Source organism: Bacteroides sp. BFG-606, from assembly GCF_024788145.1.
Taxonomy (GTDB): Bacteria; Bacteroidota; Bacteroidia; order Bacteroidales; family Bacteroidaceae; genus Bacteroides; species Bacteroides vicugnae.
The window spans coordinates 2,365,485-3,288,230 of the sequence record NZ_JANUIL010000001.1 but is presented as its reverse complement, the minus strand read 5'-3'; the positions used below and the strand labels follow the sequence as shown (position 1 = coordinate 3,288,230).

The window sequence follows — 922,746 nt, the reverse complement described above, 5'->3', positions numbered from 1 at the left end:
ATTGGGTGTCTCTTCGCCCGTAAAAAGAGAGAACTTATGACAGTGAGGAAATAATCGTTCTATTTCAGTCATAAGTTCTCTACCTATGCCTTTATTCTGAAAATCGGGATGCACTATCAATTTACCAATATGACATACTCTATTTTCATCCATACATCCCCTGACAGAACCTACAATCTGTCCATCATCTGATACGTATTTTAGAATAATGCCTGTCTGATACTCATCACAAATCTCATCCTGATTTTGCAACAAAGGGGGAAGATCGAATTTATTCATTCGTTCGGCCACCACCATAAAAGATTTCTTTTGCAAAGATAAAATGTTTACCAAATCATTTTCTTCAGCTTGCATGATATTAGTATGTCCCATTGGTCCACTTTCTAAATTTAATAGCAACAATCTAAATAGTCAGAATCTTTTCTCCATCTTTTATATATTGAGTAAATGGTGCACCCATATATTTAACATCAATGCCTAGATTCTTTATAATCGAAGTTACACCAAATGTTTCACAACAATCTTGACAGGCTTCAATAGTTATACCAGTTTGTATCATTTCCAAAACTTCAGTTTGTACTTGGGTATCATTAGCTACCAACTTCACGGATGCTCCCCAAAGAATAATATTCAGATGCTTCCACCAACCTCTATTAACAGAGTTTATCGCATACATAGAGAGCATATTAAAAATGGTGTCTCTGTTATCAGTGGTCCACAATATATTCAATTTATCATCCATCGCACCTAATTATTTATCAGTTATACTTTATGATTCATAATATCACAAATATACACTTTTCTAAAAACTAACAGAAACATTGCATCCACTTTTTAGGAAATAATATATTAAGCATAAAATCCCGCTATATCCTTTCTCGTTAATCATCTTCATTCCCTCTCAAACTATTAATAGAAAACTTCTTCTTTATTAAGGATAAACTTCTTTTTGTCAAATAGAAAACTTATCTTTGCATAGGAACAAACTATAAATGCAAGCTTTGATTATAAAAATGAAAGCTTTGTTTTTATAAATGCAAGCTTCAATTATAAAAACAAAAGTTGCATTTATAGTTTATAATTAATCAACAAGAACTTTACTATTAGAAGAAAGGAAGTTTGCCTCTAATACAAAAGAACTTATCTATTAACACTTTAAACAATAGATGATATGGCAAGATATATCATAGAGGAGATGCCCGATCTTCAGAAAACAGGCAAAAGAATTACTTATCCTAAATTTGCGCGGATAGATAATGCAAGCATAAAAGAGTTAGCGCAACGAGTTGGTGACGTCAGTGGATTCAGTGCAGGAGACATAGAAGGCGTACTACTTCAAACCGCGATTGAAATGGCGCATCTGATGGCAGAAGGACGTTCAGTAAAAATAGACGGAATAGGAACGTTTACTCCCTCTCTTACCTTAGGCAGAGACAAGGAGCGGGAAGATCCGGAAGAAGGTGGAACTCATCGCAACGCACAAAGTATCTTTATAGGAGGTGTAAACTTTCGGGTAGACCGAGAAATGGTGAGAAATATCAGCGAAAGATGCCAACTGGAAAGAGCACCCTGGAAAAAACAACGCTCCTCTAAAAAATTCACACCGGAACAACGACTGGCATTAGCTTTAAAGTATCTGGACGAACATCCCTTCCTGACTGTTTGGGAATACCGCAAACTAACAGGATTGTTGCAAACAGCAGCAACCAACGAACTAAGACAGTGGGGCCATCAACCGGATTCTGGAATAGAAATCACTGGAAGAGGAGCACACAGGGTATATATAAAGAAAAAAATAGCTGAACAAAGTGAATAACAGTATGAGAAATACCCCGGAAATAGATGAGAAATAACTGTTTTGAGGCCTATTTCACTAAAGAAACTATGAGAAATAGGCTTTCTCAAAACGTTTCTCATTCGGTAATCAACTGGTTATAAAATTATTATATAGTGATTATGAGAATATGAGAAATGAAAATCATTTTTCTGATTCTGGAGACCCTAAGCCTGCACGAGAGAAAAAGACAAACTTACAGGCTTTTACTATGATGTCCGGCGAAACGCATAAATACCTGTGACAATCCTCCCTCCTGCCCTTGCAGTTGTACAAAGTTAAATTCGCGCAGCATCGGCATTCCTTTTATTTCGACTACACGGAGATTACCAGCTACAAGCTCTTTATGCACCGAACGGATAGAAACAATTCCCATACAGTCTGTATGTTCCAAAAAAAGTTTGATACTCTCTGTACTACCAAGATACATCAATACATTTAAAGAAGAAAGTTTGAGATTATGTTGCAATAAGGCACGTTCAAATACATCTAATGTACCGGAACCCCTCTCCCGCAAAACCAAAGGAATATTCAGCAAATCTTCCGGAGTAATCTCATCCGAGACAGCTAACTTACTCTGTGTATGCACCACGGCAACCAGTTCATCTTGCAAAAATGGAGTATATTTCAGATTAGGTAGGCGGAAGATCCCTTCGACCAGTCCCAAATCAATCCGATGCTCTTGCAAGGCAGCTTCCACTCCACGGGAATTTCCATTAATCAAAGAAAGATTAATTTGCGGAAACTTGGCTATAAAGTTCGCCAACAAAGGAGGAAGTACATATTGTGCAATCGTAGTACTGGCTCCCAATTTCAGTTCACCGATATATTCATTATGCAACAGATGCATCTCATATTCCAACTGTTTATAATCGTCCAGGATTTTCTCGCTATGTTTCAGCAGCAATTCTCCGGCCTTAGTCAGTGAGATTTTGCTCCCTTGACGGTCGAACAAACGAGCTTGATAGTAAGTCTCCAGTTCCTGAATATGTTTGGTGATAGCAGGTTGGCTGACAAACAATTCTTGCGAAGCCTTCGTAAAGCTTAGATTCTTCGCTACGCTCTGAAATACTTTTAAACGAAAATCGGACACGGCAATTATGATTAACAGTTAAGAAATCAATGACGAATAATGAATTACAGAAAGAATAAAAACACAATAGTTATTGCAATTCTTCCGCTTTTATCCCCAACGCCTGCATGACAGGGAAAGCCAGCATATCCCATTTATAATCCACCGGAAGTTCCGGCTCATTCATACGGAATTGAATGACCTCTTTGCCTTTCACTTCATGCAAAGCATCAGTCACTTTCTTTCCATACTCCTCATTGAAAGAAATAACGATCATCCTTTTCACGTCTGCCGAATCGGAAACGATAGAGAGTAAATCCAAAAACAAATCTTCTCTTGACACCATTCCTTCCGACGGAACGCTAGCAAAAGAATATTCACCATAAGGACTCTGAAACGCAACTCCATTCAATTCTTCCTGCAAATCGGAAGGTTGGCAATATTGCAATCGACTGGATTCTTTATCATACACAAAAAGAAATTGTACCTCGTTCTTCCCTTCTGTAATCCCTGCATCCAAGGTTATATAGGTAGTCAACATCGAAAGGTCTATCTCTTGTAAAGAACGATGCAAAGTTTCTTCAAAATATCCTTTTATATCCGTTATTACAAAATTCAAAAAAGCAGCGTCAATCAACACCACTGTTTCAGCAAGTTTTATTTGGGGCTTATCACTCATATACCATCTATATTATTACAGCGGATAAAGATACTACAATACTTTTATTTATCCACTTTTCAATATTTATTTTCTTTCATCACAGGCCAAGATTACACAAACAAGCGTATCATGTAGCAAATGATATTTGATAGCAAATTCGTCAGTTACTCCCGGATAAAAAAGGTCATTTTGTCCTTTAACTCCTTAATACTCATGCTATTTTGTCATATTTTTATACTTGGCAAATCTTTTGCGCCCTCTTAGGTGTTATTAAAACGTGAAATAAGAAAGGAGAACAAAGATATGAACTTTAACAATTTTACCATCAAATCTCAAGAAGCGGTACAGGAGGCCGTGAACCTCGTACAAAGCCGGGGGCAACAAGCCATTGAACCTGTCCACATCATGCAGGGAGTAATGAAGGTAGGTGAAAATGTCACTAACTTCATCTTCCAGAAACTTGGCATGAACGGACAGCAGGTAGCTCTCGTTGTCGATAAACAAATCGACTCCCTGCCCAAAGTATCCGGCGGAGAACCGTATCTAAGTCGTGAATCCAACGAAGTATTGCAGAAAGCAACGCAGTATTCTAAAGAAATGGGCGATGAGTTTGTTTCATTAGAACATATCATACTGGCATTGCTGACTGTAAAAAGTACCGTCTCCACTATCTTGAAAGATGCCGGTATGACGGAAAAAGAATTACGCAATGCCATCAGCGAGTTGAGGAAAGGAGAAAAAGTAACGTCACAATCCAGTGAAGACACTTATCAATCATTGGAAAAGTACGCTATCAACCTGAATGAAGCTGCCCGTAGCGGAAAACTGGATCCTGTAATCGGACGTGATGAAGAAATCCGCCGGGTACTCCAGATATTGAGCCGCCGTACAAAAAACAACCCGATTCTAATCGGTGAACCGGGAACTGGTAAGACAGCGATCGTAGAAGGCTTGGCACATCGTATTCTTCGAGGAGATGTACCTGAAAACCTGAAAAACAAACAGGTCTATTCACTGGATATGGGGGCACTGGTTGCCGGTGCAAAGTATAAAGGTGAGTTTGAAGAACGGCTGAAATCAGTTGTCAATGAAGTGAAGAAATCAGAAGGTGATATTATTCTGTTCATTGATGAGATTCATACACTGGTAGGAGCCGGCAAGGGTGAGGGCGCCATGGATGCCGCAAACATTCTAAAACCTGCCTTAGCTCGTGGAGAATTACGTTCCATCGGAGCAACAACCCTCGACGAATATCAAAAATACTTCGAAAAGGACAAAGCTTTGGAGCGTCGTTTCCAAATCGTACAAGTGGATGAACCGGACAACTTGAGTACCATTTCTATCCTTCGTGGACTGAAAGAGCGTTACGAGAACCATCACCATGTACGTATCAAAGATGATGCAATCATTGCAGCCGTCGAATTGAGCAGCCGTTATATCACCGACCGTTTCCTGCCGGACAAAGCCATTGACCTGATGGATGAAGCCGCAGCTAAACTGCGTATGGAGGTAGATTCTGTTCCTGAAGAACTGGATGAAATCTCCCGCAAAATCAAGCAGTTGGAAATCGAACGGGAAGCTATCAAACGTGAAAACGATAAACCGAAACTGGAAATCATCGGTAAGGAGCTTGCCGAACTTAAAGAACAGGAAAAGTCCTTTAAAGCCAAATGGCAGAGTGAAAAAACACTGATGGATAAAATCCAGCAGAATAAGGTTGAAATAGAGAATCTTAAATTTGAAGCAGAAAAAGCAGAACGTGAAGGTGACTATGGTAAAGTAGCCGAAATCCGTTACGGTAAACTTCAGGCTTTGGACAAAGAGATAGAAGATACTCAAAAGCAGCTACGTGATATGCAAGGCGATAAGGCCATGATTAAGGAAGAGGTAGATGCGGAGGACATTGCCGATGTTGTTTCCCGTTGGACAGGTATTCCTGTCAGCAAGATGCTACAAAGTGAGAAAGACAAACTATTGCACCTGGAAGAAGAACTTCATCAACGTGTAATCGGTCAGGATGAAGCGATTGAAGCCGTGGCAGATGCCGTGCGCCGTAGTCGTGCCGGATTACAGGATCCGAAACGTCCGATTGGCTCGTTCATTTTCCTCGGAACCACCGGTGTAGGTAAGACCGAACTGGCGAAGGCATTGGCGGAATTCCTGTTCGATGACGAAACGATGATGACTCGTATCGACATGAGCGAGTATCAGGAAAAGCATAGTGTTTCCCGTTTAGTCGGAGCGCCTCCGGGATACGTAGGATATGATGAAGGCGGTCAGCTGACAGAAGCTATACGTCGGAAACCTTACTCTGTTGTCCTGTTTGACGAAATAGAAAAAGCCCATCCGGATGTTTTCAATATCCTGTTACAGGTATTGGATGACGGACGACTGACTGACAATAAAGGAAGGGTAGTCAACTTCAAGAATACCATCATCATCATGACTTCGAATATGGGTAGTTCTTATATACAAAGTCAGATGGAAAAGTTGCACGGTTCCAATAAGGAAGAAGTGATTGAAGAAACGAAGAAGGAAGTCATGAATATGTTGAAAAAGACGATTCGCCCGGAATTCCTGAACCGTATTGATGAAACGATCATGTTCTTACCATTGAACGAAAAGGAAATCAAGCAGATCGTACTCTTACAAATCAAGGGAGTACAGAAAATGCTTGCCGAAAACGGAGTGGAACTAAAACTCACGGAAGGAGCATTGAACTTCTTATCTCAAGTGGGATATGATCCTGAATTTGGAGCTCGTCCGGTAAAGAGAGCTATTCAACGTTATCTGTTGAACGATTTATCCAAAAAGTTACTTTCCCAGGAAGTCGACCGCAGCAAAGCAATTACCGTTGACGCTGGTGGAGACGGATTGGTATTCAGAAATTAAGAGTTTCCATTTAAATAGAATGCCGGTATGCTTCTTATTAAGCATACCGGCATTATTTATATCCCTGAATATGTAAACCTCCGGACTTCCGGTTGGCAGTTCGGATGACTCATTACCAAAACATAGGTACCCTGTTGAGGGATTTCCATAGTCAATGAAGGCAAAGCAAATTTATGTTTGCCTTTTTAGCTCTCCCTGTGAATCGTAAAGGAATACCATTGTACCTGCCAACAAACGCGTCAGGCATAATGTCCCTTTTTCATTGTCCAAATGGACGTTTACTTCTTTATTTGTTATTGTCTCCATACCCAATATTTACCTATCATTCTCAAGAATAGTGAACAGCGACAAAGATACATAAAAAGCATCATTATTTACAATATAAGTAGAAGATATTTATTATAGTAAAAGATAACCCAAATAATACTAATATTTTCCGAATTCACAAGCATTTATACAAAAAAAACATGATAACCACCTCAAATGATTATCATGTTTTTATTTCGTTTAAATAAACGATACAAATTATTCTGCAGTCACTTCTTCCTTAACTTCGCCTTTCGGTTTGAATTCTGTAATTCCATTAGAAATCAAGATGTTATACCAGGCTACCAATTTCTTGATATCGGCTACATATACGCGTTCACGATCAAAGTTAGGTAATACCTCAGCCAAGTATTCACGCAATTGTTCAGGTGTAGCCTTTTTCGGATCGATAGAAGCCTGCGCTGATTTTTCTTTCTCTTTTATAGATTCCAGCACATCATACAAAGGAACTTCTGCATCGTCCGTGTACATTGCTATATCGGCCAAAGAAATAATTTTTTCATTACCATAAGCGGGGAAACGTTTCTTCTCAGCATTGACTGATTCAACAATCAACATATTTTTTCCTTGCGAAATAAGTTTGTATAATCCCGGTTTACCTGAGATAGACAAGATAGTCTTCAACATAGTATATATCCTTTTATTTATTAATTATTTTTTTGCGGAGCAAAGGTAATGATTATTTTTAGATAGCAAAGAAATAAGCTCCAAAACCTGCGGAATTAACGCTGTTTCATCATCATTGACTATCACGAAATCAGCATGACTTCTCTTAACTTCATCACTCATTTGTGCTTCAATACGCTTCATTACCTGTTCTCTCGATGAACAATCCCGCTTTATGGCGCGCTCCAGTCTCACTTCCAACGGCGCATACACCATAACCAGAAAATCAACTTCATTCCTGAAACCGGCTTCCACAAGTATGGCAGACTCCATACCGACCAATTGTTCACCCCCGAACCGGGCAGTCCACCGACGAAAATCTTCCTTCACCTGTGGATGAATAATTTCATTCACTTTCTGCACACGATCCGGATGACCGAACATATAGGATGCCAGCAAAGAACGATTCAACACACCATTTTGAAACACATTCTGGCCGACCAGCGCACAAAGTTCCCGGCAAATCACCGGGTCTGTCTGCGTGATACGTTTTGCTTCTACATCTGAAATATAAACAGGAATTCCCATTATTCCAAATAGCCTGGAAACTACACTCTTTCCGCTACCGATACCACCGGTTATACCAATCTTAATCGACATTAGAAGTAATTTGTTCTATCAAGAAGTCTACTTGCTCAGGAACAATACGGATTTGATTGATTCCGCTCGGAAAGGACTTCAATTTAACCGTATATTTATCAGAACCGAGCTTCAACAACTCTTCGTAAGAAATATTGATGATAAAATCGCTTGCTTTTATGCTGCGAAACCGCTTCAACCCCACCTGAAAAGTAATCTGAACTTTGGAAGGGAAGGTACGCAATGCCTTATCGGCCGGGAAGTTAACTCCGTGCAATGGCACCTCTACTGTTTTCTCCGTATAAATATCTACCGGAAAGGTCATTTCTACCGAAGCCGGAACAAACTTCACCCCTCTTTCTGAATTCAGCGGAATTCGTCGCCGGGTTGTATCTGAAATATTCTCCAGATTTATCTTTTGAGTATATGCGGTGGTGATAGTATCCAGAATTCCTTCCGGAGCATAAACCAATACAGAGTCCGGATTGCAAATCGTATCTGATACATAATATTGAAGTCCGGCTGTCACTTTCCCCTGAAAGCGGACAGATACTAACTTTGACTTTCCTTCAGAATAAATATACTCTAATGTATCCGGCTTGATTGAAAGTATTTTAGAGGACACATTCAATTGGCTCAATATCTTTTTCTCAAAATCAGATGCGTAAATCTTCACATGATTATCTTTTCCTTTATAATCAAGAAAACCTAGATTTACCGGAAAAAAACTTTTCCCCAGCATATAATTGAGAAGCACCGTACCTTTATCTTTCACTCTGACTCGAAGTTCGGAAGGTGGTTCTGAAGTCAGCACTACATTATTGGGAACATCTTTCATTCGTACCGGAATGGAGAACTCCGCTTCATAGTCACTATTCAGAGTCTGAAGCAGCCAAAATCCACCGGCTATCAGGAAGAAAAATAAAAAAATTAAGAACTCTCTGCTCTTATCACTGAGCAGAAAATCCTTAATTTTCTTTGATAGTTTTAAATATGTATATTCTATTTTCCTACGATCAAACATAGGCACTTATTTATCAACTATTATTTAGATTGATTGCTAGCAGCTGAAGCATCAGCGAAAATAGAATTCTTGTCTATTTTAATCCTTACATTAGAAGCAATTTCAAGTACTATATAATCGTCAGTAATTTCCTTGATTGTTCCGTGGATACCACCTGCAGTAATCACATTCTGATTTACCTGAAGAGATTTACGGAAATTTGCTATTTCTTTTTGCTTCTTATTCTGAGGACGGATCATAAAGAAATACATGATAACAAACATAGCTATCAGCATGATCCACATCATACTTCCACCTCCGGCAGCACCGGCAGGAGCTTGCAATAATACAGTCAATACGTTCATAAATAATCTGTTTTAGTTTCTACTATATGGACAAAGGTATCAGTTTTTAGTCAACTTACCTTCTTTTTTTAATTGATTAACTATTCCATCCAGCGTACCGTTGATAAAGCTACCGCTTTTAGCTGTGCTATACAACTTCGCTATCTCTACATATTCATTTAACGAAACACTGACCGGAATGTTCGGGAAACTAAGAATTTCTGCTAATGCAGTCTGCATAATGATAACGTCCATAAATGCAATACGGTCCAGATCCCAGTTTTTCGTATTCTCACTAACCAAATGACGGTAATAGTCGGAATTCAAAATAGTACGACGGAACAAACGACGTGCAAACTCTTGGTCTTCGTCATCCTTAAATTCCGGAAGCAGTTCCTGGTTGGCACCCTTCTTTTCATCAAAACGTTTGATTGTTTTCAGGACGAATGTATCTACAATTTCTTTGTCATCATTCCAATACAGACTCTGATCTTCCAATACCTGATCGAGAGAATCATTATTAAAGATGTATGTTTTATAGAGTTTTCTCCACAATTCACGATCGGCCTCGTATGAGTGATCGTCAGAAGCCATATAATCTTTATAGATATCGGTTTCTACAATTTTCTCATAAAGTTCCTTGATGAAGTCCTGGTCGTTTGCCCAGGTTCTTTTTTGATTGGCTATAAACTCTACCAATTGCTTATTGACTTCCAATTGAGCAATAAATTTGTTATCCACGAATTTCTTGTTGGGGTACAACTCTTCTTTCGTAGGTGCCAATTTAGCTTTTGCCGCATCAATACGTTTTTGTGCATACTCTGTTAATGCTATCATCAGCATTAGCAAATAATTATAAAGGTCATACGCCTTTGAAAGACTAAAGAATAACTCTTTCTCCGCTGAGTCTAGATTTTTGCTGCCATTTTGATAATAGGCATATACTATTTGTATAATCTTAAGACGAATAAGAACTCTGTTGATCATAATTCAAATTAATACTGTTGTTATCGAACTGCAAAAGTAGATATTTTTAATGAGTTTCCACTAATAAATCACATTTTTTAATGCAGTATTTGATTCTCTGCGCTTTTTCTTTTGACAGTTTAAAAAAAATATCCAATTTTGAAGCCGATTATAAACGGACCGAAAGATATGGAAGATTTAAAAAAGAAAATGAGCGCAGACATGAATGATAAGGAGATTGTATTCTCCAAGTCCATTAAAGCAGGTAAACGCATCTATTACCTTGACGTAAAGAAGAATCGTAAAGATGAAATGTTCCTGGCTATTACAGAGAGTAAAAAAGTGATAACGGGAGAAGGTGACGATTCTCAGGTTAGTTTCGAAAAACACAAAATCTTCCTATATAGGGAGGACTTTCAGAAGTTTATGGCAGGACTCGAAGAAGCAGTCAATTTCATCGAGTGCAGTGATGTGAACGAATACATCGCCCGCCTGAACACCGAAGCTGATGAAGAAAGTGAACAGAAAGCAATCGAAGAAGCCCGGGAAAACAAGTTAGAGAGCGAAATTAAGATCGATATTGACTTTTAAGAAAGTAACTCTTTGATATTTCAAAAAAAAGACGTACTTTTGCACCGCTTTTTTGCAACATCGTGTGATAATCCACATCGTGTGATGGTGAATTAAGCAAACTAACTTAATTTAGAGTAACACAAATTTTTAAAGAAATGAAATCAATTGAAGTAAAAGGAACTGCAAGAACAATTGCAGAACGCTCTTCTGAACAAGCTAGAGCTTTGAAAGAAATTCGTAAAAACGGTGGTGTACCTTGTGTACTTTACGGAGGTAATGAAGTAGTTCACTTCACAGTGACTAACGAAGGACTTCGTAACTTGGTTTATACTCCGCACATCTACGTTGTAGACCTGGTTATCGATGGCAAAAAAGTAAACGCTATCCTGAAAGATATTCAGTTCCATCCGGTAAAAGATACTATCCTGCACGTTGACTTCTATCAGATTGACGAAGCTAAACCTATCGTAATGGAAGTACCTGTACAGTTGGAAGGTCTTGCAGAAGGTGTGAAAGCCGGTGGTAAACTTGCACTGCAGATGCGTAAGATCAAAGTGAAAGCTTTGTACAATGTTATTCCTGAGAAACTGATCGTTAACGTTTCTCACCTGGGATTGGGTAAGACTGTTAAAGTTGGCGAATTGAGCTTCGAAGGTCTTGAACTGATTAGTGCTAAAGAAGCCGTTGTATGTGCAGTTAAGTTGACTCGTGCAGCAAGAGGTGCAGCAGCAGCCGCTGGCAAGTAATTTGAGATTATCCCTGTAAAGAGATATACTTCAAACGCAGATTAATGCAGATTAAAGCAGATGTTCAGTCTGCATTAATTTGTATTAATCTGCGTTTCTCTTTCTATATTAATGAACTGTTTTACGGAAAAACGATGATAAAATATTTAGTTGTCGGACTGGGAAACATTGGTCCCGAGTATCATGAAACCCGACATAATATCGGATTCATGACAGTAGAAGCATTGGCCAGAGTCAACAATGCTCCTCCTTTTATGGATGGGCGCTATGGATTCACCACCAGCTTTTCTATCAAAGGACGTCAGTTGATCCTGCTCAAGCCATCGACTTTTATGAACCTGAGTGGATTGGCCGTTCGCTATTGGATGCAGAAAGAAAATATTCCACTGGAAAATGTGCTGATCGTAGTAGATGATCTGGCTCTTCCTTTCGGAACGTTACGTCTAAAAGGAAAAGGAAGTGATGCAGGCCATAACGGATTGAAGCATATTGCCGCCACTCTGGGCACTCAAAACTATGCGCGTCTGCGTTTTGGAATCGGGAGTGATTTTCCACGTGGCGGACAAATCGATTACGTACTCGGTCACTTCACTGATGAAGACTGGAAGACAATGGATGAAAGACTGGAGATGGCAGGGGAAATTATCAAAAGTTTCTGTCTTGCCGGTATCGACATCACAATGAACCAGTTCAACAAGAAATAATGAACCTGTTCCATAAAAATAAAAATAGCAATGAACGGTTAGCGATCAATGATAACGTCCACTAACCGCCTAATTACTGATCACTAAATAACTAACTAAAATGGCTGAAGCAAGAATAGATAAATGGATGTGGGCTGTCCGCATCTTCAAGACACGGACGATTGCAGCAGAAGCCTGCAAAAAAGGACGTATTACCATCAACGGTTCGCTGGTCAAAGCCGCCCGTATGATAAAACCGGGTGATGTTATTCAAGTGAAGAAACCACCTATCACATACTCATTCAAGGTATTACAACCGATTGAGAAACGTGTAGGAGCCAAACTTGTATCGGAAATGATGGAAAATGTAACGACGCCCGATCAATATGAATTACTTGAAATGAGCAAAATCAGCGGGTTCGTAGACCGGGCACGTGGAACCGGACGCCCGACCAAAAAAGATCGCCGGGAACTGGAAGAATTTACAACTCCAGAGTTTATGGATGATTTTGACTTTGATTTCGATTTCGAAGAATAGTTCACCACAGAGGACACGGAGGACACAGAGGAATATCAAAGTATACCTACTGGTATCCTGTAATTGTAATTAAGAGTATAATTCGTAAAAGACTTTTTCCCTTTATTTCCTCCGTGTCCTCAGTGTCCTCTGTGGTGAATTGTAAAATACCATTTACAGATTTGCTTTAACAGCATCAATCAGTTCCTGATATTCTGCATCAGTCAGATAAACCTTTCCCGGGTTCATTTGGAATATACCTCCATAATCAGGTCCATCCACATATTTAGGTGCCAAATGAAAATGCAAATGAGACAATTTATCCGAGTAAGCACCATAATTAATCTTTTCCGGCTGGAAAGCTTTTTGCATGGCACGAGTGACACGCGCTACATCTGCCATAAAAGCATTACGGTCTTCATCACTCAATTCATTCAAATCGTTCACATGGTCTTTATAAGAAACAAGACAACGTCCACGGTAGGTTTGTTCCTTAAACAAAAACACACGTGACACACTCAATTCCGCAATCTCAATCATCAGATTATGCAGCGTTTCATTGTTCTGGCAATACAGACATTCTTTCGGATCACTCTTCATGATATTATTATTTTAAGTTTTTATCGTTGCAAAAATAGGTATTCCATTCTTATCCGGCTTGTACTTTTTCGTTTTTTTGATCGACTAATTGGTACACATCCTCTTTTTCGCCTACCACCCAGACAACATCTCCTTCTTCGAGCGGAGCATTTACATCAGGAACCATCAGTGTACCGTCTTCACTTTCAACACCGGCTATCATACAATGATATTTGTCGCGGATACCCGATTCACGAATCGTTTTACCCAGAAAAACAGAATCACTGTCAATGATAAACTGCTTCAAAGCCATCTCGCTCTTTTCATAAACCTCCCAGTCTATCTTCGCTCCGTTTTGCATCGCCTCATTAAACACACTTAATTGTTCATCCGTACCTATCACCTGTATCTTATCCATCGGAAACAGGCGGACAGAACCACCGGGGATATTAATCCTCCTCTTTCCACGAAGAATAGAAGCAACATGAACTCCAAACTTCTTCCCCAGATTCAGCTCCATCAATGTCTTTCCCGCCCAACTGGATTCACCCGGAATTTCCATATCGGCAAGATGCAAATCATGCGACAACAAACGACCGGCATACTCCGGCTTTTTCTCTCCCAGATACTCTGCACGTACATCTCTGGAACGGAGATTCTGAAAGAAACGACGTTCAATCAATATCGATTGCTTTTTCAAACGGCGAGACCATACCATCAACAATACAACAAGTACAGCCACTCCAATAATCAATCCGATAGACGCCTTAAATAATCCGGAAATAACAAAGATGACGAAAAGTGCCGCTATCATAATACGAATCACGATTGTCGATACCAGCGGTGCACGGTTGGCACGGCTGTCATGCCATAAGGTCATAAACTCAACCGAATGATTTTTCTTCACCATAATGGCACGCAAGAAAGGAGCAATACACAGAATGATAAATACCGCTCCCAACAATGATGCCCAGAAATGAGGCAGATTCTCTTTAAAGAATGGCACGACAAAACGAAAAGAAAGTGCAATAATCGACATACTGACAATTGAATAAACAACTGTTATACGTACCATTGACAAGATGAGCTTCTTCCACAAATTCTCGTGATTCAGGGCTGTTTGCGAACCGGAAGAATAACGCATCATTATTTTTTTCCATGATTCCGGAAGATGAGCATCCACAAAAGTAGAAGCCGGCTCGGCAAAACGAATCATATAAGGAGTCAGGAAAGTAGTAATCACAGAAACCGCTACCACTATCGGATACAGAAAGTCACTCGTCACATGCAAAGAGACTCCCAAAGAAGCAATAATAAACGCAAATTCTCCGATCTGCGTTAAACTAAAGCCGCATTGCATAGCTGTCTTTAAAGGCTTTCCGGAGAGAATAACACCGAATGTTCCAAAAACAGCCTGCCCCAAGATAACAGCCAAAGTAATAACTATAATAGGTACGGCATATTCTACAATCATTGCAGGATCCACCATCATACCGACCGATACGAAAAAGATAGCTCCAAAAAGATCCTTTACCGGTTTCACCAGCCGGTCTATGGATTCCGCCTCGATTGTTTCCGCCAGAATAGATCCCATTATAAATGCACCAAATGCAGCAGAGAATCCTGTATGAGCCGCCATCACTACCATACCGAAACAAAGCGCCAACGACACAATAAGCAGAGTCTCCTCTCCCATCAATTTCCGGCAGCGTTTCAAGAATTCAGGAATCAGATAGATACCGACAACAAACCACAGAATAAGGAAAAACAATAATTTCCCGATACTCTCCAACATCTCGGTACCTTCAAAATGTTGGCTCACCGCCATGGTGGAAAGCATCACCATTAATACAATGGCCAAAATATCTTCCAAAATCAAGATACTCAACACAAGTCCGGTAAACTGCTTCTTCCTTAATCCTAAATCATCAAAAGCTTTATAAATAATAGTAGTAGACGACATCGCAATCATACCGCCCAAGAACAGACTGTCCATCCTGTGCCAGCCGAAACCCATGCCGACTCCTATTCCTAACAAAATCATACAAAAGATGATGGTACAGGCAGCAATGATGGCAGAACCACCCACCTTGACAATCTTCTTAAAACTAAATTCCAAACCAAGAGCAAACAGCAAGAAAATAACACCAATATCCGCCCAAGTCTTAATATTGGCAGTATCCATCACTGAAGGAGTATACGGCATATGCGGACTTGCCAGAAATCCGGCAACTACATATCCCAAGACCAGAGGTTGTTTCAACTTCTTAAACAACAAAGTCATAACACCGGCACAAATCAATATAAGTGCGAGGTCAGCTATAAGAGTAGGTAATTGAGACATTATTTTATCGTATTTGATGACAAAATTATATTATTTCTATGGGATAAACAACATATTTACGGATATGTTTTGTAATAACCATCATAAAATAAGTTAGCCCCGGATAGAGTCGTAACTTATCCGGGGCTATACACAATAACAAGCCTATTTTTTACTTTCTAAAAGGTGGTTTCACTACCACAGCTTTCAATTTCCGACCACGCATATCGATACAGATTTCCGTACCCACCTTACTATATTCCGGTTTCACATATCCCATACCGATACCAATCCTACGGGTAGGCGACATCGTACCGGAGGTCACTACTCCGACTTTCCCGCCTTCATCATTCACCAGTTCATAACCATGACGGGGAATTCCTCGATCAATCATTTCAAAGCCAACCAGTTTACGGGTAACACCTTCCGCTTTCTGTTTTTCCAGCATCGGACGATTGACAAAATCCTTGCCTTCCACAAACTTAGTGATCCATCCCAATCCGGCTTCTATCGGAGAAGTCGTATCATCCAGATCATTGCCATACAGACAGAAGCCCATTTCCAACCGGAGCGTATCACGGGCACCCAAACCGATAGGTTTAATGCCATACTCTTCACCAGCCTCAAAAATAGCCTTCCATATAGAATCAGCCGCAGACGGATAGAAATAAAGTTCGAAACCTCCCGCACCGGTATAACCCGTATTGGAGATAATCACATTCTCTTCACCTGCAAACGTTCCAACCTTAAATGTATAATAAGGAATAGAAGCAAGATCAATATCCGTCAACTTTTGCAGAACCGAAATAGCCTTCGGACCCTGTATAGCAAGTTGAGCTATATTGTCCGACGAATTTTCCAACTCGGCTCCCTCCGTATTATGAGAAACACACCAATTCCAGTCTTTTTCCGTATTGGAAGCATTCACCACCAACATGTATTTTTCCGGTTCATACTGATAAACCAGCAAATCATCTACAATACCTCCATTCTCATTAGGAAAACAAGTATATTGTATTTTACCCGGAGTCAGTACCGCCACATTGTTAGATGTTATTTTCTGCAGAAAGGCCAACGCTTGCGGACCTTTCACCCAAAATTCTCCCATATGCGATACATCAAATACACCGGCACCCTGACAAACAGTTATGTGTTCATCAATGATACCGGAATATTCAATAGGCATATTATAACCTGCAAACTCGTGCATTTTAGCACCAAGTGCTATATGTTTCTCTGTAAACGGAGTGGTTTTCATTATTTTAAAGTATTAAGTTTTAAGTATTAAGTATCAGGTATTAAGTATTACCGGAGCTTACCGTCTTTTTATTTGGAAGCCACCAGTTCTGCTATTTTCACAATCACTTTCATTGCTTTCTCCATATTCTGGATAGGCACAAATTCGTAACGACCGTGGAAATTCAGCCCACCGGCAAAGATATTCGGACAAGGCAATCCCTTAAAGGAAAGCTGCGCACCATCCGTACCTCCACGAATCGGTTTTACATTCGGTTTCACACCCACAGCTTCCATCGCAGCAAAAGCGGTATCGATGATATGCATTACCGGTTCTATCTTCTCACGCATATTATAATACTGGTCGCGCAATTCGAGAGTTGCAGTACCCGCTCCATGTTCAGCATTCATTTGAGCAACCAGACGTTCCATCTCTTTTTTACGGTTCTCAAATTTCGCACGGTCATGATCGCGGATGATATAAGATACAGTGCTTTGCTCCACATCTCCCTGAATACCGATTAAATGATAAAATCCTTCGTAACCGGTCGTATGCTCCGGTCTTTCCTGAGAGGGTAGCAATGTGATAAATTGATTGGCAAGATAGATTGAGTTAATCATCTTATTCTTGGCATATCCCGGATGCACATTACGTCCTTTAAAGGTAATTTTAGCAGCGGCAGCATTGAAATTTTCAAATTCTAACTCCCCTACTTCACCTCCATCCATCGTATATCCCCATTCGCAACCGAATTTCTCTACATCAAATTTATGGGCACCTTCACCAATTTCTTCGTCCGGATTGAAGCCGATACGGATTTTTCCGTGCTTGATTTCCGGATGTTCCTTCAGATACACCATTGCAGATACAATTTCCGCAATCCCGGCTTTATCGTCAGCACCAAGCAACGTCTTTCCATTGGTCACAATCAAGTCTTCCCCCTTATGATCCAGTAATTCCGGAAATTGTGACGGAGAAAGGACCACCTTCTCTTCAGCACAAAGCACAATATCCGAACCGTCATACTTTTCCACAATGCGTGGAGTGACATCCTTACCCGTCATATCAGGACTTGTATCCATATGGGCAATAAACCCGATAGTGGGTACTTCTTTATCTATATTGGCAGGAAGTGTAGCAAAAAGATATCCATGCTCATCCAAAGTAATATCTTCCAATCCCAAAGATTCCAACTCTTTTTTCAAGTATTCAGCAAAAATCATCTGCTTCGGAGTACTTGGAGTAAGCCCTGTCGATTCATCAGATTGTGTATCGAAGCTTACATACTTTAAAAATCTGTCTACTAAAGTCATATTGTTTTAATTACAAGTTACTAATTACAATTTACAAATTGATAGTTTATAGTGCCGTAAAGGTAAAAAAAGAGCCGTGAATTACAAAGCAATTCACGGCTCTTTTTTATTGTATACTTTTATCCGGATACTTAAATATCCTATCTGACTACTTTAAAAATGGCTGCTACCATCAAAGCAATGTGTACAAACCTTACATTTAGGTAATCCGATAGCCTCAATCAGCGTTTCCAGCGTATTAAACTTCAATGAACTGAGACCGAAACGCTCGGCAATAATGCTAACCATTTTTTCGTATTCCGGCGAACCGGTAGTAGCATATTTCTCCAGGTTCTTATTCTCGTCCCCTTCCAGTTCCTTGATAATGCGACGGGTAATCAACTCCAATGCATTTTTGGAAGCCGAAAAGCCAACAAACGGACAAGCGTAAATCAATGGCGGACAAGCGATACGCATGTGTACCTCCTTCGCTCCGTAATCATACAGAATCTTCACATTGTCACGCAATTGAGTTCCCCGTACGATTGAATCGTCACAAAACAACAAACGTTTATTTTGCAGCATGGCACGGTTTGGAATCAACTTCATCTTGGCTACAAGCGAACGCATCTCCTGATTGCTCGGAGTGAAGCTACGAGGCCATGTCGGTGTATATTTGGAAATAGCACGATGATAGGGAACCCCCTTTCCTTCGGCATATCCTAAAGCCATACCCACTCCCGAATCAGGAATACCGCAGGCACAATCCACTTCCGATTCATCTGTCTGTCCCATTTTCAATCCGCTGGTGAAACGCACTTCCTCTACATTCTTTCCTTCATAACAAGAAGTCGGGAACCCGTAGTACACCCACAAAAACGAACAAATCTGCATATCCTCGTTGGGCTTGCGAAGTTGGTCAACATGATCGTCATACATACGGACAATCTCACCGGGACCTAAATATTTCTCAATCTCATAATCCAGATTCGGAAAACTGGACGATTCGCTTGTTGCAGCATAAGCACCGTCTTTCCTTCCAATCACCACCGGAGTACGTCCCCACCAGTCACGTGCTGCGATGATACTTCCGTCTTCCGTCAGAAGCAACATCGAACAAGACCCCTTAATGTGCTTAAACACATTCTCGATACCTTCCACAAAAGTTCTACCTTGTATAATAAGCAATGCGATAAGTTCCGTCTGGTTGGTGTTGCTCGAACTAAGTTCGGCGAAGTGCATGTTTTGACTGAGAAGCTCTTCTTCCAATTCCTGGATATTGACTATTTTAGCGACTGTGACAATGGCGAAGCGCCCGAGGTGAGAATTGATGATGATAGGTTGTGCGTCTGTGTCGCTAATGATGCCGATTCCGGCGTTTCCTTTGAATTTGTCGAGTTCTCCTTCAAACTTGGTTCGGAAATAAGTACTTTCCAAATTGTGAATGGAGCGTATAAAACCTTTTTCCTCACTATATGTTGCGAGTCCTCCCCGCTTGGTACCCAGATGTGAGTTATAATCTGTGCCATAGAATAAATCAGTCACGCAACTAGTTTTCGAGACTGTTCCGAAAAAACCTCCCATGTTGTTCTCTTTATTGATGATGTTTTAAAAAAGATGGCGCAAAAGTACAAAAAAGAATCCATCCTATAAAAAAAGCGCTCCGCAAAGTTTTAGTTTTCTTTGCGAAGCACAACTAATATTTATTAAAAAGCGGGGAATCCGTAAACAATCTTTTTACCTGAATCTTATTTCCATTTCTTGATCGTTTTCAAGTCAGCGGGAGTTGCTTCAATCAGACTTACCGCAAATCCTCCGCTGCGTGCCAGCTTCACAGACATCTTATTCTTGTTTGTTACAAGTCCTTTTTTTATCTGGTAAGAAGTAGGATTCTTTTCAAAATCCGCCTCCTTTCCGTCAGCGTAGAGAGTAGCTACATATTGTTTTCCCGGTTCGAGAAAATCAAGTGTAAAAGCAGAAGTACGGGGATTCTCATCGGTGATACCACCTACAAACCAGTTATCAGTACCTTTTGCCTTACGTGCTACGGTAATATAATCTCCCGGTTCCGCTTCCAGATACTTGCTGTCATCCCAATCAACGGCTACATCCTTGATAAATTGAAATGCATCCATGTGACGTTCGTAACTTTCCGGAAGGTCGGCTGCCATTTGCAAAGGACTGTACATCGTTACATAAAGTGCCAATTGTTTTGCCAAAGTAGTACGTACAAAGCTATGGTCGCCCGACAGGAAAGAAAGTTTTATATCAAAGATACCCGGTGTATAATCCATCGGTCCACCAATCTGACGAGTGAAAGGAAGCAAGGTAGTATGGAACGGCTTATTCCCTGCAAAGGCTTCATATTCCGTGCCACGAGCCGATTCATTACCGATCAGATTCGGATATGTGCGACATAATCCTGTCGGGCGGGTTGCTTCGTGAGCATTTACACAGATCTTATATTCGGCCGCTTTTTCCACCGCATATAAATAATGATTGTTCATCCACTGCCCGTAATGATGTTCTCCACGGGGAATAATATTACCTACATACCCGCTCTTCACAGCATTGTATCCGTTATCTATCATAAACTGATAGGCTTTATCAAGATGACGCTCGTAGTTACGTACAGAAGCGGAAGTCTCGTGATGCATCATCAGCTTCACTCCTTTTTCCTTTGCATACGCATTGAGCATCTTCACGTCAAAATCAGGATACGGAGTTACGAAATCAAAGACATAATCCTTCGAATTTCCGAACCAGTCTTCCCAGCCTTCATTCCAGCCTTCCACTAAGATCTGGTCGAATCCATGTTCGGAAGCAAAGTCAATGTAACGCTTCACTTTGTCATTATTGGCCGCATGACGTCCGCTCGGTTTTGTTTTGGAATAATCCGTCTGTCCCAGTTTCACAGAATAAACATCATCCGTGTACGACCATGAACTTTTTCCGGTAATCATTTCCCACCACACACCGATGTATTTCACCGGCTTAATCCAAGAAACATCTTCGTAGGCACAAGGCTCATTCAAGTTCAAAGTCAATTTGGAAGCCAGAATATCACGAGCATCATCACTGACAATCACCGTGCGCCAAGGTGAACGGCAAGGTGTTTGCATATAACCTTTATCCCCTTTTGCATCAGGAGTCAACCATGATTCAAAAATCAGATTCTGATCGTCAAGGTTCAGATGCATACAAGAATAATCAACCAAAGCCGCTTCATGCAGATTGATATATAACCCATCGGCCGTCTTCATTTGCAAGGACGTTTGTACCCCCGTTGGAGAGAAAGATGTTTGAGAAGCATTGCCGGTGATTGCGCCCTGCAGCAATCCGCGAATTTCAGAAAGCTTGGATTCGGTATAATCATATTCCTGCGTATCATAATCGCCAGGAATCCAGAATGCCGTATGATCGCCGGCCATAGCAAACTGCGAATGTTCTTCTTTTATAACGAAGTAATTCAGATTCTTTTGTTGCGGGAACTCATAGCGGAAGCCCAAGCCATCATTATAAAGACGAAAACAAATAATCAGATTACGATCTTGTGCCTTTTGATTCAGGGTAACAGCCATTTCATTATAATGGTTGCGGATTGATTTCACCTCTCCCCACACCGGTTCCCATGTTTCATCAAAAGCTGAAGTTTTACTATCGGCCAGAGTGAATCCGTTCATCAGTCCGGGATCATTTTTCAATTCCAGTCCCAGTTTCGAAGGTTTAATCACCTCTTTTCCTTTATAAGAGAGTTCATACACCGGTTCTCCTTGCGTGTTGACAGAGAAATTTAGTTTTAATTGTCCGTCAGGAGAAGTGATACTTTCGGCCTTTGCTGATGTGCCGAAGAAAAAAGAGAGCAACAGGCAGACCCATATTGCAGTTCCTATTTTCATGTTCTTCATGATATAAATGAGTTAGTTAATAATCGTATGGCAAAGATAGACAGGAATGACAAGCATTACTCCGGATTATAAATAAAATATAGTATTTCCGAATATCACAAAAGAGATAAGGAGCTATTAATAAGCACAATAGCAAAGTCATTCAACAGAAAAAATATAGTATCTACATGGAATAACAAAGCATATTATCATACTGAAATAGCCTAAAAATCCATGTCTAATAAAAAATAGAGGCTAAAAAGTTCAAAGAATACAGTGATATTAATATATAATTGATAAATTTGTAAGCAAAATATCTTACTTTAAAAAACACATAATCTAATATTATTATGATACAAGATCTTAGATACACGATATTGTTTCTCTTTATATTATCTACAACTTATACCTCCGCTCAATCCCTACGAAAATTAATGGAGATGCCTCCCCGTATTATTGAATCGAAATGGGAACAGACCCCAGAGGGAGGGACAGAATTAAACTATTACAACGAAGACCTGTGCAGCTATTATCTATTTCGCGAAAACGACCGTTCATACAATCTAAATCCAGGGAAAAACACGGTATTCAGAATAGAGAAAGGTTCCAATGCCAATAATCCCTTCAAGAATTCAAGCAGATATATGTTCTTTCGCGGACAATTCCCTAAAGATTTTAAAATCAGCACTCCTTACGCACTTCCCGTAAAAGCTGGTAAAGAAACAAAATGGCAAATCGCCTTGCAAGAATCTGCAAAAACGATGATATTCCAAATTCAAGAAGGTGACACCATTTATGCCACCCGCAGAGGAGTGGCATGTACAACAGTGTTACCACAACAATTATTAATATACCACCCCGATCACACTTTTGCCGCATACCTTATGATGAGCCAGAATTTCATCCAAGGGGGTGAGGAAATCATGACTGGGCAACCAATAGGAATAGCCGGAGTACTTGGAGTATCAATCTCCTACTTTTTTCTAGATAACAATAAATTCGATTCAAATGGTCCTCTAGGTTATCCGTACTCTCATTTTACTCCTGTATTCCGTACAGATAAAGGAGATATAAAACTAGATGAAAAAGTTGCCTATAAATCGGCTATAGATGACGAGCTGATCATGCTTGAAATGACGAAACGTGAAAAAAAGAAATTTCAGAAACAGAAATACTCAAAATAAAGAAAAGAATATGCGTGTATTTCATCTAATCCTCCTTTGGGTCTGTTTTTGCGATTTACTTCATGCACAGACCGTACAAATCACTTATGAAGGCGACCCGCTTACTGACAAAGAACGCCGGAAGATTGAACAGACTCTTCAATATGAAGTTGAATTCTACTCACAATTCGGACTTCCTGATACGCTTAACCTCAAGTTAACAGTGTTCAACAAAAGAGAAGACGCTCTAACTTATCTGGATAAATTCAACATTCATCCCCCCAAAGGCACAAACGGTTTATATATACCCAGATTACAGAAAGCTATTATATTAAGCAGAGAGAAAGAATATCAACAAGGCCTTGGCATCATCTATCACGAACTGAGCCATCACCTCACCTTGAAAATTACAGCAGGGCGTCCTCCCATTTGGTTTAACGAGGGACTTGCTGAATACTTTGAGCACTGTAAAGCCAATAAAAAAGGACTCCAACATACATTTACCGAATACGAAAAAGGAAGAATCCGCACTATATATATGTTAGGGGACATTGATTTACTCACCTTCATCAACAGTCGCCAGAAAGAATTTATGCAGCAACAAAGAACCGATGAGCAATATGCCTATATCCTTTCCCATGCACTTGTTACTTTTTGGATTGAGAAAATTCCCCGGCAGATATTCCATGATTTTGTGCGCTCCCTCCAAAACAAAAACAATTCGTCCACAGTGTCCGAACAGATAGATCAGATTTATACCGGAGGCTTCAAACAATTTGAAAAAGATTTTGAAGCTTTCTGCAGATAGTTTTATCTTTTTTCTATCTTTGCATCGGCTATGGGATTAGCCTTTAACCGCCCTTTGGAGCTGATGATCCCTACAATTTGAATGTATAACTCTTAAATTGTCAGCTAATGCTCAAAACTTTATTATTTATCGGCATGGGAAGTTTCACTGGAGGCATACTACGTTACCTCATCTCACGCTATGCACAGAATTATCAGATCACTTCCTTTCCTTTAGGAACCTTTCTGGTCAACGTACTCGGTTGTTTTGCCATCGGTCTGTTTTATGGACTCTTCGAACGAGGGAATCTGATGAACTCCAATCTAAGAATGTTTCTTACTGTAGGGTTCTGCGGAGGATTCACCACCTTTTCAACGTTCATGAATGAGAACTTTCAACTAATTAAAAATGATAATTTCTTCTATCTCTCGCTTTATGTTACTCTTAGCTTGTTTTTAGGATTTGTTATGTTATACCTTGGGCATGCACTTACAAAATTATTCTGAAATGGAAATGATAAAAACATAACATACTGACATATTTATGATTAAAAGAAACCCAACCAAACCCGTCCGCGTTGTTCCTCCCATGATGGAAGAGCAGGAAGTCAGTACTACTACCCTACAGGAATGGCTCGACAGAGAAGAAACCGTCTCTCATCTTTTATTCTGCAAAGGAAAAGAAGAAGGCATCGACAAATCTTATAAAAGTTTCAAAAACTGCACCTTTCAGCATCAGACATTCAGCGAATGTAAATTCCGTTCCTCCCAGCTGACCGATGTCAGGTTTGAGAACTGCGACTTATCCAACATTTCTTTCGCTGAAAGTTCTCTTTACCGGGTAGAATTCATTTCCTGCAAACTATTGGGTACCAATTTATCGGAAACAACGATGAATCACGTCTTGCTGCATGACTGCAACGCAGGTTATATCAATCTGGCTATGAGTAAAATGAACCAGGTACGTTTTGCACACAGCCAGCTCCGCAACGGAAGTCTGAACGACTGCCGTTTTTCATCCGTCGCATTTGAGAGTTGTGATCTCGTGGAAGCCGATTTTTCACATGCTCCGCTTCGTGGAATAGATTTGCGCACTTCCCGTATCAGCGGAATCACGCTTAACATCAGTGATCTGAAAGGGGCTGTCATCACTTCCCTGCAAGCAATGGATTTGCTTCCATTGTTAGGGGTTATTATCGAAGATTAAAATCCTGCAAATTCACCCCTTCGCACTCAAACAAAAAGCATCGTCCCGTTGTTATAATATAAGGTCGGACTAACGACATATAGGGAATAGGCACAAAAAGAATACCTATTTATAGTGATTTCTCACTCCCCGTCAAGTCCGTACTTTTGCAGAAATTTTATTCAAAAACAATAGAAACGATGAAAATTGAAAAAATTGTAGCTCGAGAAATTCTCGATTCAAGAGGTAACCCCACAGTAGAAGTTGACGTAGTATTGGAATCCGGCATTATGGGACGTGCCTCTGTGCCGTCGGGTGCTTCCACAGGTGAACACGAAGCATTGGAGCTTCGCGATGGTGACAAACAGCGCTATGGTGGAAAAGGAGTACAAAAAGCGGTTGATAATGTAAATAAAATCATCGCTCCGAAGCTGATTGGTATGTCTTCACTCAATCAGAGAGGTATCGACTACGCAATGCTGGCATTGGACGGCACTAAGACTAAATCTAATTTAGGTGCTAACGCTATTCTTGGTGTATCTCTTGCCGTAGCCAAAGCTGCTGCCAACTATCTGGACCTTCCTCTATATCGCTATATCGGTGGAACAAATACGTATGTAATGCCTGTACCGATGATGAACATCATCAATGGCGGTTCACATAGTGATGCTCCGATCGCATTTCAGGAATTTATGATCCGCCCCGTAGGTGCTCCTTCTTTCAGAGAAGGTTTGCGTATGGGCGCCGAAGTATTCCATGCCTTGAAGAAGGTTTTGAAAGACCGTGGCCTTAGCACTGCCGTAGGTGACGAAGGTGGTTTCGCTCCTAACCTGGAAGGTACGGAAGATGCTTTGAACTCTATTATGGCCGCTATCAAAGCAGCAGGATACGAACCGGGCAAGGACGTAATGATCGGCATGGACTGTGCTGCTTCCGAATTCTACCACGATGGTATTTACGATTATACCAAGTTTGAAGGTGAAAAAGGTAAGAAACGCACTTCCGCAGAACAAGTTGACTACCTGGAAGAACTAATCAACAAATTCCCTATCGACTCTATCGAAGACGGTATGAACGAAAACGACTGGGAAGGCTGGAAAAAGCTGACTGAACGCATCGGCAACCGTTGCCAGCTGGTAGGTGACGACCTGTTCGTAACCAACGTAGATTTCCTTGCAATGGGTATCGAAAAAGGCTGTGCCAACTCTATCCTGATTAAAGTAAACCAAATCGGTTCGCTGACAGAAACACTGAACGCTATCGAAATGGCTCACCGTCATGGATACACTACTGTTACTTCTCACCGTTCGGGTGAAACGGAAGATGCTACTATTGCAGACATCGCAGTAGCTACCAACAGCGGACAGATCAAAACCGGTTCTTTGAGCCGTTCCGACCGTATGGCGAAATACAACCAGTTACTCCGTATCGAAGAAGAACTGGGAGATTTGGCTGTATATGGTTACAAGAGAATTAAATAATTCAATATTCTCTTACTTGAATAATCCATCCCCGGACAATTTGATTATCCGGGGATTTTTACATATTAACCATTCACTAAATCTTTTTGCATTGTAAGAAAACTAGCTTCACTAAGCATCAATAAATATCTCCAATATTTTGCGAATTGAATTAATAAGGCTACATTTGCAACGTCTAACATATTAACAGACGGTGGGGAAACCTGCCTACTATCGCAGCGAGCATTTTTATGTTCGTATGTGAACTCTTATATGGGCGGTTTCGTACCCCCATAGAGAGTGTTAATGCACCTCTAAACCTGCCGTCGGTATGTTAGACAATGGGACAGGCGAAACCGCTTCTTTATTAGCACTTCTTCCTCTCCCATCAATCTAATTATTCATCTTTTAAATTCTAATGATTATGGAAAACAGTCAATTAAAAGACTTACAGGAAGAGGTTTCAGAAGCTACGAAACAGTATATCCTGACTACATTCAATTCTGAAAATGGAATGAAAACGTATTATTTGCAGATGTCAAACATAATACGCTCTGCGCACATTAATCCTCCCATTGACGCCGAATACAACAGTTTAAAAAAGCTAAGCAAAAAGCTCAAGCAATATTGTACTTTCATCCAAACACTTGGCGAACATGAATGGGATAAGGGAATAGGCGATATCCAGAAAGCATTAGGCATTTATCTAATGCAAAACAACATCGAAAGTAAAGAACGCAAACAAACGAATCAGGAAATTGCCTCTCAACTGCAATTCATCGTTTTTCTCTCCGGGAATATAAATATCATCAAGCAACTTCATGGAATATTGCAACGCCATTTATCCAATGTGATGCTTTTACTCAGGTCCTATCCGGAGCATAATATACAAGAATGAATAACAATGATGAATCAAAAAGAAACTATAAATATTTGCTTTTCTTAAAAATGGAATATTACAACAATTAGGGAACTGCGTATTTCGATAATATGCAAAATATATAAAAAAAAGCATCCAGACTAATACCTGAATGCTTTTTTCTTGGATTTGTTATATATCCTTTTTTGAGCCTCTTGTCGGATTCGAACCAACGACCCCGAGATTACAAATCACGTGCTCTGGCCAACTGAGCTAAAGAGGCGGGTGGGTAAGCTATCTATATCGCGCCGCTACAACCAACTACCTTTGCTGCGATCAAGCCCTGGAGGATTCGAAGGGAGCTGGCCGTATAGGACTTACCCGTTTTGCGGTTGCAAAGGTAGACATTTTTATGTATTCTGCAATAGCTGCAGACAACTTTTTTACTAATAAAAGACTAACAGGCTACATTTCAGGCAATTAAAATTGCAAAAAAATATTCAGACAGCAACTTCCTCTGCTTTATTAACTTTAACAACCAGATTTCCCCTACCAACCGATATTATTTGTACCTTTGTGCGCAATTTATAAATGAAGATGACAGAGAACAGAAGCTATTTACAAAAATATGCCATGCATTTTGGCACGTATATGGGAATCTACTGGATATTGAAGTTCATATTATTTCCGTTGGGATTCCACATACCTTTCCTTTCGCTTTTATTTGTAATCCTGACATTGTCCGTACCTTTCATCGGATATCACTATGCGAAAATGTACCGGGATAAGATTTGCGGGGGAAGTATCCAATTTTCGCATGCCATGCTCTTTACCATATTTATGTATATGTTTGCTTCTCTGCTGGTAGCTGTGGCCCACTACGCCTATTTCCAATTCATCGATCATGGATTTATCATCAACTCTTACATCCAGTTGTGGGACGAACTGATGACCAACACCCCGGCTCTGATAGAAAACAAAGAAGTTATAAAAGAAACGATAGATACCGCCCGTTCACTTACTTCCATCAATATCACCATGCAACTATTGTCATGGGATGTATTTTGGGGAAGCATCCTGGCCATTCCCACCGCATTGATGGTAATGAAAAAGGCCAAACCGGAAAATGACGGAGTGTCTCAATCGTAATTTGTAATTCGTAAGTAATTAGTAATTAAAAAATGGATATATCAGTTGTAATCCCATTATTCAATGAAGAAGAGTCACTACCCGAACTCTATGCTTGGATAGAACGGGTAATGCAAGCCAACGGATTCTCATTCGAAGTGATTTTCGTAAACGATGGAAGTACCGACCATTCATGGGAAGTGATCGAAAAGCTTAAAGCTCAATCGGAACATGTAAAAGGTATCAAATTCCGCCGTAACTACGGTAAATCACCTGCACTCTACTGTGGATTCGCTGAAGCGGAAGGAAATGTAGTCATAACGATGGATGCCGACCTGCAAGATAGCCCGGATGAAATCCCCGAACTTTACCGGATGATTACAAAGGATGGCTATGACCTGGTATCCGGCTGGAAGCAAAAGAGATATGATCCTATTTCAAAGACACTGCCCACCAAGTTGTTTAATGCTACCGCCCGCAAAGTATCAGGCATCAAAAACCTGCACGACTTCAACTGTGGTCTGAAAGCATATCGAAAAGACGTTGTAAAACATATCGAAGTCTATGGCGAGATGCACCGTTACATCCCCTATCTGGCAAAGAATGCCGGATTCAAGAAAATCGGTGAAAAGGCGGTACACCATCAGGCACGCAAATATGGAACAACTAAATTCGGACTAAACCGCTTTGTAAACGGATATCTGGATTTGATTTCCTTGTGGTTCCTTTCCAAATTCGGAGTTAAACCGATGCATTTCTTCGGACTGCTGGGATCATTGATGTTCCTGATCGGTATGATTTCTGTCATCATTGTAGGCGCCAGTAAACTATACGCCATGTCCAACGGTCTCCCTTACCGACTGGTGACCGACTCTCCCTATTTCTATTTGTCACTTACGGCAATGATTATAGGTACGCAATTATTCTTAGCCGGATTCCTTGGCGAACTCATCTCGCGCAATGCACCGGAACGGAATAACTATCAGATAGAAAAGAAAATTTGATTCACATTCAATAAACTGACTATGAAGAATTTAATTCGCATCTTTCTCATATTGACTATCATTGGCGGTGCAGTCAGCTTACATAGTGCCTGCTCGGATGAGAACGATTGCTCATTGGCAGGACGTCCGATGATGTACTGCACAATATATACCATTGATCCGGATAATCCTACTGTTGCATTAAAAGACACGCTTGATTCATTAACAATCACAGCATTGGGCACTGACTCTATCATCCTGAACAATGAAAAGAATGTGCATACCCTGATGCTGCCACTACGATACACAAGTGACACTACTGTGTTCATATTCAGATACGATCCCAAACGTAGAGAAAAAGATGTTGACACATTATACATTGTACAACAGAATACCCCTTATTTCCAGTCCATGGAATGTGGTTATATGATGAAACAAAATATAATCAGCGCTAAATTTGGAAAACCGGGAAGACCGGGCAACCCTCCCCCCTCTGGCAACGGGCAGCCGGACCAGATAGATTCTCTTCATATAAAAAATAAAGAAGCCAATACAAATGAAATCGAGAACTTGCAGATATTCTATAATTATCGGCCAGAACGCACACCTGATGAAACGACTAATTAGTCTGCTTCTACTCTTTTGCATTGGGCTTCCGTTGCTGGCACAACAGCAACGTCCGGCGCAAACGCCTAAAAGAGACCAGAAGAAAAAAGAGGTTGCCGAGATAGATACCATTCCGCTTTACAATGGTACGTATGTCGGTGTGGATTTATATGGTATTGGAAGCAAGCTGCTGGGAGGTGACTTTATGAGTTCCGAAGTCAGTGTAGCCGTTAACCTCAAGAACAAATTCATCCCTACCATTGAGTTTGGTATGGGAGGAACAGATACCTGGAGCGAAACAGGCATACACTACAAAAGCAAAATGGCTCCATTCTTCCGAATCGGCGTGGATTACAACACCATGGCAAAGAAAAAAGAGAAGAACAGCTACTTGTATGCAGGACTTCGCTATGCATTCAGTTCATTTAAATATGATGTTTCCACGATGCCGGCAGACGATCCTATCTGGGGAGATGCGATAAGCAACCCGAGTTTGGAAGACGGTTATTGGGGAGGAAGTGTGCCATTCAGCCATCTGGGCATGAAAGGATCGGTGCAATGGCTGGAAATCGTTTTAGGCGTCAAAGTACGTATTTACAAAAACTTCAACATGGGGTGGTCAGTACGTATGAAATACAAAACCAAAGCATCTACCGGAGAATATGGAGACCCATGGTACGTGCCCGGTTACGGAAAATTTAAATCGAGTAACATGGGAATCACTTATTCCCTTATTTATAAATTGCCTCTTTAGAATACAATGACAGGACTAGAGATTTGGCTGCTTGCAATAGGTCTGGCGATGGATTGTTTCGCTGTCTCAATTGCAAGCGGTATTATTTTGAAACGTACCCGATGGAAACCCATGCTAGTCATGGCTTTTGCTTTCGGCCTTTTTCAGGCAATCATGCCATTTATCGGATGGATGTGTGCAAAGACATTCAGTCATCTTATAGAAAGTGTAGACCATTGGATTGCTTTCGCGATCCTTGCCTTCTTAGGCGGACGAATGATTTTAGAATCTTTCAAAGAAGAAGAATGTTGTAAACTGTTCAATCCGGCAAATCCGAAAGTGGTATTGACGATGGCAATAGCCACAAGTATTGATGCATTGGCAGTCGGTATCTCCTTTGCTTGTTTAGGAGTGCAGGACTATACAGAAATCATCTCTCCTATCCTTATCATCGGATTTGTATCTTTCGCCATGTCGCTCATCGGGCTGATCTTTGGTATCCAATGTGGCTGCGGCATCGCCCGGAAACTAAAAGCGGAGTTATGGGGAGGTATCATTCTAGTCATTATCGGACTAAAGATATTAATTGAACATTTATTTCTTCAATAAAACGAGTTTTCTCATCAAATAGAAGAGCGTATGAAAACAAAGAAAAGTTTCCTTTGGCTGGCTTTCCTGATTTTGGCAACTATCTGGATATTAGTCAGACATAATCAACAAGTTGGCTATTATAGTGTCAAAGGTTTGGTATTTGGGACAGTGTATAAAATTACTTATCAGCATGACGGTGATTTAAAACCGGAAATAGAAGCTGAACTGAAACGCTTCGACCAATCTTTATCTCCATTCAATGACAGTTCTGTTATCAGTCGCGTCAACCGCAATGAAGAGCTGGTGACTGATAGTTTTTTCCAGAAATGTTTCAACCGCTCGATGGAAATTTCCCACGAGACAAAGGGTGCTTTCGACATTACAGTGGCCCCTCTTGCCAATGCTTGGGGATTCGGTTTCAAAAAAGGTGCTTTTCCTGATTCATTAATGATAGACAGTCTGTTACAAATCACCGGATATGAAAAAGTGAAAATGGATAACGGCAAAGTCATCAAACAGGATCCTCGCACTATGTTAAGTTGTAGTGCCGTCGCCAAAGGGTATTCGGTAGACGTAATCGCACAACTGCTCGACCGTAAGGGAATAAAAAACTATATGGTAGATATAGGCGGCGAGGTGGTAGTGAAAGGGAAAAATCCTTCCAAAGGCTTATGGCGCATTGGAATCAATAAGCCCGTCGACGATTCACTGGCCGTAAACCAAGACTTACAGACAATTCTTGAGATAACAGATTTAGGCTTGGCTACTTCCGGAAACTATCGTAACTATTATTACAAGGATGGGAAGAAATACGCCCATACGATTGACCCCAGAACTGGCTATCCGGTACAACACAACATCTTGTCCTCTACGGTAATCGCCAAAGACTGTATGACTGCCGACGCCCTTGCCACCGCCTTCATGGTGATGGGACTGGAAGAAGCGGAAGCTTTCTGCAAAGCGGATACAACGATTGACGCCTACTTTATTTATAGCGGAGAAAATGGAGAGTTCAAGACTTTCTACACGGAAGGAATGAAAAAATACATAGCTACTCCATAATAATATATATTTTATACAAGCAGAGGCTCTATTGGACATTAATAGAGCCTCTGCTTGTATAAAATAGAGGTTCTACTTGAGTAAAACAGAGCCTCTATTCAATTGGCAATATCTATTTCATAAACACGAAATACACCGCAGCAATTAAACAAACAAATGCAGCCAGATGATTCCAATGTAAAGCCTCACCTTTAAAAAAGATGGTAGTGAACACTGTAAAAATAACAAGTGTTATTACCTCTTGAATGACTTTTAGTTGCATCAATGAAAACGGGCCTCCATTACCTATAAAGCCAATACGATTGGCCGGTATCTGACAGGAATATTCAAAAAAGGCGATCGCCCAGCTGAACGCAATCACACCGATCAGCGGAAGAGCCGCAAACCAACTGTACTCCTGTTTCATCTTTAAATGTCCGTACCAAGCGAATGTCATAAAGACATTAGATACGATCAGCAACAAAATGGTATAGAATCCTTTCATAACAATCTATTCAAATTAATCTATTTTATCTGGTAATAATTCCTCCTGTACATTAGTCATGCTACCCCAAAGGCTATAACGAGCTTCCGGGTTCATCGCTTCCAACTGCCGTAAAATTCCTTTCATATCACTCCGGCTGGACTGCGATTCATAAGGACAATTCTTCACTTGCTTCTGATAATGACGCAAAGCCGCCAATTCTACCAAATCGGCTTCATGAACCAAACACATCGGACGAATAATTGTCATATCAAACTTCTTCATCACCAACCGGGGCGGCATTGTACTGAAAGCTCCCTGATAAGTGATATTCATCAATAAAGTTTCCAAAATATCATCCATATGGTGACCGAGAGCGATTTTATTGCATCCGTGTTCCTTGGCAACTGTGAACAAGGCTTTCCGACGGTTCCATGAACAGAGGAAACAGGGAGATTTACGTGTGTCGGTAGCAGGATCAAAGGCAGTCTCATACTGCACAAAGGGAACTCCATACGCTTCACAGTGCGCTTTCAAATATTCAGTATCACTCTGATAAGGAATATTCTTCATCACTACATGGACGGCAACGACAGAAAAGCGAGGTTTATAGATACGTGCGCGTCTCCCCAACAGTTCCACAAGCGCCAACGAATCTTTTCCTCCCGACAGTCCGATAAGGATTTTGTCTCCTTCTTCTATCAATCCATATTGCACCACTCCTTTGCTAAACCGCCGTTCAATGCGGCGAATGGTTTTCTCTTCTTCCGTAAATTGTGTCATATCTTTGAAAATCGGCTGCAAAAGTAAGCGAAAAGAATGATTTAAAGAAGAATTAACATAATAGAATCACTGAAAAAGGGTTTATTTCTAATAAATTTGTACTTTTGAACAATTGATAAATAGACCGGTGCCCGAAAGCAGCAATGTTTTCAATCTACCCGTCACTCATAAACGCTCAAAACGATGAAAGGAAAATATATTCTATTTTTAATTTGCAGCCTCTTCCTTTGCGAAGTCTCTGCACAAACGTTGGAACAGGCACGCACCTTATTTACCAAAGGTGAGTACGAACAAGCCAAACCAGTTTTTAAGAAGTATGCTAAATCACAACCGTCGAACGGGAATTATAATTATTGGTATGGCGTATGTTGCCTGAAAACCGGAGAAGCGGAAGAGGCGGTGAAACCTCTTGAAATAGCAGTAAAGAAACGTATCACCGGTGGACAACTCTATTTGGGACAAGCATATAATGAGACGTACCGCTTTGAAGACGCTGTGAACTGCTTTGAGGAATATATCGCAGATTTAAGTAAACGTAAAAAATCGACGGAAGAAGCGGAAAAGCTTCTGGAGAAAAGTAAATCCGACCTCCGTATGTTGAAGGGAGTTGAAGATGTGTGCATCATCGACAGCTTCGTTGTGGACAAGGCGACTTTCCTGAACGCTTACAAGATTAGCGAAGAATCGGGCAAGCTGTTTACTTTCAATGAGTTCTTCAAGACAGAAGGAGATCATCCGGGAACTGTTTATGAAACAGAAATCGGAAATAAAATTTATTATAGCGAAAAGGGTGAGAAAGGTAATCTTGACATCTTCTCAAAGAATAAATTGTTGAATGAATGGAGTGACGGACGCCCGTTACCGGGTAGTATCAATGCTTCCGGCAATGCGAATTATCCGTTTGTCCTATCGGACGGAGTCACCGTTTATTACGCCAGCGATGGCGAGGGACTGGGTGGCTATGATATTTTTGTCACTCGCTACAACACGAATACCGACACTTATCTTGTTCCGGAAAATGTGGGTATGCCGTTCAACTCGCCGTACAACGATTATATGTATGTCATTGATGAATACAACAACCTCGGATGGTTTGCTTCCGACCGTTTCCAACCGGAAGGAAAGGTATGTATTTATGTATTCATTCCTAACACTTCCAAACAGACTTATAATTATGAAGCAATGGAGCAGCAACAGATCATTCGTCTGGCGCAGATTCATTCGCTGAAAGAAACCTGGAAGGATAAACAAGCGGTTACCGAAGCACTGCAACGATTGGAAGCTGCTATCAGTCATAAGCCCAAAGAACGCCGTGCCATGGATTTTGAGTTTGTCATTGACGACCATACGACTTACTATCTGATGAGCGACTTTAAATCCGCAAAAGCCAAGACACTTTTCCAACGCTATCAGCAGATGGAAAAAGACTATTATCAACAAGAAGAAAAGCTGAACAGCCTTCGACAACAATATGCCGGTGCCAACCAACAGGGAAAAGCCAAAATGGTTCCTGCCATTCTCGACCTTGAAAAGCGGATATTGCAAATGTCCGAAGAACTGGATGCTCTCGAAGTGAATGTACGTAATGCAGAAAAAACAAAATAAATAATAACTCTGAACTATGGATATACTCATTATCGCCGTTCTCATTATTGCCGCAGTCATACTGTTTTTGGTAGAACTGTTCGTCATCCCAGGCATTAGCCTGGCCGGAATTTCTGCATTGGTTTGCATCCTGTATGCCAACTACTATGCGTTCGACAAATTAGGTATGGCAGGAGGATTCGTCACTCTTGGCATATCAGCGGTTGCCTGCATCGGATCTCTGATCTGGTTTATGCGATCGAAAATGCTGGATAAACTGGCGTTGAAAAAGGATATTGATTCAAAAGTAGACCGTAGCGCAGAAGATAGCGTCAAAGCGGGTGACACAGGAATCAGTACTACACGTCTGGCACAAATCGGTTATGCCGAGATAAACGGAAAAATTGTGGAAGTAAAGTCTATGGACGGATTCCTCAATGAGAAGACTCCGATTATTGTAAACCGTATTACCGACGGTACAATCATGGTTGAGAAACGCAAAGAATAATATTCACTTAATACAAATTATCAATGGAAACATCTCTGTACTTACCTATCCTTCTGATTGTTGGAGGTATTATTTTCCTAATACTATTTTTCCATTATGTGCCGTTCTTTTTATGGTTGTCGGCCAAAGTATCTGGTGTCAACATCTCGTTGATACAACTATTCCTGATGCGTATACGTAATGTTCCGCCATATATCATTGTGCCGGGAATGATCGAGGCTCACAAAGCCGGATTAAAAAACATTACCCGTGACGAACTGGAAGCCCATTACCTGGCGGGAGGACATGTGGAAAAAGTAGTCCATGCCTTAGTATCCGCATCAAAGGCAAATATAGAATTATCGTTTCAAATGGCCACTGCCATCGACCTTGCAGGACGTGATGTATTCGAAGCAGTGCAGATGTCCGTAAATCCTAAAGTGATTGACACCCCTCCCGTTACGGCTGTTGCCAAAGATGGTATTCAGTTAATAGCTAAAGCCAGAGTAACAGTACGTGCCAGTATCAAACAGTTGGTCGGCGGTGCAGGTGAAGACACAATTCTTGCCCGCGTAGGCGAAGGTATCGTTTCGTCTATCGGTTCTTCTGAAAATCATAAATCGGTATTGGAAAATCCGGATTCTATTTCTAAACTGGTACTTCGCAAAGGTCTGGACGCAGGAACTGCTTTCGAGATCCTATCTATTGATATTGCGGACATCGACATAGGTAAGAACATCGGTGCGGCCCTGCAAATTGACCAGGCTAATGCAGACAAGAACATCGCACAGGCAAAAGCCGAAGAGCGCCGTGCTATGGCAGTAGCTTCCGAACAGGAAATGAAAGCAAAAGCACAGGAAGCCCGTGCCAAAGTGATCGAAGCAGAAGCTGAAGTTCCTAAAGCAATGGCTGAAGCTTTCCGCAGTGGAAACTTAGGCATCATGGATTATTATCGCATGAAGAATATCGAAGCTGATACTTCAATGCGTGAGAATATCGCCAAGCCTACAACAGGCAATACAGGCAACCAGCCATTGAGCAAATAATCTATTACAAACGCCGGAATCCGATTTCATTTCAGTTGCAAGACGTACTCCACTTTTCCAAAAGAAAAAGATAGAGGCTTCTTCTGAACTTAAATCCGGTTCCGGCGTTTCTATTTATAGATACAATCCTATTATAAAACTAAAACCCTTCAATAACATGAAAAAGTACTTTCCATCCTCTGAATTGATAATCAATGAAGACGGTTCAGTATTCCATCTTCACGTAAAACCCGAATGGTTGGCAGACAAAGTAATTCTGGTAGGTGACCCCGGACGTGTAGCACTCGTAGCTTCTCATTTCGAAAACAAAGAATGTGAAGTGGAAAGCCGCGAATTCAAAACCATCACGGGTACTTATAAAGGTAAACGGATTACGGTAGTCTCTACCGGAATCGGTTGCGATAACATCGACATCGTGATGAATGAATTGGATGCACTCGCCAATATCGACTTTGTCACCCGCGAAGAAAAGGATCAGTTCCGCCAACTGGAATTAGTGCGTATCGGCACATGTGGCGGTCTGCAGCCCAATACTCCTGTCGGGACTTTTGTCTGTTCACAAAAGTCCATTGGTTTCGACGGATTACTGAATTTCTATGCCGGACGTAATGCCGTATGCGATTTACCTTTCGAACGTGCCTTCCTCAATCACATGGGTTGGTCGGGAAATATGTGTGCTCCCGCTCCTTATGTCATTGATGCCAGTGAAGAATTGATTGACCGGATTGCCAAAGATGACATGGTACGTGGAGTGACAATCGCTGCCGGAGGTTTCTTCGGTCCTCAAGGACGTGAACTTCGTATCCCGTTAGCAGACCCGAAACAGAATGATAAGATTGAGACATTCGAATATAAAAGTTACAAAATCACCAACTTCGAAATGGAAAGTTCGGCTTTGGCAGGACTTAGCCGGTTGATGGGACATAAAGCAATGACCGTCTGCATGGTGATAGCCAACCGACTTATCAAAGAAGCCAACACCGGATATAAGAATACAATCGATACGCTGATTAAGACAGTACTTGACAGAATATAAATCATCTATATCCAAAAGGATTAAATTGTAATCGAAAGAACAAAACTGCCATCGAAAAATAGATAATGGCTTGAATCTTCCACTGATAACGTATAGATTCAAGCCATTTTTTATCATTTACATCTTTTCAATATAGCATCATTATATTACACAGCTATTTTTGATTTGTTATTTTATCAATAACCAATCGTAAATCTCTCCTGATGATGTTTCGGATATTCCAACTCATCGATCATGGCGGCGGCATAATCTTCCACAGAGATATGGCTGTTGCCTACGACATCTACAATCATATCATCTTTTCCCAGCCGGTAACGCCCTGTACGGACTCCCGGACGCATATCTGCCGCCGGAGAGAAAAACACCCAGTCTATTTCTTTTTCTTTCTTTAAAAAGTTCAGATAGAACTCTCCTAAAGCTTTCACTCCCGGCAATATATTTTCAGGTACTTCACCGGAATCCATCAGACGCAAGCCCGGAGCAATAAACAAAGAACCGGCACCCCCAACCATCAAAAAACGATTGACGCCAGCTTTCTTCACTCCATCAATAATGGTCAGATAGACTTTAATCGTTTCATCGTATATATCAGGATTATTCCATCCCGGATTGAATGCACTAATAACAACATCTGCACCTTTACAAACGCCAACCACTTCATCAAGCACAGAAACATCGGCTTTCACCACTTTCAGATTTTCATTCTTTATCTTTATCTTTTCCGGATGACGAACCACAGCCGTAACTTCGAAACCACGATTCAAAGCTTCATTCAGAAGCGCAGAACCCACAAAACCACTTGCCCCGATAAGGACAATCTTTTTCACTTTCTCCATATTCCAATATATTATAATGTTACTACTATATGACAAGTAACACTACAACATCCTGAATGTTAGTTCTTTTTCAAAAAATTAATTATCCGATATAAGATTCTATCGTCTCTTTTAACCTCTCTAAAGAATAAGGCTTTGAGATAACAGCGTTACATCCTGCCTGAATAGCCTGTTGCTGTTCAGTATAGAAAGCATATGCGGTCACTGCAATAATAGGTACAGTCAGGGAAATAGCACGGATCTTTTCAGTGGCTTGAATACCGTCCATGATCGGCATACGGATATCCATCAGAATCAAATCCGGCTTTTCACGGATGAAACTATTAATGGCTTCCTGTCCGTTACGCACCCATGAAATAATATATTCCTTATTCAAAAGAATATTAAGTTGAGCAAAATTCGATTCAATATCCTCTACCACTAATATATTCTTACGTTTATCCTCATCGACATTCTTCTTATGCTGAAGCCTTCTTTCGACAACCTCCTTCGGTATTTCCTGATAAGGCAAATAGAGTGCAAACATACTCCCCTGCCCTAACTCTGAAGTTACTTCGATGCGACCGCCCAACCGTTCTACAATGCTTTTACAAATTGAAAGCCCTAATCCGGTGCCCTGCACAAAGTCATTCAGCTTCTCAAAACGGGTAAAAATTTGCGGGAGTTTCTCTTTGGATATACCGCAACCCGTATCGCTGACATACAGTTTCAGCCAGGGTCCTTCATGTTTCAAGCCTAAGGTTATACTTCCCTTTTCCGTATTTTTAATCGCATTCGACAAGAAGTTGAACAATACTTGCATCACACGGTTACGATCGGTAGAAGTCCAGTATTCTCCTTCGGGGCGAATCACTTTCAATTCTACATTCGACTTCATCTTCAGTTGGTGCACTTTTTCCACTTCTTCCACTAGCCCCGCAATCTCAACCTGCTGGAAATGCATTTCCGATTTACCGGATTCAATACGGGAAAGGTCTAAAATATCATTAATCAGCTGCAGTAACAGGTTACTATTTCTCTGGATAATCTCCAGATACTCCCTTTTCTCTTCTTCACCCTCCGTCACCGCAATAATCTCCGAAAAGCCAACAATAGCATTCAACGGGGTACGAATCTCATGGCTCATATTCGCCAGGAAAACCGACTTCATCTTATCAGCATCCTCTGCACGACGTTTTGCTTCAATCAATTCCTGCGAACGCTGAATCCGATCTCCAATATCATGTATCAACGCCAACACTCTGTTCCCCTCAAAAGGGGCGATACGCGCCTGAAAATAATGTACACACCCATCCACTTCAACCGGATATTCAATTTCTTTCAACTGACTGTCTTGCAGACACTCGCGAATGTTACAGAGGAATAAGTCACTAACCTCCGGTGAATAAATAGATCGCCCGTCTGCTCCGCGTAACACTTCTACCGGATGAAGTAAAATCGTCCCCGGTGCCATCAGGACATCGGTAATAAAGAAATTATCATCAAAAATAAAAATGAATTCCGGCAGTGCCTCAATAATTTTGCGGTTATATTCTTCCAGATATTTGATATGTTGCTCTTTTTCGCACTGTGAAGTGACATTCACCGTGTACGCCAGCACTTTACCCGGATGGCTTGCACAACTCTCTTTATAGGACAAGAAATGATCTTCCAACCAAACCACTTTCCCCTGTTCACCAATACAACGGACTCTGATTTGTGAAGTCTTAGAGTCTGATGAAAGCATCTCTGCAAAAGCCTGTTTGTAAGCTTCAGCATCTTCCGGATGAACAAACCGATAGAAACTATCAATATCTTCAAAAAGAACTCCGGCATTTTTCAGTCCAAGTGTAGAGAAATAATCGTCAGAAAAAGAGCATTTACCTGTAATGATATCATACTCCCATAAAGCTATTTGATGAGCTGCAAGGACAGATAGAATTTCTTGTGAGTTCTCCCGTATGAGTTCACTCTTTTCATTGGAGGAATATAAATTGATCGCTGGTTCCATAAGCATTATTGTTTTATTTTGTTTGGTGTACCACTGCACGGCAGCAAATATAAACAAATAAAGTATAAGTTGTGCTCATTTTTCTGTTTTTTACTTAGAAACAATTATCTTTGCTCATCCAAAACGAAAAAACAATGATTCAAGATACTATCTGCGCCATCGCTACCGCTCAAGGCGGTGCTATCGGAAGCATCCGTGTTTCCGGTCCGGAAGCTATTTCCATCACCGGCAGCATCTTCAAGCCAGCCAAAGCAGGCAAATTATTGAGCGGACAAAAACCATATACTTTGACATTCGGGCGTATTTATGACGGAGACGAGATGATTGATGAAGTACTCGTCAGCCTTTTCCGTGCTCCTCATTCGTATACGGGAGAAGACAGCACGGAAATCACGTGTCATGGTTCCACTTATATTCTTCAACAGGTAATGCAGTTGCTTATTAAGAACGGTTGCCGCATGGCCCAGCCGGGAGAATATACGCAACGTGCTTTCCTCAATGGAAAGATGGATTTAAGTCAGGCAGAAGCCGTGGCGGACTTGATTGCTTCTTCATCTGCTGCCACTCACCGATTGGCAATGAGCCAGATGCGGGGTGGATTCAGTAAAGAGCTGACAGATCTACGCAACAAGTTGTTAAATTTCACCTCCATGATCGAATTGGAGTTGGATTTCAGTGAAGAGGATGTGGAATTTGCCGATCGTTCGGCATTAAGGAAACTGGCCGATGAAATTGAACAGGTCATTTCGCGGTTGGCTCATTCATTTAGTGTCGGCAACGCCATTAAGAATGGTGTTCCCGTAGCTATCATCGGTGAAACAAATGCCGGAAAATCGACTTTACTGAATGTATTATTGAATGAGGATAAAGCCATTGTCAGTGATATTCACGGGACAACACGTGATGTAATCGAAGATACTGTCAATATCGGAGGAATCACTTTCCGGTTCATTGATACCGCCGGAATCCGGGAAACCAATGACACGATTGAAAGTTTGGGTATTGAACGTACTTTTCAGAAGTTGGATCAGGCGGAGATTGTCCTTTGGATGGTAGATGCTGTGAATGCCGCCTCTCAAATTGAACAGTTATCAGAGAAGATAATTCCACGTTGCGAAGGAAAACATTTGATTGTTGTATTCAATAAGGCTGATTTGATTGAAGGCAAACAGAAAGAGGATTTATTATCTTTACTAAAAGACTTCCCCAAAGAATCTACGGAATCTATTTTCATCTCGGCCAAACAACGGGAGAATACAAGTGAGCTACAAAAAATGCTTATTGATGCAGCACACTTGCCTACAGTGACACAGAATGATATTATTGTAACAAATGTAAGACATTACGAAGCTTTAAATAAAGCTTTGGAAGCTATCCATAGAGTACAAAACGGACTTGATTCGCAGATTTCCGGGGATTTTCTTTCGCAAGATATACGTGAATGCATTTTCTTTATTTCGGACATAGCGGGTGAGGTTACGAATGACATGGTACTTCAAAATATCTTTCAACATTTTTGCATCGGTAAGTAAGAGAAGTGCATGCTATCATCGCTGCAATAAAATAGATCATTTCAAGAAGTCACTATGCCTATTATAGAAATATCATCCTTAACAGACTCCGGAGTAGAAATATTCAGTACCCTCACCGAAGCTCAATTACGCAATCGTATCGAGCCTGATAAGGGATTGTTTATTGCAGAAAGTCCCAAAGTTATCCATGTAGCTCTGAATGCTGGTTATGAGCCTTTAGCCCTCTTGTGTGAACAGAAACATATCACTGGTGATGCCGCTGGCATTATTGAACGTTGTGGTGATATACCTGTCTATACTGGTGAAAGAAAGTTACTTGCCACATTGACCGGATATACACTGACGCGCGGTGTCCTCTGTGCCATGCGTCGTCGGGCACTACCTAGTGTAGAAGAAGTATGCCGGAAAGCCCGGCGGATCGTAGTCATTGAGGGTGTGGTGGACACTACTAATATCGGAGCCATCTTCCGTTCCGCAGCCGCCTTGGGAATAGATGCTATATTATTGACGCGTAATTCCTGCGATCCGTTGAACCGACGTGCAGTCAGAGTTTCGATGGGTTCTGTCTTCCTGATACCATGGACTTGGTTGGACGGTTCTCCCAATGAGTTGCGCAAACTGGGTTTTCGTACAGTCGCTATGGCACTCACGGAGAAATCAATCTCCATCGATAATCCTATCTTAGCAACCGAACCCAAGTTAGCCATCGTAATGGGAACAGAGGGAGACGGTCTTCAAAACGAAACAATTAATGAAGCGGACTATGTAGTCCGCATTCCTATGGCAAACGGTGTCGACTCTCTCAATGTAGCCGCCGCATCCGCTATTGCTTTCTGGCAACTTCGCGTTCAAAATGACACAGATCTGCCACCATCACCGGATGATGTACATATATGATTTTACTTATATTCCTACTCACACCTACAATACGTATTTGCGCCACAGGAACAGCGAGGCAATAATTTTTCCATCAATTCACTTCGAAAGAACTCATACAGTTCTTTATGCATGATGTCATATAGTGCCCTAACCCGTTCTTCCTGCTCATCTTCTACATGAATTCCTCCCTGAAAGGGATCTGTAAAGTTGAAAGAAACGTATTTTCTCACTACACCCTGCATTTCCTTTTGCACTTCCTCCGCTTCCGGACAAAGGGTAATGACATAATCCCACGTCTGTTGAGCATACGTCGCAACATCACAGGGCTTTCTACGCGAAAAGTCATATCCATTTTGTTCCATCACTTGGCAAACAACGTCAGGGACAGAATTTCCAGCCAAAATACCGGCAGTACTAATCTTCATCCCTCTACCGAAGGAGTTCAAAATTTCCTGTGCCATACGACTGCGGCACATATCATTATTACTTACTATCAGTATATTCTTCATACACAAATTCTATTTTTACTTACTTCCTGATATAGCTACTTTAATAACCCCATCCAACTTGTTCTCGAAAATACGGTAAGCTTCCTCAATCTCATTCAACGAAAACCGGTGCGTAATAAGAGGAGTAGTATCAATTTTACCTTCCTCAATCAGCGCAAGGATTTCGGCACAGTCGCAGCCATCCACTCCCCCTGTTTTGAAAATCAAATTCTTGCCATACATATCAGGTAAAGGAAGAAGCTGTGGTTTATCATAGAGGGCTACAATCGTGACAATAGCATTAGGACGGGCGCAATCCCAAGCCAAATAAAAAGAATCGTCACTCCCTGCCACTTCCAAAACAACATCTGCACCACCATGGTCACTGTTCTTGAAAACAAAATCCTTGCAGTTTTCCGGTTCAGTCACCAACACATCAGGATAATGCTCGCGGACAAACCGAATTCTTTCTGGAGACTTTTCACAGATAATAATGCGTTTTGGCTTCTTCAGCATCACACACAACAAAGTACAAATCCCGGTAGGTCCGGCACCGATGATAAGAACAGTATCTTTCTCGGTAATTTCCGAGATGCGTGCTGCCCAAAAACCTGTTGCAAGCACATCACCGACAAACAAAGCTTGTTCATCACTCACTGTATCCGGAATACGGTTCAAACCTTGATCCGCATAAGGAACTCTAACATATTCCGCCTGACCGCCATCAATTCGACAACCTAAAGCCCAACCGCCATTAGGGTCAGTACAGTTGTTCACATATCCATGCTTACAGAAAAAGCACTCACCACAGAAAGTTTCGACATTCACAGTCACCCTGTCATCAGGCTTCACCGAAGTGACATCAGCCCCCACTTGTTCTACCACACCTACCATCTCATGCCCGACAGTTATTCCGGGCACAGCACACGGCACACTGCCATGTTTAATATGAAGATCACTGGTGCAGATGCTACCAAGTGTTACACGTACGATTGCATCCCGTGAATCCTTTATTTCCGGTCTCGCCTTCTCCTGCAATTCAAACTTTCCGTGTTCAATATATGTATATGCAAGCATAATATCCTCCTCGTTCATTAATATATACCTTGCAAAGATAATGATTTCATTGGCAAAACAAATCTCTTTTATCACGTTCAATACCCCCAAACCAAATCTCACTCTATATTTATAACAATACAAAACTGAATAAAGTCATTCACTGTTTTTTCTACTTTGGTTTTGATATTCTGGAAAATATTCTTACTTTTATATCCAAAATAATAAATAAGAACAGCAGCACGACTTATTATATTTACACACAAGCCTATGATAGATACCTCCGAAAATCTGATTATTATAAAAGGTCAAATCAAGACTCCTGAAATAGAAAGCTGCCAGAATCATAATGGCAACTATAAGATAATATTCCGGAATATTCCCAGTGCGTATACTTACAAAGAAGAAAATGTCCTTTGGCTGACTGATCCGGACAAACCGGACCCCAATAATTATCAAATAATCAGTAAAGGGAGAACTTTATCAAACATTAAAGCCTTATCTATTTTTAAAGCCGGATCACGCTGCTATTGGCACATTCGTTTTCAGAATGGCAAAGAGTATGATTACAGAGAAAAGGACTTAGAAATTATCGAATCATGCTTGGGAGAGAGTCGTTCGAAAAGCATATTCGAATATTTGAAGAAAGTTGCCGATGCGAATGAATTGAAAGCTGATGACGGAACGAAGCTATTAGCAAAACAATATGAAAAGATTCATTTCATCGCAAACAACAGAGCTATTGCTGTATATCTGAATCCTCAAAAATATAAAATGCAGACCCAGACTGCCTCAACCTTGATTTTTCCTTTCGGTTGTAATGCAAGCCAGCAAAAAGCAGTCCAGGCAGCTTTTGAGAATCAAATCAGTGTTGTGCAAGGACCTCCGGGAACCGGAAAGACACAAACGATTCTGAACATCATTGCCAATATCCTTGTGCGTGGTAAGACTGTTCAGGTAGTATCTAATAATAACTCCGCCATCGTCAATGTACTTGAGAAGTTATCCAAATACGATATGGGCTTCATTGTTGCATTGCTTGGCAGCACAGCTAACAAAGAGAAATTCATCGAGACTCAAGAAGAGGAGAAACAATATCCGGAGAACTTTGAGTCATGGCATGATGCGGATGCCGACCAACCTCAATTTCTCAATCAGATACATCATCAGACAGAAGAACTCAAAAGCATATTTTCCAAACAGGAACGCCTTGCCATGGCAAGACAGGAAATACAAGCTTTAAAAATAGAGTGGCAACATTATCTGCAAGAGTTCGGAACAAAAAAATTTACTCTCCAACAACGAAAGAGTTCCAGTTCGGCAGACCTTCTGAATTTATGGAATGAATGTCAGCAATTTGCAGAAAAAGAACAATCATCAAGTCCTCGGGGAATAGCAGCTTTTATTCAACGGTTGAAATGGTTATTCTTTAAATTCAGGAGCAAAGCGATTTGTAAAATCCCCGATAAAGGTTTCTATAAACGGGAGATGAGTTTGATTATCGCCGACTTTCAAATCTTATTCTACCAAACAAAGTACGCAGAACTGGAAGTTGAAATAGACACATTAGAAAAGGAACTTGCCAACAAAGATGCAGCAGAAATGGCTAGACAAATGGCTGATACATCAATGAAATATCTAAAGAATCAGTTATTTCATACCTATGGCAATAATCATGACAAGCCCATCTTTACGCTCCCTGATCTAAGAAATAATTGGCGAGAGGTACAAAAAGAATACCCTATTATATTAAGTACGACCTTTTCATCATTAAGCAGTCTGCAACGAGATGCCGTATATGATTATATCATTATGGACGAAGCGTCGCAGGTTTCCGTTGAGACCGGAGCTTTAGCCTTGTCATGTGCTAAAAATGCAATCATTGTCGGTGACACCATGCAACTCCCCAATGTAGTCACAGAAGAAGATAAGGAAAAGCTAAACTTTATCGCTAATGCCTGCCTGATTAAGCCGGAATATGATTGTGCCAATATGAGTTTTTTGCAATCTATCTGCAAAGTTATTCCGAATGTACCACAGACCTTGTTACGGGAACATTATCGATGCCATCCTCGAATCATCAACTTCTGTAATCAGAAATTTTATGGTGGAGATCTCGTCATCATGACACGTGATAAAGGAGAAGAGGATGTCATTTGTGCCATACGGACAGCCAAAGGTAATCACTCCCGCAGTCACATGAATCAACGGGAAATAGATGTTATCAAAGAGGAAGTACTACCGAATCTATCTTATGAAACAGATGAAATTGGCGTCATAGCTCCATACAACAAACAAGTAGATGCAGTAAAATCCGCACTTGAAGAGGATATTGATGTCGCAACAGTCCATAAATTTCAGGGAAGAGAAAAGGATGCTATCATTATGACTACTGTCGACGATGTCATCACTTCCTTTTCCGACGATCCCAACCTGCTCAATGTTGCTGTTTCGAGGGCTAAGTCACAATTTTATTTAGTAGTATCGGGAAACGAACAACCCAAAGACTGCAATATCAGCGATTTGATCGCTTATATCGAATATAACAATGGCACTGTTTCCACCAGTAAGATTCATTCCATATTCGATTACCTATATGAGCAATATACAGATGCACGAATTGCCTATTTGAAGAAGCACAAAAAAATATCCGAATACGATTCCGAGAATCTTACATTTGCCTTACTCGAAGATATCCTGAAAGAAAATATCAATATGCGTCATTTGAATATCATTTGCCATTTACCACTCTATATGTTGATTCAGGATTATTCTCTATTGAATGAAGAGGAAAGCAAATATGCTGCAAATATAAACACTCATATTGATTTTCTAATTTATAATCGTGTGAGTAAACAACCGGTATTGGCTATTGAGACAGATGGTTATACATTCCACAAATCGGGGACGAGTCAGTCAGAACGTGATATTAAAAAGGATCGTATCTTAGAGTTGTACGGAATCCCATTGGTGAGATTGTCTACTATTGGTAGTAATGAGAAAAAAATTATTGAAGATAAACTAAACGAAATATTACACTTACAAACATAATAATGGAAGTTTAAAAAGTATTCAATTGTATCTTTTATTATTCCAGTAAATAGTCCTCTTACAATAAAAATAATATATTATGAAATCTCGTATAATTCCACGCAATGACAGTCTATGTGCACTATGCCGAATAAGGGAAGCTGATAAAACAGGAAGTCATATGGTGCCCAATTTACTTACAGCAGTAACTTTCTCATTTGACGGAAAAACAAAACGTGATCGTGAAATAGTGGAACTCTATCATATAAACAATCCCGAAGACAATGCGATATATTATGGTAGCCAGGTTGCACCTGAAAAAATAGCAGAAGATTTGGGACATGAAATTACAGATGAAGAATTAGAGAAAAACACCAATCTCCTTTGTTACGACAACATCTTTTGCTATCAATGTGAAAATCGTTTCGGAGTATTAGAGACCACATATGGAGAATATTATAAAGGTTTGAAAAATGACATTAATCCACGTATAGCTTATTTATTCTGGTTATCTGTCTACTGGCGAATGGCAATTGGCTATATGGGGATATTCATGGATGGAGAAGACGAATTCGCCCTACGCGATATATTAAATAAAAATATACATTCGTATAATGAAATTATAAACTCGAAAGAAAAACTAGGCGATTATGGATATGTTATTTTTAGAGTAAAAGATGGTATTATTAAAGGAGATTCAGGTATATTGGGGACTCGAACCCCACATTGTCCCTACGTAATATTAGTTGCAGATTACGTTGTTGCATTATTCAACAATTACAAAAAACTACATAGTAAAGTGCATATTTTTAATTGGGAAATATACAAAGAAGATATAAATACGCCTGATAAACCTTTCGATTATATTGAAATATCTATTGAAGAGTTTTATGAATTCCGTGATAATATTATTGATAATGGATATAATGAAGGCTTAGGTGCAGAACGCGAAAAACTGGCCCGTAAGATTAGAGAATATGAACGATCGCAAGGAAAACCAGTAAACAAATACGAAGTAAAGAAACTTATGGACATGGCGCATTTAGTCGATAGTGAAAATGTACATCTCCGAGTACGCAAATTGTATCGTTTTGAAGCAGCCTACATGAAGATGATTGAAGCCCAAAAGAATGGGATATCATATGATTTCTTAAAAGATCGTCAGCTTATGCTCAATCAAGAAGATATCAACAATTATATTGCTGATTTGCAGAACCTACGTAAACACAATTATTCAATAGACGGTTTTCCTTTCGCTAAAGAATTTCTAAAAGACGAAACAATAACCTCTTTTGAAGAAATAATAAATAAATATCGTCCAACCTAATTTAGAAAATCATGTCCCATATACTTAAAATAAGTAACCAGAAAGAGAGGCTAAGTTTTAAATTACACAAGAGTAAAATGACAAAATCAATGTTTTACGACATTATTTGATAGAAAAGTAAGATATTAAAACTATCTTTTCTTTTTCTACATTAAAAAAGTTGTAACTTTGAACTCTTTTATCCTTAATCTATTAGATTATGGATTAAAAATACGACAACAGATGGTTACTCAAAGTGAACAAGTATTAGAAAACGGATTAATAAAGACCTTAATGGAAACGAACTATGAATATATTTCCATCAAGGAAGAAGAAAATCTGTACGCCAACTTTAAAAAGCAACTTGAGAAACACAATAAAAGAGAACTCTCCCTACACAAGAGAAAACATTTTACTGATAAGGAGTTTGACAAAATCTGTATTTATTTAGAAGGAGGAACACGTTTTGAGAAAGCTAAAAAGTTGCGTGACCTATATCCACTAGAAACAGAAGATGGAGAACGTATTTGGGTAGAATTCTTGAATAAAAATAAATGGTGCCAAAATGAATTCCAGGTATCCAATCAAATAACAGTAGAAGGGAGAAAAAAATGTCGCTATGATGTAACCATTTTAATAAATGGATTACCATTAGTTCAGATAGAATTAAAGAAACGAGGAGTTGAATTAAAAGAAGCATATAACCAAATTCAACGCTATCATAAAACCTCATTTCATGGATTATTTGATTATATACAATTATTCGTCATATCCAATGGTGTAAACACACGCTATTTTGCCAACAACCCTAATGGAGGCTACAAATTTACTTTTAATTGGACAGACCCCGAAAATATACCTTTTAACGATTTAAGTAAATTTGCTTATTTCTTTTTTGACCAATGTAATTTGGGAAAAATGATAAGCAAGTACATTGTATTGCATGAAGGCGATAAATGCTTAATGGTACTCCGTCCCTATCAATTCTACGCAGTAGAACGTATATTAGAACGAGTACAGAACTCCAATAAAAACGGTTATATATGGCATACTACTGGGGCAGGAAAGACATTAACATCATTCAAAGCCGCCCAGTTAGTTTCAGAGCTTGATGGTATAGACAAAGTTATGTTTGTTGTAGACCGTCATGATTTAGACACACAGACCCAATCAGAATACGAAGCATTTGAACCAGGTGCTGTTGATGGGACTGATAATACCTATGAACTAATCAAACGATTAAGTGGTAATTCTAAAATCATAATTACTACTATTCAAAAGTTGAATTGTGCTATTACAAAAGATTACTATAACAAGTATCTTCAAGAAGTACGCCATCAGAAAGTTGTGATGATTTTTGATGAATGTCATCGTAGTCATTTTGGTGATTGCCATAAAAATATTGTCAAATTCTTCAGTAACCTTCAAATCTTCGGATTCACAGGTACTCCTATATTTGTAGAGAATGCCAAACAAGAGCATACCACAAAAGAAGTGTTTAGTGACTGCCTTCACCGTTATCTCATCAAGGATGCTATTGCTGATGAAAATGTGCTAGGTTTTTTAGTTGAATATTATAAAGGTAAAGATGAATCTGGGATTGATTATATGAATGAAGCTCGCATGAAAGAGATAGCTAAATTCATTCTTACAAATTTCAACAAGTCAACAGTTGATGGCGAATTCAATGCACTGTTCGCAATCCAATCTGTCCCCATGCTATTACAATATTACAAAATATTTAAAGAGTTAAATCCTAAAATTAAGATTGGGGCTGTATTTACATACGCAGCAAATAGCAGTCAAGATGACGAACAAACAGGAATGAACCAAGGCTATGCTAATGATAAAGTTACGGCAGATGAGCTACAAGTCATTATGAGTGACTATAACAACACATTTGGTACATCTTTCACAACAGATAACTTTAGTGCCTATTATGATGACATAAATCTACGCATGAAGAAAAAAAAGAAGGATATGGAACCTTTGGATCTGCTTCTTGTCGTAGGTATGTTTCTTACTGGCTTTGACGCTAAAAAGCTAAATACACTTTATGTTGATAAGAACTTAGAATATCATGGATTGCTACAAGCCTTTAGCCGAACCAACCGTATATTAAATGAAAAGAAACGTTTCGGAAAAATTGTATGTTTCCGTGATTTAAAAAACAATGTAGATGCTGCCATAAAATTATTTAGTAACAATAATCCTGCAGACACAATTCTACGTGAACCTTTTCTTGTTGTAAAAGAAAAGTTTAATGAGTTATCTTTGAAATTTAAAGAGAAATATCCTTATGTACAAAGTATTGACAAATTACAAAGTGAATATGAAAAAAGAGACTTTGTATTAGCTTTCCGTGAAATTATAAAAAAGCGGGCAGAAATGCAAATCTATGAAGACTTCGAACCTGACGACAAAGAATTTATCTTATCAGAACAAGAGTTCATGGATTTTCGAAGTAAATATTTAGATATTACCACCGGAGTAATTAACCCTAATCCTGATGACAAGAAAAATACAGGAGATACAGATGTGCCTCCTTATGGCAAAGACGAAAGAACTCTAGACGATATTGATTTCTGTCTGGAACTCCTTCATAGTGACGTGATAAATGTAGCATATATCCTGACACTAATCAATGACTTAGATCCTTCGAGCAATGATTATCAAGAAAGACGTCAGCAGATTTTAGATACCATGATAAAAGATGCTGTTATGCGTAACAAAGCCAAACTTATAGATGGATTTATTCGTCAAAACGTGGATAATGACAAAGATGGATTTAGCAAATCTAAATCTGATGGTTCAATTGACTTAGAAAGTAGACTAACGAATTATGTTAGTCAACAACGTTATAAAGCTATTCAAGAGTTGGCAGAAGAAGAAGGAATTGATGAAGAAGCCCTCATTAAGTTTCTAAATGAATACGATTTTTTACAGAAAGAAAAAACCGAAATCCTTCAGGAGGCCGTCAAAAAGAAAAGAATCGGACTAAAAGAACGCCGTACACTACTCAAAAGGATAATGGACAAACTACATTCGATAATAGAATTATTCAACTGGGAATAAAATTACATTAAATATATGAGCGAAGAACTACAACAAAAATTGCGCAGTCAATTATGGACTGTCGCCAATACTTTAAGAGGAAACATGTCTGCTAGTGATTTTATGTATTTCACTTTAGGCTTTATTTTCTACAAATATCTATCCGAAAAAATAGAACTTTATGCCAATGAAATACTAGAAGAAGATCATATTACTTTCAAAGAGGTATGGAGTGGCAAGGATGAGGAATTAAAACAGGATGTAAAAGAAGAATGTATTCAAAATCTAGGTTATTTTATAGAACCGGAATATCTTTACTCCACCATCATAGAGCTAATCAGTAAGAAAGAAAATATCTTGCCGTCTTTAGAACGTTCACTCAAAAAAATAGAAGATTCTACAATAGGACAGGATAGTGAGGATGATTTTGGTGGTTTATTTTCTGATCTGGATTTAGCTTCTCCCAAACTGGGAAAGACTGCTGACGACAAGAATAAGTTAATTAGTGATGTATTGATTGCACTAAATGGTATCGACTTTGGATTACAAGAAGCCGGAGATATAGATATTCTAGGGGATGCTTACGAGTACATGATAAGTCAATTCGCTGCCGGAGCAGGAAAGAAAGCGGGAGAGTTTTATACTCCGCAAGAAGTTAGTCAGATTTTAGCTGAAATTGTAATAACAGGCAAAGTACGATTAAAAGATGTATTCGACCCGACATGCGGTAGCGGTTCCCTACTTCTTCGTACAGCTAAAAGTGGTAAAGCCGATTCTATTTTTGGACAAGAAAAGAATCCCACAACATTCAATCTTTGTAGAATGAATATGCTTCTTCATGGTGTAAAATATAAAGACTTTGATATCCAAAATGGAGATACATTAGAAGCTGATGCCTTTGGAGATAGACAATTTGATGCCGTAGTTGCCAATCCTCCTTTTTCCGCAGACTGGACTGCAGCAGATAAATTCAACAACGACGACCGTTTTAGTAAGGCTGGAGTATTAGCTCCAAGATCTAAAGCTGATTATGCTTTTATCCTTCACATGATTTACCATCTCAATGATGGGGGAACAATGGCCTGTGTAGTACCACACGGAGTACTATTTCGTGGAGCTGCAGAAGGAAAAATCCGTCAATTCTTAATTGAAAAGAAAAATTATATCGATACCATTATCGGATTACCTGCCAATATTTTCTATGGGACCAGTATTCCTACTTGTATCTTAGTAATAAAAAAATGCCGCAAAGAAGATGATAATATCCTCTTTATAGATGCAAGTAAAGAATTTGAAAAAGTAAAGACACAGAATAAGTTACGTCCTGAACATATTCAAAAAATTATCGATACATATCGTGAAAGAAAAGAAATAGAAAAATATAGCCATTGTGCCACTTTGCAGGAAGTTAAAGAGAATGATTATAATTTGAATATACCTCGCTATGTAGATACTTTTGAAGAGGAAGAAGAAATAGATATCCATGCGGTCATGACTGAAATTAAAGAATTAGAAGCAAAACGAGCAGAACTAGATAAACAGATAGATGTTTATTTGAAAGAGCTAGGCTTAATCCTATAATATTTTGTTTGTAACAAATCCTCAATGTTATTTTCTAGAAAAATAAAATGATTATGGCAAATAATAACAATAAAGATAAATGCAATGTTCCTCATTTGAGATTCCCGGAGTTTAGCGGAGAGTGGAAGAAAGTCAAAGTTTCAAAACTCTTAGATTTTTATTCTGCCAACTCTCTCTCGTGGGAACAATTAGACTATAATAACGGTAAAATAAAGAATTTGCACTATGGCTTAATTCATAAAGGCGTACCTACAATGGTAGATGTATCTTCCGTTTCTCTTCCTTATATAAAGGAAGAGACTATGCCGAAATCATATACACTATTCAAAGAGGGGGATGTGGCTTTTGCTGATGCTTCAGAAGATACAAATGATGTAGCCAAAGCCATTGAGGTTATCAATTGTGATAGTCAACAAATCGTTTCAGGATTACACACTATTCATGGACGAGATAATTCTAATCAGACGGTTATTGGCTATAAAGGTTATGCGTTTGCTTCCGATTCATTCCACAAACAGATTAGAAGAATTGCTCAAGGAACAAAGGTGTTTTCTATAAGTGTTCGTAATTTCGATGAAGTGTATATTGGAATTCCTTCAAAAAAAGAACAAACTAAAATTGCAAAACTGCTAATAGCCATAGATGAGCGCATTGCTACCCAAAACAAAATCATTGAGGACTTGAAGAAACTAAAGTCCGCAATTATAGATAGACTCTATGAAAACATAGATGGTCAGCCCTGTTTATATGGTGACTTGTTGACGGTTGTCAATGAAAAAAATAAGATGATGGAATACTCAAATATCTTGTCCGCAAGTCAAGAATTTGGTATGATTGAACGTAACGATTTGAATATTGACATCAAGTACGAAAAAAACGCAATCACTGGCTATAAAATAGTTCGAGAAGGTGATTATATAGTGCATCTTCGCTCATTTCAAGGTGGTATGGCTTTTTCTCAAATGGTTGGGGTATGTAGTCCTGCTTATATCATTTTGCGCCCTAACGATAGATTAAGCTATGGATATTTGGCACCTTATTTCACATCAACTTCGTTCATTAACTCTCTTAGATTGGTGACTTATGGCATAAGAGATGGTCGTTCTATCAATGTTGACGAATGGCTTAATATGAAAGTTTGCATTCCTTCTTTAGAAGTGCAACGGCATATTTTATCCATCATAAAGAGCATTGAATGTAAGCTACTTAATGAGATAAAAATAGCGGACAATCTATTAAAGCAACGAAGCTATCTGCTCTCGCAGATGTTTATATAAACATTTGCGAGAGTAAATACTGTTTCTGCATCGAATAGACATTGAGCAAGCTATTATGCATAGCTAATAGTTCTTGTAACTTTCTGAAAACAATGGATATTCTTTTTTGCTCTTCTAAATTTGGTAGGCGTATTTGAATATTTCCCATTGTGTTGTTCATAAGTTTGGGATTAGCTAAATTTATCGAGACATATTTCTTGGTTGCTTCAGCCAAAACCAATGAAACAAAATGAGCATCAAAACCTTTCCTAAGTTTTAACAAACCACAGACATTGGTGCAATTAAACTTTCCATTACGATAAAATACAGTTCCTGCATTTGCACCGTCTGTTGTCCAACTGACGTATTCACCCTCAAACATATAATCGTCAAGGTACCCCATGATACCCTCGTTTGATGTTTGAGAGGAATATACTGGATATGTGGGATTCACTTGCTGGCTAATTTCTACGGAACTAATAACTCTGCCGCGTCCTATAGTTGCTATATCTTTGATTTTGAATTGTTCCCAACTACAAGAGTGAAGCATTTTCAAACTAATTGCGGACAAAAGTAAGCATCCGATAAAGTACACTATAAAAAAATGGCTGTATCTCCTTTCCTGGTAAGCAGCCATCTATCGTTGTATCTCCATCATTCTTTATTCTTTTCCTTCCATTTGTGTGGCAACATTTGTAACAGTTCCTCATAATTTGCCTTCTGCATATATGGTATTCTTGCTATAACGTCATTCAGATAAGTGCGCGGATTTACTTTATGCGCTTTGCACGTAGCCAGTAACGAACAGACGACACTCATGCTGACGGCCGCCTGATGGTCTCCACAGAACAAGTAGTTCTTTCTACCCAATGTGATTGGTCGGATGGCATTTTCCGCCAGATTGTTATCAATATGGATACGTCCATCCTGCAGATACCTCATCATATTCTCCCAGCGGGTATAGGCATAGGTTATCGCCTTTCCGGTCAGGCTGTTTGGGCTGTATTTTATCCCTTCTGTTTCCATCCATAGCTTCAAGGCATCCATAATAGGTCCGGCAAGTTCCTGACGTTTTCCCATTCGTTCATTTTCTGTAAGCTGCTTCTGGTCACAGTCATGTTCTATGCGATATAGAAGCTGTATTTCTTTTAAGGCATGTTCCGCCATCTGCCTGTTTTCAGCAAGTGCCTGCTCAAAATACCTGCGTATATGAGCCATGCAGTTAACAAGGCGCACATTCGGGTTGACCTTGAAAGCCGATTCGTAACCCTCAAAGCCGTCACATTGGAAATAACCCTTGAAGTCTTTAGCCAGTTGCCCTATCACCGTACCTGACCGTGATCCTTTGTCATAATGGAAAAGCACCAGTCGTTCGACTACCGCCCTGACCATCCACAAGTATTCCTTGTTGGTCTGATGTCCTGCCTTGTCCAGTACAGGTACGGTCGTTTCATCCCCCTGTATGTAGTCGGATTTCATGATTTCCTGCCTGAGTACCTCGTAAAGTGGCTTGAGAAGTTCAACCGCAGGCTTGAACCATCCGTCTATGGTACTTTCACTAGCTTTGAAGCCCAGGTGATGCAACTGTTTCACCTGGCGGTAGAAGGGAAGATGATACTCATATTTCTGCAGGAGTATCTCCGCCAAAAGTGTAGGTCCCGCTATTCCTTTGTATATAGGCAACAGCGGCATGGCGGCTATCTCCACTCCTTTTCTGCCGACCGGTGGAAGTGAAGTGTTGTCTTTAAGGGCATATTTGGGCCGTACAATCTCCTTTATATAAAGTTGTCCGGGCTTATGTTCCACCACACGGGTCACTTCCTCACCAATCTTCCTGTACAGTTCCAGGTCAATGTCTTCCGGCTCGATGATTACCCTTTCAAGTACGGGAAGACCTTCCATTATCCTGCGGTTATTCCGTTCCCGTTTCTTGCTCTCCACCGTTTCTTTTGTGATTGTCTGCACCGCTACTTCACGCGCTTTTTCCAGTTCAGCCGCGTTATCAGGAAGAAAGTCACCGAACAGGTCAGGCTGGTTGGAATCAAGAGACGGGAGTTTCTCTGACTTGTGACCGAAAAGCTGGCGGTTCAGCCATGCGACTTGAGCCGTCAGCTCATTGAGACGGTTCTGTAAGGATTCATTCTGCCGGGTAAGCCTGATAATGGTCTCAGCCTGGGATGCGTTCACCTGCTGCAGGGACTGCAGCATTGAGTTCATCTGTGAAAGCATCTCTTCCTGAGTCATAATCCGTTTCTTTTAATTACACTATAAATGTACAAAATATATCCCGGACAGACAAGGAATACGACATCTATTTTTATACAGTATATACATTTCGTTCCGCCCTCAGACGTCTCAAACGCTGCCCGGGAGATTCACGGATTCCTTCCACCATAATGACAAGATCGCGCCATTCCATCGGATAGCTGCACGATTTCTCGTCATATTCGGGAATCTTGAAATGACCGGCTTCAAGGCGCTTGACATACATCACCAGACCGCCATCCTCGGCATGGAGAAGCTTCATCAATTTACGGCTGCTGCCAATGAAGATGAATACATCACCGTTCCTGACACTGCAGCCCATACGCTCGTGTACCACACCGCAGAGAGAACTGATACCCTTGCGCATATCAGTCCTGCCGGGGCAGAGAAAATACCGCATCGTATCATTCAGGCAGAACATGGCAACAGGCGTATTGGTTAATCAAACGGGAAGCGGCCTCTTCCATACCGGCACCCAAATGGGCACGGACGCCATTAGGAAACAACAGGGTCATTCCGGAAACAGAAGAGGAGGAAGCAATACAGGGGGACGTCAGGCTGATGGGGGCTAAGACTGATTGGGGAGCAGATGTCTCGTGATCAGGAACACTGGAAGATTTACGTTTCCAATAATTGTACGTGGAGTAACTGACATGTTCACGTTGCAGAAATTTCAGAAGACTCAGACCGCTTAAACGATGCAGTTCCTGTAAAGAGGTAAATTGTTCTTTTGTCATAATGAAAATATGTTAGAAGTTCATGCAATATTGCACAGGCAAAGGTGCTATGAAAATATGACAGAGAAAACGGGTACTTTATCGGATGCTTACGGACAAAAGAGAAACCAAATCCTTAATTAAAGGGCTTGCAGTTACACTAACGACTAAAGGAAAGCCTAATACTACAATTTCCCAATGTTTAGAGTGTCATAGCTCCACACTTCAAGAAAGTGAGGTTTTACCCAATGGATTATGCAAGGTGTTTGGTGCGAATGGATTGGTTGGTTATAAAGATGTGCCACAAATGAACGGTGATGCGATACTGGTAATCAAGGATGGTTCGGGTGTTGGTACAGTTTCCTATTCACAGGGCAAATTTTCGGTAATTGGCACACTCAACTATCTTACTGTCATAGGCAACAATGATTTGCGGTATCTGTACTTTGCGCTGTCAGTGTTCAACTTTCAACCGTACAAAACTGGTATGGCGATACCACATATCTACTTCAAAGATTATGGTAAAGCGAAAATATATTGTCCTCCACTTGCTGAACAAAAGCGTGTCGCAAACGTGCTTGACAAATTGGAGAGCAAACTTTTTGTTGAGCAAGAACTTCTTGCATCATTCAATCAGCAGAAACAGTATTTGTTGGGGCAGATGTTTATATGAACATCTGGCTCAATAGATATTGTTTATGTATCTGATATTTCTGTAATAGTTGCCTTTCAACATCCTCTTTAAGCGATAACACTGAAAGAAGAAGACTAATTTCTTTTTGCCTATCTAAATCTGGTATTGGGCATTTTATGTGATTTATATCCTTTAGATAGGCTGTTTTCATAGTACCTTCTGTTACAACTCGTTCAACTTCTTTTTGAAAATAGGAGGAACGCATAAAGTAATAAAGATACTCAACATCAATGTTAGAATTAGGGACAATTCCTAAAATTCCTTGCTTGGTACAGATTTGATATTTGTTTATAGAAATAGCTCCAATTGTTGCTCCATTAGAATATATAATGGAGTTTGCCGGGATTAGCCATGCTGAAGATTTTTTGAGTCCTAACTCTGTAATATAATCTTTGTTAGTCACTAAATATTTATTACTCAAATCGTCTATTTTTATAAAAGGTATATTGCCATTTTTATAAAATTCGATATTTGATGTGGTAGGTGTACCACCTTCACCTGCCTTACTATATAGTGTTTCAAATGCTACAAATCGCGCACACTGCGAAGTTATTATATCATCTATAAGCCCTTTAATTAAGGATTGCAGTTTCTCAATGATTTTGTTTTGGGTAGCAATGCGGTCATCAAGAAGTGATAATAGTTTAGCAATCTTCTCCTGCTCTTGTTTACGAGGAATATCAATACGAACCTTGCTTAATCCATCTTGCCCAATATTAAAATGTTGTGCTCCAGCTCCTTTTATAATAATTCGTTTCCTTGCTGTTGGAGAAGCGAGAAGATAACGGAAAAACAAGGGATTATAGTTCCCTTTGCTTTTTCCTCTAATTACAAAACCACCAAACACTGCAGGCTTGCTATCTAAATAAACATTTGCTTGACCTACATCTTCTAATGTTTCAGAGCTACGTTGAAACAAAATATCACCATAGTTCACACCATAAGTTTCTAAATCACCATCAATAACTTCTACTGAAACTCGGATATTATCATAATAGATAAATTGATTATTAAGAATATCCATCACTGAAATGAACTTTATCCCGTTGCCAAATCTTTTAGCATCAGGGTTCATTCCATTTTTGAAACTCATAAATTCTGTAAGAAGATGGCTGCGCCATTCCCCCTCAAACTCCGGGAATCTCAAATGAGGAACATTATAACAATTATATCCTCAATTCGCGTAGCTTTACCCTGTTTTGTATAACTAAAAATATAAAAGTATGATTCAAAAAAAAAACTATCAAAGAAATTTCCGTACTTTGGAAAGAGGACAAAAAGCAATATGTAAAACAATCGACATTTGCTGCGTATGTGCTAATTCTTGAAAATCACATTTATCCTACATTTGGAGAAATGTATGAGTTAGAAGAAAATAAGGTACAGGAATTCGCTCTTCAGAAGATTAATAATGGGTTAAGTAAAAAATCCATTAAGGATATTTTAATTGTATTGAAAATGATATTAAAATTCGGAGTAAAACATGGATTCTTAGATTACAAAGAATGGGAAATCAGATTTCCAACAGAAGATGAGAAACAACATTTAGAAGTTCTTAGTATCTCACATCAAAAAAGGATCATGAGTTTTATCCAAGAGCATTTCACATTCAAGAATTTAGGAATTTATATTTGCCTTAGCACCGGACTACGAATAGGAGAAGTATGTGCTTTAACGTGGGATGACATAAACATAGAATTAGGAATAATTTCTATTAAAAGAACAATTGAACGCATCTATATCATTGATGGAGAAAAAAGACATACAGAACTTATTATCAATACTCCAAAAACTAAAAATTCCATTCGTGAGATCCCAATTACAAAAGAATTAATCAGAATTTTAAAGCCATTGAAAAAGATAGTGAACGGTAACTATTACATTCTAACAAATGAAGAAAAGCCTACAGAACCTAGAACATATCGCAATTATTACAAGAAACTAATGAAAGATCTAAATATTCCAGAACTAAAATTTCATGGTCTTAGACATAGCTTTGCTACACGTTGCATAGAAAGCAACTGCGACTACAAAACTGTAAGTGTTATTTTAGGCCATTCTAATATCAGCACAACACTTGATCTTTACGTTCATCCCAATATGGAACAAAAGAAAAAATGTATAGATAGAATGATTAAAGGATTAAAATAATCCACGTAAAGGGGAAAAGTCTATTTCTTTTTCCCTTTATAACTTTTTCTTCATATATTTGTACTCAAGCTATCCAAACCGGAAAGCCTATCCTAAAACCTACTAATTTTAATAACAAATTACTATGGCAATCATCAAAATTGGAGAACTATTAAAACTTAAAGGGTTAGATACAAATAAAAGAATCAAGTTAGTACGGCATAAAGACGCACGCCAAAAACAATTCATAAATGGAGTAGAAGTAGAAGGTAACCCGTATGACTGGTATAGAAATGATAAAGATAAATTTATAGCATATCAAAGTGAGCAACATAGGGATGTATTTAAAAATGTCGATTATATTGTTTCCTTTATTGGAGAAAACGGCACTATTGCCCGTTTTATCGGTATTTACAAGATTGAAGGCCCTGACAACGAACGCAACACTAATAAATATTGCTATAAAATGACTGAAGTAGAAGGCTTTGATGAACTAAAAGAACGTATCATTATAGACTGGGGACCTTCAGCCATATCTTGGCATCAATGGCTTAATGATAAAAATGACAAAGAGATTATTGAAATTACTCCAGGATTTGACCATATTTTCCCCGGATATGAAAAAATAGCTCTAACCCTCGCACAACTAAAAAATATAATATTAGAAAAAGAATATCCTGAATGGAAAAAAATGCTTTCTGCTGTAAACTGTATTTATATAATAACGGACAGAAAAACTGGGAAAAATTATATAGGTTCAACATATGGGAAAGAAGGCATTTGGGGTAGATGGAAAGAATATGCCAAAACTGGAGGACACGGAAACAATGTAACCTTACAAAAATTATACGATCAAGACAATAACTATCCTAATAATTTCTCTTGGTCTATCCTTGAAACATTATCTATTAGCATTAGTAGTTATGAAGCCATAAATATCGAGAAATGCTATAAGCAAAAGTTAGGTACTCTAGCTTTTGGCTTAAATAATAATTAATGATACAAGAAATAGTTAGTTAATCGAAAATTACAAGGCTGTCAAAGGCGCATTAACCACCCACGATTAACATATTGTATGAATCCTCAAATGATAGTGTCAATAAGCCATACACTAAAAAATAAAGCATACTTTCATTTGAATTAAACTGTTTCTTGTTATCTTTGCCTAGACGTATTCATTTAAAGAACAATAATATGGATGTTGAAATAAAAGAGAAGGAAAACCGGAGACATGTTGGACGCAATTTACAAAGGATTCGTGTATATTTAGGCATGAAACAGGAAGCGCTAGCTGCCGATCTTGGTGTTAATCAGCAGGTCATTTCAAAGATTGAGAAACAAGAGGAAATAGAAGAAGGCTTTCTAAAAAGAATTGCTGAAGTGTTGGGGATATCCGAAGAAGTCATCAAGGACTTTGATGTTGAAAAGACGATTTTCAATATTAATCATCATAATTATAAGGATGCAAATATCTCTGAAGGTGCTACTACATACGCTATCGTTCAACAAATAAATCCACTTGAAAAGATAGTTGAGTTATATGAGCGTTTGTTGAAAAGTGAGCAAGATAAAATTGAGATCCTGAAAAAATATATGAAATAATCACTGCTAGGTCCAACAATCTAATATATAGGAAAATGGAAACAATAGAAAATATAAAATCAAATCACCTTCACCTAGGGAAAAAGATAGAACGTGTACGCAGACTTCGCGGTATGACTCAAACGGAGCTAGGCGAATTGTTAGGAATAACCAAGCAAGCTGTTTCAAAAATGGAACAAACCGAGAAAATTGACGATGAACGATTAGAAAAAATAGCCTCTGCATTAGGAGTTACCACCGACGGATTGAAAGAGTATAACGAAGAAACTGTTTTATATAACACAAATAATTTTTACGAGAATTGCGGTGTAAAAAATGCAATTGGTAATAACCAAACATTCAATAATTTTCCCATAGAACAAACGATTGAACTCTTTGAGAAACTGTTAGAGAAACAGAAAGAACAATTTGAGAGCCTAAAAAAAGAGAAATAGACGACCTTTATAAAACACTCAACTTCGTTTATAACAATTATTTCCCTAAGGAAGTTGTAGATGAATTGATTTCCTCAAAGAACAAAGAAATTGATTGGCTAAAAATAGAGATAAAAAACCTTAGACAAGAAAGAGAAACCTTGTTGCAAATAATTAGGGATATGTATTGAGTATCCCTAATTATCAAATGTTGATAAGAAATCCCCATTACATACAAATAAAACACTACCCAACGCTTCCCATTCCCAAAATAAAGTCCTACTTTTGTGGAGAATTCTGTTTGCTCTATTTACAACAGTATTTCACAAATAAAATAAACCCTACAAGATGAAAGAAGAACCCGACAGTCTGTCTGTCCCTTACAATTTTGCCCGTTGCTTCAACGATCAATGTCCACAAGCCTCAAAGTGCCTGCGCCATATAGCTACACAACTTGATACAGCAGATAACCTTTATATCTCCATCGTTAATCCGGTACGTTATCCTGCAGATGGGAATCAGTGCGAATGTTTTAAAACTACTGTAAAAGTCCATGTGGCATGGGGACTTAAACAGTTGCTTAACAGAATTCCTTATGAGGATGCAGTCAGTATCAGAATACAATTAGTGGGACACTACGGTAAAACGGGATATTATCGGTTCTATCGTGGAGAACGGGGGCTTATGCCTAAAGACCAAGCCTATATAAAACAACTATTCCGTAATAAAGGGATAAAAGAAGAACCAACTTACCAACGCTACACAGAAGAATATATTTGGTAAGTTGCTGTCATCTGTCACAGATTAGGGGTTAATAGTTTAGTAATGAACCGATAAGTCCGTGACAGCAAGAGGTGACAGCAGGGTGATGGCATTTTTGCCGTCACCTGGTTATTAGTCTTACGACATGATAAAGAGTACCGCTACGCGTATGTTTGGAAGGGATTTCTTGCTTTTTCAGTATTCTTCCGAAGGAATTAACCCTCTTGACAGACATCGGGATTGAACTGCCTTTTTGAATATCTTCCATAATCTCTACTGGAGACAGCCACTCCCCTTCTTCAGGCTGCGCGGCACGAAAATAACGAAAGAAAAGTTGCTCTTCTGGCGGAACCTGTTCAAATTCACGGTTGTTTTCCACCATGATCTTTTCTTCCTCTTGATCGAACCAGTAACGTTCGCCATGTTCCAGCTCATACATAGCTTGTGCGTAAAGCTGCTCATAGTCTATCGGACGGTTGGTGTCAATCACTCCGGTCACTTCGATACAAATAAAACGACGACTGCCGGAAGGGTCGGTCAACAAGTCTTTTTGGTTACTCGTAGCTATGAATGAGGCGTAACGACGCATTTCAAGCACGGCACTGCCATGAGGTTTCTTCACATTCAGTACAGGCTTTTGCAGAATATGTTTCAGAAAGCCTTGTTGTGTCGAACTCACCTGGTCAAATTCATCGATATTGATAAGCGCAAAACGATTGAGGTAAAGTTCGGCATCTTTCTTTCGAGAAAAATCAATACTGTCGGTATAGTAGGAACGCTCGGTAGGGGGCATTATGCTCCGGCAAAAGGTGGATTTACGTGTCCCTTGCGGTCCGACAAGTAAGGGAGAAACACTGTTTGCATACTTTTTATTACTTCCTTTCCAATGAGAAACCATATTGAGAAACCAACGGTGGAACAAATCCATCCAATACGGATTCTTACAAGGGACGGTGGCTGCCAATGCACGGATACGGTCTTTGCCGTCCCACGCAGGAAGCCGGTAGAGAAAATCTTCCAACGGGTTGAATACAGGTACGCGATTGGAGTAAATATAACGACTAATATCCCTGTCCCACAACGGGATGCCTTCCATTTGCGCATCTAAGGCAATGCTGTTCAACGCACGTTTGTCAAGAGGATTGAAGCGGAAACGAAAAGAAAGCCTTTCACGATATTCCACCTCGCCGATTTGAGTGTTATGGCGGAATTCATAGCGGCGTTTCATGAATTCTTCGGTTTGCAAGGCGAGTTGCTGCTCTTTAGTCAGGCTGATATTCTTACCGAAGCCTTTGCACTCGGTATATATATTGCCAATCATTTGCCGGATAAGCTCTTCCTGTTTATACATATAGAAGTGGAAAACAGTACGTTTCACAACTTCTTCTTGTGGAAGTCCCGAAGCAAAACAGTTTTTAGCCAGTTGGACAACTAAAGGATGCCATGTGTTTTCGCTCAATTCGAGCCCCGCTTCCCGGAGATCGGCATAAGCTTTCCGAAAAGCGGCTTCAAAAAGCATCAGGAAGGCATTTTCCGCATCATATCCCGGTACGGCACGGGTCAATGGAGATTTCTCCGCCTGAACCGCTTCACGGAAAGTGGTTTCTTCGGGCATTGATGATGGTTGAGAGAGATAAAATTGGACTGAATCCGGACGATATATGATATCCGGGTCGTGGGATAAGCGTGAATATTGTTCCAAAGTCGGCTCTTTGGGAAGTATATCGAATGGAATCTGGGGCTGATAACATTTCACAGCCAATCGATAAGCATGGGCGTGGAATAATTCCGCTTCTTCCTGTGTATTGGGAAGCGAGTTGTCCGGTCGGGTAAAGGTAGTCCATATTTTCACTGTTTTGCCACTTGAACCCATAAAAACACAACGGGTTTGTGGTTGCTCACAGGCTTTTTGTTTCACTAAAGCGATTTCCGACTTATTGGACAAGGGACCGATGGTCAGTTCTACAATACCGTTGTAGTTTTTCATCTGTTTCTGACCGTTTACTTTTCGGAATTCGGCAGCAGGAATTATTTGAGGAAGTTTATTGGCAAACATACACCGTTCATCGGGAAGGGTATATCGCAAATGCTCTCTGAATGTAGAAACAGGACGGGATTTTATTTCTGTCTTTATCTTATTTACCAGTATATCAAGATCCATTACGCTAAGCGCTATCGTATCTTCGTTCTTACGAAATTGAGTAATTTTCATTAATTTGATAATAAATTGTTTTGTCAGCGCCTTTGTGATCGTTGAGACTGCTAAATTACTCATATTATTCGGGACCGACAAGAAATACAAGATTTTAATATAGAAAATTTTTGATATATCAAATGCCTATTTAGCCAAAAGAAACGGGATCGTTATCACCCAATTACGGTTCAAGTTAGTTTTCTCTGCTTGAAACTAAAGTTTCAGCTAGGAGAAACTCTAGTTTCATCGGTAAGAAACCAATGGTTTCAAGTAATTGGAACTAGAGTTTCAAGCCTATGAAACTAAAGTTGTACTAAATCCCGCATACGTAATAGCTAAAGTTTCGCTTTCTGCATGCGGGATCGTTTTTTTGTTGTACTTTGGAGTAACAATCAATTTTCCAACAAAAAAACATTTTCATTATGGCAAGTATAATTGAGCGTGCCTGTGACTCTATTCCAGAGTTTAGGCAAAAGTACGAAAAGTTTAGTAAAGAACTTCATGTTCAACAGTATTCTTCGGGTACCATTACCGGTTACTGTCACCAGTTAGCCACGCTTTGTTTCCATTTCAAGAAAGTTCCTGAAGACTTGAGTCAGGAGGAGGTTCGTGATTACTTGAGTTGTCTTTCTTCTGGCAATTCCTGTAAAATCAGTAAGTTCAAGCACACCATTTATAGCCTTCGTTGCTACCGCAAGATGATGTCTCTTTCCGTCTGGCATTTTTCTCTTCCGCGTATCCGCAAATCCAAGAAGCTCCCTTTCGTTTTTTCGTGCGAGGAGATTCTTCTGTTTCTCTCTAGTTGTGAGGGGCTTCGTTCGCGAGCTATTTTTTCTCTTATTTACTCGTGCGGTCTTCGGGTAAGCGAACTTCGTCATATGCAAATCTCCCATATTGACAGCCGTCGCATGCAAGTGTTGATTTATCAGGGCAAAGGAAAAAAGGACCGGTATGTTCCTTTATCGGCGCAAACCCTGTTGGATTTGCGCCGATACTTTTCCAGATATCAGCCCAAGTTCTATCTCTTTAACAGCACACCGGGGCATCCAATTAGCGAGGAAGTCATCCGCACTTTGTTTCGTGAAGCCGTATTGCTTGCCGGTATCCGTAAACCCTGTACTTTGCATACCCTGCGTCACAGTTACGCCACTCATTTGTTGGAGTTTGGTGAAAACCTCCTACGCATCCGGGATCTTTTGGGGCATACGAACATTACTACAACCATGACTTATCTTCATATAAGCCGGCTTGAGCAAGGTGGAAAGTCCTTTAGTCCACTTGACAGGGTAATAGCTGGAGCGAATCAGCCCCACAAGGATGAGAACGAAGTTTGAAGTTGCGCAGATAATCTCCCGCTTTAAAGCTCTGTTTTATGAGAAATATGCCCCCTGCCCACAAGTTCGCAAAGTTTTTGGCCATCTGGAACAATGCCGTACCGCTGAACTGGGAGGTCATGTGGATGCCTGCCCTGAATGTGGCGCCATACGTGTCAGCTACAACAGCTGCCGCAACCGGCATTGTCCCAAATGTCAGGGAGTGGAACGTGAGTTGTGGATACAAGCCCGCAAGGAAGACCTGCTTCCGGTAAAATACTTTCATGTGGTTTTCACTCTGCCCGATGCATTGGATCCGGTATCATTGGGCAACATGAGAACTGTCTACAACTCTCTGTTCAGTGCCGCTTGGGATACTTTGAGCACCTTTGCCCGCAACAAAGGGGTACAGGGGGGAATGATATCCGTACTGCATACCTGGGGAAGTAATTTGCATTATCACCCCCATTTGCATTGCATTGTTCCCTGTGGGGGACTGGACAATAACGGTATGTGGAAGAAACTTTCCTCATCCGGTAAAGAGAGCCCGTTCCTGTTTCCGGTCAAAGCTATGAGCAAGGTGTTCAGAGCTAAATTTATGGCGGCACTCACCAGACAGGCGGATGTCACGCCACAGATCAGAAAGAAGCTATTCCGTACGGAATGGATCGTTTACAGTAAATCGCCTTTTTGTGGAGCGGGCAAAGTGTTGGAATACTTGGGGAGGTACTCACACCGGGTAGCTATCAGTAACAACCGGATTAAGAATGTAACGGACAGGACTGTGACCTTTGATTACAAAGATTACCGGGCGGCAGGCAAGCACAAAGAGCGTGAGCTCACAGGAGAAGAGTTTCTGCATCAATACAGTCTGCATATCCTTCCGCATGGATTTGTACGTATACGCCATTATGGGTTTCTGGCTGGCTGTAACAGGGAGAAACTAAGAAACATACAGATACAGATGGATGTCACGCCTTCTCCAATGAAGAGGGGAAAGAAGATATGGACGGAGGTGTGCAAGCAGAATTGGGAAGAATATAATCTGTGCAAGCATTGTGGAAAGGCACAGATGGTGACCGTAGAGATATTTGCCCGTACAAGAGCACCACCAAACAGGTTCGAAGCAAAACTTCAAGAATCTGTATTTTAAGCATTTAAAGGATACCTCTGAAATCTAATGGGTGGCGGGGGAAGATTACTAGTGCTTATAGTGAACGGAAACGAAAGAAAAAACGGCAAAAGAAGGAAGAACAAGACTGGAGGAAGCTAGGAAGCAAGGAAGATGAACAAAAAACACTGAAAAACAAAGAACGAACAAAAATATTAGATTATACGAAAAAGAGAAAAGAGAGATGAATACCCATAATAAGGAGAGCGTACAACAAAGGCTCCAAATGTCCTACGGACACACGGAGCCCTATATCGTTTCAAACCGCAGAACCAACAGTTTCACGCCTTGAAACTGTTAGTTTAAAGGCAGGGCACAACTCATAAGCACGGGGATAACAAATTGAACGACTTATTCATTTATGGCTGATACTATTCATTTTTAAACAAAGGCTTTATTTTGTCTTTGTTTTTTAGGTGACAGCATTATTGCTATCACACTGCTGTCACCTTGTGCTGTCACATCATTAAGTACTTATAATCTGTAAGTTAGATTATAACCTGTGACAGATGACAGATATATTTTGTTTTTCATTTCATAGAGAGCGAATGACTAAGTTCAAGTTATAAATGCGACACCTCCTTATTTCACTAGGAACAATTATTCCGCCATTATATCATAATATTAAATATTCGGTAGGAAAAATGTGATTTTATACTAAAAGTTCGGTAGAAAAAGTGTAGTCTTTGTTGGACTACCAATTAAATAATACGACAAATGGCGCAAAGTTCACAGCTTGCATCACAGCGTGCATCGGCCGAGTTACCTTAATATTTTTAGGAACATTCCCATAAAATATGCTAATTATTGCATCATCGTATCATATTCCGCGATTTTCTCTTTGCACAAGCGTTCAGTAATATTTTTCAGAATATCTACGCGGGAAATAAGGTATTCCAGTTGTTCTTGTGAGATACTGAAATCTTTGTTATAACGAGCCTCGATATACGAACGGCATAATAAATCAAAACATTCTTTCTCTTCATCCGTATTTTGAGGAAAGACTGTGGTCAATTCCTGTGAGAAACGTTTTACCATCCCACTAAGCTCTTTAATTTTATGAGTTTTTGGAAGATAATTCGTAAAAACCATCAGGATAGTATAGTATAATTTTTCACAAGTCTGATGAAGCATGAAAGCTGATAAGTTATATTGTTCTTTAGGCATGAAATATTCCTTCACAACACCCAAAAAGTCACACGCATAAGGATACAACCTATCAAATTCACTCTGCGCAATATCCCGAATCTCTCTAAAACTCAACTTTCGCGGTTTTGCCAATTCACATTTACCACTATTGTAAAGCATAATTCCTTCCTTTACTATATCTGTAAAGAAATATTGGCTGATTTCCAGATTACGGTTTACTGTATTAATATGTTCTACAACAAATTGTGGAAAAGCATGACGACGGTCTGCAAACAAGTCATGATATTTATTCGTAATACGGTTCAATTTTCTTTCCACATATTTAGTCTGCCCGGTCACAACAAGAAGAATATCATAATCGCTTTGATAGGAAGTATGAACACCAAATTCTATATTAGTGTCCCATAAAACATAGTTTCCCCTTGCATAACTTCCGAACAGGATAACCATCTGACAATTCCCGATGCTTTTACACACTAAATCCAGCAAGACTGTCAATTCTTCCTGCGTACGTTTGGGTAAACGTTTTATAGACTTTTTCATAATCAAGCTTATTTGATAACCTTACAAAGGTACGAACTTTGCTATCTCCAAACAACAGAGATACAGAAAAACTTATAATAAAGTATTTTTAGAATCTCCTTAATATTTCCATCATTGCCGGACGACGTTTATATTTTATCCGGAACTCTGCAACTAACTTTTTCACAGCTTCCTGTCCCCCATTAAGTTTCTTTGCACACAACAACGCCTGTGCTATCAATTCATAATGAGTCCGTCCCACATTCTGTTCCGCGTAATCATTCAACAAAGAGGTATATATAGCAATCAATTGCTCCGAATGAGTATCTTTCAGATGATAAGAATATTTCATCAGTGCTTCCAACTGATTATACCTGATTGATGACAACAGTTTGAACAAACGCTCATAATCTCTTTCTTTCACATAAATTTCAGCCTCATCATTTCCACCAAAAGAAAAATATTCACTAAATTGAGTTTCTTTCATCATCGTATCCAGAAAACTCTTCCATACTTCTTTCGGAACAAGAGTTTTAAGTTTACTATAATATTCTAACTGATCTCTACCCGACACAAACAATAAACGACATGTATTAATGACTTCAGCAGTTTGATGAGTCATCTCGTAAATCCTCAATTTAGTTTTCAACCATTCCTCTATGGTTCCGATATGTTCTTCTTTTTCTGCAATCTCTATTCCTTCATTCAGCAAACGGATAGCTTCATCATATTGACAACGGGCAATCAATTTATCCACCTCCATTTCTCGAATTTCAGTTAAATAAAGGTATTGACGAATCGTATCAGCTGCTTTTTGCTCTTCATGCAGTTCGGTTAACAGATTGACTTTCCGAAGAACGATTTGATATAAGTCGTAAGTATCTTTTCTTTCTTCCAAGAGTTTGTCAATCAATTCCAACGCTTTTTCTGCCGGTTGAATGGAAAGATTTATTTGCATCAGCAATTCGTCTATATCATAAAGGTCATAATCACGATAAGTAGATAGTTTAGCCAGCTGACCTAATTCCTGAAGAATCGCTGTCTTTTGCTTTTGGGTGGTCTTAGGGTGCTCAATTACTTTTATCAGCAAATCTCCTGCCTGCTCACAATAATCAGAAGGATAGAGATCATCATTATACAAAAGCTCATCCTCATAATTCTCACCGATTGAACGAAGAGTTTGAAGAGCTATATCAATAGCAGTATCTATGTTTCCCACATTCAAAAAGAAGTCTGCTTTCTCCAAAAAAGTGTCCATCCGATTGAAAACTGTTTCCCAATCACAGTCAAAATCATCATAACGATTATGATAACGAGACTTTTTGTTATAATAAGAGTCATTAAACACTTTCTGAATCTCTGCTCTGTAATCCTTTTCTTTTGATGTTGCGGACAACTCTTTAGCCATAAAACGAGTCAAAAGGGCTGTTTTAAACTCCGGATGCATAGAGGCATATTCATATATAAATTGTGAAAGTTCTTGTGGGTTAACGAATGACAGCAATTGTTGTATGTCCACAGTTTCATCTATAACGACGGCTTCCTCTACCTCTACTTTCATCTTGGAAAAGGCACTGCGATTCACCTTTTTCTCATTATCACGAATTGCCAGTAAGGTGGCTACGACATGTTTACAAATCTCCCCATCATACGGACAGTCACAGTACCAAGACTCTATTTCCTTTCCGTCCATAGATATCTCTACGCTATAATTCTCCGTACCCTCTACTGTCGCAGTCCATTCACCGGGCGAATCTTCTTCCAATTCAGAAACAGCCCCTGTTTCATAATACTCTTCTCCGCGCACTAATATTCTATATGGCACACAGCTCTCAAAATTATCTAATGCAATCATAATGAATACTTTACTCTTTTATATAATCTTTTTGTTCATACCCTCTTCTGTATTTATGTTACATATTTGTCCTAATTTTCTTCCTCTTAATTATTTCTTCCACAACACTTTTTATACTTCTTCCCACTTCCACAGGGACAAGGATCATTTCTTCCGACTGTGTGACCAGTAGGTACAGTACGAAACATATTGTCCACCATCGCCTGCATTTCAGGAGTAACTTCCATACCGGCAGCCTTCATATTCGGACCTGCGACAATACGGGGAGGATTATTTTTCAATTTTTCTTTTTCAAATAAAACGAATGCCTCCTCTGAAGAATAACCTTTCAATAACCAACGGGGAGAATGATTCAAATAATCCATAAATATTTCAATGGCCTCTTGCAGTTCTTGCATGGAAGAAAGCTGACGGTTAATCATAGAATTGATAATAGACATTGGATTCTCTACAGTTTGGGCAATATACCACAGATATGACAAACTGCTATCCGCCTTTTCTTCCGTATACCGCAGTTTCTTCATCATATATTCCTTCAATTCATCCAAACACGGATTGGGAATGATGCTCAATGGCATCGTTCCCGCTGAAAAGGCTTCCTCTTTAGAGAACTTCTTCCTGTCCGGTATATCACGGCGCAGATACAATTGTTCCTCCAAAGACTCAAAATCATCCAAAAAAGGAGACTCTATGTAAAGGTCTGTATTATAACCATCTTCCACTTCAAAAGTTAGTCGCTGTATCAATGCCGAATTAGCCAAACTGTCAGCTATTTCTTCTCTTATCGCTGAATGCTGCAAATAGCCCACCAGTATATACAATAAGTCCGAATAAGAGAGAAAACCATATAAATTTACGATTCCACAGGCATACTGTTCTATCATAAAACGAACAGATTGCTTTTTGGAAGTCAACAATTTACTAAGATAAGGAGCTACTGCCTCACGCAACTCATCACAGATCATATAACGGACTTTACTCTCATCCATGTGATTACAGTCCGTTGCTATGAAAGAAAGAGTTTCCAGAGTAGTCTCTAAAAATGAATTCTTACATTCTACATAACTACCGGATCCCGCTTTCACCAACTTATCAAGTAACACCAGTTCATAATGCGTCAACCGGGAAAGCCACATTTCAGGACAGGTTAAAACAGCTTCTGCAAAATAAGTTACATACTCATCTTTACGCAACTTGGTAGGAACAGGCAAAAGCAAGATCTTCGCCATCCGCTTTAATTCCTCTTTTGTGCTCATCTTTAAGCCATCCACCAATTTCAACGACGGCTGAAACAATTCCGACTGACATTTTAACATAACATCTATTCACTTATTGATTAATTCACAAAAGTAGGAATTTCTTATCCGACATCACTATTTTTGAATGAGAATTTGCAAAGGCAATTACTATTTATACCTTTGTGACTTCAATAGAGAATATGATTTCAATAGAGAATTAGTAACCCGTTAAAAGAGAAATTGATTATGCGTTCATTCATCCTATTTCTTTGTTTAGTCCCCACCCTCCTGTTTGCCCGACAAACTCAACTGGAGACACAGTTGAAAGAAGCCATCAAGGGAAAGAAAGCCGAAATAGGAATAGCCGTCATCATTGATGGGAAAGATACGATAACTGTCAATAATGATATTCACTATCCACTGATGAGCGTATTCAAGTTTCATCAGGCATTAGCATTGGCAGATTATATGGGAAAACAGAAGCGATCGCTGGAAACCCGGTTACCCATTAAAAAATCGGATTTAAAGCCGGATACTTACAGTCCGCTACGGGATAAATATCCGCAGGGAGGAATTGAAATGAGTATTGCCGACCTGCTAAAATATACACTTCAACAGAGCGACAACAATGCCTGCGATATTCTTTTTGATTATCAAGGAGGTCCGGATGCCGTAAACAAGTATATCCATTCACTAGGAATCCGGGAATGTGTCATTATCGGAACGGAAACTGCCATGCACGAAGACTTGAACCTATGTTATGAAAACTGGACTACTCCGTTAGCAGCAGCCGAATTAGTGGAGATATTCCGTAAGAAACCATTGTTTCCCAAAGTGTACAAAGACTTCATATTTCAAACAATGGTGGAATGTCAAACCGGACAAGACCGTCTGGTCGCTCCGTTGCTCGACAAAAAAGTAACCGTAGGCCATAAAACCGGAACGGGAGATCTTAATGCGAAAGGACAACAAATCGGCTGTAATGACATCGGTTTCGTTCTTTTGCCCGGTGGACGTAGTTACAGCATAGCTGTCTTCGTGAAGGATTCTGAAGAAAACAATCAGGTGAACAGTAAAATTATCGCAGATATTTCCCGTATCGTTTACGAATATGTAATGCAGCATTAAAATGGAGACAAAGTACGTTCGGTACGAATGAAGATTGAAACAAAGTAATAGAAATTAGAAAAATCATTTATATGAAACTACATCATATCGCTATCTGGACTTTTCGTCTGGAAGAATTAAAAGAGTTCTATGTCCGCTTCTTCGGAGGAAAAAGCAACGAAAAATATATCAATCCCAAGAAAGGATTCGAGTCCTATTTTATCTCCTTTGGAGAGGGAACAGACTTGGAACTGATGAGTCGTACAGATGTACAGAACACTCCCATTGAAGAAAACAGGGTTGGACTGACACATTTCGCTTTCACCTTCCCCAGCCGGGAAGAAGTATTACGCTTCACCGAACAAATGCGTTCGGAAGGATATACCATCGCCGGCGAACCGCGTACTTCGGGAGACGGATACTTTGAAAGTGTAGTCCTCGATCCTGATGGAAACCGGATCGAATGTGTATACCGGAAAACAGCAATCGAACCGGAAACTAAAGTTGGAGAGGAGACTGAAATTGAGCCGAAAACTGAAATTGAAAGTATTCCCCCCGTAACGCTCCATACAGAACGTTTATTTCTCCGCCCCTTCGAAGAGAGAGATGCAGAAGCGTTTTTCGCTTGTTGCCAGAACCCGAATCTGGGGAACAACGCCGGATGGCCGCCTCACCGTACATTGGATGAATCCCGCCAGATCCTTCATTCCACATTTATCAATCAGGAGGGTATATGGGCGGTGATGCTAAAAGACACGAAACAACTGATCGGTTCCGTTGGTATTATTCCCGACCCCAAACGGGAAAATCCACAAGTGAGAATGTTGGGTTACTGGCTCGGCGAGACTTATTGGGGCAAAGGATATATGACCGAAGCAGTGCAAGCCGTCCTCAACTATGGCTTTGAAGAATTGCGGCTTAGCCTCATCACAGCTACTTGTTACCCGCACAATAAACGTTCGCAGAAAGTACTGAAAAAGAACGGTTTCATCTACGAAGGTACACTTCATCAGGCAGAACTGACTTACAACGGAAACATCTACGACCACCAGTGTTACTATCTGCCCGGCATCTCCCAACCTACCCCGGAAGATTATGATGAAATCCTCGATGTATGGGAAATGTCCGTTCGCCACACACATGATTTCCTGACGGAAGAACATATCCAGTTTTATAAACCACTGGTGCGGGATCATTATTTACCTGCCGTTGAACTTTTCGTGATCCGGAATGTCAACGGAAAGATTGCCGCCTTTATGGGACTGAGCGATGAACTGATTGAAATGTTGTTCGTATACCCCGACGAACAAGGAAAAGGATATGGCAAACGATTAATAGAATACGCAAAAGATAAAAAATATATGGATAAAGTAGATGTAAACGAGCAGAATGAAAAGGCACTCCAATTCTATCTCCATTTAGGATTCCAAGTCATCGGCAGAGATGAAACGGACAGCATGGGCAAACCTTTCCCCATTCTTCATTTACAACTGCCGGAAACTGATTCCGATAATAGAGATTAATTCCCCAAAACACGAAAGTTACATGAACCTACGTGCAAGATTATCCGAACGAGTACACATTGAAGACATCAGAGAGGTACTCCACTTTATACAGGATGATGAACGGCTTAGAGAAGAAATCTACCAACTGATATTCGACGAAGATGCTATCGTCTCCTATCAGGCATTGTGGGTATGTACTCATTTCTCAAAGGCAGATGTAGAATGGTTAAGCGGGAAACAAGACGTATTGATTGACGCTGCCATGACCTGCCCACACTCTGGAAAACGGAGAATGATTCTGAACCTGATATGCCAGCAACCTGCCGCCGATCCGCCACGAGTGGATTTCCTCGATTTCTGCATGGAACGTATGATCTCCCGTGAGGAACCACCGGGCGTACAGTCGCTCTGTATGAAACTGGCTTATCAACTGACACGCTCCATACCGGAACTGCAACAGGAACTACGCACCATGTTGGAAATCATGGAACCCGACTTATTGGTCCCCGCTATCCGCGCCGTGCGAAGAAACACGCTGAAAGCCATACAAGCAAAGAAAAGCTGATTGTTTTCATCGCCTTTTTTTCATCGTTTGATCAGAGTATATCCAGATGGAAGATCTGGGATATACCCGTCACCGAAATCTGAATACCGATGCAGAAAGTGAAAAAAGCAACAAGCTTATTAATGATTTGATTTCCCACCGGTCCCAACCTCTGAATAAACCTCTGTCCCTGTGAAAGGAAAACGTAAAAGATGGCTGCCATACAAATAATAACAAGTGCAATGACCAAATAATTAATTCCGGTTTGCAGCAACTTGCCTTTAACACTTGCAGACGCCATCAAAGTAAAGATAACCGATATACTGCCCGGCCCGATACTGATAGGAAACGTGATGGGATAAAATATCTTCTGCTCGATGTTTTTCCATCTGAAACCGTCTACATTCTTGCTGGCTTCTTCTTTATCAGACGAACCCGAATCCCCCAACAGCTCCATTGCCGTCTTGCAAATCAGTATTCCACCTCCCAACTGAATAACAGGAATAGCCAGACCGAAAATCAACAGAAACAAATGCCCTATCACCAATGTCCCTACACCGATCATTATAAAATTGAGTGTCAGTTTCTGAATAGCTGCTTTCCGTTGTTGAGGATCGAGGTCTGTAAAGAATCCATTAACGACAAAACCATTCCCCAAAGGATTTATCACCGGAAACAGTGCCATAAACGATGACGAAAATATGATTAGAAGATTGCTTAATGACATAATACCTGTTTTTTGATACTTTATTAATATCTGATATGTATCTAAAACATAAATGGAACGTTATTGTTTTGAGAATATGCTTTTGCGAAAGGAATCCGCATCGGTTGAATTCCTCGTGAAAGCAGCTTATAATAAACCTTTAACTAGAAATTAAAATTATGTGTACAAGAGTCGTTTATTCGGGAAAAAATGGAATGGTGGCAACCGGCCGGTCTATGGATTGGAAAACAGAAATGCACAGTAATCTTTGGGTATTTCCCAAAGGTATGGAAAGAAATGGAGAAACGGGAGCCAACTCCCTGAAATGGACTTCCAAGTATGGCAGTGTGGTAACTTCAGCTTTCGAGATTGCCAGTACGGACGGAATGAATGAGAAAGGGCTGGTTGCCAATCTGCTGTGGCTGCCCGAAACGGAGTATCCGGTCAGAGATCAAACTAAACCGGGACTTGCCATTACCGCATGGGTACAATATATGCTGGATAACTTCGCCAACGTAGAAGAGGCCGTCGCTTTCATCGATGAGAATACTTTCCAAGTGGTATCGGACATGATGCCGGATGGTTCCCGCCTGGCAACCTTGCATTTATCAATTTCCGATGCAACAAGTGATTGTGCGATATTTGAATATACGGGCGGAAAGCTGACTGTCTACCACAGCAAGGAGTACAAAGTGATGACCAACTCCCCTACCTACAACAAACAACTGGCACTAAACGAATACTGGAAATCAATAGGAGGATTGAGCTTCCTGCCCGGAACCAACCGACCGTCCGACCGTTTTGCAAGAGCCAGTTTTTATATCAATGCCCTGCCCCCAACAGATGATGTGAGGATAGCCGTGGCAAGTGTATTCAGCGTTATCCGTAATACTTCTGTTCCTTATGGCATATCCACTCCCGAATTTCCGGAAATTTCCACCACACAATGGAGAACGGTATCGGATAGTAAGAATCTGCTCTACTTCTTCGAATCGAGTCTGACACCTAATACATTCTGGGTAAACCTGCGGGAAACAGACTTGTCGGAAGGAGCTCCGGTACTCAAATTGTCTATCGCCAACGGTGAAACTTATCATGGAAATGCAACGAAAGAGTTTCAACCGGCACAGCCGTTCAGATTTATGGGAGTAAAAGGATAAAATTATCCCCGGAAACGATCCGTCTGAAGCACACCCAAAAAGTTTTTGTATCTAACTCTTGAGACGTATTTCGATCATTTCCGGGGATAAAATCTGTTTCTTTAACAGCTTGCCATTAATTGAAATAATAAAGGAATACAGCAATTCCTTCCAGCGCCTTCTTCGGTTGGTCTTTTATTTCGATAGCAAACTTAATTTCTGCTTTTGCCACACCACGCAGATTGGTCAGTGAGTGCAAAGTAGTCACCAGACGCACGCTCTGTCCTGACAATACAGCCTGACCGAATTTCATCTTATCCATACCGTAGTTAATCATCATCTTCAGGTTATTTACCTGGATAATCTGATTCCACAGATAAGGAAGCATAGACAATGTCAGGTAGCCATGAGCAATCGTGCTATGATAAGGGCTGTCTACTTTCGCACGTTCCGTATCTACATGAATCCATTGATGATCCAGCGTTGCATCAGCAAAAAGATTAATACGTTCCTGCGAGAGTTCCACATAATCGGAAACACCTATCTGTTGGCCTACTAGTTTTTCAAATTCTTCATACGAATTGATAATTACTTTTTCCATAAGTCTTATCGTTTTTATGGGGGTTATTTACTATTAAATTGGGGACAAAAATAGGAAAAATAAACTGATATGCCACCAAATTTATAAATAAAAGCAAGGAATGAAGTATTTAGGTATGTTTTACAAACCGGAAGCCCGTTTCAGTGCTTCTGACAAAATACTGTAACCCTTGCCATTCAAATGTAAATCGTCGAGAGTCAACTCCGGATTCAGCCTGCCATCCAGCAACAAACGGTCGAAAACATCGAGATAGACAATGTCCGTCCCCTGCAATTTCTCGTATATCTTCCGGTTAAGGACACGAATGAATTGATTCACAGCCGTACTGTAATCATCGTAATCATTACGTGGGAAAATACAGAAAAGATATGTTTTCAGTGAAGGGATGGCAAGAACCGCTTTTACATAACGTTCCACATAATCGTCCATATTTTCATCATTCAACTGATAAATATCATTAGTTCCGAATTGAATGACGACTTGGCAATCGGAAGTGTCTACGGTAAAAGACTCCACATAAACCAGTCCTTCACCGGGAGCACCATAGTTCAGACATTCCCATGAAGGAAAGTAGACATCCAATGCCCAAAATGCCATGTGACTGTTGCCAAGAAAGGCAAATTTAGGTTTTTCTCCCATTCTATTCATGTTACTTCATTCGATAATTCACGGATTTACTTTACTTTTGCAAAGGTAATCACATTCATTCATATATATAAACCGATGATACATTTTTTCAAGCAACCCATTTCTCACCTTACGTTACCGGATAAATTCACTTATCCTTTCCACTATACGCCTCATCCATTGTGCGTGTTGGCAGCGGAAGAAGTGAAAGAATATATCGCGAGCCGAGAAGAATGGAAAGAAGAGTTAGCTTTCGGAAAAATGTTCGGGGTGTTGATTGTACAAAAAGAGAATAAGCAAGAGACTACAAAAAAAGAAGCGGTCAATGAAATTGGTTATCTCGCTGCTTTCTCCGGCAATCTGGCAGGGAAGAATCTGCATCCTTATTTTGTCCCTCCTGTCTACGACTTATTGCAACCGGAAGGATTCTTCAAAATGGAAGAAGAACAAATATCTTCCATCAATATCCGTATTCGTGAATTAGAAAACAGTCGTTCTTATCTCGATTCAAAAGAAAAGTGGAAGACGGAAACGGAACAGGCTAAAGCTATATTAAATCAGGCTAAAGCAGCACTCAAAGCAGCAAAGGAGGCGAGAGAGATTCGCCGCCAATCATCCTCCGCCCTTTCCGAAGAGGAACAAGCCTCCCTGATCCGGGAAAGCCAATACCAGAAAGCGGAATACAAACGACTGGAAAAAGAATGGAAGAAACGATTGGAAGAACTCGAAACGGAAACGAGACACTTCGAGACTGAAATAGAACAACTGAAAACCGAACGGAAAGAACGTTCGGCAGCCTTGCAAAGAAAGTTGTTCGAGCAGTTCCGGATGCTGAATGCCAGAGGAGAAGTGAAAGACCTATACACTATCTTCGAACAGACAGTTCAGAAAGTTCCTCCTGCCGGTGCGGGTGAATGTGCTTTGCCTAAATTGTTGCAATATGCGTATCTTCATCAATTAAAGCCATTGGCTATGGCCGAATTTTGGTGGGGAGACTCTCCTAAAAACGAAATCCGGCATCACGGATATTATTATCCTTCCTGCAAAGGAAAGTGTGAACCTATTTTGCTGCACATGTTGCAAGGACTGGAAGTAGACGAGAATCCGCTGCTAAACTCCATCCATGAGGATGAAGAACTGGAAATCGTATATGAAGATGAATGGCTAGTAGTAGTCAATAAACCGGCAGGAATGTTATCCGTTCCGGGAAAGGCGGAGGACAGAGATTCAGTCTATCATCGCCTGAAAAAGAAGTATCCCGATGCCACCGGACCTATGATTGTACATCGCCTCGATATGGCAACTTCCGGATTATTGCTCGTAGCGAAAACGAAAGAGGTACATCAACATTTACAAGCACAATTTGCTGACAGAAGTATCAAGAAACGCTATACCGCTGTATTGGATGGGGTAACAGCAAGAACAGAGAAGACAGTATCAACGGAAAAGACAACACTACCATTTGGAAGAGCAGGAAGAATCAACCTTCCTCTCTGTTTGAATCCCCTCGACCGCCCCCGGCAAATCGTCAGTAGAGAACATGGGAAAGAAGCGATTACAGAATACCGGATCATCAGTGAATCCGAAAAATATACCCGGATTACTTTCTATCCGTTGACCGGACGAACACACCAATTACGGGTACACGCCGCCCATCCGGAGGGATTGGGTTGCCCCATTCTTGGGGATGAACTTTATGGAAAGAAAGCGGACAGGTTATACCTCCACGCCGAATATATAGAATTCCGTCATCCCATCAGCGGAAAGATTCTATGCATACAGAAAGAGGCCGACTTCTAAGCTGCAACCGTGCTTGTGAACACCTGCTTTTTCAACCTGCGATAAACGTAGATAAATGCCGGCACGAGGAACAAGTCTGCCGCTATCCAAGCCATCGGATCACCGTAGCAGACAGCAACAAAGCCGAATGCAGGCACAGCGTAAATGCTGACAAGAATACGCGCAATCATCTCCGCCACTCCCGAAAACATGGCAAGATTGGTATATCCCACTCCCTGAATCGTGTAGCGCAGGATGCACAACAATCCAAGCATCGGGAAGAACATACAGGAGATATGCAGGAATAGCTCGGTATCCAACAGAATTTCCGTTTCTGACGGATCTACAAAGATCAACGCGAAATATCTGGCTCCCACCATCAGAAGAACGAACGTAAATGCCGCATAAACGATCATCATCAAAGCACTCGCCTTGATTCCCAACCAGATACGTTCCGGTTTCCCCGCCCCATAATTCTGTCCGCTATATGTAGCCATCGCAATTCCCAGACTTTCGAACGTACAGATAAAGAACATTTTGATTCGCATGGCAGATGTAAAAGCAGCCACACACGCCGTTCCCAACGCATTATTCGCACTCTGAAGCATGATACTGCCGATAGCCGTGATAGAGAACTGTAATCCCATAGGCACACCGATGTAAAGCAATGTCTTTGCCAGTTTCGCCTGAAACCGGCGTTCTTTCGGACTACCCTGCAATATTTCAAACTTCCGGTACATATAAATATAACAAAGGACAGCCGACAGCCCCTGCGAAAAGACAGTAGCAATGGCAGCTCCCGCCACTCCCCAGCCGAGTACCAGAATACAGAACAAGTCAAGAATGATATTCAGAACAGCAGCGAACAGCAAAAACCAGAAAGGCGTCTTACTGTCTCCCAACGCACGGATGATGCTTGAAAGAAGATTATAGAAGAAAGTGAAAGGAACACCGATAAACGTTACAAGCAAATAAGCATAAGCTCCTTCGAAAATATTCTCCGGTGTGCGCATGATTCGGAGTATGTCCGCACAAAAGAGACTGGTAACAAGAGCAATGACCACAGACATCCCTGCTGCCAACTTCAAACTGACGGAAACGTAACTGCGCATCGTACTGTAATCTCGTGCACCAAACTTCTGCGCAACGGGAATCCCGAAACCTCCGCAACATCCATTACAGAATCCGAGAATCAGGAAAACAACCGATGTACTGGCTCCCACAGAAGCTAACGCGTTAATTCCCAAAAACTTTCCTACAATTGCAGCATCAACAAGCGAATACGTTTGTTGTAAGAGATTGCCGAGTAAAAGCGGCAATGTGAACTTTAAAATGAGAGGTAATGCCGGCCCTGCCGTCATTTCTTTAGAAGTTGCCATACGTCTATGTTCCAAAATTGGGCGCAAAGATACGGAAAATTCAAGGAATTAGTTCTCGATTTGCGTTCCTCTTTTAGTTGACATAAATCAATAAATGAGTATGAGAGTATGAATACCCCGGTCTATCGTTTCACCAACCGTTTAGGTGAACCATGCCACGAGCATCCCAAGCAGAAGACTTCTGTCAAATCGAACCCCTCCACCGAATCTTCCGGATATTTGGGAACCACTTCACCATCTTCGAGCACATAAACCAGCAGCCTTTCACCTTGTCCATTCTTCACATACATAGCTGCAATCTTGCATTGCGGACACAATAACTTTTTCATGCCGCAAAGATACAGATTGTTTCCGTCAACAACAAGCTCTTTCTAAGAAGTTTAAGAAGCCCGCTCATGATTTACAGTTTATCTATTCTTCCAGAATCCCGGATAAAACAACAGGAGTACGCTAAACAGCTCCAGACGTCCCACCAGCATCAGAAAAGAGAGTATCCACTTTGCCGGATCAGGTAAAGAATTCCATGAAAATGCAGGTCCGCAAGTTCCCAATCCCGGACCGACATTGCCTATACTCGAAATAACCGTACTGACGGACTCGGTAAAACCAACTCCCAAAAACAAGAGAACCGTCCACCCAATCAGGATCAGGACCAAATAAAAAGCAAAGAAAATCAGTACGGTAGTTACGATAGAAGAAGACACCGTCTGCTTATTGATACGAACGGGAAGCACGGCATTCGGATGGAGCAGATGCTTGAACTCATTCCGGATGGCACGTGCCACAATCAGCAACCGCATATTCTTGATACCTCCACTGGTAGACCCCGTACATCCTCCCGAAAGCATCGCAATAAACAATAACAACCACGTGAAAGGAGGCCACATATTATAATCGTCCGTAGCAAAACCGCAGGAAGTATGCACCGTAGACACTTGGAACAATGCTTTCCGGAAAGCCTGCTCCCAGTCGTAATGATTTTGAAAGACAAGTGCCAATGTGATAAGGAAAGTCAAAATACCCACCGACGCCAGGAACCAGTGCAACTCTTCATCTTTGAACAAACGACTGACTTTTCCTTTCAAACACATCAGAAACAAAGAGAAGTTGATACTGGAAACAATCATAAAGATAGCCACCACATATTCTATATACGGAGAATTCCAGTAAGAAATACTGTTCTGCTTCGTAGAATATCCTCCCGTAGCAGTAGTGGCAAACGACTGGCAAATGGCATCAAACAAGCTCATGCCCCCAAACATCAATAAGACAGTTTCCGAAATAGTCAGTACCAGATAAATGGTCCATAACCACTTGGCCATAACATTGATTTTCGGATGGGTACGATCGTGTGTCACTCCCGTAGATTCAGCAGAGAAGAGTTGCACTCCTCCGGTGGTAAAGATAGGAAGAATGGCAATCGTAAAAAATACAATCCCCAAACCACCGATCCATTGCGTCAGGCTTCGCCAGAAAAGCATACCGTGGGAAAGGGATTCAATATCATCGAGAATGGTGGCTCCTGTGGTGGTAAACCCGGACATGGTTTCGAAAAAGGCATTGGTTATCGTATCAATGCTTCCGCTGAAATAAAAAGGAAGCATGCCGAAAGAGGTAAAAAACACCCATGAAAGAGTGACTACACAATATCCGTCTCTCCGGCTCATCTTATTCTCCGCTCCCCGTCCGTAGAGCAGTAACAATCCGCCTACCACAGCATTGATGACACAGGTATAAAGAAAGTATTTATAATCACTTTCCCCGTAACCGGCCGACACTCCGGCACAAAGTAAAAACATCCCCAATTCGATGAATAGCAACATACCCAGCACACGCCCTATCATCTTCCGGTTGATCATGCTATTATTCTTACTCCGAATATACAGACTGTTATCTGAAATGTACTCTTCCATAACTCATGAATTATCTTGTATGCTCCCCTCATAGCCAAGAGTATGCCAAAATGAAAAGGATGCTGATAATTCACTTATAATCAATGCAATATTTTTTTCATTATGAAAAAGTAATCTCTAAATACCCTACCAAAATGAAAGGGTGATTTTCAAAATAGAAAAAAGAAGAAGGTGTATTTTAACAGAATACGCCTGTATTTCTGCATAATCTTCGCTATCTTTGTCACTTCAAAGTGTAAAAAGAAAGAGATGACAGCATCACACATTGAACGTGAAAAGAAAACAGTAGAATTGATGATCCGCCTCTATTGCCGGAAAAAAGAAAAAAATACAGTTCTTTGTGCCGACTGTGAAGAGTTGCTTCGCTATGCCCATGCCCGTCTCGACCATTGTCCGTTTGGAGAGAAAAAGGGTGCGTGCAAGGAATGCACCGTACATTGCTACAAGCCTGCCATGCGCGAACGAATGCGGCAAGTGATGCGTTTCTCCGGACCGAGGATGTTGCTTTATGCACCCTGGCAGGCCATACGACATTTATTGAACCTATAACTTACTAAAAAAATCAGTAATGAAAAAAGCCATTATCATTGGCGCTACCTCCGGCATCGGACAAGAAGTTGCAAAATGTCTGTTACTGGATGGATGGCAAATCGGAGTAGCCGGCAGACGGCAATCCGCTCTCGAAAACCTGCAACGGGCAGCACCGGATCAGATTCAGATTCAAGCGTTGGACGTAACACAGGAAGATGCAGGCGAGAAATTGAATATGCTCATCGACAAGGTGGGCGGCATGGATTTGTTTCTTCTTAGTTCGGGCATCGGTTTCCAAAATACGGAGCTAAATATGGAGGTGGAACTGAACACGGCATACACCAATGTTGAGGGATTTATCCGCATGGTAGATACCGCTTTCATCTATTTCAGGAAAAACGGAGGCGGCCACCTGGCAGTCATCAGCTCCATCGCGGGAACGAAAGGGCTTGGGGTGGCTCCTGCCTACTCTGCCACCAAACGTTTCCAGAACACTTACATAGATGCTCTCGAACAACTTTCATATTTACAAAAACTAAATATCCGTTTTACCGATATCCGTCCCGGATTTGTTGCCACCGATTTGCTGAATGACGGAAAACATTATCCGATGTTGATGGACGCAGCCAAAGTGGGACGCCACATTGCCTGGTCACTGGAGCGGAAACAACGGATAGTGGTGATCGACTGGCGCTACCGGATACTGGTCTTTTTCTGGAAAATGATTCCCCGCTGGATGTGGAAACGATTGCCTGTAACATAAACTTATAATCTAACTAAAAAATGGAACAAAAATTTTGTCAAAGTTGCGGTATGCCGATAGACGACTCAACTTTTGGAAAAGAAGCAAATGGTAGCAAGAACGAAGATTATTGCCACTATTGCTATGCGGACGGACATTTCACGAAAGAGTGCACCATGGACGAGATGATCGAACATAATCTAAATTTTCTTAACGAGTTCAATAAAGATTCGAAAGTAAAATACACGGTGGAGGAAGCACGGAAAGCGATGAAAGAGTACTTTCCACAGTTGAAGAGGTGGAAATAAAATGTAATAAATATAAACTTTCAGAGATACATTTATCTCTGAAAGTTTATATAAAACCATGTACAACCATTCTCTCCCCCGCTATAAACAAATTCTTTCAAATTCTATATTTCATGTACGTATCAACGTGCGTACTATCTGCATACAAGCCTAAATTCTAAAATTATCCACAAAAAAATATCATTCATAAAAAACACTAAGCGGCAGATTCCCTTTCTTTTTTCCACAATTATACCGTAATCCAAGAGATATGTTAGTAAACAGGAAATATATCTATAAAATTGGGCACAAAAGCAATCGTTCATAACTTCAGCTTTTCCGTTCATTAATTCCTTTTTTCTTATTATTTTTATTACATTTGTATATAGAAGCATGCTACAGTGGTTAAGAAACGATGTACATACACTCTACAACCCAATTACCCATTTGATTCGACAGACAAAAATAAATAACAATAAAAATGAATGAAAAGGAGATTCTTCCCAGTGAAAACAGCCAGACAATCTTTGAACAAGGAATAACTGAATTGATGCACGAACAAATTCTGTTTGCGGAAGGTATATATGCCCATATACCGATAAGCATAGAAATGTATGATACAGACGGAATTTTACGTTTCATCAATGATCACGCATTGAAAATGTACGGAGTCAGCGACCGGAGTGCAGTCGTAGGTGTCGTCAACCTGTTTTCCAGCCCTTACATGGATGACCAGCTCAAAGCCAGAATACAAAGCGGTGAGGAAAACATGACGCTGGAATTTGAATATGATTTCAACCGCATCAATGAAGACGAGTATTTTGCTACTTACAACAAAAATAGCATGATCTTCGAAGTCCAGTTAGTTCCTTTACGGAATAAAGCGGGAGACATCATCGGACATATGCTGCTCTCCAATGACAAGACAGCGGTCAGAGAAACAGAATTCCGGACAGAAGAAAACAAGAAAAATCTGGAAATGGCAATGGAAGCCGCCAATATGTCTTCCTGGGTATACGATGTCCGCAAAAAAACATTCAACTCATTGTATGGAACATCCATTGTCAAAAAAGGAATGACTCTGGAGGAAGTATTAAATATATTGCATCCGCAAGACCGTGACCAGTTGAGAGTCGTGTTCTCACAGCTAATAAATAAGAAGATCGAAAACGGACAAATCACATTACGCGCCTACAATGAGGCCGAAAAACAATATCGCCACTATGAGAGCAGAATGCGCCTGTCCTCCGAACATATGGGAAAGTTATTGATTATCGGAACGCAATTGGACATTACCGAGAAACTGGAAATGGTAAAGAAAACGCAGGAACTGATAGCCAAACGCGAACTTGCCATGCAGGTGAGCAATATCGTTCACTGGGATTTCGATGTACGTACCTGTAAGTTCGAATCTTACCACGATCCTATCAATAATTATGCAAGCGACAAACTTCTCACCATTACAGAGTATCTGGAAGTCATACACCCCGACGACCGGTCTGTTGTCTACGACGCTATGCAATCCATGCTTTCGGGAAAAGAAGTGACCATCAATTTCACCTGTCGCATGCAAACTAAATATGATAATTCATGGCAATATTGCAATATTCTGGGCGTACCGTTCGAGAAAGACGAATACGGCAATAACATACGTTTCACGGGATTCCGGCAAAATATATCCAAACTTCACCAACTGGACGAGGAAGTAAAGGAACGAAATTACAAAATGGAACTTACTTTCAAGACTATCGGAATGTCTTACTGGGATTTCGATGTCATGACCAGACAGTTCAAAGCATTCAATGACCCGGTAAACGATTATCATCCGGAAAGAGCCATCACCCCGAACGATTACATGGAAGTGGCTCACCCGGAGGACTTGGACTGTATCGGCAAATACATCGAGCATATGCTCCAACGGACAGATAAAGAGTTCAGTTTCCAGTACCGCTCCAAAAGTAAATGGGATGTAGAGTGGCAAACTCTGATAGTAACCGGTATTCCGGTTGAAAGAGACAAGAAAGGAAACGTCACCCGCTACACCGGCATAAAGTTCAACAACACGAAGTGGGAAAAGATGGCACAGGAACTGAAAGAGCTGAAAGAGAAGGCAGAACTTTCCGACCGGCTCAAATCAGCATTCCTTGCCAACATGAGCCATGAAATACGTACACCCCTGAATGCCATTGTCGGCTTCTCCGGCTTAATGGTGCATTGCGATAATCCGGAAGAAAAAGAAGAATACATGAATATCATCGAATCCAACAATGAATTATTGTTGCGGCTCATTAATGATATTCTCGACCTTTCCAAAATTGAATCAGGCATCCTCGAACGTAAGAGAGAGAAATTCAATCTGTCCAAGACCTGCAATGAACTATACATGATGATTCAACAGAAAATCACCAATCCTGACGTAAAGGTCTTCGTAGATAATCCTTATGCGGACTGCTGGATATTTCTGGATGCCAACCGTCTTAAACAGGTATGGATGAATTTCCTCACCAATGCGGTGAAGTGCACTCAAGAGGGATTCATCAAAATGGGATATAGCATAGAAAACGAAGGAATCCGTTTCTACGTGCAGGACTCGGGTGTCGGTATTCCGATAGAAGTGCAGGACAGGGTGTTCGGACGTTTTCAGAAGCTTAACGAATTTGCGCAAGGCACAGGACTCGGCCTGGCCATTTCCAGAGCAATCATAGAAGGTGCAGGAGGAAAGATCGGGTTCACTTCCAAGCCCGGTATCGGTTCCACTTTTTGGGCATGGGTTCCTTGTACTACAGATACACAGGGGACTGACATGGCCCAGGAAAACAAAAAAATATCCGGACCGTCGGTTTCCGTTCCGCCACTTCCTTCATTGAGCGATATCAATAAGAAGGTTTTCAAAGTACTGATTGCCGAAGACAATGACAGCAACTTTTCTTTAGTGCAGCACATTCTCTTCAAGTATAATCTTACACGAGTAAAAAATGGAGTGGAAGCTCTTGAGAAGATACGTAACGAACAGTATGACATCATCCTCATGGATATGAAGATGCCGATCATGGGAGGACTCGAAGCGGTACGGAAAATCAGGGAATTCAATACCAAAATTCCGATTATCGCCTTGACAGCTTACGCATTCGATTCTGACAGAGCGAGTGCCATGGAGGCAGGTTGTAATGCATTCCTCACAAAACCATTAAACAAAAGCCAGCTATTAGAACTTTTTTCTACCAAATATTAGTAAAGCACAAACAATTCTGATAACGTCATCCGGACAACGGTTTATACCAGTTCCGGATGGCGTTCTAACCATTTCACCGCATACGAGCAGGTTGCTTTCGGTTTCATCCCGTTGGCCAATGCGTAGCCGTAAGCAGCTTTCACCAGTGCAGCAGCTATTCCGCGGCCTTCTACCGGACGGGGTACAATTGTATGGATAATATCAAGAGAATCACCTATCAGGCGATATTCTACAAAGGCGGTGCGACCGTCTACTTCTGTCTTGAACAATTTTTGTTCGGGCTGATGAATAATTTCGTAATCCATAATTTCTGTTACTTTAAAGTTGGCTTATTGTTCGTTGAGTACTCTTGCAAAATAATCTTGGGTTATTAGCAGGGATTGGGATTAGAGTTGGTCAATCCACTTCAACTGACTCGTATCATATCCACGGCGTTCGGCAACGGTGACGAGTTTCTTCTTGATTGCTTCCGGCAGTTGAGGTGTACGGCTTAGTATCCAGAGATATTTATCGGTACTACTACCTACCAAAGCATAGTTATAATTCTCTTCATCCAGCTCCAAGACGTAATAGTCAGAATAGAAGCTAAGGAAGAAAGACACTTTCAGTTTACCCGGCTGTGCGGGATCGGGTATCTTGGCGTGTCCGTTGGCAGTCTTGCAGATGTCGTAAGGAGAATTACGTTTGCATCCCCGGTTCTCTACACGAATCATGCCGTCGGGACGAAGCGTGTAAGTAGCCGTGACGTCTACAAGTCCATGTTCAAAACGGTTCTCGTAACGGGCTATTTCATACCAGAGTCCCATATACCGATGCAGGTCGAGAGAGGTAACCGTACTGTGATCCGTACCTCTGAAAAGACGTTCGACATTGGAAATGGAGAAATGAAATCCCGCTTCCGTCAGACGCGTAGGGCGGACTCTCTGACCGGCAGTCAGGAAAGAGGCAGCTTCACCATATAAGATTCGGAAAACTTTTTGAGGAACCACAATCGTTGTCCATGCCTGATAAGCCTTTCCCATCGCATGGGTAAAAGCATTTTGCGAGATCTGTTGCGGGGCAACCAAGTTGTATACACCACGTGTTTCTTCGTGAGTGATAAAGAATTCCATTGCACGACAAAGGTCGTGTATCGATATCCATGGAAAAGCTTGCGTACCGGGACCGATGGCGGTGGCTATCTTTGTGGCCTGTAAAGGACGAAGTATCTGCTGCATCGCTCCCCCATCCGGAGAAAGCACTACGCCGAAGCGTGTAATAACGAGCCTGGTAGGTTCGGGACAGTGTTTCGCTTCCTTTTCCCACGCATAGCAAAGATCGGACAGAAAGCCTTCTCCACGGGTACGGGTATATTCGTCTACCTCCGCTTCCGAAGGATAATAGCCTACGGCGGAAGCCGAAATCATCAGTTTCGGTTTCGTCTTGACTGCGTTCAAAGCGCGGATAATACGATTGGTTACGACAATACGACTATTGAAAAGCTCCTGTTTATATTCCGGTGTCCAACGCTTATTGATAGGTGCACCTGCCAGATTGATGACAACATCGCAATGGGTCAATGTCTGAATCAAATAACCGGACATACCTTCGCGAAACATCGACCTTCCCAGAGGAATGATCCGGTGTCCGCCCTTTTCTGTGAGATAATTAGAAAGATGTTTACCGATATATCCGGTAGCTCCGGTCATTGCTATATTCATCTTGATTCATTGTTTATTTAACTCTATTAGAAAAACGTATAAAATGCAAGAAAAGTTCTTTGAAAAAGGCAAAATGAGGTTATCTTTGCAAGGTAGACTTAAACATTGAAGCATCCAAAAAGGTTATAAAATGAAAAGACGAATGAAAATCAACTATATTCTTACACTTATATTAGTATTTTGCATCGGTGCTTCCATCCCTGTATTGACAGGCAGCAGCCAAGTGAACGAACAACATTCCGCTAAATCGGAAGTGCCGTATTGCGTTACTCCGCCTACCGTTCCCACACAAGTCACCTTCGACGGGGAAACGATTGATCTCCGGCGCTACGACCGCCGCGAACGGATGGACCGCGAGATGATGGCCTTCACCTATATGCATTCCACCACCATGCTATTGATAAAGCGTGCCAACCGTTACTTCCCCATCGTGGAACCGATACTGAAAGCAAACGGCATTCCCGATGACTTCAAATACCTGATGGTCATCGAAAGCAACCTGAACAACATTGCACGCTCTCCGGCAGGAGCAGCGGGTCTGTGGCAATTTATGCCTGCCACCGGACGGGAATTCGGGCTGGAAGTGAACGATAACGTAGACGAGCGTTACCATATTGAAAAAGCAACCGTTGCCGCCTGCAAATACTTCAAACAAGCGTATGCCAAATATGGCGACTGGATGGCTGTCTCCGCTGCCTATAACGCCGGACAGGGACGTATCTCCTCCCAACTCGAAAAGCAGTTGGCAAATCATGCCATGGACTTATGGCTGGTAGAGGAAACTTCCCGCTATATGTTTCGCCTGCTGGCAGCCAAAGAGATATTCAATAACCCGCAACGTTACGGATTCCTCTTGAAACGGGAACATCTCTATCCGCCTATTCCTTATAAAGAGGTAACCGTCAACACTTCTATCGACGATCTGAACGACTACGCAAAGTCACAGGGAATCACCTATGCCCAACTCCGTGATGCCAATCCCTGGCTGCGCGACACTTCATTGAAAAACAAGACCGGAAAGACATACATTCTCTATATTCCTACACAAGAGGGAATGTATTACAACCCGCAAAAAACCGTTGCCTATAATAAACAGTGGGTCATCGACTAAAAAGGCTTTTTCTTTAATTCCGGCCAAACACTATTGATATGAAACTGAAAGAAAGAATCCATCTTTTTTTGCATGACGAGAAACTGAAACGAAAGTTGTACGTCATCATCTTCGAATCGGACACCCCTGCCGGGAAATTGTTCGACGTGATTCTTATCGGCTGTATTCTGGTCAGCGTATTGCTCGTCATCATCGAAAGCCTGAAAGGACTTCCCACCTATCTGACGACTCCGTTCGTCATTATGGAGTTCCTTTTCACCGGCTTTTTTACTTTCGAATATCTGACGAGGATTTACTGTTCACCCCGTCCCCGGAAATACATATTCAGCTTTTTCGGTATCGTAGACCTATTGGCCACGTTGCCTCTTTACATCGGTCTGCTTTTTCCGGGCGCCCGCTATCTACTCATCATCCGCGCCTTCCGCCTGATACGTGTGTTCCGCGTCTTCAAGCTTTTCAACTTTCTGAATGAGGGGGAACGGCTGCTCACTGCCTTGCGTGAAAGTAGTAAGAAGATTGCAGTGTTCTTCTTGTTTGTCGTCATTCTGGTGACTTCCATCGGAACGCTAATGTATATGATTGAAGGAACGCAACCCAACTCCCAGTTCAACAATATCCCGAACAGCATCTATTGGGCTATCGTCACCATGACTACCGTAGGTTATGGAGATATTACTCCCGCCACCGGCCTCGGAAAATTCCTTTCCGCCTGTGTCATGCTGATCGGTTACACGATTATCGCCGTACCCACAGGTATCGTATCTGCCTCCATGATGAAAGAGTATAAACGCAGGAGAGACAAAGAATGTCCCAACTGCCATCGCTCCGGACACGAAGATAATGCAGAGTTTTGCAAATATTGCGGCCACAGCCTGGACCCATCCGAAACCAAAGCGGAAGAGAAATAAGTCCTCTATGATCTACGCCGGACGAAATGTTCGAATAAGACAATGAAAACGCATCCCACAGCATAGCAGGCAATATCTCCCCAATCGAACGTAGAACCCAGCACAATTCGGGCTACACGGTTCGTAACGCCCAATGTTTCCACCAGTTGGAAGTATTGCAACACTTCTACGAAACAGGCAAAAAGAAAGACATAAAACGGCATCCGCGGAATCCCCGTCGGTAGAAAGATACGTACAAAGCTATATACCAGCACTACAACCAGCATATCTCCGACATAGGGACGTATGAAACGGTCGCGCACATACAAAGCTATCAACACCTCAATACAGAAGATCACCAGAAAGCTGATTATATAAAAAAATCTTTTCTTCATTATTTGCTCGGTCGCGGGATTAAACATTTATTTGAATCTGCGAATATACGATAAAATGAATTGGATACGTTCAAATATTGCTAAATGATTGATACAAAAAGGGGAAATAATTGTATATTTATAGTCCTAAGCATTTTTCCACAAACAATAAAAAACAGAAAGGAGATTGAACACATGATGTTGAATATGGATTTTGTAATCCGTTTATTGGTTGCCGGAATACTGGGAGCCATCATCGGACTGGATCGTGAATACCGTGCCAAAGAAGCCGGATACCGCACTCATTTTCTCGTGTCGCTAGGTAGTGCTTTGATTATGATCGTTTCCCAATACGGATTTCAGGAAATTATAAAAGAAAGTAGTGTCACACTTGATCCCAGTCGGGTGGCGGCACAGGTTGTCAGCGGTATCGGGTTTATCGGTGCAGGAACCATCATCTTTCAAAAACAGATTGTACGCGGACTGACTACCGCCGCAGGGATCTGGGCAACAGCAGGTATCGGCCTGGCGGTAGGTGCAGGAATGTACACCATCAGCATTGCCGCCACGATATTGACCCTCGTCGGACTGGAACTACTTAGCTATCTATTTAAAAGCATCGGAATGAAAAGCTCAATGGTTTCTTTCTCAACTCCCAACAAAGACATACTGAAACAGATAGCGGACAGATTCAACTCTAAAGACTACCTGATAGTCTCTTACGAGATGGAAACGCAACACACGGGTGAAACAGAATATTATCAGGTTACCATGGTTATCAAGTCGAAACGAAATAATGATGAAGGGCATCTGCTTTCGCTGATACAGGAATTTCCGGATGTAACGGTGCAGCGAATTGAATAGTCAGACTTTCGCTCCTCTCCCAAAATGGAAATCTACTTCTGCTTTTCCGTCAGATACTTCCAATAACGTACAGGCATATCCTGCCTGTGCTTTCTCGGATTCATGCGTTCTTTGATACAAATGGCCTTGAAATATGTCTTCCAAAGTTGTTGGAAAAGCTTCTCATCCTTGTCCATCAGGCTTTCGTCCAGCATCCCCGTAATCAAATGGGATTCACGGCTGTCATCATCAAACGAGATAGTCGTCACCTCCTGCAAATCATAATAAAATCCGTAACGGCGTTTCATGTCGTAAATAATCCACTTCTGATCGGCAAAACGATCTTTGAAATGGTGAACGGTCAGCGGGAGCGCATTATACTGCGGTTCGAAAGCGGCAAAGAATGTACCGTCGGCAGCTTTCTGAAAACGGACAAACTGCATCAAGTGCACACGTTCGCCATCCACTTTTTTCCATATTTGCGCTAATTGCAAAACATCCGGATCACCAAAGTTGGTTTCAATAGAGCGGGGTGCATCAATTGCTTTACGGATATATCGAAAAATAAGTATTCCTATTTCCGGAAGTTCCGACAGCCAACTTTGCGTGAGGCAACCCAAAGCGGAAGAGGAAACTTTCTTCTGCAATCCCCGCCACACACGCCCGGCCTTTTCTTCATCGGTCACTACCGTATGCAGCTCATCACAAAATAAAGGCAAAGCATCTCCTTCCGACAGCAAAGCATCGGGAAAGGTCTTGCGGAAATAGGCGTCGAACACGGCCGTCAGCAGCCCATCAAAGGTTTTATCATAAATATAAACACTAAACATATTTACTATTAGACAATTCACAATTTACTATTTAAGTTACTATTAGACGATCTACGCTTGGTATCACTTTTGAAATCATTAACGTCCGATGCATACATGATATTTTACAATGCTAACTTAAATAGTAAATAGTAAATCGTCTAATAGTAAATTATTCTTATTCGCCAAAATCAAGCAACAACTGCCGCTCATCCACTTTCTTTTTCGGTTTCGGCAACAACAGACTGCGTACCCGTTGCGGAGAAAGTTCGTTCACCGTCTGCATCTGGAGAGGCAGTTCTTTGCAAGTGATGAAATATTGCGCTTTCTTCATTACTACTCCTATCTTCTTCAGTTCATAAAATCCCAGCCGCGAAAAACGACGGGAAGCAACAATCAGTTTCGCAGACTTCACCCCTACTCCCGGCACACGGAGCAACATTTCGTAGTCCGCCTTATTGATGTCGACAGGGAACTGTTCGGGATGGCGCAAAGCCCACGAGAGTTTCGGGTCTATCTCGAGATCGAGATCCGGATAGGAATCATCCACAATCTCATCTACCTTGAATTGATAAAAACGCAATAACCAGTCAGCCTGATAGAGGCGGTTTTCACGTACTAAAGGCGGCTGTTTCAATGCCGGAAGGCGCTTATCATACGTATTCACAGAGACGTAGCCCGAATAATAGACACGTTTCATGGTAGGGCGCCCGTAAAGTGCCGACGAAAGAAAAAGAATATCTTTATCTGATTCGGAGGTAGCTCCCACAATCACTTGGGTACTTTGTCCTGCAGGTGCGAAACGGGGTGCGTGGCGAAACTTCTGCCGTTCTTCTTTGCTCTCCAACACGCCTTGTTGAATGTATTTCATCGGAGCAAATACGCTTTTGTGATCCTTCTCCGGCGCCAGAAGTTTCAGGTTTTCTTCTTTGGGAATTTCGACGTTGACACTAAGGCGATCGGCATACAACCCGGCTTCATTCACCAATTCGCGACTGGCTCCGGGAATACTCTTGAGATGGATATAACCGTTAAAACGGTACACTTGCCGCAAATCTTTGGCTACACGCACAAGTCTCTCCATTGTATAGTCCGGATTACGGACCACTCCGGAGCTAAGAAACAGCCCTTCGATATAGTTACGACGGTAGAATTCCATCGTCAGCTCCACCAATTCCGAAACGGAAAAGGTAGCGCGGGGAAGATCGTTGCTACGACGGTTGACGCAATAGGCACAATCGTAAATGCAATAATTGGTAAGCATGATTTTCAATAGCGAGATACACCGCCCGTCCTCGGCAAAACTGTGGCATATCCCCCATCCTCCCACAGTGTTTCCCAGCGTTCCCGGCTTATTGGAACGCACCGTACCACTGGAAGAACAGGAAACATCGTACTTGGCAGATTCTGCAAGTATCTTCAGTTTAGCTAAGACGTTTTCGTTCATCATTCCCGATCTTGATTCTTTTCGCAAATATACGATTTAATTTGAGATAGATATTCAATATGAATCAATACTATATTAAAACCTTATCAGTCGTTTCTTCACGAGTCATGCAATGAATTGCTACATACAAAGATACCCCTTTCTACTTAAACAATTGTCACTATCTGTACTAAAACAATTAAAACTCATTCCACATTAAACCAAAAAGAGGGCATATCGCTTCACGATATGCCCTCTCTTTTTCTGATATCTTAGTAGTCTTCTAACTATTATTTCTTAGAAGCTTCCAAAGATGCTTTACGGAATTCTTTCATTGCTTTTTCGATTTCCAAAGAAGCCTTACGAGCACGAGTTCCTGCTGCTTTGTTACCGTTTTCGATCTGTGCGTTAGCATCTTTTGAGAAGTCAGCATAAAGAGCTGCTACCTTTTCTACCAATTCTTTCATAATCCTTTTATTTTTTTCGTTAATAATGTGCCGCAAAAATACACTGTTTCCCGAAATAAAAGCATAAAATCAATATTTTTTTTGAAATAATCTTCGAAAAATATCTAAAAAAAGGACTTTTTATCAATTTTACCTACCTTTGCAGCCATGAAACCGCTTACTGATACCGATTATATACATGCACTGATTGCTGAAGGAGAGCACCAGCAACAGGATTTTAAATTCGAAATTTCCGACGCACGCAAAATTGCCAAAACACTTTCGGCTTTTGCCAACACGGACGGAGGACGATTACTTATTGGCGTTAAAGACAATGGTAAAATTGCAGGAGTACGCTCCGAAGAAGAAAAATATATGATTGAAGCCGCAGCACAACTTTATTGCGTGCCGGAAGTGGAATATTCTCTGCAAACATACATTGTGGAAGGACGGCAAGTGTTAGTGGCAACCATCGAAGAGACTCCACATAAACCGGTTTATGCCAAGGACGAAACCGGAAAGCCCCTAGCCTATCTCCGCATCAAGGACGAAAATATTCTGGCAACTCCCATACATCTCCGCGTATGGCAACAGAGCGATAGTCCCCGTGGAGAACTCATCCGCTACACCGAACGTGAACAGCTCCTGCTCGACCAACTGGAACACGGAACTTTACTCTCACTCAACCGTTACTGTCGCCAAACCGGACTTTCACGACGTGCCGCTGAACATCTGCTCGCCAAATTTGTTCGTTATGACATTGTGGAACCTGTATTCGAAAATCATAAATTCTACTTCCGAATAAAAGACGAATAACCACAAACAACCCCAATACTTAATACTTTATACTTAATACTTAACTATGACTTTTATCAACGAGATTAACGACATACTTTGGACGTATATTCTAATTATTATGTTATTAGGATGTGCAGTCTGGTTCAGCATACGGACACGTTTTGTGCAATTTCGTATGATCCGGGAAATGATCGTGCTGTTAAGCGAATCCGCCGGCAAAGGAAAACAGGGAGAGAAACATGTATCTTCTTTTCAGGCATTCGCTATTTCCATCGCCAGTCGCGTGGGTACGGGGAATCTTGCAGGAGTGGCTACTGCCATTGCCATCGGAGGTCCCGGAGCTATTTTCTGGATGTGGGTCATCGCACTGTTAGGGGCTTCGAGTGCTTTCATTGAGTCTACTTTGGGACAATTATACAAAATACGCGGAAAGGATTCATTCATTGGAGGACCTGCTTATTATATGAAAAAAGGGTTGAAACAACCGTGGATGGGAATGCTTTTTGCTGTATTAATAAGCATTACTTTCGGGTTTGCTTTCAATTCTGTACAGAGTAATACGATCTGTGCCGCCGCAGAGCATGCCTTTGGGTTCAATCATATTATATTGGGAGGTGTGCTGACTTTGCTGACATTGCTTATCATCTTTGGAGGTATTCAACGCATTGCCCGCGTCAGTAGTATTATCGTGCCTGTTATGGCATTGGGATATGTAGGGCTGGCACTGGTTATTGTCGTACTCAATATCACTCATTTACCGGGTGTTATCGCACTGATTGTCAGCCATGCTTTCGGTTGGGAACAGGCATTGGCAGGAGGAGTCGGTATGGCATTAATGCAAGGTATCAAGAGAGGACTTTTCAGTAATGAGGCCGGTATGGGTTCGGCTCCGAATGCGGCTGCTACGGCTCATGTCAGCCATCCCGTAAAACAAGGGTTGATACAGACTTTGGCGGTATTTACAGATACATTATTGATATGTACTTGTACGGCTTTTATCATCCTCTTTAGTGGTGCTCCTTTGGATGGTTCGGCTAATGGAGTGCAGCTGACTCAACAGGCGTTGACAAACGAAATCGGTTCTTCCGGCAGTATCTTCGTTGCCATTGCTCTTTTCTTTTTTGCTTTCAGCAGTATTCTGGGAAATTATTATTACGGTGAGGCTAATATCCGCTTTATCACTCACCGGAAGTGGGTACTTCATGGTTACAGGATATTGGTGGGTGGTATGGTGCTCTTCGGTTCACTTGCCACATTGGATATGGTATGGAGCCTGGCAGATGTCACGATGGCGTTAATGGCTATCTGCAATCTGATCGCTATCCTTTTCCTCGGAAAATATGCTATCCGTCTGTTAAATGATTACCGGGCGCAAAAGAAAGTTGGCATCCAAAGCCCTGTTTTTAAGAAAGAGACAATGCCGGACATCGAAAAGGACTTGGAATGTTGGTGAAAACCAACTGTTTTTGTACCTTTGCACGCAAATTGACAAATGGTAGTTATGTTATATACCTCCCACACGCTCAAATAGTAAATTGTAAATAATAAAATTGTAGAGATAACAATGGGCTTATTTGGTTTATTCAAGAAAAAATCCGATGAAACGAAAGTCGGCAATGTAGAAGATTTCATATCACTGACCCGGGTATATTTCCAGTCAGTTATCGCCACAAACCTCGGTATCACTAATATCCGCTTCTTGCCGGACGTAGCTAACTTCAAACGTTTGTTTAAAGTTCCTACTCAAAACGGTAAACTGGGATTGGCCGAAAAGTCTGCTGCACGCAAAATGCTGATGCAGGATTATGGGTTGAACGAGAACTTCTTTAAGGAAATCGACTCTTCCGTGAAACGGAACTGCCGCACTCAAAATGATATTCAATCTTATTTGTTCATGTATCAGGGATTTTCCAATGATCTGATGATGTTGATGGGAAATCTGATGCAGTGGAAGTTCCGTATGCCGTCGATCTTCAAGAAGGCTTTGTATGGTATGACACAGAAAACGGTACATGATGTTTGTACCAAGACCGTGTGGAAAGCTGATGATGTGCACAAAACAGCTGCGGCTGTCCGCCAATACAAAGAGCGTTTGGGATATTCGGAACAGTGGATGACGGATTATGTGTATAATATTGTTCTCCTTGCCAAGAAGGAACCAAAAAGGAAGAATGATGACACGGAAACGAAATAACAAGTCGCTTTAAATGTTAGAAAAGCGTAAAGATTAATAGGATAGAAAAAGCGGGGGTTTTATACCTCCGCTTTTTTTTGTTATCTTTATGTACTTTTTTCTTTTGTCTTGATACAAAAGAAAAAGTACCAAAAAAAGAAAAATCAAGGCCGCGCCTGCCCGGCTACTTGACGCCATGCAGACGAGGCCGAAGGGACCGTGCGGCGTGAATAATGTATGATAATAATTTTTAAATAGAGAGATTGCTTATGAAACAAAAGAAAATGCTTACACTTACTTTTTCACAGTTGAAACAAATCTATAATCAAGAAATTCCGGAGGTGGTGGAGATGGCTGATAAGAGCTCTTCTGTGGAAGAGTTCAAGGCTGGGATGCTGCGGTTTTTGGAAGTTTGCGGGATAGAAAATGAGGCTGCGGAGGAGGCGAGGGAGCAAATTCGACTCTTACTCCATTATGATGGGCAGAATGTCCATGAACTGTCTACAGGACAGGATATGCCAGTACAGACTATCAGGCTACTTTATGAGTTTCTGACGGGGACGTTGGAAAATATGGAGATGCCGACGGATTTGTTTATTGAAATTTTCCAGATGTTTAAACGGTTAAAGGGAGAGGTTGTGCCTTTGCCATCACCGCAACGTATCAAAAGTCGGAATGACCGGTGGGAAACGGGATTGGATGAAGAGGTATGTGAGATGCGTGATGAGAATAAGGAAAGGATGTTGCACTTGCTGATTCAGAAGATTGAGAACAGGAAATCGAAGCCTTCGGTGCGTTTTCATTTTGAGGAGGGAATGAGTTATGAAGAAAAGTACAGGTTGGTAAGTGAGTGGTGGAATGATTTCCGCTTTCATTTGGCGATGGCTGTGAAAAGTCCGAGTGAGTTGAATCGGTTCTTGGGAAATTCACTTTCTTCAGAGACTATGTATTTGCTTTATCGTGCCCGGAAGAAAGGAATGCCGTTTTTTGCGACTCCTTATTATTTATCATTACTTAATGTAACGGGATATGGGTATAATGACGAGGCTATCCGGAGTTATATTCTGTATTCTCCACGTTTGGTGGAGACGTATGGAAATATTCGTGCGTGGGAAAAGGAGGATATTGTAGAGGCCGGGAAGCCTAATGCTGCGGGATGGCTTTTGCCGGACGAACATAATATTCATCGTCGGTATCCGGAGGTAGCTATCCTCATTCCTGATACTATGGGACGGGCTTGCGGAGGACTTTGTGCTTCTTGTCAACGTATGTATGATTTCCAAAGCGAGCGGTTGAATTTCGAGTTTGAGTCTTTACGTCCGAAAGAGTCATGGGATCGTAAGTTGCGCCGGTTGATGACTTATTTTGAAGAGGATACGCAGTTGCGGGATATTCTGATTACAGGGGGCGATGCGCTGATGAGTCAGAATAAAACACTTCAGAACATTCTGGATGCGGTGTACCGGATGGCGGCACGCAAACAAAGGGCGAATCTTGAACGTAAGGATGGAGAGAAATATGCGGAATTGCAACGGGTACGGTTGGGGTCACGCCTGTTGGCTTACTTGCCGATGCGTATCAATGACGGACTGATTGATATTCTGCGAGAATTCAAGGAGAAGGCATCGGCCATCGGTGTGAAACAGTTTATTATTCAGACTCATTTCCAGACACCGCTGGAGGTTACTCCTGAAGCTAAAGAAGCGATTCGGAAGATTCTTTCTGCAGGATGGATTATTACAAACCAACTGGTATATACAGTAGCTGCTTCACGTCGAGGGCATACGACCCGGCTTCGCCAGGTGCTCAATTCATTGGGGGTGGTGTGTTATTACACTTTCTCGGTAAAGGGATTCAATGAGAATTATGCGGTATTTGCACCCAACAGTCGTTCGATGCAGGAACAACAGGAGGAAAAGATTTATGGCTGGATGACACAGGAACAGGAAGAGGAATTATATAAGATATTAGAAACGAAAGTCGGAGCGGAAAAGGAGCCCAAAGAAGATGTTGCCAAGCAATTAAGACGCTTCATGAGAAAACATCATTTGCCTTTCCTTGCTACAGATCGCAGTGTACTGAATTTACCGGCTATCGGTAAGAGCATGACTTTCCAGTTGGTGGGACTAACAGAAGAAGGAAAACGAATTCTACGCTTCGAACATGACGGCACTCGTCATCATAGCCCGATTATCGATCAGATGGGGCAGATTTATATCGTAGAGAATAAATCGCTAGCTGCTTACCTGCGCCAGTTAGCCAAGATGGGAGAAGATCCGGAAGACTATGCTTCTATCTGGAATTATACGAAAGGAGAAACCGAACCTCGTTTCAGCCTTTACGAGTATCCTGATTTCCCCTTCCGTACAACAGATAGAATGAGTAATTTAAGTATTAAGGAATAAGAAATAAGTATTAAGTATTAATCGACAAATATCAAGCGTAAACCAGCTGCTTCGGTGGTAATACTTAATACCTAATACTTAATACTTATTTTTCATTCTTTTACCCGTATTACTATATTTTCAATAATTGCAGTTAAGCCTCCGGTGGTGATTCCTGAAGAGAAGATACTTCGAATTGCTTCCGGAGCTTGTTGTAATACATCCGGCATTAATTCTACACCCAAGCCTAAAGAAAGGCTGACTGCTAATACTAAAGTCTCTTTACGTCCTATTTCTTGTGAGGAGACAATACGGATTCCTGCAGCGGCTACTGTACCGAACATCAATAAAGTGGCACCGCCTAATACAGGATCGGGCATTAAAGAAAATACGGCACCGACGATGGGGAATAAACCTAAAAGAACGAGCATTGCTGCAATATAATAGCCGACATAGCGGCTGGCTACTCCGGTCAGTTGAATAATACCGTTGTTTTGTGCAAAGATGGAGTTTGGAAAAGAGTTGAATACACCGGCGAGAAAGGAGTTGAATCCATCCGCCATTACTCCACCGGAAACTCGTTTCAAATAGGAATCTCCTTCAATGGGAAGTCCGGAAATCATAGAGTTGGCAGTTACATCACCTGTTGCTTCGATGGCTGTGATTAGATAAACCAAGCCAATGGCTATGAAAGAAGATACATTGAAATCAACACCGTATTTGAAAGGTTGGGGAATATTAAAGCTCATCAGCATTTCCATATTTAACGAACTCATATCCACTTTTCCTAAGACAAATGCCAAGGCATAACCAAGACAAAGTCCGAGCACAATGGAACTCATACGCAGGTATTTATTCCGGCAACGGTTAAAAAACAAGACGCTAAGCAGCACCAGTGCTGCAATGGACAGATTTTCCCAAGTAGCAAATGTACCGTTATCCATAGCCGCATATCCGCCTCCGCAAGATACAATACCGACCTTTATCAGGCTTAATCCGATCAATAGTACAACAATACCGGATACCAACGGAGTAATGATATTGCGCAGATACTTGAATGTGCGGCTGACAATCATCTCGATAGGTGCGGCAGCCATACAGGAACCGAATATCAAGGGCAAACCACCCACCAATCCGGTGGCGATGATAGGGCCGATAAAAGAAAAACTGGTTCCCTGAATGCAGAGTAACTTTGCTCCTATCGCACCCAAACGACGGCATTGTATGAAAGTAGATACTCCCGAAGCAAAAAGAGACATGGAAACCAGAAAGCTTGTCTTTTCCACATCCAGTTTCAGGGCACTCGCGATGATTAGCGGGGGTGTAATAATTGCTACAAAAATAGCCAAGAGATGTTGTAAAGCCGCAAACAGGGCGTCTTTAAAGGGGGGACGGTCTTCTACGCCGTAGATTAAATCAGTTTTCATTTAACAGGTTGTTCTATATATTTTTAACTTCCGCAGAGGGATAGACAGAGATTCTTCCGGAATTTGGATTTTCTTAGTTCAGTGTCCATTTGAGGGCGAGTGTCGGGATAACATAAAAGCCATCACGACCGCCAAAGTTATTACTCAATTCGACTTCGGAGCCAACACTAAGATTGAATTTTTTATTTACTCCTTTGATTTTGTTCAGGTTCACCCAGAATTGTGGTTCGGAGAGGAAGATAGTCTTTCCGTAGTTGGTTTCTTCACGCCACCAGTCGGCAAAGCCGGAGAAAGTGAGCAGATTGCGGCAGAAATTCACGTACCACGTACCTGTCAGCTGGAAGTTGTTGGGTGATTGGTGTTTCTGAATATACTTATACATAGCAGTCAGCGTGAAGCCTTTGGAAAAGGAAGCATTATTAAAAGTGTAGGTAGCTCCTGCCAGATAAGCATTTTTATAAGACATGCCTTTCGATAATCCACCGTTATATTCAAGATGTGCAGAAAAAGGACCTTTCCAGAATTTCAGTTCACGCGCTATTTCCCAATAAGCGGAAGCGACACCTTCGGAAGTGTAATCCATATCGACAAAGAAATAAGTGCTTCCCCAAGTATCAGGCTGAAACTTCTCCACTGTGGAGGTGAGCAGCGGGCGACCTTGCAAATCTTTATCGTACAAAGAACGTCCGAAATCATAATGTAGCTGAATGTTTTGCGCCTGCAATCCCGGTACGGCAGAGAGCAACATACAGAGGAAAAGAGCAGAGATAATTTGTTTCATAAGTAAATGTGTTTAAATGAAGATGCAAAAATAGTTAAAGCTACACATATAAACACATTACTTCTGTCTTTTTTTATTCCAGGTTATTATTTCCCGTATCCCACCAGAGTCTTGTACCTCCATGGTCATCTCCGCCTAAAGCCTCGACAAGAGCAGAATATTGCTCCGAGTCTTCTGTCTGCAATGTACCTGGGAAATTAAGACGGCGCACCATGATCTCCGTGTCGATGCATCCGCTCCTACTATGATTGAATCGAACGGGAAATAAACGGGGATATCCCGTCCGTCTTTGTTCGGTCCAGGCTTCGCAACCTTCCGGGAACATGGCAATCCATTTCTGCGTGATAATCTTCTCCAGTTTGGTCTCCTTATCATCCTGCGGATTCCATTTGGGAGTGACTTTACAACGGGCCTCTATATTATTTTCTTCATCATAAGTGTCTATAAAGTCGGAAGCTGTCAGCTCACTTTTCAGGTAATCCTCCACCCCATAAATTCCCCATTGATGAAAAGAGGTAGTTACACCGTTCCGGTAACAAGCTTCTTCATCTTCATCCGTCCATCCGCGCAAAGCAGCTTCGGCACGCAGAAACCAGACTTCCGAAGCAGTCATCAGAGGTGTATCGGTATCCTGCTTGACAAACAGCTTTGACAATCCCGAATAATGACTATGAGCAAAGCAGGTTCCCTGGCGAATTCCACGATAGTGTCCTTTAAGAGCCTCATCCGTACAGGGTTCAAAATAAATTTCCAAACGGGGATCGTTATATCCGGTCAAAATTGATTCCATGTTAGCACTCATGTAAGTTTCATTCCACACACGGTTAAGTTCTCCCAATGGATTGGTATACCCGGATTTGGTAGAAACAAACACTCCTCCTGTTTCCGCTTCAAAGAAGCCGTAACCATTTTCCTTTATTTTCTGTATTTCAGAACGCGCCTTATCAGGAGCAACAGAAGCAAGGCGCATTGCCAGACGCAGACGCAGGGAATTGGCAAACTTTACCCAGGAAGGATATTTCCCGTCCAACAAAATATCAAAACGTGCAAATCCATTGGATTCCGGTTTCTCATCTATATAGTTGGTGAGAGCAACTACAGCAGAATCGAGTTCATTGAAAAACTCATAATAGACATCCTCTTGTTTATCCGGACGGTAATGTTTTTCGGCATTAGCAAAATTTTTATAAATGATAGGACCATAATAATCCGTCACACGGTGCATCGCTTCCACCTTTAATATTTTCGTTATCCCGAACAGAGCAGGATGTGTATTCCGGGTAGCATTCTCCGACTGATATATCTGTGGGAAAATATAAGAATACATGTGTGTCCACATGGCGCTATTCCAGCCGTCCTGCATATTATAATCGGAGTTATGCGAGCCCCCGTTCAACGGTTTGCCGTCATGCATATACCCACTGAACATATCCGCGTTCAGATTCTGTATCAGCTGGAAAGGCCAGTTCTTTCCTTTTCCGTAGTCGTAATTAAAATAAATACCTTGCTGAATAATTCCCAAACGGATTCCATAGCCATTGTCATCAATAATCAAGTCATCATCCGTGATACCGGACAAATCGGTATTGTAATCACGGAAGTTACCGGTACAAGCTACGGAAAACAGCAATAACCCCAACAAATATAGATATACAGATTTTCTCTTCATTTCTCTCTCTTACCTTTAAAATTCACATTTCAGAGTAAAGCCCAGACTACGGGTCGTAGGCATTCCGAACACTTCAATTCCTTGATTATCATTTCCGGTAGAAAGTACCAGATCCGGATCAAAAGGAGCTTCCTTATACAAGAAACATAGATTGCGGGCTACAAACGAAAGCTGAACATCTTTCAGCACCTTCGTTTTCTGTATCCACTTCTTGGAGAAATTATAGCTCAAAGATACTTCACGCAACCGCAAGTTGGTAGCATCATACATATAATACTCCGTCACCCCGGCACGCCCGCCTACTATTTTATAGAATCCTTTCACATCGTTTATACGCTGACCGTCGAGCATTACATATCCCCTGTCACGCGCATCAGCCGTTATTTCAGATACTCCATAAAGATCCATTTCCGCCTGCGTCTGCGAAAGGACTTTACCTCCGTAACGCCAATCAAGCAGAAAATAAAGGGTGAAACCTTTGTAAGAGAACGTATGATCCCATCCCATCATAAAGACAGGGTTGGCATTTCCCACTTTCACCGTATTCCCATCGCCCTCCACTAATGGAAGTCCTTTATTATCACCCTCTGTTTCGTAGACAATATTGCCTGCATCATCACGCACAAAGGCCTTACCATAAATATCACCGATAGAACCGCCTTTAATAAGTTTCATAGCATAACTGGAAGAAAAGCTCGTAGGTCCGTAGACTAATTCTTTCAGCTCATCGTGCAATTTCACTATCTTATTCTTGTTGGTAGAGAAGTTTACGGAAGTTTTCCAAGTAAAACTAGGAGTTAATATGGGAGTCCCATTCAACGTCACTTCCCATCCCCGATTCTGAATATTTCCTGCATTTACATATCGATAAGCATACTTATCCCCTGCAAGTGCAGGCAGTTTGAAAAACTGATTGTAAGTATTGGTACGATAATAAGTCAGATTAATACCCAAACGGTGTTGGAAGAATCTCCATTCTGTTCCAAATTCCATTGCATGAGTCATTTCCGGCTCCATTTCTTTGAAAGGTGCGGCATCATTCGCCTGTATCTCGCCACCGGCATTAATCTGCGAAGAGGGATTAGTGATATGCGGAGGAATATCATTTCCTACTTTACTGTAAGCGCCACGCAATTTAGCGAAAGAAACCCATTCGGGTAACTTCACCCATTTATCAAGTAGTATGGAGAGCCCTACAGAAGGATAAGCAAATCCGGTTTTTTCATGGCTGGTATAAGACAAGGTTGACGCCCAGTCATTACGGGCCGTCAAATCAAGGAACAATTTCTCCTTATAACCGATCTGTGCCGTACCGAATATAGATTGCAACTGACGATGCTCATCTATTTTCTGGTCAATACTGGCAGAACTGTTCATAACGATATTGGCAATATTAAACACATTAGCAAATTTCAAAGAAGCATTCTTCGAATCATAACGGGTAGAATTTCTGATTCGGTCATTTATACTACCACCAATCGCCGCATCCAGTGTAAAATCCCCCCAGGTTTTCTTCACCATCGCCATGACATCACCATACATCTGCGTTTCCTGATAATCCATCTCAACATATCGTCCGTTCGCTCCACACAGAGCGGTGGCGGTAGACGCATAGAATTTTTGGCGCAACTTATCCGCCCAGTAATCCATGTTGCCACGGGCTTGAATCGTCAGCCATTCATTAACTTTAAAGTTTGCTGAAAGAGAAAGGATAACGCGCGTACGTGTTTCTTTACTTTGTATACGGTTCGTTATCCAGTATGGATTCTGTTCGAAGTCTTCGGTAAACGTATGCCAATTCTGCACACCCAGTTTCCGTTCTTCGTCATAGGTTTCAAAATGATCTTTATAATAAGACAGATCCTCCCCACGAGGGAAACGATAAAGCCCTACCAATGGATTCATATAGAAACCTCCCGATACCGGCTTATTCTCGACGGTCTGTTTCATGACATTTACACTACCATCCAGTTTCAGACGTTTGTCGAACATGGTAGCCGTCTCACGCAAGTTTATATTATGCTTTTTCAGTTTATTCTTGTCGATAATCCCCTTTCCGGTAGTATTGGCATAGGAGAAATAAGTTTGCAGGTTTTCATTTCCATAACTGATAGATACGGAAGTCATCGAAGTCAATCCGGTACGGAAAAAGTCATTCAGATTATCATAAGCCATCAGATTCTCTTTCTCGCCCCAACTGTCTACCACATCACTGACACCATAACGATTCTGCATTTTAGGCATACTGAATGCTTTCTCGAAAGTGAGTCCCGTAGAAAAATTAATATTCCTTTGTCCGACAGAGTTTCCTTTTTTAGTCGTAATAAGAATCACTCCGTTAGCAGCCATGCTACCATATAAAGCCGCAGCAGGAGCACCTTTCAGAATACTGATACTTTCCACATCTTCCGGATTCAGGTTAGAGATTCCGTCTCCTCCATCACGATTTCCTGCATTTGCCGTCCCCCCAATAGCCGAATAAGCCTGTTCGGAAGAGGTGTTCGACATCGGTACTCCATCTATTACATAAAGCGGTTGATTATCCCCGGATACAGAACGGATTCCCCGGAGACTGACTTTTGCGGAACCACCCATACCGGAAGAATTCTTATTGATTTGTACACCGGCAGCTTTTCCCGCTAAGGCAGTAATCATATTTATTTCTTTCACCCGATTCAGTTCCTCTCCCTTGATTTTCTGCACAGAATAAGCTAATGAAGCTTCATCCTTTTCAAGTCCCAAGGCCGTTACAATGACATGATCAAGCATCACCGCATCTTCCTGAAGACGTATTTCAAGCACATTCCGACCTGTCACATTGACATCTACAGTCTTGTAACCCACAAAAGAAACCTGTAAGACAGCACTATCCGGCACAGATAAAAAGAACTTTCCATCAATATCGGTCACAGTACCATTGGTTCCCCCCCCTTTCGCGTATTGTAGCACCGATCAGTGGTTCACCATAGATATCAATTACACGCCCTCTCACGGTATTATGATCAGAAGGAACTTCTATCGTCCCTCTTAACGCTTGTTGCTCCGAAGCATAACAATTTCCTCCCGCCAGGAAAAATAGGCCTATTAAGAAGCAACTCACAAAAACTTCTTTTTTCAATGATATAATAAAATATTGTTTGTTCATCACGCCGCAAAAATAACTAATTATTTTAAATCTAGCATTTTTTCTCATTGATTTTGAGGGAAATAAACATTATCACTATTTTTGTACGAAATTAAAATGAAAGGAATTATGGAAATCGAAACACATCCGCTAGAACCGTTTCTCCCAGCGAAATCAAAACTTCTGATGCTAGGAAGTTTTCCGCCACAGAAAAAACGTTGGTCTATGGAGTTTTACTACCCGAACCTAAACAACGACATGTGGCGTATATATGGGATTTTATTCTTTAATGATAAGAATCACTTTCTAAATTCGACACTAAAATCGTTCTGTCGCGAGCAAATCATAGACTTTTTGAACGAAAAGGGGATTGCCCTATTTGATACCGCTTCATCCATTCGCCGGTTGCAGGATAATGCATCGGACAAGTTTCTTGAAGTAGTGGAAGCTACCGATGTTGCAGCATTACTGCGGCAACTTCCCGAATGCAAAGCAATCGTCACCACAGGCCAAAAAGCAACGGACACTCTTCGACAGCAATTCGACATAGAAGAGCCCAAAGTAGGTGATTACTCCGAATTTGTTTTCGAAGGACGTGCCATGCGGCTTTACCGGATGCCCTCATCATCAAGGGCGTATCCATTAGCATTGGACAAGAAAGCGGCCGCTTACCGGATTATGTTTCAGGATTTACAGATATTGAAGTGAAGTTCAAGTATTAAGTATAAAATATCAAATATTAAATTATAAATGAATATGGCAACATTATTTTTGCAGTACCCGGCATGCAGCACATGCCAAAAAGCCAAGAAATGGTTAACAGAAAATAACATTGAGTTTACCAACCGCTTAATCGTAGAAGAAAATCCTACGGTGGAAGAATTAAAGGCATGGATTCCGCGCAGCGGTCTGCCAGTGAAGAAATTCTTCAACACGAGCGGATTAGTATATAAAGAGCTGAAACTAAGCGAGAAGCTACCTACAATGAGTGAGGAAGAACAGATAGCACTATTGGCAACTAACGGTAAATTGGTGAAACGCCCATTGGTAGTGACAGACAGCTTCGTTCTGGTCGGTTTTAAGCCCGATGAGTGGGAAAAATTAAAATAATTCAAAACTTATTTACCCGAATGTTTGGAGATTCAGAAGTTTCTACTACCTTTGCAGCCGCAAACACGGGAGTAGCTCAGTTGGTAGAGCACCGGTCTCCAAAACCGGGTGTCGGGAGTTCGAGCCTCTCCTCCCGTGCAGAGTTAAATAGCTGTAAACGATAAGTTTACGGCTATTTTTCGTTTCAAGTCGGACGAAATTCGGACGAAAGAAATGATAGTGACGCTATCCGACAAAGATAGTGACGGTATACAACAGCGATAGCGTCACTATCCCGAACATATACCGTCACTATCATTTTCTACGATTATCCATCTGGAATTCTACGTTCATTCATATCTGCGAATCTTACGCATAGTCACATAGCGTACACTCACAATGACTCCTGCCCGATTTCCTAGTTCTTATTCGTTCTTTCCAATCCCTTGGCAGCCTCAACCAGACGAATGAATTCTCTTCTATATCCTTTATCATCATTATTCAGTCCCTGTTTGGCCAGATTAATCACTTTATCGTAACTGGCATTTCCTTTGAAATCAGAGTCCCGAAGCAGCTGTCCGAACATAGCCACTGCAGAAGCAAAGCGGAAATCGGAAGAAACATTATTATCTTTATTATCAACGAAAGAAAGTTCCATTTTCTTGCTGACATCTTTATCCGGAGCTTTATAACGCAGTTTCACAGTCAGGAGATCATTAGAGCCTGTCGGTTTCACTGCCACTTTCTCTTTCTTCTGATATTTCAGATCATCTATTTTACCCACATATTCATTCTTTGCACCGGTAGGAATCACTTCGTAAAAAGCAGTTACCGTATGTCCCGCACCCATATCTCCGGCATCTTTAGCATCATTATTAAAGTCTTCGTCTTTCAACAGACGGCTTTCGTAACCAATCAAACGATACGCCTGCACTTGGGAAGGATTAAATTCCACTTGCAGTTTGACGTCTTTCGCCACCGTATGCAATGTAGCACCGAATTCGCCTACTAAAACACGGTTGGCTTCCTGCAAGTTATCTATATAAGCATGATTACCGTTTCCCTTTTCTGCCAACACCTGAATCTTCTTATCTTTATAATTACCCATGCCATAACCTAATACGGTAAGGAACACTCCACTCTTACATTCTTTTTCAATCAATTGCTCCAATCCTTCGGCGGAAGAAACACCCACATTAAAATCACCGTCAGAGCAAAGTATGATACGGTTGTTGCCATTAGAGATAAAATTCTTCTTGGCTATTTTATACGCCAACAGGATACCCGCACCACCTGCCGTAGAACCACCTGCCGTTAATTCATCTATCGCTTCACGAATCTTCTGTTTGTCACTACCCGGAGTGGCCTCCAGTTTCACACCGGCACTGCCTGCATAAGTCACGATAGCTACTTTATCTTTATCCCGTAAGTTGTTTACTAACAATTTGAGAGATGATTTCACCAAATCCAACCGGTTGGCTCCCCACATAGAGCCAGAGACGTCAATCAGAAACACGAGGTTAGATGCAGGCAAATTATCCGTCGGAATTTCTTTAGTTTTCAAGCCGATACGTACAAGACGATGATCCGCATTCCAGGGACAAGTTCCGGCTTCCATCGTGATTTTCACAGGATCACTTCCTGTCGGTTTCGGATAATCATAGGAAAAATAGTTCACTAATTCTTCCGTACGGATAGCATCTACAGGAGGCAATTCACCTTTATTGATAAAACGACGCATATTACTATAAGAAGCAGCATCTACATCAATAGAGAAAGTAGAAAGCGGAGCATCCGACACACTCTTAAATCCATTCTCCTGAATCTGCCCGTATTCTTCCGCATTTACAGCATCATACATGATTCCCGGTGTCGGACATACCGCCATATAAGCAGCAGACACCGATTTAGTAGCCTTTAGCTCATGCCCGTATCCTACCACTACACATTCTTCCAATGCCACATCATCAGCTTTCATCTTCACATCCAGCGTAGCCGATTTCACCACCCTTCTCTCTTGCTTATACCCGATATACTGAAACAACAACGTCTCCCCCTTCTTGGCCTGAATTGTGTACTGGCCCTTCATATTCGTTATTGCCCCCTTCGAAGTACCCTTGATCTGTACCGAACAACCTACAAGCGGATTTACATCCTTTGCATCCGTCACCGTACCCGACACAGTAATAACTTGCGCATTCATCCTACCTAAAGAAATAACCGCCATTAGCAGCACGAGCATCATCGCTCTGAATTGATTTGTTTTCATAACTTCTTATTTTAAAATGTTACTATTAGTTCGCTTTTATTATAGAGATGCACATTTCACACAAATTCCATAAAAGCATCAAACTTTTTTTTATTTTTAGTCTTACAGTTGTTATTTTTAGTCTCAATCTCTATCTTTGGCAATCAATAGATGTTGTTTTTCAAAAGAAAAATATTAAAACTATCGGACGAGGAATTACTAATACATTATACGAAGTCCGGTGATACGGAATATTTCGGCGAATTATATAACCGATATATCCCGTTACTATACGGACTTTGCCTGAAATATCTGCATGATGAAGACCGGGCACAGGAGGCGGTCATGCAGTTGTTTGAAGATTTATTGCCTAAACTGGGAAATTATGAGATAAAAGTGTTCAAGCCATGGCTCTACCGGGTGGCAAAGAATCATTGCCTGCAACTTTTACGAAAGGAAAATAAAGAAATTACGTTAGATTATACCGTTAATGTTATGGAATCCGACGAATTTCTGCATCTATTAAGTGAGGAGGAAAGTTCGGAGGAACAACTAAAGGCATTACATCACTGTCTCGAAAAGTTGCCCGAAGAACAACGGACCAGCATTACGCATTTCTTTTTAGAAGAAATGTCGTATGCCGACATTGTGGAACAGACCGGATTTACTCTGAACAATGTGAAAAGCTATATCCAAAACGGAAAGCGAAACTTAAAAATTTGTATTAAGAAACAAGCCCTATGAAACTATTGGACTACATACGAGGACTCCGCAAAGGAAAAGAAGCACACCGGCTGGAAAAAGAGTCGATGCAAGACCCTTTCCTGGCTGATGCTATGGAGGGATACAACCAAGTGGAGGGAAATCACGAACAACGGATCGAGAAACTGCGGATGCAGGTTTCTGCTCATTCGGCAAAGAAAAAGAACACTTATGCTATCACCTGGAGTATCGCTGCGTGTCTGATTATCGGATTCGGTATCAGCAGTTATTTCCTGTTCCTGAAAAAGAGCATGACAGATGAAGTGTTTATCGCTGAAGAGTCTGTTCCTGCAAAGTTGCCTGAAGCTGCAACACCGGCAACTCCTACAAATCCGGCGACTCCGGCAGCTCCTGCAACCCCGCGAAAGGAAATCGCACTGGCTGCCACAAAGGTAAAAACGGATTCTACCCCTATTTCCGAAATTGCTGTGAAACAAGCGGATAAAAAGGATATGATTGCCAAAAAACAAACTGCTCCTACCGCTAAAAGTGCATCCGCAGTAATAGAACCGATGATGGAGGAAGCCTTGGAGCAGCCTGCTGAATTGCAAGAGGTAGCAGCAACAATGGATACTTCCGAGTCCGCTTCCGACAAGAAAATGAGAATGGCTAAAGTGGTGACTATTCCCAACAGTAACATTATTCAGGGAAAAGTGACCAATGAAAAAGGAGAACCGATCATCGGGGCCAGTGTGGCATATAAAGGGACAAATATCGGAACCATTACGAATATGAACGGGGAGTTTTCGCTGGTTAAAAAGGAAGGTAAAAAACAGTTGACAGCGCAGTTCATCGGATACGATCCGGTAGAAATTCCGGTAGATACGAGCCAGACAATGCTCATTGCCATGAACGAAAACAAACAAACGCTTAACGAAGTGGTGGTAGTGGGATACGGAACAAATAAAAATAAGAAGTCGACAACCGTCGTGACGGCTAAGGAGCAGGCAGACAAAGATATTACTCCGCAACCCGTGATTGGTAAACGCAAATATCAGAAGTACCTGAAGGAGAATCTGGTTCGTCCGACGGATGAAAAATGCGCACAAGTGAAAGGGAAAGTGGTATTAACTTTCCTAGTTAACAAGGAAGGGCGTCCCTTCTACATCAAAGTAAAAGAGAGCCTCTGCGAATCTTCCGACAAGGAAGCCATCCGCCTGATTCAGGAAGGTCCGGACTGGATTTATGGCAATAAATCAGTGGAAATAACCGTCAAATTCGAATAGGACAAAAATTTGTGAATGTAAAAGATTAAATCAATTCATAACTGGCCATCTGTATCGGCATATCCAGATTGTGAAGTACTTTCTCCAACAGAATACCCTCCCGATTGTCATATTCATACCCGAAAGTGGCACGGATTCCTTGCAGGATAAATTGAGTGGCACGGTCTAATGCCATCGGCAAGCTGTCTCCCTGCATCAAAGAGCCGGTTATGACACTTGTAAAAGTATCTCCCGTACCGGGATAATGTGCAGGCAGATAAGGACAGGTCACTTTCCAGTAGCGGTTTCCCTGACGGTTATAAGCGTAGACAGACGTTTTATGGGGTTCATCATGCACGGGGACACTGGTTATGATAACCACTTGCGGACCTTTATCAGACAAAAGGCGAAGATATTCTTTCAGCTCTTCATCCGTGTTGTCTGCTTTATAGGGTTCATCCAATAAATAAAATAATTCCGTCAGATTGGGAGTAATCACATCTGCTTTGGTTATCAGGTGGCGCATTTCTTTCACCATCTTCCTATCAAAGTTAGTGTACAGCCGGCCGTTATCTCCCAACACCGGATCGGCAACTATCAGGCTATCCGGCTGGCGAAAGTCCTTGATAAAATCAGAAACAATCTGAATCTGTTTCGGAGAGCCCAGATATCCGGTGTAGATAGCATCAAACTTCACCTCCAGTTTCTTCCACTGGGCAATAATCTTCGGCATTTCGTCCGTCAGGTCGAGGAAGGAGAAACCGGGATATTGCGTATGGTTGGATAATACAGCCGTAGGAAGCGGACAAACCTGAAAGCCCATGGATGAAAGAATAGGAATAACGACAGTGAGAGACACGCGTCCCATTCCCGAAAGGTCATGAACGGCGGCTATTTTCTTTACTTTATTGGCATACATATCATTTAAATTTAAACATTTGACTACTCTTCTATGAACGGACCGGAACAGAGGCTCTATTTACAATAAACAGAAGTTCTGTTTATACCGAACAGAGGCTCTACTTCCTACCAATAGAGCCTCTGTTTTAAAACACTAGATTAATATCACTAATACGTCCCGTGCCCCATGTGCTCCCATCACCAATGCCTGCTCAATGTCGGCAGTCTTTGAAGGACCGGAGATGAATGTTCCGAATTGATATTCCTGTCCATCCAGTTCGCGGTAGGCATCATACATGGTATCCACTATTTTATTCCGGTCGAGCAGGATAACCAGCTTCTCCGAGATAAAATAAATAGCTTTATATTTCACCGTCTGCGGTATCCAAATAGCTCCGTTCTCGGCAACTCCTATTTCTCCTTTCACTACGGCTACATCGGTGCCATCCAACTCTTTCGGATCATCCAGATTGTCAGGATTGAATGTCGCGCAGGAAATATCCGGTAAGACGGAAGCAATGCGCATAGCATCCGGATAAGTCCGACGTATGACCGCATTCACATCTTCTCCTTCGCCCAATACCACTGCTGTGCCACCCACCGCACGACTGATTGCACAAAATTGTTCTATCTTATCAGGATACGACAATCGTTTCATATCCGCAATATCCGGTTTATCATAACGAGTTTGCGTATTCTTGCGAATACTGGCTAATATCTCTTCTCTGCTGCTCATTTGGATTCCTCCTTTCCCTGTACTTTGTTTTTCTTCCACATTTCATTGAACGACTCTTTGGCAAATTCCGGCAGTTCACGCCCTTTTCCCCAATCGTCGAGATCGTTGTATTTCATAAAACGGGGCAGACCGTTTACTACCGGAGCCGCCCACAAAGCAGCATTGAACAATGCCGGACGTTCCATCAGGAACTTCATGCCGCCGGACATGATCTTCTTTCCTGTATTGGCTTTTCCCAGTCCGTCCAAATCCTGACGCCACTTGTAAATCTGTTCGGCCAAATCAACTTTCACCGGACAAACATCAGAGCAGGACATACACAGGGAGCAGGCAGAAAGATTATCATAATATTTCTCCGGATCGTGAGCCATGCCCAGATTGATACCGATAGGTCCGGGAATGAAATAGGTATAAGAGTATCCCCCACTCCGGCGATATACCGGGCAGGTATTCATACACGCACCACAACGGATGCAATTCAGTGTCTTGATATGATCGGGCTTGGAAAGCAATGTACTTCGGCCGTTATCTACAATGATGATATGATATTCACCGCCTTCGCGGGGACGGCGGTAATGGGAAGTGTAGGTGGTCACCGGTTGTCCGGTAGCCGAACGGGCAAGCAATCGAGTGAATACGCCCAGTGCATCCAAATCCGGAACAATCTTTTCCATACCGAAAGCGGCGATGTTCAATTTCGGATAGGAAGTACCCATATCAGCGTTTCCCTCATTCGTGCAGACTACGATGTCACCGGTTGAAGCTACGGCAAAGTTGGCCCCTGTCATAGCGGCTTCGGCATTCAGGAAGAGAGGTCGCAGGTTCTTACGTGCCGCATGAGTCAGGTAGGTAGGGTCGAAGTTTCCTTCCTCGGTTCCCATCTCCTTTTCGAAAAGTTCGCCTACCTGTTCCCGTTTGATGTGGATGGCAGGCAGTACGATGTGACTCGGTTCGAGATGCATCAGTTGCAGGATGCGTTCGCCCAAATCGGACTCTACGACATCAATGCCCCGCTCCATCAGGAAAGGATTCAGTCCGCACTCTTCGGCAAGCATGGATTTACTCTTGATGAAATGATGCACATTATGTTCATTCAATATCTCATAGACAATGGCGCAGTATTCATCGGCATCTTTTGCCCAATGCACAATGGCACCGTTGGCGGTAGCGTTCTTCTCGAACTCCAGCAGAAGTTCTTCGAGGTGGCTGTTGGAATATAGTTTCAGTTCGCAAGCCTTGTTGCGCAACTCTTCCCATTCGGGAACTTCCTTGCTCATCTTATCCCTTTTGGCACGGACCATCCAAAGGGTCTCATTATGCCATGCTGCCATCTTGCTGTCCTGCAAGAACTTCTCGGCAGCCTTTGAATGTTTTGTACTCATGATTGCGACGCTAGAATTTCTACAATATGGATAATCTGAATAGGCAGATGCTCCCGTTTGATAACACCTTGCATGTGCATCAGGCAGGAACTGTCCGCTCCGACAATATATTCGGCTCCGGTGGCCATGTGGTCTTTCACCTTATCACGCCCCATGCAGACGGAGACTGCCTGCTCTTCCACGGCAAACATTCCGCCAAAGCCGCAACACTCGTCAATATGGCTGGGTTCGAAAACTTCGATTCCTTCAACCAGATCGAGCAAATCACGCAATTTATTGTAATAAGGAATATTCAGTTCGGAGGGAGCCGAAATTAACAATTCACGCACCCCATGACAACTATTGTGAATACTAACCTTATGGGGAAAGCGTGCAGGAATCTTGGAAGGCTTCAGTACATCATGAATAAAATCACAAATGTCATAAATCTTTCCCGCGCTCTGACAAGCGTGTCCTTCTTTCTCTAAGATGCCCGGATGATTCTCTTTCACAAAGGCCACACAACTGGCGGAAGGACCGACTATGTAATCATACTTCCGGAACAAATCGTCAAAACGGAGTGCCAATTTCATCGATTCGTCTTCAAAACCGGCATTTGCCATCGGTTGTCCGCAACAGGTCTGATCCAACGGATAATCGACGTCTACTCCCAAACTTTTCAATAACTTATACGATGCCACTCCCACATTGGGATAAATAGCATTGATATAACAAGGAATAAACAAACCTACTTTCATAACTATATTATGTAATAATTTAAGCTTCCTCCGTATCACCCGTTTATTTTGTTCAACGGATGTCGATTAATTTGTGTGTTTGCAGGCTGAGTCTCCATTTGGGATGTCGCATTACACAGTCCACTGTCAAAGCAGTGTTATTACAAGAACAAGGCTGGAGGAAAAAATGTTCGGCAGGAAGTAGTTCAAAAATACTTATATCTTGTCCTTCATAGACAACTTTCACTTCGTCCATCCGGTCGATTGCCAGTTTTGCCCCTTGTTTGGGTGAGCAGGTCACCCAGTCGATAGATGCCGGTAAGGGGTGTGTACCGTTGGTTTCGATGGTCACATATTTACCGGCCTGATGCAAAAGGTCGATCAATTGGTCGTCTATCCATAAGGAAGGTTCGCCACCTGTGAGGACAACGGTAACGGCTGGATATTTTTTCACTTCGGTGATAATTTCTTCATCGGTCATCATGGTCCCTTCTTCGTGTTGTGTGTCGCAAAAGTCACATTTCAGGTTGCAGCCGGAGAAACGCACGAAGATGGCCGGAGTTCCGGTGTGGTAACCTTCGCCCTGCAAACTGTAAAAGATTTCATTAATCTTTCTCATCGTCATACTTGTTTAATTTGCTACTCTTGTCCTTCTGCGCTGGCGGAATCTTTCTCATAGATGACTATGTTTCCTTCCGATTCCTGCACCTCTACCTTATAGCATTGGGGAATCTGTTTGCACACCCACCGGGCGATATTCTCTGCTGTGGGATTGAACGGAAGTACTTCATTCAGATTTTGATGGTCGAGTTTTTCCATGACCACTTCTTTGATACGAGTGAAATCTACCACCATTCCTTCGGAGTTGAGCCGCATAGAACGGCAATAGACGGTAATAATCCAGTTGTGACCGTGTAAACTGGCGCATTTACTGCGATACGGGAGTACCAGCTTATGAGAAGCCGAGATCTCCATGCGTTTGATTACTGTAAACATGGGTGTATGTATTTTAATAGTTACACGCATCTAATGTCACCTCGATGCAACGACAAAGGTAATATAAAATAGAGTTTTCATTCAGCAAAGAGTGTTATTTTTTCCCTTTTTTTGCACTATCTTTGCCGCATGAAAACTCTGTATATTGTTTTAGGTAGTATATCTCTTGCACTCGGCATCCTCGGCATCTTTCTGCCGTTACTGCCTACTACCCCTTTTCTGTTACTCACCGCTGCCCTTTATTTCAAAGGGTCTCCCCGACTATATAACTGGCTGCTCAATCATCGGCACTTCGGTCCTTATATCCGCAATTACCGCGAAAACAAGGCGATCCCTCTTCGAGCCAAAGTAATCTCGCTCGTGCTGATGTGGGGAACTATGCTTTATTGCATTTTCTTCCTGATTCCTCTGATATGGGTAAAGATTCTCCTGGGACTGATTGCCGCAGGAGTCACTTATCATATTCTTTCTTTCAAGACATTGAAGTAATGTGATAGTCCCTGTCGGGCATCGGCAAGTTTATCTTCCCAATGTTTCACGGAGTTCTGACCAATAATGTCAGTCACATATTTCACGGAAATAAACGGAATTTCTTTCGAACGGCAAACGAATGCCTGTGCATAGGCTTCCATGTCTACGACATCTCCGCTAACATGGGTCAACTCGGTGAGGAAGCCATCTCCCGTGTTGCAGATTCCTTCTTCTGTCCAGTGCTTGCAATAACCTTTTTCTTCGAGCAAGGCCGATGAATCAATCTCACACTCCAATCCGAACTCTTTCATTTTCTGCATATCACGGTCTACGAACTTACGGCAGACAAAGATATCTCCTACCTGATGGTTGACTGTTCCGGCACTTCCGATATTGAGTACTAAGTCTGGTTGTACCTGGCGGATTGCTTCTGCCAGATGAAAAGCTGATTTTACTTTTCCAATACCTGTACGAATGTAATAAGGTTCTACATCCGGCCATTTAATCTCTACAAATTCGCCTTGGACGGCGTAGGTTACTAATATTTTCAACATGGGTTTCTTTATATCATAAAATAATTATTCAATGAGATATGCAAAATACTTATATACAATATCTTCAATCGACATTTCATTTTGTTCAAAACGTATTTTGTCCAATGAAGATATTCTTTCTTCTATTGTCTTTTGTCCTCTATATATAGTGGAAATCCGTCAATACAATGTGTCGGTTCTTTTGTATCAGGTACAGCTACACCTAATTTCCGTGCGACGGAAGAACGTACTTCCGCAGTATTTAATATGATTCCCTCTATTTCTGAAGATGACACAGAAAGATATCCGATAGCTTTGTTTGTCCGAGCTATCGGCTCCGACAAACAAGCAGCATTCCATCTGAACGACGTCCAATTTTCTATTTCATGAATAAACAGATCATTGGTTCTTTCCACAAAAATAGCTATTTAATTGGAGTTATAGACAAAGTTGCGGTTAAAATTGGAAAATAAGCCGCAGATTTTGCGGCTTATTTTCCAATTTTATGTTATGTTTTGAAGAATCTAATATCAGGTAATCCGAATACAATATGGATTAACTGATGACCTCATTTATATATTCCTCTGGAGCATTTATCTCAATATAATGTTCCGGCAACTCTAATAATGGCTCTGCAAGCCTTTCTCCATCAAGATAATAAGTGTACCCTAAATATATTTCAGGGCCAAAAATATTGCCATCAGATACTCGCTGCAGGACTTTTCCTTCCGAAGCGATCAAGTGAAAACTAGGAATATTGTCTCCTATGAAAATTCTTCTTTGTTCCATTTTATTTTAATTTACATTTTATTACCAAGTCCAAAGGGAACTCGGTTATTACGTCCTTTGATGAACTTAAATACTTTGTTAATTCAGAAATTGTATATACTGGTTACACTGTAATTGGCCTGTCTTATGGAACCTTCCAAAACTGTGTAAACCTAGAAAGTATAACATTGATGCCCAATATTAAACATCTTGAAGGTGTCGTGTTTGCAGGATGCATATCTCTCAAACATGTAACAATACCAAACACAATTGAAAAAATAAATAATTCTATTTTTGACGGCTGCACATCTTTATTAACGGTAGAACTTCCATCCACATATATGCCAGAGGAATTCCCTGCTGGATTGTTTAAGGGTTGTTCTTCACTGACATCATTAATAGAAATACCAAACACTGTAACATCAATTGGACAGGCTGCCTTTATGAATTGCCATTCATTAAAAGGTGTAAAAATGAAGGGAACTACCCCTCCGACACTTGGATATGGCGTATTTAATGATACGACATTCCCAATATATGTCCCCAGGAGGAGCAGTTGATGCATATAAGTCTGCATCTGGTTGGACTTCTTTAGCATCCAGAATTATTGAATATTGACCATTTGATGTTTTCATATTATATAATTGGTAGAAAATTAGTATCCTACAATCCTAGAAGATACAGAGGTCCACCCGGAAGCTGATTTATATGTATTAACAGCTTCTTGGGGGACGTATATCGGAAAAGTTGCACCTTCAAATACAGCATAATCAAGTGTAGGTGGAATAGTTCCCAACATCTTTACACCAGCCAATGAACGGCAATTCATGAATGCCCTCATACCAATGGATGTGATTTTTTCAAGAATTACTATCAATGATGTTAGGGACACACAATTATTGAATATATCTGAAGGAAATTTAGTAATGGTTAAGCCTGACGGGATATTAACTGTTTTTAGTGATGTACAATTATAAAACAGATTATTATTTATTACTTCTATTGAACTGGGTATCGTCATGTGTTTGAGAGATATACATCCGGCAAAGACAGCTCCTTCAAGATGCTTAATGTTGGGCATTAATGTTACATTTTCTAGGTTAGTACAATCAGCAAAAGCTCCATAAGGCAATCCAATAGAATTTGGATCATTAGGGATTGCTTTTGAACCAGTAAAGTATTTAAGTTCATCAAAGGACGTAATAACCGAGTTCCCTTTGAACTTAGTACCTAAATTGGTTACCGAAGCAGCTTGTTCGACAGTTAACTCACCATTGCTACCCCAACTAGCTACACACATATTCTTTACAGTGGAATCTTTGAAATCAATATATGCCTTTCCGGTCATATTAAATAATATATTTGGATAATAGCTTTTTAAGCTATAAAGTTTATCCGGAGAATAATTAGCAGAACAATGCAATTCTCCTGCTAGAACAGGGATGATACTGTCATCTCTATTTCCTTCTTGATTAATCCCATGATAATCATTTTCTGCAAATGCAACAAGAGTGTTTAGAATCGAACCATCTCCATAAAAATTCTCTTCAAAACCTATCGCTCTAATATATCGAAGTGCATGACCACTTTTTGAATAAATTGAATCCAATGTTGAAAGCGTATGCCTGTTTTTATCACAGTTCTCCACCCAAAAATCTATTATTTCATCTTCGTTATTTATTTTCAATACGGCCTTAGAATACCCAACCATTCTTATTTTACTGGAACCACTATTATAAGTTACGCTTTCAAGATTATCAGTAGGGTCCGGCATTGCTTCAATTATGTCATCGGAGTCAATAATCAGATTTGTAATATACGAGCAGTCTGATAAATCTAAAACAATACTACTTCCTGTAAAAGCAGATGTCGCTAATATCTTCAATGTATCAGGAAGAGTTATGGTGTCTAACCTGGAACATCCTATAAACTCGTTAGTCAAAGAAGTAATTTTAGATAATACAAGTTCATTGAAAGACTTAATTTCTTTTCCCACAAAAACATTTCCCAATTCAGTAACCTCTCCCATTTGTCTCTCGCTTGTACCTATCCCATCACCAAAATGTGCCGCACATAATGATTGTACTAAATTGTCCATAAAACGGGTATAAAAGTCTCCAGATATGTTCAAGGCTAGTTTCTTGAACGTTTCCCGCAAAGATTCAACCGTATCTTTATATGCACTCGCATTGATATTAAGTGTGCCGTCAAGCACCGGAAGGTCATCCTCACCGGACAATCCCTCACTGCTCAAACCGCTATATGTACCATCCGACAAATCCACCAGTTTTTCTAGTATCAATGAATCTTCATACGATTCCTCGAAACCGACAGCTCTAATACGTTTAAGGGCATGGGCGGTACCTTGCTCTGCCTGTGCATCCATAATGCTGACAAGTAATTCCATCGGTCGCATTTGGATACAGTCAACAATGAAGAAGTCGCTAAGAACCGGTTTGCATAATTCTATTTTAACCCCGTCGTTTGTAAGAAGGGGGTAATTGGATAATAATAGATATTGGTTATGCGCACTGAACTCAATCAATTCAAGACCACCACCATTAGGCAGCTTAATTTGAGATAAAGAGGTTCCATCAGCATATACTTCCTTCAGATGTGTACAAGCCGACAAATTTAAGTTTCCGCTAAGAGTTGCAATATTAGATAATATCAACTTTTGCAATGATACGCAGTTCGAAATGGTTAAAGACGAAATGCTGATAACAACAGGCTCTGTTTTATGCCCCAAGCGTATATCACGAAGCATACGTCCCTGGATAATCATGGAGCCGGTTACATTCTTATTGTGCCAGTCTCCTATATCTTGCAAATAAGAAGCTCCCTGTATCGCATTTTGTTGGTCACCGGAGCCGGACAGTTCTATTTCCATTTCACATACTTCACCCGCTTTCGTCCTTTCTCCACGTATAATGGATGTGCCGTTGGCAATTGCCGGGTACATATCCATTGCAGGGGTCAGCCGGTACGTTATGGTATTTCCGGCTGCACGAACTGTAATGGTGTCCGTTCCATTCGCGGAGAATAACCCGAACGAATATTTTGACATCATATATAAGATACGCTTCGTGACCCATCGCTGTTCAGCAAGATAATGATCGCCCAATGATTGTGTGATCGGGTCCGTATCATTTGAATATCGTCCTTCATTGTATGCTAGTTTACCATATTCATAACAGTACTTCGCATCAGCATTGAAGGCATTTGCAGGAAAGTATTCCTGTGCCTGGTCGAAAAAGTACTTTTGATAAAATGCGTAAATTTTTTCAAGGTCATTACCAGATTTCAATCCTCCTAAAGCTTGCATACCCGTCATAGACTTGCGCATACTGGCAATCTTCTCTTCCGGGAAAGCGAGTTCCATCAAGTTAAAGAAATTGTTCGTCTCGCCATTCCATATTGCAGCTCCGGTTTCATCCAAGTCGTGCGTTTCAACGCTATATTTTTTATCAGGAAGACCGCGATTCGTTGTATCGAAACGAGTATCCGCATCGTCTACACGCCATCGCCACTTGGAAGTTATGGTACCGAAACAGTAGGGGTACGTATTTTTTGCACGTTCGTCAGTACCGGCATTGAACTCTACATTATTCATGAAAAACAAGCAGTCGTCAATCTCCCAATACAAAGGAGCTTCCAATCGGAATTTGGATATACGAGCGTTAATAAACAGGGCGTTCAGCTCGTCATTGCTCTTTCCTGTAAGATCGGACGCGGATAAGCCGTAACCATTACCCGCCAGTTGAGTGACTAAGTTTATTTGCCCTTCTCCGATATCAGAAGGCATAAATCTACCTTCTGCCGACTCAAAGTAGTAAACGTTGTATTGATTAATGTCATCCTGTTTAGCAATCCAGAATTCATAAGGCTCATTCTTGTAATCGGCAAGTCGGGCGTTCAGTTCTTCCAGCGTTCCATTGAAGGGACGCAACCTCGGGGAACACTGATATACAATGTTGTATGCCGGAATGAATCGTGAGATGTTTTCAGTTGTTCCTGCCGCAAAATTCCATGAATTCGCACCGTTGTATTGCCAGGCTTCTTTATCTTCATTATAAACGATATAAGGCTTATCCGGATTCCAGGGAACGCGGAAAAGAGTGCATAATGGAGAGTTGTCCGAACCTTCGATACTTATCATGTCAGGGTATGTATCCGTATTATAGCCGAAAGTGTCCGCATCTCCCTTATCAGGACCGAACGTATACAAACCACGGAAGATATATACTATTTCCCCTTCATCGTTAGTTTGTTTTTCAAAGCAGACAAAAGGTGCCTCCCATACTGATACACGAACTTTCTCATCGTTCTGCATCGCTTCATTAAGAATACCGACTTCGCGTACTAAATCAGTGTAAGAGTTAACAGCACCGATTTTATGAGACTGCATAGAGGAAGCGTAATTTTTCTTGGCAGTAAATTTGCGCCCTGCCGGGAGATTCGGTGTCATTGACCATTTGGCACCGGCTTTTGAAGTTGTGCCGTCAGCATAGATTATAACGGACAGTTTCTTGTCAAGCTGATAGCGGGTATTCCATATCCAGTATTTCATGGATGATGTACCCTGACCTTTGCCGGTTACGTTACTGATTGTGACATTCCATTCCGGGTGGTCATAGAAAAGAACTTCAAGATTACCGATACGTTGTGTCTGGTCGGCCATAGATGGAATTGTATTGTCAAACACCAATACATTGAATTGATCCTTCGTGTTCTCAAAGTCTATTTCTGAACCATGTGAGTCAAGAATGTCATTATCTTCCGTTTCCTGTAACTTTGAATCAGTGGTGACCAGCCAGTTGATGAGATTTCTTAGAACACCCTGTGATGTCAGACCTGAATTATATTCACGGATACCATAAACATCCACATCGGCATAATCCGATCCTATTACAATATTGCCGGAATGGGCAAAGTAATCGTTATCCTCATAGGTAAATTCGCGATTCTTTCTGCCATTAATATACAAGATACAAAGGTTTAGTTCACTATGACCATAGGCGTTTGGTAGAACAGTCAATGTCAGCCGTGTACGTTTTCCCTCAAAAGTATGCAGACTCTGTACGCTATCCTCTTTTAAAGATTGAGTATGCATAATGATATCGTCCGCATAAATATTAAGTCCGACAAACGAATCTCCGGAAGGACTGGAGATGGTAATGACAGGTTCGGAATAATCGGTAACATTGTCAATCTTATAATCTATTTCAAATGTTTTTCCAGTACGGGCACACTCTGCAGAAAAAGGGGCATAGTTCATCTCCAGCAATGAACCAGCCATTAACCGAAGCGCTCTGTTCCCGTCTTCGTCCGACTGCCATCCGTCATTACCCCAGTTCATGTTCTCCCAAAGACCGTCGATTACAGTACCGTCGATCTCATTGACAATCTCTTGCCTGTTTCCCTGCCGGTTAGAACGAGTTTTGGGGTTCATATAAAATACGGCTCCGGCAGTTGCGGAATATCCCAGGGAGTTGTTGACCGGAAAGGTGATGGAAAATGTTAATTCCGTTCCGTTATCGTCATGAATGTGCGTAACTATTTCAAAATCGGAATTATCCATAGTCTCAATTTCCATAGGGAATGAAAACGTATGTTTGGTTGAGCAGGCAATAGAATCTTCATTGGAAGTAAATACGCTTTCATCATTTTGTGTAATGATGAAACGGGCGGAAGTGTTGACATTGTCCCCGTCATACATGGAATAGTCAAATAAGATATTCTCGGTCCAGTTAGTAGCCTTCTGGAGGACATTATTTATTGCAATAAGTTTAGCTTGTTCTCCGGCCACAGCACAGATTACGTTGAATGAGACAGTCTTTGTTTTAATTGTCCCGTCCAAGTTGGAAATATATGCGGATATATTATATACTCCCGTAGTTCCCGGATGGACAACAGAGTAATTATATGCGGTTTCAGTATATATGGACGTGCCCAGAGGAACCTGATAAGATTCATTATAGCCGTTTCCTGTAACGTTGACATATAAAGTTTTAGCAATGTTACCGCCAATGTTTAATGGTAAAGTGATATAACCGGTATAAGCGGTCCACCATTTAAAGTTATCAGCACTTATGGATAGTGAAGTAAGTTGCACTGTATATACAAAAGCCGGGGTTGATTCCTCTGTCACTTCTCCGGTAACCTTCACCATGACGTTATTTGCACCCGAAGACAAATACTCTGCAATGTCAACCTTAATCGAAACGGCAGAAGGTATATACATCTCCTTGACTACTACGTACTCGGAATTTACTGTATTTTTAACAGATATTTGTAACAGCCCTCTCTCCCCCGTATTTTCGTAAGGGTCACTAATACTATATCGTTCCTGAGATACGAATGTTAAATCTAAAATACATGGATCTCCTTTACTGGCAGACAGGTTTTTTGAGTCCAAGTTATTTACCACACGAATATTACGTTGCACCTTATCACCTCCTGACATGGAAACAATAAAGCCAACTAAATCATCAAATGTCTTAATAGTAGTACCGTCCGTCATTTCTCCAGTGGGAATAAACATCTCCGATGCGGGAATCCACCTATCATCCTGCTTAACTAAGACAGAACCATTCCGGGGATCTTCTGTAAATTCAACATCCTCCAATTCGCTCAATTTAGCTACTCCTTTGGACTCTTCCCATTCACCATCACCTTTATAATGATACTCTTTACCCTCTGATACTACATAAACTTTACAACCTACGCGAAGACGCTCTTCAGGAAGAGAATCACGTTCTTCCAACGTTGAGACTTCCTTATATCCTCCCTTACCATATTTACTATCATGGGTTGGATATTTATCTTCATCAGTGCCCGGAACAATAGGAGCATATATATTTGTTCCTTTCAATTCTTCACTCATATCTACTACATTTTTAAGTTTTTCAATTTTACTATCACAATTATAATCATCACCAACATGGCAGTACCTCCAAAATCCAGTTTGAACTGTTGCCATTTAGACAGTTGCTTCTCCACCGGATAAGGAATCTGTATCGAATCTACCTTCATTAAAGTATCTGTTCTGTTTACGTACTGATATCTATACAAATACTTGTATTTATACTCACATACAGTATCTCCTTTCACTATCACATATACACTGTCACGATGATATATGCTGTCATATCGGATACTATCACGAGCCCGGTATTCGGTTCTTATCGTCTCGACAGGAATATATTGGGTTCTACAAGAGCTCAACCATCCCCCCAACGTGATAAGAATAAACAATATGCATGGAAGTAGCTTCATCTCTTATTTTTTTTCAAGTAATCTATTATTCCATCCACATGAATTTGTGTAACCATTAGTTTACCTTCATCAGATAATAAATATTCGACATCCTCCTTATTATCTTGAAAGAAGTTCTCCGTCAGTATAGCCGGACAAACTGTATCCCGACATATAGCAAGATTTTGCATCCAGAATAATTGTCCGGGCATTGGCTGACGAACAAAAACATCTTTTTTAATAGCTGTTTCCCCTAAACATACAGCCAAGCTCTTGCTATTCACTGATGCATTATTAGATACAAATACACTCCATCCATGCGCAGACAGCCAATCTGAACCGGAACCGGCAGCATTGCAATGGATAGAAACTAATATAGCATTACCTCCGGTTTCTCTATAAATCGTATTTGCACGCCTACATCGTACAGATAAAGGTATATCTACCATTTCTTTAACGATCCTTTCGGCATCTATCCCTTTATTTCTCAATCCGATTATTACCATACCAGCAATCCTTCTTGTATATTCCCATTCTCTCAATCTTCCATCCGGTGAACGCTTACCGGGAGTATTCTCACCATGTCCGTTATCAATCAATACTTTCATTGTTGCACCTCCTTTATTCTATTTTTAAATTTAGGTGGAATTCTTTTCAGACATTCCCATAAATCGCATCTACTCAATTCTGCTTCTTTAAGTTGCAATTCTGCCACATATCTTTTATGTATATCTTCCAAATGAGCAGATTGCTCCTCTCGAAGTTCAACATAAATAGCATCAATCTTCGCATCCCGTTGAGCAATACGTTCCTCCAACCAGGCAACTTGATTACGTTCATTCTCATTCTCTGCCGCATCTGCCGCTGCATCCTCTTTCCTTGCGTCAGTCTTCCGATTAACGTAAAAGTTAACCATCCACTTGATTGCTTCCAAACCTCCTAAAGCTCCGAGTATAGTTAGCCAGTCGTTTAGTTCCATATATACTCTACTAATCTTGCCTGTTTAGTACATCGTACCGAAATCCATCATATTTACTAATAAGAAGCGTGAGAGTATCTCCTTTAACCATTGTTACATTAATCAAATTCGCATTCCAATCATATACGTTATTAATTGTTATGTCATAGGACCAAGGTCTTATATGAAGAGTGAACATTACTGAAAAATCACCAGGGAGTGATGTTAAACCAAAATAAGATGCGACGGTTGATTCGGTTGGAAGGTTTAAACTCATATTGCGATTAGATGCAAGTAAATAAACGCTGTATTTTGAAAAATCAAAATCCTTACCATCGTCAGAGCTGCCATTTATCCAATATATGGGTCTGGCTATTTTCATTCCAATGCACGAAGTAGCAACTATGGGCGCATCTGATTTGATCCCATAATTTCTTTTCGCTCCGCTCACATTTATCATCATACCATAATTAGCACCATTGTATGAATCATTTTTAGTATTATTAGTGAACCTGCACGTTGAAGTGTAAGCTCCACCCGCTGTACCAGGAATTGTATCACCTCCTAATAACGAATAACTATCACTGTTTCCTACACGAATAAGGTTATTATATATCGCAAGCTGTCCGCCGCCATATTCTGTATTCACTTCAGAACCTATGCGACCACTTGTAATTTCAAAACCACCAATAGAGCCTTTTTCCGCAATTATCGTCCCTTTAAAAGTGCCTTTATCAGCATTCACTGTCCCATTAAAAGTTCCGCTATCCGCAATTACCTCTCCCTTAAACTTATACTTCTTATTTATCGGGTCAAGTTCAAAAACGATTTCATCATCCACTAAAGCAAAAATTCCAGAATGTTTATTTCCTTCTTTATCTATAAGACAGTCTTTGCCTTGTACAATGCCAGTCAATTTTCTATCAGAAGAACGTACCCCACTAAACATTTTAGGAGTTACAATATAATCTTCCCCTAACTCTGTTGCATAGCCGTTCCATTTCTCAATCCACGAAAGAAGATTTGCATCCTTTCCAGGCTCCCCTTTAATTTTTATAGCTTCTCCCCATTCTCCATCAGTAACATTCTTCGCTACTTTCTGCGAAATCCAAATAACAGACGCAGTTGCATTGGTATGCCAACCTTCTGTTGTGCCGTCTCCAACTGGTTTTGCCGGTTCCTTTTCACTGTCATTATAGGTTATGTATACCCTCATTCCATCTTCACCGTCCGCACCAGGTTCACCATTCGTACCATCCACCCCGTCGTTGCCATCTGTAACCATTAAAGCCCATACTGCACCAGTATAGATATAAACCTGACCATTATCCGTATCCCGATATGCCCAGTTCTTTTGAGGATTGGCAGGAGGAGTTGAAGAGTCTCCTTTCCAAACAATATCAAGACCATCTTTACCCGGCTCTCCTTTTAGATTTTCTTTTGCATCATTATCCAGATTGTCCCAAGTCAGTACAACACCTTTCATTGTACAAACGTATTCCAGTTCCTCCTCATTCAATTCCCAAGCAATTGCTCCTCCAGCAATATATCCAGACTTATTTGGTTTGAACAAAGCTGATTTATCTCCCAATTCAGCAGTACCATCCGGATATAAGCAATAAGTAGTATGTCCTGATTTATCAATTCCCTTTATCATTCCATTCACACTATAAAATCCTCTCGCTCCATCACCACCTGGAATATCTCCTCCCAAACGAACTTTCAAGCAATCTGACCAATCTTTTGAATAAATTTCATCCAACACATCAATAGCCGGTTGCAATCCTTCGTTAGCATGCATATAAATAGCAGAATGGCGACCTACATATTTCTCATCGTGCGAACTATTACCGAATTGCACAATATCATCTCCCGGAGCCGGTGGATTCAGTACTATCCCCTCTTCATCCAAATCAAATTCAGATAAAGGAACCCGAATGATTCCATCTGCTACTGATTCTATCTCAACATGATAAACCTTCTGACTTCCGGTAAACTCCTGACAACGGATAAAGTCATGTTCCATAAAACTCATATCAGCATCTTCCAGTGTGATAAGATAAGCAGTTCCATCTTTCGATAATTCAACAGCCTTTACCTTCCCACAACCTTGTGTTATAGCTTGTGCGCCAATAATAGCCCTCACTTTACTGATCAGCATTTCGAATACAGTAAACTGTCCGCGAACACGAATCGAGTCTATTTCCAACATCCATTTGCCTTTGACATATTCCCATATCTTCCACCCATGCCCTGCAAATCCTGACACAAAATCTTCCACATATTCTTTCACTCCATTTGCTAGTTTCTGCCCGGTTTCTTTAGCAGAACAAAGGAAGCCATAAAACTTACCGTTACTCAATATTGCCATTATTTTATTTCTATATTTAATACACCCGTCTGGATGCTGTTTAACCTAAAAACTGTATAACTCTCCGTATATCCATAAGCATTAGTAATCTCCCGAATCTCCTCTATCCAATCAGAATTACGCAATCCTCCAATCCAAAACTGAATGCCAGCTACCATCGATGTAGGTAAAATGTAATAAGGATATTTACCACCTGTACAATCAAACACAGTAGAAGCTTGCGCACGCCCCGCCCATAGACTGGATAAAGCCAATACTTCTTCATCAGTAAGCATTTCACGAACAGAAACTCCATAATACTTTTTCAATCTAAATTCAACAGAAGTCGATTTTGTATAAGTTTGTCCATCAAATATAGCCGACAAAATATAAGTTGTATCAGTAACAATACCTTCATATTGCTTTGTACGCACATCAACCGCAATCGTTTCTCGATTAATAGATTGGGATATGATATTCCGATCATAGTTCCAAGAAAGATTTACCGTTTGCACGCTACCTTTCTCATACGTAGCTCCCCCAGTGAAAGTCATAGCAAATGGAAAGACCTCATCCATCAATTTCGAAACATTTGAAAATAATGTTGTGTCAACCGTCCACTCTGAAGCTCCTGAAAGACGAACTATCAAGTCATTTGTTTCCGATATTTCATCTGCTTCTTTACTCACATTAGTTATTTCCCCAAAAGTCATAACATCACTTTTCACAGATAACTCTTCCACCAAAGCATCATCTTCTTCCACTAAAGCCATTGGAGAAACTTCTATAATTTCCTGTTTACGAACAACAAGACCGTTGTTAGCTTCTATCAGTTCTTCAGAAATTAATCCTTTAGAAAAACTAATTAACCCGGTAGCTTCATCGTCATTAATTTTACTTAAAGCACGCTCCCTGATCTCATTAATAATTCTTTTTGAAGAAAATGTATTTCTATCTGATGGCAAAGTTTTATCGTTGACTCCAATCACGTAGACACTAGTTCCACCTCCTCCATTTACACTAATTCCACTATATGTCTGTCCTTTATAAGTCAAAGAATCCACTTTACTTTCAATTGCTCCCAAACGAGAATAGGCAGCAGTTTCGCCAACAGTATAAATAGGATGATCGTAAGGAATATCCAAAGGCCATTCAAATCCGATAACACGAGATTGACGGCCATTCTTAAAATATGCCTTATTGATAAGGTTCACTTTGTCTCCAACCTCAAATGTACGGAGATTACCGTTGTTGTAGATAAATTCCGGAACCATTTCACAATTATAAGTAGACGGATCAATCATCGATTTTTTTACATACCTTTTTGCTGTTTCAAACAACTTTTGTTCTGAAGCAGGTAACATCTGTTCAGAAATAAACGCTGTATCAAATCCATAAAGAACATAGGTATCAGCCGGGACATCTTCCCCATTTTCAATATGATCAGCTTGAGGGAAAAGTTTATCATCTGGAAGATTACGTCCATAATTGTCATTACGGATAATTTGAAAAGTGGTTCCAGTATCATCACTTTTTTTCACATCCAAGGCAAAGTCCATTCCTGACAACTTTCCTGTTTGAAAAATCAAACGAAGCTCGTCTATTACAAAATCTTCTTTGTTGAAGTTCTTTATACCAGTATCCTTAAAAGTATAAATAGGATACTTGTTGCCACTTGGTTTCGCAACTTCTGTGCCTTCTTCTATCCATTCAGGTTCAGGAACATTCACGGTATTGCCAATGTATTTAGGATATTCATCCTCAAAAGTCACAATCTCTTCAATTACTTCTTCTTTTGGCATTTCAACGTTATCCGAATCGTCATAATGTTCATCACCAATATCTATACGTTCACCTGCTGAACTGTAACGATATGCATCCACATAAGGGATATTCGCAGGAAGCATAAGACGCTTCTGAACAACGCCATTCAAAGTGAGTTCGTTATCATCTTTAGTGAAATAACTTACAGGAACTTTACCTTTGATAATGTTTCCGATAGTATATCTATCACCTAAAGAGACAGTCACTCCTTCTGGTAAGCGGATTACATTAGCAGCATCTCCGATCAACAAATCAGGATTATAAACAGCATCAAAAGATTTCCCTATGTTCGTACCCGAAAGAAACATCACCGAAGTATTAGCAGATGAACCATTTATCAGATCAATGTCGTATTGAGTGTGAGAATAAAGATATCCATAAAAAATGTCATAAGAAGGTACACTTATATAAGTCATTATTTTGAAATCTTGTGCATCTTTTTCCACTTCTAAGATACTAGGTAGACTAAATATAACAGAGTACTCCGATTGTTGATTTCTTTCTATATAAACTGTTTGATTACCGATAGAGATTTCTTTCTCAACACCATTTATGCGATATTTTAAAAAAGCCTTAAATACATAATTTCCTGGTAATAAAGGTATCTTTTCCTGAATTGGAAATCCGACTCCATCTGGAGACTTAAAATGCCAGCAATGAATCTCTTGTTTTATACCATTACTAACAACTTTATATGTTCCTCCATCAACTTTACCCGCTATTAAAGTTTCAGATAGACGTTCTGGAACATCAAAAAGATACGAACCTGAAAAGTCCTCCCTAAGATGATATTCTTCATTGTGCACTACCCTATCAGGGAAAAAAATTATATTAAGAGGTCTTTCCGTGTCGGATATATTTCTCCCGTTGACCTCTTTTACGTCAAATATCAAGTTTTTCCGATAACTGGCAGGTATATTACGTGTAGAACCAAAAGCGTAAATACGAGTCGCATAAGTTGTCTGGCTGTCACTGCGTGTCATGCTGTTGACATTCACATTCTCGGTATCCGTCAGGTTGCCAGCCTTAAAATCAACAGGAGAACTATATTCACAACGCCCGAAACAAATCTCATGATTTTCTATCCACCATTCACACTCCCATGTCTCCGCCATTTGGGTAAGTGCGTCAATCAGATTCGTATTATCATAAGATACGAGTTTGGAAGATTGCTCTACTGTATCATCTATTTTAGAAATAAACTCCTGATCCCTGAATTTATAGCCAAGAGCATTCAAGTTGTCAATAAATACTTTTAAATGAGTTTCAAGAGTAGCTGTCATGTTCCATCCAGCTTCTCTTCCTGTATTCTTTGGAGTATAGAAAAACTTTTTATTCTTCCATTTCCAATAATAAGCATCAAGACGCAGTTCGTAATCATACCCTCCTGTTTCTGCATTATAAACAGGTTTGTAAAGATCTATAAGTTCAAATATCCCCAATTCATTATCTATTCCATCTCCTAAATTGAAATAAACAGGATTATCCAAAGAGAACTTTAAAGTTATATAGTCTTCTTGCATCAACGTGAATTTACGCTTTGATCCCTTGTTTATTGGAGTAGAAAAACGAATATTTCCGGTTACATCTTTAATATCTACTATCATATTGTTCTATCATTAGGATTTGGTTCATAAAGTTTAAGAGTGAACTTGCCAATACCACGCATAAACTGACTAAACTGGCTACACGATTGATATATTGTCCTGTACACAACATTCGGTTGATACTTAGTTCTAACTTCAAGCATTCCTGTAGCCAATTCTTCACAAAAGCTATTGTACCTTTCAAAAAACTGCTGTTCATTGGAAGCTACCAAGTTTATGTTAAGAGTCAAGTTTCTTGTATCCAGTTTAGATTTCGTCACAATAACTTGTTTTCCGTGTTCTAATCTACTTTCATTCTCAATAAACACTTTATTAGAAACAGGTGTCATTAATTCTGACAATGAGGTATCATCCATACTAATTCCCCAAGTAGTGTAGGCATCTTTGCCGTTAAGGTATAATTCATCTTTCATATCTTTATATTTTTTGTGTATTTCTATCTATATTATCCAATTTCTCTCCAAACCCTAGCATCACTTTAGTATATTTTGCAATATCCTCCAAATGCCCATTAGACATGACTGCCAAATTTCTCATTTCCATTAAAAGAATATTTCCATCAGAAGCAGTCGTGCACAAAGAAGATAAACTACCCAAAACAAACAACATCGAATTTTTAATTTCTTCATTTGAAATTTGTAAAGCAGTAAAGCGTCCGTTCAATTCTTCCCCTGTATCCTGTGACATAGCAGCAAAGCCTGTTTGGCTAGAAGATTGCGAAGACGAACTTTCAGAAGCCCAATCAAATTGCTCCATTAAAGCATTGCGTTCAGCCATAGCATCTGAAACGATAGCATTCCAATCACGCTGCAAATTTTCATATTCCGTAGTAGTTATCCCCGCATCATCATCATTAGCTTTAGCAAATGCTTCATACCATGCATTAATTCTAGATTTATACTTATCGACAAGCATCGAATTCAAAATGGCTTTCTGCATATATTTCTCAAAATTATCCGCAAATTCTTCAGAAGAGGTTCCCATATCAGAAAGAGCATCAAGAAAACTACTATAAACATCATCAAAAGACGTTTGTGTCAACGATTGGTTCAACAGATCATGCATTTCTTCGGTCTTATCATTACAAGCAATTATTTGTTCCAAGTAATCACTCACATCCCCATCTAACTTAGCCCAGAATGTTGGAGCTTCCATCTGAAGCTTCTCCAATTGTTCAACAGAGAGATCAAACAATCCGGTCATACGTCCATCCCTTATCTGATTATATGCACTCGTACCAATGGCTTTCTCCGCTTCATTCCATCCCTCTCTGGACATACCATCTTTTATGCGAACCCCAATAGAATGTGAACCGGCACTTGCACCTGCATTCAGACGTTCTTTACCAAGTGTCCGCGCGGCATTTGCCTGTTTCTCTATTAATCCTAATGCACTTTGCGAGGCCTCAACAGCAGCTTTCCCCGTCAATGTTTCTAGTAATTCCTTTTGTTTACCAATAACAACATCAAGGACTTTCACATAATTCTCATAATTCTCTTTTGCTGCATTATAATCAGAGTAATCGGCACCAAACATATTTGCAATCTTCGTGGCTATCTGCAACGCAGCTCCGATTATAGCCAAAATTACAGAAGCCTTCTCTACTGTTTGTATAGATTTCGATGCAGCTTGTGAAGTGCTGCTCATAGCAGATGCCGATCCTGTTGCCAAAGTCATTATTCCGTCTATCATTTGGAGAGTAGATGATGTAATACCACCTGCAGCAGATATAATCTCTCCGGCTGTACCACCAACAGCAGCACCTATTTCATCAAATCCTTTCTCTACCTTATTTAGTGTTTGATATAGATTTTTCCATTCTTCCATACTACGTTTCCCCGGAGAGATTTCTGTCTCCCTTACTCTCTCATCAACTTTATTTTTTAATGAAGTTATCTTTGATCGTTGAACAGCTAAATTGGGATCATTAGGATTTAAAAATTCAGAGCGTTGAAGTTCTTGCTCGGCTTGAAACAATGATTTTTGCAGCTCCTTCAAACTGAGATTTGCGATATTATCAGTCCAAGCCTTAAAAGAATCTTCGCGCATTGCAAATTCACTATCAACAGCTTTTAAAGCCTCTTCTTTCTGAAAATCATGTTCTCCCAAAGTTTCTTTTGAAGCTCTGGCTTTAACCAGCGAGTCTCTTTCTTTCTTGAATTTATCTTCTATAGTCAGACGTTTCTCCGCATAACCTTGATATTTTGACAACAAATCGTTATAATACAAAGAAGTTTCATTTCCTTGTTTTTTTAGAGTTTGTTCCATCAAATCATTAAACATACCTTCTTCTTCTTGATTCAAAGATATTTTCGACGAATCAAACGATTGACCTTTATTCTTCTTTGGATTAGCCTCAAATATAGCCTTTTCCGTATCTATTTTCTTTTGAAGATAATCTGCTTTGAATTTTTTAAGTTCATCTATTTCTTTTTGATGATTAAATTTCAGTTGAGCCAGTTTCTTCTCTTCCCCTTCACCCATAGCATCTATTTCAGCTTGGGCATTTCTATTTTCAAGGTCTTTTATAGCCTGTTTCTCATCCTTTTTTTGCTTATCACGAAGTTCCTCCAAACGTTTCTGTTGTTCACGAATTCTTTTAGCATTCTCCTCATATCTATTATCTGTTACACCGCCCAAATCTTCATATTTCTTTTTTGCAGCATTCATATCATCTTTAGCACCACTCACTTCTGAAGACGTAGACTTTGAAGATTTCGATACGCTTTCATATTTTTTTTTAGCATCCAACCAAGTTTTTCTTGCCTCTTTCAAATCTTGCTGATAAGTAGTACCCTTTGCTTTTTCCTCCTCTAGTTTCTGCACTTTAGATTGAGCCTCTTTGAGCACTCTATCCGCTCCTTCAAACTCCAATTCTAATCGTAATGGAATAATATAAAATGGATTTTTTTCGAGTTTTGCACGTTCCTCAATCATTAAGGTATTCACCTTATTATATTCTTCCCTTATTTTTTCAAGATTATCTTTTGCTACGGTTATACGCTCTTCAATAGGTTTTTTATTCTCTTCTGCCTCTTTTTTTAATCTATTATGTTCTTCCAGTTGTTTCTTATAAATCTTCAATTCATTTTCATTCTGTTTAATCGCCGCAGTATTATCTATAGTCATGACCATACCTCCTGTAGTCGTTCCTATAACTTTTCCATTTTCAGCTTTCAATTGTTTTATCGAATCCGTAATAGTATTTATCTTAGACACAACATGATCATAATCCATCTTATCACGTTCTTCATTGCAAATCCTTTGTGATTCAGCTAAATCAAGATTTGCTATTTCCTCACGACTATATGCTTCAGTTAAAGCAGGAGAATATTTTTGCAATTCTTCATAAGCTTTGGTCTTAGCATTTTCAGTTTCCGTTTCGTCCTGAATAACATGAATTAAACTTTCTATCTTTTGCTTTCGTTTCTCTTGTTGCTGATTAAATTTGTCTTGTTCAGCATTAAATCTCTTCTGTGCTTTCTCAGCGGCCGTAGTACGATCCGCTAAATTCCACATAGCCAACCCAAGTCCAATAATAGCAGTTGCTGCAAGTACCCAAGGATTAAGATTCATAGATGCAGTCAGTGTAATAAAAGCTTTCCTTAACTTAACCATGACAAGCCCTAACTCCATTTGCGTAGTAGCCAAACTTTGTGTAAAAACAATATTTGCTATACATGCAGCTTTATACACTCCATATGTTTCGACTAAAGTAAGAAGAATCTTCCCTATCTGTTCGTAACTCTCTACCAAATAAGCAATTCCTCCAATAGCACCACTGACCATCCCTTCTTGTGATTCGCCGATACCATTCAACATCATATCCCAAGCATCCCGAAGATTGTTTATTTCTCCAACAATCGTTTTTGATTGCTCATCCATTGAACCGTAAAAACGTCCTCCTTCATTGGTCAGATTTTCAATAACTTTCTGCACTTCCGGAAATCCTATAGTTCCGGCAGCAACCATTTCATTCACCTTCTCCGTATTTACTCCCAAGATATCTGCAAGCCCTTGGAGAATCGGAACGCCAGATGCAGAAAACTTAGTAAGATCTTCCGCATAAAGACTTCCTTGCGTCATTACTGCTCCATAAAGAGATGTTATTTGCTCTAATGGTGCTCCTACCCCTGAGGCAATTTCCCCCAATTGAAGCAATGTATCATTTACTTCCTCTGAAGCAACTCCATATCCAATCAACTGCTTAGCTTCAGAAGCTAGCTCTGTTAAGCTAAACGGAGTTTCAGCAGCACTTCTCATCATTTGAGACATTAAATTATCAGCTTCCCCTTTATTTTGTAGCAAAGAAGAAAAAGACAGTTCAAGCTGCTGATACTCACCACGTACACGAATAACATCGCTAACAAATTCCTTCAAAGCTTCTTTTCCACCCAACATATCAAAAGTCTTTTTCAGAATATTTGTAAAGCCATTGCTTTCATTACTTGCACTTTTCAGTTCAATTGTAATTGATTTAATAGAAGAGCGTATTTGCTCAGTCTCTCTAATGAATTTCTCATTATTACCTTTAATGTTAAAATCTAAATCTGCCATATTATTATCTTTCAAGTTATTATTAGACAAAGCTATGGTAAAGTCTAAAAAACATGAAAAAGTATTCTTCCTAATCTATGACATTAATAAGTTAATCACAAAACGGCAATTTATCGAAGAAAAAAGATACACTATTCACATTTTTTTCTCCTCACAGTACCAACATATTAAATATATCATTACCTTTGTCACTGAAAAAGATTTGATTGTCAAGCCAATAAAACAAACAATTTTATTATCAAATATTGAAATTGCCTTTCAACATCTTATTGAATGTATTACTATAAAATAAATAATTCCATGAAAAAAGTATCATTATTGCTTTTAACAATATTACTAACAATTGGTTGTAACCAAAAGCCAAAAGAACAAGTAGTATCTCAAGAATCAAATCCACAGCTCACAGCAGCAGAAATAAGGAATCAAGAAATACAAGACTCTTTAAAGAAAGTAAGAAACGACTCGCTTGCCCTAATTGCATGGGGAGATGTTAAATTTGGGATGAGCATGAGAGAAGCATTAGCTACTGAAATATTCAAAGGGGGAAATAAGTATGATGACAGTATTAGTATGGAATTCGAACGCGAACGAAATTTTAAAAGAGCTTTTGGATTAAATAATCTGGCAGCTTTTTGGGGTGAATTCAAAGAAAATGAATTATATAAAATATATATTAGATCATATTATCTAACAGCAAATAGCATTAATGATCTAGTGAGTGATTGTGATATATTTATCAAAAAATTCACAGAAAAATATGGAGAACCTTCATATAAGAAGAGTAAAGTCAATATCTCCGAATTTAATTCCGGTGAAGAATTTGAATACGCCAAATTTCAAATAGGAGATAAGACGATAACAATAGTATTAGGAGAATTAAGCGATGAAGTCAAATTCTACTACCATGTATATATCAATAATGACAAGTTCCCCCAAAAGAAGCATGTTATGACAGAGAAAGAAATTAAAGAAGAACAAAAACAAAAAGAAGAAACTGAAAAAATAAGAAATAATTCATTCTAAATAAAGTATTAGAAAAACAAAAGAACAATCATGATTATACTCCATTATTATAACTATAAAATAAATAATTCCATGAAAAAAGTATCATTATTGCTTTTAACAATATTACTAACAATCGGTTGTAACCAAAAGCCAAAAGAACAAGTAGTATCTCAAGAATCAAATCCACAGCTCACAGCAGCAGAAATAAGGAATCAAGAAATACAAGACTCTTTAAAGAAAGTAAGAAACGACTCGCTTGCCCTAATTGCATGGGGAGATGTTAAATTTGGGATGAGCATGAGAGAAGCATTGGCTACCGAAATATTCAAAGGGGGAAATAAGTATGATGACAGTATTAGTATGGAATTCGAACGCGAACGAAATTTTAAAAGAGCTTTTGGATTAAATAATCTGGCAGCTTTTTGGGGTGAATTCAAAGAAAATGAATTATATAGAATATACATCGACTCATATAATCCAACAGCAAATAGCATTAATGATCTAGTGAGTGATTGTGATATATTTATCAAAAAATTCACAGAAAAATATGGAGAACCTTCATATAAGAAGAGTAAAGTCAAGATCTCCGAATTTAATTCCGGTGAAGAATTTGAATACGCCAAATTTCAAATAGGAGATAAGACGATAACAATAGTATTAGGAGAATTAAGCAGTGAAGTCAAATTCTACTACCATGTATATATAGACAATAGCAAGTTCCCCCAAAAGCAGCATGTCATGACAGACAAAGAAAAAAGAGAAGAACAAAAACAAAAAGAAGAAACTGAAAAAATAAGAAATAATTCATTCTAAATAAAGTATTATAAAAACAAAAGAACAATTATGTGTATGTCTCATCACCATAACTCTGAAAATAAATAATTCCATGAAAAAAGTATTTTTTCTTCTATTTATAGCTACTATAGTCTCTTTAGTTGGCAATGCCCAAAGCAGAACTAATAGTGATCCTACAGCGCTATCTTATAAATCTAAAGAAATAAAATCTGCCCTATATTGGCAACAAAACAGTAAAACGGGACGCTGGGAAAGTCGCAAAAACACAAAACGCATATATCTTGGCGAAGGAGTAGCTATCGAAAATTTCAACAGCATATTCATAGGAGAATATAATAATAAGCGTTATCTTTTTTTGGACTTTTATAGATATTCTTGGCGCTATCCTGCATTGAAAAAAGAATGGATGTATTCACGAACAATAATGGCAGCATTACTTTCTGATGATGATTATAGCCATTTATCATCGCTTGCTACCAATCAGACACTCTCAATTATACCACGCTTCTACCATAGTATGTATAAAGGACACGCAGAATACTCATTTCCATTCTTTTTGAGTTTAGGAGAAACGCTTCTCTCTGCCACAGAAACACTATATAAATCCAATAAAAGAGCATACGGAGAAGAATATGCTAACAAAGAATGGAAAAAAGACTATCCACCTATTAATTTTATAGTTTTGAAACGTATCACAGATTCTGACGGTCAGGACGTTGTACGATTCATTTTATATCCTAAGGCCTTACCAGAGCTAATAGACTACACATATTTCGAAGTTGATTATTCCGTTTATAAGAACCTACTCACAAAGGACAAGAAGGTAAGCTACAAGTAAAAACAAATAAGACAAACGAAATCGATAAAATAACTAAAAGTTATGGCATCAATCTATTTAGAAAGCACTGTTCATAATTTTGTGTAAATGAAAAACAGGATTCTGATATTTTGGGGACTATCCATTACATCATTAACTTTGAACATACTGCGCATATATGTCCAACGTATTGGACATATATATCCAGCACGTTGTGTATATATAGCCAATATCTTGGACATATATACACAACAAACACCTATCACTTATACAAAAGTGGAAGATTTAATATATTTTTTTTCAATAACGACTAAATTAGAAAATATATCACTACCTTTGTCTCAGGAAATAATTACATAATTATTAATACAATAAAACAAACAGATTTATACTCCAAAACTAAAAAAAATATTACTCAAACAAAACTAATTTCAAATATAAAACAATGAAAAAAGAACTCTTCCTATTGGCTCTATTGCCTATATTGATAACTAATTATTCAAAAGATGACGAATTAACTAAATAAAAAAATCACGTAAACATGTACACTAAATGGAAAAATTACGAAAAAGAAATATCAAAATAAGCTTTGTATATATCTTCGTGAATGAAAACAAGAGTATCGACAATAGCAAAAGTGCTGAATCTGTTACAGATGACGGAGTAATCACTTACACGGATGGCAATAAATCTTCAAAGCCTAAATATGGAAGAAGCTGTAAAATGGATTTGTTAGTAATGAATCTGATATAACTTCTTTATATAGAATCGTTTTAATAAAATTATTATTTACAAATAAAAACATAAAAACATGAGAAAAGTATTATTTTTATTACCTGTATTGGCATTTCTGTTCTTGTATGGATGTAGCAGCGATGATGATAACGCTAAACTATCATTGAACAAATCCACTGTCACACTGAATTATAAAACAACTGAACAGCTAAAAGCATCAGGGAAAGTTGAATGGACTTCAGAAAATGATTTTGTTGCCAGCGTAAATGAAAATGGAGTAATTGAAGGGAAGCATGTAGGAAAAACATTTATTGTAGCTTCTAACGGTACTGAAGAAGTAAAATGTGCAGTAGAAGTTGCTCCTAAATATAACACCTATAGCGAACCCATTTTAGATTTCGGAATAACAAAAGCAGAATTAAAAGGAAGAGAAAATAGAGAATTACTATCCGAAACAAGCACAACAATCAAATATCGTGGTAATAGCGGAAGCGCAGCAAGCGAAATAGCATATGCTTTCAAGGATGGCAAAATGAACGGAGCTGGAGCATTAGTGAAATCCTCATACAGTTCTGTTATTATGGATTTTTTGATAGAAAGATACCAGGCTGCATTTCAAAAGGAAGATGTTTTCTATTTTATTGATGGAAATAGCAGCAATTATAATAAATTTGTTTCATTATCAATCGGAGCGTCTGGCATTATCATAATGTATACACCGAAAAACTAAAAATGCATATAATCTACATCTCAAGTATTAATACTCAATGTGTAGACTATTAATACTTGAGATGTAGGCTATAATATCCAAGACATCATTCACTAATCATCTTCCTAATCAAATCCCTATTCTTAGGATCATCTGCATCAACCATTCTCCCATCACCACGTCCCAGTTTTTTTCGTTCTTCATCACTTAGATACACGGTGGTGATAGCATCTGCAAACAGCATATTTAGATTCACATAACTAATTCCCCAAAGCACATAATCCATTGTCCAGCCATAACGCTGGCAAGCAAAGTCAATTAATAGTCCATAGATACTTTTTCCTCCGAAAGTGATACTACTACCTTCCCCTTTAATCCGACTGATTTGAGTCTTCATTTCCCGGTCGGCATCTATCCCAAAATACTGAATAAACTCTTCAATCTTGTCATTTGAAAGAATAATAGTCAGAATCGTAGCCATGTCCTCCACCGATATATTATCCTCAAAAAACTTGGCACGATGAAGAATTTTCTCTATATCTAAAACACTTTTCTTACCATCGGACGTAGAATAAGCTATAATTTGACAAACTATATCTGATTTCTCCGTACAGACTCTCAACGTTTCAGCCAATGGATTAATTGACAAAAGCTTCATATTCACATCCATAGAAAAATACAGATTCTTCAATATTTGCATCTTTCCAAGCGTGGGCGGATAAAGGCATAATTTAGACTTGCCAACACTAAAACGAATAGGTTTCTCAATAATAGCATCGGATATACTTAATTCCATCTCTTTATTAAAACTCATAGCAATATATTTATATAAGAAGAGCGCTGTGGCCAGCACTAGCGCTCTTCGTTAACAAAAAAATAAAATTACTTTCCTTCTTCAGCAGAAGGTGTGTAAGGTTTCACCTGATCGCCTTCGTTAGGTTTCAACACGTCTACGGTATATTTCCATTTCTTACCCTCGGCAGTGTCATAAGATTCCTCGAGAGAAACTACAGAGCGCTCTATCAGAATACCTTCGCAAGTTGCATCTTCCGGAGTAAGGCGGAAAGCGTATTCGCCCTCAACTACTCCATCTGAATCTTCGATCGGTTTCTGACGGCCTTTCGCTGCACGGATTTCAAACTCGAATGCATAGGTGTTTCTTGCATACTTAACAGCTTCATTTTCGCCTCCTTCTACTTTAGCTTCTTTCTTTTCGCCTTTAGTAGGAGTAAGTTTGGTTGAACTTTCAACCGGATCGTACGCAAGTTTTGTCCATGTTGTAGGTGCAGCTCCGTTAGCTCCACATTTTCCAAACTCAATGGTGGGTTTTCCCCAAGATAATTGTGCCATAATTCAAATTGTTTAAATTTTTAATTAATAATTTATATATAAAAAAAGCTAGCTTTTGATTTTTTCTTTTTTTGCAGTTTCTGCAGAAACCTTGTTTTCTAATTCGATGGTAAAAGTACTGCCATTATTAACAACGGAGCTATTTTCAGTCCTCCTAGCCGTGACATCTCAACAAAAGTCACAAAATAAGAATGTAAGGCAACATTCCCCGATCTTCTAAGCGACTCCGTATACTAGCATAAAGAAGATCTACCTCTTCTCTAAACATTCTATAATTATCATAAGTGGGTACCAAATTTTTTAAATGATTGGACACAGCAGACTTAGACTTATAACCTAATAATTCCGTCAATATATCCCGGATGCCATTTGGTATTCTATGCCCGGTCAAGCTTATAGGGGAATAAAAGAACATGATGATAATAAGAAATTGCATTTTTCTATCAGTATTAAGTTTACCTCCATCTCCACTATCACCAGATAATTCGCAGAACCATTCGAATATCTGCGGAATATGTTCCAAGTCAGTAAGCATTGGAGTAGCCAGTTCTGCTTCTTTCCTCTCTAATTCAGATTTCTGTATATGTACAGATATCAATTCTCCTATTCTAAAAAAGTCATTAATCATCATATTAGTTTTTAGTGTTATTACTTCATTAACTTGTCATTTTGCAGGGCTTCTTTTTCTTTCTCTTCAATACGTTTGCCCCAACCCCACATCATAGCAGAATAAATCGCAGTCGTGTACAAATGCAATTCTCTTCCATTTGTTATAAAATCAACCCGAAATGCCGCGTTTCTCGCTATTGCCCATATTTTTTCATTGTTTGCCATAATTCAATCATTTCTATTTTTTAATATTAAATTTCGCTCATCACATTCTTCCATTAGATTAGCTTTTATTCCGCCAATCCACACATGTATAGATTATTCAATGAAAGTACTACGAATATTTATGATTAAGAGGAATCTATCTGATCAAGACTTGACATTAGAGAGAAAGTCACAAAATTGACAAAACAATTATAAGAATGACACTTATTATGAAGAGTATTGTTTAAAAATATAATGAAGATATAGACAATGGTACTATTCTTGATGACAGAAAATGTGAAAACGAGATAGATAGGAAGAGGACATAAATTAGCATATCCCTCTAAAAAGAGTATAATAATATAATCTGCATATTTCTTACGAATGAAGAACAATATTGTTTGTATTTCTTATATTATCTACTAATATATAAATTTCTATACTTCTTTAAATAGAATAAACATTATTATCCCTATCTTTGTACTGTCTTAATCGACAAGATGTTTTTACCAATTCATAAGGAAGATGTAATTAGTTCTACTCGATATATTAATAATTCCCCCTTATCTTTTAGCAAATTCATCCGCATGAATTAATCTGTTGCACTTGAGCAACCATTCAGCTATACTTGTGCAACCACCCAGTTACACAAGTCCATTTCTGAAGTTACTCAACTGCAATACATAATAGTCATCTAAAAGAAATTAGATTTATGAGCATACTTTATAAAACCACTCGTTTTGCGGATACTTTTACCGGCGACAAAGAAACGAATGTACGGGTACAACTATTATCATGGGACACTTTGGATACCAAAGCTTTTGTTGAATACTTAGCTGACAAAAACAATATCGCCAAAGGCGACGCATACAAAAATCTAAGTATGGTACTGGAGGGAATAGAGGCCATTCTGAAAGATGGAAATATTGTCAATCTGGATGATTTCGGCAGTTTTTCTCTGAACGGCAGTTTCTGTGAAGACAAAGAACCAGGTGAAAACCACCGTGCAGAATCCATAGAGGTGAAGAATGTTGTATTCAAAGCTGAAAAACGTTTGAAAAAAGCGATAACAGCAGCCGGATTCGAGAAATATAATCCGGGAAGACACAACAAACGAAAATACTAAAACAACATGGAATACGATAGAATCTACTCCATCCGAAAAGGTGAATACTTTGCGGATGCATTGAAACGTGCCGGCAAAGACTTCATCCCGACCAATTGTATCATTAATAAACTCCTTCCCGGATTGGGAGCTACACACTGCGAATTGACGGCACCCCGAAAGTCTATTATTATCGAGCCCAACGTGCCTGTTATTGAGTCTAAAGCAAAGGTACACAAAAACTCATTGGCTATCTATAAAGGAGTCAGCGTCCGGCAAATCACAGACTTTCTGGAGAAGAACCAAGACAAACATTACAAACTGTTGACTACTCCCGAAGGCTTCACCAAAATCAAAGAAGCCATGCTGGCTGTAAATATAGATATGTATACAGAGTGTTTCATCTTGTTTGATGAATGTGAAAAGCTAGTGCAGGACGTGCATTACCGTGATTCTATCCGCGAACCGATGAATGATTTTTTCCATTTTCAGCATAAGGCATTGATTTCGGCCACTCCCATCGTACCCGAAAAAGACAATCGCTTCGACAGTTTCATGCGGGTACTGATTCAGCCGGATTACGAATATCGTCAAAAGCTGAAACTAATCACTACCAACAATGTTCTGGAAACGTTGCAGGAGGTGATTGAAGCGAAGCGCGGCACGGTCTGCATCTTCTGCAACAGTATTGATTCGATAGATAGTTTCTACCGATTGATTCCCGAATTGAACAATGCCTGCACTTTCTGTAGTGAAGACGGACAATACAAACTATGGAAAGGCAACCGACGCAAAAAATCAATGATGATTACTGAACTGGAACGTTACAACTTCTTCACTTCACGTTTCTACTCCGCGGTGGATATCATATGTAAAAACCCGCCACATGTGATTCTCATCAGTGATTTGCATGGCGCAACCCAATCGGTTATCGATCCTACTACCGAAGCCATTCAAATCATCGGACGATTCCGAGGAGGAGTAAATACCGTGACACATATCGCTTCCATCCGCCCGGATCTGGAATGTATGTCAACCAATGAAATTGATAATTGGATACAAGGCGCTTCCCATATCTTCAACGGATGGAAAACTCAACTGGCACAAACCTCCAATATTGGTGAACGTACTCTGTTGCAGGAAGCTATCGGAGAAAATTCATATCTCCCCTATCTGGATGCGAATGGAAAACCTGATCCGTTTCTAATAGCAAATTTATATGAGAAAGAGCAAGTGAAGCGACTATACACGTCCACCGATCTGCTTTGCAGTGCCTATCAACAGACCGATTATTTTATATTCTCTCATGAAGAACGTCTCATGCCGGTTTCGGATAATGAACGTATGGCAATCCAGCATCGCCTGGCAAAAAAGAAACGGGCAGAGTTGATCGTCCGTAAGCTGGAAGAAATGGAGAAGATGAGCCGCACTACTGACAAGAAAGTACAAAAACGCTACCAACGTATGCTGGGAAATCTGCTTACTACGACCAATGACAGGTATATATACGATTGTTTCTGCCGATTTGGAGGAGATTTCATTCGTGAATCTGACTATAATGAGAATAAATTACGGACTGCATTGAATGTAAGCAGTGAGCATACGATTAAACAATCAGGGCAGATGCGTAGCTCTATCCAACGTACTTTTCCCATAGGTTCGGAGCTTTCCGTTCAGGAAGTGAAAAGTATGCTGAAACAAGTATATAAAAAGATGGGACTGAATACGGGACGGGGGATCACAACCAAAGAACTGGAACAATATGCAGAAATAGAAAAAGGATGGAAACACGACAATAGAACAATCAAAATACTGAAATTCAAATAATTGGCAATAAAATGCAGTTTTCCTTCCGGAAAAAGCAGAAACTCCGTATATGTTTCCTGTAAACTTCTCTTATTTTCGGCTATTTTCAGAGATAAGTCATTGATTATATGATCTGCCACATTTTTGTTTCTCCCCGTATAATACTTAAAAGAAAGACGAAAATGTGGCAGAGAGTTTCTTTAAACGTCTGCGGGCAAACAACGCCAGAACAAGTACGAGGCATACACCCAATCCCCATATCCACAACAAGAAATCTCCTCCTTCGGTTTTTCCATAAGAATGCAGACCGCTCAAATAGTAGTTCACCCCAAACCAAGTCATTATAACCGAAAGGACGGCAACAACGGAAAGCAGATTAAAACACCAGGTGGTCTTTCCTTTCAGGAGAGGAATAAAGCGGATATGAAGCACCAATGCATAGACAACGATTGAAATCAATGCCCAAGTTTCTTTAGGGTCCCATCCCCAATATCTACCCCAAGAGACATTGGCCCAGATAGCTCCAAGAAATGTTCCGGCGGTCATAAAGAACAGACCGAGAATCATTGCCATTTCATTCAGTAGCGTCAGTTCACGGATACGGAACAAGAGTTTCACCCGGTTGGTGGCGGAAAGCAAACTCATCAATACAAGATTAAACAACCCTGTCAGCGCACAAAGAGCAAAAAAGACGTAACCGATCATAATGATAGCGACGTGAGACATCAGCCAATAAGATTGAAGTACCGGGACTAAAGGAGTAATTTCCGGATTCAGGTGATTTAGTCCTGCTACAAAAAGCATGATTCCGCCCAATAGTCCCGCCAATGCGGGAAGAATACGGAATCGGCGGGCAAACAGGAGTCCGCTACCTACCAGCATCCAGGAAGTACATATCATCGACTCGTAAGCATTTGCCCAAGGGGCATGTCCGCAAATATACCAACGTAACAAGACACCTGCCGTATGTGTGAGAAAAGCGATTGCCAGAAGAGCAATCAGAATACTGCTAATTTTTCTTCCCCATTTAAAGTCCGCAATAATCTCTCCGCAGGCAATGAAAAGTAGGATACCACCCAAAATCAAGTAAGCCAGACGACACCAGAAAAATAAATCCAGTTGATTATAGAGAAGTTCGGCTTTCACTTTCCGGTTGTCAATAGCGGGAACTTTAGCCTTTGCTTGTTGGTAAACATTCATCATTTCAACTACTTTGTCTGCTTCCTTCCAGTTGTTGGAACGAACTCCATTTCCTAACTCATAGACATACCAGTCCATGATTTTAGTTACAAATAGAGAATCTTTCCCATGAAAAGCGCTCAAGTCATCACCCGGTGAATACCATTTTCCCTGCAAATCGTTTCCATCCGGAAAAAGCGGTAACAGTTGGTGTTGCATGATGCGATATACGATGTTTACCGATTCATCCAGTTTTAATAAATCCGAGTCCAAACGTTTTCGCTCCGCAGCCGGTTTTGCGTAAATTGTGTTCAGTTCATTCGTCAGGATATAGTTGCCGTCTGCATCAAACACATCTTGCCAGGCAATGTATTTGCCATCTCTGCCGAAGCGCTGAAGAAGTTCTTTATTATCCACTTTGATAAAAGGAAAAGCTCCCCATTCATCGGGAAAAGAAAGTAGATTCAAAAAGAATTGATCTGAATTAATGCCATTCAGTTTATCGGCTCCATACAATTTGCGTAAAATGGCAGATGTGTAACTGTTGACGGGTTCGAGACGTCCGTTAGGGTTAAGCACTACCAGATTGCCAAACTTTTCGGCATGTAAGGAAGAAACACAAGGTAATTGTGAAACGACGAGAGATTGTTGTAAAGAGACAGCCGGTTGTTGTGCACGCAATGCCTGCATATTGGAGATGCCGGATAAAGCCAGAAAGAGCAATAAGCAGAAAGGGGTATTCTTTTTCATTTCTCCCAATTCTCTGCGCAACCGCCCGAAACGGGATTTCTTACTGAACAATGTCAAGACAAAACCTACCAGTAAAAGGAAATATCCCGCATATGTAAGCTGCATACCGGGACGGTCATAGCTCACAGATAACACGGTACCTTGTTCGTCAGAATCGAATGAAGACTGAAACAGACGGTAACCATCCACATCAACCACTTTATTCATTCGTATGGTTGCCTGTAAAGGAGATTCATTTTCTCTCTTAATCACCAGGTCACTCTCATAAGACATCGGACTATGAGAACCCGGATAGCGCTGCAACCGGAAATCATTCAGAGTTACAGAGAAAGGCAAGGAAGCATTTTCCATCCCTGTTCCTTCCTCTTTCATCATGCTATTTGCCGTTTCCCCTTCACGGATATGCATGATACCCGTCACCCCTACATAGTGAGTGACAGCAGCCCCCAACCAGATAAAAAGAAAAGCTCCATGAAAAATCAGACTGCCTTTACTAATTCTCTTAAAATAGTTTCCCTGAAGAAACATAGCCAATAAATTGACTGCCTGCAACAACTGCAACAGTATAAACCAGGGAGCATAATAAAAAGATTCACGGGCAACGGCAGGACCATAAGAGTTTTCCACCAAAGTGGCTACCGCCAATATCAGGGCATAAAGTCCCGCTAATATATACATCAATACCGGTGAAGCGATCAGTCGAATCAATTTCATCTGTTTTTCTTTTATAATAAACAATGCTTTTATAAATGAGGCAGTTATAAATAAGCAATTCCTTCAATTTCTACCAGCAATTCCTCTCTGCATACATCCGCATAAAGATATACGATAGGAATATCCGGGCAGAGTTTATCCAAGTCTGCTTTCACAGCTGGCGCATCCTCTTCATTCTTGAGATATACACGAAGAAGTCCCAACTTACCGGAATGTTCCGGTAGTTTCTCCCTACCCTCTTCCAAGCCGATCAAATGCTGGATATTTTCAAGAGTGATTTCCGTTTGAGAGAGAACATCTCCGGTCGTTACACTTTCCTCGCCACGGATAGCAGCCGTGCCGGAAATATAAATCACCTCCTGCCGACGGTCGGACAGCGACTTTCCTCTTTCAAATTTAGGAGTTCCCTTCTTCCCATCCGCCCGATGGCTAATCAACACCTCATCCGAATAGACATGAGCAGCCCGTTGCCAGTCGTTATCTAAAGGAGCAATATTCACTTCTCCACTGACAGCATTGAAATCAATCAGAACGCCGCCATGCTGTGTGCCAATCCCCGTTGCTGCCGGATAACCCAATTCCCATTCCGAAGAAGCATAGAACAGAGTACGCACATCATTGAAATCCTGATAACACTGATTGCCATGTGCAATATCCGTGATATTTTCCAGATAATTCCACTGACGGACAATGTCGCCGAAATTCATCTGTTCCGCCTTTAAGATCTCTTCTGCCTTCCTGAAAGCCTGTTCCGATTGTTCGCGAACAGGCAGATTCAAATCATCCGCGTAAAGTCCCCCCACTATTATTTCCCGATAGTGAGGAGTCATGATCCGCAGGTAGCGGACAGAGAAAGAACTAATTTGTTCCTCTATGGTGACTGCCTCATCCGTAATCTCCACCAACGAATGTACCTCCAATACCAAGTCTGCTACCAAAGGCTTTTGAGCCACCAGCGAAACCACCGGACGGGGAGAAACGAAATGCCGCTCCACCCATTGTTCCAGAAAGGAACGCTGAAACTTGTATTCCTGATTATCCGTACAGCGTGTAAAGAGTACAAGACGGAGCACCCTCTCTTCGCGGACAGCGGATGAAAGTAATTCCTCCGCCATCTGTTCCCAACTGTTTCCTGTCGTTTTATACAAATTACATGTGATTCGATGATACTTCATACTGCAAATTTCAATGTTTTTTCTGATGAACTATACTTTTTAATGATAGGAAGTAACACCTGCCGGAACGTCCATGCTATAGACAGATGACATCGTCTTCAATCCCGGAGTATTCTCCAAAGAATAAAGCACTTTCTTTTGACGGTCTACCAACAACATGTGTACCTTTTCTTTTGGATTCACATGTCCCGTCCAGTTCGTTATCAGGATGCGTCCGTCGGAGAAATACTGGAAACCGCCCAGAAACTTCAACGGTTTTCCAGGGATATCCGCATTCGATAATTCCCAAACAGTCTTTCCGTCTGCCGTTACTTCGATAATTCTCGGATTCTGGTCTTTATCTGCTACGGCAATCAATGTATGCCCGTTGGGCAGACGAGTCAGAGAGTGTGGTCCGCCGGGAACATCCAGTTTCCACACCTCTTTGCCGTTCGTGTCATATTCCGTCACACATTGCGGTCCGTAATGTGCTACCAGAAAATGCCCGTTATCCAAGCGACGCGCATTACGCATAAATGCAAAACCTTTCTCTTTCACTCCCTCCGGCAGGATGCAGACTTCTTTCACAATCTTACCTTTAGGAGAGATTTCTAGCATACGTCCCGTGGTACATTCGCCCACAAACGTATTGCCATTCTTCAACCGCTGACAGGCAAAGACCGGACTTTTAGACTCGTAATGGAAGATTGTATCATTCTGACGGGTCATTTCGAGTACCCCATGCCCAATGGTGAAAAGGATATTGCCATTAGGCAATACCCATAAATCATTAGAATCGGGAGCTTTGTGCTGCCATACAATCTGATTGTTTTCCATCACAAAGACGATTCCCTGTGAATAATCTGTTCCTGCAAACGTCCGGGTCTGTGCCAACAGGGATGCAGAGAACAGAAATGTCAGAATCACAACATATATTCTTGTCATAAATATAAATTCAAAAATAGTTTTATATAAAAGATTTTTCAGGCACGGATTACACGGATTACGCGGATTTTATTTTCTGAATCCAATGATAGTACAGCTTTTAAACCGTGAAATCCGTGTAATCCGTGCCTAAAATCATCAATGAAGTTCACTACAAAGACAGTACGTATTCCTCCAACTCTTCCAGTTCTTTATCAGAAACAGGCTTATGAGGTCCGTGTACCTTTAACATATCTTTCATCGAATAGCTACGACCGTCATACAGATAAGGAGCCGTACGCCAACATTCGTTCAGAGCAGGAACGTCCATAGCCAGTCCTTTATCAGATCCGGTAGTCCAATCCACTTTATACTGCTTCAGATCCGTATAGTATTCTCCGGAGTGGCAACTCGCACAGTTTTCTTCAAATATCTTCTTCCCTCTTTTCGCTTTCGCAGAAAGTTTACCATTCTCAAGATAAGGGCTTGGCAGAGGCTTCAGAGATTTCAGATATTCGTCGATAGATTCGTAGATCTCATCATTTCCCTCCATAAACAGGATATATTTCACTCCCGAACGAACGGCTACTTCGGCATTTTTACGGATACCGGTCGCCATACAAGGCGGAGTCTGATGGGAAAGCAAGAGTGTTTTCGTATTCTTCGGATTACCCATGCCATCATTCAGCAAGTCCCAGTTAAGCCCGTCCATGCGTGCATCATTCGGATGACAGGTTGCACAACTTTGCCAGTTCTGGAAACAAATGGTTGCATCATGGAAGTACATATCTCCCTTACCAACTTTAGTGAAAGCCAATGGAGCACCCAGAATCTGCTTCTGCACATTCTTACCGTTCAAATCCATAGACACCAATTCCGACGTATAATAGTTGGCAGTATAAATTTTACCTCCCGTAGCTACGACCGAACGCGGCCCTTTTCCCTGTGTAGGAATGAAGTCACGGATGCCATACAAGAATCCCGCATCATTAGGTATATTGCCCCACGCTTTCATGGAAGGAGTAACCATTTCTCCTTGTTTCGCTTTGCCAAGACGCTCATGCAAAGCTATGCGATCGATACGCACCAATTCCTGACTACCGGCAGCAGCTACTATGATCTGCTTATCATCCGGGGTAACAATTACCGACCACGGATTGGCTGCTCCTTTCTGTGGAGTGTCCAAGATGACGGAAGTGAGCCACTTTCTAGCTTTCAAATCAATGATGGATAATGTATTTGTAGCCATCCATCCTCTATCCAGCTGATTGGTAGGCAACTGATAGCGGGAGATTAAATGAGTGACATACGCAAAAGTATGATTCTTATCCACCGCTACCGACTTCACATCCGTAGAACCGTTCGGCAACATAACACGTCCCGAAACCTTTTTCGAAAGCACATCTACCATATCGAGCTGTACTGCAATCGGATAAGCCGTAGAAGGCATTTCCGGCAGATTATTGGCTATCAGCAGACAGGAATCACCTGCAAAAGCAGCCATCGACACCGGTTCGCGGCCGACAGCTATTTTAGTTTTCACCTTACGGGTGGCCGGATCAATCTCCCAAAGTTCGTTGTTGAACCGCTGCGTCACCCAAAGAGATTTAGACAACGGATTATATAGAATGTCCGAAGGAGTAGCTCCGCTTTTTGTTTTGGATTGTACGGAGAGTTTCTTTCCATCCAGTTCGTACATGGTGCCGTAGTTTCCGTCACATACTACCCAGAGTTTACCATTCGCATCCTGCGTCATGGCATTGACAGGAGACGAGAAAGAGACTTTCTTTTCCATTTTCTGTCCGTCGGACGACATCTTGATGAGTTCACAGCCTGCCCTGTTTGTTACAAACAAGGATTTCCCATTGTCTGCCAGAAACAAACGGTCCGGTGAAACCGTCGTTTCCGCTTCTTGCCAAGCCGCACAAAGAAATATGGCAGCCATACCAACAGGTATCAATATCTTCTTTTTCATTTTTTCTCTTGTTTAGTTTGAAGGGATTGAATGTATTGACGAATATTCTCCTGATCTTCCGCACGGGCTGCTTCCCGCTTCTTATCGTAATAGTTATAGAAGTCGAGATCTTTTTGCGACCAGTTGTTCGCTTCACGGTAGTCTCCGATAAAGGGCACAAGCAAGTCAATCCAGAGAGCTACTTTTCGTATTTCCTGAGGAGTCAGTTTGGTTCCTCCATGTCCGCTTTCCAGACGTTTAATCAGATTGCTCTTGTTGGAACCTGCAAAATAAGGCGGCAGCAACGTAGGTTCGGACAAAGCGCTGATCCAGTTTACTTCCGGATGGTGTGCGTTGCCTCGCCATGCTCCTTCGTCTTTTTTCTTAGTGGCATGCGTCAGGCTCAAATAAGAATCGGTATATTTTCTTTTACTTTGTTTATCCATTACCTTCAATTCACCTTTCAGGCTCATCGGTTGCTTCACTCCATCGTGACAAGAGATACAATGTCTGTCCCAGATAGGTTGAATTTCTTTCAGGTAACTGAAATTGCGTTCGCCCATCTCATCTTCCGGAGCCAATACTTTGACACCTTTGTCCATTGCCATAGATACCGGATGCCCTGCTACGGGAACCGTGTTCTTATGTTCGTGGCATCCTACACAACTCTGCACTTCGTTCGGCTGCAAAGTAGACCAACTACGCATTGTTTGCACTACACGCCCGTTTTCGTCCAATGCCTGGAAATAAAGCGGCCGGCGTGCAGGAACTTTAAAGAATGCGGAACCGTCAGGATATACTTCCGTCACTCCCAACACTCTCTTCACATCCCAGGCGGCATTGCCCACTCCTACCGGAGAACTCATGATAGCTCCTCCACCTTTATCATTACCGTTCACTTCACCTACACCTGCTGCACGGAACTGGATTTCCACCACACGCAACTGTTTGATAGTTCCCGGTTTCACACCTTTCAATCCATTACCCTCGTAGATATTCTGCATATAATATACGCCTTCATTCTTTGTATAATCTACCGAAGATGAACGGCGGAACGGACGTTTACGGGGAGCGACCAACACAGGCTGGTTGCAGGATATGCGTGCGTCGGATACGAGTAATTCACGTTCTCCGTCCGCATTCATCCAATAAACACCAAATTCCATCGGATGTCCGACGTAATAACCCAACGGAGTATACGATATTAAAAATTCCGTCTCGCTCAATGGAAAAGGATGCTGGAACTGATCGGTAAACTTTCCATAACCGTCAATACGTTCCGGTTCCGGTTTGTGAACCGGAGCTACGAACATAACACCTTCATTCTCATCACGTCCGGCTTCAGGATCTATGATACCCAGTTTGCCATGTTGAGGAGTATGGTGACCCATAAAAACTCCCATCAACTTACGAGTACCGGGAATCTGACGAATCTGTGCTACCGTTGTCGGAAACCAGCTATTCATTCCGTAATATTCAGCCTGTCCTGTTCCATCGGGATTCATTTGGAACAAAGGCTGCGCCCATATCTGGCCGCGGTCATTGTAATCCCAGCGAGTATAGACCACCCGACCATCATCCAACAAAGTCGGTGTTACCGTATGCACCTGGTCGAAACCGACCTGACGCATATAACGCCCCTCCCTGTCGCAGAGATACATATTGCTGACTTCTGTAAACCAGCAGTCTACCGTACTTCCGCAACGGGTAGAGTTGAACAGGATATTGTCATCCGGCAAGTAAATGCCTTCAATGTCGGCATGTCCTTTTCCGAAAGTCAGCTGCTTGATTTCCCGTGTCTTTAAATCCATTTCATACAGATGGAAGTCATCTTCCTTGCGGGATTTCTTCCAGGAGAAAAGCAGATGCTGACCATCAAAATGAAGATTCGGATCACGCACTACTCCTTCTTCATCTGTCAGCATGGTTTCTACTTCCGCCCAAATTCCATTCATCTTCAATTTCGCCAACGCACCGCCCGCAATGTAGTTGCATTCAGCACGGGCATCCGACACTCCTTCGGTATAAGCAAAGAAAGAGGGACGCAACGTTCTGTACTTTGTAAAAACAATCTCCGGTTTATCTGCAGTGAAGGCTTCCAAACGCTTGATACGTCTTTGTTCACACGCTTTCAGATAAGACAGGAAAGCTGATTCGATGCTTTCCGGAGCATTAGTCACGGCAGCTTTGATGTTCAGCTTCTGTAAACGCACGGAAAGTTCCTGATTAAAACTCTTGTTAAACCAGTCTACATCACCCGTTGTTCCATCCTGTAGCCACCAATCGTAATAGACCGGATAGGCACGCGTCAATCTCCGGTGCACGGCTTTTATCTTGTTGTCTGTTTCTTCCTGATTACCTTTCTGTTTTATCGCCTGAATTTCCGCGTATTTCTTCTGAATCTCGACGATAAAACCTTTCGCATCGGTAGGCTGAAGGGAAGTGTCTTTCGTCTGCCATGCTACGATGGAGAGGAACACACAACATGCCATCCCACACTTCAACAGCTTCATTAATTTCGATCTTATCATTTTATCTTCTTATTTACCTTAAATTTACCTTCCTGAAAAGAGAACGATTACAAACCTTTCTTCAGTTCCTTATAGGATTCTATAATCTGAATACCGCTTGATGTACCGATACGGGTAGCGCCCGCCTGAATCAATGCCAACGCAGAATCCAGATCGCGAATACCACCTGCTGCTTTCACTCCGATAGTAGGTCCTACCACACGACGCATCAATGCTACATCCTGCACCGTTGCTCCTGCCGTACCGAATCCGGTAGAGGTTTTCACAAAATCCACTCCGGCTTCTTTAGCTATACGACATACGGTTTCTTTCTCTTCATCCGTCAGATAACAAGTTTCAAGAATGACTTTACAGATCACACCGGCAGGTTTGCAGATAGAAACCATGTCTTCAATCTCTTTCTTTACAATTTCAATCTGTCCTTTCTGTAAAGCACGAACATTGATGACTGTATCTATTTCAGTAGCACCTTTGGCAATGGCATCACGGGTTTCAAATGCTTTGCACTCTACAGTGTTCTGTCCCAACGGAAAACCGATAGCGGCTCCTACACGCACTCCTGATCCTTCAAGCAACTTCACACAAATTTCTACTTCCGCAGGATTGATGGCTACCATTGCAAACTGATACTGACGGGCTTCCGCACAAAGTTTCTCAATAGGTGATGCATCACCGAAAGGTTTCAGGAATGTATGGTCGATCATACCTGCCAACTGCTCTACTGATAATTCTGCAATCACTTCGTTTATATTCTTCTTTTCCATTATTTTGAGTCGTTTAATAAGTTATTATAAATATACAGTTTCTTAAAAAGTCAATACGCATTTCAATACTTCACCCCGCTTCACGGCAGCAAAGGCTTCTTCTATTTCTTCTATCGCAAAGCGATGCGTGATAAAGTCGGATGCAGAAAGTCTGCCCTCTTCAATCCATTGTGCCAATGTGGCCATTGCCGCCTTTTCTTCGGAACGGGTAGGCCATTGATGCATGTGCAGGTCGAAGTTATAAGGAGCTTTCGACAAGTCGAAGGTTGGATTCTTAGTCATAACGCCATAGACACACACATCTCCACCCATCTTCACCAATGGTAATACGGAATTTACGACTACATCCAGTCCTACCGCATCAATGACAGCATCATAAGAGCGATTAGCCGCGGCAATAAATTCCGGAGTACTGATTTCGGCGGGTGTATATCCGTTGTCTGCTCCCATCCGGCGGGCTACTTCCAGTTTAGCGGGAAGCATATCGACAATGTCAATCTGTCCCAGACCGAACAATTTACCCAACTTCACAAAGCTCAATCCTACAGGACCGGAGCCTACTACAATCACCTTTTTCCCCGGAGTCAGATTGAAATCCTTGAAAGCTCCCAACACTTCGCGCCAGGTACAAGAGATGACCGCTTCTTCCGGTTGCACATGAGAAGGAACTGTGTTCTGAATCTCAAAACTGTCCCAGCATCCCTGTTCGGGGGTAGCCAGTCCCTCTTCTTTCAGTACCTCAAAGTCGTTCACTACCACATATTCGCTGAAACCACCCCAGCCGCTATTGACACCTTGCGCGCCAAAATCGGAAATAAGACCGCCAATAGCACGGTCGCCTACCTTAAAGTTACGTACTTTTTCACCGACAGCCACTACAATTCCGGCATTTTCATGCCCCAAAGCCAATGGATAAGTATCCACTCCGGGGAATTTTCCGGCTATCAGTTTACTGTCAGTCGCATTACACAAAGCGACCATTTCCGTTTTCACCAATGCCTGATAAGCATTGATAACAGGAGTTTCCACCTGTCGTATTTCTATTTTGCCAGGAGCCGGCACTATTACTGTTTTCATTCGATTATTAGGTTTTATACAGATTATAATTCAGTTTTTGCAATTTCAGTATACATATCGCACAAGGCGTGATAAGCTTTATCAAAAACAGGCATCCAAGTCTCATACTTCTTCACGTTTTCCTGAATCGGCTGCACGGTCTGTTCAATACGGACAAAGCGGTCTATCACAGAGAAGTCTTTAAAGACTCCCGCACCGATACCTGCCAGAATAGCTGCTCCCATCGAAGTAGCCTCTTCCAGATAATTAGGTACACGGATTTCCGCCTGATAAATGTCTGCCATCATCTGACGCCATACAGGGTTTTGCGCACATCCTCCAATCACCGTCACCTGGTCGATGGGAACGTGTTTGCGGAAGATATTGACGATAAATCCCAGATTGAGAGTAATTCCCTCCATCACGGCACGTAGCATATCACCATGTGTATGTCCCAGCGTCAGACCGATAAATGCTCCTTTGGCATCTACATTCCAGCGGGGGGTACGTTCACCAAGCATATAAGGTAGGAATAGGAGTTTATTGGCTCCTATCGGAGAGGAAAGGATCTGTTCGTCAATCAGTTCGAACACGCTACGTCCGAGTTGAGCAGCCAATGCCTGCTCGTGCTGGCAGAGTTGGTTAATCATCCAGTTGTAGGAAGAGCCTGCCGCCTGCATCGTTCCCGACGGATGCAGCATGCCCGGCACTACGTGCGCCCAATTCATGGTGCGGCGTTGTTCGTCTACAATCGGCTTTTCTACTGTCAGAGCTACCCAAGAGGAAGACCCCAGATAGTTGTATGCGCTACCCGGAGCCACACAGCCGACGCCTACTCCGGCACAACTACCATCGCCTCCACCACAGATTACGGGTGTTCCGGCAAGCAGTCCTGTTTCACGGGCAGCTTCGTTGGTCACTTCACCGATCACGTCAATAGACGAACGGACTTCCGGGAATAAGGAAAGATCGAGTCCGGCAGCTTCTATGATTTCTTCACTCCATTGCCAACGGTTCAGGTCGTATGCATTGGTACCCGAAGCATCCGAGGGATCTGTGGCTAGAGTGCCGCAGAGGCGGAAGTTGATATAATCCTTGGCATTCAATATCTTGGCTGTCTGTGCAAAGATTTCCGGTTCGTGCTTCTTTACCCACATCAGTTTCTCAATAGAATAGGAAGCGCTGATCCGGTGTCCCGTGATTTCATAGAAATGAAGCGGGTCTATCTTTTCGGAAAGAATAGTCTCTTCTTCCTGCGAACGCTGGTCGCAATAAAGCATGTGAGGACGAAGCGGGTGACCGTTTTTATCCACACAAAGACAACCCATCATTTGTCCGCTAAGTGCCACACCGGCAATATCATTGGGAGATACCAGTTGGAGAAGTGCCTGCGTGGTATCTACAATCGCTTTCCACCAATGGAGCGGATTCTGTTCCGCCCGGTTGCCGGAAGCGTAATCTGTAGGGTATGCGGCTGTACGTGAAGCAATCAACAATCCCGATTCGTCGAATAAGGTTGCTTTATTACCGCTGGTACCCAAGTCATGTGCTAATATATACATATATGTTCTTTCTTCTTTTCAGTTAATTAATTCAGAGTGCCGCATTCGTGTATCCGGTAAGTCCGACGAAAATACCACCGACGATACCGCCCAGGATAATCACCAGCCAACGGGGAAATGCTTCTTTCATTAGTCCCCCACGCGTGCCTTTCGGTGCGCAAAGTACATCGGCCAGAATGAAGCCCATCGCAATCGCCCATCCCATATCTACCCAGGGAGCACTGCCGCGATTTCCCTGATGAATCAAACTGAATTGCATCGGCAGACCTTCAGCATCATTTAAGAGTCCGGTGGAAAAACCAAATCCGGGCAGTTTGTGATTGACTATCCAAAAAGTACCGATAATAAGGGCGGCCGCCATAAATCCACCTATCGGACCAAAGTCCTTTACTAATTTAGGCCAACTCATCAACACGGTAAAGGTGACGGCAAAAGCTCCGAAAATAGATGTGATGATTCCGGCATGATACATGCCGAAGAATTCATTATAAGTCTGTAACCATTCGCTCATTGTTCTTTCCTCCTTAGTTTATCTTCCGGGCACAATCGCACGAACGGATTTTCCATACTAATATTCCTGCCAAGGCACCTCCTATCAGACAACAGATTAAGGTAGGCACTGCATAAAAGAAATTGGTGATGTCGCCTTGAAAGCGGACAATTCCCCAGGCAATCCCGGCAGAACCGATACACCAGCCCTGATCCAGCCATATTTTTCCCGGAGGATTCAGAATAGCTCCATGATAATGGTTCATATACCACATAATGCCGATAATCAGTGTGGCTGCCAACCAGCCTCCCATCAGACCGTATGTCTTCCAAAGTTCCGGCCAAATGCCAAATGCAAATCCGCCACAGATAGCAGAGCCGGCAAAGGTCGATAGATATTGTTTCATATAATTGATAATGTGTTTTTTAGGTTTATAATAGTAGTTCGGGGTTGTTTATTTATTCCAAAGACAACTTAGCCAGTGTGAAAGGCTTGTCGTGTTTCGTGTTTACCTTATCCGGTCCGGTCACCAAGTCGAAGCAGGATACAATCACCTGTCCGTTCCATACGATAGGTTCGCCCGGCTGATCCAAACCTCCGTCGCTTCCGTCACAGTCAGGACTTTGAGCAATACGCTGAATTTTTCCGTCTTTATCAATACATGCAACTGCATTTGCCGAGAAATCCGCTACCCAGATTTTACCTTTATCGTCTATACACATTCCGTCCGTGGTACGTAACTGGGTGGTATCTTGCGCCCATACATCATTACTAAGTACATTCCCTTCCACATCCATCTTTATGCGATGAACAGCTCCATCACCGAAGTTCCCTACAAAGAGGTCGCCCGCTTCGTTGAAAACAATTCCATCCAGTCCATATTGCACTTCCGGGTTCTTTGTGATAACGGTGGTAATAAGGTTTTTATCTTCTAATGTATTAGTCACTGCCACATCACGGTCATTCATATCAAAGCAATATACCCCGCTGACCAACAATCCCGAAGGATCTTTTATCTGTGATAATGAACTCTGGGTGACGTACAATTTCCCGTTACGGATACGCAGTCCGTTAGGATGCTCCATACCGGATGCCACAGTGATTGTTTCCTTTAATTGGTCGTTTTCAAACTTCAGACGAAGAACACGTCCTTTATTCTGTGCTTTCTCTGTTCCGCTCCAACCCTGATTGTCGCAAATAAACAGATCACCCTCTTCATTAAAGGCAATCCCCATCGGAGAAGCCCAGCCGGTTTCTTCCAACACCGGAACATCCATCCATTTCGCAATCTCGCCATTTTTAGTGATGCGCATCAGACAAGCAGGCTGCGTGATATCTGCAAAATTCGGACAGGCCAGAATCAAATCTCCATTAGGAGCGATAGCCATTCCATCCGGAGTCGGACAACAATCCGGTAATTTTGCAAACAATTCACTCTTCTGCGGAAGAGCATTCTCACCACTTTTTTGTTTCGGAGAAGTACATTGAATACAAGTTGCTCCCATCAAAGAAGCTGCCACAAGAGATAGTAAATAATACTTTTTCATGGTTAGATAATACAAATGTTTATGTTTATAATTTGAGCCCGTCAGTTCGGTACGCAAACATACTGGTATTTATCAGCAAAGAAGGAAAATGACAAATCAATAAAGGACAAAAATTGTTCAAAATGCTGGGAAAAGAGCCGGTTTGAGCTGTAAATAGAGAGATTACCAATCAATCTCTATTTTTTCAGGCACGGATTACACGGTCTTTAGTGTTGTCATTGCCGCGAAGCAACCGCGTTAATCCGTGTAATCCGTGCCTAAATTATTATATAGACTAATTATGAACACATACTTATATATACCTTATATTATAAAAGCAGTCGGCACTTACTTCCTATGCAATACTCTACTTTCCCCTCCGTTCATGGCTAATTTAGGCTAAAAAGAACATTTTCTCATAAAAAGTTTTTGTAATATCAGAGTTAATCGTATTTTTGTGTACAATTTTGGTGTAGTGATGACAGAAGAAGAAAAAAAGTTATTGAATTCCTTTGAAACGCAACTCCGGCATTTGATTTATTTACACGATGAACTAAAGCGTGAAAATGCCGAGTTGAAGAAGCTTCTCGATAATGAAAAGCTGAAAAACGAGAAGGTACAAGCTCAATACGATGAATTGGAAGTCAGCTATACAAACCTAAAAACAGCTACGGCAATCAGCCTTAACGGCAGCGACGTAAAAGAGACGAAGCTGCGATTGTCAAAATTAGTGCGTGAAGTCGATAAATGCATCGCTTTGTTGAATGAATAAGAAGAAGATGTATGAACGATAAAATAAAGATAAACCTGCAGATAGCAGATTCAAACTATCCGCTAACCATCAACCGTGAGGAAGAAGAAATGGTACGGGAAGCCGCCAAGCAGGTAAATATCAGGCTTAATAAGTATCGGGAGGTTTATAAGAACCTGGAACCGGAGAAAATTATTGCCATGGTAGCCTATCAGTTCTCGTTAGAGAGACTGCAATTGATGCAACGTAATGATACCAGCCCCTATGTGGAGAAGGTAAAAGAACTGACAGAATTGCTGGAGGATTATTTTAAGGAGGAATGAATCCTGACCGGCTATTCACTGATAAGAGATAAAACAACCACGCACTGCACAATATCCAAGCAAAAGTATATGCTTTGATATTTGGCGGTGCGTTTTTATTTATATACTTAAATTAAATGTAGAATGATAGCAATAATAGCAACAGCAATTGCCTGCTTCATCGTAGGAGGAATCCTTTCATATATACTATTCCGGTATGTACTGAAATCCAAATACGATAATGTCCTGAAAGAAGCGGAGACGGAAGCGGAAGTAATTAAGAAAAACAAGCTGCTTGAAGTAAAGGAGAAATTCCTGAATAAAAAAGCAGATCTTGAAAAGGAGGTAGCATTGCGGAATCAGAAGATTCAGCAAGCGGAAAACAAACTGAAACAACGCGAAATGGTTCTTAGCCAGCGTCAGGAAGAAATCCAACGTAAAAAGATGGAAGCCGAAGCTGTAAAAGAGAATCTGGAAGCGCAACTTGTCATTGTCGATAAGAAAAAAGATGAACTCGACAGACTGCAACAACAGGAAATCGAGAAACTGGAAGCAATCTCCGGATTGTCTGCCGAGGAAGCTAAAGAACGTTTGGTAGAATCACTGAAAGAAGAAGCTAAAACGCAGGCACAATCATTCATCAACGACATTATGGATGATGCCAAGTTAACTGCCAGCAAAGAAGCGAAACGGATCGTTATCCAGTCTATCCAACGGGTAGCTACGGAAACTGCCATCGAAAACTCTGTTACGGTATTCCATATTGAATCAGATGAAATCAAAGGACGTATTATCGGACGTGAAGGACGTAATATCCGTGCTTTGGAAGCTGCTACCGGCGTTGAAATCGTTGTTGACGACACTCCGGAAGCAATCGTTCTTTCTGCTTTCGACCCGGTTCGCCGTGAAATTGCCCGCTTGGCACTGCATCAGCTTGTGACCGACGGACGTATCCATCCGGCCCGTATCGAGGAAGTGGTAGCTAAAGTTCGCAAACAGGTGGAAGAAGAAATTATCGAAACCGGTAAACGCACAACCATCGACTTGGGTATCCATGGTCTGCATCCTGAATTGATCCGTATCATCGGTAAGATGAAATATCGTTCTTCTTATGGTCAGAACTTGTTGCAGCATGCACGTGAAACAGCCAATCTTTGTGCAGTGATGGCATCTGAACTGGGATTGAACCCGAAGAAAGCGAAACGTGCAGGTTTGCTGCATGATATCGGTAAAGTGCCTGATGAAGAACCGGAATTGCCGCACGCATTGCTGGGTATGAAACTTGCCGAGAAATACAAAGAAAAACCGGATATCTGCAACGCTATCGGTGCTCACCACGACGAGACGGAAATGACCAGCTTACTGGCTCCTATCGTACAGGTATGTGACGCCATCTCCGGTGCACGTCCGGGTGCACGTCGCGAAATCGTAGAGGCTTACATCAAGCGTCTGAACGATCTCGAACAATTGGCAATGGCTTATCCGGGTGTAACAAAGACTTATGCTATCCAGGCAGGACGCGAACTCCGCGTGATCGTTGGTGCGGATAAGATTGACGACAAGCAGACAGAAAGCCTGTCAGGCGAAATCGCTAAGAAGATCCAGGATGAAATGACTTATCCGGGACAAGTGAAAATTACCGTCATTCGTGAAACACGTGCGGTTAGTTTCGCTAAATAAAGCAACTATTCAAAAGAAGATTCATATAAGGGCGAAGAAATTCGCCCTTTTTTAGTACACGACTATGGAAGAGTATCAAATTGAGATTTGTACCAATTCAGTGGAAAGCTGTCTGGCTGCACAGGAAGGTGGTGCCAACCGCGTGGAATTATGTGCCGGAATACCGGAAGGCGGGACAACCCCTTCCTATGGTGAAATAGCCATTGCAAGAGAAGTATTGGCTCATACCCGCCTGCATGTTATTATCCGGCCACGTGGAGGAGATTTTCTTTATTCGGAGATGGAAATCAGAACAATGCTGAAAGACATCGAAATCGCACGAAAATTGGGAGCGGACGGAGTTGTATTCGGTTGCCTGACAGCAGACGGCGAAGTAGACTTAACATCAATGCAGATTCTAATGGAAGCCTCTAAAGGGCTGTCAGTCACCTTCCACCGGGCATTCGACGTATGTCGTAATCCTCAAAAAGCATTGGAGGAGATCATCGAGCTGGGATGCAACCGTATTCTGACTTCCGGTCAGCAACCTACGGCTGAACAAGGTATCGGTCTTTTAAAAGAATTGCAAGGACTGGCTGCGGGAAGAATTACGTTACTTGCCGGCTGTGGAGTAAATGAAAATAATATTGCGCGGATTGCGGCAGGAACCGGAATCAATGAGTTTCATTTCTCGGCACGTGAAAGTATTCAAAGTGAAATGAAATTCAGAAATGAAGTTGTATCAATGGGAGGAACAGTACATATCAACGAGTACGAACGAAATGTGACTTCCGTGCGAAGAGTCAAAGAGACAGTGGAGGCTTTATATAAAGGAATGTAAATTATCGCCTCTCTACTATATACTAAGAAATGGTGAACATACAGCTTTAAACCTTTTGTTCACCATTTCTGTTTTGCATTACCACCAGCGGTATCAAGAAAAACTGCTATACCTTTATTTATAAATAAGGAATCACCGTAATATAAATACCTGTAATAATAGCCGAAGTAATTACTCCCGAGATATTAGCTCCCAAGGCATCTCCCAAGACGAATGAGTCCGGATTATCTTTGCTTACAATCTTTTGTGCAACCTTTGCGGTAGTCGGCACACAGCTAACTGCTGCAATACCGATGACCGGATTGTAATTACCCCGTTTAATAATATACATGATATATCCTCCGATTATTCCTCCGATACCGGAAAGTAATAATGCTACAATGCCTAATACTAATAGTTTCAATATCTTCGGATCGAGCAGCAGATGTGCATCACAAAGTACACCCAGCAACACGCCCAACATAAAAGTCGATCCATAAAGCAACGGACCGCTCACAAAATCATAGATGTGTTTCATACCCGACTCACGAACAGCAACCCCCAGGAACAAAGAGAAAAACAAAGGAGAAGCTACCGGGAATAAGAAACAGAGAATAGCACAAAGAACAGCAGAGAAAGCCAGTTTTACTTTAGCATCGTAATTCTTCGGAGCTTTCTTTGTCACCATCTTAATAGCACGGAAACGTTTGGGAACCAACAGCTTCACAAGGTAAGGATAGCCTCCATATGTCAATCCTAAATAAAGATAGGCAACCACCGTAATAGGCACAAACAAATGCTTTGCCAATGCCAGTGAAGTAAACAAGACCATCGGTCCGTCTGCTCCACCTACCATCGCCACTGATGCACTTTCTTTGAGAGTCAGGCCGAGAGCGGAAGCAATAGGAACCGTCAGGAAAGTACCCAGTTCTGCACACAGAGCAAGGAATATACTTGCAAATGGTTTCTGAAGCAAGAATCCGACATCCAGAAGCGCCCCGATACCCATAAAGACAAAGCAGGCTATGAGCCCATTACTAAACGTCAGGGTGTAAACAGGTTGCAGGAAATCTATCTGCATGGTATTCATTAATTGATCCGTATCTGAAAGCATCGGATCGAGAAAGAGGTTACCTAGTGTGCCGTCGGGCATCATCAGTGTTCCGCAGTTGATAGCCACCATTCCGAGTCCCATCGGAATCATCACCATAGGTTCGAGGATACCTTTCCAGCCCAAATAGATCAGTAACAGACCGAGAAGTACCAGAAAAACTCTTGCAGAAGCAAGCACCCATCCGCTTGCCATCATTGTACCAATACCTTGAAATAAGGTAGCAAAATCTATATTTTCCATAAATTAGTTTTCTTTCATTGTTTGTTGTTAGTCAGTTTCTTTGAGTTCTTCTTATTGGCATGTACCTGCTCTTCTTCCCGAAGAAAAAATTCACGGGTATCCTGCGAATAATAATAATTAACCAGATTATTTTCCGAAGCTCCCGGACTCACTCCATGATAATAGCCGGGATAACCAGTAAAGTTCCTGTCAATCCCCCTACTATAGTCTTCACGAGAATCTCCTAAAGCATCTTCATCTACAATAGGTATTTGCCGGACTAATCTTTCCACCTTCTGCCGATGCTGCCGCCAGCGTCGTAGCCGGAGTAGCTCCAAACGGTGGGAACTATAAAAATCAAATGAATCAGCCGCATAGGCAATCAACTTGATGACCGCAGCGACAAAAAAACCGATGAGGAAAGTAAGCCCCATCATCGCAAGAGTAGATAGTAATAAATGAATCATAGTAATATAAAAATTAGGTTGTACAATCATATTCAAAATAAAGAAGAGGCGCCCAATGGTGAAACCATTATAAAATTTAGACACACATGAAAGTTAATCCCACTGGGCATTCCTCATCACCATATAAAAACAATCGGCGGATATTATTTGCCTGAAATCACTTCGGTATATATCCTTGCTTTTATACGACGTAACTCCCGTTTCACAACGGAAAACACAATATTTTAATCCTTAAACACCTTATCATTAGTATTCAGGAGGTATATCATTCAACTGGGCTTTGGTAAATACGGGACCGTCTTTACAGACATACAACTTCCCGACATTACACCGTCCACATTTTCCAACACCACATTTCATCCGGTTCTCCAGGGTGGTATAAATATTCTCATCGGCAAAGCCTAACTTCTCCAATACAGGAAAAGTGAACTTTATCATCACCGGAGGTCCGCAAACTATTGCCACAGTATCTGCACTGGCGGGTGCAGTAGCCTCAAGCACCGAAGGTACAAAACCGACTTTTCCTGTCCAGTCGGGAGTCTCCCCCCCGGGATCAACCGTAGTTATCAGATTGACATCCGGACGGTTTTCCCATTCTTTCAGCTCTTCTTTATATACCAGGTCGTTAACAGACTTGGCTCCGTAAACAATCGTTATATCTTTAAAATCTTCCCGCCTGTCCAATGCATTCCAGATGACGCAACGCATCGGCGGAAGTGCTATACCACCTGCAACGAACAACAGATTCTTTCCTTTCCACTCGTCCAACGGAAATGTGTTTCCGAAAGGTCCGCGAAAACCGACGGTAGCTCCTTCTTCCAGTTTGGCAAGTCCGGTAGTCACCCGTCCTGCCTGACGGAATGTACACTCGATATATCCTTTACGAGTAGGCGACGAAGCAATACAGAAAGTTGACTCTCCTTCACCAAACGCAGAGTATTCACCGAACTGTCCGGCTTTGAAGTGAAAGGCTTCTCCTTCCTTCTCGTCTTTAAATCTTAACCGGAAAGTCTTCACTCCCGGAGCTTCATGGGTTATCTTCTCAATCACCATCAGGTGCGGAAGATATATATTCGACTGCTCATTCATGGCTTGATATCGATATTAAGTGTTCAAGTATATTCATATCTACCGGGCAGGCACGTGAACAACGTCCGCATCCGGTACAACCGGTTTCCTGTATCCGTTCAGGCATATAGGAGAACTTATGCAAAATGCGCTGACGCCAACGGGCGCTTTGTGTCGGACGCGGATTATGTCCTGACGTATGGAGGGTAAACAGCGAAAAGCCGCAAGAATCCCAACAACGGACACGATGACCGGACGAACCTTTGGCATCTTCCTGAATATCAAAACAGGCACAGGTTGGACAAACATAAGCGCATGCGCCACATCCCAAACAGCGTTCGGACTGTTGTTTCCAAACAGGACTGTCGAATGCTCCCGCCAACTTCTCCCGTACATTATCAACATTGAAACGAATGGGAACGGATGCCAGATATTGTTCCTTATCTATTTCTTCGGCAGGTGTATATTCTTTCACAAAGAATTTAACCAATGCTTTACCTTTTGCTGTCAAGACTTCCACCAATGCACTCTGATCCGGCAACTCCGTAATCTGAATATCACTGCCGGCAGTATTACCGGGCCCCCCGTGAACGGAAGTACAGAAACATGATTCATCGCATTGTGCACAACTGAAGCTGATTAATGTCATTTTCTCCCGCCGGGCATTATATAGTTTATCTTTATAATCCCAATTAAAAATACCGGAAAGGGGTGCAAACCCTGCCGCATCACAAGGACGGATTTTCCAGAGAATCATTTCGGGAATTGCATTAATATCCGCTTCCTGCAAAGTAGCTTCTTTCCCGTCTTTCTGATAAGAGAACAGCACTTCTGTTTTCGGGAACGCAAATCGTTTAGCCGACTGGGTAGTCTGCACATAGTCCGTCGCTACCTCATCGTAAGAAGTCACTCTTTTGAAGTCTACTTTATCTCCTGAACGCACAGGAGCAAAAATATGCATTTCCTTTTTCACCATCTGGTGAAACCATTCTTGCAGACTGCTTTTACTGATATGTAGATTTTCCATTACTTTCTTTTAATGTATAAAGTTCTCTTTATCTTCTGCCTTGAAGGTAGAAAGTACATTTCCCGCAGGATTGATAGCACCGGGAGCAACCCCGAACTCGTCCTGAATGTCTTCCATCATACTTTGTGTCATCAAATGAAGAGGAATCCCCACCGGACAAGCTTGCTTACAAGCGCCACAACCGATACAGCGTCCTGCCATGTGCATCACGCGGTTAATCTGCCACTCCATATTTGTCAGCGGAGCAGACCAGGGTTGTACCCACTGCGGACAATTGACCTCCACAATACACCGGCTGCAATAACACAACGGACAGGCAGCCCGGCAAGCATAACATTTGATGCATTTCGACATTTCCCCCATCCAGTATTTCCACCGCTCTTCACGACTCATCTTTTTCAGACGATCAATCAGTTGAAGATTCTCCTCACTAATAGTCAAGGGAAAATCTGCCAGATATGTTTTTATTTCATCGAATCCTTTAAACTGGATAAGTTCTCCATGTCCGTCAACGGTCAGTACCAGAAGATTATCTTCTTTCAACTGGTTTTCGAATGCCAATTGAACAATCGTCCGTAATGCCGGAACCGTAGCTGTTATAGCCACTTTGCCTGTTCCTGTTAATTCCCGTTTTGTCAGATAGACTGCGATATTATTCGTGCAACGGTCGTCCAGTATCAGTCTGTCGGCATTTTCTGCCTGCCGGCAAAAGAGAGGACGTGTTCCGTGATTTCCTTCTTCATAGCCTATCACAAGATTCACTTCTCCTTCTTGTAACAAAGCAACTGCTTTTTCTGTCAGTTTACTCATAGATAGCCTCCTTTTCCAAATAGTCCGAAGCTTTCTGATACTCCAGATAAGGTCCCAGTTCACGGATTCCGGCAACTGTTTCATTCACCAGATCAGCCCACTTGGCTCCCTCCGCCGCCGACACCCATGAATAACGGATACGACGTACATCAATACCCAAGAAGTCGAGCAATCCACGGAATACAATCCAACGACGACGTGCATGGAAGTTTCCGGATGTATAATGACAGTCATTCGGATGACAACCTGAAACGATAATTCCATCAGCACCTCCGGCAAAGGCTTTCAACAGTAACATAAAGTCAATTCTTCCTGTACAGGGGAAGCGGACAATTTCTACATTAGTCGCATATTTCAACCTGCTCGTACCTGTCAGGTCTGCCCCGGCATACGTGCACCAATTACAGACAAAAGCTACAATGCGCGGTTCAAATTCTTGATTTTTCTCGATCTTATTTTCGTTCATAGCTTACTCTCTTTTTAATGGTTCAGCAATGCCATCACTTCGGCATAGACCTGTTCATTGGAATATCCCTGTATATCAATAGATTTGGAACGGCAGAAAGCAACACAGGTACCACAACCCTGACAAAGTCCGGGATTTACTTTGGCAACTGTCTTTATTACATTTCCATTCCTGTCTTTTATTTCTTCACGTTCGATAGCCTGATAAGGACAAGCTGTCTGACACATGAAACATCCTACGCAAGTACTGAATAACGGAGGGGCAGTACGATTGACAACGGCTATCAACGGCTCGCGAACCAGATTTGCCTGTGAAAACAATCCTGCTACTTTCACAGCGGCTCCCGAAGCCATTCCCACTGTTTCGGGAATATCTTTCGGCGCCTGACAAGCTCCTGCCAGATAGATTCCGGCTGTATTCGTTTCCACCGGTTTCAGTTTGGGATGAGATTCGGCAAAGAACTGATAAGGGTCATAAGAAATGTGCATCTTCTGCGCCAGTTCTTCCGCTCCCTTGTTGGCGACTCCCGCTGTGGCAAGCACTACCATGTCAGCTTCTATCTCGACAGGTGATGCTCCCAACAGGGTGTCTACTCCTTTAACAATCAATTTACCGTTCTTCTCATATATGCGGGCGACGCGACCACGGACGTAATTCACTCCATCCTCTTCAATGGCACGGCGCACAAATTCTTCATAATTCTTTCCTCCGGCACGAATATCCATGTAGAACACGTACGATTCGCCACCATGTACCTTGTGCTGATAAAGCATCGCATGTTTGGCAGTGTACATACAGCATATCTTAGAGCAATAAGGAATTCCTTTGGCCGGATCACGGGAACCGGCACAGGCTACAAATACAATCTTTTGAGGAATCTGTCCGTCAGACGGACGGCGAATCTCTCCGAATGTAGGACCGGAAGCCGATGCCAGACGCTCAAACTGCAATCCGGTAATGACATCTTTGTATTTTCCATATCCATATTCGGGGAAGAAGTCGGTATTTAATACATTGAATCCCGTAGTCACTACAATTGCTCCGACTTCTTCAGTGATAATACGATCCTCCTGTCCGAAACGGATAGCCCCCGTAGGACATAGCTTTTCACAAACTCCGCATTTACCATTGCGATAATGGGTACAATGTTCTTTATCAATCACCGGTTTATTGGGCACTGCTTGCGGAAAAGGAACATAAATAGCTGTACGCATTCCCAAACCGGCATTAAATTCGCTCGGTATCTTCTTGTTGGGACATTTAGTCGTACAAAGTCCGCAACCGGTACATAATTTCTCATCAATGCTCTTCGCTTTCAGGCGTATACTGGCTTTAAAATTACCGATAAAGCCTTCCACATGCTCCAGTTCGGCATACGTATAAAGAGTGATATTCGGATGCTGCGCTACTTCCACCATTCGGGGAGTAAGAATACACTGCGAACAGTCTAATGTAGGAAAAGTTTCCGAAAGCTGTGACATATGTCCGCCGATAGACGGTTCTTTCTCTACCAGAATGACCTGATGTCCGCAATTGGCGATGTCCAGACTTGCCTGAATTCCGGCAATTCCTCCTCCAATCACCAGTGCTTTTTTGGTGATAGGAACCTGAATGGGGACCAAAGGATGATTCCGCTTTACTTTTTCAACCAGACTTTTGACAATATCGACAGCCTTACGGGTAGTTGCCTCCCCTTTCTCATGTACCCAAGAGCAATGCTCACGAATATTAGCTATCTCGCACAGATAAGGATTCAATCCGGCTTCCGCACATGCCCTCCGAAAGGTAGGTTCATGCATTCGCGGAGAACAGGCAGCAACGACAACGCCATCCAATCCATATTCTTTAATGGCGTTCTTAATCAATGTCTGTCCCGGATCGGAACACATATATTTATAATCGATGGCATAGGCAACGCCTTCCATTTCTTTTGCCGCCTCGGCCACTTTTTCGCAATCGACAGTTACACTGATATTTTCACCGCAATGGCAGATAAAAACTCCTATTTTAGACATACTTCCGCCTCCTTCAAATTTACAGCTACAAAATGACGTCCCAGTCCCAATTCTTTGGGAGTCAGTCCGACAGCCAGTCCGATAGCCTGTGTGATATAAAGAACCGGTATCGTAACAGGTTTTGCCAGATAGTGGTTGATAGCAGGGCGACGCATATCCAAATTAGAATGACACATCGGACAAGCCACAATCACGGCTTCCGCTCCCCGGTCGTCAGCATCTTTCAGAATATTTCCCGAGAGACGTCCTACAAGGTCTGTGCGAGAAACGGACAAGCCCGCACCGCAACACTCCGTTTTGAAAGCCCAGTCAATAGGAGTGGCACCAATCAGAGACATGATTTTGTCCATGCTTTGCGGATCTTCCAAACGGTCGAAGTTTAATATTTTATGGGGACGCACCAGCAAGCAGCCATAGTAACAAGCCACTTGATGAGCAAAAGGACGTACTATCTTCTCTTTTAATGCATCCAGCATATATTTCTCTATCATCTGGATGACATTCAATATTTTCACATGACCGAGGTAGCGCATTCCAACTGTAGTCAGTATTTCATCCTTCAATGCTTCATTGTGCATTAATTCGTATTGAGCCACACTCAACCGATTGTAACAGGAAGCGCAGGGGACAACGATTTCTTGAAATCCCTGTTGTTCTGCCAAAGCCAACACACGGGTAGGTAAGGCAAGAGACAATTGTTTGCTCATGGAGTGAGCAGCCGTTGCACCGCAACAGTTCCAGTCTTTCAACTCGATCAGTTCGAGTCCCATCGCCTGTGCCAGTGCTTTGACTGATTCATTATATTCACGAGAAGTTCCATTTAGCGAACATCCCGGATAGAAACCGATTCTCATAGTTACTTTTGAGTCTTTTCAATGGTTTGTGCAAATATCTTTTTGATCATATTCTCATCTTTTACCCGTTCCGGAAGAAGGTTGAGCTTCCCTTTGACGAACATAACAGGAGCCACATTCAAATCCTGTGTCAAACGTAAGGTACGGGCTTTAAAACCTGCCACCAATCCAACCTCGTAGAGTCTTCCTGTTCTTTTCACTGATTCGAGAAAAGCGGAATGGAAAGCTACAACAGGGCGTGACTCTTTACTAATGCATCCTTCTTGACGGGATTTCTCACGCAGATAGTCCATCACTTCAGGAATGTTTATTTCTTTGGGACACCGGGCAATACAGTTTTCGCAATTCAAGCAAATCCAAATGGCATTGGAACTTAACACGCGACGGTCATTTTGAGCATTTTTTGTCTGCAACAACCGGAGAATATAGCTGGGAGCATAATCCATCTCCTCTGATAACACACATCCGGCCGTACATTTGCCACACTGGTAGCAATAAGACACATCAATACCCGTCTTTTGTTCCAAGTCATAGGAAATACATTCTTTGTTTTCCATGTTGACATGAATAAAATAGATAATAATAAAAATAAAGGAAAGAGTGGCAGAGAAGTATCAGAATAAGACACACCTCACCCAACCAAAAGAAAAGAATATTGTCTAAATGAGAATATGCGCCAATGTGTAGACGTAATACTTACACGAATATTTAGTGTAATTGACATCAAGGTCGGTATGACCCAAACGGTTCTCCGGAAGCTGAACATTCAGAGAGCTCAATATCTGTATAATCACAGTATTTGTATTGAACTTCAAGTTCTTGAAAGGAACAATGCTTCTTGGAAAAGAGATATTATCAAAAATGCAGTCACTGACTTTACAATTGGATGTCTCATCAACAAACTGCGAATGCGTTTTTTTACTTGACTTATCGAAGCCGGCAGAAGAGACACAACAACATGACTCTACTTTATATTGCATATCATTAACCCGGATTTCAGTTTCTTTCTGAAATCCCTGCAAATCTTTATCGGAAACATTACTAAATCCCAATACCAGAAATGCGCATGCTAATATGCAAAAAATATACTTAGTCATAATTTGTTGCAAACGTAATCATTCTTTTCCGAAAAAAGCATATTAAGAGCAAGAATTAACGATTATTCATACAGCCTCTTTCCTATAATCCATGTACAACTTTCATCAATTGTTCCCCTAAACCGATTGTATATCCTTGAGAAACAAAGACTATCCTATTAAATGTGTCGGCAATAATAAAGACCGGCAGGATGGAATTATTCAAGTTCATAGCTGCCACAATTTCTTTCCGAATGCTGTCATCAGTATCAATACCGTAAGTGATGGTAGACGGAAGTCCCTTGAATTCGTCAGCATTAAATTTCTTGTATTGTTCTTCCGAAGGGAAAAGAAAGACCATCTTACGCCCCCACTGTTCAAAATCATTGCCTAGAGCGGCTATGTCTCTTAACGCATGATTGGTAGGTTCCTGCCCTGCCCCGAGAACAGCCACCACAAAATAGCCACGACCGCAGGTTTGCAAAATACTTTGCAGCCCGGTGTCACCGACCGGCCAATAGATCGCTTCTGAATTAAAATTGCCGATCACCTGTACCTGATCTTTGCTTTCACGCATCACAAGATCAACTGTCGTTGTCTTACCCGGTTCTATCGTAAAAAACGTAATGTTGGAAAGCACTGCGCCACTTGCCAGACGGGTTCCGGTCACCATCATATAATAGCCTTCATCAAACTCTCTCCCATATCTTAATAAATTATGCCATGTAGTCCCATCCCCCATATCTGTCTCTCCTTCGTCATAATTCAACAACTGGAAGGTACCGTCTTTAAACTTGGAAAGAGTGAAATGCGAATAATATTTAGGATTATCTAATGAACGGATAGGCGTATAGGTAGCTTTCAATACTCCTTTTTGGGACAATGCGGATTCTGCTGTCTCGAAATCGACATCTTCCGGAGCAAATTCTTTATTTAAGACCTGTACCTTTCCGGTCACTTCATCAATCCGGGCAGGCGCCCATCCCATGCTCCGGCAAGCTGCTACAAAGAAAATATCACGTGACTTTTCATCAGCCACCCGTGCTTTCCACACACCCATCGGAGAGATCGGAATCTGTTGGGAATTCAATTCATTATTGATTTTAATTTCTTTTCTACACCATTCTATTAATACCTTAGGATCACGCTTCATGCTATCGGGAACAGACTGGTAAACAGTTTTTTCAATCGCTTCGCGAAGTACCTTTTTATAAGGAGTCAGCATTTCATTGGCTACACGAGGAGGATTGAGGTACATTCTTTTAAAACGTTCGGTATCTATCTTTTCCCAATCCGAAAGATTCGTTTGCAAATGATCATTCAATACATCCAGAGTTACATCACGGAGGTCTTTTGCCGAAAGACTCTCTAATATCCACATGGCACGTATTTCTTCCCATGAGACAGCATCTTTCTCTTTCCTGACAGGCAAAAGGAAGTCTTTCAATGTTTGGTAGTTTCCGCGCGAAGCAACCAGAAAGTCTGCCAGTTTTTCTTTCTTTTCCGATTGTAAAGCATTTCCATACAGCTTGTCTACCCACTCTTCGGCTTGTTTTTCCGTCATCATTGTTGCCACATACGCATTACGGATGGAGTCTTCTTGCGCCATTCGCCGCTCATTCTCTGCACGCTGTTCGGGAGTGACTTCGGGGATATTCGCCCCTTCTACCGGAGGAATAAGATCCATTGGCAAGGAATAAGTTTCCCCTTCTTTCTTATCTAAAGAGAGATGCAATGCATTGTCTTTTCCAAAAGATAATTTAGCATAGCCAAATCGTCCGTCACGGGATGCCCAAACCAGCATATCTCCTTTACCGGCAGTCAGGCTGGCTTTCCCTTCTGCATCTGTATACTTCGTAGCTACTGTATAGAACTCTGCATAATTGTATATCTTAAATTCAACTTTAGCGTCTGCTACCGCTTGTCCTTCGGCATCCGTCACCGTCACGATAGCCTTAGCGGTAGGCGCATAATTATCAATCACATTGATTTCCGTATAATTCGGCGTTTCAAGCATCATTTCCTCCGGACCGTTATAACGCCCGAAGACTTTCGTATGCATCAACATTCCCCGACTGGCAGGAGCATTGAACCATCCCAGATTCAAAACCGGCTCCGGCTCACAGGCTCCGAAGAAATACCAATGTCCATCCGCCCATGCTTCCACCCAGGCATGATTATCATCCGTATGCGCCCAACGAGGCGTATACACCTGACGCGCCGGAATACCAACCGCCCGGAGAGCAGCTACCGTAAATGTAGACTCTTCACCACAACGCCCATACGCCGTCTTGACGGATGCCAATGGCGAACTGGTACGCGCATCACTCGGACGATAGACTACTTTCTCATGACACCAGTGATTCACCTCTAATATAGCCTCTTTCATCGGCAGTCCCTTCACCCTATCTTTCAGCTCGCCATAAAACACACGACGGGAATCGTCCAGATTCTCATTATTCACCCGGATCGGCAAAACAAAATGACGGAACACTTCATCGGGAATCTCCTTTCCCCAAGGCATTTCGCTACGCGTCTGCTTTGACAGCCGGACATTTTCCAGATAATAATCTCCTGAATAGTCCGTCACATCCCCTATCGGCATATAAGCATAGAGAAACATCAATGCTTCGCGCTCGTAGACTGATAAAACAGAATCGGCAAAGATCGCAAATAAATCTCCATGAGGAAGTGCCTGTTTTTTCAGTTCAAAGTCTTGAGCCACTTGATTCCGGTAGGCTTCTTCTTTGAGAAAATGAGCGTTGTTACAAGCAAACAGCACAATTGACAAAATCAGGATGCACAAAAGATGGGTGAATGTTTTCATACGAGTGTTTGGTTTATTCTAATAATAAGGTTGCTGACTGACAAAAATACAAGAATATTTTCTGAAAGCCTAGATAAGTACATAAAAATGTGATAGATAAGAATAATATTGTCATCAACGGAGAATTGCGGGCATTTTGTAACAGGTCTGTAACATGGACCGTGTTCGAACCCTTATAAAAAGAAAATTCAAATGAAAAAGAAGATTTTTATGTTTTACAGCATATAATTCAAAAACAATTCGTATCTTTGCAGTGTTATTAGAGAAAACAAGATGTAAAATCGCTCTTCAAAACGTGGAGGGCAAAAAAAGAGGAAACAAATTATGAAAAAGAATGCAAATGAAAAAATTATGATGTTACAGTACCGTATTAAACGCTATCAAGCAATGGGAAATGGTGCTATGTGTCAAACCTTGAACGGTAAACTTCAAAAACTGCTGTCACAGCAGGTTGTCATGTAAATAAACACACTAATTATAATAAATAGAGCGAGGAACTTTCGAGTATCCTCGCTTTTTTTATACATTTGCAGAAGAAAGATAATAAAACACATTATGAAAAAGCTATTTATGTCGGTTGCGCTGCTTTTACTAGCCGTAACCTCTTTTGCACAAACACCCGGTTATGAATTCACAACCGTTGTATCTCACAAAGCAACACCTGTCAAAGATCAGGGCTCCACAGGAACCTGCTGGTGCTTTGCCACCGCTTCTTTTATGGAGTCGGAACTGCTCCGTATGGGAAAAGGAGAATATGATCTCTCGGAAATGTTTATCGTCCGCCAGAAGTACATGAATCAGATCGAAGACAATTACCTGCGTCGTGGTAAAGGAAGCATTGGGGAAGGAAGTTTGGCACACACTTTCAAGAATGCTTATAAGAAAGCGGGAATCGTTCCGGAAGAAGTATACACCGGACTGCTAAACGACAGCAAAGATCATAACCACGGAGCATTGTCACGTTACCTCAAAGCATTGGTGGATGCAAATATTGCTTCTAAAAAGCGTACTCCGGAATATGATGCGCTCATCAACAATCTGTTCGACATTTATTTGGGCAAGCTTCCTGAAAAGTTTACTTATAAAGGCAAGGAATATACGCCTCAATCTTTCACTGAAAGTTTGGGATTGAATATGGATGATTATATCGAGCTGACCAGTTTCACTCATAAACCTTATTATGAAACCTTCTCACCTGAAGTGCCCGACAACTGGGAGAATCAACCGATGTATAATCTTCCGCTGGACGAACTGATCGGGGCTATTGACTATGCATTGAACAAGGGATATACCGTATGTTGGGATGGTGATGTCAGCGAACAGGGTTTCTCTTTCAAGAACGGAATCGCCATCAATCCGCAAGTAGAGGACGTGAAAGATTACTCAACTACCGATCGTGCCCGTTTTGAAGCTATGCCTAAATATCAGCGTATGGATGAAGTGTTCAAGTTCGAGCATCCTTATCCGGAAATCAATGTTACACCGGAAATCCGTCAGGACGGTTATGAGAAGTTTGTAACGACCGATGACCACCTGATGCATATCACCGGCATTGTAAAAGACCAGAATGGTACTAAATATTATATTACCAAGAATTCCTGGGGAGCAGAAAGCAACAAATCCGGAGGTTATCTGAATATGTCTGAAAGTTATGTACGTGCCAAAACTATTTGTGTCATGGTTCATAAAGATTCTCTGCCAAAGGGTTTGAAGAAGAAACTCGGAATCCAATAAGCCGCTTGGTATCACCCTAAATAGAGGGTTGATTATTCTATGGAGTCTATATATTAAGTATGTGTTCTTAATAATTTAGGCACGGATTACACGGATTAACACGGTTACTTTGTAGCAATGACAATACTTAAGACCGTGAAATCCGTGTAATCCGTGCCTAAAAAAGATAGCAATTTATGAGTGACAGGCACTTACCCACCCTTAGTTTTTATTTTTTTCTCAATGTCACGTCGCTGATTTCTACAACGCCACCTTTGTTTTGTGAAAGAATAGCCAGATAGCAATCTTTCAGAATAGCAGCGTCATCATCCGTGTCAGATACTTCCAAGTCAGCATTTGCCTTCTTGCTGCTAATAGCATTAACCACTTGTCCCATATCATAATAAACCACTACTTTAGTCCATTTATCAGCATCTTTAATCTTAAAGTTATACTGTGCACCCGAAGCATTCGGTTGAGCATCCGCATCATAATCTCTACGCATGAAGAAAGTGGTATTGTACTTACCATTATCGTTCTTTTCTTCATTGGTCTGTTTGATGTATACACCTACCGGAGTACCAGCTTCTTTAGCTTTTGCATAGAAAGTAAGAACATAGATGCCTTTTTCCAAACCATCGGTAATACGTTGTCCCAGAAAAGCCTTGTACCAAGAGATATTTTTTTCGGCACCGGAATTATCAAATTTCATCGCATTCGGATATTTGGCATCTCCCGTTTGTTCCCAAGCAATAGTAGTTACTCCGTCAGCTTCATTATTCAAAATAAACCACTCTCCTGCGGCAGCTTTGTTAGCGTTAGTCACTTTAGTCTTTACTTCGGTAGCGAATTTTTCATTCTTTATCAGGTTCTGTGCACTTACACTTACTCCTGCAATGACCAAAAGGCCGGCAAATAAAACTTTTTTCATCTTACTGTGATTTAAATGTTTATACTTTATTTTTTCTTATTTAAAAGAATCTACTTCATCTTACTTCACTTGTTGGATCACAAATTCATATTTACCAGTCGCTTTCTTTTCTTCTGTCTTTAGTGTGATGCGGTAAATCTCCTTGCCCCATACGTTAGACAGGCGCGGATCATCTAATTTGATTGTTTCCAGTTCTGCTTTAAATTGTGACGGATAATGCATTTCCACCTTTTGTCCCTTCACTTCGATTCGGATTTTCCCTTCAGACGGGAAAGTAACATTGCCCCAAGTTAAGAAATTCAGTTGATTAGGAGCAATAACCTCATCTAATGTATAAGTATCGCCAATAGTTAATTTATTATTATCAAGTGCGTAAGAGCGAATCCAACTTTTCACTTTCGCCTCTGCCGGATAAGCAGTAGCTATATCAGTAGAGAATGTCCGTTTCTTCTCATTGCAAACTGTATTTGTCGCTTTATACTGCTGACCGAATTTTTGCGGTACTCCGTTAATCATCGGCAAGTTGTGATAATTGCTCTGCATGGTCCAGATAGTATAGCGGTCTTTACCGAACGTCTGTTTGGTATAGGTACCTACACCGGCATCAATAATCACGGGGATCGTATTCACGTATAGAGAGAAGGTCCCTACATCATTGTGATTATGACTTTCGTTATTAAATCCGCCTTTAGCGGCAACGAACATACCATTCTTGTTCTTCATATAGCAGAATTCCGTTTCGGGATACCAGGTAACATCCGGCATATCATGTTTCGGAGTTGCTTTTGCGAGTTCATTACAGCAAAGCAGAGACTGGAGCGAACGGAAAGCATCGTTGCCCATGGTGGCATACGGCTTTCTCCCATTCAGCAGGTAAGCGGCAAAATGCATCATTTCATCGCTGTTTACAGCTTTACCGAAACGATAGATTAATAAGGGATCACCTCCTCCTTGTGCCGATGCGTCAGCAAAGTTCACCACCCAGCCATTACCCACGTATGAGCGGGACATATATTCTCCCATCCGGCGAATCATCGGTTCATTGAACAGAGACAGTTTACCACCTGTACCATCGGAGAGTATCTGCAAATAATCATAGAGTTTTCCGGCAGCATGTCCCCAGTAGGATGTACCTTCTTCACAAGCACCGTCAGACTTCACGAAATTGATAAATTTGTCGACTGATTGCATGGAGCGGTAAACGGCTTTTGCCAACTTGTCTTTATTGTTCTCCATCAGGAAGAAACATTGCAGGGCATTTGAGTTACACCAGGGATTCCAGTTGTTGATGATTTCCCCCGGTTTCCAGTTAAAAGCCATCCACCACATTTCATCGTCGTTCATATATGGATCGAGAATACGTTCTTTGATTGCTTTACGCATTTGTAAAGATACCACGGGATTGATTTTGTCGAATGGTTTACGGAAGAAATAGTGTACCCAAGCCATTAAAGCTCCATATCCGCCTGAACCGAGGTCAATAATCTGTTCACGGAAATCGGGCAGTGAACGTTTGCTGCTCTGGCGAGGCAAGTGTGCAGATAAAACCCATGAATTCATTTCACAGCTCATATATGCTCCGTTCAGTAGCTGGTCGATGAAGCGTCCTTTTCCTTCAGCCAGTTCGGCGAGCATCAGGGTGTTGAGTGCCTGACGGTTGGCGTCATAAGGAACTTCCATCACTTTCCGGTTACCGCTACGTTCGTACTCCAAATAAGCAGTGGCAGGTATCAGCTGCCATTTATAGTCGAGGAGTTTTTCACCGGCTTCGATGAGGCGTTGTTTGTTAGGACCCATCAACGAGTCCCAAGCGGCGCGATCTGTATAAGCAGGGTAAGGCACCCAAGCCTGTTTCATTACCAACACGTTTTTCAACGTAGTTTCGTCTGCCGCTTTCTGCAGCATATTGCGTTCGGTATATGCGTTTGCCTTGAAAGAAAGACTTCCCAAAGCTGCTACCAGAAAAACACAAAGCAAATGTTTCATTCGAGTCATGGTATTTTCATTCATTTAAGTATTGCAAAGATAGTGTATCTGATAAAAAATGAGGTGAGCAAATCATACGAACCTAATGACAAAAAAGTACATACTTCAAAATTTGTACTCATAATTGCTTCATTTTAAGCTTTTAGGTTATAGAATAATCGATTTCACTCATATTTAAACAGAGATTTCTTCTCAAAATACAGAGATTCCGTTCCAAGAAAACAGAGGTGCAATTTTAGCTAAACAGAGGCTCTGTCTTCCTTAAACAGAGCCTCTGTTTAATCCAAATAAAGGCTCTATTTTGACATCCTGTTCTCTTCCCGTTTTTCATACCTTAATCCCAATCGCTAAATTCAAAACTCAACTGTTCCCAAACACCGTGTTGCTCATCGGCTTCTTCTTTCGGATTGGAGACAGAAAGCCCGATGAGACGGATTGGATGTTGTTCATATTCCACACTTTTAAGCAGTTCCTTGGCAAGCGGGAGTACCCGGTCTAAGGTAGTCAGTTCCTGCGATTGAGTAAGGCTTCGGGTGATCTGGCTAAAATCATGAAACTTAATTTTCAAGGTAAGCGTGTTTCCTTTGAAGTCTTTTCGCTGGAGACGTTCAATCAGTTCTACTGCAACGTGATATAATTCGATTATGACCGATGAACGGGCCGAAATGTCCCGTTCCAATGTACGTTCACAGCCGATAGATTTACGAATACGAATTGCTTCGACAGGGCGTTCGTCAATGCCTCGCGAACATTCATAATACAGCGTACCTGCTTTTCCAAAATGACCAGTCAGCATTTCAAGAGAACATTTCCGTAGTTGAAGTCCGTTGTGGATACCCAGCAAATGCATCTTCCTGGCAGTCACAGGTCCCACTCCCCAGAAAGATTCAATAGGAAGACAGGCGATAAAATCAAGAGCTTGTTCCGGGTGAATAGTACATAAGCCGTCCGGTTTGCGATAGTCCGAAGCTATTTTAGCTAAAAATTTATTATAAGATACTCCGGCAGAGGCAACAAGGTTGAGTTGCTCGCGAATCTTCAACTTTATTTCCTTGGCTATATCCACAGCCAGGGAAATATCTTTCTTGTTTTCAGTAACATCCAGAAAAGCCTCATCCAAAGACAGAGGTTCGATGAGGTCTGTATATTCGTGGAAAATCTCATGTATCTGACGGGAAACGGATTTATAAACATCCATCCTGCCGGGTACAAAGATGAGTTGGGGACAAAGGCGTTTCGCCTTTTGGGAGGACATGGCCGAACGGACACCATAACGCCGGGCTTCATAGCTGGCAGCAGCCACAACTCCCCTCTCTTCAGCATGACCTACTGCCAAAGGTTTGCCACGAAGTTCAGGATTATCACGCTGTTCTACAGAGGCATAGAAGGCATCCATGTCGATATGTATAATCTTTCTCTGCGTCATTCTTTAGGATTAGCAGAGCAAACTTATTACAAATTCCCGAATAATTCCCGCTTATCGGCTCAAGAAATAATACGCTTATGTTTTTTATAGATATAAATCAAAAAACATTTAATATCCTGTTTAATCTACTTCTTATAATGTTATATTTGCATATCGTCTATGAAAAGCATAGACATACCTGATAAGTTTATGCCACCATAGAATCATTTAAGATTATGAAAAACATACTTTTTGGCTTATTAATATCTTGCAGTGTTCCCATATTCGCTCAAAATGGAATCACCTTTAAAGTTGAAAAGCTTTCAAAGCCTGAAGAATTACTCCATTTGAATTCCCAAGACGACATTTATAAAAGTCTTATATTATCGTACATGAACATAGAGCCTTATGAAATAAAAAAGAAGCATATCGAAATTCCTTATCATATCATTGCAAAGAGCCAATCTCCTGACAGTCTGGTATCTTTTGGTCCTAATTCTTTTTTCAACGGTATGTATCAGGCTTATGCAGATCACAGGCCATTTGTTCTGTCCCCAGACATGATTTGGCTACTAATCAGCCAGGGATTTGCCCGGCATATAAATGCCAATCAGGAATCGATGAGAAATAATCTCGTTGACTTCTCCGGCAAACTGTCCTTAATTGTAAGAGCGGACAAGAAACTGAAAGACCCTACTTTTTCATGGGAAGAGATCTTTCCCCAATTCACAAAACAAATATCAGAACACGTCGGTAACCATCTGACTGAGTTGCTTACCTGTAATTTTTCAACAACCACCTCCTTAGAGAAAGTTGCTTCTGAAATAACAATCATGGAAGCTGTGAAGCCATACTTTGAGTTTATAATCATACGCATTGTCTGTGGAATACCTGAAATAACCCTCGAAGGAACTCCGGAGGACTGGGAGAAAGTTCTACAGAAAGCCAGAAGCCTGAAAGAATATAAACTTGAATGGTGGATTTCCGAACTGGAGCCTCTTCTGGAAGAATTTGTCAAAGCCTCCAAAGGCCAGGTGGACAAAAGCTTCTGGCGCAATATGTTCAAATATCATTCACAGAAGCAATACGGCGCTCCGAATATTATTGATGGATGGATTGTTAAATTTTTCCCGTATGACAAGAAAGGAAGAAGAAATAATCTGAAACAGCTTGAAGGCAGAAATTGTCTCCCTGATGAAATAGTGAAGGTAGATGTAAAGTATCAGGAAGTATATCCCGATGCCGTCAAAGAGACCCCATTGGAATTTTGGGCAGGTTTCATCGGACTGGAGCAAAATAGTAAGAATTTTGCTCTGCGACCACAAATAGGCTGGATGGTCAGAAAGAAAGACGTTAACAATGACGGATTAAAAAACAAGTTGAGTGCTGACGCCCAAAATGATGGCTGGGGCAGTGGTATTAACATTAGGGTAAAGAAGTTTCCTACTGTCTTGTTAGAACTGAAGGAGATAAAAAGGTTGGATATCCAGTTTATCGATAAGATCGATATACCGGATGAAATATCAAAGATAAAAATTGAATCGTTGACCCTATATGGAAAGATAACCAAAGAGGGAATAGAGCGCATTAAAAAGCTATTACCCGATACGGATATAAAAATAAATGGCTCGCGAGGTGGAATAAATTCATTGATAGCCCCATAAAAAAAGAACACTCAATGTTACTATTGCAACGTTGAGTGTTCTCTTTATAGATACTAATGATTAGTATAAAGTGGAGCTGGAGGTATTGTTGCTTTGATCATAACTGCTTTGATCCGATTACATATATTACTGTATATCAACGCTGTATGTAATTAACCATATCTTTTTATAGCACATAAAATCTTGTATGCTCAAAAAAGGGGGGAATAAGAATTACCCTGTATTCCCCACGATTTTTATTTCTATCTTCGCTGAAAATAAACCTCAAAACAGTAAGACGTATGATAGAAATTAATCACAGTTGTAGAGCATTCCTTAATAATAAGGGGCAAGTAGTTATTCGTGTTAGATGGAATAATCGGAAGGACGAAGTTGGTTTTTCTGTTGGTTGTAATGCCGATCCAGACAAATGGGATAAAGAGAACCAAAGAGCTAGGTATAATACTACTCATAAAGTTGGTGGAAAGACGGTGGTAGCTAGAGATATTAACAATCGTATTTCTCAATTTCTAGAGTGCATCGAAGAGTCTTTCACAGAATACAGCTTAAATTCTCAGTTGCCAACCAAAAGTGAATTGAAGGAACTGGTTAATGAGAAGCTGGGACGAATAAAAGAAGAGGTAGTACCAGATAATCCAATAGAGCGAGAAAAGTCTTTTCGTGAAATTTTCAATGAATTTTTAGAAGTTTGCTCTACAGAGAGGAGCTGGAGTGAATCTGTACATCATAAATATGTTCAAGCATGGAATCATTTAAACAGCTGTGATCCCAACATATCTCTAGCGACACTTGATAAGAATAAGATGACAGAACTTAAAAAATGGTATGTGAAAAATGGATATCGTAACCGCACCACTGTAAAACAATTCAGAATATTAAAGTCTTTTCTTAGATGGATTGATGCTAATGGTTATCCAGTAGAGCAAGGAGTACTCAGCTATAAGGTAAACTTAACTGTGACTAAAAAGGAAGTGACTTTTTTGAAATATAAAGAATTACTCCATTTTGCATCTTTCCAATTTCCTAAAAGCAAAGAGTATTTAGATAGAGCTAGAGATATGTTTTGTTTTATGGCGTTTACATCTTTACGTTATTCTGATTTAAGCGCATTAAAGAGAGCGCATATTTCAAATGGGAATATTGAGATGTATACTCAAAAAACGAATGATAGAATTACTGTTCCTATAATAGAAAATGCTCAAAAGATTATAGATAAATATTCATGGTATCACTCCAAGAACGGTACAATATTCCCTGTTCCATCAAATCAGAAACTTAATGATTATATTAAGGAAGCTGCTGAGTTGGCTGGTTTAGATAGAGAGATAGTTGAAACCTACTTTATAGGTACGCAACGACATGAGGAAATCCATAAGTTTTATGAAACGATAAGCTGTCACGATGGACGTAGAACTTTCGTTTGTTGTTCCTTAGCTTTAGGTATATCTCCGACTGTTGTGATGAGTTGTACCGGACACGCAGATTATGAAAGTATGAAGCCGTATATAGAAGTAGCAGACGAAACACAGAAGATGCAAATGGAAAAATGGAATACTCACCAATATAAGTCTGATATCATAGAAAGTCTAGATAAAATGAATCCGACACAATTGAAAGAACTTTGTGAACATATTAGGAGTATAGCTTAACAAAATTTCATATATTTGAGGCAGCATTCGGGAAAAACGGGTGCTGCTTTTTATTATAATTACTTAAATTAATACTAATACTATTATGGAAAATGAGAATAAACTTAAAAAAGGCACTTTTGAAAAGATAGACGAAGACAATTATAAGATTAATGGTAATGAAGTCCTTTATGTAGATGAAAATTTCAAGAAACTTATTCCATTGATACGTGATGTTGTTGAACAGGGAAAGGATGTAGTCCTTGAAAATTATAACTCAGGTAAATCCAGTTATTCTATTACTGGTGAGGATGGACCAATAGCTGAGATAGTAACAAAAATAACTAATTCTCTAGATTTATTGCCTATACATCGAAAAACTCAAAAGAATGGTACTTGTTACTATGAAATTGAAAATACAGAGTTGGCTTTTGAAGAAGAACTCGTTCCACTTGTAGAAGATATAATCAATAAAAGAGATGTATCAATTAGTAAATATAAGTTTCAGAAGGAATCATATTTCATAAATAATGAAGCAGTGCCTGTAAATGATGTAATATTTGAAATCCGAAGTATGTTCGCATGTTGGTTGGAAGCTTGGAAAGTTGATGAATGCCATTATAATATAAAGGGGGAAGAGTTTCATATAAAGGATGATGACGTACAAATAATAAATAAACTCATAAATGGCATAGATGAATCCAATGTGCCAAAATATGAACAGAAAAAATGTGTATATGATATTAGTGGTAATGAGTGTCTTATTACCAATCTAAGTTCATATATAGTTTTTCTTTTGTGTGATAAGCCTAATTTTGATGATAAAGTTGCGGCTGAAATAAAAGAGATTTATTTAAAAGATAAAATAGATCGAAATAAGAAGGAATTTGCTAAGAAAACACATTGTTTTATAGGCACTCTTCCTAAACCAATTTTCATACTAATAAGGAAAGCAGAAAAAGAATATAATGAAGATAGTATATTACAACTAAAGAAAGAACTAAAATCTAATACTGATTCACGTTTTCAGCATATCACTCCAGAAAATTTTGTTAATGCTCTAAAGCAAATAATGCCCTTTTCTGATAGCTTTTTAGAACTAATCTTTGAAGAAACAAGTGAAGGAGAAATGCAACTTTTACGACAAAAACTTGAATCGGAAATTACAGAAGAAATTTATTACTTTATTGGTGAAAAGATCAAGAATCAGCGTTTGAAAGTTAAGAATGATATAAATTGGAATGATATATGTGATGTAATCAATAATAATCAATATAAACCTATATCTGAGTTTGGCTTATATTTCATACAAGATGTTGTTACTATGTATCATGAGGAATATGAAGAATGGAAAAGTAAGGCGGAAATAGAAGGTACTATAAATTTAGACTTTTTATCTGAATTGTATTTCAAAGAAGGTTATAGGAATGAAGCCTTTTTATTTTATTATAATTTTTTTGAAGGTAAATGTTTTAGCCAGTTATTTCATGCTATGAATTATGGTTTTATAAAGCCAGAAGTAATGAAAAAATATGTTATTGATAGGTTACAAGAATTGGAGTTGGCAGAATATGTCCAAAAAGGATATGATGAATACCGAAAAGTAACTGGTGGCGGCAAGGATTTTTGTTTTTGTGATATTACTGAACTCTCATTAAGGAGTCGCTTACCTATGCCAGATGGATTTGATAATAAGAAATTGGTAAAACTTCACCAAGCTTTTTATAGTTATGTTGATGCCGGACAGCCTTTGTGCTTTTTTTTAGGGAGCAGTACATCTAATGCTGATACAAAAACTGTATTATGGAATGGTGACCGTCATACCCTTCAAGTTTTTATAAGGGAATTATATGGTAAAGATGCTAAAGGAAAACTTAAAACTGTTCCTGATGGCATATGGAAAATAACCAGTAATATTTTTATGCCGAAAGGAAAAAAGTTAAGTGAGAATACATTAAAAACAGGGAAAATAGGAACAAAACAATTACCGGAAGAGATTAGATTAAAGATAGCGGAGAATATCCAAAATATAAGAATCTTAAAATGGAAAGATACTAATTGACTTCATAATATAATACTCTATATAACATATATATAACGTTCATATAATTTGCATTATATATCTCATAATCATGGAATTACACCTACTGTAATTCCATTTTTTTGTGCATATATTTGTGCCAGAAATCAAAACGATCGTAGCAAGGATTTCAATAGAGTACTAATATAAAAAAAGATATAATGAAAACTTTAGCATTAAGAGATAAGCCTCTTTTCCAAGCTACCTTAGGTGATCTGATAGAGGCATTAAATGAAGGGTTTGCTAATGAAGGTAAAGATGGAAGAGCTAACACAAATCCGTCAATTGAGAAACGGTATGTATATGGTCTAATTGGCATAAGTAAGCTCTTTGGCTGTAGTCAAGCAACAGCTCAAAGAATCAAATCAAGTGGTGTCATTAACGAAGCTATTTCTCAAAACGGGAAGATCATTGTAGTCGATGCTGATCTAGCTCTAGATTTACTAAAAGTGTCTAATAAAAAATGGGGGCGTAAGTACTCCAAGTAATTAACCGGAATAGACAGTTTCGCTGGAAAATATGCCGGCTGTTTTCAATGGTGAAGCTGTCTATTCATAAATCAAGAAAAGCATGAAGGAAAAGAACTGAGAATTACTTGTCTTAAATGAACAGGTAGGACAGATTGGAGAGACTGGTGTAGCTCCAATGGTAACAGTTTCATTAGTGAATGTCCAGCAAGACTCTTTGATGAACAAATCAGAGACAGTCAATGAGGTTCAGCTATGGCTAAATATGATCAAATATGAGAATAAAATGTAGTGATATAAGATCGATTATAATCAAGTAATCGTGTGTGTAACTAATTGAAGTCAAGAAAATTAAGATGCGTAAAACGTTTGATTTATTCACTTATATTTGCTCACGAAATTAAAAAAAAATAACCACTAAAATCTTAGAAAATGGCAGAAGAAAGAAAAACAGTAGATGCTATGTTAAATGAGCAGAAAGAACAGAAATTCGCAAAAAAGAATGATGCAGCTCCTCAAAAAGGTAAGAACGCCTCAGTGGAGTCTCCGAAAGCTGATAAGGAGACTGAACAAGAACCGTTAAAACTCACTCGTAGGCAAATTTTTACTCTCACAACTCTTCTTACATATAAATATCGGTTTGCTCGCATTTTAGTAAACAGGGACATTGATAAGGAGGAGGTAAAAAAGAAGATTGAATCAATCAGAGCCGCAAAGGGGGTTATAACCCCTTTCTTGGTACTTTCGGCTAAGGAATGTATCGAAGCGGATCTTGATGTAGTAGACTATGCTGGCAATGTAATAACCAAGGATACCCCTGATCTTGAACACATTCTAGTGATATTGGATGGTCAGCACCGTTGGGAAGCCATTAATGAACTTAAAAAGGCTGGTGAGGACTATGAAGCTTACTTTATTCTACCACTTACAGATCAATATGATCTTATGACGATATTAAAGGAGGCGAATACTTCTGTGAATCCTTGGGATGGAATTGATTGGCTAACGATGGCTATCCAGACAGCAAAAGTTCGTGGTCTTGATACTTCCAAGTTGGAATGGCTGAAATCTTTAGCAAGTACAGAAAACATTTCTGATTCTGCGGCTTCCTTATTCGTTTCTGGGGGTAAAAAGATTTACTCAAAAGCCATGATTAAGTCTGCCATTGATTCAAAAGACCCTGATAAATTGGAAACACTAGTTGATGAGGATGGACTTGACCGTAATAAAAATCTTTATGATACTGCTATTGCTAAATTGAACATAAAGACAGTTGGCTTGAAAATAACTCCTAAAATGCTATTTAGTTTTGTAGAGCAACTCATTAACAAAAACAAGCCGATTAACGATGCGTATGCTCATGTCATCGAGTTTCTTAATTCTCTTTCAAAAGAGCAGATAGAATCTCTTGATAATGCAAAGAAGACTACTAGCAGGAGCAAAGATCAGGTTATTACAGGTCTTTTCAAGAATTATTGGAAAGCATTTACCGAGCGAGAAGCCTTAAGCTAAAGTTGGAAAATAGAGGGAGGGGTGAGAGACCTCTCTCTTTCAAAATGAGAAGTATAAATTATCCTCAAATAATGATTAAAAAGGTTAAACCCAATTACCTCTCCATAGTGATAAGTTTACCAAAGTGATACGAGAATATAATTAAACAAGGATATGATGACACTACAAGAATTTAAGCAGAAGGGATACATCCTCTGTTTGCCGCAAAAGATACGCTTAGACACAGGACTCATAGGAAAATTGACATGCAATCTACATTGTAATGCCAACGCACCGATGCTACATGTAATTCCTGCTAAGATATTCTTATCAAGGGGATGGTTGGCTGTAGATGATAACGGAGACTTGATCTCTCTTCTTGATACTGATATAGACCGGAAATTAGCACTGATAAAAGATATTAGCTTGTATTTCGCATTGCAGCAGACAAAGCTACCTGATAGCAATATAGTGGTAGATATACTCACAGAAATGCCAAGAAGTAGAAAATGGACTTTTTAAAGAGATAGCATTATGCCAAAAGTAAGAGACTACAAGGACATAGAAGTTGTGTTCGATCCGTCTGATACAAATTTAACTATTAAACATCAAACCGGAGATGCCATAATTCCATGTAAGGGAGGGGCTTTTATTGTTCCTCTCCCATGTGGAGGTGGAAAGAGTACTGCTACTTGTGATCTGGTTGCCAAGAGATGCGATAAGGGAATAGTGATCTTTGTTGCTACACGTGCCGATGCAAATGATATGAAGAAAAGACTGGAAAGTCTGTCTCTCCTTGCATTGAAAGACGAAATAGTGATTTTACATCAAGAAGATTATTACTACAGTAATTACATAGCACATCCTGAACAGGTAACAAAGAAAAAGGTTCTGATTGTTCCCAGTGTTCACCTCTATTGGGATTATCTGCCAGCCCTATTTGCTTATGATAATGAGAAAATAGTTGATATAGCTAAATATACTGGAAACTTAGGAGCATTACTAAAGTCTACCGAAGTACGCAAGTTTTGTATAATAGACGAACAGCCATCCTTTATACAACCGTTTAATACATTTGAACGGCTTAAGATTCTTGCTTATATGGGTAATTTGGGGACATCATCAAAAGGTAGTATCCCCGTTGGAGCAAGTTTATATTACCATTGTTTAGGAATACAGGAAATGAAGGCTGTGAATAGTACATTCTTAAGAAAAACCAGCGATCATTTATATAGTACTAAGTCAGCCTTAAATACATATCGAGAGGAAGAGGTATTAGTGTATATCAACCAAAATTATTCAGTTATATGGAATGCAAAAGGGAAGTATTATCCAATATATCACTTTATAAAGGATTGGGTGGTAAAGGGGATGCAGATGAATGTTATCATACTAGATGCTACTGCGGATGTGTTAAGCGATTATAAGAAAACACCTTTTAGGTTGATCCAAAATTCGGGGAAGATGTACTCGTCACCTATTACTTTTCAAGAGTTTCCGATGTCCCTTGAAAGATGGTTGTTCGAGAAAGATGTAGACGATAATACAATTCGTGACAGAATACAGGATATAGTTGATGAGTTGGCAGATCAGATACAACAGGCTTCTCCGTTACTTATTGTTACATGGAAATATATGGTAGCCAGAGACAGTGATCCAGATAAAGAAGATAAACACCTGAATCTAATGAAAGTGCTTGAAGAAGAACTGAATAAAAAAGGATTGGCAGGAAAATACAGTATTATCTATCGGGGTTCTGGTCAAGACAAGGCTACCAATGCTTTTAGTAATTATACGGGCATCTCTTTTGTCGGAGAATGGCGAACAGGTAAATCTGGATTATCCTTGATTAATAAAAACTACGGTATTCATTCGACTGAACGAAGAATAAGAACAGCCGGAATGATTCAAGCTATATGTAGGTTACGGATAAGACAACATAATGGTGATCCGATTCATGTATTCTATTCAGATGATATAGATCCACAGCTAATGAAAGATGTCTTTGATTATTTTAGGGAGAATAGTGATACGGGGGTAAACATAAGTGGAATGCCTGTTCTTATGCCAGCAACAAAAAGAACACCTGTATTTCTTAAGAAGGTAGTAGCCTTGTGTGGATATGATCCTAAACTATTGGATGCCATAAAGTATTGTAGGACATATACACTTACAATTAGGTTGAAGGATATCCTTGTACTTATCCCCATGAAAGAAAAGAAAGCTCGCTCGTATGATCCGTTAAGAGATACGTTAAAGAAGGAGTATAATATTATCCTCAAAGTGGTACGATAGTAAAAATTCGTTAGGTGGGATATTCTCCTACGATCTACATTACTATTATATAAGAGATTAATAACTTAAATCCCACCTTTTATAATAAATAGAATATGACAGATAAGATAACTTTAATAGAAGGATTATTTAGGAATCAGTATGTCTGTATATCAGAACTACTTGATCTAAAGAATAAAATAGAAACTCCTTATGGATATATAAAGGATATTACTTTAGATATTCAGAGAAATATGGGTAATAAGAAAAAACAAGATTGGTTAAAGAAGAAATTACCTGTAGTTTTGGTTAATGGCATTTTTGGAAAAAGATTAGATACGGCATTACTAGATTATTCTTGCTATATCTGTATAGACTTAGATTATGATCTCCCTAATGAATTAACGGAAAGGGATTCTGATTGGGTGAAACACACGAGTGACCCTTATGTTAAGATGGCTTTCCATTCACCAAGAGGAGGAATAAAACTAATTATCCAACATGATTCCCTTGATCCGGCTTTTCATAAAGAACTGTATAGCTCAATCAGTGGGTACTTGGGGAATACGCATATAGATTCTAAATGCGACAATCTATCAAGGGCACATTTCATAAGTTATGATCCAAAGGTATATTATAATGCAGATTCAGAGATATACCACTTTGTACCTTCTTCATCAACAGCAAAGATTACTCCTTATGTGGCATCAAAGACTATAAAAAGTACAGGTGTAACATTCTGGAAAAATCTCATGTTACAGCCACCTAAATTTAAGAATCCTGATCAGGCTATAAAGAAAGTACAAGAGCTATCGGATAGGTATTTTCCTGTTAGTCGGGGATTTCGGAATTCTAATCTGTTTCGGTTTGCTTGTAAATTACATGACTATGGTGTTCCAAAAGATGATGCTCTTATGTATTTGATGTTGCGTTATGTTGAACCTGATTTTGACGGAACAGAGATTGAAGGGATAGTCAATAGCGCATATAAATAAAATGGTTGAAGAGATAGTTAGGAACGACTATCTCTTTTTGTTAATTTTCTTATTTTCCATTTAATATAATGATTTTATAACTACTTTTACAGAAAAGGACAATATATAAAATTACGGAATATGATATATCGGAAACGGAAAGGTAATCAAAAATGTGACCTTGAACGTACATTAAATAAATTATATAGATGTCGAGATATGGAAATCACCAATCTTTGGCAGCGTTCAATCTTCTTGGCAGTATTTTTAACATTAACGCTTTCAGGGTATGGTATTCTTATCTCAAATCTTTTTAGCAATAATGTATTTATAGAACTAAATTACAAGATTCTTCATGGTGCTGCCTTTGCTATTGGATTATTAGGTTTTACACTGTCTGTTATTTGGGTGTTAATGGCCAAAGGGTCTAAAGCATGGTATGAAGTATATGCAAAAGCTATCTCAGATTTTGAAGAAGAGTTTAAACATGAATTAGGAATACCACAAATATATTTGATGGGAAAAGTAGACTTTTTAGATAAAGATATGGAGAAAAAAGATGATGATGGCTTCTACTATAATAAGAAATTAAGTAATATTGATAGTGGTGCTTATTCAGTGTCTAAATTGAATATATTAATAGGATGGGTTTTCCTTATCACGTGGAGTGTGGTGATAATATTACATTTATCAGCTTTTATAGCTTTATTATTAGAGTCTTGGAATTGCTTCTATTCATCTATTGGTCAAAATAACTGCGTGTTATATATTGTTTCCGCCTCTTTGGCTGGTCTTTTTTTTACCCTAATATCACTATTTATAACAGTAAGATTAAAAACTTTATCGGCTAGTAATTATCTCATGGATTTTGGCTATAGAAAGGAGAATAGAGAAGACTATGAACAACTTACTAAAATAATAAAATGAAAAACACATTAAAAGGAATTCTGGAGGCTTTTCAAGGAGCAAATGGAGATGAAGAGTTATTGCTAAAGGAAATGAATAAACTTGCTCGCCATTTCTTCTTTGGTGGATATTTCCAAGTAAACGATAGAAAGATTTATCTTCGTGATATAGAATTCTATTACCATGAAGAAGGCGCAGGAACAAAGATCAAGGATTATATCATGTATCATATTTCTGATAAAATAAAAGATCCTGCTATGAAGAATAAGTATTATCCCCTTGGTTCATTTAACGCACATGTATCGGGAGTTGATTTTACTTTTGAAAATAAGGATAGCCAATATAGAGCTTCCGTTCTCATCAGAGGCATTAAGATAGTAGACAATGATAGTGAACCTATAATTGAAACAAGACCAACTTATGTCTATGAATATCTTCTCATGGGTAATTCTCTTTTTGAGGATGGTATACAAATAAAATGGATTGACGAAGAATTACCAACCGAACCAATAGAACAGGGTTATCGAAAAAATGTATGTCAATATGATCCTTTTGGTAATAAGGTAGAGTATCAAGGCGATTCAAGTAATAAACCTGTCACAATTGGAAAAAAGAAGTACTACCAATGTACACGTGAGTGGAGGTTTTGGATTAAGTAGACTTGGGGATAATATATAATAAATCGTAATCTTAGAAACACAGTCTTGGAATTAGGAAAAAATATTTCCTATATTAGGAAGGGTAGGAATACCTATCTATTAATATACAAATTGCTTGATTAGAATTTAGCTCTATTCCAGTATTATTTTTACCACAAATGCTTTTGTTCTAATCTTTTTTTAATAAATTTGTAATTATAAAGAATCTGTAGATAACCTGAGTAGGGTAACAAGTTGATCCCCCACTCTTTTTAATCATATTACTATGATTACATATAACAATAGCATAAATTCAATAATTGAACAACTGAATAATAATTATTCATGTTCATGCTTGGCAGAGCACCCACCAATATTTGAAAGTAAAATAACGATATGGTGCAATATACTTATTCCTAGTATTTCTGTTTTAGTATTAATAATTGGATGGTTTATAAATACAAGGTTAAGGCAAAAAGAAGCTATCTTAAAGAAGCAACTAAAGTATAGAATGAGTACAATAAATTCATGTATTGATTTTTTGTTTTTAGTTGCAGATAATTCAATACCAGCTAATGTGAAAGATTATTCCGCAAAGATGACGACTGCAAAAAGGAATTTATTCTATTATGGAACTACTCAAGAAAATGAGCTGTTTGATTCATTGTTACTACAGCTGGATAATGGTGTTGAACGTGACTTGGTTCTCGGTACAGTAAGTAAATTACAAGATATTTTAAAAAATAGCGTAAGGAAGTCTTTGAAGTTATCTTAAATATAAAAATATGAATGACACTGAACGACAATTAAGATTAGGGCTGGAAATAGAATCTAATGATGACGTAATCAAACTATATGGTGCTAGGAATTTTAAAATAAATCAATTAATAGGTTCGAGTGATGCTTCTAATATAGATTTCGAGTTGCTTAAAGATTTTAGTATAGATAAAGCAGACTGTACTGAATACCTTAATGAAGAGAATAAATTTATGATATTGTGTGCTCCAAAGGGAACAGGGAAAACTACATTAAATCTTTTGTGGAGTAATAAACTAGGTAAACGACCCAATCATTTAAGTATTGTAAAATACGATTCTAATATTTCACCAGAAGCTGATGATTCTGTTTCTCCAACATCTTGGATTAGGATGTGGAAATTGAATATACTAGATGCCATTTATCAAAAGCTTGATATTGTTTATAAAATCAACAAAAGTGAATGGGAAGGAATTTACAAGCTTGCTAGGAATAATAACCAAAGTTACAATATAATAGACTGTATTGTAAATACTTTGAAGAAAAGAAAGATGAAAAAGGTAGAGGAGCTTGTACAGAAAAGGAATTTAAAAATTTGGCTATTCATCGATGAAGTAGACCAATTTTTCACCAAAAGTCCTCAAAACATAAATAAGGTATCAACGTTGTTATTAGCATGCAAAGATTTGTCGAATCTATTTTCAAATGTTTATATTAGGACAACGTTAAAACCAAATGTTTGGGCTATTTTAGCTTCTCAGGTTACATCATTGGCTACTATGCGAGATTTTATTGTCGATTACAGGTGGTCTTCTGATGAAATCAAGACTATGATTGCCAAAAGAATAAGTAGTTATTATCATAAATATTGTGATAATAATATTGTAACAAAAGATGATGATTGGTATATTGGACTCTTGTTTGATTTGACAACTGATTTTGATTTGTCTGATAAGAATGTGGAAAAACGCAAACAAAATAATATAACCAAATTTGAACCACACAAAACACTATCGTTATTAGGTATTAAGCGACCTAGATGGGTATTATCTCTTATACGCCAAGCAATAATAGAGGCTAATAAAGCAGATTCAGGCAATAAAATAACAATTACGCATATAAAAAAATGTTTGGCTAATTATGGAAGAGAGAGATTATTAGATATATCTGCAGAATATAAAGTGCAATGTGACAACCTCCGCTTTATCTTTTACGCATTTAATCGAAAAAATTCTTCTTATAAATACACGAAATTATTAACAGTTATAAATGAAGAAATTGTTAATCAACAAACTGTTAAAATAGATGGAGTGAGTGATTCGTGTAATGCTATTCAAATCGCCAAGTATTTATATGAGATAGGATTTATTGAACCTAAAAATCGAATATCTAAAAATAAGGTAGAATTTTGGAACTTTGTGGAAAATCCATTGCTTTTAAATGATGAAGGTGAAGATGTAGAAAGTGTTGCAGAACAGTTTATTTGGGAAATTCAACCTGCATTTCGAAATGTATTAAATTTAGACAAAGTAATCACTCGACATTAGAATCCCTTTTCTATTTACACAAAATCGTGGACAGTGCCCCAAAAAGGGAAGATAGATTCTTTTCTATCTTCCTTTTCTTTAATATGCCAAAGCCACAATTATCTTATCCAGCATCGTATTTACTTCCGCAAATTTCAACCGACTTCCTCTAAGTTTAATCGCTGACTTCTTATAGCACTCAATAAATTCCTCCTTTGGCATAAAGAATGGATAACCATACGGAACCCCTCCCCAATAGACGGGAACTTTAAAACCATCGAATCCATGACCAGTTATGATGTTAGCATCGATAAATAATCCCCTACCACTTAGCAGAGGGATTTTATGCACGTATCTGTTAAAGTCCAGTTACTTATAGAATTACCTACTGCAACTATCTCCTTCCAACCATAGTAGTTTCATTTATCAATTGGAGATACTGTATACTTTATTCCTTTGTTACTGTAATCTATTTGAATATTATCACATAGTTTTTTCAAATCATAGAAAAATGTTTTTTGCTTTTCTGACAGCATCTCTTCCGAAATAATAGTCTTTATAATAGAGACATTTCCATGTTTTTCACCAAAACAGTAGCCTCCTGCCGTTACTGATACAAAATCAATTACTTCATCACTATAATGGCCCTCAAAACATTGGTAGGTTGCTTCCAGATTCTCATCAATCTCAACACTGGTAAGTCCCCAACAGTTTTTGAAGTATTCTTTGATAATTTCAAGCATTGGCAAATTATTATCTTTAAGAGTCCGCTCTTGGTACCTCCTGAAGAAATGGGGGGCATATATTGTTATTTTATGTGTCATAGGTTGATAAACAGCTGCATATTTTCCTTCCTTACGTTCATATATACAGTACATACCTATGTTGGGATTATCATGCTGTCCTCTTTTATCAGCTGTAAAAGTTATGACAAAAAGATTTTTTCTCTTGATGCTCTTACAGTCATACGAAGCTTTTACTGGAAACTTGTAAGAGCCCAGAACTTTAGATCTGAAATTCTTACGAAATCGTTCTATTGGTTTCTCTAAGTCTGCTAAATCTTTCAATAGTTCTTCACGGATTTCTTGCTCCGTCATTGATGGTACAATCATAATACATACAATTAATATTAACAATAATCGTCAATTCCGTCCGGTCCGTCCCACTCCAATCCTTTGGCTATTGTGAGAGCCTTTTGTGCTCCACGTTCTTCAAAATATGTCCGTCCTTCATGGATATATTTACCATCTTCAAAGGTTATAGAGACAGAAGTATATTTCTTCAGGTCTTCATTTTGACCATGGCATATTATCATTATTAGATTCTCATTACATAGAGCAAAGTCATCTATTATTTGAGTAGTATATTGATTTCTTGTTATAACTTTTCCAATACAAAGGTTATCTATATATGAAGTAAGTGGAGTTTCACAGATTTGGATAGGGCAAAGTGGGAATTCAGTGGGTGTTTTCCATTCACGTTGCAGTGCTGTATCAGGCGAAAGAGCAGGGAACAGAACTTGCCTATATGTATCTTGAATTATCGGAGAATCAGGTTGGGCAAATATCCATTCTCCCATATTACCTGCACTGGAATACAGCTTGCTCGGTTCTTCAGCCCATTTCATAACCCGTTCATAAGCTGCTTTGGCCTCTTCCTGTGTAACCGTTCTCATCCACATTACATCTTGGTTTGTACCAGTGAGATCTCTTAAACAACTTGGATTATCGATGAATTTCTGAATATCACCGCCACATAGGTATTCTTTTTTTTTCGTGTAGCAGGGTTGTTCAATGCATTCTCCAACCTTGTGAGCCATCTCAAATTTTCTGGTCGGTTATTACATCTGTTAGTGTCAATGTGGTCTACTATGTCTCTTTTTGAATCATGGCTACCATGGAACGCTGTTGCAACAATTATGTGGACTCGATGCCCTCCTATAGTCATATATCCTGTTTTTTCATTCTTAGTACCAAAGAGCCATTGTTCATCCAGTTTCCTTGACTTGTGTCCATCTTTGGCGTGACGAAAGACTGCTCCATTATCACGAACAGAATAGTGTTCATCTTTATATGTACAATCTTTGACCTCTGTGTATATATCAATATCTACTTTCATAACGGTTCTCACTTTATTTTCTAAATGAATTATAGACTTCAAGAGCGAATTTTAAAGTATCATACCATTCATCTTCTGACTTATAGTCTAACTTTATGTTTATGATACGGGAGTCATGCAGATGATTTGTCGAGATCTCAATTACAATGCCTTCCTTGTTTTGAAAACTTTCAATAGAGATAAGTCTTGGATGATAGAAATCTTTTGCACGTTCTTGAAAGGTCTCTCCAATTGTAAAAGAGATAGCATAATCGGGAAGCATAAAGTCTGGGACGGGACATCCTTCGTATTTTCCATTCTCACTGACACTAAATACGATGATGGAGGAGGCATTCAATTTTCGTAATACTCTTGGGGCTACCTCCATAAACTGAGAGACGGCTTTTCTGTTTTGAATATCTTCTTCTGACTCATCCGTCTCATTGGCAAGCTCTAAGTCTTCAGCTAATTCTTTGAAAAAATTACGTCCTAATACTTTGGATATTAATGCAAGTTGTTGAATATCCATATTATAACGAGTGAACAAATTATACACGTTATTCCTTTTACAGCAAATTCTATCTGCAAATTCAACAATTGAAAGTTGTTGCTTGCGAACCTCCTTTTCGATAAGTTTTCCAATAGTTCTTTTTTCTGTCATATTCACGTTCCTTATTATGTTGCAAAGTTATATCTACATGGATAAAGTTCATAAAAACGATGTATCCTGTTATTGTACATTTTTCCATAACACTATATACCAGTATAGATAATATTTACAGTCTATACAAAGTTAGTAAATATATTGAAGTTAAGAAAAAGTTGTAATACTCATTTCTACTAGTTTATTGTTTAAATTTCTATTTTGAAATATTTCATTTGCAATAAAGAGAATTTAAGATTGATTTAATTTATTTCTAGTCATAAACTGTTATGAAAGCTGCCACTATGACTTTTAAGAGTTTGCTATTTGCCACGGTATATTTGTTAATGATTTTACGTTTCTTAGTACCTCTATAAAAACAAAAAACAAAGATAGAGAAGACAGCATCTCTAACTATCTTCTCTCTTGCTTTAAAATGTCACTCTCATAACTACTTTCTCCGGTTGCGCTGTGATTTTAACTTTCTCTATCTGATCTGCTCCAAGTAGTACAGCCGAATTTTTATAACACCTCGTAAATTCTCTCTTCGGCATGGAAAACGTGTACCCGAAGGGAACGCCTCCCCAGTAATCCGGTACCCTAAAACTATTAAAACTGTGGCCTGTGATTATGTTTGCATCAATATTATAGATCTGCTTCGGATCATAATTCAGCCAGTCTATTTCCCCCTCTCTGTACTTACGGAGGAATGTCAATTCCAATGTTTTCCCAGATACTTCTCTCATTTGGAATCTGACTCCACCAGCATTAAAGACCTTATCCAGATCCGCCTGAACTTCATTTTCTACTTCATTGACTCCCTAGTGTACCCCAATCATACACCTTATCCATTACAAATACTTTCTTTTTCATGTTATTCTAGTTTTCTTTCTATTATTATTGATATTTCTCCTTGTCCGTCAGTTTTGAAACTTAGTTTCTCGTAATTAACAAGTTGGCATAACCGATCCTCATATGTATCTATCAGCCATTCTAGGCTAACCAATGAATGCCCATCTTCATCTTCATATAATTCCCCGTCTTCATCCGCTATATCTGTCATATCAGAGGTAGTCAAACTGAATATATGAGCAGCCAGTTCTATAGAGATGTAATTAGTATCATCAGTCGCATATAACTTAGGGGGATATTTTATCTGGATGAATACTGCATTCTCAAAACAACTGATTCTGTGTCTTACCGGAATATCAGAGAGCCCGTCCATTAGAAGCTCGACTATGGGGTAATCTACTTCCCGTATATCTCCTGTATAATAACGCTTCATCATTTCCACTCTAAAATTGGCTATCAAAGACAAGTCCTGTATTGGCATCTTTGCTAGTCGGGGGTATAAGATACCGTTCTCATCAATATAGCTTTCGGGATCAGTACATTTCAATTCTTTATCTCTTGCTGTTGAAAATCTTTTTACTTTCATGTTACTTAGTTTTTTGTGATTTAATAATTAAGGTAATGTTATAATTCTCTTTCAAGTATTCTTGGAGCTTTCCGTATCTATCTAGCCTAGATCTGTTTCTTGGGCATAGAACAAAAATCTCTTTAAGGCTTATTTCTAATATGAATCCTTGTTCATTCTTATCCGTTGCCAATAGAGAAGTCAGTTGAGGAAAATATTCTCCTAAAGCTTTTATATCATCGGAGAACTTATTCGTTGTCTCTTTCGAATCAGGCGATAATTCTACTGGAGCTTTTGGTATACCGCTACAATCTTTATTAAGCGAATACCATAATTGAGATGTGTCTGTCATAAATTTAAGTATTTAATTCATAGTTAGGGATTTCAAGGCTTCGTAGTAGAGTTTTCGGCATTTTTTGAATAGGGAGAAAATAAAAAAACGAGATACCAACTTAATGATATCTCGTTTTACTCCATTTTCAAGAACGACTACTATTTCATGTTCTTAGCTGTATTTTTAATCGAAAGCTACTTCATGTAAACGATTTGGCATATATCATTTAATATCCTTGGTAAACTGTAACCTCTCCCAATATTGTATTTCCTGATTTAAATATTAGATAAGCAGAATGATTAGGTGCAACGAAGTTGTTGCCTCTTATATTAAAAGTTATTTTTCCTGTTCCTGCATCTCCAAATGCTGGAGAAATATTTACCCAAAGCTTACTACATTCAACCGTCCAACTTACTTTTGAATTATATTCAAATTCTAATGTTACATCCTTATAAGAATGAATTTCAATGTAAGTTGGAATATTTGAAATGAATAGATCTTGATATTCAACATACTTTTGCTCTTTATCTAAAGTTTTAAAGCTTAACACTTCTCCATAGCTTGTGCCTTTTGAATTAGTGGCATATGCTTTATAATAATAAGTTGTACCTTCTGCCAGTTCCGTTAGGTTCAATTTTAATTCATCCATACTGTTTTCTAATTTCTTTTTGTCCGTGGTGTTTTCACTTGTTCCATAATAGAAACCACATTCTGTTATATTAGAACTGCCTCTATCTAATACAGTACCATTTAGAGTTGCGGACTTTGTCGTTATGCCTGTAGCCGATTTAGTTTCTACTGTTGGTGCATTTTCACTTAAGGTCTTAAAACTCATTACTTCTCCATAGCTTGTGCCTTTTGAATTAGTGGCATATGCTTTATAATAATAAGTTGTACCTTCCTTAAGATTAGTCAACACCAATTTCAAAGCTGATAAACTATTATCACCTAAAGTTTTTTTAATCCCAGTATTTTCGCTTGTTCCATAATAGAAACCACATTCTGTTATTTTATCGCCTCCATTATCTGTTATAGTACCATTTAAAGTTGCAAAGTCTTTGCTAATGTTAGTTGCAGATTCTGTTTTAACTGTTGGTTCTTTTAAATACGGCATTGTAATAGTCCTCTGCTCACTATATGCAGTACCTTTGTCATTGACAGCATAGGCACGTACATAATATGTTTTACCTGCATCCAATTCACCAATATTACTCGTAAACTCTCTTATCTCTTTTGAATTTCCGAAATTATTCTTATTATCATTTTCAATGGTTGGAGTATCATGTTCAGACCAACAATGTCCATATGACGAAATTTCATGTCCTCCGGTTGATAGAATTGTCCCTTTAATGGAGAAAGAAGTTTCTGTAATATCACTAAATGAGCTACCAATTCCAACTTTAGCCACAGTTCTTTCTATCTGCTTAACAATAACCGGAATCTCTTTTCTTCCATCTTTGGTATTTATAGTCAATTTTTCATTGTAATCATTTGTAGCTAACCCGTCTCTATTTACAAGAACCTTTATCTTATCGGTGTTTGCATCAACAGTTCCTTCATTAGAACTCAATATAATCCAATTAACAGACGGTTGAATAGAATAGGCTATACTTCCTATTTCGGTTTCATTAGAAATAAAAAGTTCTTTACTCGTTTCTATTTCCCCAAAATCAAGAGTCGAAGGTGTAACCTTTAAAACAGCTCCTTTAATAGACATATTTACTTTTATTGTGGCAGTTCCCCCATTTGATGTAATGTTAATACTTCCATTATAATCTCCTTTAGATAATCCTGTTCTATCTACGGAAATTAATACAGAAGCTATATCTTTTGTCGTAGATCCAGTAGTCGGATTGACTTTAATCCATTTTGTACCTGTTGATATTTCCCATTTTAAAGTACTTTTTCCTCCATTACTTATTTCAATAGGAAGTTCTGTCTCAATATCACTAAAATCAAGATTTGTTTTATTGACTAATAATGTAGGCATTTCTTTCGTTAGTTGCATATCAGCATTGCTTCTTTCACCAGCAACAATCGTAACTTCCTTCTTAGCCGATTCATAATCATTTTTAGATACATTTATAGAAAATACTCCAGCAGATAAGTTATCAAAAGAAAAAGAACCGTCATCTCCAGTAGTAATAGATTTACCTGTTGGAGATATTACAACTAAACAACCTTTTAAAAGATTTCCGTTTTCAGAATCTTTAATTGTACCATACAAGCTGCCAGTAGTTGCTTCTTCATTAGCTACACAAGAAACAAGGCACAATATTAAAGGTAACAAATATACAAAGCAGTTTCTTATCATGTCATTTTAAAATTTGAACGCAAATGAAATTCCATAATTAGTTTTTTCATCAATGAATGGAGAGAATGCAATAGAACGCTGATTGTTGTATCGTTTAGCACCTTTGGAGGCTAGTACATCTACAATATTATAAATGTAAATAGCTGATGCGGCAACGATAAAACCGTTTCTCATATTTCCCCATGTGTTACTTTTATTCTGATACGATTGTCTCAACTTGCTATCTTGTTCCTTCTTAGTCTTATTTCGATAGCTCTTATGCAAGTTCTGTGATATAACAATTCCACTGATTGATGCAATTTCTGTTCCTAAAATTGCTATTCCTTTCGCTTTCTGTCGCTTGTGCATTTGTCCCCATCCCGGTACAATAACAGAACGAAGTAATGCGGATGCTCCATACTTAGTTGTATATGTGACTGTTTCAAACCTTACAAATTTTGGATCATTAGCTACCTCATATAATATATAACAGACATAGTTACCATTTAATAATTCCCAATATTCGTCCGCTACCTGAAAAGATATTTTTTGCTGATCGTATTCTATATTATATGAATAGTCTCTTAAAGTCGTTTCATTATATTCTTTGTTAGAATCGCTTGAAAGAATCTGTTCAAGCTCATTGCCTGATACGGTGAATCCTTTTGCTTTCATCAAATCCCCCAATAGAGCCAATGTTGCATTTTGCCTTGCTTCCGATAATGTTTTTCCTTCACCGTACATTTGTTTGAACCAGTAGCTGTGATTAGTTTGTATAGGTAGATCACCTCTCATCCATGGAGGACGTTGGTTTTCTGATTTTTGCTGAGCTTGAATTTGAATATAGAAACATAATCCTAATATTAAAATAAGATATTTCATACTTTTACTGATTTAGATTTTCTACTCCTTCATTTACAAATTTAGAAATCTCATTGGCATACTTTTGAGCTAACTGACTCTCTTCTAAAGCACGTTGCATCGCTTTTTTTTCTCGCTAGTAAAGCCTTATCCTCGTTTACTAAGAATACTATTTGGTATTCATTTATATCACCTTTTTTTCTTTTGATGCTATAACTTTCTTTGAGTACTCCATTCTTTATTTCACTTCCGATTACTCGCTCATAAGCTGCGTAAAACTTATCAAACTCTGCTGTATCATCTTTATCTGACGAATTTAGATTTACATCAGAAACTGTCCTACCTTTTACGTATGATGCAGCGAGGCTGGCATAAGTTGTAATAGCATTATTATAAGCGACTTGACGACATACATTCACAGAACGACAATTGGATGTTGTACCTACAATCTCTTGATTATTTTCGTCTTTCAGTTTTTCATAATGTTCCAGTAGAACAACCTCTATGGTCTTAGAGCTAGAATCTAGCTTCCATCCTTCTTTTTTGTACTCCTTGATTTTAGCTTTATACATTTTAGAACGCTGTTTTTCCAACTGCTTGTTTTGGCAAAAAGCCATACTAGACACTCCCATCAATATGGCAAGAAATAAAAATATTTTTTTCATACTTGAATTTATTATTTGATATATTTATAAAACTTTAGACATAACTTTATGGTCGTACTTTCAAGAATTTAAAATTTTAGTTTTTTGAACATTAAACTCTTCTTCGGTAAGTATTCCAGCATCATACAGTTTCTTTAATTCAAAAAGTTGGTCTGTTTTTGATTTTTGCGGTTCTTTAGGTACTTGATTTGTATAGTTGGGGGCGTAATTAGTTGAGGGCATAGAAGAGGTTCTATGATAACCCTTATTGTATTTCATGTCAAACTCTTCTTGACTTTTACATGCAAGGGAAATACCTTCTATAGTTTCTATAATCCAAAGAATTATAGGAATAGCGAGAGTCCAGCAAAAAAGAACCCAAGGGATTAAATAGCATAATCCTTTTTTAGTATCACCAAGGTAGAAGTGGTGGATTCCTAAACCACCGAGAATAATTGCGAACAACACTGCTGTAGACTTACTTTTCATAGCTATATTCTCCTATACGCCTATAAGTCCCGAATTCAGCCGTTAATTTTGATTAAACGTTAGTATACAAGAAAGGCATGGACTTGTCTGCATTCATTCAAGATCGGGCATCGCCAAACGCCTAGTGAAAAATGAACAAAGAAACAAATACCCATGCCATGATGTTATGTAATCAAGTACAGCATGTGCTATACAAGTACATATACAAAACAGAATGAGCGTTACATTTGTCCCTTATCCCTTCACTTTGAAATTGGCGATTTCGATCTTAGGATAAAAGCAAAAATACGCTTTCTATAAAATCCAACCATTTCTCCGGTTGAACTTTTGCAAAAATACGTTTTTTTGTTCAATGTAACGCTCTTATATGAGTATTTATTTCTTCAAAAGTAAGGCTTTTATTCCTTTCTAGCCGGAGAAAAATAAAAAAAGAGAGCCGAAGCTCCCTTAATTTCTATTTATCGCTCAAAAATTGATTTTTAATTCTCTGAACTGTTGAAATTCCAATACTTTGAAGTTTAGCAACGTTCCTAACTGAATATCCTTTCTTTAATAAAGCAATGGTATCTTTATACTCTTCTTTTTTCTTTTCCTCCGTTTTAGTCGAACCAGTTTTTCTACCTAGCTTACCTCCATTTGAGATATAATTTGCTCTGCCGGAATTTAAGCGATATTGGATATTACTCCGTTCTATGTTTGCCATTTCGGCTAGTACTGTCACCATAATAGAAGCTATTGGATTAACTTCTCCATTTGGCTGCAAAGTATATAATCCTAAGTTTTGTATGTAAACCGATACTTTGGATTCATGTAGCATTTCTAAACTCCGTAATACTTGTAAAGTCGATCTACCAAGTCTACTTAATTCTGATAAAAGTAGAAAATTCACAGATTCACGTTTACAGTATTCTAAACATTCTCCTAGAATCTGCCTTTCCTCAATTTTCTTTGCACCTGAGATATGTTCTTCGTATATATTCACTATTTCTATATCCTGTGACTTAGCATATCTTTTTAAATCCTCAATTTGTCTAAAAGTAGATTGCCTATCATTACTAGATGATACACGTGCATAAATTACAGCTTTTGTTTCCATATAATTCTTTGATTAAATTGATAACACGAAAAGATGTATTCAAAACCGTCCATCAGATTTATTTGAACACATCCTTGATTTGAATACAAAACCACTTCAATTCATGAGAGTGGTGCATATAAAAAAGGAATCCTCTAAGATTTAAAGTTTTGATATACTTTATTTCCTGACAAGATTCCTGTTGCTTTAAAATAGGAATTTTCAGATAATCACTAATACCTTATTATATTAGTAATATCAGGATTCCTTTTCTTTGATATTTATCTTTTTCTGATAAAATACTCTACAGCCGAATGAACTAGAATATAATAATCCCGATTCACCTTACATTGATCCTCCCACGGATTATAGAATTCCAAACATAGCTCCTTATATAATAAAGGTAGTTGTTTCTTGATCCGTCTTACTAGCCAACCATAATTGAGAGGTCGGCTGTTTTTCATTTTCTGTTTCCATTTCTCTATTGTGATTTGAGAACAAGTACATTCAAGATACATATTTTTATATATAAGGTAAGCATTCCGTTGCTATCACTTTCACTAGTTTCTTGGCAACTTCATGAGATGCTTTGTTCCGGGCGTCATAGTGTCGTTCTTCATCTGCCTGAACATAGATAATTTCCCTGATCAATCTAAATAATGATTGTTGTAGAGTAGGGTGATAATACTTGATACCTTCGGCAAAACTTTTATAATCAAAGCACATGTCGTTTAGTGCTTTCTCTAATTCCATCGCTGCTTTAAATTCTCTACTGTTTTCTAATTCAAATCTTTCCATATTTTCCTGTTATTAAGTTGTTTAAAAAATAAAAGAGGATACCACCTTTTCTCAGTGATACCCTCTTCGGATAATACAAATCATATTCTTACACGGTTATTCGATAAACCATGCGTATGCTTCGTCTCTATGATTCAATGCTTCTGTTAGTCCCAATGATACCTCAGTGGCATTAACGCTGCGTCCTAAGAATGAATCGAGATAACTATTTTTGTTTGCGCCTGTGATCAAGTTATAGAACTTCCACATACTTAATTCTCCATTATTTCCGGCAAAATTATCATCATGGATATATTGCTTAGCCACGTTATTAATTTGGCTGTCGGTAATAAGAAGTTTGGGTAGTTCCTTTTGTTGATGTTGGGGCAAATAGTTATACAATCTCATTCTTCCTAAGATTTGGCAAAATTGGTTTTCACTTAGCATAGTATCACCAAGCGATTGCATTAGGTGAATATGTTTTGCTACATTATATTGGCTAAACAAGTCTAAGGTGAATTGATATAAATCCCTTGAACTTGTAGCTCTGATCTCTTCCTTGTACCCGTCCGTTGAAAGACATTGGTTAGTACAGGCAAGATTAAGGAATCCGACAGCTAAACTAAATTTCTGTGCTGTCATTTTCCCACTTAAGTTATCTCTCCCATAGCTTTTACAGCCTGTGATTGATAGGTTCAGTTGATTTCCATTTACGTTCTGGGTAATACTCGGAACTTCTATATTGAAAATCATTCTTTCGTAATACATTGTTTTGTCAGATTCCAGTAGTTGATCTGTTCTTTTATTGATCGCTTCTGGAGTCCGTCCTTTGACTGTATGACTGACTCTTATGTCTGGGGTATAAATAGTTTCCCCATGATAAAAATCTTTAGTAGCCTCATAAACTGATTCTATGAAGCTTTGATGTGATATACATACCTCATTGTCTTTTGAGAACACGGGTATAATACATTCATTCTTGAGATGATCTAATGTCACCTCGGTTGTGTTTGACTCTATGAATGGCGAACGTTTCTGTGGTTGCTCTCTAATGAGAACTGCATCTTCTACGTCCTGTTTCCACTCGTTTGATCTTCCCATCATCATATTCTGAGATGGTGCTATTAATAAATTTGTTTCCATATTTACTTGTTTTTAAATTGTTTCTTACTCTATTTTTGAGACCTTCTTCTTCAAAAGGTTTCTAAATTTTTTTCCATTTTTAAGCGTACATAGTACAACTTCAAAAATTATGATTAGACCAGTTTCGATTTTTTCGAATTTAGTCATATCATTCTTCTGTTTTAAATCCTACGGGATTTGGTTTCTGTTGAGTTCTCCTTTTAATAAAGGATTCTATGAACTCAAACGCTTCTAGTAAATGGGCAAATAGCCCGATAAACTTTACTACTTCAATAATCATTTTTACTTTTTTCATTGTTATTTCTCCTATTCTTTAATTGTTAATAATTCATTGTTTTATTTCATAAATAAGGCTTTCAAATGAATAGAAGTGGGCAGTGAACGGTGAGAAGAAAAAAATAAAGAGAGCCTTTAGCTCCCTATGTCGAAAGAATATAGATACGAGAAAATCCCCACTTCCAGTGATCATAACTTGTATAATCAAAACTGAAAATAGGGATTTAGTCTCTCGGTGCAGTAATGTTTTGTTTTTAGCATTACTCAACCGCTTATATGTTTTTTATTTCTTATCTATTTGTTCTTTCTCATATATTAGGGCTTGGGGTGATTTAAATCGTAGATAAAGTAGAAATGATACTAGCTAGGTTACTCTTTTAAGGATATTCCAAGTATTCGTAAATAAAATAGAAGCATTATTTTCTTTAATTCTAGTTACTCATTTTGATTATTAGTCATACTTATGCCACTATTACATGTTTACGGATTATATTTCTAAATAACAATTAGTTCTGAATATATAATTAGAAAGAGTAATGGTTTAGCAACGTGCTATTTTATTTACTTTTAAATTCTTAGAGTTGCACCATTTCAACAACCTGTTACAAAGATAATGCTTAATCTGATAAGAACAAAAATATTCGTCAAACTAAACATTTACTATTTAGAATATCTTTATCACCAGGATTCTTCTAAGAGAGTTACCATGTTGATATTTTAAATTTAATGTTTCTTATTTCAAGCATATCCCATGAATTATCCAACTAATTTGCCACGTGCTTTTGCGGTAGTTTGCGCATGGAGAATATAAAAAAATAGTCTTTTCTAATGATTTTACAAAATATTAAAAGAAAATTGTGCAATACAAGAGAGGATAAGAAGATTTAAGGATTATGAAACTATAAGTACGACATTCTTCTCCTTAAACTATTCATCTGTCAGAATAATGATCTCATCTGATAATCTCGCTGGTCTAAGAGTAAGTATTTTCCCTGTCTCATAAGTTTGTGTAGATTCTAATATAGCCTCAATCCATAGACCTTTAAGTAAAACAACATAACCCTGATTATTGCTGCCAATAACAATCGATTCATATTCGTTTGTATATTTACACTCTCTACTTCTTTGTAGATTATTATTCAACACCTCCTTTAGACTTAATGTTACTCTATTTTTATCTAAGTCTATTTCCTTTATAGCTAACGGAATTTTATCAATATTATCAAAAATCCCAATACAAGATTTTATAAAACATAGATTACTAATATCTCCCTTAAACAAGAGGGCTTCAAACTTTTTATGTCCAATACTAATAATAAAGGATGCTCCCCAATTATAGGTATTGAGTACTTTTATTGGTTTTAATATTTGTCCAACGTCGAACTTATTTGAAAACAATGCTAATGGATGAGGAATTAATGGCCGAAATGTACCGATTAAGGAATCACCTCGATTGGATAATTCTTTAATTACAACCTTGTTATTTTTCCCAATCTTGCAATTATATTTATCTCCATTCCAAGACTGTTCATTTTTAGGAATGAAAACTTGATACTTGCTTTCAATACTTCCCAAAATACCATATATGGTTTCCTCAATTGCAAAGAACTCAACAACCTTATTTCTATTGGCATCAAGATATTCAAAATAAGGATTATTCTGTCTATCTTTTAATGTCAAATAAATGAGACGCTTTTCCTTGTCTATGTCTTTTACAACGCAATCTACATTATCATTTAACTTTATAGAGTTTTTAATACCTTCAATTTCTGAACTGAACCAAGACAATTCTTTGTAAGCAAGTATTCCTTCTACCCCCTCTTGGAGTTCTCCAATAAATGCATAATTTACTTTCCTACATACTAAGAAGTTTACTTGACTAAATTTTCTAATCATCAATGAATCCCAAGGATCTTTTAACTGCTTTAATCTAAGATATATCGTATTATTTTCGAAATCGTTGTTTTTAACAATAAATTCATGTTCTGTACCTAATTCATATTGCTTATGGAGTAATGAGAATCGGCTATATGTTAAATCTTTCCTAAATGAAATGCCTTCTATTTTTTCATGTCCCACATCAAATTTTACAAAATCATCATCGCAGTATTTTACTTTGGCAGATATAGTTCTTCCTATTTCAAAATTAGCATTAATTAAGTTATTAGGATCACTGCAAGTATCTATTAGAGTGAATTCGACAATTCCAGTGCTACCTATTTCTATGGGAATTAGCTCGATAAGCATTTTTTCCTTGAAATATTTTCTTATATCTGATATTTTTGAAGCACTCAAATTTCTTATCTGGACAAAACCTTCTACTCCATTAACATCAACTTTAAGACCATCTTCCCTTAACTTTGTCACAACTCCCTGCATTTTCTCTTTGCTGTCCAAAGCTAGAGAAATTTCTCTGTATGTAGAAGTCAAGGAGCTTTCAGTATCTATTCTAAGACAATAACAAATAACCTCACGATTATAAGAATCACTGAAACTTCTAGGATTATTTATCAGAATAAAATTTCCAGTAAGTAGAAGTTCTTTAGCTACGCTTTCTAATATCTCAACTTTGTCTTCTCTTGCCAATAAATAAAATGTTTTTATACCTCTTGCTAATCCTAATTTTATACGTCTTAAATATGGGTGTAATCCATGTTGATAATAAGTATCTTTCTTTGCAACAAGTAATACTCCTACTTTTAGAATATTTTCCACAAATTGTAATGGGGTAAGATCATCAGCATCTCTAGTTGTAATTTCATGCAGAAATGATAGAAATTTGTCTGATTCATTTTTGTAATCATCCGAAGGGTTTCTACCTATTAATTTATTTCCAAAAAAATCTAATTCTCGAATTAATATTCTAGTAAATAATCCTGCATCATCAATAACTTCAATCTGGGAACATTTGTCTTGTATTGAATTAAGATCCAGTGCATATTCTTTTATGAATTCGCTAATAACATTTCGTTTATTATTATGAATTCCTAACAATATTTTTTTTGTAATAGAAAAATCCATTGCCTTTACGAAATTTTTACTCATGTAAGGCTTTGAGTGTATAAGAAAAGCTTCTTTTACGTATACAGTTGCTGCATTAATTATGTTTCGGGTTTGATCGTCCGAAAAACGTAGTTTAACAATAGCTTTACCTTCCTTAAGTTTTGCTTGTAGATTATCTTCTTTTACCCATTTAATAGATAATTCTGGAATCTCCAAGTCGGGTAATTCTTTTCCTAACTTTTTTAAAGAATGAGTGCAAGCTCCTTCTAGGCGGTTTTTTATAGAACTTTTTCTAACGCCAACGTATATTCTACCTATATGATATTGAAAAACTCCTACCCATATTTTAATTCTATCAGGGAAAAAGAATGCTATAACTATAGCAATAACTGCTATTATTGGCAGTCCTAAAGATGTTAGAATAGTTCTAATATCATTGTATATTTCAGCCTCTCCCATTTTCTAAATAGTATTTCTGAATACAATCAATATCATCGCAATAAAACCTCAACTTTATGGTGTCATTTTGTATATCAGGCAGAACTATACCGATATTTTCAATTGCAATTACTTTTTTACAGTTTTCACACAAGATCCGCCCATTGACTAGATCCTCATATTTATCTGTTTGCTTTAACAATGCTTCTAAATCCTGATCTAATATAGCATTTATCGTTTGAATTCTTTTCTGTTTCATTGCATTTACTTCTTTGATAGAATACAAATTAACTAAAATAAGATGATAAAGCAAAATTATTACACAAAATATTTGGCATTGTTTTAAATACTGTAGATAATGCTTTTTTCTTGATATATACCTTTCTTTGAAAAATAAGCCTTTTTGATGGTTCTTTTCATTCACGGAGCAAGAACCGATCTTCTTCTCAAATGTACTCCTTTTGGTATTGCTGCATTCCATTCCTATATGCTTGAATTCATACTTTAGAGCTATCATAGTCAAGAACCAGAGAAATTGCATACTGTATTCTATCCGTTTTTTACTAAAACTCAATCGGATGAATATGAAGTAACTAGAGAAAACGTTTTTATCCTTTCAGTTTTAAATAAATAGACAATTTATGATATTCGAAACGAATTATCAGGTAGTGGTCTATATCACTTCTTAGTTCTTCATATTCAATCATCGTCTAATTCCTTTCTTCTTTTTCCTTTTGCGTTTCTGTGCCTGTAATTCCTTTGCCGATGTTGCATTGTAATTATTGCCATCTCCCAATGAGAAGATAGATAATAGAGAATCACCACTACTGTTATTTTGCTGATTGTAAGAATGTCTATTATCTACCTTGTTATCAAGATTGCAAGAAATCTTGTTTACCTTCTCACCAGATTGTTGACCCTCACTTTTTTTTTCCCCAAAAAATTTTTGCTTTTGGCACCAACAGTTCTAAAAAAAAAAAGTTTTTCCCCCCTGGTGGTGGGGGGGGAAGGGTGCTTTTTTGGGGGGGGCCGCCCCCAAAATTTTTAAAAAACCCCCCCCCCCCCTGGGGGGAAAATTTTCCCCCCCCCCCCCCCCCCTTTTTTTCCCCCCCCCTCTTTTTCCTTTTTAGGGGGGGGGGGGGGCCCCCCCCTTTTTTGGGGGGGTCCCCCCCCCCCCCCCCCCCCCAAACCCCCCCCCCCCCCCCCCCCCCCCCGGGGGGGGGGGGAAAAAAAACCCCCCCCCCCCCCCCTTTCCCCCCCCCCCAGGGGTTTTTTTTTTGGGGTTGGGGGTCCCCCCCCCCCCCCCCCCCCCCCCCCCCCCCCCCCCCCCCCCCCCCCCCCCCCCCCTCTTTTTCCCCCCCCCCCCCCCCCCCCCCCCCCCCCCCCCCGGGGGGGGGGGTCCCCCCCCCCCCCCCCCCCTTTTTTTTTTTTTTTTTTTTTTTTTGGGGGGGGGGGGGGGGGGGGGGGGGGGGGGGGGCCCCCCCCCCCCCCCCCCCCCCCCCCCCCCCCAAAAAAAAAGGGGGGGGGGGGTGTTTCACCATTTTTTTTTTTTAAAAAACACCCCCCCCCCCCCCCCCCCGGGGGGGGGGGGGGGGGGGGGGGGGGGAAAAAAAAAAAAAACACCCCCCCCCCCCCCCCCCCCCCCTTTTTTTTTTTTTTGGGGTTGTTTCTAAATCATATGACACAAATTTAAATGCTCATAAATCATATGCATAAGGAATGGCACTTCCTCATTTCAATACACAACCATCATTAAGCAACTACATCGATAGTCCTTGTTTTAGTCCCTGCTTTTTCAACCTAGGGACTATTTATTAAATAGGCTCATTGCCTTTTTTTTAGCTTTGTCGGCTATTTCAATATAAGGTTTCATTGCGTTATAATCGGAGTGTCCCGTCCACTTCATTACAATGTTAGGGGATATTCCGAGCATCAAAGCATTGCATATAAAAGTCCTTCTACCTGCATGTGTTGTAATAAGCTGATATTTAGGTATTGTTTCATCTATTCTCTCACTTCCCTTATAATAGGTAATAGTTACAGGAGAATCCAAGCCGCAAAGACTACAAAGTTCTTTCAAGTAATCGTTCATCTTTTGATTTGATATTGCAGGAAAAACTTTCTCATTACATTTCTCATATTTATTAAGAATCTCCTTTGAATAATCATTGAGTTCTATTTTTAATGGATCGTTTGTCTTAATGGAAGTGATTTCGATGTATTCATCATAAATATTTGTCCATTTCAAATTCTCCATATCTGAATATCGTAAGGAAGTAAAGCAACAGAATAGAAATTTATCCTTTACTCTTTGAAGATAACTTTTGCTTTCAGGAATAGGAGTATTATAAATTTGCATAAGTTCTTCCCAATCTAGGAATATCACTTTCTTAGGAATTGTTTTTAGCTTTGGTTTGAAGGTTATATAGGATAATTCCTGATTGTAGTTATTACGTGTGGCCCATCGAAGAAACCATTTCATTATATTTATATCCTTTTTAATGGTGCTATTCTTCATTGTAGTATTCCCTTCCCCATTGGATAACGAAAGAAGGTAATCAACAAACATTCCAAGTCCTTTTTCTGTAAGGTCTGCAAATTCCAGGTTGGGTGCAAAATTTTGAAGATGCTTTTTTATTGTTCTATGCTTTTTATAAGTCGCTTCCGTCCAACTCTTGTCCTTTCCTTCAGTGATAATAAACTCATTATAGCAATCAAAAAAGTTCTTTTCTTTTTCTACTACTCTTCCCAGCCTAGTATTCATTTCCTTACGAAACTCTTCAGGAGATGGAATAGCATTCTGTTGCTCAAAAAAATAGAATACTTCCTCTGAAATATCCTCAAAACGTTGTATTTCCCTATTTATAACAGAAGAATGTACTTTCTTCTTCCCGTGTGTGGTGTTATTTTTGCATCTCTGAGAATCTGTATTCCACCTGTCAATATCAACACGGTAGCCAATATTAAAGGCTACAATGTTTGTTCCCCATCTTATTCTATAACGGAGTTTGGCATCCGGCTTGTCTTTCTCTTTGTCTAGGAGAAATATACAGTTTCTTTTAATATTCATAATTGGGCTAGTATTTCGTCAATAAATAGTGAATTGTAATGCGGGCACTCTAATACTCCCTTTTGCTTTGCTTCCCGGTAAACTGAAGAGAATAGCTTTGCTTTTTCTTTTTCGGTGGTTGGTGTTTCTGCTATGGGTGTAACAAGGAACCTGCATCCCCAACCTTTGCAGGCAGTAGTGAGAGAACAATGAAGGTCGTTTGTTCTCTCATAGGAGCAAGTATGTATTTTAGAAATCATCGGAAAAAGATTTTTTTTGTGATAATGCAGATTTGATTAAATCGTATTCTGTTGATACAACTTGTCCTATTTTGTCTTTTTTGAACTCTTTGTCTACCGCTCCAGTTGTTGTTTCTAAACGTATTTTCTTTACCCCTTTGCATATTTGATCTATTTGTACGGTAGTAAGAGGAAATGCAGGGAAAATTGTATAATCTGAATATACATATCCGTTAATATTGTGTACATCTCTAACAGTTCCGGCATACTCTATTATTGACGAAAGCTCAATAATGGAATCATCCATGAGCTTAATCAGTAATTTTCCTCCTTTGGGAACTGTTATGGGGGAAAGTGATGTCGTTTTTAAAGATATATTATAATGTTCTCCTCCATCTTGTCTTTGGTTTAGACAAAGTGCAACAGAAAATACAACTTTGTCTTTCATGCTCCTTACATTCTCATGTGAACAAATAATAGTCCTTTCTCCATTTACAGTTTTGTCTGATTCTATCTTTTGTGCAAATGTATTTAAGACGCTTGATAATGCAAATAATAATATAACCATCTTTTTCATAATATCATTTTTTTGTTGATTAATATATTTGATTGTTGTTTATTATGGTTGATTCCTGATAAATTGTTACTTTTTTGTTGTTTTTATAAACTTATTCTGTATTTTCGTTGTTAAGTAATTTTACAAATAAAACATAACCTTAACTTAATACATTACCGCCTATTGTCTATCACCTTTCAAGAAAGATATTAGTTCATTTTTAGACTTAATAGTGTCGTCCTTGGATTGTATCGTAGCGTCTTTTTCTGCGATAATTCTCTCTAGGTCTTGAATACGCTGTTTTAGCCTATCGAGCTCTTCCGAGTTTGATTTATCGCTTGGATCAAGACGGTGTATTTCGACTTCTCCGGTCGGCTTAATAATTTTTTGGGTACCGGATTCGGGCATTGTTACAGAAACTGTGTTGCCTACATTGGTATTATATGAAGATTTGATATCTCCATTTCCTTGTACACCATAATTGTCTCTTCCGGCAGTGTTTTTGTTTTCATTTATCATATTTCCAATTCCTGTTTTAAGCCATGCTATATCTAAGTCAGGGAAATTAATAGATATTTTGTCTAATGTAGACTGTCTGGTGTTATCCCCCATTTTTGATACAGAAGCATTACTTAGCCCTACAATACGCTCAAATTTTTGCGTAGAGATTCCCTTGTAGTCAATAAAAAGCAATAATCTTTCTTTTAATCCCATATAAGTTAATTAGAGTTAATATCTAAATAAATATTAGACAATCTATTTGATTATTAGATTTAATATCTATCTTTGCAACATCAAACAACATCCAACACCGCAAAGGTGCAAAGTTTGAACGAGAAAAGCAAATTTTTTACATAACTAAAAATAGGTAAGACGATGAACGCATTTACATTTTTGACAGAAAACGGAAAATTCAATAACAGTGATATCATGAAACATGCTCACATTTTGAAAGCGTATCGTCGTATCTCTTTGAGCGAGGCTTTAAAAAAAACTTGGTTTCTTGCAAAAAGACAGCAGAAAGAATATAGAGAGATTGAAGAGGAAAAGAAGTCTTTCAAACCTATGTTTAATGCTAACAATGGAAATGTATTGAAAGCGTTCTTTGGCAATAAATATACTAACTACGATAGTTCTTGGAGGTAATTATGAGTACAGAACAGATAAAAGAGGGATTAACTTTCAATCGAAAGTATATAAGGAAATTGGCAGTAGTAGATGAAGTGACTGCTCAACAATTGACTGCCATCAATAAGTCTAAAAAGGATGTGATAATTTACGTTTTAAGTTTGATAAGTAAACAAGTAGCTCTGTTAGGTTAGAATCTACGGAAGAAGCGAGCGAAACGCTTTCGGAGCACAACGGTAAACCGATGAATCCTAATTCGGGATGGGAGGCTTAACCCTCAAAAATGAAGCCGTGTTCAGGGCACGTTAAAGTAGCCTGCGCAGATAAGCAGTATAGCCGATGCGAAGTATAGCGTAATAGCCAACCAGCGATGATATGAGCGGAAGGAAGCAACGTGAGTAAGTAGTATAGCAAAAAAATCGGTCTAATTAATTATTTAGACTGATTAAATATAGCCCTACTGACAGCTTAAAACTGGCATCCGGTAGTGAGAATCGGGTAGGGCACACTTTATTTTTTATAGTTTTTTATGGTGTACGTGGTGTACAGTCTGCGAAGATAGTGCACCTTTTTGGTATTAGTAGTAAATGACAAGTCCTGCATCTTTTGGTGCAGGCAAACGGGCGGTTGTGTTTCGTGGCTGAAACTGCGGTGAGGTGCACCAATAATACGTGAGGCTGGTTCGACTCCAGCACCGTCCACTAATAATAATCAAATAATTAATCTTATGGCAAAAGAAGGAATTTGGATGCAGTTTTTAAAAGGACTAGCTATTAATGAAGTTGTAGAGTTACCTAATAGCTCGTATGACAGTTTAATGAACGTGACTAGATACAGAGCTAGAAGAAGATATGGTATCGTGGTTGAAAGAATAGGAGACATTGACTATTTAAAAGGCACTTTTAAAATTAAAAGAATTGCATAATGGAACCTTTATCGCAATGTGAGTACCAAGTAGCTCATGAAGTAGCCAAAGGGCAAACCCCTGACGAAATAGCCGATTTGCTTAAAAAGTCAGTTTGGACGATAAAAGCGCAAATACGGGACATTCATAAGAAACTAGGAATTAATAACAATGTCGAGCTCACTTTATATATGCTGTGTGATAGAACAAAAAGAAATTTCGATTTGAAGGAAATACGAAAGCATGGAATTGAAATTTTCTTCTCTGTGTGGTTCTTCATGTTGGCTATAACTCCTAATTTCCAAATGGACATGAGAAGATTAAGAATGCAACGTAAGTTGAGAGTGTCTGCCCGTACAATGGGCGCAAGAAGAAATAATAATAATTTGATGATAACTAGCATAAATTATGCTGCATAATAAACATTACTATGAAAAGGTTGATAATAAACATTATACTGATTAATATCTTGGCTTTACCTTGTATCCTTACTTTTAATGACATTAATCAAGATACAGGGGAATGGAATTATACTATTAACCTGGCCGGTATTATATATTCAGTTTGGTTTTATAATTGCATTTTAAAACCGATATTTAAACCATATCTCAGAAAGGAGGAATAGCAATGATTGGAGCAGAAAGAATCCCAGATGACACTCCCCTATATAAATTAACTGTTGGGGAATTTAAAAACCTTTGTAGTAGTTTGCTCCCTAAATCCAAGGAAGCAGAAGATGATGAAATTGTATATGGGCTTGAAGGTATAGCTAAAATTTTTGGAGTTTCTAAAAATCAAGCATACAGAATGAAAAAATCAGGTAAATTAGACGGAGCCATAAAACAAGAAGGCCAAGTTATTCTTACCTATAAGAAAAAAGCTTTAGAATTATTCGGAAATCGCAAATAACCATTCATTTATTAATTAACCAAATCCGCAGTTAAGGAGCTGTGTAGGGTGAGAGACCCTGTTTTGAGTTATAAATGTTCTATATCCTAGTGTCCGTTGGTTCGGTATCTAGGAACTAAATTTTGTCGTTTAAAATGAGATTTTCGGAAGCGTCGGTTCGTGAGGATAGGCGCTTTATTTATTTCGATTAACCACTTTAATAATATATAATCATGAAAAAGAAAGTAATTGTAAGAGGAAATCGTTCCGGTGTATTTTTCGGAGAGTTAGTAGAAAGAAACGGTAGTGAAGTGAAGCTCACAAATTGTCGTAGATTGTGGTATTGGGATGGTGCAGCTAGTATATCTCAATTAGCAGTTAACGGTACTACTAATCCATCTGAATGTAAATTCACAGTTATGGTTCCGGAAATAGAAATTCTGGATGCTATTGAGATTATTCCGTGTTCAAACGAATCTGTAAAATCTATTGAAAGTGTACCGGTATGGGCAAGGTGATGGAAGATAGAATAAAACAGTTTCTAAGTATTAGCTCTGGCGATGGCTATGGCTCTGGCGATGGCTATGGCTATGGCTCTGGCTATGGCTCTGGCTATGGCTCTGGCTATGGCTCTGGCTCTGGCTCTGGCTCTGGCGATGGCGATGGCTATGGCGATGGCTATGGCTATGGCTATGGCTCTGGCTATGGCTATGGCTCTGGCTCTGGCTCTGGCTCTGGCGATGGCGATGGCTCTGGCTCTGGCGATGGCGATGGCTATGGCTATGGCGTAAAATCCATAAATGGGCATTCTATTTATGTAGTAGATAATATACCTACTATTATCGCCAATGTAAAGGGTAATATCGCAAAAGGTTTTATCCTTCAGTCTGACTTATCTCTTACTCCTTGTTTTATAGTAAAAGAGAATAATCAATTTTCTCATGGTAATACTCTGCATGAGGCATTTGAATCTTTGCAAGAAAAGCTTTATGATGATAGTACAGAAGAGGAAAGGATAGATAAGTTTAAAGAACATTTTTCTGACTTTTCTAAAAAGTATTCTGCTAAGGAATTGTTTATATGGCATCATGTACTTACTGGGAGTTGCAAGGCTGGAAGAGAAGCTTTTTGTAAGGACAAAGGTATAGATGTATACAATGATAGGTTTACCGTCTATGAGTTTATAGAACTGACTAAAAGTTCGTATGGCGGTAATATTATCCGCAGACTATCTTAATTTAGTCCCGGTTTGCCTTGATCGGCACTCCGGGAGCAATTTAAACCACTTTAAATAATATAAGATATGAATTTAGAAAACTATGAAGTGCTTCCCGTTGAAACGCAAGACGTACAAATCGTACAAGTTGATGCCGTAGAAAGAGCAAATGTTGATTCACAAGTAGCAACAGCCAAACGTTATCCACGAGATATAAGACGCAGTATAGACAACTCGGTTGTAATGGCTACTATGAATCAAGAAACAGCCCAATCATGTAGCTACGCCCTTCCCCGTGGCGGGAAACCGATCACCGGTCCGTCCGTTCATCTAGCTAAAATAATTGTCTCTAATTGGGGTAATATGCGTACAGAAGCAAAAGTTGTGCAAATAACAGACAAGCAAGTCATCAGCCGTGGGACATGCTGGGATCTGGAAACTAATGTTGCTTCTGCATTTGAAGTTAGACGTAGTATCATTGGTAAAAACGGACAGCGATTCTCTGACGACATGATTACAGTTACAGGTAACGCTGCAAACTCAATCGCTTATCGTAATGCCGTATTTGCTGTTATTCCTAAAGCTATAACAGATAGAGTGTATTGCGCAGCACAAAAATTTATAACTGGCGACTTGTCTGACTCCGACAAACTTTTGAAAGTAAGAACAGGGGTACTGAACAATTTCAAAAATAACTATGGCATAACCGAAGAAGAAGTTGTAAAGATGTGCGGAAAGCAAACGGTAAACCAAATCGGTGCTGACGAAATTTCAATGCTAATGGGAACGATCCAGGCATTGAAAGACGGAGATACTACGGTAGATGAATTAATGAAGCCGATACGTGAAAGCAAAGAAGCCATAAATAATAAGATAGCTGATATTGCGGCTGAAGCTGCCGGAGTAGATAAAACTAAAAAAGAATAATTTAAAATATCACCATAATGGAAGCTCAACATTCTTTAGAATGGTACCGCAAGCGATTGGGAAAGGTCACCGGCTCCCGTGTCGGTGACTTGATGAAATCCGGAAGGAAGAAAGAAGATTTGTTCGGAGATACCGCAAAATCTTATATCTACCAACTGGCAGCCGAGAGAAGCATGAATCCATATATTGTTAATGATGATAATCTGTTTGAAAAATACCTATTTCAGGTAGGAGTTTCATCAAAGGCTATCGAGTGGGGTAATGAACAGGAAGCTGACGCTCGCAAATTGTATAACAGAATGAAGGGGAATAATATGATTGAAACAGGTCTTTGCCTGCATCCCAATATTCCTTTCTTTGGTTCTTCTCCTGATGGCTTCTGTTGTAACGATGACGGAGAGAAAGGAACGCTTGAGATCAAATGCCCTAGCCAAAATACTTTCATGAAATATAAAGAAGAAGTGAAAGATAATGTCGGATTGCTTCTTGCTAAACCTGAATATTTCTACCAGTGCCAATCTCACATGATGGTGACCGGTGCCGAATGGTGTGACTTTGTAGTTTATTGTCCTTTTCAAAGAAGCCCTATTCATATAGTTAGAATCTTCCCGGATTACATTAATTTCAAGCTCATAGAGAAGCGGATTCTGATGGCTAATGAAATGATTGAAAAAATGATAGCGTAGCGTATGGAAAAAGAAATTAGTGAAATAAACGACTATCTGAACATTACCTGTTCAAATAATCCGGTAGAGATACAGGAAAGGATATCAGTTATAATGGTGTATCTGAATCGATCCGGTGAGATGCTTGCGGATGCGAAGAAACTGCTCCGGAAGAAGAAATCTACAGAGATAAGCAATACCATCATCGCAATAGCTAAAGAGCAATGCTTGTCGGCAAAGGTGCAAAATGCTTTGCTTGACAGCATAGCGGAAGATGAATCATATTTGGTGGATCGGCTTGACCGGCTTAATGCTGCTTGCACACATCAATTAGACGCCTTACGCACTTTGTTGAGCTACGAGAAGGAGGCTATGAGATTAAATAAAACGGGATATTGAACGCAATAAAGAATTTATATAACTATGAATATAACAAGAACTATCTCTGCAAAAGTTGCAGAGAAAATGGTAGCACCTATTGGCGCAAAGATTCTTTCGCTTACGGAGGAAAGAACAGATTTGGCAAACAAAGCCATTTCAGACACTTTACCGAAAGATTTGAAAGAATGCTTTGATAAGTACAAAAGTACGTTTCAGAAAGCATCTTGTGCAACTTTATATAATGGAAAATATGAAGTAAAAGTAGACGGACTTTCTTATTTCCCAGCTTCAACTACTTGGTATCCTCATGTAGAAGTTGGTAGCCAAATCATTGAACGTATCGACAAATTGAGATTAAAAATAGATAAGTTGACTGAAGAAAAAGAAAAAACGTATGATTCGATCGTTTCAACACTTCTTTCTTTACGAACTTTCAAAAGAGCAAAAGAACAATTTTCTGATGCTTATGAGTATTTGAAAGAATACGAAGAACCAGGCAAAACAGCGATATCTTTACCTATTGAAGATATTCTCTCAACAATCAAAAAATACAAATAATTCCATATATCAGCTATTTGGAAGTTTTGAAATAAAACAATGCGAAAAACTAAAGTAATCCATGTCTACCTGATCTTCGAAAAGCGGAACTATTACTTCAGTTCGGTAACGGGTATCTTCCGGCATTTATCTGAAGACCAGATCGGCATTAAACAAAGCACATTATCTCACAATACGGAGAACACTATCGTAACCGGTAGAGCTATAATCCGGAAGAGTGAGCTGTTGAGATAGCTTTGTTAACCTTTTTACCCCAGCCTGCTTGTCTGTGAAGATTGGCGGGCAAACACGGAGAAGTGGCGGAATTGGAAGACGCACGGAACGTATGCCGGGACTCTCGCTTATTGGCAGTAAAGCCCATCCTCGTTCGAATCGGGGCTTCTCCACATGAAAATAACAATAACCAAACAAGAATACCAGACGATAGTCCGGTGCTTGAAAACGTCAGAAATCCTCATTAGAGGGTACAATTTGAGAGATGAAGATATGATTCGTAAAACTAGAAAGAAAATTCAAAGAAATTATGAGAACCGTAGAAATAACGACAGAGGTTGAAATAGACCTCGACGATTACATTGATGAAGTTCTTGAAGAGTGTGACGATAATGAGCTAATTAAAGAAGTTGAGCATAGAGGACATAGAGTTTATAGAAAAGAACAGCGTATAATTCCTCTTCCAAATAATTATATAGAGTTTAAATCTCCGGAAGATTTAAGAAGATTCCTGTGTGATATAGCAGGTGTAGGATATTATACGAGTAACGAAACGCTTCTCAATGAGATAAAATCAAAATTGTCATGACATTCGAAGAAATGAAAGCGAAGTACTGCGGTAAGAATATCCGCAAGAAGCCAAAACATGAAGAGGATGATTTGCAAAGAGCTTGTGTTTGCTGGTTCGATTTGCAATATCCTCAATATAGGCTAAGGTTGCATCATTCTCCTAATGGCGGTAAACGGAATGCTATCGAAGCTGCAAAGTTTAAACAGATGGGAGTACGTGCCGGTTTCCCTGACCTACTTATGTTGATCCCTAACAAGTATTATCCTTTTATGGGAATTGAATTAAAGACTAGGACAGGAAGACAAAGCGATCACCAAAAAGCCTATCAAAAGGAATTTGATAGTATAGGAGCGAAGTATGTTGTCTGCCGGTCTTTGGAGGAGTTTATAGAGATTGTGAATGGTTACTTAGCAGAAAAATAAGATTTTCATTTGGTATTTTGAAATTTGAGTGTATCTTTGCGGTGAACACGCCAAGTTCATGTATTAGACATAATTTGTAGTAGCTATTTTTGTGGCTATGCGTTGCGTTTATATTGCAAAGATATAGGGGCTATCACTCACATGGGTTACTACAATTATGTAATAACTTGGACTTGGCGGTTCGTGAGGCGATAGCCTTTCTTATTTTTAATAACTCAAATTTCATAACATGCCAAGTCCAATGAAATTAGAGAAGAAGCGAAGTGCAGTAACTTCTACATCTACGCCTAGCAGTGCGAAAACTGTATCTTATGAAAAGTTCCTAATCGAAAAGAATTGCAAGAATGAAGCTTATGCCTTCATACTTTCGCAAGGACTATTCCAGCAATTCCAAGATTACCATTTTAGCCACCATTCGGACGATCCGCACAAGGATTGTCTAAAGTTCTTGTTATCGAATATTTAAATTCTAATTAAATGGCGGAATGAGACAATTCCGCCTATATCCCTATTGTCTAAAATTTAAATCAATATATTATGAATGAAATTAAAATCTTTCAGAATGAGCAATTCGGAGAGGTAAGAATTGCAATGAATGAGAATGAAGAACCTTTGTTTTGCTTGTCTGATGTGGCAAAAGCACTTGGATATAGCAGACCTGCCGATGCTGTAAATCAACACTGTAAAGGGGTCGTTATTTTGCCGACCCCCACAAATGGCGGTGTGCAAGACATAAAGTACGGCAAAGAGAGTGAAGTTTATCGTTTGACTATGAAATCTAAATTACCGGATGCCGAAAAGTTTCAAGATTGGGTTTGCGATGAAGTTTTGCCCTCAATCCGCAAGCATGGCGGTTATATTACAGCCCATCAGAATGATACTCCTGAAGAAATTATGGCACGTGCGCTGATTGTAGCACAAGAGACACTGAAACGAAAAGAGCAGCGCCTTATAGAAGCGGAAAGTAAAATTCAACAAGATGCTCCTAAAGTTCTTTTTGCCGATGCGGTCTCGACTTCCCAACGTTCTTGTTTGATAGCTGAATTAGCGAAGATACTACAACAGAACGGTGTGAATATCGGTCAAAATCGTTTGTTCTCATGGATGCGTGATAATGGCTATCTCTGCCAGAAAGGTGACTACTACAATCAACCGACACAGAAATCCATGAAATTAGGGCTTTTTGAATTGAAGAAAACATCAATTACTAAGCCGGATGGTTCGGTGTTGGTTACCACCACAACGAAGGTTACGGGAAAAGGACAAATCTATTTTGTGAATAGGTTTTTAGGAAAAGATGTCGCATAAACCAACGGGGCTACTTATCGGTAGCCCTAAATAACTTTTAATTATGGATAAACATTTATATAACAAGCATGGCACGGAATAGAATGATTAAGCCAAAGTTTTGGGATGATACCAAAATAGGCCGCCTTACAAGGGATGCAAGACTTCTCTATATAGGCCTATGGAATTTCTCTGATGATATAGGAATCGTGATAGGTGATTCTGTTTGGCTAAAGTCTAAAATATTTCCGTATGACCAAATCCAAATTCAACAGTTTGAAAAATGGATGAACGAGCTTGTGATAAACGGATTTATATGTCTGCTTTCCTATAAGGGGGAAAGATTCATATATCTGCCAAATTTCACTCGGCATCAAGTAATCAACAAACCAAATTATGAGGATTTGAACATACCTAAATGCTTAATAGACAGAGTTAAAGAGAATATTCACTTATTAATCACGGAACAATCACGTAATACTACCGTATCATTCACGGAACAATACGTTACTAAAATAGAAGTAGAAAGAGAAGAAGAATATCCCCCTTATAATTCCCCCCAAGGGGAAGTCCCACCACAGGGAAGCAATGAGAGTGATAAGATAAATTACAATGCTCTTATGGATACGTTTAACAAAATGTTTAGTGGGAAGCTCCCAGAGGTTACTACAATGACTGATAAGCGCAAGAAGGCTATAAGGGCAAGGGCAACCGAGCATGGGAAAGAGGCTATCATGACTGTTTTCAATAATGTTTCTCAATCGGCATTTCTTTTGGGGCATAACAACCAAAACTGGAGATGTGACTTTGATTGGATATTCAGACCGACAAATTTCATTAAAATTTTAGAAGGTAACTACAATGGAACAAGGATTAGTAAAAATCAACAAGATAGCGAGCAGCGAAAACGTGATTCAGTTCTTGCAGTCGCTACAACCGTCCGAGAAGCTGCCGCAAAAAAGAGAAAGGAGCTTGAAGCAGAGGGCATTATTGGACAAATACCCTGATCCGGCACAGTTCATTCTTGATTATAACCCGGATTTGCAGTTTAAAATTGTCAGATGTAATGCTACACACGCAGATTTAGCTTTAAATCTTGAAATACCAAGTTTGGGGCTTTTGGCTTCTACTTATGGGGATGAAACACCTTTAGAGTGGCTTAAAATTCAATTTGGAACGTTGAATGATTTTGCAGAGGTATCTACAAAGATAGCCAAGGCTCAACTTGAGGAATTGGCTGCAATATTTCTTTCGGAGTATTATTATATCAATGCCGCTGAAATATGTTTTTTCATAGCCCGTTTTAAATCTGGCAAATATGGGAGGTTTTACGGGGCTATTGATCCTATGAAGATAACAAGTGCTATGCTTGAATATATATCGGAAAGGAGAAAAGGAATTGATCGGCATGAACGTGAACAATATCGTTTGCAGCGTCAAAAAGAAGTTGAAGAACGTGAAAACAATAGTATATCTTATGTCGAATACCTTGAACAAGAGAAAAAACTTGTGGAAAGCGGAGATAAGGATGCTATTGAAAGAGCTTCTATCCGTGTTGGAAATCCTTATATTGCTAAAATATAATCAAACAATGAGAATACTCCTAAACCTCCTCCTTCTCCTAGGAGTGAACATCTTATTTTACCTGTTAGTCTACCGGTTGGCGGACTACTTGATAAATACAATTAATTAACCCTTGCAAGTTCTTGAAGGATTATCAAGGATTTGCGTAAAACAAATCAGAAAGGAACATTATGGAAAATGAAGAATATCTCTGTATTAATTGTGCTAAAAAGATAGAATGTTATGGACCTGACATCAAATTAGAAGAACCTGATTTATGTATTCCTATAAGCTGTATAGATTATCAAGATATAGAAGAAAAATTTAATTCATAACAATATAGAAATGAGCCAATACAGCGAATATCATTACTCCTTTACCTCTACAGTCACCCATCTGGGAGACAAGCGGGGATATGGGGTTTAGAAAGTAAAATTTAACCAAAGAAGAAATGAGCGAAACAGAATGGAAGATAATTCCCGGTTACCCCAGATATGAGATGAATATCTCCACTCTTCAAGTAAGAGTAATAAAGAGTGGCAGGGTATTGAGTACTCGTGGAGGAGCTGTGACAATTAGCCGCAATGCTAGGTATATTTGTTTAAGTCTTCCAAAACTTCTTTTTTTCGTAGATAGGAATATCGAGCCCTCCACTGATGCGGTAAAGGATGTCATAATAACGAACGAGAATGGCCGCATTGTTGTTTACGAAAAAAGTGAATATATGTCCCAAAAGATTCAAGAAGTATGTGCCATTAAAAGAACTGTTCCTGCCATTGAGGTATATACTAGAGCTAAGAAATATCTTGGTAAGGTTATAGATGCAATAGAGACAAATGATTACACCCTAATTATTAATGAAATGTATAGTCATTTGCCTTTGCTTAAAAAAAGACTGGTAAAGAATGGGGTTGTATCTTATTCGGAAGTAGATGAACTATGTCATGCAGCCGTAGAACGTGTAATCGGTTATATAAAGCAAGGTACTATTGTATTTGAACCTTACAATTATTTGTATAGCACTGCTAAAGGAATGGCTTTTGACGCTCGTAAGGCAAAAAGAAAAACAATCGAAATTATAAGAAAATTAGGATATGAAGAAAGAAGAGTTATTTAGTCTTTTCAATATAGAAGATTTAAAGGATCTTCCTAGTGCTGTAATGAGTTTACTGGATGGGAATATAGATGCTAGAGACGAAGTTTATAAGGAACTTATTCGCAAGAATAACGGAGACATGTCTTATGATTGGTTTCAAGAGATATATGAAACTGAATTATCAGAACGAAAACAGAAAAAGCAGGATTTCACTCCGCATGTTCTTGGAGTTCTTTGTTCGGAGTTGACAATTCAATCCGGTTCAATTCATGAACCTACGGCAGGGAATGGCTCTATGATAATTGCTGACTGGTGGGAACGTTGTCGTAAAAAGATGCCATGGGAACATTTTCCCTCACAGAATATGGTAACATGCTGGGAGTTGTCTGCACGTTCGATACCTATCCTACTTCTTAACCTGTCAATTCGTGGTATGATGGGATATGTATATCATGGTGATGTTTTGACTAAGGAAGTAAAACAAAAGTATATTCTTCTCAATCGGAAAGATGACCCTCTTGCTTTTTCGGAGATAATTAAAGCTAATATTAATGATGAAATAATACAAAAAAATGAAATTGACTGATGTTTATGCCGAATGGTTGCCTATAAAGAAACGGCAGGTTAAAGAATCAACACTATCTTGTTATCAACTAATATTTATCAATGTAATAAAGCCTAAATTCGGAAACGAAGATGTAGAAACACTGAATAAGAAGGTGGTAATGTCATTCATCTACGAACTCCTTGATTCAGGGAGTAAATCAAAGAAATACTGTTCAGATATACTCATAGTTTTAAAAATGCTTATCCGTTTTGCTTCAGATGAATTGGATATTATCGTTCCGGACACTTCTTGGAAAATAGTCTGGCCTACTAAAAACAAAATCGCTGCGCCTAAATTGGAAAGATATACACCGGATGAATATAAGAAAATTGTAGATTATGTAATAGACAATCCTTCTCCTCGCAATCTCGGAGTACTTCTTACCATTTGTACCGGCATGCGGATTGGCGAGGTTTGTGCGCTTCAATGGAAAGATATTGATTTGGATAATAAGACGATCCATGTAAATAAAACAATGGAACGTATATATATTCCTGATAATATCGGCACTGCAAGAAAAAAAACTAAGGTTGAGATTGGATCTCCGAAAACAACATCTTCAGATAGATATATCCCGATCCTAAAAGATATTCTTCCTGTAGTCAAAAAGTTTGCCGCTGTCTGCAATCCTGATTACTATATATGTACTTGTGATGAAAAGTTCATCGAGCCTAGAAGCTTGCGTGTATATTACCAAACCTTTATTTTGGATAAAGTAAAATTGGATCATTGTATTAAGTTTCATGGTCTTCGGCACACATTCGCCAGCACTCTTATCGAAAATAAGATTGACATAAAGACTGTCTCTACAATTTTGGGACATTCGGATATAAGCACTACTCTTAATGTATACGTCCATCCGTCTGATGAAGCCAAGAGGGATGCTGTGAACGTAGGGTTAAAAAGAATTTTCAGATAATCTTATCCATTATCGTATGGGATTATCAGTAGAAATAAAATATTAGAGGAACTTAAAAACAAATAACTAAATGGATATAATACCTATTATAACAAAAGATAATCTTTCTAAGGAACAGATAGAATATCTGCAAAAGCAGCAAACAGAATATAAATTGGTTAATAAGATTAAGAAGAATCCGGGACATATTTTATTTTCTTTTAATCGAAAAACAGGGGAAATCAAAAAGGCTTCTATTATACATAAAGTTTCGATTGGGCTGAATGGACTTCCTATAACAAAGTCAGAAACGGTTATAGAACCTGATTGTTATTACGATCAAGCCTTGAATGAAAAGAATTTTAGAAAAAGATTGAAGAGAATTGGATTGTTAAGTATTTAACTGAGTTAAAAACAAATAACTATGGGGTTTATAACACCGTGTTTTATACGCAAAAATACACCGGAAATCCGGAAGAAGTTGGAAGAGTTGGGATATATCAAAAACTCTCCTAAATGGACGGATGATTGCAATATAATATGGGCTTATCAATATTCAGAAGAAAAGGGATTTGATACTCCACACTATGTAATTGCAAATACTTTTGATATTCCTTTTGATAAACATAGCCGTTTATGTGGAAAATTTCTCGATTGCGGAACCAACGAAGATCTTTTCCTTGCCATAGCCGCATTGAGGGATGATACAAATGAGAATCAATGGTTTACAAATGGGAAAGAATGGGCTTACCATCCTAGAACTAATTGTTGTGCTCCGTGTGTAACAATATATAAGACATTAATTTTTGACTATATACCCGAAGATACCAATATGGGAAATTATCACAAGGCTACCGTAGAAGAACTAATCGAACACTTTAGAGGAAAGGAGAAATAATATGGAAGATAAATTTATAACGATAGATACTTTGAATATGTTATTGGACAAAGGCTTTGAATATCTTGTTTATCCAACACAATCATTAGCCCAAAAATGGCTTCGTGAAACCAAGAACCTGCATGTTGAAATATCCTATATGTATGGGAATTTTTGGATATATGACATACTAAGGATTCCAAACCATGACATGGTAGGATTGTCGGATAGACCCCTTACCCATTACAGCACCTACGAAGAAGCATTGGAAGCTGGAATACAGGAAGCATTAAAACTAGTGGAGGAATAGCCATGCCAACAAGTGAAGTATTAGACTTAATCATCATAATAGCATTATTCATCCTCAATGCCACAACTGTTGCCATCATTGTAATTTTGATAAGCAAATGGCACAAACGCATGGAGGATAAGCTGAATGACATCAAAAGTTATATTCATCATGTAACGGACCGTAATGACATCGTATACATCAATCAGCTTGAAAGTCTTAAAAAAGAGCTAATAAAGGCTGAACGTTACGAAGATGCAGAAAAGATAAGAAAGTGTATTGAGGACGAATACAGTAATCTTAAAGAAAAAATTGAAAATAGAGAATGATTATTATGAACCAAGAAAACCTACTGGCGGAATGTATGAAGGAAGCTGGTGGGTTACTGAAACAGTTACTTCAATAGTTTTGTATGCTACTATAAGCCCTATTAGGGCTTTATTCGGTATTTTTAGTTTGTGAAAGTATATACTATGGCAAAGTTTAATGAACAAATAATAGGAGAATGTGAGTTGTGGGTTAGCGAAAACGGACTCATGGAGTACGGAGGGGCAAAGCTGAAAGATTTTTGTTCTCACTTCAATATAGACCCTCAAACCTACTATAATTGGCTTGAAAATTCGGTTTTTTCGAATGCTATAAAAAAAGGGAAAGAACGTTTTAAGAATGGACTAGAACGTAATGTAGTTTCTTCCCTTGCAAGGTCTGCCATCGGGTATGAATACGAACAAGTTTCTTCCGAATACTACATGGAAGGCAAGAAAAAGAAGTTGAAAAAGGAAGTTAGAAAAAATGTCCGTGTTGAGCCTAATGTGGGAGCCGGAATATTCCTTCTCACAAACCTTGCTCCTGACAGGTGGAAGAACAAACAGAACACCGAACATTCCGGAGAAGTTTCTACCGGATTGACCGTTGTAGTCAAGAATCAGGAAGAAGCGGATTTGATAAACAAGTTAAAGAAGTTTTGATGGATGTGACTTATGTATATCTTGAAAATCTTAAAGCATGGCTTTCCGGTTATAGACTTATTGCAAACAAAGGGGGGACTCGTTCGGGAAAGACGTATTCACTGGTATCGCTCTTTACCACCATAGCAACTGGTAATTCTAAAAAGCGTGTAATAGACATTGTTTCTGAAAGCCTTCCACATTTGAAGCGTGGTGCGATATATGATATTGATGATATTCTTTCAAATGAGGGATTAGTAGAAGGGTTGGATTATAGCAAGAATGAAACGGATCATATCTATACATTCAATACTGGAACAAAGATTCGATTCTTTTCTGCTGATGATTGGGGTAAAGTGAAAGGTTCAAGGCGTGATATTCTGTTTATTAACGAATGTAACCGGATTGGATATGAAATATATCGTCAGTTATCCGTTCGTACAACAGAATGTATTTTTATTGATTGGAATCCAGATGCGGAGTTCTGGTATGAGATGAAGGGGTTGCAAACGAGAGAGGGCACGATAGAAATTCATTCTACGTATAAAAATAACCCTTTTCTTTCAGAACAACAAATTGCTGAAATAGAATCAAATAAAGATGATGATAATTGGTGGAAGGTATATGGCTTGGGGTTGACAGGGCGTGCCGTTGGTATCATCTATTCTAGGTGGAAGCAAGTTGAAGAAGTACCGACCGGAGCGAGATTGATTGGTAGAGGATTGGATTTTGGCTTTACTAATGATCCTACATCCATTGTTGACGTGTATCTGAATGATGGTAAGTTATGGCTTGATGAACAGTGTTATGAAAGGGGGCTTACCAATGATAAGATAGCCAATAGGCTCCGGGATAAAACTTGTGACGTAGTTGCAGATTCTGCAGAACAGAAGTCTATACAAGAAATATTTAATTATGGGATTACACGTATTGAGCCTTCTTTAAAAGGTCCAGACTCAATTAGAACTGGTATTCAGATCTTACAGAGGTATGAAATGTGTGTAACAACAAGGAGTTTAAACCTTATTCGAGAGTTGAGAAATTACAAATGGAAAGAAAACAAAATGACTGGAGAAATTACGAATGAACCGATAGACAAGTTTAATCATGCGCTCGATGCGGTCCGTTATGTTGCATTAAATAAGTTAGCGGAAAAACCTATAATACGTAGACCAAAAGCAAAATTAGGACAGATATGACAATAAAAGAATTTTTGATAAAGAGTGATGTTTGCCGAGATCAGGAAGGATTGAGAAAGCAGATTGAGAAACTTCCGAAGCCGGAATTTATCGGGAATAAACGCACTCCTTCCGATTTGAATGATATAACCATGGGACAGCTGATAATGCTTCAGTCTATGGCAGATTCTAAAGATGTTGCGTTGATTCCTTGTAAGACGCTTCTTTGTATGGAAGAAAAGGAAATATTATCTGCAAAAGCGGAAACCATATTGGGATTCTCCATGTGGGTGATAACGGAGGTAGATCGGATAAATAAACTCTTTTCTTCCACAAGCGTAAAACCTACAAAGGAAGAAAAGCAGGCCGGAGTTGAGAAACTTTCATTTGGAATGTTTGGAATGATAGACCATTACGCATTAAGAATGGGGATTGCCAATCATGAAGATGTTGAAAAGGTGCCGTGGATTCGTATCTACAAATGTCTGGATATTGATTCTGAAAAAGCAAAGTTTCAGAGAAGATTACAGGAAGTGTATGCAAGAAATAACAAACTGTCAAAGTGATACATTTTTAAAAAGAAAATGAGAATTGTTCACTGAGCAGATATAACAAAATGATATTATTATGACAACAGTAGAGCAAAAGATAAAAAGCGTAGTTGATAAGATGGAGGGGTTGACCTATGTTTTTGATAATTGGCAAACCGCCAATTTGAGATTAGATAAGCTTCCTTTTCCGGCAGTGGTAAATGTACTTCCTGTTTCTGGACGCTTTAACATGGGGAAAAATCAGTTAAAGGATTATCCTAATATGTTGATTGCCTTTTTAGATAAAACTGATTTTGATTTTGACGGTGAAGATAATGACCTCATTGTAGAGAAATGTAAGAATCTTGCAAGAGAATTTATTCTTCGTGCAAATGAAAGCCGTCTATTCGAGTATATAGAAGGAGACATTTATTACTCTGTCGTGTATGATAAGCTAGATGTTAATGTTACTGGAGTTGTGATAGAATTGACTCCCAAAGAAATTAACGGGATTGGGTTATGTTATGGGAAAGACATAAAAGAAATCATATATGGAAGGAAAGGATGAAGTATTAGGGGTTTTAAAGTTTGAATTAACTGATCTCTGCCAAAGGATAATCGATAATCATATAAGAGCGAGGCAAAAAGCTAGCGGAAAAACTATTGCCAGCTTACGGGTTGAAATAACAGAAAACAGTGGTATTCTTTGGGGAAGAAAAGCATTCGGCACACTAGAAACAGGAAGAAGGTCAGGTAGAGTCCCCAAAAGATTTTATGAAACAATTTATGATTGGATAGTAGCTAAAGGATTAATATTTAAAAATCCCAAATCAGTAGCTTATCTTACAGCGAGAAAGATCGCAAGAGAGGGGACGCAGCTTTATAGAGACGGAGGTAGAGATGATATTTACTCAAAAGAAATAGAACGCACAATTCAGGCTGTCATGGAGAAAGTTTTCGGCATATTCGAAAGAGATATTGAACATATAAATTTAAATAGCAATGAGAACAGAGGAGTTTAATGGACATACGATAACATATCCGGATGAAACTTGTTTTGCTTTTAATCCGCAGATTATAACGATAGATAATTTAACGGGTTCTGTTATATTTTATGTTGGAGACTATTCAGATATGAGGGAACCTATATCTGGTAAGGTATCTATCGACATTTCAGAATATCTAAGAACACTACTTAGATTCGATTATGCAACTATACCTAATTCAAAAAACATTCATGTTCAAATTGATGTTGATGGTCCGACATTTGAATTTTATATAAATGTGATTTGGGGGGCTATGAATATAGGGGAAGTGTTTAATCCTTCAAGGACAGTTACTATGTTCAGAAACTTACCTTCTACTATTTCCATTTATAGCAATGGGGAAATAAATGTAAGATATGATGCGGAAGAATACACCCCTGTTGAAGTTGAAAAATCCGGGTTATTACACAAAGATTTCTCCGAATTATTCGAGGATGCAAAAGAGTTCGGCATGATTAAGATGCTTAATACCCCAGAGGCTCCCAGCACATTTCAATATACTTTCGATCGGACGTTTAAACCTCTTCCTGATGATGCTGTGCTTATCAAGGTTCTATTCAATGATTGCACTAAGGGAATATATTTGCGTTGGCTGGATCGTCACGGATTCCTCCAGTATTGGCTTTTTCAGGAGGGGGATTTGACCGGACAGTCTTCCAATGAAGGAGAGCAATTAAACGTTGATTACAGCGATATAAAATACGTTTACAATGGAATGAGCCGTTATCAAGGCAAAACATATCAAACGACACGAAAGGCTTGTGCTACACTTGTAGAACGAGAAACATTCAATATGTTATCTTCTATCCATTCTTCTCCTATTGTCGATATGTATATTGATGAAAACTGGATACCGGTTAATATTGTAGCTGGCTCATTCACAGATAATGGAGCAGACCTTCAAGACTTTGAAATTCAAATAACTATGCCGGAAACTATTACACAGATGCTATGACAAGAGACGAATTATATATTAATGGTGATAAGGTAGATGTCGGAGATACTGATATTAGCCTGAACTATAAAAGCAATCTGCTCACTGATATTAGTAAGATTGTGAGCAATAACAGTTATACGATAAAACTTCCTAAAACGGCAAAGAATCTGGCTTTGATTGAGTGTTCACATCTTCCCAGTTCAACTACTAAATTCCCATATCTTAAACATGTAGGGAATGTTTTACGAAATGGAATAATAATTGTGAAAGATGCGAATGTTGTTTTGTTATCTGTGTCTGAATATATCGAAACCGCTTTGTCTTGGGGAAATGTAACTAATTTTGCGGAAATAGTAAGTAGTGATAAGAAATTGACAGATTTGGAATATGGTACAGAAGAGGGAACAGATTGGGTAGTATGGAACAATAAAGGGAGTAATTCTGCGCAATTTCCCTTGATTAATTACGGATTTAATTCCGGTGATTCAAATGTGTGGTATCATCCGGTAATTACTGTCAAATGGATCCTAGAAAAGATTCAAGAAGAAAGCGGAGTAACGTTTAATTTCCCTTCTGATAAAAAGACTTTTATAGATAAAATGATTGTTCCTCTTCTAACGAGGAATGATTCACAAAAGATAAACGATGCTTTCCCATCTTCTTTGCAAATGGTTGGATATGTGATAGTAGAAAGTACTTTTTCTTATCTAAAGTTAAACTATATAGGAGATAGTACCCAACAGTATGCAAGTGTTGGTGGTCCTTATGGAGATAGATTGTATCCCAAATATCCTATCACATTGAAAGTTAAAGGAACTATTGAAATGTTAGTTCAATACAATTCTGGGATGGACTTAAATAACCAGTATTTGAATTTGAGAGTGTCACAGTCTGATTCTTCTGGTAATATAACTAGCGTATCTACTATAGAAAGAAAAAACTATGCTGCATATATTGAGGCTCCTAATGTTAGATTGCTTTTCAGTTTTGATGATCTAGTATCTATTGAATCTGACGAATTTATGCACTTTACTATAAAAGCCATTGCTACAGGAGCAAGTAGTAGCATATTGTCTTTAACGGTGTACGATCGTAATGAAATATCTTTTGGTGAAAAATTTCCCCTAGTTCCCAATCTTCCGGACATCAAGCAAATAGACTTTATTAAAGCTGTTGCTTCAATGGTCGGTCTGTTTGCCTTACCGGATGGAGAAAACGGGATCAAGTTTATTCCCTTTGATAATCTGTCTGCAAACAAATCTAAAGCTGTAGACTGGACGAATCGTGTGATAATGGCTTATAATAGCGTAACACCTAGAAACTTACAGTACACCCTTGATAACATAGCTCAAAACAATTGGTTCCGGTATAAAGAAGATGATAATGTCATGGGAAACTATGACGGAAATATCCAGGTTGATGATGCTACGATTGAGTACGAACGTGATGCCATCACTTTGCCTTTCTCCGCCTGCAGTACAAAAGGAGGAGTTGCTTATATTCCTCTGTATTCTTATAACGAGGAAGGAGAGCTGGAATACAATAAAACAAATCCCCGGATATTATTGCTTGATGGCACGAAGGGAATATTCAAGGGGCTAGAATGGACTACCTTAATTGCAAATAACTATCAGACGTACAAAGGACTAATCAATAATGCAAAGGTAGTGACCGAGTATATCCGTCTTAACAGTATCGAGTTGCGAGACTTAGAGATGGATATACCGGTTTATTTGGCTCAATATGGTTGTTATCTGGCTATCATAGAGATAACGACCAAAGAGAATGATATATGCGAGTGTAAACTTTTAAAATTGTAATAACTATGGCAGAAAATGCGGTAGAAAAAGTATTAGAGATAAAAGTTCGATATGACGATGCGATCCGAAAGATTGCAGAATATCGGAAACAACTTGATGTCTTAAAGCAGGTTGAGAAAACATTAAAGGAAGACGTAGAAAAAGGGAGAATCAGTCGTGATGCTTACAATATCAAACTAACCGAAACCAAGATTGCATCACAAGAATACACCGAGGCTATCCGTGTCCTCAATAAAGAGATACAGAATAACCGAAAGATTGAGCAGGAACAAGAAGGAAGCCTGAAACAACTTCGTGCTCAACTATCTAACCTCACAGCCGAGTACGATAGTCTTTCAGAAGCGGAAAGGAATGCCGCCAAAGGTCAAGAATTAAAGAATAGTATAAATAATATTACAGATTCTTTAAAAGGAGCTGAAGAAGAAACACAAAGATTTTATAGAAGTGTTGGAAGCTATGAGGATGCGATCAAAAATGCAGTATCTTCCAATGTACCATTTATTGGACAACTAATGCAAATGCAAGAAGGAGCCGGAGGGTTGAAAGGTGCATTTAATGCTGGAACAGTAGCTGTTAAAGCCTTTTCTAAGCAGTTGCTTGTTCTGTTGGCTAATCCTATTGTAGCAATCTTATCTGCTATAGCTTTGGCTGTTATGGCGGTCGCAAAGGCAATTAATTCAAGCGAGGAAGCATCTAATAGATGGAATATTATCATCGCTCCGTTAAAGAGGGCTTTGGATGGGCTTTTGAGTGTTATTCAGTTTGTTGCAGGAGCAATCTTGTCTGTTGTAGAAGCAGGTATAAAACTAGACAATTGGATTAGTTCACAACTTGAAAAATTACCTTTTGTTGGAAAATTATATAAGCAATTGAATGATTCTAATAAGGAAGCAATAGATCTTGCAAAAGAAAAGATTGCAATAGATCAGCAAGCTAGAAAAGATGAGATTAAAAATGCAAAAGACGCATTGGAAGTTTCTAAGCTTCGCACTATGGCAAAAGATAAAGAGAATTATTCAGATAAAGAACGTTTGGAATTTGTCAGGAAAGCTAATAAATTAGAACAAGAACAAGCAGATAGAAATGTCGCATTAGCTGAACGTAAATTAAGAGCTTTGCAGATTGAATCCCAGTGGGCGCAGAATAATAAAAAAGTAAATGATGAGTTGGCGAAGTTGGAAGCTGAAGTATATAAGGCAAGAAAGGAACAATTTGATAAAACAAGGGAATTACTTGAGCAAGAAAATACGATTAAAGCTGAAATTGCTGCTAAAGACAAAGCCGCTGCCGAAGAAGCCAAAAAACAAGCAGAAGAATACACTCGTATTGTAAAGGAGAGAAAAGACAAAGAAACTGAAGCTATCCGGCAGGCAGAAGATGCTATGTTGGCTTTGGTCAAAGATGGAGCAGATAAGCAACGCCAGCAAATAAATCTCTCATATTCCCGTGAAATTGAAGATTTAAAGAAGAAACTTAAAGAGGAGCAGAATCTTACAGCTAAAGCTAGAGACGCAATACTTGCAACAATTAAGGCTAAAGAGAAAGAACGTGAAATAGAATTGCAGAAGTTATCAGATGAACAGATAACAAAGGAGATTGAGAACCGCCAAAAACTTATCTCTTTACAATTAGAATCTGTAAAAGCCGGAAGCGAGCAGGAATATCAATTAAAAATGAATCAACTCCTGGCACAGCAAGAGTTGGAGCTTTCTAATACCGAACTTACCGAGCAGATGAAGATTGCCATACGTGCAAAGTATGACAAGCAGTTGGAAGAGTTGGTTAATACCCGAAACGCCAATATTGCTAAACAGGAACAGGATGCAATAAAGCTTCGCTTTGAAGCGGAGATAGCTGCACTGCATGGAAATGAAGAAGAAATTCTCCGTGTTAAAGTTGAGCAAAGGAAAGCCGAATTAGATGCCATTCAACAAATGGAAGGTGAAAGTATAGAGGCATTTAATCTGCGTAAATTAGAGGCTGAAAATGCATACATTGATGCAAAGCAAGAATTAACAGATAAAGAGATTGCTATAGAACAGGCTAAATATGATGCAGTCGCTCAAATTACCGGAGGACTTATATCTCTGACTGAACAATTAGGAGAAAGTAATGAAGGGCTGGCTAAATTCTCTAAGATATTGGCTTTGGGTGAAATAGCAGTAAACACAGGAAAGGCTATTGCTGCAGGTGTTGCACAGGCGCAATCAGTGCCTTTCCCCGGTAATATTGCAGCTATTGCAACAACTGTCGCTACTATCCTTGCCAATATTGCAACCGCTATTAAAACTGTGAAATCCGCCAAGTTTGCAACCGGAGGTTTAGTTACCGGACCGGGAACTGGAACGAGTGATAGCATACCGGCACAACTAAGTAACGGAGAATCGGTAATGACAGCGAGAGCTACAGAATTATTTGCTCCGATTCTTTCCTCATTTAACCAAATGGGTGGAGGAGTGCCAATAAACATCACTGCATCAAGTAACCAGACCATGGGAGAGGATATGCTTGCTAGGGCAGTTGCAAAAGGAGTCCAGATGATGCCTAATCCGGTGGTTTCTGTTACCGAGATAAACACAGTTGGAAAACGGGTTGAAGTACTTGAAAATTTAGGGAGCTTATGACAGCATACGAACTATTATCAATGAATGCATTGGCTTTAAAAGTGATGTGTGATAAATCCTTGAATGTTTCCGATATTAAATATCTGGATCTATACAAGGAGTACACTCTGATGATTAAAGAAGGGCATAAAAAGACTTACATAATGCAATATCTTTCCGATCAATATAATATTTCGGAAAGGATGGTTTATAACGTTATTGAGAAACTTTCCTCTAACGTTGATTTATAGTTTAAGGGTGGGCGTTTGCTCACCTTATTTTTTTACTGAAACGATTACTTCAGTGCAATTTTAGCCCTACATTCTTATAGCCGTATCTGGTTTAGTAACTTTGTTACAAACAATTACAGATATATGGCTAAATTATACATCAACAAAGACATTGCTGCTGATGCTGATAAAGTAAAATATTGGCTAACAGGTAACGATTCAATTTCTTTTCCTGATATACAGGGCTTTATAGACTGGATTCCCAACGACGATAATAGAATAGATATTGAGCTTCATTCTTGCGGTGGAGACTGTACAGAAGCTTATGCTATTTATGACGCTTTACGTGCTTCTGGAAAGGAAATATCATGTAAGGTTGTAGGAAATGCTGCATCTATGGCTACAGTAATTTTACTTGCTGCACCACTTGAACGGAGAAGCGCATATCAACATGCCGAGTTGTTGATTCATTCTCCTTATTATCCGTCCGGTGCAAGAGTTGGGGATATAACCTTGGCTAAATTGGAGGAATTGAAGAGCGATCTGGAAGCAGAAAAAGAAAAGATGCTTAATCTCTATGTAGATCGCACAGGACAATCAAGAGAAGTATTAGAGGCGCAGATGGCAACAGATAGCTGGTTCGATGCAGAGAAAGCTATTGAGTTGGGATTTGTATCTTCTATTGTTCCGGCTGCTTCTGCATCTGCATCCAAACCAGAGCTTAATAGTAATCTTAATATTGAAAGTATGGCAAAAGAAGAAAAGAAAGTGACAGTTGCACAGGCATTTCACATGCTTGGTGTTGCTTTGGGAGTAGTAAAGGAAACTCCTGAAGCTGTCGGAATGGTAATTACTACATCAACCGGTGATGAGTTGACTGTAGAACGTGAAGAGGGAGAAATTCAAGTTGGTGATCCTGCTTCTCCTGACGGTGAATTTGTATTAGAAGACGGGCGCACGGTTATCGTGGTTGATGGAGTTATTACGGAGATTAAGGATCCTTCTTCCAACGAAGAAGATACACAAGCCTTGAAGGACCGTATCGCAGAACTAGAAGCAGAGAACGCTTCTCTGAAATCAAGCGCAAAGAGTGAAACAGATGCTCGTATCATTGCAGCTGTAGAAAAAGCAGGCGGAGAAGCTTGGTTAAAAAAGGCTACTGGCTCTTATGTTCCTGCAGGCCGGTCATATACTCCACAGGCAAAGAAAGGTGAAGAAACAAAACCGGTGAGCTTGGTTGAGCGGAAGTTGGAAGAAGCGATAGAGAAAAACAAAAAAAGATACTCAAAAAAGGTGTAAGGTATGAATATTTTAGATTCAGTAAAAAACTTGACGAAGGATAACGGAGCGGTAAAGAGCTTGCGTGATCTATTAGTGTTGACAAACTTTGTTGATGAATCCTTGGAGCAGTTCTTTACGTTTGTTCAAAATGTACAGAACGGGCAAAAACTTGGATGGACTGGAGAAATGGAAGATGTAGGCTGGGCTGGTGCTCCCTGTAATCCTACTTATAAAGATGTTACTGTACAGGCAGCGGAAAAGACATGGGATATTGGACAATGGTCAGTTCCTTTGAAATGGTGTTATGAAGATTTTATGAACACTATTGCTGAATATGCGCTAAAGACCGGTACAGATATTGGTGATTTGACAAGCACGGAAATAATGGACGTTATCATTTATCCGGCTCTTGATCTTGCAATTAAGCGCATGTTTTGGCGTTTTATTTGGTTTGGCGATAAAGAAGCTCAAAACGTGTCAACAGGACAAATTACAGATGGCATAGATGTTGAACTATTCAAACCGTGCAATGGTTTCTGGAAACAATTATTTGCCATCGGTGCGGCCAATACTGGTCAAAGAGTGAATATTGAAGCCAACAGTGAAGCTTCTACTGCTGCGCAGTTGAGCGGGATTAAAACGGCCAATGTTGCAATCGGAATCTTTGACTCATTGCTTGAAAACGCTGATCCTCGTATTGCTGCTATGGATGGTGCCGCCATTTATTGTACTAAGTCTTTGGGGGATGCTCTTACCAAAGACTTGAAACGTGAATACAAAGAGATTCTGACTTGGGAACAAATCTTTAAAGGTTTGGACGTTACAGAGTATAATGGAGTTATGGTATATAGAGTTTCCATTTGGGACCGCTTTATTCAAAAGTACCAAAACAATGGGACTAAATTAAATCTTCCCCATCGTGCTGTATACGGTTCTCCGAAACAACTGTTTGTTGGTTCTCCTGCAAATCAAATTATTTCTGATTTGGAAGTTTGGTTCAATCAGGACGAAAGAGTAACCAAGGCTTATTCAGCTGGACGTCTTGGCTGTCTTATTGGAGAAGACAATTTGTTCCAACTTGCTTATTAAGAAAGGAGATATTTATGGCAGGAGTTTGTGACAATTTAATCAAAAAGGACATCGCACCGTCGTGCGATGATCCTATTGTTCCGGGAATAGAACAGGAAGGCGTTATTGCTAATCGGGCTGATGTTGACTTTTCCGCAACAACTTTCAATTCAACTCGAAAGAATGTAATTGAAACGTTGGCGATGAAATCCGGAAAAAAAGCATATAAAGTTGTTGTTTATGGCGGTACTCCTTTTACAGGAACAAATGTAGCATTGGCAACAGGGACATATCGTAATACATTTACGAACACCGTTAATATGGTCGTTTTGGCTAATGATCCTGACGTATGTGGGGATATTATTGACGGATTAGCAAATGGGGAGTTTGTCGTTGTTTTGGAAAATAAATCTAAAGGCATTCAAAAGGAAACTAATCCGGGAGATTCTGCATTCCAAGTATATGGCTATTATCAAGGCCTAAAAGCTGCAGAAATTAGCAGTGATAAATACTCGGAAGATACAGATGGTGGTTGGTCTGTCAGCCTTACCGAGACAAAAGTTCCTAAATCAGCTTTGTTCCTGTATAAAACAAGTTACGAAACAACTAAAGCGGCTGTAGATGCCCTTACATCTGTTGTAGGAGGGTAAATCATGGAATTATTAAAAGTGGTTGGTAAGTTGGAAGAGTTGAGAGAACGTGATGTTCTCTCTTCTTCCGACAAACTTGACATTGAATTGATGTACAGAGACGTTTTCGGAAGGAATTTCGTTAAAACATCTTGTAATGACTGTTACCATGATGCTGTGATTGAAATGTATATACATCTAAAAAAAACAGGTAAAATGAAAGAAAAATCAAATTACATATTGAAAAATGGTGTTGTCCTACAGAAAGAGTTTGGAAGTGGGGAAATGTATACCAATGAGAACATTACCGATGAAGTTGCAGAAAACTATTTGTCGGATAATCCAAAAGGTATCATGTTTTTTGCTGGCTATCCTGCAGACTGGGAGAATAAAGTAAGAAAACGGGTACTGAAACGAGAATCTATTAGCGATGAACTTATAGCAATTATTGTTGAAGCATTTGATAGTGGAGTTTCAGAAGAATCATTGATGGCCGAACTTGCAAATTATGAGCTTGGTGGACGAAAAATCACCGAAAAACAATTGAACAATCATCTTTCAAAGGCGAAAGACATAATTGCAAAAAGAAAAGACGCTGAAAAGCTGGATAAACAGCAGGAAAAGAAAGAGGAGAATATTGAAAAGTCAGAGAAAACAGAAGAAAAATAATCCATTATGAGGGTAAAGGACCTTAAAAAGAAAAGCAGTAACCGAGTAGATGTATCTTACTTGCGTCAGTTTGGAATACAAGGGTTTGGAGATGACAACCTTTACCCTCAAACTCTCCGCAATATCATTGCTGCAAGCTCTACCGGAAGCGAATGTGCAGAGCGATATGCCAATTTTATCGAAGGTAACGGATTTAAAGACATTCGTTTTTCTGAATATGTCGTAAATAGAAAAGGAGATACCGTAGATGATATTCACGCTCTTGTATGCCCTGACGTAGGAGATTTTGACGGAATGTCATTACATGTTAATTATAACATATTTGGAGAAATATGTGAATTGAATTATGTCCCTTTTGAAAATTGCAGGCTTTTGGAAGAAGATTCTAACGGGTATGTTGCAAAGATAGCAGTTCATCCGGATTGGAGCGGCAAAAAGACACGTGCCGGTAAACCTCTTCAAGTAAAAAAAGAAAATATTGATTTTATAGATGTGTTCAATCCTCGAAAAGAGGTGGTTTTAGCTCAAATAGAAGCTGCTGGCGGTATTGAGTATTATAAAGGACAGATTCTATGGTTGTCCGGAGGCGGAAAAAATGTTTATCCTCGTTCACGTGCCGATAGAGTTGTAACAGAAATGAGTACCGATGAAGGATTGGCTAACGTAAAATTCAGGAATGTTCGTTGCAATTTCTTTGCGTCTGGTATGATTATCACAAAAAAAGGGACTTCTGCTATCAAATTGGATGATAATGGTAATCCTATAGAAGATGAAAATGAAGATACAGGATTTTCCGACACAATCATTCAGTTACAGGGAGATACTAATGCCGGAAAGCTGCTCGAAGTGACCTTAAATAGCGATGAAGAAAAACCGGAGTTTGTCGATCTGTCATCGAAGAATTACGATAAAGAGTTTTCCGTTACGGATGCAAGTGTAGTAGAAAGAATATATTCAGCGTATGGTCAGGAACCTTGGTACTGCATCCGTATCGGTAAAGTAGGTTTTTCTGGTGATATTTTGGAAGATGCTTTTGAATATTATAACTCCATCGTATCAAAACAACAACGCATGATTGAGCGTGCTTTTCAAAAGATTTTTGACGGTTGGTATGAAGTGGCTAATCCTTCAAATGATTACAGTGTTGAACCTCTTAAATATGTGAGAAATGCAACAGTATCTAATAACAACGGAGGAGGTATCTAAACTTTCCCGTGATATGTCTATTCACTTAGATGATTCTAAAATAGAGACATACATTCGTGAATCTGAAAATATTGACATCAAGAGTGCATTAGGAGATGCATTGTTTCTTGAATTAAAGGAACATCCTGAAAAATACGATATCCTTCTTAATGGCGGGGAATATGATAGCGAGTGCGGTATCAAGCGGTCTTTTATAGGCCTTAAAACTGCGTTAGCTTATTATACCTATGCTCGTATTGTAAAAAATGGAGATGGAAATGTCAGTCGTTTTGGATTCGTAAATAAAGAATCCGAATATTCATCCCGTCCAGACATAAAAGAGAAAGTGATGGCTTACAATGACACATTCAGTATTGCAGACAGATATTTAAAAGAGTGTGTACAGTATTTGAATGATTGTAAAAATGATTTTCCTTTGTATAAGGGTGGAGGGAAATTAAAGGCAAATAGAACGGTGTTTCGCATAATTGGAGAATGATATGGAAGCAGAAGGATTATTAGATAGGGCAAAGCAAATCAGAGACGAAATTAAAGATGGAGCTAATACAGCCGAACGTGTTGGTGGTCTGATGGTTGATATGATAGTTTATTTCCAAAAAGACAAGGGAGAATATGTCGTTATTTCTCCAAGCAATATTCAATCAACATATGAACCTTCATCACATATTATTAATATTAAATCTAATACAAGATGGTTTTTTAATATTATAGAAGGGGAGGAATTTGTAAGCTCGGATGATAATACGCAGGGAGTAGGCAATGAATCTATTACATTTAATGTAGCAGAAAATACAACAAAAGAACAAAGAATAGCTAAAGTCCGATTTTTTACAGAAACAGAAGTGGAGGCTAATTTGGTGATAAATCAAGAAGGGATAGCAACTCCTTCCGTCTCCATCGACCAAGACACCTTATCTGTCATCCGTCAAGGTGGAAACTACACTATCCACGTATCCGCCAATACAGACTGGCAAAATGATTATCATCCAAGCTGGGTTACTTTGTCTCAGGAAAGCGGAGGAGCCGGAAAATTTGATATAACGGTAACAGTCTCCCCGAATACCGCAAGTACATCCAGAGAGGATGATATAGGTTTCGTAACAGTGGTAGAAGGCGGAGAAGGAGCTAACTGTGTTGTCACCCAGACAGCCGAAGGTAATTATCTCTATGCGGATACAAATGTAGTGGCGTTAGCCCAAGAAGGTACGTCTGTATCTATTGGTTTTAATTCAAATTTAGACGTAACCGACTTGGAGTGGGGTTCCGTAGAGGGAAGTGAATGGGCTTCCATTTCTGTAGATGATAACGACTGGGTATTGAACATATCAGCACAATCCAATGCAGGAGGCAGCACCAGAACAGGTAAGGTGTTCGTTCAGACTTCCGATGGTGGGATTCGTGTGGAAATAACCATCAACCAGGCAGGAGTTGCCGTTGGCACATACGTAAAAACGGAGCCTTACTATTACAACGATCACGGAGGAACTGATGTGGTGTACTATCAAATAGATACGGATTGCTCCGACCTTGTGGTAGTATACGCAGATTTGCCGGATTGGTTAAATGAGATTACGTATGATAATACGACTAAGGAGCTTCAAGTGCATTATATCGGAGGTATCTCTGGTGATCCTAAATTCTTGGAATGTACTTTGACTAGTGAATCCGATTCTTCAATAAGTGCGTCATTCTATATCGGATGTAACAACGAAACGGGAGATCAATTTGCTTATCTTATTCCTTCCCTAGATGTTCATTTTGATGTTTTGGCATGGGGAGGCAGTTATCAGGTACAAGAATGGTATTTGTTTACCAATGGAATAGATTCGTATACATTAACAGCTCCAGAATGGGCTATTTTTAAGGGATTTTGAATCACCGAACCCGGCAGAGGGAGGACGTAAGGTACTTTTGATGCTGAAGGCAAATTCAGGCGAAACAGGCCGTACCGGGGATTTGATTATACAGTTTGAAGGATTGACTGTCGGAACATTGTTTTTATCACAAGTTTCTGCCGGTGATAATTACATTCAGGCTAGTACATGGCTAGCTTTCACATATGACAGCTATGACCAGGTAGAAGGAGTATTGCTGACTTCTCCTCTTACCGATCTGGAGGCAACAGTTGATGATGATTGGCTCAATATCACAGATTTTGGTAACGTAGGTGACGTTAATTGGAGTCTGGATTATGGAATACAGCCGAACACCACCGGCAAGATGCGTGAAACCTATATACGGATAAAGAGCCCATCAGCCGGCATAGAATTGCCGATTTATATAAGACAAGATGCATAAGTATAACTTAAAAACGAATAATATGAAAAAGGTATTTTACGAGAGCTGGATTGCGAAACATCTGCTGTTTCCCGGCTATTCTACAATTACGCTGTTCGCATGGGTGTTCACAAAATGGACTGAAGCATTGGCCCGCCAGTCTACTATTAACCACGAATGCGTCCACGCCCGGCAATGGACAGAACTAACGATCGCTTCCGGCCTTATTATTTGGGCGGGAATGTTGATATTTGGATTCTCCGCATGGTGGCTGCTCCTTTCTTCTGTTGTCTTTTACCTATGGTACGTTGTAGAGTGGTGTATTCGTGTGATAGTCGGATGCTTCTCTTCCCATGATGCCTATCGTATGGTATCATTCGAAAGAGAAGCCCGGTTGGCAGAAACGGATAGCAACTATCTGGAGAACAGTAGATATTTCGCATGGATAAAATTCTTGTAGTATGAAAAAGAATACAAAAGAAGATATACAGGTATGGACCGCAGTGGGAATGTTGTTTGCAGGTGTCGGATTATCCGTTGCAGGCTTTGTTGTAGAACCGTTAGGGCAGATTCATGACAGTGTATTGTGGTTTTTTGCTCAATGTCTGATATATGCTGGTAGTATATTTGGGATTGGGATTTATGTTAATGGAAAGTTTAATAGTTTGGTTGATAGACTTAACAACAATAATAAAGAAGTAAAGGGTGATGAATTACATAAATAAAATCAGCTCATTAACCAGCAAGCTTCTATCCAAGATCGGCATAGACGGTATGGCTCACATTATAGTGTGCCAGAACTTGGTAATGTGGTTATCGAAATATATGCCGCTATGGCCGGCAATCATTATAACCGTTGTAATCTTCATCTTGAAGGAGGTATACGACAAGTATTGCAAGAAAACAGAGTTTTCAATTAAGGACATTATCTGTGATTGTGTGGGGCTGGCGTTGGGAGTATTAACATTGATATTATAAAGGGAAAGAATATGAAGAGAGAAGATATAGACTCAATCATCATTCATTGCTCGGCCACACGTGCCGGACAGGACTTGCGAGCAAAGGATATTGACCGGATGCACCGGGCACGTGGCTTTAATCAAATTGGTTATAACTACGTGATCGGCTTGGACGGCATGATTGAAGAAGGTAGACCGCTCACCGTTGATGGAGCACATTGTAACACGAAAGGCTTTTCCGGTAAATCGTATAACAAGCATTCGATCGGTATTTGTTATGTTGGTGGATTGGACGCAAACGGTAAACCGGCAGATACCCGCACTCCGGCTCAAAGGGCTAGTTTACGCCAACTGATTGAGAAGCTTTGCAAGGAGTATCCCATCATCGAACTGCTCGGACATCGTGATACTTCGCCCGATCTGGACGGTAGCGGAGAAATAGAACCGGCAGAATACATCAAGGCATGTCCCTGCTTTGATGTACGGGCAGAGTATCCCAATTTCTTACGCAATACAGTAATAACAGCAAAAAAATAGGAGGAACAATCATGAAATCAACAAATATCACATTCAGCCAGATCGCAGAAAAACGTTACCTAAGCGATCCCATACAAGTAAATTCAGAAACTATTGGGCTTCAGCTAGAGCTTGTAAAATCAGGGAAACTGGCTGTATATATAAGCTATGATGGAGAAAAATACTCCGTTGTAGAGACTAGAAACTTCACTACGATGAATTTCGCCCGTCCCGTTGTAGGTCTTATACCCGGACAATACATCAAGATTGAATGTGAAACGGAGCCGGTAAAGGCTCAATACTTTGAATCTGAAGAATAATGGGAGCAATAGGATTAAATCCGATTAGGCTTGACCGGATAGGGCTTGACCCTATTCGTATCAATGCTATCAGGCTGGGAGTTCCGGGAGCAGCTTCCGGTTCCGACCGTCCGTACATCGACCCGGAAGTACTTGCCTCCTTGAAAGCTGTCTGCATCTGCTACGGTAAGAGCAACGACGATCCGGACCGGGCTGTTGTTAAGAACTTGGTAGACCCCGACAACCCGTTCATCATTAGCAACGCAGCGTACAAGCTGAACAGTGGGTATGGGAAGTACGAGGAAGATTTTACTTCATGGGATAGAATAGATGCTAGTACTGCCGAAATTTCCAACGATGGTAGTAAGATAAAATGTATAAATACTATACTTAATGTTCAGTATCTTTTTAATTCTATTAATAAAGATATTCCATCTTTTAAAGTTAAGATTTCAAATTTTACAGAAGGTAATATTGTTTATTACTATCGTAAAGAGGATGGAACAGAAGCATTTTTGAGAATTGAACCTTCACCTTTAGATAAAGTATTAGAATTACCTAAGTCATATAATACTGTTGAAGGTGGAACAGGTAGTAGGGGAGGATTTTATTCTTCTAATATAAATATTGGAGTAACCATCGAGCAAATCCCTTCTTATCAAGGCGCATTCGTCACGGACGGAGTTAACGACCTGATTACTTCCACCAAGACGGTTCAGGAGATGGGAATTACTGACGAGATAACTGTCGTTAGCATGGTTCATCAGGTTAAAGATACAACTAATAATGTGTCTTTTACTAATTACATAAGAGGAAGTATCAATGGTTATTTCCGTAATATTGTAAACAACTATGGCAAGACTGGAATATATGGATATACTTCTTCTGATTTAAGAAGTTTGTCAGTTATAAATAATATATTGGGTGATAAGAATGATTATACATCTAATGGTGACAACAGAGACACTATAATTAATGGTAATTTTAGCGTTCAAGGATATTCATATAATAACAGTAACAATACGGGTGATTTTTCCTCTGTCGCTTGGTACTGGACAGTAATAGCCAACAAGGTACTGACAACCGACCAAATCAATCAGGTTATAGCTTACTATAACTTGGATAGATGCGTTGAGCCTACCGTGTGGTATGATGTGCAGAAACAGGGCTTATCTAACGATACTCCGGATTCAGATTGGTATCTGAAAGACTTCTCTAAAAATGGCTTCGATATGTCGCTATTTAACTTTGCTAAAGACGGAGATAGTGGTATAGGTAAGTATAATTATCCTAACTGGAAGATTAATGTTACACAAGGGAATAAATACGCTCGTATTGTTTGTTATAATTCTATCAATGGTACTTATTCGGCTGACTTTAAAGGAATAACAGATTTATATAAGAGTTATGGCTTGTCAGTAGAGATTAGAGTAAGTAGAGCAAACACTATTGATTTTCATTCAATAAAGGAAGATGGTATATATACTATAACTCCACCCGATGATACCACAAGTATAGATATACGTTTTGGTGGAGAGAATGTCTATAATGCTTCTTGTGATATAACCGTCACCCAAATCCCCTCCCACGCAGGTGCTCTATGCTTTGACGGAGTAGAGGACTACGGTAAGGTAACAGGATTGCCGATTTACAAGGATTATACAGTGGTTGCTGATAGAGAGATAGTAGATGGATTAGCAGCTAGCGCAGATGGAGGTGTAGCATTAAAAGGAAGTAAATATCTTACAGGAGCTTTTGCTTTTGATTATAAAGATAGTTGTTGGAGTTTTGGCGGTCACAAAATGATACCTTTAAACACCAAAAGATTTATCAGTTATCAATCCAAATATGTCAGTAACGGAATTAGCGTAGATGTAGGAACAGCAACTGATAATGATGAACTATGGATTGGTAGATTAGGTAATGAAGAAAGATATAGCAAGTTGGCTATTCGTTTTTTAATGTCCTTCCCCTATAGTCTGTCCGAGTTCCTCATCGAGCGTCAACTAAAGAAGCACAAGCTGGGTACGCTGTATCCGGATATGGTGGAGTTCAGACCAGTTATTACTACTAATACTGAATACAATGATGTTGTATACTATGCTGTAAACGGTGCTACTTGGACTAGAATTTACGAAGGGGAATATATCCCTATTGGACAAATGATTTCTATTACAATTAATTTGAAATCAGTGGATGAAATTAGTAAGGTCGTATCTTCTAGTTTAGATAATATAAGCATAAGAAAATCAAGTGGGACAAGTAACGCATTTGATATTGTGGCTAATATTACTTCTAAATCCCCTCAAAAGATAGATATTACGATTGACGAGTATATAAGGTATGAGGATATTGTACAACCTTATCCAGTGTTCTTTGAGTTCTATAACGAGAACAACGAACTATTTACTTGGGGAGATAAAGTAAAAGTAGGCAGTACTATTACAAGAACTAAAGGAGTAGCTTATAGTAATCTTCTTGAAGGTTTATATACTATTACTAATCCAAGATTAAATGGCGTTCAATTGGCAGGAGCTGAGCATACTGTTGAGAAACAAATGGTATTTACTTGCGATGCTACTTATATAAAAGGTAGTAATGCACCCAAATGCATCCTATCTCCTAGCAGGCTAAGAATACCAAACTCTAGCTACAAGATACTAGGCTACATTCCTGATATATCAGGTCACGGTAATCATGGTAAGATTAACAACTCTGCTTATGCAGAGGGAAGTGGTGTAAATGCCGATGGTTCGTATCAGTTAGATGGTGTTGACGACTTCATTACTATTCCTACTTTATCTAATAGTGGGAAACAAATATTAATGAAGATTAATTGGAATACCGAAGGTTATAATAAATTCATAGCTGATTTCAGAGGCGTAGATGGAGATAGATATTATATTGTTAATGAGTTAGGACCAACAGTTAGTAACTTAGCTTATCAGAATGTAAATAAAACCTATATAGATGGTATATTTAACAATAACATAAAAGGTTTAGACCTTAAAGGAATTACTCATAATATAACTAGTCAATTGGCTTCTGTAAATTCTTCGCCTTATATAGGAGCTAGAACTGGTAATGGAGATAATCTAACTATGGCTCTTTATGACTTCATGCTGTTTGATGAAATCTCGACTGACGAAGAGATACTAACATTGAATGAGTACGTAGGAATAGAAGGCAATACAGATGATTTATTTACCGAAAACAATTAAAACAAATCTTATGAAATACATTACATTTCCCACAGCGAATTTGAACGAGATACCGCAGGAGGTACTCGACGAACTACACCTTGTTCCGAGAAAGAGTGTTGACGGTACGCAGGTAATTATGAAACTTAACCATTATGAGATGCTGTTTCCCCAACCTGTAACACTGGAATTACTGGACGAAGAAGAGACTCCGCAAGAACCGAACTATCCTTATCCGGTCTACGAAGGCGAAGAACTGAATACTTTATTGTCCGGTCCGGATTGGTCTTCAAGTGATAGTGCTTTATGAGAAATCTGCTCTACACCATTTTGCTGACGATCGCAATATGCCTCACATCCTGCCGGAGCATCAAGTATGTTCCGGTAGAGACTGTGAAAACGGAGTATAAGACACGTGATAGCATCCGTTTTGACAGCATATATGAGCATGATAGTATATTCCTATTCGTAAAGGGAGATACCGTCTACAAAGAGAAGTATCGGTATAAATACCGGTATCTGACAATTAACAAGACAGATACGGTTATGAAGACTGATTCCGTGCAGATTCCTTATCCGGTAGAGAAACAACTAACCCGGTGGCAACAGATGAAAATAGAGCTGGGCGGCTGGGCTGTTGGTGTAATTATAATACTATCTGTTGTGTTAATAATTAAAATGTTTGTAAAGAAAGGAGGCTGAAAATGATACATTAATTGATACTAGGCACTAAGTTTATCCGGTAAAGTAGAAGGCCGGTTATCATAACAAATGTATCTCTTTTGGGGGTAGAGTAAAAAGAACCCCCCGACACATTAAAGTTGACGCCAATCGAACTTTTAAACATACCAAAGCATGCATCGCTGTGTCAGGGGTTAATATCCTTAACATTACGATACATGCTTTTGTTCTTTTGATATATTTAAAATCGATTGGCAAGGGCAAAAATACAACAAAAAAATTAATTACTATGTGTAAGTCAGAAATTTTTGCCGAAATACTAAACCTTGTAGGAAAAGAAACTGAAGTTTCCACAGAATTAATCCTTTCATCAAGCAAAGTGACGGAGGTTGTCGATGCCCGTTCTATCGTAGTGTTCTTCCTTACTGAATACGGTCTATATCCTGAACAGATAGCCGCTCTACTTCATAAGACATCTGCCAGTATACGCTATCTTATATCCACTTTTGAAAGCCGTAAAAATACAAACAAAATGATTGCAATATATCTGCAAAATATTCGCAAATCACTTGCAAATGAGTGCTGATTTACGCAGTCTCTATTATATACTTTTGTGATGCGGTTGATATTGACCGTAATAAAAAGTATAAATCTTTATGGAAAGAACGTACGTTTTTAATCAGGACGGTGGAGCGGCTTCAGGAAACGGTCTGCTTGCTTCTATTCTTCCGTCTTTGCAAAACAGAGGAGTTGACACCGGTTACCTGATGGGTCTGCTTGGAGGCGGTAATGGCAACGGTGGCTTCTTTGGTAACAATGGTGGTTTTCAAGACATCATTGCGCTTATTGTGATTGCAGCTATTTTCGGAAATGGCAATTTCGGCTTTGGCGGCAATAATAATCAGGGAGCGAACGAAGGAAGAGAGATGATTATGCAGACACTTAACCGAAACGGTGTAGACATTGCATCACTGGCACAAGCCGTTAACACTTCTTCCGATCAAATCCTTGCCGGTATTAACTCCGTATCACAGGCAATCTGTGGCCTTGGTAACCAAATGGGGCAGAACACCAACAGCATCCTTACTGCAATCATGCAGGGCAACAACGCTCTGACATCTCAAATCTGTAACTGTTGCTGCGACATGAAGCAGCTTGTAACCACACAAGGATATGAGAGCCAGCTTGCAATGTGCAACCAGACTAATACATTAGTCAACACAGCCAACCAGAATACGCTTTCTTTGCGTGACAGCGCAACAGCTAACACACAGGCTATCATTGCCAAGTTGGATGCTATGCAGAATCAGGCATTGCAGGACAAGATTGCATCTCTTACTGCGGAAAAGGCAACTCTTACTGCTGAAATTTCCCAACGCAATCAGAATGCTACTATTTTGAATGCAGTAGGTCAACAGATTGCTCCTCTTGCAGCCGGATTGCAAGCATTGCAAAGCGATGTTGATGGAATCAAATGCAAGTTACCCAACACGGTTCCGGTTCAATACCCTAACATTGTTGGTGTAAACATGGATACTTACCGTGCGGCTGCTTTCGGTGCTTATGCCGGTGACGCAGCATACGGACGTAGCGGATGCGGTTGTAATAACTACTGGGGTTGATCCGGTAAGAAAGGAGGTAACTATGTGGCCTAACTTTTTTACAGGATTCCCCTTTCTGTTTCCGAGCATTGGGCGGGTTAACTTAAACACCTTGCCTACAATATCGGTAACGGTCGGCACGGAGAATGTGACATTGGAACTCCCTAATCATGCGTTCCGCAATCGGGACTATGTAGGAGGTTTCTATGTTAATCTTCGCCAGCCTATCCCTTCCGGAACGGCAACAACTCTTCCGGTATTGATTGGAACCAATGGGGATACAAGACCGTTGATGGCTTACAACAACGAGCCTGTAACAGTCGCCAACCTAGCCGGAACAGGTATCTACGAAATCCATTATAACAAGTATACAAACGAATTGTATCTGGTAAATGGAGGATATAGACCGACTACTCCGGCGGCTTCAACTTCGGAAGCGGTAGCAGCAAAAAGCAAGTAAAAACACGGGCTATCGTGTAATGCGGTAGCCCTATTAAATCAATCACTATGTTTCAATCGTTAAGAGCAAATAATCAGTTGTATATTCTTCATAAGGATGCGAATCCTTATATTGAAATAGGGTCAGTAGTCAGTGTTTCGGCTCCGAAACCCAAGTACCCTATGCCTACTCCTATTGGTCAAATTCCCCAGACGGAAATGGTTGTGGATATTGTAATCAACATAAGTGGCCAAAACACAACTTTTCAGAATCTTCCGGCAGGAGGAGACATTGCGGATTTTGGACAGAACGGTAATATTGTATTATCCTGTTCCCGTGATGCAATGAACTCGGAAGTTACATCTATGAAACAGAAAAGCATTGATATTCTGAACAGCATAGATTTTCATCAAAGCGTGATTGCCGGCTGCGACAAGATGCTAACCGTTCTTAACCCGGAATTTGCTGAAAAGCAAAGACAGGAGCAGGAAATAGCATCATTAAAAGGTCAAATGTCCGAAATGAGCAAGAATATGGCGGACCTTATGGAAATGAATAAACGACTGATGGAACAGCTTGGAACAAAGGAGACATCTAAAAACAGTAAATAATATGGGAATGTGGACAATTAGAGAAGAGCATGACGGATATGATCGTGACTTCGGAATGAGAGGAAAAAGCGAAATCGAAGAAGCTTATCGTGAAGGTTGTCGCCATGGCTATGAGAAGGCCATGAGTGAAATGCGTGGCGGTGGAATGGGATTCCGTGAGAATGGACGCTACGACAGTGATGGCATGAACGAGCGTCGTATGCCGGGTTATTTCCCCGAATCCCCTATGTACGGAGATACTGGAGAGCGCAGACGCAGACGCTCAAACGGTGAGTTCTATTAATCGTATGAGGGGAGAAATCCCCTCTTATTCTAATAAAGCAATTATTATGGGACAAAGACTAGATATGTATGACAAGATGCCGCCGGCAATGAAAAATTATCTGTCATTATACGGCTGGCACTTCTCTAAGAAGATGTGCGAATGGGCTGTTTCTAAAATGGAAGTTGAGAACAAGGCTACCAAGCAGAAGGAAAAGCTCGTTCCGATCAAAAAAGAAGAGGTGGAGGAGCTTCTGAAAAAATACGGAATTAAACTGGAGAAAGATGCCGGGTACGATTGCGTATATGTAGCCAATATGGCGAAAGCTGATTATTATAAGAGTTCCATTACAGATGAATCCCGCTTGGCATTATTCTTGAAGGATTACATAGATGATCCTGACGGGTATGACGGACTCCCTTTTACCCGTTTCTATGCGGATTGTATCGGAAGCGGCACACCTATAATATGGGATGATATGCTCTGATTATGATAGTTCAGGATTTCTACATACCGAAATATGATTGGAGAGTCAGAGTGTATTATGCCGTAACCACTTACTGGACCAGTGAGATTCTGTGCGAACTTCATCGTATCGGTTGTAGGGGGGAAGATTTCAAACAGGCATACAGAAACCTCTCTTCCGGGGCTCTCAATACCGGTCTTACTTATTCGGATTTTGAGGACCGTGAGACTGTTATGATAATTGCTCTCACTTCTTCCCCGGGAGAGTTCCAAAACTCATGGGACCACGAAAAAGGGCACTTGTGCCGGCATATCTCACAGGCATTCAATATTGACCCATACGGGGAGGAAGCCCAATATCTTTCCGGCGAGGTAGGTCAGAAGATGTTCCCGATAGCGAAGAACTTCTTATGTGAGCATTGCAGGAAAAGTTTATGTAGAAGATATTAAGAACCATTTTGTCAGAAATATATGTAACAGGTGAAAATGAGAGAAAAAGACTACATAGATGATTTGATTTCACAGGCAGATGACCGATATCACTCGGATTTCTGCCGGCTTCTGCTGGTTATGCTATGGAACGCCTAGAAAGGTGGTTGTACTGGCTGATCCCTCTTGCAATTATTGCAAGGGTTATATCTTTGTGTGCACGATTGATATTGTAATGTTTACGTTGTACTAAATTGAAAGGTGATATTGCAGCTTAATGAGTGCAAAACATATAAAATAATCTATTTTTTATTGCAATTTATTTTCTATCTTTTGCAAATACAAATTAAATTCATACATTTGCAGCACATGATTATGCCTTTGGCTTGCGTTTGTCCCCCCTCTTGATAATGGGCATGCCTAACCAAAGGCCATTTTTTATTTGTAGAAAAATATAAAGGGTAGCCGTAAAGCTACCCCTTCTTGTTGATTGGCGTCAACTAATGTGCCGGAATCGAAGCCCCTGATTCATCTATTTTGCTTTCTCTATTTTGTTTTTTATAGTAATGGAGACATTACGCAGGGCTTTCGCCCTGCCGGTTAATTATAAGTCAAACATTATATTGTATTCAGCTTTCAGTTTATCAAAGGCGTTATCGGTAGCAACAATTGTCTTTTCATCAATTCTTTTGATACCTCTACCTTTTACTGTTACAGGTTTGTTCAACCAAAGTGTGTATTTATCATCAATTGCAACTACTAGCATATCGGCTTGCTTTTTCTGAACGTCTAAAGAAGTTTCTTTATATTCACCTCTTACTTGTGCTTCCTTTGTCATTTCGATTGTTGCTTTCATAATCTTTATTTTTTAGTTGTTATTACTTTATTTCCTTTTTGATGTTACAAAGATATAGTATTTACTTTAATAAACCATGAAATTAATAAAGAAAATACTTATATTTAACATCTATTATTAAAGTAAATACTATAATAGATAAACTATTCACTTATATTTGCGCTACGAATATTAAAGAATATACTTGTGAGAATAAAAGAAGTAATAAAAGAAAAAGGTTATACTCAAAAAGAGCTTGCCGAAAAGTTGGGTATGAGCACTGTAGGGCTTGCTCAAATTGTAGCTGGAAAACCTTCATACACTACGTTAGAGAAGATTGCTGACGCTTTAGATGTAGAAATATGGGAGTTGTTAGTGTCAAAAGATGAAATTGTAGGTAGGAAAGACGGTGCATCTTTGACTTGTCCCCATTGCGGAAAGAGCATTAATATTAAAGTAGAATAGTCATGAACCAGCTAGAGTTAATCCAGAGCAAGATATACGAGATAAGAGGGCAAAAGGTGATGCTTGATCGTGATTTAGCGGAAATGTACGGAGTTGAAACACGGGCTTTAAATCAGGCTGTAAAGCGTAATATAGACCGGTTCCCTGTAGATTTTATGTTTCAGTTAACGGATGAAGAAACGGAGATTTGGAAATCACAAATTGTGATAACCAATTCTATAAAGATGGGAGTCAGGCGTAATCCTTATGCATTCACAGAGTTAGGCGTTGCAATGCTTAGTAGCGTGCTCAACTCAAAGACGGCAATACAAATAAATATGGGTATAATGCGTGCTTTCGTTGCCATGCGCCAATTAATAACGTCTTCTTCCAGTAATCCGGTGCACGAACTACAGAAAGAAGTTAAAGAGTTGAAGGAATACATAGAGGAAGTATTTGCCGACTATAACGACATCAACGACGATACCCGGATGCAATTAGAACTAATCAACCAGACGTTGGCCGAGCTTCAGGCGCAAAAGAGGATGGAGAATAAGCCACGTAATCCGATTGGATTTATCAGGCCGGAGAAGAAATAAGAAAAGGCGGGTGGGAAAGGCCCCCTTTTTTTTTTTTTTCCCCCCTTTTCCCCCCCCCCCTCCCTCCCCCCCCCCCCCCCCCCCCCTTTGGGGGGGGGGGGGGGGGGCCCCCCCCCCCCCCCCGGGGGGGAAAAAAACGCTTTCTACATGCTTATCTTTGCCTAAATTTTCGTGCAGGAACAGAACCAAAGCCATCAATTCCTGCCTTATCCTCTAAAGTTTCATCAAAAGTGCGAGGCCACTTCCAACTATCCCCGATGTAACTGCACCACTGAACCGGAATGCTTCGGAGCAACAGCTTCCGAGTGATGTCTCGTCCTGGCACCTAGTGCCTGGATTAAGCTAATCTACTGTGATTCGATTAAGCAGCAAGAGCGTAATTAGTTTCGCCAGATAAAATTTTGATAACTGATATTTAAGTGGAAATTACCGACCCACTGCATGCTTACCTACCATTTCTGCCCGCTGTCAAATCCAGTCAACCCCAAATTCTTATTCGTACAGAATAGCGATTATTTAGAACGCTTTCCAAGGGTGCAAAGATAGGAAATGTTTTCTAAATTATCCGAGAAGACGTTAGCAAATATTATATCAAAGCATTATCTTTACGGAGCTATTTTATACTTAAAATGAAAAAGCATCATGACGAACCAACCAATAACATGCTACTTATGAAGAAGAGATTTTTATCTAAAGCATTTATATTCAAGTCATTCGCTGCTATTTGTCTATTCGGAATCAGTATCAGTAGCTGCACATCTAAAAAAAAAAACTTTGGGAAAAAACCCGATATTGGGAAAAAAAAAAAAAGGGGGGGGGGGGGGGAAAAAATCCCGCGGAAACAAAGGGAAAATAAATCTTCCTCTTTTTTTAAAAAAAAAAAGAAAGGCCGCGCCGGGGGGGGGGGGGAAAAAAAAAAAAAAACTCCTTTCCCCCCCCCCCCCCCCCCAAAAAAAAAATAAGGAAGGGGAAAGTAAATAAAGGGGGGGGGGGCCCCCCCCCCCCGGGGGGGGGGAGAAAAAAAAAAAAAAAACAAAACAAAAAAAACACAACACCCCCCCCGCGCCGCACAAAAAAAAAAAAAAATAAAAATTTTGTAAGAATGTGGTGACTGCCAATTACAGTGGAGGCAGTATTTCTGTTTTTCCTATTGCTAAGGATGGTTCTCTCCTTCCTGCTTCCGATATCCTGAAGTTTGAAGGTTCGGGAGTAGACAAGGAACGGCAGGAAAAATCTCATTTGCACTGTATACGGATTACTCCGGATGGAAAATACCTGTTTGCTGATAATTTAGGAACAGACCAAATACATAAATATGTCATCAACCCGGATGCAGATATTACCAACCAAGAGAGCTTCCTTAAAGAAGGACAACCAGCGGCCTACAAAGTAAAAGCCGGTTCAGGCCCCCGCCATCTGACATTTGCCCCGAACGGTAACTATGCTTATCTGATAAATGAGTTATCGGGCACAGTCATTGCTTTTGAATATAAAGACGGAAACCTGAAAGAGATTCAAACGATAGCTGCTGATACTGTGGGAGCCAAAGGAAGTGCAGACATTCATATCAGCCCGGATGGAAAATTCTTATATGCCAGTAATCGCTTGAAAGCAGATGGCATCGCTATCTTCCGGATTCATCCGGATAACGGAATGTTGACGAAAACAAGCTATCAACTTACAGGGATTCATCCGCGTAATTTCATCATCACACCTAATGGTAAATATCTGTTAGTCGCTTGCAGGGATAGCAATGTGATACAAGTTTATGAAAGAGATGTAGATACGGGATTGCTAACGGACGTGCACCGGGATATTAAAATAGACAAACCTGTTTGCATACGGTTTGTGCCATAATAGTTTACTTCTTATTCTGCGCAACCCGACTATCAGGAGTGTGAGTCTTCACAACGATTTTACCCCCATTCTTGGTACACTTGATACATTCTTTCCGCAATGTTCTCTCTTTCAGGTTGAAAATCAGATTCGGATTGAAGTGCTCTCCGTTGATACGGGTTTCGAAATGCACATGTTCGGTAGTGGCACGGCCAGTACGCCCGGTTAGTGCGATAGGCTGTCCGGCTTTTACGATATCACCGCTTTTAACCAGATTCTTGAAATTGTGGCTATAAAGAGTTTCCAATCCGTTAGCGTGACGGATAACGACTAGATTCCCGTAGGCATAATATGGTTTCGACATACGTACCACTCCATCAAAAGCAGCACGAATCGTATCTTTTGCACAAGTTTTAATGTCTGTTCCCGAATGTCCTCCACGAGTTCCATAGGCGGAGATTACTTTTCCTCCGGGTAATGGAAAAGCATATTCATGGTCTTTCAAGGAGTCCAAATGCAGATAGATGTGATTTCCTTTAGCAAATAGTCCGGGAGTAGCTACCCGGACATCGCTCACTTCCCGGGCAGAGAATGAAGGTTTATTCTGTCCGTTGACAGCCAGTGGCAATAATAAAACAGTCAGTAAAATAAGTATGTTTTTCATGTGTTTTTTTCTTTTTCAAGCCGGAAAAAGGAGCCTCATTATTCAAAGAACATGATTTCGCCTCCATCCGATTCTGCATAGTTTCTTAATAAAGTCTGAATCATTTCAGCAGCTTCTTTCAAGCCTTCTTTCCCGTTATAACCGTTGACTATCGCTAAAATATGAGTAGTTCCGAGATCCATTTTCGTACGTTCGTGATCGCTTGTCGGGGTTCCGATTCCTCCGAATGAATCGCGATATACGGGTAATCCTTCAATATTCAACACACCGCGCCCGATGCCTTCAAATGGTTCTCCAGCTTTACCGATACCGAGTTCAAGGTGTGTACCTTGTATTTTATCCGCATCAAAGCCACCGATAGAATGTCCCGTACGAAGAGACACGAGGTTAATCAGGTCTACCAACGTATCAATCTGATATAAAGGGATTCCGCGCATCAGGCGGCGACGCAAAGCTTCGGCTGACGGACGATAACGTCCGGGGTCTTTGCCACAACGTTTATAAGCCTCACGGGTAGCAAAGATAACAGGTTGATGTTTGATGTCTTCCATCTGTGTTGTGGAAGTCAGTTGTTCGGTGAAAGCATTGATTTCGTGCCAAAGACCTTCGCTGTAAGCAGTATTCTTCACTGCAGCATACACGGCGGCTCCGGCGAAAACCGGGCATGCGTCTTTTATTTCTTTAGATACTTTTATTTCAAACATAACTTATCATAAACTAATCATCAGTGCTATACGGTTATAGGTACTGATTATTACTTTCTAATCATTATTCCCGACAAGATACGGCCGGAGTCTATACCCAGTCTACGTGCAGAGAAGAATTCATCATGATGAATATAGGTACAGATGCCAGCTACTTCTATCTGTTCTGCAGGCACTCCGGCATTCAGTAATTCAATCCGGTTTGCTTCCCACAGGTCGATATGATACTTTCCGGTTTTCCTCTTTTTAATAGAAATAAGGGACATATCGAAACCACTTTCTTTAAAAGCTTCGTAGACCTCATCGCCTACTTCAAATGATTCGAGCGAAATACTCGGTCCGATGCAAGCTACCACATCTTCGCCTTGCGTTCCGAACATCTCATTCATGTGTTCGAGTACATTGCTGACAATATGCTCCACCGTTCCTTTCCATCCGGCATGAATGGCAGCTACCACTTGCAACTTCTTGTCATACAACAATATGGGTACGCAATCCGCAGTCGTGACGCAAACGCAATACCCCGGTATATTGGTAATTAAAGCATCGGCACCTCTCAAAACATCCTGCCTCATTCCTTCCGGAGCATCAAAGTACCATTTATCAATCACTATGCTCACGGCACCGTGTCGCTGCTCTGCAAAGAATAATTCTTGTATTTCCCACTTCATCAATTGAAGCAACCGATGCCGGTTACGGACAAGATTCATACACGTGTCATTCGTATAAGGCGAGCAGTTGAAAGAGGCATAAGTCCCGGTACTAACACCTCCGTGACGTGTAGTTACGAAATGAGCTACTTCGGGATATGACATGAGTGACTTATATCCCTTCAACTCTTTATTTTTTGTAAGTGAAATCATTTTTCTTCCCAATCTTCTTCCTCGTATTCATAGTCGATATCATCATCATCAACATTGTCATCATATTCATAAACGATGTCTTCATCTTCGCCCATGTCTTTGAGCTCCTGTTGCAGACGGGTCACGTCCTTCGGACGGTGAACGATGTTCTCTATCTTATTACTTTCCTTATTCAGTTCTTCCCAAAGAATGTCTTTCAACACCGAGATACCCAAACCGGAAACAGAAGATATGAATACGTGGGGAATGCCTTCCGGCAATGTAGGTTCTATTTCGTCCATCAATTCCTGATCGAGCATATCGCTCTTGGTGACAGCCAACACACGTTGCTTGTCCAACATTTCAGGATTGAAAGTACGCAGTTCGTTCAGCAAGACTTCGTATTCCTTACGAATGTCGTCACTGTCTGCCGGAACCATAAACAGCAGCAATGAATTGCGCTCGATATGACGCAGGAAACGCAGTCCCAAGCCTTTACCCTGACTGGCTCCCTCGATAATACCCGGTATGTCCGCCATTACGAAAGACTTTCCACCATGATAGGAAACGATACCCAGATTGGGTTCGAGCGTAGTAAACGGGTAATCAGCAATTTTCGGTTTGGCAGCCGAAATAGAAGAAAGCAAAGTTGACTTACCCGCATTCGGGAAACCTACCAGACCAACATCGGCAAGCAGTTTCAGCTCCATGATAACGGTCATTTCCTGCATCGGTTCTCCCGGCTGCGCAAAACGCGGAGCCTGACGGGTTGCCGTCTTGAAATGCCAGTTACCCTGACCACCGCGACCGCCTTTGAGCAAGATCACTTCCTGTCCGTCTTCTGTTACGTCACAAAGATATTCCCCGGTTTCGGCATTATAAACGACCGTTCCGCAGGGCACTTCTATTACTTTATCCGCACCGTCTTTTCCGAAACTACGTCCTTTGCTCCCCGATTCACCATGACCGGCCATTGCATGACGGTCATACTTCAAGTGCAGCAATGTCCAGTAATTACGGTTACCGCGCAAGATGATATGACCTCCTCTTCCACCATCGCCCCCATCGGGACCTCCGTTAGGACAATATTTCTCGCGCCTCATGTGCGTAGAGCCTCTTCCGCCCTTACCCGAGCGACAGTATATCTTTACGTAATCAACAAAATTCGATTCAGCCATATTCTTTTTAAGTAGTTAAAGTAGTCAGTAGTTAGAGTAGTTAAGTAGAATACTCCGGCCACTGACTGACTTATTCATTTATAATAGTGTATTGATAATTAGTAAGATTACTAAATTACAATTTATCTACTGCTTCGCAGATTTCAGCAAAGATACCTTCCATAGTACCCAAGCCGTTGATGTGTTGGTATTTCTTTTCGTTCTTGTACCAGTCGATCAGTGGGGCAGTCTGTGAATGATATACGTGCAGACGTTTTTTGATGGTCTCTTCATTATCATCAGCACGACCGGAATCCTTACCACGTTTAATCAGACGTACCATCAGTTCTTCCTCCGGAACATCCAGGTCAACCATTACAGAAACATCCTGTCCTCTTTCTGCCAACATTTTCTTTAATGCTTCAGCTTGTGCAATTGTTCTTGGGAAACCGTCGAAAATTACACCTTTGCTATCTTTGAAGCTGTCGAATACGCTTGCCAGAATATCAATCATTAATTCATCAGGAATCAATTGACCTTGGTCGATGTAACCTTTAGCGGTTTTACCCAGTTCTGTGCCATTCTTGATTTCAGCACGCAATACATCTCCTGTTGAGATGTGATTGATTCCATACTTTTCTACAATACGTTCGCTCTGTGTTCCTTTTCCTGAACCCGGAGCACCGAAAATTACGATGTTCAACATTTTGTTATTTACAATTTAACGATTTACTATTTACCATTAAAACTGGTACCTATTTAATATTAGCTGTTTAATCTACTACTGTATAAATATCGGGATAGTTACGTCCGAAACCATCATAATCCAATCCGTAACCAACGATAAAGTCGTTCGGGATTTCCATTGCTACATATTCGATGTTCAGATTGACCTTGAGCTTTTCAGGCTTCACAAGCAGAGAAGCAATATGGATTGCTTCAGGGTTGCGTGTACCCAGTGTATCCAACAGGCGTTGCATGGTCAGCCCGGTATCCACAATATCTTCCACAATAACTACTGTGCGTCCGGCAATGTCTTCATTCAGTCCGATCACTTCCTTAATCACTCCCGAGGAAGTCACTCCCTGATAAGAAGCCAGTTTCACAAACGAAATCTCGCAAGGGATGGTGATGTGCTTCAACAAGTCGGCGGTAAACATAAATGAACCGTTCAACACACTAAGGAAGAGCGGATTCTTACCTGCCAAGTCGCGGTTGATTTCGTTCGCTACGCGAATCACTTCTTTCTGAATATCCTGTTCCTTAATAGAAACAGTGAACTGTTTGTCTTTTATCTGAATGGTATCCATAACCGGTAATTTTAAAAATAACCTTGCAAAAATACGATTTTTTATTCTACCCCGTGCATCATCTTCTGTAATTTCTTCGAGAGAAGGAACAGAATCAATGAAGCAACACCGGACATGACAACGAATACCATAAAGAAATCGTACATGGTAGCAATCTGATAACCAAAGATTGATTTCACTTTTCCGGCTTCCGGATAAAGTCCGCTCAACATGCCTGCAAATTTATTGGCTGTGGCAGTAGACAGATACCAGATTCCCATCATCAAAGAGGCGAAACGTAGCGGACTCAACTTATTTACCATTGAAAGTCCGATAGGTGACAAGGCTATTTCACCCATTGTATGAATAAAGTAAAGTCCTGTCAGCCAAATCATACTTACCTTCACTCCGGGGATGGCATCTTTCACTCCGAAACAGATGAAAAGATAACCTAAAGAAAGAAGTAGCAAGCCAATCGCTTGTTTGGTAGGAGAAGCAGGTTCCATCTTTCGTTTGTTAAGGAAGCTCCACACACCCGGCATTATATATGCCAGAACAACAACAAACAGAGGATTGAAGGATTGAAACCACGAAGCCGGCATTTCCCAACCTAAAATATCGCGGTTGGTCTGTTCGGAGGCAAAAAGGGTTAAAGAGGCTCCTGCCTGTTCGTAAGCCGCCCAGAAGAAAATGACAAAGAAAGCTACTATATAGATAACAAAAATACGGCTACGTTCGATCTTGGTTAATGATCCGTCCAGCAGGATGAGGACAGGGAAAACAATGCAGGCGGTAAAAATACCGATGCTCACCCAATCACCCTCAAAAGCATAATTAAAGAAGGCTATTAAAGCAACTGTAAGAATAGTGATTACAAGGGTATTACGTATCTTGGTACGCTTATCCATCTTCGGGTGTGAGATATGCTCGGCTATCTCCTCTTTCTTTTCACGTTTGGCATCGGGAATAATACCGATTGGTTCTCCGGAGGGAGAGAAAAGATATTTATTCTTTTGAGTTTCAAAAAGTACAACGGTGAACAGTGTCATGATTCCGGCTGCAAGAAATCCCCATTTAAAGTCGTGCGGATCACCGGTATCACCCAGATAACCACAAATCAAAGGGGCGGCAAAAGAACCGACATTCACTCCCATATAGAAGATGGTATATGCAGCATCCAGCCGTCTGTCTCCCGGTTCGTAGAGTTGACCCACGAGAGAAGAAACGGTAGGTTTGAAACAACCATTTCCCAAGATCAGGAATCCGAGTCCGCCATACATCATCCAGTGAGCAAGTTCCGTATTATCCAAAGTAGAGGCACTCATGAACATCAGGAATTGTCCGACTGCCATCATCACTGCTCCCCAAAACACAGAGCGACGGATTCCCCAATATTTATCAGCAATGTATCCGCCAATCAAAGGAGTTAAATAGACTAATCCGGTATAGCTACCGTAAATGGATGCTGCCGCTTCTTTGTCAAACAATAATGCCTGCGTCAGGAAGAGAATAAAGATCGCGCGCATACCGTAGTAACTGAAACGCTCTGCCGTGCTTGTCGCGAAAATCAGATAAAGGCCTTTCGGATGCCCTTTCAATGCACTCATAAATTTATGTGTTTAGTAGTTTATGGGGTGCAAAGGTACGAAAAATAGATTAAATGCTTTAAAAAAAGAAAGTTCTTATCAAACAGGAATACAGGGGGAATAATAAAAATGAGCATAAAAAATCCTACCGGTCCACTTCATTATTTTTTTAGCTGTATAAATAACAAAATGGAGATCCATCTTACATGCAGGTCACTTACCACTTTAGCCAAAAGTAAATTCGACATTTTCGACACTGGCAAAAAGCATTCCTTCCCTCTTCCTCAAAAAGACTTTGCTTTCTCTAGCCAGCCAACCAATAGCAAGAGCTACGTCTTCGAACGTCAAACCTAATTCACGGCACAAATCGAATATGGAAAGTTCACCTTTTTCATTTAAGATGCGCCATACTTTCCCGGCATTCAAGCCAATCTTTGTCTTTTCCATCATGCAAACTTTAAAAGATTAAACAATCTATTATTTATAATCTTATTCATTGTGAGCATAGGAAAATGATGCAATACACATCACCTACCCCAAAGGTAGTATTTTTATTGGGAACCGCAAATAATCAAACACTTAAATTGTTCAAAAGCAGATTTTTCCCCAAACCAAACAGACTATATCCGATACATTTACAGATCATTCCCAATCTATTCATAACAAAGTTACTCTCTATCAATGATAAACTTACTAATGACTCATTGAAAAGTTCCTTTTCACTAACTAAAATCTATAAATGCAACTTGCATTTATAAAAACAAAGCTTGCGTTTATATAAATGAAAGCTTCATTTATATAATCAAAAGTTGCAATTATAGTTTTCTTCCTATACTCAAAAACTTTGCAACCTATAGAAAAGAACTTTGCTATGGGTCACGGACAACTTACTTCCCTATTCCCTGCAGCTCATCTCCTTATAATTAATAAGTTTTCTTCCCACAACAAACGGGAAAAGTCAGAAGAATCATGTACATTTGTAATCCGAAAACTAAAAGAACATCGCAATGAAAATATTTCCAAGCAGCAGTATCAAGAAATTGGACGCTTATACCATTGAGAACGAACCTATTGCATCAATCGACCTGATGGAACGTGCAGCAACCGCATTAACTAAAGCCATCACAGACAGATGGAATACGGAAACACCGGTCACCATCTTTGCCGGACCGGGAAATAATGGCGGAGACGCCCTTGCCGTAGCCCGCATGATGGCTGAAAAAGGGTATAAGCTCGAAGTATATCTCTTCAACCCAAAGGGAGAACTTTCACCTGACTGCCAGACCAACAAAGAACTGGTAGAAATGATGGAAGAAGTGGCATTCCATGAAATTAGTACCCAATTCGTCCCTCCTGTCCTGACACCCGATCATCTGGTTATTGATGGATTGTTCGGTTCCGGCCTGAACAAACCATTGAGCGGAGGATTCGCTGCCGTAGTGAAATACATTAATTCTTCCCCTGCCATGGTAGTAGCCATCGACATTCCTTCGGGATTAATGGGAGAAGAAAACACATTCAACGTAAAAACCAATATTATCCGTGCCGACGTTACTTTCAGTCTGCAACTGCCGAAGCTCGCCTTTTTGTTCGCAGAAAACACTGAATTTGTAGGAGAATGGGAATTACTGGATATCCAATTGAGCGAGGACGGCATTGAAGAAACGGAAACAAACTACGAGATGTTGGAAATAGAGGAGATCCGTTCACTCATCAAACCACGCAAACAGTTTGCCCACAAGGGAAACTTTGGTCATGCACTATTGATAGCCGGTTCAAAAGGAATGGCAGGAGCTTCTGCTCTCGCCGCCCGTGCCTGCCTCCGTTCGGGAGTAGGGCTGCTGACCGTTCATGCACCAATGTGTAACAACGACATCTTGCAGACTTCCATACCTGAAGCAATCGTAGAAACCGACGCCAACGAGACCTGTTTTGCCGTACCCACCGACACAGATGATTATCAAGCAGTCGGCATCGGTCCGGGACTGGGACGAAATGAAGAAACGGAAGCTGCCCTACTGGAGCAACTGGAACACTGCCAAGCCCCTGTTGTAGTAGACGCCGATGCACTTAATATCCTTGCTAACCACCGCCATGCACTTACACATCTGCCGAAAGGCTCCATCCTCACCCCGCATCCGAAGGAGCTGGAACGTCTGACCGGCAAATGTCAGGATTCCTACGAACGTCTGATGAAGGCTTGCGAGTTGGCTCATGCCGCTCATGTCCACATTGTTTTAAAAGGAGCCTATTCCGCCATCATCACCCCCGAAGGCAAATGTTTCTTCAATCCGACCGGGAATCCAGGAATGGCAACCGGAGGTAGTGGTGACGTATTGACCGGAGTAATCCTGGCACTGCTCGCCCAAGGTTATCCAACCGAAGAAGCCGCTAAAATCGGCACTTACATTCACGGATTGGCGGGCGATGTCGCTCAAAAGAAGCAGGGAATGATCGGAATGATCGCAAGCGATATTATCACCTGTCTGCCGACAGCATGGCGACTTGTAAGCGAATAAAAGTTAAGAACTTACAGTTTTTTCAATAACTTCATTAACTTTGTTTTCAAAACCAGTTAAAAAGAACCGAATATGAAAAAGTTGATTATAGCAGCGGGACTACTGATGGTAACATCCGCCTATGCACAAACCGAAGTACTGACGGGAGTTACCCGGGGAAAAGATTACGGAGTAGTCTACAGCCTTCCCAAAACCCAAATAGAGCTTGAAATAAAAGCCAACAAAGTCAACTATACTCCAGGAGAATTCAGCAAATACGCTGATCGTTACTTGCGATTGGCCAACGTCTCCACCGAACCCGAAGAGTATTGGGAACTGGCTAGTGTGAAAGTGAAATCCGTAGGAGTACCCAACAGCGAAACTACTTACTTCGTAAAATTGAAGGATAAAACAGTAGCACCGCTTATGGAACTGACAGAGGACGGCATCGTGAAAACCATCAATGTGCCTTACAGCAAAAGCAGTTCAGACAAGAAAACAGCTCCTGCTCCCACTGTCCTCTCAAAAATAGCGAATCCCCGCGAATTCCTGACCGAAGAAATCCTGATGGCCAGCTCTACCGCGAAGATGGCTGAACTGGTAGCTAAAGAGATCTATAACATCCGCGAAAGCAAGAATGCCTTATTGCGCGGACAAGCTGACAATATGCCTTCAGACGGAGCACAGCTTAAAATTATGCTCGATAATCTGAATGCACAGGAAGAAGCCATGACTCAAATGTTCTCCGGCACTCGTGATAAGGAAGAGAAGACATTCACCGTCCGTCTTACTCCGGACAAGGAATTCAACAACGAAGTTGCTTTCCGCTTCTCCAAGAAGCTAGGCGTAGTTGCTAATAATGACCTGGCAGGAACTCCGTTTTATATCAGCTTGAAAGACCTGAAATCTGTCAAGATCCCACAGGAAGACGGTAAAAAGAAGAAAGATTTGGATGGAATCGCCTACAACGTGCCCGGACAAGCAATGATTACATTGACCGACGGTAAAAAGAAACTTTACGAAGGTGAACTTCCTATAACTCAATTCGGTGTGATAGAATATCTGGCTCCTGTCTTATTCAATAAGAATTCTACAATCAAAGTTTATTTTGATCCGAATACGGGAGGATTGTTAAAAGTGGATAGAGAAGAAGGTAAATAATAAAATTCTAAAAGACAAAGAATATGGGTGGTGAAGGACATATGCTCGACATGATACGCCGGCTTAGCGAAGGACGGGAGGCTTCCCGTCTACGCCGTGAACGTGCCAACAACAAACTGAAGCACTTAAACCGCACCAACGAGCCTTATCCACTGCCCAACACCACTCCCGAGGAAATGGGACGTATCATCCACGACTCGAAAAAAAAGAAAGAAAAGGACAGTAATTATTTCGTTTGGGGGACGCTTATTATCATGGGAGCCCTCATAGCAACTGCTGTCATATTCTGGGCAATCTTCCTTAATTAGATAATTTATGATGATAGATGATAGGTGATAGTTGATAAATGATAGATGGGAGATGTTTCCTAAATGATAAGGGATATTTAGTAAATAAGAAATATAAGTAACTAAAGATATTCTCAAAATATTAAAAAGGCAACTAATTCGTAATGAATCAGTTGCCTTTTTTCATGTCTTTAAACGAGATATTTAATAAACCTCCTTAGGAGGGCTGTACTACGCATATAACCAGCTATTATGCCACATAGTAACTATCATTTATCATCTATCAACTATCATTTATCAACTATCTATCACCTATCATCTAATTAAGAAAAGTTTTATAAATCCATCTTTCTGCATTTGAGAAAGATAAGCCGATACACGAGACTCGTATCCCGCTTCATTTTGAAAATGCTCTGCGAGTTCTTCTATGATCTCACGAACAGTACGTTTTCCATCTATCAGTTCCCATACAGCCGTACCGTGTTCTTCCAATCGTACATGAAGTTCTTTCGACATTCCTGCCGGTACAAGGAAGCGTTGCATCCACGGATATTTAAAACGGGGAAAGGAGAGCACAATCGTCTCCCCTTCCCTTTCTGCTGTAATATGTTCACTGCGACAGGGAATAACCTCTAACAGGTTGGTTTTCTCTTTGGCAGCCATAGTTCTTATTTCTTATTTCAAAGCATTAATACTGATTCTCTTTTATTTCCGAACCTTATACTTTCGGATTTATAGCGTTACTTTGAATCACAACAGTTACTTCAAATTGTAGCAACTGTTACTTCTGGATATTTGCCTCTTCCAAACCGTATCCTTTCTTCTTGTTCTCTGCTTTCAACATCAAAGCAACAACCAGAGCAAGTACACCAAAGAGAGCAAAAATAGTCATCGGCAATGTGTAATCATAAGTCTGTGCACCGTCTACCACCGGACCTTTACAATAAGTATTCAATACCCATCCGATTAACAAAGGAACACCCATCAATCCCCAGTTCTGTACCCAGAAAATCAAAGCGTAAGCAGTACCCAACTGTTTTTCCGGAATAATCTTCGGAACAGAAGGCCACATAGCCGAAGGCACCAGTGAGAAAGCAAATCCCAATATAATCATTATAATAGTAGCAAACCACCATATATTCAATATAGGCAGGGCAAACATGGTATGTACAAAAATCAGCATCAATGATCCGATCACCATCAATGTGGCTCCCTTACCGATACGGTCATATAACGAACCGAACAACGGAGTCAGGATAATAGCACCAATCGGCAATAATCCGGGAATCGTTCCCGCCAGTTTCGGATCCACATTATATTTCTGCACCATCAAGTCGGCAGCATATTTGATAAAGGGGAACACGGCCGAGTAGAATAATACACACAGTAATGCAATCAACCAGAATCCTTTATTTGTGATGATATACACAATGTCTTTCATGCGGAACGGCTCTTCCGGTTCCAAGCCTTCTGCATCCAAAGAAGCATCCAATTTCTTATCGTAGAAAGTATAAAGGAAGAAAGCGATGGTACCTACACACAACATAATCAGACAAAACAGAATAGGAGCAGGAATATTGGTATGGAATGCACCACTCTCGTCCGTATATCCGAAGAAGTCTGCCAAAGGAACTGTCAACACCATCGCCAGAGTTGTTCCGATACGTGCCGTAGCCATTTCAAGTCCCATAGCCAATGCCATTTCCTTGCCCTTGAACCATTTCACTATAATCTTGGAAACAGTGATACCGGCAATCTCCACACCTACACCAAAAATAGCATATCCCAATGCAGCCAAAGTCACCTGTGTTTTGAATCCGAAGAGCATGGCACCTTCCGGAAAAGTAGTAGAAATCGCATAGTATTTCAATCCACAACCAAACACCATCAATAAACAAGCTCCCATTCCGGTGAAACGAACTCCCATCTTATCCAAAATGATACCACCGAAGATCAGCATCAACAAGAATACGTTAAACCAACCGTAAGCGCTTGTGAAGAATCCATAATCAAGACTATCCCATAGTAGTTCTTTCTCAAGCATGGGTTTTAGAGGAGACATTACGTCGGTGAGGAAATAGCCGCATAGCATAGTAAATGCGACCAATGCTAGAACACTCCATCGGAGTACGGCGGAGTCATTCAATTTCTGTTTCAAATGTTCTGTCATTGTTATATTCAAAAAGTAGTTAATAATCTTATACAGCCCACAAAGGTAGTTAAATCTCGTTTGTTTCTATCACAAAGAGATTGTTTTTACAAGAAAAAGTTAAGTGCGGATTACACTGACCACTCGGAACATTGAAAATCCGTGTAATCTGCGTAATCCGCACTTAAATATCAAAGAAATGCAGCATCCGTCTGCACCTTCCCTTAAATGGTTTTATCCCAAAGCCTTACCTGACGGCGGAGCAAATTACTCTGCTTTAGGAGCAGGAGTTTCAGCCGGTGCCGGAGTTTCCGTTGCAGGTGCATTGGTAGCAGGAGCATCAGTTTGCGGTGCAGCCGTACCTGCGGGTAAGTTATACGGGTTAGTCTGTTGTTCTTTCTGTGCCTGTTCCAACACTGCGTCTTTAGCAACTGCAGAACGAGGAACTACATAAGCAGTAGCAATGCTCATTACAACCATAAAGATGGCCAGGCCCCATGTTGCTTTTTCCAGAAAGTCTGTAGTCTTGCGCACGCCCATGATGGCGTTAGATGAAGAGAAACCAGAAGCAAGTCCGCCTCCTTTTGAGTTCTGAATCAGCACGATGAAACACATCAACAAGGCTGCAATAACCATTAAGATAACGAATAATAAGTACATTTTTAGTTATTTTGAATTAGCGTTAATAATCAATTTCTCCAAAAATCTGATTTGGTCTGCAAAGTAAGCATTTTTTTTTGGATATTTCAAGCTTAATTTTTTAATTATTTCAAGAGCTTTTGAATATCGTTGCTGTTTAACATAGATTTTTGCTAAAGTTTCCGTGAAACAGCTGTCGTCTTCCTCTTCTTCCTCCATCGTTTCTTCTTCGCATACCTCGTCCGAAGCAGCTGCGGAAAATACCGCTTCTTCTCTTAACGGCTTCATGTAGAGGGGGGAATCACTCTCACTCTTTTCTATAAAATCGTCAATCAGTTCGTATCCTTTGAGTTTGGGCGTTTCTTCCGATGGCTGTTCCGTAGCCGGAGTCTCCTCCAAAAGATAGGAAGTATAATCCATCGAATAGTCGAAGCCGGTCTGGGCCGCTACTTCTTCGGGGACTGTGGACAAGAAAGCGTCAATCAATGCCAATGTGCGGTCTACAGACGGCTCGTCTTTCAGTACCTCCGTGAGAGGTACTCCTTTTTTCCGCGCCTGCACATCATAGCGGTCACCTTCAATCAACTGGAACAACTGTCGTCTGTCTGCGATGTAAAGAACCGCTTTTCGCAGTTCCCCACCAAAACTAATATCATGGAGAACATACAGGTTTTTCAAATACAGCAGACGGAGCGACTGAAAATACGGATATCTCGCAAGAAGATTGCGCAGTTCGTATAAAGTATCCCTATTCAGCATCTCGGGATGCTGTATCCATTGTTGAAAGTTAACAGAAGTCATTTATATTACCAGTTTGCTACAGTTGCATTAAAAATTTGGTCGGTGATCTCTTTAGACATTTCAGCAATCAATCCGTCCTGTACGGCAGTCAGCAACTGGGTAGAGTCGTAGGTACGGAAAGCAGAAAACTGTTGTTCAAAGTCTTCGGCATGATTGGTATTGTTGACAAAGCGTACATTGACGGTGATAGTCAATTTTGTTTCCGAAGAGTAACCGTCGGCAGATACTGCCTGGTTATACTGATTGTATCCTGTGATTTCTCCGTCAATCTGCAAGTCGGCATTCTGATTCGGCTTGAGCAGTTGCAGACGGGTTTGCCGGATGAAGATATCTTTCAGGTCTTCATTGAACTTGGTCGCCAACGGAGCATACACATACTCCGACTTGATCGGGAAATCTGCTATCGAAATAGTCTTTACCTTATCATAATTGATAGACGATCCGTTAAACTTATAGGAGACAGTGCACGCAATGACTACCACCGGTAAAACGAACAGTACCAAAGGGCGTATTATTTTCTTAATCCAATTCATATTCTTTTATTTTTCTATAAAGTGTACGCTCGGAAATATTCAAGTCCTTAGCCGCACTTTTCCGCTTTCCATGATGCCTTTCAAGTGCTTTGCGTATCATTTCTTTTTCCACTTCGTCCAGTGACAAAGGAGGTTCTTCTACATATTCTTCCGTGTCTTGTATGTCATCATCATCCTTGCAAACCGCAGGCTGCATGGTATGAATGATAGCAGGTACCGAAGGCTGGTGTGTCGTCACCACCGGGGTAGTAACCACCGTTCCCACTTGTCCTACCTGCCCCACCTGTCCGGCACGTTCAGCCATCAGGTTGTGTACCATCTTCTTCAACTCCGCTACCTCCTGGCGCATATCGAACAGAACGGAATAAAGAATCTCCCGTTCACTTTCAAAGCCTTTACTTTCGCGTGTTCCCATCAGTGCGGGAAGACGTTGTATATTTTGTGCGGGAAGATAATTCTGCAAGATGGCGGCAGTGATCTCCCTGTTTGTTTCAATGATGGATATTTGCTCGGTGATGTTCTTCAGCTGGCGCACGTTACCGGGCCACGGATAAGCCAGCAATTCTTTCTTGGCATCCTCCGTCAGCTGAATAGCGGGCATCCGGTATTTCTCTGCAAAGTCTGCGGAAAACTTACGGAACAACAGGAGCACATCGTCCCCACGTTCACGCAAAGGGGGAATCTGGATAGGTACCGTATTCAACCGGTAATATAAATCTTCACGGAAACGTCCTTCGGCAATCGCTTGTGTAAGATTGACATTGGTAGCTGCAACAATACGTACATCCGTCTTTTGTACTTTGGACGAACCTACTTTTATAAACTCGCCACTCTCCAACACACGAAGCAAACGTGCCTGGGTAGGCATCGGCAACTCCCCTACTTCGTCAAGGAAAATAGTACCACCGTCGGCTTCGCCAAAGTACCCTTTCCGTTCGCCAATCGCACCGGTAAACGCACCCTTCTCATGCCCGAACAGTTCGGAATCAATCGTACCTTCCGGAATAGCACCACAGTTGACAGCAATATACTGCCCGTGCTTCCTCCGGCTATATTGATGAATAATCTGCGGAAAACTTTCTTTTCCGACTCCACTTTCTCCGGTAATCAGCACAGACAAATCGGTAGGAGCTACCTGAATGGCAACATCTATGGCGCGCAACAATGCTTCGGTATTACCTATAATACCGAAACGTTGTTTCACTTGTTGTATCTCTGCTTTTGTCATCTATTTTAAGTATTAAGCCAATATAAAGTATTAAGTATAAAGTATTAAGTATTAACCTTGCAAATGATCGACTGTGATAATACTTAATACTTTATACTTAATACTTATTCTTCGTCTACTGTATCCAGTTTCAGTTTATCACTATCATCACGTTTCTCGTAATACTGTTTACGCAACGGATTGGCACGAGCCACCTTTTCCCGCTGACGATTACGGAACACGTCGATGGCAACATAAATTGCCTGACGGAAAGAATCTTCACAAGCCACTCCCTTGCCTGCAATATCATAAGCAGTACCATGAGCCGGAGAAGTACGTACCACCGGCAGACCTGCCGTATAGTTCACTCCATCTTCCATAGCCAATGCTTTGAACGGAGCCAGCCCCTGATCGTGATACATTGCCAGGATACCGTCAAAATGAGTATAATTGCCTGAACCCATAAAGCCATCGGCCGCATAAGGACCGTAACTAAGGATTCCTTTCTCTTCCATTTCTTTCATGGCAGGAATAATCACTTCCTGTTCTTCCATTCCCAACAAACCATCATCTCCGGCGTGAGGGTTGAGAGAGAGTACCGCGATACGCGGAGCACCAATGCCGAAATCCTGTTTCAAGCAACGATGGAATATCATCAGCTTCTCCTGAATCAGTTCCTTGGTAATCGTAGTGGCAATCTCTCTGACAGGGATATGCGTCGTAACCAAAGCTACCCGGAAGTCATTCTTCATCAAAATCATCAATGATTTATTACCGTTACCCAGACGTTCTTCGATATATTCCGTATGTCCGGGGAATGAAAATTCTTCCGACTGAATCGTATGTTTGTTGATCGGAGCTGTCACGATGACGTCGATCAAACCTTCGCGATATTCTTCAATGGCACGTTCCAAGGCTCCCAACGCAGCTTTACCCGCTTCGGGATCGGGTTTGGAAAATTCCACTTTCACCTCATCATCCGTGCAGTTCACCACACTCAAGCGGTTGTATCCCGCTTCGGTAGCAGAGTTGACAATACTGAAATTCGTCTGTATGTCCAACGCTTTACGATGATAAGCCGCTACTTTTGGTGAACCGTAAATGATCGGAGTACATAGTTCCAACATTGTAGGGTCGGAAAATGTCTTCAGAATCACCTCATAGCCCACCCCGTTAATATCTCCCTGGGTGATACCTATTCTTATCTTGTTATCTTCCATGTTTTTATTTTTTAGTTTGTTCCGCTGCCTCCTTGGATACACCTCCCAATGGAATTTGATTCTGCTGAACTTCATTCGGAAGTTTCAGTGTATAAAGAGATGCTTCCATCTGGCGTACCAGGTTGCGTTTCATTTTATCAGGTGAATAAACAAATATTTCTGCTGTAATAATTCGTTGGTTTTTCTCGTCCAGGCGAGTGTGGGAAACGTATGGGCCACCCATAAAATCACCCTTCATACGCCACAAGCCGCGTGCTTCCATCGTGTAGCTGTTCTGTACATTGATGGGACGAACGTCAGTCAGCAAACTGTCAGTCGACATATAAACGCCTTCTTTGAATCCGGGGATATTGGCTTGCATCACAGAGTCACGCTTATGCACAAAATATTCTTTCGTAAATGTATCCTTGTCAGTATAAGGATAAGAGTACATCACAAAATTACGGTCGGCAGTACCTGTGTTGGTAGAAGCCCAGAAAAAGTTCTCACCGGTTTTAGAATTGGTCAGTTCGGAAGGCAACCAGATATTGCAGCCGAACAGGCTATCCACTTTGTTGGAGATAAAGTTACTGTGTTTTTCTTCCAATAACGTAATCTGACGGTTCATTTCCGCACGGGTAAAGAAGTCGACAATCGTCTTTTTATTCTCTTCTACAAACTTTTCAAACTCTTCTTCGTTCGGAGCCTGGATAGTCAATATCATTTGCGGATTGGCATATACGTCTTTCGCATATTTGAAAGATGCTTTCGTATATATATCCTGTATATCTACAATAATAATGTTACGTATCAGCTTCAATGTAGAATCATAGTCTTTCGGTGAAGTATACATAATCCGGAAAGAAGGTTCCGACTGCGGCAAACCGGGCATATCGGAATCGAGCGCATCATGTAAAGCCCTTCCGGCAGCACGATCCCAAACACCGTGATCTACTACAACCAGAAGCTCATAGGCACGACCACTAGAGGTGTGATTTCCTTTCAGACCACAAGAAGCAACGACAAAGGCTACCAAAGCGATGCTTAAATAAAAAAAGTACTTTTTCATGATGTTCGGTTTTATATATTAACTCTCATTATTTTCTTCCTGTTTCGCTGTCGACAACATACCACAAGCTGCAAAAATATCTTCTCCTCTTGAAGAACGGATGGTGGTGAAAAGCCCGTGTGACGTCAGATAATCACGAAAACGGGTCATCGTTTCCATGTCCGCTCCTTCGAGGTCTACTCCCGGTATGGCATGAAAACGAATCAGATTCACCCTGCAATCCAGTCCGCGAAGAAGCTTCAGTAGCTCTTTGGCATAGACCTGCAAATCATTAAGCCCTTTAAAAACAATATATTCAAATGAAAGTCGACGTTGTTTGCTAAAATCATAGTTTTTTAACAGTTCCACCATCTCGGTGATCGAATATGCCCTTTCTGCCGGCATCAATTCGGAGCGTTGAGCTGTCAATGGAGAGTGAAGACTGATGGCGAGATGGCAATCGTTTTCTTCGATAAAACGCTGCAATCCTTTCCGTAGTCCGACTGTAGAAAGTGTGATACGCTTCGGGCTCCAAGCATAGCCATAGGTAGCGGTCAGTAGTTCCAATGCTTTCAGCACCTCATCCAAATTATCAAGCGGTTCGCCCATTCCCATCATCACGACATTGGTCAGTTTGTCGCGTTCCGGCAACGAATGAATCTGGTTGATGATCTGACTGGCGGTCAGGTTGGCGGTATAGCCTTGTTTACCCGTCATGCAGAACTTACAGTTCATCTTGCAACCTACTTGTGAAGACACACACAACGTTGCCCGGTCGTCATCCGGAATATAAACCGACTCAACAAAATGATTCTCACCAACTTTATAAAGATACTTCACCGTACCATCTACAGAGCGCATTTCATCTACCGGAGCAACTGCTCCCACCTCATAGTTCTGCTTGAGCAACTCCCGGTGTTTCAACGACAAATTAGTCATTTCATCAATCGAGGCTACCTTCTTTTCGTAAAGCCATGATGCAATCTGTTTGGCAGCAAAGCCGGGCATACCCAGTCTTTTTGTCAATGATTGAAGCTCTACAAGAGTCATTCCTAAAAGGGGATATTTAGACATTCTTCTTTCTGTTGATGGTTTATATTTGCAAATGTAAGGAAATAAAGTCGATTTCTATATAGCGAGAATGCAAAAGTTAACAAAAAAGGGAAGTAGTCCCAAGTTATGAACGAACCACATCTATATATTGAAGCAGCTTTTTCGCCATTTCCGAGTCACTACCATTCCTTTTCACTTCATGATCGTACGCCTCACGAAAACAGGACAACGCATCTTCCCGTTCATTACAAAAACTGTGTAAAACCCCTAGATTTTGACAAGCCAGAATCGTATGATCATCCTCCCATCCCAAGTACTTCTTCCGTAGTTCAAACTCTTTTAAGAAAGCATCTTTCGCCATTGGATAATTTTCCATCTTTGCATAAGCTTGCGCTTCGTAGTAACAGACCTCACTAGAAACATCAGGATCAATATCCTCGTGAATATCTAAAGTCGTTGCAATACGAATTACGTTCCCATACTCCTTATTCTCGTAATATTGTCGCATAATATCACATCTCAATGCCTCGTAACGGACAGTTAATTCAGCCAGACGCGGCTTTTCACTGAAAAACTTTTCATGCAGAAGAGACTCACGAAAAAATAAAGTAGAACTTTGTTCATCTCCACGCTCCTTCATCACCCGTTTAAACTCTTTGCACAAATGATACAACTCTTTGTGACAAGCCACGATCTGTTTCCTATTATCTATCTGTATAGCAATACCCAACGCCTCATTCACCAAACTCCACGCTTCATCATATCGCTTAATATAATAAAGACATTTTCCCTGCATACGCAAACATTTAGCCACTCCACTCGACAGTCTGCCATTCAAAGATTCGTGCATTTCAGCCACTTTCCGGAATTTCTTGGCAGCACTCTCTTCCTCATCCCTATAATAATCACAATAAGCCAAAAATTCGGAAAGTTCAATAACTTCTGCCTGACTCTTCTCGTCAGTAGAAGCCGCATGATAATTAAGCGCCCTATTCAAATAAATCGCAGCTTCATTGTATTGCTCATTGTAGTAATATGCCAGAGCCAGATTCCGACAGGTATTGGCAATCTCCAATTCCGGAGTTGGTACAATACTTTCCTGCATCACCAATGCTTTCAAGAAACAGTCGCATGCCGTTTCGTATTCTTCATTGCGGGCGTACCGGCATCCTTCATTCATCTTTAATACCGACTTGGCAATTAACGGTATCGCTTCTCCTTCCATACTTTTCTCGCTCACCTCCATTGCCGCCTTCGTCAGATGGAAAGAGCTGCTTAAGAAAGTAGCCATGTCATTAGCAATGACAGGAATCAAAAAAGAGTCAATCTGACCAAAGTCCAATTCAGCATAGGCTGCAGGCGTAAGCGAAGGGTTATCGTTCATTATCGCCTTCCAACAATCTTCTAATAGAGAATAATTAGTGCGATACAGGATTTCGAAGGTTTCCGCATCACAAATCCAATCTCTTAAAAAGTCCCAATGTTGCATCTTATAACTTTGATAAGTAATTTCCACTTGATAGCGATAAGAATCATGGTAACAAAACTGCTTCATGCGATAGTTATAATCAGCAAAAGTCAAAGGATGCGAAAGAGTATCGCTATCATCCAGAAGAGCAACAATTATTTCCTTGCGACACTCGTCTATAGACACGTCATCTTGAACAAAACACCGTTCAATCGCCTCTATCATTTGTGTATCACAAATGCAATATCGCCCCCCTTTGTTGGTGAGCCAACTACTCATTTCCACTCTCAACTGCGACCAAAGCAGCTGATTAATACCTGTCATACTCTTTACCTCATCTTCGGTAAATCCTTCTAAAGTAAGTGAAAGCATTAAAAGCGCTCTTCCAATCCTATCGAAACCATAATCAGACGACAAACGCCGGAGCACACTGTCGTAGAATTGGGCAATCTCGTTTATCTGACAATATCCACTCATATATTCACTAAGAGTATCATATTGACCAAACGAAACTAATTCATTGAGCAATACATTTAAGCAGCGCGGTTGTTTAGCCAGCCCCCATGAGCTAAGAATATCTTCTTGCTGTGCAGACAGAGCTTTAGAATAAGTAGACAAATATTGTTTTGAAAACGACTTTGCATCAGCCTGCGAAAAGCCATTCAACCGGTAATGAACGTACCCGTTCCGGACAAAAGGCAGATATGCAGTAGATGATGCAGCAAAACTTAACACAACCTTCACATTAGACGGTATAGATCCGAATAAAGAAAACAGAGACACTTCCGTTGAATTTAGATAACTGATATCATCAATCAATAAAATGATAGCATATTTTGATCTCCCCAGCGCAGCCCATAACTGACTGAACTTTTGAATAGAATTCAAATCTTCCTCAATTTCTTTAATGTTTCGAAGTGTGTTTTCTGAAAAACCGTCCAATACATTATTCCCAAACACCATTGATTCTCTCACAATATCCAGAATCGATCTGGCTGTACCTTGAGTTGAATCTGATTCCTTTGAAACTTCAGCGGTAAACAAATCTTCTTCACCTAAAGTCTGACATTTAAGTGCATTCTGACATTTGGCAGCTAATGCCCTCACCAAAGTCTCCGGATAAGAAGACAGCGTAGTATTGTCCAGTCGATGATATATGGGAATCATCTGCGTATCATTGTTCACCCAATCACTCCAATGAGCCAGCAGAGCACTCTTACCAAGACCACGATCACCCGTTACAACCAGACACCGTTGCTCATCCGCAGCTAAGAAATCGGAAAAAGCCTGATCCGCTTCAGGTATTGGATGATAATTAAATAAGAGTTCATTACGGGTTAACTGTTCTTGCAATGCCTGGTTATCTTCCACAGTCAATACACTAGGAAACTCTTGTTCGAGCAGTTCTGTGAAAGCAGATTCTACAAATTGACATAGCTGCTCGGGCGAATCATACTCTTGCACAGGATAGCGATCCTGCTGCAAAAGACACTCTTTAAGATGCTGCAGCTTATGAAGCTCCTCTTTAGGACAAGAGGGATCAGTAGCAGACTGTTTGATATAAAAATAGGCATGCAACGGATCGGGATTGCGCAGTACTCCAAACTGCATTTCCATCTCTGTCACACTCAAGTGGTTATTCAAATCATCTTCCACCCAACTATATTCCAGGCTATCACTGAAAGTCTGCGATAAATCTTCATAACTGGGACACCATCCATAGCGTTCACCTACCATGCCAATGAAGAAAGGCCGGGAATGCACTATTTCTTTCAAACAGATTTCGACCACCTTGCCACTTTTTGCATCTTCTTCCGTGATGCCCCAACGCAGGTCGACCAATGAAATGGTAACACCACGACTGGCAGCCTTCACTTGCAAGCCCTTAAAAAGTTTGACTAATGCAGAGCGTTCCATCTCCATGTCTCTGAACGTTGACGAAAGGAATACACGAATGATACGTGAATTTTCAGTGGGAACTGAATACTGGGCTAGTTGTTTGGTCATAATATAGATTCATATTAGTTAATGAAGTATTTCACAAAGCCAATTAAAGATTGGCAAGGTATGGAAAATTTATCAGATAACAAAGATCGTAAACGAAAATGAGAATAAAAAAGGCACGGATTACACGGATTTCGCGGTTCTCTCATAAGTTAAAACCGTGTAAATCCGTGTAATCCGTGCCTGAATATCTATTCCTATTACTTCTTTAGAAGAACAGGAAGCGTGTATCTTTTACGTTTGCTTTCAGATACAAGTCGTTCATCAGACGGCTGGCAAAACGTGCGTGCATGTTAGTCAGCGTAGCTTCTTCAGCTTTTGCGTCGAATGTTTCGTTCAACTTGTCTTTACCGCATACTTGCAATACAAATACTCCGGCGTTACCTTTAATAGGAGCACTCAACTGATTTTCCGAAGCAACAGAAGCATAAGCACCTACCAGCGGCTCGCTGCTGCGCAATGCTGATACATAAGCAGGGGCTGCAAAAGTAACCATCTTCAAAGAGTCGCTGACTGCATTAGCCATATCTTTGTACTGGTTGAATGAAGTTGCATTGGCAGCTTTCATGTCAGCCATGATCTTTTCAGCTTTCTTGTCTTTCACGATTTCAGCTCTCAACTGATCCTGTACAGCTTTCAACGGACGGTATCCTTCCGGTTTAATGCTTACCAGACCTACCACCATCAGGTGATCGCTTTCGCCACATTCGTACAAGCCGGAAACATCACCCGGTTTCGCTTTATCAAATGTCCATCTCAAAGCCTCTTTTGTACCTCTCACGCCACCGATGTTATGTTCAGAGCTGCTCAAATCCATTCTGTCGAGCAATCTGTAACCAGCTTCTTCAGCGTTAGCCACCATCTTTTCTACACTAGGGTTAGCAGCGATAAACTGGCTGAAATCATTATAAGCACGGTTGTAAGTTTCTTTGCTGAACTCTACTTCACGCTTGATAACAGCTACTTTATATTTATCTTTCACAGATTTCTTGTTAGTCACCTGAAGGATTACATTTGCTTGTCCCATCGGCAAGTTCACCAGTTCGTTCACACCTGCATTGTTGATAGCAGAGATGAATTTCAGGTTGTCACCATCTAGCTGTGCACCTTCATACTGTGCAGAAGTGATCCAGTTAGCATCACCAGTCTGGCCATATTTCTTTGCAACATCTGCAAAGTTAGCACCGCCTTTAATAGCGTTATAGATACTGTCAGCCAATGTCTTTGTCTTCACTGCATCTTCTGCGTATACCTGAATCTGACGGAATTCCACAGAGTCGGCAGCAGCAGCCTTAGCAACTACTTTAAAAGAGTTGATTGTATTGTCGGCTCCGTTATAGTAAGGACCATAAATAGCACCAACAGAAGCAGAGTCCAAACGTGCAACTACATCTGACGGGAAAGCTGTCTTGTTATAGAACAAGTCTACATAAGGAGCTTCCGAGCCAACCGAACGGATAAAAGAAGTATAATCATCCGTAGTGGTAGCCAACTGTGCAGTAGCTTCGTCTACTTCTTTCTGGATAGCTGCTCTGTCTTCAGCACTTGCAGTTACCTGTACATCAATATATTTGACGTCACGAGTTTCCTGATATTGCTTGAATTGTTCTTTCTTCTTGTTATACAAATCTTTCAGTTCCGATTCTTTCACTACAATTGTAGAATCTACCACAGAAGAGTAAGGAATACCAGCCATCAACACATTGTACTGGTTTACTCTTGCGTCGAAAGCATCCTGTGCTTCCACCGGATTAGAAAGAAGAGCTTTAGAAACCAATGCCTGGTATTTTTCAGCCAGACGGCTCTGAATCAACGTTTTCTGGATGAACGACCAGTATTTATACATATTGTTGTATTGTTCAGCATACTGTGCCGGCATCTGTGACTCGCTCATCTTGGCATATTCCACGAGGAACTTGTTCAACATATCCTTGTCGAAGTTGCCTGTTTGCGGATTCTGGAAAGGAGTTTGTCTCAACAAAGGATGAACGCCAGCTTTCAGGATGTCCTGAATTTCAGCAGCAGAAACAGTCAGTCCCAGTGCTTTTGCTTCTTTTTCAACCAGTTTATTGTTTACGTAGGAACGCCATACTTCATCGCGCACCTGATTGGTTTGTTCGTCATTCAAGGCGGTCACCCCACGCATGAGTTTCACCACTTCGGTATATTCTTCTACCAAATTCTGATACTCTTGAGCGGAAAGAGCGTCTCCGTTCACCTCACCTACGTCATGTGCCTGATGCGGCTGCATCACCTTCCATGCGTCACCCGCAATGAAAGCAAACAGCGCCAAGCCGATAACAATCACCAATAGAGGTCCTTTCGACCTAATGTTTTGTAACGTTGCCATTTTGATTAATACGATTTATGTTTATTATTATTTCTTTCTTTTGTCGTTTTAGCGCACGAAGATACAAAAAATGCTAATATGCATCTATTTATTGGCTAAAAATTTCTTGATTATCGTCATTATTCCAAGACTTTTAATCGCACGAGTTCTATTTTTGTCGCTGTGACCTTAATTATCTTGAATTGATAACGTCCTACCCGCACCACTTCATGCAGCTTCGGGAAGCTCTGATATTGGTTCAGAATCAGCCCTCCTACCGTCAGATAATCGTCCGATTCGGGCAAATCAAGTCCGAACGTCTCATTGACTTTTTCTATCTCCAAGCGGGCGGACAACACATACTCGCGTTCGTCGATCTGCTTGCTGATGTAGGAAGTATTATCGTGCTCATCCTCTATATCTCCAAAGATTTCTTCCACGAGGTCTTCCAGAGATACGATGCCGGATGTTCCGCCAAATTCATCCACCACTACGGCAATCGTTTTCTTTTGCTGCATGAAGAGTTTCATCAATTTATGGGCGGACATGGTTTCGGGTACAATCGGCACTTGCTTCACATTCTCATGCCAGTTTTTCGGAGCACGAAACATTTCTGACGAATGGATATAACCCACTACATTATCGATATTTCCATCATACACAATGATCTTGGAGATTCCGGATTCGATGAAGCGGCTTTTCAACTCGTCCAGTGAAGTTGTCAGATCAACGGCCACCACTTCAGTACGGGGAACGATACAGTCACGGATTTTTATGTTCGAGAAATCCAAAGCGTTCTGGAAGATTTTCACTTCCGTATCCAGTTCTTCCTCATTCTCGGCATTATCAATACTGCTTTGCACGAAGTAATCCAAGTCTACTTTCCCAAACGCTCTATCGGACGCATCCTTGTTGACCTTCATTCCAAAGACACGAAGAAATAAGCAGGACAAACCGGAAGCCAGTTTGGAAATAGGATATAGAATGACATAACAAACAATAAGTGGAATGGCAAAAATATTCAATACCAGATTGGGATTGATTTTGAAGATTGTTTTCGGCAGAAACTCTCCGGTCACCAGAATGATAAGGGTAGAAATTATAGTCTGCGCCAGCACCATCAGAAAATGATTGTCAATGAATCCTGCCAGCAAATTATCACCGATAATCTGTGCCATCAGGATACCATAGATGACCAGGGCGATGTTATTCCCCACCAACATGGTAGAGATAAATTCATTCGGGTTCTTGAAGAAGATGGAGAGGATGCGGGACGTAATTCCCCCCCTTACGTTCCATCTCAAAACGCAGTTTGTCTACCGACACAAAGGCGATCTCCATTCCTGAAAAGAAGGCGGAGAAGACCATGGTGATAATTAGAGAGATATAAATATTCATAAGTTCTGATTTACGATTAGACGATTTACGATGTACGATTGATAGTACTTCGCCTATTTCGCTGAATCTTTTTTCACTGAATCCGGCAGTGCTTTCGTTTCCGGTTGGGGCGGACCACCCGCTTCCTCATCCACATAGAAAATGCCTTCGATATTATGGATGGTATATATGGTCATTTGCTGGTTCGAGTCGAATCCATGCCCTGTAATAATTCTGTCCGGTTGTTGAATACGTATAAACTTGTCAGAATACACCTTCTGGGTAGCTTCGTTCCAGTACAGCAGTTCCGTATTAAAACGCTCTCCTTTCCGGTTCTGTATATCTACGTTCCCTATCAGCTTCCAAAGCCTTTCTTTGTCATAATAGTAGGCAGTATCCGCTTTGATACTGGCTTCTATATGAAAGATAGAGTCGAACTGTTCCAGATATACGCCTTTCTCAAAGGCCCAATAGGATGGTTTCTTACGGTCGTACACCGACCATTCTTCCGTATTCACTCTGTAGCGTGTCACTCCGGAATCGGAGATAAGGGTGGTGACTCCCAATGTTGTCATCATCGGAAGGGAATCACGTTCAGTGATGGCCTCACCCATAGCTTTCTTCTTTCCACCACAGGAAGATAATAAAAGAAGCATAACAATCACCCCGAAGGTGATTGTTATGCTCATGCTTTTATGCAATAAACGGTTTCTTCGTTTTCGCAACATACATTTATCTAATCGTTGTAGTCTCTCCTATCCAACCGCCGATAGTGATGCGGTCGCCTTGCTTGTAACCTAACATAAATAGGTCTTTAGCTTGCGGAGTATGACCTGAATATCTACCGATCAATTTGTTAGCTTCTTCAGCTACGCTCGGATCCACTTGTTTTGCACGTTGCAATTTATCGATCACTGCAAAGTAAGTACACTTGTTCAGAGCAGATTCGTCGCTCCAGTTAGGACTCATTGCATAAAGGTTAGCAATCAGGATATAAGGAGCACCATAATTCTCGTTGAAACCAATTGCTTTCTGGCAATAAGCTCTTGCTTGAGACAGTTTCTTGGCAGAAGCCAGTACTGCTGCAGCAGCGTATGCTTTTTCAGCCTTCTTCATATTGTCTGTTTCCAGATTCACTGCTTCATCGAAGAATTTCACCGCACCGTCAATATCACCTTTCTTAAATGCCTGATAAGCACATCCGGTAGCTGCTTCTGCAGTAGGTTCTATCTTATAAGAATAGAAAGAAGCCTGTTGATAAGCGTCACTTTCAGTACATTTCATCATTTTCATGATATCGATTACTTTCTTCAAGTAAGCCAAGTCTGTTTGGTTAGCTTCTACTTTCGGTCCATAGATGCTTTGCAATGATTCACAATCAGCTGTTCCACTGTTTACAAACAAAGCAACCAAGTTGTCTTTGATACCCAGCAAAGATTTCTTTTTAGCTTCACTAGCCTCGGCTGCAATAGCAGCATCTACATATTCAGAAGCAGCCAGATAATCCTGAATGAACTGTTCTTTATGATTCGGATCCGTTTTCAGTTTATCCAAAGACATTTGCAGGAAATAGAAGATAGTTGCACCTGCCGATTCACCTTTCACAGCGTTTACAGACTGGCTCAACCATTGATAGGCCTGATTCACATCAATCTTCGGAGCAAAAGCAATATAATCTACCGCTTTGATACCCAGAGCTTCATCAACAGAAGACACTTTTGTACCTTTAGACAAGAATTCATCCGTATATTTGATACGCAGGTCATGCGTATTCATCAGTTCATTAAAATATTTCTGATAATCCGCACTATTCCGGTCTTTAATTTGTCCCATCAAGCCTTTCAGAATTTTATATCCGTCAGTAAAGGTATAGAAACGAAGCGTCGGGCAGTTTTCCAACACAGCTTTCCAAGGAGTATACGCATCTTTAAAATTACCAGCACGCACAGCTTCATGCGAAATACTACTGTTTGAGTTACAGTTAGACGCATCCTGTGCTACCACAGTGGTTGCTCCTGCCGAAAGGAACAACATAGCCACAAGCGTTTTAATTTTCATTGTATCTAAATTTTAGTTGTTATTATATAGTCGTCTATTCTCTCTCACATCGATTCATCCCATTATTCCACTCTGCGTTTGAAGAACCAACGTTCGTTGAACGTCAATCCGATACTCACGCGGAAGATATTTTCATTTACAAAAGCCGCTTCCTGTCCACTGATGCGAACAAACTGCCCGCTAATGCTAAGAATGGAACGGGAACGGGGTACAGGCAGACCGAAACCAGCAGTTACGCCATATTCACGGGTAGCCTCTTTGCCGCCGACCTTATAATACGGAGTCGTATAATAAGCTCCCAAACGGTATTTTATATGGGATAAATAGGAACGTCCAATCAAATTAGGAATGTATTCCGCACCCACTGATATTTTATGACGGTCGCAATACGTGTATGTTTCTTTAAAGTCTTCACGTACAGCTTCATCTGGTGTATTTACGTCAAATTTCGTTTTTGACCATTGTTGCAAACTATAATCCAGACCAACTGTCAGGCGTTTGTCATAGTTATATGTAAATCCGACACCAAATGTATTAGGAACTTCAAACGTAGCATCCAAGTTATTGCTATTAGTTGTACTAACCTGTGTCGTTATCGTATAATCGTTATTCAATTTATGCTTCGGAGAAAAAACAGCCCCGATTGTCATCGAATGTTTTTTACTCAAATCCAATGTGTATTGTGCACCGAAATCCAGTTTATAGTCTGAAATAGATACCCCCATCTGCTGTATATAAGAGTAAGACTCCGATGTCGCGGGATAAATAACAGTCCGCGTACGGGTTATATCTCCCCAAAAATAAGAAGCATTCACACCCAGCGAAAGATTCTTAAGTACTTTCACACCAATACCACCATAAAGTTGATGCAATCCCCCATCTCCTGTAAAACTCCGGGTTTGGCTGACTCCATTATCAACTTTACTGTCCGACACAGAATACCCCACATTGGAGAACGGCAGCAATCCGACACTCATCGCTATCCTCGGATGCAAACGAAATTGCATAGCCAGATAGTCAAAACTGGAGTTTTTAGCGTTCAGTTTCACACCGCTACCGCTAATATTCATATTTTGCAGACTGACACCTCCTTCAAAGAGGAATGTCAATGAGTCAATGGCTGTATACGAAGCAGGATTCAGCGGATTGATCTGTGCTCCATCCCGAAGTCCAAAAGCAATTCCCCCCATCGCCTTGCTGTTACCGAAACTCTGATCGGACAAGTCGCCATAGCCATATCGTGTATAAGGAGAGTTTGTATTATTTTGAGCGATTGCCATTCCGGTAACCATCGTGAGCAAAAGCGCACAAAGTGTGTGTTTAAATCCTACCATTATTATAGTTTAAAATTCTATTTAATCCTTTCAACACTAAAAATCTATCTGCAAAGATGATACTTTTTACGCTGCTATCAAAAGAAAAATCATCTCCGCCCGTTAAAAAAACCAAAAGTTCAGGATATTTATGCTTCATAGACTCAATATAACCTGAAATTTCGTATTCCATCCCTTTCATCACTCCGGCACGTATAGCCGTTTCGGTGTCCCGTCCCATCGGGAGTTTGCGCCCGTTGGTGTCTACCAGAGGCAAACGTCCTGTAAACTGATGAAGTGCTTTGAAACGCATTTGCATACCGGGAGAAATATTACCGCCATGATACTGACCTTTTGAGTCAATAAACTCATAAGTAATGCAAGTTCCCGCATCAATCACCAATATATCCCGATGAGGAAACTGCTCATTAGCACCCACTACGGCAGCCATACGGTCATATCCCAATGTTTCGGGAGTTTCGTACAGGTTGACAACCGGAAGCGGAGTCTGATGATTGAGCCAGAGCAAAGGAAACGGCAAAGCTGCCAAATCAGCTAATACCTTTTCGCTTAAATCAATGACAGTAGCCACAATCCCCTGTTCAACCGGATATTGGGAACAAAAAGCCTTCAAGCAACCCAACGACTGATTGGATTCAGCTACTACATCCACGATTTCTCCGCCGTCGAAGAAAGCAATCTTTGCCTTTGTATTTCCTATGTCGATTATTAAATTCAAATCTTTTGATTCTTTAGTGGGCGCAAAGGTAAAGTAAAAAAAGAAAAGTTGAAGCATAGAAGAGGAATTATCTTCTTTTTTCATTTTAGAAATCCCCAAAAACAAAAAAATCGAACTATCTATTTTTAAATAGATCAATTATCTTTTATTGTTTATTATGTATTCCACTTTGCGTTCGGCAGTCTTTTTTTATTACATCATAAACAGCTAATAAGCAATAGATTACAAGAGAAAAACTGTGTTCCAAAAAGTGTTCCACTATTTTGTAATCAATTTTCCGTTCAAGCAGAAACATTATTTCACCCCAACAGAGGCTCCATTTAAAGAAAACAGAGCCTTTGTTTAAGCCATATAGAGCTTCTGCTTGTATGAAACGGAGCCTCTATTCTGATAAAATAGAGGCTCCGTTTTCCCGAATCCAACTATTCTTCATATATTTGCCACCGAAATAAAACGAACCAGCTAATGAAACGGTTTTTCTCATGCATCATCCTCTCCTTCTTCCTGTTGCTTTTGCCCGCCGGACAAGCATCTGCCAACAACAACGACTCCATCCGTTTGAGCCTGTTGACTTGTGCCCCCGGAGAGGAAATATATTCCCTGTTCGGACACACTGCCATCCGTTACGAAAATCCTTCACAAGGGATTGACGTTGTATTCAACTACGGATTGTTCAGTTTCAACACTCCCAACTTCATCTTCCGCTTCTCGCTCGGAGAAACAGACTACCAACTGGGAGCAACGGATTATGAACGTTTTGCAGCTGAATACGCATTTTTCGGACGCAGCGTATGGCAGCAAATGCTGAATCTGACCGATGAAGAAAAAACAGAACTAATCCGGTTATTACAAGAAAATTACCGTCCGGAAAACCGGGTGTACCGTTATAATTTCTTTTACGATAATTGTGCTACCCGCCCCCGGGACAAGATAGAAGAAAGCATTGCAGGAAAAGTGATTTATCCCGCAGAACCGCAGGATGGCTCCCACACTTTCCGCGACATCGTACATCAGTATTGCAAAGGACATCCGTGGGCACGTTTCGGCATCGATCTCTGTATCGGAAGTGAAGCCGATCAGCCCATCACACAACGTCAGATGATGTTTGCCCCTTTCTACCTGATGGATGCTTTCGACGGTGCACAAATTAAAGGCAATTCTATCCAGCGTCCACTCATAACGGCCAACGAACTGGTAGTCGATGCCACTCCCGAACCGGATGAAAGCAGCCGGATGCCTACTCCGCTTCAATGCTCCTTACTCTTATTTATACTGACAGCCGCCGCCACAATCTATGGAATCCGCCGGAGAACCGGATTATGGGGAATCGACCTCTTTCTTTTTGGTATGGCAGGCATTGTGGGATGCGTCCTCGCCTTCCTCGCACTCTTCTCCCAACACCCGGCAGTCAGCTCCAATTTCCTATTATTGGTATTCCATCCGGGGCAACTTTTTTTCTTGCCATACATTATATATTGTGTCCGAAAAGGAAAGAAATGTTGGTATTTAACCCTGAATCTGATGGTTTTAACACTTTTTATAGTGCTTTTTCCTGTAATTCCGCAAAGATTTGACTTTGCTGTTGTACCTTTGGCACTCGTTTTGCTGATACGTTCAGCGAGCAATCTGATTGTGACATCTAAAAAGAAATAATGAAAGGACTACTAACTTCCCTCATCACCGTACTGACTTTCACCGGGCTACAAGCCCAGTCACTGCCTGCCGCCCCTAAATTAGTAGTAGGGCTGACGATTGACCAATTACGTACGGACTATTTGGAGGCTTTTTCGTCACTCTACGGTGAGAAAGGCTTCAAACGTCTTTGGAAAGAGGGAAGAGTGTTCCATAACGCCGAATATACCTTCTGCGGTATAGACCGTGCTTCTGCCATAGCGGCTATTTATAGCGGTACGACGCCTTCCATGAACGGAATTATTTCTCAACGCTGGATGGATGCCTCTACCCTTCGCCCCGTCAACAGCACAGACGACACGGCATTTATGGGGTATTACACCGACCAGACTGTCGCCCCCACCAAACTACTGACTTCAACCATTGCCGACGAGCTTAAAATAGCGACACAAGGCAAAGGACTCGTATATGCCATTGCACCAGATTGCGATGCCGCACTTTTCGCAGCCGGACATGCCGGAAACGCTGCTTTCTGGATCAATCCCAACACCGGAAAATGGAGCGGAACCACCTATTATGGAGAGTTTCCGTGGTGGGCAAGCCAATATAACGACCGTCAAGCGATTGATTTCCGTATTGCCGGTATGACATGGGAACCTATATTTCCCCGGGGCATGTACACTTTCCTGCCAGATTGGCGGGATATGCTCTTCAAATATAAATTTGATGATGATCGCAATAACAAGTACCGCCGCTTCATCACCAGCCCTTTTGTAAACGATGAAGTGAATGCGCTTGCCGAAGAAGCATTAAACAAAAGTTCGATCGGCATGGATGACATTACTGACTTATTGGCACTCACTTACTATGCCGGAAACTATGCGCATAAATCCGTACAGGAATGTGCCATGGAAATACAAGACACCTATGTGCGTCTTGACCGCAGCATTGCCGACCTGCTCGAAGTTCTTGATAAGAAAGTAGGACTGCAAAACGTGCTTATTTTCGTCACTTCCACCGGATATATAGACAGCGAATCGCCCGATTCGGGATTGTACAAGATTCCTGGCGGAGAGTTTTATCTCAACCGTTGTGCGGCTCTATTGAATATGTACCTGATGGCTACGTATGGCGAAGGAAAGTATGTGGAAGCTCACCATAACCAGCAGATTTATCTGAATCATAAGTTATTGGAAAAAAAAGAACTGAATCTGGCAGAGATCCAACAAAAGTCAGCAGAATTCCTGATGCAGTTCAGCGGAGTGAACGAAGCCTATTCGGCTAACCGGCTATTACTGGGTTCATGGACTCCGGAAATCTACAAAATACGTAACGGCTACCACCGCAAACGTTCGGGTGACCTCGTAATCGACGTCCTCCCCGGATGGACGATCGTCAACGAGAACGGCGGCGACAACAAAGTGGTACGTCATTCTTATATTCCCTCACCGCTGATTTTCATGGGACATTCCGTGAAACCGGCCATTATCCAGACACCTGTAACCATTGACCATATTGCGCCTACACTGGCACATTTTATGCGCATCCGGGCTCCCAACGCCTGTACTTCTGCTCCTATTACCGACCTTCGGTAAAAATTTACTCACAAAAACAGGGAGCAAAACATAAATAAATCAGCATTTTAATGTAACTTTGCGGAGGTTTCTTGATATAAAGATTCCCCAACGCGGATTAACGCAGATTTATGCGGATTAAAAAAAATCCAATTTAATCTTTCCTTTAACCTGCGTAAATCTGCGTTAATCCGCGTTGAAATTGAAATAAATAATAAACTAAATAATATAACATGGGATTTAATGAATTTTTAAGCTCGATTTTCGGAAACAAATCCACACGAGACATGAAAGAAATCAAACCCTGGGTGGAAAAGATCAAAGCTGCTTACCCGGAGATTGAAAAACTAGACAACGACGCCCTCCGTGCCAAAACGGAAGAACTCAAAAAATATATCCATGAATCGGCTACCGCTGAACGTGCGAAAGTGGAAGAGTTGAAGGCAAGCATTGAAACTCTCGAACTGGAAGACCGCGAAGAAGTCTTCGCACAAATCGATAAGACAGAAAAAGAAATTCTGGAAAAATATGAAAAAGCACTGGACGAAGTACTACCTGTTGCTTTTTCTATCGTAAAGGCTACTGCCAAACGTTTTACTGAAAATGAAGAAATCGTTGTAACTGCTACGGACTTCGACCGTCAACTGGCTGCCACGAAAGATTTCGTACGTATCGAAGGTGACAAGGCCATCTATCAGAATCACTGGGTAGCCGGTGGTAATGATACTGTATGGAATATGGTTCACTATGACGTACAGCTCTTCGGTGGTGTCGTTTTGCACAAAGGTAAGATTGCGGAAATGGCAACTGGTGAAGGTAAAACACTGGTAGCCACGCTCCCGGTATTCCTCAACGCATTGACCGGAAACGGTGTACACGTAGTTACCGTGAATGATTACCTCGCCAAACGTGACTCCGAATGGATGGGTCCTCTTTATATGTTCCACGGTTTGAGCGTAGATTGTATCGACCGCCATCAGCCGAACTCCGACGCACGTCGTCAGGCATATCTGGCTGATATCACTTTCGGTACAAACAACGAATTCGGTTTCGACTACCTGCGTGACAACATGGCTATCAGCCCGAAAGACCTTGTACAACGTCAGCACAACTATGCCATCGTCGATGAGGTTGACTCGGTATTGATTGACGACGCACGTACTCCGTTGATTATCTCCGGTCCTGTACCTAAAGGCGATGACCAGTTGTTCGAGCAACTCCGTCCACTAGTGGAACGTCTGGTAGAAGCACAAAAAGTACTGGCTACCAAATATCTTTCCGAAGCAAAAAAACTGATCGCATCCAACGATAAGAAAGAGGTGGAAGAAGGATTCCTCGCTCTATACCGCAGTCACAAAGCATTGCCGAAAAACAAACCGTTGATTAAGTTCCTTAGTGAACAGGGAATCAAGGCAGGCATGCTCAAGACGGAAGAGATATACATGGAACAGAACAACAAGCGTATGCATGAAGTGACTGATCCACTGTACTTCGTGATCGACGAAAAGTTGAATAGCGTAGACCTGACAGATAAGGGGGTAGACCTGATTACCGGTAACTCTGAAGATCCGACTTTATTCGTTCTTCCGGATATCGCCGGACAGCTTTCGGAACTGGAAAACATGAATCTGACCAACGAGCAACTGCTTGAAAAGAAGGATGAGTTGTTGACTAACTATGCCATCAAATCGGAACGTGTACACACCATCAATCAGCTGTTGAAGGCTTACACGATGTTCGAAAAAGACGATGAATACGTAGTAATCGACGGTCAGGTGAAGATTGTAGACGAGCAGACCGGTCGTATTATGGAAGGTCGTCGTTACTCTGACGGATTGCACCAGGCTATCGAAGCCAAGGAACGTGTGAAAGTGGAAGCTGCTACACAGACCTTCGCTACCATTACTTTGCAGAACTACTTCCGTATGTATCACAAACTATCCGGTATGACCGGTACTGCTGAAACGGAAGCAGGCGAACTTTGGGACATCTATAAATTGGACGTAGTCGTTATCCCGACCAACCGTCCGATCTCCCGTAAGGATATGAACGACCGCGTTTACAAGACGAAGCGCGAAAAGTATAAAGCTGTTATTGAGGAAATCGAAAAATTGGTTCAAGCAGGACGTCCGGTACTGGTGGGTACTACTTCGGTAGAAATCTCCGAAATGTTGAGCAAAATGCTTACCATGCGTAAGATTGAGCACAAGGTATTGAATGCTAAGCTGCACCAGAAAGAAGCAGACATCGTTGCTACTGCCGGTTTGAGCGGCACGGTAACCATTGCTACCAATATGGCAGGTCGTGGTACCGACATCAAACTAAGTCCGGAAGTAAAAGCAGCGGGCGGTTTGGCAATCATCGGTACGGAACGTCACGAATCCCGTCGTGTAGACCGCCAGTTGCGTGGTCGTGCAGGACGTCAGGGCGACCCGGGTTCTTCTGTATTCTTCGTGTCATTGGAAGACGACCTGATGCGTCTGTTCTCTTCCGACCGCATTGCCAGTGTAATGGACAAGCTCGGTTTCCAAGAAGGCGAAATGATCGAACACAAGATGATTTCCAACTCCATCGAACGCGCACAGAAGAAAGTGGAAGAAAACAACTTCGGTATTCGTAAACGTCTGTTGGAATATGACGACGTAATGAACAAGCAACGTACGGTGGTTTATACGAAACGTCGTCACGCTTTGATGGGTGAACGTATCGGTATGGATATCGTGAACATGATTTGGGACCGTTGCGCCAACGCTATCGAGAACAACGATTATGAAGGTTGCCAGATGGAATTGCTCCAGACATTGGCCATGGAAACTCCGTTCACTGAAGAAGAATTCCGTAACGAGAAGAAAGATAAGTTGGCCGAAAAGACTTTCAATATTGCTATGGAGAATTTCAAACGCAAAACTGAACGTCTGGCACAGATCGCTAATCCGGTTATCAAACAGGTATATGAAAATCAGGGACACATGTACGAAAACATCCTGATTCCTATCACAGACGGTAAACGGATGTACAATATCTCTTGTAACCTGAAAGCGGCTTACGAATCGGAATCTAAAGAAGTGGTGAAATCGTTCGAGAAATCAATCTTGCTCCACGTAATCGACGAAGCATGGAAAGAAAACTTGCGCGAACTGGACGAACTGAAACATTCCGTACAGAATGCAAGCTACGAACAGAAAGACCCGCTATTGATCTATAAACTGGAATCCGTGACTTTATTTGACGCTATGGTGAACAAGATCAACAACCAGACTATATCTATCTTGATGCGCGGACAAATTCCTGTACAGGAAGCTCCGGATGAATCAGCTGCACGCCGTGTAGAAGTGCGTCAGGCTGCTCCTGAACAACGCCAGGATATGAGCAAGTATCGCGAAAACAAAGAAGATTTGAGTGATCCGAACCAGCAGGCTGCTGCAAGTCAGGATACTCGTGAACAGCAGAAACGTGAACCGATTCGTGCAGAGAAGACAGTAGGTCGTAACGATCCTTGTCCATGTGGAAGCGGCAAAAAGTATAAAAACTGCCACGGAAAGAACCTTTGATTAATTAATAATTAAAAATTATAAATTAAAGGTTGGAAATTGTAGGGTAATGTGCTTTATGGCATAGTCTCTCTATATTCAACTTATAAAAGAAAGTCTCAAACGGTTAAAAACTGTTTGAGACTTTCTTTTATTCTTCCAAAGTTGTACTTTTGTTCAAATTACTAAATAGAACAAAACTATGGCAAAATCTTATTCACTGGCTTTCATCGTTTTATTCCTGCTGACTCTGGGTAGCTGTCAGAGTCTGGAACAGATCCCCATTGATTATCTGCAACCTGCCGACTTGAGCTTTCCTCCGCAACTCCGGAAAGTAGCTATTGTGAATAACACCAGCGACGCCCCGGATAATAAACTGATAACAGAGACTGAAAAAATGAAAGAAGGTACACCATTGATAAGTCGTGCAACGGCTTATGCCAATGGAGATCCTAAGACGGCCACTGAATCACTGGCAGAAGAAATTGCACAGCAGAACTACTTCGATGAGGTGGTTATCTGTGATTCTGCCTTACGTGCCAATGATAAACTGGCCCGCGAAAGTACATTGAGCCAGGAGGAAGTGCGTCAACTGGCTTCTAACCTGGGAGTGGACTTTATTATTGCACTGGAAAACCTGCAACTCAAAGCAACAAAGACGGTCCGTTATCTGGATGAGTTCAACTGCTTTCAAGGAGCGGTAGACGTGAAAGTTTATCCCACGGTGAAAGTTTATCTTCCCGAACGTAGCAGGCCGATGACTACGCTCCATCCTACTGATAGCATTTTTTGGGAGGAGTTTGGAGTTACAGCCATAGAAGCTGCCACTCGCATGATTCCCGACAAGCAGATGCTGGAAGAAGCGGCAACATTCGCAGGAACGGTTCCGGTGAAATATATTGTCCCTATTTGGAAAAAAGGAACACGGTATCTTTACACTGGCGGTTCGGTTCCCATGCGTGACGCTGCCATTTATGTACGCGAAAATTCATGGGACGACGCATACGAACTTTGGCGTCAGGCTTTCGAAGGAACCAAGAACCAAAAGAAAAAAATGCGGGCAGCTCTCAACATCGCTGTTTACTACGAAATGAAAGATAGTTTGGCTAAAGCGGAAGAATGGGCAGAAAAGGCCCAACAACTAGCCAAGAAAATAGATAAAAAGAACATCACAGATAGTCCTCAAGCTACCATTGATGACGTGCCGAATTATTATCTTACTACCTTGTATTTAGCTGAATTAAAGGAGAGAAATGCTCAATTACCCAAGTTAAAATTGCAAATGAGCCGATTTAATGATGATTTTTAAGGAAATTGTGTATCAAATCTTATTTTTTTTATACCTTTGAACTTATAAAAAGAAGGAACCCATGAAATTGAGCCAACAATCATTATCTATTATCGAATCGGCTATCCAAAAGGTAGTCGCTAAATATGCATGTAACTGTGAACAAACAGTCGTAACCGATATCCATCTCCAACCGGATCAGGCATCGGGACAACTTAATATTTACAACGATGATGATGAAGAACTGGCAAACATCATGATCGAAGAATGGGCTACTTATGAAGGGGATGATTTCCTTGAAAACGTGGAACCTTCTCTTCGCAACATTCTTTGCAGAATGAAGGATGCCGGAGATTTCGACAAAGTGACTATTCTGAAACCTTATTCTTTCGTCTTGGTAGATGAAGAGAAAGAAACCGTAGCAGAATTGTTGTTGATTGATGACGACACCATACTGGTAAATGATGAATTGCTGAAAGGGTTGGATAAGGAGTTGGATGACTTCTTAAAGGATTTGTTGGAAAAATAAAGAAGAATTGTTGGAGAAATAAAATACCGTTCTTTTTTTAATAGAGATCTTCAAGATCCATATAAAAAGATAATCGGAAGCAATCAGGATATGTCCTTTATTGCTTCCGATAATTTTATATATCTACCTTTCAGCAATGAAACTTGAGATTCCTTATAAAAAGTTCTAATGCAAATGTTATAGCCGGACATATTTCATACCCGGCTATAACATTTGCATTTCTATTCAATTATTTAGTTCTTCAATGTCCGTGCCTTACTCTTCTCTGCCCAGGCTTTCTCCATCCCATAGAAGTTTATTTCCTGTCCTGCAGGCTTCCCGTCCAGCTCCGCCTGTTTCTGCTCAAAGAAGGCTTTCCAACGCTGATAATACAAGTCTTTCAAGAGTCCGCTCCATTCCCGATGCGAATAATCATGTAGTCCGCCTTGATTGGCAGCAATGCTATCTCCCCAGACTGTGATTAATGCGGAAGCATTCCATTCGTACAATCGCTTTTCTTCTTCTGTAGTTCCCAAAGAACGAGCTGCATTCAACCAAGAGGAAACGGAAAATTCTTTCCGGGTAGATAACAAATGATCCTGTGCCAATATCAAGTCCAGGAATTGCTGTGTTTGTCTGCGGAAATTCTCTTTGTCCTTTCGGTCATAGCTATGTGATATTTCTTCAAGTAACACATTTCCTTTATCGGCATTACTCTGACGTACGATGTCTACCAAGTCATATTCAAAATTATTGTTTCCTTTATACTGGTCGGCAACGGAAGTAAATAGCAGGGCTGCCTTTGCTGTAGAATCCGGAGCATAAAATAGTTTGGAATATCCCCAAGTGGAAGTTCTATCCAGATGGAAACCCGGACGGGCACATAACAAAGACTCAATGGTTCCTTCACCCTGATAATCTTTCGGAGCATTGTAAACGGTGTGTTCCAATGCACGCCAAGCCTCCATTATTTCCGGTGAAACTTCTCTGCCATAACGAGCTTTCAAGTAAGTCTGCAACCATTCATCGGAAGAAAAGCGTTCTTCACGCCAAGGAAGTTCGTAAAGTAGTTCGAACATCACCGGATTATTCTCTATGCCCTCCGGGGTTGCTCCTACTCCATGCAACGTTTTCCCGTTAGTGTGTGCACAAGCATCATAATAACCGTTCACCAACTGATTCATCCGGCCGTGCAAGCCGACATTACCTCCAAAATTCAGCAACATACAATAGAGCCAGTCGTGTTTGCCAAAGCCTTTTTCCCGATACCACATGGAGTCCGAATCTCCCCATTGGGGACGTTTCTCGCTATATAAATCTAAAACGAGCAAATCTCCCTGATTAAGAGAAGCAATCATTTCTTCCCGAGGATTTGCCTGCCAGGCTTGAATGATCCAAACAGCCTTCGGATTGGCTTTCTTCATGGCTGCCATAATGGAAGCACCCGTTTTCGCCAAGTCGACTCCTTCCGTGTTGCCTCCCTCATGGAATGGGTCCATACTGTAATAGTTGGCTTTTCCATAAAGTCTCTCCAATTCCTCATAATACATAGCGGCAAAAGAATCGAAATGTTCATCTTCCGTAGAAAGGAAAGCCGGACGGGGGAAACCGCACCATTTACCGGGATCAGCGATCTGATAACCCAGCTTTTCACCAATGTTACGGGGAACCATTCCAGCATATCCGGGGAATACGGGTTCAAGACCCAACTCCCGCATACGGGCTACGATCTTCTTCTGAAGTGCTTCTTGTTGCTGATACCAGCTATCGGGGTTCGGTCCGCCCCAACCCTCGAGATTATTCATTTGCCACCAAGCCATAAAGGCCGGGCCGGAAATAAATTCATTGACTTCTTCTGTTGTGTATCCCAAACGTTTCAGCAAATTGTACCAGACCACCTCCATTCCGGTGATGCTCAAAGGCATATTGATGCCATGCATTGCCATCCAGTCTATTTCTTTTTCCCAACGCTCCCAATCCCAGAAAGCCATGGAATAAGAATAGGTACAATAGTTCAGATAATATCTGTCCTGCATGGATGTTTCCTTACGTATCTTTTCCTGTGGAAGCGGTAGTATTTCCGGTAACTTCTGCGAAAGATTATTCCAGGAAAGATGAATACCGGCTACATATTTCAGATACCAGTTCAACCCCGTAGCCAGAGACAAATCAGAGTTTCCGGTTATCAGCACTTTACCCTCTTCAGAAGATATTTCAAAATAATCTCTTAACGGATTGTTTTCATCAGCAATCATCCGAAAAAGAATACGATCTTTCGAAGTACCCTCCGTCACACGATCTGCCAATGCATTGACAGGCGACTGTTCGGTTTGACAGCTACATATCCATGTAGCCCCCAATAATAGAATGAATAAAAGACGTGTATACATAGCTTTATTTACAATTTATCAAATATAATAATTAAGAGTCGTATTTTATCTATTTACTACGTTTTATTCAATGAAATAAGAAGAATTGTGGACGGCCATATACATTTATATCTTTCACCTTTCCTGACAAGAATGAACCTTTACGAACTTTCACGCGAAAAGCCGAAACCTTATAAATTTCTTTCAGATCTATAATAACCCGGTGAGGATGATTAGGTTCCATAGCCGCATCCGTATGCCAAAAAGAAGAGATATCTCCATCAAACAGGTTTTCCGCTATTCCCAAGTTCTTATCAGCTTGTTCGCTGCTTACATAAACGACTTCCCATTTAGTTTTGTCAATCGGCTGTCCCTTATCATCTATCAGTTCCACTTCCGAAATGCAGGCCTGATTATCCTCTGTGTAGGAAGACAGAGTCTCTATACAGAAGTGACGGAGAGTAGTGGCAACCGGTAAATCGAATGACTGCCACTCATTAGTCTCCTGCAAAGTAGTTTTTAATGCAAGATCACCGTCTTCCAGAATCGGAGTGCCTGCCACTGCACGACGCTGGCCCTTCTGATAATTCTTATCAATACCCAAACTATCCAAAATGGGTTGATTCAATCCTTGCAAAACACGCTTACCCGTATCTTCCATTTCAAACACTACAATTTCGTTTTCTCCCTCTTTCAGCCATGGAGCGGGCAGATAGAGTGTTTGTTGAGGGCCGATATTCCAGAAACGTCCCAGAGATTTGCCATTTACCCAGACAGCACCTTTGCCCCATTGACTCATATCCACAAAGCAGTCACCTTTCTTCTCTACTGTAAACGTTCCTTTATGGAAAGCAGGAACGCCTTTGATGGTTTCTCCAAACTCCATTTCCGAAACTTTTTCTTTATACAGAAGCAATGGAGTAATAGACCATCCGGTCAACTTTTCATTTCCCCACAAAACTTGGCTGGTGATACCTTTCCGGTTAAACAGTATATCGGGGCCGTAGTTGACGCGTCCGGTATTTTCTACCAGAATCTCCAGTGTGGCAGGTGTCTTCGGCACATTCAAGGTCACACTGTTCTGATTGTAACGACGATCCAGACTGGCTACCTGCTTACCATCAATGAGGATCACAGCATAGTCACGCAAATCCTGTATGACAAGTTTCTGTTTTCCCGCTTTGGGGAGTGTTGCCTGATAATGAATATATCCGAAATCAACTCCTAAATCCTCCATCGACAGCACATTTTCCGACTGGGTAGTCTGATGAAATGCAGTCCTTAATGGAGCACTTTCCTTTAATTCGACTGTTGCAAAAGTGGTAATCGGATTATCTGCCGGAACTTCCGGCAGTACTGTTCCCGCAGGCAGGTATTTCTGAATCACTTCCCTGAATGCATGATATTTGGGATAACAATTTCCCCATTCACCCAAGGGAGCGTCATAATCATAGCTTGTGGGCTGGGGCTGATAACCGCCTCCGGTATTGGCTCCATTGGTATACTCAAAGTTTGTACCACCGTGGAACATATACATGCTGACAGAAACACCGTGGCTCAACATCCAGTCCAGCTGTTCGGCAGGACGTTCATAAGCAACAGAAGAATGTCGTTTGCCCCACTCGTCAAACCAGGCCGGATAAAACTCCGCTACAAAATAGGGACCGCCCTTTTGGTACTTATCTACCACTTTGAATATATCTTCACCAAACACTCCGTTCAATGTAGGCAATGCACCCTCAACATGTCCGGCTTCCACCTGTCCACCACCGTCGCAGGTAAATAGCGGAACATTGAATCCTGCTTCTTTAATCATATCGCGGATAGCGGCAAGATACTCTTTATCCGCTGCATACGATCCATATTCATTCTCCACCTGCACCATAATAATATTACCTCCATTATTGATGGTCAAAGGAGACAGTTGTTTGCCAAGTTCTTTGATATATCGTTCACAATAGGACAGGAAACGCGGATCTTTACTACGATAAGTCAGCTCCTTTTCTTTCAGCAGCCACGACGGGTAACCTCCGAAATCCCATTCTGCACATACATACGGACCGGGACGAAGAATCACATACAGTCCCTCTTCCTGTGCCGTACGGATAAATTCCGCAATATCAGCCTGTCCGCTAAAGTCAAATTCTCCCGGCTGACGTTCATGGAAGTTCCAAAAGACGTAGGCAGACACCGTATTCAGTCCCATCGCACGCGCTCTCTTCAGGCGGTCACGCCAATACTCGTGCGGAATGCGGGGATAGTGCATTTCTCCACAAATCAACTGGACATCCTTTCCCTCGATAGTAAAAGTACCATTTCCTATTCTAACCTGTTCCTTGGGGGAGGAACAGGATGAAATTAGAAATGATACTATGATGTTAAGTATAACAAGTACGGTTTTATGATTTTTGTTCATCTTCATTCAAATAAGATGTGAATTCCGAATACTCCGACCGCAACATGAAATCCATTCCATACGGTCGGAAGTATTCATCAATTTATTTTTAGAATGTAACTGTTCCGAACAGGTTTACAGCGTATTTTTTTGCATCATCATACCAATGAGTCACATTTTCTGTTTGAGCAAACTTAATGGCATATACCGAATTGTATTTCCAATCGGCTACTTTTTCCGGCATCCAGATTCCTACTTTATAAGTCCCGCTCACACCGGCTGCCACACTTCCTTTGATAGTGTATTTCGCAGCCTGATTCGGTTCCTGATCAGTAGACGGAATCCAAGTCTTAGGATCCACATCCAGTTTAAATTCTTTCACTACCTGACCGCTTTCGGAAACCAGTACGAGATATACCTCTTTCGGATTAATCACCGTAGCAAAACCGGTATTCGTAATCGTCAGATCATATTCCAGATTTCCACCTTTTGCTTCTACTTTCGATTCACTTTGGAGATTCAGACGATAGCCCAAATGGTCGCGGACAAAATCATAGAATGAACGAACAACATCATTGCCCTCCTCATCTTTGAAGTAACTCTCATCGAACAGAATATGATTATCATTTAATAAAGCGGGATTTACTTTTACCCGTTTCCAACTCATGATATTCAAATCAAAGTTTTGTGTCACATCAAATGCCGAGTAACGGTGTTCGCGCAAAATACGCAATGATTTTATCGGACTAATCAACGCTGCCAATCCCCATTCTGTATCCTCATTATAAGGGATCTCACCGCTCATATAGAAATTGTTCGCTTTCACCTCTTCCGTTATCTGCTTGTAGTCATCCGTATTAGGAACAAAGTCATTGCCCGGTGCAAGCGGATGTTCGCCGGCTGTAAAATAATCATTCGCATATCCGATGCGTCCACGAGATCCTTCCTGTTCCAGTGTCAACGCTTTCTTATGATTCGGATAACGCATTTCTACACAATAAGGTGAAGGTAAGGCTCTCAATAAAGCACTGACGATTGCATTCTTCGCACTCTGGTCATTCATCAACGGAGAAGTATGCCACTCTCCCCAAGCACCGATAAACCCCACCTGCATGGTAGCAATTTGTCCAATGTATTCATTCAACAGAGGAGTCAGTTGTTCGATGTGCCGGAGAATCCATTGTTTGGATTCGCCACCGGAAGTATTCAGTCCGGCGTGATTGTATGCAAAACGAAGAATGGCTTTATATCCCTGCGCTTTCATCAATTCGAATATCTTGCGGATATTTGACAGAGCTTCAGCATCCAGATCCTTACTCACCCAGTTAGTTAAGTAGATATATTGCTGCACAAGAGTCAGGTTATCGTCCTTTGCATCAAATTGCTCTACTTTCTTCGTATACAAATCATTGCCATAAACCTCATAATCATTATATGGACTTTTCATTTGGTCGGCAAGCAAATTACATTCCAAGTGGAATCCCCTATCGGGATTCCTAAGCGACTCGATCGGTACAATATTTCCTGTTACCTCCGGAGTTTCCGGTTCACTCGTTCCGTCTTCTTCTCCATATTGTCCCGCATATACATCTATTGTATCAGAACAAAAGCTACACATAATACCTAATAATAAGGTAGATAATATGGTCATAGTTTTCTTTATATTGATTAACATGATTGATATACTTTTAATTTTCACCCGATTAATTTTCATTGTAGATAAAACGTGCAGGAGCACCGGTTGTCCAAGGACTCCACAATGTTGCTCCTCCATCATGAAGAATACATTGATGAGACATATCATCAGTGACCAACAGATAAGAATACGGTCCGGTATGATTAGTGATTGCATCACCGCTCCATTGACCGGAAGCACACAAATTGAATTTCCAGTCGTTCAAATGCGCCTGCCCTTTTACTGATTCATAATATTCAGGATCTTTCAATACATTCCATTGACCTTCGGCAGTTCCGGCTTCCGCAAACAAATTCTTATATTCCTGTATGGTCGGCAAACGCCATCCCTTAGGTGCTATCTTATCACGAATATCGTAATGATAATGCACTCCATAGGCTTTCACTCTACCTTCTCCGAGCGACGCAGGTGTATTTTTGAAATTATTCGCTTCAATATCTGTACCATCAGCATATTTAGTCGCACGCAGATTATCCGCCAACCAAACCAATGACGTTTTATCACTATAAAATATACGAACAACACGGTAAGTAATCTTTTCATCTCCACGAACATCGACGAAACGCATCATTTCTGTCATATTCAATACTCCGGAAGAACGCGATACCCATTGCCCATCATCAGTCTTCACATTCCAATACACAGAATTGGAAGTCCAACGTTTGATGGAAAGTTTATCGAGCAGTGCCTGAAGTTCTTCATGAGTCAATGATGCTTTACCATTCACAACTCCCACACTCTGTTCGGCAACCGTCTGTATCATTTCGGGATCCAGTGAGAAACAAAGCGAGTACGAGGTGGATTCAGACCATTCCTGGGTATTCCATTCAAATTGCACAGCAGTCTCCGGGGCATTTTCAGCCAAGGAAATCTTAGTCAAATCTTCCGGCTGCACTAATTTGCTAGTCATACGTTTCACCCGAATGGTGCGTGCTTCCGAAGCTGCTGCGGTTATATTACCTGTTTCTTTGACCGTCCAATACAGTATTGCTTCCTGTCCCGCTTTAATTCCCAATTGAGAAAAACTCTGATCGGCAGTCAATGCAGATATCGCAACAGAAGTCGATTTTCCTGCATCAATTATCACCGGTTCTTTGAATTTCCTGTCAGCACAAATAAGCAGCTTTGCTCCATTTTCCAGAGGCTTCTCCCAAGAGAAACTATATTTCTCAATCGATAAATCATTCAAATCAATGATCGCTCCATCTTGAGGCGTGCTCAAGTAAATATCCGACATCGGAATGATCACATTGTACTTGTCTTCCTTACATCCGGCAAGCAACAATATTCCTAATAGACTATATAATAAATGTTTCATAATGCTATCTATTTTTTAGTAACCGGGATTTTGAATTATAATGCCTTGTCCTTCAGTTATCAGATGAGTAGGCAACGGGAATTTCTCATATTTATATTGTCCATCCACTTTCGTTTCTATTTTACCTGTCGGTTGTCCGGCAAATCTTGCTTTGGCAAGTGCTGCTTCAATAAATTTTCCATGGCGGATCAAATCCTGACGGCGCACTCCTTCAAAATAGAATTCATGTCCACGTTCTTCCAATAGTTTATCCAGAAAATCTTCTACTGATGAGAAATCACTCAATTGATAAGCTTTCAATCCACCATGAGTAACCCGCACCTGATTCAACAGGCCAATCGCCTCTTGAGTGATACTGTTTCCATTGCGAACGATAGCTTCCGAAAGTAAAGTCAATACATCCGCATAACGATAGATGGGCATATCTATTTCGCACTTCTCTCCTATTACACCCTCAATTTTATATTTCACCGGAATTGCACCGTAGAAAAGTATACCTGTCGTACCACCGTCACGGTCAAGCGCCCGGCTATGGTGTACGCCCTCCGTACCTGTATATTCACCAATAATTCTTTCGCGTCTCTTGTCTTTTGGATCATACGATTCGTATGCAGGCCAGGAAATTTTATACCCTCCCCAGGCAGTTACCGACATTCCGGCTGGAAGAGGATAGTCTGAAGTCAGTACGTGAGCGAACCATTTCTGTTCCATCACACCGGCCTCGGCCACACATGAGAATATGACTTCCGAATTCTTTTCACCAGATAAAGAGAACAGAGAGTTATAATCGTCTACCAATTTATAACCATATTCCGGTTTTGTCAATTCACGTCCTATTTTCTCCGCCTCATCCCATTGCTTAGTCATCATGTAGAATTTCAGCAATAATGTATTGGCCAATCCTTTGGTGAAACGTCCGTAATTTGTATCTTCATACTTATAAGGCAACACATTAGCTGCATCTTTCAAGTTGGAAACAATGTATTCACGCATGGCTTCTTCCGACAAACGTGGAATAACAATCTCCGCTTCCGGTTTTTGCAAAGTCTCCAGATCAGCGATAGGTATCGGACCGTACATATCATACATCAGGAAAGCCAGGAAACCACGTCCGCATTTCAATTCCGCCATATAGCGAGCTTTCAAGGTTTCATCCATATTCACGTCCTTGATGCGATCCATTGTCAAAGTCATGGAAGCCAAATACTGGGAATAGTCATACACACGACGATAGTCACCGTCGATATGCCAGTCATTAGCTTCATACGAATTGTATACGGTAGTCCATCCCCAAGTGTTTTCCACATAATCGGTTACCATTTCCGAAGTCGTCACATAGCCTGCCGCTACTTCAAAGATCCCCCACGGAGAGAACACATAATAAGCACTCGAATTGACCAAAGCATTTACGTCTTCAGCATTTTGGGGAAACATTCCCGGATTAATTTTATTATATACTTCCTGCTCCAGCGTACAAGACGAAATGAGGAACAAGAGAGTTGCTATTGCAGTATAAATTGTCTTTTTCATATTCATCACTTATTAGAAAGATATTGATACACCAAAATTATACGAGGTTACATTCGGATATGCATAGGTCCCGTTGTCCGTTTCCGGGTCCAGACCTGTCCAGTTAGTAATCACAAACGGATTGTTCACGTCTACATATACACGGAGATTCTTGGCAATCTTCTGGCTGACAGGCACTTTATATCCCAATGTAATACTTCCACAACGAACATAATAGATAGATTTCACATAATAGTCACCCCATCCGCTTCCACCTCTGACGAATGTCGGATCAGTGGCTGTCAGGTTATTGCTATTGAAAGCTTTCAGGGCATAAGTAGAAACATTGATACCATTGTCCATACGTGTCCAGCCCTCATAATAACTGGCTCCTCTCTTTCTGCCGGCTTCTCCATAGAAATAGATATTCAAGTCAAAGTTCTTATATCTGAACGAGTTGTTCAGACCGTAGATTATTTTGGGGTCACCATTACCCATATATACTTTATCCTCATCTCCCAATACTCCGTTTCCATCGCGGTCTTTCAGTTTCATCATACCCGGAACCAAGTCTTTTTGAGCGTCCGGAACTTTTTCTCCCGGTTGCAGGATACCAAGCGCTTCATATTCCCACCATGCACGAATCGGATCATTTTCTTTTTCATAAGGTTTGGGTTTCCAGTTCGGGTCACGTGTCAGCCAACGGTCATTGTAATGTGACAAGGTTAATGTCGTATCCCATTCAAAATCTTTAGTAACGATATTCACCGTATTCACTGTGATTTCCACACCCTGACTTTGTGTTGATCCTATATTACCCGCTATTTTATTTATCTCATTATAAAAAGGCAATGGTTTATTTGTCACCAACAAGTCTGTAATCTTACGTTTGAAGTATTCGGCTGTCAACTTAAACCGGTTGTTGAGTATGCCTAGATCCACACCTACATTAAATTCCGTGGTCGTTTCCCAAGTCAGGCTCCTGTTACCCAAATCCGAAGCATATACTCCTGTTGATTCTGCACCTCCGATAATAGCACTTCTTCCCACTTCATAATAGTCGTAAATGCGATAACCGACATTAGAGTTACCTGTCTGTCCGTAAGAAGTTCTTAACTTCAACATAGACAACCAGTTTGAAGCTCCCTTCATGAACTTTTCTTCACTGATCATCCAACCGGCTGATATGGACGGGAAATACCCCCAACGATTTTCCGGGGCAAAATTGGAAGCAGCATCAGCACGAACTGTAGCTTCCAGTAAATATCTGCCTTTATACGAGTAATTGGCACGGGCAAACAGAGAAGCAATACTGTTAATAGAAGCCCATGAACCTACAGAAGGTTTCTTGTAATTACCTGAACCCAAACTATTATATCCGAAACCATCTACAAGAAAGTCTTCATTTCCGGCACTCAATCCATCATTCTTAAATTTCTGGAATGAATAACCACCAATAGCTTTCACGTTATGATCACCAAAACTCTTGGAATATTGTGCTGTCAGCTCCATCAGATAGGTAGTACTTGTTTCCTGCGAAATATCCGCTCTTCCGTTTTTGGTCTTTCCCTGCAAAGTTGTTTTAGGCAAATAGCTGGAACGTTTCTGGAAACTACGGTCGACGCCTAACTGCAACTTCACTTCCAATTCTTTCAAAGGTTTCACAGATACGAATGCAGAGCCTATGATCCGGTCTTTTACAGTGTTATCCTTTATATCCAACAGAGACACCGGATTTGCAACAAAAGGACGTTTCGGATCAATATAATAATTTCCTTCAGAATCATAGATAGGAATAGTAGGATTGGACTGGATAGCACCGGTCAATACACCGGAATATTCATTGGCATTGTCTCCCAGCGGAACATTATCATACTTATTCTGTGAGTAAGTAGCAGTCAGTCCGAAAGAAACATATTCACTCAATTCCTGATCCAGATTCAAACGGGCAGAAAAACGGCTGACACCATTATTCTTGACAATACCCTCCTGATTCATATAGTTGACAGAAGCCAGATAACGGGTTTTCTCCGTACCACCATTCACAGAAAGATTGTGCTGTTGCGTATATCCATTGCGCATCACCGCATCCAACCAATCGGTACCGCTAGCTGTCAATATTTCATCATTATTGAAAGTGGGTTTATATTGAGTAGGCGGAGTGTCCTGCTTTTCAACATATCCTTCATAGATACCCATTCCGTTCAACTTTAACCACTCTTCATACATCTGTTTATTATACATATCCATATACATACGGGTATCAAGCATCTTATAGTTGGAACGGGCTACCTGCACCGATCCCATACCGGAATAAGTCACTCTGGGCTTCTGACTCTTACCGCGTTTGGTGGTAATCAAAACAACTCCATGTCCGGCACGCGCACCATAAATAGCCGTAGAAGCAGCATCTTTCAACACAGAAATGGATTCAATGTCATCCGGATTCAATGATTCCAGTACATTATCGATATTACCCGATTCGTAGAAACCATTACCCGAACTTAAATTGGAAGTAGAAGATACCGGGAAGCCGTCGATTACAAATAAAGGTTCATTACCAGCACCTGTAGACGCCTCTCCACGAATACGGAATTTCGCTTCACCGCCCGGCTGCGCAGAAACCTGGTTCACACGGAATCCTGCTGCTTTACCTGCCAACGCACGAGATACATTCGGTACGGTATTCATCTCCACATCTCCCATGTTTACCATAGAAACGGCACCGGTCAATGTCTTCTTGCTCTGTGTACCGTAACCCACCACTACCACTTCGTCAAGTTGTTTGGAATCTTCCTGCAAAGTGATTCTCATGTTTTTTCCGGGTTGTACGGCAACCGTCTGCGACTGATAGCCGATATAGGAGATATCGAGCTGTGCCTTCGATGAAGAAACGGAGAGTTTGAAATTCCCGTCAATATCTGTTATCGTACCGTTACCCTGTACTCCTTTTTCTAACACACTGGCCCCGATAATCGGTTCCCCCTGTGCATCTGATATAGTACCGGATATGGTTATTTTCTTTTCTTGTTCCGGAGACTGTGCCTCGATGGATAATATTATCTTCTTGTCCAGTACCGAATATTTTACATTAGTGCCGGAAAAGATTTCTTTCAACACACTAAAAATGTTGCTTTTATCAGCGGAAACTGATACGCGACGATTCAAATCGACATGCTTATTATTGAAGAAAAAATCGAAATCAGACTGCGCTTCAATCTCTTTCAAAATGTCCTCCACTCGCTGATTACGTACATCAATACTGATTAAAGCCTTTTGAGCGTAACTATCGGCTGCATAGCTCAATCCGATAGAACATACAAAGAACAAAACCAATAGTCTCATAGATAATGGGATTTTTTTTGAGGTTAGCCAAAGTGACTTTACCACCCACAAAAATTGGATGCTAAAATAATTTTGCATAAATTTGTAATGACTTAAAGTTAATAAAAAGTTTATCTAAGCTTGTCGCCAAACAAGCATCAAAAAGATTTACCGATTTCCATACGGGGAGATACGCCAATATCCTCCCGTATGTTTTTGTTTAAGGGGATCTGTCTTTCATTGCATTTTTGTTTTTAAGGTTAATCAATCAATATATTTCAATTTTACTCTTTTCATCTTTTATATCCGGCGAATCAAGATAACGCCAACGGATTTGAGAAGAAAGCTGGAAATATTCCAGAATACGCTCCAAGCGTTGATTAGTAAACGTACCTGTAAATGAGTCTCCTTTCAAACGGTCGTTTTTAATAATGAATTCCACGTTATACCGCTTCTCCAACATTCGCAATCCCTCTTTGAGAGGAGTATTTTTGAATATAATCTTTCCCTCTTTCCATGCTATTTCCGACTCGCCGGAGGTGGCATAAAGCTGTACTTTACTGTCTCTTGTATCATAGACCAATTTCTGTCCGGGATCCATCAGTACTTTTTTCGAACCATTGTCAGATGAATAAATAAAACCTATCTTTCCTTCAACCAATGTTGCTGCAATCCGGTCTTCTTTTTCATAAGCCTCTACATTAAAATGAGTTCCCAATACCTCGATCTGTGACTGGTGGGAAGTAGAGACTATAAATTTCTTTTCCGGATTCTTGGCTACTTCAAAATAAGCTTCTCCCTGCAATGTTACATTTCTCGTGTCGCCGTCAAAGCGTGAGGGATAACTCAAAGTAGATTCGGAATTCAGGAAAACCAGTGTACCGTCGGGCAATGTCAAAGAAGTCATCATTCCTGGATTCGTCTTCACTTCCATGATTTGTGCCAGTTCCTGTTCGCTTCCTCCCCAGTGTTGTACCATCAGAGTAACGAGAAGTGGAATGAACAGCACTGCTGCCGCACGTTGCGCCCATTCCCACCATGTCGTTTTCCTTTGTCTGTTACCTGTCATTCTACTTTTCACCTTTGTCAATGCTTTCTCTGTGTCGACTTTCGTCATGATGTGAACGGTATCTGTGGCAAGATAGAGAGCATGTATTTGTTTGGCCATCCGTCGGTTTTCTTCCGATTCATCCATCCACGTCTCAACTTGCAGACGCTCTTCTTCCGTTGCCAGTCCCTCACAATAACGGGGAAGCAATTCTTCTATTGTATTTTTATCAGTCTTATCCATATTCGTATTTTATTGCCTTTTACTATAAGACAAGGGAGACTTTAGAGATTCCTAAACCAAATCTCATTTTTTTTCAGAAAATCTTTGTTTTCTTATAAAAAAGCTATATTTGCAGTGAAATATCGAACTAATGCATGAAAGAAATTCACCTGTCAGACAACAATTTCCTATTATCTGCCATACAACAGGGAGACCAAAAGGCATTTGATGCACTGTTTCGGAGATATTATCCGGCACTGTGCGCCTACGGCCATCGCTTCGTCGATCTGGAAGATGCGGAAGAAATTGTGCAGGATTCTCTTTTATGGATTTGGGAAAATAGAGAAAATCTGATTATCGAAACTTCGCTTAGTTCATACCTCTTTAAAATGATATACCGCAAAGCTCTGAACAAGCTTGCACATATTGATGCCACCCAACGTGCCGACACTCGATTTTATGAAGAGATGCAGGAAATGCTACAAGATACGGATCTTTATCAAGTCGAAGAGTTGACACAACGTATCAAAAATGCCATTGCCACATTGCCGGAAAGTTACCGGGAAGCTTTTGTGATGCATCGGTTCCGGGATATGAGTTATAAAGAAATAGCTGAGATTTTGGGAGTATCTCCCAAAACTGTAGATTACCGCATTCAACAGGCACTAAAGCAACTACGTGTAGATTTAAAGGATTATCTGCCGTTATTGCTACCGATTCTATTTCCTTAAAAATAAGCCAGTGTAGGGGGCATGTAACTTTATGAATTAGGGAGTTTTTACATTGATTGACTGAAACTCTTTATACATGGGTGATTGCGAATGAATGAGTAGTAAATTTATGGACACATATTTTATTCATGAAGTTTACATCCGACTACATTTACTTTGCTTTTTAGGGGTGAATTTGGGCAAAACAGCTTCATAAACTTAACATTTTGACTGAAAAGTAGTAAATGTGCAAAGAAGATTGGTCTTTTTTTATATCTGTTACCTATATATTACTACATATTTTCTCTACAGATCGTTGTCTATATTTTTTCATCTTCATCTTGAATATCATAGAAAAAATCATCATCTATAGAAAATAAACGATCATGCAAATCATTAAATGAACTAATTTTATCATAGATTTCTGATATTATGTTTTTGTAAGGGTGTAAAATCTTTAGTAATTCAATTTCGACTTTACAATCTTTCTTGAAAGCCGCAATTAATTCTTTATAGCTAATCTTATTATCAACAAAGTCATCATATGCCTTTATAAATTTAGATTGTAAAGAGTAATTTTGCAGCCAAACATTAATCATTTCTACATTTGTTTCAAATCCGGAATATTCGTCACGAATATATTCACATTTTGAGTGTTTTACAAGTCTATCAAGAAGAGTCATAATACCTTTACTGCTTATGATATTTCTCATGTCTTGTTCATCTTCTGTAATGCCAGAAAAACTATCTTTTTCTTCTGGTGTCAGTTCTCTTGATAAAGATATTGTTTCGGACTTTATATGGCTTTTACTAATGCCGTTAATTAACCAATCCAGATTTGCACCTTCACATTTTGAAAATATAATATCATAATCAATGCTGTTGCGCGCATACCAATTTGATATTGTATTAGGTTTAACACCCAGAAAACGCGCTAATTCTGCATTGTTTTTTAACTTATAAGCCTCCTTTATTCTATCTAATACGATGCCTTTCTGTTTTTTTTCGCTCATAATGTGAATAATTTCTTTATTCTGCTTGTTTTATTCACGTAACGTGAATATATTTGCAGCGATAATACAAATGATTCACAAATATATGATATTAATATGATGTTATCAAGTAATGAAAGAAAGAAAATAAAAAAAGAGATTCCTTGGGGGATGCAATCTGAGATAGCAAAAGAATTAGGTATATCTAGGCAGGTTGTGTCAAATGTATTGTCGGGGGTAGCTACAAGTAAGAGAGTTGATGAAGCCATTATTAGGCACTACTTAGCTTATAAAAAAAAAGTTCGTCGTATAAGCAAAATGATAAATGATGGAGAATGAAAAACAAGTGTTCATTCCTCAATCATTCTTGTTAGAGAAAGGAGTGAAATATAAAACTATCGAAATGTGGATATTTAGAAAGACGATTGTTCCTTTCAAATATAATGATGAGATGTTTTATAATTATGATTCTATCCCTGCCCCCACTCGTGCGAAGCTTCCCAGCAAAGAAGCTATCATCCGAGCACGGGAACGGGAAAAGGACGAAGGCACTATCAATGAGTTCTACGAACGTTTACTAGTGGCTAAAGATAATTATTTTCCCACCTATCGTGAAGTCTATCTTCAACGTGGTTTATCTCCCGACAAGGTTTTGGAAAACTCTCAAAAGCACGCGGTTTTGGAGGAAATTCTCACGATTCGTGACGAACACCGGGAAGAACATGAACGTTTCCCGCTCCGCTATGTGTGGCAGGCGTTCTGCAAAATATATCCGAACTGGTATGTTTATCATGCTTTTAGTCTTGCGCTAAACACGTGTGTTAATGAAGGGATAGAACGTTTATTAATAAAAAAGTATGTTCCAGCCGAAAAGAAATTCGATGCTCGGTATGATAAAATGATACTTGACTGTATGTCGTCCATGAAGAAATACACGCAACCGAAAATTCATAAGAAAATTTGTAAGGCGTGTGATTTGAAAGGGTGGGAAAAACCTTCATTAAGTTGGACTAAGCAAACTTGCGTACGTTTAGAGGCGGCTACCTTCATGGCTCGCAATGGTGCCACCGATTTCTACTACAACCGTAAACCGTATATGGGACTGATACCCGCCCAAAATGCTAATTCACAATGGCAGATAGATGGTTGGCGGCTACCTTTCTATATGAAAGACTTTGAAACTCTGACTTTATTTTGGGTGATTGACGCATGTACTGGCAGGATAGTAGGTTCTTATGTTGACAGTTCGGAGAATACGGAAACCATTCTCAAAGGGCTTGAAAATGCAGTAGAAACCACTGGAGTGTTACCTTTTGAAATTGTATCTGACAATCATTCATTTAACCAGACAAAAGAGGCGGAACACCTAAAAAACGCTCTTACTACTATAGGCGTACACTGGACTGTGTCCATGAATCCCAGACGCAAATCTAAGGTTGAAAGAAGTTTCCGGACATTCGGGGATGATTTTTGCAAGGAGGAATACGGCTACATTGGTCAGGGTATCAAGTCTAAAATGAAAAACGGACGGTCTGCCCAAGAAATGATAGACAAAGCTGTAAAGAAACCACTCATTAGAGAACAAATAGCACTAATTGCCGGGCGTTGTATCGAAGAATACAACAACACTAAAGGCAAAGACGGGAAATCACCTAATGAACGCTATGAAGAGGCTGTAAACGATTCCAACCGTATAAAAAAATCCTTCAAGGTTACGGAGCTGGATAGAATCGCCTTGTTTGTCAGGCGTTCGGAAGCGACAGTAAGAAGAGGGCAAATAGTTATTGAGCGTGGCGGAATGAAATATGAATTTGAACTGAATGCCAAGCAGTTTAACAAGTTCAATAACAGGAAATTCGGTGTACGATATGCCACGTTTGATGAAATCTATCTTTTTGATTTAGAAAAGGATACCTACATAGATACGGTTCAGAGAAAGAAGTATGCCCACTCTGCTTTAGCCGACCAGACAGAAGAAGATAAGACACTGCAATTCAAGCATAAAGGACGCCTGAACGGAATAGATAACGAGGTGAAGAAAGCCCAGGTAGATATTTATAATAAAGCCGTTTCCATTGATCCGGAAGCCGCCTACATAATGAATCCTCTTTTAACTCCAAAAGCTGATTTTAACGAGTATTTGCGTAATGGAAATCTAGCCGACTTTGCCGAACGCCACGGAATACGCCCGCAGGATATGCCTGAAATTCCGGTGTATTGTGAGAAGAACTCCATAGAACCGGAAGACAAGAAGAAAAATAAAAAGGCCGAAAGCCCCTTCCTCACGGATGAAACTATCGACCTGTCCCGATTTGATTATTAACCCAGTCCGATATATTGAGACTATAAAAGACTGAAAACCAATATCAAGATGAATAAAAACGATACAAAATTACCGGAAAAAGCCGAAATAAAAAAGGCTGTTAACGATTATTGCAAGGAAAAGGGTATAAGTAAAGCTTCCCTTGCTGTAAAATGTGGTATCAGTGACGCTACATTGTGCGAACTGGAGAAGGAGAACTGGAAAAAGCTGTCAAATGAAATGTTGCTGACTATCTGGAACTTTGTAAACCGGGATAAGTTTGGTGACTTATTCCAGAGTATGGACTTTATTAGTACCGTCAAAGCTTGCGATAACGCCCGTAAATACTCCTTTATGATTGGAATTACCGCAGATACGGGAATGGGTAAAACAACGGCACTACGAACGTATGCACGCCAAAAGAACGTGTTTTATGTTTCTTATGACAAGACCATGAACGCCAGTCAGTTCTTTTCCGCTTTATTGCGTGAGTTGTCCATACCGTTCTACAGTTCTTTAAATGACATGATGACCTTTGCCGTAGATAAGTTAAACAGGCTGGAATCTCCCTTGGTTATCATAGATGAAGCGGGAAAACTCACTCACTCGATGATATTGTATTTGCAGGTTCTACGGGATAAGACATACGGGAATTGCGGTATTATCCTTGCGGGGATGCCTTATTTTAAAACTAATCTGCAAAAGAATGCAGCACGTGAAAAGGAAGGTTATGCGGAGTTTTTAAGGAGAATCAATGTCTGGCATGACTTCATAGGTTTGCAGCCAAAGGAGATAGAGGAAATATGCTTTACGCACGGAATAACCAACAAAGAGAAGGTACGGGAACTGAAACGGCAAAGACGGTTCGGGGACTTGATGAATGAGATTTATTTATATCAGATAATGGAGGGAAAACTATGACATTACCGGAACGACTGATGAAGCTCACAGAGGAAAAAACAAAGCTTGAATGTGAGAATCAGAAGCTTAGAGATAATTGTATTGCATGGCAAAGCGCCTGTAAATTAAGAGATAAATGTATTAATGATCTTCTTGAATCCAAAGAAAAGTATTTCAATGAAAAGCATCAGTACTTTATGGAAAATATAGAATTAAAGGCATACAACCAAAGCGCAAAAATAGTTCTAAAACGATGTGGGTCATTCTTATCAAAGCATAGAAAAGCCTTTGGAATTGCCGATTTTTTCATCAAAGACCTAGGTTTAGACCTAATAGTCGAAGAGCGAGAAGAACGCCTGCAGCAGGTAAAAAAAGAACCAGAAAAGGATGATATTATAGACCTATTCAAACAGTCATCGAAATAGATTTGAGAACGATTTAAATGATATACGAATGGAAGCAAAAGCAATCAGTCCCGCCCAATTAAAGAAGGTACAAACCATGTTTACCAAACTGGGGTTTAAACCGGAGGACAAACAAGGAATAATAAATACCCTGACTAAAGGCAGGGCTACCAGTACTAAGGATATAACCATTGAAGAAGCGAAAATTCTGATAAACTATCTCATGGGAAAGACAGACCAGAAGAAAGAAGCTTACCAGGCTGAATGCAGGGATATAGTTAAACAAATATATCATCTTTCGTATGAGGTCGGGATGAGTTACGGTGATACACCGGAGGATAAACTGATGAACTGTGCCAAGATAAACAAGTTCTGCCGGGAGCGTGGCACGGTGAAGAAGAATATAACGGAAATGAATCTGACGGAACTTAAAAAGACGAAAAAACAGTTTGAAGCCATGCTTCAAAGCAATTTGGATAATGCTGTTAAACAGCTAGTTAATAAATCAATTAATCAAAAAGTGAAGAATGAAAGAACATCAACTAACAGGTAAATCCGGTGTATTTTGGAACTATGCACAGGAAAAAGGACGAAAGGTTTCCTTACTCCTTTATGGGGAAATTGGCAAAGCGGAACAGATTGATCCGGCAAACATCGTATCTCAACTCATGGACTTATCCGATAAGTTTGATGAAATAGACATTCATATAAACTCGAATGGTGGTGATGTTTTTTCCGGTATCGCCATTTATAACGCTTTACGTCTTTCTGAGACAAGCATAAAAATCTATATAGATGGAATTGCCGCAAGCATAGCAGGTGTTATAGCCCTATGTGGCAAGCCTTTATATATGAGCCAGTATTCAAAACTTATGATACATAGTGTCAGCGGTGGTATTTATGGAAATAAAATCGACCTTCAGGATGCAATTAGTACTATTGAAAGTCTGGAAGATATTATTATTGAAATGATATCAGGACGTTGCAAGAAAAACAAAGCGGAACTTAAAAACCTTTATTTTGATGGTAAAGATCATTGGATATCAGCTAGTGAAGCGCTGGATATGGGATTAATCGACGGCATTTTAGATTTGGATGATATTATCCCAGCCAAAGAAAATAACAATGATAATATTTATAATTATTTCAATAATAAGCTATTAGACTACAAAAAGGAGGAACAAGACATGGAACTTTTGAATCAAATCAAAAAGATTCCTTCATTTGCTGAAATGCAAACAGAGGAACAGATTTTAAACCACATTAGAGAACTAGAAGACAGGCATCCCCAGTACCAGAACGCCCAAACACTTGTAACTAGCGCGGTCAGGGAAGGTATCATTTTACGTGATGAAGCAAATGAGTTGCTGAACTTATCTAATGGAGATGTAGGCCGCTTGCGAGTGCACATAGAAAAGAAAAAGCAGAAAAATCAAGCTACATTCGATATCGAATATGCCAATTTGACAAAGTTCAAAAGCGAATACGAAGTACTTAGAAACTTACCGGATTCATTTATTAATAATGAGTTGAAACAGCTTGCTTCCAAAGACTTTAGCACGTTTAAGAAGATGGTTGGTTCAACACGGAAAAAACTGGTGTCAGAGTTTATATATGAGTCTCCTTCCAATAATAATAGGGCAGGATGGACACTTGACGATTATCGTAAAAAAGCCCCTAAAGAGCTTAGAAACAATCCCCAGTTATATAAAGATTTACTGGAGAGAGAACAACAAAAATAAGTATTAATCATTTAATTTCAAGAAGATTATGGAAGTAAATCCGACATTAGCAAAAGAAGTATGGATAGCTCAACTCACCCGAAATTTTTATCCAGACAGCTCTTTTCTTAATTATGTAAAAGACTTTTCCGGATTAGTGGATAACAATGCTATTAACATGGCAGATGTAGGTTTAGACCCGGAAGTGTTGATAAACAACACTACCTATCCTATCAAAGTTGTCCAAAGAGTTGATAAGCCGATACGGATAGAGCTTGATTTGTTCGAGACGGAAAATACTTTGGTCAGAAGACCGGAAGTCTTAGAATACAGCTATGACCAACTAGAATCGGTATTAATGGGACATCGTAATAGGTTACGTGCACGCACTGCGGAAAAAGCCGCTCACGCTATTTCCCCATTAGAAGATACTGAATTTACCCCTGTTATCTCTACAGATGGAGATACCACAGGAAAGCGAAGAAGAATGACAGTCGAAAATATCCTGTTGTTAAAGGAGCGCTTTGATGATGCGAATATCCCATTAGAAGACCGCTTTTTAGTCTTAAATCCTAAACATCTGTCTGACTTAATACTATTTGATGTAAAGGCTTTCAAGGATATTACAGATATTATAGACGGCAAGCCTAAGCGCTTTGCAGGTTTTAATATCCTGCAGACATCCATTACTCCTAAATATAACTCTAACACCTTGGAGAAGGTGGCATTTGGTGTGAAAGAGGCAGTCACCGACACTTTCTGTTCATTTGCATTCCAGAAAGAAGAAGTAATGAAGGCAGATGGTGAGGTATTTATGTACGCAAAGGAGAATGATCCGGAAGAACGTGGGACAATTGTAGGTTTTGACAAACGTTTTATAGCACTCCCGATTAGAAACAAGGCATTAGGAGCAATTGTTAGCACGAAAGTTTCTTAATTTTTCCAATTGGATTATTGTTGTGAGGCGGCTTTTCTGTGAAGAAAGGTCGCCTCTTATAGTTCATTAGCAGAGATTATTCTGTATTTTTGTGGTATGCCTAGAGGAAGAGATAAACAATTAATAGCATTGCGTGATGAAGCGATATTACGTCGCTATCATCATCTGACAGAGATAGAACGTTTGCGCTTTGATGATGCGTTAAGCCTTCTGTCACAAAAGGAGTTTTTTATATCAGAAGCCCGTATAATGGCTATTATACGAGATAACTGCCATAAGTTGAAAGATATAAAAGTACAGCCAGTACCAAAGGTGAGAAAACCCAAACTATCAGCAAAGGACTTATCTATATTGTCTAAAAAATAGAATAAAAATAGCGGCAATTTTAATCTAAGTTATTAATAAAGCTAATGTTTTTGTTTTTATTTTTGGCGTTTGTCCTTTACACCAGCCATCTATTTTCTTATCTATTACTATCTATTTACTAAAGTACTGATAGATAACTTCTGTTGCATTAGAGGTAAACTTACATTCCCCTGCTGACAAACTTCTTTTTGACCGAGAGAAAACTATAATTGCAAGCTTCATTTATATAACTGCAAGTTCCGGTTATATAAATGCAACTTGCAATTATATAATCAGAACTTGCGTTTATAGTTTCTTCTTAGTCAAAGACAACTTATCCAATAAGGGAAAGGAAGTTTGCAATAAGAGCATAGCAACTTATCTACTGATAGATTGGAGAGAAGTAAAGCACTAATTCTGCCGATAAGGTAAGGTAAACCAGAAAGTAGATCCTTTGTTTTCTTCCGACTCCACTCCTATTTTCCCTCCCAGGCGGTCTACAATCGTATGGCAGATAGAAAGTCCCAGTCCGGTACCTTGCACAAAGGAATTGTACTTCACAAACCGTTCGAATACATGGAGACACTGTTCAGGAGACATTCCACAGCCGGTGTCCGACACATAAAAATAAATCGTTTCAGGATCGAGCAAACGATACCCCATACGGATAGTACCCACCTCTGTAAACTTAATGGCATTAACAGTGAAATTGGCAAGTAACTGAATCAAACGGTTCTTATCCGTATACAATGTACATTGGGGCAGTCTTTCCGCAAATGTGAAAGTCACATTATTGTATCGCAGACGTAGCTGCATACTCTGCTCGATTTCTTCAAGCGCCTGGTTCACATCAATCAAGGCAGGGTAGAAATCGAATGTACCGGCTTCAATCTTCGACAAATCCAGAATATCATTAATCAACTGAAGCAATAAATCTGTATTTGTTTCAATAAGATCTGCATATTCGGACATTTCTTCACGGTTTTCGACATGAGGAAGCATATTCGAGAACCCTACAATAGCATTCAAGGGGGTACGTATCTCATGACTCATATTAGCCAGGAATGCGGATTTCAATTGATTAGCCTGCTCCGCTTTTTCCATCGCTTCATGCAGACGACTATATGCTTTCCGAAGAATGCTGATATAATATACAATAGCAACAATCAATATCAATAAAAAGAAAGAGCAGGAAAGGATTTGAACATAATACTGCTGGAAAAAAGTCCTGGGTTCATTGACATATACCGCATCGTCCGGATAACGGGAAGAAGGTATATTGTAGGATTTCAATACTTGATAGCAGAGATTGGCACTTCCTTGTCCTCCCACCTCACCGGGAATATTACGTGCCTGCTCTCCATCCAAAATACGACCGAGTATTTCCAACAAAGATTTACAGAACGATTCTGTCGAAACGTAATATCCTCCTACAAAAGTATTGTTCGACAAGTCTTCGGGAGAAAGTAAAAACAATGGAGACGGAGTAAAATTGACAATCACCTCCTGAATATGATCGAAAAGATAGGTATTGTCATTTTTGTTATGTGATTCAAACCAAGAATAATAAATGATCCCCGTATTCGGTTTATAACCATGTAAAGTATCCAGCAACATTTCCGTAGACAATTGAGTGGTGGAAAGTAAATCCAGACGCAAGTCCGGAAAGTTCTCCTTTACAGCTTCCTGTACATCTCTGCGAGTTTCTTCACTGATATACCGATCGTCCGAAATGAATGCCAGACGTTCCATATCAGGTATCAGTTTGTAAATTAAGTCGATTGTCTCCTTTACATAATAATGTTGCTTCAAGATGGTTATATTATATCCGCGCCTCCATTCATCACCGGAAAGGGTATTGGCTTCCGTCAACGGAACGTGAGATAACAAGACCTCAAGGGAAGCCGGTAAATGGTCGCGGGCATTTGTCACGATTACCGGAACTTCTTTCCATACGTCATCAAACAATTCACGGCAGACTATCCATCCCGGATCTCCAATCAACACAACCGCAGTGGGAGGAGTCGGATATTTCTGGCGCAAATGGGTAACCAGAGCATTCACTTCCATCTCATTTTCCAAAGCAGGTACAGAAAGCGACTCCGCTTTGACAGAGATTCCCTGTTTCTGAAGAGCATCATGAAGACACCAATAAAAGTTTTTAGCCCAAGGCAGATTGAAATTAATCGAGTTTAAAACCAGTACTTCTTTATTTGTTTTTTCGGTTCGGGCTGACGCAGGGGATAAGAATCCTTCAATGAAAAGGAATAATCCAAGGAAAAATGGGATGATCCGCAGCGGTTGTTTCATTTGTGATATTCTATAAATAGCGAAAGCAAAGATAGTATTAATTTTTTTAGCGCAAAAAAAAGGCATCCCAAAACGAGTTGAGATGCCCTTTATTATATAAAATTAAGTATCAGAGGACTATGATTTCTTCAAAGCCGCAATACTTTCTTTCAAAGATTTGATGATACTTTCCGCATCGGCCTGCTTCTTACGTTCCAGTTCAAGAACGGCCGCCGGAGCATTATTGACGAATTTCTCGTTGCTAAGTTTCTTCATCACTCCCTGCAAGAATCCTTCTTTATGCTTCAATTCGGCTTCCATACGGGCGATTTCGGCTTCCACGTCAATCTTATTGCCCAATGGCACGGCAAATTCGGTCGTTCCTATCATGAAAGAAGCAGCACCTTCTGATTTGCTTTCTACCACTGTTACGGAAGACAGGTTACACATCTTGATAATCACCGGATTCAATTTCTCCACCGGATGAGTACCTACAACCTGCAATTCGAGTTCTTCTTTCAGAGCAATGTTCTTCTGCAAACGGATGCTACGGACATTACTGATGATTTCCTTAGCTACTTCAAACTCTGCCAGGAACTGTTCATTTGCTCCGACCGGTTCAAACAGTTGAGTAACCATCAGGCTTTCACCCGGTTCACGCTCACGCAATTGTTGCCACAGTTCTTCTGTGATAAATGGCATAAAAGGATGCAGCAATTCAAGCAGACGCTCGAAAGAGCTAAGAACCATATCATAAACAAAGCCATTGACAGGCTGTCCATAAGCAGGTTTCACGATTTCCAACAGCCAGGAAGAGAATTCATCCCAGAATAGTTTGTAAACCAGCATCAACGCTTCGCTCAAACGATATTTAGAGAAGAGATCGGCCACTTCAACAGCTGCCGCATCCAGTCTTTGGTCAAACCACTGAACTGCCAGATGTGCATCGGTAGGAATCTCAATAGTGCCTTTGGCATTTGTCCAGCCCTTAATCAGACGGAAAGCATTCCATATCTTGTTGCAGAAGTTACGTCCCTGTTCGCAAAGTGCGTCATCGAAAAGAATATCGTTTCCGGCAGGAGCAGAAAGCATCATGCCCATACGTACTCCATCGGCTCCGTATTTCTCGATCAACTCCAACGGGTCGGGAGAATTACCGAGTGACTTGGACATCTTACGTCCCAGTTTATCACGAACGATACCTGTGAAGTAAACGTTCTTAAACGGCATCTTTCCTTCGTACTCGTAGCCTGCCATAATCATACGGGCTACCCAGAAGAAGATAATATCCGGTCCTGTCACAAGGTCGCTGGTCGGATAGTAATAGTTGATTTCTTCGTTACCCGGATTGTTGATTCCGTCAAACAAAGAGATCGGCCACAACCAGGAAGAGAACCAGGTATCCAGACAATCTTCGTCCTGACGGAGATCTTCCATTGTCAGGGCAGCATTACCAGTCTTTTCTTTTGCTTTTGCCAATGCTTCTTCTGCTGTAGCAGCTACCACATAACCTCCCTCCGGAAGGAAGTAAGCAGGAATGCGATGTCCCCACCACAACTGACGGCTGATACACCAGTCTTTGATGTTCTCCATCCAGTGACGGTAGGTATTCTTGTATTTTGCAGGATAGAACTTCAGTTCATCGTTCATTACCGGAGGCAATGCCATGTCAGCAAAATGCTGCATCTTGAGGAACCATTGCATAGACAGTTTCGGTTCGATCACTACATTGGTACGTTCCGAGTAACCTACCTTATTTGTATAGGCTTCTGTCTTGTCCAGCAGTCCGGCAGCTTCGAGGTCTTTCTCTATTTGTTTACGGACGTCGAAACGATCCATACCGATATACATACCGGCAGCTTCGCTCAATGTACCGTTATCGTTGAAGATATCAATGCTAGGCAGGTTGTACTTTTCACCCAGCATATAGTCGTTTACATCATGAGCCGGAGTCACTTTCAGGCAACCTGTACCAAATTCGATGTCTACATAATCATCTTCAATCACAGGGATGGTGCGATTTACCAGCGGAACGATCACTTTCTTGCCTTTCAGCCATTCGTTTTTCGGGTCGTTCGGATTGATACACATCGCTGTGTCACCCATGATTGTTTCGGGGCGGGTAGTTGCCACTACGGCATAGCGTCCTTCCGGATCACCTTCCACTTTATAACGGAGGTAATATAGTTTTCCGTGCTCTTCTTTGTAGATCACTTCCTCGTCAGAAAGAGCGGTCAATGCCTTCGGGTCCCAGTTCACCATACGGACACCGCGGTAGATCAATCCTTTATCGAACAGGTCTACGAAAACTTTCAGTACACTTTCACTGCGTTTCTCGTCCATAGTGAAAGCAGTACGATCCCAGTCGCAGGATGCACCGAGTTTGCGGAGCTGTTTCAGGATGATACCTCCGTGTTCGTCTGTCCAATCCCAGGCATGTTTCAGGAATTCGTCACGAGTCAGGTCAGTTTTCTTGATACCTTGAGCGGCGAGTTTGTTTACTACTTTAGCTTCAGTAGCAATAGAAGCATGGTCAGTTCCCGGTACCCAGCAGGCATTCTTGCCTTCCATACGGGCACGACGAACTAAAATATCCTGAATGGTATTATTAAGCATGTGTCCCATGTGCAACACACCGGTGACGTTCGGGGGCGGAATGACGATGGTGTAAGGTTCACGGCCATCGGGTTTCGAACTGAATAAATGATGGTCCAGCCAATACTGGTACCATTTTCCCTCCACGTCAGCGGGATTGTACTTACTTGCTAATTCCATATTGTTTTATGTATATATGATAATGTATATTCTAAAAATAACGGGTGCAAAATTAATAATTTAAATTCAAATCTTACCACCCTCGGGGTGTTTCTTCCTACTTGTAGCCATCTTTTATCCGGTTTATGTTGAATGACTTTTCCTATTACACAAGTAATAAAGCCATTGTTAACAGATTTTTTGCAAATATAGAGGTATTTTTTCGCGCGACGTCTATTTAATGCATATTTTTGTTGACTGATATTAGACAAATGATGAAAAAGAAGCCAAATGTAAGATATTTAGCCCTAGGAGCAATCTTAATCCTGGTGTGGCTAACGCAATGGATTCCTGCTCTGGCAACAATCTATTCGCAAACAATCTATCCTTTTATCTCTTACGTTTTGTCGTTTTTTTCCAATTTATTTCCTTTTGCGATAGGAGACTTATTCATCTTCCTTAGCATCACGGGGGGTGATTATTTATCCTATTTACGCCCGTCTCCGCAAGAAGTTGCCTTGGAAAAAAATTTTATTGCGCGACGGCGAATATCTGTTGTGGATTTATGTATGGTTCTATCTGGCATGGGGACTGAATTATTCTCAAAAGAACTTTTACCAACGAACTGAAATCCCGTATACAGCCTACACTCCCGAAATTTTTCAGGAGTTCGTTGACGACTATATCACCCAATTAAATCGTTCGTATACCCCTATAAATAGTATCAACCAGGATTTGATACGGGAAGAAACCGTACGAATCTATAATCAGTTAAGTGATAGCTTGGGCGTGCACCGACCTCCACATGATCATCCGAGAGTAAAGACCATGTTGTTTACTCCATTCATTTCCATGGTAGGAGTAACCGGTAGCATGGGGCCTTTCTTCTGCGAATTCACCCTTAACGGAGATTTGCTTCCCGCCAACTATCCCGCCACTTATGCTCATGAACTAGCCCACCTGTTAGGTATCACCAGCGAAGCGGAAGCCAATTTCTATGCCTATCAGGTTTGCACCCGTTCACAGGCAATGGGTATCCGTTTCTCCGGATATTTCTCTGTACTGGGGCATGTATTGGGAAATGCAAAAAGATTACTTTCAGAAGAAGAATATGCAAAACTCTTTCAACGCATCCGACCGGAAATTATTGAATTAGCCAAGAATAATCAAGCCTATTGGGCTGCCAAGTATAGCCCGGTAGTGGGAGCCGTACAGGATTGGATATACGATCTTTACCTGAAAGGAAACAAGATAGAAAGTGGCCGCCAAAACTACTCGGAAGTAGTAGGGTTGTTGATTTCTTACCAGGAATGGAAAAAAATGAATTAAATAGATAGATTTATGTCACATACCAGACAAGAACAGATGGAAGCCTTCGGACGCTTCCTGGACATTCTCGACGAACTGCGTGTTAAATGTCCCTGGGACCGTAAACAGACAAATGAAAGTCTGCGTCCCAACACCATAGAAGAGACTTACGAACTTTGCGATGCCCTGATGAGGGATGACAAGAAAGAGATCTGCAAAGAATTGGGAGACGTATTATTGCACGTTGCTTTCTATGCCAAGATAGGTTCGGAAACAGGAGATTTTGACATCAAAGATGTTTGCGACAAGTTGTGCGATAAGCTGATTTTCCGCCATCCGCATGTGTTCGGAGAGGTGAAAGCAGAGACAGCCGGACAAGTTTCCGAGAACTGGGAACAGTTGAAACTCAAAGAGAAAGATGGCAACAAGAGTGTATTAAGCGGTGTGCCCGCTGCCCTACCCTCACTAATCAAGGCTTACCGTATTCAGGACAAAGCCCGCAATGTAGGCTTCGACTGGGAAGAACGGGAACAGGTTTGGGATAAAGTAAAAGAAGAAATCGGTGAGTTTCAGGAGGAAGTAGCCAACATGGATAAAGAGAAAGCGGAAGCTGAATTCGGCGACGTGATGTTCAGCCTCATCAATGCGGCACGCCTTTATAAAATCAATCCCGATAATGCACTGGAACTTACCAACCAGAAGTTTATCCGCCGCTTCAATTATCTGGAAGAGCACACCATCAAGGAGGGAAAAAGTCTGAAAGATATGTCTCTCGAAGAGATGGAGGCCATTTGGAATGAAGCAAAGAAAAAAGGACTGTAACTTCCTTACCGGCATAAAAAAACTGAGGCTCTATTCCCACCGGACAGAGCCTCCATTTTACTCAAACAGAGCGTCTGTTCATACGAATCAGACGCTCTGTTTTTCTTTATTTCTTCTTTGAATCGTCTCCCTTGTCTTTGCTACGATTCATACCTTTTATCATTTCACGGTGAAAACGCATCTCTGCACGTTGCACGAGAAAAATCTTCTTGTTTGAAAGAATCTTTTTAAACTTACCCAAATAAGTTTTATCAAGCTGGTCGGCAGCAATACGGTTGTTGGCCACTTTCTCGTTGATTTCTGCATATTGAGCTTCCGTTGTTTTATCATCCTTGCCTTTGCGCATCAAATCCCATGACTCATCATTCAGTTTCTTCTTTTTATCCTGGAGTTCAAAATAAACGGGAAAGAACTTGGCTGCTTCTTCTTTATTCAATCCAGCCTGTTCGATAATGAAAGCTTTTTGTTTTTCCCTGAACTCCTCCCGGGATAAATGCTGATCACATCCATCAGCAGCCCAAAGAACAGGCATAAAGCCACACAACAAAACGATCCATGCGATTAGTTTTTTCATTTTCTGTATTCAATCAGTTTTTATAAATCATTCTACACTTGCGTCACTCAAATAAACATATAACGAATAATCATCCAGCATGGCACGATCCACTGCTACATCAATCATTTCGTCAGATACAACTACTTCAGTATCTACTTCTGTCACCGCTACATCATCTGCCGTAGCAGGCTTATGGTCTGTTGACGCCACCCGGATAATCAAGGCCGCCCCTACAAACATAGCTGCCATATAGAGCAATGGTTTCAGTCTTGTCCATGTGCTGACAGGTTCTTCCTTAAAAGCGACTTTCTCTTTTTCAGGAAGTTTATTCATTATCTCCGAAGTCAGGTTCTCAAAGTAACCATCGGGCACTTTGAAGGAATTTTCCTTTCCAAGCTTCTTCAATAAAATATCTTCTTCTTTCATACGTTTTTCTCCTCTCTTTTCATTAGACAGTGTCTCATTTAAAAGGTTTAATCTATTTCTTCTAAAAACTTCTCTATTTTCTTCACCGCATGATGATAAGATGCTTTCAGTGCACCGACCGACGTGCCGAAGATCTCCGACATCTCTTCGTACTTCATTTCCTGATAATATTTCAGGTTGAACACCATACGCTGCTTTTCGGGCAAAGTCTGCAAGGCTTTTTGTAAGCACATCTGTATCTTGTCGCCTGAAAAATAAGCGTCACTCTCCAGCCTTTGCACAACTACTGCTTCGGGATCGTCAATATCTACGGTAGTCATGGCACGCTGCTTATTCAGAAAGGTAAGACACTCGTTCAGCGCGATACGATAGAGCCAGGTTGACAGCTTCGCCTCGGCACGGAAATAATCAATACTCGTCCATGCCTTGATGAAAGTGTTTTGCAGGAGATCGTTCGCATCCTCATGCGACAGTACCATCCGGCGGATTTGCCAATACAATTGCTCGCTATACTGCCCCACAATCATTTCAAATCCTTTCCGCTGTGTACTCTCCTCCTGAAGGAGTTTCAGAACTTCTCGTTCGTTATAAGGGGTCATAATCTCTCGTATCTGTATGTTTATTTATGGTTTCAAATTCAGGTTATTCATCGCCTCTAGTAAGGACGGATCATATTTATAAATGTCCTCACAATACCTCAATTTATTATCGGCAGACAGGTAAACCGTCTGATAATCTATAAATAAAGGTATATATTGTTCCAAACTATAATGTTTCAATTCACGATAAGCCACACTGATGGGCAGCTTCTTTCCCTCTTCGCTCACCGGCTTGATATCCATTGCAATACGAATACGGTCTTCCAACAATTCATCCGGCTCTTTCAACAGGAAAAACGCAAAGTCGAGGGCTTTTTGAAGACGGACACAACCGTGACTCACCGCACGATTATTCCGTGTAAAAGCCCACCGGGAGGGAGTGTCATGCAGATATACGGAATGAGGATTGGGAAAACGGAAGATGATACGTCCCAACGAATTCCCCGTTTTATTGTCCTGTTTCACCGTATAAGGTACGCCACTTCCTGCATACTTCGCCCATTTAATACTACGGGGATCTACCTGCGTACCATTCTTATCGTACACTTTCATGCGGTTACGGGTAAAATATGTCGTATCTCTACGGTAAGTAGGGATAATCTCTTTCCGGATAATGCTTTGAGGCACATTCCAGTACGGATTCAATTCCATATAATAAATCCTGCTTGACAATAGGGGAGTTTTATTCTTCACAGTCCCCACACAAATACGCATCTCCAGAATAGAGTCCGTTTCTTCGTTGACGGCCTGCAACATAAATGCCGCCACATTGGCTATCACATATTTCTGTCCTTTATCCAATGCATATTGCCAACGTGCCCGCTCCATGTTTACCAATAGCCGATCCCGATAATAATCCGTAGTATCTGTCATTCCCCAGCCATTCACACGAACCAACTCTTCCTGCATCTTATGATAAAGCGGAGAAGAGGGTTGCGCCCGACGAAAAGCGGCGTTAGGGTTTGCACGCAAAGAATCAAGGGCAGCCATTGCAAACTCCGTATCACAATGTTTCAGAGGAATGTGGTCTATCGAGTCGTTCCATCTGCGTTCCGAAGGCAGGAATCCAAATTTCAATTGACACACATACGAAAGATAGGCGGCTGTCAACTGATATTCCACGTCTGCCAGCAGACGGTTCATCGTCTTCCCCGCACGCAGATTCAAGGTACGTATCTGTTGCAATTCTCCACGAATACTATCGACAGGATAATAATTCGGATTAATTCCATGCTGTGAAATATTTCCTAACCAGAATAACATCGAGTCCGCCACCTGTACGGCAGGTTTATCGGATATGAGAGAATCATTCAGCCAAAAGAATTCATCCTTTTCCTGATAATGTGCCAGCAAAACCGAATCCCAGGGAGTTACCGGATTTTCGTTCAGGCAAATACGAATCATCTGATGAATGCTGTCCGCATTTATTTGATAAGCAGGATGGAACAGTTCCCGGAGGGAAGACAAAGAGTCGGGTATTGGAGATTGAGGCTTCTCTTTTTTACAGGCTGCCAAACAACCAAAGAACAGGATGATTACTCCCCAAAGCAATCGACTACTTTTCATAGACAAGTCCCTCCATCAACGTCAATACACAAATTTTCTTTCGCTAAAATGGTTTGTGGGAAAATGGCGGACGCTTCATTAAGTAAGACAGATTCATCTTCATAACGGGCGGAAAAATGTCCGATCACCAGTTGTCTCACATTAGCATCCACAGCAAGCTGTGCAGCTTGTGCAGCAGTGGTATGATAAGTTTCCCTAGCGCGTGCCTGCTCGGTCTGTGCAAAGGTAGCCTCATGGAAAAGCAAATCTACATTTTTAATCTGTTCAGCAAGGGACGGACGATAGATTGTATCGGAACAATAAGCATATTTACGCGCCGGAGCCGAAGGGCGGGTTAAACGTAAATTAGGTATTACTTCTCCCTCGGGAGTTACAAAGTCGGCTCCGTTCTTGATGCGGTTCAGCTCATAAACCGGGACTTTATAAAAGTCTACCATGTCTCTGATGATATGATTAGGACGCTGTTTTTCTTCAAAAAGGAAACCACAACAGGGAATACGGTGTTTCAAGGGAATCGTCGTTACAGTCACCGAACGATCATCGTAAATGAGCACCGGTTCCTTCGTTTCAAATTCATGAAAGAATACCTTGTAAGTCAGTGTCTTGCAAAAGAAAGCAAGCATCGGGGCAAACAACTCTTCCAATCCCCGTGGAGAATGGATGTGCAAATCGGCAGTTCTCCCCAATAATCCGAATGTAGAGATCAATCCCAGCAATCCGAAGCAGTGGTCACCATGTAAATGAGAGATAAAGATATGATTCAACCGGGAAAATTTCAGCCGGGAACGGCGTAACTGCATCTGTGCCCCTTCACCACAATCAATCATAAAAAGCTTTTCACGCAAATTCACGACTTGAGAGGTCGCAAAATGTCGCGTGGTAGGCAAAGCGGAGCCGCATCCCAATATATGTAACTCGAATTTTTCCATGGTATGCAAAGATAGGACATTTCACATTTAATCTTGCAAAGGAAGAAACTTTTTTTCTATTCACCACAGAGGACACAGAGGACGCAGAGGGTAAAGAGGATATGGAGAGGATGCGGAGGAGAAGAGGGTAGTTTATATAAATAAATATATTACCATCGTTAGTTTGTTAAATCAATCCTTCCTGTCCTCTATATCCTCTATATCCTCCCTACCCTCTGCGTCCTCTGTGTCCTCTGTGGTGAACAAAAAAAGCGCCCCAAACGGGAGCGCCTTTCACTGGAAAATATTCTATTCAGATTATTTCTTTCCTTCCAACTGTTCTTTCAATGCAGCAAGAGCGTCGATATCGCCCAGCGTAGTTGAAGCAGCTTGGTTTTGGATCATCGGAGAATCTTCTCTCTTGTTGCTGGAAGATGACTTCTTAGCACCAGAAGCAGCTTTCTTTTCTGCTCTTTCTTCAGCCTTAGCTACATCTTCGAAGATACGGCTGTGAGACAGAATGATTCTCTTAGCGTCTTTGTTGAACTCGATCACTTTGAATTCAAGTTTCTCATCCAACTGTGCTTGTGAACCGTCTTCTTTTACAAGGTGTTTCGGAGTTGCGAAACCTTCTACACCGTAAGGAAGAGCTACAACAGCACCCTTATCCAACATTTCGATGATTGTACCTTCGTGTACAGAACCTACAGTGAACACAGTTTCGAATACATCCCAAGGATTTTCTTCGAGTTGTTTGTGGCCAAGGCTCAAACGACGGTTTTCTTTGTCGATTTCCAATACCTGAACTTCGATGTCAGCACCAATCTGAGTAAATTCTGATGGGTGTTTTACTTTCTTAGTCCAAGAAAGGTCAGAGATGTGGATCAAGCCGTCAACACCTTCTTCGATTTCTACGAATACACCGAAGTTAGTGAAGTTACGAACTTTTGCAGTATGCTTAGAACCTACAGGATACTTTTCTTCGATTGTTTCCCATGGATCTTGTTTCAGTTGTTTGATACCCAAAGACATCTTACGTTCTTCGCGGTCAAGTGTCAATACAACAGCTTCTACTTCGTCGCCTACCTTCATGAAATCCTGTGCAGAACGCAGGTGTTGGCTCCAAGACATTTCTGAAACGTGGATCAAACCTTCTACGCCCGGAGCAATTTCGATGAATGCACCGTAGTCAGCCATAACAACCACTTTACCTTTCACCTTGTCACCTACCTTCAAGTCAGTGTCAAGAGCATCCCATGGGTGCGGAGTCAGTTGTTTCAAGCCAAGAGCGATACGTTTCTTTTCGTCATCGAAGTCAAGGATAACAACGTTGAGCTTCTGATCCAGTTCAACCACTTCTTTCGGATCGCTAACACGTCCCCAAGAAAGGTCAGTGATGTGGATCAAACCGTCTACGCCACCAAGGTCGATGAATACACCGTAAGATGTGATATTTTTAACAGTTCCTTCAAGAACCTGTCCTTTTTCAAGTTTACCGATAATTTCTTTCTTCTGTTGTTCCAGTTCAGCTTCGATAAGAGCCTTGTGAGATACAACAACGTTTTTGAATTCCTGGTTGATTTTAACCACTTTGAATTCCATTGTTTTGCCAACGAATACATCATAGTCGCGGATCGGTTTAACGTCGATCTGAGAACCCGGCAAGAATGCTTCGATTCCGAATACGTCTACGATCATACCACCCTTCGTGCGGCACTTGATGTAACCCTTGATAATTTCTTCATTTTCCAGAGCAGCGTTAACGCGATCCCAAGAACGAGTAGCGCGGGCTTTTCTGTGTGACAGAACGAGCTGTCCTTTTTTGTCTTCCTGATTTTCGATGTACACTTCTACTGTGTCACCGATCTTCAGATCCGGATTGTAACGGAATTCATTCAATGGGATGATACCGTCTGATTTGTAACCGATGTTCACAACTACTTCACGCTTGTTCATTGCGATTACGGTTCCGTCAACAACCTCACGGTCGTTCACCTTGTTAAGCGTACCGTCGTAAGCTTTTTCAAGTTCTTCGTGGCTTGCATTGGTTACTGATTCGCCATTTTCATAAGCATCCCAGTTGAAATCTTCAATAGGAGCTACGTTCTTTAAGTTTTCCATTAATAAATAAATTGTTTAATACTTTAATTAAATAAGACATTATATTATCTATAAATCGGGCGCAAAGGTAGAAATATTTTCTTGATTGACAAAAGAATGGCAGAAGAAAAGAGAATTATATCCGTATTTTTTGTAATATTGCAATCTTTAATTTATACAGTTTTTGCCATGGACGAGAGATTGGACAAAGTCAAGGTGCAATGCGACTATTTACCGCTTATTAATTTTGCGATACAACAAAACGGTGCATCGGTCATTCATCAGCTTTCTATTGAGAATACGACACCTGCCCCACTGAAGGACATTCAGGTACAAATCACAACAGAGCCGACTTTCGGAAACGCCGTTCCGATAGCTGTGGAACAGATTCCGGCAAACAGTTCGATCTGTCTGTCATCATTCAACCTCACTTTGTCTGCCAACTATTTCACACAGCTGACCGAACGTTTATCCGGCAATCTGAAAATTGAAATTACTTCCGAAGCAGTTTCCGTATTCAGCCAAACCTACCCTATCGACATTCTGGCATACGACCAATGGGGAGGAATCAATGTATTGCCCGAAATGCTGGCCGCTTTCATCACCCCCAATCATACAGCCATTCTGCCGATCATCAAGAGAGCCGCTTCCATCCTGGGGCAATGGACTGATAATCCGTCCCTCGACGAATATCAAAGCCGTACTCCGGACCGGGTAAGGAAACAGATGGCCGCCATCTACACGGCTATCACGGAACAACAGATTATATACAGCACCATCCCCGCCAGCTTCGAGGAATATGGCCAGCGTGTCCGGCTAGCCAACTCCGTGATGGCACAGAAACTGGGAACCTGTCTGGATATGGCCTTACTCTATGCTTCCTGCCTGGAGGCAATCGGACTGAATGCACTCATTATCATCACTCAAGGGCATGCTTTTGCGGGAGCCTGGCTAGTGCCGGAAACTTTCCCTGACCCTACCATTGACGATGTCTCTCTGTTGACCAAACGGACTGCCGAGGGGATCTACGACATAACGTTAGTCGAAACGACCTGCATGAACATGGGACATTCGTCCGATTTCGACGATGCAGTGAAGCAAGCGAACGGAAAGCTGACGGATGGAAATAATTTCATTCTTGCCATAGATGTGAAAAGAGCGAGACATTCGGGCATCCGCCCCATCCCCCAACGCATTCTGCACGGGCAGGTATGGGAAGTGGAAGAAAAGGAGACCGACATTCCAAAAAGTGCCGTTCATGCCACTCCGCAAAGTATCAATCCGTATGATTTGTCAGGCAATGAAACCCAGACCGTAATTACCAAACAACTGTTATGGGAAAGACGGTTGCTGGATTTAAGTCTGCGCAACAATCTGCTGAATATCCGGATCACCAAAAACACGCTCCAACTCATTCCGGCTAATCTATCCTGCCTGGAAGATGCATTGGCCGACGGAGAAGAATTTCGCATCCTTCACCGTCCTGCCGATTGGGAGAGTCCGGCAATGGACTTCGGGATTTATTCCTCCATACCGGAATCTGATCCTGTAGTTGGTTTCGTCAACTCTGAACTTTCACAGAAAAGACTACGTTTCTATCTATCCGAAAACGATTTAGGCAAAGCACTGACCCATCTATACCGGTCTTCGCGTACCTCTATTGAAGAGAATGGAGCCAACACGCTCTATCTGGCTCTCGGACTTTTAAAATGGTACGAGACCCCCTCCAGCGAACGCCCCCGCTACGCTCCCATCCTGCTGTTGCCGGTTGAAATCATCCGTAAATCGGCAGCCAAAGGTTATGTTATCCGTTCTCGGGAGGAAGAAACGATGATGAACATCACCTTATTGGAAATGCTCCGCCAAAATTTCGGAATCGCCCTATCAGGGTTAGACCCGCTGCCTACCGACGGAAGTGGTGTAAATGTCAAACTGATTTATTCCATCATTCGCAACAGCATCAAGAACCAGCGCAAATGGGACGTGGAAGAGCAAGCGATTCTGGGTATTTTCTCTTTCAACAAATTCATCATGTGGAACGACATCCACAACAACGCCAACAAACTGGTTCAGAACAAGATTGTGTCCAGCCTCATCAACGGAAAGATAGAATGGGAAGCCGCCACAGAGGAAATAGATGCAACGGATATGGATAAGCAACTGTCGCCCACAGACATTGTATTACCCATCATCGCCGATTCCTCACAACTGGAAGCCATCTACGAAGCCGTACATGACAAGACTTTCATCCTGCACGGCCCTCCGGGAACAGGAAAATCGCAAACGATTACCAATATCATTGCCAATGCGCTTTACAAAGGAAAACGCGTCTTATTTGTTGCGGAAAAGATGGCTGCCCTCTCCGTTGTACAAAACAGACTGGCGGCTATCGGCCTGGCTCCGTTCTGCTTGGAGATTCATTCCAACAAGACAAAGAAATCCGCCGTTATCTCGCAACTGAAAGAAACTACGGAAATTATCAGGCAGACACCTCCCGAAGAATTCAGAAAGGAAGCGGAACGCCTGCTGAATTTACGGGCGGAATTGAATCAATATATCGAAGCCCTACATAAAGAATACCCGTTCGGAGTTTCATTATACGACGCCATTATTCATTATCAATCCGTGGATGTCGAATCTTGTTTTGATATTCCACAAGTTTATCTGGATACATTAGATAAAGAAACATTTGCCCAATGGGAAGATGCCATCGAGCTGTTAGTCCGGACGGCCAATGCGTGCGGACATCCTTATCAGCATCCATTAACGGGCATCTCGATTACCGAATATTCATCAGCCGTTAAAGAGGAGTCCTCCCAACTGCTCACCGGATTTATCGACCTGTTGACCACCATCCGGCAGAAGCTGGATGTATTCTCCGTACTTCTAAAAGATACGGATATACGCCCTACACGCAAGGATTTCCGGACGATTGTCCACATCATCCGAAAAATACTCGACATTCCGGAACTGACTCCCGGATTGCTGACTCTGCCATTGCTCAACGAAACACTGAATGAATACCGGGAAGTGGTGGTTCACGGACGGAAACGGGATGAACAAAGGAAAGAGATAGAAACCGGATTCACCCAAGAAATCCTGTCCATCAACGCAAAGCAGATGTTAGCCGAATGGAACCGGGTATCCGCCCAGTGGTTCCTTCCCAGATATTTCGGGTTGCGGAAAATCAAAAAAGCAATCAACATATATGCTTTAAAAACGATTGAAACAGAAGACATCAAAGCTCTGCTTCACCGCATTATCAGGTATCAGGAAGAAACCGAAGCCGTTCAGAAATACACCGGACAACTTCCCTCCCTATTCGGACGACCCGGCAAGAACGAGGATTGGAACACCATTGAACAGATAATCGACGACATGACTTCCCTTCATTCGCATTTGTTGAACTATGCTAAAGACATTGCCAAAGTTTCGCAAATCAAGCAGAATTTGTCCGCACAACTCACAGAAGGAATTCAAACATTCAGAGACATTCATGCCCATTCCTTCAATGAACTGTATCAACTCGCAGATACACTCACAACCACCGAAAAGAAACTGTCCGACATGCTGGGTATCTCGACTGAAGAACTTTATACCGATTCAGCCGACTGGATAACGATTGCCTTGTCTAAAGCCCTGACCTGGAAAGAGAACCTCGACAAGCTCAAGGACTGGTATCAGTGGCTACAAGCCTACCAAACCCTGCATAGCCTGGGAATTGGATTTATTGCGACGGAATATAAAGAAAAGAATATTCCTACCGGGCAACTTACAGACAGCTTCCGCAAGAGTTTCTATCAGGCGGCTATCCGGTATATCATCGACAAAGAACCGACTCTGGAATTATTCAACGGTAAGATATTCAATGACATCATTGCTAAATACAAACAAATATCCGCCAAATTCGAAGAAACGACCCAAAGAGAATTGTATGCCCGGTTGGCCTCCAATATTCCGTCTTTCACTCAAGAAGCCATCCAAAGTTCAGAAGTGGGTATCCTTCAAAAGAATATCCGCAACAATGCCCGCGGCATATCCATTCGTAAGCTGTTCGACCAGATTCCCACTTTGTTGTCACGCATGTGCCCGTGTATGCTGATGAGTCCTCTTTCCGTCGCTCAATTCATCGACACGGACGCTGATAAATTTGATTTGATAGTCTTTGATGAAGCTTCACAGATGCCTACTTATGAAGCGGTGGGCGCCATTGCCCGGGGTAAAAACGTCATTATTGTAGGCGACCCGAAACAAATGCCTCCTACGAGTTTCTTCTCGGTCAACACCATTGATGAAGACAACATTGAAATGGAAGATTTGGAGAGTATCCTTGACGACTGTCTCGCCCTCTCTATTCCTTCCAAATATTTATTATGGCACTACCGGAGCAAGCACGAGAGCCTCATCGCTTTCAGCAACTCCGAATATTACGATAACAAACTGATGACTTTCCCCTCGCCGGACAACATCGAATCGAAAGTCAGGATAGTCAACATCAACGGTTACTATGATAAAGGCAAGTCGCGCCAGAACCGGGCGGAAGCTCAAGCAGTGGTGGACGAAATAGCCAGAAGATTGAGAAGCGAGGAATTAAGAAAGAAAAGTATCGGTGTAGTCACTTTCAGCATTGTCCAACAAGCCTTGATAGAAGACTTATTATCCGACCTCTTTATCTTTTACCCCGAACTGGAAACTCTGGCGTTGGAATGCGACGAACCGTTATTTATCAAGAACCTGGAGAATGTGCAGGGAGACGAACGCGATGTCATTCTCTTCTCTGTGGGCTATGGTCCGGATGCAGAAGGGCGCGTCAGCATGAATTTCGGGCCTCTGAACCGGGCAGGCGGTGAAAGAAGATTGAATGTAGCCGTTTCCCGTGCCCGGTATGAGATGATTATCTATTCCACCCTAAGGTCGGATATGATCGACCTGAACCGTACTTCTTCCATCGGAGTAGCCGGACTAAAACGTTTCCTCGAATATGCGGAGAAGGGAACCCGAAACACCATCAACAGCGTGACAAGACAACAGTCGGAAGCAACAGTCTCCATCGAAACGATCATTGCCGACAGACTGCGCTCACTGGGTTACACCGTGCATACAGACATCGGTTGCTCCGGATACAAGATAGATATAGGTATCGTCGACACCGAAAACACCTCTAACTATCAGTTAGGTATTATCTGTGACGGCAAAAACTACAAACGCACCAAGACCGCACGTGACCGGGAAATTGTGCAGAATAATGTATTGAAAGCACTCGGATGGGACATCTACCGGATATGGACAATGGACTGGTGGGAAAAGCCGGACGAAGTAATGGCAACTATCCAAGAGGCTATCGCCCGGAAAAAGAGTTCAAAAGTCGGCTCAATGACAGCAGCCGGAACCGGCTCTGCTCCGACAGAAGTGGCAGAACCTGCACCGGCTGCACAAATAACCAACAATGAACATTCATTCGTGCTCAAGGCATCGCCTGCTACTCCTGAAAAGCAAACAGCTTCCGTTCTTTCTACTCAAAACCGGATAGAGCAAAAGTACAAGTTTGCAAAGATTACCCCATACAGTTATTCACCGGAAGACTTTTTCTTTACGGACAGTTACTCTATCCTCCTCTCCCAAATACGGAAGATTATGGAAAGCGAGGCGCCAATCAGTAAATCCCTGCTCTGTAAGAAAATCCTGTCCGAATGGGGAATCAGCCGCTTGGGAACACGGGTAGAAGCACAGATAGAAACAGCACTCGACACATTGAATATCTATCGCACAGAATACGAAGGACTTGTTTTCTGCTGGAACGACAAAGAACAATGCGCTTCCTATTCAGTCTATCGCCCGGTTTCCGACCGGGAAGCGACAGACATACCACCTGAAGAGATAGCCAATGCCATCCGGCAACTATTGACCGACTCCATCAGCCTGCCTGCGGCAGATTTGATAAAAGCATGCGCGCAACTGTTCGGCTTTGCCCGTATGGGATCGAACATAGACGCTGCCATGCAAAGAGGTATTCGCGAAGCTGTGAAAAGGAATTACGCCAAGATAGAAAATGAACGGGTAACGATTGCCAATTAGATTAATACCCTTTCTCCAAACATCTCAAACGGTTAATAGAATCGGATACATACGCATTGTCCGGTTCTATTGACCGCCAATAACAAAGTTCTCCAATCAGCCGTTTCAGATAGACAGGATCACTCGAGCCAATCCGGCGCTGATGTTCCGCCAAACCTTTCGTCAGGATAAAATAGACATTCTTCCGGATCTCTCTCTTTCTGGCTTTAGGGATTGTCAGTTTCGCACCGGAAGAGACAGATACTCCTGTAATAATCTTCCTGCCATACTCATTGATAAAACGGGTCTTCTTATGATTCGGTTCGAATTTCTCATCGCGGATAATTTGTTTGATTCGGGGAATGATTTGTTCTTTGGGAAACACATCTCCCGAAAAAGTCAGGTCATCGGCATAACGGGTGTAAGCCAATCCGTATTCCGCTGCCAGTGCCGCTAATTTCCTATCCATCTCATACCCGACGATATTGCTCAACGACGGACTTGTAGGCGCTCCCTGCGGCAAGTGTCTGTGTAAACAACACAATGTTCCCAATACTTTAGACACATTTTCCGGATAACCGATCTTCTCAAATGTCTTTTTTACCCTCCGGCTCCGTATCGAAAAGAAAAAATCATGAATATCCATTTTCAACACATACCGTTTTCCCAAATGAGGACTGGCATTATCAACCACAGAATGACCGTTCCGGAAGCCTACTGCTGCCGGATGAATCAGTGTCACAGATGATAATATTCGAGAATTAATAGTGGTTTGAATAGATTGCAATTCTTTGTCAGGAGCAGAAATCATCCGATAACCTCCCTTTCTTTTTCTCATCCAGAACTCCCGGTAATGTTCGGAAACATCCCGTAATATTTCCTTCAACCGCACCGTTTCCACCCCCAACAGGTTGGCGCACCAGACAACAGCCGATTCATCAAACTTTTGAACATACTGCGCTCTCGGAACAGTTCCCCCCAAAGCATGCCTAAGCCAGGCTCCGTGTTCCCATTTTACCTTAGTAGTCTTTTCTTCCTTACCACTGCTTGTTGCTTTCCATCTTTTATACCCCTCCTGTTTCCTGCTTGAGGAAATCATCTTATAAACCAGGAAAGCGGTAATAACAATGATCGTTATTAAAATTCCGTCCATTTTGTATATGCATATAAAAAAGAGAAGAGAGGATGAGTTATTTACTAAAATAAATTTAGGTATTTATACCTTAGAATTTATTTTCTAGGAAAATACCTGTGCTTACAAGGCGACTACACCTCTTTGATGCTAAATTCGGTCCTCATCCTCTCTTATACAAAAATAAGTAAAATCTTTCGATAAAACAACCGGAACAAAGAAAACTATCGGTTGAACAACTCAAACGTGAACTTACAGCCTATCCCCCCGAATTTCCAGTTTTCGCTGCTCACAAAAACTCCTACGTCAAAAATATGCGTACCGATGCCATATCCTACTTCCAGATAAGGTTGAAGGTGCGGCATAGAGAGGGCACTGATATAAATACGTTCATTCTGCACATAACGGGTGTACTTCATCAGATGCCTAAGAATGAGAAACGGAGCTTCGTAGGTGAAATGCCCCCGTACATAACGGCGGGAGGAGTTATACCAACGTGAGTCAAGCACCTGAAATACTCCGCCGATTTCATCATTCCAGCCTACGGGAAGATTATGGCGGGAAAAATTGGCAAAGTCCACAAAATACAACTCATCCTGATTGGTGAATGCTCCGAATCCGAAACGATAATAAATGTTACGCATCAATCCCATCCGGATTTGATGTTGAAGGTCAAACTCTATTCTTTCATATTCGCCCGTACTCTTGAACACTCCTTTAATACCCCGTTCATAATCAACCGAGAAAGTCGGATATAAAGAATGAAGGTTAATCTTTCGTTTTCCGTTCATATAATAATAGAGTCCCGGAGTCCACTCTATCCGGATGCGGGGAGCGAAACTGATATAAGTGTTCTTGAATTTATCCATAAATTCCGGGGGCGGCATCGGATAGTCACCGGTGATTACAAAACGTGAAGGCTCTACCGCTGTTCTTTTATGGGCGGAGAACCCCAGACCGATATCCAGTCCGTTGACTACTTCAACGGTATGTCGGAATTTGAAATACAAGTCCTTGAAATAATCGAGATGAATTAAATCGAAATTAAAGATACTGTCTGGCATAGCTTTCAGTTCGTCCAACACTTTACTACTATAAATACGGTTACCGTTACCCACATTCAACCGGAAGAATCCCCGTTTCTGCGGCCAGTATTCAAAGTCGGCATTCAGTGACCAGTAGAATTCCTTACGCGTAAAGTTATATCCGAGCTTAGGCACAATGCGAAGTAATTTATCCCCTCTGAAAAGACGGTTATAACGGAAGTCCTGTCGATAGGACAAACCGTTGCTTCCACTATAACTGAATAAGAGCGGATTGATAAACGGAGAGAACCGTACGCTTCCGATATTGGACAAATTGAATTTATAATCTTCTACCATCAAATCACCCATCGTTCCCCAAAAGGCCTGACTCTTGGATTGCTTTTGTACCGTAGTTGTGTCACGTCTAAGGGTATAGTCATGGTATAGTTTTTTCTCACTTTCATCCAAAGGGATCGGCCGCATGATAGCAAAAGTAGAAGCATCCGTCTTATATGCATTCGTATCACACTGTAAAGAGAAAGATTCCGAAAGATTATATTTTCTTTTCTCTTTCTTGCGTACTTTTTTTTCTTTCAGTTCGATGGATTTATAGTCTAAAGAAGCGGTATAATTACCATCCACCTTATTTCCGAGAAATTTAAAAAGAGCTTCTACGTCATAGCGCACCGGCAGGAATTCATTTTTCTTACCTACATCCCCCATCTTAATCCAACAGGTAAATGTTATCAGTTCCGATCTTCCCGAAAAACGAATTTCACGAACACTCCAAACGTTACTACTGACCACCATATATCCACCCACCAACTGGTCACTCTTGGTACGGGGAATAAAACGTATCCGATAATCCAGATTGTTAGGATCTCCCATCACGCTGTCTATCCGGTATTTATAATATTTCTGTCCGTTTTTAGCCAGTGGTGATAATAAGCGTTCATCATTCAACAGAGACGAAGAGTAGATATTTACATTAAAGTATTCAAGCAAACCCGGCAATCCCCTGTTTCCTCTCACAGTTCCCTGCGAGGCCTTTACTTTCTGATCGTAAATATTGGGAGCCGTATAATGAAGGTCACTGTATGTTTCAAGCAGATATTCGCGAACACCCTTTTGCAAACGAAACATAGAAGGCACATAACGGAGAATAAAATTCTTCTTCTGAATGTCCATCTTACCTTTTATATATAAGTTCGCACGATAATCGCTTACGATTGTTTCATACAAAGGTGCAAAAGTCATCACACGTTCTATGATGGAGTCAGCAGAGATTTCCTGGTGGGTATAAGGATTCATTATATAATTATTGGCTGCCCCCTTTGGAATAAAAGAGAACAGACACAATATGCATCCTATCAATATTTTATCTCTCAATCGTCGTATCTCCTTCATTAACGTAGGCAAATATAAAAAAGAATATCGAAAAGCAAGGAAAGTTAGACACTAAAAAGAGTTATCAGAAGAAAACCTTCATACAGGATGAATACATAACGGTAGATTATTAATTATAAAACATCAGACATTTGTTAGGAATATAAAAATAGAAATCTTATATTTGTGTAATCAAAATAAACATCTTTATATAACCGACGACCATGATTCGACTGATATTACTAACCGACTTCACAGAAACCTTTTCATATAATTTGCTAAAGGGTATACTCGCCTATTCAAAGAGTCATGATCCATGGGTAGTTTGCCGGATGCCACCTTCCTATAAGAACAGCTATGGCATAAAAGGAGTGTTAAAATGGGCAAAGGCTTGGCAAGCAGATGCTATTATCGGAAGATTTGACAATAATGATAATGTAGATATATTTCGCGAGAATGGTATAATTGCTTTAGCACAAGACTACAAATCAAGGTTCAACAATATTCCTAATATCACCGGCAATTACCGCGCAACAGGAAAAATGGCGGCAGAATTCTTTCTGAGTAAAGGATTTCAGAATTTCGCGTTCTATGGTTATCGAGATGCCGTATGGTCACAAGAACGCTGTGAAGGTTTCTACGAATGTATATCTGCTCATGGTTTCGGCAGTAACTTTCATGTATATCAGGATCAATCATTGGATGACTTATGGTTTTATGAATCTCCCCCCTTGCTTACATGGCTGAAATCGTTGCCAAAACCAACAGCACTCATGGCGTGTGATGATAATCAGGGAAACCGCATCACAGAAGTCTGTCGTGTGAACAATATCAGAGTGCCGGACAAAATAGCGATATTAGGGGTTGACAATGACGACATCATATGTAATCTCTCCGAACCTCCTTTGTCCAGCATCAACCATAACATCGTAAGAGGTGGATTCGAGGCTGCCGCAATGATAGATCGCTTATTAAATGATGAAGAAAGAGACTGTCGGGACGTAGTGTTACAACCGGTAAATGTTGTAAACAGGCAATCAACAGATTTCTATGCGACGACTGATGTACACATTCACACAGCCTTGACCTATATTCATCAGAATCTGGCTTCTGAAATTACTGTATCGGATATTGTCAGACAAGTACCATTATCACGCCGTTTGTTGGAAATCCGCTTTAAACAAGTTACAAAACAATCCATCCATAAATACATCTTCAATCTTAGAATGGAGCGTTTTGCGCAGATGTTACTGGCCAGCGATGCCCCTATCGCAGACGTGGCGGAACAAGTCGGAATCAGTAATTTTAAGAACTTGTCCCGCCAATTCAAAGCTTTAAAAAACGTCTCTCCCAATGAATACAGAAAAGAACACCGGATGATGAACTGTATTATCGGTGAATCAATCGGGTAAGAACAGCATACTGTCCGGCAGGGTAGTTTCCGGAACATTCCGGCCCGCATATCCTACTTCCAGTTCCTGCCCCATATAGTCTTCAAAGTACAGCAAGTGTAACTCATGAAAGCCTTTTTCAAGAGCTACCTTTCCTTCAACACGGCGAGCACTATGTCCGCCGTCATTATCAACAATCAATTTACCATCTATGTAAAGTTGGGAACCATCGTCGGAATAAGTATAGAAACGATAGACACCTCTTTCGGAGATTCTTACCAATGTACGAAAATCATAAGCAAAGTGATCGGTAACGGCAGCCTCTTTGATTGAGAAGTTACTCATTACCCCTGACTTTACTTTACTGCAAGTATCTATATCAGCAACACGCTTGCACTTTCCTTCGTAGTAAGTATATGCCACTCCGGGATTCCCGGAAGATGTTTTCACTCCCGGCAGATAAGTCATAGTCTGTTCTTCTTCAGAATTCATGCCCGACGGGTAATAATAGGAAGCTTCGCGTCCGGCAGGTGTAGTTATCCATGTATCAAATTTAAACTGATCTTCATACAGTTTAATGATACGGCCCCCTCTGGTCAATGAGCCGTAAGCATCCGTACCGGTCACCCGTCCGTACCCCAGTAGGATTCCCTTATCCATTCCAAGAAAGTCATTGTCATGATCATGTCCCACAAATACTCCCATCACATCTTTCATATCAAGAAAGGAAGAAAACATACCCGAATTAATGTTCGCTGCGGCCACTCCACCTTCCTTATCGTTTCCATAAGTTTTTCCGTCACTTCTGATTTCGTTATACTCAATGAGCGGAATATGAAAAAAGCCTGTGCTGGTACAGGCTTTCCACCGTTAGCGACAGTGAAGCCTGCACTCTGCCTGCGATACCATTCAATCTGGTTGAAATGAATCCAATCATACGCACCATAAAGTTTATCCGGCTGATAATCATTGGAGTCCAAACAGTAAAGTAATGCTTCTACCGTTCCTTTCCTTTGCGAACCATAAACAGGAATGACACAATTGCCACATCCCATAATATCCGCCGGTCCTTTTGCTCCTACATAATAAGGGGACTTCAGAAGAAAATCATAAATATCGTCCCGTGTCATATACTCCGCATCATGGTTGCCCATAGTCACAACGAAGGGGGTTTTGGTTTCATTGAAGATATTGACTACATCCACCCAGCCTTTAAGGGCTGGATCGTCAGTCACCACATCACCGGTCAATATGGCAAGATCGGGGTGTTCGGATGCCAGAACAGCACGGATAGTGGCAGCAGTTTCAGCACATTTCGGTGATTCCGGTGTCCAGTGTAAGTCCGTAAACTGTGCTATCACAAATTTCCCGTCTTTAAAAGCAAACCGGCCCGGAGCTTGAGCCGACAGCAGAACAGGAAGAAGCGTACACATCCACAAAAACAGAAAAGAAGTTTTCTTTTTCATAACACACATTTTTTTTAAGATCAATATAATTCTATCTCATCAATAGCCAGTCTGCTTGGCTGTCCTTCGTGATAGTAACCTTTCGGGCACGGGCCGCCGTAGACAAATTCAAGGCAGACATATCGTGCCATTATCTCCGGAAACGAGAGCGATGCCGGAAAACAAGTGCCTTCGGTAGGCGTGAAATCATAGGTGAACTTTCCACTGTGCGCAGAAGTAAACACCTTGTTGTCCGCAGAAGTGGAAATATGCAGTTCGCTTACCGGCCAAAGCATATCATAGGGACGCCACAAAGAAGCGAAAGCTACTTTGCTTACAGGCATAGTCCTACCAAGATCGACTGTCACCCGAACAGTATCTCCCCTGAAGATGACCCAACGACGCAAATCACGTGCATAACCGCGAATCCCGTCCGTCAGGCCGATGCCCTCATTTACTTTCTCTGCTGACGGAAGTGGCTTGCATTGATAGGGACGTCCGGTAGCTTTGTTTACAACAAAAGATTGATGAACAGGCTTTCCCAATGGTTTTCCATCTCTATATACTACCGCATAAACAGTAGCATCTGCGGACAAACCGACGGACTTCGTGTAAAAACCGGAAGAGGAGGGAGACAGTACAGAATCATTCACTGCATAATATATCTCCGCATTGGGACAAAATGTCTTCATAGTCACTTCATAAGTTTGGAGAGACTCGTTCCATGCTCCTGTGAAGTTCACTTCATAAAAGTTCCGGCAAGCATTAACTCCGCAAAAATCCAGTCGCCTGAACTCTTTGTCCAACCTGCGGAGGAATGAATCGAAATTCTTATTTCCCGGTTGTGTCCATTGCACTTCAGACATCGCCAACAGGCGGGGGAAAGCCATGTATTCAAAATATTCAGGGGTCTGGATATACTCTCCCCAGATATTAGCTTGTGTACCTATGATGTAAGACTGCTCTTCGGAAGTCAGTACGGCAGGAGTCGGATCATAAGCATACACGCTGTCCAATGGAAGGAAACCGCCGATAGCCAACGGTGCAAATTCCGGACTTTCCTGATAATGGTCAAAATAACATCTATCTCCGGGAGTCATAATAACCTTGTGTTTCTGACGGGCAGCTTCAATACCTCCCTCTTCTCCACGCCACGACATTACCGTAGCATTAGGGGCAAGCCCCCCTTCCAAAATCTCATCCCAGCCGATGATATCACGCCCTTTACTATTCACGAATCGCTCCATCCGATGAATAAACCAACTCTGCAAAGCCTCTTCATCTTCCAGTCCTTCACGCTTCATCAATGCCTGGCAATGGCTGCATTTCTTCCACGCTTTCTTCGGACACTCATCGCCACCGATATGAATGTAATGACTGGGAAACAGTTGCATAACCTCTGTCAGTACATCTTCCAGAAAGGTGAATGTATTTTCTTTCGGGCAATAGACTTCATCAAAGACATCAAAATAATCGCGTACAACGTACGTTTTCCCCAATCCGCAAGAGAATTCCGGATAAGCCGCCAATGCAGCGGAAGCGTGTCCCGGCATTTCAATTTCAGGAATAACGGTAATAAAACGGTCGGAGGCATATTTCACGATTTCTTTTATATCTTCTTGCGTATAGAACCCTCTTTGTTCTTTTCCGTCGAAACGCCGCGGATAATAGTAGTCGCAATGCCCTACCTGGGTCTGGTTGCGATGAGAGCCGACTTCAATAAGTCTGGGGTATTTCTTAATCTCTATCCTCCACCCCTGGTCATCCGTCAGATGAAAATGAAACTTATTGAGTTTATACATGGCCATCAAGTCGAGAAACTTCAACACCTCTTCTTTAGGCTGAAAATTACGGCCTACGTCCATCATGGCCCCGCGATGGGGAAACCGGGGAACATCTGTCATGTTGACTGCTGGTATTTCTATCTTTCCATCATACTTCCTGCCGGCATTATAAATCTCCGCCGGCATAAGTTGCAACAGAGACTGGATAGCATAAAACAATCCTGCTGCAGTTTCATTGGAACTTATTTTTATGCCACCGGAGGAAACATCCAATGTGTAAGCCTCATCCGGCAATAAACTGTCTATCAGAAAACAAATATCCCCCGGCTCTGTTTGAGACACACGCTTCAGAGTGACAGAAGTGTTCTTCAATGCATCAGCTAAGTAGCGGAAAACTTTCTGTGAGGCTTCATCCTCCGAGATGGCCACACTCGTTTCGCCTTGCAGAATATAGGTTCCCCGTCCCATAACTATTTCATTGGGAAGGGGAATAATGCCATTAGCCTGTTTGGAAGTATGACGGCCCTCCCCACAAGAAATCAGTGTTAACAAAACGGCAATTATCCAATATACTTTCTTCATAATCTTTGTGTTAAAATATCAGGGAATTCACGAATGGTTCTGAGCACAAGCTCTCCAAACAAAGTATTCACCCATGCAAACCAAGAACGGGTGAAATCCGAAGCATTCTCCGAATGAAAAGATTCATGCATAAAACCAGTTCCTCCGTCCGTGTCACGAAGCTGCCTCAAGCAAGCCGCGATTTCTTCGCGATCGTCCGTAGTGAAAGCTTTTATTATGATGCTCATGGGCCAAATATAGTTCAGTCCTACATGAGGTCCTCCCACTCCTTCACCTGCCTTGCCTTTGAAAAAGTAGGGATTGTTATCACTCCAGATCATTTTGCGGGTATTCTGATAGATAGCATCCTTGATAGAGCAGTAACCGAGATAAGGAGCAGCCAGAAGACTGGGAACGTTGGCATCGTCCATGCAAAGCGCATTGCCGAATCCATCAACTTCAAAGGCATAAATTCGTCCGCAGACGGGATGGTTGAAAGTTCCGTATTTACGAATGGCGGCATCCACTTCGTCGGCCAACGCCGCGCATTCTTCGGCAAAGGTTTCATTCTTGCATACCTTGTGCTCTATCTCCGCCAACTGCCTCAACGATACAACTGCAAACATATTGGACGGTATCAGAAAACCGTATTGGGTAGCATCGTCCGAAGGTCGGAAAGAAGAAACGATGAGCCCGACGGGCTTGACAGGTGCTCCCCAGCCATTATTTATCTGCGAATCAGTGGGGCGGTCACAATCGCGGGTAAAGCTATAGGGTCCCAAGCCCTGCTTGCGTTGTTGTTCCTTGAAGGTTTGCACTACCAGCTTCATGGCTTCATGCCAGTTCGTATCAAACACTGAAACATCGGCCGTCAATTGCCAATAGTGATATGCCAAACGGATGGGATAGCATAGAGAGTCTATTTCCCACTTGCGCTCATGCAGTTCTTTCACCATGTGCTGTGTGTGATCCGTTTCCCAATAACTACCCAACGGACCGTCATTGAAAGCATTGGCGTAGGGATCTGTCAGTATACATTTCACCTGTCGGTTGACCAATCCTGCCACCATCCACTGAAGGTCGCTATCGCCTTTCATCAACGGCAGGTAAGGCCATACCTGTGCAGAAGAGTCACGTAGCCACATAGCGTCAATATCACCTGTGATAACAAAAGTATCGGGACGTCCATCTTTCAATCCGTGCCTGACGGTGGTGTCGAGTGTATTAGGAAAACAGTTCTCGAACATCCAGCGCAGCTTTTCATCCTTTATCTTTTGCTTTGTTTCTTCAATGGTTGCTTCTACAGCCTTGGAAACAAAATGCCTCTTCTCCTTAGGCGGACGCAAGGAAACATATTTCAAACTAGGGATTGAAGACGCGGAAAACATGGAAGAGGGCTGCACGGTCATGGCTGCTAAAGCAAGCCCTCCGGTCTTCAAGAATTGGCGTCGTGACATTTTCTTTTTCATGGTCAATGTTGGTTGTTAGTAAGTATGCTTACCGGGGGTAACTTGAATCCTCTTCTCTTTTCCACCATAGAGCACAAGCAACTCGAATTCTATATTTGAATCTACTGTGATGTGAGGTTCATCGCTTGCTGAACGGCGTGCTTCCGCCTTCATGCCAATCACTCCATCAGGACCGAAAGGATATCGTTCGATTCCGTTAGTCTCGGTCAGATTCATATCCCAGACAATCTGCTTTGTGGCATAGTCTCCCTGAATACCAATGATAAACTCTATCAATTCGGCAATGGGCGGCAGACCGGTCCATCCTACAAATTCTTTTCTTGCCATAAATCCCGGTTCGGCACTTTCCGGAGCATAATATTCCCAAAAGGTTCCTGTCTTCTTAAATACTTCCAACACCTGGGAATAGTGGTTGAGGGAAATTTCTCTCGCTAGTTTGCGATAGCCCTTCTTTACAAGCCCCTGCATCACCATGTAGTTAGTACCCGGCCATATTCCACCTTGCCAATAGCGGCCGTTATCCTTGTACTTGGGGTTATCGGCGGATAAAGAAGGAATCCGGTATTTACGTTTGAAGGTGGCGGGGTTATCCAGTTCTTTCACTAAACGATCCAGTCGGGTGGTATCGAGCACATCGGTGAACAATGCCCAGTAAGCCCCTATCCCCTTCGTTTTGCAAAGTGTGCCGTCGGCATACTGGTCATAAAGGAAACCGGACTCTTCATCCCAAAGATTGTCATGGATGTATTCTTTCAGCATCTGAGCTTCGCTTTCAAAATCTTCTATTTCTTGCCAGCGTTCAAGGTAGAACCCCATTTCGAGAAGGAGATTGGCTGTGAACAGTTGTTGCAGGTTGGTATCCAGCCAAATCATGTGCCCATGACTGTAGATAGGGTTATAACCTGCCGGTACACGAGGCATATTGTCCATACCAGTCCCCCATCCGCTCGACCAATAGGTTCCATTGCGCCAGGTACGGTTCAGTTTCAGCCATTTGTAATAGCCGCAAAGCACCGGAAATATTTTGTGCAGGCGTTCCATATCACCGAACTGGTGATAATAGACCATTTCGCACCAGGGAATCAGATTGGGGCCGGTGCTGGTGGGGTCATAGCGTTCGAAGCAGTCGGCACCGTCCGCCTTTATTTCGCGACAGATAAAACCGTCGGGATGTTGTTTGGCATAGAAATTGTTCAATGTTTGCTGGAAAGGAAAGAAGCGGGTTCCGTAACGGGCAAACATCAGAATGAAAGAGGTATCCCACATAAAGATATTTCCGTTATAGGCGGTATCCAGATAACTGGAAACAAATCCGGAACCCGGTTGGGGAGCACGGATATTGCCGATAGCTATTTCCCATGCTCTCCAATACATCTCCAGTTCCTTCTCGTGCCCGCTCCAAATGGGACACGGCAGAATTTTCCGGGCTTCTTTAAAGCTCTTCGGTTCTATTGTCTCGGGTTTTGCCACACGGTACTCATTCTCGGTGACTAACGGTTCTTTGACATAGGTATTTTTATAAGGCAGATGATATTTGTCATCATTACCACAGCTTTGAGCATTCAGCACAGTCATTGCCGGGCAAGAAAGCAAGCATGCAAATATAATGTGTTTCAGCATGGGAAATAGTTGTTTATGAATTTATAGACCGAGTAATTTCTTTATTTTGTCGCAAACAGCAGTATTCTCATAAATACCGGTGAATTCTTCGGCTCCGGGCCCAAAAGCATAGACCGGAACCATCACGCCACTATGACCACCTGTAGAGAACTTACATACAATCTTACCTTCCTGCAAGTCACCGTCCACCAACGTAAGTCCACCGGTTTCATGGTCGGCAGTAACTACCACCAACGTCTCTCCATCTTCGGCAGCCCATTTGTAAATAGCACCGATCGTACGGTCGAAATCATGCGTTTCCTGCATCAACAAGTCAAGGTCGTTAAAGTGACCGTAATCGTCCAACTGTGAGCCTTCTATCATCATGAAGAAACCATTCTTGTTCTGGTTCAGCAACTCGATGCCTTTCAGCGAAGCGCGTGCAAGGAGATCACCGCGTTCTGCCGGAAGCGGGGTGTCTACCGGATAAGGAACAGCAAATACTTTTCCGCTCTTTATACCTGCCAATTCCTCCCAACTGCGAGGAGTCTGATAACCATTGGCACGCAGTTCCTCGAACAGATTGCGACCGTCTTCACGATTTTCGAAAAGCTTGGCACCACCGCCAAAAGCGTAATCCACGCCGCAATTCACATAATCCGTCACAATCTCCGCTTCGGCATCCCTATCTTTATTGTGACAGCAGAAGTCGGCAGGAGTAGCGTCCCAAAGACGGCAGGTCACTGCTATACCGGTTGATTTGCCTTTTGCGGCAGCATAATCCACCAACGACTTCAAGGGACGTCCTTCCGTATCTACGCCTACGGCATGATAATTCGTCTTGTGTCCGGTAGCCAACGCAGTACCACCTGCACCGGAGTCAGTAATCAGTTTATTGGAGCAGTAAGTCTTAGAAAGACCTACTGTCTGGCAATTATCCAGATACAACTTTCCACGGTTGGCAGTCCATGCAGAATAAACATGCATAAGACTCATGCCGTCACCAATCATCAGAATAACATTTTTAATCTTCTTCCCTTTGGGCGGAGCTATCTTGGTTACTTCATAAGGATGTTCCAACACATACGTTTGTTCCTTGTCACGACGATCTTGCGCAAATGCGCAGGCAGGCAATAATGCAACTACCAATACTGCCAATATGCAGTTTTTCCACATCTTCTTCATTGTTATTATTTTTATCAATAATTTCTTTTGTACAATTTAAAACTCTCATTCAACTGTCACTAAAACCGGTGCATGGTCTGACAGAAAAGCCTCATTTTCCGTTTCGGCGAGTACACCATATCTAAGCACATCGAATCCATTGCGAACGAACACATAGTCAATCAACGGGCGATGCTGATAAGGAATCTTGCCGAAGTCGTGAAAACTCCATGCCGGACCGTAAACAACAGGCGACGCAAGACGAGCATCCGTCAGATGTTCCGGATTAGCAGGATCAGTCACGTGCTTGATGACATCCGATTCCGGTTCCGAATTGAAATCCCCTGTAACAATCACCGGCAGTCCGCCACTCAATTGGTTCACTCTGTCCAGCATAAGGCTGATTCCTTCGCGCCGTGCCACCACGCCTACATGGTCCAGATGAGTGTTCAAGGCAAAGAATTCCTTGCCGGAAGTCTTGTCCTTCAGTTTCGCCCACGAAGCGATACGTTCGCAAGCACCATCCCATCCTTTAGAACCGGGCACTTCGGGCGTTTCGCTCAACCAAAAATATCCCGAATCAAGTAAATCAAAACGATTCTTCTTATACCAAAGAGCACTGTACTCTCCTTTCTCCTTTCCATCCTCACGGCCTACACCTACGACTCCGTACTCCGGCAAGCGCTGCTTGAGGTCTTCCAATTGATTATGAAGCACTTCTTGCGTGCCCAATACATCGACATCGTAGAATCGGACAGCATTAGCCGCACGGTCCTTCCTGAATTTCCAATTGTCCAGACTGTCTTCCGGGTTGTCATAACGAATGTTGAATGACATTACATTGATTGGTGCAGGCTTGGTAGGCTGCTGTTTCACTTGGCTGCATGATGCACCAAGTATTAGCAAAGATAAAAAAGCTATTTTTTTCATGGTAGTATTGTTTATTATTTCACATATAAAGTTGAAGCAGGAACAGGTTCAAACTCTTCTGCAGAAGGAAGTTTCCACGCCCAACTGAGATGTTCGCCTTCATAATCTTCAAAATAGTAGAGTTTGTAAGGATGAAAACCTTTTCTTAAAGCAATACGTCCGGTAGCAGGAATGGCGGCATGAGAACCGTCGTTATTCACCACCTGTTCATTGCCTATATACAAAACACTGCCGTCGTCTGAGCGTGTCTGAAAAGTATAGACTCCATCTTCGGGGACGTTGATAAGCCCGGTAAATATATAACCAAAGTGATCTTCCTGTTTGGCATCCTTGATGGAAGGTTCCGACATGATGCCCGTTTCAAGCAAAGGTGTCTTTTCAATATCCGCCACTTTCTGATATGTACCCTCGAAATACTTATAAGAAGTACCGTTTAAAGTGGGATTCACCGGAAGCGCAGCTTTCAATTCGGCTTTGGTAGCCTGAATAGACAAGACTTTGCTCGGGCGAAAACCTTCCTTAAATCCCTTTGCCTTTATCTGAGTGGTCTTATCCAACTCGAACGGTTTCTCATAAAGCGGAGATGACTCTGTCGGCTCACTTCCATCTAACGTGTATCGGATACCGGCTCCTGCGGTTGCCGTAGCAAGGGTGATTTCTATTTTATCCATAAAGAGATTCAAATCTCTATCCACATAAGGAATGGACACCACATTTTCGCGGGTATAGGAATAAGGAGCGGCCTCTGCTGAAATTCCCCGGGTCTTATCCGGTGTATCGGTTAAAGTAAAACGAAGTTCACCACCTTCCATCAGTTGTGCATAAGTGATGAAATTGGTATCTATCCGCTTGCCGTTCAGCTCTACTTTACTGATATAAATATTCTTCTTCGGGTTGTTGGCAAGAATAATCAGCGTCTTTCCGTTTGCCAAATTGACAACCGCTTTCTCGAACAGAGGACTGGTCAGCGCAAATTCATTACTTCCGGGACATACAGAATAGATACCCAGACTGGATAGTATGTACCAGGCAGACATCTGCCCGCAGTCTTCATTACCTATGATTCCCCCGGGCACAGGCTTATACATTTCATGAAGCAACCGGCGTGTCATCTCTTGTGTCTTCCAAGGCTGTCCTACATAATCATACAAATAAGCGATGTGATGACTCGGCTCATTCCCATGAACATATTGCCCTATCAGGCCGGTAATGTCCACAAGGTCGCCTTTCACACCCGATTCTACAGTGAAAATAGAATCAAGCGCAGTGATAAACTCTTCCTCTCCTCCGAACAGTTGTGCCATTCCGTTCACATCGTGAGGGGCGAAAAAACGATATTGCCAGGCAGTAGCTTCCGTATAGGCACGTCCCACTTCAACAGAATTGAATGGCGTTTCCCAATTACCATCCATCCGTTTGGGGCGGAAAAACTTTGTAGAACCATCAAATACGTTGATATAGTTCTGCGAACGCTCCATGTACTTTTGACAAATATCTTCTTTTCCCATCTCCTGTGCCATACGTGCAATACACCAGTCATCATAAGCAAATTCCAACAGACAAGATATGGATTCTTTTTTAATGTTCGAAGGAATAAAGCCATATTTTATATAGTAATCCGCACCTTTCTTATTCTTCTCAGAAGAAACAATCATTGCTTCCAATGCTTTTTCCGCATCAAAGCCTCTGATTCCCTTCAAGTAGGCATCAGCAATAACAGAAACCGAATGGTATCCGATCATAGTTCCCGTTTCTCCGGCAGAAAGCGGCCAGATGGGAAGTTCACCTGAAGCATCGTAAATATCAAGATAAGAATTGATCATATTAGTGACCAATGTAGTATCAATCAGCGTCATCAAGGGATTCCACGCACGGAAAGTATCCCAAAGGGAAAAAGTGGAATATTGCACTTTACCTTTAGACAACTGACCTATCTCCATATTGTGCCGGCGAAATTCACCGTTGACATCACTCACGACATCGGGCACAACCATAGCGTGATACATAGCGGTATAGAAGTTCTTCAAATCGTCTATATTGCCTCCCTCCACAGTAATGGATGAAAGTGCCTGTTCCCAAGCACTACGGGCGGCAGCACGCACTGCGTCAAAATCGAAATCTTTTACTTCAGCGTCAAGGTTCTCACGCGCGTTGTCCACACTGACTATGGATAGTCCTACTTTGGCTATAACAGGCTCACTGTCTTTATCGTCAAACGTAAGAACGGCTTGCAAATCCGTGCCGGTCAATTTAGCTTCAGCAGAAAACATCTTTCTATCCTGTACAAAACCAACAGTTTGAAAAGGTTTCGAGAACCGAGCAACAAAATAAACATATTGGTTATCTGTCCAACCTCTAGTTCTTCTCATTCCTGCAATTTCATTGGAAGCCGTCTGTTCTAACTCGGCTTCATAAATATATTCATTATCAAGCAAATGAGCTAAATCAATGATAATAGTCACAGGGTTGGCAGAAGGAAATGTGTACCGGTGCACACCGACATGAGCGGTTGCAGTCAACTCTGCTTTTATCCCTTCATCTCTCAGCAATACCGAGTAATATCCGGCTGATGCCTTCTCATCTTTGTGGGAAAAAGCTGTCGGTCGGCAAATACTTCCTTCTGCTGTTAAGTCCGGTCTTTGAGTGGTGGGACGAAACAGTATGTCGCCCAGATCAATACATCCCGTTCCGCTAAGATGAGTGTGCGAAAAGCCTTTTAAAGTAGTATCACTGTAATGATATCCCGCACAAGCATCCCAGTTTCCGGCACGGGTGTCGGGACTCAATTGTACCCCACCGAAAGGAACGGTTGCACCCGGATAAGTATGACCATGAAACCCCGTCCCTATAAAGGGATCGACATAGTCAACAGGGGATTGTTTACCGGACGAACAAGAACTGAAAACAAAAAATGCAATGACTGCACATGTAAGAATTTTAAATTTCATCAAATTACATGTTTGAAAGTTTTATCTGCAAGGATTGCTACCTTTTGGGATGTCAATCCTTGCAGATCAGACTAATGTTCTATTTCATGATGGATATCTTTCAAAAAGAAAGATTAATTATAGCCGTCATTCTGTTTCAACTTACCATTAGACTTAGTTATCTGGTCATACGGATATGGGAATACCATCATATAATCTTTATAAGTACTCTTTACCTTATAGTCACCATAAGGTTCTATAGTAAAGCTGGATTCAGGATTAGAACGGTCTGCATACTTACGGATACGTGGACTGGCGTTCAGTTCCTTCTCTGCCAGTTGTTTAATTTCAGCATTTGAAGAACGATGCCAACGCTTGAGGTCGAACAAATGGTCGGTATATTCAAAAGCTAATTCACAACGGCGTTCGTGATACAAATCCGCCATAGTAGGGTTTTCAGTCAATTCTGTCAGGTTAGACCGTTTGCGAATACGGTTCAAGTCCTCTTTGGCTTTACCCGGTTGGTCTGTCATCAGATAAGCCTCCGCGCGGAACAGCAACATTTCAGCAAAACGAATCAACGGGAAGTTTATACGGGCAGTCGGCCAGTTTCCATTCGTGTTTACATACCCCTCTTTATCGGCATCCTTATGCTTAAAGGGATCCATATACTTATTGATTTGGAAACCTACATCCAGGTTCGTATCAGAATAGAACTTACGTTTTTCGCCAAAGAACTGGAATTCCTGATTATATTCCAAAATGGAACGTACCAGACGTTCATTACCTACACCGTCTTTCACCATCTCTTCATAAATATCATAAGATGGCTTAATCTGTCCCCAGCCGTTATACACACCCCAGCCTTTGTCTTCCAGAATCACACCTACAAATTCAACACCACCACCGGAAGAACCGCCGTTGGAAGGAATAGACCAAATATACTCCTTGTTCCAAAAATCTTTAAAATCAGAAGAGAATATTTCAGCAAAAGTGTCAGCCAAGTCACGGTTATAATCAGTTTCCAATGAATTAACCATAGTAATCACATTATTCCACTGGGTTGCATCCCAAGTAGCCCAATAAGCATATACTTTAGCCTTGTAAGCCACAGCGGCAGCTTTATGCGGACGCCCTTTATCGTCATCTGTATATTCCTCAAATTTAGGCAAATAAGAGATAGCTTTATCCATATCTTCTATAATATACTTATAGTCATCGATTACAGAGGCCTGCTGTGGAGGAATAGAATTATCATAGTCCCCCTCAAAATCTTCGTAGCGTACGAAAGGAACTCCCTGTTCTTTCGTTCCGTAACGGTAAGCAATCCAGAAATGGGCCATGCCACGCATAAAAAAGGCTTCGCCCAAGCTACGATGTTCTATTGCGCTCAATCCACTTTTCTTCTCTTTGTCAAGCAACTGCTTGATAATCCAGTTGGAACGAGCCATATTTTGATAGAATAAATCAAATCCTCCCTTAATAGGATCTTCATTACCGGTATAGTCAAATGTTGCCAATGAATTGTAACCGCGTGTCTTAGCCCAAACAATATCGCAGGCTGCCCCTTGTTCCCAAAACAATTCACGTCCGAAGCCCTTTTCCTGATGGATAGGCGCATAAAGTCCGTCGATGGCATCAATTGCTTGTTCATCATTCAAAAAATAGGATGTAGTAGCAGGATTTCCTTCCGGTTGCACATCCAGAAAGTCGGCGCAAGAGCATAATGACAAGGCCGATAAAGCCAATAATGGTATATATTTTTTCATAATCTCTGTTTTTATTAATAAGTTAATTTCACGCCAAAAGAGAATACCCGGGATACAGGATATTTCATAGCATCCCAGCCGCCACATTCCGGATCCATACCCGAATAATCGGTTATTGTAAAGAGATTCTCACCACTGAAGTAGACAGACATACGACTACTGCGCTCTTTCAGATGCGACCACTTTTGCAATACGCCTGATAAGTCATAGGAAACAGTCAGGTTTTTCAGGCGCAAATAAGAAGCATCCTCCAAATACCAATCAGATGCCGTACTGAAGTTTGAATTCGGATCATTCTTTGACAGTCTGGGGATATTTGAAGAGGTATTCGTCGGACTCCAGGCGTTCAGAATTTCCTTTGTACGGTTAAAGTTACCATCTACATCGCTCAACGTCATATATTTCGCAGCATAGAATGCCTGAGCACCACCTACACCCTGAAACATAGCGCTGACAGACAGTTTTTTATAAGTAGCTCCTAATGTGAAAGCATATGTTGTCTTCGGAGTAGCACTACCGCAATATTGGCGGTCTTTATCATCAATCTTACCGTCATTGTTGTAGTCTACGAACTTTAAGTCACCGGCTTTGGCATTTGCCTGAATGCCTTTCCACTCTTTGTTACCATTAGAGTCGGTAACATAAGTACCATGCTCCTTATTCCAGGCAGCAACTTCGGCATCACTCTGGAAAATACCGGCAGTCTTAATCAAATAGTACGAATTCAAAGGTTCTCCCTCTGCAGTCTGACGAGTAAAAGGAATATTGCGGAATTTAGAATCACTATCAGTCCATACGCCAGGAGTACCATCGGCATTCTTCACACCTATGTCGGAAACCCAGTTCTTCAAATACGAAAAGTTACCTGATACAAAATAAGAGAAATTCTTGTTGATACGATCGCTCCAGTTTGCTGATATTTCAAAACCACGATTGCGAACTTCACCTTGATTAATCAACATCGGATCCAATCCGATAGTACTCGGCCAATCCATGGTCTGTTCCTGAATCAGGTTAAAAGTACGCTTATCAAAGTAGTCGAACGACAAAGACAAACGGCTATTGAACATTTCGACATCCAAACCTAAATCGTACTGTTCAGAAGTCTCCCATGTCAGATTCTTGTTCATGGCAGTAGAGTTATACACGAAATTATTCCAGGTTGTATTATTCATCACACCATATTGAGCTTGTTCCTGCCAATACGTTGTTCCCAACAAAAGCGATTTGTAATTATAGTTAATAGAGCCCAAGTTTCCAACACGTCCCCAAGAAGCACGCAATTTCAGCAAACTGATGAAATCATTTTTCTTAAAGAACTTCTCGTTAGAAATCTTCCATGCCAATGTAACTGCCGGAAAGTCACCAAAATTATTTTCTTTAGGTAAACGGCCTGCATAATCGCGCCGCCAAGAGGCCGTAGCAAAATAGCGATCATCGTAAGAATAAGCCAAACGGGCCACCAATGAGACATTGGCATCAGGACCTGTCATATAATCGGTAGCCGAAGTAGAACCTGCATATGCCAGATATTGCAAATATGGGCTTTCATCGGTAAAGTTCTTACCGTTAACATCAAGACCGCGCGTTACAAAATGATCAGCTGTAGTAGAGAACAATGCGCCTACTGTATGTCTTCCGAAAGTATTATCATAAGTCAGCGTATTCTCAGTTTTCCATGCATCTCTACGATAATTCGTTATATCCATGTTATTTGAGTTATTGGGCTTACCCGGTTCATCCTGAATAGGACGGAAATTTTTATAATTATTACTCTTCAGATTGTAAGTGAAACGGCTGGTAAACTTTAACCCCTGTAGTACATTGGCTATTTGCAAACTTGTAGTACTCCAAACATCACTGGTTCTGTTAAAACGGTTTTCCGCTTTCAACAGACGTACCGGGTTAACAGCATCACCATGGGCACCTGCAAAATTGCTTCCATACTTAGCTATGTATTCAGGATCTTCAGTAGTGGTTCCTCCCCAAGTTCCATCCAACGGATTATATACAGTAGCACTGGCTGGCATATAGATTGCTGATAAAACAGGACCTGTATATGCATCGTCTGTATCCTTTGTGCGGCTCTCCGTATTTTTCCAAACAAAATCTTCGCTGATAGACACCCATTTATTCAAGTCGAACTTACCATTGTAACGTATCGAATAATTCTTATTATAAGTATTGATCAATACTCCTTCGTCATTATCAAATGAGAAAGACAAACGACTCGAAAAATTCTCTGTACCTACATTCAACGCTATGTTATGGCGTTGATAAAAAGCTGTACGGAAAATCTCGTCCATCCAATTGGTACGAGTGGTGCCAATCCACGGATTTTTTGCCACATCCCAACCATCGGGAAGTGACATATCCGCATTGGCATAAGAGCGTTTACGCATCTCTAATTCACCCTCAGCATTCAGTGGCTCCGGCAAATTTGTAGCCTGACGAACCCCATAAGTACCTTCGTAACTAAGAGTGGGCGTACCTGCCTTAGCCTTTTTGGTAGTGACCAAAATTACACCGCCTGCACCTGACTGCGCACCATAGATAGCAGCAGAGGCAGCATCTTTCAATACTACGATAGATTCGATATCACTCATTGAAGCAATAGGAGCGCCGGGAACCCCGTCAACTACCCAGAGTACGTTATCCCCACCTTGTTCAACACCAGCAATTTTACGTTTGTAAGAACCTTGTCCACGGATAGTAATCGTAGGAGTAGCAGTAGGGTCACCACCGTTGGCTTGTACCGTGACACCAGCCAGCTGACCTTGCAGCATACTTTCTGTAGAGCTGACCGGACGAGTGGTTAATTCCTCGGTATTGCTCAATACACCTACAGCCGCCGACAAATCCTGCTTACGTGAATTCGCACCGTAACCTAACACAACTACTTCATCCAGAAGTTCCGAATCCTCTTTTAGAATAATCATTAAGGGTTTACCGGTAACCTGCACTTCCTGGTTTGCATAGCCAACATAACTTATAACCAATACGGCATTTTTATCAGTTGACAACTCGAACTTTCCATCCACATCTGTAATGACTCCGTTAGAAGTTCCCTTGATCAAAACATTGGCTCCGATTGCAGGCTCACCCGTTTGATCTTTCACTGTTCCTTTCACTGTGATTTGCTGTGCATAAGCACTTGCAGACAAGAACAGCACTAACAAAATAGTCAGAATCTTTCGATAGATCCTAAAATTTGCTTGTCTCATACATTTAAAATTTAAAGTTTATAATATTGATAATTATAAATCTGCCCCAAAGGTCACAAGACAGAATTATATTCGATTTACAAAAAGATTATACTTTGATTACTTTATCAGAACAGAAGCTCCCAACAAACTAGCATCTTTCTGATGGGAAACCTTCACCTCTACTCTATCCAATATAACTTTGTAAGGAAAAATCCGCATCTCATTTTCCATAGCTCCTCTAAATAAAGGAAATGCTGGTGCAATACCTCCTCCCAAAATAACAGCCTGCGGAGCATACACCAAAAGAACCGCTTTCATAAGGTTACCCAAATGAATTCCAAATTCTTTCCATATTTCCAATGCAGCCCAGTCTCCACTATTTGCCTTTTCAGCAGCCTCAGCACCAGTAGTATTGTACCGTTTAAAAAAGAAACTACTACAATATTGCTCAAAGTCGGAATCTAAATATGGCAATGTTCCTATTTCGCCTGCTCCCATAAATTCGCCGCCATAGAGACGATGATCAATGATGACCCCTGCCCCGATACCAGTTCCTATCGTCACCCCCACCATGTTGGCATAAGGTTGCCCTTCACCGAACATTTTCACCCCCAAAGTGAAACAATTAGAATCGTTGTTGATAGCAACAGGTACTCTAAACTCACTTTCCAAAGCCTCTTTCAAATGAATTTCCTTCCAGGAGGAGATGTTTGCCACATTATAAACAACCCCTTTTTCCGAATCTACAATAGAAGGGACACCTATGCCAATGCCTTCTACATGTTCGTTCATCATTCTTTCAATAAGCTGAGATAGTAAATTGAGAATCGTAGAAGCATCTTGCTGCGATGGACAAGCAACCGATATCTTATTAAGACACCTGCCATTCTCCACTTGTGCTATCCGAACATGGGTTCCACCTAAATCTATTGACAGTTTCATAGCATTACACTTTTTTATTTTTAATTATAGACAAATGTAGGAATTGGACACCCTTTATAAAGTACCAAATGCGTATAATATTCTTCACTTTGCGCATTTCTGCTAAAAGAACTTCATAATAAAGAGATTTTGTTTGCCTCGGTAGAGTAGCCTCACTTGATATTGCTTTCAATTAAATATTCCACCAGTTCTTTACCGCCTTTATCATTAATAAAATCAATAAAAACAATGCCACAGTTCCGTTTGTGTTCCTGCTCCAGATAGTCTGCTACAGGTTGATTAATTTGGTCTGCAAAGATCTTAGGTGTTCCCAAAGGTAATCCGGTTGCACTGACAAAGCTAATACCCCACTTACGTGAAGAAGCGGGCTGGTCAGACACTACATCAATATTACGAATAATTGTTGTTATTTTCTTTCCAGCATCTTTGCCTGACTCATATTGGTACTCATCTTGAAGCAACACACGACCTTCTTTCCCATCTTTATTGCAAAGAATAAGCAGACAGGTTTTATTATCTTCCCAACCTACACAAGCAGCACCCGGATAATTAATCATTGCAGAATCCCTATGTAAAAAAAGAATCTTTCCGCGACAGTCTTTCAATGTCAGTTCAGGGTGAAAATCTGTTACGAAATAATCTTGATATACAGGATTACTCAAAGAAGCAGACACTAAAGATGCATAATCCTGCAACTCTCCGCCCTCCTTTTTCAGTGAGACAATCAATGTTTCAGAAGGATACGCCTGCAAAAAAGAAATGAAGGCGGGCAAAACATCATCTTCCCAATATAGATCCTGAAAAGCATAACTATGGAAGATACCTAATTTATTATTTTTCTTTTCCAAACGAATATCGAAAGCGCGAATTCCCAACTGCAACTGGACAGGAATGGTTTCAGACTGTGTTTTCAACATATCTCCACCTTTGGTAGTGCCACTGTCATGCGTACCGGGAATGGATATTTTGCACATTAACAGTGTATCATGAAGACACTTCATCCACGTTGTTTTTTCCACACTACCATTCAACCACATACTCGTTTCGGTACATTGAGGAGCGGCCTCAGTGCATAAGCCCGGAAAAACTAATACAAATATGGTCAAAGCTAATATATAACACATTCGTGAAAATTTTCGTCCCATAATATATTGCTTAATAGGTTATAATAAGCGCAAAGTTAAAAGGTTCATTTTTCTTATCTATTCTCAATTGCGTATTTAGTTCTTCATTTTGCGTAAACATTTTCCCCAATTACAATCAATAAAAAAATGAACTAGCTGATATCGGTTCGGAAATAAACTAAACACAATCTTCCTATCAGCTTCAGAGACCTCTTTTCTGAATTTTTCGTTTCCATTTCTCATATTCTCATAGTATCCATATAAAGCGAATATAATCAAATAGATAGATTATGAGAAATGATTTCCTAAATAGGCATTTCTCATAGTTTTTCAGCAAAACACCCCCGATTTCACCTCATTTCTCATACTCGTTGGCGGTATTTCTCATAGTATATCTGGCGTGTTTCCCATCAACAGAACTGATTGCTTCTTTCTGTGTGTACTGCTTTTATTCCTACGGCAATAGCATTTTGCAAACAAATCATTGTTTGTTTATATGAAATATACTAGTTAACAATTTATTATTCAATGGATAATACCGTTTTCTCTAAGGGAGAAGTCAATCTTTGCACTCCAGTGAACGGTTCTTTGCACTCTAGTGGAAAAAAACGTTCACTGGAGTGCAAAGGTCTATTCACTAGAGTGCAACAAACTAAATGTTGGTAAGATAATACGGCTTACTATAATGTATGCATCTTGATGCCTTCAAAGGGGTACTTCACCTAATACTACACTAAGATAGACGGAGTATAGGTATGATAGATACCCATCTTTTATAGTAAAAGTATGATAGATGTTCTTCATTATATGAAATTCCGACATGGAACCCAAACGCCCTACAGTTTTCGTAAGTGCCAAATTCCTGAGGGGGCATTATCAATAAAAAATAAGTTATTTCTGAAAATACCCCCTCAAAAATAGGGGTACTTTCAGAAAAAACATATAATTTTGCGCCATCAACCGATAAAAAATAGACCATTTATGTCAAAAATGCGTTTTTTTGCTTTACAAGAGCTTTCCAACCGGAAACCTCTGGAAGTTATTGCCCCTTCCAACAAACTCTCTGATTATTATGGTAGCCACGTGTTCGACCGCAAGAAGATGCAAGAGTATCTTCCTAAAGAAGCTTACAAAGCTGTAACCGATGCTATCGAAAAAGGTACGCCTATCAGCCGTGAAATAGCAGATTTAATTGCTAACGGTATGAAAAGTTGGGCTAAGTCACTCAACGTCACTCACTACACACACTGGTTCCAACCTCTGACAGACGGAACAGCCGAGAAGCACGACGGCTTTATCGAATTTGGCGAAGATGGCGGAGTGATCGAACGCTTCTCCGGAAAACTACTGATCCAACAAGAACCGGATGCCTCTTCTTTCCCTAACGGCGGTATCCGCAACACTTTCGAAGCGCGAGGATATACGGCCTGGGATGTTTCTTCACCAGCATTCGTAGTAGATACCACTCTTTGTATCCCCACTATCTTCATTTCTTATACAGGTGAAGCGCTGGATTACAAAACTCCATTATTGAAAGCACTTGCCGCCGTAGACAAAGCAGCAACGGAAGTCTGCCAGCTATTCGACAAGAACATCACACGCGTATATACCAATTTAGGATGGGAACAGGAATATTTCCTTGTAGACTCTTCCTTATATAATGCACGCCCCGACCTCTGCCTGACAGGACGGACACTGATGGGACATTCTTCTGCCAAAGACCAACAGTTGGAAGACCATTATTTCGGTTCTATCCCTCCACGTGTCACTGCATTTATGAAAGAACTCGAAATCGAGTGTCACAAACTGGGTATTCCCGCCAAAACCCGTCATAACGAAGTAGCCCCCAACCAATTTGAGTTGGCCCCTATCTTCGAAAACTGCAATCTTGCCAACGACCACAACCAGCTCGTCATGGATTTGATGAAGCGTATCGCCAGAAAACATCATTTTAATGTACTCCTGCACGAAAAGCCATATAGCGGAGTAAACGGTTCGGGCAAGCACAACAACTGGTCGCTCTGCACAGACACCGGCATCAATCTGTTCGCTCCCGGAAAGAACCCGAAAGGAAATATGCTATTCCTCACTTTTCTGGTGAACGCCTTAATGATGGTTTATAAAAACCAAGATTTATTGCGTGCCTCCATCATGAGCGCCAGCAACAGCTACCGTTTGGGAGCCAATGAAGCTCCCCCGCCATTCTCTCTTGCTTCCTGGGTTCACAACTCTCGTCCACTCTTGACGAAATTGTCCGCCAAGTAGGAAACGAAAAAATGACGCCGGAAGAAAAAACCACGCTGAAGTTAGGCATCGGACGTATCCCCGAAATTTTACTGGATACCACCGACCGCAACCGTACTTCTCCTTTCGCATTCACCGGAAACCGATTCGAATTCCGTGCCGCAGGTTCTTCTTCCAACTGTGCCGCCTCCATGATTGTAATCAATGCGGCCATGGCAAACCAGCTGAACGAATTCCGCGCATCGGTAGAAAAACTGATGGAAGAAGGAGTAGGCAAAGATGAAGCCATCTTCCGCCTGCTGAAAGAAACAATTATCGCCTCCGAACCGATTCGTTTCGAAGGGGACGGCTATTCCGAAGAATGGAAACAAGAAGCCGCACGCCGCGGACTGACGAATATCTGCCATGTTCCGGAAGCCCTGATGCATTATGTAGATAATCAATCGAAAGCAGTACTCATCGGTGAACGTATTTTCAACGAAACCGAATTGAACAGCCGCTTGGAAGTGGAATTGGAGAAATACACCATGAAGGTGCAGATCGAAGGCCGTGTATTAGGCGACCTCGCCATCAACCATATCGTACCTACTGCCGTTGCCTATCAGAACCGTTTGCTCGAAAATCTTCGGGGACTGAAAGAAATATTCCCGGCTGAAGAATACGAAGTATTGAGTGCCGACCGTAAAGAATTAATTCGTGAGATTTCACACCGGGTCACTTCTATCAAAGTACTCGTGCGCGATATGACCGAAGCAAGAAAAGTAGCCAACCACATGGAAAACTACAAAGAAAGGGCATTTGCATACGAAGAAAAAGTACGCCCGTATCTTGACCAAATCCGCGACCACATCGACCACCTGGAGATGGAAGTAGACGACGAAATATGGCCGTTGCCTAAATACAGGGAACTACTATTTACTAAATAAAACGTCCACAAGATTGCACGAAAGCTCCCACTTTTGTGCAATCTTTTTATAGATTCGTTCATTTTCTCATTTTTTCTTTTTACTTTTGTGCTGTATAACACAGTTTTGTAGCACTCATGGTAAAAATGAATATGTCAGACATCGATATTTCGGAACCGTTATCCGATATGTTAGCTCCTCTAAACAATGAGCAAAAGGAGTTTCTGATGAACAATTATACGATACAAACCTACAAAAAGAATGAAACCATCTACTGTGAAGGAGAGACACCGTCTCATCTGATGTGTCTCATCAGTGGTAAAGTGAAAATCTTCAAAGATGGTGTAGGGGGGAGAAGTCAGATTATCCGCATGATTAAACCACGCGAATACTTTGCATATCGTGCTTATTTTGCCAAACAAGATTTTGTAACCGCAGCAGCAGCTTTCGAACCCTCTGTTATTTGCCTGATTCCTATGAGTGCCATCACTACTCTGATTGCCCAAAATAATGATTTGGCCATGTTCTTCATCCGCCAACTCTCCATTGACTTGGGTATCTCCGACGAACGTACCGTTAATCTGACACAAAAGCATATTCGCGGACGCTTGGCCGAATCACTCATTTTCTTGAAAGAAAGCTATGGTCTTGAAGAAGACGGTTCCACTTTGAGCATTTATCTTTCACGTGAAGATCTGGCAAATCTTTCCAATATGACTACTTCGAACGCTATCCGTACCTTGTCGCAATTCGCTACGGAAAGACTAATTACTATCGACGGAAGAAAGATTAAAATTATCGAAGAAGAAAAGCTGAAGAAAATAAGTAAGATTGGGTAAGAGAGTTTCTGCACCAATCGCTCCACCCTAAATAGTGAACATACATATAGAAAATATAATTGCAGACATAAAACGTGGTAACAAACAGGCTTTCAAAAAGCTATTTGATGACTACTATCCTATTCTTTGTGTTTTTTCATCCCACTATATCGATGACAAAGAGGTTTGCAAAGACATCGTACAAGATGCATTGTTGGTTTATTGGGAGCGAAAAGAAGATTTTGATGACATTCTGAAAGTTAAGAGCTTCCTCTATACCGTCACCCGAAATAAATGCCTGAATCATCTCAAACATGAACAATTGGATATTCCAGATTTTCCGGAACAAGAAAAGTTTGACAGCGGTTTTGAAGCTGCAATTATCGAACAAGAAACTTTCCGCATAGTTCGCAAAGCGGTAGAAGAATTGCCTACCCAAATGCGAAATATCATCTTATATTCCATGAAAGGGTTAAAAAACCATGAGATTGCTGACAAATTGCAAATTTCAGAGGGTACTGTCCATACGTTAAAGAAATTCGCCTATCGCAAACTTCGCGAAAGCCTCAAAGGCATAAACTACGCCTTATTACTATTTTTATGCAAATAAAGTAACTTTTTGATTACCCCGTTTTTTCGATTGGATTGTTTTATATACAAACAAATCCTAAAAACGATGAATTCATTCAAAGAAAACTTTAGAATTGCAAAATTCCTTGCTTCCCTATTCACTCATTCGGCTATCCCGGAGGAAGAAAAAGCCTACCGTGAATGGATTAATGAAAATCCGGAGCATCAAAAGCTAGCCAAACGAATATTGAATGAGGAAACGTATGAAAAAAACACTCAGTTAATCAAAAGTTTCTCTTCACAAAAAGCATGGGACAGAATCTACCCGCGATTGGGAGGAGAAAAAGCATCCGGTTTTCTTTCATGGAGAAAGAGCCTGAAATATGCAGCTCTTATTTTGCTTCTGATAATACCGGCTTCCTACCTTATATATAATTGGGTAGCCGGAGAACCAATCGGCGAAATCACTCCAGGAACCCATGGCGGAGAACTGACTTTAAGTAATGGCAACACCTTCAATCTTTTCGATAATGCCCTCCCGGAAGGTGCAGCTGAAATATTCATCATTGATTCTAAAGGGATCAATTATCAAACTCCTGCCAACAAGCCCAAAGTGAAAGAGATCAAGAATACGCTCCGTACACTGCATGGTATGGAATGTCACATTGTCCTTTCGGATGGAACAAAAGTACATCTGAATGCAGAATCTCAACTGACTTATCCGATTTGTTTCAACAATAAGGAACGTATCGTACAAGTTGAAGGTGAAGCCTATTTTGATGTTGCTCCGGACAAAGCACATCCATTCATCGTGCAAACACCGCATACTTCAATCCGGGTGACAGGAACCTCTTTCAATGTAAGGGCCTACGCAGATGAAGGAGTGGAAAGTACAACATTAGTGAGTGGGGCCGTAAAGATAAACAATGAAAATGAAGACTATGAATTGCTTCCAAACCAACACTTCCTTTATGACAAAAATAGCCAGAAAGGTATCGTCTCCAATGTAAATGCTGAATTATATACTTCCCGGGAGTCTGGATCATTCATCTTTATAAACATTCCTCTTGAAAATGTCATGTCATATCTATCCAAATGGTACGGATTCAAATACACTTTTGAAGACGACGCAGCCAAGCAGGTAAAAATCGGAGCTTATCTCAACCGCTATGCAAACATGAACCCTATTATCGACATGATAATGGAACTGAATATGGTAGACATCAAACAAAGGGAAGGGGTACTGCACATTGCTTATAAACAATAACTATTAATACATATTATAACTAACGCATTATGAAAAAACGAGCACAGTCCTTATCAAAGGGAGTATCTTGTGTAAGCAGACATTTCATTAAATCCTGTCTTTTATGCATATTCTCCCTTTCTTCACTTATGATTCAAGCACAAGACAATCAGCGAATCTCCGTTGATTTGAGAGGCGAAAGCCTGGAATCCACGCTTTGGTATTTGCAAAACCGCACAAAGTTCATCTTTATGTATGCAACAGAAGATATCGCTAACATAACCGATATCAGCGTAAGGGCAAAAAACAAAACGATCACCGAGATTCTGGATGAATGCTTGGAGGGCACCAACCTGACTTACGAAGTGTCAGGCAATGCCATCGTTATCAAGAAAAGAAAAACGAACAAAATCACTATCAGCGGATGGATACGTGACGCTAGTGGTGAAGCCCTTCCCGGGGCCACGGTTACCGTACGGGGTTCAAAGCACGGAGCCATCGCCGGGCTGGACGGAAACTACACTTTTAACATTCCGGCACAGGAAGGACTGATATTGACTTACTCATTCATTGGAATGGAGAAAAAAACCGTAAGATATACAGGAAAGAAAACGATTAATGTCACTTTAAACAGTTCCAGCACGGAAATCGACGAAGTAGTTGTGACCGGTTACCAGAATATTCAGCGCCGTGACTTGGTAGGTTCCATTACTACAGTAAAAGCAAAAGATATTATAATGCCTTCGTATACCACTATCGACCAAATGCTGCAAGGACGTGTAGCAGGTATGATTGTCACTAATACAAGTAGCCGTGTAGGTACTGCCCCGAAAATTCAAATCCGCGGTACAAGTACCTTACTGGGTAATCAAGATCCACTTTGGGTAGTTGACGGCATTATTCAGGAAGACCCACTGGAGCTGAATGCATCTTCTTTAATGACAGAGGACTTAAAAAACATCATCGGTAATCAGATTTCCTGGTTGAATCCTGCTGATATCGAAAGCATCAGTATTCTGAAAGATGCTTCCGCAACCGCTATCTACGGTTCGAAAGCATCTAATGGTGTTATTGAAATCACAACCAAAAAGAATACGACTGACCGCCTAAGCGTCAATTACACATCTAATTTTGTAATAGGTACGCGTCCTAACTACGGACAGTTCAACTACATGAACTCCAAAGAAAGAGTACAGTTTTCACAAGAAGCTTTTAACTGGGGAACTCCTTATGGCGCAGAACCAATCAAACAAATATATACTTATGAAGGATTATTGAATATGTATCTGTCGCATGATATATCTTCTGAAGATTTTTTGGCACAACGCAATGTTTTGGAAACACAAAACACGGATTGGTTCAAACTGCTAACCCGCCGCTCTTTCAGTCATAACCATAATATAAGTGTTTCCGGTGGAACAAATAAATACAGTTATGCAGCTTCTATGGGATATTCCAATAGTGAAGGACAGGAAATTGGAAACGACAGTGAACGTATGACCGGACGCGTTGCCATCACTATACGCCCGGTACAAAAACTGACGATTAATGCAACGATTAACGGTAGCGTAACGACGAATAATGGCTTTGCCGGGGGAGTCAACCCTATGGGGTATGCTACTACTACCAATCGCTCAATAGATCCCGATGCCTACTATCAAAAGAACGCCACATATACATACAATAGCGGAGTAAAATCATTATCATACAATTTCGTAAATGAACGGAACAATAGTGGGTCAAAATCCAAATCAAGCTTTATGTCAGCTTCATTGGACTTGAAATGGAATATTCTGGACTGGTTGACTTACCAATTCACCGGAGGATATTCTGATAATAACAGTACGAACGAAGCCTGGGAAACCGAACAAACGTTCTATATTGCTGAAACATATCGCGGCTATGATTTCAACTCTGTCTCACCAAACAGTAAAGAGTTTGGAGCAGCCTTACTCCCATTTGGAGGTGAATTATTCACAAACAACGCACAGCAGTACTCTTACAACATTCAGAATAAACTGCAATTCAGTAAAGCCTTCAATAACGAGAACCGAATTAATGCCTTAGTAGGTATGGAATTACGTTCTTCCACCAATAAAGGTGTCAGCAATACTGTATGGGGATATGCCCCGGATAGAGGAGAAGTAATAACATTGCCAACCACTCCACAAGCTTTTACACCTATTACAGGTTCTAAAGACGAAGGATGGGGGCTTTTAAAAAGGATATATGACGGTGGATGGAGAAAAGTCAATACTACAGACAATTACCTTTCCGTATTCGCCACATTGGCATATTCACTCAAAAACCGATATGTCGTTAATGCAAACATACGTAATGATGCCTCCAACCGTTTCGGTCAGGATGCTAATCACCGTATTGATCCTACCTATTCATTCGGTTTCTCCTGGAGAGCTTCAGAAGAGGACTTCATGAAGAAATATGTAAAATGGATAACAACCTTAAATTTCCGCGGCACCTATGGTATTCAAGGAAATGCAGTAACGCGGATTAGTCCGGATTTGATTTTAAATCAAGGAAAAGTAGCTAATCTATACAACAGATATCAGTCTACCATCTCCCAAATCCCAAATCCGAATCTATCATGGGAACGTACCAAATCATGGAATTTCGGTGTAGACCTGGAGTTATTCAGTATGTTTTATATGAATCTGGAATATTATACACGACGTTCCAATGCGATTGTTGAGTTGGAATTACCTTATGAATATGGAATAACATCCATGAAACGCAACGGTGGTATTATCCACAACAGAGGTATCGAATATACATTAACTTTCACCCCGATACAAAAACGAGACTACGCATTAAGTGTCAGCCTGAATGCTTCCAAGAACTGGAATGAAGGAGGACATACAGACATTGATGTCAATGCAGCTTCTTTTTTAAGCGGGCGTTCAGATATTGTACTAAAAGAAGGATATCCGCTCAGCAGTTTCTGGTCATACTCTTTTGCCGGATTAGACGGGAAAACCGGTGAAGCTTTATTCAATCTTTTGGATATTCCGGAAGAAGAACGTAGCAGACAAATCGATCCGACTACTTATCTGGTATATTCTGGTCAGAAAGAGCCTTATTTCACCGGTGGATTGAGCTTAAGTTTCCGCTATAAATCATTGACTTTAAACACAAGTTTTTCACTTCTACTTGGTAACAAGAAACGTCTGCCATCGCCATATGAACAGTTCGCAAGTTCGTATTATATGCCAGATCCGTATACAAATATAAACCGTGATTTACTGAACCGTTGGAAAGAACCGGGAGACGAAGCACATACAATTATTCCTTCTTTACCCAGAGCAGGTATGGCCTATGTGGAATTGCCCAATAATGAGAATGTTTATAGAATTCCATTATGGGAACAATCTGATGCTATGGTGGTCAGCGGCTCTTTCTTACGCTGTCGCAACATCGGTTTATCCTGGCAAATGAAACGCGAGTGGTGCGAAAAGATATATATGAAAAATCTATCACTCAACTTTAACATGGATAACATCTTCGTTATCGCCAGCAAACGTTTCAACGGTTTCGACCCGGAAGTTAGTAACAGTGTACTTCCACGGAATTATTCATTAGGTATTAACATTGGTTTCTAAAAAATAAAAAGATAAACAATGAAAAGAATTATATATATACTAACAGGAATAGCCTTACTATCGCTATCCTCTTGCTCAGATTTTCTAGAGCCTAAATCTCAAAGTGAGTATGTTCCTAAAGATGCAAATGCTTTGCAGGAAATGCTGATAGGCTCCGCTTATCCCAAACAAGACAAAGGTAATAGCCTGCTAGCCTTTCTTAGTTTCTTCGACGATGATATTCAGTTTCATAAAACCGATTATGAATTTAGTATTAACTCTCTAAAAGAAGTAGAGGCCAAGCAAGCTGTTTATACATGGCAACCGGATATGTTTTTCATTATGGAAAGAAATGGTTACAATATTCAAAATGTCTGGGAGGGATACTATAACTATATTTTAGGTGCCAATGCCGCTCTCGATTATATCGGTGACGTAAGTGGTACGGAAGCTGAAAAAAATTATGTAATAGCTCAATCTCTCGGATTAAGAGCTTTCTATTATTTTATGTTGGTTAATCATTTTGGAGCACCATACAACTATAACAAACAAGCTTTAGGAGTTCCGCTCAAACTAGACAGCAATCTGCTCCCTGAAGACCAACTGTTAATGACACGAAACACCGTTGAGGAAGTATACAACCAAATTGTGGACGATCTGAATGAAGCTGAACGTTTATTCCTTACTTTGAGCAAAGATAAACAATATGAGCCCAATTATCTGGTCAACCTTCCAATGATACAATTACTGAAATCCCGTGTTTTTCTTTATATGGAAAACTGGAAAGATGCAGCTATATACGCCAATAAAGTAATAAATGACTGGTCTTTCTCTTTAATAGACTTAAACGCCCTCCCTTCTCCAACAGTGGCAGAGCCTTATTATAATTTTACATCTTTAAAATCATCTGAAGTTATTTGGTTATACGGAAGCGTTTCAGACCTTACCGTGTTCAATGATCAGTCGGTAGAGTATGAGGAAGAAGGTTACTTCGGTAATACCACCTACTACAGAGAAGCTTTTATCGCTTCTGATAACCTGATTGAAAGCTTTGAAGATGGAGATTTAAGAAAAGAAAAGTATATAGCGAAAGAGTACAATAAAGATGATTACGTTTTCTATGAAGACTCTTACACAACTTTTGGCAAGTACAAACTTTCGGCTACAGGTGAGCCTAGTGGATCGGAAAACTTTGCTTTATCCTTCAGACTAGGCGAAGCCTATTTAAATCTAGCAGAAGCAGCTGCTCATAATAATGACGAAGGTACAGCACTCTCTGCTTTAAAAACCTTACTGGCTAAACGTTATGCCCCCGACAAATTTGTTGAACCTACCGGATTAACCGGCGATGCGCTCAAAACTTTCATCAAAAGTGAAAGAAGAAAAGAACTTTGTTTTGAAGGGCAACGATGGTTTGACCTCCGACGCTACGGAATGCCACAAATTATTCATAGATGGGGAGAACAGGTATATACATTAAAACAGAATGACCCTTCCTATACTATGCCTATACCAGACGCTGTCTTGATTAAAAATAAGAAACTGGAACAGAATCCTTTAGCTCCAAAACGGGAAAGTTAATAGTATATATCTGATGAATTAAACAAAGGAAATGAATATGAGAAATATATATATTTTATGGGGATTACTTGCTTGTATGGCATTCACCTCATGTTATGAAGAAGATACACTGACTCCTACAGAAGGAGGCGTTGAATTACGCTTCAAAGTACCTCAAGGAAATAATAGCTGGGACGATGACATTGCTCAAATATACGAAGACTATAATGTATATCTGATTTATAAAGATTTGCAAAAGGAAGATTTTAACCGGAGCTGGACAGGTACAACATATGGTAGTGGCTACGAAGGCCAAGGCTGTGTAAATGATGAAATGACCAATTACTATGTCGAATTTATGAAAAAGCAAATCTTTGCATACTTGAATCCGCCGATCACTTCTAAAGTTCTGCCTATGTATTGGTATTTGGGATACAATGTCCATAGTAAAAGCGTATTAGAAATTGGAGGCGTGATCCTAGCGAGTTGGATTGTGCCCATACACGAGAATCGCGATGGGTTGGATTATTGGTGCACTTGTATGTTCGGAGAAGATAATCCCGGAGATCCTTATTTAATACCTACAGACAGGGCAGTGCTTGACAGACGCCGGAAAATGATATTGGGTCCCATATTGGAAAAAGCTGTAAAAGCCGGAAACATTGTTATACCTGAAGAATTTGAGGCAGGATTCGACCATGTCACCAATCTGGTAAGAGGTTTGGGAATGGAAGATGACCCAAACTATTATCTTACCAGAGGATATCCGGGAAGTGTCAACACATATGTATTCAATAGTATCAGCACACCGGACAATAACTCTTATCCTCCAACCAATGAAGAGACTTTTATAGGATATATGCATCTTTCCATGTTCTATAACCAAGCTCAATTAGCAGAGGAATATCCGGCTGATAAATATCCTTTTCTTGCCGAAAAGTTCGCTTTCGTACAAAAATATTTGAAAGATAAATATCAGATTGATCTGGAAGCAATAGCCAACGGACCGGAAAATTGGGATTTACCTTTACCTCCAATACCGGAAACGCCCGATGAAGAATAACAACTCTGACAATTAACTATAAACTTATAATAATGACAAAAGTAAGAAATTCATTGCTAACCATATTACTCTTATGCAGTGCCACTGTATGGGGAAATAACGGACTGAAAATATCAGGAAGAATAAAGGTATTAAAGCCAACGACTTTGCAAATAAAAGACATGAACGAAAGCGTTGTATTAAGCTGTCTCATCGGCACGAATGGCACATTCAGTACCGACGAGACAGACATCCTCCCTGATGTCTATAAACTTTATTTAGGAGAAACCGAGCAGGATATTTATCTAGAGAATACTCCGGTAACAATCAATGGTTACTTTGATGAAAAGAACCCCGAACAAAGTTCGCTTTCATTCACCGGCATCGATTCGTTTCTGACTTTACAAAACTATATGCCTACAGAAAGAGATCCGGATATAGCAACGATTTCTGCTTCTGTCAAAGGGAAACTGACTCCCGGCATGGCAGCCGCACTAGCCTATCTGGCAAATATAAATGATTACCAATCCAACAAAATGTTGTTGGATATGATACCGGAACAAGACAGAAAGTCTTTATCTGCCAAATGGCTGGTAAATCGGGTAGAGGTCCTCTCCCATCAAATTATCAGCGCGGAATGTCCCGACTTTACATTCATAGATGCCAACGGAAAAAATGTAAGTCTGAAAGATTTCCGTGGGAAAATTGTCGTACTGGATTTCTGTGCTTCCTGGTGTGGTCCCTGTCGCAAAGAAATGCGTAGCATGCTGACAATATACAATGAACTGAAAGCTGACGATCTGGAACTTATCAGCGTCTCATTAGATGACAGCGAAGCTAAATGGAGAAAAATGCTGGACGAAGAAAAACTCCCGTGGGTGATGCTGTGGGACAAGACAGGCTTCCCTAAAAACAGTAAAACTCCAAGTGCTATCCAGAATGCTTATGGCTTCTACTCTATCCCCTTCCTTGTAGTCATTGACAAAGAAGGCAAACTCGCAGCACGCAACGTCCGGGGCGAACAGGTGCGCGAAGCCATTTTAAAAATAAGAAAGTAACTAAACTGTATAAATTATAACTCATCCAACAATGAAGAAACTTATATTTCCTATCGTATGCTGTTTTGTCAGCATGGCAGTATCGGCCCAGTTAGTCAAACAAAAGGTAGAAACACAAAAGAAACAATCCGAACTGGACTGGTTTAACTGTTCTTTCGACCAAGACAGTGTGTACGGGGCTGAAGTAAACAAGGCCTATGATTACCTGAAAGCCAACAAAAAGAAAGCTAAAAAAAGACCGGTCGTCGCATTGATCGGAACAGGAATGGACGTAGAACACGAAGATCTGAAACAGGCTATCTGGGTCAATCCCAAAGAAAAGCTGAACCAGAAAGACGATGACAAGAATGGTTTGATAGACGACATCAATGGATGGAATTTCATCGGCGGTAAAGATGGTCAGGTCATGGAAGCCCTGACACGTGAAGGAGAACGTGAATTCTTCCGCCTCAAAGATAAATACGCTGATTATGTCTTTGATGGAAAGAAATATTATAAAATCGTTAACGGAAAACGTCAGGAGGTTCCCGCACCGGAAAATATGGAAGAATACAATTATTATCGTTTTAAGGTTATGCCGGAATCCAGAATTGGCGGTTCATACGGTGGCTTGCAACTTTCCTATGTAATTGAGGAATATATCGAAAAGTTCGACAAGGACATGAAAAAACGTTTTCCCGGAAAAGAACTGACTGTTGAAGAATTCCAGAGTTGTTATAATCCTAAAGCGGAAAGAGACAGTCTTTCTGAAGTTGCTTTTGTTTTTACAGCTTACTCATTCAGCATCTATAATACAGACAAGTGGGAAACTGTATATCAGAGAATGGGAAAGAAAAGCGCAGAAACTGCCAAAGCATCCTACGAAGATGCATTGAAGAAATATGGTACAGACAACCGGAGAGAAATTGTAGGTGACAATCCTTTGGATATTAATGACACGCATTACGGCAATAATGTACTGTTGACATCGGATGCAGCAATCGGTGTAATGAAAGCTGGTGTCATCGCAGCCAAACGTGACAATGGTATCGGAAGTAACGGTATTGCCGATAATGCCGAAATCATGACCTTGCGCATCCATCCGGGAGAAGGGGAACCTTACCTGAAAGATATGGCATTGGCCATCCGCTATGCAGTAAATCACGGAGCAGACGTTATCTTACTGCCGGAACAGAACTCCTTATATCCTGAAGAGCAGAAACAATGGGTAACAGATGCGCTGAAAGAGGCAGAAAAGAAAGGAGCATTAGTTATCGTTCCTGTTTGGGATCTGTCGATAGACATGGATAAAAGTGAATTCTTCCCGAACCGGAAGATGGGCAAGGATGGCGAGCTTACCAATTTCATGGTGGTTGCTTCATCCGACAAGAAAGGTAATCCGGTACTGAACACGAACTACGGCGCAACGACTCTTGACATCTATGCTCCGGGAACGGATATTTATTCTTCTTATATGGGCGATACTTACCAGAAAGGAACCGGTGAAGGAATGGCCTCGGCTACCGTGGCCGGTGTAGCTGCCCTTGTAAAATCTTATTTCCCCAAACTGACCGGCTCTCAAATCCGTGATATATTACTGAAAAGCGTCACCTCACGCAAAGGAGTGGAGGTAGAAAAAGGAATCCGTGTGAACGATAGTCCTTCACAAGATTTGTTTCTTTTTGACGATTTATGTATTTCCGGAGGTATCGTAAATGCTTATCAGGCAATTTTGGAAGCGGAAAAAGTCAGCAAATAAAGATTAGTCTATGAAGTATACTCGTATAACAGGAACCGTCATCGCCTTTTGCATGGCGGTCTCTTTATTCGCCCAACAATATAAAGCAACCATACCTTATCAAATGGTAGGCGGAAAAATGGTTATCGAAATGAAAGTGAACGGCACCGCACGTCCTTTTATCTTTGATACCGGGGGACGTACCGCACTCACGACCAAAGCCTGCCAAGTACTACAGATAGTGGCTACGGACTCGATGAAGGTGACGGATGTAAACAACGTGGAAAGCTATTACAAAACTGCGCGGATAGAAAATCTGACAACTCCCGATAATATTATCAACTTTAAAAATGCACCGTCGCTGGTTATCGATGAGGTAAAAGGTTGGGAATGTTTTGGAGTAGACGGTATTATCGGCAGCGATTTGTTTGCCAGTACCATTGTCAGCATAGATTCACAGACAAAAAATATCATAGTCACATCTGCAGAAAAGCCTTCTACGGTATCTTTACGGAAAATGCTGAATTTCACGAAAGATGGCGGTATGCCGATTATCAATATACAGATAGCCCCGGTGAGCAACATAACTGTATTATTTGATACAGGTAATCCCAGTCTGTTATCTCTTATTGAAAGCGATTTTGAAAAAATCAAACCCGAAGCCTCTATGGAAGTGGTTTCCGAAGGATATGGAGAAGGGAGTATCGGAGTATCCGGTCAGGCGGACAAGGCGTCTTCTTACAGGGTTCGTATTCCATTGTTATCAGTCGGAGCCACCAAATTCCGTAACGTAACAACCAGCACCAACAATCACCCATACACATTATTGGGTGTCAAGCTGTTGCAATACGGTAAAGTGACCATTGACTATCCACGCGGAAGATTCTATTTTGAAGCATTTCAACCGGACAATGAAATAAACAATCAAGGTAATAATTTTGACTTGACGGTCAAAGACGGAGACTTATATGTATCTACTGTATGGAGCAGTACGAAAGGTAAGATAGCAGTCGGAGACAAGGTGATTAAAATCAATGGCAAACCTGCTAAGAAATATGACTTCTGCGAAAGTATTCTGAACGGAATACCGGAGTTGAAAGAGAAGAAGAAAACGAAACTGACGATCAAGACAGCTTCTGGAGTAAAGGATATTATCTATGAAAAAGAATAATATGAAAAGAATAGGAATACTGACCGGCTTATGGTTGCTGTTATTTCTAAACTGCGGACAAAGAATGGCAGCGCAAATCCGGAATAAGGTTTGCGACACCATTCCTTATGAATTTATACAAGAGAAAATCATTATCCCCGTCACCGTTAACGGTATAAAAGTGAAATATATCGTCGACACGGGAGGAAGAACCGGAACTATGTATGATGCTGCGACGGAAATGAAAGCTACTGCCGCAGGATATATGCGTATTTCCGATGTGAATGCACAAGGCTCCAATTATCAGGAAGCACATGTACAGAATGTATCTATCGGGGAAAACTATAAAATCAAGCAGTTGAAGACAATGGTACTGCCAAAGAATCCATTCTTCACCGGACTAGGGGTTGTCGGTATTCTTGGAGGAGACGCTTTCGCACAGTCGGTAGTTACATTCGATTCCCGTTCTAAAATAATGGTTATCAATTATCCGTATCGTCCTGAAGGACTAAAAGTAACGGATGGGATTCCACTGTTGGATGAGACGGAGCATCATTCCATCGTCAACGTCCGCTTAGGGGATAATGATTTCAAGGTTCTGTTCGATACGGGTGCAGATGGATTTCTGCTTTATTCTACAGAAGATTATGAGAGACTGTCTGACATTTCAAAAGTTACTAATCACGGATATGGTATCGTAGCTGCCGGAATAACAGGTCTGGGCAAGCCGGTAGATATAAAGAAGGTGACTGTTCCCCCCCATCAACATCATGGGGAAAGAATTCACAAATGTGGGTAGTACGACCACGGTGATGAATGGAAGCATCATCGGAGTGGATTTACTGGAATACGGTAAAGTAATTATCGATTACATGCGCAGACGGTTCTACTTTTTTCCGTTTGAAGAAGGAAAAACCGACATGGGCGGTGCTCCAGCTCTCTGGAACGTAAGTATACTGCCACGCAATGAGAGATTTGAAATCACAACGATCTGGGACAGCATGAAAGATAAAGTAGCTTTCGGCGACCAGGTGATTAACATCAACGGTACTTCTCTGGAAGATTGTCCCATGAGCCAGATGGCTGTAGAAGATATCATGAATGCCATCCCCGGTGATACCGGTTATATTATTGTCAAGAAAGACAATCAAGAGAAAAGAATTGAAATCAGGAAAGAGAAATGAACTTTAAACAGAAAAAAGATATGAAGCGAATAATAACAAAGATGTATCTCTGTCTACTTGCATTTTGTATTGCCGGAGGAATCAGTGCACAGACACAGAACAGTATGACAGAGGTCATTCCATTCAAAACCATTGATGGAAAGATAATCGTAGAAGCCGCCATAAATGGCGAAGTGGCAGACTTTGTCCTCGATCTGTCAGGACATAACGCCCTGCTTCCTGAGGCCATCAAGAAGTTACACATCGACACGGGGAAGAACGGTACTTTTAGTGCTTATCAGGATTTTGTATTCAAACAAGTACCTGTTGGAAAAGTATATGAAATGGCAACTGTTGCTATTGGCAACAATACGTTTAGCAACGATCTTCCAGCTTTCGTTCTGGAAGACGAACCGTATCTACGCAAGCTGGGAGTGATGGGTGTATTAAGCGGTGCCATTTTCCGCACTTCTGTTCTGACCATTGATATGCAACGGAAAAAGCTCACAATTACGCAGCCCTATCGTCCCTCTTATATGAAATTAAACTACCGGGAGAACTTTGATCTGATTACAGGATTAGGAATCGTATGTCCGATATCCATTCAAGGGAAACCTGTTTCTCTTGTTCTGGATACGTGGAGCGAAGGACTGGTAAATCTTACCGAAAAAGATTTCAATACATGGAGCGCACAATACACCAAAGGAACCAACCAAAAAGTTTCCAATGGATATAAAGAAGCCACTCAAGAAGAGGAAAGCCTCATCTTACCAGAAACCATGTTCGTAAAAACAAAGATTGAAGATGCCATGGCAGTGAAGAACCCGTACTTGAAACGCTCTGTATTAGGCAAAAAAATACTGGACTACGGAATCATATCCATTGACTATATTCATCAGAAAATTTATTTCCAGCCATTTGACATGGTTCCCATACCGGAAGCGGAAGCTAAAGTAACGGAAACTAAAATTGAAGACGGTAAACTGAATCCGATTACCCGCCAATTCTTCCTCGAACACATCTTCGACTACAGAAAAGGGAATGATTTCGTTTATAACGGCGACAAACCGGTTGTGATTGATTTCTGGGCAACTTGGTGCGGACCTTGCATGCGCTTACTTCCGGAAATGGAAAAGCTGGCCGAAAAGTATAAAGGTAAAGTTGTATTCTACAAGGTTAATGCGGACAAAGAAAAGGATTTATGCAATCACTTCGGTGTACAGGCATTGCCTACCTTATTCTTCATACCTGCAGGCGGCAAACCGATTATTGAAGTCGGAGCCACTCCGGAGAAGTACGTACAAATCATCGAAGAACAACTACTGAAATAAAAACTCTCTCTTAATTATATAACTAAATTAATCTGAAACTTTAGCTAAAAGCCGGACATCGTTCCGGCTTTTTTATTTCCATATTATTGGAACTTATCATATAAACAAGTACATTTGCCCTGTCAAACCTATTTATAACTTAACACACATTTTGACCATGAAGAAAAGTATTTCTCTTCTTCTTTTGTCCTTATTAATGATTACCCCCAGTTGTCAGAAGACAAAAGAAGCGGTGAACGAGTACAACATCGTTCCCAACCCCAACCAGATTCTTCCACAGGAAGGACGCTTTGAACTAAACAACAAAGTCTGCCTCGTAGTTCCTTCGGATGCTCCGGAAGTAAAAAGCATTGCCGACAGCTTAGCCGGACAACTAAAACTGACAGCAGGAATTTCCTTGAAAGAAGCTGAAAGTGCAGACGGAAAAACAGCAATCTCTTTTGTTGTACAGGAAGGTATGCCGAAAGAAGGTTATAAATTGTCGGTTACTCCCAGTCTCATTACACTCACCGCTTCCCAACCGAACGGATTCTTTTATGGAGTGCAGACTCTTTATCAGTTACTCCCTCCGGCAATTTACGGAAAGCAGTTGGATAAGAAAGCTGACTGGTCGGTTCCTGCCGTAGAAATTGAAGATTCACCCCGTTTTGTTCATCGCGGACTCATGTTGGATGTTTGCCGCCATTATGTACCGATTGACTACATTTACAAGTTTATCGACTTACTGGCTATGAACAAGATGAATGTCTTCCACTGGCATTTGACAGACGATCAGGGATGGAGAATTGAGATCAAGAAATATCCCAAATTGACGGAAATCGGTTCCAAGCGTGAAAAGACATTGGTAGACTATTACTATGTAAACTATCCGCAAGTATTCGACGGAAAAGAACATGGAGGTTATTATACACAGGAGCAAATCAAAGAGGTAGTGGCTTATGCTGCAAGCAAATATATCAATGTCGTTCCCGAAATAGAAATGCCGGGACATGCATTGGCTGCACTTGCTGCCTATCCGGAATTGTCATGCGACTCGACACAGACTTACAAGGTATCTCCTACCTGGGGAGTATTCGAGCAGGTATTCTGTCCAAGTGAAACGACTTTCAAATTCTTTGAAGGAGTGATGGATGAAGTGATAGAATTATTCCCCAGCGAATACATTCACATCGGTGGCGACGAATGTCCCAAGACAGCATGGAAGAACAGTGCTTTCTGCCAGCAGTTAATCCGTCAGTTAGGATTGAAAGATGATACGACTCCCAGTAAGATAGACGGAATAAAACACAGCAAAGAAGATAAGTTGCAGAGCTATTTCGTTACCCGCATGGAGAAATACCTGAATGGTAAAGGCAAAAACATCATCGGCTGGGACGAGATTCTCGAAGGTGGTCTGGCTCCCAATGCGACTGTTATGTCATGGCGCGGTGTAGAAGGAGGTATGAATGCAGCCAAAGCTGGGCATAATGCCATCATGACTCCGAATCCTTATGTATATTTGGACTACTATCAAGAAGAGCCGGAAATTGCTCCGACTACTATCGGCGGATACAATACCTTGAAGAAAACATATAGCTACAACCCTGTTCCGGACGACGCTGACGAGCTTGCCAAGAAACATATCATCGGAATACAAGGAAATATCTGGAGAGAGTATATGCAAACTTCAGAACGTACAGACTATCAAGCTTTCCCGCGTGCAATGGCTATCGCCGAAACGGCCTGGACACAAAACGCAAACAAAGACTGGAAGAATTTCTGCGAACGGATGGTGACTGAATTTGAACGTTTGAAAGTTATGAACACCCAGCCTTGTCTCAATTTCTTTGACGTAAATATAAATACGCACGCAGATGAGAACGGTCCTTTAATGGTATTGCTGGAAAGTTTTTACCCGGATGCGGAAATCCGGTATACAACGGACGGCAGCGAACCGTCCAAAGCGTCCGCTTTATATGAAAAGCCTTTTGTTCTTGAAGGCAATATCGACCTGAAAGCTGCTGCTTTCAAAGACGGAAAGATATTGGGCAAAGTAGCCCACAAGCCACTGTATGGCAATTTATTGACAGGAAAGCCCTATACGGTTAATTATACGATGGGATGGACAGGCGATATATTCGATGAAAACGATGTATTAGGAGCCGACCAGACTACTTTCGGACTGACCAATGGTAAACGAGGTAACAACGCTTCGTATACTCCATGGTGTAGCTTCGGTATCGTTGAAGGTAAGGATTTGGAATTTATCGTTCACTTGGATAAGCAGACACAAGTCAGCAAAGTTATTTTCGGTTCTTTATTTAATCCTGCCATGAGAATTCTTCCTGCAGGAGGAGTTGCCGTAGAAGTATCAGCAGACGGTAAGCAATACACACCGATAGCCGAAAAAGCTTTGAAACACGATTATCCGGAAACAGGAAGAATTGCATTCACCGATTCCATTGAATTTGAACCGACACAGGCTACGTTCCTGAAAGTCAAAATCAAGAATGGCGGCACACTGCGTAATGGTGTCAACTTTGAAAAGAATAACGGTCCGGAAGTCATTCCTGCCGAATTATGGATAGATGAAATAGAAGCATATTGACCAAAGACAATCGGCAAATGCTGTTCAACAAAATCACCCATACTACAGATTAAACTCTAGCATGGGTGATTTTTATATTTATAAGGGTTTTAATCCCCTTCTATGATCGGATATAAACCGGATTAAATAAGTCCTTTGGCAGAAAGATAACGTTCAGCTTCCAAAGCAGCTTTGCAACCACTTCCAGCAGCCGTAATAGCCTGACGATAATGCGGATCGGCAACGTCTCCTGCTGCAAAAACTCCGGGGACTTTTGTACGGGGACTATCACCTTCCGTGATGATATAACCCACTTCGTCCGTATCAACGTATTCTTTAAATATTTCAGTATTCGGCTGATGTCCGATAGCCAGGAAGAAACCGTCGATAGGCAAGCTATAACGTTCTTCATCCGGTTCCCCCCAACGTTTCACCAGGTTTACACCTTCTACCCCATTATCGCCAAACAAACCAACCGCATTGTGTTCAAAAAGAACTTCAATCTTCTCGTGGTTCATTACTCGCTCCTGCATAATCTTCGATGCACGCAGAAAAGGTTTGCGGACAATCAGATATACTTTGGATGCAAGTCCGGCAAGATAAACAGCTTCTTCACACGCTGTATCACCGCCACCGACTACAGCTACAACTTTCTTACGATAGAAAAATCCGTCACAAGTAGCGCAAGCACTTACCCCCATTCCGGCATATTTCTTCTCATCCTCCAGTCCCAGATATTTAGCAGTAGCTCCGGTAGCAATAATCAATGATTCTGTTTCAATAACCTTATCACCGTCGATTGTTATTTTATAAGGAGCTTTGCTCAAATCGGCCGCTGTAGCAATACCGAAACGAATGTCTGTTCCGAAACGGCTTGCTTGTGCACGCAAGTCTTCCATCAACTGCGGACCACTGATTCCTTCCGGATAACCGGGGAAGTTCTCCACATCCGTAGTAGTAGTCAACTGGCCACCCGGTTGCAATCCTTCATAAAGTACCGGACATAAATTTGCACGTCCTGCATAAATCGCTGCCGTATATCCGGCAGGTCCTGAACCTATAATCAGGCATTTTACTTTTTCTATTTCTGCCATTTTAATTTATCTTTTTCGTTTTGTTATAAACGTATATTATCTCAAATCTATCACCTCCACATTGGGATATTGCTTTTTATCAAACGTAAAAACCTGATCCGCATAATTCTGCTTTGTCTGATAACTTGTAATGGTTATCTCATTACGTGTCTGTTGACCACGCTGTTGAAGCAAAATATACAAAGGTTCATAAGTATCCTTCGTCACAAAAAGAGTGATACGTTCCAACTCCTGTTTCTTATCTCTGGCAGTCAAAACGACTTCCCAAACAGCTTTTCCACGATACGTCTTAGTTGCTCCCAGCTTATAAGAGAATCCTTTCTGATACATATATAGAAATGTATACGGATTAATCTGCTGCAACTCTTCCTGTGTCGGATTGCTGACGTTCACTTCATCATTCTTTGTCACATAACTCCACTGCGTTTTTCCATCAAACCAAGTGATGATATCCGACGTTTTCAGTACGAATTTCTCTCCTTTCAACTGAATCGTTCCATTTTCAGCACCTTCTACCAGACCGTTCGTCACAGCCTTTACAGTAAAATCGGCCTTTACACCACCTGCTTTACGAAACGCCTCTGCCGTCTTATCAAGAATGACTTTAGCCTGCGACTGCTGTTGTTGGGCAATCACAGGCAAAGACAGTAAAGCTATTAAAACACTAAAAATGTATTTTCTCATTTGATTAATAAACGAACGGTTACTGTAAATTGTTCAATCGCATTTCAAGATCATTATCATCCATGCACAAGACATCGCGTGCCTTGCTTCCCTGGGTAGGGCCTACGATTCCCGCTTTTTCGAGTTGGTCCATAATACGTCCGGCACGGTTGTAACCGATAGCGAATTTACGCTGAATTAACGAAGTGGAACCTTGCTGATGAATCACTACCAATCGGGCTGCATCTTCGAACAACGGATCGAGACGTCCCATATCAATATCTCCTACTTCACTACCACCATCTTCGCTCACGAATTCAGGCAGGAAGAACGGAGTAGGATAACTTTGCTGACGAGCGATGAACTTCGTAATTTCTTCCACTTCCGGCGTATCGATAAAGGCACACTGCACACGCACCGGATCAGCTCCCTGCAAGAAGAGCATATCCCCCTTACCAATCAGGCGGTTAGCACCCGGACGGTCGAGAATGGTACGGGAGTCCATCATGGCGGATACACGGAATGCGATACGCGCCGGGAAGTTGGCTTTGATCGTACCCGTAATAATATTAGTAGTCGGACGCTGTGTAGCAATAATCATGTGAATACCGACAGCACGCGCCAACTGTGCAATACGGGCAATCGGAAGTTCCACTTCCTTACCGGCAGTCATAATCAAATCTCCGAACTCATCAATCACCACTACGATATACGGCATAAACTTATGTCCCTTTTCCGGATTCAAACGACGGTTGACAAATTTTTCGTTATATTCTTTGATATTACGCACATGCGCCATCTTCAAAAGATCATAACGGGTATCCATCTCCACACAAACAGAGTTCAAGGTTTGCACTACTTTCGTTACGTCCGTAATAATAGGTTCGCCTCCATCAGGAAGTTTGGCAAGGAAGTGATTTTCAATCACCGAATAGATACTGAATTCCACTTTCTTCGGATCGACCAGTACAAACTTCAATTCTGCCGGATGTTTCTTATATAATAAAGAAGTGATAATAGCATTCAAACCGACAGATTTACCCTGACCGGTTGCACCTGCCACCAATACGTGCGGCATCTTGCAAAGGTCGAACATAAAAACTTCGTTCGTGATCGTCTTACCCAATACAATAGGCAAGTCATATTTGGATTCCTGAAATTTCTTGCTTCCGATCACACTTTGTCCGGAAACAATCTTCGGATTCTTGTTCGGTACTTCAATACCGATGGTTCCTTTACCCGGTATCGGAGCAATAATACGGATACCATCAGCGGAAAGGCTCAATGCGATATCATCTTCCAACCCACGGATTTTAGAAATACGCACTCCCTGTTCCGGAGTAATTTCATATAAAGTTACCGTAGGTCCTACAGTTGCTTTAATCGTACTGATTTCGATTCCGAAGCTACGTAATGTATTGATGATGCGGTCTTTATTTGCATTCTGCTCGTCCATGTCAATCGTCGGATCATCATTTTCGAAATGCTTCATCAGGTCGATAGTCGGGAAACGGTAGTTCTCCAGATCTTTAGTAGGATTATAAGGTTCAAGTTCAGGTCCCTGATATTCTTCTTCCGAAGCTGCCGGTTCTACCTCAAACCCAGGTTCCACCTCTTCCAAAGAGTCTTCCTGCACAATAGGAGCAGGATTGGAAACTGTCGGTTCAAATACCATAGTCACTCCTTCACTTTCGTCAGATACAGAAGTATCTTCCTTTTCCGGTTTATTAATAGGGAGGTTTTCTTCAGGTTCTTCAGCCTGAATATCCATCACTGGTACCGGAGGAGGTGTCTGTTTATACGTCCGTTTCAAATTGAACTCCATTTCTTGCGGTTGGGAAGTTGTAAATTCCGGATCGTCTTCTCCTTCCGGAACGTTCTCTTTTTCTTCTTTCTTTTCGCGTTTCAGGAAACTCAATGCAAAAAGTTTACGCAACCAGATAACGGTACGTGCACTTATATATATAAAGAAACAGATAGCGGTTATCAACAGGATCATCCACACACCGGGTACTCCTACTTGCGAAATCAGCCAACGACTGACATTATATCCGTGCATACCTCCCAAATAAATGAAAGAATCCTGATAATGATCCATAAAGGCAAATCCGAAGAATACGGAGAACCAGACCAACAAGAGTGTGCAGCCGATAAACCACTTCCACAGACGTACAACACGTACACGCATCAACTTCAATCCTGCCACTGCCAGGAAAACAAGTATGAAAAAAGAGGAAACACCGAAACAGTCATTAATCAAATAACTGGCCAATTGCGCTCCGCGTGAACCTGCATAATTCTTCACCTGATTATTAACGGCTGCTAAGTCTGCCGAACTGCCACTATCGATAATACTTTGGTCGGCAGCCCCCGTGAAGAAGAAGGAAGAAAAAGCCAACAACAGGTAAACGGAAAAGATGACCAGCATCAATCCGATTACAAAATGAATGGTTTCATTCTTACATACAGCCACTATTTTACTGGGGGAAGAGGGAGTACGTTCCGCCTCCTTATCTAATTTCTTCTTTGCCATGAGTCTTTAATTCTTTTTTATAAAACTGGAATGAGATTCTAAGCTGCAAAAATAATAAAAAAATAACGAGCACTACGCTCATTCAATCCTTTTTCTTACCTTTGCGTTTCAAATCAATATAGATCATGGAAAAAGAAAGCCAAACGATATTTGATAAAAACGTAATTGAGTTCGTAACGGTAGCTGCCGAATTTTGTGCATTTCTCGAACGTGCCGAACGCATGAAGCGTAGCACTTTCGTTGATACATCATTAAAAATACTTCCCCTGCTCTATCTCAAAGCATCTATGCTGCCCAAATGTGAGACTATCGGGGACGAAGCGCTCGAAACGTATGTCACAGAAGAGATTTACGAAATTCTGCGCATCAACCTTTCCGGATTGATGGCCGACAAGGATGATTATCTGGACGTATTCGTACAAGATATGGTGTATAGCGACCAGCCTATCAAGAAGTCTATATCGGAAGACCTGGCCGACATTTATCAGGATATTAAAGATTTCATATTTGTCTTCCAACTGGGACTGAACGAAACGATGAATGATTCATTGGCTATCTGCCAGGAGAACTTCGGTACACTGTGGGGACAGAAACTGGTAAACACGCTCCGTGCCCTTCATGATGTGAAATACAACCAGGAGGAAGAAGAGGAAGAAGGATTTTACGAACCAAGCGACGACAACGATTGTTGTGAAGAGGATGGCTGTCATTGCCACGATGATGATTGCCACTGCCACGAAGACGGTTGCCATTGCCATGATGATGAATTAAAATAGAAATGATTGTAAGAAGAACCATAGATAAAGATGAACTAAAAGAACTCCCGAAAACTGTCTTTCCGGGACGTATTTATGTTATCCAGTCGGAAGCTGAAACGGAAAGAGCAGTAGCTTACCTCCAATCCAGACCTGTGATAGGTATCGACAGCGAAACTCGTCCTTCCTTTACCAAAGGACAATCGCACAAAGTAGCACTTCTCCAGATTTCTTCCGAAGAATGCTGTTTCTTATTCCGTCTCAATATGACGGGATTGACCCAACCATTGGTTGACTTGTTAGAAAACCCGGCTGTTATCAAAGTGGGACTTTCACTGAAAGACGACTTTATGATGCTGCATAAACGCGCACCTTTTACCCAACAAAGCTGTATCGAGTTGCAGGACTATGTGCGTCAATTCGGAATACAAGACAAAAGTCTGCAAAAGATTTACGCCATCTTATTCAAAGAAAAAATATCCAAATCACAACGCTTGTCCAACTGGGAAGCTGATGTATTAAGTGACGGACAGAAACAATACGCTGCTACCGATGCATGGGCGTGCCTCAATATCTATAATCTGCTGCAAGAGCTGAAACAGACAGGAGATTGGGAGGTTTCTCCGCTAACAGCTACAGTCTCTCCCACGGAGGAAGTGATAGGTAATAAAATAAGTGATTAATAACCAATAATAAAACCATCTAAAGCCCTTTCCCCGTTGGGAAAGAGGGTTGAGGAAAGACTACATTATGCATAAAGTATATCTCAAACCTGGTAAAGAAGATTCTCTTAAGAGATTCCACCCGTGGATTTTTTCCGGTGCTATCGCTCGTTTTGACGGAGAGCCCGATGAAGGTGAAGTTGTAGAAGTATATACCTCAAAAAAAGAATTTATTGCCGAAGGACATTTCCAGATCGGAAGTATTGCTGTGCGTGTACTGTCTTTCCGCCAGGAACCTATCGATCACGATTTTTGGAAACGCAAACTGGAAATAGCATATGCTATGCGTTGCAGTATCGGCATCGCCACCAATCCGGTCAACAATACTTACCGGCTTGTTCACGGTGAAGGAGACAATCTCCCCGGACTGGTGATTGACGTGTATGCCAAAACCGCTGTTATGCAGGCACACTCTGCAGGAATGCACGTAGACCGCATGACAATTGCCGAAGCTTTATCCGAAGTAATGGGTGACAAGATCGAAAATATCTACTATAAATCAGAAACAACTCTTCCTTTTAAAGCAGACCTTTTCCCTGAAAACGGTTTTCTGAAAGGAGGAAGCAGTGACAATATCGCACAAGAATATGGATTGAAGTTCCATGTGGACTGGCTGAAAGGTCAAAAGACCGGGTTCTTTGTAGATCAGCGTGAAAATCGCTCTTTGCTGGAACGTTATGCCAAAGACCGTTCGGTACTGAATATGTTCTGCTACACTGGCGGATTCTCATTTTACGCCATGCGCGGAGGTGCGAAACTCGTCCACTCTGTCGACAGTTCAGCCAAAGCGATTGATCTGACTAACAAAAATGTGGAACTAAACTTTCCCGGTGATTCCCGTCACGAGGCGTTTGCCGAGGATGCTTTCAAATATCTCGACCGCATGGGCGACCAGTATGATTTAATCATCCTTGATCCGCCTGCATTCGCCAAACATAAAGATGCATTGCGGAATGCTTTGCAAGGCTACCGTAAGCTGAATGCCAAAGCATTCGAGAAAATCAAACCGGGCGGTATCCTGTTCACCTTCTCTTGTTCGCAAGTGGTAAGCAAAGATAATTTCCGTACTGCCGTATTTACCGCTGCAGCCATGTCAGGGCGTAGTGTACGCATCCTACACCAGCTGACTCAACCGGCTGACCATCCGGTAAACATCTATCATCCCGAAGGAGAATATTTAAAAGGGTTGGTACTCTACGTAGAATAATCGGTAAGGTGCCGGAGTCAAGTTTCCATTCGGATATCAGGCATTTCTCCGGAAGTATAACTGATCAGAGAGGGCAATAACAGAAAAATGGAAGATTCAAAGTTAATTAGAGTTAACAAACAGAAGATTTCCGAGAAAACATTATGTTGTATAACATAAACCCCATATCTTTGCACTGTGTTTTTCATGGTATTAGATTTAAGGTTAACAAAGATTGGCTGTCTGGGATAGATAGCCTTCTTTTTTTTATACCCTCTTCATTTGTTTTTTCACACCCAAATCTCATCTATTCTTCGCATTTATACCATTTTTATCCCCTTTTTATCAAATTACTTATCCACCTATTCAACGAAAATATTATATTTGCAAGGTTTATGAACGTGAAGAGAAACACAAATTAAAAAAGTCATGAGTATAAAAGTTCGTTTGATTATTATGAACTTCCTGCAATTCTTTGTATGGGGGTCATGGTTAATATCACTAGGTGGTTATATGGGAAGAGAACTTCATTTTGAAGGAGGACAGATCGGAGCCATTTTCGCCACCATGGGGATTGCCTCTTTGGTAATGCCGGGTATTATCGGTATTATCGCTGATAAATGGTTTAATGCAGAACGTTTATACGGACTTTGCCATATTGCAGGGGCAGGATGTCTCTTCTACGCTTCTACCGCAACGGGATACGACCAGATGTATTGGGCCATGTTGCTCAACTTGTTAGTATATATGCCTACTTTATCCCTCGCTAACACAGTATCGTACAATGCACTGGAACAATACAAATGTGACCTGATTAAAGACTTCCCTCCTATCCGTGTATGGGGAACAATCGGTTTTATCTGTGCCATGTGGGCTGTCGACCTTACCGGATTCAAGAATTCAAGTGCGCAACTTTATGTGGGCGGTGCTTCCGCATTGCTACTCGGACTTTATTCATTTACCCTCCCGGCCTGTCGACCGGCTAAATCTGAAAACAAATCATGGCTCTCCGCTTTCGGACTGGATGCGCTGGTATTATTCAAGAAAAAGAAAATGGCTATTTTCTTCCTTTTCTCCATGCTTCTAGGTGCAGCATTGCAGATTACGAATACTTACGGCGACCTTTTCTTAAGCAGTTTTGCCAGCATCCCTGAATATGCAGATTCTTTCGGAGTGAAACATTCAGTCATCCTGTTATCCATTTCACAGATGTCCGAAACATTGTTTATTCTTGCCATACCTTTCTTCCTGCGTCATTTCGGAATCAAACAAGTCATGCTAATCAGTATGTTCGCTTGGGTGTTCCGGTTCGGGCTGTTCGGTTTTGGAGATCCGGGATCGGGACTATGGATGCTGATCCTTTCCATGATCGTTTATGGTATGGCCTTTGATTTCTTCAACATTTCCGGTTCGTTGTTTGTTGAACAAGAAGCGAAATCTTCTATCCGTGCCAGTGCACAAGGATTGTTCTTCATGATGACTAACGGATTGGGAGCCATCATGGGGGGATATGCCAGCGGTGCGGTAGTTGATGCATTCTCGGTGTATGCTGACGGTAGACTGGTGAGCCGCGAATGGATGGATATCTGGCTGATCTTTGCCGCTTATGCGCTGGTGATCGGTATTCTGTTTGCCCTGATATTCAAGTACAAACACCAGCGAAAGTAAAACAAATTAAGTAAAAGAGAACGATGGACAAAAAGATAGAATTACAAGTTATAAATATCACAAACAGCCAGGCGCAAGTAGGCGCGTTTGCTATGCTATTAGGCGAAGTGAACGGTGAGAGGCAACTGCCTATCATCATCGGCCCTGCGGAAGCCCAGGCTACAGCTTTATATCTGAAAGGAGTAAAAACTCCCCGTCCGTTGACACATGATTTATTTATAACAAGCCTTACTATACTGGGAGCCAGCCTGATACGTGTATTGATTTACAAAGCAAAGGATGGTATTTTCTACTCCTATATTTACCTCAAAAAAGACGAAGAGATTATACGTATCGACGCACGGACTTCAGACGCAATTGCCCTGGCAGTGCGCGCCGACTGCCCGATTCTTATTTATGAATCTATTCTTGAACAAGAATGTCTTCATATGTCATCAGAAGAAAGAACCCGTTCTGGAAAAACGGACAACGACGAAGAGGCTGAAGAAGAACATGATTTGCCCGGTGCTACTTCCAGAACACTTGAAGAAGCACTGGAACAGGCTATCAAAGATGAGAATTATGAATTAGCCGCCCAGATACGTGACCAAATCAATTCAAGAAATAAAAATCAGTAAGTAATATTATGCACGTATTTTATACTCCCGATATACAGAAAAGCAACGAGCTTCCCGAAGAGGAAGCACAACACTGTATCCGTGTTCTGCGGTTAAGTATCGGAGACGAAATCACTCTTACCGATGGTAAAGGTAACTTTTACAAAGCTGAAATCACTGTTGCAACCAACAAACGTTGTTTCGTAAACATCAAAGAATCCATTTTCCAGGAGCCTTTATGGCCATGCCATTTACACATTGCCATGGCACCGACGAAAAATATGGACCGTAACGAATGGTTTGCAGAGAAAGCCACCGAAATAGGTTTTGACGAACTGACTTTCCTCAACTGCCGTTTCTCGGAACGTAAAGTTATCAAGACCGAACGGATTGAAAAGATTCTGGTATCAGCCATTAAACAATCTCTCAAGGCACGACTGCCAAAGTTGAACGACATGATCGAGTTTGACCGGTTCATCGGACAGGAGTTTAAAGGACAGAAATTTATCGCACACTGTTACGAAGGGGAGAAACCTCTATTGAAGAATATCCTGAAACCCGGAGAAGATGCTCTTGTCCTGATAGGTCCCGAAGGGGATTTCAGTGAAGAGGAAGTGAAGAAGGCCATCGAACGGGGATTCGTTCCGATCAGTCTCGGCAAATCACGGCTCCGTACAGAAACAGCAGCACTAGTGGCCTGCCACACGCTGAATCTGCAAAATCAATAACAGCAGTAAATATCTGAATCAATGATTATACAACTTTTAAATAACATAAGTATGGCAAAGAAAACGATTTCACGACTCTCGGTACTGGCAGTACTGATTGTTTTCCTGGCAGCATGTTCCAAGACATCGGAATATACAAATGTGATACCGGCTGACGCTTCGGTAGTTGCCTCTATCAACCTCAAATCCCTCGCAAGCAAAGCAGGATTGGATGATAAAGAGAATGAAGCTGCTAAACAAAAAGTACTGGAAGCACTGAAAAGTGGAATGAATGCCGCCACATTCCAACAACTGGAAAAGGTTATGAAGAATCCGGGCGAATCGGGAATCGATGTTGAATCTCCATTCTATGTATTCTCTTCATCTTCTTTCCCTTATCCCACCGTTATAGGTAAAGTGAACAATGAAGATAAGTTGCATGCTTCACTCGACGTGATGGCAAAAGAACAAATCTGCCAACCGGTAGGTGAAGCTGACGGTTACAGTTTTACAACGATGAACGGCGGTTTGCTCGCTTTCAATAATTCTACTGTACTGGTAGTTAACGTAAGCGGAACGACTCAAACTGATAAAGCCAAAGAAGCCATTACTAATTTGTTGAAACAGACAGCAAGCAATAGTATCGTGAAATCAGGAGCTTTCCTGAAAATGGAAAAACAGAAAAGTGATATTAACTTCTTCGCTTCCATGACAGCTATCCCTTCAACCTACCGCGATCAGATAACCATGGGATTACCTACCGAAGTGAAAGCGGAAGACATCACTCTGATAGGAGGACTGAACTTTGAAAAAGGCAAGATTGCCCTCAAAACAGAAAACTATACTGAAAACGAAGCAGTGAAAGCTCTCCTGAAAAAACAAATGGAATCTGTTGGAAAAGCGAACAATACTTTCGTTAAATACTTCCCGGCTTCTACCCTGATGTTCTTCAACGTAGGTGTAAAAGGAGGCGAACTGTATAACCTGTTGAGTGAAAACAAGGAATTCCGCAACACTGTATCTATCGCTAAGGCAGACGAAGTAAAAGAGTTGTTCAGCTCGTTCAATGGTGATATTTCAGCAGGGTTAATCAATGTTACCATGAGCAGTGCCCCTACTTTCATGATGTATGCTGACGTCAAGAACGGCAATGCACTTGAAACTATTTACAAGAACAAGCAATCATTGGGACTAAAAAAAGGAGAAGACATCATACAACTTGGCAAAGACGAATACGTCTACAAGACAAGAGGCATGAATATATTCTTCGGCATCAAGGATAAACAAATGTATGCAACCAATGATGAGTTACTTTACAAAAACGTAGGTAAAGCTGCCGACAAATCAGTCAAAGATACTCCTTATGCATCGGATATGAAAGGAAAGAGCTTATTTATAGCAATCAATGCCGAAGCAATTCTTGATTTGCCTATAGTTAAAATGGTGGCAGGTTTCGGAGGACAGGAAGCTAAGACATATATCGAACTGGCCAACAAGGTTTCTTACCTGTCTATGAGTTCGGAAGGAGAAATCAGCGAGATCGACCTTTGCCTGAAAGACAAGGATGTAAATGCCCTCAAACAAATTGTAGACTTTGCCAAGCAATTTGCCGGCATGTAATAAATGTATAAACAAACGGTATGAATAGTATTCACCTACAGCAAACACTTCCCCAAGTGTTTGCTGACCGTAATTCGGTGACTTCGGACGTATGGCATCAGGATCTTTTCTTCCGGAAAGGAGAGATGTATCTGATTGAAGCGGCTTCCGGCACCGGCAAATCTTCGTTGTGCAGCTACATCTATGGTTACCGCAACGACTATCAGGGGATTATTAATTTCGATGAAACCAATATCAAAGCATACTCCGTGAAGCAATGGGTCGACCTGCGAAAGCATTCACTAAGTATGCTTTTTCAGGATTTACGCATCTTCACCGAACTGACCGCTCTTGAAAATGTACAATTGAAGAATAACCTCACCGGATGCAAAAAGAAAAAAGAAATCTTATCATTCTTCGAACAACTGGGGATCGCAGATAAAATAAATGTGAAAGCCGGTAAGCTATCTTTCGGACAGCAACAGCGCGTCGCCTTTATCCGGGCGCTCTGCCAGCCGTTCGACTTTTTATTTCTGGATGAACCGATCAGCCACCTGGATGATGATAACAGCCGCATCATGGGTGAACTTATCATTGCCGAAGCAAAGGCACAAGGAGCCGGAGTGATCGCCACTTCCATCGGTAAACATATCGAGTTGCCTTACAACCATACACTTCAACTGTAATAAGCTGGTTAATAATAGGTAGCAGGTAATAAACAATCTCTTTTCACAGCATCATTTCAAATCGTAAATTGTAAAATCGTAAATAAAATGCCAACTCTTGTCTGGAAACTCCTTCGCCAACATATCAGTATCGGTCAATTAGCCGGTTTCTTTTTAGCCAACCTATTCGGCATGATGATTGTATTGCTTAGCGTACAGTTTTATAAAGATGTCATTCCGGTATTCACCGAAGGAGACAGCTTTATGAAAAAGGATTTCATCATAGCTACAAAGAAAATCAGCGCTCTCGGTTCTTTTGCGGGAAAGAGTAATACATTCTCTGCCGAAGAAATTGCGGATCTGAAAAAGCAACCGTTTACCAAAACAATAGGAGCTTTCACTCCTTCCCAATTCAAAGTTTCGGCAGGATTAGGAATGAAGGAAGCCGGTATCCATCTTTCCACAGATATGTTTTTTGAGTCTGTTCCCGATGAGTTTGTCGACATCAAACTCGATAAATGGCATTTCGATGAATCTACACATACCATACCCATTATCATTCCCCGCAACTATCTGAATCTTTACAACTTCGGTTTTGCGCAAAGCCGAAGCCTTCCCAAACTATCGGAAGGATTGATGAGTCTGATTCAAATGGATATTATGATGCGTGGCAACGGACGGGTGGAACAGTACAAAGGAAACATTGTCGGCTTCTCCAATCGCCTGAATACGATTCTTGTCCCCCAGTCTTTTATGAAATGGGCTAATGAGAATTTTGCACCGAATGCAGAAGCCCAACCGGCACGATTGATTATCGAGGTTAGCAATCCGGCAGATTCCGCCATCGCCAGTTATTTTCAGAAGAAAGGATATGAAACGGAAGACGGCAAGCTGGATGCCGGAAAAACAACTTATTTCCTCCGTCTTATCGTAGGTATTGTATTGGGAGTGGGTTTATTTATCAGTATCCTTTCATTCTATATACTGATGTTGAGCATCTTCCTGCTCTTACAAAAGAATACGACCAAGCTGGAAAGTCTATTACTAATCGGATACAGTCCCAACAAGGTAGCATTGCCTTATCAGTTGCTCACGGTAGGATTGAACGTTATCGTGCTTGTATTATCCATCGGATTAGTCTCCTGGTTACGCAGTTATTATATAGACAGCATCCGCTTGCTATTCCCACAACTGGAAACCGGATCATTATGGGCAGCAATCAGCATGGGCATTGTATTATTCATTGCCGTATCGGTTATCAATATAGTGGCAGTGAAAAGAAAAGTGCTTTCCATATGGATGCATAAGGCGTAGATGGAAAAGACTCGCTAAAACAAAGTTTTCACAAAGACGTATAATATATGAAAAGCATAACTACATTTTCGATTAATAGGGTTTCAATAGCTTTCTTTTTCGGAATGCTGTTCTGTTTTGCTCCATTGTCGGGGCAAAACGGACAAGATACAATCATTGCGTATTTTAATCTGCTGGAAAAAGTCCCACAGGAAAAGCTGTACCTGCATCTGGACAAGCCATTTTATGGGGCAGGAGAAAAAATATGGTTCAAGGGATATCTGGTAAACTCTGTTACACATCAAGATAATACACAAAGCAACTTCATCATTACAGAGCTTGTCAACCGTTGCGACTCTATCGTAGAACGTAAGAAGATTCGTAGAGATTCATTGGGTTTTCATAATGCTTTCACCCTCCCTCCCACTCTCCCGGCAGGTGATTATTATTTGCGGGGATATAGTAACTGGATGCTTAATCAGGAACCGGAATTCTTTTATTCACGCAATCTGAAAATCGGTAACTCGATTGATAACACGATTGTCTCGAATATTGAGTATCAGCAAGAAGACGAATCACATTATACAGCCAAGGTAAGATTTACCAGCAATGTCCAAGAGGCTTTCGGAAATACTGCTATCCGCTACCACTACTTTGAAAATGGAAAGATAAAAGATAAAGGTAAAAGAAAGACAGACGAGAATGGGATGATTTCTATTTCCCTGCCGGATCTGAAGCCTATTGCCACACGCCACATTGAAGTAGAATTCGATGATCCCCAATATATCTATAAAAAGACTTTCTACCTGCCTTCGTTTACAAAAGACTTTGACGTTAAGTTCTTCCCGGAAGGGGGAGCTCTCCTGGCCGTTGCTCATCAGAATATAGCTTTCAAGGCTCAAGGATCGGACGGCTTTTCCACAGAAATAGAAGGCTGCCTGTTCGATGCCAACGGAGACACATTAACAGTCTTCCGCTCAGAGCATGACGGCATGGGAGTTTTCACACTGAATCCGACTATAGGGAACTCTTATTATGTGATTGCCAAATCCGGTGACGGTATCAGTAAACGATTCGACCTCCCGGCTGTAGAAGAAAAAGGAATCACACTTTCCATGACACATTATAAAAAGGAAATCCGTTACGAAATCCAGAAAACAGAAGCTACCCAGTGGCCTCAAAAGTTATTCTTGATTGCACATACTCGCGGAAAGCTGATCATCCTGCAGCCAATCAGTGTCGACAGGACTTTTGGAAGAATGAACGACAGTTTATTCAACGCAGGCATCACCCATTTCATGCTGATCGACCAACAGGGCAACGCACTTAGCGAACGCCTGGTTTTCGTACCCGACCGGAATCCGCATCAATGGCAAATTCTTGCAGATAAGCCAACATACGGAAAAAGAGAAAAGGTATCCCTGCAAATTTCAGCAAAAGATGATAACGGCACTCCGGTAGAAGGTAGTTTCTCCGTCAGCATTACCGACAGAAAGAGTATCCGTCCGGATTCGCTTGCTGACAATATCGTATCGAATCTTCTATTAACCTCCGACTTAAAAGGATATGTAGAAAATCCCGGATATTATTTTCTGCAGCAAGACCTCCGGACTCTCCGCACGGTAGACTTCCTGATGATGACGCACGGATGGCGCAGACACCATATCCGGAATGTACTGACTGCACCTTCAATGAACCTCACCAACTATATGGAAAAGGGGCAAACTATCAGCGGACGTATCAAAGGCTTCTTTGGAGGTAACGTTAAGAAAGGACCTATTTGTATTCTGGCTCCCAAACAGAACATCATCGCCACTACCACCACAGACGAAAAAGGAGAGTTTATCGTGAACACATCTTTCAGAGATAGCACGACTTTCCTTGTTCAGGCACGTACCAAAAGAGGATTTGCCGGAGTAGACATTGTGATTGACACTCCTCAATACCCGGCAACTTCACACAAGTCTCCTTTCCATGATGGAACAGCAACGTTTATGGAAGATTATTTGCTCAATACCCGCGACCAATATTACATGGAAGGTGGAATGAGAGTGTACAATCTGAAAGAAGTGGTAGTCACTGGAAGTCGTAAAAAGGCCAGTTCAGAAAGTATTTACACAGGAGGTATCAACACCTACACGATCGAAGGGGACAGATTGGAAGGATTCGGTGCACAAACAGCTTTCGATGCAGTCACCAGACTTCCGGGCATTAGCGTGACAAATGGAAATGAAATACATATCCGCAACAATCCCGAGCAACCTGTCATTGTCGTTGACGACGTGGTATATGAAGACGATAACGACATCTTGACCATGATACAAACCAGTGATATGTCGAGTTTGAGCCTTCTCCGCGGTGCCGATGCAGCAATCTTAGGCTCCCGCGGTTCGGCAGGTGCTATCGTTATTACGCTGAAAGACGGTAAAGATATCCCGGCAAGACCGGCACAGGGCATTATCACGTGTACTCCACTGGGGTACAGCGACTCGGTCGAGTTCTATCATCCTACTTATGATACGCCCGAAAAGAAGAATGACCAACGCTCGGATTTACGAAGTACAATCTATTGGAATCCTACCCTACAACTGGATGCTAATGGAAAAGCAATCATCGAATACTATACTCCGGACAGCACTGCACCGGAAGATATAACCATAGAAGGTGTGGATAAAAATGGAAAGGCATGCCGGATCATACAGGCAATAAGCAACAGATAAATGTGAAAATGATTTTGAACTAAAGGCACTTTAGCTGAACAATGCCAGTATCTTCAAGCTACTTTACCCGTATCTATGCGTTATTCTCACACGCTTCATCATCATTAGATTGAATACCAGCAATTAGAGGTTAAAATACAAATTAACCTTCCCTACTCTCTTATTTATCTTGATAAAAAAGCGATTGAATACCAAACAGGTTAAAAATATTTCGTAATTTTGCAGATATAAAAGAATGAAGCTATGCCGGACTATGATTTAATCGCCATACTCGGACCTACAGCCTCGGGTAAAACTCCCTTTGCCGCTGCCTTGGCCTATGAACTCAACACAGAAATTATCAGTGCCGATTCCCGTCAGATATATAGAGGAATGGATCTCGGTACAGGAAAAGATTTGGCCGACTATACCGTAAACGGACGTACAATCCCCTATCATCTGATTGACATTGCAGACCCCGGATACAAATACAATGTGTTTGAATATCAACGTGATTTCCTGAATTCTTACGAAAGCATCAAACAAAAAGGCTGTCTTCCCGTTTTATGTGGAGGGACAGGTATGTATCTGGAATCCGTGTTGAAAGGATATAAACTGATGCCCGTACCGGAAAATCCGGAATTACGCAACCGTTTGGCAAATCATTCGCTGGAAGAGTTGACGGAAATATTAAGTCAATACAAGGCTTTGCATAACTCCACCGACGTGGATACCGTGAAACGGGCGATACGTGCAATAGAAATTGAAGAGTATTATGCAGCCCATCCGGTTCCCGAAAGGGAATTTCCGGAACTGAACAGCCTCATCATCGGAGTGGATATTGACCGGGAACTGCGCCGTGAAAAGATCACCCGCCGATTAAAACAACGATTGGATGAAGGAATGGTGGACGAGGTAAGACGATTGATCGAACAGGGAATTGCACCGGACGATCTCATCTACTATGGACTGGAATACAAATACCTGACATTGTACGTCATAGGCAAACTGACTTATGAAGAAATGTTCAACGGTTTGGAGATAGCCATCCATCAGTTTGCCAAGCGACAAATGACCTGGTTCCGTGGCATGGAAAGAAGAGGATTTACGATCCATTGGATGAATGCAGAGTTACCAATGGAAGAAAAGATAGCTTTTGTAAAAGAGAAACTGCAAGGGAATTAGTATCTTTGGCAGTTATTATAGTGCGATTTTTAATACACAATAGGATAGATATACAAATATGAGTGTAGAACCGAAGAAATGGGGAGTGATTTACAACCCAAAAGCTGGTACCCGAAAGGTAAAGAAGCGCTGGAAAGAAATTAAGGAGTACATGGACAGTAAAGGTGTAGACTATGACTATGTACAATCCGAAGGTTTCGGTTCGGTAGAGCGTCTCGCTAAAATTTTGGCCAACAATGGTTATCGCACGATTGTCATTGTGGGAGGTGATGGGGCATTGAACGATGCCATCAATGGCATTATGCTATCCGATGCCGAAGACAAAGAGAACATCGCCCTCGGCATGATTCCGAACGGTATCGGAAATGACTTCGCCAAATATTGGGGACTTAGCACCGAATACAAGCCGGCTGTCGACTGTATCATCAATCATCGGTTGAAGAAAATAGACGTAGGCTACTGCAACTTCTACGACGGAAACGAACACCAGCGTCGCTATTTCCTCAATGCCGTTAATATCGGACTGGGAGCACGAATCGTCAAAATCACCGATCAGACCAAACGTTTCTGGGGTGTGAAGTTCCTTTCATACGTTGCCGCCCTGTTCTCCCTCATCTTCGAACGAAAACTCTACAGAATGCATCTCCGCATCAATGATGAACATATCCGCGGACGCATCATGACCGTATGCATAGGCAGTGCCTGGGGATGGGGACAAACTCCCAGTGCCGTTCCATACAACGGATGGCTGGATGTATCTGTAATCTACCGCCCGGAATTCCTGCAAATTATTTCCGGGCTATGGATGCTGATTCAAGGAAGAATCCTGAATCACAAAGTGGTGAAAAGCTACCGGACGAGAAAAGTAAAGGTACTCCGGGCACAGAATGCAGCGGTGGATTTGGACGGGCGTTTGTTGCCTAAACATTTTCCTTTAGAAGTAGGCGTGCTCCCGGAAAAGACAACGCTTATTATTCCAAATTAAATATAATTAGGCACGGATTACGCGGATTACACGGTTTTCTTAATATAACCGAATTGGCAAGAACAGTGTAATTTACAGTATCTGCAAGAACCGTGTAATCCGCGTAATCCGTGCCTGAAAATAAACTTATAATAGTAGTTAAGTATGATAGAACTTAAGAACAACCCCACCGGCAACTTTTTCCTGTTGGCCGGTCCGTGTGTGATAGAAGGTGAAGAAATGGCAATGCGCATTGCCGAACGAGTAGTAAAGATCACCGAAGCACTGCAAATTCCTTATGTATTCAAAGGTTCTTACCGCAAGGCAAACCGCTCACGTCTGGATTCGTTTACCGGCATTGGCGATGAGAAAGCACTCAAAGTATTGAGAAAAGTACATGAGACTTTCGGAGTCCCTACCGTAACCGATATCCATACCGCAGATGAAGCTGCAATGGCAGCCGAATACGTGGACATACTTCAAATCCCGGCTTTTCTTTGTCGCCAGACCGACTTGTTGGTTGCCGCAGCCAAAACCGGAAAAACGATTAACATCAAGAAAGGACAGTTCCTTTCACCGCTGGCAATGCAGTTTGCTGCCGACAAAGTGGTGGAAGCCGGAAACAAGAATGTGATGCTTACCGAACGCGGAACAACTTTCGGCTATCAGGATCTTGTTGTGGACTATCGTGGTATCCCCGAAATGCAAACATTCGGCTATCCGGTGATTCTGGATGTCACTCACTCCTTGCAGCAACCCAACCAGACCAGTGGGGTAACGGGAGGAATGCCGCAGTTGATAGAAACTGTCGCCAAAGCAGGTATCGCCGTAGGTGCCGACGGAATATTCATCGAAACGCATGAAAACCCTGCCGTGGCAAAAAGCGATGGTGCCAATATGCTAAAGTTAGACCTCCTGGAAGGACTGTTAACTAAGCTAGTCAAGATACGGGAAGCTATAAAATAACTCTTTTCCCTGTCTATTTGTGATTTACAACCAAACACAACGACAAATAACACAGAAATATTTATTTAAACTAAATAGAACATGAAACATTTATTACGTGGATTATTTATTGCAGTCCTTTTTATATGCTGCAATTTCCAGCTCGTACTTGCACAACCCATGCAAGAGTTACCTGTAGACAAGAATGTCCGCATCGGTAAACTAGACAACGGGCTTACCTATTACATTCGCCACAATGCCCTTCCCGAAAAACGAGTTGAATTCTACATCGCCCAGAAAGTAGGTTCTATTCTTGAGGAACCGCAACAACGTGGTCTGGCTCACTTTCTGGAGCACATGGCTTTTAATGGCACAAAGCACTTCCCGGGTGATGAAACCGGACTTGGCATCGTGCCCTGGTGCGAAACAAAAGGTATCAAATTCGGCACGAACCTGAATGCATATACCAGTGTCGACCAGACGGTGTACAACATCAGCAACGTACCGACTGAAAATATAAACGTGGTAGACTCTTGTCTGCTGATCCTTCATGACTGGTCGAATGCTATCAACCTTGCCGACAAGGAAATTGACAAAGAACGTGGTGTTATCCGCGAAGAATGGAGAAGCCGCAACAGTGGTATGCTTCGCATCATGACTGATGCACAGTCTACTCTATATCCGGATTCTAAATATTCAGACTGTATGCCTATCGGAAGCATTGATGTTATCAACAACTTCCCTTATCAGGATATCCGCGATTATTATGCGAAATGGTATCGTCCGGACTTGCAAGGAATCGTTATTGTAGGTGATATCAATGTAGATGAAATTGAAGCCAAACTGAAAAAGGTATTCGCAGATGTAAAAGCTCCGGTAAACCCGGCCGAACGTATCTACTATCCAGTGGCAGATAATCAGGAACCGCTTATCTATATCGGCACAGACAAGGAAGTGAAGAATCCTTATGTAAACATCTTCTTCAAACAAGACGCTACACCGGATTCTTTGAAAAACACCATTGCTTATTATGCTACCCAGTATATGGTCAGCATGGCTATGAATATGCTGAACAACCGTTTGAACGAACTCCGCCAAACTGCTAATCCTCCTTTCACTAGTGCAAGCGCAGAATATGGAAACTATTTCCTTGCCAAGACTAAAGAAGCACTCGCACTTGATGCAAGCAGCAAAATAGACGGCATCGATTTAGCAATGAAAACAGTTTTGGAAGAAGCTGAACGTGCACGCCGCTTCGGATTTACCGCATCAGAATATGAACGCGCACGCGCCAACTATCTACAAGCCGTAGAATCTGCTTACAACGAACGCGAAAAGACTAAAAGTAGTTCTTACGTCAACGAATACGTTAACAATTTCCTTGAAAAAGAACCGATTCCGGGAATCGAAGTTGAATATACACTGGTAAACAAACTGGCTCCGAATATCCCTGTAGAAGCTGTCAATCAGGTGATGCAACAACTAATCACTGACAACAATCAGGTGGTTTTACTGGCCGGTCCGGAAAAAGAAAGCGCTAAATATCCTACTAAAGAAGAAATTGCTGCTTTATTGAAACAAATGAAGTCATTCGATCTGAAACCTTATGAAGATAAAGTTTCTAACGAACCGCTGATCTCTGAAGATATTAAAGGTGGCAAGATTGTTTCTGAAAAAGCTGGTGATATTTATGGTACGACTAAGTTGGTGCTTTCCAACGGCGTAACTGTATATGTGAAGCCTACTGATTTCAAGGCTGACCAGATTGTAATGAAAGGTGTAAGCTTCGGTGGTACCAGCGTATTCCCGAACGAAGAAATTATCAATATCTCTCAATTAAACGGAGTAGCTCTGGTAGGTGGAATCGGTAATTTCAGCAAAGTGGATCTGGGTAAAGCTTTAGCCGGCAAACGTGCAAACGTAGGTGCGGGTATCGGCAACACTACGGAAACTGTTTCCGGTAGTTGTGCTCCGAAAGACTTTGAGACAATGATGCAGCTTACTTATCTGACTTTCACATCTCCGCGTAAGGATAATGAAGCATTCGAATCTTACAAGAACCGTTTGAAAGCCGAACTTCAAAATGCGGACGCTAATCCGATGACTGCTTTCAGTGACACAGTTACAAGTGTACTATACGGTCACCATCCGCGTGCCATCAGAATGAAGGAAAACATGGTAGACCAGATCGACTATGACCGTATTCTTGAAATGTACAAAGACCGCTACAAAGATGCTAGTGATTTTACTTTCTTCCTGGTAGGAAACGTAGACTTGGCTACAATGAAACCGTTAATCGCCAAATATCTGGGAGGTCTGCCATCTATCAACCGTAAAGAGACTTTCAAAGATAACAAGATGGATATCCGCAAGGGAGAGATCAAAAATGTATTTGCAAAGGCACAGGAAACTCCAATGGCTACCATCATGTTCCTTTATAGCGGCACTTGCAAATATGACTTGCGCAACAATGTCCTGCTTAGCTTCTTAGATCAGGCTCTGGATTTGGTTTACACTGCTGAAATCCGTGAAAAAGAAGGAGGTACATACGGTGTAAGCTGTAACGGAAGCCTTGGTAAATACCCGAAAGAGGAACTTGTTCTTCAGATTGTATTCCAAACTGACCCTGCCAAGAAAGATAAACTGTCTGCTGTTGTTGTAGAACAACTTCACAAAATGGCAAAAGAAGGTCCGTCTGCCGAGCACATGCAGAAGATCAAAGAATATATGCTGAAGAAGTATAAAGACGCCCAGAAAGAAAACGGCTACTGGCTTAATAATATGGACGAATACCTCTACACGGGTGTGGATAATACCAAAGACTATGAAAAGTTGGTCAACAGCATCACAGCGAAAGAAGTGCAAGACTTCCTCGCCAATTTGCTGAAACAGAACAACGAAATTCAAGTCATCATGACCGTGCCGGAAGAAAACAAATAAAAATTCTCTAGTATATCTACTGAATGATGATATTCAACGAATTACGCAAACATGGAAGGCTTGCCGCCAAACGGCATCCGATGTATGAAAAGAACAAAGTTGCTAAAATACTCGGTTATGTCATGGGCGCATTCTGGGCCGGTTACCTGATATTCTTCGGTACGACGTTCGCGTTCGGATTTTCTGATATGGTTCCCAACCGGGAACCATATCATGTGATGAACGCAGTGGTTCTGATCTTTATCCTGGCACTGGACTTTCTGTTGCGTGTTCCGTTTCAAAAAACACCGACACAGGAGGTAAAACCTTACCTCCTGCTGCCGGTTAAACGAATTCGTGTCATCGACTTTTTACTAATCCGCTCGGGACTAAGTCTGTTCAACCTGTTCTGGTTGTTTCTGTTTGTCCCTTTTTCCTTCATCACTATTACCAAGTTTTTCGGTATCTCCGGTGTCATCACCTATCTTATCGGTATCTTGCTATTGATTATTGCCAATAATTACTGGTACTTGCTTTGCCGCACTCTTATCAACGAACGTATTTGGTGGATTCTATTACCTATCGCTTTCTACGGTGGAATAGGCTGCCTTCTTTTCATTCCCGAAGATAGCCCCCTATTCTATTTCTTCATGGATCTGGGAGACGGATATATACAGGGCAACATTCTATATTTTCTCGGCACCATACTTGTGATTGCCATTTTATGGCTGGTTAACCGCAAGATCATGTCCGGACTTATCTATGCAGAGCTGGCAAAAGTAGAAGATAGTCAGATTAAGCATGTCTCCGAATATAAATTCTTCGAACGCTACGGGGAAGTTGGCGAATATATGAGATTGGAACTGAAAATGCTTTTACGTAACCGCCGCTGTAAAGGTGCATTACGCAATATCGCTATTGTAGTGGTGGCTTTCTCCGTTGCACTTAGCTTTTCCAGTGTCTACGACGGCAATTTCATGACTTCCTTCATCTGTGTATACAACTTTGCCGTATTCGGAATGATTATCCTTTCACAGATTATGTCCTTCGAAGGCAATTACATTGATGGCCTGATGTCTCGTAAAGAATCAATTATGAGTCTGCTGAAAGCCAAATATTACACATACAGTATTGGTGAAATCATACCTTTCATACTCATGATTCCCGCCATCATCATGAATAAACTCACTTTACTGGGCGCCTTCGCCTGGTTTTTCTATACCATCGGCTTTATTTATTTCTGTTTTTTCCAACTGGCTGTCTACAACAAACAGACGGTACCCTTAAACGAGAAAGTGGCAAGCCGGCAAACGAATAGCGCTATACAGATGGTGGTTAATTTCGCTGCTTTCGGTGTGCCTCTCATCTTATACAGTCTATTAAATGCATTTTTAGGTGAAACAATCACTTACATAATTCTGTTAGTTGTCGGTCTCGGATTTACCCTGACTTCTCCTTTATGGATTAAAAATGTATATCATCGTTTCATGAAACGGCGATACGAAAACATGGAAGGCTTCAGAGACAGCCGCCAATAAACGCTCATGAATCATTAACCATATAAACATTGAAGATCATGATTATCATTGACAAACTTAAAAAGAATTTCGGTGAGAAGATTGCCGTAGACATAGAACACTACGAAATCAATCAAGGCGATATGCTCGGATTGGTGGGAAACAACGGTGCCGGTAAAACAACTCTCTTCCGAATCATGCTGGATCTGCTAAAAGCAGACGATGGTAAGGTGATTATTAATGATATTGATGTCAGCCAAAGCGAAGACTGGAAAAGCATTACCGGTGCTTTCATTGACGATGGTTTTCTGATTGATTATCTCACTCCGGAAGAATATTTCTATTTCATCGGAAAGATGTACGGACTAAAGAAAGAAGAAGTGGACGAACGTCTGATTCCTTTCGAACGTTTTATGAGTGGAGAAGTGATCGGGCACAAGAAGCTAATCCGCAACTACTCCGCAGGTAATAAGCAAAAGATCGGAATTATTTCTGCCATGCTTCATTACCCGCAATTACTGATACTGGACGAACCGTTCAACTTCCTCGATCCAAGTTCTCAGTCTATCATCAAACATCTGCTCAAGAAATATAATGAGGAGCATCAAGCTACGGTTATTATATCCAGTCACAACCTCAATCATACCGTAGATATATGTCCGAGGATCGCTTTATTGGAACACGGTGTCATCATCCGGGATATTATCAACGAGGACAACTCCGCAGAGAAAGAACTGGAGGATTATTTTAATGTAGAAGAAGAGTAAACGGTAAATAGGGAATGATAAAATAATGAATGGTAAGTATTCATCCTTACCAAAATTATTGCATAAACTAATTATGATGAGATATATAACAGAAAAGTCTGATACCCATAAGTCTAGTATAAAGAAACCTGATAGAAAGAAAAGATACTTCCTGCAATTCGTCCTTTTATTAGGACTGGTTGCCAGCCTTAGTTCCTGCCGCACTTCCGCGCCCCGGCTGGATTATCAAGCATTGGCGCGGGCTTCTATATTGTTGGGGGTAGATATCAATATGGAGGATAACCATAAGCTCTATCTGGAAGCAGCCGACTGGATAGGGGTTCCCTATCGTGGTGGAGGTGATTCGAAACGAGGAGCCGACTGTTCGGGATTAGTTTATCAAGTGTACCGTAAGGTATACCGCACCCAAGTGCCGCGTAACACGGAAGATCTGAAAAAAGAAAGTAATAAAGTCGCCAAGCGGAATCTCCGGGAAGGAGACTTGGTATTCTTCACCAGCAGCCGTTCAAAAAATAAAGTAGCTCATGTAGGCATTTACCTCAAAAACGGAAAGTTTATCCATTCCAGCACCAGTAAAGGAGTGATCGTCAGCAACTTGAACGAGAACTATTATAGCAAACACTGGATAAGCGGCGGCAGGATACGTTAATTATCAACTTCTAATGATATAAAATTATGAAATCATTCATCGGAGCAGTTCTATTTATTTGCGTGGCATTCAGCGCCAATGCACAGCTTTTATGGAAAGTGTCCGGCAACGGACTGAACCAACCGTCCTACATCATAGGCACTCACCATCTGGCACCGTTCAGCATCATGGACAGCATTGCCGGACTTAAAAAGGCTATGAATGAAACCCAACAAGTATATGGAGAGATGAAAATGTCGGAAATGAAATCGCCCGCCACCATGGGAAAGATGCAAAAGGCAATGATGATTGAAAGTGATACCACGCTGAACTCTCTCCTTTCTCCGAAAGACTTTGAGACTGCTAATAAATTCTGCAAAGAAAACCTGATGGTAGATTTAAATATGGCTCCGAAGCTAAAGCCTGCCTTCTTATTAAATAATGTAGTGGTGATGGCTTACGTAAAACATATAGGGAAATTCAACCCGCAAGAGCAACTCGACACATTCTTTCAGAGCCAAGCCATCCAAAACGGAAAAAAGGTGGACGGACTGGAAACTGCAGAATTCCAATTCAACCTGCTTTTCAATGGCAGTTCACTACAACGGCAAGCACAACTATTGATGTGCACTCTTAACCATATAGAGACTGAAGTAGAAAACCTGAAAAGGCTCACAAACGCCTACATGAGCCAAGATCTGAACACTATGCTTAAAATCAGCGAAGAGCGTAAAGGCGATCAATGTGACGCACTTCCCGGCGAAGAAGATGCTATGATTTACAACCGTAATAAAGCATGGGCTGAAAAACTACCGGCAATCATGAAGGCTGCCCCGACTTTTGTCGCAGTAGGCGCCCTGCACCTCCCCGGAGAAAAAGGATTATTAAACTTACTAAAAAGACAAGGATACACAGTAGAAGCTGTGAAATAAGAAAAGTATTTAGTACTTTTGCGGAAAAGTTTTCCCCAATGAACTACAAAACCTATTTATTCGATTTCGACTACACACTAGCCGATTCGTCGCGTGGTATCGTTAAGTGTTTCAGAATTGTGCTTACCCGGCATCAGTATTTGACCGTTACTGATGAAGCTATCAAGCGTACAATCGGCAAAACATTAGAAGAATCATTCAGTATCCTTACCGGAATTACCGACCCGGCACAGCTGGAGGCCTTCCGGCAGGAGTACAGACTGGAAGCTGATGTACACATGAATGTAAATACCCGTCTTTTCCCCGACACATTGTCTACGCTGAAAGAATTGAAGAAACGGGGTGCCCGCGTCGGAATTATCTCTACCAAGTATCGTTTCCGGATATTGAGTTATCTGGAAGAATATCTGCCTAAGGATTTTCTTAATATAGTAGTGGGAGGAGAAGATGTAAAAGCACCGAAACCTTCGCCGGAAGGAGTTAAATTTGCATTAGAACATCTGGGAAGTAGCCCCGAAGAAACATTATATATTGGAGATAGCACCGTAGATGCCGAAACAGCGCAGAATGCAGGAGTCGATTTTGCAGGTGTGCTGAACGGAATGACAACAGCAGAAGAACTTCGTGTTTATCCACACAAAATCATTATGCAGAATTTAGGAGAATTAGTCCAATAGGCTACAATGAGAGCTAAAACGCTCATTTATTTGCCGTAATCATTTTATCTCCTATAAAAAATAAAAGAAATATTTGTCGGGAACGAATAAAAATAGTACTTTTGTGCCCGATTATTCCGCAACGGGTTCGATAAAGAGTTCTTTAAGTGATTAAAGACCACCCGCCGGAGCTAACTTATACATTTATATATAAGATGTACGCAATTGTAGAAATTAACGGTCAGCAATTTAAAGCAGAAGCTGGTCAAAAGTTGTTCGTTCACCACATCGAAGGTGCAGAAAACGGTTCAACAGTAGAATTTGAAAAAGTTCTTTTGGTAGACAAAGACGGAAATGTAACAGTAGGTGCTCCTACCGTAGAAGGCGCTAAAGTTGTTTGCCAGGTTGTTTCAAACTTGGTTAAAGGCGACAAAGTTCTTGTTTTCCACAAGAAAAGAAGAAAAGGACACAGAAAACTGAACGGTCACCGTCAACAGTTCACTGAATTAACAATTACAGAAGTAGTAGCTTAATCAATTAAAAAGTAAGAAGAAATGGCACATAAGAAAGGTGTCGGTAGTTCTAAGAACGGCCGCGAATCACAAAGTAAAAGATTAGGCGTTAAGATATTTGGTGGCGAAGCTTGCAAAGCAGGTAACATCATCGTTCGTCAAAGAGGTACTGAATTCCACCCGGGTGAAAACATCGGAATGGGTAAAGACCACACTCTTTTCGCTTTAGTAGATGGTACAGTTAGCTTCAAAGTAGGCAAAGAAGACAGAAGATATGTTTCTGTTGTTCCTGCTACTGAGGCATAATTGCACAACTGAAAATATTTAAGAGAAGGAGATGTAATCCAATGGATTACATCTCCTTTCTTTTTATACAACCAGAGTTTTATATATTACTCTAAAAGAGACATATATATCATTCACTGCATATATGTTTATTATACAGCTCAATACATGTATTATATATATATCATAGACATATCATATATATTATATATAACACATATATTTGCTTGATTATTCGTTTTTTCTTTATCTTTGTAGCCTTAAATAAGAAAGTTCATAAAAAGTATAGATATGCTTACCATTAAACAAATTACAGAAAACACAGAGGCGGTACTCCGCGGACTGGAAAAGAAGCATTTCAAAAATGCAAAGGAAACGATCGATCAAGTGATCGCTCTTAACGACAAGAGACGTAGCACACAAAATGAATTAGATAAGAATCTGGCAGAGGTTAACTCGCTTTCACGCACCATCGGTCAACTGATGAAAGAAGGCAAGAAAGAGGAAGCTGAAACCGCACGTGCCCGCGTTGCCGAACTAAAAGAAGGTAACAAAGTATTAGACGCCACCATGACACAGGCTGCAACAGATATGCAGAATGTACTTTATACCATTCCTAACATTCCTTACGACAGTGTGCCCGAAGGTGCAGGCGCTGAAGATAACGTAGTGGAAAAAATGGGAGGTATGGAAACTGAACTTCCTAAAGATGCACTTCCTCACTGGGAACTGGCTAAGAAATATGATTTAATAGACTTCGACCTGGGTGTAAAAATCACAGGTGCAGGTTTCCCTGTATATAAAGGTAAAGGCGCACAACTTCAACGCGCTCTTATCAACTTCTTCCTGGACGAGGCACGCAAATCCGGATATACTGAAATCATGCCACCGACAGTAGTTAACGCTGCTTCCGGTTATGGCACAGGACAGCTTCCTGACAAAGAAGGACAAATGTATCATTGCGAAGTAGATGATTTATATCTGATCCCGACAGCAGAAGTGCCTGTAACCAACATCTACCGTGATGTGATTTTGGAAGAAAAACAGTTGCCAATCATGAATTGCGCCTATACACAATGTTTCCGTCGTGAAGCTGGTTCCTATGGTAAAGATGTACGCGGACTGAATCGTCTGCACGAATTCTCCAAAGTAGAATTGGTTCGTATTGATAAACCGGAACACTCCAAACAATCTCATCAGGAAATGCTCGACCACGTAGAAGGTCTGTTGCAAAAACTGGAACTTCCGTATCGTATCCTCCGCCTCTGTGGTGGTGATATGAGCTTCACCGCTGCCCTTTGCTTCGACTTCGAAGTATATTCAGAGGCACAGAAACGTTGGTTGGAAGTAAGTTCCGTATCCAATTTCGATACCTACCAAGCCAATCGTCTGAAATGCCGTTACCGTAATGCAGAAAAGAAAACCGAGCTCTGCCATACATTAAACGGTTCAGCATTAGCATTGCCACGTATCGTTGCCGCCCTACTTGAAAACAACCAAACTCCGGAAGGTATCAGAATTCCGAAAGCATTGGTTCCATATTGCGGCTTTGACATGATAGACTAATATTTGACATGACAGACTAATAAAAGTACCGTATATAAAGAGCCACTCATCAAAAGAGTGGCTTTTCTTTTATATTTCGTAAATTAGCTGTATCTTTGCCAAAATTTATATCATTCTGATAGCAGTTACGTAATAAAAACAACAAATTAATTAGATAATGAACAAAATCATTAGCAAGGAACGCTTTTCTGAAAAAGTATTCAAATTTGAAATTGAAGCTCCTTTAATTGCTAAATCTCGTAAGGCCGGACACTTCGTCATCGTACGTGTAGGCGAAAAAGGAGAACGTATGCCATTGACTATCGCAGGTTCCGACCTGAAAAAGGGCACCATTACTCTGGTAGTACAGGAAGTCGGGCTTTCTTCTACCCGTCTCTGCGAGCTGAATGAAGGCGAATCTATTACTGACGTAGTAGGCCCACTCGGACAAGCTACCCATATAGAGAAATTCGGAACAGTAGTCTGCGCTGGTGGTGGTGTAGGTGTGGCTCCGATGCTTCCTATCGTACAGGCTTTGAAGGCTGCCGGCAACCGTGTTATCACCGTATTGGCTGGACGCAATAAAGACCTTATCATCTTGGAAAAAGAAATGCGTGAAAGCTCTGACGAAGTAATTATCATGACGGACGACGGTTCTTACGGTCGTAAAGGTCTGGTGACAGAAGGTGTAGAAGAAGTTATCAAACGTGAGAAAGTAGACAAATGTTTCGCTATCGGCCCTGCCATCATGATGAAATTTGTTTGCTTGCTGACTAAAAAATATGAAATTCCGACAGATGTTTCGCTAAATACGATCATGGTGGACGGAACTGGTATGTGCGGTGCTTGCCGTATCACTGTGGGAGGAAAAACAAAGTTCGTTTGTGTAGACGGTCCGGAATTCGACGGTCACCAGGTGAATTTCGACGAAATGCTGAAACGTATGGGTGCGTTCAAGAATATCGAACGCGAAGAAATGCATAAGCTGGAATCGGAATGTGAAGCAACCAAAGAAATCGATGAAAAAAGTCGTAATGCTGCTTGGAGGCAGGAGTTACGTAAATCCATGAAACCCAAAGAACGTACAGCCATTCCTCGTGTAGAGATGAATGAACTCGATGCTGAATACCGTTCACATAGCCGTAAAGAGGAAGTTAATCAAGGATTAACAGCAGAACAGGCTGTTACAGAAGCCAAACGTTGTCTCGATTGTGCTAATCCGGGATGTATGGAAGGCTGCCCGGTAGGCATTGATATTCCCCGCTTCATTAAGAATATCGAACGCGGCGAATTCCTCGAAGCTGCCAAAACATTGAAAGAAACAAGTGCGCTTCCGGCTGTTTGCGGTCGTGTGTGCCCGCAAGAGAAACAGTGCGAATCAAAATGTATTCATCTGAAAATGAATGAAAAGCCGGTAGCTATCGGTTATCTGGAACGTTTTGCAGCTGATTATGAACGCGAAAGCGGACAAATCTCCGTACCTGTCATTGCAGAAAAAAATGGTATCAAAATAGCAGTTATCGGTTCAGGACCTGCAGGATTGGCATTTGCCGGAGACATGGCTAAATATGGATATGATGTAACTGTATTCGAAGCGTTGCATGAAATTGGAGGTGTATTGAAATACGGTATTCCCGAATTCCGTTTGCCAAACAAGATTGTAGATGTAGAAATCGACAATCTTGGCAAGATGGGCGTAAACTTCATCAAAGACTGTATTGTAGGAAAGACTATCGGTGTAGAAGACTTGAAAGCGGAAGGTTTCAAAGGAATATTCGTGGCTTCCGGTGCCGGACTGCCAAACTTTATGAATATCCCGGGAGAGAACTCCATCAATATCATGTCTTCAAATGAATACCTCACCCGTGTCAATTTAATGGATGCCGCCAGCGAAGATTCGGACACTCCGGTAGCTTTCGGTAAGAATGTGGCAGTAATCGGTGGTGGTAACACAGCTATGGACTCTGTCCGTACAGCAAAACGTCTTGGCGCTGAACGTGCTATTATTATCTATCGTCGTTCGGAAGAAGAAATGCCGGCACGTATCGAAGAAGTAAAACATGCCAAAGAAGAAGGAGTTGAATTCCTCACTCTGCATAATCCTATCGAATATATTGCTGATGAACAAGGTTGCGTAAAACAGGTTATTCTGCAAAAGATGGAATTAGGAGAACCGGATGCTTCCGGACGTCGTAGCCCTATAGCTATCCCGGGAGCAACAGAAACAATCGATATAGACCTGGCCATTGTCAGCGTTGGGGTATCTCCTAACCCGATTGTTCCAAGCTCTATCAAAGGACTGGAATTAGGACGAAAAGGAACTATCGCAGTAAATGACAACATGGAATCTTCTATCCCGATGATTTACGCAGGTGGCGACATCGTTCGCGGCGGAGCTACTGTAATTCTGGCGATGGGTGATGGCCGTAAAGCTGCCGCTGCCATGAATGAGCAACTGAAAACAAACGCCGGCAACTAACTGCCGCTTATTAACACCCGGGCTAAACTTCCCTAACACGTGGGATAACTACATCTGACACGTGGGCGGAAGTTTATCGAGAGGTGGGCTAAAGCCAACTCATATGTGGGTAGAACACCGATCATCCCCGGCATAAAAAATAGAATAAGAAAAGCCCCGTTTACGAAATGTAAAACGGGGCTTTTCTTATTTCAAATATCAAAGATACTTTCTACTTTACCACTTTGTTCGTCGCAGGATCAGGGAAAATGACAGCCGGTTTAAACGACTTGGCTTCCTCAAAATCCATCAATGCATAAGACATGATTATCACAATATCATCCGGTTGCACCTTGCGGGCAGCAGCACCATTCAGACATATTTTGCCCGAACCGCGTTCACCTTTGATAATGTAGGTTTCAAAGCGTTCACCGTTGTTATTATCAGCAATATACACTTTCTCTCCCGGAATCATGTTTGCAGCATCCAGCAGGTCTTCATCAATCGTGATACTACCCATGTAGTTCAGATTTGCCTCTGTGACACGTGCACAATGAATTTTCGACTTCAACACTTCAATCATCATAAGGTTTCGTCTTTTTAGTTATTCTTTATATTTAATGTTATCAATCAGCCGGACTTCTCCACAGAACACTGTGATGCATCCCACCGCATAGGAAGTATCTTCCCAATTACTAATTTTCTGCAATGTGTTTCCGTCTACGATCTCAAAATACTCCATACGCAAACCCGGAGCAGCTTCAATCGCATCTTCAACCATCTTTTGCGTCTCGCTCACTGTATGAGTGGCTGCAAAGTTACGACTTTTAAATAAGGTGCGAGAAATATTTAAAGCATTTTCACGTTCTTCTGCAGATAAACGTTTGTTCCGGCTACTCAATGCCAGTCCGTCTTCCTCACGTACAATTGAACAACCTACAATTTCAAGATTATATTTCAATTGCCGAACCATTTCACGAATAATCGCTAACTGCTGGAAGTCTTTCTCTCCGAAATATGCCCGATCCGGCAGTACAGCATCAAACAGTTTGCTGACAATTTGGCAAACACCGTTAAAATGTCCCGGACGGAAAGCTCCTTCCATCACCGTATCCAATGGTGCATAGCTAAATTGACGAGTATCCGGTTCCGGATACATTTCGCTAACTGAAGGAACAAAAGCGAAATCCGCCCCGCATTCTTCCAACAAACGACAATCTGCATCCAATGTACGCGGATATTTCTCCAAGTCATTTTTATCGTTAAACTGTGTGGGATTCACAAAAACACTCACAACAGTTACACCATTCTCACTTACGCTGCGCTTTACCAGAGATGCATGTCCTGCATGTAAAGCACCCATTGTAGGAACCAGTCCCACCTTTTTACCTTGGGCTCTTAGGGCAGTCAATTCTGCCTGTAAGTCCTTGATAGTGTGCACTACTTTCATTTTCGTCAATTGGTTTATGTTTTACTCGTTTGCAAAAACTCTGCAAAATAAACTAATATTTGCCACATAAAGAAAGAATATCTTATTTAATGTGTCTTTTTTTTCGTATCTTTGCAGAATATTATAGTGAACTATTGTTATTATGACAAAGGCGAATAAAGTTTTATTTATTACTCAAGAGATTACACCTTACGTTTCAGAATCCGAAATGGCCAATATAGGTAGAAACCTTCCACAGGCGATACAAGAAAAAGGCCGTGAAATCAGAACCTTTATGCCTAAATGGGGAAATATCAATGAGCGCAGAAATCAACTGCACGAAGTGATCCGCCTCTCTGGTATGAACCTGATTATCGATGATACTGACCACCCCTTGATTATAAAAGTTGCTTCTATCCAATCCGCACGCATGCAGGTATATTTCATCGATAACGATGACTATTTCCAGAATCGGATGCAGACAACGGATGAAAATGGTATAGAATATGATGATAATGATAGCCGTGCCATTTTCTATGCACGCGGTGTATTGGAAACAGTGAAAAAGCTCCGCTGGTGTCCTGATGTCATTCACTGTCATGGCTGGATGACAGCTTTAGCTCCTCTTTATATTAAGAAAGCCTATAAAGACGAACCTTCTTTCCGCGACGCTAAAGTGGTATTCTCTGTTTATGAAGATGATTTCAAGAATACACTTAGCGACGATTTCGCAACAAAACTGATGCTGAAAGGTATTACCAAGAAAGATTTAGGTGATTTGAAGGAACCGGTAGACTACGCCGCTCTTTGCAAACTCGCTGTTGACTATTCGGACGGAGTAATACAAAACAGTGAAAAGGTAGACGAGTCTATTATTGAATATGCCCGCCAATCTGGCAAATTGGTACTTGACTACCAGAACCCGGAAAACTATGCGGATGCCTGCAACGAGTTCTACGATAAAGTATGGGAAGCCACTGCAAACGAAGAAGAATAAAAAATCAAGATACGACGATCATGAAAGCAAAATACGCCTTAATAGCTTTACTGGCAATCACCTTTTGGGGTTGTGATGACAACACTGCCGGACTGGGATTGGGAATGTTTCCGGGAAGCGACCAAAATATCAATGGAAAGCTATCTACATTTGATGTAACTACCGAATCCGTTCATGCCGGTAAGATATATGCAATGACCAATGTGGGGTATGTAGGAAAGTTCACTGATGAAACATTCGGAACTTATCAGGCAGGTTTCTTGGCGCAACTTAACTGTCCCGAAGGAATGACTTTCCCCGCAGCTTTTTCTGGAACCACTGAAAGTGGTACTGGAAAGATGATGACAAATTTCGAGAATGTGGCAGAAGGTGTATCTGGTAACTACACCATCATTAAAGATGATAATGGAAATCCTATTGGTAATTGCCAAATCAATATTTATCTTTGGTATGACAGTTATTTTGGAGATTCATTAACAGCTTGCCGACTAAGTATGTATGTATTAGATAAGAAAAAAGGAAACAAATATTGGTACGAAGATCCAGATGCTTATTATACCAATATCAACCCTACAGAATATTATGATAATACGACAAGTTTATTAGGGAGTAAATCTTATACAGCAGTTGATTTATCTATTAGTGATTCTATACGTAATCTTTCAACATATACTCCTTATATTAAAATTACATTGGATCAGACTAGAACACAGGATTTGGGACTGAAACTTTTAGAAGGAGGACGTACAGAAGATCTATATAAGAAATTTCAAAGTATATTTCCCGGAGTGTATGTAAAAAGCGACTATGGAGACGGTACTATCCTCTACACTAGTTCCATGCAAATGGATGTAGCATTTTTGGAGCATGCAAGAGATAGCATAACAGGTGGTCTACTACACACATCTGCCGGAAAAGACTCTGTTATATACAGCGGACGTTCATTCACATCTACCCGCGAAGTTATTCAAGCCAACCGATTGGAGAATGATACAGAAAAAATTCAGGAATGTATAAATGAGCCTAAATGGACTTACTTAAAAAGCCCGGCTGGCATCTTTACACAGTTAACTCTTCCTGTTAGCCAAATAGCAGAAAAGCTCCAAGGAGACACTTTAAATGCGGTTAAATTAGGAATTCCTATCTATAATGAAACCAGTGACAAGAAGTTTGGCATGTCTACTCCTAAGAATGTTCTATTAATACGTAAAAAATATAAAGATAGTTTCTTTAAAGATAATCAACTTAGTGATGGTATAACTTCATCTCTATTTAATCCTACTACTAGCTTTACTCAATATACATTCAACAACATTACTCAAATGATTAATGATTGTTTAGCAGATGGAGAACGAGAAGAAGCAGAAAAGAAACTCAAGAGTGGGACGATAACTCTCCAAATAACTAACTCCGAAGGTGAAACAGACACTCAAGAGGTTAATACTATTGAAGAATGGGAAAAATATAGTGATTGGAACAAATTCATACTTATTCCAGTACTTGTAACCACAGATGCTTCCTCAAGTAATAGCTATTATGGTTCTTCGAGCAATGTTATTAGCATACAACATGACCTGAAACCTGGCTATGCGCGCTTAAAGGGAGGTACAAATGCCACAAATACTTCTTTACCTAAAGAAGAACAAGATAAATACAAATTGAAACTTGAAGTTGTTTCTACAAACTTTGGAACAAAATCAAAATAAGAAATAGTTGAAATCTTATAAAACAACAGCGCAGGTTACATTGAGTAATCTGCGCTGTTGTTTTATAAGATATTTATAGAAAAGTCAGATAGAATAATTTCATAATAATAACGGTATATGCTTGGGGTATTAACGGTATCGTTATCAAATAGCGTTACTATTTTATCGGATGGTGTTACTATCTTGCAGAAGAATATCTGCCAACAAAGGTTTCGACTTAATCCACACAAAAAACCGTGAGTTTGATTTTATCTCACTCACGGTCCCAATATAATAAACATAATAATTTCTTATTCTTCTACTTAGCAGCAGCCTTTTTAGCTTTACCTGTAGCCTTCTTCGGCTCCGCAACTGCTTTCTTAGCTTCAGCTTTCTTTGCAGCAGGCTTTGATTTAGCAACAGCTTTCTCTTTTACTGCCGGTTCTTTAGCATCAGCAGCCTTTTTGACTGTCGTTTTCTTTGCCGCTTCTGCTTTTGCCTGCCATTTAGCCACTTCTTTTTCCAACTCGGTAATCTCATCTCCCTGGTTCTTAATTGTAGTCAACAAAGAATTTAATTCTTCACTGTCTACATCAGCAGGATATAGTGCATCTACCCGTTTGATAAAGTCACCCAGAATATTCATATAGTTGGTGAAAGCATCATAAGGAGAATCATAGATCCCACGATTCAGCCACATACCATTATTCTTCGTTGTCATGAAACGGAAGTTATTACTAGCCTGCAAATAATCCCAATCCTGTTTGATACGACGGTCGTCACACAAATGCACACGTTCAGCTACACTATACAATTTATTGAAAGCCTCGCGTTGCATAACATTACCTAGCCAACAACTAGTATCTCTTTCTTCATCTACCCATGACATCGGATATGCAACATCAAGCTGTGACACTGATTTCAACTTCGTTACAATTTCTGTCGGTGTAGAGAAAGTGATTCCCTTAGCCTTTGCGCATTCCGGCAACGCTTTCAAGAATTCAAGAATATTAGAAGATAACGGTTGAGCCATACCAAGTGCGCTCAATTCCATGAAGATATTAATTACTTGTTCTTCTTGCGGTAATGCATCGATCCAATTAATATATTTATCAGCGAACAAAGGATATTCCGCCCAATCCGAATTGGAAAAACGCAAGCTGATATCGTCAGAAAGTTTGAAATCTCTCAACAAAAGCTTAAGACTGGGAGCTTGATTACAGTGATAGACATAATGCGGACTCTTCCATCCCAACACATGTTTAGCACCTTCCGTTAACATCCCCTTAAAACCCATAGAAGCTACCAAGCCACCAATTTCATCAGAATAAATCAGACTAGAATTGCGGAACACTTTCGGTTCTTTACCAAACATCTGTTTCATCTTATCACGTTGACGAAGCACTTCTTCGCGGAAGCAATCCTCGTTGGCAAGTGAAGACAAACCATGTGAATAAGGTTCACACAAGAACTCACAACATCCTGTTTCATTCAACTGATGCAATAAATCAATGACTGCCGGAGCATGAATTTCCAATTGTTCCAAGGCTACCCCCGAGATAGAAAGCGCTACTTTAAAGCCTCCCCCGAGTTCTTCACCATCTCAATTAAAGTATTGAGAGCAGGAATATATGAACGTTCAGCGACCTCATTCATACCCGTTTCATTCGCATAATCATCGTAATAATAATGATCATTACCAATATCGAAGAAACGATAGCGTTTCAAATGGATAATTTGATGTATTTCAAAATAAAGACAGATAGTTCTCATTTTTATTTATTGTTTTGTTATTTACCATAGTTTCTTAACACAGCATCATAGAGAGCACGGATTCTCAAGCCGACTTTTTCCCAAGTAATCCCATCTACTTCTTTCTTACCTTCTTCCTTGAGGTATTCGAAAAGAGACGGATTAGTACAAAGAGAGTGGATAGCGTCAGCCATTGCATGAATATCCCAGTAGTCAGTTTTTATCACCTTATCAAGAATCTCGCCACACCCTGACTGCTTAGAAATGATGGAAGGCGTTCCACACTGCATCGCCTCCAATGGAGCAATACCGAAAGGTTCAGAGACAGACGGCATGACAAACACATCACTGTTCTTATAAACTTCATATACCTGCTTACCTTTCATAAAACCAGGGAAATGAAACCGGTCAGCAATACCACGCTCGGCCACCAGATTGATCATGGCATTCAACATATCACCCGAGCCAGCCATAACGAAACGAATATTACGAGTACGACGCAACACAAGAGCAGCAGCTTCTACAAAATATTCCGGCCCTTTCTGCATCGTAATACGTCCGAGGAAAGTGACCACCTTTTCTTTTGAATGATCGGGACGTGGAATGTCCAGCAGCTCCTGCGACAATGGATAAACAGCATTATGCACTGCAAATACTTTTCTAGGGTCCTGATGATACTCGTTAATAACAGTGCGGCGAGTCAACTCGGACACGCACATGATACAATCGGCATGATCCATACCATTCTTCTCAATCGAATAAACAGTAGGATTGACTTTGCCACGAGAACGGTCAAAATCAGTGGCATGCACATGGATACAAAGCGGCTTTCCACTTACCATCTTGGCATGTACACCGGCAGGGTAAGTGAGCCAGTCGTGAGCATGAATAATATCAAACTCCTGCTGACGGGCTACTACTCCGGCAATGATCGAGAAATTATTAATTTCTTCGTGCAAGTTCCCAGGATAGCCACCTGCAAATTCCATACATCCCAAATCATTCACATGCATATAAGAAAAATCGGCATAGATATGATCACGGAAAGAATAATACTCCTCCGGTGTCATTTCCAACAAACGGGACTTCAAGTAATCGTAGTGGACATCACGCCATACGATGGGTACTTGATTCATACCGATTATTTTCAAGAACTTTTCTTCTTCGCCGCTAGGCTTAGGCATACAGAAAATCGTCTCCATATCACCTTGCAGACTCAATCCTTTAGTTATTCCATAAGAAGCAACCGCAAGACCACCATATATTTTGGGAGGGAATTCCCATCCAAACATTAAAACTTTCATCTTCGTTCCTCCTTTTTTAATAATACTTAGACAGTAGCTTTAAGACACGCAGTATTTCTGCTACATTCATCGCGAACGACACCGCGCCACGTCCTTTGAAAGGCGGGTTCCCATCGAACAACTCGGGAATAGAACCAACACAATGGCTTGTCATCTCGTCATCATAACTAATAAGCTGGCGTTCAACAAATGACAATCCGCTCATCTTATAAATTCGAAGATAAGCTTCCAGATAGAATCCCATCAACCAAGGCCAAGCAGTTCCCTGATGATAAGCATAATCCCGTTGTATCTGCGGACCCACATAGTTAGGATTATATCCACCACTCTTCGGACTCAATGAACGAATTCCTTTCGGAGTGAGCAGCTCTTTGGTCACAATATCAAGCACCTGTTTCTTTTGTGCACGATCCAAAGGAGAATAATCAAACGCTACGGCAAATATCATGTTAGGACGTACACTCCAATCCATCATATTACCGTCAACATAATCAAGCAGATAACCATATTCGTTACGGAATACCTCGACAAAAGACTTTCCGGTTACTTCCGCCTGCGCATCGAGTTCATCCGCCAAGTATACGTCTCCCCCTTCGCGCACCAAATCAGCGATGAAACGCAACGCATTATACCACAACGCATTAAATTCAACAATATATCCTGTACGAGGAATCACCGGATGTCCGTTCACAGTAGAGTTCATCCATGTAATCGCCTTATCCGTACCGTTAGCAAAAAGTAATCCATTGTCATGCAAAAAGAGATTCTCATGTTTCCGCTGACGGATAAACTCCATCATATCTTTCAGGAGTTCTCCATATTTCTGACGACATTGCTCACGGGAAGTCTCTTTTGCATATTGCTGCAAAGCCCAGACAGCCCAAAGCAAAACGTCCGGATGCTCCATTTCATAAATCTTGTATCCGACAGGTTCTTCATTAATAAAGTTGCGAATCGCTTTTTCCGCCGTTTTCATCACATCCTCAAACTGGTCGACCTCATCGAGCGCAAGCGTCAGCCCCGGCAGTGCAATGAACATATCACGCGCACGACACTTAAACCACGGATAACCGGCAAGAATATAATGTTCGTCTTCCTGTTGGTTATGGAACTGATGAGCGGAATTCTTCAGGCAGTGATAAAAGCTATCACGCGGGGTACGATCAGCCACTTCAGCCTCAAATGTCTGTTTCAATCTACGGGGAGTCACTTCTGAAGTTCCGGCAGAGAATACGATACTCTCCCCTTTCTTTATATCCACCTCAAAATAACCGGGAACATAAAGGTCTTCATTGAAGTCATACCCTCGTTCTTGCTCTTTCGGGTATTCAATCCCCCGATACCAGTCAGGCATGAAATGGAACTCACACTTTTTATTCAACTGCATATAAAGTTCCGGATAGCCGGGATACATACAGGTTTTAATACCATTTTCCACAAGTTGATACTCGCGGCTTGCCTGCCCATTTTCATGTGTGTACTCGCGTACACTCCTGAAAGCGAGGAACGGGCGAAAGCGCAAGGTTGTGGCCGAATGCGCATCAAGTAACGTATAACGAATCAGGATTCTATTTTCATGATGTACAAAGATTTTTTCTTTGCGGAGGATAACACCTCCGACACGGTAAGTTGTTGCCGGGATATGCTCACAGTCAAACTCACGGATATACTTGTGTCCGTTAGGACTAAAGTTGTTTCCTTGATATTTGTGCAACCCCAAGTTAAACTCCGCACCGTGTTGAATTACCGTTTCATCAAGAGAAGATAGCAGCACATGATTTTCATCGTCGAGATTGGGAACTGGAATCACCAACAGGCCGTGATATTTGCGTGTGTTACAATCAACAATCGTCGTACAATGATAAGCTCCTGCTTTGTTCGTCCGGAGGATTTCTCTTTGAAGAGATTCTTCCAGATTCGTCATGAGGGTCTTGTCAAATCGTAAATAACTCATAGTTGTGCATTATTAAAGGTTAATTATTGGTCATTATATCGTATATCTATTTATTGTTACATACCGTATATATTGGCTGTAGCATCATATACAACGGGTATAACGCCCAAATGTACAAATTATAGATAAAAACAAAAATAAAAAGGCTTTTTATTTTCAGATTTTGTGCAAATATTCGTAGTATTGCGTAAAATATCTAAAGAAAAGAATGTCATGAAGCAAGATATTCAGCGTATCATGCTGGCTGCAGCAAAGCCTTTGTTCCTTATTTTTATCCTCTATTTACTCAAGATTATGGAAGTCGGAATGGACTGGGACTTCTCTCGCTTGGGGGTATATCCTATGGAGAAACGGGGACTGGTAGGTATTTTAACTCACCCGCTGATACACAGCGGATTCAGTCATTTACTGGCAAACACAATCCCTTTATTTTTCTTGTCATGGTGTCTTTTTTACTTTTACCGGGGGATAGCAAATAAAATTTTCATCCTAATCTGGCTAGGAGGCGGACTACTAACTTTCCTGATCGGAAAACCGGGATGGCACATCGGTGCCAGCGGATTGATTTACGGACTTGCCTTCTTTCTCTTTTTCAGTGGTATTCTCCGCAAATATGTTCCACTCATTGCCATTTCTCTACTCGTCACCTTTTTGTATGGAGGAATTATATGGCATATGTTTCCTTATTTCTCCCCCACCAATATGTCGTGGGAAGGTCATCTCAGCGGTGGAGTTATAGGAACATTCTGTGCTTTCGTTTTCGTCAATCACGGTCCACAACGACCGGAACCTTTTGCAGACGAAGCGGAAGAAGAAGAGAATATAGAAGAAGTAACGACAGCAACGGCAGAAGAGGAAAAAGAAGAGAAAGAACCATTATAAATGCCACCTCATGCCACCGTACTGTCACAACTGTGCCATCGTATTGGCACAATTATGACATAGGCGTGGCACAACTGTGCCACCATGGTGGCACAGTTAATATAATAGCTTTCCAGTTCAATAAGATAATCTGAATTCAATCAAGACCGATGCAACGCCTCAATCAATAACGTTATATTTGCCGTAAACAATCTTACAGATATAGCCAATAAGATGATGCCGAAGAACTTACGAATAATATAAATACCTCCTTTTCCCAGGAAACGTTCTACACGACCGGTCATACTCACTACAAAGTAAACCCAGATCATGTTCAAGACTAAAGCTATAATAATATTAACACTGGCATATTCCGCCCGGAGAGAAAGCAAAGTGGTGAAAGCTCCGGCACCTGCCAACAGAGGAAAGACGAGCGGTACCAAAGTTGCTTCTTTGATAGGACCTTGGTTCTTGAAAATCTCAATATCCAGAATCATCTCCAAAGACATGAGGAAAATGACAAATGCGCCGGCTACTGCAAACGACTCAATATCTACATGGAAGAGTTTCAGCATCATATCTCCCGCATAGAAAAATCCGATCAGCAAAGCAAAAGAGATGACAGTAGCTTTCATTGCATTCACATCTTTCCCTTTTTCTTTCAGGTTAATTATAATAGGTATAGAGCCGATAATGTCTATCACGGCAAAAAGTACGATAAACGCACTGATCATCTGTTGCCAATTGAAGCCTGCGAACATAATTTCCTCCTTTTTTTATGCAAATATACTCTATTTTTATGCATTCAAACAATAAAAAAAACAAAAAGAACGCTCAGATATTGACAGCAGTATTGTATTATGAGTAAATTTGTACGATTAACAAGAGATTACAACATATGGAAACAATGTTCGACACTTTGCTCCAATTGCCTTTATTTCAAGGTCTTTGTCATGAAGATTTCACAAGTATTCTGGATAAGGTCAAGCTACACTTTATCAAGCATAAAGTGGGAGAAACTATCATAGAAAATGGTAGTCCGTGTAAACAACTCTGCTTTCTGTTAAAAGGAGAGGTTTCTATCGTCACAAGTTCCAAAGAAAATATATACACCGTCATTGAACAGATGGAAGCACCTTACCTGCTGGAACCACAGTCGTTGTTCGGCATGAACACCAATTACACTTCCGCTTATATAGCACATACGGAAGCACACACTGTCAGCATCAGCAAAGCGTTTGTACTTAGCGACCTGTTCAAATATGAAATATTCCGGCTCAACTACATGAACATTGTCAGCAACCGGGCACAAAATCTTTATTCCCGTTTATGGGAAGAACCGACACAAGACTTACAAGAGAAAATCATTCGCTTTTTCCTGCTACATTGTGAAAAAACGCAGGGAGAAAAGATATTCAAAGTAAAAATGGACGACCTTGCCCGCTACTTAGATGACACTCGGTTAAATACATCAAAAGCACTCAACGAGCTACAAGACAAAGGATTATTAGAGTTACGCCGGAAAGAGATTCTTATTCCGGACGCACAAAAGCTGATAAGCGAATAGATACGAATTAACCAACAAAAGAAATTATCTATCACAAAAATAGCCTCAACAGGAATTTCCATTGAGGCTATCTTTATGATACAAAGTGTATTATTCCCATTCAATAGTTGCTGGCGGCTTGGAACTGATATCATAGGTGACACGGTTCACTCCTTTCACCTTATTAATAATATCATTCGATACCTTACCCATAAATTCATAAGGCAGATGTGCCCAGTCAGCTGTCATGGCATCAGTAGATGTCACAGCACGCAAAGCAACCGCTCTCTCATAAGTACGTTCATCTCCCATTACACCCACGGACTGTACCGGCAACAAGATAACCCCCGCCTGCCATACTTTATCATACAATCCCCAGTCACGCAATCCCCTGGATAAAGATATCGTCAGCATCCTGCAGAATACGTACTTTTTCAGGAGTAATATCTCCCAGAATACGCACTGCCAGTCCCGGTCCCGGAAACGGATGACGGGTAATCAGATGCTCCGGCATCCCCAACTCACGGCCCACCCGGCGAACTTCATCCTTAAACAACAAACGAAGCGGCTCACACAACTTCAGATTCATCTTTTCAGGAAGTCCCCCTACATTATGATGGCTCTTTATTACCGTACCCGTAATAGACAATGACTCAATGCAATCCGGATAAATAGTACCCTGCGCCAGCCATTTCACGTCTTTTATCTTATGAGCTTCTACATCGAACACATCGATAAAGCCCTTACCTATAATTTTACGCTTACTTTCCGGTTCAACCACCCCAGCCAGTTCTGCGAAGAACTTTGCACTGGCATCAACGCCAATCACATTCAAACCGAGACACTCATAATCCTTCATCACATTCTTGAACTCATTCTTACGCAGCATACCATGATCTACAAAGATACAAGTCAAGTTCTTGCCAATAGCCTTGTTCAGCAACACTGCTGCAACCGAAGAATCGACTCCGCCACTCAAACCGAGAACGACTTTATCATCCCCCAACTGCGCTTTCAGCTCGGCAACCGTACTTTCAATGAATGAAGCCGGCGACCAGTCTTGTTTGCAACCGCAAACATCTACCACAAAGTTCTTCAGGATTTGAGTTCCGTCTTCACTATGGAATACTTCCGGATGGAATTGAACACCCCACACTTGCTCACCTTCTACCTGATAAGCAGCAATCTCCACTTTATCTGTTGAAGCTATTTTCTTGAAATTATCGGGAATAGCAGTAATCGTATCTCCATGGCTCATCCATACCTGCGACCCATCACGCACTCCTTTAAACAGCACATTATCTTTGCAGAATGAAGCCAAGTGAGCACGTCCATATTCGCGTGTTCCGGCCGGTTCCACTTTTCCGCCATTAGTGTATGACATAAATTGTGCACCATAACAAATACCCAATATCGGATATTTACCACGAATTTCACTCAAATCTACTTTGAAAGCATCTTTATCGTAAACCGAGAAAGGACTTCCGGAGAGAATAACCCCTTTAATAGTCGGGTCTTCTTTAGGAAATTTGTTATAAGGAACAATTTCACAATACGTATCCAATTCGCGTACACGACGACCTATAAGCTGTGTTGTCTGCGAACCGAAATCAAGAATTATTATTTTTTCCTGCATATCAATGGTTGGATTTTGAATAAATTGAGTTGCAAAAGTAGAAAAAAGTACGCAATCTATATTAATAATGAAGAGAAAAATAAAGGAGATTCACCAGTTTACACTTGGAACCTCCTTTATTTCAATTAGAATCAACGATTCTTTTCTTTCAATAAATCACGTATCTCCGTCAACAAAACCTCCTCCTTCGTTGGCGCAGGAGGAGCTGGAGGAGTGGCTGCCACTTCTGCCTGTTTTTTAGTTGTCAACTTCGTAATCAACCGTATAAATAAGAATATAGCGAAAGCTATAATCAGAAAATCAAAGGTGGCTTGCAGAAACTGGCCATAATCCAACGTCACGGCCGGAGCTATCTCCTTGCCGTCAGCACCAATCTCCGCTGCTTTCATCACCCATTTCAAATCTGTAAAGTTCACACCGCCAACCAGTAAACCAATCGGAGGCATGATAACATTAGCAACCAATGATGATACGATTTTTCCAAATGCACCACCAATAACAACACCGACAGCCATGTCAATGACGTTACCTTTCATAGCAAACGCCTTAAAGTCCTGTAAAAATGTGTTCTTTCCCATCTTTTTTCAATATTTAATGTGAATTTAATATGCGAATATAAAAACATTTTTGTAATTTTGCACCGCATTTGAAAATAAAACAAGTGCGAAGGCTGAGAGATATTTGAACAAATATTATAAAACCCTTAAAAGTTTAAACAAAATGATTAAAGTAGGTATTAATGGATTCGGACGTATCGGACGTTTCGTTTTCCGCGCTGCAATGACAAGAAACGATATTCAAATCGTAGGTATCAATGACCTTTGCCCGGTTGATTACTTGGCTTATATGCTGAAATACGACACAATGCATGGTCAATTCGATGGTACTATCGAAGCAGATGTTGAAAACAGCAAACTGATCGTTAACGGTCAAGCTATCCGTATCACAGCTGAAAGAAACCCGGCTGACCTGAAATGGAATGAAGTAGGCGCAGAATACGTTGTTGAATCTACAGGTTTGTTCTTGAGCAAAGACAAAGCTCAGGCTCACATCGAAGCTGGTGCAAAATATGTTGTAATGTCAGCTCCTTCTAAAGATGACACTCCGATGTTCGTTTGCGGTGTAAACGAAAAAACATACGTAAAAGGTACTCAATTCGTATCTAACGCTTCTTGTACTACTAACTGTTTGGCTCCTATCGCTAAAGTATTGAACGACAAGTTCGGTATCCTTGACGGTTTGATGACTACAGTTCACTCTACAACTGCTACTCAGAAAACAGTTGACGGTCCTTCTATGAAAGACTGGAGAGGTGGTCGTGCTGCTTCTGGCAACATCATCCCTTCTTCTACTGGTGCTGCTAAGGCTGTAGGTAAAGTAATCCCTGCATTGAACGGCAAATTGACTGGTATGTCTATGCGTGTTCCGACTTTGGACGTATCTGTAGTTGACTTGACAGTTAACTTGGCTAAACCGGCTACTTACGCTGAAATCTGCGCTGCAATGAAAGAAGCTTCTGAAGGCGAATTGAAAGGTATCCTGGGTTACACTGAAGATGCAGTAGTTTCTTCTGACTTCTTGGGTGACACTCGTACTTCTATCTTTGACGCTAAAGCAGGTATCGCTTTGACTGATACTTTCGTTAAAGTTGTATCTTGGTATGACAACGAAATCGGTTACTCTAACAAAGTTCTTGACTTGATCGCTCACATGGCATCAGTTAACGCTTAATTAGAAGCCTGAACAATATAGAAACCGCTGCGGGAAACCGTAGCGGTTTTTTTATACATTTCATTTTATATATTGTTAAAAAGCAACGTGTTATCCGTTGAATAAGCTACAATTTTAGTAGCTTTGTACCTCTATGAAGAGATTAATACTAACATTGATACTAGTTTGCACTATGAACAATATAATAAATGCCCAGAATCCTTTCTACGGGCAATATCATACGCCGCACGAAACCGTGCCGTTCGACCGGATTAAAACCGAACATTATGAACCTGCTATTCTGGAAGGAATCAGGCTGCAAAATGCTGAAATAGAAGCTATCATACAGAATCCGGAAAAGGCTGACTTCACCAATACAATAGAAGCTTTCGACGAATCCGGAGAATTACTGGATAAAGTAGTAGCCGTCTTCGGCAATATGCTAAGCGCAGAAACGAATGACGACCTGCAAGAACTGGCTCAAAAGATAATGCCGTTGCTTAGTGAACACAGCAACAATATCACACTGAACGAAAAGTTATTCGCACGTGTGAAAGAAGTGTATAACCAGAAAGAGGCTTTGCAACTGACACAGGAACAAAAACAGTTACTGGAAAATGCATATAACAGCTTTGTACGCCATGGCGCCAACCTGGAAGGAGAAGCACGGGAAGAATACCGTCGCCTGACTACCGAATTGAGTAAACTGACTCTAACTTTCAGTGAAAACAATCTGAAAGAGACGAATGCTTATCAAATGCTGTTAACAAAAAAAGAAAGCCTCGCCGGACTACCCGAAATTATCATAGAAGCAGCTGCAGAAACAGCCAAGAGCGAAGGAAAGGAAGGATGGGTATTCACGCTTCACGCTCCGAGCTATGTTCCTTTCATGACGTATTCCGATAATCGGGATTTACGTCAAAAACTGTATATGGCTTATAACACCAAATGTACACACGATAACGAATTCAATAATATCGACATCGTAAAAAAAATAGCCAATACACGCATGAAAATAGCCCAATTACTGGGATACAAAGATTATGCGGAATATACGCTAAAGAAAAGAATGGCTGAAAACAGCAAGTCGGTATACAAGCTACTCAACCAACTGTTGGAAGCATATACTCCTACTGCACAGCAAGAATATAAAGAGATACAAGAACTGGCTCGTAAAGAACAGGGAGCTGATTTCGTTGTCATGCCTTGGGACTGGAATTATTATTCAAACAAACTGAAAGACAAAAAATTCAATATCAACGAAGAAATGCTTCGCCCCTACTTCGAACTGGAACAAGTGAAGAAAGGAGTGTTTGGTCTGGCTGAAAAGTTATATGGAATCACGTTCCGGAAAAACACAGAGATTCCGGTTTACCATAAAGAGGTGGAAGCCTTTGAAGTGTTTGATAAAGACGGTAAATTCTTAGCCGTCCTATACACCGACTTCCATCCGCGTCCGGGAAAACGTGCCGGAGCCTGGATGACGAGTTACAAGGAGCAATGGATAGATAAAAAGACCGGTGAAAACAGCCGTCCGCATGTATCCGTTGTAATGAACTTCACCAAGCCAACCGAGAATAAGCCTGCTTTATTGACTTTCAATGAGGTAGAAACATTCTTACATGAGTTCGGACATAGCCTGCACGGTATGTTTGCCAATTCCACTTACAGGAGTTTAAGTGGAACTAACGTATATTGGGATTTCGTGGAACTTCCCTCACAAATTATGGAGAATTTTGCCATAGAGAAAGATTTCCTCAATACCTTTGCCCGCCATTATCAGACGGGAGAAGTTTTGCCGGATGAATTGATAAAACGTCTTGTAGATGCATCAAACTTCAATATTGCGTATGCTTGTCTGAGACAAATAAGCTTCGGTCTACTTGATATGGCATGGTATACGCGTAACACTCCTTTTGAAGGAGATGTGAAAGCTTATGAACAGGAAGCCTGGAAGGATGCGCAAATATTACCGGTAGTACAAGAAGCTTGCATGAGTACGCAGTTCTCCCACATCTTTGCCGGTGGATATGCCGCTGGGTACTACAGCTACAAATGGGCGGAAGTATTGGATGCTGACGCTTTTTCATTATTCAAGCAAAAAGGGATATTCAATCAGGAAGTGGCAGACTCATTCCGCAATAATATTCTGTCGAAAGGAGGAACGGAACATCCGATGGTACTTTATAAACGTTTCCGCGGACAGGAACCGAGCATTGATGCTTTGCTAATCAGAAATGGGATAAAGAAATAAGTATTAAGTTATTAGATATTAAATATGAAGAGAAGTATATTTCAAATAGTAGGATTGCTTTTATTGCTTCCTTTATTTTCTGGATGTAATGATTCGGACGATGTAGCTGCTATCTTTACAGGAAAAACTTGGAAACTAAATTATATCACAGTAGATGGAGGTCATGAGATGTTTGGCTTTTGGGAGAATGAAGAACAAGAAAAAGCAAGTATTGAAGAGCTTAATAAAAACGGTACATACAACATCGTATTTGATGGTACAGTAGATGGAGATGTTATCAACGGAAATATAAAAGGAAGTGTAATTGCAACCAGTACTTTTGAAGGGAAATGGAATGCCAACGCCAAGAACAACAGTTTTAAAGCTACAGTCACCACCGCTGGTAGCTATGGCAACGATAGACTCGCCAAAAATTTTATAGAGGGACTTAATACCGCCACATCTTACGAAGGAGACAGTAACAACTTATACCTTTTATACAAACCGGCATCCGGAAAACAAACTTTCCGCATGGTTTTCCGGGTAGTCAGCAATAAATAGTAAACAACATGGACACTAAAAAGAAACAATTAGAACTTGACAAACGTTATATACGCATGGCCAGCATATGGGCTGAAAATTCCTATTGCCAACGCCGTAAAGTAGGAGCTTTAATTGTTAAGGATAAAATGATTATCTCCGACGGATATAACGGGACACCTTCCGGATTCGAGAATGTATGTGAAGATGAAAACAACCTGACAAAACCATACGTTCTGCATGCGGAAGCCAATGCCATTACCAAAATAGCGCGTTCAAACAACAGTAGCGACGGTGCTACCATGTACGTCACCGCCTCTCCTTGCATCGAATGTGCAAAGTTAATCATACAGGCGGGAATCAAACGGGTAGTTTATTCCGAGCATTACCGCCTGGAAGATGGAATAGAGTTATTAAAACGGGCGGGAATCGAAGTTATCTACACAGAGTTAGATGATAATTCCTCTCCCAATAAATAAGAAGACGAACGTTTTAAAAAAGGAATAGACATGAGTACAAAAAACTCTTCACGTTTCACACCTGTCATCATAGCAGTCAGCGTGGTAGTCGGGATTCTTATCGGTACATTTTATGCCAAGCATTTTGCCGGCAACCGTTTGGGTATCATCAACGGTTCCTCCAATAAGCTAAACGCATTGTTACGCATTGTAGACGATCAATATGTCGACACCGTAAACATGGCCGATTTGGTAGAAAAAGCCATGCCGCAAATTCTAGCCGAACTGGATCCGCATTCAACTTATATCCCAGCCCAAAATCTCGAAGAAGTCAACTCTGAGCTGGAAGGCAGCTTCAGCGGAATTGGCATCCAGTTTACCATACAGAATGACACCATTCATGTCAATGCTGTTGTTCAGGGAGGTCCTTCTGAAAAGATAGGATTAATGGCGGGCGACCGCATTGTTACTGTAGACGACAGCTTGTTTGTCGGCAAGAAAGTAACGAACGAACGGGCTATGCGCACCTTGAAAGGTCCGAAAGGCTCACAAGTAAAATTGGGAATCAGACGAACAGGAGAAAAGGACTTATTACACTTCAACATCACGCGTGGAGACATTCCTCAAAATACCGTAGATGCCGCTTATATGTTAAATGACAATATCGGTTATGTGAAAGTCAGTAAATTCGGACGTACCAGTCATGTAGAATTGCTGAATGCATTAGCACAGCTCAACCATAAAAAATGCAAAGGTCTAATCATTGACCTACGCGGTAATACCGGAGGATATATGGAAGCAGCCATCCGCATGGTTAATGAATTCCTGCCCGAAGGCAAGTTGATCGTATATACTCAAGGCCGTAAATATCCACGTGCAGAAGAATTTGCTAACGGTACAGGTAGCTGTCAGAAAATGCCGCTTGTTGTATTGATTGACGAAGGTTCTGCTTCTGCCAGTGAAATCTTCACCGGAGCTATTCAAGATAACGACCGGGGTACAGTTGTAGGACGCCGTTCTTTCGGTAAGGGACTTGTGCAACAGCCCATCGATTTCAGTGACGGATCGGCTATCCGCCTGACAATCGCCCGCTACTACACCCCATCCGGACGTTGCATCCAACGCCCGTACGAAAGTGGTAAAGACCGTAACTACGAGCTGGATTTATATACCCGTTACGAACATGGAGAATTTTTCTCACGTGATAGTATCAAGCAGAATGAGAGCGAACGTTATAATACCAGCTTGGGACGTACTGTGTATGGCGGTGGTGGTATCATGCCGGATATATTCGTACCGCAGGATACGACGGGAGTCACTTCTTATCTATCGACAGTTATTAACCGGGGATTGACTATTCAGTTCACATTCCAGTACACCGACAACAATCGGAAGAAATTAAGCCAATACGAAACAGAGGAAGAATTGCTGAATTATCTTCGTCATCAGGGTTTGGTGGAACAGTTTGTCCGTTTTGCTGACAGTAAAGGAGTGAAAAGAAGAAACATCCTCATTCAGAAATCATACAAATTATTGGAAAAGAACCTCTTCGGCAACATCATCTACAACATGCTTGGATTGGAAGCTTATCTCCAATACTTCAACAAGACAGATGCTACTGTTATTAAAGGTATTGAGATACTTGAAAAAGGAGAAGCTTTCCCAAAAGCTCCGGTAGCCGTTGAAGAGGAAGAAGTGACGAAGGATAAAAAAGATGGAAAGAAAAAAAGAACTGCGCAAGCATATAGCATTACTGAAGACCCGACACGCGGATTCAACTATGCGAAAGCTGCAATCAGCTAACATACTTGCCGCCCTCGAAGCCCATCCGGCTTTCAGGGCGGCAAATACAGTATTACTATACCATTCGCTGAATGACGAAGTAGACACACATGCCTTTATTCAAAAATGGAGGACTGAAAAGCGGATTCTACTCCCCGTAGTAGTAGGCGATGATTTAGAACTACGGATATACACCGGACCGGAAGACATGTCAATCAGCGGTATCTACGGTATAGCAGAACCAACCGGAGAAATATTCACAGACTATGCAGCCATAGACTTCATCGTCGTTCCCGGAGTAGCTTTCGATGCTAAAGGTAACCGTCTGGGACGGGGAAAAGGATATTATGACCGTCTCCTGCCACGCATACCATCAGCCTACAAAGCAGGAATCTGTTTCCCATTTCAATTAGTAGAAGAAGTTCCGGCGGAATCATTCGACATCCGCATGGATATAATTATAACAATCAATGAAGACGAATTATCACACCCATACCACCCGCTGCCATCATGCGACAGGGAGTGACGAAGAATTTGTTTTAAGTGCCATCAAAGGCGGCTATCAAGAATTAGGTTTTTCTGACCACACTCCGTGGAAATACCACACTGATTATATATCCGACATCCGGATGCTTCCCGAAGAATTAGCGGAATATGTGGAAAGCATCCGTTCGCTGCAAGAGAAATATAAAAATCAAATCAGCATAAAAATAGGATTGGAATGCGAATATTTTCCTGAATACATACACTGGCTAAAAGGAGTCATCAAAGAATATAAACTGGACTATATCATCTTCGGAAATCACCATTTTCACACAGATGAGAAGTTTCCCTACTTCGGCCGGAATACAGATTCGGTAGACATGCTCGAACTCTATGAAGAGAGTGCTATTGAAGGAATGGAAAGCGGACTATTTGCCTACCTTGCCCATCCGGATTTATTTATGCGTTCTTACCCCGAGTTCGATCGTCATTGTAAACTAGTCAGCAGGCATATCTGCCGGACGGCAGTACGGTTAAACTTACCGTTGGAATATAATATCGGATATGAAGAATATAATGACATTCATGGTATTACTACCATTCCTCATCCGGATTTCTGGAAAATAGCCGCCCATGAAGGTTGCACCGCTATCATCGGCGTGGACGCCCATAATAATCAATATTTGGAAAATCCTTTTTATTACAACCGTGCAACCGAAACACTCCGGAAGCTAGGCATAAAGGTGATAGACAGAATATCTTTCTTCAACGAAAAATAATATTTGTAATAACGGTAGCCCCGACTTTCTGATTCAGCGTGCGTACCAATACCTCACGCCCCATCATCAATTCCTGACGAAGAGCAGCAGAAGTCAGATGCACATACAATGTCTGATTACGAATATAAAGATTGCTGGTATAAGCCGCCGCCGGTCCCAAGATTTGAGGCCAGGCATCCAGCAGCCTTTGTTCGTTCAGCGGAGATTCCAAACTCTCCTGACGAAGAAACTGTTGAATCAGTTTTCCTATTTGTTCGGCATCATTGCGCTTCATTTTCAGCCTCCGTTTCTTGAATTGTACCCTCCTCTACACGAAATATTTTATAATCGCTGCCTACCTTATGTAAAATACGGTCGAGATGTCCTCGGTTCGTATCCGTTATAAATATCTGCCCGAAATTGTCTCCGGCCACCAGCTTCACAATTTGCTCTACACGGGAAGCATCCAACTTATCAAAAATATCATCCAGTAATAATAAAGGAACAGTCCGACCGGTACGTTTCAAAAAATCAAACTGTGCCAGTTTCAATGCTACCAGATACGTTTTGTTCTGTCCCTGCGAACCTTCTTTCTTTATCGGGAATTCACCCAACAACATATTCAACTCATCTTTATGAATGCCACGCAAAGAGAATCCCATTATCTTATCCCTCTCCCTGCTTTGCTTCAACACTTCCAACAAAGAAGCATCCCGCGCATGAGACTCATAAGATAGTCCCACCACCTCTTTATCTTGCGAAATAAAGGAATAGAAAGATTGGAAAATAGGAATAAACTCCCGGATAAACGCTTCACGCTTCTGGAATACGATTGCACCGGCTTGCGCCATCATCTCCTCCCATACAAGAAACAGCTCCTCCTCCACCGGAAACTCACTCTTCAACAATGTGTTACGCTGCGCCAATGCTTTATTGTACCGTATCAGCGCTTCAAGATATTCCTTATCATACTGCGAAATCACTACATCCATAAACCGGCGGCGCTCCTCACTTCCTCCGGCTATCAATTCGGAATCGGCAGGTGAAACCATCACCAGGGGCAGAAAACCGATGTGGTCCGAAAAACGACTATATTCTTTCTTGTTCCGTTTAAATTGTTTCTTCGAACGGCGTTTCATCCCACAATAAATCTCTTCAGGAGTTCCGTCCTCCGCTTCATAAAAGCCCTGAATCACGAAAAAGTCTTGTTCATGACGAATATTTTGAGAATCAATCGGGTTTCCGGAGCTCTTACAGAAAGACAAGAAATACACCGCATCCAGCAGATTCGTCTTTCCCATTCCATTCAGTCCGAAAAAGCAATTCAGCTTAGCAGAGAATCCCAGTTCTACCTCTTCCAGATTCTTATAGTTTAATACAGATATTCGTTTCAGTATCATTGTGTACACGTTAATTTGTTCACAAAAGTAGCAAGATTTTCGTGGTTTTCGGGTGTAAAACAAAAAAAGATGCTTCTAAATTTCGTTTGTAGATATAAAAAAACTACTTTTGCGAGTCGAAATATCAAACGGTGAATAATAACAAAAAGAATCATATAAAATGGCAGAACAAAAGAATCAGAACGAACATCTGAACGTAGAAGATGCACTGACACAATCGGAAGCATTTCTTATCAAGTACAAAAACGCAATTATTGGCGGTGTTGTTGCTGTGATTATTATTGTAGCAGGTTTTATCATGTACAAAAACCTCTATGCTGAACCACGTGAGGAAAAAGCACAGGCAGCTCTTTTCAAAGGACAGGAATACTTTGAACAGGATGCTTTTGAGCAGGCTTTGAATGGCGACAGCATCGGTTATGCAGGTTTCCTGAAAGTTGCCGATGACTACAGCGGAACAAAAGCGGCAAATCTGGCAAAAGCTTATGCTGGTATTTGCTACGCACAACTTGGCAAATATGAAGAAGCAGTGAAGATGCTGGACAGTTTCAATGGAAAAGACCAAATGGTTGCCCCGGCAATCTTGGGTGCTGCAGGTAACTGCTATGCACAACTTGGCCAATTAGACAAAGCGGCTTCTACTTTACTGTCGGCTGCTGACAAAGCAGACAACAACACATTAAGCCCGATCTTCCTGATACAAGCCGGTGAAATCCTGGTAAAACAGGGAAAATATGACGATGCTGTAAACGCTTACACTAAGATCAAGGATAAATACTTCCAATCTTATCAGGCTATGGACATCGACAAATATATCGAGCAAGCTAAATTGATGAAAAAATAATATACCTTATTATATAAGGGAATCGAGGCACGGATTACACCGGATTAAGCGGACTATCTATTAAAACCGTGGAATCCGTGAAATCCGTGCCTTTCTTCTTAATCTCTCATACTCTCAAATTTTCATTTTATAATCCTCAACTTTTAATTAACTATGGCAACAGCTTACCATAACTTATCCGAATATGATTTCAATTCCGTTCCGAATGCAGAAGCAATGAAATTTGGTATCGTCGTATCCGAATGGAATTTCAATATTACCGGTGCTTTACTGAAAGGTGCAGTCGATACATTAAAAAAACATGGAGCAAAAGACGAAAATATTCTGGTGAAAACTGTACCGGGAAGTTTCGAACTTACTTTTGGAGCCAACCAAATGATGGAAAATTGCGATCTTGATGCAATTATTGCAATTGGTTGCGTAATTAAAGGAGATACTCCACATTTTGATTATGTTTGCATGGGAGCAACCCAAGGAATTACCGAATTAAACGCAACTGGCGATATACCAGTTATTTACGGATTAATTACCACAAATACAATGGAGCAAGCAGAGGATCGTGCCGGTGGCAAACTGGGTAACAAAGGAGATGAATGTGCAATTACTGCAATAAAAATGATCGATTTTGTTTGGAGTTTAAATAAATAGTTGTATCTTTGCACCGCAATTGAGAAACAAACCTCCTCAAAAGCAAAAAAGGGCAAATACCAGAGTGGCCAAATGGGGCAGACTGTAAATCTGCTGTCTTTCGACTTCGGTGGTTCGAATCCATCTTTGCCCACAAAAAATTGCGGAAGTAGCTCAGTTGATAGAGCATTAGCCTTCCAAGCTGAGGGTCGCGGGTTTGAGCCCCGTCTTCCGCTCTCCAAAGAGAATCTGAGAAATTAGATTCTCTTTTTTTGTTTTACTTTAGTCCGCTAAGCTTATGAAGAATTCTCCGGTACAATCGCACGTACTCCGGCTAGCACATCCCCCTATCCCCACTGTCCGCATCGGGATTATAGGACTGGGCAATCGAGGATTGCTCACCTTACAACGTTATCTGCAAATCGAAGGAGTAGAAATCAAAGCTCTTTGTGAAATAAGAGAAGGAAATTTAAGTAAGGCTCAACAACTATTAAAAGAAGCCGGCCGTTCCGAAGCCACCGGATATACTGGAGTGGAGGGATGGAAAAAGATGTGCGAATCGGACGAAGCAGATTTAATATTCATCTGTACCGACTGGTTAATGCACACTCCAATGGCAACCTTCGCAATGGAATGCAATAAGCATGTAGCCATTGAAGTTCCGGCTGCTATGAGCGTGGAAGAATGTTGGCAGTTAGTAGACACTGCAGAAAAAACCAGGCGACACTGCATCATGCTCGAAAATTGTTGTTATGATCCTTTTGCACTAATGACCCTCAATATGGCCCAACGAGGACTGTTCGGAGAAATCATGCATGTAGAAGGAGCCTACATTCACGATCTTCGTTCAATGTACTTTGCCGAAGAGAGCGAAGGCGGCTACCACAACCATTGGGGAAAAAGATACAGCATCGAACATACAGGCAATCCTTATCCCACTCATGGATTAGGCCCCGCCTGTCAGATACTGGATATTCATCGCAGCGACAGAATGGAATATCTCGTTTCCATGTCTACTCATCAGGCAGGAATGAGCGAATATGCCCGCAGACTATTCGGCGAATATTCACCGGAAGCCCACCAGAAATATCAATTGGGAGATGTAAATACCACTCTTATCCACACGCTCAAAGGGAAGACGATCATGCTTCAATACGCCATATCCACCCCACGTCCTTACAGCCGCCTTCAAACAATATGCGGCACACTGGGATTCGCCCAGAAATACCCTGTCCCCTGTATCGCCCTGGATCCTAATGGAGACACTCCACTTGAAGGAGAACTGCTAGAAAAAATGACGGCACGCTATAAACATCCTTTTAGCGCAACCATTGGCGAAGAAGCACATCGCAGAGGCCTACCTAATGAGATGAATTATGTAATGGATTACCGCCTTATTCATTGTCTGCGCAACGGGCTTCCACTGGATATGGATGTATACGACGCTGCCGAGTGGTCGTGCATCACAGAACTAAGTGAAAAATCTGTACTGAATAAGAGCATGGCAGTAGAAATTCCGGATTTCACCAGGGGAGCCTGGAAAAAATACAAATACTAGGTTCCAACAGAAGTACAGCTGAAGCAGGTAGCTTACCCCAACAAGAGTAGTAAACGTTAAGCAATTCTAAAAAGGTGACTTTTTTTTAGGAAGAGTCTCTTTATGACATGTCTTTTATATGTATTTGACGTCACATAAGCCTACACAAAATCAGGTAGAAAAAGCCTGACTCATTTTTTACCTCATAATAGAAACTTATCTGATGAAAATATCGATTATAAATACAAATAATTGGCTAATTAATTACTATTTTTGACACGTAAATGAAAAACAGCGAATAACCCCTATTAAAAACTTTAAAATATGATGAAGAAACTACTTACAGTCACTGCCATCGGCTTGGCTTTGTTAACTTGGCACACCAGTTGTACTCAACAACCAAAGGCTCCGGAAGCCTTTACTCCCATCAAAGTAGAAACTCCTGCCCGCCCTGCCGGACAAGAAGATGTAATCCAACTCGTTACTCCTAAAATTGATACCGTTCGTGTCGGTTTCATCGGATTAGGAATGCGTGGTCCCGGCGCCGTGGCACGCTGGACCCATATCCCGGGAACTAAGATTGTAGCATTATGCGACCTGCTTCCCGAACGTGTTGAAAAATCACAAGAAATTTTGAAGAATGCCGGACTTCCTGAAGCTGCTTCTTACAGCGGTTCGGAAGAGGCATGGAAGCAACTTTGTGAACGAGACGATATTGATCTGGTATACATAGCCACCGACTGGAAACATCATGCAGCAATGGGTGTTTATGCCATGGAACATGGCAAACATGTAGCCATCGAAGTTCCTGCCGCCATGACACTGGATGAAATCTGGCAGCTAATCAATACTTCTGAAAAGACCCGTAAACATTGTATGCAGCTCGAAAACTGCGTATATGACTTCTTTGAACTGACCTCTTTAAACATGGCACAACAAGGCGTATTCGGAGAAGTGCTTCATGTAGAAGGTTCATATATCCACAATCTGGAAGATTTCTGGCCTGAATACTGGAATAACTGGCGAATGGATTATAATCATCTGCACCGTGGCGATGTATATGCTACCCACGGCATGGGTCCTGCTTGTCAGGTACTTAATATCCACCGTGGTGACCGCATGAAAACATTGGTATCAATGGATACGAAAGCTGTCAACGGACCGGCTTATATTAAGAAACAAACAGGAGAAGAAGTGACCGACTTCCAGAATGGTGACCAGACTTCTACCCTGATTCGCACAGAGAACGGAAAAACAATGTTGATTCAGCACAACGTAATGACTCCACGCCCATACAGCCGTATGTATCAAATAGTGGGAGCCGATGGTTATGCAAGCAAATATCCGATTGAAGAATATTGCCTGAGACCTTCACAAGTTGATTCAAAAGATGTGCCTAATCATGAGAATCTGAATGCACATGGTTCTGTACCTGAAAACGTAAAGAAAGCCTTGATGGATAAATATAAAGATCCTATTCATATAGAGCTGGAAGAAACAGCCAAGAAAGTAGGTGGACACGGTGGTATGGACTTTATCATGGACTACCGCCTGGCATATTGCTTGCAGAATGGACTGCCATTGGATATGGACGTTTATGACTTGGCAGAATGGTGTTGCATGGCTGAACTTACCAGACTTTCTATCGAAAACAATTCAGCTCCGGTAGAAGTACCCGACTTCACTCGTGGTGGATGGAATAAAGTACAAGGCTACCGTCACGCTTTTGCAAAATAAAACAGAATATTTCCTTTTAGCACGAGCATAATGAACCAATCCGGCTTCTCCCCCAAAGCCGGATTATTCATGGGTTCGTGTTTGAACATTTTATAGATTATCATTATCACGTTTATGAAAACAGCTATTCCAAAGCCTTCTAAGCAAAGCATTATCCGTGAAGCCAGAGATTATGTAATGATTGCCATCGGCATGATTTTGTATGGTATCGGTTGGACCGTTTTTCTGTTGCCTAACGATATCACCACCGGGGGAGTACCGGGTATTGCTTCTATCGTATATTGGGCCACAGGTTTTCCGGTACAATATACGTACTTCAGCATCAACCTCTTCTTGCTGTTACTGGCACTCAAGTTGCTGGGACTAAAGTTTTGCATCAAAACTATTTTCGGTGTATTTACTCTCACCTTCTTTCTGTCCGTCATTCAAAAACTGACGGCAGGTTTCGGTCTTCTCCACGACCAGCCTTTTATGGCATGTGTCATCGGAGCATCCTTCTGTGGAGGCGGCATAGGTGTTGCCTTTTCGGCCAATGGAAGTACGGGAGGTACAGATATTATTGCAGCCATCATCAACAAATACCGGGACATCACATTAGGAAGAGTCGTGCTTATCTGCGATATGATTATCATTTCTTCCAGTTATTTTGTCTTAAAAGACTGGGAAAAAGTGGTGTATGGGTTTGTAACTCTTTATATTTGTAGTTTCGTTCTCGACCAGGTAGTGAATAGCGCCCGCCAATCCGTACAGTTCTTTATCATATCTAACAAATATGAAGAAATAGGACGGCATATTAACGAATATCCACACCGGGGAGTGACGATTATCAATGCAACCGGCTTTTATACAGGACGAGAAGTAAAGATGATGTTTGTATTAGCCAAGAAAAGGGAATCGCCTATCATCTTCCGGTTGATAAAAGACATAGACCCGAATGCATTTGTATCGCAAAGTGCTGTCATCGGAGTGTATGGAGAAGGATTCGATCATATCAAAGTAAAATAAAAAAGAAATGAAAAACCAATATTGAGATACATGAAATTTCGACCAACCCCCAATTTATTAACAGGCATTTTCATGGGAATATTTTCCCTGACAACACTTAGTACAATGGCTGAGAAAGCCGTGAAACCTTATTGGCAGGACGTGCAGGTAGTTGAAGTCAACAAAGAGTATCCACGTACTTCTTTTATGACATACAACAATCGCGCTGATGCTTTGAGTGGCAAGTTCGAACGAAGCAAGTATTACCGCTTGTTGAACGGAACCTGGAAATTCTACTTCGTAGACTCTTATAAAAAGCTTCCCGACAACATTACCGATCCGAACACCAATACAGATTCGTGGGATGATATTCAGGTGCCCGGAAACTGGGAAGTACAAGGACACGGAATAGCCATCTACACCAATCATGGTTATGAATTCAAACCTCGGAACCCGCAACCTCCTACTCTTCCCGAAGCCAATCCGGTAGGAGTTTATCGCCGGGACATCGATATTCCGGCAGACTGGGACGGGCGGGATATCTACTTGCATCTGGCAGGAGCTAAGTCCGGCGTATATGTATATATCAACGGACAAGAAGTAGGATATAGTGAAGATTCCAAAAATCCGGCAGAATTTCTTATCAACAACTATGTGAAGCCCGGAAAGAACGTACTTACAGTTAAAATCTTCCGTTGGAGCACCGGTTCATATCTTGAATGTCAGGACTTCTGGCGTATGAGTGGTATTGAACGCGATGTTTTTCTGTATTCACAGCCTAAAGCCGCTCTCAAAGATTTCCGAATTAAGTCTACGCTGGACGACAGTTACAAAAATGGAATCTTCGGTTTAAATGTCGATTTGAGAAATCATGAAAAGGCTGCAACTAATCTTACATTAGTTTATGAACTATTGGATGCACAAGGAAAAGTTGTAGCTACTGAAGAGAAGACAGCCTATATTCCATCGAACGAAGTGCGTACACTTTCTTTCGATAAGAATCTGACAGATGTCAGCACATGGACTTCCGAACATCCGAATCTATACAAACTGTTGATGACAGTAAAAGAGGATGGCAAAGTCAATGAAATCATTCCTTTCAATGTAGGATTCCGCCGGATTGAGATCAAGCCTATCGAACAGAAAGCTGCTAACGGAAAACCATATGTCTGCTTATTCATCAACGGTCAGCCTCTGAAACTGAAAGGGGTAAATATCCACGAACATAATCCGTCAACAGGTCATTATGTAACAGAGGATTTAATGCGCCGTGACTTCGAACTTATGAAGCAGCATAACTTAAACAGTGTACGCCTTTGCCACTATCCGCAAGACCGCCGTTTCTATGAGCTTTGTGATGAATACGGACTTTATGTATATGATGAAGCCAATGTGGAAAGCCACGGAATGTATTATGATCTCCGGAAAGGCGGTTCACTGGGAAACAATCCCGAATGGCTGAAACCACACATGGATCGCACCATCAATATGTTTGAACGTAATAAGAACTACCCGAGCGTTACATTCTGGTCGCTGGGAAATGAAGCCGGAAACGGATATAATTTCTATCAGACTTATCTGTGGGTGAAAGAGGCAGACAAAGACCTGATGAATCGTCCGGTCAACTATGAACGTGCTCAATGGGAATGGAATTCCGATATGTATGTTCCGCAATATCCGGGTGCCGACTGGCTGGAAAATATCGGAAAGAATGGTAGTGACCGTCCTGTAGCCCCTTCCGAGTACGCACATGCCATGGGAAACTCCACCGGAAATCTGTGGGGACAATGGCAGGCAATTTACAAATATCCGAATCTCCAAGGCGGATATATCTGGGACTGGGTAGACCAGGGCCTTCTCCAAAAAAGATAAAAATGGAAGAGAATACTGGGCTTACGGAGGTGACTTCGGGGTAGACGCACCGAGCGATGGTAACTTCCTCTGCAACGGTCTTGTCAATCCGGATCGTGGTCCGCATCCGGCAATGGCTGAAGTGAAATATGTACATCAGAATGTAGGTTTTGAAGCAGTAGATGCCGCAGCCGGTATATTCAAAATCACCAACCGTTTCTATTTCACTAACCTGAAAAAGTATCAGATTCACTACCATATACTCGCTAACGGGAAGACAATAAAAGGTGGAAAAGTATCTTTGGATATTGCTCCGCAAGCCTCTAAAGAGTTCACCGTACCGGTAAATAGTCTGAAAGCCCAACCGGGAACAGAATATTTTGTCAACTTCAGTGTAACAACCACAGAGCCTGAACCGCTGATTCCAACCGGATATGAAATTGCATACGACCAGTTCCAACTTCCTATTCAAGCAGAGAAGAGTATTTATAAAGCAAACGGTCCGGCATTGAAAACAACAACCCAAGGAGATGAATTAATCGTTTCTTCCTCCAAAGTAAACTTTGTATTCAACAAGAATAGCGGATTAGTAACCTCGTATAAAGTAGACGGTACTGAATATTTCAAAGACGGATTTGGTATTCAGCCTAACTTCTGGCGTGCTCCTAATGATAATGATTATGGTAACAGCGCTCCTAAACGCTTGCAGGTATGGAAGCAATCAAGCAAAAACTTCCGCATAACGGATGCTACCATGACAACAGAGGATAGAGCAGTTTCTTTAAATGTGACCTACTTATTGGCTGCCGGCAACTTGTATGTCGTCACTTACAAAATCTATCCGAACGGAATAGTCAACGTAAATGCCAAGTTCACATCAACGGATATGCAGCCTACAGAAACAGAAGTTTCCGAAGCTACCCGCATGGCTACATTTACCCCCGGAAGTGATGCTGCCCGCAAGGCTGCCTCCAAATTGGAAGTCCCCCGTATCGGGGTGCGTTTCCGCTTGCCGGCACAGATGAATAATGTACAATACTTTGGCCGTGGCCCGGAAGAGAATTATATCGACCGCAATCACGGAACGCTCGTTGGCGTATATAAGACAACAGCGGATCAAATGTACTTCAACTATGTGCGTCCACAGGAAAACGGACATCACACAGATACCCGTTGGATCGCCTTATCTCCTAATAAAGGAAACGGTCTGGTTTTGGTAGCGGACAGTCTTATCGGATTCAATGCCTTGCGCAACTCTATCGAAGACTTTGACTCTGAAGAAGCTCTGCCCCACCCTTACCAATGGAATAACTTCAGCCCGGAAGAGGTTGCCAATCACGATGAAAACGCTGCCCGCAACGTATTACGTAGAATGCATCATGTCAACGACATCACTCCCAGAGATTTCGTTGAAGTTTGTGTGGATATGAAGCAACAAGGAGTAGGCGGATATGACAGTTGGGGCGCTCGCCCGGAACCTTTCCACCAAATCCCGGCTAACCGTGATTACCAGTGGGGCTTCACATTAGTGCCCGTTCGCTCGGCTAACCAGGCCAACGAAGCTGCTAAATATGATTATCGATAACCTTTGTATAAATTTTTAAAAAAAAAAACATGAAAGATTTATCTAGCATCGTAGCTAAATTTAAAGTCCAAGGTACGATAGAAGAAATCAAACCTTTGGGTGCAGGACTTATCAACGACACTTATAAAGTAAATACCAAAGAAGCAGATGCTCCCGACTATGTTTTGCAACGCATCAATCATGCCATTTTCCAGAATGTAGAAATGCTTCAATCCAATATTACTGCTGTTACCAATCACATTCGCAAGAAACTGACGGAAGCCGGAGAATCGGATATAGACCGCAAGGTGTTGAGTTTCCTCGAAACAGAAGAAGGTAAAACATACTGGTTCGACGGTGACAGCTATTGGCGTGTGATGGTATTCATCCCACGTGCAAAAACGTATGAGACGGTGAATCCCGAATATTCCAACTATGCAGGAGAAGCCTTCGGCAGCTTCCAGGCTATGTTGGCCGATATTCCAGAAACATTGGGTGAAACCATACCCGATTTCCACAACATGGAGTTCCGCCTCAAACAACTACGTGAAGCCGTTGCAAAGGATGCTGCCGGACGGGTATCAGAAGTGAAGTACTATTTGGATGAAATAGAGAAACGCGCAGATGAAATGTGTAAAGCTGAACGTTTATATCGTGAAGGAAAACTTCCCAAACGCGTTTGCCACTGCGATACGAAAGTGAATAACATGATGTTCGACGAGGATGGTAAAGTGCTTTGTGTCATCGACCTGGATACGGTAATGCCTAGCTTTATATTCTCCGATTATGGTGACTTCCTACGTACAGGTGCCAACACAGGTGATGAAGACGACAAAGACCTTGATCGTGTAAACTTCAATATGGAAATATTCAAAGCATTTACCAAGGGTTATCTGAAAGGAGCTAAATCATTCCTGACGCAGATCGAGATTGAAAATCTTCCTTATGCGGCTGCTTTATTCCCATACATGCAGTGCGTACGATTCCTGGCAGATTATATCAACGGAGATACTTATTATAAAATCAAATATCCGGAACACAACCTCGTTCGCACCAAAGCACAATTCAAATTACTTCAAAGTGTGGAAGCAAACACACCGGAAATGACAGCGTTCATCAACGAATGCTTGTTAAATTGAGAATTAAAAATTGAGAAATAGGGATTATTCAATAATCCCGCTGATTAAAAATATCAAAAAGGCAACTAACTCGTAAAGAATTAGTTGCCTTATATTTTTTTATTTTGAGAATATCCAGAGATAGCCACAGCGCAGCTTATTTCTCAATTTTTAATTCTCAATTCTCAATTCTCAATTTAACAAATGCTCCATTTTTCCAATGGTAGACTACAGGGCGGCGGAGAAACGGTTTCAGTTTCTCTGCTGTTTCTTTTGACATATAGTCGGGGGTTGTTAACGTAAGTGTCAGTTCCGTATTTTCTTTATTAAAATCGGCTTTCATCAATAGCATATCTGCCGAACGACGTGCTTCATCAAACTTATAAACTCCTATTGAATCAGGAGCATTCAGAAAATCATCCATCAAGGGCAAGGTAATAAAGAGAGATGTAGTAAGCGGTTTCCAGTCGTCCGTATAGAAACGGATGCTGCTATCACAAGCAGGAGCACAAACAGTAGAGACTGTACAGATTACGTTCGTTGAATCATTTAGTGCCAACACTTTCATCTGCCAGGTAGATTGAGCTGACATTTGCATACGGATATAGTCTTTACCAAGATCAGTCATCTCCGACTTCTTGCCGAAACGGTTTTCCACTTGCGCTTTCATCTTACTTTCCAGAAAGTCTATACAATCTTCACGATTCACTTTTGTAAGCAAGGGACTTAAAGAATCCGGCATATTCACAAACAAAGTTTTGGCTTCTTGCGCCTGAAGAGCAGTCGAAACAAAAAGTCCGACAGCAGAGAAGAATATAGTGATAACAAGTTTATTTATTTTCATATCTGTCTTATTTAACCTATGACAAACAGTCTTGTGTTACTGTTTTAACTTTTAGACCCCAAATATAAGAATATCATTCCGATTAACACCAGTATAAGGTCAATCGCTTTGCTTTTTAAATTCTTTTCACGGAAGAAAAGCGCACCGAAAGTGAAAGAAACAACCACACTTCCCCGACGCACCATCGAAACGATAGAAATCATCGAATCGTCGTAACTTAATGCGTAAAAGTAAACAAAATCGGCAGCAGAAAGGAAAATGGAAATCAGGATAATCGTCCAATCCCAGCGGAACGGAGTAGTGGACTTTCTTTTAGGCCACCAAAGCAACAGCAGGATAGGACACATGATAAACACCTGATAAACATTATACCAAGATTGCACCAGCATCGGATTCAGAGACTTCATCAGATATTTATCATACAAACCGCTGATAGCACCTGTAATGGCAGCCAGTACAATAAAAAAGATCCATTTGTTATGCTTAAAATCAATTCCTTCTTTCTTTCCCGAACGGCTCAACATAAAGAAAGAGGCAATGGCCAGCATCACGCCAATCCATTGATAGAGATTCAATCGTTCACCAAATACCAGCATAGCTCCCACGAGCACCATCACCGGACGGGTGGCATTGATAGGTCCCACAATGGTTATGGGTAAATGCTTCATTCCGAAATATCCGAATATCCACGAAGACAATACGATGAACGACTTGATGATAATATATTTATGCTGTTCCCAACCAGCAACGGGAACATTGAATATCGTTCCTCCCAACAAATCCGGTTGATAAACGGATATCAGGATAAACGGTAGAAAGATGAGACTGGAAAAAAATGTATTTAGAAACAAGACAGGAAGTACTGCATTATCTTTCAACGATTTCTTCTTGAATACATCATAAAAGCCCAGCAAAGTAGCCGATAGGAATGCTAATAATAACCACATAAGATGATTTACGATTTGACGATTTACTATTTACGATTGAAATTTCCTAAATGATAAGATGCTATTGGTCAGGTAGATTCAAATATATTTTCCGGATACTCCACATTGACTAAAAACAGGGCTTGCCCCGGAGCAGATGTCCCGGCTTTGCAACGGTCCTGCTGTTCTATAATCCGCCGGAAACCTTCAACAGTCAGTTTCCCGCGTCCCACTTCAATGAGTGTGCCTACGATGGCTCGCACCATATTCCGCAGAAAACGGTCGGCACGAATCGTAAATACCCAGGTAGCATCTTCTTCTTGCGTCCATTCGGCATGGGTGATATGACAAATATTGGTCTTTACATCCGTATGAAGTTTACTGAAACTCGTAAAATCGTTGTACTCGAAAAGGATACGTGCAGCTTCGTTCATGCGTTCATAATTCAACTGGTTATAAAGCCGCCAGCGATATTGCCTGTTAAAAGGATATTTCGATGTCGTCACATAATATTTATAAGTTCGCGCAGTCGCATCAAAGCGGGCATGGGCATCCGGCCGAACCCGGCAAACACGATAAATGGAAATATCGGGAGGCAGCAGACGATTTAATTTATCAGTAACAGAAGTAGTATCCAACGGTTCATCGGAATCAAAATGAGCAACCATCAGAGAGGCATGCACTCCCGCATCCGTCCGGCCTGCTCCTATTACTTCAATTTCGCGACGCAGAAAGGTAGACAATGCTTTCATCAGACATTCCTGCACACTAATCCCATTCGGTTGAATCTGCCAACCGTGATAGTTGGTTCCGTCATAAGCCAAATAAATAAAATACCTTTGCACGCTAATTCCTCTCTTTTAGGGTTTTCGCGCGCAAAAGTAGTCATTTTATCTCATTTATCTTTGTATAATTCGCATAAACCTGTATATTTGGAGAACAAAATAATCATGATTCACTAATACCTCACAATTATGAGTAGTACCATTTTCCTTATTATTGCCCTTGTGACAACAGGAATATTTGTAATCCAATTCGTTCTATCCATCTTTTTCGGAGACATAGATGCCGATGTAGACGTGGATGCTGACATCAGCAGCGTAGTTTCTTTTAAAGGACTAACTCATTTTGGAATCGGATTCGGTTGGTACATGTATTTAGCGGGAAACACTGAAATTCAAAGTTATGTCATCGGTATTCTGGTGGGTCTTTTCTTTGTTCTGGCTGTGTGGTTTCTCTATAAGAAAGCTTATCAACTGCAACAAGTGAATCATTCTGAACAGACAGATCAACTTGTAGGACGGGAATGTACCATCTACTTCAAGCAAAGTGACAGCAAATATACAGTACAGACAAGCCGGGACGGAGCAATGCGCGAAGTAGACGTCATCTCCGAATCCGGAAAAGCATATCAGACGGGTGACAGAACAATCATCACCCGTTATAAAGACGGAACGCTATTCATTCAATAACTATTCAAATACACAATTCTATGACACAAGAAATGTTGATTATGGCTGCTATATTAGTGGCAGTCATCCTACTCACTTTTATTGGTATCCTTTCTCGTTACCGCAAATGTAAGAGTGATGAAGTCCTCGTTGTATATGGTAAAACAGGAGGAGATAAGAAGTCAGCGAAGCTATATCACGGTGGTGCAGCTTTCGTATGGCCGATTATCCAGGGATATGAATTCCTTTCCATGAAACCCATGCAGATTGAATGCAAACTGACGGGTGCACTGTCTGCTCAGAATATCCGTGTGGACGTGCCGACTACCATTACTGTAGCTATCAGCACTGATCCCGAAGTAATGCAAAATGCTGCTGAACGTATGCTGGGTTTGACGATGGACGACAAACAGAATTTAATTACCGATGTCGTATATGGTCAGATGCGTATGGTGATCGCCGATATGACTATCGAAGAATTAAATTCAGACCGCGATAAGTTTCTGGCTAAAGTAAAAGACAACATCGATACTGAACTTCGCAAGTTCGGTTTGTACCTGATGAACATCAATATCAGTGACATTCGCGATGCTGCCAACTACATTGTCAACTTAGGTAAGGAAGCTGAAAGTAAGGCTCTGAACGAAGCACAAGCTAACATCGAAGAACAGGAAAAGCTGGGTGCTATCAAAATTGCCAATCAGATTAAGGAACGCGAAACCAAAGTTGCAGAAACGCGTAAAGATCAAGATATCGCCATCGCAGAAACGAAGAAACAACAGGAAATCTCGGTTGCCAATGCAGATAAGGACAGAATTTCTCAAGTAGCCATCGCCAATGCGGAAAAAGAATCACAAGTAGCAAAAGCTGAAGCTGAAAAGAACATCCGTATCGAACAGGCGAATACCGAAAAGGAAAGCCGTGTTGCCGAACTTAACTCGGATATGGAAATCAAGCAGGCGGAAGCTGCCAAGAAAGCTGCCATCGGACGAAATGACGCACAGAAAGAGGTGGCTCTGTCAAATTCAGAACTGGCCGTGACGCAAGCTAATGCCGACAAGCAAGCCGGTGAAGCTGCCGCCAGATCGGAAGCTGCCGTACAAACTGCACGTGAAATTGCCCAGAAGGAGGTAGAAGAAGCCAAAGCACGTAAAGTGGAATCTTCATTGAAAGCTGAAAAGATCGTTCCTGCGGAAATCGCCAGACAGGAAGCTATCCTACAGGCTAACGCCATTGCCGAAAAGATTACTCGTGAGGCAGAAGCACGCGCAAAAGCTACTTTGGCACAAGCGGAAGCAGAAGCAAAAGCCATCCAGATGAAACTGGAAGCAGAAGCGGAAGGTAAGAAACGTTCATTACTTGCTGAAGCGGAAGGTTTCGAAGCAATGGTAAGAGCAGCCGAATCGAACCCGGCCATCGCTATCCAATACAAGATGGTAGACCAATGGAAGGAAATCGCCGGCGAACAGGTAAAGGCATTCGAGCACATGAACTTAGGAAATATCACGGTATTCGACGGAGGAAACGGTGGCACAAGCAATTTCCTGAATACATTAGTAAAGACAGTAGCTCCGAGCCTTGGTATATTGGACAAGCTTCCTATCGGTGAAACAGTGAAAGGCATTATCAATCCGGACAGTAAAACGGAGGAAGAGCCTGCAACGAAAGCTGAAGAGAAGAAGGATAAGAAATAATCCTGCTCCGACAAATAATAGTGCGCTGATGAAAGAAAATGATTGTTCTTTCATCAGCGCACTATTTATATACACATAAACAAAAAAAGTCTTTGAATATTCCCCAATTATTACGTTCTTTGTATTACATAAAATATGTAACATAAAAGATATAATAAGATATGAAACCATATAATCCATTCCTTGTGTACGGTTACAACAGTCCGGAATACTTTTGTGACCGGGAAAAAGAAACTGATAAAATGATTTCAGCGTTACAAAACGGGCGGAATCTGACATTAATATCTCCTCGGCGTATGGGAAAGACGGGACTCATCAAAAATGTATTCTACCGGATGAAACAGGAAAAGAATCCGAATACCGCCTATTTCTACATGGATATCTATCCCACACGCGACTTAAAGGCATTCATACAATTGCTTGCTCAAAATGTTCTCGGAGAATTGGATACCCTGTCCCAAAATATACTCAGGCAAATGACCGCTTTCTTCAAATCTTGCCGCCCCATAATCAGTACTGACGAAAGAAGCGGTATGCCTACCGTAACTCTGGACTTTGCCCCTGCTCATGCCGAACAGACACTAAAAGAAGTGCTCGACTATATGGCAGCTTCAAAAAAACATTGTTACCTTGCCATTGATGAGTTTCAACAGATTACAGAATATCCGGAAAAAGGTGTAGAAGCATTGCTCCGTTCTCATATCCAATTCATGCCGAATGTACACTTTATCTTTTCCGGAAGTAAAAAACATGTAATGGAAGAAATGTTCAGTTCTGCAAAACGACCTTTTTATCAAAGTACCCAGATTATTGTATTAAAGGAGATTCCATTGGAGAATTATTATTCATTCGCACACTCATTCTTTGCCAAAGAAAAAAGAGAGCTACCGTTAGAAACATTCTCCTACTTATACCAACTTGAAAACGGACACACCTGGTACATTCAAAGCATACTCAACCGATTGTATGAGAAGAAAATCAACCCTATTGATAACCGACTGGTAGATAGCTGTATAAACGACATTTTAGATGAACAGGAAACCATATACCAAAGTAACCTGACACTACTAACCAACAATCAAGTGGATCTATTGAAAGCTATTGCCACAGAAGGCTGTATAAAAAGTATAAATGCCAATGACTTTATCAAAAGGCATCATCTAAAAACGCCCAGCAGCGTTAACGTGGCACTGAAGTCCTTACTAAATAAAGAACTGATATATAATACACCAGATGGTTATATTGTCTATGACCGTTTTTTCGGAAAATGGCTGAAAGACACAGTGATCTAACCACACTAGAAATGATTTGGCAATTTCATTTCTCATATTCTCATAATATTTGATTAATAACCTACTAATCAACAATATATAATATGAGAAATACTTTTCAATAAGGTATTTCTCATATTATTTTGCCTGAAAAGTCGTAAATAAACGGTATTTCTCATACTTATCATCATGCATTTCTCATACCGAAACTGATATTCAATAAACGGAAGTATATACCTTCTTTTTACTTTCATCACAGACTTCCTTTGTCCCATATATTGTGGGAAGAGATTCCCTAGCTGGAGGGAAAAGATTCCCCCATTTTGTGGGAAAGTATTCCCACAATATATGAGAATACTTTCCCACAATATATGGGACTATCGGAACTAATAGATATCCTTAACCTAGATCATAGTATTCTATGTATTCGTCAAATTGAGGTGATCCGGCAACGCCCCTCTTGCGGAAAAGTCCTTGTATATATTCCTGCTCCTTCGGCTTTATCAATCGCTCTTTGTTGCAGCAACGGTAATAAACAGTCTTGCCGAAATAGGAAATCATCTGCCGTTTAATAATGTTGGCATCAGCAAGGGGCACACGATCCAATATATGTTTCATTCCCCGTGCAAAAAGCAAAGGCTTTTCATCAATAAAGTAAGTGCAGTCTCCGCCATCGGAAGCGATATGTTCGGGATTGATAACCGTTACAGCAGCCCGTTCTTTCGGCATTCGGAGAGTTACTTGTCGACGCAGACATTTGTCTGCACGCAAACAATGTCCATTCAAGCAATGAGCGAAGCTGACGGGCATAGAATTGTAATCGAAATCTGTTTTCATGTGTGTTATGTTTAGTGGGAAAACAACCTATTCTTTTGATAAGCAGTCACAAATGTATGAAAATTGCTTGATGGCAGGAAATAAATATAACATTTAATTAATTATATTGATTAAATCCATATATTTGTCTCCAACATCAACACAGGAACTTATACAACTATATCTCTCCTGCTAAACTATAAAACAGAATAATCATGAAGACAAAACATTTACTTGGAGCGCTACTGTCATTTCTTTGTACCATTTTCCTTTTTAGTTGTGGCAATGACGATGAAAAAAGAATATATCCTTTATCTTTCGAAAAAGAATATTATGAACGACCCTTGCTAGGAGCAGCCAATATTATGATTAGAGGCGGCAACAGAGACTACACTGTAACTGTCGAAAAAACTGAAATTTTAAGTATAGATGTAGATTTGTCCAGTTCAATAGGAATGGGGAGTTTAAAAATCTATCCTAAAAAGAAAGGAGAAACAAAAGTAAGCGTAAAAGACAACATCACCAACGAAACTGTCGATTTAAAAATTAAAATTACAGACGTATATCTGGCGTATTCAATAAAAGAAAGCAATCATCCGGCACTTTCCAATGGTACTGCGATCTATCTGATCAACAATGAAGCAAAAGACTGTTATTTCTTCCGTTATATTTACGCTCAACACGAACTATCCCCTACTCCGATAGCCAAAGGAACATACGATTTTTCAGTCAAATTAGAAAATGGCTCCGGTAACTCATCACCTACACATGCCATACCTTATTTAACATTAAATTATGCGTCCGATGAACAAGGAAATTTCACAGATGCATCAATCCCTCCCACCCTTCACAAATTAAGATTTGAACTATTTGATGGAGTTACAAACGCAAATGCTGTTGTCAATCTTATACAAAGATATTTAAAGGTAGATTGGGAGCAACTTATTAACAATGCTCCTACTAGAAGTGACTATTTGATCATACCATCGCTGAAGACAACAATAGATAACACGGATTATACCATTATAGGCACTCTTGATACCCGTCCGGAAATACCGGAAAATATTTTAGAGTGACCCATAAAAGATATGAGGCGGAAAATAATGCAAAGCATAGAACGTATGAAAAAATAGCGTATATTTGCGGGCAAAAAAATACAAAATGACTACTTACAAGCTTCGTATATTACCGCTATTTTTACTTGTCATTGGGCTTACAACGCTTACTTCAAGCTGCAAAAAGAAAGACATGTCACTGAAATTGAACAAGCCGCACAACATTCGTGGCGTTGTCAGTTACAAACGTTCTTTCCCTGATTTGAACGATGCACATCTGGAAGTCGCTAAAAAGATAGGTATCAGCCCGCTGGCAGACCGAGAAGAAGCGGAAGCAATGAAAGAAAAGTTGACTCATATCACTGACAATGAATTTTATGCAGTGGATTCATTGACACATTCCATTCCCTACCTCGTTCCACGTGCCAGCGCATTGCTCGATACAATCGGCTCCAACTTTCTCGATTCATTGGCTGCCAAAGGTCTGAATCCCAATCAGGTAATCATCACCTCCGTACTACGTACTGAAAACGATGTGAAACGTCTCCGCCGTCGCAATGGAAATGCCTCCGCCAACTCGGCACATTGTTTCGGGGCTACTTTTGATGTTAGTTGGAAACGTTTTAAGAAAGTGGAAGATAAAGACGGTCGCCCTATGCAGGACGTGAGTGCCGACACACTGAAGCTTGTTCTATCCGAAGTTTTAAGAGATCTACGACAAGCTGAAAAATGCTATATCAAATACGAACTGAAGCAAGGTTGTTTCCATATTACTGCCCGATGAACGGAAGATGAATGTAAATTGCAGTAAAATTCACCTCTAAACAATCAGAGAATCCAAAACGTTTCATTAAATTTGCAGAAATTTTTCTTTAATACGATTGAATGATAGAGAAACTGATTGTTCTTGAGGATATTGATCCGGTTATTTTTTACGGCGTAAACAACGCCAACATACAGTTAATTAAAGCTTTATATCCAAAGCTACGCATAGTTGCCCGAGGCAATGTCATCAAAGTGCTGGGCGACGAGGAAGAAATGTGTGCCTTCGAAGAAAATATCACCAAACTTGAAAAGTACTGCGCCCAATATAATTCACTGAAAGAAGAAGTTATCATTGACATTATAAAAGGAAATGCGCCGCAAACGGAACAGACAGGAAACGTGATTGTGTTCAGCGTCACGGGAAAACCTATCATCCCCCGAAGCGAAAACCAGTTGAAACTGGTAGAAGGATTCGCCAAGAATGATATGGTATTCGCCATCGGTCCGGCAGGTTCGGGAAAGACATACACCGCTATCGCTCTCGCCGTACGTGCATTGAAGAATAAAGAAATCAAAAAAATCATCCTTAGCCGCCCCGCCGTAGAAGCCGGAGAAAAGCTCGGTTTCCTGCCCGGCGACATGAAAGATAAGATCGACCCATACCTGCAACCTTTATACGATGCCCTGCAAGATATGATACCTGCTGCCAAGTTAAAGGAATACATGGAATTGAACATTATCCAGATTGCCCCGTTAGCCTTTATGCGCGGACGCACGCTGAATGATGCGGTCGTCATTTTGGATGAAGCCCAGAATACCACCACACAGCAAATCAAAATGTTCCTCACCCGCATGGGTATGAACACCAAAATGATTGTGACGGGAGACATGACACAGATTGACCTTCCCGCTTCACAAACGTCAGGATTGGTGCAAGCTCTCCGCATCTTGAAGGGAGTGAAAGGTATCAGTTTTGTTGAACTGAATAAAAAGGATATCGTACGCCATAAACTGGTGGAACGTATCGTGGATGCTTACGAAAAATTCGACAAAGAAGCGAAAGCCGAACGTAATGGTTCACCACAGAGGACACAGAGTACACAGAGGATTTAATCCTGATATTTCAATAAATTCTCTGTGTACTCCGTGTCCTCTGTGGTGAAATTAAAGAAAGAAGCATAATTTTAATATATATCATTATGAATGCATTAACAAAAACAGATTTCAACTTTCCGGGACAGAAAAGCGTGTACCACGGAAAAGTGCGCGATGTGTACAACATCAACGGCGAAAAACTCGTCATGGTAGCAACCGACCGTATTTCGGCCTTTGACGTAGTACTTCCTGAAGGTATTCCTTACAAAGGACAAATGCTGAACCAGATTGCAGCTAAATTCCTCGATGCCACTACTGACATCTGTCCGAACTGGAAAATAGCTACTCCGGACCCAATGGTAACGGTAGGTGTATTGTGTGAAGGTTTTCCGGTAGAAATGATTGTACGCGGTTATCTGTGTGGAAGCGCATGGCGTACTTACAAAAGCGGTGTACGCGAAATTTGTGGCGTGAAGTTGCCGGACGGAATGCGCGAAAACCAGAAATTCCCGGAACCCATCATTACTCCGACTACGAAAGCTGAAATGGGATTGCACGACGAAGACATCTCTAAGGAGGAAATCCTGAAACAAGGACTGGCTACTCCGGAAGAGTATGAAATTCTCGAAAAATATACATTAGCCCTTTTCAAACGTGGTACTGAAATCGCAGCAGAGCGCGGACTAATCCTCGTAGATACAAAATACGAATTCGGTAAACACAACGGTACTATCTACCTGATGGACGAAATCCACACTCCGGATTCAAGCCGCTATTTCTACTCTGAAGGTTATCAGGAACGTTTCGAAAAAGGCGAACCGCAGAAACAACTTTCTAAAGAATTCGTTCGTGAATGGTTGATGGAAAACGGTTTTCAGGGCAAAGACGGTCAGAAAGTACCGGAAATGACTCCGGCTATCGTACAAAGCATCAGTGACCGTTACATCGAATTGTTCGAAAACATCACCGGTGAGAAATTTGTGAAAGAAGATACTAGCAATATCGCTGAACGTATATTCAAAAACGTCGAAACTTTTTTGAATAGCTGATAAGCGATAAATGACAGATAATAAATGATAGTTGATAGATGATAAATGATAGTTAATATGCAGCTTATCGCATATAACTATTGACTCTGTCATCTTACAACTATCATTTATCAACTATCTTCTTCAACTATCAACTATCATTTATCAACTATCAACTAAAAAATGGATTACCCGCAACAACATATCAAGCCTTACGACGAAGAAGGGAAAAAGACCGAGCAAGTGGAACGTATGTTCGACAATATCGCACATGCCTACGACAAGTTGAACCATACCTTATCTTTAGGTATCGACCGCAGCTGGCGCAGAAAAGCTATTGCCTGGTTACGCCCTTTCCAACCGCAGCGAATGATGGATGTAGCGACCGGCACAGGGGATTTTGCTATCCTCGCCTGCCGCAAACTGCAACCTGCCGAACTGATCGGCACGGACATCTCGGAAGGTATGATGAATGTGGGACGTGAAAAAGTAAAAAAGGAAGGACTGTCGGATAAAATATCTTTTGCCCGAGAGGACTGTACTTCACTCTCTTTTGCCGACAATAATTTTGACGCTATCACTGTAGCTTTCGGTATCCGCAACTTCGAAGATCTCGACAAAGGGCTCTCCGAAATGTGCCGCGTACTGAAACCGGGCGGCCATCTTGTAATTCTGGAACTAACCACTCCGGACCGTTTCCCGATGAAACAACTGTTTTCCATCTACTCTAAAGTCGTCATTCCATTATTGGGCAAGCTTCTCTCCAAAGACAACAGTGCCTACCACTATCTGCCGGACACGATCAAAGTATTTCCTCAAGGGGAAGTTATGAAAGGAGTCATCGCACGAGCCGGATTTAGCGAAGTCAACTTCAAACGGCTGACTTTTGGCATTTGCACTCTTTATACCGCGACAAAATAGCACCAAATCATTATGAATGATTAATTTAATCCTGATTGCATTATGGAAAAATATGGTTTAATCGGCTACCCTCTGCGACATTCATTTTCTATCGGATACTTTAATGAGAAATTCAAATCCGAAGGTATCAATGCAGAGTATGTGAATTTCGAAATTCCCAGCATTAATAACTTCATGGAAGTTATCGAAGAGAATCCCAATTTATGCGGGCTTAATGTGACTATCCCCTACAAAGAACAAGTGATTCCTTTTTTGGATGAACTCGACCGTGATACCGCAAAGATAGGTGCAGTGAATGTCATTAAAATCATCCGCCAGCAGAAAGGAAAAGTCAAACTGGTTGGCTACAACTCCGACATCATCGGATTCACTCAATCCATTCAGCCTTTATTGCAGCCTCACCACCAAAAAGCTTTGATTCTGGGTACCGGCGGAGCTTCCAAAGCCGTCTACCATGGGCTGAAAAACTTGGGTATTGAAAGTATATTCGTATCACGAACCCACAAAGCCGATGATATGCTGACTTATGAGGAACTGACTCCCGAAATCATGGCAGAATATACAATCATCGTCAACTGTACTCCCGTAGGAATGTTTCCCAAGGTAGATTTCTGTCCTAATATTCCTTATGAGCTACTGACTCCAAACCATTTGCTCTACGATTTGTTATATAATCCTAATGTTACGCTGTTCATGAAAAAAGGAGAAGCACAAGGGGCTGTCGTTAAAAACGGTCTGGAAATGTTGCTGCTCCAGGCATTTGCCGCATGGGAGATATGGCATAAATAAGGATTAGAAAGAATTTTTATGAGGAGAAAAGTTGTATATAGCATCATTATTATCATGCTGGCATTGACCGGCTGCACCATCGGAGGAAGTTTTTATATGTTAAACTTTTCATTGACTCCGAATGCCAAGATTTTGTCTAAAGATGCCGACTCTTATCCCTTCATGTATAGAGACTACCCTTTCCTACGTCCATGGGTGGACAGCCTGAAACAAGTGGACGCACTGAAAGACACTTTCATCATCAATCCGCATGGAATACAACTTCATGCGTATTATGTTGCTGCTCCCCAGCCCACCAGTAAGACAGCAGTCATTGTACATGGATATACAGATAATGCTATCCGTATGTTTATGATTGGTTATCTATATAATCGAGATTTAGGATATAACATATTACTTCCCGACCTGCAACATCAGGGAGAAAGTGAAGGTCCGGCCATCCAGATGGGATGGAAAGACCGTTGGGACGTATTGCAATGGATGAACATTGCCAATGAAATTTTCGGAGACAGTACGCAAATGGTTGTACACGGCATTTCAATGGGAGGTGCGACAACCATGATGGTGTCCGGTGAGAAACAGAAGCCATTTGTTAAATGCTTTGTTGAGGATTGCGGCTACACCAGCGTATGGGACGAATTCTCACATGAACTTAAAGCCAGTTTCCACCTTCCTCCTTTTCCACTAATGTATACTACAAGCTGGCTCTGCGAAAAGAAATATGGATGGAATTTCAAAGAGGCATCCTCACTGAAACAAGTAGCTAAGTCACAACTTCCGATGCTGTTTATTCACGGGGATAAAGATACGTATGTACCCACCTGGATGGCATATTCGCTCTACGAAGCCAAACCGGAACCCAAAGAACTATGGATTGTGCCGGGAGCGGCTCATGCTGTTTCATACAAAGAGAATAAACAGGAGTACACCGACCGAGTCCGTGCATTCGTCGGGCGATACATTCATTAAACCTATTATAACAACGAGTTGTAGATTCATAACAGAAAAAGTTTCTATATTTGCATACATAAAATATTCGTTATGAAATCAATATTGACTTTTATACTAGCAACTATTCTTCTGTTCCCACTACAAGCTCAAGAGAAAGTATACACGGTGGACAACCTACCGAAAGTTCACCTGCAAAACAAAATGCAATATGTTTGCAACCCGGCCGGCATACTTTCACAGGCAGCTTGTGACAGTATAGACTCCATGCTTTATGCCTTGGAACAACAAACAGGAATTGAAACAGTAGTTGCCGTAGTTCCTTCAATCGGAGAAGAAGATTGTTTCAACTTCTGCCACCAGCTACTCAACCAATGGGGTGTTGGGAAGAAAGGCAAAAATAATGGATTGGTCATTTTGTTGGTTACAGATCAACGTTGTATCCAGTTTTATACCGGTTATGGACTGGAAGGAGTGCTCCCCGATGCGATCTGCAAAAGGATTCAAACCAAATATATGATTCCTTACCTGAAAGACGGAAATTGGAATGCAGGAATGGTGGCTGGTCTTAAAGCAACTTGCCAGCGTCTTGACGGTTCCATGGAAAACGATGCCCTCTCCGATTCGAATGACGGTGGCTCCTTTGATTTTGTTCTTGCCATCCTTTGCTTTATTGTCATCGGTGGAGGTCTTGCTTTCTTTTCTGCACGCAGGCAAAGCCGTTGTCCGAAATGCGGTAAACACCAATTGCAAAGAACCGGAAGTGCAGTCGTATCCCGGATTAACGGAGTGAAAACTGAAGATGTCACCTATACATGTAGAAACTGCGGACATACCATCATACGTCGTCAACAAAGTTATGATAGCGACTACCATCACCGGGGAGGTGGCGGAGGCGGTCCATTTATCGGCGGCTTTGGCGGAGGTAGTTTAGGAGGCGGAGGCGGTTTCGGTGGAGGCAGCTTCGGCGGAGGAATGGGAGGCGGTGGTGGTGCCGGCTCACGTTTCTAAAGAAAATAAGAAAAAACAGATTATCAAATTCAATAAAAACAAGAAACATGAAGAAGTCAATTATTATCATCTTAGCCGTTGTGGCTATCCTTGTCATATGGGCAGTAAGTGTATATAACGGTCTGGTAACTATGGACGAGAATGTAAGTGGTCAATGGGCAAATGTAGAAACTCAATACCAACGCCGTGCCGACTTGATTCCTAATTTGGTAAATACCGTGAAAGGATATGCAACACATGAAAAGGAAACATTAGAGGGAGTTGTTGCCGCACGTAGCCAGGCAACTCAAATTAAAGTGGACGCCGCCGATCTGACACCGGAAAAGCTGGCGCAATATCAAAAGGCGCAAGGTGCTGTAACATCAGCACTGGGCAAGTTATTAGCTATTACCGAGAATTATCCCGACTTAAAAGCTAATCAAAACTTCCTGGAATTACAGGCTCAACTGGAAGGAACTGAAAACCGTATCAATGTAGCACGCAAAAATTTCAATGATGCTGCACAGGCTTATAACACCAATATCCGCCGTTTCCCTAAGAATATCTTTGCAGGAATGTTCGGCTTTGATAAGAAAGCATATTTTGAAGCAGAAGAAGGAAGCGAGAAGGCTCCGAAAGTAGAATTCTAAAAAAGATCAGATAAAGCCCTTACATATTAAGAGTTAAAATCACAGTTCTCATTACTATGATTTTAACTCTTAATTTTCTATTATTATTCTCCTTTTCAAGAGAATATTCTAAAGTAAAATAGTTAATGATTAACATTTGCCAGTACCTAGTTGGCTGTACCAAAAAAAAGCAGTACTTTTGCAGCCGTATACAATATAATTCTATAACTCATGAGTAATCAACGATACATGATGCGTGGAGTAAGCGCATCAAAAGAAGATGTGCACAACGCCATCAAGAACATCGACAAAGGAATCTTTCCGAAAGCATTCTGTAAAATTATTCCCGATATATTGGGAGGTGACCCGGAATATTGCAACATTATGCACGCCGATGGCGCCGGAACCAAATCATCTCTTGCTTATATGTACTGGAAAGAAACGGGTGATTTGTCCGTTTGGAAAGGCATCGCACAGGATGCATTGATTATGAATATCGACGACCTGCTTTGTGTAGGTGCCGTAGACAATATTCTTGTCTCTTCTACCATTGGACGTAATAAACTGTTGATTCCCGGAGAAGTAATTTCCGCCATCATCAATGGAACAGATGAATTGCTGGCCGAACTCCGTGAAATGGGGGTAGGTGTATACGCAACCGGTGGTGAAACAGCTGATGTCGGCGACTTGGTTCGTACAATCATCGTTGACTCTACCGTAACTTGTCGCATGAAACGTTCAGACGTTATCGACAATGCCAATATTCGTCCGGGTGACGTGATCGTCGGTCTGGCTTCTTACGGACAAGCTACTTACGAAAAAGAATACAATGGCGGTATGGGCAGCAATGGTTTGACAAGTGCCCGTCACGATGTATTCGGAAAATATCTTGCTGAAAAATATCCGGAAAGCTACGATGCTGCCGTTCCCGAAGAATTAGTTTACTCCGGCAAGTTAAAACTGACAGACAGTGTAGAAGATTCTCCGATTGATGCAGGTAAGTTGGTGCTCTCCCCTACTCGTACATACGCACCGGTAGTGAAGAAATTACTCGATGCACTGCGCCCGGAAATCCATGGAATGGTACACTGTTCCGGTGGTGCACAAACCAAAGTTTTACACTTTGTTGAAAATGTTCGTGTAGTAAAAGATAATCTTTTCCCCGTTCCTCCTTTATTCAAAACTATTCAAGAACAAAGCGGTACGGACTGGGCAGAAATGTACAAGGTATTCAATATGGGACATCGCCTCGAAGTCTACTTGTCACCGGAACATGCAGAAGAAGTAATTGCTATTTCCGAGTCATTCGGTATTCCGGCACAGATTGTAGGACGTGTTGAAGCATGTGAGCAAACAGAATTAATCATTAAGAGCGAATTCGGAGAATTTAGATACTAAAGAATGGCAGATAACAGTACCATATTAGAAAAATTAGACGGACTCGTAGCCCGTTTTGAAGAAATATCTACCCTTATCACAGACCCGGCAGTGATTGCCGATCAGAAACGTTACGTCAAGTTGACTAAAGAATATAAGGAATTAGACGACTTGATGAAAGCAAGGAAAGAATATATCCAATTACTGGGTAATATTGAAGAAGCTAAAAATATCCTTGCTAATGAATCGGACACCGAAATGCGCGAGATGGCAAAAGAAGAAATGGACAATAGTCAAGAGCGCCTTCCGGTATTGGAAGAAGAAATCAAACTGATGCTTGTCCCTGCCGATCCGCAAGACAGCAAGAACGCAATTCTTGAAATCCGTGGTGGTGCAGGAGGTGATGAAGCAGCTATCTTTGCCGGTGACCTCTTTCGTATGTATGCCAAATTCTGTGAAACCAAAGGCTGGAAGATGGAAGTCTCCAATGCAAATGAAGGGACAGCAGGAGGATTCAAAGAAGTTGTTTGTAGTGTCACAGGTGATAATGTATACGGAATTTTAAAATATGAATCGGGAGTACACCGCGTACAGCGTGTTCCTGCTACCGAAACACAAGGACGTGTTCATACTTCTGCCGCATCAGTGGCGGTACTTCCCGAAGCTGAAGAATTCGATGTAGTCATCAACGAAGGAGAAATCAAATGGGATACTTTCCGAAGTGGTGGTGCCGGTGGACAGAATGTAAATAAGGTAGAATCCGGAGTACGTCTGCGTTATATCTGGAAGAACCCGAATACAGGTATTGCCGAAGAAATACTCATTGAATGTACCGAAACACGTGACCAACCGAAAAATAAGGAACGTGCTTTGGCCCGCCTCCGTACGTTTATCTATGACAAGGAACATCAGAAATACATCGATGACATTGCCTCCAAACGTAAAACAATGGTATCGACCGGAGACCGTTCTGCTAAAATCCGCACCTACAACTATCCGCAGGGACGAATCACCGACCATCGCATCAATTACACGATTTATAATCTTGCTGCATTCATGGACGGGGATATTCAAGACTGCATCGACCACCTGATCGTAGCAGAAAACGCGGAACGCTTGAAAGAAAGCGAGCTTTAGAAAAATGAAGAGTTGATCGTTGAGAATGATTTCTTAGAAATAGTCAATAGTAAATTGTATAATAGTAAATAACAAGATGGATAAGCAACAATTATTTGAAAACATAAAGCGCAAAAAATCATTCCTCTGTGTAGGACTTGATACTGACATCAAGAAAATCCCGGAGCATCTGTTGAAAGAAGAAGATCCGATCTTTGCATTCAACAAAGCCATCATCGACGCGACAGCAGATTTGTGCATCGCCTATAAACCCAATCTGGCTTTCTATGAAAGCATGGGCGTAAAAGGATGGATCGCATTTGAAAAGACAGTAAAATACATCAAAGATAACTATCCGGATCAATTCATCATCGCTGACGCAAAGCGTGGTGACATCGGAAATACTTCTGCCATGTACGCCCGCACCTTCTTTGAAGAGCTTAATATCGACTCTGTAACGGTAGCTCCTTATATGGGCGAAGACAGTGTTACTCCGTTCCTTACCTATGAAGGTAAATGGGTGATCCTGTTGGCATTGACTTCCAACAAAGGTTCGCATGACTTCCAACTAACAGAAGATGTAAACGGCGAACGTCTGTTCGAGAAAGTATTACGTAAATCACAAGAATGGGCTAGTGACGACCGCATGATGTATGTGGTAGGTGCCACTCAAGGACGCGCTTTCGAAGATATTCGTAAAATTGTTCCGAACCATTTCCTTCTCGTACCAGGTGTAGGAGCACAAGGCGGCTCGCTCGAAGAAGTTTGTAAATACGGAATGAACAGTACATGCGGAATCATTGTTAATTCCTCACGTGGTATCATCTACGTAGATAAAACAGAGAAGTTTGCAGAAGCTGCCCGCACCGCCGCACAAGAAGTACAGGCGCAAATGGCTGAACAACTCAAAGCAATTCTCTGAAAAGAGAAAAAGGATCTCTAAAGAAAACGAATGCCTTACGAAAGAAAGATAATTAACGACCCCGTATTCGGGTTCATCAATATTCCAAAGGGGTTACTGTACGATATAGTACGGCATCCCCTTTTGCAGCGTCTTACCCGCATCAAGCAGGTAGGATTATCATCTGTTGTATACCCCGGTGCACAACATACCCGCTTCCAACACTCTTTAGGTGCTTTTTACTTGATGAGTGAAGCTATCAGCCAACTGGCTTCTAAAGGTAATTTCATCTTTGACAGTGGAAGCGGAAGCTGTACAGGCCGCCATCCTGTTACATGATATAGGACATGGGCCTTTCTCACATGTACTGGAAGATACTATAGTAAAAGGGGTCTCCCACGAAGAGATTTCCCTCATGCTGATGGAACGGATGAACAAAGAGATGAGTGGTCAGCTTAGTCTTGCCATTCAAATCTTCAAAGACGAATATCCAAAACGCTTTCTCCATCAACTTGTAAGCGGTCAGCTGGATATGGACAGATTGGATTATCTTCGCCGCGACAGCTTTTACACAGGTGTGACAGAAGGAAATATCGGTTCCGCACGGATTATAAAAATGCTTGATGTAGCGGACGACCGCCTGGTTGTCGAATCCAAAGGAATCTACTCTATCGAGAATTTCCTTACGGCACGTCGCCTGATGTACTGGCAAGTATATCTGCATAAGACGTCCGTCGCATACGAAAAAATGCTTATCAGTACCCTATTACGTGCTAAAGAACTGGCATCACAAGGAGTGGAACTGTTCGCATCACCCGCATTGCGTTTTTTCCTTTACAATGATATCAATCCTACGGAGTTCTATAACAACCCCGACTGTCTGGAGAATTTTATTCAACTGGACGACAATGATATATGGACAGCCTTGAAAGTCTGGAGTACCCATGCAGACAAGGTTCTTTCTACTTTAAGCATGGGAATGATAAACCGAAATATCTTTAAAGTAGAAATTTCATCGGAACCGATTAGTGAGGACAGAAAAAAAGAATTAACTTTGCACATCAGCCAGCAATTAGGTATAACCCTTTCCGAAGCGAACTATTTTGTCTCTACCCCCAGCATCGAAAAGAATATGTATGACCCGGCAGATGACAGTATTGACATTATCTACAAAGACGGCACTATCAAAAATATTGCCGAAGCATCGGACATGCTGAACATCTCATTATTGTCCAAAAAGGTAAAGAAATACTATCTCTGCTATCAGAGATTACACAGATAAGTATAAAATATTCATGCAATAACACGGAAATCTGAAAAAAAAATCCGTTATTTGTGAACTAATTAAATTTTAAATTAAAGACATGGAGTTCTCGGCTAAGCAAATTGCAGCATTTATCCAAGGGGAAATCATTGGAGACGAAAACGCTACGGTACACACATTCGCTAAAATTGAAGAGGGAATGCCCGGAGCAATTTCTTTCCTGTCAAATCCCAAATATACACCTTACATCTACGAGACACAATCAAGCATTGTCCTGGTTAACAAGGACTTCACTCCCGAGCACGAAATAAAAGCTACTCTGATTAAGGTAGACAATGCATATGAAAGTCTGGCTAAATTGCTCAATCTTTATGAGATGAGCAAGCCTAAGAAACAAGGTATAGATTCATTAGCTTTCGTTGCACCCAGCGCCAAAATTGGTGAGAACGTATACATCGGTGCATTTGCCTATATCGGTGAAAATACCGTGATCGGAGATAATACCCAAATTTATCCACACACTTTTGTTGGAGACGGCGTGAAGATAGGCAACAGTTGCTTGCTTTACTCCAATGTAAATGTTTATCATGATTGCCGCATAGGTAACGAATGTATCCTGCACTCGGGTGCAGTGATCGGAGCTGACGGATTTGGCTTTGCTCCCACTCCGAACGGATACGATAAGATTCCGCAAATCGGAATTGTCATTCTGGAAGATAAAGTAGATATAGGTGCTAATACTTGTGTAGACCGTGCTACAATGGGAGCTACGGTAGTGCATAGTGGTGTCAAATTAGACAATCTGATACAAATAGCACATAATGATGAAATAGGTTCGCATACCGTAATGGCTGCACAAGCCGGAATTGCCGGTTCTACCAAAATTGGTGAATGGTGTATGATCGGAGGCCAGGTAGGTATTGCAGGACATTCCAAGATAGGAGACAAAGTTGGTTTAGGCGCACAGTCAGGTGTACCCGGAGACATCAAATCCGGTAGTCAACTTATCGGAACTCCTCCCATGGAACTGAAGCAATACTTTAAAGCATCCGTCGCACAAAGAAGCTTGCCGGATATGCAGAAAGAATTGCGTAATCTGCGCAAAGAAGTAGAAGAATTAAAACAACTATTAAATAAGTAACCAATGCTGAAACAAAAAACGCTGAAAGATAGCTTTTCACTGAGCGGGAAAGGTCTTCACACTGGACTTGATCTCACTGTAACATTTAATCCTGCTCCGGACAATCACGGATATAAGATCCAGCGCATTGACGTAGAAGGACAACCAACTATCGATGCAGTAGCCGACAATGTGACAGAAACCACTCGTGGTACTGTATTGTCGAAGAATGGAGTCAAAGTAAGCACCGTTGAACATGGTATGGCAGCCCTCTACGCACTGGGCATTGATAACTGCCTCATCCAGGTTAACGGACCGGAATTTCCTATTTTAGATGGTAGTGCACAATATTATGTACAAGAAATAGAACGTGTAGGAACCGTAGAACAAAATGCCGTCAAAGACTTTTATATTATCAAGTCTAAAATTGAGTTCCGGGATGAAACGACAGGCTCTTCTATCATTGTACTTCCTGACGAGAATTTCAGTCTGAATGTACTGGTTTCTTACGATTCAACCATTATTCCGAATCAGTTTGCTACACTCGAAGATATGCATAATTTCAAAGACGAAGTGGCTGCCAGCCGTACTTTCGTCTTTGTTCGCGAAATAGAACCGCTGCTTTCCGCCGGATTGATTAAAGGGGGTGACCTGGACAATGCAATCGTAATCTACGAGCGTAAGATGTCACAGGAAAGTTTCGACAAGTTGGCAGATGTGATGGGAGTACCTCACATGGACGCTGAACAATTAGGCTATATCAACCACAAGCCGTTGGTTTGGCCCAATGAATGTGCCCGCCACAAGTTGTTGGATGTGATCGGTGACCTTGCTTTAATTGGTAAACCGATTAAAGGTCGTATCATTGCTACCCGTCCCGGACATACTATCAATAATAAGTTTGCACGCCAGATGCGGAAAGAAATCCGTTTGCACGAGATACAGGCGCCAAGTTACGACTGTAGTCGTGAGCCGGTAATGGATGTAAACCGTATCCGCGAATTATTGCCGCACCGCTATCCTTTCCAACTGGTTGACAAAGTGATTGAGATTGGTGCTAACTACATTGTAGGTATCAAAAATATCACGGCTAACGAACCTTTCTTTCAGGGACATTTCCCACAAGAACCTGTGATGCCGGGAGTACTTCAAGTAGAAGCAATGGCACAAGTCGGTGGTTTACTTGTCTTGAATTCAGTAGACGAACCCGAACGTTATTCTACCTATTTCATGAAAATAGATGGAGTGAAATTTCGCCAGAAAGTAGTGCCGGGAGATACTATTATCTTCCGTGTAGAAATGCTGGCACCTATCCGCCGCGGCATTTCTACTATGAAAGGATATGCATTTGTTGGCGAGAAAGTTGTTTGCGAAGCAGAGTTCATGGCACAAATAGTGAAAAATAAGTAATAATTGATATATTAAAAGCATGATAAGTCCTTTAGCGTATATTCATCCCGAAGCTAAAATCGGGGAAAATGTAGAAATTGCGCCTTTTGTATTTATAGATAAGAACGTAGTTATCGGCGACAACAATAAAATTATGGCTAACGCCAATATTTTATATGGTTCACGTATTGGTAACGGAAACACTATTTTTCCGGGTGCTGTTATCGGAGCCGTTCCGCAGGACCTTAAGTTTCGCGGTGAAGAATCGACAGCCGAAATCGGGGATAATAATCTGATTCGTGAAAATGTAACAATCAACCGTGGTACAGCAGCTAAAGGGCGCACGATTGTAGGAAATAACAATCTACTGATGGAGGGTGTACACGTAGCACACGACGCATTGGTTGGTAACGGATGTATCATCGGTAACTCTACCAAGATGGCAGGTGAAATCATCATTGATGATAATGCGATTGTCAGTGCTAATGTATTGATGCACCAATTCTGTCATGTAGGGAGTCATGTAATGATTCAGGGCGGCTGCCGCTTCAGTAAAGATATTCCTCCTTACATCATCGCAGGACGTGAACCGATTGCCTTCAGTGGAATCAATATCATCGGTCTGCGCCGTCGTGGTTTTGCCAATGAAGTGATCGAAAGTATTCACAATGCATATCGTATCATTTATCAAAGTGGTTTGAACACGACAGAAGCATTGAAGAAAATAGAAGATGAATTTGAAAAAAGTCCGGAAATTGACTATATTATTGATTTCATCCGTAATTCAGAACGTGGTATCATTAAATAAACAGTTCAAAATAGTCATATTATGATATACAGATTTACTATCATATCTGATGAAGTTGACGATTTTGTCAGAGAAATACAAATTGATCCGGAAGCTACTTTTTATGACTTCCATGAAGCAATACTGAAATCAGTAGGGTACACAAACGACCAGATGACTTCTTTCTTTATCTGCGATGACGATTGGGAAAAAGGAAAAGAAGTAACCTTGGAAGAAATGGACGACAATCCGGAAATGGATAGCTGGGTAATGAAAGACACTGTTATCAGTGAACTGGTGGAAGATGAAAAACAGAAACTGCTATATGTATTCGATTACATAACAGAACGTTGTTTCTTCATCGAACTATCCGAAATTATCACCGGAAAAGATATGAATGGTGCCAAATGTACCAAGAAATCAGGAGATGCCCCTAAACAAACGGTAGATTTTGAAGAAATGGCCGCTGCCAGCGGTTCTCTTGATCTGGATGAAAACTTCTATGGTGACCAAGATTTCGACATGGAAGACTTCGATCAGGAAGGATTCGACATAGGCGGTGACGCAAGTACTCCATACGAAGAAGAAAAATTCTAAGTATTAAGTACTAGGTATTAGGTATTAATTGCTATGCAGCGCCAGGCAGTTAATACCTAATATTTTTTAGTTCCCCACACATCTTAATACTTAATACTTGATACATAATACTTAATACTTAAAGCCCAATGCCTACTCTCATTGTTCTAATAGGTCCTACAGGTGTAGGGAAAACGGAATTGAGCCTGCGCTTAGCAGAAACTTTTCAGACAAGTATTGTATCTGCCGATTCGAGACAGCTTTATGCCGAATTAAAAATAGGCACGGCAGCTCCTACTCCCGATCAACTTAAACGTGTCCCTCATCAATTGGTTGGTACACTCCACCTTACAGACTATTACAGCGCCGCCCAATATGAAATAGAAGCATTGGAAATTCTGGAAAAATTATTTACGCAACATGAAGTTGTGATTCTCACAGGTGGCTCAATGATGTATGTAGACGCTATCTGTAAAGGTATCGACGATATTCCTACCGTTGATGCGGAAACCCGTCAACTCATGCTACAGAAATATGAGGAGGAAGGACTTGAACAACTCTGTGCAGAACTTCGCCTGCTAGATCCGGAATATTATCGGATAGTGGATCTGAAGAATCCCAAACGTGTAATTCATGCATTGGAAATTTGCTATATGACCGGACGCACTTATACTTCTTTTCGCACCCAACAAAAAAAGCAACGTCCTTTCCGTATTCTAAAAATCGGTCTGACTCGCGACCGGGAAGAGTTGTATGACCGTATTAACCATCGGGTAGATCAGATGATGGAGGAAGGATTACTGGAAGAAGTACGCTCGGTACTTCCCTATCGCCACCTCAATTCGCTCAACACAGTAGGTTATAAAGAACTGTTCAAGTATCTGGATGGAGAATGGGAACTCCCCTTTGCCATAGATAAAATCAAGCAAAACTCCCGCATTTATTCGCGTAAACAGATGACTTGGTTCAAAAGAGATGAAGAAATACAATGGTTCCATCCGGAACAAGAAACGGAGATACTGGCGTACCTCCGTCAATTTTTATCATAATGTATTTTGACCGTATTTGAAAATAGAGAGTATTTGAAAATCCACTGCTATTCTTCGGATACGGTTGTTTTTATTGTGGAAGTTACTGTATCATTCACAGTACGAATAGGAATCTGACGGACTTGATATTCCTCTTTTACTAAAAGATTCACTTCAATCACTCCATTCTTCCCCTTATCACCATAAGCCGCCAAAGCATTCTTATCTTTCAATACAGATATACTTCTAATACGATCAGGAGATATATTTGCCAAAGGATCATCACCAGAAGCCTCTTTGCCATCAATAATAATCAAAGGCTTCCCTCCAGTAGCAGAATGAAACGTAACACCCCAATTCTTAGCCCCACTATTCAATGCGTCTAACCTTGTTTTATTAAGACTTCCTATTTCTATCTTTTTCGGTTTAAACTTCTTTTCCGAATATAGCTTTATATTCATCAATCCATCCTTGGCTTTTTCTCCATAAATCTTGATAGCCTTTTCAGCACCTATAACAGAGATACTCTCAATACGTTCCGGATTCAAGGCATTTACCACTTCATAGTCTGACTCCTTCCCATTAATAATAACTAAAGGTTTTTCTTCACCTGAAATTCCCCGCACCGAAACAGCCACCTCCTTTTCTCCGGATGTTAAGACAGAATCTTTCTTTTCTGCACGATACCCTACCACTATCACCTTATTTTTAGCAGTATCAGCCGGTTCCTTAACAACATTTTCTTCACTCTTTTTTTCTACAATTGCTGCCAAATCATTAACTTTGGCGACAGAAATCTCTTCCATTGTTTCAGAGATTTCAGGACGGGCAAAAGCGGTTACTGCAATAGCTGCCAACGGAAGTACATACAAATACTTCAACCGTGCCCACGGATTCGATTTTTCTTTTAACATCATAGTGATACGTTTTTTAAGTTTACTGTGATTAAAGCTGTTGGCCATAGAGTAGAGCCTTGTGCCAACAGCTTTTTTTATTAATAATAGTTGATATTCCTTCGCGTTTACACCCTCATTGATTACAGTCTCATCCGCTTCGTACTCATGAATATTCTGCAACTCCTGTTTCAACAACCACGCACCAGGGTTGAACCATTGGAAAAAGATGCAAATATCCGCCACCAATAAGTCAACTGAATGACGATGGTTAATATGAGCCATTTCATGAATAAGGATTTCCCTCCCGTTTTCCTTCAGGTCTTTCCGGCTGATGACAATATACTTCATCCAACTGAACGGAGCTATCTCCTGATTGTGCACCACAAGTGTACCCCCCTTTTCCAACTTCTCATGTTTACCGGAATGTATTAACCGGAAGAGACAAATCAAAGAATAGATATTGCGACAGGCAAGAAACAGAATACCCGCCAAATAAACCAGCAGAACCACCTGTACCCAAGATATAGCCGACGTCTCCTGCACTACATCAGCATCAACAGGGGTAGCTTCCAACTCTGCCATCAGTAGCAACTGCTCGATGGAAAGCATAGCCTGTTGCACCTCAACCTGATGCCGGGTAGTTACTTCGATACAAGGAATGAGTAATGAAAAGAACAACACTCCCAATAAAGCCATTCGATTGAAACGATGAAAAGTTTCCTTGCTAAGTAATAACCTGAAAAACAGGTAAAACAAAACAAGACAAACTGACGATTTTAATATATAGATGAAGAAAACTCCCATAGCATAGATTTTCGTTAAAAAGATTAGTGTTTCTTATCAGCCTGTTCCACTTCGTGAATGAGTTGTTTCAATTCATCCAACGAAATATCTTCCTCTTTAACCAAAGAAGAAACAGCATTCAGATAAGAATTATTAAAATACTTGCTAATCACATTCCGCAACGTTCCTTTACGAAAATCCTCTTCACTGACTACGGGATAGTATTGATAAGTATTCCCAAAAGTATAGTGAGCTAAAAAACCTTTTTCTTCCAGCCCACGCACAATCGTAGATAATGTATTAAAATGAGGCTTGGGCTCTTCATAGAAAGCCAACATTTCTTTCACAAACAAGGGGCCTTTTTCCCAGAAAAAGCCCATGATTTCTTCTTCTTTTGCTGTTAATCCTTTCATATCTGCAACTTTGTTTGCTGCAAATAACGAAAAGTTTTAGTTCATAAACTAATTTATCTAGTTAAAGTAAACTAAAAGCTATAGTTAAGAAGAAAATCTTACTATTAAATACCTGTGAAACAGAATTTCTACTAATCCTTTAGCCCCACAGTTTATTCACAATAAAGTTGCCGATATAGAATAAGTCGCCCATAAAAACAATACTGAATACCAGAAAAGTGAAACAAGTACTCCATCGGGCTCCTCCATCCTCTTCGCCGCGTTTGATACGGAGCAAGGAACTATGCAAACAATCACCTGCTATGAACAGCACAAACAAACTCGGTATCAAGTCACCCCACGATACCAACCACAGATTATCCCCCTTCCCTAACAGGAATGTCAATGCTACGGCCAATAAGAAGACAGAAGCATATTGCAAGTCTTTTCTTTTTGAATTCATAGTGGTAATGTTTAAAGTCCTTTTCACAAAGATATTGAATCTCACCCAATAATCCTTATCAAATCTATATAAAAATCGGTCAGGCTTTGTTGAATCTAAGTTTATTGTTACTTTTGCAAGTACGAATTAAAACCAAAACCGATTATAAAAGCAGATGAAAAAGATCAGCATCACTTTATTACTCTGCCTTCTCTGTCTGACCGGAATGGCACAAGGACAAAAGGCACTCGATTTAAAAGATATCACCTCCGGACGTTTCCGCCCGGAAAATATCCAGGGAGTAATCCCCATGCCTGATGGCGAACACTACACGCAGATGAACGCCGACGGCACGCAAATCATTAAATACTCTTTCAAAACAGGCGAGAAAGTAGAAGTGATTTTCGATGTAAGCACTACACGCGAATGTGACTTCAAGAACTTCGACAGTTACCAGTTCTCGCCCGACGGTCAGAAATTGCTGATTGCTACTAAAACGACACCTATATATAGGCATTCATACACAGCTGTACATTACATTTACCCTTTGAAACGAAATGATAAGGGCGTTACGACAAACAACATTATTGAACGGCTGTCTGACGGTGGACCTCAACAGGTCCCCGTCTTTTCTCCAGACGGTACAATGATTGCTTTTGTCCGCAACAATAACATATTTCTTGTTAAGCTGCTTTATGGCAACAGTGAAAGCCAAATCACGGAGGATGGCAAACAGAACTCTGTAATCAACGGCATCCCCGACTGGGTGTATGAAGAAGAGTTCGGTTTCGACCGTGCTTTGGAATTCAGCGCTGACAATACACTGATCGCTTTCATCCGCTTCGATGAGTCAGAAGTTCCCTCCTATTCTTTTCCGGTATTTGCCGGGCAAGCACCCCACATTGATGCTTTAAAAGATTATCCGGGTGAATATACCTACAAGTATCCGAAAGCCGGATACCCGAATTCGAAAGTAGAAGTACGCACGTATGACATCAAGTCACATGTCACCCGTACGATGAAACTCCCGCTGGATGCAGATGGATACATTCCGCGTATCCGTTTCACAAAGGATGCCAACAAATTGGCTATCATGACATTGAACCGTCATCAAGACCGTTTCGATCTCTACTTTGCCGATCCTCGTTCAACACTTTGCAAACTAATACTCCGTGATGAATCTCCTTATTACATAAAGGAGAATATTTTCGATAACATTCAGTTCTATCCGGAATATTTCAGCCTGCTTAGCGAACGTGACGGTTACAGTCATCTCTATTGGTATAGCATGGGAGGTAACCTGATTAAAAAGGTTACTAATGGTAAGTTCGAAGTGAAAGATTTCCTGGGATATGATGAAGAAGACGGCTCTTTCTATTATACCAGCAACGAAGAGAGTCCTCTGCGCAAGGCTGTCTATAAAACAGACAAGAAAGGCAAAAAGACCAAATTGTCTCAACAGGCAGGAACCAATACACCGCTTTTCAGCAAATCGATGAAGTATTATATGAACAAGTTCTCCAGCCTGGATACTCCTTTGTTAGTTACCTTGAACGATAATTCGGGCAAAACGCTCAAAACGCTTATTACAAATGATGCGTTGAAACAAACATTGTCCGGATATGCAGTACCACAAAAAGAGTTCTTTACTTTCCAGACTACAGATGGCGTGAAGTTGAACGGCTGGATGATGAAACCGGTTAATTTCTCCGCATCCAAAAAATATCCGGTACTGATGTATCAATATAGTGGCCCGGGTTCCCAACAGGTATTGGATACTTGGGGAATCAGCTGGGAGACATACATGGCAAGCCTCGGTTATATCGTGGTATGTGTAGATGGTCGTGGCACTGGAGGCCGTGGAGAAGCTTTTGAGAAATGTACCTATTTGAAAATCGGAGTCAAAGAAGCCAAAGACCAGGTGGAAACAGCGCTTTACCTAGGCAAACAAGCGTATGTGGACAAAAACCGCATCGGTATCTGGGGTTGGAGTTATGGCGGATACATGACTCTTATGAGCATGAGCGAAGGAACTCCCGTATTCAAAGCCGGAGTAGCAGTAGCCGCACCGACCGACTGGCGTTTCTATGATACGATTTATACCGAACGTTTCATGCGCACTCCCAAAGAAAATGCGGAAGGATATAAGGAATCATCAGCCTTCACCCGTGCCGATAAACTTCATGGAAATTTATTGCTGGTACATGGTATGGCAGATGACAATGTTCACTTCCAGAACTGCGCAGAATATGCCGAACAGTTAGTCCAGCTTGGAAAACAATTTGATATGCAAGTGTACACGAATCGTAATCATGGAATATATGGTGGCAATACCCGCCAACACTTGTACACACGGTTAACCAACTTCTTCTTGAACAACTTATAATGACGGATAGAGTACGTAAGCCCGAATGGCTGAAAATTAATATCGGTGCCAACGAACGATACACCGAAACAAAGCGAATTGTCGACTCCCACTGCTTGCACACTATATGCAGCAGTGGGCGTTGCCCTAATATGGGGGAATGCTGGGGAAAAGGAACTGCCACCTTCATGATTGGCGGTGATATCTGCACACGTAGCTGTAAATTTTGTAACACACAGACAGGACGTCCCCATCCGTTAGATGTAAACGAACCGACGCACGTAGCAGAGTCCATCGCACTGATGAAACTGGATCATGCCGTCATCACCTCTGTAGACCGGGATGATTTACCTGATTTGGGAGCAGCACATTGGGCACGTACCATCCGGGAAATAAAACGGTTGAATCCACAGACAACCATTGAAGTACTGATTCCGGATTTTCAAGGCAGAATGGAGTTGGTAGATTTAGTAATTGACGCCCGCCCCGACATCATATCACACAATATGGAAACTGTGCGCCGCATTAGTCCACTAGTGCGCAGTGCAGCAAATTATGATACAAGCTTACAGGTTATCAGGCACATTTCCGAAAAGGGAGTCAAATCTAAAAGCGGCATTATGGTCGGACTGGGTGAAACTCCGGAGGAAGTCGAAACATTGATGGACGATCTGTTAGCAACCGGTTGCCAGATCCTTACCATAGGTCAATACCTGCAACCGAGTCACCGGCATTATCCTGTTGCGGCATACATCACTCCGGTGCAATTCGCGAAATATAAAACAGTTGGTTTAGAGAAAGGGTTCAACATCGTAGAGAGTGCTCCCCTTGTTCGTTCCTCCTACCATGCAGAGAAACATATTCGTTAGAAAACAAAACACATACACTATTTGTTTTATAGATAGAACCGACAAATAAACATAAATATAGAGATGGACCATAAAGGAATACTTTCTTCCGCATTTAACATGTCGCTGGGTTTTATCCCCGTTATTATTTCCATTTTGTTGTGTGAACTTATAACGCAAGACACGGCTATTTACATCGGTACAGGTATAGGTATTATAGGAATATACCTTTCTTATCGACGTAAAGGATTGTTAATTCCTAATTTTATCCTCTATATAGCGACCGGAGTGTTGGCACTATTATCCGTAGCAGCTCTCATTCCCGGTGATTATGTTCCCCCCGGTGCGCTACCACTGACTCTGGAAGTCAGTATTCTCATTCCGATGCTAAGTCTTTATATGCATAAGAAAAGGTTTATCAACCACTTCTTAAAACAGATAGGTTCTTGCAACAAACGTTTATATGCTCAGGGAGCAGAAGCCGCCGTTGTATCTGCCCGCATTGCCCTGATTTTTGGAATACTGCATTTCATTATAATCAGCATCACTGTCATTTTGCAGGACCCACTTAGTAAGACAAGTCTGTTTGTACTCTATAAAGTATTACCTCCTACGGTCTTTCTCATGAGCATCCTGTTCAACCAGATCGCTATCCGTTTCTTCAATCACTTAATGTCTCACACAGAATATGTTCCTATTGTGAATACAAAAGGAGACGTAATCGGGAAGACCCCTGCGATAGAGGCTGTTAATTATAAGAACGCATACATCAATCCGGTGATAAGAATTGCCATATCCACTCACGGAATGCTATTCCTTTGCGACAGATCGTCAACAGCAATTTTGGACAAAGGAAAAGTGGATATTCCCATGGAATGTTATCTCCGTTACGGAGAATCTTTGGAGGCAGGTGCCACTCGTTTGATAAACAATGCTTTCCCGCATGAGAAAGATATCAAACCAGAATTCAACATCGTTTATCACTTTGAAAATGAAGTAACCAACCGTCTTATCTACTTATTCATCGTTGATATCAAGGATGATTCCATCCTTTGTACCCCTCGCTTTAAAAACAGTAAGCTATGGAGTTTCAAACAGATAGAGGAAAACTTGGGAAAAGGCTTCTTCAGTAGCTGTTTCGAAGATGAATATGAACACCTGAAAGGCGTTATTTATATAAGAGAAAAATACAGGGAATCTTAGACAGTTCAGGCACATGTCCCTTCCAGTCCTTCACTGTACGCGTCTGTATATACTCTCCTTCACACGTAATATCGGCAGCAATACAAAGCTTTGTTTGAGGACGGCAGTTTAATAAAATATCTTCTATCATCTTATGATTCCGGTAAGGCGTCTCAATGAAAAGTTGTGTCTGATTTTCAGCATACACACGCTGCTCCAATGTTTTCAGTTTCTTGGCACGTTCCCCCGGTTCAATCGGCAGATAACCATGAAACGCAAAGCTCTGCCCGTTAAAGCCCGAAGCCATCACGGAAAGAATAATCGAAGAGGGTCCGACCAAAGGAACGACCTTCAGTTTTTTACGTTGTGCGATGGCAACCACATCCGCTCCCGGATCAGCTACCGCCGGACAACCGGCTTCGGAGATAACTCCCATTGAAGCTCCGCCTACCAAAGGTTGCAGATAACCGGAAATATCTTCAGGTGAAGTATGTTTGTTCAACGGATAAAATGTCAACGCATCAATATCAATCTCCCGGTCCACCTTTTTCAGGAAACGACGGGCAGAACGAACATCTTCGACTATAAAATACCGGATACCGGAAATAATTTCCTTATTATAGGAAGGCAATACCTTTTCAATCGATGTATCGCCTAAAGTCACGGGCAACAAATAAAGGGCAGTTTCCACTTATTAAATTGAGAATTGAAAATTAAAAATTGAGAAATAAGAAAGAGAAACGATTCAGGAAGCCAGGTAGTTGGATTCACTTAACATTTCGTGGTAATCAGTAAATTCCAGAAGATCTTTCAGCTTCATATCCTTATGCTTTTTCATGTAAGAAGCAATGATTCTTGCTCCCACCCACGTACCTATCAATGCCGGAGCTTGAGCACCCAACATATCAACAGCAGGAGCAGGCTTCATATAATAGCGAATCACCATCGGGTCACGAGCATGCAGATGATCGTTGGTACAGATATAATTCCATATCTCCTTTTCATTATCCTTGCACCAGTCGCTTTCCTCCTTGGAATACCCCATTGCTTCACCTATATCACTATATCCCAATAAGTTCTGCACTACGTAATTGATCTTCCCCGTATGCATCATCAAGTCAATCAGACAAGTACCTTCATGATAGTTCATACCGTAGCGGCTCAAAAGATAAAAAACAAAACAATCCGGCACAATCCGTTCCGGACGCATCGAGCGACACTGATAATCGTAATAGAAACGCTTATAAAGAGGATAATCTTCCCCCATATATTTATCAAGACTGATTCCCAATAAAGAATCCACCAAAATAATAGATTCGTTGAAAGCGGATACTTGCGAATAGATAAACGGCACTTTCGTATCAGGCACTTCCTTTTTCAGTTTCCGAAATCCTTTGCTAAGTCCTTTTTCCACTTCATCCAGATTAGGATATTTTGCTTCTACATCGCTAAGCAAACGAACCAAAGTCGTATCCGAATAGAATTTTTGCAGACGTTGCGAGATGGTATCATCTTTCACCGTGCCGATAGACAATACATCCTCAATCAGGATCTTCGTCGGCATACGGTAGTCCATCGTCAACTTCTGCATGGCAGAAAAGCTGTTGGAGCGAACATATTCACTCAACAGCTTATCATATCTCAGAACAGAAATCTCTTCTTCCTTCTGCTCCATACCCTTTCCTGTGCTTATCCCGCAGGAGGTGAAAAGCATACTCATTAATATAATAAGAAGAGAGATCCGTAGTTTCATAATCTTTTATCCGTAAATGATGTTACCATTTTCGTCCATGTACTCATCGAGTCCTTTTTCGTAAGTAGCCATGGCACGAAGACTCATACCTACGCTGGAGAATCCACCGTCATGGAATAAGTTCTGCATAGTCACCTTACGGGTAAGATCGGAGAACATCACGATGCAATAATCGGCACATTCGTCAGCCGTTGCATTTCCGAGCGGAGACATACGGTTGGAGAAGTCGAACAATTTGTCCATACCCTTCACGCCCGAACCGGCAGTAGTAAATGTAGGCGACTGTGAAATCGTGTTCACACGTACGCTATGTTCGCGTCCGTAAATGTAACCGAAGCTGCGAGCAATAGACTCCAACAAAGCCTTTGCATCTGCCATATCATTATAGCCATAGAAAGTACGCTGTGCGGCTACGTAGCTCAAAGCAACGATAGAACCATAATCAGCAATAGCATTCAGTTTCTTGGCCGACTGAATCATTTTGTGGAATGAAACAGCTGAAATATCCAATGTCTTATCCAACATTCCATAGTCAAGGTCATCGTAAGTACGTTTCTTGCGCACGTTGGGAGACATACCGATAGAGTGGAGTACAAAATCAATTTGTCCACCCAGTATATCCATGGAGGTCTTGAATACATTCTCCAAATCTTCTACGCTAGTGGCGTCTGCCGGAACAACCTGGCAATTTAATTTTTCGGCCAAAGCATCGACTTCTCCCATACGGATAGCCATCGGAGTATTTGATAATGTAATGGTTGCACCTTCTTCTACGGCACGCTCTGCCACTTTCCAGGCAATAGACTGATCGTTCAAAGCACCGAAGATAACACCTCTTTTTCCTTTCAACAAGTTGTAACTCATATCTTTTAATAGTTAAATTTTGTGCAAAGATAGGAACTTTCTGCATAAAAACACGAGAAGTGTGCAAATAATAGACAGAAATGACAAAAAATACACGTAATCTATCAATTAGTCCACATCGCCTTAAGCTTTCCCACCTATCTTTGCAATCGATAATTAAGAGGTTTTTTCAAGAAAAACAATAGATGTATAACCCTATAGAAATTAAGTTACTAAATGAACACATTGACAAAAAGACTCTTCTGGATAGCCGTATGCTGTTTACCGTTTATTGCATCGGGATGTAAACAAAGCAAGACTGCTGTAAAAGAAAGCTCAATCAGTGACGCTCTTTACCAGAATTTACCTTTTGAAATGCCGAAAGTACAACAACCGGTTTTTCCTGCTTACGAAGTAAACATTGAGAAATTCGGAGCCAAAGGAGACGGTCTGTTCCTGAATACCAAAGCTATCAACGATGCTATTAAAGACGTGAATCAACGCGGAGGGGGTAAAGTGATTATCCCGGAAGGTGTCTGGTTGACTGGTCCGATCGAGTTGTTGAGCAATGTAAACCTATATACGGAACAAAATGCGCTGGTGCTTTTTACCGGTGATTTTGAGGCATATCCTATCATTGCCACTTCTTTCGAAGGACTCGAGACTCGTCGTTGCCAATCGCCGATTTCAGCACGCAATGCAGAAAATATCGCTATCACCGGACATGGTACATTTGACGGAAACGGTGACTGCTGGCGTCCGGTGAAAAAAGGAAAGCTGACTGCTTCACAATGGAAAAAGCTGGTAAATTCAGGAGGTGTTCTCGACGAGAAACAAGAGATATGGTATCCTACTGCCGGCTCACTGAAAGGTGCAATGGCTTGCAAAGACTTCAATGTACCCGAAGGTATCAACACAGATGAAGAATGGGCAGAAATCCGTCCGTGGTTGCGTCCGGTACTGTTGAGTATCGTCAAAAGTAAACAGGTACTGCTGGAAGGCGTTACTTTCAAAAACTCACCAAGCTGGTGTCTGCACCCCTTGTCATGCGAAGATTTCACAGTAAATAATATCATGGTCATCAACCCCTGGTATTCTCAAAACGGTGATGCTATCGACTTGGAATCCTGTAAAAACGCTCTGATTATCAATAGTGTGTTTGATGCGGGAGATGATGCCATCTGTATCAAATCCGGTAAAGACGAAGATGGACGCCGTCGTGGAGAACCTTGCCAGAACGTGATCGTGAAAAACAATACAGTATTGCACGGACACGGTGGATTCGTGGTAGGTAGTGAAATGTCCGGCGGTGTGAAGAATATCTATGTAGAGGACTGCACCTTTATGGGTACAGATGTAGGTTTGCGTTTCAAGAGTACCCGCGGACGTGGCGGTGTGGTAGAAAACATCTACATTAACAATATCAACATGATTAATATCCCGAATGAACCTTTATTGTTCGACTTGTTCTACGGTGGAAAAGGTGCCGGTGAAGAATCGGAAGAAGATCTGTTGAACCGTATGAAGACTGCCATTCCTCCGGTGACGGAAGAAACACCTGCTTTCCGCAATATTCACATCTCCAATATTGTTTGCAGAGGTTCGGGACGTGCCATGTTCTTCAACGGACTGCCGGAAATGCCCATCAGCAATATTACCGTTAAAAACGTTGTGATGACGGAAGCTACGGATGGAGTCGTTATCAGCCAGGTGGACGGAGTTACTCTGGAAAATATTTATGTAGAATCTTCTAAAGGCAACAACATATTAAATGTTAAGAATGCCAAGAATCTGACTATAGACGGAAAGGTTTATGAGGAATTAGGAGCAAAAGAGGAGATTTTAAGTCTCAAATAAGGTTCACCACAGAGGACACGGAGGACACAGAGGATTCTGTTTAATAAAATAAAATCCATTTACTGCATATTTATTCCTCTGTGTCCTCCGTGTCCTCTGTGGTGAAAGAAAAGAAAACCACAATATCATTATATAGAGTAAAAAGCTCAAATAGCAGACTATAATCTCCTCAAAAGAGACACAGTCTGCTATTTTTTCTGCTATTTTTGCAAGGAGAAATACGACGTATAATTTCAGCCTTAGAAACATGAAGAAGAATCTTTTTATTATTACTTTCTTTTTAGGAGCTTTCAGTCTGTCTGCCCAAGCGCAGAAACAGGAGAAAACCATCACAGTTGAAGTGCAGAACAACTGGAATCAGGCAAAAACGGATGCTCCGATTGTCATCAATTTGCATGAACTGCATACTGGTTTCAATGTAAAATCTGCCATTGTCATGGAAGGGAGCAAAGAAATAGCTTCCCAGTTGGACGATCTGAACAGAGACCGTAAGATGGACGAACTGGCTTTTGTTGCCGATCTTCCTGCTCATGGTAGAAAAACATTCCAGATTACACTTTCTTCAGAAAAGAGTACAAAGACTTATCCTGAACGAGTTTATGCCGACATGTTTATCGTAGACAACCGGAAAGGAAAGCATCAGCGGGTACAAGCTATCACTGTTCCCGGCACTAGTAATATATACAGTATGGTACGTCCTCACGGTCCGGTATTGGAATCGGAACTGGTAGGATACCGCCTTTATTTCAATGAGAAACAGACGCCGGATATTTATGGCAAGTTCAACAAAGGGCTGGAAATCAAAGAATCGCAGTTCTATCCGACGGATGAGCAGTTAGCTAAAGGATTCGGAGATGACGTGCTCCGTGTGTTCGACAGCTGCGGACCGGGTGCGTTGAAAGGTTGGGACGGACAGCAAGCTACACACATCACTCCGGTAGATACCCGCACGGAACGTATCATCTCTTACGGACCGGTACGCGTGATTGTTGAAATTGAAGTGACCGGATGGAAATATCAGGATACGGAACTGAATATGATGACACGTTATACGCTCTATGCAGGACATCGCGATCTTCATATTGAAGCATTCTTTGACGAACCGCTCAATAAGGAAGTTTTCTGCACAGGTGTACAAGACATAGTAGGTACTTCCAAGTCTTTCTCCGATCATAAAGGGCTTGTAGGAAGCTGGGGAACGGACTGGCCTGTAAACGACACAGTGAAATATGCTAAAGAAACCGTAGGACTGGGCACTTGCATTCCTCAACGTTATGTGAAATCGGAAGAAAAGGATAAAGCTAACTTCCTTTATACGATTACCGCTCCGGGAAATAAATATTTCCAGTATCATACGACTTTTACTTCGATGAAAGAAACTTTCGGATATAAAACACCGGAAGCATGGTTTGCCTATCTTCGTGAATGGAAAGAAGAGTTGGCTCACCCGGTAACCGTAAAGGTGATAAGGTAGATACATATACAACTAAACAAAAATTACGAGGTTTCTACCAATTTTTCTATGACTCTGCACAAATATTCCTCCTAGTGCAGAGTCTTTTTTTCTACCTTTGTCACCGGATAAAACCAGCAAATCACTTATATAATTATAATCTATAACATGAAACGATTGACACAGACTTTAGCTTTTTGCCTATTAACGGTCTTCACCGCAGTAGCACAAAAAAACTATGTATCTGAGGTATGGGTTTCCGACCTCGGAAACGGTAAATACAAAAATCCGGTACTTTATGCCGATTACTCCGATCCTGACGCTTGCCGCGTAGGAGATGATTTCTATATGACTTCATCCAGTTTCAACTGTTTACCCGGATTACAAATCCTACATTCCAAGGACTTGGTGAACTGGACGATTATCGGTGCCGCCGTCCCCAATGCCCTCCCTCCCATCGAAACTCCGGAACGGCCGGAACATGGCAACCGTGTCTGGGCCCCAGCCATTCGCCATCATAACGGAGAGTTCTATATCTTTTGGGGGGATCCTGACCAGGGAGCTTTTATGGTGAAAGCCAAAGACCCGAAAGGTCCGTGGAGCGAACCAGTCTTGGTGAAACCGGGAAAAGGAATTATTGACACCTGCCCGTTTTGGGATGAAGACGGGAAAGTGTATATGGTACATGCATACGCAGGAAGTCGTGCCGGACTGAAAAGTGTAATCACCATCTGCGAACTAAATGCAGAAGCAACAAAAGCCATCACTCCTTCACGCATAATCTTCGATGGTCATGAAGCACATCAGACTTGTGAAGGTCCTAAAATGTATAAAAGAAATGACTATTATTATATCTTCCATCCGGCCGGTGGCGTACCAACAGGCTGGCAGGTTGTACTACGTTCTAAAAACATCTATGGTCCCTACGAATGGAAAACCGTACTTGCGCAAGGCAACTCTCCTGTCAACGGTCCTCATCAGGGTGCATGGGTAGATACTCCTACCGGAGAAGATTGGTTCCTTCACTTTCAGGATGTGGGTGCTTACGGACGTATCATGCATCTTCAGCCTATGAAATGGGTAAACGACTGGCCTGTGATCGGCATAGACAAAGACGGTGACGGCTGTGGCGAACCTGTTCTGACTTATAAAAAGCCGAATGTAGGTAAAACATATCCTATCTGCACTCCGCAGGAAAGTGACGAGTTCGACGGATATACCCTCTCTCCACAATGGCAATGGCATGCCAACATCAATGAAAAATGGGCATACTATGCAGGTGATAAGAGCTATGTAAGATTATACTCCTATCCGGTTTTGAATGACTATAAAAATCTGTGGGATGTAGCCAACCTGCTTCTACAGAAAACGCCTTCTGACAATTTTACTGCAACAATGAAACTTACGTTTACCCCTCATCCTAAAAATAAAGGTGAACGCACCGGACTGGTTGTAATGGGTAGAGATTATGCCGGAATCATTCTGGAAAATACAGATAAAGGTCTGGTCCTGTCTCAAGTTGAATGTAAAAAAGCAGATAAAGGAAAACCGGAACAGGCAAATGCTTCTGTGGATCTTTCTCAAAATACTGTTTATCTGAAAGTTCGTTTCAGCTATGACGGCAAGAAGATCAAAGGCAGCGAAGGCGGACACGATCTCATTGTGATGTGTAACTTCAGCTACAGCCTTGACGGAAAGAAATATCAGCCACTAGGCAATCCTTTCCAGGCAAGAGAAGGACAATGGATTGGCACAAAGGTCGGAATGTTCTGCACACGACCGGCTATCGTCACTAACGACGGAGGATGGGCAGATGTAGACTGGTTCCGGATTACTAAGAAGTAATCAATGTATATATAATGATGAAGAAGAAGATTGTCCCACTACTTTCCAACAGAAGTAGGACAATCTTCTTCTTCATCATTATATAAACTCACATACAAGCCCAACCAAATTTGCGAACAAGCTCCGCTAGCAGGCTACGGTCTTTCATTGGCAAATTAATAACCACATTCTCTCGCTTCTCTCCAGACAAAACATATCCCTCAGCCGGCAATTTATCTTCCGACAAGGTACTTTCCTTTAATAGCGTTTTCTGATATTCACCCGATTGAAACACAACATCGTAATACTCATGTTCACTTTCAGGCTGCAGATAGAGCAAACGCAAATCCACTTCACCCACTAAAAAAGATTCAAGCCTATGTGTAGAGATACGAATTCCCGTATAGCGATAAACCGTCTCATCATCGTACAAAAGGCAAAGATACAGTGTATCAAAGGCATCTCTTGCCACAAAAAGTTGCGGCACATCACAGAAATCCAATATCCTGTCTATCCTTAATACATCTTCCATAATCAGACTATTTTAGCTTGTAAAACATTAAATCCCTTCGTTCTCCACCAAGAATAATGTGCTATACCGGAGGTTTTCTTTAACACTCCATCTTTTGGTTCTAAGGTGACTAAAGCAATACTTGCCTTCTTAAACTTAGGAAGTTTCAATCTTTTCTCCGCTTCTTCCCTTTCCGAAAATAGAGAGACTGCCCTTGTTACGCATTCATCTATTCCTAATCCTTTAAAGACTTTATCCGGCTGCATTTTTCTTTGTGAAAAGAAATCTTCTGTTGTAGCAGGATTACCATTTGCAATTCTATAATAATAGCCTTCGCACTGCTTCGCATCTGTAGGAGGGCATTGTTCGGGCAGTGTCTCAAACCATTCTGCATTCATTATTCTTTAGTTTTTCGCAAAGTTAAGTCAATCCGGTAAAATAACAAATATATTTCCAGCTTTGTTTGTCATTGGATATTCTCTAAACTATTGCTCCACTCTTCCCTATCTCACTTTTTTAGTATACCTTTGCAAATCGGGAGATTTAAGTATAAGATTAACAATAAACCAAAGACTCAATGAAGAAACTAGTTATATTTGACCTGGATGGAACATTGCTGAATACCATCGCCGACCTTGCCCACAGCACCAATTATGCTTTAAATAAATTAGGATACCCCACTCATGAAATAGAAAAGTACAACTTCATGGTAGGCAATGGTATCAATAAACTCTTTGAACGCGCATTGCCCGAAGGTGAAAAGACGGAAGAAAATGTACTTCGTGTACGCAATGAGTTCGTTCCTTATTACGATATTCACAATGCAGATGATAGCCGACCTTATCCGGGCATTCCGGAACTGTTATCCTATCTGCAGTCTGCAGGCATCCAAATTGCCATAGCATCCAACAAATATCAGGCTGCCACAGAAAAGCTGGTTGCCCATTACTTTCCCGGTATTCACTTTACAGCAGTTTTCGGCCAACGGGAAGGAATAAATGTCAAACCCGATCCGGCAGTTGTTTTTGATATATTAAAACTAGCCAATGTACAAAAGGAAGATGTTCTCTATGTAGGCGATTCCGGTGTAGATATGCAAACGGCTGCCAATGCAGGAGTTACCGCTTGCGGAGTGACTTGGGGATTTCGTCCACGCACGGAGCTGGAAAAGTTTGCTCCTCAACACATCACAGATACTGCTGAAGAGATAAAACAGTTCCTCTAGGCCGGTAAAGTCTAATATTACATATTTTCCGTACAAATTTCAATATTACTTTCCTTACAATGCATTTTCTTTGCAACAGGTAAAGAAAGGTTCACTTTTGTGCACCTAAATCTAAGAACAGTAGTAATTTAATTTATTATACAATGAAAAAGCATCTTATACTATTTTTTATCGGAGTAATATTGAGTTATGGGAACATAAAAGCACAGACAGTTCCCGATAAAAAAGATATTCTCAAAGTAACCCTCCAGGTGAACGACTATTTTATGAAGAAATATGCTGATTATCGCACTCCTTCTTTTGTCAAAAAAGTGGTTCGTCCTAGTAATATCTGGACACGGAGTGTGTATTACGAGGGTCTAATGGCACTCTATTCCATCTATCCTGCAGACGAATATTACCTCTATGCCAAGGAATGGGCAGATTATCACCAATGGGGATTCCACCGGGGAACAACCACCCGTAATGCTGATAACTACTGCGCCAGCCAAATCTATCTCGATTTATACAACATTTGCCCTGATCCTGAAAAAAATACGGAAAACGAAAGCCAATATGGATATGCTGGTCAACACTCCACAAGTAAATGACTGGTGGTGGATAGATGCCATCCAGATGGGGATGCCGATATTTGCCAAAATGGGAAAACTTACGGGCGAACAGAAATACTTTGATAAGATGTGGGACATGTATGAATATACCCGCAACCAGCATGGAGAAAACGGAATGTTCAACCCCAAAGACGGTTTATGGTGGCGAGATCATAATTTCGATCCTCCGTACAAAGAACCGAATGGTAAAGACTGTTACTGGAGCCGTGGAAACGGATGGGTATATGCAGCTTTAGTACGAGTTATGAATGAAATTCCATCCGATGAAAAACATCGTCAGGATTACATCAATGATTTTCTGACTATGAGCAAAGCACTGAAACAATGTCAGCGTGAAGACGGCTTTTGGAATGTCAGCCTCCACGACCCGACAAACTTTGGAGGCAAAGAAACTTCCGGTACAGCCCTTTTCGTATACGGCATGTCCTGGGGGGTACGTAACGGGCTATTGGATAAAAAGACATATCTGCCTGTAATCATAAAAGCATGGAATGCCATGGTGAAAGATGCAGTTCACCCGAATGGTTTTCTTGGCTATGTACAGGGAACCGGCAAAGAACCGAAAGACAGTCAGCCTGTCACTTATGATAAAGTTCCTGATTTTGAAGATTTCGGTACAGGCTGCTTCCTGCTTGCCGGAAGTGAAATCTACAAATTAGACCTCCATATATAGTTGATAAACAATCTTACGTTGAATCTGGTCAACTTTTCATAGACCGGATTCAACGTAAACTCTAAGCTTTATTTCTTTCTCCTTTCTGGTAAGCAGAAGGAGATACTCCAAACTGTGCCTTAAAGCATTTACTGAAATAAAGGGGATCGTTAATACCAACTTTATAAGAGACTTCCGCAACAGTCAGATTCCTTTCGGTTAAAAACAATTCGGCAGCCTTCTTCATTCGGACAACACGTAAATACTCATTCGGTGAGTATCCTGTCACTCCGCGTAATTTCTTATAAAACACAGTTCGTCCCATCCCCATCATTTGCGCAAATTCATCAATAGAAATATTGTATTGAGAATAAATCTTTTCGACTACAGCTACCAACTGGTCTGCAAATTCCTTGTCCCGGTCCGTGTTGCATAAAGCAGGACGTACTATTCCCGGTTCACTGGAGAATTTCTTCCGCAACTTTTCACATTGCTCTATCAGCCGGAACACTTGTGCAAGCAAAAGCTTAAAGCTAAATGGCTTCGCAATATAAATATCCGCTCCCGCCTCAAGACCTTCCAGATGTTTATCCGGCGAAGTCAATGCAGTCAGTAAAATAATGGGAATATGGCTTGTCGCAAAGTCTGCTTTCAATTTCCTGGTTACTTCAAAACCGGTCATTCCGGGCATCAACACATCACAGATAATCAGATCAGCATCATAGTTGCATGCCTTTTCAAATCCGGATATTCCATCTGCTGCCACTTCTACTTCAAAATAAGCACTTAGTTCCTCTTGCAAGAATCCACGAATATCATTATCGTCTTCAATTACTAATATTTTATGTTTTCTCGATGAAGTAACAGCCTTCTCATGTTCCTGATATTCTTCTGAAAGTTCCTGCAAATGGTGAGCTTGCATATTCGCTTCTTCCAACAGAACATTGCCGGGCACCAGAAAATCTTTTTCCGAATAAACCGTTTTATCGGTTGGAATACATACGATAAATACAGAACCTCCTCCTTCATTATCTTCATATTCAATGGTTCCTTTATGTACCTGCACCAATTCATGGCTCAAATGAAGCCCTACCCCAATGCTATCTCCAGAGAAACTGCTTTGCATAAAGCGCTTAAACAGTTCACTCTGCTTCTCTTTAGGGATGCCTACTCCCGTATCGGCTACCTGAATCTGCAAGCACTTCTTTGCCTCATCCACATTTACAGAGAACAGAATTGTTCCACCCGAAGGAGTATATTTAAAAGCATTTGAGAGCAAGTTATAAACCACTTTATCCAGGTTTCCTTTATCAATAAACATTTTGTAGGATGGCACTGACGGCAAAAAGCGGAAATCCATATTTTTCTGTTCTGCCACGTCACTGAAACTTAGATATATTTCATACAGGAAAGCAACTACATCTGTTTCCTGCAGAGAAAGAGCCAATTTGTTATTCTGCATCTTCCTGAATTCCAGCAACTGATTAATCAGCCTCAACATGCGCTGGGTACTTTTATCCATCACCTTCAAAGGATGCAATAATGCCTGAGGAATATCGTCTATCCGGTACATTTTCTCCAATGCTCCCTGAATCAACGTAAGCGGAGTACGGAATTCATGAGAGATATTCGTAAAAAATATCAGTTTATATTCCGTCAATTGCTTTTCAACGTTGATGCGGTTGCGCAGTCTATTGAAATTAATGATGATACGATATGTGAAATACAAGGCTATTAATATCAAGATGAAATATCCAAGCATAGCCCAACTTGTTTTCCAGAACGGCGGTACGATGACAATCTTCAAAGTTGTTTCGGTATCATTCCAAATGCCGGCGCCATCACAGTATTTCACATGGAATATATAAGTGCCCGGCTCAAGATATTTATAAGAAGCAAAGCTCAAAGAAGATGGAACATTCCATCCTTTATCATAGTTCTCCAGCCAGTACATATACTTGATTTGTCCATTATCCGAATAATCGAGAGTAGAAAAATCAAGCATGAAAGAGTTTTGGAAATATTTCAATGTGATCTTATCCGAATAAGCCAAAGATTCCTGCAAAGGAGAACCCGGCATATTAGGCTTCACCTGAATTCCATTGACAGACAGTCCGGTAATAACAATCGGGGAAAGCAGTCTCTCGGTTGGAATCTTTTTCGGGTCAATAATGGTTAATCCATAGTTTGTTCCAAAAATGAGTTTCCCGTCTGCTCCCATACATGCACTGTTTTCGCTATACACATTTCCCAATGTATAGGATGAGAAGAAATAGTTTTCAAAAGAATGACTGTTCGGGTTGAATCTTGAAATCCCATATTCCGTGGCAATCCATAATTGCCCCGAATGATCTTCCTGAATAGCCTGAACCATATTATTGACCAGTCCTTCTGATATTCCATAATGCGTATATTTCAAAGATTGGCAATCATCTGTCAATTCACATAGATTCAAACCGGCCCCCGAGGTTCCCACCCACATACGCCCTTTACTGTCACGAAACAGACAGCGAATCTCATTGCTACAAAAGTTGCCATCCGTATAGCTAAACAAACGATAGTTGTCTTCATCAGCTATCAATGAATCCGGATGGAAAATACAAATTCCTTCACTTGTACCCATCCATATCATTCCTTTTTCATCTTCTGCCATCACCCGGACTATCCGCAAACCATATATTTTTTTTGTTGGAAGAAACGACGGAACTTATATTGTCCGCCCGCAGTTTGTTCGGCCAGATCTAATCCGCCTCCAAATGTTCCCACCCACATACGGTTCTTTTTATCACGAAGAATGGAATAAATATTAGAATGAGACAAAGCAAAAGGATTAGACGGATCCGGTTTATACCAAATGTCTCCTACTTTTAGTCCGTCTCCCCGGGTTCCTATCCATATATTCTCCTGACTATCTTCTGAAATCGCATAAATATTATAGGGCAAATAATGATTATCTATCTTAGTTTTCAGATGAGAATCATAATTATACAATCCACCTCTTCGCGTTCCTACCCATATATCTCCATTCGACATTTTAGTCAGTAACCGGATTGTATTCGAACGGTCAAAAACATCCGGTGATTCTGGATAGACATGCGTAATGCCTTTATTTGAAATGGAAATATGAGACAAACCGGAATATTCGGAGCTTACCCATATTCCTCCTGTCCTGTCTTTCATCAAACATAACAAGAAATCTGACCCTATAGGTCCTGCATTCTTCCCTTCGGAAACAAAGTGTTCCAACCGGTCTTCCTGAATATCATAAGTGAAAAGTCCGTTCCCATAAGTCGAAATCCACACTATTCCCCGATCATCACGAACCACATGATAGCGTTCATAATCTATATATTTCATCTTCTCTTCCGGGATCAACTGGAAGTCCTTTATTTCTCCGCTCTTCACGTTTATATAATAAATCCGTCCCGTATTATTGTAAGCCCAACAATCTCCGTAATTGTCATGAATAACTTTCCCATTATTTATTTTCAACTTCCGATAAGGAGTTATTTGGATAGTTTGAAAATCAAACTCATACACTCCCTCGTTTGACGTAAATATAACCCATTTGTCTTTTATCAATGAATGTGCACTGACGGATGTATTACCGGCAATCGTAGAAAGAGATGCTAAACAATCTATCTTTTTCGAGCCATTGACACAGCGATATACATCTCCACCCTTTGTCAAAAAATACATATCCCCTCCATGAGGAAAAGAAGAGGAAAAATTCAGTTCCCTATCTACAATCTCAACTTTCCCTTTATAGACCGATGCAAGTCCATGCATGGTACCAATCCATATTCTGCCACTGGAATCTTCATTGATAAATTTAATTCGATCGTCCGGCAATCTTCCTGACTCTGCGCGGAACTTCACAGAAGTCATGGTACGATTCTCCTTACAAACGATTTGACGCACTCCACTTGCTCTGTGCCAAAGCCACACATCTCCATTAGAAGACATATATATTTCCGAGTAACTCTCTCCATCATCTCCGGTACCGGTAAAATCGACAAAACAAGCTTTTTGCAAGTCATAACAACTGAACAATTCCGGTACTGTCTTTATCCATAGGAAACCATTTTTATCCTCCGCTACCTGTTTTATTCTATTGTCTGCCAAAGAGACCTGATCGTGTTTGCCGGTTTCCAACTGATAGGTAAGAAAAGAATTACCATCATAGCGGGTCAATCCATCTAAAGTGCCCAACCATAAAAATCCTTTACTATCCTGATACATACATCGCACAGAATTACTGGGTAGTCCGTCACTGGTCCTCATTTGTTTGGAACTAAGTTCGATATCGGCATAACTTTCCGACACAAATAAAAACAACAAAGCGAAGAGGGATAATAATTTATTTTTCATACAGTCCTTTAGGTTATTTTGATTGCTGGTTACAAAGATACGTCTTTCCCACTGCAATAAAGAGTACAGCATTATGAAATAATAGAAATTCCATATAAGTTTGTTCCTAATATAATCAGACGACAAACGGACTAGATACACGTTTAGCAAATGACTCTTTTGAAATCTATGTGAACAAAACTAGTTAAAAAGTAAATAAAGTACAAAAAAAGATTCCTACAAATTCCGAATAAGGATTATTATCCATATTTATGTCATTTTTTCCATATACCGAGCTGTACTTTACATGAGCTCAACTCCGGTACAGAAGTAAGCAAACTAATTAGTTTTCTCTAATACCAGCAGTAGTATCTCCCCAAAAAAGAAAGAGTGCCGAAAAACGCTTCACCCTTCACCTTCTCCTGTTCATCGGTGTTATCGGGTGAAGGGCCGCCTTTCACCGAGAGTTCACTTCCGATTTCATTATAGCAAATCTAATTTTCACTATAGCAAATCAGAATATGCTTATAGCTAAATTTATTATGCTCCCGGCAACCAGTTTTTTTCTTCCTAAGATTTGAAACAAACATTAGGATATTCCAAGTGAAAGATGCTAAATGATTGAAACAAACTCTTTGATCTTTAAAAAGCACTGCTTTAAGCAGGCTAAAGCTATGCTTTACTACTTCTAAAGCTTAGCTTTGGATTAAAAAAAACGTATAATATGAAAGCATAGGTGAAAGGCAGCTTCTTCACCCTGTATCGCTTTATTCATCAGCTTTTGCAATGAAAGGTGAAGGGGGAATGAGAATGTGGAAACTACAGTGTTGGGGCATAATCGTATTATTATATCGCTGTCGATTCCATTTCATAAGATGATTCATATTCCAATTCTACATATGTATTTTACCGATGAATTAATACCACACCTGTTTAATATCTCGATATAAGAAAATTCGTTCGTCTTTTCCTCTACTTCGATTTTTTAATAACAGCAAAGCATTTTGCGGGACATTATGGAATGTCAGTTCAAAATCATCCGCTACTTTTTTCTGTATTGAATGCCAACCATCCATATCCCAATAAAACAACTCGTATGTATCACCAATACGAACATTGTTGTCATCATTACGTGTCATATAGCCTATTCTTCCAACAGATTCCGGTCTGCCCAAATCCAATCCAACCCAGCCATCCCTCAACGTTTTAGATGCAAAAAAAGTCAACGGATTCAAGTCAAAAGCTGCAGAACGGCTATAGTGAGGATTTTTGCTTCGTTCTTCAGAACCTATAATTGTTCCTGTCAATTTCTTATTGCCTTTATCAAAGAACATTAATTCTGCAATATTACAGCGATATGGTTTAGGACAGATATAACGCCAATAACGATACTTTGTGGTATCGCTTATATTCACGCTACCCGATACGCTATACTCTTTAAACGTATGCACTGTAACAGCATCGCTAAAATCCTCCTTTTGGGCAGCTTGAAACATGCTGTACTTTAAACGGAGTGCTGCGGTAAACGCTTTACGTGTTAAGGGATATTTCCGTTTTAGACTAATGCTTCTTTTATGTGCGCTGTCAGGTTTCAAGAACTCCAGTTCACCTTTCTCATTCAACAAAGCGGGATAATTGAACGGGCGAACCCTTCCGTTTATATAATATACCGGCAGATAGACAGCTCCTTTCTCTACTTTATCAAAGGTGACCCGCTTACTTTCTTTTATTTCAGAAAAGCAAATAGGAATCCATTTCTCATTATCAAATACTGCCAGATACGCATATTTTTCTCTGCGTTCTCTTTCCCCAGAAAGTACAGGAAAAGCAGGGTTAATAGTCGTCCCATATTCATCTGTAACGTCTTTCATAAAGACATTACGCAACGTTTTCGGAACACTGCCAGCTTCCTCATTCAACCGGACCAAGCCCTGATTGGGAGAATACGTTCTTCGATATACTTTTCCTTTGCATTCGCCTGGTCGTAGGAAAGCTAAGAAAGGTTCATGTCCTCCTTCACATACCATTCGGCGATCGTGATCTATCAGAATACTTAGCCACGAATGTGCATGTGCTTTTGTAGGCCACTGCAAAACGAAATCATACGAGACCGCAAACCCCTTACTACGCATGATAGCTAAAGCAGTGTTTGTCCTTGTCTCACAAGAATTGGAAGGAATATTGCACCAAAGCGGAACCTTATATAACGCATGCCACTTCAGAGGCTTTTTCAAATCGACAATAACGGTATCACGCAATTTGATATTAATAGCTTCCGCTGCATAATAAGGTGTTTTATTCCAGATATCGTTATAAAAATAATCAGATAACGTGTCATTAGCTATCGGTTTCAACACATTGCGCCAATCATCAAAAGCCTGAAATTCTACACACTTATAAGGAAGCATATATTCACAAAATTCATCAAATGTAATACCTCTCGCCCAACTACCTTGTTGCCAATCGTCAAAAGCCGCGTCTATACTTCTTATCAGAAAGTTGGCTTTTATGATAGAGTAATCTTCCTTAAATTCAAAATCATCTGATGGAAACTCTAACAACAGATTATTTAACTCATTCACCTGATCGTCAATCTTTCTGCCAGAGAAGATTATCTTTTCGGCTTCAGTATAATATTCTTCAATATCTTTCCCGGTGTACGATTGGTGTCCAGGCATATTCATTATCAAGAATTTGGCAGCTCTAAGTTTCAAACTTTCGGCTTCGTTTTCTTTATAATGCTCCAACACTTTTTCGAGTTCCGGACGATTGTTGCCCGACAGTGTCAACACCTTTTCCAATTGTTTTTCTTCAGGGCTTTGACAACTGAAAAGCAAAAGAAGAAAAAGAAAGATGAATGTGGCTTTCATTTTGTATGATTGTTAGTTTATAATTAAATATTCTTTTTGCGCAAATAGGTTTTAGCCTCTTCTTGTATGATAGAAACAGTGTAAGATGGTATCTTTATCCGTTTATTGATTATTTCTAAGGCTACCCGTTCGGCAAGTATACAGTTATTAGATTTTACGTAGATTCTCAAAAGTCCTTGCAATGGAAGAAAACGGCTAGGACACATACATTGTGCCAGTTTATAGCGTCTTTCAGCCTCTTCCCAACACCCCATCTGATAGTAATTATCAGCTAATTGCATTTGCAGGTCATATGTATTGATATAAGATTCGCAATGCAAGAATATGTTGACGCTTTGTTTGTACAATTCCACATTCTTCAATTCTGATGCATAATTGTACAAGAAATAGGGATTGCCATTCCACTCATCATATAGCTTGGTAAATACAGATAATTCGTTATCCAGCAAACCATTGTTCTTTTCTGCAACCAACGAAATTCGTTTCCATGTACGCTCGAAAAGAATATTCTTAATCGAAAAAAAACAGAGTATAAAAAGAATAATCAATAAAAATGGCTTGTTGAAACATATTGTTCGTAGAGCAACCTCCCGTTGATTAAGTGAAGCGAGGCAGTAGATAGTCATGAACCAAACAAAAGCATATTTGAATGGATAAGAAAAGCAGGAAAATATAGCAATAGAAACAATTGCTAGTAAGGCTGGAGTATCAAATGACACATTACTTCGAAAAACAGCAACCAACAACAATAAGAATAAAGCGATTCCTATAAGTCCTTGTTCAATCAGCAACAACAAATACTCGTTAAATGAATGATTCGTATTCCCTGCTAACATTCTTTCACTTTCAGCAGCATGAAAAGAAGACAAATATTTGGCTTGTTCCGGCATGTAATCCGCCTTAAAAGAGCCAAGTCCATTTCCTCGAATCATATTTTCCTTACACAATCCGGCAGATACTTTCCAAATCAGAACACGACCGGAAGCGGAAGCTGGTTTCAGATAAATCAGTCCAATGAATAAACCTATTAGCAACAAAGTGCCTCCGCTAATAAAAAAGATGCGCCTTCTATGAATTAACTTCCGATAGCGGAGAGCGTAAAAAAGAAGTGTTACTACGCATAAAGTAAGTATCCCTGTTCTCGAACCGGATAAGATAACGACTATAAAGAGGAGAAGACACGCCATAAACTTGAGCGTTTTTCTTTTTCCATTAGAAGTCTGGCACAAAAGAAAAGGATAACAGAGAACGATGCTTGCTGCAAATCCGGCGGGATTATCAAAAGAACCAGTAACAGAAAAATAAGATTGAGTTTCTATACACCCTACATATTGCAGCAAGCCATACAAGGCCGACAAAACTCCAACGACAGCTAAAATGCTATTAAATGTTTCTGTAGGATTTTTTCCATTACGCATCAACACAAAAAGAATCCATCCAGATACGATGTATACACTGTGTATATATTGCGATGTAAAGAGACTGCAAACGAAAACATATCCCATAAAAACAGTAAAAGACACAAATAGAAAATCAACAAACAGTCTAATTTTTCGCTTCCAGTTCCCTATGCAAATACCTCCCCATACTATGATGCCGACAACGAAACTTATATTTTTAGGCATAAAATACCTATCCATAAACCAATCAGCCGATAAGTATAAGGGGGTGATAAGTAAAAAAGAAAACGTAAAAACATTATCACTGAATAATTGCCTTAACTTGCAGAATATAAAAGAGGGAGTCTGTATTTGCATTGATAATAATTAATTCTTCTTTCGCTCCCAATCCCTTTCCTTTCGGATTGAAAGAAAAATGAAGCGAGCACGATTCATCAGGATTTAATTCATACTTCTCCACCGATGCTTGTGTACATCCACATCCAGTTTCGATCTCTCCTATTTCCAACCTGGCATTGCCTACATTGGTGATTGTAATGCTATCACGACAAATTATATCAGAACTAATTATTCCGAAATCATATGTATAGGAAGACAAGGACATCTCTGCCTTCCTTTTTTGATTGCAAGAAACGCAAATCAGCAGAATAACAATAAGACCAAGGATTTTACTCATTTTTTATAGTTGTTGATGATGAACTACTCGGAATAGTCTCGATGAAACGGGGTGGATCACCGATCAAACTATCTAATATCATTCGGCTCTTCTTTTTAAATTCTCGTTCTTTCATAATATAATCCCACCATGATAAAAAAGCATCTCGATCCGCTTGGGGCATTAAATCGATAATGCGTAAATATTGAGAGAGTTCAGGCTCCCTAATCGGGTATTTTGTCCTTAAATCACGAGCCAACATGACTCGGATGACATTCGGATATTTTGCATATTTTTCAAGAAAAGTAAACCGACCTTCTGAACGCTGTTCAGTTTCTGATATATCCAATAGCTTACAATTCTCTATATTAGTACTATCTTTCGCCATTTTTCTACGTTCTCTATTCCAATATACAGCATTCCATTGAGCTTCTCGCTCAAGAATATAAGTATCATAATCTTCATTGATGGAAGTGCCCGATACATTAGCGTTATCGTCCCAATCAACCATACGAATATAGATATTACCCGGTTCCACAAAAAGATTAATATCAGTCCCTTTATGGAACGGTGGTCCATCATAGGATATTTGTGCAAAAAAAGGCTTTCGTGTGACAGTTCCTTCGTAAAAAAATTCCTTGCCAATCACCTTTATTTTTATGCTGTTGCCGTATGCTTGTTTTTGTCCTTCCCTTTCTTCAAGAAGATACGATTTATCTATTAATAACACATATTTACCATCTAAAGAATTATCAGGGAATTCACCCCGAATCGTAAATTTCTCTTGCCCCAAAAGCAATTGAGCAGAAAATACGAATATAATGAGAAAAAACAGTTTCTCTTTCATATTAATTACACTTTAACTCTATAAAATCATTTTACAGTTATATCAAGCATATTATTTACCCGTCTTTCAATAAAACGAGGAGCATTACGATTAAGACTATCGGTCAACGCTCTTCTCTTTGCCCAATACTCCTCTCTCTTCATTGTATACTCTCGCCACTCTATCAAAATATCTCGATCCGCTTTGGGCATTAAGTCAAGAATACGTAAATATTTAGCATCCACCAATCTTTTATTTAATTCCTTAACTTCCAAATAGCGAGATAACATTACTCGGATAACATCCGGATATTTGGCATATTTCTCAAAGAAAGCCAATTCACCTTCTTCGAAGCATTCAAATGCAGAATTAAAAGAATGGAAATTATCATCCTTTTGAGTCTGCCCTTCTAACCTAATAGTTCGCAAAACTCTATTTACCAAATTTCTCCGTTCAATGACACAAGTGGCATAGTCTTTATTGATAGGAGTACCCGATACGTTTCCTTCCTCATACCAATCAGTTATATGGATATGGATATTCCCAGGTTCTATTACAAAAGAAGTCGCACTTGTCTGACCACTGAATGTTGGTCTATCATAATAGATTTGCGCCAAAAAAGGTTTACGCATAGTTACCCCTTCATAATAGATTTTTTTATCAGTTACCAATATTTTTACTTCATCATCAGATGCTTTCCATTTACGTTTGTACTCATCAGGAAGAAAAGATTTATCGGTCAGTATTATATATTTTCCATCCAGCGAATTATCAGGAAATTCACCTTGAATCGTGTATTTCTCTTGCCCGTAAAATAGTTGGGCTATAGATACAAACATAAATATGAATAGATATTTTCTCATGATAATAATTAAGTGTTACAGAGACTCCGTTTCTTCTCTTCGCATATTTAATTCTCCTAAAAAATTGATACTTTTCCCCTGCTGCAAGGTGATATAAATGCTCGCACTTCCATTGGAATATACCTTAATATAAAAGTTGCAATTACCTATTGTTGCATTTGCTGAAAACTTGATGTGAGCATTTTTCTTTTTATCTATATCCATAGTATATTTTTTCAAAGGAGCCTGAAAGTAAAGTTCAGCTCCTCTCCTATATGGTATATCAGCTTGACCGAGATAAAGAAGATCAGAAAAAATAGAATCATTTTTAATTTCTATTGAATAATCAGACTCATTCAATAATATAGGATCTTTACATGGAAGAATGCAAATACCTACATTTATCTTGTAGACTTTTGATGTAACAATCTTTCCGACAACTTCCGCCTTTTGTTTCTTTTGTTCTTTTTTGCTTTGGGCAGAAAGAATCGGAATTTCTACCAGCATTGTCAAAAATAGAACAAGAATTTGCTTTTTTACTTTCATATTAGATTATAACTTAAATATGGATGTATAAAAAGCCTAATGAAATACGGTTATAGGACACGTACCATTGCTACTCTCACAATTGCCTATTCCGATTTGCAAATAATCATCATTCGATTGACAACTAAGCATAGATATGGCTATTAAAAAGGTTAACACAACCATATTCAAGAAAGCTTTGTTTTTTTCATAAAACTATTTTTAAGGTAGTAACATATAGGGCACTTATTCTCCCGCTGATTGTCAACTTCATAATCAAAAACACGTCACACAAATCACAATAAGACTAAAATTCTACTTATTTTTCATCGTTGTTGATGATGAATTACTCGGAATAGTCTCGATGAAACGAGGGGCATTGTTACGTATACTGTCCAATAATGGTTTGTTTTTTTTTCATATTCATACTTTTTAATAGTATAGTCCAGCCAAGCCAAAAGAATATCCCGATCTGCTTTAGGCATTCGGTCGAGAATCTGTAGATATTTTGGAAAATTAGGATCCCTTGACATTCTTCGTCCGTTCAATAAAAAAGATAAGTGGAATCGTACGACATCCGGGTATTGGGCATATTTTTCTAAAAAAAGTAATTGATTTTCCATACTTCTCTTTGTGCCAATCATATAGGTACTGTAATCTTCATTAATAGGAGTACCTGATACCACCCCCTCATCTGCCCAATTAGCAATACGGATATGAATATTACCAGGCTCAACTATAAAATACAGGCCGAAATTCAACATATTTCTTCCTGTCCTTGCACTTGAAAGATACGCTAAGAATGGCTTTTGTGAAAGTACACCTTCATAATGGAATTTCCCGTCAACCACCAATATACTATCAATAAATAAATGTTTAATACGTTCACTCTCTTCACCAAGAGCTGAACTATTAGTCAAACGCAAATAACTATTATCTAACGAATGGTCGGGTAATTCACCCTGGATAGTGTATTTTTCTTGTCCATAGAATAGCTGGACTATAGATACGAAAATAAAAATGAATAGATATTTTTTCATAATAATATATTAAGTGCTACAAAGACTCCGTTTCTTCTCTTCGCATATTTAATTCTCCTAAAAAATTAACACTCTTCCCCTGCTGCAAGGTGACATAAATGCTCGCACTTCCATTGGGATACACCTTAATATAAAAGTTACAATCACCTATTGCTGCATCTACTGAAAACTTGATGTGAGTATTTTTCTTTTTATCTATATCCATTGTATATTTTTTCAAAGGAGCTTGAAAGAAAAGTTCAGCTCCTCTCCTACCGTATGGTATATCAACTTGACCGAGATAAAGAAGAGTAGAAAAGACAGAATCATTTCTAATTTCAATCGAATTATCGGACTCATCCAATAGTATGGGATCTCTATCCGGATGTATATAAGTATCCGCGTCGATCCTATAGTTTCTTGATACAATGATATTTTTGATAACTTCCACCTTTTTTTTTTTTTGTTCTTTTTTGTTTTGGGCAGAAAGAATAGGGATTCCTACCAGCATTGTCAAAAATAGAACAAAAATTTGCTTTTTTACTTTCATATTAAATTATAACTTAAACATAAATGTATTACAATTTAAAAGCTTAATGAAATGCCGTAATAGGACACGTACCATTGCTACTCTCACAATTGCTTATTCCGGTTTGCAAATAATCATCAACCGCTTGGGTACATTGATCACATTCCCGTCTATACTGTTCTTCTAGTATTGCAACTTGAGTCCAAGATACAAAAGGTATATCCATTACTTTTATATCATAATCATTAAGGCAATCCTCTGTTCTCCACTCTGCTATTTCAGAAAAGGCTGCAATACAGTCTCGGATCGCCTCCTCATCTTTTTCAACACGAGTGATAACAACTTGACGCATTTTACGCTTTTGCCGAGCCTTCATCAATTCTAATCTGGTAAAATCTGTCCCTTCATAAACTTTTCTAGCTAAATTGGAGATCCGATCTAAGCTGGCATAATAATCGTATCCAAGCAATTTATTCCATTGTATTTTCGCTTCTGCACGAGTTTCCATATTAAGTAAATCTTTTCTAAGTTGCTGATACTGTTCCATTTCTTCTCTCGAGAATTTGGAAATGGCATTTTGCTTTTTTCTCAAACTCTTTCTGATTTCTTTTTCCAAATTCTGATGTGCTTCCGAAGTAATAAAGAGATCGGCCGCAGTCACCTCTGCTACCTGTTGAGAGTAATCGCCATCATCATTTGTCTGGCAACTAAGTACAGAAATACTGATTAGAAAAGCTAATCCAACCATCATAAAACCAAGATTCCACTTTTTCATAAGAACAACTCTGAGAGATTAATAATATTGATTTTTTTTCAAAGCGATACCATAATATTAGTACGAAGAAAAGTTTATCGCTCTTGTTGTTACAAAGGACGACATTTATAAATTGAAATACAAATTTCAACCGTATACAAATGCGTATACACAGCCAATGTATACGCATTTAAATATGGTTTTTAAAGAAAGATCATTCTAAACGTAATGATTTAATAAAATCAGTAATAGATTCACAAGAAACATTCATTTTCTTTTTCAATCTACTACGGCGTATTCGAAAAGAACTTCCTAGAATATGAAATAACTCTGAAATCTGCACATTACTAAAATCAATACGTAACAAAAGAATAATATGTATATCATCTTCAGAAAGTATAGGATAATAATGCCTCAATTTATAGATAAAACCATCCTGATGAAGATTTATCCAAAATTCTAATTTATTCCAATCACAATCACTTATTGCGGATAAAGATGTAACATAGATTTGTACGTCATAGACAGTCTTCCATTCTTCTTCATTCATAGCTGGATTTTTATCTATTACAATTATGCCCTATTTCACCAATTCACCATTGATATAAAGGTTCTTGAAAGTCACATCTTTCGCCCCTTTAATATCATTTACTCCTTTGGCTACATTATTAAAATGAGAATCCTCTACACTGATGTTATATACATGTTTATCATCCTCCAGCCCTATAATAAGCACCCCCAATTTACTCTTCTCGCAAGTCACATTTTTCAAATGCACATTACGGACAATCGGGTCAAACCCTCTCTTACATTTCTCCCGGTTCTCGTATTGCAGATTGATGCGAAGTACAGCTTCACGACATTGTCCTACCGTTACATTACGCACATATACATTTTCTATAAGTCCTCCACGGCAAGTGCTCGTCTTAATACGAATGACACGATCCAGATTCGGGCTATCCATCCGGCAGTCTTCTACAAACAAGTTACGGTAACCACCGGAAATCTCACTGCCGATCACTACTCCTCCATGTCCATTCCTCATCATGCAACCACGTACGATAATGTTCTCACTGGGAATATTCCATTTACGCCCGTCTTCATTACGTCCTGATTTAATGGCAATACAATCATCACCCGTGTCAAATGTACAATTCTCTATCAACACATTCTTACAAGATTCAGGATCACATCCGTCTCCGTTAGGTCCACGATTGAAAACAGTTACTCCGCTAACAATCAAGCTCTCGCAGAAAAGAGGATGAATCACCCAAAAAGGAGAATTTAACAAAGTAACACCTTCAATCAAGATGGTGTGGCAGGAATGTAAGTTCAATAGCTGCGGACGCATACCATCTTCCGGCTTCATCAGACGCTTGTAGACAGGAGTAGATGTTTCACCATACATCAACAGACGTTCACGACCTCCATTGCGTTGAGCCACCATGCCTTCTTTCCAACCATACTTTACGGCTCCACACATCGGCCACCAAGTTTCCATGCTACCCTGTCCGTCAATTATACCTTTTCCGGTTATGGCAATATTACTTTCGCCATAGGCATAAATCAAGGGGTGAGCGTTATAGCAATCAATTCCCTCCCAACGGGTTAACACAGCAGGAAAGTAAAGGCTCTGATCCGTAGAGAATTTCAAGACAGCTCCCTCTTCGAGATGGAAATTCACATTACTCTTCAGAGTGACAGGTCCGGTATAGAAAGTTCCTTTGGGCACAATTACTGTGCCACCTCCTGCCAGACTACACTGTAGAATAGCTTGATTTATTGCTTCATGGCAAGGATTAGTCTCATCATCTGTTTTTGCTCCGAAATCTGTTATAAGAAACGTTCGTTTCGGAAAAGAGGTTCGTTTAATCTGTTTTTCGATGCGGGCACTTTCTTTAAACGCCTTATCAAAATCAACAGTATTCGCATAAGTTGCCTCTGCCACAAATAGCAGTATAAGTAATAAATAAATAGTTCTTCTCATCATAATGCATCTCTTTTTAATCATTTATTTTTTTGTTTTATTGAATTGTAATTCCCATCAGGCCGATAACAACATCGTTCGAAAGTGTTTCCAACGTCAGATGCCTTAATTCTTTAGAAGGATTCAGAGGCATATCTAAAAGTATACCCGCTCCCCCCTCAATGGAACGTCCATAAACACCTTTTATTCCTAAGTTTTTTCCTAAGTCATTACTTACCATACCGGTCTTGAAATGAATACGGTAAGGACGAGGAGAAGATACAGTGAATGCCTGACCATCGACATAGAAATCCTGCTCAATAGGACACCAGTTATCCGGATTCACTAATTCCAGCACATCGGAAGTGCCATCCGTATAGAATACACGAATGATACCATTAGCAATGCGGCACTGCATGTGGTTAGTACTACCTGCCATCATCAAATAGGCATGAGAAGCTCTACCGGAAAGCGGAATACTCAAACTATCCGGATAATTATCCCACAAAGAAGTGAAAGCTATATTGTTTCCTTGAGCCAATGTTCGGAATGAAACACCCAATTGGGTAGTCAACACCTCATCACGTACCAACGCACGCAAACCCGTATCGTCAATATCGGCTGTTAGTTTCGGGTGACACCACTCACCAATGCCCTGGATAGGAAGCGATAGAGTGGTATAAGGTGAACGGGGAGTGAGATACTTATTCCGGAAAATATCAGTAACATTCGCATTGAACAGAGAATCCATATTTATCATCCGGCACTCTAATGTATTCACCTGTGAGAAAGGGAGAACGACCGATGATTTTTCTGATTCTGATATTTGTATATTCACAGGCTGCCACCATTCCATTTGTCCCTGTTTCATGCGAACAAAGAAAGTATGATGCCCTAAATGATCGTTGACTTTACTTCTAATAGATGTATCACTAACGTTCGGTTGTACCAAAACTCCCTGTGGATCATATATCTCACCGAATACTGCCCCTGAAGTTGAAGGGATATTGATCTCCGCTAAAGCATCCGTCTGTATTTCAGGCAGCACCGAACTCAAACTTTTTCCTCCCCATACAATTTCGACTGTTGATTTCTTTGCAGAAGAGGCAGGGATGATAATCACCGGATAACCGGAAGCCGCTTCTGCAAAACTCCAGTCAGCCTCTCTCCCATTCACTTTCACCGAATGAATTTCTTCTCTCCCGGCATTCACTTGTAATGTCAATGCCAAAGGAGTCTCAAAACGTTGCTCTATTTGATAGGTATCCACATCTTTTTCCCGAACAAAGCTATAAGTCATATCCGGCAAAGAAATAGAAGCTTTTGACCATTCTGCGGGAAATCCCGGACGAATCACCATCTTACCGTTCAAAACATCCGGTAAAATACCATACAAGCCTTGTACCAGCAATCGGGAAGCTACCCCAATCGGATCTCCGAAGTCACGATAGCATTCTCCACGGGCAGCATCATAAAAACTGACTTGTCCAAAATTGCCCGGACTGTTCCCTAGATACATACCATCCAGAAAGGAGCTTTTCATCAGTCGGCATCCTTCCTCCGGACGTCCTGCCTGAAAATAAGCCAAAGCTGTATGCATCACCTCTGCGAAAGCCACATTATTGATACTCCAGGAATAAGGTAACCAATTGGTAGTGGCAATCGTTGCATACCCCTCTTTCAGTCCATCGGCATATACAGGAATATGAGGTATTTCCGTATCGACATAGCGCGTAGCCTGATAAGCCTGAAAAGGATCAGCAACTTCACTATCAAGTGCATGATATATAGTCCACAATCCCGGACTTTCATGAAGCCGACGATGTCCCATGAAATCCTGATACTCCGCCCAGCAACCCTTACTCTGCATCCAAAGGCGTTTATTCATCGCTTTCAATATTTGTTCGGCTTCCTTCTGATAAGGTACAGAATCTTCACCTATCAAGGAAGCTAGAAAAGCTGCCATTTTATTGGAACGATAGTTGTAAGCCGATGAATGGGTGACAGCACCACTATTGTAATAAAGTGCATCGCTTGCCCAGATACAAGCATAAGCATCATATAAACCATCATTATCCGGATCATAATTTAATTTTTCCCAAGCAAGATGACGGGTAATTACAGGCCACATTTTACGGACATATGCCGTATCTCCCGTCCAGTTGAAATGCCATAAGAGTTCATCCATATAACAAAGATTCATGTCATAATGATGCATTTGATTATTGCGCCCCGGATTCCGGCAAATATAACCGTTACTATATTGAGGAGTTCCCCAACGTTTTTCCGAACGTGCCAGATTCATTGTGGAGTCCTGTACCGGATGCGGAATTGTATTCGGAACATCAGTCACCTGACTGGCCGCATAAGCATCAAAATGAGTACGTGCCCGATCATGCCATCCTAAAGCATCACCGGTATACCCGGCTCTCCACCCACTCAACGGCATACGCCAGCCAATAGCACCGTGCAACCAGACTTGCCCATCCCAAATTCCATCGGCAGCAGCAACTAACGCTCCTCCCAAGGTATTCAAATAAGGGTCCGGAGTTTCTATTTTCAAACGGGAGGCTAATGCCAAAGAAGCCGCCTCCGCTTTTTGATAGAGTTTACGGGCATTAGATTGTTCAGGCACTTCCCCACGTACTAAGTATGCTTCTTTCTGCAAGGGAAGTTCACCTGTGACAAGGTCGGCAGCTTCGGCCGGAAGTTCGAAACAATCAGCCGGATCGACTCCCATATCTCCATTACGACTCAAACGTTTCCCGGTAGCACCTCCATGCTGCCAACGAAGTATAGCCCCTTTAGGCATATTCGAAGCGGAAAAACGCCAGATAGCTCCGTCCATATCGGCTAATGCCAATACTACAATACGCAGTTCTCCTTTTCCCCAAGAAGGGTCTGTCAGATAATAGGTACGTTTTCCTGCCGAGTAGCGGGATTCACAATGTCCGGTACGGTCAAGTGCGACTTCTGTTCCATCACGAAGAATGATTTTGAAACTTATATTTCCTCCACGTCCATTATTATAAAACGCAAAAACCGGCCGGTCACTTGTTTCTACACGAAAAGGGCTATGTCTACCATACAAAGCACGGGTATAGCGGTTCTTACCGTTGATACAAACAAATTCATCTCCATCAGGATGGTATTGCAACGTCCGTTTTGCCCCTCGCAAATGCTCGTTTAAGGAGATGGATTCTTTAAAGTCACCGATCTGTTTTGCCTCTCTTTGAGCATTTAATTGCATTGCCGGCAACATAAAAAGACAATAAGCAGTAAGCCCTCCTTTTAAAATAAGATTCAGACGAAAATATTTCATATTTTTTGTGTTTGATTATGGTAATGGCTTCAATCCTTCCCAACGAACATTCCATGTCCCGTCTTTCGGGAATCCCGGATTAGTTTCAAGACACCCGTCCCAACCTGCACACATCATTGCAATAGCAGTCAACAAGCCACCATTACCCGGTAAATAAATGCGCAAACGACCATCTTGATAATTATGACCATTTATCAGGTATGTATTTGTGCGTTTATCCATTAGTAAAGCTCCAACAGCCTTTTCCGGTTCGCCCAGACGGGCAGCATTCATGGCTGTCATCGGATAATCCCATCCCCAGGTTTTACCCCAATTCCAGTTATCCCAAATCCAGTGCAATGTATTTTTCATATAATCTTCCCGGATAAGTTTATTCATCGGAAGGATACCGACTGACCCCAGCACTGCCATGTGATCGGAAGTATAACGAATGTCCTTATAAGTATCTGTAGCTGTTTCAGCAGCCAGATAAAGTCCATCTGCATTATAAGCTAAAGGTGAAAGTTTGTCGAGCATTTCGTCCCATTCCAGATTACGCTGTTGCCCCATGCGCTCACGCCATTGTTGGGCGGTCTGCATTGCAAAATGCCAGTAAGAAAGTTCGAAAGGAGGATTTACTGTTTCTGCTGCACGTAACGTTTCTTGTGCGGGGATGGCACCTTTCAACACATAGCGTCCTTCCAGTTCATCATAGGTAGCAAAGGAATACATAAATTCAGCTGTCTCTTGTACTAAACGATTATATTTCTCTAGTACTTCTTTAGTCGGATCGGCACGATAAAGCAATTCTGCCAGATAAATTAAATGGGGTTGTTGCCAAATCAGAAAACTTCCTACTTTAGAGGGAGCTTCTGTTCCTGACGGGTCGGTCATTTTCATCCAACGAACACCGTCAAATCCTTGTCTCTGTGCTATTTGGCGTGCCATAGGTTCTGCTTTTTCATACCAAGCAAGTGTACGGTCGAGTAAATTGCTACGGTTCCAGAGAGCAAATTGGGCTTCGTGCCACCAGATCATTTCAAGATGAAATTTACCAAACCATGAATTATAAGTAAGTCCCGTTTCTTGCGGAGGAGTAGTACCCGCGCTTTGAATAGCAAGCAGATATTGACTAAGTACCACACGTCGTTCCAATTCTTTGGCGCGTGAATCCGTACATGACGAGAAATCAACAGCTGCACCTTCTTTCCAGAAAGAGTTCCAATAGTTTTTTGCTTCTTCCTGAGTCTGTTCCACGGTGACAGTCTGCGTAGAAGGAGCTTCACTAGTAAAAGCACAGGTAAAAGCCAGTTTGTCGTCTATCGGGGTCAGTACAAAATAATGCTTTGCTTTTTCATTCAAAGTCGCTTTCCCTTCCCAATGCAAAGTTATATAATACTCTGTACTATCTAAAGTGTGCTTCAGGACTGCAGAAGATTCATTTTGAGTAACAATCGTCGTCGTATGTTTATCAATGGCTTCCCAATTACAAGCATCATCACAGTGTCCTCCTGTAGGATACGGAAAGCGAAAACAAATTCCGGTATGTGCCTTGGAGGTTATATGAGCAGCAATCATATCACTGGAAGGATGGCAGACAGTCTCCACCTGATAATCTTCACCATTTAATTTAAACCTGCTCTCAATTTTTCCATTCCACAAACAAAGTTTCTGATGAATATCAGTCACTTGTTCAATATCCGTATCTTCTTTCACGTCGAAACCGACAATCCCTAAATGAAGACGGTGTGGATTGACACGAAACCAGTTAGCGGCATCTTGCTGTCTGCCTTTCTCTTTGAACTGTGTGGCATAAAGTTCTTTCTTCCCTCGCCCAAAATCGTACTCTTTCAAGGTTTCTTCCGGAGTGAGATGTTCCGGATTGGCAAAGCTATGCCATCCCCACTGGCTTTGCGTTCCTAATGGAACACCTTTGCTGTAATTGTCCGGAAATGTCTGCAAACCGGTTATATCTACCGTATAAGCAAACTCTCCATTTCCTACAGAAAGGGAAGCCAATGAATCGAATGCCGTAACAACGGGACTATTTCTTTCTACCAGCGCCTCACGGTCAATAACGGACTGTTTTCCGTCTCCGCAAGCTGTCCAAACAAGAAGTGCTGCAATATATGCTGCTAATGTTTTCATCATTCTTTGTTATTGTTATTTGCAAAAGTATTTATATTTGAAACAATGACGCGGATTCTCTTTCAAAAATCCGCGTCACCCCAACCTAATCCACATCAAAGGATGATTTGAGGATTTTTTATTTTAACTTCCATTTAATGAAATAATCTCCACTCATTATTTTGGAACGGATGGCTGCAGCATTACCAGTACTTTCATACTTTTCCGAAATATATTTCGCCATGAAACTATTATCTTTATAACGTTTCGCCATACGAATCATAGCCGGATAAACTTTTCCTTCGCACGCCATTTCCAACATCATTTCTTTCAATATTTCTTCGTCATTGTTTTGCACATTAGATGTGAAGGTACGTGCTCCTAGGTTACTATAGCTTACTTCTACTCCACGAATCCCTCTGTCACCATATTTACGACTACCAATACCTGTTGTCCCGTTTGAATAATAATATACAGTACTGTTATTCGTCCAATGAGGAGTAATACCATACCAATTCCCGGAATAAGTACCTTCTTCATCAATATCAAACTCACTAGAGTAAGCATTGACCCCTACATTAATCAGTGCGTCTACTACAGATCTTCTGCCCAATTGATTGAATGCTTCCGCCAACATAAAATAAAGGTCTGCACCGCGGTAAGTATATACGAATACATCATCGCGATAAGCGTTACGTACAGGTTTAGAAGTTGGACGGAATTTACTGATAACCCATTTACCATTGTATTCAGATACCGTATAACCCATTCTGAAATCTTTATCTTTATTGCCCAACGGACCGAATTCATTATTTCTGAAACGTTCTACAGCAACCTCTGCTGGTGCCAGCCAATATTTATTCGGATAATCAGAGTCGAAATGCTTCAGCAGGCTGTTCGTCTGCCTGTTTTGATAGTCATACATAATTGCAGATGCCGATTCATAATCATACGGAGTCTCGTTATTAAAGAAATTGGTATAATGGCTGAACAACATATCATTACGTAAGAAAGCAATAGATTGATTCGTGGTACTTTGATATATACTATTCATTTTATTAAGTATCAGGTTGATACATTGCTGGTATCTGCCTAACCACAAACAAATCTCTGCATATATAGCATAGTAAGGAGGAGTCATCATATCCCAACGACGATATTCACTATTTGCCAGTTCTGTATCCGGGTCCACCCAGTCTTTCCATGCTGTTTCGTAAGTCCCGTCAATGTTGTCATAACCAATATCTAACAGATTCTTGCAAGCTACCATCGTTTCGTCAAGATTCAATATGTCAAACTGTGACAGGTCTCTCAACGAAGTCATTGGTTTGTCCACCCATGCCACTTCTCCGTAGATTTTAGCGATTGTCATAAACATCCATGCTTTGATACGCAGCGTACTACTAACTAATGCTTTATAGTGGCTTTCATTTATAGAGTTCTTTTCTTCGTATGCTTTCAATTTCCGAAGATAATCGTTACAAGCATTTACTACTTCGTAGAATCCAGAAGGGTCTGCGTATGAATTACCGCTTAAATCATCATCGTAATTGTACAAATTGTAGAGTTCTGTGGGTGCCGTTGCAGTCGGCACCACCATTTCTCCTCGAAGTTCATTCAAATAAATCACTTTGTCTCCAATGGCTTGCATTTTGGTCATGATACCAATGTAGCCGGAGTACATCTCACTTTCTTCTGATATATAATCCTCATTATCCAGTGTAACATCTGTATCAGGATTGAAGAAGTCATCGCATCCTCCCAATAAGGTAACCGCCAGAATGAAAGCGGCGTTTAATAATATCTTTTTCATCTGCATCATTAGAATTTCAAGTTAATACCCAGTTTGACTGATTTCGGTTGCATCACTTTCGCATAATCAAATCCCTGTGTGGCACTGTTACCGGATGAATAGGCAAATTCAGGGTCCATTCCTAAATATTTGGTAGCAGTAAGCAAGTTTTCTCCTGTCACATACAGTGTGCCGGAACGGAAAAACTTCCAAATCGGTTTGTCGAAACTATAGCTCAACGTAACGCTTTTCATACGTAGAAAAGAAGCATCTTCAATCCAACGGGAAGAGAAATTATTATTTCCAATAGCATCTCCATAGCTGGCACGCGGGATATTAGTCACTTGTCCTTCTACATTCCAACGATTAGTCACTGCTACACTTTGGTTAGAGAAAGAAGAAACTGATTCCAATGTCCTTCTTACCGCATTGTATGCTTCATTTCCTTTTGAATAAGAGAATTCGGCCGCCAGTGAGAAATGCTTATAACGAATATTGGTATAGAACCCTCCAAAGTAATCAGGAGTGGCACTACCCAATGATACATAATCTTTAGAATCAATACGTCCGTCATTATTCTGGTCTACATAACGTACATCACCAGCACTGTATGCCTGATTACTGCTGTTGATCAATGCGGCTTCACTCGCTTCCGCTTGGGTAGAGTAGACACCGTTTGCTTGCAATCCGTAGAATTCATATGGATTTCCACCTACACGACTTACTATCATCGAACCGTCACTATATTGAACTGTTTCCTGATTGTTTCCGCCCAATGATTTAATCTTACTCTCCATGAAAGAGATATTACCTCCTACAATCCATTCAAAGTCACGCATACGGATAAGGGAAGCTTGCAATGAAAGCTCCACTCCATTGTTATCAATTTTTCCGACATTTGCATAATAAGCAGATGTTCCATAGATAGCAGATTTTCCAATGTTCATGATTACATCTTTGCTTCTGCCACGATAATAATCTACTCCCAGACTAATACGGTTTCTCAAGAAAGAAGCATCCAAACTTAAATTCATCTGGGAAGTTATCTCCGGTTTCAAATGCGTATTCGGGATTTGGGTACGCATAATACCCGATACAGCCATATAGGGTGAACTACTATAATAAGATTTTCCATAATTGGAAGAAAAGCGACTGTTTCCTGTCAGGCTGTATTCTGCACGCAAATCCAGACGGGTGATCCAATCCTTGTCTATAAGGAAAGACATATTCTTCGCCATCCATGTGATTCCGCCTGATGGATAAACCCGAAAATGGTTGGTGTATCTTCCGTTTGCGGAAGAACCGTCGATAGACATATTCAATGCAGCATTCAATACATGATTATAAGTATAGTCAACGTGACCATAAATATTAGCCCAGTTCCATTTATTCTGATAACCGTCGAAATAACGACCTATAGCATCAGCCGAACCCAGTACCTGATAGAAGTCATTGGTTGTGTTGCGAGCGTATGCCCCGTCGTATTCCTGCAGAGTAGTCAATATTTGCACTCCTGCCATAGCATTCAAAGCATGACGGCTACTGAATTGCTTGCTGTAGCGTGCGTTTAGGTTATAAAAATAATTAGTCGTTTCGTTTACACCTTCCCGTATCGTATTTTCTTCAGTACCATATGTATCTGTAGTAGGAACGATAGTAAGATCTGTTCTGCCTGGAACGAAAATATGCTCCTTATTATAGTTATAATAAAGCCCGAAGACACCATTAAGAGAAAAACCGGGAAATATTTTATAATTGAAACCTGCCTTAATATTCACATCATATTGGCGACTGTTCGCATCCAAGTCATTGACAATGGCTAACGGGTTACTTACAGCAAAGTCCATATTTTTGCTGATTCCATAATAGTAGTCGGAGTAAATCGGAGTAAATTCTCCGTTATCAGCCTTCTGATAGGGAGCAAGCAGCGGAGACTGCGCATAAGCGGCGAGCAAAGGATTGGTACGCACATTCATCCCTTGTTCTTGATAATTACCGTTGATATATGCCAATCCGACAGTAGCATAGACTTCAAAATTCTTACTTACTAAGAAGTTTCCGTTCAACTGTGTATGATAGCGGTTCTGCTGAGTACTTTTCAATATTCCGTCTTCTTTAGAGTAGCCCAAAGACAAGTCATATTTGGCGATAGCATCACCACCTTCTACTCGAAACAGATTTTCTGTCACAAATCCGCTCCGGTAGATTTCATCTTGCCAGTTCGTATTGTTATTGTAATAGTTGGCGTATCTACTATTAGTTGGGTCGCTCATGAAAGGGAATTCGGTAAAGAACTCATCCATGTTTCCGAAATAACTCATTCCCATGTCTGATAGATAAGAACGGTAATCTATACCATTCAGCAAGGGCATACGTTTGTTATTCCAATTAACACCAAACTGGCCGTAATAACTGATTTCCGTGTTCATATTCTCCGATGTAGCACCATCTGTTTCAATCAGAATGACACCGTTAGCACCCATAGAGCCATATAAAGCCGCTTCCGCACCTTTCAAAACGGTGATATTTTGAATATCATTGAGGTTGTAAGCCTGAAAGATATTACGGCTCAATCCGTTAATCAATGGTGAATCATTTACGTCCGGTATATAAGGAATGCCGTTGATGACTACCAGTGGAGCATTATTACCCACAAAAGAACGTGTTCCGCGAAGATTGATGAAACTTCCCTCTCCTGGCATACCGCTACCACGGGTCACTTGCAAACCCGCAATCTGTCCAGCCAAGGCGCGATCTATCTTCATACCAGCAGGTACGAAATCTTTTTTAGTGATATTCTCTGCAGAAGTAGTCACTTCATTCGTTTCAATACGGAAGGGCAGCACTGTTGTTTCATTATACTTATATTCCGATTCAGGAATCATTATGATCGTCATCTCCTTACGGTTGTCCACTGCTTGAAGCACCGTATAATATCCGGCAGCCCAGACAGAAATAGTGGCTTTCTGTAGATTCTTGCATTCAATTTGAAAAACTCCGCTCTTATCCGTAGTGACATTTTCGCTTCCGGTGACGGATATTACCGCACCCTCAATCGGAACATTCAGGGTGGATAATACTTTACCGCTTATTTTGCCTTGTTCCTGTGCATACAGATTGACAGCGACCAAGCAAAGTAACAGGGTGAAAAATAAAACTTGTATCTTTTTCATGTTGTCTTTATTTTCATAAGATTAATAACAGTCCGCAGTTGGTCTTAAACACCAGTGGTATAGTGCTGCTTCAGATAGATTGGAACCTGATCCACTAAGACGTATCATAATTTCGCTGGCTTCGTCTCCCGGAATAGTGACTGTACCTACAGCACCTCCATCACGATCATATTTTGATTTATTTTTAAATCCTTGTGCAACAGCTTCATCTATTCCTTCCGGATATCCGCCTCCGCCACGATCATAGTGGTAAGCAGATGCATTATTAAGCACCGACTGAGAAAGAGTGGCTACAGGAATTTCTTCTCCATTCTTGATAATTGAAACGGCAATCGCTCCTAAAGTTTTCTTTTGTCTGAACCCCATGGTGAGCGTATATGTTCCAGGAGGAACCTTATAAGGAGTAGCCACATAGCGAGTTCCCACAGTTTCACCTCTAAATGGTGTATAATCAAGCGTATATATTTGATTATCAGGATCTGTTAAGTTAAAATAGAGAACTCTGTAATATATCGTAGGGAATCCTAATGCTGCCCATCCTGCGCAGTTCGCTTCATCCGTTTCACTAATCTTGTTAAATGAGAGATTGGTAGTCTTGAAATACGTATCTTTATCATCGGCACTCAAATATTCGTAGTTTCTGAAAAGCTCTTTAAGGCGATATATCAATACGTTAGTAGGTATCTTCATTTCAGTGACATGGTAAGCTACTCCGTTACTCATGGATATCGGATTGTCAAGATCCACTTTCTGCACGGTCGTGCGCCATTGTTTACTGAATACAGAAGTTAAGTCCTCATTGCTTTCAAAACTGGCTTTATCATAAATCTTATTAAAGAAAGCCGATTGAAATATCCAGTTTTCCAGAATGCTGTCTGCACGTGTCATATTCCAGTTCTCCAGATTCTTCCGTGCTACGCTTAATGCGTTATTGATTACGTCATTGGACGGGATTAGCATGGTAGCACTGAGATTTTCGGACATGATGTCAAACTTTACCTTTTCAAAATAAGGAGCTCTTACGGTAAATACCGAATCGTATACGGTATTTCCCGTATTGTCTACTCCTACCACTTTACTCGCGTCTCTGTCAAATGTCAAAACATTACGTGACAAGATCATTTCACGGAAGATAGAATAATCGTCACCCAAATTTTCTATGATCTCATACATGCTGCGCGGAGCATTGATAGCCTGATCTAACAAATACAAATATCCATTGGTCAGTTTAACTACCCGAGTTACGGTTGCATTATTAAATTGAATACTAGAAGTATTATTTTCCCCATCGGTTTTACTGATATTCAAATATTTACCGCTCCACATCAAAAGACGTTGTCCGCCTTCCAGATTTGAAGGTGAGATAGAGGCATCAGAGATATAGGTCTGAGCGGTGTATATAGGATCATCCCCCGCTGCAATGCTTGACTCCACTGCCAGAATGGTGTACATTTGTTCTTTCGCCAATAATTGTTCCACCATGCCTGTTTCGCTGAACAGCTGGTACATATTACTTAAAGAGGATTCTTGAGCCAAATAATCGGTAAGGGATTCATTGACAATGGAAATCTCCGTATTATTAACCGTACTGGCGTTTTGAGCATAATGCTCATCCCATGTGTTAGTACAACCGCTTCCTATCAATCCGATAAGGGCAATGCCGAGTATATATTTTTTTGCTTTCATGGTTTATTCGTCAAATATGGGTTCAAATTCTAAATAATCTAAGTATATACGATAATCGGATTTATCACTAGCAGCAGGGTCCGTCAATACCAGTCTGAATGTGTGAGTAGAGTTTTCTGTAAATTCTATCTCATCATAAATCACATCTTCATAACATCCCAACTTGTTGCTTTTGAGAGTAGTGGTTGAACTGGTATACGGTGCACGTGTGACAGAATGATCTCCATCAAAGCTGAAAATCATTTGTCCTCCGTTACTTCCGCCACTTTTTGTTCTGATAAAATCCATAGATGTAGCATAACCAAAGTGTAATGTTACTTTGTACTTTCCCTTGATGATAGACGGTGTTTCCATTGAGATCCAACCTGTATTACCAATGTTCAACATTAGAAAGTCATAATTACGGGCAGTTTTCCAGTCATTATTCGTCCGGGTAGTAAAATAGGTAATATTATAATATTTATCAAAAGCTCCTGATGGATTCTTTAGTTCATATTCATAACAATTAAGTTCTGAGATGTCGCATTTCTTTTCTGCCGTTCCAAATGATTCCTGAAATTTAATGCCCTCCTCTCCATGACCGTCTGCAATCCAGTCTTTGATAACAGAGAAATTACATACATCAAACAATACAGTTTCCGGTTTTACATCCGCAATCGGCAGGTAAGTGGAAACTTGATGAATATAGCCATTCTTAGCTTGCAAATTACAAGCGTCTTCCACAAAGACAGCTTTGTTTGCTTCGTCCTGATAGTTCAAGTAAAATTTTCTATCTTCCTCTTGGCTTATTCTTACCACATTTCCTTTGCACGATGTGTTCCATATCTTAGAAGTCGCATTTTCACTGTCAAAACTCTGCAAGTCGTTCAAATCATAACTTCCGGTCAGGATGTGATAGGCTACATATTTATACAATGCATTCTCCAGATTACTATAGTCACTGCTTGCTCCCAACAGTTGTGCTAAATCAGCCAGACTATTGATACCTGCATCATGAAAAACATCATCCGTTACAGCTAACAGTGTGTAATTGCGTTTCTGCTTGATAGTTTGTCCCTGATCATTTTTCAGTTCATCATAGATAATGTCCAACTCAGCTCCCCATCCCGTCGCATCTAAAGCGGACTTCAAGAGGGCGTAAGGACGTCCGCTTTCGGATATCCGGGCATATACGCTTTCAGTAAGCGGAGTTAACGTATTTCCTAACACATATACATAACCGTTGGATACCGGATTTGCAAATTCAAGCACATGGGCTTCACTGTTCAGATAAACGGACCGCATACCACCACCGCCATTTTCCGCACTTCCGAATGATACCATCAAAATATCGTCAGAAACAGTTTTCTTAGCCAATGCACCTTCCTTCTCAATAAAAGTTGCTTGATTAATGGTGTCTTGTATAATATGATAAGACACCAAATTACGTGCATATTCCGTTCCCAATTCTTCGATGGAAGAAACCCCTCTCCGAGTGTAAAACTCCTGTACAGCTGTATTGTTGGGAACGAAAAGAGTGAAGCGCTGGGTAGCCTGATTCACCGCATTGTATAAGTCCGCATATTTCATGATGTGAATCCATTCGGAAAAGTCTTCCGACCTGCTGGATAAATAAGTTGCAGCAGGCTGTGTATCAAAGACCACAAAAGTGTCTCCATCATACGGATCATTACAAGCTGCACATAAAACGATGAGCAGCATCCAGTAATATTTTTTTAGTTTTTTCATCATATATCGTTATTTAATTATTCGTAATAAGGATTTTGTGTCAATAACGAGTTGTTGAATATATCTTCAGCAGGAATTGGCAGATACCAAGCATTATCGTTATCCAAAACAGAACTCAGCCATTTATTTTCCGCAGTAAGGTTATTCTCCATAATGATTGCTTTAAAGCGGGCTTTATACTTGAAGTTTTGCTGCTTACCGTAGCGCAATAGGTCATACCAACGCTTGCCTTCTGCTGCAAACTCCATGTCGCGTTCGTCCAATAGCATTTCCAATAACATTTCTTCAGTAGCTTCGTTAATATTGTCCGCACTGACTTCACTTCGTGGGTTTAGCTCTGAACGTTCGCGTATCTGATTAATTATAGCCAATGCTTCTGTCCAGTTGGCAGAACCGCCGATACGAATCAGTGCTTCCGCTTTCATCAACATTACGTCTGCCATACGATAGATGATATAATTGGCATCCAGAATGGTGCGTACAGCTTCCCGGTCGGCGACTCCCATTCCTGAATATTTCCAGATAATGCCGTTGTCCGGATAGTTAGCATAAACAGTACCGGCGAACGAGCCATAATAGGTGCGACTTATTTCATCTCCTCTATGTTGTGTGTATTCATCTATTAAGCGAAGAGTCATCGGCTCAGAATACATATAAGAGTCTATTGTAACATCAGTGCCATAAGGGAAAACCTTGGACGGGCTTCCACTTCCCTGCGCATAATTGGTTTCATCATATTGTATTTCAAAGATAGATTCGTTACTGTTACCGGGATAGAACATATTGAACCATTGTCCGGGTGTCGACATAAATACTGGTCGCATAGCGGCTGTAGCGTTGATCAGGTAATCAGCATAGGTGACACACTCTTCGTAATCTTCTGCCCAAAGGCAAGTTTCCGCCATCAGTGCGTACAATGCCCATTTGGTAGCACGTCCTTTGGTAGCCCATGTTCCGTCAAATGTTTCTTTGGCAGCATTAGTTGCCAACGCTGCATGTACATCACTTCTTATCAGCTCCAGAATTTCCGTTTCGGATGACTTGGCTACATCATTAGGCATGGCATCGTCTACGTAGGGTTCGGTAATCAAGGGAACCTCTCGAAAGTTACGTACCAGATACAGGTATGACAGTCCGCGTAGAAAATAGGCTTCTGTCAGATGTGAGTTCATTCTCGATTCATAATAACTCGCATCTTTGTCCATCACGGTTGGTGCATATTTCAACACAGCATTCGCCATACCGATCACTTGGTAGAAGGTACCCCATTGAACTGTTGATGTACTGGGCAACACCTGAAAGTTCTGAATTAGACCGGTTTTTGTTCCTCTGCCAGGGACGATGACAGAACTTCCTCTCAACTCTCCCCAATTGATGATATAGGGAACACAAGTACGTAAACGACTGTATCCCTGAGCGAGAATGGCTTCCACATCTTCGGAAGACTCCCAGTACATATCGGTGGATTGCTTATCTTTGGGCAGAACATCGAGCCAATCGCTGCATCCACTCACCAACAAACTTCCGGACAGTAACAATATAGTAAATATCTTTTTCATGTTCGTAGATCTTTTAAAAACTTAAATTAAAGCCGGCAACAAGTTGAATAGAAGCCGGTGTAGTAGCACTATCTGTGGCATATGTATTTTCGGTCTTCACTTCCGGATCCTGACCGGTGTATTTAGTCCAAGTAAAGAGGTTGTATCCAGTGACATATACATCAATATTGCTAAATCCCCAACGCTGAATTATTTTTTTCGGCAAGCGATAGTTGAACGACAACGATTTCAAACGCAGGTAAGAAGCATCTTCCACAAAGCGGTCGGAACCCAATGTGTTGTATCCTTCTCCATAAAGTGCACGCGGAATATCTGTCTGATCGCCTTCATTACGCCAACGTCTAAGGACAGCCGTACTTTGATTGTCAATTCCACGCATGGATTCATTATTCAGACGGGTAGAGTTGACTACGTCCTGTCCATAACGTCCGTAAAAAATAGCCGACAGCTTAAATTGCTTATAGCTGACGTTGACACCAGCACCTCCGGTGAATCTCGGATTAGAGTTACCTAAATAGACAATATCATATTGATTGATGACACCATCATGGTTTATATCCTCGTAGAGAGCATCTCCGGGAGCTATGGTAGCTGTTCCATTCCGCATAACAATCGCGTTACCGGAAATATCTTTCATCACGTTGCCATCTGCATCACGTGCATACGTAGCATCTTTATTCTGGCAAACACCTTTGTAGCGATAGCCGTAGAAAGAACCCATCGGACGTCCTTCTTCTCTACGGTATGCATAGATGCCATTACCGAAGGTATAGTTTTCTTCGGTATAGTTATCCGGCATTTCCGTAATCTTGTTCTCGTTGTGAGCGATGTTAAAGTAGAACCCTACACGCCAGTCTTTATTTTCAAACGGGACGGCATCAACACGGAATTCCCAACCTTTATTCGTCATCTTTCCGGAATTCATGTAGCTGACTTCATAGCCATTTCCATAACCAATACTAGTTGGCATTTTAACTTTCTTTTGCAACAGATCTTTGATATATTTCTGATAGACATCGACCGTGAAGCGAAGTTTCCCTTTTAAGAAAGAAGCGTCCAGCCCTGTATTATATTCAGTGGTTGTTTCCCATTTCAGGCGATTGAGCTGCATGCTGCTCGGGGTAATGGCGCTCATATCCATGTAATTGTCTCCGGAGGCGTACGAACCCAGATAGAGCGAAGCGCCAGAGGCAGCATTCCCCGTCTGTCCTAAACTAAAACGAAGTTTAAACTCATCCATCCAATCGTTCGAAAAGTCCATGAATTTCTCATCTGCCAAATGCCAAGCGACACCGACAGTAGGGAACATTCCTAAACGTTCCGATTTACCCATAGTTGAGTTGCTCTCTAATCCCAAAGAAGCATTGACGATATAGCGGTTCAACAGAGTATAGTTCATTAAAGCCACACCGTTGATGCTACGCGTCTTAGAATCTCCAGAACTAATTTTACGTACGGCACTTCCGATAGTAGGATCGGCAAGACCGGAAGAAGCGTTACCGGAAGTTTCACTTCCATAACTGGATTTAGTCGTTTCCACAGTACGGAAGACACCGGTCGCAATAATGCTATGCTTATCATTCCAATTTTTACGATAGATCAACTTGTTCTCGGTATTGATGGTCAATTGGTCAGAAGAAGTATCTGTACTGCGGTTTGCATTACTGTCAGTCCAGGCAAGTCCGGTAGCTACTTGCGGCAAAAACATGCGTCCTTTCGTATTACGGATATTCATGTTGACATTACCCCAATAAGTTAGCCCATTCAATATGTTGTATTCAATGTTGAAATTCATCTTACTTTCCCGCTGGATAGTTTTGTTGACACTCTCATTCGCCATAGCAATAGGATTGTAATATCGACTTTTTTTGCTGTCAAAGGCCGGATCTAATGTGGAATTTTCATTGTGATTGAAATACTGTGAAGTATAATTTCCAGTCGCATCGTCGATATAGTAAGGAGATTTGTTTGGTGCTTTGCGGAAAGCCTCTGTACGTACATTGTAATAATTATTATTTCTCGTAGACTGAACAAAAGAGAATTGCGTTGTAAAAATTAACTTGTCAGAAAACTTGTAACGTACGTTTAACGAGGAGTTCAAACGACTGAAATCGGTTCCGACAGTCGTACCGCCTTCATCCAGATAACCTAAAGAGAAACGGTAAGTTGCTCTTTCTCCTCCACCACTCATAGAAAAAGTATTTTCCCATGATTGCGTATTTCTACGTACTTCAGACAGCCAATCTGTATTCTGGTTATATTCGTCAAAATAAGTCCAGTCCGGCTGATAACCGATCTCCGGTGAATTGTAAAGCATCTGCAAATAGCTGGCAGAGTTAGCAAGACCAATGTAATTGGCACTATTCCACAGAGCATCGGAAATTAAGGCCGAATATTGATTACCATCCAGCATCGGAATACTTTCCGGTTCAAACTTGGCGGAGAACTTGGAAGAAAAACTGAAACGCGTTTTTCCCTGCACTCCTTGTTTTGTTTTGATGACCAACACACCATTAGCACCTTTGGTACCCCAAACAGCAGTAGCCGCCGCATCTTTCAAAACCTCAATGGATTCAATATCTTGCGGTGAAATATTTAGCAAGGCACCCAAGTCATCATTGTTGATGGTCGAAAAATCCGTATTATCATCAATCTCAGCCGGATAAGGTACACCGTCGACTACGATCAACGGTTCGGAATTGGCGTTCAGCGTACTTCCACCACGAATCTGGATAGAGGCACGTGCACCGGGGTCACCACCGCCTAATACAATGTCGACACCACCCAACTGCCCCTGCAGGGCATCTTCAATAGAAGTAACCGGAGCAATAGCTACCAAATCTTCCATATTGACTTTCTGTGTGGCAGAAGATTGCTCTCTGGAACTGATACCCATATCGTTGCGTTCAATTCGTTTTCCCGAGATTACCACCTCATTGATTGACTGTGTATCGTCTTTCATGGTAACATTCAGCCTGGTCTGACCATTATACTTGATTCGTTGGGTTTTCATTCCAATATAAGAAAACACAATGGTCAGATTATTTTCATTTGGTACTTTCAAGTTGTAGATACCGTCCATATTTGTGATAGTACCGCCTAATGAACGGTTTTGGGAATTAAGGATGTTAACGTTTACTCCCACCATAGGCTCTGCTGTCGCGCCAAACATCTCGGTCACTTTACCGGACAGGACTTTAGCTTGTCCAAAAGCTTCGCCGGCAGTTGTCGCGAATACGATAGCAATCAGTATGTATTTTAATAATTTCATAATCTCTATTTTTCTGTTAATCAAAAGACGTCATCAATCAGGTGGAAACAACCCTCTTCGTATGCGAACGGAAAGTAGTAATAGTCTGGAATCACATGACATTTTTTGTATCCTTCCAACTGGATACTCAGTGAAGTCCCGTTATCTGTATAAATCAGTTGTGGCACAGTCGCTCCTTCAGTTTCTGCTGTACGTTCACTCCAATAACGTCCACTCTTGAAATCAGATCCAATATAAGGATAAGAAGCTATCACATTTTGTTTGGCAGTCATAAAGTATGAGTTCAGATAGTTTGCCAATTTTGCTTTATCAAAGTCACCAGTCAACTCACCATTGGCATCAAATGAGGCATTGGTTGCTCCCGGAATCCTATTATCCAATAAGGCTTGTTTGATAGCTTCATTGGTAGGAATAAATGCGACAAACCGTCCTTTTAAGAAAATATTCATCAGTACTTGATTAGATATAATATCTGTTTGACGCAGTAATTGGGTAAAGCAGTAATACGGATAATTCCTGTCCGCACAAATAGCAAGATTGTAATTCAAGTCACCACTTTCTGCCATAAATAGCTGATTACAATCAAAGCTGTAGGCACTGCCGTTAGAGCCGTCTTTCAGTTTCGTAAATGGGAAGAAGACCTCTCCATTGAATTGAGGATTCAATTGCTGATTGAAAATAGCATTACAAGTAATTTCTCCGTCCTTAACAAACCAGAAGTTCCAACTGGACTGTGTAGGGATTACTTTCATTCCATCCTCCGGTAATTTACTATCCTGGCCACTAGGAATGCTGGCAGAGTGTAAATACATAATATTCTGTTTGGCAGAACTGCTGATTTCTGACCAACCATCATCCCCCATTTCTTCCAATCCTTGAGTACTATAAACGGTTCTAATACCTGAAGCATCGAATTGGTCCGCAGTGGGAACAAGCATAATATATTTCACTAAATTAGATGTGTAAGAGGATATCAGGGAAGACCCTCCCAATGCATAAAGGAAAGAACGTGCATCCCGATATTGGAACAAAGGTCCTACTACAGACGCGAATGCACTCGGTTCCTGAATCTCGTTCATTCCATAAAGTGCACCGTTCACACACATGATTTTTTCGTTCAACATTGCCGGATTAATATTGATTGGCGAACCGAGCAAGGATTCCAGTTTTCCTGTTCCTATTTCTTCGGGAAATACCAATGAGCCACCATAGATAAACTGGTATAGAAAATAGTTAAGAGCCAATGGATCAACCTCTCCCAATGAAGAATAACCTCCGACTTTCCAAAAATTGTCGAAGAAATGATTAATGGCTGTGTTTGACGGTGCAAAGATGCTGTAAGCGGTAGCAGTCAATAACGTAAAATTTAGATAACTGCTTGTAGGCCATTCACAAGCAATGTTCGGCAGACTGTTGTGCTGATACTGATAAAGGGTATCTACCCCGTATGCGGCAGCATAGGAATCACTTAATGTATTATCGGCAATATATTCACCGAAGGAATCGTATAAATTGAAGAAGATAGAATATTCATCTTGTTTCTTCAATTCGGTATAAATTGTTTCCAATGGTTCAATCACCCGATCAATCGTATGAATATAGCCATTATTAGCAATTATTCCGTATTCTTTTACTGATGCGTTAGATACGTTGAATCCATTTTCTCCTGTCCAAGTAGAGTTAGGATAAAAAGCTTCGTAATTGCTCTTCGCATCAATACCTTTCGTCTGGAAATAGCGATAAGAGAATACCGGCAAATAGCGTTCCAAGTGGTACACCATAACAGAAGAACCTGTAGCAGTTGTCTCAATTGTTGGCGCATCACTGCTTCTTGTTCGGTGTTTGTAATACAGACCTGCTGCTACACTCTGCTCTTCTTCTGTTTCCGTATTTCCCGTTGGGCGGAAGTTTACCAACTTCTCCTTATTATAAGAATAATAAAGAACGTGGTAACCTATTACTTTTTTTACCTCATCTACAGGCATGTCGTAAATAGTGGCATAACCTTTTTCGTTTAGATAGGATTGGAAAGCGCTATCGTCTGGTGCCATAATAGTCAGGATTGCTTTACCTTCAAGCATTTGCTTGAAACCGGCAATCTCAACTCCTTGCAGGAAGATGGAATAGTTTCCGTGTTCACTAGAACTTAATACTTCCCATGCGTTGTCTGCTACCCAGTCTGGCACTTCGTAGTGCTCGTCCATATTATCTTTACAGGCAGTAAAGAGTAATGGAATGCATAACAGCCAAAGCATTTTTCGTAAAAATGTTGCGTTTCTCATTGTTTAATAATTTATGAATTTCTAATATATTGCTTTATTCTTCAAAAAAAAGTTCGATATCTAATGCATACTCGTGCTCTGGCACATAAGGATAATCAACATCAAATTCAGCTTCAAAATCAGCGTTAGAAAGAGAACCTCCGGGTTCTATTCTATCTACAGTTTCGTCAAAAAAAATAGTACCCAACCCTGTACATTGTGATGCAACAACCATTCTACATTTTTTTATACCATAGTATCTTCCCTCATCAATCAACACTTTTACTTTTACGTGATGAGTTCCATAGGTTAAATCAAAATAGCTCCAAACGTATTCATCGTTTTTTAAAAGCCCGCCTAATGGTCTAAAATAATCATAATGATCATCTATCCATACAAAACATTGATCTATTCTATATGCCTCAGGAGTAGAATAATTGAATATATAATCCTTAAAAGAATTAGCATAAATATTTAGAATAGCAACAAAAGTGGTTGTATCTGTTTCTATGCTTCTCGTTTGCACTGACTTAGATTTGGTTGCCTCTATAAAATAGTCTTCATTTGTACACGAAATAGCAAAAAAGACAATACAGGACAAACAAATAGCTTTTAGAAATCTGTACTTTTTCATAATATGATTTATTATTAGTTATTCACCGTATGCTTCTTTCCAAGCCTTTTCATACTCATCCGGGAATTCAAGAGAAAGAGCATAGTTCTCAATCATTGTATATCCGTTCTCTGCAATCCGAACAGCATCTCCTGCATTATTTTTATTTAGCCCCCATTTATCCTCAAAATCATCGGGTATGCCGTCACTGTCCGTGTCTATCGGACCGGTTACACTGACTGCAAATTCAGCGTTCCAAATATTGGCCAGTGGATATTGACGTTCTATCGTCTGATTACGAAAAATCATGCCTTCAATTCCCAATGAGGTTAGTTCGCTAATCAAAAATTTGTCGACTGCATCCCGTTCTGGCAAAACAGGACCTACATTCTCCACCACCCAATAGTAAGCTTCTGTTGCACTGGTTGTAGAAGAAATGGTCGGATGTAAAGCATCCGGAGCACTTAATCGATCTATCACAGCACTACAATAGGTATTCCAATTGCTTTGCGTAAGTTCAAATCCGTTCAAAGTACCATCTTTATCTTCATCATAATAGTTGCCTACACAATAGGAAAAGAATGTACCCGTACCTCCACCACCGGTGAGTGGTTTGGCGGGATTCACTTGATATTTAACTTCATAATATCCGTCTCCGGATTTTCGACATTGCTCTTCATCACCAATAATACTTGGGTCTACATCTACTTCCGCAAAATTCTGCCATGTCCATGCCGGTCCTTTAATAAAGTAATTGTTTTCAATCACCGTATTGGAGGTTCCAGCGGATTCACCTCCTGCATCATAAGCTGTTCCATTTCCCCAGTTATAGATTATATTATTAACGTATTGATTCAGCCCTTTTACTTTAAAATTACGGGTCTTATTATCAATTAATAGATTTCGGAAAATAGTAATTCCGTCTTTTTCACCGGTTTGAATTAAACCTCCGCAAGAATGATTCTGGCATCCTTGTCCTAGAATTGAATTCTGCAATGTTATGTTATAGAGTCTTTCCGGCTGCTTATCATTATTGAGTGAGAAACATTCATCTGTTCCCCACGTGAAAGAACAATGGTCATAAATTTGATCATGACCGTAAGCTGCCCCTCCCGCATCTATATTATCACTGCTACTAACCTGCCGACCGGCACGCATACGCAAATAACGTACAATCACGTTGTCAGCATTGGTAGAAGACGTTCTGCCATTGTAGAGCACAATGCCGGGAGCGGGAGCTGTTTGGCAGAGAATCGTCTGATTATCTTTGAATACAAGCACCTCTTTATTCAAATCAATCAATCCAGATACATTGAATACTATGATTCTGTTTGACTGACTAACAGCATCTCTAAACGATCCAGCACCACTATTATTCAAATTGGTTACAACATAAACCTCTCGATTACTACTGGCACGGGCTCCTTCCGAATTTCTACCGTGCCCCACTGCTCCTGGAAATGCTGGCGCGTTATTGGCAAAGTTAGGAAATGCAGGACCAGAACTTGTAGAACCACCACTTTCTTCATCCTCCAAAAATGAACTGTGAGGATTGATGGCAGGGTCTGCATCCTCCTCATCTACAGGTTCTTTATCTACACAAGCCGCTAGCGAGGAAAGCGAAAACAAAAAGAAATATAAAATGCTTGTTAAGCATCTCACGGCAATTGGATATGCCTTTTTTTGAAAAGTTGCTGTGTTTCTCATTTTATATATAAAAAATAATTAAGAAATACTTATTTGATTAATAAATTAAATTCAAACCTAAAAAAATTGTATATCAGTTATCAAGTATACTTGATTATTTTGCTATTTACGCAATCAGTAGTTGAATATCTATTTTAATATTGATCCCATCTTTATACGTAAAAATCAAGATTTTTTAGTTATTAAGGTACAATGCCCCATTGTGATGCATAAGCATCCTGAATTTCTTTGGTATTGAAACATACAATCTCAATGTTGGGATAATAATCGATAGTAGCATCTATCCTAACTGAAGATTCGTCTAATTCATCCATAGGATACCATTCTGAATATTCTCCGTCATCCCATTTTACTCTATAATAAGCTGAATACCAAGATACTTCTGTTTCACCAATCATTGTATCAATATTCGACTGTAATTTAGCCCATATACCTGTTATTAAATATAATTCATATCCAATATCATCACCATTAGGTAATCTTACCATTTTATGCCAACTTACATTATTAATAACCATTCCATTTCTATCTATAGAAAGTTCTTGTTCACAATACCCTTTATAACAATATTCCTTTTGAGTAGAATTATATACAATTCCAAGAACAAAGTCAATATAAGTTGGCTTAGCTGGTTCAAAAATGGATTCCCATTGATAATAAGTATAAACACTAACGTTTCCGTTTACATAAGGACCTGAAGAACCATCGTCGTATGTTTCATCATAAAATCCTAATGTAATATCTAATGTATAATCATTGTTTTCAGCATAAGGAAAATCTACATCAAATTCAACTGTAAAGGCTGAATTTGTGAAAGAAGAATCTGCTCTTTTAAGAATAACTCTATCGTAAAGCACCATACTTGCTTCACCGTTCTTTAAAGTTACCAAAGCATTACATAGTTCAATCGGATATATATATGATTTACCATCATCAATTTCTATATTCAATTTAATTCGATGTTTTCCGAAAGGTATCATAAAACTACCTTTTACATTTTTTCCACTTTGTGGATAAAGGCATCTAGTATGATCTTCCTGATTATCAATATATACAAAACACTCATCTACATGATCACCTGTATTATACTGATAATCAAAATAAGGTTTTGTAAATAAATTCAGATTAACCATACATGTATTATCACTTGCCTCGTCACTTAAAAGTCCTTGCTGCGCATCTCTTTGCATCAATGCAGTCTCTTCATATTCCATAAAGCCATTACCATCACATGAGATAACAAGCAAAGGAATAATTAAAAATAACATCGATTTGATAATTTGTTCTTTTTTCATGGTACTACATTTTATTAGTTCATTAATTGAAACAATAGTCGAAAATTTCCTATCATTTCTACTTCTATATTATTTGTTCAGTTCAATACATCCCATAATGAAAGGTCCTGTTGCTTTAGCATCATTATCTCTCATTTTCTCTCCTATATAATACTCGAAACTGCCGTCACGGTAAGGCTTACCACCTAATCCACCCACTTGGCAACATTTTGTCAATGTCAATGTTCCGTCCGAATTTGAGATTAGTAGTTTATCACACAGACCTTTAAAGGCTTTTTCTGCAATAGCACGATACTGACTATCAATATATCCTTTATTCACAGCTTTCATATAGGCATACATACATTGTGTCGTAACAGAAGCTTCCGGAAAATTACCGGTACGTGAAGGTTGGTCAATTACTTGATACCACAAGCCATTTTTATCTTGGTATTTTGAAAGAGTTTCTGCTAATTCCTTCGTCCATTTAATCATATCAGCATAGCCTGAATGATCTTGGGGAATATATTCCAAAGCATCTACTAAAGCCATAAACCACCAACCGATACTACGTCCCCAGAAATTAGGAGAATGGCCAGTTTCCGGATCAGCCCAGCGCTGGCTACGGTCCTCATTCCATGCATGATAATAAAGTCCGGTCTTGGTATCGTATGTATGCTGATGGCAGAGAGTGAACTGTTTAACAGCCTCATCAATCCATTCCGGACGATTAAATTCAGCTCCATATCTAGCCATAAAAGGAGAAGCCATATACAATCCATCCAACCACATCTGATAAGGATATATTTTTTTATGCCAAAAACCTCCATCTGTTGTACGAGGTTGTTTTTTTAGCTGATCTATCAAATTCTCGATAGCCAATTTATATTTCTCCTTTTTGGTTTCCTTGTACAAATCAAACAGAACTTTCCCGGAGTTGATATAATCCAAATTATAGGTTTCTTTCTTATACAAATAAATATCCCCTTTATTATCTACCAAAGAATCAGCCCATGCCTCTACATAATCAAAGTACCTACGGTCTCCTGTTTTCTTCCAAACTTGTAACATCGCACAACAACCTACTCCTTGCGCATAACCAAAATACAGGCGTTTTCCATGATCCAGTTGCCACGCTTCCGGGAAACGACGAATTTCCGAATCGGCAAACAGACGATAATAAGTGTCGGGAGCAAAAGTATCTGTACGGAAAGGGACTGCCGGAAGTCCGGCTTTATTAAACAGATTTACTCTAAAGAAAGTCCCATAACCGTAGCGTACAGCTACAGGTACAGAGACATAAGTTGAAGAAAGCGTTATCGAACTTCCATCAATTACGGCTTCAGCCGGATAAAACCGCGCATCACTACCAGCAATAAAAAATCCTTTTACCGGTTCATTGCCAGGTGTCTGCAGACCACCTTCCGCAAAATCAAAATCTAATGTAATTTCTCTCCCATTCACTTTCATTGATTTGTAGAGAGGTCCTGAATAAACAATCTTTTTACCATATTGCTTTGCTAATGCCCAAGCTGCCAGCCGTTCGCCCGGTGCAACTTTATTTCGTGGATGTATGTCTGTAGAATCGGCTGCATCCGTCACTACTGCCATACCAATGTTCTCAAGTCCACCTAACCATGTTTTCAATTGTGCTTCACGAATACCTGCCGGTTGTTTGTAATGTGGTGCAATCTGTACAAAATAGAATGGCATATCCGGCTGATTCCACTCTTTCCGCCAACTATTTATCAAGTTAGTAAATACCTCCTGATATTTCTCATAGCGAACAGAGTTGGACTCTCCCTGATACCAGATATTCCCTTTTACAGTATACCCTACTATAGGAGCAATCATACCATTCCACAATGTAGCCGGAACCTTGCACTTATCTTTTTCCCTACTCACCTTTTCCTTTGAATATTGTTTTAAGACATCGGCATACAGCGGATTGTTTTCCATCACTTTCATGCTTGTCCAGGATTCGGCATGTGTTCCTCCCCAAGTAGACTGAATTAAACCAACCGGTGTACTCAATTCCTTATACAATTTACGCCCAAAGACAAATCCTATAGCAGAAAAGTCTTTCAGATTCTCCGGACTACAAACCACCCACTTCCCTGTACAATCCTCTTTTTCACCATCAGGCGCCATCTGATGCTCTACATGAAACAGACGGATTTCCGGAAAATCAGCATCTTTCATTTCCTCCGCTTCATTCAGCATTCCTGTTTTCCATTTCACTTGCGGATTACGAGCTACTGGAAATTCCATATTTGACTGTCCGGTACAAAGCCAAACTTCACCTATTAATACATTATTGATATGAATCTTATTATCGCCTTTCAATATCACAGACTGTCCGGAAGTAGCAGCCGGTGTTTGTATCATCAATTCCCAATGACCGCTTTCTGAAGCAACCACCTTATATTTCTTATGATCCCACGAAGTTTTTACCTGAATCTTCTCTCCGGGACGTGCTTTCCCCCAGAAACGTACTTTCGCATTTTGCTGAAGTACCATATTATCTGATAATATAGAGGGAAGTTGTATATCTGCATAAATTCCCAAAGGGAAAAAACAGATCAATAGCCACAGACAAAAAATAATTCTACAGAATTTCATTGTATTTTATAGTTTTAGATTCAATGTTTTACTAAATAAGCACATGTCAAAGATACCGTATTACATGGCAGAATGAAAGGAAAGGAATATGGAGAATTCGACTTTCTTATGTAAATTCATATGCGTACAGCCTATCAGACGTCGTTTTTGTACGATTTTACAGTCTATGTACAATTTTCCAGTCTTTCTGCCATTCTTTTTTAATTCACCTTAGTTATTTCAACCTTTCTTATGATGAGTGAATCAATTATGTTTTCATCTATCTTCACATCCTTTTTCGCCTTGATAGCCAGATTGTCGAAACAGAAATTGGATAATTTGTACTGATTTGATTTCTCTACAGCAAAAAAGGAATCGCAATCCAGATGAATATTACGCATCGTTATATAGCTGGAATATGAGACCGGCATATCTTTGCGATCTTTCAGATCATAAAACTGTGTCCATGGAGCAATAAAGATGCAATTGCGAACATTCCCTTTTACGTCTTCAACCAAGATGTACTTATATTGTTGAGGAGTATCCGGACGCATTTTCAACCATAAAAGGCGTTTAGCCTGATCCAAATCGCAGCGCCGGAGAATTATATTATGATTATAGATTGACTCACTTCCACAAGTCAGCACTCCGTGACAAAATCCGAAAGCACAGTCTTCAATAATAATATCACAATTGCCACCATTATCGGGATCTTGATCCGCCCAGGGTCCTTTCCCGCCTTTTAAAGCAATTGCATCATCGTTGACAGACATATAACACCCCTTAACCAGTACATTTTTACATGCATCAATATCAATAGCATCTGTGCTGGGAGCTTTTACAGGGGAAGAGGGAGAATAGATATGTAAATCCAAGAGTTTTACACTATCACACTTATAAATGTGAGTCGTCCAAAATGGAGAGTTCACCAGCCGTACATCAGAAATCTGTACGTTATTACTATGGGATATATGAAGCAAACGGGGACGCAATTCATCCATATTAGTACATTTAGGAATAACCCGCCGCCGCAACCAGAATGATTTCCAGTATCGTTCACCGTTTCCGTCAATCGTTCCTTTCCCGGAAAGAGTAAAACCATCAATCTTATCAACATTAATCAAGGCAGAAAAGTATTTCAGATTCTGTCCTTCCATCCGTGTTTCTATTACAGGAAAGTTGCTAATATCATCACTGCCTTTTAATACAGCCTTTGCTTCCAGATGTAAATGTGTTCCCGGTTTGAAGAAAAGTGCACCACTAAGATAAGTACCCTCCGGAATGACAATGACTCCCCCGCCATCATCGGATGCCAAATCTATGACGGCCTGGATTTTTTTCAGTTTGCAGCAGTGTACTGTCATTCACTACTCCATAATCTGTAATCAAGAATTTCTTTCCCATTATACTGATATCAGTTTTCTCGTTTTGGTAAAACCAATCCGGTATCATTTTACCATCGGGAAATTTCTCCTGACTAAATAGCTGTAAGCTACAACATGTCGCTACTATTAAAATTGCTGACTTTATCATTTTCTACTGCTTGTTACTTTTCTCGCAAAAGTACCGCATCTTCCCATTCACCCCAAGCTTAAGGATATGGAGATATTGATTTTCTTATGGAGTTCCATGCAAAAGCCTCAAATACTACTTATTCGTATACAATATTCCATATCCGGATACACTTTTCTACATACCTAAAATCAGTACAGTTTCTCCGTCTCCTAAATAAAAAGCGCATCCTCTTTATAAAAGAAGACACGCTACAAATAGACTTTTTTCTTATATCGACGTTTGGAGATTAATTCCCCGGCAGAATATTATCTCGTAGTCACAGAAACTGTAATATCGTACGTAAAGAATATAATTTTCCAACAACAATGTTTATATCATTTACTTTTCATAAAAAATCCCCAATCAAGTTATATTTCGTATTATACCAAAGAAGAAAAAAAACTGACTCATCTTTCATAATCCTCTTCACCGTTCTTAATAAATTATTGAGGAGTTTATTATAAACGCTATCCAAGTTTATTATAAACTATAAATTCCGGATCTAAGAACACAGCCATGATTTTTTGCAACAAAAAAGGCTGCAAATCCCATAAAGATTCGCAGCCTTTGGCTTATACGAAAACTCTCACAGTTTAACTACTGCAAGAATTTCCTAATATATTGTCATCATATTGTACCGGTTTCTTTTTCATTCTTTTTATAATACTACCTTTTACCCATTGATATTAACATCCACAAATATACAACATAAAAAAGGTTTTGTCAAGAGCATCCCGCCCATAAGAAGAATTATTTTTAAATTAATTTCAAAAGGTGCACAATTGTATATAATCTTTGTACATTTCTCCATTTCATACATTCAAAAAAGAAGTAATTTTGCGAGTGAATAAATATATTATTGATTATCATGAAACACCAATTATATCTTTTCGTTTTTCTGCTGATCACACTGTCTATTATCAACAGTCAGGCGGCCGAACGCAAAAAATACAACTTCAACAGTGAATGGAAGCTGCAAATAGGAGAATTTCCTAAAGCCAAAGACACTAAATTCGACGACAGTGAATGGAAGCAAGTAACTTTGCCTCATGCTTTCAATGAAGATGAAGCATTTAAACTCTCCATCGAACAATTGACAGACACAGTGGTGTGGTATCGCAAAAGTTTCCGGATTCCGGAACTGAAAAGTAACCAGAAAGTATTTATCGAGTTCGAAGGAGTACGTCAACGTGGAGACTTCTATCTCAACGGTCATAATCTGGGCAGACACGAAAATGGCGTAATGGCAGTGGGATTCGACCTGACTCCATATATGAAGGAGGGTGAAAACGTAATTGCCGTTCGCACCGATAACAACTGGATGTACAGAGAAGAGGGAACCAACTCCAAATTTCAGTGGAACGACCGCAATTTCAATGCTAACTATGGCGGTATCCCCAAAAATGTATTTCTGTACGTTACCGATAATGTATATCAAACTCTTCCCTTATACAGTAACCTGAAAACAACAGGTGTTTATGTGTACGCCAAAGATTTCGATATAAAAGGGCGTAAAGCAACCATTCATGCCGAATCAGAAGTCAGAAACGACAGTAAATCTCCCCGCCAGTTCAGTTATCAAGTGACTGTGCTTGATGCCGATGGCAAACGATTGAAGACTTTCCAAGGTGATAAAGTGACTTTAAAAGCAGGAGAGACTAAAACGGTAAAGGCATCCGCCATTATCAATAATCTTCATTTCTGGAGTTGGGGATATGGTTACCTGTATACGGTAAAAACTGCCTTGAAAGATGACAACAATCAGATATTCGATGAAGTCAGCACCCGCACCGGATTCCGTAAAACACGCTTTGTTGAAGGAAAAATAGAATTGAACGACCGTGTTATCCAAATGAAGGGATATGCACAACGTACCAGCAATGAATGGCCTGCAGTGGGTCTGTCCGTACCAGCCTGGTTGAGCGACTTCTCTAATGGTCTGATGGTAAAAGGAAATGCAAACCTGGTTCGTTGGATGCACGTCACTCCATGGAAACAAGATGTAGAATCTTGCGACCGTGTAGGTCTGATACAGGCAATGCCTGCCGGAGATGCAGAAAAAGACCGTGAGGGACGCCAATGGGAGCAACGGGTGGAACTGATGCGCGATGCAATCATTTATAACCGCAACAACCCGAGTATCTTGTTCTACGAATGTGGCAACAAAGCTATCAGCCGTGAACATATGATAGAGATGAAAGCTGTTCGTGACAAATATGATCCGTTTGGCGGACGTGCTATCGGTTCACGTGAAATGTTGGATATTCGTGAAGCGGAATACGGCGGCGAAATGCTATATATCAACCGAAGTGAGCATCATCCGATGTGGGCTACCGAATATTGCCGCGACGAAGGTTTAAGAAAATACTGGGACGAATACAGCTATCCTTTCCATAAAGAAGGTGACGGTCCGCTCTATAAAGGTAAACCGGCTACTGATTATAACCGTAACCAAGATGAACTTGCCATTAGCATGATAGCCCGCTGGTATGATTATTGGCGTGAGCGTCCCGGAACAGGTAACAGAGTCAGCTCCGGCGGCACTAAAATTATCTTCTCTGACACCAATACCCATTACCGGGGAGCGGAAAACTATCGCAGAAGTGGAGTGACAGATGCTATGCGTATTGAGAAAGACGCCTTCTATGCACATCAGGTGATGTGGAACGGATGGGTAGATACGGAAGAAGACCAGACCTACATTATCGGACACTGGAATTATCCTGAAAATACAGTAAAACCCATACATGTGGTATCTACCGGGGAAGAGGTGGAACTTTTCCTGAATGGTAAATCTCTGGGTAAAGGCAAACGCCAATACAATTTCCTCTTTACTTTTGACAATGTAACATTCAAACCGGGTAAACTGGAAGCAGTCAGCTATAATCAAACAGGAAAAGAAATCAGTCGCTACGTTATACATACAGCCGGTGAACCAGCTAAACTGAAACTTACCGCTATTCAAAATCCCGAAGGATTCCATGGAGATGGTGCAGACATGGCTTTAATACAGGTGGAAGTTGTAGATAAAGACGGAAAACGTTGCCCGTTGGATAATCGTACGGTTCAATTCACACTCAACGGTCAAGCAGAATGGCGTGGAGGGATTGCTCAAGGTGAAAACAATCATATCCTTGATACAAAACTTCCGGTAGAATGTGGCATCAACCGTGCACTGATCCGTAGCACAACCACTGCCGGAAAAGTAACTCTGACAGCACAGGCTAAAGGATTACTTGCCGCCACACTCACATTGGAAACAGTGCCTGTAAAAGTTACTGAAGGTTTAAGCACTTATCTCCCGCAGGAGACTTTAAAAGGACAACTGGACAGGGGTGAGACTCCTTCTACCCCTTCTTACCAAGATAGCAAAAAAGGTGTACGCATCGTTTCAGCAAAAGCCAGTTCCAATAACAGCGATGCTGAAAAGAGCTATGATGATATCGAACTGACGGAATGGAAAAATGACGGTAAGTTGAGCACTGCCTGGATTACTTATACACTGGAGAGAGAGGCCGAAATAGACGATATATGTATCAAATTGCAAGGCTGGCGTTCACGCAGTTATCCATTGGAAGTATATGCCGGAAACACCCTGATTTGGAACGGAAATACAGATAAGAGTCTGGGGTATATTCATCTCAATGTAGAAAAACCGGTACGTGCCAACACTATAACCATTCGCCTGAAAGGAAATACCAGTGACAAGGATGCTTTCGGACAGATCATTGAAGTAGAAGCCAAAGCTGCCAATAAAATGGAACTGGAAAAGAGCAGTAGCAAAAACCAGTTAAGAATCATTGAAGTAGAATTTCTCGAAACAATCAAATAAATTAGTTCTCAACAGGTATTAGCACTGCTTTAATAGCCTCCCCTAAAAAGTCATTAGCCAAGCTTTCAGCTCCATCAACATTTCATTGCGGAATTTAAAACTATCTTTCATTCCCCATCCGTGTCCACCACTGGGATAAATATACATGGCAGCCGGTATCTCCTTTTCTTTCAAAGCAGAATAGTAACGAATAGAATTCATAGGTACCACGCCCCTGTCGTCATCGGATAAAGCTATAAACGCTCTTGGTGTAAGAGAATCCACCTGATACTCATTACTAAATTCCTTTTTCAATTCCTCCGTTGCTCTTTCACCTAGAAACTGTCTGCACGATCCACCATGCCCGTATTTAGATTCCATCGAAATTACCGGATAAAAAAGAATCTGAAAAGCAGGACGAAGTTCTTCGGAAGCATGCGTAGCCACTGTAGAGGCCAAATGAGCACCTGCCGAAAATCCCATGATGCCAATACAATCAGGATTAATGTTCCATTCAGAAGCATGTTCTTTCGCATAACGAATAGCTTCGTATGCATCCGACATGGGAACTTCCCGATTACCATTAGGCATACGGTACTTCAAGACAATAGCAGCTATTCCCTGTTCATTGAAAAACGGTGCCCAGTCATACCCCTCGTGAGCCATTGCCAAATGCCCGTATCCACCTCCCGGACATATAAAAACAGCTCTCGCCGGCTGTTGAGAAGCTTTCGGCAAATATACCCGGATACTAGGTTTGAAATTATTCTTTTTATCATCATATCCCTGGGCTTCCATCCCATTCGTATTGGGTAAGCCGTTTTGCCACAAATCTATATCAATAGGCGAATCCTGTTTTTTCATAACTTTGTCTTGTGCATTCATAGAAGTACAAACAGTTGTAAAGCAACCGCTTAAAAGTAATATTTTACAAAAAGAAATTAGTCTCATACTATGCTGTTTTAGTTAATCTTATTCTTATGAATCCTGCGGAGAATCATTATCATTACTCACACCACGTTGATAAACGGACGGTGCTACTCCGAATTGAGCTTTGAAGCATTTACTGAAATAGAAAGGATCGCTGATACCCACCTTATAGGAGACTTCTGCAACCGTCAGATTATCTTCCGACAGTAACAACTCGGCTGCTTTCTTCATGCGCACAACACGTAAATATTCATTAGGCGAATATCCCGTTACTCCACGTAGTTTCCGATAAAATACCGTTCGTCCCAACTTCATCATCTGTGCAAACTCATCAATAGAGAATTCAGGCCGGGCGAGGTTCTGTTCAAGGATGGCAGCCAACCGATCTGCAAATTCTTTATCCCGGTCAGTGGTACACATGGCCGGACGCACAATACCCGGTTCACTGGAGAACTTCTCACGCAATTTATCGCGCTGCTCGATCAGGCGGAATACACGTGCCAACAACAATTTTACACTAAACGGTTTGGCTATGTAAGCATCCGCTCCGGCTTCTATACCTTCCAGATGTTTCTCCGGCGAACTCAAAGCAGTCAGCAGAATGATAGGAATATGGCTCGTATCAAAATCCGATTTCAGCTTCTTAGTTACCTCAAATCCCGTCATTCCCGGCATCAGGACATCACAGATAATCAAATCGGCATCATACGTACGTGCCTTCTCAAATCCGGACGTACCGTCGGCTGCAACTTCCACTTCGAAATAGGCTCCGATTTCCTCTTTCAAGAATTCACGAATATCATTGTCATCTTCAATAATCAAGACTTTCCGTTTATTCAGAGGAACAGCCAGTTTTTCCGAGTCAGGAAGTTCTTCAGAGAGCTGCAACAAATGATGCGCATGTCCGTCTGCCTCTTTCAGCAGTACATTGCCCGGGACAAGGAAGTCTTTCTCCGAATACACCGTCTTATCCGTCGGAATGCATACGGTAAATACTGAACCACCGCCTTCATTATCCTTATACTCAATCGTTCCTTTATGTACCTGAACTAGTTCATGGCTCAAATGCAACCCTACACCGATACTGTCACCGGAGAAGTTACTCTGCATAAATCGCTTGAACAATTCGTTCTGCTTCTCTTTAGGAATGCCGACTCCCGTATCGGAAACCTGAATCTGCAAGGTTTGCTTCCCTTCGTCCACATTCACCGAGAGAATAATTGTTCCGTTCGAAGGAGTATATTTAAAGGCATTTGAAAGCAGGTTATAAGTCACCTTATCCAAATTTCCTTTATCAATAAACATTTTATAGGACGGCACCGAAGGCAGGAAACGGAAATTCATATTCTTTTGTTCCGCTACATCTCCGAAGCTCAAAAATATTTCATAAAGGAAAGAGATGACATCCGTTTCCTCTAAAGAGAGTGCCAGCTTATTATTCTGCATCTTTCTGAATTCCAGCAACTGATTGATAAGCCTCAACATACGCTGCGTGCTCTTATCCATTGTTTTCAGCGGATATATCAATTCACGCGGGATATCAGTCACCCGTTGAATCTTCTCCAATGCTCCCTGAATCAAGGTAAGCGGAGTACGGAATTCATGAGAGATATTGGTAAAAAACACCAGTTTATATTCTGTCAACTGCTTTTCTACATTGATGCGGTTACGCAAGCCATTAAAGTTACGAACGATACGGAAAGCAAAGTACAAGGCTATGATTAATAACAGCACATAACCCAGCATTGCCCAAGTCGTTTTCCAGAATGGAGGGACAATTACAATTTTCAGTGTAGTCTCGCTATCATTCCAAACACCCGTTCCATTGCTCGACTTGACGTGAAGTATATAAGTTCCCGGATTAAGATACTTAAACGAAGCAAAATTCAGAGGAGAAGGAGCACTCCATCCCTGATCGTAATTTTCCAACCAATACATATATTTGGTATGACCGCTATCCGAATAATCAAAAGTAGAGAAATCTATCAGGAATGAGTTCTGAAAAAACTTCAGGGTTATTTCGTCCGAATAAGCCAACGATTGCTTTAACGGAGAGTCCTCCATCTGCGGATTCATCTGCGTTCCATTGACATATAAATCCGTGAAAACAACCGGAGAGAAAGTTTCATTATCCTGTATCTTTTCAGGATCGATCACTATTAATCCGTAGTTTGTGCCAAAAAGCAGTTTTCCATCTTCGCGCATACAGGCACTATTCTCACTATACACATTTCCCAGTGTATAGGAAGAAAAGAAATAGTTTTCAAAAGAATGGGTAGCCGGATTAAATTTGGAAATACCATATTCGGTAGCAACCCATAGATTCCCCTTTTTATCTCCCAGAATGGACTGGATTACATCGTTAACCAATCCTTCGGAAGTTCCGTAATGTTCATATTTCAAAGAGCAATAGTTATCCTGCGGCTCACAAAGATTCAGTCCCGAACCGGACGTACCAATCCACATCCGCCCTTCCGTATCCCGGTAGATACACTTGATTTCATTACTGCAAAACTTTCCGTTTGTATAACTGAAAAGATGATAATTATCGGCATCTGCAATCAATGAATCCGGATGAAAAACACAAATCCCCTCACTGGTTCCTACCCACACCATCCCATTTGCATCTTCTTCTATCACACGCACCATCCTCATCCCGAATGTTTGCTGGAAGAAATGACGGAATTTATATTTACCGTCGGGAGTAGGTTCGGCCAGTTCCAGCCCACCGCCAAATGTTCCTATCCACATGCGGTCTTTACGGTCGCGATAAATGGCAAAAACGTTGTTATCGGATAAGGCTGTCAGATCAGAAGGATTATTATAATACCAGGTATCCCCCACTTTGAGACCATTTCCACGAGTTCCCATCCACATTCGTCCCTGCTTGTCTTCGGTGAGAGCATAGATATTAGAATGGAAATATTGATTGGTCATTTTCGAACGAAGGCTTGAATCAAAGGTGTATAATCCCCCCTTACGCGTACCTACACAGATATCTCCATTAGACATTCTGGTAAGCATACGGATGGTGTTCGACCGGTCGAACAAATCACGGGATTCGGGATAGATGCGGGAGGTTCCTTCATTCAATACGGAAATACGGGACAAGCCTGAATATTCCGAAGCTACCCAGATGCCACCGGCACGATCTTCCATCACATATTGCAGGAAATCCGAACTGATATGACTCTGGTCATTAATGTTCGCCACAAAATGCTCCAGTTTATCTTCGGCGGTATTATAAGCGAAAAGCCCATTTCCATAGGTCGAAATCCAAATAATTCCCCGGGAATCATGGACGATATGATAACGTTCAAAGTCGATATAACTTATCTTATCCTGGGGAATCAACTGGAAGTCCTTACTCTCTCCGGTTTCGGCAAGCACATATGTAAGTCGTCCCGTATGATTGTATATCCAATAATCTCCACGATTATCACGTATCAGTTCTCCCTTTTTAATATTCAAACGAGGATCTGCGGCCATCTCTCCGGTAGCAAACTTATAAGTATATACTCCGGTAGTAGTCAGGATCACCCACTTATCTTTCAACAGGAAATTTCCGGTTGGCGATGTCGCCCCTGCCACAGTGGCAAGAGAAGCCAACTTTTGCATTTTTTGAGTAGCCTCCTGATAATAATAGATATCTCCATCTGCTGTAAGGAAATACATATCGTCCTTATAGGACAGCGAAGAAGTGAAGTGGATTAATCGGTCTTCTATCCGATATTGTCCGTTGGAGACAGAAACCAGACCGCATTGAGTGCCGATCCAAATACGCCCACTGGTGTCCTCATTCACGAATTTCACCCGGTTATCCGGCAGGTTTCCACGTTCGGTCCTGAATACGGTAGATGTCATCTCACCATTTTTCTGATGTACCATCTTCCGGCAGCCGTTTCCCGAATGGGAAAGCCAGACATCTCCGTTAGCAGCTACAAATACCCCTGAATAATTCTGTCTTAGTTCGCCACAACCGGTATAGTCAACAAAACGGGCACGTTGCAAATCATAGCAACTATATAATTCAGGTGTAGTGGAAATCCACAAAAAACCATCTTTATCTTCTGTCAGATCGTAGATACGGTTGTCTGCCAAAGACACCTTGTCACCGATTTCCGGACGGAAAGTAAGAAAAGAGTTGCCGTCATAACGACTTAATCCGTTCAAAGTAGCCAGCCACAAAAAACCTTTGCTATCCTGATAAATGTATCGAATAGAGTTATTGGGAAGACCGTCACTCGTTCTCATTTGTGTAGAACGAAGCTCTATCGCACCATAGGCATTCAACACAAAACTAACAAGAAAGGTAAAGATTAAAAGGTGTCTTTGCATCATATAGATTCCAAGATTAATAATTAATGTTGGACAAAAATAATCAAGATAGTTGAGATAATAAAAGAAACAACGAACCTAATTACTAAAAAATCAATCCATGTGAAATACTTCCGGCAAAGGAATGGACACCGGCGAGTTGTCCGGATTCACTTCCATGATATCCGCCATATAGTCCCACCATTTCTGCACAATCTCCGTATTACCCAAGTCCTGCGAACCAGCCTCACCTTCCGTTTTCTGGAAAGCAAACAGGATATTGGTCTCCTTATCCCAATAAATCGAATAGTCCGACACTCCGTTCTTGGAAAGCAATGCTTTCAATTCGGGCCAGATGGCAGCGTGTCTTTTCTCATATTCAGCTTCACATCCGGGTTTTAAATACATTTTAAAAGCTTCTCGTTTCATGGTTCTATCTATTTAAAGTTAATCTTTCTTTTCTTCTGTATCGATGGCAAAAATAGGTGCAGTCGTCTTCTGTTTCACCTGATAATACTGAACGGCGCTGTCATTCATCTGCGGGTACTGATTCTTCAATAGAGAAATCATTTCCGCACCTGCCCAAAGCACCGGTCCGTATCCATGTGCCGCATATACATTGACCGGACGATAGTAATAAAAAGCAGGATCGAAAGCCATCCCCGTACCCACACAAGTGCCTTCCACCTGACCTTCCGCATTGATCTTACCGGCCACGGCATGCCATCCCAAATGAGCGACAGGTCCATAAGCAATGGCATCAATCCAGCCTTTATTGATAGCATGCGCCAAACAGTATACGTAAATAGCCGTAGCAGACGTCTCCAGATAAGAATCATTCCGGTCGAGCAATTGATGCCAAAGCCCTTCTCCACTTTGCAAGGCAGTCACTCCGCGTACATGAGCCCGGAAATAATCCATCACTTTCGCGCGTTGGGGGTAATCTTCCGGTAATACATCGAGCAATTCACATGCTGTCAGCATAGCCCATCCATTGGCACGCGCCCAACAAAAGGCAGGATGATCGGTACTGCTTTCCACCCATCCATGACGATACAAACCTTTTTCAGGGATAAACATACGGTCGGCAAATTGCAGGAATTGTCTGACAGCCTCCGCCAGATATATCTCTTTTTGAGCCTTGTCATAACGGCTCATCTGGGCTACTGCCGGAATCCCCATAAACATGTCATCCAGCCAAAGTGTATTATGTTGCGGACGATTGCGGGCAAAAGTACCATCTGCCAACCGGTATTCTTTATTCTGAATAAAATCAAAATAGTTCTCAATTAATCCGTCTACAGGAAGCGAGCGGTCTTTCACACGGACTTTCACCATCGCTGCACACACAGCCCCGGCATCATCCAGGGCATGAGGAGTGAGGATTTGCAGCAGTTGAGGATCTGTCGTGCCTTTCTCTTCGTACACACGTTTGAAATGAGGCGCCACTTCCGCCAGGAAGCGGAAACGGTTCTGCACATAGTCCATGTAACGTTGATCGCCCGTGGCTTCGGCAGCTGCTATCAAGGCAGAATAGGTTACTCCCCATTCGTAACTTGCCAGACGGAAAGCACCACGTTCCAGTTGCGCTTCCTCTCCCATCGTGGTGTAGTCGGTTATCAGTTTACCAGTGTTCTTATCTACCACACGTGCCGGAGTCTCCTTATCAATATAAGCAAATACACGGTCTATATCTTTCTTGACCTGCCTGGGTGTCAGGTCACCATAAGTACCCTGATAGGCAGGTTGCAGCAAATGTAAAGGAGTATTTGAATCATTCACTACCGTTTTCTTTTTCTGTGCACTAACCGGCAAGGTTGCCAGCAATAAAGCAATGGTTATGATACGAATATTCATAATCTATTTTTTAGGTATTTTACATCCTCTGAATACAGTGCCCTGAAGCTCCGGTCCGAAATAGAATCCGGGCTGCGTAGGCTGATTATAAGCAACATTCTGGGTAGCGATACTTATACGATAAATCGGATCTTCGAGGAAAGTATGAAAACGATAGTCGGTAGGAATAGTGGAGACGTAAAGCCGCAAAGCTGTATTATCAGCTGTACGCATCAGTACTTCTTCACGCCAGTCACCCACGATATCTCCCTGAAGGCAAGGATTCGCTTTGGTTCCATTATTAGAAAGAGTCCCCTCAAAAATAGCTATGCGCTCACAGATTCCTTTTTCCCAATTGTATTTGCTGATCCTATTTCGATCTAGCAATTCACGCAACAAATCTCCATCCCACCAGACAGCCATATTACAGGATAAACCTCTCACCCGGTCTTTTACTACTTCTCCTTTCACATTCCTTATTCCTCCGGAAGCAACAGACCACATTTCAACGCCCGGTTGAGTCGGGTCAATATCGGCTGCCATACAACGCCCCACATCCGTACTGTCTTTAATCTGAAATAAAATTTCTCCGGTAGCTGCATCCCGATAGGTAGAACCGTCACGTTTATTTTCATGGCAATCCCATACTTGCAGCCCTTTACGAGAAGGGTCGAAATGAGTCAGGTGAATGGCATCGCCGTGTCCCATTTTCGTGGTGTAGAGTCCTTTGCCATTATGGTCTATGGCGCATGAACCGTAGATGATCTCATCGCATCCGTCACCGTCCACATCACCTACCCGCAGGTTATGGTTTCCCTGTCCGGCATAATCTTCACAACCGGGATTATTACTGTCGAATACCCAACGTTGTTTCAGTTCCTTTCCATCCCAGTCAAAAGCAGCCAAAACAGTACGTGTATAATATCCGCGACACATCACTACGCTCGGGTGTATGCCGTCGAGATAGGCAACGCAAGCCAGAAAACGGTCGCTGCGATTACCACGACTGTCTCCCCAATCCATCAGGTTTCCTCTTTCGGGCACATAATCAATTGTTTGCATCGCTTCTCCTGTCAATCCGTTGAATACTGTCAGATATTCCGGTCCGGTCAGAATACGCCCCTGCTCACTTCGATAGTCACCCTGCGCATCCCCAATCACTTTTCCTGTTCCATCCACCGTTCCGTCCGCGGTCTTCATCACTACTTCCGCTTTGCCGTCACCATCGAAATCGAACACCATAAACTGGGTGTAGTGTGCACCGGCACGTATGTTACGTCCCAGATTAATACGCCATAATAGTTTTCCGCTCAACTTATAGCAATCAACATATACTTCTCCCGTATAGCCGTCATGTGAATTATCATGTGCATTACTCGGATCCCATTTCAGAATAATCTCATATTCACCATCACCGTCCACGTCACCGATACTGGCATCATTCGGAGTATAAAAATAGTTTTGTCCTAACGGAGTCGTACCATCTTCGGGGCGGTTCAACGGAATATTCAGATAACCCGACGGGGCATTTGCCGGTAATTGATAGCTGCTTTCCGTTTTCCCTTCCCTTGCTTTCACGGTATAAAGTACAGATTCTGTTCCTGTATAAGCATCCTGAAAGAAAGTGGCATCCTTCAACGGATGGTTATTTATCTTTTCACCATTCCTATAAATATCAAAAGATTCATTCATCGGGTCGGAAGACAAATAACGCCAGGAAACAGCTACAGTAGACGGATTCTCCCGGATAGCAATTACACCACGTCCCAGACGTTCGCGTTTTAACTTCGAAAAGTCATAGTTTGGCTGGGCTATCGAGGAGATAGCTATCAGGCAGAAACTAAAATAAAGAGTTATGCACTTCATAGTTTTATCGATTATCAAATTACAACACAAAAGTAAAGGACGCAGTCCATTCATGAAATAGAATATTGTACAGATATATGTAGAAATCATCATTAGGTATGCATTTTACGCTATTTCCTGCTGCCTTGTGAACGAATTTAAAGACATTTGCACGAAAATCCATTGAAAAAGAAAGAAACGTCTCTTACCTTTGCAATAGAAATTATTATAAACAGCAAATTAATAAAACAGAACTATTGTACCATGAAGAAACCACTATTCTTACTCTTTACAGGATTGCTTCTTTCTTGTCTGATACCAGTCCATACGGTCACAGCACAAGAGCTCCCGGCACAAAAAGAGACTTTAGAGAATATCATAAAGGTGAATGACTACTTTATGAAGAAGTATGCCGATTACACTACTCCCAGTTTTTATGGTCGTGTACGTCCCAGCAATATCTGGACGCGTGGTGTATACTATGAAGGATTGATGGCTCTCTATTCTATTTATCCGCGCGAGGATTATTATAAGTATACTTACGACTGGGCAGATTTCCACAAATGGGGAATGCGCAACGGCAATACTACCCGTAATGCGGACGATCATTGTTGCGGACAGGCATACATTGATATCTATAAAATCTGTCCGTCAGACCCGAATATGATCCGGAATATCAAAGCGAGCATCGATATGGTGGTGAATACGCCGCAGGTGAACGACTGGTGGTGGATTGATGCCGTACAAATGGCAATGCCTATCTTCGCTAAATTCGGAAAAATGACCGGAGAACAGAAATACTACGATAAGATGTGGGATATGTACTACTACACACGCAGCCAACACGATGAAACGGGTATGTTCAACCCTAAAGACGGTCTGTGGTGGCGCGATCAGGATTTTAATCCTCCATATAAAGAGCCGAATGGCGAAGATTGCTATTGGAGTCGTGGAAACGGATGGGTATATGCTGCTTTGGTACGTGTGTTGGATGAAATTCCTTCTGACGAGAAACATCGTCAGGACTATATCAATGATTTCCTGACCATGAGCAAGGCTTTGAAGAAATGTCAGCGTGAAGATGGTTTCTGGAATGTCAGTCTTCACGACCCGACGAACTTCGGAGGAAAAGAGACTTCCGGTACAGCCTTATTTGTTTATGGTATGGCTTGGGGAGTCCGCAACGGATTGCTCGACCGTAAAGAGTATCTTCCCGTCCTTTTAAAAGCATGGAACGCTATGGTGAAAGATGCCGTACACCCGAACGGATTTCTGGGATATGTGCAGGGAACAGGCAAGGAGCCTAAAGACGGACAGCCGGTTACTTACAAGAGTGTACCCGATTTTGAAGACTACGGAGTCGGTTGTTTCCTGCTTGCCGGAACAGAAGTTTATAAATTAAAATAACATACAGTTTTCGATAAGGCATAAGAGAATAATAAGGCACGGATTACACGGATTAACACGGTTGTTTTACGTAATCATAGCACTAAAACCGTGAAATCCGTGTAATCCGTGCCTAAAAAAGAAAACGAACATGAAAAATAAATTGTTTCAGTATACGTGCGGACTGATAATCATTGTATGCAGTTTACAACTGCAAGCGCAAAATAAAGTTTCCGCTCCCATGGCAGACGTCAATCAGGTGGTTGACAACACGCTGGACAGCTTGAATAAGGCACGCACCTCGCGGCCGGAAGCCGGTTCCAGCCGGAAAGGTAACAACCCGGTTCTGTTTCTGGTAGGTAATTCAACCATGCGTACCGGAACTTTAGGAAATGGCAACAACGGACAATGGGGATGGGGCTATTTTGCCGGCGACTATTTCGATTCCAACCGGATTACTGTTGAGAATCATGCGTTGGGAGGTACCAGCAGCCGTACTTTCTACAACCGTCTTTGGCCGGATGTAATCAAAGGGGTACGCCCCGGAGACTGGGTTATCATCGAATTGGGACACAATGATAATGGTCCTTATGACAGCGGACGTGCCCGCGCCTCTATTCCGGGAATCGGCAAAGATACGCTGAACGTAACCATCAAAGAGACCGGAGTGAAAGAAACCGTATATACATACGGGGAATATATGCGCCGTTTTATTCAGGATGTAAAAGCAAAAGGTGCTCATCCTATCCTATTCTCGCTTACTCCCCGTAATGCTTGGGAAGATAAAGACAGCACCATCATCACACGCGTCAACAAGACTTTCGGATTGTGGGCAAAGCAAGTAGCCGAAGAACAGGGGGTTCCTTTTATTGATTTGAATGATATCAGTGCCCGCAAATTCGAGAAGTTCGGTAAGAATAAGGTGAAATATATGTTCTACATCGACCGTATACACACAAGTGCTTTCGGTGCTAAGGTCAATGCGGAATCTGCTGCGGATGGAATACGTGCTTATGAGGGACTGGAATTGGCCAATTATCTGAAACCCGTTGAGAAGGATACTGTGACAGGCTCCAGTCGTAAAGATGGACGTCCGGTATTGTTTACTATCGGAGACAGTACAGTCCGAAATGAAGATAAAGACAAAAACGGTATGTGGGGTTGGGGAAGCGTAATTGCCGATGAGTTCAATCTGGATAAAATTTCTGTAGAAAACCGTGCCATGGCAGGACGCAGTGCCCGCACTTTCCTGGACGAAGGTCGTTGGGATAAGGTTTATAATGCCTTGCAGCCGGGAGATTTTGTGCTGATTCAGTTCGGACATAATGATGCGGGAGACATTAATGTAGGCAAAGCCCGTGCCGAACTGCGTGGTTCCGGTGACGAGAGCAAAGTCTTTTTGATGGAGAAAACAGGGAAATATCAGGTGATTTATACATTCGGCTGGTATCTTCGGAAATTCATTATGGACGTTCAGGAGAAAGGAGCTGTTCCCATCGTTCTAAGCCATACTCCGCGTAACAAATGGAAAGATGGAAAAATAGAACGCAACACAGAGTCTTTTGGTAAATGGACACGTGAAGCAGCCGAAGCTACCGGAGCTTACTTCATTGATCTAAATAAGATTAGTGCCGATAAACTGGAAAAGGTGGGTATCAAGAAAGCGGCTACTTACTATAACCACGACCATACGCACACTTCCCTGAAGGGAGCACACATGAATGCGAAAAGCATTGCCGAAGGACTGAAAAAGACCGATTGCCCGTTGAAAGAGTATCTGAAATAATAATGCAATAAAGACAAAGAAGAAATATCGACCATATCGAATGCTTACATATTCAATATTAAAAAAGGAATATTTAAGCATTGCAGAAAAGGAAGAATGACATAAATGAATAAGGGAGGATGAAATAATTCCGGCATTTGCCAACATCTTATTTCTTCATTTCACTTTTCACTGCCGTTAGCTGTCAAATAGGAAATTATTATATATCCATCCCTTGCAGATAGATATCATTTTAGTAAAACACTATTCATAATAGCATTTAGGTTCTTTCTTTATTTTCGATCCAATTAGAGAAATACCACCCCCAAAAGAGCACACTTGCAGCTTCCTCACCGATAAAGGATAGGTTCCTCGGTGGGGAAGACAGCGTTCCTCACCGAGGAACACCTCGTTGGTTTAAACCCAATGAACCATTTATCTATTAGAGAAACAGTATATTCTATCGGTTATCATTCACTTTTCGTCTATATTCCCGTATATTATTGCACCTATTTATACAGTTTTTCTTCCAGTTTACCAATCCTAAAACGATCATTCTCCGGTTTAATCTTAAAAACAGAACATCGAGATAGGATAGAATCGTCTTCTTTTCAAAAAGAGGCAAACAGCTATCCTCTGCAAATACGGCCACAAATCATTGATTTATTCCACAGAATAGATTAACTTTGCCTATGCTAATTAAAAGTCTGCCAATATGAGCCAAGTGAAAGGAATACCATACGGAATATCCGATTTCAACCAAATGAGAAATGGAAACTTCTATTTCGTCGATAAAACCATGTATCTCCCCCTTATTGAGGAAATGCCCAGCTACCTTTTCCTGATTCGTCCGAGACGTTTTGGAAAAAGCTTGTTTCTAAGTATGATGCATACCTATTACGACATATTACAGAAAGATAATTTCGACAAATATTTCGGCGACTTATGGATAGGAAGTCACCCGACTGAACAACGCAACAGTTTCCAGGTCCTTTTCTTTGACTTCTCAAAAGCCGGTTGTTCGCTGCCGGGAGCAGACTTGATGAGTAGCTTCAATGAATATTGCAGCATCATCATCAATCAATTTGCACATCAATATGCACCTTTCTATGATGCAGATTTTAAGGAAACGGTTGAAAACATCGAAAGTGCCAAAGCAAAACTCGCTTATATTGAGATAAAAGCAAAAGAAAAAGGATATCCTCTCTATCTGATAATCGACGAATATGACAACTTTACCAACGTCATATTGAGCGAACACGGACAGAAAATGTTCCATGATCTGACTCATGCCAGCGGTTTTTACCGTGAATACTTCAAGCAATTCAAAGGTATGTTCAACCGGATTTTCCTAATGGGAGTCAGTCCTATCACTTTGGATGACTTATCCAGTGGATATAATATCGATTGGAATATATCGACCGATTCCCGTTTCAATGCTATGATGGGATTTGATGAGACAGAAGTACGTGAAATGCTGTGTTATTATCAGCAAAACGGTTTGCTGGTCGGTAATATAGAAGCAATGATTACGGAAATGAAGCCATGGTACAACAATTATTGCTTTGCCAGAATGTCTTTAGACAACGACCGTGTATTCAATTGCGATATGACTTTATATTATCTGCGTAACCAAATTGACTTCCACCGCCCGCCCGAAAACATGGTAGACAAAAATATCCGTACGGATTACAGCAAATTGAAAATGTTGGCACGCATTGACCACGACACCACCCATGAAGGAAGCCGTATGAGCACTATCGAGGAAATTGCGGCAAAAGGCGAAATATTGGTAGACTTGCATACTTCGTTCCCGTCAGAGAAAATAGCGGATATTGAAAACTTCCGAAGCCTGCTCTATTATTATGGCTTGCTCACCATGTGCGGCACCCGTGGCGACCGTTTGAAAATGTGTATACCTAACAACTGCGTACGCGAGCAATATTTAGGATTCTTACGCGACTACTATCAACAAGCCCATAGCCTGAATCTTTCACACCTGAAAGACTTGATAGATGATTTCGCCTTCGATGGTCACTGGCAACCATTCTTTGAAACCATTGCCCGCGCTTATCGGGAAAATTCTTCCATTCGCGATGCCATAGAGGGAGAAAGAAATTTACAAGGCTTCCTGAAAGCTTATCTGGCAATCGCTTCCTACTATCTCGTACAACCGGAACTGGAAATGAATTATGGTTATTGTGACTTCTTCCTATTGCCGGACAAAGCACGTTATTCCGATATAGAACACAGCTATATCCTGGAACTGAAATATGCTCCACGTACAGCTACCGCTGAAGAACTTGAAGCTCAAGCAGAAGAAGGAAGAAAGCAATTACTGCAGTACAGTAAAGATAAAATCGTACAGAAACTGGCTACCGGTACGACACTCCACCTGCTGTTACTCCAGTTCCAAGGCTGGGACATGGTGAAGTACGAGGAAATCAACGGTTCTGTTATTCATCCCTCGGAATAACTTCCTGCATATAAATAGCGTCGAGACTCCAAAGGGCAGCATCATTCGTGCTGATGCTTGCACATTCATCTAATGGAGCCGGAACTTCCGGTGGAAGAATGGTCGTGATGCGGAAAGAGGGTGCAGGTGTATGTTCCAAACGGGTGAATAAGTCCGTCCAGGCTTCTTCTGCCATTTGTCTATCACGCAGATGATAAGCCGCATAAGCCATCAGGCGGGATATACGGAAACGGCTGTGACTAAGTTCCCATGCTTTCTTCTTATAACGTGCGGCATGGTCAAGCCAGGCGTCTTTCCATTCGGGTATATCAATCATACGCATCATTTCATTGGCAACCTCAAATCCGCCCATGATCGTCATTAAATGATTAGTCGATTCTAATTTCGGATCACATTCGGTTGTGATGATACCTGTTTCCGGATCAAATCCCAGAGCTTTTGGACCGGTAAACAGGCGGTTGGGTAAGGCGGAAATACTCTTCATTCCTGCTATGATTTTATCACGATAAGCCGTGTTACCTGTACGCTCCCACTCTGTCATCCAATTACCTGCATAGGCCAGCCAGTCGGGACCGATACGCAAACGGGCAGGTGCAGTGCAAGGATATTCACTGCGAGGTTGAGCCAGACGCATAGGGTCTAGTTCGTAGAGTTTATGGTCGGCATCTTTAACTTCGGTCATTAAGTCTCCACAGCGTTCGTCAGTAGTGAGATAATAGTAGAAACGGTTCCAGGCGGCCTGACTGATTCGTGCTTCTTTTGCACCACACCCCCAATGACTCACATTATGACGGCTACCCAATCCGGCATTCGGACCAATGTGGTAAACGTCGACTTCACCCGTATGCCGGGTCATGGCTTCAGCCATACGCCAGATGTCGGCACGACCGGTACGGAGAAAATTATACCAAAGCCACATATTGGAAGCTAGTTCTGTATTGTCCCAAGCAAAGCCTCCGACGTCATAACGCCAGGTATGACGGACAGGATCATAAGCGTGCATCACATCACCATAATTCCAGAAGCCATACCATTTGTTCTGTTCAATAGCTTTCTGGTAGAAGTGGATGTAAGCATCCAGACGCTCTTCCACACGAATACGAAAGGAAGTACTGCGATCGGGTAGACTCCATATTCCGAAAGCTCGACGGTTATACAGGTATTCCGGAGTTGGCATTAATATGCTGGTGGCAGAGAGCTGTCGGGCGTCATCCGCAAAAGTTTTCTTTCCTGTGTAACCTCCTTGCGGAACGAGAGTGAGCGTGGTGGTGCGGGCAATACCATAGGGAGTACTCATTCCTTCCTGCACATCTTCATAGCTGGCATTCAGACCGTGAGCCACATTATCATAGTGGCGTAAGTCCATCGGTTCTGCATCCGGACTCCACAGCCAGGCAGTAAGCGTGGCAACCGGAGTTCTTGCATCTGAAATTTCGATAGAAGACGGATAAGATTGCCAGAAGTCATGCAGGCAAAGTCCCAGTCCACCTGTTATATCACCGGCAAAAGCATAACCGTCACTACGGGTACCGGAGAAAGTCCCTATCCAGGGAGCATCACCATTGGTACGTTTACGAATGGAGAATGCGTCAGCCGTGAGTTGAGACAGGCGGTAGTCATTCCATGAAGCCCAGTCATTAAGCAATTCTCGGTTTTTCTCGTCAAAAGCTTCATAAGGAGGAATACGTTTGCCCTCCATTTGTTGCTGTTGCAGAGATAGTTCATCTTGTACCTGTGGCATGGTAAGCATACGTCGTCCCACTAATGGTTGCACCGGTTCACTCCAGACTCCTCCATCCGCACACGAAAAAGCGACGTGACGGTTGTACAGGGCTTCACGCATCGGAACATCGAAACGAATGCCCAGACTACGGATGAAATCCATCTTCTGATCGCCGTCATAGATAAAGCTATGCACCATTTTTATCTGTTCACTACCAGCATAAAAATAGAGGCGGACAACAAAAGGAAGCCACTCACGATTATTCTGACTGTTCTCATCAGAGTCATTCGCGTAGTTCCCTTCAGAGTAGTTCGTATCAATCTCCTTATTTCTGTTCCGATGCACGCCTTCCAACTTTATAAGTGCCCGTACTGAACCCAGACGTTCTACGGTTACTGATTTTATTTCTCCTATGTAACGAGTAAAAGATATTTGAGATGTATTTTCTTGAATCGGTTTGCTTTGAGTGCTACAAATAAGATGTGCTTTCTCTCCTACTTTAGTTCCTTTATATAACAGACTATCAATCAGGAAATCTCCGTATCGAGGGATAAAAACGGAAAGTACCCCTGTTTCAATTTGAATATTTTCAGGTGTTTCAGTGATAGAGATAGAAGCCTTAGGCTGTTTATTGGTCGTTTTTGCTTTCTTGGAGGCTTTTTCTAATGTCAATCTTTCCGTTCCGGCAGGAATGACTCCGGCAACTCCGCTCCATTTCACTGAGCCATCCGGCCAATAGGCTAATGGCCAGGTATCCACTGGAATATCTTGATATTCATTCACTTTTAGCCGCAACGGAGTTGCAGGAAATACATCTCCTTCATCAAAAGGAACTCCGAAACTTACCGCTTTATCCTGTTCAGGGGTATCACCGATCCAATGCAAAGGAACGGCAGAAATCTGTTGAGGTGAACATTCATAGCGAAAATTAGTAATGCGGGTACGTGATAAGGTGGTACGAAAACCGAACCATCCTTCAGTCAGAGGTTCGGCATCGCGGAAGTCCACCAGTCGCTCGCCATCGATGTAATAACTAACCCTATTATCTTCATTGGTTATCTTGATGTGATACCAGTGATTTGCCTTTAGCAAATGGTCGGCATCCGTATATTCTTTCCATATAGCAGGACGTATTTTCGGATCTGCGATTCCTGCCTCATTACCGTCATAACGGCGGAAGCGCGTAGTGGAGTTATAATTTCCACCATATCCCATATAGTAGAGTTGCAGGGAATAACAATTCAGAAAGATTCCGTTGCGCCACTTTTCACGTTTCCAGATATTATCAGGATAGGTAGGATCCGAAGCCATCCAGAAACAATTCAAATCACTCAATCGGTCTCCTTCTTTTTCTACAACTACGCACGCGTCATATTCAATCGTCACCCGTCCATTCATCTTTTCTTTTCTCCAGAGAGTTAGCCCTTTGGGAGAAACGATTTCAGCTGTATCACCGATAAATGTCACTTTATAATCAGGAGACTCCGATTCGACCTTCCAATATTTATGAAACTGGCGGGCGTTGAGGCCGGAGACTTGATTGTCTTGTGCATTCATGTTCATTCCCAAAGTGATGAAAAGGAACAAAAGAGGAAATATGTTCTTCATACGTCAATAAGCTATGTCACACTGCAAAAATAAGGAGAGCCGATTAATAAAGAAATGGAATATCATCCATTTATATGGCGATTTGTGCAAATATGAAAAAAAAGAACAACCCGATACTATAACCAGATTGTTCTTTCCTTAATAAACTTATACTAAATAGAATAAGACTTTTCCTATTCTTTCGGTTCTTCCGTTTCGGATTTCTTCAAAGTTTCGGCGCCTACATAATAACCAAGGTTAGTTCCCTGATTATATCCCATGTTCTGCATAGCCTGAGACATATCATAGTTATGATCTGTCATCAAGTGCGGTAGACGGTGAGTGGTAGGATGATTCGTAGAGAATATATAGATTGACTTATAATCACTTGAACCTAAAATAACCTCTTCACGATAGTCACCCAAAAAATCTCCATAATAACAAGGATTGTATTTTGAGGCATGATTTCCCTGATTACTGCCATAAAGGTCAAAAGATATCAGACGATTCTTATTTGACTTGTTTACATCAGGATTAGCTTTATAGCTCACAATACAACCGCGGTCTAACATTTCCCTAGTAGACTGACCACTCCAATAAATAGCCACATTATACATAACTCCGCTACCAATTCCAGTAGGATATGTAGTAGAAACCAATCCGGTACCATTACAACTGAACATACCTTCTTGTGTAGAAGACCAATATTCAAAATCTGGACTATCCGGATCAACATCCGCTACTATACAACGCCCGACATCGCTTGCATCTACCGGTAAATTTCTTCCATGACCAGTAATCATACTACCATCTCTTGCATTAATTACCTGACAAGCATATCCATTTCCCTGCCCTTCATAATCTTTTGCTTCTTCAAAGGAAGCAACAATCTGTAATCCGGAACGGTCTTTAATGAATTTTCCGACATGCAATATATCTCCATGCCCATTTCCACTACACCATAACTCGCTTCCATTATCATCAATTGCTGCCGAACCATATAAAATCTCATCCTTTCCATCACCGTCCAAATCGGCAACACGGAAACAGTGTGAGCACATTCCTAACCATTTAGACGAATGATCAGCTGTATCAAATTTCCAACGCGGAACCAATTCATTACCTTTCAAATCAAGTGCCCAAACCTGCCAATTCTTATAAATACCTCTACTGATTATCAAACTAGGATTAGTCACTCGCACTCCGGTTGTTTCATCAGGAATACCATCCAAATAAGCAACACCAATAAAGAAGCGATCCATACGATTACCAAAATCATCTCCCCAATATTCACTCCAATACTTGGCACGTGACACTTTCGATCCTTCTCCTCCACGTGGAATATTGTCTATACGAGTTATTTCACGTCCGTCATATCCCCTGCAAATAGAGATATATTCAGGACCTTCCATTATCAAGCCGCAAGTAGTAGCCGTAGACGGATCATTTTCATCTCGCGGGATAGCTGCCCCGGAATACCAACCTTTACCATCTGTTTGGCGATTACGATAATCATTCACTTTCCCATTTGCGTCAGTGATAATTTTGCCATCGGCAAACTTTGTACCTTCAGAAGAGCGGAAGGCTATTTCACATAAGCCATCACCGTCAAAATCATACAAGATATAAGAGGTATAATGTGACCCGGAACGAATGTTAATCCCCAAATCAATCCGCCACAAAAAGGTTCCATCCATTTTATATGCTTCCAACAGGGTAGTACCATTAAACCAAACTCCCATATTCGCTCCGTCGTATGGTTCTCTCTTCACCACAATCTCTAATTCACCGTCACCATCCAAATCACCTAGCTGAATATCATCAGGAGAATATGTAATCGATGCATCGGGTACGTTCATGTTTAATTTAATCTCATGATAAAACTTTTCTGCCATTTCAGAAGTAAATGTATAATCACAAAGCGTTTCAGCCTGATTAGCAAGAGTGACCCGATATACATTCGTTTTTGATATATCAATATCTGCATCCACCCAAGAAGTCGTATAAAAAATAGGTTCCTCATTCAATTTTATTTCCGTCTCACCGTCTACCGACTTATAAATATCAAAAGCAACATTAGACGGATCGGTCTTCAATAATCTCCAGCTAATCAATGCGGATGAAATCCCTGATGCATTATTGGGATCAGAAGCCGAAATAGGATCATAACTCACCCACATGGCGCGGCTACCCGTTATGACCTCTGTTGGCAGAGGAGGCAATTCTTCTGTTTGGCTGCCATTGTTCACTTCAACGACGGGGTCATTATCCGAGCAGGCAACTATGGCCAACAAACAAAACAGCCCCAATATTATATAATGTTTCTTCATTTCTTTCGTTTTTTTATTCTATAATTAGGTTACCACCCCGGATTCTGCTCCAAATTAGGATTCTTCGATTTTTCACTCTGCGGAATCGGGAAGAAATACATCTTATCATCCCAACCTCTTTCTTTTACCTTACGTTCATACGTATAAGTATCATCCCCATTCTTCGTAATCTTCATTTCAACAATGTTCTTGAAATGTTTGTCACCCTCCTTCCAACGGCGTACATCCCAAAAACGATGTCCTTCAAAAGCTAATTCTACCATACGTTCATTCTGATATTTCTTCCAGAAAGCATCATTGGCCATCCCTTGAGGGAATCCCGGCATTTCGGCACGCGTACGAACTACTTTGATAGCATCTACAGCCGAAGTCGTAAATTCACTATCCGTTGCATACGGACTCCCCAGATACTTATATACAGCCTCCGCATAATTCAAATAGAACTCCCCAAAACGGAACGTAATCCATGAATGGTAGGTCTTTGAAGCTGTACCGGCACGCAAGTCCACTGCCGTCTGACAATACTTCTTCAGGTAATAGCCTGTCGGAGTACCGCCACTCAAAGGTTCCGCATTTAGTCCGCCCTGATAAGTTTGCAGAGGAACAGTATTCCAGTTAGGCCACTTTTCGTCTCCATTCTTGGCAATAGTCAGATAGAAACGAGGGTCACGGTTGGTATAATAGGGATTAGTAGGATCGTAGTTATCCAACTCGTCCGGACGCATCCCTGTATCCTTCATCTCATACGCATCTACCAATGTCTGCGTGGGACAGTTTCCACCTTTACAATTTTCCAACCCGACCGGGAAGTTATATCCCTCAAAAGAATTAGTGGTAGTAGTGGCACGACGGAGAAAAATCAATTCACTAGTAGCGTCATTGTAACTGTCCTTACTCCAAAGTGACGAATAATCATCCACTAAGAGTTTTGCCTTTTCAGCAAACCCATTACTATCATCCAAGATTTCCTTATTGGCTTTAGCTGCACGATACCACAGCTCTTTATCATCAGTCGGGTTAAACAAAGGACTTGCCGCATACAATGCTGCACGAGCTTTCAAGGCCAATACCGTTTTACGGTTGGCACGTCCAGTTTCCGCCGGGCTACTAGGTAATGCCATATCCCCCAGTTTACTGTAATCGACAATAATCTTATCCTTTATATCATCACATTCGGCTATGATATAATCAAAAATCTCCTGTGCCGGTCTGCGCGATAATGTATTCGATTCTTCGGCCGTTAATATATGGTCACTAAACGGCACATCTCCATATTGCCGTACCAAGTTAAAGTAGAAATAGGCACGAAGGAAACGCACCTCATACTGGTAATTGGTATATCGGAACATCTGTTGTGCATAATCACTGTTCAAAGCCAACTCGGGAAATGTCAGTCCGGTAAACTTCTCCAGATATAAATTACAATTGGCTATCCCTTCATAACAGGACGTCCATATGCTACTTTTAGCATTCGACGGACTCCAAGAGCCATTGTAAAAGTCTTCAATCTGGTTTCCCGTATAAGCATATTCGGACTCATCTGTAGCAGAACCAAGAATTGCCCCGCTATAATTTCCAAAGTCCACATCCATGGACAAATAGATATTTGTTATCAGCCCTCCCACATTACCGAAGTTGAGCTTCACAAAATCCTCATCATAGTTATTGTACTCATGATATTCCATCTTATCTGAGCAGGAACCAAGTGTGGCTACACACATCATTCCGTAGATAATGTTTTTCAGTTTCATTCTTTCGCTTTGTTTTTATGATTAAAAACCAATCGTAACACCGACTACTACACTCTTATTCAGCGGAGTCGCTACACCATAACATTCCGGATCTGCCACATCAATATGATCTGAACAGAACAAGTCTGTTCCTCTGACATATAACTTGGCACTCCCTAATATCTTAGTCTTCTTCATCAATTCTTTCGGAAATCTGTAATACACCTCCGCATTACGTAACTTCAAAAATGACCGGTCTGCCAACCAAACCGTATTAGCCTGATAGTTATTGGCATTACTCTGTGAACTCAAACGAGGATATTTGGCATTTTGATTTTCCGGTGTCCAACGATTCTCATAATAATGAGTAGAAAGTGTCGTATTATTTATCAACGGCCAAAACATACTCTTCGTATTCAATATAGCAGAATAGTTACCTGTCCCCTGGAACATTACATCTACTCCAATCCCTTTCCATTCCGCTCCCAAATGGAAAGAATAATAAATTTCCGGGGCTGTCGTACTATAACCGATAGCCGTTTTATCATTGGCATCAATGATTCCGTCTCCATTCACATCTTTATATTTTATGTCTCCCGGCACTACCGTACTAAAGTTTTGCGTAAGACTGTTTGCTATATCCTCTTCATCTTTGAAGAAACCTTCAGCTATCATTCCATACACCTGTCCCAACCGATTTCCTGTTTGCACTAGATTATCATATAAACGCGGTTCTTCCAGTTGCTCCTTAATTTCATTCTTATTCCAAGCAAAATTACCGCCAAGGTTGAACACTACATCTCCTAACCGTTTCGTATAGTTAAGCCCTAGTTCCATGCCATAACTATCAACGATCCCGGCATTCTCGAACGGAGCATCCACTCCCAATACATTGGTATATTTACCTTCGGAAGATACCCAAATATCTTTTCTCCGTTGATAATAGCCTTCTGCCGTCACGTTCAGTCCATTGAACAACACAGCATCAATACCAACATTATATTTATACGCTTTCTCATGTGTCGAATTAGCAGTTGCCAAACGGCCGATAATAGTGCTCCCGAATTCGGAGTCATAACTACTGTTAAACTTATATTGTGTACCGGTAGTCGTATAAATCTGGTCCCAATAATCGTAAACGGTGTCGTCTCCGTCTTTAGGCAGATAATCAACATTGATCACGCCAAATGAAGCACGCAATTTCAAGAAATTCACCCAAGACACCTCTTTCAACCATTTTTCTTCCGAAAGCACCCAAGCAGCAGAAATGGTAGGAGAGAAAGACCATTTATGTCCCGGTGCCAATAAACTAGAGGCCGAACCTACCAATGCCAGATCCAAATAGTAGCGATTAGAGAAGCCTACATGATTATACCAAGAAACATTTTGCCGATAGATAGTAGTGTTCAGACCGTAAGAATCACGATATTCATACTCCCATTTCAATTGAGAATACACATCCCACTTTTTGAACGAACGATTGTAATCGACACTACCTGCAAAGTTAAATTGGCGTGCCCAATTGTCAATCCCCGCACCCGAACCCATTTCACTGGATTCGCCACCAGAAACAGCAGTATAAAACGGACCGTTAGTTGTCCAGCTTGTTGCATAACCGGCATACTTATAAGTCTTGCTATGGTCTTCCAGAATATTGGAATAGTTGTCATAAGCTAAACGAAAATTAGCTCCCAATCCTTTCAGCAAACCAGACAAATCTTGTGACAAGGTAAGGTCGGCAAACAAACTACGAGAATGTCCTTTAGAATAAGAAGCTCCCTGCGATTGTGCGACTGGATTCGACGTCCCCGCCCAAGTAGTGCTTCCTCCCCAACTGCCATCTTCCGTACGAACCGGAAAAGCTGCAGAAGGAACCGAATAAATCATATCCCATAAGTTAACCGAAGCTCCCGGAAGTCGGGATTCGGACAATGTACCGAGAAGGTTCAACTTTAATTTGGTAGTAGCTGTTAAATCAATATCCAGATTCGTACGCAAATTAGCACGCGAATACATATTCTGTGTAGAATATCCGTCATTTGCATTCGGGGTTTTGATAAAACCTTTGTCTGTTAATAAATTCGCCATAGTATAGTAGCGGAACTTTGCCCCTCCTCCTCGGAATTCGATCGTATATTTATTAGAAACTCCTCTGTCTTTAAAAGTTTCATCAATCCAGTTCACATTAGGATAAAGATAAGGGTACATACGGGAAGCCCCACCACTGCCTACTCCATTACGAAAAGCATCGACTTCTTCCTGAGTATATCGAGCTCCCAAACCTTCATATCCACGCGCTTCATTCACTGCAGAAGCATACGTAGCCGCATCTACAAATTCCGGACGTCGAGACTGAGTGTTAATTATATGATCATACGTAAACGTTATCTCTTTTGTTTTGTACTTACCACGCTTCGTCGTTATCAAGATCGCACCGTTCACTCCTTTGTATCCGTACAATGCCACAGCCGCGGCATCTTTCAGGATGGAAACGGATTCTACTTCTTCCGGACTTACCAAACTCATGTCTCGTTCCAAACCGTCAACCAACACGAGCGGTGTACTACTTGACAAGCTCTGCAAACCACGCACATAGAAGGTAGGATCTGCCATTAGCCCGGTACTAGCCGCATTCTGCAAAGTAGTAAGGCCCAATCCATATCCATATAGAGAATTGGATATATTCCGGGAAGACCGCTTATTAAACTCTTCATTATATGTGGTAGAAACTGCTGCCGTTGATTCATGACGATTAAATGTCCGGTTAGCTCCCACATCAATAGTCTGAGCTGCATATCCCATCACAATGGTCATCGGACCATCAGTCTTTGCCACAACGGTGGTAGAGCCTTTGTCGACAGAAACGACACTCAAGCGTTGTCCTTTCTCGACCGCAATCTCGAATTTACCGTCTTTATCAGTTTCAACCCGAGTCTCCACTGCGCCACCTTCCACATTAACGGACGCTCCATAGACTGGATTTCCCGATTTATCAACAACAATACCTATAATGTTGTTGTCTGTATTCTGTGCTCTGACCGGAATGCTCAAACAAACCAGTAAAGCCAATATCAGAATCTTATTTTTTCTCATATAAATCAATATTCAATATTGTTTTAATCTATTTCGCTGTCTCACATTACCAACCCGGATTCTGAATTAGTCCATATCCTTTGTTAATTTCCGTTTGCGGGAATGGAGAAAGATACCATTTAGAATCAAATCCGTATGTCCACCACCGACGAACCGGCTTGGATAATTCAAACCTTTCATATTCAAAACGAGTAGGCTGCAATGCTCCTTTGTTTTTATCTCCTTCATTCCATTTAGCATTCCCTGTTATACGATTACCAATATCATCCAAACGATAGGCGAGTAACCCGTGCAGGCGCTTCTCGAAACGATCGGCACGTTTGTAACGGATAAGATCAAAGTAACGGCTATCTTCAAGCCCCAATTCCCGAACACGTTCACACAGCAATTCTTCCAATAAGGCAGCTTTGTCAGAAAGTAAATTCTTATCTGTAACACACTCCGCCAAATCTTTCTTTAATCCCACGCGGGCACGTACTATATTCATTTGATTAATAGCGCCTCGGTAATCATTCTTGGCTTGAAGCAAGGCCTCTGCATAGGTCAAATAAATGTCAGACAAACGAAGATATACCCAATGCGTATACTGACGTTGATACTCTGTTCCCAAATAATATTTCATATTTTTATAACCAGTCGCATAGTTACCTGATTCAAGTGCTGCATTTTGTCCTTCATCGTATCCTCCGACCCACAATTCGTAAGGTAAACCGGACATCGTTCCGGCACTCCAGTCTAACATCTTTGGTAATCCATTCACCATGCAATGCTCATACAGACGAGGGTCACGGGTTAATACAATTTCCGACAAAAGTTGTTCTCCATTTTTAAATGTTCCGGTCAAGAACATTTCATCCAACTTACCTTCTGTTTCTGCCTTTTTCCAGTCAAATGGAGTGCCGTCGGCCCATGGGAACATCTCCACATATTCCTGTGTAGGCGGATATTCAGTACGGCAAAGTGACGGAACAGCCCAGGAATGCCACATATAAGAACTTGAATTGAAAGCGTCTGACATATTCGTGCGAACAGAATGCAAGACCTCCTTGCTGTTCTGACGAATATATCCCATACGATATGCCTGACGATACTGCTCTGGTGTTTCTTCCGAAGCCTTATTCAGATTATACCCGCCTTGACTCTCCAGCTCTTTAAAGAATGCTTCACAAGCCTTCAAACAGTTATCCCAAAGTTCTGCATGATAACCGCCATACCATACCAGACGTTGCTGTTCAGCCTCTGAATTTCCTCCTGCATATCCGTTGACATCATTAAACAACGGAGAAGCGGCAAATTGCCAGATTTTGCACTTCAATGCCATAGCACCGGCCTTTGTCCAGTGTCCGGCCTTGCTAGCAAGATCGGCATCAGCATAAGCCCACACCAATCCACCGGAATTGATAGCATCATCCAACATCTTTATCATATAGTTAACAGTCTCCTCTACCGTAGCACGGGGGATTTCATAACCTGACTCCGTACCGGTGAATGAAGCGTATAATAATGGAAGACCTCCATAATGACGGAACATATCAAAATAACGCGCCGCAATCAGACATTTAGCTTCTGCCACCAACTGTGTTTTTTCAGCGTCATCCATGCCCGGTACTCTATCTATGTTTTCCATTAACAACCAACACCAACGCACTACTTCCCATACCATTTCCCGTGTATATGGGAAGATATTACCACGCGTGCCATAGTTGGCATTGAGAGAACCCAAATAATACTGCTGATATACAGTCGCATCACTAAAATAAAGTGACCAGCAGTCTGTTAGCGCATCCTTCTTTCCTAAATAAGGGCTGGAAGAATCAGGAATATTACCGTTACTGTCTGTATTATAAGGTAATCCGTAATACTGTCTACTGTAGCAGGTATTCAAAAATTGGCGCGTATATTCAGCACTATTGAACACTGTGTCAATAGTAGCATTTCCGCCCGGTGCCTTATCCAAAAAAGAGTTTCCGAATTTAATTTCGTCCACACATGAAGTGGAAACCAAACAAACCGCCGCTCCCAACATCGCACCGATGAACCATTTATTTTGTAATTTCATTGTATCTTTCCTTTATCTATTTTAGAATCCTAATTTCAAGCTCAACGTATAAGTCTTGGACAATGGATAAGAAGGTGCATTAGTAGCTCTTGCCTCCGGATCACCCCACAAATAAGGTGTTATAGTCCACAAATTATATCCCGCAAAAGCCAACTGACATGTATTCAGTCCAAGTTTCTTCATCAATGGGAAGTGAAAATTGTATGCCACCTGAAGAGTTTTCAAACGCAAGTATTTTGCATCTTTCTCATATAAAGTGGAGGTAGCATAGTTATTCTTCGCATTATCAATGGTAGCTCTCGGATACTCCGAAGATTGTGACGGATTTTCCGGTGTCCATGTGTGGTCCAAATGATATGCCAACAATCCTCCCTGCTCGCTATTGGAAGATGAATAAAACGGCTGACGAAATACATCCGAAATCATACGACTTACGTTCCAGGCCCCTGTCCATTGAGTACTTATTTCCAGATTCTTCCAACTGAATCCTAAATTAATACCTAGCATATATTCAGGATCGTCTGTAAAGCCATAGTCATAACTTGCATCATTTGCATCAATCTTACGGTCACCATTCAAGTCAACATATACTGCATCTCCATTTTGAAGAATACTCTCGTGAGTGGGGAACGGACGATTAAATGTCTGTTCATATAAAGCAGGTGTCTCCTCATCATAGAAGCGCCAGAAAACATATTGGCTACGCGAACCGATACGGTGTCCTTTCTGGTATTGATATAAATTATTCTGCGGGGCTTCCTTCTTTTCAAGAATCTCATTCTGATTATAAGAAAGGTTAATACCCGCCCAATAACGGAAATTATCACCAATCTTATCGTTCCATTTTAAAGAAAGTTCCCAACCCCAACTGTCTACACTTCCTAAATTTGAATATGGAGTAATGAACCCCAACATTCCCGGAGCTGTACCATCACGCAAAAGGATATCATTACGACGTTCTTTATAATATTCAAAGGTTGCTTTCAGACGGTCGTCAAGGAAATTAATATCAACACCATAGTTCCGCTTCAGGGCTTTTTCCCATGTCACAGCAGCATTATTCTTAGCTACCTCACGCGCACCCAGACTAACAGTACCATTATCTACTCCAAACCCATATCCCCAAGCGTTAGTCGCTCCTCCACTTGCTGTTACACGGTTAGCCAAATCACCTAAACCGACATTATATGGATCAGCCATATACATAAACCGCGATCCCCCAATATTATCGTTACCTACTAAACCGACACTGGCACGTAATTTCAAAAAGCTAACCACCGATTTCAAAGGACGGAAAAACTTCTCTTCACTCATCACCCAACCTATAGAACCAGCCGGGAAATAAGAAAAGCGCAAATCGGACGCAAAGTTTTCCGAACCGTTATAACCCACATTAAACTCTGCCATATAGCGACTCTTCCAATCATAAGTGACACGTCCGACTAATCCGACATATCCATGAGGAATGTCCGAATATACTTTCGGATAATATTCTTTCTGTTGATTATACAAAACCAAGGCTGTCACTGTATGATCACCAAAAGTACGATTATAATTAAAGCTGGCTTCCATATACCAATTACGTGCTTTGCCTGTAGTATACGAATACTTCACATCTGTATTTTCTCCAAACTTACGATAAGCAATACTACCGTCATCCATCAATACAGGAGTGTATGTAGCGATAGACCCGCCAGAACCAACTTTATTTACTGTAAACGAGCTGTTATAAGATCCCTTCACTTTAAAAGAAAGTCCTTTAGTCAAAAAGTCCATTTTCTGGTCCAGAATCACATCCACATTCAGCGAATTATTGCTGGTCTGGCTGAATCCATTTCCATAATATCCCATACCAGTGCCTCCTGTAAATGGTAATTTCAGTCCGTCTGAATAAGTTTCATCGCTCGAATTTACCAATTTCCCGTCTATGATTCCCGGACTGGAGAAAGGAGTAGCATAATACATATTTTTAATCAATCCGGAAGATCCCTGACTGGTACGTGGTTGATCTGAATTATTCACATTACCACTAATATTGAATGACAAAGTAGTCGTTTTAGTGACATCCATATCCAAGTTTGTACGATAGTTGAACCGACGGTACTGGTAGCTTAAATTATAAGGAAGATCAAATTCACTAAAAAGTCCTCCTTGCGTATAGGCACCTGCAGAGATAAAATAACGTACTTTATCTGTTCCTCCCGAGATATTCAAGTTATGCTGGCTCTGAAGCGTAGAGCTTTTCATAATATAGTCAGCCCATTGTATATTGGGGAAACGAATAGGATCGGAACCATCCGCAAATTTTTGAATCACATCATCACTAAATAAGGCAGATTTACCATCACCGGACATCATTTGATTATGAAAACGGGCATAATCATAAGAACTTGCCTGTTCTACCATTTTTGTAGGCATCAACACAGAAGCAGAAGTAGTAAACGAAATTTTCGCCTTTCCTTCCTTTCCTCGTTTAGTTGTAATCAGAATGACCCCATTTGCTCCACGAATACCAAATACGGCTGTTGCCGAAGCATCTTTCAAGATAGAAATGGATTCAATTTCATTCGGGTCGATATCACTCATACTTTCACGATCCACACCGTCTACCTGAATTAACGGTGAAGAATTCTCCCAAGTAGCTTTACCACGAATAAAAATTTCAGCGGCATCCGCTCCCGGCTCACCAGAATATTGCACAGTAGTCAAACCTGTCATCTGCCCTCCTAATACATTGGAAACCGAACCTACAGATACACGGGTCAATTCTTCTCCTTTCACACTAGCGATAGCTCCTGTCATGGTCACTTTCTTCTGGGTACCATAGGCTACAATTTCCACCTCCTCAAGAGCAGTCACATCCTCTACCAAAATGACTTTCATGTCATTCTTTGCTACGACTTTTTTATCGGTATAACCTATAAAAGATACTTTCAGTTTCGTACCGGGACGTACATTTATTCTAAATACACCGTCAATATCGGTAATTGTACCGTTAGATGTTCCTTCCGCAAGTACACTTGCTCCAATTATCGGTTCTCCTTGGCTATCTACTACTGTTCCTTTTATAGTACTTTGCTGCTGTACAACTTCGACGGCTGCCGAAGCTGTTTGCAATCCCCATGCAGGTGCAAAAGTTGCTATAGTGAAAAACAGAGCGACAGGTAAGGTTGTCCCCTTTATAAAGTTTTTCTTATTCATATATGTATATGTTCATGATATAAGTATAGTTGACGGACTTTATATACCGTCATGTTTATTTTAGAATGCGAGCATCATACGGAAATAGCCGGCGCATGAAGCACGTTCGCAAGTGACGTGAAAGCTTCCATTTCCCATGCTGTGTGTCCATTGATTGACTGCAGAACGCTGTGTACTACTCCAATAGTGCCCAGCAGCCTTGTTATTTACAGGTAGATCAGAAGTGACCATCTTATCACCATTTACTTTCTGAAGACTACTATTAATGCCACTCATATTCTTGGCAACCTGATCCCAGCACATCACAGAAGGTAGATACCAAGGAGTTACACCAGAAGGAACGGCTTCTGCTTTACGATAAGCCATGATGTAGTCATAAACATAATCACAAGTAGAGGTACTACCCATTCCTTCGTAACACATAGTGAGTATTTTTGTGTTATTATACCCCATCAATGCGGGAAAAACCTTTGAAGCATCATTTTTGTTAGCATCCTTCTCGGTGTTACAGCCTACAAACTTATCTTTCCAATCTTCATCTGAATTAAACCAATCAGAGTAATAACCTGCCTTACTGGAATGAAACATTTGCAAGGCAATATCGTTTTGTTCATCATCTTTTACCAATGAATTCTTTATAGATAGTACTATTCCATGCGTACAAGCGGGAAAGTCACGACGCAAAGCATCAATCTCAGCAGAATAAAGTTCGGGATGTGTTACACTGGGCTGTGAATTACCCACATAACAAACAATACCAATCACATTCTCCGGCACCGTCTCCGCATCCACAGAAACTATTTTTCCGTCCGCACAAAAATAATCCCCTACCTGCAAAGTATGGTTAATCTTACTCTTATCTTCGATAGTATACATCTTCGCTGTTCCCCCTTCCAGAGTACCTTTAGCTTCATATTCCATTTCACGTACGCCTGCATAAGTACCCTTTATAGAGAATTCCTTATTCGGATTAACCAAAAAACGGTATGTATTTGTACTTTCCTGATAATAAGGAGTTGCTTGAGTATTGTTCACAGTAAACGAACCGGCAGTTAATGGTAATAAATAATCATCTATACCGCCATTTGTAAAGCTATATGTCAAATTAGGCATCTTCACAACAGCAAGAGCCATCCGATGTTGCATAGTAAAAGCGATCTGTCCTTTCAAACGATCCCCCCTGAACACTACCTGTACTCGTCATCAAATCATATTGTGTATAATTTCCTTCATTTTGTTCTTCGCCAATTTTCCAATTGTTGACATACGTTTCAAAAGGATCTACCTTAGTCGGATCAAAAGTTACATTTGCATTATACGGATAGTATGCATAAAAAGTCATCCGCTGAAATTGTGAACCTTTGTATTCAATAGGATCCCCTCCATCAGTCAATTCCCAATAGCCATCTGTCAGTGTGAATTTCCGATTCTTGATATCCTCTACCACTGTTTCTCCTCTTACCGCAAATATACCGATAGCATCTCCGTTAGAAAATCGGGTAGTATATCCATTCTCTGTAGCACGTGTCTTACCACTTTCGTCCATAAATCCTTCATCAGACACACTAATCTGAAATCCCTGCAAAGAATCCGGCGTTTCTCCGGTGAGTTCTTCATTTTGCGAGCAAGACGCAACTATGACTGCGCCAGCCAGAAAAAGCATTGATATATAATTATATACTTTCATAAATCTCATGTTTATATTTTTAGCATTTTTTGTCTATACTAGATTGGTAAACAGATCACTTCACAATAGGCTGTGGAGTTACGGTTTCTTCTGTAATATTCCAACTAGGGTTGGTTATCTCTGTTCCAGTTTCAGCTATACTAGGGTCGGATGTTATAGGATCGTGGTTCTCATCTTCCCATCCTATTATTTGCGTTTGTTCTGTAATTGTCAACACATAATTATTGTCCTCGTATTTATTTGTCTTGATGATATAATTATAAGAAAATCCCGATTTCAATTCTGTCAGGTTAGCAAACTCGGCTTCATAAAGATAACCGTTCATTCTAGCTTGGATAGTTACCTTGCCTTGCACCTTCTGTGGCAGTAAAATAGCTTGTACTGTATAATTATCCTGCTCTCCTATTTTATCCCAATAAATATCATCTTTGTCCGTAACAGGATCTTCACTTACTGTTGTCTCCCCTGTTTTAGGATTAAATGTACCATTATTCTTAAGCCCAATAAGATAACAGGTTATATCTGCCAAATCTACCCCTTCGCCAGCTTGAAACTCCAATCTAATACGACTCATCACATGATTGAATGCTAATGTCACGTTAGGGGTTTGTGATGTAGCCTTCCCTTTGGCAAAAAGAAAGTCTATCTTCGCACGTTCTTTTGCTGTAGCTTGATTGTCACTGGCTGTAGTCACTTCCAATACAGGTTGTTCTTCACCTGATGTACCAGAAAATGGAGCATATGCTACTACATCATACTCTCCGGAACCTAACACCCAAATTTCTTCTGCATTTCCTTCTTTTGCAGTAAAAAGGCCATTGCCTTTGTATTTGTAATGAATATTCACTTGTTCCGTACCACAAGTGATTCCTACCGAGTCCTCTGCCTCCCAGTTTGTTTCCGTAGCTCTTGTAACAAGATTGCTAGCCTCATGATTGTTTATTACTGCACTAAAAGAAACTTTTGCTCCCGTCTCACCGGTAAACTGAATATCAGTTTCTTTAATATCGTTGCTACATCCTGCTAAAAGTAGTAAGGCAACAGCAGTTGTGACATAGTTTTTTTTCATACCATGTTTTTTAAAGTTAAACATATTTTTGTTGATTAGTAAAATCGTCGTAAAGTAAAAAAGACAATGGCTGCATTCTTTTCCAGCCAACAATTGAAAAAAATGGAGCATGTTTTTTTGTTGTTTTCCATATTCATTAGTTATATTATTAAGTTAAACAAAAGTTAGATTCTCTTTTGACTTGAAAGCCTTGTTTATCAAAGCATTATTAGGATTAGAGAGTTACCGTTAGACAATAATGAGGCAGCTATTGAAGAATCTTCAATAGAGAAAAAACTTGAAAACAGAAGAAATGCCTCAAGACGAGGCATAAAAGAATCAACGTTTTATAATAACTGATTTAATATTTCCCTAAATACTTTATCAGCATGTTCTTGCATAATTTTGATATAATTGAATATAGGACGATTGTTTTTCATACTGTGCCCTATGCAATACTCTATTTTCTCAATTTGGATTCCTAAATTATATCCATGTTGTGCAAATGTCTTTCGAGCAGAATAGTAAGTAACCTTTTTACTTATCCCTGAAAGTCGTGCCACCTTGTCTATATGTCGAAAAATCAAACTGTATATCTGTCTATAAGATGAATACTTTCCAAATTTTAAATACCCGTCTCTAGTCAGATATTTATCTATGATAGCTTTTGCTTCGGGTTGTAGAGTAAATGCAATTTCATTCTCTCCTTTTTTACTATTACGTGTTTTATGACGTATATATCTCATATACTTTTTATCTTTAAAATTATATGCCAACAAATCTCTCAAGTTAATACCACCTAAATAATAAGTAAGCATAAAAATATCTCTTACTATAGATTGAGAAGGTTTAAAAAAACGAGTGTCTCGTATTCTCTTTAATTCATCTACTGACAAATCGAGTTCTCGTACATTACTTGCAGGCATTTTAAAGAGAACAAAAGGATGGATAGAATAAGTTACATAGTTCATTTTACCTGCATAATTCAATACGACTTTTATCAGAGTCAAATATATCCTGATAGTAGTATCTGCCAGATTCTCTTTACGGAGAGCTTTTGAAAATCCTTGTATATGGAGAGGACTCAACTGTATTAGAGGGAAATCTCCATTCATATACTTAATGAATCTCTCTGTAGCTATCTTGTAGAGTTTATAAGATTTCTCCCGTTCTTTTCCTTTCATAAAATCCATATACTCTTTCGCAACAGTTTGAAAAGTGATTCCTTTTTTCTTTTGTTCATAAGTGATAATACGTATTAGCTCAGTACATGAGATTACAGGTAAATAGCTGATTGATGTAACAATTTCCTCATACTCATTGATTAGTCTTCGAAGACAAATGTTCATATTTGCAGCATTCTCATGCCTTACTACTCTACCATTTTTTAACTGGTTGGCAGAATCCAAAGTAAACTGGGTAGATATATATCTGGTTTGTGAATGGTGGGCTACTGCTACCCTTATCCGATGTCTGCCATTTGATAATTTTTTAGTTGGAACAATTACAATTGAAAAATTCGCCATATCGTTTTTTAGGTTTATAAATTACTATTTTCAATACAATAAAATAGAAACAAAAAGATTCATAGTCATTGGTCACCAATCGAAAATCGCACCCATAACATGGAATATCGTGCAAAAGACGGTATTTTCCATGCATTTGTACGATTCTGCATTGCTATATCTTGATTAAGTCGTTATGTTTGCAACACTTTTTCACAGGTAGAATGTAAAAAGTTTCTTTTAAAAAGAGAATCTAACTTTTGTTTAACTTAATAACAATAAATACACTATGTAAATATATAAATATTATATAATACATTACATTACCAATCCTCTATAAAATCCTATATTACAGGAATATCCCCATATAATAAAGCAAGAGATAAAAAGTCCTCAAAAGAAGACGAAAAGAAAATGAACAATAAAGGCTATATAAACCAATATTTATAACTTAATAATTAAAGTATGAAAAGCAACAAAAAAGGTAATCACCTGTACGCCTATAAGGATACTATCCGACGGCTATTTCTCCTCACTTTGTTTTCTTTTTTAATAGTAGAATCTTATGCCCAGAATAAGACAATTTCGGGCACAGTTACAGATTTCACCGGAGAACCGGTTATTGGTGCCAGTGTATTGGTTAATGGTACTACTAATGGTACAATTACCGATTTAAATGGCAAGTTTTCTCTTTCCAATGTGCCAATGAAAGGTACAATCACTATCACTTATATAGGATATAAAAAACAAGAAGTATCCGTGGCCGGAAATACTAACTTCCAAATTACTCTTCAAGAAGATACGGAAACCTTAGACGAAGTAGTAGTTGTAGGATATGGAGTCCAGAAAAAAAGTGACGTAACCGGTGCTATGGCTCGCGTAGGAGAAAAAGAACTGAAAGCAATGCCTGTAAGAAACGCACTGGAAGGAATGCAAGGCAAAACAGCCGGTGTAGATATCACGTCCAGTCAACGTCCCGGAGAGGTCGGTAACATTAATATCCGTGGACAACGCTCCATTAATGCGGAACAGGGTCCGTTGTATGTGGTAGACGGTATGGTCATTCAAAATGGAGGCATTGAAAACATCAATCCTTCCGATATTGAATCTATTGACATTCTGAAAGATGCTTCAGCCACAGCAATTTATGGTTCACGTGGTGCCAATGGTGTCATTCTTGTGACTACTAAAAAAGGAAAAGAAGGGAAGGTAACCCTGAACTATTCCGGTACTGTCACTTTTGAAACACTACACGATGTAACAAAGATGATGTCTGCCTCCGAATGGCTGGATTATGCCCGCTTAGCTAAATACAATGCAGGATCTTATGCTTCCGCCACTCCGACTTATGAAGCAGATAAAGCTGCATTCGGCAGTGTAACCTCTTCATGGCAGAACATCGAGAAGGCATGGGTAAACGGAGTTTACGATCCATCTTTAGTAGGTTCATACGACTGGACTTCTCACGGCAAACAAACAGGGATCACTCACGAACATACCTTAAGCGCATCCGGAGGGTCTGACAAATTTCAAGGCTATGCCTCATTCGGCTATCTGGACCAGAAAGGTACACAACCGGGACAAGCATACGAACGCTATACATTGAAAACCTCATTTGACGTAACTCCTGTCGATTGGTTCAAAATGGGGTCTTCAATCAATGCATCGTATTCAACTCAAGACTATGGATACAGTTTCTCAAAATCTGTAACCGGTTCGGGTGATTTCTATAGTGCATTAAGAGGTATGATCCCCTGGACAGTGCCTTACGATGAAAACGGTGAATATGTCCGTTATCCGAGTGGTGATGTAAATATCATCAACCCTATTCGCGAATTGGACTATAATACTAATCAACGCCGCACTTTCCGCGCTTCTGCCAGTTTGTATTCACAAATTGATTTCGGTAAAATCTGGAAACCATTGGAAGGTTTGTCCTATCGTCTTCAGTTTGGCCCTGAATTCCAATTCTACACCTTAGGAGTTGCTAACGCTGCTGATGGTATTAATGGAGACGGTAACAATGGTGCACAATATAAAAACGAACAAAAACGTGCATGGACATTAGATAACCTGATCTATTACAACAAGTCTCTGGGACAGCATAATTTGGGAATGACATTGATGCAATCCGCTTCTGCCTACCATTACGAGATGGGAGATATGAGAGCCACTAATGTAGCCTCATCGGATGAGCTTTGGTATAATATAGGCTCTGCCGGCACACTGAACTCTTTCGGCACAGGACTGACTGAAACTCAAATGGCTTCTTATATGATTCGCCTGAATTATGGTTATAAAGATAAGTACTTGCTAACAGCATCTATGCGTTGGGACGGTGCCTCTCAATTAGCCGAAGGACACAAATGGGCCAGTTTCCCCTCTGCTGCTATCGCATGGAGAATGGATCAGGAAGATTTCCTGAAAGACATCAGTTGGCTGAATCAGTTGAAACTTCGTGTAGGTATGGGTGTTACAGGTAATGCGGCAATCAAAGCATATGCAACCAAAGGTGCCATCACAGGTTTATACTATAACTGGGGACAGAATGACTCATCTCTGGGTTATGTACCTTCAGATCCTTCACAGAAGGAACCCGCCAAAATGGCTAATCCGACTCTAGGCTGGGAAAGAACTACACAATACAATGTCGGTATTGACTATGGTTTCTTTAATAACCGACTTACCGGTAGTGTCGATGCATACAAAACGAAAACAGATGATTTGTTACTGGAAATGTCAATTCCTTCGCTAACGGGTTATGTTTCCACTTATGCGAATGTGGGTAAAACATCCGGATATGGTATTGACCTACAAGTAAATGCAATACCTGTACAAACAAAAGATTTTTCTTGGAGCACTACTTTAACATGGTCAATGGACAGAAACCGAATTGACGAATTGTCCAATGGTAGAACGGAAGATGTGAACAATAAATGGTTTGTCGGTGAAGAAATCGGCGTTTATTACGACTGGGTATATGATGGCATCTGGAAAACAGAAGAAGCTGAAGAAGCTGCCAAATATGGACGTAAACCGGGACAAATCAAAGTGAAAGATTTAAATAATGACGGCAAAATTGATGCTAATGACGATAAGAAAATTGTAGGGCACACACGTCCACGCTGGACAGGTGGATGGAGTAATACTTTCAGTTATAAGAATTTTGAACTGTCCTTCTTTATTCTATCACGCTGGGGTTTTACAGTTCCACAGGGAGCCGTTACTCTTGACGGTCGCTATATGCAGCGTAAAGTAGACTATTGGGTGGCCGATACCAATGAGAATGCAAAATACTATTCACCCGGTTCTAACGGTGAAGGAGCCGATGCCTTTAACAGTGCAATGAACTATCAGGATGGCTCATACATCAAAGTTCGTAATATTTCATTGGGTTATAACTTTGCCCCACAGCAATTAAAGAATTTGGGTATCAATAATCTGAAGTTGTATGTTCAAGCCATGAATCCATTCAATATCTATAAGGCATGTGACTTTTTGGATACTGACTTGGTAAACTATGACAATAACACCAAGACATTTGGCTCACCTACCACTTTGAAGAGTTTTGTAATAGGTGTCAACATTGGATTCTAATAAACAAATTAAAGTAAAGACATTATGAAATTAAATAGAATATTATTTGCAGCTCTAATAGCCGGCGCAACAGGAAGTTCGATCACTTCGTGCAGTGAATCTTTCCTTGATGAGAATTTAACAACTCAATATAGTACTGACCGCTTTAAGACACAGGAAGGACTTGATGAATTAGTGACTGGAGCCTACCAGAAACTAAAATTCAAATTCAACTATATATGGGGTATTCAGTGTTACAACATGGGAGTGGATGAATTTACCGATGCTAACAATGTTATCCCTGCATGGAACCACTATAGCCAAGATTTAAATTCATCTGAGAAAGATGCCAACCAACCTGTCTGGGACAATTACTACGGACTGGTTGAACCCGCAAACATATTAATCCAGAATATACCTCAATATTATAACCAAAGTTCACCCTCATATAACACACGTCTGGGAGAAGCGTATTTTCTAAGGGCTTATGCTTATTTCGAATTAGTGAAGCAATTTGGTGGCGTACCGTTAAAATTAGTTCCGTCCACAAGTGCGGAAACATATTTCACACGAAATTCTGCTGAAGAAATATACACCCAGATTATATCAGATTTTGGAGAAGCCTACAGACTACTTCCAGATAAAGGTGAATCGATTGGACGAATCAATAAATACGCTGCCGCCCATTTCCTCGCAAAAGCGCATTTATTCCGGGCATCCGAATTGTACAGTGACTGGAACAGTAATTATGTAGCATCCGACCTTGATGCTGTGATTCAATATGGTTCGGAAGTGGTAGATGCACATCCGTTGTGCAATGACTATGTAGAACTTTGGGACTATGAGCAGCCGAACGGAGCCAATGAAAAAGTAAGTGAAGTGGTTCTGGCAGCTCAATTCTCTAACGACGAATCAACATGGGGACGTTATGGAAATCAGATGCATCTTTATTATCCGGCCGTATATCAAGGTAATGATATAGGTGGATGTAAACGCGACATCTCCGGAGGACGTGAATTCTCATATGTGAGTGCCACAGAATATACTATGCAGGTGTTTGACCGTGTCAATGACTCTCGTTTCTGGAAATCATTCATTACCTGTTATGGAGCCAACGAGACCAAAAGTGCTCCCACCTGGACAGCAGAAGATATGCCATATGCCCCGGCAGGTGTAAAAGAAGGCGACAAACGTTTTAGTGGAGGTGAACTCGGTATGAAATACATCGTTAATGACCCGGGAGACAACCGATATGAGAAATATTCCAACGCTCCGGCATATACTGTTCTGAAAGATGGAAAAATGTGCAATACATATACATATGTACGCTATTTCAAAGGACAGGAACACAGCTGGAATATAAATGAGAAAACGGGCAATTATTACGATATCATACCTCACAAGCGTTCAGTAGCTTTATCTAAATTCCGGGATGGTTACCGTGTTTCCATTGCATCTCAATTCGGTACTCGCGATGCCATCATCGCCCGTTCGGCAGATGATGTATTAATGGTTGCCGAAGCGTATATTCGTAAAGGGGAAGCCAATTACGACAAAGCTATCGAATGGATAAATAAACTGCGTGAACGTGCCGGTTACGAAACAGGTGAAGACCGTAGTAAGAATGTAGATGGCGGACAAGCTTATAAGAATAATCCTTATTGTTCCGGAAAAGGTGGCGGGCATTCTTCCGAAGGTGCTATTTACTGGGAAGAAAACACTTATTATGAGTCAAACAATATCGGACAGGAGACTACTGCTTCTACTAAAACAACAATGAAATTAAATAGTGTGGCAGATGTTTATAACTCTACAGTCGACACCCCTATCTACAACGAACTGGGCTGTACATCCAATGCAGACAAAATGATGTGCTTCCTATTAAATGAACGTACCCGTGAGCTTTGTGGCGAATTGCAACGCTGGGAGGATCTGGCGCGTACCAAAACATTAGACGCACGTTGGCATAAATTCAACGATGGTGTCAGCAGAGGTCTTGGTGAATTCAAACCGGAGAAACATTACTATCGTCCGATTCCTCAAGCCTTCCTGGATGGTATCACCAATTCAAATGGTTCTGCACTAAGTAATGAAGAAAAGAAAGCAATGCAGAATCCGGGATATTAAGATAAACAACTAAACTTATTGCCACTTGACACTCTTTGAAATAGTATTCCTAATCAAAGAGTAGCAAGTGGCAATATCATTATCTTAATTCCCGATGTATTTTCACTTCGTCTTCTTCATAAACATCTTAATCTGATCGCTAATCTGCTCCATCCCCTTTATCGAAGGATGACCGCTCTTTTTATCAATATCATGCAGTTCAATACAATCAATATTATAGTGATGACAGATAGCTCTGACCGACTCATTAAACTCTTCCTTTAAACCTGAATTCAGCAGAAAATAGATCTCAACATTAGGATAACGATCAATCATGTGGTCGAGCAGATATGCCATGGCCGGACGGAATGTATATAAATCTTCCTTGGTCCATCCTTCATACTTGTAATCCCCAAGCGGTGAACCGGCCCAACAATCATTCGTTGCACCGAAAATAAAGATGATATCCGGACATCCCAACTTATCCATACGGGTAATAAAAGAACGATCCGAATAATCAGCCTGATTATAACCGGTATTACAAATTGTTGCACCGGAAAAAGAGTTGTTGACACAAAGACGGTAGTTATTCTCTTTGATGAATTTATGCCACCAGGTCTGCTTTACGGAAGTTACATCCGTTTGCTGCCGCGGAGAAACATAATACCAAATGCTATTGGTATCGGGTTGCAGGTATCCTTCAAATGTTGAATACGAATCGCCTAAAATAGATATAGATTTCAGGCTTTGAGCAAAGCTGATACTGCTATATAGAGTGATTAGCAGTAATAAATAAAAGGATTTCTTCATCTTAGCATAAAGTTTTCAATTTTGCTGCTAAGATACTACATTATACTAAAATTATAGCATGAAATTTTCCGCTACTTTCAGGAAAGGGTTATTTCCCTTTCCTATCATAAGTCACATTCTTTTCCACTACATTCTCTACATTATTCACTTTCTTCACGAACTCTTTCACCTCACCCACTTTCACATTCTCAATCGTTACATTCTTAACCGGTAATTTGGCATTCCCCTTCAATTCATAGATGGCATCTGCCGACTCACAAGTCACCTTATCCATATAAATGCCATCAATACGGGTAATCCGTTCCTCATAAGTAGGTACCAGATCTTTCCATTGATACAATACTTCCGTATCTATTTCAAGCACCCGTTGAGCGATGCCTGCCTGTACATTTTTCATGTAAACGTTTTCTATAAATCCACCCCGGCGATGATTGGTCTTCACGAAGAAAAGACGCATTACCGAATTAGGAGCCGTGCAATCGTGCATATAGATATTCCGTATGCCTCCGGATATTTCACTTCCGATGCCAAGCAAAGTATGCCCTTTAAGAATTTGACAACGACGGATAACAATATTTTCACAAGGAGTATTCAATCTCCAGGCATCCTGATTGCGTCCGGCCTTGATAACTACCGCATCATCCCCCTGATCGAAAGAACAATCCTCCACCAGAAAGTTGCGACTCATTTCAAAGTCGATACCATCGTTATTATGTCCATGAGCTTTCACATCCAGATTGCGTACCACTCCCCCGTCACACATATAAAGGTGAATGGTCCAGAACGGACTTTCCCGTATCTTAAATCCATCCAACAGCACATTCTTGCAACGATTGAAATGAATCAGATGCGGACGAAGATGATTCTCCCCTATTGCCATCTGACGTTCGATTACAGGAACATTAGTCGAAGCTTTTGTATACAACTCCTTCAACGCTTCCAAATGAGGCTGGGGACGTTTGAACCAAACTCTCCAGACATCCATTTTCGGCTGGAGAGTTCCTTTACCCGTAATCGCCACATTCTCACATTCAAAAGCATAAAGTAAAGGAGAATAGTTATAACATTCCAAGCCTTCCCAGGAAGTCATCACTGCCGGAAGATAATCAGAAGGATTATCCGTGAAATTCAAAACTGCATTCTCTTCCAAACAGAGGTTTACATTACTCTTGAAATGAATAGGCCCGGTCAGCCATGTACCAGCCGGAACAACCACACGTCCACCTCCCGCTTGATTACATGCCTCAATAGCGGCAGCAATGGCTTTGGTATTATCCGTCTCACCTCCCGGTTGTGCACCGTAATCCGTTATCGGGAAATCTTTATCGGGATAAATAAAGATTTTAATAGGCTGCATGGGAAAAGGCGCTTTCACCTTTACCGTCTTATAATTATCACCGGCAAAAGCCAAAGAAGCTGTCAACAGACAAAAGCAGATACCTGCCATATATTTCAATAAGTTCGTCTTCATCGTATGATTCTATTTTTAATTCATTCAAATCCTGCAAAGATAAAAATATCTATTTATTGTTACATTGAAAAGACCAATACACCTGCCGTAGGAATTTCCGTAGTTCCTACCAGCGCCTTACCCCCTTTCGGCAAGTTAAATGTATAAGGACGATCCGAATAGTTCAATACAATTCCCAATCCATTACGATATTCCATTGTCACACCAGATGGCAGGTCCATCACCGGGATATTCAGTTGTACATATAGTTTCTTCAATATATCTTTTTCCAATGCTCCATCATGACTGTCCACTCCAACATAAGTGATTGTTCCCTTTCCTAATTTACGGAAAGTAACAGCCGGACTTCCTTCATAGAATTCGTTTTTATAAGTAGCCCAGACCTGTGCGTCAGTGGGAGGATTCAGAATTTCTCCCCATGTATTCCAAGCATACTCCTTTCCATCCATCATTACAGTACCGGGATCCTCAGGAAGAAGTAAATCGTAAAAGTTCATTTCGTTTCCTGTCAAAGGAGTAATCATGGAGCCAAAAGGAGCTTCAGGAAGACGGCCATAACGATCCTTCTGTCCCGTACGGCAGGTTAAAATTAGATTTCCGCCATTCTTCACGTATGCAATCCATTTATCCACCAGTTCTTTATCAGCCAATTGATAAGCCGGTATTACGACCACCGGATAATCGGATAAATTATTTCTCTCTGATATAAAATCGACAGGAGCTCCGAATGATTTTAGGGTACGGTAGTACTTTTCGATGTGTGCAAAAGTGTCCCATGTACGATTCTGCTTCTGCCGCTCGATACTCCAGGAGTTTTCATGATTGAAAAGAATTGCAGTACGACGGGCAAGGTAATCGGCAGGTTTGGTTTCACGGGAAGAGCAATGTTTACGAAGTTCACGAATCTCCTTTATAAATGTCTCATATTCTCTTCCGCCGGGAGTAACAGTCACTCCGTCCGTGCCGACAATTCCGTAATGATATTGTTCCGTGCCGTAAAGAGGCTGGCGATAACGATAGGTGCAGATAAAATCACTTCCACCGGCAAACACACTCCACATCCACAGACGAACTGCGCCCGGAAGAGGTTGGGGATTGATACTGCCCCAGTTCACCTGTCCCGGCTGTAATTCCATCACACCATAAGTACCCTGTATCGGACGGAAAAAATCATTTGCCCAAGCTATCCGCAACGGATTACCTACCCGGTAGCCTCGACGACCAATCCCCTCATTATCACCATATACCATATAGCGGGTATAACTCTGGAAATCAAGTGCGGGGCTACCACCGATGTGACCTTCGTCATAATTCGGTATATAATTCGTAGTCACCCATTGGTTCTTTGCATATTTCTTAATCAACAGACATTGTTCGTTCAGGAAATCATTGGTTTGTGATGCAGCAAAACGGCGGTAATCCAAAATTTGATGATGATTCATAAACATCTGTACGCGCTTGGGAAGCGTTATTTCATCAAAAGACGAATAAGCCTCACTCCAGAAAGCAGTGCCCCATGCATCATTTAAAAGTTGGATATCATTATTGTATTTGGCACGGAGAAAATCACGGAAAGCAAGCTCCGCTTTCGGATTATAATCAAACTGTACAGCAGGTTCGTTGTCGAGTTGCCATCCGATAATACGGGAGTCATTTCCATAATGTTGCGCCAGTTTTTCAATCATCTTGTATGATAATTCCCTGTAAAGAGGCGAAGCAAATGAAGCATGCTGGCGAGCACCGTGGTCAAGTATCGTTCCATCCTCATTCTTCAATAGAATTTCGGGATATTTCCGGCTCATCCATACAGGAGGAGTGGCAGTAGAAGTACACATGATCACTTTCAAATCATATTTGGCAGCTAAAGCCACGGCTTTATCGAGCCAAGCAAAATCATAGCGTCCCTCTTCCGGTTCCAGTTGCGCCCAGGCAAACTCGGCAAAATGGGTAAATTCAAATCCCAGTTCATGCATCTTCTTGAAATCACGTTCCCACTGGCTTTCATCCCAATGTTCGGGATAATAATAGACTCCTGTCAGTGTCAGGTCTTTGTCGTTAAACCAAGACTTCTTTTTTAGTGCCTCCACAACAGAAGCATCCACCGCAAACGCCGTTCCATGACGGATGCCTCTCGGGAAAGAGACCTGATCGGACACATCTTCCCATGTTTCACCATGATCCAAAGAACGAACAGCTCCATAACGATGGTCACGGTATTTATCAAAATAGACATAAAGCGTATCACCTACAAAAAGAGGAGCCGGACCTTCCGCCCAATATTTTCCTGTAATAGATGCTGATACTTGGGTCGGGAATCCTTTTTCTATCTTCTTTGTACGTGTCACACGCAAATTCTTTTCCGGTGGATTGGAATTTTCATTCTTGACTACCATTATCAGATCTTCCCGCTTCGGGTCTTTCACAATAGCGGCATCAATCACACTGAAATCAGGATTGAAGAACATCTTCGTCTTCGAGAAAGTACGAAAGTCCTTCGTTGTTACATAATATATACGATGATTCAGTCCTTTCTCACTTTCACTGGTAGCCACTTCTTTGTGACGACCGGGAATCGTAGTTGCCCAAAAGATATAATAGGTTTGTGAAGGTTCATCGTAAAACAGTTCGGGAGCCCAACAGTTATGTGCATCCGGCTCGTGCATCATCACAGGAATTGCTTGTTGCTCACTCCAATGAACCAAATCTCGGGAAGAGGCATATCCGATAATCCGGTCCGTCCAACTAGAAGTCCAGACCATGTGAAAAGTTCCGTCCGGCGACTGGCAAATACTGGGGTCACGCATTAATTTATCTTTACCAACCGCAGGGGTAAGATAAGAACGTCCGCCATGTAAAGGCAGCCAGTTCAATCCATCATAACTATATGCTAAATGCAGTCCGTCTTTACTGTCATTGATAAAATAAGAAAAGAGGTAAGCTGTCTCACCGGCAAAGATTGTCATCACCGACCAAAGACTTAGAGCTATCCAGATTACTACTTTTTTCATGGTTCCTTATTAAGATTAAAAAGTTTACCCTGCAAAGATAAGGCATCTCCGCCCCTCCTCAAAGATAAAGAGCATGGACAATATTTCAAATCCATGTAGTTTTGTACACGAACGCTTTTAGATGTCCATTTTGATACAATATTCTATGTATCTGTACATCTTTCTATTTACTAAACCCTTAAAAAGCTCTACTTTAGCGGCAGATTTAAAAAAGAATGAAAAACATATCAATTCTATATATCATGAAACGACTTTTAGTAAGTATTGCTATCGTATTTATCTCCATACTGACCGTAGCGGGACAAAATCACTCTTTCAGCTTATCCGGCAAATGGAATTTCCGGATAGACCGGGAAGATACCGGCGTCAAGGAACAATGGTTCAAAAAATCCCTCGACGATTCTATCAACCTGCCCGGCTCCATGCCCGAAAAATGGAAAGGAGATGAAGTGACCGTCCGTACCCAATGGACCGGAAGCCTCTACGACAGTTCTTACTACTTCAACCCATATATGGAAAAATACAGGATAGAGGGACAAGTAAAGCTACCCTTCTTTCTGACTCCCGACAAACATTATGTAGGTGTGGCCTGGTATCAAAAGAAAGTGACAATTCCGGCTGACTGGAAAGGAGAAAGAATCACTCTTTTTCTGGAACGTCCGCACATCGAAACTACTGTATGGGTAAATCAGCAGGAGCTTGGTATACAAAACAGTCTTTGTGTTCCCCATGTCTATGACCTGACTGCTGCAACCACCCCCGGAAAAACGTACCTGATTACCATCCGTATCGATAATAGAATCAAAGAAATCAACGTAGGTCCCGATTCTCACAGTATCACCGACCAGACACAAGGTAACTGGAACGGTATCGTCGGACGAATCGAGTTACAAGCTACTCCCAAAGTCCATTTAGAAGATATTCAGGTATATCCCGATTTGAGCAATCAGAAAGCGCTGGTTCGCATGAATATACGGTCTGCTTCTTCCACCAAGGGAGAGATCACCCTTTCCGCCGAGAGCTTTAACACGGACATTCAGCACAAAGTGGCTCCCATACATCAAAGTTTCAACATCCGTCCGGGAGATAATCCGGTGGAAATGGAACTTCCGATGGGAAAAGAGTTTCTGACGTGGGATGAATTCAGTCCGGCACTTTATAAACTGACGGCAAAGCTGGTCAACGGCAAACTGTCTGATACGAAACAGGTACAGTTCGGTATGCGTGATTTCAAGATCGAGGGAAAATGGTTCTATGTGAACGGTCGTAAGACAATGCTTCGCGGTACAGTGGAAAACTGTGATTTCCCGTTGACAGGCTATGCTCCGATGGATGTGGCTTCTTGGGAACGGGTATTCCGCATTTGCCGCAGCTACGGCTTGAATCATATGCGCTTCCACTCTTTCTGTCCGCCGGAGGCAGCTTTCATTGCTGCCGATCTGGTTGGTTTCTATCTGCAACCGGAAGGACCGAGCTGGCCGAACCACGGTCCGAGACTGGGTAACGGACAACCGATTGACAAATACCTGATGGACGAAACCATTGCACTGACCAAGGAATATGGGAATTACGCTTCATACTGTATGCTGGCTTGCGGCAATGAGCCTTCCGGTCGTTGGGTGGCATGGGTCAGCAAGTTCGTGGATTATTGGAAAGCAACCGATCCGCGTCGTGTATACACAGGAGCTTCCGTTGGAAACAGTTGGCAATGGCAACCTCACAATGAGTATCATGTGAAAGCAGGTGCACGCGGATTAAGCTGGGCAGGTGCGCAACCGGAAAGTGAATCGGATTATCGTACAAGAATCGACACGGTGAAACAACCGTATGTATCACACGAAACGGGTCAATGGTGCGTATTCCCGAATTTCAATGAAATCCGTAAATATACGGGAGTTAACAAAGCGAAGAACTTTGAAATCTTCCGGGATATTCTGAACGATAACCACATGGGAAGCCAAAGCTACGATTTCATGATGGCTTCGGGCAAATTGCAGGCACTCTGCTACAAACATGAGATTGAAAAGACCTTGCGTACTCCGGACTATGCGGGATTCCAGTTGCTGGCTCTCAATGATTATTCCGGTCAGGGAACTGCATTAGTCGGTGTACTGGACGTGTTCTTTGAAGAAAAAGGATATATCAACGCAGAACAGTTCAGACGCTTTTGCAGTCCGACCGTACCTTTGGCACGTATTCCTAAATTTGTATATGCCAATAATGAAACATTCCATGCCGACATTGAAGTATCCCATTTCGGAGCTGCTCCCTTGAAAAGTGCAAAAACAGTATATACCATTAAGGATAAATTCGGAAAAGTATATGCTCATGGAACTGTCGGCACCCATCACATTCCCATCGGAAATCTTTATTCTCTGGGTAGTGTAGATATGACTCTGGAAGCAATCGATACACCGCAGAAACTAAATCTGGAAGTACGTATCGAAGGCAGTGATGCCGTAAACGACTGGGATTTCTGGGTATATCCGGCACAAGTGGAACTGGCGCAAGGAACAGTATATACCACCGACACCTTGGACGCCAAAGCATTGGCAGTGTTGCAGGACGGAGGAAATGTGCTGATTACGGCTGCCGGAAAGATACAATACGGCAAGGAAGTCAAACAATATTTTACTCCCGTATTTTGGAATACTTCCTGGTTCAAGATGCGTCCGCCACACACAACAGGTATTTTCCTGAATGAATATCACCCTCTTTTCCGTGAATTTCCTACTGAATATCATAGCAACCTGCAATGGTGGGAACTGCTGAACAAAGCGCAAGTGATGCAATTCACCGACTTCCCGGCAGAATTCCAACCTACGATTCAAAGTATTGATACCTGGTTTATCAGCCGGAAAATTGGAATGTTGTTCGAAGCAAAGGTGTTGAACGGCAAACTGATGATGACCAGTATGGATATTACCTCCCAACCGGAAAAACGGATTGTAGCCCGCCAGATGCACAAAGCAATCCTGGATTATATGAATTCGGATGCTTTCCGTCCGACAGAAAAGATAACTCCGGAACTAATCCAAGCATTATTCACCAAAGTGGCGGGAGATGTGAAATCTTATACCAAAGATTCACCTGACGAGCTCAAACCAAAAATTAACTAAATGGGAAATTATCAGGCACGGATTACACGGATTACGCTGTTACTCTATAGAAAGCATAATTCTAAAAACCATGAAATCCGTGTAATCCGTGCCTAAACTCCATAAACAATATACTTTTATATTATTTACATGAAAACAACTATTATAGGTTTGCTAGTCCTGGCAACGGCAAGTATCAACGCACAGGAGAAAGCCCAAACATACCAGTTGGCAGACGCTCCCCGTTACAGTGAGGAGACAGGATACGGATATGATCTCGTCGCTACTCCCGCAAAAGGCAGTAAGACACCCTTCTTCTTTTCTGTCCGTGTGCCGGATGGTAACTACCAAGTAACCGTTCGCCTGGGAAGCAAGAAACAGGCAGGGGTGACCACTGTAAGAGGCGAGTCACGCCGACTGTTCATTGATAACCTCGCGACCAAAAAGGGACAATTCGTAGATGAAACATTTATCATCAACAAACGCAATCCCCGCATTTCCGAGAAAGAATCCGTACGTATCAAACCCCGCGAAAAGACTAAACTGAACTGGGACGATAAACTGACGCTGGAATTTAACGGCGATGCACCCGTATGCCAGAGTATCAGTATCAAGCCTGCTGATCCGTCGGTGATTACCGTTTTTCTATGCGGCAACAGTACCGTAGTCGACCAAGACAACGAGCCATGGGCGAGCTGGGGACAAATGATACCTCATTTCTTCGGCACAGACGTTTGTATCGCCAATTATGCGGAATCGGGCGAATCAGCCAATACTTTTATTGCCGCAGGACGTTTGAAAAAAGCATTGAGCCAGATAAAGAAAGGAGATTATCTTTTCATGGAATTCGGACATAACGACCAAAAGCAGAAAGGGCCGGGCAAAGGAGCCTATTACTCTTTTATGACCAGCCTGAAAACATTTATTGATGAAGCCCGTGCACGGGGAGCATACCCCGTACTGGTCACTCCCACCCAACGCCGGAGTTTCGATGCCACCGGACATATCCGTGACACACACGAAGATTATCCGGAAGCCATGCGCTGGCTGGCAGCAAAGGAAAATATTCCGTTGATCGACCTCAACGAAATGACCCGTACGCTTTATGAAGCCTTGGGGCCGGAAACGTCCAAACGCGCTTTCGTGCATTATCCGGCAGGCACTTATCCGGGACAGACCAAGGATTTTGCCGATAACACCCACTTTAATCCTTACGGGGCCTATCAAATAGCCCAATGTGTGATTGAAGGAATGAAGAAAGCCATACCGGAACTGGCTAAACACCTGAAAATAGACCCATCCTATAACCCGGCACAACCGGACGATGTGAATGTTTTCCATTGGAACGAATCACCATTCACGGAAATAGAGAAACCGGACGGAAATTAGGAGATAAGTATTAGGTATTAAGTATCAAGTATCAGGCATTAGATAAATATGAAAACCAAAGGCATCTTTCCCCTGCTCCTACTAGCAGGCACACTTTTGACAGCAGCTTGCGCCACCCCAACGGCCAAACAGGCAGGAAACAACAGCTTCGAATGGGGGCAGGTTCCGCAGCAACCGGATTTGTCGTGGGCCGACAGTGTAGGCAGCCGGCAAATGCCCGGAAACAATGTAATTTTATCCGCTAATTCTTTTGGCGCGGTAGCAGACAGCACGGTGCTTAGCACGGAAGCTATCCAGAAAGCAATTGACAGTTGTGCCGTCAGCGGTGGAGGAACGGTAGTTCTCCAACCGGGATATTACCAGACAGGAGCACTGTTCGTAAAAAGCGGTGTCAACCTGCAACTAGACAAAGGGGTGACTTTATTGGCCAGCCCATCCATTCATCATTATCCCGAATTCCGTTCACGGATTGCAGGAATCGAGATGACATGGCCCGCGGCAGTTATCAACATTGTCAATGAAAAGAACGTTTCTGTCACCGGAGAAGGAACGCTGGACTGCCGGGGAAAAGTATTTTGGGATAAATATTGGGAAATGCGGAAAGAATACGAAGCAAAAGGATTGCGCTGGATTGTGGATTACGACTGCAAACGGGTACGGGGCATCCTCATAGAACGTAGCTCGGACATTACATTGAAAGGATTTACCCTGATGCGTACCGGTTTTTGGGGATGTCAGATTCTTTACTCCGATTATTGCACGATAGACGGACTGACAATCAACAACAATATAGGCGGACACGGTCCGAGCACGGACGGTATCGACATTGATTCTTCCTGCAATATCTTGGTCGAAAACTGCGATGTAGACTGTAACGATGATAATATCTGCATCAAATCGGGACGGGATGCAGACGGACTGCGGGTGAACCTTCCTACGGAAAATGTGGTCATACGCAATTGCATCGCCCGCAAAGGTGCCGGACTTATCACCTGCGGAAGCGAAACTTCCGGTAGCATACGGAATGTATTGGGATATAATCTGGAAGCAATCGGCACCTCGGCCGTACTGCGGTTGAAAAGCGCCATGAACCGCGGAGGGACAATCGAAAACATTTATATGACTGAAGTAAAAGCGGAAAACGTCCGTCACGTACTGGCAGCAGACTTGAACTGGAACCCCAGTTACAGTTACAGCACTTTACCCAAAGAGTATGAAGGGAAAGAAATCCCGGAGCACTGGAGAGTCATGCTGACCCCGGTAACGCCTCCCGAAAAAGGTTACCCGCGTTTCCGCAATGTCTACGTATCAAAGGTAAAAGCGGAAAATGTGGACGAATTTATCTCCGCTTCGGGATGGAATGACTCGTTACGTCTGGAAAATTTCTATCTTTATGCCATCGAAGCGCAGACCGACAAACCGGGCAAAATCTGCTATACGAAGAATTTCAACTTATCTGAAATCACGTTAAAGACAGAAGAAAAGAATGTCATTGAACTAAAAGAGAATGAACAAAGTAATATCAACTTCAACTATGTTAAGACATCTCCTGACCATCGCACTGCTGGGAATCTTGCTCATTGATGCGCAAGCACAAGCACTGACGCCACCTGCCGGCACTTTCCGGTTGGGTGTATCGAAGAAAGGAAACGAAAGCCACTGGCTAAAACCTGAAGAAAAGATACAGGGAGTGTCCTTCCAATGGAAAGCATTGCCCGATAGTCGTGGATTTATCCTGAAAGTAGAAGTCGCCTCTGCTCCGGAAGCCGATGCCCTATTTTGGAGTTTCGGCGATTGCCAACCGGATTCGGACATCAATGTATTCAGCGTGGAGGGACAAGCCTTCACTTGCTACTATGGAGAAAGCATGAAGTTGAAAACGCTGCAGGCTGTCACCCCTACTGTTGATATCCGCTTGAGCGACGGACATAAGGATGCAACTCCCCTGATGCTTTACGAATCAGGCAAACAAACCGACCGCCCTGTACTGGCCGGACGCTGCAGTCTCTCCCCGGCTTCTTCCCAAAATGAAAGAAACAAGCCTTTCCGGCTTTATTTCTGTTTCTACGAACAGAATGAAAAAGCGGATTACAACTACTATATGTTACCGGATATTTTTGCCAAAATCGACAAAAAATGAAAAGAATCTATTTATTATTCAGTCTGTTAATAGGTTGCATTTATCTACATGCAGCCATTTATAATGTAATGGACTTCGGAGCCAAAGCGGATGGGAAAACAATTGATTCGCCTGCCATCAATCGTGCGATTGAAGCGACCGCACAGGCCGGAGGAGGCACAGTATATCTACCTGCGGGAGAATATGCATGCTATTCCATCCGGTTAAAAAGTAACATTCATATCTATCTGGAACAGGGCACCCGCATCATTGCCGCCTTTCCCGGAAAAGAGGAAGGATATGATACCGCTGAACCGAATGAACATAACAAGTATCAGGATTTCGGTCACAGCCATTGGAAAAACTCTTTAATTTGGGGAATCGGACTGGAGAATATTACGATCAGTGGTCCCGGCTTAATCTACGGTAAAGGCTTGACCCGTGAAGAGAGCCGCCTGCCGGGTGTAGGCAATAAGGCTATCAGCCTGAAAGATTGCAGAAATGTGACCCTGAAAGATTTATCCATGCTGCATTGCGGGCATTTCGCCCTGTTGGCTACCGGAGTGGATCATCTGACGATTCTGAATCTGAAAGTAGACACCAACCGGGACGGCTTCGACATTGATTGCTGCCGGAACGTACGTATCAGCCAATGCACGGTGAACTCCCCCTGGGATGATGCCATTGTCTTGAAAGCCTCTTATGGATTAGGACGCTTCCAAGACACGGAAAATGTGACGATCAGCGATTGTTATGTCAGCGGCTTTGACAAAGGCAGCGTAATGGACGGCACTTGGCAGCTGGACGAACCGCAGGCTCCCGATCATGGTTTCCGTACGGGACGCATCAAATTTGGCACAGAAAGCAGTGGAGGTTTCCGCAATATTGCGATTACGAATTGTATCTTTGAACATTGCCGTGGGCTGGCATTGGAAACGGTAGACGGAGGACATCTGGAAGATATTGTAATCAGTAACATCACAATGAGAAATATAGTCAACGCGCCTATTTTCCTCCGGTTGGGTGCACGTATGCGCAGTCCTGAAGGTACTCCTGTAGGCACCATGAAACGTATTCTTATCAGCGATATCAATGTATGGAATGCCGACAGCCGGTATGCTTCTATCATCAGCGGCGTACCGGGAGCCTGTATCGAGGATGTGACTTTCCGTAATATTCACCTTTATTATAAAGGTGGCTACAGTGAAGAGGATGGCAAACGCGTTCCGCCCGAACAGGAAAAAGTATATCCCGAACCGTGGATGTTCGGCACGATTCCCGCCAAAGGATTTTATATCCGTCATGCACGGAATATAACTTTCGACGGTGTCCGTTTCCACTTTGAACAGCCGGACGGACGACCGCTTTTTGTTACTGATGATGCAGAAAACATAGAATATTATAATACGCCGAACGAATGATGACTAAAAGACAATGGATAGTCCTTTGCCTGCTTGCCGCAGGTGGAGTAATGCAAGCACAGCAATGGCCGGATGCTCCGGTGGAAGCACGTCCCGGTGCCAGATGGTGGTGGTTGGGAAGTGCCGTAGATGAAAAGAACCTGACATACAATCTGCAAGAATATGCACGCACCGGAATGGGGGCGGTAGAAATTACTCCCATCTATGGAGTGCAAGGCAATGATGCGAATGAGATTCAATTCCTCTCTCCCCGCTGGATGGAAGTTCTCAAACATACACAGGCGGAAGGAAAGCGCACCGGTATCGAGATTGACATGAATACCGGAACCGGATGGCCTTTCGGCGGACCGGAAGTCAGTATCGAAGACGCAGCTACGAAGGCTATCTTCCAGACATACCACATAGAGGGGAGGAAAGAGATTGAACAAGATATCAATGTGACCGACCCTAAGCAACAGGCTTATTCCGTACTAAGCCGAGTGATGGCTTACGATGAGAAAGGTAAATGTATCAACCTGACCGCCCACGTAAAAAAAGACAAGCTACAATGGAAAGCCCCTGCGGGCAAATGGAAAATCGTAGCTCTTTATATTGGTAAGACACGACAGAAAGTGAAACGTGCCGCTCCCGGAGGTGAGGGATATGTGATGAACCACCTCTCAAAGAAAGCTGTAAAGAACTATCTTTCCCGTTTTGACCGTGCTTTCAAAAGCAGCAAGACGAGCTATCCCCATACATTCTTCAACGACTCTTACGAAGTGTATCAGGCAGATTGGACAGACGATTTCCTGGAACAATTCACTCGTCGACGGGGGTACAAACTGGAAGAACATTTCCCTGAATTTCTGGACGAAAGCCGTCCGGAAGTCAGCAGACGTATCGTATCCGATTACCGGGAAACGATTTCCGATTTATTATTGGAGAACTTTACCTGTCAGTGGACGGACTGGGCACACAAAAACGGTAGCATTACCCGCAATCAGGCACACGGTTCCCCCGCTAACCTGATTGATATTTATGCCGCCGTAGATATTCCCGAATGTGAGGGTTTCGGACTGTCGCAATTCCATATCGAAGGATTGCGTCAGGACTCCTTGACCAAAAAGAATGATTCCGACCTGTCTATGCTGAAATACGCCTCTTCGGCCGCTCACATTGCAGGAAAAACATATACTTCTTCCGAAACATTCACGTGGCTGACGGAACATTTCCGCACTTCTTTGTCGCAGTGCAAACCGGATATGGATCTGATGTTCGTTTCCGGTGTCAATCATATGTTTTTCCACGGCACTCCGTATTCTCCGAAAGAAGCCGAATGGCCCGGATGGTTATTCTACGCTTCTATCAATATGAGTCCGACAAACAGTATTTGGCGTGATGCTCCTTCGTTCTTCAACTATATCACCCGTTGCCAAAGCTTCCTGCAAATGGGACAGCCGGATAATGATTTCCTGATTTATCTTCCGGTATATGATATGTGGAATGAGCAGCCGGGACGATTGTTATTATTCACGATACACCACATGGATAAACTGGCTCCTAAGTTTATCGACGCTATCCATCGCATCAACAACAGCGGGTATGACGGGGATTATATTTCCGATAACTTTATTCGCAGTACACGTTTCAAAGACGGACAGTTGGTTACTTCGGGCGGAACGGGCTACAAAGCATTGGTAGTGCCTGCTGCGCACCTAATGCCGAGTGATGTATTGGCACATCTTTATGAACTTGCCAAACAGGGAGCTACTATCGTATTCCTCGAAAGTTATCCGACAGATGTACCGGGATACGGTCAGTTGGAACAAAAACGCCAAAGTTACCAGCGTACGCTCCGGCAACTTCCGGCTGTTTCTTTCTCGGAAACAACCGTTACTCCAATCGGAAAGGGGAAGATTATCACAGGAACGGATTATGCACGCACATTGGCCAGCTGCAATATCTCTCCCGAAGAAATGAAAACCAAATTCGGACTACAAGCGATCCGGAGAGTGAATGATACGGGACACCACTATTTCATCTCTTCCTTGCAAAATAAAGGAGTGGACGGTTGGATCACATTGGGAACGAATGCAGCCGCAGCCGCTCTCTTCAATCCCATGACCGGAGAATGTGGTGAAGCTAAAGTGAGGCAGTCAGACGGAAAAACACAAGTCTATCTGCAATTAAAATCCGGTGAATCGATTATTCTGCAAACGTATCAACAACCTTTGCAGACATCCAAACCGTGGAAGTATGTAAAAGAACAACCTTTCAGCCTTCGTCTGGATCATGGTTGGAAGTTGCACTTCGCCGAAAGCAAACCGGAAATTCAAGGAACATTTGATATAGATCGCCCCTGTTCATGGACCCATATCGATCATCCGGCAGCCCAAACGAACATGGGAACCGGTGTTTATTCCTTAGACATCGAATTGCCGGCTTTGCAGGCTGACGACTGGATTCTTGATTTGGGAGATGTACGCGAAAGTGCCCGTGTCCGTATCAATGGACAGGAAGCGGGATGCGCATGGGCAGTGCCTTATCAATTAAAGGTAGGTCAGTTCTTAAAACCCGGAAAAAACCACATCGAGATAGAAGTCACGAATCTCCCTGCGAATCGAATTGCAGAATTAGACAGGCAGGGAGTGCAGTGGCGCAAATTCAAAGAAATCAATATTGTTGATTTGAACTATCGTCCGGCCAATTATGGACATTGGAGTCCATTACCCTCCGGCTTGAATAGTGAGGTACGGCTAATTCCGGTAGATCTGATGCAATAGTTGAGGCATTGTCATACCGTGATACCGTAACAGACTATTTACGCATCATTGTACTTAAGACTTTTCAGTGCAGAGATTAAGGGTTTTCAGTGCAGAGATTAGTGGTCTTTTATGCAGTCGGTAAGTCGTCCCGTTACAAGGGGACAATAGGCACATTACAAAGTGACCAATATCACCTTATAAGATGATATTGGTCACTTTGTAATATGATTACCTGTCTTTGGAAAGATGCGAAGCACTAAAGATACAAAATTAAATAGCAAAAAGCAAGAGTGAGACAGGAAATATAGCTTCATCCCCTGAACGGATTGATTTTATTTCCGAACCGGGGAATGGACTAAAAAGACTACTTTAAATCCATTACAGCCTGCTCCAACTGTTTCAATGCTCTTTCCAGCGTAACACGTGGACAAGCAACGTTCAACCGCATAAATCCCTCGCCTTCCTTACCGAATGTTGTTCCATCATTCAGTGCCAGATGAGCATCTTCTACAAAAAGACGATTCAGTTCTTCCTGATTGAGTCCCAATGCGCGGCAATCCAGGAAGATCAAGTAAGAGGCTTGCGGACGGATCATCTTGATAGCAGGAATATGTTCTTTCAAATACGTTTCAGTGAAATCCACATTTCCTTTAATATATGCTATCACTTGGTCCAGCCATTCTGTTCCATGACTGTAAGCAGCTGCAACACTTAAATAAGCAAAGAGATGTCCTTCGCTAAACTCGCTTGCTTCCATATATGTCCGGAAACGGTGACGAAGTTCGTCGTTCTCAATAATTGCATAAGAACTTGCCAATCCCGGCATATTGAATGCTTTGCTGGGAGACATAAAGACAAGAGAATTCATACGTGCCTTCTCTGAAATCAAAGCAAAGGTAGGATGTTTGTATGGAGGCAGCGTTAAGTCAGCATGAATCTCGTCAGAGATAACCAATGTGCCGCTTTCATAGCAGATGTCGGCTATTTGAGACAGTTCTTCTTTCGTCCATACACGTCCACCCGGGTTATGAGGGTTGCTTAGAATAAGCAATTTGCATCCTTGAATATCTTGACGGAAGCGGTCAAAATCAATATAATATTGTTCATCTTTCAGGACTAACGGGCTGAATACCACTTCGCGCTCATTCTTTTGAGTGACCAAAAAGAAAGGATGATAAACAGGGGGCATTACCATTATCTTATCTCCTTTCTGCGTAAAACAGTGGATCACAAAAGCCAAGCCGCGGACAATACCGGGAGTGAAAGTCAACATCTCTTCATGGATAGTCCAGCCATGACGCTCCTTCACCCAGTTAATAATAGACTCCGACCATTCTTTGCAAGCAAATGTATATCCGAGTACTTCATGTTCCAGGCGTTTTTTCAAAGCCTCTATGACAAAAGGAGCTGTGCGGAAATCCATATCAGCTACCCACATTGGAATCAGGTCATCGCGTCCCCAACGATTCTCTACTGCATCCCATTTTACGGAATCTGTACCGTTACGGTTTATTATTTCATCAAAATTATAGTTCATACTGCATAATGTTTTTATGTTATGTGAGACAAAAGTAGTACATTTGTATTCAATTCAAAAAAGAATTTATGACGAAAGCTTTATTTTTTTGATATAGACGGAACGCTGGTCAGTTTTGAAACTCACCGTATACCGTCTTCTACCATCGAGGCACTGGAAGCTGCCCGTGCAAAAGGGCTGAAGATATTTATCGCCACCGGGCGCCCGAAAGCCATTATCAATAACCTTTCCGAATTGCAGGACCGGAACCTGATCGATGGATATATAACCATGAACGGAGCCTATTGTTTCGTTGGTGAGAAAGTTATTTATAAAAGCGCTATCCCACAGGAGGAAGTGAAAGCAATGGGAGCTTTCTGCGAGAAGAAAGGTGTTCCCTGCATTTTTGTAGAAGAACATAATATCTCTGTCTGCCAACCTGATGAAATGGTGAAAAAGATATTCTATGACTTCCTTCATGTGAATGTAATCCCGACTGTGTCTTTCGAGGAAGCAACAAGCAAAGAAATCATTCAGATGACACCCTTTATCACGGAAGAGGAGGAAAAGGAAATCCGCCCGTCTATCCCCACCTGCGAAATTGGACGCTGGTATCCTGCCTTTGCAGACATTACGGCAAAAGGAGATACCAAACAGAAAGGGATTGATGAAATCATCCGTTATTTTGATATCAAACTGGAAGAAACGATGGCATTCGGAGATGGAGGAAATGATATCAGCATGCTCCGCCATGCGGCTATTGGAGTAGCCATGGGACAAGCTAAGGAAGATGTGAAAGCCGCTGCCGATTATGTTACAGATTCAATAGATGAGGACGGAATCAGCAAAGCAATGAAGCATTTCGGAATTATTTAATCAATATGCTAATATGAGCGTAGATACTGATAACGCCGCATTTCAGGATGCATTGAACCTAATTCAATATACCCGTCAATCGGTCTTTCTAACAGGAAAGGCCGGTACAGGAAAATCTACATTCTTGCGTTATGTCTGCGAGCATACCAAGAAGAAGCATGTCGTACTTGCACCAACCGGGATTGCCGCGATTAACGCCGGAGGAAGTACGATGCACAGTTTCTTCAAACTCCCTTTCTATCCGCTGCTGCCGGATGACCCGAACTTGAGTCTCCAGCGTGGTCGTATCCATGAATTTTTCAAATACACCAAGCCTCATCGGAAGCTGTTGGAACAAATAGAACTGGTCATCATCGACGAAATTTCAATGGTAAGGGCGGATATCATTGATGCCATCGACCGAATCCTACGTGTATACTCTCACAATCTGCGCGAACCTTTCGGAGGAAAACAACTGTTATTAGTAGGCGACGTATTCCAACTGGAGCCCGTCGTAAAGAACGACGAACGGGAAATATTGAACCGCTTCTATCCTACTCCCTATTTTTTCTCTGCCAGAGTATTCGGTCAGATAGACCTGGTATCCATCGAACTTCAAAAAGTATACCGTCAAACAGACCCCGTTTTTGTCGGTGTCCTCGACCATATCCGGAACAATACAGCCGGAGCGGCCGATCTGCAACTACTGAACACCCGTTATGGAAGTCAGATAGAAGAATCGGAAGCTGATATGTATATCACTTTGGCCACCCGCAGAGATACGGTAGACTCTATCAACGAAAAGAAACTGGCAGAACTTCCCGGCGACTCCATTACTTTTGAAGGAGTCATCGAAGGAGATTTCCCCGAAAGCAGTTTGCCCACTTCACAAGAACTCGTACTGAAACCCGGTGCACAAATCATCTTTATTAAAAATGATTTCGACCGCAGGTGGGTAAACGGTACCATTGGTGTCATTGCCGGAATTGATGAGGAGGAAGAAACGATCTATGTTATCACCGACGATGGAAAAGAGTGTGACGTAAAGCGTGAGTCATGGCGTAATATCCGTTATCGCTACAACGAAAAGACCAAAGAAATAGAAGAAGAAGTCTTAGGCAGCTTCACCCAATACCCCATCCGGTTAGCTTGGGCCATCACTGTCCATAAGAGTCAGGGACTGACTTTCAGCCGTGTAGTCATCGACTTCACAGGTGGTGTATTTGCAGGTGGACAAGCATACGTGGCACTAAGCCGCTGTACCTCACTGGACGGTATTCAGCTCAAAAAGCCTATTAACCGTGCTGACGTCTTCGTCCGCCCCGAAATCGTAAACTTTGCCGGACGCTTCAACGACCGCCAGGCTATCGACAAAGCTCTGAAACAAGCACAGGCCGATGTGCAATACGCCGCCGCTTCACGCGCTTTCAATAAAGGAGACATGGAAGAATGCCTAGAACAGTTTTTTCGTGCTATCCATTCCCGCTACGATATTGAAAAAACTGTTCCCCGCCGTTTAATCCGCCGCAAGCTCGGTATCATCAATACACTAAAAGAGCAAAATAAAAAACTCAAAGAACAAATGCGTGAACAACAGGAACGCATACGACAATATGCCCATGAATATTTATTAATGGGTAACGAATGTATTACCCAAGCCCACGATATACGCGCTGCCCTCGCCAACTACGATAAAGCCCTTAGCCTCGACCCTAATTATGTGGACGCCTGGGTGAGAAAAGGCATCACCCTCTTCAACAATAAAGAATATTTTGACGCTGAAAACTGCTTCAACATCGCAGTCAACCTCCATCCCGCAAACTTCAAGGCTGTTTATAATCGGGGAAAACTTCGATTAAAAACGGAAGATACAGAAGGAGCAATTGCAGATTTGGACAAAGCAACAAGTCTGAAACCGGAACATGCCGGAGCACATGAGCTATTCGGGGATGCCCTGTTGAAGGTAGGTAAAGAAGGGGAAGCTGCTTTGCAATGGAGAATTGCGGAAGAACTCAAAAAGAAAAAAGGGAAATAAAACAGCCCCTTTGGCGAAGTTAATTCAATACCGAAATGAGGTAAATGGTCATTTATGAGTTCACCACAGAGGACACGGAGGACACAGAGGTTTAATATTTTTTATTCACTATAGAGTAACACAGCTTCTCACGTATTTATCGCTCTGTTTTACTTGCAGAAAGAGAGAAAAGAACTCTGTGTCCTCCGTGTCCTCTGTGGTGAAATTATTTAGCGAAGAGATATGCATTCATTATTTTTCTTTATATCCAAATCTTATTGTTGTTTAATAATGACATGTTTTTCAAGAGCGAGGTACTATTAATCAAAAACTTTTATTAGTTTTGTTCTTTGTAATATCTCAAACTCTTAAAATAGAAGCAAATGAAAAAAGGTTTGAAAATCGCAGCTATCACAGTAGGAGTCATCATCATTCTGATGTTCCTTCTTCCTTTCGCCTTCCAAGGAAAGATAGCCGACATTGTAAAAACAGAAGGCAACAAAATGCTTAATGCACAATTTGACTTTAAGAACCTTAACATTAGCCTGTTCCGTAACTTTCCACAGGCTTCTGTCACTCTCGAAGATTTCTGGTTGAAAGGTACTGGTGAATTCGCCAATGACACCCTTGTACAGGCCGGAGAAGTTACTGCCGCAGTCAACTTATTCTCTCTTTTCGGAGATAGCGGTTACGATATTTCTAAAATATTTATTGAAGATACACGGTTACATGCCATTGTATTGCCGGACGGACGTGCCAACTGGGATATCATGAAACCGGATACAACAGCAACTGCCGAAACTCCTGTTTCAGAAGAAGCAGCATCTTCTCCTTTCAAAGTGAAGCTACAACGGTTTGTTATCAAAAACATGAACCTGATTTATGACGATCAACAAGGGAAGATGTATGCTGATATCCGCGACTTTAACGCAATCTGCGCCGGAGACTTAGGAAGTGACCGTACTACTCTGAAACTGGAGGCGGAAACCCAATCACTTACTTACAAGATGAATGGAATCCCTTTCCTTGCCAATGCCAATATCTCCGCAACAATGGATGTGGATGCCGACCTTGCCAATAATAAATACACATTAAAAGACAACACCATCCGCCTCAACGCCATTCAGGCAGGTATCGACGGTTGGGTAGCTTTGAAAGATCCGGCTATCGACATGGACCTGAAACTTAACACGAACGATATCGGGTTTAAGGAAATCCTGTCACTGATCCCAGCCATTTATGCAACGGAATTCTCCAGTCTGAAAACAGACGGAACCGCTACGCTTACTGCAACGGCCAAAGGTATCTTGCAAGGCGACACCGTTCCTGCATTCAACATTGATATGCAAGTCAAGAATGCCATGTTCCGCTATCCGGCTTTACCAGCAGGAGTGGATCAAATCAATATCAGTGCCAACGTCCAGAACCCGGGAGGAAATATCGACCTGACTACGGTCAATATCAATCCTTTCAGTTTCCGTCTTGCCGGAAACCCGTTTAGCCTGACGGCTAATGTGAAAACGCCGGTCAGCGATCCGGACTTTAAAGCTGAAGCTAAAGGGATTCTCAACTTAGGCATGATCAAACAAGTCTATCCACTTGGAGACATGGAGTTGAACGGTACCATTGATGCTGATATGCAAATGTCGGGACGACTTTCCTATATCGAAAAAGAGGAATACGAACGTATGCAAGCTTCGGGCACTATCGGACTGACGGGTATGAAACTCAAAATGAAAGATATGCCGGACGTAGAAATCAAGAAGTCCCTTTTCACTTTCACCCCGAAATACCTCCAGTTGAGCGAAACAACCGTCAACATCGGGAAGAATGATATCACAGCCGACAGCAGGTTTGAAAACTATATCGGTTACGCATTGAAGGGTACTACATTGAAAGGGAACCTGAATATCCGTTCCAACTATTTTAATCTGAACGACTTCATGACCGCTTCTGCGGATGAAACGACTGCATCAGAAACTGCGTCTACCGACTCCGTAGCTACAGCTGCCACGGGTATTATGGAAGTTCCCCGCAACATCGACTTCCAAATGGACGCTAACCTGAAACAGGTGTTATTCGATAAGATGTCTTTCAATAATATGAACGGTAAGCTTGTGATAAAAGATGGCAAAGTGGATATGAAAAATCTCTCCATGAACACCATGGGTGGCAACGTGGTCATGAACGGCTACTACTCCACTGCCAACGTAAAGAAGCCGGAAATGAAAGCCGGATTCAAACTCTCCAATATCGGTTTCGCACAAGCTTACAAAGAGTTGGATATGGTGCAGAAGATGGCTCCTATCTTCGAAAACCTGAAAGGTAATTTCTCCGGAAGTATCAATGTACTGACAGATCTGGATGCAACCATGAGCCCTGTACTGAATACAATGCAAGGTGATGGCAGCCTTTCCACCCGTGATCTTAGTTTAAGCGGAGTGAAAGCAATCGACGAGATAGCCGATGCCGTTAAACAGCCAAGTCTGAAAGACATGAAGGTGAAAGATATGACATTGGATTTCACCATCAAAGACGGACGCGTAGAAACCAAACCGTTCGATATCAAGATGGGAGACTACACATTGAATCTTTCCGGTAGCACAGGCCTCGATCAAACCATCGACTACTCCGGAAAAGTGAAGTTGCCGGCATCTGTAGGCAATATCTCTAAACTAATGACTCTCGACTTGAAGATCGGCGGTTCATTTACCTCTCCGAAAGTCAGCGTCGATACTAAAAGTATGGCCAACCAAGCTGTCGAAGCTGTAGCCGATGAAGCTATCAGCAAACTCGGACAGAAACTGGGACTGGACTCTGCTGCTACCGCCAATAAGGATTCAATCAAACAAAAGGTGACAGAGAAGGCTGCAGAAAAGGCACTGGATTTCTTAAAAAAGAAACTCAAATAAGAAAGAAGGAGAATGAATTATGCTTCTGAAGCTATATGACAAAAATAATAACCCGCAGGATTTACAACGAATCATCGATATCCTGAATGACGGCGGACTGATTATCTATCCCACTGATACGATGTACGCCATCGGCTGTCATGGTTTGAAGGAACGTGCCATAGAAAGGATATGCCGGATCAAAGAGATAGACCCTCGAAAGAACAACCTGTCTATCATCTGTTATGACCTGAGTAGCATCAGCGAATATGCGAAAGTAGACAATAATATCTTCAAGCTGATGAAGCATAATCTTCCGGGGCCATTTACTTTTATTTTGAACGGAACCAATCGGTTGCCCAAAATCTTCCGCAACCGGAAAGAAGTGGGTATCCGTATGCCGGATAATAACATCATCCGCGAAATCGCACGCCTGCTGGATGCTCCCATTATGACTACCACACTGCCCTACGAAGAGCATGAGGACTTGGAATATATGACAGATCCCGAACTGATAGATGAGAAGTTCGGTGACATCGTTGATCTGGTCATTGACGGAGGTATCGGAGGTATAGAACCTTCTACCGTAGTGAAATGTACCGACGACGAGCCGGAAATCATCCGGCAAGGGAAAGGATGGCTGGAAGAGAATTAATATCTTTCCACCGGAATCAATCTTTCTATCAAAAAAAGGGCTGCCCTCCGTTCGATACGGAAGCAGCCCATTCTTTTGATGGAATCCATTCAGAGGATAGAATCTTACTTAATCAATGATTCCGGATCCAAATGAGCAGATTCGATATCTTTAAAGTAACGGTAAGTACCCACTTTCAATTCCGCCGTAGCAGCATCATCACAAACGATAATACCCTTTTCATGCATTTGCAATGCACTGATTGTCCACATCTGTGTGATAGCACCTTCTACAGCGTGATACAAAGCACGAGCTTTGTTATGACCATTTACAATAATCATCACTTCTTTTGCAGAAAGCACAGTACCCACTCCCACTGTCAAAGAAGTCTTAGGAACTTTGTTGATGTCATTATCAAAGAAACGGGAGTTAGCAATAATGGTATCCATTGTTAACGTTTTCTGACGAGTGCGTGAAGTCAATGAAGATCCCGGTTCGTTGAACGCAATATGTCCGTCAGGACCGATACCGCCCATAAACAGGTCAATGCCACCATATGACTTGATCTTTTCTTCGTAACGAGCACATTCTGCATCCAAATCAGGAGCATTACCATTCAGAATATTCGTATTCTCCGGTTTGATATCGATATGACCGAAAAAGTTATTCCACATGAAAGAATAATAGCTTTCCGGATGTTCTTTCGGCAATCCTACATATTCGTCCATGTTGAATGTTACCACATTCCGGAAGGAAACGATTCCTTTCTTATTCAGGTCAATCAAAGCTTTATACATGCCCAGAGGAGATGATCCGGTAGGACAGCCCAACACAAATGGTTTTTCGGGGGTTGGATTGGCAGCTTTTATTTTAGCGGCAACATAATGTGCAGCCCACAGAGATACGGACTGATAGTCCGGCTGAATAATAAGTCTCATAAGTCGATTGTTTTATAGGTTAGTTAATAAATTATCTCATTCACTGTTTTAACGATCTTTCTTCAAACGGTCTGCCATGGCACGTGCCAGATTTTCGCACTGGGTATAAGTCAGGTCTTTCATCGCCTGCTTCATCTCCACCGGATCACCGATCAATTCGAATTTACTCTTTTCAGCAAACTCCGCCAGACGTTTCACCGCTGCACCTGCCCATGCGAAAGAACCGAAGTAACCCAAATAGCGTCCCTTCACCTCACGCAGCAGAATCTTTGAAAGCAGCGCTTCCACCTCCGGGAATATCTGATTACTATACGTAGGAGAACCGATAATCAATCCCTTATAACGGAAAATATCCGCTATAATATAAGAAGGATGACTCTTTGTCACGTTATGCATAACGATATTCTTAACCCCCTGTGCAGAAAGCTCTTCAGCAATAGCTTCCGCCATCTGCTCCGTATTTCCATACATGCTTCCGTAAGCAATAACAACACCTTCATCCGCATCATAACGGCTCAAACGATCATATATACCGATCACCTTTGCAATATTCTCCGTCCATACCGGTCCGTGAGTAGAACAAATGGCAGAAATGGGAAGTCCGCCCAATTTCTGCAAAGCCTTTGCACGGGGCTTCCGTATTTACCAACGATATTAGAGTAATAACGGACCATTTCTCCCCAATACTTATCTACATTGATCCGAGTATCCAGGGAATCCGCCATCCACCGTACCAAAACATCCGAATCCGTCGCCGGAGAAAAGAACTCCATCCGTTTCATCAAAAGTCATCATCGTTTCCGGCCAATGCACCATCGGAGTCATATAAAAACGCAGTTTGTGACGTCCCAAAGCAAGGAAATCACCATCCTTTACCAGATATTGTTCACCGGTTACCCCATAGAAACCTTCAATCATACCGAATGTCTGCTTATTACCCACAATGATAATTTCCGGATAATGTTGTTTAATCAATCGGATAGATCCCGAATGATCCGGTTCCATGTGATTTATAATCAAATAATTAATGGGACGTTCTCCAATCACTTGCTTGATTTTACGCAAGTAGACTTCAAAATAACAGATATCTACCGTATCTACCAATGCCACCATTTCATCATCAATCAGATAAGAGTTATATGAAACTCCATAGGGCAATGGCCACATCGCTTCAAATCTGTGCTTGTTACGGTCATTTACTCCCACATAGTGGACATTTCCTTTAATTCTTGTTTTACTTTCCATCTTTCAAATCCATTAAATATTTCTTCCACTATTCTATACTCCGCAAAACAGCTGTTTATTAAGTGGTAAGTTTATCGTCTGCAAAAATAATCCTTTTTTCCGAATCCCTATACTTCTTACCTTGATAAGCACCTCTTTCTTTCATTCTTTTTTGTAAACGAGCTACAAATTCATAATTTTTCAATCCCCAGTCCGGAGCTATTAATAAATCTTTAGGAGATTGGGAAACAAAGCGTTCCACAACCATATCCGGACGGAGATGCTCTACATAATCAATCACCAGATCAATGTATTCCTCAACCTCACTAAACAAATGAAAGTCAGCAGGAGTTACGTCATACTCATGTGCCATTCGCGTACCACGGATCAACTGTAACTGATGAATTTTTAGCGTAGCTAAAGGCAGATCGGAAAGAATTTCCGCTTGCGCCACCATTGTATCATGCGTTTCTCCCGGAAGCCCGAGGATGATATGTCCACCTGTCAGGATACCACAGGCCGCTGTCTGGCACACAGCTTCTACTGTATCTGCATAAGTATGCCCCCGGTTAATACGTTTCAAGGTTTCATCACAAGTGCTTTCGATCCCATATTCTACCATGAGAAACGTATGTTTGTTCAATTCTTCCAGATAACGCAACAAGCTTTCCGGCATACAATCGGGACGCGTACCAATCACCAGCCCGACTACTCCATCCACCGCCAATGCTTCCTCATACTTACGCTTCAAGCCTTCCAACTCCGCATACGTATTGGTATAAGCCTGAAAGTAGGCTAAATATTTCATTTCCGGATATTTATGGGCAAAAAAACATTTGCCTTCTTCCAACTGGGTAGTAACAGATTTCTCTGTCCGACAATAATCCGGATTAAAAGTCTGGTTATTACAATACGTACATCCGCCCCATCCTTTTGTTCCATCACGATTAGGGCAAGTGAAACCTGCATTCAATGAAATCTTTTGTACTTTGTAAGGAAAATATTTCCGCAGAAAAGTAGGGAAATCATTATATAATAGCTGCGTAGACATATTCATTCACTTTTTTTCTTTATTTTACCTACAAACATAAGCAAAATCAACGAGTTACGGAAAGTTGGCACAAAATATCTTCAATATATTAAAAAAATCATAATTACTATAAGATAAATTAATAAATATTGCAATACGAAAAACTATTTAATTAGCTTTGCTATGATTTTAGGCATTGGCAGGAGGATACTTGTGAAAGTCTTGTGCAATTTATTCCCCAATTATGATTTCATCTCACCATACCCCATGCAACTCTTGTCAATAAAATTATCCTCTTTATAATCTGAATTAAGATTATAAAGAGGATTTTTTACTAATATGATTCCTTGACTTTATCTAAAACACAAAATAGAAATCAGAGCTATATAGCAAGAAGAGGAAAAAATAGGCAAAAACGAGTATTATTCGTTCAAACCACCTATCTATCTTTCTATTCTGCTTTGTTTTCTCTATTTTTGCTACAAACATTAAAACAACTACTATGAAACGGCTCCATATTCTATTTCTTTTTCTGACAATAACAATCACTCTAACCGCTCAACCCATCTGTCAGGTCAAACACTTTTCGGTAAGTGACGGTCTCGCTCAAGGAGTAGTGATGAGCATATTACAGGATCAGAAAGGGCTTGTTTGGTTTAGTACCTGGAATGGGCTTAACAAATTTGACGGATACACGTTTAAGACTTATAAAACTTCGCAAGAAAGTAAATATGCATTCGGAAGCAATCGCATGGGGACTATTTCAGAAAGCAAATACGGAGATATATGGTGTCCCACTTACGATGGACAAGCTTGTCTTTTTGATGTGGAAACCGAGAAGTTTATCGATGTCCTCCAACCTATTGAGCTTGCCACGAAACAAACAAATGATGTCACGCGTATTTATTCGCTGGAGAAAGGGATCGCCTGGATTCTCTGTAAAAACGGATATGCTTTCAGAGTAGACGAACAACGATGTAAAAAAGGAGAAGGTATCACTCTTTATTCAACTTCCAACCACAATCTGAAAGGAGATCAGATATTGAGCGTTTATCAAGACTCTGAAGAAGATGAATGGATATTGACGGACAAAGGTGTTTCTATCATAGGAAAGAAAACACTGGATACTGACTTTCCTTTCCAGTTTATCACTCAAATAAAAGAAACCATCTATCTAATTGCAGAAAATGACAAGTTAGCCAGATATAACTTCCACACTAAAAAACTGAAATTCGTAGACATTCCTTATCCCCATCATAAAATAAACAATGTCACTGCCATAGGAAAAGATATGCTGGCATTGGGAACGGACAATGGACTCATTTTATATTCTATCCCGAAGAATAGTTTCCAGCAAATAGACATCCGTACAGCTACCCAAACTTCCAACGATGTGGAATCTGTCTATCAAGACCACTTGGGAGATATCTGGATCTTTTCAAAAGATCCGGGGATTGTTCATCTTAACCTCGCGACCCATGAAAAAGAGCATCTGTTCACTCCCAAAGATGAGATTATCAAGCATGGGCGTAAAAGTCGCAAACTTATTTTTGAAGACAATGCGAAAAACCTATGGCTACTCCCCACGGAAGGAAACTTTTGCTACTATGACCGGAAAGAAAGAACTCTCAAACCGCTTCTTACGGATATCAATAATCCCAAGTCTATTTTCAGTCCGTTAGTCAGGTCTTATACATTGGATAATCAGGGGAACTGCTGGTTTGCAACAGCACGCGGCGTAGAGAAACTATGCTTCTTTCCACAGAGTTATCAATTTAACTTGACTGATTACGAGGCGGAAACACGTGCCTTCCTGCAAGACAGCAATCAACGTCTATGGACAGCATCGAAATCTAATTATATCCAGATATTTGCACCGGATGGTAGCTTGGCGGGATATTTATCCAAACAAGGAAATATCATTAAAGAAAAACAGTCGTTCTATAATGGAGTATATTCCATTCTGGAAGATAAAGATGGAAATATCTGGTTGGGGACTAAAGATATCGGACTTTTCCAACTCAAAAAGACAGGAGTAAATCATTACTCTATTCACCATTTTGAACACCAGCCAAACGATCCTTATAGTTTAAGCAGCAATAGCATTTATGCCATCTTTCAGGACAGTCGCAACAACATTTGGGTGGGATGTTATGGGGGCGGTTTAAATATGCTGACACAGGATAAAGATGGAAAAACATCCTTTATTCATAGTAATAATGAATTAAGAAACTATCCCATAGCTTACGGTATGAAAGTACGCAATATTGCAGAAGCTCCGGGAGGAGTGATTTTGGTGGGAACGACTAACGGGCTGCTTACATTCTCAAACAACTTCGAACGTCTGGAAGAAATTAAATTCTACCGGAATATCCATAGGCCGGGAGATAAAAACAGTCTTAGTGCCAATGATATCATGCATATCTATACAGACAAGAATAAAACCACTTATGTCATCAGCTTTACCGGAGGTGTAAACAAAGTGATATCTCCCAACCTGCTTAGCGATCATATCCAATTCAAGAACTACGACAAGAACAACGGGTTGGCCTCCGACTTGGCACTATCAATCATTGAAGATGCACAGAATCAATTATGGGTTGTTTCGGAGATTGCGCTCTCCAAGTTCGATCCGACCAAAGAAACTTTTGAGAACTATGAATTAAGTTCCATCTATCAGGAGTTCAATTTCTCCGAAGCTCTTCCTATCATCAATGCCCGTAACCAAATTGTATTGGGAACTGATAAAGGCTTTCTGGAAGTTTCTCCGGAGAAGATGCGGAAGAGTAGCTATGTTCCTCCTATTGTGTTTACAGGACTCAAGATTCAAGGACACCTTACCGATCACTCCATTGACAATCTGGAAGAATTGGAACTGGAACCGTCGCAAAGGAATGTAACTTTTCAGTTTGCTGCGCTTGATTATGTCAATCCAAAAGGGATTTTATATGCCTATCGCCTGCAAGGACTAGAAGAAGAATGGAATGAAGCAGATAATAACCGTTCCGCAAGCTATATCAACTTACCTGCCGGCAAGTATCAGTTGCAGATAAAGTCAACAAACAGTGACGGAGTCTGGGTGGACAACGTACGGACTCTATCTATACATGTACTCCCCACCTTTTGGGAAACCTACTGGGCATGGCTGCTCTATTTCATTCTATTCATACTCTTTACGGCAAGCATCGTATATGTATTATTTTACATCTACCGGTTACGTCACAGAGTGGATATGGAACAACAATTAGCAAATATCAAACTGCGATTTTTTACGGACATATCTCATGAGTTACGCACTCCGCTGACTTTAATCAGTAGTCCTGTGACAGAGGTATTAGAGAATGAACCTCTTTCTCCTTCTGCCCGTGAACACTTGACTTTGGTACATCAGAACACAGAGCGCATGCTCCGACTGATGAATCAGATTCTGGATTTCCGCAAGATTCAGAATCAGAAAATGAAACTACTGATTGAAGAAACCGATTTGATTCCACTTCTGCAAAAGGTGATGAGTAGCTTCAAACTGATAGCCGAAGAAAAGAACATAAACTATCAGCTGACTTCTACCATCCAATCGGTGTATAGCTGGGTGGACAGAGACAAGTTTGAAAAGATATTCTTCAATCTGCTTTCCAATGCATTCAAGTATACACCTGCCGACAAATCGATCACCGTTCATATCACAACGAAAGAGAAGACGGTAGAGATAGAGGTTGCAGACGAAGGAATCGGAATTGCAGTAGAAAAGCAACATTCCTTGTTCCAACGTTTCGAGTCATTGGTAAAACAGAATATTCTGCAACCATCTTCCGGAATCGGACTGTCTCTCGTGAAAGAGATGGTGGAAATGCATCATGGCACTATTACAGTAAATAGTCAACCCGGAGTAGGCAGCCGTTTTACAGTAAGCTTGCCTTTACAACGGGAAATTTTCGAAGAGGATGTGCAGGTAGAATTTATCCTGAATGATAGCCAGCGTTCAGCGCCTCATCCCGTCGATAGCATGAAAGCACCGGAAGAGGTGGAAAAAAAGAAGACCTTGAGACTAATTCGGATAGTTTCTCCATACTGGTGGTAGAAGATAATGAAGAGTTAAAGGCTTTTCTGAAAAGTATTTTATCGGAGAATTATACGGTAATCACAGCTTCCAATGGTGAAGAGGGATTGCAACATGCTGTTGACGATCTGCCCGATCTTATTATCAGTGATGTTATGATGCCGGTAATGGACGGTTTAGAAATGATCAGGCAAATCAAAGAGAACAACAATATTTGCCATATCCCCATCATCGTATTATCTGCCAAAGCCTCTCTGGACGACCGTATCGCCGGATTAGAACAAGGCATTGACGATTATATCACCAAACCTTTCAGTGCTACTTATCTAAAGACCCGTGTAGCCTCCTTGTTACGACAACGCAAAGCATTGCAGGAGCTCTATATGAATAGACTGATGGAAGGAAAGAATACCTCTTCTCCCGATCCTCTGACTCCTTCACAACCACAGATTACTCCATACGACGAGCAATTTATGGAGAAAGTAATGGCATACATGGAAGAACAGATGGACAACGCCGAACTAACGATTGACGAATTTGCAGAACAGTTGATGCTTAGCCGTACAATCTTCTACCGGAAATTAAAATCAATCGTCGGGTTGACACCAGTTGACTTTATACGGGAAATACGTATCAAACGTGCCGTACAACTGATTGACAGCGGCGAATATAACTTCTCACAGGTAGCATACATGACGGGGTTCAACGATCCTAAATATTTCAGCAAGTGCTTCAAAAAAGTGATAGGAATTACTCCGTCAGAATATAAAGAGAGGAAAAAGTGAAGAAATCCTCCTTTTCTACCGGATATTCCCCACAAAAAGAATGAAAAGGGCGTACTATTGCAGTCTCAAATCTAAAAACCAAAAAAACTAGAAAATGAAAAAGCAATGGATCATTGCCTGTTTTATCGGAATTCAAGGGGTAAATGTACAGGCACAACAACCCAGCAAGTATCCCTATCAGGACACGAAGCTGACTGTGGAACAACGGGCGGATGATTTACTTCAACGCCTCACATTAGAAGAAAAAGTGGCGTTGATGCAAAACAATTCACCGGCTATTCACCGGCTTGGCATTAAGCCGTATGAATGGTGGAACGAGGCCCTTCATGGCGTTGCCCGTGCCGGACTGGCTACTGTTTTTCCGCAAACCATAGGTATGGCCGCTTCTTTCAACGATGCATTGCTATATGAAGTCTTTGATGCCGTATCCGATGAAGCACGTGCCAAGAACCGCCAATTCAATGAAAAAGGACATTATAAACGTTATCAGGGACTGACCATGTGGACTCCCAACGTCAATATCTTCCGTGACCCCCGCTGGGGACGGGGACAGGAAACCTATGGCGAAGACCCTTACTTGAGCGGTCGGATGGGAATGGCAGTAGTCAGAGGCCTGCAAGGACCGGAAGATGCCGAATATGACAAACTTCATGCCTGCGCCAAACACTTTGCCGTGCACTCGGGTCCCGAATGGAACCGTCACAGCTTCAACGCAGAAAACATCGCACCCAGAGATTTATGGGAAACCTATCTGCCTGCCTTCAAGGAACTGGTACAAAAAGCAGGAGTTAAAGAAGTGATGTGCGCTTACAATCGTTTCGAAGGCGATCCCTGCTGCGGCAGCAACCGTCTGTTAACCCAAATTCTCCGCAACGACTGGGGATTCAAAGGAATCGTAGTCTCCGACTGCGGAGCAATCGGAGACTTCTTCCAACGCAAGAAACATGAAACGCATCCCGATGCCACCCATGCCTCTGCTGACGCTGTTTTAAGCGGAACGGATCTCGAATGTGGCGGCAACTTCAAAAGCATCACCGATGCTGTGAAAAAAGGGCTGATTTCGGAAGAGAAAATCAACACATCAGTCAAAAGACTACTGAAGGCCCGCTTTGAACTGGGAGAAATGAATCCGACTCATCCTTGGAGTAACATTCCATATTCTGTTATCGACTGTCCCAAACACAAAGAACTGGCACTGAAAATGGCACATGAGAGTCTGGTATTGCTCCAAAACAAAAACAATATCCTTCCATTAAACCGCCAGATGAAAGTGGCAGTCATCGGCCCCAATGCCAACGACTCGGTCATGCAATGGGGCAACTACAACGGCTTCCCTTCACATACCGTTACTTTACTGGAAGGAATACGCGCCAAACTGCCCGACGCACAAATCATCTACGAACCTGTATGCGGATATACAAACGACACCACCCTGCACAGCCTGTTCAACCAGTGCGGTATCGACGGAGAAGCCGGATTCAACGCCACCTACTGGAATAACCGCGAATACAAAGGCAAGATTGCCGCAACCGACCGCCTGACCACTCCTTTCCATTTCAGTGCCGAAGGTTCTACCGTATTTGCTCCCGGTGTAGGATTGAAAAACTTCACCGCCATCTATCGTTCCACTTTCCGCCCGGTGGATTCCGGTGCCGCCACTTTCCGCGTGATGACGAACGGAGGAGTCACTTTATTCCTCAACGGCAAGCAAATAGCTGAAGCCACCAACATCAAGAATCATACCAATCTGTATTCTTTCAACTACGAAGCAGGAAAGAGTTACGACATTGAGTTGCATTTTATTCAAGTAAAAGACAATCCTGCACTGAACTTCGACCTGGCGAAACAAACTCCTATGGATGCCCGTGAAATCCTGAACAAGTTGCAAAGCGCAGATGTAGTTATCTTTGCCGGAGGTATCTCTCCCCTGTTGGAAGGAGAATCCATGCGGGTATCCGATCCCGGATTCAAAGGTGGCGACCGTACAGAAATCGAATTACCCGCCATCCAGCGCGAAGTTCTTGCTCTTCTGAAAAAGAATGGAAAGAAAACAGTATTCGTCAATTTCTCCGGTTCGGCGATGGCCATCGTGCCCGAAACGCTGAATTGCGATGCTATCCTGCAAGCATGGTATCCCGGACAGGCAGGTGGAACAGCCGTTGCTGATGTTCTTTTCGGAGATTACAATCCTGCCGGACGTCTGCCTATCACTTTCTATAAAGGTTTGCAGCAATTACCGGACTATGAAGATTATTCGATGAAGGGACGTACTTATCGTTTCATGGCGGAAACTCCTCTTTATCCATTCGGCTACGGTTTAAGTTATACCCGTTTCTCTTATGGGAAAGCCACACTGAACCAGTCGAAACTAGCCAAAGGCGAAAAAGCCATCCTTACTATCCCGGTAAGTAACGTCGGACAGAGAGACGGTGAAGAAGTGGTTCAAGTATACATCTGCCGTCCTGACGACAAAGAAGGTCCGCAAAAAACTCTTCGTGGTTTCCAACGGGTCAACATATCCAAAAGCAAGACCGAAAATGTAACAATCGAGCTTCCCTACGAATCATTCGAGTGGTTTGATACCGCCACTAATACGATGCGTCCTTTGACCGGAACATACAAGGTACTTTATGGTAGCAGTTCATCCGCCGACGATTTGCAATCACTCTCTATAACGATTTTATAATTTTACCCTCATGCCCTCATAAGCTACTTTAATCCCTTTATTCATCGGGGATATAGCTATGAGGGCAGACTATAACAGCAAGTAATGGCGAAAATTAACCGCCGTGAAATTAACCGTCGTTATTTTTAGGAGGCATTATTAGATTTTATAACAGAACCAAATGATTGGAATAACTTGGAATAGATCGGCCTAGGAATTAAACACCATTTTTTCTGTCAACTTTCGCTTTTCCCTCCTGCAAAAGATTTTTCATTTTCATTTCTCATATTCTCATAGTATTCGTATAAAGCAAAGACTGTCAAACAGATAGTCTATGAGAAATGATTTCTAAATAGGCATTTCTCATAGTTTTTTGGCCAAACGCCCCGGATTTTACCTCATTTCTCATACTTACTGGAGGCATTTCTCATAGTGTATCCGGAGGATTGATTTCCCATCAACAGAACTTATTGCTTCTTTTCGTGTGTACTGCTTTTATTCCTACAGCAATGACATTTTACAAACAATTCATTGTTTGTTTATATGAAATGTACTCGTTAATAAGTTATTAATCAATGGATAACACCGTTTTTTCTAAGGAGGAAACCAATCGTTGCACTCCAGTGAACAGATCCTTGCACTCTAGTGGAAAGAACCGTTCACTGGAATGCAACGATCTGTTCACTAGAGTGCAACAAACCGGATAGTGGTAAGAAAAAACGGTTATGATGAAGGAAAAACAGATAAGTATACGGTAAATAATACACAGAAAAGCTATAAACAACAGAAAGTTGCCAATTAAACTGAAGAAGGAAAGGAGTATGAGAATAAGATGAGAAACACCTCGGAACCTATGAGAAAAGGGTTGGACAAGCTGTTATCCAACCCTTAATTTGAACTCTATTAATTCTTTGTAAGCAGCCGTTTTTCTGAAATTGTCCCATATTCTTTGCCATTGATAGTAATACCTGTTGTATTCTCTATCTGTATCATCGAATCATCGGGAGTTTCTATATCCACATTCTCTATGCTAATCTTTGCAACTTTATTAATTACGATACCTTGCTTCGCGCCCGTTACCACCATATTCTTTATGGAAATGTTCTCAATCGGCATTTCGGGAAGTCCGTTCAGATACACCGCCCGTCCGGCTCCCTTGCAGAACACGTCCGAGATATGTATGTTCCTGAATGCCGGAGTTTCTTCGGTAACATCTGGCACAGGCCCGCCCGGAGCACCTTTGGTGGCATAATACAAGTCGGCAATCAAGGCATCATTCGGAATGTCTATCATATTGATATGGTTGATATAGATATTCTCCACAACACCGCCACGACCGCGGACACTCTTGAACCGCAGCCCTACATCCGTACCGATAAACGAACATTCGGATACATACACATTCTTCACGCCGCCGGACATTTCGCTACCAATGACGAATCCGCCATGACCGTGCAACACGGTATTGTTTTTCACAATCACATTCTCGCAAGGCTCTCCACGCCTGCGCCCGTCTTTATCCTTTCCCGATTTCAGACAGATTGCATCGTCACCCGCGTCGAAGAAACAGTTCGTTATCAGTACATTCTTGCAGGATTCCACATCGAGCGCATCCCCATTCTGCGAGTACCACGGATTGAACACCTTTACATCATTCAACGTCAGGGATTCGCAAGACAAAGGATGAAGGCACCAATTCGGAGAATTTTTAAAAGTCACGCCTTCCAGAAGCACCTTTCTGCTCTTCACAATGCTTAGCAGAACAGGGCGCAACCAGCTTTTCATTTTTTCCCATTCTTTTATATCCATGTCCGGACGCTTATTTCCCCAGTCTGCCATAAGCACGGAAGCCTTTAAAGCACCTTCATCAGGATACCACACCTTGCCGCTTTCATCTACCTTACCACCGGATTGAAGCAACTTTTTCCATTGTCTATCCGTCATCTTATCCTTTTTGACGGGACGCCACCGGTCTCCCGCCCCATCGAAAACACCGTAGCCGGTGATGGCTATGTTTTCCGCATTTATTGCCGAGATAGGCGACTGGCAACGTCGCGTATCCAATCCTTCAAACGAAGTCGTGACGATTGGATATAAAGAAGTATCACTACTGAATACAATCAAAGCATTCTTTTCAGCGTGCAAATTGACGTTACTCTGCAAAACAATGGGACCTGTCAGCCATAAGCCTTCCGGAATGATCACTTTGCCCCCGCCTTTGTCGTGAACCGCTTTGATAGCCTTATTAATAGCCTCTGTATTCAGCGTCACACCATTGCTTTTTGCTCCAAAATCACAGATACTCACCTGATAATCGGGGAAAACGGGACGTTCCACTTTAGGCATGGAGAAAGGAAGGTCTTTATATAAATCTTCCATTTCTATCGTTTGATCCTCCGAGTTTGAATATGCCTGACAAGATGCCAATAACAAGAGTCCCATCAGCATTACTCTGAAATCCTTTTTCAAAAATCTATTCATACTTATCTTTATTATGTATCAAAACCTATTGAAATATACTATTTATTTTCAACGGGAAAGAATCGCCTTATTTCCCAAAGAACCATACTGATTCACGGCACAAACTTGCAATATCATCACCGGATATTCAGGAAGAGTCAGATACATTCCACGTGTCATACCTACTACCCTGTCTCCACTGAAAACAATATACCCCGTCGCATCCTTCACACTTTTCCACTCCAGTCTCCGGCCTTTTCTTTTAAGCCCCTTCGGAGCAGGAAGTTTTTCCATCATCACGCGGGGATTCCACTGATCTGTTCCGGGAATTATATTCTCATAAGTATAAGTAGCAGCCTCTTCTGCCGTAATCACCGCACGACTGGTTCCTTTCGGAGCATTCTCACCACGTCCCTCATATTCCGTCTTACGCTGATCCAGTTGCAGGACATTACCCGCGGCATCCCGACTGTCATATTCGGCAAACAAAGCAGGGATCGCACCCATATTTGCCCAACCTTCAGGAGAAATGGGAATATTCATAGTAGTGTGAATATAAACCGTCTTTGGCGAATGATGCCACGGACGTCCCAGTTTCACCCCCCACTTCTTAACATTAGCCGCCGCTTCGTTACCATCTATCGTACAGTCTCTGAAAACATACCCCCATTTCGCATCCTTATGACAAGGAGCTACAATAATAGCACCGCTACGAGTATTATAGAAAGTACAATTTTCCGCCAGTACATTTCCTCCGCCATAGAAATAATCTACCGCTCCTTCAATCCAACAATCTTTGACGTAATGTCGTGCAGTATCATTGCCTGAAGTCATCCATGTATCCTGAAAAGAACGGAAGTTACAATTATTAAATGCGATACGATCCGCCTGACTGCTCATTGCCAAAGCTTGCGGCCCTTTCTGGCTATCCACTCCCCAGTCGTTAACATAAGAGATGTTTTCCGAATAGAAATCAGGCGCTTCAATCTTCACTACACTGCCATCGTATTTATAGACATCCGATTCCGGATTATGAACAGAATGCCTCCAATAACCGGTATCTGTCGAAGTAGCCTCTGGTTTGCCACCCACATTCAGACTGTGGTGAATGATGGTTTTATCTTTGTCCTGTCCTATCAAATGGATGAATGTTTTTGTCTTTGGTATAAATAGGTACTCTCGATAAGACCCATTCTTCACAAATATGCACCAAGGCGTCTTTGAATTTTCGGGTGCGGCATCAATAGCCTCTTGCACCGTTCTGTAATCACCACTGCCATCTCTTGCCACTACAGCCTGAAAAGGAGAATTACTTTCACCGGAATGATTCCTATCTATAAGCCCCCTCCCATCAGCACCCCAGACTGGGGAACACAAGGAGAACAGCAAGATGACTCCCTGTAAAATGCATTGTATCTTCTTCATACTTCAATTATGTAAATTTTATATAGAGGAAAAAAACAGCCCCCGGTTTCTTTTCCCAAGGGCCATTTGTTTTCAGAAAAACGATTACCTGTTCATAACCAGTATGGTCCTGACAATGATCCGGTTATGGAATCCAACGAGTATCACCGGAACGATTAGTGACAATCGGAGAATTCGAATCCTTGATTGTCAGATCGCCCTTTTCCGGGTCAACAAACAGTTCGGCAGCAGTCATATCCAAATCGGTTGCATTGATCTTACTACCACCCAACGCATAATCTTTCGTTGTATAGTTGTTAGAGAAGCTAGTGGTAGTATTGGCACCGATTGAATAAATTTCACCACACGGTGAAGCCAAGACTACTCCTTCCAACACCAATTCCGAACCAACAGCAGACTGTATATTAATCATACGCTGATTGCGACAGAAGCTGTAGAAGGTTACATTTTTATATTCCAGATGAATAGGTTTGTCCAGATTGGGAGCATAGAAGATGTTACCCCAGCCCCAGCCGTCTGTACTGTTGTTATCTCTACTGAATGTGCAGTTTCTGAAAATAACTCTTTCCAGATGATCATAAGAGTTACCTTCCTTGTCTGTCGATCCAAGATGGAACGTACCGTATGCACCTGTCTGCCAACCGCATTGTTCAAACTTGCAGCCTTCCATTTCGAAGTTCATCAGATGTTTATTGTTAGCTCCCTGATGACGCCAGAATCCACGTCCGAATCCATAGAAGTCGCAATTAACGAAACTGATATTCTCCAGCGTGTATGCATTACCACTATTAAAGAAATAACTGTTCAATATCTCCTGCCGGAATTCAACATTTACAAACTCTATACCGGAAATATAAGATCCGGCAACCACATTCCATGAAGATTCCATAGTGACAATAGGCTTAATGCCTTCCGTGCTACCGACCAGACGGAAACCTTTCTTTATTGCAAATGGACTCAAACGATAAGAAGAGCCAGCCGGCAAGAAATATTCGGTACCCTCCGGAATCTCCGCATTATCATTATTATCAGTCAGAAGTTTCGTCAAATCATCATCCCAACCTACCGTAATAGATTCGGCAGCCGGTCCCGCTGTACGGAAAGTAGCCTGATTATAAGGTTTGTCATATTTCCTCGGCTTACTTGTATCGTAAATATTAACCGCATACAGTGTATTCTTATCCAGACCAGTCACTTCGGCACGTCCCTGTGCTTTTTCCTCTTCAGTCAGATAACGGGATACATTCGCTAAAGTTTTGTCCATCATCGGCATCACGCTGATACTGTCCACCGGATTCTGTACATCTACTTTCCAACGAATGATAGCAGAGTTTTCTGTTATCTCTGTTTTTGATACGTCTTCCAATAACTTCGCATATTCCGGTCTGGCCTCTGTAGAAGCATTCGTATAAGTCCATTGAGAATTATTGACTGCATTTGCCGCATTCGAACGCACACGAATATAGAACGTTGTTCCATAAGGGATATCGTCCAGAAAGACAAATGGCTCAGTTGTATCTACCGACATAAACAAACTTTTGTAATACGTATCCTGATGCAACTCTACCGTATAGGATGATGCATCATTTACTTTATACCACACCAAAGTAATAGAATTACTCTTCACCTCCGGTTTCTCCAATACGAATCTGGGCTGAAACAGATCGTCTATTTTGTTATATTGGTCGTCTTGGCAACTTGTGAAAAGCGCTCCCCACAACAAAGCAGGCAATAAGACTGTTGTCAATCTATATAGTAACTTCATCATAACATTCATTTTTACTGGTTAATATCCATAATAGTTTTGAATAGCCCCTCTATGGTCTGTAATTACTTGTGAAGGATAAGGACACAAATATCTCAACGGATCAGAAGGTTTCACACTCTTGTCGTTATTCAGATTGATAAATCCTCTGAAACTCCAGGAAATCTCTTTCAAGGTCTCAAATTGCTGCGTTTCCGAGTTCAGGACTCTCCATCCAATAGCGTATGCCAACGTTTGATAACCGGCAGGTTTACCCGTTCCGAATTCTTCTTTCTCAATGCCGACTATATCCAGAATGGTTCTGTCCGGATGTTCCGGATCAGGGACTGACTTATAATAAATATTTTCAGGTACTTTCTCAATACCCGGTATATAGGTACCATTGGCAACCAACCCCCAATTAATCATTTCAAAATAGAGATTATAGATCACCTCACTGTACTTATTCCAACGGGCCAAGTCATATTTACGGATACTTTCACCCCCAAATTCCCATTTTCGTTCGTCCATGATTGCTTTGAAGAAATCGTCTTCACTATTCAGGCTTTCTACGTAAGATTCTACTTTCGAAGCCCACAAAGAAGAATCAAACGCACGCCGCCTTACCCTCTTCATCGCTTCCTTTGCATCATCACGCGGTCCGAACCGCTCGTTCACCGCTTCAGCATACATCAACAACACATCTGCAAACCTCATGCGTATGCTATTGATACCCGTTCCCGCACCACTGGAAGAGCCTAACGGAGACTTCATTTTAAGTTTCGACCATTTACCTACTCCCATGCCGGCGATTCCCATATCCATCTCCTGATTCAGGTTCTTATCGTATTTGTAAGGAGCACACGTAACGTCACGACGCAAATCATCCCCATCAAATGTAAACATATACGTACCACAATAATGCAGATAGTTGCTGGCACTTCCGTACTCGTGCTTGTCACCGGCAATCGTTACACCTACATTATACCCGTAACGGCTGGTCACACTTTTCAGCATAGGGATAGCAAAAATCACATCGTCATTATTCGCCGTCGTCCAATTGCATTCATTGTACCAAAGTTCTTCGTAACTCTGTTTCAAATCATGCTTGTTTTCCTTGATTACTTTACCCAGATAGGTGATAGCGATATCATAATAATGCTCGAAATTGTCACCACGTTCCATATATCCCACGTTGTCCGGATTCTCTTTATCGGGACGTAAAGACCATCCTCCACGATACAAAGCCAGTTGTCCGATAAGTGCCTGGCAATATTCGCGGGAAGCACGCTCTACCCCGTAATCCAGATCGGCGGCATATTTCATCATCGGCTCTACATCAATCAACTCGTCAATCAGGTATTCCAGTATCTTGTTCCGTTCCGTCACACCGACTGAAAAGAAATCATCTGTGGATTTCGAAGGTTCGGTCACAAAGACGACATCTCCCCATGTACGAATCAAATCCAGATAAAGCATCGCACGAAGTGTTTTCACCTCTCCGTACATCTGTTGAATTTCAGTCGGTCCCTCCTCTTTTATCTGTAAGGAGAACAAAGAGGAATTTTCCATTTCATGCAGGAAGTCGTTCGCATAATTGATCACGGAATACATATTGTTCCATGTACTATTCAACGTATTCCAATAGGGTTTGGAATCGAAACAACCGATATCCGCACCGGTGGCCGCTACGGTATTATTCTTAAAGGAAGACATTTCTACATCCGTATTCGTATTCAGGCTGTTGGCAAGCGTACTGCCATACATACCGTCTTCTGTCATTGCAGAATACATTTTAGTCATCAAGGCTTTGGCTTCCTCTTCTGAAGTAAAAACGTATCCGGGGGTAAATCCTGAAGGAGGCTCCACATCCAGAAAGTCATTACAAGATGTGAAAGAGAGCATCGCGCAGGCTATGGTTGAATATAATAACTTCTTATTCATTGTTCTTTCATTTTAGTTAGTTTATTAAAAGGTCAATTGCACACCGAACGTGTATGTGCGGCTTCTCGGATATCTGTTATTATCGATATTCGGCGTTAATCCGGTAGCAATATCCACCTCCGGATCATAACCGCTATATCCGGTAATCGTAAAGAGGTTGTAACCTGACGCATAGAAACGTACTCTGCTCAAACCCACTTGATTGGTCCATACACGTGGCAGTGTATAGCCGATAGTAGCCGTATTGAGACGCAGGAAAGAACCGTCTTCCACTGCATATGACATTGCAATGGGACGTCCGATAGAAGTCGGATTCCACATCGTCGCATTCTTATTAAACTCTGCAAGAATTTCCGGACTGTAACGAATTTCATTACCCATATCGTCAAAATTACGCCAACGCTTCGCAGCAGAAATATCCATGCTGAAATTGTTGTAATTATTACTTGCCCATGTAGTCATCATTACTTTATTGGCATTGAACACATCGAAATCATACATGAAATTAAAGAACGCACTTACATCAAAACCTTTAAAAGTTGCATTTAATCCAAATCCTCCCGAAAACTTCGGAGTAGTATTACCGATCACAGTACGGTCGTCATCCGTCAACGTATACGGGTTGGCACTATTTTCATCCACCGGAGTGAGTTTTTTAAATTTGGCATTACCCGGACGCGGGTCACCGGACAACGGGCTGGAGTTTACGACTCCGTCTTTCAATGTCCATGTTCTGGATTTTGAATCAAATGGCTTGAAATCATCCACTGTATAGAAACCGTCATTCACAAATCCATAGATCAAACCGGTAGTACCTCCTACGTAGGCACGATAATCATCTGAATTCAAGAGTTGAGAGCCTGCCCAGCCAGAAGAAAGCACCATTTCCTTTTCACCACTTGCGAGCTTGTCGATCTTGTTTTTATTACGACCGATATTAAACGTCGCGTTCAATGTAAAGTCCGGACGGTCGATGATATAACCGGTCAGAGACAACTCAACCCCTCGGTTTGAAGTCTGCCCCACATTCTCCATAAGATGCGTGTAGCCTGTATAGCCGGGAATAGTAGAAGAAAGCAGTAAGTCTTTCACCGTGTTCCAATAGAATTCCAATGATCCGCTTAACCGTTCTCTGAAAAAGCCGAAGTCAACGGCAAGGTTACGGGTAATGGTAGTCTCCCATTTTACATGGGGATTATACAGTTCTTTCGTGTTATAAAATTGATAATAGTACCGGCTCGTTTCTTCCCAACCCGCAGGCCGGCTGCTGCTGATACCATACAATTTCTGATAAATATCGGAAGAGATACGGTCATTTCCAGAAGCACCATAACTTACTCTCAATTTAAGATTCGACACCACTTCACTCTCTTTCAAAAAGTCCTCATTAGACATACGCCATGCAACAGCCGCTGCCGGGAAAAATCCCCAACGATTGCCTGAAGCAAACTTCGATGAACCATCGGCACGCAAGGTCACAGTAGCGAGATATTTATCCTTATATCCATAGTAAGCACGACCGAAAAAAGAAGAAATGCGTGTGGGCGAACCGGCAGAAGACTTATTTTCGTAAGGAGTACCCAAAGACAGGTTATCAAATGCCTTTTCCGCAGTTGTATTCACCGGAAAATAGCGGGTAGTATAGGTCTTACGGCTAGATTGGGAACTCTTCATTTCTTGTCCGACCATCAATTGGATATCATGCGTATCATCCAACATAAAGTTGTAGTTAAACACATTGGATAATTGCCATTTGGAACCTTGAGACATACTCCACTCAGCCATTGGCTGGTTATTATTATTCTTGGCGTTAGATGTATCAGTGCCCCAAAAACGTCGAGACTCCTCTGTATTATTTTCAAAGCCGAATTCCGTACGGAAAGTCATGCCTTTCATTATATTCCAAGTCAGAGCACCTATCGTATTGAGAGACTTATTAATTCTTTTCTTATAATTCTTTTCAGATTCTTCTTTCGGGTTAAAGCGGGTTATCTCATCCAATAAATCAGGGTCATAATAAGTATCATCTTCCGGCAATTTCATATATTCATCCAATCCTTCAGTAGGTGCCTGACGGAGTGCATCCAAAAGACTCACCCCATCCGTACCGGAACCGTCCACTTCTTTATGCAACAAACGGGTGCGGTATTCAAAAGTCAGGAATTTAAAGAGCTGGGTATTCAGACTCACATTCAGGTTGTTCTGTTTCAACCCGTTCCCCACCATCACACTAGGACGGTCCTGATGGATAAATGCCACTTTATACTTCGTTTTCTCTGTACCGCCATTGATACTAAGGTCTACATATTTAGATACCGGATTCGTTCCAAAAATTTCATCCTGCCAGTCCGTTCCTTTATCTCCCTGATAAATATAAAATTCATATGCTTGTCCATACTTATTAAAGAAATCGTCGGGTATGGAATTCTTTTGACGGGCATTCTCATATTGCATCAAAACATATTCGTAGGGATCCATCACGTCCAGCTTGTTTGATAATGTGCTTGTCTGCAAGTAAGTATTCAAATTGATAGATACGCGTCCTTCCTTTGCTTGTTTGGTAGTCACCAAAATGACACCATTAGCACCGCGAGCTCCATAAACTGCCGTAGAAGCAGCATCTTTCAAGACATCGATGGACTCTACATCTGTCGGTGGAATATCATTTAAACTTCCCACTTCAAATCCGTCTACCAAAATCAGCGGACTGTTGTCCTGCGTGATCGAACCTCCACCACGCACCAATATTTTAATTTCCGCATCCGGTGAACCATCCACTGCTGTCACCTGCACACCCGGCATTTTACCGACAATAGCCTCTGCAACGGAAGCAGTCGGTACTTTTTCGAGAACCTTGCCCGATACACTCGATACCGAACCAGTCAGATTTCCTCTTTTCTGTGTACCATAACCGATTACGACCACATCATCCAATTGTCCGACGGCTTCCGTCATCTGAATATGAATTCCGGAAGTACGTCCTTTCAACGGTTCTTTCACTTCATTCATTCCGACATAACGGATAGTCAACACAGCTTTATTCACATCAGGAACATTGGTCAGTGTAAAGTTTCCGTCCATATCGGTAGTAGTACCTATTTTTGTGCCTTGCACCATTACTGCGGCACCTATTACCGGCCCGTAGTTATCTGTCACCGTACCGGTTACGGTCTGTGCAAAACCACTGACCGCCACCAATAACAGGGTGAATATACTTATAATTAGTTTATTCATTATACTAAAGTTTTTTGTTACAAAATATACGGTTTACTATTTCTTCTCGATAACCTGACCGCCCAGATTCTGATTGTAAACAATATGCTGAACCAGGTTATGAAAATAAACTTCCAGATTGGAATAACGCCCGTTGGGATCTACTGACGTACTTATCTGTGCAGCATCATCCGAATTATTCGGATCAAGTCCGTAAGCTTCTTCCCAAATATCAGGAATTCCATCGCCATCCGTATCTGGCCAAGCTTTCAACGATTTAACTTCAGGATATCCTTCTGTATCCCCCACCGTATCAATAATTCCAGGGCGCGGTTTTTCATCCTTCGAACCAGTCCATGTAGAAGTACCTTCTCTGACCTCTTTCACGATACGTTGATCAATAATATCTCTGCGCAAAGAGGCGCCGGCATATTGCAATACCTTTTCATAGGCTTGCTCGGGTGTATGGCTGGTCACCTTACTAAATGGCTGCGGTTCCGCCATTCTCATTGCATGCATTTCTTCTTCTGTAGGATGCAAATCGCGCCAAAATTGACTCCAGATTCCATTCGTCCAGTTATCTGCCGTAACTTCTGCACTGGCAGTCACATGGTTGCCCTCGATATATGCTCTGGCGGTAGGATCACTTGACAGAACTCTCCAGGACATACTTCCTGTTCCGGTAGCCGGTCCTGCTTTATAATAGCAGTTGACAATATTGAACGTTCCATATTTTCCACCATAACAGCCAAATCCGGCTTCACTCCAGTTATAATAGACATTGTTTCGTACATCAAAATATCCGATATGGTCACCGGCTCCTTGGGTTCCGGGTTCCGGCATATCAGAAATTCGGGGAGCACGGCTACTATGATGTGCCATCAGAATATGATGGTAAGAAGCATTATCACCACTAAACATCGCTCCATACCCATGAGCTCCTTTGGCATGATTGGAATTATTCAAGCTCTCTGTTGACATACACCACTGCGCAGTAAAATTCTGACAACCATAGAAAGACAGAGTTTCATCAACTCCCCAACTGGCAGTAACATGATCGACAATCGCATTCGTGAAATATCTTCCTCCAATAGCATCTTCGGCATAATCCTCGTATTTGTCACCGGGACGGCAACGTAAGAAACGAATAATTGCATTCATTTCTTTGCTGTCTGCCGACAGATTAAAAGAGAAATTATAGTTCTTCAACGTGATACCATCGCCCGGAGCTGTCTGTCCCAAGATACTTACATTGGGATGATCTACTAAAAACAATCCACGCTTCAGTTCTATGATACCCGAAACATCAAAGATGATATTCCGAGGCTGGTCGGACTTCTCGATTCCATAACGCAGACTTCCTTTGACGGGAGTTTCATTTTTGCCATAATCTTCCAGATTAGTAACCCGATAGATTTCACCGCCACGGCCTCCGGTTGTAAAACGTCCACCTCCCTCCGCACCGGGGAAAGCCAAAAGTTGTCCGGCCGATGGGTCGTCACCAATACTCGTATCAGGTTTACCATACTGAAATATCTCTATCTTCTGTTCCAACACGCTGTTCTTTATGGTCACAGAAGAAGTGCGTGGAAAACGATCTATATTATCTTGTATTTTCAGTACGATTGCATCTTCTGTCGAAGCTTCCTTATCCAAAGTAATCCAGGGTTCGGTTGAAGTCATCGTATATTCTATTGCATATTCTTGAGTGACGGGAATAGTTAGTGCCTTACACTTATAAGGAATAATATATTCATCCTGCTCTACTTCCAGAGTCGTTTTGACTCCTTCCTGAACAATCTCCACAGTCTTACTCATGATGTAATCACCCACTGTCTTAAATACGATATTCCCTCTTCTCTCCGCTGCCACGTTCAATGCAATAGCAAAGTGAACATTATCTGTCACAAAACTACGGCTCTCCTGTGCAGACTGATCGACTTCCTTGATCCAGTCGGTTTGATCGTCAATCTCTATTTTCCATGCCACATTGGATACAACCTGACAAATCAGAGTAGTTCCTAAAAATGGAATCACTTCCTTTGAATAATCCAACAAAATATCCGGATCAGTACCCAGTTGTTCTACAGAGATTTCCTGTTCAATCGTCGTATTAACATTCGTCAAAGCAACCTTAATCTTACTTTCACGCTTCGCGTCATCTGTGTTTTCAGTGAAGAATAAACGAAGATCGCCGTTTCCATTTCCACTTTCTTTCGAAAGAGTCAGCCAGCTACCATTACTTTCTGTGACTTTAGCTGTCCAATCGCCGGTTGCAGTCACATTGATAGTAAAAGAACCTCCTACATTGGTGAGTTTCACCTCATTCTTTGATACTTCCAAGTTATTAGCTAATGCTGCTTCGTTCTTTTCGTCATCCGAACTACAAGCCCCAAGCAATCCTGCCAATAATATGATTAGAAATGATCTCATATCCTATATAATTTATTCGTTTATACTTTAACTATTTTCTAATCCAATGCGGATCACCGATTCCTTTGGTATATACTTCCGAACTCTTGTCCTTAATAGTCAGATCCCTTCCCTCAACATCCGTAAAGAGTGCACTCATTGAAGTTGTTTCAGCCGGAAGCTCATTATCGTTTACTCCCCAAGTATTCATGACGAAACCTTGCGTATGATAATTGTCTGCGAATGTTCTATCTGTTACATTTCTCAAATTAAACCAAGTACCACTGCCTTCTCCGGATATACCACTGAACAGATTATTCTTAACTGTCAATGTGAAACTGCTGGTATTCTTCGGCGACAAGTCAAAGAATGTCATACCTACAGGTGCCATTCCGATGAATGTACAATTCTCTATGGTTATACTCAAATCACCGGTCATGGAACTCAGGCCTGTTATCAATGCTTTAGTCAGATTATTTGCATGGAATGTAGAATTTCTGAACACAATATTGTAAATAGGAGCATCCTGTTTAGTAGACAACCCGAACAATCCGCTGCTACCAGAATTTAATCCGAAGAAACGGCAATCTTCAATAATAAGGTTATCAACAGTTTGCGCCAGTTTGGCATTTACTTCCTGATACCACATCGTGCGTCCCAAATCATTAATATCACATCCTTTCAGCGAAATCTCTTTCACATGGAAATGTTGATTCTTCAACTTGAAGAAATCCGAGTCTGTCGTTTTTATACTCAGGTTTTCAAAATGAACAGCATCAATTTTGTTATCACCGGTAGATATGCTCATATTACCCATTTCCATATAGGCCAGTTTTTGTCCATTTGTCGGTTTCTGCCCTACAATATAGAGGCTCTTTCCGAAATCAGTCTGTCTTCCCAACTTATACTCTCCCCCTGCTTTCAAGAACAGCTTCACTTCAGTTACAGTCACATCCGCCATCAACGCTTTGCATATCTGTTCCAGATTCTCTTCCGGATTCACATATCTATATCCATCCGGTATTCTCATCGGAGCTTCCGGATTTATTTCTTCTTCATCCCATCCTTCCGACGCTATCGTCACTTTATAATCCTGAATCATCGGTTCGTCGGCGTTATTAAGAGCAAAAGCCACCTGTGTAGTGTCATCGGGCAATATAGGGAATGTACCATCAATAGTTTTCGACTGCACCACATTATTATGCTGATCCAAATAATCAATGCGAATACCTATCTCTTTTCCTATCGTCCGCGTCTCAAACAACACCATATCATCTGTATAATTCACACCACCACTGCTGGTAGCTTTATCGCGGATTATTTCTATCGGTGTTTCTATGAATCTGGCATCCGACACTTTATAACCGGAAATCGGACATGAAAGCACAGCGCGTACCGTAGAATATCTCTTATCCGCTTTTTTATCCGTAGCTTTCAGACGGATCACTCCTGTCCGGTTATACATACGAATACTCAACGGATCCTTGAACGGAGAACTGTATTCCACAGGTGCTGAAATAGCATACTTCGTTTTTGCCGCCAGATCTTGCCGAATAATAATATCATTCAAATTACTCGGACAAGGAATCGAATCTGTCTGTGTTGTTGACAGAATCCTATATTTTCCATTAGGTAACTGGAAACGATAATGTGAGGTATAATTAGCAAAATACTCTCCGTTATCTTTATATATAAAAAGAGGTTTGGTTGATAATCCCGTATTCACTGCCCACGGTTCATCATCCAAGAATAATTCGATTTGATTTACTACTGAAGTCGAATACTTATCATCATCAGAGCAAGCATACGTACCCAGTAGAAGTGCCAATCCCACTAAAGAATAAATTATATTTTTTCTCATAAGACTCCTGTTTTAAAATTCAGATTCTTCTATTGTAAATGGTTGGGGTAACATATCAGTTTTACTCATGACCAGACTACGAGTCCACGAATTTTGTAAATACGCTTCCTCTAATATAGGCATATAGACTATAGAATGTTTGGACGGTTCAAAGGCAATGCCTGTATCAAGCGGACTATTTGTGCGGTTTACTTCTTCTCCGCCTTTCAAATATACCACATCTACCGACGTTCTTAAGTCTGCATTGATTGTTGGAAATGAATAAACAGATGCACTAAAGCCTGCAGCCCGATCCACACTAATCGTTATATCCTGTTGAACACATGCTCCGGTTTTTACTTTATAGGCAACACCTACATTCGTAAAAGTGACATTCAACTGGTCAAACCGAGTAATAGCATTGAGTTCATCTGCAGTTTCTCTAGGTTGGAATGTAGCTTGTCCAACCAAACGTTTCAGTTCCAGACTTAGATTACTGACAGAATAGTCTGAAGTCAGATCTACAACATTGGAAATATACACCTGTTTTTGTGCATAGATATCTTGATACACTACCACTTTAGAGAGGCTGTCTACATCGGTCAGATGATCCGCATTCGCTACAGCGAAAGTTTGCAGATTTTCTCCGAGAGGAAGATCTATTTGCAAATTCCCATCGTTTAAAGGTAGATTCTTTCCGTATACCATAGAATCTTTCAGATACGCATAAATGCCAATCTCCGTTATGCCTTGTTCGGTAAAGGTTTCAAGACTTGCCCGGCTAAAACTAACGCTTACAGGATGCGTTTCGGGCTCTTGAGGTAACTCGCCAGATTCCCATCCCTCCTCTATCTGCTGTGAGCAAGAGAAGAAAGTGAGAAATAGTAAAATTGAAAATTTCGTTAGATGTCTCATAAATATTAGTTTATACAGTTTTAAAATACAACAACCATTATAGTGTTCTTTTCCCCCAAGGGACAGGGGGGCTTTTTAAGGAGAATTCATACTCCGGAATAATAGATTCATGTTTCTCATTTGTTTAGATTTTCATTATACATTAAGATGTTTTTCGCTAAAGTGAATTCTTTGTTCTTTCACCAGTGCAAATTTGAAGATTAAACAAGAGAAGATAGAGTAAGATTTAGTAGAAAAGGAGGAAAAAACGGACTGGGGCAAAAAGTGCCCCTCAAGTATAGCTATGCACAAAAAGATATGCCCTTCAAGTGTTATCATAAAACACCTGAAAGGCATATCATCTAAATTCACCGCATTGAACGGAGAATTACTGATTACCTATTTGTTCTGTGCATCGACTATATTTTGCACCAAACTATTCAAATATACCTCAAGATTCGTATATTGTCCATTCGGATCTTTCGTTTTTGTATTTCCATCTGCGGGATTATTCGGATCAAGTCCGTTTTTTATTTCCCACTCATCAGGTATGCCATCACCGTCTGAATCCACCGGTACCGAAAGACCTGCTATTGACAATTCCGGCCAGGGAGAATCACCTATATCTTCGGGGCTATTGATAAATCCGGGTTTATTTCCTTCTCCTGTGAAAGTTGCCGTTCCTTTCCGGGTGTCAGAGATGATACGTTTGTCTACTTCATCACGATAATTACAACAACCCGCATAGTTCATTACCTGTTCATAAGCCTTGTCAGCCGAATAGGTAGTGATTACTCCAAAATCAAGAGGTTCTTTCAGACGGATAGATTCTTTGGCTTCTTCTGTCCAGAGGAAGTCTACTTTTTCATCATTCTTCAACTGGGCATAGACCCCATCCGTCCAGTTATCGGCAGTCACTCTGTTGTTACCTTCTATCTTATTTCCATCAATATAGAAAGTTCCCCATTTCTGCAGGTAAGGTTGAAAAGCTAAGTTCTTTTTGGGTTCTCCATCAACGTAAACATAAGCCTGCGGATAAACTCCGACTTTGGCGATACGATATTGCACCTGTTTGGAGGCCTGTTTGGTTGCCGGTCCCGGTTTATAATAGTTATTGACGATATTGACATGCTGATCTTCTCCGCCATAGCAACCGTTTCCAGCCCAGTTGTAGAAAACATTATTCCGAATATCAACACATTCGCCAAGAGCTAATGTAGAAGGACGAGGGCCCAGACGCGGCACGCGACTTTCACAGTGAGCGATCAAGTTATGATGATAGGAAGCTTTATGGCCTCCCCAATTACCGCCATATCCGTGTGCCCCTTTTACATGAGTCGCTTTTCTTAATGCTTCAGAGCCAATACACCATTGTACCGTGGAGTTTTCCATACCATAAACGGAAAGACATTCATCCACACTCCAACTAACGGAGCAATGGTCTACCATAATATCTTTTTTATCACAGCCGCCCAATCCATCGGGTTCTTTTCCACTGGCTTCTCCGGGGCGGAAACGAAGAAAACGGATAATTACATTATTAGAATTAATAGAAAAGCCATAATCAGCCAGACAGATTCCTCCGGGAGAAGTCTGTCCTGCAATGGTGAGATGATCTTTCCCTGTTCGTAACTCCGATTTCAGATGAATCGTGCCAGCCACATCAAAAACAATCGTTTTAGGTCCATTTTGTTTCAAAGCCCATCGTAAAGTCCCTTGCGAACCATCGTCTTCCAAAGAAGTCACATGATACACTTTACCACCACGGCCGCCCGTCGTGTATCTACCGTGTCCTTCAGCTCCGGGAAAAGAGATCACTCGACCTTCCCGGACGCCTGTCTCCTGTTTTTCGGGTATGTCATAGGAAAAAGACATCGTTCCTCCCACGACCATTGCCAGCAGACAGACATTAACTAATATTCTTCTCATTTCCTTATTCACATTATTAGATGATGGAAACAAAAGTAGTGGAAGCTTTTCATTCTGACATTCATTTTTTGACCGATATGGGGGAAAAATCAGTTTTTATGATAAGATTGAACCAATTTTAGATCCCCAGTCGCTCTTTTAATAACCGGTAACCGGAAAGACTCACTTTTAGTTTCACGCCAGTTTTCAATAACAACTGATAAGTTTCTTTTCCAAAAAGCTCCACCCGCGAAATTTGTGTTACGTTGACAATCGTAGAACGATGTACACGCACAAATGTATCAGGAGACAGATGGGTCTCAAAATACTTCATTGTTTGTTCTTTCAGATATTCTCCGGTAGGAGTTATCAGCATCACATAATCTCCACACGCTTGTATGTAGATCAGTTCATCTGCCTTTACCAGATGAATTCGGGAACCGTCTTTCACTGTAATGCGATCTATTAATTCCACCTGTGGTTCTCCTTGTTGTTCGGTCACACTTAGCTGATGTGCAGCCAATTCTTTATCCAGTTCCTGATTCTGTACTTCTTCCTTAGTTACGATCAGGCGATACCATAAAGTAATGGCAATCAAGGTTGGTAGTCCGAATAATAACCGGAAAGGTATGGTCTGCACAAAAGGAATATAGGATACGCCTACAATCCTCACCATGATATCACAGATCATAAAACTACCCGCCAGCCATAACAGGCTTCCAACGATTATCATGATTATATCCGTCTGGAACAACGAAACAAGACCGACCACAAACCAGGCTAAATAGGCTATGGCTGCCAGCCAACCAATTGTTGCGACTCCATCTACCAAAGCAGGAAGATAGTCGGTTCCGGTATATCCACAGACTAAAGCCACCTGTGTTGCAACCAGAATCAACGCCAGCACCAGCATCGGAACCCAGCGGAATGGATAATCTATTATCGGATGTGCTTTCATACGCTAGTCTTTAACTTCCAAGCCTCCGAAAGAAAGCGTTCCACGAATGACCAATATGCTCTCCTTGTTTACATTCCCATTTTGCCAGCGTTTGTCATCACATCCTCCAAAAAAAGCATTGCATTTGAACACGACTGTCCAATCCGACGGGACATAAATTTCGACTCCCCCCAACTGCAATCCAAATCAATATAGGTTTCTCCCGGTGCAATATGGGTATGGCGAAGATCAATAGTTGTCCCCCCGAAAGAGGTACGAATGATGGCTCCTTTAAACAACTCATCAAGTACTACGTGGCGTGCAGCTCCCCAGACATTCTCCGAACGCAAAAAGCCATCTACTGATTCCGACTGTTGTTGTTCACTCTCAAAGTTCATGCCGGGTCTACCCTGATGCATCTTCATCCATTGCCGACGATGTTCCATTGTATGCTGACGAGCCCATTGCGCCCTCTTATTTCTGCCGGGTTTGAAGATAAATAAAACGCCTGCTATTATCAGGGCGAGGGGCCACACCATTGCCTGTGAATTCTCCGGCAACCAGGAAAGTCCTCCTGTCAAAAAATAGGCACCCGCCAGAAAAAAGATGATTCCACCGATGAAATGGCGGCGAATCATAGCATATATACCTAATAACATAAGGAGTGAATGCCAGGATACGATTATATCAAATACTTCTGATGTAATCCATCCCATATTACGGGCAAACAGTAGAATCCCGGAAAGGATAAAAAGTGAAGCTATCAGTATTTTACCGGAAAAGCCTGTAGCACGGGGAAAATTTTGTTTCTCTTCCATTGTCTCTATTATTAATTGATTAATGGTTCAAAGATACATCATTTCCCTATGCTTCCACAGGCTTTTCTGTTGATTTACGGTATAAATTCCGATGAATGCCGGATAAAAACCGGTGAAAAAATCAATTTAGAAATCCCTGATTCGTATATTTGCCGGTCTTTAGAACACAAATAACACCCTTCAAAGCTAATAACTACACCTCGCAACAAACTAAAAAACAAAAAATACGAGGTGAAAAACAAATATTGCACATCACTATATCTTCATTCTCATACTTTTGTAGCGATGAATGAACTCTCATCGGGATTTTTATGAAATATCAAACAACAACCATTAATTAATAAACATGCAAAGAATGTCTAACAAAGTGAAAAACATGCGCTCTTTATTGCTAATACTATTTTCAGCAATATCGCTTAGCGTATCTGCGCAAACGATTACCGTAAAAGGTAACGTGAAAGACACCAGCGGAGAGCCTGTTATTGGAGCCTCTGTTGTAGAAAAAGGTAATACTACCAATGGTACGATTACAGATTTAGATGGTAATTTTTCTATTAAAGTTGATGGCAAAAAAACATTGGTTATTTCATACATAGGTATGAAAACTCAAGAAGTAGCCGTTCAAGGTAGAAAAACAATTAATGTACAAATGGTCGACGATTCGAAAGCTTTGGACGAAGTCGTAGTAATTGGTTACGGTACAGTCAATAAAAGAGATTTAACCGGTTCTGTAGCCTCTGTTAGTGCCAAAGACTTAGCTGCTATACCAGTAGCAAGTGCATCTGAAGCCCTTACCGGTAAACTTGCCGGAGTTAGTGTTACTACTACTGAAGGTTCTCCCGATGCAGATATAAAGATCCGTGTTCGCGGTGGTGGTTCATTATCACAGGATAACTCACCTTTATATATTGTAGACGGTTTCCCTGTTTCAAGCATTAGTGATATCGCCCCCTCGGAAATTCAAAGCATCGACGTATTGAAAGATGCTTCTTCCACAGCCATTTATGGTGCCCGTGGTGCAAATGGTGTAATCATCATTACTACCAAGAGCGGAAAAGAAGGTAAAACGCAAGTAGACTTCGGTGCTTCTTTCGGTTTTAAACAGGTAACCAAACTGACTGAAGTCTTGAGTCCTTACGATTTCGTTGCTTATCAGCGTGAAATCGGTTCTCTGGATTATGGAAACTTTGCCGATATGGATATCTGGCGTTCTATTGATGGTACCGATTACCAAGACGAGATGTTCGGACGTACTGGAAACCAGCAACAATACAATATTAATGTAAGTGGCGGAACCAAGCAAATGACTTATAGTGTCAGCTATGCCCATAATGAAGAAAAAAGTATCATGCTTAATTCCGGCTTCAAAAAAGACAATGTAAATGCAAAAATTAAATCAGAACTGAATAAATGGATGACACTGGACTTTAACGCCCGGTTAAGTTACTCTACCATTGACGGTTTAGGTGGTGGTGCTGATACCAATGAATCCAATGCTGCCAATTCAACTGTGGCTAATGCTACCGTATTCCGTCCGGTTGATTCACTTAAATACAGTGATGACGACGAAGAAAACAGTTCGGCACAACAGAAATCTCCATTGGAACGTCTGCTTGCAACGGATAAAACCCGCAATACTTTCAACCAGAACTACAATGTAGGTTTAAACTGGAAACCATTCAAGAACTGGACATTCCGTTCCGAATTCGGATATGGATGGAAGTTTGACGATACAGAACAGTATTGGGGAGTAGATGCAGTATCTAATTCTAAATATGGATATAACGGTCAGCCACAAGCCTACCTGTTGAGAGAAAAGACGATGAGCTGGCGTAATGCCAACACATTGACCTATGATAACAAAAAACTGTTCAAAGGTCGTGATAAACTCAATGTATTGATCGGACATGAAGTAAGCAGCAGCCAAAGGAAATCAATAGAAAATGTATCTGTAGCTTTCCCTGTTACTATGAATTTCGATGATATGAAAGCAAATATGGGTTCGGGCAAAGCTTTAGCCAACCAATCTACCATTGCTGCAAAAGAAAACATATTATCATTCTTTGGTCGTGTGAACTATACTATGATGGATAAATACTTGCTTGCTGTTACAGTACGTGCAGACGGTTCGAGCAAGTTCGGTTCCGGAAATCGTTGGGGTGTTTTCCCGTCAGCAGCTTTGGCATGGCGTATCTCTGACGAGGCTTTCATGAGTAACACTCAAGACTGGCTGTCAGCTTTGAAACTACGTTTAAGCTTCGGTACTGCCGGTAACAACCGTATCAATTCCGGTTTGCTTTCCACCACTTACTCTTTGGGAGGTAATGATGCACGCAATCCTTTCTTCAACGGAGAAAGCACTACCATGTTGGAACATGGAACGAACTTATACAACCCCGATTTGAAGTGGGAAACAACAGTTACCCGTAACATCGGTATTGACTATGGATTCTGGAACAATCGTATCTCCGGTGCTATCGACTTTTACTGGAATACAACCAGAGACTTATTGATGCGTACTGAAATTCCTTCTCTCTCCGGATATAACTATCAGTACAAGAACTTCGGACAGACATCCAATAAAGGTGTAGAATTGTCTGTTAGCGCTGTTTTATTTGATAAAAAGAATTTCTCTTTGAACTTCAATGCCAACATTGCCTACAACCGCAACCGCATTGATAAACTGAATACAGACTCTCCCTGGCAAAGTAGTAACTGGTCAGGTAGTACAATGGCCAAATACGAAGACTTCCGCGTAGAGAAAGGCGGACGTTTGGGTGAAGTTTGGGGATATAAGACAAACGGTTATTATACCGTATATGATCCTGTCACCAACCCTACCGGCGAACTGGTTTGGGCAGGTAGCGAATGGGGATTAAAAGACGGAATGCAAGATAACAGTCCTACTATCACCGGTGGTAAATACTATCCGGGTGGTTTGAAACTGGAATGTGATAAAGATGGTAACCCTCTCAAACAACGTTTGGGTAACACTATCGCTCCTACAACCGGTGGTTTTGGATTCGATGGTCGCGTAGGTAATTTCGACTTCAATGTATTCTTCAACTACTCTCTCGGAAATGTAATTGTCAATGGAACAAAACTGGCAGCTTCTTTCCGTTCAGGTTCAAGAACCGGTTATAACTTAAACAATGATTTCAGACTGTCTAACCGTTACACATGGATTGATCCGGAAACTGGTTTGAACCTGTCGTCCAGTTCTACAGATGTCCTCAATACCTATGGAGACATGACAACAGCAGGATTACGTCTGAATGAAATAAACGCTAACGCCAATATGTACAATCCGGCCAGCGCTACTACCATGCAGCTGACTGATTATGCAGTAGAAAAAGCCTCATTCCTGCGTTTGAATAACATTACTATCGGATACTCTCTTCCAAAAACAATTGTAAGGAGAGCGTTTATGCAGAATGTGAGAATCTATCTGACAGGATATAACCTGTTCTGTTGGACTAACTACAGCGGAGCAGACCCTGAAGTCGATACAAGCAGTAAGAAAAATGCGATGACTCCGGGTATAGATTACGCCGCTTATCCTAAGAGCCGCACATTTGTGGGTGGTATTAACGTTACATTCTAATTAAAACATTAAACAGATTGATCGTATGAAAATATATAAGACATTATTCCTAGGGCTGGGGTTAATTGCCCTGTCTTCCTGTTCGGACTTCCTGAATCAGACCTCACCGTCTGAATTGGATAATGAATCAACTTTTAATAATGCCTATTATACAGAATTGGCACTTAATAAAGTTTACGGCAGCCTGACGCAAGACCAGACTTATTCTAATTTCCTGCCTATCATTGCCGGAACCAATACCGACTGTGAACTGATTGACGGTTTGGGTACGGATGCAAGCAACACGTCCAGCGAACGTGGTAATATGAACTATAACGCTAATCCGGGATGGTCACAACTTTCCAAAGTATGGGATGCCATGTACGGAGTAATCGAGAATGCGAATCTGGTAGTAGATGGTATAAACAATAGCCAACTGATACAACAAGCAGGAGCAACCCGTACCAGCATGATGAGATTCCGTGCAGAAGCGATAACATTGCGTGCGATGATTTATTTCGATCTGATCCGCTTGTTCGGTGATATTCCTTTCAAAACAGAATCTTCCAACAGCGACCTGTCTAATGTTTACATTGGAAAGGCAGACCGTGACGATATCATGGATGAATTGATAATCGAACTCGAGGAAGCTATCGGATATTTACCTTGGGCTGGTGAAGACGGTTATACAACTGAACATGTAAGCAAAGGCTATGCTCACGCTCTCTTGGCTAATATTGCAATGACACGTGCCGGATATGCTATCCGCGAACAAGCTAAAGACGGATATATCACCGGAGATAACAGTGACGCTACTTATCCTACTCAACGTTGCAGCGATACCAAACGTAGAGAACTATTCGAATTGGCCGAAAAACATCTGGCAGCTGTTGTCAGTTCAGGAAAACATAAACTGAATCCTTCTGTAGAAGAATACTGGCGTTTAATAAATATCGGACAACTTGATCAGACTTATCAAGAAAACCTGTTCGAGATTCCAATGGGACTGAACAAAAGTGGTGAGCTGGGATATACTATCGGATATCGTATAAACGGTGCCAGTTCCCTATTCGGTCCGAAAGGTAACTCATCCGGTAAGTTGAAACTGACTGCTCCTTATTATCTGTCGTTTGGCGAAGGAGATATCCGCCGCGATCTGACTTGTGCTATTTCACAACTTTCTACAGACAAAAACACCAAAGTATTTAAAGAATATATGTTAGGAAATGCTCCTTTCGGTCTTTATTGTGGAAAATGGGATTATCGTAAGATGATGGAAAACTCTGAATGGTACGCAGCTGTATTGGCCAGCGATCAGAAAGTTTGTTCCGGTATCAACGTAGTGAAAATGCGTTATCCGCAAGTATTGCTGATGTATGCCGAAGTTGTGAACGAACTTTATGGTAAGGGTGCAACAGCCGAAGGTTGTACATTAACAGCCACAGCAGCCCTGAAAGAAGTGCACGACCGTGCTTTCACCGATGCAACCAAACGTGATGCTGCATGGACTGCTCTAATGGGAAAAGACTTCTTCGATGCAATTGTTGACGAAAATGCATGGGAACTGGCAGGAGAAGGTGTTCGTAAGTTCGACCTAATCCGTTGGAACCTGTTGAGCGAAAAAATAGACGAGTTCAAAAACGAATATACAAATGCAGTGTATAATGGTACATATCCACAGTATGTGAACTATAAATATCGCACGGACAATCCGATGTATATCGATATGACTTCTCTCGTATTTGGAGCTAAAGTAGGTGGAGAATATGAAAACAAGAGCTTCTTCGGAGCTGAAACCAGTGACAAGGAGCAAAAGAATCTGAAAGTAAACTTGCCTAGTATTTCTGGCGGATTGAACAAGGCTGTAAAGAATCGTTATTTATTGCCGATAGCTTCTACAACCATCTCTACCTCAAACGGTAAATTACATAACTCTTATGGTTATTCGGATTAATCTTAAAATCGTAAAATGATGAAGAATATAAAAAATATATTGGGAATGGGAGCTTTCATGCTCCTGGCCTCTTTGGCGGTATCTTCGTGTACAGAGAAAAGTGATTGGGATATTGACTCTTCCTATAGCCGTCCTTTCGGAACTGATGAAAACGGAATCAGTGTAGAAACAGACAGTAAAGTAGCCAGAGCGGTAGTAACTTGGAGCTCAACATCCAATACCGACTATTACATTATCGAGATTAGTCCTAACGAGATGACTGACGAGACTCCAATGGGATCAGAAGAAAATGGAAATATCGTTTATGGAAATGATCCTGCCAACCGGATCAAGCAGTCACCTTACACAATGGATAATCTGGCTGTAAATACGACTTATTATATGCGTATCAAATCTATTTCCGGAGAGAAGGAATCTCGTTGGGTAAATTATAAAAAGACTTTTGCTTCAGTTAAGGAAGAAGCTATCCTGAATATTCCAACTACTGAAGACTTACCTGAAGGTCAAGGAAAAGTACGCATGTCATGGGAAGCCGGATTAGCAGTCGATCATTTCGAAATCATGGAAACGGGTGCCACAGAAGTAACTTCACGTGTTATTTCGTCAACAGAAGCTGCCGCAGGTGAAGCATGGGTTGAAAATTTGAAGTCGTTCACTGAATACACGATTACTATTTATAATGGAAATAATCCGCGTGGTTCACAGACTGTTACCATCCCTGGTTTGGAAATCGAATCTACCATCAGTGATATAACAGCAAATTCGGCTGTATTCTCTTGGGAAGAAACGGTGGATGTAGATGAATATGCTTGTGTTCTTTCTACCGAAGGAGTACCAGAACAAGGAACCCAATTATCACCAGCAGATATTGCTGCACATAAGGTGACAATCACAGGTTTGGCTTCCAGTACAGAATATACGGCTTATGCTTTCGCAAACGGCTCTATATGTTCCCGTATCACCTTTACAACTAAGAAAGGTAAACCGACGGGTTATACTGAAATGACATGGGAAGATGCCCTTGCCAACTGGGATAATCTTTCAGGAAAAGTATTAATCAATGTTTCCGGAACAGAAGGATTTGCACAAGAAAAAGAAAACATTGCTGCTGGCGTGACTCACCTTATTTTCTGGGGTGACAGTCAAGACGGACAGGTTAATATGACTATTAAAAAGGGCGTAGGTGCCAGCGGAATATGTGATAAAGTAGAATTCCATAATCTGAATATTACCGATGAAGGAAATACAACCCTTATTTATCAAAACGGTGCTTCAGGTTGCATCAAAGAAATAGAAGTTACCTCGTGTACAATTACCAATATCCGGGGTATCGTTCGTATGAATGCAAGTACAAGTAATGCTATGTCTGTTACTATTGATGACTGTATCATCAAAGGATTGGGAAGAGCAGCAACATCCAATCATTATGGATTACTTCTTTCTGACAAGGTAACATTAACAACTCTTAATTTAGTGGTTTCCAATACTTCTGTTATTGTAGCCAAGGGAGCTTCTGCGTCTCAATTCATAAGACACAAGTCAGGACAAACCGGTACAATAACAATCAAGGATTGTACATTCTATGATATGTCAGCAAGTGATGCTTTCTGCAGAGATACAAAAGACATGACAATGACTATATCAAACACTCTGTTTGCCAAAGGTGGAGTTAAACCTTTCTACAACACAAGTTCCGTAGCTACAACTCTAAACGTAAACGGCTTGTATAAGGCTTCTGACTTTGCATTTGGTGCTACCGAGTGGGGAAAAGACTATACTAGTCTTCCTCTGACTTCCGATCAGCTATTCCCTAATGGCTCAAGTGAAGATTTGACTTTTGGAGCAGATGTTCCTGAAGAATACAGAGTCGGTGACCAACGTTGGAACAAATAACTAAATAAAACTGCAAGGTTTTCCGTCAAGTCTGGAATTTGCATTTACTTGACGGAGAATCTTCTCTAAAAAGCAACAGATATTATGAATACAAATTCAATCTATACAATAAGTAAATACTTACTTCTGTTCTTGTTGATTCTTATAGGTGCTTCTTGTAATGACAACGATGATGCAGAAGATACAAGCGTCCCTGTTCTGATTTCACAGAATATCAATGATGGTGATGTAGTAGGTCCGAGCGGATATGTAGAACTGACTTTCAGCAAAGCCATGCGTCAGGCTCCGGATACAGAAATCTATTTCAACGGAGGAGTAGTGCGTGTATCCATCAACTACGAAAAAGTACGTTATACCTTCTCTGGTATGGAAAACAAAGAATGTACTTTCGAAGTTCCTGCCGGAGCATTAACAGATATGCAGGGAAGAACTTACGACGAAGACTTCTTTTTAAGCTTTACTGCCAAATCTGAAATTTCGGGTGGTGGAAAAGTATTCGATGCAATTGTTGATTCAAAAGGGAATGGTGATTACACTACTCTCCAGGCGGCAATCAACGCCATCACTACCCCACCGACCAGTCCTTATAAAATCTTCATTGCCAACGGAACTTATAATGAATGTGTCCGAATCAATAAGAATAAACCATTTGTTCATTTAATCGGTGAGAGCCGCGATGGTGTTAAAATCCAGTTTGCAGTAAACCGTGTAGATGATTCAAGTAATGCTACCTCATGGCCTTATTCTATTTTCAACGAAAACTCACCAGCCCGCAAAGCCGGATATAGTGAAGACCAAAACACAGTAGTGTTGATTGAAGCCACAGATTTTTATGCTGAAAACATTTCAATCATCAATCTTTATGGTGCATTCTCAAATCGTCACACGGGTGGTTTAGGTAAAAACGGACAGGCAGAAGCCTTGATAAACCGTGAAGACCGCTTTGCTTTGAATAATTGTTTGCTTGTCTCCTATCAGGATACATGGTGGACCCGTTATTGGAACAATACAACCCCTCATCGTGCATACGTTTATAACTCATGGATTGAAGGCCATACAGATTATATCTGGGGAAGTGGCGATGTACTTATCGAAAACAGTACATTCTATAATACAGGCAATGACGGTGGTAGCGTTATAACTGCTTCGCGTACCAGTGAAAGCGATAAATACGGATATGTTATAAAAGATTGTACGGTAAACGGTGATGATACAAAATTCTCATTCGGACGTTCCCAAGCAACAACCACGAAAACTGTCTGGATCAACACCAAGTTGAAAATGGATATTATAGATTCACACTGGGGATATGGTGGACAAATACCTACACTATATGCTGAATATAACACTATCGACAAGAATGGAAATATGATTGCGGAAAGTAAAACAATCACCTCCGGAAACGTTTCCTTCACTAGCTCAGTGCTAACAGCATCCGAAGCTGCTAAATATACATATGAGAATATAATAACTATTGACAGCTGGAACCCGAAAGAGTATATGGAAACTCCCCTTGCAGCACCTACCAATGTCAATCTGTCGGGAAACACTCTGACATGGGATGCAGTATCCGGTGCTGCCGGTTACCTCATCTTTATGAATGGTAACTATGCAGGGCAAACTACAGACACTACCGTTACACTGACCAACACTGACGAAAGCAATATTTATACAGTGAAAACTGTAAGCCAGTACGGTACAGTAAGCGAATAAAACCAATAAGATTTAATAAAGAGTTCTTTGTCACATCATCAGCAAATATAATGTATGAGACAAAGAACTCTATTTTTTTAAAAGATAATTTGTATGCTCAAATCTATTAAAATGGGATTATTGTGCTTCTGTGTAATCAACCTATCGGTTGCTTGCAGCAGCGAAGACCCAAGTATCACTGATGAAACACCGGGACAGAATACCGGTAACGGTGGTAATGAGAACGAAGGTGGTGAAGAAGAGACACCTGCCGAAACGCGTTATGCCTTTCCGGGCGCTTACGGTGCAGGTTGTTATACTACCGGCGGAGCAGGCGGAGAAGTGTATACAGTAACTTCGCTTGAAGATAACACAACACAAGGGACACTACGCTACGCATTAAATCGTACGGGAAAGCGCACGATCGTATTTGCAGTAAGTGGATTGATAGAACTGAAAAGCCCCTTGAAGATAACCAACGGAGATGTAACGATTGCCGGCCAGAGTGCACCGGGTGACGGTATTTGCCTGAAAGGACATCCCGTATCCGTACAGGCAGACAACGTAATCATCCGTTTCATGCGTTTCCGCATGGGATCGGACAACTTTACAACAGAAGCAGAAGCCGACAGTGGTGATGCATTGTGGGGAAAGCAACATAAAAATATTATCATTGACCATTGTTCGATGAGTTGGAGCACTGATGAATGTGCTTCTTTCTACGATAACACTAATTTTACCATGCAATGGTGCATCATCAGCGAAAGTTTGAATCGTTCGGTACACACCAAAGGTAATCACGGTTACGGAGGAATATGGGGAGGATCACCCGCTACATTCCACCACAATTTATTAGCCCACCACAGCAGCCGTACACCACGTCTATGCGGTAGCCGCTATACAGGGAAACCGGAAAATGAAAAAGTCGATTTACGAAATAATGTTTTCTATAACTGGGGACCGACCAATGGCGGCTATGCAGGAGAAGGAGGAAGCTATAATTTCGTGAACAACTACTACAAGCCCGGACCAGTTACCAATACCAAGAAAAATATTGTAAACCGTATCTTCCAACCTAACGGTGATGACGGTACAAATAAAAACACCAAAGGTATATGGGGTACTTTTTATCTGAAAGGAAACTATTTTGACGGCACATGTCCTGAATTGAAAGCCGAATATCAATCTCTGCTTACTTCTGTAAACAATGACAACTGGCAAGGGTTACACCCCAATGCAACAGAAGCCGTTCCTTTACCCGATGGAGGAGAAAAAGCACTTCAGTCAAGTAACGAATTTACCATTTCCGAAGATGCATCCGAATTCACTCAATCGGCAAAAGAAGCTTATGAATCAGTATTAAAGTATGCCGGTGCTTCCTTAAAATATGATGATGTCGATAAACGCATCATAGCCAACGTTCGCAACGGAGATTATACGGCAGACGGCAGTAATGGCAGTGAAAAGGGACTTATTGATAAAGCCAGCGATGTAGGTGGCTGGCCGGAATATAAAAAGGAAACCGGTCCGAAAGACACCGACGGCGACGGCATCCCTGATGAATGGGAGACTGCCAACGGTTTGAACCCCAAAAGTAAAGCCGACGGTGCCAAATATACTCTAAGTAAAACGTATACCAATCTGGAAGTTTACCTCAACAGTCTGGTAGAAAAGTTGTATCCCAACAAATAAATCGTCTATATCCCTAAACAGTTAAAAGATAATGAAGCAGAAAATATCTCTATTTTATATAGCTATTGCATTCAGCATCGCAGGATTATGTACCTCATGCTCTTCAGACGATCCTGTAGATGATACAGGTGGAGGAACAAATAATTCAGGTGGGACATCTTCTGATGTCAAGCAACTGGATTATGGAGAACTTCTTGCTTTCCCATACGCCGAAGGGCACGGTCGCAATACCACCGGAGGACGCGGGGGAAAAGTTTATCATGTGACTAGCCTTGAAGACGACGCCAGTGGAAGTATCAGCGGAAGTCTGCGCTGGGCTATGCAACAAGACGGTCCTAAAACGATTGTATTTGATGTGTCGGGTACCATCTATTTGAAATCGGAATTAAAAACCCAGAAAGATGATCTGACCATTGCCGGACAGACATCACCGGGCGGTATCTGTATTGCCAATTATCCATTTACGATTAATTCCAGCAATATCATCATTCGTTTCATCCGTTTCCGCCCCGGAAACTCTAACGTAGACTGCGACGGATTAGGAGGTTGTGACAAACAAAATGTAATCATCGACCATTGTTCAGTAAGCTGGGGAAGCGATGAATGTCTTTCTGTCTATGGTATGCAAAATTCTACCGTACAATGGTGTTTAGCTTATCAAGCCTTACGTGTGACTGATGTAAAGATCAATGCTGCCACAGGCAAATTCGCTTCTCACGGATATGGCGGTAACTGGGGAGGAAACTATGCCTCTTACCACCATAACCTGATAGCCCATTGCGAAAGCCGTGTTCCACGCCTTGGTCCCCGATATACTACATTAGCACTGAACAACAACGATGGAGAGCGAGTGGATATGCGCAACAATGTTTACTACAATTGGGGAGGCGAAGGCTGCTACGGTGGTGAAGCGCAACACGTGAATATCGTTAACAACTACTACAAGCCAGGCCCCGGAACCGATGAAAGCGGTAAAGCAGACCGTGCATACCGTATCGCGAAGCCAGATGTATATCCGGAAAATTACTCTGGCGAAGCCTACAAAAAATGGCTTCAAACTTGGGGAAAGTTTTATATCGACGGAAATAAAGTAGTAGGCAATACGACTGTTAGCAATGATAACTGGACAAAAGGTGTATTTGACCAAATGGACGGTAAAAACTGTGCAACTACGGAGCTTTGGAACCAACATACCCAGATAAAATCAAGTTCACCGGTAGTTAAGGCAGGAAATGTAAGAACTCATACGCCGGATGAGGCTTATGAACGTGTGATGAGCTATGCAGGAGCCAGCAACTATCGTGATAAAGTCGACGAGTTGATAATTAGCGACGTTAAAAACAGAAAAGCAAGTTGCACGGGAGATGCCAGCAAATGGGAAGGTCTTTCCGGCTACTCACAAAACAAAAGTGGATATATCAACGACCCGAAAGATGTCTGCAGAGCCTTAGGAGTAAATGATCCCTACGATGTTCTGAAATCTGTAACCAATGCAAACGTGAAAGATACGGACGGTGACGGTATTCCCGACTACTGGGAAGAAGAATATGGTTTGAATCCCAAAAAATCTGCTGATGGAAAAGAAACGACTATTGACAAAAACGGGAAGTACACTAATCTGGAAATGTATCTCAATAGTCTGGTGCACGAAATCATGGTAAATGGTGCGACAGGTGGCAGTGTTATAGAATAATTTTAGTAAATTCGAACCCAAATGATAAATTAGTAATGAAAAAGAATATATTAGCAATCTGTAGTTTGATATTGGCTTTTCCTCTAGTGGGACAAGCCATGCAACCTGCCATTTCGGTTGAAAAAACATCAAAGGACTATCCTACCCCGGATCGTTCTAAAGTTCTCGCCTTCCCCGGTGCCGACGGAGCAGGAAAATATACCACCGGTGGTGCCGGAGGTGCTGTATACACTGTTACGTCCCTGGCAGACGACGGTTCGGAAGGGACACTTCGCTGGGCTATCAGCAAGAAAGGTCCCCGCACCATTGTCTTTGCGGTTAGCGGAATTATTGAACTACAAAAAGCATTAAAACTCAGCAATGGTGATGTGACCATTGCAGGACAGACAGCTCCGGGTGATGGCATTTGCCTGAAAAACTATACGTTCTCTATTCAGGCAGACAACGTAATCGTCCGTTTCATCCGTTCCCGTATGGGAGTCGACATCAAACAAAAAGGTGACGACGCAATGAATGGTACAAAAGCGCACCAAAACATTATCATAGACCACTGCTCCATGAGTTGGTGTACGGACGAATGTGCCACATTCTATGATAACCGTAATTTCACTCTTCAATGGTGCATCATCAGTGAAAGTCTCGCCAATTCTATCCACGAAAAGGGAGCGCATGGTTATGGAGGTATCTGGGGTGGACAGCCTGCTACTTTTCACCATAACTTACTCGCCCATCACACTAACCGCACACCCCGTCTTTGCGGAAGCCGTTATACGGGTCGTCCGGAAGATGAAAAAGTGGAATTATTCAATAATGTGATTTATAATTATGGCAGTGACGGTGCTTATGCCGGTGAAGGAGGTTCCTACAACTTTATAAATAACTACTATAAACCGGGACCTTTCAGTGCGACAAAAGGTTCTTTCAAACGCTTGTTTACAGCGTATGCCGATGATGGCAAAAACAACAATAAAGCAGGTGTTCATGGTGTATTCTATTTCAAAGGTAACTATATGGATCCTACCTGTCCCAAACTGACTGACAAGCAGAAAGAGGCTCTTTATAAAGTGAATATGGATAACTCTTACGGACTGGTTATAAAAAAAGACTTTGCCACAGAAAAGGAAGTACTGTCTAAAAAAGCATTTGACATAGCCGAACATACTTCTTTGCAACCTGCCAAGAAAGCCTACAAAGATGTTCTCGAGTTTGCCGGTGCTTCATATCGCCGTGACGCCATAGACCAACGCATCGTAGATGAAACTCTCAAAGGCACTTATACTTACGAAGGTTCTCATGGAAGCACGAATGGAATGATTGACCAACCGTCTGATGTAGGAGGATGGCCGGAATATAAATCAGAAACAGCACTCGTTGATACAGATGGTGATGGTATTCCCGATGAATGGGAAAAGAAACACAACCTTAATCCCAATGATCCTTCAGACGGAGCCAAATATACATTAAGCCCGGAATATACAAACCTGGAAATGTATATGAACAGCCTTGTGAATCATCTATACCCTAAAAAATAAATTCGGATAACCAAGATGAGGGTAAATGTATCGGAACTCTCATAAACAAAAAATCACCCTCGCCACAGATAGTTGTAGCGAGGGTGATTTCGATAAAAGGGGAGCTTTGAACATCCCCCTTTCTATATCTTTCCTTTCCCATTATTATCTCCCCACTCTATCCCGATACTCCGTAGGCGTCATTCCAACCTGTGCTTTAAAGCATTTACTGAAATAACGCGGATCATTAATGCCTACCATATACGAAATCTGGGTCATATTAAATTCTCCGGTTTCTATTAATTGTGTAGCCCGCTTGATACGCATTTCTTTGATAAATTCAATCGGAGCCAGTCCGGTAAGTGTTTTCAGCTTCTTGAAGAAGACAGAACGGCTGACAGCCAGTTCCCGAACCAGATCATCTACCACCAGTTCTCCATTATCCATGTTCTGCTCCATCAACTCTACCAATTTATCCATAAACTTACGGTCGTTGGGAGACATTTCGAGAGTTGCAGGTACAGTTTCGGAGGCATCTTCTTCAGCAGACGGCATATCCGTAGCCACAGGCACTTCCTCCTGACCGGTAGAAATATTAATATGCATCAGACTATCCCGGTAGAAACTTTGCAGTTTCTTACGCTGCATCAACAGATTTTCCACACGGGCTTGCAGATAGGTAGCACTGAAAGGCTTCGTTATATAATCGTCCGCACCATATTCCAGTCCCTCCAGTTTGCTTTCAATCGTAGTTTTGGCAGTAAGCAAGATGATAGGTATATGGCTGGTCGTCATATCCGCACGCAGTTCGCGCGTCATTTCGATACCATCTTTCTCAGGCATCATCACGTCACTGATGATAATATCCGGCAGGTACTTCAAAGCCTTGCTTGCCCCCTCCTTACCGTCAGCAGCTTCCACCACCCGGTACATCGGAGAAAATATACTGCGCAAGAATTCACGTAACTCCTGATTATCTTCGACTAACAACATCAATTCTTTGGAGTTTTCTTCTTTCGCAAATTCTTCCCCATACACATCTTCAATTTTCTCCGAATCATCGCTTACCAACGTTTCAGACTGAATGGAAGAATTGGCTATATCCACTACTTGTCCCATTCTTGCCGGAGCAACCGCATCTTCCAGAATAAACTCGGCTTCCTTATCATAATGTTCTTTTCCCTTTAGGAAATCTACTTTGAAGCAACTCCCTTCTCCCAAATGGCTATCAACGGAAATAGTCGCTTTATGCATTTCTACCAGCTCTTTCACCAATGAAAGTCCGATACCCGTACTAGCCTGATTGAAAAGATTCTTATCCACCAGATTCTCAAAACGGACAAACAGTGACTTCTTTTTATTTTCCGCAATACCGATACCCTGATCTTGCACGCCAATAGAAACTGTATTTTCATCTTCACGGATAAACACTGTAATCATCTTACCATTCGGCGTATATTTAAATGCATTGGAAAGCAAATTGAATACAATCTTTTCCAGCTTATCGGCATCCACCCAAAGATAAAGATGTTCCTTTTCGGTCTGGAACAGAAAATCAATCCGATGTTCTTCGGCCACAGCTTCAAAATTATCCATCACCTTACGGACGAAAGGTACAATATCCAGCCGCTGCACCTGCATCTTCATCTTCTTATTCTGAATCTTGCGGAAGTCCAGAATCTGATTGACAAGACGGAGCATCCGATTGGTATTCCGTTCAACCACCACTAACTGTTCGCGAGCATCAGCCGGCAATTTATCATTCTTCAAGACCTGCTCCACCGGACCTGCTATCAACGTAAGCGGGGTACGCAACTCATGCGATATATTAGTAAAGAAACGTAGTTTTATATCCGAAATCTGCTGTTCGACCGAAACCTCATGCTTCAACCGATAAATGGTAAACAGGATATAAACGGCTACGAAAATAATAATCAGAATAAAAAGTACATAAAGCACATAAGCTACCGGCGTCTCCCAGAAAGAAGGAAGAATAACAATGTTCAGCAGACGTTCATTATCCACCCACACACCATCACTATTCGTTGAACGAACACGGAGCACATACTCTCCTTTCGGAAGATTCGTATAAGTCACACTACGCTGTTTGTCGGCAAAAGTCCACTGTTTCTCAAATCCGTCGAGAATATAAGCATACTGTATATTCTGCGGATTGGTATAATCAAGTGCCGCAAAGTGAACGGAGAAAATATTCTCTTTGTGTGAGAGCACCAATGGGTCGGTATCGTCAATATCCACCTTCAGCAAGGAGTCATCTCCGGGTGTAATATCCTCATTAGTCACCATCAGCTTGGAGAATACGATAGGTGGGATATAGCTACTCTTACGAATAGAGTCGGGATTAAATATAAAGACTCCGCCACTGGCACCGAAAAGCATACTTCCTTTAGCCGTCAATGTGGAAGCCGCTTCACTAAAGCGCACCGGGAAAGTAATACTACGTTCGTCGTAACTTTCAAAACGTTCTTCAGACGGGATGAACTTACAAATCCCATTCTCCGTACTAATCCATAAATTCTCCTTACTATCTTCGCGGACAGAAAGCAAGACGTCAGAAGGAAGACCATCCAGTACGGAATATGATTTGAACTCTCCATGACCGTCTTTACTGATAGATACCAGTTTGTTGAGTCCCCCGCCGAAAGTAGCCAGATAAAGTTCCTTTTTCTTAGTGGAAATAATCCAATGGACATCATTATTACTCAAACTTTGCGTATCGTTCGGCATACGGGAGAAATGATAGAACTGCACATCCTCCGGTTTCTTAAAGTTCTCATCAAAAGCAACAGCTCCCGTAGTTGTGCCTACCCACAGACGTCCATTATGATCGGAAGTAATGAAACGCGCTTTGTAGCAAGGATCAATCGGATATCCTTTCAGATTGTTCCGGTGATTGATAAACAACGTCTTTCCTGCTTCATTCTCCGTAATATAATTGATACCTCCGGCAAAAGTAGCTACCCAGATACGACCATAATGATCTTCATAGATACAATACACATTGTTATCGCTCAAACTGTACATATCTTCTTCACGATGAAGATAACGGGTCAGTTTATAAGACATTCCGTTGGAAGAAGTCGGCTCGGCACGGACAAGTCCGTCTCCTTTTGTCGCAATCCAGATCATTCCTTTCGAATCCTGAATAACAAAATAAACAGTTCCCAACATGGGAGTACCAGTAGTAGAAACGATGCCGCTTTCGGTCAGATATCCCTTATAATTTTTGTCGGCATCATACATACGAAGCATACCGTCTTTCAAACCGACCCACAGATTACCCAGTTTGTCTTCACACAGGGCACGCACCTCATTATGCAATGATTCATGTTCATGCGGCATAGGAGTCATCATCGCGAAAGGCACATTCCGATAAGTCACTTTCTCCAATCCCTTAGAGTGGGTGCAAAGCCATAAATTACCTTGTTTGTCGGAAAAAGCCGAATGAATCTTATTGGAAAAACGCCAGTCACGGCTACCCAATTCATTATAGAAAGGAACCAACCGCTTTTTTTGAGGATCAAAATAAGAGAAACCTCCTCCGTAAGGATGTACCCAAAGATATCCGTTTACATCTTCATGGATATGGAAGGCCGGACGGGAACGTTCGGGATTACTGTATTCAATAAGAATCTGTTCACGGGTCACCACTCCGGTCGAAGGATTAAAATGGGCTACAACACCCGGTTCTTCCTGCTCGAACCACACTTCCGAAGCACGGTCTACATAAGCAGAAAGGATCGGTTTTGCGGGTAAAGCCTTGCAAGTCAGGAATGAATAATGCACATTTGTTTTAGTCCGCAAGTTGTAAGTAAAGAAACCATCCGAATCAGTAGTGATCACAGAGATGTCCGGTGCAACCGGATGAATAGAAGTGATCCGTCCTTTCGTGGGGAGCTCGATCAACGTAAATTCTCCGCTTTCTTTCTGATAAGACCAGATGCGTCCATGATCGGAGGCAAAGCAAATGTCCTTATCCCGCTCCTGTACTGCATAAAAAGCTTGGTTCATTCCGCCAAACTTTCCTTTTGTCTCCGTAAAGTAAGAGTCCGGTTCTTTCTTTTCGGGGCGGATCATGCCGAGACCGTTATCTGTCAACAGCCAGTCATTGCCTGCTTTATCTTGATGTACTTTGAGTATATGTAGAGAGGGAAATAACTCCGTCTTACTGGAATAAATATCCCATGTCAGGCGATTATTCTCATCCGGATGAGTCTGGATTCGGATAGCTCCGTCATTTTCTGTCAGCAGCCAGACGGTTCCATTCGGCATCACCTCAATGGTATGTACATTGAAAGCGCTTCCCTCTTCTCCGGCAGCAGGCACCTGTTCAAAAGTCTCCGTCTTCGGATCGAAACGATGGACACGATTATCATAGGTCAGTAGCCACAGAAAGCCGTAACGGTCTTCATAGATACGATCTACACGGTTATTGGTCAAACTGATATAGTTTCCCTGACGGGCCTTGTATGTTTTAAAGGTATAACCGTTGAAACGGTTGATGCCATCCCAAGTGGCAAACCAAAGATTGTCTTTGTGATCCTGCAAGATGTTCATCACCGTATTTTGGGATAATCCATCTTCAGTAGAATAGTGGGTGAAAAAACAGTGCTGCTGTGCATGTGTCAAGAACACAATAGCTAGCAAAAAGATTACTAAAATTAAGGTTTTCTTCATCATATCACTCGGTTCTGTGCCGTAAAGATAGAAAAATACTTGTAGTTTAATGCAATCTTTAGCGGCTATTTAACAGAATCGGACCATTCTATAGAACAAGTCATCAATTTTAGACATAAGAATAAAAGAACAAAATATCTTGTCGGATTCTGTTTTTTCGCTCTTTTGTTCTTATGTCCACTTATTTATACTTCTGCTTTGTTGTTCTGCTGCTTCCAGCTAATTTGTTTCTTTACCTATTCATCAAATCAGCGCTTTACCGTTATCAGTTTGTTTCCGTTCTCTACCGGATTCCAACCATCTTCTCCTGCCAGAACAGTTGTTATCTCATATCCTTTCTGATTTTTCAGTTGTCGGGAGAAAGCAGCACGTGCTTTCGGGTTGGCCCCTTCACCCCGATTTTCGTATTCGGCATAAAAGACTGTCTTTTCATTTTCTTTCTTGCCCCAATTATTCCAGCCGACAGGAAGGATATGTTTCCCCAACTCACAACGAATAAATACAGCCTGTGCATACGGACGCCAAGGACGGGACAGATATACTTTCTTGGCTTCCGGCTCTGCTGTCAACCGGCAATCGTAGAAGACATAGCCGTACTTTTTCCCTTTATCGGTAGAAGGAGCAGTGACATAGCCATCGCGTTTGCTATGAATGTGACAGCGATTAAAAACAGCGATAGACCAGCCGAAAATAAAATCGACTGTTCCTTCAATATAGCAATCTTCGTAATATTGACGGCTTTGCTTCCCATATGTGTAGAGAGTATCTTGGAAGCCGAGGAAACGGCAGTTCTTAAAATAGACACGGTCGGCAGATACAAAGCAGGCAACTGCCTGTCCTACGGGACCTGATGAGTTCTCAAAAGTGATATTTTCCGCATAGAAGTCGGGAGCATAGATATAGCAACTGGATGAACCGGAAGTTCCCATATTCTCACCGAATACATTTTTCTTGTTTGCGAAACCGTCATAAGTCAATATCGTACCTTCTTCTCCAATCAGGGAAATATTAATCTTGGATTCAGGGATGATGAGTTTCTCTTTATAAGTACCCTTGCGAACCAGAATAGTGGTACGGATGTCTTTGCGAAAATCGGGAACAGCATCGATCGCTTCCTGCACGGTAAAGAAATCACCGCTACCATCTTGAGCCACTACATAATCGGATTGACGGATATATTTCGCCAATTCCGGAATTTCCTTGCCGATGGCATCCACAGCCAGCCCTGCAATAGTTCGCGCTCCGTATACATTCAAGTGAGTATTGTCTTCACGGCCTTTCGGAAAAGCAGGCACTTGATTGGGCTCAACAAACACAAATAATTTCTTAGATTCTACTGGTCCAAGTCCTTGTACCAGGTCATGAGTGATTTTATTCATATCAATGAAAATCACTCCTAATTCTTTTGCCACATTGCGGGGAGCATCCAGATAAGCACCATGTGTATCGAATAAAACAGCTCCTTCCTTCGGCTGTTCCTTTTCCCCCGGCGTGCGGCGGACATCTTTTGCAATGGCGTCATCCTTCGGTTGCACAAAGTTACGACGGACGATAGAGTTAAACAATACCGGTATTCCACCCTTGGCACGGGTTTCATTTACATAGCGGCGAAGAATCTCATCAAAAGTTGTCCCCGGATCAGTGTGACGGGTAGAGTCTGCTTTCTCATCGTTATGACCGAACTGAATAAAGACATAATCTCCTTTTTTCACTTTGGAAATCACTTTTTCCCAACGTCCTTCACTGATAAAGCTCTTGGAACTGCGTCCGTTAGCAGCATGATTGTCTATCCGTACATCTTCAGAAAAGAATCCGGGAAGCACCATTCCCCAACCACGTTCAGGGTTTCCTCCATCTATTTTCTTGTTAGCCATGGTCGAATCGCCTATCATGAAGATAGTGATAACCGGTTTGTCCGCACGAAATGCAGAAAAAAGAATGAAAACTGCGGCCAGCAGCCCCCACATTTTATGTCTTTGTGTCTTCATATTTATCTATAATTATAATACTACTCTCTATATATAAAAAACATTTTCCTCTATCACCTTCAAACCGGAGATGCTTACAAGACACTTGCAGCTTATCGTAAACCGATTTATTTCGGTTGAACCAATGTGTTCACCGTATTGAAGCAAAGTGTTTCAAGCGTTGAAACTAATAATCACAAGCGGGCTGGCAACCATTCGCCTTGCTTCTCTCATTTATAAGGATACCAGTTACTACTTTCTTTAAAGATGTTTTCCGGAGTATACTTCGTTATTTCCTTCTTTGTCAGCTGTTTGACCCACGTTACACGTCCTGTCGTGTCAGCACCTGCACCGGTATTTCCAAATTCGGCATAACGAGCTGTTTTTTCGTTCTCCGGATTCTTCCAGTTGTGCCATCCTTCGGGGCGGATGTGATTACCAAACTCACAATTAATAAAGACCGTTGCGGCATAAGGACGCCACGGACGACCCAGATATACTTTTTTCACGTCCGGAGCAGCTGTCAACTTGCAGTTCTTGAAGACATATCCGAATTCTTCACTTTGTGGGGTTGAAGCGGCCGTGATATATGAATCACGTTTGCTATGAAGCTCACAATATTCAAATAGAGCAGTTGAGGGACCAAAAATAAAATCGGTAGTCCCCTCGATATAACAATTGGTAAATAAGAGCCGTGTTCTTTCAGAACCCGTATAAATAGTATCCTGATTTCCCAGGAAACGGCAGTTGACAAACATGAGCCTGTCACCTTCGGTATGAAGAGCTACCGCCTGTCCCAATGGAGCCGCATTATTCTCAATCGTCAGATCCTTAAAAGTAATGTCATTTCCCTCTACTTTTACTGTATAGGTACGAAATGTCCCCATCTTATTGATGTTGGCATGATCGTCATAAGTAATAATCGTTTTCTCTGCACTTTCGCCCACCAGTTGAACATTCTTTACCCAAGAAGGGATGACCAGTTTTTCTTTATAGACACCATTCTTGATAAATATAGTTACCGTATAATCCATAAAAGCGCGGACAGCTTCCACTGCTTCCTGAATATTACGATAGTCTCCTGTCCCGTCACGTGCCACAACTAACGTGTCTTTGCGTTGCTGTTGCTGTGAATAAACAGATGTTACTCCTACGCCGAGCAGAAACAAGCACATCATTCCTTTAAAAATAGTCCTTTTCATCGCCGGAAATTACTTTTGTAAACGTTCATATTCCAAGCTAGCCATAATAAAAGGTCCTACGGCTTTAGGATCGTTATTGCGGATAGTTTCATTTATATAATAGTCATAATCGCCGGAACGGTACACTTTTCCTCCCAATCCTGCTACTGCGCAAGCTTTGGTGATGGTTACCAATCCATTTTTGTCCACTTCGATAAAATTATCGAGAAATCCCTTATAACCTTTCAGCGCTACATCCAGATAAGATTTATCAATATATCCCAGACGGACTGCCTTAAAGAGCGAATAAATAAACATAGCAGAACAGGAAGATTCCACATAATTTCCCTTGTCCCCACTCCTGTCCATTACCTGATACCATCCTCCTGTCTTCGGGTCTTGAAGTTTCTTCACCTGCACAGCCACATTATTCAGGATATCCAGCAGGGAATCTCTTCCGGCTTCATGCAGCGGAATAAATTCAAGTGCATCTACCAATGCCATTGCATACCATCCCATAGCACGTCCCCAAGTATGTTTCGACTGTCCGGTTACCGGATCTGCCCAACGTTCGGTACGACTTACATCACACGCATGGCGATAAAGACCGTTCTTAGGGTCATACGTATGCCGCGCACAGGTGATAAATTGGTTGATAACATCTGCATAGTCCTGCGGAAGATTATTACGGAAGGCATATTCGGCATAGAAGGGAGCTCCCATGTAAATTCCGTCCAGCCACATCTGATGAGGATAAATCTTTTTGTGCCAGAAACCACCGTCTTCATTGCGCGGCTGTCCTTCAAACTGGCTATAAAGCAGATCGAGCGCTTTTTTATATTTAGGATTCTTCGTTTGCTCATAGATACGGAAAAGAATTTTTCCGGAGTTGATACGGTCGAGACTATAATCAGTTAATTTGTAAGCGGTAATGCTGCCGTTCCCATGCACCATTGTATCTGCATACGCAATGGCATAATCACGAATTTTCTTGTCACCATAAGCATCATACACATCAAGCATAGCTCCCAATTCCAGTCCGTGGCAATAATCCCACTTCAATTTCGGTTGGAAATCGAGTTGCCAGGATTCCGGGCAACGGATCATTTCCGATTCGGTCATCCGTACAGACCAGGGCAACTTGCCGTCTACCTGTTGCGCCGATACCGGAACGGTCATTGCAATCAGCAGAGCCAATATAAAAAAATTAGAAAAAAGAGTTCGTCTCATGGATTGTTATTTTAAGGATTAAACATACAAGTCTTTCACGCTACGAAAGTAGTGTTTTTCCTCCAAACCCGATAGGATTTTTTAGTCAAGTAGGTGCATTTTTTGTTTTTCGTGCACGGAAACGACCAATTTTGTGCACGTAAACGTCAAAAATGTCCATTTTTTATGCAATATCTGATAAATTAAGAGTTTCGTTTTGGAAGAAAGCGGAAAAGGTCGTACTTTTGGCACGGTTTACAACTAATACCCTCTGGGGGAAACACAGGTAATTTATCATTAAAACAGAGAAAAAATAGAACAGAATGGAAGAAGTATTCAAGTACATTATCGGTCTTGGAGCGGCAGTGATGATGCCGGTCATTTTCACAATCTTAGGAGTATGTATCGGTATTAAATTCTCTAAAGCGCTGAAAAGCGGTTTATTGGTAGGTGTCGGTTTCGTCGGTTTATCGGTAGTCACAGCGTTGCTTACCAGCAGCCTGGGCCCTGCACTAAGTAAAATGGTAGAAATCTACGGATTGGAACTGGGTATTTTCGACATGGGATGGCCCTCTGCAGCAGCAGTTGCCTACAACACATCTGTCGGTGCTTTTATTATTCCGGTTTGTCTGGGTGTTAATTTGCTGATGTTGCTTACTAAAACAACCCGCACTGTCAACATCGACCTTTGGAACTACTGGCATTTCGCCTTTATCGGAGCGATCGTTTATTTTGCTTCCGACAATATCTTCTGGGGATTTTTCGCTGCAATCATCTGCTACATCATTACACTGGTAATGGCGGATATGACTGCTCCCGCTTTCCAAAAGTTCTATGATAAAATGGAGGGTATCTCTATTCCACAGCCTTTCTGCCAAAGTTTTGTTCCGTTTGCTATTGTAATCAACAAACTACTTGATAAAATTCCGGGATTCGACAAACTGAATATCGATTCTGAAGGTATGAAAAAGAAATTCGGATTGATGGGTGAACCGTTGTTTCTGGGTATCGTTATCGGTTGCGGTATCGGAGCACTGGGTTGTGCCAGTTGGAAAGAAGTATTGGACGGTATTCCGGGGATTTTAGGATTAGGAATCAAGATGGGTGCGGTGATGGAGTTGATTCCACGTATCACCAGCCTTTTCATCGAAGGTTTGAAACCGATTTCTGACGCTACCCGTGAGTTGATCGCTAAAAAATATAAGAATAACACCGGTTTGAGCATCGGTATGAGCCCTGCATTGGTAATCGGTCATCCGACTACGTTGGTAGTATCCCTGCTTTTGATTCCTGTAACGATCTTCCTGGCCGTTATCCTTCCGGGCAACCGTTTCTTACCGTTGGCTTCTCTGGCAGGTATGTTCTACTTATTCCCGATGATTCTGCCTATTACAAAAGGTAACGTAGTGAAATCATTCATTATCGGTCTGGTAGCTTTAACAGTCGGACTGTATTTCGTCACAGGACTAGCAGGTTTCTTCACGCTGGCTGCCAAAGATGTATATGCTGCAACGGGTGACCCGACAGTGAATATTCCCGCCGGTTTCGAAGGTGGAGCACTCGATTTCGCTTCCAGCCTCTTCTGCTGGGGTATCTTTCACTTGACTTACAGTCTGAAGATTATCGGTCCGGCTATCCTTGTCGCGCTGGCACTCGGTATGGCTGTTTACAACCGTATCCGCATGACCCGGAATGACGCGAAAAATGCATCAACCAATAAAGAATAATATAAATCCTATAAAGAAAAGATGATGAAAAAATTAGCAATTGCAATGATGTTGGGTATCGCAGCGATGTCTGCTTCTGCCCAGGTGAATTACAAGATGCAAGTGGCTTGCAGTCCGCAAGACGTGAAAACGTATGATACAAACCGCTTGCGTAGTAGCTTCCTGATGGAAAAAGTAATGGTTCCGAATGAAATCAACCTTACTTATTCGATGTACGACCGTCTGATCTTTGGCGGTGCAGTACCTGCAACCAAAGAACTGGTTCTGGAAACAATCGATCCGCTGAAAGCTAAATTTTTCCTCGAACGCCGTGAACTGGGTGTTATCAACATCGGTGGCGAAGGTATTGTAACTGTAGACGGTAAAGAATACACGCTGAAATTCAAAGATGCCTTGTACGTAGGTAGAGGCAAGCAGAAAGTGACTTTCAAGAGCAAAGATTCCAGCAATCCTGCCAAGTTCTACATCAACTCGGCGACTGCTCACAAAGAGTACAAAACTCAACTGATCACTATTGACGGACGCAAAGGCTCCCTGAAAGCTAATTCATTCGCTGCCGGAAAGATGGAAGAAAGTAATGACCGCGTTATCAACCAGTTGATTGTCAACAATGTACTTGAAGAAGGCCCTTGCCAATTGCAGATGGGATTGACGGAATTGAAACCGGGTAGCGTATGGAACACGATGCCGGCACACACTCACTCCCGTCGTGTGGAAGCATACTTCTATTTCAACGTACCGGAGGGCAATGCTATCTGCCACTTCATGGGCGAACCTCAAGAAGAACGTATCGTATGGATGCAGAACGAACAGGCTATCATGTCACCGGAATGGTCTATCCATGCTGCTGCCGGAACAAGTAACTATATGTTTATTTGGGGTATGGCTGGTGAAAACCTCGACTATGGAGACATGGACAAGATCAAATATACAGAAATGCGCTAACCGTTGCGTATTCCTATTCATACATATAATCAATGATCCGAAAAACTTCATTCTTTTCTCTCGCAGGAGAAAGGGGTGAAGTTTTCCGGATTTTACATATTCTTCCCCCAAAGAACAAACACTTCGTTACCTATTATATAATAAGATGTAACAAAATCCATATATAATGCAACGAATAATACATGATTTTGACCAATTTTTACAAATAAAATTCAGTCGAAATGCCGACCTTTGTCAACGAAACAAAATCTATTTAAATCCATTATCATGAATGCATTTCAAAAAACAGGCGAAAAGATGACAAACTACAGGTGGACCATCTGTGCTATGCTATTTTTTGCTACTACAGTTAACTATCTCGACCGTCAGGTTCTCTCATTGACGTGGGACGAATTTATCAAACCGGAATTCCACTGGGACGAATCTCACTACGGTACTATTACTTCTGTTTTCTCCATTGTATACGCTATATGTATGCTGTTTGCCGGTCGCTTTGTCGATTGGATGGGAACTAAAAAAGGATTTTTATGGGCCATCGGTGTCTGGTCGGCAGGTGCTTGTCTTCATGCCGTTTGTGGCGTTATCACAGAAGCACAGGTAGGTCTGCATAGCGCAGCAGAACTGGCAGGTGCCACAGGAGATGTGGTAGTCACCATTGCTACTGTCAGTATGTACTGCTTCCTTGCTGCCCGCTGTATCCTCGCTTTGGGAGAAGCCGGTAACTTCCCCGCTGCAATTAAAGTAACTGCAGAGTATTTCCCTAAGAAAGACCGTGCTTACGCTACTTCTATCTTCAACGCCGGTGCTTCTATCGGTGCATTGATCGCTCCTCTTACCATTCCTATTCTAGCAAAAATGTTCGGTTGGGAAATGGCGTTTATCGTAATTGGTGGACTTGGTTTCATCTGGATGGGATTCTGGGTATTCATGTACGATGCTCCGTCGAAAAGCAAACACGTTAACCAGGCAGAGCTTGACTATATCGAACAAGACCAGCGCGAAGCTGGTAGTGCGCCGATGACAGACGAAAAAGATGAAAAGAGAATGAAATTCTGGCAATGCTTCAGCTACAAGCAGACATGGGCTTTCATCTTTGGTAAGTTTACCACTGACGGCGTATGGTGGTTCTTCCTTTTCTGGACTCCGTCTTACCTGAATACTCAATTCGGTATCAAAACTTCCGATCCACTAGGTATGGCATTGATTTTTACGCTTTATGCAGTAACAATGTTGTCTATCTACGGTGGTAAATTGCCTACTATCTTTATCAACAAAACAGGTATGAATCCGTATGCAGCCCGTATGAAAGCGATGTTGATCTTCGCCTTCTTCCCATTGGTTGTATTGTTGGCACAGCCGTTAGGCACAGTTTCTCCATGGTTCCCGGTTATTTTGATCGGTATCGGTGGCGCTGCTCACCAGTCCTGGTCGGCTAATATCTTCTCTACTGTAGGTGATATGTTCCCAAGAACAGCTATCGCAAGTATCACTGGTATTGGTGGTATGGCAGGTGGTTTCGGCTCCATGATTCTTCAGAAAGTAGCAGGTAACTTATTCGTATATGCTTCCGGAACAACGATGGTTGACGGTAAAGAAGTCGAAATGACGAAAGAGTTGCTGGAACAGGGAGCGCAATTCGTACACCCGGCCATGACATTCATGGGCTTTGAAGGTAAACCGGCCGGATATTTCATTATTTTCTGCGTGTGTGCAGTAGCTTACTTGTTGGGTTGGATCATCATGAAAGCATTAGTTCCGAAATACAAACCTATCGTATTGGATTAATTCCATATCAATAGATACTATCCATAAAAACAAAAGAGTAATCCGTCGCCGGATTACTCTTTTGTTTTTTAACCAATTATTCAAAAAATGAAAAAAATAAAAAAGCCTCTTCTCACGAAGAAGGCTTTTTAGGTTTACTTATCCTGCATCATCCTCCTGCAAAATATTTAAACGTAACACTTAAAACAGTGTTTTTGCATTCCTATAATGAAGTATAGTAAACGTTAAGATGAAAAAAAGGGAAGTCTCACGACTTCCACAATTCTTCTAACCTTAAATCTAAATCTCTATGAAAAAAACGTGTTGCAAATATAGGCGTTTGTTCAATATAGAGGTGTTAATGAATTGCATAAAGAGAGAATAAAAACTAACATCTGCAAAATGATGCAATTTTTCAGGAGCCTTCTATTAATTTTAATAAACTTTTGTAGAGTGGATTACGTTCCAAGAGTTCGGGAACTCCTGTGATGAACATCTGTTTCCTCGCACGGGTTAAGGCAACATTCAGTTTCCGGTCAATCAAAACACCCTCTTCTTCCGTCAGATTGGATAGAAATTTTAATTGATAAGGGTAGTTGACACAGAAGGAATAGATTATTACATCACGCTCGCTTCCCTGAAACCGCTCCACGGTGTCAACCAGAATGCGATTCAGAACCGGAATACCTACTGATTCTATTTCTTTTTTTATCAATGCTATCTGACTCCGATAAGGAGTAATGATTCCTAAGGTACGGGATTCGTCAAAATCCGACTGATGGTGTTCATAAATGCGAACGGCTAAATCTGCAACGATACGTGCTTCCGAATAGTTGATTTTGGCAGACGCTCCTGCTTTCTCCGGTACAGAAGGATAAAAGGCCAAACGGCAGATCGTGTCCGAGTCCTCTATTTGATGAGGTAGTCCGACAGGAATCAGACGACCTCCGTAAAAAGTACGATTGGCGAATAAGGCAACCTCCGGATGCATACGCCCCTGACGACAAAGCATATCATAGGAACGCTGAATAGCGGACGATGAACTGGCTGCCGTACAGCTCCGGTAAAGGCGTTCGAACAAAGAATCTTTCAGATTACTCAACCCGATAGACAGTAATGATTCATCATAGATTGCCGCCTGTTCGGTGTTTTGCTGAACAACGGCAGGCAGTTGCTTATGATCTCCAATCAATACAAACTTATCAATTGCATTTTTCCCGTCTTCTCCACGGGCACAAAGAATACCCAGTAACTGCGGCTCCAATATTTGAGTAGCCTCATCAATGATAGCCACATCAAAGTGTTTCAGACGAAACAGTTCCGGTTTACCGGAAATAGCCGCTACGGTCCCTACGATAATCCGGCAACTCCGAATACGCTCGTAGACCTCTGAACGACGGTTGCAAGAAGATAACTCATTTTCAATCAGATGCTCGCGATAGGCTTCATCACAGGATAATTCGCTTCCCACCCGGATAAAATCAACTGCCGGGGCAATGGAAGCCAACGACTTGCATACCTCATCAACCGCCCGGTTGGTATAGGAAAGCAAAAGAATCTGCGCATCCTTGTCTGCATGAAAGGTTTCTACCATTTTCTTCAAGGCGCACGAAGTCTTGCCCGTTCCCGGAGGTCCGATAAGAAGGAAATAATCCTGTGCGGCTTTTGCTTTCAAAGCAACTCGTGCAAAATCATCCTTCGAACAGGAAATGAGAGAATCCAATGATTCATCAAACCTCGGAGAACGCTGCGATAACAACAAATCCCGACGTTCCTGTGTGGCGGAAAGATAGGCATACAAGCCCTGATACATGGAACGGAATGTAGTATCCATGATATCATGTTCTATCGCATAGAGGCTTTCGGCAGGAAGCACGGATGGATTCTGCTGGGTAGCACGCAAACGAATACCAATTTCATTTTCTGTCAGGTATTCAATATTACCTTTGAAAACCATTTTATTGGTGACATTATCTGCATCACAATTCCGTTCATAAAGGATAATAGCATCTCCTTGACGGAAATTAGGAAGAAAAGTTTCACTTTCAAGAGCTCTATTTCCGATTATCTTACTTTCAGAGACTTCATTTTCAGTAATATCACTTCCGGTAGTCCCATTTACGGGGATCTTATTTGTCAAAGCATCCCCTGCTTTTTTCTTTTGAAAAAAAGAAAAAGTAAGTCCGGCTTTATGTTCATCAGCAGCATGATTCTCCTTTATTTTCAAATCATAAATGATTTCTCCGGCCTCACATTTCTCCGCCAACGTAGAGAGCCACAAAGAAGCTGCCCCTGTACGTCCTTCATAATCTACGTCACCGGATTTTGAGGTATAAAGTTCCTTTGTTATAAAGTTGTACACCGCATAGAAGTAATTCTTTTCCAATGAGGAAAGAGCTTTCAGCTTCGATTGGAAGTTATCAATAGAAGGACGCAGGTATGTTTCCCAGAAACGCCCTTTCAAGCCTCGTTCATTCAAGGTGGAAGCATTGATTTCTTCCAGTTTTTGTGACGTATACTCCAGGCTGTTTCGTAATTGGATGCCATATTCATCGGCTACAATCCGGTTACGCAAATCAATCACCCGGCGCACCATCGCCCACGAAGGACGGGAAGGATAAAGAAGCGGATAGCGGGTATAAAGCAAATAAGCCTTCACTTTCCGGTGATCCATTCCCATCGAATATTGCAATACCGCCTGATAAAGCAACATCTGTACCTTATTATTCTCTTTCGGTTCTACCTTGCCCCGGATAGCATACTCGTCCGCTTTACCGGATTTCATTTCGATGAAAGAAGACATATCCCGCTGCATATAGTCAAGACGTCCCTGAAGTCCGAGTGCCTCACAGATATAAGATGGTTCGAGCACGGCATCTGTTTTGTCAAGCTCATAGCCGGCTGCATGAAAGGTGTCATTTACTATTTCACGAATATGATCGAAGTGCAATTTGCAGTCTTCAAAGAATTGGCGTTCTTTCTCCTTGTCTCGTAAATCGGAACAGGCGGCCAGTTCAATAGGATAACGCCGGAAGGCTTTCTGCATACAGGTACGATAGTCTATCTCTTCGCTCTTTGCATGAATCCATTCGTCCAGAAAAAGGTTGGCTATATTTCCCAATAATAAAGGACGGGCATTTTCGATCGGTTGAAGACGGGAAAGAAAATAGTTGGCCGGATGGTGTCCGTAGTCACGGAAACACTCGGCAAGGGAACTGATGTCGAGCAAGTAATCCGGTTCGAGTACGATAAAAGAAGGGGTCAGGATTCCAGCTTCATCGATGGCTACATCCAATAAGTTGACTTGCGCATGACGCCAAAGCAGCTTGCACGTTTCTGCAAACTCTTCATTGATCTGGGGAACATTATAACGGACAAGGTATGGTTGCTCCGAAACTTCCTCCAAGGGAGTCACATACAGATATTGTTCGTCGGCATACTGGAAACAGACACGCATCCGCTGTACCCGTTCGCGGGCAGGAGGCGCAACCAAATAGGTGGCATCCGCACGGGGAAGCAACCGATATAGTTTCGGAGGAATATCTTCTTCCAAGAGTTTACGGATAAAGAAAGCCAGAGTTTTCGCATCCCGCAAGAGTTGTTCCCGATTGGGCTCTTGTTGACGGTTCAGGATAGCATTTGAAGTTAACCGGAAGGTATGCAGCCGATTCTGCTCGGCAACAGAAAGACCCACCTTAGCCGACACAAAACTAATTCGTGCGGAAAGATCGGTCATCTGTAAACTTTCGTTTTGCATTTGCGCGCGACAAATGCGTTCCAGCAAGTCACGCATTTGCTTATATCCTACGGCAAGATAGGCGTCTTCTGCCCGGCAAACTGCTAAAAGTAATTCATAAGATTCTATCGCTTCACTCTTCGGACAGGGCAACGTCATCTCCAGCTTCATCTTCTACTTCCTCTTCGGTTTTCTTCTTGTCTTTTATCATCAAAATACTCATCTCGTACAACAGATAAAGTGGAATAGCTACGACACTTAAAGTGAAAGGGTCGCCTGTCGGAGTAATAATAGCTGCTGCTATCACGATAACAACCACCGCATGACGGCGGTATTTCCGCAGGAAGGACTTGTTCACCACTCCCATCAAAGAAAGCAGCCATGTAACCAATGGAAGTTCAAAAGCCAATCCCATGCAGAGAATCAGCATCATAAAATTATCTATATAGGAATTGAGTGACAAGATATTCTCCACTTCCGAGCTCAACTGATAAGTAGACAGGAAACGAAGTGTCAATGGATAAACCATAAAGTACCCCAGCAGAACACCGATGAAGAACATCAGCGTTCCAATAGTCAATGCTTTACGTACTCCTTTTCTCTCATTCGGATAAAGAGCAGGATTAATGAAACGCCATATTTCAAAGAAGAGATAAGGCATAGCTGTCACAACCGACATCCAGAATGCTGTCGACATGTGAATAAAAAATGGAGCAGCCAAGTTGATATTGACTAGCTTCACATAAAACTGTTGTGTAAAAAAATCATCGGTCAAATCAAATGTCTTCCCGATATGCCGTAATAAATCGTAGAATATGAAATCATTGTGGCAAGGTGCCAATATCACATGATCGAAAAGATAGGGCATAGCAATGAAGTAGCCTACCGCCAAAACAAACCAAATTCCGATCACCCGAAAAAGTACCTTACGCAGTTCATCCAAATGATCCCAAAAGGTCATTTCTGCCATCCGTACTTGCTTTACTTACCTGTGTCGGCAGGTTTATCCAGATCTTCTTTTGCCTTGTTTATTTCATCTTTTGCTTCGTTCACACCGTCTTTGAAGCTCTTCACGCCTTTGCCTAATCCGCGCATCAGTTCAGGTATTTTCTTTCCACCAAAAAGAAGAAGGATAACCAAAGCGATAATAATCCATTCGGACCCACTAGGCAAAAAGCCTAACAATAATAAGTTTGTCATAAGTTTATTTGATAAAGAGGTTTTTAATAGTTGCTGCAAATATAATCATTTTCACTACAGGTTACATGGATTAACACAGATTTTTATTCACCACAGAGGACACAGAGGGCACAGAGTCCTTTTTTCATAATACGCTGTCAGTATCTTCAGTATCTGATTTGTATCTTTGAAAAAAACTCCGTGTCCTCTATGGTGAATTAATCCTGATAATATACCCGCTTCACCCGTGTCGATATACTTGTCAGCACTTCATAAGGGATCGTATCCAGCTTATCGGACAACACCGTAATCGGCAGATCATCACCGAAAATGATGGCCTGATCGCCTTCCCGACAGTCAATGTCCGTTACATCTATCATGCACACATCCATGCAGATATTACCCACATAAGGAGCTTTCTTTCCATTCACCAGGCAATAGGCATTGCCACGTCCCAAATGACGGTTTAATCCATCCGCATAGCCGATAGGAATAGCTGCAATACGCGAAGGGCGTACCAGATGTCCCATCCGGCTATATCCCACCGTATCTTCCTGGGGAACATCTCGGATTTGAAGAATGGTAGTCTTGAGCGTGCTCACATTATGTATAATCGAATTGTCTATCGGGCTAACTCCATAAAGTCCGATTCCCAAACGTACCATATCAAACTGTGCATCGGGGAAACGTTCGATTCCTGCCGTATTGCAGATGTGACGGAGAATCTTGTGAGAGAAAGCGGCTTGCAATTCCTGCGAACCTTTCTCGAACAATTCAATCTGTTCACGGGTGAAAGCGTCGAACTGCGACGAATCACTTCCTACAAAATGAGAGAATACCGAACGGGGGATCACTGCACTCTGATTCTTCAGACGACGAATGAGCAATGGTATATCCTCTACCGCAAAGCCCAAGCGATGCATACCTGTATCCAGTTTCACATGAATCGGGAAGTTGGTGATTCCTTCTTTTTCTGCCGCTTTGATGAGCGCATCGAGCAGATGGAAATTATAGACTTCCGGTTCCAACTTATAATCGAACATGGTTTTAAATGCTGTAAGCTCCGGATCCATGATTATAATAGAGGCGGTAATACCTGCTTTGCGAAGTTCGGAACCTTCGTCAGCCACCGCCACTGCCAGATAATCGACATGGTGTTCCTGAAGGCTCTTGGCTATTTCATACGAACCGGCTCCGTAAGCGAATGCTTTCACCATACAGATTACTTTTGTTTCCGGATGGCGAAGCATGGAACGGTAATGGTTCAGATTGGCGACCATCGCTCCGAGGTTTACTTCAAGGATGGTTTCATGTACCTTCAATTCAAGCTCTTCGGATACCAAATCAAAGTTGAACACGCGCGAACCTTTTACCAGAATTACTTCCGAATGAAGTGATTTGAGAATGCCGGACGTAAGAAGTGCTTCTGTGTTAGGAAAGAAGTAGCGTTCGAGATCATCATCAAAACGAGCGGAACAGGAGGATATTTCCTGCCCTACACCAATCAGTTTATTTATTCCTTTACTCTGCACCAACTGGGCTACACGCCGGTAGAGCGTAGCGGTACTTTGTCCGGTTTCCAGTATATCCGACAGGATCAGTGTCCGCTTCCAAGCCTTTCTTTTCGGAACGGCGTACCAGAAAGTCGAGTGCAATATCCAACGATGCCAGGTCTGAATTATAACTATCATTAATCAATACGCAGTTATTCTTTCCTTCTTTCACTTCCAGACGCATGGCAATCGGTTCGAGACGGGCCATCCGTTCGGTGATCTGGTCGGCAGGCGTCATCAGGTAAAGACAAGCTGCCAGGCAATTCAGCACGTTTTCGATGGAAGCGTCATCGATGAAAGGAATACAGAATGTATTATCCATTTCCAGATAACGATAGGATATAACGGTATGATCTTCTTTCTTGATTACACGGCTGATATACAACGGACGTTCAATATCCTTACAGCTCCAGGCTATTTCACGTGCGGTCAGCATTGATTTTGCGACACAATTACTGATTAATTCGTTATCACCGTTGTAAATCACTACATCGCAGTCTTTGAAAAGCGTCAACTTCTCCATACACTTCTCTTGCAATGAGAAGAAGTTTTCCTGATGGGCACCGCCGATATTGGTCAGAATACCAATGGTAGGCTTTATCATTCGTTTCAAGGCTCCCATCTCTCCCATTTCAGAGATGCCGGCTTCAAAGATACCCAGTTCTGCTTCTTCTGAAAGCTGCCATACAGAAAGAGGAACTCCGATCTGCGAATTATAGCTACGCGGAGAACGGACGATACAACGATCCGGACTAAGTAACTGGTGCAACCACTCTTTCACAATGGTTTTCCCATTGCTTCCGGTGATACCGATCACAGGGATTTTAAATTTATCACGATGCGTTTCGGCAAGCTTCTGCAAAGCTTTCAGAGGATTGGGAACGATAAGGAAATTGAGAGTTGAGAGTTGAGAATTGAGAATTGGCTGCGCATCATCATCCTGCCCAGATTTCTCCATTTTCAAATCTCCATTCTCAATTAATTTAAAGTCTTCTTCTGTTATTACAAAATTGCGTACGCCCCGGTCGTATAATTCGGGGATATAACGGACTCCGCTATTTCGTTTGGTAGTTAAAGCAAAAAAGAGAGTTTCTTCCGGAAAACTCAAAGAGCGGCTGTCTGTTAACAGCCAATCAATAGTCGCTTTATGTTTGCCTATACGGCGGGCACCGATACTTTGGGCTATGGATTCAATCGCATATGACATAGTTCTGTTTCTTTTTGAAAATCTAAGTACGGGTATTTTCCGATAAGTCGTTCTATTTTTAACACTATTTGTCCTAAAAAGCGTTGATACGCCTCTGACTCGGGATGAAAGGGTTTATGTGCCAAGTCCCGGCGGATGTCCTGCACTGCTATGATAACCTGCTTTGTTTCAGTGGAAAAGAAGGTTTCGGAGAAGCGCTCCCACAGGTAACGAATCGCCAGAGGAGACGGATGCAGCATATCGTCAGCATAGAAGCGATAATCACGCAATTCGTCCAATATGATCTCATAAGAGGGGAAGTAGAACACTCGTTCCGGGAACAGTTGCTGCAACCGGTCGATGGCGAGCAACAAGGTAGATTTGCTTAATTGATTGGCGTGCATCCCGTCGCGTATATGACGGATCGGGCTGACTGTAAACAGCCATTTTAATTTCGGGTTCCGGGCGGCCATTTCGGTGATGAGTGCTGTATAATCTTCTACAATTTCTTCAACAGTAAGCCGGTAACGTAAGAAGTGGTTTTCCGGCAGTTGATGGCAGTTGGCTACCACTTGTCCACTCTCTTTTTGTTTATAGACGTAGGCAGTGCCCAGAGTTACCATTAGCCAGTTCAATTCCGGCAGTCTTTGATGGGCGTGATGAAGACGGGCATTTATGGTATGCAATGTTTCTTCGGGCGTAAAAGCTGAAAAAGAGCCGTGATGCATCGGACTATGCCATAAGTCTTTGTAGGCAAACAAATCCTGACTGGTATATTCTTTATTTCCTATAATCTCTCTCAAAGCGGATGAGATGGACAAAGGATTATAAAGGATACCAAAAGGATTCAGATCCAGCTGAAACCCGGCATCTGTTAATTGTCTCCCGATATTTTCCGCAAAACAGGAGCCCATCAGAAGAATACGATCTGCATGACTGACAGGCGGCATCCCGGCAGGCAATTCTACAGATGTTTGAAAGTTCATACGATTTTCCATCATTTCATTACGTTTCATATGCAAAAGTAATCAAAAAACAATTTCCTACCTCTTTTTCCTCACGATTCAATAATCTTAGGGGGTACGGAAAAACAGATACGTCTCTATGCCGAATAAGATTTTATAAAAAAAAGGAGGCCGAATATACTTTCTTTTCGTATTTTTGCACTAAATTTCCTCGAATCATGAAGAATGAACCGATATATAACTTGCTAAACACTATCAATTATCCTGAAGACCTGCGAAAACTAGACGTGGAGCAACTGCCGGAGGTATGTAGTGAACTAAGGCAAGACATTATTAAAGAACTCTGCTGCAACCCGGGGCATTTCGCTGCCAGTCTGGGAACTGTGGAGCTGACCGTAGCTTTGCACTACGTCTACAATACACCTTATGACCGTATTGTATGGGACGTGGGACATCAGGCATACGGCCACAAAATACTGACAGGACGCCGTGAAGCCTTTTCTACGAACAGGAAACTCGGAGGAATCCGCCCTTTCCCGTCTCCGGAAGAAAGCGAATATGATACTTTCACGTGCGGACATGCTTCCAATTCTATTTCTGCAGCTCTCGGTATGGCTGTCGCAGCCGCCAGAAAAGGAGATGCCAAACGCCATGTAGTAGCCATCATAGGCGACGGTTCCATGAGTGGCGGACTGGCTTTCGAAGGACTGAACAATGCATCCGCCACGTCGAACAACCTGCTCATTATCCTGAATGACAATGACATGGCTATTGACCGTAGTGTAGGAGGCATGAAGCAGTATCTCTTTAACCTGACAACTTCCAACCGCTATAATCAGCTACGTTTCAAGCTCTCGCGCATGCTGTTCAAGCTCGGCATCCTAAACGAAGAACGCCGCAAAGCGCTTATACGTTTCGGGAACAGCCTGAAATCAATGGCTGCACAGCAACAGAACATTTTCGAAGGGATGAATATCCGTTACTTCGGTCCGATAGACGGACACGACGTAAAGAATCTGGCAAGAGTATTGCGCGACATCAAAGATATGCAAGGACCTAAAATCCTGCATCTGCATACTATCAAAGGAAAAGGATTCGGACCGGCAGAGAAGCACGCTACCGAATGGCATGCTCCCGGCAAATTCGATCCGGTCACCGGCGAACGTTTCATTGCTAACACTGAAGGAATGCCTCCGCTTTTCCAGGATGTATTCGGAAATACATTGGTAGAGCTTGCCGAAGCCAATCCGAAGATTGTCGGTGTCACTCCTGCCATGCCTAGCGGCTGTTCAATGAACATACTGATGGAGAAAATGCCCAAACGCGCGTTTGATGTAGGCATTGCCGAAGGACATGCGGTTACTTTCTCCGGTGGAATGGCCAAAGACGGATTGCAACCATTCTGCAATATCTATTCTTCTTTTATGCAACGGGCGCATGATAATATCATTCATGACGTAGCGATTCAGAATCTCCCTGTTGTTTTGTGCCTCGACCGCGCCGGACTGGTTGGCGAAGACGGTCCCACTCATCACGGAGCTTTTGATATGGCGTGTTTGCGTCCGATCCCCAATCTGACGATCAGTTCGCCCATGGACGAACACGAATTACGTCGCCTGATGTATACGGCACAATTACCGGACAAGGGTCCGTTCGTGATCCGTTACCCTCGTGGACGCGGTGTATTAGTAGACTGGAAGTGTCCATTGGAAGAGATTCCGGTGGGAAAAGGACGAAAACTGAAAGAGGGCAACGACCTTGCGGTTATCACTATCGGACCGATAGGAAACATAGCTGCCCGTGCCATCACCCGGGCAGAAGCTGATTTCGGTCTGTCGATCGCCCATTACGATTTACGTTTCCTGAAACCGCTGGACGAAGAGCTGTTACATGAGGTAGGACGCAAATTCCAACGTGTCCTGACTATCGAAGACGGGATTATCAAAGGCGGGATGGGTAGTGCTATCCTTGAATTTATGGCAGACAACGAATACAAACCAACCGTGAAGCGTATCGGTATCCCTAATATATTTGTAGAGCATGGTTCAGTGGCCGAACTATATCAACTGTGCGGCATGGATGAAGAAGGGATTCTGACTAAAATAAAAGAATTTATCAATTGACATGAAGATTATTATTGCCGGTGCCGGCAACGTAGGCACCCATTTGGCCAAGCTGTTATCGCGCGAGAAGCAAGATATCATCTTGATGGATGATGACGAAGAGAAACTAAGTGCTCTTAGTGCCAATTTTGACTTGCTGACTGTTGCCGCTTCTCCTTCTTCCATCTCCGGATTAAAGGAAGTGGGCGTCAAAGAAGCCGACCTGTTTATCGCAGTCACACCGGACGAAAGCCGTAACATGACTGCCTGTATGCTGGCTACCAATCTGGGAGCTAAAAAGACAGTGGCACGTATCGACAATTATGAATATCTTCTGCCCAAAAATAAAGAGTTTTTCCAGAAGCTGGGAGTAGATTCGCTGATTTACCCGGAAATGCTGGCTGCCAAAGAAATCGTATCTTCCATGCGTATGAGCTGGGTACGCCAATGGTGGGAGTTTTGTGGAGGTTCTCTGGTTCTGATTGGTACGAAGATGCGCGAAAAGGCTGAAATCCTGAATATACCGCTGCATCAGCTAGGCGGTCCTAACATACCTTATCACGTAGTAGCCATCAAACGCGGAACGGAAACGATTATTCCGCGTGGAGACGATGTCGTTAAATTGCATGATATTGTTTATTTCACCACTACCCGCAAGTATATTCCTTATATTCGTAAGATAGCCGGCAAGGAAGATTATGCCGACGTACGCAATGTGATGATTATGGGGGGAAGCCGCATCGCAGTCCGTACCGCACAATATGTGCCGGACTATATGCAGGTGAAAATAGTTGATAATGACCTGAACCGTTGTAACCGCCTGACAGAGTTACTGGATGATAAGACAATGATTATCAACGGAGATGGCCGAGACATGGATCTGCTCATCGAAGAAGGACTAAAGAATACCGAAGCATTTGTTGCTCTGACCGGTAACTCGGAAACAAATATTCTAGCCTGTCTCGCCGCTAAACGTATGGGAGTGGAAAAGACGGTGGCAGAAGTAGAGAATATCGACTATATAGGTATGGCGGAAAGTCTTGACATCGGTACTGTTATCAATAAAAAAATGATTGCTGCCAGCCATATCTACCAAATGATGTTGGATGCCGACGTGTCTAATGTGAAATGTCTTACTTTTGCCAATGCGGACGTTGCTGAATTCACTGTACCGGAAGGTGCTAAAATCACCAAACACCTGATTAAAGACCTGGGACTCCCGAAGGGAACTACCATCGGAGGAATGATCCGCAACGGAGAAGGTATCTTGGTGACGGGTGATACACAAATCCGTCCCGGCGACCATGTAGTCGTATTCTGTTTGAGTATGATGATTAAAAAGATTGAGAAGTTCTTTAATTAAGTATTAAGTATCAGGTATTAAGTATTAACCGTGGCAACCCATTTTCACCGACTAATACTTAATACCTGATACTTAATACCTGATACTTAATACTAGTTTATGATTAATTCAAAGATGATATTCCGGATTCTGGGCTTTCTGCTTCTGATAGAAACAGCGATGCTGTTATGTTGTGGAGCGGTCTCTCTTTTTTATAAAGAGAATGACTTGCAGAGTTTCCTGATTTCATCTGCTGTCACAGCCTGTATCGGCGTTCTGTTGCTTGCCGTCGGGAAAGACGCAGTGAAATCCTTGAATCGCCGCGATGGATATGTCATCGTCAGCGCAGCATGGGTTACCTTTTCCCTTTTCGGAATGTTACCTTATTATATAGGAGGATATATTCCCAATGTTACAGATGCTTTTTTTGAAACGATGTCCGGATTTAGTAGTACGGGGGCCACTATTCTGAATAATATTGAGTCAATGCCCCACGGAATACTTTTCTGGCGGGCTATGACGCAATGGATAGGTGGTTTGGGTATTGTATTCTTCACCATTGCCGTTCTGCCGATTTTCGGTGTGGGCGGAATTCAGGTATTCGCAGCAGAAGCCAGTGGACCTACTCATGACAAAGTGCATCCCCGCATTGGCATCACCGCTAAATGGATTTGGGGTATTTATGCCGGAATGACGGGAACACTGATTATTTTATTAATAGGTGGTGGCATGAGTATATTCGATAGTATATGTCATGCTTTTGCAACGACCAGTACCGGTGGGTTCTCTACCAAACAGGCCAGCATTGAATATTACCATTCACCTTACATAGACTATGTAATTTCCATTTTCATGTTCCTTTCAGGAATTAACTTCACATTGCTACTGTTGATGTTTAATGGGAAAATTAAGAAGTTCCTACATGATGCGGAACTGAAGTTCTACTTTATTTGTGTTTCATTCTTCACTCTATTCATTGCTGTCTGGCTCCATCAGACTTCTTCTATGGGAGTAGAGGAGGCATTCCGGAAATCGCTTTTCCAAGTGATTTCATTGCAAACTTCTACGGGATTCGTCACAGCTGACTATATGCTTTGGCCTTCCATCCTTTGGGGCTGCCTCGTCATTGTGATGATTATCGGAGCTTGTGCCGGCAGTACAACAGGGGGGATCAAGTGTATTCGTATGGTTATTCTGTTTCAAGTAGTGAAAAATGAATTCAAACATATTCTTCACCCTAACGCCATACTTCCGGTGCGGGTAAATAAGCAAGTTATTTCCCCTTCCATCCAGTCTACTGTATTGGCTTTCACCTTTTTGTATGTAGTTATTGTTATCATCAGTGTTCTTGTCATGATGGGCTTAGGAGTCGGTTTCTTGGAATCAATAGGAACAATAATCTCAAGCATAGGCAATATGGGACCAGGCCTCGGCACATGTGGCCCGGCTTTCTCGTGGAGTGCATTGCCCGATGCTGCCAAATGGCTGCTTTCTTTCTTAATGCTCTTGGGACGCTTGGAATTATTTACTGTATTATTGCTTTTCACTTCCGACTTCTGGAAGAAGAATTAAAAACTCAAATTCTCAACAATACTTATCCCTATGAGAAAAAATACTCATACCTATGAGAATATATTTCCATTGGTATGAGTATTTTTTCTCATTACGATGAGTATTCTATCGTATTTCTACGTCATTATCGCATCATATCTTTCTAAGTAAAATCTTTCTTACTACAGGTTTATTAACCTCATAAATCTTATTGATAAGAACTTCCATTTCCTGCTCACGAGCTTCACGGACAGGATCCAGCATCATCTTTGAATACATATCGCGACGTCCTTTCAACCAGACATTCTTATCCACGTTTTCATCCATTATCTCAATTGCTTTTCTATCATTAGCGAACAACAATCCCTGCTGCTGGAAAAAGCCAAATTGACACCATGCATACTCTCTGAATGTTCTTTCAATCTCCCAACGATATTCATTCAGGTGCATCACTGTCAATGCCTGTTGATATTGAGGAGTTTTGGATTCGGCAGCTAGATTAATGCCTTTTGCCAAGTCGTCTCCACTCCATATTCCAATTTCTTCCTCATCAATCAACAATTTATAATCACCTTTCAGACCTGTTACTTTCAGAACCTCACGATTCATTTCATCCATAAAAGGAATGACTTTCGTAGCTTCTGCCTGACCCTTTTTTTGTCCCCATCCACGGGCAATCGTATCCAAAGGATAAGGAAGAGCTTCTGCCAGATAGTCAAAGCTCAAATCTTTCCCGTTCTTCTTGATATTTGAGACTGTACAATTCTCTGCTTTAACTGCCTGTTTCTTATTAGCATTTATCTCCATTTCTGCTACTTCTTTACCCACAAATCCTTGTGCTTTCAGGAAAAGGTAAGCCATCACCATGTGTCCGTCATTATCCGGATGAATACGGTCGCTGCCACAAAGCGTAAATGCCGGATCTTTCTGTTGGTTTTGTTGATTCAAAGCAACCATAGGAGCATTCAAATCCGTAAATTCCCAATTGTTCTTAGCTGCAGATTCTTTCTGGTATTCAACGATACGTTTGATAGTTTCGTTCTTTGTTTTGAACGGTACATTCTCTTTCAATTGCACGGTTTCATCATAAGGGGAAGTTCCGACCATCACAATACGGGTATCAGGAAGATCTTTGAAACGCTTCTCCATTTGCTGATAGTTCTTGATACTTTCCTGATATTTCTGTTCACCGAATTCTTTGGGATTATCCCCGTTATATTCAAAATATCCGGAGTCATTCATACCAAAAGTAACCATCAATACAGAGGGTTTCATTGGGAAAATATCTCCATCCAAGCGTTTGTTCATATCATATGCCGTATCTCCGCCAATACCACCATTCAATATGCGGAGAGGCATATTCGGAAAACGAGTCATATAATACAACCAGATATACGAATGGTAATGACCGCCATCCGTGATACTGTTTCCTAAAAATACTGCTCTTTCACCCTCTTTAAAAGGTTTCACAGTTTGAGCAAAGGCAGTAGTATATGTCATACAAACTGCCGCAATCAATACAAAAATCTTTTTCATGTCTTAATATTTTTTACAAATACAAATGCCAAACAGAAAGATTATGATCTTCTTCATGAACATTTTCTTTATTTTTTGAGAGAATCGTATACAGCAACTGCCACGCGAGAATCAGCACAGCCATAATAGAGGAACCACTTCTGGTTGTGGAATACAAGTCCCTCGATAAATACCGTTCCGGCAGGGTATTGTCCGCTTTTCTCAAAGTCTGATTCGGGAGTATAGAACGGTTTATCCAGACGATCGATTAGTTTGGTAGGGTCTTTACTATCAAACAGGGCTTGTCCGGCACAATAGGAATTCGCTGTATAAAGCGTATCCCCCTCTGCACCCGATTTGTTTTTACCGTTATAAAACAACAGGATTCCTTTATCTGTCAGGATAGCAGGAGGACCACATTCGGTCAGGTCACTGTCGAATTTACCCGGACGGGGTATCATGACTTTCAGGAATTCGCCGTTTTCATCCAACATTGGTTCCCAGTTGGCGAGGTCTGTGGAGGTAGCTACATTGACAAACTTTTCTCCCCAATACATCCAGTATTTCCCATCTATTTGAGCGATCACTTGTTTGCCGTCAACTAATTTAGTCAGGATAGAGGCAGACTTTGAGAATTCATCCAGAAATCTTCCATTATAGGCTTTGGCAAAAGCAGGTCCGTGTTTTTCCCAAGTTTGGAGGTCACGTGAGGTGGCCACTGCCAAACGTGCCTGTTTACGATTCCATTGTGTGTAATGCATTACATAGAGTCCGTCTTCTGTTACGGCAACGCGCGGGTCTTCGCAACCACCCGGATTCTCGAGTTCTTTCTGACTATCGTCTGCCGGATAAAATACGGGAACAGACATTCGTTGGAAATGGATTCCGTCATCGGAAGAAGCGTATCCTAAACGGGAAGTACGTGAACCGATACCGGTTGCCGAATTATCTTCAGCCCGATAGAGCACTACTACTTTTCCATCATAAACGGTGGCAGCCGGATTGAATGTATCGCTCGCCTCCCATGCCACTGAATCCTGCCTCATCGGACAATAGAAAATAGTAGTAGTATCAGGTGAGATAATTGGATTAACGCCTTCCGGACGCTGGAAGTCCGCCCACGCCCAATCCGGAAATTCGGATGTTTGTTTCTTCTCGCCGCATGAAGTAACGAATGCGGCAGCCATCAATAGATAAGCTATGTTCTGTAGTTTTCTTTTCATTCTTACGTTGTTTGATTAATATGTCTTCATAATTAGTTTTTATAATAAAATAGGCACGGATTACACAGATTAACGCTGTTGCTTTACATACCCATCATTCTAAAAACCGTGAAATCCGTGTAATCCGTGCCTAATCTTTTTGCAAAATTATTACCAACCTGCTTTATTTCTTTAAGGGAAAGAGGGAGGCACCACTTTAGTTCCCCATTTTACATCGGGTTTGGCCGAGGTAGCAAAATCAATAGTCCCACCATTATTAAGTTGATTCCAATCTATCCATGTACTATCATACGGTTTGCCATTCAACTTCATGGATTTGATATAGATATTCTTTTCCGAACCGCCTTTTATCACTATATCTCCTTTCTTCAGATGAACTTTCACCGATGAAAAGATTGGTGTATTTACAGTAAAGCCTCCTATTCCCGGTATTTCGGGATAAAGACCGATACAGGCAAACACATACCAGGCACCCATCGTACCTAAATCATCATTACCCGGCAGACCGTCAATTTTACTTGAATACTGTTCATTCAATACACGGTTGATAATTTCCTGTGCTTTGTAGGGAGTTCCCACCCAGTTGTATATCCAGGGGATATGGAAACTCGGTTCATTGCCGGAAGCAAACCAGGCATCATTGTAGCCGGCATCCAGACGGGTGAAGAATTCGTCCAAACGTTTCTCTGCCGCGGCTTTTCCACCGATTATTTCAATCAGACCGGCAATATCGTAAGGCACCATCCAGAAATAATTCTTATAGGTCGATTCACGGAAGTCTTCAGTCAAAGGTTTCCACGAACCATCCGGATTACGTGATTGCAACCAGCCGGTTTCCGGATTGTACAGATTCTTCCATGAACGGGCAAAATGAAAATAACGCCAACTTGCAAATTCATCTCCTACGGCGTGCAATGCAAACTGTCCGATGGCAAAATCCGCAGAAGTATATTCCAACTGAATGGAAGCATTATAATATCCTTTATCCAAATACTGTTTCAATCCCGGACGCGCCTCCACATTCTGCGACATTGCTCCCGGTTCTTCGGCTCCCTTTCTCATTATTTTGAAAATCGGCTTCGGATCATAATTACGGGCACCAAAAGCATAGGCATTAGAGATCAGGATAGGAGTCGGATCTCCTTGCATCACTCCGGTTTCAATATTCGCCATGACCCAACGTGGATAAGCGCCGCCAGCTTCTTCAGCAAATAGTTGGTGAGAAATCACAATATCAGAAGCTACTTCGGGATCGAGCATCGACAATAATTGAATCTGTGTGCGATAGGTATCCCAGTTGCTGAAAGAGGTATAGTGTTTAGAACGGGACTTATGCACCTTGAAATCAGCTCCCATATACTCTCCGTTCACATCACTGCATACATTCGGGTGAATGAACGAACGATACAGATGGGTATAAAATTGAGTGGTCCGGTCCGGATTAGTGCCCTCTACTTCGATTTTACCCAAGTAGTCATTCCACTTGGATTCTGCCTGGTTTTGAATCTGTAAGAAGTCCCATCCGGTATTCTCTGCTTTCAGATTCTCACGTGCATTTTCTACGGAAACATAAGAAACACCAATCTTATACTGGATATTTTTCTTCTTGCTTACATCAAAAGTAAAGTAGACTCCGGAATATTCTCCCTCGGCAAAAGTGGTGTTCGGTTTCAGTTCATCTCTTTTCCAGGTTCCCGATTCCAAGGCATCGGCATCAAATTCTGCAACGAAATAGACTTTATACGGTGTACGCAGACCGCAGAAATTGCCACCCTCCGCATAACCTTCACACTTATTCGGTGCAGTGATTACAACGGCTGCCTGCTCGATCGGAGTGGCGGAAATACCTCCACCGATAATGACCGTACCATATTGTTGATCTGCCGGATATTCATAATTCGCCATACCGGTTCTTTCGGTCACAGTCAGTTTGGCTTTGATATCTTCCTGCACCATTGCCTCATAATAACCTGCGTGTCCTTTTTCTTCAGAGATATTGATACGATAGTTGAGAATGTTGTCCGGAGACATCTTCAGTTTGCCTTTTACCGGAAAAGTAGGGAAGTTGCCCATGTGTTCGCAACCGCCGCCACTCAATTGGTTGATGACGAATCCTGAACGTTTGGAAAAGTAAGAAGGGGTGAACTGCACCATTCCATAAGGATAGGTGGCTCCGGGATAAAGATATCCCGAAGTCAGACCAACGCCTTTTGTACCTATCAGTGTATTCACCTGACGGGCATAATTGCTCCCGGCATTCTGTGCCAGGAGGCTCCCCCACCCTCCAATCAATACCAATAATAAACCTGTTAAAACTTTATTTTTCATACTGCATTTCGTTGTTTCTTTTCTTATTCTTTCGACAGAGAGAAAGGAGCGGCATATTTTGACGTGCATCTTTCTTTATTCGGTTGCCCTCCCATTTCAAAACGGAGCGTACCACCGTCTGCTATGTCGTCATATTTAATGAAATTCTTGTCCAATACACGTCCATTCAAAGTAGCAGACTGGATATAGACATTCTCTTTATTGTTGTTATTTGCTTCGATCACAAACTTATTTCCGTTTTCCAGCGTTATGGTAGCCTTTTTAAATAGTGGACTGCCAATCACATATTCATCCGTACCCGGACAAACGGCATATATACCTAATGAACTCAATATATACCAAGATGACATACCGCCTTGATCTTCATCACCCGGATATCCTCTTTCTGTTGAATTATAGAGTCTTTCAACAATCTGACGTACCCAATACTGTGTTTTCCATGGCTGTCCGGCATAGCTATACAAGTAAGGCATGTGCTGAATCGGCTGATTGCCATGTGCATACTGTCCCATCCCTGCCAATTCCATTTCTTTCATTTCATGGATCACTCCTCCGTATGTTCCCGGCTTGATAGTGCTGGGCAGGGTAAACACTGAATCTATTTTGGTAGTAAACTTCTCATCGCTTCCGAACAAGTTGATTAATCCTTCGGTATCATGGAATACCGACCAGGTATAATGCCAAGCATTGCCCTCACAGAAAGGTCCGCCCCATTCCAGCGGGTCAAACGGTTCCTGCCATTTGCCATCGACTCCTTTTCCACGCATAAAGCCGATGGATGGATCGAATACATTCTTATAGTTGTACATCTGACGAGCAAAAACTTCCTGATAGTGTTTGTTTCCGACCATTTTTGCCAGCTGGTAGCCACAGAAGTCATCATAAGCATATTCCATGGTCTGGGCACTCGATCCCATTGATTCCGGATAAGGAACATATCCCAGTTCAAAATATTCTTTCCAGAAGCCGCGTCCGTTGGCTCCTCCCCAGGGACCTTTGTTCATCGCTTCGTGTGCGTATGCTTTCAAAGCTTTTTCCGGGTCGAAGGTGCGGATGCCTTTTGCCCATGCGTCTGCCAATAATGAGATGGAGTGATTACCCAACATTCCTCCCGTTTCTCCGGGAGCCGACCAGGATGGCAGCCAACCGCATTGTTCCTGTGCGGCAAGCAAAGCATTCATATAACGTCCCTGCATGGTGGGATGAAGAATATTGGTCAGTGGGAACTGTGAACGGAAAGTATCCCAGAATCCATTATCGGTATACATATATCCGTCATATACTTTGCCATCGTAAGGGCTGTAATAATAAGGTTCTCCGTTCGCTTTACGTTCGTAGAATTTACGTGAGAAAAGATTAGCACGGAACAGACATGAATAAAAAGTCTTCATTTGTTCTTCTGTTCCACCCTCTACCTGAATTCTGTTCAGCAGTTCATTCCATGTTTTTTGTCCACGGGCTTTAGTAGTTTCCAGGTTGGAGTCTTTACCCAGTTCATCGTTCAAAGTAATCACAGCCTGTTCTGCACTGATATAGGAAGAGGCTGCCTTAGCCTGTACTTTCGAGCCTTTTTTAAACTTGATATAAGCACCATAACCTTTGCCTGCTCCCTCCTGTTTTTTAGAGAAGATTTCATCTTTCTGATTTTCCCATACGCCGTAATCTTCAAATGCTTTATCGAATTGCACAACGAAATAACTGCGGAATGTCTTGGAATTATTTACAAAACGCTGGTTATTCACCCAACCGGATATTTGTCTCTTGGCGGGATCTATTTTGATTTCACTCATATCCGTATATCCGTCTATCACCAGATAGGCGTCTCCAGTAGAGGGATAGGAAAAACGCAAATGCACGCCGCGGGTAGTCGGTGCCATTTCGGTGGTAATGCCATTATTCAATGTTACTTTATAATAATGCGGCTTGGCTATTTCATTGTCATGACTAAATTTCGTCGCCCGTTTATCCTGATTTACGACTAGTTCTCCCACCATCGGCATAAAGGAATATACGGCATAATCACTCATCCACGGGCTGCATTGATGTGACTGGCAGAATCCTCTGATGGCATCTACCGCATACTGATACTTCCAGCCCTCTCCATTCTTTCCGGTTTGTGCAGACCATGTGTGCATGGCATAAGGCATACCGGTAGTAGGATATGTATTTCCATAACTTAATCCAAAATGGGAATCAGTGCCCTGTAACGTATTGACGTATTGCACCAAGTCTTTCGTTTGAGCGTATATTCCAGTGGAAATAAAAAGAAAGATTACTAGATAAATTAGTTTTCTCATGATTATTCTTTAATGTGTAACGTACTATTTTTACTGATAGATTGAATGAATCATTTATTGCCAGCAGTGATTCCCGGCCAATCATCCGTACGGAATGGAGATGCCGGAAGATTGGCTCCATTATACAAATTACAGATCGGATTATCAGCCCATGCATATCTAACTGCTACCGGGAAAGCGACTGCCGGCGAAGATACTACGATTGTGTTACCCTCAATCACAGCATCAGCCCAATGGAATTTATGATCGACACCGGCAATAGTAAATCCTTTTATTATTTCGTTATTTGCAGTCTTCAACCCACCGTCCGTATGTTTGAAATAAATACGGATCTTATTACCTTCCATCTGATACGTATCATACATTGGACCGGAATATGGTATTTTCTCACCATAAGTCTGTGCCCGCGCAGCCAATGCCAAACGCCTGCCGACTTCCTGTTTATTTTTCGGATGAATATCAAAAGCATCACCTATATCAATGGTCACAGCCATTCCTGTATTTTCAAGATGCAATGTTCGCGTTTGAGCCTCTCTCAATTCAGCCCAGGTTGCATCCACCGGAGAGGTTTGTTGAGCTGTGAAACTGGCAAGTTGTACCATATAAAATGGAAAATCAGTTCCCCAACGATTCCGCCAGTCGGTAATCATCAATGGCATCAACTCACGATACAGATATGCTTGTCCGGTATTAGCCTCACCCTGATACCAAATGGCTCCCTTTATGCTATAGGGAATCAACGGATTCAGCATCGCATTAAATAAGAAGCCGGGAATATTAGGTTCATTAGCTGTATTTACAGGCATTTGTGGAATATCTTTTATATTCAAAGAAACCTGATATTTCCAATCACCGGCCAATGGTATAGCGTCTGATTGAGAGCGATGGAGTGAGATACTTTCAGGACTTCCATTTATACCACCCGTACCTCCTGTGTCCATCACACGCACAGCAATCACCGCCTTACCACCTTTTACCAGTTCTTTGGGTACTTTGTAGCTTCTGGGAGCCATCCACCCCTCGGTGTGTCCCACTTGTACGCCATTGAAATAGGTGAAATCATTATCATCAATTACTCCGACATTCAACGTCAGTTCTTTACCTTCCCATTTTGCCGGAATATCTATTGTTTTTCTAAACCAAACAATACCATTAAAGCCTTTCAAGCCTTGCTCCTGCATCAGCCCCGGCACTTTCATCGTTTTCCATGCACTGTCTTCAAAGTCTGTGACTGTCCATACAGCTCTGCCATCCACAAATCCTTTGTCAATCTTTTCAATCTCTTTCTTCCAGTCTTCCACATCTGAATGGAATTTCTTTTCACGATCTTCGGATGAAATTGGAAGTCCTTTCAGTACCTCCAGTTTCTTCTGCATATCCGGCATGGTTGCCAAAGCCTCTTTACTCGTCCATGTTTCAATATAAGTACCTCCCCAGGAAGTATCTATCAGTCCGATTGGCACATTTTGATACTTATGCAAATCGCGCCCGAAAAAATAACCGGCTGCCGAAAAGTCTGCCACACTTTTTGAAGAGCAAACCTGCCAACCATTACCTGCTGCTTTCATATCATTTACTGGCAATGGACTTGTTGCTTTCTCTACCAACAAGAAACGAATATTCGGATAGTTGTTCGCCTCCTCTTTCTCTTGTTGATAGTTCATCACTTTACCCCAACCTTCTACCTGCATTTCCATATTGGATTGGCCGGAACATACCCATACTTCACCAATCATCACATTATTCAACTTTACTGGTTTCCCGTCAGAAATAGTTATCGTATATGGGCCTCCGGCGACCGGAGTATCTACTTTAGTCTTCCAATTCCCTTGTGCATCAGCCTGAATAGTATATTTCTTCTGATCCCATGAGGTAGTAATTTCTACTTTCTTATTGGGTTTAGACTTACCCCATACAGGAGCTTGTGTTTGTTGCTGCAACACCATGTTATCAGAGAATATGGGGAGCAAATTCACTTGTGCTGAAAGCGTAGCACTCCCTAATAAAAAGAACAGAGAGATTGCAAGATTCTTAATCATATTTACTATTTTTAGTCTACAATAATATAAAAAAAACATAGAAACAGGTGTTATCTATAAACTTAAGCTATACTTTTGGAGAAAGCAGACGTCCCAAATAGATTGTCTTGATATATTTCAGTCGAGTGGAGCGTCATTATCATACAACGACTCCCAATTAAATACACGGTAGAAATAAGGACGATAGAAGTCTGCACTACCCGGTGTATTGAAGTTATCCCAGAAGCTGGCACAGTCGGTATTGGTAGAGAATACTAACTCACCTGTACGTGACAAAGCCGGATGAATATTTACCATATAAACATGCTGATAGCGCTGTTCGCCAATCTTATCCAGAAATTCGGGCAGTGTAAAGAGAGTCTTTTGGTCGACAAACGGACCGTAAGGATGCTTACTACGGAACATCAGCACATCCCGTCCGAACCAAATGGATTGTCCAATCATGTAGTAAGTATCTCCTTTCTTAAATACCCATGGCATGGAACATCCACTTTCTAAAGGGATAATCGTTGAATATTCTGCATCTTGGGTTGAAGGGTACTGTGTTGTCCACGAGAAATTTCCTTGCGGGTCGACTACATAATATTCCCACTGGCTACCAAGGTCGTGGGTGGCAGTACGTGCTACAGCCACTTTGTAATTAGAAGTTGTATAAAGATAAGTGTGCCCGTCTTCGTCTTCCCACATGGTATCACCATAACCTAATGAGTGATCGTTAAAATCATCGTTACGACTGATAAGTTTCATATAAGTAGCATCTCCTGGCTTTCCTTCCAAACTGTAAGTAGCCAAGCATGTACCGAAGCGGCGCATCAGATTATTTGGATCTGTATTATCGACAGCTCCCCACAACATTTGCATCTGATTATTATATATCGTAGCATCTCCTGCCCAGTAGAGATAATCCTGGTCAATCTCTCCGGCTTGTATTTTCTCTGCGGAAAGTGTAGCTTTCGGATGGCGAATGTGAGTACGCACCTGATAATATCTATCGGCATTAGGATCACTCGTCTGTACATAATCGGCTAACCAGACCAAGTTTTCATCTTTCTCACCAGGTGTTTGCACCATGATACTGTTACGCGGGAAACTGGAATTGCCTCGTGTACGATTTTCGTTGACTACACCATAGAAGCTATCATTGAACGACCAAAAGATATTCCCGTCAGGCAAGCCGGTAGTAAACACTCCATCGCCTCCATTCCAGCCCAATGACCGGGTAAAAAGGGCATTGTATTTCAAATCCTTATAGACGAACACTTTCCAATATTGCCCTGCTCGATTAGGCATTAGTTCGAGGTTCCATTCAGAGTCAATTTGAGGCATCTTCACATCTGAATTGCCATAATAAGGTTCTTGCTGACCGCTACATGCCCCAACGAAGAGTGCGACACTTAGAATAAGGTGAATTGGTTTCATGTTAATTAAGATATTTAAGATTATTAAGTTTTTTAAGTTTATAGGGTAAAGACGATTCAGAAATCAAAAACCACTAATTCGAAGATATCTTTTCTTTAGATGTATTTTTCAGTTACCACCATCCTAATATTATTTCGTACAAAAATCTTTTTGTTAGACATTAATGCGTGAAAAAAAAGTATTGTGTTTAGTGGTGTATAATTTGTCAATCGTCTTAATACAAATTCAAGTCGTGAATGGGTCTCGGCTTGTTGGGTTTTAATTTGTTTAATTTTAAATTTATAAGTTTTACTATGAAATTGTATATGAAATCATTGCTGCTACTCCTACTTTTAGGAACCGCTGCCTCCTGTAATGACAGTTTCCTTGATCAAACCCAGACTTCGGATTTGAATCGTGAGACCGTTTTTGCAGATAGTACGTATACCGCCAATTTCCTGACCGGAATCTACACCGACATCGGGTTCGACATCAACTACAACAGATGGACCTACCTTTTAGCCAATGGTGGTGGTATACAAAGTGCTTGCGACGAAGCTGAATTTTATCCTTCGTCTACCATTTGGACAAACATGATGTTTGCTACCGGTACTGTTAATCCGGTTACGGTAAGTGATGATGCATGGTCGAAATGCTACACCAACATTCGTAGGTGTAATGTATTCCTTGCCAATATCGACCGGTCGCCGATGGTGTCGAGTCGAAAAGCTCAATACATATCTGAAGCTCTTTTCTTACGTGCCTGGTACTATTTTATTTTAATGAAACACTATGGTGGTGTACCAATTATTGGGAATAATGTATATGATGCTACTTCGACTATGAAAACCTCGCGCAATACATGGGCGGAATGTGTAGAGTATGTGACCCATCAATGTGACTCTATCGTCCAACTTAATGTACTTCCCGTAAGACGAACAGGCCAAGAAAACGGTCGTGCCTCATCGGCAGCAGCATTGGGTCTTAAAGCCCGTGTCTGCCTCTATGCAGCCAGTCCCTTATTTAATGGAAGTGATTTCGCACCTACTGATACCAAAGAATTAGTAGGCTATTCATCTTACGATAAAGAACGTTGGAAAACGGCAATGGATGCTGCCCGCGCAGTAATCAACTTAGGAAGCTATAATCTCTTTATTAGAAGTAAAGATTTGAACGGAAAGGTTGAACCTGGTTTTGGATTCTACGTCGTATTCCAAGCCGGTGATACACGAAATGCTAATCTGACCGATGATGATGGTAAAAACAATAACGGAGCCTTTGCAGGCAACATCCTTGACCGTAAGTATCAACGTGAGTCCGGACATGAAGCTGCTTACTATCCACCTAGTGGCAGTCACTCCGGAACACGCCACGGCGGATACATATATAAAGACTTGGCAGATGCTTTCCCTATGGTTGACGGTAAACCCATTGACAATAGCCAGTATACATTCGATCCTTTGAATCCCGCCAAAAATCGCGACCCACGTTTCAACAATACTGTTATTTATGACGGTGCTTTGGTCCCTGCCGACGATACTTACAGTGCTACCACAGTTGTTAACACATGGATTGGCGTAGGGCAGACAAGCGATGCCGTATACCAAGGCACTGCCACCGGTTTCTATGTACGCAAGGGATGTGATCGTTTATGTAAAGGTAGTACATGGAACCCAAGCCGTCACAACGATCCACTGATACGTTACGCCGACATCTTACTGATGTATGCTGAAGCAGCCAATGAATATCATGGTCCCGATTTCGAAGAAACGCTAGGCGGACAACAACTTGGTTGCTATCCTATATTAAAACTCATTCGCAAGCGTGCCGGCATCGAGCCCGGTGCAGATGGTATGTATGGACTTGAAAAGGACATGACGCAAAAACAGATGCGCCAAGCCATTCAGGAAGAACGCCGCCTTGAATTTGCTTTTGAAGGGCATCGCTTCTTTGATGTACGCCGCTGGATGATTGCTCCGCAAACTGAAAGTAAAACCATGCATGGCATTGAAATCACTCGCGCCACTGACGGAACAAAGACCTGGAAAGAATTTGATGTACGCACGCATGTATGGCGTCCGGCTATGTACTTTTTCCCAATTCCTTACAATGAAACGGTGAAGTCGAAAGATTTGCTACAGAATCCCTATTACAACTAATAAAATACCCAAAATATGAAACATAGCATACATTTAGCGGCAATAGCCTTGCTGACTACTCTGCTTGTGACATCGTGTGATACGTTCTCTGCTCCTGCTGATCCTGACAAAAATACGGAGCAGGTCAAAGACATATCAGGCACGTGGCAACTCACCACAGTGAGCCGCAACAGTAATGATATTACCGAAACCATGGACTTCAGCCAATTCCAAATCGACCTGAAGAAAGATGGTAAGTACACAATTGAAAACTATTTGCCTTTTGTGGTACGCCACAATGGCACGTGGAAAGTTGACGATATCTATTATCCTTTTCGCCTCTATTTCACAGAGGATGGAACCACAGAGCAGGCTAGTACCGATATCCTATTCCCCATTACCAATGGCGAACGTAACATCGTGATTACTCATAGTCCTGGGTGCGGTTCGAATACCTACACTTATGTATTCAAGAAAATATCAGAAAACTAAAAATCATAACGCTTTATGAAAAAGAAATTAATCAGCTTGCTTCAACGCAAACGGCACATCGTAGCGTTATCAACTATACTTATGACTTTCGTCGTTATGAGTTGCCTCTTTATCGATTCTGTCGATATAACCCAAATGATAGACGGAAAAGCCGTAAACTATGCAAAGGCCGGAATGACTGCTACTTTCAAAATGCATGGACACATTAAGGTAGAAGGAGACCCACGCAATGACAAACGACTTGTTTTCGGTTTCTTGGCTCCAAAAAGTTGGAATCTGGCACAAAATGCCAGAGTTTCATACACAGAAGATACATTTGATCCGAATATAGGTGAGCAAAACATGACGCTTATACCATCAACCGAACAGCCTAGCAATAAACAAGGATTGTCATGGTCGGCCGCTCTCATGCAAGAATACGGTGTAGGTACCAATATTCTGGAAGATATGGAATGGGCAGCCTATTGGACAAAACCCTATAACGGCGTTGCAGGGGAGATTCATTTTACAATCTATGTCCGTGTACCCGTAGGAAACAAGAACCTGCGTTTCAAACCATCATTCTTTATTAACAGTACTGACGATAACTTCAGTACAAGCGCGGATGCAAAGAAATGTGAAGAAGCCGGATGCTTTGAGGTAGTAGAAGGTGAAGGACTTGTTACGGACTTCTGTAGCGAACACTTCAACAAAACCACCCCATTGACAGCATTGCAAAATGACTTTATTACCTTTAGCTTTATAGGAGGCATGGACGAGGATAATGCACTTGTCAAGGCCGATAAGATCTATTTTGAAGGAACGGCGGTAGGTAGCGACGGACACCGTTATACCGTAAATGAGAAAAGTGACAAGACCCTGATGAAACGAGAGAATCAGTATACAAAAACATACAATATCACATTTTGGCCGGAAGGGTTCTTCAATGTACCTGAAGGAACAGAGCTTGTAAATATTGAATATGCCTTCACCAATGCCGATGGTTCTATCTCCATTACGCAGTCTGATGATGACTTTGTAATGTTAAACATACCTATTCCACCGCAGAAGGAACCATTCATATATACGTTCTATTGCGAGTGATAACCCTATATTCTACTGATAATGAAACAGAATATGTATAAAATGATAACGACGGGACTACTATGTGTAGCTGCCGTCGCACTAAAGGCACAAGATGCACCGGCAGACAGTGTGGCGCACACTAAAAGTAATACCCTAGGAGCATCTTCGACGGTTTATACCAACGACTTGGTAAAATATCAGTCGGCTACCATCCTTACCGGATTGCAAGGACGATTGAAAGGTCTTAATGTATCACCTTTCCGTGGCATGCAACTGTTACGGACTGATGCCAATACCAAATCCGATATAGTAGGAGCCATTCCTAATGTAGGTGGAGGTATCTACGGAGATAATTCGGAATTTCTCATTTCAGCACGCGGACAGTCGCCTGTAGCCATTGTCGACGGGGTGGAACGTGACCTGTATTCCATAGATCCCGAAGCCATTGAATCGGTTACCATTCAAAAAGATGCTCTTTCCAATATGTTTTTAGGAATGCGCAGTTCACGTGGTGCATTGATTATCACTACCAAAAATCCTGATGCAAAAGGCGGTTTCCATCTCTCACTCACCGGAAAGTTTGGTATATCCAGTGCATTGAAATCCGGTCCAAATCCACTTTCGGCTTATCAATATGCTTATTTGCTCAACGAAGCATTGCTTAATGATGGCAAGTCACCACTCTATACGTATGATGATTTTGAAGCCTATCGCAATGGAACTTCCCCTTATTTGCATCCCGACGTAAATTGGAAAGATGCCATTATGAACAATTCTACTACGTCGCAAGCCTATAACCTGAATGTAACAGGTGGCGGACGGGTAGCCCAATACTTTGTCAGTTTGGGATATTACAGCGAAAATGGATTGTTCAAGACAAACGATGCTAACAGCTACAATACTAATTTCAAGTACAACCGATATCTCATCACATCGAAGGTAAACATCAACGTGACAGATGAATTTAAGGTAAGTATGTCCTTGATGGGACGTATAGAAGAGGGGAACCAACCCGGAGGTATTTCGGGGACAGGATACAGCGACCTTTTGAGCAACGTATGGCAGACTCCCAACAATGCTTATCCCGTCTTAAATCCCAACGGAACGTATGGTGGTAACGCTTCGTATACACAAAATCTCTATGCACAGACCACTGGTTCGGGATATATATCAAGCAATACCCGCGATGTCGTAGGAACTATTAATTTGAAATATGACTTCGACAAATTGGTGAAAGGACTTTCCGTTGGTGCAACGGGAAACATCTCATCACAAGTGCGCAATGCCATCGTTCGCACCAAACAGGCACAAGTATTTCAATACAGCATAACCCAACAAGGCAACGAAGCTTATGACAAGTATGGAGATGTGAGTTCACAAACCAACAGTTACCGTTCGGTATCGACATACCAATATATGTATGGCAAAATGTATGTAGATTGGGAACGTCAATTTGGTATGCACGGTGTGAAAGCTTCGCTCTGGGGCGATACACGTACTATACTCAACAACTACGACCTGCCTATGATTCCGTCAAACATCGGACAGAAAGTTGAATACAATTACGATAACAAATACTTCGCGCAAGCAGCCGTAACGGAAAGTTATTACAACCGCTATGACAATGGACGTCGCTGGGGAACATTCTGGGCAGTAGGCCTAGGTTGGGATATCAGCAAAGAGAAGTTTATGGAGGCATCAAAGATAGACCAACTCAAGTTACGCGCCACATACGGTCATACAGGAAACGGAATCGACAATGCCGGATACTTCAGCTACTTAAAGAGATACAATGAAGATGGCGGATTCTGGTATAGCAATGGTACATCCATGAGCAACGGAGGTTCAGTATCGGAAATATCCCCATTGGCAAATACCCTACTGACATGGGAAAAAGGAAGGAAAGTCAATGTAGGTTTAGATTTAACCTTATTAAAGAACCGGTTGACCTTCTCGGCCGACTATTACAATGACTACTACTACGATATATTGCAATCACGTGGTAAGAGCATCCAATTGCTAGGCATTGCTTATCCGGCAGAAAATATCGGAAAAACACGTTACTACGGATTGGAAACACAACTTAGCTGGCAAGACCACATTGGTAAAGTGAACTATTATGTATCTGCCAACTGGAGTATGGAACAGAATAAACGGTTGTTCATGGACGAGCAATACGTACCTTACGACTATCTGAGAGCAACAGGTCAACCCACCGGTGCCATCTACGGATTAGTGGCTACCGGATTCCTCACAGCTAAAGATATAGCCGATGGATATCCCGTAATGAACGGCTTCAACAATATTCAAGCCGGTGACGTGAAATACAAAGACATGAACGGTGACGGCGAAATCAACGAATTCGACCGTACTGTGATTGGTGGCGATAAACCGACTTGCTATTTTGGTATTGACTTAGGCTTTGAATGGAAAGGGCTGGAAGTTACAGCACTTATCCAAGGTGCTTACAACCGCGATTTATATAATAGCGACCGCACATTACTCGAAGGATTCCAAGTGATCGGACAAAGCTACGGACAAGCTTACACCAATCTACTGAATCGTTGGACACCCGAAACAGCTGAAACTGCTACGTATCCGAGACTGACTGCCGGAGGCAATATGTACAACTACGGAAACAACTGGAACTCTTCACTCTTTGTACAGAACGGAAACTATATTCGTCTCAAGAACGCCACCGTATCGTACAAACTACCCGAAAACTTCTGCCGTAATTACTTAGGCGGACTGCGCGTAAAGATATTTGTACAGGGACAAAATTTACTCACATGGTCACGTACCCGCTTGCAAGACCCTGAAGTTACCTTCACCAGCTATCCGTTACAACGCACCATTACGACTGGAATCAATCTTAACTTCTAATAAAAACGATGGATATGAAACAAAATAAATATGGCACATGGGCAGTAGGAGCATTTATGCTGTTATTGAGTGCTGCCGCATGTACAGATAGTTATGAGAGTACGCCTGTAGATATGTTTACAGAAGATTATCTCTTCTCGAAGACCGATTCCAACGGAACTGTCGTACGTAAGTATCTCAACCGCATCTACTATTACATGCGCAATGGACACAACGGTGTAAATGGTGACTACTTGGATGCCGCTTCCGATGATGCGCTCTCTGTCTATTCGTCCGAGTCTGATGTATACAAACTGGCCATCGGACGTTACAGTGCCTCTAATCTTATTAACTCGGATATGATTTGGAGCGACCCTTATTTGGTGATTCGCCGCGTGAATATTCTGTTGAGTGGAATTGATGTAGTACCTTTCAACACTACTTACACTGATGCACTCGGTAATACACGCAGGCTCAATGATTCTATGAAAGCCGAAGCCCGGTTCCTGCGTGCTTACTTCTATTTTGAATTGGTGAAGCGCTACGGTGGAGTACCCATTATCGGTGATAAAGTGTACGAATTGAACGAAAACATCGAATTACCACGTAGCACGTTCGAGCAATGTATCAAGTATATTGTAAGTGAGCTTGACGATATCAAGGATGACCTTCGTTCGCTGCCACTACCTGACGCCGCCGCTAGCGCACACGTAGTAAACACACAAGCTGCCCAGGCGCTAAAGATTCGTGTATTGCTCTACGCAGCAAGTCCGTTATTCAACGAAAAGCCCATTGAACCTGGTAACGAGTTGATAGGATATGCCTCTTATGATCGCGAACGTTGGAAAATAGCAGCCGATGCCGCCCGCAACTTTATTAACACGTACGGAACGGGTGACGGAGCTATCATGGGACTTGACGATAATTTCAAGAATATATTTACCAATTGGTATTCAAACGAACATAAAGAAGTTATCTTCTTCCGTGAAAACGCAATGGATAAGACGGTGGAAACAGCTAACGGTCCATTGGGACTTAGCGGTGCCAAACAAGGAAATGGCCGCACCAATCCCACGCAGAATTTAGTTGATGCGTTCCTTATGAAAGACGGTCACTTCATCAAGGAAGGTAAATATGAATACAATGAACAGCTTCCTTACGCACAACGTGATCCACGTTTGGAATATACCATTATACACAATGGTTCGTCATGGGTGAACTCTACGATGGAAACATGGCAGGGTGGAGCCAATAATCCTCTTGGTTCGTCATACTCACTCACGAGTTATTACATGCGTAAGTTTATGGGTGATTTTGAAGCAGCCAACGAATATCAAGACACACAACACAACTGGGTGATGTTCCGTTACGCCGAAATACTTCTGAACTTTGCCGAAGCTGAAAACGAATATTTGTCTACTCCTTCGCAAGCTGTGTACGATGCTATCATCGCCCTGCGTAGACGTGCAGGTATCGAAGCCGGTGATAATAATCTGTATGGATTAACAACCGATAAGTTGACACATAATTTAACGCAAGCAGAAATGCGTAAAGTGATTCAGAATGAACGCCGCATCGAATTGGCTTTTGAAGAGCATCGCTATTGGGACATTCGTCGTTGGCGACTTGCCGAACAGGTCTATGCACAACCTATTCAAGGAATGTACATCACTAAATCACAGACTTCCACGACCTACATTCCGCAAGCTGTGCTCAATGTACAATGGGACAATAAACGTTATTTCTATCCGATTCCTTATTCGGAAGTAATAAAAAATAAGAATATGGTTCAAAACCCTAATTGGTAATATCTTATGAAAAGAGTAATTATAACATTCTTGTGCCTCCTCTGCATTGTACAGGCATACTCCCAATCGTTTACGATAAGCGGTACCATTATTGATGGGGAAAGCAACGAACCGCTTATCGGAGCGGGTATTCTGGTAAAGGGAGCCGGAAGAGGTACTATCACCGATATAGATGGAAAATATTCGCTGGAAGTGAAACGCGGCGAAACATTGGTATTCTCGTTTGTAGGCTATCAAAATCAGGAAGTAGCAATAACGAAGCAACATACACTGAATATCGCATTGAGGGTTTCCGAAGCCAACAACCTGAACGAAGTTGTTATCACAGGTCGCGGTAGTGCAAAACGTATCACTCTGACCGGTGCCGTAAGCGGTATTCAAGCCAACGAATTGCGTAGAGTTCCTACAAGTAGCTTACAGAATACATTATCGGGTAAACTGCCCGGCTTCTTCAGTCAACAACGTTCCGGTCAGCCGGGAAAAGATGCTTCCGACTTCTTTATCCGTGGTGTCAGCTCCTTGAATGAGGACGGTAACAAACCGCTTATTATGGTTGATGATGTGGAATACAGTTACGAACAGTTGTCGCAAATCAATGTCAATGAGATTGAAAGCATATCTATATTGAAAGATGCATCCACTACTGCTATTTATGGTATCAAGGGGGCTAACGGTGTGTTGGTTGTCAAGACACGTCGCGGTGAAGAAGGAAAACCTGTGATCCATGTACGTGCAGAAGCTGGTGGCCAGATACCTGTCCGTAAACCCAACTTCTTAGACTCATACAACACCGCCCTGTTAGTTAACGAGGCACGTACTAACGATGGTTTGACAAAAATGTTTACACAACATGATTTGGAACTGTTTAAAGACGGTTCCGACCCATACGGACATCCTAATGTAAACTGGTACGACGAAGTGTTCAAGGAGTCGGCTATGCAGTCGAACATCAATGTCGACGTATCGGGTGGTACCAAACGTTTGAAATACTTTGTTTCCGGTGGTTATTTCTCACAAGGCGGTTTGGTTCGTAACTTTGCTAAAGCAGATGACGATGTGAATACTGGCTATTTTTACCGCCGTTTTGATTACCGTACCAACTTGGACTTTACAGTTACTGATAATCTGACTATGCGTCTGGACTTCAGTTCGCGCTTCATGAATATCAACGAACCGAGTAGTCTGAATGCTACAGGTGAGATTTACAATTTTACCGCCATGCACCCCTATTCGGCACCGGTACTCAATCCGGACGGATCGTATGCTTACCTTTCAGATGTAGACGGTTATGGACCTACATTGAATGCACGTTTGGCTAACGAAGGTTACACGCGTACACGCCGTAACGATAACAACATTCTCTACGGTGTGAACTGGAAGATGGATTGGCTTACCAAAGGATTGTCGGCCAATGCACGTATAGCTTATTCTACTATCGACGAAGTCTTCCGCAAGGTAAACCGGGGAAAAGATGCATATCCTACCTACCACTATGATCCTACTACGGATCAGTACAACATCAACCCCAACCGTAAATATGCTTATTCACAGTATGCTCTGACGGCTGGAACCAATCAGGCTGTGAAAAATCTGGATGTTCAGGCCTCCATCAACTATGTACGCGTATTCAATGAAATACACGACGTTAGTGCCACGCTACTGTATAGCCGCCAAAGCCGTACCGTAGAAAAAGATCCAAACGATACGGGACAAAAGATTCCCGAAAACTTTCAGGGACTTACCGCTACCATAGGTTACAAGTATAAAGATAAATACCTGATCGACTTCAATGTTGCATACAATGGTACCGACCGTTTTGCCGAAGGACACCGCTACGGAATATTCCCTGCTGTTGGTGTGGGTTGGCGTATCTCCGAAGAATCGTTCTTCAAGGATAACATTTCTTTCATCCAACTATTAAAAATCAGAGCTTCGTATGGTATTGTAGGTTCGGACGTAGCTATGGGTAATCGCTACCTTTACAACCAGATATATACAGCAACGGATAACGCCTATAATTTCGGACAAAGCGATGTCACTTCCACTTCTATTACGGAAGGTGACCTTGGTAATAGCAGTGTGACATGGGAAGAAGCCAAAAAGTTTGACATAGGTCTCGACTTTAATGCATTCGACCGCTTCTCACTCACTTTCGACTGGTTCTATGACAGACGATACAATCAGCTTGTGAAGCGTAACGACATACCTCAAATTTTGGGTGTGGGAACTTCACCTATCAATGTGGCACGCACCAGCAATATGGGTTTCGACGGACAAATTGGTTACCAAGACCGTTTCGGCGAGTTCAACTTCAACACCAACTTCGTCTTCTCGTATGCTAAAAATAAGGTAGAATTTAATGCTGAAGCGCAACAAAGATACGATTGGTTGTCAGCAACAGGTCGCCCTATCGGTCAACCGTTCGGATACACTTGGATCGGTTATTATACACCTGAAGAAGTGGACTTGATTCATGCAGGAGCCGCAAATGCACCGGCTGTGCCCAATACCGACGTGCCTATCCAAGCCGGCGACTTGAAATACAAAGATTTGAACGGTGACGGTGTTATCAACGACTTTGACAAGGGAGCTATTGGTAAGCCAAACTTACCCAACACCACACTGGGATGGACAATCGGTGGTTCGTGGAAAGGATTGTCAGTAAGCGTACTCTTCCAAGGTTCTTTCAACTACAGTTTCTCGGTAAACGGCACAGGCATCGAACCTTTCAAGAGTCAATTCCAACCCCTACACCAGAAACGTTGGACACTGGAACGCTACCTGAACGGTGAAGCCATCGAATTTCCGCGCTTAACAAGCAATCCGTCGACTGTAAACAGCGCAGCAGCATATATGTCCGATTTTTGGTTGATTGATGCCTGGTACATCCGCTTGAAGACTATCGACGTCTCCTATCAAGTGCCTACGAAAGTATTGCCTTCGTGGCTTACAAACCTCCGTGTCTACCTCAATGCTTACAACATGTTCACATGGACAAGTTTTGATAAGTATCAACAAGACCCGGAAATCAAGTCCAACTCCGCCGGTGATGCATACATGAATCAACGCGTGTTTAACTTAGGAGTACAACTTACATTTTAATAAAACGATAAATTTCTCATAGCAGTATTGATAAAAAGGGATGCATTCATGTAATGCATCCCTTTTTTTACTTCTTCCTGCCTATGTCAATGTGCCTCCACTTCACCCTTTCTCCTGTGTATATTCAAAAAGGAGCTTTTAGAAGTTTCACCTTTAACCGGTGCAGAAATGAACAATAACAACATCACTGATTGTATTCACATCACTCCGATAGTAAGCTTATCCATCCGGTTCTACTTAGCTTTTGTGACAAATCCCCATTAAACAATCGTTATACAACCGTTATACTTCCATCATACAGTAACTATTTGTCGATCAGGATGCCGATATAGTTAATTCACCACGGACGTGGTAGCTTCTTCCCACAGCCGTGAAGAGTTCCTACCACGGCCGTGGGAAGATCTCGTCACGGCCGTGGGAAGTTAGCAATGTCGACACTTTAATGGAACAATACCGATATCTCAGCGTAACTATACAGGCTTCTCAACGCAACCGTACCGGCATCTCTCATTATAAAGTCTCACTTTATTAACCTCACAATAAGCTACTTGATAAGAAATCAAGGTTGACAATAGGAATATATATATTTTATTATCAGCCTATTGTCAGCATCTATTGTCAGGATATATAAAACTGATATTCAAACACTTGGATACCATCCTGACAGATTGACAATAAAAGGAGTACAAATCACAATGTATTACCCAAAGCTAAATCAGAGGGTTTTGCTTAAATCCGTACCGTTATGAATAAATTCAATAAGCATTTATACTAGTAACAAAAGCACTCTTTCTCTTTGAAGTATTTCTCTTATTCAATGCGTTGATTTTTATATTGACTGCATACTTTTTTTATCATGTGGAAGAATTTATTGTTTCATTAGGGGAAAACCTATAGGAATCATTTACTATAAAACAGACGATTTAGTTCATTCCTGCACCACTAAAGATGAAATCTGTGAATATCCATAAAACTATTTATTAGAGAGAGCGATATTTATGAATGAGTCATTTAGGGACTTAAAAAATGAGGTTCAACTATTTCCTTATCATAGCTGAACCTCACAATACAAAAGAGATGATGAAATAAACTAATCTTTTTAATTCTTTCTTCCTTTATAAATTCACAGTAATACCTTTAGCCATATCGCCAGAAGATTTATAGACACGACCGTTATGTAATACTTCCACTTTGATCATTCCACAATCAAATTGTTCTTCTCCTTTGCTGTCTGTCATTTTTACAATAAGATTATGCGCTCCTGCTAACTCTGCTTTAAAGGTCAGTTGTTTATAATTTCCTTTTTGAAACTCCCATCCATCTCCTTTGTCCCAATACAGAGAACCTTCCGCTTTACCGTCTTTATCGAGACAAACAACTAAAGTTAAAGGGTCAAATGAGTTTTCATTTACATTCTGAATCACCTTTCCAACAGGAACAATAGCTCCTCCCCTGACTTTTAGCTTAGCCTGATATTTACCCTTTGTATCTCCTTTTATCAAAGACAATTCCTCCCAAATACCTTTTGGTAAAGAGGGATTCTTTGCAAATGCAGGAATTACTAATATGTCTGTTCCCAGCATAAAAGCCTGTTCCTCCGAGCGCAAAGTCTGATCTTTTGGATCCGCAAAAAATACAGGAGCCATGATAGGTTGGCCATCAGTATGAGCTGCATAGAAAGCTGTATAAAGATAAGGTATCAGCCGATAACGGCGTTCCAATGCCATGCGTGATTCTTTTTCAAGTTCTTTACCAAATGCCCACGGCTCTTTGTTATTCGTATCACAGGAAGCGTGTCCTCTGGAAAAAGGGAAAAATGCACCAAATCCTAACCAATTCCCCCACAAATCAGAAGTTGTATTGCCTGCAAATCCACCGATATCAGGACCATTGAAAGGTTGTCCGGATAGGCCTAATGTAATAGACATCGGAACAGAAAGTTTCATATGTTCATAAGTTGCCTCATTGTCACCTGTCCACATAGCTGCATAACGCTGTCCACCAATAATATTGGAACGGGAAAGAAGAAACGGGCGTTTATCCGGATTCGCAGCCATCATACCATCACGAGAGGCTTCCACCATCAATCGTCCATAAGCATTATGATACATCAAATGATTACCTGTCGGCAAATTACCTCCACCCAAATGAATATTACTTTCAGGCATTGATCCACCGGGGCCGTCAAATACAGATGGTTCATTCATATCATTCCAAATGCCGTCTATACCATTAGCCATAAAGTCTTTATAAAGTCCTGCCCACCAAGAACGTGTTTCCGGGCGGGTAAAATCAGGAAAAGCACAATCACCTGGCCATACTTTTCCATGAAACTCATTACGATAAATGTCACGGACAAAAACATCCTGCTCTTTCCCGGTTTTATAAACAAAATAGTTTTCATCTACTTTCACCCCGGGATCAATCATAAATACCGAATGAAAACCTTGATCGTGTAGGTAATTGTTCATACGCTTCGGATCGGGAAAATCTTTATCGTTAATTGTAAATACGCGAAATTCATCCATATAATTGATATCAAACCATATCACATCACATGGAATTTTCTTTTTCCGAAAGGTATCTGCTATATCTTTTACTCTAGCCTCTGGCACATACGAGAAACGAGATTGGTGATATCCTATCGCCCACCTGGGAGGCATACTTATAGTTCCTGTCAATTCTGCAAGTCCCTTCAATACTGCCTGTGGCGACTCACGATCTATAATGTACGTACGGAAAGGTGCACCTTCTGTTTTAAATTCTATTTTATCCGAGTTGGTTACCAATTCTGCTTTGCAAAAGCTATCGAACAAAACGCCAAAAGCTGTTCCATCCGGACGAACACCCAATACCCATGGATGGGTTTGATATAAACGTGCCCCACCATCCACTCGATACATACCATTATCGGTATTCCACATCTTTGTCTTTTGTCCATTACGCAATAGCGGTCCCGTTACTTCTCCACCCCCATACAAGCTTGTTCCGGCAGGAACATCCAATGAAGCATTAGCTTTACCGTCCACTGTTGTAAAACGAGGGATCAATGTCCAGTCTGCCGGTATTTCTCCCTGTTTTACCGGCTCATTAGATAGAATTAGAGAGGGGGTTCGAGCTACATCATATTTTTCGGGTATAAATTCGACTATTCTCTCCCCCACTAAAGTTACTTTTTCTGTTTTTACATCACCTGCCCACGTTACTTGCGTAATAAAGATCAAGGCTGTTACATGCAATAATGACCACTTCTTTCTCATTTTTAACTCTTTAAATTATTATATAGTAATTCAAATCAACGGGATTTTCATACCAACTCTTCATTAAGTGAAACTTACTTTTCTCCTTACCTTTAAAAAGCATAATACCTATGGGAGAATGACTATTAATGATTCAAATCAAACACAAAATCATAGTTACCTTCTTCCACGGCAATTGTTTTCTTTTCAACGCTAACTTTCTTCTTATTCATCTTGCACGAAACAGCAGCATCGGGTATGCAAACAGTGGCAGTAGTTCCGGAAGGAACTGAAACTTGAAGATTCAGCAGCCTATTTTTCAATTCCCAATTGACAATAATAGTACCATAAGGTGACTCTTTCGTAGTTTTAGCCCAAGTGACCCCGTTCGGAATTTGAGGATCAATATAGACATGACGATATCCCGGAGCAGCCTCATCAGGACGTATTCCTCCTACAGTTTGATAGAACCAGGTGCCGATGCCATTGTAACAATTATGCACCCGGCTACGTTCGCCACTCCAATATTCCCAGGTTGCTGTAGCTCCATTATCAATCATATATAGATATCCGGGATAATCACGCTTTTTCAATATCTGATAGAAGAAATCCGCTTTTTTATTCTGAACAGCCCATTCTGTCAAAATGGGTACTCCAACAAGGCCGACTGCTATATGTCCTTTATGTTTTTCTTCAGTGATAGCCATCATATTCTCTCTTACCGTATTGTATAAAGCATCGGGGACAACGCCTACCAACATAGGATAACACATATCCAACTGCGAACCTGTGGAATAGATACCCTCACTCGGACGATAGAAAGTCTGATGTATCAGTTTATTAAGCTTTTCTTTACGGGTTGCAAATTCTTCGGCTTCTTCTTTCTTACCCAACACTAAAGCTACTTTATTCATAGCACCCAGACATTCACTGATAAAACAGTTACTTACCAAATCCACAGAAGATTGAGCACCCGCATCCACTCCCATCGGTGCCAGCCAGTCGCCAAGATACCAGTCGCGATATTTCGTATCAGGCCAGCGTTTCAATAAACCGTCGACAGTATATTTATCAACATATTTGAACCACTCTTTCATTTGAGAATAATATTTCTCAATCAGTCGCGGATCATTGTAGTTGACATAAGTTCTCCAAGGAGCCAACACAAAGAATCCACACCAATAAGGACCGCCGCCACCTGCACCAGGATTAGGACCTACGTGTGGCAAACTACCTCCCTCACGCATGGAATCTCCCCATGTCTGTATCCAGTTTTCAAAAGTCGGAGCTACATCATACATGGTTTGCAAAGACATCGTTGAAGAGTTTCCATCACCACCATAACCGGCACGTTCCAGATGAGGACAGTCTACCATATATCCACTAAAGGTGAGACATTTCATTGTATACTGAATCATATTATGAATGGCATTCAAATCGGCATCCGAACATTCGAAAGTGGCCGCTTGCTGATAACCTCCGTGAATCTGGAGCGATTTCATCCATTCTCTTTCCGGCTTTACAGGAAGATTGGAAATACGCACATACCGATAAGCATGATGATTGAATTTATTTCTAAAGCATTCTCCATTCCGTCCACCGGATATATAAATATCACTTTCACCCTGTTTGTCAAATTCTCCGTCTTTAGTCAGATTATCACTATATTCCATTGTTATTTCATGACCTACAGGCAATGTAGGCATATACATTTCAAACCATCCGGTTTGTACCCGTCCCATATCTACCAGCCAAGTGTCTTCATTCAATTGCTTTATAGAAACAGGTTGTAGTTTCTGATAGATTTTATTGACCTCACACATTTGGGGTGAAGCAATATGATCGGGGACTTTCACCGTTACTACCGGAGCCCATTTCATCTTGTTCAATGCTTGTGAAGAAAGATCTGTCGGCAAAATTCTTCCATCCACTCTTTCACCAGCGAATTGCAATGCCTGCCAAGTCCCTGTATCTGAATAACCACTTTCGCGCCCACACCATGAACTATCTGTTTTTGTCAGTACTTCCCATTTTCCATTTCGTAAAACATTCAGTTCCGCTTTCACCAATGGTCCGTCGTAAGCTGCTCCGAAAGTAGTACTTTTATACCATCCCTGTCCAATCCAGATCAATAAGTCGTTTTCTCCCTCTTGCAAGTAGGGAGTTACATCATAAGTGACGATCAATGAACGCTTAGTCAGATGAGATACAGCAGGTGTCAGCACATCCTCGCCAACTTTTTCTCCATTGATATAAACCTCATGATATCCCAATGTATTCACATGCAAAAAAGTGGTTTCCCCTTTTGTTGCATTTACTTTCTTACGAAGAATAGGAGCACAGACCTTTCCTCCCTCAACAGATGATCCTATATATTCGCCATGCATTTGTGATTTATCCAAAATACCAACGGCAAAACGGGCTACCGGGCTCCAGGCCGAAGCCTGTTTTTGGGAATCCCATGCACGAACTCTCCAATAACATAATGAGCGGGAAGACAAAGAAGCACCTTGATAAGGCACCATTACCGAAGCATCGGATTTCAATTTTCCGGTATTCCATAAATCGGCTTTATCTTGTATCAGAAGAATACTGTCCGAAGCCACTTGTATCTCATAGTAAGCTTGTCTACCTTTCAATCCATCACCTTTCAGCTTCCAACTGAAATGAGGAGTAGTATTATCAATCCCCAAAGGATTCACCAGATTCTCACACTTCATTTCTGTCAGTATGAAAGGCGCTTCTTTTGTCTTACCATACATAAATGCTGGCATACAGCCAAAGCATCCTATTAATCCTACAAACAACAAGCGTATATTCCTCATAACATATCAGTTATATATTTCAATGTAATCCATTTGTATTCCTTCGTTCATACCCAATAAGATGATGCTGACACACATCATTATTTCATTCTAACCAGTCTCACCTGATGAGTAACCGGTTTATTTATTCTATAAATTGTTTCAACAATAGAATTCATATAATCACTCCATACCTTACGTATTTCAGGATGCATTGCTTTGACATACCAGTCATAGCTTGCTCTAAGAAAAAAATCTTTTGGCAAGTATTCCTGAAGTTTATCAATAGCTTTCTGATTATCGGCAAACAATAATCCCTCCTTTTTCAAGAAAGAATATTCTGTCCACAAATATTCTCTGAACCGTTTCTCTATTTCAAACCGCTCTTCATTCAGGTACATAATTGTCATAGCCTGCTGATATTGGGGAGTAGTCGGATAGTCCGCCAGATTAATCCCATCTGCCAATCGTTCGGATGAAATATCATCTATAAACTGACCATCTATAGTCAACCGATACCTCCCTTTCTCCAGGTTGATTACCTGAAAGTATTCCTGATTAAATTCCTCCATAAACGGGATTAACTGCATGGCATCACGTTGAGATCTCTTGTTTCCCCAGCCATGCCGCGGAATAGAATCCAAAGGATAAGGAAGCGCATTGGCCAGATAGTCAAAAGCCAGTTCGCCTTCTTTCTTCTTTAATCGGGAGATTTTACAGTTTTGGTGGGTTACAACATTCGACTGCTGTGCATCAATGGAAAAATCCGACACTTTATATCCTGCCAGCCCTTGCGCTTTCAAGAACAAATAAGCCATCACCATCTGGCCATCATTATCCGGATGAATCCGATCTATCCGGCAAAAAGTAAATGTCGAATCTTTCTTCTGTTCTCTTAGACTGATTTCACACATCGGTTGGTTGAAATCTACAAAACCCCATCCATTCTTTTTGGCTGACGTGCGTTGGGCATCTATGATTTTCAGAATGGCGTTATTCTTCTGATGCAGAATGAAATTATTGAACTTTGAGGTTTCATCATAAGGAGAACCACCTATCAATACTTTGGTTATTTTATTCTTAGCCAGCAGCCGTTTTTCTATTTCCCGAAAGCTATCCAACGACTTTGCAATCTGTTGTCCTGACAGTTCGTTTGCATTGTCTTTCATGTAAATATCATAACCGGTATCATTCATACCGAAAGTAAGGGTCACGTAAGTTGGACGTCTGCCGAATACATCATCGTCCAGCCGGTCTTTAATATCCCATGCACTCTCGCCGCCAATACCAGCATTCATGATAGTGATCGGTTTATCCGGAAAACGAGTCATGTAATACAACCAGATAAACGAATGATAATGTCCGCCATGAGTGATGCTATTTCCTGTAAACACTACGCGCTCCCCTTTCTTGAATGGAGGAATTGCCGACTGTGCCTGCAAACTACTAATACTCGCATAAGCCAAACACAGTAATAGAAATATCTTTCTATTTATTTCATGAATCACCATCTGATACCTTTTTTGAATCATACCGAACTATAATTATCAGAACATTATATCCAATTTATTCTTCTCCGCCTTCCCATACTGTTTCAGCAACACACTAACGTCCCCTTTCAGCAATTCGGGTTCTGCCTCTACACTAATAATCTTCTCTTCACCGGGCATCAAAGTAACATAATTATCAGACATAATAACAGGAAGTATACGTTTCTGCGTAGACTTGTTAACAAGCCTCATACGATTGGCAAATGCTACTGTTTCAGCATTATTCTTCAAGGCTATTTTTACCTTTCCATTAGACAGTTCCGACTTATCTACCAACCGGCAGGATAATTCTGCCTCCGGCAGCGTATTCAACAAGGTATAATCGAGATCTCTCACGCCATTTCTCCAATAGAAATTTTCGGAAAGCAGATTACCTCCAGCGTCAGTCAGTTCCAACTTGATAAAATGCAAAGGTGTCAGTTCTTCTATTCCTGCAGGCTTTTCACCATAGACTTCAAACTCAAATAATGAATACCCGAATTGTGTAGCACGACTAATACCCACCAGTTTCACATAACGAGCGGTCACCGGTTCTAAACGAATTTGTTCCGTACCACCTTTTCCAGCCTTATTGGTATAGACCGTTTTCCAATTCTTTGCATCTTTCGACACCTGTAACTCATATTCTTTAGCACAAGCCACTTCCCATTTCAATGTCACATTTTCTACTTTCTCCTCCTTACCAAGATCAACATATATCCATTGAGGATCACTATATTCACTTTCCCAACGGCTTCCTGTACCTCCATCCGTAGCCAATGAAGCCTTTTTGGAATCACCCGTTGAAGAAGAAGCCACTGCATTCCTTCCGAAAGCCAGATTGAACGGATTAAAGTTCAGTGTGAAAGCTTCTGTCCTATTACTGGCCGCCACGTCAATCTGCTTCGCCTGCCCATATGCAGAAACCTCTTTTCCATTCAGATCGTAAATTGTTGCTTTAGCCATTGCCCCTTTCAGGTCTTTCGCTGTCGTATTTATGGCTTTTATACTGTTATTAGAAGCATTCCATTGAATATGTAAAGGCTCACAAGCCTTTTTCGCTCCCCAGTAAGCTCCCGTAGGATCATAATAATAATCATAAGTCTGCCATACAAATGAAGGATAGGCAGGATGGCTCATCCAAATCAAGAGTCCGGCAGCATCATTCCACATCTTATCATTCCAAGCCTCATACATCCCCTTCATTACTTCGATATTCAGCATTTGTGCTTTCTCGCAGAATTCTTCCAGTCCGGACGATTCTCCGTACTGTGTGTTCACCGAGCTCTTGTAATTAACAGGGTTGGCATTGGATGCTTCTTTACCGAAGAAATGCTTGTTCCAGACATTATCATCATCATTCTTCAATTGTTCGTCGGTAGGCAAAGGCCACCATGCTTCTTGAGGTATAAACTCTTTTATACTTTCAAATGTAGGGAAAGTAGCTGTACCAATTTCTGTACGCATACCATAGCCATGGTCGATGCCATAAGGATAGGCCGGTGTATTAAAGGCCAGATTACTGCCGGAAGTTTCGAAATGATGTCTCGGAGGCTGATTTCCCCACCAGCCACTTCCTGACAGGCCATCCTGATTGGAACAGGACTTATACATACGGTCATTATTGTCTTCTTTCGCTACCATTTCACGCAGATAATTATCCAAATCGGGTGCCGGATGTGTTTCATTGGCTCCACACCAAATGGCAATGGAAGGATGATTTCGCAAACGTTTGACCTTATCAAGAGCGTTTGCTTTAAAAGCTTCCGGTTGTGCCACCTCATTATAAGCTACATACAGCCAGAAGTCATTCCATACCATAATCCCATACTTATCACAATAATCGTAAAATTCATCGTCAGTCACACAGCCTGTCCACAAACGAATCATATTATAATTCATTTCTTTATGTAATCTGATCTTCGTTTCATACTCTTTACCCTGACACCGAAGCAAATACTCGCTCATTCCCCAATTGCCTCCTTTCAGATAGATCTTCTGTCCGTTGATAAAAAAGGTCAGAACAGGATAACCTACCACATTATCAATCATTTTATACTCATACTTCTTGATACCAAACGTGAGTTCTTTCACGTCCGATAGTTTACCATCTACAGAACAAGTTAGTTTGCAAGTATAAAGATTGGGAACACCATAACCGTTTGGCCACCAAAGTTTCGGATGATTGATAATCAATTGCGCGAATTCATCTTTGTTGATAGACAATCTGGCAGTCGCCCCTCCATCCACTTGAATATCTTTGGAAAAGGATATATTTCCCGGCTGGATAACTCCGGAAATAACCACTTTCTTTCGTTCAAGAGAAGTATTCTTTACATCAGTCGAAATAGAAATCTCCGCCTTCTGCAAAACAGGCAAATCTGAACGCACCCAAGGGTCTTCCATCACTACATCTCCGGTAACAGCCAGATAAGCATTACCTGTGATACCCGCCAGACGTCCCGGTACATAAGGCATCCAGTCCCATCCGGCACCTGCCAGATAACTGGGGCTACATGCAACTCCATACGGATCTTTAGCCTTGCGTGTTTTCTTCTGATCGGGATCGGTAATCAAAACAGCAATTGCATTCTTACCGGATTTCTTTATCAGATGAGTTACATCAAATTTTGACCGTATCATGTGACCGCTTACATCTTTAGTAGACGTTTTCGTTCCAGATATTTTCTCTCCGTTAAAATAGAAATCAGCAAAACGATTCGTATTATCAAAATGAAGCCACACACGTTTGCCTTTCGAATAGGAAGCCGGAAGTTTAAATTCGGTACGATACCAGAAAGGACGATTATAAAACGTTTCGTCCACTTTATAAATATGGTCGGCATAATTAGGATCGGGAACAATCCCGGCATCTACATAAGCTGTAAAAACAGTTCCGGGAACTACACCTTTCACATAATCGGGCATTTTAAACCCGGGAGTAGATATTTGTTCTCCGGTCGCATTTTCCAAATCTGCTTGCGGTTTCACCTCCCAGACAATTCCGGAATCAGAGCTGTTTAACGACATATTTATATCCTTTTCAGCACATACCCCCTGAATAGAAGTAGCCATCAACGATAATAAAAAAAGACCAAGCTTATTCATCAATCAAGCATTTAAAGTTACCATTTGTTTTTCCAATCCTTACTCCTATTAGATACCCCATCCGGTATTGGGCTGATCGCCCATAAACAGTTCCAATGTACCTCCGGCTACAATATCCGCAAAATCGAGATAGCATTTATTGTACTCCTTGCCATTCAGCAAAGCCTTTTGTATATAGATGTTGTTCGTGTTGTTATCATGAGCTATTACAGTAAATGTCTTTCCCGAATAATAGGTAGGATCCAAGCGAAATTCCACTTTGTCAAATACCGGACTTGTAATTTCCATACGTGTATTGCCCGGACAAGAAGGATGAACACCGGAGGCTACCAACACATACCATGCCGACATCTGGCCTACATCTTCATTGCCGACAATACCTTCTACTTTATTCGCATAAGCTTTTTCGCAAGTATAGCGAGTCCACTTTTGTGTATGCCAAGGCACGGCAAGCTGATTGAACAGGAAAGGAACGAAGTGCACCGGCTCATTTGCATGATTATAATATTCATTCCACAACATATTGGAAGGAGTCTTATTGAAGAAATCAGTCAGGTCGGCAATTACTTTTTCCTTACCTCCCATCAATTCCACCATACCCGCAACATCGTGAGGTACAAACCATCCCTGTTGATAGGAGTTGGCTTCTATACAGCCATACCACTCTTTAAGACGTGCATTCTCCGGCCATGCCACCCATGTTCCATCTGCTTTACGAGGGCGGAACCAACCTTTCTCATGGTCAAAAACATGATGATAAGCCTGTCCCTTTTCATAGAAACATTTAGCATCGTCTTCTTTCCCCATAGCTTTTGCTAATTGGGATATACACCAGTCTGTATATGCGTATTCCAAAGTAGTAGAAATACTCAATGGTTCGGGAACATATCCCAATGAATCATTGCCAAAGCGACGTGATGTATTGACTGCATATTGATATGCCTTCTCCGCATCGTATGTACGGATTCCTTTGATATAGGCATCTGCCAGAACAGACAGGGCAGGATTGCCCAGCATACAACCGGAATAAGAATTCATAAGTTCCCAACGCTCGTAATATTCACGTCCGCTTTGATCGGCCATAGTAATCAGGGAGTTCAGTTCATCGCTAACTAAGCGTGGATTGATAATAGTCTGTAAAGGGAACTGACTGCGAAAGACATCCCATCCGCTAAATATAGTCCGTTTCGTGAAAGTACTGTCGCCCGCATGCACTTTATAATCTCCACCTACATAACGTCCGTCCACATCCGTATAGATACGAGGATCGATCATTGTATGATACATGGCAGTATAGAATATCGTTTTTTCATCATCCGTACCGCCGGATATCCGAATGCGGCCAAGTTCTTTATTCCACAAATCCGTAGCCTCCTGTTTTACCTGTGCTAAATCTTTAGAAGCAATTTCCTGTTTAAAATTATTAGCAGCTCCTTCCATATCGACGAAAGAGATACCCACTTTCATCTCCACGCTCTCCCCTTCTTTGGTCGGAAATTCAGTAAAGAAGCCCAAGTGTTTGCCTTCCAACTCTTTCTTATCTTTTATAATCGGAGCCTGTGAAACACGTGTCAGATAGGGAATACTCACTACCTCATCCCGCTTCCGGGTCCATTGGTCAGGAATATCTGCACTCCAGAAACCGTAATCAGTCAGAGGTTTGCTGAATTGCGCATAATAATAAACGGTATAATTGGCTTTTCCCTCGCCATTACCCCATCCACCACCATCGGGTGTGCACTTCATCCAGCCTTGAATCGTATAATCATCTACCACTTTAATATATTGGGAAGTAGATGTTCCTCCTACCCTGCGTGCCAGATCTATCTGAATACGGGATTGATCGTTAGAGGGATAAGTGAAACGCAATATTCCACAATGCGGCGTCGCACTGCTCTCTACTTTTATTTTGTAATCAGTCAACTCTACAGAATAATATCCGGCTTTAGCTGTCTCGGTTACTTTATTATAAGCCGAACGATATCCTTTGATACTATCGTTATTCTCTTTGCCTGCCACTTTATACAATTCACCGGTAGTTGGCATTACAAGAAAATTTCCTAGATCCCCAAACCACCCTACGCCACTCATCTGGGTAAAAGCAAATCCCTCAATCGTTTTATGCTCATCACTATAACCGGAACCGTTATCGCCTCCTGTTATTGTGTTCGGGCTAACTTGCACCATACCATAAGGAGTCGTAGCCCCAGGAAAAGTTTTACCTAACCCATGATAAACGCCGGCAGCTCCCACACTGGTACTGGCACCAATAAATGGATTTACATAATCCGCCGGGATTAGTTCTTCCGAAGCTGTATGGATCGATGAACACCCTGTCATCCACCACAAAGAGCAAGCAATTAAAAGACTAGCAGTTGCTTTATACATAACAATATTATAATTATTTTAATTCAAACCCAAAACAAATGTCTTTATACCAAAACGAGGCATTGAAATTGTCATTTCCGACTTTCCGGCATGTGTTTTTATTTTCTTTCTTTCGATGCATTGACCATTCAGATCGACTTCTTCCACGCTTGATAATGGCATATCGAAAACGATCTTCTGCAGCTTGTCATTTCCTTCTGCATTAAACAGGCGTAATATAATCTTTCCACTTTCCAACCGGGCAGTACTTATTTGATAACCTGTATTTCGCAAATCGACAAATGATTTTGATTCCAAAGCTGCTATTGAATGGCAGGAATATAGCAACGGCTCATTCCAGCAATCGCTATCATCTGCTATTGATGCTTTGTCCCATTTACCACGATGAGGTATGATTGCATATTTCATCTTCAGCGGCTGCGTAATTTTATAATCCGGCCCCCAAAGTCCTCCTCCCGAATATTGAGCTGTGAGTCCTAATGGATAATCTTTCCCATGAGAATAAGAAGTGGTATGATCTGACAATAAAGCCAGTGCATAATCGCCCTCCTGTTCAGCCAAATCAACCCAATGAAGTATGATATTATGTTTGATCTGATCCCAGGAATTAAAGAAAGTATTGTCGAGTTTACTTTCACAAACATCAAACGGTGCATTCTTATAGATACGAGGAGAATGAAGATCGGCTGGAAACAGAACATTCAGTTTAAACCGGTCATCACAAAAGGCCCTACGATTATCACTCCAATGATTTTCTTTATATTCTCCAATACCTACATTCTTTTTCCAATCAATTGTCAATTCAAAATCAATTCGTTTTGTTCCTTTAGAAAGAGTTATAATCTGTGTAAACGGATGAGAAGCAATTTCTCCTTGTACCTTTACTTTTTTCTCATACGTGTTATCCCTCAATACCGTCAGTCTGCCCGGTGTTTCCGTAGAAGAATGAAATTTATTTTCTTCATAAAAGAAACCTCTCAATTCTCCCAAAGAATATTCACCTGTTTTACATGCAAACTCTTTATTCCCCTCTTTCTTAGCAATCAGACTTTTTATAATTCCTCCTTTCGATAAGTCGAAAACAATCTTATACATATCATTTTCAACCGCGTACTCCTGTTCATTAACCTTTTCACTCTTTGAAACCTGTTCATTCCCTGAAACTGCTCTTTTACCTGTTTCTTTCTTTTTTATGCAATACGTGGAGTAACCGAAAGGAGGAATATCTGCTTCAAAAAACAATCTTATTTTTTCACCCTCACTTTCTACAAAGCAACCTATCTCTTTCCCTTTCCAATCATAAATACCTAAATCCGAATATCCTGATTCCGAAGGAAGAAGGACATTCATTGTTTCTTTTCTTTCTGTTCCTAAAGTATTGAAAACGCGTATATACCGTTGTTGAGTGACCTTTTTCTGTTGAGCAATGGGATTATCAAAGCTCTGCATAGATGCTCCGATAATTCCATCAGCAATAGCATTCGTACTATCTGTCCAGCGTTTGATCTGATCTGCCCATGTACCCTGTTTATTCAATCCATTGTAGGGCACAATCCATGAGTCATGATGCTGCGCCAGCATTAAAGTGCGCCATGCCTCATCCATATCAGCTTGTGGACAGGTATATTTATTCTTCATATAAGCCATCACGGACATTTTTTCCGCCATGATAATCCGATTTTCAGATGTGCGTACTTCCTGTGCGATACGCTGCATCACCTGACTTCCCCACATCAGGTTTACATGCATGTCCTCCTGTGAGAAATGCCAGTCATCATCTGTTTTTCCAATGGAGATCTTTTCAATGTAATCTCTCCATCTCATATATATAGAGTTATTTTTTGTGTTCTTCCCACTTCCTATCCACGGACCATTTTTCCATCCGGCATCCTGAAAACACATACCAACCGGATGCTGAATACCTGCATCACGACAAGCTTTCAAATATGCGTCCGAATTCCCCCAGGCAGTTGTTTGCCAAGTTGATTTCTGCTCCAATTCTTCACAAGCATACCGGGGAACTGTCAATATGGAAGTACCATCTGGTCCTACCCAGTTAACCAGTTCACCACCATAAGCAGCCGTATATCCTCCCCAACAAGTATTAGGACATTTCAATACAGCATATTTAAAACCGAATAGTTTAAGAATTTGTGGCAAACAGCTTGTGAAACAAGGTTCCTCCACGGAATAAGTGACGAAATCCACCTCTGGAAAATGTGCATTTATTTTAGCTATACCATATTGAAACTGCCGTATGATACTTTCACCCGAAATATTATAGCAATAAGGCTGCGCATAAGTAGGATTCGTAAATTCTACCTGCTGACTGGTTGCCACTTCTTTAAAATGCTGATAAGCTTCTGGGGTCTGTACACGAACCGTATCCCAGGTTTCAGGTTCTATTTCCAGACCTATTCGCCAATCCGGATGCATGTGCAACTGATCCACTATAAATTGCGTTTTCCATTTCACCGGATAATGACCATATATTCCGCCATGGTATCCGTCAACAAAATAGGCTTGCTGCGAATAGGCATTAGTAGATAAGAAAACAGTCAGTAATATGATATAAATTTTATTCATGGTATCCTAAGACTATTTGGTTTTGCGTTGTTCCATTTTACGCATAAATTCTTTTAATTTTAGCTGCGCAACTTCTTCGTCATTCTCATTCTCCGGAAATGTCCAATCAAGAAGTACCAAAAGATTCTGATTTACAATAAATTCTTCTTTAAGTTCTTCACTATTATCCACTTCCTGCAGAAAATTTGTTTTTTCATCAGAAGTCAGTTCATCAGCAAAATATCTATTCAGAAAATTTCTCATTCCTCGTCCTTTTTTATCAAAGAACGATTAGATATATAAAAACCCCTAAAAGAATATCTATAAATTAATTAAAAGTCACGCTGCTAAGCACACATTAAGTTTTACTCTCAATTTTTTAAGTGCTATTCCCATTTGACATTCCACTGTATTCACCGAAATTCCCAGCTTCTCGGAAATCTCCCTGTATTTCAATCCCTTCATACGACTTAACAAAAATATATCACGGCATCTTTTAGGTAAACTGTTGATAGCATCTCTGACCAGTCTTTCCGTTTCATTTCCCTCGGATATATCAGATACATCAAAACGGTCTAAAGATTGCAGTTTCAAATTTAATTCTATCTCAAAAGAGGCTTGCACATTCTCTGCATATTTTTGTTCGAATACCTTATGCTTCAAATAATCCAAGCATCTGTTTCTTACAAGTCTGAAAAGGTATGCATTTACATTTTCGATATGATCTATCGCATCTCTTCTCTCCCATAGGTCTGTAAACACATCTTGCGTTATGTTTTCAGCATCCTCTTCCAGTACAACAAATTCTTTTGCGAACCGAACAAGTTTGGGATAATACATAAGATATAATTCTGAAAAGCTCATAGTTGTGTGTTTCTTTAGATTAGTATTCAGTTATCAAAAATCTTATGTTGCAAATATAGAGATGAAAAAAGCCTACTTCTGTGTGGAAGTAGGCAGGAAAGTAGACGTTTTAAAGACTAAAAATCTTATATATATTTAATAATCAACATCTTACCACAATACCATTTTGTTGTTTTGGTAAACCCTGTAGAATCATTTTTGAGATAAAGAACCGAGCTTTTTCACCTCTTCTTCAAAGAGATTACTATCAAGAACAGACATTCTCTTCACTTTACTCTTATAATTATAAATTGTCTGCACAGAATAATGTAGAAATACAGCGATCTGACCTACGTCTATGATCCCTAATCGGATCAATGCAAATATGCGCAATTCTGTATTTAACTGGTCTTTTTCGAGCTTGTAATGCTCCTCCGGTTTCAACAGAGAATTAAACTCTTCTACAAAATTGGGATACAATTTAAGAAATGCTTTATCAAAGTTATTATAAAGTTCTTCAAGTTCCTTTTCAAAAGGACGGGAAGAGGATTTATACAAATCATCAATTTGTCCTGTCTTTATTTTCCTGTTTACATTCTTCCTGTATTCATCAAGCTTATTAATATAAACGGCACACTGGTTCATAAAATATCCCACATACTTTTCCTTGATTAGATTTGCTTCATCAAGATTCTTATTCAATCCAATCAATTTTTCATTCATGGCTTTAAGATGTCGTTTAGCCCGGGATACCACTTTTGTTTGCTTATACGTGAAATACAAGGTTATTGCAAGCGCCACCACAAACAAACTGGTCAGTAATATATAAAAACGCAGGTTTCGTTTCTGCTCCTCCAGCCTGTATAAATAAGTATTCTCTATAATCGGATGAATACGGGCTATTACGGTATTCTTAAAACGGGAGTTATAGAAAATTGCATCATCCAAAGCCACTTTTATATAATTATAAGCACGGTCTATATCTCCTTTATGATACAAATTGACTGCTAAAGTCAACAATGCTTCATTCTCTTTCACCGCCAACTTCGTATCTGTCATAGCAGCCAGTATCAGGTACTTTTCCTCCAATTCAGGATTTTTCATCAACCGATAGATTCGTGCAAGTCCCATAGCCATCATAGCATATCCATGAGACTCCGGTTCCTGTTTATCATATATTTGCGTCAATATCTGAAGTGCTTCTTTTGTGTCACCACTATCTTGAAGCTTCACCGCTTTTTCTTTCCTGTACTCGTCGGACTCATTAAACAAGATACTCATGACTGTATCTCGATAAGCTTCTTTTTCTACAATATATCCTTTAGAGAATCGTACATCATCCGTATATTTAATGAGGTTTTCATAATAGCGTATCTTATTCCAACAATACAATGCTTTCAGATGATCGGGTAAATCTGCACACTCAATTGACTTAAAAATGTCATTTGCCTGAATAAACAAACCGGATAGGGAATAGACGAAAGCCAAACGGAGTTTCTCTTCCAAAAGATATTCCTCATTACCCATCTTCTTTGCAATCTCAATATTCTCATGAATATATTGTTCTGCCGAATCACAGACAAAAGTTTCATACTGATGGATAATCTCTTTATTCAAATTATACAAATCTTCCGGAGTGTTCTGTCCGGACTTCTTTGTCTTCAATTCTTTTATGGTGGCTTCCTTTTTCTGTGTATACACCAAACGTTCAGAAATCACTTTGTCCAACACCTTCAACAAAGAGTCATTTTCATTACCTGCATAGAGGTAAAATAAGGAGTTCAAGAGAAAAAATGTAAACCAAAGTGTGCGTTTCATATTAGTGCGTTCTTTCTTAGTCTGCAAAAAAATGTATTTTATTTGTGTAATTCGTAAAAAAGGAAGTAAATCGTTCTTTTTATTGCATCTTTTAACAAATACAGGAGAAAGAATAGCCTTATTTCAAAATGATATTTATGAAACCGTACCGACCAAAAAACGAATCCTCTGGAAGCGGAGTTAAAAAAAGCTTTTTTGCCACTCGGACTTTGCAAAAAGTATAAATATTAGTTCTATATTTGCAGCCGTTAAAGGAGAAAGATGAAACAAAGCTTAAAATTCGGACTACTTTTAGTATTGGCTTTGCTCATCCATTGTGCAACTAATGGAGCAATGGAAGATATGTGCAAAGTTTCCTCCCCGACTTATCGGCAGGAGAAGTGCTATGTGTCACAAAATTGTCCGATTCACAATGCTTTAGAACGTCTTTACAACCTTTACGCTACCCAATCTTGCGATATGAGTCATACGGACGTCACGCATGTCCCGGCAAATAAAAGCATACTGTTGCCAGTTGCTTTTTCCGGAGAACATCACAATTCTCAAACACCGTACCACTCTTCATCTTCTCATCCCCCAACGTGCTATTATGATCCTATCTCCTATTATATATATGAGTTAAGAAAGATTGTCATTTAGCCTACAGTACAGTAGACTCTTTTACTCGTCTTTTATTACAGTTGGTTTTATTCTCCATAGGGCGAATAGATTAATTGTTTATTTCTATATAATATTCAATCTAAACAGCTATTGAATTATGAATTTTACATTTTTAGTTGTTGTTTTACTGACAGCGCTTGCTTTTGTCGGTGTAGTAGTAGCTCTTTCGCGTGCTATTTCTCCCCGTTCATACAATCTGCAAAAGTTTGAGGCTTATGAATGTGGTATACCGACACGTGGTAAATCATGGATGCAGTTTCGCGTAGGCTACTACCTGTTTGCTATCCTGTTCCTGATGTTCGATGTCGAAACTGCTTTACTGTTCCCGTGGGCAGTAGTTATGCATGACATGGGACCACAGGGACTTATTAGTATTCTCTTCTTCTTTATCATTTTAGTTCTGGGTCTTGCTTATGCCTGGAGGAAAGGAGCTTTGGAATGGAAATAACCAAAAAGCCAAAAATAAAATCTATTCCGTATGATGAGTTTATCGACAATGAATCATTGGAAAAGTTGGTCAAGGAACTTAATGCAGGAGGAGCAAACGTTGCCCTCGGAGTTCTTGACGACTTTATCAACTGGGGACGCAGTAACTCACTGTGGCCGCTTACCTTTGCAACCAGTTGTTGTGGTATCGAATTTATGGCACTGGGTGCCGCGCGTTATGACATGGCCCGCTTTGGGTTTGAAGTAGCACGTGCCAGTCCACGCCAAGCTGATATGATTATGGTATGCGGAACAATCACCAATAAAATGGCTCCGGTACTGAAACGACTCTATGACCAGATGCCCGATCCGAAGTATGTGGTTGCCGTAGGCGGATGCGCCGTCAGCGGAGGTCCTTTCAAAAAGTCCTATCATGTGGTTAACGGAGTGGACAAGATTCTTCCGGTAGATGTATATATTCCCGGATGCCCGCCACGTCCTGAAGCTTTCTATTATGGCATGATGCAATTGCAACGCAAAGTAAAAATAGAAAAGTTCTTTGGTGGAGTAAACAGAAAAGAGAAGAAACCGGATTATTTAAAAAATGAAGAATGATTCTACATTCTGTAATTAAAATGATTTATGCAAGAAATACAATTTATAGCTCCTGCAGCGTTACACGACGAGATGCTGCGCTTGCGAAATGAAAAACAGATGGACTTTCTCGAAAGCCTCACCGGTATGGACTGGGGAGTAGCCGATGAGAAAGACGCTCCGGAAAAACTCCGCGGTTTAGGCGTAGTCTACCATCTGGAATCTACCATTACAGGCGAACGGATAGCATTAAAAACAGCGACAACCAACCGCGAGCTACCTGAAATTCCATCTGTCAGCGACATTTGGAAGATAGCCGACTTCTACGAACGTGAAGTTTTCGATTATTACGGTATCACTTTTGTCGGTCATCCTGACATGCGCCGGCTTTATCTGCGTAACGATTGGATAGGTTATCCAATGCGCAAAGATAATGATCCGGAAAAGGAGAACCCATTGTGTATGACCAATGAAGAGACGTTTGATACGACTCAAGAAATAGAACTGAACCCGGACGGAACCATCAAAAATAAAGAGATGAAGCTGTTCGGTGAAGAAGAATATGTAGTTAACATCGGTCCGCAACACCCTGCTACTCATGGTGTAATGCGTTTCCGTGTTTCTCTGGAAGGTGAAATCATTCGTAAGATTGATGCGAACTGCGGTTATATCCACCGGGGCATCGAGAAAATGAATGAAAGCCTCACCTACCCTCAAACATTGGCTTTGACAGACCGCCTTGACTATCTGGGTGCACACCAGAACCGTCATGCACTGTGTATGTGTATTGAAAAGGCTATGGGTATTGAGGTTAGCGAACGTGTGAAGTATATCCGTACCATTATGGATGAATTGCAACGTATCGACTCTCACTTGCTGTTCTACTCTTGTCTTGCCATGGACTTGGGAGCATTAACAGCATTTTTCTATGGATTCCGTGATCGCGAGAAAATTCTCGACATCTTTGAAGAGACTTGTGGCGGACGTCTGATTATGAACTACAATACGATTGGCGGTGTACAGGCTGATCTTCATCCTAACTTCGTCAAACGAGTAAAAGAGTTCATTCCTTATATGAGAGGAATCATCCACGAATATCATGATATATTTACGGGTAACATCATCGCACAAAGCCGTATGAAAGGCGTCGGTGTGTTAAGCCGTGAAGATGCCATCTCTTTCGGTTGTACCGGAGGTACAGGCCGTGCTTCAGGATGGGCGTGTGACGTACGCAAACGAATGCCATACGGTGTATACGACAAAGTAGATTTCAAAGAAATTATTTATACGGAAGGTGACTGCTTTGCCCGTTACCTGGTGCGTATGGATGAAATCATGGAAAGTCTGAACATCATCGAACAATTAATAGACAATATTCCCGAAGGACCTTATCAGGAGAAGATGAAGCCTATCATCCGTGTTCCGGAAGGCAGTTATTATGCTGCAGTAGAAGGAAGCCGTGGTGAATTTGGTGTCTTCCTTGAAAGCCAGGGTGACAAAACACCTTACCGCCTGCATTACCGTGCTACGGGATTGCCGCTTGTTGCCGCAATCGACACCATCTGCCGGGGAACGAAGATTGCCGACTTAATTGCTATTGGCGGAACAATAGATTATGTCGTTCCGGATATTGATAGATAAAATACTTAATTATTAAGAATATATGTTCGACTTTAGTATAGTAACAAACTGGATACATGAGCTACTGCTCTCCATTATGCCGGAGGGATTAGCCATCTTTATAGAATGTGTAGCTGTCGGCGTGTGCCTCGTAGCACTATATGCCATCCTGGCTATCATATTGATCTACATGGAGCGTAAAGTTTGCGGTTTCTTCCAGTGTCGTCTTGGTCCGAACCGTGTTGGTAAATGGGGTTCTATTCAAGTGGTCTGTGACGTACTCAAAATGATGACCAAAGAAATCTTCATGCCGAAGGGTGCCGACCATTTCCTTTACAATCTTGCTCCATTCATGGTGATTATCGCCTCATTCCTGACTTTCGCTTGTATTCCTTTTAATAAAGGTGCAGCGATTCTGGACTTTAACGTGGGCGTGTTCTTCCTGTTGGCTGCTTCCAGCATTGGAGTTGTCGGTATCTTGCTGGCTGGTTGGGGTAGTAACAACAAATTCTCTTTGATCGGTGCCATGCGAAGCGGTGCACAGATTATCAGTTACGAACTTTCTGTTGGTATGAGTATCATGACTATGGTAGTGCTGATGGGAACCATGCAATTTTCTGAAATCGTAGAAGGACAGGCTGACGGCTGGTTCATCTTCAAAGGACATATCCCTGCTGTCATTGCTTTTATCATTTACCTGATTGCCGGAAATGCAGAATGTAACCGTGGCCCGTTCGACCTTCCCGAAGCGGAAAGTGAGCTGACTGCCGGATACCACACAGAATACTCCGGTATGGGTTTCGGTTTCTTCTATCTGGCAGAATACTTGAATCTGTTTATCGTGGCCAGTGTTGCCACCACTATCTTCCTGGGAGGATGGATGCCGTTACACATCGTCGGGCTGGATGGATTCAACACTGTAATGGATTATATTCCGGGCTTTATCTGGTTCTTCGCTAAAGCATTCTTCGTGGTGTTCCTTCTGATGTGGATCAAATGGACGTTCCCACGTTTACGTATCGACCAGATTCTGAATCTGGAATGGAAATATCTGGTTCCAATTTCTATGGTAAACCTATTATTAATGGCATGCTGCGTAGCTTTCGGCTTCCACTTTTGATAAATGAAAATTATGGAATATAAAGATAAAAAATATACGTACTTAGGTGGTCTGGTGCACGGCATCAGCACACTGGCAACGGGTATGAAAACCAGCATCAAGGTATACTTCCGCAAGAAAGTGACCGAGCAATATCCCGAAAACCGGAAAGAGCTGAAAATGTTCGACCGTTTCCGTGGTACGCTGAATATGCCCCACAATGAGAATAATGAACATCGCTGTGTAGCCTGCGGATTATGCCAAATGGCTTGTCCGAACGATACAATCAAAGTGACCAGCGAAACCGTCGAAACAGAAGATGGCAAGAAAAAGAAAATCCTGGCAACCTATGAATATGACCTGGGTGCCTGTATGTTCTGCCAACTCTGTGTCAATGCTTGTCCGCATGATGCGATTACGTTCGACCAAAACTTCGAACATGCAGTATTCGACCGGACGAAACTTGTCCTGAAACTGAATCACGACGGTAGTAAAGTAATAGAAAAGAAAAAAGAAGTTTAGATATGGGATCAACACTTGAAACAGTAGTATTCTACTTTTTGGCAGCATTTATTATTGCTATGTCCATCATGACGGTGACTACCCAACGTATCGTACGCTCGGCCACCTACCTGCTCTTCGTGCTCTTCGGCACGGCCGGCATCTATTTTTTGCTGGGTTACACCTTCCTGGGCTCTGTTCAGATAATGGTTTATGCCGGTGGTATCGTCGTTCTTTATGTATTCTCCATCCTGTTGACCAGCGGAGAAGGTGATCGAGCCGAGAAAGTGAAACGAAGTAAGCTCCTGGCCGGGCTCATTACCATGATTGCCGGTTTAGCAATTATCCTGACCATCACGTTGAAGCATAATTTCATGCAGACGGCTAATCTTGCCCCGCACGAGATCAATATTCATGCCATCGGGAACGCTTTGCTTAGTAGCGACAAATACGGTTATATATTACCTTTCGAAGCTGTCAGTATCCTGTTGCTGGCTTGTATCATCGGTGGTATCATAATTGCACGTAAGAGATAGAAAATCAAGTATTAACTATTAAGTATTAAGTATATGATACACATGGAATATTATCTGGTAGTTTCTACCATCATGATGTTTGCAGGAATCTATGGATTCTTTACCCGCCGGAACACACTGGCTATCCTGATTTCTGTAGAGTTAATGCTGAACGCCACGGACATCAACTTTGCCGTGTTCAACCGTTTTCTCTTTCCGGAGGGAATGGAAGGCTATTTCTTTGCACTCTTTTCCATCGCCATCTCGGCTGCGGAAACTGCAGTAGCCATTGCCATCATGATTAACATTTATCGTAATCTCCGGAGCATCCAGGTGCGCAACTTGGACGAACTGAAGTGGTGATTTGTTTCTCACCAAGAACAAATAATAATAAATCAAGTAATAAAAATAAAACTGTATGGAACTAACAATTCTAATACTCCTTCTTCCTTTCTTCTCCTTTCTCATACTGGGAATCGGAGGTAAATGGATGTCCCATCGGACAGCGGGCACAATTGGTACGCTGATACTGGGAGCAGTAGCGGTACTATCCTACGTTACAGCTATCCAATATTTCTCGGCTCCACGACTGGAAGACGGAACATTCGCCACACTGATACCTTACAACTTCACGTGGCTTCCTTTTACAGAGACCTTACACTTTGATTTGGGCATCCTGCTCGATCCTATATCAGTAATGATGTTGATTGTCATCTCTACCGTGTCACTGATGGTACATATCTACTCTTTCAGCTACATGAAAGGTGAGGTAGGTTTTCAACGTTATTATGCTTTCCTATCCCTGTTTACCATGTCTATGCTGGGATTGGTTGTTGCAACCAACATCTTCCAGATGTACCTTTTCTGGGAATTGGTGGGTGTAAGCTCTTATCTGCTAATCGGTTTCTACTATACAAAACCTGCTGCGGTTGCCGCTTCCAAGAAAGCGTTTATTGTCACTCGCTTTGCCGACTTGGGCTTCCTGATCGGTATCCTGATTTACGGATATTATGGTGGTACATTCGGATTTACCCCGGACACGGTATCCTTGATAAGCGGTGGAGCTTCTATGCTTCCATTGGCTCTCGGATTGATGTTTGTCGGTGGTGCCGGTAAAAGTGCCATGTTCCCGTTGCATATCTGGTTGCCGGATGCAATGGAAGGTCCTACTCCGGTCAGTGCATTGATTCATGCGGCTACCATGGTTGTTGCCGGTGTATATTTGGTGGCACGTATGTTCCCGCTTTTCATTGCCTATGCACCGAATACGCTGCACATGGTTGCCTGGGTAGGTGCATTCACCGCATTCTATGCAGCAAGTGTGGCTTGCGTACAATCAGATATTAAACGCGTACTGGCTTTCTCTACCATTTCACAGATTGGTTTCATGATGGTAGCTCTGGGTGTCTGTACTTCCATGGATCCTCATGAAGGAGGCTTGGGCTACATGGCTTCCATGTTCCACCTCTTCACACATGCTATGTTTAAGGCATTGCTCTTCCTCGGTGCAGGTAGTATCATTCATGCTGTACATTCTAACGAAATGTCCGCGATGGGAGGTTTACGCAAATATATGCCGATCACTCACTGGACATTCCTGATTGCTTGTCTTGCTATTGCCGGTATTCCTCCATTCTCGGGTTTCTTCTCGAAAGATGAAATTCTGGCTGCTTGCTTCCAATACAGCCCTGTAATGGGATGGGTAATGACAGTAATTGCTGCGATGACCGCTTTCTATATGTTCCGTCTCTACTACGGTATTTTCTGGGGCAAGGAAAACAAAGAGCTCCATGCACACCACACACCACATGAAAGTCCGCTGGCTATGACTTTCCCATTGATGTTTCTGGCGGCAGTAACTTGTGGAGCCGGATTTATTCCTTTCGGACACTTCATCAGTTCGAATGGAGAATCTTATTCCATCCATCTCGATCCGTCGGTGGCTATTACGAGCGTTGTCATTGCGATTATTTCGATTGCAATCGCTACATGGATGTACAAGAATGCCAAACAGCCAGTTGCCGATTCATTGGCAAAACAGTTCAAAGGTCTGCACAAGGCTGCTTATAACCGCTTCTATATTGACGATATATACCAGTTTATCACGCATAAGATTATCTTCCGCTGCATCTCTACTCCTATCGCATGGTTCGACCGTCATGTAGTGGATGGATTCTTTGATTTTCTGGCATGGGCTACCAACACAACAAGCGACGAGATCCGTGGTTTGCAGAGCGGTCAGGTACAACAATATGCATACGTGTTCCTTTGCGGTGCACTGGCACTTATCCTACTGCTGATTCTCTAAATAGTAAATAGTAAATCTTTAAATAGTAAATCATAAAGATGAATTTCTTATCAATATTCGTACTTATCCCCTTATTGATGCTGGCCGGACTCTGGGCAGCACGAGGAATCAAAGCCATCCGGGGGGTTATGGTTACTGGCGCATCGGCACTTCTGATTGCCTCCGTCGTACTTACATTCCTGTATCTGGGAGAGCGTAGTGCCGGAAACACGGCAGAAATGCTTTTCCGTGCAGATACGCTTTGGTATGCCCCGCTTCACATATCCTATTCAGTAGGTGTTGACGGAATTTCGGTAGCCATGTTGTTACTGTCCGCTGTCATTGTGTTCACCGGTACATTTGCTTCCTGGCGTCTGCAACCGCTGACAAAAGAATATTTCCTTTGGTTCACCCTATTGTCTATGGGAGTATTCGGATTCTTTATATCCGTCGATTTATTCACCATGTTCATGTTCTACGAAATCGCATTGATACCGATGTACCTGTTGATTGGTGTATGGGGATCGGGACGTAAAGAATATGCAGCCATGAAGCTGACCCTCATGTTGATGGGTGGTTCTGCCTTCCTGCTGATCGGTATTCTCGGAATCTATTTCGGTTCGGGAGCAACCACTATGAACCTCCTCGAAATCGCGCAGTTGCACAACATACCTTTTGCACAGCAATGCATCTGGTTCCCGCTGACTTTCCTTGGTTTCGGTGTATTAGGTGCCCTTTTCCCGTTCCACACATGGAGTCCTGACGGTCACGCTTCCGCCCCGACTGCCGTATCTATGCTTCATGCCGGAGTATTGATGAAACTGGGAGGTTACGGATGTTTCCGTATCGCCATGTATCTGATGCCGGAAGCTGCTAACGAACTTTCATGGATATTCCTGATATTGACAGGTATCTCTGTAGTTTACGGTGCATTCTCCGCTTGCGTACAAACCGACTTGAAATATATCAATGCTTATTCATCCGTATCTCACTGCGGACTGGTTCTTTTCGCCATTCTGATGCTGAATCAGACAGCAGCAACAGGAGCTATCCTTCAGATGCTTTCACACGGATTGATGACAGCCTTGTTCTTTGCTCTTATCGGTATGATTTATGGACGTACACACACACGTGACGTTCGCGAGCTTGCCGGCCTAATGAAAGTTATGCCGTTCCTTAGCGTATGTTATGTAATTGCCGGTCTTGCCAACCTCGGTCTGCCGGGATTAAGTGGCTTTATTGCTGAAATGACTATTTTCGTCGGCTCTTTCCAGAACAACGACCAGTTCCACCGTGTACTGACTATCATCGCTTGTTCTTCGATTGTGATTACTGCAGTCTACATTCTGCGTCTGGTAGGTAAAATTCTATACGGAACCTGTACCAACAAACATCATCTCGAACTGACTGATGCGACTTGGGACGAACGTGTAGCCGTTATCTGCCTCATCGTTTGTGTAGCCGGACTAGGTATGGCTCCTTTCTGGGTTAGCCACATGATTGGTGAAAGTGTACTCCCCGTAGTCTCACAACTGATTCCATAGCCCTTTAATTTTTAATCTTTAATTTTGAATTGATAAAGATGGATTATTCACAATTTCTATATATGCGAGAAGAGCTGTCGCTCATAGCCGTCTTACTGCTGCTATTTCTAGCTGACCTCTTCATGAGTCCGGATGCACACAAAAATGGTGGGAAAGCACGCCTGAACACAATGTTACCCGTTATTCTGATGGCTATCCATACAGCTATCAATTTAATTCCGGGAACTGCTGCCGATGCATTCGGCGGTATGTATCATTATGTACCGATGCACACAGTGATTAAATCAATCCTGAACGTCGGCACACTGATTGTTTTCCTGATGGCACACGAATGGATGAAAAGAGAAGATACTTCGTTCAAGCAAGGAGAATTCTATGTACTAACACTCTCTACCTTGTTTGGTATGTACCTCATGATTTCTGCCGGACACTTCCTGATGTTCTTCATCGGACTGGAAACTGCTTCTATCCCGATGGCAGCGCTGATTGCCTTTGACAAATACCGTCATAACTCTGCCGAAGCAGGAGCCAAATACATTCTGACAGCTCTTTTCTCCAGTGCATTACTGTTGTTCGGTCTGTCAATGATCTACGGTTCTGCCGGTACTCTTTATTTCGATGACCTTCCTGCCCATATTGACGGAAATCCGTTGCAGATCATGGCATTTGTATTCTTCTTTGCAGGAATGGCATTCAAATTATCATTGGTTCCGTTCCACTTATGGACAGCAGACGTTTACGAAGGTGCTCCGAGTGCAGTTACCGCTTATTTGAGCGTTATATCAAAAGGATCGGCAGCATTTGTTTTGTTGGCTGTACTTATCAAAGTATTCGCTCCAATGATCAATGACTGGCAGGAAGTACTTTATTGGGTAACCATCGCTTCTATCACGATTGCCAATATATTTGCTGTCCGTCAGCAGAACCTGAAACGTTTGATGGCGTTCTCCAGTATTTCACAAGCGGGATACATTATGTTGGGCGTTATCGGAGGTACGGCACAAGGCATGACAGCTTTGGTATATTACGTATTAGTGTACGCTGCTGCCAACCTCGGAGTATTTGCCGTGATTACTATCGTGGCATTACGCAGTCAGAAATTCACGCTCGAGGATTATGCAGGACTTTATAAAACGAATCCCAAAATCGCTTTTCTGATGACTCTGTCTCTGTTCTCATTGGCAGGTATCCCTCCGTTTGCCGGATTCTTCTCGAAGTTCTTTATCTTCATGGCTGCTTTCGATGCAGGTTTCCACTTGCTGGTATTCATTGCATTGGTAAATACAGTGATTTCATTGTACTATTATCTGTTGATTGTAAAAGCAATGTATGTCACTCCTTCCGACAACCCGATTCCTACTTTCCGCAGCGACCGCTGCACGAAATGGGGACTGGCACTCTGCACACTGGGTATCATCGGACTGGGTATCGCAAGTATCGTATATCAGTCTATCGATAAATTGTCGTTCGGAATATAAACGAACTACCTCTATAACATAAGAAACGGTCTTGGTTTCATGTCCCTATCAATCGACATCAAAACCAAGACCGTTTCCTTTATATATTAAATTGCCCCTTTACCGGGCACAACTCATCTCTTCCGTCACAATTACCCCGGGAATAGTAAACCAGAACCGTGATCCTTTTCCTTTTTCAGAGTCAACGCCAATACGTCCACCCAGTTGTTCTACAATGCTTTGACAGATAGAAAGTCCCAATCCTGTACCGTGCACAAAAGAATTAAGCTTCACAAAACGTTCAAAAATATGCGGTAACTGCTCTTTCTCAATACCGATTCCCGTATCTTTGACATAAAACTCCAACTCTCCTTCTTTTATTTCATATCCGACATGAATACTCCCTTCGGAGGTAAACTTCATTGCATTATTAACAAAGTTAGAGATCACCTGATGTATGCGATTACGATCACTAATGACATGACAGACCGGAAGATGATTATCAAGTACCAGTTCCACGTCTTCTTTCGCTTTCATACGCATCGAGCGGACAATATCCTCACACAACAGATTTACATCTACGTCTCCATTAGTAAACTCAAACGTACCAGCCTCAATCTTCGAGAGGTCGAGTATATCCGAAATAAGTTGTAGTAACAGATCATTATTCTCACGTACAATCTTAATATACTCCTGACGTTCTGCCACGTCTTCAGTTTCCACCAACAAATCGGAGAAACCAACAATAGCATTCAGCGGCGTACGGATTTCATGACTCATATTTGCAAGGAAAGCACTTTTCAAGCGATCCATCATCTCCGCTTTATCGCGTGCCTGAATCAATTCGGCTTCGGTCTCTTTCAGCTCTGTGATGTCATAATTGATGCCGATGATTTCTATTTCGTTTTCTTCCGGTCTATAGTTAGTGACCATTACATTACTATTTACCCAATTCCATTCGTTCTTTGTTCCGGGACGACGAATACGCACTTCTCCCTGAAAATGCCTCCTTTTACCCTTCTTGACTTCGTCATAGAAATCAAAGAAACGTTTACGGTCTTCCGGATGCATTTTGCCATAAACTCCCACAACCTCGCTCAAAGGAATATCTTCTTCCTCACCCAAATTCTTATACCACTGTTTAATAGCATAACCTTTCCGGTTCAAAAGATTCAGTTTAGCATAACCTACCTTGGCATAGTCGGATATCATCAGGAAGAAATTCTCAAAATCACGGATACGATTCATCGCGTCGATGCGTTCCGTATTGTCAATGCTGATTAAGATATATCCGTTAAAGTTACCCTCGTTGTCATATAGTTTACTAACTTTCGAATATAGTTCGATCACGTTGGAGCGGCTTGTTTCATAATATCCCCCAGTTTGCTCAAAAGAATAGTTAAGCCGGAAATCGACTAAATCCTCATTCCTCACACGATCACGGATGTTCTGTGGTACATTCGGATTCTCAAAGAAATTAACCCCTATTACATCCGATTTATTCACTACACCGAATATCTCCAGATCTTTATTATTTAAATCCACCAGATACCCGTCCTTATCATAGATTTCGACTCCTGCCGGGATATTGGTAAAGATATTCTTAAATAACTTTTCGCTCCGGTCCAGTGCCCGATTGGCTTTCACTGATCCCGTGGAATCGAGGAACAAGCCGACAACTTCATCCTGTTCAGGAGAATAAATAATCCAATGCGTATAGCGTTCCGTTTTAGGAAAATATTCATCTTTTTCCCTATAAGAATCACTATCCAGGATCTCTTTCAGGAAATCAAGTTTTTGGAGATAGTCGGAATGCTTTTCAGATCCCAAAGCACCAATATAAGATTCCAAAGGATGTCCGAAAAATGTGGAACTTACCTCATTCGCATCCGTCACCCGATAATCACAAGGCTTATTATTCTCGTCACGGATAATCGACATACGGATATAGCCCATCGGCATAAAATGGAACAGGTTATTCAGGAAAGCCTGTTCACGGATCACCTTGTCCTTGGCCTTACGCAACTCGATACAAATGCTTATAATATTTCCCAATGAAGAGAACCATTGAAAATCTTCATTACTCCAGCCATGGTAATTTTTCACCAGATCAATGCCCATATACCCCCAAACGTGATCACCCGTCATCAAAGGAGTAACCATTAAAGAACAAATCCCCTGAACAGCAAGTATCTTATACTCATCGGCTGCTGCTTCCGGTAACTGTTCCAATGTATCCAAGAGAATAGGTTTACCAGCTAATATCTGTTCACTCCACCACTTCGATTGACTGATAGGCATATTTTGGAGAGTCTCTTTTTCAGCTGATACCCCTTCGGAAACAACTTCATAAGTACAGCTATGATGGGTGTGAGTCTCATCATATTCAAAAATATAAACGCGTCCTTCGCCATTATATAGATTCAGTATATCTCTTAAAATATCTGTTATACAAGATTCCACCTCTTCATCACGAAGGAAACGAAGCAACGATTGCGACACAAAATTCTGACGGCGAAGCAAGTCATTCACACGTCTTAATGCATCCCTTTGATCTTCTTCCTTAGGAGCTTCGACACGCTGGATTACTCCGAAAGATTTATCACCTCCATCAGCACCTGCTCCCTTCTCACGAAAAGCCAGACGAGTATGTAACCAAACCTCACCATATTTGGAATGAATAGGAAAAGTTTGTTCATAAAAGTCCTTATGAATAGAAGTGTTTGCCTGAAACTCTTGGGTAATTTGCTTGCGATAATCTTCACGTACCAGATTCAGAAAATCCGAATTAGAAATAGTATCTCCATCCAAGCCCAGAAGATCACAAAGATAATCGGAACATAAGTAATATCCTGTCGTTAAATCTACTTCCCACCACCCGATCTGTGCAAGAGAAGCCATTTTATGGTACCGCTCGTTGTCTGTTTGCATAATTTATATCATTGTAAGATAATAGGTCGACAAATATACGAAAAAGGAAATCACTCATACCATAAAAAACCAAATAAAAAAACTAAAATAGGATTACGAAAACAAACAAATAGAATATGGGAGAATCTGTTTGTTACAAATACTCCCATACCTCCTATAAAAAAATAAACCTCGCTAATCTATATCTTAATTATAATGAGGAGAAATTATATCCGGTCCAAGTGAACAGGGATGCATCTGCACCAGTGTTAGTAGCAGGTTCGGTAAATGTATTCAATGTACCGTTCAGCTTCGTTTTATATTGCAGAGTATTCGTTATGCTAATGCTGGAAGCTGGATTTCCCGCACCTTTGCTGTCGTTCATATCAATCAGGTCGATGGTTCCGCCGGTTCCTTTGACAAGCGCATTGATAATGGTAGCTTTCGCGCCACGACGAATCTTTATCACATCCTGCATACGGTCTACATTGTCCGTTGTATTTGCAGCATTATTTACAATCGTCATATTTTCAACCGTAAAGTCCGATTGACGCAGATGATCGGGATAGATACCGTCCAAATTACCGTCTGCTTCAATACCGCGCGGATCTGCTTCCGTACTGGTATAACCGCTTTCCCAAACACCATAGCAGTTTTTCAATGTACCGGAATATCCTTGAGTAAAGTCGAACATATCATCATCCGGGTTTACAGCTAACAGGTTCGTTACATTCACTGTACCGCCAAAGAATTCGATGGCATCATCCGCACTTTCAAGAATATAGATATTCTCAATCTTGGTACCGTTTCCAACACCGTTCAGCGTCAATCCATTGTGTTCGATATCTGCTGTAGAGCGAGCACCGGCATAGCAGATTTTCACATAAGTCAGTGAACCGGAATTATCATTATCGACACTACCACCATATTTATAGTTGTTGTCGATTTCTGTCAGACCTGTATCACTCTTATTTGCATTCGAGCCGGAGATCGGAGCTTTACCGTTGATAATGACTCCTCCCCAATAACCGGATGTGGGACTCGTTGAGTTGGCTGTGAAAACGATTGGCTTGTCAGCGGTACCGTCAGCATAAAGTTTACCCCCTGTGCTACCAGCAGATAACTGCTGAAACCTTCACGGGCTTTAATCGTTGTTCCGGCAGGGATATTCAGACGGCCTCCGTCTTCAATCACGACTGTTCCGTTCAGAATATATTCCTTAGCTTCCAGCGTTTGCTCTCCGGTCAGCGTTCCGGACAGGATATTTTCCCCCACAACGATAGAGCTACCTGTTCCGCCATTGTTTCCACCATTTCCATTACCATCGCCGTCTCCGTCACTATCACTGCTACATGCAGTCAATGTAAGTGCTGTTGCCATAACGGCAAATGTCATAAAGTTCACAAACAATCTTTTCATTTTGCTTTCATTATTAGTTAATAATTTTATTTCATCACCCGGTTTAGAATGTACACGACACCCCCAGGCTTATATTTATTCCTTTCTTATAATCATTCAGTATCACCTTCTCCCCGTTTTCGTTCGCTTTGCGGCTTAACTTATAAGAGGGATTCAGCAGATTACGAGCTTTCAGGTTGAGTGAGAGATGTTTATTGAGTTTAGCTTGAGACACAAAATCCAGTGTCAGGATTCCCTGCTCCATCATATCTTGATAGCCCTGTGTACCAATGGTATATATCTTATCACTCACATAATTAAGTACCAATGTATTGACAAAGCTACGCTTACCCTTCGTGAAGTTATGTGAGAGATCGAAATTGACAATCCACGGTGCAGCTCCTTCCAGTTGCGAACCGGTAGTAACGGTTGCCAAAGGCATTTTGGCATTCGTGTAGATATAAGAGCCGTTCAATCCGAAAGAGAGTTTATTCATTCCATTCGCGGCATTACCCGCCGGACGGACAAACAGATTCTTACGTATTTCCACTTCTACTCCGGCTACGGTTGCTTTGTCTGCTATATTCTCATAAGAAAGATAACCTCCGGCACTTGCCACTTCTATGCGGGATATCGGATTCTTGATCAGTTTATAAAAAGCCGTGAGAGAAATCAATTCGGTCGGAGTGGGATTAAAGTCCCATTTCAAATCAAGGTTATAATTATCCGAAGGTTTCAGATTGGGGTTACCCTGGCTGTTGAAGTTCACACCGACATAACGGTAAGGAGATATTTCCTTTGCCTGCGGCAGCGTATACGTTTTGCTGGCTCCCAGACGAAGCGAGTTTTTCTCATTCAGATTGTATTTGAGATTCAAGCTGGGCAGGAAATAATCTTTTTGAATGGTATTGTTTCCTTTAGAGCCTCCACGATTGACATTATAGTCCACTTCAATGTCTACCTTGTCATATTTCAATCCCAGATTCACAATCCAACGGGAAGTAAACTGGTAGGTAGCTTCGGCATAAGCGGAATGAATATTCTTTTTTACTGTATATTCATCTATATTCTTCTGTATCTTAAACCAGTCGGAAGAAAAGTTTTCCTGATTATAATAATCGTCAAGCGAGAAGTCATGCAAAGAAGGGATGGTAGAAACATGTCCTACCGTCAGATTATACTCCGTAGCTTTGAAGTTATCATCAACGAATCTGCCTGCATATCCGAAACGGACATTTGATATCTCTTCCACATCATCTTTCAGACGATAGACCAAGCCTGCTTTTACATTCAGGTCGTTTTCGTCTAAAGTTGAGAAATAGCGCTGTTGCGAGTTTCCTCTAAGCAATGTATATCCATTTTCCGCTTTGGTCAGGTTGTTGATACGACGGTCCGGTTCATAACCTTTCACTATATTATAGGAAGCACCTGCATCCAGACTTAACGATTTGGTTAATCCCCAGTTGGTCATCAGCTGATTAACGATCAACATATTGTCATTCGCCTGTTGACGACGGGTGAATCCGAGGTTTTCGTAGTCGTCACTAAAAATCGAGTTCTTACCGTTGTAGTCACCCACCGACTGGGTATTGGCATGAATCATCATAAAATTATAACTGATGTGATGACGGTTCTGCATATCGAAATCAACATTGGCAAGTGCCAGCTGACTGATATTCTCCGTATACTTCTTGCCATTCATATCTTTATATATCGTACCGCTGGTAGTTGTATTACGTATGATTTCATCCGTATACTGATAGTCCGTCGTATGTCCGGCAGTCAGGAAGAAAGAAAGCGGATTTTTGTCTTCTCCGACATAGAATCGTTTGCCACCGGAAATGCTATAACTCCGATTGATCTGGAGATGTTGACCGAAAGGGTCTAACTTATTTTTGAAGTTCCATGAGTTTTCATCCACAGGTTCGGTGCGATTGGCAAAGCCCATAAAGTTCACTCCATCCTGTTTCAGAAAATCGGCCGCTACAGTCTGTGTGTTCAAGCCACCGGAAATACCGAATCCCAAATGACCGCTACCTATCAGTTCTTTGGATACAATATCTATGGTTGCCCCTCCAACATCACTGCTGCCTCCTGCGTTGAATGCTTTATTTACGCCTACAGACTGGATAATGTCCGTACCGAAGAAATCAAGAGAGATATTCTTATATTCCGGATCTTCGGAAGGAAGAGCGAATCCGTTGAACGTGGTTGCATTGTAACGGTCTCCCAATCCACGGACAAAGACATTCTTCACCCCGTCTTGTTTAGATACTCCGGCAACTTTAGTGACGGCACCTTCCGCATCCGAAACACCCTTGCGGGAGAGTTCCCTAACGCCGACGGATTGCACGGCAATCACTGCCTTCTGCTGTTCGAGCAACAGCATATTCTCATTTTCCCGGTTCTTTTTGGCTACTACCACCACGTCGGAAAGTTCTTGTGCATCTGTTTCCAGTTCCAGATTCAAAATCACCAGCTTTCCATTCTCCACACGCACCTTACGGCGCACTTCTGTCTTATAGCCTACATATTTTATTTCAATATCATACATACCTTCCAAAACACCGGCAACATTCAACTCGAAGTTACCATCCATATCGGTAACGGCTCCGGCTTGAGTGCCTATCAGCCGGATAGTAGCTCCGATCAGAGGTTCTTTGGAAAGTTTGTCTTTCACAGCTCCTTTCACCTTTATATTAGCAGCCAATGCGGAAAGTACACATACGATACTGAAGAAGACTGCAACAGAGAATCTTAATAGAAATAGCTTTTTCATCGAACTTTACTCTACGTTTAAATTACATCGGCAAAGGTAGAGCGTAAATGTTACGATGATAATACGAAGAAAATACAATCTATTGAAATAAGCATTGCAATCTCATTGCTTCTACATGGAATTTCCTTTCATTGCTATCTTTATTTCCTTTCCTGCTTATGACAGGCAATGCCAACCCGCTGGCACAACTGTGCCATCGCAATGGCACAACAGTGACAACGTAGTGGCACAACTGTGACAAGCCGCTGGCACAAGCCCTCGTCCAGAGCATCTCCAGAGGCTTCCTTTGCAGAAAAAACGGAGTCCGGGAGGGGGACTAGCGTCAACCGGTCTCTATTCCCTCGCCAATCACTAAATCAATTTCTTTTTCTTCCGGTAGTTCTCACGAAACTCTTTGGGCGAACAACTCTTTTTCTTTTTAAAGATACGGTTGAAATTGGAAAGGTTATTGAAACCGCACTCATAACAAATCTCGGCAATAGACATAGTAGAATCGACCAGCAACCGGGAAGCAAAGCCCAAACGAATGTCTATGATATAATCAGATAAGTTCTTTCCGGTACGCAGTTTGAAGAACCGGCTGAACGACACATCCGTCATTCCCACCATATCAGCCAATTGTCCCAGACGTATTTCCTCCTGATAATGTGCATTGATATATTCCTGCACTTTTTGCACACGGCGGCTGTCCGAATGAATATCTATCTTGGCAAAAGACGAACTGGACAACGTACGGGCTTCTTCTTCAAAGAGAGAAAGCTCATACAGTATCGTCATAAACTTGATGACTGCATAGAATCCCTGTTTCTCGGAAGCAAGCGTATCCAGCAACGGATAAATTTTCAGTATGGCAGACATGGGAAAACAAAGTCCCTTCTGTGCCTTATCCAGCATCCGGCGGATAGAATCGAATTGATTCTTATTGATAAAGCTCTTGAAGAAAAGATCGGAAGAAAACTGGATGGTAATCTCCCGTATCTCTTTAGAACGACAGTCGTTCTGTTCCCAGACGTGTTCCAAGTCTTTTCCCGTTATCAGCACCAGATCATAGTCGCCTATCACTTCGGAAGAATCTCCTACAATCCGCCTCACCCCGGCAGCCTTTTCGGTGAAGTTCAATTCAAATTCGGAGTGATTGTGAATAGGATAAGTGAATTCCGTTTTATAACGCTCCGCAATGTAAAAGCAATCCTTATCTGATAAAGGAGTGATTTCACGGATAATCTGGTTGGATAACGGTGTAGTCATAGTAGTAGTAATTTATAAACGTTTGATTAGTTTTCTATCTTTACCCCTATCCGATGGAAGTCGGCTCCCGACGGATTCTGGAAGACACGCAGATCGAATTCAGGAATAATGGCAAGCACATGATCGAAAACATCTGCCTGTATGCCTTCATAGGCAACCCATACTTTATTGGCAGAAAAGAAATAAAGTTCCAACGGAATACCGGTTTCGGTAGGCTGGAGCTGGCGTACCATGCAGGTCAGGTCCTGATTGACGGTAGGCAGGTTTTTCAGATAATTAGTCAGATAGGCGCGGAAAACTCCCAGGTTTGTTTGCCGACGTCCATTCACTAATACGGAGTTGTCGATGTGATGCTCCTTATTATATTCTTCCACTACCTTTTCCGTTTCATCCACATAGTTCGTCAAAAGTTGTATCTTCCGGTATTTTGCCAACATTTCCGGTGTACAGAAGTGCACGCTGGTCATGTCTATATTAATGGAACGTTTCACACGGCGTCCGCCGGATTCCTGCATTCCCTGCCAGTTCTGGAAAGAGTCACTAATCAACAGGTAAGGAGGAATGGTGGTGATGGTGTTATCAAAGTTACGCACCTTTACGGTGTTCAATGTTACCTCTATCACCGTACCGTCCGCACCATATTTCGGCATCGTGATCCAATCGCCTACTTTCAGCATATTGTTGGCAGAAAGCTGGATGCCGGAGACAAATCCCATGATACTGTCCTTGAAGACTAACATCAAAACGGCAGCGGAAGCTCCCAGTCCGGTCAGCAGCACCACCGGGCTTTGCTTTATCAGGATACTGATAATAATAATGGCTCCTATAAAGAAGAGAACGACTTGTGCTGTCTGCAAAAGTCCCTTCAAAGGTTTGTCCTTATATTGTTCACGTGCGCTATATACGAGGTAAACGGCTGTGAACAGCGCACTGACGAAGCGAAGAAAGACTGCCAGGATATAAATCATGCAAAGTCTGCGAAGGAAGTCCAGCAAACCGGAGTCCGCATGTTCGGGAAATGCGATAGGGATAGATATATAAATCAAAATAGGTGCTACCAATCTGCTGATATTCAGCATCACTTTATCATTAAATACAATATCATCCCAAGTTGCTTTCGTCTGTTTCACCAATCTGGCTACGGTACGCAGAATAATCTTGCGGCAAATCAGATTGGCTAATAAAGCGATTCCGATTATGCACAATAAGATGATAAAGTTATCAATCTTATCTGCCCAGACTTCATCTACTCCCATCGAAAGCAAAGCATGGTTTACTTCTTGCATCATTACATTACCTGCTTCTTCCGGCTGTCCATTTGCCAATGCTATACTCACAGTGTCAACTACTTCCTTTACTTCTTTCATAAGCAATCTTCTCTCTCTCTTTTAGTTTTTCTTTTATTTATGATTTCTGTTTATTTTTTCCTTCTTCCAAATATTCACTGATATCCTGCCGCAACCAATCGTAATGGAAGAGCCTTTTGTAGGCTACATTCTTCTTGAGCATGATTTCCACATTCACCTGGCTGTTCTGATAACAAGTCAGTTCGTTTCTGAATTGTTCATTGTGTTCGGCCAGTCGTTTGATTTCCTGTTCCCGTTCACGGCGTAATACAGTGCAGACCGGAATCAAAAGTTTCATTACCACATTATCCATCACATGGTGTCCCTGCATATACAAATAAGTAGTTTCCGGCACCAACCCCAGCTCTTTAAATTCAGCCTGCAGTCCGTTTACTTGATTGATGTTATGAGGAAATTTCTTTTTCAACTCTGCCAACTTCTGGTTAACCCGTTGTTGGAGTGATTCCAGACTCTTTTCCGGATTCCGGAGGTTAATCTCACGCAAAGAGGTATAGGTATGGAAATCGTACATCGGGAAAGTGTAAGTATCCCGTTGGCGATAGAACCATACGTTCCAGAGAAAAAGCGGATATACTATTTCGGAGTATCTCTTTAGATAGGAATTGAAGTCGAGAATGGAACGGTCGTTCAATGTGGCCTGCACACATACCTCGTGAAGGCTTTCGGCAAAACAATGATAGTTTTCAATAGCATAGGTATAAGTCTGAAAAATATATCTGTTCCGGTTGATTTTACGGGAGGTATTGGTGGCTCCCTGCAACAGGAAATCATAGTCACTGTCCACACAGGCAATCAGGCTTCTCCCCAGTTCGGCTGTATTCAGCGTGTTCATGAGTACCATCTTTTTTCCTTTTGCCAAGGAGGTGGCCGAAGGAAGCATCACCTGGAAATAGTGTTCATCATCTTCAAATTCTTCAAGCAATGTGCGCCAGAAAGCGATGTCGTCATAGCTTTCTACATAAGCGATGATACGTCGGCGGGCTTTTTTCGGATAAAGCTTATGGGCGGCATTGAAATAGGAAGAAGTCAGATTATCTCGTAGTGAAGTTGCCATCAGTTTTATTTATATTGGTAGATATATCGCTTACTTCTGTCACGGCATCCAGCCATCCTTCCATAATGACGGCAGGTGAATGGGTAGTCAGGATGATCTGCACATTCGGATTCAGTTCACGTATCATAGCAATCAATTTTTGCTGCCATTCTATGTGAAGGGAAGCTTCCGGCTCATCCATAAACAATACGCAGTGGCTGTTGTCCTGCACAAGTACGGTCAGCAGAATAACCAGCATTTGCTTTTCGCCGGACGATAGTTTATAAGGAAACAATAGCTCGCCATCCTGGTAGAAAGCAATATCATTCCGTTTCCGGTCTATCTTTTTACGTGTATAGCTGAACAGTTCGTCAATCATATCCTGAAAGCGGCGCTTAGCCACAGACAGTGTGGCCGCCTTGCGACGTTCCTCTTCATTGTCGCTGGAAAGCATTTCGATCATCTTATTGCCTATGTTAACCTGATAATCGAGATAACGGCGTTGCAACAGGTAGAGTTGCCAATCCAGTTCGGACTTTACATTCTTGTCTGCCATACGGGCGGTGAAGTCTCCCATAATCAAGGGACGGTCGTAGCTCCGGATCACATTATAGGGGATATAGGTTGCCTGGGGATTGTCGAAGAAAAGACGCACTCCGTTCTTCTCGTCACTTTTCATTTCACCGGAGAGTTCCTCGAGATATCCTACCGAACGGTTCAGAATGGTAGTCTTCCCCACTCCGTTGATGCCGGAGAGGATATTCACATCGGGACGCAAATCCCATCCTATATTAAAGCGTTCCCATAGTCCGTGTATCTCGATACGACGGATATAATTGGCTTGTTGTTCCATAATATTCAAGTTTAATCAAGGCAAATATAAACAAATCATACGATAAAAAGCTACCTTTGCAACCGTTTTCTCTATTTGATTGTTAATGATATCAGAAATATAGTAAAATAAATAGCATCAACATGGACAAAAGTAAGAACCTGTATGGTCATTTGTTTGCGCTTACGGCAAACGTTATGTGGGGATTAATGTCTCCCATCGGTAAGTCAGCTCTTCAAGAGTTTTCCGCAATTTCAGTTACCACGTTCCGTATGGTGGGAGCAGCAGCAGCTTTCTGGATTCTTTCTATATTTTGTAAACAGGAACATGTGAATCATCAAGATATGCTGAAAATCTTCTTTGCTTCACTTTTTGCGCTAGTATTCAATCAAGGAGTGTTTATCTTCGGACTTTCTATGACTTCTCCTATCGATGCTTCTATCGTAACTACTACTCTACCGATTGTAACAATGGTTGTAGCGGCCATCTATTTGAAAGAACCTATTACCAATAAGAAAGTAATGGGAATTTTTGTAGGTGCTATGGGAGCACTCATTCTCATTGTGAGCAGCCAGGCAGGAAGTAACGGAAACGGAAGCCTGATTGGTGACTTGCTTTGTCTCGTTGCGCAAATCAGTTTCTCCATATACTTAACTGTATTCAAAGGATTATCTCAACAATATTCAGCAGTAACGATTAACAAATGGATGTTCATCTATGCTTCGATGTGCTATATTCCATTCTCCTATTATGATATTTCTACGATTCAATGGACTTCTGTTTCCACAATTGCTATCATACAGGTATTGTATGTCGTATTAGGAGGTAGTTTCCTCGCATATCTCTGCATTATGACTGCGCAGAGACTGCTTCGTCCTACGGTAGTCAGCATGTACAATTATATGCAACCGATCGTGGCTACAATTGCGGCAATCGCAATGGGTATCGGAAACTTTGGCTGGGAAAAAGGGATTGCTATCGCACTCGTATTCTTGGGAGTATATATTGTGACTCAAAGTAAATCGAGAGCTGACCTTGAAAAAACAGAAAAGCTTCATTAATAGTATAAACGGATAGAAAGACTGAACGTTTCCTACCCGCTTATGCTAAATGTATTCTTTAATAATTAGAATCTTGTTAATTTAAAACCTTATTTCAAATCCTCAAAGTAAGTATCGAGCAGACTTCTTGCAGCTATAAACGAAGTCAGGTTACCTTTCAATACCTGCTGTTCTTTTTCTAAGAGCATCGCTTCAATCTTCGGATTATGATAAAAGCTGTCACGAAGTTGTTCATTAATGCTTTCATACATCCAATATTTACTTTGTTCGTTGCGGCGATATTCAAAATAGCCGTTTCCTTTCACGAAATCAATGTACTCGTAAATCATGTCCCAGACTTCCTTCACTCCCAGATTATAAAAACCGGAGTAAGTCAAGACTTTAGGAGTCCATCCGGATTCAGGCGCAGGAAACAGATGCAATGCATTACGGAATTGAGTGGCAGCCAACTTGGCACGTTCCAGATTATCTCCATCGGCCTTATTGATAACGATACCGTCCGCCATTTCCATAATACCACGCTTAATCCCCTGCAGTTCATCTCCCGTACCGGACAACTGAATCAACAGGAAGAAATCAACCATCGAGTGAACAGCCGTTTCGCTCTGTCCCACTCCTACGGTCTCCACAAAAATCTTATCAAATCCGGCAGCTTCGCAAAGAATAATCGTCTCCCGTGTTTTACGTGCCACTCCTCCCAATGAACCGGCTGACGGACTAGGGCGGATGAACGATTTAGGATGTACGGACAGCTGTTCCATACGCGTCTTATCTCCCAAGATACTGCCTTTACTGCGTTCACTACTGGGATCGATAGCCAATACCGCCAACTTGCCCCCTTTTTCAAGTACATGCAGACCGAATACATCTATCGACGTACTCTTTCCCGCACCGGGAACACCACTAATACCGATCCGAACCGAATTGCCGGAAAATGGCAGACATTTCTCGATGATTTCCTGTGAGACAGCCTGATGTTCAGGCTTTACGCTTTCCACCAATGTCACAGCCTGACTCAATATAGTGACATCACCCTTTACGATACCTTCTACAAACTCTGCTACTGAAAGTTGGCGTTTCTTAGGTTTCCGCTTTAAGTAGGGATTCACAGATGAGGGTTGCTCAATACCTTTATTGACAACAAGTCCCTTATATTCTTCACTATTTTCAGGATGTTCCATAACAATAGGATTTAGCGTTTGATATTGATTTCGACTTTCGGGCGTAGCGGATCATTCGTTATCATCAAGATACGTAAATGATGTTTCTTATTACCTACGTCACGCTTACGAATGGTCACTTTAAGTTTCGTCATTCCATCCGGGGGAAGCACTGTCTTTTTTAGGCTCACTCCTACCGATGAATTAAATACCTGCAACTTACTGATAATTAATGGAGTTTTTCCGGCATTGGCTATCAATATGTCGTGGCTTGCCTTTTTCTTCTTTATCAATGGCACGCTCAGGTCGATGTTCGTTTCAGAAATACGCATGGCAGGAGCGTTCAGAGAATCTTTTTCTGTCATACGTGAGAAGTCGGGAAGAAGAATAGCCGAAACCGGTATTTCATTATCTTCGCTCACCTTATCACCGGAAAAACGGGAAAGGTAAACGGATGTTTGTGTCAATCCATAATCTTTCAGCTGGCTTGCATCCAGCGTCAGTTTAACAGTTCCTTTCTTACCTTTCAACAGCACTTTAGGTTCCGCTTCCATTTTCAGATAAGGAGGCAGGTGCATCAGCACCGGTTCGTAGGGACGATCGGAAAGATTGGCGATGTTGAAAGTCAATGAAGGCTGCTGTCCGCGATAAACATCAGGAAAAGCAAACTCATCACGATCTAAACGGATATTTCCGATGGCATGAGGAAGCAGCTTGGTATAATCTTTAATTTCCTGCACCACTTCGCCGGTAAACTTCAGATAAACCAGACTCGGACTGGCATTGCTATAGATGCCTACTGACTTCTCAAAATGCCCTAACGCCTTGGCATCAAAAGTAGCCTTTACTACTCCCTTTCCTCCGGGAGCAATCGGTTCTTTCGTCCAGTCGGCCACGGCACAGGCACAAGAGGTCGTGACGTTGGTCAGCACCAACGGTTGGTTTCCCGTGTTAGTGATGGTATATTCCACAGCCACCGGACGTTTCCACTCTATTTGTCCGAAGTTATGTGTCTCTTTATTTGAAGAGATACGCGGTTGGGCAACGGCTGCCAAAGCGACAGTAAGCAAAGTTAATATAGATAGTAAACTACGTTTCATGCGATATTTTTTATTTTGGTGCACAAATGTAGGGGTTTTAGATGAGTTTTTCACCACAGATTACACAGATTAACACAGATTGGGAAAAGACTTTACTTAATAGCATTCCTTGTAAGCCCCTGTTTATAAGAAAAAAGTTCCTCACCGAGGAAGGATGCCTTCCTCGGTGAGGAATACCCTCTTCATCGGTGAGGAACGCCTCGCTCATCGGTGAGAATAAAAATCCCCTGCCGGAACTATTTAATAATAATTGTCATCGAAGCAGAATGAGAAGCATATTCCGGTGCATAAGCACACTGCATAGTTGCCAAACCTGTTTCGTAAGTTCCTGCACGACTGACACGGTAGCTATATTCCAACACGTATACACCCTTTCCTAAATGATCGAAGAAGAAATTAGTCGATGCATCTTTGATGTCTACGTAATAGCCAAGCCCGTTGTTCCAACGATAACCGGAGATACTGCCGATCGGTTCGAAACAAGCGCCCCGCTGATCTTTCAACTGTACAAAGTCCATCGGACGGTCTACGCGGATGCTCAAACGGGAAACAACTTTATCACCTACCTGAAGAACCGTTTTGGCAGTAATAGGCTGTAATTGAGGCACGTTATTCACCGTACGCTCCACATACAACTGTTTCTCAACATTCAGTTCACCGCCCTGTTGTTTCACATCACTCACAGGAGATTCAAATTCTGCATACACAGCTCCCCAGGCAATACCCGGATTTCTCTTTTCCACTTCAATCTTGCGGGCATCCACCACATTCTTCTGTGTGAAAGAACGTTTGATATATCCCAATCCGGGAACAGTCGTTTTACTTGGACTAACAGTTTCCAGCACTTCATCAGCAATCACAATCCGTACATCTCCCTGATTGTCGAGTAAATTAGTACCCTTCATCAGCAATGCAAATACCGCATCGGCAGTAGCTACCGGAGAATTCCACTGTTGTGTCTGCTTTTGCTTCAACAACCAAAGTTTCATTTCTTCCACTGTATCGTTGTTGCCACCCGTCTGTTCCAGCGCTTCCATCACATCTATATGAGCCTGCATCTGCATTCCGCCCCATGTATACGGATTCTCGTTGAAAGCAAAGAACATTCCCTGTTCATCTGTCTTCGTCAGATGTTCTTTCAGAGAAGCGACAAACTCCTGCGCTTCCTTCTTGCGTCCGGCTTTATCAAGCACAATGGCGGCAATCGCTTTTGTATCCATCGAAGGAGAAGTCAGCAATTCTCCTACCTTAGAAAGATAATAGGTATAAGCCGCTTTATTGACTGCGGGTACCTGCTCTCCCGAAATAGCGATGAGATACAAATATTGCAGAATACTGCCCGAAACGCCCGTAAACTTCACACCGTCTTTCTGTGCTTTCAGGATTTCCTTATACTCGTCCAAAGCTGATTGATGAAGGTAAGCGAAAGCCTTCTGTTGCAAAGAAAGAGCCGATCCGCTTAATTTCTCACCTGTCAGCATAGCCAGACGGGCATTCAGTTCGGCGATATAGGTAGTTACAGATCGACTGCCGTTCATTCCTTTATACCAGGACCATGCCCCGTTTGAGTTCTGTAACTCCTGCAATCGAGTCAAAGCTGCGATATTATTACTACGGATGTTATTCAAATCAAACAAGGTGGCGATGCGCTCTTTCTGTTGCTCTTCCGTCTGTGCTTCGAGCACCCAGGGAGACTCGGACAAAATGATATTCTTCACTTCCTGATTCTTTTGCAGATTGCTCAAGAACGTTTCTTTCGTACCTCCTTGCAGTTTCCAACTTTCAAATACCGCTTTGATCTTCGGCTGACTGTTCATGATAAACGAAGCCAATGTATTGGCATAGTAGGCAGTAGCCCAGGAAATAGCGTTATTACTTGTCGGAAGACTCAATGAAGGCAATGCCTGAACGGCATACCAAGCCGGGTTTCCTGTAAATTCAACAGTTAGTTTACGATCTGTGGCTGTTTTACTTTGCTGATTGAACAGATGATCGAGTGAGAAAGTACGGGTTTCTTCTCCACGCACTGGCATTGGAAGTGTCTCCACCAAATGCTCTTTATTGCTAAGAACCGGAAGCAACTGTTGTTCTCCATCGCTGAAAGTACCACTGTCGGCAATCATCCGGCATCCCACTATTTCGTATTTATCACTAACGGTAAACTGGAAGTCCACACCCATTGTCTTTCCGGCAGCAAGGCTGAATTTCTGTTTTTGTGTACTGATAACCTTCTCTGTCATCGGGTCAAAAAGGACCAGACTGACCGTTCCGGCTTGCGGCTTACCAGTCATATTAGAGATAGAAGCTGCCAGAGAAGTCTTATCACCCACACGCACAAAACGAGGGAGATTAGGAGTCAGCATAAATTCTTTGCTTGTGGCAGCTTCGCCATCCAATGTTCCCGTCAACATTCCCTTTGTATGAGAATATCCACGGAAGTTCCAACGCGTCAGACTTTCGGGCATCGTGAAAGAGAAAGAGATCTCTCCCTGTTCATTGGTGCGAAGTTGAGGATAGAAGAATGCTGTTTCTGCTAAATTGGTACGCAAGTCAGCAGATGCTTCGGGAAGCATTTCGTTGTCAGATGCCTCATCCGCTTTTTCTCCCGTGGGTATCATTTCCGATTGAAATTCAACATTAGTCATGGCATCAGCAGCCATAGCCGATTTCATCTTTGGCGCATTACTCCTTAAAGTTGCAACGTCCAATGTCGAAACGCTACCTGTCACCGTCAACTTTCTCGTCGAGCCATATCCTCTCACCATTATTTCATCCGTTCCTCCGCTATTATAATAATTCAACAGCATCACAAAGTGGTCATACTCCAGTGATGGCACTTTGAGACTCTTCGTATTCCACCAGTAATTGAACGAATTATTGCCGGAATACCCACTCATCCAATTAAAGTAAGGGAGTATCTGATTGTAATACACCCAAAATTCCTGCTTACGATTCCATATTTTATCCAAGGAGGCATCATACATCGTTGCCAGCATTTCCGCGTTGGCAGCCTGCCCTTGCGGCGTTTTAATCGTCAGCTTCCATTCTTCCTTTTGTCCCGGACGCAATTTATCACGGAACACTTCCCACTTCATAGCCAGCGTTTTATCAGGAATCCGTTTGGTCAGCCGCACCTGTTCCTGATAAATCTGTCCGTCCCTCACCATACAGAGATTCACAAAGACACCATCCCCATAACTTTCCCGATATGGATACTCGAAACGGACAATCGTATCTGACAAATTCAACGTCTTGCTCTCCAGCAATTTATCACCAGAAAATACGTTCATCATCACATAAGCATCTTTTTTCGACGTACCGAAACAGAACACGGCCGGATGAGCAGCATCAAATTCCGTATTTGCACCATAGAACCACATCGTCGTTTCTACAGGCGGACGTTTGTCCTCGACAGAGAAAAGAATCGTGTTGGTGTCAGCAGTCACTTCCTTGCCCTGATTATCTTTCACTGATGCTTTCAGCACATAAGGTCCCGATGGAAGATTCTTCCAGTCGAGCGTCATGTCTTCATTAGAAGTAAAGGTTCCCGTTGCAACCGGTTTCTCTTCCAGCTGCTTAAAGTCCTTGTCTTTGGCAGGGTACAAGTAATAATCCCCCTTCACCTCCACAGGTTGTCCATTCAGGTTCTGTACTTTAAATATTGTTTCGAAGGGTTGATCCTTGCAAGTCTTATCTTGCAATTCCACCTGCAAAACCAACGAACGGTTTCCTGCCGAAATCACGTCCGTAGAAGATTGTGTTTCACCTGCCACATTGGTAACAGTGGCCTCAATGGAATAACGATAATATACCTTATCATTATTCTTATAAGAGTCACTTTCCTGCAGACGAACCGGTATCGTAAATTCTCCATTCTCATTGGCCATCACTTCACCGGAAGCAATCTGCACAGATTCCGCAAACCGCCAAAGGCTGTATGCAGAACGCTTTACCGTATATTTCACCGGAAGATCCTGAAGCAGCACACCACTATAAGATTGTACCTTACCCTTCACCTGTACCTCATCACCCAGTTTGTAACTTCCTTGTTGCTTTTCAAAAGTGATATCAAATGTCGGACGTTTATAATCTTCTACCCGAATGCTTGTACGGCCTCTTCCCGCTTTCAAAGAGAACATTCCGTTCAGACAGGCCGAAGGCAATGCGAAATCGGTGGTAAACGAACCGAACTCATTAGTACGTACCGACTTCTGCCCTACTTCCTGATTGTTTACATCCAATAAAGTCACCGTATATCCCTTGTTCGGAAGCACATTCGCCGTATCTGATTGTTGAGAATAAGCAATTCCCTTCACATATACCGTCTGCCCGGGACGATACAAAGAGCGGTCGGTCAATAAAGTCATATTTTCAGTCACTTTATCTTCGTCGCCGTAATATCCGTAACTTCCTGCATAAATGCCTTGTTTCGGCATTGCCGTATCCGTCCCCTTGGAAGCTTTCAGATAGCGGTATTCGGATTTCCAGGGAAATACGACCTTACCCTCTTCGTTTGTCGTAAACTCCTGCAACACTTTTTCGTCATTACTGTACATTGTCACTTTCGCATGGGGAATAGGATGCCCTGTCTGTCCATCCAGCGTCACCACTTGATACTGTTTTTCCGGCAGACGGCACGTCAGCACTTTGAAACGTGTTACATCAAACTTACTTTCACTATCTCTCTTCGCACGAATATCAGGTATGATACGCATCACGTAAGATCCAAGCTCGGGAGCTTTGAATGTAAACACAGTGTCCTGCGTCCGGTAATCTTTCGGACGAAGCACAGCGTAATGTTGTTCCTTTATCAGTTTCTTCGCCTGATAAAGACGGACAGTGAAACCATCCAGATTTTTGTGTGAGACCCTCAATTCTATCTCTTCGTTCGGAAAAGCCAAATCGGATGCATAAACATTCAAATAAGGAGCCAATATCTCTTCCCGAAGATTTTTCAAAGCATTGATTCTGCGATAGCCTGGATAAAGGCGGATTGCCTCATCGCAAAGCTGCAATGCATTGAGCTGCTGTTGTTTTCCAATAGCATACCGGGCTTCCGCCAAATAGACTTCGGCACAGATGGGTTCGGAAGCATACTTGCTTTTCAATGTGTTCAAAGCTTTCAGATAAGTATCTTCCGTCAGTACCGGAAGTTCGCCCTGTACCTGGAGAGGTCGAATATTCCGATCAGCATTCCATCTCCATTCCAGGTAGTTAAGTGCTGTCAACACATAACCTTCTTTTAATCCGGCTGCTTTATAAGCGGAAATCATATTTCCATAAATAGCTATTATATCTTGTTTTACCGGATTCACAGTACCGTCATTAGTAATCCTGTTACCCAGTTCTTCCACCCGTTGCAGTGCTTCAATGCTACGGGAAGCCAATAAATGATACATATCATGGTGATAGTATTCGCTCGTTTCTCCCAGTTCTACAAACGGAATATAGTCGCGTGAGGATGTTTTGAGCAGCAATACAGAATCGGCCAATGCCTCCTTTATATTTGTCCGCACTTTTTCGATGAACATATTGGCTGTCCATTCACGCATATCGGTAGCAGGTGTCTGGTCTACGATTTCTGTCCGTTGGCGGAGTTGCCACAGGTTGCTGGCTGCATAATCTGCATAGATTCCCGCTATCAAAGAGTGTAGGATGGCGCGATCCATTGGTTGGTCAGTCTGTTTCACCCATTGTTCCAGTCCTTTCAAATCAGCATAAAGACTGTCGGGATTCAACATTTCCCGATATTTCATCCGCCACGTATATGCTTTGAGCATTTGTGGTGAGTTTTTCTCTTTTTCCCCTTTCTGATAAATCTCATCAGTCAGTTTTATTACTGTCTTAGGCAAGCTCTTTTTCCCCGCTTGCTCCACTTCTTTCCATAATTTGTCGAAAGTTTGTGCTTGTACTGCCGGAATCACTCCCAACCATAATAGCACCATCATACAAATCTGCTTTACTTTCATAATCTTTCTAGTTTAAGTTTGCTATAAGTCTCACTCTTATAAATAACAAAGTAAGGAAATAAAGTTTAAAGATTTGTACTTTTTAGCTTAAAAAAAGCTTTTATCAAGCTACCAGCCCTATAGCATATTGCATAAACATTAGCCTATTAATCAACTCACTTTGGAATAAAATAAAAAGTCCAAAGGCTGCCACTCCGTTTGTTGTTTAATTGAAAAGTTTATCTTCTGCAATAAGATTAACCTATCTCTTACAAGTTCAAAAATGCAAAAGTATCTTGCACCTTACACTAATCCTGTGATAGTTAATTGATATACAGGATTTGTAGCAGTACAAAAAACAACTTTATGTAAAATTTTAGATATAAAAAATGGGGATATCGTATTTAATAACGTATCCCCACTCTAAACTTAGTTAATGTACTTGTTCTCATTTCTCAATTCTGTACCCCCCATGAAAGCATTTCATTACGACCTACTTCACTAAGGATTTTTCTAACTAAAGAACTCATTTTCTTTGCCATAATCTTTAAACCTTTAAAATTACTAATTCCTGAAAACTAAAAAATAAAACTTACTTGTTTGGTTTGGTATTAATTGTTGAATATCCCCAAACATGTACATCGGCTTCGCCGATCTTTCTAAACAATCTTTTTAAACTTTTCATTTTGTTATCCTCCTAATTACATGTTTTACAACACAAAAATACAGCCTTTGTTTATACATTGATCTAAAAAAGAGAGAAATTTATGTTTTATAGCATATTTCTTGATTTGCATCAATTAATTTATTTGTTATACAGCAGAATTGTAATATACGCTGCAATAAATATGACAAAAGGCACAGATGAAATATCATCCGTGCCTTCACTATGGTTACCTATTATATAATAGGAGAATATTTATATAAAGAGAAATACGTTATTTCATTGGAGTTTGCTCCAAAGTTGCCACCAGAAAGTCATAGAACTTCTGTACGGTAGGAATCAACGCTCTTTCGTCCGGCGAATGCGGTGAACGCAAAGTCGGACCAAAAGAAATCATGTCCAATCCCGGAATAATAGCACCGATAATACCACATTCCAAACCAGCGTGAATCACTTTCACTGCAGGTTCTACGCCAAACTGCTGTTTATAGGATGACTTCATCGCATGCAAAATCGGAGAATTTACATTAGGTTGCCAACCGGAATATCCGCCTGTCATCTCTACCTTCATCCCTGCCATAGAGAAACAAGACTCTAAGCTGGTAGTCAGATATTCCTTCATGCTATCGCTTGAACTACGAGCCAAAATCTTAATGGCTGCCTTCCCTTCACCAATCGTAATAATAGCAAGGTTGGAAGACGTTTCTACCGTATCCGGAACAGTAGGGATCATACGTGTCACACCGTTCTGACAAGCAAAGATTGCATCAATCAGATTGTCTTGAATTTCTTCAGGTACTTCACCGGCAGGAAGTTCTACGCGTTCAGCTGTAAAACTGATCGGAGTTTCAATAGCCGAATATTCTTCATTGAACAGGTTTTCGCAGTATTTCACCAAGCCCAGCAGTTCTTCTTCATTTTCAGCCGGAATGGTAATAACCGCATGCGCCTCACGCGGGATAGCATTACGCATATTACCACCTTCCCAGCTAGCCAAACGGGCTTCATAGCTGGCAACCGCTTCACGAACGAAACGAACCAATAACTTATTGGCATTGGCACGCCCTTCATTGATTTCCAATCCCGAATGTCCGCCGCGCAATCCTTTCAAAGTAACTTTCACTGCGATATCTCCTGCTTCGGGAACTACTTCCTTATATTCCAAGGTAGCAGTTACGTCCATACCTCCGGCACAACCGATATACAATTCACCTTCATCTTCCGAGTCCAGATTCAACAGAATTTCACCGTTCAGGGTGCCCGGCTTCAAACCAAATGCACCGTACATACCGGTTTCTTCATCTTTAGTGATAAGAGCTTCCAGAGGACCATGTTTCAGGTCTTTTGCTTCCAGCACGGCCATGATGGCAGCTACTCCCAGTCCGTTGTCCGCACCCAAAGTAGTACCTTTTGCTTTCACCCAGTCACCGTCTATATAAGTTTCAATCGGGTCTTTTTCAAAATCGTGTACAGTATCGTTGTTCTTCTGCGGAACCATATCCATGTGCGCCTGAAGAATTACACCTTTCCGGTTTTCCATACCCGGAGTTGCCGGTTTACGGATAATCACATTACCTGCTTCGTCTACAAAAGACTCCAAGCCCAAGCCTTTTCCGAAACCAAGAAGAAATTCAGTTATTTTTTCCATGTGTCCTGACGGACGAGGAATCTGTGTCAACGAATAAAAATGCTTCCACACATTTTGTGGAGCTAAAGAAAGAATGGTACTCATAATAAATATTTTAAAACGATTTTAAATCTAATAATTAAACAGTGCCAAGTTATGGAAAAGTTTTCAGATGGCAAAGGACGTCAACAAAAACATTTAAGAATACACAGTTTTAGCTAAAATTTCACCCTCGATGTCTATTGGTGAATGGCAGAGCGGCAAATCCATAGATGCCCAACAGAACAACCAGAAAGGTTTGAATACCGTGTACAATCAGGGCAAAGATTCCGGCATCCGTCACATTTACTCCATAAAGCATCATCATAGAAATGATAGCGAAATGCCACGGCCCCGCCCCGTTGGGAGTAGGCACAATCACGGCAAACGTACCGCCTACAAACATGACCAATGCCGCCAGAATACCTAAATGCGCTGTAAAGGCAAAACAATAGAATGTGAAATAGAAATGGAGAAAGTAGCACGTCCAAATAGCCAGTGTATAAAAAATAAAGAGAGGAATGTTACGCACTCCCCTTAAAGACATAATCCCCTCCCATATATTAAGTACAAAGCCTTTCACCCGTTCGTAAAAGAACAGCGTTTTTCTTAAATAATAAAGAAGGATCGCCACACCGATAAAACAGAACAGGATGATATAAAACCATACTGAAGTCAAAAGATGAACAAGAGAGGGTATTTTTGTTCCGGTCTGTTGAAGAAAGGTGACGAAGATAGGTAATTGAAGTAAAACAGTGATGCCTGTAATAAGAAGAATAGTCAACGTATCAACCAGTCGCTCCGTAACGACTGTTCCCAACGACTTGGCAAACGAGACGTTATCATATTTCGCCAAAACCCCGCAACGGCTCACTTCCCCGATCCGGGGAACTACCAGACTGGCAGCATAAGAAATGAAGATAGCATTCACACAATCGCTCTTTTTCGGGAAAGCGTCCAACGGTTCCAGTGTCTGTCTCCACCGCCATCCACGAAAGACTTGTGCGAACACCCCGAACACTAATGAGAAGAGCATCCACCACCAATTTGTACCGTGTAATAACACATCGCCCGCTTTTGTAAAATCAAAGTCGCGATACACCCAGAATAAGATAAAGCCGCCTAAAACAACCGGTAATATCAGTTTCAGTGTCTTTTTTAATAGTTTCTTCATCCTTAATTCTTCATTCTTCATTTAAAAGAATTACCTTTGTCGGCTGCAAAAGTAATTATTTAGTTGGTAAATGAAATTAGTAAAGCCTAAAAAGTTTCTCGGACAGCACTTTCTGAAAGATCTGAAAGTTGCGCAAGATATTGCCGATACTGTCGACACTTTCCCCGAACTACCTATTTTGGAGGTGGGACCGGGTATGGGAGTATTGACCCAGTTTCTGGTGAAAAAAGACCGGTTGATAAAGGTCGTAGAAGTTGACTATGAGTCGGTTGCCTATCTTCGCGAAGCTTATCCGTCATTGGAGGACCACATCATCGAAGATGACTTTCTGAAAATGAACCTTCACCGGCTATTCGACGGCAAACCTTTCGTACTGACCGGTAATTATCCGTATAACATCTCCAGCCAGATCTTTTTCAAGATGCTGGACAACAAAGATATCGTCCCCTGCTGTACGGGAATGATTCAAAAAGAGGTAGCCGAACGTATTGCAGCCGGACCGGGCAGCAAGACTTACGGCATCCTTAGCGTGTTGATTCAGGCTTGGTACAAAGTGGAATACTTATTCACAGTGAGCGAGCATGTGTTCAACCCGCCCCCCAAAGTGAAAAGCGCTGTCATCCGCATGACGCGCAACGAGACTAAAGGGTTGGGATGTGATGAGAAACTGTTCAAACAAGTAGTGAAAACGACTTTCAACCAACGACGCAAAACATTGCGCAACTCTATCAAACCTATTTTAGGCAAAGATTGTCCACTCACGGAGGACATATTATTTAATAAACGCCCGGAACAACTATCGGTAGCAGAATTTATAGACCTGACCAATAAAGTGGAAGAAGCATTAAAGACGGCAGGCAACAACCAACTGATGGGCAGCAGTGAGCAGAGAACTGGATTTTGTAATTCGTAATTTGTAATTGACAACGATGAACGAGGAATACATTGACAACGTTAAACACCTTATTGAGCAAAAAGACGCCGATACGGTAAAAGGGCTTCTCATCGACCTCCATCCGGCCGACATCGCCGAATTGTGCAATGACCTGAATCCGGAAGCGGCCAAGTTCATCTATCGCCTGCTCGACAACGAAATTGCCGCCGACGTACTTGTCGAAATGGACGAAGACGCTCGTAAAGAGCTACTCGAAATGCTCCCTTCGGAGACAATCGCCAAACGCTTCGTTGACTACATGGATACGGACGATGCCGTAGACCTGATGCGTGAACTCGATGAAGATAAGCAGGAAGAGGTTCTTTCGCACATTGAGGACATTGAACAGGCAGGTGACATTGTCGACTTGTTGAAATACGACGAAAATACCGCCGGTGGTTTAATGGGTACGGAAATGGTACTCGTCAACGAGAACTGGAGTATGCCCGAATGTCTGAAAGAGATGCGTCAACAGGCGGAAGAGCTGGACGAAATCTATTATGTATATGTCATCGACGACGACGAACGTCTGCGAGGTATCTTCCCGCTCAAAAAGATGATTACGTCTCCTTCTGTATCCAAGGTGAAACACGTGATGCAGAAAGATCCGATTTCCGTGCATGTAGATACTCCCATTGATGAGGTGGTACAGGCGATTGAAAAGTACGACTTGGTGGCCATCCCCGTCATCGACAGTATCGGCCGGCTTGTAGGACAAATCACCGTCGACGACGTCATGGATGAAGTTCGTGAACAATCGGAACGTGATTATCAGTTGGCATCCGGTCTTTCGCAGGACGTAGAAACAGACGATAATGTATTGAAACAGACCACTGCCCGCCTCCCCTGGTTATTAATCGGTATGATCGGCGGAATCGGAAACTCTATGATATTGGGAAATTTCGATGCTACTTTTGCCGCTCATCCCGAAATGGCACTTTATATCCCGCTGATCGGTGGTACAGGAGGAAATGTCGGAACACAATCTTCGGCAATCATCGTACAAGGCTTGGCAAACAGTTCGCTAGATGCCAAAAACACATTCAAGCAAGTTACCAAGGAAGCAGTAGTAGCATTAATCAATGCCACGATTATCTCCTTATTAGTATACACCTACAACTTTATCCGGTTCGGTGCAACAGCTACGGTGACTTATTCCGTATCCATCAGCCTGTTTGCCGTGGTTATGTTCGCATCCATTTTCGGAACACTGGTACCAATGACTCTGGAGAAGCTAAAGATTGATCCTGCAATTGCAACAGGACCGTTTATAGCCATTACAAATGACATCATTGGAATGATGTTGTACATGGGAATAACCGTTTTATTGTCATAAAAACACGATAAACAAAAAAAAATAAGCAAAATAGTATGAAGTAATCGTTTTATTTCATTAATTTGTGACCCAAAACTAATATACAATGATGGACGCTCATGACACTAATCAACCCTTGAACCAAGGGGAATTAGAAGAAGAAAAGAAAACAGTCGAGGTTTCTGAAGCTATTACAGAGACTCCGACTGAAGAAGTTACTGCCGAAGTTCAACCTGAAGCAGCCCCTAAACCTGCCACTAAGGAAGATGTACTAAACCAGCTGAAAGAGCTTGCGCAAGATGCCGAAAATGCGAACAAGCAGGAAATTGACAATCTGAAACAATCATTCTACAAGTTACATAATGCCGAGTTGGAAGCTGCTAAGGTACAGTTTACAGACAACGGTGGAAACATTGAAGATTTTGTTGCCCAAGAGGACCCGACAGAGGAAGAATTCAAACGTCTGATGGGGGTTATCAAGGAAAAACGCAGCAGACAGGTTGCTGAGCTGGAACGCCAGAAGGAAGAAAACCTGCAAGTGAAACTTTCCATTATCGAAGAACTGAAAGAATTGGTGGAATCCGGAGATGATGCCAACAAATCTTATACAGAATTCAAGAAGCTGCAACAGCAATGGAATGACACGAAATTGGTACCGCAAGGCAAAGTGAATGAACTTTGGAAAAACTATCAATTATATGTAGAAAAGTTCTACGATTTATTGAAACTGAACAATGAATTCCGTGAATACGACTTCAAAAAGAATCTGGAAATCAAGACGCGCCTCTGCGAAGCTGCTGAAAAGCTGGCTGACGAGGAGGACGTGGTTTCCGCTTTCCACCAACTGCAGAAGTTGCATCAGGAATTCCGCGATACAGGTCCGGTAGCCAAAGAACTGCGTGATGAGATCTGGAATCGGTTCAAAGCCGCTTCTACCGCTGTCAACCGCCGTCATCAGCAGCACTTCGAGTCGCTGAAAGAGGCCGAGCAGCACAATTTGGACCAAAAGACCGTAATCTGCGAAATCGTTGAAGCGATTGAGTATGATGAATTGAAGACATTCTCTGCTTGGGAAAATAAGACTCAGGAAGTGATTGCCCTGCAAAACAAATGGAAAACCATCGGTTTTGCACCTCAAAAGATGAATGTGAAAATCTTCGAACGTTTCCGCCATGCCTGCGATGATTTCTTCAAGAAGAAAGGAGAATTCTTCAAGAGCTTGAAAGAAGGTATGAACGAGAATCTGGAAAAGAAGAAAGCACTCTGCGAAAAAGCGGAAGCTTTGAAAGACAGCACGGACTGGAAAGTTACTGCCGATGCGCTGACCAAACTTCAAAAAGAATGGAAGACCATCGGACCGGTAGCCAAGAAACATTCGGATGCTGTCTGGAAACGTTTCATCACTGCTTGCGACTACTTCTTTGAGCAAAAGAACAAGGCTACTTCTTCACAACGCTCTGTCGAAACAGAGAATATGGAAAAGAAGAAAGCATTGATTGAAAAGTTATCCGCTATCGATGAGAACATGGATACTGAAGAAGCGAGCAATCTGGTTCGGGATTTGATGAAGGAATGGAATTCTATCGGTCACGTGCCGTTCAAAGAAAAAGATAAGCTATACAAGCAATATCACGGATTGATCGATCAGTTATTCGACCGTTTCAATATCAATGCTTCCAACAAGAAGTTAAGCAACTTCCGTTCGAACATCAGCAATATCCAGGGAGGCGGAACTCAATCTTTATATAGAGAACGTGAGAAACTAGTGCGCACTTATGAGAATATGAAGAACGAACTTCAGACTTATGAGAACAATCTGGGCTTCCTGACTTCTACTTCCAAGAAAGGCAGCAGCTTGTTGACTGAACTAAACCGCAAGGTAGACAAGCTGAAAGCAGACTTGGAACTAGTATTACAAAAAATTAAAGTAATCGACGAATCAATTAAAGCAGAAGAATAATCCTCTGCCCGATTTAGAGAAATAAGAGAAACCGGTTTTATGCTCGCTTGAGCAATAAAACCGGTTTCTCTTTTCTAGCAAACAAGCTTATACAGCCTTTAAGGATTTATTTCTTAAACATCAACCCCACGGCTTCTTTTCACAGCAAATATGTGTTTCTTCTGACTATAAATGTCAGAAAACAATAAAACCCTGCAAGATTTAATTCTTAGCAGGGTTCTATCTAAATTAACGTTGATTTGTTGGGCTACCTGGATTCGAACCAGGAATGACAGGACCAGAATCTGTAGTGTTACCATTACACCATAGCCCAATGATTTTCGTTTGCGGGTGCAAAGATACAAATATTTTGGGAATTCAAAACAATTCTGATATTTTTTTTGCAAAAATGTCCAAATAAGCTTTCTAAACAAAAGTATCTCCACTAAAAAACACAAAAATTGAGGGATAACTTTCTTGTATCCAATAAATCAGCGTATATTTGTCAAAAATATCACGTTTATAATCAGAAACAAAGGGTTGCCTTTTTTTGTTATAAACAAATAGAGAACATAAATTATTAATCTCAATTACAGGAATGAACGATACTAAAGTATTAATTGAAAAAATAAAAGAAGGAATTCAAGAGAAAAAAGGTAAAAAGATAATCGTTGCCGATTTAACCAGCATAGAAGATACCATCTGTAAATATTTCGTTATCTGTCAGGGAAATTCTCCTAGTCAAGTGAGTGCCATTGTAGATTCAATCAAGGAATTTACACGCAAAGGTGCGGATAGCAAACCTTATGCAATCGATGGGCTCCGGAATGCAGAATGGGTGGCAATGGACTATGCCGACGTACTGGTACACGTCTTTTTGCCGGAAGTAAGAGCTTTTTATAATCTTGAACACCTTTGGGCAGATGCCAAACTCACTCAAATCCCCGATCTAGACTAATTAATGATTATGGACAATAATAATAGCAATAATAACAATAGCAATAAACCTAACAATAAGGTTAATATGCCTAAGTTCAACCTGAACTGGATGTATATGATTATTGCCCTTATGCTTCTCGGCCTCTGGTGGGGCAGTGATTCAAAGGGAGCTGGAAGCAAAGCTGTAACTTACAGTGAGTTTCAGGACTACGTAAAAAAGGGCTATGTAAGCAAAGTATTGGGTTATGAAGATAAGTCAATCGAAGCTTTTCTTAAACCGACTGCTGTAGGAGCTGTTTTTGGAGCAGATTCTACCAAAGTAGGACGTAACCCTATCATTACAAGTAGAACGCCATCTACCGATAAACTGGAAGAGTTTTTGCAGGCAGAAAAGGAAGCCGGTCATTTTGACGGCTCTTCTGACTATCCGCCCAAATCGGATATTTTCCCCGCAATCCTGATTCAGATACTCCCGCTTGTCTTGCTTGTAGCGTTATGGATCTTCTTCATGCGCCGTATGAGCGGAGGTGGCAGTGGTGGCCCCGGTGGTGTATTTAACGTAGGAAAATCAAAAGCCCAGCTTTTTGAAAAAGGCGGAGCCATCAAGATTACATTTAAGGATGTAGCGGGTTTGGCAGAAGCTAAACAAGAAATAGAGGAAATAGTAGAGTTCTTGAAGGAACCGCAGAAATATACGGATTTGGGAGGTAAGATCCCTAAGGGAGCATTGCTGGTAGGCCCTCCGGGAACCGGTAAAACTTTGCTTGCCAAAGCTGTGGCGGGTGAAGCTAATGTTCCTTTTTTCTCACTGGCAGGTTCTGACTTCGTGGAAATGTTTGTGGGTGTAGGTGCATCCCGTGTTCGCGACTTGTTTAAACAGGCTAAAGAAAAAGCTCCCTGTATCGTCTTTATCGATGAGATTGATGCCGTAGGACGTGCTCGTGGCAAGAATCCTGCAATGGGAGGAAATGACGAACGTGAAAATACATTGAACCAGTTATTGACAGAGATGGACGGTTTCGGTTCCAACAGCGGTGTGATTATCCTCGCTGCTACTAACCGTGTAGACGTACTTGATAAAGCGTTGCTCCGTGCAGGACGTTTTGACCGTCAGATACATGTGGATCTGCCTGACTTGAATGAACGTAAAGAAGTATTTGGTGTGCATTTGCGCCCGATCAAAATAGACGATAGTGTTGATGTAGACTTGCTGGCTCGCCAAACTCCGGGATTCTCGGGTGCGGATATCGCCAATGTCTGCAATGAAGCTGCACTGATTGCTGCCCGCCACGGAAAGAAATTTGTAGGCAAGCAAGACTTTCTGGATGCGGTAGACCGTATCATCGGTGGTCTGGAAAAGAAAACCAAGATTACTACGGAAGCTGAAAGACGTTCCATCGCTTTGCATGAAGCAGGACACGCCTCTATCTCCTGGTTATTGGAATATGCCAATCCGTTGATTAAAGTAACTATCGTTCCCCGCGGACGTGCATTGGGAGCTGCCTGGTATCTGCCGGAAGAACGTCAGATTACTACTAAGGAGCAGATGTTGGATGAAATGTGCGCCACTTTAGGAGGACGCGCCGCTGAAGATTTATTCCTTGGCCGCATTTCAACTGGTGCCATGAACGACTTGGAAAGAGTGACCAAACAGGCATATGGTATGATTGCTTATTTAGGTATGAGCGACAAGCTGCCGAATTTATGTTATTACAACAACGATGAATATTCTTTCAATCGTCCATACAGCGAAAAAGACAGCCGAACTAATTGACGAAGAGGTAAAGAGAATGGTGAACGAACAGTATGAACGCGCCAAGAGAATTCTGTCAGAGCATAAAGAAGGTCACAACGAACTGACACAATTACTGATTGACAAAGAGGTAATCTTCGCAGAAGACGTTGAACGTATCTTCGGCAAACGCCCCTGGGCTTCGCGTTCGGAAGAAATCATGGCTGCTAAAGAAAGCCAGGATGCTGCAAGAGCTGAAAGGGAACTTGCCCAAAAGCTGAAAGAAGAAGAAAAAGAAATCAAAGAAGAGGAAGCTGAAAATACTGCAGAGGAACAAGCACCCATTGACACCAAAGTTGCCGCAGCGGGTAACAAGGTTACAGTGGAAGGCAAAGTTACCGTAGAGGGTAAGTCTAATGGAGAAGAACAAGCTAACGAGTCCAACTAATTAAAACGAATAGATTTTGATTAATAATTTCATAAAACGAGCTATTACAGGTGTACTCTTCGTTGCCATCTTGGTAGGGTGCATCCTTTATGATGCATTCAGTTTTGGCATTCTGTTCACCGCTATCAGTGCACTGACTATTTATGAGTTTGCACAGCTGGTAAATATGCGCGCAGAAGGAGTCAAGATAAACAAAACCATTAATATGCTCGGCGGGGCTTATTTATTCCTCGCAATCATGGGATTCTGCATTGATGCAGCCGATTCGAAAATATTCATCCCGTATGTGCTTTTATTGCTTTACATGATGATTAGCGAATTGTATCTGAAAAAGGAGAACCCGGTACTTAACTGGGCTTATTCGATGCTTAGCCAACTTTATATCGGCCTGCCTTTTGCTTTGCTAAATGTATTGGCTTTCCATAACGACCCAGCGTCGGAATTCAGTAGCATAAGCTATAATCCGATTCTACCGTTATCCATCTTTATTTTCCTTTGGCTGAATGACACGGGTGCTTATTGCATCGGTTCACTGATAGGCAAACACCGACTCTTTGAACGCATCTCCCCGAAAAAATCATGGGAAGGTTCTATCGGCGGCGGAGTTGTAGCAATCGGAGTATCTTTTATACTTGCTCACTACTTCCCATTTATGTCAATGATTGAATGGGCAGGACTGGCATTGGTAGTGGTTATATTTGGCACATGGGGCGACCTGACGGAGTCATTGCTAAAACGCCAATTGCACGTAAAGGATTCGGGAAATATCCTTCCGGGACATGGAGGGATGCTCGACCGGTTTGACAGTTCTTTGATGGCTATACCGGCAGCAGTCGTTTATCTATATGCATTAACGTGGTTCTAACAGGAGTTTTTCTCATCGATTAGAATTGCACACAATACAAAAGGTCGGGAACTTCGATAGAAGTATCCCGACCTTTTTCACACACAGTAAATCATAGTTAGGTTATCGGATCGAAGAAGTGGAGTGTACATCCTTCGCAGCTTCCGGCACACCTACCGGATGATCCAGATCAAGAACGATCACTCTTCCTTCTCCATGTTCTCTTGAATTTATGGTCACTTTAAAACCTTTCATTGTTGATTCAGAATCTTTCTCCGTTGGGAAGAACTTTTCCAGATTATAAGAAACTCGTCCCCATCCCCAATAATCGGTTACATCCTCATACGTATTATAACGCAGTTCCAAATGTACGTAACCATCTTCAGCCACATTCAATGTTCCCGGTTCTGACGGTTCTCCCGTTTCTATCTTATTTTGCACAAGACTGATACGATGTTTCTCCGAGCGAGGCAGTTCCTGACGAAAAATTACATTCAGGAATTTTCCTCCCAACCACATATCACCCTGATAAATCAGGATAGGATCATTGCCGAATTCCACCGCTTCTTCCTCTGTGGTCATATCTTCTACTTCCTTTGTCAACAATTCCTGTACACCTTCCATCTTCACCTGAACTCCTTTTCCTCCTTCCATGTCATACAAAGGATTGAAAAAAGCCACTACACGTTCACCGTCCACCGGTTTAAACCAAGGTATGGAAGTAGCAACCGGATCAATCAATCCCCAACGATCACCTTCCAAATAATAGCCTCCTCCACCGGTTGCACGAACGGTCGCCCAGTCCCAGCTAAAGTCTCCGATAGAATAGCCATCATCATCACATGATTGCAACATTGGCACTAATGCCAATAACAACATTCCTAAAAGCCACTTAAATTTTTTCATATCTTTTTTCCTTTCTTTTTTAGTCTTCTGCTTAATAAATAAAAAAGCCGTGCAATTACTGCATCGGCTTTACGTTTATTCAGAAAAAGAAAGTTATTTTTTCAACAAATGCAGCATTTCACGAGCTGCACGACGGGGAGCACCGGCAGGTCCCAACCGTTCAGCCATATATTCATATCCCGAAAGCATTTCATTTCTATATGCTTCATTTCCAATGATATTTTTCAATTCACTCTGCATATTCTTCACGGTCATCGTATCCGCCACCAGCTCTTTTACCACTTCACGGTCGGCAATCAAATTAACCAACGAAATAAATTTCACGGTCAAGATATGACGCCGCAAGAAGGAAACTATTTTCCCTATCGGAGTGTGATAACAAACGACTTGGGGAACACGGAACAATGCCGTCTCAAGAGTAGCCGTGCCTGAAGTGACCAAAGCCACATCTGCGTGTTGCAACAAACGATAGGTTTGATCGAAAATGATTTTCACTTTCGCCTCTCCTACATATTTTTTATAATATTCGGGAGCAATGGCAGGAGCACCCGCCAGAACAAGCTGATAATCAGGAAAAGCAGAAGCCGCCTCCAACATATCCGGCAGATTATCTTTGATTTCCTGTTTCCGGCTACCTGCAAGAAGAGCTATTATCGGTTTATCTTCCAGTTGATTCTCCGCAATAAACAAATCCTTATTTTTCGGATGAGCTTCCTGATAGGCCACCACCTCATCCACGGTAGGATTTCCAACATAGTGAATGGGATATTGATGCTTTCCTTCGAAGAAATCTACTTCAAAAGGAAGAATGGAAAAAAGTTCGTCTACATCTCGTTTTATATTCTTAATGCGATACTCTTTCCACGCCCATATCTTCGGAGAAATATAATAATAAACCGGAATCTGTGTCTTTGCATGGACAAACTTGGCTATATCCAGATTGAATCCCGGATAGTCCACCAGAATAACAACATCCGGTTGCCAGGAAACAATGTCTTCTTTACAACGCTTCATATTTGCAAAGATAGTGCGCAGATGGAGCAACACGGGAATAAACCCCATGTACGCCAGTTCTTTATAATGTTTCACCATCGTTCCTCCAACGGCAGCCATCAAATCACCTCCGAAAAACCGGAAATCAGCCTGCGGATCTTCGGCCTTTAAGGCAGCCATCAGATGAGAAGCGTGCAAGTCGCCGGAAGCTTCGCCGACAATCAAATAATACTTCATAATAGTTGATAGGTGATAGGGGATAAATGATAGGTGATAGGGGATAAATGATAGGTGAAAATTAAAACATGACAACCACTAAGTCGTGTCTTGTAACCGATTCTCAACTCAACATCTATCGCTTATCACCTATCATTTATCAACTAATTAAACCATTTGTTAAGTTCATCCATAAAGTGATAAGCTGTCACATCAACCGTGGTCGGAGTGATAGCAACATAGCCATTTGCCAAAGCCCAATGATCATTCTTCTCATTTTCAAGCTCGTGGTCGGTAAATTCGCCGGTCAACCAGAAATAATTCGGATCGTTCAGACGGGGACAGGCAGCCCATTCGTTCGTCCAACGACCTTTTGCCTGTTCACAGATTTTGATTCCTTTGATATCGGTTGTATTCGGGAAATTTACGTTCAGGCAGGTCAAAGGAGGAAGTCCTTTTTCCAGTACCATGGCGGCAATACTGCGAATATAAGGTCCGGCAGCTTCAAAATCGGCATCAGGTTCATGATTACACAAAGAGAAGCCAATAGAAGGGATTCCATTCAAACAACCTTCGAACACCACTCCCATCGTGCCGGAATAATGCACGTTAGTGGCGGAGTTATCCCCATGATTGATACCACCGACTACCAAGTCCGGTGTCCGGTCGAGCACTGTGTTCCGTGCCAATTTGATACAATCGGTCGGCGTTCCCGAACATTTATAAACAGTTAAACCTACTTCTTTCTTTACTAACTGGTAATGAACAGGCTGCGTCACCGTCAGCGCACAACCACTGCCCGAACGCGGAGCATCAGGTGCCATTACCACAATATCTCCCAAAGGGCGAAGAAACTTCACCAGTTCATTAATCCCTTTAGCCATCACGCCATCGTCATTTGAAACAAGTATCAACGGCTTTTCATTTTCCATATCTTCAATCCTTTCCTTTTTTATATTCGCACAAAAGTAACAAAAAGAAGCCGTACCGCCAAACACCTCCCTGCATCAGATCGAAAAGTCTCTTTCCACCCCATTCCTACCCGTTTACAAATCTTAATCTTCTGCAAGCGAGCAAAAAAAGAAATAGATATCCAATATAAATATGTATATTTGCAAGCTCGTTAAAGAGAAAAGTAGATGATGCAACCTGTTGAAGTTTTGTAACCGTTTCGTCCGACAGTTATTAACAAAACAGGCGACTTATCAACAGAAATTGCAAAGTTTCTCTTTTTTCGTAGGCGCTCTAAGGATTTATCACTTATTTCGCTGCCAATAAATTTAGAGAATATGGGAAAAATTATTGCTTTGGCCAATCAAAAGGGTGGTGTAGGAAAAACAACGACTACGATTAACCTCGCAGCTTCACTTGCTACACTGGAAAAAAAGGTACTCGTGATAGATGCCGACCCGCAAGCTAATGCCTCTTCCGGTCTGGGAGTAGACATCAAGCAGTCGGAATGCACTATCTATGAGTGTATTATTGACAGAGCCAACGTACAGGACGCTATCCTTGACACGGAGATTGATTCTTTGAAAGTGATCTCTTCGCACATCAATCTTGTAGGGGCAGAGATTGAAATGCTGAACCTCCCAAACCGAGAAAAGATACTGAAGGAAGTACTCACTCCTTTGAAGAAAGAATATGACTATATTCTGATAGACTGTTCTCCTTCATTAGGACTAATCACGATCAACGCCCTAACGGCAGCGGACTCGGTGATTATTCCCGTTCAAGCTGAATATTTCGCTCTTGAAGGTATCAGCAAACTATTGAATACCATTAAAATCATCAAGTCGAAACTGAATCCGGCTTTAGAGATCGAAGGTTTCCTGCTGACGATGTATGATTCTCGTCTGCGTCAGGCTAATCAGATCTATGACGAAGTGAAACGGCATTTTCAAGAACTGGTGTTCAATACCGTTGTTCAACGAAATGTAAAATTGAGCGAGGCTCCCAGCTACGGTGTTCCGACCATCCTTTACGATGCGGAATCTACCGGTGCCAAGAACCACTTGGCTCTTGCAAAAGAGATTATCAACCGAAATAAATAAAAGAAGAAGATATGGCAACACAAAAAAGAAATGCATTAGGACGCGGTTTAGACGCCTTGCTCTCAATGGATGATGTGAAAACCGAAGGGTCTTCTTCCATTAATGAAATAGAGCTGGCAAAGATTACTGTCAATCCTAACCAGCCCCGCCGTGAGTTTGACGAAACAGCGTTGCAGGAACTGGCTGATTCCATTGCGGAAATCGGTATCATCCAACCTATTACTTTACGCAAACTCTCGGACGATGAATATCAGATCATCGCGGGAGAACGTCGTTATCGCGCTTCACAAAGAGCAGGCTTGAAAACAATCCCTGCTTATATACGCACCGCCGACGACGAAAACATGATGGAAATGGCGCTGATTGAAAATATCCAGCGTGAAGACCTGAATGCCGTAGAAATCGCACTTGCCTACCAGCATCTGCTCGATCAGTATGAACTGACACAGGAACGTCTTAGCGAACGTATCGGAAAGAAAAGAACGACAATCGCCAACTACCTGCGTTTACTAAAATTGCCGGCTCCCATACAGATGGCCCTGCAAAACAAGCAGTTAGACATGGGACATGCCCGTGCGCTGATTTCATTAGGCGACCCGAAACTACAAGTTAAAATATTCGAAGAAATACAAGAGCACGGATATTCAGTCCGCAAAGTAGAAGAAATTGTTAAATCATTAAGCGAAGGAGAAGCGGTGAAAAGCGGTACGCGGAAAATAACACCGAAACGTGCCAAACTTCCCGAAGAGTTCAACTTATTGAAGCAACAACTCTCTGGCTTTTTCAACACCAAGGTACAACTCACCTGCTCTGAAAAGGGAAAGGGAAAGATCAGTATTCCTTTCGGTAACGAGGAGGAACTGGAACGTATCATGGAAATCTTCGATACGCTAAAGAAGTAAATGACAAGAAAAAGTAAGAAATACCAGTTACTAGTCAGCGCCCTGCTTCTCTGTTTTTTACAGGTGGCAGGGATTGATGTGTATGCACAGTCCACTGTTACTCCAGTACGGAAAGATACAACAATCATACAGCGTGAAGCACCGAAAGCCCGTGCACGAAGGCATCGCGAACCGATTGCACAGGATTCGACAAGACAGGATTCTATCCGGATCATACCCTCCAAAGAACTTCCGGCCATCGACAGCTTGTCAGCTGCCAAGATACAGATAGCAGACAGTCTGGACGCAGCCAACAAGAAAGAGCTGAAAAAGATAGAACAGCCGTCATCGATTGTTGTAAAGACCGACAGTGTACCGCCAACGACTCAAGATATTAACAAGAAGATATTTATCCCGAATCCGACCAAAGCTACCTGGTTGGCAGTCGTATTCCCCGGTGGAGGACAAATTTACAATCGTAAATACTGGAAACTACCTATTATATATGGAGGGTTTGCAGGTTGTGCCTACGCGTTAAGCTGGAACGGCAAGATGTACAAAGACTATTCGCAAGCCTATCTGGACATCATGGACAGCAATCCGAACACCAAAAGTTACGAGGATTTGTTGCCCCCGAACTCCACTTATAATGAAGAGCAGCTGAAAAACACCTTAAAAAGAAGAAAAGATATGTTCCGTCGTTATCGGGACCTTAGTATATTTGCATTTATCGGAGTTTACCTGATCTCTATCATCGACGCTTATGTAGATGCGGAGTTATCCAACTTCGATATAACCCCCGACTTGAGTATGAAAGTAGAGCCGGCCGTTATTGATAATAACAACCAGTTCCGCTCCAACAGCTTTAAAAACAAGTCGGTTGGCCTGCAATGCGTATTACGATTTTAAAAACACAATTTAGATTGATCTTATTATTGAAGCATGAAGAAATTAGTTAGCTATTGTTCGATTATTTTTCTTTTACTAGTGGCCACGTCGCAGGTAAAAGCGCAAAGTGTAGATGTAGTGATTCGTGAAAATGGAACTGAACGCAAAGAAAGCATCGACCTGCCTAAAAGTATGACTTATCCACTTGACAGTCTGTTGAATGACTGGAAAGCTAAAAATTATATTGATTTAGGCAAGGATTGCAGTACGGCTGAAATCAATCCTTTATTCAGTGACTCTGTCTATATCGACCGCTTGTCACGCATCCCGGCCATCATGGAAATGCCTTATAATGATATTATCCGCAAATTCATCGATATGTATGCAGGACGCTTGCGCAATCAGGTTTCTTTCATGCTAAGTGCCTGCAACTTCTATATGCCTATTTTTGAAGAAGCACTGGATGCATACGGACTTCCACTGGAACTAAGATATCTGCCGATTATCGAATCTGCGTTGAACCCATCAGCCGTATCACGTGCAGGTGCTTCCGGTCTGTGGCAATTTATGATTGGTACAGGTAAGATTTATGGTTTAGAATCAAACAGCCTGGTAGATGAACGTCGTGACCCGATTAAAGCAACTTGGGCTGCCGCTCGTTATCTCAAAGAAATGTATGATATCTATGGAGACTGGAATCTGGTAATTGCTGCTTATAACTGTGGGCCCGGTACAATCAATAAGGCAATCCGCCGTGCCAATGGCGAAACTGATTATTGGAAAATCTACAATTACCTGCCTAAAGAAACGCGTGGTTATGTGCCTGCCTTTATCGCTGCCAACTACGTGATGGCTTACTACTGCGACCACAATATCTGCCCGATGGAAACCAATATTCCGGCAAGTACTGACACAGTGCAAGTAAACCAAAATCTGCACTTCGAACAAATCGCTGACCTTTGTAATGTACCTCTGGATCAGATCAAGAGTTTGAATCCGCAATATAAGAAGCAAATGATTCCGGGTGACAGCAAACCTTATACGCTAAGACTCCCTATCGACGCGATCAGTACTTTTATCGATAAGCAAGATACGATTTATGCACATCGTGCCGATGAGTTGTTCCGCAACCGCAAAACCGTTGCTGTAAAGGATATTACACCTGCAACCCGTAAAACGACAACAGCAGTTGCCGGTAAGGGGAAACTGACCTATTACACAATAAAAAGTGGAGACACTTTATCCACTATCGCCGGAAAGTATGGCGTCACAATCAAGGATATACAAAGGTGGAATGGAATGTCTAACACTAAAATTGCAGCAGGAAAACGATTGAAAATATACAAATAAATAACTTCCTGCTTGCATCGTTCGGAAATTTGCTTATTTTTGCAGAACTAAGCAAGTGAAAGGATAACAATTATGGATAATCTGGCCCCCAAAGAAATAGCTGACGAAGAGATGATTAATCAGGCGTTCCACGAACTACTGAATGACTATCTCAATACTAAACATCGCAAAAAAGTTGAAATCATTACGAAAGCTTTCAACTTTGCCAATCAGGCGCATAAAGGAATCAAACGCCGTTCGGGTGAACCTTATATTATGCACCCGATTGCCGTTGCCAGCATTGTATGCAATGAAATAGGTCTCGGTTCCACTTCTATTTGTGCAGCCTTGCTGCATGATGTGGTAGAGGACACTGATTACACAGTGGAAGACATCGAGAATATCTTTGGTCCGAAGATTGCCCAGATTGTGGACGGACTGACTAAAATATCCGGTGGAATCTTCGGTGACCGTGCTTCGGCACAGGCAGAGAACTTCAAGAAGTTACTGCTCACCATGTCGAATGATATCCGGGTCATTCTTATCAAGATAGCGGACCGTTTGCATAACATGCGTACTCTTGGCTCCATGTTACCCAACAAGCAATATAAGATTGCAGGCGAAACGCTTTACATCTATGCTCCACTTGCCAACCGTTTGGGGCTCTATAAGATAAAAACGGAGCTTGAGAATCTAAGCTTCAAATATGAACATCCCGAAGAATATGCGGAAATAGAAGAGAAGTTGAATGCTACTGCCGCTGAACGTGACAAGGTCTTCAACGACTTCACAGCCCCGATCCGTACCCAACTGGATAAGATGGGATTGAAATACCGGATACTTGCCCGTGTAAAATCAATCTATTCCATCTGGAACAAGATGCAGACCAAGCATGTTCCTTTCGAAGAAATATACGATTTACTGGCTGTTCGAATCATCTTCGAACCACGCAATGAAGAAGAAGAACTCAACGACTGTTTCGATATCTACGTTTCTATTTCCAAGATATACAAACCCCATCCGGACCGTTTGCGCGACTGGGTCAGCCATCCTAAAGCTAATGGTTATCAGGCATTGCACGTCACTCTGATGGGTAACAACGGACAATGGATTGAAGTCCAGATTCGTAGTGAACGGATGAACGACGTTGCCGAACAAGGTTTCGCAGCCCACTGGAAATACAAAGAAGGAGGAGGTAGCGAGGATGAAGGCGAATTAGAAAAATGGTTGAGAACGATTAAGGAGATATTAGATGATCCGCAACCGGATGCCATCGACTTTCTGGATACCATTAAGCTAAATTTATTTGCTTCCGAAATATTCGTGTTCACTCCTAAAGGCGAACTGAAGACTATGCCGCAGAACTCTACGGCTCTCGACTTCGCATTTTCCCTGCACACGGATATTGGTAGCCATTGTATTGGCGCTAAAGTCAATCATAAATTAGTGCCGTTGAGCCACAAATTGCAAAGTGGTGACCAAGTTGAAATCCTGACTTCAAAATCGCAACGCGTACAACCGCAATGGGAAGTTTTTGCAACCACTGCCCGTGCCCGCGCCAAGATAGCAGCCATTCTCCGCAAAGAGCGTAAAGCAAATCAGAAGATAGGAGAAGAAATCCTTAGTGAGTTTCTGAAAAAGGAGGAAGTCCGTCCGGAAGAAGCTGTTATCGAAAAGCTACGCAAACTGCATAATGCCAAGAATGAGGAAGAGTTGCTGGCTGCCATTGGTAGTAAAGCAATCGTTCTGGGAGAAGCAGACAAGAATGAACTGAAAGAAAAGCAAACCAGTAACTGGAAGAAATATCTGACATTCTCTTTCGGCAATAGCAAAGAGAAGCAGGAAGAGAAAGAACCGCAGGAAAAAGAAAAAATCAACCCGAAAGAGGTGCTCAAACTGACGGAAGAAAGTTTGCAGAAGAAATATATCATGGCCGAATGTTGCCATCCTATTCCCGGTGACGATGTATTGGGATATGTGGATGAAAACGACCGGATCATTATTCACAAGCGCCAATGCCCTGTTGCCGCCAAATTGAAGAGCAGCTATGGCAACCGCATATTAGCGACCGAATGGGATACACATAAAGAACTATCTTTCCTGGTATATATATATATAAAAGGTATAGACAACATGGGACTTTTGAATGAAGTCACCCAGGTCATCTCCAGACAGCTCAATGTAAATATCCGTAAGCTGACCATCGAAACCGAAGATGGCATCTTTGAAGGAAAAATCCAGTTGTGGGTACATGATGTGGATGATGTAAAAACTATCTGCAACAATCTGAAGAAAATACAGAATATCAAACAGGTGAGCCGTGTAGAGGAATAGCTTTCATTTATTCCCGCCCATCCAGTTCGCGTTTAATGGCCAAAAGCTCTTCTTTGATCGCTTTCAGCTTATTAACGATCTCATAATTACGAACTGTAGCTTCTTTATTATCCTTCAAACGTTGCCGGGCACCGGGAAGTGTCATCCCTTTCTCTTTGACCAAATGATAGATAAGTCCGATCGTTTCTACGTCTTCCTTACGATACTGACGTATTCCTCTTCCTGCTGTTTTAGGCGAGATTTGCGGAAATTCCTTTTCCCAAAAACGGAGTAACGACGGATTGACTCCAAACATATCGGCAACCTCTCCTATTGAATAATATAGCTTCAATTCTTTATCTGTATTAAGCATAGCACTCCTGTTTAAAGATTTTAATCGAATACTTTACCATGATTGGCTGCCAGCTGAATCATCCTTTCATAATCTTCGGCACTCAAGTCCATGAAATAATAATTGACCGGATTCACGACCTGTCCTTTCACATGCACTTCGTAATGCAAATGCGGACCGGTACTCTTTCCTGTACTCCCCACTTTTCCGATAATCTCACCACGCACTACTTTCTTTCCGACTTTCGTATTAAATCCTTGCAAGTGAGCATATCGAGTGAGATATCCGAAACCATGATCGATTTCGATGGTATTCCCATATCCGGTCTCCCATCCTACTTTCACTACAGTTCCGTTTCCGGTAGCATATACATCTGTTCCCGGATGAGCAGAGAAGTCCATACCTGCATGAAACTTTGTCGTACCGTAAATAGGGTCGATACGTGTACCATAACCGGATGCTGTCTGACGAAGATCTTTATTCGAAATAGGCTGGATAGCCGGAATACATTTCAACATCTCATCATGGTTTTTACACATATCAATCACATCGTCGAAAGATTTCGACTGAATATACAGTCTTTTGGAGAGCACATCCAGTTTTTGAGTCGTATTCACTACCAACTTAGAATTCGCCAAATCCATCAGTTCTTCGTAACGGTTCGTCCCGCCATAACCAGCTTGGCGGATAGCCGGAGAAACAGGATCGGCCTGCAAAATCACCCGGTACAAATTATCGTCACGCTGCTGGATATCCTGAAGTACTCCCATAGCGTCGTCCAGACGACGGGAAAGTACATTATACTGTGCCAAAAGACGGCTGTTCTCAATTCTTAATTCTTTCTCCGATGGAGAGCCAAAAATCAGAAGCAATACAATAAAGCAACCTGCTCCCAACCCCATTCCATAGAAAAGCCGGCGCAGGATACTAAGCGCACGCTGCCGTACGGTAGGGTAAATTCGATCATAAGTCTGGGTCTTTGAATTATAAATGTAGTATACTTTGCGCATCTTTTTGGAAATATTTCGCTTGTTAATACGGCAAAAGTAATAAAAACACGCTATCTTTGCACAGTTTTTTGAGAATATTAACCTCAACGATAGATATATAGAAGAATATGTTGACTGCAAAAGAGATCAGAGATTCATTCAAGAATTTCTTTGAGTCGAAAGGACACCACATCGTCCCCTCGGCTCCGATGGTGATTAAAGATGACCCTACCCTGATGTTTACGAACGCGGGGATGAACCAGTTTAAAGATATTATTTTGGGTAACCACCCGGCGAAATACCAAAGAGTCGCGGACTCGCAGAAATGTTTGCGCGTTAGCGGAAAACATAATGACCTGGAAGAAGTTGGACACGACACCTACCACCACACCATGTTTGAAATGCTTGGTAACTGGTCGTTTGGCGATTACTTCAAGAAAGAAGCAATCAGCTGGGCGTGGGAATATCTGGTAGAGGTCTTGAAACTGAATCCGGAACATCTCTATGCAACCGTATTTGAAGGAAGTCCCGAAGAAGGATTGAGCCGTGACGACGAAGCTGCTTCTTACTGGGAACAGTTCTTGCCAAAAGATCACATCATCAACGGTAACAAACACGATAACTTCTGGGAAATGGGTGATACAGGACCTTGCGGACCTTGTTCCGAAATCCATATCGACCTTCGTCCTGCTGAAGAACGTGCCAAGATCTCCGGTCGCGACCTCGTGAACCACGATCATCCACAGGTGATTGAGATCTGGAATCTCGTATTCATGCAATACAACCGCAAAGCAGATGGCAGCCTTGAGCCGCTTCCAGCCAAGGTTATTGACACCGGCATGGGATTCGAACGTCTTTGTATGGCTTTACAAGGAAAAACATCCAACTACGACACAGATGTATTCCAGCCAATACTAAAAGCTATTGCAGCCATGTCGGGTACAGAATACGGAAAAGACAAGCAGCAGGACATCGCCATGCGTGTAATTGCCGACCATATCCGTACCATTGCATTCTCTATCACAGACGGCCAGTTGCCTTCTAATGCGAAAGCAGGTTATGTGATCCGCCGTATCCTTCGCCGTGCCGTTCGTTACGGATATACTTTCCTCGGACAGAAACAGGCATTTATGTATAAGTTGCTTCCTGTATTGATTGATAACATGGGAGAAGCTTATCCTGAACTGGTTGCACAAAAAACACTGATTGAAAAAGTAATCAAGGAAGAAGAAGAATCATTCCTCCGCACACTGGAAACAGGTATCCGCTTACTGGACAAGACCATGGAAGATACCAAAGCCAGCGGAAAAACAGAAATCAGCGGTAAGGATGCCTTTACTTTATATGATACATTCGGTTTCCCACTCGACTTGACAGAACTGATTCTCCGTGAAAACGAAATGACTGTCAACATTGAAGAGTTCAATGAAGAAATGCAGCAACAGAAACAGCGTGCACGTAATGCTGCCGCTATCGAGACTGGTGACTGGATTGTGCTGAAAGAAGGTACGACCGAATTCGTTGGTTACGATTACACTGAATACGAAGCTTCTATCCTTCGTTATCGCCAGATCAAACAAAAGAACCAAACATTGTATCAGATTGTACTTGACTATACTCCATTCTATGCAGAAAGTGGTGGCCAGGTCGGTGATACCGGCGTATTGGTAAGCGAATTCGAAACGATTGAAGTGATCGATACCAAGAAAGAAAACAATCTCCCGATACATATTACCAAAAAGTTACCCGAACATCCGGAAGCTCCGATGATGGCTTGTGTAGACACTGACAAACGTGCTGCCTGCGCAGCCAATCACTCGGCAACTCACTTGTTGGATGCTGCTTTGCGTGAAGTGTTGGGTGAACACATCGAACAGAAAGGTTCATTGGTTACACCGGATTCATTACGTTTCGACTTCTCTCACTTCCAGAAAGTGACCGATGAAGAAATCCGTAAGGTAGAGCATATCGTCAATGCGAGAGTTCGTGCCAATATTCCTTTGAAAGAATACCGCAACATTCCTATCGAGGAAGCTAAAGAATTGGGGGCTATCGCTCTCTTTGGTGAAAAGTATGGTGACAAAGTACGCGTGATCCAGTTCGGTTCTTCTATTGAATTCTGTGGAGGTACACACGTAGCTGCAACCGGAAATATCGGTATGGTGAAAATCATGTCGGAAAGTTCTGTTGCTGCCGGTGTTCGTCGTATCGAAGCCTATACCGGAGCGCGTGTAGAAGAATTGCTGGATACAGTGCAAGATACACTTAGTGATTTGAAAGCTCTTTTCAACAATGCTCCTGATTTGGGTATTGCAATCCGCAAATATCTGGATGAAAATGCAGGATTGAAGAAGCAGGTAGAAGACTTCATGAAAGAAAAAGAAGCAGCTCTGAAGGAAAGACTGTTGAAGAATATACAGGAAATTCACGGCATCAAAGTGGTTAAGTTCTGTGCTCCGCTACCGGCAGAAGTAGTGAAGAATATAGCTTTCCAACTTCGTGGCGAAATTACAGAAAACCTGTTCTTCGTTGCCGGAAGTATAGACAACGGTAAACCGATGCTGACAGTCATGCTTAGCGACAACCTGGTTGCGGGTGGTCTGAAAGCCGGTAATCTGGTGAAAGAAGCTGCCAAGTTGATTCAAGGTGGCGGCGGTGGCCAACCTCACTTTGCAACCGCAGGAGGTAAAAACACTGACGGCCTACCGGCAGCTGTTGAAAAAGTACTGGAGCTAGCAGGAATCTAAAAGTAAATAAAAAGGGCCAGATAAGAAGATAACAGGCTCACTTTACATAAAGATTTAAAATTAGGCGCGGATTACGCGGATTTCACGGTTTAAAGAATAAAAATCCGTGTGATCCGTGTAATCCGCGCCTAAATATTATACAAATCGAGGCACTGATGAGCACCCCGTCCGACATCGATGAAACAACCCTGCGGCACGAAGGAATACGTTGTCCGATGCCAAGGAATATCGACCAGATGTAGAAGTCTATTTGTCTCTCTTTAAAAATATTAAGCCTAGAATTTAGGCTTGTCACAGTTTTTTTCTACCTTTGTGACCTGATTAATTATTTTTCTTATCCTTCAAATAAATAAAATAAGTAATCACTAATACCTAAAAAGCAATGAGAACACCAGCTTATCTATGCCTGCTGCTAACCTGCATGCTCATTTCTTGTACCTCTACACAAGAAAAACACGAAATAGATTACACATCTTATGTAAATCCATTTATTGGAACCGACTTCACCGGAAATACTTATCCTGGTGCCCAAGCTCCTTTTGGCATGGTACAACTTAGTCCGGATAACGGACTTCCCGGTTGGGATCGTATCTCCGGTTATTTCTATCCGGATAGTACGATTGCCGGCTTCAGCCACACGCATCTCTCCGGCACCGGAGCAGGAGACTTGTATGACATTTCTTTCATGCCTGTCACCCTTCCCTACAAGGAAGCAGAGGCTCCACTTGGCATCCACTCTAAATTCTCCCATAAAGATGAAAGTGCCCATGCCGGTTACTATCAAGTACGTCTGACTGATTACAATATCAATGTTGAACTGACCGCCACCGAGCGTTGTGGTATCCAACGTTATACATTCCCGGAAGCCCAATCCGCCATCTTCTTAAACCTGAAGAAAGCCATGAACTGGGATTTCACCAACGATTCTCATATCGAAGTCGTAGACTCCGTCACTATTCAAGGTTACCGTTTCTCTGACGGTTGGGCGCGCGACCAGCATATCTATTTCCGCACCCGCTTCTCCAAGCCTTTTGAGAAAATGGAACTGGACACTACCGCTATCATCAAAGATAATAAACGCATTGGTACTGCCGTGATCGCCCGTTTCGACTTCAACACCCAAAAGGATGAACAGATACTAGTAAACACCGCTATTTCCGGTGTCAGCATGGAAGGCGCAGCCAAGAACCTGCAAGCAGAAGTCCCCGAAAACGACTTCGACAAATACCTGGCCGAAACGAAAGCAAACTGGAATCATCAACTCGGAAAGATTGAAATAAAAGGGGATAACGAAAATGATAAAGTTAATTTCTACACAGCTCTCTATCACTCAATGATTGCACCTACTATTTACAGTGATGTAGACGGAGCTTACTATGGCCCCGATAAGAAAGTGCACCAGGCCGGCGGCTGGGTAAATTACAGTACTTTCTCCTTATGGGATACGTACCGTGCCGCCCATCCCCTCTTTACCTACACCGAGCCGGAACGTGTTAACGACATGGTGAAATCTTTCATCGCTTTTTACGAACAGAACGGACGTCTGCCTGTATGGAACTTCTATGGAAGTGAAACAGATATGATGATCGGTTATCATGCTGTCCCTGTCATTGTAGATGCCTATCTGAAAGGAATCGGTGACTTTGATGCCAAGAAAGCCCTCGATGCTTGCATAGCAACAGCCAATCTGGATAATTATCGCGGTATCGGACTCTACAAAGAACTAGGATACATACCTTACAATGTAACAGACCACTACAACGCAGAAAACTGGTCGTTATCCAAAACTCTGGAATATGCTTTCGATGATTACTGTATTGCCGAAATGGCCAAGAAGTTGGGTAAGCAAGACATTGCGGACGAATTTTACAAACGTTCTCAAAACTACAAGAATGTCTATAACCCCACCACTTCTTTCATGCAGCCACGTGACGACAAAGGCGTCTTTATCAAGGATTTCAAAGCCGATGACTATACACCACACATCTGCGAAAGCAACGGATGGCAATATTTCTGGTCCGTACAGCATGATATTGACGGGCTGATCGACCTTGTAGGAGGTAAAAACCGCTTTGCCGAAAAACTGGACAGCATGTTTACCTACCATCCGGCAGCAGATGATGAGCTGCCCATTTTCAGTACAGGTATGATAGGGCAATATGCACATGGTAATGAACCGAGCCATCACGTTATTTACCTGTTCAATGCCATAGGACAGGAAAACCGCACGCAAGAATATGTGGCGAAAGTAATGAACGAGCTTTATAAGAACGAACCGGCCGGTCTTTGCGGCAACGAAGACTGCGGACAAATGTCAGCATGGTATGTATTCAGCGCTATGGGATTCTATCCTGTAAATCCTGTCGGCGGTAAATATGAAATAGGAACTCCGTTGTTCCCGGAAATGCAGCTACACCTTTCAAATGGAAAAACCTTTACCGTACTCGCTCCCAAAGTCAATAAAGAAAATATCTATATCCAATCTATAAAAGTTAACGGACAGCCGTATGACAAAACGTATATCACCCATGAGCAAATAATGAGTGGAGCGACTGTAGAATTTGAAATGAGCAAGACCCCTAAAATTTCCGGGAGCCCTTTTAAAGAGAGAAACCCTTAAAACCCACCTAAACTAATCAGAGAGAATGAATGAGAACTTCGATGTAACCTACAAAAGTTTATTTCGCAGATACTACCCTAACCTGATCTTCTATGCTACCCGCCTAGTAGGAGAAGAAGAGGCTGAAGACGTGGTACAAGATGTATTTGTAGAACTGTGGAGACGCAAAGACCATATAGAAATAGGCGAACAGATTCAAGCCTTTCTCTATCGTGCAGTCTATACCCGTGCCCTAAATGTCTTAAAACACCGTAATGTAGAAGACGGTTACTGTGCTGCCATGGAAGAAATCAACCAAAAGCGTACCGAATTTTATCAACCGGACAATAATGAGGTAATCCGGAGGATTGAAGACAAGGAACTCCGCAAAGAAATCCACGATGCGATTAATGAACTTCCGGACAAATGCAAAGAAGTTTTCAAGCTAAGCTATCTGCACGATATGAAAAACAAAGAGATAGCTGATGTTCTCGGTGTTTCCCTCCGCACTGTGGAAGCCCATATGTATAAAGCCTTGAAGTACTTACGAAGCCGTCTCAATCCTCTTTGGACAATTCTTTTCTTATTTTTATGGAGATAATGATAAGTGTTTTTGTATTCTGAATTGTATTATTAATATGAAGGAAAAGAAAATGAATAATCTGAGTGAAGAAATAATAAACAAATATCTGACAGGACAATGTTCTGAAGAAGAGCTTGTCGAGGTGAATACCTGGATGAAAGAATCGGAAGAAAATGCCCGCCAGCTCTTTCGCATGGAAGAAATTTATCATCTCGGTAAATTCGACCAGTATGCTAACGAGCAGCGAATACTTCGTGCGGAAAGACGGCTTAATAAAAAGTTGGACGAGGAAAAAAGAAAACAGAGAAAAACAGTACTAAATATGCAGCATTGGATGAAATACGCTGCAATGATTGCTGTAATATTGGTAATTGGCGGCGGGCTCGGATATTGGCTTTATCAAAACGGAAACGACCAACAATTGATGGTCGCAGTAGCCAACGAAGGCATCGTGAAAGAAATCATTTTACCAGATGGCACCAAAGTCTGGCTGAATAATTCGGCAACTTTAAAGTATCCCCGCGAATTTTCCGAGAAAGAGCGTAACGTTTATTTGGATGGAGAAGCTTACTTCGAGGTAACCAAAAACCGACATAAGCCATTCACCGTACAAAGTGATGCGATGCGAGTACGTGTACTAGGAACGACATTCAACTTCAAATGTGATAGGCATTGCCGAATAGCAGAGGCAACATTGATTGAAGGTGAAATTGAAGTAAAAGGCAACAAAGAAGAAGGACAAATTATTCTCGCTCCCGGCCAACGCGCCGAATTAAACAAAAACAATGGACGCCTGACCGTGAAGCAAGTAAATGCAAAACTGGATGCAGTCTGGCATGATAATCTGATTCCATTTCAGAAGGCAGATATCTTCACAATCAGTAAGGCTTTGGAACGTTTCTATGACGTAAAGATTATTTTGTCTCCGGACATGAAGGCAGACAAAACCTATTCTGGTGTACTGAAAAAGAAGTCAACCATCGAATCCGTGTTGAAATCATTGCAAAACTCCATACCTATCGATTATAAAATCGTAGGAAACAACATCTTTATCTCTCCTAAATAGAGAGATAAAGAACAAATGTGATAAAACTTAAAAGCCATTAATACCATGAATTTAAAAACATTCCTAACAGTAGGATGTTTAGGAGGTTTATTCACACTTAGCTCCTGCACAGCCCCCACTAATGTAAAAGACTACAGTTCTTATGTCAACCCTTTCATCGGTACCGGTGGACATGGACACACTTTCCCCGGAGCAGTAGTTCCCCACGGTATGATTCAACCCAGCCCGGACACCCGAATTGATGGCTGGGATGCTTGTTCGGGTTACTATTATGCAGACTCTACCATCAACGGTTTCTCACATACACACGTCAGCGGCACAGGTTGTTGCGACTACGGGGATGTGCTACTCATGCCTACTGTCGGCAAACAACAATATCTAACTACCGATCCCCAAAGCCAGACACTGGTCTATGCTTCTTCTTTCTCTCACGAAAACGAGGTGGCAGAACCGGGGTATTATTCTGTTTTTCTGGACACCTATCAGGTAAAAGCTGAAATATCAGCAACTAAACGCGGTGCCATCCACCGTTATACTTTCCCCGAAAATTCAGAATCCGGTTTTATCATCGATTTAGATTACAGCCTGCAACGACAGACTAACTCGGAAATGGAAATCGAAGTGATCAGTGACACGGAAATTTGCGGACATAAAAAAACTACTTATTGGGCTTTCGACCAATATATTAATTTCTATGCCAAATTCTCTAAACCGTTCTCTTATACATTGATTACGGATTCTATTACCATGGACGACGGCAAACGACTTCCCGTCTGCAAAGCACTGTTGCATTTCGACACGAAGAAGAACGAACAAGTACTTGTGAAAGTAGGCGTTTCCGCTGTCGATATAGCAGGCGCACGCAAGAATGTCGAATCTGAAATTCCCGGATGGGATTTCGATAAGGTACGCAAAGACGCACGTCAGGCGTGGAATCAATATCTGTCGAAAATTGACATTACAACTTCCGACAAGGAAGATAAAACCATCTTCTACACCGCTCTTTACCATACGGGAATCAGCCCGAATCTGTTTAGCGATGCAGACGGACGTTATTTAGGAATGGATCTCGAAGTGCATCAGGGAGATACTGTCAATCCTGCGTATACCGTATTCTCATTGTGGGACACTTTCCGCGCATTGCACCCGTTAATGACGATTATCGATCCCAATTTGAATAATCAATTTATCAATTCACTGATAAAGAAGCAACAGGAAGGCGGAATATACCCGATGTGGGATTTGGCTTCCAACTATACCGGTACCATGATCGGTTATCATGCTGTCCCCGTCATAGTGGATGCTTATATGAAAGGGTATCGCAATTTCGATGCAAAAGAAGCCTATAAGGGCTGTCTGCGTGCAGCCGAATATGATACTACCGGTATCAAATGCCCGGACTTGGTACTGCCGCATCTCATGCCGAAAGCGAAATATTATAAGAATGCCATTGGTTATATTCCCTGCGACCGTGAAAATGAATCCGTAGCTAAAGCGCTGGAGTATGCGTATGATGACTGGTGCATTTCTATTTTTGCAGAAGCAATGAATGATTTTGAGTCCAAAGCCAAATACGAGCGTTTTGCCAAAGCATACGAATTCTATTTCGATAAATCAACCCGCTTCATGCGTGGACTTGACTCGAAAGGTGAATGGCGCACCCCGTTCAATCCGCGTGCATCGACTCATCGCAATGATGATTATTGTGAAGGAACAGCGTGGCAATGGACTTGGTTTGTACCTCACGATGTAGAAGGACTGGTCAACCTGATGGGTGGCGAGGAGGCATTCGTTCAGAAACTCGACTCACTGTTTGCGGCTGATTCATCACTCGAAGGTGAAACAACATCGTCAGATATCAGCGGACTTATCGGTCAATATGCACATGGCAACGAACCGAGCCATCATGTGATTCATTTGTACAATTACGTAAATCGTCCATGGAGAACCCAAGAATTAGTGGATAGTGTTTATCGCAGTCAGTATGCCAACAGTGTAGACGGGCTATCCGGTAATGAGGATTGCGGTCAGATGTCTGCATGGTACATACTCAACTCTATGGGATTCTATCAAGTATGTCCCGGAAAGCCGGTATATTCTATCGGACGCCCCGCATTCGATAAAGCAGTGATCAATCTGCCCGGAGGTAAAACATTCAGCATTATAGCAAAGAACAATTCCAAAAAGAATAAATACATTGAAAGCATATCACTGAACGGCAAGTCTTTGGAAACTCCATTCTTCAACCATCAGGATATAGTAAACGGCGGAACAATGGAAATCAAGATGACTGACAAGCCTAACTACAAAACACATATACCATGAAAAGAATATTACTGACAGTTTGTGTGCTTGGTTGCACATTCTTTGCCAAAGCCAAAGACTGGACACAATATGTCAACCCGCTAATGGGTTCGCAGTCTACCTTCGAGTTATCAACAGGTAATACTTATCCGGCCATTGCCCGTCCCTGGGGAATGAACTTCTGGACTCCCCAAACTGGAAAAATGGGAGACGGGTGGCAATATACCTATACCGCTAATAAGATTCGTGGTTTCAAACAAACGCATCAACCCAGTCCATGGATTAATGACTACGGACAGTTCTCCATCATGCCAATAGTTGGCAAACCGGTGTTTGATGAAGAAAAGCGTGCCAGTTGGTTTGCGCATAAAGGAGAGATTGCCACTCCTTATTACTATAAAGTATATCTTGCAGAACATGATGTGGTCACTGAAATGGCACCGACAGAACGTGCTGTTCTCTTCCGTTTCACTTTCCCTGAAAACGATCACTCTTATGTTGTTGTAGATGCCTTTGATAAAGGTTCCTACATCAAAATAATCCCGGAAGAAAACAAGATTATCGGTTATACCACTCGCAACAGCGGTGGAGTTCCCGAAAACTTCAAGAATTATTTTATCATTGAATTCGACAAGCCTTTCACTTATAAAGCTACAGTAGCCAATGGTAATCTGCACGAAAACATAGCCGAACAGACTACTGATCATGCCGGAGCTATTATCGGTTTCCAGACACAGAAAGGCGAACAAATACATGCCAGAATCGCCTCTTCTTTCATCAGCTTCGAACAGGCTGCCGCAAATATGAAAGAACTGGGTAAAGACAATATCGAACAGGTAGCCAAGAAAGGAAAAGAAGCCTGGAATCAAGTTTTAGGTAAAATAGAAGTGGAAGGAGGCAATCTTGACCAATACCGCACATTCTATTCTTGTCTGTATCGTTCATTGCTTTTCCCGCGCAAGTTCTATGAACTGGACGCCGCCGGACAACCGATTCATTACAGCCCGTACAACGGTCAAGTCCTGCCGGGATATATGTACACCGATACTGGTTTTTGGGACACATTCCGTTGCCTCTTCCCATTATTGAATCTGATGTACCCTTCTGTCAACAAGGAAATGCAGGAAGGACTTATCAATACTTACAAAGAAAGTGGTTTCTTCCCCGAATGGGCAAGCCCCGGACACAGAGGTTGCATGGTTGGTAACAATTCAGCCTCCATCTTAGTAGATGCCTATATGAAAGGGGTAAAAGTAGACGACGTAAAGACTTTGTATGAGGGTTTGCTTCACGGCACAGAAAACGTACATCCTGAAGTTTCTTCTACAGGGCGTCTGGGACACGAATTCTACAACAAATTGGGCTATGTTCCTTATGATGTGAAAATCAACGAGAACGCTGCCCGTACACTGGAATATGCATACGATGACTGGTGTATCTATAAACTGGCCAAAGAACTGAAACGTCCGAAAAAGGAAATCAACCTTTTCGCCAAGCGTGCCATGAACTACAAAAATCTTTTCGACAAAGAATCTAAATTGATGCGCGGACGTAATGCGGACGGCACATTCCAGTCTCCATTCTCTCCGTTGAAATGGGGCGATGCCTTTACAGAAGGAAATAGCTGGCACTACACTTGGTCAGTTTTCCATGATCCTCAAGGGCTTATCGACCTGATGGGCGGAAAGGATGAATTTATTACTATGATGGATTCTGTCTTTGCCGTACCTCCCATTTTTGACGACAGCTACTATGGACAGGTGATTCACGAGATTCGTGAAATGACAGTAATGAATATGGGTAACTATGCACATGGTAACCAACCCATCCAGCATATGATTTATCTGTATGACTATGCCGGCCAACCCTGGAAAGCCCAATACTGGTTACGCCAAGTAATGGACAGGATGTACACTCCGGGGCCTGACGGTTATTGCGGTGATGAAGACAACGGACAGACTTCCGCCTGGTATGTCTTCTCCGCCCTGGGCTTTTATCCTGTTTGCCCGGGAACGGATGAGTATATCTTAGGTGCCCCACTGTTCAAGAAAGCAACTCTTCATTTTGAGAATGGCAATAGTTTAGTAATTGATGCCCCGAACAATAGCAAAAAGAACTTCTATATCAACTCCATGAATTTCAATGGAACTGATTATACCAAGAATTATCTTCGTCACGAGGATTTATTCAAAGGTGGTACTATCAAAGTAGACATGGACAACAAACCTAATCAGAATAGAGGAACAAAAGAAGAGGATATGCCTTATTCTTTTTCTAAGGAATAAAAGCCCTTAAGACATAATAAAAGCCTATTTATCAAGATTCCAACTGATAAAAACAGCCTGAAAGTATCTTTTTACTTTCAGGCTGTTTTTATCTCCTCTTGATTACTTTTTCACTACCTTTGCTCCCACAAACAATAATTCATGAGCATGAAAGAAAAACTTGACTTTTCAGAAGTCCCTTATCAATACTCGATGTGCCTGAACCGACAATGTCCGAAAGCCGACACATGCCTTAGACAACTCGCCGAACAAAGTGTACCGGAAAAGGTCGAACATTGGACAATTATTAGTCCCAAGCGTTTAACTACTGTAGAAGGAGATTGCCCTTATTATCGTTCCAATATCAAAGCGCGCTATGCAAAAGGATTCATCGGCATCTTGGAAAGCCTGCCCCATAAACAAATGGAAAGTGTAATCACACACCTAATGAGTTTTTTCAGTCGCAGAACCTATTACCGTGCCCGCAAAGGTGAACGTTTACTCTCTCCCGCCGAACAACAGCAAGTGCTGAATATCCTTAAGCATTGTGGTGTTTTACAACCACCTAAGTTCGATAAGTATATCGAAGCTTATGACTGGTAACAAGCCTTAAATGCCATGACAGTGCCACCATATTGGCACAGTTGTGCCATCGAAGTGGCACGCTTGTGACAAGGCGATGGCACAGTCGTGCCACCACGGTGGCACAAATCATTAAAACCAAGGATAGCTATTAAGAAGCAAAAGAAAAATCCTCCTGCTCTACCATTCTATATAAGTAAGGTAAAGCAAGAGGATTTTGTCTAAAGATGATAAGCAATGAATAAAACAGCTTTATTCTGCTGAACGATGCCGGATAGTAACGGCTTTATTTGTTTATTTATAAACAATAGTCGTTGCGTCATTTTTAGTTAGATTCGGAATCTCCTGGCCTTTTTTCAGATAAAGAGTTTTAACTTTATTACTACGGTTAGCATTTAAGGTCGTTAGCATTGGACATTCTGAAACATCAATAGAAGTCACATTGTCATAACTTTCGTACCATGAAATAATGCTTAAATCTAAAGATTCCAACTTACTGCTACTAAATTTAAGGCTTTCTGCATATGAATACGCATAAGTTCCCCCTGCATTAAAACTGGGGATTGGATTATCTCCTAAATTATATTCTTCGCAATATCTCGCGTTACTTAATGATAATGATTTCACTTTATGTAAACCTGAAATATCAAGCTTCTTCATATTTGTGCAATATCCCAAACTTAATGAAGTGAGGTTCGGGAAGTTTTCTATTCCCGTAAGATCCGTGAGTTGACTAGAATATGAACTATTTGACAACGAAGTAGCGTTGAGTCCTGCTTCTAAAATAATGCATTGAGAACCTGCAATTGAAAGAGCCCAATTATTTTTTACCACAAGCGCTCTAAGGTTTTGGTCCGGAATACTTACTAATTCAACGTCAGGATCCTTTTGTACTACAGCGATATCACTGGCTAACGTATTATTTGTATTAGTAATCCGGACAAGACCTCCACGTGTGTCTGTAGCACCACTAAGAGTATAAGTCAAAGTTACTGTTGTCAAGCCATCATCTCCTAATTGCGGTTGAGAAACCGATTGTTCGGTAATCCATTCGTCTCCTTGTACAATTGAAGCCGTATATTCAACATTATATCTTACCTTGAATGAAATGGTACGCGCTGAAAGATCATACATCAAAACGTCCGTTTCCGGAATAATAGCTTCCGTTCGTTTTTGGTTTACATTGACGTTTACAGGGTTCGTAACAAGTGGACTTGAAATAGTGATGGTAGCAGAACGTTCTTTATAAGTTACATTTTTTGCAGCTTTAAATGACAAGGTAACTTTACCACCAAAATCACTCCGTTTATCAAATGCCAACCATTCTTCACCCCCCTCGCTATAAGTAATGACAGGTTCAGCGATATTTGTATTGAGCTGAATTTGTATAGCATTTTCTTCTCTTGAAATCGACAAGTTATCATCAGAAAGTAAATCTATAATATAATCAGGCAAAGTTTCTACCTGCAAAGGTGCTACAGCAGAACCTGTAAAAAATTTGAAAGTCGCCGTACGCTTCTCGTCCAGTGTATTAGGATCAATTGTAAAAGTGACTACGTCACCATCTTTTCCTGACATAACCGACGGGTGTGCCCAATCACATACACCCGCCAGTCTCCAATCTCCCGAACTTGCCACTGTAACAGTAATGTTTCCTCCATTTTTATCAGTCTGGATAGTATTGGTAGACAATGAGATAGTAGCCTCACTCCCATTGATCGATTCATCATCATCGGAACAACCCCACAACATGGTAGCTGCCAACAATGTTATCATTATATTTTTTAGAAAGTCCATCTTTTTCTGTTTTTAAGGTGAAATATAAACTTCTGTTAGAGAGCCTTACGCTCTGTGCTATTTTTACTGTAATAGTGGCTCGGGTAAACGAGTTCTTCGTCATACAATCCTCTACATACGCTCTGGCAACGAGATACCTGCGACCTATATAATGAAGGATCAAGCGCAAAAAACATATAGTATCCATACCCGGCTTCTTTTTTAGAACGTGCCGTTGATTCACTTGAATTTCCGCTACCACGGCGAAGCTCAATCGACATGCCGCCACATTGTTTCAGTGTCATACCAGTACCAGGGCTTGCAGAGCCTCCATAATCAGCTACAGCGTAATCACAATATTGACCGGGATCAACACCATCAATAATCTGAAGGCTATTTGAGTACATTGCTCCAAGATTGTAGAGCGAAACAATCTTTTCAGGCATCGCCAATTTGCACTCATACATTAACCGTGAACCTGCATAGGCAGACTGACTTGCAAGCCATGGATTAGATAAATCCGGTGAGCTTGAATATTCATCGTCAAAAGCAACACCATCCAGATTGTATGCACGACAATAGGCTGCCAATTCCCTAGCAAACTCTTTAGCTCCCATATCCGAAAGTTGGGCTACTCCTGCTTCATCATGGTTACCTAAGATACTGATGATGACTTTCATACCAACCTTACGAAGTGGTTGTAGATATTTGTCATTATTGTCAAGCAAGAATTGAACATTTTCGTTGTTTGACAGATACACACGCTTCTTTTCAGGATCCCAGTTAATGTTAGCAGCAAAAAGCACTATATGATCAAAATAATACTTACCACTTTCTGTCAGAAACTCCAGTGCATTGAGTGGATTGGTATCATTAATCTCGAAGTAAAGTACCATCTGTACCGCATCTTTTCCTTTGTTGGTGTTAGGCTTGTTACGGTAATCTTGCACAAGAAGTACCATATGTTTGGATGATTCGGTCAATGTAACTCCTTCTGTTGTTGATGTAGCTGTCAAAGGAATGATATATGTTTCATCTTCTTTCATTCCTTCGAATGCGGTGAGAGTTACTTTTACACTCGGAGTATTTTTATCATCCGGCGCAAGCACAAAAGTACCATTATTGGCTATTTTGACGTTGGCTGCGGGAAAGGCTTTGAAATCAGTCTCATGGACAGCATTATAAGTAGCCACATATGATTCATCAACAGCTATTTGAACATCTACTCCTTTTTGAGGAAGTTTGGATAGCCGAAACACTACGTTAGTACTGTGTTCATTGTCACGGAGCTCCACAACAGAACTGTTTTTATTAGTATTTTCATCCAGTAGTAAACCGTTTAACTGCGTGGATGTTAGATAAGGAGATTCATCAATCCTGCTTCCTACTACAATATCATCTTCACAAGATGTAAAAATTGTCATGGCAAACATTGCCAATGGCAGAAAACTATGTTTGATATTATTTATCATATTCGAGATTTTATGAGTTTATTATTGAGGTAATGAGACGGACACCCAATTAGGTTCGTTTTCAATTGTCAAGTCATAGCCACTCGTACTGTAATCTTTTGCTACAGTTCCCGAGCCTTCGTTGAATTTCCAATAAGCGATAAGTCCTTCTGAATCAGGTTCTACTGTATAGAAATGATTGGCAGATTGGATTTCCTCTGCAGTAAGTACCCGGTTCCAAATTCTAGCTTCAGAAACAACTCCATCAAAGTAACGGTCACTTGAGTAAGCGTAACCTACCCAAAAACAACGTGAACCATCTTCTTCATTCGTATGTTTAGCTCCCAGATTAACGGAAGTTTTAGATACAGAGTCTGAAAGTTTCTCTACTCCATTGACATACACTTTAATGGCACCCCTATTAAAGGTAACAGCTAAATGATACCATTTGTCACTTTCAAACTGGAGATCTGTGCTTGTACAATTTCCGCCAGATGTAGCCACTTGTAATTGGTTGGATGGAACGCCAGCATCACCAAGGCGTAATAAGTAGTTACCTTCAATACCCATTAATGTATTTAATGTATTGGGGAACGAAGTAGCTTTGAACAAAATTTCCATTGTCTGCTCTGTCAAATTATTGAATTTAGAGTCATTATTAAAGTCGGGATAAGCACGATTTCGACTAATATTACATACTACGTTAATGAGTGATGCTCCGCGGAATACGTAATAATATGTTTTGGCACTTTGTAATATCCCAATTCCCTCCACAGATTTAATAGTTACAGGTAGTACATAAGTTGTTTTGAGGTCAAGCTCGCCTGTATTGGTGAATTCAATAAACACTTCAGGACTGACTATGCTACCGGACTTTATGCTTGTAGTAGTTTCAGGCATGGAATAGTGCTCTTCAGGCAGAAGTATTGCATTTTCATCATAATATGCCATTTTGTAAGTTGACAAAAGTTCAGGAGCGGGTGCCATAGTTACCATGATATCATGTTCTTCAGGCTTGGCTAAAGCAACGGAAATACCAGCTTCCACATTTGTATCACCAGCTTTAAAAAGTATTTCTTTAGTAAAGTTGGATGCTGAAATGAAAAGCTTGTTATCATAGTGTTGCTCGTTTTCATCATTATTCTGGCAACTGCCGAGAAATACCGAAAAACCGGCAAGGGCAGTGATTATTAGGTTGTTTAGTTTCATAAGATGTTGTTTATTTAACGGTTGGACTCAATATATTAATGGCTTCTTTTATAGTCGGATAAATGTTGGCAACATTAAAGTAGTCTTTTTCCGCTGCATCAATCGAGATTCCTGCCTTGGTATAGTCAGAAGTTTTTGAGACAGCCCATTGAGCTGCTCCTATGATAGCAGACGAACCATCGCCTAGTTCCCCATTATAACTCCCTGAATTGGTAAGATAAGGAGTAGTCACCCCCATCACAAAGCGGTCAGTAGGCACATCCTTGGCAGATGCCATTAACACGAGATATGACATTTCATTTTGATTCTTGGCACCATGTGCATTGATAATAATATACTTACAATCAGCAAATAACTTCTTGTCGATAACATTTTGCGGAGAACCTTTGAAAATAATTGTTTTATCCATATTTGAAGCTTTCCAATTAGATACCACATCAAAAAATGCCGCTTGACGTGCTGTTTCAGCAGCTATTTCGCTTTCCTCAACCAGTGAATTAAGGTCAAAACCTGTATAGTTTGCTACAATTCCGTCTACTCCCAAAGCACTGCTTGCTGCAACTTGTTTAGCCACTTCATCCTTACAGTATTCAATAAAGCGTGTTGCATTATCAACAGGTTCTTCTTCTCCCTCATTCTCTGTTTCATCGGAAACAGTTTGTACATTGGCAGCTTCCTCATCAAGGTTTTTTTTCCATGCACTTTCTATTTTATCGAAATCTACCAAACCTAACACTTTTGTACCTAACCGACGCACCTCTTCCATTTCAGATGCATTTACTTCGCTCACTTCCATGATATTATTCAAGCAAATGTAATCAATACTGTCGGGCATATCAGTAAGATGTTGGCTGCGCGAGGTTGGAATAGTGCTTACATTGTCAATTGAAGTAATCACAACCTGATGTTCTGATGTCTTGAATTCATTAAGAGACTTTACGTATTGGGCGTAAAGCTCAGGGTTCTGTTCCTCAATAGTCGGCGTATTTAGTTTAATACTTTCTACATCTGTCCAGTCGGAACAAGATGCTACAGCAACCAGTGTCATTGCAGAAAACAATGTTTTGAATATACTATTTCTCTTCATATTCGTTCAATTTTCTTTTGATATATAATTATTTGCAATCCCACCAAACATGAGTAGCCATTGAGTCTCCTTTTTTAGTCTTAGACTCTTGAGTCAAAGTCAAAACAGCAGCCTCCACGCTTTCTTTATTTTCACGATATTCGTCGGTCGGATATGGCATACGCCGCGCACCTTCTGTATCATCAACAATACCACTGCTGGCATTTGCCGCCATCGGCATCAACTTTGGATAGCCGGTACGCCGATATTCAGACCATGATTCCATACCATTCGGGAAATTGGCAATCCATTTCTGAGTAATAATCTGTTCAAGACTTTTCTCAAAGTCACCACCAGCCCATGCTACTGTAACAGCAGTATTAATCGAACCGGAATAATCATAAGTCTGCCCACTCTGTCCTTTTAATGGATCCTTGTAGCCTTCTACTTTTCCAGTATTCGCCAAATAGCTTTCTACTCCACTACTGATATTGTTTTCTTCAAATGACAAACGGATACCTGCTTCATAAAGGTCTTTTGGAGAGCCTCCCATATTCCACCCACGAAGAGCTCCTTCAGCACGTAAGAAAGCAACTTCTGAAGCACGGAATACAACAATGTTATCACTTGCAGCTACTTTCATACAAGAAGAACCTTGTGACCAGGAATTATACTGTCCCTGCAAAATGCCCCGACGCAATCCGACGTAACCTTCTTCTCCCGTATATGCATTTCCTGATACGGTACCAAAAGTACTTTTGTCATAATAGGCTTCACGACGAGGGTCATTATAACCATTCATGTAACAAGTTAAATCGGCTGAGATTCGTGCGTCAGACCATAGTACCATAAAACGTTGCCACGGATTATGATCGGCAACTTTGCGATAAGCACCGTCAGAGACGGTAGTCATTACACCTGCTTCTACAGCTTCTTCAGCCAACTGCTGCGATGTTTTTCCGTTCACATTGAATCCTGCTACGTAACAAGTACGCATCGCCATTCTAAGCTTCAAAGAGTTGGCAAACTTGCACCATGCTAATGTATTACCATTATAAATTCTGTCTGCACTTGAACTGAAACTCTGGCTAGCATATTTACTCAATACTGAGATAACATTATCCAAATCCTCAAACATCTTAGTATAAACAGCTTGCTGAGAATCATAAGGGGATTTGATTGCGTTAGCGGCTCCCACCTGTGAATAAGGAATAGGACCATATGTATCTGTTACACGTAACATAACAACAATGCGATATAGCTCGGCTAATGATAAGAATAATTCATCATCACTCTGATTCTTCAAATTAAAATAATCAGGATAGAACTTTGAATAGAAATCATTAAATGGAATTTTCTTCCAGTCATCCGAAGGATTATAAGTTGCATAACGACCAGACCAACCTGTTCCCAAATTAGAGTCTGCTACATATCCCGAGAATCCTCCTGCCATCAAACAGTCTACATACTGAGAAAAGTTTTCTTGTTCCGGCATCATTAAATCCTGCAAGTTAAGAGCTAATGACCTCACTAAATACCAATCTACCCCCATATCATTCTGATCCGGTTCATGAGGATTCTTATTATAATCTTCAAAGTTTCCCGTACATGCAGTTGTACCAAAAAGAAACAAACCAGCGACTATAAACTGTATTATTGTATTTTTCTTCATCTTTTCAGTTTTTAGAATTTAAGTTTCAAATTGAATCCTACGCTACGAAGGCTAGGCATCATAAAGTAATCAATTCCTTGATAATAATTACCTGTAGTTGCCACTGACTCCGGATCGAAAGGAGCCTTACAGTAAATCATCCATAAATTACGTCCTACTAATGAAAGAGTTATATCCATTATGTTTTTCAGTTTTTTTCTTGGAATGGTATAACTTACTGAAGCTTCTTGCAGACGCAAGTTAGTGGCGCTATACGTATAGTATTGAGGAATACCACTGTCAGCACCGACTACTGAATACCATTTTTGTGCATCAATTCTATCATTACCATTTATCACAACCCCACCATTGTCACGGGCTGCCGCTGTTACCTCAGACACACCATAGGAATCAAGTACGGCTTGGGTTGCAGAATACACAACACCTCCCAAACGGGCTGTTAACAAGAAACCAAGCCCCCAGTTGCCATATTGGAAATCATTACGCCATGCCATATTAGCTTTTGGGAAGACAGAACCTAGATAAATGTCATCAACTTTATCGTTTACTGTCACATTTCCATCTTCATTTACATAAATCTTATTATTCGAATCGCGGAGTAAGTCGGACTGTGAATAAAGATCACCCAAAGAACCACCTACTTTTAAAATAAACCTAGCCTTTGATAAACCACCTACATCCATTCGGTCTTTTGTAATCTCTTCACCTGTCACAGGATTTATATACCCGTCAATCAAGCTTAATATTTTGTTTTTATTGGCGCTGAATGTATAATTCGAACTCCATGTAAATTTATTCCATGTATTTTTGTAACCCAAAGAGAGTTCTACACCACGGTTGCGTACATTACCAGTCTGTGCATAAAAAGTGCTGTATCCTCCTGTTGGAGAAAGTTTGGCATCCATAGTCTGGTTATAAGTCTTGGTATTGTAGAATGAAACATCCAAATTGAAGTTTTTCAGAAAGCGTGCAGTAAGACCAACTTCCCAAGAGTCTGTTCTTTCCGGTTTCAAATCATATAATGGATATGCAGATTGAGAAGAATACGCTCCGGTAGAAGTATTCCAAGAGAAAGTCGGATATGCTAAGAAACGCCCGAAGGGTAGACCAACAGATGCCCATGAAGCACGTAATTTCAAGTAAGAAATACTTTCAGGTAACTTAAACAACTCTGACAGAACAATAGAAGTACCTACTGACGGGTAGAAAAAAGATGCTTGTTTTGAGTTCGGGCCCGCCAGTTGGCTCGGCCAATCATTACGTCCGGTAAGAGTTAAATAATAAGTACTCTTATAGCCAACTTCCGCTGATGCAAATATAGATTGAGTCTGTTCACGATAACCGGTTTCCTCACGTTTACCTGTATCCTTATCCAGTTGGGCAACAGTGAAAAAGTTAGGAAGACCGTTTGCGGCAATCGGTCCACTGACACCAAGAGCTTCAGAACGATTATCGGAATAGGAAGCACCAATATTGGCAGTCAGGCTCCAATCCTCTCCAAATGTCTTGTTAATATTCAGCAACAAATCCGCGTATGTTTGTTTGTCACGAGTATTTGTTACTCCATAAAAACCATTTTTACCTTCAGCTATGGTTTCAATAGTAGAAGCATAGTATTTTTGTGTATATGTGTTATAGGAATTATCCAAACGTACACGCCCGGCTACATTCAACCAACTTAAGATATCATAACTCAAAGCTGCACTCAACATATAACGGTCTTTGTCATTTTCGCGCAAGTTACGGTAGTTGATCCAGTAAGGATTTTGCAAACGAAAAGAACCACCACCTTGCGGCCAGTATTGAGTATACATGTTACGTTCTAAATCATAACGTTCATACATCTTATAATCTTCCCAGTCGTTACCACGTGGAAATAAATAAGCAGAAGCCAATGGATTGGCATAGATACCTTGGTTTACCATATTACGGTCTTTCTGCATAATATATTGAGCCCCCACATCCAACTTCATTTTATCATCTAGGAAAAGAGTTGTATTACGGAATGTAAAGTTATAGCGTTCATACTTATTATTGGGAATAATTCCACGTGAATTAACCGCAGCAGCAGACAAATAAGTCTGATTGTGTTCAGTTCCGGTAGAAAGTGTTACAGACTCTGTTCCGATAAGTCCTGTTTGGAAATAATCACTTGCAGGATCGTATCCATAGTAATTGGCATCGTTCAGTCTCTTTCCCCAACTGGCATCTGTGCCGGATGTGCCATAACGATTTTGGAATTCCGGCATAACAAACTGGGATAACATTTCTGTATTACTGGATACCGTCAGAGATACACGCCCAACTTTTCCTTTCTTTGTAGTAATTACAATAGCACCATTGGCAGCATTGCTACCATACAATGCGGCAGCAGCGGCTCCGGATAAGACCGACATTGATTCAATATCTTCCGGATTAATATCTGCTATAGCTTCTGTGGAACCTTGTGATTGAAATTCTTCAGAACCACCTGAAGCACTTAAATTATACATTGGAATACCGTCAATTACATAAAGTGCATTGGAAGATTGTTCAATACCTCTTGATCCACGCATAACAACCTTACTTGCACCACCAATACCGGAAGAAGAAGAGTTGATGTTCAAACCTGCGACCTTTCCATTTAGAGAGTTGATAAAGTTTGCATCTTTTACAGCCAAAGCCGATTCGGCATCTACTTGTGTTACATTGTAACTCAAAGCTTTCTCTGAACGTTTGATACCTAGTGCTGTAACTACAACCTCATCAATCACTTGTGTATCGTCCATCAACGTTATATTGATAGAGGTCTGCCCTTTTAAAGGCACCTCCTGTGTCTTATAGCCAATATAAGAATAAATAATAATAGGATTATTACTTTTTGTGATTATTTTATAATTACCATCTAAATCCGTAATAGCGCCATCTGTTGTTCCCTTTACTAAGATACTAACACCAATTAGAGGTTCACCCTTAGAATCCAATACTTGTCCGGTTATAGTACGTTCTTTTCCACTTTGCTGTTGTACTGGATTAGAATCCCCCTTTTCAGATAAATAAATAATATTCTCTTCTATTTTATAAGAGACTGCCTTATCTTTAAGGAGTGTACTTAATACTTGCTCCAAAGAAGCGTCCTTCACTTTAAGAGGCTCAACCGTAATGGTTGAAAGTTTGTCATTATAAAAAAACTGATACTTTGATTGTGATTGAATTTGCTTGATTACAGTGCCTAAAGTTGTACGGGGAGTTGATAAGGTCAACTGCGCCATAGCCCATTGTACAGGAACTGCCAAAAACAAAAAGACTAATAAAGCCCGAAATAACTTCGAGTTTCGAAGCGAATGTTTGCTTTCCATACATTTTATTTAATGGTTATACATTTTATTAAACTCTCAAGGATGGTGTCGACTTCCCCTCCTCTGTTAATAAAACAATGCTAAAATAATAAACACTTAGTCCGATTTATCTTTTTTAAAAAAAAATCTTTTCCAAGAGAAAATAATTTGCGGGGTATGCGTGCCAATGCTTACGGTTCACACATGATTTTTACTATGGCCTCCAACTGAGACAATTTTGAAACAGTGCAATTACCGACTATGCAAAGAATAGCTCGCTCTTTCTAGGATGAAGAACTAGTATTCGACAGTATCAAATCTCTCAAAGACTGGAAATAATAAACTTATTAAAATGAAACTGAAGATATGAAAACAATAAATAAGTTATTAATGGTTATGTCTATCCTGCTCCTTGTAGGGTTGATGTAATGATGACAAACAGGAGGGAATTACAACAGAACCAATTTCTAAATTAGAAATAGAACAGGAAAATATAAAAGTAAAGATTGGTAGCGAAAATAAGGAGACTATCAGTATTACACAAGGAGGTGGTGAATACAACGTATCTTCACTAAATCTGTATATTGCCCAAGCTACGATAGAAAATAGTGGAACCCAAATAGAAGGTTTTCAAAATGTTGGAACAATAATTATAGTATCAAACAAAGACGGAAGATTCCGTAAACTGTCTGTTAGTGTTTATGCCACCGACATATTGGAACTAGACAAAGAAAGCATCGAATTTATTACCAGACTTGAATATTCAGACGAAGCAACAATCAATGTTACAAATGGAAATGGAGAATTATTCTATAACATCTAATAATAAAGTTGCAATATCTCAATACAAAAAGTAAGTTTGTAATAAGAAGGTTCTATAAATAAATCCTCCATGATGTGTATATGAAAAATGAAGGGCTTTTAAAAAAGTTTTGAGATAAAAACATCTTAATCACTCCACCTGTTCTTTCGGATAATTCACCAAATACAATGTTTTTGTCGCACGAGTAAAAGCCGTATACAGCCATCGGAAATAATCAGGAGTCAAATACTCATCCGTCATATACCCCTGATCTAAAAATACATTCTGCCACTGCCCACCTTGCGCTTTATGACAGGTTATTGCATATGCATATTTCACTTGCAATGCATTATAATGCGGATCAGCTTTCATCTTTTTCATCCGGTCTCTTTTGATTGGAATATCTATATAGTCCTCAAGTACTGTATAAAATAATCGGTCATTGTCTTCTTTTGATAATGCAGGTGAATCCGAATGCAAAGTATCCAATAATAGATTTGCATCCAATTCAAAATCATTCTGGTCAGGAAAACGGAGAGTGACTTCCGCAAAACGAAAGCCATATATGTCACGAGTTCGACGAACACGCCGGACAACTGCTATCTCGCCATTCGCTATAAAATCCATCTCCTTATATTTCTCTGTCCAATAGTAATTATTTCTAGCTATCATCAACATATCTCCTGAGTTCAATTCATCTTCACGCCAAAGAATTTGAGCACGTATTCCATTATTATATAGGTTTGCACGCTTATTAGAACGACAGACAACAATCGTTTCATCCATACCATCATGATCATAACAATTAGTCAGTTCCTCTATCAGTTCCGTTCCCGGTACCAGTTTAATATCAGGAAAGCCTGCTATTTTTATTTTAGGCAAAGAATAACAATCATCCTCCGCTATCAATCGCCTCAACTGTGTGGCATTCCATAATATTCCGGATTCTTGCACCTGACGAACTACTTGAGTAAGATCAATCTCACGTACTTCAAGCCCATACCCCTTCAATGCATCGGAAAAAAGTGCCGGGCTTAACTCCTCTCCTACCGGAGGAAGCTGCGCAGTATCACCCATTAACAAGAGACGACACCCCTGCCCCGAATAAACAAATTGCACTAAATCGTCCAATAGACGACCTGTTCCAAACACACTCCCCGACAGTCCTTCGTTTGAAATCATGGAAGCCTCATCAACGATGAATAAAGTATTTGTAGCCAGATTGTCATTGATCGAAAAATTACTAAGCTCATTCGAAAAAGACTGTTGCCTATATATTTTTTTATGAATGGTGAAAGCCGGATGTCCTGCATATGTTGAAAAGACCTTTGCCGCGCGCCCTGTAGGAGCCAACAATACAGATTTCTGCTGCAATTGATCCATGGTTTTCACCAATGCCCCTACCAATGAAGTTTTACCAGTGCCGGCATAACCTCTTAAGATAAAGACTTCATCCGCCAGTGTGGACAGCAGAAACTCTGAAAGAGATTTTACAGCAATTTCCTGCTCTAAAGTTGGTTGATAAGGAAAATTTTCCTTAATTTGCCTTTCTAAATAGTTATTTATCATTTTTGTACGAGAAAAAAGTTCGAGGAACTATCGTATTTAAATTTATTTATTCTATTTTTGCGATGCGAATATAACAACTAAAAACATAATTTATCATGAAAACAGTATTTAATATTGTATTGGTGCTTTGTGCTGCTGCACTGATTTACATCTGCTACACCAGCATTATGGGTCCTATCAATTTTGAAAACGCTAAAAAAGACAGAGAAAAAGCAGTCATTGCCCGTTTGATCGACATCCGTAAGGCACAGCAGGAATACCGTACGCTGCACCGCGGAATGTATACAGACAAATTTGACACATTGATTGACTTCGTTAAAAATCAAAAATTGCCGTTCGTTATGAAGATGGGAATGTTGACCGACAAACAATTGGAAGACGGACTGACTGAAAAGAAAGCTATGGCTATCATCGAAAAAGCAAAGAAGACAGGCAAATATGATGAAGTTAAGAAATGGGGACTTGAAAACTTCAAACGTGACACTATGTGGGTAGCTGTTATGGATACTATTTTCCCGAAAGGATTCAACCCGGATTCTATGAGATACATCCCTTACGGAGGTGGTGCTCAATTCGAAATGAATGTAAAAAACGATACTGCTAAATCCGGTGCTCCTGTATACTTATTTGAAGTAAAAGCTCCGTATGAAACTTATTTGAACGGACTTGACAAGCAAGAGATTATTAATTTAAAAGATGTTCAGAGCAAATTGGGTAGATACTGCGGTTTGATGGTAGGTTCTATCGATACTCCGAACAATGGTGCTGGTAATTGGGAATAATGATTGATTTTACTAAATCAAAACAATATACTTTATCCATCCGTCTTAGTACGGATGGATTTTCTTTTTCTATCTATAACCCGATTCATGACGATTCGCTTTCAATCATAGAGAAAGAGATAGACGCTTCTCTATCCCTAACAGCAAATCTAAAGGCAATCTTCCACGAATCGGACTTCCTCAATCATCCTTACAAACGGGTAAACATTATGATGGCAAGTAAACGTTTTACAATCGTGCCATTAGACCTTTTTGAAGAGGAACAGGCGGAACTTCTATTTTATCACAATCATCAGAAAAAAGAAAACGAAACGGTACTCTACAATATTCTAAGAAAGAATAATGTAGCTGTCATTTTCGGTATAGACAAAAGCGCACAGATCTTTTTGAATGAACAATATCCCGAAGCTCGCTTTTATTCTCAATCTACTCCGTTTATCGATTATTTTTCTGTAAAAAGCAGATTAGGAAACAGTAAGAAGATGTATGCTTCTGTACGCAAAGACGGTATTGACATCTATTGCTTTGAACGGGGTCATCTACTTCTGTCTAATTCTTTTGAATGCACGCATACAGAAGACCGTATTTACTATTTATTGTACGCTTGGAAGCAACTGGAATTTAATCAGGAGCGGGATGAGCTACATCTAACTGGAACACTTTCCGAGAAAGAAGTTTTAATGAGCGAACTGAAAAAGTTTATCCTACAGGTATTTATTATGAATCCTGCAACTAATATTGACATGCAAGCCTTATTAACATGCGAGTAATCAGCGGTATTTACAAACGAAGAAGATTTGACGTGCCCCGAACATTTAAAGCACGTCCTACAACAGATTTCGCCAAAGAAAATCTGTTCAATGTACTCAACAACTACATCGATTTTGAAGAAGGAGTCACAGCTCTCGACTTGTTTGCCGGAACCGGAAGTATTAGTATCGAACTGGTATCCCGCGGATGTGACCGGGTTATTAGCGTTGAGAAAGATCCTGCGCATCACTCGTTCATCTGCAAAATCATGAAAGAGGTGCAAACAGACAAGTGTCTGCCAATACGCGGAGATGTATTCAAATTTATCAAGAATGGTCGCGAACAGTTCGACTTCATCTTTGCCGATCCTCCTTATGCATTAAAAGAGTTGGAAACAATACCTGAATTAATCTTCCAAAACGATCTTCTCAAAGAGGGAGGATTATTGGTACTGGAACACGGAAAAGATAATAACTTCGAAGATAATCCACATTTCATAGAGAGAAGAGTGTATGGAAGTGTAAACTTCTCACTGTTCAGATAAGTTTTCCAATCAATCTCATCACTATTAAAGTAGCGGAGCCAATAAACGCACGATAGACTCCGCAGCTTTTTGTCTCCACGAACGTCTGACCCAATTCTTAAAAAAGATTTGTGTACTTTCTCGCTGATCCTGAAGAAATATCTCTTTCATTTCAAGGGCTGTTTCTACGTCATACATAAAGGCATTCACTTCAAAATTGTGCTCAAAGCTACGAAAGTCAACATTAGTAGACCCCACTGTGGAAAGCATGTCATCTGAAACCATGAGCTTAGAATGCAGAAAGCCCCTCTTATAAAAATAGACTTTAACACCTGCCTGCATCACATCTGCCAAATAAGAACGCGATCCAAGATGAGTAATCCAATTATCGGCACGTTCCGGTAACATTAAGCGCACATCTACCCCGGACAATGCAGCTGTTTGCATAGCAGCTAATATTTGCTCTGTAGGCAAGAAATAAGGGGTTTGCATATAGAAATATTTTTTTGCACTGGTAATGGCAACCGTCAAGCCCTGCATGATTTCTTTCCAGGGTCCGATAGGCTCACTCGTGACAATTTGCGCTAAAGAATTTCCACAAGAATCAATCTTTGGAAAATAACGGGAAGCAGTTATCAGCGTACGGTCTACAAAATACCAATCGAGCAGAAAAGCCGTTTGCAGACCGTGCACAGCCTTCCCTTCCAGCATGATATGCGTATCACGCCAAACTCCCCAAGAAAAGCCACGCATATAGCGTTCTGCCAGATTCATTCCCCCAACAAAACCCACACGCCCGTCAATGACAACAATCTTTCTATGGTTCCGGTAATTCACTCTACTGGTAAATAAGGGAAAACGTACCTTTAAAAAGCTCCTGACCTCTATACCGGCATTACGCATTTCTTCGAAAAAGCGGTTAGGCACATGCCAGCAACCTACATCATCATAGATCACCCGCACTTCAACTCCTTGAGAAGCCTTTTCTATCAGTACGTCTCTGACCAGACGTCCAATAGCATCATCCTCAAAGATATAATATTCCATATGGATATGCTGCTTCGCTTTTTGTAGTTCGCGCAATAATGATTGGAGTTTGGTATATCCTTCGGTATAGATTGCCACGCGATTTCCCTCAAATGGAAATGCCTGATTCGTTTGCTGGAAAAGTTGAATAAGACGGGAGTATTCATAGGGAACATCCGAACAATCCTGTGCCAGATATTCGGCCATTGGTTTCTTTAATAGGCGGTCATAACTTTTTTGCCCGATGATACGCTCACGACGCTGGCTCCGGCCAAAGAAAAAATAAAAGACAAGCCCGACAATAGGTAAGAAAAGTAATATGAGTATCCATGCCATCGTTTTAACCGGATTCCGGTTGTCAAGAATGATAATGACAATCGTACCGATAATGGCTCCAAAATAAAGAATATCAAAAGCTACTGTTGCTATCTGGCTAAGCATATAGTTCCAATCAATCATAGGAATCTCCTTTCATACAGATACTGAACAACAAATATAGAGTAAATTATCGGATTAACAAAGAAGTCCCGGTGACAACATTGAATGTTGTGCCGGGACTTTCTTCGTTTTATTTGAATCTATTACGCTACTTCAGAATGGTCTGCCACCTCCATAGCCTCCACCACGTGGGCCACGCGGACCACCACCATCAAAACCACCATGACGCATATTGCCACGGGCTTCTTTATTTCCAAAAATATTCAGGCGATAAGAGAAACGAAGCATACAATAACTATTAATTCCATTATATTCGGAAACAGAACGCATATCGGCTGTCAACGAACGGCTGATATTGGATTGCTGCCGCAAAATATCATATACTTCAAAACTGATGGTTGCAGCATTGCCTTTCAGGAAGTTCTGGGCAATCTGCGCATTCCAGATAAGTTCATTCTTATTCATACTAGCATCACGATAACCACGGCGTGCGTTATTAGTTATATTGGTTGACAACGTCATACTCCAAGGTAAAGAGATATTAGTGCTTGCACCATAACCAAATGTATAAGGTTCCTGGTTATTTTCCGGACGCAGTTTGTTTCGTTCAAAGTTATAGTTAATCGAACCATTCAAGGTAAATTCAAACCAGTCGTTACGAAAAGTTCCATTCAGATTCTCTCCTAAAGTCAATGTTGTACTGGTGTTCTTGTCATTTATCTTGGTATCGTCATTGAAAAGGTAAGAAACCGCATTGGTATAGTTGGCACGAGAGAAAGAATTTATAGTGAAACGCTTATCTTTCAATGCTGTATTGAACCCAAACATACCCATCGCATTCCAGTTTCCGTTGATATTCTCCGGTTTAACTGTTACTCCACCAGTACTCTGATTGTAAGTAGTGGCATTGGTAATATTGTTTTGAGTCATATTCAAGTTTGCATGAGCCATTATGCCACGCTGTTTATCTGCATTATAAGTATTGTAGAACAAACGCATAGAATGAGAGAAGGAAGGCTTCAATCCCGGATTACCCTTACGAATGTTCAACGGATTAGAATCATCGGTTACATCCAGCAAATTTTCCATACTCGGCTGGCTTGCACGTCCCCGATAAGTAAAGCGTAACTGGCTGACTTTAGAGAATCTGTAACGAAAATCAACATTAGGAGCAAAATTGAACACATTTCTTTTTACTACAGTATCTACTTCAGCTTTCTTATAATCTAATCTGGTATTCTGCGGTTGCAGAGACACTCCAAAGTTCAATCGATATTTCTCGCGGATAATATTCAACCCTGCATTAATATCATGGTTATAGTATTTATATTGAGCATATTTACTCAAATCTCTATCCTTATTCTCTTCATATCCTTCAGGTAGACCATCACCAAAATTCCAAAACCAATCCTGTCCTTTATCTGCATCAGGAATCAAACTGTACGTACTTCTATCGCTTTCACTATACTTATATTGAAATTTATAGCGGAACTGTAAAAAAGTAGCTCTCGCAATCGGCTCACTATAAGTCAGTTCGGCAGTATAATCATAACTTTTGGTTGGAGAAGTAGTATACTGTTTACGTTCATCATCTTCTTTTTTTGCATTATCATCAAAATAACGCGTCAATGATTCACTAAACTGTTCGCTATCATTATCTCCATAACTAAATGTACCACGGAAAGTGATGTTTCGTCCCTGATTATTCAATCTACGATTCAGCTGTAAAGAAGCATTTGCAGAGAGACTCTGACCTTCTGATTCTGATTCACTGTTGCTGGCGTTGACACGAATAGCTTCTAAAGGATCATCTGTACTTCCCCAGAAAATCTTATTCAAAAACTCATTAGGATTAGACACCAAATTAAATGGATCTCCATTAAAAGTACCCGATTCGGAAATAGAATAACTGTTAGACTTTCCATAAGAAACGTTCGGACGGAAAATGATGTTTGTCAATGTATCCGGTTTCCATTCCAAACGGAAGTCGGCATTGAAGTTTGTATTTTTATTACGGCCTTTACTGTTTGAGTTGGAGTACGAATTTCCATTTTGCAGGAAACGTTCCGAGTAGTTTGTAGATGTTGCATCCCGGTCACTGAAATTATAACGGGCACTACCTCCCAGTTCCAGCTTATCAGTCTGAGTAGCAAAGTTAGCTCCAAGCATCTTGGTAGCAGTCAAACCATTGCTATTCCGGAAACGAGGGCCACCACCTCCACCTGAGAATCCTTGATCGTTCACATTATTGGCCGAACCAATTAAAGAGAATTGGCTATTATCGACAAAACGGTTCAACATCAAGTTACTTCCATAACGGTCTTCTGTACCACCAGCAACACTTGCGTTACCAAACCAACCTTGATTCATTCCTTTCTTCACTTTCAGGTCGAGAACGGTTTCTTCTTCCCCATCATCTATTCCGGTGACACGTGCCAAGTCCGATTTTTTATCGTATGTTTTCAGTTTATCAATCATGTTGACCGGCAAGTTCTTCAATCCGGTTTTCACATCACCCCCAAAGAACTCTTTACCATCTACCATAATCTTCTTTACTTCTTTACCATTGATTTTGACATTACCGTCATCATCAATCTCTGCTCCCGGAAGTTTCTTTACCAATTCTTCGAGCATCGCTCCTTCCGGAGTACGATAAGCAGCCGAATTATATTCCAGAGTATCTTCTTTTACGGTCACCTGCGGAGCTTCGGCAGTAATCACTGCTTCTTTCAGCATAACAGCATCCGGATCTAATGCAATGGTCCCCATCTTTTTATCGGTGGCATTAGCAGATAATTGTACTGGTACGAGTTTGGTACGAAACCCGATATAGGAAACTTTCAACACATATTTCCCGGCTTTTACTTTGGGGAGAGTGAACCATCCCTGATTACTACTGGCTATACCAGCGGCATAAGCGCTATCAGGCAATGATAACAATTGAACTGTAGCCTGCGCTGCAGGCTCTTTTGTGTCGGCTTCCACCACACGTCCCGAAACGGTAATTACCTTATTCTGTGCAAAAATTGAGAAGGTGCATAGCAACATCAGCACCAACCCTGCTGAAAATCTTTTCATTTACCTTATTTACGATTATATTAGTAGCAATAACAATGTCTTTTTGACAAATCGAATCGCAAAAGGTTTAATTGAAAAGAAAATTATCTTTTAAAGAATCGATCAACAAGCGCTTTTTTAAGACCAAATTCCAAACAAAGCACATTAAAAACCAAAAAGGTCAAGAAAGAGGAAGTATCAACATTAATCACATCTCCTTGCATTACACGCCACAACATGCCACCAAAGACGAACAAGAATGTTAAAAAGATAGCATTACGAACAGCTGAATTACGAATCTGCTCCGTTTCCCGGCTCTCATTTTTACTGAATGCAAAGATTATCAACAAGCATCCTGCCATCATCAATAACTTTGTGCATTCTTTATAAAACAGCAAGTTATTATCGGTCACCACTCCCTGCATCACTAGAATAAAAGGGATGAACAGAGCTACCAACAAGACAACATATCCTAAAGGACGACAATATACAGGTAATAATGCTTTCATGATTGAACGTTTTAATGAGACAAAAGTAAGTAAAAAAAATATTTTATATACATTTGCAGAGTAAAAAAGCAAAAGAATCATGAGTAAACAAGAAGTTATTCTCTGCGAAAGCTTGGAAACGAGCCTCGGTCGTGCCATTGAGTTATGCCCGCATGACAAACTATTCGTCCTCACAGACGAGCATACCCAGCGTCTTTGCCTTCCTTCCTTAAAGGCATCAGGTCTACTGAAAGATGCTGTAGAAATCTGTATCGGAGCCGAAGACGTACATAAAACGATGGAAACGCTTGCCTCCGTCTGGATGGCATTAAGTACTCAAGGAGCTACCCGCCACTCTTTGCTTATCAATCTTGGAGGAGGAATGGTGACGGATCTCGGAGGTTTTGCCGCAGCCACATTTAAACGTGGTATTTCTTATATCAATATCCCCACTACTCTACTGGCTATGGTAGATGCATCAGTAGGTGGTAAAACAGGAATCAACTTCAACGGACTGAAAAATGAAATCGGTGCCTTTGCTCCGGCAAACAGTGTACTGATTGAAACAGAATTCCTGCGTACACTGGATGCATACAATTTTTTCTCCGGATATGCTGAAATGCTAAAGCATGGTTTGATTAGCAATACGGCACATTGGGTGGAATTACTCAATTTCAATACTTCTAATATTGACTATACAGCTCTCAAACAATTAGTAGGTCAATCGGTACAAGTGAAAGAAAACATCGTAGAACAGGATCCCTTTGAACATGGAATCCGCAAGGCATTAAATTTGGGACACACTGTGGGACATGCATTCGAAAGCATGGCATTGGCAGAGGAGCGCCCTGTATTGCATGGATATGCAGTAGCTTGGGGAATCGTATGCGAACTGTATCTTTCTCATCTCAAAGTAGATTTCCCGAAAGAGAAAATGAGACAAACGATCCAATTTATCAAGGACAATTATGGCGTTTTTACTTTCGATTGCAAAAAATACGACCAACTATATGCATTCATGACGCATGACAAAAAGAATACTTCAGGCACAATTAATTTCACTCTACTGAAGGATATCGGAGATATTTGCATCAATCAAACTGCCGATAAGGACACTATTTTCGAGATGCTCGACTTCTATCGTGAATGTATGGGAATTTAATCCGACACCGGAGAGATTACATAATAAAAGGGAATGAAGTAAACTTCATTCCCTTTCTCTTCCCAATCCCTATAAATAATTGACAATTGTGCGACAATTGCCCGCGCTATTGTTCTAAATTACTCATTCGATACTGCGAAAGCGACATACCTGTATGCTTTCTAAAAAAACGTCCAAGCGACGATTGATTCGCAAAGTTCGTTTTTATGGCTATTTCCTGAATATTCAGGTTTGTATTCTTCAATAAAGCCTTGATTTCTAATATGATGTATTCGACTATCCAATCTTTAGCAGATTTCCCGCTTGTTTCCTTGATTACCATAGTCAGGTATTTGGAAGTAATACACAGTTTATCTGCATAAAAAGCTACATCCTTATTCTCCTTAAAATGCTTCATGATAAGCCCAAAGAATTTATTAGCTAATTCTTCTTTACGGGTATCCCTGCGGACAGTCATCAAGGTCGATTCCTTTTGATAAGCATTGAACAGTTCCAGATACAGATACCTCAACAAATGAATAATCAGCTCCCGCCTATATATATCTTGAGAAGTAACTTTATCTTTTATCATACCCAGATAATTATACATCCGAGGAATGTCGCGTTCCGATTGCGGATACCAATAATGACTCCGCATATAGAAAAAGAAATGCGGAGAAAATCGGGGCACACCACTTAACGCATCACTAAACAGTGAAGTAGATATTACCATCGTAACGGTCGAAAAATCTTCACTTGGCTCACTAAATGAGACAAATTGTCCGGGTAATAATATAATCAATTCCTCCGGTTGTATCCAGTGTACATCCTCATGCACTGTGATTTTAGCCCTTCCACTTAAACAATAAATAATCAATGCTGATTGATTATTAGAAGGATAAGAAGTCAGAGGAAGATACTTCAGATTTTGATAAAACTTAAAATCGTCACCCAGGACGTATATCTCTAATGTCTCTCTATTTTTAATGTCTAACATTTAACACCTTTCTAAACTAAGTCTTTTTACAAATGTATAACTTCCTAATTTACCACACACCAAAACTGGAAATATAGTATCATACTAGGGAAATCAAACACCTTTTATTTGCATTAATTTATAAACAAACTCACTGATTGTTAGTTCATTTGTCATTTTCCTATTTAGTTTTATTATAGACTTCCCTACTTTTTATAGTGTTTTTAGGACAGGAAAAGGATTAATGCTTTCAAATGAAAAATAAGCAGATTGTTTTCCAATTCAAGCAAAATTAAAAAATGTACTTTTATATCACATAAGAGGCAATCAAAAGAACTACCAACTCATTGAGAAAAAGATTTGCATAGTCCCAAGAAAGACTAATAATCAGAATAATAGCTATAAATCGGCACAATTCATACTAGAAAAATCAACGGATTATTTGCTATTTAAAAATTAATCAGTACTTTTGCATCCGCAATTCGGGGTGTAGCTCAGCCCGGTTAGAGTACTCGTCTGGGGGGCGTGAAAAGAGTAAAGGATTTTCATTTTACAATCACATATAAAACAAGGAATTAGATGGTTATCTAGTTCCTTTATTTTTTGGCTCGATTACGTATTCATTACCTCTTTCGGGAAACTTAATCCAAACTAAAGCAAATTGCAGTGCAAAACCTCTTTTGTGTTCTTCGTGTTTTTATCACAATAAATACCTTACCACAGACTCCCAATTTGGAAACCGTTCAGAACCAAACAATATAAGTTCACCTTTAAAATCAGCAGCACCATTCTTTTTCCTGTCATCTATTAAATAATCACCTGTATTCAAGTTTTTATGATGCGACAATATTAAACGCTTATAGCATACCTCACCCAAATAACGCTTCACCCATTCTAATTTGTCAGCCCATGCACTTGGATTATTCCATGGAGCTGTTGATAAGATGTAAATATCGTATTTGTCTTTTAAGCGATTCATAGCATCTATCGCCCCTTCATTGGGTCGCATTTTTGCAAATATATTAGGGACTTCGTCATAACACCCCGCATATCGGCTTTTTAACTCCTCATTTAAGGCGTCTATGCCCGATTGGAAGTTTACCAATACATTATCCATGTCTACATATAGAACTTTCTTATTTGAACGCCGTTCGAGGTACTCCAACGCTTCTTTATATGTTTCCAGCTTCCAATGTGTCTTACCATTCAAACGGGTTACATCCATATTATCTTTTAGGTCTTGTATTTTAACCTTCGTTGCCAAGTGGTTAGTAGAGACACGCTCTATAAACGTTTTATAATCTTCCCCCTCCTCTTTAGTCAGGCATTTTAAAGCCTCCAGTAACTTGTCATTAAATCCTTCCGTCTTCAAATCCTCAAATGTCATAGTAGTATTCTCTACAACATCATGCAACAATGCTACTATCTTTTCATCCTCTGTTTGACAGTGTAAAGCAACTCTGACTGGATGCAATATATACGGACTGCCACCTTTGTCTAACTGTCCAATATGAGCCTTATAGGCAATCTCCAATGCTTTATTTTGATTCATAAGACAATTTAATCTACTGATTTACCATCACGCAACCATTCGTTCTTCAAACGGGTAATTTCCAAGTCTGCGTCATCAGCATCGTTTGGTACATCGTAACCAAACTTCTTGCGTTCCTCGGGGGAAGCGGCTTGAGATCTACGCTTAAACTCCTTTTCGCCCTCTGTAATTATAAATTCGTAGGACTTTTCAATGTTGTTGTCATTCTTTGCCATAGTGTAATTTCTATAGATTAATCTACTGGTTCACCATCGTTCAACCATTCTGTAAATGCTTGGATATACGCCAAATCCTCTGCATCAGCATCATTAGGTACATCCACACTTACCGGAAGTCCTTTGGCGACCTGTGCTTGGTGTATCCTTTTCATATCACGGTTAAATTCACTTTTTCCAAAATCGTAAGATTTTTCAATGTTGTTGTCATTCTTTGCCATAGTGTAATTTCTTTAGATTAATCTACAGGTTCACCGTCATTCAACCAATCACGGAAAGCCATACTTCTAGCCAAATCCTCTGCATCTGCATCATTAGGCACATCTACACTTACCGGAAGTCCTTGCGCCACCTGTTTTTGCCATAACCTTTTCATATTACGTTCATATTCACTTTTTCCAAAATCGTAAGATTTTTCAATGTTGTTTTTGTCTTTTTCTGCCATAGTAATATAATTGCATTGATTATACATAAACTTGCTAAATTCCCCCATTATCCTTCACATCTACACAGATGCAGCATCAACACAAACTAATTACGACAAATATAATTAAAAATATCCCATTTATATCGTTTTTTAAGATAATATTTGATATATTCGTCGGAAATAAAAGCTAAATATCAATATTTACTCTTAACACCGACAAATATGAAAACTACAGATTACAAACTGTACAGTTATAAAATGAAGCATGACAACCGTTTTGCTCCAAACCCTTTATTTGGAGTACTGACACTTGCAACATGTAAGCCTGCAATGCGTCGCAACACCAAAATAGGAAACTGGATTGCGGGATGGACTTCAAAATACCTAAAGGACAGTCCGACCGAAGTTGGAAAAGAAAAACTTGTCTATTTAGCAAAAGTGACACAAAAACTTTCTTTTGCTGAATACTGGGAAAAGTATGAACAAAAACGCCCTATTAAAACAGAGGATACGAAAGTTATACAACGCTATGGAGACAACATATATAAACCAAACCCAACTAACCCTAAAGAATTTATACAAATAGAAAATAATTTCCATGGGAAAGACAAAGCGGACAAAGACTTGAGAGGGGAATATGTTCTTATCTGTGAAGAATTTTACTATTTCAGCCGTTTATCCCCACTGGATATACCTAATGAATTTCATCCCAACATACCTAAAGTGCAAACAAGCTATGGAGTAATAACAAAAGACGCATCAGAATTTATAAACTACGTCAAACAACATGTTGAACAATGCAAATACACTGATGCCAAATGAAAGTTATACTAAGTAGAAAAGGTTTTGATTCCCAATATGGTGGAATGCCTAGTCCAATACTACCGGACGGAACATTACTGTCATTGCCAATACCCTCTAAAACAGATATGGAAACAAAGTATAGAGATTTATACTATGGCAATAGTTCATATTACGATATCATCAATACTTTAAGCCCCAACAACAAAATAAAAGAAGAATATAACTGCCATTTAGACCCCGATATCAGAGAGGGAATAAAGAACAGACCAATGGGATGGAGGCCTGTATTCGGACAAGAAAAGACAGCATTAAGACATCTACAAAAGCAGGGAGTGGGAATCGGTGACTTGTTTTTATTCTTTGGTTGGTTTAGGCAAACGGAGTACATTGCCGGACAATTACGTTATAAAAAAGACGCTCCGGATTGGCATGTTATATACGGCTATCTTCAAATAGGAGAAATCATTGACACTCCTACCAATATCCCCGCATGGTTAAACGGACACCCACATGCAAAAATGGAAAGATGGAACAGTCCAAATGTCATTTATACGGCATCTTCCAAACTTTCATTTTTACCACAACTATCTGGAGCCAGATGCTTGCAGTTTTCAAACAGGCTTGTACTTACTAAAGAAAAATGCAGTAGGAGAGTATGGAATTTACCCGATTTTTTCCGGCAAATTCCAATAAGCTATAACGCAAATTCCTGGAAAGAGAACTGTTTCATTTCTGCAGCCAAAGGTCAAGAGTTTGTTTTTGAAGCAAACGACAACGTCTTGGAATGGATAAAAGACATAATACAGTAACAAAAACATTTTCCAAAAGGAATTGACGAATATACAACTGTCGGACTTCCTATTTATGTATTAATAGACAGATTAGGAAACGCTCGTTATGCAAACAAAAATGAACAACACAAATTGCAGATATGCAGCCAATCAGAAGAACTGGAAAACAGTTGCGAAGAGGGCTGACCCCTAAATATTTTAGAGAGAAACGTCAATGAGGCTTCCTAAACCCTTTTATCACTTTTGTTATTGAGACCTCACAATTAGCCTCAACAGACCCAAACATAAAAACTCGTATTAGAGCGTTATTAGCCATTTCATCATTCAACCGAATAAAATATACCTTTAAAGAATAAAAATGGCTATACGCGTCTAATAGAGATATTACATACAAGATTCAACCTGACAATAAATATAAAAAGCAGATTATAAACATAGGATAGCAACTTACATAGATGGCAATTCCAGAGGTTCACCATCGTCGTAATCATCATAATTATTCTGCCTTCGTCAATGCGTCACCCTAAACCTTACAATTTTATCAACTAATAAGTTGATTATCTATTGAAAAAGTACTGAAGTCAAGGGGGTACTATCTTCGTTATTATCATTGTCATCCTCATTAGGTAAACTATCCTCAATAAAAGGTGAGCAAATATCCTCTACCAATGCACCCTCCTCAAAATCATCGTCATCCGTATTATTTGCAGCCATAATTTCCCGCCCCTCATCAGAGTTAGCGTACCGGGCTTTTCCATCTTTGTCAACAAGTACAAAAATTGGTCTACCGACATAGCCACCATCCTCAAAAAACACGAATACAACGTGATGCCCCTTATAATCTTCTTGGGGTATAAACTCAAACCCCTCGGTGTGAACTACGAACTTCTTGACTATCGCCAAGATAACTTCTTCTGTCATTTTACTCATATTTCTTTGCGTATTTAATGATAACATCTGATCTATTAAAAAGTAGATTATAAACTAGGATGTCAACTTACATAGGTGGTAATTCTATATACCCCTCGTCCTCTTCCTCATCATCCTCTTCCTTCTCAACCTCTTTAACCTCTTCATCCTCTTCCTCCTCAACCTCTCCTCGGTAGGGTTCGCACGCTTCAATATTTCATAATTTTCTTCGTACGTGGCGTATCGGGCTTTACCCAATTTATCAATCAGTACATAAATAGGAAGACCAACATTTATTTCACCTGTCACGCCTTCTGGAAACGCTAAAAATACAAAATTATCTTTGTAGTTTTCCAACGTTTTTACATCAAATCCTTCTGTCCCTTTTAGAAACCTCTTAGCTATCTCTAGGGCAACCTTTTCTGTCATTTTACTCATATTGCATTGCGTAATTAGTGATAATATCTGGTCTATTTAAGAGTGTATTGTAAATTGGGGTGTCCGATCTACATTAGCAGGTCTAATATTAGCTTACTAACATCTTCGTTCATTTCCCCATCCCTCCTTGCAAAACTACCATCTTTTGACAATGCAAATATAACAAATCCATGGACAAAAGCAAAGATTTCTCGCCATTACAGAACTACATCACTAGAAGATATCATCGCATAGAATAGATTTTTCCAAGTCTATAAAACGAATTAAGAACGAATCCTACATAGTCTATCGATACCCCAACAATAACCTCATCACATACTCAACCATAAAAGTTCGTATTAGAGCGTTTTTAGCCATTTTCCACCCAACCGAGTAAAGTATACCTTTAAGGAATAAAAATGGCAATACACACCTGATAGAGGGTTTATATACAAGATTCGACCTGATAATAAATAAAAGAGTAAAGGCAAACGTTCATAACGTTTGGATTCTAGTCTTTTGATTATTGTCAGGTCGAATCTTATTAGTCAATTGATTTACAAACTGCATCAAATATTTTCTCTTTCAATTCTTCCGTTGATTCATCAAGCGTATATCCTCCTTTCAGCAACTTCATAACCTCCCTCTTCATACGTTCAGCCCTCTTATCTCCTTTTTTACTACAATTATCTATCAATTTCACAAAATCCGTCCCATTTCTATACAGTTTTATTATAGCCCATTTCCCTAGTTCAGACAAAGTCATATCAAAGTTAAATTCCAAATCACCCTTTTTCACTATATCATCATAAATAAGAAACGATTTAGCTATCAACTCGCAATAAATATCATCAGTTCCATTACACACTTCCCCCACTTTTATAATACGACCAAAATAATGTTTAAGCCAACCACGCATATATCTAATTTCACATCGTAGGATATTCTTATTCAAAAGTTCTTCCGTTAAATGACAATCGTTATGCTTTTGAGCTTCTGCTATCTTATCATAGAAACACAGCTTACACCACCCCTGCTCATAATATAAACTTCCTTTTCTTTCTATTCTATCAAACTTAGCCAAATTACCTAAGGAAGAAAAATAATAACTAGGGGGATTAACTACCTCCACATCAATAGCTATATCAATACGGCTTATAACAGCTTGCTTTAATGGTAAACCAAATACTGCACTTAACTTATCAATAGCCAACCCCAATTCTATATATGATAGAGGTTTTAAATTAGTACCGTAGTAGTATTTAGGGAAGCTACCCTCAATACGGACAAAGGTAGGCTCGATATAGACCCTAAGATTTTTATAAGTGCCTATGATATGAAACTCATTACTATTTTTGCGGTCGACATTAATCCTGACACCTACTTCACTCATTAAATCGATATACCCACTATCCATTGACGGAGTATATACTAAACATAGTGTATCAATCATTTTTTTAACTTATTTGGGTTATTATAAAAATGAGCAGTCCGAGCCGCTAGCATTTCATTCATTTCTTCTACATACTCTTCATTAGTACCTTGCCGACGAGCCATTTTCCATTCGCGAATTTCATCACGATAAAAGAAAACTGCACGTCCTTCTCCCTTTCTCCGATAACATGGAATCTCACCTTTACTAGTTAATTTATAAAGCGTTTGTATAGCATATCCCGTAAATTCGCTACAAAGTTTAATTCCAAATTCCTCCGGGTAATCTTCTAGCTTTTTAAGTACTATTCCAGTATTCCCTTTATCGTTTACAGGTTTAGATGAGGCTACTCCAAGACTACTAACAACAACATCCCGAAACACCCTTATTTGAGCCAACATCATATTTCCCCAATCCATCTTCAAAAAACGGATATCATTATCGTCTAACGCCTTCTCCATTGCATCACGATGATAATCATTTATAAAACCTTTACTGGATATAGCAGCATACAGAGTTTCGGCTGTTAGCAATCTCTTTCCCTCTTTCCGCCACAATTCCTCTTCAAAATATAATTCATCCACTTCACCCATACTACATTTACCCTCTTTCCATTCTTTTATTTTATCCTCGTAACGGGAAATAAAGGAAAGACTTTTCCAGTTGACAATAGCCTCATCAACAGTTTTCAGCACTTGTTCCAGTTTTTTCTTGTCACCATGGGTCAGACTTTCAAGATAAAACCTAAAATCCGTTTCACACCATTCATCCGCTTCCCCTCGGAGCAACTTGTTTATCAAGTTGCCCAGAGGCATAACACAGTCATTTTTCATTCGTTTTTAACTATAATAAATTTATTGTTCTGTCTAATATGATAGTATCAAAACTATCAAGATATGTATTCGTCGTTTCAAGGTTGGCATGTCCCATTACTTGGCTGATAACCTCACGCGGAACATTCTTTCCCTGCAACTGCATTGCCATTGTATGACGGGCAACATAAGTGGTCAGTTTTATTCCAATATTTAATTTTTCACCAAGTTTCTTCATGTTGTTATTAATCCTTTTGTATCTCGTACGTCTATGCTCGTAGCATAACTCTTCTTCACCATAATCTTTGGTTATCAAAGGAAGAAGATAATCCCCCATCAGAGGAGTGTTCGATTTAAACCAATCCAACAGTTCTTTTATAGGTTCATTTATCTTTATTATTATGGGTTTCATCTCTTTGGCACTCTGCGTTTTGTGCCTTTTGTATACAATATGTTCACCCGTCGCCAATACTTTAATATTAGCGGAAGTCAATTTCGCCATGTCCACCATACTCATTCCAAAACAATAGTAGGAAAACAGAAAGAGCCTGCGGGCACGCTCCAAAACAAAATCCTCTTGTGGTGATTCTTTTATAAGTTCCAGTTCTTGCGGAAGCAAATATCTTTTTTCCGTTACCTCCGCCAATTTACCCAATTCAAAACCACCTTTTCCAAACGGATAGGTATCCAAAGAACATTTCTTTTCCTTTATAGCCTTATTTAGTATCACACTTAAAGGTTTCAAATAAATCCTTCGGGTATTACCACAACACCCCCGTTTTTCCAATGCTGCATTAAATCCGGTCACATACTTAAAATCAATTTCCGTACAAGTCCGTTCCTTTATTTTCTTATCATACTTTTCCAACATTCTAAGAGTTCCTTCAAACTTTTTAGCATTTCCTATATGACCAGCAGTCTTCAAAAAGCTTATATGTTCAACAAAAATATCATATACCCTATTTTCCCTATTCTTACAGCAAAATTCTTCCTCAAATTGAATTAACGACCAATTTTGCCTTTTTTCCGCAAACATCAACAAAATTTTCCCCGCACGATCTTCGCAGGAGTTTAAAAACAAATTATCCCTTTCATAATTTGGACATACACGCTTATCTTTCTTAAAACGATCGGCATCGTCATTCCACTGTACTCCTTGCGCTGATAGTCCCAAACTGATATATTTTCGTTTTCCATCCTTAGATATACGCAAACATACAGGGTAACTTCCATCTCTCTTTTGGTTGCTCTTATAGAGCATGATTTTCATTTTTTCCATAATCTATTTTTTTTAATTATTCAGTATATACGTAAGTCGCAAAAGAGTACATTTGCAATTTTGACGATTTTTGACGTATAAAATTACACTTTTCACACAACGCCACAATGAAAAGTAAATATATTTCAACAATTAAAATGATTTAACAGTTAATTACCAAAACATACTGTGCTACTTTATCGATTACATAATCATTACTTATTCATTACACGTTTTATCCAATTTAGTACAACCAAAAGCAAATTATAGAAGCAAATAAATACCAATTAAGAATTATAAGGGTAGGAGAACCCTCTCTCTTCACCTTTACAATCAGAGTTATTAAGCACAAATTGCATACGACATATTTCGCTAGCAATCAAATAATTAATAGAAGATCCCTTTTAATAAAGTAACAAATTTCACGTATTTTATTTGCTATTTAAAAATTAATCAGTACTTTTGCATCCGCAATTCGGGGTGTAGCTCAGCCCGGTTAGAGTACTCGTCTGGGGGGCGAGTGGTCGCTGGTTCGAATCCAGTCACCCCGACTGGTGAAAGAGGTTAGAAGCCGAATGGGTTCTGACCTCTTTTTATTTAAAAAAACAATGAAAGAAGATCCTAGACATATCCGCATCAGTGAATACAATTATCCTCTTCCGGATGAACGTATTGCTAAATTCCCGTTGCCTATCCGCGACCAGTCCAAACTCCTAATATATCGTCGGGGGGAAGTAAGTGAGGATATCTTCACCTCTTTACCGGAATATCTTCCGCAAGGCAGTCTGATGATATTCAATAATACGAAAGTCATTCAAGCACGTCTTCATTTCCGGAAAGAAACAGGAGCACTGATTGAAGTATTCTGCCTCGAACCGATTCAGCCGAATGATTATGTATTAAACTTCCAACAGACAGAACATGCCGCCTGGCTTTGTATGATCGGTAACCTGAAAAAATGGAAAGATGGAGAATTAAAGCGAGAAATGACAGTCAAAGGACTTACAATCACATTAACCGCCGCCAGAGGAGAATGCAGAGGAACCTGTCACTGGGTAAATTTTTCATGGGATAATCCGGAAGTAACGTTTGCCGATATTCTTGAAGTATTCGGAGAACTTCCTATCCCTCCTTACTTAAACCGGAATACGGAAGAAAGTGATAAGGAAACTTATCAGACTGTTTACTCTAAGATTAAAGGTTCGGTAGCTGCGCCTACGGCCGGTTTACATTTCACCCCGCGAGTGTTGGATGCACTACAGGAGAAAAGCATCGATCTTGAAGAGTTAACATTACATGTAGGAGCCGGAACATTCAAACCCGTAAAAAGTGAAGAGATCGAAGATCATGAAATGCATACAGAATATATATCGGTCAATCGGAGCACAATTAAAAAACTAATAGACCATGACGGTTGTGCCATTGCCGTAGGAACTACTTCTGTACGCACTCTCGAAAGCTTGTATCACATTGGAGTTATTTTAGCAGATCATCCGGACGCTACTGAAGAAGAATTGCACGTCAAACAGTGGCAGCCTTATGAAAAATACGATCAGATACCTCCGGTGGTTGCACTACAAAAGATATTGGGTTATCTCGATAGAAATGGACTCGAAGCACTCCATACCAGTACACAAATTATTATAGCTCCTGGATATCAGTACAAGATAGTGAAAGCGATGGTCACTAACTTTCATCAGCCACAAAGTACCCTGCTATTATTGGTTTCTGCTTTCGTAAAAGGAAACTGGCGTGCGATTTATGATTACGCTTTAGCACATGATTTCCGATTCCTAAGTTATGGAGATTCTTCCTTATTAATACCATAAATTTCTACACCCAATAGAATCGATCTAGTTCACTAAAAACAAAAGCACAATGTTAAGCGATAATAATCAAGAAATGTTCCCCGTCGTAGACGAACAAGGAAATATCACCGGAACAGCCACTCGTGGGGAATGTCATAGCGGCAGCAAACTACTTCATCCGGTAGTCCATCTTCACATTTTCAATACCCGTGGAGAGTTGTATCTGCAGAAACGTCCCGAATGGAAAGACATCCAACCGGGGAAATGGGATACAGCCGTAGGTGGACATATTGACTTGGGCGAAAGCGTAGAAATCGCTCTAAAGAGAGAAGTCCATGAAGAATTAGGCATCACGGACTTTACTCCTGAACTACTTACTAATTATATTTTCGAATCCGAACGTGAAAAAGAACTTGTCTTTGTTCACAAGACTGTTTACGATGGAGAAATCCATCCCAGTGAAGAACTGGACGGAGGACGATTCTGGACCATTGAAGAAATAAAAGAGAACTTAGGAAAAGGGATTTTTACTCCCAATTTCGAAAGCGAATTGCAGAAAGTCTCTCTTATTCCTTCTCTATCCAAGTAACGATTTTTTCAGAAAACGGACTTTCTTTAGGAGAGGCAAAGCCCACCCAGTTTCCATTCTCATCAATCATGAATTTCTGGAAATTCCACTGAACCGACGCATCTTCTTTACCATTCAGCTTCTTCTCTGTCAGCCATTGATAAAGAGGAGCGATTTCTTTCCCTTTGACGGAAATCTTAGCCATCATCGGAAAAGTGACACCGTAGTTCAAAGAACAGAATTGAGCTATTTCCTCATTACTTCCAGGTTCTTGCCCCATAAAGTTATTTGCCGGAAAACCGATTATTACAAAGTCTTTATCTTTATATTTCTCATATAATTTCTCCAGTTGAGCATACTGTGGCGTCAGTCCGCACTTGGAAGCCACGTTGACCACAAGCACTTTCTTACCTTTCAATGAAGAAAGAGAAAATTCTTTGCCATCAATCGTTTTCACTGCAAAATCATAAAAAGACTTGTTCTGCGCTTCCAAAGAAACGGCAAACAACAGACTTACCATCATCAAGACGAATGTTTTCATGGTGAATATACATTTAGTTTGTTTTTATAATAAACGAACCAATGTGAAGAAATGTTCTGTTATTCTATAATAGCTGCAAAACCTCCGTTTCTAACCATCTTAACGGTCAACAGCTCTCCGACTTTCACCTGCGATGACTTACAACGATAATCCATCGCCTGACGTCCTGCATTGATGCCATCTTCGAAAGATGTCATCTGATAAGAACGGCCTTTATTCAAAAAATCCAGCTTGATGGTAAATTCACGTTCTTTTTCACCATTGTTGGCGATTCCTCCTATGAACCACTTATCACCTTTACGTTTCGCTACAATTACGTATTCACCGGCTTTAGCTTCCAGTGCCACTGTCTCATCCCAAGTTACAGGAACTTGTGTAATGAAGCGGGTACAATCTTCATTGCGATAATAAAGAGTCGGATTGTCCGCCAACATCTGCAGAGCGCTTTCGAAAACCACAAACAATGCCAACTGATAAGCACGTGTTCCGATACTGGCAGCATTAGGGCGCTCTGCTCTATATACATTAGGCTGCATACTAATCATAGCTCCGGGAGTATAATCCATCGGACCAACTGCATTACGTATAAACGGTAAATACAGACTGTTATCCGGATAGCATCCTCCCATTTGTTCCATACCACGCACTCCTTCGTAAGAAAGGACATTCGGATATTTATATTCTAATCCAGCCGGTTTAAAAGAACCATGAAAATCAACAAACAAGTGATATTTAGCAGCTTCACGAGCTACCCGTTCGTAATAGTTGACCATCCACTGGTCACTTCTATCCATAAAATCAATCTTAAGTCCTTTCACTCCCCATTCATTGAAAGTTTTGAATAGATCAAAATTATTTTCCACAGTCAACCATGTCAGCCAAAGCACAATCCCTACATTCCTTTCTTTGCCATAACGAATCAGTTCATGCAAATCTACTTTAGGATTCGGCGTATAAGGGTCACGAGTACTTTCGGCCCAGCCTTCATCCATAATAATATAAGGAATATCGAATTTGGAAGCAAAGTCGATGTAATACTTATAAGTCGCCAGATTATAGCCAGCAACAAAATTCACATCGGGCCCGTAAGGAGAGGCGTCATTCCACCATTCCCAACTTACTTGTCCCGGCTTTATCCATGAAACGTCTTGAAGCTGATTTTTTTCGGCAAGTCGATAAGTCATTGTATTTTCAATCAGCTGCTTATCATTCCTACTTATCACAAAGTAACGCCAAGGATAATTTCTCGTACCTTTTGTCTTGGCAATATAATCAGCTTCCTCTGTGATTTTCACACTACGATCACCACTTTCCGTAAAAGCAAGCGGAGTCTTAGGAAAAGTAGAGATCAGTCCATTTTCACCTGTTCCTTTGAGAAACATACATGGATAATCGGTCAGGTCCGATTCACTGATTAATATCTTATAATCTTTCTTTGTGTCAATCAAAGCGGGCAGAACAGCCATTTTATCTTCCGGCTTCCATGTGTTACTCCAAATATGTGTATAAGGTTCTTCATAAGCTGTTTTGAAACCTCCCGGTTGTTGCAAGTGAAGCAGATAATCCGACGGGAAGTTGATAGCAAATTCTTCACTCATTACCTCAACATCACCTTTTTGCGAGGTAAGGAACCGATAAGCAACTCCATCGTCAAAGGCACGGAACTCTACTGAATAATCTTTGAAAGTCAGTAGCAATTGATTATAACGATTATTGATTTTCGAATATTTCAAGGGCACAACAGGAGTTAAATACTCGTCGATACTCATACGCTTCTGACGACGCAACTTAGGATTCTGCCCCAACACTTGATTCTTCAGAGTCAACTGAATAGAGTTATCTTTCAATAATACTTCTCCGTTGTAATCTATACTGTAATAGATTTTATCCGAAAGATTAAATAGTACTTTTATTTCTCCATTGGGAGATACTAACTCGAATTTGTTCTGGGAATGAAGTAGTGATGCCAAGCACAGGAACATCAATAGCAATAAATACTTTCTCATTGTTTCTATTTTATGTTATACCGTAATTTGAAAGACTTTATACAAAGATAAAGATTCTGTTTAAAGTCCGTATTAAAACCTCACTGTTTTTCTTGGAAAAGATAACGATGAAGCTACTGCCTCATTCTGACACTGCACGTTTATAATTCAACCTACCACTCCTTACCAAATCCAACTTTATGTCATTATTTACATCATACTTCAAATAAGAAAGAAATTCTCCGTTATAATCTATATATTACATAGGTTACAACGGAGAATTCCAATATACCAGAACCTCACTTAGCATTAATTTAAAGGACTAGGCAATACTCCTTCAAAGGTCATCTTCACCATATTATAATGTACCCAACTACCATGATACATATAATATGCCCGTCATCATCTTTGAATGCAAACTAATCAACAGGTCGAGCTGCATGGACTATCTTATCAATTAGAAATTCACCTAAAGCATCCTTAAAACGGGCTTGCAAGACGATTTAATATAACTACGCCAATCCCCTGCTTCACCATTATTCTGAACATCATTTACTCTGAAAAATACAACTTCTTCAAGGCCGACATATCAACTAAAAAAAACAGGATTACCACTCTTTTTTCTTTTCTGAAAAATTTACCTGATATTTCATTGTCTTTCCCGGTAACGACAAAGAAGGAGCTACCGCTTCATCTGATACGGCACGCTTATAGTTCGGTTTACTGCTCATGATAAAACGCAGTTTCACGCCATCACGTATATCCGCATACTTCAAATAGGATTTGTCATATTTCTTACCATTAACATATAATTCCTTCACATACACATTCTTCGGCGACCAATTATCTGCTGTCATTTCAATCACCTTTCCATTACTCATCTGAACGGATATACCCTTAACACAAGGTGAACCTATATTATAGACATTACTTGACGGAGCAACCGGATAAAAGCCCAAACAATTGAACATATACCAAGCAGACATCTGACCGCAATCATCATTTCCACTCAAGGCATCCGGCGTATCGCCATAGAAACGATCAACAATGGTACGAATCCATTTCTGACATTTCCAAGGTTCTTTCAGATAGTTATAAAGATAAGCCACATGATGACAGGGCTCATTTCCATGCCAATAAGCACCGATACGTCCCTGAATGTCATGAGCACCCGGAATATCATCCGGTAATTCCACCGTGAACAATTCATCCAGACGATTACGGAACCACTCCTCACCGGCTTCATTTATATACCCTTGTACATCTTGTGGGACATACCAAGTATATTGGACCGTAAAACCTTCCGTTATATCTCCCCAGCCATGCACAGAACCGGGCCCCTGATAAGCAACGGGAGTAAACGGAGTACGCCAGCCACCCTTACTGTCACGTCCGCGCATATACTTCGTTTCGGGATCGATCAGAGTCTGATAAGACAATGCCCGATTCAGGAAATATCGGTAATCACCTTCCTTACCTAACTTCTTGGCTGCCTGTGCGATGCAATAATCATCATAAGCATATTCCAACGTCTTGGAAACGGATTCCGCTTCCTTATCGAAAGGCACATATCCCATTGCACGATATTCCGGCAGACAATCGTAATTCGGATTCATCGCCGTAGTCTTCATCGCTTCGTAAGCACGTTCATAATCGAAGCCTTTGACCTCTTTCACGATCATGTCCGCCAAAACGGAGACTGCATGGTAACCAATCATACACCAGGTTTCATTTCCATAGAACGACCAAATAGGAAGCATCTTCTCTACGCTCTTGTCATAATGTGCCAACATCGAATTGGCAATATTGGCATTTACATCCTGCTGCACAAGGTTGAACCAAGGATGCAAGGCACGATAAGTATCCCAAAGAGAAAATACAGTATAGTTGGTGAAGCCTTCCGCTTTCTCTATATTCTTGTCTAGTCCGCGGAACTGCCCGTCTGAATCCTGAAAGATGAACGGATGCAAAGCCGCATGGTAAGCCGACGTATAGAAAGTTCTTTTCGTTTTAAGATCGGCAGTAAGGGTATATTTCCCTAGTTCCTTTTCCCACAGAGCTTCACCTCTGGCTTTCAGATCATCGAAAGTCAGTCCGGAAAGTTCTTCTATATTATTCTTCGCACCATTCGTGCTGACTGACGAGATGGCAGTTTTCACAATCACCTCCTCTCCAGCTTTTGTTTCAAAAGAGATGCAGGCCATCAGATTCTTGCCCCAAGTCTCGTAGCAGCTACGGAAACGGGAAGTGTTATAAATCACCGGCTTCTTATCTTGCATAAAACGCAGTCCGGTCAACTTTTTAGAAAAAGTAGCCGTAAAATAGACATGGCGTTCCGGTCCCCAGCCCTTCACCAGTTTATAGCCGGTGATGGTAGAGTCGTTCTCCATGCGCAGATTCGCCCATTCACAAGATTGCCATAAAGTATGATTCATGTCAATCATGATAAAAGACTTGTCTGATTGAGGGTAAGTAAAGCGGAACATACCGCTACGCACGCCTGATGTCATTTCAGCCTTCACTCCATAGTCTGTCAATTCTACCGCATAATAATTGGGGGATGCCCACTCCCTTTCATGTGAATAATGGGAACGGTATCCTTTTTCCGGATTCTCACGAGTACCCGGTTCTAGTTTCATTTCCCCGGTTCCCGGAATGAACAGGAAATCTCCTAAGTCAGGTATGCCAGTCCCACTCAAATGAGTCAAGCTGAACCCTAATAATGTGGAGTGATTGTATTTGTAACCGGAAGCGGCATCATAGAATTTGCTGTCTGTATCCGGACTCATCTGGATTCCTCCGAAAGGAATCTGTGCACCCGGATAGACATTCCCATAACCGTCCGTCCCCACAAATGGATTCACATAATCAATCAGCTTTTCGGTTTGAGCCATGCCCGGCAAAGCACTCACCAGGCATAGCCAGACCAAAAACAATCCTCTTTTACCCATTACACTCACCATATTTATACTCTTTATTATGCCTGTATATCACCTACGGCAATCTGATATTCGCGCCACAACTCGTCTATGTTATATTCATCTCCCAAGATATGCTTGATAGCTCCATCGAACGACCAAGGAATTACCTCCAATGTACTCCGGTTAAACTTACGCAGGAACTCAGGGTCTTTGTTGTCACGCAACCACACGAAGAAATAACCCGCCGTACGATATCCATCCATATAATTTCCACCTTTCGGACGGGCATTCGGTCCGTCAAATCCTCCATTGGCAACCCGCACGGCGTCTGCCATTCCCTCGATAAATGCCCAGAACACACGATTAGTTCCGTAAGAGCCAATTCCCTGTGGTTCCAGCTGATATGCGTGCGTCAATTCATGCAAAAGTACCCCGCGTGTTTCAAAAAATAACTTAGCTGTATCATTCGCTGCAAAAGATTTCTCAATGTGACGTGTACTGTAGAAGATTGTCACATCGCCATTACCACCGCCTTTGGCTGAAACGCCGTCAACATCTTCCAATGTATAATGTATCTTGTATACAGTTGGAATACTATCTTCAGGCGAGTTGTAAAGAGTAGCCAATACAGTACGTGCCTGTTCCTTGATGTATGATTCAGCATCGGGAATGATCCGGTGGTAAATGTCCGATCCCAGCGTTTCCGGTGCTTTGTCCTCAAACAATATAGCACCCGTATTGTACTCCTTCCATACGTCAGGATTATCCTCCACTTGTTTTTGCGCACTTGCAGCACAAGCCCCCATACCTACCAGCAGGCAGGCTGCATAGATTAAATGTCTCTTTTTCATATTCCTTTATTGATTATTTGTTGATTCCGTTAGTTAATGAATAAGGTTTATCCTCCGGTGATAATCCACGGCGTTTGTTAGGTGACGCGCCCATCTTGAATTCCAGCACGCCTCCTTTCAGTATGTCCTCATGTGTAATATACATCTTGTCGTATACCTTGCCGTTCAGCTTCAGCGACTGTACGTAACGTTTCTTGTCGCTAACACCCGGCGCTTTGATCTCCAGTGTCTTTCCGTCAGGAAGCGTCAGCTTCAGATAAGGCAGATAGGGTGCTCCCAACACATACTGGTCCGTACCGGGACAAACCGGATAAAAGCCCATCACGGAGAAAAGATACCATGCCGACATCTGTCCGCAGTCATCATTTCCACCCAATCCGTTAATATCATTCTTGTACATCTTATTTAGAATCTCACGCAGCCAATACTGTGTTTTCCACGGCTGGGAAGTCCATGCATATAGATAAGGCACATGGTGGCTCGGTTCATTACCATGCACATATCCGCCTACCAGACACTCTTCTGTAATATCTTCATTATGCTCATAGTACTTCTCCGGCAAATGCATGGAGAACAGTTCATCCAGTTTCTGCACGAATGTCCTTTCTCCCCCCATCAAATCGATCATGCCAAACACATCGTGCGGCACATGGAAAGAGAAATTCCATGAATTGCCCTCGATAAAACCTTCACCGTAGGTTTGCAATACATCAAACTCTTTCTTGAAAGAACCGTCACTATAACGAGGACGGGCAAAACCAATACTTGTATCATAGATCGTACGATAATTGAGGGCGCGTTTCCGGTAAGCCTCCGCTATTTCCTTGTTGCCTGCTTTCAAAGCTGTCTGATAGATAGTCCAGTCGTCATATGCATACTCCAAAGTGGAAGAGGCTGCCGTACCGCTCTTGTCTAGCGGAATATATCCCAACTTCATATAATCGGCTACACCTTCATAGTATGGAACGGTGGAGGTGCTCACCATCGCCGCCAATGCTTCGTCCACATTCGAAAAAACACCTTTGGCTATTGCATCCGCCAACACGGAAACGGCATGATAACCGCTCATGCACCAGTTTTCATTTCCCATCAGGCTCCATACCGGCAACATTCCGTGCACGCTTTGCTGCTCATGTTTAATCATGGATTCCACCATATCGGCATTGCGTCCCGGTTTCACCAGATTCAGGAAAGGATGTTCCGCACGGTAGGTATCCCAAAGAGAGAATATAGTGTAGTTGGTGAATCCCTCCGCCCGGTGTATGTTATGATCCAAGCCGCGATAGCAACCGTCTACATCCATATATACAGACGGATTAATCATGGTATGGTAAAGGGAAGTATAGAACATCGCTTTCTGGTCGGGCGTACCTTCGATCTCGAAATGATCCAGTTCGTTATTCCAATCTGTACGGGCAGCTTCCACCAACTGTTCGAAGTTCTTTCCGGAAGTTTCGGCACGCAGATTCTTGACCGCACCTTCCGTACTGACTGCTGACAATGCCACTTTTACGACCAGTTCCGGGTTGTTAGCGGTATCGAAGTTAAAATAAGCTACGATCTTACGACCGGTGATCTCCGGGAAATTCTTTTCCAGACTGAAGCGACGCCAGAAGCCATTGTAGAGAGACTTTTCCTTATCTTTGTATCCATAATCTCTGACAGGCTGCGAGAACGAGATAGCAAAATAAGTGTAGTTGGTACGAGCCCATCCGTTGGTAATACGGTATCCAGTCAGCAAGGTATCATTCTCCACCCTTAGATTCGCCCACAGCACTTTGCCGTCATAATTATAAATACCATGCACCAAGTCCAGAATCAGATGACCGTCTTTTCCTTTTGGGAAAGTGTATTTATGTACACCCGTCCGTTGTGTCGCCGTCAGTTGGGCTTTAATGCCATAATCGTCCAGCATCACTTCATAATATCCGGGAACAGCCTTTTCTGTGGCATGGTCGAAACGCGAACGGTATCCTTCTTCCGGATGATTCGCCCGTCCGGGATTCAACTTCACATCGCCAACAGCGGGCATCAGCAGGATGTCTCCCAAATCGGAATGTCCCGTGCCGCTAAGATGGGTGTGACTGAAACCGACAATGGTCTTGTCCCGATACTGGTAACCGGCACAATATTCATAAGCATTTTTTTGATAAGCCCCATTCACATTATGCGGAATTGTATCTGTGTCCGGACTCAACTGCACCCATCCGAAAGGAGTACAAGCACCGGGAAAGGTATGCCCCATCCCGTTGGTACCGATTATCGGATTCACATAGTCCACTGGTTGTTGCGCTATGGCGGACAAAGTTGCCGCCGCCATAGTCATCATCAATACTTTCTTTTTCATATTATTCATATCTGCTTACTTTGCATCACGAGAGAATGAATAGGGGAAGTCTGATTCGTTGACACCTCTCCCCTTATTCGGTTTATTATCCATATCAAACATCAGACGCCCGCCCTTCAACAAATCAAAGTGGTTCAGGTAATTCTTCGTATAGTTCTTGCCGTTGTAGTTCAACGAACGGATATAACGATTGTCATCGCTATTCTTCGGAGCGGAGATTTCCAGTTTCTTACCGTTCTCCAGCGTAATTGTCGCTTTCTTGAAGTAGGGAGCTCCCATCACATATTCATTGCTGCCCGGACATACCGGATAGAAACCCAATGCGGTAAAGACATACCACGCAGAAGTCTGGCCATTATCTTCATCTCCGCAATAACCGTCCGGAGTGGGAAGATAGAGGCGGTTCATTGTCTCACGCAGCCAGTATTGGGCTTTCCACGGCTCACCAGCATAATTATACAAATAAATCATATGTTGGATAGGCTGGTTACCATGTGCATAGTTTCCCATGTTAGCGATCTCCATTTCACGAATCTCATGAATCACTCCTCCGTAATAGCTGTCATCAAATACGGGAGGAAGATTGAATACAGAGTCGAGCATGCTGACAAACATCTTCTTACCGCCCATCAGTTCAACCAACCCCTGTACATCGTGGAATACCGACCAGGTGTAGTGCCAACTATTTCCTTCCGTAAAGGCATCTCCCCATTTAAAGGGATTGAACGGAGTCTGGAAAGTTCCGTCGGAGTTCTTTCCGCGCATCAGCTTAGTTTCCGGATCGAACAAGTTACGATAGTTCTGGCTCCTTTTCTTATAAACATCCAGTTCTTCTGCCGGGCGACCCAACTTTTCACCCATACGGTAGATACACCAGTCATCATAAGCATATTCCAATGTGCGTGCCGCATTCTCGTTAATTTTCACATCATAAGGCACATAGCCCAGTTTGTTATAATATTCGTATCCACGGCGTCCGGTAGTAGAAACTCTCGGATGCACACTGTTGGCTCCTTTCAACAGACCTTCGTACATTTTTTCCGCATCCGCTTTAGTCACATTCTTCATGAAAGCATCTGCCACTACAGAAGCTGAATTGTTTCCAACCATGCAGCCACGATGCCCCGGACTTGCCCATTCAGGGAAAAATCCGCTTTCAAGATAGGTATTTAGCAGGCCTTCCTGCATCTTCTCGCCCATTGAAGGGTATACCAAATTGACAAATGGGAACAAGCAACGGAAAGTATCCCAGAATCCGGTATCGGTAAACATATATCCCGGACGAATTTCACCATTATAGGGGCTGTAGTGCACAGTCTCACCTTTGCCGTTTACCTCGTAGAACATACGGGGAAACAATACTGAACGATACAGGCAAGAATAGAATGTACGCATACGGTTCTCATCACTGTCTTCGACCTTGATACGGCCTAACACATCGTTCCATGCCTTACGTCCGGCTTCTTTTGTCTGTTCGAAGGTCTTATTGCCGATTTCTTTCAGGTTCAGTTCCGCCTGCTCGGGACTGATGAATGAGGATGCCACTTTTGCGTGTACCTGTTCTCCTTTCTTCGTTGAAAAACCGATAGCAGCACCCACGTGATTGGATTGCAGTTCGAGATGTGTTTCTACCAAATGATAATCTGCCCATACTTTGTTGAAAGTAAAAGGTTTGTCGAACTCTATTACAAAGTAATTCTTGAAGTTTTGAGGAACCCCGCCACTATTGCGTGTCGTATAACCGACTATTTTATTTTCTTCGGGAATCACCTTCACATACGAACCGCGATCGAAAGCATCTATCACTACATAGGCATCGGAAGTTTCTGGGAAAGTGAAACGGAAATATGCGCAACGTTCCGTCGGAGCTATTTCAGTTGTCATGTCATACTCGGACAAATAAATACTGTAATAATAAGGAGTGGCTTTCTCTGCCTTGTGAGAGAACCAGGAAGCACGACTGTCCTGATCAATCTTCAACTGCTTAGTCATCGGCATGATTGAGAACTGGCCGTAGTCATTGATCCACGGGCTGGGCTGATGGGTTTGCTTGAAACCTCTGATTTTGTCGGATGCATAAGTGTAAGCCCAACCGTCGCCCATCTTCCCGGTTTGTGGCATCCAGAAGTTCATACCCCAAGGCAACGCGATGGCAGGATATGTATTTCCATTGGATAGTGATATTTTCGAATCAGTCCCCATTAAAGGATTCACATAGTCTACCGGTTGCTTTTGCGCAAAGGTAGAGGAAGCTCCCAATAGCAGGGCTATTGCGAAAGATAGTAGTTTCTTTTTATTCATGGTCTACGAATTAAGCTATTAATACTAGATTATCAAAATCTTTTTTTTACGTTACAAATTAAAGCATCTTTCAGCAATTATCAGTCCTCTGATACGCCAAAATAAGAAAAAATAGCAGTATAGTCAACCAAAGGAAACGAGTGTCAACGAGAGTACAAGTTAAATAACTGGAAATCAAGATGTAATATTTATGTGCATACCACGAGAGTACAACCGGAAGACTAACTGTTTAAGCAATAGAGAGAGGATAATTAGCCTTTACCCTCTCTCCAATTCTATCAGAAACAAATATTTAATTATTACCAGATTAATTCCATCCCGGGTTCTGGTGTCCTTCCAAAGCTGGGTTAGCCTGAATTTCATCCAACGGAATAGGCCATAGCAAAGCATATTCAGGAATGGCTCCGGCTCTTGTGCTTCCATCAGGCTTGTTCTGAATCTGAGCAGATGAAAGGGCAGTCCATTTCAACTTTCCAGTTTCAGTAGATGCTTCCGGATACAAACGAGTACGGCGAATGTCATCCCAAATCTTAAATTCCAACGGCAACTCATGCAGACGTTCAGTCAAAATCGCTTGCACCAGATTGTCTCCTGTAGCAGTCTCATCCATCAGTCCTGCGCGTTTACGCACTTGGTTGAGGTAATATTTAGCGCCACCGACAGCATTATCTTCATGCCCTGTACGTGCCAGACCTTCGGCTGCAATCAGCAAGACTTCCGCAAAACGGAATACTGGCATATTATAATCGCCGTCATGACCGCTAATCAAAGCATTTTCATCAAACCATGCCCAGTTGCCTGCATTGTTCAAAGTATGAGTCTCCCCTGCAGCATCGGTATATTCCCAAAAGAAAAACTGTTTCTCATGTCCCCGAATATCAGCAGGATCATAGCTGTTAAGCAACATATCACAGGGAAGGTATGCATTATATAACACGTCTCCTCCCGGATGGAATACTCCCCACTGAAATGCATCCGCTCCGATAGAACGGCAAGCATAAGAGTTGCCTACACTATAATTGGTGTAATTGTATTCTTTAGCATAGATGATTTCAGCAGATTCTTTCGTAGTCTTGATCACATTATATGCCGAGTTCAAATCATCAGTCGTTCCATTCGGATGAATAAGTCCATGAGGACTGTCATTGATCACTTTCAAAGCCATCTGTGCAGCTTTACTATAATAGTCTGCTCCACCATTTAACGGTGCACCTGCCCATTGCAGATAAACCTGTGCCAGCAAAGTCTGCGCCATTGCCCTGGTAACATAACAGCCATTTTCATAGAACGTCTTATTAGGCAATGCATCTCCATTGACAATATCCAGCAAGTCGGCTTCAATCTTCTTATAGATCTCTTCGGCAGAAAGTCGTTCTTTGTACATACCTTCTGTAGAAGTGTAAGGTTCTGAAATATAAGGAACACCACCAAATTCTTTGACTAGCCAAAAATATCCGTATGCACGGAAGAATTTACCTTGAGCCACATAATTATTAATAGTAGCTTCATCCAGCACTCCAGTCATTGACGGAATATTGGCAATAACAAAGTTGGCACGTGAAATGCCTTTATAGAACTCATGCCAATATTTCATTGCAATATCATCAAAAGATTCAATATTGAAATTACAACCTTCGGATGCTGTAGTAAATGTTCTGTCCTTACGTTTATCGACATACAATCCGGATACGATACCACCCCACATCGTCGCTTTAGGAGTCCAACCACCGCCTACATCAGTGTTATGCAAATAAGGTACACCACCGAAATACAATGCGTTCACACCCGATTCCGCATCAGCTTTCGTCTTCCAGAACTGGTCAGATGACTTCATATCTAATGGCTCTTCTTTCAGAAAATCGTCACATGAATTCAGCAACACAGAAAGTGAACACATGCAAAATGCAGATATATATACTTTTAATAGTTTCATAATTCTTATGGTTTTTATAACGGTGAATTAAAATGCTACATTAAGACCGAACGTAAATGTTCTCGGACGCGGATAGGTAAAGAACTGGCGGTTAGCACCCCATTTGTTGTCACCTAAACGAGATGAGTTATCCGGATCATATCCGTTATAGTCTTTAGAAGTAATCAGGAATGCGTTATTCACATTCGCATACAAGCGCAACGAAGAAAGACCGATCTTCTTAACCAGTGTCGGATTGAAAGTGTATCCGAGCTGAATCATGTTACAACGCAAATAAGAACCGTTGCAAACCCAATCATCATCTGCTTGGTTATTAGCTCCCTGACCAAAGTTGTTCAGGCGGATTGCCTGTTCTTTACCCGACGGATTGAGAGTAGGATGCCATGCTTCTTTATAAAGACGGTCTATACCATTGGTAAGGAAACGGGCTACAGTAGAGTGATAATATTCTTGCATCACATCTACTCCCCATGTAAACTGGAAATCTAACGTCAAATCGAATCCTTTATAATTGAAGGTATTGATAAATGAGCCCATCCAGTCAGGTAAACCGTTACCGATAATTTCACGTTTCTTATAAGTCACCTTTTCACCGATAGTGGAAGGTATGTTCATTGTCTCCGGGTCCCAGTTAGACGGGATTCCATCATAGATACCAGCACGCTTATAACCATAGAAAGAAGAAAGCTCTTCACCTTCACGAATCAACATATCGTAACCAACAAAACCATCGGTTGTAATCTGACGCTTACCGGTGACAGGATCAACAGAAGCACTTTCATCCAACTTCTCTACACGGTTCTTGTTGAAGCCCAGATTAAGAGTGGAAGTCCATTGGAAATCATGTGTTTGGATAGGATATGCTGTAACGAGAATATCCACACCGCGGTTGGAAACGGCTCCAATATTATCCATGATAGAAGAGTAACCTGTTGATTCGGGAACCGGACGGTCGAGTAACAAATCTGATGTATACTTATAATAATAGGAAATATCGAAATTCAGTCTGTTATTGAATAACCCCAGTTCAAATCCTAAGTCCCACTGTCCGGTCTTTTCCCATTTCAAGTCCGGATTAGGCATATTGTCCAAGTAAGACACAACGTGCAGAGCATCACCAATGATTGTATTCGACTGGCTCACTGTAGCCAATGATTTATAAGTACCGATTTCCGAATTACCTGTCAGACCGTAAGAAGTATGCAACTTCAGTTTGCTGATCAATGAGTTATCTTTCAAGAAGTCTTCATTAGAAATCATCCATCCCAAACCGACTGATGGGAAAAATGCATATTTATTGTTCTGTCCGAATTTGGAAGAACCGTCATAACGACCGGTTACGGTAGCCATATACTTGTTGTCATAAGAATATGCCAGACGCAAGAAATAAGAGTTCATCGCCCACTTGTCGTAATCACTGCCAACAGAAGGACGGTTCGTACCGGAACCTAAATTATAATATCCGTAGAAGTCATCGATATACTTACTGTCGGAAGCATTGAAAGAGGTATAGCGATATTCCTGCCAAGACATACCTGCCATTGCATTAAGATGATGTTTATTAAAATCTTTCACATAAGTCAGGTAAGTTTCTTCCTGCCAATACAGTGAATTGGAATTACTTGCAGAAGCTGATCCTTCAGTACTCTGATTAATCATCGGACGCGGAGTGAACGGTGTATAGTTAGCGTCGCGATTATTGTGGTAATCGATACCGAACTGGGTTTTCAGATCTAATCCTTTCATGAGATGGAAAGTCAAAGCCGCATTACCAAAGATCTGCGTACGATATTGCATAGCCTGCATTCGTTCGAGCAACTCAACAGGATTACCTACACCTTCCGGGCTGAAACCTTGTTTTCCACTATTAGGATCAGTCTGATTGTTGAGAATAGAACTTGTATTAATTATATTTGTCTGCGTATATTCGCCATCCAGCTTAACTGGCAAGAAAGGTAACTGTTCGATCATTGTACGCAATGCACCTTGTCCGTAGGGGTTATCAGAAGTTCTGTTACCCCAAGTATGGTTCACCAGCAAATTAACGGAAGTAGACAACCAATCTGTCGGTTTGTCATCATATGCCAGTTTTGCGTTGATACGTTTGAAGTAAGAGTTCAGCAAAATACCCTGTTGATCGGTATAATTGATAAATGCTCCGATAGAAGATCCTTCTCCCGTACGTTGGATACTGATCTGGTGGTTGTGAGAAATTGCCGTACGGGATGCTTCATCCTGCCAGTCGGTATTATATTTCGGAGAACCGTCGGCATTGAACAAACGTTCGTCAGTGAATATCTGAGACAGATCGGTTGTGAAGTTCTTACCTTGGAAATCATTGGCATTTTCCAATCCCTGCTTAAAGGCAGACATCCATTCGTTAGCATCCATTACATCTATTTTTTTGGCCATCTTACCGATAGACAATGAACCATCATAGGAAACATGGACTCCTTTTCCCGCACTACCGCGCTTGGTGGTCACCATGATAACACCATTAGCACCACGGGCACCGTAGATAGCGGCAGAGGAAGCATCTTTCAACACTTCGATAGATTCGATATCATTCGGATTAAGTAACTCGAAGTTTGACATTACCACTCCATCGACTACATACAGCGGTGATGCTGATGCGTTAATGGTAGAAATACCACGAATAATGACACGTGACTCTCCACCCGGCTGACCGGTATTAGAGAAGATATTCACACCGGCCACTTTACCTTTCAATCCGTCAAGCGCATTGAAAGACTGTGCTTTCAGCATGTCTTTACCTTTAGCTGTGGAAATGGAACCTGTCAAGTCGGATTTGCGCATCGTACCATAACCAACAACGACCACTTCGTCCAACGCTTTCGTATCCGACTGCAGAACTACGTTCAAAACATTGCTCTTTAGTTCCGAGACTTTAAATTCTTGTGTAATATAACCAATGTACGAAAATACCAAGGTAGCATTGGAAGGAACAGAGAGGGTGTATTTACCGTTAACGTCAGTGATTGTTCCAGTACTACCGTTTTTAACTTTTACAGTACCACTGATAACCGCCTCTCCCTGATCATCGGTTACCGTACCGGAAATTGATTTTACAGATTGAGCATTAATGCCCAAACTCAACATCATACCCATTACAAATAAGGTAAGATACTTTAGTTTTCCATTCATAATTCCTTAAATTTGATTAGTAATAAGGTTAATTCCTTTTAAAAAGATCACTGCAAATAAAGGTTATTTAAATAAAAGTCAAATGCTCTACCTTGCCAAAAAAACGGCAAAATAGAGAGACATACCTAAAGCACAGAATGGCAGATTAGAGCACAAACCAATACACTGATAATCAATCAGATATAATCCACAAAAAGGATTTAGAGTACAAGGTAGTGACAAACAAATAAACGACAGTGTTTCCCAATCAGTCACCTATACAAAAGAATTTAGCCTGCACAATCAGCGTACATTTCGCTGTTCCCGATAATCTTTCGGTGTCATCCCGAACCGACGGGTAAATTCTTTATAAAAATAAGAACGACTGGAAATACCAACTTCCATAATAACATCTTGAATGGAAAGTTCTTCATCAAGTAACAGACGGGCTGCCTTTTCCATACGGTAACTTTTTATTAAATCACCGGGAGCTGTATTGGAAATTTCCTTGAATTTACGATAGAACTGACGTGAACTCATCGCCATACGATCAGCTATCAACGTTGATCCTAATTCTTCCTTGTCCAGGTTTTCTTCAATCACTTTTAACAACTTGCGAATAAAATCAGCCTGTTCGGTAGTTGTACAGACAATCTGGCCTGCCAAATCCCCCAGTTCCTCCATATATATCTGTTTCGCTTCCCGTTTACCATAAATAGCATTATGAACAACTTCCCGCAAGAATAATATATCATAAGGAAGTACAACATAAGAATCAGACCACAAGATCAGCTCCCGTTGAATGGCTGAACTGACTTTCCAGGTTAATAACGGAATAAAAGCTGTCCTTGAAAGCAAGGTACGATTCCGACTAACATACTCCATAAAAGTACTTTCAGCATTTGCATACATTGTCATATCCACCAGTAATAGAGCCGGAGCCGACCGACGAATTTCCTCAAAAGCAAGCTGCACACTCTTCACCTGATGAACCACATATTCATCAGCCAGAAAATTACTGATTAACCAAGTCATTTCGTCCCTGTCTTCCAGCAAAAGCACTGTTTTCTTCCCTTGTTCACCAGTCACTGGTAAGAGCGCCGGTTCAAAAACAATCGTCAACCTACTGCCACTCTCATCATGATCATAACGAAGAACGGCATGAATCCGTTCCAAGGCTGATCGTACAAAACCTAATAGTAAATGTACGCCAAACACATAATCGGCATCTTTCTCCGCTACAGAAGAGGCTTTATCAGAAAGATATTCATACAACGCTTTCACTGTAACGTCTTTAGAAGAAAAATGCAACTGCATCTTACCATCTTGTTCTGACATGTCTACTATTACCCCATATGTACCTTTCATTTCGGCAATACGAAGGTAGCAGCAATAAAGAATACTATACAATGCGTTCTTGTAAACCGGAAACGTTATATGTTCCGGGATCGCTGATGTGATAGAAGAATGATCAATCCCTTGTTCTTCCAACGTACGCAATACTTCTTGGGAAACTCCTTGTATACTCATACGTGCAGAAACAATAAACCGATCCGGAAAGAATTGTTTAAGTTCTTCCAAATGCAGAGTGTCAGGATTAAGAAGTGCGGTCATCACCGTTTCACGTATCAATGACACCTTTTCAAGAGATTGCTCATAAGAAAGATTCTCTGCACGCAACTGGTCGCAATAATTATAAATAAGGGTAAAATCTTCAAGTACCCTACGATCGGTATAGGCAGTTTCGGATTTCCGACAACGTTCTGTCCCCATCAGTGTTTTCATCATCCGTTCCTGAAGGTAGTTTTTACGAAGCAAATATATCACGTACCCTAACAATAACAGGAAAATGATAAAATAAATAAAATAAGCCGGCGCTGAACGATACCAAGGAGAGAGAATATGCACCGGAATAGAAAAATGACGATACTCTGTATCAAACACATCTCTCTTATAACGCACCTTAAAGAGATAATCGCCTGCCGGCACTCCCGTATATGAGGCTTCATTAATACTACTGAAAGATGTCCAGTCTTTGTCGTATCCTTCCAACTGGTAAGAATATTCTATATCTTCTCCTGATAAAAAATCCGGCACAATAAAAGAAAGCGTAAACGAAACCTCCGCTCCTTTAAACTGCAACGCCTTACCATCATCCGTATAATAATTTTCCTGAACCACCTGCGTATGTCCAATCGTCAACTTACGCAATAAAATATCCGGGTAGAATTCCGGAGCAGCCTGCATCTCCTTATCCAGATAAAGCAACCCGTCAATCCCACCGAAGAAAAGTTCCCGTGTATAAGGACACATATAATAAGCGTCATCACTGAACTCGCCGATCTGGACACCTGCACTGTAGAAGTAGGCATGTGATGAGCCGTTTATCGGATTATATTTAATCAATCCCCTGTTCGTACCAAGCCACAAGAGTCCGTTTTCATCTTCGAGTACACCATGAATCATATCATTGAGCAATCCTTGTTCCCGCCCGATATAGGTAGCTTTCATCTGGCCCCTATTAGAATTCAGACATACCAATCCCGATGTTGTCCCCACATACAACACCCCTTCTTTGGTCCGATACAAGCTAAGCACATCGTCTACCGACTTATGAAGCATTTCTTTCAAAGAAATCACCTTATATTCTTCAGTCCGCTTATCAAACCGTATAAGTCCTTTCTCCCGGCTACCAAGCCACAAAATAGAATCTCCCTCGGCCAGCATTGGATAGAACATTGTAATTTCTCGCTGACCATGAAAGAAATGATAGCTTTTCTGGGATTTGAGACGAATGGTACCTGCCTGCTTCTCAAGTATTAATTTATGAAAACCGGAACCGGCTGTCACCACATAAAGTACACTATCATTTTCCTCATCAATACCATGAATTTCGGTAGGTTGTGCCGGCAAGTTTTCCACACAATGCAAAGCTTGATCAGCAAAAGAATAGTAGAAAAGTCCCGGATCACCAGAGCCTATCCAAAAGCCATCCATATAACGGCTTTGGACCAATTTATAAACGGGAAATTCTTTATTCCACCGCATATAAGACATCACATTTTGCTTGCCTTCAGGAGAATAGACTGTAACGGCGGAAGCCTCTTCACTCTCACGATAGTCCGGTATATGCAATAGTCCGTCGCCTTTCGTCCCGAACCATAGCCCGCCACGATTGTCTGTCATAACAGAACGTACCTGCCTGCTCAAGTTAGACGAAAGTTGATTAAGCATCAAATTGGTGGCAATGGAGTATTTCTTAGCATACATAATCGTTCCCTGCCCGTCCGAAGCAACCCATAGAACATTCTGATGAGGATCTCGATAAATACTGTATATACGTACATTCCGGTCGACCACTTCTTCTTTATATTTCTGAGATGTACGAAGACGGACTAATCCATTCGTCCTAAAACCAATGATAATATCTTCATAGAAAAGAGCTATTCCTGCAATTGTACCATACTTTTGCACTAATGAAGAAAGGTTACGAATATAAATTTTAGATTGTCGGGAAATATCATAAACATAGAGATCATGTTCACTATCGATAAAACAAAGAACACCATTCTGATAAAAGACATCCATAATGGGGTTCGCATGAAAATCGGTAGATGAAACAGTTGAATAAATTGATAATGTATCACAATCAAAAGCATCCTGCGAAACCTGTAACAATTCCCCTGTATGCTGGATAAAAATCCACAAGACACCATCATCCGTTACGAATGCCCGTTTATCCATATCTTCAACAGAGACTTTCAGATTATTAATCTTTACAAATCGTTTATAAGATGTATTATAGTAGAAAATTCCATCACGACTCACCACCCATGTGTTTCCTTTAGAATTGGAATGTAGATAATAATCATCTGTAAAGTCATAATAGCCGACCACTTGCCGCGAATCCAGTGAAAGACGATTTATTCCCAAATGGGTAGAAATCCACAAACAATTATTATCCGCCTGTTGAATAGAATGAATCACATTGTTACTCAAAGATTTTTGGGCTGAAAAATCAGAACGAAAAACTTCCATATTTCTGCCGTCATAGCAATTCACACCATCATATGTGCCAAACCACATTAACCCTCTATTGTCTTGAAAAAGACAAAGTACAGCACTATTAGATAACCCTTGCTGATAATCTACTTTCCGGAAGATATAGGTATCTTTACCGCCATCTGCTTGACAGACCAATGAATAAATCAATAGAACAAAAGACAAAATCAAGCGTATTTTCATTGTGTTAATCATTAATATCATCTATTAAATATTAGGCAATCGCTTATATGTTTTGTTTCGCTGCGCGAAAAAAAATTGCCACTAATAATCGATGTCTTTAATTCACTTCACACAAAGATACGTTTTTATACGGAAAATGCAATCTATTTTATCAAATAGACGCATTTCCATACAAACTAATACACCCAATTAAACAAATTCCATCAATATTTCACTACAATATCCCCCATTGCATATTGGGTGTATCCCCCAACCACAATTCAAGTACACCACCTTGTTCCAACACCATATGAGGAAGTTGATAAGAATTATATTCTTTACCATTCAACCGAGCACGCTGTATATAACAATTCTTTGAAGAATTATTGTATGTCTTGATTTTGAAAGTTCTCCCCTTGTAATATGCAGTATCCAGTTGTATAGTCACTTCGTCAAAAACAGGACTAGTAATATCATACATCGGATTTTGCCGGGAACCTCCGTCAAGACTGAATAATCCCACTGCCATCAATACTCCTATGCCTCCCATCTGTCCCTGATCTTCATCGTGACCACCATAACCCTTATCCGGAGTAACAGCTCCGTAAGCTTGTTCCTTCACCCTACGCACCCAATATTGCGTCATCCACGGCTTTCCGGCATGGGAAAAAACATGGGCATTAGAACATCCCGGCTGGTTGGCATAACTGACGGTTCCACTTCCATAGCCATATACAAAATCCATAGGGGCCGATTGCTCAAAAGCATCATTCAGTAAAGAACATAAGCTGTCATTCCCTCCCATCAACTCTGCCAGTCGAGGAATGTCATGCGAAAGGCCGAAAGTGGCCTGCCATGCATTAGCTTCTATATATCCGACACCGCTCGTCAAGTCAGTATGTAACCAACTGCCGTCTTTGCGCCGCGGCAAGATTAATTTTTTTTCATTGTTAAAAGAAGCCGGCCATCCTGATGAACGTTTACGATAATAAGTATAATCTTTCTTCATTCCCATACGAGCAGCCATTTCGCTCAAAGCCCAATCTTCGAATGCCCATTGTATAGTCAGCCCCGCATTGTCCGGACAATAACCATATTGAACATAAAAGTCCAATTCTTTATTCATGTCCAACGCTAACATACCACCTTTAGCATGATTCTTTTTCATCGCTTTATAACCGGCTTTAGGCGACCATTTATGAATAATATTCCTCTGATATGCACTTGTGATAAGCGATGTGGCAGGACATCCGCTCATGATGTAAGAATATCCGCCGGCACAAGGACCGCGAGGCAACAAATCGCCATTCAAATCATATTCGATCAGGGAAGCTGCAAAATCATCCAATACAGATGGATAAGCGATCCCCCAAAGTGTATTCAGATTCCATTGAGTCAACCAAAAAGCGTCAGAATTATACATATGATGTACCGATTGTCCGTTCTTATCTTTCCGGAGCTGCTTCACAATCATTCGTGCCTGTAAAGTATGTGCTCCCTGACGCACACCTTGTGTATAATCCGGATATTCGCCGTTAAAGTCATCTATTTTGTGACGCCCTAAAAGCGTATGCCACAAATCTGTATAAAACTTCCTTTTCTGTACATCAGTTCCTCCTTTTACATCTATCCTACCTAACCATTCATTCCATTCCGTCTGTGATTCCCGACATATACGATCGAAATTCCAATGATTACAGCTTTGCTTCAGATTCTCTTTCGCATTATTTACACTGACATAAGAAATAGCCATTTTAATCTGCAACCTATCTCCTGCCTCCATTTTATATTTGGCAGAAACACCTGATGTAGACGCATCATAATAAGACCACCCTGCAGCTTGCGGTTTGCTGTCGGTAGTACCTTGTATTTCATACACATCATGCTTATAATCAGCTCCGGCCCATCCGTCCAACACATTAAATGGTCGGTCAAATTCAGCAACAAAAAATATCCTGACCACATCAGGACCTCCCCATAACCGCCCCATCGTATCAAAAGAACCGCTGATTTCATTTGGGCCGCTACGTTTTACCTGTGCATTGACCATAGTAGATGTCCCTACATATCCACCTAAATTAAGTAAGATTTCCGCTTCACAATCCTTAGTATATGTCAGCCTGTAAAAGCTAGCATAATCTGTTGCTGTTTGTTCTACCCATGTATCATATTTTTCCAGATAAAGACGATGATATCCCGGCTGAACGATCTCCCCTTCATGGCTAAACGGCGATTTCCAATGCTGCTCTCCCAATGTCGGGTCAACCTGTCCGGTTGTTGGCATGAGAGTAAGTCCCGACAACATCCAACAATGCACTTGCGGAAATCCCAATACTTCTGTGGAATTATAATTATATCCCCCACCATATTGATTTTTATTACGTGTTAAAGGTGCAGCCCCGATCATGCCAAAGGGTTGGTTACCTGTGATAAAGAAAAAATACCGTCCGCGAGCCGATTCAATGTAAGGATCCACCCAAGAAACATAGTCCTTATAATCTTCAGGAGACGGATAAACTTCTATTTCAGACAAACCAAGATGTTCTCCGTCTCCATCGGTCACTTCAAAACGAAGCCAACGAGTTTTCCGTGCCGGAAATGTTACAACTTTAGGCCTGCCGTCATTAGCGATTTCCCAAACATTAATACGACTACCATCACTGAAGTGAAGAATGCCGCTTGCTGTATGTGTTTTCTCATCCGCTCGATCATACAATACCACCTTATCAATACATACCTCTTGTTCCCAATCCAATTGAATCCAAGGATAGTCTATTGCCCCCCAGAAAGTTTCTGTACTTTTAGAAGCCCATTCCCCCTTTCCTGCGATACGAATCAGTTGATCGGTCACATTTTCCGCTTTGTGAAATTCATCAAGTACAGAAGATGCACTTACCCGGCTTTGCGGTGCTATATTATATGGAGAAGCATACATCGCACAAACAGAGAATAATGCAATAAGAAGAGATGGTAATCGTAATATAGCCATAAATAAATATGCTTACTGATTATACATTAATAAATCTTTCACTATTATTTCCCCTGTCTGATACATGATTCCCGGAGCTGTCAGGCCGCAACAATCATGCATCAGAGACAGAAGAAACCCTCTATTCAATTTAAACTTCAAACAATATCTGATGTAACGAAATTACTTTCGTTCGCAATATACACCAAATTCGGCAATTGAAGTAGTCCCATTCGATTTCTGCACTTTCATACGGACCGCATCTCCCCATACAGTGTCAAAACGGTGAATTTTCACACGTTGAGAAGTAGGAGCCTTACCTTCAAACAATGTTTTCCAAGTATTACCCGTACGATATTCAAGACTATATTCCTGCAAACGGTCATTATTACGATCAGTAATAACAATCATATTGAAAGGCTTCTCACGCTCAAACGTAACCGAATACCAAGGAGCATCTACAGCTTGATTACAATTCCAGCAAGAACCAAAATCATCATCATTAGCAAAATCCATGATAGCATAATCATTACTCCATGTACCTTCTGCCGGTTGATATTTAGCTATATTGGAAGAAATAATGGGACTATCCGCTTGAGGAACATCGGCAATATGTCCATCATTCTTCCAGAGTTTTCCAATCTCCTTCAATGCTTTCAGAGCATTAGCATCTATTAACCCATCTCTGTTGGGAGCCACGTTCAGGATAAAGTTACAATAAGCTTTTCCCATCGGAATAATATTATCATTTACCATTTGTGCAGGAGATTTCACCGGAGTTGTCGGGAAGCTTTCTTTCCAGAACCAATTCTGTTGCAACGGCAAACAAGACAATGCAGGCAAGCGGTTTGTATCTTTTGAGATATGCTGTCCGGCTCCTTGTTCATATGACTTGATATCAGTATAGAACAGAGCTTCAGTAGGATATTTTGCAGCATTCAAGTCCATCACCAGACAATTAGGTTGAATAGACTTAATCAAACGATAAATATCTTCAAAAGGAACATCATCGTAAGAGATGCGTGACCAAGGAGCATCCCAACCATCAATAATCACTGCTTTGATTTCACCGTAGTTTGTCAAAAGCTCGCGAAGCTGCTCTTTAATCATCTCAATATGCTTCGGCGTGATACATTTTGGACGCAAACGAGCATGCGTGTCAAGAATAGAATAGTAAAGCATCACTCCAAGCCCTTCGGCACGGAACGCATCTGCATATTCTTTCACTACATCGCGTTTGAAAGGACTGCTCATTACACTGTAATCAGTAGTTTTTGTATCCCAGATACAGAAACCACTATGGTGCTTAGTAGTCAAACAGCCATAAGTCATATTAGCTGATTTTGCAGCTTTTGCCCATTGTTTGCAATCCATTTTTTTAGGGTTGAAAAGCTCAGGAGAAGCATCCGGATCCGGCCAATCTTCATTGAAGAAAGTAGGCATGTTAAAGTGAATGAACATACCACAACGAAGATCTACAAACTCCTGTTGTAATTGGTGTAGTGATTTGGTTTGAGCATTGGTATGCAGTGCTGCAACCATACACAAATAGATAAGTACGAAAAGTTTTTTCATGACTCTCATTGTTTTTTGTAGTTATACATTAATAATTTGTTATCGGTTATTTAGCTATTTAAAAAAAATCCGGGCGTATCTCCCATTATCAGTTCGAGCGTTCCGCCCGCTACAATATCTTTAAAATCAATGTAACATTTATTATACTCCTTACCGTTCAAACGGGCACGCTGTATGTAGCAGTTCGTCTTCGAATTGTTGCGGGTCCGGACAACAAACTCTTTTCCTTTGAAGTAAGTACTATCGAGCCGGATACGCACTTCGTCGAACACGGGACTAGTGATTTCGTAGCGCGTTGTCGCCGGACAAGAGGGATGTATGCCTGTTGCTGCCAATACATACCACGCCGACATCTGTCCCACATCCTCATTGCCCACCATTCCTTCTACCGAGTTGCGGTAGGCATTCTCACAGATGTGACGTGTCCATTTCTGCGTCAACCAAGGAACATTTAAGCGGTTGAACAGGAAAGGTACGAGATGCACCGGTTCGTTGGCATGATTATAGTAATCATTCCAGCGAATACTCTCGGGAGTCTTGTCGAAAAACGCAGTCAGCTCTGCCAATGCCTTCTCCTTGCCGCCCATGAGCTGCACCATGCCATCAACGTCATGCGGAACAAACCAGCCCTGCTGATACAAGTTAGACTCTTCGCAGCCGAAACTGTAGGCTGTGCGCGCATCGTCACGCCAAGGGGCGTATGCACCGTCTTCCTGACGCGGGTAAAACCATCCCACTTCCGGATTGAACGTATTGCGATAATTCTGCCCCCGTTTTTCGTAAAATGCCGCATCTGCCTCATATCCCAAAGCCTTTGCCAACTGCGAAAGACACCAGTCAAAGTAAGCATACTCCAGCGTTTTCGACACGCTCATCACCGAGTATCCTCGCTCACCATTGCCGAAACGTTCGGCGGTGTTGCAGGCATAACGGTAGGCCTTTTCCACATCGTATTGACAGATACCTTTCAGATAGGCATCCGTCAATACAGATATCGCCGGATTGCCAATCATACAACCGCTATAAGCATTCAGAAACTCCCAACGGTCGTAATATTCATGTCCACTCTCTTCGGCCAATGACACCAACGAGTTGATTTCATCGTTCACCATGCGCGGGTTGATAATAGTCTGAAGAGGGAATTGGCTACGGAATACATCCCAACCGCTGAATATTGTACGTTTGGCAAAGCTTTTACTGCGATGTATCTTTCCATCTCCTCCCGTATAACGTCCATCTACATCAGCTATAATACGAGGATCAATCATGGTATGATAGAGGGACGTATAGAATATTGTCTTTTCATCTTCACTTCCCCCTTTCACTTCCATTCGCGAAAGCTGACGGTCCCAACTTGCCACAGCTTCTTTGCGCACTTGATTAAAGTCCTTTTGGGCTATTTCACTGCGGTAATTGCGTTCCGCACCGTCCATATCAACAAACGAAATACCTACCTTCATCGTCACTTCCTCGCCTGCCTGTGTAATAAACTCCGTAAAGAAGCCGATGTGCTTGCCTTCCATCTCACGCCCGCCTTTGGTAACGACAGCTTTCGACACTTGTGTCAGATAAGGCACGCTCACCACATCGCCGTTTCTGCGGCTCCATCCATCGGGGATGTCAGCACTCCAAAAACCGTAGTCCCGCAGCGGTTTGCTGAACACGACATAAAAGTAAACGGTGTAGTTAGCTTGTCCCCAGCCATTACCCCAACCACCTCCTTCGGGTGTACACTTCATCCATCCGCAGATGGTGTGTTCATCTTTTACCAGTACATATTGAGCCACAGAAGTACCACCCACACGCCGCGCCAAATCTATCTGTATGCGCGACTGATTATGTTCAGGATAAGTGAACCGAAGCATACCGCAATGCGGAGCGGCTGTAGTTTCCACTTTAATATTATAGTCGGTCAAAGCCACGCTGTAGTATCCAGCCGAAGCCTTTTCCGTCACTTTATCGTAAGCAGAGCGATACCCCTGTATGGAGCCGTCTTCGCGACCGGCAATGACCTGAAACCTACCAGTAGTAGGCATGGTCAGCAAATTGCCCAAGTCACCATACCAACCCACTCCGCTCATTTGCGTAAAGGCAAACCCCTCTATCGTTCGATGTTCGTCGCTATAACCCGGTGCGTGGTCGCCTCCAGTTATCGTCTGTGGACTTACCTGAACCACCCCAAAAGGGGTGGTTGCTCCCGGAAAAGTCTTTCCCAATCCATGATAACTTCCGGCCAATTCCATACTGGTACTTGCTCCGATGAACGGATTGACATAGCGAGACAAATGTTTATCGGCTGCCATTCCTACACCATTCCCGCAGAGGGCGGTAAAAACAATAAGACAAAGTATGTATTTCGTTGTTCTCACAATCTAAAAAGTAGGTTTTATTATTCTTCCTTTCTCTGCATCTTCATCCACATACCGCCGTTCTCGGTAGCACCTGTATCCGGACACAACAAGTAAATGTAGAATTTATTATCACCAGCTACATTCAAGCGGTCGTAACGAATCACAAACAGTCCTTTCTCATTGAACCAAGTATCCAACAAGGGTTTGGTGTATGCATTCATATCTTTTACTTGATTGGGGTTCATCGCTCCACCACCGCAAGTTTCACCTTCACCCGACAAATTGGTGAAATGTATCCAATCCTTATCAACATTATTCATTCGGATATTAGCTCCCGGCTCGCTACTTCTAAAAGCAAGGTTCGCAAACCACCACGACCAAATAACCAACGGACGCTGCGTGCAATCCGCATTTTTCCATCCATAGTCATATTTCATTAGGTTGATGTCCGCTATAGTGCCGCCATCTGTGAAAGAACCTTTCGTGCATTCCCAGATTTCATCACAGGCAGCACCCTTATTCTGCTCCTTACAGAATGAAAATTCTTTGCCTGCCGTCACATAATCAAAATCAGTTACAGCATCCTTGTTGGAAATGAATGTCACACCGGACATTCCTTCAACAGCCACCGTTTCGCCACTACAATCTATGGCTTTGAACGCATAAGTGTTTCCATCCAATGCCTTGATTCCTTCCACCGGAGTTTCCAATTTAAATACTTTTCCCTCTTTTACCAGCATTGATTCGTAATATTGTGTATGCCCGTTCACATCATTTCCACTCTTATTTTCAAGCGTAACAATCTTTACAGAAATATCTGAAACACCAGCCAATGCTAAACTATAATAGCCAATCAGATTGCCGGAAGCATCACAAATCACTTGATTATCCAATAGGTTCTTGGCAAATAATTCTGTAAACTCCGCTTTAGGTGCCACTTTAGTCTCTATATAACTTTTCGCCACCGTATGCAACTCCATCTTTCTGCCGGTAGCCACACCGACCAATATCAGTTTAGTGCTTTCCTCTGCTCTAGTAGCGTCTACTGCCGGAACTTCAGTGATCATAAATTTCGTATCCACATATTCCGAACTTAAGTTTTGAAAATGAACATTACATTTATCAATGGTCAACTCTACCGCTTTACCACTTGTTGCAAAAGTAGTCTTCACTTCTATTGCTTGTTCCAAGAAATCGGAATCAAGAATTACCGTTCCATCCTTGCTAAACTGAAAGAAGAATTCACGTCCCTCACATTCAGTTATCCAACAACCCTCTGACGCATTATAAAGTACTTCTTTCACATCCGATGACTTCAACCGATCACTCTCGCCATATCCTACGTCACTCAAATCAATTGTATTACATCCCCATAAGAGGAACATACACAACACACCGTATATATATGATAATTTATTCATGTTTATGTTTATTGATGATTGTTCAAGAATTTCTTTACTTCAGCTACATATTCATTCCATAAGTCTTCCATAGACATGTCAGGATAGCTTTCTTTCAGGATATATTTCACTGCATACTCCAAACTCCAGTCGTTAGTCAGTGCATCCATTTTTACAGTCCACGGCAACATGCGCACAAAGTCACCGTTATAAATCCGCAACCAGCTCATGAAAGCACCAGAGGTGTTATAATCAATCTGCCAAACATAAACCTTGTTATCCTGTGGATCTTTATACGGTTTTTCAATCGCAGCTTTATATTCATTAATCTGACCTTCCGTGGCAAGTCCGAAGAATCCGCCGTTGGAGATTTTCACTGCATCCGGCCATCCTTCCTGATATCCCTGTTTGTCGCAGTCTTCCCCCTTCTTCTCATAATGTCCTTTGTGGGGCATCCATTCTACGCAATGACCCATTTCGTGCATCACTACTGCCTGCATATCGGGCAATAACCACCAGGCATCACTTCCCATATTGCTTTCTGATGCCGGGTAAACAATACCACGTCCTTCGTTGTGGTTCGGATAATCGAAGGCATAAGCACCTCCAGTCTGTTCTTTCTTAATCATGAAAGTCAAATTTTCGTAAGGGTCACAAGCAATGTTGTGAGGCTCGAACGACATGGTAGCACAGTCCATATAATACCATTTACGGAACTCTTCCTGCGTTGCGTCTGCGCCACTATATCTGTTGTACAGCCATTCTACTGTACGTAAATCCGAGTTACTTTCAAAATGTATTTTCAGCGGATTGCTCTGACGCTCTCGAAACTCTTTCCAAGCCATATAGTCCATGTTCAGCGTCATCTCTGCATTGGCAAGGTGTTCACTCAAGCTTGTCCAGTCGCTGTATTGTTTGTTTCCTGCTTCGTCTACGTAAATAGAGCGGAAACGGCAATCACGTGCACCATGTTTGGTAGTAACCACTACTGTACGGAAACGACTCAAGTTCAGCGTAGCATTCGGCAGTCCGTTGTCTCTCTTCACAGTCAGGTTACCGAAATCGCCTATGTTGGAAATCATCACGCGTTTCACTTTCGTTTCAGTGAGCAAGGAAGCAAACTCTACTTCGGCTCCCACATACTCGTTTTTCTTCTCCCACGCATCGTTGCCACCGTCCCAAGTGATGTAAAGTTCGTTCAGATAAGCATCATACTTTGCCTCGGAAATCGGAGCAGGTGCATAACCTACTACCGTAGCTCCATTTTTCGGGCTTTCCCAGCTTCCTTTATAAATGTCGGGAATCTGATATCCGTCTTCCTCGCCATAGCAGCCGCTCACGACCAACGACACCAAAAGACCCAATGCCATATTTTTCCAATATTTTGTATTCATTACTTCTTAAAAATGTGTTTAACAATAAAATTTACCAACCTAAGTTCTGTACCAATTCGGGAATACGACGGATGTCATCATAAGGAATCGGCATGAAGTATTGTTTCTTTGAGAAGTTAGCACGGTTTTCGAGCAAGGTACGTGCAAAGAAGTCTGGATAATCCTTATCCATATTCATACCGTACACATTGCCACCCTCGCCACCTTTGTGATATTCGGGGTAAATCCAGTGATCGGGATCATTGTTGCCTTCGGCCACTTTCCAACGGCGAACGTCGAAAAAGCGGTTCCACTCGAACACCAATTCCACAATACGTTCGCGACGGATACGATTGAGCAAGTCATTCTTTGTCTTCGGACAAAACACTTTTCCGCCCTCATTAGTGAATGAGTATTCGGGGATACCGGCACGCTCACGAATCTGGTTCAGTTGCAATAGTGCGCCTTCCAAGTCGTCACACATACAGAGTGTTTCAGCATATCCTAAAATCATATCAGCCACACGAAGCGTGGGAGAGAACATTTTAGAACCGTCATCTTCCGTAGCTTTTGCTCCTTTACGGATTAGATAGCCAGAGTCAGGACAGTCACCGGAAGCTTTCGATTTACCGCAGGTTCCGCGTGCACCATTTGTAAAGTCGGTACGATGTTCTTCGTTTTGACTACCATAGTTCAGCCAGATAGAACCGTTGTAAGTGACATTTACATAGAAACGTGCCTCACGGTCTTTCCACTGTTTCAATACATAAGAATTGTCTGCATCGAAATATTTCAATTCAGTATCATTCTCGTCATAATACTGTCCGGAAGTAAAGTTACCAGCAGAAGGTACTCCTTCGAACTTGTTATAAGAGGGATCACGGTCTATTGTCAGTCCATTCTTCGTAAAGAACATATCCACTGTTTCTTGTGTAGTATAATAGCCTCCACCACCGCTCACACTAGTGTCTTCGAAACCGGAGAACTTAGGACAGGTCCAATAAGTGTAGTCCCATTGGTCGCGTAATTTGACCATAATCAGTTCGTTGAAGATGACATCATAGTTCTTCGTGTAGAAAGCAGCAATAGCACGACAGGACTTGTAGGGGTCGAGCTTACCATCCGTATATACTTTTGTCAGCCCATAATTCTGCGAAGTAGCAAAGCTAAAGAACTCTTTATAAGCTTCGTTGGCTTTATTCCACTTAGTGAGGTCTTCCGTTTGTGGGAAAAGCTGTTTGCCATCTAAGTTTTTGACAGATGCCATATCTGTGTTTCCATTAAACAGCGGGCTTGCCCAATAGAGATATAACTTAGCTTTCAAAGCCTTGCAGATCCCTACGTCCATACGTCCCAAATTGTTCTTGGAAACTCTGTTCGGCAAGTCGCCTGAATCAATAGCCTTTTGCAATTCGTTAGCGATAAACTCTACACATTCGTCTACCGAGTTGCGCACCTTAATCAGTTCTTCCTTTGAAGCATCCAAAGGTATCGGATCTTCGCCAATCAAAGGTATGGGACCGTAAATGCGAAACAACTCGAAGTAATAGTAAGCACGTAGCACACGCGCCTCTTCTTTCCAACGTCCACGTACGGAAGCACCTACTTCCTGGCATTTGTCTACGTTCTGAATGAAGGTACTTGCTTTGGCTATAGCTTGATAGTAGTCTGTGAAGTAGCGGTTAGCCTGGCTATACGAAGCAGTTGCCCCCCCCCGTTGTCCATTCCGCATACGTCTTGTTCCAACGGTTGGCTCCTTCCAATGATGCTTCGGTGAAGATAGTTCCGTTCATGTTTGCGTCCACATGGAGCACATCACCCACCTCACGGATATAGCTGTATACATTATTCAGATATTGCTCTGTGCGTTGTTTCGAAGCAAACGTCTCTTCCAATCCAAACTGCTTGCCCGGAATAGACTCAAAGAAATCGCTGCATGACGACATCCCCAAGCAAATCAAAGCTGCTGCAACATATTTTCTTATTTCTGTTTTCATACTTTTCTTTTTAGACTTGGTTAAAAATTAAACTTAAGACCTATTGAATAGCTCGATACGTTAGGATAAGCCGTACCGTTAGATGTATTCAATTCCGGATCCCACAATTTGAACTTAGAGAACGTGAGCAGATTGGTTCCCATCAGATAGATCTGTGCGTTCTTAATCAGTAGCGGATCTGTCCACTTCTTAGGCAATGTATATGAAATGTTTACTTGTTTCAAACGCAAGAAACTGACATCTTTCACCCACCATGAACTTGGCTTCACGTTATTGTTGTTGCCGTCGCTACCGACTGACAAACGAGGATAGAACACGTCTTGATTGGTAGGATTGTCTGCTCTCCAACGATCGGTGATGTTAGCAAATACGTTGTCGCGTCCTTCATCGTCCCAGAACGGTTTTATAGAAATGCCGTCCAAATAGCGGTCAGCTTGTGCATTTCCCTGGAACAAAGCGCTGATAGAGAAGTTTCCAACTTGCAGATCTGCTCCGAATCCATAATAAATTCTCGGTACATCTCCACGACCAATTACCGTTTTATCGTAATCGTCAATCACACCATCGTCATTCAAGTCACGATATTTAACATCACCCACGTGAAGCGTACCGAACTGGGTAGCGTGGTCATCAATCTCATCCTGGCTAGTAAACAGTCCGTCAGCAATGTATCCCCAAATAGCGTTCACGTTTGTCCCACGGGTTTCCATCCATGGATAGTCTACAGGCGGCTGATCGTTTTCTATAATTTTATCTTTGTTGAAAGTCATATTACCACGCACGGTAAGGAAGGTGTTTTTACCAATCTTCTGCGTATAGTCCATCGCAATTTCAACACCCTTATTCTCTACAACACCCAAGTTGGCGTAAGGATTCTCAATCCATCCGGCATAGCTTGGCACAGTACTTCTCTGTAAGAATATATTATCTCTACGTTCTTTAAAGAAGTCAATTACAAATGAAAGGTTGTCGTTTAGTAATTTCAGATCGATACCCAAATCCTGCTTACATGATTTAGACCAAGTGACATTCACACCATACTTTTCTTCGCCATAACCGCTAGCACCATTATGCGAGGTACCAAACCAAGTGCCACGTAAACCTCCAAATACACCTTGATACATAAAACGACGTCCTGTAGCTGTATCACTACCTACCCAACCATGTGTATAACGGAATTTCAAGAATGATATATATTTGCGTAACGATTCCCAAAATGGCTCATTAGAAACTGCCCACCCCAAACCGAATGCGGGAAAAGTACCGTAGCGATTACCAGGAGTGAAGTTTTCCGAACCATTAATACCTAAATTGAATTCTGCAAAGTAACGGTCATTCCAAGAATAAGTAGCACGTCCGGCAAAACCACGCTGCTTGTAAGCCATACCGCCAATGACATCGGAAGCATTTAAATCCCAGTATATTTTCTGGTTGTAAAGCAACAAAGCACTTACACGATGTGCACCGAAATCGCGTTCATAATTTAAAGAAGCCTCCGTATAAACGGTGCGGTTGCTCGAATGAGTAGGAGTGTCAAGCGTCAAGATTCCGTCTGCTTCACCCAATACATCGTACAAATATTCCCCTGTTTCTTCATCAAATAAGGTATCTTCAATCCAAAGCCCATTTTCGTCTGTAGCTCCTTTAAACTTATACATTGGTTCGCTACGGTTGTAGTTTCTGCGGCGGGAATTATAGGTATCGAATGCTATCATTGCAGAAGCAGAAAGTCCTTTGCTCCATTTCCAGAAGTCCAAATCCTGTTTTACACGTACATTTGAGTTCAACTGAGTGCTGAATTCATCATAATAACCTCCACGAGCCAACTTACCATAAGGATTGAATTTCTGTTGCGTATTGATGCCCGGAATCATTCCATTGGGCAATACCATCGGATAAATAACCGGATTGACATCCATACAAGAGGCATATAAGGATGCAGCGCTGCTTTGTGGATAGTGTCCTTGTCCCAAATAGCCGAAAAATCCTAAGTCAATAGCCGTCTTTGTTGTAGGCTTCAAATTTAAGTTTGAAGTAAAGTTGTATCGTTCATACTTCATTGACGTATTATAATTCTCCAGCTTGAAGTTACGTGTCATACCGTTTTCGCCATAATAGCTCAATGAAGCATAATAGCTTGCCTTCGGTGCACCACCACGAATATTAATGTTGGCACGGCGATTGTGGCCCCAATCGTTAAACAATTCGTTTGCCCAATCTACGGCCGGATACAGATACGGATTATACAAACGAGGATTATCATTCGGTAGCAAGCCGTTCGATTTTTTTCGTAGCATCGATATACGCTTGAGAATAAGCAATGGTATTATTCTTATTCATTTGCGCTTCGTTGCGTGCTTCCATGTAAGTATAAGCATCGGCCATATCCACCTTTTTAGTCATGCGGGTGAGGCTTTCATAATAATCCACGCTAAATGTCGGTTTACTGATGCGTCCGGGTTTTGTCTTTACAATTACCACACCATTAGCACCACGCACACCATACACGGCAGTAGCAGAAGCATCTTTCAACACAGTAAATGATTCAATATCTTCCGGATCAATATTATTGAAGCTACGCTCCACACCGTCCACAAGTACCAACGGACTAGAACTTTGCCCATTTTTAACCAATGTAGAAATACCACGAATCCAAATATCCGACTCGTCATGTCCCGGTTCACCACTACGTTGCACAGCAACTACACCGGCAATACGTCCGGAAATAGCTGAAGATAATTTGGCAGCAGGCATTTTGATAGCTGAAGCGTCTAATGAAGACTGTGCGCCAACAACAGATACCTTACGCTGATTACCGTAACCTACCACTACCACCTCATCCAGCGACGATACATCTTCTACCAAAACAATATCCACCACTTTCTGTTTGCCAACTTTAACCTCCTGTGGTTTATATCCTATATAAGAGATAACCAAAATAGGATTTCCTGTTGACAATTTTAAAGTGTACTGACCATTCGTGTCGGTAATGGTACCGTTCGTCGTCCCTTTTTCCTGTACACTAACTCCAATGAGCATTTCTCCTTTTTCATCCGAAATACGTCCTGTGACCGAACTGCCCTGCGCCTGCATTGTTACACTATACGTGAACAACAATAGCAGCAACCACAAAGACCTGATGCGATGTTTTTTCATTTCAAACAAATTCATACTACTTGTTTTAAATTAATAATAAGGTTATCAAATGCAATAATTGCATGGCGGCAAAATAACAGGATTTAAAAAGAAATGAAATACTCCTGCACGCCAAATACTAAAGAAAGGAAAAAATGTCCGTTTGAAGTACATTATGTCATTCAGAGTACTAAACAAAACACTAATAATCAACGAAGTGCACAATTAATTCAGAAAAAGAGAGTACAGCCCCTAGTATCAAAAAAAACAGCATAGTTCAGCACAGGATATGCTATTACACACACCAATATGTTCAATTGCAGATATTAGTATGTTTAAACAATATCAAATTTGTTCCTCTTTATTCAGATAAGTCTCCCTGTAAACCTTCGGAGTCACACCAAACTTACGCGTAAACTCTTTATAGAAATAAGCGCGGCTGGAAATACCGACATCAGAAATAACATCCTGTATAGACAAATCTCTATTCTGCAATAAACGGGCAGCTTTTTCCATCCGGTAATCTTTAATCAAATCACTTGGAGTCATTCCGGATATTTCCTTTAATTTCCGGCAGAACTGACGGGAACTCATCAACATCTGTTCCGCGATAAAGGTAGAACCCAAATCCTCCCGATCCAAATTCCGCTCAACCACCTGCAAAAACTTCCGGACGAAATCCGCCTGCTCGGTAGTAGTGCATACAATGGAGTTCGTCCAGCCTTCCAACTCTTCCAGATACACTTGCTTAGCTTCCCGCTTACCGTAGATCACCTTCTGAATAGTCTCTTTTAAGAACGGTATGTCATAAGGAAGAACCAGATAAGAGTCTGCCCACTGGATCAACTCCCGCTGCATTGCCGTACTAACCTTCCAAGTCAACATTGGAATAAAGGCAGTCTTTGAAAGCAGCGAACGATTCTTGGCTACGTATTTCATAAACGTGCTTTCAGCATCCGTATACATCTGCATATCTACCAAAAATAAAGCAGGAGCCGAAGTATGCATCTCATCAAACGCCAGCTGTACGCTTCGCACCGGACGAACGTCATATTCATCAGAGAGCAGGGCACTGATAAGCCATACAATCTCTTCACGGTCTTCCAGCAACAAAACAGTTTTCTTCGTCTCATCCTGCGGGGCGATAGTAACCGGTTCGAAAGTGATTGCCAGCCGGCGCCCACCCGATATTTCCTCCGTCACACAACAAAGTGTACAGTTCTGCTGTCTCAACGCTGAAAACACAAAACGTTGCATCGTCCGGATGCGGAACCGGTCGTCCGAATCTTTCCCTTTCACCGGCAATGATTCCTGCTCGGTCAATATCTTATGCAGTCCCTCCACCGTATCATCCGAAGAAAAGAAAGTCAGCGTCATCCTGTTTTCTTCCTCTTTCATACTAACCGACACTTCACAGGTGTTCCTGTCCAATAGGTAGAGACCGCTGAAATAAAGGATGCAGCGCAACGCATTCTTATAAACAGGGAAAGTGAAATCCGCCGGAATATCCAAATGGATAGAGGAAATATCACGACCTTCCTTTTCAAGTACCCGGAGCACTTCTTCCGCCAACTGTGAAAGAGGCGGTCGCCCCGTAACAAAGAATTGCAGGGACGACAACAACCGGAAACACTCGTCGCCAATACCGCACCCGAAGAGCAAAGCCATGACGGCCTCACGGATCTGCCCGACTTTATCAGCATACTGATCCAACGAAAGCGTCTTGTCATTCAGTTGGTCACAGGCTTGGTAAATGAGCGTACAGTTATCAAGTACCTCGCGTTCTTTGTAACCGTCTACCACCAGTGAAGCGTTACGGCGTTCGGTTTCCAGCAGTTCCTGCATCATACGTTCATGACGGAAATATTTGTGGAATAAATGAATGACATATACCGCCAGCATAAGTCCGATCAACAGATAGATGATATACGCATAAACCGTCCGATACCAGGGAGGAAGAATATATACAGGAATAGTGAACGTCTTGTATTCCGTAGCAAATACATCTTTCTTATAACGGACTTTAAAAAGATAATTGCCCGAAGGCACACTAAAATAAGAGGCCTCGTTGACACTACTGAATGCCCCCCAATCCTGATCATACCCTTCGAGCATATAAGAGTATTCCACATCTCCGTCACTTGTATAATCCGGCACGACAAAAGAAAGAGAAAAAGACACCTTCGCCCCTTTCATCTGCAACCCTTTCCTGTCCGGCAAATAGTGGTCCTGTAAGTTAACGAATGTTTTCTCAATCACCAACTTACGCAATAAAACCTCCGGGTAATATTCTGGAGCGGAAGGTACATTCTTGTTCATATAGAGCAGCCCGTCGATTCCTCCGAAAAAAAGATTTCCAGTGTAAGGACAGCGATAATAGGCATCGTCGCTAAATTCTCCGATTTGTATGCCGCCACTATAATAATAAGCGTGCGAAAAGAAATTGTCCGGATTGAATTTGATAAGACCGCGGTTCGTCCCCAGCCAGAGAAGTCCGTTGGCATCTTCCAAAATACTGTGTATCATATCGTTGAGCAATCCTTGCTTACGCCCGATATGGACGGTTTCCAACCTGTTCTCCTTGAAAGTGACACGCACCAAACCGGCAGTAGTGCCTACCCACAACTCTCCACGACGCCAATGCAAACACAGTACATCATCCACGGATTTGTGCAACATCTCGCTCAAAGAGAAGACCTGATATTCTTCCGTCTTCCGGTTGAAACGCACCAATCCCCTCTGCTGACTGCCCAGCCACAACAAGGAATCTCCTTGGGGCACCATACTATAATAGAGATTAAGCTCCTGTTGCTCATAGTAGAATTTATAATGTTTCAATGACTTTATCCGGAGCGGTCCATGCCCGCTGTCGAGCACCACCTTACAAAGCCCTTCACCCGAAGTGGCAAGATAGAGTACACTGTCATTCTCTTCGACGATGGAATGTACTTCATTACCGCCCTCTACCGGAACTCCGGAATCAGTTCCCACCAAAGGATGAAGTTGTCCGTTATCGAATGAATAATAGCACAAGCCCGGAGAAGCGGCTCCCACCCAGAATCCGTTTCTATAACTGCTCTCCCGCATAGCATAGATTCGCAACTCCCGTTCCGGTCTCACGTAAGATACCGCAGGCTGTTTCCCATTCAGCGAATAGACCTCCACATCGGATGCCCGCACTCCGTCACGATAATTTTTCACATGAAGCAGGCCGTTTCCCTTGGTTCCTACCCAAAGGCCACCCTGTTTATCCGTCATGATTGCCCTTACCTGCCGAGTCAAATTGGGAGAGAAGCTGCTCAACATCAGATTGGTAGCAATAGCGTATTTCCGCGAATACATCACCGCTCCCTGCCCGTCGGTTCCCACCCACAAAACTCCTTGCCGGGGATCATTATAGATGCCGAAAATCCGCATATTCCGGTCAATCACTTCTTCCGCATATCGCTGGGAAAGACGCAAACGCATCAGTCCATTGGTATGAAAAGCTAAAATGATGTCTTCATAGAAAGGCACAATGCCGGTGATAAGCCCATACTTCCGAACCAACTCACCAATATTCCGGATATAAATCTTAGACTTTCTTGAAATATCGTACACGAAAAGATCGTAGTCGGAGTCATAAAAGCAAAATACGCCATTCTGGTAGCATACATATTCTATCCGCTTCTGATGAAAATGGGAAGGAATGGTGGTAAGCCGGGTGGACAGAGTATCCTGATCAAAAGCATTCAACGAAAAGCGATACAGGTCACCGCTTTCATAGGGGAAAAGATACAAATCGCCTTCATCAGTGACAAACGCCCTAACATCGACTTTCAGCATATGGATGTCCGGCATCGGAATGTTAACAAAACGATGGTGAAACGTATTATAATAAGAAATCCATCCGTAGCCCAACACCCAGGTATTCCCTTTCTGATTGGAATGAATGACAAAGTCTCCTCCGAAATCGTAATTGCTAATAATCTGTCGGGAGTCTTTTGAAAAACGGTTGGCTCCCGAATGCGTGGTCATCCACAGGCAACTGCTATCCGCCTGTTGAATAGAGTGCACAATATTGTTGTTCAATGTTTTCTGCTCGGAAAAGTCGGAGCGGAATACTTCCATATTTTCTCCGTCATAACAATTCGCACCGTCATACGTTCCAAACCACATCAATCCTTCGTTATCTTGGAAAATACTTAATACGGCACTATTGGAGAGTCCTTGCTGATAATTCACGGTCCGGAAAAAATAGGTTTCATTCCCTTTATCAGCACGGACAGTCAATGAAGCAGCCAGTGTTATAAGAAATAAAATCAGGTGTGTTTTCATCGTACTTTCTTTATATTACAGATCGTTTTCCCCCTCCTTCCGGAGTAGTAATTCGATCTTATATTCCAACCGTCCGATACGACGGTCCAATTCCATAATCTTCTCATCTTTACGTTCGAACAGTTCAAGTAACTACTTGTTAAATATGCTCACTATCCATTGGCAAACTGCCTCCAAAAACATAATCTTTTGTATTTCAATGTAATCTCTAATTATACCACCGAAATAAAGGAAGCAAGCTTTCATTTATCAGATAATTCAGAGCAAATATAGTGAATTAATATAAATAATACCAAAATGAAGCAGAAAAGTAATCTACAACAGCATACTCCTTTCATTCCGCCCAAAAGGTTGGAAGCAGAAAAGTGGTAAAACAAAAAAACGGTGTCAGACCAGAAGCACTGTGTAGTGGTTCATTGACGGAGCGGCAAAAGTCTTCTTGCTTTACAAACACGGTTACCGGAAACGAGAAAGCAATTGGGAGAGCAATTTGAAAACTTGGGGGGATTTGATTCAGGACAATCACATTCTTAAAATAGATTCATTCCGGTACGAAACCAAATCAAACCGTAACCGTAAATGGAGTATATGGTTTAATACTACATAATGTCGGCTCTATATGACAATTTTGATATTTTATTAATGGACAACTGTAGTCGGCTACTTGGTCAAGTACAGTTGGCTACTTAGACGACTATAGTTGACTAGATAGTCAACTATAGTCGGCCAATATCTATGTTGACTATTTCAATCCATTATTCAAGCATATTGGTCTTCTTATGTCCTTCCATATGAAGGAAACACCTAAGCTTTTGTTTTAACTAAGGCTCCTTTCCCAAGAGGTAGGGAACGCAGTGTGAAGGATGTGAAGAATTAAAAAGAGAACCTTAAATCACAGCAAACATCTGTCACACTACAACTTACGAGTCTGTGATACTTGTGAAGGTCAAAAGCGTTTTTTTAAAAGGATCAAACTACCGCAATTTTGATTCATAACCAAAACGAACCGTTTTGAGGATAGTTGTTCTGAAACATATCCCCTCAAAATTAAACAGAGCCAGCAATTGCCTGTCAAATAGATAAACAGAATAAACAAAGGGAGAGCTTGATAGTGAAGCTCTCCCTTTATTATTTTTCCGATGATGTTAATGAATCGTTATTTCTTGGCTAATTCATTAATCACATCCATTATCTTCTGACCGATTTCTTCGGCTGCCTCCATTGTAGAAGCCTCGCTATATACGCGGATGATCGGTTCTGTATTACTCTTACGCAAATGTACCCATTTGTCGGCAAAGTCAATCTTCACACCGTCGATATCGTTGATTTCTTCGTTCTTATAGATTTCCTTTACTTTTGCAAGGATAGCATCTACATCGATTTCCGGAGTCAGATCGACACGGTTCTTAGCTATGAAGTAAGGAGGATAAGTGGCACGAAGCTCGCTAACTTTCTTTCCTTCATGAGCCAGATGGCTAAGGAATAAAGCAATACCTACCAATGCATCACGGCCATAATGGCTGGCAGGATAGATTACTCCACCATTTCCTTCACCACCGATAACGGCATTGGTTGCTTTCATCTTCGTTACAACGTTTACTTCGCCTACAGCAGAAGCACTGTATTCCATACCATATTTACGGGTTACATCACGCAGGGCACGGGTAGAACTCAAATTAGAAACTGTATTCCCCGGAGTATGTTTCAGTACATAATCAGCCACAGTAACCAGTGTATATTCCTCACCGTACATTACACCATTTTCGCAGATCATTGCCAAACGGTCAACGTCTGGGTCTACAACGAATGCTATATCTGCTTTGCCCCCTTTCATCAGGTTCATGATGTCGCCGAGGTTCTTTTCAAGCGGTTCTGGGTTGTGTTGGAAGTTTCCGGTAGGTTCACAGTAGAGTTTTTCTACATGTTTCACCCCCAAACGTTCAAGAAGTTCAGGGAGAATGATACCGCCTACAGAGTTCACACAGTCAATCGCTACCCGGAAGTTGGCTTTCTTGATAGCTTCTACATCTACCAGGTCGAGAGCCAATACACTGTCGATATGTTTCTGATTATAAGTCAGGTCTTTGCGGTAAGATCCCAGATGGTCAACATCGGCATAGTCAAATTCTTCAGCTTCAGCAATACGAAGTACTTCGTTGCCTTCGGCTGCATTCAGAAATTCACCATGTTCATTCAGCAATTTCAGTGCGTTCCACTGTTTCGGGTTATGAGAAGCTGTCAGGATAATACCACCACAAGCGCCTTCCATTGTTACAGCAAGTTCTGTGGTCGGGGTAGAAGCAAGATCAATGTCTACTACATCCCAGCCCATTCCCATCAATGTGCCGACTACTACGTTTTTTACCATCTCACCCGAAATGCGGGCATCGCGTCCAACAACAATCTTGTTGCTCTTCGCTTTGCAGGTCTTACGAATCAAAGTAGCATAAGCCGAGGTGAATTTTACAATGTCAAGCGGGTTCAGTCCTTCCCCCGCTCCTCCGCCGATAGTTCCGCGGATTCCAGAGATAGATTTGATTAGAGTCATAAGTTCTCTACTTAAAGATTTGATTTATCTAAATGTTAGTGCTTTAGCTTTTTGCTTTCTCAAACTTCCAAATATCATAAAAATATGGATTGACATATTGCTGTGCAAGTGTATGTCCCATCTTAGAAGGTACAATCAGGCGTACATGTGCATTATTACGCAAATAAGGTAAGGCAATCAACCATCCGGATGGAATCGCAGTTCCATAACCTTGATTAACCCATAATAAATCGTAGTCCAAACTACCAGATAAAACGATTCCATAAACAGTAGATGCGTTTTGTACATAACGGAATGTTAATGGAAACTTATAATAATCAGGAACATCCATCCATTCTTCTAAAGGTACATTGAAACAAGTAACTTCTCCTGTCATCATATCCTTTTCCACATAACGAGCACAAATGATGTTATTGTTAGCAAAAGTATCTACCTCATTAATAACTTCAACTCCATCCTTATCCTCTTTTCCTCCACGATCTACGATCTGCATATATACGCCATTGGAGAAAGCAACATATTCGTCATATCCATTCCCTGCTTCTTTAGAAGCTGTAATAGTATCCCGTTCAAACTCTTCCAATGAAATGACACGGATATCATTATCTTTGATGAACTTATTCACCGCATTTTTCTCGTCTTCCAGCATTTCTGCATAAGTCTTCGAATTGTCGCATGCCTGAAACAGACTTCCGGCGGTTAACAAAGAGAGAAATAAAAATACAAGTTTCTTCATTATCTGTTATTTAGCTATATTCTGCACAAATGTATCTCAAAATCATTAAAAGTTGAAAGAGGGAAGTTGAAAGTTCGTATCTTTTAACCTTTCCATATTCACTTTTAACCTTCCATCTTTAGCTTTTCGCTGTTAGTAAAGGTTTATATTTCTCAAGCGCTTTCTCAAAGACCGCTTTTGCCTCTTCCATCGTTCCGAAAAATTCACCGCCCGAAGCATTCAAGTGCCCTCCTCCATGGAAGAATTCGGCAGCTAGCTGATTGCATGGGAAGGTTCCTACCGAACGAAGAGATATTTTAATCATCGGTTTCTCTGTATCTTCCCTCAAGAAGCAAGAGAAGCAGACATTTTTAATGGAAAGGGGGATATTAACAAAGCCCTCACTATCGCCTTTTATGTAGTTGAATTTACTTTGCTCTGCTTTCGTCAGGGTGATTAGTGCCGAATTATAATCCGAATACACAGTCATGTTCGACAATACATAGCCCATCAAACGTAAACGACTCTCCGAATAGGTGTTGTACACCTTACGATAAATATCATCTTTATCGATTCCTTTAGAAAGGAGTTCGCTAATGATAAAATATATCTCCCGGTTGTTCGAGTTATAGGTGAACCCACCGGTATCTGTCATCATTCCTGTGTAGATACATTCAGCGCCTTCCTTAGAGATATCACTGAAATATCCCATACGGCAGATGAGACGGAATATCAGTTCGGAAGTAGAAGATATTTTAGGATAAGACATTACTATCTTACAGAAATCTTCGGGATACAAATGATGATCGATCATTATTTTACGTGCCGGAGAAGCAGCCACAGCGTCTGCCATATCGTCAATACGCTTCAGTGCATTGAAATCGAGGCAACAAATGACATCTGCTTCGGCAATCAATTTATCTGCAAAGTCTTTGTAACGGTCATACAACAGAATATCCTTACTGCCCGGCATCCACCGCAAAAAATCGGGAAAAGCATTCGGCACAATTACGTTTACTGTTTTTTCCTGTGAATCCAGGAAATGATATAATCCCAGTGAAGAACCGATAGCGTCACCGTCAGGGGAAACATGAGATACAATTACTATTTTGTCAGCTCGTTCAAACCATTTGGTGAAATGGTCTATTTTGGCTTGTTCAATTACTTTCGTCAACATACTCTTATACTTTATCAAGGTGCAAATGTACGATAAATCTTTGTACTTAGAGCAAAAAGCGGACAGAACCTTCGTCGGATAGCGAGATAAACCGCAGACCGGATTGCTTGCATTCGCTTTCAAGGAGGTGTTTGCGGTATTCCGAGAGAGATGCGTCCAATATGACGTAAGAGAAAGAAAAGATTCGAGTGAGCTCTTCCATATGTCCGTCATATCCTTTGCATAAGTAAAGATACTGAATATATAACGGAGAAACGGTAGTTTTGTTCCGCCAATGGTTATCATTTATTACACAAATATGACAGCCATGATAGGATATAATCTGCTGCTGACGGTTTAGTTCCATATACCGGCAATCGGCAGTTATTTTTTGGGGAGGCAGAAGGTGATGATGCTTCCAATAGTTAGCAGCCATGCGTTTCAAATGTTTTTCATGGGGGATAGTATCTACATAGTTTATCCAGGAACGTCCATCGCTCTCAATGCAATGTACTGCTGGGCAACCGCGCACATTATAAAAGACCAGGCTCGTCCGAGGACGATCTAGCCAATAGATTGTTGCATGATAAGTCCCCAGTAATAAGATAGAAAAAAAGACAAATCAATAAATTCCGGTATCGACGGTTCATAAAATAATAGGTTAACAAAGAGCCAACGATATAGATACCCAATATTTCTGACTGATAAAGCCAGATTCCATCTATAGAAGCGTAAGGAAGCTGTTCCACCCATCGGACGAAGAAATTAAGTCCTTCCAATAGTTTCTTAACACCTTCGGCCACTACGGTCTGAAGCCACGAAAGAGGAGTCAGAAGAAGCATAATGACAGCAGCATACAGGATAATCGTAATGAATGGAATAACAACCAAGTTCGTCAATAGAAAATGTACAGGGAACCGGGAGAAATAAAACATGACAAGCGGAGCCGTTCCTATTTGTGCAGCAACAGACACACTTATCAGTCCCCAAATATATTTCCCTATTCTACCTTTCACCGTAATCAGGTGATAAACTGGCTTTTGAATCAATAGGATGGAAGCAACAGCAAGGAAAGAGAGCTGGAAACCAACATCAAACAACCATGCCGGATTACAGAATAGCATCAACCATGCAGCTGCCGCCAATGTATTTAAAGATAGCGGTTGGCGACCAACCATATCTGCCATTGCTAAAATCGAACACATACTGACCGAGCGTACTACCGAAGGGGAAAGTCCTGTGAAAAAGGCAAAAGCCCATAATAGGATAAGAAGAAGAACAGAACGTATAGCTCTACCTATATTTCCTCTTCGGGCAACAGGTTTCAGAATGAAGAAGAGCAATGTATATAAAAGCCCGATATGCAAACCGGATAAAGCTAAAATATGACTTGCTCCGGCTACCGAATAACTCTCACGAACCGAATCACTTAATTCCGTTTTGTCTCCTATGGTCAGTGCTGAAAGTACAGCCAGTTCATCGCCGGAAAATCCTAGTTCCCGATAAAGTGAAATCATCTTTCTTCGACAAGAACCGGCTATACTTTTGAGATCAAGGTTATTCATTCCGTCCTGTTTTGTCCATTTCCCGGATGCAACATATCCTATTCCGCTGATTCCTTTCCGCATCAGGAAGCGGGCATAATCAAATTCATCAAAGTTCCGATTGTTGAGAGGAGGAGAAATACGGGCAGAAACCAGCAGTTCATCTCCACTTTTTAATCGGGTGACGGCCGAATCTTGCTGTAGATAAAGGATTGCAGCACGTTCTATCGGATATGTGCCGGCAGTATCACGACGTCCCTTTAATAATGTCTGGCAGAGGTAGGTATGTTCTTTCACCTGAGGTGCATCCGTTATTAAAACCCGATACACTGTTTCTTCTTCCGGAAAAGAGTAGACAGCGTGCTGTAATTGCCAAGTTATTCCAAGCCACCCTCCTATAAAACAAAGGATAGAGACAGCTAATCCAAAGCACCATCGCAATGAATGGCGTTTCAGGAAATAAAGAACAAACAATAAAGCAATACAAAGTCCAAGAGCTAGAACACTCCCAAAAGGTTCCCATGAACGGTCAAAAAAATGATCTCCACAAAAAACGCCTGTTATCCAAGGGATAATCAGGCGTATATAGGGATATCGATGGATGTAAAAAGTACTCAACAGATGAGTTACAGTTCGTGCAACTGACGAATCATCGCTTCCGGATCCGGTGCCGCAAAGACAGCATTACCCGCCACTAACGCATCGGCTCCCGCCTCAACCAAACGGGCACCTGTTTCCAGATTTACCCCACCGTCTACTTCAATCAGCGCTTTCGAACCTGTCCGTTCAATCAGGGCACGCAGCTCACGAACTTTTTCTACTGAATGTTCGATAAACTTCTGTCCTCCAAATCCCGGATTCACGCTCATGATAAGCACCATATATACATCTCGGATAATATCTTGTAAAAGAGCTACAGGAGTGGCCGGATTGATAGTTACAGCAGGCTGCATCCCGGCTTCTCTGATTTGTTGAATCACCCGATGCAGATGCGGGCAAGCTTCATAATGCACATTCATCGTATGAGCGCCCAACGCTTTTACCTCCGGAATAAACTTTTCCGGATTCACAATCATCAAATGCACATCCAACGGTTTCCGGCTTAACTTCGCTACATATTTCAGTACCGGAAAGCCAAATGAAATGTTCGGAACAAATACTCCGTCCATAATATCAATATGTACCCACTCCGCTTCACTGCGGTTTACCATTTCAATATCCTTTGCCAAATATCCAAAATCGGCAGAAAGAATGGAAGGAGCGATAATCGGTTTCATAATTCTTCTATTTTAAGTTCTAGCCGTCTCTTATTCGGGACGGTTTTATTCTATTTATAATCTAATGGCTTGCTCGTTTTAATCTGTTTATCCGATTAATTACTTCATCAGACAACCATCTTCCAAGTGATATCCACGAAGCAATTCATCTATTTTCAAACGTTTTTTACCGGGAAGCTGTAAAGAAAGAATAGATACAAATCCATCCGGTACAGCTACTTTCATGAATTTCTTCCCATCGGTCACAATTGTTCCTATAGCTAATTGATGTGATTCATAAATCTTCTCACTTTCAAAGATCTTCACGGCCACTGGTGCTCCTTTTTCAGAAGTAATCAGTTCACTCCAGGCAGCAGGATAAGGTGATAATCCACGGATAAAATCGTATATCTTCTTCACCGACTGATTCCAGTCAATCCGGCAGGTTTCTTTAAAGATCTTCGGAGCAGGACGAAGTTCACCGACAACCGCCATTTCTTCTTGAGGAATCGGTTTTACCGTTCCATTCAATATAGCGTCTACCGTTTCAAGAACCAGTTTTCCTCCCAGCACCATCAACTTATCATGTACCACTTCCACATTATCCGTATCTGCGATAGGCACACGCACTTGCTGAATGACTTCTCCGGTGTCTATCTCGTGTTTCAAAAAGAAAGTAGTAATTCCGGTTTCCGTATCACCATTGATTACTGCCCAATTAATGGGGGCAGCTCCACGGTATTGAGGAAGCAAAGAAGCATGAAGATTGAACGTACCCAGTCGTGGCATATTCCATACCACTTCCGGCAACATACGAAAAGCAACTACAATCTGTAAGTCCGCCTTCCATTCACGCAATGCTTCTACAAAAGCTTCATCTTTCAACCTTTCCGGTTGAAGTAACGGCAAATTTTGTTCAAGCGCATATTGCTTTACAGGAGAATACTGAATCTTATGTCCTCGTCCGGCAGGCTTATCGGGCATTGTAATCACACCCACTACATTATAACCGCCTTCTACTAATTGACGCAGGGCCTCTACCGCAAAATCGGGAGTCCCCATATATACTATTCTTAAATCTTCTTTTTTCATCATTCAATATGTTATCGCTACTTAGGCACGGATTACACGGATTTCACGGTTTCCTGAATTAGGTCTACATAAAACAACAGCGTAATCTGTGTAATCCGTGCCTAATAAATTATCCCTTACGGTTGTTAGTCTTCAGAGAAATGTACCAATACTTGCCGGTATGAATTAAATATCTTCGATTTAGAGACAAATCCCTGGTATCGCCCTTCTTCATCCACTACCGGAAGATTCCAGGCTTTCGTATCATCAAATGTCTGCATCACCTGTTCCATTCCATCCGTATCGAATATCTTGGCAGGGGCAGATGTCATTAATTTATTAACAGTGAAACGATGATAAAGTTCTTGTCGGAACATGATGTTACGAATGTCGTCGAGAAGTACAATTCCCAGCAATTCACCCGTTTTCTTATCTGTCACCGGGAACACATTTCGATGGGAAGCAGCTATTGCTTTCACTAATTCGCCCAAATCCATTTCCGGATGTACGACAACGAAATCTTTCTCCACCACATTTTCCATTTTCATCAACGTCAACACGGCTTTATCCTTATGGTGTGTAAGCAACTGTCCCTTCTTGGCCAGACGCATCGAATAGATACTATGAGGCTCGAAAGCAATAATGGTCAGATATGAACTTACGGATACAATCATCAACGGAAGGAATAAATCATATCCACCAGTCAGTTCGGCTATCAGAAACACCCCTGTCAAAGGAGCGTGCATAACGCCACTCATCACTCCCGCCATTCCCATCAACGCGAAATTCTTCTCCGGCAAATAAGCAGAGAAAGCAAAATCATTGCTAAAATGAGAGAAAACAAACCCTGCAATACACCCCAAATAAAGCGAAGGTGCAAAGATTCCACCACAACCGCCACCACCGTTCGTTGCACTGGAGGCAAATACTTTCAACAAAATTATCAGCACCAGATAAACCAGCAGCAGATTACCATAACCATAAAACATAGAATTGTTCATGACCGTATCCCACTCTGCCGCAGACGTTCCATTCAGCAAAAGATCAATCGTATCATATCCTTCACCATAAAGAGGCGGAAAAAGGAAAATCAGCACACTCAACATCACACCACCGAAAGCCAATTTCTTATAAGGGTTATTAAGTTTACCAAAGACGCCTTCCACCGAATTCATGGCACGCGTAAAGTATAGCGAAATCAGTCCGCAAAAGATTCCCAACAAGATAACGAAAGGAATACGTTCCAGTTCGAATGCCTGATCAAGATGAAACTTAAACATAGCTTCCGTACCGGTAGTGATATAAGATACGGTAGCTGCGGTCACTGCAGAAATCAGCAGCGGAAGCAAAGAAGACATAGTCAGGTCAATCATCAGGACTTCCAATGTAAACACGAGTCCGGCAATCGGAGCTTTGAAAATACCGGCAATGGCACCTGCCGCTCCACATCCTACGAGCAGCATCAGCGTGCGGTGTTCCATCTTGAAGACGCTACCCAAATTGGAACCGATAGCTGAACCAGTCAGTACAATCGGCGCCTCCGCCCCGACCGATCCTCCAAATCCAATAGTAATAGCACTGGCGATAGTAGATGACCAAATATTATGTCGTTTGATACGTCCCTGCCTGCGGGAAATGGCATATAGAATCTTGGTGACTCCATGACTGATGTCGTCCTTGACTATATTGCGCACAAACCAGCCTGCCAAAAAGATTCCGACTACCGGATATACCAAATACAGGTAGTTGGCCTGCGTCGCACTGAAGTTATCGGTCAGAAAATTCTGTATCTGATGGATAAAGAATTTCAATATTAATGCGGCAAACGCTGTAAAGATCCCAACAAGAAAACTTAATATCAGGATAAATTGCTTCTCCTTTATATTCGCTTCCCGCCATTTGATGCAACGCTGTAATAAACTAAGTTTTTCTCCTTTCATTTATTCGCGAATTATCTTTATCACTCCACCTTTTTCCAACTTAATAATACTTGAGGGTCTCGGCCGGCTCATATCGTCCTGGCGAAAGCCAACGATATAATCTACCGCCGATTTGATTTCATCACTGATTTCACTAAAATTAGCCGCACCCGGCTGCCCGCTGACATTAGCCGAAGTAGAAACGATTGCTTTACGGAACTGCTGACAGAGTCGTCTGGAAAAGTCTTCATTCGTCACTCGAATCCCTACACTGCCATCCTCGGCCAGCAAATTCGATGCTAAGTTACGTGCTCCGGAATAAATAATCGTCAACGGCTTGTCGGCAACTTCAATCAAATCCCATGCAACATCAGGCACATCCTGTACATAAAAATCTACTTTAACCGGAGAGTCTACCAAGACCAGCATAGCCTTGCTGTCAGCGCGTTTCTTAATCTCATACACGCGGCGTACAGCCTCTTCATTAGTCGCATCACAGCCTATACCCCATACGGTATCGGTGGGATAAAGGATCACTCCTCCTTCATTCATCACCTGACAGGCTTTTTTAATATCTTCTATCATTTCTTGATTAATTTCCGTTAAGAACAAGACGCAAAAATAACACTTTTATTCCATTTAGTGAAATCTATCCCGACGTTTTTAAGTCCCTCAAAAATATAGATTGACACAACAAACCATACAAAAAAGAAAGAACGATGTAAATTAAGAGATAACCTACATCGTTCTATAAAAAACAGATCATTCAAAAAATCAGCCCCTAACGCTATCTATTCTTCCAACTATTATCCAGATTCGGGTTCAAAATCACATCTTCATAGGGATAAGGAACATACATCTTACTGTCATCCCAAGTTCCGGTGACTGCTACTGCTTCTTTCCTGAAAACTCCGGGCGCCACTTCAATAGGCTCATTTTTCTTACGGAATTCAAAATGATCCTTATACCGGTACATTCTGAACATATCCCTGGCTCTGCTCGCAATACCGCCCCAATAATAACCGGCCATTTCCCAACCATGTTCATTGTAGGCTGCTTCCGCCAGTTCATCAGGAGACATATCCGTCGTATATCTATTTGTTTTTTCACCGTCTGCCCTGTTGCGCACTTCGTTCAACACTTTAACCGCCTGTTCATTGATTTCTCCTGCACGGCCTGTTGCTTCGGCATACCAGCAATATACTTGCGAAAGACGTAATAACTGGAATGTTTTCTCCCCCGATGCATTGACTACGGCAGGATTTGTATAATCAAATTCAGTTCCGCGTACAGCACCTTCCACGGTCTTCATAAAGACAGGCGCCACTACTTCGCGGGAAGCAGGATCGGTATCATACCACCAATCATATAGTTTCCCGTCGCTAAGCATGATTTTCGGGAAATACGTAGCATCTTTACGAGGACCTTCGGGGAAGTTCATCCAGAAATTAATTTCTCCATTCGTATCTCCCCAACCGGCCTGTTTCATATCTTGCAGGAAATCGGTCAAGGGAGCGGATTGTCCTGCTGCATCCCTATTATAATAGATACCCAACAGAAGTTCCGTATTCTTATTATTGTATTCCCATGAATATACCTGGCTATATTCCGGCAGCAGTTTATAATAGTAGCTACCACCATCTGCACCGTCTATCACTTCTTTGGCTTTGGCGGCAGCCAGCTTGTAATATTCTACTCCTTTATTAAGCGGCCATCCTGCCATACACATATAGACATAAGCCATCGTTGCTTTTACGGCTCCCTCACTTACAGCAATGTTCATTCCATTTCTGCCATACGGTTCCTTCGTGTACAGTACGGGGCAATCGGTTTCTGCTATTTTCAGGTCAGACAGAATCAATTCGTACACTTCTTCTTCCGTCTTCAACGGAGCATTATAATCTATTTCTTCTTTCAGCATGATGGGAACCCGTCCCCAAGTGGTCACCAGATAAAAATAAGAGTAGGCCCTCCAATAATGTGCTTGTGCAATAGCCACTTTTATATCGTCTTTTGATACCTCCGGCGTACGCTCCGCATTATTTATGATAAAATTGGCAGCCTTGATGACTTTGAAACGCTGCTCCCACATACTGGACAACCACGAGTTATTGTCTTTCACATCAAACTGGTCGTGTTCACGAAGAGGTTGTTTATTACTGGAAGGATGAGTGGAGATATCATCTCCCACCAGGAAGTTCGTTCCACAAAGATTATTACTAGCCTGTGAACTTGCGATCACGGAATAGAGAGCCGTCAGCGAAGCGTCCAAGTCTTCTTTATTACTGAAATAGGTATCCGAAGGTAACTGCCCTTTCGGATCTTCTTCCAGAAAATCACTACACGAAGTCCAACACAAAGCTGCCAGAAGCACAGGCAAGGCTTTCATTATAAAGGTATATGCTGTTTTCATACGGTTATTGTCTTAATACACGGTTTAAAATCTGAATTTGGCTCCAAAGGTGATTGTCCGAGGAATCGGATAAGCACCGTAATCCAGTCCGTCATAACTGGTGTACACTTCAGGATCCATTCCTTTGTAGCGGGTGATTGTAAAGAGATCCTGTGCGCTGACAGACAGTTGTACACTTGCAAACTTCAGTACACGGCGAGGAATGCGGTACGAGAGGCTGATATTCTTCAACTTGATAAAAGAAGCATCTTCAAGCCAGAAATCCGAATTAGCATAACTCTTGTTGTCGGTATTGGTAAGGCTCGGATAAAGAGCGTCCGCTTTGTTGGCAACATGATCCCATCCTTTGAAGTAGGCATCACGCAAGGTTACGAAACGAGAAACACCAGTCATGGATGCCGCCATAAAACGGCTGATATTCAACCGGTCATATCCGGTGGCAGCATTGAAAAATACATTCAGCGTCCAGTTTTTCCAAGTAACAGTGTTGTTCCAACCTACTGTCCATTTGGGACTTGCCTGTCCTTTCACAACCAAATCATCGGAAGTCGGATTCGTTGTCAGACTACCATCTGCTTTCTGATAAAGATTAGCGCCTTTATCATCGAATCCTTTCCATTGATAGACATAGAAAGATCCCATAGGATAACCGGGCTTCATAATCTGCAGAGGACCTCCCAAATCGCTATAGTTAGCAGTGAGTACAAAGTCATCTCCTGCGAGGTCTGCTACTTCATTCTTCACATAAGAAGCATTCAGGCTGGTTTCCCATGTCACAGCTCCCTTTACAGGGAAAGTGGTAAGGGATAATTCGACTCCGGTATTGTTCAGTTTTCCTTGATTCACCCAATAAGTACCACCTCCGTTATATTTAGGCACCTGTTTCTGAAAGAGCAGATCTTTCGTTTGTTTCTTGAACCAGTCCACTGTAATATTAAAGCCTCCGATACTCATATCCAATCCCAAATCATATTGGTAAGTCTTTTCCCAGGTAATGCCGGGTGTAGCAAACTGATATCCCCAATATCCTGTAGAGGAAGTGGAAGTTCCCCAGCCGTAAGATGCTCCCGACAACATACCCAATGTGCTGTAAGCAGCAATATCCTGATTTCCGGTGACACCAAAGCTGGCACGCAGTTTCAACTGATCGAGCACATGCTGGTTGCTCATGAAAGATTCTTGTGCAATATCCCAAGCCACAACTGCGGAAGGGAAATATCCCCATTTGTTGTCTCCCTGAAATTTAGAAGAACCGTCAGCTCTTAATGCAGCAGTAATAAAATATCGTTTCTTATAATCGTAATTAGCACGCACGATACCGGAAGCCAAAGAAAATTCCGTGTATGAATTGCTCGCATCTCTGATAGCAGCATTGCCAAGATTCCAGTACCCAACACTTTCATTGTTCAGATTGGAACCGGTTCCCTTTAGTTGTGAGTCCCACGAACGACTTATTTCCCATACACCCATGGCAGTGAAGCTATGATCTCCGAATTGCTTTTGCCAGGTCAGATTGTTAGTATTCTGCCAATAGTTATGCAATGCGTTGGTATTGCTTGCGCTATTGATAGCACCCGGTGAATCCAGTTTCGACCGGAAAGAATAAGAAGGACTATTATCGTAGTCATAACCTCCCTGAACGGAAAGCGTCAGTCCTTTCATGATCTTAAACAGCAATGTCAGGTTGGCGTTTAAATTATAGCTATAGCTATCGCTATTGTTCACTATCATTTCACCGTAAGGGCTGGAACCGATCATATTATACGGGTCTGTATTGTACACGCCGGTTTCGGGATCTTTCAGCTCCATGGTAGGCGAAAAGTTAGTGACATGCAACCAGTTCGCCCCACCTTCATTGTGTTTGTGAAGACTGGATGCGTTTAATTTTGCAGAGATTGTCAACCAGGGTTTCACTTCCGAGTCGATGTTTGCCCGAATTCCATAGCGTTTATAATCGGACATGATGGTGATGGCTTCCTGATCGAGCACATTTCCCGAAATAAGGTATTTCACTTTTTCATTTCCTCCGGATATGGCGAGCCGATAATCCTGGGTGATACCTGTACGAGTCAGAAGATCAGTCCAGTTAATTCCTTTCGTTCCATTTTTATAAGCCTCAAGATCTTCGGCGGAGATAGTAGACGATCCGCGAATGTCATTCAGTGCAGTTGCATATTCGTAAGCGTTCAGCAGGTCATACTGTTTTCTGACAGTCGAAAGCCCTACCGATGCATCGAACGTTACCTGTGCTTTTCCCTCACTACCCTGTTTGGTGGTTATCAGGATAACGCCATTCGAACCACGGGAACCGTAAATGGCAGTGGAGGAAGCGTCTTTCAGTATTTCCATCGACTGGATATCAGAAGGGTTAATACCGTCCAAGCCACTGGAAGAGATGATACCGTCAATCACATATAAAGGATCACTGCTTTTATTAATAGAGGTAGTTCCACGAACGCGCACCTTCATACTTGCTCCGGGCATACCACTCGTAGCAGTGACTTCTACACCGGGAGTACGACCCTGGAGTATATTTTCAACCCGTTGTACAGGTTGATTTTTGTATTGTCTGTTGGATACACCGGACACAGCACCCGTAAGGTCACTCTTCTTGACGGTTCCGTATCCTACCACTACCACTTCATCCAACAACTGATTGTCTTCTTTCAACACAACACGAAGAAGAGATCTCTTTCTGACTTTTACTTCCTGCGTATGATAGCCGATGTAAGAGATCACTAAAATCGCTCCTTCCGGAGCTTCGAGAGTAAACCTACCATCCATATCACTGGTAGTTCCGGTATCTTCGCCTTTGATAATGACGGAAGCACCAATGATTGTCTCTCCTTGTTCATCGTTAATCACTCCTTTGATTGTCTTTCCAGCATCCCCGTCGGTGGTAGTATCGCTGTTTATCGTAACTTCATTGTTATTTTCCGGGGCTTCCTGTATTTCTGTCTTCTGTTCTTCAAGAGGAGGAGCAACCTGCGCGAATAATCCGAAAGGCAGAAACTGCATTAAAAAATGCATAATAGCCATTTGTTTTTCATTATTACTTCCATTATTGTTCTAAAATTAGAATAGTTATTAGGATAGATTACCATCAATATTAGGCAATTTATGTGCCAAAAGCATAACAAAAGACTGATACATCGAGACTTATCGAGTTTAATCAAAGAGAACATATCATTCATTTTCAAACACATAAATAATTTGTAATAAAGAAAAAAAGCATTAATAGCCAGATTAAGTTTCAAGCACGATCCTGTGCAAAAATTCCACAAAAATGTGGATATATTCCACAAGATAATAAGTTAAGAATAATCCGTATTTAAAAGTCCCTTTCCATCCTTCTGATTGTTCCCACACATCAGAAGTCAGAATAAACGTCCTAAGACTACAGTTTAAACGATTATTAACTAATTTCTCCCCCGTCTCCAAGAATAGAATCGTCAGAAATATCTATCTTTGCCCCAATTTCAAGCAAGAAAGTAAAAGTGCTATTTTTGTGTCGAATTTAAAACGTTTAAGAGAAAACAATGGAAGAAATCGTATTTCATCACACATTACCTATCCAATTGCGATTCAATGATGTAGACAAATTTGGTCACGTCAACAACACGGTTTACTTCTCTTTTTACGACTTGGGAAAGACTGAATACTTCGGTTCGGTATGCCCGGGAGTAGATTGGGAAAAAATTGGTATTGTCGTTGTTCATATCGAAGCGAATTTCGTTAAGCAAATTTTCGCATCGGACCACATAGCTGTACAAACAGCCGTCTCTAAGATAGGTACCAAAAGCTTTCATCTGGTTCAACAAGTCATTGACACGAAAACCAATGAAGTGAAATGCGTTTGCAAGTCCATCATGGTTACTTTCGATCTTGAAAGACATGAGTCCATGCCACTGACCAAAGAATGGATAGAAGCGATCTGCAAGTATGAAGGACGGGATTTACAAAAAGCATAGATTGATTTTTCTCTCCACCGATGAAGACACCCTCCGGCACCAATGAAGGCATCGAGCGGTACCGGGGAACAAATCTCCCACGAATGAGAAACAAAACAAGCAAAACCAACTTCCCTGAAAAAGTTTTATCCTGATTCATGTCCGCTATATAACAGAAATTGCCTATTTTTGCATCTTATTATTAAGGCATAAAATATCTAGTACAGAAAATGATAGCTGAGAAAAGTATAAATTTAGATACCCTTCATAAAGTATTGTTTGATAATGAAAAGCTGGAACTCTCTGAAGAATGTATTCGAAAAGTAGAGGAAAGCTTCGATTTTCTGCAATCCTTTTCCAGCGATAAGATTATTTATGGTATCAATACGGGATTCGGCCCAATGGCACAATACAGAATAGAAGATCAGTCATTGATCGACCTTCAGTATAATATCATCCGAAGCCATTCCACCGGTGCCGGCAAACCGCTTCCCGAACTTTATGTAAAAGCAGCTATGATTGCCCGTTTGTACACTTTTCTACAAGGGAAGTCAGGAGTGCATCTGGAACTGGTTTCTCTCCTCTGTGAATTTATCAACCGCGGAATTTATCCGTTCATACCCGAACACGGAAGTGTAGGTGCCAGCGGCGATCTCGTACAACTGGCCCATATCGCCCTGACGTTAATAGGGGAAGGGGAAGTTTTTTATCAGGGTAAATTGTGTAACGCAGCTACGGTACTTCAGGAAAACGGCCTGAAACCTTTTTCCATGCGTATTCGTGAAGGTTTATCCGTTACAAACGGTACTTCTGTAATGACAGGCATCGGTATTGTCAATCTGATTTATGCAAAAAAACTACTCCGTTGGTCGGTGGCTGCCTCTGTAATGATGAATGAGATTGCCGCCTCTTATGATGATTTTATGGCACAGGCATTAAACGAGGCCAAGCATCATAAAGGTCAACAAGAGATAGCTGCTATGATGAGAGAATGGGTGGCAGGCAGTAAATGCGTGCTTCAAAGGGAGAACGAGCTATACAACCAGGTGCATAAAGAGAAAATCTTCGAACACAAAGTACAGCCCTATTATTCCTTGCGATGTGTTCCGCAAATACTCGGTCCTATTTACGATGAACTGGAGAATGCGGAAGAAGTATTAATAAACGAAATAAATTCCGCCTGTGACAATCCGATTGTCGATCCGGATACACAAAATATTTATCATGGCGGCAACTTCCACGGAGATTACATTTCTTTCGAAATGGACAAGTTGAAAATTGCCGTGACCAAACTGACTATGCTTTGCGAAAGACAGATTAACTATCTGTTCCACGACCGTATCAATGGCATCCTGCCTCCGTTTGTAAATTTGGGAGTGCTTGGATTGAACTATGGTTTACAGGCTTCGCAATTCACTGCAACCTCCACCACAGCGGAATGTCAGACATTATCAAATCCGATGTATGTACACAGTATCCCCAACAACAATGATAATCAGGATATTGTCAGCATGGGAACCAACTCGGCTCTATTAGCAAAAACAGTCATTGAGAATTCTTATCAGGTGATGGCTATCCAGTTCATGGGAATGGCACAAGCTATCGACTGCCTGAAAATACAGGATCGCCTAAGCCCCAAAAGCCGGCAGGTTTATGAAGAAATACGCAGTTTCTTCCCTGTATTTACCAATGACACACCTAAATATAAAGAGATAGAAATGATGATAGACTATCTCAAAAAAGAAGAGATATAAAATGAAATATGCATTAGTAACCGGGGGAAGCCGAGGTATCGGCCGTGCTGTCAGTTGTAAACTGGCGGAAATGGGCTACTTTATACTGATAAATTATCAGAATAACGACGCAGAAGCGGAGAAAACGTTGCAGTTAGTACAGGAAAAAGGAAGTAATGGCGAGTTGATGAAGTTCGATGTGACCGACCCTGCCGCTATCACCCTTGCTTTGGGCAACTGGGCTTCCCAACACCCTGATGAATATATCGAGGTACTGATAAACAATGCAGGTATCCGCAAAGACAACCTGATGCTCTGGATGACAGGAGAAGAATGGAGCAAAGTGCTCGATATCAGCCTGAACGGATTCTTCAACGTGACACAGCCTTTATTGAAGAATATGCTGGTCAAACGTTATGGACGTATCGTAAATATCGTGTCATTGTCGGGCATTCAGGGAATGCCCGGCCAAGCCAATTACTCCGCAGCCAAAGGTGGCGTAATAGCCGCTACCAAAGCACTGGCACAGGAAGTTGCCAAGAAGAAAGTAACAGTCAATGCAGTAGCTCCGGGATTCATCCGTACGGATATGACGGAAGGAATTGATGAGAACGAATGGAAGAAACATATTCCTGCGGGACGTTTCGGCACTCCGGAAGAGGTTGCCGACCTGGTCGGTTTCCTGGCATCTCCAGCCTCATCCTACATCACAGGAGAAGTGATTTCCATCAACGGAGGACTATATACTTAAAATAAAAGCATAGAATAGACAAAATAATGAAAAGAGTTGTTATCACGGGAATGGGGATTTACTCTTGCATCGGCAAGAATCTGGATGAAGTAAAAGACTCACTATATCATGGGAAATCGGGAATTGGCATAGACCCGGTACGGAAAGAATTGGGCTATTTTTCTGCATTAACGGGGATATTGGAACGTCCCGACTTGAAGAAGTTGTTGGACCGTCGTAAACGTCTCTGTCTACCGGAGCAGGGAGAATATGCTTATCTCGCTACATTAGAAGCTTTCCGTAATGCCGGTATTAATGAGGATTTTCTCGAAGCCCATGAAGTGGGTATCTTGTATGGCAATGATAGTAGTGCCGCTCCTGTTATTAACGCAGTGGACATCATTCGTGAAAAGAAAAACACTGCACTGGTGGGTTCCGGTTCTATTTTCCAGTCGATGAATTCCACCGTGACAATGAACCTGTCGGTTATTTTCAAACTAAGAGGGGTCAACTTCACCATTGCCGGAGCCTGTGCAAGCGGTTCTCACGCTATTGGCATGGGTTACCTGCTTATAAAATCGGGATTGCAGGATTGTATTCTTTGCGGTGGCGCACAAGAAGTCAATCCTTATGCAGTAGGAAGTTTCGACGGACTAAGCGCATTTTCCACCCAGGAAGCAGTCCCCGAGAAAGCCTCGAAACCTTTTGATAAACGACGTGACGGACTGATTCCGAGTGGAGGAGCCGCTAGTCTGGTATTAGAGAGTTATGAATCGGCTGTAAAAAGGGGAGCTCCCATTCTGGCCGAAGTCATCGGTTACGGTTTTTCATCCAATGGAGATCACATCTCCGTGCCTAATGTGGACGGCCCGAAACGTTCTCTTCAAATGGCTATCAAAGATGCAGGGATTGCACTCGAACAGATCAGTTATATCAATGCACACGCCACCTCAACTCCGGTAGGTGACTTGAACGAGGCGAAAGCCATTGCAGAAGTATTTGAAGGGCATCACCCGTATGTGACCTCCACAAAGTCTATGACAGGACATGAAATGTGGATGGCCGGTGCCAGTGAAGTGATTTATTCCACCCTCATGATGAACAACGGTTTCATCGCTCCCAACCTCAATTTCGAGGAACCGGACGAGGCCTCTGCACAATTAAATATACCTACCCAACGGGTAAACCTGGAATTTGATACGTTCCTTTCCAACTCATTCGGATTCGGAGGAACCAATTCCACGCTAATCATACGCAAAATCAATCCATAATTTACTAAAGAAAACAGATATATGACAAACGAAGAAATCATCGAGAAAATAAGAACCACTCTGGCAGAAGAGTTTGAAGTAGACATCGACGTTATCCAGCCGGATGCACCGTTAATGGAAACTCTTGAACTGGACAGCCTGGACTTGGTCGATATGGTGGTACTGGTAGAGAAGAACTTCGGTTTCAACGTAACCGGACAAGATTTTGCGGGTATCAAAACCTTCCAGGACTTCTACGATCTCGTTATCACCCGTATGCAGGAAGCCAAGTAAATATGTCGACGTGGAAAGGCAAAACCCGGGGAGGAACATTCGGATACTTATTCTTTATTTACCTGATTAAGTATCTGGGCATTACTGCCGCTTATATATTTCTAAGTCTGGTAGTATTGTACTTCATACCGTTTGCTCCGAAAGCCACAAAAAGCACCTGGTTTTATGCCCGCCACATTCTGAAATACAACCGAATACGCTCTTGGGGTATGTTGCTACGCAACTATTATCGGTTAGGGCAAATCCTGATTGACAAAGTAGCCATTGGCAACGGAAAAGTCGATCAATACCGGTTCGAGTTCGAACGGTATCCGGAATTTCTGCAATTGCTGAACAGCGAACAGGGAGTGATTATGATTGGCGCCCATGTGGGAAACTGGGAAATAGGCGTTCCTTTCTTCGACGATTACGGAAAGAAAATCAATATCGTGATGTATGATGCCGAACATCGTAGAATCAAAGAGATATTGGAGAAAAATGGTCAGGACAAGGATTTTAAGATTATCCCCGTCAACGAAGATAACCTGACACACGTTTTCCGTATTACCGAGGCGTTAAACAAGAAAGAATATGTATGCTTCCAGGGCGACCGTTATCTGAATAAAGAGAAACTGCTGACAGGAACACTCCTGGGACAGAAAGCTCCTTTCCCTGCCGGTCCTTTCCTGCTTGGTTCGCGAATGAAAGTTCCAGTAGTATTCTACTTTGCCATGAGAGAGCCGGGCAGAACCTACCGTTTTCATTTTATAAGGACGGAACCAGTCATACGAACCAAAGAAAAGAAAGCAGAGACAGCTCTGCTCGAACAATATACGGCCGCTTTGGACCAGATACTAAAACGCTATCCGGAACAATGGTTTAACTATTACTCATTCTGGGAAACCACAAGTGACGGTTCGCTCTCAAAGGATTGAAATAGAAAGATATAACAAAATAAAGATGCAACAGAATCAATATGATAAGGAACCGTTGACCGCGGTAGAGGCACAACGCCTGGCACAAGAAATAGCTTTCGGGCCCGTCGTGTTTCAGGTATCACGCCTTATGCTCAAATTCGGTATTTTTCAGTTACTGGCCGACGAATGCGCTGGCATGACACAAGAAGAAATCAGCAAGGCTTGTGGGTTGTCTTCTTATGCGACACAAGTTTTGTTGGAAGCCTCATTAACCATCGGTACCGTATTGCAGCACGAAAACCGTTACCGCCTTGCCAAAGCCGGATGGTTCCTGCTCAACGACAAGATGGTACGTGTCAATATGGATTTCAACCACGATGTCAACTATCTGGGAATGTTCCATCTTGAAGAGGCTCTCACCAACGGACGTCCCGAAGGGCTGAAAGTATTCGGCGAATGGAGTACCATCTATGAAGGGCTGTCAAGTCTGCCCTCACAGGTACAAAAGAGCTGGTTCGGTTTCGATCATTATTACTCGGATTGCTCGTTTGACGAAGCTTTGGCGATTGTTTTCGCCCGTCATCCCAAGACTTTACTGGACGTGGGAGGTAATACCGGTCGATGGGCAACCAAGTGCGTAAGCTATGACGACACAGTGGAAGTAACTATTATGGATCTTCCGCAACAATTGGAGATGATGCGTCAACAAACTAAAGAACTGCCCGAAGCAATGCGTATCCACGGGTATGGTGCCAATCTGCTCGATCCCGAAGTTCCTTTCCCGACAGGGTTCGATGCTATCTGGATGAGCCAGTTCCTTGATTGTTTCTCGGAAGAAGAAGTAACCAGCATACTGACCCGTGCAGCCCACTCTATGAACCGGGAGAGCCGCCTCTATATCATGGAAACTTTCTGGAATCGGCAAAAGTTTGACACAGCCGCTTATTGCCTGACACAAATCAGTCTTTATTTCACAGCCATGGCAAATGGTAACAGCAAAATGTATCATTCGGATGATATGGAACGGTGCATCAAAGCAGCGGGATTGGAAGTCGAAAAGATAGATGACCATTTAGGAATGGGACACAGCATTGTACAATGTAGATTGAAATGAACAACAGGGAAGTTATCATACAAGGAGAAGGAATACTCAATCTGATTCCACAGCGTCCGCCCATCGTGATGGTGGACAGTTTCTTTGGTATCGAAGAGAATCATTCCTATTCCGGACTGACTGTTACTGCTGATAATATTTTCTGCGAAACCGGAAAACTGCAAGAGGCGGGAATTATTGAACACATCGCTCAATCGGCAGCAGCACGTATCGGATTTCTCTATACCCGGCAGGGTGAAAAAGTACCGTTAGGGTTTATCGGCTCGGTAGACAAACTAAAAATCTACGATTTGCCAAAGATCGGGATGAAACTATTTACGGAGATTACCGTTGTACAGGAGGTATTCGACATTACATTGATTTCTGCACAAGTGAAAGTGGAAGACAAGCTGATAGCTGAATGCAGGATGAAAATATTTATAAAAAAAGAATGAAACGGAAAACGAATCAACAGGTTGCAGCTTTGACTAACCGGACTACCTTCAGAGTGCGGTTCAGCGAAATAGACTCCATGCAGATTGTATGGCATGGTGAGTATGTGCGCTACTTTGAAGATGGAAGAGAAGCTTTTGGCAAACAGTATGGTTTGGATTATATGAGTATTTACCGGGAGGGATACATGGTTCCTATCGTGGATCTCACCTGTCAGTTCAAACAATCACTATCTTTTGGTGAAGAAGCGATTGTCGAGACGCGCTATATTGCCTGTGAGGCAGCCAAGATAAAATTTGAATACGTTATCTACCGGGCTACCGACCAGAGTATAGTAGCTACCGGAAGCACCATACAAGTGTTCCTGAACCTGAATAAAGAATTGGAGCTTATGAATCCTCCGTTTTATCTGGAATGGAAAAAGAAATGGAATATCCTTTAAATATATACATCACAGCCCATACGCTGATTAGTTCGTTAGGTTTCGGCATCCCGGAAAATCTGGAGGCCATCCATAACTACCGAAGCGGAATCCGTATGCAAGAAGCCGGCCTAATTTCCGATCATCCCCTATTGGCGGGAATGATTGATTCTGTGGAATTGGAAAAACGGGCGAAACTGATGCAGATTACGGATTATACCCAGATGGAGCAATTATTCATATTGGCTATCCAAGAGGTTATTTCTCAATCGGGAGCCGACTTGCGGGAGCCGGATTGCGCCTTGTTATTATCTACCACTAAAGGAAATATAGATTTATTGAGTGACCGGACAAAACAATCGGCCTTTCCACAGCAAATCTCTGCTGACAGTCCGGTTTTTCTTTGGAAAATGGCGGAACGAATCGGAGATTTCTTTAGAGCGACAAATCAGGTAGAGGTCATCTCTAATGCCTGTATATCAGGAGTCTCGGCACTAATCGTCGCTAAGAGATGGATAGAATCAGGACGTTACAAACGAGTGATTGTGGCAGGTGGGGATATTCTTTCTCATTTCATTACCAGCGGCTTTCTATCGTTCCGTTCTGTAAGCGTACACCCCTGCCGACCATACGATATACAACGGGATGGATTAAGTCTGGGCGAAGCCTGTGGAGCTGTTCTTTTAGAAACTCAAGGAAACGCGAATCATATTATTCTCTCCGGAGGAGCAATCAGTAATGACGCCAACCATATATCCGGTCCTTCCCGAACAGGGGATGGTTTAGCTCTAGCTATTAATCAGGCAATGGAAGAAGCCGGAGCACTCCCCGAAGACATTAGCTTTATCAATGCACACGGAACAGCCACGGTTTACAATGACGAAATGGAATCCAAAGCCATACATCTGGCGGGATTAGCTACAGTCCCGGTGAATAGCCTTAAACCCTATTTCGGTCATACATTAGGGGCTTCGGGCATTATTGAAACCATACTTTGCATAGAGCAACTAAAAGAAGGAAGATACTACGGAACTTTAGGATATGAAACACTCGGTGTTCCCATGCCTATCACTGTCTATGCCACTCATCAGCCGATGCCGATGAAATGCTGCATCAAAACCGCTTCCGGTTTCGGAGGCTGTAATGCCGCACTGGTATTATCCCTCCCCGATGCTCATCTGAAACAGAAAGCAAACTTGCAGGCCACAGACAAAGCGAGTACTCCGCCAGCTTGCAAAGCAGTGGTGGAATCGGGCAACACGGTCACAATCAGACCGGGAGCAGTAGAAAGTAAAGGAACAATTGTATTCAGCTCTTCGGAAACTGACTTTGCACCGTTTATTCGGGAAGCATACAAGCATCTGGGAGAAAACAATATGAAGTTCTATAAGATGGACAACCTCTGTAAGCTGGGATATGTAGCTGCCGAATATTTACTGAAAGATACACACTACCGTCCGGAAGAGATTGGAATCATTCTTGCCAATGCTTCTTCCTCTCTGGATACGGACTGCAAACATCAGGCAATCATCAGTAAAGAAGGAGACAAAGCAGCCAGTCCTGCCGTGTTTGTCTACACTCTCCCCAATGTAGTATTGGGAGAAATCTGTATCCGCCACAAGATTCAGGGAGAGAATACATTTTTTGTCCGTCGACAATCCGATGCTGCCTCATTAGAGGATTATGCAAAGATTGTGATGGCAAAAGGCAAGTTACGCACCTGTATCATAGGCTGGTGCGAACTACTGGACGGACATTATCAAGCAGAATTTAAACAACTTAATAATATATCAACGATTTATGGATAATTTAGATCAAACCAAAAGAGAACTGATGGACGAAGTGAAAGGGAAACTAATCGAAGAATTGAACCTTGAAGAAATCACTCCGGAAGATATTGACAATGAAGCCCCTCTGTTTGGCGACGAAGGTCTTGGCCTTGACTCCATTGACGCACTCGAAATCATCCTGATTCTGGAACGCGAATACGGTATAAAGATAGAGAACCCCAGTGAAGGAAAACAAATCTTCTACTCGGTACGTACACTGGCAGACTACATCATTGCTAATCGCAAAGCTTAACCGATGAAGATATACGTCACCGGATTGGGAGTTGTTTCGGGCATCGGTATCGGAGTTTCCGAAAATATAGAAGCGTTGAGACAAAGAAAGCATGGCATCGGAAAAGTAACTCTTTTTCCGACTGCTCTCGATGTGCCCGTATCCGAAGTGAAACGTAGCAATGAGGAACTGAAACAACTATTATCTTTACCTCCACAACGCACTGTATCACGTACGGCCTTGTTGGGAATGATGGCAGCCAAAGAAGCAATGGATAACGCGGGATTAAACTTGCGCATATCGCCCAACCGACCAGAAAATCAGCTACTAAATCAGCCGCTAACCTCGCAAAAAGACCAGCGATCATTACGTATCGGTTTTATTTCCGCCACTTCCGTTGGCGGTATGGATTTGAGCGAGCACTTCTATGAATCTTTCAAGAAAAACCCAGGACAGGGACGATTACGGGAAGTGATTTCACACGACTGCGGAGCCAGTACGGAATTGATTGCTTCGTATTTAGGTATCAATGATTTTATAACCACCATCAGTACAGCCTGTTCGTCAGCAGCCAATGCCATCATGCTGGGAGCAAGAATGATTAAACACGGGCTACTGGATGCCGCTATCGTGGGAGGCACAGATGCACTTTGCCGGTTTACGCTCAATGGATTCAACTCCCTGATGATTTTGGACAAAACACATTGCCGTCCCTTTGACCGCTCACGTACCGGATTAAATCTGGGAGAAGGTGCCGGTTACTTAGTGCTTCAACCGGAAAGTTCACTCCAAAGAACTCCTTATTGTGAACTTAGCGGTTACGCCAATACGAATGAGGCTTATCATCAAACAGGAAGTTCTCCCGAAGGGAACGGTGCTTTTCTGTCAATGAGCGAAGCTATCGCTTCCAGTGGCGTTTCTCCTGAAGAAATCGATTATATCAATGTACATGGAACAGGTACTCCCGGCAATGATGCGTCAGAAGGTATGGCACTCCGAAGAATCTTTGGAGAACACGTTCCGCCATTTAGTTCGGTAAAAGCCTTTATCGGACATACCTTAGGAGCTTCCGAAGGAATTGAAGCTGTTTACTCCGTTCTTTCAATAGATAAAGGTATGATTTATCCTAATCTGAATTTTACAGAGGCGATGCCGGAAACGGAACAGAAATCAGGAATAGGACTGATACCGGAAACTTCTTTTCAAGAAGGAATCCCCATCCGACATGTGTTATCCAACTCTTTCGGTTTCGGAGGAAATGATTCATCGCTCCTCTTTTCCGCAACGAATTTTCCAGCATGAACGCACCTTTAAGTATTTAAGCCTATGCAGCCAGTTTATATTCAACGCATCGCTTCCATTCATCCGCAAAAGGATCATTCACCAGAAAATAATCACCCTTATCTTCAGGCTTGCGAACCCGATTATAAGGATATTATCACCAATGCGACCTTGCGCAGACGCATGAGCCGTATCGTAAAAATGGGGGTGGCCTGCGGATTGGAATGTATGGGTGAACTATCTCCTGAAAAGATACAAGGAATCATCACAGCAACAGGATTGGGCTGCCTGACAGACACGGAAAAATTCCTGAACAACCTATTGGATAATGAAGAGCGGATGCTGAATCCTACTCCTTTCATCCAGTCGACATTCAATACAATCGGTGCACAAATAGCTCTGATTCATCAAATACATGCCTACAACATGACTTATGTCCACCGTGGACTTAGTTTTGAAAGTGCTTTATTGGACGCTATGATGAAAATTGGAGAAGGAAGCGAGAATATACTTGTGGGAGCCATCGATGAAATGACAGAAACCAGTTACACGATTCAGCAACGGCTGGGAATGCTGAAAGGGATAGCAGCCGGAGAAGGTGCTCAATTCTTCCTGTTAAGTCGGGAAGCCGGAGAGCATCCGTTGGCTGAAATACAGGGAGTCGAAACTTTCATCGGGAAACAGACTACAGAAGAAATCAGCTCCCGAATCATCCGTTTTTTGCAACGAAATGGTTTAGAATGTCAGGATATTCAGTGGTTGGTTACCGGGAAAAACAAGAAGCAACACAATCAAGATGACTCTCACGAGCAAACTGTCGACAATGACAACTCTATTTATGAAGAGCTTGAAACAAACCTTTTCCCGGAAAGTGTTCATCTTAGCTTTAAGGATGAATGTGGTGAATATCCTACCGCAACATCGTATGCGATATGGAAAGCAGTGAACAAATCGGCAAACTGCACTCCCCCTACCCATATATTGATTTACAATCATCACCACTCCATCAATCATTCATTGATTCTAATCCGGAAAAGCGTATGATAATCGTTTGCCTCCTTCTTTACCTGCTCTTGATCCTGTCTTTTCTCGTTTATGCTTCCTATAGCATTCGATCGGGAATTTACCTCCGGTCATTTTGCAAAAAGCATACTGCGGAAAAGATTGTCGCCCTGACTTTTGATGACGGCCCCGACTCCCTACAGACTCCCAAAGTTCTTCAGGTACTAAAAGAATATCAGGTAACCGCCTGTTTCTTCTGTATCGGCCATAAGGTAAAAGGGAATGAAGCAATCTTGCAAAAAATGGTAGCAGAAGGTCATCTGATTGGAAATCATTCGTATACCCATTCCGGTTTATTCCCACTATACGGGCTCTCCAAGATGAAAAAAGACTTGCAAACTTGTCAGTGTGAACTAGAACGAGTAACTTCGCAGCCGGTTAGTTTGTTTCGTCCACCGTTCGGTGTCACTAATCCAACGATTGCGAAAGCCGTTCGACAGCTAGGATATACCTCTATAGGATGGAGCATCCGTACACTGGATACACAACAGTCAGCACCGGATAAAGTCCTTGCCAGAATTCGGAAACGTCTTGAACCGGGAGCCATCATTCTGTTGCACGACCGGATGCCGGACAGCGACCAGCTAGTGAAACAAATCTTGGATTTGCTGAAAGAACAAGGATATACAGTTGTTCGTCCGGACAAACTATTGGCATAAAATAAAAAAAGGTATGAGAACTTTATTAATATATTTATCGCTTATCTTCTTGTCTATAGCCTCTATCCATGCCCAGAGCATGAAAAAGATGCCACAAAAGACAGAGTTTGAAAGCCGCCTGGCAAAGGAGGCGCAAACCGTAGAGTCCATCGAAAGCGATTTCACCCAAGTGAAATATCTCGATGTATTCGATGAGAAGGTTACTTCCAAAGGGAAGTTCTACTACCAAAAAAGCAATAAAATCTGCATGGAATATTTCCGCCCGATGGATTATCTCATCGTGATAAACGGCAGTAAGCTCAAAATCGTTTCAGATGGCAAGAAAAGCATCATGAACCTTAGTTCGAACAAAATGATGGCACAGATGCAGGATATGCTGACCGCGTGTATGATAGGCGACCTGTCTAAAATGTCGTCCAACTACCAGCTGGAGTATTTTGAAGATGCACGATACTATCTGGTTAAAATAAAACCGACCAACAAAGCAGTACAAGCCTATATTGCCGATATAGAAATCTATCTGGACAAGAAAGACATGTCGGTACACAAACTCCGTCTGTCCGAAACAGCCACAAACTATACAGAATACGAATTCTATAATAAAAAGTTCAACTCCCTGAAGAATGAGACGAAGTTTGCGATTCGTTAGTCTGACGGTTCTGCTATTCTTATGGATACAGATCCAGACTTCCTGCTCTCCACGAATGGGCGGGGAAGGCAGCACCGTGCCTCCCGCTATCGAACTGACACAAGGAGAAAGCTCGCAAAAATACAATATCCAACTGGATTTCATGAAACATCACATGAGCGGTATGCTAATAGTACGCCGTATGCCTGATAACGAAATCCGGATCGTAGCGTCTACCTACTTCGGACTAAGCCTTTTCGATTTTTCTCTTCGCAACGATCAGTTTACTGTCAACAGTTGCATTGAACCCATGAAAAAGGAAAAGGTGCTGAAACTTCTGGAAATGGATTTCAGACGTCTGTTCTTAAGTGAGAAAGGTACTCGTGTGAAAGCGACCAAAGACAGTGCTACTGAAAAAAGAACCAGTGGAAAAGGCTTTGGAAAGTCAGTGGTCTACATCACTGGCAATACTCCGGGCGATCCCGCACAAATAAAAATCAAACATCCGTGGATTCGGTTAACGATCCGTCTGGACAAACTATCTAAAGAGATTTAATATATGCTACTTGATAACTTCTATACCATCCTTTCCTCCGAATCATCGGACTCAACGATCTGGACTATCCAGATAAAGTTGAATCCCGGGCATCCTGTTTATCAGGGACATTTCCCCGAACATCCGGTAGTTCCGGGAGTTTGCCTGTTACAACTTATCAAGGAATGTGTAGAAGACATTCGCCAGCAAAAGTTGCAAATAGCACAAGTGTCTTCCTGCAAGTTTCTTTCGGCTATCAATCCTATAGAAACACCGTACATTTCGGTTGCACTGACTTTTAAAGAGACAGAAGAAGGTACACTTCAATTGCAGGCGGAGGGGAGTGTAAAAGAAGGAGCTGTGAAAAAGAACATTGTAAAAGAAAGCAGTATAAAGGACAGCAGTATAGAAGAGAACTGTGCAGAAGGGCATACCGTAAAGAGCGAATATTTCATTAAACTAAAAGCTGCACTTACCCCGAAAGCATGAAAGAACAAATAAGTACAGCCTATTGGCACGAGAAGTTGAACCAATTAGGGATCATCGTTATCATCCCAAGTTACAACAATGGAAAGACACTGGCGGACGTCATAGAAAGTGTACGTTTCTACGCCCCCGATATCCTTGTTGTCAACGACGGTTCTACAGATGAAACTGCCGGAATACTTAGCCGGGAATCTAACTTACATACCATCACCCACCCTGTCAATCAAGGAAAAGGAGTAGCTTTGAGACATGGACTATCCTTTGCCAAAAAGCAAGGATTTCGGTATGCAATCACCATTGATTCTGACGGACAGCATTTCGCTTCGGATATTCCCGCATTGATCGAAGCCATAGAAAAAGAACCGGACACATTATTGGTAGGTGCCCGTAACCTCGCCTCGGACAATATGCCGGGAAAGAATACATTTGCCAATAAGTTTTCCAACTTCTGGTTTACCCTCGAAACAGGTATCAAACTGCAAGATACACAATCCGGCTACCGCCTGTACCCCATCCAACGAATGAATGTAGACAAGTGGTATTACACCGCCAAATACGAATTTGAGTTGGAAGCACTTGTCTTTGCAGCCTGGGGCGGCATTACCGTTAAAAACATTCCGGTACATGTTTATTATCCGCCACAGGAAGAGCGGGTTTCTCATTTCCGACCGTTCCGTGATTTCACCCGTATCAGTATCCTGAATACAATATTGGTACTCGTCACTTTCCTTTGGATCATCCCCCGAAACTTCTTCCGTAAACTGAACTGGAAGAACTGCAAGCAGTTTTTCTCGGATCATGTCACCCACTCCCCCGAATCTAATCTGCGGATCACGGCTGCCATCACACTCGGCGTATTCATGGGTATCGTTCCGGTATGGGGATATCAAATGCTAATCACGTTATTTCTGGCACATTTGTTCAGACTGAATAAAGTCATAGCTATTGTAGCAGCCAATATCAGCATCCCTCCTATGATTCCATTTTTGCTGTACGGCAGTTACGTAACCGGTTGCAAAGTGCTGGGAGATCCTGTCAATCTGCATTTAAACGAACTTTCTTTTGAAAATGTAAAATCAGTCATAGAGCAATATTTAATAGGAAGTGTTATCTTTGCAGTCGTATGCAGCATACTGGCAGGAACCATCGCGTTCATTCTGCTCACGGCGTGTAGGAAAAAAAGATATGACCCAGTTTTTTATCGGACTATATGATTATTTCGAGAGGCACAAGATTCTGTTCTATTTGTCACTCATCAGTTGTGTCCTGTTAATGGGATTCTTTGCCCTGCAAGTAAGGTTCGAAGAGAACATCACACAATTTTTCCCCGACACTAAAGATTCCCAGAACACAATCAAAGTATTCGACAATCTCAAGATTAAGGATAAGATTATCATTATGTTATCCTCGGCAGATACCTGCCACCGCGTAGAACCCGACTCCCTGATAGAAGCAGCCGGACAACTGCAACAAACCCTGACTGAAAAAGCCGGAGGAAAACTGATTAAAGGAATTTTCGCACAGGTAGACCAAAGCCTCATCCAAGGAGCCACAGACTTCGTTTATGAACATCTTCCGCTTTTCCTGACAGATACGGACTATCAACGCTTCGATTCCTTACTGACGGATAAAGGGATACAGGCTGTCATGCAGAAGAATTATACCAACCTCCTCTCTCCTGCCGGAATTGCATTAAGAAGCTATATTCTCCGGGACCCGCTCGGACTGGGAAGCGAAACCCTGAAACATTTGCAAGATTTCCAGTTGGAAGCCAACTACGAGATTTATGACGAACATATCTTCTCCAAAGACGGCTCCACCTTACTTATGTTCATTACCCCGGTATTCAGTACAGGCAGCACCGGAAAGAACGACGAACTGATAAAGATACTCGAAGAAGAGCTCAAGCACGTACAGGGAGAATCTCCTACCATTCGAGCTGAATATTTCGGCGGTCCCTCCGTGGGAGTCTACAATGCCCGTCAGATTAAGAAAGATACCATCCTGACCTCCTCCCTGGCACTACTTATCATCATTGTATTTATCTCACTCGTTTTTAAACGAAAGAGATCGATACCGTTGATTATTACTCCGGTACTGTTCGGAGGATTATTTGCCCTGTTTCTCATTTTCTTTATTAAAGGAAGTATCTCCGCCATTGCAGTGGGAGCCGGTTCGGCAGTGATGGGTATTGCGCTAAGCTATTCCATTCACATGCTGGCACATCAGAACCACGTTTCCACCGTACAACAACTTATTAAAGAGATAGCCTATCCGCTTACGGTAGGTAGTTTCACCACCATCGGCGCATTTCTGGGATTGGTATTCACCAGTTCCGATCTGTTACGCGACTTCGGATTGTTTGCCTCTCTGGCATTGGTGGGCACCACCCTCTTCTGTCTCATTTACCTGCCTCATTTTCTGAAAGGACAGGCAGACGTCAAACAGGGACGCATACTACGCATCATCGAGAAAATAAATGCTTATTCTTACGAAAAGAATAAATGGCTGGTAGGCGGCATCCTCCTCATTACAGTGATCTGTTTGTTTACTTCGCAAAAGGTAGGCTTCAACAACGATATGATGAGTCTCAACTATGAGCCCCGCCATCTCCAACAATCAGAAGAAAAATTACTGCAACTCTTCGACAACGACGAAAAGACCGTGCTTTTTGTCAGTGTGGGCAAAGACATGAATCAGGCTACCGAAACTTATGCAATGACCAATCAGAAGTTATCGGCACTGAAAGAGCAGGGACTCATCAAAGAGTATGCCTCTGCCTCGCAGTTTCTGATCTCTCCGCAAGAGCAGCAGAAACGCCTGAAGAAATGGAAAGATTACTGGACGGATGAAAAACAGCAACAAGTCCGTAAACAGCTGGAAACAGCTGCCGCCGAATATCGTTTCCGTCCGGGAAGCTTTGATTCTTTTTATCAATGGATGAACCAACCTTTCGGTGAATATCATTACACCGCGCAAGGAGACGATTTATCCGGCAAGCTATTGAATGAATGGCAAACCTCTGCCGATTCCATCACCATGCTTATCAGCCAGATACGGATCTGCGAACCGAATAAGGAAGCTGTGTACCAGAACTTTAATAAAGACCCGAATGTAGTCATCTTCGACCGTTCCTACTTTGCCAACAAATGGGTATCGGCCATCAATGACGACTTTTACCTGATTCTGTACATCTCTTCTTTCCTGATATTCTTTGCACTATGGTTCTCCTACGGACGTATCGAGCTTACCTTGATGAGTTTTCTCCCGATGCTAATCAGCTGGGTAATTATCTTAGGATTAATGGGAATTCTGGGAATTGAGTTTAATATTATCAACATCATCCTGTCCACCTTTATCTTTGGCATTGGAGATGACTTCAGTATCTTCATTATGGACGGGCTACAAAACAAATACCGTACAGGTCAGAAGGTGTTGAATTCCCATAAAACAGCCATCTTCTTCTCCGCCTTCACCACAGTGGTCGGTATGGGAGCACTTGTGTTTGCCAAACATCCGGCTTTGCAATCCATTTCCCTGATTTCCATTCTGGGTATGATAGCAGTGGTATTGGTGGCCTATACCATTCAGCCACTCATTTTCCGGTTCTTCATCGCAGGCCCCGCTTCCCAAAGGATTGCCGCCTTATACGCTTATCGGATTGATACGTACCGTGTTGCTCTTCCTGCTTTTCTTTATCGGCTGCATCGTCCTCCGTATATTGATTATTCTGCTTTATCCGGTGCCTGTGCGCAAAAGCAGCAAGCAGCGTTTGGTGTGCCGCCTGATACAAATCACCTGCAAAGGAATTTTGCTACTGGCCACCGCCGTCAAAAAAGAACATATCAACAAAGCCAACGAACGCTTCCGGCATCCGGCAATTATCATTGCCAACCACCAGTCGTTCATCGACATTCTGGTATTGCTGTCTCTTTCATCTAAAATCCTGATGGTAACCAACCATTGGGTATGGCACTCTCCTTTCTTCGGAGCCATCATTCGTTATGTTGACTTCTATTATATAGGCGAAGGATACGAGCAATATATGGAACGGATGCGGAAAAAAGTGAAGGAGGGCTACTCCATCGCCATTTTCCCGGAAGGCACACGTACCTATAACGGAAAGATGAAACGTTTCCACAAAGGAGCATTCTATCTGGCAGAAGCATTGAAACTGGATATTCTCCCGATCCTGCTTTACGGTAATAACAAAATCATTGCCAAAGCACAACCTTTCAATATCCGGAAAGGAATCATCTATACGGAAATACTTCCCCGTATACCATTAGACGACCTGTCTTTCGGAAGTACTTATCAGGAGCGTACCAAACGCATATCCGCTTACATGAAAGAGGTTTATGCCCGTATCTGCCGTGAACAGAACACGACGGACAATCCTGCATTCTACGAAGCTCTTATCCAGAACTATATCTATAAAGGTCCCGTCGTAGAATGGTATATCCGTATCAAAGTAAAAATGGAAAAGAATTACCGGCTATTCAACCGGTTGATTCCCGTCCAAGGGCAAATCACAGACATCGGTTGCGGCTTCGGCCCGTTATGCTATATGCTGTCTCTGCTTTCCGAGGACCGGGAAATCCTAGGTATTGATTACGATGAAGACAAAATAGCGCTGGCGCAGCACGGATGGTTACGCAATGAGCATCTCCAGTTCAAGCATGGCAATGCATTGGAATATCCCTTGCCGGAAAGTGATGTCTTTATCCTGAACGACATGCTTCACTATATGAGCTACGAACATCAACAAAACCTATTGTTGAAATGTGCCGGTCGCTTACGTTCACAAGGAATGATTATCATACGCGACGGAAATTCAGCCAACGCTTCCAAGCACCGGTTAACCCGGTTCACGGAATTACTATCCACCCGTATTTTCAACTTCAACCGGACAACCGGAGAGCTGTATTTCACCACTGAAACCCAATTACGGGAAATAGCAGTCGCCTGTGGAATGGCTGTCGAAATCATTCCTAATGACAAATATACATCAAACACCATTTACATATTTAGAAAACCGAATTAGTATGAGCAAATATGACATCATCATTATCGGCAGCGGCCTTGGCGGACTGGAATGCGGAGCGATTCTTAGCAAAGAGGGATTCAACGTATGCGTAGTAGAAAAAAATGCGCAATTCGGCGGATGCTTCCAGACTTACCAACGAAAAGGGCATCTGTTGGATACGGGTATTCATTATGTAGGAAGCCTGGATGAGGGTCAAGTGATGAACCAGTATTTCCGCTATTTCGGTATCATGGACAAGCTGAAAATAAAACGCTTGGACGATGCTGCTTTTGATACGATCTACTATAAAGGAAAAACATACGATTATGCAATGGGGTACCCGCAGTTTATTGAAACCATCTGCCGGTCCTTCCCGCATGAGAAAGAAAACTTGAAATGCTATGCCGAACAGCTTCAGGCTGTCGGAAACCTGATTAGCGTAGACCACCTGAAACAAGGCACACTCGCTTTAGAGGGTATGAAATACTTTTGTACCTCTGCCGCCCATCTGATTGCGGATATCACTCCGGACCCCGCCTTACGAAATGTACTGGCAGGTTCAGCTTTACTCTACGGAGGTTTGAAAGATGTCTCCACTTTCTACCAGCATGCCATGATTAACCACTCTTATATTGAAGGCGCCTACCGTTTTGTAGACGGAAGTATGCAAGTCAGTCTGGAGCTAATTAATGTAATCCGGGCAAACGGAGGGACCGTGCTCAATAACAGTGAAGCCACCCGCATCATCGTTGAAAACGAAAAGGTACAAGGGGTTATCATCAACGGAGAAGAGCGATTGGAAAGCGACTTCGTCATCTCCAATATGCATCCCCAACGGACATTGGAGATACTGGATAAAAACCGTAGCATCAAGAATGCCTATATTTCCCGCATCCGTTCGCTGGAAAATACCTACGGCATCTTTACGCTCTACCTGGTAATGAAGAAAAAAAGCACTCCCTATCAGAACCGCAACCTGTATCTGCATGCGAACAATAAAGTGTGGTATGATAAACTGCTCTATCCGGGACGGACCACCAACTGTATGATTTCCATGCAAGCGTCTTCCGAGGACAGTCAATATGCCAGTGTCATTTCCATCCTGACACCGATGTATATGGATGAACTGTCTGCCTGGAAGGACACGACTCCCGAACATCGGGGAGAAGACTACCAATCCTTCAAAAAGGAGAAAGCAGAGCAGATTCTCCGCTTCATCCGGGGACATGGCATTGATCTTTCAGAAAACATAGAAGAGATGTATACCACTACTCCATTAAGCTATCGCGACTATACAGGAACAGTGGATGGTTCCGCGTATGGGATTATCAAAGATTATAAATGTCCGCAAATTGGTTTCGTATCTACAAGAAGCCGCTTGGGAAATCTCTTTCTCACCGGGCAAAACCTGAATGTGCATGGTGCATTAGGGGTAACACTAACTGCCATGCTGACTTGTGCGGAGTTTGTAGGACAAGAATATCTGGCTAAAAAAGTAGGAAATGCATAGAATAGTCAAAAAAACAATCAAGTACGCAGGTTACATTTTCTTGTTACTCATCATCGGATTGATAGTCGGCATCAGCTACCTCTACTTTTCTGCGGATATGATGCAACCCAAGCATGAGCCCATGATACCCTTGAGGGAAATGCCTTATGCAGACACTATCATCATGGCTCCGGCAGAGGTTATCTACAACGACACTCTTGACCTCCGGTTTTATGCTGACAACTTCCTGCGTCACAGCAAAAGCGGACTGTGGGAATTGTTCGTTAGAGGGGATGCTCTTGAAAGGGGGGATGCCATCGGCAAACTGTCTGCCGATCTGCTCCATCATCAGGAGAAAGTATTTATCGACCAGATTCGCGAAATTATTCCTTCGGACAGTTATCTGAAATTTCTGCGGTTCTTCATTGTACTATTCAACCGTAATCTGGGTGCGAATGTCCCTGAAGAATATCGAGAAGAGATTTATGGAATATCGCAATCGTGTACCCATGAATACGATTTTATCGGCACTCCTTACGAACGCCAATTAAATTATCATTCGGCACATGATCTGGGACATGCCATGCAAGATTATATGTTAGTGGGATGCAGTTCATTCGCTGTTTGGGGAACACAAAGTGCAGATTCATCCCTGCTCATCGGACGTAATTTTGATTTCTACGTAGGAGATGCTTTTGCAGAAAACAAGCAAGTTGCTTTCTATGCACCGGAGAAGGGCTATAAGTTTGCTTCCGTCGGATGGCCCGGCATGATAGGTGTACTGTCCGGTATGAATGAAGCAGGGCTCACCGTCACGATTAATGCAGCAAAATCCGCTGTCCCCACAGGCTCCGCCACCCCTATTTCCATCCTGACCAGAGAAATCCTGCAATACGCATCAACGATTGAAGAAGCCTTTGCCATCGCCGAAAAGCGGAAAACATTCGTCTCCGAATCTATATTGATAGGTTCTGCCAAAGACGGAAAAGCCGCCATTATCGAGAAATCGCCCGAGAAGACCGTACTTTTCACCGGTAAAGAGCCCGACCGCCTCATCTGCACCAATCACTATCAATCGGAAGCATTCAGCGAGGACGAACGGAATCTCGAGAATATCCGTACTTCCGACAGCCCTTATCGTTTTGCCCGATTGGAGGAACTCATCAACGAGAATCAGCCTCTGGACACCAAGGCAGCCGCCTCTATCCTGCGCAATCGCAAAGGTCTGCAAGATATCGATTTGGGACTGGCCAACGAAATGGCTGTCAACCAGTTTATAGCCCATCACTCCGTTATCTTCCAACCGGAAAAGCGGTTGATGTGGGTTTCCACCTCTCCTTGGCAATGTGGAAAGTATGTAGCTTACGACTTGAACAAGGTATTCAAAGACTACATCCTGCTGAAACAAGAAATATTCATCCCGGAATTAACTATTCCGGCAGATAAATTCATCGACACACCGGAGTTCCAGCATCTTCTCACTTATAAGAAACTGACTCCGCTTTTATTGAAGAAAATCAGAAAAAAGGAAAAGATAGAGGAATCTGTTTTAAAAACATACCAAGCCTCCAATCCTTCCTTATACTATGTATATGAAGTAATAGGAGATTACTACGAGGCCATGCAACAACCTCACCAAGCTATTGCATACTGGCAACAGGCATTGAAGAGACCTATTCCCAAGTTGCAAGAGAAAGAACGTATCCAGCAAAAAATTCAAAAACAATCCAAAGATGGAAAAGAATCCTGAAATTCAGTTCCGCTCACCGGAAGATATCAAAAGCTATCAGGAAGAACAGTTAGCCAAAGCGTTAGCCTACCTGCAAGCACATTCCAAGTTCTATCAACAGATGTTTGCCGAACATCACATTGATATCAATCAAATAAAGACGATTGAAGACTTGCAACAGATCCCCGTCACTACCAAGACGGACTTGCAACTCCATAACGATGATTTCATCTGCGTAGACAAAGAGGAAATTATCGACTATGTGACGACTTCGGGCACATTGGGAGATCCGGTCACTTTCGTTCTCACCTCTGAAGACCTGGACCGTCTCTCTTACAACGAATACCTATCTTTCACCACCACCGGATGCACCAAGCAGGATATTCTTCAATTGATGACTACCATCGACCGCCGTTTCATGGCAGGCTTGGCTTATTATATGGGAGCCCGCGAACTGGGTATGGGAGTGATCCGTGTAGGCAACGGCATCCCGGAACTGCAATGGGACACGATTCGACGGATACATCCGACTTGTGGAATGGTGGTCCCCTCTTTCCTTATCAAACTGATAGAGTTTGCCGAGAAGAATCATATCGACCATAATACCTGTTCCATGCAGAAGTGCATCTGTATCGGAGAAGCATTACGCAATCAGGAATTCCAGTTGAATACGCTCGGACAGAAGATACACGATAAATGGCCTGCCTTGCAGTTGTATTCCACTTATGCCTCCACCGAAATGCAGTCGTCCTTTACCGAGTGTAATGAATTCCACGGAGGACATTTGCAACCGGAACTTATCATTGTAGAGTTTCTGGATGATAATAATCGTCCTGTGGAAGAGGGAGAAGCAGGGGAAGTAACGATCACGACGCTCGGAGTCAAAGGTATGCCGTTGCTCCGTTTCAAAACAGGCGATATTTGCTACCACCACACCGAGCCCTGTGGTTGTGGGAGAAACACCATTCGTTTAAGCTCCATCCTCGGCCGGAAAGGACAAATGATTAAATACAAAGGAACGACGTTATATCCGCCTGCATTATTCGACATTCTGGATAATATACCTTCGGTAAAAAACTATATCATTGAAGTTTATACCAATGAATTGGGAACGGATGAGATCCTGATTCGTATCGGAAGCGAGAACCGTAGCGAAGCCTTTGCCAAAGAGATTAAAGATCTGTTCCGTTCGAAAGTCAGAGTGGCGCCAAGCATCAATTTTGAATCGGCAGAGTACATTGCCAAGATACAAATGCCTCCAATGAGTCGAAAAACGATAAAATTCATTGATTTACGATAATTATTTTCTACTTTTGGAAGTTAGTAACCAACTATATCACTTTAACATTAACGTATATGAAAAAACTTATTCTATTCTTATTCTTGAGCACGAGCTTGTTCTGTTTCGGACAAGGCAAGAGTGCATTGAAAGACATTCAGTCTATTAAGTTCTATGGGGTAGACTACTCCCAAGTAAAGATTTTCGGTGCAGATGAATCACCGGTACAATTCAAAGATGCTTTCAGACGCATCAATGAGCTGTTCATCACAGAAGCTAAGAAGTATAACATAGGAAAACAATTAAAAAAAGAGGTGACAGAGATTTCACTGGATGCAGTTAATCAGGTGAACGAAAACATCGATCTGTCCGAGCTAATGACTGCTAAAAGAGAATATACTCTTAGTAAAGAGCAAATCAAAGCAGCCATCAACGCATTGCCTATCCAGAAAACACCCGGAGTAGGTATGGTGTTTATCGCACAGTTCCTGGACAAATCAAACAATAGAGGTACGTATGAAGTCGTATTCTTCAATACCGAAACAAAGGAAATCATTGAAGAATGGATCACCGACGGCAAGGCACGTGGTTTCGGATTGCGCAACTATTGGGCAGGCTCTATCTATAGCGCACTCAAGAAACTATAAACAATAAAAATACAAGTATGAGGTTATATGGAGTAGGTATTAGATTCGGATTTGAATTCTAAGTCTGTTTGCAATACAGATAAATTTCTTGCCCTACTATTGCTTTTCACTAATTAATTTTGTATCTTTAGTAATTTTCATCCTTTTGGAGATAGCTAGTCACCTTATAGAATGATAAATGTCACCTTATAAGGTGACATTCGTCTTTTTACAAAGTGCCCATTGTCCCGTTACAACGGGACGACTACCCGACTGCACAAAAAGTCACTAGTTTCTGCACTGAAAAGTCTTAATCTATGCACTGAAAGACCTTAAATACAATGAAGAATAATGGAAACGTTATTGATGCGTTATATAAAGAATATTAGGAACTTTCCGTTCTCCGGCATGGTCAAACCGCCCATTGTCACAAGGATAATTAACGACTCCATTATCCGATGCACCGGACAACCAAAGAGTAGTAGATCCACCTCCATCCAAATTTAATGCATCCTCACCTCCTAAAACCCGGATCAGATGTGCCAATTCCGGGATATTCACTCCTCCTGCTTGTTCAGGAAAACGTCCGTCTACCGTTATCAACAGTATTTTTCCATCCTTAGTAGTAGCAACAGCACTGCGAGGATGCTTGTTTCGGATAAAATTCGCATTACAGGAGCTCCAGTCGCAAACCTGTCCGTCTTTCAACATTAACGGACCGGAAGCTAATACTGTACCCGTTTCTTCCTTATATTCCTTTTCTATCTGCCTGTTCCAGAGAATTAACTTCATTTTTCCCTTATGTAGATGTATGGCTCCAGTAACACGCCATTTAGATTCACTCAAAGTGGTCGTATCAACGACCTGGTCACCAACTTTCAGAAAACAAACCGAATTTCCCCGCTTCATATCAAAGTAAGAACCATTAATGGCTGCAATGGCATGATGTTCAGAAGCAATCCGACTCGTCTCCTTCATTTCACCCGAAACCGCTACATCAACTTTCAAGCCTGCGCCGGGATCAACTTCTATTAGACTAACAGACTGGGGTCCCTGATACAATCGGGGGATAGAAGCATACTTATGAATAAGTCCTTTTTGAGGACTTTCCACCTTCCATTGGGCAGAGACAATTGCCAGTGAATCCGATACTGTTTGCCCTTTTATTATTCCGATAGAGCATAAAATCAAGATAGCAATTAACAGGTTTCTTTTTATCATAGACAGAGAAATGAATCATTTAAGCCGCTAAAGCTAGTCAATAATCAACATTCATCCAAAGATTCCCGTACTTTTCCACTCTCTCACTCCATTTTCTCTATCGGTCCTTCTCTACTATCCAGATAATCAATATCCTCCGACGACTTCCGATACAGAATGACCAGTAGCCCCTTAAGCCAACTTGTGGCAGCTTCTTACTTTTAATATGGTGGCGTTTTTCCTGTCTTCGTTTTCTATGGTCTTGAAATATTTTCGTCTTATCTACTATACACTTCCGCTTTTTTTCGTACTTTTACCCCTTGTTGGAAAGAAGTGCCTTTCCGACCCTTGAGAAAAGAAAAAGAAAAAACAATATATAAAATGAATCACAAATGGAATTATCGACCCATTACACCCGAACAGGCAGAGACAAGCCAGACATTGGCCCAGGAACTAGGGATTAGCCCGATACTTGGACAACTTTTGGTGCAGCGGGGAATTACGAAGGCAGCAGATGCCAAGAAGTTTTTCCGCCCGCAATTGCCCGACCTGCATGATCCGTTCCTGATGAAGGATATGGATATTGCAGTGGAACGTCTGAACAGGGCGATGGGAAAGAAAGAACGTATTCTAATTTATGGAGATTATGACGTAGACGGTACTACTGCCGTAGCATTGGTCTACAAGTTTATTCAACAGTTCTATTCGAACCTTGATTATTACATACCCGACCGATACAATGAAGGGTATGGCATTTCTAAAAAAGGAGTGGACTATGCCGCAGAAACCGGTGTAGGACTGATTATTGTACTCGATTGTGGAATTAAAGCAGTAGAAGAAATCACTTATGCCAAAGAGAAAGGGATTGATTTCATCATCTGCGATCATCATGTACCGGATGATGTGCTTCCGCCTGCCGTAGCTATTCTGAATGCCAAACGCCTGGACAATACGTATCCGTACACTCACCTTTCCGGTTGTGGAGTCGGTTTCAAGTTTATGCAGGCATTCGCTATCAGTAACGGTATCGAGTTCCACCACCTGATTCCTTTGCTGGATATTGTAGCTGTGAGTATTGCATCGGACATCGTTCCGATTATGGGTGAAAACCGTATCCTCGCCTACCACGGTCTGAAGCAACTGAACAGTAACCCGAGCATTGGTATGAAGGCTATTATCGACGTATGCGGACTTTCTGAAAAGGAAATCACCGTCAGCGATATTGTGTTTAAAATCGGACCGCGCATCAATGCATCAGGACGTATTCAAAACGGAAAAGAAGCCGTAGACCTGCTGACGGAAAAAGATTTCTCGGTAGCACTTGAGAAAGCCGGACAAATCAACCAGTACAACGAAACCCGGAAAGACCTCGACAAGAGTATGACGGAAGAGGCAAACAACATCGTTGCCAATCTGGAAGGATTAGCGGATCGCCGCTCCATCGTGCTCTACAACGAAGAATGGCACAAAGGCGTGATCGGCATCGTAGCTTCCCGTCTGACAGAAGTGTACTACCGCCCTGCCGTGGTACTGACCCGGACGGATGATATGGCAACAGGTTCCGCACGTTCAGTTTCCGGCTTCGATGTATATAAAGCAATCGAGCATTGCCGCGACCTGCTGGAAAACTTCGGGGGGACATACATACGCCGCCGGACTGTCGATGAAAGTGGAAAACGTGAATGCCTTTACCAAACGGTTCGAAGAATACGTTTCACAGCATATCTTGCCGGAACAAACCAGTGCTGTGATCGAAATTGATGCTGAAATTGATTTCAGGGATATTTCGTCAAAATTCTTCAACGACCTAAAAAAGTTTAATCCTTTCGGTCCTGATAACACGAAACCTATTTTCTGCACTCACCATGTTTATGATTACGGAACAAGTAAAGTGGTGGGACGCGATCAGGAACATATCAAACTCGAACTGGTCGATAATAAATCGAATAATGTAATGAACGGTATCGCGTTCGGACAGAGCTCACACGTACGTTATATCAAAACGAAACGCTCGTTCGACATCTGTTACACCATTGAAGAAAACACGCACAAGCGTGGTGAAGTACAACTTCAAATCGAGGATATAAAGCCGATTGAATAAGTATCAGGAGATATTAAAACAATATTGGGGATATGACTCCTTCCGCGACTTGCAGGAGGAGATCATCACCAGTATCGGCGAAGGCAAAGATACACTGGGACTTATGCCGACCGGAGGCGGTAAGTCCATCACTTTTCAAGTGCCTGCTCTCGCCCAGGAAGGGATTTGCATTGTCATTACTCCTCTCATCGCCCTGATGAAAGATCAGGTGCAAAACCTGCGTAAACGCGGCATCAAGGCGCTTGCCGTCTATTCAGGCATGACACGGCAGGAGATTCTCACTGCTCTTGAAAATTGCATCTTCGGTAATTATAAATTCCTCTATATTTCTCCGGAACGTCTGGACACGGACATATTCCGTGCCAAACTGCGATCAATGAAAGTCTCCATGATTACGGTCGACGAAAGTCACTGTATCTCACAATGGGGATATGACTTCCGCCCTGCTTACCTGAAAATTGCCGAAATACGGACATTGCTACCGGGAATTCCGGTACTGGCACTTACAGCCACCGCCACTCCGGAAGTAGTGAAGGATATTCAAGCCCGTTTGGAGTTCCGTGAAGAGAATGTTTTCCGCATGAGTTTCGAACGGAAAAACCTGGCATATATCGTCCGGCAAACGGATAACAAAACTCAAGAGCTGTTGCATATCTTACGAAAGATACCCGGCAGTGCCATTATCTATGTCCGCAACAGACGACGCACCAAAGAAATCACCGAGTTACTGGTAAACGAAGATATTACCGCCGACTTCTATCACGCCGGACTGGATAATGCCGTAAAAGACCTCCGGCAAAAACGCTGGCAAAGCGGAGAAGTTCGTGTAATGGTAGCGACAAACGCCTTTGGAATGGGAATTGATAAACCCGACGTGCGCATCGTATTGCATCTCGATCTCCCCGACTCTCTCGAAGCTTACTTCCAGGAGGCCGGTCGTGCAGGAAGAGACGGTGAAAAAGCGTATGCTGTGATCTTATACACCAAAACGGACAGAACGACGCTGCACAGGCGCGTTGTGGATACTTTTCCCGACAAAGAGTATATTCTCAGTGTCTACGAACATCTGCAGTATTACTATCAGATGGCAATGGGCGACGGTTTCCAATGTGTCCGCGAATTTAATCTGGAAGAGTTTTGCCGGAAGTTCAAATACTTCCCGGTTCCGGTGGACAGTGCGCTGAAAATACTGACTCAAGCCGGTTATCTGGAATATACGGACGAACAGGATAATGCCTCCCGTATTCTTTTCACGATTCGTCGGGACGAACTATACAAATTGCGGGAAATGGGAACGGAAGCCGAAGCACTGATACAGACGATTCTCCGCTCTTACACCGGAGTATTCACCGACTATGCCTATATCAGCGAAGCAACCCTGTCCATACGTACCGGACTGGCCCGTGAACAAATTTACAATATACTGGTCACGCTTACCAAACGTCGTATCGTGGATTACATTCCGCACAAAAAGACACCTTATATTATATACACCCGCGAACGGCAGGAACTTCGTTTTGTGCATATTCCTCCTTCCGTCTACGAAGAACGCAAAGCCCGGTATGAAGCCCGCATCAAAGCGATGGAAGAGTATGTCACTTCGGAGAATGTGTGCCGGAGCCGGATGCTGCTCCGTTACTTCGGAGAGAAGAACGAGCACAACTGCGGACAATGCGATGTTTGTCTTAGTCACCGTGCAACTGGTGCCCTGACCGAGAATTCTTTCGATTTCGAGGAACTGAAAAAGAAAATATCAGAATTACTTACCCAGAAACCGCTGACACCGGTAGAAATAGCCGATAAGATAGAAGCGGAGAAAGAGAGCATCAGCGAAGTCATCCAATATTTATTGGAGGAAGGCGAATGGAAGATGCAGGATGGAATGATACATATTTCAAAATAAGTTACTACCTTTGCAAGGTAACTCAAAAATAACACACCATGCCGAACTTTTTTAAATCTTTCTTCTCCGGTAAGTCGGAAACTCCGGAAAGTGAAAAACAGAAAAACGATCAGAAAAATTTCGAGATCTTCAAATACGACGGTTTACGTGCGCAACGCATGGGACGTCCGGATTATGCAGTAAAATGTTTTATTGAAGCTCTTGCCATCAAGGAAGAGTTTGAAACAATGGGCTATCTTAGCCAACTCTATATCCAGATGGGGGAAACGGCAAAGGCCCGCGAATTATTGGAAAAGATGGCTGCTATGGAACCTGATGTCACAAGTACTTTCCTGACACTGGCCAATGTATGCTTCATCCAAGAAGATTATCAGGCAATGGAAGAAGCTGCCAATAAAGCGATTGCCATCGAAGAAGGAAATGCCGTGGCTCATTATCTGTTAGGGAAGGCCCGCAAGGGACAGGATGACGACCTGATGACTATTGCCCATCTCACCAAAGCAATCACTTTGAAAGATGATTTCATTGAAGCTCGCCTGTTACGCGCGGAAGCTTTGATGAACCTGAAACAGTATAAAGAAATGATGGAGGATATAGATGCTGTGCTCGCTCAAAATCCGGAAGAAGAGACCGCCATGCTCCTGCGCGGAAAAGTAAAAGAAGCAGACGGCAAGGACGAAGAGGCAGAAGAAGATTACAAACTGGTGACGGAAATAAACCCGTTCAACGAACAGGCATACCTTTATTTAGGGCAACTTTATATCAACCAGAAAAAACTGACGGAAGCCATCGGCCTGTTTGATGAAGCCATCGAGCTGAATCCGAACTTTGCAGAAGCCTACAAAGAACGTGGACGTGCTAAATTACTGAATGGTGATAAGGACGGTTCTGTAGAGGACATGAAGAAATCTCTGGAACTGAATCCGAAGGATGAAGCTAACCTGAACGGAGAATTCAAGAACCTGGGACCAAAGCCTGAAGCACTTCCCGGCATCTTTTAAGTATCCTTTTCATGTATTTTAAGCAAGAAAACAAAAAAAGTATCGTTTTTTGTTTGCATCTAACAGAAAATTATTACTTTTGCCCCAGAATTAAAAACCAAAGCAAAAAAATAAAGATTCGAATGAAATCATTTACTTATGCATATTACTTCTTTTTTTACTTTTACTTTAGCAACAAAGTAGAGCGGGAGTTTGTATGTATCAAGTGACAGTGATGCTTAAGGACTGAATAGAGAAATCAATCATATGAATCCCGCTCCAATATGGACGCGGGATTTTTTTATATAATATATTTAGAACAATGAAAAAGATAGCAATTCAAGGAACACTCGGCTCATATCATGATATCGCCGCACACAAGTACTTCGAGGGAGAAGAAATAGAGTTAATCTGTTGTGCCAACTTCGAAGACGTGTTTACTTCGATACGGAAAGACAGCCAGGTTATCGGAATGCTAGCCATCGAGAATACGATTGCGGGAAGTTTGTTGCACAACAATGAATTGTTGAGACAAAGCGGCACACAGATTATCGGTGAATACAAACTGCGCATCTCGCACAGCTTTGTCTGTCTCCCCGATGAGAACTGGGAAGATCTGACAGAAGTCAACTCCCACCCTATCGCCCTGATGCAGTGTCGCGAATTTCTGAATCAACATCCGCAGTTGAAAGTGGTGGAAGGTGAAGATACGGCCCGCAGCGCAGAAATCATCAAGAATGAAAATCTGAAAGGACACGCTGCCATCTGCTCCAAAGCAGCAGCTGAACGTTACGACATGAAAGTCCTTCAGGAAGGTATTGAAACGAACAAGCACAACTTCACCCGTTTTTTGGTTGTTGCCGATCCCTGGCAAGTAGACGAACTCCGCCAACATCATGCCAATGCAACCAACAAGGCAAGTATCGTATTCACTCTTCCACACACGGAAGGCAGCCTGTCACAGGTTTTATCCATTCTATCGTTCTATAATATCAATCTGACCAAAATTCAATCGTTGCCTATCATCGGACGGGAATGGGAATACCAGTTTTACGTAGATGTAGCTTTCAACGATTATCTAAGATACAAGCAGTCTATTGCTGCAATCACTCCATTAACCAAAGAACTTAAATTATTAGGCGAATATGCAGAAGGAAAGTCAAACGTATAAAATCGCTCCTGCCGACAGATTGGCAAGTGTTAGCGAATACTACTTCTCAAAGAAGCTAAAAGAGGTAGCACAGATGAATGCAGAGGGAAAGGATGTTATCAGCCTCGGTATCGGAAGTCCTGATATGCCTCCCTCAAGGGAAACCATCGAAACATTGTGCAACAATGCTCATGATCCCAACGGACACGGTTATCAACCGTATGTAGGTATCCCCGAACTACGCAAAGGCTTCGCTGCCTGGTATCAACGCTGGTATGGAGTGGAACTGAATCCGAATACGGAGATACAGCCTTTAATCGGCTCGAAAGAAGGAATTCTCCATGTTACGCTGGCATTCGTCAATCCGGGTGAGCAGGTGCTAGTCCCGAATCCGGGATACCCGACCTATACATCTTTGAGTAAAATACTCGGAGCGGAAGTTATCAACTACGACCTGAAAGAAGAGGATGGCTGGATGCCTGACTTCGAGGCACTGGAAAAAATGGATCTTAGTCGCGTAAAACTGATGTGGACCAATTATCCCAACATGCCGACGGGAGCCAATGCAACTCCGGAAATCTATGAACGTCTCGTTGATTTTGCCCGTCGCAAGAATATCGTAATTGTGAATGATAATCCATACAGCTTCATTCTGAACGAAAAGCCTATCAGTATCCTAAGTGTACCGGGAGCCAAAGACTGTTGCATCGAGTTCAATTCTATGAGTAAGAGCCACAATATGCCGGGCTGGCGTATTGGTATGCTGGCATCGAATGCTGAATTCGTACAATGGATATTGAAGGTGAAAAGCAATATCGACAGCGGTATGTTCCGTGCCATGCAACTGGCTGCAGCTACCGCCCTTGAGGCTGAAACAGACTGGTATGAAGGTAATAATAAGAATTACCGCAACCGTCGTCATCTTGCCGGTGAGATCATGAAAGCATTGGGATGCACCTACGATGAGAAACAAGTAGGCATGTTCCTCTGGGGGAAGATTCCTGCTTCCTGCAAGGATGTAGAGGAACTGACAGAAAAGGTGCTGCATGAAGCAAGAGTGTTTATCACTCCGGGATTTATCTTCGGCAGTAACGGAGCAAGGTATATTCGTATCTCACTTTGTTGCAAGGACAATAAGCTGGCGGAAGCACTGGAAAGAATTAAAAGAATCTAACCTCTTCCAAAGAGAGGACGACAGCAAGATGAGACAGAATAAGTTCAATAAAAACAAGTTATTAAAAGAATAAAAAACAAATAAGAATATGGAACTCGAATCAATTTTATTACCGGGCATTGAGGCTAAAAGACCAATTGTCATTGCCGGCCCATGTAGCGCAGAAACGGAAGAACAAGTAATGGATACAGCCAAACAACTGGCTGCTAAAGGACAGAAAATATATCGTGCCGGAATCTGGAAGCCGCGTACCAAACCGGGAGGTTTCGAAGGTATCGGTGTAGAAGGTCTTGCCTGGTTGAAAGAGGTGAAGAAAGAAACTGGAATGTATGTTTCTACGGAGGTAGCGACAGCCAAACACGTTTACGAATGTCTGAAAGCGGGAATCGATATTCTTTGGGTAGGTGCACGCACCACTGCCAATCCTTTCGCCGTACAGGAAATCGCTGACGCACTGAAAGGTGTTGATATCCCTGTGTTAGTCAAGAACCCGGTGAATCCGGATCTCGAATTGTGGATCGGAGCGCTGGAACGCATCAATAACGCAGGATTGAAGCGTCTGGGTGCTATCCATCGCGGTTTCAGCAGTTATGACAAAAAGCTCTACCGGAATCTTCCCCAATGGCATATTCCTATCGAACTGCGCCGTCGCATCCCTAATCTTCCGATTTTCTGTGATCCGAGCCATATCGGTGGAAAACGTGAGTTAGTTGCACCGCTTTGCCAACAGGCTATGGACTTGAATTTCGACGGTCTGATTATAGAAAGCCACTGCAACCCGGATTGCGCATGGAGCGATGCTTCTCAACAGGTTACTCCGGACGTACTCGACTATATCCTCAATCTGTTGGTAATCCGTACGGAAACACAATCTACCGAAAGTCTGGCACAGCTCCGTAAACAGATTGACGAATGTGACGACAATATCATTCAGGAATTAGCAAAAAGAATGCGTGTGGCACGTGAAATCGGTACTTACAAAAAAGAGCACGGAATCACAGTTCTTCAAGCCGGACGTTACAATGAGATTCTGGAAAAACGTGGCGCGCAGGGCGAACAATGCGGTATGGACAGCGAGTTTATGAAGAAGATTTTCGAAGCCATCCACGAAGAATCAGTTCGTCAACAGATGGAAATTATTAATAAGTAGTTAGAGTGAAGGTGTGTCATAATGAATAATAAAACGCAGATTAACGCAAATTATCGCAGATTAGTTCAATTATATTGATATATTAATCAACGACTTATAAAATTATTTCTGCAATAATTTGTGTTAATCTGCGTTTTGACACACTCTCACTAAATAATAAACATTATGAGAATATTAATCCTTGGAGCCGGTAAAATGGGCTCCTTCTTTACTGATATTTTGAGCTTTCAACACGAGACGGCCGTGTTCGACGTCAACCCGCACCAGTTGCGTTTCGTCTATAACACGTATCGTTTCACCACATTGGAGGAAATTAAGGAATTTGAGCCGGAATTGGTTATTAATGCCGCTACAGTAAAGTACACGTTGGATGCCTTTCGCAAAATACTGCCTGTACTACCGAAAGACTGCATCATTAGTGACATTGCCTCTGTAAAAACCGGACTAAAGAAGTTCTACGAAGAGAGTGGTTTCCGTTACGTTTCCAGTCACCCTATGTTTGGCCCGACTTTCGCAAGTCTTAGCAATCTAAGCAGCGAAAATGCCATCATCATCAGTGAAGGCGACCACCTGGGAAAAATATTCTTCAAAGACCTCTATCAGACATTGCGTTTGAACATCTTCGAATATACATTCGATGAGCACGACGAAACAGTAGCCTACTCGCTTTCTATTCCGTTCGTATCGACTTTCGTATTTGCTGCCGTAATGAAACATCAGGAAGCCCCGGGAACTACGTTCAAAAAGCACATGGCAATCGCCAAAGGGCTGCTAAGCGAAGATGATTACCTGCTTCAGGAAATTCTGTTCAACCCACGCACTCCGGGACAAGTGACTAATATCCGGACAGAGTTGAAAAACCTTCTCGAAATCATCGAAAACAAGGATGCGGAAGGTATGAAAAAGTATCTGACGAAGATTCGGGAAAAGATTAAATAATCAATACCGGTGCCAAGATTTAACGATCCCCTGCAAAAAAGTTCTTTGCAGGGGATTTTTTTATGTGTACCTTTGTATCCGCAAAAACGGATTCACAGGAGAAAGAATGATAGATCAAATTACCATAGACCGGATATTAGATGCGGCACAAATTATAGATGTCGTTTCAGATTTTGTCACCCTGCGCAAACGTGGTGTCAATTACGTCGGTTTGTGTCCGTTCCACAGTGATAAAACCCCTTCTTTTTATGTCTCTCCCGCCAAAGGATTATGCAAGTGTTTTGCTTGTGGAAAAGGTGGAAATGCCGTGCATTTCATTATGGAGCACGAGCAGATGTCTTATCCGGAAGCATTGAAGTACCTTGCCAAGAAATATAATATCGAAATCAAGGAACGGGAATTAAGTGACGAGGAGAAGTTTGTGCAAAGCGAACGTGAAAGTCTGTTTATTGTCAATAACTTTGCACGCGATTATTTCCAGAATATACTAAAGAATCATATAGACGGCCGTAGCATCGGTATGGCCTATTTCCGTAATCGTGGCTTTCGCGATGACATTATTGAGAAATTCCAGTTAGGCTACTGCACCGAAAGTCATGATGCATTTTCCAAAGAAGCAATCCAAAAAGGATATAAGAAAGAGTATCTGGTAAAGACCGGACTTTGTTATGAAACGGATGACCACCGGTTACGGGATCGTTTTTGGGGACGTGTTATCTTTCCTGTCCACACGCTTTCCGGCAAAGTGGTGGCTTTTGGCGGACGTGTACTTGCCAGTGCAACGAAAGGGGTTAAAGTTAAATACGTCAATTCGCCCGAATCGGAAATTTACCACAAAAGCAACGAATTATACGGTATATATTTCGCCAAACAGGCTATTGTAAAGCAAGACCGCTGCTTTCTAGTTGAAGGTTACACGGATGTGATCTCCATGCATCAATCCGGCATAGAGAATGTGGTTGCTTCTTCGGGAACAGCCCTCACGCCAGGACAAATCCGTATGATCCATCGGTTCACCAACAATATGACGGTGCTTTATGACGGTGACGCAGCAGGTATCAAGGCTTCTATCCGGGGAATTGATATGTTATTGGAGGAAGGGATGAATATCAAAGTCTGTCTTCTTCCCGATGGGGACGACCCGGACTCTTTTGCCCGTAAACATAACTCTACGGAGTTTCAAGCCTTCATCTCGGAACATGAAACGGACTTTATCCGCTTCAAAACGAACTTATTGCTGGAGGATGCAGGAAAAGACCCTATCAAGCGTGCGGAACTGATTGGTAACCTGGTGCAAAGTATCTCTGTCATTCCGGAAGCGATTGTTAGAGATGTCTATATCAAAGAATGTGCCCAACTACTTCATGTAGAAGACAAACTGCTTGTATCGGAAGTTGCCAAGAGGCGGGAAACTCAAGCGGAAAAGCGAGCCGAGCAAACGGAACGGGAACGCCGGATGGCTGAAAGAACAGCTATGATGTCACAGGGTAGCACACCTCCTGAAGATGTTCCAATACCTAATGGAGATATCCCGTTGCCTCCTGAAGTGGATGGCGGATATACAGATGTTCCTCCTGCTCTGCAGGAAGACAGCTATGCTTCCTTTATTCCACAGGAAGGAAAGGAAGGGCAGGAATTCTACAAATTCGAACGGCTGATATTACAGGCGGTAGTTCGTTATGGAGAGAAAATCATGTGTAACCTGACCGATGAAGAAGGAAATGAAATTCCGGTAACCGTCATAGAATATGTGGTTAATGATCTGAAAGAGGATGAATTGGCCTTCCATAATCCGCTGCACCGCCAAATGTTATCGGAAGCTGCCGCACACATGCACGATGCCAACTTCATTGCCGAACGTTATTTCCTGGCACATCCTGATCCGGTAATCAGTAAATTGAGTGTAGACTTGATTAATGTGCGTTATCAGCTTAGTAAATATCACTCCAAGTCCCAAAAGATCGTGACGGATGAAGAACGGCTCTATGAACTGGTTCCGATGTTAATGATTAACTTCAAGTATGCAATCGTAACAGAGGAATTAAAACACATGCTTTATGCCCTACAAGATCCTGCTCTTGCCCATGATAATGAGAAATGTGACTCACTTATGCAACGCTATAATGAGTTGAGAACCGTACAAAGCATCATGGCAAAACGCTTGGGAGACCGGGTTGTTCTGCGATAAATCTTCATCGGTGCGAAGCCATGCCTTCACCGGTGCCGCACACCCTCTTCATTGATGCCGAAGCCTACGTTCCCCGGTGCTGGAACAAAATCGCATTTTTTAGAGGTCTTCTCTACAAAGTTCCGTGTTGAATCAGATTCATAAACTCTTCACGAGTCTTTGCCTGATTGAAAGCTCCGGTAAAGTCAGAAGTAGTAGTAATAGAGTTTTGTTTTTCTACACCACGCATCTGCATGCACATGTGTTTGGCTTCCACCACTACCATTACACCCAGTGGATTCAGGGTTTCCTGAATGCACTCTTTGATTTGCAGTGTCATGCGTTCCTGCACTTGCAGACGATGAGAGAATATATCGACTACACGGGCAATCTTACTCAACCCCGTGATATAGCCGTTAGGAATATAAGCCACATGCGCCTTTCCGTAGAACGGCAACATATGATGTTCGCAAAGAGAGAAGAAATCGATATCTTTCACAATCACCATCTGACTATATTCTTCCTGGAATTTAGCGGAACGAAGCACTTCATGAGGATCCATATGATACCCTTTCGTCAAGCTTAACATTGCCTTAGCCACCCGTTCCGGAGTTTTTAATAACCCTTCCCTTTCGGCATCTTCACCCAACAAAGTTATAATACTACGATAATGACTCTTCAACTCCTCCAGATTCGGAGAAACAATTTCTTCTTTTTCTAACATGATACAATTATAAAGGGATATTGATCTGGTCTCTTACAATAGAAACCTCTTTGAACACACCGGTAGCTTTCAACCGACGCATCATTGCGTCCGCTTCTTCAATGCTACGGAAATCACCTACACGACAAAGCCAACGAGGTGGATTGAACGAAGTATATACCGTCAATTCAGGAAAATACTCTTTCACACGTGATGCCACATGATAAGCATCATTCTTCGCCTGACGAGTATTGTTACCGGCATACGCCTGAATTCTGAACCCGGAAGTCTTTATTACTTTCTGTTCACCTGTTGCAGGACGTTCCATACCTATGAGAGCCTCAATGCGGGGGTCTTGATGGATAGTCACCTTTCCTTGCCCCGGAATGTTACGTTCCAGACTCTTGATAATACTTTGCGCTTGTATGCCAACACTTGCCAAAGCCAGCAACAAAGTAAGTAAGGCTATTTTCTTCATTTAATAAACAGTATTTAGGCACGGATTACGCGGACTATACGGTTTTTAAGATTTCATAGACAAAAACACCGTGTAATCCGTGAAATCCGTGCCTGAAAAAGTTTTAATTATGCGTTGAAGGCATCAATGATACCTTTGAAATCAGATACTTTCAAAGCAGCACCACCAATCAAACCACCATCAACGTCCGGGTTAGCGAACAGTTCTTTAGCGTTAGAAGGTTTACAGCTACCACCGTAAAGGATAGAAGTATTGTCTGCGATTTCTTTACCATACTTGTCAGCTACGATAGAACGGATGAAAGCATGGATTTCCTGTGCTTGTTCAGGAGAAGCAGTTTTACCTGTACCGATAGCCCAAACCGGTTCGTAAGCCAATACAATCTTAGAGAAGTCTTCAGCAGACAGAGAGAATACAGATTCCATCTGTGCAGCTACCACTTCGTTCTGCTTGTTAGCTTCGCGTTCTTCCAACACTTCACCGATACAGAAAATCGGAGTCAGGCCGTTAGCCAAAGCCAATTTTACTTTTTCTTCCAGGATAGCAACTGTTTCACCGTAGTATGCACGACGTTCAGAGTGTCCCAGAATTACATATTTTGCACCTGTAGAAGCAACCATTTCAGCTGAAACTTCACCTGTATATGCACCTGATGCTTTGTCTGCACAGTTTTCAGCACCTACACCGATCTTTGCAGCGTCTACCAACGGAGTAACAGAAGCCAGGTGGATAAACGGAGTACAGATGATTACATCACAGTTAGGCTTTTCGTTAGCCAATGCTTCGTTCAGTTCTTTAGCCAAAGCGATACCCTCTTGAAGGGTTTTGTTCATTTTCCAGTTTCCTGCAACAATGTTCTTTCTCATTTTGTTTTTTATTTTAAAGGGTTAATAAATTTACGATTGGACGATTGACGATTGAACGATTGAAATTAGTGTTCGTTACAGAGGGTCGATCGTTATCATTCATTTCTTATTCTCGTTCTTCTATTCCTTGGTTCTTTATTTCCATTTCTTTGTTTTTCACCTCTTCCTCTCGTTGCTTCCGCTTCGCGTTTTTCCGTTCTCTGCGGCGAACGACCAAAACATCCACTCCGAGCACTAACAACAACGGAATAACAAACCATAAGAATACATATCCCACCGTATGAGTATCACTGCTCACTTTCTGCTTTCCTAACGGCAGATTTTCCAGCTTGTCCGTCAGCACATATTCATCCGGTATATCCTCATCGCTCCATTTATTCAGAATTGTTCCGTTCTTAATCAGTATCAATCCCGGATTGGAACGAACCATCGTCTTTAATGTAATATCATCCATCTGACAGAAAGGATATTCGGCTCCCGTCTTGTCCTTCCACAATTCGATCTGCTCTTCCGGTGAAGAAGTGAGGCAGTAAAACTTATAGCCATGCTCCACCGAATAGTCATATATCTCATTAATCAAATCAATGTTACTATCATCCGCCTCTTCAATCCGATGGGCAACCAACAGGAAGGTGTATCCTATATCCGTCAATACATCGTCTGTTATATCCTCACCCGTATTCAGATCAATCATAGAGAAATCGTGAATAGCCGGTTCATATCCTTTTTCCTTTAAGACTGTCCGCGTGTCGATAAATGTCCAGGTACTATCCGGATAGTTATCCAACGTAAATTCTTTCTTCTCTCCGTTCTTTTCCAAGATAAAGATGCTTTCATATACACTCGGTTTCGCTCCTTCGGGCATTGTCATCCCTTCCAGAATATTCTTTCCGATCTTGTAAGGACGAAAATCTAAAACAGGCAGACGGTCCAGACAATAGAATGACAAAGTAAACACAAAAAACAGCGTATAGAGAGAAACCAACCATTCCATCTTCACACTGATAAAACGAATCAGCATCCTTCTGTGACGGAAAGCCATCATTGCTGCAAACAGCAGAACTATATTCTTCCCGAATGTCTCCCAGTTTGTCAACACCCAGGCATCTCCAAAACAGCCACAATCCGAAACCGGATCAAAGATGGCAAGATACAAAGTCAGTGGTGTCATGAAAATCATCAGCATCAAAGCCAATGAAGTAGCCAAGGTTCTTCTGGTAGCAAAGAATAAGGAGATACCGATAAAAAACTCAATAGCTGATAAAGTGATGCCTCCCAATAAAGGGAAGAATGAAGGAAACCAGGAATCCATTCCGAATGCGGTCAGATAATCCTGTATCTTATACTGGAACCCCAGTGGATCAACTGCCTTTACAAATCCGGAAAAGATGAACGATGCCGCCAAAAGAAAGCGACACATATTCGCCACTACCTCCTGAATGATATGTAAGTTCTTATCCTTCAAATTCTATCTTAATCAGTCCGAAAACAGAGTAATTAATCATATCCATATAATTGGCATCAATTCCCTCTGACACCAATGTGTTGCCGGCCAGGCTCTCAATCTGCTTGGTACGGTAAATCTTCATCAAGATCAAGTCTGTGTAAGAGCTGACACGCATGCTCCGCCAGGCTTCATCATAATCATGGTTTTTGGCAAGCATCAGGTCTAATGCCTCTTTTGCATACTTATCGTATAAAGCCATCGCTTCTTCATTGCTGATGTCGGCAGATTCGGCATACCCCAGCTCCAACTGGATGAGTCCGACAATGCCATAATTGACAATCGCAATAAACTCTGCACGGATTCCCTCGTCAATCAAGGTCACTCCTTTGGTCTCAATACTACGAATCCGATTGGCTTTAATAAAAATCTGGTCAGTCACCGAAGCCGGACGCAGGATACGCCATGCAGGCCCGTAATCGTGCAGCTTCTTGGAAAATAAGTCACGGCACAAGGCGATGACATGTTCAAATTGTTGCTTGGTATCTTTCATCTTCTTCCAAATAGTGCGCAAAGGTAACAATAATTAAGTAAAAACAGAAAGAGGGCACTCTAAATTATATTAAAGTGCCCTCTTCTAAAGATATTGTATTACTGTTTTATAAGCTATCTATTTTATGAACAACGCAAAACCTGTCCGATACGCAAAGTCGTGGTTGGTTTGATGCGGTTCAGTTTGCAAAGCGTGCTGACTGATACGCCGCGTAACTTAGCAATGCGGGACAATGTATCGCCACTCTTCACCTTGTGATAACGGATAGCACCGTCAGCCACCTGAGTGTCATGAGAACCTGCACGATTCACGCCTTTTGCTTTGCGGAACGTATAAGTATCGGCAACGATATCCTGTTTCGGGAAGTCGAACATATAAATCGGATTAATGGCAATTCCCAGGAAGCGGGTTTCGAAATGAAGATGCGAACCAGTAGAACGTCCGGTGTTACCACCCAGACCAATCGGTTCACCGGCTTTCACCAGCTGATTATCTTCAACCAATTGTTTAGACAAGTGTCCGTATACAGTTTCCAATCCATTATCATGACGGATAACAACGTACTTACCATAACCTCTGCGCTCATACTTCACTACACGCACTTTACCGTCAAAAGCAGCAACGATTGTATCACCGATATTAACCTTCAAGTCAAGGCCATTATGCATTCTTCTCCAACGAGGCCCGAAAGGCGAAGTAATTTTAGTACTCGGAGTTGGCATATGGAAACCAGTCAGGTCAATTGTATACGTTTCAGGGATAATAGCATTTCCGTAAGCATGCACATACTGGTTGTTCCAGTTTGGATAAAGACTTAGGGCGGGATATTCGGACTGTTCGGCGCGGATTTGCTTCTGCAAGGCCAAAGAGTCTACTGATTTTAATTTCTTGTCTATCGGTGCTTGGCGGGCAATCAGGTCTTGCGAGAAAGAGCTCAGACTGACCATAGCCGCAACAGCGACCAATCCTGTTTTAATAATGCTAAAATTCATTCGTTCTTTGTCAATTCAATTAATATTCGTCGTTTGCGTACAGGTAGTCAAATGTTGCCTGCTTGTAATCGAATATTTCTTCCGGTTTAAAAAATCTCGTTAATTCAATAGCTGCGGTCTCCGGAGAATCGGATGTATGAACTATATTCTCTTGAAAGCTCATACTGTAATCCCCACGAATGGTGCCTGGGGCAGCCAAACGTCCATTAGTCGGTCCCGCCAACGTACGGACTGTTTGAATAGCATCCACACCTTCGAAACAACAAACAATGACAGGAGCTGTCATCATCGAATCTTTCACACGCTGAAAGAAAGGTTTGCCGCTAAGGTGGGCATAATGTTCGCTTAACAATTCATCAGTCAGTTGCACCATCTTCATGCCGGCCAACCGCAATCCTTTACGTTCAAAGCGGTGAGTAATCTCACCAACCAATCCCCGTTGAAGGGTACACGGTTTTAAAATGACCAGCGTTTTTTCAAGCATAATACTCGACTTTACAAATGGTTAAACAATACATTTACTAAAAAAATTCCTCCAAAGATAGTATTTTCCTATGAAAAGGCAAGGGAGTTATTAACTATTTTTCAGATGCTTAGTACGGAAAGAAGGGGCAATCAGGGCGTTAAACTCCTATAAATAGGGAGGATAGAGACGAAATATGTTTTGCAACACATTTACGCAAATAAACTGCATGTTTAACCGTTTTTCAACTTATGGCAGCCCAGTTAACATTCGTTTTCCGTAAGGCTTTAAGCTGTCGCCATAAGATTTCGTTCTCCGGACTTTGTGCTGCAGGGTCTTGTTCTACAATACTTTCAGCTATAGCACGAACGTATTGCAACAGTTGCCCGTCGCGGACAATATCCGCAATCTTCAAATCGAAAGCAATGCCACTTTGCTGTGTACCTTCAAGATCACCGGGACCACGCAATTTCAAATCGGCTTCTGCTATTTCAAAGCCATCATTGGTGCGCACCATGATTTCCAATCGCTTCCGGGTGTCCTCCGTCAACTTGTAATTCGTCACCAGAATACAATAAGACTGTTCTGCTCCACGCCCCACCCGGCCGCGCAACTGATGTAACTGCGATAACCCGAAACGTTCTGCATTTTCTATAATCATCACCGAAGCATTCGGAACGTTCACTCCCACTTCGATGACGGTGGTAGCTACCATGATCTGTGCTTTACCCGAAACAAAAAGTTGCATTTGTTCGTCTTTCTCGGCAGGCTTCATTTTGCCATGCACTTTGCAAACCGTACACTTCGGAAACTCTTCCAGAATATGCTGATATCCTTCTTCAAGATTCTTCAAATCAATCTTTTCGCTCTCTTTAATCAGCGGATAGACAATATAAACCTGACGTCCTTCGTCGATCTGCTTACGCACCGAACGATACATGCTTTCCCGGCGATTGTCGAATTGATGGATGGTAGTAATCGGTTTTCTTCCGGGAGGAAGTTCATCAATCACAGACACGTCCAAGTCGCCATACAAGGTCATCGCCAACGTACGGGGAATGGGAGTGGCAGTCATTACAAGTACATGCGGAGGTTGAACATTCTTACTCCAAAGACGGGCACGCTGAGCCACGCCAAAACGATGTTGTTCGTCAATCACAACGAAACCTAAAGAGGAGAAATTGACAGTATCTTCAATAACGGCATGGGTTCCTATTAATATCTGCACATCTCCGGTCAGCAATCCGGTCAGAATCGCTTCTCTCCTTTTTCCTTTAATAGAACCTGTCAGTAGCTCAACACGAATGTCCATGCCAAAAAGCAATTCCTTGATGGTTTCGTAGTGCTGGTTTGCCAGGATTTCGGTAGGTGCCATCATACAAGCCTGATAGCCATTATCCAATGCCAGCAACATACTCATCAAGGCAACCAGTGTTTTTCCGCTTCCTACATCTCCCTGCAAAAGACGATTCATCTGCCTGCCACTGCCGACATCGTTCCGTATCTCTTTCAATACCCGTTTCTGCGCCCCCGTCAGTTGGAAAGGAAGATTCTTTGCATAAAATGTATTGAACACATCTCCCACTCTTTCAAAGATGTATCCACGATACCTTTTCTGCCTGTCTTTGGCATATCGGAGAATGTTTAACTGAACATAAAACAGTTCTTCAAATTTAAGACGGTATTGTGCCCGACGAAGGACATCGGGATTGGTCGGGAAGTGGATATTCCGGAGCGCTTCCGTCAAAGGCATCAAATGATGCTCCGTCAGCAACTTGGGAGAAAGTGTTTCAGGCAGAGGTTCCTGTATCTGCTGAATCACCGTTGCCATCATCTTCTCAATCGCGTGAGAGTTGAGGAAACTGCGTTTCATCTTCTCCGTCGTACTGTAATAAGGTTGCAGTCCCACCGAGGAAAGTTTCAAATCATCCGGTTTATCTATATCGGGATGCGCCACATTGATACGTCCGTTGAAAACAGTCGGTTTGCCAAAGATGATATATTCCTCGTGAAGTTTATACTTTCCCAAGATATACTTTATGCCTTGAAACCACACCAAATCAACGACTCCTGTGCCATCCGAGAAATGCGCTGTCAGACGGCGTTGCCGTCCTTCACCAATAGTCTCAAAACCGAGGATTTCTCCTTTCAACTGAATATACGGCATATTGCCATCTATTTCATGAATGTAATAGATGCGGCTCCGGTCAATATATTTATAAGGGAAATAATAAATTAAATCGTGCAAGGAGTAGATTTCCAACTCCTTATTTAATACAGCGGCTTTTTGAGGGCCTACACCGGAGATAAATTTTATGTCGCGTGTGGCTAAATCAAACATTTATAAAAGAGCACTCCCCACTTTTAAATCGAAAGGAGTTGTTATTTTTATATTTTCACGGTTGCCTTCTGCCAGATAAACGGGCATTCCCATCGCTTCCACAACAGAAGCATCATCTGTAAAGAAGGGGGTAAATTCCTGTGCGTAGGCTTGTTTCAGCAACTCTACATCGAACACTTGCGGCGTTTGCACCAGTTTGTAATCCATCCGGCTGACTGTTTCACTTCCGGCATCTGTCAAATGGCGAAGTGTCTCTACTACATCCACCACAGGAATCACGGCTTTCTGCACCTCTGCCAACTCATAACAACGGCGAATCACTTCCACTGATACAAACGGGCGTACTCCATCATGCACCCCCACCAATCCCGGCTCTTGCACCAATGCCAGCCCATTCTTTACGGAATGGAAACGTGTTTCACCTCCTTCCGCAAGGACATGTTTCACCGTAAAATGATGTTTATCACAAAGTTGCTTCCAGAAACTTTGTTGCTCCTGCGGAAGCACCAATATGATTTGAAGTGTCTCGTCATATCTCCTGAAGACTTCCAGGGTATGCATCAACACAGGTTTATCACCCATGGGAAGGAATTGTTTGGGGAGATCACTTCCCATTCGCAAGCCCTTTCCACCGGCGACAATGATTACATATTTCTTCATGGGCGGTTTAGCGTTTAACGCACATCGCTTCTACCAGTTCGCCTACTTTTTCTTTACCTGCCAACAGATCAACGATTGCCAAGGCAAATTCCATAGCAGCACCTGGTCCCATCCCCGTAATGATGTTTCCATCACGTACGACATGTGCATTTACACATTCGGCGCCATCCAGATATTGTTCGAAACTCGGATAACAGGTAGCCTTCTTTCCTTTCAGCAGCCCCAGTTTACCCAACACCATCGGAGCAGCACAAATGGCAGCAATAGGTTTACCTTTTGCAGCAAAATCAAGAATCAATTTACGCAATCCTTCGTGCTTGTCAAGTGTAGCAGCTCCCGGCATTCCTCCCGGCAACAACAAAAGTTCAGCATCGAAGAAATCGCAATTCTCGAAATTGATATCGCAAAGAACAGATACATCATGTGCTCCCACTACAATTTCATCCGGTGTAACGGATACGATTTCTACATTCAGTCCGGCACGTCTCAACGTGTCAATAGCAGTAAAGGCTTCAATTTCTTCAAAACCATCTGCAAAAAAAGCGTATACAGTTCCCATAATGCTTAATATATTTGGTTAATGATACTATCTCAAGTTAAAATAATAGGTGATTGTCCCTGTCTGGTTATTCACTCCATCGATCGTATTAAAACGGGCTTTCTTAGCTGCATCCTCCGCTGCTTTACGTAAAGCAGAGTTTACAGTGTTCGTTTGAGGGCTAATGCTGGTCGACACTACTTGTCCTGCGGGATTCACGGTGATATTCACCACTACACGTCCTTCTTCCTGCACGTTATATACAGGCTTCGGCAAACTACCCGTACCTAAAGAACGTCCGCCAAGGTCAAATGTTCCATAACCACCAGTTCCGGTCTTCGCTCCGGTAGAAGAATTACCTTCTTTGCTACCTTCGGTTCCCGTGCCACTATCTGCTGTTCCTTTATTACCTGTCATTTGCGCTCCTTTTCCGAACGCACCGGCCACCCTCTTTTTAGCAGCCTCTTCGGCAGCTTTACGTTCACGTTCCGCTTTTTCCTCCGCCAGTCGTTTCGCCTCCGCAGCTTTTTCCGCTTCCGTTTTTTCCGGCTTCTTCACCGGCTCTTTCGGCTTGACCACCTCTTTAGGTTTCACCGTTTCTTTTTTCGGTTCTTCCGCTTTAGGTTTCAAAGTGACCGTTTCCTCTTCAGTCTGTGTCAGTAAATCCTGTTCCGAAGGAAGTTGCGGTTCTGTTTCTGCAGGCGGTGCTGCCGCATCTTCATCCATAATATCCACATCTACCAGAGAAGGATCATCAAAACCGCTCGCTGCGTCCACATTCCCCAGCATCACGGGCACTCCACCTGCATCTTCATCCGGTTGGGGGACAGTAAAGCTCACCAGAATCAAAAGAGCAATCACTGCCACATGCACCAATAGTGCACCGAGCGCTCCTATGTATTCACCCTTTTTTCTTCTGTCCATTGTTTCTTATTTTTTTCAGGCGGGCGGGTAGCCAGCACCATCTTAAAATGATTCTCGTTTGCAATGTTCAATACCCTTACAATCTCACGGTAAGGTACCGATTCATCCGCATACAATGCCACATACATTTCCGGTTCCTTCTCTGCACAACTCTGCAAAAAAGAGGTCAGATCGTTCAGCGCCACCGGCTGCTCTTTTTCATTGCCGAAAGCGGCATAGAAATTCAAGTCCTTATCGATAACCACTCTTGTCAGCGGTTTGGCCGAAGTCTGCTGCTTGCCTTGAGGCAACAATACCTTGATGGCATTGGGCGACACCACCGTAGAGGTTATCATAAAGAATATCAGCAACAGGAAAATGACGTCCGTCATGGAGGCCATGCTGAAATTGGGCGATACTCTATTTCTTCTTTTTAATCCCATCTGCCAATTATTTTGCAGGCTCGTTCAACAAGTCCATGAACTCCATTGTACGAGATTCCATTTTATTTACCACACGGTCTACCAGCATCACCAGATAATTGTAGGCAAACATAGCGATGATACCGACAATCAGACCACCGACCGTTGTAATCATAGCTTCATAGATACCTCCGGAAAGCAAAGTGATATCAATGTTTCCGCTTCCGGCATTCGCCATTTCGTAGAAAGCACGTACCATACCGGTCACCGTACCGAGAAATCCGAGCATCGGAGCGCCTCCGGAAATAGTTGCCATCACAGTCAGTCCTTTTTCCAGCTTTGCAACTTCAATATTACCCACATTCTCAATAGCTACCTGCACATCGTTAATAGGACGTCCCAAACGGCTGATTCCTTTTTCTATCATACGTGCCGAAGGAGTATTCATCGTGCGGCAATAGTTAATAGCCGCTTTGATCTCTCCACTATGAATATAGTCTTTAATCCGTTCCATAAACATGGGGTCCTCTTTTCCTGCCTTGCGAATCATATAGTTACGTTCAAACAGGATATAGAAGCAGACAACCGACAGTACGCCCAGCACAATCATAATCCATCCACCCTTGACAGCCATATCAAGCATGTTCATTTCAGGAGTGTTTACCTCCGTCAGCACGGGGTTGGCAGTAGCCAGTGAGTCGGCCATATTCATAGCCCCTTGGGCTAACAAGATCATTGCATTCATGAGCGTAGACAGTTTTTATATTCCTGAATGGTACGTTCGAGTCCCAGATACAGTGCATCGCTAATCAACGCATGTCCGATAGACACTTCATCCACCCAAGGAATGTTTTTATAGAAATAATTTAAATTCACCAGACTTAAATCATGACCGGCGTTCAATCCGATCCCCAGTTTACGGGCAGTCTTCGCAGCTTCGATAAAAGGAGCGATGGCCGCTTCCGGATTCTTAGGATAGTTTGTTGCATAAGGTTCTGTATACAGTTCGACACGATCCGCCCCTGCTTTTGCCGCATATTCCACCATTCCAGGATCAGCCGCTACAAAAACGGAAGTACGGATGCCGGCACTGTTAAATTGATCGAGAACTTCAGTCAGAAATTCCAGATTTGCTTTCGTATCCCAACCGGAATTGGAGGTGATCTGTGAAGGATCATCGGGAACTAAAGTAACCTGATGAGGTTTTACTTTCAACACTAAGTCAATAAATTCCGGGGACGGATAACCTTCAATATTGAATTCTGTCCGCAACAGAGGACGCAAATCATATACATCCGAACGACGAATGTGACGCTCGTCAGGACGGGGATGAACGGTGATACCATCAGCACCAAAAGATTCACAATCAAGCGCCACCTTTACTACATCGGGCACATTTCCCCCGCGAGCATTTCTTAGTGTAGCAATCTTGTTTATGTTTACACTTAATTTAGTCATAGTTCTACGTTATATTTGCCGCAAAAATACAAATATTATTATTAGTTGCCTAATAATACGAAACGCATTCTCTACTCTTTTTTGGTTATTTAAAGTAGAAATCCAAGAAAAAATGCCAAATTTGCATCCTGAACTAATGATGTTGCTTATGAAATTTGCCATTTTCGGAAATACTTATCAGGCTAAAAAGTCTTCTCATGCTGTCACCTTGTTTAAACTTTTAAAGAAACAGGGAGCAGAGATTGGTATGTGCAGGGAATTTTACCAATTCCTAGTTTCAGAAAATATGGATATTGAAGCAGATCTATTATTTGATGGTGATGATTTTACTGCCGATATGGTAATCAGTATCGGAGGCGACGGAACATTTCTGAAAGCTGCCCGCCGCGTAGGAAGAAAAGGGATCCCTATTCTGGGAATTAACACAGGACGTCTAGGGTTTCTAGCTGATATTTCACCGGAAGAAATGGAGGAAACATT

Annotated in this window: 682 protein-coding genes, 7 tRNA genes, 1 other RNA gene, 31 pseudogenes and 1 riboswitch (2 of these 722 running past the window's edge); of the genes and pseudogenes, 360 read left to right on the top strand and 361 right to left on the bottom strand. The window is 41.5% G+C overall.

What is annotated here, in order from left to right; genetic code table 11:
- Positions 1 to 372, bottom strand: partial view of a GNAT family N-acetyltransferase gene (locus NXV01_RS12060; protein ID WP_258979848.1) — the beginning only. Its footprint begins 561 nt before the window's first position; 372 of the gene's 933 nt are visible here — the first part of the coding sequence; it begins with the start codon at positions 370 to 372; its stop codon lies off the left edge, out of view.
- Between the two features lie 31 nt (positions 373 to 403).
- Complete coding sequence (locus NXV01_RS12055) at positions 404 to 742, bottom strand: DsrE family protein (protein WP_148364537.1); 339 nt, start codon at positions 740 to 742, stop codon at positions 404 to 406.
- A gap of 429 nt (positions 743 to 1,171) precedes the next feature.
- Between NXV01_RS12055 and NXV01_RS12050 the strand changes: the two genes are divergently transcribed.
- Complete coding sequence (locus NXV01_RS12050; RefSeq protein ID WP_008651318.1) at positions 1,172 to 1,816, top strand: HU family DNA-binding protein; 645 nt, start codon at positions 1,172 to 1,174, stop codon at positions 1,814 to 1,816.
- Between the two features lie 214 nt (positions 1,817 to 2,030).
- On the opposite strand, the gene NXV01_RS12045 is transcribed toward NXV01_RS12050, so the two are convergent.
- Both NXV01_RS12045 and NXV01_RS12040 read right to left on the bottom strand, forming a co-directional pair.
- Positions 2,031 to 2,927, bottom strand: a complete 897-nt coding sequence (locus NXV01_RS12045) for a LysR family transcriptional regulator (protein WP_008651317.1) — start codon at positions 2,925 to 2,927, stop codon at positions 2,031 to 2,033.
- A 70-nt stretch (positions 2,928 to 2,997) separates the two neighbouring features.
- On the bottom strand, positions 2,998 to 3,585 hold the full coding sequence (locus NXV01_RS12040) for a DUF6621 family protein (RefSeq protein WP_004305640.1): 588 nt from the start codon (positions 3,583 to 3,585) through the stop codon (positions 2,998 to 3,000).
- Positions 3,586 to 3,870: 285 nt separating this feature from the next.
- Here NXV01_RS12040 and clpB point away from each other — a divergent pair, with 285 nt between their 5' ends.
- The gene (gene clpB / locus NXV01_RS12035) at positions 3,871 to 6,459 is read left to right on the top strand and encodes an ATP-dependent chaperone ClpB (protein ID WP_259022537.1); all 2,589 of its coding nucleotides are present in this window, start codon (positions 3,871 to 3,873) and stop codon (positions 6,457 to 6,459) included.
- 56 nt (positions 6,460 to 6,515) lie between these two features.
- On the opposite strand, the pseudogene NXV01_RS25890 reads toward clpB, so the two are convergent.
- The 6 genes and pseudogenes from NXV01_RS25890 to nusB all read right to left on the bottom strand — a co-directional run bounded on the left by NXV01_RS25890 (position 6,516) and on the right by nusB (position 10,365).
- Positions 6,516 to 6,765, bottom strand: a pseudogene (locus tag NXV01_RS25890) (hypothetical protein).
- A 219-nt stretch (positions 6,766 to 6,984) separates the two neighbouring features.
- Entirely contained in the window at positions 6,985 to 7,413 is a 429-nt protein-coding gene (locus tag NXV01_RS12025) for a DUF5606 domain-containing protein (RefSeq protein WP_217723373.1), read from the bottom strand.
- A 24-nt stretch (positions 7,414 to 7,437) separates the two neighbouring features.
- Positions 7,438 to 8,052: a dephospho-CoA kinase gene (gene coaE, locus NXV01_RS12020; RefSeq protein WP_259022531.1), complete on the bottom strand. Its 615-nt coding sequence runs from the start codon at positions 8,050 to 8,052 to the stop codon at positions 7,438 to 7,440.
- Complete coding sequence (locus NXV01_RS12015) at positions 8,042 to 9,055, bottom strand: YbbR-like domain-containing protein (protein WP_259022529.1); 1,014 nt, start codon at positions 9,053 to 9,055, stop codon at positions 8,042 to 8,044. The genes coaE and NXV01_RS12015 overlap by 11 nt, the downstream gene beginning before the upstream one ends.
- Positions 9,056 to 9,075: 20 nt before the next feature.
- Positions 9,076 to 9,399 carry a preprotein translocase subunit YajC gene (gene yajC, locus NXV01_RS12010; protein ID WP_074635624.1) on the bottom strand — a complete coding sequence of 108 codons (324 nt, stop codon included), beginning with the start codon at positions 9,397 to 9,399 and terminating at the stop codon, positions 9,076 to 9,078.
- A gap of 39 nt (positions 9,400 to 9,438) precedes the next feature.
- The gene (nusB, locus tag NXV01_RS12005) at positions 9,439 to 10,365 is read right to left on the bottom strand and encodes a transcription antitermination factor NusB (RefSeq protein ID WP_009000694.1); all 927 of its coding nucleotides are present in this window, start codon (positions 10,363 to 10,365) and stop codon (positions 9,439 to 9,441) included.
- Between the two features lie 168 nt (positions 10,366 to 10,533).
- On the opposite strand from nusB, the gene NXV01_RS12000 reads away from it, so the two are divergent.
- The 4 genes from NXV01_RS12000 to NXV01_RS11985 all read left to right on the top strand — a co-directional run bounded on the left by NXV01_RS12000 (position 10,534) and on the right by NXV01_RS11985 (position 12,884).
- Positions 10,534 to 10,935, top strand: a complete 402-nt coding sequence (locus NXV01_RS12000; protein ID WP_074557094.1) for a PUR family DNA/RNA-binding protein — start codon at positions 10,534 to 10,536, stop codon at positions 10,933 to 10,935.
- A gap of 137 nt (positions 10,936 to 11,072) precedes the next feature.
- Positions 11,073 to 11,663 carry a 50S ribosomal protein L25/general stress protein Ctc gene (locus NXV01_RS11995; RefSeq protein WP_004302060.1) on the top strand — a complete coding sequence of 197 codons (591 nt, stop codon included), beginning with the start codon at positions 11,073 to 11,075 and terminating at the stop codon, positions 11,661 to 11,663.
- 137 nt (positions 11,664 to 11,800) lie between these two features.
- Positions 11,801 to 12,367, top strand: coding sequence for an aminoacyl-tRNA hydrolase (gene pth / locus NXV01_RS11990; RefSeq protein ID WP_148364583.1), 567 nt, complete (start codon positions 11,801 to 11,803; stop codon positions 12,365 to 12,367).
- Positions 12,368 to 12,467: 100 nt separating this feature from the next.
- A complete protein-coding gene (locus NXV01_RS11985; protein ID WP_004302058.1) occupies positions 12,468 to 12,884 on the top strand; it encodes an RNA-binding S4 domain-containing protein in 417 nt (138 codons plus the stop codon).
- A 153-nt stretch (positions 12,885 to 13,037) separates the two neighbouring features.
- Here the strand turns inward: NXV01_RS11985 and NXV01_RS11980 are convergent, their stop codons facing one another.
- The 6 genes from NXV01_RS11980 to NXV01_RS11955 all read right to left on the bottom strand — a co-directional run bounded on the left by NXV01_RS11980 (position 13,038) and on the right by NXV01_RS11955 (position 22,202).
- Positions 13,038 to 13,463, bottom strand: a complete 426-nt coding sequence (locus NXV01_RS11980) for an HIT family protein (protein WP_074635632.1) — start codon at positions 13,461 to 13,463, stop codon at positions 13,038 to 13,040.
- A 49-nt stretch (positions 13,464 to 13,512) separates the two neighbouring features.
- Positions 13,513 to 15,786, bottom strand: a complete 2,274-nt coding sequence (locus NXV01_RS11975) for a cation:proton antiporter (protein ID WP_008644441.1) — start codon at positions 15,784 to 15,786, stop codon at positions 13,513 to 13,515.
- Between the two features lie 151 nt (positions 15,787 to 15,937).
- Positions 15,938 to 17,023, bottom strand: coding sequence for a glycine cleavage system aminomethyltransferase GcvT (gcvT, locus tag NXV01_RS11970; protein WP_259022527.1), 1,086 nt, complete (start codon positions 17,021 to 17,023; stop codon positions 15,938 to 15,940).
- 68 nt (positions 17,024 to 17,091) lie between these two features.
- Positions 17,092 to 18,315: a peptidase T gene (gene pepT, locus NXV01_RS11965; protein WP_148364532.1), complete on the bottom strand. Its 1,224-nt coding sequence runs from the start codon at positions 18,313 to 18,315 to the stop codon at positions 17,092 to 17,094.
- 153 nt (positions 18,316 to 18,468) lie between these two features.
- On the bottom strand, positions 18,469 to 19,878 hold the full coding sequence (locus NXV01_RS11960; RefSeq protein WP_148364531.1) for an amidophosphoribosyltransferase: 1,410 nt from the start codon (positions 19,876 to 19,878) through the stop codon (positions 18,469 to 18,471).
- Positions 19,879 to 20,042: 164 nt separating this feature from the next.
- Positions 20,043 to 22,202, bottom strand: a complete 2,160-nt coding sequence (locus NXV01_RS11955) for a glycoside hydrolase family 97 protein (protein ID WP_259022526.1) — start codon at positions 22,200 to 22,202, stop codon at positions 20,043 to 20,045.
- Positions 22,203 to 22,531: 329 nt separating this feature from the next.
- Between NXV01_RS11955 and NXV01_RS11950 the strand changes: the two genes are divergently transcribed.
- The 6 genes from NXV01_RS11950 to NXV01_RS11925 all read left to right on the top strand — a co-directional run bounded on the left by NXV01_RS11950 (position 22,532) and on the right by NXV01_RS11925 (position 27,674).
- Positions 22,532 to 23,365 (top strand): M23 family peptidase, encoded by an 834-nt coding sequence (locus tag NXV01_RS11950; RefSeq protein ID WP_148364529.1) that lies wholly within the window; start codon positions 22,532 to 22,534, stop codon positions 23,363 to 23,365.
- 10 nt (positions 23,366 to 23,375) lie between these two features.
- Complete coding sequence (locus tag NXV01_RS11945; RefSeq protein WP_234133333.1) at positions 23,376 to 24,152, top strand: DUF1570 domain-containing protein; 777 nt, start codon at positions 23,376 to 23,378, stop codon at positions 24,150 to 24,152.
- Between the two features lie 17 nt (positions 24,153 to 24,169).
- A riboswitch (Fluoride riboswitch) is annotated at positions 24,170 to 24,232 on the top strand.
- Between the two features lie 27 nt (positions 24,233 to 24,259).
- Entirely contained in the window at positions 24,260 to 24,637 is a 378-nt protein-coding gene (crcB, locus tag NXV01_RS11940; protein WP_217723377.1) for a fluoride efflux transporter CrcB, read from the top strand.
- A 37-nt stretch (positions 24,638 to 24,674) separates the two neighbouring features.
- Positions 24,675 to 25,337, top strand: a complete 663-nt coding sequence (locus NXV01_RS11935) for a pentapeptide repeat-containing protein (protein ID WP_009000687.1) — start codon at positions 24,675 to 24,677, stop codon at positions 25,335 to 25,337.
- A gap of 179 nt (positions 25,338 to 25,516) precedes the next feature.
- Complete coding sequence (eno, locus tag NXV01_RS11930) at positions 25,517 to 26,797, top strand: phosphopyruvate hydratase (RefSeq protein WP_148364527.1); 1,281 nt, start codon at positions 25,517 to 25,519, stop codon at positions 26,795 to 26,797.
- 403 nt (positions 26,798 to 27,200) lie between these two features.
- A complete protein-coding gene (locus NXV01_RS11925) occupies positions 27,201 to 27,674 on the top strand; it encodes a hypothetical protein (protein ID WP_259022525.1) in 474 nt (157 codons plus the stop codon).
- Between the two features lie 170 nt (positions 27,675 to 27,844).
- Here NXV01_RS11925 and NXV01_RS11920 read toward each other — a convergent pair.
- A tRNA-Thr gene (locus NXV01_RS11920) sits at positions 27,845 to 27,918 on the bottom strand.
- 308 nt (positions 27,919 to 28,226) lie between these two features.
- Between NXV01_RS11920 and NXV01_RS11915 the strand changes: the two genes are divergently transcribed.
- From NXV01_RS11915 to NXV01_RS11890, 6 genes are read left to right on the top strand one after another with little or no spacing between them, the layout of a single operon-like run.
- Positions 28,227 to 28,784: a DUF4199 domain-containing protein gene (locus NXV01_RS11915; protein ID WP_015532571.1), complete on the top strand. Its 558-nt coding sequence runs from the start codon at positions 28,227 to 28,229 to the stop codon at positions 28,782 to 28,784.
- Positions 28,785 to 28,816: 32 nt separating this feature from the next.
- Positions 28,817 to 29,767 (top strand): glycosyltransferase family 2 protein, encoded by a 951-nt coding sequence (locus NXV01_RS11910; protein ID WP_148364525.1) that lies wholly within the window; start codon positions 28,817 to 28,819, stop codon positions 29,765 to 29,767.
- Between the two features lie 21 nt (positions 29,768 to 29,788).
- Positions 29,789 to 30,373, top strand: coding sequence for a DUF6452 family protein (locus tag NXV01_RS11905; RefSeq protein ID WP_195358499.1), 585 nt, complete (start codon positions 29,789 to 29,791; stop codon positions 30,371 to 30,373).
- Positions 30,357 to 31,106 carry a DUF6048 family protein gene (locus NXV01_RS11900; RefSeq protein WP_234133337.1) on the top strand — a complete coding sequence of 250 codons (750 nt, stop codon included), beginning with the start codon at positions 30,357 to 30,359 and terminating at the stop codon, positions 31,104 to 31,106. Before NXV01_RS11905 ends, NXV01_RS11900 begins: the two co-directional genes overlap by 17 nt.
- A 6-nt stretch (positions 31,107 to 31,112) precedes the next feature.
- Positions 31,113 to 31,694: a manganese efflux pump MntP family protein gene (locus NXV01_RS11895; RefSeq protein ID WP_195358501.1), complete on the top strand. Its 582-nt coding sequence runs from the start codon at positions 31,113 to 31,115 to the stop codon at positions 31,692 to 31,694.
- Between the two features lie 30 nt (positions 31,695 to 31,724).
- Complete coding sequence (locus NXV01_RS11890) at positions 31,725 to 32,738, top strand: FAD:protein FMN transferase (protein ID WP_195649225.1); 1,014 nt, start codon at positions 31,725 to 31,727, stop codon at positions 32,736 to 32,738.
- A 112-nt stretch (positions 32,739 to 32,850) separates the two neighbouring features.
- Here the strand turns inward: NXV01_RS11890 and NXV01_RS11885 are convergent, their stop codons facing one another.
- Both NXV01_RS11885 and NXV01_RS11880 read right to left on the bottom strand, forming a co-directional pair.
- The gene (locus NXV01_RS11885) at positions 32,851 to 33,222 is read right to left on the bottom strand and encodes a DMT family protein (RefSeq protein WP_004304892.1); all 372 of its coding nucleotides are present in this window, start codon (positions 33,220 to 33,222) and stop codon (positions 32,851 to 32,853) included.
- A gap of 15 nt (positions 33,223 to 33,237) precedes the next feature.
- Complete coding sequence (locus tag NXV01_RS11880; RefSeq protein ID WP_074708048.1) at positions 33,238 to 33,984, bottom strand: ATP-binding protein; 747 nt, start codon at positions 33,982 to 33,984, stop codon at positions 33,238 to 33,240.
- A gap of 183 nt (positions 33,985 to 34,167) precedes the next feature.
- Between NXV01_RS11880 and NXV01_RS11875 the strand changes: the two genes are divergently transcribed.
- The 4 genes from NXV01_RS11875 to NXV01_RS11860 all read left to right on the top strand — a co-directional run bounded on the left by NXV01_RS11875 (position 34,168) and on the right by NXV01_RS11860 (position 38,137).
- Positions 34,168 to 35,589 (top strand): tetratricopeptide repeat protein, encoded by a 1,422-nt coding sequence (locus tag NXV01_RS11875; protein ID WP_259022524.1) that lies wholly within the window; start codon positions 34,168 to 34,170, stop codon positions 35,587 to 35,589.
- A 16-nt stretch (positions 35,590 to 35,605) separates the two neighbouring features.
- Positions 35,606 to 36,076 carry an NfeD family protein gene (locus NXV01_RS11870; protein ID WP_148364519.1) on the top strand — a complete coding sequence of 157 codons (471 nt, stop codon included), beginning with the start codon at positions 35,606 to 35,608 and terminating at the stop codon, positions 36,074 to 36,076.
- A gap of 23 nt (positions 36,077 to 36,099) precedes the next feature.
- Positions 36,100 to 37,101 carry a flotillin-like protein FloA gene (gene floA, locus NXV01_RS11865; RefSeq protein WP_143258399.1) on the top strand — a complete coding sequence of 334 codons (1,002 nt, stop codon included), beginning with the start codon at positions 36,100 to 36,102 and terminating at the stop codon, positions 37,099 to 37,101.
- A gap of 157 nt (positions 37,102 to 37,258) precedes the next feature.
- On the top strand, positions 37,259 to 38,137 hold the full coding sequence (locus NXV01_RS11860) for a nucleoside phosphorylase (protein ID WP_148364518.1): 879 nt from the start codon (positions 37,259 to 37,261) through the stop codon (positions 38,135 to 38,137).
- 176 nt (positions 38,138 to 38,313) lie between these two features.
- On the opposite strand, the gene NXV01_RS11855 is transcribed toward NXV01_RS11860, so the two are convergent.
- Positions 38,314 to 38,973: an NAD(P)-dependent oxidoreductase gene (locus NXV01_RS11855; protein ID WP_217723400.1), complete on the bottom strand. Its 660-nt coding sequence runs from the start codon at positions 38,971 to 38,973 to the stop codon at positions 38,314 to 38,316.
- An 82-nt stretch (positions 38,974 to 39,055) separates the two neighbouring features.
- On the bottom strand, positions 39,056 to 40,963 hold the full coding sequence (locus tag NXV01_RS11850; RefSeq protein WP_148364516.1) for a PAS domain-containing hybrid sensor histidine kinase/response regulator: 1,908 nt from the start codon (positions 40,961 to 40,963) through the stop codon (positions 39,056 to 39,058).
- A gap of 134 nt (positions 40,964 to 41,097) precedes the next feature.
- On the opposite strand from NXV01_RS11850, the gene mnmE reads away from it, so the two are divergent.
- Together mnmE and NXV01_RS11840 are read left to right on the top strand one after the other, a co-directional pair.
- Positions 41,098 to 42,495 carry a tRNA uridine-5-carboxymethylaminomethyl(34) synthesis GTPase MnmE gene (gene mnmE / locus NXV01_RS11845; RefSeq protein ID WP_148364515.1) on the top strand — a complete coding sequence of 466 codons (1,398 nt, stop codon included), beginning with the start codon at positions 41,098 to 41,100 and terminating at the stop codon, positions 42,493 to 42,495.
- 54 nt (positions 42,496 to 42,549) lie between these two features.
- Positions 42,550 to 43,392, top strand: a complete 843-nt coding sequence (locus NXV01_RS11840) for an RNA methyltransferase (RefSeq protein ID WP_148364508.1) — start codon at positions 42,550 to 42,552, stop codon at positions 43,390 to 43,392.
- 14 nt (positions 43,393 to 43,406) lie between these two features.
- Here NXV01_RS11840 and NXV01_RS11835 read toward each other — a convergent pair whose 3' ends face one another.
- Positions 43,407 to 43,883 (bottom strand): low molecular weight phosphatase family protein, encoded by a 477-nt coding sequence (locus NXV01_RS11835; protein WP_004302014.1) that lies wholly within the window; start codon positions 43,881 to 43,883, stop codon positions 43,407 to 43,409.
- Positions 43,884 to 43,898: 15 nt separating this feature from the next.
- The gene (locus NXV01_RS11830) at positions 43,899 to 44,939 is read right to left on the bottom strand and encodes an alcohol dehydrogenase (protein WP_409012953.1); all 1,041 of its coding nucleotides are present in this window, start codon (positions 44,937 to 44,939) and stop codon (positions 43,899 to 43,901) included.
- A 249-nt stretch (positions 44,940 to 45,188) separates the two neighbouring features.
- Between NXV01_RS11830 and NXV01_RS11825 the strand changes: the two genes are divergently transcribed.
- The 5 genes from NXV01_RS11825 (at position 45,189) to NXV01_RS11805 (ending at position 55,166) form a co-directional block, all read left to right on the top strand.
- A complete protein-coding gene (locus NXV01_RS11825; protein ID WP_259022520.1) occupies positions 45,189 to 47,969 on the top strand; it encodes an AAA domain-containing protein in 2,781 nt (926 codons plus the stop codon).
- Between the two features lie 79 nt (positions 47,970 to 48,048).
- Entirely contained in the window at positions 48,049 to 49,275 is a 1,227-nt protein-coding gene (locus tag NXV01_RS11820) for a hypothetical protein (protein WP_259022519.1), read from the top strand.
- 222 nt (positions 49,276 to 49,497) lie between these two features.
- Positions 49,498 to 52,329 carry a type I restriction endonuclease subunit R gene (locus tag NXV01_RS11815; RefSeq protein WP_259022518.1) on the top strand — a complete coding sequence of 944 codons (2,832 nt, stop codon included), beginning with the start codon at positions 49,498 to 49,500 and terminating at the stop codon, positions 52,327 to 52,329.
- A gap of 15 nt (positions 52,330 to 52,344) precedes the next feature.
- Positions 52,345 to 53,889, top strand: a complete 1,545-nt coding sequence (locus NXV01_RS11810) for a type I restriction-modification system subunit M (protein WP_259022517.1) — start codon at positions 52,345 to 52,347, stop codon at positions 53,887 to 53,889.
- A gap of 53 nt (positions 53,890 to 53,942) precedes the next feature.
- Positions 53,943 to 55,166 carry a restriction endonuclease subunit S gene (locus NXV01_RS11805; protein WP_259022516.1) on the top strand — a complete coding sequence of 408 codons (1,224 nt, stop codon included), beginning with the start codon at positions 53,943 to 53,945 and terminating at the stop codon, positions 55,164 to 55,166.
- Here NXV01_RS11805 and NXV01_RS11800 read toward each other — a convergent pair.
- The 4 genes from NXV01_RS11800 to tnpA form a co-directional block, all read right to left on the bottom strand.
- Positions 55,159 to 55,782, bottom strand: coding sequence for a restriction endonuclease subunit S (locus tag NXV01_RS11800; protein ID WP_259022515.1), 624 nt, complete (start codon positions 55,780 to 55,782; stop codon positions 55,159 to 55,161). The two genes, NXV01_RS11805 and NXV01_RS11800, sit on opposite strands and share 8 nt — an antisense overlap.
- A gap of 17 nt (positions 55,783 to 55,799) precedes the next feature.
- Positions 55,800 to 57,389, bottom strand: coding sequence for an IS66 family transposase (tnpC, locus tag NXV01_RS11795; RefSeq protein WP_259022514.1), 1,590 nt, complete (start codon positions 57,387 to 57,389; stop codon positions 55,800 to 55,802).
- A gap of 73 nt (positions 57,390 to 57,462) precedes the next feature.
- Complete coding sequence (gene tnpB, locus NXV01_RS11790; protein WP_195650752.1) at positions 57,463 to 57,831, bottom strand: IS66 family insertion sequence element accessory protein TnpB; 369 nt, start codon at positions 57,829 to 57,831, stop codon at positions 57,463 to 57,465.
- Positions 57,815 to 58,147, bottom strand: a complete 333-nt coding sequence (gene tnpA, locus NXV01_RS11785; protein WP_217723764.1) for an IS66 family insertion sequence element accessory protein TnpA — start codon at positions 58,145 to 58,147, stop codon at positions 57,815 to 57,817. The genes tnpB and tnpA overlap by 17 nt, the downstream gene beginning before the upstream one ends.
- 85 nt (positions 58,148 to 58,232) lie before the next feature.
- Here tnpA and NXV01_RS11780 point away from each other — a divergent pair, with 85 nt between their 5' ends.
- A complete protein-coding gene (locus NXV01_RS11780; RefSeq protein WP_259022513.1) occupies positions 58,233 to 58,799 on the top strand; it encodes a restriction endonuclease subunit S in 567 nt (188 codons plus the stop codon).
- Here the strand turns inward: NXV01_RS11780 and NXV01_RS11775 are convergent.
- The gene (locus NXV01_RS11775; RefSeq protein WP_259022512.1) at positions 58,792 to 59,967 is read right to left on the bottom strand and encodes a restriction endonuclease subunit S; all 1,176 of its coding nucleotides are present in this window, start codon (positions 59,965 to 59,967) and stop codon (positions 58,792 to 58,794) included. The genes NXV01_RS11780 and NXV01_RS11775 overlap by 8 nt on opposite strands.
- Positions 59,968 to 60,062: 95 nt before the next feature.
- On the opposite strand from NXV01_RS11775, the gene NXV01_RS11770 reads away from it, so the two are divergent.
- From NXV01_RS11770 to NXV01_RS11750, 5 genes are all read left to right on the top strand, one after another.
- Positions 60,063 to 60,971, top strand: coding sequence for a site-specific integrase (locus NXV01_RS11770; RefSeq protein WP_259023446.1), 909 nt, complete (start codon positions 60,063 to 60,065; stop codon positions 60,969 to 60,971).
- A 124-nt stretch (positions 60,972 to 61,095) separates the two neighbouring features.
- Positions 61,096 to 61,947 carry a GIY-YIG nuclease family protein gene (locus tag NXV01_RS11765; protein ID WP_259022511.1) on the top strand — a complete coding sequence of 284 codons (852 nt, stop codon included), beginning with the start codon at positions 61,096 to 61,098 and terminating at the stop codon, positions 61,945 to 61,947.
- Positions 61,948 to 62,144: 197 nt separating this feature from the next.
- Complete coding sequence (locus tag NXV01_RS11760) at positions 62,145 to 62,552, top strand: helix-turn-helix transcriptional regulator (RefSeq protein ID WP_004302000.1); 408 nt, start codon at positions 62,145 to 62,147, stop codon at positions 62,550 to 62,552.
- A gap of 35 nt (positions 62,553 to 62,587) precedes the next feature.
- Positions 62,588 to 62,986 (top strand): helix-turn-helix domain-containing protein, encoded by a 399-nt coding sequence (locus NXV01_RS11755; protein ID WP_007750424.1) that lies wholly within the window; start codon positions 62,588 to 62,590, stop codon positions 62,984 to 62,986.
- 327 nt (positions 62,987 to 63,313) lie between these two features.
- Complete coding sequence (locus NXV01_RS11750; protein WP_259022510.1) at positions 63,314 to 63,748, top strand: DUF6078 family protein; 435 nt, start codon at positions 63,314 to 63,316, stop codon at positions 63,746 to 63,748.
- Between the two features lie 100 nt (positions 63,749 to 63,848).
- On the opposite strand, the gene NXV01_RS11745 is transcribed toward NXV01_RS11750, so the two are convergent.
- On the bottom strand, positions 63,849 to 65,939 hold the full coding sequence (locus tag NXV01_RS11745) for a BT4734/BF3469 family protein (protein ID WP_259023445.1): 2,091 nt from the start codon (positions 65,937 to 65,939) through the stop codon (positions 63,849 to 63,851).
- Between the two features lie 404 nt (positions 65,940 to 66,343).
- Between NXV01_RS11745 and NXV01_RS11740 the strand changes: the two genes are divergently transcribed.
- Together NXV01_RS11740 and NXV01_RS11735 are read left to right on the top strand one after the other, a co-directional pair.
- Positions 66,344 to 67,255 carry a site-specific integrase gene (locus tag NXV01_RS11740; protein WP_259022509.1) on the top strand — a complete coding sequence of 304 codons (912 nt, stop codon included), beginning with the start codon at positions 66,344 to 66,346 and terminating at the stop codon, positions 67,253 to 67,255.
- On the top strand, positions 67,239 to 68,387 hold the full coding sequence (locus tag NXV01_RS11735) for an IS91 family transposase (RefSeq protein WP_258976659.1): 1,149 nt from the start codon (positions 67,239 to 67,241) through the stop codon (positions 68,385 to 68,387). Before NXV01_RS11740 ends, NXV01_RS11735 begins: the two co-directional genes overlap by 17 nt.
- A gap of 822 nt (positions 68,388 to 69,209) precedes the next feature.
- Here the strand turns inward: NXV01_RS11735 and NXV01_RS11730 are convergent.
- From NXV01_RS11730 to NXV01_RS11720, 3 genes are all read right to left on the bottom strand, one after another.
- On the bottom strand, positions 69,210 to 70,097 hold the full coding sequence (locus NXV01_RS11730) for a HEPN domain-containing protein (RefSeq protein WP_259022508.1): 888 nt from the start codon (positions 70,095 to 70,097) through the stop codon (positions 69,210 to 69,212).
- 88 nt (positions 70,098 to 70,185) lie between these two features.
- Positions 70,186 to 71,931: an SWIM zinc finger domain-containing protein gene (locus NXV01_RS11725; RefSeq protein WP_259022507.1), complete on the bottom strand. Its 1,746-nt coding sequence runs from the start codon at positions 71,929 to 71,931 to the stop codon at positions 70,186 to 70,188.
- Positions 71,932 to 72,017: 86 nt separating this feature from the next.
- Entirely contained in the window at positions 72,018 to 73,247 is a 1,230-nt protein-coding gene (locus tag NXV01_RS11720; RefSeq protein ID WP_259022506.1) for an SEC-C metal-binding domain-containing protein, read from the bottom strand.
- 168 nt (positions 73,248 to 73,415) lie between these two features.
- Here NXV01_RS11720 and bla point away from each other — a divergent pair, with 168 nt between their 5' ends.
- The 3 genes from bla to NXV01_RS11705 all read left to right on the top strand — a co-directional run bounded on the left by bla (position 73,416) and on the right by NXV01_RS11705 (position 76,346).
- Positions 73,416 to 74,297: a class A beta-lactamase, subclass A2 gene (gene bla, locus NXV01_RS11715; protein ID WP_259022505.1), complete on the top strand. Its 882-nt coding sequence runs from the start codon at positions 73,416 to 73,418 to the stop codon at positions 74,295 to 74,297.
- 71 nt (positions 74,298 to 74,368) lie between these two features.
- Positions 74,369 to 75,799 (top strand): GNAT family N-acetyltransferase, encoded by a 1,431-nt coding sequence (locus NXV01_RS11710; RefSeq protein ID WP_259022504.1) that lies wholly within the window; start codon positions 74,369 to 74,371, stop codon positions 75,797 to 75,799.
- Positions 75,800 to 75,821: 22 nt separating this feature from the next.
- The gene (locus tag NXV01_RS11705; protein ID WP_148364486.1) at positions 75,822 to 76,346 is read left to right on the top strand and encodes a hypothetical protein; all 525 of its coding nucleotides are present in this window, start codon (positions 75,822 to 75,824) and stop codon (positions 76,344 to 76,346) included.
- A gap of 31 nt (positions 76,347 to 76,377) precedes the next feature.
- Here NXV01_RS11705 and NXV01_RS11700 read toward each other — a convergent pair whose 3' ends face one another.
- Positions 76,378 to 77,052, bottom strand: a complete 675-nt coding sequence (locus tag NXV01_RS11700; RefSeq protein ID WP_148364485.1) for a MarC family protein — start codon at positions 77,050 to 77,052, stop codon at positions 76,378 to 76,380.
- Between the two features lie 158 nt (positions 77,053 to 77,210).
- Between NXV01_RS11700 and NXV01_RS11695 the strand changes: the two genes are divergently transcribed.
- Positions 77,211 to 78,191: a linear amide C-N hydrolase gene (locus NXV01_RS11695; RefSeq protein ID WP_004304821.1), complete on the top strand. Its 981-nt coding sequence runs from the start codon at positions 77,211 to 77,213 to the stop codon at positions 78,189 to 78,191.
- A 115-nt stretch (positions 78,192 to 78,306) separates the two neighbouring features.
- Here NXV01_RS11695 and NXV01_RS11690 read toward each other — a convergent pair whose 3' ends face one another.
- A complete protein-coding gene (locus NXV01_RS11690; RefSeq protein ID WP_004301986.1) occupies positions 78,307 to 78,771 on the bottom strand; it encodes a MaoC family dehydratase in 465 nt (154 codons plus the stop codon).
- A gap of 120 nt (positions 78,772 to 78,891) precedes the next feature.
- On the bottom strand, positions 78,892 to 79,419 hold the full coding sequence (locus tag NXV01_RS11685) for a GDSL-type esterase/lipase family protein (protein ID WP_148364483.1): 528 nt from the start codon (positions 79,417 to 79,419) through the stop codon (positions 78,892 to 78,894).
- A gap of 75 nt (positions 79,420 to 79,494) precedes the next feature.
- Here NXV01_RS11685 and NXV01_RS11680 point away from each other — a divergent pair, with 75 nt between their 5' ends.
- Positions 79,495 to 81,198: an RluA family pseudouridine synthase gene (locus tag NXV01_RS11680; protein WP_259022503.1), complete on the top strand. Its 1,704-nt coding sequence runs from the start codon at positions 79,495 to 79,497 to the stop codon at positions 81,196 to 81,198.
- On the opposite strand, the gene NXV01_RS11675 is transcribed toward NXV01_RS11680, so the two are convergent.
- From NXV01_RS11675 to NXV01_RS11665, 3 genes are all read right to left on the bottom strand, one after another.
- Complete coding sequence (locus NXV01_RS11675) at positions 81,195 to 82,556, bottom strand: MATE family efflux transporter (RefSeq protein ID WP_148364481.1); 1,362 nt, start codon at positions 82,554 to 82,556, stop codon at positions 81,195 to 81,197. The genes NXV01_RS11680 and NXV01_RS11675 overlap by 4 nt on opposite strands.
- Before the next feature lie 122 nt (positions 82,557 to 82,678).
- Positions 82,679 to 82,885 carry a hypothetical protein gene (locus NXV01_RS11670; RefSeq protein WP_148364480.1) on the bottom strand — a complete coding sequence of 69 codons (207 nt, stop codon included), beginning with the start codon at positions 82,883 to 82,885 and terminating at the stop codon, positions 82,679 to 82,681.
- A gap of 78 nt (positions 82,886 to 82,963) precedes the next feature.
- A complete protein-coding gene (locus tag NXV01_RS11665) occupies positions 82,964 to 84,469 on the bottom strand; it encodes a TrkH family potassium uptake protein (protein ID WP_259022502.1) in 1,506 nt (501 codons plus the stop codon).
- A 249-nt stretch (positions 84,470 to 84,718) separates the two neighbouring features.
- On the opposite strand from NXV01_RS11665, the gene NXV01_RS11660 reads away from it, so the two are divergent.
- From NXV01_RS11660 to NXV01_RS11645, 4 genes are all read left to right on the top strand, one after another.
- Positions 84,719 to 85,018, top strand: a complete 300-nt coding sequence (locus tag NXV01_RS11660) for a nitrous oxide-stimulated promoter family protein (protein ID WP_074557894.1) — start codon at positions 84,719 to 84,721, stop codon at positions 85,016 to 85,018.
- Between the two features lie 19 nt (positions 85,019 to 85,037).
- Entirely contained in the window at positions 85,038 to 85,763 is a 726-nt protein-coding gene (locus tag NXV01_RS11655; protein WP_074557892.1) for an SDR family NAD(P)-dependent oxidoreductase, read from the top strand.
- Positions 85,764 to 85,783: 20 nt separating this feature from the next.
- Positions 85,784 to 86,050 carry a zinc ribbon domain-containing protein gene (locus tag NXV01_RS11650; RefSeq protein ID WP_217723144.1) on the top strand — a complete coding sequence of 89 codons (267 nt, stop codon included), beginning with the start codon at positions 85,784 to 85,786 and terminating at the stop codon, positions 86,048 to 86,050.
- A 460-nt stretch (positions 86,051 to 86,510) separates the two neighbouring features.
- Positions 86,511 to 89,261 (top strand): response regulator, encoded by a 2,751-nt coding sequence (locus NXV01_RS11645; protein WP_259022501.1) that lies wholly within the window; start codon positions 86,511 to 86,513, stop codon positions 89,259 to 89,261.
- A gap of 41 nt (positions 89,262 to 89,302) precedes the next feature.
- On the opposite strand, the gene NXV01_RS11640 is transcribed toward NXV01_RS11645, so the two are convergent.
- Positions 89,303 to 89,566, bottom strand: a complete 264-nt coding sequence (locus NXV01_RS11640) for a GNAT family N-acetyltransferase (protein WP_148364476.1) — start codon at positions 89,564 to 89,566, stop codon at positions 89,303 to 89,305.
- Positions 89,567 to 89,647: 81 nt separating this feature from the next.
- Complete coding sequence (locus NXV01_RS11635) at positions 89,648 to 90,961, bottom strand: TIGR01777 family oxidoreductase (RefSeq protein WP_259022500.1); 1,314 nt, start codon at positions 90,959 to 90,961, stop codon at positions 89,648 to 89,650.
- Positions 90,962 to 91,091: 130 nt separating this feature from the next.
- On the opposite strand from NXV01_RS11635, the gene NXV01_RS11630 reads away from it, so the two are divergent.
- On the top strand, positions 91,092 to 92,072 hold the full coding sequence (locus NXV01_RS11630; protein WP_195649200.1) for a lytic transglycosylase domain-containing protein: 981 nt from the start codon (positions 91,092 to 91,094) through the stop codon (positions 92,070 to 92,072).
- A gap of 38 nt (positions 92,073 to 92,110) precedes the next feature.
- Complete coding sequence (locus NXV01_RS11625; protein ID WP_074557882.1) at positions 92,111 to 92,980, top strand: ion transporter; 870 nt, start codon at positions 92,111 to 92,113, stop codon at positions 92,978 to 92,980.
- 5 nt (positions 92,981 to 92,985) lie between these two features.
- On the opposite strand, the gene NXV01_RS11620 is transcribed toward NXV01_RS11625, so the two are convergent.
- Positions 92,986 to 93,354, bottom strand: a complete 369-nt coding sequence (locus NXV01_RS11620) for a DUF2809 domain-containing protein (protein WP_074637904.1) — start codon at positions 93,352 to 93,354, stop codon at positions 92,986 to 92,988.
- A gap of 174 nt (positions 93,355 to 93,528) precedes the next feature.
- Here NXV01_RS11620 and NXV01_RS11615 point away from each other — a divergent pair, with 174 nt between their 5' ends.
- The gene (locus NXV01_RS11615) at positions 93,529 to 94,197 is read left to right on the top strand and encodes an MgtC/SapB family protein (RefSeq protein WP_259022499.1); all 669 of its coding nucleotides are present in this window, start codon (positions 93,529 to 93,531) and stop codon (positions 94,195 to 94,197) included.
- Between the two features lie 32 nt (positions 94,198 to 94,229).
- Here the strand turns inward: NXV01_RS11615 and NXV01_RS11610 are convergent, their stop codons facing one another.
- From NXV01_RS11610 to NXV01_RS11600, 3 genes are all read right to left on the bottom strand, one after another.
- Positions 94,230 to 95,006, bottom strand: a complete 777-nt coding sequence (locus tag NXV01_RS11610; RefSeq protein ID WP_148364579.1) for a TIGR03915 family putative DNA repair protein — start codon at positions 95,004 to 95,006, stop codon at positions 94,230 to 94,232.
- 157 nt (positions 95,007 to 95,163) lie between these two features.
- On the bottom strand, positions 95,164 to 96,432 hold the full coding sequence (locus NXV01_RS11605; protein WP_004304808.1) for a putative DNA modification/repair radical SAM protein: 1,269 nt from the start codon (positions 96,430 to 96,432) through the stop codon (positions 95,164 to 95,166).
- A 269-nt stretch (positions 96,433 to 96,701) separates the two neighbouring features.
- On the bottom strand, positions 96,702 to 96,878 hold the full coding sequence (locus NXV01_RS11600) for a histone H1 (RefSeq protein WP_004301965.1): 177 nt from the start codon (positions 96,876 to 96,878) through the stop codon (positions 96,702 to 96,704).
- A gap of 147 nt (positions 96,879 to 97,025) precedes the next feature.
- On the opposite strand from NXV01_RS11600, the gene NXV01_RS11595 reads away from it, so the two are divergent.
- The 4 genes from NXV01_RS11595 (at position 97,026) to NXV01_RS11580 (ending at position 102,233) form a co-directional block, all read left to right on the top strand.
- On the top strand, positions 97,026 to 97,673 hold the full coding sequence (locus tag NXV01_RS11595; protein WP_148364472.1) for a helix-turn-helix domain-containing protein: 648 nt from the start codon (positions 97,026 to 97,028) through the stop codon (positions 97,671 to 97,673).
- Positions 97,674 to 97,719: 46 nt separating this feature from the next.
- Positions 97,720 to 99,108, top strand: a complete 1,389-nt coding sequence (locus tag NXV01_RS11590; RefSeq protein ID WP_259022498.1) for a sodium:alanine symporter family protein — start codon at positions 97,720 to 97,722, stop codon at positions 99,106 to 99,108.
- Between the two features lie 111 nt (positions 99,109 to 99,219).
- Positions 99,220 to 99,849: a hypothetical protein gene (locus NXV01_RS11585; RefSeq protein WP_148364470.1), complete on the top strand. Its 630-nt coding sequence runs from the start codon at positions 99,220 to 99,222 to the stop codon at positions 99,847 to 99,849.
- A 248-nt stretch (positions 99,850 to 100,097) separates the two neighbouring features.
- Positions 100,098 to 102,233 (top strand): KamA family radical SAM protein, encoded by a 2,136-nt coding sequence (locus NXV01_RS11580; RefSeq protein WP_259022497.1) that lies wholly within the window; start codon positions 100,098 to 100,100, stop codon positions 102,231 to 102,233.
- Between the two features lie 92 nt (positions 102,234 to 102,325).
- Here NXV01_RS11580 and NXV01_RS11575 read toward each other — a convergent pair whose 3' ends face one another.
- The 4 genes and pseudogenes from NXV01_RS11575 to NXV01_RS11560 form a co-directional block, all read right to left on the bottom strand.
- Entirely contained in the window at positions 102,326 to 103,639 is a 1,314-nt protein-coding gene (locus tag NXV01_RS11575) for a nucleobase:cation symporter-2 family protein (RefSeq protein WP_259022496.1), read from the bottom strand.
- A gap of 73 nt (positions 103,640 to 103,712) precedes the next feature.
- Complete coding sequence (locus NXV01_RS11570; RefSeq protein ID WP_148364467.1) at positions 103,713 to 104,420, bottom strand: DUF5020 family protein; 708 nt, start codon at positions 104,418 to 104,420, stop codon at positions 103,713 to 103,715.
- A gap of 73 nt (positions 104,421 to 104,493) precedes the next feature.
- A complete protein-coding gene (locus NXV01_RS11565; protein ID WP_259022495.1) occupies positions 104,494 to 106,089 on the bottom strand; it encodes a SusD/RagB family nutrient-binding outer membrane lipoprotein in 1,596 nt (531 codons plus the stop codon).
- A gap of 15 nt (positions 106,090 to 106,104) precedes the next feature.
- Positions 106,105 to 109,234 (bottom strand): annotated as a pseudogene (locus NXV01_RS11560) (SusC/RagA family TonB-linked outer membrane protein).
- 108 nt (positions 109,235 to 109,342) lie between these two features.
- On the opposite strand from NXV01_RS11560, the gene NXV01_RS11555 reads away from it, so the two are divergent.
- The 3 genes from NXV01_RS11555 to NXV01_RS11545 all read left to right on the top strand — a co-directional run bounded on the left by NXV01_RS11555 (position 109,343) and on the right by NXV01_RS11545 (position 110,461).
- Positions 109,343 to 109,921, top strand: a complete 579-nt coding sequence (locus NXV01_RS11555) for a uracil-DNA glycosylase family protein (RefSeq protein WP_117932454.1) — start codon at positions 109,343 to 109,345, stop codon at positions 109,919 to 109,921.
- A gap of 48 nt (positions 109,922 to 109,969) precedes the next feature.
- Positions 109,970 to 110,323 carry an arsenate reductase family protein gene (locus NXV01_RS11550; RefSeq protein WP_148364464.1) on the top strand — a complete coding sequence of 118 codons (354 nt, stop codon included), beginning with the start codon at positions 109,970 to 109,972 and terminating at the stop codon, positions 110,321 to 110,323.
- A gap of 65 nt (positions 110,324 to 110,388) precedes the next feature.
- Positions 110,389 to 110,461, top strand: a tRNA-Trp gene (locus NXV01_RS11545).
- Between the two features lie 259 nt (positions 110,462 to 110,720).
- Here NXV01_RS11545 and NXV01_RS11540 read toward each other — a convergent pair.
- Positions 110,721 to 112,571 carry a von Willebrand factor type A domain-containing protein gene (locus NXV01_RS11540; protein WP_259022494.1) on the bottom strand — a complete coding sequence of 617 codons (1,851 nt, stop codon included), beginning with the start codon at positions 112,569 to 112,571 and terminating at the stop codon, positions 110,721 to 110,723.
- Between the two features lie 150 nt (positions 112,572 to 112,721).
- Here NXV01_RS11540 and NXV01_RS11535 point away from each other — a divergent pair, with 150 nt between their 5' ends.
- Positions 112,722 to 113,294 (top strand): RNA polymerase sigma factor, encoded by a 573-nt coding sequence (locus tag NXV01_RS11535; RefSeq protein ID WP_259022493.1) that lies wholly within the window; start codon positions 112,722 to 112,724, stop codon positions 113,292 to 113,294.
- On the top strand, positions 113,291 to 114,538 hold the full coding sequence (locus NXV01_RS11530) for a carboxypeptidase-like regulatory domain-containing protein (RefSeq protein WP_259022491.1): 1,248 nt from the start codon (positions 113,291 to 113,293) through the stop codon (positions 114,536 to 114,538). The genes NXV01_RS11535 and NXV01_RS11530 overlap by 4 nt, the downstream gene beginning before the upstream one ends.
- 25 nt (positions 114,539 to 114,563) lie before the next feature.
- Here NXV01_RS11530 and NXV01_RS11525 read toward each other — a convergent pair whose 3' ends face one another.
- The 6 genes from NXV01_RS11525 to NXV01_RS11500 form a co-directional block, all read right to left on the bottom strand.
- Positions 114,564 to 115,436 carry a pyridoxamine kinase gene (locus tag NXV01_RS11525; RefSeq protein ID WP_148364460.1) on the bottom strand — a complete coding sequence of 291 codons (873 nt, stop codon included), beginning with the start codon at positions 115,434 to 115,436 and terminating at the stop codon, positions 114,564 to 114,566.
- Positions 115,437 to 115,571: 135 nt separating this feature from the next.
- A complete protein-coding gene (locus NXV01_RS11520) occupies positions 115,572 to 116,153 on the bottom strand; it encodes an LUD domain-containing protein (protein ID WP_195650569.1) in 582 nt (193 codons plus the stop codon).
- Positions 116,150 to 117,535 carry a lactate utilization protein B gene (locus NXV01_RS11515; RefSeq protein ID WP_195650570.1) on the bottom strand — a complete coding sequence of 462 codons (1,386 nt, stop codon included), beginning with the start codon at positions 117,533 to 117,535 and terminating at the stop codon, positions 116,150 to 116,152. The genes NXV01_RS11520 and NXV01_RS11515 overlap by 4 nt, the downstream gene beginning before the upstream one ends.
- The gene (locus NXV01_RS11510; RefSeq protein WP_148364457.1) at positions 117,532 to 118,272 is read right to left on the bottom strand and encodes a (Fe-S)-binding protein; all 741 of its coding nucleotides are present in this window, start codon (positions 118,270 to 118,272) and stop codon (positions 117,532 to 117,534) included. Before NXV01_RS11510 ends, NXV01_RS11515 begins: the two co-directional genes overlap by 4 nt.
- A 52-nt stretch (positions 118,273 to 118,324) precedes the next feature.
- Positions 118,325 to 118,870: a radical SAM protein gene (locus NXV01_RS11505; RefSeq protein ID WP_117936630.1), complete on the bottom strand. Its 546-nt coding sequence runs from the start codon at positions 118,868 to 118,870 to the stop codon at positions 118,325 to 118,327.
- A 20-nt stretch (positions 118,871 to 118,890) separates the two neighbouring features.
- Positions 118,891 to 119,247 carry a 6-carboxytetrahydropterin synthase gene (locus NXV01_RS11500; protein WP_117936628.1) on the bottom strand — a complete coding sequence of 119 codons (357 nt, stop codon included), beginning with the start codon at positions 119,245 to 119,247 and terminating at the stop codon, positions 118,891 to 118,893.
- 129 nt (positions 119,248 to 119,376) lie between these two features.
- On the opposite strand from NXV01_RS11500, the gene NXV01_RS11495 reads away from it, so the two are divergent.
- Entirely contained in the window at positions 119,377 to 119,736 is a 360-nt protein-coding gene (locus NXV01_RS11495) for a YbaN family protein (protein ID WP_004301938.1), read from the top strand.
- On the opposite strand, the gene NXV01_RS11490 is transcribed toward NXV01_RS11495, so the two are convergent.
- From NXV01_RS11490 to NXV01_RS11480, 3 genes are all read right to left on the bottom strand, one after another.
- Positions 119,706 to 120,272, bottom strand: a complete 567-nt coding sequence (locus NXV01_RS11490) for a nucleosidase (RefSeq protein WP_217723164.1) — start codon at positions 120,270 to 120,272, stop codon at positions 119,706 to 119,708. The genes NXV01_RS11495 and NXV01_RS11490 overlap by 31 nt on opposite strands.
- A gap of 122 nt (positions 120,273 to 120,394) precedes the next feature.
- A complete protein-coding gene (locus tag NXV01_RS11485) occupies positions 120,395 to 120,667 on the bottom strand; it encodes a DUF4172 domain-containing protein (RefSeq protein WP_259022490.1) in 273 nt (90 codons plus the stop codon).
- Between the two features lie 139 nt (positions 120,668 to 120,806).
- Positions 120,807 to 121,040 (bottom strand): hypothetical protein, encoded by a 234-nt coding sequence (locus tag NXV01_RS11480; protein ID WP_259022489.1) that lies wholly within the window; start codon positions 121,038 to 121,040, stop codon positions 120,807 to 120,809.
- A gap of 20 nt (positions 121,041 to 121,060) precedes the next feature.
- Between NXV01_RS11480 and NXV01_RS11475 the strand changes: the two genes are divergently transcribed.
- Entirely contained in the window at positions 121,061 to 121,579 is a 519-nt protein-coding gene (locus NXV01_RS11475; RefSeq protein ID WP_409012952.1) for a leucine-rich repeat domain-containing protein, read from the top strand.
- A gap of 95 nt (positions 121,580 to 121,674) precedes the next feature.
- On the opposite strand, the gene NXV01_RS11470 is transcribed toward NXV01_RS11475, so the two are convergent.
- From NXV01_RS11470 to NXV01_RS11435, 8 genes are read right to left on the bottom strand one after another with little or no spacing between them, the layout of a single operon-like run.
- Positions 121,675 to 127,905, bottom strand: coding sequence for a leucine-rich repeat domain-containing protein (locus NXV01_RS11470; RefSeq protein ID WP_259022487.1), 6,231 nt, complete (start codon positions 127,903 to 127,905; stop codon positions 121,675 to 121,677).
- Positions 127,906 to 127,910: 5 nt separating this feature from the next.
- A complete protein-coding gene (locus tag NXV01_RS11465) occupies positions 127,911 to 128,297 on the bottom strand; it encodes a hypothetical protein (protein WP_258979785.1) in 387 nt (128 codons plus the stop codon).
- Positions 128,294 to 128,884 carry an N-acetylmuramoyl-L-alanine amidase gene (locus NXV01_RS11460; RefSeq protein ID WP_148364450.1) on the bottom strand — a complete coding sequence of 197 codons (591 nt, stop codon included), beginning with the start codon at positions 128,882 to 128,884 and terminating at the stop codon, positions 128,294 to 128,296. The genes NXV01_RS11465 and NXV01_RS11460 overlap by 4 nt, the downstream gene beginning before the upstream one ends.
- Positions 128,881 to 129,255 (bottom strand): hypothetical protein, encoded by a 375-nt coding sequence (locus tag NXV01_RS11455; RefSeq protein ID WP_148364449.1) that lies wholly within the window; start codon positions 129,253 to 129,255, stop codon positions 128,881 to 128,883. The genes NXV01_RS11460 and NXV01_RS11455 overlap by 4 nt, the downstream gene beginning before the upstream one ends.
- Positions 129,256 to 129,265: 10 nt before the next feature.
- The gene (locus tag NXV01_RS11450) at positions 129,266 to 131,605 is read right to left on the bottom strand and encodes a DUF3672 domain-containing protein (RefSeq protein ID WP_217723166.1); all 2,340 of its coding nucleotides are present in this window, start codon (positions 131,603 to 131,605) and stop codon (positions 129,266 to 129,268) included.
- On the bottom strand, positions 131,605 to 135,015 hold the full coding sequence (locus NXV01_RS11445; RefSeq protein WP_259022486.1) for a hypothetical protein: 3,411 nt from the start codon (positions 135,013 to 135,015) through the stop codon (positions 131,605 to 131,607). Before NXV01_RS11445 ends, NXV01_RS11450 begins: the two co-directional genes overlap by 1 nt.
- Complete coding sequence (locus NXV01_RS11440) at positions 135,012 to 135,428, bottom strand: phage tail domain-containing protein (protein ID WP_148364448.1); 417 nt, start codon at positions 135,426 to 135,428, stop codon at positions 135,012 to 135,014. Before NXV01_RS11440 ends, NXV01_RS11445 begins: the two co-directional genes overlap by 4 nt.
- Positions 135,429 to 135,432: 4 nt before the next feature.
- A complete protein-coding gene (locus tag NXV01_RS11435) occupies positions 135,433 to 139,572 on the bottom strand; it encodes a tape measure protein (protein WP_259022485.1) in 4,140 nt (1,379 codons plus the stop codon).
- A gap of 300 nt (positions 139,573 to 139,872) precedes the next feature.
- On the opposite strand from NXV01_RS11435, the gene NXV01_RS11430 reads away from it, so the two are divergent.
- From NXV01_RS11430 to NXV01_RS11410, 5 genes are all read left to right on the top strand, one after another.
- On the top strand, positions 139,873 to 140,595 hold the full coding sequence (locus NXV01_RS11430; RefSeq protein WP_259022484.1) for a hypothetical protein: 723 nt from the start codon (positions 139,873 to 139,875) through the stop codon (positions 140,593 to 140,595).
- 72 nt (positions 140,596 to 140,667) lie between these two features.
- On the top strand, positions 140,668 to 141,390 hold the full coding sequence (locus NXV01_RS11425) for a hypothetical protein (protein WP_259022483.1): 723 nt from the start codon (positions 140,668 to 140,670) through the stop codon (positions 141,388 to 141,390).
- Positions 141,391 to 141,463: 73 nt separating this feature from the next.
- Positions 141,464 to 142,210, top strand: a complete 747-nt coding sequence (locus NXV01_RS11420) for a hypothetical protein (RefSeq protein WP_148364442.1) — start codon at positions 141,464 to 141,466, stop codon at positions 142,208 to 142,210.
- Between the two features lie 531 nt (positions 142,211 to 142,741).
- Positions 142,742 to 142,942 (top strand): hypothetical protein, encoded by a 201-nt coding sequence (locus NXV01_RS11415; RefSeq protein WP_259022482.1) that lies wholly within the window; start codon positions 142,742 to 142,744, stop codon positions 142,940 to 142,942.
- Positions 142,943 to 143,000: 58 nt separating this feature from the next.
- On the top strand, positions 143,001 to 143,654 hold the full coding sequence (locus NXV01_RS11410) for an Ig-like domain-containing protein (RefSeq protein ID WP_148364440.1): 654 nt from the start codon (positions 143,001 to 143,003) through the stop codon (positions 143,652 to 143,654).
- Positions 143,655 to 143,739: 85 nt separating this feature from the next.
- Here NXV01_RS11410 and NXV01_RS11405 read toward each other — a convergent pair whose 3' ends face one another.
- The 4 genes from NXV01_RS11405 to NXV01_RS11390 all read right to left on the bottom strand — a co-directional run bounded on the left by NXV01_RS11405 (position 143,740) and on the right by NXV01_RS11390 (position 145,817).
- Positions 143,740 to 144,447: a hypothetical protein gene (locus NXV01_RS11405; RefSeq protein ID WP_148364439.1), complete on the bottom strand. Its 708-nt coding sequence runs from the start codon at positions 144,445 to 144,447 to the stop codon at positions 143,740 to 143,742.
- A gap of 68 nt (positions 144,448 to 144,515) precedes the next feature.
- The gene (locus tag NXV01_RS11400; RefSeq protein ID WP_148364438.1) at positions 144,516 to 144,983 is read right to left on the bottom strand and encodes a hypothetical protein; all 468 of its coding nucleotides are present in this window, start codon (positions 144,981 to 144,983) and stop codon (positions 144,516 to 144,518) included.
- Positions 144,984 to 145,161: 178 nt separating this feature from the next.
- Positions 145,162 to 145,614, bottom strand: coding sequence for a hypothetical protein (locus NXV01_RS11395; RefSeq protein WP_148364437.1), 453 nt, complete (start codon positions 145,612 to 145,614; stop codon positions 145,162 to 145,164).
- 17 nt (positions 145,615 to 145,631) lie between these two features.
- A complete protein-coding gene (locus NXV01_RS11390; RefSeq protein ID WP_148364436.1) occupies positions 145,632 to 145,817 on the bottom strand; it encodes a hypothetical protein in 186 nt (61 codons plus the stop codon).
- A 691-nt stretch (positions 145,818 to 146,508) separates the two neighbouring features.
- Between NXV01_RS11390 and NXV01_RS11385 the strand changes: the two genes are divergently transcribed.
- Positions 146,509 to 146,922, top strand: a complete 414-nt coding sequence (locus NXV01_RS11385; protein WP_259022481.1) for an HU family DNA-binding protein — start codon at positions 146,509 to 146,511, stop codon at positions 146,920 to 146,922.
- Positions 146,923 to 146,928: 6 nt separating this feature from the next.
- Positions 146,929 to 148,728 carry a hypothetical protein gene (locus NXV01_RS11380; RefSeq protein ID WP_259022480.1) on the top strand — a complete coding sequence of 600 codons (1,800 nt, stop codon included), beginning with the start codon at positions 146,929 to 146,931 and terminating at the stop codon, positions 148,726 to 148,728.
- Between the two features lie 144 nt (positions 148,729 to 148,872).
- Here the strand turns inward: NXV01_RS11380 and ccsA are convergent, their stop codons facing one another.
- The 11 genes from ccsA to NXV01_RS11325 form a co-directional block, all read right to left on the bottom strand.
- Positions 148,873 to 151,350: a cytochrome c biogenesis protein CcsA gene (ccsA, locus tag NXV01_RS11375; RefSeq protein WP_259022479.1), complete on the bottom strand. Its 2,478-nt coding sequence runs from the start codon at positions 151,348 to 151,350 to the stop codon at positions 148,873 to 148,875.
- 44 nt (positions 151,351 to 151,394) lie between these two features.
- Positions 151,395 to 152,525 (bottom strand): PTS cellobiose transporter subunit IIC, encoded by a 1,131-nt coding sequence (locus tag NXV01_RS11370; protein WP_259022478.1) that lies wholly within the window; start codon positions 152,523 to 152,525, stop codon positions 151,395 to 151,397.
- Positions 152,526 to 152,564: 39 nt separating this feature from the next.
- Complete coding sequence (locus tag NXV01_RS11365) at positions 152,565 to 153,449, bottom strand: aryl-sulfate sulfotransferase (RefSeq protein WP_259022477.1); 885 nt, start codon at positions 153,447 to 153,449, stop codon at positions 152,565 to 152,567.
- A gap of 151 nt (positions 153,450 to 153,600) precedes the next feature.
- Positions 153,601 to 155,403 carry a c-type cytochrome gene (locus NXV01_RS11360; RefSeq protein ID WP_259022476.1) on the bottom strand — a complete coding sequence of 601 codons (1,803 nt, stop codon included), beginning with the start codon at positions 155,401 to 155,403 and terminating at the stop codon, positions 153,601 to 153,603.
- Positions 155,400 to 157,913: a hypothetical protein gene (locus NXV01_RS11355; RefSeq protein ID WP_259022475.1), complete on the bottom strand. Its 2,514-nt coding sequence runs from the start codon at positions 157,911 to 157,913 to the stop codon at positions 155,400 to 155,402. The genes NXV01_RS11360 and NXV01_RS11355 overlap by 4 nt, the downstream gene beginning before the upstream one ends.
- 47 nt (positions 157,914 to 157,960) lie before the next feature.
- On the bottom strand, positions 157,961 to 158,677 hold the full coding sequence (gene deoC / locus NXV01_RS11350; protein ID WP_148364428.1) for a deoxyribose-phosphate aldolase: 717 nt from the start codon (positions 158,675 to 158,677) through the stop codon (positions 157,961 to 157,963).
- Positions 158,678 to 158,719: 42 nt separating this feature from the next.
- Entirely contained in the window at positions 158,720 to 159,754 is a 1,035-nt protein-coding gene (locus tag NXV01_RS11345; protein WP_259022474.1) for a zinc-binding dehydrogenase, read from the bottom strand.
- 23 nt (positions 159,755 to 159,777) lie between these two features.
- The gene (gene xylB / locus NXV01_RS11340; RefSeq protein WP_259022473.1) at positions 159,778 to 161,295 is read right to left on the bottom strand and encodes a xylulokinase; all 1,518 of its coding nucleotides are present in this window, start codon (positions 161,293 to 161,295) and stop codon (positions 159,778 to 159,780) included.
- A 31-nt stretch (positions 161,296 to 161,326) separates the two neighbouring features.
- Positions 161,327 to 161,806 (bottom strand): Lin0368 family putative glycerol transporter subunit, encoded by a 480-nt coding sequence (locus NXV01_RS11335; protein ID WP_148364425.1) that lies wholly within the window; start codon positions 161,804 to 161,806, stop codon positions 161,327 to 161,329.
- 13 nt (positions 161,807 to 161,819) lie between these two features.
- On the bottom strand, positions 161,820 to 162,191 hold the full coding sequence (locus NXV01_RS11330) for a Lin0368 family putative glycerol transporter subunit (protein WP_004325051.1): 372 nt from the start codon (positions 162,189 to 162,191) through the stop codon (positions 161,820 to 161,822).
- A 52-nt stretch (positions 162,192 to 162,243) separates the two neighbouring features.
- Positions 162,244 to 163,332, bottom strand: coding sequence for an SMP-30/gluconolactonase/LRE family protein (locus NXV01_RS11325; protein ID WP_259022472.1), 1,089 nt, complete (start codon positions 163,330 to 163,332; stop codon positions 162,244 to 162,246).
- Between the two features lie 457 nt (positions 163,333 to 163,789).
- Here NXV01_RS11325 and NXV01_RS11320 point away from each other — a divergent pair, with 457 nt between their 5' ends.
- The 4 genes from NXV01_RS11320 (at position 163,790) to NXV01_RS11305 (ending at position 166,864) form a co-directional block, all read left to right on the top strand.
- Positions 163,790 to 164,083 (top strand): hypothetical protein, encoded by a 294-nt coding sequence (locus NXV01_RS11320; protein ID WP_004301932.1) that lies wholly within the window; start codon positions 163,790 to 163,792, stop codon positions 164,081 to 164,083.
- Between the two features lie 11 nt (positions 164,084 to 164,094).
- Positions 164,095 to 164,385, top strand: a complete 291-nt coding sequence (locus NXV01_RS11315) for a cell division protein ZapA (protein ID WP_074557855.1) — start codon at positions 164,095 to 164,097, stop codon at positions 164,383 to 164,385.
- Positions 164,386 to 164,508: 123 nt separating this feature from the next.
- Positions 164,509 to 166,044 carry a ribonuclease Y gene (gene rny / locus NXV01_RS11310; RefSeq protein WP_074557854.1) on the top strand — a complete coding sequence of 512 codons (1,536 nt, stop codon included), beginning with the start codon at positions 164,509 to 164,511 and terminating at the stop codon, positions 166,042 to 166,044.
- 64 nt (positions 166,045 to 166,108) lie between these two features.
- Positions 166,109 to 166,864 carry a copper homeostasis protein CutC gene (locus NXV01_RS11305; RefSeq protein WP_258979728.1) on the top strand — a complete coding sequence of 252 codons (756 nt, stop codon included), beginning with the start codon at positions 166,109 to 166,111 and terminating at the stop codon, positions 166,862 to 166,864.
- 118 nt (positions 166,865 to 166,982) lie between these two features.
- Here the strand turns inward: NXV01_RS11305 and NXV01_RS11300 are convergent, their stop codons facing one another.
- The 11 genes from NXV01_RS11300 to NXV01_RS11250 form a co-directional block, all read right to left on the bottom strand.
- Entirely contained in the window at positions 166,983 to 168,197 is a 1,215-nt protein-coding gene (locus NXV01_RS11300; protein WP_258979727.1) for a sodium ion-translocating decarboxylase subunit beta, read from the bottom strand.
- 14 nt (positions 168,198 to 168,211) lie between these two features.
- On the bottom strand, positions 168,212 to 168,643 hold the full coding sequence (locus NXV01_RS11295) for a hypothetical protein (protein ID WP_074557926.1): 432 nt from the start codon (positions 168,641 to 168,643) through the stop codon (positions 168,212 to 168,214).
- 246 nt (positions 168,644 to 168,889) lie between these two features.
- A complete protein-coding gene (locus NXV01_RS11290) occupies positions 168,890 to 169,732 on the bottom strand; it encodes an FAD/NAD(P)-binding protein (protein ID WP_259022471.1) in 843 nt (280 codons plus the stop codon).
- Positions 169,725 to 170,738: a 4Fe-4S dicluster domain-containing protein gene (locus NXV01_RS11285; protein ID WP_195650468.1), complete on the bottom strand. Its 1,014-nt coding sequence runs from the start codon at positions 170,736 to 170,738 to the stop codon at positions 169,725 to 169,727. Before NXV01_RS11285 ends, NXV01_RS11290 begins: the two co-directional genes overlap by 8 nt.
- A gap of 9 nt (positions 170,739 to 170,747) precedes the next feature.
- Positions 170,748 to 171,548 (bottom strand): 4Fe-4S binding protein, encoded by an 801-nt coding sequence (locus NXV01_RS11280; protein WP_074557846.1) that lies wholly within the window; start codon positions 171,546 to 171,548, stop codon positions 170,748 to 170,750.
- A complete protein-coding gene (locus tag NXV01_RS11275) occupies positions 171,541 to 172,014 on the bottom strand; it encodes a hydrogenase iron-sulfur subunit (RefSeq protein ID WP_259022470.1) in 474 nt (157 codons plus the stop codon). The genes NXV01_RS11280 and NXV01_RS11275 overlap by 8 nt, the downstream gene beginning before the upstream one ends.
- Positions 172,015 to 172,028: 14 nt before the next feature.
- Positions 172,029 to 174,029, bottom strand: a complete 2,001-nt coding sequence (locus NXV01_RS11270; protein ID WP_259022469.1) for a CoB--CoM heterodisulfide reductase iron-sulfur subunit A family protein — start codon at positions 174,027 to 174,029, stop codon at positions 172,029 to 172,031.
- On the bottom strand, positions 174,017 to 174,883 hold the full coding sequence (locus tag NXV01_RS11265; protein ID WP_148364419.1) for a CoB--CoM heterodisulfide reductase iron-sulfur subunit B family protein: 867 nt from the start codon (positions 174,881 to 174,883) through the stop codon (positions 174,017 to 174,019). Before NXV01_RS11265 ends, NXV01_RS11270 begins: the two co-directional genes overlap by 13 nt.
- A 2-nt stretch (positions 174,884 to 174,885) precedes the next feature.
- Complete coding sequence (locus tag NXV01_RS11260; RefSeq protein ID WP_148364418.1) at positions 174,886 to 175,440, bottom strand: 4Fe-4S dicluster domain-containing protein; 555 nt, start codon at positions 175,438 to 175,440, stop codon at positions 174,886 to 174,888.
- 102 nt (positions 175,441 to 175,542) lie between these two features.
- Complete coding sequence (locus NXV01_RS11255) at positions 175,543 to 175,980, bottom strand: hypothetical protein (protein WP_148364417.1); 438 nt, start codon at positions 175,978 to 175,980, stop codon at positions 175,543 to 175,545.
- An 82-nt stretch (positions 175,981 to 176,062) separates the two neighbouring features.
- A complete protein-coding gene (locus NXV01_RS11250; protein ID WP_259022468.1) occupies positions 176,063 to 178,786 on the bottom strand; it encodes a transglutaminase domain-containing protein in 2,724 nt (907 codons plus the stop codon).
- 324 nt (positions 178,787 to 179,110) lie between these two features.
- Between NXV01_RS11250 and NXV01_RS11245 the strand changes: the two genes are divergently transcribed.
- Together NXV01_RS11245 and NXV01_RS11240 are read left to right on the top strand one after the other, a co-directional pair.
- Positions 179,111 to 179,248 carry a hypothetical protein gene (locus NXV01_RS11245; RefSeq protein ID WP_167511728.1) on the top strand — a complete coding sequence of 46 codons (138 nt, stop codon included), beginning with the start codon at positions 179,111 to 179,113 and terminating at the stop codon, positions 179,246 to 179,248.
- 93 nt (positions 179,249 to 179,341) lie between these two features.
- The gene (locus NXV01_RS11240; protein WP_148364415.1) at positions 179,342 to 180,520 is read left to right on the top strand and encodes an aminopeptidase C; all 1,179 of its coding nucleotides are present in this window, start codon (positions 179,342 to 179,344) and stop codon (positions 180,518 to 180,520) included.
- A gap of 208 nt (positions 180,521 to 180,728) precedes the next feature.
- Here NXV01_RS11240 and NXV01_RS11235 read toward each other — a convergent pair whose 3' ends face one another.
- The 3 genes from NXV01_RS11235 to dinB all read right to left on the bottom strand — a co-directional run bounded on the left by NXV01_RS11235 (position 180,729) and on the right by dinB (position 184,842).
- Positions 180,729 to 181,430: a DUF4627 domain-containing protein gene (locus tag NXV01_RS11235; RefSeq protein ID WP_074557373.1), complete on the bottom strand. Its 702-nt coding sequence runs from the start codon at positions 181,428 to 181,430 to the stop codon at positions 180,729 to 180,731.
- A 60-nt stretch (positions 181,431 to 181,490) separates the two neighbouring features.
- Positions 181,491 to 183,425 carry a heparinase II/III family protein gene (locus tag NXV01_RS11230; protein ID WP_195650473.1) on the bottom strand — a complete coding sequence of 645 codons (1,935 nt, stop codon included), beginning with the start codon at positions 183,423 to 183,425 and terminating at the stop codon, positions 181,491 to 181,493.
- Positions 183,426 to 183,750: 325 nt separating this feature from the next.
- A complete protein-coding gene (dinB, locus tag NXV01_RS11225; protein ID WP_074557371.1) occupies positions 183,751 to 184,842 on the bottom strand; it encodes a DNA polymerase IV in 1,092 nt (363 codons plus the stop codon).
- A gap of 215 nt (positions 184,843 to 185,057) precedes the next feature.
- Between dinB and NXV01_RS11220 the strand changes: the two genes are divergently transcribed.
- The 12 genes from NXV01_RS11220 (at position 185,058) to NXV01_RS11165 (ending at position 199,246) form a co-directional block, all read left to right on the top strand.
- The gene (locus NXV01_RS11220) at positions 185,058 to 186,485 is read left to right on the top strand and encodes a DUF4419 domain-containing protein (RefSeq protein ID WP_259022467.1); all 1,428 of its coding nucleotides are present in this window, start codon (positions 185,058 to 185,060) and stop codon (positions 186,483 to 186,485) included.
- A 281-nt stretch (positions 186,486 to 186,766) separates the two neighbouring features.
- The gene (locus NXV01_RS11215; protein ID WP_259022466.1) at positions 186,767 to 188,134 is read left to right on the top strand and encodes a site-specific integrase; all 1,368 of its coding nucleotides are present in this window, start codon (positions 186,767 to 186,769) and stop codon (positions 188,132 to 188,134) included.
- 85 nt (positions 188,135 to 188,219) lie between these two features.
- A complete protein-coding gene (locus NXV01_RS11210) occupies positions 188,220 to 190,175 on the top strand; it encodes a hypothetical protein (protein WP_259022465.1) in 1,956 nt (651 codons plus the stop codon).
- 179 nt (positions 190,176 to 190,354) lie between these two features.
- Complete coding sequence (locus tag NXV01_RS11205; RefSeq protein WP_259022464.1) at positions 190,355 to 190,681, top strand: DUF3853 family protein; 327 nt, start codon at positions 190,355 to 190,357, stop codon at positions 190,679 to 190,681.
- Positions 190,682 to 191,092: 411 nt separating this feature from the next.
- Positions 191,093 to 192,172, top strand: coding sequence for a hypothetical protein (locus NXV01_RS11200; protein WP_259022462.1), 1,080 nt, complete (start codon positions 191,093 to 191,095; stop codon positions 192,170 to 192,172).
- A 153-nt stretch (positions 192,173 to 192,325) separates the two neighbouring features.
- Positions 192,326 to 192,673, top strand: a complete 348-nt coding sequence (locus NXV01_RS11195) for a hypothetical protein (protein WP_259022461.1) — start codon at positions 192,326 to 192,328, stop codon at positions 192,671 to 192,673.
- A gap of 12 nt (positions 192,674 to 192,685) precedes the next feature.
- Positions 192,686 to 194,446 carry a hypothetical protein gene (locus NXV01_RS11190; RefSeq protein WP_259022460.1) on the top strand — a complete coding sequence of 587 codons (1,761 nt, stop codon included), beginning with the start codon at positions 192,686 to 192,688 and terminating at the stop codon, positions 194,444 to 194,446.
- 95 nt (positions 194,447 to 194,541) lie between these two features.
- Entirely contained in the window at positions 194,542 to 195,420 is an 879-nt protein-coding gene (locus NXV01_RS11185) for a BT4734/BF3469 family protein (RefSeq protein WP_259022459.1), read from the top strand.
- 120 nt (positions 195,421 to 195,540) lie between these two features.
- Entirely contained in the window at positions 195,541 to 196,326 is a 786-nt protein-coding gene (locus NXV01_RS11180) for a hypothetical protein (protein WP_259022457.1), read from the top strand.
- Entirely contained in the window at positions 196,323 to 196,964 is a 642-nt protein-coding gene (locus tag NXV01_RS11175; protein ID WP_259022454.1) for a hypothetical protein, read from the top strand. Before NXV01_RS11180 ends, NXV01_RS11175 begins: the two co-directional genes overlap by 4 nt.
- Before the next feature lie 265 nt (positions 196,965 to 197,229).
- Positions 197,230 to 197,718 carry a hypothetical protein gene (locus NXV01_RS11170; RefSeq protein ID WP_259022453.1) on the top strand — a complete coding sequence of 163 codons (489 nt, stop codon included), beginning with the start codon at positions 197,230 to 197,232 and terminating at the stop codon, positions 197,716 to 197,718.
- A gap of 10 nt (positions 197,719 to 197,728) precedes the next feature.
- The gene (locus NXV01_RS11165; protein ID WP_259022452.1) at positions 197,729 to 199,246 is read left to right on the top strand and encodes a P-loop ATPase, Sll1717 family; all 1,518 of its coding nucleotides are present in this window, start codon (positions 197,729 to 197,731) and stop codon (positions 199,244 to 199,246) included.
- Positions 199,247 to 199,324: 78 nt separating this feature from the next.
- Here NXV01_RS11165 and NXV01_RS11160 read toward each other — a convergent pair whose 3' ends face one another.
- The 22 genes and pseudogenes from NXV01_RS11160 to NXV01_RS11055 all read right to left on the bottom strand — a co-directional run bounded on the left by NXV01_RS11160 (position 199,325) and on the right by NXV01_RS11055 (position 219,273).
- Entirely contained in the window at positions 199,325 to 199,576 is a 252-nt protein-coding gene (locus NXV01_RS11160) for a hypothetical protein (RefSeq protein ID WP_259022451.1), read from the bottom strand.
- A 68-nt stretch (positions 199,577 to 199,644) separates the two neighbouring features.
- Positions 199,645 to 200,337, bottom strand: coding sequence for a hypothetical protein (locus tag NXV01_RS11155; protein ID WP_259022450.1), 693 nt, complete (start codon positions 200,335 to 200,337; stop codon positions 199,645 to 199,647).
- A gap of 17 nt (positions 200,338 to 200,354) precedes the next feature.
- Positions 200,355 to 200,900, bottom strand: coding sequence for a hypothetical protein (locus NXV01_RS11150; protein ID WP_259022449.1), 546 nt, complete (start codon positions 200,898 to 200,900; stop codon positions 200,355 to 200,357).
- A 35-nt stretch (positions 200,901 to 200,935) separates the two neighbouring features.
- Complete coding sequence (locus NXV01_RS11145) at positions 200,936 to 201,343, bottom strand: HNH endonuclease signature motif containing protein (protein WP_259022448.1); 408 nt, start codon at positions 201,341 to 201,343, stop codon at positions 200,936 to 200,938.
- 13 nt (positions 201,344 to 201,356) lie between these two features.
- A complete protein-coding gene (locus NXV01_RS11140) occupies positions 201,357 to 201,983 on the bottom strand; it encodes a hypothetical protein (protein WP_259022447.1) in 627 nt (208 codons plus the stop codon).
- A gap of 413 nt (positions 201,984 to 202,396) precedes the next feature.
- Positions 202,397 to 202,711: a hypothetical protein gene (locus NXV01_RS11135; protein ID WP_259022445.1), complete on the bottom strand. Its 315-nt coding sequence runs from the start codon at positions 202,709 to 202,711 to the stop codon at positions 202,397 to 202,399.
- A gap of 128 nt (positions 202,712 to 202,839) precedes the next feature.
- Positions 202,840 to 203,403: a hypothetical protein gene (locus tag NXV01_RS11130; RefSeq protein ID WP_070613026.1), complete on the bottom strand. Its 564-nt coding sequence runs from the start codon at positions 203,401 to 203,403 to the stop codon at positions 202,840 to 202,842.
- A gap of 1 nt (position 203,404) precedes the next feature.
- Entirely contained in the window at positions 203,405 to 203,734 is a 330-nt protein-coding gene (locus tag NXV01_RS11125; protein WP_259022443.1) for a hypothetical protein, read from the bottom strand.
- A 208-nt stretch (positions 203,735 to 203,942) separates the two neighbouring features.
- Complete coding sequence (locus NXV01_RS11120) at positions 203,943 to 206,030, bottom strand: BACON domain-containing protein (RefSeq protein ID WP_259022442.1); 2,088 nt, start codon at positions 206,028 to 206,030, stop codon at positions 203,943 to 203,945.
- 6 nt (positions 206,031 to 206,036) lie between these two features.
- Entirely contained in the window at positions 206,037 to 206,891 is an 855-nt protein-coding gene (locus tag NXV01_RS11115) for a DUF5683 domain-containing protein (protein ID WP_259022441.1), read from the bottom strand.
- Between the two features lie 50 nt (positions 206,892 to 206,941).
- Positions 206,942 to 207,535, bottom strand: a complete 594-nt coding sequence (locus tag NXV01_RS11110) for a hypothetical protein (protein ID WP_259022440.1) — start codon at positions 207,533 to 207,535, stop codon at positions 206,942 to 206,944.
- Between the two features lie 60 nt (positions 207,536 to 207,595).
- Positions 207,596 to 208,003 (bottom strand): NINE protein, encoded by a 408-nt coding sequence (locus NXV01_RS11105; protein WP_259022439.1) that lies wholly within the window; start codon positions 208,001 to 208,003, stop codon positions 207,596 to 207,598.
- A 454-nt stretch (positions 208,004 to 208,457) separates the two neighbouring features.
- Positions 208,458 to 209,099, bottom strand: a complete 642-nt coding sequence (locus NXV01_RS11100; RefSeq protein ID WP_259022438.1) for a recombinase family protein — start codon at positions 209,097 to 209,099, stop codon at positions 208,458 to 208,460.
- 501 nt (positions 209,100 to 209,600) lie between these two features.
- Positions 209,601 to 209,876, bottom strand: a complete 276-nt coding sequence (locus NXV01_RS11095) for a hypothetical protein (protein ID WP_259022437.1) — start codon at positions 209,874 to 209,876, stop codon at positions 209,601 to 209,603.
- Positions 209,877 to 209,972: 96 nt separating this feature from the next.
- A complete protein-coding gene (locus NXV01_RS11090; protein ID WP_259022435.1) occupies positions 209,973 to 210,998 on the bottom strand; it encodes a DUF3871 family protein in 1,026 nt (341 codons plus the stop codon).
- Between the two features lie 148 nt (positions 210,999 to 211,146).
- Positions 211,147 to 211,293: a hypothetical protein gene (locus tag NXV01_RS11085; protein WP_259022433.1), complete on the bottom strand. Its 147-nt coding sequence runs from the start codon at positions 211,291 to 211,293 to the stop codon at positions 211,147 to 211,149.
- 908 nt (positions 211,294 to 212,201) lie between these two features.
- The gene (locus tag NXV01_RS11080) at positions 212,202 to 214,736 is read right to left on the bottom strand and encodes a hypothetical protein (protein WP_259022432.1); all 2,535 of its coding nucleotides are present in this window, start codon (positions 214,734 to 214,736) and stop codon (positions 212,202 to 212,204) included.
- The gene (locus tag NXV01_RS11075) at positions 214,723 to 214,974 is read right to left on the bottom strand and encodes a hypothetical protein (RefSeq protein ID WP_259022431.1); all 252 of its coding nucleotides are present in this window, start codon (positions 214,972 to 214,974) and stop codon (positions 214,723 to 214,725) included. The genes NXV01_RS11080 and NXV01_RS11075 overlap by 14 nt, the downstream gene beginning before the upstream one ends.
- Positions 214,975 to 215,418: 444 nt before the next feature.
- A pseudogene (locus NXV01_RS11070) lies at positions 215,419 to 215,670 on the bottom strand (clindamycin resistance transfer factor BtgB); the annotation flags it as partial.
- An 852-nt stretch (positions 215,671 to 216,522) separates the two neighbouring features.
- Positions 216,523 to 217,785 carry a site-specific integrase gene (locus NXV01_RS11065; protein ID WP_259022430.1) on the bottom strand — a complete coding sequence of 421 codons (1,263 nt, stop codon included), beginning with the start codon at positions 217,783 to 217,785 and terminating at the stop codon, positions 216,523 to 216,525.
- Positions 217,786 to 218,013: 228 nt separating this feature from the next.
- Complete coding sequence (locus NXV01_RS11060; protein ID WP_259022429.1) at positions 218,014 to 218,580, bottom strand: hypothetical protein; 567 nt, start codon at positions 218,578 to 218,580, stop codon at positions 218,014 to 218,016.
- Positions 218,581 to 218,739: 159 nt separating this feature from the next.
- Complete coding sequence (locus NXV01_RS11055; protein WP_259022428.1) at positions 218,740 to 219,273, bottom strand: hypothetical protein; 534 nt, start codon at positions 219,271 to 219,273, stop codon at positions 218,740 to 218,742.
- Positions 219,274 to 219,435: 162 nt separating this feature from the next.
- Between NXV01_RS11055 and NXV01_RS11050 the strand changes: the two genes are divergently transcribed.
- The 57 genes from NXV01_RS11050 to NXV01_RS10770 all read left to right on the top strand — a co-directional run bounded on the left by NXV01_RS11050 (position 219,436) and on the right by NXV01_RS10770 (position 258,953).
- Positions 219,436 to 219,705 (top strand): hypothetical protein, encoded by a 270-nt coding sequence (locus NXV01_RS11050; protein WP_259022427.1) that lies wholly within the window; start codon positions 219,436 to 219,438, stop codon positions 219,703 to 219,705.
- 603 nt (positions 219,706 to 220,308) lie between these two features.
- A tRNA-OTHER gene (locus tag NXV01_RS11045) sits at positions 220,309 to 220,388 on the top strand.
- A gap of 26 nt (positions 220,389 to 220,414) precedes the next feature.
- Positions 220,415 to 220,612 carry a hypothetical protein gene (locus NXV01_RS11040; protein WP_122138714.1) on the top strand — a complete coding sequence of 66 codons (198 nt, stop codon included), beginning with the start codon at positions 220,415 to 220,417 and terminating at the stop codon, positions 220,610 to 220,612.
- Positions 220,612 to 221,010, top strand: coding sequence for a LuxR C-terminal-related transcriptional regulator (locus tag NXV01_RS11035; protein ID WP_259022426.1), 399 nt, complete (start codon positions 220,612 to 220,614; stop codon positions 221,008 to 221,010). The genes NXV01_RS11040 and NXV01_RS11035 overlap by 1 nt, the downstream gene beginning before the upstream one ends.
- Before the next feature lie 208 nt (positions 221,011 to 221,218).
- Positions 221,219 to 221,500: a DUF3853 family protein gene (locus tag NXV01_RS11030; protein ID WP_259022425.1), complete on the top strand. Its 282-nt coding sequence runs from the start codon at positions 221,219 to 221,221 to the stop codon at positions 221,498 to 221,500.
- Between the two features lie 212 nt (positions 221,501 to 221,712).
- Entirely contained in the window at positions 221,713 to 221,997 is a 285-nt protein-coding gene (locus tag NXV01_RS11025) for a DUF6948 domain-containing protein (protein WP_259022424.1), read from the top strand.
- Positions 221,998 to 222,039: 42 nt separating this feature from the next.
- Positions 222,040 to 222,270, top strand: coding sequence for a hypothetical protein (locus tag NXV01_RS11020; protein WP_259022423.1), 231 nt, complete (start codon positions 222,040 to 222,042; stop codon positions 222,268 to 222,270).
- 512 nt (positions 222,271 to 222,782) lie between these two features.
- Complete coding sequence (locus NXV01_RS11015) at positions 222,783 to 223,622, top strand: hypothetical protein (protein WP_259022422.1); 840 nt, start codon at positions 222,783 to 222,785, stop codon at positions 223,620 to 223,622.
- A gap of 17 nt (positions 223,623 to 223,639) precedes the next feature.
- Complete coding sequence (locus NXV01_RS11010) at positions 223,640 to 224,308, top strand: lambda exonuclease family protein (RefSeq protein WP_259022421.1); 669 nt, start codon at positions 223,640 to 223,642, stop codon at positions 224,306 to 224,308.
- A gap of 3 nt (positions 224,309 to 224,311) precedes the next feature.
- Entirely contained in the window at positions 224,312 to 224,686 is a 375-nt protein-coding gene (locus NXV01_RS11005) for a hypothetical protein (protein ID WP_149964893.1), read from the top strand.
- Positions 224,687 to 224,710: 24 nt separating this feature from the next.
- Complete coding sequence (locus NXV01_RS11000; RefSeq protein WP_259022420.1) at positions 224,711 to 225,226, top strand: Nmad5 family putative nucleotide modification protein; 516 nt, start codon at positions 224,711 to 224,713, stop codon at positions 225,224 to 225,226.
- Between the two features lie 39 nt (positions 225,227 to 225,265).
- A complete protein-coding gene (locus NXV01_RS10995; RefSeq protein WP_195580435.1) occupies positions 225,266 to 225,460 on the top strand; it encodes a hypothetical protein in 195 nt (64 codons plus the stop codon).
- 289 nt (positions 225,461 to 225,749) lie between these two features.
- On the top strand, positions 225,750 to 226,028 hold the full coding sequence (locus tag NXV01_RS10990; protein WP_259022419.1) for a hypothetical protein: 279 nt from the start codon (positions 225,750 to 225,752) through the stop codon (positions 226,026 to 226,028).
- Complete coding sequence (locus NXV01_RS10985; protein WP_259022417.1) at positions 226,025 to 226,432, top strand: VRR-NUC domain-containing protein; 408 nt, start codon at positions 226,025 to 226,027, stop codon at positions 226,430 to 226,432. The genes NXV01_RS10990 and NXV01_RS10985 overlap by 4 nt, the downstream gene beginning before the upstream one ends.
- Positions 226,433 to 226,969: 537 nt before the next feature.
- Positions 226,970 to 227,740, top strand: a complete 771-nt coding sequence (locus NXV01_RS10980; protein WP_259022416.1) for a phage antirepressor KilAC domain-containing protein — start codon at positions 226,970 to 226,972, stop codon at positions 227,738 to 227,740.
- A 68-nt stretch (positions 227,741 to 227,808) separates the two neighbouring features.
- Positions 227,809 to 228,726, top strand: a complete 918-nt coding sequence (locus tag NXV01_RS10975; RefSeq protein ID WP_259022415.1) for a hypothetical protein — start codon at positions 227,809 to 227,811, stop codon at positions 228,724 to 228,726.
- A complete protein-coding gene (locus NXV01_RS10970) occupies positions 228,692 to 229,303 on the top strand; it encodes a DUF6633 family protein (RefSeq protein ID WP_259022413.1) in 612 nt (203 codons plus the stop codon). The genes NXV01_RS10975 and NXV01_RS10970 overlap by 35 nt, the downstream gene beginning before the upstream one ends.
- A gap of 170 nt (positions 229,304 to 229,473) precedes the next feature.
- Complete coding sequence (locus NXV01_RS10965; RefSeq protein ID WP_117611133.1) at positions 229,474 to 229,617, top strand: demethylase; 144 nt, start codon at positions 229,474 to 229,476, stop codon at positions 229,615 to 229,617.
- A gap of 116 nt (positions 229,618 to 229,733) precedes the next feature.
- Positions 229,734 to 230,399 carry a hypothetical protein gene (locus tag NXV01_RS10960; protein ID WP_259022411.1) on the top strand — a complete coding sequence of 222 codons (666 nt, stop codon included), beginning with the start codon at positions 229,734 to 229,736 and terminating at the stop codon, positions 230,397 to 230,399.
- A complete protein-coding gene (locus NXV01_RS10955) occupies positions 230,377 to 230,964 on the top strand; it encodes a hypothetical protein (protein ID WP_259022409.1) in 588 nt (195 codons plus the stop codon). The genes NXV01_RS10960 and NXV01_RS10955 overlap by 23 nt, the downstream gene beginning before the upstream one ends.
- Positions 230,951 to 231,904 carry a site-specific integrase gene (locus NXV01_RS10950; protein WP_259022408.1) on the top strand — a complete coding sequence of 318 codons (954 nt, stop codon included), beginning with the start codon at positions 230,951 to 230,953 and terminating at the stop codon, positions 231,902 to 231,904. Before NXV01_RS10955 ends, NXV01_RS10950 begins: the two co-directional genes overlap by 14 nt.
- 70 nt (positions 231,905 to 231,974) lie before the next feature.
- A complete protein-coding gene (locus tag NXV01_RS10945) occupies positions 231,975 to 232,286 on the top strand; it encodes a hypothetical protein (protein ID WP_259022407.1) in 312 nt (103 codons plus the stop codon).
- A gap of 21 nt (positions 232,287 to 232,307) precedes the next feature.
- On the top strand, positions 232,308 to 232,781 hold the full coding sequence (locus NXV01_RS10940; RefSeq protein ID WP_259022406.1) for a hypothetical protein: 474 nt from the start codon (positions 232,308 to 232,310) through the stop codon (positions 232,779 to 232,781).
- Position 232,782: 1 nt separating this feature from the next.
- A complete protein-coding gene (locus tag NXV01_RS10935; RefSeq protein WP_259022405.1) occupies positions 232,783 to 233,070 on the top strand; it encodes a hypothetical protein in 288 nt (95 codons plus the stop codon).
- Between the two features lie 2 nt (positions 233,071 to 233,072).
- Positions 233,073 to 233,378 carry a UvrB/UvrC motif-containing protein gene (locus NXV01_RS10930; protein WP_259022404.1) on the top strand — a complete coding sequence of 102 codons (306 nt, stop codon included), beginning with the start codon at positions 233,073 to 233,075 and terminating at the stop codon, positions 233,376 to 233,378.
- A 144-nt stretch (positions 233,379 to 233,522) separates the two neighbouring features.
- Positions 233,523 to 234,017: a hypothetical protein gene (locus NXV01_RS10925; RefSeq protein WP_259022403.1), complete on the top strand. Its 495-nt coding sequence runs from the start codon at positions 233,523 to 233,525 to the stop codon at positions 234,015 to 234,017.
- Positions 234,017 to 235,195 carry a PBSX family phage terminase large subunit gene (locus tag NXV01_RS10920; RefSeq protein WP_259022402.1) on the top strand — a complete coding sequence of 393 codons (1,179 nt, stop codon included), beginning with the start codon at positions 234,017 to 234,019 and terminating at the stop codon, positions 235,193 to 235,195. Before NXV01_RS10925 ends, NXV01_RS10920 begins: the two co-directional genes overlap by 1 nt.
- The gene (locus tag NXV01_RS10915; protein ID WP_259022401.1) at positions 235,192 to 235,740 is read left to right on the top strand and encodes a hypothetical protein; all 549 of its coding nucleotides are present in this window, start codon (positions 235,192 to 235,194) and stop codon (positions 235,738 to 235,740) included. The genes NXV01_RS10920 and NXV01_RS10915 overlap by 4 nt, the downstream gene beginning before the upstream one ends.
- A gap of 61 nt (positions 235,741 to 235,801) precedes the next feature.
- Entirely contained in the window at positions 235,802 to 236,272 is a 471-nt protein-coding gene (locus NXV01_RS10910) for a hypothetical protein (RefSeq protein WP_259022400.1), read from the top strand.
- Complete coding sequence (locus NXV01_RS10905; RefSeq protein ID WP_259022399.1) at positions 236,256 to 236,726, top strand: hypothetical protein; 471 nt, start codon at positions 236,256 to 236,258, stop codon at positions 236,724 to 236,726. The genes NXV01_RS10910 and NXV01_RS10905 overlap by 17 nt, the downstream gene beginning before the upstream one ends.
- Positions 236,707 to 237,705, top strand: a complete 999-nt coding sequence (locus NXV01_RS10900) for a hypothetical protein (RefSeq protein ID WP_259022397.1) — start codon at positions 236,707 to 236,709, stop codon at positions 237,703 to 237,705. The genes NXV01_RS10905 and NXV01_RS10900 overlap by 20 nt, the downstream gene beginning before the upstream one ends.
- Positions 237,702 to 239,507, top strand: coding sequence for a hypothetical protein (locus tag NXV01_RS10895; protein WP_259022395.1), 1,806 nt, complete (start codon positions 237,702 to 237,704; stop codon positions 239,505 to 239,507). Before NXV01_RS10900 ends, NXV01_RS10895 begins: the two co-directional genes overlap by 4 nt.
- 5 nt (positions 239,508 to 239,512) lie before the next feature.
- Positions 239,513 to 242,131 (top strand): hypothetical protein, encoded by a 2,619-nt coding sequence (locus NXV01_RS10890; RefSeq protein ID WP_259022393.1) that lies wholly within the window; start codon positions 239,513 to 239,515, stop codon positions 242,129 to 242,131.
- Positions 242,128 to 242,361 (top strand): hypothetical protein, encoded by a 234-nt coding sequence (locus NXV01_RS10885; RefSeq protein WP_259022392.1) that lies wholly within the window; start codon positions 242,128 to 242,130, stop codon positions 242,359 to 242,361. Before NXV01_RS10890 ends, NXV01_RS10885 begins: the two co-directional genes overlap by 4 nt.
- A 123-nt stretch (positions 242,362 to 242,484) precedes the next feature.
- Entirely contained in the window at positions 242,485 to 243,639 is a 1,155-nt protein-coding gene (locus NXV01_RS10880; protein WP_259022391.1) for an ATP-dependent Clp protease proteolytic subunit, read from the top strand.
- Between the two features lie 3 nt (positions 243,640 to 243,642).
- Positions 243,643 to 244,710 (top strand): hypothetical protein, encoded by a 1,068-nt coding sequence (locus NXV01_RS10875; RefSeq protein ID WP_259022390.1) that lies wholly within the window; start codon positions 243,643 to 243,645, stop codon positions 244,708 to 244,710.
- 14 nt (positions 244,711 to 244,724) lie between these two features.
- Positions 244,725 to 245,339 (top strand): hypothetical protein, encoded by a 615-nt coding sequence (locus tag NXV01_RS10870; RefSeq protein WP_259022389.1) that lies wholly within the window; start codon positions 244,725 to 244,727, stop codon positions 245,337 to 245,339.
- Positions 245,340 to 245,342: 3 nt separating this feature from the next.
- Entirely contained in the window at positions 245,343 to 245,987 is a 645-nt protein-coding gene (locus NXV01_RS10865; protein WP_259022388.1) for a hypothetical protein, read from the top strand.
- A gap of 6 nt (positions 245,988 to 245,993) precedes the next feature.
- Complete coding sequence (locus NXV01_RS10860; protein WP_259022387.1) at positions 245,994 to 247,193, top strand: hypothetical protein; 1,200 nt, start codon at positions 245,994 to 245,996, stop codon at positions 247,191 to 247,193.
- Positions 247,156 to 247,671 (top strand): hypothetical protein, encoded by a 516-nt coding sequence (locus NXV01_RS10855; protein WP_259022386.1) that lies wholly within the window; start codon positions 247,156 to 247,158, stop codon positions 247,669 to 247,671. The genes NXV01_RS10860 and NXV01_RS10855 overlap by 38 nt, the downstream gene beginning before the upstream one ends.
- A gap of 1 nt (position 247,672) precedes the next feature.
- Positions 247,673 to 249,067 (top strand): BACON domain-containing protein, encoded by a 1,395-nt coding sequence (locus tag NXV01_RS10850; RefSeq protein ID WP_259022384.1) that lies wholly within the window; start codon positions 247,673 to 247,675, stop codon positions 249,065 to 249,067.
- 40 nt (positions 249,068 to 249,107) lie between these two features.
- Entirely contained in the window at positions 249,108 to 249,491 is a 384-nt protein-coding gene (locus NXV01_RS10845; protein WP_259022383.1) for a BACON domain-containing protein, read from the top strand.
- A gap of 22 nt (positions 249,492 to 249,513) precedes the next feature.
- Positions 249,514 to 249,930 carry a hypothetical protein gene (locus NXV01_RS10840; RefSeq protein WP_259022382.1) on the top strand — a complete coding sequence of 139 codons (417 nt, stop codon included), beginning with the start codon at positions 249,514 to 249,516 and terminating at the stop codon, positions 249,928 to 249,930.
- Between the two features lies 1 nt (position 249,931).
- The gene (locus NXV01_RS10835) at positions 249,932 to 250,195 is read left to right on the top strand and encodes a hypothetical protein (RefSeq protein ID WP_259022381.1); all 264 of its coding nucleotides are present in this window, start codon (positions 249,932 to 249,934) and stop codon (positions 250,193 to 250,195) included.
- Positions 250,176 to 250,448, top strand: a complete 273-nt coding sequence (locus NXV01_RS10830; protein ID WP_259022380.1) for a hypothetical protein — start codon at positions 250,176 to 250,178, stop codon at positions 250,446 to 250,448. The genes NXV01_RS10835 and NXV01_RS10830 overlap by 20 nt, the downstream gene beginning before the upstream one ends.
- 11 nt (positions 250,449 to 250,459) lie before the next feature.
- Positions 250,460 to 250,966: an N-acetylmuramoyl-L-alanine amidase gene (locus tag NXV01_RS10825; protein WP_259022379.1), complete on the top strand. Its 507-nt coding sequence runs from the start codon at positions 250,460 to 250,462 to the stop codon at positions 250,964 to 250,966.
- Positions 250,967 to 250,977: 11 nt separating this feature from the next.
- Complete coding sequence (locus tag NXV01_RS10820) at positions 250,978 to 251,265, top strand: hypothetical protein (protein ID WP_259022378.1); 288 nt, start codon at positions 250,978 to 250,980, stop codon at positions 251,263 to 251,265.
- The gene (locus NXV01_RS10815; protein ID WP_259022377.1) at positions 251,265 to 254,465 is read left to right on the top strand and encodes a hypothetical protein; all 3,201 of its coding nucleotides are present in this window, start codon (positions 251,265 to 251,267) and stop codon (positions 254,463 to 254,465) included. The genes NXV01_RS10820 and NXV01_RS10815 overlap by 1 nt, the downstream gene beginning before the upstream one ends.
- Before the next feature lie 10 nt (positions 254,466 to 254,475).
- The gene (locus tag NXV01_RS10810) at positions 254,476 to 254,754 is read left to right on the top strand and encodes a hypothetical protein (protein ID WP_259022375.1); all 279 of its coding nucleotides are present in this window, start codon (positions 254,476 to 254,478) and stop codon (positions 254,752 to 254,754) included.
- A complete protein-coding gene (locus NXV01_RS10805) occupies positions 254,751 to 255,146 on the top strand; it encodes a hypothetical protein (RefSeq protein WP_259022372.1) in 396 nt (131 codons plus the stop codon). The genes NXV01_RS10810 and NXV01_RS10805 overlap by 4 nt, the downstream gene beginning before the upstream one ends.
- 163 nt (positions 255,147 to 255,309) lie before the next feature.
- The gene (locus NXV01_RS10800; RefSeq protein ID WP_259022370.1) at positions 255,310 to 255,711 is read left to right on the top strand and encodes a hypothetical protein; all 402 of its coding nucleotides are present in this window, start codon (positions 255,310 to 255,312) and stop codon (positions 255,709 to 255,711) included.
- A 70-nt stretch (positions 255,712 to 255,781) separates the two neighbouring features.
- Positions 255,782 to 256,747 carry a hypothetical protein gene (locus NXV01_RS10795; RefSeq protein WP_259022369.1) on the top strand — a complete coding sequence of 322 codons (966 nt, stop codon included), beginning with the start codon at positions 255,782 to 255,784 and terminating at the stop codon, positions 256,745 to 256,747.
- 91 nt (positions 256,748 to 256,838) lie between these two features.
- A complete protein-coding gene (locus NXV01_RS10790) occupies positions 256,839 to 257,186 on the top strand; it encodes a hypothetical protein (RefSeq protein ID WP_259022368.1) in 348 nt (115 codons plus the stop codon).
- A 47-nt stretch (positions 257,187 to 257,233) separates the two neighbouring features.
- Positions 257,234 to 257,776 (top strand): hypothetical protein, encoded by a 543-nt coding sequence (locus tag NXV01_RS10785; RefSeq protein WP_259022366.1) that lies wholly within the window; start codon positions 257,234 to 257,236, stop codon positions 257,774 to 257,776.
- A gap of 7 nt (positions 257,777 to 257,783) precedes the next feature.
- Entirely contained in the window at positions 257,784 to 258,059 is a 276-nt protein-coding gene (locus tag NXV01_RS10780) for a hypothetical protein (protein WP_259022364.1), read from the top strand.
- Positions 258,060 to 258,105: 46 nt separating this feature from the next.
- Entirely contained in the window at positions 258,106 to 258,525 is a 420-nt protein-coding gene (locus NXV01_RS10775) for a hypothetical protein (RefSeq protein ID WP_259022362.1), read from the top strand.
- Between the two features lie 2 nt (positions 258,526 to 258,527).
- Positions 258,528 to 258,953 carry a hypothetical protein gene (locus NXV01_RS10770; protein WP_259022361.1) on the top strand — a complete coding sequence of 142 codons (426 nt, stop codon included), beginning with the start codon at positions 258,528 to 258,530 and terminating at the stop codon, positions 258,951 to 258,953.
- Positions 258,954 to 259,536: 583 nt separating this feature from the next.
- Here the strand turns inward: NXV01_RS10770 and NXV01_RS10765 are convergent.
- Entirely contained in the window at positions 259,537 to 259,788 is a 252-nt protein-coding gene (locus NXV01_RS10765) for a hypothetical protein (RefSeq protein WP_259022360.1), read from the bottom strand.
- A gap of 186 nt (positions 259,789 to 259,974) precedes the next feature.
- On the opposite strand from NXV01_RS10765, the gene NXV01_RS10760 reads away from it, so the two are divergent.
- Together NXV01_RS10760 and NXV01_RS10755 are read left to right on the top strand one after the other, a co-directional pair.
- Positions 259,975 to 260,232: a helix-turn-helix domain-containing protein gene (locus NXV01_RS10760; RefSeq protein ID WP_259022359.1), complete on the top strand. Its 258-nt coding sequence runs from the start codon at positions 259,975 to 259,977 to the stop codon at positions 260,230 to 260,232.
- Between the two features lie 2 nt (positions 260,233 to 260,234).
- Complete coding sequence (locus NXV01_RS10755; protein ID WP_259022358.1) at positions 260,235 to 260,810, top strand: ORF6N domain-containing protein; 576 nt, start codon at positions 260,235 to 260,237, stop codon at positions 260,808 to 260,810.
- 101 nt (positions 260,811 to 260,911) lie between these two features.
- Here the strand turns inward: NXV01_RS10755 and ssrA are convergent.
- Positions 260,912 to 261,289, bottom strand: a transfer-messenger RNA (tmRNA) gene (gene ssrA, locus NXV01_RS10750).
- Between the two features lie 150 nt (positions 261,290 to 261,439).
- Between ssrA and NXV01_RS26025 the strand changes: the two are divergent.
- Positions 261,440 to 261,584 (top strand): annotated as a pseudogene (locus NXV01_RS26025) (lactonase family protein); the annotation flags it as partial.
- A gap of 327 nt (positions 261,585 to 261,911) precedes the next feature.
- Positions 261,912 to 262,667: pseudogene (locus NXV01_RS10740) on the top strand (lactonase family protein); the annotation flags it as partial.
- 4 nt (positions 262,668 to 262,671) lie between these two features.
- On the opposite strand, the gene NXV01_RS10735 reads toward NXV01_RS10740, so the two are convergent.
- From NXV01_RS10735 to NXV01_RS10700, 8 genes are all read right to left on the bottom strand, one after another.
- Positions 262,672 to 263,310: a M23 family metallopeptidase gene (locus tag NXV01_RS10735; RefSeq protein WP_148364410.1), complete on the bottom strand. Its 639-nt coding sequence runs from the start codon at positions 263,308 to 263,310 to the stop codon at positions 262,672 to 262,674.
- A gap of 38 nt (positions 263,311 to 263,348) precedes the next feature.
- Positions 263,349 to 264,014: a B3/4 domain-containing protein gene (locus NXV01_RS10730; protein ID WP_195648407.1), complete on the bottom strand. Its 666-nt coding sequence runs from the start codon at positions 264,012 to 264,014 to the stop codon at positions 263,349 to 263,351.
- Between the two features lie 50 nt (positions 264,015 to 264,064).
- Positions 264,065 to 264,877, bottom strand: a complete 813-nt coding sequence (pgeF, locus tag NXV01_RS10725; RefSeq protein WP_217721616.1) for a peptidoglycan editing factor PgeF — start codon at positions 264,875 to 264,877, stop codon at positions 264,065 to 264,067.
- Positions 264,874 to 266,034, bottom strand: a complete 1,161-nt coding sequence (gene obgE / locus NXV01_RS10720; protein WP_259022356.1) for a GTPase ObgE — start codon at positions 266,032 to 266,034, stop codon at positions 264,874 to 264,876. Before obgE ends, pgeF begins: the two co-directional genes overlap by 4 nt.
- 115 nt (positions 266,035 to 266,149) lie before the next feature.
- Positions 266,150 to 266,719: an adenylate kinase gene (locus NXV01_RS10715; protein ID WP_004301902.1), complete on the bottom strand. Its 570-nt coding sequence runs from the start codon at positions 266,717 to 266,719 to the stop codon at positions 266,150 to 266,152.
- 67 nt (positions 266,720 to 266,786) lie between these two features.
- Positions 266,787 to 267,323: a hypoxanthine phosphoribosyltransferase gene (gene hpt / locus NXV01_RS10710; protein ID WP_004304676.1), complete on the bottom strand. Its 537-nt coding sequence runs from the start codon at positions 267,321 to 267,323 to the stop codon at positions 266,787 to 266,789.
- 41 nt (positions 267,324 to 267,364) lie between these two features.
- On the bottom strand, positions 267,365 to 268,909 hold the full coding sequence (locus NXV01_RS10705; RefSeq protein ID WP_259022355.1) for a peptide MFS transporter: 1,545 nt from the start codon (positions 268,907 to 268,909) through the stop codon (positions 267,365 to 267,367).
- 204 nt (positions 268,910 to 269,113) lie between these two features.
- On the bottom strand, positions 269,114 to 269,338 hold the full coding sequence (locus NXV01_RS10700; protein WP_099146240.1) for a winged helix-turn-helix domain-containing protein: 225 nt from the start codon (positions 269,336 to 269,338) through the stop codon (positions 269,114 to 269,116).
- A 557-nt stretch (positions 269,339 to 269,895) separates the two neighbouring features.
- On the opposite strand from NXV01_RS10700, the gene NXV01_RS10695 reads away from it, so the two are divergent.
- The 3 genes from NXV01_RS10695 (at position 269,896) to NXV01_RS10685 (ending at position 272,855) form a co-directional block, all read left to right on the top strand.
- The gene (locus NXV01_RS10695) at positions 269,896 to 271,407 is read left to right on the top strand and encodes a bifunctional ADP-dependent NAD(P)H-hydrate dehydratase/NAD(P)H-hydrate epimerase (protein ID WP_074557357.1); all 1,512 of its coding nucleotides are present in this window, start codon (positions 269,896 to 269,898) and stop codon (positions 271,405 to 271,407) included.
- Between the two features lie 72 nt (positions 271,408 to 271,479).
- Positions 271,480 to 272,547, top strand: coding sequence for a DUF4831 family protein (locus NXV01_RS10690; RefSeq protein ID WP_259022353.1), 1,068 nt, complete (start codon positions 271,480 to 271,482; stop codon positions 272,545 to 272,547).
- Between the two features lie 23 nt (positions 272,548 to 272,570).
- Positions 272,571 to 272,855: a hypothetical protein gene (locus NXV01_RS10685; RefSeq protein WP_195359259.1), complete on the top strand. Its 285-nt coding sequence runs from the start codon at positions 272,571 to 272,573 to the stop codon at positions 272,853 to 272,855.
- Positions 272,856 to 273,149: 294 nt separating this feature from the next.
- Here the strand turns inward: NXV01_RS10685 and NXV01_RS10680 are convergent, their stop codons facing one another.
- From NXV01_RS10680 to NXV01_RS10605, 16 genes and pseudogenes are all read right to left on the bottom strand, one after another.
- The gene (locus NXV01_RS10680; protein ID WP_074557351.1) at positions 273,150 to 273,497 is read right to left on the bottom strand and encodes a PqqD family protein; all 348 of its coding nucleotides are present in this window, start codon (positions 273,495 to 273,497) and stop codon (positions 273,150 to 273,152) included.
- Between the two features lie 118 nt (positions 273,498 to 273,615).
- Positions 273,616 to 275,004, bottom strand: coding sequence for an MFS transporter (locus NXV01_RS10675; protein ID WP_074557349.1), 1,389 nt, complete (start codon positions 275,002 to 275,004; stop codon positions 273,616 to 273,618).
- A 246-nt stretch (positions 275,005 to 275,250) separates the two neighbouring features.
- A complete protein-coding gene (secG, locus tag NXV01_RS10670) occupies positions 275,251 to 275,643 on the bottom strand; it encodes a preprotein translocase subunit SecG (RefSeq protein WP_074557347.1) in 393 nt (130 codons plus the stop codon).
- Between the two features lie 6 nt (positions 275,644 to 275,649).
- The gene (locus NXV01_RS10665) at positions 275,650 to 276,423 is read right to left on the bottom strand and encodes a tetratricopeptide repeat protein (protein WP_148364405.1); all 774 of its coding nucleotides are present in this window, start codon (positions 276,421 to 276,423) and stop codon (positions 275,650 to 275,652) included.
- A 5-nt stretch (positions 276,424 to 276,428) separates the two neighbouring features.
- Positions 276,429 to 276,956, bottom strand: coding sequence for an LptE family protein (gene lptE / locus NXV01_RS10660; RefSeq protein ID WP_074557343.1), 528 nt, complete (start codon positions 276,954 to 276,956; stop codon positions 276,429 to 276,431).
- Positions 276,943 to 278,184 carry a sigma-54-dependent Fis family transcriptional regulator gene (locus NXV01_RS10655; RefSeq protein WP_074557341.1) on the bottom strand — a complete coding sequence of 414 codons (1,242 nt, stop codon included), beginning with the start codon at positions 278,182 to 278,184 and terminating at the stop codon, positions 276,943 to 276,945. Before NXV01_RS10655 ends, lptE begins: the two co-directional genes overlap by 14 nt.
- Before the next feature lie 104 nt (positions 278,185 to 278,288).
- Positions 278,289 to 279,383 carry a 4-hydroxythreonine-4-phosphate dehydrogenase PdxA gene (gene pdxA, locus NXV01_RS10650; protein ID WP_258979691.1) on the bottom strand — a complete coding sequence of 365 codons (1,095 nt, stop codon included), beginning with the start codon at positions 279,381 to 279,383 and terminating at the stop codon, positions 278,289 to 278,291.
- Between the two features lie 4 nt (positions 279,384 to 279,387).
- Entirely contained in the window at positions 279,388 to 280,431 is a 1,044-nt protein-coding gene (locus NXV01_RS10645) for a DUF4837 family protein (protein WP_074557337.1), read from the bottom strand.
- 18 nt (positions 280,432 to 280,449) lie between these two features.
- Entirely contained in the window at positions 280,450 to 281,484 is a 1,035-nt protein-coding gene (rlmN, locus tag NXV01_RS10640) for a 23S rRNA (adenine(2503)-C(2))-methyltransferase RlmN (protein WP_259022352.1), read from the bottom strand.
- Positions 281,485 to 281,587: 103 nt separating this feature from the next.
- A complete protein-coding gene (locus NXV01_RS10635) occupies positions 281,588 to 284,938 on the bottom strand; it encodes a DUF4062 domain-containing protein (protein ID WP_259022350.1) in 3,351 nt (1,116 codons plus the stop codon).
- Positions 284,939 to 285,143: 205 nt separating this feature from the next.
- Positions 285,144 to 287,285, bottom strand: coding sequence for a peptidylprolyl isomerase (locus tag NXV01_RS10630; RefSeq protein WP_259022349.1), 2,142 nt, complete (start codon positions 287,283 to 287,285; stop codon positions 285,144 to 285,146).
- A gap of 119 nt (positions 287,286 to 287,404) precedes the next feature.
- Positions 287,405 to 288,662: pseudogene (locus NXV01_RS10625) on the bottom strand (hemolysin family protein).
- A 53-nt stretch (positions 288,663 to 288,715) separates the two neighbouring features.
- Positions 288,716 to 289,330 carry an LPS export ABC transporter periplasmic protein LptC gene (gene lptC / locus NXV01_RS10620; protein ID WP_099146244.1) on the bottom strand — a complete coding sequence of 205 codons (615 nt, stop codon included), beginning with the start codon at positions 289,328 to 289,330 and terminating at the stop codon, positions 288,716 to 288,718.
- Positions 289,331 to 289,373: 43 nt separating this feature from the next.
- Positions 289,374 to 290,699, bottom strand: a complete 1,326-nt coding sequence (locus tag NXV01_RS10615; protein WP_099146245.1) for a hypothetical protein — start codon at positions 290,697 to 290,699, stop codon at positions 289,374 to 289,376.
- A gap of 62 nt (positions 290,700 to 290,761) precedes the next feature.
- On the bottom strand, positions 290,762 to 292,033 hold the full coding sequence (locus NXV01_RS10610) for an outer membrane protein transport protein (RefSeq protein WP_259022348.1): 1,272 nt from the start codon (positions 292,031 to 292,033) through the stop codon (positions 290,762 to 290,764).
- Positions 292,020 to 292,808 carry a type III pantothenate kinase gene (locus tag NXV01_RS10605; protein ID WP_176553111.1) on the bottom strand — a complete coding sequence of 263 codons (789 nt, stop codon included), beginning with the start codon at positions 292,806 to 292,808 and terminating at the stop codon, positions 292,020 to 292,022. Before NXV01_RS10605 ends, NXV01_RS10610 begins: the two co-directional genes overlap by 14 nt.
- Positions 292,809 to 293,216: 408 nt before the next feature.
- Between NXV01_RS10605 and NXV01_RS10600 the strand changes: the two genes are divergently transcribed.
- The 5 genes from NXV01_RS10600 (at position 293,217) to NXV01_RS10580 (ending at position 301,304) form a co-directional block, all read left to right on the top strand.
- Positions 293,217 to 294,404: a DUF4105 domain-containing protein gene (locus tag NXV01_RS10600; RefSeq protein ID WP_259022347.1), complete on the top strand. Its 1,188-nt coding sequence runs from the start codon at positions 293,217 to 293,219 to the stop codon at positions 294,402 to 294,404.
- Positions 294,404 to 295,978 carry an alkaline phosphatase family protein gene (locus NXV01_RS10595; protein WP_148364398.1) on the top strand — a complete coding sequence of 525 codons (1,575 nt, stop codon included), beginning with the start codon at positions 294,404 to 294,406 and terminating at the stop codon, positions 295,976 to 295,978. Before NXV01_RS10600 ends, NXV01_RS10595 begins: the two co-directional genes overlap by 1 nt.
- A gap of 212 nt (positions 295,979 to 296,190) precedes the next feature.
- Positions 296,191 to 299,508, top strand: a complete 3,318-nt coding sequence (gene secA, locus NXV01_RS10590) for a preprotein translocase subunit SecA (protein ID WP_148364397.1) — start codon at positions 296,191 to 296,193, stop codon at positions 299,506 to 299,508.
- A 181-nt stretch (positions 299,509 to 299,689) separates the two neighbouring features.
- Positions 299,690 to 300,796 carry a tetratricopeptide repeat protein gene (locus NXV01_RS10585; RefSeq protein WP_259022342.1) on the top strand — a complete coding sequence of 369 codons (1,107 nt, stop codon included), beginning with the start codon at positions 299,690 to 299,692 and terminating at the stop codon, positions 300,794 to 300,796.
- Positions 300,797 to 300,857: 61 nt separating this feature from the next.
- Positions 300,858 to 301,304, top strand: coding sequence for a hypothetical protein (locus tag NXV01_RS10580; RefSeq protein WP_217721609.1), 447 nt, complete (start codon positions 300,858 to 300,860; stop codon positions 301,302 to 301,304).
- Between the two features lie 233 nt (positions 301,305 to 301,537).
- Here NXV01_RS10580 and NXV01_RS10575 read toward each other — a convergent pair whose 3' ends face one another.
- The 7 genes from NXV01_RS10575 to NXV01_RS10545 form a co-directional block, all read right to left on the bottom strand.
- A complete protein-coding gene (locus tag NXV01_RS10575) occupies positions 301,538 to 303,673 on the bottom strand; it encodes an alpha-N-acetylglucosaminidase (protein WP_259022341.1) in 2,136 nt (711 codons plus the stop codon).
- 67 nt (positions 303,674 to 303,740) lie between these two features.
- Positions 303,741 to 306,068: a beta-galactosidase gene (locus tag NXV01_RS10570; protein ID WP_259022338.1), complete on the bottom strand. Its 2,328-nt coding sequence runs from the start codon at positions 306,066 to 306,068 to the stop codon at positions 303,741 to 303,743.
- 88 nt (positions 306,069 to 306,156) lie between these two features.
- The gene (locus NXV01_RS10565; RefSeq protein ID WP_297284621.1) at positions 306,157 to 307,722 is read right to left on the bottom strand and encodes a DUF4874 domain-containing protein; all 1,566 of its coding nucleotides are present in this window, start codon (positions 307,720 to 307,722) and stop codon (positions 306,157 to 306,159) included.
- Positions 307,723 to 307,750: 28 nt separating this feature from the next.
- Positions 307,751 to 309,061, bottom strand: a complete 1,311-nt coding sequence (locus tag NXV01_RS10560) for a SusE domain-containing protein (protein ID WP_259022337.1) — start codon at positions 309,059 to 309,061, stop codon at positions 307,751 to 307,753.
- Between the two features lie 15 nt (positions 309,062 to 309,076).
- A complete protein-coding gene (locus NXV01_RS10555) occupies positions 309,077 to 310,591 on the bottom strand; it encodes a RagB/SusD family nutrient uptake outer membrane protein (protein WP_148364391.1) in 1,515 nt (504 codons plus the stop codon).
- Between the two features lie 12 nt (positions 310,592 to 310,603).
- Positions 310,604 to 313,993: a TonB-dependent receptor gene (locus NXV01_RS10550; RefSeq protein WP_309569299.1), complete on the bottom strand. Its 3,390-nt coding sequence runs from the start codon at positions 313,991 to 313,993 to the stop codon at positions 310,604 to 310,606.
- A gap of 169 nt (positions 313,994 to 314,162) precedes the next feature.
- Positions 314,163 to 315,185, bottom strand: a complete 1,023-nt coding sequence (locus tag NXV01_RS10545; RefSeq protein WP_259022335.1) for a FecR family protein — start codon at positions 315,183 to 315,185, stop codon at positions 314,163 to 314,165.
- Positions 315,186 to 315,319: 134 nt separating this feature from the next.
- Here NXV01_RS10545 and NXV01_RS10540 point away from each other — a divergent pair, with 134 nt between their 5' ends.
- Entirely contained in the window at positions 315,320 to 315,895 is a 576-nt protein-coding gene (locus tag NXV01_RS10540; protein WP_148364388.1) for an RNA polymerase sigma-70 factor, read from the top strand.
- A 299-nt stretch (positions 315,896 to 316,194) separates the two neighbouring features.
- On the opposite strand, the gene NXV01_RS10535 is transcribed toward NXV01_RS10540, so the two are convergent.
- Entirely contained in the window at positions 316,195 to 316,887 is a 693-nt protein-coding gene (locus NXV01_RS10535; protein ID WP_259022334.1) for a helix-turn-helix domain containing protein, read from the bottom strand.
- 96 nt (positions 316,888 to 316,983) lie between these two features.
- On the opposite strand from NXV01_RS10535, the gene NXV01_RS10530 reads away from it, so the two are divergent.
- From NXV01_RS10530 to NXV01_RS10495, 8 genes are all read left to right on the top strand, one after another.
- Positions 316,984 to 317,205 carry a hypothetical protein gene (locus NXV01_RS10530; protein WP_259022333.1) on the top strand — a complete coding sequence of 74 codons (222 nt, stop codon included), beginning with the start codon at positions 316,984 to 316,986 and terminating at the stop codon, positions 317,203 to 317,205.
- Positions 317,192 to 319,189, top strand: a complete 1,998-nt coding sequence (locus NXV01_RS10525; protein WP_259022332.1) for a transposase — start codon at positions 317,192 to 317,194, stop codon at positions 319,187 to 319,189. Before NXV01_RS10530 ends, NXV01_RS10525 begins: the two co-directional genes overlap by 14 nt.
- Positions 319,190 to 319,237: 48 nt before the next feature.
- Positions 319,238 to 320,089 (top strand): ATP-binding protein, encoded by an 852-nt coding sequence (locus NXV01_RS10520; protein ID WP_259022331.1) that lies wholly within the window; start codon positions 319,238 to 319,240, stop codon positions 320,087 to 320,089.
- Positions 320,086 to 320,493 (top strand): hypothetical protein, encoded by a 408-nt coding sequence (locus tag NXV01_RS10515; RefSeq protein ID WP_259022330.1) that lies wholly within the window; start codon positions 320,086 to 320,088, stop codon positions 320,491 to 320,493. Before NXV01_RS10520 ends, NXV01_RS10515 begins: the two co-directional genes overlap by 4 nt.
- Positions 320,494 to 320,521: 28 nt before the next feature.
- On the top strand, positions 320,522 to 321,025 hold the full coding sequence (locus NXV01_RS10510; RefSeq protein WP_259022329.1) for a hypothetical protein: 504 nt from the start codon (positions 320,522 to 320,524) through the stop codon (positions 321,023 to 321,025).
- Positions 321,000 to 322,214: a head maturation protease, ClpP-related gene (locus NXV01_RS10505; RefSeq protein ID WP_259022328.1), complete on the top strand. Its 1,215-nt coding sequence runs from the start codon at positions 321,000 to 321,002 to the stop codon at positions 322,212 to 322,214. The genes NXV01_RS10510 and NXV01_RS10505 overlap by 26 nt, the downstream gene beginning before the upstream one ends.
- 28 nt (positions 322,215 to 322,242) lie before the next feature.
- The gene (locus NXV01_RS10500; RefSeq protein WP_259022327.1) at positions 322,243 to 323,130 is read left to right on the top strand and encodes a phage capsid protein; all 888 of its coding nucleotides are present in this window, start codon (positions 322,243 to 322,245) and stop codon (positions 323,128 to 323,130) included.
- 96 nt (positions 323,131 to 323,226) lie between these two features.
- Positions 323,227 to 323,496, top strand: coding sequence for a transposase (locus tag NXV01_RS10495; protein ID WP_259022326.1), 270 nt, complete (start codon positions 323,227 to 323,229; stop codon positions 323,494 to 323,496).
- Positions 323,497 to 323,886: 390 nt separating this feature from the next.
- On the opposite strand, the gene NXV01_RS10490 is transcribed toward NXV01_RS10495, so the two are convergent.
- Positions 323,887 to 325,785, bottom strand: a complete 1,899-nt coding sequence (locus tag NXV01_RS10490; RefSeq protein WP_259022325.1) for an ATP-binding protein — start codon at positions 325,783 to 325,785, stop codon at positions 323,887 to 323,889.
- Between the two features lie 117 nt (positions 325,786 to 325,902).
- On the bottom strand, positions 325,903 to 328,539 hold the full coding sequence (locus NXV01_RS10485; RefSeq protein WP_234131910.1) for a valine--tRNA ligase: 2,637 nt from the start codon (positions 328,537 to 328,539) through the stop codon (positions 325,903 to 325,905).
- Between the two features lie 251 nt (positions 328,540 to 328,790).
- On the opposite strand from NXV01_RS10485, the pseudogene NXV01_RS10480 reads away from it, so the two are divergent.
- Positions 328,791 to 329,847 (top strand): annotated as a pseudogene (locus NXV01_RS10480) (DUF3810 domain-containing protein).
- A gap of 12 nt (positions 329,848 to 329,859) precedes the next feature.
- Positions 329,860 to 330,648, top strand: a complete 789-nt coding sequence (mazG, locus tag NXV01_RS10475; RefSeq protein WP_259022323.1) for a nucleoside triphosphate pyrophosphohydrolase — start codon at positions 329,860 to 329,862, stop codon at positions 330,646 to 330,648.
- Between the two features lie 106 nt (positions 330,649 to 330,754).
- Here the strand turns inward: mazG and NXV01_RS10470 are convergent, their stop codons facing one another.
- From NXV01_RS10470 to rpsA, 6 genes are all read right to left on the bottom strand, one after another.
- Positions 330,755 to 331,222 (bottom strand): hypothetical protein, encoded by a 468-nt coding sequence (locus NXV01_RS10470; protein WP_259022322.1) that lies wholly within the window; start codon positions 331,220 to 331,222, stop codon positions 330,755 to 330,757.
- A gap of 27 nt (positions 331,223 to 331,249) precedes the next feature.
- Entirely contained in the window at positions 331,250 to 331,630 is a 381-nt protein-coding gene (locus NXV01_RS10465; protein WP_074557307.1) for a hypothetical protein, read from the bottom strand.
- Between the two features lie 47 nt (positions 331,631 to 331,677).
- A complete protein-coding gene (locus NXV01_RS10460; RefSeq protein WP_148364383.1) occupies positions 331,678 to 332,229 on the bottom strand; it encodes an RNA polymerase sigma factor in 552 nt (183 codons plus the stop codon).
- Positions 332,230 to 332,253: 24 nt separating this feature from the next.
- A complete protein-coding gene (locus NXV01_RS10455; RefSeq protein WP_259022321.1) occupies positions 332,254 to 333,795 on the bottom strand; it encodes a L,D-transpeptidase family protein in 1,542 nt (513 codons plus the stop codon).
- Positions 333,792 to 334,724, bottom strand: a complete 933-nt coding sequence (locus tag NXV01_RS10450) for a ribonuclease Z (RefSeq protein WP_148364381.1) — start codon at positions 334,722 to 334,724, stop codon at positions 333,792 to 333,794. Before NXV01_RS10450 ends, NXV01_RS10455 begins: the two co-directional genes overlap by 4 nt.
- 297 nt (positions 334,725 to 335,021) lie before the next feature.
- Positions 335,022 to 336,824 carry a 30S ribosomal protein S1 gene (gene rpsA, locus NXV01_RS10445; protein WP_148364380.1) on the bottom strand — a complete coding sequence of 601 codons (1,803 nt, stop codon included), beginning with the start codon at positions 336,822 to 336,824 and terminating at the stop codon, positions 335,022 to 335,024.
- Between the two features lie 96 nt (positions 336,825 to 336,920).
- Here rpsA and NXV01_RS10440 point away from each other — a divergent pair, with 96 nt between their 5' ends.
- A complete protein-coding gene (locus tag NXV01_RS10440; RefSeq protein ID WP_259022320.1) occupies positions 336,921 to 342,878 on the top strand; it encodes a DUF3320 domain-containing protein in 5,958 nt (1,985 codons plus the stop codon).
- Position 342,879: 1 nt separating this feature from the next.
- Here the strand turns inward: NXV01_RS10440 and NXV01_RS10435 are convergent, their stop codons facing one another.
- A complete protein-coding gene (locus NXV01_RS10435) occupies positions 342,880 to 344,010 on the bottom strand; it encodes a retron St85 family RNA-directed DNA polymerase (protein ID WP_148364378.1) in 1,131 nt (376 codons plus the stop codon).
- A 203-nt stretch (positions 344,011 to 344,213) separates the two neighbouring features.
- A complete protein-coding gene (locus NXV01_RS10430; protein ID WP_259022317.1) occupies positions 344,214 to 346,421 on the bottom strand; it encodes a DUF5686 family protein in 2,208 nt (735 codons plus the stop codon).
- A 203-nt stretch (positions 346,422 to 346,624) separates the two neighbouring features.
- Between NXV01_RS10430 and NXV01_RS10425 the strand changes: the two genes are divergently transcribed.
- Entirely contained in the window at positions 346,625 to 347,812 is a 1,188-nt protein-coding gene (locus NXV01_RS10425) for a DNA-binding transcriptional regulator (RefSeq protein WP_148364377.1), read from the top strand.
- Here the strand turns inward: NXV01_RS10425 and NXV01_RS10420 are convergent.
- From NXV01_RS10420 to NXV01_RS10370, 11 genes and pseudogenes are all read right to left on the bottom strand, one after another.
- Positions 347,801 to 349,257: pseudogene (locus tag NXV01_RS10420) on the bottom strand (PA14 domain-containing protein). The gene NXV01_RS10425 and the pseudogene NXV01_RS10420 overlap by 12 nt on opposite strands.
- 20 nt (positions 349,258 to 349,277) lie before the next feature.
- A complete protein-coding gene (locus NXV01_RS10415) occupies positions 349,278 to 351,602 on the bottom strand; it encodes a beta-N-acetylhexosaminidase (RefSeq protein ID WP_259022316.1) in 2,325 nt (774 codons plus the stop codon).
- A complete protein-coding gene (locus NXV01_RS10410; RefSeq protein ID WP_234131904.1) occupies positions 351,599 to 353,050 on the bottom strand; it encodes a glycoside hydrolase family 125 protein in 1,452 nt (483 codons plus the stop codon). The genes NXV01_RS10415 and NXV01_RS10410 overlap by 4 nt, the downstream gene beginning before the upstream one ends.
- Positions 353,051 to 353,065: 15 nt before the next feature.
- Positions 353,066 to 354,670, bottom strand: a complete 1,605-nt coding sequence (locus NXV01_RS10405; protein ID WP_148364373.1) for an MGH1-like glycoside hydrolase domain-containing protein — start codon at positions 354,668 to 354,670, stop codon at positions 353,066 to 353,068.
- Positions 354,671 to 354,691: 21 nt separating this feature from the next.
- Positions 354,692 to 355,825 carry an alkaline phosphatase gene (locus tag NXV01_RS10400; protein WP_409012951.1) on the bottom strand — a complete coding sequence of 378 codons (1,134 nt, stop codon included), beginning with the start codon at positions 355,823 to 355,825 and terminating at the stop codon, positions 354,692 to 354,694.
- A gap of 54 nt (positions 355,826 to 355,879) precedes the next feature.
- The gene (locus NXV01_RS10395; protein WP_148364372.1) at positions 355,880 to 356,743 is read right to left on the bottom strand and encodes an endonuclease/exonuclease/phosphatase family protein; all 864 of its coding nucleotides are present in this window, start codon (positions 356,741 to 356,743) and stop codon (positions 355,880 to 355,882) included.
- A gap of 14 nt (positions 356,744 to 356,757) precedes the next feature.
- On the bottom strand, positions 356,758 to 359,691 hold the full coding sequence (locus NXV01_RS10390; protein ID WP_259022314.1) for a GH92 family glycosyl hydrolase: 2,934 nt from the start codon (positions 359,689 to 359,691) through the stop codon (positions 356,758 to 356,760).
- Positions 359,692 to 359,804: 113 nt separating this feature from the next.
- Positions 359,805 to 361,439, bottom strand: coding sequence for a RagB/SusD family nutrient uptake outer membrane protein (locus NXV01_RS10385; protein ID WP_148364370.1), 1,635 nt, complete (start codon positions 361,437 to 361,439; stop codon positions 359,805 to 359,807).
- A 14-nt stretch (positions 361,440 to 361,453) separates the two neighbouring features.
- Complete coding sequence (locus tag NXV01_RS10380; RefSeq protein ID WP_258979647.1) at positions 361,454 to 364,663, bottom strand: TonB-dependent receptor; 3,210 nt, start codon at positions 364,661 to 364,663, stop codon at positions 361,454 to 361,456.
- A 99-nt stretch (positions 364,664 to 364,762) separates the two neighbouring features.
- A complete protein-coding gene (locus tag NXV01_RS10375; RefSeq protein WP_259022313.1) occupies positions 364,763 to 365,587 on the bottom strand; it encodes an ROK family protein in 825 nt (274 codons plus the stop codon).
- Positions 365,588 to 365,739: 152 nt separating this feature from the next.
- Positions 365,740 to 366,732: a phosphatidylinositol-specific phospholipase C gene (locus NXV01_RS10370; protein WP_148364367.1), complete on the bottom strand. Its 993-nt coding sequence runs from the start codon at positions 366,730 to 366,732 to the stop codon at positions 365,740 to 365,742.
- 960 nt (positions 366,733 to 367,692) lie between these two features.
- Between NXV01_RS10370 and NXV01_RS10365 the strand changes: the two are divergent.
- The 13 genes and pseudogenes from NXV01_RS10365 to NXV01_RS10305 all read left to right on the top strand — a co-directional run bounded on the left by NXV01_RS10365 (position 367,693) and on the right by NXV01_RS10305 (position 387,698).
- Positions 367,693 to 369,881, top strand: a pseudogene (locus tag NXV01_RS10365) (glutamine synthetase III).
- A 116-nt stretch (positions 369,882 to 369,997) separates the two neighbouring features.
- A complete protein-coding gene (locus NXV01_RS10360) occupies positions 369,998 to 370,699 on the top strand; it encodes a Crp/Fnr family transcriptional regulator (protein WP_148364365.1) in 702 nt (233 codons plus the stop codon).
- Between the two features lie 34 nt (positions 370,700 to 370,733).
- Positions 370,734 to 371,288: an RNA polymerase sigma-70 factor gene (locus NXV01_RS10355; RefSeq protein WP_148364364.1), complete on the top strand. Its 555-nt coding sequence runs from the start codon at positions 370,734 to 370,736 to the stop codon at positions 371,286 to 371,288.
- 66 nt (positions 371,289 to 371,354) lie between these two features.
- Positions 371,355 to 372,515 carry a FecR family protein gene (locus tag NXV01_RS10350; RefSeq protein WP_259022312.1) on the top strand — a complete coding sequence of 387 codons (1,161 nt, stop codon included), beginning with the start codon at positions 371,355 to 371,357 and terminating at the stop codon, positions 372,513 to 372,515.
- A gap of 29 nt (positions 372,516 to 372,544) precedes the next feature.
- Complete coding sequence (locus NXV01_RS10345; protein WP_258979645.1) at positions 372,545 to 376,111, top strand: SusC/RagA family TonB-linked outer membrane protein; 3,567 nt, start codon at positions 372,545 to 372,547, stop codon at positions 376,109 to 376,111.
- Between the two features lie 18 nt (positions 376,112 to 376,129).
- Entirely contained in the window at positions 376,130 to 377,671 is a 1,542-nt protein-coding gene (locus tag NXV01_RS10340) for a RagB/SusD family nutrient uptake outer membrane protein (protein ID WP_195648446.1), read from the top strand.
- 31 nt (positions 377,672 to 377,702) lie between these two features.
- Positions 377,703 to 378,713 (top strand): hypothetical protein, encoded by a 1,011-nt coding sequence (locus NXV01_RS10335; protein WP_195648447.1) that lies wholly within the window; start codon positions 377,703 to 377,705, stop codon positions 378,711 to 378,713.
- Between the two features lie 32 nt (positions 378,714 to 378,745).
- Positions 378,746 to 379,750, top strand: coding sequence for a peroxiredoxin (locus NXV01_RS10330; RefSeq protein WP_259022310.1), 1,005 nt, complete (start codon positions 378,746 to 378,748; stop codon positions 379,748 to 379,750).
- Positions 379,751 to 379,781: 31 nt separating this feature from the next.
- Positions 379,782 to 381,488: a S8 family serine peptidase gene (locus NXV01_RS10325; RefSeq protein WP_259022309.1), complete on the top strand. Its 1,707-nt coding sequence runs from the start codon at positions 379,782 to 379,784 to the stop codon at positions 381,486 to 381,488.
- Between the two features lie 10 nt (positions 381,489 to 381,498).
- The gene (locus tag NXV01_RS10320; protein WP_259022308.1) at positions 381,499 to 382,638 is read left to right on the top strand and encodes a hypothetical protein; all 1,140 of its coding nucleotides are present in this window, start codon (positions 381,499 to 381,501) and stop codon (positions 382,636 to 382,638) included.
- A 1-nt stretch (position 382,639) separates the two neighbouring features.
- A pseudogene (locus NXV01_RS10315) lies at positions 382,640 to 383,801 on the top strand (pepsin/retropepsin-like aspartic protease family protein).
- A 20-nt stretch (positions 383,802 to 383,821) separates the two neighbouring features.
- Positions 383,822 to 385,111, top strand: coding sequence for a thioredoxin domain-containing protein (locus tag NXV01_RS10310; protein WP_148364356.1), 1,290 nt, complete (start codon positions 383,822 to 383,824; stop codon positions 385,109 to 385,111).
- A 157-nt stretch (positions 385,112 to 385,268) separates the two neighbouring features.
- Positions 385,269 to 387,698 (top strand): beta-N-acetylhexosaminidase, encoded by a 2,430-nt coding sequence (locus NXV01_RS10305; protein ID WP_259022307.1) that lies wholly within the window; start codon positions 385,269 to 385,271, stop codon positions 387,696 to 387,698.
- 122 nt (positions 387,699 to 387,820) lie between these two features.
- Here the strand turns inward: NXV01_RS10305 and trxB are convergent, their stop codons facing one another.
- The 3 genes from trxB to NXV01_RS10290 are packed head-to-tail and all read right to left on the bottom strand — an operon-like array spanning position 387,821 to position 391,967.
- The gene (trxB, locus tag NXV01_RS10300) at positions 387,821 to 388,771 is read right to left on the bottom strand and encodes a thioredoxin-disulfide reductase (protein WP_004309849.1); all 951 of its coding nucleotides are present in this window, start codon (positions 388,769 to 388,771) and stop codon (positions 387,821 to 387,823) included.
- Positions 388,772 to 388,807: 36 nt separating this feature from the next.
- Positions 388,808 to 389,455, bottom strand: coding sequence for a LolA-like putative outer membrane lipoprotein chaperone (locus NXV01_RS10295; protein WP_259022306.1), 648 nt, complete (start codon positions 389,453 to 389,455; stop codon positions 388,808 to 388,810).
- Positions 389,456 to 389,474: 19 nt separating this feature from the next.
- Positions 389,475 to 391,967, bottom strand: coding sequence for a DNA translocase FtsK (locus NXV01_RS10290; protein ID WP_259022305.1), 2,493 nt, complete (start codon positions 391,965 to 391,967; stop codon positions 389,475 to 389,477).
- A gap of 125 nt (positions 391,968 to 392,092) precedes the next feature.
- Between NXV01_RS10290 and NXV01_RS10285 the strand changes: the two genes are divergently transcribed.
- The 23 genes from NXV01_RS10285 to NXV01_RS10175 all read left to right on the top strand — a co-directional run bounded on the left by NXV01_RS10285 (position 392,093) and on the right by NXV01_RS10175 (position 419,191).
- A complete protein-coding gene (locus tag NXV01_RS10285) occupies positions 392,093 to 392,743 on the top strand; it encodes a DUF5063 domain-containing protein (RefSeq protein WP_217721582.1) in 651 nt (216 codons plus the stop codon).
- Positions 392,744 to 392,745: 2 nt separating this feature from the next.
- Complete coding sequence (locus NXV01_RS10280; protein WP_148364351.1) at positions 392,746 to 393,405, top strand: 3'-5' exonuclease; 660 nt, start codon at positions 392,746 to 392,748, stop codon at positions 393,403 to 393,405.
- A gap of 67 nt (positions 393,406 to 393,472) precedes the next feature.
- Positions 393,473 to 394,651, top strand: coding sequence for a class I SAM-dependent rRNA methyltransferase (locus NXV01_RS10275; protein ID WP_234131895.1), 1,179 nt, complete (start codon positions 393,473 to 393,475; stop codon positions 394,649 to 394,651).
- 408 nt (positions 394,652 to 395,059) lie between these two features.
- On the top strand, positions 395,060 to 396,298 hold the full coding sequence (locus tag NXV01_RS10270; RefSeq protein WP_217721580.1) for a nucleoside permease: 1,239 nt from the start codon (positions 395,060 to 395,062) through the stop codon (positions 396,296 to 396,298).
- Positions 396,299 to 396,321: 23 nt separating this feature from the next.
- Positions 396,322 to 396,915, top strand: coding sequence for a bifunctional nuclease family protein (locus tag NXV01_RS10265; RefSeq protein WP_074558501.1), 594 nt, complete (start codon positions 396,322 to 396,324; stop codon positions 396,913 to 396,915).
- 8 nt (positions 396,916 to 396,923) lie between these two features.
- On the top strand, positions 396,924 to 397,622 hold the full coding sequence (locus NXV01_RS10260) for a 16S rRNA (uracil(1498)-N(3))-methyltransferase (protein ID WP_074558500.1): 699 nt from the start codon (positions 396,924 to 396,926) through the stop codon (positions 397,620 to 397,622).
- 51 nt (positions 397,623 to 397,673) lie between these two features.
- Positions 397,674 to 399,221, top strand: coding sequence for a DUF4836 family protein (locus NXV01_RS10255; protein ID WP_258979638.1), 1,548 nt, complete (start codon positions 397,674 to 397,676; stop codon positions 399,219 to 399,221).
- Between the two features lie 20 nt (positions 399,222 to 399,241).
- Positions 399,242 to 399,886, top strand: a complete 645-nt coding sequence (locus NXV01_RS10250; RefSeq protein WP_148364346.1) for an ATP-binding cassette domain-containing protein — start codon at positions 399,242 to 399,244, stop codon at positions 399,884 to 399,886.
- Between the two features lie 87 nt (positions 399,887 to 399,973).
- On the top strand, positions 399,974 to 401,179 hold the full coding sequence (locus tag NXV01_RS10245; protein ID WP_217721578.1) for an ABC transporter permease: 1,206 nt from the start codon (positions 399,974 to 399,976) through the stop codon (positions 401,177 to 401,179).
- A gap of 47 nt (positions 401,180 to 401,226) precedes the next feature.
- Positions 401,227 to 403,878, top strand: a complete 2,652-nt coding sequence (locus tag NXV01_RS10240; RefSeq protein ID WP_217721577.1) for a TonB-dependent receptor plug domain-containing protein — start codon at positions 401,227 to 401,229, stop codon at positions 403,876 to 403,878.
- Between the two features lie 243 nt (positions 403,879 to 404,121).
- Complete coding sequence (gene miaA, locus NXV01_RS10235; RefSeq protein ID WP_148364343.1) at positions 404,122 to 405,042, top strand: tRNA (adenosine(37)-N6)-dimethylallyltransferase MiaA; 921 nt, start codon at positions 404,122 to 404,124, stop codon at positions 405,040 to 405,042.
- A 58-nt stretch (positions 405,043 to 405,100) separates the two neighbouring features.
- A complete protein-coding gene (locus NXV01_RS10230) occupies positions 405,101 to 406,027 on the top strand; it encodes a diacylglycerol kinase family protein (protein WP_004301802.1) in 927 nt (308 codons plus the stop codon).
- A 144-nt stretch (positions 406,028 to 406,171) separates the two neighbouring features.
- Positions 406,172 to 406,972, top strand: a complete 801-nt coding sequence (gene kdsA, locus NXV01_RS10225) for a 3-deoxy-8-phosphooctulonate synthase (RefSeq protein ID WP_074558494.1) — start codon at positions 406,172 to 406,174, stop codon at positions 406,970 to 406,972.
- A gap of 81 nt (positions 406,973 to 407,053) precedes the next feature.
- A complete protein-coding gene (locus NXV01_RS10220) occupies positions 407,054 to 409,891 on the top strand; it encodes a pitrilysin family protein (protein ID WP_259022304.1) in 2,838 nt (945 codons plus the stop codon).
- 23 nt (positions 409,892 to 409,914) lie between these two features.
- Entirely contained in the window at positions 409,915 to 411,408 is a 1,494-nt protein-coding gene (locus NXV01_RS10215) for a DUF5687 family protein (RefSeq protein ID WP_074637929.1), read from the top strand.
- 38 nt (positions 411,409 to 411,446) lie between these two features.
- Positions 411,447 to 412,154 carry an ABC transporter ATP-binding protein gene (locus NXV01_RS10210; protein WP_259022302.1) on the top strand — a complete coding sequence of 236 codons (708 nt, stop codon included), beginning with the start codon at positions 411,447 to 411,449 and terminating at the stop codon, positions 412,152 to 412,154.
- A gap of 25 nt (positions 412,155 to 412,179) precedes the next feature.
- Positions 412,180 to 412,803: a C40 family peptidase gene (locus tag NXV01_RS10205; RefSeq protein WP_081353369.1), complete on the top strand. Its 624-nt coding sequence runs from the start codon at positions 412,180 to 412,182 to the stop codon at positions 412,801 to 412,803.
- 26 nt (positions 412,804 to 412,829) lie between these two features.
- Entirely contained in the window at positions 412,830 to 413,714 is an 885-nt protein-coding gene (locus NXV01_RS10200; protein WP_259022301.1) for a TraB/GumN family protein, read from the top strand.
- A gap of 38 nt (positions 413,715 to 413,752) precedes the next feature.
- Complete coding sequence (locus NXV01_RS10195) at positions 413,753 to 414,391, top strand: HAD-IA family hydrolase (protein WP_259022300.1); 639 nt, start codon at positions 413,753 to 413,755, stop codon at positions 414,389 to 414,391.
- Positions 414,392 to 414,585: 194 nt separating this feature from the next.
- Positions 414,586 to 414,903 (top strand): 50S ribosomal protein L21, encoded by a 318-nt coding sequence (gene rplU, locus NXV01_RS10190; protein WP_004316691.1) that lies wholly within the window; start codon positions 414,586 to 414,588, stop codon positions 414,901 to 414,903.
- A 21-nt stretch (positions 414,904 to 414,924) separates the two neighbouring features.
- Entirely contained in the window at positions 414,925 to 415,188 is a 264-nt protein-coding gene (gene rpmA / locus NXV01_RS10185) for a 50S ribosomal protein L27 (RefSeq protein ID WP_004301792.1), read from the top strand.
- A 270-nt stretch (positions 415,189 to 415,458) separates the two neighbouring features.
- Positions 415,459 to 416,733, top strand: a complete 1,275-nt coding sequence (gene serS / locus NXV01_RS10180; protein ID WP_259022299.1) for a serine--tRNA ligase — start codon at positions 415,459 to 415,461, stop codon at positions 416,731 to 416,733.
- Between the two features lie 157 nt (positions 416,734 to 416,890).
- Complete coding sequence (locus tag NXV01_RS10175) at positions 416,891 to 419,191, top strand: bifunctional dihydroorotate dehydrogenase B NAD binding subunit/NADPH-dependent glutamate synthase (RefSeq protein ID WP_148364340.1); 2,301 nt, start codon at positions 416,891 to 416,893, stop codon at positions 419,189 to 419,191.
- A 211-nt stretch (positions 419,192 to 419,402) separates the two neighbouring features.
- Here NXV01_RS10175 and panD read toward each other — a convergent pair whose 3' ends face one another.
- Complete coding sequence (gene panD / locus NXV01_RS10170; RefSeq protein WP_004301789.1) at positions 419,403 to 419,756, bottom strand: aspartate 1-decarboxylase; 354 nt, start codon at positions 419,754 to 419,756, stop codon at positions 419,403 to 419,405.
- 18 nt (positions 419,757 to 419,774) lie between these two features.
- The gene (gene panC, locus NXV01_RS10165; protein ID WP_074558481.1) at positions 419,775 to 420,620 is read right to left on the bottom strand and encodes a pantoate--beta-alanine ligase; all 846 of its coding nucleotides are present in this window, start codon (positions 420,618 to 420,620) and stop codon (positions 419,775 to 419,777) included.
- Between the two features lie 142 nt (positions 420,621 to 420,762).
- Between panC and NXV01_RS10160 the strand changes: the two genes are divergently transcribed.
- Together NXV01_RS10160 and NXV01_RS10155 are read left to right on the top strand one after the other, a co-directional pair.
- The gene (locus NXV01_RS10160) at positions 420,763 to 421,596 is read left to right on the top strand and encodes a glycogen/starch synthase (protein WP_148364339.1); all 834 of its coding nucleotides are present in this window, start codon (positions 420,763 to 420,765) and stop codon (positions 421,594 to 421,596) included.
- Positions 421,597 to 421,616: 20 nt separating this feature from the next.
- The gene (locus NXV01_RS10155; RefSeq protein ID WP_259022298.1) at positions 421,617 to 423,302 is read left to right on the top strand and encodes a DUF4270 domain-containing protein; all 1,686 of its coding nucleotides are present in this window, start codon (positions 421,617 to 421,619) and stop codon (positions 423,300 to 423,302) included.
- Positions 423,303 to 423,600: 298 nt separating this feature from the next.
- Here NXV01_RS10155 and NXV01_RS10150 read toward each other — a convergent pair.
- From NXV01_RS10150 to NXV01_RS10140, 3 genes and pseudogenes are all read right to left on the bottom strand, one after another.
- A pseudogene (locus NXV01_RS10150) lies at positions 423,601 to 425,054 on the bottom strand (glycoside hydrolase family 57 protein).
- Between the two features lie 17 nt (positions 425,055 to 425,071).
- A complete protein-coding gene (locus NXV01_RS10145; RefSeq protein WP_164727216.1) occupies positions 425,072 to 426,337 on the bottom strand; it encodes a glycosyltransferase family 4 protein in 1,266 nt (421 codons plus the stop codon).
- 16 nt (positions 426,338 to 426,353) lie between these two features.
- Positions 426,354 to 428,291 carry a glycogen debranching enzyme N-terminal domain-containing protein gene (locus NXV01_RS10140; RefSeq protein WP_148364336.1) on the bottom strand — a complete coding sequence of 646 codons (1,938 nt, stop codon included), beginning with the start codon at positions 428,289 to 428,291 and terminating at the stop codon, positions 426,354 to 426,356.
- Positions 428,292 to 428,504: 213 nt separating this feature from the next.
- Here NXV01_RS10140 and NXV01_RS10135 point away from each other — a divergent pair, with 213 nt between their 5' ends.
- Positions 428,505 to 429,173, top strand: a complete 669-nt coding sequence (locus NXV01_RS10135) for a rhomboid family intramembrane serine protease (protein WP_148364335.1) — start codon at positions 428,505 to 428,507, stop codon at positions 429,171 to 429,173.
- 140 nt (positions 429,174 to 429,313) lie between these two features.
- Here NXV01_RS10135 and NXV01_RS10130 read toward each other — a convergent pair whose 3' ends face one another.
- Positions 429,314 to 429,913, bottom strand: coding sequence for a MarC family protein (locus tag NXV01_RS10130; protein ID WP_004301781.1), 600 nt, complete (start codon positions 429,911 to 429,913; stop codon positions 429,314 to 429,316).
- Between the two features lie 137 nt (positions 429,914 to 430,050).
- On the opposite strand from NXV01_RS10130, the gene NXV01_RS10125 reads away from it, so the two are divergent.
- On the top strand, positions 430,051 to 430,719 hold the full coding sequence (locus NXV01_RS10125) for a Crp/Fnr family transcriptional regulator (protein WP_148364334.1): 669 nt from the start codon (positions 430,051 to 430,053) through the stop codon (positions 430,717 to 430,719).
- 90 nt (positions 430,720 to 430,809) lie between these two features.
- Here NXV01_RS10125 and guaA read toward each other — a convergent pair.
- Together guaA and mscL are read right to left on the bottom strand one after the other, a co-directional pair.
- A pseudogene (gene guaA, locus NXV01_RS10120) lies at positions 430,810 to 432,334 on the bottom strand (glutamine-hydrolyzing GMP synthase).
- A 131-nt stretch (positions 432,335 to 432,465) separates the two neighbouring features.
- Positions 432,466 to 432,912 carry a large-conductance mechanosensitive channel protein MscL gene (mscL, locus tag NXV01_RS10115; protein WP_148364332.1) on the bottom strand — a complete coding sequence of 149 codons (447 nt, stop codon included), beginning with the start codon at positions 432,910 to 432,912 and terminating at the stop codon, positions 432,466 to 432,468.
- Between the two features lie 142 nt (positions 432,913 to 433,054).
- Here mscL and gap point away from each other — a divergent pair, with 142 nt between their 5' ends.
- The 7 genes from gap to NXV01_RS10080 all read left to right on the top strand — a co-directional run bounded on the left by gap (position 433,055) and on the right by NXV01_RS10080 (position 440,319).
- Entirely contained in the window at positions 433,055 to 434,065 is a 1,011-nt protein-coding gene (gene gap / locus NXV01_RS10110) for a type I glyceraldehyde-3-phosphate dehydrogenase (protein WP_143258094.1), read from the top strand.
- A 172-nt stretch (positions 434,066 to 434,237) separates the two neighbouring features.
- Positions 434,238 to 436,298 carry a M3 family metallopeptidase gene (locus NXV01_RS10105; RefSeq protein ID WP_148364331.1) on the top strand — a complete coding sequence of 687 codons (2,061 nt, stop codon included), beginning with the start codon at positions 434,238 to 434,240 and terminating at the stop codon, positions 436,296 to 436,298.
- Between the two features lie 24 nt (positions 436,299 to 436,322).
- The gene (locus NXV01_RS10100) at positions 436,323 to 436,838 is read left to right on the top strand and encodes a DUF4847 family protein (protein WP_148364330.1); all 516 of its coding nucleotides are present in this window, start codon (positions 436,323 to 436,325) and stop codon (positions 436,836 to 436,838) included.
- A gap of 8 nt (positions 436,839 to 436,846) precedes the next feature.
- Positions 436,847 to 437,296 (top strand): dCMP deaminase family protein, encoded by a 450-nt coding sequence (locus NXV01_RS10095; protein ID WP_148364329.1) that lies wholly within the window; start codon positions 436,847 to 436,849, stop codon positions 437,294 to 437,296.
- 30 nt (positions 437,297 to 437,326) lie between these two features.
- Positions 437,327 to 439,078 carry a S41 family peptidase gene (locus NXV01_RS10090; RefSeq protein WP_148364328.1) on the top strand — a complete coding sequence of 584 codons (1,752 nt, stop codon included), beginning with the start codon at positions 437,327 to 437,329 and terminating at the stop codon, positions 439,076 to 439,078.
- Positions 439,056 to 439,583, top strand: a complete 528-nt coding sequence (locus NXV01_RS10085; RefSeq protein WP_229091884.1) for a 5-formyltetrahydrofolate cyclo-ligase — start codon at positions 439,056 to 439,058, stop codon at positions 439,581 to 439,583. The genes NXV01_RS10090 and NXV01_RS10085 overlap by 23 nt, the downstream gene beginning before the upstream one ends.
- Positions 439,528 to 440,319 carry a histidinol-phosphatase gene (locus NXV01_RS10080; protein WP_148364326.1) on the top strand — a complete coding sequence of 264 codons (792 nt, stop codon included), beginning with the start codon at positions 439,528 to 439,530 and terminating at the stop codon, positions 440,317 to 440,319. The genes NXV01_RS10085 and NXV01_RS10080 overlap by 56 nt, the downstream gene beginning before the upstream one ends.
- Here NXV01_RS10080 and NXV01_RS10075 read toward each other — a convergent pair.
- Together NXV01_RS10075 and recF are read right to left on the bottom strand one after the other, a co-directional pair.
- Positions 440,306 to 440,593, bottom strand: coding sequence for a DUF721 domain-containing protein (locus tag NXV01_RS10075; RefSeq protein ID WP_074638816.1), 288 nt, complete (start codon positions 440,591 to 440,593; stop codon positions 440,306 to 440,308). The two genes, NXV01_RS10080 and NXV01_RS10075, sit on opposite strands and share 14 nt — an antisense overlap.
- Positions 440,580 to 441,698, bottom strand: coding sequence for a DNA replication/repair protein RecF (gene recF / locus NXV01_RS10070; RefSeq protein ID WP_074638815.1), 1,119 nt, complete (start codon positions 441,696 to 441,698; stop codon positions 440,580 to 440,582). The genes NXV01_RS10075 and recF overlap by 14 nt, the downstream gene beginning before the upstream one ends.
- A 160-nt stretch (positions 441,699 to 441,858) precedes the next feature.
- On the opposite strand from recF, the gene NXV01_RS10065 reads away from it, so the two are divergent.
- The 9 genes and pseudogenes from NXV01_RS10065 to NXV01_RS10025 all read left to right on the top strand — a co-directional run bounded on the left by NXV01_RS10065 (position 441,859) and on the right by NXV01_RS10025 (position 451,981).
- The gene (locus NXV01_RS10065) at positions 441,859 to 442,542 is read left to right on the top strand and encodes a tetratricopeptide repeat protein (RefSeq protein WP_074638814.1); all 684 of its coding nucleotides are present in this window, start codon (positions 441,859 to 441,861) and stop codon (positions 442,540 to 442,542) included.
- Between the two features lie 153 nt (positions 442,543 to 442,695).
- Positions 442,696 to 443,190: a 6,7-dimethyl-8-ribityllumazine synthase gene (gene ribH / locus NXV01_RS10060; protein ID WP_004301766.1), complete on the top strand. Its 495-nt coding sequence runs from the start codon at positions 442,696 to 442,698 to the stop codon at positions 443,188 to 443,190.
- A gap of 50 nt (positions 443,191 to 443,240) precedes the next feature.
- Positions 443,241 to 443,323 (top strand) — tRNA-Tyr (locus tag NXV01_RS10055).
- A 9-nt stretch (positions 443,324 to 443,332) separates the two neighbouring features.
- Positions 443,333 to 443,405 (top strand) — tRNA-Gly (locus NXV01_RS10050).
- A gap of 62 nt (positions 443,406 to 443,467) precedes the next feature.
- Positions 443,468 to 444,727, top strand: coding sequence for a Gfo/Idh/MocA family protein (locus tag NXV01_RS10045; protein WP_074558448.1), 1,260 nt, complete (start codon positions 443,468 to 443,470; stop codon positions 444,725 to 444,727).
- Between the two features lie 306 nt (positions 444,728 to 445,033).
- Complete coding sequence (locus NXV01_RS10040; protein ID WP_074560297.1) at positions 445,034 to 446,443, top strand: Gfo/Idh/MocA family protein; 1,410 nt, start codon at positions 445,034 to 445,036, stop codon at positions 446,441 to 446,443.
- A 114-nt stretch (positions 446,444 to 446,557) separates the two neighbouring features.
- Positions 446,558 to 447,448 carry a YitT family protein gene (locus NXV01_RS10035; RefSeq protein WP_074560295.1) on the top strand — a complete coding sequence of 297 codons (891 nt, stop codon included), beginning with the start codon at positions 446,558 to 446,560 and terminating at the stop codon, positions 447,446 to 447,448.
- A 72-nt stretch (positions 447,449 to 447,520) separates the two neighbouring features.
- Positions 447,521 to 450,863: pseudogene (locus NXV01_RS10030) on the top strand (glycoside hydrolase family 2 TIM barrel-domain containing protein).
- A 29-nt stretch (positions 450,864 to 450,892) separates the two neighbouring features.
- Positions 450,893 to 451,981, top strand: coding sequence for a phosphotransferase enzyme family protein (locus NXV01_RS10025; protein ID WP_074560289.1), 1,089 nt, complete (start codon positions 450,893 to 450,895; stop codon positions 451,979 to 451,981).
- Positions 451,982 to 452,138: 157 nt separating this feature from the next.
- Here NXV01_RS10025 and NXV01_RS10020 read toward each other — a convergent pair whose 3' ends face one another.
- The 3 genes from NXV01_RS10020 to truA all read right to left on the bottom strand — a co-directional run bounded on the left by NXV01_RS10020 (position 452,139) and on the right by truA (position 454,575).
- Positions 452,139 to 452,804 (bottom strand): DUF3256 family protein, encoded by a 666-nt coding sequence (locus NXV01_RS10020; RefSeq protein WP_074560287.1) that lies wholly within the window; start codon positions 452,802 to 452,804, stop codon positions 452,139 to 452,141.
- Positions 452,805 to 452,848: 44 nt separating this feature from the next.
- Complete coding sequence (locus tag NXV01_RS10015; protein WP_004301754.1) at positions 452,849 to 453,751, bottom strand: DMT family transporter; 903 nt, start codon at positions 453,749 to 453,751, stop codon at positions 452,849 to 452,851.
- A 68-nt stretch (positions 453,752 to 453,819) separates the two neighbouring features.
- On the bottom strand, positions 453,820 to 454,575 hold the full coding sequence (truA, locus tag NXV01_RS10010; RefSeq protein ID WP_234131881.1) for a tRNA pseudouridine(38-40) synthase TruA: 756 nt from the start codon (positions 454,573 to 454,575) through the stop codon (positions 453,820 to 453,822).
- Between the two features lie 129 nt (positions 454,576 to 454,704).
- On the opposite strand from truA, the gene NXV01_RS10005 reads away from it, so the two are divergent.
- The 3 genes from NXV01_RS10005 to NXV01_RS09995 all read left to right on the top strand — a co-directional run bounded on the left by NXV01_RS10005 (position 454,705) and on the right by NXV01_RS09995 (position 458,167).
- Positions 454,705 to 455,202 (top strand): hypothetical protein, encoded by a 498-nt coding sequence (locus NXV01_RS10005; protein WP_148364320.1) that lies wholly within the window; start codon positions 454,705 to 454,707, stop codon positions 455,200 to 455,202.
- A 20-nt stretch (positions 455,203 to 455,222) separates the two neighbouring features.
- Complete coding sequence (locus NXV01_RS10000) at positions 455,223 to 456,875, top strand: flotillin family protein (RefSeq protein WP_148364319.1); 1,653 nt, start codon at positions 455,223 to 455,225, stop codon at positions 456,873 to 456,875.
- Between the two features lie 161 nt (positions 456,876 to 457,036).
- Complete coding sequence (locus NXV01_RS09995) at positions 457,037 to 458,167, top strand: ATP-binding protein (protein ID WP_148364318.1); 1,131 nt, start codon at positions 457,037 to 457,039, stop codon at positions 458,165 to 458,167.
- A gap of 378 nt (positions 458,168 to 458,545) precedes the next feature.
- Here the strand turns inward: NXV01_RS09995 and NXV01_RS09990 are convergent, their stop codons facing one another.
- Positions 458,546 to 458,983, bottom strand: coding sequence for a DUF6078 family protein (locus NXV01_RS09990; protein ID WP_074560274.1), 438 nt, complete (start codon positions 458,981 to 458,983; stop codon positions 458,546 to 458,548).
- 194 nt (positions 458,984 to 459,177) lie between these two features.
- On the opposite strand from NXV01_RS09990, the gene NXV01_RS09985 reads away from it, so the two are divergent.
- The 18 genes and pseudogenes from NXV01_RS09985 to miaA (NXV01_RS09900) all read left to right on the top strand — a co-directional run bounded on the left by NXV01_RS09985 (position 459,178) and on the right by miaA (NXV01_RS09900) (position 476,761).
- Positions 459,178 to 460,038 carry a hypothetical protein gene (locus NXV01_RS09985; RefSeq protein ID WP_099147379.1) on the top strand — a complete coding sequence of 287 codons (861 nt, stop codon included), beginning with the start codon at positions 459,178 to 459,180 and terminating at the stop codon, positions 460,036 to 460,038.
- A gap of 85 nt (positions 460,039 to 460,123) precedes the next feature.
- Positions 460,124 to 460,801, top strand: a complete 678-nt coding sequence (locus NXV01_RS09980; RefSeq protein ID WP_004301742.1) for a DUF5715 family protein — start codon at positions 460,124 to 460,126, stop codon at positions 460,799 to 460,801.
- A gap of 101 nt (positions 460,802 to 460,902) precedes the next feature.
- The gene (locus NXV01_RS09975) at positions 460,903 to 461,895 is read left to right on the top strand and encodes a PhoH family protein (RefSeq protein WP_148364315.1); all 993 of its coding nucleotides are present in this window, start codon (positions 460,903 to 460,905) and stop codon (positions 461,893 to 461,895) included.
- A gap of 86 nt (positions 461,896 to 461,981) precedes the next feature.
- Complete coding sequence (locus NXV01_RS09970) at positions 461,982 to 462,926, top strand: phosphoribosylaminoimidazolesuccinocarboxamide synthase (RefSeq protein WP_074560066.1); 945 nt, start codon at positions 461,982 to 461,984, stop codon at positions 462,924 to 462,926.
- Positions 462,927 to 463,088: 162 nt separating this feature from the next.
- Entirely contained in the window at positions 463,089 to 463,826 is a 738-nt protein-coding gene (gene ubiE / locus NXV01_RS09965) for a bifunctional demethylmenaquinone methyltransferase/2-methoxy-6-polyprenyl-1,4-benzoquinol methylase UbiE (protein ID WP_148364314.1), read from the top strand.
- Positions 463,827 to 463,868: 42 nt separating this feature from the next.
- Entirely contained in the window at positions 463,869 to 464,615 is a 747-nt protein-coding gene (locus NXV01_RS09960) for a shikimate dehydrogenase (RefSeq protein ID WP_004304542.1), read from the top strand.
- 18 nt (positions 464,616 to 464,633) lie between these two features.
- Positions 464,634 to 465,584 (top strand): alpha/beta hydrolase, encoded by a 951-nt coding sequence (locus tag NXV01_RS09955; protein WP_167511723.1) that lies wholly within the window; start codon positions 464,634 to 464,636, stop codon positions 465,582 to 465,584.
- 72 nt (positions 465,585 to 465,656) lie between these two features.
- Positions 465,657 to 466,574: a YgcG family protein gene (locus NXV01_RS09950; RefSeq protein WP_259022297.1), complete on the top strand. Its 918-nt coding sequence runs from the start codon at positions 465,657 to 465,659 to the stop codon at positions 466,572 to 466,574.
- 47 nt (positions 466,575 to 466,621) lie between these two features.
- Complete coding sequence (locus NXV01_RS09945) at positions 466,622 to 467,203, top strand: LemA family protein (protein WP_004304537.1); 582 nt, start codon at positions 466,622 to 466,624, stop codon at positions 467,201 to 467,203.
- A gap of 210 nt (positions 467,204 to 467,413) precedes the next feature.
- Positions 467,414 to 468,580, top strand: coding sequence for an AIR synthase-related protein (locus NXV01_RS09940; protein WP_004320904.1), 1,167 nt, complete (start codon positions 467,414 to 467,416; stop codon positions 468,578 to 468,580).
- Between the two features lie 3 nt (positions 468,581 to 468,583).
- Positions 468,584 to 469,696: a peptide chain release factor 1 gene (gene prfA / locus NXV01_RS09935; RefSeq protein ID WP_074560074.1), complete on the top strand. Its 1,113-nt coding sequence runs from the start codon at positions 468,584 to 468,586 to the stop codon at positions 469,694 to 469,696.
- A gap of 76 nt (positions 469,697 to 469,772) precedes the next feature.
- Positions 469,773 to 470,597 carry an orotidine-5'-phosphate decarboxylase gene (gene pyrF, locus NXV01_RS09930; protein WP_074560076.1) on the top strand — a complete coding sequence of 275 codons (825 nt, stop codon included), beginning with the start codon at positions 469,773 to 469,775 and terminating at the stop codon, positions 470,595 to 470,597.
- A gap of 30 nt (positions 470,598 to 470,627) precedes the next feature.
- A pseudogene (locus NXV01_RS09925) lies at positions 470,628 to 471,858 on the top strand (HD domain-containing protein).
- A gap of 82 nt (positions 471,859 to 471,940) precedes the next feature.
- Positions 471,941 to 472,981: a UDP-3-O-(3-hydroxymyristoyl)glucosamine N-acyltransferase gene (gene lpxD, locus NXV01_RS09920; protein WP_217721561.1), complete on the top strand. Its 1,041-nt coding sequence runs from the start codon at positions 471,941 to 471,943 to the stop codon at positions 472,979 to 472,981.
- Positions 472,982 to 472,984: 3 nt separating this feature from the next.
- Entirely contained in the window at positions 472,985 to 474,370 is a 1,386-nt protein-coding gene (locus tag NXV01_RS09915) for a bifunctional UDP-3-O-[3-hydroxymyristoyl] N-acetylglucosamine deacetylase/3-hydroxyacyl-ACP dehydratase (protein WP_148364309.1), read from the top strand.
- A 19-nt stretch (positions 474,371 to 474,389) separates the two neighbouring features.
- The gene (lpxA, locus tag NXV01_RS09910) at positions 474,390 to 475,157 is read left to right on the top strand and encodes an acyl-ACP--UDP-N-acetylglucosamine O-acyltransferase (RefSeq protein ID WP_148364308.1); all 768 of its coding nucleotides are present in this window, start codon (positions 474,390 to 474,392) and stop codon (positions 475,155 to 475,157) included.
- A gap of 21 nt (positions 475,158 to 475,178) precedes the next feature.
- Positions 475,179 to 475,733, top strand: coding sequence for a plasmid pRiA4b ORF-3 family protein (locus NXV01_RS09905; protein WP_148364307.1), 555 nt, complete (start codon positions 475,179 to 475,181; stop codon positions 475,731 to 475,733).
- 128 nt (positions 475,734 to 475,861) lie between these two features.
- Positions 475,862 to 476,761, top strand: coding sequence for a tRNA (adenosine(37)-N6)-dimethylallyltransferase MiaA (miaA, locus tag NXV01_RS09900; protein WP_259022296.1), 900 nt, complete (start codon positions 475,862 to 475,864; stop codon positions 476,759 to 476,761).
- Positions 476,762 to 476,808: 47 nt separating this feature from the next.
- Here the strand turns inward: miaA (NXV01_RS09900) and NXV01_RS09895 are convergent, their stop codons facing one another.
- From NXV01_RS09895 to NXV01_RS09885, 3 genes are all read right to left on the bottom strand, one after another.
- Positions 476,809 to 478,440, bottom strand: coding sequence for a M56 family metallopeptidase (locus tag NXV01_RS09895; protein ID WP_259022295.1), 1,632 nt, complete (start codon positions 478,438 to 478,440; stop codon positions 476,809 to 476,811).
- 23 nt (positions 478,441 to 478,463) lie between these two features.
- Positions 478,464 to 478,832, bottom strand: coding sequence for a BlaI/MecI/CopY family transcriptional regulator (locus tag NXV01_RS09890; RefSeq protein WP_009000503.1), 369 nt, complete (start codon positions 478,830 to 478,832; stop codon positions 478,464 to 478,466).
- Positions 478,833 to 478,971: 139 nt separating this feature from the next.
- Positions 478,972 to 479,274, bottom strand: coding sequence for a hypothetical protein (locus NXV01_RS09885; RefSeq protein ID WP_004304524.1), 303 nt, complete (start codon positions 479,272 to 479,274; stop codon positions 478,972 to 478,974).
- 154 nt (positions 479,275 to 479,428) lie between these two features.
- Here NXV01_RS09885 and NXV01_RS09880 point away from each other — a divergent pair, with 154 nt between their 5' ends.
- The 3 genes from NXV01_RS09880 (at position 479,429) to NXV01_RS09870 (ending at position 483,669) form a co-directional block, all read left to right on the top strand.
- Positions 479,429 to 481,639 carry a S9 family peptidase gene (locus NXV01_RS09880; RefSeq protein ID WP_195648484.1) on the top strand — a complete coding sequence of 737 codons (2,211 nt, stop codon included), beginning with the start codon at positions 479,429 to 479,431 and terminating at the stop codon, positions 481,637 to 481,639.
- Positions 481,639 to 482,487, top strand: a complete 849-nt coding sequence (lipA, locus tag NXV01_RS09875) for a lipoyl synthase (RefSeq protein WP_259022294.1) — start codon at positions 481,639 to 481,641, stop codon at positions 482,485 to 482,487. The genes NXV01_RS09880 and lipA overlap by 1 nt, the downstream gene beginning before the upstream one ends.
- A 63-nt stretch (positions 482,488 to 482,550) precedes the next feature.
- Positions 482,551 to 483,669, top strand: a complete 1,119-nt coding sequence (locus NXV01_RS09870; protein WP_148364303.1) for a hypothetical protein — start codon at positions 482,551 to 482,553, stop codon at positions 483,667 to 483,669.
- Here NXV01_RS09870 and NXV01_RS09865 read toward each other — a convergent pair.
- From NXV01_RS09865 to NXV01_RS09855, 3 genes are read right to left on the bottom strand one after another with little or no spacing between them, the layout of a single operon-like run.
- The gene (locus NXV01_RS09865; protein ID WP_148364302.1) at positions 483,635 to 484,339 is read right to left on the bottom strand and encodes an SAM-dependent methyltransferase; all 705 of its coding nucleotides are present in this window, start codon (positions 484,337 to 484,339) and stop codon (positions 483,635 to 483,637) included. The two genes, NXV01_RS09870 and NXV01_RS09865, sit on opposite strands and share 35 nt — an antisense overlap.
- A 54-nt stretch (positions 484,340 to 484,393) precedes the next feature.
- Positions 484,394 to 485,401, bottom strand: a complete 1,008-nt coding sequence (locus tag NXV01_RS09860; RefSeq protein ID WP_148364301.1) for a gliding motility lipoprotein GldB — start codon at positions 485,399 to 485,401, stop codon at positions 484,394 to 484,396.
- A gap of 6 nt (positions 485,402 to 485,407) precedes the next feature.
- On the bottom strand, positions 485,408 to 486,265 hold the full coding sequence (locus NXV01_RS09855) for an enoyl-ACP reductase (protein WP_004304518.1): 858 nt from the start codon (positions 486,263 to 486,265) through the stop codon (positions 485,408 to 485,410).
- Between the two features lie 216 nt (positions 486,266 to 486,481).
- On the opposite strand from NXV01_RS09855, the pseudogene NXV01_RS09850 reads away from it, so the two are divergent.
- From NXV01_RS09850 to NXV01_RS09840, 3 genes and pseudogenes are all read left to right on the top strand, one after another.
- A pseudogene (locus NXV01_RS09850) lies at positions 486,482 to 488,145 on the top strand (glycoside hydrolase family 28 protein).
- A 203-nt stretch (positions 488,146 to 488,348) separates the two neighbouring features.
- On the top strand, positions 488,349 to 489,575 hold the full coding sequence (locus NXV01_RS09845; protein ID WP_259022293.1) for a DUF4861 domain-containing protein: 1,227 nt from the start codon (positions 488,349 to 488,351) through the stop codon (positions 489,573 to 489,575).
- Between the two features lie 147 nt (positions 489,576 to 489,722).
- Complete coding sequence (locus tag NXV01_RS09840; RefSeq protein WP_259022291.1) at positions 489,723 to 491,399, top strand: glycoside hydrolase 43 family protein; 1,677 nt, start codon at positions 489,723 to 489,725, stop codon at positions 491,397 to 491,399.
- Between the two features lie 88 nt (positions 491,400 to 491,487).
- Here the strand turns inward: NXV01_RS09840 and NXV01_RS09835 are convergent, their stop codons facing one another.
- Both NXV01_RS09835 and NXV01_RS09830 read right to left on the bottom strand, forming a co-directional pair.
- Positions 491,488 to 491,916 (bottom strand): DUF6575 domain-containing protein, encoded by a 429-nt coding sequence (locus NXV01_RS09835; protein WP_309569317.1) that lies wholly within the window; start codon positions 491,914 to 491,916, stop codon positions 491,488 to 491,490.
- Positions 491,913 to 492,287: a hypothetical protein gene (locus NXV01_RS09830; protein WP_258979617.1), complete on the bottom strand. Its 375-nt coding sequence runs from the start codon at positions 492,285 to 492,287 to the stop codon at positions 491,913 to 491,915. The genes NXV01_RS09835 and NXV01_RS09830 overlap by 4 nt, the downstream gene beginning before the upstream one ends.
- A gap of 179 nt (positions 492,288 to 492,466) precedes the next feature.
- Between NXV01_RS09830 and NXV01_RS09825 the strand changes: the two genes are divergently transcribed.
- Both NXV01_RS09825 and NXV01_RS09820 read left to right on the top strand, forming a co-directional pair.
- Positions 492,467 to 493,114 (top strand): HAD family hydrolase, encoded by a 648-nt coding sequence (locus tag NXV01_RS09825; RefSeq protein WP_259022289.1) that lies wholly within the window; start codon positions 492,467 to 492,469, stop codon positions 493,112 to 493,114.
- Positions 493,115 to 493,257: 143 nt separating this feature from the next.
- A pseudogene (locus NXV01_RS09820) lies at positions 493,258 to 494,398 on the top strand (glycoside hydrolase family 88 protein).
- Positions 494,399 to 494,459: 61 nt separating this feature from the next.
- Here the strand turns inward: NXV01_RS09820 and NXV01_RS09815 are convergent.
- From NXV01_RS09815 to NXV01_RS09690, 26 genes and pseudogenes are all read right to left on the bottom strand, one after another.
- Positions 494,460 to 498,748: pseudogene (locus NXV01_RS09815) on the bottom strand (two-component regulator propeller domain-containing protein).
- A gap of 896 nt (positions 498,749 to 499,644) precedes the next feature.
- Entirely contained in the window at positions 499,645 to 501,597 is a 1,953-nt protein-coding gene (locus tag NXV01_RS09810; protein WP_259022288.1) for a discoidin domain-containing protein, read from the bottom strand.
- A 23-nt stretch (positions 501,598 to 501,620) separates the two neighbouring features.
- Positions 501,621 to 503,222 (bottom strand): O-antigen ligase family protein, encoded by a 1,602-nt coding sequence (locus NXV01_RS09805; RefSeq protein WP_258979612.1) that lies wholly within the window; start codon positions 503,220 to 503,222, stop codon positions 501,621 to 501,623.
- 76 nt (positions 503,223 to 503,298) lie between these two features.
- Complete coding sequence (locus tag NXV01_RS09800) at positions 503,299 to 503,673, bottom strand: DUF1573 domain-containing protein (RefSeq protein ID WP_259022287.1); 375 nt, start codon at positions 503,671 to 503,673, stop codon at positions 503,299 to 503,301.
- Positions 503,666 to 504,499: a DUF4369 domain-containing protein gene (locus NXV01_RS09795; RefSeq protein ID WP_122135677.1), complete on the bottom strand. Its 834-nt coding sequence runs from the start codon at positions 504,497 to 504,499 to the stop codon at positions 503,666 to 503,668. The genes NXV01_RS09800 and NXV01_RS09795 overlap by 8 nt, the downstream gene beginning before the upstream one ends.
- A gap of 26 nt (positions 504,500 to 504,525) precedes the next feature.
- A complete protein-coding gene (locus tag NXV01_RS09790; RefSeq protein ID WP_122135676.1) occupies positions 504,526 to 505,341 on the bottom strand; it encodes a DUF4369 domain-containing protein in 816 nt (271 codons plus the stop codon).
- Positions 505,342 to 505,356: 15 nt separating this feature from the next.
- Entirely contained in the window at positions 505,357 to 505,866 is a 510-nt protein-coding gene (locus NXV01_RS09785) for a DUF4251 domain-containing protein (protein WP_148364291.1), read from the bottom strand.
- A gap of 294 nt (positions 505,867 to 506,160) precedes the next feature.
- A pseudogene (locus NXV01_RS09780) lies at positions 506,161 to 506,885 on the bottom strand (DUF4369 domain-containing protein).
- 16 nt (positions 506,886 to 506,901) lie between these two features.
- Entirely contained in the window at positions 506,902 to 507,414 is a 513-nt protein-coding gene (locus NXV01_RS09775; RefSeq protein ID WP_259022285.1) for a DUF4251 domain-containing protein, read from the bottom strand.
- 43 nt (positions 507,415 to 507,457) lie between these two features.
- Positions 507,458 to 508,168: a hypothetical protein gene (locus NXV01_RS09770; RefSeq protein WP_148364288.1), complete on the bottom strand. Its 711-nt coding sequence runs from the start codon at positions 508,166 to 508,168 to the stop codon at positions 507,458 to 507,460.
- 193 nt (positions 508,169 to 508,361) lie between these two features.
- Complete coding sequence (locus tag NXV01_RS09765) at positions 508,362 to 508,697, bottom strand: hypothetical protein (RefSeq protein WP_122135674.1); 336 nt, start codon at positions 508,695 to 508,697, stop codon at positions 508,362 to 508,364.
- Between the two features lie 30 nt (positions 508,698 to 508,727).
- On the bottom strand, positions 508,728 to 510,137 hold the full coding sequence (locus tag NXV01_RS09760; RefSeq protein ID WP_234131869.1) for a glycoside hydrolase family 28 protein: 1,410 nt from the start codon (positions 510,135 to 510,137) through the stop codon (positions 508,728 to 508,730).
- Between the two features lie 34 nt (positions 510,138 to 510,171).
- A complete protein-coding gene (locus NXV01_RS09755; RefSeq protein ID WP_259022284.1) occupies positions 510,172 to 513,435 on the bottom strand; it encodes a DUF4450 domain-containing protein in 3,264 nt (1,087 codons plus the stop codon).
- A 15-nt stretch (positions 513,436 to 513,450) separates the two neighbouring features.
- On the bottom strand, positions 513,451 to 515,562 hold the full coding sequence (locus tag NXV01_RS09750) for a hypothetical protein (protein ID WP_259023444.1): 2,112 nt from the start codon (positions 515,560 to 515,562) through the stop codon (positions 513,451 to 513,453).
- A gap of 118 nt (positions 515,563 to 515,680) precedes the next feature.
- Positions 515,681 to 517,363 (bottom strand): RagB/SusD family nutrient uptake outer membrane protein, encoded by a 1,683-nt coding sequence (locus tag NXV01_RS09745; RefSeq protein WP_148364285.1) that lies wholly within the window; start codon positions 517,361 to 517,363, stop codon positions 515,681 to 515,683.
- Positions 517,363 to 520,506, bottom strand: coding sequence for a SusC/RagA family TonB-linked outer membrane protein (locus tag NXV01_RS09740; RefSeq protein ID WP_148364284.1), 3,144 nt, complete (start codon positions 520,504 to 520,506; stop codon positions 517,363 to 517,365). The genes NXV01_RS09745 and NXV01_RS09740 overlap by 1 nt, the downstream gene beginning before the upstream one ends.
- A 21-nt stretch (positions 520,507 to 520,527) precedes the next feature.
- Complete coding sequence (locus tag NXV01_RS09735) at positions 520,528 to 522,192, bottom strand: hypothetical protein (protein WP_234131866.1); 1,665 nt, start codon at positions 522,190 to 522,192, stop codon at positions 520,528 to 520,530.
- Between the two features lie 3 nt (positions 522,193 to 522,195).
- Complete coding sequence (locus NXV01_RS09730) at positions 522,196 to 523,920, bottom strand: DUF5108 domain-containing protein (protein ID WP_309569316.1); 1,725 nt, start codon at positions 523,918 to 523,920, stop codon at positions 522,196 to 522,198.
- 17 nt (positions 523,921 to 523,937) lie between these two features.
- Entirely contained in the window at positions 523,938 to 525,479 is a 1,542-nt protein-coding gene (locus tag NXV01_RS09725; RefSeq protein ID WP_234131864.1) for a RagB/SusD family nutrient uptake outer membrane protein, read from the bottom strand.
- 13 nt (positions 525,480 to 525,492) lie between these two features.
- Positions 525,493 to 528,750, bottom strand: coding sequence for a TonB-dependent receptor (locus tag NXV01_RS09720; protein WP_122135667.1), 3,258 nt, complete (start codon positions 528,748 to 528,750; stop codon positions 525,493 to 525,495).
- 20 nt (positions 528,751 to 528,770) lie between these two features.
- Positions 528,771 to 531,032: a fasciclin domain-containing protein gene (locus NXV01_RS09715; RefSeq protein ID WP_148364281.1), complete on the bottom strand. Its 2,262-nt coding sequence runs from the start codon at positions 531,030 to 531,032 to the stop codon at positions 528,771 to 528,773.
- A 34-nt stretch (positions 531,033 to 531,066) separates the two neighbouring features.
- Positions 531,067 to 531,645, bottom strand: a complete 579-nt coding sequence (locus NXV01_RS09710) for a hypothetical protein (protein ID WP_122135665.1) — start codon at positions 531,643 to 531,645, stop codon at positions 531,067 to 531,069.
- Positions 531,646 to 531,663: 18 nt separating this feature from the next.
- Positions 531,664 to 533,331: a polysaccharide lyase family 1 protein gene (locus tag NXV01_RS09705; RefSeq protein ID WP_122135664.1), complete on the bottom strand. Its 1,668-nt coding sequence runs from the start codon at positions 533,329 to 533,331 to the stop codon at positions 531,664 to 531,666.
- Positions 533,332 to 533,513: 182 nt separating this feature from the next.
- Positions 533,514 to 534,626 carry a hypothetical protein gene (locus NXV01_RS09700; protein WP_122135663.1) on the bottom strand — a complete coding sequence of 371 codons (1,113 nt, stop codon included), beginning with the start codon at positions 534,624 to 534,626 and terminating at the stop codon, positions 533,514 to 533,516.
- A gap of 69 nt (positions 534,627 to 534,695) precedes the next feature.
- Complete coding sequence (locus NXV01_RS09695) at positions 534,696 to 537,125, bottom strand: glycoside hydrolase family 88 protein (RefSeq protein ID WP_409012926.1); 2,430 nt, start codon at positions 537,123 to 537,125, stop codon at positions 534,696 to 534,698.
- Positions 537,126 to 537,427: 302 nt separating this feature from the next.
- Positions 537,428 to 538,739: pseudogene (locus NXV01_RS09690) on the bottom strand (glycoside hydrolase family 28 protein).
- Positions 538,740 to 539,628: 889 nt separating this feature from the next.
- Between NXV01_RS09690 and NXV01_RS09685 the strand changes: the two are divergent.
- Positions 539,629 to 542,592, top strand: a complete 2,964-nt coding sequence (locus NXV01_RS09685; protein ID WP_259022281.1) for a sugar-binding domain-containing protein — start codon at positions 539,629 to 539,631, stop codon at positions 542,590 to 542,592.
- A 42-nt stretch (positions 542,593 to 542,634) separates the two neighbouring features.
- Here the strand turns inward: NXV01_RS09685 and NXV01_RS09680 are convergent, their stop codons facing one another.
- From NXV01_RS09680 to NXV01_RS09660, 5 genes are all read right to left on the bottom strand, one after another.
- The gene (locus tag NXV01_RS09680; RefSeq protein ID WP_259022280.1) at positions 542,635 to 543,435 is read right to left on the bottom strand and encodes an alpha/beta hydrolase; all 801 of its coding nucleotides are present in this window, start codon (positions 543,433 to 543,435) and stop codon (positions 542,635 to 542,637) included.
- 114 nt (positions 543,436 to 543,549) lie between these two features.
- Entirely contained in the window at positions 543,550 to 547,842 is a 4,293-nt protein-coding gene (locus tag NXV01_RS09675; RefSeq protein WP_259022279.1) for a two-component regulator propeller domain-containing protein, read from the bottom strand.
- Positions 547,843 to 547,932: 90 nt separating this feature from the next.
- Positions 547,933 to 548,247 carry an L-rhamnose mutarotase gene (gene rhaM / locus NXV01_RS09670; protein WP_004301580.1) on the bottom strand — a complete coding sequence of 105 codons (315 nt, stop codon included), beginning with the start codon at positions 548,245 to 548,247 and terminating at the stop codon, positions 547,933 to 547,935.
- Between the two features lie 18 nt (positions 548,248 to 548,265).
- Positions 548,266 to 549,675, bottom strand: a complete 1,410-nt coding sequence (locus tag NXV01_RS09665; RefSeq protein WP_234131857.1) for a glycoside hydrolase family 105 protein — start codon at positions 549,673 to 549,675, stop codon at positions 548,266 to 548,268.
- A gap of 3 nt (positions 549,676 to 549,678) precedes the next feature.
- A complete protein-coding gene (locus NXV01_RS09660; RefSeq protein ID WP_259022277.1) occupies positions 549,679 to 551,520 on the bottom strand; it encodes a rhamnogalacturonan lyase in 1,842 nt (613 codons plus the stop codon).
- 243 nt (positions 551,521 to 551,763) lie between these two features.
- On the opposite strand from NXV01_RS09660, the gene NXV01_RS09655 reads away from it, so the two are divergent.
- From NXV01_RS09655 to NXV01_RS09645, 3 genes are all read left to right on the top strand, one after another.
- A complete protein-coding gene (locus tag NXV01_RS09655; protein ID WP_167511721.1) occupies positions 551,764 to 552,906 on the top strand; it encodes a glycoside hydrolase family 88 protein in 1,143 nt (380 codons plus the stop codon).
- 130 nt (positions 552,907 to 553,036) lie between these two features.
- Positions 553,037 to 554,671: a rhamnogalacturonan acetylesterase gene (locus tag NXV01_RS09650; RefSeq protein WP_259022276.1), complete on the top strand. Its 1,635-nt coding sequence runs from the start codon at positions 553,037 to 553,039 to the stop codon at positions 554,669 to 554,671.
- A 694-nt stretch (positions 554,672 to 555,365) separates the two neighbouring features.
- Positions 555,366 to 557,126: an ATP-binding protein gene (locus NXV01_RS09645; RefSeq protein ID WP_259022275.1), complete on the top strand. Its 1,761-nt coding sequence runs from the start codon at positions 555,366 to 555,368 to the stop codon at positions 557,124 to 557,126.
- Here the strand turns inward: NXV01_RS09645 and NXV01_RS09640 are convergent.
- The 9 genes and pseudogenes from NXV01_RS09640 to NXV01_RS09600 form a co-directional block, all read right to left on the bottom strand.
- Positions 557,107 to 560,457: a DUF6250 domain-containing protein gene (locus NXV01_RS09640; protein ID WP_259022274.1), complete on the bottom strand. Its 3,351-nt coding sequence runs from the start codon at positions 560,455 to 560,457 to the stop codon at positions 557,107 to 557,109. The two genes, NXV01_RS09645 and NXV01_RS09640, sit on opposite strands and share 20 nt — an antisense overlap.
- 173 nt (positions 560,458 to 560,630) lie before the next feature.
- Entirely contained in the window at positions 560,631 to 562,766 is a 2,136-nt protein-coding gene (locus tag NXV01_RS09635) for a hypothetical protein (protein ID WP_217721970.1), read from the bottom strand.
- Positions 562,767 to 562,795: 29 nt separating this feature from the next.
- Positions 562,796 to 564,517, bottom strand: coding sequence for a RagB/SusD family nutrient uptake outer membrane protein (locus NXV01_RS09630; protein ID WP_259022273.1), 1,722 nt, complete (start codon positions 564,515 to 564,517; stop codon positions 562,796 to 562,798).
- Between the two features lie 21 nt (positions 564,518 to 564,538).
- Positions 564,539 to 567,589, bottom strand: coding sequence for a SusC/RagA family TonB-linked outer membrane protein (locus NXV01_RS09625; RefSeq protein ID WP_259022272.1), 3,051 nt, complete (start codon positions 567,587 to 567,589; stop codon positions 564,539 to 564,541).
- A gap of 46 nt (positions 567,590 to 567,635) precedes the next feature.
- Positions 567,636 to 569,648, bottom strand: a complete 2,013-nt coding sequence (locus NXV01_RS09620; protein WP_259022271.1) for a RagB/SusD family nutrient uptake outer membrane protein — start codon at positions 569,646 to 569,648, stop codon at positions 567,636 to 567,638.
- A 21-nt stretch (positions 569,649 to 569,669) separates the two neighbouring features.
- Positions 569,670 to 572,849 carry a TonB-dependent receptor gene (locus NXV01_RS09615; RefSeq protein ID WP_217721976.1) on the bottom strand — a complete coding sequence of 1,060 codons (3,180 nt, stop codon included), beginning with the start codon at positions 572,847 to 572,849 and terminating at the stop codon, positions 569,670 to 569,672.
- 60 nt (positions 572,850 to 572,909) lie between these two features.
- A pseudogene (locus NXV01_RS09610) lies at positions 572,910 to 574,536 on the bottom strand (fimbrillin family protein).
- Positions 574,537 to 574,591: 55 nt separating this feature from the next.
- Entirely contained in the window at positions 574,592 to 575,605 is a 1,014-nt protein-coding gene (locus NXV01_RS09605) for a fimbrillin family protein (protein WP_217721979.1), read from the bottom strand.
- Positions 575,606 to 575,931: 326 nt separating this feature from the next.
- Positions 575,932 to 577,110, bottom strand: coding sequence for a site-specific integrase (locus NXV01_RS09600; RefSeq protein ID WP_259011378.1), 1,179 nt, complete (start codon positions 577,108 to 577,110; stop codon positions 575,932 to 575,934).
- A gap of 444 nt (positions 577,111 to 577,554) precedes the next feature.
- On the opposite strand from NXV01_RS09600, the gene NXV01_RS09595 reads away from it, so the two are divergent.
- Together NXV01_RS09595 and NXV01_RS09590 are read left to right on the top strand one after the other, a co-directional pair.
- Positions 577,555 to 580,686: a TonB-dependent receptor gene (locus NXV01_RS09595; protein ID WP_259022270.1), complete on the top strand. Its 3,132-nt coding sequence runs from the start codon at positions 577,555 to 577,557 to the stop codon at positions 580,684 to 580,686.
- A 24-nt stretch (positions 580,687 to 580,710) separates the two neighbouring features.
- Positions 580,711 to 582,792, top strand: coding sequence for a RagB/SusD family nutrient uptake outer membrane protein (locus NXV01_RS09590; protein WP_259022269.1), 2,082 nt, complete (start codon positions 580,711 to 580,713; stop codon positions 582,790 to 582,792).
- A 102-nt stretch (positions 582,793 to 582,894) separates the two neighbouring features.
- Here NXV01_RS09590 and NXV01_RS09585 read toward each other — a convergent pair whose 3' ends face one another.
- From NXV01_RS09585 to NXV01_RS26020, 4 genes and pseudogenes are all read right to left on the bottom strand, one after another.
- Entirely contained in the window at positions 582,895 to 583,581 is a 687-nt protein-coding gene (locus tag NXV01_RS09585; protein ID WP_009000444.1) for an SGNH/GDSL hydrolase family protein, read from the bottom strand.
- A gap of 88 nt (positions 583,582 to 583,669) precedes the next feature.
- Positions 583,670 to 585,052 (bottom strand): glycoside hydrolase family 28 protein, encoded by a 1,383-nt coding sequence (locus tag NXV01_RS09580; protein WP_259022268.1) that lies wholly within the window; start codon positions 585,050 to 585,052, stop codon positions 583,670 to 583,672.
- A 59-nt stretch (positions 585,053 to 585,111) separates the two neighbouring features.
- A complete protein-coding gene (locus NXV01_RS09575) occupies positions 585,112 to 587,445 on the bottom strand; it encodes a beta-galactosidase (RefSeq protein WP_409012950.1) in 2,334 nt (777 codons plus the stop codon).
- Positions 587,446 to 587,787: 342 nt separating this feature from the next.
- Positions 587,788 to 588,015: pseudogene (locus NXV01_RS26020) on the bottom strand (glycosyl hydrolase); the annotation flags it as partial.
- 287 nt (positions 588,016 to 588,302) lie between these two features.
- Here NXV01_RS26020 and NXV01_RS09570 point away from each other — a divergent pair.
- From NXV01_RS09570 to NXV01_RS09545, 6 genes are all read left to right on the top strand, one after another.
- Positions 588,303 to 591,179: a sugar-binding domain-containing protein gene (locus NXV01_RS09570; protein WP_259023443.1), complete on the top strand. Its 2,877-nt coding sequence runs from the start codon at positions 588,303 to 588,305 to the stop codon at positions 591,177 to 591,179.
- A gap of 129 nt (positions 591,180 to 591,308) precedes the next feature.
- Entirely contained in the window at positions 591,309 to 592,547 is a 1,239-nt protein-coding gene (locus NXV01_RS09565) for a rhamnogalacturonan acetylesterase (RefSeq protein WP_259022266.1), read from the top strand.
- 48 nt (positions 592,548 to 592,595) lie between these two features.
- Complete coding sequence (locus NXV01_RS09560) at positions 592,596 to 594,131, top strand: glycoside hydrolase family 28 protein (protein ID WP_259022265.1); 1,536 nt, start codon at positions 592,596 to 592,598, stop codon at positions 594,129 to 594,131.
- The gene (locus tag NXV01_RS09555) at positions 594,082 to 594,687 is read left to right on the top strand and encodes a DUF4450 domain-containing protein (RefSeq protein WP_259022264.1); all 606 of its coding nucleotides are present in this window, start codon (positions 594,082 to 594,084) and stop codon (positions 594,685 to 594,687) included. Before NXV01_RS09560 ends, NXV01_RS09555 begins: the two co-directional genes overlap by 50 nt.
- Complete coding sequence (locus NXV01_RS09550; protein ID WP_259022263.1) at positions 594,684 to 596,087, top strand: glycoside hydrolase family 28 protein; 1,404 nt, start codon at positions 594,684 to 594,686, stop codon at positions 596,085 to 596,087. Before NXV01_RS09555 ends, NXV01_RS09550 begins: the two co-directional genes overlap by 4 nt.
- Positions 596,084 to 598,849, top strand: a complete 2,766-nt coding sequence (locus tag NXV01_RS09545; protein WP_259022262.1) for a glycosyl hydrolase — start codon at positions 596,084 to 596,086, stop codon at positions 598,847 to 598,849. The genes NXV01_RS09550 and NXV01_RS09545 overlap by 4 nt, the downstream gene beginning before the upstream one ends.
- 346 nt (positions 598,850 to 599,195) lie before the next feature.
- On the opposite strand, the gene NXV01_RS09540 is transcribed toward NXV01_RS09545, so the two are convergent.
- Positions 599,196 to 600,368 (bottom strand): MalY/PatB family protein, encoded by a 1,173-nt coding sequence (locus tag NXV01_RS09540; protein ID WP_259022261.1) that lies wholly within the window; start codon positions 600,366 to 600,368, stop codon positions 599,196 to 599,198.
- A gap of 93 nt (positions 600,369 to 600,461) precedes the next feature.
- On the opposite strand from NXV01_RS09540, the gene NXV01_RS09535 reads away from it, so the two are divergent.
- The 4 genes from NXV01_RS09535 (at position 600,462) to NXV01_RS09520 (ending at position 606,762) form a co-directional block, all read left to right on the top strand.
- Entirely contained in the window at positions 600,462 to 601,223 is a 762-nt protein-coding gene (locus NXV01_RS09535) for a Cof-type HAD-IIB family hydrolase (RefSeq protein ID WP_259023442.1), read from the top strand.
- Between the two features lie 13 nt (positions 601,224 to 601,236).
- Positions 601,237 to 603,237: an AAA family ATPase gene (locus NXV01_RS09530; protein ID WP_259022260.1), complete on the top strand. Its 2,001-nt coding sequence runs from the start codon at positions 601,237 to 601,239 to the stop codon at positions 603,235 to 603,237.
- A 362-nt stretch (positions 603,238 to 603,599) separates the two neighbouring features.
- The gene (locus NXV01_RS09525; protein ID WP_259022259.1) at positions 603,600 to 606,128 is read left to right on the top strand and encodes an AsmA-like C-terminal region-containing protein; all 2,529 of its coding nucleotides are present in this window, start codon (positions 603,600 to 603,602) and stop codon (positions 606,126 to 606,128) included.
- A gap of 19 nt (positions 606,129 to 606,147) precedes the next feature.
- Entirely contained in the window at positions 606,148 to 606,762 is a 615-nt protein-coding gene (locus NXV01_RS09520; RefSeq protein WP_148366399.1) for an L-threonylcarbamoyladenylate synthase, read from the top strand.
- Between the two features lie 104 nt (positions 606,763 to 606,866).
- On the opposite strand, the gene nagB is transcribed toward NXV01_RS09520, so the two are convergent.
- The 3 genes and pseudogenes from nagB to NXV01_RS09505 all read right to left on the bottom strand — a co-directional run bounded on the left by nagB (position 606,867) and on the right by NXV01_RS09505 (position 609,960).
- On the bottom strand, positions 606,867 to 607,679 hold the full coding sequence (gene nagB / locus NXV01_RS09515) for a glucosamine-6-phosphate deaminase (protein WP_148366400.1): 813 nt from the start codon (positions 607,677 to 607,679) through the stop codon (positions 606,867 to 606,869).
- Between the two features lie 48 nt (positions 607,680 to 607,727).
- Positions 607,728 to 608,924: pseudogene (locus NXV01_RS09510) on the bottom strand (FprA family A-type flavoprotein).
- 58 nt (positions 608,925 to 608,982) lie between these two features.
- The gene (locus NXV01_RS09505; RefSeq protein WP_259022258.1) at positions 608,983 to 609,960 is read right to left on the bottom strand and encodes a TIGR01212 family radical SAM protein; all 978 of its coding nucleotides are present in this window, start codon (positions 609,958 to 609,960) and stop codon (positions 608,983 to 608,985) included.
- A gap of 475 nt (positions 609,961 to 610,435) precedes the next feature.
- On the opposite strand from NXV01_RS09505, the pseudogene NXV01_RS09500 reads away from it, so the two are divergent.
- A pseudogene (locus tag NXV01_RS09500) lies at positions 610,436 to 614,775 on the top strand (two-component regulator propeller domain-containing protein).
- A gap of 94 nt (positions 614,776 to 614,869) precedes the next feature.
- Positions 614,870 to 617,461 carry a xylan 1,4-beta-xylosidase gene (gene xyl3A, locus NXV01_RS09495; protein WP_259022257.1) on the top strand — a complete coding sequence of 864 codons (2,592 nt, stop codon included), beginning with the start codon at positions 614,870 to 614,872 and terminating at the stop codon, positions 617,459 to 617,461.
- 882 nt (positions 617,462 to 618,343) lie between these two features.
- On the opposite strand, the gene NXV01_RS09490 is transcribed toward xyl3A, so the two are convergent.
- The 11 genes and pseudogenes from NXV01_RS09490 to NXV01_RS09440 form a co-directional block, all read right to left on the bottom strand.
- Positions 618,344 to 619,921, bottom strand: a complete 1,578-nt coding sequence (locus tag NXV01_RS09490) for a glycoside hydrolase family 28 protein (RefSeq protein WP_217722011.1) — start codon at positions 619,919 to 619,921, stop codon at positions 618,344 to 618,346.
- 48 nt (positions 619,922 to 619,969) lie between these two features.
- Positions 619,970 to 621,325, bottom strand: a complete 1,356-nt coding sequence (locus NXV01_RS09485; protein ID WP_259022256.1) for a pectinesterase family protein — start codon at positions 621,323 to 621,325, stop codon at positions 619,970 to 619,972.
- A 124-nt stretch (positions 621,326 to 621,449) separates the two neighbouring features.
- Positions 621,450 to 623,093: a DUF5123 domain-containing protein gene (locus tag NXV01_RS09480; RefSeq protein ID WP_004309424.1), complete on the bottom strand. Its 1,644-nt coding sequence runs from the start codon at positions 623,091 to 623,093 to the stop codon at positions 621,450 to 621,452.
- An 18-nt stretch (positions 623,094 to 623,111) separates the two neighbouring features.
- A complete protein-coding gene (locus NXV01_RS09475; protein ID WP_258979585.1) occupies positions 623,112 to 625,013 on the bottom strand; it encodes a RagB/SusD family nutrient uptake outer membrane protein in 1,902 nt (633 codons plus the stop codon).
- A 24-nt stretch (positions 625,014 to 625,037) separates the two neighbouring features.
- Positions 625,038 to 628,247 (bottom strand): TonB-dependent receptor, encoded by a 3,210-nt coding sequence (locus NXV01_RS09470; RefSeq protein ID WP_259022255.1) that lies wholly within the window; start codon positions 628,245 to 628,247, stop codon positions 625,038 to 625,040.
- Positions 628,248 to 628,283: 36 nt separating this feature from the next.
- Positions 628,284 to 630,659 carry a BACON domain-containing protein gene (locus NXV01_RS09465; RefSeq protein WP_259022253.1) on the bottom strand — a complete coding sequence of 792 codons (2,376 nt, stop codon included), beginning with the start codon at positions 630,657 to 630,659 and terminating at the stop codon, positions 628,284 to 628,286.
- A 31-nt stretch (positions 630,660 to 630,690) separates the two neighbouring features.
- Entirely contained in the window at positions 630,691 to 632,499 is a 1,809-nt protein-coding gene (locus NXV01_RS09460; RefSeq protein WP_259022252.1) for a DUF5123 domain-containing protein, read from the bottom strand.
- 12 nt (positions 632,500 to 632,511) lie between these two features.
- Positions 632,512 to 633,393 (bottom strand): hypothetical protein, encoded by an 882-nt coding sequence (locus tag NXV01_RS09455; protein WP_074636970.1) that lies wholly within the window; start codon positions 633,391 to 633,393, stop codon positions 632,512 to 632,514.
- Between the two features lie 378 nt (positions 633,394 to 633,771).
- On the bottom strand, positions 633,772 to 635,301 hold the full coding sequence (locus NXV01_RS09450) for a pectate lyase (RefSeq protein WP_195648532.1): 1,530 nt from the start codon (positions 635,299 to 635,301) through the stop codon (positions 633,772 to 633,774).
- 118 nt (positions 635,302 to 635,419) lie between these two features.
- Entirely contained in the window at positions 635,420 to 636,238 is an 819-nt protein-coding gene (locus tag NXV01_RS09445) for a LytTR family DNA-binding domain-containing protein (RefSeq protein WP_259022251.1), read from the bottom strand.
- Between the two features lie 3 nt (positions 636,239 to 636,241).
- Positions 636,242 to 637,035, bottom strand: a pseudogene (locus tag NXV01_RS09440) (LiaF transmembrane domain-containing protein).
- A 346-nt stretch (positions 637,036 to 637,381) separates the two neighbouring features.
- On the opposite strand from NXV01_RS09440, the gene NXV01_RS09435 reads away from it, so the two are divergent.
- The 7 genes from NXV01_RS09435 (at position 637,382) to NXV01_RS09405 (ending at position 651,074) form a co-directional block, all read left to right on the top strand.
- Positions 637,382 to 640,639, top strand: coding sequence for a TonB-dependent receptor (locus NXV01_RS09435; RefSeq protein ID WP_004301515.1), 3,258 nt, complete (start codon positions 637,382 to 637,384; stop codon positions 640,637 to 640,639).
- Between the two features lie 25 nt (positions 640,640 to 640,664).
- On the top strand, positions 640,665 to 642,572 hold the full coding sequence (locus tag NXV01_RS09430) for a RagB/SusD family nutrient uptake outer membrane protein (RefSeq protein ID WP_217722026.1): 1,908 nt from the start codon (positions 640,665 to 640,667) through the stop codon (positions 642,570 to 642,572).
- Between the two features lie 15 nt (positions 642,573 to 642,587).
- A complete protein-coding gene (locus NXV01_RS09425) occupies positions 642,588 to 644,465 on the top strand; it encodes a DUF5123 domain-containing protein (protein ID WP_234132295.1) in 1,878 nt (625 codons plus the stop codon).
- A gap of 84 nt (positions 644,466 to 644,549) precedes the next feature.
- A complete protein-coding gene (locus NXV01_RS09420) occupies positions 644,550 to 646,178 on the top strand; it encodes a pectinesterase family protein (RefSeq protein WP_234132296.1) in 1,629 nt (542 codons plus the stop codon).
- 93 nt (positions 646,179 to 646,271) lie between these two features.
- Positions 646,272 to 647,849: a pectate lyase gene (locus tag NXV01_RS09415; protein ID WP_122135612.1), complete on the top strand. Its 1,578-nt coding sequence runs from the start codon at positions 646,272 to 646,274 to the stop codon at positions 647,847 to 647,849.
- Positions 647,850 to 647,880: 31 nt separating this feature from the next.
- Positions 647,881 to 649,542, top strand: a complete 1,662-nt coding sequence (locus tag NXV01_RS09410) for a pectate lyase (RefSeq protein ID WP_122135611.1) — start codon at positions 647,881 to 647,883, stop codon at positions 649,540 to 649,542.
- A gap of 35 nt (positions 649,543 to 649,577) precedes the next feature.
- Positions 649,578 to 651,074, top strand: coding sequence for a pectate lyase (locus tag NXV01_RS09405; protein WP_122135610.1), 1,497 nt, complete (start codon positions 649,578 to 649,580; stop codon positions 651,072 to 651,074).
- A gap of 144 nt (positions 651,075 to 651,218) precedes the next feature.
- Here NXV01_RS09405 and NXV01_RS09400 read toward each other — a convergent pair whose 3' ends face one another.
- The 4 genes from NXV01_RS09400 to NXV01_RS09385 form a co-directional block, all read right to left on the bottom strand.
- Positions 651,219 to 655,754, bottom strand: coding sequence for a two-component regulator propeller domain-containing protein (locus NXV01_RS09400; RefSeq protein ID WP_259022250.1), 4,536 nt, complete (start codon positions 655,752 to 655,754; stop codon positions 651,219 to 651,221).
- Between the two features lie 245 nt (positions 655,755 to 655,999).
- Entirely contained in the window at positions 656,000 to 657,739 is a 1,740-nt protein-coding gene (locus tag NXV01_RS09395; RefSeq protein ID WP_259022249.1) for a pectinesterase family protein, read from the bottom strand.
- Between the two features lie 209 nt (positions 657,740 to 657,948).
- Positions 657,949 to 658,920, bottom strand: coding sequence for a pectinesterase family protein (locus tag NXV01_RS09390; RefSeq protein WP_259022248.1), 972 nt, complete (start codon positions 658,918 to 658,920; stop codon positions 657,949 to 657,951).
- Between the two features lie 9 nt (positions 658,921 to 658,929).
- Positions 658,930 to 660,129, bottom strand: a complete 1,200-nt coding sequence (locus tag NXV01_RS09385; RefSeq protein WP_259022247.1) for a glycoside hydrolase family 88 protein — start codon at positions 660,127 to 660,129, stop codon at positions 658,930 to 658,932.
- A 302-nt stretch (positions 660,130 to 660,431) separates the two neighbouring features.
- Between NXV01_RS09385 and NXV01_RS09380 the strand changes: the two genes are divergently transcribed.
- The 3 genes from NXV01_RS09380 to NXV01_RS09370 all read left to right on the top strand — a co-directional run bounded on the left by NXV01_RS09380 (position 660,432) and on the right by NXV01_RS09370 (position 664,565).
- Positions 660,432 to 661,835 (top strand): PTS galactitol transporter subunit IIC, encoded by a 1,404-nt coding sequence (locus tag NXV01_RS09380; protein WP_259022246.1) that lies wholly within the window; start codon positions 660,432 to 660,434, stop codon positions 661,833 to 661,835.
- A gap of 24 nt (positions 661,836 to 661,859) precedes the next feature.
- Positions 661,860 to 662,780, top strand: a complete 921-nt coding sequence (gene kduI / locus NXV01_RS09375) for a 5-dehydro-4-deoxy-D-glucuronate isomerase (RefSeq protein WP_148366599.1) — start codon at positions 661,860 to 661,862, stop codon at positions 662,778 to 662,780.
- 267 nt (positions 662,781 to 663,047) lie between these two features.
- Positions 663,048 to 664,565: an MFS transporter gene (locus NXV01_RS09370; protein ID WP_167511836.1), complete on the top strand. Its 1,518-nt coding sequence runs from the start codon at positions 663,048 to 663,050 to the stop codon at positions 664,563 to 664,565.
- A 394-nt stretch (positions 664,566 to 664,959) separates the two neighbouring features.
- Here NXV01_RS09370 and NXV01_RS09365 read toward each other — a convergent pair whose 3' ends face one another.
- The 5 genes and pseudogenes from NXV01_RS09365 to NXV01_RS09345 all read right to left on the bottom strand — a co-directional run bounded on the left by NXV01_RS09365 (position 664,960) and on the right by NXV01_RS09345 (position 673,214).
- Positions 664,960 to 668,451 (bottom strand): DEAD/DEAH box helicase, encoded by a 3,492-nt coding sequence (locus tag NXV01_RS09365; RefSeq protein WP_259022245.1) that lies wholly within the window; start codon positions 668,449 to 668,451, stop codon positions 664,960 to 664,962.
- Positions 668,414 to 669,250 carry a twin-arginine translocase subunit TatC gene (tatC, locus tag NXV01_RS09360; RefSeq protein WP_167511837.1) on the bottom strand — a complete coding sequence of 279 codons (837 nt, stop codon included), beginning with the start codon at positions 669,248 to 669,250 and terminating at the stop codon, positions 668,414 to 668,416. The genes NXV01_RS09365 and tatC overlap by 38 nt, the downstream gene beginning before the upstream one ends.
- Before the next feature lie 11 nt (positions 669,251 to 669,261).
- Positions 669,262 to 669,480, bottom strand: coding sequence for a twin-arginine translocase TatA/TatE family subunit (locus NXV01_RS09355; RefSeq protein ID WP_117934729.1), 219 nt, complete (start codon positions 669,478 to 669,480; stop codon positions 669,262 to 669,264).
- Positions 669,481 to 669,677: 197 nt separating this feature from the next.
- A pseudogene (locus NXV01_RS09350) lies at positions 669,678 to 672,219 on the bottom strand (bifunctional UDP-N-acetylmuramoyl-tripeptide:D-alanyl-D-alanine ligase/alanine racemase).
- Entirely contained in the window at positions 672,195 to 673,214 is a 1,020-nt protein-coding gene (locus tag NXV01_RS09345; protein ID WP_259022244.1) for a GSCFA domain-containing protein, read from the bottom strand. Before NXV01_RS09345 ends, NXV01_RS09350 begins: the two are co-directional and overlap by 25 nt.
- A gap of 167 nt (positions 673,215 to 673,381) precedes the next feature.
- On the opposite strand from NXV01_RS09345, the gene dxs reads away from it, so the two are divergent.
- From dxs to NXV01_RS09330, 3 genes are all read left to right on the top strand, one after another.
- Positions 673,382 to 675,286 carry a 1-deoxy-D-xylulose-5-phosphate synthase gene (dxs, locus tag NXV01_RS09340; protein ID WP_217722044.1) on the top strand — a complete coding sequence of 635 codons (1,905 nt, stop codon included), beginning with the start codon at positions 673,382 to 673,384 and terminating at the stop codon, positions 675,284 to 675,286.
- A 1-nt stretch (position 675,287) separates the two neighbouring features.
- On the top strand, positions 675,288 to 676,628 hold the full coding sequence (gene trkA, locus NXV01_RS09335; RefSeq protein ID WP_009000401.1) for a Trk system potassium transporter TrkA: 1,341 nt from the start codon (positions 675,288 to 675,290) through the stop codon (positions 676,626 to 676,628).
- A 99-nt stretch (positions 676,629 to 676,727) separates the two neighbouring features.
- Positions 676,728 to 678,179, top strand: a complete 1,452-nt coding sequence (locus NXV01_RS09330; RefSeq protein WP_148366421.1) for a TrkH family potassium uptake protein — start codon at positions 676,728 to 676,730, stop codon at positions 678,177 to 678,179.
- A 132-nt stretch (positions 678,180 to 678,311) separates the two neighbouring features.
- Here the strand turns inward: NXV01_RS09330 and NXV01_RS09325 are convergent, their stop codons facing one another.
- From NXV01_RS09325 to NXV01_RS09300, 6 genes are all read right to left on the bottom strand, one after another.
- On the bottom strand, positions 678,312 to 679,694 hold the full coding sequence (locus tag NXV01_RS09325) for an SGNH/GDSL hydrolase family protein (RefSeq protein ID WP_234132302.1): 1,383 nt from the start codon (positions 679,692 to 679,694) through the stop codon (positions 678,312 to 678,314).
- Between the two features lie 68 nt (positions 679,695 to 679,762).
- Complete coding sequence (locus tag NXV01_RS09320; protein ID WP_259022243.1) at positions 679,763 to 680,896, bottom strand: glycoside hydrolase family 130 protein; 1,134 nt, start codon at positions 680,894 to 680,896, stop codon at positions 679,763 to 679,765.
- A 171-nt stretch (positions 680,897 to 681,067) separates the two neighbouring features.
- Complete coding sequence (locus tag NXV01_RS09315; RefSeq protein ID WP_259022242.1) at positions 681,068 to 683,224, bottom strand: GH92 family glycosyl hydrolase; 2,157 nt, start codon at positions 683,222 to 683,224, stop codon at positions 681,068 to 681,070.
- A 23-nt stretch (positions 683,225 to 683,247) separates the two neighbouring features.
- Positions 683,248 to 685,521: a GH92 family glycosyl hydrolase gene (locus tag NXV01_RS09310; protein ID WP_259022241.1), complete on the bottom strand. Its 2,274-nt coding sequence runs from the start codon at positions 685,519 to 685,521 to the stop codon at positions 683,248 to 683,250.
- Positions 685,522 to 685,571: 50 nt separating this feature from the next.
- On the bottom strand, positions 685,572 to 687,560 hold the full coding sequence (locus NXV01_RS09305; protein WP_259022240.1) for a sialate O-acetylesterase: 1,989 nt from the start codon (positions 687,558 to 687,560) through the stop codon (positions 685,572 to 685,574).
- 117 nt (positions 687,561 to 687,677) lie between these two features.
- Positions 687,678 to 688,979, bottom strand: coding sequence for a DUF5005 domain-containing protein (locus tag NXV01_RS09300; protein WP_217722056.1), 1,302 nt, complete (start codon positions 688,977 to 688,979; stop codon positions 687,678 to 687,680).
- 293 nt (positions 688,980 to 689,272) lie between these two features.
- Between NXV01_RS09300 and NXV01_RS09295 the strand changes: the two genes are divergently transcribed.
- The 6 genes from NXV01_RS09295 to NXV01_RS09270 are packed head-to-tail and all read left to right on the top strand — an operon-like array spanning position 689,273 to position 700,425.
- A complete protein-coding gene (locus NXV01_RS09295) occupies positions 689,273 to 691,117 on the top strand; it encodes a RagB/SusD family nutrient uptake outer membrane protein (protein WP_217722058.1) in 1,845 nt (614 codons plus the stop codon).
- Between the two features lie 15 nt (positions 691,118 to 691,132).
- On the top strand, positions 691,133 to 691,588 hold the full coding sequence (locus NXV01_RS09290; RefSeq protein WP_004324863.1) for a DUF5004 domain-containing protein: 456 nt from the start codon (positions 691,133 to 691,135) through the stop codon (positions 691,586 to 691,588).
- Positions 691,589 to 691,603: 15 nt separating this feature from the next.
- Complete coding sequence (locus NXV01_RS09285) at positions 691,604 to 692,671, top strand: DUF4961 domain-containing protein (protein ID WP_217721342.1); 1,068 nt, start codon at positions 691,604 to 691,606, stop codon at positions 692,669 to 692,671.
- A gap of 33 nt (positions 692,672 to 692,704) precedes the next feature.
- Complete coding sequence (locus tag NXV01_RS09280; RefSeq protein ID WP_217721343.1) at positions 692,705 to 695,536, top strand: SusC/RagA family TonB-linked outer membrane protein; 2,832 nt, start codon at positions 692,705 to 692,707, stop codon at positions 695,534 to 695,536.
- A 14-nt stretch (positions 695,537 to 695,550) separates the two neighbouring features.
- Positions 695,551 to 697,323 (top strand): RagB/SusD family nutrient uptake outer membrane protein, encoded by a 1,773-nt coding sequence (locus NXV01_RS09275; RefSeq protein WP_217721344.1) that lies wholly within the window; start codon positions 695,551 to 695,553, stop codon positions 697,321 to 697,323.
- A 6-nt stretch (positions 697,324 to 697,329) separates the two neighbouring features.
- A complete protein-coding gene (locus tag NXV01_RS09270) occupies positions 697,330 to 700,425 on the top strand; it encodes a TonB-dependent receptor (protein WP_259022239.1) in 3,096 nt (1,031 codons plus the stop codon).
- Positions 700,426 to 701,540: 1,115 nt separating this feature from the next.
- On the opposite strand, the gene NXV01_RS09265 is transcribed toward NXV01_RS09270, so the two are convergent.
- The 9 genes from NXV01_RS09265 to NXV01_RS09225 all read right to left on the bottom strand — a co-directional run bounded on the left by NXV01_RS09265 (position 701,541) and on the right by NXV01_RS09225 (position 718,719).
- A complete protein-coding gene (locus NXV01_RS09265; protein ID WP_259022238.1) occupies positions 701,541 to 703,685 on the bottom strand; it encodes a TIM-barrel domain-containing protein in 2,145 nt (714 codons plus the stop codon).
- 125 nt (positions 703,686 to 703,810) lie between these two features.
- Positions 703,811 to 706,489, bottom strand: a complete 2,679-nt coding sequence (locus tag NXV01_RS09260) for a glycoside hydrolase family 78 protein (protein WP_259022235.1) — start codon at positions 706,487 to 706,489, stop codon at positions 703,811 to 703,813.
- A gap of 80 nt (positions 706,490 to 706,569) precedes the next feature.
- Positions 706,570 to 708,000 (bottom strand): SGNH/GDSL hydrolase family protein, encoded by a 1,431-nt coding sequence (locus NXV01_RS09255; protein ID WP_259022234.1) that lies wholly within the window; start codon positions 707,998 to 708,000, stop codon positions 706,570 to 706,572.
- Between the two features lie 15 nt (positions 708,001 to 708,015).
- Entirely contained in the window at positions 708,016 to 711,108 is a 3,093-nt protein-coding gene (locus tag NXV01_RS09250) for a discoidin domain-containing protein (protein WP_259022233.1), read from the bottom strand.
- A gap of 45 nt (positions 711,109 to 711,153) precedes the next feature.
- A complete protein-coding gene (locus tag NXV01_RS09245) occupies positions 711,154 to 713,493 on the bottom strand; it encodes a GH92 family glycosyl hydrolase (protein WP_259022232.1) in 2,340 nt (779 codons plus the stop codon).
- An 18-nt stretch (positions 713,494 to 713,511) separates the two neighbouring features.
- A complete protein-coding gene (locus tag NXV01_RS09240; RefSeq protein ID WP_259022231.1) occupies positions 713,512 to 716,079 on the bottom strand; it encodes a glycoside hydrolase family 38 C-terminal domain-containing protein in 2,568 nt (855 codons plus the stop codon).
- A 12-nt stretch (positions 716,080 to 716,091) separates the two neighbouring features.
- On the bottom strand, positions 716,092 to 716,322 hold the full coding sequence (locus NXV01_RS09235) for an anti-sigma factor (protein WP_259022230.1): 231 nt from the start codon (positions 716,320 to 716,322) through the stop codon (positions 716,092 to 716,094).
- Positions 716,323 to 716,397: 75 nt separating this feature from the next.
- Positions 716,398 to 716,922 (bottom strand): RNA polymerase sigma-70 factor, encoded by a 525-nt coding sequence (locus NXV01_RS09230; protein ID WP_195648561.1) that lies wholly within the window; start codon positions 716,920 to 716,922, stop codon positions 716,398 to 716,400.
- Between the two features lie 192 nt (positions 716,923 to 717,114).
- Entirely contained in the window at positions 717,115 to 718,719 is a 1,605-nt protein-coding gene (locus NXV01_RS09225; protein WP_195648562.1) for a DUF6377 domain-containing protein, read from the bottom strand.
- 261 nt (positions 718,720 to 718,980) lie between these two features.
- Here NXV01_RS09225 and NXV01_RS09220 point away from each other — a divergent pair, with 261 nt between their 5' ends.
- The 11 genes from NXV01_RS09220 to NXV01_RS09170 all read left to right on the top strand — a co-directional run bounded on the left by NXV01_RS09220 (position 718,981) and on the right by NXV01_RS09170 (position 729,443).
- The gene (locus NXV01_RS09220; RefSeq protein ID WP_195648563.1) at positions 718,981 to 719,358 is read left to right on the top strand and encodes a hypothetical protein; all 378 of its coding nucleotides are present in this window, start codon (positions 718,981 to 718,983) and stop codon (positions 719,356 to 719,358) included.
- 118 nt (positions 719,359 to 719,476) lie between these two features.
- The gene (locus tag NXV01_RS09215) at positions 719,477 to 719,827 is read left to right on the top strand and encodes an NADH-quinone oxidoreductase subunit A (RefSeq protein WP_148366442.1); all 351 of its coding nucleotides are present in this window, start codon (positions 719,477 to 719,479) and stop codon (positions 719,825 to 719,827) included.
- Positions 719,818 to 720,420: an NADH-quinone oxidoreductase subunit B gene (locus NXV01_RS09210; RefSeq protein ID WP_004301465.1), complete on the top strand. Its 603-nt coding sequence runs from the start codon at positions 719,818 to 719,820 to the stop codon at positions 720,418 to 720,420. Before NXV01_RS09215 ends, NXV01_RS09210 begins: the two co-directional genes overlap by 10 nt.
- Positions 720,421 to 720,447: 27 nt before the next feature.
- Positions 720,448 to 722,040 carry an NADH-quinone oxidoreductase subunit D gene (locus NXV01_RS09205; protein ID WP_259022229.1) on the top strand — a complete coding sequence of 531 codons (1,593 nt, stop codon included), beginning with the start codon at positions 720,448 to 720,450 and terminating at the stop codon, positions 722,038 to 722,040.
- Between the two features lie 22 nt (positions 722,041 to 722,062).
- A complete protein-coding gene (nuoH, locus tag NXV01_RS09200) occupies positions 722,063 to 723,139 on the top strand; it encodes an NADH-quinone oxidoreductase subunit NuoH (protein ID WP_195470190.1) in 1,077 nt (358 codons plus the stop codon).
- A gap of 12 nt (positions 723,140 to 723,151) precedes the next feature.
- A complete protein-coding gene (locus NXV01_RS09195; protein WP_004305338.1) occupies positions 723,152 to 723,640 on the top strand; it encodes a 4Fe-4S binding protein in 489 nt (162 codons plus the stop codon).
- Between the two features lie 2 nt (positions 723,641 to 723,642).
- Positions 723,643 to 724,155: an NADH-quinone oxidoreductase subunit J gene (locus NXV01_RS09190; protein WP_148366445.1), complete on the top strand. Its 513-nt coding sequence runs from the start codon at positions 723,643 to 723,645 to the stop codon at positions 724,153 to 724,155.
- Between the two features lie 33 nt (positions 724,156 to 724,188).
- Positions 724,189 to 724,497: an NADH-quinone oxidoreductase subunit NuoK gene (gene nuoK / locus NXV01_RS09185; protein ID WP_004301460.1), complete on the top strand. Its 309-nt coding sequence runs from the start codon at positions 724,189 to 724,191 to the stop codon at positions 724,495 to 724,497.
- A 55-nt stretch (positions 724,498 to 724,552) separates the two neighbouring features.
- Positions 724,553 to 726,442 carry an NADH-quinone oxidoreductase subunit L gene (gene nuoL, locus NXV01_RS09180; protein ID WP_259022228.1) on the top strand — a complete coding sequence of 630 codons (1,890 nt, stop codon included), beginning with the start codon at positions 724,553 to 724,555 and terminating at the stop codon, positions 726,440 to 726,442.
- Between the two features lie 38 nt (positions 726,443 to 726,480).
- Positions 726,481 to 727,965, top strand: coding sequence for a NuoM family protein (locus NXV01_RS09175; RefSeq protein ID WP_004305342.1), 1,485 nt, complete (start codon positions 726,481 to 726,483; stop codon positions 727,963 to 727,965).
- Positions 727,966 to 728,003: 38 nt separating this feature from the next.
- Entirely contained in the window at positions 728,004 to 729,443 is a 1,440-nt protein-coding gene (locus tag NXV01_RS09170) for an NADH-quinone oxidoreductase subunit N (RefSeq protein WP_148366448.1), read from the top strand.
- Positions 729,444 to 729,542: 99 nt separating this feature from the next.
- Here NXV01_RS09170 and NXV01_RS09165 read toward each other — a convergent pair whose 3' ends face one another.
- The 7 genes and pseudogenes from NXV01_RS09165 to NXV01_RS09135 all read right to left on the bottom strand — a co-directional run bounded on the left by NXV01_RS09165 (position 729,543) and on the right by NXV01_RS09135 (position 741,010).
- Entirely contained in the window at positions 729,543 to 732,353 is a 2,811-nt protein-coding gene (locus tag NXV01_RS09165) for an ATP-binding protein (RefSeq protein ID WP_148366449.1), read from the bottom strand.
- 190 nt (positions 732,354 to 732,543) lie between these two features.
- Positions 732,544 to 733,751, bottom strand: a pseudogene (locus NXV01_RS09160) (hypothetical protein).
- A gap of 43 nt (positions 733,752 to 733,794) precedes the next feature.
- Positions 733,795 to 736,509 carry a TonB-dependent receptor gene (locus NXV01_RS09155; protein ID WP_259022227.1) on the bottom strand — a complete coding sequence of 905 codons (2,715 nt, stop codon included), beginning with the start codon at positions 736,507 to 736,509 and terminating at the stop codon, positions 733,795 to 733,797.
- A 351-nt stretch (positions 736,510 to 736,860) separates the two neighbouring features.
- Complete coding sequence (locus tag NXV01_RS09150; RefSeq protein WP_148366450.1) at positions 736,861 to 737,757, bottom strand: AraC family transcriptional regulator; 897 nt, start codon at positions 737,755 to 737,757, stop codon at positions 736,861 to 736,863.
- A 26-nt stretch (positions 737,758 to 737,783) separates the two neighbouring features.
- Positions 737,784 to 739,124: a mechanosensitive ion channel family protein gene (locus NXV01_RS09145; RefSeq protein ID WP_148366451.1), complete on the bottom strand. Its 1,341-nt coding sequence runs from the start codon at positions 739,122 to 739,124 to the stop codon at positions 737,784 to 737,786.
- Between the two features lie 37 nt (positions 739,125 to 739,161).
- Positions 739,162 to 740,178, bottom strand: a complete 1,017-nt coding sequence (locus tag NXV01_RS09140) for a DUF4435 domain-containing protein (protein WP_148366452.1) — start codon at positions 740,176 to 740,178, stop codon at positions 739,162 to 739,164.
- Positions 740,156 to 741,010, bottom strand: a complete 855-nt coding sequence (locus tag NXV01_RS09135) for an AAA family ATPase (protein ID WP_195648570.1) — start codon at positions 741,008 to 741,010, stop codon at positions 740,156 to 740,158. Before NXV01_RS09135 ends, NXV01_RS09140 begins: the two co-directional genes overlap by 23 nt.
- A gap of 122 nt (positions 741,011 to 741,132) precedes the next feature.
- Here NXV01_RS09135 and NXV01_RS09130 point away from each other — a divergent pair, with 122 nt between their 5' ends.
- Positions 741,133 to 742,050 (top strand): DMT family transporter, encoded by a 918-nt coding sequence (locus NXV01_RS09130; protein ID WP_148366454.1) that lies wholly within the window; start codon positions 741,133 to 741,135, stop codon positions 742,048 to 742,050.
- An 89-nt stretch (positions 742,051 to 742,139) separates the two neighbouring features.
- On the opposite strand, the gene meaB is transcribed toward NXV01_RS09130, so the two are convergent.
- The 5 genes from meaB to NXV01_RS09105 form a co-directional block, all read right to left on the bottom strand.
- The gene (gene meaB, locus NXV01_RS09125) at positions 742,140 to 743,231 is read right to left on the bottom strand and encodes a methylmalonyl Co-A mutase-associated GTPase MeaB (RefSeq protein WP_009000366.1); all 1,092 of its coding nucleotides are present in this window, start codon (positions 743,229 to 743,231) and stop codon (positions 742,140 to 742,142) included.
- 11 nt (positions 743,232 to 743,242) lie between these two features.
- Positions 743,243 to 744,310: a DUF1573 domain-containing protein gene (locus NXV01_RS09120; RefSeq protein ID WP_195648573.1), complete on the bottom strand. Its 1,068-nt coding sequence runs from the start codon at positions 744,308 to 744,310 to the stop codon at positions 743,243 to 743,245.
- A gap of 236 nt (positions 744,311 to 744,546) precedes the next feature.
- The gene (locus NXV01_RS09115; RefSeq protein ID WP_259022226.1) at positions 744,547 to 750,279 is read right to left on the bottom strand and encodes an alpha-2-macroglobulin; all 5,733 of its coding nucleotides are present in this window, start codon (positions 750,277 to 750,279) and stop codon (positions 744,547 to 744,549) included.
- Positions 750,280 to 751,196: 917 nt separating this feature from the next.
- Positions 751,197 to 752,654, bottom strand: a complete 1,458-nt coding sequence (locus NXV01_RS09110; protein ID WP_074556838.1) for an aminoacyl-histidine dipeptidase — start codon at positions 752,652 to 752,654, stop codon at positions 751,197 to 751,199.
- Positions 752,655 to 752,775: 121 nt separating this feature from the next.
- The gene (locus tag NXV01_RS09105; protein ID WP_074556839.1) at positions 752,776 to 753,762 is read right to left on the bottom strand and encodes a lysylphosphatidylglycerol synthase transmembrane domain-containing protein; all 987 of its coding nucleotides are present in this window, start codon (positions 753,760 to 753,762) and stop codon (positions 752,776 to 752,778) included.
- Positions 753,763 to 753,832: 70 nt separating this feature from the next.
- On the opposite strand from NXV01_RS09105, the gene rsmA reads away from it, so the two are divergent.
- The 3 genes from rsmA to NXV01_RS09090 all read left to right on the top strand — a co-directional run bounded on the left by rsmA (position 753,833) and on the right by NXV01_RS09090 (position 757,971).
- Complete coding sequence (gene rsmA, locus NXV01_RS09100; RefSeq protein ID WP_259022225.1) at positions 753,833 to 754,675, top strand: 16S rRNA (adenine(1518)-N(6)/adenine(1519)-N(6))-dimethyltransferase RsmA; 843 nt, start codon at positions 753,833 to 753,835, stop codon at positions 754,673 to 754,675.
- A gap of 16 nt (positions 754,676 to 754,691) precedes the next feature.
- Entirely contained in the window at positions 754,692 to 756,032 is a 1,341-nt protein-coding gene (gene mgtE / locus NXV01_RS09095; RefSeq protein ID WP_099146489.1) for a magnesium transporter, read from the top strand.
- A gap of 85 nt (positions 756,033 to 756,117) precedes the next feature.
- Complete coding sequence (locus NXV01_RS09090; RefSeq protein ID WP_148366456.1) at positions 756,118 to 757,971, top strand: DUF349 domain-containing protein; 1,854 nt, start codon at positions 756,118 to 756,120, stop codon at positions 757,969 to 757,971.
- Between the two features lie 242 nt (positions 757,972 to 758,213).
- On the opposite strand, the gene NXV01_RS09085 is transcribed toward NXV01_RS09090, so the two are convergent.
- Positions 758,214 to 758,284 (bottom strand) — tRNA-Gln (locus tag NXV01_RS09085).
- Positions 758,285 to 758,548: 264 nt separating this feature from the next.
- Between NXV01_RS09085 and rsfS the strand changes: the two genes are divergently transcribed.
- The 3 genes and pseudogenes from rsfS (at position 758,549) to NXV01_RS09070 (ending at position 761,934) form a co-directional block, all read left to right on the top strand.
- A complete protein-coding gene (gene rsfS / locus NXV01_RS09080; RefSeq protein ID WP_148366457.1) occupies positions 758,549 to 758,908 on the top strand; it encodes a ribosome silencing factor in 360 nt (119 codons plus the stop codon).
- A 3-nt stretch (positions 758,909 to 758,911) separates the two neighbouring features.
- Positions 758,912 to 761,069: pseudogene (gene ftsH / locus NXV01_RS09075) on the top strand (ATP-dependent zinc metalloprotease FtsH).
- Positions 761,070 to 761,085: 16 nt separating this feature from the next.
- Positions 761,086 to 761,934, top strand: coding sequence for a phosphatidate cytidylyltransferase (locus NXV01_RS09070; protein WP_195358420.1), 849 nt, complete (start codon positions 761,086 to 761,088; stop codon positions 761,932 to 761,934).
- Between the two features lie 102 nt (positions 761,935 to 762,036).
- Here NXV01_RS09070 and NXV01_RS09065 read toward each other — a convergent pair whose 3' ends face one another.
- From NXV01_RS09065 to surE, 3 genes are all read right to left on the bottom strand, one after another.
- Complete coding sequence (locus tag NXV01_RS09065; RefSeq protein WP_148366460.1) at positions 762,037 to 762,819, bottom strand: NigD-like protein; 783 nt, start codon at positions 762,817 to 762,819, stop codon at positions 762,037 to 762,039.
- A gap of 93 nt (positions 762,820 to 762,912) precedes the next feature.
- A complete protein-coding gene (gene lpxB, locus NXV01_RS09060; protein WP_259011366.1) occupies positions 762,913 to 764,049 on the bottom strand; it encodes a lipid-A-disaccharide synthase in 1,137 nt (378 codons plus the stop codon).
- Positions 764,050 to 764,192: 143 nt separating this feature from the next.
- Positions 764,193 to 764,960 carry a 5'/3'-nucleotidase SurE gene (gene surE, locus NXV01_RS09055; protein ID WP_148366462.1) on the bottom strand — a complete coding sequence of 256 codons (768 nt, stop codon included), beginning with the start codon at positions 764,958 to 764,960 and terminating at the stop codon, positions 764,193 to 764,195.
- Positions 764,961 to 765,317: 357 nt separating this feature from the next.
- On the opposite strand from surE, the gene NXV01_RS09050 reads away from it, so the two are divergent.
- The 5 genes from NXV01_RS09050 to NXV01_RS09030 all read left to right on the top strand — a co-directional run bounded on the left by NXV01_RS09050 (position 765,318) and on the right by NXV01_RS09030 (position 771,514).
- Positions 765,318 to 766,082, top strand: a complete 765-nt coding sequence (locus NXV01_RS09050) for a ParA family protein (RefSeq protein ID WP_122135576.1) — start codon at positions 765,318 to 765,320, stop codon at positions 766,080 to 766,082.
- Between the two features lie 11 nt (positions 766,083 to 766,093).
- Entirely contained in the window at positions 766,094 to 766,984 is an 891-nt protein-coding gene (locus NXV01_RS09045) for a ParB/RepB/Spo0J family partition protein (RefSeq protein ID WP_009000352.1), read from the top strand.
- Positions 766,985 to 767,872 carry a DUF5683 domain-containing protein gene (locus NXV01_RS09040; protein WP_148366463.1) on the top strand — a complete coding sequence of 296 codons (888 nt, stop codon included), beginning with the start codon at positions 766,985 to 766,987 and terminating at the stop codon, positions 767,870 to 767,872.
- Between the two features lie 33 nt (positions 767,873 to 767,905).
- Positions 767,906 to 769,201 carry a lytic transglycosylase domain-containing protein gene (locus NXV01_RS09035; RefSeq protein ID WP_259022224.1) on the top strand — a complete coding sequence of 432 codons (1,296 nt, stop codon included), beginning with the start codon at positions 767,906 to 767,908 and terminating at the stop codon, positions 769,199 to 769,201.
- Positions 769,202 to 769,273: 72 nt separating this feature from the next.
- The gene (locus tag NXV01_RS09030; RefSeq protein WP_008776780.1) at positions 769,274 to 771,514 is read left to right on the top strand and encodes a bifunctional (p)ppGpp synthetase/guanosine-3',5'-bis(diphosphate) 3'-pyrophosphohydrolase; all 2,241 of its coding nucleotides are present in this window, start codon (positions 769,274 to 769,276) and stop codon (positions 771,512 to 771,514) included.
- Between the two features lie 7 nt (positions 771,515 to 771,521).
- On the opposite strand, the gene NXV01_RS09025 is transcribed toward NXV01_RS09030, so the two are convergent.
- Both NXV01_RS09025 and NXV01_RS09020 read right to left on the bottom strand, forming a co-directional pair.
- A complete protein-coding gene (locus tag NXV01_RS09025; protein ID WP_004301384.1) occupies positions 771,522 to 771,866 on the bottom strand; it encodes a MerR family transcriptional regulator in 345 nt (114 codons plus the stop codon).
- Between the two features lie 20 nt (positions 771,867 to 771,886).
- A complete protein-coding gene (locus NXV01_RS09020) occupies positions 771,887 to 772,855 on the bottom strand; it encodes a M23 family metallopeptidase (protein ID WP_074638095.1) in 969 nt (322 codons plus the stop codon).
- Positions 772,856 to 772,962: 107 nt separating this feature from the next.
- Between NXV01_RS09020 and alaS the strand changes: the two genes are divergently transcribed.
- The 7 genes from alaS to NXV01_RS08985 all read left to right on the top strand — a co-directional run bounded on the left by alaS (position 772,963) and on the right by NXV01_RS08985 (position 785,000).
- Positions 772,963 to 775,581, top strand: a complete 2,619-nt coding sequence (gene alaS / locus NXV01_RS09015; RefSeq protein WP_074638093.1) for an alanine--tRNA ligase — start codon at positions 772,963 to 772,965, stop codon at positions 775,579 to 775,581.
- Between the two features lie 382 nt (positions 775,582 to 775,963).
- Positions 775,964 to 778,201, top strand: a complete 2,238-nt coding sequence (locus NXV01_RS09010) for a GH92 family glycosyl hydrolase (protein WP_259022223.1) — start codon at positions 775,964 to 775,966, stop codon at positions 778,199 to 778,201.
- 25 nt (positions 778,202 to 778,226) lie between these two features.
- Entirely contained in the window at positions 778,227 to 778,781 is a 555-nt protein-coding gene (locus NXV01_RS09005) for an RNA polymerase sigma-70 factor (RefSeq protein ID WP_148366466.1), read from the top strand.
- A gap of 37 nt (positions 778,782 to 778,818) precedes the next feature.
- Positions 778,819 to 779,829, top strand: a complete 1,011-nt coding sequence (locus tag NXV01_RS09000; RefSeq protein WP_259022222.1) for a FecR family protein — start codon at positions 778,819 to 778,821, stop codon at positions 779,827 to 779,829.
- A 45-nt stretch (positions 779,830 to 779,874) separates the two neighbouring features.
- Positions 779,875 to 782,154: a GH92 family glycosyl hydrolase gene (locus tag NXV01_RS08995; RefSeq protein ID WP_259022221.1), complete on the top strand. Its 2,280-nt coding sequence runs from the start codon at positions 779,875 to 779,877 to the stop codon at positions 782,152 to 782,154.
- Positions 782,151 to 784,418: a GH92 family glycosyl hydrolase gene (locus NXV01_RS08990; RefSeq protein WP_259022220.1), complete on the top strand. Its 2,268-nt coding sequence runs from the start codon at positions 782,151 to 782,153 to the stop codon at positions 784,416 to 784,418. Before NXV01_RS08995 ends, NXV01_RS08990 begins: the two co-directional genes overlap by 4 nt.
- A gap of 147 nt (positions 784,419 to 784,565) precedes the next feature.
- Positions 784,566 to 785,000 (top strand): DUF6078 family protein, encoded by a 435-nt coding sequence (locus NXV01_RS08985; RefSeq protein WP_167511841.1) that lies wholly within the window; start codon positions 784,566 to 784,568, stop codon positions 784,998 to 785,000.
- Between the two features lie 273 nt (positions 785,001 to 785,273).
- On the opposite strand, the gene NXV01_RS08980 is transcribed toward NXV01_RS08985, so the two are convergent.
- The 7 genes from NXV01_RS08980 to NXV01_RS08950 form a co-directional block, all read right to left on the bottom strand.
- Positions 785,274 to 786,776, bottom strand: a complete 1,503-nt coding sequence (locus NXV01_RS08980) for a BACON domain-containing protein (RefSeq protein WP_195648582.1) — start codon at positions 786,774 to 786,776, stop codon at positions 785,274 to 785,276.
- A 35-nt stretch (positions 786,777 to 786,811) separates the two neighbouring features.
- Positions 786,812 to 788,227: a BT_3987 domain-containing protein gene (locus NXV01_RS08975; protein ID WP_148366471.1), complete on the bottom strand. Its 1,416-nt coding sequence runs from the start codon at positions 788,225 to 788,227 to the stop codon at positions 786,812 to 786,814.
- Positions 788,228 to 788,248: 21 nt separating this feature from the next.
- The gene (locus NXV01_RS08970; protein ID WP_234132332.1) at positions 788,249 to 789,415 is read right to left on the bottom strand and encodes a DUF1735 and LamG domain-containing protein; all 1,167 of its coding nucleotides are present in this window, start codon (positions 789,413 to 789,415) and stop codon (positions 788,249 to 788,251) included.
- Positions 789,416 to 789,425: 10 nt separating this feature from the next.
- Positions 789,426 to 790,502 carry a glycoside hydrolase family 18 gene (locus tag NXV01_RS08965; protein ID WP_259022219.1) on the bottom strand — a complete coding sequence of 359 codons (1,077 nt, stop codon included), beginning with the start codon at positions 790,500 to 790,502 and terminating at the stop codon, positions 789,426 to 789,428.
- Positions 790,503 to 790,530: 28 nt separating this feature from the next.
- Positions 790,531 to 792,153 carry a SusD/RagB family nutrient-binding outer membrane lipoprotein gene (locus tag NXV01_RS08960; RefSeq protein WP_148366474.1) on the bottom strand — a complete coding sequence of 541 codons (1,623 nt, stop codon included), beginning with the start codon at positions 792,151 to 792,153 and terminating at the stop codon, positions 790,531 to 790,533.
- Between the two features lie 11 nt (positions 792,154 to 792,164).
- Positions 792,165 to 795,491, bottom strand: a complete 3,327-nt coding sequence (locus NXV01_RS08955; RefSeq protein ID WP_148366475.1) for a TonB-dependent receptor — start codon at positions 795,489 to 795,491, stop codon at positions 792,165 to 792,167.
- A gap of 931 nt (positions 795,492 to 796,422) precedes the next feature.
- Positions 796,423 to 797,841: an ATP-dependent RecD-like DNA helicase gene (locus tag NXV01_RS08950; RefSeq protein WP_195648586.1), complete on the bottom strand. Its 1,419-nt coding sequence runs from the start codon at positions 797,839 to 797,841 to the stop codon at positions 796,423 to 796,425.
- Between the two features lie 95 nt (positions 797,842 to 797,936).
- On the opposite strand from NXV01_RS08950, the gene NXV01_RS08945 reads away from it, so the two are divergent.
- From NXV01_RS08945 to NXV01_RS08935, 3 genes are read left to right on the top strand one after another with little or no spacing between them, the layout of a single operon-like run.
- Complete coding sequence (locus NXV01_RS08945; RefSeq protein ID WP_148366477.1) at positions 797,937 to 798,623, top strand: hypothetical protein; 687 nt, start codon at positions 797,937 to 797,939, stop codon at positions 798,621 to 798,623.
- The gene (locus NXV01_RS08940) at positions 798,623 to 799,393 is read left to right on the top strand and encodes a DUF3822 family protein (RefSeq protein ID WP_099146477.1); all 771 of its coding nucleotides are present in this window, start codon (positions 798,623 to 798,625) and stop codon (positions 799,391 to 799,393) included. Before NXV01_RS08945 ends, NXV01_RS08940 begins: the two co-directional genes overlap by 1 nt.
- Positions 799,384 to 799,917 (top strand): RsmD family RNA methyltransferase, encoded by a 534-nt coding sequence (locus NXV01_RS08935; RefSeq protein ID WP_099146476.1) that lies wholly within the window; start codon positions 799,384 to 799,386, stop codon positions 799,915 to 799,917. Before NXV01_RS08940 ends, NXV01_RS08935 begins: the two co-directional genes overlap by 10 nt.
- A gap of 24 nt (positions 799,918 to 799,941) precedes the next feature.
- Here the strand turns inward: NXV01_RS08935 and cls are convergent, their stop codons facing one another.
- The 3 genes from cls to NXV01_RS08920 form a co-directional block, all read right to left on the bottom strand.
- Positions 799,942 to 801,381: a cardiolipin synthase gene (cls, locus tag NXV01_RS08930; protein ID WP_099146475.1), complete on the bottom strand. Its 1,440-nt coding sequence runs from the start codon at positions 801,379 to 801,381 to the stop codon at positions 799,942 to 799,944.
- Between the two features lie 132 nt (positions 801,382 to 801,513).
- Positions 801,514 to 804,438 carry a TonB-dependent receptor gene (locus tag NXV01_RS08925; protein WP_099146474.1) on the bottom strand — a complete coding sequence of 975 codons (2,925 nt, stop codon included), beginning with the start codon at positions 804,436 to 804,438 and terminating at the stop codon, positions 801,514 to 801,516.
- Positions 804,439 to 804,521: 83 nt separating this feature from the next.
- Entirely contained in the window at positions 804,522 to 804,926 is a 405-nt protein-coding gene (locus NXV01_RS08920; RefSeq protein ID WP_148366479.1) for a hypothetical protein, read from the bottom strand.
- Positions 804,927 to 805,005: 79 nt separating this feature from the next.
- On the opposite strand from NXV01_RS08920, the gene aroB reads away from it, so the two are divergent.
- Positions 805,006 to 806,067, top strand: a complete 1,062-nt coding sequence (gene aroB, locus NXV01_RS08915) for a 3-dehydroquinate synthase (protein ID WP_148366480.1) — start codon at positions 805,006 to 805,008, stop codon at positions 806,065 to 806,067.
- Positions 806,068 to 806,173: 106 nt separating this feature from the next.
- Here aroB and NXV01_RS08910 read toward each other — a convergent pair whose 3' ends face one another.
- The 5 genes from NXV01_RS08910 to NXV01_RS08890 all read right to left on the bottom strand — a co-directional run bounded on the left by NXV01_RS08910 (position 806,174) and on the right by NXV01_RS08890 (position 809,234).
- Positions 806,174 to 807,043 carry an AraC family transcriptional regulator gene (locus NXV01_RS08910; protein ID WP_167511842.1) on the bottom strand — a complete coding sequence of 290 codons (870 nt, stop codon included), beginning with the start codon at positions 807,041 to 807,043 and terminating at the stop codon, positions 806,174 to 806,176.
- 679 nt (positions 807,044 to 807,722) lie between these two features.
- Positions 807,723 to 808,574, bottom strand: coding sequence for a 5' nucleotidase, NT5C type (locus tag NXV01_RS08905; protein WP_259022215.1), 852 nt, complete (start codon positions 808,572 to 808,574; stop codon positions 807,723 to 807,725).
- A gap of 8 nt (positions 808,575 to 808,582) precedes the next feature.
- Positions 808,583 to 808,789, bottom strand: a complete 207-nt coding sequence (locus NXV01_RS08900; RefSeq protein WP_259022214.1) for a hypothetical protein — start codon at positions 808,787 to 808,789, stop codon at positions 808,583 to 808,585.
- Between the two features lie 17 nt (positions 808,790 to 808,806).
- Positions 808,807 to 809,010, bottom strand: coding sequence for a hypothetical protein (locus tag NXV01_RS08895; RefSeq protein WP_259022213.1), 204 nt, complete (start codon positions 809,008 to 809,010; stop codon positions 808,807 to 808,809).
- A gap of 17 nt (positions 809,011 to 809,027) precedes the next feature.
- Positions 809,028 to 809,234, bottom strand: a complete 207-nt coding sequence (locus NXV01_RS08890) for a hypothetical protein (RefSeq protein WP_259022212.1) — start codon at positions 809,232 to 809,234, stop codon at positions 809,028 to 809,030.
- 204 nt (positions 809,235 to 809,438) lie between these two features.
- On the opposite strand from NXV01_RS08890, the gene NXV01_RS08885 reads away from it, so the two are divergent.
- Together NXV01_RS08885 and NXV01_RS08880 are read left to right on the top strand one after the other, a co-directional pair.
- The gene (locus tag NXV01_RS08885) at positions 809,439 to 810,038 is read left to right on the top strand and encodes a hypothetical protein (RefSeq protein WP_259022211.1); all 600 of its coding nucleotides are present in this window, start codon (positions 809,439 to 809,441) and stop codon (positions 810,036 to 810,038) included.
- A complete protein-coding gene (locus tag NXV01_RS08880; protein ID WP_259022210.1) occupies positions 810,035 to 810,829 on the top strand; it encodes a hypothetical protein in 795 nt (264 codons plus the stop codon). The genes NXV01_RS08885 and NXV01_RS08880 overlap by 4 nt, the downstream gene beginning before the upstream one ends.
- Positions 810,830 to 811,372: 543 nt before the next feature.
- Here NXV01_RS08880 and NXV01_RS08875 read toward each other — a convergent pair.
- From NXV01_RS08875 to NXV01_RS08855, 5 genes are all read right to left on the bottom strand, one after another.
- Complete coding sequence (locus NXV01_RS08875; protein ID WP_259022209.1) at positions 811,373 to 811,741, bottom strand: hypothetical protein; 369 nt, start codon at positions 811,739 to 811,741, stop codon at positions 811,373 to 811,375.
- An 84-nt stretch (positions 811,742 to 811,825) separates the two neighbouring features.
- On the bottom strand, positions 811,826 to 812,158 hold the full coding sequence (locus NXV01_RS08870) for a hypothetical protein (protein ID WP_259022208.1): 333 nt from the start codon (positions 812,156 to 812,158) through the stop codon (positions 811,826 to 811,828).
- Between the two features lie 523 nt (positions 812,159 to 812,681).
- The gene (locus tag NXV01_RS08865) at positions 812,682 to 813,590 is read right to left on the bottom strand and encodes a phage/plasmid replication protein (RefSeq protein WP_259022207.1); all 909 of its coding nucleotides are present in this window, start codon (positions 813,588 to 813,590) and stop codon (positions 812,682 to 812,684) included.
- Positions 813,587 to 814,402 carry an AlpA family transcriptional regulator gene (locus tag NXV01_RS08860; protein WP_259022206.1) on the bottom strand — a complete coding sequence of 272 codons (816 nt, stop codon included), beginning with the start codon at positions 814,400 to 814,402 and terminating at the stop codon, positions 813,587 to 813,589. The genes NXV01_RS08865 and NXV01_RS08860 overlap by 4 nt, the downstream gene beginning before the upstream one ends.
- A 10-nt stretch (positions 814,403 to 814,412) precedes the next feature.
- Complete coding sequence (locus NXV01_RS08855) at positions 814,413 to 815,660, bottom strand: site-specific integrase (RefSeq protein ID WP_259022205.1); 1,248 nt, start codon at positions 815,658 to 815,660, stop codon at positions 814,413 to 814,415.
- Positions 815,661 to 816,115: 455 nt separating this feature from the next.
- Here NXV01_RS08855 and NXV01_RS08850 point away from each other — a divergent pair.
- The 3 genes from NXV01_RS08850 to NXV01_RS08840 all read left to right on the top strand — a co-directional run bounded on the left by NXV01_RS08850 (position 816,116) and on the right by NXV01_RS08840 (position 818,036).
- Positions 816,116 to 816,190: transfer RNA gene (locus NXV01_RS08850), tRNA-Pro, on the top strand.
- Positions 816,191 to 816,247: 57 nt separating this feature from the next.
- On the top strand, positions 816,248 to 817,468 hold the full coding sequence (locus tag NXV01_RS08845) for an S-adenosylmethionine:tRNA ribosyltransferase-isomerase (protein ID WP_234132336.1): 1,221 nt from the start codon (positions 816,248 to 816,250) through the stop codon (positions 817,466 to 817,468).
- A gap of 49 nt (positions 817,469 to 817,517) precedes the next feature.
- Positions 817,518 to 818,036 carry an NUDIX domain-containing protein gene (locus NXV01_RS08840; RefSeq protein ID WP_258979478.1) on the top strand — a complete coding sequence of 173 codons (519 nt, stop codon included), beginning with the start codon at positions 817,518 to 817,520 and terminating at the stop codon, positions 818,034 to 818,036.
- Here the strand turns inward: NXV01_RS08840 and NXV01_RS08835 are convergent.
- The 28 genes and pseudogenes from NXV01_RS08835 to NXV01_RS08695 all read right to left on the bottom strand — a co-directional run bounded on the left by NXV01_RS08835 (position 818,014) and on the right by NXV01_RS08695 (position 873,030).
- Positions 818,014 to 818,556, bottom strand: a complete 543-nt coding sequence (locus NXV01_RS08835) for a glutathione peroxidase (RefSeq protein ID WP_148366483.1) — start codon at positions 818,554 to 818,556, stop codon at positions 818,014 to 818,016. The two genes, NXV01_RS08840 and NXV01_RS08835, sit on opposite strands and share 23 nt — an antisense overlap.
- Before the next feature lie 59 nt (positions 818,557 to 818,615).
- Positions 818,616 to 820,562, bottom strand: a complete 1,947-nt coding sequence (locus NXV01_RS08830) for a glycoside hydrolase family 97 protein (RefSeq protein WP_259022204.1) — start codon at positions 820,560 to 820,562, stop codon at positions 818,616 to 818,618.
- 587 nt (positions 820,563 to 821,149) lie between these two features.
- Positions 821,150 to 823,504 (bottom strand): GH92 family glycosyl hydrolase, encoded by a 2,355-nt coding sequence (locus NXV01_RS08825; protein ID WP_217721366.1) that lies wholly within the window; start codon positions 823,502 to 823,504, stop codon positions 821,150 to 821,152.
- A gap of 14 nt (positions 823,505 to 823,518) precedes the next feature.
- Positions 823,519 to 824,313, bottom strand: a complete 795-nt coding sequence (locus NXV01_RS08820; protein ID WP_148366485.1) for a basic secretory family protein — start codon at positions 824,311 to 824,313, stop codon at positions 823,519 to 823,521.
- Positions 824,314 to 824,326: 13 nt separating this feature from the next.
- Entirely contained in the window at positions 824,327 to 826,669 is a 2,343-nt protein-coding gene (locus NXV01_RS08815) for a GH92 family glycosyl hydrolase (RefSeq protein WP_259022203.1), read from the bottom strand.
- 6 nt (positions 826,670 to 826,675) lie between these two features.
- Positions 826,676 to 828,961, bottom strand: coding sequence for a GH92 family glycosyl hydrolase (locus tag NXV01_RS08810; RefSeq protein ID WP_148366487.1), 2,286 nt, complete (start codon positions 828,959 to 828,961; stop codon positions 826,676 to 826,678).
- Positions 828,962 to 829,268: 307 nt separating this feature from the next.
- The gene (locus tag NXV01_RS08805) at positions 829,269 to 830,894 is read right to left on the bottom strand and encodes a RagB/SusD family nutrient uptake outer membrane protein (protein WP_148366488.1); all 1,626 of its coding nucleotides are present in this window, start codon (positions 830,892 to 830,894) and stop codon (positions 829,269 to 829,271) included.
- A 27-nt stretch (positions 830,895 to 830,921) separates the two neighbouring features.
- A complete protein-coding gene (locus NXV01_RS08800) occupies positions 830,922 to 834,059 on the bottom strand; it encodes a TonB-dependent receptor (RefSeq protein WP_148366489.1) in 3,138 nt (1,045 codons plus the stop codon).
- A 282-nt stretch (positions 834,060 to 834,341) separates the two neighbouring features.
- A complete protein-coding gene (locus NXV01_RS08795; protein ID WP_259011352.1) occupies positions 834,342 to 838,295 on the bottom strand; it encodes a helix-turn-helix domain-containing protein in 3,954 nt (1,317 codons plus the stop codon).
- A gap of 202 nt (positions 838,296 to 838,497) precedes the next feature.
- Entirely contained in the window at positions 838,498 to 841,251 is a 2,754-nt protein-coding gene (locus tag NXV01_RS08790; protein WP_259022202.1) for a GH92 family glycosyl hydrolase, read from the bottom strand.
- 162 nt (positions 841,252 to 841,413) lie between these two features.
- Positions 841,414 to 842,805, bottom strand: a complete 1,392-nt coding sequence (locus NXV01_RS08785) for an alpha-L-fucosidase (RefSeq protein ID WP_195648595.1) — start codon at positions 842,803 to 842,805, stop codon at positions 841,414 to 841,416.
- A 50-nt stretch (positions 842,806 to 842,855) separates the two neighbouring features.
- Positions 842,856 to 845,174, bottom strand: a complete 2,319-nt coding sequence (locus tag NXV01_RS08780; RefSeq protein ID WP_259022201.1) for a GH92 family glycosyl hydrolase — start codon at positions 845,172 to 845,174, stop codon at positions 842,856 to 842,858.
- Between the two features lie 20 nt (positions 845,175 to 845,194).
- Positions 845,195 to 846,577, bottom strand: a complete 1,383-nt coding sequence (locus NXV01_RS08775) for a hypothetical protein (protein WP_148366493.1) — start codon at positions 846,575 to 846,577, stop codon at positions 845,195 to 845,197.
- A gap of 8 nt (positions 846,578 to 846,585) precedes the next feature.
- Positions 846,586 to 847,950 (bottom strand): hypothetical protein, encoded by a 1,365-nt coding sequence (locus NXV01_RS08770; protein ID WP_258979468.1) that lies wholly within the window; start codon positions 847,948 to 847,950, stop codon positions 846,586 to 846,588.
- A gap of 31 nt (positions 847,951 to 847,981) precedes the next feature.
- The gene (locus tag NXV01_RS08765) at positions 847,982 to 849,661 is read right to left on the bottom strand and encodes a RagB/SusD family nutrient uptake outer membrane protein (RefSeq protein ID WP_259022200.1); all 1,680 of its coding nucleotides are present in this window, start codon (positions 849,659 to 849,661) and stop codon (positions 847,982 to 847,984) included.
- Positions 849,621 to 849,926: a hypothetical protein gene (locus NXV01_RS08760; RefSeq protein WP_259022199.1), complete on the bottom strand. Its 306-nt coding sequence runs from the start codon at positions 849,924 to 849,926 to the stop codon at positions 849,621 to 849,623. The genes NXV01_RS08765 and NXV01_RS08760 overlap by 41 nt, the downstream gene beginning before the upstream one ends.
- A gap of 20 nt (positions 849,927 to 849,946) precedes the next feature.
- A pseudogene (locus NXV01_RS08755) lies at positions 849,947 to 853,097 on the bottom strand (SusC/RagA family TonB-linked outer membrane protein).
- A 309-nt stretch (positions 853,098 to 853,406) separates the two neighbouring features.
- The gene (locus tag NXV01_RS08745; protein WP_195648598.1) at positions 853,407 to 857,378 is read right to left on the bottom strand and encodes a two-component regulator propeller domain-containing protein; all 3,972 of its coding nucleotides are present in this window, start codon (positions 857,376 to 857,378) and stop codon (positions 853,407 to 853,409) included.
- A 1,156-nt stretch (positions 857,379 to 858,534) separates the two neighbouring features.
- Entirely contained in the window at positions 858,535 to 859,926 is a 1,392-nt protein-coding gene (glmM, locus tag NXV01_RS08740) for a phosphoglucosamine mutase (protein WP_259022196.1), read from the bottom strand.
- A 43-nt stretch (positions 859,927 to 859,969) separates the two neighbouring features.
- Positions 859,970 to 860,662 (bottom strand): DUF4827 domain-containing protein, encoded by a 693-nt coding sequence (locus tag NXV01_RS08735; protein ID WP_148366498.1) that lies wholly within the window; start codon positions 860,660 to 860,662, stop codon positions 859,970 to 859,972.
- 118 nt (positions 860,663 to 860,780) lie between these two features.
- Positions 860,781 to 861,818 carry a bifunctional oligoribonuclease/PAP phosphatase NrnA gene (locus tag NXV01_RS08730; RefSeq protein ID WP_004311034.1) on the bottom strand — a complete coding sequence of 346 codons (1,038 nt, stop codon included), beginning with the start codon at positions 861,816 to 861,818 and terminating at the stop codon, positions 860,781 to 860,783.
- 46 nt (positions 861,819 to 861,864) lie between these two features.
- Positions 861,865 to 863,959: pseudogene (locus NXV01_RS08725) on the bottom strand (ComEC/Rec2 family competence protein).
- Between the two features lie 8 nt (positions 863,960 to 863,967).
- Positions 863,968 to 864,618: a ribulose-phosphate 3-epimerase gene (rpe, locus tag NXV01_RS08720; RefSeq protein WP_148366500.1), complete on the bottom strand. Its 651-nt coding sequence runs from the start codon at positions 864,616 to 864,618 to the stop codon at positions 863,968 to 863,970.
- 99 nt (positions 864,619 to 864,717) lie between these two features.
- On the bottom strand, positions 864,718 to 865,689 hold the full coding sequence (gene fmt, locus NXV01_RS08715) for a methionyl-tRNA formyltransferase (RefSeq protein ID WP_258981933.1): 972 nt from the start codon (positions 865,687 to 865,689) through the stop codon (positions 864,718 to 864,720).
- 125 nt (positions 865,690 to 865,814) lie between these two features.
- Positions 865,815 to 867,608: a chloride channel protein gene (locus tag NXV01_RS08710; RefSeq protein WP_074636713.1), complete on the bottom strand. Its 1,794-nt coding sequence runs from the start codon at positions 867,606 to 867,608 to the stop codon at positions 865,815 to 865,817.
- Positions 867,609 to 868,172 (bottom strand): L-threonylcarbamoyladenylate synthase, encoded by a 564-nt coding sequence (locus tag NXV01_RS08705; protein WP_004297304.1) that lies wholly within the window; start codon positions 868,170 to 868,172, stop codon positions 867,609 to 867,611.
- A gap of 202 nt (positions 868,173 to 868,374) precedes the next feature.
- Complete coding sequence (locus tag NXV01_RS08700) at positions 868,375 to 870,000, bottom strand: RagB/SusD family nutrient uptake outer membrane protein (protein ID WP_259022195.1); 1,626 nt, start codon at positions 869,998 to 870,000, stop codon at positions 868,375 to 868,377.
- 24 nt (positions 870,001 to 870,024) lie between these two features.
- Positions 870,025 to 873,030 carry a TonB-dependent receptor gene (locus tag NXV01_RS08695; RefSeq protein WP_259022194.1) on the bottom strand — a complete coding sequence of 1,002 codons (3,006 nt, stop codon included), beginning with the start codon at positions 873,028 to 873,030 and terminating at the stop codon, positions 870,025 to 870,027.
- A 509-nt stretch (positions 873,031 to 873,539) separates the two neighbouring features.
- On the opposite strand from NXV01_RS08695, the gene NXV01_RS08690 reads away from it, so the two are divergent.
- From NXV01_RS08690 to NXV01_RS08580, 23 genes and pseudogenes are all read left to right on the top strand, one after another.
- Positions 873,540 to 873,971, top strand: a complete 432-nt coding sequence (locus tag NXV01_RS08690; protein ID WP_004324741.1) for a thioesterase family protein — start codon at positions 873,540 to 873,542, stop codon at positions 873,969 to 873,971.
- Positions 873,972 to 874,180: 209 nt separating this feature from the next.
- Complete coding sequence (gene hutH, locus NXV01_RS08685) at positions 874,181 to 875,704, top strand: histidine ammonia-lyase (protein WP_259022193.1); 1,524 nt, start codon at positions 874,181 to 874,183, stop codon at positions 875,702 to 875,704.
- Position 875,705: 1 nt separating this feature from the next.
- Complete coding sequence (gene fabG, locus NXV01_RS08680) at positions 875,706 to 876,434, top strand: 3-oxoacyl-ACP reductase FabG (RefSeq protein WP_004297297.1); 729 nt, start codon at positions 875,706 to 875,708, stop codon at positions 876,432 to 876,434.
- A gap of 26 nt (positions 876,435 to 876,460) precedes the next feature.
- Positions 876,461 to 877,684 carry a beta-ketoacyl synthase gene (locus NXV01_RS08675; RefSeq protein ID WP_259022192.1) on the top strand — a complete coding sequence of 408 codons (1,224 nt, stop codon included), beginning with the start codon at positions 876,461 to 876,463 and terminating at the stop codon, positions 877,682 to 877,684.
- Positions 877,685 to 877,705: 21 nt separating this feature from the next.
- Complete coding sequence (locus NXV01_RS08670; RefSeq protein WP_004305450.1) at positions 877,706 to 877,957, top strand: acyl carrier protein; 252 nt, start codon at positions 877,706 to 877,708, stop codon at positions 877,955 to 877,957.
- A gap of 2 nt (positions 877,958 to 877,959) precedes the next feature.
- Positions 877,960 to 878,871, top strand: coding sequence for an acyltransferase (locus tag NXV01_RS08665; protein WP_259022190.1), 912 nt, complete (start codon positions 877,960 to 877,962; stop codon positions 878,869 to 878,871).
- Between the two features lie 25 nt (positions 878,872 to 878,896).
- Entirely contained in the window at positions 878,897 to 879,967 is a 1,071-nt protein-coding gene (locus NXV01_RS08660; protein ID WP_259022189.1) for a methyltransferase, read from the top strand.
- The gene (locus NXV01_RS08655) at positions 879,964 to 880,401 is read left to right on the top strand and encodes a hydroxymyristoyl-ACP dehydratase (protein WP_259022188.1); all 438 of its coding nucleotides are present in this window, start codon (positions 879,964 to 879,966) and stop codon (positions 880,399 to 880,401) included. Before NXV01_RS08660 ends, NXV01_RS08655 begins: the two co-directional genes overlap by 4 nt.
- On the top strand, positions 880,398 to 880,841 hold the full coding sequence (locus tag NXV01_RS08650) for a thioesterase family protein (RefSeq protein ID WP_004305454.1): 444 nt from the start codon (positions 880,398 to 880,400) through the stop codon (positions 880,839 to 880,841). Before NXV01_RS08655 ends, NXV01_RS08650 begins: the two co-directional genes overlap by 4 nt.
- Complete coding sequence (locus NXV01_RS08645) at positions 880,826 to 882,628, top strand: beta-ketoacyl-[acyl-carrier-protein] synthase family protein (RefSeq protein ID WP_259022187.1); 1,803 nt, start codon at positions 880,826 to 880,828, stop codon at positions 882,626 to 882,628. The genes NXV01_RS08650 and NXV01_RS08645 overlap by 16 nt, the downstream gene beginning before the upstream one ends.
- Positions 882,621 to 882,902: a phosphopantetheine-binding protein gene (locus tag NXV01_RS08640; RefSeq protein ID WP_004297289.1), complete on the top strand. Its 282-nt coding sequence runs from the start codon at positions 882,621 to 882,623 to the stop codon at positions 882,900 to 882,902. The genes NXV01_RS08645 and NXV01_RS08640 overlap by 8 nt, the downstream gene beginning before the upstream one ends.
- Before the next feature lie 3 nt (positions 882,903 to 882,905).
- On the top strand, positions 882,906 to 884,183 hold the full coding sequence (locus tag NXV01_RS08635) for a beta-ketoacyl-[acyl-carrier-protein] synthase family protein (protein ID WP_259022186.1): 1,278 nt from the start codon (positions 882,906 to 882,908) through the stop codon (positions 884,181 to 884,183).
- 24 nt (positions 884,184 to 884,207) lie between these two features.
- Positions 884,208 to 885,206: a beta-ketoacyl synthase chain length factor gene (locus NXV01_RS08630; protein ID WP_259022185.1), complete on the top strand. Its 999-nt coding sequence runs from the start codon at positions 884,208 to 884,210 to the stop codon at positions 885,204 to 885,206.
- Positions 885,203 to 885,883: a polysaccharide deacetylase family protein gene (locus NXV01_RS08625; protein ID WP_259022183.1), complete on the top strand. Its 681-nt coding sequence runs from the start codon at positions 885,203 to 885,205 to the stop codon at positions 885,881 to 885,883. Before NXV01_RS08630 ends, NXV01_RS08625 begins: the two co-directional genes overlap by 4 nt.
- A 13-nt stretch (positions 885,884 to 885,896) precedes the next feature.
- Complete coding sequence (locus NXV01_RS08620) at positions 885,897 to 886,532, top strand: outer membrane lipoprotein carrier protein LolA (RefSeq protein ID WP_217721382.1); 636 nt, start codon at positions 885,897 to 885,899, stop codon at positions 886,530 to 886,532.
- Positions 886,507 to 887,067, top strand: coding sequence for a hypothetical protein (locus NXV01_RS08615; protein WP_259022182.1), 561 nt, complete (start codon positions 886,507 to 886,509; stop codon positions 887,065 to 887,067). Before NXV01_RS08620 ends, NXV01_RS08615 begins: the two co-directional genes overlap by 26 nt.
- A gap of 3 nt (positions 887,068 to 887,070) precedes the next feature.
- Positions 887,071 to 887,535 carry a 3-hydroxylacyl-ACP dehydratase gene (locus NXV01_RS08610; RefSeq protein ID WP_195648614.1) on the top strand — a complete coding sequence of 155 codons (465 nt, stop codon included), beginning with the start codon at positions 887,071 to 887,073 and terminating at the stop codon, positions 887,533 to 887,535.
- The gene (locus NXV01_RS08605) at positions 887,532 to 888,746 is read left to right on the top strand and encodes a DUF2062 domain-containing protein (protein ID WP_259022181.1); all 1,215 of its coding nucleotides are present in this window, start codon (positions 887,532 to 887,534) and stop codon (positions 888,744 to 888,746) included. Before NXV01_RS08610 ends, NXV01_RS08605 begins: the two co-directional genes overlap by 4 nt.
- Positions 888,718 to 892,576: pseudogene (locus tag NXV01_RS08600) on the top strand (1-acyl-sn-glycerol-3-phosphate acyltransferase). Before NXV01_RS08605 ends, NXV01_RS08600 begins: the two are co-directional and overlap by 29 nt.
- Position 892,577: 1 nt before the next feature.
- On the top strand, positions 892,578 to 894,068 hold the full coding sequence (locus NXV01_RS08595; protein ID WP_259022180.1) for an NAD(P)/FAD-dependent oxidoreductase: 1,491 nt from the start codon (positions 892,578 to 892,580) through the stop codon (positions 894,066 to 894,068).
- Positions 894,061 to 895,797, top strand: coding sequence for a C45 family peptidase (locus tag NXV01_RS08590; RefSeq protein ID WP_259022179.1), 1,737 nt, complete (start codon positions 894,061 to 894,063; stop codon positions 895,795 to 895,797). The genes NXV01_RS08595 and NXV01_RS08590 overlap by 8 nt, the downstream gene beginning before the upstream one ends.
- Positions 895,781 to 897,076 (top strand): phenylacetate--CoA ligase family protein, encoded by a 1,296-nt coding sequence (locus NXV01_RS08585; RefSeq protein WP_004324722.1) that lies wholly within the window; start codon positions 895,781 to 895,783, stop codon positions 897,074 to 897,076. The genes NXV01_RS08590 and NXV01_RS08585 overlap by 17 nt, the downstream gene beginning before the upstream one ends.
- A 56-nt stretch (positions 897,077 to 897,132) precedes the next feature.
- Entirely contained in the window at positions 897,133 to 897,702 is a 570-nt protein-coding gene (locus tag NXV01_RS08580) for a hypothetical protein (RefSeq protein WP_258979451.1), read from the top strand.
- Between the two features lie 339 nt (positions 897,703 to 898,041).
- On the opposite strand, the gene NXV01_RS08575 is transcribed toward NXV01_RS08580, so the two are convergent.
- The gene (locus NXV01_RS08575) at positions 898,042 to 898,902 is read right to left on the bottom strand and encodes a phosphodiester glycosidase family protein (RefSeq protein WP_148366520.1); all 861 of its coding nucleotides are present in this window, start codon (positions 898,900 to 898,902) and stop codon (positions 898,042 to 898,044) included.
- 360 nt (positions 898,903 to 899,262) lie between these two features.
- Here NXV01_RS08575 and recJ point away from each other — a divergent pair.
- The 8 genes and pseudogenes from recJ to dnaG all read left to right on the top strand — a co-directional run bounded on the left by recJ (position 899,263) and on the right by dnaG (position 910,466).
- A pseudogene (recJ, locus tag NXV01_RS08570) lies at positions 899,263 to 900,982 on the top strand (single-stranded-DNA-specific exonuclease RecJ).
- Positions 900,975 to 902,885 (top strand): ATP-dependent DNA helicase RecQ, encoded by a 1,911-nt coding sequence (locus tag NXV01_RS08565; RefSeq protein WP_259022178.1) that lies wholly within the window; start codon positions 900,975 to 900,977, stop codon positions 902,883 to 902,885. Before recJ ends, NXV01_RS08565 begins: the two are co-directional and overlap by 8 nt.
- Positions 902,886 to 902,923: 38 nt before the next feature.
- Positions 902,924 to 903,886 (top strand): lipopolysaccharide assembly protein LapB, encoded by a 963-nt coding sequence (locus NXV01_RS08560; RefSeq protein WP_148366522.1) that lies wholly within the window; start codon positions 902,924 to 902,926, stop codon positions 903,884 to 903,886.
- A 301-nt stretch (positions 903,887 to 904,187) separates the two neighbouring features.
- Positions 904,188 to 905,036 (top strand): prephenate dehydratase, encoded by an 849-nt coding sequence (locus NXV01_RS08555; RefSeq protein WP_259022177.1) that lies wholly within the window; start codon positions 904,188 to 904,190, stop codon positions 905,034 to 905,036.
- Positions 905,011 to 906,189 (top strand): pyridoxal phosphate-dependent aminotransferase, encoded by a 1,179-nt coding sequence (locus NXV01_RS08550; RefSeq protein WP_055167701.1) that lies wholly within the window; start codon positions 905,011 to 905,013, stop codon positions 906,187 to 906,189. Before NXV01_RS08555 ends, NXV01_RS08550 begins: the two co-directional genes overlap by 26 nt.
- Before the next feature lie 88 nt (positions 906,190 to 906,277).
- Entirely contained in the window at positions 906,278 to 907,339 is a 1,062-nt protein-coding gene (locus NXV01_RS08545; RefSeq protein WP_074636687.1) for a bifunctional 3-deoxy-7-phosphoheptulonate synthase/chorismate mutase type II, read from the top strand.
- A gap of 165 nt (positions 907,340 to 907,504) precedes the next feature.
- Positions 907,505 to 908,278 carry a prephenate dehydrogenase/arogenate dehydrogenase family protein gene (locus NXV01_RS08540; RefSeq protein WP_055167702.1) on the top strand — a complete coding sequence of 258 codons (774 nt, stop codon included), beginning with the start codon at positions 907,505 to 907,507 and terminating at the stop codon, positions 908,276 to 908,278.
- Positions 908,279 to 908,384: 106 nt separating this feature from the next.
- A complete protein-coding gene (dnaG, locus tag NXV01_RS08535) occupies positions 908,385 to 910,466 on the top strand; it encodes a DNA primase (RefSeq protein ID WP_259022176.1) in 2,082 nt (693 codons plus the stop codon).
- A gap of 112 nt (positions 910,467 to 910,578) precedes the next feature.
- Here the strand turns inward: dnaG and folE are convergent, their stop codons facing one another.
- From folE to NXV01_RS08465, 14 genes are all read right to left on the bottom strand, one after another.
- Entirely contained in the window at positions 910,579 to 911,169 is a 591-nt protein-coding gene (gene folE, locus NXV01_RS08530) for a GTP cyclohydrolase I FolE (protein ID WP_004324710.1), read from the bottom strand.
- A 7-nt stretch (positions 911,170 to 911,176) separates the two neighbouring features.
- Positions 911,177 to 911,626 (bottom strand): SPOR domain-containing protein, encoded by a 450-nt coding sequence (locus NXV01_RS08525; RefSeq protein ID WP_148366525.1) that lies wholly within the window; start codon positions 911,624 to 911,626, stop codon positions 911,177 to 911,179.
- 107 nt (positions 911,627 to 911,733) lie between these two features.
- Positions 911,734 to 912,492 carry a triose-phosphate isomerase gene (gene tpiA, locus NXV01_RS08520; RefSeq protein ID WP_004307847.1) on the bottom strand — a complete coding sequence of 253 codons (759 nt, stop codon included), beginning with the start codon at positions 912,490 to 912,492 and terminating at the stop codon, positions 911,734 to 911,736.
- Positions 912,493 to 912,598: 106 nt separating this feature from the next.
- Complete coding sequence (locus tag NXV01_RS08515) at positions 912,599 to 913,957, bottom strand: BT_3928 family protein (protein WP_148366527.1); 1,359 nt, start codon at positions 913,955 to 913,957, stop codon at positions 912,599 to 912,601.
- Entirely contained in the window at positions 913,947 to 914,489 is a 543-nt protein-coding gene (locus NXV01_RS08510) for a DUF1599 domain-containing protein (RefSeq protein ID WP_004297257.1), read from the bottom strand. Before NXV01_RS08510 ends, NXV01_RS08515 begins: the two co-directional genes overlap by 11 nt.
- 122 nt (positions 914,490 to 914,611) lie before the next feature.
- On the bottom strand, positions 914,612 to 915,481 hold the full coding sequence (locus tag NXV01_RS08505; protein WP_148366528.1) for a peptidoglycan DD-metalloendopeptidase family protein: 870 nt from the start codon (positions 915,479 to 915,481) through the stop codon (positions 914,612 to 914,614).
- Between the two features lie 19 nt (positions 915,482 to 915,500).
- Positions 915,501 to 915,965, bottom strand: a complete 465-nt coding sequence (gene ndk / locus NXV01_RS08500) for a nucleoside-diphosphate kinase (protein WP_148366529.1) — start codon at positions 915,963 to 915,965, stop codon at positions 915,501 to 915,503.
- 223 nt (positions 915,966 to 916,188) lie between these two features.
- Positions 916,189 to 918,285: an ATP-dependent DNA helicase RecG gene (gene recG / locus NXV01_RS08495; RefSeq protein WP_195648623.1), complete on the bottom strand. Its 2,097-nt coding sequence runs from the start codon at positions 918,283 to 918,285 to the stop codon at positions 916,189 to 916,191.
- On the bottom strand, positions 918,286 to 918,945 hold the full coding sequence (locus NXV01_RS08490) for a 2-C-methyl-D-erythritol 4-phosphate cytidylyltransferase (RefSeq protein ID WP_148366531.1): 660 nt from the start codon (positions 918,943 to 918,945) through the stop codon (positions 918,286 to 918,288). It abuts the gene before it with no gap.
- 7 nt (positions 918,946 to 918,952) lie between these two features.
- Entirely contained in the window at positions 918,953 to 919,504 is a 552-nt protein-coding gene (locus tag NXV01_RS08485; RefSeq protein ID WP_148366532.1) for a DJ-1 family glyoxalase III, read from the bottom strand.
- A 27-nt stretch (positions 919,505 to 919,531) separates the two neighbouring features.
- Positions 919,532 to 920,407 carry a cell envelope integrity protein TolA gene (locus NXV01_RS08480; protein ID WP_148366533.1) on the bottom strand — a complete coding sequence of 292 codons (876 nt, stop codon included), beginning with the start codon at positions 920,405 to 920,407 and terminating at the stop codon, positions 919,532 to 919,534.
- The gene (locus tag NXV01_RS08475) at positions 920,377 to 920,829 is read right to left on the bottom strand and encodes a biopolymer transporter ExbD (protein ID WP_259022175.1); all 453 of its coding nucleotides are present in this window, start codon (positions 920,827 to 920,829) and stop codon (positions 920,377 to 920,379) included. Before NXV01_RS08475 ends, NXV01_RS08480 begins: the two co-directional genes overlap by 31 nt.
- Before the next feature lie 7 nt (positions 920,830 to 920,836).
- Complete coding sequence (locus NXV01_RS08470; RefSeq protein WP_148366535.1) at positions 920,837 to 921,553, bottom strand: MotA/TolQ/ExbB proton channel family protein; 717 nt, start codon at positions 921,551 to 921,553, stop codon at positions 920,837 to 920,839.
- Positions 921,550 to 922,266 (bottom strand): pyridoxine 5'-phosphate synthase, encoded by a 717-nt coding sequence (locus NXV01_RS08465; protein WP_148366536.1) that lies wholly within the window; start codon positions 922,264 to 922,266, stop codon positions 921,550 to 921,552. The genes NXV01_RS08470 and NXV01_RS08465 overlap by 4 nt, the downstream gene beginning before the upstream one ends.
- Positions 922,267 to 922,414: 148 nt before the next feature.
- Between NXV01_RS08465 and NXV01_RS08460 the strand changes: the two genes are divergently transcribed.
- A protein-coding gene (locus tag NXV01_RS08460) for an NAD kinase (protein ID WP_148366537.1) crosses the window boundary here: on the top strand, positions 922,415 to 922,746 show its 5' portion. It continues 538 nt past the right edge of the window; only the first 332 of its 870 coding nucleotides appear in the window; its start codon is at positions 922,415 to 922,417; the stop codon falls past the right edge of the window.

Excerpts from the sequence above, each read along its gene's own strand:
- NXV01_RS12055 (WP_148364537.1), bottom strand. The coding sequence starts at position 742 with ATGGATGATAAATTGAATATATTGTGGACCACTGATAACAGAGACACC.
- NXV01_RS12050 (WP_008651318.1), top strand. The coding sequence starts at position 1,172 with ATGGCAAGATATATCATAGAGGAGATGCCCGATCTTCAGAAAACAGGC.
- NXV01_RS12040 (WP_004305640.1), bottom strand. The coding sequence starts at position 3,585 with ATGAGTGATAAGCCCCAAATAAAACTTGCTGAAACAGTGGTGTTGATT.
- clpB (WP_259022537.1), top strand. The coding sequence starts at position 3,871 with ATGAACTTTAACAATTTTACCATCAAATCTCAAGAAGCGGTACAGGAG.
- NXV01_RS12025 (WP_217723373.1), bottom strand. The coding sequence starts at position 7,413 with ATGTTGAAGACTATCTTGTCTATCTCAGGTAAACCGGGATTATACAAA.
- coaE (WP_259022531.1), bottom strand. The coding sequence starts at position 8,052 with ATGTCGATTAAGATTGGTATAACCGGTGGTATCGGTAGCGGAAAGAGT.
- NXV01_RS12015 (WP_259022529.1), bottom strand. The coding sequence starts at position 9,055 with ATGTTTGATCGTAGGAAAATAGAATATACATATTTAAAACTATCAAAG.
- yajC (WP_074635624.1), bottom strand. The coding sequence starts at position 9,399 with ATGAACGTATTGACTGTATTATTGCAAGCTCCTGCCGGTGCTGCCGGA.
- nusB (WP_009000694.1), bottom strand. The coding sequence starts at position 10,365 with ATGATCAACAGAGTTCTTATTCGTCTTAAGATTATACAAATAGTATAT.
- NXV01_RS12000 (WP_074557094.1), top strand. The coding sequence starts at position 10,534 with ATGGAAGATTTAAAAAAGAAAATGAGCGCAGACATGAATGATAAGGAG.
- NXV01_RS11995 (WP_004302060.1), top strand. The coding sequence starts at position 11,073 with ATGAAATCAATTGAAGTAAAAGGAACTGCAAGAACAATTGCAGAACGC.
- NXV01_RS11985 (WP_004302058.1), top strand. The coding sequence starts at position 12,468 with ATGGCTGAAGCAAGAATAGATAAATGGATGTGGGCTGTCCGCATCTTC.
- NXV01_RS11980 (WP_074635632.1), bottom strand. The coding sequence starts at position 13,463 with ATGAAGAGTGATCCGAAAGAATGTCTGTATTGCCAGAACAATGAAACG.
- NXV01_RS11975 (WP_008644441.1), bottom strand. The coding sequence starts at position 15,786 with ATGTCTCAATTACCTACTCTTATAGCTGACCTCGCACTTATATTGATT.
- gcvT (WP_259022527.1), bottom strand. The coding sequence starts at position 17,023 with ATGAAAACCACTCCGTTTACAGAGAAACATATAGCACTTGGTGCTAAA.
- pepT (WP_148364532.1), bottom strand. The coding sequence starts at position 18,315 with ATGACTTTAGTAGACAGATTTTTAAAGTATGTAAGCTTCGATACACAA.
- NXV01_RS11960 (WP_148364531.1), bottom strand. The coding sequence starts at position 19,878 with ATGGGAGGTTTTTTCGGAACAGTCTCGAAAACTAGTTGCGTGACTGAT.
- NXV01_RS11955 (WP_259022526.1), bottom strand. The coding sequence starts at position 22,202 with ATGAAGAACATGAAAATAGGAACTGCAATATGGGTCTGCCTGTTGCTC.
- NXV01_RS11950 (WP_148364529.1), top strand. The coding sequence starts at position 22,532 with ATGATACAAGATCTTAGATACACGATATTGTTTCTCTTTATATTATCT.
- NXV01_RS11945 (WP_234133333.1), top strand. The coding sequence starts at position 23,376 with ATGCGTGTATTTCATCTAATCCTCCTTTGGGTCTGTTTTTGCGATTTA.
- crcB (WP_217723377.1), top strand. The coding sequence starts at position 24,260 with ATGCTCAAAACTTTATTATTTATCGGCATGGGAAGTTTCACTGGAGGC.
- NXV01_RS11935 (WP_009000687.1), top strand. The coding sequence starts at position 24,675 with ATGATTAAAAGAAACCCAACCAAACCCGTCCGCGTTGTTCCTCCCATG.
- eno (WP_148364527.1), top strand. The coding sequence starts at position 25,517 with ATGAAAATTGAAAAAATTGTAGCTCGAGAAATTCTCGATTCAAGAGGT.
- NXV01_RS11925 (WP_259022525.1), top strand. The coding sequence starts at position 27,201 with ATGGAAAACAGTCAATTAAAAGACTTACAGGAAGAGGTTTCAGAAGCT.
- NXV01_RS11915 (WP_015532571.1), top strand. The coding sequence starts at position 28,227 with ATGAAGATGACAGAGAACAGAAGCTATTTACAAAAATATGCCATGCAT.
- NXV01_RS11910 (WP_148364525.1), top strand. The coding sequence starts at position 28,817 with ATGGATATATCAGTTGTAATCCCATTATTCAATGAAGAAGAGTCACTA.
- NXV01_RS11905 (WP_195358499.1), top strand. The coding sequence starts at position 29,789 with ATGAAGAATTTAATTCGCATCTTTCTCATATTGACTATCATTGGCGGT.
- NXV01_RS11900 (WP_234133337.1), top strand. The coding sequence starts at position 30,357 with ATGAAACGACTAATTAGTCTGCTTCTACTCTTTTGCATTGGGCTTCCG.
- NXV01_RS11895 (WP_195358501.1), top strand. The coding sequence starts at position 31,113 with ATGACAGGACTAGAGATTTGGCTGCTTGCAATAGGTCTGGCGATGGAT.
- NXV01_RS11890 (WP_195649225.1), top strand. The coding sequence starts at position 31,725 with ATGAAAACAAAGAAAAGTTTCCTTTGGCTGGCTTTCCTGATTTTGGCA.
- NXV01_RS11885 (WP_004304892.1), bottom strand. The coding sequence starts at position 33,222 with ATGAAAGGATTCTATACCATTTTGTTGCTGATCGTATCTAATGTCTTT.
- NXV01_RS11880 (WP_074708048.1), bottom strand. The coding sequence starts at position 33,984 with ATGACACAATTTACGGAAGAAGAGAAAACCATTCGCCGCATTGAACGG.
- NXV01_RS11875 (WP_259022524.1), top strand. The coding sequence starts at position 34,168 with ATGAAAGGAAAATATATTCTATTTTTAATTTGCAGCCTCTTCCTTTGC.
- NXV01_RS11870 (WP_148364519.1), top strand. The coding sequence starts at position 35,606 with ATGGATATACTCATTATCGCCGTTCTCATTATTGCCGCAGTCATACTG.
- floA (WP_143258399.1), top strand. The coding sequence starts at position 36,100 with ATGGAAACATCTCTGTACTTACCTATCCTTCTGATTGTTGGAGGTATT.
- NXV01_RS11860 (WP_148364518.1), top strand. The coding sequence starts at position 37,259 with ATGAAAAAGTACTTTCCATCCTCTGAATTGATAATCAATGAAGACGGT.
- NXV01_RS11855 (WP_217723400.1), bottom strand. The coding sequence starts at position 38,973 with ATGGAGAAAGTGAAAAAGATTGTCCTTATCGGGGCAAGTGGTTTTGTG.
- NXV01_RS11850 (WP_148364516.1), bottom strand. The coding sequence starts at position 40,963 with ATGGAACCAGCGATCAATTTATATTCCTCCAATGAAAAGAGTGAACTC.
- mnmE (WP_148364515.1), top strand. The coding sequence starts at position 41,098 with ATGATTCAAGATACTATCTGCGCCATCGCTACCGCTCAAGGCGGTGCT.
- NXV01_RS11840 (WP_148364508.1), top strand. The coding sequence starts at position 42,550 with ATGCCTATTATAGAAATATCATCCTTAACAGACTCCGGAGTAGAAATA.
- NXV01_RS11835 (WP_004302014.1), bottom strand. The coding sequence starts at position 43,883 with ATGAAGAATATACTGATAGTAAGTAATAATGATATGTGCCGCAGTCGT.
- NXV01_RS11830 (WP_409012953.1), bottom strand. The coding sequence starts at position 44,939 with ATGCTTGCATATACATATATTGAACACGGAAAGTTTGAATTGCAGGAG.
- NXV01_RS11825 (WP_259022520.1), top strand. The coding sequence starts at position 45,189 with ATGATAGATACCTCCGAAAATCTGATTATTATAAAAGGTCAAATCAAG.
- NXV01_RS11820 (WP_259022519.1), top strand. The coding sequence starts at position 48,049 with ATGAAATCTCGTATAATTCCACGCAATGACAGTCTATGTGCACTATGC.
- NXV01_RS11815 (WP_259022518.1), top strand. The coding sequence starts at position 49,498 with ATGGTTACTCAAAGTGAACAAGTATTAGAAAACGGATTAATAAAGACC.
- NXV01_RS11810 (WP_259022517.1), top strand. The coding sequence starts at position 52,345 with ATGAGCGAAGAACTACAACAAAAATTGCGCAGTCAATTATGGACTGTC.
- NXV01_RS11805 (WP_259022516.1), top strand. The coding sequence starts at position 53,943 with ATGGCAAATAATAACAATAAAGATAAATGCAATGTTCCTCATTTGAGA.
- NXV01_RS11800 (WP_259022515.1), bottom strand. The coding sequence starts at position 55,782 with ATGGCTGCTTACCAGGAAAGGAGATACAGCCATTTTTTTATAGTGTAC.
- tnpC (WP_259022514.1), bottom strand. The coding sequence starts at position 57,389 with ATGACTCAGGAAGAGATGCTTTCACAGATGAACTCAATGCTGCAGTCC.
- tnpB (WP_195650752.1), bottom strand. The coding sequence starts at position 57,831 with ATGTTCTGCCTGAATGATACGATGCGGTATTTTCTCTGCCCCGGCAGG.
- tnpA (WP_217723764.1), bottom strand. The coding sequence starts at position 58,147 with ATGACAAAAGAACAATTTACCTCTTTACAGGAACTGCATCGTTTAAGC.
- NXV01_RS11780 (WP_259022513.1), top strand. The coding sequence starts at position 58,233 with ATGCTTACGGACAAAAGAGAAACCAAATCCTTAATTAAAGGGCTTGCA.
- NXV01_RS11765 (WP_259022511.1), top strand. The coding sequence starts at position 61,096 with ATGGCAATCATCAAAATTGGAGAACTATTAAAACTTAAAGGGTTAGAT.
- NXV01_RS11760 (WP_004302000.1), top strand. The coding sequence starts at position 62,145 with ATGGATGTTGAAATAAAAGAGAAGGAAAACCGGAGACATGTTGGACGC.
- NXV01_RS11755 (WP_007750424.1), top strand. The coding sequence starts at position 62,588 with ATGGAAACAATAGAAAATATAAAATCAAATCACCTTCACCTAGGGAAA.
- NXV01_RS11750 (WP_259022510.1), top strand. The coding sequence starts at position 63,314 with ATGAAAGAAGAACCCGACAGTCTGTCTGTCCCTTACAATTTTGCCCGT.
- NXV01_RS11745 (WP_259023445.1), bottom strand. The coding sequence starts at position 65,939 with ATGAAAATTACTCAATTTCGTAAGAACGAAGATACGATAGCGCTTAGC.
- NXV01_RS11740 (WP_259022509.1), top strand. The coding sequence starts at position 66,344 with ATGGCAAGTATAATTGAGCGTGCCTGTGACTCTATTCCAGAGTTTAGG.
- NXV01_RS11735 (WP_258976659.1), top strand. The coding sequence starts at position 67,239 with ATGAGAACGAAGTTTGAAGTTGCGCAGATAATCTCCCGCTTTAAAGCT.
- NXV01_RS11730 (WP_259022508.1), bottom strand. The coding sequence starts at position 70,097 with ATGAAAAAGTCTATAAAACGTTTACCCAAACGTACGCAGGAAGAATTG.
- NXV01_RS11725 (WP_259022507.1), bottom strand. The coding sequence starts at position 71,931 with ATGATTGCATTAGATAATTTTGAGAGCTGTGTGCCATATAGAATATTA.
- NXV01_RS11720 (WP_259022506.1), bottom strand. The coding sequence starts at position 73,247 with ATGTTAAAATGTCAGTCGGAATTGTTTCAGCCGTCGTTGAAATTGGTG.
- bla (WP_259022505.1), top strand. The coding sequence starts at position 73,416 with ATGCGTTCATTCATCCTATTTCTTTGTTTAGTCCCCACCCTCCTGTTT.
- NXV01_RS11710 (WP_259022504.1), top strand. The coding sequence starts at position 74,369 with ATGAAACTACATCATATCGCTATCTGGACTTTTCGTCTGGAAGAATTA.
- NXV01_RS11705 (WP_148364486.1), top strand. The coding sequence starts at position 75,822 with ATGAACCTACGTGCAAGATTATCCGAACGAGTACACATTGAAGACATC.
- NXV01_RS11700 (WP_148364485.1), bottom strand. The coding sequence starts at position 77,052 with ATGTCATTAAGCAATCTTCTAATCATATTTTCGTCATCGTTTATGGCA.
- NXV01_RS11695 (WP_004304821.1), top strand. The coding sequence starts at position 77,211 with ATGTGTACAAGAGTCGTTTATTCGGGAAAAAATGGAATGGTGGCAACC.
- NXV01_RS11690 (WP_004301986.1), bottom strand. The coding sequence starts at position 78,771 with ATGGAAAAAGTAATTATCAATTCGTATGAAGAATTTGAAAAACTAGTA.
- NXV01_RS11685 (WP_148364483.1), bottom strand. The coding sequence starts at position 79,419 with ATGAATAGAATGGGAGAAAAACCTAAATTTGCCTTTCTTGGCAACAGT.
- NXV01_RS11680 (WP_259022503.1), top strand. The coding sequence starts at position 79,495 with ATGATACATTTTTTCAAGCAACCCATTTCTCACCTTACGTTACCGGAT.
- NXV01_RS11675 (WP_148364481.1), bottom strand. The coding sequence starts at position 82,556 with ATGGCAACTTCTAAAGAAATGACGGCAGGGCCGGCATTACCTCTCATT.
- NXV01_RS11670 (WP_148364480.1), bottom strand. The coding sequence starts at position 82,885 with ATGAAAAAGTTATTGTGTCCGCAATGCAAGATTGCAGCTATGTATGTG.
- NXV01_RS11665 (WP_259022502.1), bottom strand. The coding sequence starts at position 84,469 with ATGGAAGAGTACATTTCAGATAACAGTCTGTATATTCGGAGTAAGAAT.
- NXV01_RS11660 (WP_074557894.1), top strand. The coding sequence starts at position 84,719 with ATGACAGCATCACACATTGAACGTGAAAAGAAAACAGTAGAATTGATG.
- NXV01_RS11655 (WP_074557892.1), top strand. The coding sequence starts at position 85,038 with ATGAAAAAAGCCATTATCATTGGCGCTACCTCCGGCATCGGACAAGAA.
- NXV01_RS11650 (WP_217723144.1), top strand. The coding sequence starts at position 85,784 with ATGGAACAAAAATTTTGTCAAAGTTGCGGTATGCCGATAGACGACTCA.
- NXV01_RS11645 (WP_259022501.1), top strand. The coding sequence starts at position 86,511 with ATGAATGAAAAGGAGATTCTTCCCAGTGAAAACAGCCAGACAATCTTT.
- NXV01_RS11640 (WP_148364476.1), bottom strand. The coding sequence starts at position 89,566 with ATGGATTACGAAATTATTCATCAGCCCGAACAAAAATTGTTCAAGACA.
- NXV01_RS11635 (WP_259022500.1), bottom strand. The coding sequence starts at position 90,961 with ATGAATATAGCAATGACCGGAGCTACCGGATATATCGGTAAACATCTT.
- NXV01_RS11630 (WP_195649200.1), top strand. The coding sequence starts at position 91,092 with ATGAAAAGACGAATGAAAATCAACTATATTCTTACACTTATATTAGTA.
- NXV01_RS11625 (WP_074557882.1), top strand. The coding sequence starts at position 92,111 with ATGAAACTGAAAGAAAGAATCCATCTTTTTTTGCATGACGAGAAACTG.
- NXV01_RS11620 (WP_074637904.1), bottom strand. The coding sequence starts at position 93,354 with ATGAAGAAAAGATTTTTTTATATAATCAGCTTTCTGGTGATCTTCTGT.
- NXV01_RS11615 (WP_259022499.1), top strand. The coding sequence starts at position 93,529 with ATGATGTTGAATATGGATTTTGTAATCCGTTTATTGGTTGCCGGAATA.
- NXV01_RS11610 (WP_148364579.1), bottom strand. The coding sequence starts at position 95,006 with ATGTTTAGTGTTTATATTTATGATAAAACCTTTGATGGGCTGCTGACG.
- NXV01_RS11605 (WP_004304808.1), bottom strand. The coding sequence starts at position 96,432 with ATGAACGAAAACGTCTTAGCTAAACTGAAGATACTTGCAGAATCTGCC.
- NXV01_RS11600 (WP_004301965.1), bottom strand. The coding sequence starts at position 96,878 with ATGAAAGAATTGGTAGAAAAGGTAGCAGCTCTTTATGCTGACTTCTCA.
- NXV01_RS11595 (WP_148364472.1), top strand. The coding sequence starts at position 97,026 with ATGAAACCGCTTACTGATACCGATTATATACATGCACTGATTGCTGAA.
- NXV01_RS11590 (WP_259022498.1), top strand. The coding sequence starts at position 97,720 with ATGACTTTTATCAACGAGATTAACGACATACTTTGGACGTATATTCTA.
- NXV01_RS11585 (WP_148364470.1), top strand. The coding sequence starts at position 99,220 with ATGGGCTTATTTGGTTTATTCAAGAAAAAATCCGATGAAACGAAAGTC.
- NXV01_RS11580 (WP_259022497.1), top strand. The coding sequence starts at position 100,098 with ATGAAACAAAAGAAAATGCTTACACTTACTTTTTCACAGTTGAAACAA.
- NXV01_RS11575 (WP_259022496.1), bottom strand. The coding sequence starts at position 103,639 with ATGAAAACTGATTTAATCTACGGCGTAGAAGACCGTCCCCCCTTTAAA.
- NXV01_RS11570 (WP_148364467.1), bottom strand. The coding sequence starts at position 104,420 with ATGAAACAAATTATCTCTGCTCTTTTCCTCTGTATGTTGCTCTCTGCC.
- NXV01_RS11565 (WP_259022495.1), bottom strand. The coding sequence starts at position 106,089 with ATGAAGAGAAAATCTGTATATCTATATTTGTTGGGGTTATTGCTGTTT.
- NXV01_RS11555 (WP_117932454.1), top strand. The coding sequence starts at position 109,343 with ATGGAAATCGAAACACATCCGCTAGAACCGTTTCTCCCAGCGAAATCA.
- NXV01_RS11550 (WP_148364464.1), top strand. The coding sequence starts at position 109,970 with ATGGCAACATTATTTTTGCAGTACCCGGCATGCAGCACATGCCAAAAA.
- NXV01_RS11540 (WP_259022494.1), bottom strand. The coding sequence starts at position 112,571 with ATGAAAACAAATCAATTCAGAGCGATGATGCTCGTGCTGCTAATGGCG.
- NXV01_RS11535 (WP_259022493.1), top strand. The coding sequence starts at position 112,722 with ATGTTGTTTTTCAAAAGAAAAATATTAAAACTATCGGACGAGGAATTA.
- NXV01_RS11530 (WP_259022491.1), top strand. The coding sequence starts at position 113,291 with ATGAAACTATTGGACTACATACGAGGACTCCGCAAAGGAAAAGAAGCA.
- NXV01_RS11525 (WP_148364460.1), bottom strand. The coding sequence starts at position 115,436 with ATGTATGCCAATAAAGTAAAGAAAATAGCCGCCGTTCATGACCTTTCG.
- NXV01_RS11520 (WP_195650569.1), bottom strand. The coding sequence starts at position 116,153 with ATGAGCAGCAGAGAAGAGATATTAGCCAGTATTCGCAAGAATACGCAA.
- NXV01_RS11515 (WP_195650570.1), bottom strand. The coding sequence starts at position 117,535 with ATGAGTACAAAACATTCAAAGGCTGCCGAGAAGTTCTTGCAGGACAGC.
- NXV01_RS11510 (WP_148364457.1), bottom strand. The coding sequence starts at position 118,272 with ATGAAAGTAGGTTTGTTTATTCCTTGTTATATCAATGCTATTTATCCC.
- NXV01_RS11505 (WP_117936630.1), bottom strand. The coding sequence starts at position 118,870 with ATGAGAAAGATTAATGAAATCTTTTACAGTTTGCAGGGCGAAGGTTAC.
- NXV01_RS11500 (WP_117936628.1), bottom strand. The coding sequence starts at position 119,247 with ATGTTTACAGTAATCAAACGCATGGAGATCTCGGCTTCTCATAAGCTG.
- NXV01_RS11495 (WP_004301938.1), top strand. The coding sequence starts at position 119,377 with ATGAAAACTCTGTATATTGTTTTAGGTAGTATATCTCTTGCACTCGGC.
- NXV01_RS11490 (WP_217723164.1), bottom strand. The coding sequence starts at position 120,272 with ATGTTGAAAATATTAGTAACCTACGCCGTCCAAGGCGAATTTGTAGAG.
- NXV01_RS11480 (WP_259022489.1), bottom strand. The coding sequence starts at position 121,040 with ATGGAACAAAGAAGAATTTTCATAGGAGACAATATTCCTAGTTTTCAC.
- NXV01_RS11470 (WP_259022487.1), bottom strand. The coding sequence starts at position 127,905 with ATGAGTGAAGAATTGAAAGGAACAAATATATATGCTCCTATTGTTCCG.
- NXV01_RS11465 (WP_258979785.1), bottom strand. The coding sequence starts at position 128,297 with ATGAAGCTACTTCCATGCATATTGTTTATTCTTATCACGTTGGGGGGA.
- NXV01_RS11460 (WP_148364450.1), bottom strand. The coding sequence starts at position 128,884 with ATGAAAGTATTGATTGATAACGGACATGGTGAGAATACTCCCGGTAAG.
- NXV01_RS11455 (WP_148364449.1), bottom strand. The coding sequence starts at position 129,255 with ATGGAACTAAACGACTGGCTAACTATACTCGGAGCTTTAGGAGGTTTG.
- NXV01_RS11450 (WP_217723166.1), bottom strand. The coding sequence starts at position 131,605 with ATGGCAATATTGAGTAACGGTAAGTTTTATGGCTTCCTTTGTTCTGCT.
- NXV01_RS11445 (WP_259022486.1), bottom strand. The coding sequence starts at position 135,015 with ATGATAGTAGATATTAAAGATGTAACCGGAAATATTCGTTTTTCTACT.
- NXV01_RS11440 (WP_148364448.1), bottom strand. The coding sequence starts at position 135,428 with ATGAAAGATGAATTATACCTTAACGGCAAAGATGCCTACACTACTTGG.
- NXV01_RS11435 (WP_259022485.1), bottom strand. The coding sequence starts at position 139,572 with ATGGCAGATTTAGATTTTAACATTAAAGGTAATAATGAGAAATTCATT.
- NXV01_RS11430 (WP_259022484.1), top strand. The coding sequence starts at position 139,873 with ATGAAAAAAGTATCATTATTGCTTTTAACAATATTACTAACAATTGGT.
- NXV01_RS11425 (WP_259022483.1), top strand. The coding sequence starts at position 140,668 with ATGAAAAAAGTATCATTATTGCTTTTAACAATATTACTAACAATCGGT.
- NXV01_RS11420 (WP_148364442.1), top strand. The coding sequence starts at position 141,464 with ATGAAAAAAGTATTTTTTCTTCTATTTATAGCTACTATAGTCTCTTTA.
- NXV01_RS11415 (WP_259022482.1), top strand. The coding sequence starts at position 142,742 with ATGGAAAAATTACGAAAAAGAAATATCAAAATAAGCTTTGTATATATC.
- NXV01_RS11410 (WP_148364440.1), top strand. The coding sequence starts at position 143,001 with ATGAGAAAAGTATTATTTTTATTACCTGTATTGGCATTTCTGTTCTTG.
- NXV01_RS11405 (WP_148364439.1), bottom strand. The coding sequence starts at position 144,447 with ATGAGTTTTAATAAAGAGATGGAATTAAGTATATCCGATGCTATTATT.
- NXV01_RS11400 (WP_148364438.1), bottom strand. The coding sequence starts at position 144,983 with ATGGCACAATTATCTTGGGGAAAACCCACCATTGAGTTTGGAAAATGT.
- NXV01_RS11395 (WP_148364437.1), bottom strand. The coding sequence starts at position 145,614 with ATGATGATTAATGACTTTTTTAGAATAGGAGAATTGATATCTGTACAT.
- NXV01_RS11390 (WP_148364436.1), bottom strand. The coding sequence starts at position 145,817 with ATGGCAAACAATGAAAAAATATGGGCAATAGCGAGAAACGCGGCATTT.
- NXV01_RS11385 (WP_259022481.1), top strand. The coding sequence starts at position 146,509 with ATGAGCATACTTTATAAAACCACTCGTTTTGCGGATACTTTTACCGGC.
- NXV01_RS11380 (WP_259022480.1), top strand. The coding sequence starts at position 146,929 with ATGGAATACGATAGAATCTACTCCATCCGAAAAGGTGAATACTTTGCG.
- ccsA (WP_259022479.1), bottom strand. The coding sequence starts at position 151,350 with ATGAAATTGATTCGACTGATCGCTTCACCGGTATTGATGTATATATTA.
- NXV01_RS11370 (WP_259022478.1), bottom strand. The coding sequence starts at position 152,525 with ATGAAGTATCATCGAATCACATGTAATTTGTATAAAACGACAGGAAAC.
- NXV01_RS11365 (WP_259022477.1), bottom strand. The coding sequence starts at position 153,449 with ATGACAAGAATATATGTTGTGATTCTGACATTTCTGTTCTCTGCATCC.
- NXV01_RS11360 (WP_259022476.1), bottom strand. The coding sequence starts at position 155,403 with ATGAAAAAGAAGATATTGATACCTGTTGGTATGGCTGCCATATTTCTT.
- NXV01_RS11355 (WP_259022475.1), bottom strand. The coding sequence starts at position 157,913 with ATGATAAGATCGAAATTAATGAAGCTGTTGAAGTGTGGGATGGCATGT.
- deoC (WP_148364428.1), bottom strand. The coding sequence starts at position 158,677 with ATGGAAAAGAAGAATATAAACGAAGTGATTGCAGAATTATCAGTAGAG.
- NXV01_RS11345 (WP_259022474.1), bottom strand. The coding sequence starts at position 159,754 with ATGAAAACAGTAATAGTGCCGGCTCCTGGCAAAATAGAAATACGACAG.
- xylB (WP_259022473.1), bottom strand. The coding sequence starts at position 161,295 with ATGTATATATTAGCACATGACTTGGGTACCAGCGGTAATAAAGCAACC.
- NXV01_RS11335 (WP_148364425.1), bottom strand. The coding sequence starts at position 161,806 with ATGAGCGAATGGTTACAGACTTATAATGAATTCTTCGGCATGTATCAT.
- NXV01_RS11330 (WP_004325051.1), bottom strand. The coding sequence starts at position 162,191 with ATGAAACAATATCTATCGACCTTTGCCGGCTCTGCTATCTGTGGCGGA.
- NXV01_RS11325 (WP_259022472.1), bottom strand. The coding sequence starts at position 163,332 with ATGAAAAAGTATTATTTACTATCTCTTGTGGCAGCTTCTTTGATGGGA.
- NXV01_RS11320 (WP_004301932.1), top strand. The coding sequence starts at position 163,790 with ATGACAGAAGAAGAAAAAAAGTTATTGAATTCCTTTGAAACGCAACTC.
- NXV01_RS11315 (WP_074557855.1), top strand. The coding sequence starts at position 164,095 with ATGAACGATAAAATAAAGATAAACCTGCAGATAGCAGATTCAAACTAT.
- rny (WP_074557854.1), top strand. The coding sequence starts at position 164,509 with ATGATAGCAATAATAGCAACAGCAATTGCCTGCTTCATCGTAGGAGGA.
- NXV01_RS11305 (WP_258979728.1), top strand. The coding sequence starts at position 166,109 with ATGGAAGAGTATCAAATTGAGATTTGTACCAATTCAGTGGAAAGCTGT.
- NXV01_RS11300 (WP_258979727.1), bottom strand. The coding sequence starts at position 168,197 with ATGGAAAATATAGATTTTGCTACCTTATTTCAAGGTATTGGTACAATG.
- NXV01_RS11295 (WP_074557926.1), bottom strand. The coding sequence starts at position 168,643 with ATGATTCATTTATTACTATCTACTCTTGCGATGATGGGGCTTACTTTC.
- NXV01_RS11290 (WP_259022471.1), bottom strand. The coding sequence starts at position 169,732 with ATGAATGAGCAGTCGAATATATATCTTCCGCACCTGATGGTGATTGAG.
- NXV01_RS11285 (WP_195650468.1), bottom strand. The coding sequence starts at position 170,738 with ATGGAAAATCTACATATCAGTAAAAGCAGTCTGCAAGAATGGTTTCAC.
- NXV01_RS11280 (WP_074557846.1), bottom strand. The coding sequence starts at position 171,548 with ATGAGTAAACTGACAGAAAAAGCAGTTGCTTTGTTACAAGAAGGAGAA.
- NXV01_RS11275 (WP_259022470.1), bottom strand. The coding sequence starts at position 172,014 with ATGAACGAAAATAAGATCGAGAAAAATCAAGAATTTGAACCGCGCATT.
- NXV01_RS11270 (WP_259022469.1), bottom strand. The coding sequence starts at position 174,029 with ATGTCTAAAATAGGAGTTTTTATCTGCCATTGCGGTGAAAATATCAGT.
- NXV01_RS11265 (WP_148364419.1), bottom strand. The coding sequence starts at position 174,883 with ATGAGAATCGGTTTCTATCCGGGATGTTCGCTAAATGGAACTTCTCGT.
- NXV01_RS11260 (WP_148364418.1), bottom strand. The coding sequence starts at position 175,440 with ATGGAAAACAAAGAATGTATTTCCTATGACTTGGAACAAAAGACGGGT.
- NXV01_RS11255 (WP_148364417.1), bottom strand. The coding sequence starts at position 175,980 with ATGACTAAGTATATTTTTTGCATATTAGCATGCGCATTTCTGGTATTG.
- NXV01_RS11250 (WP_259022468.1), bottom strand. The coding sequence starts at position 178,786 with ATGAAAACATTCACCCATCTTTTGTGCATCCTGATTTTGTCAATTGTG.
- NXV01_RS11245 (WP_167511728.1), top strand. The coding sequence starts at position 179,111 with ATGAAAAAGAATGCAAATGAAAAAATTATGATGTTACAGTACCGTATT.
- NXV01_RS11240 (WP_148364415.1), top strand. The coding sequence starts at position 179,342 with ATGAAAAAGCTATTTATGTCGGTTGCGCTGCTTTTACTAGCCGTAACC.
- NXV01_RS11235 (WP_074557373.1), bottom strand. The coding sequence starts at position 181,430 with ATGAAAAAAGTTTTATTTGCCGGCCTTTTGGTCATTGCAGGAGTAAGT.
- NXV01_RS11230 (WP_195650473.1), bottom strand. The coding sequence starts at position 183,425 with ATGACTCGAATGAAACATTTGCTTTGTGTTTTTCTGGTAGCAGCTTTG.
- dinB (WP_074557371.1), bottom strand. The coding sequence starts at position 184,842 with ATGACGCAGAGAAAGATTATACATATCGACATGGATGCCTTCTATGCC.
- NXV01_RS11220 (WP_259022467.1), top strand. The coding sequence starts at position 185,058 with ATGAAAAACATACTTTTTGGCTTATTAATATCTTGCAGTGTTCCCATA.
- NXV01_RS11215 (WP_259022466.1), top strand. The coding sequence starts at position 186,767 with ATGATAGAAATTAATCACAGTTGTAGAGCATTCCTTAATAATAAGGGG.
- NXV01_RS11210 (WP_259022465.1), top strand. The coding sequence starts at position 188,220 with ATGGAAAATGAGAATAAACTTAAAAAAGGCACTTTTGAAAAGATAGAC.
- NXV01_RS11205 (WP_259022464.1), top strand. The coding sequence starts at position 190,355 with ATGAAAACTTTAGCATTAAGAGATAAGCCTCTTTTCCAAGCTACCTTA.
- NXV01_RS11200 (WP_259022462.1), top strand. The coding sequence starts at position 191,093 with ATGGCAGAAGAAAGAAAAACAGTAGATGCTATGTTAAATGAGCAGAAA.
- NXV01_RS11195 (WP_259022461.1), top strand. The coding sequence starts at position 192,326 with ATGATGACACTACAAGAATTTAAGCAGAAGGGATACATCCTCTGTTTG.
- NXV01_RS11190 (WP_259022460.1), top strand. The coding sequence starts at position 192,686 with ATGCCAAAAGTAAGAGACTACAAGGACATAGAAGTTGTGTTCGATCCG.
- NXV01_RS11185 (WP_259022459.1), top strand. The coding sequence starts at position 194,542 with ATGACAGATAAGATAACTTTAATAGAAGGATTATTTAGGAATCAGTAT.
- NXV01_RS11180 (WP_259022457.1), top strand. The coding sequence starts at position 195,541 with ATGATATATCGGAAACGGAAAGGTAATCAAAAATGTGACCTTGAACGT.
- NXV01_RS11175 (WP_259022454.1), top strand. The coding sequence starts at position 196,323 with ATGAAAAACACATTAAAAGGAATTCTGGAGGCTTTTCAAGGAGCAAAT.
- NXV01_RS11170 (WP_259022453.1), top strand. The coding sequence starts at position 197,230 with ATGATTACATATAACAATAGCATAAATTCAATAATTGAACAACTGAAT.
- NXV01_RS11165 (WP_259022452.1), top strand. The coding sequence starts at position 197,729 with ATGAATGACACTGAACGACAATTAAGATTAGGGCTGGAAATAGAATCT.
- NXV01_RS11155 (WP_259022450.1), bottom strand. The coding sequence starts at position 200,337 with ATGATTGTACCATCAATGACGGAGCAAGAAATCCGTGAAGAACTATTG.
- NXV01_RS11150 (WP_259022449.1), bottom strand. The coding sequence starts at position 200,900 with ATGAGAACGGTTACACAGGAAGAGGCCAAAGCAGCTTATGAACGGGTT.
- NXV01_RS11145 (WP_259022448.1), bottom strand. The coding sequence starts at position 201,343 with ATGAAAGTAGATATTGATATATACACAGAGGTCAAAGATTGTACATAT.
- NXV01_RS11140 (WP_259022447.1), bottom strand. The coding sequence starts at position 201,983 with ATGACAGAAAAAAGAACTATTGGAAAACTTATCGAAAAGGAGGTTCGC.
- NXV01_RS11135 (WP_259022445.1), bottom strand. The coding sequence starts at position 202,711 with ATGAGAGAAGTATCTGGGAAAACATTGGAATTGACATTCCTCCGTAAG.
- NXV01_RS11130 (WP_070613026.1), bottom strand. The coding sequence starts at position 203,403 with ATGAAAGTAAAAAGATTTTCAACAGCAAGAGATAAAGAATTGAAATGT.
- NXV01_RS11125 (WP_259022443.1), bottom strand. The coding sequence starts at position 203,734 with ATGACAGACACATCTCAATTATGGTATTCGCTTAATAAAGATTGTAGC.
- NXV01_RS11120 (WP_259022442.1), bottom strand. The coding sequence starts at position 206,030 with ATGATAAGAAACTGCTTTGTATATTTGTTACCTTTAATATTGTGCCTT.
- NXV01_RS11115 (WP_259022441.1), bottom strand. The coding sequence starts at position 206,891 with ATGAAATATCTTATTTTAATATTAGGATTATGTTTCTATATTCAAATT.
- NXV01_RS11110 (WP_259022440.1), bottom strand. The coding sequence starts at position 207,535 with ATGAAAAAAATATTTTTATTTCTTGCCATATTGATGGGAGTGTCTAGT.
- NXV01_RS11105 (WP_259022439.1), bottom strand. The coding sequence starts at position 208,003 with ATGAAAAGTAAGTCTACAGCAGTGTTGTTCGCAATTATTCTCGGTGGT.
- NXV01_RS11100 (WP_259022438.1), bottom strand. The coding sequence starts at position 209,099 with ATGGAAACAAAAGCTGTAATTTATGCACGTGTATCATCTAGTAATGAT.
- NXV01_RS11095 (WP_259022437.1), bottom strand. The coding sequence starts at position 209,876 with ATGGAAAGATTTGAATTAGAAAACAGTAGAGAATTTAAAGCAGCGATG.
- NXV01_RS11090 (WP_259022435.1), bottom strand. The coding sequence starts at position 210,998 with ATGGAAACAAATTTATTAATAGCACCATCTCAGAATATGATGATGGGA.
- NXV01_RS11085 (WP_259022433.1), bottom strand. The coding sequence starts at position 211,293 with ATGAAAAAAGTAAAAATGATTATTGAAGTAGTAAAGTTTATCGGGCTA.
- NXV01_RS11080 (WP_259022432.1), bottom strand. The coding sequence starts at position 214,736 with ATGGGAGAGGCTGAAATATACAATGATATTAGAACTATTCTAACATCT.
- NXV01_RS11075 (WP_259022431.1), bottom strand. The coding sequence starts at position 214,974 with ATGAAACAGAAAAGAATTCAAACGATAAATGCTATATTAGATCAGGAT.
- NXV01_RS11065 (WP_259022430.1), bottom strand. The coding sequence starts at position 217,785 with ATGAATATTAAAAGAAACTGTATATTTCTCCTAGACAAAGAGAAAGAC.
- NXV01_RS11060 (WP_259022429.1), bottom strand. The coding sequence starts at position 218,580 with ATGAAAAAGATGGTTATATTATTATTTGCATTATCAAGCGTCTTAAAT.
- NXV01_RS11055 (WP_259022428.1), bottom strand. The coding sequence starts at position 219,273 with ATGGGATTAAAAGAAAGATTATTGCTTTTTATTGACTACAAGGGAATC.
- NXV01_RS11050 (WP_259022427.1), top strand. The coding sequence starts at position 219,436 with ATGAACGCATTTACATTTTTGACAGAAAACGGAAAATTCAATAACAGT.
- NXV01_RS11040 (WP_122138714.1), top strand. The coding sequence starts at position 220,415 with ATGGCAAAAGAAGGAATTTGGATGCAGTTTTTAAAAGGACTAGCTATT.
- NXV01_RS11035 (WP_259022426.1), top strand. The coding sequence starts at position 220,612 with ATGGAACCTTTATCGCAATGTGAGTACCAAGTAGCTCATGAAGTAGCC.
- NXV01_RS11030 (WP_259022425.1), top strand. The coding sequence starts at position 221,219 with ATGATTGGAGCAGAAAGAATCCCAGATGACACTCCCCTATATAAATTA.
- NXV01_RS11025 (WP_259022424.1), top strand. The coding sequence starts at position 221,713 with ATGAAAAAGAAAGTAATTGTAAGAGGAAATCGTTCCGGTGTATTTTTC.
- NXV01_RS11020 (WP_259022423.1), top strand. The coding sequence starts at position 222,040 with ATGGCTATGGCTCTGGCGATGGCTATGGCTATGGCTCTGGCTATGGCT.
- NXV01_RS11015 (WP_259022422.1), top strand. The coding sequence starts at position 222,783 with ATGAATTTAGAAAACTATGAAGTGCTTCCCGTTGAAACGCAAGACGTA.
- NXV01_RS11010 (WP_259022421.1), top strand. The coding sequence starts at position 223,640 with ATGGAAGCTCAACATTCTTTAGAATGGTACCGCAAGCGATTGGGAAAG.
- NXV01_RS11005 (WP_149964893.1), top strand. The coding sequence starts at position 224,312 with ATGGAAAAAGAAATTAGTGAAATAAACGACTATCTGAACATTACCTGT.
- NXV01_RS11000 (WP_259022420.1), top strand. The coding sequence starts at position 224,711 with ATGAATATAACAAGAACTATCTCTGCAAAAGTTGCAGAGAAAATGGTA.
- NXV01_RS10995 (WP_195580435.1), top strand. The coding sequence starts at position 225,266 with ATGCGAAAAACTAAAGTAATCCATGTCTACCTGATCTTCGAAAAGCGG.
- NXV01_RS10990 (WP_259022419.1), top strand. The coding sequence starts at position 225,750 with ATGAGAACCGTAGAAATAACGACAGAGGTTGAAATAGACCTCGACGAT.
- NXV01_RS10985 (WP_259022417.1), top strand. The coding sequence starts at position 226,025 with ATGACATTCGAAGAAATGAAAGCGAAGTACTGCGGTAAGAATATCCGC.
- NXV01_RS10980 (WP_259022416.1), top strand. The coding sequence starts at position 226,970 with ATGAATGAAATTAAAATCTTTCAGAATGAGCAATTCGGAGAGGTAAGA.
- NXV01_RS10975 (WP_259022415.1), top strand. The coding sequence starts at position 227,809 with ATGGCACGGAATAGAATGATTAAGCCAAAGTTTTGGGATGATACCAAA.
- NXV01_RS10965 (WP_117611133.1), top strand. The coding sequence starts at position 229,474 with ATGGAAAATGAAGAATATCTCTGTATTAATTGTGCTAAAAAGATAGAA.
- NXV01_RS10960 (WP_259022411.1), top strand. The coding sequence starts at position 229,734 with ATGAGCGAAACAGAATGGAAGATAATTCCCGGTTACCCCAGATATGAG.
- NXV01_RS10955 (WP_259022409.1), top strand. The coding sequence starts at position 230,377 with ATGAAGAAAGAAGAGTTATTTAGTCTTTTCAATATAGAAGATTTAAAG.
- NXV01_RS10950 (WP_259022408.1), top strand. The coding sequence starts at position 230,951 with ATGAAATTGACTGATGTTTATGCCGAATGGTTGCCTATAAAGAAACGG.
- NXV01_RS10945 (WP_259022407.1), top strand. The coding sequence starts at position 231,975 with ATGGATATAATACCTATTATAACAAAAGATAATCTTTCTAAGGAACAG.
- NXV01_RS10940 (WP_259022406.1), top strand. The coding sequence starts at position 232,308 with ATGGGGTTTATAACACCGTGTTTTATACGCAAAAATACACCGGAAATC.
- NXV01_RS10935 (WP_259022405.1), top strand. The coding sequence starts at position 232,783 with ATGGAAGATAAATTTATAACGATAGATACTTTGAATATGTTATTGGAC.
- NXV01_RS10930 (WP_259022404.1), top strand. The coding sequence starts at position 233,073 with ATGCCAACAAGTGAAGTATTAGACTTAATCATCATAATAGCATTATTC.
- NXV01_RS10925 (WP_259022403.1), top strand. The coding sequence starts at position 233,523 with ATGGCAAAGTTTAATGAACAAATAATAGGAGAATGTGAGTTGTGGGTT.
- NXV01_RS10920 (WP_259022402.1), top strand. The coding sequence starts at position 234,017 with ATGGATGTGACTTATGTATATCTTGAAAATCTTAAAGCATGGCTTTCC.
- NXV01_RS10915 (WP_259022401.1), top strand. The coding sequence starts at position 235,192 with ATGACAATAAAAGAATTTTTGATAAAGAGTGATGTTTGCCGAGATCAG.
- NXV01_RS10910 (WP_259022400.1), top strand. The coding sequence starts at position 235,802 with ATGACAACAGTAGAGCAAAAGATAAAAAGCGTAGTTGATAAGATGGAG.
- NXV01_RS10905 (WP_259022399.1), top strand. The coding sequence starts at position 236,256 with ATGGAAGGAAAGGATGAAGTATTAGGGGTTTTAAAGTTTGAATTAACT.
- NXV01_RS10900 (WP_259022397.1), top strand. The coding sequence starts at position 236,707 with ATGAGAACAGAGGAGTTTAATGGACATACGATAACATATCCGGATGAA.
- NXV01_RS10895 (WP_259022395.1), top strand. The coding sequence starts at position 237,702 with ATGACAAGAGACGAATTATATATTAATGGTGATAAGGTAGATGTCGGA.
- NXV01_RS10890 (WP_259022393.1), top strand. The coding sequence starts at position 239,513 with ATGGCAGAAAATGCGGTAGAAAAAGTATTAGAGATAAAAGTTCGATAT.
- NXV01_RS10885 (WP_259022392.1), top strand. The coding sequence starts at position 242,128 with ATGACAGCATACGAACTATTATCAATGAATGCATTGGCTTTAAAAGTG.
- NXV01_RS10880 (WP_259022391.1), top strand. The coding sequence starts at position 242,485 with ATGGCTAAATTATACATCAACAAAGACATTGCTGCTGATGCTGATAAA.
- NXV01_RS10875 (WP_259022390.1), top strand. The coding sequence starts at position 243,643 with ATGAATATTTTAGATTCAGTAAAAAACTTGACGAAGGATAACGGAGCG.
- NXV01_RS10870 (WP_259022389.1), top strand. The coding sequence starts at position 244,725 with ATGGCAGGAGTTTGTGACAATTTAATCAAAAAGGACATCGCACCGTCG.
- NXV01_RS10865 (WP_259022388.1), top strand. The coding sequence starts at position 245,343 with ATGGAATTATTAAAAGTGGTTGGTAAGTTGGAAGAGTTGAGAGAACGT.
- NXV01_RS10860 (WP_259022387.1), top strand. The coding sequence starts at position 245,994 with ATGAGGGTAAAGGACCTTAAAAAGAAAAGCAGTAACCGAGTAGATGTA.
- NXV01_RS10855 (WP_259022386.1), top strand. The coding sequence starts at position 247,156 with ATGCAACAGTATCTAATAACAACGGAGGAGGTATCTAAACTTTCCCGT.
- NXV01_RS10850 (WP_259022384.1), top strand. The coding sequence starts at position 247,673 with ATGGAAGCAGAAGGATTATTAGATAGGGCAAAGCAAATCAGAGACGAA.
- NXV01_RS10845 (WP_259022383.1), top strand. The coding sequence starts at position 249,108 with ATGCTGAAGGCAAATTCAGGCGAAACAGGCCGTACCGGGGATTTGATT.
- NXV01_RS10840 (WP_259022382.1), top strand. The coding sequence starts at position 249,514 with ATGAAAAAGGTATTTTACGAGAGCTGGATTGCGAAACATCTGCTGTTT.
- NXV01_RS10835 (WP_259022381.1), top strand. The coding sequence starts at position 249,932 with ATGAAAAAGAATACAAAAGAAGATATACAGGTATGGACCGCAGTGGGA.
- NXV01_RS10825 (WP_259022379.1), top strand. The coding sequence starts at position 250,460 with ATGAAGAGAGAAGATATAGACTCAATCATCATTCATTGCTCGGCCACA.
- NXV01_RS10820 (WP_259022378.1), top strand. The coding sequence starts at position 250,978 with ATGAAATCAACAAATATCACATTCAGCCAGATCGCAGAAAAACGTTAC.
- NXV01_RS10815 (WP_259022377.1), top strand. The coding sequence starts at position 251,265 with ATGGGAGCAATAGGATTAAATCCGATTAGGCTTGACCGGATAGGGCTT.
- NXV01_RS10810 (WP_259022375.1), top strand. The coding sequence starts at position 254,476 with ATGAAATACATTACATTTCCCACAGCGAATTTGAACGAGATACCGCAG.
- NXV01_RS10805 (WP_259022372.1), top strand. The coding sequence starts at position 254,751 with ATGAGAAATCTGCTCTACACCATTTTGCTGACGATCGCAATATGCCTC.
- NXV01_RS10795 (WP_259022369.1), top strand. The coding sequence starts at position 255,782 with ATGGAAAGAACGTACGTTTTTAATCAGGACGGTGGAGCGGCTTCAGGA.
- NXV01_RS10785 (WP_259022366.1), top strand. The coding sequence starts at position 257,234 with ATGTTTCAATCGTTAAGAGCAAATAATCAGTTGTATATTCTTCATAAG.
- NXV01_RS10780 (WP_259022364.1), top strand. The coding sequence starts at position 257,784 with ATGTGGACAATTAGAGAAGAGCATGACGGATATGATCGTGACTTCGGA.
- NXV01_RS10775 (WP_259022362.1), top strand. The coding sequence starts at position 258,106 with ATGGGACAAAGACTAGATATGTATGACAAGATGCCGCCGGCAATGAAA.
- NXV01_RS10770 (WP_259022361.1), top strand. The coding sequence starts at position 258,528 with ATGATAGTTCAGGATTTCTACATACCGAAATATGATTGGAGAGTCAGA.
- NXV01_RS10765 (WP_259022360.1), bottom strand. The coding sequence starts at position 259,788 with ATGAAAGCAACAATCGAAATGACAAAGGAAGCACAAGTAAGAGGTGAA.
- NXV01_RS10755 (WP_259022358.1), top strand. The coding sequence starts at position 260,235 with ATGAACCAGCTAGAGTTAATCCAGAGCAAGATATACGAGATAAGAGGG.
- NXV01_RS10735 (WP_148364410.1), bottom strand. The coding sequence starts at position 263,310 with ATGAAAAACATACTTATTTTACTGACTGTTTTATTATTGCCACTGGCT.
- NXV01_RS10730 (WP_195648407.1), bottom strand. The coding sequence starts at position 264,014 with ATGTTTGAAATAAAAGTATCTAAAGAAATAAAAGACGCATGCCCGGTT.
- pgeF (WP_217721616.1), bottom strand. The coding sequence starts at position 264,877 with ATGATTTCACTTACAAAAAATAAAGAGTTGAAGGGATATAAGTCACTC.
- obgE (WP_259022356.1), bottom strand. The coding sequence starts at position 266,034 with ATGGCTGAATCGAATTTTGTTGATTACGTAAAGATATACTGTCGCTCG.
- NXV01_RS10715 (WP_004301902.1), bottom strand. The coding sequence starts at position 266,719 with ATGTTGAACATCGTAATTTTCGGTGCTCCGGGTTCAGGAAAAGGAACA.
- hpt (WP_004304676.1), bottom strand. The coding sequence starts at position 267,323 with ATGGATACCATTCAGATAAAAGACAAACAGTTCACTGTTTCTATTAAG.
- NXV01_RS10705 (WP_259022355.1), bottom strand. The coding sequence starts at position 268,909 with ATGAGTGCATTGAAAGGGCATCCGAAAGGCCTTTATCTGATTTTCGCG.
- NXV01_RS10700 (WP_099146240.1), bottom strand. The coding sequence starts at position 269,338 with ATGATGGAAAAGACAAAGATTGGCTTGAATGCCGGGAAAGTATGGCGC.
- NXV01_RS10695 (WP_074557357.1), top strand. The coding sequence starts at position 269,896 with ATGAAAATATTTCCAAGCAGCAGTATCAAGAAATTGGACGCTTATACC.
- NXV01_RS10690 (WP_259022353.1), top strand. The coding sequence starts at position 271,480 with ATGAAAAAGTTGATTATAGCAGCGGGACTACTGATGGTAACATCCGCC.
- NXV01_RS10685 (WP_195359259.1), top strand. The coding sequence starts at position 272,571 with ATGGGTGGTGAAGGACATATGCTCGACATGATACGCCGGCTTAGCGAA.
- NXV01_RS10680 (WP_074557351.1), bottom strand. The coding sequence starts at position 273,497 with ATGGCTGCCAAAGAGAAAACCAACCTGTTAGAGGTTATTCCCTGTCGC.
- NXV01_RS10675 (WP_074557349.1), bottom strand. The coding sequence starts at position 275,004 with ATGACAGAACATTTGAAACAGAAATTGAATGACTCCGCCGTACTCCGA.
- secG (WP_074557347.1), bottom strand. The coding sequence starts at position 275,643 with ATGTACTTATTATTCGTTATCTTAATGGTTATTGCAGCCTTGTTGATG.
- NXV01_RS10665 (WP_148364405.1), bottom strand. The coding sequence starts at position 276,423 with ATGACTTCTGTTAACTTTCAACAATGGATACAGCATCCCGAGATGCTG.
- lptE (WP_074557343.1), bottom strand. The coding sequence starts at position 276,956 with ATGAATTGGATTAAGAAAATAATACGCCCTTTGGTACTGTTCGTTTTA.
- NXV01_RS10655 (WP_074557341.1), bottom strand. The coding sequence starts at position 278,184 with ATGACAAAAGCAGAGATACAACAAGTGAAACAACGTTTCGGTATTATA.
- pdxA (WP_258979691.1), bottom strand. The coding sequence starts at position 279,383 with ATGGAAGATAACAAGATAAGAATAGGTATCACCCAGGGAGATATTAAC.
- NXV01_RS10645 (WP_074557337.1), bottom strand. The coding sequence starts at position 280,431 with ATGAAAAAGTACTTTTTTTATTTAAGCATCGCTTTGGTAGCCTTTGTC.
- rlmN (WP_259022352.1), bottom strand. The coding sequence starts at position 281,484 with ATGTCTAAATATCCCCTTTTAGGAATGACTCTTGTAGAGCTTCAATCA.
- NXV01_RS10635 (WP_259022350.1), bottom strand. The coding sequence starts at position 284,938 with ATGACCAAACAACTAGCCCAGTATTCAGTTCCCACTGAAAATTCACGT.
- NXV01_RS10630 (WP_259022349.1), bottom strand. The coding sequence starts at position 287,285 with ATGGCAACGTTACAAAACATTAGGTCGAAAGGACCTCTATTGGTGATT.
- lptC (WP_099146244.1), bottom strand. The coding sequence starts at position 289,330 with ATGAGCATAACAATCACCTTCGGGGTGATTGTTATGCTTCTTTTATTA.
- NXV01_RS10615 (WP_099146245.1), bottom strand. The coding sequence starts at position 290,699 with ATGAAAATTAAAACGCTTGTGGCTATGTTGTTCCTTTCGGCAGGAGCA.
- NXV01_RS10610 (WP_259022348.1), bottom strand. The coding sequence starts at position 292,033 with ATGGTAGGATTTAAACACACACTTTGTGCGCTTTTGCTCACGATGGTT.
- NXV01_RS10605 (WP_176553111.1), bottom strand. The coding sequence starts at position 292,808 with ATGCTTCAACTTTTCTTTTTTTACTTTACCTTTGCGCCCACTAAAGAA.
- NXV01_RS10600 (WP_259022347.1), top strand. The coding sequence starts at position 293,217 with ATGAAACGGTTTTTCTCATGCATCATCCTCTCCTTCTTCCTGTTGCTT.
- NXV01_RS10595 (WP_148364398.1), top strand. The coding sequence starts at position 294,404 with ATGAAAGGACTACTAACTTCCCTCATCACCGTACTGACTTTCACCGGG.
- secA (WP_148364397.1), top strand. The coding sequence starts at position 296,191 with ATGGGATTTAATGAATTTTTAAGCTCGATTTTCGGAAACAAATCCACA.
- NXV01_RS10585 (WP_259022342.1), top strand. The coding sequence starts at position 299,690 with ATGGCAAAATCTTATTCACTGGCTTTCATCGTTTTATTCCTGCTGACT.
- NXV01_RS10580 (WP_217721609.1), top strand. The coding sequence starts at position 300,858 with ATGAAATTGAGCCAACAATCATTATCTATTATCGAATCGGCTATCCAA.
- NXV01_RS10575 (WP_259022341.1), bottom strand. The coding sequence starts at position 303,673 with ATGTATACACGTCTTTTATTCATTCTATTATTGGGGGCTACATGGATA.
- NXV01_RS10570 (WP_259022338.1), bottom strand. The coding sequence starts at position 306,068 with ATGAACAAAAATCATAAAACCGTACTTGTTATACTTAACATCATAGTA.
- NXV01_RS10565 (WP_297284621.1), bottom strand. The coding sequence starts at position 307,722 with ATGTTAATCAATATAAAGAAAACTATGACCATATTATCTACCTTATTA.
- NXV01_RS10560 (WP_259022337.1), bottom strand. The coding sequence starts at position 309,061 with ATGAAACATTTATTATATAGTCTATTAGGAATATTGTTGCTTGCCGGA.
- NXV01_RS10555 (WP_148364391.1), bottom strand. The coding sequence starts at position 310,591 with ATGAAAAAGACAATTTATACTGCAATAGCAACTCTCTTGTTCCTCATT.
- NXV01_RS10550 (WP_309569299.1), bottom strand. The coding sequence starts at position 313,993 with ATGCAAAATTATTTTAGCATCCAATTTTTGTGGGTGGTAAAGTCACTT.
- NXV01_RS10545 (WP_259022335.1), bottom strand. The coding sequence starts at position 315,185 with ATGGATAAGACTGATAAAAATACAATAGAAGAATTGCTTCCCCGTTAT.
- NXV01_RS10540 (WP_148364388.1), top strand. The coding sequence starts at position 315,320 with ATGAAAGAAATTCACCTGTCAGACAACAATTTCCTATTATCTGCCATA.
- NXV01_RS10535 (WP_259022334.1), bottom strand. The coding sequence starts at position 316,887 with ATGAGCGAAAAAAAACAGAAAGGCATCGTATTAGATAGAATAAAGGAG.
- NXV01_RS10530 (WP_259022333.1), top strand. The coding sequence starts at position 316,984 with ATGATGTTATCAAGTAATGAAAGAAAGAAAATAAAAAAAGAGATTCCT.
- NXV01_RS10525 (WP_259022332.1), top strand. The coding sequence starts at position 317,192 with ATGATGGAGAATGAAAAACAAGTGTTCATTCCTCAATCATTCTTGTTA.
- NXV01_RS10520 (WP_259022331.1), top strand. The coding sequence starts at position 319,238 with ATGAATAAAAACGATACAAAATTACCGGAAAAAGCCGAAATAAAAAAG.
- NXV01_RS10515 (WP_259022330.1), top strand. The coding sequence starts at position 320,086 with ATGACATTACCGGAACGACTGATGAAGCTCACAGAGGAAAAAACAAAG.
- NXV01_RS10510 (WP_259022329.1), top strand. The coding sequence starts at position 320,522 with ATGGAAGCAAAAGCAATCAGTCCCGCCCAATTAAAGAAGGTACAAACC.
- NXV01_RS10505 (WP_259022328.1), top strand. The coding sequence starts at position 321,000 with ATGAAAGAACATCAACTAACAGGTAAATCCGGTGTATTTTGGAACTAT.
- NXV01_RS10500 (WP_259022327.1), top strand. The coding sequence starts at position 322,243 with ATGGAAGTAAATCCGACATTAGCAAAAGAAGTATGGATAGCTCAACTC.
- NXV01_RS10495 (WP_259022326.1), top strand. The coding sequence starts at position 323,227 with ATGCCTAGAGGAAGAGATAAACAATTAATAGCATTGCGTGATGAAGCG.
- NXV01_RS10490 (WP_259022325.1), bottom strand. The coding sequence starts at position 325,785 with ATGAAACAACCGCTGCGGATCATCCCATTTTTCCTTGGATTATTCCTT.
- NXV01_RS10485 (WP_234131910.1), bottom strand. The coding sequence starts at position 328,539 with ATGGAATTAGCAAGTAAGTACAATCCCGCTGACGTGGAGGGAAAATGG.
- mazG (WP_259022323.1), top strand. The coding sequence starts at position 329,860 with ATGTCACATACCAGACAAGAACAGATGGAAGCCTTCGGACGCTTCCTG.
- NXV01_RS10470 (WP_259022322.1), bottom strand. The coding sequence starts at position 331,222 with ATGAAAAAACTAATCGCATGGATCGTTTTGTTGTGTGGCTTTATGCCT.
- NXV01_RS10465 (WP_074557307.1), bottom strand. The coding sequence starts at position 331,630 with ATGAAAGAAGAAGATATTTTATTGAAGAAGCTTGGAAAGGAAAATTCC.
- NXV01_RS10460 (WP_148364383.1), bottom strand. The coding sequence starts at position 332,229 with ATGACCCCTTATAACGAACGAGAAGTTCTGAAACTCCTTCAGGAGGAG.
- NXV01_RS10455 (WP_259022321.1), bottom strand. The coding sequence starts at position 333,795 with ATGAAAAGTAGTCGATTGCTTTGGGGAGTAATCATCCTGTTCTTTGGT.
- NXV01_RS10450 (WP_148364381.1), bottom strand. The coding sequence starts at position 334,724 with ATGGAAAAATTCGAGTTACATATATTGGGATGCGGCTCCGCTTTGCCT.
- rpsA (WP_148364380.1), bottom strand. The coding sequence starts at position 336,824 with ATGGAAAACTTAAAGAACGTAGCTCCTATTGAAGATTTCAACTGGGAT.
- NXV01_RS10440 (WP_259022320.1), top strand. The coding sequence starts at position 336,921 with ATGGCAGAAGAAAAGAGAATTATATCCGTATTTTTTGTAATATTGCAA.
- NXV01_RS10435 (WP_148364378.1), bottom strand. The coding sequence starts at position 344,010 with ATGGACGGAATTTTAATAACGATCATTGTTATTACCGCTTTCCTGGTT.
- NXV01_RS10430 (WP_259022317.1), bottom strand. The coding sequence starts at position 346,421 with ATGAAGGAGATACGACGATTGAGAGATAAAATATTGATAGGATGCATA.
- NXV01_RS10425 (WP_148364377.1), top strand. The coding sequence starts at position 346,625 with ATGATTCGACTGATATTACTAACCGACTTCACAGAAACCTTTTCATAT.
- NXV01_RS10415 (WP_259022316.1), bottom strand. The coding sequence starts at position 351,602 with ATGAAGAAAGTATATTGGATAATTGCCGTTTTGTTAACACTGATTTCT.
- NXV01_RS10410 (WP_234131904.1), bottom strand. The coding sequence starts at position 353,050 with ATGAAAAAGAAAATGTCACGACGCCAATTCTTGAAGACCGGAGGGCTT.
- NXV01_RS10405 (WP_148364373.1), bottom strand. The coding sequence starts at position 354,670 with ATGCTGAAACACATTATATTTGCATGCTTGCTTTCTTGCCCGGCAATG.
- NXV01_RS10400 (WP_409012951.1), bottom strand. The coding sequence starts at position 355,825 with ATGTGGAAAAACTGCATATTGGCAGTATTGGTAGTTGCATTATTGCCT.
- NXV01_RS10395 (WP_148364372.1), bottom strand. The coding sequence starts at position 356,743 with ATGAAAAAAATAGCTTTTTTATCTTTGCTAATACTTGGTGCATCATGC.
- NXV01_RS10390 (WP_259022314.1), bottom strand. The coding sequence starts at position 359,691 with ATGAAATTTAAAATTCTTACATGTGCAGTCATTGCATTTTTTGTTTTC.
- NXV01_RS10385 (WP_148364370.1), bottom strand. The coding sequence starts at position 361,439 with ATGAAAAAATATATACCATTATTGGCTTTATCGGCCTTGTCATTATGC.
- NXV01_RS10380 (WP_258979647.1), bottom strand. The coding sequence starts at position 364,663 with ATGAGACAAGCAAATTTTAGGATCTATCGAAAGATTCTGACTATTTTG.
- NXV01_RS10375 (WP_259022313.1), bottom strand. The coding sequence starts at position 365,587 with ATGAAACTGTCAATAGATTTAGGTGGAACCCATGTTCGGATAGCACAA.
- NXV01_RS10370 (WP_148364367.1), bottom strand. The coding sequence starts at position 366,732 with ATGGGACGAAAATTTTCACGAATGTGTTATATATTAGCTTTGACCATA.
- NXV01_RS10360 (WP_148364365.1), top strand. The coding sequence starts at position 369,998 with ATGGTAAAAATGAATATGTCAGACATCGATATTTCGGAACCGTTATCC.
- NXV01_RS10350 (WP_259022312.1), top strand. The coding sequence starts at position 371,355 with ATGAATTCATTCAAAGAAAACTTTAGAATTGCAAAATTCCTTGCTTCC.
- NXV01_RS10345 (WP_258979645.1), top strand. The coding sequence starts at position 372,545 with ATGAAAAAACGAGCACAGTCCTTATCAAAGGGAGTATCTTGTGTAAGC.
- NXV01_RS10340 (WP_195648446.1), top strand. The coding sequence starts at position 376,130 with ATGAAAAGAATTATATATATACTAACAGGAATAGCCTTACTATCGCTA.
- NXV01_RS10335 (WP_195648447.1), top strand. The coding sequence starts at position 377,703 with ATGAATATGAGAAATATATATATTTTATGGGGATTACTTGCTTGTATG.
- NXV01_RS10330 (WP_259022310.1), top strand. The coding sequence starts at position 378,746 with ATGACAAAAGTAAGAAATTCATTGCTAACCATATTACTCTTATGCAGT.
- NXV01_RS10325 (WP_259022309.1), top strand. The coding sequence starts at position 379,782 with ATGAAGAAACTTATATTTCCTATCGTATGCTGTTTTGTCAGCATGGCA.
- NXV01_RS10320 (WP_259022308.1), top strand. The coding sequence starts at position 381,499 with ATGAAGTATACTCGTATAACAGGAACCGTCATCGCCTTTTGCATGGCG.
- NXV01_RS10310 (WP_148364356.1), top strand. The coding sequence starts at position 383,822 with ATGAAGCGAATAATAACAAAGATGTATCTCTGTCTACTTGCATTTTGT.
- NXV01_RS10305 (WP_259022307.1), top strand. The coding sequence starts at position 385,269 with ATGAAGAAAAGTATTTCTCTTCTTCTTTTGTCCTTATTAATGATTACC.
- trxB (WP_004309849.1), bottom strand. The coding sequence starts at position 388,771 with ATGGCAGAAATAGAAAAAGTAAAATGCCTGATTATAGGTTCAGGACCT.
- NXV01_RS10295 (WP_259022306.1), bottom strand. The coding sequence starts at position 389,455 with ATGAGAAAATACATTTTTAGTGTTTTAATAGCTTTACTGTCTTTGCCT.
- NXV01_RS10290 (WP_259022305.1), bottom strand. The coding sequence starts at position 391,967 with ATGGCAAAGAAGAAATTAGATAAGGAGGCGGAACGTACTCCCTCTTCC.
- NXV01_RS10285 (WP_217721582.1), top strand. The coding sequence starts at position 392,093 with ATGGAAAAAGAAAGCCAAACGATATTTGATAAAAACGTAATTGAGTTC.
- NXV01_RS10280 (WP_148364351.1), top strand. The coding sequence starts at position 392,746 with ATGATTGTAAGAAGAACCATAGATAAAGATGAACTAAAAGAACTCCCG.
- NXV01_RS10275 (WP_234131895.1), top strand. The coding sequence starts at position 393,473 with ATGCATAAAGTATATCTCAAACCTGGTAAAGAAGATTCTCTTAAGAGA.
- NXV01_RS10270 (WP_217721580.1), top strand. The coding sequence starts at position 395,060 with ATGAGTATAAAAGTTCGTTTGATTATTATGAACTTCCTGCAATTCTTT.
- NXV01_RS10265 (WP_074558501.1), top strand. The coding sequence starts at position 396,322 with ATGGACAAAAAGATAGAATTACAAGTTATAAATATCACAAACAGCCAG.
- NXV01_RS10260 (WP_074558500.1), top strand. The coding sequence starts at position 396,924 with ATGCACGTATTTTATACTCCCGATATACAGAAAAGCAACGAGCTTCCC.
- NXV01_RS10255 (WP_258979638.1), top strand. The coding sequence starts at position 397,674 with ATGGCAAAGAAAACGATTTCACGACTCTCGGTACTGGCAGTACTGATT.
- NXV01_RS10250 (WP_148364346.1), top strand. The coding sequence starts at position 399,242 with ATGAATAGTATTCACCTACAGCAAACACTTCCCCAAGTGTTTGCTGAC.
- NXV01_RS10245 (WP_217721578.1), top strand. The coding sequence starts at position 399,974 with ATGCCAACTCTTGTCTGGAAACTCCTTCGCCAACATATCAGTATCGGT.
- NXV01_RS10240 (WP_217721577.1), top strand. The coding sequence starts at position 401,227 with ATGAAAAGCATAACTACATTTTCGATTAATAGGGTTTCAATAGCTTTC.
- miaA (WP_148364343.1), top strand. The coding sequence starts at position 404,122 with ATGCCGGACTATGATTTAATCGCCATACTCGGACCTACAGCCTCGGGT.
- NXV01_RS10230 (WP_004301802.1), top strand. The coding sequence starts at position 405,101 with ATGAGTGTAGAACCGAAGAAATGGGGAGTGATTTACAACCCAAAAGCT.
- kdsA (WP_074558494.1), top strand. The coding sequence starts at position 406,172 with ATGATAGAACTTAAGAACAACCCCACCGGCAACTTTTTCCTGTTGGCC.
- NXV01_RS10220 (WP_259022304.1), top strand. The coding sequence starts at position 407,054 with ATGAAACATTTATTACGTGGATTATTTATTGCAGTCCTTTTTATATGC.
- NXV01_RS10215 (WP_074637929.1), top strand. The coding sequence starts at position 409,915 with ATGATGATATTCAACGAATTACGCAAACATGGAAGGCTTGCCGCCAAA.
- NXV01_RS10210 (WP_259022302.1), top strand. The coding sequence starts at position 411,447 with ATGATTATCATTGACAAACTTAAAAAGAATTTCGGTGAGAAGATTGCC.
- NXV01_RS10205 (WP_081353369.1), top strand. The coding sequence starts at position 412,180 with ATGAATGGTAAGTATTCATCCTTACCAAAATTATTGCATAAACTAATT.
- NXV01_RS10200 (WP_259022301.1), top strand. The coding sequence starts at position 412,830 with ATGAAATCATTCATCGGAGCAGTTCTATTTATTTGCGTGGCATTCAGC.
- NXV01_RS10195 (WP_259022300.1), top strand. The coding sequence starts at position 413,753 with ATGAACTACAAAACCTATTTATTCGATTTCGACTACACACTAGCCGAT.
- rplU (WP_004316691.1), top strand. The coding sequence starts at position 414,586 with ATGTACGCAATTGTAGAAATTAACGGTCAGCAATTTAAAGCAGAAGCT.
- rpmA (WP_004301792.1), top strand. The coding sequence starts at position 414,925 with ATGGCACATAAGAAAGGTGTCGGTAGTTCTAAGAACGGCCGCGAATCA.
- serS (WP_259022299.1), top strand. The coding sequence starts at position 415,459 with ATGCTTACCATTAAACAAATTACAGAAAACACAGAGGCGGTACTCCGC.
- NXV01_RS10175 (WP_148364340.1), top strand. The coding sequence starts at position 416,891 with ATGAACAAAATCATTAGCAAGGAACGCTTTTCTGAAAAAGTATTCAAA.
- panD (WP_004301789.1), bottom strand. The coding sequence starts at position 419,756 with ATGATGATTGAAGTGTTGAAGTCGAAAATTCATTGTGCACGTGTCACA.
- panC (WP_074558481.1), bottom strand. The coding sequence starts at position 420,620 with ATGAAAGTAGTGCACACTATCAAGGACTTACAGGCAGAATTGACTGCC.
- NXV01_RS10160 (WP_148364339.1), top strand. The coding sequence starts at position 420,763 with ATGACAAAGGCGAATAAAGTTTTATTTATTACTCAAGAGATTACACCT.
- NXV01_RS10155 (WP_259022298.1), top strand. The coding sequence starts at position 421,617 with ATGAAAGCAAAATACGCCTTAATAGCTTTACTGGCAATCACCTTTTGG.
- NXV01_RS10145 (WP_164727216.1), bottom strand. The coding sequence starts at position 426,337 with ATGAAAGTTTTAATGTTTGGATGGGAATTCCCTCCCAAAATATATGGT.
- NXV01_RS10140 (WP_148364336.1), bottom strand. The coding sequence starts at position 428,291 with ATGAGTTATTTACGATTTGACAAGACCCTCATGACGAATCTGGAAGAA.
- NXV01_RS10135 (WP_148364335.1), top strand. The coding sequence starts at position 428,505 with ATGAAGCAAGATATTCAGCGTATCATGCTGGCTGCAGCAAAGCCTTTG.
- NXV01_RS10130 (WP_004301781.1), bottom strand. The coding sequence starts at position 429,913 with ATGTTCGCAGGCTTCAATTGGCAACAGATGATCAGTGCGTTTATCGTA.
- NXV01_RS10125 (WP_148364334.1), top strand. The coding sequence starts at position 430,051 with ATGGAAACAATGTTCGACACTTTGCTCCAATTGCCTTTATTTCAAGGT.
- mscL (WP_148364332.1), bottom strand. The coding sequence starts at position 432,912 with ATGGGAAAGAACACATTTTTACAGGACTTTAAGGCGTTTGCTATGAAA.
- gap (WP_143258094.1), top strand. The coding sequence starts at position 433,055 with ATGATTAAAGTAGGTATTAATGGATTCGGACGTATCGGACGTTTCGTT.
- NXV01_RS10105 (WP_148364331.1), top strand. The coding sequence starts at position 434,238 with ATGAACAATATAATAAATGCCCAGAATCCTTTCTACGGGCAATATCAT.
- NXV01_RS10100 (WP_148364330.1), top strand. The coding sequence starts at position 436,323 with ATGAAGAGAAGTATATTTCAAATAGTAGGATTGCTTTTATTGCTTCCT.
- NXV01_RS10095 (WP_148364329.1), top strand. The coding sequence starts at position 436,847 with ATGGACACTAAAAAGAAACAATTAGAACTTGACAAACGTTATATACGC.
- NXV01_RS10090 (WP_148364328.1), top strand. The coding sequence starts at position 437,327 with ATGAGTACAAAAAACTCTTCACGTTTCACACCTGTCATCATAGCAGTC.
- NXV01_RS10085 (WP_229091884.1), top strand. The coding sequence starts at position 439,056 with ATGCGAAAGCTGCAATCAGCTAACATACTTGCCGCCCTCGAAGCCCAT.
- NXV01_RS10080 (WP_148364326.1), top strand. The coding sequence starts at position 439,528 with ATGAAGACGAATTATCACACCCATACCACCCGCTGCCATCATGCGACA.
- NXV01_RS10075 (WP_074638816.1), bottom strand. The coding sequence starts at position 440,593 with ATGAAGCGCAATGATGCCGAACAAATAGGAAAACTGATTCAACAGTTT.
- recF (WP_074638815.1), bottom strand. The coding sequence starts at position 441,698 with ATGATACTGAAACGAATATCTGTATTAAACTATAAGAATCTGGAAGAG.
- NXV01_RS10065 (WP_074638814.1), top strand. The coding sequence starts at position 441,859 with ATGGCAGAACAAAAGAATCAGAACGAACATCTGAACGTAGAAGATGCA.
- ribH (WP_004301766.1), top strand. The coding sequence starts at position 442,696 with ATGGCAACAGCTTACCATAACTTATCCGAATATGATTTCAATTCCGTT.
- NXV01_RS10045 (WP_074558448.1), top strand. The coding sequence starts at position 443,468 with ATGAAGAATTCTCCGGTACAATCGCACGTACTCCGGCTAGCACATCCC.
- NXV01_RS10040 (WP_074560297.1), top strand. The coding sequence starts at position 445,034 with ATGAAGAAACTACTTACAGTCACTGCCATCGGCTTGGCTTTGTTAACT.
- NXV01_RS10035 (WP_074560295.1), top strand. The coding sequence starts at position 446,558 with ATGAAAACAGCTATTCCAAAGCCTTCTAAGCAAAGCATTATCCGTGAA.
- NXV01_RS10025 (WP_074560289.1), top strand. The coding sequence starts at position 450,893 with ATGAAAGATTTATCTAGCATCGTAGCTAAATTTAAAGTCCAAGGTACG.
- NXV01_RS10020 (WP_074560287.1), bottom strand. The coding sequence starts at position 452,804 with ATGAAAATAAATAAACTTGTTATCACTATATTCTTCTCTGCTGTCGGA.
- NXV01_RS10015 (WP_004301754.1), bottom strand. The coding sequence starts at position 453,751 with ATGTGGTTATTATTAGCATTCCTATCGGCTACTTTGCTGGGCTTTTAT.
- NXV01_RS10005 (WP_148364320.1), top strand. The coding sequence starts at position 454,705 with ATGAGTAGTACCATTTTCCTTATTATTGCCCTTGTGACAACAGGAATA.
- NXV01_RS10000 (WP_148364319.1), top strand. The coding sequence starts at position 455,223 with ATGACACAAGAAATGTTGATTATGGCTGCTATATTAGTGGCAGTCATC.
- NXV01_RS09995 (WP_148364318.1), top strand. The coding sequence starts at position 457,037 with ATGAAACCATATAATCCATTCCTTGTGTACGGTTACAACAGTCCGGAA.
- NXV01_RS09990 (WP_074560274.1), bottom strand. The coding sequence starts at position 458,983 with ATGAAAACAGATTTCGATTACAATTCTATGCCCGTCAGCTTCGCTCAT.
- NXV01_RS09985 (WP_099147379.1), top strand. The coding sequence starts at position 459,178 with ATGAAGACAAAACATTTACTTGGAGCGCTACTGTCATTTCTTTGTACC.
- NXV01_RS09980 (WP_004301742.1), top strand. The coding sequence starts at position 460,124 with ATGACTACTTACAAGCTTCGTATATTACCGCTATTTTTACTTGTCATT.
- NXV01_RS09975 (WP_148364315.1), top strand. The coding sequence starts at position 460,903 with ATGATAGAGAAACTGATTGTTCTTGAGGATATTGATCCGGTTATTTTT.
- NXV01_RS09970 (WP_074560066.1), top strand. The coding sequence starts at position 461,982 with ATGAATGCATTAACAAAAACAGATTTCAACTTTCCGGGACAGAAAAGC.
- ubiE (WP_148364314.1), top strand. The coding sequence starts at position 463,089 with ATGGATTACCCGCAACAACATATCAAGCCTTACGACGAAGAAGGGAAA.
- NXV01_RS09960 (WP_004304542.1), top strand. The coding sequence starts at position 463,869 with ATGGAAAAATATGGTTTAATCGGCTACCCTCTGCGACATTCATTTTCT.
- NXV01_RS09955 (WP_167511723.1), top strand. The coding sequence starts at position 464,634 with ATGAGGAGAAAAGTTGTATATAGCATCATTATTATCATGCTGGCATTG.
- NXV01_RS09950 (WP_259022297.1), top strand. The coding sequence starts at position 465,657 with ATGAAATCAATATTGACTTTTATACTAGCAACTATTCTTCTGTTCCCA.
- NXV01_RS09945 (WP_004304537.1), top strand. The coding sequence starts at position 466,622 with ATGAAGAAGTCAATTATTATCATCTTAGCCGTTGTGGCTATCCTTGTC.
- NXV01_RS09940 (WP_004320904.1), top strand. The coding sequence starts at position 467,414 with ATGAGTAATCAACGATACATGATGCGTGGAGTAAGCGCATCAAAAGAA.
- prfA (WP_074560074.1), top strand. The coding sequence starts at position 468,584 with ATGGCAGATAACAGTACCATATTAGAAAAATTAGACGGACTCGTAGCC.
- pyrF (WP_074560076.1), top strand. The coding sequence starts at position 469,773 with ATGGATAAGCAACAATTATTTGAAAACATAAAGCGCAAAAAATCATTC.
- lpxD (WP_217721561.1), top strand. The coding sequence starts at position 471,941 with ATGGAGTTCTCGGCTAAGCAAATTGCAGCATTTATCCAAGGGGAAATC.
- NXV01_RS09915 (WP_148364309.1), top strand. The coding sequence starts at position 472,985 with ATGCTGAAACAAAAAACGCTGAAAGATAGCTTTTCACTGAGCGGGAAA.
- lpxA (WP_148364308.1), top strand. The coding sequence starts at position 474,390 with ATGATAAGTCCTTTAGCGTATATTCATCCCGAAGCTAAAATCGGGGAA.
- NXV01_RS09905 (WP_148364307.1), top strand. The coding sequence starts at position 475,179 with ATGATATACAGATTTACTATCATATCTGATGAAGTTGACGATTTTGTC.
- miaA (WP_259022296.1), top strand. The coding sequence starts at position 475,862 with ATGCCTACTCTCATTGTTCTAATAGGTCCTACAGGTGTAGGGAAAACG.
- NXV01_RS09895 (WP_259022295.1), bottom strand. The coding sequence starts at position 478,440 with ATGGGAGTTTTCTTCATCTATATATTAAAATCGTCAGTTTGTCTTGTT.
- NXV01_RS09890 (WP_009000503.1), bottom strand. The coding sequence starts at position 478,832 with ATGAAAGGATTAACAGCAAAAGAAGAAGAAATCATGGGCTTTTTCTGG.
- NXV01_RS09885 (WP_004304524.1), bottom strand. The coding sequence starts at position 479,274 with ATGAATTCAAAAAGAAAAGACTTGCAATATGCTTCTGTCTTCTTATTG.
- NXV01_RS09880 (WP_195648484.1), top strand. The coding sequence starts at position 479,429 with ATGAAAAAGATCAGCATCACTTTATTACTCTGCCTTCTCTGTCTGACC.
- lipA (WP_259022294.1), top strand. The coding sequence starts at position 481,639 with ATGACGGATAGAGTACGTAAGCCCGAATGGCTGAAAATTAATATCGGT.
- NXV01_RS09870 (WP_148364303.1), top strand. The coding sequence starts at position 482,551 with ATGGACCATAAAGGAATACTTTCTTCCGCATTTAACATGTCGCTGGGT.
- NXV01_RS09860 (WP_148364301.1), bottom strand. The coding sequence starts at position 485,401 with ATGAAACTACGGATCTCTCTTCTTATTATATTAATGAGTATGCTTTTC.
- NXV01_RS09855 (WP_004304518.1), bottom strand. The coding sequence starts at position 486,265 with ATGAGTTACAACTTGTTGAAAGGAAAAAGAGGTGTTATCTTCGGTGCT.
- NXV01_RS09845 (WP_259022293.1), top strand. The coding sequence starts at position 488,349 with ATGAAGAAGAATCTTTTTATTATTACTTTCTTTTTAGGAGCTTTCAGT.
- NXV01_RS09840 (WP_259022291.1), top strand. The coding sequence starts at position 489,723 with ATGAAACGATTGACACAGACTTTAGCTTTTTGCCTATTAACGGTCTTC.
- NXV01_RS09830 (WP_258979617.1), bottom strand. The coding sequence starts at position 492,287 with ATGAATGCAGAATGGTTTGAGACACTGCCCGAACAATGCCCTCCTACA.
- NXV01_RS09825 (WP_259022289.1), top strand. The coding sequence starts at position 492,467 with ATGAAGAAACTAGTTATATTTGACCTGGATGGAACATTGCTGAATACC.
- NXV01_RS09810 (WP_259022288.1), bottom strand. The coding sequence starts at position 501,597 with ATGAAAGCCACATTCATCTTTCTTTTTCTTCTTTTGCTTTTCAGTTGT.
- NXV01_RS09805 (WP_258979612.1), bottom strand. The coding sequence starts at position 503,222 with ATGCCTAAAAATATAAGTTTCGTTGTCGGCATCATAGTATGGGGAGGT.
- NXV01_RS09800 (WP_259022287.1), bottom strand. The coding sequence starts at position 503,673 with ATGAGTAAAATCCTTGGTCTTATTGTTATTCTGCTGATTTGCGTTTCT.
- NXV01_RS09795 (WP_122135677.1), bottom strand. The coding sequence starts at position 504,499 with ATGAAAGAGAAACTGTTTTTTCTCATTATATTCGTATTTTCTGCTCAA.
- NXV01_RS09790 (WP_122135676.1), bottom strand. The coding sequence starts at position 505,341 with ATGAGAAAATATCTATTCATATTTATGTTTGTATCTATAGCCCAACTA.
- NXV01_RS09785 (WP_148364291.1), bottom strand. The coding sequence starts at position 505,866 with ATGAAAGTAAAAAAGCAAATTCTTGTTCTATTTTTGACAATGCTGGTA.
- NXV01_RS09775 (WP_259022285.1), bottom strand. The coding sequence starts at position 507,414 with ATGAAAGTAAAAAAGCAAATTTTTGTTCTATTTTTGACAATGCTGGTA.
- NXV01_RS09770 (WP_148364288.1), bottom strand. The coding sequence starts at position 508,168 with ATGAAAAAGTGGAATCTTGGTTTTATGATGGTTGGATTAGCTTTTCTA.
- NXV01_RS09765 (WP_122135674.1), bottom strand. The coding sequence starts at position 508,697 with ATGAATGAAGAAGAATGGAAGACTGTCTATGACGTACAAATCTATGTT.
- NXV01_RS09760 (WP_234131869.1), bottom strand. The coding sequence starts at position 510,137 with ATGATGAGAAGAACTATTTATTTATTACTTATACTGCTATTTGTGGCA.
- NXV01_RS09755 (WP_259022284.1), bottom strand. The coding sequence starts at position 513,435 with ATGAAATATTTTCGTCTGAATCTTATTTTAAAAGGAGGGCTTACTGCT.
- NXV01_RS09750 (WP_259023444.1), bottom strand. The coding sequence starts at position 515,562 with ATGAAAACATTAGCAGCATATATTGCAGCACTTCTTGTTTGGACAGCT.
- NXV01_RS09745 (WP_148364285.1), bottom strand. The coding sequence starts at position 517,363 with ATGATGCAGATGAAAAAGATATTATTAAACGCCGCTTTCATTCTGGCG.
- NXV01_RS09740 (WP_148364284.1), bottom strand. The coding sequence starts at position 520,506 with ATGAAAAAGATACAAGTTTTATTTTTCACCCTGTTACTTTGCTTGGTC.
- NXV01_RS09735 (WP_234131866.1), bottom strand. The coding sequence starts at position 522,192 with ATGAAAGCAAAAAAATATATACTCGGCATTGCCCTTATCGGATTGATA.
- NXV01_RS09730 (WP_309569316.1), bottom strand. The coding sequence starts at position 523,920 with ATGAAAAAACTAAAAAAATATTACTGGATGCTGCTCATCGTTTTATGT.
- NXV01_RS09725 (WP_234131864.1), bottom strand. The coding sequence starts at position 525,479 with ATGAAAAAGATATTTACTATATTGTTACTGTCCGGAAGTTTGTTGGTG.
- NXV01_RS09720 (WP_122135667.1), bottom strand. The coding sequence starts at position 528,750 with ATGAAATTATTAAAATACATACTGATTGCTATCGTATTCGCGACAACT.
- NXV01_RS09715 (WP_148364281.1), bottom strand. The coding sequence starts at position 531,032 with ATGAGAAACGCAACATTTTTACGAAAAATGCTTTGGCTGTTATGCATT.
- NXV01_RS09710 (WP_122135665.1), bottom strand. The coding sequence starts at position 531,645 with ATGAAAAAGTACAGATTTCTAAAAGCTATTTGTTTGTCCTGTATTGTC.
- NXV01_RS09705 (WP_122135664.1), bottom strand. The coding sequence starts at position 533,331 with ATGAGAAACACAGCAACTTTTCAAAAAAAGGCATATCCAATTGCCGTG.
- NXV01_RS09700 (WP_122135663.1), bottom strand. The coding sequence starts at position 534,626 with ATGAAAAAAGAACAAATTATCAAATCGATGTTATTTTTAATTATTCCT.
- NXV01_RS09695 (WP_409012926.1), bottom strand. The coding sequence starts at position 537,125 with ATGGTACTTCAGCAAAATGCGAAAGTACGTTTCTGGGGGAAAGCACGT.
- NXV01_RS09685 (WP_259022281.1), top strand. The coding sequence starts at position 539,629 with ATGAAACACCAATTATATCTTTTCGTTTTTCTGCTGATCACACTGTCT.
- NXV01_RS09680 (WP_259022280.1), bottom strand. The coding sequence starts at position 543,435 with ATGAAAAAACAGGATTCGCCTATTGATATAGATTTGTGGCAAAACGGC.
- NXV01_RS09675 (WP_259022279.1), bottom strand. The coding sequence starts at position 547,842 with ATGATGCAAAGACACCTTTTAATCTTTACCTTTCTTGTTAGTTTTGTG.
- rhaM (WP_004301580.1), bottom strand. The coding sequence starts at position 548,247 with ATGAAACGAGAAGCTTTTAAAATGTATTTAAAACCCGGATGTGAAGCT.
- NXV01_RS09665 (WP_234131857.1), bottom strand. The coding sequence starts at position 549,675 with ATGAATATTCGTATCATAACCATTGCTTTATTGCTGGCAACCTTGCCG.
- NXV01_RS09660 (WP_259022277.1), bottom strand. The coding sequence starts at position 551,520 with ATGAAGTGCATAACTCTTTATTTTAGTTTCTGCCTGATAGCTATCTCC.
- NXV01_RS09655 (WP_167511721.1), top strand. The coding sequence starts at position 551,764 with ATGAAGAAACCACTATTCTTACTCTTTACAGGATTGCTTCTTTCTTGT.
- NXV01_RS09650 (WP_259022276.1), top strand. The coding sequence starts at position 553,037 with ATGAAAAATAAATTGTTTCAGTATACGTGCGGACTGATAATCATTGTA.
- NXV01_RS09645 (WP_259022275.1), top strand. The coding sequence starts at position 555,366 with ATGAGCCAAGTGAAAGGAATACCATACGGAATATCCGATTTCAACCAA.
- NXV01_RS09640 (WP_259022274.1), bottom strand. The coding sequence starts at position 560,457 with ATGAAGAACATATTTCCTCTTTTGTTCCTTTTCATCACTTTGGGAATG.
- NXV01_RS09635 (WP_217721970.1), bottom strand. The coding sequence starts at position 562,766 with ATGAAGAAACATTATATAATATTGGGGCTGTTTTGTTTGTTGGCCATA.
- NXV01_RS09630 (WP_259022273.1), bottom strand. The coding sequence starts at position 564,517 with ATGAAACTGAAAAACATTATCTACGGAATGATGTGTGTAGCCACACTT.
- NXV01_RS09625 (WP_259022272.1), bottom strand. The coding sequence starts at position 567,589 with ATGAGAAAAAATAAGATTCTGATATTGGCTTTACTGGTTTGTTTGAGC.
- NXV01_RS09620 (WP_259022271.1), bottom strand. The coding sequence starts at position 569,648 with ATGAAATTACAAAATAAATGGTTCATCGGTGCGATGTTGGGAGCGGCG.
- NXV01_RS09615 (WP_217721976.1), bottom strand. The coding sequence starts at position 572,849 with ATGAATAAGAAAAACTTTATAAAGGGGACAACCTTACCTGTCGCTCTG.
- NXV01_RS09605 (WP_217721979.1), bottom strand. The coding sequence starts at position 575,605 with ATGAAAAAAAACTATGTCACAACTGCTGTTGCCTTACTACTTTTAGCA.
- NXV01_RS09600 (WP_259011378.1), bottom strand. The coding sequence starts at position 577,110 with ATGGCGAATTTTTCAATTGTAATTGTTCCAACTAAAAAATTATCAAAT.
- NXV01_RS09595 (WP_259022270.1), top strand. The coding sequence starts at position 577,555 with ATGAAAAGCAACAAAAAAGGTAATCACCTGTACGCCTATAAGGATACT.
- NXV01_RS09590 (WP_259022269.1), top strand. The coding sequence starts at position 580,711 with ATGAAATTAAATAGAATATTATTTGCAGCTCTAATAGCCGGCGCAACA.
- NXV01_RS09585 (WP_009000444.1), bottom strand. The coding sequence starts at position 583,581 with ATGAAGAAATCCTTTTATTTATTACTGCTAATCACTCTATATAGCAGT.
- NXV01_RS09580 (WP_259022268.1), bottom strand. The coding sequence starts at position 585,052 with ATGAAGACGAACTTATTGAAATATATGGCAGGTATCTGCTTTTGTCTG.
- NXV01_RS09575 (WP_409012950.1), bottom strand. The coding sequence starts at position 587,445 with ATGGTAGTCAAGAATGAAAATTCCAATCCACCGGAAAAGAATTTGCGT.
- NXV01_RS09570 (WP_259023443.1), top strand. The coding sequence starts at position 588,303 with ATGAAACGACTTTTAGTAAGTATTGCTATCGTATTTATCTCCATACTG.
- NXV01_RS09565 (WP_259022266.1), top strand. The coding sequence starts at position 591,309 with ATGAAAACAACTATTATAGGTTTGCTAGTCCTGGCAACGGCAAGTATC.
- NXV01_RS09560 (WP_259022265.1), top strand. The coding sequence starts at position 592,596 with ATGAAAACCAAAGGCATCTTTCCCCTGCTCCTACTAGCAGGCACACTT.
- NXV01_RS09555 (WP_259022264.1), top strand. The coding sequence starts at position 594,082 with ATGTTAAGACATCTCCTGACCATCGCACTGCTGGGAATCTTGCTCATT.
- NXV01_RS09550 (WP_259022263.1), top strand. The coding sequence starts at position 594,684 with ATGAAAAGAATCTATTTATTATTCAGTCTGTTAATAGGTTGCATTTAT.
- NXV01_RS09545 (WP_259022262.1), top strand. The coding sequence starts at position 596,084 with ATGATGACTAAAAGACAATGGATAGTCCTTTGCCTGCTTGCCGCAGGT.
- NXV01_RS09540 (WP_259022261.1), bottom strand. The coding sequence starts at position 600,368 with ATGAACTATAATTTTGATGAAATAATAAACCGTAACGGTACAGATTCC.
- NXV01_RS09530 (WP_259022260.1), top strand. The coding sequence starts at position 601,237 with ATGAGCGTAGATACTGATAACGCCGCATTTCAGGATGCATTGAACCTA.
- NXV01_RS09525 (WP_259022259.1), top strand. The coding sequence starts at position 603,600 with ATGAAAAAAGGTTTGAAAATCGCAGCTATCACAGTAGGAGTCATCATC.
- NXV01_RS09520 (WP_148366399.1), top strand. The coding sequence starts at position 606,148 with ATGCTTCTGAAGCTATATGACAAAAATAATAACCCGCAGGATTTACAA.
- nagB (WP_148366400.1), bottom strand. The coding sequence starts at position 607,679 with ATGAGACTTATTATTCAGCCGGACTATCAGTCCGTATCTCTGTGGGCT.
- NXV01_RS09505 (WP_259022258.1), bottom strand. The coding sequence starts at position 609,960 with ATGAATATGTCTACGCAGCTATTATATAATGATTTCCCTACTTTTCTG.
- xyl3A (WP_259022257.1), top strand. The coding sequence starts at position 614,870 with ATGAAAAAGCAATGGATCATTGCCTGTTTTATCGGAATTCAAGGGGTA.
- NXV01_RS09490 (WP_217722011.1), bottom strand. The coding sequence starts at position 619,921 with ATGAATAGATTTTTGAAAAAGGATTTCAGAGTAATGCTGATGGGACTC.
- NXV01_RS09485 (WP_259022256.1), bottom strand. The coding sequence starts at position 621,325 with ATGAAGAAGATACAATGCATTTTACAGGGAGTCATCTTGCTGTTCTCC.
- NXV01_RS09480 (WP_004309424.1), bottom strand. The coding sequence starts at position 623,093 with ATGATGAAGTTACTATATAGATTGACAACAGTCTTATTGCCTGCTTTG.
- NXV01_RS09475 (WP_258979585.1), bottom strand. The coding sequence starts at position 625,013 with ATGAATAAGAAGTTATTATATTCAACCATAGCCTGCGCGATGCTCTCT.
- NXV01_RS09470 (WP_259022255.1), bottom strand. The coding sequence starts at position 628,247 with ATGAATAAACTAATTATAAGTATATTCACCCTGTTATTGGTGGCGGTC.
- NXV01_RS09465 (WP_259022253.1), bottom strand. The coding sequence starts at position 630,659 with ATGAGATCATTTCTAATCATATTATTGGCAGGATTGCTTGGGGCTTGT.
- NXV01_RS09460 (WP_259022252.1), bottom strand. The coding sequence starts at position 632,499 with ATGAGAAAAAATATAATTTATTCTTTAGTGGGATTGGCACTTCTACTG.
- NXV01_RS09455 (WP_074636970.1), bottom strand. The coding sequence starts at position 633,393 with ATGAGACATCTAACGAAATTTTCAATTTTACTATTTCTCACTTTCTTC.
- NXV01_RS09450 (WP_195648532.1), bottom strand. The coding sequence starts at position 635,301 with ATGAGAAGAATATTAGTTAATGTCTGTCTGCTGGCAATGGTCGTGGGA.
- NXV01_RS09445 (WP_259022251.1), bottom strand. The coding sequence starts at position 636,238 with ATGAAAGCACATCCGATAATAGATTATCCATTCCGCTGGGTTCCGATG.
- NXV01_RS09435 (WP_004301515.1), top strand. The coding sequence starts at position 637,382 with ATGCAAAGAATGTCTAACAAAGTGAAAAACATGCGCTCTTTATTGCTA.
- NXV01_RS09430 (WP_217722026.1), top strand. The coding sequence starts at position 640,665 with ATGAAAATATATAAGACATTATTCCTAGGGCTGGGGTTAATTGCCCTG.
- NXV01_RS09425 (WP_234132295.1), top strand. The coding sequence starts at position 642,588 with ATGATGAAGAATATAAAAAATATATTGGGAATGGGAGCTTTCATGCTC.
- NXV01_RS09420 (WP_234132296.1), top strand. The coding sequence starts at position 644,550 with ATGAATACAAATTCAATCTATACAATAAGTAAATACTTACTTCTGTTC.
- NXV01_RS09415 (WP_122135612.1), top strand. The coding sequence starts at position 646,272 with ATGCTCAAATCTATTAAAATGGGATTATTGTGCTTCTGTGTAATCAAC.
- NXV01_RS09410 (WP_122135611.1), top strand. The coding sequence starts at position 647,881 with ATGAAGCAGAAAATATCTCTATTTTATATAGCTATTGCATTCAGCATC.
- NXV01_RS09405 (WP_122135610.1), top strand. The coding sequence starts at position 649,578 with ATGAAAAAGAATATATTAGCAATCTGTAGTTTGATATTGGCTTTTCCT.
- NXV01_RS09400 (WP_259022250.1), bottom strand. The coding sequence starts at position 655,754 with ATGATGAAGAAAACCTTAATTTTAGTAATCTTTTTGCTAGCTATTGTG.
- NXV01_RS09395 (WP_259022249.1), bottom strand. The coding sequence starts at position 657,739 with ATGAAGACACAAAGACATAAAATGTGGGGGCTGCTGGCCGCAGTTTTC.
- NXV01_RS09390 (WP_259022248.1), bottom strand. The coding sequence starts at position 658,920 with ATGAAAAGGACTATTTTTAAAGGAATGATGTGCTTGTTTCTGCTCGGC.
- NXV01_RS09385 (WP_259022247.1), bottom strand. The coding sequence starts at position 660,129 with ATGAGACGAACTCTTTTTTCTAATTTTTTTATATTGGCTCTGCTGATT.
- NXV01_RS09380 (WP_259022246.1), top strand. The coding sequence starts at position 660,432 with ATGGAAGAAGTATTCAAGTACATTATCGGTCTTGGAGCGGCAGTGATG.
- kduI (WP_148366599.1), top strand. The coding sequence starts at position 661,860 with ATGAAAAAATTAGCAATTGCAATGATGTTGGGTATCGCAGCGATGTCT.
- NXV01_RS09370 (WP_167511836.1), top strand. The coding sequence starts at position 663,048 with ATGAATGCATTTCAAAAAACAGGCGAAAAGATGACAAACTACAGGTGG.
- NXV01_RS09365 (WP_259022245.1), bottom strand. The coding sequence starts at position 668,451 with ATGAAGCTGGAGATGACGTTGCCCTGTCCGAAGAGTGAAGCGATAGAA.
- tatC (WP_167511837.1), bottom strand. The coding sequence starts at position 669,250 with ATGGCAGAAATGACCTTTTGGGATCATTTGGATGAACTGCGTAAGGTA.
- NXV01_RS09355 (WP_117934729.1), bottom strand. The coding sequence starts at position 669,480 with ATGACAAACTTATTATTGTTAGGCTTTTTGCCTAGTGGGTCCGAATGG.
- NXV01_RS09345 (WP_259022244.1), bottom strand. The coding sequence starts at position 673,214 with ATGAAACGTAATGAAATGATGGAAAATCGTATGAACTTTCAAACATCT.
- dxs (WP_217722044.1), top strand. The coding sequence starts at position 673,382 with ATGAAGAATGAACCGATATATAACTTGCTAAACACTATCAATTATCCT.
- trkA (WP_009000401.1), top strand. The coding sequence starts at position 675,288 with ATGAAGATTATTATTGCCGGTGCCGGCAACGTAGGCACCCATTTGGCC.
- NXV01_RS09330 (WP_148366421.1), top strand. The coding sequence starts at position 676,728 with ATGATTAATTCAAAGATGATATTCCGGATTCTGGGCTTTCTGCTTCTG.
- NXV01_RS09325 (WP_234132302.1), bottom strand. The coding sequence starts at position 679,694 with ATGAAAAAGATTTTTGTATTGATTGCGGCAGTTTGTATGACATATACT.
- NXV01_RS09320 (WP_259022243.1), bottom strand. The coding sequence starts at position 680,896 with ATGAAAAGAAAACTACAGAACATAGCTTATCTATTGATGGCTGCCGCA.
- NXV01_RS09315 (WP_259022242.1), bottom strand. The coding sequence starts at position 683,224 with ATGAAAAATAAAGTTTTAACAGGTTTATTATTGGTATTGATTGGAGGG.
- NXV01_RS09310 (WP_259022241.1), bottom strand. The coding sequence starts at position 685,521 with ATGAGAAAACTAATTTATCTAGTAATCTTTCTTTTTATTTCCACTGGA.
- NXV01_RS09305 (WP_259022240.1), bottom strand. The coding sequence starts at position 687,560 with ATGATTAAGAATCTTGCAATCTCTCTGTTCTTTTTATTAGGGAGTGCT.
- NXV01_RS09300 (WP_217722056.1), bottom strand. The coding sequence starts at position 688,979 with ATGAAACCAATTCACCTTATTCTAAGTGTCGCACTCTTCGTTGGGGCA.
- NXV01_RS09295 (WP_217722058.1), top strand. The coding sequence starts at position 689,273 with ATGAAATTGTATATGAAATCATTGCTGCTACTCCTACTTTTAGGAACC.
- NXV01_RS09290 (WP_004324863.1), top strand. The coding sequence starts at position 691,133 with ATGAAACATAGCATACATTTAGCGGCAATAGCCTTGCTGACTACTCTG.
- NXV01_RS09285 (WP_217721342.1), top strand. The coding sequence starts at position 691,604 with ATGAAAAAGAAATTAATCAGCTTGCTTCAACGCAAACGGCACATCGTA.
- NXV01_RS09280 (WP_217721343.1), top strand. The coding sequence starts at position 692,705 with ATGTATAAAATGATAACGACGGGACTACTATGTGTAGCTGCCGTCGCA.
- NXV01_RS09275 (WP_217721344.1), top strand. The coding sequence starts at position 695,551 with ATGAAACAAAATAAATATGGCACATGGGCAGTAGGAGCATTTATGCTG.
- NXV01_RS09270 (WP_259022239.1), top strand. The coding sequence starts at position 697,330 with ATGAAAAGAGTAATTATAACATTCTTGTGCCTCCTCTGCATTGTACAG.
- NXV01_RS09265 (WP_259022238.1), bottom strand. The coding sequence starts at position 703,685 with ATGAGAAAGAAGTGGTCATTATTGCATGTAACAGCCTTGATCTTTATT.
- NXV01_RS09260 (WP_259022235.1), bottom strand. The coding sequence starts at position 706,489 with ATGAGGAATATACGCTTGTTGTTTGTAGGATTAATAGGATGCTTTGGC.
- NXV01_RS09255 (WP_259022234.1), bottom strand. The coding sequence starts at position 708,000 with ATGATTCAAAAAAGGTATCAGATGGTGATTCATGAAATAAATAGAAAG.
- NXV01_RS09245 (WP_259022232.1), bottom strand. The coding sequence starts at position 713,493 with ATGTATAAAGCAACTGCTAGTCTTTTAATTGCTTGCTCTTTGTGGTGG.
- NXV01_RS09240 (WP_259022231.1), bottom strand. The coding sequence starts at position 716,079 with ATGAATAAAATTTATATCATATTACTGACTGTTTTCTTATCTACTAAT.
- NXV01_RS09235 (WP_259022230.1), bottom strand. The coding sequence starts at position 716,322 with ATGAGAAATTTTCTGAATAGATATTTTGCTGATGAACTGACTTCTGAT.
- NXV01_RS09230 (WP_195648561.1), bottom strand. The coding sequence starts at position 716,922 with ATGAGCTTTTCAGAATTATATCTTATGTATTATCCCAAACTTGTTCGG.
- NXV01_RS09225 (WP_195648562.1), bottom strand. The coding sequence starts at position 718,719 with ATGAAACGCACACTTTGGTTTACATTTTTTCTCTTGAACTCCTTATTT.
- NXV01_RS09220 (WP_195648563.1), top strand. The coding sequence starts at position 718,981 with ATGAAACAAAGCTTAAAATTCGGACTACTTTTAGTATTGGCTTTGCTC.
- NXV01_RS09215 (WP_148366442.1), top strand. The coding sequence starts at position 719,477 with ATGAATTTTACATTTTTAGTTGTTGTTTTACTGACAGCGCTTGCTTTT.
- NXV01_RS09210 (WP_004301465.1), top strand. The coding sequence starts at position 719,818 with ATGGAAATAACCAAAAAGCCAAAAATAAAATCTATTCCGTATGATGAG.
- NXV01_RS09205 (WP_259022229.1), top strand. The coding sequence starts at position 720,448 with ATGCAAGAAATACAATTTATAGCTCCTGCAGCGTTACACGACGAGATG.
- nuoH (WP_195470190.1), top strand. The coding sequence starts at position 722,063 with ATGTTCGACTTTAGTATAGTAACAAACTGGATACATGAGCTACTGCTC.
- NXV01_RS09195 (WP_004305338.1), top strand. The coding sequence starts at position 723,152 with ATGGAATATAAAGATAAAAAATATACGTACTTAGGTGGTCTGGTGCAC.
- NXV01_RS09190 (WP_148366445.1), top strand. The coding sequence starts at position 723,643 with ATGGGATCAACACTTGAAACAGTAGTATTCTACTTTTTGGCAGCATTT.
- nuoK (WP_004301460.1), top strand. The coding sequence starts at position 724,189 with ATGATACACATGGAATATTATCTGGTAGTTTCTACCATCATGATGTTT.
- nuoL (WP_259022228.1), top strand. The coding sequence starts at position 724,553 with ATGGAACTAACAATTCTAATACTCCTTCTTCCTTTCTTCTCCTTTCTC.
- NXV01_RS09175 (WP_004305342.1), top strand. The coding sequence starts at position 726,481 with ATGAATTTCTTATCAATATTCGTACTTATCCCCTTATTGATGCTGGCC.
- NXV01_RS09170 (WP_148366448.1), top strand. The coding sequence starts at position 728,004 with ATGGATTATTCACAATTTCTATATATGCGAGAAGAGCTGTCGCTCATA.
- NXV01_RS09165 (WP_148366449.1), bottom strand. The coding sequence starts at position 732,353 with ATGCAAACAGACAACGAGCGGTACCATAAAATGGCTTCTCTTGCACAG.
- NXV01_RS09155 (WP_259022227.1), bottom strand. The coding sequence starts at position 736,509 with ATGAAAAAGCTATTTCTATTAAGATTCTCTGTTGCAGTCTTCTTCAGT.
- NXV01_RS09150 (WP_148366450.1), bottom strand. The coding sequence starts at position 737,757 with ATGACTACACCGTTATCCAACCAGATTATCCGTGAAATCACTCCTTTA.
- NXV01_RS09145 (WP_148366451.1), bottom strand. The coding sequence starts at position 739,124 with ATGAAAGAAGTAAAGGAAGTAGTTGACACTGTGAGTATAGCATTGGCA.
- NXV01_RS09140 (WP_148366452.1), bottom strand. The coding sequence starts at position 740,178 with ATGGCAACTTCACTACGAGATAATCTGACTTCTTCCTATTTCAATGCC.
- NXV01_RS09135 (WP_195648570.1), bottom strand. The coding sequence starts at position 741,010 with ATGGAACAACAAGCCAATTATATCCGTCGTATCGAGATACACGGACTA.
- NXV01_RS09130 (WP_148366454.1), top strand. The coding sequence starts at position 741,133 with ATGGACAAAAGTAAGAACCTGTATGGTCATTTGTTTGCGCTTACGGCA.
- meaB (WP_009000366.1), bottom strand. The coding sequence starts at position 743,231 with ATGGAACATCCTGAAAATAGTGAAGAATATAAGGGACTTGTTGTCAAT.
- NXV01_RS09120 (WP_195648573.1), bottom strand. The coding sequence starts at position 744,310 with ATGAAACGTAGTTTACTATCTATATTAACTTTGCTTACTGTCGCTTTG.
- NXV01_RS09115 (WP_259022226.1), bottom strand. The coding sequence starts at position 750,279 with ATGAAAGTAAAGCAGATTTGTATGATGGTGCTATTATGGTTGGGAGTG.
- NXV01_RS09110 (WP_074556838.1), bottom strand. The coding sequence starts at position 752,654 with ATGAGTACCATTCTTTCTTTAGCTCCACAAAATGTGTGGAAGCATTTT.
- NXV01_RS09105 (WP_074556839.1), bottom strand. The coding sequence starts at position 753,762 with ATGAAGAAACTATTAAAAAAGACACTGAAACTGATATTACCGGTTGTT.
- rsmA (WP_259022225.1), top strand. The coding sequence starts at position 753,833 with ATGAAATTAGTAAAGCCTAAAAAGTTTCTCGGACAGCACTTTCTGAAA.
- mgtE (WP_099146489.1), top strand. The coding sequence starts at position 754,692 with ATGAACGAGGAATACATTGACAACGTTAAACACCTTATTGAGCAAAAA.
- NXV01_RS09090 (WP_148366456.1), top strand. The coding sequence starts at position 756,118 with ATGATGGACGCTCATGACACTAATCAACCCTTGAACCAAGGGGAATTA.
- rsfS (WP_148366457.1), top strand. The coding sequence starts at position 758,549 with ATGAACGATACTAAAGTATTAATTGAAAAAATAAAAGAAGGAATTCAA.
- NXV01_RS09065 (WP_148366460.1), bottom strand. The coding sequence starts at position 762,819 with ATGAAAAAATTTAAGTGGCTTTTAGGAATGTTGTTATTGGCATTAGTG.
- lpxB (WP_259011366.1), bottom strand. The coding sequence starts at position 764,049 with ATGAAGTATTATTTGATTGTCGGCGAAGCTTCCGGCGACTTGCACGCT.
- surE (WP_148366462.1), bottom strand. The coding sequence starts at position 764,960 with ATGGAAAATGAAAAGCCGTTGATACTTGTTTCAAATGACGATGGCGTG.
- NXV01_RS09050 (WP_122135576.1), top strand. The coding sequence starts at position 765,318 with ATGGGAAAAATTATTGCTTTGGCCAATCAAAAGGGTGGTGTAGGAAAA.
- NXV01_RS09045 (WP_009000352.1), top strand. The coding sequence starts at position 766,094 with ATGGCAACACAAAAAAGAAATGCATTAGGACGCGGTTTAGACGCCTTG.
- NXV01_RS09040 (WP_148366463.1), top strand. The coding sequence starts at position 766,985 with ATGACAAGAAAAAGTAAGAAATACCAGTTACTAGTCAGCGCCCTGCTT.
- NXV01_RS09035 (WP_259022224.1), top strand. The coding sequence starts at position 767,906 with ATGAAGAAATTAGTTAGCTATTGTTCGATTATTTTTCTTTTACTAGTG.
- NXV01_RS09030 (WP_008776780.1), top strand. The coding sequence starts at position 769,274 with ATGGATAATCTGGCCCCCAAAGAAATAGCTGACGAAGAGATGATTAAT.
- NXV01_RS09025 (WP_004301384.1), bottom strand. The coding sequence starts at position 771,866 with ATGCTTAATACAGATAAAGAATTGAAGCTATATTATTCAATAGGAGAG.
- NXV01_RS09020 (WP_074638095.1), bottom strand. The coding sequence starts at position 772,855 with ATGCGCAAAGTATACTACATTTATAATTCAAAGACCCAGACTTATGAT.
- alaS (WP_074638093.1), top strand. The coding sequence starts at position 772,963 with ATGTTGACTGCAAAAGAGATCAGAGATTCATTCAAGAATTTCTTTGAG.
- NXV01_RS09010 (WP_259022223.1), top strand. The coding sequence starts at position 775,964 with ATGAGAACACCAGCTTATCTATGCCTGCTGCTAACCTGCATGCTCATT.
- NXV01_RS09005 (WP_148366466.1), top strand. The coding sequence starts at position 778,227 with ATGAATGAGAACTTCGATGTAACCTACAAAAGTTTATTTCGCAGATAC.
- NXV01_RS09000 (WP_259022222.1), top strand. The coding sequence starts at position 778,819 with ATGAAGGAAAAGAAAATGAATAATCTGAGTGAAGAAATAATAAACAAA.
- NXV01_RS08995 (WP_259022221.1), top strand. The coding sequence starts at position 779,875 with ATGAATTTAAAAACATTCCTAACAGTAGGATGTTTAGGAGGTTTATTC.
- NXV01_RS08990 (WP_259022220.1), top strand. The coding sequence starts at position 782,151 with ATGAAAAGAATATTACTGACAGTTTGTGTGCTTGGTTGCACATTCTTT.
- NXV01_RS08985 (WP_167511841.1), top strand. The coding sequence starts at position 784,566 with ATGAAAGAAAAACTTGACTTTTCAGAAGTCCCTTATCAATACTCGATG.
- NXV01_RS08980 (WP_195648582.1), bottom strand. The coding sequence starts at position 786,776 with ATGGACTTTCTAAAAAATATAATGATAACATTGTTGGCAGCTACCATG.
- NXV01_RS08975 (WP_148366471.1), bottom strand. The coding sequence starts at position 788,227 with ATGATAAATAATATCAAACATAGTTTTCTGCCATTGGCAATGTTTGCC.
- NXV01_RS08970 (WP_234132332.1), bottom strand. The coding sequence starts at position 789,415 with ATGAAACTAAACAACCTAATAATCACTGCCCTTGCCGGTTTTTCGGTA.
- NXV01_RS08965 (WP_259022219.1), bottom strand. The coding sequence starts at position 790,502 with ATGAAGAGAAATAGTATATTCAAAACATTGTTTTCTGCAATGACACTG.
- NXV01_RS08960 (WP_148366474.1), bottom strand. The coding sequence starts at position 792,153 with ATGAAGAAAAATACAATAATACAGTTTATAGTCGCTGGTTTGTTTCTT.
- NXV01_RS08955 (WP_148366475.1), bottom strand. The coding sequence starts at position 795,491 with ATGGAAAGCAAACATTCGCTTCGAAACTCGAAGTTATTTCGGGCTTTA.
- NXV01_RS08950 (WP_195648586.1), bottom strand. The coding sequence starts at position 797,841 with ATGATAAATAACTATTTAGAAAGGCAAATTAAGGAAAATTTTCCTTAT.
- NXV01_RS08945 (WP_148366477.1), top strand. The coding sequence starts at position 797,937 with ATGAAAACAGTATTTAATATTGTATTGGTGCTTTGTGCTGCTGCACTG.
- NXV01_RS08940 (WP_099146477.1), top strand. The coding sequence starts at position 798,623 with ATGATTGATTTTACTAAATCAAAACAATATACTTTATCCATCCGTCTT.
- NXV01_RS08935 (WP_099146476.1), top strand. The coding sequence starts at position 799,384 with ATGCGAGTAATCAGCGGTATTTACAAACGAAGAAGATTTGACGTGCCC.
- cls (WP_099146475.1), bottom strand. The coding sequence starts at position 801,381 with ATGATTGATTGGAACTATATGCTTAGCCAGATAGCAACAGTAGCTTTT.
- NXV01_RS08925 (WP_099146474.1), bottom strand. The coding sequence starts at position 804,438 with ATGAAAAGATTTTCAGCAGGGTTGGTGCTGATGTTGCTATGCACCTTC.
- NXV01_RS08920 (WP_148366479.1), bottom strand. The coding sequence starts at position 804,926 with ATGAAAGCATTATTACCTGTATATTGTCGTCCTTTAGGATATGTTGTC.
- aroB (WP_148366480.1), top strand. The coding sequence starts at position 805,006 with ATGAGTAAACAAGAAGTTATTCTCTGCGAAAGCTTGGAAACGAGCCTC.
- NXV01_RS08910 (WP_167511842.1), bottom strand. The coding sequence starts at position 807,043 with ATGTTAGACATTAAAAATAGAGAGACATTAGAGATATACGTCCTGGGT.
- NXV01_RS08905 (WP_259022215.1), bottom strand. The coding sequence starts at position 808,574 with ATGAATCAAAATAAAGCATTGGAGATTGCCTATAAGGCTCATATTGGA.
- NXV01_RS08900 (WP_259022214.1), bottom strand. The coding sequence starts at position 808,789 with ATGGCAAAGAATGACAACAACATTGAAAAGTCCTACGAATTTATAATT.
- NXV01_RS08895 (WP_259022213.1), bottom strand. The coding sequence starts at position 809,010 with ATGGCAAAGAATGACAACAACATTGAAAAATCTTACGATTTTGGAAAA.
- NXV01_RS08890 (WP_259022212.1), bottom strand. The coding sequence starts at position 809,234 with ATGGCAGAAAAAGACAAAAACAACATTGAAAAATCTTACGATTTTGGA.
- NXV01_RS08885 (WP_259022211.1), top strand. The coding sequence starts at position 809,439 with ATGAAAACTACAGATTACAAACTGTACAGTTATAAAATGAAGCATGAC.
- NXV01_RS08880 (WP_259022210.1), top strand. The coding sequence starts at position 810,035 with ATGAAAGTTATACTAAGTAGAAAAGGTTTTGATTCCCAATATGGTGGA.
- NXV01_RS08875 (WP_259022209.1), bottom strand. The coding sequence starts at position 811,741 with ATGAGTAAAATGACAGAAGAAGTTATCTTGGCGATAGTCAAGAAGTTC.
- NXV01_RS08870 (WP_259022208.1), bottom strand. The coding sequence starts at position 812,158 with ATGAGTAAAATGACAGAAAAGGTTGCCCTAGAGATAGCTAAGAGGTTT.
- NXV01_RS08865 (WP_259022207.1), bottom strand. The coding sequence starts at position 813,590 with ATGATTGATACACTATGTTTAGTATATACTCCGTCAATGGATAGTGGG.
- NXV01_RS08860 (WP_259022206.1), bottom strand. The coding sequence starts at position 814,402 with ATGAAAAATGACTGTGTTATGCCTCTGGGCAACTTGATAAACAAGTTG.
- NXV01_RS08855 (WP_259022205.1), bottom strand. The coding sequence starts at position 815,660 with ATGGAAAAAATGAAAATCATGCTCTATAAGAGCAACCAAAAGAGAGAT.
- NXV01_RS08845 (WP_234132336.1), top strand. The coding sequence starts at position 816,248 with ATGAAAGAAGATCCTAGACATATCCGCATCAGTGAATACAATTATCCT.
- NXV01_RS08840 (WP_258979478.1), top strand. The coding sequence starts at position 817,518 with ATGTTAAGCGATAATAATCAAGAAATGTTCCCCGTCGTAGACGAACAA.
- NXV01_RS08835 (WP_148366483.1), bottom strand. The coding sequence starts at position 818,556 with ATGAAAACATTCGTCTTGATGATGGTAAGTCTGTTGTTTGCCGTTTCT.
- NXV01_RS08830 (WP_259022204.1), bottom strand. The coding sequence starts at position 820,562 with ATGAGAAAGTATTTATTGCTATTGATGTTCCTGTGCTTGGCATCACTA.
- NXV01_RS08825 (WP_217721366.1), bottom strand. The coding sequence starts at position 823,504 with ATGGTGAGTGTAATGGGTAAAAGAGGATTGTTTTTGGTCTGGCTATGC.
- NXV01_RS08820 (WP_148366485.1), bottom strand. The coding sequence starts at position 824,313 with ATGAAAAAGAGACATTTAATCTATGCAGCCTGCCTGCTGGTAGGTATG.
- NXV01_RS08815 (WP_259022203.1), bottom strand. The coding sequence starts at position 826,669 with ATGAATAATATGAAAAAGAAAGTATTGATGATGACTATGGCGGCGGCA.
- NXV01_RS08810 (WP_148366487.1), bottom strand. The coding sequence starts at position 828,961 with ATGAATAAAAAGAAACTACTATCTTTCGCAATAGCCCTGCTATTGGGA.
- NXV01_RS08805 (WP_148366488.1), bottom strand. The coding sequence starts at position 830,894 with ATGAAACTATTAAAAGTATATATATCTGCATTTTGCATGTGTTCACTT.
- NXV01_RS08800 (WP_148366489.1), bottom strand. The coding sequence starts at position 834,059 with ATGAATGGAAAACTAAAGTATCTTACCTTATTTGTAATGGGTATGATG.
- NXV01_RS08795 (WP_259011352.1), bottom strand. The coding sequence starts at position 838,295 with ATGATTAACACAATGAAAATACGCTTGATTTTGTCTTTTGTTCTATTG.
- NXV01_RS08790 (WP_259022202.1), bottom strand. The coding sequence starts at position 841,251 with ATGGCTATATTACGATTACCATCTCTTCTTATTGCATTATTCTCTGTT.
- NXV01_RS08785 (WP_195648595.1), bottom strand. The coding sequence starts at position 842,805 with ATGAAAAAACTTTTCGTACTTATCTATTTGTGTATGGTTGCAGCACTG.
- NXV01_RS08775 (WP_148366493.1), bottom strand. The coding sequence starts at position 846,577 with ATGAATAAATTATCATATATATACGGTGTGTTGTGTATGTTCCTCTTA.
- NXV01_RS08770 (WP_258979468.1), bottom strand. The coding sequence starts at position 847,950 with ATGAATACAAAATATTGGAAAAATATGGCATTGGGTCTTTTGGTGTCG.
- NXV01_RS08765 (WP_259022200.1), bottom strand. The coding sequence starts at position 849,661 with ATGCGGAATGGACAACGGGGGGGGGCAACTGCTTCGTATAGCCAGGCT.
- NXV01_RS08760 (WP_259022199.1), bottom strand. The coding sequence starts at position 849,926 with ATGAAAACAGAAATAAGAAAATATGTTGCAGCAGCTTTGATTTGCTTG.
- NXV01_RS08745 (WP_195648598.1), bottom strand. The coding sequence starts at position 857,378 with ATGAAAACACACCTGATTTTATTTCTTATAACACTGGCTGCTTCATTG.
- glmM (WP_259022196.1), bottom strand. The coding sequence starts at position 859,926 with ATGACTCTAATCAAATCTATCTCTGGAATCCGCGGAACTATCGGCGGA.
- NXV01_RS08735 (WP_148366498.1), bottom strand. The coding sequence starts at position 860,662 with ATGAAGAAACTTGTATTTTTATTTCTCTCTTTGTTAACCGCCGGAAGT.
- NXV01_RS08730 (WP_004311034.1), bottom strand. The coding sequence starts at position 861,818 with ATGTTGACGAAAGTAATTGAACAAGCCAAAATAGACCATTTCACCAAA.
- rpe (WP_148366500.1), bottom strand. The coding sequence starts at position 864,618 with ATGAAACCGATTATCGCTCCTTCCATTCTTTCTGCCGATTTTGGATAT.
- fmt (WP_258981933.1), bottom strand. The coding sequence starts at position 865,689 with ATGAAAAAAGAAGATTTAAGAATAGTATATATGGGGACTCCCGATTTT.
- NXV01_RS08710 (WP_074636713.1), bottom strand. The coding sequence starts at position 867,608 with ATGAAAGGAGAAAAACTTAGTTTATTACAGCGTTGCATCAAATGGCGG.
- NXV01_RS08705 (WP_004297304.1), bottom strand. The coding sequence starts at position 868,172 with ATGATAGAAGATATTAAAAAAGCCTGTCAGGTGATGAATGAAGGAGGA.
- NXV01_RS08700 (WP_259022195.1), bottom strand. The coding sequence starts at position 870,000 with ATGAAAACAGCATATACCTTTATAATGAAAGCCTTGCCTGTGCTTCTG.
- NXV01_RS08695 (WP_259022194.1), bottom strand. The coding sequence starts at position 873,030 with ATGCATTTTTTAATGCAGTTTCTGCCTTTCGGATTATTCGCGCAGGTT.
- NXV01_RS08690 (WP_004324741.1), top strand. The coding sequence starts at position 873,540 with ATGGAAGAAATCGTATTTCATCACACATTACCTATCCAATTGCGATTC.
- hutH (WP_259022193.1), top strand. The coding sequence starts at position 874,181 with ATGATAGCTGAGAAAAGTATAAATTTAGATACCCTTCATAAAGTATTG.
- fabG (WP_004297297.1), top strand. The coding sequence starts at position 875,706 with ATGAAATATGCATTAGTAACCGGGGGAAGCCGAGGTATCGGCCGTGCT.
- NXV01_RS08675 (WP_259022192.1), top strand. The coding sequence starts at position 876,461 with ATGAAAAGAGTTGTTATCACGGGAATGGGGATTTACTCTTGCATCGGC.
- NXV01_RS08670 (WP_004305450.1), top strand. The coding sequence starts at position 877,706 with ATGACAAACGAAGAAATCATCGAGAAAATAAGAACCACTCTGGCAGAA.
- NXV01_RS08665 (WP_259022190.1), top strand. The coding sequence starts at position 877,960 with ATGTCGACGTGGAAAGGCAAAACCCGGGGAGGAACATTCGGATACTTA.
- NXV01_RS08660 (WP_259022189.1), top strand. The coding sequence starts at position 878,897 with ATGCAACAGAATCAATATGATAAGGAACCGTTGACCGCGGTAGAGGCA.
- NXV01_RS08655 (WP_259022188.1), top strand. The coding sequence starts at position 879,964 with ATGAACAACAGGGAAGTTATCATACAAGGAGAAGGAATACTCAATCTG.
- NXV01_RS08650 (WP_004305454.1), top strand. The coding sequence starts at position 880,398 with ATGAAACGGAAAACGAATCAACAGGTTGCAGCTTTGACTAACCGGACT.
- NXV01_RS08645 (WP_259022187.1), top strand. The coding sequence starts at position 880,826 with ATGGAATATCCTTTAAATATATACATCACAGCCCATACGCTGATTAGT.
- NXV01_RS08640 (WP_004297289.1), top strand. The coding sequence starts at position 882,621 with ATGGATAATTTAGATCAAACCAAAAGAGAACTGATGGACGAAGTGAAA.
- NXV01_RS08635 (WP_259022186.1), top strand. The coding sequence starts at position 882,906 with ATGAAGATATACGTCACCGGATTGGGAGTTGTTTCGGGCATCGGTATC.
- NXV01_RS08630 (WP_259022185.1), top strand. The coding sequence starts at position 884,208 with ATGCAGCCAGTTTATATTCAACGCATCGCTTCCATTCATCCGCAAAAG.
- NXV01_RS08625 (WP_259022183.1), top strand. The coding sequence starts at position 885,203 with ATGATAATCGTTTGCCTCCTTCTTTACCTGCTCTTGATCCTGTCTTTT.
- NXV01_RS08620 (WP_217721382.1), top strand. The coding sequence starts at position 885,897 with ATGAGAACTTTATTAATATATTTATCGCTTATCTTCTTGTCTATAGCC.
- NXV01_RS08615 (WP_259022182.1), top strand. The coding sequence starts at position 886,507 with ATGAGACGAAGTTTGCGATTCGTTAGTCTGACGGTTCTGCTATTCTTA.
- NXV01_RS08610 (WP_195648614.1), top strand. The coding sequence starts at position 887,071 with ATGCTACTTGATAACTTCTATACCATCCTTTCCTCCGAATCATCGGAC.
- NXV01_RS08605 (WP_259022181.1), top strand. The coding sequence starts at position 887,532 with ATGAAAGAACAAATAAGTACAGCCTATTGGCACGAGAAGTTGAACCAA.
- NXV01_RS08595 (WP_259022180.1), top strand. The coding sequence starts at position 892,578 with ATGAGCAAATATGACATCATCATTATCGGCAGCGGCCTTGGCGGACTG.
- NXV01_RS08590 (WP_259022179.1), top strand. The coding sequence starts at position 894,061 with ATGCATAGAATAGTCAAAAAAACAATCAAGTACGCAGGTTACATTTTC.
- NXV01_RS08585 (WP_004324722.1), top strand. The coding sequence starts at position 895,781 with ATGGAAAAGAATCCTGAAATTCAGTTCCGCTCACCGGAAGATATCAAA.
- NXV01_RS08580 (WP_258979451.1), top strand. The coding sequence starts at position 897,133 with ATGAAAAAACTTATTCTATTCTTATTCTTGAGCACGAGCTTGTTCTGT.
- NXV01_RS08575 (WP_148366520.1), bottom strand. The coding sequence starts at position 898,902 with ATGATAAAAAGAAACCTGTTAATTGCTATCTTGATTTTATGCTCTATC.
- NXV01_RS08560 (WP_148366522.1), top strand. The coding sequence starts at position 902,924 with ATGCCGAACTTTTTTAAATCTTTCTTCTCCGGTAAGTCGGAAACTCCG.
- NXV01_RS08555 (WP_259022177.1), top strand. The coding sequence starts at position 904,188 with ATGAAAAAGATAGCAATTCAAGGAACACTCGGCTCATATCATGATATC.
- NXV01_RS08550 (WP_055167701.1), top strand. The coding sequence starts at position 905,011 with ATGCAGAAGGAAAGTCAAACGTATAAAATCGCTCCTGCCGACAGATTG.
- NXV01_RS08545 (WP_074636687.1), top strand. The coding sequence starts at position 906,278 with ATGGAACTCGAATCAATTTTATTACCGGGCATTGAGGCTAAAAGACCA.
- NXV01_RS08540 (WP_055167702.1), top strand. The coding sequence starts at position 907,505 with ATGAGAATATTAATCCTTGGAGCCGGTAAAATGGGCTCCTTCTTTACT.
- dnaG (WP_259022176.1), top strand. The coding sequence starts at position 908,385 with ATGATAGATCAAATTACCATAGACCGGATATTAGATGCGGCACAAATT.
- folE (WP_004324710.1), bottom strand. The coding sequence starts at position 911,169 with ATGTTAGAAAAAGAAGAAATTGTTTCTCCGAATCTGGAGGAGTTGAAG.
- NXV01_RS08525 (WP_148366525.1), bottom strand. The coding sequence starts at position 911,626 with ATGAAGAAAATAGCCTTACTTACTTTGTTGCTGGCTTTGGCAAGTGTT.
- tpiA (WP_004307847.1), bottom strand. The coding sequence starts at position 912,492 with ATGAGAAAGAACATTGTTGCAGGAAACTGGAAAATGAACAAAACCCTT.
- NXV01_RS08510 (WP_004297257.1), bottom strand. The coding sequence starts at position 914,489 with ATGAAAGATACCAAGCAACAATTTGAACATGTCATCGCCTTGTGCCGT.
- NXV01_RS08505 (WP_148366528.1), bottom strand. The coding sequence starts at position 915,481 with ATGAATTTTAGCATTATTAAAACAGGATTGGTCGCTGTTGCGGCTATG.
- ndk (WP_148366529.1), bottom strand. The coding sequence starts at position 915,965 with ATGCTTGAAAAAACGCTGGTCATTTTAAAACCGTGTACCCTTCAACGG.
- recG (WP_195648623.1), bottom strand. The coding sequence starts at position 918,285 with ATGTTTGATTTAGCCACACGCGACATAAAATTTATCTCCGGTGTAGGC.
- NXV01_RS08490 (WP_148366531.1), bottom strand. The coding sequence starts at position 918,945 with ATGAAGAAATATGTAATCATTGTCGCCGGTGGAAAGGGCTTGCGAATG.
- NXV01_RS08485 (WP_148366532.1), bottom strand. The coding sequence starts at position 919,504 with ATGGGAACTGTATACGCTTTTTTTGCAGATGGTTTTGAAGAAATTGAA.
- NXV01_RS08480 (WP_148366533.1), bottom strand. The coding sequence starts at position 920,407 with ATGGACAGAAGAAAAAAGGGTGAATACATAGGAGCGCTCGGTGCACTA.
- NXV01_RS08475 (WP_259022175.1), bottom strand. The coding sequence starts at position 920,829 with ATGGGATTAAAAAGAAGAAATAGAGTATCGCCCAATTTCAGCATGGCC.
- NXV01_RS08470 (WP_148366535.1), bottom strand. The coding sequence starts at position 921,553 with ATGAATGCAATGATCTTGTTAGCCCAAGGGGCTATGAATATGGCCGAC.
- NXV01_RS08465 (WP_148366536.1), bottom strand. The coding sequence starts at position 922,266 with ATGACTAAATTAAGTGTAAACATAAACAAGATTGCTACACTAAGAAAT.